A 922,746-nucleotide genomic window follows, 5' to 3' on the forward strand; every position below is an offset into this window, starting at 1 on the left:
CTGGTGATGGTCCGCGGCACCCGGGAACTGGTGGCACGCGACGCCAGCACCATCACGGTGAAGGCTGCCGGTACCGTCCAGGCTGCGGGCTGCGCCAGCCACGGCGGCGTTCCCGCCACCCCCAGCAGTGTGCCCGCCACCATGGCGCCGCCGCACAGCAGACCGCCGGTCACCATCCCCGCGATGGCCCCGGCGTCGGTCAGGCCGCGCCACCAGATGCCGAGCAGCAGGACCGGACAAATGGTGGACGCCGTAAAGGCGAACACCAGGCCCACGCTCCCGGCGAGGGCCAGCGAGTCCGTCATGAGCGCCAGGCCCAGCGGAACGGTGATCGAGACCAGGGCCGCCACCCGGAAGCCGCGCACGCTGCCGCCCAGCACGTCCTGGCTGATCACACCGGCCAGCGAGACGACGAGCCCCGATGTTGTGGACAGGAACGCGGCGAAGGCCCCCGCCACGACGAGCGCGGACAGCAGCTCTCCGGCCGGGCCCCCGACGAGGCGGCCCGGAAGCAGCAGCACCAGGGCATCCGCCTGCCCCGCCCGTGCCAGGTCCGGGGCGAACAGGCGCCCGGCCAGTCCGTACGCCGTCGGAAACAGATAGAACACAGACAGCAGGCCCAGCACGATCAGCGTGGTCCGGCGCGCCGATTGCCCGTCGGGGTTGGTGTAGAAGCGGACCAGGACGTGCGGCAGTCCCAGCGTTCCGAACAGCAGGGCCACGAGCAGCGAGATGCTCTGGTAGGGGCTGGCCGGATTCGCCCCGCCCGGGTTCGTGGCCACTGCCGGCAGGGCGGGACCGCCATCCTCCGCCAGCACCAGCAAAATGAAGATGAGGGGCACGGCCAGTGCCGTGAGCTTCAGCCAAAACTGAAAGGCCTGGACGAAGGTGATGGAGCGCATGCCGCCAGCCACCACGGTGAGGCACACCACCACCACGACGGCGGTCGAACCGGCCCAGGACGGCAGTCCGGTGGTGGTCCGGATGGTCAGGGCAGCGCCGTGCAGCTGCGGGACGATGTAGAGCCAGCCCACAATGACCACGGCAAGGCTGGTGACACGGCGCACGGCCCGCGAGTCGAGCCGGGCTTCAGTGAAATCGGGGATGGTGTAGGCGCCGGAACGCCGGAGCGGCGCGGCCACGAACAGCAGAAGCATCAGGTACCCGGCGGTGTAGCCAACGGGGTACCACAGGGCATCCGTGCCGGACAGCAGGATCAGGCCGGCCACGCCCAGGAAACTCGCGGCGGAAAGATACTCTCCGCCGATGGCCGACGCGTTCCACCAGGGCGGCACGGTCCGGGAGGCAACATAGAAGTCCCCGGTGGTGCGGGAGATCCGCAGTCCGTAGAAGCCGATCACCGCCGTCGCCACGGAAACGGCGGCCACCGCCGCGATGCCCACTGCCGGGTTCACCGCAGGATCACCTGTTCCCTGCGAGGTCGCGGTAACGGGCTTCGTTCCGCGCCGCGCTGCGGATATACAACCAGGCGCTGATCCCGGTGACCGGGTAGATCCCGGCGCCCAGCAGGAGCCAGTCGAACGGGATCCCGGCAACCCGGGTCTGCGCCAGGCCCGGTATGGCGGCAAGCAGCAGCGGAAACGCGCCGAGGATCAGCAGGAAGCCGCCGGCCACCACCAGGGCAAGCCGGAGCTGGGAGCGGATCAGCGAGCGGACGAACACCTGGCCGACGGCCGACTCCTCGGCGGACTCGCGCGGCTCGGCCGAGGAGTCGGCCGGCATGCGGGAGGCCGAACGGGGCGCCGTGACCCTGACCCGCGTCATGCCTGCGGCCGGATCCGGGTTGCCTCAAGCTTCTCGCGGACGGCCGGCAGGTGCCGCCGGCTGATCGGCAGTTCCGCGTCCTCGACGGAGACGCTCGGGCGGACCGCGGCGAGCTTGAGGTGTGAGACATGGGCGAGGGCCACCAGATAGGACCGGTGGGTGCGGATGAAGCCTGCGTCCGCCCACTGCTGTTCCAGGTCGGCGAGGGGAACCCTGATCAGGTAGCTGGCATCGGCGGTGTGGAGCCGGGCGTAGTCGCCCTGCGCCTGGACGTAGGTGACGTCGTCGCGCCGGATCATCCTGGTGGTGCCGCCCTGGTCCACGGTGATCATTTCCGGCGTGGCACCGCCGTCGCGGATCAGTTCACTGATCCGGCCAACGGAGCGGGCCAGCCGCTCGGCCCGAACGGGCTTCAGGAGATAATCGACGGCCGCAAGCTCGAAGGCCTCCAGCGCGCAGTCCTCGTCAGCTGTCACGAACACGACGGCGGGCGGCCGGCGGCTGCGGGAAATGGCCCGGGCGATGTCCAGGCCGGATACCGCCGGCATGTGGATGTCCAGGAAGACGGCGTCCACCGCCTCAGCGTCCAGGACCCGCAGCGCCTCGGCGCCCGAGGAGGCGCGCAGGATGGCGCCGATCCTCTCATCACGGCCCAGGAGGAAGGCAAGCTCCTCAACTGCGGGCAGTTCGTCGTCGGCGACGAGAACGTTAATCATGCTCCTAGGTTATCTTTCGGACCCGCCGCTTCCGGGTTAGAACCTCCGGCGCCAGCAGTTTCAGGCATCATGGTCCGGCTGCGACTTCGGGACCCGCATGGTGATGAGCGTGCCCTCGCCGGGAGCCGTCTCGATTACCAGGCCGTGGTCGTCGCCGTACACCTGCCGGAGCCGGGCGTCGACGTTCCGCAGGCCCACGTGATCACCGTCCACATGGCCGGCCAGCATGGACTGCAGCTGCACCGGGTCCATGCCCACGCCGTCGTCCTCGATGGTGACCTCCGCGAACGCACCCGAGTCGTTGGCTGAGATGGTGATGTGGCCCGGCCCCTCCTTCGCCTCCAGGCCGTGCCGGACCGCATTCTCGACGAGCGGCTGCAGGCTCAAGAACGGGATCACCGTGCTCAGCACCTCCGGGGCGACCCGCAGGCTGACCTGCACCCGCTCGCCGAACCGAGCCCGCTCCAGCAGCAGGTACCTGTCGATGCACCGCAGCTCCTCGGCCAGCGTGGTGAAGTCCCCGTGCCGCCGGAACGAGTACCGGGTGAAGTCTGCGAACTCCACCACGAGTTCGCGCGCCCGGGCCGGATCGGTGTTGATGAAGGAGGCGATGGCGTTGAGCGAGTTGTAGATGAAGTGCGGGCTGATCTGGGCGCGGAGGGCCCGTACCTCCGCCTCCATCAGGAGCGTCCGGGAGGCGTCCAGCTCGGCCAGCTCCACCTGTGCGGCCACCCAGTCGGCCACTTCCGTGGTGGCGCGCACCAGCCCTGCGCCCGCCTGGGGCGCGAAGGCCGCCACGGCTCCCACCACGCGCGCGCCGGACCGGACGGGGGCCACGACGGCGGCGCCGACGGACCCGGACTTGGGGGAGTGGAGCTGCAGGTCGGCGGCGTTGAACACCTGGGTCCTGCCGCTCGAGAGCACGTCCGCGGCCAGCGCCATCAGACCCGGACGCAGCTCCTCGGCGGTCCCGTCCCAGGCCAGCACGCCGGATACGTCCAGAATGGCCAGCGCGTCACAGCCAAGCAGGGCCCTCAGCTGGCGGCTTGCCTTGGCGGCACCCGCGGGGTTCAAACCCGTCCGCAGATGCCGTCCGGCTTTCGACGCGGCGTGGAGGGTGTTGTAGGTGGCCCGCTCGGCGTCGGTCCCCAGCTCCCGGAAGGAGCGCAGCACCTTGAGTCCGACGGCGACGACGACGGCCACCGCGAGCGCGATGACGGCCATGGCGGCCGCGGAATAGAGAGGGGAGTCCGGCATGCTGCCAGCGTAGCGCGTGCCGTTTGGCGCAGTAGCGCCGCCGTTGACCGACGGGAGCGCGAAACCACTGGCGTATCGGCCCCTCCTCGGCGCACAGTGATGGCAGTCACATTGGCTGGTGCAGTGCGGCCGTGTGCGATTCAGTCTCAACGAGGAGGAATGATGGGTAACGATGCCCGAACCCCGGCCGCGGCGGCGGCCGCGGACTTCGAGGAAGTCCAGGCCACGCAGCAGTTCAAGGAACTGCGCAAGCGCCACCGCAGCTTTGTGTTCCCCATGGCCATCGCGTTTCTGCTCTGGTACTTCGCGTACGTCATCCTTGCCGCCTACGCCGTGGACTTCATGTCCACCAAGGTGTGGGGCAACATCAATGTCGGCATCATCATGGGGCTGCTGCAGTTCGTGACCACCTTCGCCATCACCGGCTGGTACGTCAGCTACTCAAACCGGCGCCTGGACCCGATCGCCGCGGACATCCGGCACGGCATCGAAGGCCACGAGTATGACAAGTCCGCCAGCAGCACGCCGGGCCGTTCAGTAAGCGGTGAAGCAAAATGATCACCATACCCGCAGCGGTTGACGTCGCCGCACTCAAGGACACCACGTTGCTGAACATGGGAATCTTCGCCCTGTTCGTCGCCGTCACCATGGTCATCGTTCTCCGGGCCAGCCGGAACAACAAGACGGCCGCCGATTACTATGCCGCCGGGCGTTCCTTCACGGGTTCGCAGAACGGCACCGCCATCGCGGGCGATTACCTGTCGGCGGCCTCCTTCCTGGGCATCACCGGCGCCATCGCCATCAACGGCTACGACGGGTTCATGTACTCCATTGGCTTCCTGGTCGCATGGCTCGTGGCTCTCCTGCTGGTGGCGGAGCTGCTCCGGAACACGGGCAAGTACACCATGGCCGACGTCCTGTCGTTCCGCCTTCGGCAGCGCCCGGTCCGCATCGCAGCTGCCATCTCCACGCTTGCAGTCTGTTTCTTCTACCTCCTGGCCCAGATGGCCGGCGCCGGAAGCCTGATCTCGCTGCTGCTGGGCATCAGCGACTGGGGCGGACAGGCCCTGGTGATCATCGTCGTCGGGGCCCTGATGATCATGTATGTACTGATCGGCGGAATGAAGGGAACTACCTGGGTGCAGATCATCAAGGCCTGCCTGCTCATCGCCGGTGCCGCCGTCATGACGCTCTGGGTCCTGGCCATCTACGGGTTCAACCTTTCCAGCCTGCTGGGCGGTGCGGTTGACGCGGCAAGCAACCCTGCCGTGCTCAACCCCGGCCTGCAGTACGGCAAGACCGAAACGTCCAAGCTGGACTTCATGTCCCTGGCCCTGGCCCTGGTGCTGGGGACGGCAGCCCTGCCGCACGTGTTGATGCGCTTCTACACGGTGCCCACTGCCAAGGAGGCCCGCAAGTCCGTGGTGTGGTCCATTTGGCTGATCGGGCTGTTCTACATCTTCACCCTGGTCCTCGGCTATGGCGCCGCTGCCCTGGTAGGGGCCGACACCATCAAGGGCGCCCCCGGCGGCGTCAACTCGGCAGCGCCGCTGCTGGCCTTCCACCTGGGCGGCCCGTTGCTGCTGGGCTTCATCTCGGCCGTGGCGTTCGCCACGATCCTCGCCGTGGTTGCCGGGCTCACGATTACCGCCGCCGCCTCGTTCGCCCACGACATCTATGCCAACGTCATCGCCAAGGGAAAGGCCGACGCCGACACCGAAGTTAAGGTGGCCCGCCGCACTGTCATTGTGATTGGCATCCTCGCCATCCTGGGCGGGATCTTTGCCAACGGCCAGAACGTGGCCTTCCTGGTGGCGCTGGCGTTCGCCGTGGCCGCCTCCGCCAACCTGCCCACCATCATCTACTCCCTGTTCTGGCGCCGGTTCACCACACAGGGTGCGGTCTGGAGCATGTACGGCGGGCTCGCATCCGCCATCATCCTGATTGCGCTCTCGCCCGTGGTGTCCGGCGGCGCGACCTCCATGATCAAGGGCGCTAACTTCGCCATCTTCCCGCTGAGCAACCCGGGCATCGTGTCCATCCCGCTGGCCTTCCTGCTGGGCTGGCTCGGCACGGTCCTGGACAAGAGGCAGGAGGACCGCAGCAAGCAGGCCGAGATGGAAGTCCGGTCGCTGACCGGGGTTGGCGCCGAGAAGGCCGTGGAACACTAGCAGCCTTCCGTTCGCTCAGACTCCCGACCCAGCAAGCAGGAGCCCTCGCGCGCCACGCGGGGGCTCCTGCCGTGCCTGCCGCCCTCGGGCTGGGCCCGTCGTGCGCAAAAAGGCTGTGGTTCAGGGCGAGTGGTGGCCCCCGGTGTGTTCACCGTGCGGCACCGCGAACTCGCCCGCCGTCGATGCGGCGAGTCCCGGCGTCGTGATGGCGGCAACCAGCAGTGCACCGGCGAAGGCTGCGGCGATCAGTGGCCCCGCACCCAGGCGGCCCGATGCGTCCTGACCGGAACCGCCGGGAAGACTGGGGGACCTGCGGCCGAGCCATGACGTGGCCGCGAGGATCATGAGGGTCAGCAGCAGGGCGGCGAGGTGGCTGATACCCAGGCCGGCCATGCCGCTCCCCGCGCCGAGGACAATGGCCGCCACGTGCGCGGCGGCTGCCGCGGGCAGCAGGAGGGCGGAGGCTAGCGGCACCGGGAAACGGTTCCTGCTCAGCCCGGCAACCGTCCACCCCAGCAGGGCTCCACCCCAGAGCAGGGCGGCCGTGGCGACGGCCACCCTGCCGGGGAAGTTGGTGCCGGAGGCAGCGAACAGGCTGGAGGCGACGGCGAGGTTGACCGCTGCGGCGCCGAGCCCGGCAAAGCCGGCGACGAGCCTGACGGCATCGGGGCGGTACGTTCCCTGCGTTGCCGGAACTGCCGCCATGGCCTGGCTGGTCATCATCTTTCAGGCGCGGGCTCTTCTAGGCGCGTGCCGTGGCGGGGACCTTGTCCAGGGACAGGCCGACGCCGAGCAGCAGGACCGCGCTCGCCAGGTGGAGAACATTGTCCGCGCCGTTGAGGGCAATGATGTTCAGGGGCGAGCTGAGCAGGAACAGACCGAGGATGCCCACGAGCAGGTACACCGCACCCACCGCCGTGTTGATGGTGCGCGCCAGCCGGACATCCTTGACTCCGGCGTAAAGGAGGGCGGCGCCGATCGCGAGGTGAATCACGTTGTGCAGCGGGTTGACCTCGAAGATGATCAGGTTGGAGCCTTCAGTGGAGAAGAAGCCGGCTCCAGACGTCACGGCGAAGCCGACGAGTCCCACCAGCAGGTAGACGGCTCCGAAGACAGTGGCGATAAGACGGTTCGGTGAGTTGCGCATGGCCCAAATTCCTTCCGGTTTGCCGGCCAGGGGCAGGAGCCCTGGCCAGATTTGCGGAGCCCCGGCTGGGACTCCCGGAAGCGATTCGGTTCCGGTGCGCGCTTGGATGGGTGTGCGCTTGGATGTGTGCGCGGTCAGGCGATGGTCACGCCTTTGGCCGGAGCTTGATGGTGACCAGCTTCAGTTCGTCCTTGCCGGCGAAGCGGTACACCATCTCGATGTCCTTGCCCTGGCATTTGATGAGCCCGGCGACATCCGCAATGTTGTTCTCGTTCTGGGTGCTGACTTTGAGGTCGTCGTAGGCCGTGGTGCAGGACGGGTCCAGCTGGAGGCTCTTGACGCCTGCCGCGAATTCCTCGCGACTCAGCTGCTCCTTGAGGCTCGGGTCCATGTAGTCGTTGTAGGCCTTGTCCGTGTCGCCGGCGATGACCAGCTTCGTGAAGTCGTCCGCGAGGTCGCCGGCCTGCCGGGTGGACCCGCCCACCAGGTTCACCAGGAGCAGGACGCCGACGATTACCAGCAGGAGCACGCCTGCCACAATGCCCACCACGATCCAGAGGCCCTTGCGGCTTTTGGCCGGTGGCAGGCCCGGCAAGCCGAACGGGGAAGGCGGAAGGGCCCGCCGTCCGGGCTGCTGTGGTCTGGGCTGGTAGGGGCCGGGCTGCTGCGCGCCGGGCTGGTAGGGGCCGGGCTGCTGTGGGGGGAGCGGGGGATTGCTCAACGGTGGGCCTTTCCGGCACCGCACTGGCGGCGCTCCGACTAACGGGGGCACAGCCGGCGCCCGGTCACTTTGTGGATTAGCCTATAGCGCCCGCGCGCTTTTGCATCGAAGCGCCAAGCCGTGATGGTTTTCCCGCCGTTACAGATGGACAGGTGCGCTCAGTCTTCCGCCGAGTTGCGGTCAAGTAGCGGCTGGATCCGGAACGGTATCAGTTCACCCATCGCCAGGGCGGTGTCGGTCCTTTCGACGCCGTCGCAGGCCAGGATCTTCCCGTTGATCCGGAAGAGGTCTTCGGCGTCCAGTGCCACCACGCGCAGCAGCAGGTCGGCTGAGCCGGTCAGGCCGTAGCCCTCGAGGATCTCAGGCACGGCCGCCAGCTCCTCGGCGAGCGAGCCAAGCTTTTGCTGCTGGACATGCACCGAGATGAAAGCCATCAGCGGATACCCCAGGGACACCGGATTGATGCGCCGCTCGAACGACAGGAAAGCATGCTTCTTCTCGAGCTGGGCCATCCGCGCCTGCACCGTGTTGCGGGAGAGGCCGAGCTTCTGGGCCAGGGCCACCACGGTGCGGCGCGGGTCCTGTGCCAGGGCGGAGAGCAGCCGGGTGTCTGTGCCATCCAAAGCTTGCATAATGCGCAAGGCTAGCACGGTCTGAAGCAGTCAAACAGTGCATTGTGCTCAGTTTTGGCCGCGGTGGTTGTACCACTTGAACATCGTGAGTATGGTCACAATTAACCGGGGCAAAGGCGCCCGGGAGGCCGGAATGCGGCGGTATCACGAGTCCTGCCGCGGGATGGTTACACGACGTCAGAAGGTTGCGGCAACAGTGGTGACAGACGATGCGGGCCAGGGCGGAACAGCCGCCGGCCAGGACAACAATGCAGGGCACCAGGGTGGCGCGGGCCACAACATGGTCCAGCTGATCACCCCCGCGGGGGAGCGCGTCAGCCATCCGGAGTATGACCCCTGGGTCAGGGACGTATCAGACGAGCAATTGTGCTCGCTCTACGAAGACCTGGTGGTGATCCGGCGGATCGACAAAGAGGCAACAGCGCTGCAGCGCCAGGGCGAACTGGGCCTCTGGCCGCCGCTGCTGGGCCAGGAGGCCTCGCAGGTGGGATCCGTTCGGTCCCTGCGGGATGACGACTTTATATTCCCCAGCTACCGCGAAAACGGCGTGGCCTACTGCCGCGGGGTGGACCTGCCGGACATCCTGCGTGTCTGGCGCGGCGCTGCCTCCGGCGGCTGGGATCCGTACGCGGTCAACATGGCCATCCCGCAGATCGTCATCGGCGCGCAGACGCTGCATGCCACCGGATACGCCATGGGAATCCAAAACGACGGTGCCGACTCCGCGGCGATTGTGTACTTCGGCGACGGTGCCACAAGCGAGGGCGACGTCAACGAGGCCATGGTCTTCGCCGCCAGCTTCCAGGTGCCCCTGGTGTTCTTCTGCCAAAACAACCACTGGGCCATCTCCGAACCGGTGCGCCTCCAGTCCCACACCCAGCTTGTGGACCGCGGGGCTGGATTCGGCATCCCCAGCATGCGGGTTGACGGCAACGATGTCCTGGCGGTCATGGCAGCCACGCGGGTTGCCCTCGACCGGGCCCGCCGGGGCGGCGGCCCCACCTTCATCGAGGCAGTCACTTACAGGATGGGCCCGCATACGACGGCGGATGATCCCACCCGGTACCGCGACCCCAATGAGCTCGAGGATTGGGCGGCCAAGGATCCGATTGGACGGGTCCATGCGCTGCTTGACCGGAAGGGCCTATTCACCGAGGAGTTCGAAGCCGGCGTGCGGACCAAGGCAGACGCCGTCGCCCGTGAGCTGCGTGCCGGCTGCGTCGGCATGCCCGATCCAGAACCCCTTGACGTCTTCAAGCACGTGTACAGCACCCCCAACTCCTGGCTGGACCGCCAGCAGGACCACTACTCCCGTTACCTTGCCTCCTTCGGCGATCCTGAAGGGGCAACACAAGAAGAAGGTGCACGCTGATGACGCAGATGACCTTTGCGCGGGCAATAAACTCAGGCCTCCGCAGATCCCTCGACAACGATCCCAAGGTGCTCCTCATGGGCGAGGACATCGGCACCCTGGGCGGCGTCTTCCGCGTGACCGACGGACTGCAGAAGGACTTCGGCAACCACAGGGTGGTGGACACGCCCCTGGCCGAGTCCGGCATTGTGGGCACCGCGGTTGGCCTGGCCTACCGCGGGTACCGGCCGGTGGTGGAAATCCAATTCGACGGCTTCGTCTATCCCGCGTTCGACCAGATCGTGTCCCAGGTGGCCAAGATGCATTACCGCAGCCGGGGCGCCGTAAAAATGCCCATCACCATCCGCATCCCGTTCGGCGGCGGCATCGGATCGCCGGAGCACCACTCCGAATCACCGGAGGCCTACTTTGCCCACACGGCGGGCCTGCGGGTGGTCACCCCGGCCAGCCCGCAGGACGCCCACACCATGATCCAGCAGGCTATTTCCTGCGATGACCCCGTGGTGTTCTTCGAGCCCAAGCGCCGCTACCACGACAAAGGCGAAGTGGACGAGTCGCTTGATCCCACTTCGGCCCCACCGATGGGCCAGGCCCGGGTGGTCACGGACGGCAGCGACGTTACACTCGTGGCCTACGGGCCACTCGTGAAGACGGCCCGTGACGCTGCCACGGCAGCCGCGGACGAGGGCGTCTCGGTTGAGGTCATCGACCTGCGGTCGCTGGCTCCGGTGGATTTCGCCACCGTGGAGGCCTCGGTCCGCAAGACGGGCAGGCTGGTGATTACCCACGAGGCCGGGCAGTCGGGCGGGCTCGGTGCCGAGGTTGCGGCCAGCATCACCGAGCGCTGCTTCTACCACCTTGAGGCGGCACCGGTCCGCGTCACCGGGTTCGACGTGCCGTACCCGTATTCGAGGGTGGAGATGCACCACCTTCCGGATCTGGACCGGATCCTCGACGGCGTGGACCGCGCGCTGGGCCGGCCGAATTCGCTGAGCGGGCTGGAAGGATGACCGCCACCATGATCAAGGAATTCCGGCTGCCCGATCTCGGCGAAGGACTGACCGAATCCGAAATTGTCAGCTGGAAGGTGGGGGTCGGGGACACCGTCAGCCTGAACCAGATCATCGCCGAGGTGGAGACCGCCAAGGCAGTGGTGGAACTGCCCTCACCGTTCGCGGGGGTGATCACCGCCCTGCACGAACAGCCGGGAACCGTCGTGGAGGTGGGCAAGCCGATTGTCTCGTTCGAGGTTAAGGACGACGCCGGTAACCAGAGCGCCGCGGCCGTTCCGGCTGAGCCGGCGCTTCCCAAGAGGGAACCCAACCTCGTCGGGTACGGCGCCGTCGTCGAAAGCACCGGCCATCCCGTCCGACGGCAGCGAACGCTGGCTGAGCCCGCCCCGGTGGTTGAGCCTGTCGAAACCAGGCCTGCGGACACCGGGACCCCGGACACCAACACAGCCGAGCGGCCACGTTCCACGCCGCCCGTCCGGAAGCTGGCCAAGGACCTCGGAGTCGATCTTGAGAGCGTCCCGGGGACCGGCCCCAGCGGTCTGATTACCCGTGACGATGTGCGCAATTTCGTGGGCGGCGGGGATCTTCCCGCGGCCGCCCAGGAGTTGGCAGCGCAGGAACTGCAGCCGGCGCGGGCACAGGGCGAGCGTGAGGTGCGGACACCGATCAAGGGTGTCCGCAAGTTCACGGCCGCTGCCATGGTCAGCAGCGCCTTTACGGCACCCCATGTGACGGAGTTCCTCACGGTCGACGTCACCCCGGCCATGGAGTTGCTGGCCAGGCTCAAGGAAAGCACGGCCTTCGCTGGCCACAAGCTCACGCCGCTGACCCTCGTGGCCAAGGCTGTCCTGATCGCATTGCGGCGGAATCCCGGCCTGAATGCGAGGTGGGATGAGGCCAACCAGGAGATCGTCCAGTTCAACTACGTGAACCTCGGCATCGCGGCCGCAACTCCGCGGGGTCTCACCGTTCCCAACATCAAGGATGCGGACCGGCTGGCGCTCGTCGACTTGTCCACCGCGCTCGCAGAACTGACGGATACCGCCAGGGCAGGTAAGACCAGCCCGGCGGACCTCTCGGGCGGCACCATCTCCATCACCAACATCGGTGTCTTCGGGATCGACGCCGGAACGCCCATCCTCAACCCGGGGGAAGCCGCGATCCTCGCCATGGGCGCCGTCCGGAAAACTCCGTGGGAGTACCAGGATCAAGTCGCACTGAGGCAGGTCATGACGCTGAGCCTCTCCTTCGACCACCGGCTGGTGGATGGCGAGCAGGGGTCCAGGTTCCTGGCCGACGTAGGTGCGCTGCTCGCGGATCCCGGCATGGCCTTCGCGCTGGCCTAGCCGCAAGTCATAGAGGTTTGCCTGCCGCCCGGGCTGGAGCGGCAGGCAACCGGCCAGCAGGGTCAGTCGGAAAGCGGGCTGGCCGTCACCAGCAGGGCCGCCAGCGCCATGCTCTCCAGAAGCGGCCGCGCCGACTTGATGGCCATCCGGCTGCCGTGGTTGCGGACGGAGTGCGGCGTGGAGTTGATCAGGCCGAACGTCGCGTGGGCGCGCATGCGGAGGTCGGCCGTGTCTGTTGTGCCATGGATGCGGGCGAGGACGTCCACCCACACTTCCACGTAGCTGCGCTGCAGGGCGCGTACCTGTGCCTGGTCCTCGCTGGTTAGATTGCTGAAATCCCTGTCCTGCACCCGAATCACGTCGGGGTTGCTGAGGGCGAAGTCCACGTGGAACTCCACCAGCCGGTGGAGGGCCGCGGAGGGATCGGCGGCGTCGGAAACCACGTGGCGGCCGCCGTCGAGCAGGTCCTGGCTGACGGTGAGCAGCAGCGCGCCCAGCACCGCCTGCTTTCCGGGGAAGTGGCGGTACACGGCGGGTCCGCTCACGCCTGCGGCTGCGCCGAGGTCCTCGAGGGAGACCCGGTTGAACCCGTTGCCGGCGAAGAGTGTGGCCGCGGCGGACAGGAGCGCCTGCCGGCGGGATTCCTTCGCCCGGCTGCGCTGCGTCGGACCGGTTGTCTCGCGGCCGGCTGCGGCCTGGCCGGGAGCGGTGAGCTCTCGATCTGTGGTGGGCACATTTCCTCCTCGGAACCCAAAGAACTTTACCAACATCCTGTGTTGGACATCACAGTTACTTGAGACTAACCTAATCTCAGTTACGAGGCACTAACCGAAATGCGGCAGGACTGCCGCTGGCAGTGCCCGGGAATGGAAGCGGTCAATGGAGACACTCGCCAGCCGGCTGGATACCGCCGGCAGCGCATTCGAGGCCAACAACCTTGCCCAGCGCGCGCTCGCCGATGAGCTGCGGAAACGTCTTGCGACGGCGGCGCTGGGCGGGCCGGAGAAGTCCCGTGAGCGGCACATGGCGCGGGGCAAGCTGCTTCCCCGCGAGCGGATCGACCGGCTTCTCGACGACGGCAGCCCCTTCCTCGAGATCGCCCCGCTGGCTGCCAACGGCATGTACAACGACGATTCGCCCGGCGCCGGCATCATCGCAGGCATCGGCCTGGTGCACGGCCGCCACGTGCTGGTGATTTCCAATGACGCCACCGTCAAGGGCGGCACCTACTATCCCATGACGGTGAAGAAGCACCTCCGGGCCCAGGAGATCGCGCTCGAGAACCGGCTCCCGTGCATCTACCTCGTTGATTCGGGCGGAGCCTTCCTCCCCAAGCAGGACGAAGTCTTTCCGGACCGTGAACACTTCGGCCGGATCTTCTACAACCAGGCCCGAATGTCTGCTGCCGGGATTCCCCAGATCGCCTCGGTCATGGGCTCCTGCACCGCAGGCGGTGCCTACGTTCCCGCGATGAGCGATGAAACGGTCATCGTCCGCAACCAGGGCACCATCTTCCTGGGCGGGCCGCCGCTTGTGAAGGCTGCTATCGGCGAAATCGTCAGCGCGGAGGAGCTTGGCGGCGGTGACGTACACTCCCGGATCTCCGGCGTCACGGACCACCTCGCCGAAAACGACGAGCACGCCCTGCAGATCGTCCGCGACATCGTTGCCACGCTGCCCCGGCCCGCCGCGCCGGCCTGGGACGTGGAAGCCGCTGTCGAACCTGCCGCTGGGGCCGGCGAGCTCTATGGCGCCGTCCCCACGGACGTCAACGCCCAGTACGATGTCCGCGAAGTGATCGCCCGGCTGGTGGACGGCAGCCGCTTCCATGAGTTCAAGAAGAACTACGGCCCCACCCTGGTGACGGGATTCGCCAGGCTCCACGGACACCCTGTGGGCATCGTGGCAAACAACGGCGTGCTGTTCAGCGAGTCAGCGCTGAAGGGCGCGCACTTCATTGAGCTGTGCGACCAGCGCGGCATTCCGCTGCTCTTCCTGCAGAACATTTCCGGCTTCATGGTGGGCAAGGACTACGAGCAGGGCGGAATTGCCAAGAACGGCGCCAAGATGGTGACCGCCGTGGCCACCACGCGCGTGCCCAAGCTGACAGTGGTGATCGGCGGATCCTTCGGCGCCGGCAACTACTCGATGTGCGGCCGGGCCTATTCGCCACGATTCCTGTGGATGTGGCCCGCCAGCCGCATCTCCGTCATGGGCGGCAACCAGGCTTCCAGCGTCCTGGCCACCGTCAAGCGCGACCAGTACGAGGCAGCAGGGCAGGAGTGGTCTGCAGCGGATGAAGAGGCGTTCAAGGCCCCCATCCGGCAGCAGTACGAGGACCAGGGCAGCCCCTACTACTCCACGGCGCGGCTGTGGGACGACGGCATCATTGACCCCGCCGACACCCGCACCGTGCTGGGCCTGGCCCTCGACGTCGTTTCCCGCGTCCCGCTGCCGGAGACCTCCTTCGGCCTCTTCCGAATGTGAGCCGGCGATGACCATTAACAGCGTGTTTCGCACCGTCCTGGTGGCCAACCGCGGCGAGATTGCCTGCCGGGTGATCAGGACCCTGCGCGCCATGGGCCTCCGTTCCGTTGCCGTGTACAGCGATGCCGACGCCGGCGCCCGCCACGTGCGCGAGGCCGACGCCGCCGTCCGGATCGGCCCCGCCGCGGCCGCCCAAAGCTACCTCAGCATCGACGCGATCATCAGGGCCTGCCAGGACACCGGTGCCCAGGCGGTGCACCCGGGCTATGGATTCCTGAGCGAGAACGCGGACTTTGCCAGGGCGCTGGAGGCCGCCGGCATCGCCTTCATCGGTCCCGGGGTCGAGGCCCTGGATGTCATGGGGGACAAGATCCGCTCGAAGAACCACGTGGCCCGGTACGGCGTTCCGGTGGTTCCGGGCATCGCCGAGCCCGGCATGACGGATGAGGAACTCATCGCCGCCGCCCCGGCCGTGGGGTTCCCCTTGCTGATCAAGCCCTCGGCGGGCGGCGGCGGCAAGGGAATGCATGCGGTGGACCGCCCCGAGGACCTGCCGTCCGCCCTGGCAACGGCACGCCGGGTAGCTGCGAGCGCGTTTGGGGACGACACCCTGTTCCTGGAACGACTGGTGACGTCCCCGCGGCACATCGAGGTTCAGGTCCTGGCCGATACGCACGGCAACGTCATCCACCTGGGGGAGCGCGAGTGCTCCCTGCAACGGCGGCACCAGAAGGTCATCGAGGAGGCGCCGTCACCCCTGCTGGAATCGCTGGCCGACGGCGAGGCCGTCCGCGCCAGGATCGGCGAGGCCGCGTGCCAGGGGGCCCGCAGCGTCCACTACACCGGCGCCGGCACGGTGGAGTTCCTCGTTTCGGACGATTCCCCGGACGAGTTCTTCTTCATGGAAATGAATACCCGGCTCCAGGTGGAGCATCCCGTGACGGAAATGGTCACCGGCATCGACCTCGTCGAGTGGCAGGTGCGCATCGCCGGCGGTGAGGTGCTCACGGTCGGGCAGGACGACGTCGTTCTTAACGGCCACGCTGCGGAGGCCCGGGTCTACGCCGAGACCCCGCACCGGAACTTCCTGCCGTCCTCGGGCGAAGTGGTGCTCCTCGACGAGCGCGGCAGCCTCTTGACGCCGCGCGGCCGGCCGGCCTTCCAGGGCCCTGCGGCTCCCGGCACCGGTCATCTCCAGACCCGGGACGTGCGCATCGACTCATCGCTGCTGCCGGGACTGGAAATTTCCAGCGACTACGACCCCATGCTGTCCAAGGTCATCGCCTGGGGGACCGACCGCAAGGCTGCCCTCGACAAACTGGACGCGGCGCTGGAGCGGTACACCGTCCTTGGCATCGACACCAACGTGGAGTACCTGCGGCTCCTGATCAATGACGAGGACGTCCGCGCCGGCCGCCTGGACACCACGCTGATTGACCGCAAGATGCCGGAACTGGGGTTCCGGGACATCGGCAGCACGGAACTCGCGGCCGCTGCCCTGTGGCTCTGGCTTGGCGAGGCCGGTGGACTTGAGCCCGGTGGAGTTGAGCCCGGCGGGAGGCGGTCAGGCATCCGGTCGCCTTGGGACAGCGCGCGGGGCTGGCGCCTCGTCGCGCCGGCGCCTTGGCGGCTAAGCTTCGGCCTTCCTGGCGGTGCCATGGCCACTGTGGCGATCACCTGGCCGGGCGGCGGCGCCGCCGACGCCGGCCATGCCCTGGTCAGCGTCGACGGCGGGCCGGAACGGACAGTCCGGATCCCCGGTCCGGCGGCTGACGCCGCCGGACGCGAAGCCGCCGGAGCTGACGCCGCGAGACCCCGCGCCGAGCCCAACGGACCCGGACTCAGTGTCATCACACTCAAGGTGGAGGACCAGCAGCACACGTTCGCCATCAGTGGTTCCCGGGAAATGGAGCCCGACGGGGACCATCGGCGGAAAGCGCGGCCGCGGCACGTTTACGTGGGCAGCGGCGGCTGGTCCTGCGGGCTCGAAGTCCTCACCCGGGAGTCCCGCCTGGAGCGGGTGCTGGCCGCCGTCGAGCGGGAAGAGGGTGCCGCGGACCCGGAAGTCCGGTCACCCATGCCCGGGACCGTCGTCGCAGTGCCGGTTCGTGACGGCGAGCTAGTGACGGCAGGACAGGTGCTGCTGTCGGTTGAGGCCATGAAGATGGAGCACCAGCTCGTGGCCGAAGTCTCCGGCACGGTCCACATCAGCGTCAGTACGGGCGACCTGGTGAAGGCCGACCAGGTCGTCGCCACCATTCACGCGGCCAGCATTCACGCGGCCGGCACCGCCCCCCAGGATTCAACAGATGAACGTAAGGAGGCCTAGCCATGGCCGATTTTGACCTCAGTGAGGAATACCAGGACCTCAGCAAGACGGTCCGCGAATTCGCCGACGAAGTGGTGGCCCCCGTCTCCGCCAGGCACGACGAGGAACACCGCTTCCCCTATGAAGTGGTCTCGCAGATGGCGGACATGGGGCTGTTCGGCCTGCCGTTCCCGGAGGAATACGGCGGCATGGGCGGTGACTACTTCGCTCTGGCCCTCGCGCTGGAGCAGTTGGGGCGCGTGGACCAGTCCGTGGCCATCACACTTGAGGCCGGTGTTTCGCTCGGTGCCATGCCCGTCTACCGCTTCGGCACCGAGGCCCAGAAGCAGGAGTGGCTGCCGCTGCTCGCTTCCGGAAAGGCGCTCGCCGGCTTCGGCCTGACCGAGCCGGAGGCCGGCTCGGACGCCGGCGGCACGAAGACCACGGCCCGCCTGGAAGGCGGCGGCGACGCCACTAACTGGGTCATCAACGGCAACAAGGAATTCATCACCAACTCGGGAACTGACATCAGCAAGCTGGTGACCGTCACCGCCGTCACGGGGGAGCAGGAGCGCAAGGACGGCAGCATCAGGAAGGAGATCTCCACCATCCTCGTGCCCACCGACACGCCCGGCTTCAAGGCCGAGAAGGCGTACAACAAGGTGGGCTGGAACGCCTCGGACACACACCCCCTGACGCTGCGGGACGTCACTGTTCCCGAGGCGAACCTGCTGGGGGAGCGGGGGCGGGGCTACGCCAACTTCCTGTCCATCCTGGATGAGGGCAGGATCGCCATCGCCGCCCTGGCCACCGGCGCTGCCCAGGGATGCGTGGATCTTTCGGTCCGCTACGCCAAGGACCGCAGCGCCTTCGGGACCAATATCGGCAAGCACCAGGCCATTGCGTTCAAGATCGCCCGCATGGAGGCGCGTGCCCATACGGCCCGTCTTGCGTACTACGATGCGGCCGCCCGGATGCTCGCCGGCAAGCCGTTCAAGACCCAGGCGGCCATAGCTAAGATGGTCGCAGGCGAGGCGGCCATGGACAATGCGCGGGATGCCACCCAGGTATTCGGCGGCTATGGCTTCATCAACGAGTTCACCGTGGCGCGCCACTACCGGGACTCCAAAATCCTGGAGGTCGGGGAGGGCACCACGGAGGTCCAACTGATGCTGATCGCCCGGGAACTGGGGCTGTAACAGGCCCGGTGGCCGTGTCTGTCGAAAGTCTGTGGAGACGCCGAAAGGATCAACGATGATTGACAAGGTTGTTGCCAGCGCTGACAAAGCGGTCGCCGACATAGCCGACGGCGCATCGCTCGCCGTCGGGGGTTTTGGCCTGTGCGGGATCCCGGTGGCGCTGATCGACGCCCTCCACCGACGCGGCACCACGGACCTGGAGACTGTCAGCAACAACTGCGGCGTGGACGACTGGGGCCTGGGGATCCTCCTCCGGGACGGCAGGATCCGCCGGACCGTCAGCTCGTACGTGGGGGAGAACAAGGAGTTCGCCCGGCAGTACCTCGCCGGCGAACTGGAGGTGGTCCTGACCCCGCAGGGCACGCTCGCCGAGAAGCTGCGCGCCGGCGGTGCCGGCATCCCCGCTTTTTACACCAAGGCCGGCGTGGGGACCCAGGTGTCCGACGGCGGCCTGCCGCAGAAATACGACGCCGACGGCGGCATCGCCGTCGCGTCCCCGGCGAAGGAAGTGCGGAGCTTCGGCGGCGTCGACTACGTCCTGGAGGAGTCGCTTACCCCCGACTACGGCCTGGTCCACGCCTGGAAGGGCGACCGCCACGGGAACCTCGTCTTCCACGCCACGGCCATGAACTTCAACCCCCTTTGCGCCATGGCGGGACGGATCACCATCGCGGAGGTGGAGGAACTCGTGGAGCCGGGCGAGCTGGATCCCGAACACGTCCACCTGCCGGGCATCTTCGTCCAGCGGGTGGTGGTGGTGCCGGAATCCGAGAAGCGCATCGAGAAACGGACCGTCGCACTGTCCGCGGCAGCAAGCACCGGAACCACCGAACAGGCAGGAGCGTAGCCATGGACCCGAACAGCGCGGACCCGAACAGCCCCCTGGCTCCCCGTCCCGAAGCCGTCCGTCACGAGTACCGCCGGGCCGCCTCCTCACACCCCGAGGGGAAGGGCTGGACCCGCAATGAACTGGCCGCCCGCGTGGCCCAGGAGCTGAGCAACGGCCAGTACGTGAACCTCGGCATCGGCATGCCCACCCTGATCCCCAACTACATCCCGGCCGGCGTTGAGGTGGTCCTGCACTCCGAGAACGGCATCCTCGGCGTCGGCCCCTACCCCGGCGAGGACGAGGTGGATCCCGACCTCATCAATGCCGGCAAGGAAACCGTCACCGTCAACAAGGGCGCCGCGTTCTTCGACTCTGCGCAGTCCTTCGGCATGATCCGCGGCGGGCATGTGGACGTGGCCGTGCTCGGCGCCATGGAGGTGGCCGCCAACGGGGACCTCGCCAACTGGATGATCCCGGGAAAGATGGTCAAAGGGATGGGCGGCGCCATGGATCTGGTCTTCGGAGCCAAGAAAGTGATCGTGATGATGGAGCACGTGGACCGCAGCGGGAAACCGAAGATCGTGGACCGCTGCTCCCTGCCCTTGACCGGCAAGGCGTGCGTGGACCGCATCATCACCGATCTCGCCGTCCTCGACGTGACTCCCGACGGCCTGGTCCTGCGCGAGCTCGCCCCAAACGTGTCCGCGGAAGATGTTGCCGCGGCCACGGGCGCGGAGCTGTTCGAGGAAGACCAGGAACTCACCGTATGAGTGCGGTTTCGGCAGGTCCAACCGCCGGCGGTGCCCGGGTGATCGAGCAGCGCGGACTTTACTTCGAGGAACTCGAGGAGGACGTCGTTTACGCCCACCGCCCCGGCCGGACCGTCACGGAGGCGGACAACGTGCTGTTCACCACCATGACCATGAACACGCAGGGGCTGCACCTGGACGCGGCCTGGAGTGCGGGCCAGCCCTTCGGCCAGCGGCTGGTGAACTCCATGTTCACGCTGGCGACGGTGGTGGGGCAGTCCGTCGGCCAGCTGACCCAGGGCACCATCATTGCGCAGCTCGGGCTGACGGACGTCTCCTTCCCGCACCCGCTCTACCACGGTGACACGCTGTACACCGAGACCGTCATCACCGGTAAACGCCTGTCCGGGTCACGGCCGGGGCAGGGCGTCGTCACCATGCAGCACACCGGCCGCAACCAGGACGGAACTGTGGTGGCATCTGCCACGCGCAGCTGCCTGATGTGGACGCGCGAGGCGCATATAGAGGCGCAGCGGGGCAAATAATCGGACAATGACTGTATGACTTTTGTGATGGGTCCTGCCCTGCTCTTCTGCCCTGCCGACCGCCCCGAACGCTTCCAAAAGGCCGCCGAGCGCTCCGATGCCGTCATCCTGGACCTTGAGGATGCCGTGGCGGCGCCGGACAAGCAACGGGCTCGGGGCGCCATCCTTGCCCAGCTCGGCGGCTCCGGCGACGGGCCGGAGCTCGACCCCAGCCGGACCATCATCAGGATCAACCCGGCCGGCACCGAGGACTTCGAGAAGGACCTGCACTGCCTGGCGCACACGCCTTACCGCACCGTCATGCTCGCCAAGGCAGAGAGCGCAAGCCAGCTCCGGGCCCTGCCGGACTTCCACGTGATTGCTTTGTGCGAGACGGCCGCGGGCGTGGTCCACGCGCCCGCTATCGCGGCCGAACCCAACGTGGTGGCCATGATGTGGGGCGCGGAAGACCTGCTCGCCTCCCTTGGCGGCACCTCCAGCAGGAACGACGACGGCGGCTACCGCGCCGTTGCCCTGCACGCCCGTTCCGCGGTGCTCCTGGCAGCGGGCGCAGCCGGCAAGCAAGCCGTTGACGCGGTCTACGTGAATATCCCCGACCTTGACGGGCTGGCCGCGGAGGCCCGGGACGCCGCTGCCTCCGGGTTCGGATCCAAGGCCTGCATCCACCCCAGCCAGGTGGCCGCCGTCCGGTCCGCCTACGCACCCTCGGGCGAGGACGTGGCCGCTGCAACGCACCTGCTGGAGGCAGCAAAGGAAGCCGGTACCGGCGTGTTCCAGTACCAGGGCCGGATGATCGACGGCCCCATCCTCCGGCACGCGGAGTCGGTGCTCCGCAGAGCCCGGTAGGTTCCACTGAGCCCGGCAGCCCGCCGTCGTCCTCGCTGTATCCCCGACGCCATCATTTCCCTGGCCGCAGGGAGATGGGCGGGATCGCCTCGTACAGCGGTGTCCGGATCCAGCGCTGCCCGGTCTCCCGGAACTCCGCCCGGGTGGCGAAACGGTACAGGTAGGTGCGGGCGCGCACCCAGCGGGGGCGTTCGCCGTCGAACGGGTCGACGCGAAGCAGCCCCAGCATGGCCGCGTCAGCCTCGAGCAGCTTGCCCAGGAATGCGTAAAACCATTCCTCGTGGACCGTGCGCAGGGGCAGGAACCACATGAGCCAGTCCAGCCGCAGGTGGTAGGGCGCCCACTGGCGGGGCAGCCGGTGCACGTCGCCGGGTTTTCCCTTGAAGCCGTACTCGCGCCAGTCGGCCGCATCGTCAGGCTCCTCGTCGAGGGTGCCCTCCACCGCCACCTCGATGCGCTGCTTGGTGACCGTGCCGAATGCGCCGTACGTGTTCACCAGTTGCCAGCGGTTGAAGCTGGCGTTCATCAGCTGGTACTCGGAGAACAGATTGCGGATGGGCCAGTAGCTGAGGACCACCAGGAGCAGGGACGCGGCCAGCGTAATGAGAAGCCACCAGAGCGGCGTCTCCCCGGTGGTCTGCGATTCCAGCGGAAGGACCGGCAGCACCGCATGCGCCACGGGATCGCTGACGCCGGCGAAGGCCAGCACAATCGCAATCCAGTTCAGCCAGGCAAAATTGCCGCTGGCCACCAGCCACAGCTGGGTGAAGATGATGATGCCCGCCGCAATGCTGCCCAGCGGCTGCGGCGCGAAGAGGAAAAACGGCACCACCAGTTGGGCGAAGTGGTTTCCCACCACCTCCAGCCGGTGGAAGGGCTTCGGCAGCAGATGCGCCTGCCTGCTGAGAGGGCCGGGCATCGGCTGGGTCTCATGGTGGTAGTACAGGGCGGTGAGGTCGCGCCACTCCCGGCCGCCGCGGATCTTGATCATGCCGGCACCGAATTCCAGCCGGAACACCAGCCAGGCCACAAGGATGAGGATGGTCCTGGGCGGATCGGTCTGGTCCGATCCCAGGAACGCCACGGTGAAGCCGGCCTCCAGGAGCAGCATCTCCCAGCCGAACCCGTAGAACGTCTGGCCCACGTTGACCACCGACATGTACAGCAGCCACAAGGACAGGAAGGCGATCAGCGGCAGCCAGGGCGGGCCCAGCTGGGGGAGGCCGAGGACCAGGACGCCGGAGATGGCCAGCCCCGCTGTACATACTGCCCGCAACAGCCGGTCCGAGTAGCGCCAGCGGAACAGCGTGGGCCTGCGCATCCGGCTGAAAGCCTTCAGATACTCCGGAACGGGAAGGAGGCCGCGCTCGCCGAGGAGCGCGGGAAACTGGTTGAGGGAGGAGAGGAACGCAACGAAATAGAGTGCGGCGACCCCGCGCTGCAGCACCTGCCGGGCGAATTCATAGTCCGGCGCGTCGAACCATGCGGCCCAGTCCACGGGCACCACGTTACCCCGGCGCCGATGGGCGTCAAGGTGCTGCAACCTACCCGCGCAGCCTGCCTGCGCCGGTCGGCCCGTCCGTCGGCCACTGGCGGTGCGGGATACTTAAGCCATGCAGATTTCCGGCTCCAGCCGTCCAGACAGCCAGCCGCGCACCATCGTCATCCTCGGATCCACCGGTTCCATCGGCACCCAGGCGATTGACGTCGTCGACGGCGCCCCCCACCTTTTTGAGGTTGTGGCGCTGAGCGCCGGGGGCGGCAACCTCGAACTCCTCGCCCGGCAGGCCGTGCACACCCGGGCCGGGGCCGTCGGCATCGCCGAAGGTGATCCCGGGCGCCTCCGGGACCTGATCAGCGACGCCGCACGGGCAGCCGGGCTGGGGGACTACCGGCCCGAGATCATCGCCGGCCCCGACGCTTCAACCAGGATCGCCGCCGTGAAGGCGGACGTGGTGCTCAACGGCATCACTGGCTCGATCGGACTGGCGCCCACCCTCGCCGCGCTGGAATCCGGCGCCACCCTGGCGCTTGCCAACAAGGAATCCCTGATCGTCGGCGGCTCGCTGGTCAAGGCCGCCGCCGCGGAGGGACAGATCGTGCCGGTTGACTCCGAGCACTCCGCCATCGCCCAGTGCCTTCGCTCGGGGACGGCCGCGGAGGTGGACAGGCTCATCCTGACCGCCTCCGGCGGACCCTTCCGCGGCCGCACCCGCGAACAGCTCTTCGCCGTGACACCGGAGGAAGCGCTGGCCCACCCCACCTGGGACATGGGCCTGATGGTCACCACCAACTCAGCCAGCCTGGTGAACAAGGGCCTTGAAGTCATCGAGGCGCACCTGCTGTTCGACATCCCCCTGGACAGGATTGACGTGGTGGTCCATCCGCAGTCCGTGATCCACTCCATGGTGCAGTTCGTGGACGGTTCCACCATCGCCCAGGCCTCGCCGCCGGACATGCGCCTGCCGATTGCCCTTGGCCTGGGCTGGCCGGACCGGGTGCCCAGTGCTGCCGCACCCTGCGACTGGACCCAGGCCACCAGCTGGACGTTCGAGCCGCTGGACTCCTCCGCGTTCCCCGCCGTCCGGCTGGCCAAAGACGCGGCAAAGCACGGAAGCACCTACCCCGCTGTGTTCAACGCCGCCAATGAGGAAGCCGTCATGGCTTTCCATGCGGGCAGGATCCGGTTCACGGACATCGTGGACACCATCGAGGCCGTCCTCGGCGAACATTCGGGTTCCTCCGGGCTAACGGTCGGATCCGTGCTCGATGCTGAGAAATGGGCACGTGCGCGCACCCACGAACGTTTAGCAGTGAGCAGTCTCTAGGAAGCAGCAGATCTGAAGCATGAGTCCCGTTATCCTCTTTATCCTTGGTGTCGTCTTTGTGGCGGTCGGCATTGCGGTATCCATTGCGCTGCATGAGGTGGGCCACCTGGTACCCGCCAAGCTGTTCAAGGTGCGCGTCACCAAGTACATGATCGGCTTCGGCCCCACACTTTGGTCGACCAAAAAGGGCGAAACCGAGTACGGCTTCAAGGCGCTGCCGCTGGGCGGCTATGTGTCGATGATCGGCATGTACCCGCCCAACAAGGAGGACGGCTCGGTCCGCCCGTCCAGCACCGGCATGTTCCAGACGCTGGCCAGCGAGGCCCGCTCCATGGCCCATGAAGATGTGGGGCCGGGGGACGAGAACCGCGTGTTCTACCGGCTTCCGGTCTGGAAGAAGATCATCATCATGCTGGGCGGCCCGGCAATGAACCTGCTGATCGGCCTGGTGCTCACGGCCGTGCTGCTCATGGGCTTCGGCATCTCTGAGCCCACCACCACCATCGCGGATGTTTCCAAGTGCCAGGTCAAGGCGGGGGAGACAGTCGACCCGAACTCGGCCGACTGCAAGCCGACTCCGGCCGCTGCCGCCCAGCTCAAGCCCAATGACGTCATCACCGCCTTCGACGGAAAAGCCGTGACCAGCTGGGACCAGCTCACGGGATGGATCCGCTCGTCCGCGGGCAAGGAAGTGTCCATCACGGTGGAGCGCGACGGGTCGCCGGTGACCAGCACTGTCACCCCTGTTCTGTCGGCACGCCCGGTGGTGGGTCCGGACGGGCGCCAGGCGAAGGACGACGCCGGGACCCTGCTGTACCAGGAGGTCGGCTTCCTGGGCATCGGTGCGCAGACCGCCCTGGTTCCCCAGCCGGCGTCGTCCGTCCTGCCCATGGCGGGGGAGAACATCAAACAGGTTGCCGGGGTGGTCCTCAATCTACCGGCCCGGGTAGCCGGCGTCGCCAAGGCGGCGTTCAGCGAAGAACCCCGCGACCCCAACGGCCCCATCAGCGTGGTGGGCGTTGGCCGCGTAGCTGGCGAGTTGGCCGCCATGGAGGAGGTGCCTGCCCAGGCCCGGCTTGCCGCCTTGGTGGGACTGCTCGCCGGGCTGAACTTTGCCCTGGCCGTCTTCAACCTGATTCCGCTGCTCCCGCTCGACGGCGGCCACGTGGCCGGCGCACTCTACGAGGCAGTGCGGCGGCGGGCGGCAAAGCTGCTCGGCAAACCCGACCCCGGCGCCTTCGACATCGCCAAACTGCTGCCGGTGACCTACGTGGTGGCGGCGCTGCTGATGGGGATGGGTGCGCTGCTGATCTATGCGGACATCGTGAAGCCGGTGAATCTCTTCGGCTAGTTCCATCATGTTCAGCCTTGATTGGCTGATTACTGAAAATCAGCTCCAAATGATTGATTTCGGAATCTAAGCCGGATACGGTTCATTCATGTACGTCCTGACCATCGACCAGCGTGGCAGCACCGGCGACGTGGACCGTGTGCCCGAGCTCCTCGGAGACCTCGGCAGCCGTTCCGGTGTCCGTTTTGAACGCTCCGTTGGCGACGAAGTGCAGGGCGTCCTGCAGGACCCCGCCTTGGTGGTGGACGTGGCCCTGCACGCCCTGCGAAGCGGGCACTGGTACGTCGGGATCGGCGTCGGCCCGGGGGACCTGCCGCCGGACGCGAGCCCGCGCGAAGGGTCCGGCGCCGCCTTTGTTGCTGCCCGCCGGGCGGTGGAGCGTGCCAAGTCGGCCGCGAGCCATGTCCCCGCCGCCGTGGTCGCGGGGAGCCGGGAGCACGAGGCCGCCGTGGCGTGCGCCAACGCGGAAGCGGTACTGCGGTTGGTCGGCGGCCTGGTGCAGGCGCGGACCGAGGCCCAGTGGCGCGTGGTGGATGCCCTCCGTGCGAAGAGCGGTGCAGCAACCGAACAGGGCTCCGGACGCCACGGACTCCAGAAACAGGTGGCGCGGGAACTGGGAATCACGGAACAGTCGGTGAGCCGGGCCGTCCTCCGGTCGGGCTGGCAGGAAGAATGGGCCGCAAGGCCGGCGGTGGAAATGCTGCTGGCAACCGCCCACCGCCTCATCCTGGGGAACCCCGCCGCCGGGACTCAGGACGGCCATGACAACCGAGGAGAAGCGTGAACGCAGTCTGGATCGCAGCCGCCCTGCTGACGGCCGGATTCGCGGGCTGGCCGGTCACCGCCCTGGTTTTCCGGCTGGCCCGCACCATCGACGACAAAGCCGACGCCGCCGCCAGCGCCGGCAGGGACGCCGCAGACGACCCCTCGGCCGACGTGACGGTGGACAGCCCGGCCTCGGTGGACAGTCCGGCCGCAGGGGACAGGGTGAATACAGTGAACGGCGACATCACCGTGGACGCTGGTGGTGCGGCGGCGCCGGAGCCCGGAGGCGAGGCATCGGCTAAACGGATCCTGCGGGGCGGGGCCATCATCGGGGTGCTCGAGCGGCTGGCAGTCTGCCTCGCCATTCTGGCCGGGCAGCCCGTGGCAATCGCCTACGTGGTGGCCATCAAAGGCCTGGGCCGCTTCGCGGAACTCAAGGAAACGCCGGTGGCCGCGGAGCGGTTCATCATCGGGACCCTGGCCTCCATGCTGTGGGCCGCGGGAGTTGCCGCCCTCACGAAGGTCGTGCTCCTCGGCTAGCCCGGCCGCGGGATAGGGTATCTCTATGACTGTTTTTGCTGTTGAGTACGTATACGACGCCGAGTCCTCCGAAACGCGAGCGGCCGCCCGCCCCGCCCACCGCGAATGGACTGCAGGACTCGCGCAGGACGGCAGGCTTCTGGCCAGCGGACCCTACGGCGACGGCGCAGGGGCCCTGCTCATTTTCAAGGCGGCCGACGAAGCCGCACTCAACGAGATCCTCCGGCAGGATCCCTTCGCGGCAGCGGGTGTCATTTCCGGCACGCGAACCACCGAATGGGCACCTGTGACCGGTCTCCTGGCTGAGCACGCAGCCTAGCCGCCCCGCACCACCGATTTTCGAATTCAAGGAGTCCACGTGACCTCGGTCAGCCTGGGAATGCCATCCGCACCACCGCCCGTCCTTGCCCCGCGACGCAAGACGCGCCAGATCAAGGTGGGCTCCGTCGGCGTCGGTTCCGATTTCCCCATCAGCGTGCAGTCGATGACCACCACGCCCACCACGGACATCAACGCCACGCTGCAGCAGATTGCCGAGCTGACGGCCTCCGGCTGCGACATCGTCCGCGTGGCCTGCCCGTCCGCCGATGACGCGGAAGCGCTTCCGATCATCGCCCGGAAATCGCAGATCCCGGTCATCGCCGACATCCACTTCCAGCCGAAGTACGTCTTCGCGGCCATCGAGGCCGGCTGCGCTGCGGTGCGCGTCAACCCGGGCAACATCCGCAAGTTCGACGACCAGGTCAAGGAGATCGCCAAGGCGGCCAAGGACCACGGCACGTCCATCCGCATCGGCGTGAATGCAGGATCACTGGAACCGGGCATCCTGAAGAAGTACGGCAAGGCCACTCCGGAGGCCTTGGTCGAATCGGCGGTCTGGGAAGCCTCGCTCTTCGAGGAGCACGGCTTCCACGACTTCAAGATCTCCGTAAAGCACAATGACCCGGTGGTCATGGTGGCGGCCTACGAGATGCTCGCTGAAAAGGGCGACTGGCCGCTGCACCTTGGCGTCACTGAGGCCGGCCCCGCCTTCCAGGGAACCATCAAGTCGGCCACAGCGTTTGGCGCCCTCCTCTCACGCGGCATCGGCGACACCATCCGCGTCTCCCTGTCTGCCCCTCCCGTCGAGGAGATCAAGGTGGGCAACCAGATCCTGCAGTCGCTGAACCTGCGTCCCCGCAAGCTGGAAATTGTCTCGTGCCCGTCCTGCGGGCGCGCCCAGGTTGACGTCTACACCCTCGCCGAGCAGGTCACCGCCGGCCTCGAGGGGATGGAGATCCCGCTGCGCGTTGCCGTCATGGGCTGCGTCGTCAACGGCCCGGGCGAAGCACGGGAAGCTGACCTCGGCGTCGCCTCCGGCAACGGCAAGGGCCAGATATTTGTGAAGGGCGAGGTCATCAAGACTGTCCCCGAGAGCCAGATTGTTGAGACACTGATCGAAGAGGCCATGCGTATCGCGGAAGAGATGGGGGAGGCCGATGGCGAAGATGCTGTCAAGGGTAGCCCCGTGGTTAGCGTCTCATAAGGACGGCGCCGTGCCGGACGGTGCCACCGTCCGGGTACTGGGTGTTGCGGACACCCGTCAGCTGCGCGAACTGGCAGAGACCGATCCCGTCGCCAACGTGTTCATCCTGGCGCATCTGGAGTCAACAGACTCTGCCGCGCCCACCCCGGGCGGAGCCAACGTCCTGGGCGTTTTCGACGACGACGCGCTGGTTGGCGCCTGCTGGGCAGGCGCCAACCTGGTCCCCGTCCAGCTCGACCCCGAGCTGGCCGGACCGGTGGCTGATGCAGCCCACCGCTCCGGGCGACGGTACGCGTCGATCTTCGGACCGGCCGGAACGGTCCTTGCGCTGCACAGCCGGCTGGAGGAGCTGGGCCACGTGGCCCACGAGGTACGGCCGGACCAGCCCCTCATGACCATTTCCGGCCCTCCGGCCGTTGAACCGAACTGGGAGCTGGGGTACGGGCAGTACGCAGATTTCGAGGCCATCCTCCCTGCCTGTGCAGCGATGTTCGAGGAAGAGGTTGGCTACTCGCCCTACCTCGGCGGCCGCGACTTTTACAGCCGCCGGGTGGCAGGCCTGATCCGCCAGGGACACTCCCTGGTCCACCTGAAGGACGGCGAAGTCGTGTTCAAGGCCGAGTTGGGTGCTGTCACCGCCGAGGTCACCCAAGTGCAGGGCGTCTGGATGAACCCCAGCCACCGCGGACTCGGCCTGAGCGCCGGGTACATGGCGGCCGTGGTGCTGCTGGCCCAGAAAATGGCGCCCGTCACTAGCCTGTATGTCAACGACTACAACTCCCGGGCGAGGGCCACCTACGAACGCGTAGGTTTCCGGCAGGTGGGGACCTTCGCCACAGTTCTCTTCTAGCCGCGGCCAACGCCCCACCGGTGGCACCGGATTTGAAATCGGTGACGGCTATCACATAGGTTCGTCCTACCGGGTTTTCGGACTCGGGTGGTCTCTCGAGAATTAGCGGCATGACCGGCCGCGGAGCCACGCCGCCACAGGGATGACCAGCCTTAAACGGCCAGGGGCTTCACCTGCGGGGCGTGGCTTTCCTGTTCAGCTCCCACAGGGCCCGCAACCTGTGCTGCTGCCCAGCCGGTACATTAGTACCCAGACAATCAGCACTTCCCCCAGAAACGGACACCTACCCGTGGTTCTTCGACTCTCCAAGCTTTTCCTGCGCACCCTGCGTGAAGACCCCGCTGACGCCGAGGTGGCCAGCCACCGGCTGCTCGTGCGTGCGGGATACATCCGCCGCGCGGCTCCGGGCATCTACACCTGGCTGCCGCTGGGACTGAGCGTGCTGCGCAAGGTGGAGCAGATCATCCGGGAAGAGATGGCCGCCATCGGCGCCCAGGAAGTTCACTTTCCCGCACTGCTCCCCAAGGAGCCCTACGAGGCGACCAACCGCTGGACCGAATACGGCGAAGGGCTGTTCCGGCTGAAGGACCGCAAGGGCGGGGACTACCTGCTGGCCCCCACGCACGAGGAGATGTTCACCCTGCTGGTTAAGGACCTGTACTCCTCGTACAAGGACCTGCCGCTGAGCATCTACCAGATCCAGAACAAGTACCGCGACGAGGCACGTCCGCGCGCCGGCCTTCTCCGCGGCCGTGAGTTCATCATGAAGGACTCCTACTCGTTCGACGTCGACGACGCCGGGCTGGACGCCAGCTACGCAGCCCACCGCGCGGCGTACCTGAAGATCTTCGAGCGCCTGGGCCTGGAAGTCATTCCCGTCACGGCCACCGCAGGTGCCATGGGCGGTTCCAGGAGCGAAGAATTCCTGCACCCCACCGACATCGGCGAGGACACCTTCGTGCGTTCGGCCGGCGGCTACACGGCCAACGTCGAAGCCGTGACCACGGTGGTTCCCGCGGACATCGACTTCACCAACGCCCCGGCCGCTGAGATCCGCGACACCCCGAACACGCCCACGATCGACACGCTCGTGGCTGCCTCCAACGAGCTCGTGCCCCGCAGCGAGGCCGACGGCGGCCCCTGGACTGCCGCTGACACGCTCAAGAACGTTGTTCTGGCCGTCACCCTGCCCACCGGGGAGCGCCAGATCGTGGTCCTCGGCGTCCCCGGCGACCGGGGTGTCGACCTCAAGCGCGTCGAGGCCAACATCGGCGCCTACCTCCCGGTCGCCGGCGAAATCGCCGTCGAGGCCGCCGGTGAGGAGGACCTGGCCCGGAACCCGCTCATCGTGCGCGGTTACCTCGGCCCGGGCATGTCGCTGGGCGCACCGCTCCTCGGCCTCGAAGGCGCCGCCAAGCTCCTGTACCTGGTGGATCCGCGCGTCGTCAGCGGCACCGCCTGGGTGACCGGTGCCAACATGGCGGGCAAGCACGTCTTCGGGCTCGTGGCGGGACGCGACTTCACGTGGGATGGCGTCATCGAGTGCACCGAGGTGCGCGCCGGCGACGAGGCCCCGGACGGTTCCGGACCGCTCGAAACCGCCCGTGGCATCGAGATGGGACACATCTTCGCGCTGGGCCGCAAGTACGCCGAAGCGCTGGAGCTGAAGGTCCTGGACCAGAACGGCAAGCAGGTGGTGGTCACCATGGGTTCCTACGGTGTGGGCGTCACCCGTGCCGTCGCCGCCCTGGCCGAATCCAACCACGACGCCAAGGGTCTCGTCTGGCCCCGCTCCGTGGCTCCTGCCGACGTGCACGTCGTGGCCGTCGGCCGCGGCGAGGAGATCTTCGCCGCCGCCGAGCAGCTCGCCCTTGAGCTTGAGGGCGCCGGCCTGGAGGTCATCTACGATGACCGGCCCAAGGTTTCCCCGGGCGTGAAGTTCGGCGACGCCGAGCTTGTGGGCGTGCCCACCATCCTCGCCGTCGGCCGCGGACTGGTGGACGGCGTCGTCGAAATCAAGGACCGCCGCAGCGGCGAGGCTGAAAATGTGGCCGTGGACAAGGCCGTTGACTACGTGGTCAACGCCGTCCGCAGCAACTGACCGCCCGCCCTCCCGGTGGTTTCGGGGTTTGAGTCGATCCAGCTCGCCACTATCGTCCTGATAGTGGTGGCTGGCTTCTCCGCGGGATGGGTGGACGCCGTCGTAGGCGGCGGCGGCCTGCTGCAGCTGCCGGCGCTGTTGCTTGTGCCGGGGATTACCCCGGTGCAGGCACTGGCCACTAACAAGATGGGCTCCATCTTCGGCACAACCACCAGCGCCGTTACCTACTACGGCCGGGTCCGGCCCGATCTGCGGACGGCCGTTCCGATGGCCGCGATCGCGCTGGCGGGCAGCTTCGGCGGTGCGCTGCTGGCCACCCGGCTGCCGGCGGAGGTATTCAAGCCGATCATCGTGGTGGCCCTGGTCGCCGTCGCGCTGTTTACCGCCCTTAGGCCCGACGCCGGACACCTCACCGAACTCCGGCACGGCGGCCGCACACACTACGTGGTGGCCTGCGCCATCGGCGCCGTGATCGGGTTCTACGACGGCCTGATCGGCCCCGGCACCGGATCGTTCCTGGTGATCGCGCTGGTTTCGGCCATGGGGTACGCCTTCCTCGAGGCCAGCGCCAAGGCGAAAATCGTCAACATGGCAACGAACGCCGGGGCACTCATATTTTTCCTGCCGCACGGCTCCCTGCTTTGGGGAGTCGGCCTGCTGCTGGGCGCGGCGAACATGGCCGGGGGCTACCTCGGCGCACGCACCGCCGTGAAGCAGGGGAGCAAGTTTGTCCGTGTGGTGTTCCTCGTGGTTGTTTTCGCCCTGATCGTTAAGCTCGCCTTCGACGTGTGGCAGGAGAACTTCGCCTAAGTTGGGTTGCCGGCGCGGCTGGCTTTCCGGCTTAACTGGTTTTCCGGCTGAGCCGGTCTCCGGCGAAGCTGCGTTCTCGCGGGCGGTACAGGGACGGCGTAGCATGCCTCTATGTCAGCCGGTGCGGAACCGTACAGGGATGCCCTGGCTGCCGCCGTCCGGCATGCGACGCGCTGGCTGGAAAGCCAGCCCAGCCGCCGGGTTGGTCCGCAGCAGGCAGCACGGGAACTCGCGGCAGCGTTCGACGGAGCGTTGCCGCAGTCCGGCATGCCCCCGGCGGCCGTCGTGGATTACCTGGCCAGCCACGCGGAACCTGGGCTCATGGCCATGCCATCCGGACGCTTTTTCGGCTGGGTCATCGGCGGTACGCTCCCGGCTGCCATGGCGGCCGACTGGCTCGTCAGCGCCTGGGACCAGAACTCGGTGCTCCGTTACGCCACGCCAGCCATTGCCGCCATTGAGGATGCCGCGGGCCAGTGGCTGCTGCAGCTGCTGGGCCTGCCGGAGGAATCCGACGTCGGTTTCGTCACCGGCGCCACCATGGCCAACTTCACCGGGCTGGCGGCCGCGCGCTGGCGGCTTCTGAAGGGCGCCGGCTGGGACCTGGAACGCGACGGGCTCTTCGGCGCTCCGCGGATCCACTGCCTTGTGGGGGAGGAACGGCACGAGACGGTGGACCTCGCGCTGCGCTACCTGGGAATGGGCAGCCCCACAGTGGTTCCGGCCGACAGCCAGGGACGCATCGACGCCGCGGAGCTGGACTGTGCCCTGGACCGGATTGCGCTGAAGCATGCAGCCGCGAACAGTCCAGGCGCCGCACAGTCGGGCGGATCCCAGGGTTCGGAGCCGGCCCCCGTGCTGGTGTGCCTGCAGGCCGGAAACCTCCACTCGGGAGCCTTCGACCCCTTTACCGCAGCCGTCGCGGTGTCCAAGGCACACGGCGCCTGGGTGCACGTGGACGGGGCCTTCGGCCTCTGGGCGGCGGCCGTCCCGGAGCTCGCCGGGCTGACCGCTGGCGTGGAACGGGCCGACTCCTGGGCCACAGACGCCCACAAGAGTTTGAACGTCCCGTACGACTGCGGCGTGGTCGCGGTCCGGGATGCGCAGGCGCTGCGCAGCGCCATGGGGCTGCACGCCAGCTACCTCCTCCAGGATGCCGACGGCTTGGGCGATCCCAGCCAGCGGGTTCCGGAGCTTTCCCGCAGGGCCAGGGGAGTGCCCGTGTGGGCAGCGCTGAAGTCCCTGGGCAGGGACGGTGTGGCCGGACAGATCCGCCGCCTTGCCACATCCGCTGCCCAGCTCGCCGAACAGCTCACGGCCATTGACGGGGTGGAAGTCCTCAACGACGTCGGCTACACCCAAATCTCCGTGGCCTTCGGCGACGACGCCACAAGCCGGCGTGTGGCGGAGAGGCTCATCGCCGACGGAAAGGTATGGATGTCCGGTTCCCGGTGGCACGGCAGGGACGTGGTGCGGATATCTGTCAGCAACTGGACCACCGACGCCGATGACGTCACCACCGCGGTGGAGGCGGTGCGGGCCGCCTTCCAAGCCGTCCGGTCGGGCGGGCACTGACAGCCCTGTGCTCTCTGGGGCCCTAGGACGGCCATGTGTTCATGGCATCCTCGCCGGGTTCGGGCAAGTCGTGGGCAGCCGGAAGCCCGTCCAGCGTCCGGCCGGCAAGTGTGCTGGCTACCCACAGGGACCGGGCCATGTCACCGCCGTGGCCCGGCCTCGAGGCGTAGTGCAGTGCGTTGTCCACCTCTCTGGCTAGGCTCCACTGCCGGGCCACTTCCGGGTCCAGCCCGGCCGCGACGCTGAAGTCATGGCACCTTGCCAGCAGGCCGGCGGCGGGATCTGTTGCCGGCAGGTCCGGGATCCGGTTCCAGAGCACGGGAGCCACGGCGAATTCCGCCTCGCCCACCATCGGCTGGGGGTCGATGGCGGCAAAGCCGTCGGCGGCAATGTTCCGGACCGATTGGTTCCTTGCCGTACTGTTCGCTCGGGAGTCAGGCCTGGCCAAAATATTGAGGTAGTGGAAGTCCGTGTTGACGAGGACGTCCTCCGAGGAGCGGCGGCCAACGGCGCCTCTGGTCTGGCAAACCTCGAGTGCTGCCTCCAGCAGCCACCGGGGAAACGGACGGCCCAGCTGTTCCCAGTCGGCGGGCAGGTCGTCGCTCCACTGTTCGGCCCGGGCGGCCACGTGCACAAATTCCTGCCACTGCGGCCGGGCGTCGGGCACGAGGCTCAGCTCCCGCATCAGCCCGCCCCACACCTCAAGGGCGGTGTCCATCGGCTCTGCCCGGAGTGACCTGCCGGCATCCAGGCGCTCGAGGAGCATTGAACACGTTCCGGCGTCGGAGGCCAACAACTTCACCGCGCCATGGCCGTTCCACAGTGCCAGCGCATGGCGTTCCACGAGTGCTTCATCGTGCGGAAAGGCCACCTTCAATGCTGCTGCAGATCCCGCGGCGCGGACCGGAACCACAACCGCGCCGTGTCCGCTCCAGGGAAACACTCCCGGTTCCAGGTCAAGCTCAAGCTGCCACTGGTCGAGCCGGCCGCGGATCATGTCCGGAAGGGAGGCCAGCCAGGCCCTGCCGGCGCTGCTGCGGGAGTAGCGGCGCGTCAGGTCCAGGGGGATGGGAACGTCTGCTGGCCGACTCACAGCTCCAGCGTAGTGGAGCGGTCCTTGCGGATTGGGGAGGCCGGACGGCTCCTGCCCGGGCGATACCGGCGGCACTACCCGCACGGAGCTTCCGCCGTCGTCCTTCCCCACGTCTGGCTTGGAGTTTTTGTCCAGATAACGGCCGCTGAAGGCCCTTGAAGTCGCGACAAATGGACAAAACTCCCAGCCGATGGCTTGGATGGCACCTACACGATGCCGCTGGCGCCCAGCAGGTTGCCGATGGTGAACGTCGCGGCCAGGGCAAGGCCGCCACCCACCACCACGCGTGCGCCAGCCCGGGTCTTTGAACCGCCGCCGATCCACGCGCCGACGGCGCCCGTTACGGCCAAGGCCAACAGGACTGCTCCGAAAGTCACCGCAACCCGAATGTTTTCGGGAGGGAGCAGGATGGCCAGCATCGGCAGAATTGCCCCCAGAGTGAAGGCGATGGCGGACGCAAAGGCGGCATGCCAGGGGCTCACGATGTCCTCTTCGTCGATGTTGAGCTCCGCGGACAGGTGTGCGGCCAGGGCGTCGTGCTCTGTCAGTTCCCGCGCCACATTCCGGGCTGTTTCCTCGCTAAGGCCCTTGCTGCGGTAGATCGCGGTGAGCTCCAGCAGCTCCACATCCGGTTCCTCGGCAAGTTCGCGCCGTTCCTTCTCGATCAGCGCCTTTTGGCTGTCGCTCTGGCTGCTGACGGAGACGTACTCGCCCAGGGCCATGGACACGGCACCGCCCACAAGCCCGGCAGCACCGGCAGCGAGGATGGGGCCGTTGTCACTGGTAGCACCGGCCACGCCCACCACAATCGCAGCGACCGACACAATCCCGTCGTTTGCTCCGAGGACACCGGCACGCAGCCAGTTCAGGCGGTGCACGAGGTCGTTGCTGTGGGGCTCATTGGCGTGCTGCCCCTCAGAGGGCAACGCAGATCTGTCCGCTGAATCCATGGCTCCAGCAAACCACTTTGAAGCAGCCGGCTGCCAGTGGGCTGTCGCCGGCCAGCCCGCGCCTAGGGTGCGCCAGGTGTTGCCGCTGCGCTGCCGTCGGTCTGGCGCGGTGAGGGCGTAGCCAATTCCGGAAGCTCCGGCAGGAGCGCGGTGTCCAGCACAATGCCGGGTACGGGGCCCGGATCGGACCCCCAGCGCGTGGTCCGCTGGGCAGCCGCGACCAGTGAGGTGACGGCCCACCGCCGGGTCTCACCCTCACTTAGGGCCACAAGGTCGCCGTAGACCGGGAGCGTTCCTGCTTCAAGGCTGGCCAGTCCCGCAGCCGGCTTCTGCAGGAACGAGGTGCCCAGGGTGTAGCCCGGTTCACGGGGAGGAACTGACACGCAATGAGTGCGGGTGTAGGCCTCGGCCTGGCCAACCAGGGTTTCATGCGTAGCCAGCAGGGACCTCGCCTGGTCTGCGGCCGGCGCGGCCAGGCGCGTCAGCGCTACCTGGTAGCCGTACACGGTCTCAACTTCTGTGCGGACTACCCGGTTCAGGGCGGCGGCGAGCGTGGCGCTGTCAGACGGGTCCGCTGTTTTGGTGGACTGGTTACTGTCCTTTGGCTGGGCGGCACCGCCTGTCTCGGCGGTGTTGCCTGAGGGGGCACCCTCGCCAGAGGGGCTGGTGATGGGGCACGCCGTGGCCGCGTTTCGCTGCGTTGTCGCAGGCGCCGGGAGGGCAGGCGGCGGCGTGCCGGCAGCCTGTGCCAGCGTTGTCGCCTGAAGCAGCTGGGCGGTTCCTACCGCGGCGAGCAGGCGGGCCATCCCGCCGTCGGCCTTCTCTGCATGGGTGAGGCGTTCCTTGCCGCTCGTGGACAATGCGGCGACCAGCGCCGGCAGCGTGGCCGGGCGCGGCGGTGCCGTCCCCGGTGATGCAGCGGAGGACGGACCGGCGGTTCCCGGCGCCCCTGCCGTTGACTTTGCCCCGGCCTTTGCGCCTGCATCGGGCGCTGAAGTGGCGGTGGCGCCGCCCGGAAGGAGGAGCGCCCGTGCCTGCGTAGTCAGCAATGTCACAGTGTGCGAAAACAGCTGCCGCCGCGCGCCCGACGACCCATCCGCGAGCTGCTGGCTGGCCGCCCTCAGATCCAGCGTTTGAGCGAGCGCGGCGGCACGTGCCTGTTCGGAGAACGGGGGAGCTGCCGGTGCCGGGGATTCCCGCGGAATCAACGCAAAACCGAGGCTCAGCACCAGGAAAGCGGCGAGTGCCAGCAGGCCGTACCGGAGATAGCTGGCCGGCGTTCTTTTTCGCCCGCTGTCGTCGTTCACAACAGACCATGTTGTCACGGCCCCCGGGAAGTCCGTGCACCAAGCCGCCCGGAAAATCGCTACGCTAGTACACACAACATCATCTAACGGGAGGCGGCCGGCATCGTGAGCAATGCAGAAGCCACGACTTCATCAGACCGGACCGACGCGGGAAAGGCTGAACCCGCGGCTGTCCACAATCCCGAGGCTGAGCGCCTCCGGGCGCTGCTGGAGCCCGCAGTCCAGTCGCACCGGCTTTACCTCGAGGATGTTGCCATCCACATCGCAGGTTCCAACCGCGTGGTCCACGTCGTGGTGGATCTGCCGCAGGAAGAGACAGGCGGGGTGAGCCTTGACGTCATCGCAGACATCTCCAAGGAACTCTCCGACATCCTGGACAGCGACCCCAGCACGGACAGCCGTCCCTATGACCTTGAGGTTTCATCGCCCGGCGTGGGGCGTCCACTGACCGAGCCCCGGCACTGGCACCGCGCCCGCGGCCGGATGGTTGCGGTCAACGTGATCCAGGGCGAAAACGTCACAGGCAGGATCAGCTCCGTTGACGACGCCGGCGTGACCCTGGTTCCCGAAATCGCCGTGAAAAAGGGCATGAAGCCCAGGCAGGGCGACCCCGTAAAACTTCCTTTCGACAAGATCCGCAGCGGAAAAGTCGAAATTGAGTTCAGCCGCCTCGACGAGGCCGGTCTGGAAACTGAGCACAATGGACCTTCTGAGGAGGCCTGATGGATATTGACATGAGCGCGCTGAGACTCCTGGAGCGTGAGCGCGAGATCCCGCTGGACCTCCTCATCCCCACGATCGAGCAGGCCCTGCTCGTCGCCTACCACAAGTCGCCGGGCGCCTTCGAGAAGGCCCGCGCGGAGCTGGACCGCAAGAGTGGCCACGTGACCATCTGGGCCACCGAGATCGATGACGACGGCGCACCCGTCGGCGAGTTCGAGCACACGCCCGCCGGGTTCGGCCGCATCGCCGCCAGCACCGCCCGGCAGATCATCCTGCAGCGGCTGCGCGACGTTGAGGACGACAACGTCCTGGGCGAATTCAAGGGCCGCGAGGGTGAACTCGTTGCCGGGCTGATCCAGCAGGGCAACAACCCCCACATGATCCAGGTCAACCTCGGCGCTGTGGAAGCCCTGCTTCCGCCGCCCGAGCAGGTGCCGGGGGAGAAGTACATCCACGGCAACCGGCTGCGCGCGTACGTCATCGACGTGCACCGCGGGACCAAGGGCCCGTCCATCACCCTGTCGCGTTCGCACCCGGGCCTGGTTCGGAAGCTTTTCGAACTGGAGGTCCCCGAGATCGCCGACCGCTCCGTGGAGATCGTGGCCCTGGCCCGCGAAGCCGGGCACCGCACCAAGATCGCGGTCAAGGCAAACACCCAGGGCATCAACGCCAAGGGTGCCTGCATCGGCGAAATGGGCTCGCGTGTGCGGGCGGTCATGACCGAACTGAACGACGAAAAAATTGACATCGTTGACTTCAGCGAGGATCCGGCCACCTTCATCGCCAGCGCACTGTCGCCGTCGCGTGTGAATTCAGTCACCATCACCGACGAGGCCACCCGCTCGGCCCGCGTCGTGGTGCCGGACTACCAGCTCTCCCTTGCCATCGGCAAGGAGGGCCAAAACGCCCGCCTCGCCGCCAAGCTGACGGGGTGGCGCATCGATATCGTCTCCGACGCCGCCGCTCCCCGCGGTTAGCGCTGCGCCGGGCAGGGGTCAGACCGTCCGGCACAAGCCCTCACCTCGACCGATCTGCCCGCCCCTGCGGCGGGCAGTTTCGGTTTCCCGTTTCGGGTATGGGGCCCGTGAGGGGCTAGAATAGAACGTGGCCGCGCCTAGCGGCCGGCATCAGCGTGTTCGTGCGCCCGGGTTCCTGCCGCAAAGCAGGTCCTGCCGAAAGGCAGTGGCGGGTGGCCGGGCAGGCAGATAGGTACAGGCAGGAAGATACTCGGCAGTGGCACACGTGCAACAACTCGGGAATCAGCCGCAGCGTACCTGCATTGGATGCCGGAAAAAGGGGCCGCGGTCAGAGTTGCTCCGGCTCGTCTCCGACACCGGCGGTTCGTCCGCCGTCGTGGTGGATGAACGACGCCGGATGGCTGGCCGGGGTGCATGGCTGCACCCCAGCGAAGCGTGCCTGGCCCTGGCGGTCAAGCGGCGAGCTTTCGGTAGGGCCCTCAACGGGTCAACCGGAACCGCCGCCGTCGAACGCCGGATAACGGCAGGAGCGCACGCTGCGGATGTCCCGGCGTCTGCAGTACCAACCGTCCAACCTGAAAGCGGGTCAGAAATCTGATGGAAACCCGATGAGTTCCCAGCGATGAGCGCGTAACGATGACAACTTTGTTGCGCTCTGCAATGGGCCTTTCAGCTGTAACCGCAGCGGGGGCCCGCAGTAAGAAGTAGACGGTTCGTGCCTGGCTCGGTGCGGACCGAGACAGGAGAAATGTGGCCAAGGTCCGCGTACATGAGCTTGCAAAAGAGCTCGGTATTACTTCCAAAGATGCAGTGACCAAACTGCAGGAACTGGGCGAATTTGTTCGCTCCGCCTCTTCCACCATTGAGGCCCCCGTGGTGCGGAAACTCCGCAACGCGTTCCCGGCTGCCGCCGCTTCGAAGTCCGAAGCCCCCGCAGCCGCCCCCAAGTCCCCGGCCAAGCCGGCGGAATCCCGTCCCGCGCCGGCTCCCGGCCCCGCTGCCCCCAAGGCTGCGGCGCCTGCTCCCGCACCGGCTCCGGCTCCCGCACCGGCCCCCAAGGCCGAGGCGCCTGCAGCTCCGGCTGCTCCCGCCGCCCCGGCAGCTCCGGCTGCCTCGACGCCTGCTGCGCCCTCCACTGGTGCCAAGCCGGGAGCACGTCCCGCGCCCAAGGCTGAGACCCCGTCCCGTCCTGGCGGCGCTCCGCGTCCCGGTGGCCCCCGCCCCGGCAACAACCCCTTCGCCACGTCCCAGGGCATGCCCCGCGGCCGCGGTGGAGACGGCGAACGTCCGCCGCGCCCGGGCAACAACCCGTTTGCAACTTCCCAGGGCATGCCCCGTCCCGGCGGCGGCCGCACTGACGGCGAGCGTCCCGGCGGTCCGCGTCCGGCAGCCGGTGCAGGCGGACCCCGCCCCGGTGCTCCGCGTCCCGGTGCTACGCCCGGCCCGCGTCCCGCGGCCGGCGCAGGTGGCCCCCGTCCCGGCGGTCCCCGTCCGGGTGCCGGTGGAAACCGGCCCACGCCTGGCATGATGCCTAACCGCACCGAGCGTCCCGCACCTGCAGGTGCCGGCCGTCCCGGTGGCGGCGGACGCGGTCCCGGCCGTCCCGGCGCTCCCGGAACCGGCGGTCCCGGTGGCGGCGGCGGTGCTCCGGCCGGCGGTGGCTTCGGCAAGGGCGGTCGCGGTCGCGGTGGCACCCAGGGTGCGTTCGGTAAGGGCGGCGCTGGGCGCGGCAAGCAGCGCAAGTCGAAGCGCGCAAAGCGCCAGGAACTTGAGCAGATGAGCGCACCGTCGCTGGGTGGCGTGAGCGTACCCCGCGGCGACGGCAACACCGTTATCCGGCTTCGCCGTGGCTCGTCCATCACGGACTTCGCTGACAAGATCGAGGCGAACCCCGCCGCACTGGTTACTGTGCTGTTCCACCTCGGTGAAATGGCCACGGCAACCCAGTCGCTGGACGAAGACACCTTCGCCCTGCTCGGTGAAGAACTCGGCTACAAGCTGCAGGTCGTTTCGCCGGAGGATGAGGAGCGCGAGCTGCTCAGCGCCTTCGATATCGACGTCGAGGCCGAACTCGAGGCAGAAGGCGACGAAGTGCTTGAGGCGCGTGCGCCGGTGGTCACCGTGATGGGTCACGTTGACCACGGTAAGACCCGCCTGCTGGATGCGATCCGGAACTCCGACGTCGTTGCCGGCGAGCATGGCGGCATCACCCAGCACATCGGTGCTTACCAGATCAGCCACGAGCACGAAGGCGTCGAACGCGACATCACCTTCATCGATACCCCGGGCCACGAGGCGTTCACCGCCATGCGTGCCCGTGGTGCGAAGGTCACGGACATCGCCATCCTGGTTGTGGCAGCGGACGACGGCGTGATGCCGCAGACCGTTGAAGCCCTCAACCACGCCCAGGCGGCCAACGTACCGATCGTCGTGGCCGTGAACAAGATTGATAAGGAAGGCGCGAACCCGGACAAGGTCAAGGGCCAGCTCACCGAGTACGGCCTGGTTCCCGAAGAATACGGTGGCGACACCATGTTCGTTGAGGTCTCTGCCCGCCAGAACCTCAACATCGACGAACTGATCGACGCCGTGCTGCTGACCGCCGACGCCGCGCTGGACCTCCGGGCCAACCCGGACAAGGCCGCCCGAGGCATCGCCATCGAAGCGAACCTGGACAAGGGCCGCGGTTCCGTGGCCACCGTCCTGGTGCAGTCCGGTACCCTGGCCGTCGGTGACACGATCGTGGCCGGCACGGCCCACGGCCGCGTCCGTGCCATGTTCGACGAAGATGGCGAAGCCCTCGACGTCGCACTGCCGTCCCGTCCGGTCCAGGTCCTCGGCCTGTCCAACGTGCCGCGAGCCGGTGACACCTTCCTGGTGACCGCCGACGAGCGCACGGCCCGCCAGATCGCCGAAAAGCGTGAAGCGGCCGACCGCAATGCCGCCCTGGCCAAGCGCCGCAAGCGCATCAGCCTGGAAGACTTCGACCAGGCCGTCGCCGAAGGCAAGATCGACACCCTCAACCTCATCCTCAAGGGTGACGTGTCCGGTGCCGTGGAAGCCCTCGAAGACGCGCTGCTCAAGATCGACGTCGGCGAAGGCGTACAGCTCCGCGTCATCCACCGCGGTGTCGGTGCGATCACGCAGAACGACGTCAACCTGGCAACGGTCGACAGCGCCGTCATCATCGGCTTCAACGTCAAGCCCGCCGAGCGTGTTGCCGAACTGGCAGACCGCGAAGGCGTGGACATGCGCTTCTACTCCGTCATCTACGCAGCAATCGATGACATTGAGGCAGCCCTCAAGGGCATGCTCAAGCCGGAGTACGAAGAGGTCCAGCTGGGCACCGCCGAGGTCCGCGAAGTGTTCCGTTCCTCCAAGTTCGGCAACATTGCAGGCTCCATCGTTCGCTCGGGCACCATCCGACGCAACTCGAAGGCCCGCATCACCCGCGGCGGCAAGCTCATCGGCGACAACCTCACGGTTGAGACGCTCAAGCGCTTCAAGGACGACGCCACCGAGGTCCGCACGGACTTCGAGTGTGGTATCGGACTGGGCTCGTACAACGACATCACCGAAGGCGACATCATCGAGACCTTCGAGATGCGCGAGAAGCCGCGCGTCTAAGGCGGTTTCACGGGTGGGGTCGCTGGAATCTTTCCGGCGGCCCTGCCTTGTTCGCCCAGCGCCGACATCGCCCGGGAGCCTCCGAGTTTTGGGGGCGCCCCGCCCCTACGCTGGGCGGCTTGGGATCTTCGATCCCGAGCCGCCCAGCTCCGGCAGGCCCGATGCCACTCCCAGGCGCCCCCAAAACTCTCCGGCATCGTCTTAGGCTCACCTCAGGTGCGTGGCAGCAAAGGCAACTCAAAATGCCAAGCTGCCGTCGCGCCGTCGTACTTAATATTTAGGAGTAAAAATGGCTGATCCGGCACGCGCTGCCAAGATGGCGCAGCGGATTAAGGTTGTTGTTGCTGAGGCTTTGGGCCGGAAGGTGAAGGATCCTCGGCTTGAGGGCATCACTGTCACCGATGCCCGTGTGACCAATGACCTGCAGCATGCCACCGTCTACTACACCGTGTTTGGCGACCAGGCCGTGCAGGCTGACGCGGCCAAGGGGCTGGAGAAGGCCAAGGGCGTGCTCCGGCAGGAAGTTGGCCGGAACATCACCGCCCGGCTGACTCCCACGCTTGAGTTCGTCGCCGACCAGATCCCCGTGAACGCGTCCAACCTCGAAGAACTGCTCCGGACCGCTAAGCAACGCGATGCCGAGGTTGCCGAGCTGGCCCGGAACGCCAAGCACGCGGGCGAAGCCGACCCGTACAAGAGCGACGCGCAGCCGGACGTGGAAATCGACGAAGACGACTTCGACGAAGAGGACCTCGATCTGGCGGACGACGAGGCAATCGACGAGGACCGGAACCACTAAAGGTGCCGGTTCTGCGCCGCAGAGCCCATGCCATCATGCACTGAAGGGGTGCGGTCGGATCTTTCGATCCGGCCGCACCCCTTGCTTTTCCTGTCCCTACTTTTCGCTAGTCATCGAGTGGGGCCTTTACGACTCTGCCGTCCGGCGCCGTGTTCGGTGCCGGCAGCGAGTTGACCGTCGCGTAGATGGTGCCGCCCCTGATGTCGACGTCGGCCGTGAGCGTTCCCGGAAGCACTACCGTCTGCTTGCTTGAATGGGCGGACAGCCTCAGCACACCCTTGCCGAAGAGGGACGCGACGTACACGTTCCCGTCGTCGTCCATATCCAGGCCGGTCGGTGACATCACGTCGTCGGCGAACAGCTTGACGCGGCCGTTGTGGGGGTTGACCTTGTACACCGCTCCACGGGCACCCAGTGCCGGGTCCTCCGGTCCGCCGGGCAGCACGGAGACGTACAACCAGCCGTCTGGTCCGCGCTCCACGTCGGTAGGCACGGGCTCGAACCGGTAGGTATGGCCTGCGACGCAGCCCGGAAGTTTCAGAGCCGCGGTTTCTTTGGTGGTGAATTTGTGCGGTCGGGGCGGCAGCACGGCTACAGTTCCAGCCCTGCCTGATTTCACGTCGACCGACACGATGCTATTGGCTCCGGCGTCGGCAACGTAGATGGTGTTCCCGTAAACCTCGATCCCATACGGATGGGAATCGATGTGCCCCTTGTAGGAGACCTCCACATCCTTCGGCAGCTGCTTAGCGCACGCGGCCGGAAGGTCGTTGAAGCCGTAGCTCGTGCCGCCGTCCGCGTTGTGTTTCACCTCAAGGGCAGCGAGGTCGCCGAAGGTGCGGTGCTTGCCGTCGGCGCCTATGCTTCTGAGGTGTCCGGCCAGCGGCCTGGGATCCATGGGGCCGGCGCCCTGGCTCTCGGCCAGGTAGATGGTGCGGCCGCCCCGGTCACTGCCGGCCACGTCCCAGGCTGCGTTCCGGTAAACCATCGACTTGCTGCCGTCGCGGGCAACTTTCGTCAGCTTGCCCGCGAATTCCTCGCTAACCAGAACGGAACCGTCCGGTCCGTCGCTGAGGTGAAGCGGGCTAAGCAGGCCTTTTGTGAGCACGGTCGGCGCGGACTGGCTTTCTGCTGCTTTACCTGCCGGGGCTGCGTGGCCCGCCGGCGATGCAGACAAGAGGAGTGAGGCAGCCGCGACAGCCGCCAAGAGCGCTCGTTGCTTTTCCATACCGTCTCCAATGTCAATCCTGCGTATCCAGAACATTGAGACCGATATAAGGTCCGAAAATCGGGTCCCCCGACGCGCGTATTTTAAGCCCGGCCTTCGCGGCTTGTCGATGGGCCGGAGCTTGCTTGGACCGGTGAAAGAGTTTCTGGGGAGCCTGCGGACGGGCTAATAATGTCGTACCCCCTTATCAGACTGTTTCTATGGAAGCCGTTGGGGGATTCACCGATCACCGGGCCTTGGGGCCGGGTGCCGGCGGGTTGGCTTCCGTCCGGAAGAACGACGGCGGACGTTTGCCTGCGCTCACTGACATCGCCGGCGGGGCTAATAATGTCAGACCCCCTCGTCAGACTGTTTCTATGGAAGCCGTTGGGGGATTCACCGAACACCGGGCCTTAGGGCCGGGTGCCGGCGGGTTGGCTTCTGAACCGGTTTCCGTTGGTGCCAACGCCCTACAAAGCGTTCCTGTTGACGGTGGCGCCCGCGTCCTCGAGGGGGACGTGGTTGATCAGGCCTTGGCTTTGCTGGAACCGGACGCGATCACTGCCGAGGACGCTGCGTTGTGGGGTTTCGGGCAGGCCGCGGATCTCGCGGACCGGCTCGAGCAGCTCTCCCGGCGGGTGGAGCGCCTGCAGGTGGTCGCCGCGGGGGCGGTGGACCGTTCCCGCACCGCTGCGCTCACCGCCGCGGCATCACCCCTCGTCGCCGTCCCGGAGCCTGATACTTTGCCTGGGGATGACGGGTCCCGGAACAGCGTCGAGTTCCTTCGGGACAGGCTGCGGATCAGCTCCGCGGAAGCCCGCCGCCGGATCGGACTGGCCGACGCCGTCCTGCCCAGGACCGGTTTCGGCGGGCAGCAGCTCCCCCCGAGGTATGAGGAGCTCGCGGCCGCGGTCGGCGGCGCCCAGATCAGCTCCCGCGCGGCGACCACCATCACTCTGGCCCTGGACCGGGCACGGCATTTCACCACCCCGGACCATACCGCCGCGATGGAACACGACCTGACCCTGGCCGCCGTCGAGAACGACGCCGACTTCATCACCCGCGTCGCCAAACACTGGGCCGAGGCCATCGACCAGGACGGGACCGAACCCTCCGAAGCGGCCCTCCGGCAAATCCAGGGCGCCTTCATCCGCCGTCCCAAACACGGCCTGCAGCACCTGGAAATCTTCGCCACCGCCGAACAGTTCGAAACCATCACCACCGTCATGAACACCGCCACCAACCCCCGCACCCCGGCACCCGGCCACGGCACTGGGACCGACGGGACCAGCGACGACGGAAGCAGTAGTGACGGGAACGCTGAACCGGACAGCCTCGCAGGGTGGGACACCGCGGGTCCGCCGGAGGTCTCCCTGGATCACCGGTCACAGGGGCAGAAGCGGCTCGACGGGCTCGTCGGCGCGTTGCAAACTGTGCTCACCACCGACACCCTGCCGGCGAACGGCGGCCACCGGCCCCAGATCCTGGCCACCATCAACTACCGCGACCTCCTCGCCGACCTCCAACACCGGCAAGACGCACAATGGGACCAAAACGCACAACGGGCCCAGAGCGCTCAATGGGGCCAGAGCGCTCAGGCTCCCCAGCCCGCTACCGCCGGCCGGACCAACAGCGGCCGGACCAACACCGGCCGATCCAACCAAGGCACGGCATTGTTCGCGTTCGGCGGGCCGGTGAACCCGGCCACGATCCGCAAAATCGCCTGCGACGCCGACATCATCCCCGTCTCCTCGGCTCCCAAGGCAGGATCCTGGACATCGGGCGCGCCTCACGCGTCTTCCCGCCCCACATCCGCAAGGCCATCATGGCCCGGGACCAGGGCTGCGCGTTCCCCGGCTGCACCATCCCCGCCGCGTGGTGCGAAGCCCACCACATCACCTACTGGTCCCGCGGCGGAACCACCAGCACCGGCAACGGCGTCCTGCTCTGCAGCCATCACCACCATCTAATCCACAAAGAACTGTGAGGATTGGAGTGGCTAGTCCGGGACTGGCTGGCAGAGTAGGTACTGGCCGCTCCACCCCGTGGCCGTGACTCAACAAAGAACTGGCCCCAGTGCGGGCGCCCTTCCATTGACTCGTCCGTCCGCGGGGTAGAGCGACCGGTACCTGGCCCGGCCCACCTCGGTAACTTGATCAGAAGGTTGTCCGCCCCAAATGGCTGGGCGTGACTCGTCACAGTGCTGTTCCGAAGTGACCTCTACCCGGACTGGTACCGGCCGAACGCGGCCCTGACCATATTCGCGAAGATGAGGAAGATGCCCGAACCGCTATGTCTATCGTTGCGCATTCCCACCCATTTGTCGTAGGCGTCGACACACACGCCAAGAACCATGTTTACGCGATCATCGCCGCCCCGACCGGCGAACTGCTCGAGACCCGGGATTTTCCAACCACCTGTGCCGGCATCAACCGGGCCATCGCTTGGGTGGCGCGCCGCACCGGCGCCGACCTGGCGACCCTATGGGTGGTTGAGGGCGCTGCTTCCTATGGCGCCCTGCTTACCGGTGCCGTCGGTGCGGCCGGCTACCGCGTGGCCGAAGCTGCGCGCATGGATGCCCGGGACCGACGCGGAGTGGGCAAGTCCGATCCGCTGGACGCGCACCGGATCGCCGGTGCCGTCCTCCCGCTGGACCAGCAGCAGCTACGCCAGCCGCGGCTGAATGAAGGGGTCCGCGCAGCCTTGCGAGTCCTGGTCTGCGCGCGAGAATCCATGACCACCGACCGCACCCGCGCCGTGAACGGCCTAACTGCGCTTCTCCGAACGAACGACCTTGGTCTTGACGCCCGTAAAACCCTGACGGGCGCCCAAATCACAGAGGTGTCACGCTGGCGTGCCCGTGAAGAACCCCTAGCACTGTCTGTTGCCCGCCTCGAAGCAGTCCGGTTGGCCAAACACATCAGCGAGCTCGACGCCGACATCAAGACCAACATCTATCAGATCACCGAACTGGTCGAAATAAGCGAAGCTGCGCCATTACTGCAGGAAACCGGCTTCGGTCCCGTCACAGCCGCCGTATGCCTTACCGCGTGGTCCCACCAAGGGCGGGTACATTCCGAGGCCGCCTTCGCCGCCTTGGCCGGGGTCAGCCCAATCCCGGCCTCTTCTGGCAACACCGTCCGACACCGACTCAACCGTGGCGGCGATAGAACCCTGAACAAAGCCCTGCACATGGCCGCTGTCAGCAGGATGACTTTCGACGCCGAAACCGTCGAATACGTCGAGAAACGACGAGCTGAAGGGCGGACCAAAAAGGAAGTCCGCCGGTGCGTGAAACGCTATCTTGCCCGCCGGGTCTACCGAACACTCAACGCACCAAAACCGAACCCGTGCCGCACTTGACCAACCATAGAAGGGTCACTGGAGCATCGAAGTCACCAACGAGGTGCCCTGGTTCAAACCCCCACCAGAACTCGACCCCCACCGAAAACCCCGCCGCAACAACTACTTCCACTCACGACCCCAACGGGAATGAACGTGAGCTGGCAGTCCCGCAGCACCATCAGGCTGGCTATGATCAGACCATGCGCGCCCACCCCTCAGCTGCAGACGTGACCGAATACCTGACTGAAGCCGTAGCCTTGGCCCAACGGAACGTCGCCGCGGGCGGCGGGCCCTTCGGTGCGATCGTGGTAACAGCCGACGGCACCGTTCACGAAGGGGTCAACCGGGTCACCCGGGACAACGATCCCACCGCCCATGCCGAGGTGGTGGCAATTCGGACCGCCGCCAAGGAGACCCGGAACTTTGACCTCAGTGGCGCTGTCCTGTACGCCAGCTGCGAGCCCTGCCCGCTGTGCCTTGCGGCGGCGCTCTGGGGACGGATCGACCGCGTGTACTTCGCCGCGGACCGGCACGGAGCAGCCGCCGCGGGATTCGACGACGCCGTCTTCTACGAATACTTCGGCGGCACACGGCCCGAATTGCTGCCGGTCAGCCAGACCCAGGTTCCGACGTCGGGCGCCCCGTTCGATGCCTGGCGCAACAACGCTCAACGCACGGACTACTGATGGTGGCTACCCGGAGTGCCTGCGGGGCAGTCGGCCCACGCCCTCGACCAACTCGCTTTGGTCCCCGCACAACGCAATCCGGATCCATCCCTCGCCGATGGAGCCAAAGGCAGTTCCCGGAGCAAAGGAGACACCGGCCTCGGCAAGGAACTGCTTGACCCAGGTCCTGACGTTTCCGCCGCTCACGTGCGAGACGTCCGCCCACAGGTAGAACGCCCCCTGCGCGCTGAGGTAGGGAATGCCCTTCTCTGCCAGGACGGCCGACGCCGCGTCGCGGTTGGCGCGGTAATGCGCGTGGGCCTGCGATACATAGTCCTGCGGACCGGTCAACGCGGCGAGCGCCGCGTACTGGGTCGGCGACGCCACACAGGAAACGATGGCCTCCATGACGTTGTTCATCCGCTGCTCCAGCCCGGGCGGGCAGATCAATGCCCCTATACGCAGACCTGTGAGCCCATACGTCTTGGACAACGTCAGCGACGTGAACACCCGCGCCTCGCCGGGGTCGGTGCTGTCGAACCGGGCAGGACTAACGTGCGGGACGTCGTACGTGAAGGCCTCGTAGCACTCGTCCGAGATGATCCAAAGGTCATGGCGGCGGGCCAGTTCAACCAGCTCCCGGGTCAGATCTTCCCGGAGAACGGCACCCAGGGGGTTCGACGGCGAGTTGAGCATCAGCACACGCGTCCGGTCCGTGATGAGCGCCTCGATGTCCGCGATCCGGGGCTGGAAATCATGGGCGGGGTACAGGGGATACTCCACGGGGACGGCATGCAGCAGCCGGCTGGTCATGGCAAACGTGGGATAGCCGGGATTGGGAATCAGGATTTCGTCGCCGGGGGCGAGCAGCAGGCTCATAGCGAAGTGCAGGCCCTGCTGGGCGCCGTCGACCACGTATACGCGGTCTGCCCCGATGTCTACGCCGGACTGTTCGCGGAACCTGGCGGCGAAAGCCTCCCGGAGAGACGGGATGCCGGCGTTGGGGGTGTAGTTGGTTTCGTCGCGGTCCAGGCAAGCTATTCCGGCATCCAGGACATGGCGGGGGAGCGGGAACCCGGGCTCCCCGATGCTCAGGATCAGCGCTCCAGGTGTGCGCCACGCCGCCTCGGTGATCTCGCGGATTTGGTTGACGGGGACGTCGCGTATGTGCGCGGAAAGCTCGGGCATGACTGCCATCCTAGCGCCGGCTCCGGCAGCGCCACCGATACGTCCCAATACCCCTGCCACGTGCCCGATATACTGATAGGCGTGCTTTCTGGACTGGTAATAGTGGACAAGCCGCAGGGATGGACCAGCCACGATGTGGTTGGACGGATGCGGAGGATAGCCGGTACCCGGAAAGTGGGCCACGCGGGAACGCTGGATCCCATGGCCACAGGCGTGCTGGTGCTCGGTATCAACAAGGCCACACGGCTCCTCACGTACATCGTGGGCACGTCAAAGACCTATACGGCCACCATCCGGCTAGGGGAATCCACCATTACCGACGACGCCGAAGGCGAAGTTGTCAGCCGGGCGAGCGCCGCCTCCGTGACCGAGGATGCCATCCGCTCCGGTGTGGAGTCCCTGACAGGGGAGATCCAGCAGGTGCCCAGCAGCGTCAGCGCCATTAAGGTCAACGGTGAACGCTCCTACGCCCGCGTCCGTTCCGGGGAAGACGTCCAGCTGGCTGCCCGGCCGGTCACCATCCACCGTTTCGACATTCACGGAATCCGCCGGGAGCAGGCTGCCGGACATGACACGGAAGTCGTGGACGTCGACGTGACGGTGGAATGCTCCTCGGGTACGTACATCCGTGCCCTGGCCCGGGACCTCGGCAGCTCCCTCGGCGTCGGCGGGCACCTGACCTCATTGCGCCGGACCAATGTGGGCCCCTACTCGCTGGACCAGGCACGCACCCTCGAGCAGCTCGCGGAAGACCTCGAAATCCTCGAAATGTCGCAGGCTGCCAGGGCGCTCATGCCCAACAGGGAGCTGAGCGCCGACGAAACCACCGAGATTTCCTTCGGCCGGCGCATCGCGGCCGGAGCCGCCGCAGGCACACCGGCCGCCGCGACAGCGGAAAAGCCCGCAGCCGCGTTCGCGCCAGACGGATCGCTGGTGGCGCTGCTCGCGGACAGCGGAAGCTTCGCCAAACCAGTGCTGGTCTTCGCCCCGGGCACCGGACCCGGCGGGTCCAACACTTCCGGCGGCGCCAACAGTTCCGGGGGCTCCGGCAGTTCAGGCGCCGACGCCGGCGTTCCGAACGGTTCCCGTGCCGACGGCGGCGGGTTGGCCTGACGTTGGACGCGTATTTCTACATCATCCTGGGCGTCGGCCTCCTGTCCACGCTCATCTGCGTGGCGGCGGGCATCATGAAGAAGGCCCCGAACGACATCACCATCCTTTCGGTGGCCGCCGTCGAACTGGCCCTGCTGGTCTACCTCGTGGGCTCGGTAGTGCGGGTCATCGCGGGGGAGCAGATCGCGGGAGAAGCCTGGGAATTCTGGGGCTACCTCGCCACCGCGCTGCTGCTGCCGGTAGCCGCGGTGTACTGGTCCATCCTGGAACGGACCCGCTGGAGCAACTTTGTCCTGGCCGCCGTCGGCGTTACCGCCCTCGTCATGGCCGCCCGCATGAATCAAATCTGGTACTGAAGTGGAAGAAGCACGCAACGTGGCTCATACGTCCGAACACACCGGCAAGCGCCCCACGGACACGAGGAACACCGGTCCCGGCCGGCTACTCATCGCCGTCTACGCCATCTTTGCCATTTCGGCCACCGCCCGGGCCGGCTACCAGATCCTCACCAAGTTCTCCGAAGCCCCGCTTGCCTACCTGCTCTCCGCCTTCGCCGCCGTCGTCTACGTGGTAGCCACGGTGTCGCTGGCCAAGGCCGGCCGCACCTGGTTCAAGGTTTCCCTGGTCGCCGTCCTGGTGGAACTGGTCGGCGTGATTGTCGTGGGGGCGCTGAGCCTGTTCGACCCCGTGCAGTTCCCGCACGAAACCGTGTGGTCCGCGTTCGGCCGCGGCTACGCCTTCGTTCCCTTCATCCTGCCCATACTGGGCCTGATCTGGCTTTACCGACGGCGGCCTGCCGCCCCTGCCGCCCGGATCTAGCGGTTCTCGTCCGGCAGGTCCACCTCGATCAGCTCGCCGGGCGTCACCGACCGGTGCGAGGGTGCCGCCGAATCGTTCGCCGGCCCTGAATCGTTCAGCTGCCCTGAACCGTTCGTCTGCGCACGGCCGGATTGCGCGGGTGGTTCCTGGTCCTGCTCCGTCAGCGGAGCCTGCTGCGGCTGCGAGCCGCCGCCAAGAATGCCGCCCAGGATATCGCCAAGGCCGCCCGAACCCTGTCCACCGGTGCCTTGCCCGCCGGAACCAAGACCGCCGAGGCTGCCGCCCAGGATTCCCCCGAGGATGCTGCCCAGGTCGATTCCGCCACCACCGGCAGGGGAGGGCTGTGCGCCGGAACCCTGCCCGCCGCCCAGGACCTTCTTGGCCAGGTAGGACATGACGATCGGGGCGAGGATCGGCAGCAGCTTGCGGACGAGGTCGCCGCCGACTCCGCCGAGGTTCGCTGTGCCCGCCAACTGACTGGCCACCTGGTCCTGCTGGCCGCCGAAGACATGGCCAACGATCTTTTCGCCGTCCTGGGTGTCCACCTGCGATGGGTCCACGCCTCCGTCGGCCAGCCCGTTCCGGTGCCTGGCCAGCTCGGACTCCAGCGCAGCGGCGCCATCCGGCGCCTGGACGTTGTTCTGCATTCCGGCAAGCAGCGTCGGCACGGCGGCTTCCACGGCAGCCTGGGCGGACGCCGTATCTGTCCCCAGCAGGGTGGCGATCTGCTGGACAGGGATCTGTCCTAGCAACTCCTGGATGTCGCTCATGGCGTGGCTCCTTCCCGCCCGCTTGTCTCGCAGGCGCTCAGTGCGGTTAAAACGCGAATGAAACTCGAAGGCTCAGGGCAGTGCTGCCTGAGCCGCTGCCTTTGCATCCTAGCGGGGCGTACCTGCAAGACGGTAGGCCACCGGGCTGCCCCCAGCGCGGTTCACCAGGCGACCTGCCGCGCCGCACCCCGGGGCGTCCGTGACCGCCGGGGATTGCGGGTAACCTTAGAGAGTTCCGGCCCTGGCGCGCCGGAAGCAAGTTCTGGCAGGCAGTAAAAGGCGAGGTTGATGGTCCACATCTGGAACGATCCGACCGAGGTCCCCGACGACTTTGGTCCTTCCGTTGTCACTATCGGCAATTTCGACGGCGTCCACCGCGGCCACCAGCAGGTGCTGTCACAGCTCATCAGGACCGCGCGGCTGAACAACGCCAAGTCGGTTGCGGTGACGTTCGACCCCCACCCTGCCCTGGTCCATCGGCCCGAAAGCGCGCCCGAGCTGATCATGGGCCTGCAGGACAAACTCCAGGCCCTCGGCGAGCTTGGACTGGACGCCGTTCTGGTCATGAAGTATTCCCTGGAGCTCGCCAGCCTTACCCCGGAAGAGTTCGTCGGCTCTGTCCTGGTGGACAGCCTCCATGCCAGCCACGTCGTCATCGGCCATGACACCCGCTTCGGCAAGGGCAACTCCGGGGACCTGAACACCATGCAGGATCTGGGGGAGAAGTTCGGCTTCGAGGTGCTGGTGATCAGCGAGTTCGGTTCGGAAGGCTTCCCGTTGCATGACGACGGCGGGACGGACCGCCGCTGTTCCTCCACCTGGGTGCGCGAAGCCCTCCGGGAGGGCGACGTCGGCACCGCCGCCGCGGTACTGGGCCGGGCGCACCGGATGCGGGGCGAGGTAGTCCACGGAGCCGCGCGCGGCCGGGACCTCGGTTTCCCCACTGCCAACCTCTCCAGCGACGCAAGCGGCCTGATTCCGGCGGACGGCATCTACGCGGGCTGGCTCGTGGACGAGGCGGGGACGCGCTGGCCTGCCGCCATCTCCGTTGGCTCCAACCCCACTTTCGACGGCGTGAGCCGCCAGGTGGAGGCGCACGTCATCGACAGGCCCGAAGAACGCATCGAGGACTTCGATCTCTACGGCCAGACAGTAGTTGTGGAGTTCGTGGCCAGGCTGCGCGGCATGGTGGCATACCGTGGGCCTGAAGCCCTCGTGGAGCAGATGCGCCAGGACGTCCTGCAGACGCACGACATCCTGCTCAAGCGCTGAGCCGCTTGCACCCCGGGGCCTGCAACACACAGTCCCGCATCACACAGTATTGGCAAGGAAGGCGACGCTGTGACCGTAGAGAAGAACACCAGGAAACTGGACAAGGGCATTGTCCGCGATTTCAGTTCCCGCATGAGTTACGCGTCCTACCTTCAGCTGCCCACGCTGCTCAGCGCCCAGCAGCCCGTCAGCGTCCCGGAACACCATGACGAATTGCTCTTCATCATCCAGCACCAGACCACGGAGCTGTGGCTGAAGCTGGTGCTCCACGAGCTTCGCAGTGCCGCCCAGTGGCTGCGTTCCGATGATCTCGGTTCGGCACTGAAGGGCATCGCGCGGGTCAAGCACATCCAGAAGACCCTCACTGAACAGTGGTCCGTCCTGGCCACGCTGACACCCACCGAGTATGCGGAATTCCGCGGGTTCCTGGGCAATTCTTCGGGCTTCCAGTCCAGCCAGTACCGTGCCGTGGAGTTCGTGCTGGGCAACAAGAACAGGAAGATGCTTCCCGTCTTCGAATCCGATCCCGAAGCCCACGCCCTGTTGACCCAAGTCCTGCACGCGCCAAGCATCTACGACGAATTCCTCGCCTACCTGGACCGCCAGGGCTTCGATGTTCCCGCGGAGGTGCTCAACAGGGATGTGACCCGGGCGCACGAGTTTGAGCCGGGGCTGGTGCCTCTCTTCAAGCACATCTACGAGAACGCCGCGCAGAACTGGGGAGCGTACGAGGCCTGTGAGGAACTCGTTGACCTGGAGGACAACTTCCAGCTGTGGCGGTTCCGCCACCTGCGCACCGTACAGCGCACAATCGGCATGAAGACAGGCACCGGCGGCTCCACGGGAGCGGCGTTCCTGCAAAAGGCCCTTGAGCTGACGTTCTTCCCGGAGCTGTTCGCCGTGCGTACGGAGATCGGACAGTGACCGCCCTGGATGGAGCCGGAGACCCGACCGCCCAAGCGGGCGAGGCCCTGCCAGCACACGAGGCCCTGTTTCAAAGGGCCGCGCGCCTCGACGCCGAAGACCGCCTGGCCCGGTACCGGGACCTGTTCGTCGGCGCGGACACTGAGCTGTCCTACCTCGACGGCAACTCACTGGGACGCCCGCTCAAGCGGACCGCGGGCGACATTGCCAGTTTCATCGAGAAGGGCTGGGGCGGGCGCCTGATCAGGGGCTGGGACGAGGAATGGCTGGACATGCCCCAGACCATCGGCGACCAGCTGGGGCGGGCGGTGCTGGGCGCCGCCGCGGGCCAGACCATCATCGCCGACTCCACCACCGTGGTGTTGTACAAGCTGATCCGGGCAGCCCTGGCCGCCGTCGGGGATCCGGCGCGGACAGAGATTGTGGTGGACACGGACAACTTTCCCACCGACCGGTACCTCGTCGAAGGCATCGCCAAGGAGGAGGGGCTGACGCTGCGATGGATCGAGGCGGATCCCGCCTCCGGTGTCCACCTGGACCAGGTGCGGGAGGCTGTGGGGCCGGCCACCGCCGTCGTCCTCCTCAGCCATGTGGCCTACCGTTCCGGTTACCTGGCGGACCTGCCGGCCATCACGGAGGCAGTGCACGACGCCGGCGGGCTGGTGGTCTGGGACCTGTGCCATTCCGCCGGGTCGGTGGAGCTGCAGCTGGACGCCTGGAACGTTGACTTTGCCGCGGGCTGCACCTACAAGTACCTGAACGGCGGGCCGGGCTCGCCCGCCTTCGCCTACGTCAACGACCGGCACCTGCCCGGACTCGCCCAGCCGATCTGGGGATGGATGGGCCGGAAGGATGCGTTCGAGATGGGGCCCGGCTACGAACCGGCCGCCGGTATCCGCGGTTTCCTGAGCGGCACGCCGGCCATCTTCGGAATGATCGCCATGCGCGGCACCCTCGATCTGATCGAAGAGGCCGGCATGGCCGCCATCCGCGAGAAGTCGCGGCAGCTGACCGCCTACGCCCTGGAACTGCACGATGCCTGGCTCGTGCCGGCCGGCGTGAGGCTTGCCACGCCGCGGGATGCCGACCGCCGCGGAGGCCACATCACCGTTGACCATCCCGCCTTCCGCGAGGTGACGGCGGCGCTGTGGGAGAAGGATGTCATCCCCGACTTCCGGGCCCCGCAGGGCATCAGGATCGGACTTTCGCCGCTGAGTACCGGCTTTGCCGAACTCCACCGCGGCATGGCAGCCATCCGGGACCTGCTTCCCGAGGCCTGAACCGCCACCCCGGACAGCACTGTTGCCGTTTCGACAAGATTGCAACACGGCCGGTAAACTAAGCGGTGGATCCGGCTGCAGTCCGTGGTTGCTGGATCCTGCTGTGTGCGGAGACTTCTTCGGAAGTCGGCGCCGGCACCCCCGGCAGTGAATTACTGACTCGGGCCTCACGGCACATCTCTAGGAGTTATTGTGGCACTTGACGCCGCCGTAAAGCAGTCCATCATCAAGGATTTCGCAACGTCCGAGGGCGACACCGGTTCGCCGGAGGTCCAGATTGCGGTCCTGACTCAGCGGATCAAGGATCTGACTGAGCACATGAAGGAGCACAAGCACGACTTCCACACCCAGCGCGGTCTGCTGGCCATGGTTGGTCGCCGCAAGCGCATGCTGACTTACCTGAAGAACACCGACATCGCCCGCTACCGTTCGCTCATCGAGCGTCTCGGCCTGCGCCGCTAGTCTGGTTTGGAGGCGGCCCTTTCCTGCCGGAACGGGCCGCCTCGTCAGTACATAAAAACTAAACAGGAGGATCAACCGCATCACGCATTCGCGGTCCTCGGTAGTGATCCCCGGGAAGCTTCGCTGACTGAAGCCGGCCCGTGGGTCTCGATCGATGACCGGGTGCAGGGCCAGTAGACAGATGCTGGCTGGGTTGATGCGGCTGGACTTCCGTTAAACAAGAAACGGAGGTGACTCTCTTGGAGGGTCCCGAAATCCAGTTCTCAGAAGCAGTCATTGACAATGGCCGCTTTGGCAAGCGTGTAATCCGCTTCGAAACCGGCCGCCTTGCCAAGCAGGCAGCCGGCGCAGCCATGGTGTACATCGACGAGGACACCGCGCTTCTTTCCGCCACCACCGCCGGCAAGCACCCGCGTGAAGGCTTCGACTTCTTCCCCCTGACGGTGGACGTCGAAGAGCGCATGTACGCCGCCGGCCGCATCCCGGGCTCGTTCTTCCGCCGCGAAGGCCGTCCGTCCACGGAAGCCATCCTGGCCTGCCGCCTGATGGACCGCCCGCTGCGCCCCGCGTTCGTCAAGGGCCTGCGCAACGAGGTCCAGATCGTCGTCACCGTCCTGGCGATCAACCCGGACGAGCTCTACGACGTCGTGGCCATCAACGCCTCCTCGATGTCCACCCAGCTCTCCGGCCTGCCGTTCTCCGGCCCGATCGGCGGCGTCCGCGTTGCCCTCGTCGCCGACGAGCAGGGTTCGCAGTGGGTTGCCTTCCCGAAGCACTCCCAGCTCGAGAACTCCGTGTTCAACATGGTCGTCGCCGGCCGCGTTGCCGGTGACGACGTCGCCATCATGATGGTCGAGGCCGAAGCCACGGACAACTCCTGGAGCCTCATCAAGGAACAGGGCGCCACCGCCCCCACCGAAGAGGTTGTTTCCGAGGGCCTGGAGGCTGCCAAGCCGTTCATCAAGGCACTCTGCGAAGCCCAGCAGGACCTGGCCGCCCGCGCCGCCAAGCCCACCGTCGAGTTCCCCGTCTTCCTGGACTACCAGGACGACGTGTACTCCGCCGTCGAGGCTGCTGCCGCGGAGAAGCTCACCGCTGTCTTCCAGATCGCCGACAAGCAGGACCGCGACAACGCCGCGGACGAGCTGAAGGACGAGGTTGTTGGCTCCCTGGCCGGGCAGTTCGAAGGCCGGGAGAAGGAGCTGTCCGCAGCGTTCCGCTCTGTGACCAAGCACGTGGTCCGCCAGCGCATCCTCAAGGACCAGATCCGCATCGACGGCCGCGGCCTGACGGACATCCGCCAGCTCACCGCTGAGGTCGAGGTCCTGCCCCGCGTTCACGGCTCCGCCATCTTCGAACGTGGCGAAACCCAGATCATGGGTGTCACCACGCTGAACATGCTCAAGATGGAACAGCAGATCGACTCGCTGTCGCCGGTAACGCGCAAGCGCTACATGCACAACTACAACTTCCCGCCGTACTCCACCGGTGAGACCGGCCGCGTCGGTTCCCCGAAGCGCCGCGAAATCGGCCACGGTGCCCTGGCCGAGCGCGCGCTCGTGCCGGTGCTGCCGTCCCGCGAGGAGTTCCCGTACGCCATCCGCCAGGTGTCCGAGGCCCTCGGCTCCAACGGCTCCACCTCCATGGGCTCGGTCTGCGCCTCGACGCTGTCCATGCTTAACGCCGGTGTCCCGCTGAAGGCTGCCGTTGCCGGCATCGCCATGGGCCTGGTTTCCGACCAGGTGGACGGCCAGACCCGCTACGCCGCGCTGACGGACATCCTCGGCGCCGAAGATGCCTTCGGCGACATGGACTTCAAGGTTGCCGGTACGTCTGAATTCGTCACCGCCATCCAGCTCGACACCAAGCTCGACGGCATCCCGGCGTCCGTGCTGGCAGCAGCACTGAAGCAGGCCCGCGAGGCCCGCCTCCACATCCTCGAGGTCATCAACGCCGCGATCGACACCCCGGACGAGCTCTCCGAGTTCGCTCCGCGCGTCATCGCCGTGAAGATCCCCGTGGACAAGATCGGCGAGGTCATCGGCCCCAAGGGCAAGATGATCAACCAGATCCAGGAGGACACCGGCGCCGACATCTCCATCGAGGACGACGGCACCGTCTACATCGGCGCCACCAACGGCCCGTCGGCAGATGCCGCCCGCTCCGCGATCAACGCCATCGCCAACCCGCAGGTCCCGGAAATCGGTGAGCGCTACCTGGGTACGGTCGTCAAGACCACCACCTTCGGCGCCTTCGTATCCCTGACCCCGGGCAAGGACGGTCTGCTGCACATCTCCGAGCTGCGCAAGATCGCCGGCGGCAAGCGCGTGGACAACGTCGAGGACGTCGTCTCCGTGGGCCAGAAGATCCAGGTCGAGATCACCAAGATCGATGACCGCGGAAAGCTGTCCCTGTCTCCGGTAGTGGCTGAAGAGGAAGGCGCCGGCGACGCCGACCGCGTTCACGCTTCCGCTCCGGCAGAAGGCTCGGACGCTTCCGAGTAGTTCCAGGCTCCGGCAGCTGCGTGCAGCCGGAACCGATTAGGCGGGGCCGTTGGTTGTACCACCGGCCCCGCCGCATTTAACCACCCCTCTCAACACCGCTCTGCGGCGGCAAATAAGCCCACGTCAGGGCCACGCCGACGGCGTGGCCCGCTGGTACGATTGCAGGCAGATTTGGCTCCGCTTCCCGAAAGGCCTTGATGACTGTCGTACCCCTGCCGCTGGAGCAGAACCACCCCGGCGACACCCTGATCCATGGAGCCGACGGCGGTTCGGAAGTCCGCCGTTCGGTCCTTCCCGGCGGGGTGCGTGTCCTGACTGAGGCGATGCCGGGGCAGCGTTCAGCCACCATCGGGTTCTGGGTGGGGGTGGGGTCCCGGGACGAGGCTCCCGGGCAGCACGGCTCGACTCACTTCCTGGAGCATCTGCTGTTCAAGGGCACCAAGAGGCGTACTGCCCTGGAGATCGCGTCCGCCTTTGACGAGGTGGGCGGTGAATCCAACGCTGCCACTGCGAAGGAAAGCACCTGCTACTTCGCCCGCGTGCTGGATACGGACCTGCCGATGGCCATCGACGTCATCGCCGACATGATCACCGGCGCCGTGCTGGACCCTGCGGAGATGGAGCAGGAGCGGGACGTCATCCTCGAAGAGATCGCCATGGACAGCGACGACCCCACGGACGTCGCCCATGAACACTTCGTCGCCGCCGTCCTCGGCACCCACCCGCTCGGGCGCCCGATCGGTGGGACCCCGGACGCCATCCGTGCCGTGGCCCGCGACTCCGTCTGGGACCACTACCGCCGTTACTACCGCCCGGATGAACTGGTGATCACCGCCGCGGGCGGCTTGGAGCACGACGTCGTCTGCCGGCTTGTGGTGGATGCCCTCCACTCAGCAGGGTGGCCACTTGAGTCCGGGGCGGCTCCCGTGGAGCGCCGCTCCACCGAGCGCGCAGAGATCACCGGCACCGCCGGGCTGCACGTGGTCACCCGGCCGGTGGAACAGGCCAACATCATCATGGGCTGCCCCACCATCGTGGCCACCGATGAGCGCCGCTACGTCATGAGCGTGCTGAACGCGGTGCTTGGCGGCGGTATGTCATCAAGGCTGTTCCAGGAGATCCGCGAAAAGCGCGGGCTGGTGTACTCCACGTACTCCTTCGCCTCGTCCTACGCCGACGCCGGCTACTTCGGCATGTACGCCGGCTGCACGCCCACCAAGGTCCGCCAGGTCCTTGAACTGCTCGGCGCCGAACTCGACAGTCTTGCGGCTGGCGGCATCTCCGACGAGGAGCTCCGCAAGGCGGTCGGGCAGCTCTGCGGCGGGATCGTCCTGGCCCTGGAGGACACCGGCTCCCGCATGTCGCGGCTGGGCCGCGCCGAGCTGGTCTCCGGTGAATACCAGGACATCGACGAGACCCTGCGGCTCATCAAAGCCGTGACCGCGGAACAGGTCCAGGAGCTGGCCAGTGAGCTGGCTGCGGCCCCCCGGACCGTGACGGTGGTCGGCCCCTTCGACGAATCGGAAACCTTCGGGCTTTGATCCACGGAAGTTCCGGCGTAGGAGGAATGATGGACCAGCCGCCACCGGGCACAGCGCCCCAGCCAAGTACAGCGCACGAGGCACTGGAGATCTTCGTCGGGCGCTGGCTGGGAACCACCGAGCTGGCTGCCTCGCCGTGGGGTCCGGCTCGCACCGCCGAAGCGGAGGTGACGTTCACCCGCGGCGCCGGAGGGTTCGCCGTCGTCCAGTCCTACCGCCATACCGAAGCCGACGGCACGCACTTTGAGGGCCACGGGGTCTTCACGGTGGATCCCGACCACGACGAAACGCTCTGGTATTACGTCGACAGCATGGGCCGGCCCCCGTCAGCCCCGGCCCGGGGCGTCTGGCACGACTCGACCCTCACGGTGGAGCGGCACAGCGACCGCGGCACCGCCCGCCACACTTTCCGGGTGGACCAGGGCGTGCTGACCCACACGGCTGAACTGCGGCTGGGGGAGACCCAGGACTTCCAGCCGTTCATGACCTCGATCTGTCACCGCGCCTGAATCAGCGCCGCGGTATATGTCCGCGGCGGTCAGCCCACCAGCTCGATGACCCGGGTCTGCGGGGAACCGGACAGGGCGGGAGCGACATCGGGGGAGTTCCACACAGTTTCCCGCAGCTTGGTCAGGAACGCCTCGGCCTGCTCGCGGCGCTCGAAGTCCAGTTCCACCACGATGTATCTGTCGTCCCCAACGGGACGGCCGATCCGGTGGGCCACGACGCCGGAACCAGCCCGGTCTGCGGGGTCACGGTCAAAGACAGCCTTCCACGTTGCGAAGTCCTTGACGGCGTGTTCAATCTGCAGGGCGAACATTCCAGATCTCCTTTGGCTGGCCCCGGCTTCATTCCGGCCGGTCCATCCCGGCGCGGTGAATGGCGAGGTACAGCCATGGTAGGCCGCGGCATCCCGTCCCACCACCCACCGCGAAGCCCGGTGCCAGGCCGCACGCTCTATCAGTTCCTGCCGGCTTTTCCCCGACGCGTCCTCACGTCATGTCGGTTTCTTCTGGACGCTTCCTCACATCTTGTCGACACGTGAGGAAGCGCTGTTCAAGAGGCGGCGAAACGTGAAAAAGCGTTGGTCTAGAGGCGGCGAAACGTGAAGGAGCGTTGTGGGCGATCCAGGTGGGTTAGCCGCCGGCGAAGGGCGGGAGGACGTCCACCACGTCGCCAGCTGCCAGGACGGTGGTCCGGTCCCGGACGGCGACCTCGTTCAGCAGGAAGCTGCTGCGGGCCAGGATCCTGTCCAGCGGCGGTGTCCCGGCCGGAGGTTCCGGACGGTCGACGTCGAGCACTGCGGCCAGGAGGGACTCCACCGTGGATCCGGCGGGAAGTTCGAAGCGCTCTTCATCCATGCCTGCCGCGGCGCGTGCGGCAGCGAAGTATCGTACGTTCAAGGATTAGCCTCCGATGGCGCTCATGCTGCGGTCCGGCTGGACGAAGTCCGGAGCGTCGAGTCCCACGTGGTCCATGCCGTGGGCTTTGGGCTTCAGCCACATGGCATCCTGCCAGCGTTCGGCGAGCTGCTCGTCGCTGGCCCCCTGCCTCAGCAGGCCGAGCAGGTCGAATTCCTCGCGGGAGAAGAGGCAGCTCATGATCTTGCCTTCGGCCGTGATCCGGGTCCGCCGGCAGTCAGAACAGAAAGGCTCGGTGACCGAGGCGATGATTCCCACGGTTCCCAGCACGGGGGCGTGTGAGTCAGCGGAACTGCCTGGTGCACCGGAACCGGCAGTCCGGCGTCGTACTTCAAAGCGTTCCGCGGGTGCACCGTCGCGGGCGCGCGGATCCGGGCTCAGCACGAACTCCTCGGAGAGGAGTTCGCGGATCTCGGCCGCGGTGATCATGTTCCGGCGGGTCCAGCCGTGGTCGGCGTCCAGCGGCATCTGCTCGATGAAGCGCAGTTCGTAGCCGCGCTCCAGCGCCCAGCCGAGGAGGGACGGCGATTCGGTGTCGTTGATGCCCCGCATCAGCACGGCGTTGAGCTTCACGGGACCGAGGCCGGCGGCCCAGGCGGCGTCCACCCCGGCGAGGACCCGGTCCAGGAACGGACGCCGTGTCAGTTTGGTGAAAGTTTCCTCGTGCAGGGAGTCAAGGGAGACGTTGATGCGCGTCAGCCCGGCAGCCTTAAGGGCTGCAGCCTTCCGGTCCAGGCCCACGCCGTTCGTCGTCATGGAAATGGGGAGCTCGGGGTGTGCCTGGCGCAGGGCTCCAATGATGCCGACGAGGTCGGCCCGGACCAGGGGTTCGCCGCCGGTCAGGCGCAGCTCGCGCACGCCAAGCAGGTTCACGCCGATGCCAACGATCCGCACGATTTCCTCGCCGGTCATGACCGCCTGCTTCGAGAGCCACTCCAGCCCCTCGGCCGGCATGCAGTAGGTACAGCGCAGGTTGCACTTGTCCGTCAGCGAAAGCCGCATATCGGTCGCCCTGCGGCCGTAGCGGTCCGCGAGGCCGGCGGGAGCGTCAGCCGGGCGGCGGTCGGGGACCCCGGCCGGGCGCGCAGCGGGAAGGGGCTGCGAACCCGAATCGGGTGCGCCACCTTCGCGGAGCTGCGGTATGCCAAGCTGAACACTCATGACTTCAGGCTACGCCACGATGGGGCGCCGATCACATTCGGCCCGTCCCGTGACCGGCGGCTGCGGTTGCGGCCCCGGAGGCAATGCGGCCGCCGGGCTGGCGGCGGTGCCGGAATGCGCTGCTGAACCTATGCTGGAAGGGTGAACGGGTCCCAGGAGCCAGGCCGGCACCGGCGCCGGTGGGCTGCGGCCGCAGGCGTGGTGGCAGCCGGCACCGGACTCGTCGCGAGCGAACTCATCGCCGGCTTCGTCAGTCCTTCACTTTCCACGATGACCGCCCTGGGCGGCGCCGTCATCGACGCTGTTCCGCCGGGCGTCAAGGACTGGGCCGTTTCCCTCTTCGGTACAGCGGACAAGCTGGCGTTGCTGGCCGGAATGGCGCTGGGTATCGCAGTCTTCGCTGCCGCGGCAGGTGTCCTCGAGCTACGCCGGCGCTTCGCGGGTGCGGCCGTCTTTGCAGTCTTCGGCGTCGTGGGCCTGGCCGCAGTCCTGACCCGTGCCCAGGTGACCGCCGCCGCCGTCGTGCTGCCGCTGCTTGCGGCCGGGATCGGGATTGCGGTGCTGCTGAAGCTGGTCAGGCGCCTGGCTGCCGCGGGTAGCGGGGAGGCCGGCCCGGGACCGGCCCGTCGGGGTTTCTTCCAGTTGCTGGGAGGCACCGCCGCCGGTGTGCTGGTGGGCGGCGCCGTCGTCACCGTCTGGCGCGGCGGGGCGGCCGGCGTCAACGAGGTCCGGCGGACCCTGCGGCTGCCCGTGCCGCAGTCCCCGGCGCCGCCCATCCCGGCCGGCGCTGACATCGGGCTCGCGGGAGTCGGCCCACTGGTTACGCCCAATCCCGACTTCTACCGGATTGACACTGCGCTGTCCGTTCCCGTTCTTGATTCCCGCGAGTGGAGGCTCAAGGTCACCGGGCTGGTGGAACGGGAGGTTGAGCTCACCTTCGAGGACCTGATGTCGAAGCCCCTGATCGAACGGCACGTGACCATAGCCTGCGTGTCCAACGAGGTGGGCGGCAACCTGATCGGCAACGCACGCTGGTTGGGCTGGCCGGTGCGGGAACTGCTGGCGATGGCCGGTCCCAAGCCGGACGCGGACATGGTCCTGTCGCGCAGCGCGGACGGCTTTACGGCCAGCACTCCGCTTGAGGTGCTCACCGACCGCCGTGCTGCACTGCTGGCCGTGGGCATGAACGGCGAACCGCTCCCGCTTGAACACGGCTTCCCCGTGCGGATGATCGTCCCCGGGTTGTACGGATACGTGTCCGCGACCAAGTGGCTCACCCACCTGAAGGTCACCAGGTTTGCCGACGACGTGGCCTACTGGACGCCGCGCGGCTGGTCGGAGCGCGGCCCCATCAAGATCTCGTCAAGGGTGGATGTGCCCCGGAACGGAGCCTCGGTACCGGCCGGAAACGTGGCGTTTGGCGGCGTGGCCTGGGCGCAGCACACCGGAATCGGCAAGGTCGAGCTGCGCGTGGACCGGGGGAGCTGGCAGCCGGCCCGGCTCGCCCCGGGCATCTCGGTGGACACCTGGTACCAGTGGCAGCTCGGCCTTGACCTGCAGCCCGGGCAGCACGAGGTTCAGGTCCGGGCCACGGACCTGTTGGGCACGGAACAGGCTGAGGAACGCCGTTCCGTGGCACCCGACGGTGCCACAGGCTTCCACACCATTAGAGTGGACGTGAAAACGTAGCCCACCAAAGGCCGGACCATGCACAGCCTGCACGAACACAGCACTCACGAGCTCGGCCAATACACCCACGGCGCGCACAAGAGCGTGGCGGACCATCGGCGCGCGGTCAGGGAGCTCCTCGGTCCGCTGCTGTCCCAGGAGCGGACCGAAAGGCTTCCGCTGGTCCAGGCCTTGGGCCGCGGGCTGGCGGAGGACGTCACTGCTCCGCTGAGCCTGCCCCCGTTTCCGAACTCCCAGATGGACGGCTTTGCCATCCGCTCCGCGGACGTGCCCGACGGCGGGGCGAACCTGCGCGTGGCCGCTCCGGTTCCGGCAGGCGCGAAACCCGCGCCGCTGCAGCCGGGCAGCGCTGTTCCAATCATGACCGGTGCCATGGTGCCCGCCGGGGCAGACGCCGTCGTACCCATTGAACAGGCGGTCCCGTCCATCTTTCCGCCCGAGGGCGAAGAGGCTGGGGTGAGACTGCCGGCCACGGTTGCCGGGACGTACATCCGGGCCGCCGGAAGCGACATCGAGGCTGGCCAGCAGGCCCTGGCCGCCGGAACCTGCCTCGGCCCGGCTCAGCTGGGTCTGCTCGCGGCCCTGGGGTTGCCGGAGGTCCTGGTCCACAAGCAGCTTTCGGTCCTGCTGGTAACCACCGGCGACGAAGTGGTGGAACCCGGGGAACTGCTCGGTGACGGCAAGATCTACGACGCCAACGGCACCCTCCTGGAATCCGCGCTGCGGCAGGCGGGACTTGCCGTGACCCGGGCGGGCATTTCCGCCGACAGCCCGGATGGCCTGCGTACGCTGCTGCGCACCCACACGTCCGCGGTGGACCTGATTGTCACCACCGGGGGAGTCAGCAAGGGGGCCTACGAAGTGGTGCGGCAGGCCATGGACGGCCAGGACGTCGCGTTCCAGCACGTGGCCATGCAGCCCGGCGGCCCGCAGGGATTGGGAACGTTCGACGGCGTCCCCCTCCTTGCTTTTCCGGGGAACCCCGTCAGCTGCCTCGTCTCCTTTGAGATGTTTCTCCGGCCGGTGCTGGGCGAACTGTTTGGCGCGCCCGCGCCCAGGCCTGCCGTCCGGGCGCGGCTGGCCCAGCCGCTGACGTCCCCGGCCGGCAAGCACCAGGTCCGGCGCGGGTCCCTGCAGGCTGACGGCACCGTCCGGCTGCAGGGCGGCGAAAGCTCGCATCTGGTGCAGGCGCTGGCCCACTCCAACGCCTTGGTCCACGTGCCCGCAGGCACTGCCGCTCTCGACGAGGGCGCCGAAGTGGAAGTATGGATGTTGTGACTGCAGAAAATGACCACGGCGCCCTGACCCACTTGCGCCGTGACGGCACGGCCCAGATGGTGGACGTCTCAGAAAAACCGGAAACCACCCGCGAGGCCACGGCCACGGCCACGGTCCGCAGCACCGCCGAGGTCCTCGCGCTGCTGGGCACCGGCGGCCTGCCCAAAGGCGACGCCCTGGCCGTGGCCCGGGTCGCCGGAATCATGGCGGCCAAGAAAACTCCTGAACTGATCCCGCTGTGCCACCCGCTCCCGATTTCAAAGGTGACTGTCGACTTTGAACTCGGACCGGAGACCGTGGACATCCTGGCCACGGTCAAGACCCGGGGCGTGACCGGCGTCGAAATGGAGGCTCTGACTGCGGCCTCCGTGGCGGCGCTGAGCGTCTACGACATGATCAAGGCCGTGGACAAGCACGCTGTCCTCACGGACATCAAGGTCCTGGCCAAGAGCGGCGGCAAGAGCGGGGACTGGGCCCTGTGAGCACTCCCGACTCTAAAACCGCGGCACCTCACGTCCACGGCGAGGTCCAGGGCCGCAAGGCCGGCGTGGTGATTGCGTCAACGCGTGCTGCCTCCGGCGTCTACCAGGACGAGACCGGCCCGGTCATCACTGACTGGCTCACCGAACACGGTTTCGTGCCGTATCCGGTGATGGTGGTGCCCGACGGTGAACCGGTGGGCGCCGCGATCCGCGCGCTCCTGACCCAGGAGCCCGCCGTCGTCATCACCAGCGGCGGCACCGGCCTGAGCCCGGACGACCGCACGCCGGAAATGACGCTGCCGCTGCTGGACCGCGAAATCCCTGGCATCATGGAGGGCATCCGCCAGGCCGGAACGGCCAAGACGCCGCACGCCATGCTCAGCCGCGGACATGCCGGCGCGGCCGGCAGGACTTTCATCATCAACCTGCCCGGATCACCCAAGGGGGTCATGGACGGTCTCTCCGTCCTGGACCCGGTGATCGGGCACCTGTGCGACCAGTTGGAGGGCGGACATGGCCACTGAGGCATCGTTCGAAGTAGTAACCGCGGTGCTCAGCGCCGAACCCATCTCCGTGGACCAGGCCATCGCGGCCGTGGAGTCCGAGACCGCCGGAGCTGTAGTCAGCTTCAGCGGCGTGGTCCGGAACCACGACGGCGGGAAGCCGGTTGACCGGCTCAGCTACAGCGCCCATCCGACGGCCCGGAAGGTGCTGGACGACCTCGTGGCGCAGCTGGTGGCCGAACAGGCCGAAGCGGCTGGACCTGGCACAGCTCCGCCGGTCCGGATCTGGGTCGCGCACCGGGTGGGCCCGCTGGAAATTGGCGACCCTGCCCTCGTCTGCGCCGTTGCGGCCGCCCACCGCGGGCAGGCCTTCGCCGTGTGCTCGGAGCTGGTGGACCGGGTCAAGGCGCAGGTGCCGATCTGGAAGGAACAGTTCTTCAGCGACGGCACCGTCGAATGGGTCGGGGCAGGGGAATAAAGGCCGGCAACGGCGGGGAATAGAGACCGGCAGCGTCGGGGAAAACGCCGTCCGCGCGTGAGGTAACGCATGCGCCCCGGTTCAGTCCGGCCGCTGCCCGAACGGTAGTGTTGAAGCCATGACCCAACAACTTCCTGTCGCCGTTCTGGGCGCAAACGGGCGCATGGGCGCCGAGGCCGTGAAAGCTGTGGAGACCGCCCCGGACATGGTGCTCGTGGCCGCGCTGGGACGCGGCGACTCCCTCGATTCCCTGCTCGACGCCGGTGCCCGGTACGTCGTCGATCTCACCGTTCCGGAAAGCACCGAGGAGAACGTCCGCTTCGCCGTCGAGAACGGCATGCACGCCGTGGTGGGCACCACGGGCTGGGACCTGGCCAGGCTGGAGTCGCTGGAGACCCTGCTGGCCGGCCACCCGGAAGTCGGCGTGCTCATAGCACCCAACTTCGCCCTCGGCTCGGTGCTCACGTCGGCGTTTGCCGCCAAGGCATCGAAGTACTTCGAATCCGTGGAGATCATCGAACTCCACCACCCGGACAAGGTGGATGCGCCCTCCGGTACTGCCGTTCGCACTGCCCAGCTGGTGGCAGCGGAACGCGAGGCGGCCGGTGTCGGCCCCAGCCCGGACGCCACTACAACTGAACTGGCCGGAGCCCGGGGCTGCGAGGTGGACGGCGTGCGCGTCCACAGCGTCCGGCTCCGCGGGCTCGTGGCCCATCAGGAAGTCCTCCTCGGCGGGCCGGGGGAGCAGCTGACGCTCCGTCATGATTCATTCGACCGGGCCTCGTTCATGCCCGGGGTCCTCCTGGGTGTCCGCAACGTTGCCGCCCACCCGGGACTCACCGTCGGACTGGACGGCTACCTGGATCTGGGGCTGTAACGCAGTGAAACCGTTTCTTGGCAGGCTGAAGACCAACCGCACCAAGATCTGGGTGGGCGCGGTGACGCTCCTGCTGGTCTTCTACCTGGTGGTGTCCCTGCAGCGCTCGGTCCTGCTGCTGACCGATCCCGAGCCCGTGGCCAAGGCCATCGGCGCGGCGTACCTCGTGCTGCCGGTGATCGGCGCCTGGGCCCTGATCCGGGAACTCCTCTTCGGCGCCAGGACCGAGCAGATGGCGCGGGTGCTTGAGGCCGAAGGCGGCCTGCCGGAGGACAACCTGCCCCGCACGCCGGCCGGCCGGATCATCCGGGCTGCGGCGGACCAGGAGTTCGAGAAATACCGCGCGGAAGCCGAGGCGGCCCCGGGCGACTGGCGGTCCTGGTTCAGGCTCAGCTGTGCCTATGACGCATCGGGTGACCGGAAGCGCGCACGTTCCTCCATGCGGGATGCCGTGCGGCTGTTCCGTGCCTCCGGCGACGCCGTGGCGCGCTAGCCGGGCAGCCGCCCCAGCGAGAGTCAGGTTTAGCGGATCCTTGCCGGCTGGTGGCGGCCCACCTGGTTGGCGGCGTGTCCGAGCCATTCCAGCGGACCGCGCCATTTCAGGATCGCGAAAGCCATCCCGATCAGCACGGCCAGCGCCGCGTGGGCAAAGTACATCCCGTCCTCGGTCCAGCCCACAGGCAATGGCTTGAGGTGGAACGACGCCACCACGCACACATGGGCCGTGTACAGCGTCAGCGTCATGGCACCCGGTCCGCGCAGCGGAAGCAGCAGGTCCAGTGCCAGCCACTGGCCGAGTCTGCCCACCAGAAGGCAAAGGCCGACGACGGCGGCCGCCACGCCGCTGGTATGCAGCAGGTCCAGCGTGGTTCCGGAGTGGGGCGCACTGCTGGCCAGCCACCACCAGGATCCCTCCTGGCGGACGCCGGCCAGATTGACCTGCAGGAGGCTGTCCAGCGGATAGTTGGGGTCAGTGAGGATATCCTGCAGGGCGGCGCGGCCGCCCCACGGCCCCATTGCCGCCGTCCCCAGGACCTTGGAGAATGCCGCTACGGCAGTGCCGCCGAGCAGCATCAACACGGGAACTATCGCCGTGGTCAGCGCGAGCCTGCCAATGATGAGACCCACCAGCAGATATGAGATCCACTGGAACACTGGGTAGTACCCCGTCAGGAACAGGTCGCCAAGCAGCTGGCCCGGAGTGGTGAGGTGCTCCCACCCCGGGTTGTGGCTGAGCTGCAGCGGCGGATCCGCTGCCATGAGCCACGGCCGCAGCAGGAAGGCAATCACCGGGGACAGCAGGATCCAGCCCGCTGCCCAGGCGCACAGGGCCTTCAGTCGCAGCCCGATGAACGGCAGGACGCACAGGAACAGCGCGGCGTAATGCACCAGGATTACCGCCACGTTGACGTCAAGTCCGCCGAGCGCGAGCCCGACGACGGCAATCACCAGGGCGCGCATCGCGATGCCGCGCCGTGCGGCGGTCAGTGCCGGGCCGTCAAGAGGCTGTTGCTTGCCGGTGGACAGGGCGAGGCCGATTCCCGCGAGCACGGCAAACAGTGCGGCGGCACGGCCGGAAAATGTCAGGCCCACCCAAGTCGGGGTCAGGGCGGCGTTCGGCTCGAAGGTCGGGAGCAGGTGGGTGGCCATCATGCCCAGGAGGGCCAGGCCGCGGGCAGCGTCGATACCGGCCAGCCTGACGCCTGTTGCGGGCCCCTTCGCTGTTTTGGAAGATGCAGCCGTGCTCCGCGAGGTCATGATGTGATCGTCTCACATCCGCATAGCTGCACTGTTTTTCATGAACCGGGGCCGGTCGAGTAATGAAGCAAAACCACGCCGTTGCCGAACGGCCTCGTCCCTTCGAGCCTGAGGCTCAACCGGAGGCCGGGATCTTCGAACAGAGGCCGGCCTGCCCCAGAACCACAGGACGGACGAGAATCCGGAACTCGTCGATCAGGCCCAGCCGCATAAAGGCGGAAGCCAAGTTGGCGCCGCTAAGGGCGAGGTCGCCGCCGGCGGGCCGGCGTCGTTCTTTCCAGTGAAGCAGTACTTCGCCAAAAGTGGGAGGTTTCCTGTGCTGAGCAGGACCGCTGGCAGTAGGGTTTCTTTATCCGCAAGCTGGTCGGTCTTTGGGGGACGAAGATGATGGCATCCATTGCAGCCGGGACGGCAGAACCGTTAGTGCCGCCCTTTGGAATCCTGGGGTTCCTCCTGACTGTGAACGTTGTGCTGTTCATGGCTGCACTGGTCAGCATCGCTCGGAACAGGAATCACACCTCCGGCGGCAAGGTGGTTTGGGCGTTGCTCGTTCTTGCGGTTCCAGTGCTTGGACCGTTGGCGTGGTTTCTGATTGGCCGCAGGGCGCCGTCTGCAGGAAAAATCCCTTTGCGGCTAGAGCAATAGGGCCGGCGGCCTGGCCGCGTCGTCCTCGGTTGCTTCGAACCATGCCCGGTCGTGGCGATACCGGAATGCGAACCCGTTGTATCCGGCAGGCCGGAGGTCAATCGCGTCGAGCACGCCCGCTGCCGGGCGCTCGGCTTTGTCCCAGCCGGGAACGACGACGCCGGGCGCAGCTTCCCGTGCAAGTCCAATCTCGGGGAAGCTCGCGTCGACGTATCCGGCGCGTGCCGTGAGGGGTACCCCCGTGTAGGTGCGGCCGGCAAATCCGTACAGCAGCAGCCGGTTCTCGTCCGGCCCCGACCTTTCCGGCAGATCGGACTGCTCATCCCAGAGCCAGGATTCCGCTGCCATCGCCGCAAACTGCGCCGCAGACAGGTCATTAATCCTGTCTATTCCGTGGAGCGGGCAGTAGGCCGAAGCGTGCACGCCCTCCTCCTCCACGAGGCGGTCGTCGGCATCCGGAAAGGACCGGCGGAATTCGAACAGGCAGATGCATCCACTGGACTTGGCATCCTTTGCGGGTACGAGCCCGGACGCGTCATCGACGAAAGGCCATGACGGCGCCAGGCCCGCCCCGGCCGGAACCTCCCAAACGAGGCGCTTTCCGACCCGGCTCATCGCGAACAGCCGCCAACCCTGACTCACCACCGTGGCGATGGCCATGATGCTGAGTGCGGCCGCCGCTGCAGCAAAAGCGCTTGCGGAGGATTCCCTGGCCATTTCCTCATAGGTTCGACCGAGCTCAGTGGGAAGCGCCGCGAAAGCAACTGCCCAACCTGCGCTGGCCGTGATAACAAAAACGAGGGCCTGGATGAGGCCGCGGCGAAGCGCACGCTTGCTGGCTTTCAAGGCATTGGCGCCCACTGCGACCGTGCGTCCCGTGATTGACGACTGCGCCAGCGTTCGGACGGCGCGCAGTTCACGCCAAGAGCGGGAGGCCACAGCCAGGGCCAGCGCGGCCCCCGCCGCAGAGCCGAGCCACCACACCGGGCCCGACGCATACCCGTCCAAGGTGTGGGGCACGGCTGCGAAGCCGAGGACCAACGGTGCTGCCACGACGGCATACCGTCCCAGCATCCAGCCAAGGACACAGAAACCTGAGGCGAGAAGAATGCTCGCGATGCCCATCATGTCGATGAAGCGGAAGGCTCCGTACCAGGAGGGGTCACCGAAGGATTCCCAACCACGATCGGCGATGAAGGCTGCGGCTGTCCCGAATAGGCCAGTGAGCCAACCGAGGAACCTCAGCCGCCGGGAAGGAATCCGCTCCGGGAGTGAGGCCCAGGCCCGCGTTTCCGGGCGAACGATGGCACAGCTGAGTGTCACAATCACTCCTTCCCGCAGCCTGACTATCGTTGATCATTCCACGGCCAATCACAGCGGGTAGCATGATCGCGGGTTTCCGCGAGCCTTGTATTCGAATATATATTCGAATAGGATTTCGGCATGAAGAAGTCATCAGGGCGCCCGGCGGGCCGCCAGCTGGAAGGGCGCGAGCTTGGGGGACGCCGGCTCAACAGTGATCCCATCAAGGCTCCAGCGCCTAGGGTCGACCCGCTCAAACCTGATCCGCGCAAGCGTGATCCACGCAACGGTGATCCGCTGAAGGCAATGAGTCCCGGCGTGGTCGACTTCCTTTTCCGGCAGCTCGTGGCGGGGGAGCCTGCCGAGGACGTCCAGTGGGGCCGGGAAGGTGTTGCTCTCTTGGACCAGGCGCCAGGGGCGGAGCTGGCACGCCGGCTGTCCGAAACGGACGTCGATGCGCTGACGCCCACCGAGCTGTTCCACTACGTCCGCGCCGCGCAGCGGCTCACCCTTTGGGCTGAGTCGTTGCGGGAGACGGCCGTGGAGCGATACTGCTCAGGGGCGGACCCTGCCTAGGATGGGCTCGTGACCGCACTGCTGAGCGCACCGCTGACCGTATCCGCCATTCAGTACGAGGCCCTGGGCGGTGGCATTGATGCCAATGTGCCGGAGCATGTGCGCCTCATCGAGGACGCCGACTCGCACGGCGCCCGGCTGGTGGTGTTCCCCGAGCTCTCGCTTACGGGGTACGACCTGCCGCTGCTTCGCAGCGGAGATCGGTTTGACGGCGCAGTTCAGTTTCATGACGGGGAACAGTGGGTGGCGCCCGCTGACCACCGTTTGGACCCCATCCGGGAGATCTGCCGCAGAACCGGGATCACTGCCGTCGTTGGTGCACCCTTCCGGGAGCCGGACGGCACGCCGCGGCTCGCCTCCCTGGCCGTCCATCCGAACGGCGCAGAAGAGGCCAGCTTCAAGACGCACCTTCACGGCGACGAACTGCCCCTTTTTGAAGCAGGGCAGGAACCGCTCCTGCTGGACGTGGACGGCTGGAAGGTTGCACTGGCCATCTGCTTTGATGCTGCCCATCCCGCGCACTCCGGCGCTGCTGCCGCCGCGGGAGCTGACGTGTATGCCGTCTCGGCGCTTTACACACAGGAGGAAGGCCACCGGCTGGGGTTGCATCTCGGGGCGCGGGCCATGGACAACCGCATGTATGGCATCCTTGCCAACCTGGGTGGCCCAACGCCGCTGGGTCCGTCCTGCGGTCTGAGCGGTTTCTGGGGACCGGACGGGCTGCCGATGCAGCAGGCGGGCGGGACCGGAACGGAAGTGGTCACAGCTGTGCTGCGGCGGGGTTCCCTGGAGAGGTACCGGTAGCCGGCGTGGTACCGCGGCCACCTGCGCGCCGGAATTTGACGATCATCACGCGGTGGCCATTGTCCTAACCTGCACGTGACAGGGTAACGTTTTTCCCATGGCTGACACTTCCGCGAACCTTCCTGCCCTGGGCACCCTCCTGACCGCCATGGTCACCCCGTTCACGACGGACGGCAAGGTCGATTACCAGCAGGCAGCGGAACTGGCCAGCAAGCTCGTTGACGACGGCTGCGACGGCCTGGTTGTCACCGGAACCACCGGCGAGACGTCCACCCTCACCGACGAGGAAAACCTCGGTATGTTCCGCGCCGTGATGGAAGCCGTTGGCGGGCGTGCCGCCGTTATCGCCGGCACCGGAACCAACGACACCGCCCACTCGGTGCACCTGTCCCAGGAAGCCGCCAAGCTCGGCGTCGACGGCCTGCTGATCGTCACGCCCTACTACAACAAGCCCAGCCAGGCCGGCGTCCGGGCGCACTTTGAGACGGTCGCATCCGCCACCGACCTGCCCGTCATGCTGTATGACATCCCCGGACGGTCCTCCATCGAAATCGCGCCGGACACCATGATCCGCCTCGCGCAGCACCCGAACATCGTTGCCGTCAAGGACGCCAAGGCCGACTTCGCCGCGGCAACCCGCGTCCTGGCCGAGACCGATCTTGCCTTCTACTCCGGCGACGACGGCCTGACCCTGCAGTGGATGGCCCTGGGAGCCGTGGGCCTCGTGGGTGTCACCACCCACGTTGCCACCCGCCGCTTCCGCGAGCTCATTGACGCGGTCAACGCGAGCGACCTCGGCACGGCCCGCAAGATCAACTTCGAGCTTGAGCCGGTGGTGCGCGCCACGATGACCCGCGTCCAGGGCGCCGTTGCAGCCAAGCAAATTCTTAAATGGCAGGGAGTCCTGCCCAACTCGATTGTCCGCTTGCCCCTCGTGGAGCCGGACGAAGCCGAGATCGAAACCATCCGCGAGGACTTGGCGAAAGGAGGGCTGGTCTTTTCCTGACGGACTGAGACCGGCACTCTTCCGTCTGGAAAGAAGTGCATTATGACCCAAGTAGCCCTCCCCGGCCTCGTTACGCCTCCCCGCCTTCCCCAGGGCACCCTGCGGATTGTTCCGCTGGGCGGGCTCGGTGAAATCGGCCGGAACATGGCTGTGTTCGAAATCGACGGCAAGTTGCTGGTCGTCGACTGCGGCGTCCTCTTCCCCGAGGAAACCCAGCCCGGCGTTGACCTGATCCTGCCCGATTTCTCCTACATCGAGGACCGGATCGACGACATCGTGGCTGTTGTCCTTACGCACGGCCACGAGGACCACATCGGAGCCGTTCCGTACCTGCTGCGGCTCCGCAACGACATTCCGCTGGTTGGATCGCAGCTGACCCTGGCGCTGATTGAAGCCAAGCTCCAGGAGCACCGGATCAGGCCTTACACGCTGTCCGTCACCGAGGGACAGGTGGAGCAGTTTGGCCCCTTCCAGTGCGAGTTTGTTGCGGTCAACCACTCCATCCCGGACGCCCTGGCGGTCTTCATCCGCACAGCCGGCGGCACGGTGCTGCACACGGGCGACTTCAAGATGGACCAGCTGCCCCTCGACGGCCGCATCACCGATCTCCGGCACTTCGCCAAGCTGGGTGAAGAAGGCGTGGACCTGTTCATGTCCGACTCCACCAACGCCGACGTCCCGGGTTTCACCACCGCGGAGAAGGAGATCGGCCCTACCCTGGACCGGCTCTTCGGTCAGGCCACCAAGCGCATCATCGTGGCGTCGTTCTCATCACACGTGCACAGGGTGCAGCAGGTCCTGGACGCTGCGGCCAAGCACGGCCGCAACGTCGCTTTCGTGGGACGTTCCATGGTGCGGAACATGGCCATCGCCGCCAAACTTGGCTACCTGCACGTGCCGGACGGCATCCTGGTGGACCTGAAGAACATCGACTCACTGCCCGACAACCGGGTGGTGCTGATGTCCACCGGGTCCCAGGGCGAGCCCATGGCCGCACTGTCACGCATGGCCAACGGTGACCACCGCGTGGTGGTGGGCCAGGGCGACACCGTCATCCTGGCCTCCAGCCTCATTCCCGGCAACGAGAACGCCGTCTTCCGCATCATCAACGGCCTGCTGAAGCTCGGCGCCGACGTGATCCACAAGGGCAACGCCAAGGTCCACGTGTCCGGCCACGCTGCGGCAGGGGAGCTCCTCTACTGCTACAACATCCTCGAGCCACTTAACGCCATGCCGGTGCACGGTGAGACGCGGCACCTGATCGCCAACGGCAAGATCGCGGAGGAGTCCGGCGTTCCGACGGCCAGCATCCTGCTGGCAGACAACGGCACGGTGATTGACCTGCGGGACCACCAGGCCGACATCGTGGGCCAGGTCGAGGTCGGCTTCGTGTACGTGGACGGCTCCAGCGTCGGCGAAATCACGGATGCAGACCTCAAGGACCGCCGCGTCCTGGGCGATGAAGGCTTCATCTCCATCATCACGGTCATCAACAGGGCCACCGGCAAGGTCGTCTCCGGGCCGGAGATCCACGCCCGCGGCGTCGCCGAGGACGACTCGGTCTTCGACGACATCATTCCCAAGATCAACGCCGCACTGGAGGAGGCCGTGCTCAGCAACGCTGACCACACCAACCACCAGATGCAACAGATCGTCCGCCGGGTGGTCGGCACGTGGGTCAACCGCAAGCTGCGTCGGCGCCCCATGATCATCCCGGTGGTCCTGGAGGCCTAACCGCCGGCGCCCGGGGGCTGAACACAGCCCCCGGAAGCCCCGGAAATCCGCGGTTCCATGGCCGGGGTGGAGTACCGTGGCAGATATGGCCACACGTACTTCCCCCGCGCCAAAACGTACCCCCAGCAGTAAAACGGGCGCATCCGCGGGCCGCAGCGGCTCTTCCGCGGCCAAATCCGGCCGGGCCGGATCGTCCGCCGGCAGCGCCCGCACGCGCCAGCTTCCCGCCGTCGAACACCGGCAGCCCTGGCTGCTGCGGGTGGCCGGCGGGGCCTGGCTGGGCATCGGCCACCTGGTGGGCGGGGGAGTGCGCCGGATCGGCCAGGATGTCAGCGACCTGGCCCCCGAAGACCGCCGCGACGGCGCCGCCCTGTTCAACCTGGCCCTCGCGGTCTTCATCGCCACCTTCGCGTGGTGGGGTTTCCGTGGCTGGTTCCCGGACGCCGTCTACGCCGTGGTCAACGGCACCTTCGGCTGGATGTCGCTGGTCCTGCCGCTCATGCTCTTCGTGTGCGCCTGCAGGCTCTTCCGGCAGCCTGTGGACGGCCGCGGAAACAACCGCGTGGGCATCGGCTTCCTCATCATGACGTTCGCAGGGTGCGGGATCGCGCACATCGTGGGCGGCCAGCCGACCGTGAGCGAGGGCTTCGACGGGCTGCGGCAGGCTGGCGGCATGCTGGGCTTCCTGGCGGCCTCGCCGCTGGCCGCCATTCACCCCGCGGTCCCGGTGGTCCTGTACGGGCTGCTGGCCTTCGTGTCTGTCCTCATCGTCACGGCCACGCCGTTCGGGGCCATACCGCGGCGGCTGCGCGGCGCCTATGAGCACCTGATGGGGATCGACCTGCAGGAGAACGACGGCGACGCCCACGACCGCAGCTACCTGTACGAGAACAGCCCGCCCGCCCCCAAGAAGAAGCGCAAACGGCTCTTCGGCAAGGACGAGGAAGCCGACCCCCGGCTGGAAGGCTACGTCGGAGACGAAGCGTTTGAACATGCCGTGGTCGACGACGACGACGAGCCGTCACCGGAGGCCGGCAAGGGGCGCCCCGCCGTGGCCCCGGGAGTCCGGCGGCCCACCCAGGCGGAGATCGCCGTCGAGAAGATCAAGGCAGCCCAAGGACTCGGCGCCAAGGGCGCCGACGCCGAGAACGCCACCGAGGCCATTCCGCTCGTGGTCCCCGGCATGGCCGGTTCGGCGACCTCACCCGGCTCGACTGCCGCTGCTGCCGCGCAGGTGCCGTCCAAGCCAGTCGCGCCCGCGCCGCCGCCCACACCGATTCCGCAGCGCACGGAGCAACTGTCCCTCGCAGGCGATGTCACCTACACGCTGCCGTCGTCCGACGTGCTCACGCCAGGCTCCATTCCCAAGGAACGCACGGAAGCCAACGACGCCGTCGTCGCCGCCCTGACTGACACACTCCAGCAGTTCAACGTGGATGCGACTGTGACCGGTTTTAGCCGCGGTCCGACCGTGACCCGGTACGAGATCGAACTGGCGCCGGGCACCAAAGTGGAGCGAGTCACCGCGCTGTCCAAAAACATCTCCTACGCCGTCGCCTCGAGCGACGTCCGCATCCTGAGCCCCATTCCCGGCAAGTCCGCCATCGGCATCGAGATCCCCAACACGGACCGCGAGACCGTGTCGCTGGGTGACGTCCTGCGCAGCCAGAATGCCCGCCGCACGGACCACCCCATGGTCATGGGCGTCGGCAAGGACGTCGAGGGCGGCTACGTCGTGGCCAACCTGGCCAAGATGCCCCACCTGCTGGTGGCCGGTGCCACCGGCGCCGGTAAGTCCTCGTTCGTGAACTCCATGATCACGTCCCTGCTGATGCGGGCCACGCCCGACGAGGTCCGCATGGTCATGGTGGACCCCAAGCGCGTGGAGCTCACCGCCTACGAAGGCGTGCCGCACCTCATCACGCCCATCATCACCAACCCCAAAAAGGCCGCCGAGGCGCTGCAGTGGGTGGTCCGCGAAATGGACGCCCGCTACGACGACCTCGCCAACTACGGCTTCAAGCACGTGGACGACTTTAACAAGGCAGTGCGCGCCGGCAAGGTCCAGCCGCCGGTGGACTCCAAGCGGGTCATCCGGCCCTACCCGTACCTCCTGGTGATCGTGGATGAGCTCGCCGACCTCATGATGGTCGCACCGCGGGACGTGGAAGATTCGATCGTCCGCATCACGCAGCTGGCCCGCGCCGCCGGTATCCACCTGGTGCTCGCCACGCAGCGCCCGTCCGTTGACGTGGTCACCGGCCTCATCAAGGCCAACGTGCCGTCCCGCATGGCCTTTGCCACGTCCTCCGTGACCGACTCACGCGTGGTCCTCGACCAGCCCGGGGCCGAGAAGCTGATCGGGCAGGGTGACGCTCTGTTCCTTCCCATGGGCGCTTCCAAGGCGATGCGTGTCCAGGGCGCCTGGGTCACAGAATCCGAGATCCACAAGGTGGTCGAGCACGTCAAGGGCCAGCTCCAGGCCGTCTACCGTGACGACGTCGCGCCCGAGGCGCAGAAGAAGCAGATCGACGACGACATCGGGGACGACCTCGAGGTGCTGCTGCAGGCCACGGAGCTGGTGGTCACCACCCAGTTCGGCTCGACGTCCATGCTGCAGCGCAAGCTCCGCGTCGGGTTCGCCAAGGCAGGCCGCCTCATGGACCTGCTCGAATCGCGCGGCGTTGTTGGTCCGTCGGAAGGCTCCAAGGCGCGCGACGTGCTGGTCAAGCCGGACGACCTCGCCGCGGTTCTGGCCGCGATGAAGGGCCAGGAGGCACCGGCCACGGCCGATTCCCAGACCGCCGCGCTCAGTGACAACGCCAATGCCAACATCGCGCAGGGCGGCTACGCGGAGGACCTCGTTGCCGCCGACCTGGACAACCGCACCCAGAGTGTCGACTATTACGACGGCGCCGACAGCTCCGGTGACGACGAGGACGGTTCCGAGGACGCCTGGTCCCTCACCGGCAGGTAGTCTTCACGGGCATCAGCAAGAAAGCGGTAGCGCCGAAGACGGTAGCCTAGAAGGGTGACTAGCACCGAAGCGACCGCGGCCGGCTCCAACAGCTCCGGGATCTGGAATCTTCCCAACATCCTCACGATGCTCCGCATCGCGCTGGTGCCGTTCTTCGTGTGGTTCCTGATCGCCGACGCCCCGGGCCTGCGGAGCGAGTCCGGCGGGTGGCGCTGGGCGGCCGTGGCGGCGTTCGCCGTCGCGATTTACACGGACAAGCTCGACGGCGACATCGCCCGCAGCCGGGGACTGGTCACCGACTTCGGCAAGATCGCCGATCCGATCGCGGACAAGCTGCTGACCGGATCGGCCCTGGTCATGCTGTGCGTCCTGAATGAGCTGCCCTGGTGGATGACGATCGTGATCCTGGTCCGTGAGTGGGGCATCACAGCGCTGCGGTTCTTCGTCATCCGGTACGGCGTCATCCCGGCGTCACGCGGCGGCAAGCTCAAGACGGTTGTCCAGACCGTGGCGATCTTCCTCTACCTCCTTCCGCTGGCTTCCATCGCACCGTGGCTGACATGGGTGGCCTTCGCGGTGATGCTGGCAGCCGTGCTGATCACCGTCTGGACCGGCGCCGAATATGTCATTCAGGCGCTGAAAGTCCGGTCGGAGGGGCTGCGCCGGCGGGCTGCGGACCTCGGCCAGCAGGAGAACGAGGAGGGCCAGCCGTGACGAATCTGCACCGGATCGCCGGGGAAGCCGTGGCTGCGGCCGTCGGGCGCGGCGTCACCGTCGCCACCGCGGAATCGCTCACGGCAGGAATGGTCGCCGCCGTACTGGCCGACACCCCCGGGGCCTCCGCCATGCTGCAGGGCGGCGTGGTCTCCTACAGCAACACCGTGAAGCGGGACGTCCTTGGCGTTTCCCAGGACCTGCTGGACGCCGTCGGATCGGTAGATGAAGCAGTGGCTGCCGCCATGGCCGACGGCGCCCGGCGGGTCTGCGGCGCGGACCTCGCCGTCTCCACCACGGGCGTCGCCGGCCCTGACGCGCACGACGGCAAGGCCGTCGGAACGGTGTTCGTAGGCGTCGCCACTGCGCAGGGTGTGCAGGCCTTTCCCTACAGCTTCCAGGGCACCCGGGCAGAAATCCGCGGGCTGGCCTGTGGCGCTGCTTTGGAGCGGCTGCAGGAGGCACTGGCTGCGTTAAGCTGAGTTTCCGGCTACGCTGACCTGGCCCGCTGACTGCGCTAAGCTACCCGGAGTAAGGTTGCCGGGAACAAAAAGCGAATCCGAATAGTTGTCACATTGTGTCGCCTCTCCTTGAGGGAGGCGCCTAGGATGAAGAGAACATATGCGGTTTACGTCACAGTGAACCGGAACCATGAGGGAGCAAGGCGATACAGATGGTAAAGCAGCCCGTGTCCGTAAACGGCGTTGTCCGCTGGAAGGACGTGGGCCTCGCCGATCAGGCCAAGAGCGAACAGAAGGAGCGCAAGATGGTTGTACTTCGTCACGAAATCGGTGATGTACTGCGCGATGTCCGCCAGCGGCAAGGGCGTACCCTCCGCGAAGTTTCGCACAGTGCCCGGGTCTCCCTGGGTTACCTGAGTGAAGTGGAACGCGGCCAGAAGGAAGCTTCCTCGGAACTCCTGTCCTCGATCTGTTCGGCGCTGGATGTTCCGCTTTCCAGCATGCTCCGTGAGGTCAGCGACCGCGTGGCTGTCGCCGAAGGCGTTGCCGTGCCGGACACCGTCCCGCAGGAATTCTCCCAGCGTTACGGCCGTGACCTGAGCAGCGAGCTCAACAACGAGCTCGCCACGGAAATGCTGTCGGGCGCCCGGTAACGGAACCCGGAACTCCGGAGTAATAGCAACAGCTCCGGACTAATAGCAACAGCGAAGGCCTCCGGCAATCCGCCGGAGGCCTTCGTCGTGCCTTGAAATCAAGCCCTAATCTAGACGTCGTCCCGGGGGAATCCGTCACGTTCGTACGTGGCGTTGAGCTTGGCCATGTAGGTGGCCAGCGCGTCGAGGTCCTCCACCGGCCATTCGCCCAGGCGCTCACGGAACACCTGCCGCCGGGCATCCTGCACCTGGTGCATCTTCTCTTCGCCTTCGGCTGTGAGCCGGATCGTTTGCGCCCTGCCGTCCAGCGGGTCGGCTTCCTTGAGCACCAGGCCGATGCTTTCAAGGAATGCGATTTGCCTGCTGACGGACGGCTTGCCGACGCCGATGCTGGATGCAAGTTCGGTGAGGCGGATGGGGCCGCTCTTGCGGATCACGCTAAGCAGTCCATAGGCGGCCGGCTCCATGTCCGGGTGGACCTCGCGCGACAGTTGCTGGGAAATGGACCGGGCCCGTCGCCAGAAAAGACTGATCTGGTGCTCCACATTGGTCAGTGCCGTATCAAGCGTGTCCTCGAAGGGGGCAGTGGTTCCGGGGGCTTCAGCGGGATTGCTCATGGCAACCATTCTAGAGTCAGGGTCCGTGAGAGACTGTATTGGGTGAGGATTAGTGATTTCTGGCGGCTGATGGACGACGAATTCGGGGCCGGCTACTCGCGCGTGCTGGGCGGCTCCCTCGTCCTTGCCGGGGTCGGCGGCCGGACAGCCGACCAGGCCCTCGCCGCGGGCGTCAGTCCCCGCGACATCTGGCTGGCGGTGTGCGACGTGCAGGACGTCCCGGAGGAGCGCCGCCTCGGCCGCGATATCAAGCCGCGACAGCACGGGCCAGACCTGGTCTGAGAAGAGCCCGACCCGGCCTGGGAACCTGCTGACACGCCGACAGATTGTTCGAATATCTGTTCGGGTGCGACTATGCTTTTTGCCAGCGGGTTATCCACATACGTGCGCCTGCCCGGCAAGAATGTCAGCGGGTGGCGCTAGCGTCGGTGATGACAGACAAAGGGCCGCAGAGGCCCCTCCAAAGCGAGAAAGCATTAGAGGTGTGAACCATGGCGGCAGCCCCGGATCGTGAAAAAGCGCTTGAAGCAGCGCTCGCGCAGATTGACAAGCAGTTCGGCAAGGGATCGATCATGCGGCTGGGCGACGAAACACGCGCCCCCATCGAGATCATCCCCACCGGCTCCATCGCGCTGGACGTCGCACTGGGAATCGGAGGTCTCCCGCGGGGGCGCGTCGTTGAGATCTATGGTCCGGAATCGTCAGGTAAGACCACCGTAGCCCTCCACGCCGTGGCCAACGCCCAGCGTGCCGGCGGCATCGCCGCCTTCATCGACGCCGAACACGCCCTCGACCCCGAGTACGCCGCCAAGCTCGGCGTGGACACGGACGCCCTGCTGGTCTCCCAGCCGGACACCGGTGAGCAGGCCCTCGAAATCATGGACATGCTGGTGGGCTCCGGCTCACTGGACATCGTGGTCATCGACTCCGTGGCAGCGCTGGTGCCGCGCGCGGAAATTGAAGGCGACATGGGCGACAGCCACGTCGGCCTCCAGGCACGCCTCATGAGTCAGGCCCTGCGAAAGATCACCGGCCGGCTGAGCCAGACCAAGACCACCGCCATTTTCATCAACCAACTGCGTGAAAAGATTGGTGTGTTCTTCGGTTCCCCGGAAACCACCACCGGTGGTAAGGCGCTGAAGTTCTACGCCTCCGTGCGTATCGACGTCCGCCGCATCCAGACCCTGAAGGAAGGTGCCGATTCCGTCGGCAACCGCACCAAGGCCAAGATCGTCAAGAACAAGATGGCCCCGCCCTTCAAGATCGCCGAATTCGACATCATCTACGGCCAGGGCATCTCCCGCGAGGGCGGCATCATCGACATGGGCGTGGAGCACGGCATCATCAAGAAGTCCGGGTCGTGGTTCACCTACGACGGCGACCAGCTCGGCCAGGGCATGGAGAATTCGCGCCGCTTCCTGCGCGACAACCCGGAACTCGCCGCGGAACTGGAACGGCTCATCAAGGAAAAGCTCGGCGTGGGAACCAAGCCGGCGGCCGACGCCGAAGCTTCACCGAAGCTGAAGGCCGTTGACGGCTTCTAGCAGACGCCGGTCCTCTTCGGCCTTTGCCAAGGCCGGAGGGGACCGGGAAGCAGGGCCCAGCCCGGACCCCGATGAGGACCGGGACTCAGATCCGGTATCGGTGGCGCGCGCCATCGTACTGCGCCAGTTGACCGCATCGCCCAAGAGCCGGCTGCAGCTTGAACGCAAGCTGGCCGAGCGCAACGTGCCGGAGGACGTCGCCGCGGCCGTGCTGGACCGTTTCGAAGAGGTCCGGCTCGTCGACGACGCCGAATTCGCGGACATGTGGGTGCGGAGCAGGTCGCAGTCGCGCAGGCTCGCCAGGGGAGCCCTGCGCCGGGAGCTCGCGGACAAGGGCATTGACCCTGACACGGCGGCCTCTGCCCTGGAGCAGGTCAGCGACGAGGACGAGGAAGCCGCCGCCCGCCACCTCGTGCAGCGCAAGCTACGGCCGGGCACGGACCTGACTGACCGGGCGGAACGCGACAAGACCACGCGGCGGCTCGCGTCCATGCTCGCGCGCAAGGGGTACCAGCCCTCGCAGGCTTTCCGGATCGTGGGGGAGGTCCTGGACGCCGCAGCCGGCGGCGCCGCGTCCGGGGAGGACACCTACGGGGCCGCCCCGTCCTGGGAGTGATCGAACGCCGGGAGTGAACGCGGCCGGCACTCGTGGCAGCCGGTACCCTTAATGGGTGAGTCTGACCTATCCTTCCCCCGCATCCGGCACCGAAAACGCAACCGGCGGCGCCGTCGCGCCCCGCACCTACCAGGTGCGCACCTTCGGCTGCCAGATGAACGTTCACGACTCCGAGCGCATGGCGGGCATGCTGGAGGCCGCCGGTTATGTACCGGCGGACGGTGCCCAGGCCGACGTCGTCGTCTTCAATACCTGCGCAGTGCGGGAAAACGCCGACAACAAGCTCTACGGCAACCTCGGCCAGCTGGCCCCCATCAAAGCCGCCAACCCGGGGATGCAGATCGCCGTCGGCGGCTGCCTGGCCCAGAAAGACCGCGAAACCATCCTGAAGAAGGCGCCCTGGGTGGATGCCGTCTTCGGCACGCACAATGTCGGCGCCTTGCCTGCCCTCCTGGACCGGGCGCGCCACAACAACGAGGCGCAGCTGGAAATCCTTGAGTCGCTGGACGTCTTCCCGTCCACGCTGCCCACCAAACGCGATTCCGTCTATTCGGGCTGGGTGTCCATTTCGGTCGGCTGCAACAACACCTGCACCTTCTGCATCGTCCCTGCCCTGCGGGGCAAGGAAAAGGACCGCCGGCCGGGGGAGATCCTCGCCGAGGTCCAGGCCTTGGTGGACGACGGCGCCATCGAAGTGACGCTCCTCGGCCAGAACGTGAACTCCTACGGGGTGGAGTTCGGCGACCGCCAGGCCTTCTCCAAGCTGCTCCGCGCCTGCGGCGAGATCCCGGGCCTGGAACGGGTGCGTTTCACGAGCCCTCACCCGGCTGCGTTCACCGATGACGTCATCGACGCCATGGCCGAGACGCCCAACGTCATGCCGCAGCTGCACATGCCGCTCCAGTCGGGATCGGACAAGGTCCTGCGGGACATGAAGCGTTCCTACCGGTCGGCGAAGTTCCTGGGGATCCTGGACAAGGTCCGCGCCAAGATGCCGCATGCGGCGATCTCCACGGACATCATCGTTGGTTTCCCGGGGGAGACGGAGGAGGATTTCCAGGCGACCCTGGACGTCGTCGAAAAGTCTCGCTTCGCCACGGCCTTCACCTTCCAGTACTCCAAGCGGCCCGGCACGCCGGCCGCGGACTTGCCGGACCAGCTGCCCAAGGCGGTGGTGCAGGAACGCTTCGAGCGCCTCACCGCGCTCCAGGACCGCATTGCCGCGGAGGAGAACGCCAAGCAGCTGGGACGCCGCGTCGAGGTCATGGTCACCGCCCAGTCCGGCCGCAAGTCCGAGGAAACGCACCGCCTCTCGGGCCGTTCGCAGGACCAGCGCCTCGTCCACTTCACGGTTCCCGAGGGCGCTCGTGCCCCGCGTCCCGGAGACCTGGTGACCGTCACCATTACGGAAGCGGCCGCCTTCCACCTGGTCGCCGATCCTGCCTCCGCAGCCGACTACTCCCTGCGCCGGTCGCGCGCCGGCGATGCCTGGGACAGGGCGCAGGCCGATACCTGCGGTGTGCCCGCCCCTGGCGCGGCGGGTGCAGCGGGCAGGACGGGCGTGTCGCTCGGCATGCCCTCGCTCCCGGTGCGGAGCCGCTGACCCGGTGGCGGGCCAACTCCCCGTCATAGCGGTTGTCGGCCCCACCGGTTCAGGCAAGTCCGACCTCGCCGTCGATCTTGCCCTGGCCCTGGGCGGCGAAGTGATCAACGCCGACGCCATGCAGTTCTACCGCGGCATGGACATCGGCACCGCCAAGGTCACCGAGGCTGAACAGCGCGGCGTCCGGCACCACCTGCTGGACATCCTGGACGTGACGCAGGAAGCGTCGGTGTCCGACTTCCAGCAGCAGGCAAGGGACGCCGTCGCGGACATCCACCGCCGCGGCAAGCGGGCCATCCTGGCCGGCGGGTCGGGCCTGTATGTCCGCGCCGCACTCGATGTGCTGGACTTCCCGGGAACCGATCCGGAAATCCGTGCCCGGCTGGAACAGGAGAACGCTGCGGAAGGATCTGCGGGGCTGCTGGACCGCCTGCGGGTGGTAGACCCCGTCTCCGCCGGCCGCCTCGGCGACGCCCGCCGCATCATCCGCGCGCTGGAAGTGTTCGAGCTGACCGGGCGCCCGTTCAGCTCCTTCATGCCGACCCGCGAGTACCACCAGCCCGCCCTCCAGATCGGGCTGGAGGTGGACCGGGAGCAGCTGCGCCACCGGCTCGCCGTCCGCGTGCACCGCATGGTGGAGCGGGGGCTGCTGGCCGAAGTCGAACGGCTGGACGCCCAGGGCCTTCGCCGTGGCAAGACCGCACCCCGCGCACTGGGCTACGCCCAGTTCCTCAAGGTGCTCGACGGCGAAGCGGATGTAGCGCAGGCAGCCGAAGAGACCATCGTGGCCACCAGGCAGTTCGCCCGCCGGCAGCTGACGTGGTTCCGGGCCGACCCCCGCATCAGCTGGCTGGACTGGCAGGACCCTCATCTCGCCGCCAAGGCAGCCGGGCTCTGCCGCTGAGCCAAGCCCGCAACAACGCACTGGAAGAAAGGCCCGTATGACCCTCGCAGTTGCCACCACGCCAAAGCACTCCTCGCGGCGTGCCCTCATCGTCGCCGTCGCTTCGCTGCTGGGAGCGACTCTGTTCTGGGCCGGCAACTACGTTGTCGGGGCCGGCGCGGTCGCGAGCATCGATCCCCTCAGCCTGGTGCTGCTGCGCTGGTCCCTCGCCCTGGTTCCGCTGCTGGCCATCGCCCAACTGGTGGAGCGTCCGCAATGGCGGCAGGTGCTGGCCGCCTGGCCGTGGCTGATCGCCCTGAGCGTGTTCGGACTGCTGGGCTACAACCTGCTTTTGTACACGGCTCTCGAGCACACGGATGCGTTCAGTGCTTCCCTCATCAATGCGTTCAACCCGGCACTCATAACGCTGGCCGCTGCTGCGTTCCTGCGCGAACGCCTGACTCGGCGCGCAGTTGGCGGTGTCCTGATCGCGCTCGTCGGGGTGCTGCTTGTCCTCAGCAACGGCGACCTGGGCAAGCTGCTGCAGGCCGGGTTCGGGACCGGTGAGCTCTTCATGCTCGGAGCCATTGCAGCATGGTCCGCGTATACGATCACCGGGCGCCTGGCTCCGCCGCTGCCCCCGATAACCACCACGGCCGTCCAGGCCGCGATCACCGTTGCCGTCCTCACGCCACTCAGCCTCGCTGCCGGCGGTCCCGCGCTGCCGTCCACGCAGGGTGCCATCGTTTCCCTGGCCTTCATCGCGCTCTTCCCGTCAGTGCTGTCCTACCTGCTCTGGAACCGCGCACTGACAGTCATCCCCGCCGGCAACGCCGGAGTGTTCCTTAACCTCATCACCGTCTTCACAGCCCTGTTCACAATCCTCTCCGGCCGTCCCTACACCTTCGCGCAAATAGCCGGCGGTGTGATTGTGGTCGCCGGCATCCTCCTCACCAGCACCCGCAGCCGGCGAGGCAGATCCACAGCGTTTTTCTGGCGCCACCGGCGGACGGGTAACCTTGAACCATGAATGAAACCCTTGCAGAAACAGCCCGGCCCGCCGCCACCACACTGAGCGGACTGCGGTTCTCCAAGGGCCACGGAACAGGCAACGACTTTGTCCTGGTCGCTGATCCCGAGGGCGTGCACGCGATCTCCGCGGAGCAGGTCGCCCAGCTGTGCGACCGCCACCGCGGCATCGGCGGCGATGGACTCATCCGCGCCGTCCCGTCCCGTCTCCTTGACGAGGGCCGCCAGATTCTTGCCGAGAACCCCGACGCCGAGTGGTTCATGGATTACCACAACGGTGACGGTTCCCTGTCAGAGATGTGCGGCAACGGCGTGCGCGTGTTTGTCCACTTCCTCCTGGCCGAAGGCCTGGCTCAGCTGCCGGCCGGCGGCTCACTGACCATCGGCACCCGCGGCGGCGTCAAGACCATCGTCCGCGCAGGTGACGGCTACGCCGTCGACATGGGCCCCTGGGAGTTCATCTTCCCGGACGAGGCAGCGGCCCGTGCCATGGATTCGCTGGTCACCGCCGAGGGACTCGAGGTGCCGCGGCCGGCGCTGTCCGTCAGCATGGGTAACCCCCACACGGTCGTTGCCCTGGCCGAGCTGTCCGAACTCCGGGAGACCCGGCTCTTTGCCGCCCCGCACGTCGACCCGGCGCCCGCCAATGGCACGAACGTTGAGTTCGTTGTCCCGGCCGAGCCGCTGGTGCACGAGGGTGTGGGCACCGTGACCATGCGGGTCCACGAGCGTGGCGTCGGCGAAACGCAGTCCTGCGGCACCGGTGCGTGCGCCGCGGCGGTGGCCATCCGGCACTGGGCCGGGCAGGGCGCCCCGGACGCCTGGCAGGTGAAGGTGCCGGGCGGCGTCGTGGGCGTGAAGTTCTTCACCGTCGCCGGCGGCCGCGAGCACGTTGAGCTCAGCGGCCCGGCCACGATCGTTGCTACTGGGACGCTTTCCTGACCCGCAGGATCCTGAAGGATTTGGACGTGCTTTCCCGCGTCACCGTGAAGGAGCTATCCAAAACCTCCGCCAGCCAGCGCTGAAGCGTATCCGAGCCCAGGTTCTTCTGCACCACCAGCCACGCCGAACCGCCCGGTGCCAGCCTCGGCAGCCAGAGCAGCAGGAGTGAGTGCAGCTCATCCTTGCCGATCCGGATCGGCGGATTGGACCAGATGGTGTCGAAGCGGATTTCGGGATCCACGTTCTCGGGCGTGCTGGCCGTGACATTGTTCAGCCCCAGCAGTCCGGCGTTCCCGTTGGTGAGCGCGATGCATCGTTCATTGACGTCCACGGCGTAGACCTGAGCGTGCGGTGCCCGGAGCGCCATGGTGAGGGCGATGGGTCCCCACCCGCAGCCGATGTCGAGCAGGTTTCCCTGCGGCGAAGGCGCCGGAACCTCGGCCAGCAGGATGGCTGTGCCCTTGTCGATCCCGTCCGGACTGAAGATGCCGGACGAGGTCTGCAGCTTCCGCGTTTCACCGGCCAGTTCCACTGTGAGGGGCTTGCGGGTAAACGGCCCCGCCGGTGATGCGCTGAAATAGTGGGCAGACTCCATAACTGGCCAGATTAGTGGGCTGCCCGCCCGATGGGAAACCGGCTGACGGGAAGGCCGCCTGCCCGTTCTGGTAACATTGAAGGCATGTTCCTGATTTTTGAGTAGCCGGTACTTCTTTTTGCCCGCGGCCTTTAGCCGCCGGCACCGGCCAATGGCTCCCCTCCAATGCGACGCAGGTATTGCCCTTTGCAGGCACAGACCTTCCGCAGGATCGCAGCCCGAACAGCACTCAATCAGACCGCTTCCCGCCGGCCATGCCCGACGTCTGCCGGCATTTCAGGAGACCCTCCATGACCCCTCGTAGTCAGCCCAGCGCGAATACCGCTGCCAAGGGCGGCAATCAGCACTATTCTGAAGATGCAGAACCTTCAAAGGAGACCATGACCAATCAGCAAAATCCCGGATCCGAGCCGGCAGCCCAGGACATGAGTCCTGAGGAGATCCAGGCTGTTATCGACCGGATCCTCGCCAAGGACGTCCCAGCCAAGAACGCCGCACCTGCCAACGGCAGCCGCGCTGACAGCCAGGGTGTTTTGGGCAAGGCGCAGGCCATCTCGCAGCTTGCGGAAGAGCACAGCACATACGACGGCGACCAGCAGGACCTCGAGGAACGCCGGGCACTGCGACGCACGGCCGGGCTGTCCACCGAACTCGAAGACGTCACCGAAGTCGAATACCGGCAGTTGCGTCTGGAACGCGTCGTACTCACCGGCCTCTGGACCGAAGGCACGCTAGCCGACGCCGAGAATTCCCTGCGTGAACTCGCCGCCCTGGCGGAAACTGCGGGCTCGGAAGTCCTCGACGGACTGGTCCAGCGGCGGGCCAAGCCGGACCCCGGCACTTTCCTCGGTTCCGGCAAGGCCCTGGAACTCAAGGACGTGGTGATGTCCACCGGCGCCGATACCGTCGTTGTGGACGCCGAACTCGCGCCCTCCCAGAGGCGCGGCCTTGAAGACATCGTCAAGGTGAAGGTCATCGACCGCACGGCCCTCATCCTTGACATCTTCGCCCAGCACGCCAAGAGCCGCGAAGGTAAGGCCCAGGTGGAGCTGGCGCAGCTCGAGTACCTCCTTCCGCGCCTCCGCGGCTGGGGTGAATCCATGTCCCGCCAGGCCGGTGGCCAGGTGGGCGGCGCCGGCGCCGGCATGGGCTCCCGTGGGCCCGGTGAAACCAAGATCGAACTGGACCGGCGAAGGATCCGCACCCGGATGGCCAAGCTGCGTCGGGAGATCGCCGCGATGAAGCCTGCACGGGAGACCAAACGGGCCAACCGCCGTCGTAATGCAGTCCCGTCCGTGGCCATCGCCGGATACACCAACGCCGGCAAGTCCTCGCTGCTGAACCGCCTCACCGATGCCGGAGTCCTGGTCGAGAACGCCCTGTTCGCCACCCTGGATCCCACCGTCCGCAAGGCAGAGACCGCCGACGGAATGGGGTACACGCTGGCCGACACCGTGGGGTTCGTCCGGTCCCTTCCCACCCAGTTGGTGGAGGCCTTCCGTTCCACCCTCGAGGAAGTGGCGGATGCAGACCTGATCCTGCACGTCGTGGACGTGTCGCACCCGGACCCAGAGGGCCAGATCGCCGCCGTCCGGTCGGTGTTCGCCGAGGTGGACGCCCGCAAGGTGCCCGAGATCATCGTTCTGAACAAGGCCGACGCCGCCGACCCGTTTGTGGTGGAGCGGCTGAAGCAGCGCGAACCGCGGCACGTGGTGGTTTCGGCACGTACGGGGGAGGGCATTGCCGAGCTGCTCGAGGCGATCAGCGAGGCCATCCCGCGGCCCAGCGTCAAGATGCAGCTCCTCGTGCCTTACCACCGCGGGGATCTCATCAGCAAGCTGCACGACTCCGATGCGGAGATCCTGAGCCTGGAGCACGAAGAGGCCGGCACCCGCGCCGTTGTCATGGTCCGGGAAGGCCTCGCGGCTGAACTGGAATCCTTCAGCACCGATGACTGACGGGGCGGCAGCCGCCGGCGCCGCGGCCACGGCCCGAGAGCAGCTCGTACTTGACCTGCTCGACCGCGCCGTGGCCGGCATGGGCGGCCAAAGCCGCAGCGGCCAGCACGAGATGGCCCGGCAGGTGGCGCGGGCAATCGAAACCGGCGACCACCTGCTGGTGCAGGCCGGCACGGGAACCGGCAAGTCGCTGGCCTACCTGGTCCCGCTCATCGCGCACTCGCTGGAGAGCAATAAGCCGACCCTCGTCTCCACCGCCACCCTCGCGCTGCAGACCCAGATCGTGGGCCGTGACCTCCCGCGGCTGCTGGAGAGCCTCAAACCGGCACTCGACCGGCCCGTGAAGGTGGCACTGGTCAAGGGCCGCGCGAACTACGTCTGCAGGCACAAGCTGGAGGGCGGCTTTCCCTCCGAGGAACCCTCGGAGGGCCAGCTCTTCTCGCTGGGCGAGGACACCAGCGTTCCGCACTTCGCCGCGGCGATGGGCGGTCCCTCGTCGCAGCTCGGCAAGGAGGTGGTCAGACTCCGGGAATGGGCGGAGCAGACCACCACGGGCGACCGTGACGAGCTCCTTCCCGGCGTCACGGACCGGGCCTGGCGGCAGGTGTCCGTCACGTCCATGGAATGCCTCGGCGCGCAGAAATGCCCCCTCGCCGAAGAATGCTTCAGCGAGCTTGCCCGGCACAACGCCACGGAAGCCGACGTCGTGGTGACCAACCACGCCATGCTGGCCGTCAGCGCCTTCGAGGGCCTGGCGGTGCTGCCTGAGTACGACGTCGTGGTGGTGGATGAGGCCCACGAGCTCCAGGACCGGGTGACCGGCGCGGTTTCGGGGCAGCTGTCGGTGGCCATGGTCCATGCCGCGGCCTCCGGCGCCCGCAAGCACACCGGGATCACTGTTGACGCGCTCAACACAGCGGCAGCAAACCTGGAGGTCGCCCTCGCCGGCGTTCCCAGCGGCTTGCTGCCGAACGGCCTGAACGACGAGCAGCTGGATTGTGTGGACCAGCTTCGTGAGGCCTGCCGGGCGGCGCTGTCGGACTCCAAGGGGGACAGCAACACAACGGCCGACGGCGGGCGGCAGCTTGCGCGCTCCCGTCTGCTGGTGATTTTGGAGCTTTGCGAACGTTTGATTGCGGCGCGCGAAAACCGTGAGGTGGTCTGGTTCTCCCGGAACAGCACGTTTGATCCCCAACAGGGATACTCGGCGCCGGACGAGACTGCCCCGGCTCTGGTCAACATCGCCCCACTGAGCGTCGCAGGCAGGCTGCGTGAAGGCCTGTTCGCCGGCCATACAGTGGTGCTGACGTCGGCCACGCTGGCCATCGGCTCTGCCTTCGAACCCGCCGCAGGCGGACTGGGGCTGGTCGGCGACGGTGCGCCGAGCTGGACCGGCGTCGACGTGGGTTCGCCCTTCGACTACCCCCGGCAGGGCATCCTCTATGTGGCACGGCACCTGCCGAAACCGGGCCGCGGCACTTCGCCGGAGGCGCTGGACGAACTCGAGTCCCTCATCCGCGCCTCCGGCGGGGGAGCGCTCTGCCTGTTCTCCTCACGACGGGCGGCCGAGGAAGCGGCGGACGCCCTGCGCACGCGGCTGGATGTCAGCATTCTCTGCCAGGGCGAATCCACTATGACGGCACTGGTGAAGCAGTTCGCCGACGAGCCTGATACGTGCCTGTTCGGCACGATGTCCCTGTGGCAGGGCGTCGACGTGCCGGGCGGATCGTGCCGCCTGGTGGTCATTGACAGGATCCCCTTCCCGCGCCCGGACGACCCCCTGATGACCGCGCGGTCCCGGGCCGTTGCCCAGGCCGGCGGCAACGGGTTCATGTCCGTGTCCGCCACGCACGCGGCCATCAGGCTGGCCCAGGGGGCAGGACGGCTCATTCGGTCCGCGAACGACAAGGGAGTGGTGGCAGTGCTGGATTCCCGGCTGTCCACGGAACGCTATGGCGGGTTCCTGCGGGCTGCCCTGCCGCCGTTCTGGCCGACGACCGACAAGAAGACCGCCGTCGCAGCGCTCGAACGGCTCGCCGGCGCACAGGCGTGAAAAGCCCCGGGCTATAACAGCCCGGGGCTAACGTTGCAGCGGCTACAGCGAGCGGAGTACGGACACCACCTTGCCCATGACGACGGCGTGGTCGCCCAGGATGGGTTCGTACTGCGTGTTCTGCGGAAGCAGCCACGTGTGCCCGTCCCGCTGCCGGAAGGTCTTGACCGTCGCCTCGTCGTCGAGCAGCGCAGCGACGATGTCGCCGTTGACCGCGTCGCTTTGCCGCCGGACCACCACCCAGTCGCCGTCGCAGATGGCGGCGTCCACCATGGAGTCCCCTGCGACCTTGAGCATGAACAGTTCGCCGTGGCCCACCAACTGGCGTGGCAGCGGCATCAGGTCCTCCACCATCTGGTCCGCAAGGACGGGGCCGCCGGCGGCGATGCGGCCGACCAGCGGCACCATTGCGGTGTCCATCGCGCTGGGCAGTTCGGATACGGACGCGCCTGCGGCGCTCAGGGCCGGGGCCTTGTCAGCGCCGCCGGTTTTTGCCGTCCCTGCATCCAGGGTGAGCGGCATCAGGACCTCCATGGCGCGCGGCCGCTTCGGGTCGCGCCGGAGGTAGCCAAGCTTTTCCAGCTGCGAGAGCTGGTGGGTCACGCTGGATAGGCTGGCCAGGCCGACGGTGTCGCCGATTTCCCTCATCGACGGCGGGTAGCCGTTGTCGTTGACCGAGCGCTGGATGGTTTCCAGGATCTTTTTCTGCCGGACGGTGAGTCCCTTGGGGGTCCGCTGAGACCGCGGGCTGCGCTGGGGAGCCTTGCCGTCAGAGGCCTGTGCTGCCATGTTCGCCAACGCCTTTCCGTTCCTCCCGGCCGCGGTAGCTGCAGTGGCCGGGAACTTCCGGCCTGAAAATGTCAGACCCTGCTGATCAACTGCAGATGTGGTTGTTCTGTGATTTCCAACGTAGGCCAGCCATAGTGCTTTTTCAAACATTTGTTCTAGCGAGTCTCGACTTAATTCGTCGATAGGTGCTAAAACTAGGAAAAGCAAAGTTCGAACATGTGTTCTAGTGAGGGCCGCTTGGCAGCCCGGTGTTCGAACTGTTTGTTCGAACACGAGGCAGCACAACTTGGTCCAGGAGGGCTCACGCCATGTCAGCTTCAACAGCAGCATCAACTTCAACGGCAATGTCCCGTTCGGCCGCAATGCCTTCAAAGGCAATGTCCAGTTCAATGGCGGCGTCCCGGACGGGGAAGCCACCGCGGCTTCGTCTGACCCGCCGTGGCCGCATTGTCCTGATCGGTCTGCCGCTTGTTCTGCTGGCTGCCGCTATCCTGTCCCTGACCGGGCTCCTGAACTCCCCGGCCAAGGCTGCAGACAATGCCGGTGGCCTGACGGTTACGCCCACGGTTTCGGTCACGGTGCAGCCCGGTGAATCACTCTGGGCCATCGCCGGGCAGGTCGACCCGGACCGCGATCCCCGGGACGTGATCGCGGACATCGTCCAGCTCAATAACCTCCAGGCCGGCAAAGTCATGCCCGGTCAGCAGCTGTTTGTGCCCAACAAGTAGGGGTGATTGGGCGCGGTTTCGGCTGGCCGGAACCGTCACAGTTTCCGGCCAGCCCTCCGGGTTACTTAAACTGTCCTAGTGACTGACCAGCTTGAGCGACTGAACCGACTGCCCCTGCGGACCAACCTGAGGGGGTTGTCCCCCTATGGCGCCCCCCAGCTTGATGTTCCGATCCTGCTCAACGTCAACGAGAACACGCATGGCGTGCCCGCCGACGTGCGGGCGGCCATCACGTCGGCCGTATCCGAGGCCGCCGCCGGGCTCAACCGGTACCCCGATCGCGAATTTACTGAACTCCGGGAAGCCCTGGCTGAATACCTCGGCCACGGGCTGGGCGCGGACAACCTCTGGGCGGCCAACGGCTCCAACGAGGTCCTGCAGCAGATCCTCCAGGCGTTTGGCGGCCCGGGCCGGTCACTCCTGAGCTTCCCGCCGACGTACTCCATGTACCCGCTGCTCGCCAGCGGCACGGACACCGCCTACATCGCCGGCAGGCGTGCCGACGACTACGGCCTCAGCGCAGAGTCCGCGGCGAACCAGGTGCGGGAACTCCAGCCAAACATCGTCTTCCTGTGCTCACCCAACAACCCCACCGGCACCGGCCTGGGCCTGGACGTGGTGGAAGCCGTCTATGAGGCTGGCGAGGCCAGTCAGGCGGTCGTCGTCGTGGACGAGGCCTACCACGAGTTTGCACACGACGGCACGCCCAGCGCCCTCACCCTGCTGCCCGGCCGGGAGCGGCTCATCGTCTCCCGGACCATGAGCAAGGCGTTCGCTCTTGCCGGCGCCCGCCTCGGCTACATGGCTGCCGCCCCGGAGGTGACCGACGCCCTCCGGTTGGTGCGCCTTCCCTACCACCTGTCGGCCGTCACGCAGGCAACCGCCCTCGCGGCGCTGCAGCACCGCGAGGCGCTCATGGCCGATGTCCAAGACATCAAACGGCAGCGTGACCGGATTGTCGCGGAACTGACGCGGATGGGGCTGCGGCCCGCGGCGTCCGATTCCAACTACGTCTTCTTCGGTGGGCTGGAGAACCCCCATGAGGTCTGGCAGGGACTGCTGGATGCAGGGGTGCTCGTCCGCGACGTCGGCATCGCCGGCCACCTGAGGGTCACGGCCGGTACTGAGACGGAAACCACAGCCTTCCTGGAAGCGCTGGAAAGCATCCTGGCCCGGCAGGCCGTACTTCCGGCCTAAACTTGAATATGGACCAGGTCAGGTCTGCCCCCATCCTTCGTCAAAGGACATCTATCACCATGAGCGACACCGGTATCAAGGCTGCCGAGGCCCGGACTGCACGCATGGAGCGTGCCACCAGCGAATCTTCCGTGCTGGTGGAGATCAACCTCGACGGCACCGGAGTGTCGGATATCAGCACGTCGGTCCCGTTCTACGACCACATGCTGACGGCCCTGTGCAAGCACTCACTCATCGACATGACCGTCAAGGCCACCGGCGACACCCACATTGACGTCCACCACACCGTCGAGGATGTTGCCATTACGTTCGGCGAGGTCCTGCGCACCGCGCTGGGCAACAAGGCGGGCATCCGCCGCTTCGGTGAGGCCACCGTGCCCCTGGACGAGGCCCTCGCGCACGCCGTCGTCGACGTGTCCGGCCGGCCCTACCTGGTGCACGGCGGCGAGCCTGCCGGGCAGGAGTACCACCTGATCGGCGGCCACTTCACGGGCTCGCTGACCCGGCACGTGTTCGAGGCCATCACGCTGCACGCCGGCATCTGCCTGCACATGAACGTCATCGCGGGCCGCGACCCGCACCACATCGTGGAAGCCCAGTTCAAGGCCTTCGCCAGGGCCCTCCGCGCAGCCGTCGAGCCGGATCCCCGCGTCGAGGGCATTCCGTCCACCAAAGGAGCACTGTGACCGGCAAAGTACTGCACGAGGGCGCGATCCTCGACCCGTCCGCCACAATGAAGCCGGCATCCCCGGAGGGCAAACCCACCGTCACCGTCCTGGACTACGGCTCCGGCAACGTCCGTTCGGCCGTTCGCGCCCTTGAGCGTGCCGGTGCGGAGGTTATCCTGAGCTCCAAGCCCGAGGACGTGCTGAACGCCGACGGGCTGGTCGTTCCCGGCGTCGGCGCCTTCGAAACGGTCATGCGCGAGCTCAAAGCTGTTGACGGCATCCGGATGATCGGCCGCCGCGTTGCCGGCGGACGCCCGGTCCTCGGGATCTGCGTCGGCCTGCAGGTGCTCTTCGAAGCCGGCGTCGAACACGGAACCGAAGCCGAAGGCATGGGGGAGTGGCCCGGCAAGGTGGAGCTCCTCCCGGCGGAAGTGGTGCCGCACATGGGGTGGAACACCGTCAAGGTCCCGGAAGGCTCCAGGCTTTTCGCCGGCGTCGAGGGCGAGCGGTTCTACTTTGTGCACTCCTACGGCGTCCAGAACTGGGACTTCGACGTGATCCAGCCGCGGATGGCGCCGCCCCTGGTCACGTGGTCCGAGCACGGTGGCCCCTTCGTCGCCGCCGTGGAAAACGGCCCCCTCTGCGCCACCCAGTTCCACCCGGAAAAGTCCGGTGACGCCGGCGCGCGTCTCCTGAAAAACTGGGTCGACGGGCTCCGCGCGCCGCACTCCCGGCAGGCGGCGGACGCCTAGATGTGGTCAATCCTCCTGATGGGACTCGCCGGTCTCCTGGTGGGCGGCGGCCTGTCCTTCAGGCAGCAGCGCAAACCGCTCTGGATCCAGATCGGTTTCTACGTGTTGGCCGCCATGTCGCTGCTGGCCGCCTACCTGCTGACCCTTCCCGGCACATAACCCACTAACCCGCCGTGCGCGCCGCAGAAGTGGCCGCCCACGGGAACCCGCGTCTACAAGAACTGAGGACCCCTGATGACCAGCCAAAACGAGCTGCCGGTACTTGAACTGCTTCCCGCCGTCGACGTCGTGAACGGCCAGGCCGTCCGCCTGGTCCAGGGCGAGGCGGGCAGCGAAACAAGCTACGGCACGCCCCTGGAGGCGGCGCTCAACTGGCAGCAGCAGGGCGCGGAATGGGTTCACCTGGTGGACCTCGACGCTGCCTTCGGACGCGGCTCGAACGCGGACCTGCTGCGCGAAGTGGTGGGCCGGCTGGACATCAAGGTCGAGCTCTCCGGCGGCCTTCGGGACGACGAATCGCTGGAGAAGGCACTGGACCTGGGCGTCGCCCGGGTGAACCTCGGCACCGCCGCTCTGGAGAATCCGGAATGGACCGCGCGGGCCATCGACCGCTTCGGTGACCGGATCGCCGTCGGCCTGGACGTCCGGGGAACCACCCTCGCCGGACGCGGCTGGACCAAGGAAGGCGGGGACCTGTGGGACGTTTTGGGCCGCCTCGAGGAGGCTGGCTGCGCCCGCTACGTCGTCACCGACGTAACCAAGGACGGGACGCTGCAGGGACCGAACGTTGAACTTCTGCGGCAGATGGTGGAAAAGACCGGCAAGCCCGTGGTGGCCTCCGGCGGCATTTCCAGCCTCGACGATTTGAAGGTCCTGCGCTCCCTGGTGCCGCTCGGCGTCGAAGGTGCCATCGTGGGCAAGGCCCTGTACGCCGGCGCCTTCACCCTCCCCGAGGCCCTCGACGTCGCCGGCCGCCGCTAGGACATCGCCGTGACCGAGCACCAGCGCAACTCCGCGGACGGCGGCGGACCGGCGGCGGACCTGCCCCCGGTTCGCAGGCTGCCCGGTCACATCGAGGCTGCCCTGGCCGGGGCGGGTGGCGCCGCCGATTCGGCCGGTCAGCCCTGGGCCGGGCGCAGCCTCGCCGGTGATGACGCCAAGATCCACAACTTCGAGGACGACGACGGCGCGGCCGACGCCGGCTACCTCACCGCAGTCTCCGCTCTTGTTGCCGGGGACGGCGGCGAGGCCGCGGTGGTTGCCTCACTGGCCAGTGCCCGGGTTTTCGTCCCCGTGGTGGCACAACTGGCGGAAGAAGCCGAGGGCGCGCACGGCGTGCACGCAGACAAGCAGGCGGACATGGCGCTGGTGACGCTCAAGGCGCCCGACGGCCGCCTCGCCATGCCGGTGTTCAGCACGGCAGCAGCCCTGGCGGCGTGGCACCCGGAGGCCCGTCCGGTGGCCGTGTACGCCGCGCGGGCCGCCTTGTCCGCCGTCGCCGAGGGGGCCGAGCTGCTGGTGGTGGACCCCGGGGCGGAAGTGACCTTCGTGGTCCGGCGCCCCGGCGTCTGGGCCCTCGCGCAGCAGCGGCAGTGGGTGCCGGCCTACCTGGACGCCGAGCTGGCCGCCGTGCTGCGTGCCGGAGCGGAAGGTAAGCCCGCAGTCCGCGGACTCGATGTCCTTCCCGGCGGGGGAGTAGCCACAACCACGGCTTCGGGGAGCAGCGTCGATGGCGGCGGCGCCGGACCGGAACTGCGGGTGGTGCTCTACCTGGAGGACGGACTCGATGCGGCCGCAGTCCAGGCCCTCGTTGCCGGCCTCCAGAGCGAGTGGAGCCGGAATGTATTGTTTGGTGAGCGCGTTGATTCGATCGAAGTAAAGCTAAGGCGCGCCGCGCAGTAGCCGCTGGCCCGGTGGGGTCCGTTCCGGCGCTGTCCGGCGGCGGAATGAGGACCCACCTGTGAATTTCAGCCTGTACCGGGAGCTGCTGGCCGTCCGGCCCATCCGGCGGCTCCTGGCGGTCGGCATGATCGCCCGCATTCCCCACTCGGCGGCGGGCGTCCTGCTGACCCTGCACATCGTCCTTACCCTCGGTGAGGGCTACGCGGCCGCGGGAACGGCAGCGGCCGTGATGACCATCGGCATCGCGCTCGGCGCCCCTTGGCGCGGCCGCCGGGTGGATACGGCGGGCCTGCGGAGAGCGCTGATACCCTCCGTGATTTCGGAAACAGTCATCTGGTCCATCGTGCCGCACGTCTCCTATCAGTGGCTGCTGCCGCTCGTGTTCGTGGGCGGCCTTCTGACGCTGCCCATTTTCAGTGTGGTGCGGCAGTCCCTGGGGGTCCTTGCGGACGGCGACCAGCGCAGGACCGCCTTCGCGCTGGACGCTGTCAGCACGGAGATGGTGTTCATGATCGGCCCGGCCGCAGGTGCCGTGGTGGCCACAAGCGGCCATTCCGTGCTGGGGCTGACCGCCGTCGGCGTCTCGACATCGCTGGCCGGGCTCTTCCTCATGTGGTTCAACCCGCCCACCCGCAGTGCTGTCCGCAGCGAATCGTGTGAGGCGGACGAACAGGTTGCCGCAGAGGTGGCCGTGGTGGCCGCGGCCCCCGCACACCTGCAGGAGGCTGCCGCTGAACTCGGCCCGGCGGCCGCGGGCATTAGTCGGCGGGCAGTCCTGAAGCGCAGGGTGGCCCACAGCTTCGGCTGGTTCACCGCCGCGGTAGCCGCGGTGTTCGCTGTTGCCGGTGGCGCCGGCATGGTGCTCAGCGGCACCGATGTGGGAATCGTGGCTGCCCTGGAGACCGGCGGCCGCCAGGGCGAGATCGGTGTGGTGTTCCTCTTCTGGTGCGCCGCCTCGGTGGTCGGCGGCCTCGTCTACGGGGCCATGCACCGGCCTGTCTCACCGATACTCCTGCTTCTGGGCATGGCTGCACTGACCATTCCCATGGGCTTCGCCACCGACACACTGACCCTCAGCCTGTTGTCGCTGCTGCCGGGGCTCCTCTGTGCTCCGGTGCTTTCGGCAGCCTCCGAGAAGGTGGCCGAACTGGTTGACGAGGCCAGGCGGGGCGAGGCCATGGGCTGGTACGGGTCCGCGCTGACCGCCGGCGTGGCACTGGGGGCTCCGCTGGCCGGACTTTTCATCGACAGCATTGGCGCGGCCGGGGGCTTTGTGTCCGTCGGGGTGGCTGGGGTGCTGCTTTGCGCTGTGGGACTTGTCCTCCAGCAGCGGCGCCGCCGCGCCGCCGCATCCTGACACTCTCCGGTTTCGCGGAAGCAGGGTGGCTGGAGAGCGCTACCGGAGCTAGTGCCCCCCGAAGACAAAAACGGCGGCGGGCCGGCCCCGAAGAGCCGGCCCGCCGCCGTCGTAATTCAATCTCTAGTTCACTGCACCGGTGAACTTCTCACCGGGACCCTTGCCCGGAGGATCCGGAATGATCGACTCTTCGCGGAAGGCGAGCTGCAGTGACCGCAGGCCATCACGCAACGGCCCGGCATGCTGCGAACCGATTTCCGGGGCGGCCGCCGTCACCAGGCCGGCGAGGGCGGTGATGAGCTTGCGGGCCTCATCCAGGTCCTTCAGCTCAGCGGCGTTCTCCTCAGCGGCCAGGCCGAGCTTCACGGCCGAGGCGCTCATGAGGTGCACGGCGGCCGTGGTGATGACCTCGATCGCAGGAACCTCGGAGATGTCGCGGATTTGCTGCGTGACGTCGTCCCCGGCGCCAGGCGCCTGGTAGACGTGTGAATTGCTGTCTGGAGTGCTCATACTGGTAAGCTTGTCACAGACCGACTGGATGTCGTTATTTTGCCGTGGATGAGACCCACTGCCGCCAATGTGCGGTAAGCGGGCTTCTTTATGTAGAATTGATATTCAGTTTGCAAGCGGAGTTCTCTCCCACCCGCGTCAGCCGTTTCCCCTGGGGTTTTAGGGAAGCAAGGTTGCCGGGTAACGGTCGGGCGGTTCACCGGGCAGGAGCCTGGGGAAGTGCGTGCAGTCCCTCGCGGGATGTGCACATCCGATCCTTTGAGGCCTTCGATTGCTCCGGCAATTGGGGGCCTTCTCTATTTTGCCGGTGGTACACCCATCACGAACACAGGAGCTTTAACATTAGCGAGCCAAGAATCAATGAGCGTATCCGCGTCCCTGAGGTGCGGCTGGTCGGCCCTGCCGGCGAACAGGTAGGAATCGTCCGTATTGAGGATGCCCTGCGTCTGGCTGCCGAGTCCGACCTGGATCTCGTTGAAGTTGCACCGCAGGCCAAGCCTCCGGTGTGCAAGCTGATGGACTTCGGCAAGTACAAGTACGAAGCCGCGGTCAAGGCCCGTGAGGCCCGGAAGAACCAGACCAACACGGTTCTGAAGGAAATCCGGTTCCGCCTGAAGATCGACACCCATGACTACGAGACCAAGCGCGGCCACGCCCTCCGCTTCCTCGGAGCCGGGGACAAGGTCAAGGCCATGATCCAGTTCCGCGGCCGTGAGCAGCAGCGTCCCGAAATGGGCCTGCGCCTGCTCCAGCGGTTCGCGGAAGATGTCGGTGAGGTCGGCGTGGTTGAGTCCAGCCCCCGCATTGACGGCCGCAACATGGTCATGGTCATCGGCCCGCTGAAGAACAAGGCGGAGGCTAAGGCCGAAGCGCGCCGCGCAACGCAGCGTGCAGAAGCCAAGGCCCAGAATGAAGCCAAGGCCGCAGGCCGCGTGGACACGTCCGGTGACGATCAGGCACCCCTGACGCAGTCGCTTGCGGACCTTCTGCCGGAAGGCTTCCAGGTTTCCACGGAGGCCCCTGCGCAAGACGCCCCGGCAGAAGCTGAGGCAGCCGCTCCGGAAGCCGCCGTCGAAGCGCCCTCGGTTCCGGCCGAAGCAGCTCCGGCCGCGGAAGCCCCCAAGGTTGCCGAAGCACCCAAGGTTGCGGCAGCACCCAAGGAGGCCGAGTCGAAGCGCGAAGCACCCAAGGCCGCAGCACCCAAGGCAGCCCCCGCTGCTCCCCGAGCGGCAGCCCCCGCAGCACCGAAGGCGGCAGCGCCTGCTGAGCCGAAGGCTCCCGTAGCTGAGTCGCCTGCTCCGGCAGCGCCGAAGCCTGCGGCTGCCCCGGCCACGCCCAAGCCGGTGGCCCGGCCGGCAGCGCCGAAGCCTGTTGCACGACCCGCAGCGCCCCGGCCCACGCCGAAGCCGGCGGGCAAGAAGACCACCTAGTTCGAAACTGCGGAAGGCATCGCCTTCAGGCAGTCAGCAACCAGCATGCCGCCCGCAGGGGCGGCTGCACGATAGAACTGCGGACATTGTCCGCGGATACGTAAGGAGATCGGTTCCCATGCCGAAGATGAAGACCCACAGCGGTGCTAAGAAGCGCTTCAAGCTGACCGGTAGCGGCAAGCTGCGCCGCCAGCAGGCCAACCGCCGCCACTACCTCGAGCACAAGTCCTCCAGGCTGACCCGCCGCCTTGCCGGCGACAAGATCGTCTTCAAGGGCGACGCCAAGGTCATCCGGAAGATGCTCGGCATCTAATTTCCAAGCATTCTGACTGACTGCCACCTGGCAGCAGTCAACTATTAATAAGCCTTCTCAGGCCAGCCGGTCACCGGCAGTAGTCGCTTGGGATCAGATTTTTGAAGGAGTACGCACGTGGCACGTGTGAAGCGGGCGGTAAACGCCCACAAGAAGCGCCGGGTTATCCTCGAACGCGCCAAAGGTTACCGTGGACAGCGCTCACGCCTGTACCGCAAGGCCAAAGAGCAGCTGCTGCACTCGTTTGTGTACAGCTACGGCGACCGCAAGAAGAAGAAGGGCGACTTCCGCCGCCTGTGGATCCAGCGCATCAACGCTGCCTCCCGCGCCAACGGCCTGACCTACAACCGTCTGATCCAGGGCCTGAAGGCCGCTGAGGTTGAGGTTGACCGCCGCATGCTGGCCGAGCTCGCCGTTTCCGACGCCAACGCTTTCGCTGCGCTGGTCCAGGTTGCCAAGGACTCCCTGCCTGCAGACACCTCCGCTCCGGCCGCCAAGGCTGAGGCTGCACCGAAGGCCAAGGCTACCCGCGCACGCGCTGCGAAGAAGCCGGTTGCTGCAGCTGCTGAGTAAGCAGGCAACTCCCAGTTCAAGGACCGGTGGCAACAGCCACTAAGGTTTCTTATATGAACGAAACCGGGCGCCCGCAAGACTTTCCACTCTCCAATCCCCGAGCAGATCGGGTCAGGGACGTGGCAAAGCTTGCAGGGCGCCCGGCACGTTTAAAGCGCCGGCAGTTTCTGGCCGAGGGCCCGCAGGCAGTACGTGAGGCCCTGGTGCTTCACGGCAAGCGGATCGCTGCGGGCCAGCCGGGCATCGTCCGCGAGGTGTACGCCAGCGAGGCCTGCCTGGACCGGTACCCCGAGTTTGAAGAGCTGGCCGTGGAAACCAGTGCCCGCCTCGCCACGGACGACGTCCTGGCCGCCATGGCGGACACCGTCACCCCGCAGGGGATCGTTGCGGTGTGCGATTTCGTGGATGTCGAGCTGGCGGACGTGCTCGACGCCGGACCGCGGCTGATTGCCGTGCTCTGCCAGGTCCGCGATCCCGGGAATGCCGGGACGGTGCTTCGGGCCGCAGACGCCGCCGGCGCCGATGCCGTGATCCTCACCGGTTCCAGCGTGGATGTCTACAATCCCAAGGCGGTCCGCTCCACCGCCGGCTCCCTCTTCCACCTTCCAGTGGTTCTCGGCGCTGACGTCAACGAGCTGGCTGCGATGTGCAGGGAGCGGGGGATCGGTGTGCTGGCAGCGGATGGCTACGGGCAGCTGAACCTCGACCGCCTGCAGGACGAGAACGCCGCACGCCGGCTTGGCGCTTCGGCCGCCGGCTCTGACTACGCCCTGGAAAACCCCACGGCCTGGCTCTTCGGCAACGAAGCCCAAGGGCTCTCGGAGGACGAGCTTGCGCTTGCCGACCATCGGGTGGCGGTGCCGGTCTATGGCGCCGCTGAGAGCCTCAATCTCGGGACGGCCGCCACCGTTTGCCTCTACGCCAGTGCGAGGTCCCAGCAGCCCGCCTAGCGTGGTGGAGTTGTTGTACAGATATCGGCCGCAAAGGGCACTTTTAGTCGCGACACGTGGACAAGAACTCCGCTCGTGGACAGCGTCGGCAGCAATACACGAAGAAGCGGGGGCCCACCGTCCGGTGGGCCCCCGCTCCTGTCTGATTTGTCTGTTATGGGCCTGGGCCTGGGCCTGGGCCTGTTGCAGCCCAGTGCCTGTGATTCGGGCCTGTTATGGTGCCCGGGTGCTGTGGCTACGGCCGGTGATTGCGCCGTAGATACCTGCGACTACGAGGCCGCCGATGATGGCGAGGATCCAGGTGCCAAGGTCGAAGAACGCCAGGTCACCCTTGCCGAAGAGAAGGCTGCCGATCCAGCCGCCAACGATGGCGCCAACGACGCCCAGAACCAAGCTGGTGACCCAGCCGCCGCCGACCCTGCCGGGCATGACGGCTTTAACGATTGCGCCTACGATCAGGCCGAGAATAATCCAAGCAAGAAATCCCATTGTCTGCTCCTTCATATTCGTCGGGATCGATTCTTATCAGTCCCGATATGGCTTCAAGCTAACACAGCGCGTGATTATTTGTCAGCAGGCTTACTTTTGGCTCTTTTCGTGGCGTCTGAGGCCCTCTCCGGTGCCCGTCCGGGGCCCGTCCAGTGCCGGAGCGGTACGGTATTTCCTAGACGGCGGTTCCATGCCGCCCTGTCCCATCCGTTTGAAATTTCCACGTGAAGAGGTGAGGCTCCCTTGTCTGCAAATGGCGGTACCAAGGCGATTGTGGCGGCGCTGGCCGCCAACCTGACCATCGCTGTCCTGAAGTTCGTCGCGTTCCTGTTGACGCGTTCCTCGTCGATGCTGGCTGAGGCCATCCACTCAGTCGCGGACTCCGGCAACCAGATCCTGCTGCTGGTCGGCGGAAAACGCGCACAGCGGGCGGCCAGCCCGGAACACCCCTTTGGCTACGGACGCGAGCGGTACATTTATGCGTTCATCGTTTCCATCGTGCTCTTCAGCGTCGGCGGCCTGTTCGCCCTGTATGAGGGATGGGAAAAAATCCAGCACCCGCACGCCATAGAAGGCGACTTCTGGTGGGTGCCCCTGGCCGTGCTGGTGGGAGCCATCATCGCAGAGTCGTTCTCGTTCCGGACGGCCATCAGCGAAGCCAACCACATCCGCGGCAGCCAGGGCTGGATCAGCTTCGTGCGGACCGCCAAGCAGCCCGAGCTTCCGGTGATCCTGCTCGAAGACTTCGGTGCGCTGCTGGGCCTCGTCTTCGCCCTGTTCGGCGTGGGACTGACCCTGCTGACCGGCGACGGCATCTGGGACGGAATCGGAACCGGGATGATCGGTCTGCTGCTCGTGGCGATTGCCGTCATCCTGGCGATGGAAACCAAATCCCTGCTGCTGGGGGAGTCGGCAACCAAGGACGACGTCGGCCGGATCCGGCGCGCCATCGAGGCGGACGGCACAACCATTATCCACCTCAAGACCCTGCACCTGGGCCCGGAGGAGCTGCTCGTGGCGGCCAAGATCAGCGTGGATGCAGGTGATTCCGGGCTGGACATTGCCAAGGCAATTGACGACGCCGAAGCCCGGATCCGCTCGGCCGTTCCCATCGCGCGGGTCATCTACCTGGAGCCAGACATCCGCCGCGCCCAGGTGGCCAGCGGGCCCGCCCTTGCGGGCGAGCCAGGCGCCTAGCTGGCTGTAGGTCCGGCCGCCCCCTGCAATTCTGAGCCGCTGGCTCCGTGCAATTCTGGGCCGCTGGCTCCGTGACTGCTGTTACGGGGCCAGCGGCTTTTTGCGTTCCAGCAGGCCGCTGAACAGGGCCACGATCAGGCCCAGAATGGCGAGAACGGCACCAACCAGGGCGGGGGCAACGTAGCCCCAGCCCCAGGCGATCACCAGGCCGCCCAGGAAGGCGCCCAGGGCGTTGGCGACGTTCAGGGCGGCATGGTTGAGCGAGGACGCCAGCGACGGCGCATCGGGAGACGCATCCAGCAGACGGGTCTGCAGGGCGGGTACAAGCATGGACCCGGCGGCACCCACGACGAACACCATGACGAAGGCCGACCACGGCCAGTGCACAGCCATGGCGTACACCACCAGTGCGACGGCGATTCCCGGCAGGACGCGGTAGATGGTCCCCATCACGGACTTGTCCGCAATCCGGCCACCGACGATGTTGCCGGCCACCATTCCCAGGCCGTACAGGGCCACCACGAACGGCAGCAGGGCGGCGGGGATCCCGGCCACGGAGGTCATGGTGTGGGAGATGTAGGTGTACGTGGCGAAGAACCCGCCAAATCCGACGATGCCGATGAGGATGGCCAGCCAGACCTGCGCTCTTTTGAGCGCGCCCAGCTCCCTGCGGATGCTGGCGTCCGCGTGCGCCTTCTGGAACGGAACGAATTTCCAGATGAGTGCCAGGGTCACCAGTCCCAGCAGTCCCACCAGGACAAAGAGCAGGCGCCAGCCAAAGGCCTGGCCGAGCCAGGTGGCGAAGGGGACGCCGACCACATTGGCAACCGTGAGCCCCGCCATCACCATGGAGATGGCCCAGCCCCGCTTAGTCGGCGCCACCAAGGAAGCGGCGATGACCGCGGCCACGCCAAAAAACGCGCCGTGCGGCAGGCCGGCGGCGAACCGGGAGACCAGCATGCTCGCGTAATCGGGTGCGATGAACGAGGAGAGGTTGGCAACGCTGAAGAACAGCATGAGCCCCAGCGCAAGGAGCTTGCGCGGCAATTTCGCTCCGACGGCGGCAAGTACGGGAGCTCCGACGACGACGCCCAGGGCGTAGGCCGAGATCAGGTGCCCGGCCTCGGGGGTGCTGATCCGGAGTCCGACTTCGACCTCCTTGAGCAGTCCCATCATGGCGAACTCGGTGACACCGATGCCGAAGCCGCCCATGGCCAGCGCAAGAATGGCGGGTCCGATGTTCGTGGCGGCTTTGGGCGTGGGGGGAGCCTGGACAGTGGAAGTCATGTGCCTGCTTTTCGAAGGGGAGTTGCGGAGTAGGCCTCGTTGCCACTGTTATGTCTGATTTTAACAAGCTTCCGGCGGGATGGATATTCCGGGCCCGGGAGGGCCCGCCTCATGAAAAACCTGCGCCCTCCTAGACTGGACCGGTGACTGAACTGATTAACGTCGTCGGCGGGGCCGTGGTGGACTCGTTGTCCGCTCCCGTCCGGCTTCTCGTGGCGCGCCGGACGGCGCCTCCGCAGTTTGCCGGCATGTGGGAATTCCCGGGCGGCAAAGTGGAACCTGGCGAGGTCCCCGAGAGTGCACTGCACCGGGAGCTGCGCGAGGAACTCGGCATCGCCGTCGTTCTTGGGGCGGAGCTGTTGGCGCCCGGGCCAGCCGGCTGGCCCCTGAACGACAAGGCCGCGATGCGGGTGTGGTTCGCGGAAGTGGCAGACGGAGAACCGCGGCCGCTCGAAGATCACGATGAACTCCGCTGGGTCAGCATCAGCGAAGGTGACGAAGCTCTCAGCCTGCCCTGGATTCCGGCCGACCTCCCGATTGTCCGGGCGCTGCTCGCCAGCGTCGCCGCGGCGAACCGCGCAAACTCTCTCCGCGGAAATTAACACCACCCTTCACGGCTCTCCTCGAGCTGATTGTTCGGATTTGTTGCCGCGCGGAGCTGCTGGGCAGAATTACATGCTGGACACCCCCGCGGTGTCTCACTCCTTGAACAGTTCCGGGAGATTTCCGCGCCCAGCCCTGAAGGAACCGCATGATATCCGTGAGCCGTGTCGTCAAGAGCTACGGCTCCGGGGCCGCGCAGGTCCGCGCCCTCGACGACGTCACAATGTCCGTGAAAAAGGGCGAAATATTCGGCGTCGTGGGGCAGAGCGGCGCAGGCAAAAGCACCCTGATCCGCACCATCAACTCCCTGGAACAGCCGGATTCCGGAACCGTCCACGTCGGCGGCCGGGACATGACAAAGCTGGCCGGCAGGGAGCTGCGGCAGGCCCGCCACGACATCGGCATGATTTTCCAGCACTTCAACCTCCTTAGCGGGCGCACCGTGCGGGCGAATGTTGAGCTCTCGCTGGAGATTACCGGTGCGGGCCGGGCTCAGCGGCGGACCCGCGCGCTGGAAATCCTTGAACTCGTGGATCTGCACGGCAAGGCGGATGCGTATCCCGCCCAGCTGTCGGGCGGGCAGAAGCAGCGCGTCGGCATCGCCCGCGCGCTGGCGTCCAACCCGTCCGTGCTGCTCAGCGATGAAGCCACCTCGGCGCTGGACCCGGACACCACACGCCAGATCCTCGACCTGATCCGGCAGCTGAGCAAGGATCTGGGCCTGACCGTACTCCTCATCACGCACGAGATGGACGTGGTTAAGCGCATCTGCGATTCGGCCGCCGTCATGAGCCAGGGGCGGATCCTGGAGCAGGGTTCCGTCGAGAAACTGCTCACCACGGAGAAGTCCCTGCTTGGCCAGGCACTTTTCCCCCTGGGCGACATCCCGCCTACCTCCAACGCGGTCGTGGAGATCACCTTCACGGGAGTGGCCACGGACCGGCCGGTCATAGCCCAGCTGGCACGCCAGCACGGCATCGACGTGGGAATTCTGGGCGCTGCCGTGGAAACCATCCACGGCCGCCAGACAGGGCGGACCCGGCTGGAACTGCCCGGTGATGCAACGACCGTATCCGGCGCCGTCGCCGACCTGCGGTCCCAAGGACTTCATGTGGAGGTAATCAAGTGATCGACCGCAACGATCCCTACTTTTGGGCGGACCTGCTGGACACCATCCTCAAGGGCGCCGGGGAGACCTTCTACACGGTAGGCGTGAGCCTGCTCCTCACGGTTCTCTTCGGGCTGGCGGCCGGCGTGCTGCTGGTTACCACCGAGGCTCACGGGCTGCTGGCCAGGCCGTTCGGCAGCCGTGCCCTGGGGGTCGCCGTGAACCGGGTGCTGGACGTCGTGGTGAACATCGGCCGGTCCATCCCGTTCATCATCCTGATGATCCTTTTGATTCCCTTCACCCGCCTGCTGGTCGGCTCCTTTATCGGTCCGACGGCGGCGATCGTACCGCTGGCGATCGCCGGCATTCCGTTCTTCGCCCGGCTCGTGGAAATCGGCATCCGCGAAGTGCCCAAGGGCCTCGTTGAAGCAGCCCAGTCGCTCGGCGCCACCCGTTGGACGATTCTCACCAAGGTCCTGGTTGCCGAGGCGGTCCCCGCACTGGCGCTGGGGCTGTCCACCACCGTTGTGGGCCTCATCGGATACTCAGCCATGGTGGGTGCGGTTGGCGGCGGCGGGCTCGGCGATGTGGCTTTCCGTTACGGCTACCAGCGCTACAGCCCCGAGTACATGTTCGCCGTCGTCATCCTGCTGATCCTCCTGGTCCAGCTGTTCCAGTCGCTGGGCAACTTTGCCGCCCGCAGGCTGTCCCACCGCTGACACCAGATCTCAGCCACGCGTTTTCACCCCCATCCGCTCCATCCTGAAAGAGTCCAGCATGATCCGATCCACCATCCTCAAGGCCGCTGCTGCCGGAGCCCTCGCCGTCCTGGCCCTCTCTGCCTGTGGCAGCCCAAGCTCCTCCAGCGCCTCGGAGACCATCAAGGTAGGTGCCCTCGCGGTGCCCGCCGGCGACATGCTCAAGCACGTCCAGCGGGAGCTCGCATCCAAGGAAGGCCTCACGGTCGAATACAAGGAGTTCAGCGACTACAACACCCCGAACCCTGCCGTGAGCGACGGCGACATTGACGCCAACCTCTTCCAGAACACGACGTTCATGGAGACGTACAACAAGGCTTCGGGGAAGAACCTGGTCAGCGTCGGAAAGGTATACCTGCCGCCGATGGCCCTGTACTCCAACGAGGTGAAGAGCGTGGACGCCCTACCTGAGGGCGCGTCGGTGGCCATCCCCAATGACCCCACCAATGAGGCCCGCGCCCTGAAGTTGCTCGCGTCCAAGGGGCTCATCGAGGTGACGGAAAACCCCATCACGCTCAAGGACGTGACGGCCAACCCGAAGAACCTGAAGTTCACGGAGATCGAGAACGCCAGCCTCCCGCAGGCGCTGAACGACAAGGACGCCGCCATTGTCACCCTGGCGTTCGCCCTGCCGGCCGGCCTGAGCACTGACAAGCAGATCCTGGTCGAGGGCAAGGACAGCGCCTACTACAACGTCCTCGCCGTGAATGCGGACAAGAAGGACGACGCCCGGGTGCAGAAGCTTTACAAGATCCTGACGTCGCAGGAGATGAAGGACTTCATCCAGACGGAGTTCAAGGGCCTGGTGATTCCGGCCAGCTAAGGCTGACCGATCAGCTCAGGCTGACCGGCTAGGGCTAACGGGCGTACTGCGGAGCGTGTCGCAGAAACCCGAGGAGGGCAGGACGGTGACCGTCCTGCCCTCCTCTTATTTGGTTGGAGCGCTCTTGGTGGAGGCGCTTTTGGCTGGGCGCGGCAGGGCTCAGAACAGTGTGGGCTGGGACGTCCGGGCGCTGCCGTGGCCATGCTGCGCCGACCTAGCCTGCCCTGAGCGATCCTGCGGAATGCTTCCCTCCGGGTAGGCAGCTTCCTCGCCCCGGGGATCGTCGACGGGGGAATCCTCGACGTCCCGGTGGCTGAACCCGTGCGAGCCGGTGAAGCCGTGCCGGGCTTTGAAGAAGCGGACCCTGCCGGCAAGCCAGGTGCGGTATTCCTTGGACGCGTACGAGCCTGTGCCATACAGCCTGCGGTAGCGGCCCGCCAGTTCCGGATGCCGGGCGGCGATCCACTGCATGAACCATTCCCGGGTGCCGGGCTTCAGATACAGCGCCCCGGCCGTGACACCGGTGGCACCCGCGGCCGCCAGTGAGGCGAACAAGGAGTCCAGGGCCTCGTCGCTGTCCGAAAGCCACGGCAGGATGGGCATGGCCATGACCCCGCAGGGCAGCCCGGCTTCCCGGAGCCTGGACACGAGCTTAAGCCGGGCCCTGGGGCCGGGCGTGCCTGGTTCGATGGCCTCGGAGAGCTGCTCGTCCGTCATGGCGAGGGAGATCCCGATGCCCACAGGCACCTGCGCCGCGGCATGCTTCAGGAGCGGAATGTCACGCGCCAGCAAAGTCCCCTTGGTCAGGATGGACAACGGTGTCCCGGAATCGGCCAGCGCGCCGATGATACCGGGCATCAGCCGGTACCGGCCTTCCGCCCGCTGGTAGGGGTCCGTGTTGGTGCCCAGCGCCACGTGCTGCCGGTTCCAGGAGGGCTTGGCCAGCTCCTTTTGCAGCACCTCGGCCGCGTTGATCTTGACCACCACCTGGCTGTCGAAATCAAGCCCGGCGTCGAAGTCCAGGTAGGTGTGGCTCTTGCGGGCGAAGCAGTAGACGCACGCGTGGCTGCAGCCCCGGTAGGGGTTCACGGTCCACTCGAACGGCATCCGCGAGCCGGCGGGCACCTTGTTGAGCACCGATTTGGCGGTGACCTCATGAAAGGTGACGCCGGCGAACTCGGGTGTGGACACAGACCGCACGAGGCCGGCCAAGGGCAGCAGGGGTGCAGTCCCGGGCACCTCTTCCTGTGCGGGTTTGAGTGCCTGTGCGTCCCATCTCATGCCCCCATTCGAATATATGTTCGAAGTTAAGTCAAGGCCCGCCGTCGGCGTTTCCTGCGGAGGGGCGGCTACGCTGGGTCCATGATTCTGCTCACCGGCTTTGAACCTTTCGGCGGCCAGCCGATGAATCCGTCGTGGGCGGCCGCCCTGTCCGCGCGGGATCTGCTCCGGGCCGAAGGCTTCGCCGTGGAGGCCGCGGAACTGCCCTGCGTGTTCGGCGCCGCCGGGAGTGTGCTGCGCAATGCCCTCGGTGGCCTGGAGCCGGAACTGGTGGTGTGCATCGGGCAAGCCGGAGGCCGCGGGCGCGTGTCACTGGAACGGGTTGCAATCAACTGCGATGACGCGCCCATCCCGGACAATGCAGGGAACCGGCCCGTGGACCGGGAGGTGGTGCCCGCGGGCCCGGCAGCCTACTTCACTTCTTTGCCGATCAAGGCGGCCCTTCTTGCCGTGGAAAGTGCAGGTGTTCCCGCCGAGGTCTCACAGACGGCGGGAACGTACGTCTGCAACCACACTTTCTATACACTCATGCACGAGCTCGCGACCCGGCCGGGTGTCCGCGGCGGGTTCGTCCACGTGCCGTTCGCGCCTGACCAGGTAGAGCAGGGGAGCGCTGTCCCGTCACTGCCTGTCGCTGCAATGGCGGCGGCGATTGCCGCCGTCGTCCGGACGTCGGTTAGCCAGCCGTCCCAGCCATCCGGCGTAATTCAGCCAGCCGACGTCGCGCTCGCCGCCGGCAGCCTGCACTAGGGCACCGGCGGCATCCCTGACCGGGGGTGCAGCTCCCACGCAACCGTGACGCTGGTGCTGACGCCGGATTCACCGGCTTCCACCGTCAAGGCGTCGGCAGCGAAGGCCCGCTGCATCCCGCCCACCGGGATGGGGGCAGACGGTACCGGTTGCTGCCGCACGGAGGCCACCTCACCCAGCTCAGCGCCCGCAAGCGCGGCCAGCTGTGAGGCTGCTGCCCGCGCGTCGGCCCAGGCGGCCTCGCGGGCCAGCGCCGTCACGGCTGCAGCATCGGCAAAGCCGAGCTGCACGCCATCCAGGCGGACGTCGTTGCCGCCGGCCTCCACGGCAGCAGCGATTATTCCGGAGCCGGAGGCAAGATCCCGCAACCGGACGCTGAGCATGCTGGATGCCACGTACCCGGTGACCTGCTGGCCCCGGCCCTCCTGCCAGAGGACGTCGGCCCGGACGTTGAGCCCCGACGTCCTGATGTCCCGGTTCTCCACGCCCCTGCTGCGCAGCGCAGCCGTCACGGCAGCGGAGGCCTCGCCGGCGGCGGCATAGGCATCGACCGCGCTGTCGCGCCGGCATTCCACGCCAATGGAAAGGGTCAGCAGGTCCGGCGCCGCATCCGCGGTTCCGGTTCCTGTGACTTCGACAGTCCGGGCTTCCGCCCGGCCCGCAGGTTCACTCATGCCTGTTCCTCCGGTCGTGCCTGTTCCTCCGGTCGTGCCTGTGCCTCCGGTCATGCCTGCGCCTCCGGTCATGCCTGCCCCTCCGGTCCACGTAGCCGCCGGCCTCCAGGCCGGCGTGCCGCTCGAAGGGATTTCCCGACGCCGGATCGCCGTACCGCGCGGCCGACCAGGCCGCGGCCGCGAAATAGAACAGCAGGAAGGGCAGCCCGAGGCACCAGGCGTACTGGGTGCTGTGCCGCTCCTCATGGCCCAGCAGTAGGCGGCTCGTCAAGGCGGCGTCCGGATCGGTGCGGAAGATGACCACGTTGCCCACCGTGAAGGCGCCAGCCACCGGCAGCCGCCAGCGGTAACCGGTGGCGACAATCAGGCCGCGGGGACCCCGGAACGTCCGGGTGCGGGCCAGCCCGGCAAGCACCAGCCCCAGCGGCGTGGAGGCGTTCAGCAGGTTTGCGAGCTGCCTCAGGCGCTGTCCTCGTGTCAGCTGTCCTCGTGTCAGCGGGCCCGGGGTCAGCGGGCCCCGGGTTAGGGGGCCTTGAGTCATGAGGCCATGCTAGCCGCGGGCCGCGGTGCAATACAGGCGTCCACAGGCACCCGCTGTCAATTAGACCGGCGCTGTCAATTAGACTGGAAACAGCGCCCGCCGGCCATCCGCCGGTGAGCCTGCCCTTGTCTATGGATGGCGTCTTTGGATGACGTCCTTGGACGACTTTCTGCAAAGACGTGCCAGCGACGGACGCGCTGCCGGGGAAACCGGCGCGGCTGCACCGGCCGCTGGCATCACCCGACTCGTAGCTAAGAACAGTAGATGACTGAAACTTTGCCGGGCGCCGCCGTCCCGAACCCTCTGGATGAAACCGCCATCAACGCCGCCGTGGACCAGGCCGTCGCCGCCATTGCCGGCGCGTCCACGCTCGATGAACTCAAGACAGTCCGCCTGGCCCACACCGGCGAGAAGTCGCCGCTCAGCCTCGCCAACCGTGAGATCGGAAGCCTGCCCAAGGATCAGAAAGCCGCCGCCGGCAAGCTGATGGGAACATCCCGCGGACGTGTTAACAAGGCGCTCGCGGACCGCACCGTCCAGCTCGAGGCGGAGAACGACGCCCGCATCCTCGTCGAGGAGACCGTGGATGTCACGGCAGCCCCGCGCCGCCGCCGGGCCGGAGCCCGCCATCCGCTGTCCACGCTACAGGACCGCGTCGCGGACATCTTCGTGGGCATGGGCTGGGAAATCGCCGAAGGCCCCGAGGTGGAATCCGAGTGGTTCAACTTCGACGCATTGAACTTCAAGCCGGACCACCCGGCCCGCGAAATGCAGGACACGTTCTTCGTGGAGCCGCCGGAAGCGCATCTGCTGATGCGCACGCACACCTCGCCGGTGCAGGTCCGGTCCATGCTGGAGCGGGAGCTGCCGATCTACGTGCTGTGCCCGGGCAAGGTGTTCCGCACCGATGAGCTCGACGCCACGCACACCCCGGTGTTCCACCAGTTCGAGGGCCTGGCCATCGACAAGAAGCTCAGCATGGCTGACCTCCGCGGAACCTTGGAGCACTTCGCGCGCCAGATGTTCGGCGACGAAGCCCAGATCCGGCTGCGCCCCAACTACTTCCCGTTCACCGAGCCGTCCGCCGAGCTGGACATCTTCCACCCCGGCGCCAAGGGCGGGCCCCGCTGGATCGAATGGGGCGGCTGCGGCATGGTCAACCCCAATGTCCTGCGGGCTGCCGGCATCGATCCGGACGTCTATTCAGGCTTTGCCTTCGGCATGGGCATCGAGCGGACGCTCATGTTCCGCAACGAGGTCGGCGACATGCGCGACATGATCGAGGGCGATGTACGTTTCAGCGAGCACTTCGGGATGGAGATCTAACAGTGCGTATCCCACTTTCCTGGCTGCGTGAATTTGCGCAGGTACCGGCCGGAGCCACGGCCGAAGACGTCATGGCAGAGCTGGTCAAGGTCGGCTTTGAAGAGGAAGCGGTCCACCGCCCCACGGACGCCCTGCGCGGACCCGTCGTGGTGGGCCAGGTCCTGAGCCTGGTCAAGGAACCGCAGTCCAACGGCAAGACCATCAACTGGTGCCAGGTCCGCGTCGTCCCCGAGGGACAGGAGCAGACCCTGACCGGCAAGGGCATCGATCCGTCCGGCGTGCAGGGCATCGTCTGCGGCGCCCACAACTTCGTCGAAGGTGACAAGGTGGTGGTCACCCTGCCGGGCGCCGTCCTTCCCGGCGACTTCCACATCTCGGCGCGGAAGACCTACGGCCACATGTCCGCGGGCATGATCGCCTCCGTCCGTGAACTGGGCATCGGCGAGGACCACGACGGCATCCTGGTGCTCTCCCGGATCGGCCTGGACCCCGAGATCGGGACGGACGCCATGGAGCTGCTGGGCCTCTACGACCAGGCCGCCGAAATCAACGTGACGCCGGACCGCGGCTACGCGTTCTCGATCCGCGGCGCGGCGCGCGAATACGCCCACGCCACCGCCACGGTATTCACGGACCCCGCGTCGAAGGTCAACGCGCCAGCTGTCCTCTCCGGCGGCTACGGCGTCAAGATCAACGACGACGCGCCCATCTACGGCAAGCCCGGCTGCGACCGCTTCGTAGCGCGTACCGTCCGCGGTGTGGATGCCACCCGGCCCACGCCCCCGTGGATGTCTTCACGACTGCGCCTGGCCGGCATCCGGTCCATCTCGCTGCCGGTGGACATCTCGAACTACGTGATGCTCGAGCTCGGCCAGCCGCTGCACTTCTACGACCAGGACAAGCTGTCCGGCGACATCGTGGTGCGGCGTGCGGTGGCGGGGGAGAAGCTGACCACGCTCGACGGCAAGGAACGTGCGCTTGACGCCGAGGACCTGCTGATCACTGACGCCTCCGGCCCCATCGGCGTCGCCGGCGTCATGGGCGGCGCGTCCACCGAGGTTACCGACGCCACCACGGCTGTCCTGATCGAGGCCGCCCACTTCGAGGAAGTTTCCATTGCCCGCTCGCGCCGGCGACACAAGCTCCCGTCAGAAGCCTCCAAGCGCTTCGAACGCGGCGTGGACTGGCAGGTCGCCAACATCGCGGCCCAGCGCGCCGTCGACCTTCTCGTGGAACTGGCCGGCGGGACCGCCGAAGAGGCGGGCACCGACGTCGGAACCGCCCCGGATCCGGTGACCATCGCGCTGCCGGGAGAATATCCCGCGGCCCGGATTGGCATCGACTTCACCGAAGAGCAGATCGTCACGTCCCTCGAGGATCTGGGCGCCGTTCTCGAAAAGTCCGACGCCGGCTGGACCGTTACCGCGCCGAGCTGGCGGACCGACCTGGAAACCAAGGAGGACCTCTCCGAGGAGGTGGCCCGCCTGGTGGGCTACGACCAGATCCCCGCGACCCTGCCGGTGGCGCCTCCAGGCCGTGGCCTGACCCGCGTGCAGCAGCAGCGCCGCCGCCTGCTCCAGGCCCTGGCGGACGCCGGCCTGACCGAGGTCCTGGCCTACCCCTTCGTGTCGAAGGCCGCCAATGAGACGTTTGGCGTGGCCGAGGAGGGCGCACCCCGGACCGCGGTCAAGCTTGCCAACCCGATCAGCGAGGAGCAGGGCTACCTGCGCACATCGGTGCTGCCGGGCCTGCTGGAGGTGGCTAAGCGCAACCACTCCCGCGGCTTCCGCGACCTCGCCGTCTTCGAAGCCGGCATGGTATTCCTGCCCGGTGACACGCTGGGCACGCCGTCCATCCCACCGCTGGGCGTCAAGCCAACCGATGAGGTGCTGGACGCGCTGTACGACGGCGTTCCGGACCAGCCGCTGCACGTCGCCGCCGTCCTGACCGGCCATGATTCGCCCGCCGCCGCAGGTCACGCGCCGAGGCTGTGGGACTGGGCGGATGCCCTGGACATCGCACGCCTGGCAGGCGACGTCCTTGGTGTGGAGCTTGTCGTCACCCAGAGCCGGCACCAGGCGTTCCACCCTGGCCGCGCCGCGCAGCTTTCGCTGCGCTCTGGCGAGCTGGTGGGATACGCCGGCGAGCTGCACCCCAAGCTCCTGGCCGCGCATGACCTGCCGGCACGGACCGTCGCGCTGGAACTGAACGCGGATGCCCTGTTCGAGGCAGCGGCCGACGTCGTGGTGGCCCGGCACATCTCCACCTTCCCGGTGGCCACGCAGGACGTGGCACTCGTGGTGCCGCAGGACGTCCCCGCCGACGACGTGCTGGCAGCGCTGCGTGAAGGCGCCGGCGAGCTGCTTGAGGACGTGGCCCTGTTCGACGTCTATGCGGGCAAGGGGATCGAGGACGGCAAGAAGTCCCTCGCCTTCGGCTTGCGGTTCCGCGCCACCGACCGGACCCTCACGGCCGACGAGGCATCGGAGGCGCGGGAGCACGCCGTCGCCACCGCAGCCGAGCGGTTTGGTGCCGTCCAGCGCTAGCTGAAAATAAAGGCAGACCACGCCTTTTGAACTGCTCCTCGGAAGTTGGACTGAAAAACCAGTTCTGACTTACGGGGAGCAGTTTCGTGTTTGCGGGGCAGTTCGTGGTCTGCGGAGCAGCGCGAGGCCGCGGTGGTGCTGTTTGCGGCGGCAGATCCGGTCAGGCCTGGAGCCAGCGCCACCAGCGTGGCTGCTCCGGTTCCGGTGTCGGTTCCGGCTCCGGCTCCGGCTGCTCGCCCAAGGCCAGCGCGGCCTCGGTGATGTCGTCCGCGGTGAGCGTCATGACGGCCTCACGGTCCAGCGCGTCGAGGCTTTGTTCCTTGTCGAGCGAGAGCCGCAGCGCCTGGCGGTTGAGCGCCTGCTCGAACAGCGTGCGGGCGAACCGTGCGTTGCCGGAGTCCTCGCCCGCGTGGAGCCCGGCGAGGATGCGGCGCAGCATCTGGTCCGCACCCGGCTCCAGCGTGTACTCGTGCTGGGCCAGCATCTGGTGGAAGATCGTCTGGAGTGCGTCGACGGAGTAGTCGGGAAACGTGATCTCGCGGGCGAACCGGGAGCGCAGCCCGGGGTTCGAGAGCAAGAAGGACTCCATCAGCCGCGGGTACCCGGCCACGATCACGACCAGGCGGTGGCGGTGGTCCTCCATCCGCTTGAGCAGGACCTCGATCGCCTCGGGGCCGAAGTCCGTCCGGCCGTCCTCCGGGGCCAGCGCGTAGGCCTCGTCGATGAACAGGACACCGTCCAGCGCGCGCCGGATCACCCGGTCCGTCTTGATGGCGGTCGCGCCGACGTACTGCCCGACCAGGCCCGAACGGTCGACCTCGACCAGGTGGCCTTTCTGCAGCAGACCGACCGCGCGGTACATCTCGGCCAGGAGCCGCGCCACGGTGGTCTTGCCCGTGCCCGGGTTTCCGAGGAACACCAGATGCTGTGAAGTGGCCACCTCCGGCAGGCCGTGCGCCTTACGGCGGGCCTGGACCTGGAGCAGTGCGACGAGGGCCCGCACCTGTTCCTTCACGGTCTCCAGACCGACCAGCGCGTCGAGCTCGGCCTGCACCTCGGACAGCGGCCGGGCCGGCCCGGGCCTCGCACCGATGAGATCGCCGACCAGGTCGTCGACGCGCTCCGAACCGTGCAGCTTGAGCTGATCGGTCAGATGGCCGATGGTTTCGCGCAGGTCGTCGAGCGGATTGCGGCTGGAAGCCATGCATCCACTGTAGTACCCGATTCCCGACCGGGGTTTGGCGTGGTCTTTCTTTATGTCGGAAAACCTGGTGCCGGACGCAACCTACGGCAGTGGCGGCAGGGCTTCTTCGTACAGCCAGGGATGCAGCAGCGATTCCGAGTCCAGCCCCGTGACACGGTCGGCCGTGAGGATGAACTCGGGGGTCGACACGGAACTGTGGGCATGTACTCGGGTCCATTCCTGCAGCAGCGCGAAGAAGGCGAGGTCGCCGCAGCGGCGGCGCAGGGCGTGCAGAGCCAGTGCTCCGCGCTTGTAGACCCTGTCGTCGAACATGAGCTCGGGTCCGGGATCGCCCACCGCAAGGTCCTGGGCGCCGGCGTTGAGCCGCCGCCAGGCGGCCAGCGCCCGCTCGTGGGCGGACATCACGCCGGCTTCCTCGGACCAGATCCACTCGGCGTAGCAGGCGAAACCCTCGTGCAGCCAGATGTCGCTCCACGTGCCGAGCGTCAGCGAGTTGCCGAACCACTGGTGGGCCAGTTCATGGGCGATCAAGCGCTGTGAATCCCACCCGGCATCCAGATGGTTGGCGCCGAGGATGGACAGCGACTGGGCCTCGAGCGGGATTTCCAGCTCATCGGCGGTGACCACCACCGTGTACTCGGGGAATGGATAGGGGCCGAAGCGGCTCACAAACGTGCTCATCATGGCCTCCTGCCGGGCCAGCGCTGTCTCCGCCCGGCCCACCAGCTGCGCCGGTGCCGCAACGAACTGGGGCACGCCGGCCGAGTCCGGCAGTCTCACCAGCCCATACCGGCCGATCTGGATGGTCGCCAGATACGTCGCCATCGGTTCACGCTGCTCGTACACCCACGTCTGGCGGCTTGACCTCACGGTCTGCCCCACGAGGAGTCCATTGCAGACGGCCCGGTAGCCGGCGTCAGTGGTGACGGCGATGCGGTAGCTGGCCTTGTTCCGCGGGTGGTCGTTGCACGGGAACCATGACGGCGCCCCGTTGGGCTGGCCGGCGACGAGGACGCCGTCGGTGAGCTCCTCCCAGCCCACCTCGCCCCAGAGCCCCCTCCGGGGCCGCGGGTTGCCGTCATACCGGATGTCGAGGCTGAATTCGGAGCCCGCCTCGAGGGGCTGTTCGCAGTGCACCACGAGCTGTTCCGCCCGCTGCGTGAACTTCCGGACGCGGACCCCGTTCAGCTGGATCTTCAGGGCGCGGAGGCCGGTCATGTCGAGCACGACGGCGGAGGTGCGGCGGGCTGCCACAGCTGCCAGGACTGCGCGGCCGGTCAGCCGGTTGCTGGCGAGCTTGTAGTCCAGCTCCAGTTCATAGTGCAGGACCCGGTAGGCATCTGTTCCGTGGCCCGGGACGTAGGGGTCGCCGGTGGCCGCGGCGCCGGCAGAGAGGACGGCGGCCGGGCCGGGCGATTCTCCGGAGCTCATTCTGCGTGTGACTTCCTTAGCTGTTATTTGAGGCGCGGAGCGGGAACGGCGGGCCCGGCCCAGGGGCTGACCGGGTTGCCCATCCAGTAGGTCCCGGCCGGAACAGTCTCGCCCCGCATCACCAGGGACGCCGGACCAACGGTCCCGCCCTTGCCAATCCTCGCCTGCGGCAGAATCACGCCGTGCGGGCCCATCGTCGCCCCGTCTTCGAGACTAACAGTGTCGATGCTCATGATGCGGTCGTGGAAGAGGTGGGTCTGGACGACGCAACCACGGTTGACCGTGGAGCTGGCACCGAGCGTCACCAGGTCCGCTTCAGGAAGCCAATAACTTTCACACCACGTGCCGCGGCCGATCTTGGCGCCGAGGGCGCGCAGCCACCAGACGAGGGCCGGGGTGCCGCTGGCCGACCGGGCAAACCACGGGGCGCTCACCATCTCGATGAAGGTGTCCACCACCTCGTTGCGCCAGATGAAGGAGCTCCACAACGGGTGCTCGCCGGTCTTGATCCTGCCCACGAGCAGCCACTTGGCCGCCACGGAGCAGCCTGCCGCCACCCCGCCCGCGAACAGCAGGACCACGCCTCCCAGTGCCGCTGCCGCACCGTAGCCCAGGGCGGTGGCGAGCCAGTCGAAAACGAGCATCACGGCGAGGGCCAGACCCACTGTCAGGGCCACCGGCACGAACCGGCACAGTTCCCAGAGCGTCCTGGCCACCTTGAGCCGGGCCGGCGGCTGGAAGGTGCGGGTGCTGTCGGACGCCACCGCGGTGCGGCGCAGCCTGACGGGCGGGCTGCCCAGCCAGGAGGTGCCTGACTTGGCCTTGCCCGGAGTCGCCGAGAGAACTGCGACGAGGGAGTTCTTGGGCACGCTGCGCCCGGCCGCGGTCATGCCGGAGTTGCCAAGGAAGGAGCGCTTTCCGATTTTCGCGGGCGCAATCCGCATCCATCCTCCGCCGAGCTCATAGGAGGCCACCATCGTGTCGTCGGCGAGGAAGGCACCCTCGCCCACCGTGGTCATGCGCGGCAGCAGCAGGACAGTGGAGGCCTCAACATTCTTTCCGACCTTCGCCCCCAGCAGCCTCAGCCAGACCGGCGTAAACAGGCTGGCGTAAATCGGGAACAGCAGGTCCCGAGCCATGTCCAGCACCCGCTCCGTGGCCCACACCTGCCAGCCGACACGGCTGCGCACGCGGTAGTAGCCCTCCTTCAGGCCCACGCCCAGGCCCCTGGTGGTGACCAGGATGAGCAGCATGTTGGTGAGGAACCAGGTCAAAGCGGCGAGCGGTAGCGACGCGAGCACCTGCGGCCAGGCAGCAAGCAGGGACTCGCTGCCCCGAATGAACAGGTAGACCACCAGGGCCGCGGCTCCGGCTGAAGCGTAGGGGATCAGTGCGAGGACGGCGGACGCGGCGGCGAAGGCCGTGAACCAGAGGCGCCCCAGGAGGGAACTGACCGGCTGCGCCGCGGGCCAGTCCTGCTTCGCCTTGCCGCGCCGTCCTGCCGGGGAGCCTGCCACCACCTGGCCGGCCTTGACCTTGCCCAGCACCGCGGAACCCGGTTCCACCTGGCCGCCGGCGCCGATGCTGGCCCCGGGCATCAGGGTGCTGCGGGCTCCCACGGTGGCGTCCGCGCCCACGTGGATATGGCCGATGCGGACGATGTCGCCGTCGATCCACCATCCGGACAGGTCCACCTCAGGCTCTATGTTGCAGCCGCGGCCCAAGGTGAGCAAACCGGTCACCGGGGGCAGGGAATGCAGATGGACGTCTCTCCCGATCTTGGCGCCGAGGGCCCGGGCGTAGTACGGCACCCAGGGCGCACTGGCAAGGCTCACGGCGCCGGCCAGGTCCTGGATCTGTTCGGCCAGCCAGAGGCGCAGGTGGACTTTGCCGGCCCGCGGGTAGGTCCCGGGCTGCACGTTGCGAAGCAGGAGGCGGGCGGCGGCAACAGAGAGGGCCATCCGTCCCGCCGGGCTGACGAAGAGCAGCCAGGAGGCGGCCACCCACCACCATGACACGGTGGGCGCGGCCGTGAACCCGGCAACCGCGAACAGGATGTTGTTGGCAGCCATCAGATAGGTCAGCCAGCGCATGCCCGCCAGAATGTGCAGCGGGATGCCCATCAGGGTTTGGAAGACCTGTGACTTCAGGGCCGTGGGGCGGACCGGCCGGTCGGGGGCAGGGCCGGCGGAGACGCCGTCGGGCATGGACTGGCGGGCCGTCTCGATCAGCGCGCCGATGCGCGGGGTGGCGTAGATGTCCGCCACGGTGATGGTGGGGTAGCGGACCCGGAGCGCGGAGACGAGCTGCGCCGCGGCCAGCGAACCTCCGCCGTGGGCGAAGAAGTCAGCGTCGAGGCCGGCCACGCTGGTGCCCAGGACGGCCTGCCACTGGTCAACGACCCACTGGGCATCCTCCGGCAGGTTCAGGGGTGCGGCATCCGCATCCGCGGCGCCGGCACCCGGAAGGGGCCACGGCAGCGCATGCCGGTCCACCTTCCCGCTGGTCTTGGTGGGCAGTGTGTCGACGACGGTCAGCATGGGGATGAGCGGGGCAGGCAGCGTGGCGGAGAGCAGTTCACGGAGCGCGGCCAGGTCCGGGGCGGAGCCCGTGCCGCCAGCGGGGGCAAGGTAACCCACGAGGACCTGGTTGCCGGCCGCCGTCGTGCGTACCGCCGCGGCGGCGCCCGCAACCCCCGGCAGGGACTGCAGGGCAGCGTCGATCTCACCGAGTTCAATCCGGCGGCCGCCAAGCTTGACCTGCTCGTCGGCGCGTCCCATGAAGATCAGGCCGGCGCGCTCGAAGCGGACCAGGTCGCCGGAGCGGTAGGCGCGTCGCCATCCCAGCGTGGGCATGGGGGCGTATTTCTCCGCATCCTTCTGCGGATCCAGGTAGCTGGCCAGCCCCACGCCGCCGATGATGAGCTCGCCGACCTCACCTTCGGCCACCGGGACGCCGTCGGAGTCCACCACCGCCAGGTCCCAGCCGTCCAGGGGGAGCCCGATCCTGACCGGACCGGTACCGCCCAGCGGAGCGGCGCAGGCCACCACCGTCGCCTCGGTGGGTCCGTAGGTGTTCCACACCTCACGGCCGTCCACCGCCAGGCGCTCGGCCAGCTCCGGCGGGCAGGCCTCGCCGCCGAAAATCAGCAGCCGGACGTTCTCTAGGGCCTCTGCAGGCCACAGCGCCGCGAGAGTGGGAACGGTGGAGACCACCGTGATGCCGTGGTTGATCAGCCACGGTCCGAGGTCCATGCCGGTCCGGACCAGAGCCCGCGGGGCAGGGACCAGGCAGGCGCCATGCCGCCAGGCCAGCCACATCTCCTCACAGGAGGCGTCGAAGGCCACCGACAGTCCCGCGAGCACACGGTCCTGCGGCCCTACCGGATCGTCCTGCAGAAAAATGCGGGCCTCCGCGTCGACGAACGCGGCCGACGAGCGGTGCTGTACAGCGACGCCCTTGGGCGTCCCCGTGGAACCGGACGTGAAGATGACCCAGGCGTCGTCGTCGGGCGCGGCCGGGCGCGGAGCCGGGAAGGGGCGCGGCCGCTTGTGGTCCGTGACGATCTCGCCGTTGGCCCGCAAAATGCCGGCCACCCGGGCCTCACCGAACACCAGCTTCGCCCGTTCATCCGGATCGTCCGCGTCCACGGGGACGTAGGCGGCGCCGACCAGCAGCACGGCGAGGATTGCGATGTAGAGCTCGTTGGTACCGGAAGGGATCCGCACTCCGATTTTGTCTCCCGCTCCCAGACCGGCCTGGTGCAGCCGCCGGCCCTCGGCCTTGACCCCGGCCAGGAGCTGGGCGTAGCTCAGGGAGCGGCGGCCGTCGTCCAGCGCGGAAGCGTCGGGATACCGGGCGGCCGTCTCGGCCAGGATGTCCACCAGGGTCCGCTCCGGCGGGGCGGCGGCAGCGCGGGGCAGCTGCGCTGCATGGACCTGCGCCGCGTGCACCTCTGCCGCCGGCGCGCCGGCGGCAGAGGGAGCGGTGGTGTCCAGGGTTTTGGGGAGGGGCTCAATCACGGCTGGATTCTCCCCCGGCAAGATGAACGGAAGGTGACATCGTTTCCCCTCCATTCATCCGGGCTGCTCTGTTACCGGCCGCCGCGTTACGGGCCGGCAGTATTAGCCTGCAGTATTACAGGCCAAGTTACGGGACCAGCAGAACCTTGCCGGTGGTGCGCCGGCCCTCCAGGTCTTCGTGCGCCCGGCCGGCCTCGGCCAGCGGGTAGGTGGCGCCGATGCGGACATTGAGGCTGCCGTCGGCGGCTGCGCCGAAGATTTCGGTGGAGCGCCACAGCCGTTCCTGCGGGTTGCCGAGGAAGTGCGCCAGTGACGGGCGCGTCAGGGTCAGCGAGCCGCCGGCATTAAGCCGCTGCGGATCCACCGGCGGGACTGGCCCGGATGCCGCACCGAAGAGCACCAGTGAACCGCGGGTGCGCAGGCTGGCCATGGAGCCGTCGAACGTGTCCCGTCCGACGCCGTCGTACACCACGTTCACGCCTGCACCGTGGGTCAGGTCCCGGACGGTGTCGGCGAAGCCGTCGTAGCGCAGCACCTCGTCTGCGCCGGCACCGCGGGCCAGGGATTCCTTCTCATCAGTGGAGACGGTGGTGATGACGCGGGCACCGCGGGCCTTCAGCAGCTGGATGAGCAGCAGGCCCACCCCGCCGGCGCCGGCATGGACCAGCACGTTGTGTCCGGGCTCAACGCGGAACGAGGAGTTGATCAGGTAATGCGCCGTCATGCCTTGAAGGGGGAGCGCCGCGGCGGTGTGGTCGTCCACACCGTCCGGCACCGGCAGCGCCTTCACAGCGTCCAGCACGGTGTACCCGGCGTAGCACGCGGTGCCCTCGGCTGTGGCCACCCGGCTTCCCACGGTGTAGTCCTCAACGCCCTCGCCCACTTCCTCGACGACGCCGGCCGCTTCGGATCCCGGGGTAAAGGGGTAATTCACCTTGTACGTGCCGCTGCGCTGGTAGGTCTCGATGAAGTTGACGCCCGTTGCCGCTACCTTCACCAGCAGCTGGCCGGGACCGGGGACGGGGCGTTCGACCTCCGTGAAGTCCAGGACCTCAGGTCCACCCGGCTGCCGGGCGACGATGGCGTGCGTCATGGAGTTTCTCCTTTTCCGGGCCGGGACCTCCGGCACCCTTCCTCACCTCATCCTAGGGACCGGGACGGTGCAGGCGAAGTCGGGGCAGCCGGTCAGTAGCGCCGGGAGACCGCAGCCATGGGGCATTCGAAGCGGCGTCCCGCCGCGAGCCCCACCTCATTGAGGTACCGGACTACGATCCCGAATGACGCGGCCAGCGTGGTTTCAGTAAGGGGAATTCCCTGCGTTTCGCAGTGCTGGCGCACAATCGCTGTTGCCTTATGCAGCTGGGGCCGGGCCATGTCGGGGAAGAGATGATGCTCCACCTGGCGGTTCAGGCCGCCGAGCAGGATATCCATGTACCGGCCGCCGGAAATGTTGCGCGATGTCAGCACCTGGCGGCTGAGGAAGTCAACACGGCTGTCCGCCGGAAGGACCGGCATGCCCTTGTGGTTGGGTGCAAAAGATGCACCCATGTAGAAGCCGAAAACAGCGAGCTGCACGCCGATGAAGGCGGCTGCCATGCCCAGCGGCAGAAATGTAAACGCCAGCACAGGAAGGATGCTGAGACGCGCCAGCAGTATCGGCAGTTCCACCCAGCGGTGGGTGACCTTGGCGCGCCGGAAGATGAAGCGCACCGAATCTATCTGCAGGCCGAGGCCCACAAGGAACAGCAGGGGGAAGAACAGCCAGCCTTGCTTGCGCGTCAGGAAGGCCAGCCAGCCCTGCCGTTCGGCCGCGGCTTCAGCGTGGAAAACGATGGCGCCGGGCGCGATGTCAGGGTCCTTGGCTATGACGTTCGGGTGGTTGTGGTGGGCCCCGTGTTTCTGTTCCCACCACGAGTAGCTGATGCCGGCAACGGATGTGGCCAGGAGCCGCGCGGACCATTCATTGGCACGCCGGGAGGCGAATATCTGGCGGTGACCCGCCTCGTGGGCCAGGAAGCTCAACTGCGTGCAGATGATGCCGAGCGCTGCGGCGATAAGGAGCTGGAACCAGCTCTGGCCGATCAGCGCGAAACCGAACCAAGCCGCTGCCATGAGGACTGCCAGCACGGAGAAGACGGTGATGTAGAAGCCCTGTTGCCGCTGCAGGAGTCCGGCCGCCCGCACGGACTTGAGCAGGTCGGAGTAACTCTGCGTTACAGGGTTAGCCTTGTGTAGCGTGGGCGCCTGGAGAATACGGGGCTGGGGGCGCCCGGGAGTGATAGTGGGGGCCATGTAGTGCGTGCCTCGTAACGATAGCGGGCAACGCTGCGGCCGACATTCGGCGCGCACGGTCTGGATCACCCTCTGGCAAGCATACTCTGGCTGGGGGGCTGGCCTTCCCGGCAAGGCGTGGACTATCCATGCATAAATATCGGGACCTATGCATACTCTTGCTGTATAGTCGTTTGTATGACTATTTCTGTTGCCGTTTCCGGGGCCAGCGGCTACGCCGGCGGCGAAGTCCTCCGCCTCCTGGCCGGCCATCCGGACGTCACCATCGGCGCCATCACGGCCCACAGCAACGCCGGTTCCAGACTAGGCGAACTGCAGCCGCATCTCCATGGCCTGGCCAGCAGGATTCTCGAGGACACCAGCGTGGAGAACCTGTCCGGGCACGACGTCGTGTTCCTGGCCCTCCCGCACGGGGCGTCCGCCGAGATCGCGGCCAAGCTCCCCGAAGGAACGGTGGTGATCGACGCCGGCGCGGACCACCGCCTGGAGTCCGCCAACGCGTGGGAAAAGTTTTACGGCTCGGACCACGCCGGAACGTGGCCCTACGGTCTGCCTGAACTGCCGGGCCAGCGCGAGAAACTCAAGGGCGCCAACCGGATCGCCGTTCCGGGCTGCTATCCGACGTCGGCGCTGCTCGCCCTCACCCCCGGCTTCGCCGGCGGCCTGCTCGAGGGGAGCGACGTCGTCATCGTCGCCGCCTCCGGCACCTCCGGCGCCGGCAAGGCTGCAAAGGTGAACCTGATCGGCGCCGAGGTCATGGGCTCCATGAGTCCCTACGGCGTGGGCGGCGGCCACCGGCACACGCCGGAAATCGAGCAGGGCCTGTCCAACGCCTCCGGCGAGCCGGTGACGGTTTCCTTCACGCCCACCCTGGCCCCCATGAGCCGGGGCATCCTCACCACCGCCACAGCACGGGTCAAGCCCGGCGTCGGCGCCGAGGAACTGCGACGTGCCTGGGCGGAGGCGTACGACGACGAACCGTTCGTCCACCTGCTGCCCGAGGGCCAGTGGCCCACCACCAAGTCCGTGCAGGGCTCCAACCACGCTGCCATGCAGCTGGCTTTCGACCCGCACGTCGGGCGCGTCATTGTCACGTGCGCCATCGACAACCTGACCAAAGGCACCGCCGGTGGAGCGGTGCAGTCCATGAACATTGCCCTTGGCCTGCCGGAGACCGCCGGCCTCAACCTGCAGGGAGTTGCCCCGTGACCGTTACCGCCCCCAAGGGATTCCGTGCCGCCGGCGTCACTGCCGGACTCAAGGCCTCGGGAAACCCTGACCTCGCCCTCGTGGTCAACGACGGACCGTCCAAGGCCGCAGCCGCCGTGTTCACCTCCAATCGGGTGGCCGCGGCCCCCGTCCACTGGTCCCGCCAGGTGGTCTCGGACGGCCGTGTCGACGCCGTGATCCTGAACTCCGGCGGCGCCAACGCCTGCACCGGCCCGCAGGGGTTCCAGAACACGCACACGACGGCGGAGAAAACCGCCGAAGCCCTGGGCCTGTCGGCCACCGACGTCCTTGTCTGTTCCACCGGCCTGATCGGCGAGCAGCTGCCCATGGACAAGATCGTCCCGGGCATCGACGCCGCGGCGGCCGCCCTCAGCACCGACGGCGGCGCGGACGCCGCCACGGCCATCATGACCACCGATTCGGTGTCCAAGCAGGCGGTGTTTACCGGGGCGGATGCCGACGGAAATGAGTTCACCATCGGCGGGATCGCCAAGGGTGCCGGCATGTTGGCACCCGGGCTCGCCACCATGCTGGTGGTGCTCACCACCGATGCCGACGTCCAGCCGGAAATGCTCGACCTCGTCCTCCGGGATGCCACGCGCGTCACCTTCGACCGGGCAGACTCCGATGGCTGCATGTCCACCAACGACACGGTGGTGCTGCTGGCCTCCGGCGCGTCCAAGGCCGTCCCGTCGGCCGAGGCATTCGGCCAGGGCCTTACCCAGGTGTGCGCCGAGCTGGCCCGCAAGCTGATCGGTGACGCTGAGGGCGCCAGCCATGACATCGCGATCAGGACGTTCAACGCCGCCACCGAACGCGACGCCGAAACCGTCAGCCGCGCCGTTGCCCGCTCCAACCTCTTCAAGGCGGCCATCTTCGGCAAGGACCCCAACTGGGGCCGCGTGCTCTCCGCCGTGGGAACCACCGACGCCGCGTTCGAAGCGGACCAGCTCAACGTGTCCATGAACGGCATCCAGATCTGCCAGAACGGCGGCATCGGCCAGGACCGCAAGCTCGTGGACCTGGAGCCGCGTGAGGTGCTCGTGGAGATTGACCTGCAGGCCGGTGGCGCGGAAGCCACCATCTGGACCAACGACCTCACGCACGACTACGTCCACGAGAACAGTGCCTACTCAAGCTAGATGGGGCCTACTCGAGCTAGATCCGCCTACTCAAGCTAGATCCGCCGGCAACCCTGGAGAACCAGCCGCATGAACACCCAGACCCGCGAGTCAACGTCCATGAGTGACGCCCAAGACAAGGCCGGCACGCTCATCGAAGCCCTGCCGTGGATCCAGCGCTTCGCCGGAACCACCATGGTGATCAAATACGGCGGTAACGCCATGGTCAACGACGAGCTGCGCCGTGCCTTCGCCGAGGACGTCGTGTTCCTCCACCACGTGGGCATCCACCCCGTGGTGGTGCACGGCGGCGGCCCGCAGATCAACTCAATGCTGGGCAGGCTCGGCATCGAGTCGGAGTTCAAGGGCGGCCTGCGCGTGACCACGCCCGAGGCCATGGACGTGGTGCGCATGGTCCTGACCGGCCAGGTGGGGCGCGAACTGGTGGGCCTGATCAACTCGCACGGGCCCTACGCCGTCGGCATGTCCGGTGAAGACGGCGGCCTGCTGCGCGCCGTCCGCACCGGAACCGTCGTTGACGGCGAGCAGGTGGACCTCGGGCTCGTGGGCGAGGTGGTGGGAGTGGACCCCGCCGGCATCGTGGACATTCTCGACGCCGGCCGGATCCCGGTGATCTCCACGGTCGCCCCGGAGATCACCGACGCCGGCGAGGGCGTGGCGGGTACGGCCCGGTTCCAGCCCACCGGCCAGGTCCTGAACGTCAACGCGGACACCGCGGCGGCGGCCGTTGCCTCCGCGCTGGGCGCCTCCAAGCTGGTCATCCTGACCGACGTCGAAGGCCTCTACGCCAGCTGGCCGGACAAGTCCTCGCTGATTTCATCCCTGACGGCCTCCGAGTTACGGGACATGCTGCCCAGCCTCGAATCAGGCATGATCCCCAAGATGGCCGCCTGCCTCAAGGCGATTGACGAGGGAGTTGAGCGGGCGCATATCGTGGACGGCCGGCTGCCCCATTCAATGCTTCTTGAAACATTTACGACCGCCGGAATAGGCACTCAAGTTGTCCCAGATGAGGAAGTGAATCCATGAGTCGCACCGAACTGAGCCATTCCGCTGAAGGCCGCAGCAGCGATGGGGGCCCGGGTGTGGTCGGGCACCGCGAAGCGGGCGGGGCCCCCATCGCTGCGGAGGCCGCCGCAACCACGCTCGTCGCCAACAGCAGTGGCTCTGAGTGGCTGGCGCGTTACTCCTCGTCGCTCATGGGTGTCTTCGGCACGCCCCAGCGGGTGCTGGTCCGCGGCGCCGGCTGCCTCGTCTGGGACGCCGACGGCAAGGAGTACCTGGACCTCCTGGGCGGCATCGCCGTCAACGCGCTGGGCCACGCCCACCCGTTCGTGACCTCGGTGATCTCCAGCCAGCTGGCCACCCTGGGGCACGTCTCCAACTTCTTCACCAGCCCCACCCAGATCGCGCTGGCCGAAAAGCTGCTGGAACTCAGCGCGGCGCCGGCCGGGTCCAAGGTGTTCTTCACCAACTCCGGCACCGAGGCCAACGAGGCCGCCTTTAAACTTGCCCGCCGGAACTCGGGTACCTCCGCCGGGGAAGCCGGCGGCAAGCCCCGCACCCGGATCATCGCGCTCGAAGGCGCATTCCACGGCCGGACCATGGGAGCACTGGCGCTCACCGCCAAGGAGGCCTACCGTGCGCCCTTCGAGCCGATGCCCGGCGGTGTTGAGCACATCCCGTTCGGGGACATCGAAGCGCTGCGCAACGCCGTCGATGACACCGTGGCTGCGGTTTTCCTGGAGCCGATCCAGGGCGAGGCAGGTGTCCGCCCCCTTCCCGCCGGCTACCTGAAGGCCGCCCGCGAATTCACCGCGGAGGCCGGTGCCCTGCTGATTCTGGACGAGGTGCAGACCGGCATCGCCCGCACGGGCAAGTGGCTGGCCAGCGAGGACGCCGGGATCGTGCCGGACGCCATCACCCTGGCCAAAGGGCTCGGCGGTGGTTTCCCGATCGGTGCCCTCGTCACGTTCGGCGAGCAGACGTCGTCGCTGCTGTCCGCTGGGCAGCACGGCACCACGTTCGGCGGCAACCCGGTGGCCACGGCCGCGGCCCTGGCCACCCTGCATGCCATCGAAAGCCAGCACGTGCTGGACAATGTCCGCGCTGTCGGTGAGCATGTCCGGCAGGCGCTGGCCGCCGTCGACGGTGTCACCGAGGTGCGCGGCGAGGGCCTGCTGATCGGCTTCGACCTGGACGCCGACGTCGCCCCTGCCGCGGTGACCGCGGCCCTGGACGCCGGCTTCATCATCAACAGCCCCGGCCCCCGCACCATCCGCCTGGCCCCGCCGCTCATCCTGACCACCGAGCAGGCAGACCGTTTCCTGGCCGCCCTTCCGGCCATCCTGCAAACCGCAAAGGACGCACAGTGACTTCCACCGGCACCATCCGCCACTTCCTCAAGGACACTGACCTGAGCCCTGCCGAGCAGGCGGAAGTCCTTGAACTCGCGGGACGAATGAAAGCAGCGCCGTACAGCGTCCAGCCGTTCGCCGCCGAAGGCAGCGGCCGCAAGACCGTTGCTGTGATCTTCGACAAGACCTCCACCCGGACCCGGGTCTCCTTTGCCACCGGCGTAGCGGACATGGGCGGCAATGCCCTGATCATCAACCCGGGCGAGGCGCAGATCGGCCACAAGGAATCCGTGGAGGACACCGCCAAGGTCCTCGAGCGCATGGTCTCCACCATCGTGTGGCGGACCGGCGCGCACTCCGGCCTGGTTGCCATGGCGGAAAACTCCAAGGTTCCGGTCATCAACGCGCTGTGCGACGACTACCACCCGTGCCAACTGCTGGCCGACCTCCTGACCGTCAAGGAACACAAGGGCGAACTCAAGGGGCTCACCATGGCCTACCTCGGCGACGCCGCGAACAACATGGCCAACTCCTACCTGCTGGCCGGCGTCACTGCCGGCATGCACGTCCGCATCGCCGGTCCCGAGGGCTACCTGCCTGCGGCAGGCATCGTGGCCGCCGCCCAGGAACGTGCCGCCGAAACCGGTGGATCCGTCCTCATCACCACGGACGCGGCAGAGGCACTTAAGGGAGCCGACGTCGTCGCCACTGACACCTGGGTCTCCATGGGCCAGGAAGCGGAAAAGGAAGCACGGATGAAGCTGTTCCGTGAATACTCCGTGGACGAGGCTGCGCTGGCGCAGGCCGCCGCTGACGCCGTCGTGCTGCACTGCCTTCCCGCCTACCGCGGCTACGAGATCTCGGCCGGCGTGATTGACGGGCCGCAGTCGATCGTGTGGGACGAGGCCGAGAACCGGCTGCACGCGCAGAAGGGGCTCATGGCCTGGCTGATGCACCGGTCCGGGCTGGCGTTCGTCGACGGTCTTTCTCCCGTTGAGGGCACCGGGGAGAGCACGTTCTAGTGTCCACCAACCCGGCGGTCCCGGGCGCCAGCCCGGCCACCAAAACCGCCCGCCAGGCGCGGATCACGGCGATCCTGACGGGCGAATCGGTGCGTTCGCAGGCCGAGCTTGCGGCGCTGCTCGCGGACGACGGCGTGCAGGTCACCCAGGCCACGCTGTCGCGTGACCTCGTGGAGCTGGGTGCCGTCCGCGTCCGCGGCAAGGAGGGCGTACTGGTGTATGCCGTTCCCGGTGAAGGCGGGGAGCGGGCGGCCAGGAGCGGGGTCAGCCAGGAAATCCTTGACGCCAGGCTGGCGCGGCTGTGCGGTGAACTGCTGGTCACCGCGGAGGCCTCGGCCAACATCGCCGTGCTCCGGACGCCGCCGGGAGCGGCGAACTTCCTCGCCCTCGCCATTGACCATTCCGTGATGCCCTCGATCCTGGGCACCATCGCCGGAGACGACACCGTGCTGCTCGTCGCCCGGGACCCGCTGGGGGGACCGGAGCTGGCTGCGCGGTTCCTGCAGCTCGCCGAGGAAGCCGGCCCGGGACAGTAGCATCCAGGCGGTAGCGTCCAGTCCAGTAGCGTCCGGCTGCGTTCTTCCCCGACAAATAAACACAGACGAACAAAAAACAGAAACAACAACTAAGGAGCATATTCCGTGACTGAGCGTATTGTTCTGGCCTACTCAGGTGGCCTGGATACTTCCGTAGCCATCGGCTGGATCGGTGAAGCCACCGGCGCCGAGGTCATCGCCGTGGCGGTCGACGTCGGACAGGGCGGCGAATCGCTGGAAACCATCCGCCAGCGCGCCCTCGGCTGCGGCGCCGTGGAGGCCTACGTGGCTGACGCGTCTGACGAGTTCGCCAACGAATACTGCGTGCCCACGCTGAAGGCCAACGCCCTCTACCAGGGCCACTACCCGCTGGTCTCCGCCATCTCCCGCCCGGTGATCGTCAAGCACCTGGTCAAGGCCGCCCGCGAGTTCGGCGCCACCACCGTGGCCCACGGCTGCACCGGCAAGGGCAACGACCAGGTCCGCTTCGAGGTGGGCATCCAGACCCTCGGCCCGGACCTGAAGTGCATCGCGCCCGTCCGCGACCTCGCCCTCACCCGCGACAAGGCCATCGCCTTCGCCGAGGAGAAGGGCCTGCCGATCGAGACCACCAAGAAGAACCCGTACTCGATCGACCAGAACGTCTGGGGACGCGCCGTCGAAACCGGCTACCTCGAGGACATCTGGAACGCCCCCACCAAGGACATCTACGACTACACCGCCACCCCGGAATTCCCGCCGGCACCGGACGAGGTCACCATCTCCTTCGAAGCCGGCGTTCCCGTAGCGATCGACGGCGTCAAGATCACACCGCTGCAGGCCATCAAGGAACTGAACCGCCGCGCCGGCGCCCAGGGCGTGGGCCGCATTGACGTCGTCGAGGACCGCCTCGTCGGCATCAAGTCCCGCGAAATCTACGAAGCCCCGGGTGCCATGGCGCTGATCACCGCGCACAAGCACCTCGAGGACATCACCATCGAGCGCGAGCAGGCCCGCTTCAAGGCCACGGTCGGCCAGCGCTGGGCCGAACTGGTCTATGACGGCCAGTGGTTCTCCCCGCTGAAGCGCTCCCTGGATGCCTTCATTGACGACACCCAGAAGTACGTCTCCGGCGATATCCGCATGGTGCTGCACGGCGGCCAGGCGATCGTGAACGGACGCCGCTCCGAGACGTCGCTGTACGACTTCGACCTCGCCACCTACGACACCGGCGACACGTTCGACCAGTCCATGGCGCGCGGCTTCATCGAGCTGTGGGGCATGTCCGCCAAGGTTGCGTCCGGCCGCGACATCCGCGTCGCAGGAAAGTAGCCCCGGTGGCTGAGGAGAACTCGACCCTCGGACAGAATCCGGTGGTCGAGCCTGTCGAGACCCAGGGTTCGACAGGCTCAACCAACACGGGTGCGCTCTGGGGCGGCCGGTTCGCCGGCGGCCCCGCCGATGCCCTCGCGGCGCTGAGCAAGTCGACGCACTTCGACTGGCGCCTGGCCCGCTATGACATCGCAGGCTCCAAGGCGCATGCCCGCGTGCTCCACAAGGCCGGGCTGCTGGATGATGCGGAGCTCGAAGGCATGCTGGCCGCCCTGGACCAGCTGGATGCGGACGTTGCCTCGGGTGCCTATGTGCCGGCGGAATCGGATGAGGACGTGCACGGTTCGCTGGAGCGCGGCCTGATCGAGCGCGCCGGAACCCAGCTGGGCGGCAAGCTGCGGGCGGGGCGTTCGCGCAACGACCAGGTGGCCACGCTGGGCCGCATGTTCCTGCGTGACCACGCCCGGATCATCGCCCGCGGCGTGCTCGCCACCATCGATGCGCTGGTGGAGCAGGCCAAAGCCCACCACGGCGTGGCGATGCCCGGCCGCACCCACCTGCAGCACGCCCAGCCGGTCCTGCTCAGCCACCACCTGCTGGCCCATGCCTGGGCGCTACTGCGCGATGTGCAGCGGCTCCAGGACTGGGACAAGCGCGCCGGCGTTTCGCCGTACGGCTCCGGCGCCCTCGCCGGCTCCTCGCTGGGCCTCGACCCCGAGGCCGTGGCCGCGGACCTGGGCTTCTTCTCCGCCGTCCACAACTCGATCGACGGCACCGCGTCCCGCGATGTCTTTGCCGAGTTCGGCTGGGTGGCCGCGATGATCGGCGTCGACCTGTCCCGGATCTCAGAGGAAGTCATCTTCTGGGCCACCAAAGAGTTCTCCTTCGTCACACTGCACGATTCCTACTCCACGGGATCGTCGATCATGCCGCAGAAGAAGAACCCGGACGTGGCAGAGCTGGCCCGCGGCAAGGCCGGCCGGCTGATCGGCAACCTTACCGGCCTGCTGGCCACGCTGAAGGGCCTGCCGCTCGCGTACAACCGCGACCTGCAGGAGGACAAGGAACCGGTATTCGACGCCGCCGACACGCTGGAGCTGCTGCTGCCGGCCGTTTCAGGCATGATCGCCACGCTGAAGTTCAATGCCGACCGGATGGAGTCGCTGGCTCCGCAGGGCTTCGCGCTGGCCACGGACATCGCCGAGTGGCTGGTCCGCCAGGGCGTGCCGTTCCGCGAGGCGCACGAACTGTCCGGCGCGGCCGTGAAGCAGGCCGAAAGCCGCAACGTGGAGCTGTGGGACCTGACGGACGAGGAGTATGCCGCCATTTCGGAGCACCTCACCCCGGAGGTCCGCAGCGTCCTGAGCACGGAAGGCTCGCTCAGCAGCCGGAACTCGCAGGGCGGCACGGCACCGGCCGCCGTCGAACGCCAACTGGCCGCGCTGGAAGGCGAGCTTAACGGCGTCCGCGAGTACGCGGGGTAGTTGATCGAGTACCGGACTTGGGTCTCGACAAGCTCGACCACCGGTGGTCGGGCTTGTCGAGACCCTCTGCGTTTAAGGTGGGTTCCATGACAGCGATCACACCTGACACTTTGCTCACCGAACTCCACAAAGCGGCTGACGCCGTCTCCTCCCTGGCCGGGAAACTCACCGAAGCTGACGTGCCCGCTGCCTCGGCCCTTCCTGGCTGGACCCGAGGGCACGTCCTCGCGCACATAGCGGGCATCTCCAACGCGATGGCGCGGCAGCTCGAATACGCCGCGCGCGGCGAAACGGTGGAACTGTACGACGGCGGCTATGAGGGCCGCACGAAGGCCATCGAAATGAGCGCCGGGCACTCCCTGGCCCAGCACCGAGCGGACCTGGACGCCGCGCTGGACCGGGCGCTGCGCGCCTTCGACTCGCTCGATACGGATACGGATACGGATGCCGGGAACGCTGTTGCGGCCGGTGCCGGCGGCTGGCGCGCACCCATTTCCTACCGCGGGGGAGTGGTGCTGGACGGCGGCCTGGCGCTGTGGCGCGAGCTCGTAATCCACGCCTCCGACCTCAACACCGGCCGCGGCCCGGAAACGTGGAGCCGGCCGTTCTGCGAGCACCTGTTCACCTTCCTGGCCGCACGCGTGCCGGAGGAGCAGAAGCTGGTGCTGCAGCCGCTTGGCATGCAGCCGGTGACGCTCGGGACCGGCGGCCGCTCTACGGTCATCAGCGGCATGGTCACCGACATCGCCGCCTGGCTCGCCGGGCGGGAGCCGTCGCTGGGCAGCCTGCGCGCTTCAGCCGCAGCCGACGGCGTGGACCTGCCGGAACTGCTGCCGTGGCCTTCCGGGGTTCCGGCGAAATAGCGACCGAGTCCGAGGCACAGCAGCGAGCCGGCCGGCTGGTTCAGTCCGCGGCGAGTCCCTGCTTTTCGCGGGCCAGCAGGCTTTCCTTGATCTTTAGCCCCCAGCGGAACCCGCCCATCGTGCCGTCGGTGCGGACCACGCGGTGGCACGGAACGAACAGCGCCGCCGCGTTGAAGGCACAGGCGCTGGCGGCGGCCCGGACTGCCTTGGCATTGCCTGACAGCACCGCGTATTCGGTGTAGGTAACCGGCGCCCCCGGGCTGACGGTGCGGAGCACGTCCCAGGCATGCGCACGGAACGGGCCCGATTTCTGCAGGACGGGCACGTTCATGGCAGGAGCCGGATCGCCCGCGTAGAAGGCCTCCACGGCGGCCGAAATCGGCCCGAGCTGCTCCACTGCCTCGTAGGCGTCGGGCAGCAGCTGCGGATGGATCTGGCCCGTCAGGTCCTGGGGGTCGGCCGTCCAGCCTGATGCGAGCACCACGCCGTCGCGGGCGATGATGGTGAACGGCCCGTCCGGCGTTGTCATGGTGAGCAGCTGGGCTTTCATCGCACTGTCACTTTCATTGCACTGTCGCTTTCATCGCACTGTCGCTTTCGTTGATTGCGCCCCTGCGGGCGGCGGGAGTTCGGGATACAGCAGTTCTGGAGGCAGCCGCAGCCGCGCGCCAGAGGTGCATGGTGGCGTACGAACGCCAGGGGCTCACTTCGCGGAAGTCCGACGACGGCCAGGCACCACTTCCGGGCGTGCCGCTTATCGGGCTGGCACCGGGTATAGGGCTGGCGCCGGCTATAGGGCTGGCGCCGGCGGACAGCGCCCGGATGCCGTTGCGTACGGCGGCGTCGTTGGCGAGGAAGATGTCCGGCGCGCCGATAACCCTCATGGCCACGTATCCCACGGTCCACGGCCCGACGCCCGGCTGCGGCAGCAGCTTGGCCGAGAGACTCGGCAGGTCGTCCCCGTAGCCGAGGTCCAGCGTGTTTTCGGCCAGGGCCGTGGCAACGGCCAGCAACGACTCTATCCTGCGCCGCGGGCCGCGCAGCAGTTCCGCGCCGGCCTCGGCGATCTGCGCCGGCGACGGGAACAGCCGGGCCAGCCCGTCGCCCGGCGCCGCGCTGGGACTGCCGGCCGCGGCCAGCTGCGTGAGGGCCGTGCGGGCGGCCGCCACCGTGATCTGCTGCCCCACCATCGCCCGGATGAGCAGTTCCTGCGGATCGAGGGCGCCCGGCAGGCGGATCCCCGGCGCTGCCGCCACGGACGCCGAAAGCCGGGGATCGGTACCGAGCGCGCCGTCAATGGCGACGGGATCGGCGTCGAGGTCAAAAAGCCGGCGCACCCTGCTCAGCAGGGCCGGCAGATCCCGGAGGTCCACCGCGCCGATGGTGAGCACCAGCTGCCGCCCATGCGGCCCGCCGTCGTACTTTGCAGTTCTGCCCTCTCTGGACCCGTTCCCTGTACCGGAGTATTCGACGCCCGTGTATTCGACGCTGAACCGCGCGTCACCGTGCGGAAGCCGCAGTGTCCGGGCATAGGACGTGGCGGTTCCGGCCTCGATCCCCGGAATCGCACGGAGGGCGAGGAAGCTAAATACGCCCGGGTCGAACGGTTCGCGGTAGGGGAGCGCAAGCGTGAGTGAGGTGCTCGCCGGGGCTGACGTATGGTGCCGAGCGGTGCTGCGCAGCGCGGTCGGCGTCATGTCGAACACCTCGGCCACGGTCTCGTTGAACTGGCGGACGCTGCTGAAACCCGCTGCGAAGGCGACATCGGCGAGCTTCATCGTGGTGGACACCAGCAGCGTGCGCGCGGTCTGGGCCCTGCTGGCCCGGGCCAGGGACAGGGGACCGGCGCCGAGTTCATGGCTGAGGATCCGGTTCAGCTGCCGGGACGAATAGCCCAGCCGTGAGGCGAGCCCCTCCACGCCGTCGCGGTTGATCACGCCGTCATTGATCAGCCGCATGGCCCGGCCGGCAATGTCCGAGCGGACGTTCCAGGCCGGTGTGCCCGGCACTGCCTCAGGCAGGCAGCGCTTGCAGGCACGGTAGCCGGCGTCGTGGGCAGCGGCGGACGTCTCATAGAAGGTGACGTTCTCCGCCTTGGGCGTCCTCGCCGGGCACGACGGCCGGCAGTAGATGCCCGTGGTCCGCACCGCCGTAAAGAACTGCCCGTCGAAACGGGTGTCCCGCGCATCGATGGCGCGGTAGCGCTGCCAGAAGTCCATGACTCCATCCTGCCAGTCCCCAGAGGGGCCTGCTAGCGGAAATCGGACATGGCCGTGGGAGGCTTCGCAAAGCATCAGGCCGGACAACAGTCGCTTCGGTAAAGTCGGGGCATGACCACCAGCGGCCCTGTGCGGCAGTTCCTGTCCGGCGATGCCCGCGAAATAGCCCCGCTGCTCCTGGGAGCCGTCCTGACGCACCACAGCGACGAAGGTTCCGTCGCCGTACGGATCACGGAACTCGAGGCCTACATGGGTCCCGTGGATTCCCTGCACCCTGATCCCGGCTCCCACACCTACCGCGGCCCCACTCGCAGGAACGCCCCCATGTTCGGCCCGGCCGGGCACCTCTACGTCTACTTCACGTACGGCATGCACTACTGCGCCAACATCGTTTGCGGCCCGGCCGGCCACGCCTCCGCCGTCCTCCTGCGCGCGGGTGAGATCGTGGAGGGCCGGGAACTGGCCCTCGCCCGGCGCCCGACGTCGAAAGCCGCCAAGGACCTGGCCAGCGGACCCGCCCGGCTGGCCACAGCACTCGGGCTGACCACCGAGGACAGCGGCAGGGACGCCCTGGGTCCACCGTTTGGCCTGGTGCTGCCGCCGGCACCCGCCGCCCACGTCAGCACTGGCCCGCGGGTCGGCGTCGCCGGTCATGGCGGCACGCACGATTATCCATGGCGGTTCTGGCTCACCGGCGACCCCACCGTGTCCCGTTACAAGGCGGCAAAGGCGCGTCCGCCGCGGGCGTAGGCTGGACGGGTGAACCACAGCGAACAAGCCCCCGCCCCCAGGCCCGTCCCCGTGGACGAACTCATTACCAGCCTCTGCGCGACCGTTCCGGACTACCCCAAACCCGGAATCACCTTCAAGGACCTGACCCCCGTCTTCGCCGACGGTCCCGCGTTCCGGGCCGTAGTCGACGCGCTCGTGGAACCGTTCAAGGGGCAGTTCGATGCTGTGGCCGGCGTCGAGGCACGGGGCTTCCTGCTCGCCGCCGCCGCGGCCTACGCCACCGGCACCGGCGTGGTGACAGTGCGCAAGGCCGGGAAGCTGCCGCGCGAGGTTTACTCCGAGGACTACGCCCTGGAATACGGCAACGCCACGCTGGAACTCCACACCACTGACCTGGCCCGCGGCAGCCGGGTGCTGATCCTCGACGACGTCCTCGCCACGGGCGGCACCCTCGGGGCAGCCGCCCGCCTGTTTGAGCGCTGCGGGGTGCACGTCTCGGGCGTGGGCGTTGTGATGGAACTCGGCGAGCTGCGTGGCCGCGCCGCCCTGTCCGGGCACCGCGTGCGGTCGCTGCTGCGCCTCTGACCAGCCGTCTTGCCGGCGAGCGGCGGAGCCGCGCCGTCAGATAACCTGCTGTTTGCAGCTCAACAGCCGCCACGCACGCCGAAAAGGTTATAGAATGGACGGTCTGTCTTTTGCGATAGGGGAACGATGCACGACGCCGATTTGGCCCACGAACGGGACTATGTAGCCGGCCTGTACACACGGCTTGATGAACTGCGTGCGGAAAAGCGCGCCCAGCTGGCCCAAGTGCGCCGCGCGGGAGCAATCGGCACCATGCAGAACGTCTCCGAACGCGATGCCTTCGCGGCCCTGTACGAGGACCGCCTCGCCCAGCTCGACGCCGTCGACGACCGTCTGGTGTTCGGCCGGCTGGACCTGGACTCCGGCGAGGCACAGTACATCGGCCGCATCGGGCTCACCACCGAGGACCTCGTCCGGCTCATGGTCGACTGGCGCGCGCCGGAGGCCGGCCACTTCTACCAGGCCACAGCATTTGACCGGCAGGGAGTGCGCCGGCGCCGGCATCTGATCCTGCAGGGCCGCGAGGTCAAGGCCATCGAGGACGACGTCCTGGACGCCGACATGCTCTCGGACGCCGACTCGCTGCAGGGCGAGGGCGCCCTGCTGGCAGCCCTGAACTCCAAGCGCACCGGCCGGATGTCGGACATCGTGGGCACCATCCAGTCCGAGCAGGACCGCATCATCCGGTCCTCCATCTCCGGCGCGCTCGTGGTGCAGGGCGGCCCCGGCACCGGAAAAACCGCCGTGGCCCTGCACCGCGCCGCCTATCTGCTCTACACCCACCGCGACAGGCTCAAGTCCGCCGGCGTGCTGCTGGTGGGCCCGTCGTCGTCGTTCATGAAATACATCGAACGCGTGCTGCCGTCGCTGGGTGAAACCGGCGTGGTCATGGCCAGCCTCGGCAGGCTCATGCCCGGCATCAACGCCGTGCCGGAGCAGGAGGCCGATGTTGCCGCCATCAAGGGCCGGCTGGAGATGGCCGAGGTCATCGCCAATGCCGTGGCCAACCGGCAGCGCATTCCGGCGGAAAACCGGATCCTGGAAGTGGACGGCCGCAAGCTGACCCTCACGCCCCGGCAGGTCCGCCGTGCCCGCGAACGCGCACGCTCCACCGGCAAGCCGCACAACGAGGCCCGCGTTACGTTCGTCAAGATCCTGCTCCGCGAGCTGACCGAGCAGATGACCGAGCTCGTCGAAGCGGGCAACATCGGCAACAACGCCGACCGTTCCTACCTTGCCGAGGACGTCAGGACATCGCGCGATGTGCGCGTCGCACTGAACCTGTGCTGGATGCCGATGACGCCCGAAAAGCTCGTGGGCGAACTTCTCAGCAAGCCCGCGGTCCTTGAAGCCTGCACCCCCGGGCTGACCGCCAGGGAACGCGAGCTCCTGCTGCGGGCTCCGGATGCGCCCTGGACCGAGGCGGACGTCCCCCTGCTCGACGAAGCAGCTGAACTGCTCGGTGAACTGGATCCTGCTGCAGGCCGCGGCCTCGCCCAGCAGGAGCAGGACCGTGCCCGCGCCCTGGCCAACGCCCGGCAGACCCTGGTCAACATGGAGTCCGCCGGCGTCGATGTCCTGATGTCGGCCGAGGAACTCGTTGAGCAAAACGAGGAGCGCGAGGCCCGCCTGACGGCCGCCGAGCGCGCCACCAGCGACCGCACCTGGGCCTTCGGCCACATCGTCGTCGACGAGGCGCAGGAACTGTCGCCGATGCAGTGGCGGCTCCTGGTCCGCCGCTGCCCGCTCAAGTCCTTCACGATCGTGGGGGATATTGCGCAGACCAGTTCCGTGGCCGGCGCGAAGTCCTGGCAGGGGGCCCTCGCACCGATGTTCGGCGACCGCTGGCAGCTGGAGGAGCTCACGGTCAACTACCGGACGCCGTCGCAGATCGCCGAAGCTGCGGCACGCATGGCCAACGCCGCCGGCCTGGTGGTCTCCGCCCCGAAGGCCGTTCGGGAAGGCCGCTGGTCGCCAATTATAGACCGCGTGGACAAGCCGGGCCTCGTGAACCGGCTGGTGGAGGTCCTTCCCGAGGAGCTCCAAGCGCTCGACGGCGGACTGCTCGCCGTGATTGCCGACGGCGACCTGCTGCGGGAGGCCACCGCCGCGCTGCGCGCGAAGTATGGCTCCCGGCTCGGCACGGGCGCCGGCAGTTACGAACAGGACGTGGTGGTCATCAGCCCGCGCGAAGCCAAGGGACTTGAGTTTGACGGCGTCGTGGTCCTTGAACCCAGTGCCATGCTGAACCACGAGCACGGCAGGGTCGGCGATTTGTACGTCGCGATGACCCGCCCCACGCAGCGGCTTCGGCTCATCGCAGCCGCGGACGTTCCGGCGGGCATCGAGCGTTAATGTTCCCGGGCAGGCCGGCCGTTCGCGGCCAGGCCTGTCTCCAGCCCTTCACGAGGGTCCGGGGGCCGCTGATCCTGCTAACTTAGAAGGCGTGTCACAACTAAACGACCTCGAATCCCAGCAGAACGACCCCAGCTTTGCCAATATCTGGCAGGAGCTCAAATGGCGCGGCCTCGTCCACGTATCCACCGACGAGGTGGAACTGGAGAAGCTCCTCGCCGGGGAACCGGTCACTTATTACTGCGGATTCGATCCCACGGCGCCGAGCCTGCACCTGGGCAACCTGGTCCAGCTCCTCCTCATGCGGCGGCTTCAGCTGGCCGGCCACAAGCCGCTGGGCCTCGTGGGCGGCTCCACCGGGCTGATCGGCGATCCGCGTCCTACGGCGGAGCGAACCTTGAACACCAAGGACACCGTTTCCGAGTGGGTCGGCTACCTCCAAGCCCAGGTCCGCCGTTTCCTCAGCTTCGATGGCGCCAACGCTGCCCGGATGGTCAACAACCTCGACTGGACCGCGCCGCTGAGCGCGATCGACTTCCTCCGCGAGGTCGGCAAGCACTTCCGCGTGGGCACCATGTTGCGCAAGGACGCCGTGGCTTCACGCCTCAGCTCCGAGGAAGGCATCAGCTACACGGAGTTCAGCTACCAAATCCTTCAGGGTATGGATTACCTCGAGCTCTACCGCGACTACGGCTGCGTGCTGCAGACCGGCGGATCGGACCAGTGGGGCAACCTCACCAGCGGCACCGAACTGATCCGCAAAGTTGAGGGCAAGACGGTTCATGCTCTGGGCACTCCGCTCATCACCAACTCGGACGGCACCAAGTTCGGCAAGAGCGAGGGCAACGCCATCTGGCTGGACTCTGCCATGGTTAGCCCCTACACCTTCTACCAGTTCTGGCTGAACACCGCTGATGCGGACGTGGTGGACCGGCTGAAGGTGTTTACTTTCCTGACCCGGGCCGAGATCGAGGAAGTGGCGGTGTCTGTCGCCGAGCGTCCCTTCGCCCGCGAAGGCCAGCGGAAGCTCGCTTACGAAGTGACGGCCCTCGTTCACGGAGCCGAAGCCACGGAAAAGGTCATTGCCGCTTCTGCCGCTGTGTTCGGAAACGGCGATCTGTCGGTGCTCGATGAGCAGACGCTGGCCGCGGCGACGGCCGAACTGCCGTCAGCTTCCGTGGACGGATCGGGCCTGGGCATCATCGACCTGCTGGTGGCTTCGGGGCTGTCGGACAGCAAGTCCGCGGCGCGCCGGGTCGTCGGCGAGGGCGGCGCATATGTGAACAACGCCAAGGTCACGGACCCGGACGCGGTGATCTCCCCGTCCCAGCTGCTGCACGGCAAGTACCTGCTGCTCCGCCGCGGCAAGAAAAACCTGGCCACGGTTCAGGTGGCCGGCGCCTAGCACCGGAACCGACCAAATGCACGCTCCTCCGCAGCCGATTTGCACGGCCGCGGGGGAGCGTGTAATGTCTTCTGAGTCGCCGCCGCTGAGCGGTGACAAACCCCCTTCACTGAGAAGCAATTCTTCAACTCCAAAGCATGAATGAAGAAAAGCTTCCTTTAGTGCTGGGCGGATTCATTCCACTGGGTGAATACCGGGCGAATAACCCGGATTTGCAAAGTGAAATTGAATGAAATAAGCTGTAAACATCGCAGCGAGGAAATGCGAAACACAAATTCCCGAGAATTTTCCGGATTGTTTCGTAAGTATTCGAATGTGTCTGTTGTTTGAGAACTCAATAGTGTGCCAAGTTTGTTGATACCGATTTTTTATGAATTGGTTGATTGTGCCGGACTGTGCCACCCCCGTGGTGTGGTCTGGTGTTTTTAGCTGGTTTCAAATTTTGTGCAGCCTGGTTTCCGCGTTATTTCCGTGGTTCCTGGTTGTGTCTGTTTTACTTCAACGGAGAGTTTGATCCTGGCTCAGGATGAACGCTGGCGGCGTGCTTAACACATGCAAGTCGAACGATGATCCGGTGCTTGCACCGGGGATTAGTGGCGAACGGGTGAGTAACACGTGAGTAACCTGCCCTTGACTCTGGGATAAGCCTGGGAAACTGGGTCTAATACCGGATATGACTCCTCATCGCATGGTGGGGGGTGGAAAGCTTTTGCGGTTTTGGATGGACTCGCGGCCTATCAGCTTGTTGGTGAGGTAATGGCTCACCAAGGCGACGACGGGTAGCCGGCCTGAGAGGGTGACCGGCCACACTGGGACTGAGACACGGCCCAGACTCCTACGGGAGGCAGCAGTGGGGAATATTGCACAATGGGCGAAAGCCTGATGCAGCGACGCCGCGTGAGGGATGACGGCCTTCGGGTTGTAAACCTCTTTCAGTAGGGAAGAAGCGAAAGTGACGGTACCTGCAGAAGAAGCGCCGGCTAACTACGTGCCAGCAGCCGCGGTAATACGTAGGGCGCAAGCGTTATCCGGAATTATTGGGCGTAAAGAGCTCGTAGGCGGTTTGTCGCGTCTGCCGTGAAAGTCCGGGGCTCAACTCCGGATCTGCGGTGGGTACGGGCAGACTAGAGTGATGTAGGGGAGACTGGAATTCCTGGTGTAGCGGTGAAATGCGCAGATATCAGGAGGAACACCGATGGCGAAGGCAGGTCTCTGGGCATTAACTGACGCTGAGGAGCGAAAGCATGGGGAGCGAACAGGATTAGATACCCTGGTAGTCCATGCCGTAAACGTTGGGCACTAGGTGTGGGGGACATTCCACGTTTTCCGCGCCGTAGCTAACGCATTAAGTGCCCCGCCTGGGGAGTACGGCCGCAAGGCTAAAACTCAAAGGAATTGACGGGGGCCCGCACAAGCGGCGGAGCATGCGGATTAATTCGATGCAACGCGAAGAACCTTACCAAGGCTTGACATGGACCGGATCGCCGCAGAAATGTGGTTTCTCCTTTGGGGCCGGTTCACAGGTGGTGCATGGTTGTCGTCAGCTCGTGTCGTGAGATGTTGGGTTAAGTCCCGCAACGAGCGCAACCCTCGTTCCATGTTGCCAGCACGTAGTGGTGGGGACTCATGGGAGACTGCCGGGGTCAACTCGGAGGAAGGTGGGGACGACGTCAAATCATCATGCCCCTTATGTCTTGGGCTTCACGCATGCTACAATGGCCGGTACAAAGGGTTGCGATACTGTGAGGTGGAGCTAATCCCAAAAAGCCGGTCTCAGTTCGGATTGGGGTCTGCAACTCGACCCCATGAAGTCGGAGTCGCTAGTAATCGCAGATCAGCAACGCTGCGGTGAATACGTTCCCGGGCCTTGTACACACCGCCCGTCAAGTCACGAAAGTTGGTAACACCCGAAGCCGGTGGCCTAACCCCTTGTGGGAGGGAGCCGTCGAAGGTGGGACTGGCGATTGGGACTAAGTCGTAACAAGGTAGCCGTACCGGAAGGTGCGGCTGGATCACCTCCTTTCTAAGGAGCACCTACAGGCCCACGGCCGCGTGTATGCGGGGTGTGTGTGGTTTGTCAGGAGTAAAGGCCCGCTGCGCAGGCGATCGTTCTGCGGCGGGTGCTCATGGGTGGAATATCAACAAATAGCGGCCGCGTGGTTTTGTCCTGTGTCTAGTACGGACGGGTTCCCTTTCGGGGGTGGCTGTCCTGGAACGGTGCGGGGCGGGGTTCATGCGGTTTAGTGTTTGGCACACTGTTGGGTCCTGAGGCAACAGGACCGGGGAGGGTGCGGCTTTTGGCCGTGGCTTTGTCCGGGTTGTTTGTTTCTGGTTTCCTGGCTGCACCGATCACACGGTTGCTGCGTCTGTTGGCGCGGGTGTGTGTGGGGTGTGTGGTACGGGGTTGTTGTTTGAGAACTACATAGTGGACGCGAGCATCTTTTATAAGAAGCAATTTCCAAGAATATGAACCTGGATCTGGCTGCGCGTGATGATGGCACCCTTACGGGGTGTGGTTGTTGGGTGTGGTTGGTTTTCATGGTTCTCTCGTAAATTACTCCTTGATCTTTTGTGGTCAAGTTTTTAAGAGCACACGGTGGATGCCTTGGCATTAGGAGCCGAAGAAGGACGTAGGAATCTGCGATAAGCCTGGGGGAGTCGATAACCGGACTGTGATCCCAGGGTGTCCGAATGGGGAAACCCCGCCAGACGCGCGAGTGATCTGGTGACCCGCATCTGAACACATAGGGTGCGTGGAGGGAACGCGGGGAAGTGAAACATCTCAGTACCCGCAGGAAGAGAAAACAACAGTGATTCCGTTAGTAGTGGCGAGCGAACGCGGATCAGGCTAAACCGACCCATGTGTGATAGCCGGCGGGCGTTGCATGGGCGGGGTTGTGGGACTTGTTGTCCTGGTTCTGCCGGACCGGGGAGGTGTGAGTGCTGGTATAGGTGAACGGTCTTGAAAGGCCGGCCGTAGAGGGTGTGAGCCCCGTAACCGTAATGCTGAGCGCCGCCTTTGATGAGTATCCCAAGTAGCACGGGGCCCGAGAAATCCCGTGTGAATCTGTCAGGACCACCTGATAAGCCTAAATACTCCCTAATGACCGATAGCGGACCAGTACCGTGAGGGAAAGGTGAAAAGTACCCCGGGAGGGGAGTGAAACAGTACCTGAAACCGTGTGCTTACAATCCGTCGGAGCAGCCTTGTAGCTGTGACGGCGTGCCTTTTGAAGAATGAGCCTGCGAGTTAGTGTTACGTCGCGAGGTTAACCCGTGTGGGGAAGCCGTAGCGAAAGCGAGTCTGAACAGGGCGTTGCAGTGGCGTGATCTAGACCCGAAGCGAAGTGATCTACCCATGGCCAGGTTGAAGCGACGGTAAGACGTCGTGGAGGACCGAACCCACTTCAGTTGAAAATGGAGGGGATGAGCTGTGGGTAGGGGTGAAAGGCCAATCAAACTTCGTGATAGCTGGTTCTCCCCGAAATGCATTTAGGTGCAGCGTTGCGTGTTTCTTACCGGAGGTAGAGCTACTGGATGGCTAATGGGCCCTACAAGGTTACTGACGTCAGCCAAACTCCGAATGCCGGTAAGTGAGAGCGCAGCAGTGAGACTGTGGGGGATAAGCTTCATAGTCGAGAGGGAAACAGCCCAGACCACCAACTAAGGCCCCTAAGCGTGTGCTAAGTGGGAAAGGATGTGGAGTTGCGAAGACAACCAGGAGGTTGGCTTAGAAGCAGCCATCCTTAAAAGAGTGCGTAATAGCTCACTGGTCAAGTGATTCCGCGCCGACAATGTAGCGGGGCTCAAGTACACCGCCGAAGTTGTGGCATTCACATATTTTCCAAGCCTTCGTGGTTCAGGAGTGTGGATGGGTAGGGGAGCGTCGTGTGGGCGGTGAAGTCGCGGTGTAAACCAGCGGTGGAGCCTACACGAGTGAGAATGCAGGCATGAGTAGCGAAAGACGGGTGAGAAACCCGTCCGCCGGATGATCAAGGGTTCCAGGGTCAAGCTAATCTGCCCTGGGTAAGTCGGGACCTAAGGCGAGGCCGACAGGCGTAGTCGATGGACAACGGGTTGATATTCCCGTACCGGCGAAAAACCGCCCATGTTGAACAGGGGATACTAACCGCCCGAGACCTGCCCGACACCCCTTGTGGGTGAAGGGTTTTGGTGGAGCGCGGGACCTGATCCTGGGAGGCAAGCGTATTAACAGGTGTGACGCAGGAAGGTAGCCGAGCCGGGCGATGGTTGTCCCGGTCCAAGGATGTAGGGCGAACGGTAGGCAAATCCGCTGTTCATGTGCCTGAGATCTGACGGGACTCCCGTAAAGGGGGGATTCGGTGATCCTATGCTGCCTAGAAAAGCATCGGCGCGAGGTTTTAGCCGCCCGTACCCCAAACCGACACAGGTGATCAGGTAGAGAATACTAAGGCGATCGAGAGAATTATGGTTAAGGAACTCGGCAAAATGCCCCCGTAACTTCGGGAGAAGGGGGGCCCCAACCTTGAACGGTACTAGCGACCGGGAGGGGATCGGGGCCGCAGAGACCAGGGGGAAGCGACTGTTTACTAAAAACACAGGTCCGTGCGAAGTCGCAAGACGATGTATACGGACTGACTCCTGCCCGGTGCTGGAAGGTTAAGAGGACCGGTTAGCCGCAAGGCGAAGCTGAGAATTTAAGCCCCAGTAAACGGCGGTGGTAACTATAACCATCCTAAGGTAGCGAAATTCCTTGTCGGGTAAGTTCCGACCTGCACGAATGGAGTAACGACTTCCCCGCTGTCTCAACCATAAACTCGGCGAAATTGCAGTACGAGTAAAGATGCTCGTTACGCGCAGCAGGACGGAAAGACCCCGAGACCTTTACTATAGTTTGGTATTGGTGTTCGGAGTGGCTTGTGTAGGATAGGTGGGAGACGTTGAAGCCCGGACGCCAGTTCGGGTGGAGTCATCGTTGAAATACCACTCTGGTCACTTTGGACATCTAACTTCGGCCCGTAATCCGGGTCAGGGACAGTGCCTGATGGGTAGTTTAACTGGGGCGGTTGCCTCCTAAAAAGTAACGGAGGCGCCCAAAGGTTCCCTCAGCCTGGTTGGCAATCAGGTGTCGAGTGTAAGTGCACAAGGGAGCTTGACTGTGAGAGAGACATCTCGAGCAGGGACGAAAGTCGGGACTAGTGATCCGGCGGTACATTGTGGAATGGCCGTCGCTCAACGGATAAAAGGTACCTCGGGGATAACAGGCTGATCTTGCCCAAGAGTCCATATCGACGGCATGGTTTGGCACCTCGATGTCGGCTCGTCGCATCCTGGGGCTGGAGTAGGTCCCAAGGGTTGGGCTGTTCGCCCATTAAAGCGGTACGCGAGCTGGGTTTAGAACGTCGTGAGACAGTTCGGTCCCTATCCGCTGCGCGCGCAGGAAATTTGAGAAGGGCTGTCCTTAGTACGAGAGGACCGGGACGGACGAACCTCTGGTGTGTCAGTTGTACTGCCAAGTGCACCGCTGATTAGCTACGTTCGGATGGGATAACCGCTGAAAGCATCTAAGCGGGAAGCTCGCTTCGAGATGAGATTTCCATACACCTTGTGTGTGAGAGGCCCCCAGCCAGACCACTGGGTTGATAGGCCGGATGTGGAAGCGAGGACTAACGACTCGTGAAGCTGACCGGTACTAATAGGCCGATAACTTACACCACACACCACCCCCGCAAACGGATTCAAAAGCGTTTGCACCCATGGGGGCGGTACAAAGAAACAAGACTGCTTGCGTCCACTATGTGGTTCCCAACCAACAAACCCGCCACCGGGCTTTGGTTCAGGAACCAACCAATAACTGAATACAACACCACAGTTGTAACACCACAAGATTTCCCACCCCCAAGAACACCGGGGGGACGGGACACAGGGTTACGGCGGTCATAGCGTGGGGGAAACGCCCGGTCCCATTCCGAACCCGGAAGCTAAGACCCACAGCGCCGATGGTACTGCACCCGGGAGGGTGTGGGAGAGTAGGTCACCGCCGGACAACCATTAAAACGGTCGAGAGCCCCAACCAGACACCCTGGTCGGGGCTCTCCCGCATTTAAGCGTTAGCTGGTCCTTACACTCGCGGTCGCTGCCCCGCCGAGGCTCGATTCGGCCTTGACGGCTGTGACCTGCTTGCTTGATCCGGGCTTGGCCGTGAACGTCCAGGCTCCAAGCGAGTTGGCCTTCACCGTAGCCAAACGTGTGGAGGCGCGGCCCGGCGTCACGTCGTACAGCACCACGGTAGCCGAAGTTGCCGCCGTCGATCCGGCGTACTTGGAAGTTCCGCTGAAGGTCATGTCCTTGCTCAGGCGGTGCCGGGAGGAGGTGATGGTCACCACGTCCTTCTGTCCCGCAGGTACCGCAGCCGGGACAGGGGCGGGGGCGGGGACAGGGGCGGGGGCGGGCGCCGGCTGCGATGCCACCGGCGGTGCAGGCGGGGCGGTGGTTACTGGCGCAGCCACCTCCGTCGGCTGGGTGCTGGTTTCCGGTGTCTCTGCCGTGTCCTGTGCCTCTGCCGTGCCTTGTGCGGGTGCAGTCTGGCCGATCGGATGCGGCCGGACCGCTTCGACAGGATGATTGGGGTCTACGTCGTTCGTGTCGAGGCCAACGCTGAACTGGGCCATCATGTCATGGTCCTCGTGAGGCAGGTTGTGGCAGTGGATCATGTAGCGCCCACGGTGATGTTCGAATTTCATGAGCAGCCGGACCGTCTCACCCTCGCCCACGTAGACCACGTCCTTGGGTCCGCGTTCGTGGGCCATCGGAGCCTGTCCGTTGCGGCTCAGGATCTGGAAGTCCACCAGGTGGATGTGGACAGGATGGAACCAGCCACCCGAGCTGTTCTCTATCTCCCAGATTTCCACATCGTTCAATTCCGGATCAGCGAGGACCTTCTTGTAGCCGCTCTGGACCACTTCGTCCCAGGTCATGCCCCCGATTGTCCAGACGTCGTTGTCCCGTTTCACCCGCATGCGCCGGGTTTTGACGGACTCTGCGGCTTTGAGGCTCATGGTGGAGCTCGGGGCGAGGAGCGTCGGCAGCACCCTGGCGCCGGGTCCGGATGTGTCGACAGGTTCGTCCGTCACATCGAAAGCCATGATCCTGTTGGTGAAGTCGTAATCAACATTGTTCTTGTTGGACAGGTTGCGCAGTTCCACCCGCTTGCCGACGGGATACTTCGAAAAGTCGATGAGAACCTCGTAGCGCTCAGCGCCGCCGTGCCGCCAGGACGTCACGCTCTGTGCGGCAGGCATCAGGCCTCCATCTGTTGCAACGATGGTCATGGGGTCCCCCGTACTCAGGGAGAAGCGGTAGGAGCGCGCAATGGACGCATTGAGGATACGGAAGCGATAGATCCTCCGCTGGACCTTCATCACCGGCCAGGGCGCACCGTTGACAAGAATGACGTCGCCCCACAGCCCGGAGTGCGTGTTGTCGTTGTAACCCAGGGAGCCGTTGGCGGCGAACATCGCGTCAGAAACGGTCAGCGGTACATCGAACTTGCCCTGCGGAAGAATGTTGCCTTCCACCTCGTCGTGCAGGTGATACTGGGCGGCCAGCCCGGAGTAGACGCTCTGGCCCGTATTGTGTACCGCGTGGTCGTGGTACCACAGGGTCCGTGCCGGCTGGAAGTTCGGGTACTCGTAATCCTTGCAGTAGTCTCGGCCCGTGAGGTCGTTAGCGTAGCCGTCGAACTGCGGCAGCGACGCCGACCCGTGCAGGTGGGTAGAGGTATCCAGCCGGTACCCCCACTGCGGATGAAACAGCGGCAGCACGTTGTCCATTTCCAGGGTGATGCGTTCGCCCTGGTTCACCTTGATGGTCGGGCCCGGAAATGTTCCGTTGTAGCCGAGGATAGGTGTGCTGAGGCCAGGCACGATGTTGGCCAAAGCTGCCTTCTGTTGGATCTGGTACAGGTGCCTCTTCTGGCCGTCCGGGTCCACCACGGTGCTCTTGGGCTTAAGCACGTAAGGAATGGGAAGTGCCCTCTGGTATGGCTTCGGCATGTTGCGGGATGCCAGCTGGCTTGCTGACTTGGCGTTAACCGACGTCAGCGGGACGGCCAGGCCAAACGCGCCGATGATTCCCACTCCACCTATTTGCAGTGCCTGACGGCGTGTAACTGACACGACTACCTCCGAGGTCGTTAGAAAGTCCAATTGATTTAGTTGAAGGATGTAATACCTACCCTGCGGAAACCTTGAGGCTGTGAGGGGTGGCAGTGGCCTTCTTTGGGTGGAAGCCACCCAGGGGAACACCGTTGGGGACAGGGGCCGATCAGGATTCTGAGGACATCACAAGGTCGTGGGCGCGCTCAGAAGCGGAACGGTTCCGAGCTCCCGCGTCGCGGTGTCGGCGAGCCTGGAACAGCACAGCCGCGGCCGCTACAAGTAGCGTGCCGGCAGCGATGATCCACATGGCCATGCCCGCAGGCTCCACGAGCGCCAGAACAGGCTGGTCCCATGGCTGGCCCGCGGTGACCACCCATTCCTGCCGGCGGGAATCGGGAAGCTGGTCTGCCTGTTGGGCAAGGGCCCAGCCGTGCACCGTGTAGAGCGCGGCCACGGCACCTATCGTCAGCAGCCTGGAAGCCAGTGACGGCGCTGGACCGTCAGCGGCGCGGGGGGCCAGGGAAGCCGTGAAGAGGGAGCCGGAAAACAATGCCAGCAGGGCCATGCCCTGATACCCGAACTGGGTGCGTGACGAGTAGTCCAGTAAAGGCGTGTAGTACAGGACCGCCATTACGGCCGCCAGGCCGGCGGCTGCGAAGTAGGGCGCAGACGCGGCGCTCAGAACCGGACGCAGCGTCGTGGTAAGAGCCTCGGCACCGCCTATTGTTCCGTCCTGCCTGGGCGCAACGGCGAGCCGGGCCAACGTCAGCGGGGCGCCGGGAACCAGCAGGAGTGGAACGACCGCGATAAGAAACATCTGGGTCACGACGTGCGCGCTGATCAGATACTCCTGGTAAACGCGGAGTCCTCCGTTGGTGACCAGGAACAGCAACGCGACTCCGGTGAACCAAAGGCCGGCTCGGTAGGCAGGCCAGTGCCCGCCACGGTTCCGTATGCGCCGTACTCCGGCCGCATACAGGAACACCGCGACGGCGCAGAGGAAGATCCAAAGGGCGTCGGGCTTCCAGCTGCTGAACACATCCACAACACCCGGAACGCGCAGGGATACCTGGGCCGGTGCGGCCTGCGAGACCGTTGGCGGCGGAGTGCGTGCCAGGGCCGCAGCGAGTCCCGATCCGGCTGCCATGACGGCGAGCTCGGCCACAGCCAGGGTTGCGAAAGCGGTCCGTGCCTTGCCCGGGGTCGATTCCAGCTTCGTGAGGATCCACCTTCTGTGCAGCGCCCCGAACAGGCCCAGAAGTCCCAGAACGGCGGTCTTGGCCAAGAGAATCAGGCCGTACTGTGAAGCCAGCCCCTGAACTGTTCCGATGCCTGTTAGCCCAGCCGCTACACCCGAGAGTGCCAGGGCAAGGAAGGACAGCAGCGCCAACGTGGAGTAACGCCGGACCGCAACCAGCAACTCCGTTCCCAGCGTCCGGCGCAGCAGGACGAGGGCTGCCAGACCGCCGATCCAGATGGCTGCAGCGGCCATGTGCATGACCACCGAAACCGTGCTGTCGGCATGGTTCGCGCCGCCCGCAGCATGGGAGTTCAGAGCCAGTGGTATCAGCCCCGAGGAAGCCAGCACAGCCGTGACGGCAACAGCCAGCTGTCCCTGGATGCCAAAACACAGGAGCGCCACGGTTGCCGTGATCAGGACTGTTAGCGCGCCTCTGCGGCCAGCATCAACGTCCGTCAGGAAACTGACAAATATCGCCCCGGAACCTTCCGAAAACAATGGCAGGTTAGCCAACGAGTGAAAGGTGAGAACGCTGATGGCGGCTGCGGCTGCTGTCCAGAGCACAGCAGAAACACCGGCAAGGGCCAGTGCCTTCGAGAACGCTCTTCCCTTTGGGGGCAGGGCAAACAGCGCCAAAGCGAGTGGCCCGACAGTACCGGCGGCGGCGACATTGAAAATAAGTTTGGCAACGGGGAGCCCCCAGATGACCGCTGCGCCGGTCCGGTCCAGGAGCGCTGCTTCTTTGCCTGCCTGGGTCGAGTAGGCAATAAACAGAGCCAATAGCCCGCATGCCAGGATCATGGCAGCAGCGGCCACCGGCTTCGTCCGTGATTTCTTCATGGTTCCCCCTTGGCGGATGCTGTGAGGGCCAGTCTTGCCACGCCTCCTTGGATTTTCCCTGTGGGCTGGCGCGTTCAGCCGGACGTGCGAAAACGCGAATGGCCGCAGCGGCCCGGCAGTCCTCGGCGGGCAGGCCTTTCGTCGGCACATACTCTGTGAGGATGCACACGCCTGCCCGTGGAAGGCCCTCGCCGTTAGTGGCTGGCACCGGCTCTCACCTAGAATTGCTAGAGATATGCGGACACCGGATGCTTCACCACGGGTCGCGCAGGACAACCAAACACGGACAAGAGCGGCTGCACATCGCGCCAGTGGTCAGCTCACTACAGGAGGAATCCACCATGGCTGAGCACAAGGGCGGCGGTTACCGCGGCGGAAATGACCGGGGGGACTCGGGAAGCAACCGGGGACGGCAGGGGGGCCCGTTTAGGGGGACCAACAATTCCGGCGGGGATCCCCGGGGCTTCCGCGCCCGTGAAGGCCGCGGTTCCAGCGGTGACCCTGAGCGTAAGCCGTTTGGTGATCGCCCACGCCGCGAGGGCGAGGGTGACCGCCGCAGCTTTGGTGGCGGGGAGCGTAAGCCGTTCTCTGATCGTCCGCGCCGTGAGGGCGAGGGTGACCGCCGCGGTTTCGGTGGCGGGGAGCGCAAGCCGTTTGGTGATCGTGACCGTAAACCGTTTGGTGATCGTCCGCGCCGTGAAGGCGAGGGGGACCGCCGCAGCTTTGGCGGTGGCGAGCGTCGTGAAGGCGGGGGCGAGGGTGACCGCCGCGGTTTCGGTGATCGCGACCGTAAGCCGTTTGGTGATCGTCCGCGTCGTGAGGGCGACGGCGATCGCCGCAGCTTTGGTGACCGTCCGCGCCGTGAGGGCGAGGGTGACCGCCGCAGCTTTGGTGGCGGGGAGCGTAAGCCATTCTCTGACCGTCCGCGCCGTGAGGGCGACGGCGACCGCCGTAGCTTTGGTGGCGGGGAGCGTAAGCCGTTTGGTGACCGTGACCGCAAGCCGTTTGGTGACCGTCCGCGCCGTGAGGGCGACGGCGACCGCCGCAGCTTTGGCGGCGGAGAAAACCGCCGCCCGTTCGGCGACCGCCAGGACCGTGCACCCCGCGAGGACCGCGCCCCCCGTAGCTTCGACCGCGGCGACTCCGGCCCCCGCCAGTTCGGCCGCGACAGGGCTGAGGACCGCCCCGTGCGCGTACCCAACGCCCGCGACCTTCGCAGCGCGAACCGCCCGGACCGTGAGCGTTCGCCCGAAATCGATGAGGACGTCACGGGCAAGGAACTTGACCGCGCCACGCAGCACCAGATCAAGACTCTGGAGGCCAACAGCGCGGAGTGGGTGGCCCGCCACCTGGTGATGGCCGGACGGCTCATCGACGACGAGCCCGAACTGGCCTTCCAGCATGCCCTCGCAGCCAGCCGCCGCGGCGGACGCCTTGCCGCCGTCCGCGAGGCGGTGGGCCTGACGGCTTATGCCGCCGGACACTACGGCGAGGCCCTGCGCGAGTTCCGCACCTATCGGCGGATCAGCGGTTCCAACGTCCACCTGCCCGTCATGGCGGACTGCGAACGTGGCCTGGGCCGGCCCGACCGCGCCCTGGACGTCGTCCGTTCCGAAGAGGCCCAGGACCTCGACGCGCCCGGCAAAGTGGAACTGGCAATTGTCGCCTCCGGTGCCCGCGGCGACCTTGGCCAGCTGGACGCCGCCGTGGCGGAGCTGGAGATTCCGCAGCTGGACATCAACCGCGCTTTTTCCTACAGCCCGCGCCTCTTCCGCGCCTACGCCGATGCCCTGACAGCCGTTGGCCGCGAAACCGAGGCCGGAAAGTGGCAGCGGCAGGCCGTCGTTGCCGAGGAAGCCCTCGGCCAGGGCATGGCGGAGGAACCCGACATCATCGACCTTGGCTGGGACGAGGAAGAGGAAGCCCGGGAAGAAGCCGAACGCCGGAAGCGGATTGCACATGCCGCAGGCGCGGCGGCGCAGGAGGGAACCGAGTCTTCCGACAGCCAGGCGGCCCCCGCGATCAGCGCGGAGGAGGACGCTGCCGCCCAGCGTCCCTCAGCGGACGCGGCAGAAGGAAACCTGGACGACGCCGAAGCGGATTACTTCGAATCCGACGATGCCGAATCCGACGAGGATTCCGCCGAGCCTGACGAGGAAGCCGGCGAAGCTGAAGCCGGCGATGCTGAAAACGCTGGCGCAGAAGCTGAGCACACCGAACAGCAGGATGACGACCGACGCCACGACGGCTCAGAGGACTAGCCCGGCATGAGTGATGCCCAACTGATCTCGCGGTTCGACGCGCTGCTGTCCGACCTGGACGGTGTGGTCTACGCCGGCGCCCACGCCATCCCCAGAGCGGTGGAGTCCCTGCAGCGGCTGGCCGGGATCGGCGTCGGCCTGGGTTACGTCACCAACAACGCCTCCCGCACCCCGGCGCAGGTGGCCGCCCACCTGCGCGAGCTTGGCGCCCCCGCCGAGGACCAGCAGGTGGTGAGCTCGTCCCAGGCGGGGGCCGACCTGTTGGCGTCGCTGTTGCCCCCGGGCGCTGCCGTGCTCATTACCGGAAGCCCGGCGCTGGCCCACGAGGTTGAGCTCGTTGGCCTGAAGCCGGTCCACGGCGCGCAGGACAATCCCGTGGCCGTGGTGCAGGGCTTCAACCCTGCGATCGGCTGGAAGGACCTCGCTGAGGCAGCATTCGTCCTGGCCGATGCGGACGTACTCTGGGTGGCCACGAACACCGACATGTCCATCCCGCAGGCCCGCGGGATGGCTCCCGGCAACGGAACCCTGGTGGCTGCCGTGGCCGCGGCAACCGGCCGGCGGCCGCTCGTCGCCGGCAAGCCGGAGGCTCCGCTGTTTCACGCCGCGGCCAAGCGGCTGTCGTCGGACCGGCCGCTGGTGGTCGGCGACCGGCTGGACACCGACATCCTGGGCGGCAACCGGGCGGGCTTCGCCACGGTGGCAGTGCTGACCGGCGTCGACACACTGGAAACCATCCTGGCCGCCCGGACCGACGAGCGGCCCCGCTACATCATCCGGGACCTCGCCGGCCTCTACGAGGCGTATCCGGAAATCGATAACGACGGCGGGACGTTCCGTTGCGGGAACGCCACGGCAACCGTGGACAGAGACGCCATCCGCATCACCGGGCACAAGGACAACCTCGATTCGTGGCGCGCGGCCTGTGCCGTGTGGTGGGCGGCCCGGCCCGACGCCGACAGCCCCACGGTTCCCGAACTCCACTGGCTGGATCAATAGACTGGTGCCATGCCCGAGTTGAACAACAACGCGTCGGACGGCGCAGTTCATGGCACCGCCTGGCCGGAGCCGGCCCTGCCCGGCAGCCCCGCTGGTGCCCGCGTGGCCGACCCCGCGGTGCTGGCCATCCTGGACCGGGTCCGCGAGGTCCCCGGCCTCCCGGTTTCGGAGCACCCGGCTGCCTATGCGGACATGCACGACGCCCTGCTGGAAGCCCTAAACGAAGAGCCGCAGCATGACGTGCCGCGTGAAAATCCGCAGCCTGGTGCGGGTGCCGCCTGATCATGCCCAGACTCGACCAACTGCTCGTCAGCAGGGGACTGGCGCGGTCCCGCACGCACGCCGCCCGGCTCATCGCCGAAGGCAAGGTGTCCTCCGATGGCGACGTCCTCGCCAAAGCGTCGCTGCAGGTGGGCGACGACCGTGAACTGAGCGTTGCGGAAGACGCAGCGGACGCATACGTCAGCAGGGCCGGCCACAAACTGGCCGGCGCGCTCGACGCTTTCCCCGAGGTCGCCGTCGGCGGCAAACGGTGCCTTGACGCCGGAGCCTCCACAGGCGGCTTCACCGACGTCCTGCTGCGGCGGGGAGCCGCGCACGTGGTGGCTGTCGACGTCGGGCACGGCCAGCTGGTGCCGCAGCTCCGCAGCGATCCGCGCGTGAGCGTGCACGAAGGTTTGAACGTCCGCTACATGGACGCGGGTCAGATCGGCGGCCCGGCCGAGATCACGGTTGCCGACCTGTCCTTCATCTCCCTGACCCTGGTGCTGGCCCCGCTGGCAACCTGCACCGCCCCGGGCGGCGACCTGGTCCTCATGGTCAAGCCGCAGTTCGAGATCGGCAAGGAACGGCTCGCCCGCACGGGAGTGGTCACCTCGGAGCGCGAACGGCGGCTGGCTGTCGGTAAAGTGGCGGGGGCGGCGCTCGACGCCGGCTTGGAACTGCGGGGGCTGGCCATCAGCCCGTTGCCCGGCCAGGACGGAAATGTCGAATACTTCCTGTGGATAACGCAAAGAATGTCCGAAGACTTGCCTAAGATCGAAGAGCGGGACGCAGCTGTCGCTGCGTTGCTGGGAAAGATCTGGCCGAACCACTAGAGAGCGGAACCCGATGAGCAGGCGTGTACTGGTACTTGCCCATACCGGCCGCGAGGAATCCCTAAAGGCGGCCTGGGAAGCGTGCGCCCAGCTCCACGCCTTCGGCATCATCCCCGTCATGCAGAAGTCCGAACTGGGCGACATGGAGGGCTTCTTCGGCGCCATGGACCAGCCGGTCGAGATCCTCGACGACCATATCCAGCTTCCGGACGTCGAACTGGTCATGGTGCTGGGCGGGGACGGAACCATCCTGCGGGCGGCTGAGCTGGTCCGCGAATTCGATGTACCGCTGCTGGGCGTTAACCTCGGCCATGTCGGTTTCCTCGCCGAGAGCGAGCGCGCGGACCTCGCCCAGACAGTCGAGTGGATCGCCAGCCGTGAGTACACGGTGGAGGAGCGCATGACCATCGACGTCCAGGTCTGGGTCCGCGGCCAGAAGATCTGGCACACCTGGGCGCTGAACGAGGCTGCGATCGAAAAGGGCGACCGGGAGCGGATGCTCGAACTGGTCACGGAGGTGGACGAGCGCCCGCTGACCTCCTTCGGCTGCGACGGCGTGGTGCTGGCCACCCCAACAGGGTCCACCGCGTACGCCTTCTCCGCCGGCGGCCCTGTTGTATGGCCCGAAGTGGAAGCCCTCCTGATTGTGCCCATCAGCGCGCACGCCCTCTTCGCCAAGCCGCTGGTGGTCTCGCCCCGGTCCCGGCTGGCCGTGGAAGTCCTCAACCGGACCGATGCCCTGGGCGTGCTCTGGTGTGACGGCAGGCGATCTGTGGACCTGCCACCCGGCGCCCGCGTCGAGGTCACCAGGTCAGCCACCCCTGTCCGCCTGGCCCGCACGCACCAGACCCCGTTCTCTGCCCGGCTGGTCCGCAAGTTCCAGCTTCCCATCCATGGCTGGCGCGGCCCTGTACCGCAGTCCGAGGAGATCCATACCGGTCCGGTGCCGCTTGTCCGCACGCCCCGGACCATGGCGCCGCCCTCGGGCCTTCGGCCGTCCGAACCCGGTCCAGAATCCGATCCTCCGACTGAAGAGTGAACCATGCTTGAAGAACTGAGAATCCGCGATCTCGGCGTCATCACCGACGCCACGCTGCCGCTGGGCCCCGGGCTCAGCGTCGTCACCGGCGAGACCGGTGCCGGCAAGACCATGGTGGTCACCGCCGTCGGGCTGCTGCTGGGCGCACGCTCGGACGCCGGCGCCGTGCGCAGCGGTGCCAAGAGCGCCTCTGCCGAGGCCGTGGTGCAGTTGGCTTCCGGGCACCTCGCCCTGGAACGCGCCAGGGACGCCGGTGCTGAGATTGAGGAGTTCGACGGCGGCGCGGAACTGCTGCTGTCACGCCGCCTGGGTGCCGACGGACGCAGCAGGGCCTTCCTCGGCGGGCGGGCCGCCCCAGTGGGCGTGCTGGCCGAAATCGGCGAATCCCTCGTGGTGGTGCACGGGCAGACTGACCAGATCCGGCTCAAGGGGGCCGCCGCACAGCGCGAAGCCCTCGACAAGTTCGCGGGGGACGGGCTGGCGGCGGCGCTCGGCGGATTCCAGGACCTCTACGCCTCCTGGAAATCCAGCCAGGCAGAGCTGGACTCACTCCGGAGTGCGGAGCGCGAGCGGCTCCGGGAGGCCGAGTCCCTGGAAGCCGCGCTGGCGGAGATCGACGCCGTGGACCCGCAGCCGGGGGAGGACGAGGCCCTGAAGGCCGAGGCCGTGAAGCTGGCCAACGTCGAGGAACTCCGGATCGCCGCCACCACCGCGCACCAGGCCCTCATTGCCGAGGACTTTGGCGAGTCCGGCGACGCCACGTCGCTCGTCGATGCGGCCAAGCGGACCCTGGAACACGTGGCCGAACACGATGAGGAACTCGGATCTGCCGCCGCCCGCCTCGCCGAGGTGGGATTCCTGCTCAACGACATCGCCACCGAGCTGGCCAGCTACCAGGCCGGACTCGACTCGGAGGGCCCGGAGCGCCTGGCCGAAATCGAAGAGCGCCGGGCGTCCCTGGCCAAGCTGGTCCGGAAGTACGCGCCAAGCATCGACGAGGTCCTCGAATGGGCGGAGACCGCCCGGGCCCGCTTTGACGAACTGCAGGGCGACTCCACCCGGATCGAAAACCTGGAAGCCGAGGTGGCCAGGGCCGCGGCCGAGCTGAAGAAACAGGCCGCAGCCATCAGCAAGGTCCGCGCCAAAGCAGCCAAGGACCTTTCCGCCCGGGTTAGCGCCGAGCTGAAGGCCCTCGCCATGGCAGACGCCACGCTGGTGATCACCATTGAGCCCGCCGCCCAGCTGGGACCTTACGGTGCGGACGAGATCTCCTTCCTGCTGCAGCCGCATTCCGGCGCACCGGCCCGGCCGCTGGGCAAGGGCGCGTCCGGCGGTGAGCTTTCCAGGGTCATGCTGGCCATCGAAGTGGTGCTGGCGGCCGTGGACCCCGTGCCGACGTTCGTGTTCGACGAGGTCGACGCCGGGGTGGGCGGGCGTGCCGCCGTCGAGATCGGCCGGCGGTTGGCCATGTTGGCGCGCCACGTCCAGGTCCTGGTGGTAACGCACCTGCCCCAGGTCGCCGCGTTCGCCGACCAGCACATCCGTGTGACCAAAACCTCTGTCCGCGGCTCCGACGGCTCCACGGCCAAGGGCTTCACCTCCAGCGACGTGCAGCTCCTGGACGAGGCCGAACGCGTTCGGGAACTGGCCCGGATGCTGGCAGGCCAGGAAGACTCCGAAACCGCCCAGGCCCACGCCCAGGAGCTTCTGGACGACGCCAAGCTCCTGCCCCAGCAGGCCTGAGCCCGGTGAAGGCCTGCAGCCGCGTGACAACCCCTTGCCGGGAGCGCGCGGACAGGGAAAACTGAAGCCTTTGGGGACGCATACCCGATCCGTGGAAGGCTCAATTGATGATAGGCTCGAATTCCGTGGTGCAGCGATCAAATTCCCGTGTAAATTCCCGGTTCCCGGGCTCGTCCAAGACGACCAAACACATCTTCGTCACCGGCGGTGTGGCGTCCTCGCTAGGCAAAGGACTGACGGCATCAAGCCTCGGCCACCTGCTGCGGGCACGCGGCTTGTCTGTAACTATGCAGAAGCTCGATCCCTATCTGAATGTGGATCCGGGCACGATGAACCCCTTCCAGCACGGCGAGGTTTTCGTCACAGACGACGGTGCTGAAACTGACCTCGACATCGGACACTACGAGCGCTTCCTCGACGAAAACCTCGAGGGCTCGGCCAACGTGACCACCGGTCAGGTCTACTCCACCGTCATCGCCAAGGAACGCCGTGGTGAGTACCTCGGGGACACGGTCCAGGTCATCCCGCACATCACCGATGAAATCAAGCGTCGGATGCGGCTTCCCGCCGAGGGCAAGAATGCGCCGGACGTCATCATCACGGAGATCGGCGGCACGGTCGGCGACATCGAGTCGCAGCCCTTCCTCGAGTCCGCCCGCCAGGTCCGCCAGGACATCGGCCGGACCAACGTCTTCTTCCTCCACGTGTCCCTGGTCCCGTACATCGGTCCTTCGCAGGAACTGAAGACCAAGCCCACGCAGCACTCCGTGGCCGCCCTCCGGTCCATCGGCATCCAGCCGGAAGCCATCGTGATCCGCTCGGACCGCGAAGTTCCCGATGCCATGCGCGAGAAGATCGGCCGCATGTGCGACGTCGACATCGACGCGGTGGTCAACGCCGCCGACGCCCCCAGCATCTACGACATCCCCAAGACCCTCCACACCCAGGGCCTGGACTCGTACATCGTCCGGGCGCTGGACCTGCCGTTCAAGGACGTCGACTGGACCAGCTGGGACAAGCTCCTCGAAGCTGTCCACAACCCCAAGCACGAGGTCGAGGTTGCCCTGGTGGGCAAGTACATCGACCTCCCGGACGCTTACCTCTCCGTCACGGAGGCCCTGCGTGCCGGCGGCTTCGCCAACGACGCCAAGGTCAAGATCCGCTGGGTGCCGTCCGACGAATGCGAAACCCACGAGGGCGCAGTGCGTTCCCTCGAAGGCGTTGACGCCATCTGCGTTCCCGGCGGCTTCGGTATCCGCGGCCTGGAAGGCAAGCTGGGCGCGCTGAAGTTTGCACGCGAATCCCGGCTGCCCGTACTGGGTCTCTGCCTTGGCCTGCAGTGCATGGTCATCGAGTACGCCCGCAACGTCGTAGGCCTGGAGGGCGCCTCCTCCAGCGAGTTCGAGCCGGACTCCAAGTACCCGGTCATCGCCACGATGGAAGAGCAGCTGGAATTCGTCGAGGGCCGCGGCGACCTCGGCGGCACCATGCGCCTTGGCCTCTACGAGGCCAAGCTGGACGAGGGTTCGGTCATCGCCGAGACCTACGGCAAGACCACCGTCAGCGAACGCCACCGCCACCGGTACGAGGTGAACAACAAGTACCGCGAGCAGATTGCTGCCGAGGGCCTGGTGTTCTCCGGCACGTCACCCGACGGCAAGCTGGTGGAGTACGTGGAACTGCCCCGCGAGGTTCACCCCTACTATGTGGCCACCCAGGCGCACCCGGAACTGAGCTCGCGGCCCACCAGGCCGCACCCGCTCTTTGCCGGCCTGGTGAAGGCGGCCCTGGACCACCAGAGCGGCAACGCCGGGAGCGGTTTCGAGCCCGCCGCGGCGGGCTCCGGCGAAGCCGCCGCAGAGTAGATCCCGGCAGAGTAATTTCACAGCACCCATAGAGTAAGGACGGCGCGATGCCCGGTAATTCTGAAGACACCCCTGCTGACCGGCAGGTTTCGGATGCGCCGAGCCCGCGCCGTCTGCTCTCCCGGGAGCGGGTCTACAACGGCCGGATCTGGGACGTTGTCAGCGACAGCTTCAAGCTCACCGCCGAGGGTGACCCCTTGGTCCGCGACTACATCGAGCACCCCGGTGCCGTCGCTGTGCTCCCCATGAACGCCGACGGCGAGGTGCTGCTGATCAAGCAGTACCGCCACCCGGTGGGCATGGACCTGTGGGAAATTCCCGCTGGCCTGCTCGACGTCGAGGGGGAGGACTTCGTAGTGGGCGCGGCACGGGAGCTCGCCGAGGAAGCCGACCTGATCGCCAGTGACTGGAACGTCCTGGTTGACTTTTACAATTCGCCCGGATCCTCCAGCGAGGCGATCCGCATCTACCTGGCCCGCGGCCTCACCGAGGTCCCGCATCACGAACTCCACGTCCGCACGGACGAGGAAGCGGAAATCGAGCTGCACTGGATCCCGCTGGAGGATGCCGTGGCCGCAGTGCTGGAGGGACGCCTCCACAACCCGTCCGCCGTCGTCGGAATCCTCGCGGCCGCGGCCGCGAAAGCGGACGGCTTCAGCGGGCTACGGCCGGGCGACGCCCCCTGGCCGGCCCACCCCAGCCAGCGCTGATGTCCGCGGACACGGCTGCACCGGAGAATTCATCCGCCACGGCGGACTCTGCGCTGGTAGACCCTGGTCTGGCAGACGGCGCGGAAGCGGCACCGCCACAACGGCCGCGCACCGCCATTGACCGCGGCATGACCGACTACCTGCAGCACATGGGCGTCGAACGGGGCCTGGCGGCAAACACTCTGTCCGCCTACCGCCGCGACCTCGCCCGGTACTCGACCTACCTCGCCGGGCAGGGCCTCAGCAGCCCGGCTGACATTACCCGCCACCACGTGACGGGCTTCGCCCAGGCCCTCTCTGACGGAGCTGACGGCGGTACCCCGCTGGGAGTGCGGTCCGCGGCGCGGACCGTGGTGGCCGTTCGGGGACTGCACCGCTTTTGGGCGCTGGAAGGAACGACGACGGCGGACCCCGCCAGCGATGTGCACCCGCCGATGCCTGGCAAGCGGCTCCCCAAGGCCATCACCGTGGACGAGGTCACGCGGATCCTGGAAGCCGCCGGGACAGACACCGCCACCGGCCTCCGCGACCGGGCGCTGCTCGAATTCCTCTACTCCACCGGAGCCCGGATCAGCGAAGCCGTGGGCCTGGACGTCGACGACCTCTCGGTGCAGCCCGCCGAATCCGGCCCGGCCATCGTGCGGCTGTTCGGAAAGGGCTCCAAGGAACGCCTGGTCCCGCTGGGTTCATTCGCGGCCCGCGCCCTCGACGCCTACCTGGTCCGGGGCCGCCCACTGCTCGCGGGGAAGGGCAAGGGCACCCCGGCGCTATTCCTCAACGCGAGGGGCGGGCGCATCAGCCGGCAAAGCGCCTGGACCATTTTGAAAGCCGCGGCGGACAAGGCCCAGATCACTAAGGATGTCTCCCCGCACACGCTGCGGCACTCCTTCGCCACCCACCTGCTCGAAGGCGGAGCGGATGTCCGCGTGGTCCAGGAGCTGCTTGGCCATGCCTCGGTGACCACCACACAGGTATATACCCTGGTCACCGCCGACACGCTGCGGGAAGTCTATGCCGCAGCGCACCCCCGGGCCCTGGGGTAATCCCGGCTCCTGCGTCAACGCGCGTATAGCGCCGGCACCGCTAGGCTGGTCTGCATGACTTCCGTGCCCGTAACCCTCTGCTTCCTGCTACGGGAACGCGCGGAGGCCGGGCTTGAGGTGCTCCTTGGCCTGAAGCGGACCGGCTTCGGAAGCGGCAAAATTGTTGGACTCGGCGGCCACGTGGAGGCCGGCGAGACCGATGCCCAGGCGGCGTGCCGCGAGGTGCTGGAGGAATCCGGCGTCGTTGTCCTCGAGGAGGACCTGTTGGACGCGGGCACAGTGGAGTTCATTTTTCCCTCCCGCCCTGACTGGAACATGTCCACCAGCCTGTTCACCACCCGCCGGTGGGCCGGTGAGCCCGTCGAGAGCTCAGAGATCATTCCGGAGTGGTTCCTGGTGTCCTCCCTTCCGCTGGAGCGCATGTGGCAGGATGCTGAGCACTGGCTGCCCCTGGCTCTGGCCGGGAGCGTCGTCGATGCTGTCATCACCCTGAACGGGGACAATGAGACCGTGGCGTCCGCCGAATATTCTTTCCGGGCCGTGTAACCGCCCGTGCCCTGGCGGAAACTATACGGTTAGCCTGCCAAGTCAGGACACTACTTTTTACGTTTGGGGGATACGTGGATTCGGAGCGCGAACGGGCGTTCATCGCCGTTCACAGGGACAGCTATCCGCGGATATACAGATATGTGCGGCGGCGGGTGGAATCGCCTGAGCTCGCTGAAGAGCTTGCCGCCGACGTGTTCCGCGTCGTATGGCAAAAATGGCAGGACCAGCCACGCGCGGACATCGCGTGGCTGCTGACCGTGGCGCGGAACCTGGTCGGAAACGCATACCGGAGCCGTGACAGGCAGGTGGCCCTGCAGGCAAAACTCCGGGCATCCGCCGAGCTCCGCTCCGGGACCGACTCCGAGGATCTGGTGGTCCACGACGCCATGGCCGCGCTGCGCGACAGTGAGCGCGACATCCTGCAGTTGGCCTATTGGGACGAGCTGACCATGGCGGAGATCGCCGGCGTTCTGGAGTGCAGCGAAACTGCTGCCAAAGTGCGCCTGCACCGAGCCAGGGCGGCGTTCCGCAAGCGCATGCCGGTGCCCGCGGAGTCGGGAAGGCAGAGCTCGGGAGTACAGAGCTCGGGAAGACAGAGCCCGGGCAGTCAGAACCCGGGCGGACAGAAATCCGTCACACAGAAGATGGGGGCATGAGATGGATCCGATCAAGAACATGATTTCCGGGTCAGACCCGCTCCGCAACGATCCTGCCGGTACTCCCGACGCCGATGAGGTCCTGCGCCGGGTGACCACCGATGCCCCGATATTCACGGACAGCCTGCCGGCGAACGTACTGCAGTTCGGCGACCGGAAACGACGGCGGGCCCGAGTCGCCGGTGTGCTCACCTTGGCCGCGGCAGCGGTGACCGCCGGTGTTCTGGTGGCGACGAACCTCGGATCGCTGACATCGGCCCCCGCCCCGGCGGGCACAGTTCTGCCCTCCGCCTCCGCCTCCACATCGGCGGAGCCGGTAACGCCAACGGTGACGGCTTCGCCCTCCGCGACACGGACGGCGACAGCAACGCCGGCGCCGCCCCCTCCTGCGGCCGCAGTTTCGTGGACCACCTTCACGGACGCCACCGGCCAGGCCACCTTCGAGCACCCGCTGGGGTGGACCGTGGCTCAAACGCCGGCGACCATCGCTGGTGGCTCGTACAACATCGTTGAAGTGAAGAACGCCGCCGGCAAGACCGTGGCCACACTTCGCCTCGTCTATGAAGCCACGGGTGGTCCGGTGTGCCCGGTCCCGAAGCCGTTCCAGACGCTCGACTCGGTGGTTGTCGACATTCAGCAGAAAGCGGCCAAGCTCAGGGAACACCCCCGAGGCCCGTCCGCCTTTGTCTTCCGCATAATCCAGGGAGACAAGGTCTACGGGTCCCTCGCCCTGACTGACGGAGACTTGGCTCAGCAGACCACAACCTGCGGTCTGTACAACGGCATCCTCGGCCCGGACAACGTCCCGTTCGCGCAGTTTGGCGACACTCTTTGGCTCACGGCGGACGGAAAGGACGCCCCGCTCGCGTTCGACTCGGTGGCCGAGGCCAAGGCATACATGGGAACGCAGGAGTACCGGGACCTCAAGCGCATGCTGATCTCCCTGGCGCTGCAGCCGGCCAAAACGGCGACAACAAGCAAGCGCTTCGTCAGTGAGGACGGGCAGGCCAGCTTCGTTCTCCCCGAGGGCTGGACGGCGAAGGACCTCCCGGTCGGAACGCCTGAGTACCCGGGGTCGGGAATCGCGGTTTCCGACGAAGCCGGCAAGACAGTGGCAAACTTCCAGCACTCTGCTGCCGGCGGCCTCGGCGGCGCCTGCAACGCCGGGACTTACAAGATCACCGAGCTTGATACTGACTCGTCATCCCTTACCGCAGGCTGGGCCGTCCAGCGGGGAGTCCGGTTCTCGTACCGCGTCATGGACAAGACCTCGACTGGCAAGGGTCTCAGCTACCAGATGGGGCTGGTGGACAACTCAAGCGGAGGAACGCGGGACAGCTGCCTGATGTACACAGTGGTCACGGGTGCTCCGCGGGGCATGTTGTCCTTCGCGGACCGGGCCGTCCAGGAGGCCGCCGAGCCAACATTTGCCAGCATGGCTGAGGCCAGAGCCTACATGGAGACACCGGAGTACAGGAAGCTGAAGGCTATGATCCAAAGCCTGCAGATCTCGTCCTGAACACGGCAGCAAACGACGCCGGGCCGGCCACCTCAAAAGGTGACCGGCCCGGCGTCGTACGCGTTTACGGGCGAGGGGTTACGGCACGTGCCGTTCATCCGGACCGTTGTAAGCGCTCAGCGGGCGGATGAGAGAGTTCGCGTTCAACTGCTCCATGAAGTGGGCGGTCCAGCCCGTGATCCGGCTGGCCACGAACAGCGGCGTGAACATGTTCGTGTCGAAGCCCATGAGGTGGTACGTGGGGCCGGCCGGGTAGTCGAGGTTCGGTTTGATGCCCTTGGCCTCGTCCATGGCCGATTCGAGCCCGTTGTACAGGCCCAGCAGTTCGGGCCGGCCGTAGTGGGCGATCATCTTGTCGAGTGCGGCCTTCATGGTGGGCACGCGGGAGTCACCGTGCTTGTAGACCCGGTGGCCGAAGCCCATGACCTTCTTTTTCTGGGCCAGGGCGTTTTCCATCCATGCCTTGGCGCGCTCGGCGGCTTCCTCGAGGGATTCCTCGGGCCGGATGCCGATCTCGTCGAAGGTGTGCATCACGGCCTCGTTCGCCCCGCCGTGCAGCGGCCCCTTGAGAGCACCGATGGCCCCGGTCACCGCCGAGTGGAGGTCGGACAGCGTGGACATGATGACGCGCCCGGCGAAGGTGGAGGCGTTGAAGGAGTGCTCCGCGTAAAGAATCATGGAGACATTGAAGGCCTCCACCACCTCGGCGACGGCCTCCTCGCCGAAGGTCATCCACAGGAAGTTGGCCGAGTATCCGAGGTCGTCCCTTGGCTCCACCGGTTCAACGGGGCCTCCGGACGCGTGACGGCGCCGCTGGTCGTATGCCACCACGGCAGGCATCGCGGCAAACAGGTCCAGGGCCTTGGACATGTTGGCCTCCCGGGAGGAATCCTCTGCGAGACTGTGGCGGGCGCCCATCACCGATGCAGCGGTCCGGCAGACATCCATGGGGTGCGACGTCGTCGGCAGGGCATCAATCACCTGCTTGACTACGGGGTCCAGCCTCCGTCCGGCGCGTTCCCTGGCCGTGAAGTCAGCCAGCTCGCCGGAGGACGGCAGCTCGCCGTTCCACAGGAGGTAAGCGACCTCTTCGAAGCTGCACCTGGCGGCGAGCTCTTGGACGGGATAGCCGCGGTACAGCAATGAGTTGGTGTCGGGATTGACCTTCGAGACTGCGGTGTAGTCCACCACGACGCCGTCGAGGCCCTTCTTGATCTCTGCTTCAGCCATGCTGAACTCCTTCGTTCCTTGCGTCCGATTACCGGCCGGAGGGGCCGGTGGTCCTGCGGGGATTTTGGGTGTCAGTCGGTCCCGGGGATCCGGAAGTTGAAGACACCGGTGTCAAAGCGGTTGTAGGCCTCGTAATCCACCAGGTCGTACAGCCGCGCGCGCGTCAGCATGCTCCCTACCTGCGCTTCCTGCGTTCCGTCAGCCTTAATTGAGTCCAGCGTACGCTCAGCCGCCCCCATGGCACTACGGAGCAGGGTCACCGGATAAATCACCATGTTCACGCCCGCATCCTGCAGTTGGTCCACGGTGAAGAGGTCGCTCTTGCCGAACTCGGTCATGTTGGCCAGGATCGGCACGTCGACGGCGTCGCGGATGGCCTGGAACTCCTCCAGCGTGGCCATGGCTTCGGGGAAGATCGCGTCGGCGCCGGCCTCCACCAAGGCCCTGGCCCGGTCCTTCGCCGCGTCCAGACCCTCCACCGCACGGATGTCGGTGCGGGCCATGATCAGGAAATTCGGGTCCCGCCGCGCATCTGCCGCGGCGCGGATCCGCTTGGTGGCGGTGTCCAGGTCCACGACGTTCTTGCCGTCCAGGTGGCCGCAGCGCTTGGGGTTGAACTGGTCCTCGATGTGGCAGCCGGCGAGCCCGGCGTTTTCCAGTTCCTGCACGCTGCGGGCCACGTTCATGGGTTCGCCGAAGCCGGTGTCAGCATCCACGATGGCCGGCAGATCGGTCATCCTGGCAATCTGGCCGGCTCTTGTTGCGACCTCGGTGAGGGTGGTCAGGCCGATGTCGGGCAGGCCGAGGTCGTTGGCCAGGACGGCGCCGGAGATGTACACCCCGGCGAAGCCCTTCTCCTCGATCAGGCGGGCCGATAGCGGGTTGAACGCTCCGGGGAACTGCTGGATGGTTCCGGAAGCCAGCAGTTCACGGAAGCGCACCCGCTTCTGTTCGGGGGTGGCAGCGGAGTAAAGCATTTAGAACAGCCCCTTGGGCGCGGCGCTGAAATCGATGACGCCGGGCGCCGCAGTGATGTTGAGCTGGTCCAGCTCGCCTGCCCCCAGTTCCGGGAGGCGTTCGACGGCGGCAAGGAACCTTTCGATTTCATCCTCCGTCACCAGCCCGGCAGCCAGCGTCCGGAACTTATTGACGTACTGCTCGCGGGTGAAGGGCCGGGCGCCCAGCGGGTGGGCGTCGGCGACGGCGATCTCGTCGCGGATGACGGTGCCGTCGGACAGGGTGATTTCCACCGAACCGCCAAAGGCCTTTTCGCTGATGTCCAGGGAGTGGTACCGGCGGGTCCACTCCGGGTCCTCCACCGTGGACACCTTCTGCCACAGCTCCACCGTGTCCGGGCGGCCGGCGCGGTCGGGGGAGTAGGAATCCACGTGGTGCCAGGCCCCGTCCTGCAGCGCGACGGTGAAGATGTACGGGATCGAGTGGTCCAGGGTTTCCCGGCTGGCGGTGGGGCTGTACTTCTGGGGGTCGTTGGCGCCGGAGCCGATCACGTAGTGCGTGTGGTGGCTCGTCTTGATCAGGACGGACTTCACGTTGGCGGGATCGGTCGCCTCGGGGTGTTCCCTGTTCAGCTTGCGGGCAAGGTCGATCCACGCCTGCGCCTGGTACTCGGCCGAGTGTTCCTTGGTGTAGGTGTCCAGGATGGCGCGCTTGGCCTCGCCGGGCGTGGGCAGGGGTACCTCGTAGGAGGCGTCCGGGCCGTCCAGCATCCAGGCGATCACGCCGTCCTCGCCTTCGTAGATCGGTACCGGGGAGGTCTGTCCGCGCATGGACCTGTCGACGGCTTCGACGGCCATTTTCCCTGCGAAGGCCGGGGCGTGCGCCTTCCAGGTGGAGATCTCGCCCTTGCGGGACTGCCGCGTGGCGGTGGTGGTGTGCAGGGCCTGCCCCACGGACTGGAAGATGGTTTCCACGTCCAGGCCCAGGAGGGTGCCGATGCCGGCCGCCGCGGCGGGGCCGAGGTGGGCCACATGGTCAATCTTGTGCTTGTGCAGGCAGATCGCCTTCACCAGGTTCACCTGGATCTCATACCCGGTGGCAATGCCGCGGATCAGGTCCTGGCCGCTGGAGCCCACGTGCTGGGCGACAGCGAGGATCGGCGGGATGTTGTCGCCCGGGTGCGAGTAGTCCGCGGCGAGGAACGTGTCGTGGTAGTCCAGTTCCCGGACCGCCACGCCGTTGGCCCATGCTGCCCACTCCGGGGAGACACGTTCGCCGATGCCGAAGACCTTGGCCCCTTTACCGCCGCTGGACGGGGCGTGCGTGAGCGCCTGGGCTCGGGCCGCAACGATCGGAGCGCGGTTCAGAGAGGCGATGGCGACGGAGGCGTTGTCGATGATCCGGTTGATGACCATGTCCGTGACGTCGGCGGTAACCGCTACCGGGTCGGCGGCGACTACGGCGATCTTGTGGGCGAGCTGATCCTCGCGGGGGAGGTTTTCCTCGCTCTTGTACACGTGGACGTGGTGTTCCTTAACCATGGGACTCCTTCTGGGCGGATGTGTGGGCGGCTTTGACATGGGAAAGACTGCGGTGCAGATGGACGGTGGTGGCTGCTTCGGCAAGCTTTGAGTTGCCTTCGGCGATGGCTTCGGCGATGGCGGCATGTTCAGCTGCTGCGGCTGTGAGCCGGGCGTGGTCGTCGGCGGCTAGCCTGCGGACCCGGACAAGGTGGACGCGCAGGCTCCGCATGGCCTGTGCCAGGTAGGAGTTTGCGATGGCAGCATCGATGGCTGCATCCAGGCGGCCGACAAGCTCGTAATAGTCGTGGCGGGCGGGATCCGGGGAGCTGAGCAGGGCGGGCGCGTCCAGCAGCTCGCTCTGGAGCTGGAGGAAGATGTCGGCATCCCCGCGCTGGGCTGCCAGTGCGGCAGCTTTTCCCTCGAGGGTTTCACGGAGTTCGAACAGCTCGTCGATGTCCTCCAGTGAGATATCGGTGACGACGACGCCGCGGCCGCCCGCCGTCGTCAGCCCTTCCGCCGTCAGGCGGCTCAGCGCCTCCCGGAGCGGGGTGCGTGAGACGCCGAGGCGTTCGGATTGTTCGACTTCGGCGAGTACGGTGCCGGGGAGGAGGCGCCATTCGATGATGTCTTCGCGCAGCGCGGCATAGGCCCTGTCACTGGCGCGCATCTTGCCTCCTCTCTTCGCTTGAATCTATCCCGAGTGTATACAGAGGGCGCGCTTTTGCCTAGCTCACCCCGGCTTTTCTTCACCGGACTGCGCCGCAGTGTATACAAACCTGCGGCGGGAGGCACCCTGAACTGCTATCGAGTTTTCGTTCTTGAGCGGCCGAAGAAAACTTCCCGATCCGGCCCGCTTGTGGGGCCAGATCCGCCCCTTTAATGTCGCTGCACCCTGTCATGCTGTGGGTATGGATGCGAAAACAGCGGTGCAGACGGTGGAGGGCATAGAGTCCTCTGTTGCCGCGTTGGCTGTTTTTGTCCGTGAGGCCGCCGGCGCCGAGGCCGGTTCCGGGGCAGCCCGGCCGGGTGGTGATCCGCTGCGGGATGAGGCGGATGCGTGGCTGGACGTCCTGGCTGAGGCGGCCAGGTTGGAGGCCGGTGTGGCTGCGTTGAAGGCACAGGCAGCGGCCGGTTTCGCTACTGCCGCTGCGGCGTTGACAGCTCCCGACGCGTCCGCCTCGGAGCGGGACGCGCTGGAGATGTCGGTAACGGCGGAGGTGGCGGGTGCGCTAACGCTGAGTGAGGGGTCGGCGGCGCGGTTTCTGGAGGAATCGGCCAGGCTGAGCAGGGACCTGCCGTTGACGCTAGCCGCGCTCGGGTCAGGAACAGTCTCCTGGCAGCACGCGCGCATCATGTGCGATGAGACCGACGGGCTGTCAGCGGAAGCCGCTGCGGCGTTTGAGGCGCATTTCCTGGACCCGGACGCGCCCGGGTACGCGCGGGGTTGCCCGGCCGGGGAGCTGACGCCGGCGAGGTTCCGGACCAAAGCCCGGTATTGGCGGGAACGGCACCACCCGGTCAGCATCGAAACCCGACACGCCAAGAGTGCGAAGGACCGGCGGCTGGAGTACGTTCCGGACCGGGACGGCATGGCCTGGTTCTCGGCGTACTTGCCCACGGACCAAGCCGTCGGGATCTGGAACCGCACCACCGCCGCCGCCAGATCGATGCAGGGCCCGACCGAAACCCGCACTCTGACCCAGCTCCGCGTCGACGCCTTCGCCACGTGGCTCCTCGGCCCGGCGCCGGGAGTCGGCGGCGCGTCTGACGACCCGGACGCAGCATTCCTTCCTGCAGATCTCGTGTCGGCGGGGTCCGCGCCCGCAGATGTCTTGCCCGCAGACTCTGGCCGGGCCGGTGATGCGCTGGCCGGTGGTGTGCCGTCCCCGTCGGCGCAGGTGCTGGTCACGGTTCCGGTGTTCTCGCTGCTCGGCCTGTCCGATGAACCGGCCAACCTGGACGGGTATGGCCCTATCCCGCCGTCGATGGCCCGCCGGCTCGTCGCCAACGGCGCGACCTCGTTTTTGCGGGTGCTGACTGATCCGCGGGACGGCGCACCGCTGGAGATCGGACGCACCAGCTACCGGCTCACCAAACCGATGCGCCAATGGCTCCGCCTCCGCGACGCCAAATGCACATTCCCCAACTGCAACAACCACTCCCTCGATAACGACGCCGACCACATCCTCGCCTGGGCAGACGGCGGCGGCACCGGCGTGACCAACCTCGGCCAGCCCTGCCCCAAACACCACCGCCTCAAACACACCACGGCATGGAGACCGGTCGGCGCCACCCGGGAAGGCCCGCCCGGCTGGATCTCACCATCCGGCCGTCACTACCCTGCCGAACACCAGGACTGGGAACCGCCGGAATGGCCACAACCGCCGCCAATCCAAGACTTGCAGGAACTGCCAGCCGGCCAGGATTGGCGGGAGCTGCCACCCGGCCAGGATTGGCTTGAGCCGGACGAGGAGCTGGGGCCTCCGGACATGCCCGACGACCTGGATCCACCGCTGCCTTTGGATCCCTGGCCCTACTGGTCCTCACCCACGGCCGCCTGAGGGCGGATCTGCGTATCACGGTGCCCGGCAGAAGTCAGGCCCGGGACCAGCGGTACTCGTTCTCCGGGCGGCCCGGAGCGCCGTACCGTGCCGTGCGGGAGACCGTTCCGGCGTCGGCAAGGTACTCGAGGTAGCGCCTCGCCGTAACCCTCGACATCCCCAACGCCGTCATGACTTCCGTGGCCGAGACGGCCCCGGGCTGCTCCTTCATGAAATCGCGGACGGCGTCGAGCGTTGAAGGGGCCAGGCCCTTCGGCAGCGGCAGCTCGGACGGCGCCCGCAGGCTGGCGAAAGCCTGGTCCACATCGCTCTGCGAGGCGGCTGCCTTCGCCGACCCCGCCGCCGGTCCTGCCAACTGCTCACGGAACTGCCGGTAGCTCTCCAGCTTGTCCGCGAACGTCGCGTAGGTGAACGGCTTGATGAGGTACTGCACGACGCCGATGGAAACGGCGCTGCGGACAATCGCCAGTTCCCGAACAGCCGTAATCGCGATGATGTCGGCGAAGTGCCCCGCGGAACGCATCCGCCGGGCGATGTCGAGGCCATGCAGGTCCGGCAGGTTCATGTCCAGCAGAACCAGCTCCACCGGGCTGCCAGCGGCGGAGAATTCGGTGAGCATGCGGAGCGCCGACTGGCCGTCCGGGGCCGTTCCCGCCAGCGTGAAGCCGTCCACCCTGCCCACGTAGGCGGCGTGTGCCGCTGCCGCTATGAGCTCGTCCTCGACGACGAGGACTCGGATGTCTGTCACGCGTGCTCCTCCGGGGGGCTCGATGCGGCCGTGCTGGACGGGAATGTGCTGGATGGAATTGTGCTGGACGGCGGTGTGCTAGGTGGAAAGGTGTCTGGGAGCAATGTGTCCGAAGCGATCGTGGCCGGAAGCGCGATGTGGAAGCGCGCCCCGCCGGTGCTCGAGTTGCTGATGCTCATGGTACCGGCCAGGCGCTGCACGGCCTGTTTCACCAGCGCCAGGCCGAGGCCCCGCCCGAACGGCCCGGCCGTCTTGGTGCTGAAACCGTAGCGGAACACGTCGTCCACAGCTGTTGGGTCAATGCCTTTGCCCGAATCCTGCACGGTGATGTCAAGGCTCCCGCCCGCCGTGTCCACCAGCAGCTCCACCCGCCGTGGTGCGGGGGCCTCGGCGGCAGCGTCGATGGCATTGTCCAGCAGATTGCCAAGGACGGTGACCAGGTCCTGTACGGCCAAGTCTCCGCTGAGGGCCGGCCCGGACGCCTCGACCACCAGCTCGACGCCGCGCTCGTGGGCCTCGGCTGCCTTGCCCATGACCAGTGCGCTCAGCACCGGCTCCTGGACTGAACCGACCACGTCGTCCGTCAGTTGCTGGCTCAGCTCCAGGTCCTTCGTGGCAAAGTCGAGGGCCTCATCAGTCCGGCCCAGCTCCAGCAGGGAGACCATGGTGTGAAGGCGGTTTGCGTGCTCGTGGGTCTGCGCACGGAGGGCATCGGAAAGCGTCCGCATGCTCTCAAGCTCGGTGCCCAGGGATTCGATCTCCGTGCGGTCGCGGATAGTGGCAACGGTGCCGAACAGCGGGCCCCGCTGCCGTCCGGCGGAGGATCCCGGCCCCACTGCCGGCCGCTGGTTAACCACCAGCACGCCGTCACGCGTGAGGTGGATTTCGTCGTGGGCCGTGCGTCCCGACTCGAAGAGTTCCTTGAGACTGGGGGCCAAAGGCAGGTCGGCGAGCAATGGCGTGGCCGCGTGATCGTCCTCAGCTTCCCGCGGCTCCAGCCCCAGCAGTTCGGCCGCCTGGTCGTTGTAGATGACCACCCTTCCGGCCGGGTCGATCAGTACGACACCTTCCCTGACCGAGTGCAGCACCGATTCGTAGTAGGCGAAGAGCTGGGCCAGCTGCTCGGGACCCCACCCCCTTGTCACGCGCCGCAGGTAGCGGCCAAGAAACCACGACGCCAGCGATCCGGCCGCGAGTAGGAAGCCTGAGACGGCCAGCAGCGCCGGCAGCCTGCCAGAGATGGCCACGTCCACGGTATTGACGGTCACCCCGGCTGCCACGAGGGCGCGGACCGTGCCGCGGGCGTCCTTGGCCGGGGCGATCGTCCGCACCGACGGACCCAGCGTTCCGGCGGTGATCTCGGTGAACACCCGTCCTTGGAGGGCCTCCTCGATCGAACCGATGTAGGGCCGGCCAAGCTCCTCGTCAAGCGGGTGCGTCCACCGCGTCCGGTCCGGCGCCATGATGGTGATGAAATCCGCTCCGGAATCGGCCATGACTTTCAGGGCGTACGGCTGCAGCTGCGCCGAGGGGTTCCCGGAGCCGGCAGCCTGCAGAACCAGCGGGTTATCGGCAATGGACGTAGCGAGGGCGCCCATTCGCCGGCCGGCCTCCTCGTAGGCATGGTCCCTGGCGTCTACAAAGACCGCCGTGCCGACGATGGCCGTAAGGGCCAGCATAAAGAGCAGGTTGGCGACGAACAGCCGCCTCGCGATGCTCCAGCGGTGGATCATCAACACCTCCCATGACCAATATGAACGCAACGGTGAGCCAAGTCACCCTGTGGCGAATGATGGAAATCACAAAGGACCGACGCGCGGAGCCCAGAGATTGTGCCGAAGCGTCTTCCAGATTATCCATAAGGAGAGACAAGATGGCTTCTCAACGAGGAGAGTCGGCAGCGCCGGCTAAAGCCGAGCGTAAGGGACTCGACAAGTCCCATTACCTGTATATCGCGGTCATCGCAGCCGTCATCCTCGGCGCTCTGGTGGGACTGCTGTTCCCCGAGGTCGGAAAATCACTCAAACCCCTTGGTGACGGCTTCATCAAGCTGATCAAGATGATGATCGCCCCGGTCATTTTCTGCACCATCGTGCTGGGCATCGGCTCCATCGCCAAGGCGGCCACCGTCGGTAAGGTCGGCGGCCTGGCACTGGGCTACTTCGTCGTGATGTCCACCTTCGCGCTGGCGATCGGCCTCGTCGTCGGCAACATCATCCACCCGGGTGAAGGCCTGAAGCTCACGCCGTACGACCCCAACAAGAAGGCCGCCACGGACAGCACCGTCGACTTCCTGCTGGGCATCATCCCCGGCGACATTCCGGTGCTTCCCACCCTGCTCGCCGCCATCCTGGTCGGCTTCGCGCTGCAGAAGATGGGCCCGCAGGGCGCCCCGATCCTGAAGGCCATCGGCCACGGCCAGGCCCTGGTCTTCCGCATCCTGATCATGATCATGTGGCTTGCCCCGGTGGGTGCCTTCGGTGCCATCGCGGCCGTGGTCGGCGCCACCGGCTTCCAGGCCATCGTGAGCATGTTCACCCTGATGATCGCGTTCTACATCACCTGTGCGTTGTTCATCGTCGTCATCCTGGGCGGCCTGCTGCAGGTTGTCACCGGCGTGAACATCTTCAAGCTGATGAAGTACCTGGCCCGCGAATACCTGCTGATCTTCTCGACGTCGTCCTCCGAGGCCGCCCTGCCGCGCCTCATCGCCAAGATGGAGCACCTGGGCGTTTCCAAGCCGGTTGTCGGCGTGACGGTTCCCACCGGTTACTCCTTCAACCTGGACGGCACGGCCATCTACCTGACCATGGCGTCGCTGTTCGTGGCCAACGCGATGGGCACCCCGCTGGACCTCGGCGCGCAGATCTCCCTGCTGATCTTCATGATCATTGCATCCAAGGGCGCGGCCGGCGTTACCGGCGCCGGACTGGCCACCCTGGCCGCCGGCCTGCAGGCCCACCGGCCCGAGCTCCTGGGCGGCGTCGGCATGATCGTCGGCATCGACCGCTTCATGTCAGAGGCCCGTGCACTGACCAACTTCACCGGCAACGCCGTAGCCACCCTGCTGGTCGGCACCTGGGTCAAGGAGGTCGACGGCGAACAGGTCAACCGGGTGCTGTCCGGCGAGGAACCGTTCGACGAACAGACCATGGTGGCGCACCACCACGGCGCGGTGGAAGCAGCCGCTCCCGCCATGCCGGCCAAGGCCTAGGGCCCGGCGCCAGTACAGACAAAGTGAAACCGCCCGCACAGGCCCCGCCTGTGCGGGCGGTTTCATGCCGTCAGAAAAGCCAACCTTCGACCTCAGGTACAAGGTAAAGGCTCAAACGCCGTCAAAAGTCAAGGTCCATGGAATGCCGTGTCGGGCGCTGTAGCCTTGGGGTGGAAGAAGCAGGGGCGCTGGCAGACAGCGGCAGAAAAATCACCGTCATCGAAAGTGTGGATAGATACGTGAGCAGCGAACAGGGTTCAGCAACTCTGGAAGGCACGGAACTCGACCTGGAAGACGCCGTCATGGGTCCTACCGGCCGCCCCCACCGCGAATTTCCGGAGCCCGCGCCGCTGTCCTCCCATGGACCGGCCCGCGTCATAGCCATGGTTAACCAGAAGGGCGGGGTGGGTAAGACCACCTCCACCATCAACCTTGCGGCAGCGCTGGCAGAGTACGGCCGCCGGGTGCTCCTGGTGGACTTCGACCCGCAGGGCGCGCTGTCCGCCGGGCTCGGCGTCAACCCCCACGAACTCGATCTGACGGTCTACAACGTCCTGATGGACCGCAAGATCGACATCCGGGACGCCATCCACCAGACCGGCGTGGAGAACGTGGACCTGCTGCCGGCCAACATCGACCTCTCGGCGGCGGAAGTGCAGCTGGTCAACGAGGTGGCCCGTGAGCAGGTCCTGGACCGGGCGCTCAAGAAGGTCGAGGACGACTACGACGTCGTGCTCATCGACTGCCAGCCTTCCCTCGGTCTGCTCACCGTCAACGCCCTGACCGCGGCCCACGGCGTGATCATTCCGCTTATCTGCGAATTCTTTGCCCTGCGCGCGGTGGCCCTGCTGGTCGAAACCATCGACAAGGTCCAGGACCGGCTCAACCCGCGGCTGCAGGTGGACGGCGTGCTGGCCACGATGTACGACGCCCGCACGCTGCACAGCCGTGAGGTCATCAGCCGCCTGGTGGAGGCCTTCGGCGACAAGGTCTTCGAAACCGTCATCAAGCGTTCCATCAAGTTCGCTGACGCCACCGTGGCTGCCGAGCCCATCACAAGCTATGCCGGAAACCACGTGGGTGCCGACGCCTACCGCCGCCTCGCCAAGGAACTGATTTCGCGCGGCGGCGCGCCCTAGCCCGGATGACCGCAGAGCCGGCAACGCCCGCCGCCGAGGCCAGGCGGTCCGGCTTCGAAGTACGCCTGGCCAACTTCAGCGGCCCCTTCGACCTCCTGTTGGGGCTGATCTCCAAACACCAGTTGGACATCACCGAGGTGGCGCTTGCCACGGTCACCGACGAGTTCATCCGGTACATCCGGAACCTCCAGGAGTTGGGGGAGGAGTGGGCCCTTGGCGAGGCCAGTGAGTTCCTGGTCATCGCGGCCACGCTGCTGGACCTGAAGGCAGCGCGCCTGCTGCCGGCCGGGGAAGTGGAGGACGATGACGACATCGCCCTTCTCGAGGCACGTGACCTGCTCTTTGCCCGGCTGCTGCAGTACAAGGCCTTCAAGAAGGTTGCCGCGCTGATGGACGCCACCCTGGAACTGGAGTCCCGGCGCTATCCGCGGCAGGTGGCTCTCGAGGAACACTTCGCAGCGATGCTGCCGGAGCTGGTCTGGAAGCACAGCCCCGCACAGTTCGCGGCACTGGCCGAGGCAGCGCTCAGGCCAAAGGACCCCGCACCGACAGAGGTGGGCGTGGCCCACCTGCACGGCAGCACGGTCAGCGTCAAGGAACAGGCTGAACTCATCGGCCTGCGGCTGCAGGACGGCCGGCCCCTGACGTTCCGTGCACTGATAGCCGACGCCGAATCCACGCTGGTTGTGGTGGCGCGCTTCCTGGCGCTGCTGGAGCTGTTCAGGGACCAGGTGGTGGCCTTCGACCAGGTGGCGCCGCTGGGAGACCTGACTGTCCGCTGGACCGCGGATGGCACCGGATGGACGGGGGAGCACCTGAGCGAAGAATACGAGGAGCAGCAATGACGGATCCAGTTGCGGGCCGGGAACGCGCCGCACTTGAGGCGGTGCTGATGGTGCTGGACGAGCCCGCCTCTGCCACCGACCTGGCCGCCGGACTGAACCTGACGGTGGCCGCCGTCGAGGAACTGCTGCTGGATCTGCAGCGCGACTATGACGGCTATACTGTTAAAGCCCCGGATTTGGAAACTGGCAGCAACGGACCTAAACATGACGTCGCTTATAGCCCCCGGGGTTTTGAATTGCGGAATGTCGCCGGCGGCTGGCGCATCTACTCACGGGCTGAATTCGCCGACGTCGTCGGTGCTTTTGTCCTTGAGGGGCAGACGGCCAGGCTGACCCTGGCGGCGCTCGAGACACTGGCCGTCATCGCTTACCGGCAGCCGGTATCCAGGGCAAGGGTTTCTGCAATTCGGGGAGTCAACGTTGACTCTGTTGTGCGGACGCTGACCCAGCGCGGCTTAATCGAGGATGGCGGAACAGATCCGGAATCGGGCGCTGTCCTGTACCGCACGACGTCGTATTTCCTTGAACGCATGGGAATCGGCTCGGTGGCTGAGTTGCCTCAGCTTTCACCGCACCTTCCGGGGCTTGAAGGAATTGAAGAGTTCTACGACGCCGGAAGAATGTAGGCGGCACGCCTGCAAAGCAGTTTTTACCAGGGCAGATTTAATCTGCACGGCTGGCTAGTGTTGTCTTCGGACAACCTTTGCCGGTCAAAAATCACAGAGGACGGGTCATGACACAGGCGGGACGCCAGGGTTCACCACGTAACAGCTCCGGACGTAAAGTTCCGGATCGCAACGCTCCGCGCGGCGCGGCTCAGGGCCGCGGAGCGGGCGCCGGGAAGCGCGACTTCCCCAAGGGCGGCGACCGCCCCTTCGGAGACCGCACCTTCAAGGCCAAGCCCCGCGAGGAGCGCTTCGTCGATCCCGACGATGCACCCGCCGGCCGGCGGCCCGCCGGTGACTGGAAGGGGGGCGCCAAGGCCCCCGCAGCCAGGACAGGTGCACCCAAGGCCGGCGCACGCAAGGCCGATGCCAGGAAGCCCGGCGCGAACAGGGCCCCCGGCACCCCGGGCGCACTGAAGCCCAAGTCGGGCGCCCCCAAGGCCGCGGGTTCGCGCGCCTTCGGCAGCGAACGCTTCGGTCAGAACCTGGGGCCGGTCCGCCGCCCCTCCCGCACCCGCGGCCCGCGCGCCGAGGTGCCGCAGTCCGAAGTCCACGACGCCGACGGCGTCCGCCTGCAGAAGGTCATGGCCTCCGCCGGCGTCGCCTCCCGCCGCGTCTGCGAAGACATGATTGCCGAGGGCCGCGTTGAGGTGGACGGCAAGGTCGTCACCGAGCTCGGTGTACGCGTCGATCCCAAGACCGCCGTCATCCACGTGGACGGCCTGCGCATCCAGCTCGACGACACGCTGGTGTACATGGTGTTCAACAAGCCCAAGGGCGTGGTGTCCACCATGGAGGACCCCGAAGGCCGGCCGTGCATCAGCGACTACATCCGCAACAACCAGGGCGAACGGCTCTTCCACGTCGGGCGCCTTGACGTCGCCACCGAGGGCCTGCTGCTGCTGACCAACGACGGCGAGCTGGCCAACCGGCTGACGCACCCGTCCTACGAGGTCCCCAAGACCTACCTGGTCCAGGTCCGCGGGCCGTTCCCGCAGGGCATCGGCGCGCAGCTCAAGGAGGGCATAGAACTCGAGGACGGCTTTGCCTCGGTCGACTCCTTCCGCCTGGTCGACTCGACCCCGGGCCATGTCCTGATCGAAGTGGTGCTCCACTCTGGCAAGAACCGCATCGTCCGGCGCCTGTTCGACGCCGTCGGGTTCCCGGTACTGCGCCTGGTGCGCGTCAAGGTCGGCCCCATCGGCCTGGGCGATCAGCGCCAGGGAAGCATCCGCAACCTCGGCAAGCAGGAAGTCGGCCACCTGCTGGCATCCGTGGGGCTGTAAGGGATGTCGGCTTTCCGTACGCACGGCCGCGGCCATCTGAATGGCCCGGTCGTCGTTATCGGCACGGGCCTGCTCGGCACCAGCATCGGCCTCGGCCTGCGCGGCCGTGGCGTTGCCGTGTACCTGTCCGATCCGTCGCCGACCAACCAGGCCGTCGCCGTCGACATCGGCGCGGGTGTCCCGTTGGCTGCCATGGGTGACGAACGTCCTGAACTCGTCGTGGTCGCGTCTCCGCCGGACGTGACCGCGGACGTTGTGGAACGTGCGCTGGCAGACTATCCGGACGCGACCGTCGTCGACATCGCCAGCGTCAAGGCAGCGATCCTGCATGACCTGCGGAGCCGCGGCGCGGACCTCAGCCGCTACGTGGGTACCCACCCCATGGCTGGACGCGAAAAGTCCGGGCCCGTCGCCGCCCGGGGCGAGCTTTTCACCTCCATGCCGTGGGTCATGTGCCCGACCGAGGAATCCTCGGCGGGGGCAGTCCAGGCCGCACGGGCGCTGGCCACCGACCTGGGTGGCCTCGTTTCGCAGTTCACGGCCGAGGAACATGACGGGGCCGTGGCCCTGGTCTCGCACCTGCCGCAGGTGATGTCCTCGCTGCTGGCCAGCCGGCTACAGGACACTCCGATGCATGCCCTTTCCCTTGCCGGGAACGGGCTCCGCGACACCACCCGCATCGCAGCCAGCGACCCCACGCTGTGGGTCCAGATCCTGGGGGCGAATGCCCGAAAGGTGGTGGAGATCCTTTACGGTGTGCGCGAAGACCTCAACCGGCTGATCGGGACGCTGGAAGACCCCGCGGCTGCCGGGGCCCGTCTTGACCTGGCCCAGCTGATGAGCGAAGGCAATGCAGGGCAGGCCAGAATCCCGGGTAAACACGGCGGACCTCCGCAGGCCTATTCCTGGCTCACAGTGCTTGTCGATGACCGGCCCGGCCAGATCGCCAGGCTGCTGACCGAGATCGGTGAGATTGGCGTCAACCTCGAAGACCTCCGGCTGGACCACTCCTCCGGACAGAACGTGGGCATGGTGGAGATCTCGGTGCTGCCGAGCGCGCATGACCTACTTGTAGAAGCACTAAGCGACCGTGGATGGCGGGTACTTCAGTAATGACACAGGAACTGATCGACACTTTGCCTGCCCTCCGGCTGGGCCGGCCGCTGGTCGTGGCCATCGACGGGCCATCAGGCTCGGGCAAATCCAGCGTCAGCAAGGAAGTGGCACGCCGCCTGAACCTCGCCTACCTGGACACCGGTGCCATGTACCGGGCCCTCACCTGGTACTGCCTCGACCGCGGAACGGACCTTGCCGACGCCACCGCCGTCGAACTGGCAGCCGAAGAACTGCCGCTGGACATCAGCACCAGCCCGCACACCGAGTTTGTGCGGGTCGGCGGCGCCGACGTCACCGACGCCATCAGGGAACCGGGCATCTCCTCGTCCGTCAGCGCCATCGCCACCACGCTTGGTGCCCGGACCGAACTCATCCGCCGCCAGCGCGCCCTGATCGAAAAGCACAACCGCCGCATGGTGGTGGAGGGCCGGGACATCACCACCGTCGTCGTGCCCGGTGCACAGGTGCGCATGCTCCTGACCGCCAGCGAGGAAGCCCGGCTCCGCCGCCGCGGTATCCAGCTCGGCGGGACGCAAAGCGCCGAGCAACTGGCCGCCCAGGTTACCCAGCGGGACGCGAAGGACTCCACCGTGGTGAACTTCACCCAGGCGGCGGACGGTGTGGTGACGCTGGATTCGTCCGACCTGGACTTCGAGGAAACCGTGGTTGCCGCGCTCCGCATCGTCACCAAGGTCATCAACCATGAGTGATTCCGCCAGGGTTCCCCGGGCCGGGTTGCCGGGGACTGTTGTTCCCGGCCTGTGGACCATGGCGTGGAGCCGGCCGGTCGGCCGGTTCCTGAACAACGCCGTCTACCGCACCTCCGTCACCGGGCGCTCCAACGTTCCGGCCGCGGGTCCGGTGATTTTCGCAGGAAACCACATCAGCTTCCTCGACGGGCCCGTCATGTTCGGCGCGTCACCCCGGCCGATGCACATCCTCGTTAAGAAGGAGATGTTCAAGGGCTTCCTTGGCCGCGTGCTGAGGGCCTCGGGCCAGCTTCCGGTTGACCGTGCGGGGGACCGGTCCGTCCTGCAGCTCAGCAAGGATGTGCTCGACGCCGGGCGCTGCATCGGCATCCTGCCCGGGGGGACCCGGGGGAGCGGCAAGGCAACCGGCATCAGCAACGGGGTGGCATGGCTCGCCCTGAATTCGGACGCCGTTGTGGTGCCCGTGGCCATCCTGGGCACCCGGCAGGGCGGCGAACACCTGGACAGCATCCCGAAACCCGGCCGCCGGCTGCACGTCAGCTTCGGCCAACCCCTCGCGCTCGGCCGGAATCCGGGTGAAACCGGGCGTGCTTCAATGGACAGGGCGGCTACGCAAATCCGGGACACTCTGGCCGCGCACGTCAGGACTACCGTGCGGCACAGCGGGATCCCTTTGCCCTCCGCGGATCATCCGCACCAACGTCCCACCGCAGTAGCCGGACCGCCGGCAGACCACCATTAAGGAAAGCGCAATGAGCGATACGACTCAAACTTCCGGCCACTCCGGCGCCGGCGAAGACGAATACACGCCCACCGGCACAGACCAGGTGGCTGAACATCTGGCGGCCATGGACGACGACGAGGCGGAGCTTCGCGCCGCGTCCCTCCGCGCCGGACTGGACGACTACGAACTCGACGAAGATGACGCCGCGCTCCTCAGCGGCGTGCACGACGAGGACGAGCTCGAGGGTCCGCTCAAGCTCGACCCCGTGCTCGCCATCATCGGCCGCCCGAACGTTGGCAAGTCCACCCTCGTCAACCGCATCCTGGGCCGCCGCGAGGCGGTCGTGGAGGACACCCCCGGTGTGACGCGCGACCGCGTGATGTACTCGGCGAACTGGAACGGGCGCAACTTCACGCTGGTGGATACCGGCGGCTGGGAGCACGATGCCCGCGGCATCCATGCCCGGGTGGCGGAGCAGGCCGAAATGGCAGTGGAGCTGGCTGACGCAGTGCTGTTCGTCGTCGACTCGGCAGTGGGCGCGACCGCCACCGACGAGGCCGTGGTGAAGATGCTCCGGCGGAGCAAGAAGCCTGTCATCCTCGTGGCCAACAAGGTGGACGACTTCGTACAGGAAGCCGACTCCGCAGTCCTGTGGGGCCTGGGCTTCGGCGAGCCGTACCCCGTCTCCGCGCTGCACGGCCGCGGCGTCGCCGACCTGCTCGACCACGTTATGGACACCCTGCCGGAGTTCTCCACCGTTGAGGGCATCGAACGCTCCGGCGGCCCGCGCCGGATTGCCCTGATCGGACGCCCCAACGTCGGCAAGTCCTCCCTGCTGAACAAGCTTGCCGGCTCCGAGCGCGTGGTGGTGGACAACACTGCCGGCACCACCCGCGACCCGGTCGACGAATTCATCGAGCTCGGCGGCCAAACCTGGCGTTTCGTGGATACCGCCGGCATCCGCCGGCGCCAGCACATGGCGCAGGGCGCCGATTTCTATGCCTCGCTCCGGACCCAGAGCGCGCTGGAAAAGGCGGAGGTCGCCGTCGTTCTTCTTGCTGTTGATGAGGTGCTCAGCGAGCAGGACGTCCGCATCCTGCAGCTGGCCATTGAGTCGGGGCGTGCCCTGGTGCTCGCTTTCAACAAGTGGGACCTTCTGGACGACGAACGGCGCCGGTACCTGGAACGCGAAATCGAGCAGGACCTGGCGCACGTGGAGTGGGCGCCGCGCGTCAACATCTCCGCCAAGACGGGCTGGCACAAGGACCGCCTGGTGCCGGCGCTGGAGCTGGCGCTGGAAAACTGGGACAGGCGCATTCCGACCGGACGGCTCAACGCCTTCCTGGGCGAGCTGGTGGCGGCACACCCGCACCCGGTCCGCGGCGGCAAGCAGCCCCGCATCCTGTTCGGCACGCAGGCTTCCAGCCGGCCGCCGAAGTTCGTCCTGTTCACCACGGGATTCCTGGACCCGGGCTACCGCCGGTTCATCACCCGCCGCCTGCGGGAAACCTTCGGCTTCGAGGGTACGCCCATCGAGGTCAGCATGCGGGTTCGTGAAAAGCGCGGCAAGAAGCGTTAATTACGACACACCGGGCGGCGAATACCGGAAAGTGTCACTGGCACCCGCCGGAATCGTGTAAGCTCTTCTAGGTGGTTCGGCCGGACTGCTTAGATGAAATTCTTCGGAAGATTCATCTGGCGGAGAACGGCGGAACTGACGGGCTGTAGCGCAGCTTGGTAGCGCACTTGACTGGGGGTCAAGGGGTCGCAGGTTCAAATCCTGTCAGCCCGACCGCATGAAAACCCCGCCAACCCAACAGGGTTGGCGGGGTTTTCTGTTGCCCCGAGTCTGAGGTTGGAGAACGACGCCGGCTGGTTGCCCGCCGTCGTCCACGCGGCAGCGTGCTACTTGAGGAAGCGCGACGTCCTGCGGTCGGCCAGGATCTTGCCGTTGGTCTGGCAGGTTGGGCAATACTGCAGTGCAGTATCCGCAAAGGACACTTCCCGGACCGTGTCCCCGCATACCGGGCAGGGCTGGCCCGCGCGGCCATGCACGTTCATGCCGCTCCGTTTCGCATCCTTGAGGTCCGCGGGCGCCTTTCCCTGGGCTTGGGCCACTGCGGCTCCCAGGACCGTGTGGATGGAGTCGAACAGGACCCCGACCTTCGCCGGCTCCAGGGAATTGGCCATGGCGAACGGGGAAATTTTCGCTGCGTGCAGGATCTCGTCGCTGTACGCGTTTCCGATGCCGGCAATGACACTCTGGCTCCGCAGCACGCCCTTGATCTGGTGCGCGTGCCCGGCAAGGATCTCGGCGAACATCTCCCGGGTGAAGGCCGGCACGAGCGGATCCGGCCCTAGGTCTGCGATGCCGGGAACGTCCCCGGGCTTTGACACCACGTAGATTGCCAGGCCCTTCTTGGTGCCGGCCTCGGTCAGGTCGATGCCCACCTTCCGGCCGTCGCCGTCCGCAAGGTGCAGCCGGGCCGCAATGGGACCTTTGCCGGGCCGGAGCGGATCGGGCGAGGGATTTTCGGTGTAGCGGACCCAGCCGGCCCTGGCGAGGTGAAAGACGAGATACAGGCCGTCAGCGTTGATGCTGACAAACTTCCCGAACCGCTCGACTCCGGTGATAACCCGGCCCGCCAGCGCCGTGTAGGGCGGGTCGGCCGTCTTGAGGACCGCCACGGACAGGATCTGCATCTTCTCCAGCACCGCGCCGCGCAGCCGTGTGTCGAGGAACGTGCTCAGTGCGGCCACCTCGGGTAGTTCCGGCATGGCACCACTTTGCCACACGGTAGGCCGGATTGGGCGGTTCCCGCAGGCATACCGGCTCATCCGGCGGCTAGGGAGTTGTGCATATACTTTCAACCGGTGGCTGTTCCCTACGCCTCCGTTGACATTGGTGATTGACCCGATGAAAGGCCCCTGATGAGCAACATTCCCTCTGATCTGTCCTACACCGCCGAGCACGAATGGGTGACCGCACCGAACGCCGATGGTGTTGTCCGCGTGGGGATCACCGACTTCGCACAGGACGCCCTCGGGGATGTCGTCTACGCCCAGATGCCCGAAGTTGGCACCACTGTTAAGGCAAACGACGTCGTCGGTGAGGTGGAGTCCACGAAGAGCGTCAGCGACATCTATGCTCCTGTCTCCGGCGAGATTGTGGCCCGCAACGAGGCGCTCGACGGCGATTCTGCGCTCATCAACTCCGATCCGTACGGGGACGGCTGGCTCATTGAAGTCAAGCTGGCCGAACCTGATGCAGTGGATTCCCTGCTCAGTGCATCGGAGTACGAACAACAGGTAGGCTAAAGCTAACCGGTCCCGCTGCCCGGCCACCGGAGTCCAGCCATGGAGTCCTGTGGCCGGACGGCGGGCGGCATATCGGTTCTGCCAGGCAGTTCCGGACGGTACGCGTTGATTGCAGGGGGACATCTGCAACGAAAGAGGAGGAATCCATGGTTGGCGGCGAACAGAACCACACCAGCGGCGATTACGGCACAGGTGCGGGCAGGGCCTCGGAAACCACCTCGATCAACCTCACTCCGGTTCATGACGAGCCGACGATCGTACCCAAGCTCTCCCCGGAGGAACGCTCTGCCGTCGAGGCACTGCCCTCCGGTTCCGCCCTGCTTGTGGCCCACAGCGGGCCGAACTCGGGTGCCCGTTTCCTCCTTGACTCCGATGTCACCACGGCCGGGCGGCACCCGGATGCTGACATTTTCCTCGACGACGTGACGGTCTCCCGCCGCCACGTCGAGTTCCGGCGCACACCGCGGAGCTTCGAGGTGGTGGACACCGGAAGCCTGAACGGCACCTACGTCAACCATGACCGCGTGGACAGCGTGGAACTGAGGTCCGGAAACGAAGTCCAGATTGGCAAGTTCCGCCTCACCTTCTACCTGAGCCCTGCCCGCGCAGCAGGACGCGTCTGATTCGGAGCGGCTGCCTGTGGCAATGGCACAACCGGAGCGCCGGGGACCACTGGTCCTGAACATCGGGGAAGTGCTCGCTCAGTTGAGCGACGACTTTCCGAGCATGACGGCGTCGAAAATCAGGTTCCTTGAGGAAAAAGGGCTCATCAATCCCCGGCGTACGCCCGCGGGCTACCGGCAGTACTCGGACAGCGACGTCGAACGGCTGCGCTTCGTCCTGTCGCTTCAGCGCGACCAGTATCTGCCGCTCAAGGTCATCAAGGACTACCTTGACGCGATCGACCGGGGTGAGCGGCCCGAGAACCTCCCGCCCGGGGTCACGGTGTCCCCGCGGATCGTCTCGGACGAGCTCGCCGCGGAACTGCAGAACAAGGCGCGCAGGCTCAGCGAGGAGCAGCTGCGCGCGGAGTCGGGTGCCAGCGTGCCGCTTTTGCAGTCCCTGCTCAGCTTCGGCCTCATCGGGCACACCGACGGCAAATTCGACGAGCACGCCCTCCAGGTGGCCCGCGCCTGTGTCCAGCTGGAGAGCCACGGCCTGGAGCCCCGGCACCTCCGCCCCTTCCAGGCTGCCGCGGAGCGCGAGTTCGGACTCGTGGAACGCGCCGTGGCCACCCTGACCTCGCGCAGGGACGCTGCGTCGCAGGCCCGCGCGGCGGAAGCAGCCAGGGAAATCAGCGACCTCTGCCTCACCCTGCACCGCGCCCTTGTCCAGGACCGTATCTCGCGGATGGAAATCTGATGATCGAAGTCGAGATTGTGGGCGTCCGCATCGAATTGCCCTCAAACCAGCCCCTGGTCCTGCTCCGCGAGATGCATGGAGAGCGGCACGTTCCCATCTGGATCGGGACGCCCGAGGCAAGCGCCATCGCGCTGGCGCAGCAGGGCGTGGTGCCGCCGCGGCCCATGACCCACGACCTGCTCGTGGACGTGGTGGAGACGCTTGGCCATTCCGTGGTCAGCGTGAACATCGTGGCCGTGGAGGACAACATCTTTTACGGCCAGCTCCAGTTCGACAACGGGGCCACTGTGAGCTCCAGGGCATCCGACGCCCTGGCCATCGCGCTGCGGGCCAAATGCCGGATCTGGTGCGCTGACTCCGTCATGGACGAGGCCGGCGTGCGCATCACCGAACACGACGAGGGCGAGGACACGGAACCCGGTCCTCCCACCGTGGAGGAGGAGCGCGAGCTCCGCAGGTTCCGGGAGTTCCTTGACGACGTCGAGCCCGAGGATTTCGACGGCTAAGGTCACGTTAAGGTTAAAGTTAAGGCTGAAAGTTTCGACACGCCCCACCAATCATGCGAACGTCTTTGACCTTGGGCCATGGCAGGCCTAACGTCGAAGGTACCAAGTTCCCATTGCATACGACAGCGGCGCAAGTCACACTGGAAAGTGCTACTCCGGCCGAATTACAAGCGTGAATTTCAACCGGACTTCATGCAGGTAGCAGCTGTTGCGGCAACTTCCCCAGGGGAGCTCATGACAAGGAGGATCCACGTGAGTCCGAAAGGCGAAGCAGGCGAGCTGAAGCAACCCTCGACGGCCGGCGTAGCCGTGCCCGCAAGCGGTGCTCAGGGCCTTCTCTTCACTGAGGATCTCCCGGTTCTGGATGAGGACGCCGGCTACCGCGGCCCCACTGCCTGCAAGGCCGCCGGCATTACGTACCGGCAGCTCGATTACTGGGCCCGCACCGGCCTGGTGGAGCCTGCAGTCCGCGGCGCAGCAGGCTCCGGTTCCCAGCGGCTCTATGGTTTCCGCGACATCCTGGTCCTGAAAGTCGTCAAGCGGCTGCTGGACACCGGCGTATCGCTGCAGCAGATCCGCAGCGCGGTGGAGCACCTCCGTGAACGTGGTGTTGAGGACCTGGCCCAGATCACCCTCATGAGCGACGGCGCCAGCGTCTACGAATGCACCTCCGCGGACGAGGTCATCGATCTCGTGCAGGGCGGCCAGGGCGTGTTCGGCATCGCTGTGGGCCGGGTGTGGCGCGAAGTCGAGGGGAGCCTCGCCTCGCTGCCCAGCGAGCACGCCGGCGACCAGACGTTCCCGGACGACGAACTTAGCAAGCGCCGCGCGGCCCGCAAGATCGGCTAGCGGCGCCAGCCACGAGAATAAGCAGAAGGCCGCCTCCCGTCGGGAGGCGGCCTTCTCTGTCTCAACATTTCGGCGTGATCCGGCATCAGGCTGGCCCCGGAACCGGGGCTGCTTACCGGGCGCTGCGGCTGCGGCTGGTCTTGTTGGCGGCCAGAAGATTTCCCAGCAGCGTGTCGTAGAGCCCGGCCGCGGTCTTGGCTGAGTCCCCGGGCCAGTGATGGACGGAGTGCGCCGCGCCCTGGATTTGCTGCCAGTTCGCCTGCTCCGGTATGTGCGGAGCCAGCAGGAGGTCGCCGAACATGGCCTGCATCTCAGAAAGCCGGAAGGCGTGCTCGGAGGACCCGGAGCGTACCCGGTTGGCGACGATCCCGGCGGGGGAGAGATTCGGGGCAAATTCCTGCCGGAACAGCTGGATGGCCCGCATGGTGCGTTCAGTGCCGGCCACGGAGAAGAGCCCGGGCTCAGCGACCAGCGCCACCTTGTTGCTGGCGGACCAGGCCATACGGGTCAGGCCATTCAGGGACGGCGGGCAATCCACCAGGACGAGTTCATACGCGTCTGCGCCGGAGAGCACCGCGGACAGCCTGCGCAAATCACGTTTGCCGAGGTCAGGCCGGTCGTAGATACCGGTGTACGCGGACCCGACGGCGACATCGAGCACCGCTGGGCCGGAACCGTTGACGGCTGCCCGGCTGATCCAGCCGCTGGGCACGACGTTCTCGGCGATCTTGGCCTTGCGCGGATTCTTCAGCATCCTGCCGATGTCCAGCTTGTCGCTGGGCTGCACGCCGAGGGCTGTGCTGGCGTCGGCATGGGGATCGAGGTCCACTACGAGGGTGGGGATGCCTGCGGCCAGTGCCGCAGACGCCAGTCCGGTTGTAACGGATGTCTTGCCGACACCGCCCTTGAGGCTGCTGATGCTGACTACTTGCACTTGAGAGACCAATACCTAACGCCGGTTGCCGTGTTGGGGTACGTTCCGTTCCGGTGCTGCCGGAACCGGCTGCAGGAACAGGGGCAGGCTTCCGCCGCCCCATTCATCATATGTTGACCTCGGCCGGATTCCCTTCTTCTGCGGATCCGGGCATGCCTCGCCGGCCGGACGTCCCTCCGTCGTCGTCCGGCGGCAGAAAACAGCACTAAATACGGGCTTGGCAGTGAATATGGCCCGGACATGACGGATAATTCTGTGACGGTAGACACAATGATTTGTGTTTCGTCCGGCCCGTCTTACACACTGTGACCACTCACCGATACACCCGCAATGATGCAGGAGAAGTATGTTTTCCAAGATTCTGGTGGCCAACCGCGGAGAAATCGCAATCCGGGCTTTCCGCGCCGGCTACGAACTGGGCGCCAAGACAGTCGCCGTGTTCCCCAACGAGGACCGCAACTCGATCCACCGCCAGAAGGCCGATGAGGCGTATCTGATTGGCGAAGAGGGCCACCCCGTCCGCGCCTACCTGGACGTCGACGAAGTGGTGCGCGTGGCGAAGGAGGCCGGGGCGGACGCCATCTACCCCGGCTACGGCTTCCTCTCCGAGAACCCGGACCTGGCGCGTGCCGCGAAGGCCGCAGGCATCACCTTCGTGGGTCCGCCCGCGGAGGTCCTGGAACTCGCCGGCAACAAGGTGGCGGCACTGGAGGCCGCCCGCAAGGCCGGCGTCCCCGTGCTGAAGTCGAGCGCGCCCTCGAAGGACCTTGACGAACTGATCGCTGCTGCGGATGAGATCGGCTTCCCCATTTTCGCCAAGGCTGTGGCGGGCGGCGGCGGGCGCGGTATGCGCCGCGTCGACACCCGTGAAGCCCTGCCGGAGGCGCTGCAGTCCGCCATGCGCGAGGCCGACGCCGCCTTCGGTGACCCCACCATGTTCCTTGAGCAGGCAGTGCTGCGCCCGCGCCACATCGAGGTCCAGATCCTGGCTGACGCCGAGGGTAACGTCATGCACCTCTTCGAGCGTGACTGTTCCATCCAGCGCCGCCACCAGAAGGTTATCGAGATCGCCCCGGCCCCCAACCTGGACGAAGGCATCCGCCAGGCCCTGTACCGGGACGCCGTGAAGTTTGCCAAGGCCCTGAACTACGTCAACGCCGGTACGGTCGAGTTCCTGGTGGACACCGTGGGCGAACGCGCCGGCCAGCACGTCTTCATTGAAATGAACCCCCGTATCCAGGTGGAGCACACGGTTACGGAAGAGGTCACCGATGTCGACCTCGTCCAGTCGCAGATGCGCATCGCCGCGGGCGAGACCCTGGCTGACCTGGGGCTCTCCCAGGAGACCGTCCACCTCAAGGGCGCCGCGCTGCAGAGCCGCATCACCACCGAGGACCCGGCCAACGGCTTCCGGCCCGACGTCGGAAAGATCACCGGATACCGCTCCGCCGGCGGTGCCGGCGTAAGGCTCGACGGCGGCACCGTCTACTCGGGTGCCGAAATCAGCCCGCACTTCGACTCCATGCTGGTGAAGCTCACCTGCCGCGGCCGGGACTACCCCTCCGCGGTAGCCAGGGCACGCCGTGCGCTGGCGGAGTTCCGCATCCGCGGTGTCTCCACGAACATCTCCTTCCTGCAGGCCGTCCTTGACGACGCCGACTTCATCGCCGGCAACGTGGCCACGTCCTTCATTGACGAACGGCCCGAACTGCTGAAGGCCCGCGTGTCCGCCGACCGCGGCACCAAGCTGCTGACCTGGCTGGCCGAGGTGACGGTGAACAAGCCGAACGGCGAACTTCCGGTCCGCACCGACCCCGCGGACAAGCTCCCGTCCGTCGCCGGCGCCGAGGCACGCCCCGGCTCCCGCCAGCGGCTGCTGGAACTCGGACCGGAGGGCTTCGCCCAGGCGCTGCGCGAGCAGAAGGCCGTCGCCGTCACCGACACCACGTTCCGCGACGCCCACCAGTCCCTGCTGGCCACCCGCGTCCGCACCAGGGACCTGCTGGCCGCCGCGCCTGCGGTCTCCACCCTGCTGCCGGAACTGCTCTCCGTCGAGGCCTGGGGCGGTGCCACCTACGACGTCGCGCTGCGGTTCCTCGGCGAGGATCCCTGGGACCGGCTTGCCGCGCTGCGCAAGGCCCTGCCGAACGTCTGCCTGCAGATGCTGCTTCGCGGCCGGAACACCGTGGGCTACACCCCGTACCCCGAGGAAGTGACCGAGGCCTTCGTCAACGAGGCAGCGGCCACCGGCATCGACATCTTCCGCATCTTCGATGCACTGAACGACGTCAGCCAGATGGCGCCGGCCATCCGCGCCGTCCGGGCCACCGGCACCGCCGTCGCCGAGGTGGCACTGTGCTACACCGGCGACATGCTGGACCCGAACGAGACGCTCTACACGCTGGACTACTACCTGGGCCTGGCGGACAAGATCGTCGAAGCGGGCGCCCACATCCTCGCCATCAAGGACATGGCAGGCCTGCTGCGTCCGGCAGCTGCGGCGAAGCTCGTCTCCGCGCTGCGGGAACGCTTTGACCTTCCGGTGCACCTGCACACCCACGACACCGCAGGCGGCCAGCTCGCCACCCTGCTCTCGGCAGTCGATGCGGGCGTCGACGCCGTGGATGTCGCCTCAGCATCCCTCGCCGGCACCACCAGCCAGCCGTCGGCGTCGGCCCTTGTTGCGGCCCTGGCCCACACCGAACGCGACACCGGGCTCAGCCTGGCGGCAGTCAGCTCCCTCGAGCCGTACTGGGAAGCTGTGCGCAGGGTCTACGCCCCCTTCGAATCGGGCCTGCCGGGTCCGACAGGACGCGTGTACCAGCACGAAATCCCGGGCGGGCAGCTGTCCAACCTCCGCCAGCAGGCCATCGCGCTTGGCCTGGGCGAGCGCTTCGAGGCGATCGAGGACATGTACACCGCTGCGGACCGGATCCTGGGCCACCTGGTCAAGGTGACCCCGTCGTCGAAGGTGGTGGGCGACCTCGCCCTGCACCTCGTGGGCCTGAACGCAGACCCGGCCGACTTCAACGAGAACCCGCAGAACTACGACATCCCCGACTCCGTCATCGGATTCCTGTCCGGCGAGCTGGGCGATCCTCCGGGAGGCTGGCCGGAACCGTTCCGCACCAAGGCCCTCCAGGGCCGCAGCGTAAAGGTGCGCGACGCCGAGCTGAGCGCCGAGGACAGCGAAGCTCTCCGCGGTGACTCGAAGACCCGCCAGCAGACGCTGAACCGGCTGCTCTTCGCCGGTCCGACCAAGGACTACCTCAAGAGCAGGGAGACGTACGGCAACGTTTCGGTCCTGGACACCCGCGACTACTTGTACGGCCTGCAGCGCGGCGAAGAACACGTGATCCAGCTCGAAAAGGGTGTGCGCCTCATCGCGTCCCTGGAAGCTGTGTCGGAGCCGGACGAGAAGGGCATGCGCACGGTCATGTGCACGCTCAACGGCCAGTCCCGCCCGGTCTCCGTGCGCGACAAGTCCGTGGTCAGCAATGTGAAGGCGGCGGAGAAGGCTGACGCGTCCGTGCCGGGCCACGTCGCCGCTCCCTTCGCTGGCGCCGTGACGGTCACCGTCAAGGCGGGCGACACCGTCAACGCCGGCGACACCATTGCCACTATTGAGGCGATGAAGATGGAGGCCTCCATCACGACGCCGGTGGGCGGCAAGGTGACGCGGCTGGCCATTTCCGCCGTGGAACAGGTTCAGGGCGGTGACCTGCTGATTGTTGTTGAATAAACGGCGGTCGAATAGGTTACTGGCGGCTGGATGACCGCTGAATAGCCTGCAGGGCGGCCGGCGGCCGCCCTGCAGGTAGGGTGGTAGACAGAAAAAGGTTGTGGGGGACGGCGCTAAGCCGCCCCCACAGCTATTTCCGAACCACACTGGCTGCCGCAAACCCATCCGGCAGCCAGTACGAAGCAGAGCGGAAACCATGACGCAGACCAATACGCCCAAGCCCGGGCCGCGCCCTGACCGGAGGCCTTCGATCTCCCAAGGCAGCGTCGTCGACCTTGCGGCGGAGCCCGTCACCGGTCCCGGCGGGGTGTCTCCGGCGGACGCAGCGGACCTGGCAGACGTCGCGCTGACCAGTGACGTGGCTTCGGCAGGGGACATCAGTGTGGTGACCGTTTCCGACGCCCAGGACCGTACGTCTGCCGGATCGCTCCCGGCAGTCGGCGGCGTGGTGCAGCGGGGGACGGTCACATCGGCCATGCCCGTTGTGACCGCCGGTCCCGGTGGAGCCATCGCGGAGCACAAAGACCTAGCTGACGCACCGGCCCCCGTTGAACCGCTTCCCGCGCCAGTTGATGAAGGTGAAGAGTCCAAGGACCTTCCCGGGCGCCGTGAACGGCCCGAGGGGCCGGAGTCTGCTGCCGCCCTGACCGCTGATCGCCTCCTGACCAGGGCCGCAGCCGCCCCGGTGTCGGGCTGGCGCCGCTGGCTGTACCAGGCAACGCTGGGCTACGTGAACCTTGGCGACTCGGACCAGGTCCGGATCCAGCGGGCCATGGAGCACCGCATCGCCATGCGCCTGGGGGAGCGGACCCGGTATGTGCCGGTGCTCTCGCGCAAGGGCGGCGTGGGCAAGACCACGGTCACAACCCTGCTCGGCATGGTGCTGGCTGAGCTGCGTGAGGACCGGGTCATCGCGATGGACGCGAATCCGGACCGGGGCACCCTTTCGGACCGGTCGCCGGGCAGGGCTGATTTCACGGCCCGCCAGCTGGTGAAGGACAGGTTCACGGTTGACTCGTTCGCGCAGCTGTCCAACTACACGGCGCGGGACGGTTCGCGCCTCGATGTGCTCGCCTCGGACACCGATCCTATGGTGGCGCACGCCTTCGACGACGCCGACTACCGCGCAGTTACCGACATCCTGGGCCGGTATTACTCGATCGTGCTCACCGACTCAGGCACCGGCATGGTGCACTCGGTCATGAAGGGCACCCTGGAGAAGGCCGATGCCGTGGTGCTCGTCTCGGGCGGCAGCGTAGATGAGGCCCGGCTGGCGTCCGAAACGCTGTCCTGGCTAGAAGCGCACGGCCGCCAGGATCTGGTCGCCAAGGCCACAGTGGTCATCAATATGGCTGCCGGTAACCGCACCCTGGTCAACATCAACGAAATCGAGCAGCACTTCCTGTCACGGGTCAAGAACGTGGTGCGGATTCCGCATGACCGGCACCTGGCGGAGGGCTCGCGGATCCGGCTGGGCCAGCTGAAGCCGGCAACCCGCGCCGCAGCCGTGGAGCTGGCCGCGCTGGTGGTGGACGAGCTGCAGCAGGCCTAACCCGGCGCCGTCGGGAGTTTTTGTCCACTTATTGGCCTCTGGAGGCGCCGGAAGTCCCGACAAGTGGACAAAAACTCCGGCCGGCCGCGAAGTCCGATCAGGCGCGGGTTGGCTTCGGCGACTTGTACATGTCCTCGATCACGCTTTCGAAGTCCTTCATGACCTGCGCGCGCTTGACCTTCATGGACGGGGTCAGGTGGCCGGAGGCTTCGGTGAAGTCACTCGGCACGATCCGGAATGACTTGATGGCCTCCGCCTGCGACACCGACTGGTTGGCCTGGTTGATGAGCTCCTGCACGGCGGCCTTGACCTCGGCATGCCCGGCGGCGTCGCCCAGGTTCGTGTCCGCCGGCAAGCCGTGGCGCTGCAGCCAGCCCGGCAGGGCCTCCTCATCGAGCGTCACGAGCGCGCCGATGAACGGGCGGTTGTCACCCACCACGAGGACCTGTGACACCAGCGCATCAGCCCGGATCTGGTCCTCGAGCAGCGCGGGAACCACGTTCTTCCCGCCCGCGGTGACAATGATTTCCTTCTTGCGGCCGGTAATCAGCAGGTAGCCGTCCTCGTCGAGCTGGCCGATGTCACCGGTGCGGAACCAGCCATCGGCGAACGACTCGTCTGTGAGGTCGGACCGCTGGTAGTACCCCCGCATGACGCAGGAGCCCTTGACGAGGATCTCGCCGTCGTCGGCAATCCGAACGCTGTTGCCGGGAATCGGGACCCCGACCGTCCCGATCTTGATCCGCTCCGGCGTGTTGACGCTGACGGGGGCCGTGGTCTCGGTGAGGCCGTAGCCCTCCAGGATCTGCAGGCCGATGCCTTGGAAGAAGTGGCCCAGCCGCTCGCCCAGCGGGCCGCCGCCGGACACCGCATGGGCCACCTCCCCGCCCATGGCTGCGCGGAGTTTGCCGTAGACGAGTTTGTCGAAGATTGCATGCCTGATCTTCAGGGCCAGGCCGATGCTGCCGGACTGCCGTGCACGGGAGTAGGCGATCGCCGTGTCGGCGGCCTTGTGGAAGATTGCGCCCTTGCCGCCGTCTTCGGCCTTGGTGAGGGCCGAGTTGTACACCTTTTCGAACACGCGCGGCACGGCAAGGATGAACGTCGGCTTGTAGCTTTGCAGGTCGGGCAGCAGGTGCTTGATGTCGGGGGTGTGCGCCACGGTGACGCCGGCGGCCACCGCCAGGACCGAGATAAAGCGTGCGAAGACATGTGCCAGCGGCAGGAACATGATGGTGCGGGACTGCTCATTGACTATGCCCCTCAGTGAGGTGGCCAAGGCGTTCTCGGACAGCTCCACAAAGTTTCCGTGGGTCAGTTCGCAGCCTTTGGGCCTGCCGGTGGTGCCCGAGGTGTAGATGATGGTGGCGAGGTCGCGGAGCCCGGCGGAGCGCCGCCTGGCCTCGAGCTCGTCGTCGCTGACGGCGGCGCCGGCTGCACGCAGGGGGTCGAGGCCGGCGCCCTCCAGCTGCCACACGTGGGTCAGTGCCGTGAGGCCTTCGGTGGCAGCGGCCTGCCGGATGATGTTCTCGTGGTGGTCCGATTCGCCGAAGGCAGCGACGGCCCCGGAGTCGCCCAGGTTCCAGGCGACCTGGGAAGGCGATGACGTTTCGTAGATGGGAACGGAAACGCCACCTGCGAACCAGATGGCGAAGTCGATGAGTGCCCACTCGTAGCGGGTACGCGACATGATGCCCACGCGGTCGCCCGCACCGACGCCGCTGGCGATGAGCCCCTTGGCGAGGGCGGACACGTCGGCCATAAATTCCTTGGCCCGGATGTCCTGCCACTGGCCGGCAGAGTCGAGGCGCGAAAACAGGGCAGGGTTGGATGCCTTGGCTGCCTGGCGCAGAACAAGGTCCGTGATATTGCTGTCCAGGGGGACGTTCGCCAAGGGCGGAACGCTGAATTCGCGCACGTTAGCTCCTTTGATATCCGTTGGCCGCAGCGGGTAGTCCTAACCTTAGTACGTCACCTGGCCGAGGCCGGCAGATCGTGGTTACCCATTAGTAACTTTACGGCGAAGTGGTGCGCGCCACCAGTGCGCAGGTCGTGTCGTCCGGGTGTCCTACCTGCGACGACGCTCTGCGGCGACACCTAGAATGGGGGACTATGCAGCCCTCCCCGCCCAACGAGCAGCCAGCCCCGCCCCTTGACTCCATCCGGAGCGGCGAGCCACGGGGCTGGGCGTCCCGGCGCGCGGAGACGCGGCAGTTAGTGTCGCGGCGCCTGGCTTCGGGGTACGGGGGTCAGTTGGCTGGCCACCGTCTCTTCCGGCAGCAACTGCGGCTGGGCCGCCGGGGACTTGCCATCGGCATCGACATCGGCGGCACCAAGGTTGCCGCGGGCGTAGTGGACGCCGAGGGCCGCATCCTGCGCGAGGCGCGCCGGTCCACGCCGGGAAGCGACCCGCGTGCGGTGGAGCGCGTCATCGTGGAACTGGTCGAGGAGCTGAGCGCAGGTGCCCGGATCCGGTCGGTGGGCATTGGCGCCGCCGGCTGGATGGATCTCGACGGCGGCACGGTGCTGTTCAGCCCGCACCTCGCCTGGCGGAACGAACCGCTGCGGGCGAACCTGCAGCACCTGTTGCGGCGCCCCGTGATGCTGGTTAACGACGCCGACGCTGCGGCTTGGGCCGAGTGGCGCTTCGGTGCCGGGCAGGGGCAGGACCGGCTGGTCTGCATCACCCTTGGCACTGGCATTGGCGGGGCCATGGTGATGGACGGGCGCGTCGAGCGCGGCAGGTTTGGTGTGGCGGGAGAGTTCGGCCACCAGATCATCATGCCCGGCGGCCACCGGTGCGAGTGCGGCAACCGCGGCTGCTGGGAGCAGTACGCCTCAGGGAATGCCCTCGGCCGGGAGGCCCGGGAACTGGCGATGGCGAACTCGCCGGTGGCGCAGGAACTTCTGAAGGCCGTCGACGGAAGCGCCGAGCGCATCACCGGAACCACGGTGACCGAACTGGCCATCGCCGGCGACGCCGCCTCCCGGGAGCTCCTGGAGGACGTCGGGAACTGGCTCGGTCTGGGGCTGGCGAACCTTGCTGCCGCCCTCGATCCCGGGAAGTTCGTGATTGGCGGCGGTCTGTGCGCGGCCGGCGAGCTGCTGGTAGCTCCGGCGCGCAAGGCCTTCGCCCGGAACCTCACCGGCCGCGGATTCCGTCCTGCCGCAGAAATTGACCTGGCCGCCCTTGGGCCGAATGCCGGCCTGATCGGGGCTGCCGACCTGTCCCGGGCCAGCAGCCGCACGCACCGCTGAGCCCCATCGACCGAAGACGGAAGCGTCAGACCCGGGCGCCGTCGTCGTTCTCGTCCTTCTCCTGCGGCAGCTTCATGATCAGATACACCACAGCCCCGATGAAGGCGGCCACCATGCCGAGGATTGCCAGCAGCGGCGCGGAGCGCCAGAACATCGACGACAGGACCAGGGCAACCGGAGCGCCGACGGCGCCCAGCCACGCGAGCATCGTCAGCGGGTCCGTCGCTGAAAGTTTGGGCGGCTCCTCCGGCACAAACTCACCGTCGTCGTCCTCGACGCTGTAGTCGCGCGGGTCCCCGGTGCCGGGGGGAACGCCAGGCTGTCCGGACCGGTCCGCTTTCTCCTGCCCGGTTGCTTTCTCACGGTCGGCGGCCTGCTGCCGCTCGGCGGCTGACAGTTCCCGGGGCGCCCGTGGCGCCAGACCTAGGGGATCGAAGTCGGTGAAGCGTCTTGCCGCGCCTTCCGGACCGGAACCGGCGTCCGGATATTCTGCCGGTGCAGGCCCGGCGTCGTCGGCTGCGTCGTCGTTGGTGGCCGTGCTGTGACGGGGACCGCCGTGATGGCGCGGGGACTTGGCAGCGGGGGATTGCCCGTCGCTCGGCACGTCGCCTGGTACAGCGTCCGCATCGGGAGCCGGGCTGTCGCCCTGAAGCCTGGCCACCAGGTCGAGCCAGACGGCGTCATCCTGGTTGGCACTCGGATCGGATGAATTCGAATCGGGCCTATTCATCGGTCGCGCCCTTCTGGCTGGCTGTCGCGGAGTCGGCGGATCCCCGGTGGCCGTCCGCCACCACGGAGCGGATGAAGTCCACCGAGCCGCTGAAGATCTGGTCGGCATCGTGGTCCAGCGTGGCCACATGGTAACTGTTGTCGAGCCGCGTGAGCTGCAGCGGGGCGTGGATGAGCCCGCGCCGCAGGGCCGTGATGCTGGTATCGGAAACAACGTGGTCCACCGTGGAGCGGAACACACGGACCGGCGCTGTAATGCGCGGCAGCAGCCGGACCGTGTCCTTGAACATCTTATTCAGTTCGTGGGCGGCTGCCACCGGGGTACGGGAATATGCGCCCTCGTCGACGCCCTGCTTGCGGATGTCGTTGGCTATTGCCGGCGTGCTCTTGAGGACCAGCTTGAGGACCCCGGCCAGCGGGGCACGGCGGTCATCAATGACAAGGCCGGGGTTGACCACGATGGCTCCGGCGACGGGCCTGGTCGCCGCGAGGCGCAGTGCCAGGGCGCCGCCCATGGACAGGCCTGCTGCGAAGACAAGGTCGCACTCGGACTCGAGCTCGAGGTACGCGGCGTCCATCGCGTTATGCCACTGCTGCCAGCGGTTACGGGACAGCTCCTGCCAGGTGGTGCCGTGGCCCGGCAGCAGCGGCATCCTGACGGCAAAGCCGGCGTCTGCGAACGACTGGGCCCACGAACGCAGGCTGTGTGGGCTGCCGGTGAACCCGTGGGACAGGGCGATGCCGATGGACGGCCCCTCGCCGGAGAAGGCGCTGGTGAACGGGCTGTGATCGGGAACTGTGGTCATGTCTTCTCCGACGGTATGTGGCTTCGGGAATGCAGCTGGAAAAACTGCGCCGAGGACTCGAAAATCTCCTGGGTGTCCGTGTCCAGCGTAGCCACGTGGCCGCTGTTCCTGAGCAGCACCACATCGAGGGCCGCCGAGCCGAGTCGCCTCCGGATCAGGCTGAGGGACGTCGGTGGCACCACAACGTCGTTGACCGACTTGAAGACCAGCACCGGGGCAGTGATCCGCGGCAGGCCGCGGACAGCGGCAGCGAACAGCCTCTTCAGCTGGTGTACCGCCGCCAGCGGCGTAACGGAGTAGTCGCCGTCGTCGGTGTGGGGCGCCGTCGGGTTTTCCTCCGCGATGGGCACGGTGGTTCTTTGGATGTACTTCAGCAGGCCAATGATCCGGACCCGCCGGTCGTAAAAGCTCAGGCCCGGATTGACGACGGCGACGCCCGCCACATTGTGGCGGGAGGCGGTGAGCAGGGCGATGGCGCCGCCCATGGAGAGGCCTGCCACGTAGCATTCGTCGGTCCTGGCCGCCAGCTCGAGATACGACTGTTCGAAGGCACCGTGCCACTCCCGCCATCCTGTCCTGGCCAGTTCCTGCCAGCTCGTGCCATGCCCGGGGAGCAACGGAACTGTGACGGCATAGCCCTGCGCGGCCAGGAACTCGGCCCACGGCAGGATGCTGAGGGGACTGCCGGTGAAGCCGTGGGAAATGGCGATTCCGATCCGCGCATTGGCTCCGTGTCCCGCATAGCTGAAAGCGGCGGGCCTTGTGCGGTCGCTGCTTTCTGTCATGGATCCATCGTGTCACTGTTCCGGACAATTCTCACTAGAGTAGGGTTGCATTGCAGTGCCGCCGGGCCCTTTGGAACGCCCGGGCGGTGGCCTTCCGGAGAGGTAAGACACGTGTTCTATTGGGTCATGAAGCGGATCTTCCTGGGACCGGTGGTCCGCACTCTATTCCGGCCGTGGGTCAAAGGGCTGGACAACATCCCGTCCGAGGGGGCGGCCATAATCGCCTCCAACCACCTTTCATTCTCGGACTCTATCTTTATGCCGCTGATGGTGCCGCGGCCCGTCATTTTCCTGGCCAAATCCGAGTACTTCACGGGCAAGGGGCTCAAAGGCCGGTTGACCGCGCTGTTCTTCCGGCTGACCAACCAGCTCCCCATGGACCGATCCGGGGGTGCGGCTTCGGCGGCCTCGCTCGATGCGGGCATGGATGTGCTTACCCACGGCGGACTGCTGGGCATCTACCCGGAGGGGACACGCAGCCCCGACTCGCGGCTGTACCGCGGGAAGGTGGGGGTGGCCCGGCTGGCCCTCCAGGCCGGTGTCCCCGTCATCCCGGTGGCGATGATCGGAACGGACAAGGTGCAGCCCATCGGCAAGCGGCTGCCGAACATCCGGCGGATCGGCATGATCTTCGGCAAGCCCCTGGATTTCAGCAGGTACGAGGGCATGGCCGATGACCGGCTGATCCAGCGGTCTGTTACGGATGAGGTCATGTACGAGCTCATGCGGCTCTCCGGGCAGGAATACGTGGACGAGTACGCCTCGGTGGTCAAGCTCAGGCTGGCGGGGAAGGCCGGGCCGGAGCCGGGGGAGGCCGGTTCCTCCCGGTCCGCGTAGCTGTCTGTGACGGTGCAGCCGGGCGCATGACAGTCCGGGTGTCCCGAGCCGGCCCAGCCAACTACTCTTAGTAGTGTGACTGAGCTATCTGCAAAACCTGCCTCTTCCCTGACCAGCACTTCACAGAGCGGTGCGGCCAACTATCCCGGACTCGACAACTGGCGGGACCTTCCCATCTCTCAGCAGCCGAGCTGGCAGGACTCCGAGGTCTTCAACGCCTCCGTCAAGGAACTGTCGGCGCTCCCGCCGCTCGTTTTCGCTGGCGAGGTGGACATCCTGCGTGAGCGTCTCGCCGCGGCAGCCCAGGGCAAGGCCTTCCTGCTCCAAGGCGGTGACTGCGCGGAAACCTTTGAGGGTGCCACGGCGGACAAGATCAGCGCACGGGTGAAGACGATCCTGCAGATGGCAGTGGTCCTGACCTATGGCGCGGCGATGCCCGTCATCAAGATGGGGCGCATGGCCGGCCAGTTCGCCAAGCCACGCTCCTCCAACGACGAGACCCGTGACGGCGTGACGCTGCCGGCGTACCGGGGCGACATCGTGAACGGCTACGATTTCACCCCCGAGTCGCGTGGCCACGACGCCAGCCGCATGCTCCGCGCCTACCACACCTCCGCATCCACGCTGAACCTCATCCGGGCATTCACCCAGGGCGGATTCGCGGACCTCCGTCTGGTGCACACCTGGAACAAGGGCTTTACCGAGAACCCTGCCCACGCCCGCTACGAGTCCCTCGCGCGCGACATTGACCGCGCCATCCAGTTCATGGCATCCTGCGGCGCCGACTTTGAAGCCCTGAAGCGGGTTGAGTTCTTTGCCAGCCACGAGGCCCTCCTGCTCGACTACGAGCGTGCGCTGACCCGCATCGACTCCCGCACCGGCCTGCCCTACGGCACCTCCGGCCACTTCCTGTGGATCGGCGAGCGTACCCGCGAGCTGGACCACGCCCACGTGGACTACCTGTCCCGGGTCCGCAACCCGATCGGCGTCAAGCTGGGTCCGTCCACGTCCGGCGACGACGCCCTGCGCCTTATCGACAAGCTGGATCCCGAGCGCGAACCCGGCAGGCTCACCTTCATCACCCGCATGGGTGCCGGCAATATCCGCGAGAAGCTCCCGTCCCTCGTGGAAAAGGTCACCGCCTCCGGCGCCCAGGTCCTGTGGGTCACGGATCCGATGCACGGCAACACCGTCACCTCACCCAACGGCTACAAGACCCGGAATTTCGACGACGTGATCGACGAGGTGCGCGGGTTCTTCGAAGTGCACCATGCCCTGGGGACGGTTCCCGGCGGCCTGCACGTCGAGATGACCGGGGATGACGTGGCCGAATGCCTCGGCGGCGCCGACCCCATCGACCAGGAAGCGTTCCTCGACCGCTACGAGTCGGTTTGCGATCCCCGGCTGAACCACATGCAGTCGCTGGAGATGGCGTTCCTCGTGGCAGGCGCGCTCACCCGCCGCTAAGCGGACCAACACCGCTAAGCCCACCAACACCGCTAAGCCCACCAACACCGCTAAGCCCAAAAGCAAAAACAGACCGGCACCGGGGACTTCCCGGCGCCGGTCTTTTGCTGTTGGGCTTCGCAGAAGGTCCCGGCTACACCACGGTCAGGGTGATGACGGAGCCCTCGGGCACCTCGGTGTCCACGGGATCCTGGTCCCGCACCGTGCCAAAGAAGCCGCCGAGGACTTCGTTGACGCGGACTTCGAAGCCGCGTTTCCGCAGCGCCTCGGTGGCGTCTTCCACCTGCTTGCCGATGTAGTTGGGCACCTTTACGAGCTTGGGCCCCTCGGAAATCGTCAGGGTGACCGTTTGGCCCCTTGTCAGCGTTCCCGAAGCGGGTTCCTGGCTGACCACGGCGCCCTTCGGAATGTTCCTGTCGTGGACGGTTTCGTCGGCCACCTCAGCTTGGAGTCCGGCAGCCTCAATTGAACGGACGGCCTCATCCTGGTCCTGTCCGCGTACGTCCGGCACCGGAATGGGCTGCGGGCCCTTCGAAACTGTGAGGCTCACCGGCGTGCCGTGCCGCACGGGCGTTCCGGCCGCCGGGGCCTGGCCTAGGACCGTTCCTGCCGGGATCTCCTCGTCGAACTTCCCGGTGACTTTGCCCAGGGCCATCTCGGCGCCGTTAAGCGCTTCCTTGGAGGCATCGAGCGTCTTGCCCGCCAGCTGCGGCAGGGGAAAAAGCTGCGGACCCTTGGACACGAACAGCGAGACCTGCTGGAATTTGCGGATCTCCGTTCCGGCGCCAGGTTCGGATCCCACCACGAGGCCGGCCTTGACATCGTCATCGAAGACGTCCTGCGTGCTGGACTGGAAGCCTGCGTCCCGGAGGAGTTGCTGGGCCTGCGCCACTGTCCTGTTCGCCACGGCCGGCACGATCCCGGGGGACCCCGGCCCCATGCCGAAGAACCATCCCGCGCCGGTGGCGAGGAGGGCGAGGAGCACCAGGACAACAATCCAAAGCGCGCCCCTGCGCCGGGAATTCCCCTCCCGGAGCGTCCGGACGGGAGTGGCCGCCGCGCGTGACCGTTCTTTTTGTTCGTGGCGGTCCAGTTTCCGCTGTTCCCGTTTGCTCAGCGGGAGCGGCGCCGCCTCCGCCTCGTCGTCGTCGTCGAATCCGTAGGCCGGAAGGACTGGGCCGGATTTTGGAGAGACGGGCCCTGGAGAGACAGGCCTCGGAGAGACAGGGGTCGGAGAGACAGGGGTGGAAAACACGGTGGTCGGATTGCTGGTGCGTGAGATGACTTCTGTGGGGCGGCTCCGGGGGACGTCATCGCTGTTTAGGGGCGCCAGCAGCTCGGTGTGATTTCCCTGGTCTGTCTCGTTTGCCTGGCTTCCCGGTGTTGCCGCGCCTCCCTGGCCGGGCAGGTTTCCTGGCATCCGGGACGGCATCCGGGCGGGTGGCGGCGGAGCGCCCGTGCTGCGCGGGCCAGCGTCGGGGACTGTGCCCGCCGCCGCGGCAGCCTGAATGGCTGCAGGGGGTTGCAGATCCAGTTCGGAGTCGGTGAGGTTGGTCCGGATGTGGCGGAGTTCCTCTAGCAGGGCATTGCCGTCCACCGGCCGCTGCTCGGGGTCGCTGGCGGTACACCACTGCACGAGTTCGTCCACCTCTTGCGCGAGCCCGGGAACCAGGCCAGAGGGAGCGCCCACAGTGGAGTTCACGTGCTGGTACGCCACCTGGACGGGGACGTCGCCCTCGAACGGCTGGCGTCCGGTGAGCATCTCGAACAGCATGATGCCCGTGGCGTAGATGTCGCTTCGCGCGTCGGCCGCTTTGCCCAGGACCAGTTCCGGCGAGAGGTACGCGACAGTGCCAATCAGGGCGCCTGTGCTAGTGGTGGTTGTCACGGCGCGCGCGAGGCCGAAGTCACCGATCTTGATCCGGCCGTCGTCGGCGATTAGGACGTTCTCCGGCTTGACGTCGCGGTGGATCATGCCTGCGGCATGGGCAGCCCCCAGGCCTTCCACCACCGGATCGATGAGTGCCAGGGCCAGCCGGGGGGACAGGGCGCCCTTGCTGTTGATGACGTCACGGAGGGTATGCCCCTTGATGTACTCCATGACGAGGTAGGCGGTGTCTCCGTCGTGCCCCTGGTCGAGGACGCCCACCACGTGCGGGTGTGAGAGCTTGGCGGCTGCCCGTGCTTCGCGGGCCAGGCGGTCGAGGAAATTGCCGTCGTTGACCAGGTGGGGATGCAGGACTTTCAGTGCAACATCACGGTCCAGCCTCTGGTCCGTGGCCACATAGACGGTGGACATCCCGCCCCGCGCCAACCGGGACTTCACCTGGTAGCGGTTGTCCACCAGCGATCCAACGAAACTGCCTAAAGCGTTTTCCTGCACTCTTCGATACTAAGTGCTGCACTGAAACGGGTCCGAATCAACATGCGATCCGGACCCGTATCGTTATGCTCCCGGCGGCCAGGGTACCCCGGCCCTGAGGGCAATTCAGGGCATCAGCTGAAGGTCCTGCGGTGCGCCTTGATTGCTGCCACGTAGTGCTTCGTGTCGGTGTACATTCCGTGCTTGTTGACGGAGTACTGGCCCTGGTAGTAGCCGGCGATGGCGTAATCCAGGCTCCTGCTGGTCCGGATCAGCTGGCGGATGATCGCCACTCCGGCGGTGGCGTTGTCGTACGGGTCAAGCAGGTTCAGCTTCCGGCCCACGAGGTCGGAGGCCCATTCGCCGGAGGACGGGATGACCTGCATGGTGCCAATGGCGTTAGCCGGTGACACGGCCCGCTGGTTGAACCCGGATTCCTGGTACGCGAAGGCCTGGGCCAGTGCCGGATCCACGCCCATCCGCCGTGCCGTGTCGGCCACGATGGACTGCATCTGGGCAAGGGACGGAACCGGCGAGGCGTTGAGCAGGGCCTTGTTCTTGTTGGCCGAGCTAACAACGGCTGCCGGGTAGGTGTAGCCGAGGAAGGAGCTGGGCACGAGCGGCGTGACGCTGGATGCCGGCTGGACGGCGTTGGCCTTCCCGGGAATGGCGAGCTTCTGGCCAGGGTAGATGATGCTGGTGACCTTAAGCCGGTTCGCCGACAGGATGGCCGCGAGCTTGACGCCGTGCCTGGATGCGATGCCGGACAATGTGTCCCCGGACTTGATGACATAGGACGCTGAAGGGGCGGCAGCCGGTGCGGCCGCCTTGGCCGGGGCCGCAGCGACAGCGGCGCCGGCACCGAGCCGGATCTTCTGGCCGGGGTAGATGATCGATGATGCCTTGAGCCCGTTCCAGCTGAGCACCTGGGAGAGCCTGACGCCGTGCCGCCCGGCGATGCCGCCCAAAGTGTCGCCGGACTTGACGGTGTAGGTCCTGGCAGCCGTTCTGGCGGGCGCCTGGGCCGCTGGAGCCGTGGCGGCCTTCAGCTTGATCCGCTGCCCCGGGTAGATCACGGAGTTTGACTTCAGGTTGTTGAGCTTCAGCACGGAAGTGGTGCTCAGCCCGTACCGGCCGGCGATGCCGCTGACCGTGTCCCCGCGGACCACCGTGTGGGCCGCCGGCGTGACGCGGGTGGGCTGAAGGCCTGAAGGAATCGCAGCCGGCACGGAGGCTGCGGGGATGATGCCCGCTTTGACTGCGGCGGCCTGGGCCTCGATGGCCGCGGCGAGCGTCGCGGGCACTGTAGCGGGCCGGACGTCGGCCGCTGCGGGCTGGGCGACCGCGAGGGAGGAAAGCATGACGGCAGGGAGCGTGGCCGTCGTGGCCGCGATCAGGGGCAGGCCCGGCCGGGGTGACTGCTTGGTAGAGCGGGTCGTCGTCATGGGAAAGATCCTCTTCTCAGCGGCGAATGCTGTCGGTCGTGCCAGTTGCTCGTGATACCTATGTTACTGATGTTAATCGTGTTGCGAATGTTATCTATGTGAATCTCTCACGATTTTTCGGTTAGCACAAGAATCAGATTTCAGCCGGAAAGTCCGCCGGGCTGGGAGTGTCGCGCGCGAAAATGGAACGCGCGCACACGGGCGCCGTTTCGACTAGGCTTGCGGGCGCCCGCCATGGCAACCTTGACCCGTGAGTACTGTAGAAACCCTTGTAGGCGACTGGTTGCCCCTGCCCGACGTTGCCCAGTTGTTGGATGTGTCCATTACCAAAGTCCACGGGCTTCTTGATGAGCGGGCGCTGGCCGCCCTGCGGATCGGGGAACGCCGGATCCGTTCGGTGCCGGCGGCATTCCTCCAGGACGGCCACGTCGTGGACAGCCTCAAGGGCACCATCGTTGTGCTGGCAGACGCGGGCTTCTCGGACGAAGAGCTTATCGGCTGGCTCTTTACCCCTGACGAGTCACTGCGCGGGCGGCCCATCGATGCCCTCCGTGAGGGTCGCAAGACAGAAATCCGCCGCCGGGCGCAGTCCCTGGCTTGGTAGTAGACCCAGTCTCGTAATAAACCCAGTCTGGTAATAAACCCAGCTTGGTAATAAACCCAGCCTGGTTATAGACCCAGTGTGATGAAACGGGCCGGGCCGGCCGCTTAGGCGGCCCGGCTCACCGTCGCCTCCGCCAGCCGCCGGAGTGCGGTCTTGGGGAGGTCCTCCAGCGGCAGAAGCTCGAGGGCTGCGTACGCCGCCGCGCCGAACTCCTCGATCAGCACCTCTGTGGCCTGCAGCGCTCCGCAGTCCGCAATGATTCGGCGGATCTCGGCCACGTCGTCCTCGCTCAGCTCCGGGCTACCGAGCTTTGAGTCGATGAACGCGGACTCCTCGGGCGTGGCCAGGTCCAGGGCGAAGGCCACGAGCACTGTCCGCTTGCCCTCCCGGAGGTCGTCTCCCGCGGGTTTTCCGGTGGTCACCGGGTCTCCGAAGACGCCCAGGACGTCGTCGCGGAGCTGGAAGGCCTCGCCCAGGGGGAGTGCGAACGCGGAGTAGCCCCGGAGCAGTTCGTCAGAGGCCCCGCCGAGCGCCCCGCCCAGCGCGAGCGGATGTTCCGTCGAGTACTTGGCCGACTTGAACCGGATGATTGACTGGGCGCGGCTGACAGCCCCTGCACGGTCCCGGACCGGCCCGGCCACCTCTTCGAGGATGTCCAGATACTGGCCCGCCATGACCTCCGAACGCATCAGGTTGAAGATCAGCCTTGCCCTGCTTCCTGAGGCCGCCGTTGCGCCGATGTCGGTGAAGGCTTCCTCGCTGAAGGACAGGCACAGGTCGCCGGCCAGGATGGCTGCGGCGTGGCCGAAGCGTTCGCTGTCGAGGGCCCAGCCCTGGGACTCGTGTAGTTGAATGAAGCGGCGGTGCACGCTGGGTCCGCCCCGGCGGGTGTCCGACCGGTCAATGATGTCATCGTGGATCAGGGCGGCGGCTTGGAACAGCTCAAGGGCCGCGCCTGCTGTGACGATGTCCTCGGCGGAGGCAGGACCGCCCGCTCCGCGCCATCCCCAGTAGCACATAAGGGCGCGCAACCGCTTTCCGCCGGTGACCAGGTTGGAGATGGATCCCATGATGGGATCGATATCCGGCGAGATGGCGGTCATGATCGACTGCCGGGTGGTCAGGAAGTCTGTCAGCTTTCCCGCTACGGCGGCCACGAAGTCCGCCTGCTCCACGCGAAGCTGCTCGGCCACCATCACTTGATGGACTCGGGCGTCACGTTGGCGCCGATGGTGAACGTTGAAACTCCGCCGGATTGGGGGACTGCGATGTTAACCGTCTCGTTTCCTGCCCGTACAAAGTCCTTTGATGCCACGCTGCCCACCGAGTTGCCGGGGACGGGCTTGAAGCCCTGCGCTTCCAGCGCCTTGGTGTAATAGGCGACGACGGCGGCTGGCTTGGCCGACGTTGAGCCCACCAGTGCGGCGGTGGCCGGGGAAGTTGACTTGTCGAAGCTGCTGGCCACCACCTTGGCCCCGGGCATCACGGGCACAAGCTTTGACGGGAAGCCGGCGACGAGCGCTCCCACGGTGGCCGACGTGCCGGGGGAGGCAGACGGACTGGCGGTTGCCGTGGGAGACGCCGTGGCGGCTGCCGTGTTCGTTGGCGCGGCAGCGCGTGAGGCCGATGCCGTCGCCGCGGGCGTTGCGGAACCGGGCGCCTGTGCCGAGCACGCTGAGGCCGCCGCCACTACGGCCGCTCCAACGGCGAGCAGCCCAAGGCGGGCAGGCATGAGCGTTCCAATGACCTTCACAGGTGCGGTCCTCCTGGGTGTTGATGCCGGATTCAGCCTCCAGTTTAGTCAGGCGCAGGGCATAGGATTGCAGATGTGGGGCCGGACGACGACAGAGAGCAGGCGGAAGCGCGGCTGCGGGACCTTCGGCGGGCGAGCATCATGCACGTCGATATGGACGCTTTTTTTGTCTCGGTGGAGCTGCGCGCCCGCCCTGATCTGCGGGGCCGGCCGGTCATAGTGGGTTTTCCGGCGGAGCGTTCCGTCGTGCTGTCTGCTTCGTATGAGGCCCGCAGGTTCGGCGTGAAGTCGGCGATGCCCATGGCGGTGGCCCACCGGCTGTGTCCGCAGGCCGTTATCATCGAGCCCAGGCACAAGCTGTACTACGAGGTCTCCGGCCAGCTGATGGGCATCTTCGAGTCCATTACCGAGCTCGTTGAGCCGCTCAGCGTGGACGAGGCGTTCCTTGACGTCGGAGGGGCCATCCGCAGGCTAGGTCCGCCGAGTGAAATAGGGCAGCTGATCCGAAGGAGGGTCGCCAGCGAGCTGGGCATTACGGCGTCAGTGGGGATTGCCGCCAGCAAGTTTGTGGCCAAGATCGCTTCCACCCGGTGCAAGCCGGATGGGCTGCTGCTCATCCGGCCGGAGCAGACCGTCCCGTATCTTCACAGCCTTCCGGTCAACGCCCTGTGGGGTGTTGGAGGCAAGACTGCTGAAGTGCTGGCCCGCATGGGGATCCGTACCGTGGCCGATGTCGCCGCGACGCCGGTATCCTCGCTCAAGAAGGTGCTGGGCGCCACCGGCGAACACGTCCACCGTCTCTCCTGGGGTATCGACAGCCGGACGGTCACCCCGGTGCGGGTAGAGAAGAGCATCGGGGCGGAGGAAACGTTCGCCTTGGACACAGCGGACGATGCCCTGCTGCACCGCGAGCTGCTGCGACTGTCCCACCGCACTGCCGAGCGGCTGCGCGCTTCCGGGCTGGTGGCACGGACTGTGGCGCTCAAGCTGCGGTACGCCGATTTCTCCACGGTGACCCGAAGCCGCACGGTGCACACGCCACTGGACAGCGCGCAGCTGATCTACGCCGTGGCCATCCAGCTGCTGGAGTCGCTGGGCAGCCGGCCCCTCATGGTCCGGCTAGTGGGTGTCCGTGCGGAGCAGCTCGAAGCGGCCGCCCAGACCTCCCTTCAGCTGAGCCTGGACAGGCGCGACGACAACTGGCGGGCCGCTGAACAGGCACTGGACAAGGTGGCGGAGAAGTTCGGCAGCAAGTCCGTGCTTCCGGCCCGGCTGCTTGAGCCGGGAAGCCGCAACCCCTGACGTGATTCCGGCGACACCCGCCGGTGCGGGAAACCGCGTTCATGGGCGCGAATCGGTGTCAGGTCAAGGGCCAGCCTCTTTTGCCGCCCGTGAACAGCGTCTTTCAGAACAGCGCCCAACAAACTATCCTTATAGATACAAAGATTTCGAACGTCTGGACATGTGTGGATCACCTGACCCGCCGCGTCAGTATGCTTGAATTCCTGGATCTGCCAAGGCTGGCAGGAACGGGAACCTGGATAGCATGCCGGTCGTTGACGAGGCAGGAACAACCGGTTCCGGCCTGTCTGGACGTTGGCCTACTTAAGGAGGTCGTGATGCCGCTCTCGGAGCACGAACAGAAGCTGCTCGAGCAACTCGAGAGGCAACTGCATGAGGACGATCCCAAGTTTGCCAATTCCATGGGCTCGGATCCCGGCCGCAGCTGGTCCACCCGGCACATCGTAATTGGCGTACTGGCCACACTGGCCGGGGTGCTGCTCCTCCTGGTAGGGGTCTCCCTCCAGAACATATTCGTAGGGGTCCTCGGGTTCGTCGTCATGGGCGCCGGAGTTTACTTTGCCACGATGCGCAGCGTTGCGGCCGGCAAAGCGAAGGCCGGCGGGCATGGCCGGAAGTCCAAGAGCAAGAGCTCCTTTATGAACAGCCTCGAGGAACGCTGGGATGAAAGGCGCCGCGGGGAGTCCTGAGCCCAGCGCTCCACTTCCCACCACCTCCACTTCGTACCATCCTCCACACCGCACCATCCTCCACATCGCACCACCATCCACATTGCGCCACCGGGTCCAGCTCCGGTTGGGCGCCAATAAGCCAGGAATGACCCGCCACGGCGGGTCATTCCGCTTTAACCCGGGGAACTGCGCGTGTAACCCGGGGAACCGCACGGGAGCGGGCGTGCCAAAGCTGAGATCGCTGCGGCGGCAGTAAGGCGAAGCGGCCGAATTTCCCTCCACTTTCCACCCCCAGGCAAAATCCCCGCCATTCCGCGGAAAATTGTTTGTCTCCGCGGCAGAGAAGTCACCGCGTCGCGTTGACTGTGGGGAGAAGTGGAGTAAAGTGGAGCGCGTAAGAGGGTAGTGGCAGCGCGGGGGTTGTTCGGCTTCTGACGGCAGACGGGCGGTGGGACGTGTTCCTTGGGACACACTCGCCGCGTCTTGACGAAAAGGGCAGGATCATTCTTCCCGCCAAGTTCCGTGAGGAACTTGCCGGCGGACTTGTTCTCACGCGAGGCCAGGAGCGCTGCATCTACGTCTTCAGCGAGCAGGAATTCGCGAGGGTACACGAGCAGATCCGGGAGGCTCCGATCTCCAACAAGTCGGCTCGTGACTACATCCGGGTTTTTCTCTCTGGAGCCTCGGACGAGGTACCTGACAAGCAGGGGCGCGTGACCATTCCTCCCGCGCTCCGGGAGTATGCAGGGCTCGGCAGGGAGTTGGCCGTAATTGGGGCCGGCACCCGCGCGGAGATCTGGGATGCCCAGGCCTGGAATGAGTACCTGGCGGAGAAGGAAACCTCCTTCTCTGAAACTGACAACCCCATCGCCGGCATCCTTTAGGCCGGCCCACCCCGTAACCGTTTCTTGGACGAGATCTCCAGCCGCCCATCCCTGCCGACGACCTGGCTCACTTCCCCGGAGCCAGGCAGCCAACGGGATAGGCGCGGATGGGGATCTGGCCCAAGAAACCACCCCCAAGGAACCGTTCCAGGCGCTCAAGGAAGGACGAAGGCATGACAGAACCCGACCAGCCGAAGCCCACGTCCGAACGCCATGTACCGGTCCTGAAGGACCGGTGCATCAATCTTTTGGCGCCCGGATTCGAGGCGGCACGCCTGCGCGGTGAAACGCCGGTGGCCATTGACGCCACGCTCGGGATGGGTGGGCACTCTGAAGCCATGCTCCAGCGCTTTCCGGACCTGCACCTCGTGGGCATCGACCGTGACGAAGAAGCGCTGGCACTGGCGGGGGAGCGGCTCAAGCCCTTCGCGGCCCGCACGGACCTGGTCCACGCTGTTTACGACGAAATCGCCGAGGTGCTGGAGGACCTCGGCATTCCGGAGGTCCACGGCATCCTGATGGACCTCGGGGTCTCGTCCCTGCAGCTCGACGAGCGCGAACGCGGTTTCGCCTATTCCTTTGACGCACCCCTGGACATGCGGATGGACACCAGCCGCGGCCAGACTGCGGCGGACGTCGTAAACAACTACAGCGAAGAGGAACTGGTCAGGATCATCCGCAAGTGGGGTGAGGAAAAGTTCGCGGGGCGCATCGCCAACAGGATCGTTGCCGCCCGGGCAGCAAAGCCGTTCACCACCACGGGGGAACTCGTCGAGCAGATCAGGGCGGTGGTTCCGGCTGCCGCAGCCAAGTCCGGCGGACATCCGGCTAAGCGCACCTTCCAGGCCCTGCGCATCGAGGTCAACGAGGAACTCGAGGTCCTCGAGCGTGCTGTTCCGGCGGCGGTGGACGCCACCGCGCTCGGCGGCCGCATCGTCGTGATGTCCTACCACTCGCTGGAAGACAAGATCGTCAAGGGCGTTTTCCAAGCCCGCTCCAAATCATCTGCTCCGCTCGGTTTCCCCGTGGAGCTTGAAGAACACAAGGCCGAACTCAAAACCCTGACCAAAGGCACCGAGGTGCCTACCGCCGTCGAGATCGCAGAGAATTCGCGCGCAGCATCAGCCCGGCTGCGCGCAGTGGAACGCATCAGAGCCAGGAGAGCAACATGAGCACCGCAGCTGCCAGGAACCTCGCCCTTCCGTCCGGCCCGAGCGTCCACGACATAGAGGCCGGGCTTCCGGGCTCGGCCCGCAAGGCCCGCACCCCCCTGTCCCTGGTCCGGTCCGCACCGCGGAAGCGCCGCGCGCCCTTCGTCGTCCTGTGCTTCGGCATGCTGGCGGCCGCGCTGATTGCGGTGCTGGTGCTCAACATCTCTGTTTCCACAGCGCAGTACCAGTTGGTGAAGCTTCGCGCCGAGCAGACGGCGCTCACCAAGCAGAACCAGGATCTGACACAGCAGGTGCAAAACTTTGAGGCTCCCCAGAATCTTGCTGCCAAGGCCGCACAATTGGGAATGGTTGCTTCCACCGGCAAAGGCCAGGTTGATCTTTCCACGCTGACCGTGAGCGGAGATGCCAGGCCGGCGGTCAAGGGAGACTCGGCAGGAGCGGTGATCGCTGCCCCTGCCGTCCCGGGTCAGCTGAACGTGGTCCCGCCCGCCAGTTCGGGCGAGCCGCTGGAAAGCAGGGCACCGGCTGCCGGTGAAACGGCAGTTGCCGAGCCGGAGGCGGCCCCGGCCGCTGCGACGCCGGCCAGGCCGGCGGCTGCGGCCAAGCCCGCGGCACTCAACGGCGGCACCATTCCGGCGCCGGAGCAAAGGGCGCCGGGGCAGTAGGGCAAGAACAGGCGGCTGGTAGCCCGCATGGCAAGCAGTAGGGGATGAGCGTGGCGCAAGGCAAGAGCAAGGCAAGCAAGAAGAAGGTTGCTAACGCCACGAAGCGGCTCCGCCTCGGACTGAGCATCATGCTTGCCCTGCTGGTGGTTGTCGGCGGAAAGCTCTTCCTGGTGCAGGGACTGGACGTCGGCGGCATGGCTGAAGCTGCCCTGGACAACAGGCTGCGCCCCACCGTGCTGCCGGCCGAGCGCGGCAGCATCCTGGACGCCAGCGGAGCAGTGCTGGCGAACAGCGTGATCCGCTACAACATCACTGTTGACCAGTCTGTAAACACCAAGACCGAATCCTTCAAGCGCCTGGAAAAGGTAAACGGCAAGGACGAACTCGTCACCGTTTCCCGGGACCAGGGGATCACCGAGCTTGCCGCCGTCCTCGGCATGGACACCGAGGACGTGCGGAAATCCGTCACCGGGACCAGGACCTACTACATCGTGGCCAAGGACCTCCGGCCGGACGTCGAAAACCGGGTCTCGGAACTGCAGATCCCGGGCATCTTCTCCGAGGGAACCAGCAAGCGTGTCTACCCGAACGGCTCGGTGGCCGGCGGCATTGTGGGCTTCCTTGAGAACGGAACCACCGGCCAGGCCGGCCTTGAGCAGACCCAGGACGAAGTACTGCGCGGCACTGCGGGCAAGCGCGTGTTCGAAATCGGCGCCGACGGCCTCCGCATTCCCGTGGGCATCGATGAACTGACGCCCGCGCAGGACGGCAAGGACGTCAAGCTCACGCTGAACTCCGACCTCCAGTACTTCGCCCAGCAGGCTATCCAGACCCAGTCGGACAAGCTCAGCGCCGAGTGGGGGGTCATCATCGTCTCGGACGTGAAGACGGGCAATATCATCGCCATGGCCGACACCAATACGCCCGATCCCAACGACCCCGGCAAGGTGGCCGCGGAGGACCGTGGCGTCCGCTCCGTAACGGCCGCTTACGAGCCCGGTTCTGTGGAAAAGATGATCACCGCCGCCGCGGTCATCGAAGAAGGCAAGGCCAAACCGCTGGACACGTTCGTCATCCCGCCGTCCCTGGTGGTGGACGGCCAGCAATTCGACGATTCCTTTTCCCATGGGACCGAGAAGCGGACCCTGGCGGGCATCCTGGGCTGGTCCATGAACACGGGCACCGTGATGGCCGGCCAGCGCCTCAGCAAGGACCAGCGGCACGACTGGCTGCAGAAGTTCGGCATCGGTGAGGCACCGGAGATCGGCCTGCCGGCCGAGGCGAAGGGCATCCTGACCCCGGCCGACCAGTGGGACGGCCGCCAGCAGTACACGGTGCTCTTCGGGCAGGGTGTCTCGCAGTCGACACTCCAGACGGTCCGCGCCTACCAGTCCATCGCCAATGACGGCGTGATGCTGCAGCCGCGGCTCATCGACAGCTACATCAGCCCGGACGGAACCGAGGAAAAGGTGGCGGCCAAGCCGTCCCGCAGGGTGGTCTCGGAGCAGACGGCGCAGCAGGTGAGGGATATCCTCGAAAGTGCCGTCACCGAGGGCCAGATCAAGGAGGCCGCGATCGACGGCTACCGGGTCGGGGCCAAGACTGGTACCTCACAATCGCCCTGCGACGACGGGACCGCAGGCTTCTGCGGGTACACCGCCTCGATGGTGGGGATGGCGCCGATGGACGATCCGCGGTTTATTGTGGAGGTGGTCCTGCAGCGTCCCAAGGGGTCCATTTACGGGATCACCAACGGGCCCGTGTTCCGCTCGGTCATGAGCCAGGCACTGCGGACGTACAACGTTCCGCCGTCCAAGGGCACGCCCGTCAGGCTGCCGCAGTTCGCCAAATGACGCAGTTCGCTAAGTAACGCCCGCCAAGAAAGACCCGCGGTACACCTGAACAACAGTTCTGCCGTGTCCGCTGGTCCGCTAGCACCAACGGAGATCCAGTTGTCACAGCACCATGACCCCGGCACTGCCGACGCCCCGGAGGGGCAGGCATCCAAGAGCGGCTTCCGGCCCACCGCCGTCGCCGCCGTCGAACTGGGTGTCATCGGCCAGTCAGTGGGTGTTCCCGTGCCCCCGGCCTCCGAGTCTGTTCAGGTCACCGGCATCTCGCTCGACTCCCGCTCCGTGGAACGCGGAGACCTTTATGTTGCCCTGCCGGGAGCGGCGCGGCACGGTGCCGACTTCGCCGCAACGGCGATCGAGGCCGGCGCGGCTGCAGTTCTAACGGACGACGCCGGCGCGCGGCTTCTGGCCGTCGGCTCGGACCTCGCTGTGCCCGTGCTGGTGGTGGCGGAGCCCCGCAGCGTGGTGGGCCGCCTGTCCAGGCTGATCTACCGGAGCCAGGACGCAGACCTCCCGGGCCCCTCGGTGTTTGGCGTGACCGGCACCAATGGAAAAACCACCACCACGTACTTCATCAATGCCCTGCTGCAGGCGATGGGCAAGAAGACCGGGCTCATCGGCACCATCGAGATCCTGGCCGGCGGGGACCCGATTCCGAGCCTCCTGACCACCCCGGAATCCACCGATGTCCACGCCCTGCTTGCCCTCATGCGGGAACGCGGCCTTGACGCCGCATCCATGGAGGTCTCCTCGCACGCGGTGTCCTTCCGCCGCGTGGACGGTGTGGTCTTCGACGTCGTCGGTTTCACCAACCTCACCCAGGATCATCTGGACCTGCACGGCACCATGGAGGAGTACTTCCGGACCAAAGCGGAGCTGTTCACCGCCGAACGCGCCCGTGCCGCCGTCGTGACGGTCGACGACGAGTGGGGACGGCGGCTCGCCGCCCAGACTGAGCTTCCGGTCACCACGCTCGCAACCCTCCAGCCCGGCAGCGGGCCGGCGGCCGGATCAGCAGCCGCTGACTGGACCGTCACCGCCCCCAAGCCTCGCGGCCTCGGTACGGAATTCACCCTCCGCGGCCGGAACGGCTTGGAACTCCGCGTGCACACGGGCCTGCCCGGCGCGTTCAACGTCTCCAACGCGGCGCTGGCCCTGACGATGGTGCTCGCCGGCGGTGCAGACCCTGCCGAAGTGCAGGCGGCACTCGATGCCCGGGATCCGTTCACCGTCGCGGTGCCCGGCCGCATGCAGCTGGTCTCCGCCCGGCCGGCCGCCGTCGTCGACTTCGCGCACAACACGGATGCACTGGCACGCGCCCTGGAGGCCGTCCGGTCCGCGGAGCCCGCGTCTAGGGTGATCGTGGTTTTCGGCGCCACCGGCCAGCGCGACCAGGGCAAGCGCCCGTCCATGGGCGCGACCGCAGCCCGGCTCGCCGACGTCGTGATCGTCAGCGACGACGACCCCCACGATGAGGACGCCGCGGCCATCCGCGCCGAAGTGCTGGTCGGTGCGACAGACGCCAAGGAAGCCGAGCGGCTTGACTGCAAAATCATGGAAGTTTTCCCCCGCGATGCTGCCATCCGTGAAGCAGTCAACCTGGCCGCTCCGGAGGACACCATCCTGGTCGCCGGGCGCGGGCACGAAGTGTGGCAGGAGGTCAAGGGAGTGAACCTTGCCCTCGACGACAGGGTGGAACTACGGAACGCCTTGACGGCACGAGGATTCACCGTTCTCCAAGACGACGGGATAGAGTCCTAGACCGACATGATTGAACTAACTGCGGCGGAAATCGCCGAAATCACCAATGGCCGGCTGCTTGCCGACCCCGGCGTCACCCCCTCATCCGTGGTGACCGACTCGCGGGAGACCGTTGCCGGCTCCCTCTATGTCGCCAAACCGGGCGAAAGCGCAGACGGGCACAGCTTCGTGGGTGCGGCCTTTGACCGCGGCGCGGTTCTTGCCCTTACCGAGCGCGAAATCAAGGACGACGCCGGCCGGACCTATCCGTCCGTTGTCGTCGAGGATGCGGTTCTGGCCATGGGGGCCCTCGCGGCTGAGGCGGTCCGGCGGATCAGGCAACACCGTGAGTCGGCGGGTGAACAGCTGACCGTCATCGGCATCACCGGTTCGGCAGGGAAAACCACCACCAAGGACCTGCTCGCGGGAATCCTATCGGCCGAGGCGCCTACCGTTGGACCGCAGGGTTCCTACAACGGCGAGGTCGGCGTGCCCCTCACCGTGTTCCAGGCGGGCTTTGACACCCGGTTCCTGGTCATCGAGATGGGGGCCACCGGCGTCGGACACATCCGCTACCTGGCCGACATGGTCCGGCCGGAGATCGGCGTGGTGCTCTGCGTGGGAACAGCCCACGCCGGGGAGTTCGGCGGCGTGGAAAACATCGCGGCCGCCAAGGGCGAGCTCGCCGAGGCCGTACCCGCCGCGGGCACCGCCGTGCTGAACCTTGACGATCCCCGCGTTGCCGCCATGGCCGCCCGGACCCGCGGGAATGTGCTGGGCTTCTCCTCCCGGGATGCTGATCCGGACGCTCCTGCTGTCCGGGCCGCCAACCTGGACACCAACGCCTCGGGCAACCCGGAGTTCGACCTCGAAGTGCCGGGGGAGCCCACGGTCCGGGTCAGCAGCAAACTCATCGGCGAACACCACGTGGCAAACCTCCTCGCCGCCGCGGCGGCCGCGCACGCGGCCGGTGTACCGGCGGACAGAATCAGCGCCTCCCTCAGTTCGCAGTCCGCGGCCAGCCGCTGGCGCATGGAGCGGACCGAGCGGCCCGACGGCGTCACCGTCATCAACGACGCCTACAACGCCAACCCGGAATCCATGCGGGCGGCCCTGCGCACGCTGGCCGACCTCGGCCGCGGACGCCGCACCTGGGCTGTGCTCGGGGCCATGCTGGAACTGGGAGACGATTCCATCCGCGAGCACACCGCCGTCGGCACGCAGGTGGTGCGGCTGAACATCTCCCGCCTCCTCGTGGTCGGCCGGGAAGCGCGTTCGCTCTACGTGTCCGCCGTGCAGGAAGGGTCCTGGGGCGATGAATGCATCTTCGCCGAGACGGTTGACGAGGCCTACGAACTGCTCCAGGAGCAGCTCGAACCCGGCGACCTGGTGCTCTTCAAGTCCTCGAACAGCGTCGGACTGCGCCATTTGGGTGATCGGATAGCATTACCCCCACACGCCACCCCCACAAATGCCAATGAAGGGAGCGAGCTGCTGTGATTGCACTACTGATCGGCGCTGGCCTGGCCCTGCTGCTGGCTCTGGTGGGTACGCCGCTGTTCATCCGCCTGCTGGTCCGTAAGAGCTACGGCCAGTTCATCCGCGATGACGGACCCACCTCGCACCACACCAAACGCGGTACGCCCACCATGGGCGGCACAGTGGTGGTGGGCGCAGTCCTGCTGAGCTACGGCCTGACGCACCTCATCATGTGGCTCATGAACCCCCGGTCGGCCGGGCCGTCGGCCTCTGCACTGCTCCTGCTGTTCCTGATGGTGGGGATGGGCCTGGTGGGCTTCCTGGACGACTTCATCAAGATTTCCCGGCAGCGCAGCCTGGGCCTGAACGCCAAGGCGAAGCTGATCCTCCAGGCGGCGGTAGGCATCATCTTCGCCGTCATGGCTCTGTACTTCCCGGATACGGACGGCCTTACCCCGGCGTCCACCAAGATCTCGCTGGTCCGTGACATCCCGTGGCTGGACCTGGCGTTCGGCGGCACCGTGCTTGGCGCGATCCTCTTTGTGCTGTGGTCAAACCTGATCGTTACCGCCGCCACCAACGGGGTCAATCTCACCGACGGACTGGACGGACTGGCCGCGGGCGCCGCGGTCATGGTCTTTGGCGCCTACACGCTGATGGGCATCTGGCAGAGCAACCAGGCCTGCGGCTCGCCGCGTCAGGCGGGCGGGGGCTGTTATTCCGTCCGGGATCCGCTGGACCTGGCGCTTCTTGCGGCGATCATGAGCGCCGCGCTGGTGGGCTTCCTGTGGTGGAACACCTCACCGGCCAAAATCTTCATGGGCGACACCGGCTCCCTCGCGATCGGCGGCGCCATCGCAGGGTTCGCCATCCTCTCCCGCACCGAACTGCTCCTCGCCTTCATCGGTGGCCTGTTCGTCCTCATCACGCTCTCCGTCATCATCCAGGTGGGCTACTTCAAGGTGACCAAGGGCAAGCGCTTCTTCAAGATGGCGCCGCTGCAGCACCACTTCGAACTCAAGGGCTGGGCGGAGGTCACCGTGGTAGTCCGGTTCTGGATCCTCGCCGGCCTGTTCGTCGCCGCGGGCCTTGGCATCTTCTACGCAGAATGGGTGGTCCTCCTGTGAACGGCTCCGAATCCCGCGCTGAAGTATCCGGTGCGCCCCTAACGGGGCCGGCCAGGCTCAGCGGCCTGGTCAGCTGGGACTCCGACTGGGCCGGACTGCGCGTCGTGGTCACCGGGATCGGTGTGTCGGGCTTCGCGGCCGCGGACACGCTGATCGAACTCGGCGCCCGCGTGGTGGTGGTCGACGGCGCCACCACGGAAACCGCGCAGGCCAAGGCGGACACGCTGCGGATCGTGGGCGCGGCCGACGTCCTCCTGGGGGAGGATGCCGTCCGCACCCTGCCGAAGATCGACGGCCTGAAGCCGGACCTCGTGGTCACCTCGCCCGGCTGGCGTCCGGACCAGGCCCTGCTCGCGGCCGCCGCCCGTGCCCACATCCCGGTCTGGGGCGACGTCGAACTCGCCTGGCGCCTGCGCGTCCGCGAGGGCCGGAAGACCGCCGACTGGCTCACCATCACCGGCACCAACGGCAAGACGACGACGGTCGGCCTGACCGAGTCCATGCTGCGGGCCGCGGGCCTGAAAGCGATCGCAGTGGGCAACGTCGGCACTCCCATCCTCGATGCCCTGCGTGACCCGGTGGAGTACGACGTCTTCGCGGTGGAGCTCTCCAGCTTCCAGTTGCACTGGTCCCACTCCGTCTCGGCGGTGGCCAGCGTGTGCCTCAACGTCGCCGAGGACCACGTGGACTGGCACGGCTCCTACGAGTCCTACCTGGCCGACAAGGCCAAGATCTACGAAAACACGCAGAAGGCCTGCATCTACAACGACGAGCAGATCGAAACCGAACGCATGGTGGAAGACGCTGACGTGGTGGAGGGCTGCCGCGCCGTGGCGTTCACCACCCTCACGCCGGCCGTCAGCATGCTCGGCGTCGTGGAGGGCCTGCTCGTGGACCGGGCCTTCATCGCCGAGCGGAAGGACAGCGCCGTCGAACTGGCGTCCATGTCCGACCTCGGCCCGGTGGCCCCGCGCCACATGGTGGCCAACGCCTTGGCCGCCGCCGGCCTGGTGCGCGCCTACGGCGTCAGCCCCGAGCACGTGCGCGAAGGGCTGCAGGCCTACATCCCCGGAAGCCACCGCATCCAGCCGGTCGCCAAGCAGCACGGCGTTCTGTGGATCAACGACTCCAAAGCCACCAACCCGCACGCCGCCTCCGCGTCCCTGGCCGCCTTCGACACCGTGGTGTGGATTGCCGGCGGCCTGTCCAAGGGCGTCAGCTACGACGACCTGGTCCGCGACCATGCACGCCGCCTGAAAGCCGTGGTGCTCATTGGCAAGGACACGGCGACACTGGAAGAGTCCCTGCAGCGACACGCACCGGATGTCCCCGTCATCCGGCAGGCCGCAGGCCACACTGAAATTGTGCAGTCTGCCGGAACCGGACAAGACGCCGCACCGGATTCAGCAGAAACCGGGGAGGCAGTGATGGCACGGGCCGTCGCATCGGCGGCACAGCTCGCCGCCTCGGGTGACACTGTGCTGATGGCCCCGGCTGCTGCATCCATGGATCAGTTCTCTTCCTACGCTCACCGTGGCGACGCCTTCATTGCCGCGGTCCGCGAGCTCGTGGAAGGGGAGGCCCGGACCGGCAAGGAGTAAGAATGGTCAGCACACCCACACGTCCGGCAGCCGCCCGGCAGCGGGCGGGGGAGAAACCCGGACCGGGTGCTGCATCGACGCCGCCGGCCTCCAGGATTCCCACCAGCGGCCGGTTGCAACGGTGGTACAGGCGCTTCTGGTCCGCCCTTGAGGGAAACGGGAAGTCGCGCAACGGCTCCACCTACTACCTCATCCTGGGCACCACGCTGGCCCTGACCGCCATCGGCATCATGATGGTGCTCTCGGCCTCCAGTGTGGAGGCCATTGCCGCGGGTGAGTCGCCGTACACGGCGGCGCTCAAACAGGGCCTGTTCGCCGGCATCGGCATTTTCTGCATGTTCATGCTGTCCCGCATCAACGTCGTGTGGCTGAAGCGGCTCGCGTGGCTGGGCATCATCATCGCCTATGCCCTGCTGGCCCTCGTACTGGTCATTGGAACCAGCGTCAACGGCAACAAGAACTGGATCGACGTCGGCGGGTTCTTCACCCTGCAGCCCTCCGAGGCAGCCAAGCTTGCCCTGGCCCTGTGGATGGCCACCGTCCTGGCCAAGAAGGCGTCGCTGCTGCACCACTGGGGACACGCAGTGGTCCCTGTGGTGCCCATAGCCGGCGGGATCATTGGACTCGTCCTGGTCGGAAACGACCTCGGCACCGGCATGATCATCATGCTCATCACGGCCGCCGCCCTCTTCTTCGCCGGGGTACGCCTCTACCTCTTCGGGTTCGCGGCAGTGGGCCTGGGCGCGGTCATAGCGTTCATGGCCATGACCAGCTCCAACCGGGTCTGCCGCATCACCTCGTGGTGGACCGGCCAGAGCTGCGGCGACGGCATCGACGCCAACTACCAGTCCACCAACGGCCTCTACGGGCTCGCCTCGGGCGGCTGGTTCGGCGTCGGGCTCGGACAGAGCCGGCAGAAATACAGTTGGATCCCCGAAGCCCACAACGACTTCATCTTCGCCATCATCGGTGAGGAACTCGGCCTGGTGGGGACCGTCGTCGTACTGGTCCTGTTCGCCATCCTGGGCGCCGCCATCTACCGCGTGGTGGTGGCACAGGAGGACCTGTTCCACCGGGTCCTTGCCGGAACCATCATGGTGTGGCTGCTGGGCCAGGGGACGGTCAACATGGCCGTGGTCACTGGCCTGATGCCGGTGATCGGCGTTCCATTGCCCTTCATCTCCTACGGCGGTTCGGCGCTGCTGATGTCGCTCTGCGCGATCGGCGTAGTGTTGTCACTGGCCCGGGAACAAATGGCGCCCAACATCCGGCCCCGTAAGATACTCGGCCCGTTGCGGCTGCCCGGGCGCAAGAAATCCCGTACGAAAGCGTAACCAGCACCTGATGAAAACTGAGTCATTGTCCGTGGTCCTCGCCGGCGGCGGAACAGCAGGCCATATCAACCCGCTGCTGGCCATTGCCGCCGCTATCCGCGATGCCCGCCCCGACGCCCGGCTGCTCGCCGTTGGAACGGCCGCCGGCATGGAGACCAGGCTGGTCCCGGCTGCCGGGCTGGAACTGGCCACCATCGACCGTGTCCCGTTCCCGCGGAAGCCTTCCGCGGACCTGCTCCGCCTCCCGGGACGCCTCGCCGGGGCCGTCCGGCAGGCCGGGCGGATCCTCGACGACGCCGCAGCCGACGTCCTCGTCGGTGTGGGCGGGTACGTGTGCACGCCGATGTACCTTGCTGCCTGGCGGCGGAAGATCCCCATCATCATCCACGAAGCCAATACCCGGCCGGGCCTGGCCAACCGGGTCGGCGCGCGGCTGAGCCGGCACGTGGCAGTGGCGTTCGCCGGCACCCCGCTCCGCAACGCCCGCCACGTGGGCATGCCCATGCGCCGCGAAGTCTCGGCCATGGTCAGGGCAACGGCGCGGAACGGCGCCCTGCGCAGCCTGGACCTGCAGCCTGAAAAACCAGTGCTCATCGTCACCGGAGGCTCGTCCGGGGCGCAAAGCATCAACCGCACCGTGGCGGCCTCGCTCGAAGCGCTGTCCCGGGCCGGCGTCCAGACCATCCACATCACCGGCCGCGGCAAGTCCGTGGCGGACTCAGAAGGCAACGCGCTCAGTGCCGACGGCTACCGCCAGCTTGAGTACGTCGACGGCATGGAAACCGTCTACGCTGCGGCTGACCTGCTGCTCGCCCGTTCCGGCGCTGCCACGGTAAGCGAGGTCGCCGCCGTCGGCGTTCCCGCGGTCTTCGTGCCGCTGCCGATCGGCAACGGTGAGCAGGCGCTGAACGCCCGCGGACTGGTGGAAGCGGGCGGCGCCCTGCTGGTGGCGGACCGGGACTTCACCCCCGAATGGGTCCGCACCAGCCTCATCCCGCTGCTGACCGACCGTTCCCGCCTCGACGCGATGGCGGCGAACGCGGAGAACCTTGGCATCCGAAATGCCGACCAGCTCATGGCCGACCTCGTACTGGAAGCGGTATCCAAATGACCACCAACGCAGCACCCAGCCAGGAAGCACTGGGCCGCGTGCACTTCATCGGGATCGGGGGCGTAGGCATGTCCGCGGTCGCCAGAATCATGGTGGCGCGCGGAATTCCCGTCAGCGGCTCGGACGCGAAGGACCTGCCGGTCATGAACGAGCTCGCCGCGGCCGGCGCCCGGATCTGCGTGGGCTACGGCGCCGGCAACCTCGGCGACGCCCAGACCGTCGTGGCAGGATCGGCGATCCGCGCCGACAACCCCGAACTGGAGGCCGCCCGGGCCGCCGGCCTGCCGGTGCTGCACCGCTCCGAAGCCCTGGCCGCCACCATGGGCGATGACCTCGTGGTGACCGTGGCCGGAACCCACGGGAAGTCCACCACAACGTCCATGATCACCGTGCTGCTGCAGGGCGCAGGCCTTGACCCGTCGTTCGCGATCGGCGCCAATGTTCCGGCGCTCGGCGTCAACGCGGCGAACGGCAGCTCCCAGGTTTTCGTTGCCGAGGCGGACGAATCCGACGGTTCGTTCCTGAACTACCGTCCGCAGATCGCCGTCGTCACCAACGTGGAACCGGACCACCTCGACCACTACGGCACCGCCGAGGCCGTGTACGAATCCTTCGACCGCTTCACGGCACTGCTGCCGGCGGACGGCGTGCTGGTGGCCTGTGCGGACGACGCCGGCGCGCATGCGCTGGCGCTGCGCACCCGCGAGCGGGGCAATGCCCGCGTCGTCCTCTATGGCACCTCTGAGGCCGCAGACCTCCGGCTCGACGACGGCGGCCCGGGCAAGGTGGCCATTACGACGGCGGGCGGCCGGTTCCCGCTGGCACTGCAGGTCCCCGGACGGCACAATGCGCTGAACGCTGCTGCCGCCATGGCGGTGGCCCTCGAACTCGGTGTGGACGCGCAGGCCGCTGCCTCCGCCCTGGCCGCCTTCTCCGGCGCGTCGCGGCGCTTCGAATACAAGGGGGAGGGCAGGGGCGTGCGGGTCTACGACGACTACGCCCACCATCCCACGGAGGTGCGGGCAGCCTTGGCGGCGGCCAGGTCCGTGGCCGGCGACCACAAGGTCCATGTCCTCTTCCAGCCGCACCTGTTCTCCCGGACCCGGGAGTTTGCCGCAGAGTTCGCCGACGCACTCAAGGCCGCCGACACTGCCCTGGTGCTCGACATCTACCCGGCCCGCGAGGATCCCATCCCAGGCGTCACCAGCGCGCTCATCACTGAGCATCTCGGCGCAGACAGCGGCCTGGTGGGCGGCGACGAGGCCGTTGCCGCCCTGGCCTCCGCCGCGGGGCCAGGGGACATCATCCTGACCGCCGGCGCCGGGGACGTCACCGCCTACGGGCCGCTCATCGTGGAGTCCCTCGGTGGCTAGCACCAGGCGTCCCACGTACCGTCCTGCCAAGCCCGCCGCCCGGGACACGGGCAGCGGGGACACCGCGGGCCGGGGGACTGCGGGCCGGGAGGCTGCCGCTCGTCCCGACGGCGGCACGCCGGCCGTGATCACCGCCACCAAGGGCGTCCCTGAGGGAACGGCACAGGAGAAGGTGCAGGCCGCCGCGCCGAAGGGCAGCACGGCGTCGAAGGTGCAGGCCGCCGCGCCGCAGGGCAACACCGCACCGAAGGGCAACACTGCACCGAAGGGCAAGACGCAGGCCAAACCAGCCAAGGCCCCCTGGCCGCGGCTCAAAAGCCCGGAACCGGCCAAACCGGGACCTGCCAAACAGGGACCTGCCAAACCGGGACCTGCCAAGCCGGGACCTGCCAAGCCGGGACCGGATGCCAATAGACCGGACACCGCCGGACAGGACAATGTGCTGGCCTTTCCCGAACCCCGGGGCCGGCGCATCAGGCGCAACATCCTGGTTGCCGTGTGTATCACGGCTGCCCTCGTGGCGGGGCTCATCGTTGCCGCCGTCTACTCCCCGGTGCTGGCGGTCCAAAGCGTGAGCATCACCGGCACCAAGCTCCTCAAACCCGCCCAGGTGCAGGCGGCCCTCAAGCCAATTCTGGGCAAGCCGCTGCCGCAGGTCAGCGATTCAGAGGTCGACGCGCTGCTGAAGCCGCTCGTCCAGATCAAGTCGGTCACCACCCAGGCCCACCCGCCGTCCGTCCTGGCGGTGCAGATCCAGGAACGCGTGCCCGTTGCCCTCGTGAAGCGCGGCAAGGACTACATGCTCGTGGACGTCGACGGCGTGCGCCTCGGCACCACCGCAGACCCCGCCTCCGTGAAGCTGCCTCTGATTGACGGCGGCGCGGGCACCATCGGCAAGGACCTGTTCCAGGCCACGGCCGAGGTCCTCGGCGCGCTCCCGGCCAACGTGCTTGCCAAGCTCTCCAACGCCTCCGCCAAGTCCGTCGACGCAGTGGAACTGAAGCTGCTGGACGGCCAGACCGTCATCTGGGGCAACGCGGGGGAGAAGGAACTCAAGGCCCGGGTGCTGGAGGCGCTGCTCAAGGTGCCGGCAGATCCCCTCAACCCGGTCAGCACCTATGACGTAAGCGTGCCGCGGCATCCGGTGACGCGGTGATCTTGCGTGATCTTGACGCCCGGCACCCGTGTATTTCACGGGGATTAGGACGACACGCGGTGGCGGTTATTGAATGTAGCCAGCAGAGGAAATAGCGTCACAGACGTGAGTTACTTGACATAACTATAACCTTCAACTGGAAGGTTAAGGTTCAGGGCTTCAAGCTCGACTCCATCAGTTTTCGCAATAGGACACTAACAAGGGACACGTAACGTGGCAGCTCCGCAGAATTACTTGGCCGTCATCAAGGTCGTCGGCATCGGCGGCGGTGGCGTGAACGCAGTCAACCGCATGATTGAGGTGGGTCTCCGCGGCGTCGAATTCATAGCAATCAACACCGACGCCCAGGCCCTCCTGATGAGCGATGCCGACGTCAAGCTCGACGTCGGACGGGAACTGACGCGCGGGCTGGGTGCCGGGGCAAACCCCGAGGTCGGCAAGCAGGCTGCCGAGGACCACGCTGACGAGATCGAGGAAGTCCTCCGCGGTGCCGACATGGTCTTCGTGACCGCAGGTGAAGGCGGCGGCACCGGAACCGGCGGCGCGCCGGTCGTTGCCCGCATTGCGCGCTCCCTTGGCGCCCTGACCATCGGTGTGGTCACCCGTCCGTTCACCTTCGAAGGCCGGCGCCGTGCAGGCTCCGCCGAGGCGGGCATCGACGCCCTGCGCGACGAGGTGGACACCCTGATCGTGATCCCCAACGACCGCCTGCTGTCCATCAGCGACCGCAACGTCTCCGTCCTGGACGCCTTCCGCTCCGCCGACCAGGTCCTGCTGTCCGGCGTGCAGGGCATCACGGACCTCATCACCACGCCCGGCCTGATCAACCTTGACTTCGCGGACGTGAAATCAGTCATGCAGGGTGCAGGGTCTGCCCTGATGGGTATCGGCTCCGCGCGCGGCGAGGACCGCGCGGTCAAGGCAGCAGAGCTCGCCATCGCCTCCCCGCTGCTCGAAGCGTCCATCGACGGCGCCCACGGTGTCCTGCTGTCGATCCAGGGCGGCTCCGACCTCGGACTGTTCGAGATCAACGAGGCTGCGCGCCTGGTGCAGGAAGTTGCCCACCCCGAGGCCAACATCATCTTCGGTGCGGTCATCGACGACGCCCTGGGCGACGAAGCCCGCGTCACCGTCATCGCAGCCGGCTTCGATGACGTCAAGGCCACCTCGCCGTCCATGGACCAGTCGCAGCCGCAGGCTGCACCGCAGCGGCCCGCCGTTCCGGCAGTCGCCCCGCAGAGCCAGCCCTCCGCGGGCAGCCAGCAGGTCCACGTTCAGCCCGTGCACGCCGGTGTCGGCGCGGCAGGCCTCAGCAGCTGGGGCCAGCAGCGCCCGTCCGCCGTCCCTGCTGACTCGGGTTTCGACGTCGATCTTCCGTCGGTGGTGGAGCCTGACCTGACCGGCAGCCGGTCTGATGACCTGGACGTCCCCGATTTCCTGAAGTAGGAGGATGCCGGGCGGACATCCGCCCGGCAGCTGACCCTGCTTCCTAACCCTGAGTGCCGGAGTTCCGAATTGTTTTTGTGGCGTGCTGAAGTGCAGCCTGGCGTGTCCGTGGCGTTCACCGACACGAACGCTGGCAACCTCGCCCTGCATGTGGGCGATGACGCGGCCGCGGTGCTTCACCGCCGGGCAAGGCTGGAGGACGTCGCCGGTATCTCGCCGCGCAGGTTCCAGTACATGAACCAGGTCCACGGCAACGAAGTGTCCCTCGTAGTTGAATCTGGAGCAGCGGTTGAAGCTGGAACAGCCGGTGAAGCTGGCACAGCCGCCGAAGCTGGCCTGCCGGCACCGACTGCGGACGCGCTGGTGTCCCTCGGCGGCCCGCTTGCGGTGATGGTGGCGGATTGCATTCCGCTGGTCCTCGTGGGTGCAGGGTCTTCCGGGCCTGTACTGTCCGCCGTTCACGCCGGCCGGCCGGGCCTGTTCTCCGGCGTCATTCCGGCGGCGGTGCAACAAATGCGCGCCTCCGGGGCCACGGACATCCGCGCCTGGCTCGGCCCGTCTGTCTGCGGGAACTGCTATGAGGTGCCCGCCGAACTCCGGGACGAGGTTGCCGCCCACCTGCCGTCCGCATGGTCAACCACATCCTGGGGGACGCCGGCGCTCGACCTGCCCGGCGGCGCCGCCAGCCAGCTCGACGCCCTCGGCGTTCCCATCGAGTACCGGGGGCCCTGCACGCTTGAAAACGAGTCCTTGTTTTCCTACCGCCGCGACTCCCGGTCCGGCAGATTCGCCGGACTGGTGTGGACCCATGACTGACAGCCCGGAACCCCGGAATGCCCAGACAACACAGGATGCCCGGACACTACAGGATGCCCGGACAGTGCAGCTGGGCGAGCGCCTTGACGCTGTCCGGCAGCGCATCAGCCGAGCCGCCGCGGCGACAGGCCGCGGGAACAACCCGCCGAGCCTCATAGTGATCAGCAAATTCCACCCGGTCGAGGACGTCCGCCGGCTGGCAGCGCTTGGTGTCAGGGATTTTGGCGAGAACCGGGACCAGGAGGCGTCGGCAAAAGCCGAAGAACTCCAGGCCCTGGACCTCACCTGGCACTTCGTGGGCCAGCTCCAAAGCAAGAAGTCCAAGACGGTGGTCCGCTACGCCTCGGCCGTGCACTCGGTGGACCGTTCCCAGCTCGTGACGGCCCTGGAGCGGGCCATGGCCGGCCAGCAGGAACTGACCGGACGCGGCGACCTGGACTGTTTCATTCAGGTGGGCCTGGACGACGACGCCGGTGCGCACCGCGGCGGGGCCACCCCCGCCGAAGTGCCGCAGCTGGCTGAACAGCTCGAAGCCGCGGGCGGTCTCCGCCTCGCAGGTGTTATGGCGGTGGCGCCGCTCGGGGCGGATCCGGAGCGGGCCTTTGAAAAACTGCTGGGCATTTCAACCGGCCTGCAGCAGGATTTCCCCGGCGCCACGGGGATTTCCGCCGGCATGAGCCAGGACCTGGAAGCAGCCGTCCGATTCGGTGCGACACACCTCCGAATTGGCTCAGATATTCTCGGTTCCCGCCCGGCCGTGCGGTAGCGTCTGTCGTATTGGAACTGAATGGCGGGGATTCCAATGCTGTCTTGACCTTTGGGCGGCCCGCTTCCGGACACGATTAGGAGTCGACCATGGCTGGCGCTCTGCGCAAGACAATGATCTATCTTGGGCTCGCCGACGGCGATGAACACTACGAGTCTGAGCTTTCCACCCAGCAAAAGGACGAGGACAACTCAATGGAGCATGACCGTGAAGAGCGCCGCGCGCCGGCGCCGCTCCGAGAGGTCACCCGTGAAGTGCCACCAGCTGCCGAAGAGGAATACCGCGCACCCGTGACACCCATTAAGCGTGCGGCATCGAGCCGTGAAGAGACCACCGGACTGCGGCAGATCACCACGATCCACCCGCGTTCTTACAACGACGCCAAGCTCATCGGCGAAAGCTTCCGTGACGGTATCCCCGTCATCATGAACGTAACGGACATGGGGGAGTCGGACGCGAAGCGGCTTGTCGACTTTTCCGCCGGCCTCGTCTTCGGTCTGCGCGGAAGCATCGAGCGCGTGACAAACAAGGTCTTCCTGCTGTCGCCGTCGTACGTTGAAGTCATCGGAGATGACAAGAAAGCCAGCGAGGCCACGGCCAGCTTCTTCAACCAAAGCTAAAAACGGCGCTCCGGATGCCAGGCAGGGACGCACCTGCCTGGCATCCGTGCTGAAATAGGGGATCAGCATAATCTGGCAGGAATCCCCTGGCCGGTATCCCAGGGCACCGTGGTGCCCGCGATGAACATGGAGACAATGGGTTAGCTCATGGGAATACTATTCGGGCTCGTCTATATCGTCCTGCTGTTCATTTTCGTCGCTTTGATTGTCCGCCTCGTCTTTGACTGGGTTCAGATGTTCGCGCGGGAATGGCGTCCGCGCGGGGTAGCATTGGTGGCGGCTCATGCGGTCTACTCGGTGACCGATCCGCCACTGAAGGTTCTTCGGCGCCTTATCCCGCCGCTGCGGCTGGGCGGCGTCTCACTGGACCTCGGGTTTCTGGTGCTGTTCATCGGCCTGAGCATTGCCATGGCGATCACCAAGTCATTTGCATAACTTCATATCAGCTTGCCGCGCCGGAACCGATCCGCATGGATGCTGCTCCAGCGCAGAAAGCCTTTTCTTTGACGCCACGGTGTTGAATTAGAGGAACCAGACCATATTTAGGTACCGTAGTTTTGACGGCCGGAAGGCCTCCTGACGAACTAGACCAACGAGGTGACCAGATGGCTTTGACGCCAGAAGACGTTGTCAACAAGCGCTTTCAGCCGACCAAGTTCCGCGAAGGCTATGACCAGGACGAAGTTGACGACTTCCTGGACGAGATCGTCGTCGAACTGCGGCGCCTGAACCAGGAGAACGAAGAACTTCGCAAGAAGCTCGCCGAAGGCGGCTCCGGATCGCCGGCTGCCACCTCCGCCGTCCCCCCTGTTGTTGAGAAGGTCCCCGCGCCGTCCAAGTCCGAAAAGGACGAAGCCCGCGCGAAGGCCGAAGCTGAAGCCAAGGCCGCCGAAGCTGCCAAGAAGAAGGCAGCCGAGCAGGCAGCCCCCGTTGCAGCCCCGGCACCCGCCGTCACCAGCAGCAACGTCTCCGAGTCCGCTGCCGGCCTGCTGGCCATGGCGCAGCAGATGCACGACCGTCACGTGTCCGAGGGCCAGCAGCAGCGCGACAAGATCATCGCTGAAGCACAGATCGAAGCCAGCAGCCTGGTCAACGACGCGCAGGAGAAGTCCCGCAAGATCCTTGGCGCCCTCGAACAGCAGCGTTCCGTTCTCGAGCGCAAGGTGGAGCAGCTCCGCGGCTTCGAACGCGACTACCGTTCACGCCTGAAGGCCTACATCGAGGGCCAGCTGCGCGACCTGGACGCCCGTGGTTCCGTTGCCGCCCCTGAGGTCGGCGAAAGCAGCAGCGCCGCCGTTTAGCACGTATTCTGAAGGCCGGTGGCTGAGGATTCCTCGGCCACCGGCTTTTGCCATTAACGACGGTTCCCGAATGAAAGCACCATGACTGACGACCTTGCCGCTGACGCAGCGCATCCAGCCTCATCATCACCGCGGCCCCGGCGCGGCGTCCTGCTGTCCCTGTTCGCGGGGCTGGCAGTGTTCGCCTACGTCTTCGACCAGCTCACCAAACTGTGGGTGACCAGCACCATGGTGGAGGGTGAACGCATTCCGGTGCTGCCCCCGCTGCTGCACTGGTACTACATCCGGAACTCCGGCGCGGCCTTCTCCATCGGCGAGAATGTGACCTGGGTGTTCACGATCATCATGGTGGTGGTCGCCGCCGCCATCCTGTTCCAGCTGCGCAAGCTCGGATCCGCGTGGTGGGCACTGGCGCTGGGCCTGCTGTTCGGCGGCGCCCTGGGAAACCTGACGGACCGGCTGTTCCGTGATCCGTCATTCGGAATGGGGCACGTGGTGGACTTCATCCAGCTGCCCAACTTTGCGATCTTTAACATCGCCGACTCGGCCGTGGTGTCCTCGGTGGTCATCATCTGCCTGCTGACCCTGCGGGGGATCGCCCTTGACGGTTCGCACCACAGCGTCGAAAAGCGGGACGGGACCGACAATGTCTGAGCGCGTGGTGGTCCCCGAGGAGCTGGACGGGGCCCGCGTGGACGCTGGCCTGGCCAAGCTGATGGGCATGTCCCGCTCGTCCGCCGCGGCGCTGATAGCCGAAGGCAACGTGGTCAGCGGCGGCAAACCGGTGGGGAAGTCCGCCAAGCTCGCGTCCGGCACCGTGCTGGACGTGACGGTCCCCGAGCGCCGGGATCCCCTTGAAGTCGTGGAGGAAGTTGTGGAAGGCCTGAAGATCCTGCTGGATGACGACGACTTTGTGGTGGTCGACAAGCCGGTAGGGGTCGCGGCACACCCGTCCCCGGGCTGGGTAGGACCCACCGTCGTCGGCGGACTGGCCGGGGCCGGCTACCGCATTTCCACGTCGGGCTCCGCCGAGCGTGCCGGCATCGTCCACCGCCTCGACGTCGGGACCTCGGGGGTCATGGTGGTGGCCAAGACAGAACCCGCCTACACCGCCCTCAAGCGGGCCTTCAAGGAACGCACCGTGGACAAGGTCTACCACGCCGTGGTCCAGGGCCTGCCGGATCCCCTGCAGGGCACCATCGACGCCCCGATCGGTCGCCATCCCGGCCACGACTGGCGCTTCGCCGTCATCGAGGACGGCCGGCCGTCGGTGACGCACTACGAGGTCCTCGAGGCGTTCGGCAAGGCCACCCTGGTGGAGGTGCACCTGGAAACCGGCAGGACCCACCAGATCAGGGTCCATTTCGCCGCGCTCCGCCATCCGTGTGCCGGTGACCTCACCTACGGGGCCGACCCGCGGCTCGCCGCTACCCTCGGGCTCACCCGGCAGTGGCTGCACGCCCGTGAACTGGGCTTTGACCACCCGCGTACCGGGGAACGGGTCACCGTGACCAGCGAGTACCCCGAGGACCTCGCCTACGCCCTGGAAGTCCTGGGCACCGGCAAGGCCTGAGCCTGCGGCACGCCGGCACTGATTGTCAGAGGGTCGGCACTAGAATGGTCCGGTGACTTCCAGCAATGACTCGTTCGTACATCTCCACACCCACACCGAGTACTCGATGCTGGACGGCGCCGCCAGGCTCGGTGAGCTGTTCGAGGAAACCGAGCGGCTCGGCATGCCTGCCCTGGCGACCACCGACCACGGCTACCTCTTCGGCGCCTTCGACTTCTGGCGGAAGGCCACCGACAAGGGCATCAAACCCATCATCGGCGTCGAAGCGTATGTGACTCCCGGGACTGCGCGCGGCGACAAGGGCCGGGTCCGCTGGGGCGACGAGAGCCAGCGCAAGGACGACGTCTCCGGTGGTGGCTCGTACACCCACATGACCCTGCTGAGCTACAACAACGTGGGCATGCGCAACCTGTTCCGTGCCTCCTCGATCGCCTCCCTGGATTCGGTGTTCGGCAAGTGGCCCCGGCTGGACCGCGAGCTGCTGAACACCTACTCCGAAGGGCTCATCGCCACCACCGGCTGCCCGTCCGGCGAGGTCCAGACCCGGCTGCGGCTCGGCCAGTACCGCGAGGCCCTGGAAGCCGCTGCGGAATTCCGTGACATCTTTGGTGCGGAGAACTACTTCTGCGAACTCATGGACCACGGCCTGGACATTGAACGCCGCGTCACCGGCGATCTCCTGCGGCTGGCCAAGGACCTGAACCTCCCGCTCGTTGCCACCAACGACCTTCACTACACGCATGAACACGACGCCAAGGCGCACGAGGCCCTGCTGGCGATCCAGTCCGGCTCGACGCTGCTCGAGCCCACCTACGACAACGGCGGTTCCCGTTTCGCGTTCTCCGGAAGCGGCTACTACCTGAAGTCGCCGCAGGAAATGCGCGAGCTGTTCCGCGACCACCCCGAGGCGTGCGACAACACGCTGCTGATCGCCGAGCGGTGCGAGGTGTCCTTCAACACAGGCGCCAATTACATGCCCCGGTTCCCTTGCCCCGAGGGCGAGGACGAAACCTCCTGGCTCGTCAAGGAGGTCGACAAGGGACTCCACTACCGCTACCCCCAGGGCATTCCGGACAAGGTCCGCAAGCAGGCTGACTACGAGCTGGAAGTCATCACCTCGATGGGCTTCCCCGGCTACTTCCTCGTCGTGGCCGACTTCATCAACTGGGCCAAGAACAACGGCATCCGCGTCGGTCCCGGACGTGGCTCGGGCGCCGGCTCCATGGTGGCCTACGCCATGCGCATCACCGACCTTGATCCGCTTCACCACGGCCTGATCTTCGAGCGCTTCCTCAACCCGGACCGCGTTTCCATGCCTGACTTCGACGTCGACTTCGATGACCGGCGACGCTCCGAGGTCATCGACTACGTGACGCGCAAGTACGGTGACGAGCGCGTGGCCATGATCGTCACCTACGGCACCATCAAGACCAAGCAGGCGCTGAAGGACTCCTCCCGCGTGCTCGGGTATCCGTTCAGCATGGGCGAGCAGCTGACCAAGGCACTGCCGCCTGCGGTGATGGCGAAGGACATCCCGCTGGCCGACATCCAGAACAAGGATGCCAAGCGCTACAGCGAGGCGGGGGACTTCCGGCAGCTGATCAGCACGGATCCCGAGGCCGCCAAGGTTTTCGAGACCGCACTTGGCATTGAGGGCCTTAAGCGGCAGTGGGGCGTGCACGCGGCCGGCGTGATCATGTCCTCGGACCCCATCATCGACGTCATTCCGATCATGCGCCGTTTCCAGGACGGCCAGGTCATTACGCAGTTCGACTATCCGACGTCCGAAGGCCTCGGCCTGATCAAGATGGACTTCCTGGGCCTGCGAAACCTGACGATCATCTCGGACGCCCTGGAAAACATCAAGATGAACCGCGGCGTCGACCTGGACCTTGAAACGCTGGAGCTGGATGACGCGGCGTCCTATGAGCTGCTGGCCCGCGGCGACACGCTGGGCGTGTTCCAGCTCGACGGCGGTCCCATGCGATCCCTGCTCAAACTCATGAAGCCTGACAACTTCGAAGACATCTCCGCCGTCCTGGCGCTGTACCGGCCGGGACCGATGGGCGCCAACGCGCACACCGACTACGCCCTGCGCAAGAACAAGATCCAGGAGGTCATCCCGATCCACCCGGAGCTCGAGGAACCGCTGAAGGAGATCCTGGGCGGGACGTTCGGCCTGATCGTGTACCAGGAACAGGTCATGGCCGTGGCGCAGAAGCTGGCCGGCTATTCGCTGGGCCAGGCAGACATCCTGCGCCGCGCCATGGGCAAGAAGAAGAAGTCTGAGCTGGACAAGCAGTTCGCCGGCTTCTCGCAGGGCATGCAGGACAACGGCTACTCCATGGAGGCCGTCAAGACCCTGTGGGACATCCTGCTGCCCTTCTCCGACTACGCCTTCAACAAGGCCCACTCGGCGGCGTACGGCGTGATTTCCTACTGGACGGCGTACTTGAAGGCGCACTATGCGCCGGAGTACATGGCCGCCCTCCTGACCTCGGTTGGCGACGACAAGGACAAGTCGGCGATCTACCTCAACGAATGCCGGCGCATGGGCATCACCGTACTGCCGCCGGACGTCAACGAGTCGGCGCTGAACTTCACCCCGGTCGGCAATGACATCCGCTTCGGCATGGGCGCCATCCGCAACGTCGGCGTCAACGCAGTCGAGGCCATGGTGGCGGCCCGCGCGAGCGAGGGCGCGTACACCTCGTTCAAGGATTACCTCATGAAGGTGCCCGCCGTGGTGTGCAACAAGCGCACCATCGAATCCCTGATCAAGGCCGGAGCCTTCGACTCGCTGGGCCACCACCGCCGCGCCCTAGCCATGATCCACGAAGAAGCCATCGACTCCGTCATCACCCTTAAGCGAAACGAGGCGATCGGCCAGTTCGATCTCTTCGCCGGTTTCGATGAGGCCGAGTCCGAAGCGTCGCTCAGCATCGAGATTCCCGACCTGCCGGAATGGGAGAAGAAGGACAAGCTCGCGTTCGAGCGGGACATGCTGGGCCTGTACGTCTCAGACCACCCACTGCAGGGCCTGGAAGGGGTCCTGAGCCAGCACGCCGACCAGTCCATCACCTCCATCATCGCGGAGGACGGGCCGCACGACGGCGCCATCATCACCATCGCGGGCATGATCACCTCGCTGAGCCGCCGGATCGCGAAGGCCAGCGGCAACGCCTATGCCCGGGCGGAGATCGAGGACCTCGGCGGTTCCATGGAAGTCATGTTCTTCGGCCAGGTCTACGGGCCGATTGCCTCGGTTCTCGCCGAGGACCTGATCGTGGTGGTCAAGGGCCGGCTGCAGCGGCGCGACGACGGTGCCGTGACCCTGAACTGCATGGAGCTCTCCGTTCCGGACCTCAGCCAGGGCACCAACGGGCCGCTGGTGATCACCATGCAGACGCACAAGGCCACCGAAGCCGTGGTCACGGAACTGGGGGACGTGCTGCGCAACCACCGGGGCAACTCCGAGGTCCGGGTGAACCTGCAGGGCGACAGCCGCATCGAGGTCATGGCGCTTCCCGTGCACCTGCGGGTGAACCCCAACCCGTCGCTGTTCGGGGACCTGAAGGTGCTGCTGGGACCGGCCTGCCTGGACGCGTAGCTGTCCCGGACCTCGCTGTTGCCTGCACCGGACTCCGGTGTAGGTCAGATTTCGGTGCAGGTCAGATTTCGTAGTCCAGCGGAACCGGCTGCCCGTAGGTTCCGGAGTGGTACAGCAGCGGGGTGCCGTCTTCGCCAACCTGCCCCTCCACCACTTCGACCACCACGACGGCGTTGTTCTCAAATGACAGGCGCATCTGGATCTTGCCGATGAGCCAGCCGGCAACGTCCTTGAGCACCGGCACGTCATGGGGTCCGTGGGCCCAGTGGTCCCCGGCGAAGCGTTCCTTGGTGCGCGCGAACCGGTCGGCCAGTTCCTGGTTCTCCAGCCCGAGCATGTGCACGCCGATGTACGTGGTGTTGGCCACGGCCGGCCACGAGCTGGAACTGCGCGCCATGTTGAAGGTGAAGCGCGGCGGTTTGGCTGAAAGCGAGGCAACGGAGGTTGCCGTGAATCCGTAGGGGACGCCGTCGTAGTTCACGGTGATGATGGCCACGCCCGCAGCGTGCCGGCGGAACATCTCTTTGAACGTGCCCTCGAAGGCGACATCATCTGAGGTCACTGGAATCGATCTCCCTACTGCATCCGTGCCGATTGAGTCTCTAGTACAAGACTATGGGGCTTCCGGGCGGATGGGAGATTCCCTTGACGGGCAGACACGCGGCGCGGAATGCCGGCCAACATTTGCCAAATAACATTTGTTAGCGTTTCTTCATGACCCACCCTGCACCCGTCCCTCCGGTCCGCTCCTCCCACGAGGCCCACGGCGCGCGACGGCGACCCGGCAGGGGCTACGCGTGGGCGGCCGGAATCGTCGGTGCCGGCATCCCCGCCGGGCTCCTCTGGTGGCTCCTGGCCCCGGGCGGGCAAAACCTCATATCGGGAAACTCCGCGCTGTCGTCCGGAACCAACAGCCAGGGCTGGCTGCCCCGGGACCTGGTCCTGGCAGGACTGTTTGTGTTCGCGGGCTGCCTGGTGGCTGTGCTGTTGTCCGGCCGCCGCGACGGCGGGACGCGGCGGTTCCTTCTGCTTTCGGTTGCGGCAAGCGCAGCGGCAGCCGTCCTGGCGTGGCAGACCGGCGTGCTGGCGGGCCTCTGGCTGGGAAGCCCGCAGGACACATCGGCCAACGCCAGTGTGGCCTTCTCACTCCGGTCCCTGACTGTCCTTGTCCTCTGGCCCGCGGCCGTCGCCGCCGGCTTCTTCGTCCTGCGCATCATCAGCTTCCTCCGCGCCTCCGTGGACCAGGACCCCGACGGCGACACCGCCGACGGCCGAACGTGGCAGTAACACTCGTCGGGGCGCGGGGCCGCGGCGCGTAAAATGAACGGGTGACCACTTCTCCGGACAGCTCCACGAACGTAAACAGCCAGGCACGCCCGAATGCCCCCGTCGTCGATTTCCGCACCGTTGACCTGCGCGGCCGCAGTCTCAGCCTGGCCGAACTCCGCGAGGCGGTGCCGCGGGCACGGCAGCAGACAGTCGCAGACGCGGAGCAGAAGGTCACCGACATCATCACGGACGTCCGCCAGCGCGGCTTTGCCGCCCTTGCTGACTTCGCCCGGACGTTCGACGGCGTCGAGCAGACGCATCCGCGGGTTCCGGGCGATGCGCTGCAGTCAGCGCTGGACGGCCTGGACCCTGCCGTGCGTTCGGCGCTTGAGGAGTCCATCAGCCGTGCACGCCGGTTTGCGGACGGCCAGCGCCCGGCCGACGTCGATATCTCCCTGGGCGACGGCGCAGTGGTGAGCCAGAAGTGGGTGCCCGTGGCACGCGTCGGCCTCTACGTTCCGGGCGGCCTGGCGGTCTACCCGTCGTCGGTGATCATGAATGTGGTTCCGGCGCTGGCTGCCGGGGTGGAATCGATCGCACTCGCCTCGCCGCCGCAGAAGGACTTTCGCGGCCTCCCGCACCCCACCATCCTGGCCGCTGCGGCGCTGCTCGGCATTGACGAGGTCTATGCGATCGGCGGTGCCCAGGCGATCGCCGCCTTCGCCTACGGCGTGCCCGGCGCATCAGGGACTCCCGCACTCGAACCTGTCGACGTCGTGACCGGGCCCGGGAACATCTTCGTGGCCACGGCCAAGCGACTCGTCAAGGGCGTGGTGGGAATCGATTCCGAGGCGGGCACCACGGAAATTGCCATCCTCGCGGACTCCTCGGCCCGCCCGGCCTTCGTCGCCGCCGACCTGATCAGCCAGGCCGAGCACGACCCGAAGGCCGCCTCCGTCCTGATTACGGATTCTGTCGAGCTGGCCGCGCAAGTCCGTGAGGAGCTGGAACTGCAGGCTGCATCCACCAAGCACAGCCAGCGTGTCCGCGAGGCACTTTCCGGCCCGCAGTCCGGCGTCGTGCTGGTTGACGGACTCGACCAGGGGATCGCAGCGTGCGACGCCTACGCGGCCGAGCACCTGGAAATCATGACCGTGGACGCCCCCGCCGTGGCGGCGCGGATCCGGAATGCGGGTGCCATTTTCGTCGGCGACTACAGCCCGGTCAGCCTTGGCGACTACTGCGCCGGCTCCAACCACGTGCTACCCACGAGCGGTACCGCGGCGTTTTCGTCCGGGCTGAACGTGACCACGTTCCTGCGCGCCATCCAGGTGATCAACTACTCGGAGGCTGCGCTGGGGCAGGTCAGTGGTCACATTGTCAGCCTGTCCGGCGCTGAGGACCTCCCCGCTCACGGCGACGCGGTCACGGTCCGGTTCCAGGCGCGCAGCTGACCACTACATGTAGGGACAACCCACTACATGTAGTAATTACAGGCTTGTTATTCGGCTATATATGCCCATAGACTGGTGCCGGAAGAAGCTTCGGTAATGGGCGTCCTGATAAGGGCTCCCCGTGAAGGGGAGGAAGGGGAGGGGAACGTGTACTGTCCGTTTTGCCGCAACCCTGACTCACGCGTGGTGGACAGCCGGATGGCCGACGACGGTTCAGCCATCCGCCGCCGCCGGCAGTGCCCCGAATGCGGGCGCCGCTTCACCACCGTGGAAACCACCAGCCTGTCCGTGATCAAACGCTCCGGCGTGGGTGAGCCCTTCAGCCGCAGCAAGGTCATCAACGGTGTGCGCAAGGCCTGCCAGGGCCGGCCAGTCAGCGAAGACGACCTCGCGATGCTGGCGCAGGAAGTCGAGGAGAACATCCGGGCCTCCGGGGCGGCCGAAATCGACGCCCACGAGGTTGGGCTGATCATCCTCGGGCCGCTGCAGAAGCTGGACAAGGTGGCCTACCTCCGTTTCGCCAGTGTTTATCAGGCCTTTGAATCACTTGAGGATTTCGAATCCGCCATTGCGCTGCTCCGGCACGAGTCCGACGTCGAGGCCAAGGCAGCAACAGGCAACGTGGAGGGCGCGGGCTCCGAAGGCAAGATTCCCGAAGGCAAGAGTCCCGAGGTCAAGAACGCCGAGGTTAAGAACACCGAGGTCAAGAACGCCGAGGCCAAGAACACCGCGAAGAGCACGCTTTAAAGTCTCCGGTGGCGGCAGCGGAGGGGAAGCCGCAGCCGCCACCGGCTCCAGTGAAAACATCAGCGTTATGTAGAACACCGAAGGCGGCAGACACAGGGTCTGCCGCCTTCGGTGTTGATACAGGCAACGCGCTTCTGCGGGCCGCGCTTACCGCTGCCCGCCCTGGTCTACTTCGCCAGGTCGTGCTTGACGGCGATCTCCAGGGCAGCGCCAACGATGCCGGCCTCGTTCTTTAGCTCAGCGGGAACGATCGGAGTGCGCAGCTTCATGCGCGGCAGGTATTCGTCTGCGCGCTTGGAGATGCCGCCGCCGACGATGAAGAGCTCGGGGGAGAACAGGAACTCGACGTGGGAGAAGTAGCGCTGCAGCAGCACGCTGTACTCCTCCCAGCTGAGGCCGTCCCGTTCGCGGGCCACCGCGGACGCCTTGCTTTCGGCGTCGAAGCCGTCGATCTCCAGGTGGCCGAGTTCGGCGTTCGGCACCAGGTGGCCGTTGAAGATGAACGCGGACCCGATGCCGGTGCCGAGCGTGATGACCAGGACGGTGCCGCCGATTCCGGCGCCTGCACCGTATCGGGCTTCCGCCAGGCCGGCCGCGTCGGCGTCGTTGATGACCTCCACGGGGCGGCCGAGGCGGGCCGTGAGCAGCGCGTCGATGTCCGTGTTGAGCCAGCTCTTGTCCACGTTGGCCGCAGAGTGGACCACGCCGTGCTGGATGATGCCGGGGAAGGTCACGCCGACGGGGCTGTCGGCCTCGGGCGCGTCGGGGCGTGCCGAGAGTTCCTCGACAACCTTGGCCACCACCTCCACCACCGCTTCCGGTGTGGCCGGCTGCGGCGTCGCCAGGCGGAAGCGGTCGCCGATCAGTTTGCCCTTCTTCAGGTCGACGATGCCGCCCTTGATTCCGGTTCCGCCGATGTCAATGCCGATCAGCGGGGCGTTCTTGCGGGTCTTTTCGTCCTTCTTGGCCAATGGGATTCCGTTCGTGGCAGGGTAGGGGCTCGGGCTGGGCAAGGGTGACTTGCCGGAATGACGCGCGGTTGCCTGGCGTCAGGGAAGGGTGAGGATTTCGGCACCGGATTCGGTGACGAGGAGTGTGTGTTCGAACTGCGCGGTGCGCTTGTGGTCCTTGGTGACCACGGTCCAGTCGTCGGCCCACATGTCCCACTCGATGGTTCCGAGGGTGAGCATGGGCTCGATGGTGAACACCATGCCGGGCTCGATCACGGTGTTGTAGGCCGGTGCGGCGTCGTAGTGCGGGATGATCAGCCCGGTGTGGAAGGCTTCGCCCACGCCGTGTCCGGTGAAGTCGCGGACCACGCCATAGCCGAAGCGCCTGGCGTAGGACTCGATGGCCCGGCCAATCACGTTGATCTCGCGTCCCGGGGCAACTGCCTTAATGGCCCGGTTGAGGGACTCCTTCGTGCGCTCAACCAGCAGCCGCGACTCCTCGTCCACCTCTCCCACGAGGAACGTGTGGTTGGTGTCGCCGTGGACCCCGCCGATGAAGGCGGTGATGTCGATGTTGATGATGTCGCCGTCCTGCACCACCGTGCTGTCCGGGATGCCGTGGCAAATGACCTCATTGAGCGACGAGCACAGCGACTTGGGGAAACCGCGGTACCCCAGTGTGGACGGGTAGGCGTTGTGCGCCAGCAGGAACTCGTGGCCGATGCGGTCCAGCTCGTCGGTGGTGATGCCTGGCCGGATGTGCTTGCCCACCTCCACGATGGCCTGGGCGGCGATCCTGCTGGCCACCCGGATCTTCTCGATGGTTTCCGATGACTTGACCTCTGACCCCGTGAATTTGGCCGGACCTGGCTTGCCGACATACTCGGGCCTCGCGATCGACGCGGGAACGGCCCGCTGCGGGCTGACGGTTCCCGGGGTAAGCGTGCCGGTGGGTGCGGTCGAGGCTAAGGAAGGCATAGATTGATCATATAAGGCAGCACAGAACGCCATGTAAATTAATGCGCCCGGCGGCTTCCGTTGCGGGCTACGTTACGTGGATCACGGCGGCAGTGTGCTGCCAACCCGGAAAGCGAGGAACACCGATGCCCGAGTATTGGTACAACGTCAAGACCCACATGGTGGAGGAAGACGCGATGTCGGACTGGACCCAGCTGATCGGTCCCTACAAGACCCGGGAAGAGGCGGAACACGCCCTCGAGAAGGTCAAGGCGCGCAACGAAACCTGGGAAAAGGGCGACGACGACTGATTTCGCCGGCGCCCAAGCCCCCTGGAACGGCCCAAGCCCCCTAAAACGAGTGTTCCGGTCCGGGGAACTGTCCCGACCGGACATCCTCGCCATAGGCCTTGGCCGCGTCGCCCAGGACGGTCCGGAGGTCCGCGTACTGCTTGACGAACTTTGCCATCCTGCCGCCGCGGAGTCCGGCCATGTCCTGCCAGACCAGAACCTGCCCCGTGGTGGCATTGCCTGCGCCGATGCCGATGGTGGGCACCGCAATGGCAGCGTCCACGGCCTTTGCCGTCTCCGCGGGAACCATTTCCATGAGCACGCTGAAAGCACCGGCGTCGGTCAGCGCCGCAGCGTCCTCAACCAGCCGCGCGGCGTCATCGCCCCGGCCCTGCACGCGGTAGCCGCCCAGGGAGTGCTCACTCTGGGGCGTGAAGCCAATGTGGGCCATGACGGGAATGCCGGCCTGGACCATAGCTTTGACGGTTTCGGCGTAGAACTTGCCGCCCTCGATCTTCACTGCGTGCGCCAGGCCCTCCTTAAGGAAGCGCACGCCCGTGGCCACTGCCTGCTGCGGCGAAACCTCGTAGCTGCCAAAGGGGAGATCCGCCACCACCAGGGCGCGCTTGGCTGAGCGCGCGACTGCGCGGCACAGCGGCAGCAGCTCATCGACGGTGACGGGAAGGCTGGTTTCGTTGCCGAAGACATTGTTGGACGCGGAGTCGCCCACCAGCAGGACCTCAATGCCGGCCTGGTCGAAGATCTCAGCCGTGTACTGGTCATACGCCGTGAGCATGGCGAAGTGTTCCCCGCTGGTCTTGGCCTGCTGCAGGTGGTGCGTGCGGATCCGGGAGACCGGCTTCCGTGCGGATTCCGACGGCGGCGCTGCGGCTGCCGCGGGGCCGCTCCCGTAAGGCGCAGGTACTTCAGCGGACATGCTTGGATCGGGACTGCTGCTTGAGGCCATGGCTAGAGCGTAGTCCGGGACCCGCCGTGCTAGCCACCGGCGGGCAGCGGACCACCGGTGATTCGCGTCATAACGGGTTGACCGCGCGGTGCTGCCCGGTCTCCGGTTGAGTGTTAACGCTGTGTTACGCGCTGCAGCCCCGCCAGCATCACGCCTAAATGCTTAGTAAAGTGATTCGTGAGCTGCCGCTGCTCCGTCGTGGACGGACCGGGGCATGAACGTAGACCGGAGAAGAGGCCTTCATGGACCGCCAGCAAGAGTTTGTCCTGCGCACGATCGAAGAGCGCGACGTACGCTTCGTGCGCCTGTGGTTCACCGACGTCGTGGGCTCGCTCAAGTCGGTGGCCCTGGCTCCTGCCGAGGTCGAAGGCGCGTTCGACGAGGGCCTGGGCTTCGACGGCTCGGCCATCGAGGGCCTCGCGCGCGTCTTCGAATCGGACATGCTGGCCCAGCCCGACCCGTCCACCTTCCAGATCCTTCCGTGGCGCGGTGAGACCGAGCAGACGTCCCGCATGTTCTGCGACATCCTTACTCCCGACGGCGAGCCCTCGGCTGCGGATCCGCGCAACGTCCTCAAGCGCACCCTGGCCAAGGCAGCCGACATGGGGTTCACGTGCTACACGCACCCCGAGATCGAGTTCTACCTGCTCAAGTCGCAGGAACCGGGGCCCGACGGTTCACCCATTCCGGTGGACGAGGGCGGCTACTTTGACCACGTCCCCGGCGGCGTGGCCCAGGACTTCCGCCGCACCGCCGTGACCATGCTGGAATCTGTGGGCATCTCCGTGGAGTTCAGCCACCACGAGGCCGGCCCGGGCCAGAACGAAATCGACCTGCGCTACGCCGACGCCCTGCAGACGGCGGACAACATCATGACCTTCCGGACCGTCATCAAAGAGGTCGCGCTGCAGCAGGGCACCTACGCCACCTTCATGCCCAAGCCCTTCACGGCCCACCCGGGTTCTGGTATGCACACGCACTTCTCGCTCTTCGAGGGTGACACCAACGCCTTCTTCGAGGCAGGTGCGGAGTTCCAGCTCTCCAAGACGGCGCGCCAGTTCATTGCCGGCATCCTCAAGCACGCCCCCGAACTCACCGCGGTCACCAACCAGTTCGTGAATTCCTACAAGCGCCTCTGGGGCGGGGGAGAGGCGCCCAGCTACCTGAGCTGGGGGCACAACAACCGCTCCGCCCTGGTCCGCGTCCCGCTGTACAAGCCGGGCAAGGGGCAGTCAGCCCGGATCGAATACCGCGGCATCGACTCGGCCGCCAACCCCTACCTTGCCTACGCCGTGCTCCTGGGCGCGGGGCTGAAGGGCATCGAGGGAGGCTACGAACTGCCCGCCGCGGCCGAGGACGACATCTGGTCGCTGAGCTCCGCCGAGCGCCGGGCGATGGGCCACGACCCCCTTCCCGCCAGCCTGCATGACGCCATCCGTGCCATGGAGGACTCGGAACTGATGCCGCAGATCCTGGGCGAGCAGGTCTTCGAGCACTTCCTGCGCAACAAGCGGGCGGAGTGGCAGGACTACCGCCTGCAGGTGACCCCCTATGAGCTGCAGCGCAACCTCGCCATCCTCTAGGCGGCTGCGATGAGCTTGGCCCGCCGGCTCATTACCGCCGGCTTCAGCGACCTCGAGAAGGGCGAACGGTTCCTTGCCGCCCCCGAGCTGGAGGGCATTGACCAGGACATCCTGTTTGCCGGCCTGCAGCTGGCGGCGAACCCGGACGCCGCGCTGCAGTCCCTGGTCCGGCTGATCGAGAAGCACCCGGACCTGCGGAAGCTGGCAGCGGCGGACACGGAGGTGAGCGAACCGCTCTACCGGGTCCTGGGCGCCAGCGAGGCGCTTGGCGAATTTCTTATCCGGCACCCGGAGCACCTCGATGCGTTCAGCGTGACCGCAAGCCCGGAACCGCTCCAGGCCGATCCGGCGGAGCTGCGTGCCCAGCTGCTCAGGTCGGTACGCGCCGACCCCACCGCGGCCCGGCCGGTGGCGGGCATCTCGGGCCCGGAGGCTTACGTGGCACTGCGCACCGCCTACCGCAGGGGCGTGGTGGACCTCGCCGTCAAGGACCTGTGCGCCGCAGACCCGCTGGACTTCATGCCCGCCGTCGGAGCCGAACTCGCGGATCTGGCAGGAGCGGCCATCGAGGCCGCCCTTGCGGTCTCCCGCGCCGAAGCAGCGGGAAAGTTCGACGCCGGGGAGGTCGCCGACGTCGCGCTGTCAGTAATCGGGATGGGCAAGTGCGGAGCCCGAGAACTGAACTACATCTCCGACGTCGATGTCATCTACGTGGTGGAGTCCGGCGGGCTGGACGACGCCCGGGCCAGCACCATCGGCACGGCGCTGGCGTCCGGCATCTCGCGTGCCATATCCTCCCCGGCCCGCGAACCCGGGCTGTGGGAAGTTGACGCCAACCTCCGCCCGGAAGGAAAGTCCGGGCCGCTGGTCCGGACACTGGCTTCGCACCAGAGCTACTACGCCCGCTGGGCGGAGAGCTGGGAATTCCAGGCGCTCCTGAAGGCGCGGACCATCGCTGGCGACGCCGAGCTCGGCGCCCGCTACGAGGAGGCCGTATCGCCGCTCGTGTGGACCTCGGCGAACCGCGACGGATTCGTTGAATCCGTGCAGGCCATGCGCCGCCGGGTCACCGAACACATCCCGCCAGCCGAGGAACAGCGGCAGATCAAGCTGGGCCGCGGCGGGCTGCGCGACGTCGAATTCACCGTCCAGCTCCTCCAGCTCGTCCACGGCAAGTCGGATGAGTCCCTCCGGCGCCGCGACACGACGTCGGCCATCGCCGCATTGTCGACCGGGGGCTACATCGGCCGGGCGGACGCAGCGGCCTTCGACCACGCCTACCGGTACCTGCGCCTGCTCGAACACCGCATCCAGCTGTTCCAGCTGCGCCGCACGCACCTCATGCCGGTCAAGGAGGAGCCCCTCCGCACGCTGGCCAAGGCGGTGCTCGGGCCCTTCTCCACGGACCGGCCGCACCCTGACGCCCTGCTGGCAGCGTGGCAACGGACAAAACGCTCGGTCCGGGAACTCCACGACCGGATCTTCTACCGTCCGCTCCTGAACACGGCTGCCAAGCTGAGCAGCGAGGAAGCGCGCCTGACGCCGGAGGCGGCACAGGGCAGGCTCGCGGCGCTCGGTTACCGGGACCCCCAGGGCGCACTCCGCCACATTGAGGCACTGACGGCCGGGGTCAGCCGGCGCGCGGCCCTGCAGCGGCAGCTGCTGCCCATCCTCCTGGGCTGGCTGGCAGAAGGCGTGGACCCTGACGCCGGGCTGCTTGCCTTCCGCAGGATCAGCGAGTCGCTCGGCACCACGCACTGGTACCTCGGTATGCTCCGCGATTCTGCCGCGGCGGCCGAGCGGCTGTGCCACATGCTGTCCAACTCCCGCCTCATCGCCGACCTCCTGGAAGTGTCGCCGGAATCGGTGTCCTGGCTGGGGACGGACAAGGAACTGGCGCCACTCAGCTTTGAGGCGCAGTGGCAGGAAATCACCTCCAAAATGTCCCGGCACTCGGACCCGGAAAGCGCCATGCGCCTCATCCGGCTCATCCGCCGGCGTGAAATCCTGCGGATCGCTATCGCGGACAGCGCCGGCCTGCTCGGCCAGGACCAGGTGGGGGAGGCGCTGGCAGAGACGGACCGGGCCGCCATCCTCGGTGCCCTGCGGGTCGCGGAAAACATTGTCTCCGCCACTGGTCCGCTGAAGACAGCTGTGCTGGTGGTGGCCATGGGCCGGCAGGGCGGGCTGGAAATCGGCTACGGGTCCGACGCCGACGTCCTGTACGTCCACCGGGCGCTGCCCGGAGCCTCGGACGATGAAGCACAGCAGCAGGCCGCGAAGATCGTGGGCCATCTTTCCAGCCTTCTGACGCAGCCGCTCAAACCGGCGATCATGGCCGAGCGGGTCCTCGCCGTCGACGCCGATCTTCGTCCCGAGGGCAAGAACGGGGCCATGGTGCGGTCCCTGGAGTCCTACGGCGAGTACTACCGCCGCTGGTCGCTCATCTGGGAGGCGCAGGCACTGCTCCGTGCCCGGCCGATCGCCGGTGACGACGGGCTCGCGGCGGACTTCGTGAAGCTGATTGATCCCCTCCGCTACCCGGCCGCGGTCTCCGACGCGGACGTCCGGGAGATACGCCGCATCAAAGCGCGGGTGGAATCCGAACGGTTGCCCCGCGGCGCTGACCCTGCCAGGCACCTCAAGCTGGGACGCGGCGGGCTGAGCGACGTGGAATGGCTTGTCCAGCTGCTGCAGCTCCGGCACGCCGGAAGCCACCCCGAACTGCGCACCACGTCCACCCTGAAGGCCCTGCAGGCGGCGGCCTCGCTGGGGCTGCTGGACAAGGAAGACGCCGGCCTGCTGGCCGACGCCTGGCAGCTCGCCAGCCGGATCCGTTCCGCGAACGTGATCTGGACGGGCCGCGCGTCGGATCTGCTGCCCTCCTCCCGGCGCGACCTGGAGGCCGTGGCCAGATGGTGCGGCTACGAGGAAGGGATGGCCACAGCGTTCGAGGAGGACTACCTGCGGGTGAGCAGACGGGCCCGTGCGGTGTTTGAGAAAGTCTTCTACGGCCACTGAACCGGTGCTAGGTTTGGGCGCATGGCTACCCAAATCTTCATGAACCTGCCTGTCCGGGACCTCGAGCGGTCCGTGCAGTTCTTCACTGCGCTGGGTTTCAAGTTCAACCAGGACTACACGGATGAGAACGCCACCTGCATGGTGATCAACGACGACGCCTTCGTCATGCTCCTCGTGGAGAAGTTCTTCAAGACGTTCACCGCCAAAGAGATCGTGGACGCAACCTCGGCCACCGAGGCCATCATGGCCTTCTCGGTGGATAGCCGGGAAGAAGTGGACCAGATGGTGGGCAAGGCCCTGGCCGCCGGCGGATCCGAGTCCCAGCCGGTGCAGGATTACGGCTTCATGTACAGTCACAGCTTCCAGGATCCGGACGGGCACCTGTGGGAGGCCATCTGGATGGATCCGGCGGGTCCGCCCGCCGACGGGGCGGCACCTGCTTCCTGACGGACCATGAGGCCGGACGTATGGCTCATTCCGTTGCGGGATCTGGATGCCGATGCCCGGGCCATCCAACTGGGTGCGGTGGCGGAACTGGAACTCGCCCCGGGCCAGCAGGAGTTTGTCGGCGACCCCCTGCGCATGATGTTGGCCGGGCTCGAGGACGGGTCCCGCAGGCCCTATGTCATCGAAGCTGGCGGCCGGGCTGCCGGGGTGCTGACGCTGCAGTCGGGGGCGGCCGGGCTGGCGGGCTGGCCCGACGACGACTCCGCCTGGCTGCTTCGAGGGTTCCTGATCGACAGGCGGCGGCAGGGCCAGGGCCTGGGCCAGGCGGCAGCCGCAGCGGCTGTGGCGACCGCCGCCAAACTTACGGCCAGGCTGGGAGGCGGCCAGGCCGGCGTCGTGCTTTCAGTCAACGAACACAACCCAGCCGGGCAGGGAGCTTACCTGAAGGCGGGTTTTGCGGACAAAGGCGTCTATCTGGGCCGCGAGGCCGCCCCGCAGCGGACCATGTACGCAGCCTTCTGAGCGCTGGTCCCGCACCGAAACACCGCCGGACCGTTGCGCCGGCACGGGTGCGTGCCTACGCTGTGTCTTGGCAGTGCACTTCAAACCTTGTTGGGGGGAAGGCTTGAAAGGGTCTTCGTCTCGGAGGCACTCGCCGGAACAGGCTGGCTCCCGGTCTCAGCACGTCGGGGGCCAGCTTCCGGCGCCCCGGCAGCGGCAGGATCTGGCACGGCAGGACGCCGACCATGCCCGGGCGCGAGCCAAGGGCGGCCGTGCCAGGAGGCTCAGGAGGGCCGAGCTGCTGCTCATCGGGGCGGGGGTGGCCGCGACGCTCGTTGCGGCGGCGTACCAGTATGCCGGGATCAGGAGCACTTTGGAAAGCAGCACGGCGTCCTCCCTCTATGCCCAGCAGCAGGAGATCGACAGGATCTTCGTGGACAATGTTGACCTGCAGCCGTACTTCTGGCGCCGTCAGGAACTGCCGGACGCCGCAGCGGTCGCGGATCCCGCGGCGAAGCGGGCGGCACAGCAGCTGGCGGGCCGGGCCGAAGCGACGGCCCACCGGATCCTGGACCACTTCGCTCACCTGAAGTACCAGATGGGAACGCAGGCCTTCACCTCCGAACGGGCGGACTGGGAAGCGTACATCCGGCGGAGCTTCGCGGACTCCCTCATTCTGTGCCGCGCGCTGCGGGATGACCGGGAAGCCTTCGGGGGCACGGGTGCAGACTCGTTGTGGGGACGGTACGCGGAGGAACCCTGCGCCGGTACCTGACCGGGAACGGTGCGTGACCGGAAACGGGTACGTGGCCGGAAACGGCCAAGGGCGGCCACCGGTCAGTAACCGGTGGCCGCCCTTGGCGGTGTCAGGGGGTGTCGCCCTGGGGTCAAACTCGTCAGACTAGACGCCGTAGTAGAGCTCGAACTCGTAGGGGTTCGGGCGCAGGGACAGCGGGCGGATCTCGTTCTCGTACTTGTACTCGATCCAGGTGTCGATCAGGTCCTGGGTGAACACGCCGCCGGCCTGCAGGAACTCGTTGTCCTCGGCCAGTGCCTGCAGAGCTTCCTCCAGGGTGCCCGGAGCCTTGGGGATGTCCTTGGCTTCCTCGGCGGGGAGCTCGTAGAGGTCCTTGTCGATCGGAGCCGGGGGCTCGATGCGGTTGCGGATGCCGTCGATGCCGGCCATCAGCTGGGCAGCGAAGGCCAGGTACGGGTTGGAGGAGGGGTCCGGGGCGCGGAACTCGATGCGCTTGGCCTTCGGGTTGGAGCCCGTGATCGGGATACGGATACCGGCGGAGCGGTTGCCCTGCGAGTAGACCATGTTGACCGGGGCTTCGAAGCCCTTGACCAGGCGGCGGTAGGAGTTGACCGTCGGGTTGGTGAACGCGAGGACGGCGTCGGCGTGCTTCAGCAGGCCGCCGATGTACCAGCGTGCGGTGTCGGACAGGCCGGCGTAGCCCTTCTCGTCGTAGAACAGGGGATCGCCATTGCTCCACAGCGACTGGTGGCAGTGCATGCCCGAGCCGTTGTCACCGAAGACCGGCTTCGGCATGAAGGTGACGGACTTGCCCCAGGCGTCGGCGGTGTTCTTGATGACGTACTTGAACTTCTGCAGATCATCAGCCGCGTGGGTCAGCGTGGTGAACTTGTAGTTGATCTCGGCCTGGCCGGCGGAGCCAACTTCGTGGTGGCTGCGCTCGACCTCGAGGCCGGCTTCGTCCAGGGCAACACACATGGCGTCGCGCAGGTCGGCCTGCTTGTCGGTCGGGGAAACCGGGAAGTAACCGCCCTTGATGGGGGTCTTGTAGCCCAGGTTGCCGCCTTCTTCCTCGCGGCCGGTGTTCCAGTGTGCTTCTTCGGAGTCGATCTTGTAGAAGCTGCCCTCGGGGGAGGACTGGTACTGGACGTTGTCGAACACGAAGAACTCGGCTTCGGGAGCGAAGAACGCGGTGTCGGCGATGCCGGTGGAGGCGAGGTAGGCTTCAGCCTTCTCTGCCACCCCGCGCGGGTCGCGGTGGTAGGGGTCGCCCGTGCGGGGGTTCACGATGGAGAAGTTCAGCGCAAGGGTCTTCTCCATGCGGAACGTGTCCAGGAACGCGGTGGTGACGTCCGGGATGAGCTGCATGTCAGACTCGGCGATGCCCTGGAAGCCGCGGATGGAGGAACCATCGAAGAGCTGGCCGTTGACGAAGAAGTCGGCGTCCACGCTCTTGGCGGGCACGTTGAAGTGCTGCTGAACGCCCGGGAGGTCGGTGAAGCGGATATCGATAAACCGAATGTCTTCATCTTTGATGAACTTGAGGACTTCGTCCGCAGTCTTGAACATCTATGCTCCTTACGCATATGTAATAACTGGCTATAGAGCCAAGTGGTCCAGCGCAATCCAATGGGCGGAAACACAAAAGTGCCCCGCTCCAGGTTCGCTAGCAACTGGTACCACCCTAGGGATTCGGGATTTCCCGTCCGTGTCCGCTTTGTTTCCGGCAGGTTACAGAACCTGCTGATATGTAAACGCTATACCGTGTCCACACTGTGGTCCACGCCTATCCAGAGTGTGAACGTCCGAGGGGCTGCCCGCGGCTCGGTAAACTTGGACGGTGGTAGATCGCAAAGACATCGGTTCGTGGCTCAGCGGGCCGGACACTTCCGGCATTTCCAAGTACCCGGGAGAACGCCTGGGCTTCCCCGAGACGGGCCCCGGATCCATGGCCCGCGCCGGCAGGCGCATCCTGGCGATCACCATCGACTGGACCATCGCGCTGCTGATCAGCAACGTGTTCCTCGCCGGCAATTCCATGGCCACGCTTGCCGTCTTTGCCGCTGAGCAGATCCTGCTGATCGGGACCCTGGGCTACAGCATCGGGCACCGGGCGATGGGCATCCAGGTGGTGAAGCCGGACGGCTCAGCGGCCGGCCCGCTGGCCGCGCTGGTCCGCACCGTCCTGCTCTGCCTGGTGATCCCGGCGGTCATCTTCGATCCCGACCAGCGCGGACTCCATGACAAGGCCCTGAACACCGTCCTCGTCCGCAGGTAGCCGCCCGGCCGAGAGATATCCCTGGCGGAGCGCCCACCGCTCAAACAGGACCGTGGCGAAGGGGAACACCGCCGAGAGGCCTGCCAGCAGCGCCACCCCGAAGGGCCAGCGCTGCAGGCGCCACAGGACAAGGGCCGCCAACCCGTACCCGATGAACAAGGCGCCGTGCACCGGACCGGCAATCTCGACGCCGAGTTCGGTGGTCCCGGCAATCCACTTGAAGTACATGCCGGCAAGGAGCGCAGCCCAGCTAAAGGCTTCGGCCACCGCCAGCAGGCGGAAGGCGCGGATGACGGCGGACGCGGACGGGAATTTCACAGGAGGCTCCGGCTTCTGTAGGTGCTGGGGTCTGGTTTGCTTTGATGTGCCGTTCACTTTGGTGTGAGGTTCAACCGGGACGGCCCGTTCAAACGAAAAACGCCCCGGGGCCGGCGCAGATGCGGCGGCCACCGGGGCGTTCAGGCGGATCAGCGTCCGCGCTGGGGGCGGGCCTTGTAGGGGTCCACACCCTTGGGGATCGGAAGGCGGCCGCCCAGCGATGAGATGCGCTTGGACACGGCGCTGACCTCGGTCTTGGTGAGCTCGTTGTTGAGCTTGTTCATCTTTTTCGCCACCTGGCTGATGGGGACCTGTCCCTCGCCGCGCCCGGTTTCGATGACGTGGATAGTGACGTTGGGAAGGATGCGGGCCAGCTTCTTCCGCTCGCCTTCGATCAGCGGGCGCACGCGGTGCGTGGGCCCTTCGGCGACGAGGACGACGCCGGGACGCCCGACGGCGCGGAAAACGGCGTCCTGGGTCCGCGGGTTCACAGCCACGGGCTGCTCCTCGGTGATCCAGCCGCGCTTCAGCGTGCTGAGGGCAGCGCCGGATGCTCCCGGCTGGTTTTCGATCTGGGCGAAGGCAGCCCCCTCGGCGCGGCGGGAAAGAATGAACGTAGCCGCGAGGAAACCCAACGGGATGCCGATGATCAGGCCGGTAATCCAGTTATTCAGCAACAGGCCAACAACGAGGCTGACGGCCACGACGCCCAGGAACGCCAGCAGCATGAGCCACGGAACCATGGGGTCGTGGCGGCGGGTCATGTTGAAGACCTCGCGGATTTGCTTGAGCCGGCTGGGCTTCTTTTCCTTCACGGCCTTGGGCTTGCGCCCAAAGAGTCCGCGCTTGGAGCCATCAGCGGCCGCAGGAGTGTTGTTGCTGGAGTCAGGGGATTTCGCCATAGTGCCTTAATTCTACGTGATCCACGACAAAGGGCCGGACGCCGAAAAGTTCCGGCATCCGGCCCCTGACCGTGGGATTTGCCTGCTGCTACTGGTGTGCCGCGAGCAGGGAGCTGGCTTCCTGGCGGGTGGTTCCGGAGTCCTGGATGCCGTCGGCGATGTGGGCGAGTTCGGCGGGGATGTCCCGGCCCTTTTTGCGCATGGCGGTGGCCCAGAGCCGGCCGGCACGGTAGGAGGAGCGGACCAGGGGCCCGGACATGACGCCAAGGAAGCCGATCTCCTCGGCTTCGTGCTGGAGGTCCACGAATTCCTGGGGCTTGACCCAGCGGTCCACGGGGAGGTGGCGTTCGGAGGGGCGCAGGTACTGGGTGATGGTGATCAGGTCGCAGCCTGCCTGGTGCAGGTCGCGGAGCGCCTCGGAGATTTCTTCGCGGGTTTCGCCCATGCCCAGGATCAGGTTGGACTTGGTGACCATGCCCAGGTTCCGGCCCTGGGTGATGACGTCCAAGGAGCGTTCGTAGCGGAACGCGGGCCGGATCCGCTTGAAGATCCGCGGCACGGTCTCGACGTTGTGCGCGAACACCTCGGGCTTGGAGTCGCAGATCGCCGCGATGTGCTCGGGTTTGCCGGAGAAGTCCGGGATGAGCAGTTCGACGCCGGTGCTGGGGTTCAGTTCGTGGATCTTGCGGACGGTTTCGGCGTAGAGCCAGACGCCTTCGTCCTCGAGGTCGTCACGGGCCACGCCGGTGACGGTCGCGTAACGCAGCTGCATCGACTGGACGGAGCGGGCCACCTTGGTGGGTTCGAACCGATCCACGGGGGAGGGTTTGCCGGTGTCGATCTGGCAGAAGTCGCAGCGGCGGGTGCATTCGGAGCCGCCGATCAGGAAGGTGGCTTCCTTGTCTTCCCAGCATTCGAAGATGTTGGGGCAGCCGGCCTCTTCGCAGACGGTGTGCAGGCCTTCCTTCTTGACCAGGTTCTTGAGCTGGACGAATTCCGGGCCCATCTGGACCTTGGCCTTGATCCAGTCCGGTTTGCGTTCCACCGGGGTGGCCGCATTGCGCTGCTCGATCCGCAGCATTTTCCGGCCTTCTGGTGCCAGTGTCACAGGAGTGCTCCTTCGGGGGTTGCAACTAGGGCGTCTTCATTGTTGCGCAGTTCCTCGGTGATCCGCGAAACGAGATCGGCGGGAGATATGTCGCGGCCCGTTTCCTGGGCGATGGTGGTCACGCCGGCATCGGTGATTCCGCAGGCGATGATCTGGCCGTAGGGAGCGAGGTCGTTGTTGCAGTTGATGGCGAAGCCGTGCATGGTCACGCCCTGGCTGACCCGGATGCCGATCGCGGCGATCTTGCGGGCAGGACCCTTGGCATCCTCCTCGATCCAGACACCGGCGCGCCCCTTGATCCGGACTGCCGTGATGCCGTAGTCCGCGAGCACGGTGATGATCACGGCTTCCAGACGTTCCACGTAGTCGCGGATGCCGGCCTTGTTCTTCAGCTTGATAATCGGGTATCCGATGAGCTGGCCCGGCCCATGCCAGGTGAGCTTGCCGCCGCGGTCCACCGGAACGACGGGGGTGCCGTCGAAGGGCCGCTCGTGATCCTCGGTCAGCTTTCCGGCCGTGTAGACGGCGGCGTGTTCCAGGAGGAGTACCGTGCTGGGGGCCTTGCCGGCCAGGACATTTTCATGGATTTCGCGCTGGAGGTCCCAGGCGTGGCTGTAATCGACGAAATCCGGGGCAAGACCGAGCTTTGTGAACTCAAGAGTCATGCGTTCCAGCTTAGACCTCAGGCGGTGTCCTGCCCGAGAGTGTGCCCAAGCTCTCATGCCTCCCCGGTCACATTCCGCGCCGTTCCTGCAGACGGCCAAGCGCCCTGGCCTGCCTGTGGATAACTTCTGCAGAAATTGCAGCTTTCCGGTATTCCTTAAGCCATGGACCAGCACAGCTTGGAAAACCACAGCTTGGAAAACCACAGCCTGGAAAACCACAGCCTGGAAAGTCACAGCCTGCAGGACCCGAACCTGGAAAACCACAACGGGAACATGCGCGGCCCCGGGGGAGCGGCACCTGCCGTCGAGGGCTACTCCGTATGCCGCTGGCTGGGCCGTGGCGGCAGTGCTGAAGTGTGGCTGGTTTCGCAGGACGCCACTGGCGTGAAGCTTGCGCTGAAGTGCTTCGGCCGGCCGTCAGGCAGTGTTGAATCCGGTGCTGTCGCAGCAGGCACTCTTGAATCCGGCGCTGTTGAATCCGCCGCTGCTGGATCCGGCGCTGCTGACTCACGGCCTGCTCTGACGCGGGAGGAGGATGTCCGCCGGGAACTCGTGGTCATGTCCGTGCTTGACCACGAGCACCTGGTCAAGGCCTATGGCGTGGTCACGGTTGATGAACCCGGCAGAACTGATCAACCCGGCCGGACGGATGAACCCGGAGAGAGCGGTTTCGGCCTGCTGATGGACTACGCGGCCGGTGGCTCGCTCCAGCAGCTGGTCACGGCGAGGGGCACCCTGAGTGTGGGCGAGACGGTGACCGTCCTGACGCCGATCGCGCAGGTCTTGGGTTATCTGCACGGAAAGGGCTTCACGCATTCGGACGTCGCACCCGGCAATGTACTCTTCACCGCTCATGGAAAGCCTCTCCTGGCAGACCTCGGGGTGGCCCGGATGGTGGGGGACTCATCTGGCGTCCCGGATCGGCGCACCGACGGCTTTGCTGATCCGGCACCGGTGGACGCGGTCCGGGCCGGGCTGCAGCCGGAGCGCGACGTCTATGCAGCCGCTGCTCTGGGCTGGTACTGCCTGACCGGACAGCCGCCTCCGCCATCCGCGGCCAGACCACCCCTCTCCCTGCTTCTTCCCGACGTGCCGGCCGAGCTGGCAGCGGCACTTGAAGCGGGGCTCAGCGATGACCGGCGGCAACGCCCGGCGGCCGCCGACCTTGCCACGGCTGTGTACCGCAGCGCAGCGGCGGCACCTGTGGACCTGTCCCGCTCAGTGCATGGCACCGTCCTGCCCGAGTTGCTGACACGCAGGCCTGTCCCCCCATCCGGTGGACGGTTGAGGAAGCGCCTGCTCGCTTGGCGAAGGCGGTTGAAGACCGCAGGATGGGGGAGAGCCATGGGCCGGCTGTCACCGCGTGGGGCGCCCGCGGGAACGGTCCAGGCCCTCTCGCTCCCGCACGCGGCTGCCAGGCATGCCGGAGCCGGGAATGCTGTCAGGCACGCGGCTGCCAGGCATGCCGGAGCCGGGAATGCTGTCAGGCACGCGGCTGCCAGGCATGCCGGAGCCGGGAATGCTGTCAGGCACGCGCCTGTCAGGCATGCCGGAGTCAGGAATGGTGTCAGGCGCGGGGCCCTCCGGCAAGCTGCTGCCAGCCACGCGGCCGGCAGGCACAGGACAGCCACGCACGGCAGCCGCCGCCTGGCAGTAGCTGGCAGCGTGCTCGCTGCGGCATTGCTTGCCGGCGCCGGCCTTCTGGGGCGGCCCGGAGCGGCGCAGGAGTCGGGCCCGGTGGCGCAGGAGTCGGTGCGGGAAGCGGGCCTCCCGGCGTCCGGTTCCGGATCCCCGCAGGGTGCCGGCCTGCTGGGTGATGTCCTGCCCGGTGATGTCCTTCCTGAAGATGGCCTGCCGGATGATGTCCGGCGGCGGCTCGCGGCGAAGGATCCGGCCGAAGCGGTGCTCGGCCTGGCGCAGCTGCGTTCCCTGGCTCTGCGGGAGGGCAGGCTGCACTTGCTCGATGACGTGAACGCCCCGAACACCCCGGCGCAGGCTGCCGACAGACGGATCCGCGCCGGGCTGCAGGAAAACGGAACAGTGCTGGCCGGGTTCACCACGAGCGTGTCCGGGGCGCGCCGCCTGCCCGAAAGCACGCCTGCCCGGGCGGTGGTGGCGGTGACGTCGTCCACCTCGGCCTACGAGGAGCGATCCGCTGGAGGCACTGTCGTGGCCACCGGAGCACGGCAGCGGGACATGAGGCTGCGGCTGGTCCTTGTCCCGGTGGAGGGGTGCTGGCGCATCGCGGACATCCTGCCGGCGGACTGAATCACCAACTGAACCGGACAGCTAGTCTTCGCTGGCCACCCACCCGGCGGCCAGCGCCACCGACGGATGGTCCCACGTGAACCCGCTGTCCCGGAGCAGTGTCGGCTCGATCCGCTGGCTCGCGAGCAGGAGTTCGCGGGCCAGTTTGCCCATGACGAGGCGCAGCACAGGAGCCGGCGCGCGCAGCAGCGCAGGTCGGTGAAGCGCCTTTGCGAGCCCGGCCACGAGGGTGTTCACGTCGGCGGCTTCCGGTGCCGCAACGTTCACGGGGCCCGAATTCCCGGATGTAAGGAGGAACCCGAACGCTGAGGTGAGGTCGGGGAGGGTGATCCAGGGCCAGTACTGCCGGCCGTTGCCCAGCGGACCGCCAATGCCTGCCCGCAGCAGGGGCAGCAGGCGTCCCATGGCACCTCCTGACCTGCTCAGCACCACTGCGGTCCGCGGGGTCACAACCCGGACCCCGGACGGGGCCTCGTGGGCTGCCGTTTCCCACTCAACGCAGATGCGCGCCATGATGCCCTGCCCGGCGGGGGAGTTCTCCGTCAGCAGGGAGTGCCCGGCGTCGCCGTAGTAGCCCGCGCCGGACTGGCTGATGAAGGTTCGGGGTGGCGAGTCGAGGCGGCGCATCGCTGAGGTAAGAGTCCGGGTGGGGTCGAGGCGCGACCGGAACAGCTCATCGATCCGATGCGGTGTCCACGGCCGGGCGCCGATGTTCGCGCCGGAAAGATTGATGACGGCGTCGGCTCCCTCAAGGGAGGCCGGGTCGAGGGTTCCCGTGGCGGGATCCCAGCGGATTTCCGACGGGGACGACGGCGGCCGCCTCACCAGCCGGACGACGTCGTGCCCGCCGGAGGTGAGGCGGGAGGAGAGTGCGGTTCCGATGAGCCCTGAGGCGCCGGCCATGACGATGCGCATGATCCATCTCACCATGCCCGGCACGGCAAGGCACCTCCCCGCTGGCTCATGTCACGTTGACTATGATCGAACGATGACCTCTTCGAGTTACCTCCGGTTCCCTCATGTTCACGGCGATCTGGTCACGTTTGTGGCCGAGGACGACGTCTGGATTGCCCCCCTCACAGGCGGCCGCGCCTGGCGTGTGTCCTCGCTCCAGCTGCCGGCCCGCAATCCGCGCTTTACGCCGGACGGAACGAAGCTGGTCTGGACGGTCGTGCAGGGGACGGCCCCCGAGGTTGTCATCGCCGATGTCGGCGGCGGGGGGTACCGCCAGCTGACTTTCTTCGGGCACAGCACCACTCGGGTTAAAGGCTTCACCCCCGCGGGGGACATCGTAGTCACCAGCGCGTTCCGCCAGGCCGAGAGCCGCCACACGCACGCTTACCGGCTGTCCACGGACGGCGGCTGGGCCGAGGAGCTCCCGCTGGGACCGGTCGAGTCCGTGGCGTTCGGCCCGGAACTCGGGGACGAAAAGCCTGTGGTGGTGGGCAGCGTGCTGTCCCGCGAGCCGGCCTGGTGGAAGCGCTACCGCGGCGGCACCGCCGGCAAGCTCTGGATCGACGGCGACGGAAACGGCGAGTTTGAGCGGCTGCTGCCGGAGCTGGACGGCAATTTGGCCGATCCCATGTGGGTCGACGGACGCATTGCCTTCCTCTCAGACCACGAAGGCTATGGCAACCTGTACTCGGTCCTGCCCGGTGGCGGGGACCTGCGGCGCCACACCGATCACGAGGACTTCTACGTCCGCCACGCCTCCACGGATGGCAAGCGCGTGATCTTCGAATCGGCCGGTGAGCTCTGGCTCCTGCATGACCTTGGGTCCGAGGCCGTCCGGCTGGAAATAACTCTTGGATCGGCGTCCCAGGGCCGCCGTCCCTCGCTCCTCAAGGTCTCCAAGCACCTCGGCGACGTCCGGCCGGACACCGCAGGGGAAGCCAGTGCTGTGGAGGCCCACGGAACCATCCACTGGCTCCGGCACAAGGACGGACCGTCCCGCGTGGTCGAAGCAACCGCCGGCGTGCGCGCCCGCCTGCCCCGTCCGCTGCCCGACGGCCGCATCGCCTACGTGGCGGACCACGACGGCGACGAGGCCCTGTTCATCAGGGAAATCGCCCCGCAGGTCCCGGCGCACGACGCCGCAGTCCATGCGGCCGCAAAGGCCTCAGCGGCGGCCAAGACCGGCGCTGCCCCGGAGAGCGCACCCGCCGGCGATCAGCCGGAAGCTGCGGCACCGGCAGTTCCCCTGCCCAGCCCTGTTTCCGCCGCCGGCGTCGCGGGGCCCCGTGTTGCAGCTGCCGGCGCCACCCACCCGGTGGCCGATGAGGCGGCGGCCGACCTCGCCCCGGCGGAGGCAGCGACCGGGACCGCGGCCGGAACAACAGCCGGCCAGGCAACTGGCACCGTTGCGGCAGCATCAAACCCGCTCACGGTCCGGTTCCCCAGGCCTTCACGCGCCAGCGCCATCGAAGCCAGCCCCGACGGCCGCTGGATTGCGATCGGAACCGCTTTCGGCGACCTGTACATCGCCGATACCAAGGACGGCACGCTCACCGCGGTAACCAGCATCGGCGAGGGCAGCATTGAGGACCTCGCCTGGTCGCCGGACTCCGCCTGGCTCGCCTGGTCTGAACCGGTGACGTCCTTCGGGTCACGCAGCCGCCTGCGCCTGGTCCGCGCCGAGGCCCCGGAGGCCAAGGCCGGGGAAGCAGCCATTGTGGAGGTGACGGACGGGCGCTTCCGGGACGAATCGCCGTCGTTCTCCCCGGACGGCAAGTTCCTGGCCTTCCTTTCCAACCGCAGTTTCGATCCGGTCTATGACGGTCATTCCTTTGACCTTTCCTTCCCCAGCCCGATCAAGCCCTACCTCGTGGCACTCGCAGCGGACACTGCTTCGCCTTTCGGCCCGAGCGTCGCCTTGGCGGATGGCATCAACGGGCAGGGCGAAGCAGCACAGTCAGGTGCAGCAAAGTCAGATGCAGCCAAGTCCGGCGCAGCCGCCGAAGGCGAGACGGCCCCGGCCGCCGTGAAGGTGAACGCCGAAGGCCTCGCCCACCGTGTTATCAGCGTCCCGGTTCCGCAGGGCAACTACTCGGCCCTGACCGCCGCCGACGGCGCGCTGCTGTGGCTCGACAGCGCCCTGGCCGGCGTCACGGGGGAGGGCAGGGCGAGCCTGGAGGACAAGAACGCCGCCCCGAGCCTGATCCGTTTTGACCTGACCAAGCGCAAGAGCACCACCCTCGTGGACTCCCTGGACAGATACCGCCTGTCCGGCGACGGCAAGAAGGTGGTCCTGGTCCACGACAAGCAGGTCCGGGTGGTGCCGTCCGACGCCAAAGCCGACGAGGACTCCGGCCAGCTGGTCAAGGTGGACCTCACCCGCATCCGCGTCCTGATGGATCCGCTGAGCGTCTGGGGCCAGGCGTTCGACGAGGCATGGCGGCTGCAGCGTGACTTCTTCTGGACCGAGGACATGGCGGGCCAGGACTGGGAATCCATTCACGCCCGCTACCGTCCGCTGGTGGAGCGGCTCGGATCGCATGACGACCTGGTGGACCTGCTGTGGGAGCTGCACGGGGAGCTCGGCACGTCCCATGCCTACGTGCGCCCGGCGGCAGCCACCGAAAACGGCAGCAACGGCCAGGGCCGGCTCGGCGCCGACCTCGCGTTCAACGGCGAGGGCTGGGAAATCGAGCGCATCCTGGCCGGCGAATCGTCGGACCCGCTGGCCACCTCGCCGCTGACCCGGCCGGGCGCCGACGCCAAGGCCGGGGACGTCCTGCTGGCAATCGACGGCGTGCGCCTCACAGAGTCGCTGACCCCGGCCATGCAGCTGGTGGGCGCGGCGGGACGTGCGGTGGAACTGACCATCCGCAACGGCGCTGGCCACGGCCCGGCAGCCGGAGCCCAGCGCCGGATCGCGGTGGTCCCCATCAAGGATGAGGAACGGCTGCGGTACCAGGACTGGGTAAATGCCAACCGCCGCACAGTACGCGAAGCGTCGGACGGCAAGTTCGGCTACCTGCATATCCCGGACATGCTGGCCAACGGCTGGGCGCAGCTCCACCGCGACCTGGACACCGAGACTGCGCTGGATGGCCTGATCGTGGATGTGCGCCGCAACCGCGGCGGGCACACCTCCCAGCTCGTGGCCGAACTGATCGGGCGGAAGGTGACGGGCTGGAGCATGCCCCGCGGCGAAAAGCCCCGGACCTATCCGCACCACGCGCCGCGCGGTCCGGTCATCATCCTGGCCGACGAATTTGCCGGTTCGGACGGCGACATCATCACCCAGGTCTCAAAGCTGCGAGGCATCGGCCCGGTGATCGGCACCCGCACCTGGGGCGGCGTCGTCGGCATCGACAACCGCTTCACGCTGGCCGACGGGACCGGCGTGACCCAGCCCCGCTACGCCACGTGGTTCGGCGGCGGCGTGGGCTGGAGCGTCGAAAACCACGGCGTGGCTCCGGACATCGAGGTGACGTTCCCGCCGCACGCGTATGCTGCCCGCCGGGACCCGCAGCTGGAGTCCGGCATCACGGCGCTGAAGGAGATGGTGCAGGAGCTGCCCACGGACCGGCCGCCGGCCCGTGAGGGCTACCGCCGGCTGCGCCCGGAGCCGCTGCCGGCCCGCCGGCACAGCCAGGCATAGCCGAAAAGCATAAGGGCCCTGTTCCCGACTGGATTTACCAGTGGGAACAGGGCCCTTTCTGATCCTAAATGACCAGGGCTTTAAGATCAGGAGGCCAGCGTGGCGTCCAGGGTGATCTCGATGCCGGTCAGGGCCTGCGATACCGGGCAGCCCTTCTTGGCGGATTCTGCGATGCGCTGGAAGTCCTCCTCGGAGATGCCGGGGATGCGGGCGTTCAGCGTCAGGTGGCTGCCGGTGATGCCGGTGCCGGGCTGGAAGCCGACCTCTGCCTTGGTGTTTACTTCGTCCGGGGTGAAGCCGGCCTGGCTCAGCTCGTGGCTGAACGCCATGGAGAAACATGCGGAGTGTGCCGCGGCGATGAGTTCCTCGGGGCTGGTCTTGCCGCCTGCCGCTTCGGTGCGGGCCTTCCAGGTGACGTCGAACGTGCCGAGGCCCGAGCTGTCCAGCGTGGTGTTGCCTGAACCCTCCGTCAGGCTGCCGGTCCATACAGTGTGCGCGTTGCGTGTTGTAGCCATGTCACTCCTCAACGTTGATTCGATCCGGGGGTCCGGCGCCTGCCAGAGCCCCGCCGCTACCAATCCTATGGATTAGGTGCCCCCCGTGCACGGGTTGTCCGCTGTCAGAGGATTATGACCGTAAGCGCCCAAACGACGACGGCGACGCCCCCACGGGAGGGGGCGTCGCCGTCGTCGTTGGCATGGCAGGGAGGGGTTACCGCCAGAGCGTCGCGATAGCGACGTTCAGCAGAGCCAGCCCGCCGACGCTGTGGGCCAGACCGGTGGAGATCGGCTCGCCCTTCTTGTACTTGCGGCGGCCGATGAAGGCCAGCACGCCGACGACCAGGGCGACGGCGAACTTGATGCCCAGCTTGGCGTAGTTGGCATCCATGTCGAGCGCGGGGATGAGGCCCATCATGACGATGCCGGTGAGGAGCTGGAGTGCCGCGCCGTCGAACTGCCGGGGATGGACGGTCGGCTTCTTCATGTTGCCGATCCAGATGCCGACGATCATGGCGGCGCCGACGATGTGCAGGAAGACCATGACGTTATAGACGATGTTCATGGCACCAGTCTAGCCAGATCCTTCTACACGCCGTAGTAGGACACAGCCGCATCCAAAAGCAGCGGCGGCCGCCCGGCACTCCGGTGGTTTCCCACCGGGAGCCGGACGGCCGCCGCCGTCGACAGGCTGGAGCCTAGAGTCCCAGGTCCGCTTCGAACGCGCCCTCTTCGAGGCGGGCCTTCAGCGTCTGCAGGAAGCGACCGGCATCCGCACCGTCCACCAGGCGGTGGTCGTAGGTGAGGGACAGGTACATCATGGAGCGGATGGCGATCGAGTCGTCACCGTTCTCGTCCTGGACCACTACGGGGCGCTTGACGATCGCACCGGTGCCCAGGATGCCGACCTGCGGCTGGTTGATGATCGGGGTGTCGAACAGCGCACCGACGGAGCCGATGTTGGTGATGCTGAACGTACCGCCGGACAGTTCGTCCGGGCCGATCTTGCCGTTGCGGGTGCGGTCCGCCACATCGGCGATCTTGCCGGCCAGGCCGGCGAGGTTCAGGCTCCCGGCATCCGAGATGACCGGAACCAGCAGGCCCTTGTCCGTGTCGACGGCGATCGCCAGGTGCTCGGCGTTGTGGTAGGTGATTTCCTGCTTGTCCTCGTCGTACGCAGCGTTGAGCGTGGCGTGCTGCTTGAGGGCCTCGGCCACGGCCTTGGCGATGAAGGGCAGGAAGGTGAGCTTGACGCCGTTCTGGGCCTGGAACGAGTTCTTGGCCTTGAGGCGGAGCTTAGCCACCTTGGTCATGTCCACTTCGTGCACCTGGGTCAGCTGGGTGGAAACATCCAGCGACTCACGCATGCGGCGGGCGATGACCTGGCGGATCCGCGGCGCCTTCTTCACGGTGCCGCGCAGCGAGGACGCTGCGGCCGACGGAGCTGCGGAGGCGGCAGGGGTTGCCTGTGCTGCGGCTGCCGGAGCAGCCTTGGATTCAGCAGCGGCCAGGACGTCCTGCTTGCGGATGCGGCCGCCAACGCCCGTGCCGGAGACGGAAGCGATGTCCACGCCGTGCTGGTTGGCGAGCTTGCGGACCAGGGGTGTGACGTAGCCGGACTCGCCGCCTGCGGCCGGAGCGGCCTGCGGTGCCGGTGCTGCCTGGGGAGCCGGTGCTGCCTGCGGTGCCGGTGCAGCCTGCGGTGCCGGTGCGGGCGCTGCAGCCTGGGCGGGAGCAGGGGCTTCGGCGGGCTTCTCAGCTGCCGGGGCAGGCTGTTCCGCTGCGGGGGCGGCGGGAGCCTCGGCGGGCTTTTCGGGAGCCGCAGCAGGAGCAGCGGCGCCGGATCCGATGACGGCGAGGACGGAGCCAACCTCGGCGGTCTCGTCCTCGTTGACGCGGATTTCCTGCAGCGTGCCGGCTACGGGGGACGGGATCTCGGTGTCCACCTTGTCGGTGGAGACCTCGAGCAGCGGCTCATCAACTGCAACGGTGTCGCCAATGGCCTTCAGCCAGCGGGTGACGGTGCCTTCGGTGACGCTCTCGCCGAGTGCCGGCAGGGTGACCTCGTGGCCTTCGCCGGAGGAGGCGGGTGCTGCTTCCGCGGCAGGTGCTTCCTGGGCGGGTGCTGCAGCGGGTGCTTCTTCGGCGGGTGCTGCGGGGGCTGCTGCAGGTGCCTCTTCGGCGGGGGCTGCTGCGGGCGCCTCTTCGGCAGCGCCGCCGCCCGAGCCGTCACCGATGCGCACCAGCGGGGCGCCAACTTCAGCGGTCTCATCTTCGGCGACGAGGATTTCCTCGATGACGCCGGCGATCGGAGAGGGGATTTCAGTGTCTACTTTGTCGGTGGAAACCTCGAGCAGCGGTTCGTCCACCTCTACCCGGTCACCTACCTGCTTGAGCCAGCGGGTGACAGTTCCTTCGGTGACGCTCTCACCGAGGGCGGGCAAGTTAACGGATTCAGACATGTCGTCCCCGTTCTCCTTTATTGATCTAAAGTGCGGATGAATTGCTGCATTGTTCGGGCCTGGTGCACCCTGCTGTTCGAGCCGGTGCACCAGGCCCTTAGTGTCTTGCGGAACGAATTAGCCGTGGAGGGGCTTGCCGGCCAGCGCCAGGTGCGCCTCGCCCAGGGCTTCGTTCTGGGTCGGGTGGGCGTGGACCAGCTGGGCCACGTCCTCGGGGTACGCTTCCCAGTTCACGATCAGCTGGGCCTCGCCGATCTGCTCGCCCATGCGGGCACCGATCATGTGGACGCCGACGACGGGGCCATCCTTCTGGCGGACCAGCTTGACGATGCCGCTGGTGCCCAGGATGGAGCTCTTGCCGTTTCCGGCCAGGTTGTACTCCTGGGTTTCCACCTGGTCGTCACCGAACTTGGCCTTGGCGGCCTTCTCGGTGTAGCCGACCGTCGCAATTTCCGGCTCGGAGTAGGTGACCTTGGGGATGTTGACGTCTTCGACGATGACGGGCTTGAGGCCGGCAATCTCTTCGGCGACGAAGATGCCCTGCTGGTAGCCGCGGTGGGCGAGCTGGACGCCGGGGACAATGTCGCCGACGGCGTAGATGTTGCCGACGCCGGTGTGCAGGCGCTCGTTGGTGATGACGAAGCCGCGGTCGATGTTCAGGCCGGCCTCTTCGTAGCCGAGGTTGGCCGTGACAGGTCCACGGCCGACGGCCACGAGCAGGAGGTCGGCTTCGAAGGTCTTGCCGTCCACAAGGGTGACCTTGACGCCGTCGTTGTTCTGTTCGACGCCCTGGAAGAAGACGCCGGTGGAGAACTTGATGCCGCGCTTCTTGAAGGCACGCTCAAAGTTCTTGACAATGGTGGCGTCCTCGTTCGGGACGAGGGAGGGCAGGCCTTCAACGATGGTGACGTCGACGCCGAAGGACTTCCAGACCGAGGCGAACTCGACGCCGATCACGCCGCCGCCCAGGATGATTGCGCTCTTGGGGATGTAGTCCATGGTGAGGGCTTCGTCGGAGGTGATGACCTTGCCGCCGATTTCCAGGCCCGGCAGGGAGCGCGAGTAGGAGCCCGTGGCGAGAACGATGTTCTTGCCCTTGTAGGCCGTGCCGTTCACGACGACGGTGTCGGTGCCCTGCAGCTTGCCTTCACCTTCGATGACGGTGATGCCCTTGGACTTGATCAGGCCCTGCAGGCCCTTGAACTTGCCGGCGATGATGCCGTCTTTGTAGGCGTTGACAGCGGTGATGTCGATGCTGTCCAGGGTCACGTTCACGCCGTACTTGGCGGAGTCGCGGGCGTGGTCTGCCAGTTCGGCCGAGTGCAGCAGCGCCTTGGTGGGGATGCAGCCGTTGTGGAGGCAGGTACCGCCGAGCTTGCCCTTCTCCACGAGGCCAACGGTGAAGCCAAGCTGAACGGCCCGGAGAGCCGTGGCGTACCCGCCGCTGCCACCACCGAGTACCAGGATGTCGAATTCTTGCGCAGTTGCCTGATCGGCCACTTAGACGCTCCCTCGCGTGAACGATGACACGAGAGTACGCATCATCTGGTCTTGGAAATTGCTCTGCCGTGATTATGCCAGCAGGCCATTTCCCTTTCATTTGTGACTACCGTGGTTCACCTTAGCGAACCACTTATCCATGCTCCACCTTGCCGGTGCTTTTGTGGAGCGCTTGTGTCCAGTGTCACGCGGCTGTGTGGCGAGCGGATCACGCTCCCACACAGCCGCGGCGCACCGGCCTGTGTGGGTAACAGACCTAGGCCAGGAGATCCTCAACGTAGGCCACGAGCGTGCGCACGGTGCAGCCGGTGCCCTGCTTCGGCGTGTAGCCGTAGGGCGCCCCGTTGTTGAACGACGGTCCGGCGATGTCGATGTGCGCCCAGGGGATGCTCTGGCCGCCCTTGTCCTTGCCTACGAACTCGCGCAGGAACACGGCTGCCGTCATCATGCCGCCGTGGCGCTCACCGATGTTGGCGATGTCCGCCACCTGGGAGTCGAGGCTCGGCCGCAGCTCCTCCGGCAGGGGCATGGGCCACACGAGTTCGCCGGCCCTGTCCGCGGCCGCTTTCAGCGGGCCGGTCACGCTCTCCGCGCCCATGATGCCGGCGGTGCGGTTCCCGAGCGCGATCAGCTGGGCGCCGGTCAGGGTGGCAACATCGATGATGGCGTCTGGGTATTCCTGGCTTGCCGCGACGATGCCGTCGGCCATCACCAGCCGGCCTTCGGCGTCGGTGTTCAACACTTCCACCGTCTTGCCGCCGAACATGGTCAGCACGTCGGCGGGACGGGAGGCAGCGCCGGAGGGCATGTTCTCGGCAATGCACAGCCAGGCGGTTGCCTTGACGGGCAGCCCCAGGCCCGCGATGGCCAGCACCGTATTAAGCACGACGGCGGCTCCCGCCATGTCGCTCTTCATGTCACCCATGCCGCGGGCCGGCTTGATGGAAATGCCACCAGTGTCGAAGGTGATGCCCTTGCCGACCAGGGCGATTTTCCGGGTGGCCTTGGCGGGGGAGTATTCCACCTTGACGAGCCGGGGCTGCCGGGCGGAGCCCTTGCCGACGCCCATGATGCCGCCGAAGCCTTCCTTCTCCAGGCGCTTTTCGTCCCACACCGTGACCTTGACGGGCAGTCCCTTTGACAGTTCCTTGGCGGCGTCGGCGAACGACTCTGGGTAGAGGTGGCTCGGCGGCTGGTTCACGAGCGAGCGAGTGGCGTTGACGGCCTTGCCCAGCAGGCGCGCACGGTCAAGTGCCCCGTTCAGGTCCTTGTCGCCGGCCAGTTCAGTGAAGATGGCGACGTTCGCCACGGGATCCTTGAGCCCGTCCTTGGATGAACGAAACTCGGTGAAGGAGTACGCGCCTAGCGCGGCACCCTCGGCGATGGCGGCAACATCGGCGATATCCGCCGTCGGGAAGGCCAGCGTGACCGAGGACAGGCCGGCAAGCTGGCGGACCGCGGAGCCGGCGGCGCGGCGCAGCGCCTCGCCTGTAACCTTTCCTCCGGCGCCGACCTTGCCGACGCCTGCCAGGACCAGGATTCCGGAGCCCGTTTCCGGAAGGCCGGGAAGGCGGACCGCCTGGTCCGGAGCGCCGGTGATGCCGAGGACCTTCAGGGACTCGGCCAGTGCCTCGACGGACTTCGCAGTCAACGGGTTGTCCAGCAGGAACGGGCCGTCGGTGCCCTGTCCGACGCCGATGACCACTGCGTCGCTTGCCGCCTTCTTCAGGTCCCTTGCAATGGCACTAAGGTTGACTTCAGTATTCTTGACCACGAGGATCGGTCCTCAATTCTCTGTGATTGTTCGGGCAGGGAGCGCAGGCAAATGAGCCAATTCCGATCGTAGTCTCTCGGTCCGCAACTGCGGGGAAGCGCCCGGGAGCCGGGCCGGTTGAGAGCCGCGCCACAGCGCGCCGAGGAATGACGCCGCTCTGCCGGGTGTTATGCAGATTAACTCCCTGACCACGAAAGGAACTCACCGTGTTTGAAAGGATTTCCGGCTCGCTGCTGGACCCCGATGCGCTCTACGCCAAGAACATTGGGCTGTTCCATAACCCTGAGCTCCGCGGGCTGAACCTGGTGATGGGCTTCACCGGTTTCGCCGACGCCGGCCACGTGGTCCGGCAGATCACGGACGAACTGCTGGACACGCTCGACTCCGAACGTGTTGCCGTGTTCGACGCCGACCAGTTGATGGATTACCGGTCCCGGCGCCCGCATGTGACCTTTGTTGAGGACCATCTGCAGGACTACCAGCCGCCCACCCTGGCCTTGTACAGGCTGGTTGACGGGCTGGGCAAGCCCTTCCTGTTCCTCGCCGGTTTTGAACCGGATCTGCAGTGGGAACGCTTTGCCCGTGCCGTGGTGCAGATCGTCGAGGCACTGGACGTCAACCTGGTGACCTGGATCCACTCGATTCCCATGCCCGTGCCCCACACCCGTCCCGTCGGAGTGACTGTGCACGGCAACCGGCCCGAACTCATTGAAGGCATCTCCTCCTGGAAGCCGACCGTGGAAGTGCCGGCCGCCGTCGGGCATGTCCTGGAACTCCGCCTGACCGACGCCGGCCGCAACGTTGCCGGGTACGTGATCCACGTGCCGCACTACCTGGCCGAGGCGGAGTACCCCACCGCCGCTGTGGCCGGACTGGAGTACCTGGGGGCCGCCACCTCGCTGATGCTGCCGACCGACAGGCTGCGCGAGTCCGGCCGTGAAGTGGGCCGGCAGATTGCAGAGCAGATCGAGGCCTCGGAGGAAGTCCAACAGGTGGTGGCCCGGCTCGAGGCCCGCTATGACGAAAAGGCCGAGGGCACGGTGCGCCGGTCCCTGCTCGCCAACGAGAACGACGAACTGCCCGACGGCGATGCCCTGGGCGCCGCTGTGGAGGCCTACCTCGCGCGGGAGAATCCCGCGACGTAAGCCCGGTCACGGGGAGGCATAAGACTCATCACTGCAGGGCTGAAACCGTGCGAATTAAATAGTATTTTTGATCCCGCTGAGGATAATAAAAGGGTGACTGCACCCCGCGCCTGGCTCATCTGGTCCATTGGCATCTTCTCGTACCTCGTGGCTGTGACGCAGCGTACGTCGTTCGGTGTGGTTGGGCTGGAGGCCACGGAGAGGTTCCATGCCAGTGCCTCGGCCATCTCCTTTTTCACGGTGCTGCAGCTGCTGGTGTACGCCGGACTTCAGATTCCGGTGGGCGTGCTGGTGGACAGGTTCGGCTCCCGCGCCATGATCGCCGGGGGCGCCCTGCTGATGGGTTTCGGCCAGCTGCAGCTGGCGTTTGCGGACAGCGTCCCGGCAGGTGTGCTGGGCCGGGTGCTCGTGGGTGCGGGCGACGCCATGACCTTCATCTCCGTCATCCGGCTGATTCCGCTGTGGTTCGCGCCAGCCCGGGTTCCGCTGCTGACCCAGCTGACCGGCATGTCCGGACAGCTCGGCCAGCTGCTGAGCGTGGTGCCGTTCGCCTTCATCCTGCACGCCGCCGGCTGGACCCCGGCGTTCCTTGCGCTGGCCGGATTCTCCGGTGTCGCCGTCGTGCTGGTGGTCCTGATGCTGCAGGATGTCCCGCCCGGCACGCCCAGGCAGGACGCAGCCAAGGGGCTGCGCGCCACTGGCGTTTCCCTGTCCCGTGCGTGGAAGCAGCCGGGGACGCGGCTGGGAATGTGGAGCCACTTCACGATCCAGTTCAGCGGTACCGTGTTCGCGATGACCTGGGGCTACCCGTTCCTGATTTCGGCGCAGGGGCTCGACGCCGGCACCGTCGCCTCGCTCATGTCCCTCTACGTGGCCGGCGCCATCGGGGCCGGGCCGCTGATCGGACGCTTTGTTGCGCGGCACCCCCTCCGGCGCTCCACCATGGTGCTCCTCCTCGTCGCTGCCACCGCGGCGGCCTGGGCAGCCGTGCTGCTGTATCCCGGCCGCTCACCGCTGTGGCTGCTGGCGGTCCTCGTCGTGGTGCTGGCCATCGGCGGCCCGGGTTCCATGATCGGCTTCGACTTCGCCCGCACCTTTAACCCGGCCCACCGGATCGGGACCGCCACGGGCATCGTCAACGTCGGCGGCTTCTTTGCAGCGCTCATGGCCATCTACCTGATCGGCGCCGTGCTGGACATCCTCAACTCGACGGGCTTTTCCCGCGGGGAGCTCTACGGCCTGGAGCCGTTCCGCATCGCGCTCTGCGTCCACTTCCTGATCCTCGGCGTTGGCTCCGTCGCCATGCTGGTGGTCCGGCGCAAGGTCCGCCGGCAGATGGCGGCGCAGGGCGTGGTGGTGCCTCCGCTGTTGCAGGCAATGGCCCAGCAGCGCAGGGCGCGGATTGCCCGCCGTAAGACTCCTTCCCGCGACTAGGGGTTTCATCCCTGCTGATTCCGTTGTCCACATAGGAAATCTTTCTGTCGCACCGACGGTAACCGCCGTCGGAAGCTGTTTTCATGACAGCACCCGAGCATCTCATTATCAGCGGACCCGAAGACATCCTCGGCTACATCCCGCACAGTCTTGGCTACTGGCCGTCGCAGAGCCTCGTAGCCATGACCATGCAGGGCAAGCGCCTCGGAGCGACACTTCGGGTAGACCTCCCGGAGGGCGGCGGACGCCGCGGCCGGGAGGCATTCGCCAGGACCGTGGCGGAGTACCTTCTGGCAGACAAGGAAGCCGACGGCACGCTGCTGGTCTTCTTTGCCGATGGCGGTTATAGCGACAGCCTCAACGACGACGGCCTTTATGACGACGGCCTTAACGATGACGGCAGAGAGGGTGCCGCGGCGTTGTCCTTTCGGCCCTTACTCGCCGATCTGGAATGCGCGCTCGGCCTGGCCGGCATGCCGGTGCGGGATGCCTGGCGCGTCGGCGGCGAGTACTGGCGCAACGTTTACTGCACTGACAGCAGCTGCTGCCCGCCGCCAGGGCGGCCCATCGCCGAGATCCGGGACAGCAGGCTCAATGCCGAAATGGTGTATCTGGGCAGCAGCGTCGGCGTTCCTCCCGGTACTCCTTCGCCCGGCGCCGCGGACACTCCGGCAGCGGATAATGCGGTTGTCATGGCAGCTGAACGCGAGTGGACTCTGGCCTTGGCCGGTAAGGGGACTCTTCGGGCGCAGTTCGACGCGGTCCTCGATGCCTGGGCAGCTGCACTGGAAGCCGTTTCGCCTGAGGCTGTACCGGGGGGAGGCGTCCCCGGGGGATCGGCGCTGCTTGCGGCCCGTTCGCTCTCGGGCCTTCCTGACGGCCTTGAACCTGAACTCGCCGGCTTCCTGCGCGCGTCCCTCCGTGTTCCAGCCTGGCGCGACGCGGTCCTCGTGATGGCCGCCGCAGGGCGCGCCGCAGCGGCCGCAGGTGCGGAAGCCTTTGGGATTTTCTCCGCGGGGGAGCGATTGCCCGTGTCCTACCCGCCGCTGCCTGAACGGCATGTGTCCCCGAGCTGTTCTGAACAAGGGCAGGCACCAATCAACCCCAACCTCCTGCCGGTCTCCGGCTGCGACGCCGATGCGCTGCCCGGCTATGGCGAAGTCCTGTTGGGCCTGAGTCCACCGGTGCCGGACTGGGACACGCTGAACCGCCTGGAAGGCCTGATGGAGGAGCTCTCGTGCGGCGGGGGTGAGGCGCAGGCCGCGGCGCTAACGGCGGCTGGCTGGATCGAATGGTGCCGCGGGAGGGGCTCCTTCGCGCACGCATCATTGACCCGGGCCCTCGAAGCCAGCCCGGGGTACCGGTTGGCCGAGCTGCTGTCCGAGGTGGTCCGGCGTGGAACGATCTGCGGGTGGGCGGGGCGCCGTGAAGCCGCATGGCAGAAATTCGGATCGGACGCTGCGTAGACCCGGGCCTCCCGTAGCCTGCCGGTGGGGTCTATTACGGCCCGGTCGGCCCCTGGCGCGGAAATCCGTGAGACAATGGAGGCCGAGACCCGGTTGGGTCCGTGAATCAATGCTTGCAGTGGATCCCATTCGGGAACATTGCGGCCGCTCCGGCAGTTCTACTTAGTGGCCCTGTCGGTCGGATGCATCTGATGTGAATCACGGACTTGACAGGGTCATAGTGGTGTTGCCCGAAGGTGACTCCACAGACCGCCGCTAGAAAGGTTTTCTGTGACCCCGTCTTCCGCGAAGAAGGAACCCGCCGCCCTGGCCGTTGAAACTGCCGAGGAGAAGCCGGCGGCATCCAGCGCCAAGCGTGGCGCCACCCGTGCCGCTGGGAAGCCCGAGCCCAAGAAGCGCGGACCCAAGCCCGGAGCCAAGGCTGCGGCCGAAGCTGCCGGAAGCCGCTCAACCGATGACGACGCTGAAGTCGAGGAGGACCTCGACGACGCGCAGCCCGACACCGCTGATCTGGTCGATGAACCCGACGAGGCCGGCAAGGAAGCCGCAGCGCCTACGGGTTCGGGATTCGTTTACTCTGACGCCGATGACGACGACGCACCTGTCCAGCAGGTCATGTCGGCAGGCGCCACCGCCGACCCCGTCAAGGACTACCTGAAGCAGATCGGCAAGGTAGCCCTCCTGAACGCCGAACAGGAAGTTGACCTCGCGCTCCGCATTGAGGCCGGCCTGTTCGCCGAAGAGAAGATCGCCGCCGACGACGGCTCCATGGACCCGAAGTACAAGCGCGAGCTTGAGTTCATCATCCATGACGGCAAGCGCGCCAAGAACCACCTTCTCGAGGCCAACCTCCGCCTCGTGGTGTCACTGGCCAAGCGCTACACCGGTCGCGGCATGCTGTTCCTGGACCTCATCCAGGAAGGCAACCTCGGCCTTATCCGTGCCGTCGAGAAGTTCGACTACACCAAGGGCTTCAAGTTCTCCACCTACGCCACTTGGTGGATCCGCCAGGCCATCACCCGCGCCATGGCGGACCAGGCCCGCACCATCCGTATTCCGGTGCACATGGTGGAAGTCATCAACAAGCTGGCTCGTGTCCAGCGCCAGATGCTGCAGGACCTGGGCCGCGAACCCACGCCCGAAGAGCTGGCGCTCGAGCTCGACATGACCCCCGAGAAGGTCGTCGAGGTCCAGAAGTACGGCCGCGAGCCTATTTCGCTGCACACCCCGCTTGGCGAGGACGGCGACTCCGAGTTCGGCGACCTGATCGAGGACTCCGAAGCCGTGGTACCGGCCGACGCCGTGAGCTTCACCCTGCTGCAGGAACAGCTGCACTCCGTGCTGGACACCCTGTCCGAGCGCGAAGCCGGTGTTGTGGCCATGCGGTTCGGCCTCACGGATGGCCAGCCGAAGACTTTAGACGAAATCGGCAAGGTCTACGGCGTTACCCGTGAGCGCATCCGTCAGATCGAATCCAAGACCATGTCCAAGCTCCGCCACCCGTCCCGGTCGCAGGTCCTTCGGGACTACCTGGACTAGGAAACGCTGGGCTAGTACACGCGAACAAAGGCCAGGCCTTCCGTCGGAAATCGGCGGCAGGCCTGGCCTTTGTCGTACCCGGGTGTCCCATTGTTGGAACGCGGGACCAGAGACGCGATGAACATGGACGTACGTCGGCGGTCGTGTTGCGGCACACAAGCCCCCGGCGCGGGTGGGCGCTGGCCCCCGGACCTCGTCTACCATGAGACCGTGCTAGCGGCTTAGCTATGACCCCGTGTCGCGTATCGGCAGCTCTCGATAAAGTACCCAGTCACCGTAAAGTACCCAGTCACCGTAAAAATTTCCGGTCGCCCGCCAGTTGGCCACCGGTCACCGTCCACCGGTCTCCTGGCCAGCCGGCCGGGGCGGCGCACCCCGACCGTTCCGGTTAACTGCTTCAAGGATCGCTGGACCCATGGTGACTGATTCCATCCGGACAGCTTCCCGATAGTCCGCTTCCAGGTAACCGGGTACCCGGCAGCGGAGGCGCGGTGGAGCGGTAGGTGTGACCCGTGGGTGTGGTGATTTCGATGGTCTGCCTCGGTCCTGGCCTGGGTTGGGCTTTCCAGCCGGGGAGTTCTTTGGTGTGGTTGCAGGCTTCGCACAGGCCCGCGCCGTTGGCCAGGGTGGTGGGGCCGTCGCTGTGCCAGGGGATGATGTGGTCGTGGTGGCGGATTGGGGCGTCGCAGAAGGGGGTGCGGCAGGTGTCGTCGCGGAGTTGGATGAAGCGGCGCAGTGGTGCCGGGAAGAGACGCCGCCGCGAGTCCATGGCCACCAGGTCGCCGGTCCCGGGTGCGGTGTAGAGCCGCCGGACCCAGGTCTTGAGCTCCTCAACTCCCTTGGGCTGTTCGGTGGTCACCAGGTTCCGGGCCCAGTCTCCGGGGACGGTGCCGTAGCCGGGGATCCGGGCGGGTTCGCTGTCGCCCTGCAAGAGGGTGCGGTCGGTCATGACGAGGTTGAGTTCGATGCCGGTGATGCCTCCGGGCGTGCCGGTGGTCCATTCGACCAGGGTGTCGGCTTTGATCTGGTCGTGGGAGCGCGGGTCTCCGCCGGCCCGGAGCGAGTCGGCGTGCCGGGTCAGTGCCGCGAGGACGGCGACGCCTTCGTGGACGGGCAGCAGCGCAGTCAGGTAGGTCATGCAGTCGGGTGCCGGGCGCAGGCTGACCCTGCGCTCCGAGGCGGCATGGCTTGCGCGTTGGGCCACGGAGCGGTGGTCTCTGCGGATGGCGGCCGCGCGGACAGCGGCGATGACGGTCCGGGTGCCGGCACCAACGAAAGTGCCGGTGTCGGCGGCTAGTTCTTCGTCGACGGCAGTCCGGTCCGCCGGACTCAGACAGGCGGTCTCTTTCGCGATGTGGATGACCCGCTCTTCGTTCAGCTGCCCGGTGTCCAGCGCGGCCAGGGTGTGGGGCATCTGTGTCAGGGCTTTTGCGGTGCCGAGGAGCCGGTGCCCGCGGTTTGGGGATTCGCCCCGGGCCAGCGCGATCTGCTCGGCCGCGCCCAGGCCCTGGTCTTTGCCGCGGTCCTTGCCCAGGTCCTCGGCGGCCAGTGGCGGCCGGTCGGTGGATTTCTGGCGGAGCCGGGCCTCGAAGGTCACAGAAAGCCGTGCCTGTTGCCCGGCGGCCCAGCACTTGATGTTCTCGTAGGCTCGGACTTGGTCGATCAGCCCGGCATTGTCGGCGGTGAGGTCAGCTGCCGGGAGAAACCAGCCCGAGGCAGCAGCGCTCGAGGAAACGCTGTCGTGGAAAGAGACGTCGTGAAAAGCACTGCCGTCAAAGAGGTCCTCGTCGAAGGGGCGGTCGGCAAACAGAACCTCTGGAAACGGATCCTCCGGAAAGGATGCCGGATACGCGGCGCCGAGGTCATCGTCATACGGAAGCCCGTTGTACGGGTCGGCGTGGAGAACCGCGGCGCCAGGGAACGCGGCAGCCAGCAGAGTGCCGGCGCCGGTAACGGCCGCCAGAGCCTGCTCCGATTCCCCAAATCCATTCATAGATACAGTCTGATGAGGGGGACTGACATTCAAGTGCTCCGGGGCCGCGGAAGAATAATCGGGCAGCGCCAGGCAAAGAAAAAGCCAGGACCCCCGCGCGGGGGGCCCTGGCTTTGAGCTTTGTTGTCTAGTCGACCGGAACCGGTGCCTTTTCGTGCAGCCGGTCCGTCTCATCGTGCCAGTCGGAGCTCAGCGGCCTAAGGGTCGCTTCGACGGCGCGTGAATGGTGGGCGCAGAAGAGCAGCTCACCTCCGGAGGACTCGAGTACAACCCGGACGTATGCCTGCGCTCCGCAACGGTCACACCGGTCAGCTGCGGTTAGCGTGCGGTCGGCAACTGCTGTTGTCATGTCGGCCTCCTTAGTAGATCTGTACATCTATATAACCAGCATTCGCAGCCATTCCATGGCAAGGATGGGTCACTTTCGCTGTCCGCGTATCACGTGTGCGTAACGAACCCCCGCAGTTCGGCCCCGTGTCGGGAGTGGCAGTCAGGCGTTTGGCGGCAGCGGGACTAGGCTAGAGGGAGCCTTTTAACGCCGATCCGGCCTGTTCCTCAAAGGAGTTCACTACCTGTGGCACCGAGTTCTGATTACACCGCCCGCCACCTTTCGGTGCTGGAGGGGCTGGAGGCCGTGCGCAAACGCCCCGGCATGTACATCGGATCCACGGACTCCCGCGGCCTCATGCACTGCCTTTGGGAAATCATTGACAACTCCGTCGACGAGGCGCTGGCCGGCTTCGGCCACGACATCAGAATCATCCTGCACGCGGACAACTCCGTAGAGATCCACGACGACGGCCGCGGCATTCCCGTCGACGTCGAACCAAAGACCGGCCTCACCGGCGTCGAGGTGGTCTTCACCAAACTGCACGCGGGCGGCAAGTTCGGCGGCGGCTCCTACACCGCCTCCGGCGGCCTGCACGGCGTCGGGGCCTCCGTCGTCAACGCGCTCTCCGCACGTCTCGACGCGGAGGTGGACCGCGGCGGCAAGACCTACAGGATGTCATTCCGTCGGGGGGAGCCCGGCCGCTTCAACGACAACGGCCGGCCCAACCCCATTGCCACCTTCGCTCCGTTCGTCGAAGACTCTGTCCTCGACGTCGTCGGCAAGGCGAAGCGCGGAGTCACCGGAACGCGTATCCGCTACTGGGCGGACACACAGATCTTCACCGCGGACGCCCGGTTCTCCTACGAGGAACTCACCGCCCGGGCCCGTCAAACCTCCTTCCTGGTGCCCGGCCTGAAGATCACCGTCCGGGATGAGCGCAAGCTCCCCGGCACGCCCGGTGAACTGGGAGCGCACGAGGAAGTGTTCCACCACGACGGCGGCATCTCCGAGTTCGTGGAATTCCTCGCCGCAGACTCCGGGGTCACGGACGTCTGGCGCCTGCACGGCGCAGGCAAGTTCAAGGAAACAGTCCCCGTGCTGGATGAGAAGGGCCACAGCAAGATTGCGGAAGTTGAACGCGACTGCGAAGTGGACGTCGCACTGCGCTGGGGGATCGGCTACGACACCACTGTCCGCAGCTTCGTAAACATCATCTCCACGCCGAAGGGCGGCACCCACCAGGCCGGCTTCGAGCAGGCCCTCGTGAAGACCTTTCGGAAGACCGTGGAAGCCAACGCGCGGAAACTGAAGGCCGGCAACGACAAGATCGAGAAAGACGACATCTTCGCCGGGCTCACGGCCGTCCTGACCGTGCGCCTCGCCGAGCCGCAGTTCGAGGGCCAGACGAAGGAAATCCTCGGCACCTCTGCGGTCAAGGCCATCGTGGCCCGGGTGGTGGAGAAGGAGATCGCGGCCAAGCTTAACTCCTCCAACCGCAACGACAAGGCCCAGTCGGCGCTGCTGTTGGAAAAGATCGTCAGCGAGATGAAGTCGCGCATCTCCGCCCGCGTGCACAAAGAAACGCAGCGCCGGAAGACCGCGCTCGAGACGTCGTCGATGCCCACTAAGCTGGCTGACTGCCGCACCGACGACGTTGCCCGCTCCGAACTGTTCATCGTGGAGGGCGACTCGGCTCTCGGCACCGCCAAACTGGCGCGCTCCTCCGACTTCCAGGCACTGCTGCCGATCCGCGGCAAGATCCTCAACGTCCAGAAGGCCTCCGTGGGCGACATGCTCTCCAACGCAGAGTGCGCGGCCCTCATCCAGGTGGTCGGGGCCGGCTCTGGACGCAGCTTCGCGATCGAGGCAGCGCGCTACGGGAAGGTCATCCTGATGACCGATGCCGACGTCGACGGCGCACACATCCGCACGCTGCTGCTCACCCTGTTCTTCCGCTACATGCGGCCCATGGTGGAGGAGGGCCGGGTCTTCGCGGCCGTCCCGCCGCTGCACCGGGTGGAAGTCATCAACGCCGGCCAAAAGGCCAACGAGATGGTTTACACCTATTCCGAGGCTGAACTGCACACCCTGCTGGCGAAGCTCGCCGCCGAGGGCAGGAAGTACAAGGAACCCATCCAGCGCTACAAGGGCCTTGGCGAGATGGACGCCGAGCAGTTGGCGGAGACCACCATGGACCCCCGGCACCGCATGCTCCGCAAGGTGAACATCGAGAACGCCCAGCAGGCGGAAGCCACCTTCGACCTCCTGATGGGGTCGGATGTCGCGCCGCGCAAGGACTTCATCATCGCCGGTGCGTCCAGCCTGGACCGCGAACGCATCGACGCCTGAGACTCGGCGCCCAGCGCCGGTTCGGCCAGAGGCCGGCTCAGCCCGAGGCAGCGCCGGCTCAGCCCAGCAGGCCGGGAACGATCAGCAGGGCGGTGGGCATCGCCAGCAGCAGCGCGCACACGGCAAGAACGGCTGCGCGGAGGCCGCCGGCCAGCGGCGGCCGGGGTGAGAGAAGGCGGCTGACGCGTGTCGCCGTCGTACTTGCCGGGCCGGCGCCGCCGGCACCATCCGGCAGCTGCAGGCTTGCCGCCGCAAAGCCAGCTGGTTCGACGACGGCGGCCCCCTGGGGTGCTGCCGAACCGCTGGCGACGATGGCTATCGCTTTGATCAAAGTCGCCTTGCTCTCCGTCTTGAGGGCGACGTCGTCCGCCAGCATCTCAATCAGGGAGTTCACGGCTTCCTGGGCGAGGCGTGTGGTGGGCAGCCACGGCAGTGCCTGGCGCCAGGCAGCGAACGCCCACAGCAGCAGGTGGTGGCGCTGGGTCAGGTGCGCGTTTTCATGGATCAGGACGGCACGCAGCTCCGCCGGTTCAAGGGCCGCCATAAGCCCGTCAGAGAGCACCGTCACGGAGCGGGCGCCACCTGGCAGGCAGTAGGCCACCGGGGAATCGTGGTTGATGACCACCGTGCCGGGCCCGTCGTCGGACGGCGATGCCAGGAGGGCCAGCAGCTCGCGGTGGCGCCTGCGCTGGCGCTCAATCTTGTAATAGGTCAGCAGCAGCGTGAAGACGAGGTGCGCTGTCAGTAGCGCCGCCGCGGAAAGCGCGAATAGATGCCAGAATCCCAGCGCGGTGGTGGGCGCTGCAAACAGCACCATGCCTGCCAGCGCGCGCAGCCCTGCCAGGAGGTTGTCGCCAACGGGTTCGAGACCGTACACCAGCATGGCGCCGATCATGGACAGCCCGCCGGCAAGGCCGATGGCCTGCCACAGCACCATAGCCGTGAAAGGGTCGCGCGCCGGCCAGTGGGCGCGCGAAAGAAGGATAGGTACCGGCCAGGCCAGTACTATCGCCAGGACCGCCAGGAAATATGAGGTCCAGAACATCAGGTGTTAGCTGTGGCCAAGCAGTTTGCGCAGGGTCTCGGCTTCACTCTCCGTCACGGATCCGATGAACCGGGCCAGCACGGCCTCGCGGTCCGGGGCGGATCCCAGCACTTCGTGCATGAGTTCGGCGGTGTGGTCTTCGCGGCTGGACACAGCCTGGTAGCGGTGCGGCCGGGTGCCGCGTTCGCGTTCCACGAGGCCCTTCTTTTCGAGACGCGAAAGGACCGTGAGTACGGTGGTTACCGCCAGGTCCTTGCCCTCGTGCCCAGCTGCTCCGCCATGCGCTGCCGTGCTCTGCGCAAGCAGGTCCCGCAGCGTGTTGGCCGTGGCTGCTTCATGGCCCGCCCAGAGCAGGTCCATGACTGCGCGTTCGAGTTCCCCAAGACTTGCCATCTGTACATCCTTTTGACAACGCACTGGCAGGGGCCGGCAGCCCGGCCCGTGCCGTGATTCCAATACTGCAACTTCAAATCTATCGCGTTTGGCCGTTTCTTTCTACATGAGGTAGAAAGATCGGCGCGTCGAGGGCGATTGCGTTCCTCCGATGCGCACGCAACCGTGTTTACAGTGTTCGCGCCTTGTTCTACACTCTGTAGAAGTTGAAGTTCTACGTTGCGTAGAAAACAACGCTGGAGAGCTAGACCCAACCGTAAGTAGGGACCGCCTTGGACGCCTTGGAAATCGCACGCTGGCAATTCGGAATCACCACCGTCTACCACTTCATGATGGTGCCGCTGACAATCGGCCTGGGCCTAGTGGTCGCAGTGATGCAGACGACCTGGCACCGCACCGGGAATCCGGCCTATCTGCGCATGACCAAGTTCTGGGGGAAGCTCTTCCTCATCAATTTCATCATGGGCGTGGCCACGGGCATCGTCCAGGAGTTCCAGTTCGGCATGGCCTGGAGCGAGTACAGCCGGTTCGTGGGCGACGTCTTCGGTGCACCACTGGCCCTTGAGGCACTCCTCGCCTTCTTCGTCGAGTCGACCTTCTTGGGCCTGTGGATCTTCGGCTGGAAACAGCTCAAGCAGGGCGTCCACCTCGCGTGCCTCTGGATCGCCGTGGTGGGCTCGTTTTTCTCCGCGTACTTCATCATCGTGGCCAACAGCTGGATGCAGCACCCCGTCGGCGTCACGATGATTGACGGCCGCCCGGTCATGACCGACGCCTGGGCCGTCTTCACCAACAACACCGCGCTGGTGGCCGTGCCGCACACGCTCTTCGGTGCCCTTGCCGTGGCCGGCGGATTCCTGCTGGGCATCGCCTGGTACCACCTCTGGCGCCGGCGCCGCGACGGCATCGACACCGTCGGGGCCGACGGCAAGGTCATTGCCGGTGAGGCCGCGATCCCGGGCCGCGACCGCACCGACTACACGGTGTGGATCAAGTCTCTGCGGATCGGCGCCGTGGTCGCCATGATCTCCTTTGCCGGAACTGCCCTCACCGGAGACCTGCAGGGCAAGCTGATGTTCGAGCAGCAGCCCATGAAGATGGCCGCCGCCGAGGCCGCCTGCCACGACGGTACGGGATTCTCCGTCCTGAGCGTCGGCAACGTCGGCTCCCGCAACTGCGATGACATCGTGGCGCTGATCGAGGTGCCGGGCATCCTCTCCTACCTCGCCAAGGGCGACTTCACCACCGAGGTCAAGGGCGTCAACAGCCTGCTGGACCAGTACAAGTCCGACTACGGCACGCACCTTCCTGACAACCCCATCTACGGCGACCGCGCCGGCCAGGAGATCGAGTACGTGCCGGTCATGGAGGTCACCTACTGGGGCTTCCGGGCCATGATCGGGTTCGGCGGCCTGGCTGCCCTCGCCGCCCTGGTGGCACTCTGGCTGACCCGCAAGGGGACCGTTCCCGAGTCGCGCTGGCTGATGCGGCTGGCCGTGTTCGGCATCCTGGCTCCCTTCGGTGCCAACGCCGCGGGCTGGATCTTCACGGAAATGGGCCGCCAGCCCTTCGTGGTGGCCCCCAACCCCGACCTCAACGGCATCGACCAAGTGTTCATGTTCACGGCCGCGGCTGTTTCGCCAGGGGTTTCCGCCGGCGAAATCCTGACGTCCCTCATTGTCCTCACCCTGATCTACGCGGTGCTCCTCGTGGTGGAGGTGAAGCTCCTCGTGAAGTACGTCCGGGGCGGCGTGGCCTCGGCTATGCCCGAACTGGTCCACGCGCCGGTGGACGAGAACGAGGACGCCACACCCCGCGGCGGACCGGACAAGCCCGGAACCTCCGACGACGTCCTGGCCTTCGCCTACTAAGACCCGAGCCTATTTAGACCGAGGATACAAAGCATGGAACTGCTGCCAACCATCTGGTTCATTGCCATCGCCGTCCTGTGGACCGGCTACCTCTTCCTGGAGGGGTTCGACCTTGGGGTCGGGATGCTGATGAAGATCTTTGCCCGCAACAACACCGAACGCCGGGTGCTCCTCAACACCATCGGCCCGGTCTGGGACGGAAACGAAGTCTGGCTTCTTACCGCCGCCGGCGCCACCTTCGCGGCCTTCCCGTTCTGGTACGCCTCCCTGTTTTCCGCCCTGTACCTGCCGCTGCTGCTGGTCCTGGTCGCGCTGATCTTCCGCGCGGTGGCGTTCGAGTACCGCGGGAAGGTGGACACCGACCGCTGGCGGAACACCTGGGACTGGGCGATCGCCGTCGGGTCCTTCCTGGCCGCCTTCGGCGTTGGCGCCGCGCTGGGCCTGACCACCACCGGACTGCCGCTGGACGCCAACGGCGACCGCGACGGTGGCCCGTTCGCCTGGTTCAGCTGGTACGCCGTGCTGGGAGGCCTGGCGGTGGTCTGCTTTGCCCTGCTGCACGCCCTGGCGTTCCTGGCACTGAAGACCGACGGCGACGTGCGGCACCGCGCCCGGCAGTGGTTTGTGCGGCTGCTTCCTGTCCTGCTCCTTCCGATGGCGGGCTGGGCCATCGGCGTGCAGGTCCTCCGCGGTGAAGCCTGGACGCTGGTTGTCCTCGCGGTGGCCGTGATTGCCGCGGCTGTGGCCTGGGCCCAGGCCCGGAAGGGAAACGAAGGCCGGGCCTTCCTGGCGACGGGTGTGTTCCTGCTGGGCGGCTCCGCTTCCATCTTCGGGGCTGTGTTCCCGGTGGTCCTCCCGTCCACCATCGACCCCGCGTTCAACCTCACCATCGCCAACGCCTCGTCCTCGGACTACACCCTCGGTCTGATGAGCATCGTGGCGTGCGTCGGGCTCCCGCTGGTGATCGCCTACCAGGCGTGGACGTACTGGGTGTTCCGCCGCCGCGTCAGCGCCGCCCACATCCCGGAGGCGCACAGCTTCCTGCCCGCGGTCGCCGCCAAAGCATTCATCAGGAAAGACTGACCCGCAGTGAAACCCCAGTTCCCGTCCGGACCCTCCACCCGCCGTGCCCTTTACGGACTGGGCCTGCTGGCTGCTCTGAAGGCCCTGTCCCTGGTACTCCTGGGCCAGGCCGTCGCCTCGGTGCTGGCCGGCCTCATGACGCAGGACGCCGCGTGGGCTGACCAGCTGGGCTGGGGCGCGGCAGGCGTGGTGCTGCGGTCTGTGACGGTCTGGGCCCAGGGCGTCGCCGCACGGCGCGCCGCCCTGGGCGTCAAGGAGGAGCTGCGCGCGGAACTCCTGGAGACGGCACTGCGCAACGGCGTCCGGTCCGCCGGCCCTGCCGACGGCGGCCTGGCGGTACTTGCGACGCGCGGCCTGGACGCCCTGGACAGCTACTACACGCAGTACCTCCCGGCACTGGTGAACTGCGCGGCCATACCGCTGCTGCTCGGCGCCCGGATCCTTTTCGCCGACTGGGTCAGCGCAGTGGTGATCGTGCTGACGGTGCCTCTGGTCCCCGTGTTCATGGTGCTGATCGGCCGCTACACGGAGGACAAGGTGCTGGATGCGCAGGCCGCCCTGTCCCGGCTCTCCGGGCACATGCTCGAACTCGCCAAGGGCCTGCCGGTGCTGGTGGGACTGGGCCGCGCCGCCGCCCAGCGCCGCGCCCTGGAGGACATTTCCGAGGACTACCGGCAGCGGACCATGGGGACCCTGAGGACGGCGTTCCTCTCCGCCCTCGCACTGGAACTGATTGCCACCATCTCCGTTGCCGTGGTGGCGGTGTTCATCGGCGTCCGGCTCGTCCACGGCGACATGGCGCTGGAGGCCGGGCTGCTTGCCCTCATCCTCGCCCCTGACTGCTACCTTCCCCTGCGGGAGCTGGGAACCGCACACCACGCGAGCGACGACGGCCGGGCCGCCCTTGCCGAAACCACGGCGGTGCTGGAAGCGCCGGAGCCCCGGCGGCTCGTGCCCGTTCCGGCCCCGGCAGAACCGGTCGGCGTGGAGGCCGCAGGTGCGGCGGGCCCGGGCAGCCTGACAGTCCGGGACCTCACGGTCAGCTATCTAGGAAGGCAGGGTCCCGCCGTCGGCCCTCTCAGCTTTACGGCGCCGGCCGGACTGGTCACCGCGTTGGACGGCCGCAGCGGGGCGGGCAAGAGCACGGTGCTGGCCGTTCTCGCGGGCACGGTCGGAACCGGAAGCGGTACCGCGGTCTCCGGCACTGTTGAAGGATTCGCGGCAGGGCATGTGGCCTGGGTGCCGCAGCACCCGGTGATGGTGGCTGACACTGTCCGCGGTGAAGTCCTGCTGTACCTGACGGCCGGGACTGTTACGGCCGGCACAGCAGCGACCGGTGCAGCGGCCGCCGCCGACGAAGCACACGCCAGGGGAGTGCTCCGCTGCCTGGCGGCCGTCGGTGCGGACCACCTGGCGGACAAGCATCCGGCCGAACTGAGCCCGGGCGAGCTGCGACGCGTGGCCCTGGCCCGCGGCCTGGCCCGCATCGAGGCGGGAGCCACGGTATTGCTTCTGGATGAGCCCACGGCCCACCTCGACCGGGATTCGGCCAACCGTGTCCACGACGCAATCCGTTCGCTGCGCGGCCGGGCCACCGTCATCCTGGTGGCCCACGACCGCCAGACGAGGGAACTCGCGGACCACATCGTGCCGCTGTCCGGCCGAGGAGCGGCGGCACCTGCTGCGCCCGCTGTTGAAATCCTGGCCAGCGCCCATGGTTCGGCCGGCGCCGGCGTTCCCAGCGCCGCCGATCCCAGTGTTTCGGCCAACGGCGGGGGCGCCGCCCGGGTGGAGGCCGGAACTGCGGCGCCCGGCGTACCTGCGGCCGGGGCGCAACCCGGCTCCGGCCACGTGGCCGGGATGCTCGCCCGGCTGCTCGCGCCCGTCCGCGGACGGTTCGCTGCCTCCGGGTTCGTCGGCGCCCTGGCCGCCCTTTTCGCCGTCGCGCTTTCCGGACTGTCAGGATGGCTCATCCTGCGCGCCAGTGAGCAGCCGCCCATCATGTACCTCCTGACCGCCATCGTGGGTGTCCGCTTCTTCGGGATCGGCCGCGCCGTTCTGCGCTACTGCGAGCGGCTCCTCCTGCATGAAGCCGTGTTTGCCTCACTGACGAAGCTCCGCGGCGGACTCTGGGCATCCCTCAGCCAGCGCGCACTGTCCCTGCGCCGGCTGCTGCAGGGCGGCAACGTGCTGGGCGCCGTCATCGATGACGTCGACACCGTCCGGGACCTGCTCCCGCGGGTGGTGCTTCCGCCGGTTACCGCAGTGGCGGTGGCCGCAGCTGCTGCCGGCACGGTGGGCTGGCTGCTTCCCGCGGCGCTGCCGGCAGTACTCGCCGCCGCCCTGGTGAGCCTGGTGGCCGCCCCGGCCGCGGCGCTGCTAGCCGACCGGATGTCGGCCCAGGCCGAACAGCGGCTGCGCTCCGGGGTCCTGCGGCGGGTGGCCGCGGCACTCGATGCCAGGGCAGAACTGCACGCAAACGGCGCGAAGCGGCCGGTTCTGGACGGCATCCGTGCGCTGGACCGGGACGCTACCGGCGCAGCCAGGCGTTCCGCGTGGGCTGAAGGCCTCGGCCAGGCACTGACCGTGGCCGCGTGCGGCGCGGCCGCCCTCTACAGCGCCGTGCTGGCGGCTCCCCAGGTGCTGTCGGGTTCCCTTCCGGCGACCACTGTTGGCGTCGTCGTCCTTCTGCAGTTGGCGCTCGCCGAACCCTTTGGGGCCATGACGACGGCGGTACGGCAGTTTCCGGCATTGCGTGCGGTCCTGCGCCGCATCGGAGAGTCGGGCGTGCTGCAACCGGGAGACCCCGGCGCTGGCAAGGATGCCGCTTATGACAACAACACCGCTGTTGGCAACAACACCGGGCAGCCTTCCCGGCCCGGCTCCCGGAAATTCGGGCAGCCGGGCGTTGAACTGGATGGATTGTCGGCCGCGTGGCCCGGAGGCGGGACTGTCTTCACCGATCTGTCCGCCGTGGCTGAGCCCGGCCGCTGGCTGGCGGTGACTGGCCCGTCCGGTGCCGGCAAGTCCACGCTACTGGCAGTGATGCTGGGCTTTCTCCCTGCCCGGGCAGGCCGCATCGCGGTGACGGGTACCGCGGCGTGGTGCCCGCAGGAGGCGCACCTCTTCGACTCCACGGTCCGCGGGAACCTGCTGCTCGGCAAGCGGCAGGAGCCCGGCGCCGGGTCCGCTGCGGAGACCGAACAGGCGATGCGCGAAGCGCTCGCGGCGGTTGGGCTTGCGCCCCTGCTGGCGCGGCTGGAAGACGGACTGGATACCCGCATCGGCCCAGGCGGGGCATTCCTCAGCGGCGGGGAACGGCAGCGTTTGGCGGTCGCGCGCACGCTCATGACACAGGCCGACGTGATCCTCCTGGACGAGCCAACGGCACACCTCGACGCCGCATCCGGCCGGGCGCTCATTGCGGACCTGCGTGCCGGACTTGCGTCGCGCACCGTGGTGCTGGTGACCCATAACCCGGCCGACATCAGCCCCGACGACGCGCTCCTGGACCTTTGCCCCGAACACCGGCTCGCCGCCGCGGCGATGGCGTCAGGCGGGTCCGTTTGACCTTGCGATTGCAACGGCTTCTTCGATTCCCCCGGCCCAGGGCTCGCCGTGTCCCGGCAGCACCAGGGATGCCCCGGTCTGGGCGAGTTGGCTGAGGGTTTCAAGGTTCTGGGCGCTGTTGGCGGTGGCAGCTCCTGCCACGATGCGCGGCCCCTTCCGGCCCGTGTAGGGATCCAGGGTTACCAGGGCGTCACCGCTGAAGAGAAGGTTGCGGTCCCGCAGAAAGAGGCCGCAGTGCCCGCTGGTGTGGCCGGGGGAGAACACCACTTCGGGGGCACCCGGAACGGGAAGAGCGCCGGTGACGGGCATGGGCGTCAGGTTGCTGACACCGTGCACACGCAAAGCGCCAGCCCTGACCATGCTGAAAAGTACCGGCAGGCCCGTAGGGTGCGTGAGGGAAAAGATAAAACGCGATTTCTCGTGCCGGTACCGGTAGGGATGACGGGCGATGTATGAGTCCCCGGTGTGCACCCACACCGGAACCTGATACTCGGCATTGAGGCGGCTGGCCAGTCCGAGGTGGTCGAAATGGGCGTGGGTCAGCACCAGCGCCCTGATATCGCCAAGGTCATGCCCCATTGCCTGGACCGAGCTCCGAAGCGTGTCCCACATGGCAGGCAGACCCGAGTCCACCACTGTGAGCCCGTCCTCGCCCTCAACGACGTAAAAGTTGACGAATGCTTCCGAGATGCGATGCACGCCGGCCGCCACGGTTGTCAGTACCATTCCGGATTCCTCCCTAGCCCACCAGTGCCTGTTTCTGCCGGCTGTTGACCACGGACGTGGCGCCACAGTTCGAGCAGGTGACCCGGTACGAGCGGGACGTCGTGAAAACCGGGATGAAGAACAGCGTGAATTTCGTGGCGCGCTCCTCCAGATGCTGGTGGGCGAACACGCCGCAGTACCGGCAGGACGCTGTACGGCCGGGGAGCAGCTTCTGGACCGTCTTGAACCCGAAGAGTAGAAGCATGCTGTGCCTTTCAGGGAACGCTGGCCGGTGATTCGGTGATTCGGTGATTCGGTGATTCGGTGATTGCCCCAGCCTAAGCCTTCCCGTGGCGCAGCGTCAGGAATGCCAGGCAGCGTCAGGCAATGATGGCGCGGCCTCTTCCCGGCGGCTAGCCTGTTCCCATGACGCACACGGACGCCTCTGGCCTGACAGCGGACGGTTCAGCCGGTCTGCCCGCCGTCGACTTTCCGGAACTGCAATGGCGAAGCGCGAGCCCTGCGGATCTGGACGCGTGGGCTGCGCTGATCGCCCGCACCGCCGCTGTCGAGGAGCCGGTGTGGTTTGAACGGCGGGCGGACCTGGAACAGATCATGGAGTCCAAGAACAACCCGGTGGGGACGAACACGGTACTGGGCCTGGACTCCGACGGCGTCCCCCGGGCCTACGCCCGTCTCACCAAGAACAAGGACGGGGCCAAGGCGCACGGATTCTGTGCCGTGGACCCGCAGCGGCAGCGCCGCGGTGTGGGCACAGCCCTGCTGTCCTGGCTGGAGGTCCGGACAAGGCAGCGGTTCGCGGAAGATGCAGGCGCGCTTCCAGACGATGCCGGGCCGGCGCCACGGCTGCGGCTTTTCACCGAGCAGAAGCAGCAGCACCAGTGCGTGCTCCTGCAGGAGTCCGGGTATGAGGTGGTCCGCTACTACAACGAGATGCACCGGCCGCTGTCGGCTCCGCTGCCCGAAGCACCCCTGGACCATGGGCTGGAACTGGTGCCCATGGAACCCGGGCTGAGCGAAGCCCTGCGATTGGCGCACAACCAGGTCTTCGCCGACCACTGGGGCAGCGAACCACGGGACGAGGAGTCATGGGGCTTCGTGGTCAACGACCCCCTGGCCCGGCCCGACCTCAGCGCCGTCGTGCTGGAGAGCCGCACTGGTGAGATCGCCGGCTACCAGCTGGCCAGCTACGACCCGGACAACACGGCGGCGCGCGGGTTCAGCGAGGGCTACACGGACCTGCTCGGTGTTCGCCGGGAGTTCCGCGGGCGCGGCATAGCCCAGGCGCTTCTGGCCGACGCCATGCGGCGCTTCGCCGCCGCCGGCCTCGACAAGGCGTCGCTGGACGTGGACTCCGAGAACCCCACCGGTGCCATGGCGCTGTACCGCAAGATGGGCTACGCTCCGGTCAACACCAGCCTCGCGTGGGACAAGGTCCTTTAGCAGGACTGACTCGGGTCAGCCGTCCACGTCCGCAAGGTGATGGACGACGTCGTGCAGGAAATACTGTGCGAGCGTCAGGACGGTGAACTCCGAGCCGTTGCTGCGCAGCCCTGTCCGGCCCCACTGCGACTCCTGCACCCTGGCGAAGGAGGACGCAACCTGCTGGCCCTCCGTGGTGAGCTCGGCGCTCACCACGGCCGGGTCTGCATTCGCGTAGTCGCCCTCCACAGCGGTCCGGTCCTGGTCCCAGTTCTCAAACTGGGCGTCGTCTACCGTGAGCATCAGGTTGAGACGGCGGTCGAAGAGGCTGAACACATCCCTGACGTGGCAGGCGTACTCCAGCACGGACCAGGTACTGCTGTCCGGGCGCTCGCTGGCGTCCGGCCGCCGGAGCACGGCCCGCCAGCGCGGCAGCATGTTTTCGACGCTGCCGGGAACCGTTGACGGCGTGACGGTGGATGCGTCGAAGCCGCACTGGCTGCAGGGGCGGGACAGGACCCAGGTCCAGTCCTTTTCATCCGGGACGATAGGCATGGCAGTAGTCTAGGCGGATTCCGGCCAGGCCATACTCGGACCGATCACATCCACCGCCTGCGAGAGCGGGATGCCCGAACCGTCGCGCCGGCCGTGCTCCTGGGGCAGCGAGCGGGCTACGCCTGCCGACGAAGATGCCTTCGCCGGGCCGTGGCCGGCCCACGCCAGCAGCAGTGTGTCCTCACCCTTCAGGAACCGGTGTGCCCGGACGCCGGCGGTAGCGCGGCCCTTGGCCGGGTATTCGTCAAAGGCCGTCACCTTGGCGGCCCCGGGGGCGGTGCCCGGCAGGGCGCCTTCCGTGCCGGAAATGGTGACGACGACGGCGGCCTCATCGCCGGGGGCGACCGCACCGAAGAACACCACCTGGTCGCCGGGGGCAAGCTTGATGCCCGCCATGCCCCCGGCCGTCCTGCCCTGCGGGCGGACGACGGCGGCGCTGAACCGCAGCAGCTGTGCCTGCCGCGTCAGGAACACCAGGTCGTCGTCGTCGGACCCGGCCGGCGCCACGCCCACCACGGTGTCCTTGTCCTTCAGCGTGATAACTTCCCAGTCCTCGCGGTTCAGGGGGTAGTCCGGCTGCACCCGCTTCACGACGCCCTGCCCCGTGCCGATCGCCAGCACCACATCAAGCGGGGCGAACGCCACGAGGGTCTCACCCTTCAGCAGGGTAATGAAGTCCTTGGCCGGAACACCTCCGGCGAGGTTCGGCAGGCCCGAGACCGGCGGCAGGACGGGCATGTCCATCACCTGGATCCGCAGCATGCGCCCCTGGGACGTGATGGCGGCGATCTCGCCCCGGGCGGAGGTCTTGACCACCGAGCGGAACACGTCGTGCTTGGAGCGCGGTCCGGTCTCGGCCAGGCTGTCCTGGTTGGCGGTCCGGGCGATCTGCCCGGAGGCCGTGAGGATCGCCCAGCACGGGTCGTCCGCGATTTCGAGGGCCAGGGGAGCGGGTTTGCCCTTCGCCCCTGCCTTTCCCTCGACGGCGGCGGCGCTGGCCACAGTCGGGGACACGGCCTCGGATTCGAGGAGCACCGTCCGCCGCGGGGTGCCGTACTTCTCCGCGATCTCCGCGAGTTCGCCGGACACCAGTTCCCGCAGCAGCTGATCGGATTCGAGGATGGCCTCCAGTTCGGCGATCTCCTTGCGAAGCTGGTCCTGTTCCTTTTCGAGCTCGATCCGGCTGTACTTGGTCAGCTGGCGGAGGCGGAGCTCAAGGATGTAGTTCGCCTGGATTTCGGAGAGGTCGTAGATGGACATCAGCCGTTCGCGCGCCGCGGAGGCCTCGTCCGAGGACCGGATGATCTGGATGACCTCGTCGATGTCCACGATGGCGATGAGGAGGCCCTCCACCAGGTGGAGGCGGTCCTTCTTTTTGCCGAGCCGGAACACCGTGCGGCGGCGCACCACCGAGATGCGGTGGTCCACGTAGACGGTGAGCAACTGGAGCAGTCCCAGCGTCTGCGGCTGCCCGTCCACCAGGGTGACGTTGTTGATGCCGAAGGAATCCTCCATCGGCGAGTAGCGGTAGAGCTGCTGGAGCACGGCGTTGGGGTTGAAACCGTTCTTCAGCTCGATGACCAGCCGCAGGCCGTGCTTGCGGTCGGTCAGGTCCACGACGTCGCTGATGCCCGCGAGCTTCTTGCTGTTGACCGCGTCCTTGATCTTCTCGATCACCTTTTCCGGGCCTACCATGTACGGCAGTTCGGTGACCACGAGGCCGGTCCGGCGCGCCGAGAGCTGCTCCACCTCCACCTTGGCGCGGGTCTTGAAGGAGCCGCGGCCCGTGGCGTAGGCGTCCCGGATTCCGTCCAGGCCCACGATGCGGCCGCCGGTGGGCAGGTCGGGGCCGGGGACGAAGCGCATGATGTCTTCCAGCGTGGCGTCCGGTTCGGCGATGAGGTGCCGGGCGGCGGCGATGACTTCCACGAGGTTGTGCGGTGCCATGTTCGTGGCCATGCCCACCGCGATGCCGGTGGTGCCGTTCACCAGCAGGTTGGGGAACGCTGCCGGGAGGACCTCCGGCTGGGTGAGCTGGTTGTCGTAGTTGGGGACGAAGTCCACCACGTCCTCGTCGAGGTGGTCCGTCATGGTGAGCGCTGCCGCCGCCAGGCGGGCCTCCGTGTACCGCGGGGCCGCCGGGCCGTCGTCGAGCGAGCCGAAGTTCCCATGGCCGTCGATCAGGGGCAGCCGGAGCGAGAAGTCCTGGGCCATGCGCACCATGGCGTCATAGATGGCGGTGTCGCCGTGCGGGTGGAGCTTGCCCATGACCTCACCCACCACGCGGGCGCTCTTGACGTGGCCGCGGTCAGGACGGAGGCCCATGTCGCTCATCATGTAAAGGATGCGGCGCTGGACGGGCTTGAGGCCGTCCCGGGCGTCGGGCAGGGCCCGGGAGTAGATGACCGAGTACGCGTACTCCAGGAAGGAGCCTTCCATCTCGGAAGTCACGTCGATATCAACGATGTTTTCGGTGTAGTCCTGGACTGTTTCCCCTGCGGGGGTGCGTGTTTGGCGGCGTGCCATGGGGCTGGTGGATCCTTTTTGGGGTGCACTTCGGGAGGTTTAGCTAGGCTAAGCCTATGGTGGATCAGCCCGGGGACGGCGAATATCCGGAATATTGGGAGGCCGATGTCGTTCTGAGGGACGGCGGCACAGCGCATTTGCGCCCCATCCATCCCACCGACGCGGACGCCGTGCAGTCCTTCCACACGCGGCAGTCACAGAACTCCATCTACATGCGCTTCTTCGCCTTCAAGGAGCGGCTCTCCAGCCGCGAGCTCAAGCGCTTCACCGAGGTGGATTACCGGGACCGGGTGGCCTTCGTGATCACCATCGGCGGGGACATCATCGGCATCGGCCGGTACGACCGGCTGGACGACCCCGCGGAGGCCGAAGTGGCCTTCAACATCGCAGATGCGCACCAGGGCCGGGGCATCGGCTCGATCCTGCTGGAGCACCTCGCGGCGGCGGCCCGCGAAAACGGGATCCGCCGGTTCAGCGCCGAGGTCCTGCCCGAGAACCGCAAGATGCTCATGGTCTTCTCCGACGCCGGGTACGACGTCAAACGCCACTTCGACGACGGGGTGGTGAGCCTGGAGTTCAACATCGACCCCACGGACAAATCACGGGCCGTGATGGAAGCCCGGGAACACCGTGCGGAGGCGAGGAGCGTCCAGGACCTGCTGGCGCCGTCGTCGGTGGCGGTGATCGGTGCGAGCCGGCGGTGGGGGACCGTGGGGTACCAGCTCCTGGAACACATCATCGAAGGCGGCTTTACCGGCCCCGTCTACGCCATCAACCCCGAAGCCTTCGAGCTCGCCGGCATGCTGTCCTTCGGCAAGCTCTCCGAGGTGCCCGGTCCGGTGCAGCTGGCGATCGTCGCGGTGCCCTACGAGGAAGTCCCCAAGGTGGTGGATGAATGCGCGGCCGCCGGTGTCAAGGGGGTCCTGGTGGCCTCCGCGGGTTTCACCGAGGACGGGGAGCGGGGCCTTGCCCGGCAGCGTGAGCTGGTGCGGCAGGCGCGGGCCAACGGGATGCGGGTTATTGGGCCGGCCTCGCTCGGTATCGTGAACACCAACTCCGCGGTGTCGCTGAACGCCTCCATGGCGCCGAGCCTGGCCCTCGGCGGCGGCCTGGGGCTGTTCAGCCAGTCCGCAGCGATCGGGGTGGCGCTGTACGCGGCGTCCAGCCGGCGCCGCGCCGGCATCTCAACGTTCCTGTCGGCCGGAAACCGGGCCGATGTGTCCGGCAACGACATGATGCAGTTCTGGGAGGACGACGCCGACACCACCGCCGTGGGACTGTACCTGGAGTCGATCGGCAACCCTCGCAAGTTCTCCCGCATCGCCCGGCGGCTGGCACGGTCCAAGCCCGTGATTGTGGCCAAGTCAACCTCCATGGGGCTGCAGCTGCCGCCCGGCCATGCCGTGCGAACCACCCAGGCGCCCGCCGATGCGCTGGACTCGATGATGCGCCAGTCCGGCGTGATCCGGGTGGAGACCATCGAACAGCTCATGGACGTGGCGCAGATCGTGTCCGCCCAGCCGCTCCCCAAGGGGGCCGGGGTGGCGGTTTTCAGCAACTCCGGGGCGCTGGGGAAAGTAGTGGCGGACAGCGCCGGGTCCCACGGCCTGGGCGTCGAGGAGCTCGTGACGGAGCTGGATCTGGACGCCGGCATGTCCCGTGCCCTGCCCGCCCTGCGGGACCGGCTCCGGGAAGTCCTGGCCAAAGACGCGGTCCACGCCGCAGTGGTTGCCTTCCTTCCGGCGCGCGGCCTGACCGTGGAGAAGATTGCCGGGGCGCTCGCAGAATCCTCCGCCGAAGCCGGAAAGCCGGTGGTGGCGGCGTTCACCGGCATCCTCGATCCGTCGGTGTACGTGGAAGGCATGGTGGGGGATGGCGCCGGCGCCGCACCGGTGCCGTGCTACTCGAATCCGGGGGCGGCGGTGGCCGCCCTGTCCGCCGTGGTGCGGTACGCCGAATGGGCGGAGCGGGACCAGGGCCTTTTTGTGGATCCTGACGGGTGCGATCCTGACGCCGCGCACGCCGACCTCGAAAACCTGCTGGCCGATGTCCGCGGCGAGCAACTCAAGAAACTCAGTCCGGACGACGCGGCCCGCCTACTGGCGCATTACGGGATCAGGGTCATGCCCTCGGAAGGCTTCGAAACGGACGATGAAGCCGTGGAGGCGGCCGGCAGGCTGGGCTGGCCGGTGGCACTGAAGACCACCGATCCGACGCTGCGCCACCGGCTGGACCTGGGTGGGGTGCGGCTGGATATCCAGGATGCGGACTCCCTCCGGCTGAACATCCTCCAGATGCGCCGGGCGCTGGAGCCCTACGGCTCGGCGTCGCTGGAGGTCCAGACCATGGTGCCGGTGGGCCAGGCCTGTACCCTGCGCGCCATCGAGGACCCGCTGCTGGGGCCCGTGGTGTCCTTCGGGCTGGCCGGCGACGCCGTGAACCTGCTGGATGACTGGGCGCACCGGGCCCCGCCGCTGTCTGCCGGGGACCTGCGCGACCTCATCCGCAGCCCGCGCGCGTCCCGGAAGCTGTTCGGTTACCAGGGCCTGCCCGCCGTGGACGTTTCCGCGCTGGAGGATGTGGCGGCCAGGCTGGCACGGCTCAAGGACGCGCATCCGGAGATAGCACTTGTGGAGTTCAACCCGGTCCTGGCCACGCCGCAGGGGGCGTTCATCCTTGCCGCAGACGTGCGGATCGGCAACGCTGCGCAGCGTACCGACAGCGCGCGGCGGGCGATGCGCAGCTAGCCGCCTGGTTAGCATGTGCCACACCGATCTGTGAAAATGGGGAAATGAGCTCCCAGCCTCCCACCTCGAAGCCTCAAGCGCCCGACCACAGCCCGCAGGCTTTCCACCACAGCTCACACAACCACAGCGTGCAGGGCCAGAGCCTCGACGGCGCCCTGCAGCAGGCCGGCTTTTACCCGCTGCTCGTAGCCGACGTGGTGGATGACGCCCTCGACGGCCGGGACTGCCTTGCACACCTGGTCCACCTCGAGACGCATTTTGACCGCGCCGAGGTCCGCCGGCACATCACCGTCCTGGTCCTGACCGAGGACATGTTGGTGATCACGCACGTGGATGACCAGCAGCTCGACGAGGCGGGCGAGCAGATCGTGGCACAGATTTCCACGGAGTCCGTCCCGGTGGCGCAGATCCGTTCGGTGGTCCTGAGCTACATGTACGCCCAGCCGCAGAACTACAAGCCTTCGGACCCCGTCCGCGAGGTCACCCTGTCCATCGCCTGGTCCGGGGGCCAGCGCCTGGACATGGGTCCGGCGAGCTGCGGCGACCCGCAGTGCGAGGCCGACCACGGCTACAGCGGCACCATCGCCCAGGAGGACATCGTCCTGCGCATCAGCGCCGAGGCGGACGGACTGCAGGCGGTTCAGGATGCCAAGCTATTTGCCCGGGCCCTTCGCGCGGTGAACACCGGATCTCCCACCCCGGTGCGGCATACGCCGTCCGCCACCCACCCGCGTCCCCGCATGGGTGTTTTTGCGAACCGGCTCAGCCGCGGGCACAAGCGCTGAGATGCGGGTACAGGACAACCCTTCCTCAGACGCTGCAACACAACCCACGGAATCCGGGCCTGCCGTAAGCGGCCTGCCGGCCGCCCCGGCCTACGGCCGCCGCTCCGTGGCCGAGGTGCTGGGCAGCGCGGCCGCCAGCCTCGGGGTGCCGGGTTTCGAGAACGCGCTGGGCCTCCCGCAGGCCAAGCGCGTGTGCGTGGTCCTTGCCGACGGGCTGGGACGCAGCCTGCTCAAGCAGAAGAGCGCGCACACCCCCTTCCTCCGGGGCGTCCTGCAGCGGGGGCAGGGTGCCGTTCCCGTCTGGCTGGATGCCGCCTTCCCCTCCACCACCGCAGCCTCCCTTGCCAGCCTGGGCACGGGACTCGCCCCCGGCCAGCACGGACTGGTGGGCTACGACGTCCTGGACCCGGACCAGGACAAGGTGGTCAACATGCTGGGCAACTGGGATGCCGGCGTGGACCCGCAGCAGTGGCAGCCGTTCCCCACCGTCTTCGAACGCGCCTCCGAACACGTTGCCGTCACCACGGTCAGCCTGCCGCAGTTCGGCGGCTCGCCCATGACCCAGGCGGCGCTGCGCGGCGGCACCTTCGTCTCCGGCACCACCTCCCACGCCCGCACCGCGGCGGCGGCCGAGGCCATGGCTGGTGCGGACTCCGCCCTCATGTACTTCTACGTGAACGACCTCGACAAGGCCGGGCACCGGTACGGCGCGCAGTCGCCGCAGTGGGAACACCAGCTTGAAGAGCTTGACGCAACGGTCAAGCGGCTGGATGCGACCCTCCCGGCCGGAACCACGGTGCTGGTCACGGCAGACCACGGCATGTTGGACGTCGCGGAGTCACAGCGCCTCGACTACGCCGCCGATCCCGCCCTCGTGGACGGCGTCCGGCACACTGCCGGGGAACCGCGGATGGTGCACCTGTACCTGGAGGACGACGCCGGCGATGCCGCACGCGAGCGTCTCCTGGCGGCCTGGCGGGCCCGCTTCGGCGACAGGATCTGGGCCTTCACCAGGGCGGAAGCCGTGGCTGCAGGGCTCTTCGGAACGGTCCGGCCCGAGGTCACGGGTCGGCTGGGCGATGTGATGGTGGCAGCCAGGGACGCTCTGGCGTTCTACGACACGCGCCGGGTGCGGCCAACGGCCATGGAAGTGGTGGGCCAGCATGGTTCCCTGACCAAGGCCGAACGCGAAGTCCCGCTGCTCAGTTTCCGCGCTTCGGGCAAGACAGCCCCGGCCAGAACAGGTTCCGGCAAGGCAGGCGGCCGCCGGGGATCCCGTGGCTGAGCTCGTCTTTTTCTCCGGAACCATGGACTCCGGCAAGTCCACCCTTGCGCTGCAGATGGACTACAACCACCGCGCCCGCGGCCGAGGCGGGGTGCGGTTCAGCCGCAACGACCGCGCCGGCGACTCCAAAATCTCCAGCCGCCTGGGGCTGCAGACCGAGGCCGTGGAAGTCGTCGATTCCACGGACTTCTGGGACGAGGTGGTGCTCCGGCGCACCCAGGGGATCCGCGTAGACTACCTCATCTGCGACGAGGCACAGTTCTATTCAGCTGCCCAGGTGGAGCAGCTGGCACGCGTGGTGGACGAGATCGAGGTGGACGTCTTTGCCTTCGGCATCACCGCGGACTTCCGGACCCGCCTCTTCCCGGGTTCGCAGCGACTGATTGAACTCGCGGACCGGGTGCAGGTCCTCCAGGTTGAAGCGTTGTGCTGGTGCGGCCGGCGCGCCACCCATAACGCCAGGACGGTCGACGGCGTGATGGTCACCGAAGGTGCCCAGGTGGTGGTCGGCGACGTGGACATGGCGGTCGATGCTGCAGCCGTTGAGGCTGCGGCCGGCGATCCCGGCAGTGATGCTGGCCATGCGCCAGTGGTGGGCTACGAAACGCTGTGCCGGAGGCACTTCATGCGCCGCGTCACCGCTCATGGCGCCAGCATCATTGCGCAGCAGGACCAGCTGCTCCCGTTCGAGGTGGACGCCTGCCTGTGGCACGGTGCTGGTAGCTAGTGGCTACTGGCTAGTCGCCGCGGGTGCCGAAGACGATTTCGTCCCAGCTGGGAACACTGGAGCGCTTCGGCCGGGACGGCTGGCGTTCGGGTTCATCCCGGTCCTGATCGGCGCGGGGAGCTCCCTGGCCAGGCTGTGGCCGTGCCCCGTCCATCCGGCTCCCCTCCATGCGGCGCCTGGCGTTGCCGCGGCCCAGGAGTTCATCCAGTCCCGGGTTGGCAGGCGCCGGACGGCCGGTAACCGGGCCGGTGGCCTGCGCCGCCGGTGATCCAGGCTCGTCAGGCTTGGCCGGACTGTCTTGTCCGGCTGCCGGGTGACCCGGGACGATGGTGATTTCGCGCGTGTGGGTGCTGACGCCGTCGTGCAGCTTCAGCGACTCGTCCTCGGCGTCCTCCTCATGCCGGGGCACCAGGTTGAGGCGGGAGACCATCGATGGCCTGCCGTCACGGCGCCGTGCCAGCGTGAATTCCGCCGCCGGAGCCTCGGCGGCGCCGCCGTCGTCGTTCCCCTCCGGTTCCTGTTCCGCGCCGTCCTGCTGCCCAGCGTCATCGGGATCCACCGAATCTTCTGACTGCCAGGAACCATCGAGTGATGCGGCCTCTGTGCCTGCAGGTTCTTCCTCGGCCCGCGGGTGGGCGGCCGGGACGCCGTTTGCCAGCAGCAGCGCCAGGGCGTCATCGCTGTCCTCATCCACCCCGAGCCGCTGGCCGCGCCGCGAACGCAGCATGTCCAGCAGGCCGTCCGGGTCTTTCTGCTGCTCGGTGCCAGTTCCAGCGCTGGCCCCCATGCCGGTCCGCGCCGCGGCTTCCGCGTCGGTCTCGAAGTCGAAGGGCCTGTCGGACACGGCTGACAGCCGGCGGGCCGGCACAGGTCCGTCCAGGGGCTCCAGTTCGCTGAGTTGCTGGGCCCAGCGGTTCGCGTTCTGCAAAGATTTGCGGGTGGGATTGAAAGTCCACATGGCGGGGGGTTCTTCGCCGATGCTCGCGTGGCCGCCGGGGGCAGCTTCAAACTTGGCCACCACGGTCCAGGTACCGTCCGGCCGGCGCCATGAATCCCACTCCAGAGTGGAGGACTGGATGCCGTGGGCGGTGAGCCGGTGGGCCACCATGTCGCTGAGCGTGGCGGGGGTGTCGCCGAAAGCCGAACGGTAGACGTCGTGCCCCGGGGCAGGGGAGGCAACTTCCACCTTCTGGGCCTGCTGGGCAATGTACGCGCGTTCGGCCAGGACTGGCCCTTCGTACCGCTCGACCTTTTCCTGCGGCATGCCGCAGGCGGCTGCAACCTCGGCAGCAGTGGAACCGCTGCGGATTTTCGCCTGGATGTCGCGGGGGGACATGGCGACCGGGGCCACGGCGGACGAGCGCGCAGCGGGCCGGCTGGCGGCCAGTCTGAGCGCCTCGTTGATGGGCAGCCGGAACATTGCGCCGCCGGTGCCGCTTAACAGGAGATGCTCCCCGTCGTCGTGGACGCCTACAAGCCGTAGATCCTGCATACAATCCTCCACCCTGGCATTACTATCATTCGAAACTCTGCCACCCCGCACTGTCTTTTCCCGTTAGGGCAGAGGGCGCGCCGCGAAATTCCGGGAGTTTTGGGCGCGTATCGGAAGCCCTGGCAGGTGTTGGTTCCGGGTATGGCTTTTCCGCAAGGCAGAGAGGACAATGTGCGCGTGCCGACTGATTATGATGCGCCGCGGAAGTCCGAAGAGGACCTCAGCGAGGACTCGATTGAGGAGCTGAAGACCCGCCGTGTGGAGAAACCGACGGCGGTGGTGGAGGAGGACGAGACCGACCTCGCGGAAGGCTTCGAGCTTCCCGGAGCGGACCTGTCCGGCGAGGAGCTGACGGTCCGCGTGATGCCTGCCCAGGCCGACGAATTTACGTGTGCCACGTGCTTCCTGGTCCGGCACCGCTCCCAGATCGCACGCGAAAGGAACGGACTGCTTTACTGCCGTGATTGTGAAGGCTAGGCGCGACTGAGATGGCCAGGGGCCTGTGCGAGCTAGGGGCCTGTGAGAGCCGGGCGCCTGTGAGAGCTAGGGGCCGGTGAGGGCCGGGCGTCTGCCTACTTCCCGTTGATGGCGGCCGCGAGTTCCTCGGGGCGGCGGGTCGACGTCAGCCAGTACGGCGTGGGGTCCGACGGGTCGGTGATCTCGATCCTGACCACCGGGTCGATCCACCCCCGGATGCACATGTAGGCGACGCCGTTCAGGCGTGTGCCGCGCTCCGCCGTCGCCTCTTTGCCGCGGTGCGCCGCAGCCCCGCCGATCAGGCTGCGTTCGATGCTGGCCCGGCCCACCTGAACGGTGCGCGTGGTCACGGACACTGACGGCGTGGACAGCACGAGCAGTACGGCTTCGATGGCGAACAGAACAGCAGCCGCCGTGAAGCCGGCCACCATGCTGATGGGGGCGAAGACCAGTATGCCGGCCGATGCAATGCCCAAGGCAACAACCCAAATCCAGGCGCCGGGCCACAGCTTCTCGGAGAAAAGCACGGTTTCGTCCGGTGAAGACGGGTTGCGGGAAGGGACGGCGGCGCTTGATTCGGGCATGCCCCCAGCTTAGTGGCCAGTCGTGCGTGCCTTCTGCAGTAGGAGGAGTCAGAGGAGTAGTAGGACTCACGGCGCGATAGAGTGTGGGACTGTGACTGACGAATCAACGGCCATGACATCCCTCGCGCAGCAGGCTCCAGCACAGCAGGCTCCAGTGCAGCAGGCCCCCGCGGCTGCAGCGCAGCCCCCCAGGGCGGAATTCGGAGCACCCACGGTGCAGGTGCAGCTGAAAATGCTCGACGACGGCCTGGAAGCGCCGTCGTACGCCCACCCCGGTGACGCCGGGGCGGATCTGCGTGCCCGCGAGGACGTGGTGCTCGAACCGGGCGAACGGCGCCTCGTCCCCACCGGAGTATCGATCGCACTGCCGGATGGCTTTGTAGCCCTCATCCACCCCCGCTCGGGTCTCGCCACCAAGCACGGCCTGACAGTCGTTAATGCACCGGGGACTGTCGACGCCGGGTACCGCGGAGAGATCGCGGTGACGCTGCTCAACACCGACCGGGACCAGGCCATAGAACTGCGGCGCGGCGATAGAATTGCACAGATGGTGATCCAGCGCGTGGAGCACGCGCAGTTCGTCGCCGTGGGGGAGCTGAACGACTCTGTCCGCGGTGCCGGCGGGTTCGGCTCCACGGGCGGGTTTGCCGTTCCGGGCACGTAGCGGCACAACACCGGCTTAGCTGCACACCCGCGATTCGGGGCGCGCGACACGATCACAACTAAGGAGACAACGCATGGTTTTTGGGCGGGGCAAGAAAGCCAAGAAGCAGGAATCGGCAGAACCGGAGGACGTCCAGGATGACGCCACCCCGGATGCGGCCGGCAATGCCGCGGACGACCGCAGGGCCAATGGCCCATTCGACGTCTCCGAGATCAGCAGCCGCGACGGCTATGTGGACCTCGGCGCCCTGCTCATTGCCCCGCGCGACGGACTCCAGCTCCGGCTCGAAGTTGAGGAAGCAACCCAGCGCGTCGTTGCCGTGACCATGGACCTTGAGGGGTCGAGCCTGCAGCTGCAGGCATTTGCCGCGCCCCGGTCCGAAGGGCTCTGGGACGAGATCCGGGAGCAGCTCGGGCAGTCTGTCGGCGGCCAGGGCGGCCAGGTTGAGGAGATCCCGGGAGAGTACGGCGTCGAACTCGTGGCCAAGCTGCCGGCGGGCGCCCCGGACGGCAGCCAAGGTTACCGCGCAGCCCGCTTCATCGGCGTCGACGGCCCCCGCTGGTTCCTTCGCGGCGTTTTCGGCGGCGAGGCCGCGCTGGACCGGGAAGCAGCTGCAGGCCTCGAGGACCTGTTCCGGAAAATCGTCGTCATCAGGGGCGAGAACCCCATGCCGCCCCGCGAACTGTTGCAGCTGCGCCTGCCCAAGGACGCCGCCGGACCCGTGCCCCCTGCAGAGCCGGACTTCGAGCAGCCCGAGCGCGGGCCGGAGATCACCCAGATTGGTTGATGCAGGCGGCCCGCAGGACCAGGCGGTACCCATCCGCGGGCTGCCGGAGCGCGGGCGCGTCCTGTGCCACGGATTTATCGAGTCGGTCACCTACGCGCCCCCCTCGCAGGTGGCAGCCTTCATGGCCATTGTCTCGGACCACGACACCCCAGTCACAGAACGGCGTAGGCGGCTGCGGGTCATCTGGCTTGGCCGCCGCCGCATTCCGGGGATTGACGCCGGGACGGAACTCAAACTCGAAGGCATGCTGACCGTAAAAGAAGGCTTGCCCACCATGTTCAACCCCCGCTACGAGATACTGTCCCGCCAGGAGAACCAATGACTTTGCCTGAGAACCCCGATTCGGGGCCGGGTCGCGAAGAGCCCAAGCCCGCGCCCGAGAACCCGGGTTTTGCAGGGCTGGCCGAGGACTACGCGTCCAAGGCAGGGCTGCACCGCACCCACGACGGCCGCATCGACGTGCTCAAGAGCGCCGGTGGGTACCAGGGCATCGCCGAGAGCATCCTGCCCGGCCTGGTCTTCCTGGTCGCCTTCACCGCCAGCAGTGCCCTGACGCCGTCGCTCATTGCTGCGTTGGGCACCGCCGCCGTCTTCACGGTGGTCCGGCTCGTGCAGCGCCGTCCGCTGACCCAGGCACTGGCCGGCGTCGTCGGTGTGGGCATCTCCGCGTGGTTCGCCAACACCACCGGCAAGGCCGAAAACTTTTATCTTCCCGGATTCCTGACCAACGCGGCCTACATCGTGGCGATGGTCATCTCCATCGCCGTCCGCTGGCCGATCGCGGGCCTGCTGTTCGGGTTCATCCGGAACGAAGGCCTGGACTGGCGCAAGGACCCGGCCCGGGTCCGCGCCTACCGGCTGGGCACCTGGATCATCGTCGGCGTGCTGCTGCTTCGCCTGGTGGTGCAGGTTCCCCTGTACCTGATGGGTCCGGACGGGCTGGCGGCATTGGCCACCACCAGGCTCATCATGGGAGCGCCGCTGTACATCCTCGGTGTGTGGCTCGCCTGGCTCATCACCCGGCCCGCGGCAACGCCTGACGGTCAGCCGTCGAAGCCGTCATCATCCAGCTGATCTGACCGGCCCAGCTGATCCGCGGTTGCCGGGGCCGCTGCTGCGCCGCCCTGCCCCTCACCGGAACCGTTCCCCTCGCCTGAACCGTTCCCCTCACTGGGCGCGTTCCCTTCGCCGGAGCCGGGTGAGAGGAGCTCGCGCAACTGGTTTTCGGCCGCGATGGTGGTGACGAAAAACAGCTCGTCGCCGCCGTCAATGACATCGTCCCGGCTGGGCGTGATCGGTGCCTGGTCCCGCAGGATAGCCACCAGCGTGGAGTCCTCGGGCCAGTCGATGTCGCCCACCGTCAGCCCGATGGCGTGGGAGTCATGCGGCACGGTGAACTCGACGAGTGATGACACACCTGTTTGCAGGGTCAGCAACCGGACGAGGTCGCCGATCTCAACGGCTTCCTCGACCAGGGCCGTCATGAGCTGCGGCGTGTTCACGGCAACGTCCACGCCCCAGGAGTCATTGAACATCCAGTCGTTCTTCGGGTTGTTTACGCGTCCCACGGTGCGTCCGATGCCGAACTCGGTCTTGGCCAGCAGCGAGACGACGAGGTTCACCTTGTCATCGCCGGTGGCGGAAACCACCACGTCCGCGTCCTCGAGCTTGGCGTCCTGCAGGGTGCTGAGCTCACAGGCGTCGCCCACCAGCCAGTGCGCGCCGCGCAGGCCGCTGCGCCCGATCACTTCGGGCTTCAGGTCGATCAGCAGGATCTCGTGTTTGTGGGCCAGCAGCTCACGGGCAATCGAGGAGCCGACGCTTCCGGCCCCGACGATGACGACTTTCACTTAGGACTCCTTGGCGGGGGCTTTGGCGAGGATGTGGGCGACTTCGGACGTGCGGTCCGCCCGCAGCATGGCGTGCACGCTATCGCCGTCCTGGTAGGAAGTGCCCGCGGCGGGCAGCATCCCCTCGCCGAACCTGGTCAGGTAGGCGACCCGGACGTCGGCCACCTTTTCGATGGAGGAAACGGGATGGCCCACCCATTCCGGGTGGAGGTCGAGTTCGGCCAGCACGAGGCGGCCGGAGGGGTCGCGGAAGTCTCCGGCGAGGTGTTGTTCGGGAAGGATGCGGCGCAGGACCTGGTCGGCGCTCCAGCGCACCGCGGCCACCGTGGGGATGCCCAGGCGCTGGTAAATTTCGGCGCGGCCGGGATCGTAGATGCGGGCCACGACGTGCGGCACGTGGAATGTCTCGCGCGCCACCCTGGTGGCCAGGATATTGGAGTTGTCGCCGCTGGAGACCGCCGCAAAGGCATAGGCGTCGGCAACGCCTGCCTGCTTCAGGGTGTCGCGGTCAAAGCCGACGCCGGTGACTTTCCTGCCGGTGAAGCCCGAGCGGAGGCGGCGGAAGGCGCGATCGTCCTGGTCGATGATGGCCACCGAATGGCCGGCATCCTCGAGCGTGTGCGCCAAGGTGGCCCCGACGCGTCCACAACCCATGATCACGAAGTGCGCCACGCGTTCTCTCCTCAACTCTCGCCGACTGCTCCGTAAGACTCTACCGCCGGAAACCTGCCATGACATCGCGTGCGAATCAGACTAACTTTGTGTGGTGCTGACAATTCTGAATGCCGCGAAGCGCGTGCTGGTGGGGAGGCCCTTCCGGAACGACAGAATGGCCCACACGCTCCTGCCGAAGAGGATCGCGCTGCCCATCTTCGCCTCGGATGCACTGTCCTCCGTTGCCTACGCTCCCGATGAGATTCTCCTCACGCTGGCTTTGGCCGGCGTGAGCGCCGTGGCCTTCTCCCCGATCGTGGGCCTGGCTGTCATGGTGGTCCTGCTGACCGTGGTGGCGTCCTACCGCCAGAACGTCCACGCCTACCCCTCAGGCGGAGGCGACTACGAGATCGCCAACGAGAACCTGGGCAAGTACGCCGGACTGACCGTGGCGTCAGCGCTGCTCGTGGACTACGTGCTCACGGTTGCCGTGTCCATGTCATCCGCGGCCGCCTACCTCACCACCGCCATCCCGTCACTCCATGGCCAGCAGGCAATAATCGCCACTATCGGCGTGGTGATCCTGGCGCTGGTCAACCTGCGCGGCATCAAGGAAGCCGGCAGCGTCTTCGCGGTGCCGACGTACATCTTCATGGCATCCATCCTGGGCATGACCGCCGTCGGCATCTTCCAGGCCGCTACCGGCCAGCTGGGCCGGGCGCCGTCGGCTGCCTTCGAGATTGTGCCCGCCGCCGGTTTCGACGAGGGCCTCGTCGGACTCGCGGGCGCATTCCTGCTGCTCCGGGCTTTCTCGTCCGGTGCCGCCGCCCTGACAGGTGTGGAAGCCATCAGCAATGGGGTGCCGAACTTCCAGAAGCCCAAGAGCAAGAACGCGGCCACCACGCTTCTGCTGCTCGGGATCATCGCCTCGGCCATGCTGGCAGGAATCATCTATCTGGCCAACGCCACCAAAGTGCACATCGTGCTGGACCCGGCCACCGAATTCCTGCTCAACGGGCAGCCGTTGCCCGAGGGCTACATCCAGAACCCGGCCATCAGCCAGATCGCGCAGACCATCTTCGGTGCCGGCTCCATTCCGTTCTACATCGTGGTCGCGGCTACGGGCGTCATCCTCGTCTTTGCCTCCAACACGGCCTTCAACGGCTTCCCGGTGCTGGGCTCCATCCTCGCCCAGGACGGATACCTGCCGCGGCAGCTGCGTACCCGCGGCGACAGGCTCGCCTTCAGCAACGGCGTGCTTGCCCTGGCGGCCGGCGCCCTGGTCCTGATCCTGTCCTTTAATGCCGACGTCACCAAGCTCATCCAGCTTTACATCGTCGGCGTTTTCATCTCGTTTACGGCCAGCCAGCTGGGCATGGTCCGGCACTGGGGCCGCGAGCTGAAGCTGGCCAAGGACAAGGCCGTCCGGCGCAGGATGATCAAGTCGCGAACCATCAACATGATCGGCTTCGGTATGACCGCGCTGGTGCTGGTGATCGTGCTGATCACCAAGTTCGAACAGGGTGCCTGGATTGCCCTGCTCGCCATGTTCGTCCTGTTCCTCATCATGTGGAGCATCCGCGCCCACTACGACAACGTGGCCAAGGAGCTGGCGGTCGATGAGGATTCGTCGCCGCGCGCGCTGCCCACCCGCGTGCACGCAGTGCTGCTGGTGTCCCACGTGCGCAAGCCCGTGCTCCGCGCCCTTGCTTATGCCCGGGCTTCCCGGCCGTCGCGGCTGGACGCCATCACGGTGGACATCAATGCCGAGGAAACAGCGCACACCCTTGCCGACTGGGAGAAACTGGAGATCCCGGTTCCGCTGACCATCCTGGCCAGCCCCTACCGCGAGACGGTCACGCCGATCATGGACTACATCAAGAACATGCGCCGGGACTCGCCGCGCGACCTGATCGTGGTCTACATCCCCGAGTACGTGGTGGGCAAATGGTGGGAGCAGCTGGTGCACAACCAGACAGCCCTCCGCATCAAGACCCGGCTCCACTTCGAGCCCGGCGTCATGGTTGCCAGCGTCCCCTGGCAGCTCAAATCATCCGAAGAAGCCAAGAGACTGCAGGACATTCAATGAGCCCGGACACCCAGACCACCTCCACCGGACTCGAACTGGTGGTCGACGTCGGCCCCGTCGCCCACGGCGGACACTGCGTTGCCCGCCATGAGGGCCGCGTGGTCTTCGTCCGCCACGGCATCCCGGGGGAGCGGGTGCGGGTCCGGCTCACCGACGCCGAAGAGAAGGCCAAGTTCTGGCGGGCGGACGTTGTGGAAGTCCTCGATGCCTCGCCGGACCGGGTGCCGCACTTCTGGCGGACCGCCGATTCCGCAAGCTCCTGGGCGCGTGGGCGCCCGCCGGTCGGCGGCGCCGAACTTGGCCACGTATCGCTGCAGCGCCAGCGGAGCCTCAAGTCAGAGGTGCTGGCCGAACAGCTTAGCCGGCTGGCCGGCGTCGAACTCTCCCCGGACGTGGAAGCGGTCGGACAAGCCGCAAAGACAGCCGGTGCCGGAAACACGGACGACGGCGGGGCCGGCCTTGCGTGGCGCACGCGCGCCAGCTTTGGCGTCACCCAGAACGGCCGGCTTGGCATGCACGCCCACCGCTCCGACCAGGTGATCCCCGTACAGGAAATGCCGCTGGCCGTCGACGGCATCAACGCCCTGCGGCTGTGGGATGTGGACCTTCAGGGCATCGAGCGGGTGGAGGTGGCCGCCCCTGCCAACGGCTCGCGACCGCTCGTGCTGCTCGCCCCCGCCCCCGGGACCCGCGCCAAACGGCTGAACTCCATCCTGGCCCAGCTTCCGGCGGACGTGTCCGTGGCCAGTTACGATCCGCTCAAAAATGAGACCCTGCAGCTCCGCGGCCGGACCTGGGTCCAGGAATCTGCGGCCGGCCACGACTACCGGGTCACGGGTGCAGGGTTCTGGCAGATCCACCGCGACGCGCCGGAAACCCTGGTGGGGGCCGTCACTGGATTCCTGCACGAGGGCGGGTTCCTCGAACCCGGTGCCGCGGTGGCGGACCTCTACGCCGGAGCGGGGCTGTTCACGGCGCCGCTGGCAGACGCGGTGGGGGAGACCGGATCCGTCCTGTCGGTGGAGGGCGCCCCGGGCACCAGCCGGGACGCGCGGAAGAACCTGCACGGTGCACCGCAGGTGGAGATCGTGCAGGGCAAGGTGGAACGGGTGCTCCGCCAGCGGCCCCGCCAGTTCGACGCCCTCATTCTCGACCCGCCGCGCGCCGGTGCGGGCAAGGCCGTGGTCAGCCAGCTGATTGCCTCAAGCCCCCGCGCCATTGCCTATGTGTCCTGCGACCCGTCGTCGTTCGCACGAGACATTGGTTACTTCCAGGCGGGCGGTTGGCAACTGTCCGGGCTGCGGGCCTTCGACCTGTACCCGCACACGCACCACCTGGAGACAGTCGCACTGCTGACTCCCCGCGGCTGATGTGGCTAGGATGGGCCTAGTAGTCCCACGTCGCGCGCCGTATTCCCGGCTGACCCCATGCTCTTGTGTATGACCTTGTACTAGTTAGGACCACCTAACTAGCAAGCGGTCTACCGCGCGACAAAGATGAAACTGTTGCGAGAGGAGTCCTGCGATGAGCACTGTGGACAGCTTCGGTTCAAAAGGCAAACTTAATGTAGCCGGAACCGAATACGAAATTTTCCGGTTGAACTCCGTTGAAGGTGCAGAAAACCTTCCGTTCAGCCTCAAGGTATTGCTTGAAAACCTGTTGAGGACCGAGGACGGCGCGAACATCACCGCCGATCACGTCCGCGCCCTGGCAGGATGGGATCCTAATGCCCAGCCCGACACCGAAATCCAGTTCACGCCTGCCCGCGTGATCATGCAGGACTTCACTGGCGTTCCCTGCGTGGTGGACCTTGCCACCATGCGCGAGGCAGTGAAGGAGCTTGGCGGCGATCCAAAGAGGGTGAACCCGCTTGCTCCGGCCGAGATGGTCATTGACCACTCCGTCCAGATCGATGTCTTCGGTAACTCCGGCGCACTGGAGCGCAACATGGAGATCGAATACCAGCGTAACGGTGAGCGCTACCAGTTCCTGCGCTGGGGCCAGACCGCGTTCGACGACTTCAAGGTTGTCCCGCCGGGAACCGGCATCGTGCACCAGGTCAACATTGAGTACCTGGCCCGCACCATCATGACCCGCGAAGTGGATGGCGCGCTGCGCGCGTACCCCGACACCTGCGTCGGCACCGACTCGCACACCACCATGGTCAACGGCCTGGGTGTGCTGGGCTGGGGCGTCGGCGGCATCGAGGCCGAGGCTGCCATGCTGGGCCAGCCGGTCTCCATGCTGATCCCGCGCGTCGTCGGCTTCAAGCTCAGCGGCAGCATCCCTGCCGGTGCCACCGCCACCGACGTGGTGCTCACCATCACCGAGATGCTGCGCAAGCACGGTGTTGTTGGCAAGTTCGTGGAATTCTACGGCGAAGGCGTTGCAGCGGTGCCGCTGGCCAACCGCGCCACCATCGGCAACATGAGCCCGGAGTTCGGCTCCACGGCTGCCATGTTCCCGATCGACGACGTCACCCTCGACTACCTGCGCCTCACCGGCCGGCCCGAGGAGAACGTTGCACTGGTGGAGGCCTACGCCAAGGAGCAGGGCCTCTGGCACGATCCTTCCCGCGAGCTGCGCTTCTCCGAGTACCTCGAGCTGGACCTCTCCACCGTGGTTCCCTCGATCGCCGGCCCGAAGCGTCCGCAGGACCGCATCGAGCTGACCGAGGCCAAGGACGAATTCCGCCACGACCTCAAGAACTACGTCACCCACGACGCCGATGCCGGCACGCTGGACGAGTCGCTGGAAGAGAGCTTCCCGGCTTCGGACCCGCCCTCGTTCACCACCGGCGGCACCCACGTGACCGACACCGACCGCGTTCCGCCGAAGTACTCCGCCGCGCACGGCGCCGAGGGCCGCCTTTCCAGCCCCGTCGCCGTGAAGATGGAGGACGGCCGCGAGTTCGACCTGGACCACGGAGCGGTGACCATCGCGTCGATCACCTCGTGCACCAACACGTCCAACCCCTCGGTCATGCTTGCCGCCGCAGTGCTGGCACGCAACGCCGTGAACAAGGGCCTCACCGCCAAGCCGTGGGTCAAGACCTCGGTCGCCCCGGGCTCCAAGGTGGTCACGGACTACTACGAGAAGTCGGGCCTCACCCCGTACCTGGAGAAGCTGGGCTTCTACATCGTGGGCTACGGCTGCGCCACCTGCATCGGCAACTCCGGCCCGCTGGAAGCCGAGATCTCCGAGGCCATCCAGGCCAACGACCTCGCCGTCAGCGCCGTGCTCTCGGGCAACCGCAACTTCGAAGGCCGCATCAACCCGGACGTCAAGATGAACTACCTGGCCTCCCCGCCGCTGGTCATCGCCTACGCCCTGGCCGGTTCCATGGACTTCGACTTCGAGGCCGACGCCCTGGGCAAGGACGAAGCAGGCAACGACGTCTTCCTCAAGGACATCTGGCCCAACCCGGTCGAGGTCCAGGAAGTCATCGACTCCTCCATCGACAAGGAGATGTTCGCCAAGGGTTACGAGGGCGTCTTCGAGGGCGACGACCGCTGGAAGGCGCTCGACACCCCCGCCGGCGACACCTTCGCCTGGGATCAGAAGTCCACGTACGTCCGGAAGCCCCCGTACTTCGAAGGCATGAAGGCCCAGCCGGAGCCCGTCCAGGACATCACCGGTGCCCGCGTGCTGCTCAAGCTCGGCGACTCCGTTACCACGGACCACATCTCCCCGGCCGGTTCGTTCAAGTCCGACACCCCGGCCGGCCAGTACCTGCTGGCCAACGGTGTGGAGCGCAAGGACTTCAACTCCTACGGCTCGCGCCGTGGCAACCACGAGGTCATGATTCGCGGCACGTTCGCGAACATCCGCATCAAGAACCAGCTCCTGGACGGCGTGGAGGGCGGCTTCACCCGCGACTTCACCCAGGCTGACGGCCCGCAGGCCTATGTCTACGACGCCGCGCAGAACTACCAGGCAGCCGGCACCCCGCTGGTGGTCCTGGCCGGCAAGGAGTACGGCTCCGGTTCGTCCCGTGACTGGGCTGCCAAGGGCACGGCACTGCTGGGCGTCAAAGCCGTCGTCGCCGAGAGCTACGAGCGCATCCACCGCTCCAACCTCATCGGCATGGGCGTCCTGCCGCTGCAGTTCCCGGCCGGCGAGTCCGCTGCCACGCTGGGCCTGACGGGCACGGAAACCTTCGCTGTGGAGGGCGTCACCGCCCTGAACGAAGGCACCACGCCCAAGACCCTCAAGGTCACCGCCACCGCCGAGGACGGCTCCGCCAAGTCGTTCGACGCAGTGCTCCGCATCGACACCCCGGGTGAAGCGGACTACTACCGCAACGGCGGCATCCTGCAGTACGTTCTGCGCCAGATCTCCGCTAACTAGCGGGATGTAGCCGGGCCAGCCCCGGCAAGCAGCGCGATGAGGCTCCGGCCGGTCAGCAGACCGGCCGGGGCCTCTTGCCTTGGTGAAGGCGCTGCCACACGCGCTGGCCCTGCCCGAGTGTCAGCGCGGAGGCGCTACAGTTAATAGGCATGTCTACCAGCCGAAGGAGGGGCCGTTGGGAATCTTGGAGACCATCCGGAATCCGCAGGACCTGAGCAAGTTGTCCGCGGCGCAGCTGGATCAGCTGGCCGCCGAGGTCAGGGAATTCCTGATCGGCAACGTCTCCCAGACGGGAGGGCACCTTGGTCCCAACCTCGGCGTCGTTGAACTGACCATGGCTGTGCATCGGATCTTCGATTCGCCCCGCGACAGCATCGTCTTCGACACCGGCCACCAGTCATACGTGCACAAGCTCCTCACTGGACGGCACGACTTCAGCACCCTCCGCCAGCAGGGCGGCCTGTCCGGCTACCCGGACCGCGCCGAGTCGGAGCACGACATCGTCGAAAGCTCCCACGCCTCATCCTCACTGTCCTGGGCGGACGGCATTTCCCGGGCCCGGCAGCTGACCGGTGACGGCGACCGGTACGTCGTCGCCGTCGTCGGAGACGGCGCGCTTACCGGTGGCATGGCCTGGGAAGCCATCAACAACATCGCGGCGGACAAAAAGCGCCGCGTCGTGATTGTCGTCAACGACAACGGCCGTTCCTACGCCCCCACCGTCGGCGGCTTTGCGGACTACCTGGCGTCCCTGCGCCCCACCATCGACTCCCTCCGCGCGGCCCCCGCCTACGAGGTTGCCCTGGACTGGTGGAAGAAAAAGCTCCAGAACGGCGGCCCCGTCGGCCAGTTCACCTACAAGAGCCTGCACGCCATGAAAAAGGGCATCAAGGACTGGTGGGCCCCGCAGGGCATGTTCGAGGACCTCGGCATGAAGTACATCGGCCCGGTGGACGGCCACAACCTGCAGGCCATGGAACACGCACTGTCCACCGCCAAGAACTACGCCGGCCCGGTCATCGTGCACGCCATGACCGAAAAGGGCCACGGTTATGCGCCGGCCCGCGCGCATGAAGCGGACCAGTTCCACGCCGTCGGGATCATCGACCCCGAGACGGGCGAACCCGCCGAAGCCGGTGGCGCCAAGTCCTGGACGTCGGTGTTCGCCGACGAAATCGCGGACATCGCCGACGAACGCAAGGACATTGTCGGCATCACCGGCGCCATGCTCATCCCGGTGGGGCTGCACAAATTTGCGGCACGGCACCCGGAACGCGTGTTCGACGTCGGCATCGCGGAGCAGCACGCGCTCACCTCTGCCGCGGGCATGGCTTTCGGCGGGCTGCACCCGGTGGTGGCCGTCTACGCCACCTTCCTCAACCGCGCCTTCGACCAGCTGCTGATGGACGTCGCCCTGCACAAGGCCGGCGTGACAGTTGTCCTGGACCGCGCCGGCGTCACCGGTCCGGACGGCGCAAGCCACCACGGCATGTGGGACATGGCCATGGTCCAGATTGTTCCGGGGCTCCACCTGGCTGCGCCGCGTGACGCCTCGCGGCTGCGCGAAGAGCTCCGCGAGGCCGTCGCCATCGAGGACGCCCCCACTGTCATCCGCTATTCCAAGGGAACGGTCGGGGCCGAGGTCGAGGCCATCGACCGGCTGGCCGACGGCGTGGACGTGCTGTCCCGCCGCCCGGCCGGCTCCACGGAGAACGATGTCCTGATCGTCAGCGTGGGCGCCATGTCCGAGCTGGCCCTGAACGTCGCCAACCGGCTGGGCGCGCAGGGGATCAGCTCCACCGTCGTCGACCCTCGCTGGGTCCTGCCGGTGCGGAAGTCGATCATCGCCCTGGCCGCCAGGCACCGTTTGGTCATCTGCATCGAGGACGGCGTCCGGGCCGGGGGAGTCGGGTCCCGGATTCGCCAGGAGATGCGCGCCGCCGGTGTGGACACTGCGCTGAACGAGGTTGGCCTGCCGGTCGAATTCCTGGACCACGGGACCAGGAGCCAGGTGCTGGAGCGCGTGGGCCTCACCGCCCAGCAGATCACCCACGACGTCGTTGCCCAGGTCCTCGGGACCAAGGTTCCGTTCGCCCGTCCGCTGCCCGGCCAGGAACACCCCACCACCGGAAGCCTGCCCAAACTGTGAGGGAGCCCGATTCCCTGCAGCCAGGGGAACTGGTGGTGTCCCGCAACCGCAAATGGGACGGCTCGGCACACTGGGTGGTGCCCGGCAAGTACCTCGGTGAGGACCAGCACGGCTGGTGGATCTTCCAGCCGGCCAGCGAGTTCTGCTCCCGGCCCGGCGCGGCCTTCTACACCGCGTCTGATGCCGTGCTCCTGGTGCCGCGGACCGGCGAGTTCGTGGTCACCTTCTACGACGACACCTATCCGGGCGACTTCCGCGTCTACGTCGACCTGGCCACCGGCCACGAGTGGCGCAGGATCCAGCCGGGCGTTACCGAATTCCACGTCATCGACATGGACCTCGACGTGATCCGCTCGGTGAAGCGCGGCGTGTTCGTCGACGACGAGGACGAGTTCGCCGAGCACCGGCTCGGCATGGAGTACCCTGAGACGCTGGTGCACGCCATGCAGGCCGAGTGCGACGCCCTGTTCCTTGCCGTCAAGGGCCAGGAGGTTCCGTTTGACGGCACCGACACCAGCTGGTTTATGAGAGGACGGGCATGAGCGGAATTATCCGGGTCTACAAGCGCGACGACGAAGGAGCGCTGCTCTTCCGGGAAGCCTGGTACGACGAGGACTACAGCCAGTTCGTCATGAACCACGGTGCCGTGGGGCACCAGAGCAAGACCCAGGAAACCGACGTGCCGGACGCCGAGGCCGCCGAACGCCTGATGGACGCCTTCGGGGCGGCGTGCGCCGAGGACGGCTACGCCGAGATTCCGGACGAGGAGCAGTACTGGGTTGTGGCGCAGTACGCGCTCAAGACCCGCGAGGGCACCAGCCGCGATCGCTACCTGGAGGAAAAGGCGAAGGACGCGCTTGCCGGGCATCTTGCCTGGCGTGGCCTGGGAATTGTGGACCGCTCGGAATTCAGCGACGCCAAGCTCAACATCTTCTGCCTCTGCCCGGACGTGAACAAGGCCGTAAACGCGATCAAGGTCTGCATCCGTGGCGAGGACCTGGACTTTACCAAGCTGAGCATTGGAGCGGCCCCGTTCAGCGACCCCTCGGCCCTCAAGCTCAAGCATTCACCCAAGCAGGTGGCCGGCTTCACCCTCTAAAAGCAGTTCAAGCACGTACCGCATTCAGCACCAGGAAGGCAGAACGTCATGACAAAGAAGTCAGCCCAGCCGGGACGCACGCCGCTTCCGCGGGGCCTCTCCTCGCCCGACCGCAGAATCCTCGCCCACGCCGGCGTGGAGTCCCTTGAGCAGCTGGCGCAGCTTGGCCGTAGCCGGCTGGCGGCGCTGCCGGGCATCTGTCCGCGGACCCTGGCCCAGCTCCACGATGCACTGGAGGAGCACGGCCTGGAGTTCGCCGCCGCCTGAGGGGTTCCTCGGGAAGTCGGCAGGAAACGCGGCCCGCGGGAGCTGCCGCCGGGGCCGTTATAGGGTGAGTCCATGACTGAATACCGCCGTCTTGGAAAATCCGGACTGACCGTCTCCGTCGTGGGCCTCGGCTGCAACAACCTCGGCCGGGCAAACACGGTGACCGAATCGCAGGAGGGGACGGACGCCGTCGTACGTGCCGCCCTCGACGCCGGGGTGACGCTCTTCGACGTCGCCGACACCTACGGCCGTGAACCGGGACTCAGTGAAACAATGCTCGGCAAAGCCCTGGGGGCCAGGCGGGACGACGTCGTGGTGGCCACGAAGTTCGGCATGGACATGCGCGGGGCCAACGGGGAGGACTTCGGCGCCCGCGGTTCGCGGCGCTATGTCATCCGCGCCGCGGAGGCCTCCCTGCGCCGGCTGGGCACGGACTACATCGACCTGTACCAGTTCCACACGCCGGATCCCCTGACGCCGATCGAGGAGACCCTCGACGCACTGAACGACCTCGTCACCAGCGGCAAGGTGCGGTACATCGGTCATTCGAACCGCGCCGGCTGGCAGATCGCCGAGGCTGAATACGTGGCCCGCGCCCGCGGCGGGGTACGGTTTGTCTCCGCGCAGAACCACTACAACCTCCTGGACCGCCGCGCCGAGCAGGAAGTCACTCCTGCTGCCGAAGCCTACGGGCTGGGCGTGCTGCCTTACTTCCCGCTGGCCAACGGCCTCCTGACCGGCAAGTATGCGCAGGACCAGGCGCCGGAAGGCTCACGCCTCAGCCACACACGGACCAACCTGGTGCACGACGCCGACTGGCAGCAGCTGAAGGCGTTCAGCGCCTTCGCAGCCGCCCGCGACCTGACCGAAGTGCAGGTGGCGTTCTCCTGGCTTGCGGCGCAGCCGTCGGTCAGCAGCGTGATAGCCGGCGCCACGCGTCCGGAGCAGGTCCGGCAGAACGCCGGGGCGGTGGCCTGGGTGCCGGACCGGGCCGAACTCGACGAACTGGATGCCATCTTCCCGCAGACCCCCAAAGTGGCCCTGTTCTGATGCCGTCCATCCTCATGGATGTAGACACCGGGATCGATGACGCCCTTGCGCTGGTCTACCTGCTGTCCCGGCCGGAGGTCCGGCTCGAGGCCATCACCTGTACCGCGGGAAACGTTGGTGCCCGCCAGGTGGCCCTGAACAACCTCGCCCTGCTGGAACTCTGCGGCCGGGCCGGCATCGAAGTTGCCGTGGGCGCCGAGGTGCCGCTGGAGATTCCGCTGGTCACCACCGAGGAGACGCACGGCCCGCAGGGCATCGGCTATGCCGAGCTACCGCCGCCGAAACAGGCAATCTCACCGCGGCACGCTGTCGACGTCTGGGTGCAGACAGTCAGGGCACGCCCTGGTGAGATCACCGGGCTCATTACCGGGCCGCTGACGAACTTCGCGCTGGCGCTGAGGGCGGAACCGGACCTGCCCAAACTGCTCAAGGGGCTGGTCATCATGGGCGGCTGCTTCAACTACCAGGGCAACACCACGCCGACGGCGGAGTGGAACGTATCCGTGGACCCGCACGCGGCCGCGGCGGTCTTCGCCGCCTACAGCGGCCTTCCGGAGGGCAGCCTTCCGGTGGTGTGCGCCCTCGAGACCACGGAACGCATCGAGCTGCGGCCCGAGCACCTGCGGCGGCTCGCCGAGGCTGCCGGAGCCGAACCGGAACTCGTGCTGCCCGAACAGCCGGAAGGCCAGCGCAGCGGCTCGGGCAACCCGCTCGTAGCATGCCTCTCAGATGCCATCCGCTTCTACATGGAGTTCCACCGGCTGTACGACCAGGGCTACATAGCGCACATGCACGACGCCTTCGCAGCAGCTGCGGCCATCGGGCGCACGCCGTACGGCACGCGGACGGCCACCGTGCACGTCGAAACGGAGGCGCCCCGCCTCGTGGGGACCACCGTTGCCGACTTCCGGGGCATCTGGAAGGAGCCGTTCAATGCCAGGATCGTCACGTCAAACGATCCCGCACAGTGCTTCGACGAGCTGATCTCCTCCGTGGGCGGGCTGGCCGCCTCTGTGGTGCAGCGGCCCCGGCTAACCGGAGCGTAGCTAGCCGGGCCCGCGGGTCGGTAGGATGGTAGCCGCGCCAAGGTGACATAGGCGCCTGTTTCCGCGCACGCGGAACATCACCCGCGGGTGCCGGACCCGCCGTTTTCAGCCTAAGGATCCTCCATGTCACAGCAGTCGCTTACGCTTCCTCCCACGGACCGGAAAGCCGTCCGCCGCCGGAGGCTCCTCGAACTGCTCGGCGCCGCTGCCATCGCCACCACCTTCATCTTTCTGGTCCTCACCCAGCCGGCCGACATTGCGGGCGGGCTCGGCAGCGTTTCCTCGCTCGTCGCGCTGGGAGGCTTCCTTCTTGGCGCCCTGCTGCTGATCATTGGCGTGCTCCCCACCCTGCCCACATCCACCGTGGTGCTCATTCCGGTGGCCCTTGTCCTGAACATCGTGCTGGGGCAGCTCATGGGCACCAGCGGCCTGCCGTTCTACCTCGATTCCACCGGCACGGTGCTCATCGCCGTCCTGGCCGGACCTGCGGCCGGCGCCGCCACCGGTGCCCTGAGCAGCATCGTGTGGTCGTTCTTCAACCCGACGGTCCTGCCCTTCGCGGCCGGCGCCGCGCTGATCGGCTTCCTGGCCGGCGCGGCCGCCCGGTACGGGCTGTTCCGCCGGTTCTACCTGGCCCCGGTTTCCGGCTTCGTCACCGGCATCGTCGCCGGAGTGGTATCCGCGCCGATCGCCGCCTTCGTCTTCGGCGGCACCTCAGGGGCCGGCACCGGTGCGATCGTCAGCGCCTTCCGTGCCATGGGCGACACGCTGCTGGCCGCCATCACCAAGCAGGCGCTGATCTCGGATCCCATGGACAAGGCCATCGTCTTCGCCATCGCCGCCATGCTGGTCTACGCCCTGCCGCGGCGCACCACGTTCCAGTTCCCGTTTGTCCGCCGCTTCCGCGTCCTGGCCGGCAAGGAGCCGGCCGCGCGGAATTCCTGAGCGCTCCCGGATTCCTGACCACTGCGTATTCCTGACCAGGTGGCCGCACGCCTCAACCCGCTGACCACGATGACGGCCGCCGTCGCCGTCCTTGTTATTACGACGGCGGCCTCCAGTTGGGCGGTATCCCTCACCGTGGCAGTCGGGGCGGTGCTGCTTTCCGCCGCCGCGGGCATCGTGCGGCGGGTTCTGCTGGCCGCGGCCGCCATCGTTGTGCCGTTCTGGCTTTCGCTGCTGGTGATCCACGGCCTTTTCTTCCCGGAGGGGCGCACCGTGCTGGCCAGCTGGGGCCCGGCCCGGATCACGGCCGAGGGGCTGTCCTTTGCCCTGGAAATGGGGCTCCGCACGGCAGCCTTCGTCCTGGTGCTGATGGTGTTTTCCTTCAGCGTCAGGATCCCCGAGCTGGTTGCCGCCCTGGCTGCCCGCCGTGTTCCGCCGCAGGTCGGGTATGTGCTGGCCTCCACGCTACTTCTTGCCCCGCTGGTGGCGGCACGGCTGGGCAAGGTCCGGCAGGCGCAGGAGTCACGCGGACTAGTGGTGGGACGGGGGATCGGCAGCCGGGTTGCGGCCATCCGGCTGCAGATGGTTCCGCTGGTGCTGGGCCTGGTCCACGACGCCGGCATCCGGGCCCAGGCACTCGACGCGAGGGGGTTCCGGAGTACGGGTCCCCGGACCAGCTATACGGAGGTCCGCGATTCAGCCGCCCAGGGGACCTTCCGCGTTTTCGCGCTCCTGCTCGCGGTGGTGGCGGTGGGTTGGCGGATCGCTGAATCGCTACCGGCCGGGTCACTGTCAGCCTTCTCTCAGTTCGTCGGTGGCGCGTGATGAGCGCGGACAGGGCTGCCGCAACCACGCTGCTGGCCTCCGTCGCCTCATTTTCGTACCACGGCGATCCCGGCCCCGCGCTTCGCGCGGTGGAGCTGGCCGCCGCGCCCGGCACTCTGACAGCCGTGCTGGGCGGATCCGGCAGCGGCAAATCCACGTTGGGACGGCTCCTGGGTGCCTGGCTGCTCGGCGGCCGGGACGGAACGCTGGCCGGAAGCCTGCAGCTGGAGGTGGCCGGGCATGCGGCAGGCAGCGGTCCGCTGCGCTTTAGCGGAACGCCCGACGACCCCCGGATCGATGCGGGGGTGTGGGCGCGGCACGTCGGCTACGTCCCGCAGGACGCTGCCTCCATGCTGTCGGCCGTCCGCGGAACCGTGGAGGAGGAGCTCGCCTTCAGCCTGGAGAACCGCGGAGTTCCCTGCGCCGAGATGGTGCGCACCGTGGCCGACATAGCCCGCCGGACGGGACTCGAGGGGCTCCTCCAGCGGGATCCCGCAACGCTGTCCGGCGGCGAGCTCCGCCGTTTGGCCGTGGGCTGCGCCGTGGTGGACGGTCCCGGCGTCCTGATCCTCGACGAGCCGCTCGAGTCCCTGGACCAGGCCGGGATCCGGACCGTTGTGGAGCTGGTCCATGCCGAGTTGGCCCGGGGGACCGCCATTGTGGTGCTGAGCCAGCACGCCGACGCGCTGACCCGCGCGGCGGAGCGCTGGCTGGTGCTGCAGGACGGGCAGGAGACGGCAGCGGGACCACCGGCCCGGATCCTGCAGGGAGGTGAGCTGGCTAAATCCGGGGTCGTGGTTACTTCCATGGAGCAGCATCCGGATCCGACGCCGGTGCCTCCTGTCGTGGAGACGTGTCCCGTAGCGGAGGCTGCTGCCGGCGCCACTGCGGTTAGAACTAAAGCGGCTTTGGAGTTGGCAGGTGTGGCCTTCGGGTTCGGGGGACGGTTCCGCAGCCCGTCTATGGAGGACGGCCTGCTTTTGGAGGACAGCCTGCTTTTGCAGGACGTGGACCTGCAGGTGATGCCCGGGGAAATCGTAGCCATTACCGGGCCCAACGGTGCCGGCAAGTCCACGTTGCTCCGGCTCCTCAACGGCCTGCACCGGCCGCTTCGCGGTGACGTCCGCGTGGCGGACGAGTCCATTGCCGGTGTTTCCACAGGGCTGGTGGCCCGCCGCTTGGGGCTCCTCTTCCAGCACCCGCACGACCAGCTGTTCGAGCGCACCGTGCTGCGGGAAGTGCTGTTCGGCCTGGACCGTCTCTTCGGTTCCGAGGCGCCGGCACGGGCCCGGGCAGCCCTGGCCGCCGTCGGCCTTGGGGATAGCGGAAACTCCCACCCCCATGAGCTGCATGCGTCAGGCCAGCGGCTGCTAGCCCTTGCCACAGTCCTGGCGCGTGAACCGTCGGTGCTCGCGCTTGATGAACCCACGGTGGCCCTGGACGCCCATGGCCTGGAGCGGCTCACGGCCGCCGTGTCAGCGGCAGCCGGCCGCGGCGCCGCCGTCGTGATGGTCACGCACGACCTCAGGTTCGCCGCGACGCACGCCCACCGGCTGCTCAGGCTGGAGGGCGGCCGGCTCCGGCAGCTCTGACCGCGCCTCCAGCCGCCGACGCCATTCAGGGTGGTGGACGGACGCCCCAACGATTGAAGCAGCCCCTGTCAGGCGATGCCAGTCAGGAACGTGATGCCACTCCCGGCGGCAGGAAGCGCCTGCCGTTGACGCGCTCCGAGGCTCCCACCCTGTCGAGGTAGGGGGTGATTCCGCCCAGGAACATCGGCCAGCCAGCGCCCAGGATCATGCACAGGTCGATGTCCTGGGGCCCCGCCACCACGCCCTCCTCGAGCATCAGCCCGATCTCCTCGGCCAGGGCGTCCTGGGTCCGGCGCAGAACTTCCTCTGCGGTTGACGGAATGCTGCCGAAGGACATCAGGGCAGAGGTGGCGGGCGGAATCTCCTGCTTGCCGTCCGGTGCCGTGGACCACAGGGATCTGACCTTGTTGTCGACCAGTTTCTGCAGGTTCTGCGAGACCGGGAAGCGGTCGCCGAAGGCCGCATGCAGGGATTCCTGTACGTGCTGGGCAACCGGCAACCCCACCATGGCGAGGAGGGTGAACGGCGTCATGGGGAGGCCCATGGGGCGCAGCGCGGCATCCGCAACGTCGGCTGGGGTACCTTCGTCGAAGGCGGCTGTGACTTCGCCCATGAGCCGCAGCAGGATGCGGTTGACCACGAATGCGGGGGCGTCCTTGACCAGGACGGCGGTCTTTTTCAGGCCCCTGGCGAGTTCGAAGGCGGTGGCGAGCACGGCGTCATCGGTCTTCGGTGCCCGGACAATTTCGAGCAGCGGCATGACGGCCACGGGATTGAAGAAGTGGAAGCCCACGAGACGTTCGGGATACCGCAGGTCTGCGGCCATGGCTGTCACGGACAGTGATGACGTGTTCGTGGCGAGGATGCACTCCGGTGAGACGATGGCCTCGAGCTCGGCAAACACCTGCTTCTTGACGTTCAGTTCCTCGAACACCGCCTCAATGACGAAGTCGGCGTCCGCGAACGGTGCCTTGGAAACGGACCCTGTCACGAGCGCCTTGGCGTGCGTGGCGGCGTCGGCGCTCAGCCGGCCCTTTGCCACCAGCTTGTCCACTTCTTGGTGGACGTAGCCAACGCCCTTGTCCACCCGCTCCTGGTCGATGTCGGTCAGGACCACGGGCACGCCGAGTTGGCGCGCGAACAGCAGGGCAAGCTGGCTGGCCATGAGGCCGGCTCCCACCACGCCGATCTTCGTGACGGGCCGGGCGAGCTCGCGGCCGGGAGCGCCTGCGGGCCGCTTGGCCCGCTTCTGCACGAGGTCCAGGAAAGCGTAGACGGTGGCACGGAACTCGTCGGTCTGCATGAGGCCGGCAAGCGTTTCGCATTCGAGCGCGGCGGACTCCGCCTGGCTCATGGTGCGGTTCGCCGCCATGATGTTCAGCACCTCGGCGGGTGCCGGGGACGCATTGGATGTCTTGGCTTCGACGTAGGCGCGGCCGGCGGCCACGGCGTCCGCCCAACGGGCGGCAACAGCAGGGTCGGTGGGATCGACAGCGGCGCGCCGTTCCGGTGCTACGCCGGAACCTCCGGTGCCCGAACCTGCGGCGTCGGCGACAACGCGCGCTGCCCAGGCGACGGACTGCTCAAGGAAATCTTCCGCCTCGAACAGCGCATCGGCGATGCCGAGGTTGAAGGCTTCGGGACCGGACAACGTGCGGTTGTTGTTCAGCGGGTTCTCGATCATCACCTTCACCGCGTTCTCGGGCCCGATCAGCCGCGGCAGAAGGTACACGCCGCCCCACCCGGGCACCAGCCCCAGGAAGGCCTCCGGAAGTGCCAGCGCCCCGGCGCCCGTGGACACCGTGCGGTAGGTGGACTGCAGGGCGATCTCAAGTCCGCCGCCGAGGGCGACGCCGTTGATGAAGGCGAAGCTGGGAACGCCGAGGTTGGCCAGTGTGGAGTAGACCTTATGGCCTAGTTGCGCCATCCATAGACCGTGCTCGCGCTCCTGTAGCTTCGTGACCGCTGACAGATCTGCCCCGGCAACGAAGAAGTTCGGCTTGCCTGTCACGGCTACCGCCGCAATCTCGCCCGCGGCCGCCCGCTCGCGCAGCCCTTCGAGGACGGTGCCCAGTTCAACGAGGGTATTGGGGCCAAGTGTCGTGGGCTTCGAAGAGCCCAGCCCGTTGTCCAGGGTGATCAGCGCCAGGACGCCCGGGCTGGTGTGGCCCTCTGTGGCCGGGAGCTCGATGTCCTGCACGGAGGAATGAGTGACCGCCTCATCAGGGAAGAGATCGGCAAGCTTGCGGAAATCTGCGGCGCTCATTCTGTGGCTCCTCATTGAGACGGGCGTGCGGTCGGTGACCCCGGATTGCTGGACAGCAGCACCAGCGGGGACCGGGCACCGGTGAACCCAACGTTACTCGTGAGTAATATCGGCTGCAACCGGCGCCGAGCCGTCTAAAGCGCCGCGGGGCTTGCCTGATGGCCGCCACGCTGCTGAGGCGGGTGGCTTCTTAGGCTGCTGTGGATGATGACCAGTAAGGCCAGGGATCCGCTGGCAGCGGCGGTTCAGGGCCGTCGAGAGTCAGCAGGCTCTCAATATCGTCAAGGTCTTCGGGGAGTTCCGACGCATCAAGCCAGTCCGGTGGTATAGGCCAGTCTTCGCCGAGCGGCCGTTCGGGCCAATCCTGTCTGGGTGGCAGTTCCTGCAAGTCTTGGATTGATGGTGGTTCTGGCCACGTGGGTGGTTCCCAGTCCTGGTATTCGGCGGCATAGGACCTTCCCATGGGTGAAATCCAGCCCGGCGGGGCGTCTCGGGTGGCGCCGACCGGTCTCCACGCCGTGGCGTGTTTCAGGCGGTGGTGTTTCGGGCATGGCTGACCAAGATTCGCGACGCCGGTGCCCCCGCCGTCGGCCCAGGCGAGGATGTGGTCGGCGTCGTTGTCGAGGGAGTGGTTATCGCAGTTGGGGAATGTGCACTTGGCGTCGCGGAGCCGCAGCCATTGGCGCATGGGTTTGGTGAGCCGGTAGCTGGTGCGGCCGATCTCCAACGGTGCCCCGTCCCGCGGATCAACAAGCACCCGCAGGAACGACGTTGCGCCGTCGGCAACCAGCCGCCGGGCCATCGACGGCGGGATAGGGCCATGCCCGTCCAGGTTGGCCGGCTCATCGGACAGGCCGAGCAGCGAAAACACCGGAACCGTGACTAGGACCTGCGCCTTCGGGGACGGCACGCCACCGATGGGGGCGGACCCGGACGGCACCCCGCCGACCGGCATCCCGCCGACCGGCACCTCACCGGCCAGGCCGCCACCGGCTAGCACCTCACCGGCCAGCGCAGGGTCAGCGAACAGGGCTCCTGCGGGCAGGGACCCCGCTGGAATGAGTCCTGCAGCCTGGTCCTCGGATCCGCCGGCAACCCGCGGACCTGGGTCGAGCAACCAGCCGGCGAAGGCGTCGACGCGGAGCTGGGTCAGGGTCCGGGTTTCGGTCGGGCCCTGCATTGTGCGGGCGGCGGCTGTGGCCCCGTTCCAGATCCCCGCGGCCTGGTCCGCGGGCAGATAGGCCGAGAACCAGGCCATGCCGTCCCGGTCCGGGACGTACTCCAGCCGCCGGTCCTTCACACACTTGCGGTGGCGTTTTTCGATGCTGACCGGATGATGCCGCTCCCGCCAATACCGCGCCTTTGCCCGGAACCTCGCCGGCGTCAGCTCCCCCGCCGGGCAACCCCGCGCATACCCCGGCGCTTCAGGGTCCAGGAAATGCGCCTCAAACGCCGCCGCAGCCACCGGATCCAACCCCTCGGTCTCATCGCACATGATCCGCGCATGCTGCCACGACATTGTTCCGCCCTGCAATGCTGCCAGCGTCAACGGCCGGTCCCTGACCAGCATGTCCGACTCAACCAGCAACCGCTTCGCCGCGCTCTCACTCACCGTCAGCGCACCAGCAACCTCAGCCCGCAACGACATCCGCCGGACAGTGCGGTCCTGCACGGACGCACCAGGCGGAGTCATGGCCTCCTCCGCCGAGGAAAAGCCGGCGACCAAGTCCGCCTTCACGGCCGCCAGACGCGCCTCCATCCTGGCCACCCCTGACAGCCCGTCCAGGCACAGGTCCGCCTGATCCCGTACGGGATCAGCCTCATCGGGCAGCGGAGCCGGACCCGTTTCAGCCGCCTGACGGAGCTCAGCAGCCAGCGCAAGAGCGGAGGCACCGATGGCCTCCAACATCCCTGCAACTGCCGGGTTATCCATACCCACAGCATGACAGGGGGCCGTGACATTTAAGGGTGGAAAGTGCACCGCACGCGGACCGAACCGAAAAGTTTTGTTAACCCCGCCCAGAACCAAAACCCGGTAGCAGCACAGGGCGTTCCCAGCTCTCAGAATGCCCTGAGCGGCTACCCAATTGGAAAATTAGGTGAGCGAAAAGCCTAAACCGCGGCCAGCACCGCCGTCGTACGCTGCGCAATCGTCCCTGCCTTGATAATTGGGATACCGGGTCCCGGGATCATGGCGGCGGGGCAAACCGTGTCCCGGCCGTTCAGACCACTGGATGGCGCGCAGGATCTTAGGCAGAATGAATCCAGCGGGCGGAACGACCCCGTTGTCGCACCTAAGGGTGCTGACCTGAACACGCCGCTTGACGGCCATTGGTGGCGTTCCGCCCGCCCACTAATGCCCGCCCGCCCATCACAGCGTTGTTCGGGCAGTCTCCTACGCGGACGCTTCCTTTGGCTCCCTTGCTTCCTTCGGCGGAAGCGGCTGCGGGTTGAGGAATGCCCTGGTGATCAGCGGCGCCACCAGGCCGACCTGCCACTGCCGGGCACCCAGCCCGCGCAGTTCTTCGGCGATGGCGGCCTCGGTGATGTCCTCCGGCGGCCGCCACGCGACGCGACGAAGGTAGTCCGGAGTCAGCAGGTTTTCGAGCGGGAGCTTGAGTTCATCCGCCTTCTCCTGCAGCAGTGGCCTGGCGGTCTGCAGTCTCTCCGCCGCGGGAAGGTCGCGGTCGGCCCAGACCCGCGGCGGCGGCGGGGCGTTGGTGGGCAGGTGGAGCGGGGGGAGGTCTTCGAGCGCCCGGGCCGCAGCGATGCACCGCAGCCAGCGGGGCGCTTCCCGCTGGGCAGCCCTGCCGTGGAATCCCTTGGTGCCGAGCAGCTGCGGTACCGTCGTCGGCATCGCCTTGGCTGCGGCGACGAGGGCAGAGTCGGGGATGAGGCGTCCCGGGGCGACATCGCGCTTTTGGGCCAGGGCGTCGCGTTCCAGCCACAGTTCCCGAACCGCGGCCAGCTGGCGGCGGTCCCTGATCTGGTGGAGTCCCGACGTCTTGCGCCAGGGGTCAACCCTGGGTGCTGCGAGCCCGGCAGACAGGATCGCGGCGAACTCCTGTTCGGCGTATTCGAGTTTTCCGTCCGCTTCGAGCAGTTCGATAAGTTCCTCGCGCAGTTCCGTCAGGACTTCGACGTCGAGCGCGGCGTACCGGAGCCACGGCTCTGGCAGGGGCCGGGTGGACCAGTCGGCTGCCGAGTGTTCCTTGGCGAGTCCGAAACCGAGCAGCTGCTCGATCACGGCAGCGAGGCCAACGCGGGGAAGGCCTGCCAGGCGCGCTGCAAGTTCAGTGTCGAAAAGCTTGTCCGGCCACATGCCCAGCTCGGACAGGCAGGGCAGGTCCTGGCTGGCGGCGTGCAGGATCCATTCGACGCCCCGCAGGGCATCGTTGATGATGCGCAGGTCCCCGAATGGCTCGGGGTCGATCAGCCATGTTCCGGAACCTTCCCGGCGGATCTGGACGAGGAACGCCCGCTGCCCATAGCGGAAGCCCGAGGCCCGTTCTGCATCGACACCGGCCGGGCCCGTGCCCGCGGCTATCGCGGCGGCGCAGCGTTCCAGCCCCGCCTGGGTTTCGATGACCAGGGGGACGCCGTCGCGGGGCGAATCGAGATCGATGACAACGGGGACCAGGCTGTCGAAGCCTTCCACCGTTATATGGGGTGTGTTTTCAGCAGCCGGAGCGCCAGCTGTGGTGTTATCCGAATTTTGAGCGGTCATGATGTCCCTAGTTTACCGGCAGCCGGCCCAAGGGACGTTCGGTCGGCCCGCGCCGTCGTCGAAAACGACGGCGGCGCGGGGCAAATGCCTTAACGCTCATGCCGAGCGCAGGCAAAGGGAGCCCAAGTGAAGGGCGCCCAGACGCAGAGGCCCAGAGGGAGAGCCTCAGACGCAGAGGCTCAGGTGAAGAGGCCTTCCCCGATGAAGCCGCCCTGCTTGACGCCAGGCGGCACGGCGAAGAGACCGGAACCAGTGTGTTTGAGGTATTCCAGGGCCAGGACGTCCTCCTTGGCCATGGTCATCTGCATGGGCACGTAGTGCGTCCGCGGGTCCTTGACGAAGGCAATGAAGAACAGCCCGCCGTCGAGGTGGCCCAGTCCGTCCGAGCCGTCCGTGTAGTTGTACCCCCGGCGGAGCATCCGCACGCCGTCGTTCTGGTCTGCGTGGGCCAGCCGGACGTGGGACTCCATGCCAATGAGCGGTTCGCCGTCGTTACCTTTGATGGCAAAGTCGGGGGCGGTGAACTCCTTGCCGCCCGACAGCGGTGCACCTTCTCCTTTGGTCCGGCCAATCAAGCCTTCCTGTTCGCGGAGCGAGGTGCGGTCCCAGATCTCGATGTGCATCCGGATGCGCCGCGCCACCAGGTAGCTGCCGCCCTCCATCCAGGCTTCGCCTGTACGGGACCCGGCGCCGGCCCACACATGCTCGTCGAGCAAGGCGGTGTCCTCGGCCTTGAGGTTGTTGGTCCCGTCCTTGAAACCGAAGAGGTTGCGGGGCGTCTGCTGCGCCCGCGACGTCGACGAGGTGCGGCCGAATCCCAGCTGGGACCAGCGGACACGGACCTTGCCGAAGCCGATGCGCGCCAGATTCCGGATGGCATGCACGGCCACCTGGGGGTCGTCGGCGCATGCCTGCACCACGATGTCGCCGCCCGTACGGCCCGGCTCCAGGGCGTCGCCGGGGAAGTGTGGCAGATCGATGAGGGCGTCGGGCCGCTTTCCGTCCAGGCCGAAGCGGGCCTTGCCGTCCTTCTCGAACAGGGAAGGGCCAAAGCCAAACGTGAGGGTGAGCCGGCCGGCGTCGAGGTCCAGGGCTTCCCCGGTGTCCTCGGGCGGCGCGTCATACGGGCCATCGACGGCGCCAGTGGCTCCGGTGGTCTGGCCGGAGGCCATGGCATCCGCGGCAGCCGTCCAGTCCTTGAGGAGTTCGACGAGCGCCGCACGGTCATCGGTGGTGACGTCGAAGGCCGCCATGTGCAGGCGGTCCTGCGCAGCCGTGGTGATCCCCGCCTGCCGGTCGCCGAAGAAGGGGACGACGGAATCGTTGGCGGCCGGGGGCGCTGCAACGGCCGCCAGGGTGTCGTGGCCGAGCAGGCCGGCGGCGATGCCCGCCACCGCTCCCGCGCCGCCCACGCCCGCCAGTCCCAAAAGTCCGCGGCGGGACATGCGGCGGTTTTCGCCGTGGGAGGTCTCCGACGGCGATGCTTCGGAACCGTTGGGTTGGGGCGTGGCAGGCGGCTGCTGGTCGCCGCCGAAGGGGCAGCCGCTCACAGCACCACTGCCGCAGTGAGCTTGGACAGCGGCTCGCCGAGAGCGTCCACCAGGGAGCTGAGCTTCTGGACCTCGTCCTTGCCCAGCTCGTTGTAGTAGGCGAAGCCGTCGCCCTTGGCGTGCTTCTTCAACTCAGCCTGCAGGGCACTGAACTTGGCGTCGAGGTCCTTGGCCAAGGCAGCGTCCTTCTGCTGCAGGACCGGCTTGAGGTTTTCAAACGCGATCCGCGCGCCGTCCACGTTGGCCTGGAAGTCCCAGAGATCGGTGTGCGACCAGATCTCTTCCTCCCCGGTGACCTTGCCGCGGGCCACCTCATCCAGCAGTTCCTTGGCGCCGTTGCCGAGCTTGTCCGCGCTGAGCTCCACGGTTCGGGTGCGCGTGCTGAGTTCGGCCGTGTCGGCCACCAGCTGCTTGGCGAGTGCGCCACGTTCAGCTGCGGTCAGCGCCTTATATCCGGCCGGCGGGAACAGGTCCTTCTCGGCACGGTGCCAGCCGGTCCACTTCTGCCCCGGTTCGAGGTCCGCCTCACGGGCGTCGAGCTTGGGATCGAGGTCTCCGAAGGATTCGGCCACGGGCTCGATCCGTTCCCAGTGCATGCGGGTGGCAGCGTACAGGCTCTTGGCTTTGGCGGCGTCGCCCGCCGCGTACGCGGTGGCGAATTCCTTGGTTCCGGCTACCAGCTGCTCGGTCTGGTCCTTGACGTAGGCCGCGTACTGGCTGACTCCGGTGTCCACGAGCTTCTGGAGGTCGGCATCCACGGTGGCCTGCTTGCCGGAGTCCTTGACGGTGAAGTCCGCACGGATGCCGTCACCCTTCATCCCCGGCTTGCAGGCGGTGATGTATTTGCCCGCGGGCGCGGTGAGCACCAGGTTACGGGTGATTCCCGGGCCGATATTCTCCACTTCGGCGACGATCCGCAGGCCGTCTTCGGCGAGCACGTAGAACTCGGTGACCTCGGCGCCGTCGTTCTTCACGGCGAAGGTGAGGTTTCCGCTCGGGGCTTCCGCAGCGGAGACCTTGCACTCGGCATCGGTACTGGTCACCTGGATGGGCCCGTCGGTGGTGCCGGACGCGTTGGCACCGGCGTTGTCGGTGCAGGATGAGAGGGCCAGCGGGAGGATTGCGGTGGCTGCCACGACGGCGAGGCGGGCACCGACAGTCCGGCGGGTTTGAGGCGAAGAGAAGCCGGGCATGTGAATTCCTTGGGGTGTTGGGGATGCAGCGGGGTGTTGAGTATGCAGCGCGATGTTGGGTGCAGCGTTTGGTTGGCGGCAGGCGCTGCCGGTCAGGAGGCGACGGCGGCAGTTGCGGCAGGGGCTTCCGCTCGCCGTAGCGGCGGGCGGAAGTTGGCGCGGAGGTAGAAGAACATGACTGGGATGGTGTACAGGACGCAGGCGGCCGCTTCCAGCCAGGTGGTGGCGGGAGAGAAGTTCAGGGTCCCCTTCAGCAGGGTGCCGTACCAGGACGACGGCGGGACGGCGGCTGAGACGTCGAAGGCGAGGCTGTGCAGCCCGGGCAGGATGCCGGCCTCCTGCAGGTCGTGGACGCCGTAGGCGAGGACGCCGCCGGCGATGACCACCAGGGCGACGCCGGTCCAGGTGAAGAAGCGGGACAGGTTGACCTTCAGGACGCCGCGGTGCAGGAGGTAACCGAGCCCGGCAGCGACGGCGAGGCCCACGAGGGCGCCGAACAGAGGGGTTCCGGATTCCCCGCTGGCCTGGGCTGCGGCCCACAAAAACAGCGCCGTCTCCAGGCCCTCCCGCCCGACCGCCAAAGCCGCCACAAGCACCAGGCCCCAGGCGGCGCCGTCGGCCACGCCGTCGACGCGGGAGCGCAGTTCGCTGCCGAGCGTGCGGGCGGTGCGGGCCATCCAAAAGACCATCCAGGTGACCAGTCCGACGGCAATGATGGACAGGCCGCCGCCGATCGCTTCCTGGGCTTCGAAGGTCAGGCCGCGCGGGCCGAAGGTCAGCAGGGCACCGAATCCAACGGACACAGCGACGGCGATTCCCACGCCCGCCCACAGCCGGGGAAGCAGCGCACGCCGGCCACTCTTGGTGAGGTAGGCCATCAGCAGGACGACAATGAGTGTCGCCTCGAGGCCCTCCCGGAGCCCGATGAGGAAGTTGGCTGTCATGAAAGCACCTTCTGCCGGAGGAGCCCGTCTTAGGCTCGCCTAAGCACGGGACTTTACACGGCCAGGGCCATTAGGCAAAAGAATCGTGCCGTAATTGCCGTGAAAATTACTCCACCGGTTTGGGCAGCCTTTTTTGCTGGCGGAAGCCTAGTTGCGGCGCCTGCGGGGGAGCGCGGAAACGCCCTCGGGCAGCGGCGGGAGGCCGGCGAAGGTGCATACCATGTCCGACCACGCCTCGAGGTGCGCCTGGACGTCGGCGCCGGCCGGAGTCCATGAGGCGCGAAGTTCAATGTCGATCGAGGCGGGCCGGTCCGCCAGCGTTCCGAAGCTTTCGGACAGCACGCGCGTGGCGGTGCCGCCGGCCGCGCGGTAGGGGGCGTGGTGGGTTTCGAGGGCTTCCACGAGCCATGTCCAGGCCACGGAGCCCAGCATTTCATCGTTGCCCATCTCGGCGTCGAGCTGGGCCCGGATGTAGGTGACGATCCGGAATTCGCCGTCCCACACCGCGGAGCCGTCGGGGTCGTGCAGCAGGATGAAGCGCCCGGTGGCGAGCTCCTCGCCGTCGTCGTCGGCACCAGCACCCGCGGAGGCTCCGGCGGCGGCCGACCGGGCCAGTGCCACGGCCGCCGGGCCGTGGACCGGTGAACGGTCCTGGTCGCCGCCCGACCTGCCGCCGCTGGGAACGATGACCTCGGCGCCGAGGGCCACGGCGAATGGCGCCAGCCGGGCGGGCGCCGGGATCTCGTCGAGGCGCAGTTCGCTGCGGCAGCGTGCTTTGCGGAGCGTTCCCAGCGCATACAGAAAATTCGCGGGAACCTGGGCAAGTGCATTCACAATCGCAGGGTACGCAATGGAAACCGCCAATTCCGGCAGGCTCGCCGCCTGCTCACGCAATCCCGAGCATGTTACCGCGCTGCCGCCGGTGAGGACCCGTGCCGGGAGAGTTCGTCCCTGATGGCTGCCACGAAGGCATCGACGTCCTCCTCGCTGGTGTCGAAGGAACACATCCACCGGACCTCGCGGGTGGCTTCATTCCAGTCGTAGAAGCGGAAGGACTCCCGTAGCCTGTCCGCCACGCCTGCGGGCAATACCGCAAAGACGCCGTTGGACTCCGTTTTCTGCGTGGGTTCCACGCCGTCAATGTCATCCACCGCGGCGCGCAGCCTCGCGGCCATGGCGTTTGCGTGGCGCGCCGAACGCAGCCACAGGTCACCTTCGAGCAGGGCAATGAACTGCGCGGACATGAACCGCATCTTGGAGGCCAGCTGCATGTTCATCTTGCGCAGGAAGAGCAGCCCCTGGGCGGCATCCGGGTTCAATGCCACCACCACCTCGCCGAACAGCAGCCCGTTCTTGGTTCCGCCGAACGACAGGATGTCCACGCCGGCGTCGCGCGTGAAGGCCCGCAGCGGAACGCCCAGGTGCGCCGCCGCGTTGGCCAGCCGCGCGCCGTCCATGTGCAGCTTCATGCCCTTGGCGTGGACGTGCTCCGCGATGGCCCGGACTTCATCCACCGTGTAGCAGGTGCCCAGTTCAGTGGTCTGGGTGATGGAGACGGCCAGCGGCTGGGCGCGGTGCTCGTCGCCCCAGCCCCACGCTTCGCGGTCGATGAGCTCCGGCGTCAGCTTGCCGTCCGGGGTGTGCACCTGGAGCAGCTTCATGCCGCCCACACGCTCCGGGGCGCCGTTCTCATCCATGTTGATGTGTGCCGTGGACGCGCAGACCACCGCACCCCACCGCGGGAGGAGGGACTGCAGGGACAGCACGTTGGCGCCCGTGCCGTTGAAGACCGGGAAGCATTCGATACCTGGCCCGAAATGCTCCTCCATCAGCTCCTGCAGGCGGGCCGTGTAGGCGTCTTCGCCGTAGGAGACCTGGTGCCCCTCGTTGGCGGCGGCCAACGCGGCCAGCACTTCGGGGTGCACTCCTGAGTAGTTATCCGAGGCAAAGCCGCGCACGGACGCGTCGTGCAGCCTGGACATGGTGCCACTGCCGGCAGTTTCAACCGTTGTTGTCATCTCTTTGGTCACGCTTTCAGTCTAGGTAGTTGCGGCGTTCTGCGTAGTCGCAGCACCGGCGGGCACCGGGGCCAGCAGCAGCCGCTGCCCGTTCAGCTCCGCGGCGGGCAGGCTAAAAAGTTCGACGGCGGCGGCGGCCAGCTGCTCGACGTCGGTATAGCCGGAAAACTTCCGTCCGGGCTCACTGCTTCGCATGCCGGCGTCCACCAGTGCCTTCACCACGAAAACGACGGCGGCACTGTGCTGGGTGCCGTCAGCTGGGCCGTCCTGGCCCTGGGCGCCGTGAGCAGCGTCTTCGTGCCCTTGGGCGTCCTGGCGGAAGCCTTCGGCCACTGCCATGGTCCACGCTTCAGCGGCGGCCTTGGCCGCCACGTAGCTGGCGACGACGGCGGCGGGGCTGCCGACCGCCGTCGAGGACACCATGGCAAAACGCCCGCAGGGCGAGTCCGCGAGGTCGTCGTAGAAGACCCGGGTGACGTTCCGGAGCGTCGTGACGGCGCTGCGTTCCAGGAAATCCCAGTCCTCATCGGTTTGGCTGGTGATGCCCTGCGCGCCGCGCCATCCGCCCACCAGGTGAATGACGCCGTCGACCTTTCCGGCAGTGCGCGCGAGCTCTTGCTTCAGTTCCCGCACTGCGGCGAGGTCGGCAAGGTCGCACACCAGCGGCGTGGCGCCCCCGGCGGCTTTTGCGGCCTCCTCGATGCGGGCCTTGTCCGATCCGACGGTGAACACGGTGAAGCCAGCCTCCAGCAGCGCACGGGCGGCCGCTATCCCCGAAGGTCCGCTGCCGCCTGTGACAAGCACGCGCAGTGGCCTGCCTGTGCTCACCCTGTCGGTAGTCATGCCGCAGCCGCGGCGGGGCCATCAGCCGGAAGGGCAGAATCCGAGGAGCCCGTAATGCCCGCGGTGGATTCGATGACGGGGCGCATCTTCTTTTCCAGGGCTTCATAGAACATGGACAGCGGAAACTCGTCGTCCAGGACCTGGTCGGTGAGGCCCCGCGGCGGCCCGTCGAGGGGGAGGGCGCCTGGCCCCTTGGCCCAGACGGAGGCCGGGTTCGGCGTGACTGTCCCGGAGATCAGCTCATAGGCCGCCAGCCAGTGGGCGGTCTTGGGCCGGTCGATGGAGCGCCAGTAGAGCTCCTCGATCCGGGCACCCAGCTCCACCACGACGCCGGCAACGTGTTCCCAGTCGATGGTCAGCCGGCTGTCGGTCCAGTGGAGGACGCGGTGCTGGTGCAGCCACGCGAAGAGCAGCTGGCCGCCGAGCCCGTCATAGTTGCGGATACGGCTGCCGGTGATGGCGAACCGGAAGATCCGGTCGAAAATGACGGCGTACTGCACGAGTTTGGCGTGCCGGCGTGCTTCCGGATCCGCTGCTTCGTCCTTTTCGATCTTCACGGATTCGCGGAAGGCCGTCAGGTCGCAGCGCAGCTCCTCGAGGGAGTACAGGAAGAACGGCATCCGCTGTTTGATCATGAAGGGATCGAACGGCAGGTCCCCGCGCATGTGCGTGCGGTCATGGATCAGGTCCCACATGACGAAGGTCTTTTCGGTGAGTTCCTGGTCCTCGAGGAGTTCCGCGGCTCCCGCCGGCAGCTCCAGCGAAGTGATGTCGGCCGCGGCCCGGAGGACGCGGCGGAAGCGTGCTGCTTCCCGGTCCGCGAAAATGGCACCCCAGGTGAACCGGGGCGTCGCGCGCACTCCCACCGTTTCGGGGAACAGCACAGCGGAGTTGGTGTCGTACCCGGGGGTGAAGTCGATGAACCGGATGGGCACGAACAGGCCGTTCGAGTAGTCGCCCTGTTCCAGGCCTGCAATGAAGTCGGGCCACACGACGTCGATGAGGACGGCCTCCACGAGCCGGCTGCCGCTGCCGTTCTGCGTGTACATGGGGAAGACCACCAGGTGCTGCAGGCCGTTCTCGCGGTCCGCCTGCGGCTGGAACGCGAGCAGGGAGTCCAGGAAGTCCGGGACGCCGAACCCTTCCCCGGCCCAGCGGTCAAAGTCCCGGCACAGCAGGTCCAGGTAGAGGGCGTCGTGGGGGAACGCCGGTGCCAGCGCCTCGATGGCGCTGACAAGGGCGTCGACGTGGCCCTGCGCTGCAGCATGGCTGGCCTGGTCCGGGATGGAGCCGTCCTGTACCTGCAGCTCCCGCAGGGCAATGGCCGCGGCCTTGAGGCGCTGCCATTCCGGGTGTACCGCGGTGATTCGGGCTGGTGCTGTGTGTACGGTTACGGTCATCGCTGGCCTCGCCTTTCGGGTTATCTGAGCTTCTAGGGCGAGCGTAGCAAGCGGACAGGGTTCCTAATCGATCAAAGGCGTGAGCATAAGAAACTGTAGGGCTCAGGGCTGTCGGAATAACCGCAAGGCGCAGCGCCCGGCAGTCTCAGGCCTGGGCGTCGCCGTCGGCCGGAACCAGCTTCAGTGAGATGGAGTTGATGCAGTAACGCTGGTCGGTTGGGGTCCCGTAACCCTCGCCCTCGAAGACGTGCCCGAGGTGCGAGTCGCAGTTGGCGCACCGCACCTCGATGCGCTCCATGCCCAGGGTCCGGTCGTGGATGTACCGCACCCGCTCTTCGGCCAGGGGCGCCCAGAAGGACGGCCAGCCGCAGTGCGAATCGAACTTCTCCTTGCTTGTGAAGAGCTCGGTCCCGCACGCGCGGCAGTTGTAGGCGCCGGCGGTGTGGGTGTCCCAGTACTCACCGGTGTAAGGGCGTTCCGTGCCGGCCTGGCGCAGCACGTGGTATTCCTCCGGCGTCAGTTCGCGGCGCCAGTCGTCGTCGGACCGGCCGGCAGCAGGAGTAGCGGCGGTGTTGGTGAGGTCGGATTTCTCAGGAGTGCTCATAACCGGACCAACGCTCAGGAGTCCCCGATAAATCCCGAGCCTGCATACAGATGCAGCACCGGGAGGCCCAGCTTGTCCTGTGCCCGGTTGGCCCAGTCGGTGTGGAAGGTGTCCGAGACGGCATGCGGCCTGGTGACGACCACGGCCTGGGCGGCACCAAGCTCCTTAACCTTGGCCACGAGGCCGTTGACGGCCCCGCCGGCCACTACCTCGCCTGCAACGCCGCCGCCGATGCCTTCCAGGGCCCTGACCGAGGTGGCCAGCGTGGCGTCTGCCGCGGCCCGTTCTTCCGCGGGGTCCGGGGCATGGGCCGTCAGCTCGCGGAAAGCCTTGGCAATGTCCAGCATCGAAAGGTTCTCGAGGAAGTCCACCAGCAGATGCCGTTCCGTATTGGCCGGGACCAGTACCACCAGGGGCGCGTCACCCCCGTCCACCAGGCGTTCGATGTTCACGCGGTCGTCCGCACCCAGCGGCTCTTCAGTGAGAATGACGATTGGATCGCTCATGGCATCAGCCTAGTCCCGCCCGCCAGTGCCCGCATGTATTTGGCCCGCATGCATTTCGCCAGCATGCGCGGGCCACGAATGTGCCGGACGGGGCCGGATCGGTCAAGATGGGAGGCATGGATTCCGCGCAGGCTGCTTTGACTATCCCAGCTACTACCCAGGGCAACGCGATGACCCTGAGAGCGAAGTGGACCCTCGGGGGAGTCATTGCGGGCGGCACCGCCGCTGCCCTGCTTGGCGCAGGATCATCTGCCCTGGCGCTCTACTTCGCCCGCCGCGTCCTGACCCCCACCCGCGTCCGGGCGGCGGACCAGGAAGTCCTGGCGGTCATCCGGGAGGGCAGGGAACTGCAGGTCATCCTCGCGGCCACGCCGGAGACAACCCATGACGGAACGTACAGCCTCTTCTTCGACGCCGGTGCCGGGCATGCCCGCATCGGCAGGATCCTGTCCTATTCCCCCACCGAGCGCACCGTGCTGCGCGAGGTGGAGGCGGTCTATAGCGGCAACCTGGAAACTGCAGGGCGCGCCTGGTGGGGAGGTGCCACATACCAGCATCCCTCCGACGTCGGCCTGGCGTCCGAAGACGTCGACATTGAGGTTGAGGGCGGAAGCGCCCCGGGCTGGCTGATCCCGGGTGATGCCGGCGCCGAAACCTGGGCCGTCATGGTCCATGGGCGCGGGGCAACCCGGCAGGAGTGCCTCCGTGGAGCGCGGGTGGTCCACGAACTCGGCCTGCCCAATCTCCTGGTTTCCTACCGGAACGACGGCCTGGCGCCGGCGGCCTTCGATGGCCGGTACGGGCTGGGTTCCACGGAGTGGCGGGACATCGACGCCGCCATCGCCTTCGCCCTTGCCCGCGGTGCCCGGGACGTGGTGCTTTTCGGCTGGTCCATGGGCGGGGCCATCTGCCTGCAGACGGCGGACCTCTCGGAGCACCGGCATGTCATCCGGGCCATGGTGCTGGATGCGCCGGTCATCGACTGGGTCAACGTGCTGGCCCACCACGCGGAGCTGAACCGGATCCCGTCGGCCGTTGGCCGGTACGGCCAGCTGATGATGGGGCACAAGGTGGGCCGGAGGCTCACCGGGCTCGCTGCGCCCGTGGACCTGAAATCAATGGACTGGGTGTCGCGTGCCGTTGAACTCAGGACGCCGACGCTCATCATCCACAGCGTGGACGACGAGTACGTTCCCTACCAGCCCTCGGCCCTGCTCGCGGAAAAGAACCCGGAAATGGTCACATTCGAGCCGTTCGAGGGGGCGCGGCATGCCAAGGAGTGGAATGCCGATCCGGTCCGCTGGGAAGGATTGGTCCGGGCGTGGCTGCGGCAGCAACTGGCGCCCCGCCGCAATCCCGGCCAGCCGGAACCGGTTCAGCCTGATGCCGTTTAACGTGCCTGGGAGCCCGTTCCGATCGCGGCGGTGACGGCCTTGGTGAGGCGGACAAGCTCGCGGGGATCCAGTTCGATGTCCAGTCCGCGCCGGCCGCCGGACACCAGGATCGTGTCGAGGGTGAGGGCGGTTTCGTCGATGACCGTGGGGGAGGGCTGCCGCTGTCCGAGGGGCGAAATTCCGCCCAGCACGTAGCCGGTGCGCCGTTCAGCCGCGGCCGGGTCCGCCATGGCGGCCTTCTTGCTGCCCAGCGCCGCAGCTATCGCTTTGAGGTCCAGGTTTCCGCTGACAGGAACGACGCCGACCGCCAGTTTGCCGTCGACCTCCACCATGAGCGTCTTGAAGACCCTTGCCGGATCTATCCCCAGGACCTCGGCTGCCTCCATGCCGTAACTGGCCGCGGCCGGATCGTGGCTGTACGGGTGCAGGTTAAAGGAAACGCCTGCCGCAGCCAATACGGCTGTGGCAGGCGTTCCCTGTGACGTGTTCTTGCGCGCCATCCGGGTCCGGTTCCTAGGCGTGGAGCCGGGCCGCGGCGGCCACCTTGCGCTTGATGCGCCCGAGCATCGCGGTCATGCCGCGCATGCGCAGCGGCGTGATGGCGCGGGTCAGGCCAAGCAGTTCGGGCATATCATCCGGAACAGCCAGGATCTCCTCGGCGGTCAGGCCGTCCAGTCCCTCATGCAGCACTCCGGCGAAACCACGGGTGGTGGGGGCCTCCGGCGGAGCCTTGAAGAACAGCCGGAAGGCGGGGGACCCGCCGTCGTTCTTTTCCGTCTCAATGGTGAGGAAAAGCGGCGACTGGCATTCCACCACCTGCTCCAGGAGTTCGGGGTGGCTGTTCAGGCGTTCCGGAAGCTCCGGCAGGCCGCGGGAAAACTCCAGCAGGAGCTGCAGCCGCTCGGGCTCGCTCAGCGCCTGGAAGTCATCGACAATCTCCGCCAGGGCGGTGGGAAGTGCTTGAGTACTCATCACTTCCAGCTTACGCAGGTTGTCCCCGTCCGCCGCTTTTTTACGGACGATTTACCGCGCGGCAACTGCCGGCACCGAGCCGCGTTCCGCGCCCTTGGCGATCGGCACGCGCACGGCGTTGCCCCATTCGGTCCAGGAGCCGTCGTAGTTGCGGACGGTTTCGAAGCCGAGGAGGAACTTCAGGGCAAACCAGGTGTGGCTGGAGCGTTCGCCAATGCGGCAGTAGGCCACGACGTCGTCGCCCTCGGCGAGTCCGGCCTCGCCAAGGTACAGCGCCTCAAGCTCGGCGCGGCTGCGGTAGGTGCCGTCCTCTGCTGCTGCCCGTGCCCACGGAATCGACGCCGCGGTGGGAATGTGGCCGCCGCGCAGCGCGCCTTCCTCGGGATAGGCGGGCATGTGGGTGCGCTGGCCCGTGTATTCCTCAGGGGAGCGGACATCGATCAGCGGCTTGCCCAGGTGGGCCAGGACGTCTTCCTTGAAGGCGCGGATAGGAGCGTCGTTGCGCTCCACTACGGGGTAGTCGGCTACGGCCGGCGAGGGGATGTCGGTGGTCAGCGCGCGGCCCTCGGCGATCCACTTGTCGCGGCCGCCGTCGAGCAGCCGGACGTCCTCGTGGCCGAACAGGCTGAAGACCCAGAGGGCGTAGGCTGCCCACCAGTTGGACTTGTCGCCGTAGATGACAACGGTGGCGTCACGGGAGATGCCCTTTGCGGCGGCGAGGGCGGCAAACGCCTTGCCTTCCACATAGTCACGGGTCACTTCGTCGTTCAGGTCGGTGTGCCAGTCGATCTTGACCGCGCCGGGAATGTGGCCGGTTTCGTAGAGCAGGACGTCTTCGTCGGACTCCACCACGACGAGCTTGCCGTCGTTAAGGGCGCCGGCGTCGATGGCCGCGGCCAGCCACTCGGTGGAAACGAGCCGCTCCGGGTGCGCGTAGGCGGCGAACTTCTCGTTCTGTTCAACGGGGTAGGACATGCGTATGGCCTTTCACTGAAACGGTCAGGTCAGACCGCCGGGGGACGGCGGGTCACTGCTCCAACACTAGCCATGGGCAGGTACGAATGCCGCTGTGTGTTAACAGGACGAAATGTGTGTGCTTGCTCACGGCATCGCCGGTAGCAAGGCGTTGCCCGCGGGGTGGACGGCCAATGCCGGTATTCTTGCTGGGGACAAATCACCAGCAGAATGGACCACCTTGGTACAGATCGAAAAGCTCGCCACCCGGACGCCGGCGGTGTCGGTGGATGAGCTCCTCAAAGGTTTCTACCCATCGCCCAGGTTCGGGCAGGTGTCCTTTGCAAGTTACCGGCCCGATCCGAAGCAGCCGAGCCAGGCGGCAGCAGTGAACGCGCTGCAGGCATTTGCCGGAGGCGTCGGCGCCGGGGACGGCGGGGGACTGTTCAAGAAGCTCTTTGGCAAGAAGGACACGACCCGTGCCGGCATCTACCTCGACGGCGGCTTCGGCGTCGGGAAAACCCACCTGCTGGCATCACTCTGGCACGCTGCCCCCGGGCCCAAGGCCTTCGGTACCTTCGTGGAGTACACCAATCTGGTGGGTGCCCTGTCCTTCCGGAAGACCGTCGACGCACTGAGCTCTTACAAGCTCGTCTGCATTGACGAGTTTGAACTGGACGATCCGGGCGACACCGTCCTGATGTCCCGCCTCATGCGGGAACTGGCCGACGCCGGCGTGAAGCTCGCGGCCACCTCCAACACCCTGCCGGGCTCGCTGGGCGACGGCCGCTTTGCTGCCGTTGATTTCCAGCGTGAGATCCAGGTCCTGGCGGACCAGTTCGACGTCATCAGGATCGACGGCGAGGACTTCCGCCACCGCGGCCTGCCGGCCGCGCCGGCACCGCTGCGGAACAGCGAACTTCACTCCCACATGAAGGCGGAGTTCGACGGCAAGACTGTAGCCGAGGATGACTTCGGCACCCTGATCTCACACCTCGCGGGTGTCCATCCGAGCCGCTACCGCAAGCTGCTTGACGGGGTGGACGGCGTCGTCTGGCGGGACGTGGAAACCATCACCGAACAGGCAGTGGCGCTGAGGTTTGTGGTGCTCGCCGACCGCCTTTACGACAAGGACGTTCCGATCCTTGCCAGCGGCGTGCCGTTCGACAAGCTGTTCACCGAAGAAATGATGAACGGTGGCTATATGAAGAAGTACTTCCGGGCGGTCTCGCGGCTTACGGCGCTGGCCCGGGAGGGCCAGAACCACGAGCCTTCGTAGAAACGGGCTCTGCTAGACGGGCAGGGTTGGACAGGCAGGTCTTCTTTCGGGAACGCGAAAGGTGCCGGCGCCGCCTCTCGGCGGGACCGGCACCTTTTTGACGTTTAGGGGCGAAGCCCGGTAAGTCCTGGCTACGGAGCCTTCTCAGCCGGCGGCACGTTGTCCGCCGGTCCCTGGGTAGGCCTCTCATTGGCTTTGTCAACGAGAGTGGAAGCGCCAGTCTGGACCTTATCTACCTGGCTGGTGTATTTGCCGCCCGTCTTGGAGTCGACAAAATCACCTGCTTTGGTGATGCCGTCCTTGATGGACTGCTCGTTGCCGCGGATCAGACCCTGAGCTTTGCCCTTTAGATCGTCAAGTAAACCCACGAGCACCTCCCTTCAATCGCGGAGCCAGTTCGCTCCTCCGCATTCGATCCTAGCGTCGAAGGCCGTGCCTGCCAAGGAGTTCTTGACAAAAGTTGTCAAGCAGTATGAGGGCAAGAAAAAAGCAGCTCCGGAGAGCTGCTCTGTTTCGTGGGCGATACTGGGATCGAACCAGTGACCTCTTCCGTGTCAGGGAAGCGCGCTACCGCTGCGCCAATCGCCCGGAGCCGGTACAACCGGCGGTATTCCTGGGTTCGGATCCTGAGGATCAAGAGAGCGGACGACGAGATTCGAACTCGCGACATCCACCTTGGCAAGGTGGTGCTCTACCAGCTGAGCTACGTCCGCATTTTTGAAGTTCAGCCAAATGGCCGAGCGTTCAACTACAAGCAAGTTTCCTTGCTCTGGTGGGCGATACTGGGATCGAACCAGTGACCTCTTCCGTGTCAGGGAAGCGCGCTACCGCTGCGCCAATCGCCCATTGCATCCGGAATACCGGAAACCATGGTTTTCACCGAGGTGGGTACGGGATTCGAACCCGTGTATACGGCTTTGCAGGCCGCTGCCTCGCCTCTCGGCCAACCCACCGTGTAAGCGTCGATTCCTGGAAGCAACTTCCGGGAACTAGTGCCGTGACAGTGTCCTGCGAGCGGACGACGAGATTCGAACTCGCGACATCCACCTTGGCAAGGTGGTGCTCTACCAGCTGAGCTACGTCCGCATTTCGGAGCCGTGATTCCTTGCCGTATTCGGCAGTTCGTCGCGTTCCAACGAGTAAGAACTCTATAGGAGGTTCCGGGAAACTCCAAATCGGGGACCGGCGGCATGGCCGGGCAAGCCCTACTTCCTTGAATTCTAGGGAAATTCTTGAATTACAGGGGTGTAGTTTCTGCTGCCTGGACTGGCTGGTTCCGTCATGAGCGCCGGCCTTGGGCGCTCCTTGTTCGCCGTGCTCTACTGACCCTTTTCAGGGGTAAACAGGCCGATTTCCTTTAACCCGCGATCGTCCGCTAGCATTCAAATGCATCGGGGCGATTGGCGCAGTGGTAGCGCGCTTCGTTCACACCGAAGAGGTCACTGGTTCGAACCCAGTATCGCCCACCGATGGAAAGTCCGTTCAGCCCAGGAGATAGAACTGGGAGGGGCGGGCTTTTCTGTTTCCGCATCAATGTCTGACCCCCGTGAAAGAGTCTCACCATGACCGCTCCACTCCTCGCCCACGCCACGGAATATGGCCGCATGTACGCCCGCTCCACCACGGAGCAGTTCACGGTGCCCTCCATAACCACCGTCATCGGACAGCAGCCCCACGGACTGGACGGCTGGTTCGGCTACATGGGTGCCAGCAGCCTGGCCAAGGATCCCTCGCTGCCGGAGATCCTGGGGAGCCCCGCAAGGGTGCGGCAGGCGGTGAACCGTGCGGCGAAGGCCGCCGAAACGTACCGGGACGAGGCCGCGCAGCGCGGCGACCGGGTGCACAACTACTGCGAGCAGGTGGCGCTGCGCGCCCTCGGCAGGCCGCACCTGATGAAGGAAGCCCGAGACGCGCTGGCCTCCAATGGTGAGGAAGCCTATGCCGCTCGCTTCGATGAATGGTGGGAGTTGTTCCGGGTGGAGCCGATCGCCCCGGAGATCACTGTGTGGAACAAGACGGTGGGATATGCAGGAACACTGGACCTCGTCGCCAGGATCAACGGACGGACCTGCCTCATCGACTACAAGACCAAAGGCACAACGCGTGACGGGCAGGTCAAGCCCTTGGACGACAAGGTGGTCATGCAGCTTGTTGCCGGCATGAAGGCGGAGGAAAGCCTGGTGGATCCCGTGGCAGGGGAGTGGGAACCGTGGCAGCACGGCGATAACCCCGTCCTGCTCGCCGTCGCCATCGGTGAAACCGAGGTGCGGCCCGTCCGCGCAAATCCGGAGGTCCTGAAGCACCACTGGTGGAAGTTCTGTGCCCTGCGGCGGGTGTGGGAAATGTCCGCGGACACCGTCAGCGCCGGACCCGCCCTGCTGCCGCTGGCACCGCCGGTGTTTTCCTGACAGCCACTAAACTGGACTGGATCCGTTTACCCGTTCACCGTGAGGAAATGACTGCACATGGCAATTCTGAATATCCGTATCATCGGCGATCCCGTGCTTCGCACGGTTGCCGACCCTGTCACGGATTTCGGGCCGGAGCTGGCCAGGCTCGTTGCCGACATGACCGAAACGATGGAGGACGTGGAGGGTGCAGGCCTTGCCGCGCCACAGATCGGCGTCAGCCTCAGGGTCTTCACCTACCGGATCGGCGGCGTTGAAGGCCACGTCATCAACCCGGTGCTGGAAAACAGCGAGGATTTCCAGGCGGACGAGGTGGAGGGGTGCCTCTCCATCCCCGGCCTGGGCTTCCCGGTCCGCCGCTACCGCAGCACCCGCGTAACCGGCGTCGACATCAACGGCAACCCCATCTCAGTGGAGGCGGAGGGAATGCTGGCCCGCTGCTTCCAGCACGAAACCGACCACCTGGACGGCATCCTCTTCACTGACCGGCTCGAAGGCGAGGACCGCAAGGCCGCCCTGCGCTCCATCCGCAACGCCAACTACGACTCCATCACCGAAAAGACCACAGCCAAACGCGCCAAGACCGTCGGTTCCAGTTTCGGCGGCGGCAGCTTCGGGGCGGCAGCGTCCGGATCCGGAAGCTTCGGCGCTGCCGGATGAGGGTCCTCTTCGCCGGAACACCGTCCGTAGCTGTCCCCTCGCTGGATGCACTGGTGGCCGCCGGCTTCGAAATCGTCGCGGTGCTGACCCGGCCGGACGCGCCAGTGGGACGCAAGCGTGTGCTCACGCCGTCGCCCGTTGCTGCCCGGGCGGCCGAGCTCGGCATCGACGTCATCCATGCGTCGCGGGTGGACGCTGCCGTCACCGAACGGATCGCTGAAGCCCGTCCCGACGTTGCGGCGATCGTCGCCTACGGCGGGCTTGTGCCCCGGGCGGCCCTGGACATTCCGCAGCATGGCTGGATCAACCTGCACTTCTCACTGCTGCCGGCCTGGCGCGGAGCGGCTCCCGTGCAGCGGGCCGTCATCGCAGGCGACGACATCACCGGTGCCGTGACGTTCCAGCTCGAGGAGGGGCTCGACACCGGCCCTGTCATCGGCACGCTGACCGAGGCGGTCGGTCCGGAGGACACCTCCGGGGCGTTGCTTGAACGGCTGTCCCACAGCGGCGCCGTCCTGCTCGCCCAGACGCTGTCCGCCGTCGGGTCCGGTGCGGCGTCTCCCCGTCCCCAGCAGGGCGAAGTGACCCTCGCGCCCAAGCTTGCCCTCGACGACGGCCGCATCGAATGGTCGGAGCCGGCCCTGTCCGTGGGCCGCCGCGCCCGCGGCGTGACGCCCGAACCGGGAGCCTGGACCACCCTTGATGGCCAGCGGCTGAAGCTTGAGCCAGTGCGGCTCCGGCCCGACGTCACGGATGTTCGGCCGGGACAACTGGCTTTGGCCGGCAAGAGCGTGCTGGTGGGCACGGGTTCGCATGCTGTCGAACTCACCAAGGTGCAGCCTGCCGGCAAGAAAATGATGGCCGCAGCCGACTGGGCACGCGGCCAGGCCTCCCTCGAAAGCGTGGTATTCCAATGAGTGACTCCGGCAGAAGCGGGTCCGGGCAGGGCCGATCCGGCCGCGGCGGCCAGCGCGGTTCAGGCACCGGCGGTTCAGGTACTGGCGGTTCTGACCAGCGCCGGGGCGGCGGAGGATCCAGCCGGCGCAACGCGCAGGGCAGGGAGCGGAACCGCGGCCCGCAGCGCAGCTTCACCGAGAACGCCCCGTCGCAGCGCACCCGCAGGGCGGATCCTGCCAGGCTGGTGGCCTTTGAAGTGCTGCGCGCGGTTGCGGCCGACGACGCCTATGCCAACCTCGTGCTGCCGGCACGCATCCGGCAACATGGCCTCGACCGGCGCGACGCCGGCTTCGCCACGGAACTGAGCTACGGTGCGCTGCGGAACCAGGGCACGTACGACGCCATTCTGGCCCGCTGCGTGGACAGGTCCCTGGACAAGCTGGATCCGGCTGTCCTGGATGCCCTGCGCATCGGGGTCCACCAGCTGGTGGCAATGCGCGTACCCGCCCATGCGGCCTTGGACCAGACCGTCGGTTTGGCGCGGGCGGTCATCGGTGCCGGGCCGTCCGCCCTGATCAATGCCGTCCTCCGGAAGGTAGCGGCACACAGCCTGGACGAGTGGCTGGACGAACTGGTTGCCGGCGAGAAGGACGAGACCAAGGTTGCCTCAGTCCGGTACGCCCATCCCGAGTGGATTGTCCGTGCCCTGCGGCAGTCGCTGGTGGCCCACGGCCGCCCGGTCGGCGAGATCAATGACCTCCTGGAAGCCGACAACGCGGCCCCCGTGGTCAACCTGGTGGCGCTTCCCGGGCTGGGAAGCCTGGACGAGGCCCTGGAGAACGGGGCCGTCCCCGGTGAACTGGTGGAGGGATCCGCCCTTTCCAGCGGTGGTGACCTCGGCCGGCTGGAGTCCGTCAGGTCCGGCACCACCCGCGTGCAGGACGTCGGCTCCCAGCTGGTGGCCCGGGCGTTGGCAGCCGCCAGCCTTGAGACAGGGCCCGGCTTTGAGGCTGGGCCCGGCTTTGAGACAGGGCCCAGCCTTGAGACACGGCCTGGCGAAAACGTGGCAGCTGCAGAAGGTTCCGTGACAGGGGGAAGCGGCACCGGGGAAGCCTGGCTGGATCTCTGCGCCGGGCCGGGCGGGAAGGCAGCCTTGCTGGGCGCGCTGGCGAACGAACGCGGAGCCACGCTCCTGGCCAACGAGCCCGCCTCGCACCGGGCCAAACTTGTTAGCCAGGCATTGTCCGCTGTTCCGTCGGAGGTCTGGACCGTCAGGACCGGCGATGGCCGGGAGGTTGGCTCCGAGCAGCCTGCCGCCTTTGACCGTGTGCTCGTGGACGTGCCTTGCAGCGGACTCGGAGCCCTGCGCCGCCGGCCCGAATCCCGCTGGCGCCGCACCCCGAAGGACCTCGCCGATCTGGGGCCTCTGCAGCGCGAACTGCTGAACTCAGCCCTGGCGGCCGTGCGGCCCGGCGGCGTGGTTGCCTACGTGACCTGCTCACCGCACCCGGCCGAAACCACCGCTGTGGTCAGCGACGCCCTGCGGAAACGGGATGACCTGGAACTTCTGGACGCCGGCAGCGTGCTGGACGCCGTCAGCCTGGGCGGCGGCCTGGGTGCGGGGCACGAGAAGACAGCCCAGCTGTGGCCACATGTCCACAGCACGGATGCAATGTTCCTCGCCCTCATCCGCCGCAAGCGCTGACTTCCCGGAAGCGCTGACTTCCCGGAAGCGCTGACTTCCCGGAAGCGCTGGCTTCCCGGAAGCGCTGGCTTCCCGGAAGCGCTGAGTTCCCAATGACCGTTTCCACACCCCGGACTTCCGTCCCGCGAAAGGACCCCGCATGACGCAGTGCTGCATCAACCCCAGCATCCTCTCCGCCGACTTCGTGAACCTCGAAGCCGAGCTGCAGAAAATCAGCAACGCTGATTCCGTGCATGTAGATGTGATGGACAACCACTTTGTCCCCAACCTCACCCTGGGACTTCCCGTGGTCCAGCGGATCCAGGCCGTTAGCCCGGTGCCGCTGGACGCCCACCTCATGATCTCCGACGCCGACCGCTGGGCGCCTGGTTATGCGGACGCCGGCCTTGCTTCCGTGACGTTCCACGCCGAGGCATCAATCGCGCCGGTGAAACTGGCCCGGGAGCTGCGGGCCCGGGGCTCGAAGGCCGGGATGGCGCTGCGGCCGGCCACTGCGCTGGAGCCGTACCTGGACATGCTTTCGGAGCTGGACATGCTGCTGATCATGACAGTGGAGCCCGGCTTTGGCGGCCAGGCATTCCTTGACCTCACGCTGCCCAAGATCCGCCGTGCCCGCGCGGCGATCGAGGGATCCGGCGTGAACGTGGCCATCCAGGTTGACGGCGGCATTACCGAGGAAACCATCGTCCGTGCCGCCGAAGCCGGGGCCAACGTCTTCGTCGCCGGGTCCGCCGTGTACGGCGCCGCGGATCCGTCCGGCGCCATCGACCGGCTGCGCAAGGCCGGCAGCCTTTAGCCGCAGTCTGTAAGGGTCAGGTTTCCCGGGAGCCGGGTCAAGGGCCCGATTCCCCGGGAGCCTTGTCATGGAACCGCGTCTCGGAGGTCGCAACCTGCCTCCATGACGGCCGCATGACGCTTTGTAGCGGGAATAGCCTGGGCACCCGCCGAGTTGTGTCAGAATAGCAACACACAATACGTGCTCCGGGGTCGGTGTAAGTCCGAACCGGCGGTGACAGTCCGCGACCCGCGAGCTGGTGTTTCCTTCACGGAAGCCCGGCGGACGGTTGAACTGGTGAAATTCCGGTACCGACAGTTAAAGTCTGGATGAGAGAAGCACGTACAGCTGTACTTGTGGCGTTCCAGGACGCCGCTGCGTTTCGCTGTCGTATACCCCCGGAGCAGTCTCGGCTCTTGAGGGAAGGAACGGCACGCACGCATGGACATCCTGCGTTGGCTCTTCGAGGCACAGATCCCCGTGGGCGGATCAGTGCTCATTCTCCGCGAAGTGCTGGGAAACATCTTTGGCCTGGCCAGTGCCCTCGGCGGCATGCGGCGCAAGGTGTGGGCGTGGCCGGTGGGCATCGCCGGCAACCTTCTCCTGCTGACAGTCTTTCTGGGCAACGTCTTCGGCTCCGCCACGCCGGCCACCCTCTGGGGCCAGGCCGGGCGGCAGGTCATGTTCATCATCGTGGCTGTCTACGGCTGGCAACGCTGGCAGCAGAGCCGGCGTGCGTCCGGGTCCTCGACGGCGATCGCGCCCGCCTGGGCCAGCGCCAGGACCCGCGTGGTGCTGGTACTCGCGCTGGTGGCCGGCACCGCTGCCCTCACCCCGCTTTTCGACTCCCTGGGCTCCTACCCGCCGGTGTGGGCTGACACCTGGACGTTCATGGGCTCGCTCCTTGCCACGTACGGCATGGCCCGCGGCTGGACCGAGTTCTGGCTGATCTGGGTTGCCGTGGACGTGGTGGGCGTTCCGCTGCTCTTCAGCGCCGGATACTTCGCCAGCGCCTTCATGTATCTTTTCTACGGCTTCTTCACCCTGGCCGGCTTCATCGTCTGGTGGCGGGCCTCGCGGGTCCCGACTCAGGCGGCCCCCTCGACGGTCAAGGTTGAGACCGCCTTCCCGGATCCGGCGGTGTCCAAGTGACCGGCCTCCAAACGAACGGACAGCCGGTATCGGCCTTCACCGCCGCTGAAACAGCCGCTATGGACATGGCCCTGGAAGCCGCCCTACAGGGCCCCCGGGGCGCCAATCCGCTGGTGGGCGCCGTCGTCGTCGGACCTGACGGAATCCAGCTGGCCACGGGATACCACCGCGGTGCCGGCACCGCGCACGCTGAGGCCGACGCGATAGCGGCGGCGGTCAGCACCGGCGTCGACCTTCACGGGTCCACCATGGTGGTCACCCTGGAGCCGTGTAACCATGTGGGCCGTACAGGACCGTGTGCCCAGGCAATCATCGACGCCGGGATAGCGAACGTCGTCTACGCCGTCGACGACCCCCATGACCCCGCCGCCGGCGGGGCCGCTACCTTGCGGGCGGCGGGAGTCAGCGTTCGCAGCGGACTGGCCGCCGAGCGCGCGCTGGAGCTGAACCGGCGCTGGTTCCAGGCCGTCGGCGCCAAGCGCCCGTTCGTCACCCTGCACATCGCCCAGACCATGGACAGCCGGATCGCGGCCGAGGACGGCACCAGCCAGTGGATTTCCAGCCCGGAGTCGCTGGCGGACAACCACGGCATCCGGAGCCGCATCGATGCCATCCTGGTTGGAACGCAGACCGTGCTGGTGGACAACCCCCGCCTCACAGCCCGCGACGCCAACGGCGATGCCAGGGGGAAGCAGCCGCTGCGCGCCGTCATGGGACTTCGCGACGTGCCTGACGACGCCGCCGTGCGCGGTGACGACGGCAAGGTCCTGCACCTGCCCACACGGGACCCGCACGAGGCCCTGGAGATGCTGTTCGCCGCGGGCGCCCGGCACGTCATGGTGGAGGGTGGGTCGAAGATCCTCAGCGCCTTCCTAAGCGAAGGACTCGTGGATGAACTCATCGTGTACCTGGCCCCCACTCTGCTGGGCTCCGGAACGCCTGCACTCAACGGCCTCGGCATCGGAACGCTGGCGGAGGCGCAGCGCTGGGAGTGGGACGCCGCGTCCGGCGGCGCGGTCCAGTTCCTCGGCCGGGACCTCCGCCTGCACCTTCTCCCGGAAGCAGCCGCACCCAAAGCCCTGCCCGCAGCGGCACAGTCAGCATCAACACAATCAGCATCAACACCACCAACGTCAACCGAATCACTACCTGTCCGCACAGCAGCGGGCACAGCCATGGGAGGCTACTGATGTTCACCGGAATTATCGCCGAACAGGGAAAGGTCCTGTCCGTGGACCGGAACGGGGACTCGAGCGCAACGCTGCGCCTGCACGCACCCGGAACCGCTGACGGCCTGCCGCTGGGCGGCTCCATCGCCGTCAACGGTGTCTGCCTCACCGCCACGGCCATCGACGGCAAGGACTTCAGCGTCGACGTCATGGGTGAGACCCTCAGCCGCAGCACCATCGGCGAGCTTGCGGCGGGCGACCCCGTCAACCTGGAGCGCTGCGTCCCCGCCGGCGGGCGCCTCGACGGCCACGTGGTCCAGGGCCACGTGGACGGCGTCGGCGAACTGCTCGAACGCGAGCCGCAGGGCAACTGGGAACGGCTCCGGTTCGGCGTGCCCCAGCGGCTTGCCCGCTACATCGCGGAAAAGGGGTCCATCGCCATCGACGGCGTCTCCCTCACCGTCACCGAGGTCAGCCCGGCAGCGGAGACGGCGCCATGGTTCGAGGTGGGGCTGATCCCCACTACCCTGGCCGACACCGGCCTTGGAGCAAAGCCTGCCGGCAGCAGGGTAAACCTTGAGGTGGACGTGCTGGCCAAGTACACCGAGCGGCTGCTTGCTTTCCGCACTGCAGGTTCGGAATTCGCGTACGGTGCCGAGTTCGGCACGGAAGGTTCGGAGGTCCAGCGGTGAACGGCACGGTAAAACTCGACGGCACCGCCAAGCTCGAGGCGGCGGTTTCCGACGCTCTCACCTCGGTTCCCCTGCAGCTCGACCCGATCGAGGACGCTGTCCGCGCCATGGCGGCCGGCAAGCCTGTCCTCGTGGTGGACAACGAGGACCGGGAAAACGAAGGCGACATCATCTTCGCCGCCCAGCACGCCACGCCCGCGCTCATGGGCTGGACCATCCGGTACAGTTCCGGCGTCATCTGCGTGCCGCTTGACGGTGCCCGGGCGGACGCGCTGGAACTGCCGCCCATGGTGGAAGTCAACCAGGATGCGAAGGGCACGGCCTACACCGTGTCCTGCGACGCCGCCACCGGCGTAAGCACCGGCATCTCCGCCACCGACCGGGCGCTCACCGCCCGCGTCATTGCCGATCCGCAGAGCGGCCCGGACACGCTGACCCGCCCCGGGCATATTTTCCCGTTGCGGGCCGTTAATGGGGGAGTGCGTGAACGCCCCGGCCACACCGAAGCGGCCGTCGACCTCTGCCGGCTTGCCGGTCTGGAGCCGGTGGGCGTGATCGCCGAAGTGGTGTACGACGACGGTGAGATGATGCGGTTGGACGGACTCCGGGTTTTCGCTGCCGAGCATGGCTGCCCCTTGATCTCGATTGAGGACCTGGTTGCCTATCTGGGAGCTGACCACCGTGTATCTTCACAGGAGAGCAGTTTGGAAGTCAGTCCGGCCGGAGAAGGGGAAACACGATGACGGCATCTCAAGCAACGGAACCGAGCAGCAACGGCCGGTCGCCGCATCCGGTGAGCAAAGGACCCGTGGTGCAGCTGCCGACGGCGTTCGGCAGTTTCGTGTCGCAGGCCTGGACCGATCTGGTGACCGGCGCCGAACACCTCGCCGTCAGTTCCCCGAATCCGCCCAAAGACGGGAAGGCGCCCCTGGTGCGCCTGCATTCGGAATGCCTCACGGGCGATGTTTTTGGCTCCTACCGCTGCGACTGCGGCGAGCAGCTCGCCTACGCCCTCGAGCTGATCGCCGAGAACGGCGGTACGCTGCTGTACCTGCGCGGCCAGGAAGGCCGCGGCATCGGGCTGGCCAACAAGATCAAGGCCTACGCCCTGCAGGAGGCCGGGTTCGACACCGTCGAGGCTAACGAACAGCTGGGACTGCCCGTGGATGCCCGCTGCTACAAGGCTGCGGCGCAGATCCTGGCCGAGATGGGCCTGCACGAGATCCGGCTGCTGAGCAACAACCCGGACAAGCAGAACCGCCTGGCCACGGCCGGCGTCAAGGTGGTCGAGATGGTGCCCACCGAGGTGCCGTCCCGCGAACAGAACCTCCGGTACCTGCAGACCAAAAAGGACCGCATGGACCACCTGCTGACCCTCGACACCGAGACCGCGGGCCTGCCCCGCACCGGCACTGACACTTTTGACCTCGAACAAGACTGAACGGATTGCGAAGACTTTATGAGCGGACACGGCGCACCCCAGATTGACCTGACCACCCTCGACCCCGCTGAAACCTCGCAGTTGAAGCTGGCGATCGTGGCGGCAAGCTGGCACACGCAGATCATGGACGGCCTCCTGGACGGCGCCCTGAGGGCGGCCAAGGACGCCGGCATCAACGAGCCGACGGTGCTGCGCGTGCCGGGCAGCTTTGAGCTTCCGGTCGCTGCCGCGCGGCTGGCACCGCACTTTGACGCCGTCGTCGCCCTCGGCGTCGTCATCCGCGGCGGTACGCCGCACTTTGACTACGTCTGCCAGGCCGCGACGTCGGGACTCACCGACGTGAGCGTCAACACCGGCGTGCCGGTAGGTTTCGGGGTGCTCACCTGCGATACCGAAGAGCAGGGGCTGGACCGGGCAGGACTGCCCGGATCCTCCGAGGACAAGGGGCATGAGGCTGTCACAGCCGCACTGTCCACGGCACTGCTGCTCAAAAACTACTGAGTGCTCAGGTAGTACCGAGACGACTGGCGGGGATGTGCGCGTGTGTAATCGCTCACATCCCCGCCGTCATGGAACTGCCCGACAGGCGGGCCCCCGCCCCGAGCAAGTAGGCTGGAGGGCGTGAAGAATTTCGAGACGCTGTTCGCAGAACTGAGCGAGAAGGCAGCGACCCGCCCCGAGGGCTCCCGCACCGTCGCTGAACTGGAGTCGGGAATCCACGGCATCGGCAAGAAAGTCGTGGAAGAAGCGGCCGAAGTCTGGATGGCAGCCGAGTACGAATCCGACGAAGCCGCCGCCGAGGAGATCTCGCAGCTCCTCTACCACCTGCAGGTCCTGATGCTCGCCAAGGGACTCAGCCTGGAAGACGTCTACAAGCATCTCTAGCCGCCTCTGAGTGGCCCCGCTTGCCTGACACAACCTTCCAAACCAGAAAGACCTCCTAATGCTGCGTGTAGCCGTACCCAACAAGGGATCCCTGTCCGAAGCCGCCTCCGCAATGCTGTCAGAGGCGGGCTACCGCCAGCGCCGGGACAGCCGCGAGCTGGTCATGGTGGACCCCGACAACGACATCGAGTTCTTCTTCCTCCGCCCCCGGGACATCGCCGTTTACGTCGGGCAGGGAACGCTCGACGTCGGAATCACCGGCCGCGACCTTCTGCTGGACGCGCAGGTGGAGGCTGAGGAACTGCTTCCGCTCGGCTTCGCCGCCTCAACGTTCCGCTTCGCCGGGCCGATCGGCGACTTCCGGACGGTAGATGAACTCGAAGGCAAGCGGCTTGCCACGAGCTACGACGGACTCCTGCGCGATTACCTGGCGGAGCGCGGCATCAAGGCGAAGGTGGTCCGGCTGGACGGCGCCGTGGAATCCTCCGTGCGCCTCGGCGTCGCGGATGCCATCGCCGACGTCGTGGAAACGGGCAACACCCTCAAGGCCGCCGGCATGGAGATCTTCGGGGATCCGATCCTGAAATCCGAGGCCGTCCTTATCCGCCGCGCTGGCGAAGGCGGGGCCGCCAACGGTACTGCCAAGGAGATCGAGGTCCTGATCCGCCGCCTGCAGGGTGTGCTGGTGGCGCGGCAGTACGTGCTCATGGACTACGACATTCGCAAGGAACTCGTGGAGCAGGCCGCCGGCCTCACGCCCGGCCTGGAATCTCCCACCGTCTCGCCGCTGCGCGATTCCGAGTGGGTGGCCGTCCGCTCCATGGTGCCGAAGAAGGAAACCAACCGGATCATGGACGAGCTGTACGACCTCGGCGCCCGCGCCATCCTGGTCAGCAGCATCCACGCCTGCCGGATCTGACCCCGGTTTCCTCAGACAGCACACCCCAGCAGTACAACAGGAGAAGTCATGGCTGTAGCCGTCCGCGTTATCCCCTGCCTGGACGTTGATGCCGGCCGCGTGGTCAAGGGCATCAATTTCGAAGGCCTTCGCGACGCCGGGGACCCCGTGGAACTGGCGCACCGTTACGACAACGCTGGCGCCGACGAACTCACGTTCCTTGATGTGACAGCGTCCTCCGGCAACCGGGAGACCACGTTCGACGTCGTCCGCCGCACCGCAGAGGAAGTGTTCATTCCGCTCACCGTCGGCGGCGGCGTCCGCGGCGTGGCGGAGGTGGACAAGCTGCTGCGGTTTGGAGCCGACAAGGCCTCCATCAACACCGCGGCCGTGGCCCGCCCCGACGTCATCGACGAAATCACCCGGCACTTCGGCTCCCAGGTGCTGGTGCTGTCCGTGGACGCACGGCGGGTCCGCCCCAGATCCCAGCCCACGCCGTCGGGCTTTGAAGTGACCACCCACGGTGGCCGGCAGGGCACCGGAATTGACGCCGTTGCCTGGGCCAAGGAAGCGGCGGACCGCGGGGTCGGCGAGATCCTGCTGAACTCGATCGACGCGGACGGCACCAAGGACGGCTTCGACCTCGAACTCATCCGGCTGGTCCGGTCTGCAGTCAAGGTTCCAATCATCGCCTCCGGGGGCGCCGGGGAACCTGCGCACTTCGCGCCCGCCGTAGAGGCCGGCGCGGACGCTGTGCTCGCTGCGTCGATCTTCCACTGGGGCCCGGACGACATGATGTCCCAGGTCAAGACCGCAATCCGCGACGCCGGCTTCGAGGTCCGCTAAAAGAGCAACGCGGGGTCACTTAGCGCCCATAAACACGAGGTTTTTGGGCGTTAAGTGACCCCGCGTTGCTTTGTTAAAGCCCTACCTCGGCTGACTGCAGGAGGGCGACGGCGTCCGGCTGGCCTTCGAAGGTCACTAGCGCATGGCGGGTGCGGCCGTGGGCGTGCATCAGCAGCTCGCCGGGTTCCCCCACGATGGCCACGGATACGGGTGCGCGCTTGGCGACGTGCCTGGGTCCCGAGGGGCTGACCAGGACGATGCCGAGGTCCACGCCGCGGTAGAGGATGGCTGCCCGCTTGACGAGCTCATCCCACAGGGCGTCCGAGTACGCCTCGTCGAGGGCACGGGGGGCCCAGCGGTCAACGGCGCGCCGGATGTCCTCCGTGTGGACGAAGTATTCGATCAGGTTCGAGCTCTCATCCAGCGCCTTGATCTTCATGGGGGAGAGCGCGGGTGGTCCGGCGCGGAAGGAGTTCACGAGCTTGGCATACTCGTCGGCGGTCCGGAGCTTTCCGGCCAGTCGGGCGGTTGCCTTGTCCGAGGCCTTGGACAGGCTCTTGATGATCAGCCCCAGCCCGACGGCAGCTTTCCGCTCCCGCAGGTACAGGTGAGCTGCGAGATCCCTGGTTTTCCAGCCCTTGCAGAGCGTGGGGGAGTCAGGACCGGCCGCAAGCAGGGTCTCGGCCAGGACTTCTCGGGACGGATCGACGAAATGCATCACTTGGAAAACTAGCACGTCCCCGGGAGAGTTGCGCAGTCTGTTGATCCAGGTGAATTTGTGCCCTTGTTCACAGGGGCGGGCGGGTGACAGGCGGCCATCGTGCCGGCGTCCCCGTGGGGGCACTAGACTTGACGTGATGTCTGAGCAGCCCGCCCCCAGCCCCGCCCCCGCCGCCACGGCCGGTGCCCCTTCGTCCGACGCCGGCGAAAGCATCCTGCCCGGAAGCCCCCTTCCGGCCGGGATTGCCTCGGCGCTGAAGCGCGACGGTGCCGGACTTGTGGCTGCCATCGTGCAGCAGTTCGACACCAATGAGGTCCTCATGCTGGGCTGGATGGACGACGAAGCCCTGAACCGGACCATGACCACCGGCCGCGTGACGTTCTACTCGCGCTCCCGCCAGGAGTATTGGCGCAAGGGTGACACGTCCGGCCACGTGCAGTGGGTCAAGTCAGTGGCCCTGGACTGCGACGGCGATGCCCTCCTTGTGCGGGTGGACCAGGTGGGCGCAGCATGCCACACCGGTACGCGGACCTGCTTCGACGGCCGGGCCTTCGACGTTGTGGCAGGTTCGGCCAGCTAGCGGCCCGCTACCCACCAGGCCGCTTCCACCCAACGGCCATAACTCACCAGGCACTACCAAGAACAGACGGAGAACCAATAGCGATGCAGGACCTCGGAATCATCAGCCCTGGCCTCGAAGAATTCCGGGAACTCGCCGCCCACAGCCGCGTCATCCCTGTCCGGCTGAAGGTGCTGGCGGATGCCGAAACGCCGATCGGGCTGTACCGGAAACTGGCCCAGGGCCAGCCGGGCACGTTCCTCATGGAGTCGGCGGCTGTCGGCGGTGCCTGGTCCCGCTACTCCTTCATTGGTTCCAGGTCCCGGGCCACGTTGACCACCAAGGACGGGCAGGCGCACTGGCTGGGTGAACCGCCGGCCGGGGTGCCCGTGGACGGAAACCCCGTTGACGCCATCCGCGACACCATCGAGGCGCTGCGCACGGACCGGTTCGACGGGCTCCCGCCGTTCACGTCCGGGCTGGTGGGCTTCCTGGGCTGGGAGACGGTCCGGCACTGGGAAAAGCTGACCAGCCCGCCCGAGGATGACCTGCAGCTCCCGGAGCTGGCCCTGAACCTCGTCACCGACATGGCTGTCCACGACAACATGGACGGCACTGTGCTGCTGATCGCCAACGCGATCAACTTCGACAACAGCTCCGAGCGCGTCGACGAGGCCTGGCACGACGCCGTCGCCCGCGTGAAGGAACTGCTGGCTCGCATCAGCACGCCGGTGCTCCAGCCGGTGTCCGTGCTGGAGCCGGCGGCCCTCGATTTCGCCGCCAGCGTCCAGGAACGCTGGCACGAGCCCGACTACCTCGCTGCCCTCGACCGCGGCAAGGAAGCGATCGTGGACGGCGAAGTCTTCCAGGTGGTCATCTCCCGCCGCTTCGAGATGGAGTGCGCGGCGTCGCCGCTGGACGTCTACCGGGTGCTGCGCAACACCAACCCCAGCCCGTACATGTACATCTTCAGCCTCGAGGATGCCGCCGGCCGCCAGTATTCGATCGTCGGATCGTCACCGGAGGCCCTCGTGACCGTCACCGGCGAGGACGTCATCACCCACCCCATCGCCGGCTCCCGGCCGCGCGGCAAGACAGTGGACGCGGACAAGGCGATGGCCGAGGAACTCCTCGCGGACCAGAAGGAACGGGCCGAGCACCTCATGCTGGTGGACCTGTCCCGGAACGACCTGTCCAAGGTCTGCGTGGCAGGTTCCGTGGACGTCACCCAGTTCATGGAGGTGGAGCGCTTCAGCCACATCATGCACCTGGTCTCCACCGTCGTCGGACGCCTGGCTCCCACGGCCAAGGCCTATGACGTCCTGAAGGCCACCTTCCCGGCCGGAACCCTGTCCGGCGCCCCGAAGCCCCGCGCCCTGCGCCTCCTGGACGAACTCGAGCCCCACAGGCGGGGCATTTACGGGGGAGTCGTGGGCTACCTGGACTTCGCCGGCGACATGGACATGGCCATCGCCATTCGCTCTGCTCTTCTGCGCGAGGGACGCGCCTACGTCCAGGCCGGCGGCGGCATCGTGGCGGATTCCAGCAACCCCGCCGAGGCACAGGAAACCGTCAACAAGGCCGCGGCACCGCTGCGGGCTGTGCACACGGCCGGCTCACTGCACAACATCAGTTCGGATTCCGTCAGCGCTCCCGATTCCGTCAGCAGTCCTGGTTCCGTCACGGAGGCAAACTCCTGATGGCGGTACCCGCAGGACCCGCCACCCCGGCCAAATCGCGCAGCACGGTTCCGGGCTGGGCACGCAAGTCGACCGTGGTGCTGCTGATCGCGGCCCTGGCGCTGGCGGTCTTCGGCACCACGACGCAGACCTGGCTGACGGTCCATCTCGACCCCCAGCAAATGGGCCAGGCCGCCGGAAGCGAAGGCGGCCTCCAGGTCCAGGGCAGCAAAGCCGCCACCACGGTCACGGCCCTGGCCCTCGTCGCACTGGCGGGCGGGCTCGCGGCCTCCATCGCCGGAAAGATCGCCCGCTGGGTCACCGCGGCCATCATTGTGCTGGCGGCGGTTGGCGTCATTGCCGCAGCCGCCACTGTCCTCGCTGATCCGCTGGGCGCAGCCCAGGGATCCATCGCCGCGGCCACCGGTGTTTCGGGTGGCAGCGCGGACGTGAGCGTCAGTGCCTTCCCGGTGCTGGCCGTCGTCGCTGGTTCCCTGTTGGCCGCCGGCGGCCTGCTGGTGGTTCCGGCCGGCCGGTACTGGAAGTCCCGCACCAAGTACGACGCCGCCGCGGCGGGTCCCGCAGCCGGCCAGAGCGGCCCGGTGGACGAGATCGACAGCTGGGACAGGCTCTCCCGGGGCGACGACCCCACCTGAGCCGGCGGGTCACGCAGCCGCGCCCCCCGGCCGCGATGCCGAAGGCCGCGGCAAAAAATGGCAGAATGTAAGCAGTATTGATCCTGAGGAGATTCACATGAGCAAAGCCACTGTTTCCGGTACCAAGCCCGCCGCCCCCAAGGAGCACCACGGCATCGACCACAGCATCGACCTGGGCCACGGCAACAGCCCGGCCGCCTGGACCTGCGTGATCGTCATGCTCATTGGCGCCCTCATTTCCTCCATCGCGTTTGTCATTGCCAACACCCCGATCTTCTGGGCCGGCATCGGCGTTATGGTCCTGGGCCTGCTGGCGGGCTTCATCATGCGCAAGGCCGGCTACGGCGTAGGCGGCAGCAAGATCAAGAACAGCCACTAACCGTGACGGTTCTCGACGACATCAACGCCGGTGTCAGGGAGGACATGGAGGACCGGAAGCGCCTCGTGTCCCTCGCGGAGCTGAAGGATCGCACCCTGGCGGCGGCTCCTGCCCGGGACGCCTGGGCTGCCCTGGGCGGCACGTCCGCGGACCGCGGCGAACTCAAGGTCATCGCCGAGATCAAGCGACGCAGCCCCTCCAAAGGCGACCTTGCCAGCATCGCGGACCCCGCGTCGCTGGCCGTGCAGTACGCCGACGGCGGAGCCGCGGTGATCAGCGTCCTCACCGAGCAGCGCCGTTTCAGCGGTTCGCTGGCTGACCTGGATGCCGTGCGCGCCCGGGTGGACGTCCCGCTGCTGCGCAAGGACTTCACCCTGGACGAGTACCAGATCTGGGAAGCCCGCGCCCACGGCGCGGACCTCATCCTCCTGATCGTGGCAGCCCTGTCCGACCAGCAGCTACGTGAATTCAGTGCCCTGAGCCGTGAGCTCGGCATGAACGTGCTGGTGGAAACGCACACGCCGGAGGAAGTCGAGCGGGCCGTGGCCGCCGACGCCCGGATCATCGGCGTCAACGTCCGCAACCTCAAGACGCTCGACGTCGACCGCTCCCTTTTCGCCTCGCTCGCCGGCAGCATTCCGGCCGGCGCCGTGGTGGTGGCGGAGTCGGGCGTTCGGAACGCCGACGACGTCGCGCACTACGCGGCGCACGGGGCCAACGCCATCCTCGTGGGGGAGGCGCTCGTCAGCGACGCCACCCCGCGTGAACGCATCGCGGAGTTCACCGCGGCCGGGGCCGCGGCCATCGCCGCCCGGGCCTGAGCTCCCACCCAACCGTGGCGCCATCCGTCCGCACGACATGCCGGCAGATGGCGCCTGACATCAATAGGAAAAAGTGAACAGGATGGTGAGACTGATGGCCGACGCGCCAACAGCCGGCTCTGACGAGGGCACGGTGGACGCATTCCTGCAGGGAGGCACCTCGCTGCGCCACGCCCCGGGACCCTACTTCGGCGCCTACGGCGGCCGCTGGATGCCCGAGTCACTGATCGCCGCCCTGGACGAGCTCGAGGACACGTTCGAGAAGGCCAAGGCCGATCCCGAGTTCATTGCGCAGATCGCGGACCTGAACAAGAACTACTCCGGCCGGCCCTCACTGCTGACCGAGGCCAAGCGCTTTGCGGAGCACGCCGGCGGTGTCCGGATCTTCCTCAAGCGCGAGGACCTGAACCACACCGGCTCGCACAAGATCAACAACGTGCTGGGCCAGGCGCTCCTTGCCAAGCGGATGGGTAAGACCCGCGTCATCGCCGAGACCGGTGCCGGCCAGCACGGCGTGGCCAGCGCCACTGCTGCCGCCCTGCTGGGCCTGGAATGCGTCGTTTACATGGGCGCCGAAGACTGCCGCCGGCAGGCGTTGAACGTGGCCCGGATGGAACTCCTGGGCGCCACGGTCATCCCCGTCACCAACGGCTCGCAGACCCTCAAGGACGCCATCAACGAAGCCCTCCGGGACTGGGTAGCCAACGTCGGCAACACCCACTACCTGCTGGGCACGGCAGCGGGTGCACACCCGTTCCCGGCTTTGGTCCGCTACTTCCACGAAGTCATCGGCGAAGAGGCACGCGAACAGATCCTGGAGCAGGCCGGCCGGCTTCCGGACGCCGTCTGCGCGTGCATCGGCGGTGGCTCCAACGCGATCGGCATCTTCCACGGTTTCCTCGATGACCCCTCCGTGAAGATCTACGGCTTCGAAGCCGGCGGCGACGGCGTCGAGACCGGCCGCCACGCGGCCACCATCACGCTCGGCCGGCCCGGCGTGCTGCACGGCGCCCGTTCCTACCTGATGCAGGACGACGACGGTCAGACCATCGAGTCGCACTCCATTTCCGCCGGCCTGGACTACCCGGGTGTCGGACCGGAGCACTCCTACCTCGCCGACATCGGACGCGTCAGCTACGAGCCCATTACGGACAGCGAAGCCATGGAGGCCTTCAAGCTTCTGTGCCGCACCGAGGGCATCATCCCCGCGATCGAGTCCTCGCACGCCCTCGCCGGGGCCATCAAGGTGGGCCAGCGGCTGGCAGCGGAGGCCGGTACCGCCGGGGCGTCGGATAAAATCGTGGTGGTGAACCTGTCCGGCAGGGGGGACAAGGACGTGGCCACCGCCGCGGAGTGGTTCGACCTGCTGGACAAGGACTCGGCCGAGGCGGCCATCGGCAAGGAAGGGGAGCAGCTGTGACCACGGCGGACAACACCAGCAAGCAGGCCACCAGCAAGTCGGCCATCGCCATCGACAAAGCCCGCGCAGAAGGCCGCGCAGCCCTGATCGGCTACCTGCCCGCCGGGTACCCCAATGTCGAGGAGACCATAGCCGCCGGCATCGCCCTGGCCCGCAACGGCGCCGACCTGATCGAAATCGGCATCCCGTACTCCGACCCGGTCATGGACGGCCCGGTCATTCAGGCAGCCACCACCGAGGCCCTGGCGAACGGGTTCTCCGTACGCCAGGTCTTTGACGTCGTTGCCGGCATCACCAGCCAGACGGACGCCGCGGTCCTGGTCATGACGTACTGGAACCCGGTGGTCCGCATGGGTGTTGACGAGTTCTCGCGCCGCCTGGCCGAGGCCGGGGGAGCGGGGCTCATCACCCCGGACCTGATCCCGGACGAGGCAGCCGAGTGGATGGACGCGTCGGAGAAGTACGGCCTGGACCGTGTCTTCCTGGTGGCGCCCTCCTCCACCCCCGAGCGCATGCGCCGGACCGTGGACGCTAGCCGCGGCTTCGTCTATGCCGTCTCCATCATGGGCGTCACCGGCGCCCGCTCGTCGGTGAGCTCGGCGGCCGAGGACGTTGTGGCCGCGGCGAAGGCCGCCGGCGCTGAACGCGTGTGTGTGGGTCTCGGCGTTTCCACCGCTGAGCAGGTCGCGGAAATCGCGGCCTACGCGGACGGCGTGATCGTCGGCTCGGCGCTCGTTGCGGCCGTGCGCGACGGCGGCGTGGACGCCGTTGCGCAGCTCACCAAAGACCTCAGTACCGGACTGACCAGGAAGTAACGCAACCATGCAGACGCTCCTCACCGCAGCCGTGCTGGTACAGACTGGCCCGCTTTCAGCGGGTATGGTGCCCGCAAGCATTCCGAGCCCGGACTGGTCCGGGTTCGATATTCCGCTGCCGTGGGGATCGCTCCGCATCCATGCCTACGCCCTGTGCATCCTGGCGGGCATTGTCGTCGGCCTCTGGCTGACGTCCGTCCGCTGGGCCAGGCGCGGCGCGCCTGAAGGCAGTGTCTGGGACATCGCCATCTGGGCCATCCCCTTCGGCATCATCGGCGGCCGGCTCTACCACGTGTTCTCGTCCCCGGACGCGTACTTTGGTCCGGGCTTCGACGGCACCGGGGACCTGTCCCTGATCCCGCAGATCCAGCGCGGCGGCCTGGGAATCTGGGGCGCCGTGGTGCTGGGTGCCTTCGGCGCCTGGATCGGCTGCCGCCGTGCAGGGGTCAAGCTCACGGCGTTCCTCGATGCCGCGGCGCCCGGACTTCTGCTGGCGCAGGCCCTCGGCCGGTGGGGAAACTACTTCAACCAGGAGCTGTTCGGCGGCCCCACCACGCTGCCGTGGGGGCTCCAGGTGGACGCGGACAACGCCAATTTCCCGGCCGGCTACCCGGCGGACACCCTGTTCCACCCCACGTTCCTTTACGAATCGCTCTGGAACATCGCGGGCGTGCTGATCCTGCTGGCCCTGGACCGCCGGTTCCACTTCCGCCGCGGCCGGCTCTTCTGGCTGTACGCCATGTATTACACGCTGGGCCGGGTCTGGATCGAGGCCATGCGGATCGACGATGCCGAGCAGATCAGCCTGTTCGGCATTACCACCCGGCTTAACGTCTGGACCAGCATCTTCGTGTTCCTCGCCGCGCTGGCCGTGTTCATCTGGCTGGGCCGGCGCAAGGACGGCGACGCGGACAGTGTCTACCTGCCGGGGCGGGAGCCAGCCCCTGCTGCGGCTGCCAAGGCCGACGGCGGCACGCCGGCCGGTGCTGGAGCCGCCGGTTCCCCGGTGGCCGGGGTCGGGTCAAAGGACTCGGGCTCCACGCCGAATGTGACCGGCCATCCGGTCCGTAATACGGACCCTGCTGTCTCAGATAGTGAATCGCGTGGTAATCTCCCTGATAACCAAAACGGTTCCGGGCTAACTTCTGCCCAAACGGAAGCAGTCCCGGCATCCACCGGCGGAACCCCAACCGCCGCGGAGTCGCGGAACACCGGAAAGTCCGGTGGCACAGACACCGGGACCGCACCGGAGGCCGACAGCTCACGCTAGAAGGCGCCGGTACCAGGGCAGCAGAGAGTTACCGCTCGGAGCGCCCAGCACCCACAACGTCGTGGCAGAGGCGAACTCCGGTCAGCAAGAGCTGCTGACCGGTCAAGCCCGGGGCGGAAGCCTGCGTAACTGTTAGTTCAGCACGCATGCCTGCCCTACAATTTCCAGTAAGCAATAACACTTTGTTGTGCCCATCACAGTGGCGCTCTGAGTGGGGCCAACGTTGTCCCTTCCATACGCACGATCAGGAGGAAGGACGTCTCCCATGACCCAAACTCTTTCAGGCCCCAGCTGGTCCGAACCGAACCAGCCGGACGCCGCCATGTCGCCGTTCAAGCGGTTCGCGGCGCTCCCCGAAGCAGCCGGGCTCTACAACCCTGAGCAGGAGAAGGACGCCTGCGGTCTTGCGATTATCGCCACCCTGCGCGGCGAGCCCGGTTACGACATTGTCGACGCCGCCCTCACCGCCCTGCGCAACCTCGAGCACCGCGGTGCCGTCGGCGCAGATGAGGGTACCGGTGATGGCGCCGGCCTCCTGATGCAGGTGCCGGACGAGTTCTTCCGGGCCGTCACCGAATTCGAACTGCCCGCGCCCGGCCAGTACGTGGTGGGCACCGCCTTCCTGCCTGCCGAGCAGCGCGAGGCCGAAGCCGCCAAGGCCGGCATCGAGGGCCTGGCCGCCGACGAGGGACTGACTGTCCTGGGCTGGCGCGAGGTTCCCGTCGTCGCCGATCTTGTCGGTGCCATGGCGCGCGCCTGCATGCCGTACTTCTCCCAGCCGTTCTTCGCCTCGGCAACCGGCGAGCAGCTGGACCGCAACGACCTCGACGGCCGCGCCTGGCGTATCCGCAAGCGCGCCCAGAACAAGTTCGGCGTCTACTTCCCGTCGCTGTCCTCGCGGACCATCGTCTACAAGGGCATGCTGACCACGGCCCAGCTGGAGCCGTTCTACCCGGACCTGTCGGACAAGCGCTTCAAGACCAAGCTGGCGATCGTCCACTCCCGGTTCTCCACCAACACCTTCCCGTCGTGGCCGCTGGCCCAGCCGTTCCGCACGATCGCCCACAACGGTGAAATCAACACCGTCAAGGGCAACCGGAACTGGATGCGCGCGCGCCAGTCCCAGCTCGCCAACCCGCTGCTGGGCGACTCGCCGGAAGAGCTGTTCCCGATCTGCACCCCGGGCGCGTCCGACTCCGCGTCCTTCGATGAAGTTGCCGAGCTGCTGTGGCTGTCCGGCCGCCCCATCACCCACGCGATCATGATGATGATCCCGGAGGCCTGGGAAAACCACGCCACCATGGATCCGGCCCGCAAGGCGTTCTACGAGTACCACTCGCTCCTGATGGAGCCGTGGGACGGCCCCGCCGCCGTGTCGTTCACCGACGGCGCCCTCGTGGGCGCCACCCTGGACCGCAACGGCCTGCGCCCCGGCCGCTACTGGATCACCGAGGACGGCCTGGTCGTCTTCGCCTCCGAGGTGGGCGTCATCGACGTCGAACCCTCCAAGGTGGTCAAGAAGGGCCGCGTCTCTCCCGGCAAGATGTTCCTGGTGGACACCGAGGCCGGCCGGATCATCGGCGATGACGAGGTCAAGGCCGAGGTCGCCGCTGCGAACCCCTGGGCCGAGTGGGTCAAGGACAACCTGATCGACCTCAACGAGCTGCCGGAACGCGAGCACGTGGTGCACACCGCCGCGTCCGTGAACATCCGCCAGCGCACCTTCGGCTACACCACCGAAGAGCTCAAGATCCTGCTGGGCCCGATGGCCCGCACCGGCGCCGAGCCGCTGGGGGCCATGGGCTCCGACACCCCGGTGGCTGTGCTGTCCAAGCGCCCCCGCCTGCTCTTCGACTACTTCGTGCAGTCCTTCGCGCAGGTGACCAACCCGCCGCTGGACGCCATCCGTGAAGAGCTGGTCACGTCCCTGACCTGCGCCATCGGCCCCAACGGCAACCTCCTGGACACCAAGCAGGTGCGCCAGCCGCAGGTCTCGCTGCCGTTCCCGGTGATCAACAACGACCAGCTGGCCAAGATCGCCAACATCGAGGACGCTGAGGGCAATCGCGTCGCAATGAAGGTCCGCGGCCTTTACCGCCCCGAGGGCGGAGAGAACGCGCTGCGTGCCCGGCTCACCGAAATCTGCGAGCAGGTGTCCGGTGCCATCAACCGCGGCGTGCAGTATGTGGTTCTCTCGGACCGCGATTCCAACGCCCAATGGGCGCCGATCCCGTCACTATTGCTGGTCAGCGCCGTGCACCACCACCTGCTGCGCAGCGCCAACCGCACCAAGACCGCCCTGGTGGTTGAGGCCGGCGACGTCCGCGAGACGCACCACGTGGCAGTCCTCGTGGGCTACGGTGCCTCCGCCGTGAACCCCTACTTGGCCATGGAATCCGTTGAGCAGCTCATCGCTGCCGGCGACGTGGTGGGCGTGACCCCGCAGGACGGCGTCTACAACCTGATCAAGGGCCTTGGTAAGGGTGTCCTGAAGATCATGTCCAAGATGGGGATCTCCACCGTGGCGTCCTACACCGGTGCGCAGACGTTCGAGGCGCTTGGCTTGGGCCAGGAACTGGTGGACGAATTCTTCGCCGGCACGCACTCCCAGCTGGGCGGTGTGGGGCTGGACGTCATTGCGGCCGAGGTTTCCGCGCGGCACCAGATGGCCTACCCCGAGGGCGGCATTGAGCAGCCGCACCGTCCCCTGCTGGGCGGCGGCGAGTACCAGTGGCGCCGCGACGGTGAGCCGCACCTCTTCAACCCGGAGACTGTCTTCCGGCTGCAGCACGCGACGCGTGAGCGCCGCTACGACATCTTCAAGGCCTACACCAAGGGCGTGGACGACCAGTCCGAGAACCTGATGACCCTGCGCGGTCTGCTCAAGTTCAAGGACGGCGTGCGCCCGGCCGTGCCGCTCGAGGAAGTCGAGCCGGTCTCCAGCATCGTCAAACGCTTCTCCACGGGTGCCATGAGCTACGGCTCCATCTCCAAGGAAGCCCACGAGACCCTCGCGATCGCCATGAACCGGCTGGGCGGCAAGTCCAACACCGGTGAAGGCGGCGAGGACGTGGACCGCCTGCTCGATCCCGAGCGCCGTTCCGCCGTCAAGCAGATTGCTTCGGGCCGCTTCGGCGTCACGAGCCTCTACCTGAGCAACGCGGACGACATCCAGATCAAGATGGCCCAGGGCGCCAAACCCGGCGAAGGCGGCCAGCTGATGGCCCAGAAGGTCTACCCCTGGGTTGCCCGGACGCGCCACTCGACACCCGGCGTCGGACTCATCTCTCCGCCCCCGCACCACGACATCTACTCGATCGAGGACCTCGCGCAGCTCATCTACGATGCGAAGCGCGCGAACCCCTCGGCCCGGGTGCACGTCAAGCTCGTCTCCGAGGTGGGGATCGGCACAGTTGCCGCCGGCGTCACCAAGGCGAAGGCCGACGTCGTGCTTGTTTCCGGGCACGACGGCGGAACCGGCGCGTCGCCGCTGAACTCGCTCAAGCACGCCGGCGTGCCGTGGGAACTGGGTCTCGCAGAGACCCAGCAGACCCTCATGCTCAACGGCCTGCGCGACCGCGTGGTGGTACAGGTGGACGGCCAGCTCAAGACCGGCCGCGACGTCGTCATTGCCGCGCTGCTCGGCGGCGAGGAATTCGGCTTCGCCACGGCACCGCTGGTGGTTGAGGGCTGCATCATGATGCGCGTCTGCCACCTGGACACCTGCCCTGTGGGAGTTGCCACCCAGAACCCCGAACTGCGCGCCCGCTTCAGCGGCAAGCCGGAGTTCGTGGTCAACTTCTTCGAGTTCCTGGCCGAGGAAGTCCGCGAGATCCTCGCGGAGCTCGGTTTCCGGAGCATCGAGGAAGCGATCGGCCACGCCGAAATGCTGGACACCCAGGACGCCATCAGCCACTGGAAGGCCGAGGGCCTGGACCTGGATCCGATCCTGCACGGCCTCGAGTTCGACGATGACGCCCCGCTGCGGAACCTGACCGGCCAGAACCACGAGCTGGACAAGCACTTCGACCAGCGGCTCATCACCATGGCCGCCGAGGCGCTGACCGACCGTGCCCCGGTGAAGATCACGGTGGACGTCATCAACACCGACCGCTCGGTGGGCACCATGCTGGGCCACGTCGTGACCAAGACGTTCGGCACGGACGTGCTGGCCACGGACACCGTCGACATCACGCTGAACGGCACCGCCGGGCAGTCGCTGGGCGCCTTCCTGCCTGCCGGCATCACGCTGCGCCTGTACGGCGACTCCAACGACTACGTCGGCAAGGGTCTCTCCGGCGGCCGGATCATCGTCCGCCCGGACCGCACCAACGTGTTCCAGGCCGAACGCAACGTCGTTGCCGGCAACGTCATCGGCTACGGCGCCACGAGCGGTGAGCTGTTCCTGCGCGGCCAGGTGGGCGAACGCTTCCTGGTCCGCAACTCGGGCGCCACCGCTGTTGTCGAAGGCATCGGCGACCACGGCTGCGAATACATGACCGGCGGCCAGACGCTGATCATCGGCCGCACCGGCCGGAACTTCGGCGCCGGCATGTCCGGCGGTACGGCCTACGTGCTGGACCTGCGGACCGAACGCGTCAACAAGCAGGCCCTCGAGTCCGGCGAACTCCAGCTCCTCGAGCTGGACGCCGAGGACCGCGACATCGTCCACGGCCTGCTGGTCAAGCACGTGGAGGAAACCGAATCCCAGCTGGCCGCGCGTCTGCTCGATAACTTCGACGACACCGCTGCCCGCATAACCAAGGTGCTGCCGCGCGACTACGCCGCAGTACTGCAAACCCGTCTTGACGCCATCGAAGAGGGCCTTGACCCCGACGGCGAAGAAGTTTGGTCTCGAATCCTGGAGGTGACCGGTGGCTGATCCACGCGGATTTCTGAAAGTACGTCAGCGTGAAACCCAGCCGCGCCGTCCCGTTCCCGTCCGCATCATGGACTGGAAGGAAGTGTACGAGGCCCAGGAGAAGGGCACGCTGAAGGCCCAGGCGGGCCGCTGCATGGACTGCGGCGTGCCGTTCTGCCACCAGGGCTGCCCGCTGGGGAACCTGATTCCCGAGTGGAACGACCTCATGTGGCGGGACAAGGGCGAGGAAGCGATTGAGCGGCTGCACGCGACCAACAACTTCCCCGAATGGACCGGCCGGCTGTGCCCCGCCCCGTGCGAGGCGTCCTGCGTGCTGGGCATCAACCAGCCCGCGGTGACCATCAAGCAGGTCGAGGTGTCCATCATCGATGAGGCCTTCGATAACGGCTGGGTCAACCCGCTGCCGCCGCACCGCCTCACCGGCAAGACGGTCGCCGTCGTCGGTTCCGGCCCTGCCGGCCTGGCGGCTGCACAGCAGCTGACCCGCGTGGGCCACACCGTGGCCGTCTACGAACGGGACGACAAGATCGGCGGCCTGCTGCGCTACGGCATCCCCGACTTCAAGATGGAAAAAGAGCAGGTGGACCGCCGGCTCGAGCAGATGAAGGCCGAAGGCACCCGCTTCCGCACCGGCGTCGCGGTCGGTACTGACGTCACCTGGGAGCAGCTGCGCCGCCGCTACGACGCCGTGGTGATCGCCACCGGCGCCACCGTGCCGCGCGACCTGCCCATCCCGGGCCGCGACCTCGACGGCGTGCACTTCGCCATGGATTACCTGGTTCCCTCCAACCGCGTGGTGGCGGGGGAGTCCCCGGAGAACCACATCGACGCCCGCGGCAAGCACGTGGTCATCCTCGGCGGCGGCGACACCGGCGCGGACTGCATCGGCACCGCGCACCGCCACCAGGCGGCCTCGGTGACCACGCTGGCCATCGGCAAGCAGCCGTCGCTGGAACGCGCCAGCCACCAGCCGTGGCCGACGTTCCCCACCCTCTTCGAGGTGGCCAGCGCGCACGAGGAAGGCGGTGAGCGCACGTACCTCGCCTCCACCGTTGAGTTCGTGGGCGAGGACGGCAAGCTGACCGGCGTCAAGGTTGCAGAGACCGAATTCGTTGACGGCAAGCGCCTCCCCAAGGCCGGCACCGAACGGATCATCCCCGCTGACCTGGTGTTCCTGTCCCTGGGCTTCACCGGACCTGAAAAGGCCGGCATCACCGAGCAGGTCGGCGCCGAGTTCGACGGCCGCGGCAACGTGGCCCGCGACGGCTACTACATGACCAACACCGAGGGTGTCTTCGTGGCAGGCGACGCCGGCCGCGGACAGTCCCTGATCGTGTGGGCCATCGCCGAGGGCCGTGCCGCCGCGGCCGCGGTGGACAAGTACCTGATGGGAAGCACCATCCTTCCTGCGCCTGTGGCTCCGACGGACCGCGCCATAGCTGTCCTGTAGCGCGCCTTCCTTCTGGCGGCCGATCCGGGGAATTCATCTCCGCGACAACTTAACCAATGCAAGTGACAAATAGGGTAGGTATATGAGACGCGCAAAAATTGTGGCCACCTTTGGACCGGCCATTGCCAGCTATGAAAACACCCTCGCGGTGCTGGAAGCCGGCGTTGATGTAGCCCGTATGAACATGAGCCACGGCGACTACTCCGTGCATGACAACACCTATGAAAACGTCCGCAAGGCCGCGTCCGATCTGGGCAAGGCCGTGGCCATCATGGCCGACCTGCAGGGCCCGAAGATCCGCTTGGGCCGCTTCGTCGACGGTCCCCACGAGCTGGCCGTGGGGGACATCTTCACGATCACCACTGAGGACGTTCCCGGCACCAAGGACATCTGCTCCACCACACTCAAGAGCCTTACCGAGGACGTCAACCCGGGCGATGCCCTGCTGATCGATGACGGCAAGGTTGCCCTGCGCGCCATCGAGGTCGACGACGTCAAGGTGGTCGCCAAGGTGACCGTGGGCGGCTTCGTGTCCAACAACAAGGGCATCAACCTCCCTGGCGTTGCCGTCAACGTCCCCGCACTGAGCGAAAAGGACGAGGACGATCTTCGCTGGGCCATGCGCCGCGGCGTGGACCTCGTTGCCCTGTCCTTCGTCCGTGACGCCTCGGACATCAAGCGCGTGCACGAGATCATGGACGAAGAAGGCCGCCGCGTGCCGGTGATCGCCAAGATCGAAAAGCCCCAGGCCGTGGACCAGCTCCACGAGATCATTGACGCGTTCGACGCGATCATGGTGGCCCGTGGCGACCTCGGCGTGGAGCTTCCGCTGGAGGAAGTGCCGATCGTGCAGAAGCGCGCCATCGAACTGGCACGCCGCTGGGCCAAGCCGGTCATCGTGGCCACCCAGGTGCTGGAGTCCATGATCGACAATCCGCGCCCGACCCGTGCGGAGGCCTCCGACTGCGCCAACGCCGTGCTCGACGGCGCCGACGCGGTCATGCTGTCCGGCGAGACCAGCGTGGGCAAGTACCCGATCGAGACGGTCAAGACCATGGCCCGGATCATCGAGTCCACCGAGGAGCACGGACTGGAGCGCGTCCCCCCGCTGGGCACCAAGCCCAAGACCCGTGGTGGCGCCATCACCCGTGCCGCCGTCGAAATCGCGGACCAGCTGGACGCTAAGTACATCTGTACGTTCACGCAGTCCGGTGACTCGGCACGCCGCCTGTCCCGCCTCCGCCCGATCAAGCCGGTATTCGCGTTCACTCCGGTGGAGCACGTCTGGAACCAGCTGGCGCTGACCTGGGGCATCCAGCCGCAGCTGGTTGCCATGGTGGGCCACACGGATGAGATGACCGCACAGGTGGACCGCAGCCTGCTGGACATGGGGCTGGTGGAAGACGGCGACCTCGTGGTCATCGCTGCCGGTTCCCCTCCCGGAAAGGCCGGTTCCACCAACTCCCTGAAGGTACACAAGGTGGGCGACCTCGCCGACACCCCGCGCCTTGGCGAAGCAGCCGAGAAGAAGGAAAAGCTCGGTCCGTGGCCGGAAAAGAAGAAGAAGAACAAGGACAAGGCTGCAGCAGCTCCGGCTGAGTAGCTAGTCCTGAGGGAGGATCCCCGCCTGGACCAGTTTGCTGGTCGGTAGCGGGGGTCCTTCCTTTTTGTTTTTCTCGGGCTCCGTCCCTGGTTTCCGGGAAACCAGAAGGACCCCGGCGCGTTGTGCCGGGGTCCTTCCTGTCTTGATGCTTTTCTTGCTGCTTGTGGCGCTAGTTGACCTGGTTGATGATGGTCTCAGCCACTTCGCGCATGCTGAGGCGGCGGTCCATCGAGGTCTTCTGGATCCAGCGGAAAGCTTCCGGCTCCGTGAGACCCATCTTGGTGGTCAGCAGGCTCTTGGCGCGTTCGACGAGCTTGCGGGTGGCGAACTGTTCCTGCAGGTCGGTGACCTCGGATTCGAGGGCCTTGATCTCCTCGTGGCGGGACAGCGCGATCTCCAGGGCGGGGATCAGGTCGGCAGGGGTGAACGGCTTCACCACGTAGGCCATGGCACCGGCGTCGCGGGCGCGCTCCACGAGTTCCTTCTGGCTGAAGGCGGTCAGCAGCACCACGGGGGCGATGCGTGCCTTGACGATCTTCTCGGCCGCGGAGATGCCGTCCATGACGGGCATCTTGACGTCCATGAGGACAAGGTCGGGCTTGAGCTCTTCGGCCAGCTGCACGGCCTTCTCGCCGTTGTCGGCCTCGCCGATGACGTCGTAGCCTTCGCCGCGCAGGATTTCGATGATGTCCAGGCGGATGAGGGTTTCGTCTTCGGCCACGACGACGCGGCGCGCCGGCTGGGACGTTTTGTTTGACTCCGTCGGTTCTGACACGGGATCTCCTTGAAAAGGTACGGCGGGACTATGACTATCTTAGTTGGGCCCCGCGCTTGTACTTGGATCGGCATGGCTTGTTGCGACGGCGGTGGCGCGATTCTGCCTTTCAGCCTATCTGCATGTAGAGTAATTCCGCGCACTGGTAGTGGCCGCGTTGATCACACTTCGCTGTGAGCCTACGATTGTTACTCCGTGTACTCCGCGCCCGAGTGGCGGAATTGGCAGACGCGCCGCACTCAAAATGCGGTATCGAAAGGTGTGTGGGTTCGAGTCCCACCTCGGGCACAGTGTTTTCCCATTCAGGGGCTTTTAGCCTCCTGAGTGTGCACATATTGTTCACTTGTGGGCCCCTTCGGGGGCCTTTTCATTGGTGGCCGGGTGCCTCCTTGCATGCCTTGCCGATCGGCGGTGCGTCCTTCGTTACCAGTTCATGGATGTCCGTGGCCTGGGCAACATGACCTGAGAAAAATCTGGCCCGGTTTCCTTTCCCGCGTTTTTGGGCCTTCACTGGATTCCTCCTATGCGTTTCGCGGTGTCTTCCTGCTCCTTCATCGGTGGCTCCGGCGTCTACTGCATGACGCTGTGACTTTTTGGCGAGATTTCCTGAAGCGAGGTGGCGGCTGCCCTGTGTGTTCTTCATACCTGTTCATTGCCTCCATCTTGGACAACTACATGACCCTGGGGGATTGGGGCGAGATGTCCCGAACGATGCTGCCCGCTGCCTGGCTGGTTGTTCATATCCGTTCATGGCCCACGCTTTGCTCGACAGCATGACCGTAGTCGACGAGAGCTCATGTGTCTGCGCAGGGATCCGCTGACGGCCACTTGCGCGGGAGTATCTTCAAGGGCATGGCTAAGCTGTTCGTGTGCGGGTAATCCGGCGTGCCACGGCTGCGTTCCGCCCGGACGTCGAGCTTCCTGCATTTATGGACATGCCCGACGCACGACCTGGCGGGCGCTTGTGCCCGCCAGTGTAACCCCCTAGGGCACCCTTGCGGGTATTAAAGTAGGGCAGGGCATAAGGCTGTCACGAGGGCAGCATTCGCGTGGATTTCTACCAGCAGGGGAGCCGCCATGAGGTGTCGCGTTGGTGGACCGCCTTACGCGACTTAACAACTGCTCCTGCCGACACCGAGCAACTGTCAGTGATGGGTGCATGGGGGCAGGTGACGACTGCCCCATGCGAGTTTTTTACGCCTAGGCGAGGGCGGGGGTGTCCCAGAGGTTCAGGACGGTGCCGATGTTCTTTTCCTCGGCCGTGCGATACAGCTCGGTGGCCCAGGCAACGTCTTCTATGGGCATGCCACCGACGGAGTAGAGGATGATCTCTTCATCGTCGCGGCGGGCTGGGAGCTTGCCGGTGGCGATGTCGGCGATCTCCTCGATCTTCGAGGCCGGGATCTTCCCTTCCTCTAGCAGTCCGAACCAGTGGGATCCGGGAATGCCGAGAATCTGGTAAGCCGTGGGGCCGTATTCCTCGAGCCAGGCCTGATAGAGGCCCTCGGCGTCGATTACCAGGCGGGCATCGCCCTGGAGGAAGTCGTCATCGAAGCGGGCAGCTGCGGGCAGGAGCAGGAGGGCTCCGGGTTTGATGGCGTGCTTGGGGAAGTAGGGGAATGCTTCGCTTCCTGCGGCGTCGGTGGACGTGGTGGCCATGACGACGTCGGCATCGGCGATTGCGTCCTCGATGCTTTCGGCTGCGGCGACCTTGGTGAGCTGGGGGAATTTTGCCGTTGCCCATTCGACGAATGCTTGCGTGGTGCCGGTGCTGCGGCCCTTCACGAATAACGTGTCGATTGAGGGGCGCAGGGCCAGCGTTGTTTGGAGGACAGAGCGGGCGATCACGCCGGGGCCGACCACGGCGGCAACCTCGGCGTCGGCTTTGGCGAGGTTGCCGCCGGCGCCCGGGACGGCGCCGGTGCGGTAGGCGCTGAGGAGGTTGGCGCTCATGATGGCCAGCGGCGCACCGGTGTCGCTGTCGTTCAGGACGAACACGTGGATCGAGCGGGGGAGCCCTTTCTGGCGGTTCTCGGTGTTGGATCCGCACCACTTCACGCCCGAGGTGCCGAAGCGGCCACCCAGATAGGCGGGCATGGCCATGAAGCGCCGGTCCGGGCCATCCTTTGGCATTCCCTCGAATTCAGGGGCTGCCGGGAACGTGATCATTGCGCCGTGGGAGTTGCCGTTCTCGCAGGCCATCCGGTAGTCGCCTTGGGGTTGCGCCTGCGGACGAAGTCGTGGTGCAGCAACGGGGCCTCCTCCCGGGCGAGGACGACGGCGCGGCGCGCGTCCGCGGTGAAGGGTTCAAACCTGGCATTCCTTCCGGTTCGGCAGAGAGCTGCTGGAACCCATGTGTGTGGAGGAAGACGACCGCCTCGCCAGTGACCTTCCGGACGCGGTTGTCACAGTTCCGCTGAGTTCGTGGCGGCCACCAGAAACCCGGCGCTGCGGCACTACACTGATGCGGTGGATCAAGATTCTCCGGGTGGACGTACCCTCAGTTCGCCGATGATCGCCGTCATCGCGATCGGTGTTGTCCTGGTGACGGTCATCGTCATTCTTGTCGGTGTCCGGCTTGGCCAGTCGCTGACAAGCGCACCATCGAGTGCGGTGTCCAGTCCTGGGGCTGCTTCATCAACTGCAGAGGTGCCGGCCAGCACCGCGAAGGTGGAGAGTAAGCCGACGGAAAGCACGGAGCCCGAACCAACTGAGAGCAGCACGGCGCCCACCGTGTCGGTGCCGCGCCACTTCGAGCGGGTGACACCAGCACCCGTCCCGGAGCAGTCCTTCGCTGAAGTCCAGCCGCTGCCACCGCCACCGCCGACGGTTGGGCAGGCCGATGTCGTAGCCGCCGCGCCTCCCAGCCCGACACCTGAGCCCACCTGCCCCGCCGACGAGGGTGTGGCCTTGACGCTCGTCAGGGCCGAACCTGTACCGGGCAGCGACGTCTTCGATGCCTTGAAGCTAACCTTCGTGCTGGACAGTAGGTTCTCCGTTCCGGTCAGCATCGAGGTCGGTGACCTGCTCACTGTCAGCGCCGTCCGGGTGAACGGTGCTGAGATGGGCACCGGCTACGTCGACCTGCCTGAGACGTACGAAGTCCCGCCGGGCCGGACGACCTTCGCGACGGACGAAAGCCACCACCTGCTGGCGTTCAGGAACTTCGGCTCGCCAATTGCATCCTTGAAGCTCAGCGGATCAGCACGGTTGATAACGCGGACCTGGGACAGCGAGAACTCGATGTTTTGCCAGTACAGGGGCATGACATTGGGTAAGCCGCTGCAGGGAAACTGGGGCAGCTAGCACGAATCTTTACGCAGCCCTGTGGGTACCTGTGCGCAGGTCCAACTCAGCCCATTTCAGCAGGACGCAGTATGCGCTGAGGACTTCCAGCGCCGCCTCTTACTCCTCGACAACTTCCCAGGCAGTCATTTCCTCTTCACTGTAGTGGCTCAGGGAGATGAGGCGGTCAGCGGTTGTCCTGTAGCCGGCCCTGAGCTCAGCTGAGTGGAGGCCGAGCTTGCCGTAGGCCGGATCGCAGCCGCCCAGCCTGGCGATGCGTTCCCGGCGGAGCTGAGGCTCAATGATTGCCCATTCGGGATCGTCGCAGAGGTGGCTAGGTGTCGTCGACCTAACCCGGTCCCGCTCCAGTGCGTCAATCCATGCTTCCTGCTCGGGCGTGGCCGGGACAAAGTGGGATGAGGTCTTTTGGTAATGACAGAAGGTGCACATCAGTTGCAGGTTTTCCAGATCGCTGGAGTCACCGTCGATGTGATCGATTTCGTTGCCGACGCAGCCGCACAGGACACAGACCTTGTCCCGTTCCAGCACCAGGGTCCGCACCCCGGCCGGGATGCGCCGAGCCATCGCGTGATAGCCACCCGCGAGCAAGTGGGCGATCCTGACATTCAGCGCCGATTGCACCTCCGGGTCTGCGAGCCGCTTTTCATCCTGAATGACGCCACGCCAATACCTGACGTCAATGGCAATGGAGCGGCACAGCTCCGTGCAGAACAGGAACGGCCGATGCGATTCGTCGGCCAGGAGCAGGTCGAAGCAGTTCGCGCAGCAGTCCTCGTCGTAACGGGGCCTTGAAGGCGCTGCGGCGGTGTCGGTCATGGACTGATTGTGGCAGACAATGCGGCCGGATCAGCGTGACCGCAATAAAACAAGCGGTCCTGTGAGCCGGGATAAACTCCGGCCATGGGATTCATGGATGGGGCAGTCAACGGCATGATGACGAGACTTGTACCGGCCGGCTTTATGCCGGATGAGGCGTTCTGCCTGGGGCAGGCCGCATACATCAAGGAAGGCAAGCGTGACCCGGGTGTCCCACCAGCAGTGGTGGACCGCCAATCTGCGACGGCACTCATCAACCAGACGCTGACCACGTTGGGCACCTACCCGATGGGCGTGGAGGCGCACATACAACGAATCAGGCTCTGGGAGCGCATTTTCGGCTTCCGCTCGTGGCACGAACCGATCGACCCCGAAGAGGTTTACGGCCCGATAGAGCTGCTGACGCTCGGCTATTCAGTGCCGGCCTCCCAGGCTTCAGGCGGCAGGGCAATCGCCCCACAGGCTTCGCCGCTGCAAACGGAGGCTCCAGGCGAGCGGACCTTCCGGATCGTCGTTGGCAGCAGCCAGGACGGAGGGTTCATCGACCAGATGACCGAGGCACTTCAGAAGGCGGAGAACCTGCTGCGACGAGAAGTGGAGTCCACAGGCTACGTCTGGAACGGTGATGACGGGGACTACTCAATCTTCACGGTGGGCGACGACGACCTGCCCGAAGGGATACCGGACGGCGCCTTGGACCGTTATTTCCCCGGGACCGTCTGCGCGCTGGGCGTGATCACCGCAGGGAAGAAGTAGGACAGAGAGTTCCCTCTACCGAGCCCTCCGCGGATGAGACTCGGGCCGAGGACGTGCCCTTGCTGTTGATGGCCGGACCCGACGCAGGACAAGTTTGTCGGGTCAGATCATTCACAGTTTACTTACTAATTGATAACCGAGTAACTTCAGTGGGTGCGAGAGCGCCGGAAGGTCCCGCAGTGTCCCCATGCCCCGGGGCTTTTTGCTGCCCTGACTGAGGAACCGGGCGGAAAATCACGCCTATCCGATGTCCACTATCAGCGGCATGTGATCGCTGTGGGTCAGCCACGCCTCCGGCTCACCGACGGAGACTTTTGCTTCCACAGCCGATGACAGGAACGCGTAGTCGATGTGGTGCCCGAACCGCAGGTTCTTTGTATGGAAGTACGTTTTGACCAGCTCGCTGCCGTGTGCAGTTTGCTCCTGGCGGTGGAAGACGCTGTCGAGGCCGAGTCCGCCCAATTTGTCAACCAGCATGGAATGGTTCCGGCCGGGATGTTCGCGGTCCCAGATCGTGTTGCTGTTGAAGTCGCCGACGATCAGGCCGCGTCCGCCGGCAAGGTAATCGGCGTGCCGGTCAACGATCTCGTGTGTGACCCGGACATAGCGGAGCTCGCGGCTTGCCTGGTGCGCCCACAAGGCAACGATATTCAGCCCGTCGACGCTGAACGGGATGTGCCATGGCAGGGCATGGTGCGCAGTCTCGGTGACATTGTAGCTGGCGGGGCGGAACCCGATCACCCCGAGGCCCTTGTTCGGATTCGACCCCGTCCAGGCCGCGAAGGGGAACTCCGTGTTCACGATGTCTTTCTTCGCTACCTCCTGGATGATGGCGACGTCGGGAAGCAGGGCTTCGATCAGGTGGCGCTTCTTGTAGAAGGCCATCGAGCAATTCCAGGAGACAATCCGCATTCAGCACAGCACCTTTGTTCAATTGAGATTCGCAACCGGTCGGAACTTGCTAACTGAGCCTAGCGGCAGCTGAATTCGGTCAGGTCGACGCTGGTGGCATTACCGCCATAATCGTTCGCCTCGACGGCGGCCTGCTCGTTCGCGTAGAGCGGCCCGGTGACCTCGAAGACGGTCCCGGTGACTGTCTCGCCGTTCAGCCACCGTCCCCGAATCACGATGCCGCCCGGGCAGCCGCTCTCCAGCGTGGTCATCACGTTGAACTTGGCGCAGGCCGTGTAATCGCAGGTGTGATCCGGGGAGTCCGCGTAGAAGATGCCGGGGGCTTTCTCGCTCCAGCCGGCGTCAGCAATGGCCTTGGTGGCCGCTGCCCGGTCCGCGGACGCCTTCGCAGCGGCGCTGGCCTCCGCCTTGGCTTTGGCGGCCTTCTCGTCCGCATAAACCTTGGCCCAATACGCGTCGGACTTAGCCTTCTTCGCCGCCGCAGCATCCTCCGCGGCCTTTTGCTCCGCAGCCGCCGTGGCCTCCGCCTGGCGGGTGGTTTCCCCTGCGCTCCAGGCGAACCAGCCAGCCGTCCCACCACCGATCAGCAGGACGGCCACCAGGAAGGCGACGAGAAGCTTGCGCTTCCTTTTGGGCGCAACGGGTACAGCGGTGTCGGTCATGAGATCCCCCAGAAACTTTCAGTGAACGTACAGATGATACGGCGCTAAAGCGTCCGACGGTGCCGTGCGGGCTTATTACGGCAGCCGTAGCGAGGGGCTGAAAGACTCGCCTAGTCTGCGCATGAAGACGATGCGGACGCGAGCCGACCGGCGAGGACTGAACTAAGGAGAGGAATGTTCAACGCTGAAACTGCACCTGTGAGGGCATCAGCCGTGACGGAGCTTGCACGCACCGGGCACCGCGCGCTCACGGGCCTCGGGCGGAGGATAGGGTTGTCTTCGTGATGAACGAAGGCCTTGTCCACACCAATGCTGCCGATTGGCTGTACAACGCCATCAAGGACGTCGATGGTGACGTGTTCCTGGCCAGTCCCTATGTGTCCTCTGATGTGTGCAGGCTGTTGGCGGCTACCGGCACAGCATCAGACTTCCGGTGGCGGCTCTTCACTTGCTTGGACCCGACCGCGGTGGCGAACGGCTACTTGTCCGTCGAAGGCTTGATTGAACTCAAGCAGAATGGTGTCAACGTCAGCCATGTTGACCGACTGCATGCCAAGACGTTCATCGTTGGTAGCCGTGGCTTTCTTGGGTCAGCGAACCTCACCGGTGCAGGGCTGGGCAGTTCGAAGGCTGCAAACTTTGAGCTGGGTGTTGAGCTGGGAGCTGCCCAGATAGACGGAGTTAAGAGAGCCATAAGTACTTGGCCGAGTCGAGACGTTCGGGCCAAAGACTTGGAGAAGCTTCTCCTGCAAGCCCGTAGGCTAACGGCGGCAGAGACACCTGCTTCCGGTGACTTGGACCAAGACTCTGCTCTGGCTCTTGTCGAGCAGTTGCTGGTTGATGCTCGTGATGAAACCCGGACCCTGTGGCTCAAGTCCGAGTACGGCGAGCCGGCGCTGGACCAGTGGCGCAGCGAGTGGTATTTCGGCAGCCCTGCTAAGGGCCGGCCAAGCATCAAGCCAAGAGACTTGGTGTTCATTTGCGCACAGAACCGAGACTGTTACGCCGTCGTGGAAGTGACGTCAGATCCAGAGTTCCTGCCTGATGATTACCGTACCGAAAGGGGCGAAGAAGCCGATCGTTGGCCATGGGTGAGCCGGACAACGCCCCGCTTCGTGCCGGATGAAATGTTGGAGCTCAAGGCACACGAGCTCGTACGCAGCACTGGCGGGCTTCAGAACGGTCACATCAAGCTGAAGTTCGACCAGTTCACCTATGGTGTTCGTTCCCTCGCCAGGCTCGTGACGAACTAGGATTGGCAATCCGCATCTAATATGCCTGTCCGTGGCTACGGGGGGCCTTTTGTGGTGGCTGTGCCCAGCAGGAGCACTAGCTGAGGGATTACTTCGTCGTATGGCTGAAGCTATGCGGGCCAAGATCTTGCGGTCGGGATCAGCCGGATTCCGACTCGTAGGCGGGGCTCAGGACATGCCATCTTCCAGTAGTTCGCCTATGAGATGTACGAAGGAGGTGAGAACGCCAATGACGTTCGTTGAACGCCAGCCATCGGCTTGGTTCGCATATCAATGCTCGGGCAAGGTCGTGCATCGAATACCGGCTAAGCCGGCCGCCGAGGTGCTTTTCATTTCTAATTACGGGAACGGTTGGAGACGCTGGAGCGCGCAGGGAGTGGCCCTGATTCTGAAAACCCGTGCCAATCTGATCCCGCCGCAGCCACCAGCGGCGTAGGTTGAGCGACCGGCGAGTCCGAAGGAGCGGGTACGGAATAGACGCCGTCCACCGGCGAGAATGGTCTCTATGAAGACTGGGGACGACGTGCACGCGCAGGCGCCGCGTAGGGCTAGGGCCGGCGGCGGGGTTGCTGACAAGCTGGGCAACTCGTACGAGTTGTCGTGGGCCGTCCACTACGCTTTACGGTGCATCCAAGATGAGCGGCGCGCTATCACCCTCGAGGATCTCGATCCGGAGCTTGCTGAGGGTTCTGAGTTCACGTTCACTGATGAACGGGGCAGCGTCGCCGTCACGCAGGTGAAGCGTCAGCACAGCATTAACGATCATTGGACCGTCGCAGCCCTGCGGAGTCGCGGCATTTTCGCGGCTGCAGCGGGGCACGTCGCTGACGGCCGGGAGTATCACTTTCACTCGATGACGCCGTGCGGGCGGCTACGCGTGCTTAGCGAGTGGGCGCGACAGTCCACGGATCTCGGGCAATTCATAAGGCACCAACTCACCGAGCAGTTGAGTCCGGTATTCGATGAGCTGTCAGCTCCCGACATCTTTGGCAGCGCGGACGGCGCTTGGCAAGCGATTCGCGGCATGTGGTTCGAAGTCGGTGACGAACAGCAGCTTGTCAAGACGAACGCCATGATCGCCGCTACGGTGCTGGAAGGGGCGGCAGAGCCGCTGCTACCCGTCGCCGTCGGCGCAGTGTTGCTAAACAATCTCCGTAAGCGGCTCACGAGACGTGAACTGCTTGAAGGACTGGCCCTACACGGCATATACGCCCGCCACGCAACAGCGAAACGAACAGCTCATGATGAGGTACACGCCACAACATCGAGTTGGTGCCGTACCGTGGAGCGAGAGTTACTCCAACCAGCTATCCCGCGCACAGAATCCACGGAGCTCATCGAGCTTATGAGCAGAACGCGCCTGGCACTGGTGGTCGGCACTGGCGGCGGAGGCAAGAGTTCGGTCGTCTATCAGGCGGCGAAGGGCCTTGAATCAAAGGGCTCCGAAGTGCTGGCGTTCCGACTCGACCGTCGCGGAGCGTTCAATTCGACGGCCGAGTTGGGGGCGCAGCTGGGCTTGACTAGCTCGCCGGTTGCATCCCTGCGGATGGCCGCCGACGGTCGCGACGCTTTCCTGATCGTCGACCAGCTCGACGCCGTGTCACTCGCGTCCGGACGACTGTCCGAACGCTACAACGTCATCGAGGATCTGATCCACGAGGCTACGGCAGTCGAGGGTGTACGGGTCATCCTGGCCTGCCGCCTCTTCGATGTGGAGAACGATCATCGCATCCGCAGGCTTGAGGCCCGGAGCGACGTTGAGCGCCTCACAGTCGAGCCGCTGCCAGATGAGGCCGTCACGGATGCCGTAGAAGCTATGGGTCTCGACGCCACGGCGCTCACGTCGTCGCAACATGAACTGCTGAAGTCGCCACTGAATCTCGTGCTCCTCGAAACTGTCGCGAGCCAACCTGGCGTGCTCAACTTCACCACACGAGGATCGCTATTTGAGGCATTCTGGCAGCGCAAGCGCCAGACCATCAACGATTATCGCCCAGATGTTCGCTTTAACGACGTGCTGGCGCGCATCGCTAACACCGCGAGCGATCAGCAGGCCCTGTCGGTTGCCATCGAGATCCTCGACCCCGGAGACTACATCAGTGATGCCCAAGTGCTGGCGTCTGAGCAAGTCTTGGCCATCGATGGTGAGCGCGTCTCCTTCTTCCATGAAACGTTCTTCGACTACACCTTCGCACGGCAATGGTTGTCGCGGCAGCAGTCAATGGTGGAGTTCCTGTGTGCACAAGAGCAAGAGCTTTTCAGACGGGCTCAGGTGCGCCAGATTCTTGAACTGCTGCGTGAGCGTGATTCAGAGCGTTTCCGCACGGAAGTCGAGGCGTTGCTCACCGGATCGGCAATTCGTTTCCACATCAAAGAAACGGTCATGATCGTTTTTGCCAACGTAACCACACCGACGGATGAAGACCTGGACCTCATTCTGCGAATCGGTGACGGCGACTCGACTTTGACCGGACGTCTATGGCAGCAAATAGCGCGCCCGAGCTGGTTCGATGTGCTCCACAACCGCGGACTCATCGAGACATGGCTCGATAGTAACGATCAGGCGCAGCGCGAAAGAGGTATCACCTGGCTGGCAAACGCCGGAGCTGTTCACGGCGCTCTAGTTGCGGAACTTCTCTCAGCGAGACGGGATTCACCCGAGTACCTCCTGTGGCTCCGATGGCTCACGCAGCGCGCCGATCTCCACAAGAACAGACCCCTATTCGACCTCCTGCTGAGCGCCGTGCGGTCGGGAGACCTCGACCCGACTGACAAGAACCTCTGGCTCTCTGCCCATGACCTTGCTGCCTATGAACCACTTTGGGCAATCGACTTGCTCAGCGCCTGCTTCATCGAAAGCCCATCGGCGCTCGTGACAGGTCCAGACGGCAAAATTGGTATTCTCGGTTTGCACGACTACAGCGCCACTGAGCTCATCAAAGAGGCGAGCAAAGTGGAACCTCGAGCCTTTGCCAAAACTGTTGTGCCATATCTTCTCGCCGTCATGCAGGCGACATCCATGGAGGGGCGCCGCGACGGCCCACACTACGACCACCATTTCAGCCTCCGCCTGCGATCAGAAGCGGGGTTCGACAACGCTGACGATTCGCTCTACAACGGCGCGGCCGATGCGCTCGCCAGGTGGGCGCCAACCGAACCAGAGTCGGTCGAGCCGTTGCTTAGGACCCTCGCGGCAAACCAGCACGCCTCCGCTCAAGCGTTACTATTCCGCACGCTCATCGCCGGTGCCGCGTACTTCACCGAATGGGCGGCGGAGCTGATCCTCGAAGGCGGCAGCCGTCTTGAAAGCGGTTATCTCTGAGACGTTCACTGGCTCTCTAGAGAGCTTGTCGAAGCTATCGCCCCCCTCGTCTCCGACGAGGTCCACGCCCGTCTCGAAGACAAAATGCGAGACCTCCGCAATCCATACGAACGCTTCCGCTCGTTTGGCTACACCGCCTTCAAATTTTTGTCGGCGCTAGATAGAAATCGGCTTAGCTCCCTGGGTACACGACGACTTGCCGAGTACCAACGGAAGTTCGGAGAGGAGGTTCCACCGTCCCCGACCGGCATCATCAGCTACACCGTCGGCTCTCCGATCGGCGATGCCGCGGCCGCGAGGATGTCAGACAAGCAATGGCTTCGCGCCATGGCCAAGCACGACAACGACCGCGATCGAGGCAGCTCGATCGGTGGTGCCCACGAACTGTCGCAGACACTCAAGAACCACACCCAACAGGACCCTCAACGGTTTGCCGGCCTAGCCATGCAGATAACCCCAACGACAAACCCTGCCTATCCCAGCGCTATCCTTTGGGGATTCGGTGAGGCAACAATCCCACCTATTGCGCAGTCGGCGATATTTGATGCCATTCGGCACATCATGAGCCTCGGGATCACGGAATGTGATCGCTGGCTCGGGTGGTCTGTGCGACGCCTCCTCGTCGAGACACCTCTCGACATCGTCGAGCTAGTCAGGGACCGGTCCCAGCATGCGCCAGACCCAAAGGACAACTCACCAGTCTTCACCCCACAACAGGAGGAACGCCGCGGTCGAGACCTGCGACAGCACGGTATAAACACAGCAAGAGGCAGCCTCGTCGAAGAACTCGGCGACCTCCTAGTTCACGACGTACACGGAGAGCGCACCGCGACGGTCAGCCCTCACCTGGTCACGCTCGCCAGCGACCCGGTCCTCAGCGTCCGCTCCTGCGTTGCGCACACCATCGCGGCCTGCCTTCGACATGCACGGCCAACAGCCTATGAAGCATTTGAGCGCCTCATCGCGGCTAACGACATCCTCCTGGCCTCTGACCACGTCGTCAACCTAATGATGTACATCGGCAACGTAGACCCAAACCGAATCGATCCACTGATCGACCGGATGCTCGGATCAGGGAATGGAGAAGTACGCCAAGCGGGCGGTAGCATGGCTGCGTTCGCGGCCCTCCAGTGGGATCGCCCGCAGCTAATGGAACGAGCACTCGCTGGGACGTAGAGGTTCGGACTGGAGCGGCGGTCGTTTGTAGCGCAAGGGTGGACAGCGCCGCTAACTCACAACTCGTTCTCGCCACTTTGAGCGAACTTATGCACGACGATGACGATGAGGTTCGCAAGGCAGTGGGTGCGTTCGCCATGCACCTCAGAGGACGGAATCTGCGTCCTTTCGCCAGTTGCCTTGCAGACCTGATCGACTCTCCGAGTTACGTTCACGCTGCACCGCAATTGCTTATCACCTTGCAGGAAGCACCCGACAAGGTTGATGACCTTGTTGACCTCGCAGCACACCGCTTCCTCGACGTTTACGGCAGCGAAGCCGCAGATATCCGAACCGGAGCAGCTGGCGACTCACACTACATCGCAGACCTAGTCGTTCGAGGACTGGCGCAGGCTCTTGACAAGAAGCGCATCTCAGCACTGCTCGACATTCTCGATCGGATGCTCGAACTCGGCGTCTACGGAGTCGACCGAGCGATAGAGCAAGCGGAACGCCGCTGAGCGTTAGTACCGATCAAACATGAGAATCGGTCACCATTCGACGGTATGCCCCCGTAGGCTGACTAGCACGATAAAATTAGACATGACTGCAGCGGCGTATCCTCTCACCCAACTCGGCGCTGTCGTTCGTGAAAAACGAAAGGCTTCGACAGTCACAGAAAACGCAGCTTCCCAATCATGCACTTGTCAGCAGCGTTTTTCATCATGGAACTTGAGCAGGGACAACCACATGGTGAGTTGGACAACGTGCTTGGGTTAGGTAATGCAATACGAGTTAGCGCTGTCGTCGATGGGCACCAAGCGAGTTCCATCGCAATTGAGATTCTTGAACGAGTAGAAGGAGCCTGAGATGTCATGCGAAAAGACCAGCTCACCTTCCATGGACCCCGTGTCGAAGCGTCGAGAAGCTATGACTGAGATTTTGGCTAGCTGGGACCTCGAAGGTGCAATGCCCGATGTGACCGGCCTACAAGTCGTGCGTGAGTATGTTGTTGGACAGCTGGAGCTGCCGGTGGCGCTCCTCAAAGTTGCTGAACGCGCAGAGCAGCTCCGGGCGAAAGAGATCCATAGCGCATAATGGTCGAATTCGATGACCCGTATTGTTATCCCGGGACCGAGGTGCTGAAAAACAAGCAGGATCTCCGAGACCTTCAGCACGCGCTCGAAATCGAGCGCGAATACTCACTGTTGCGCCGTCGTGAACTTGAACTGGATCCCGTGCTGGGAACTTTTGGACTGGCGCACCTGCAGGAGATCCATCGCCGGCTCTACCAGGATGTCTGGGATTGGGCCGGGCAGCTCAGAACCGTTGAAATCACCAAGGGTGACTCGCATTTTCTGCCGACTCACTTCTTCCTGAACGCTGGAGAGGAGCTAAGCACATTCGTACACAGCACTGAGCTGCTGACAAACCCCGGTATCACTGATGACGACTTCATTGCACAGGCGGCTGACCTATTGGAGAAGGTGAACTTTATTCACCCCTTTCGCGAAGGCAACGGCCGCACGCAGCGTGCCTACTTGGATCAGATCGCGGAGCTCTCAGGGCGCACTTTTGCCTGGCGTAATATCAGCAAACTCGACAACGAACGCACTTCCATACGAGCTTTCAGAAAAGGTTCTGGTGAGCCTTTTAGAGTTCTGCTCGAGCAAGCGCTCGAACCTCCCATGGATGGTCTGTCGATCCTCGACGATAAGTTATATCGGGTAAGCTCACCGATCGGCGGTAACCCGGCAGCAGTCTCGACTGCGACACAGGTGAATCCCAAGAGGGACGAATAGAACCGACAGTATTGGGCACGCCATCTAAGACTCGAACATGGCCCTGGACCCGGGTTAGGGAAGTCGTATGCAGTCCATCAAAAGTGATCGCCCCTGAGTTCAGACGGTGGTCTCAGAGACAAGGTGCCACAGTAGTTGGCTTTAGAAAGAGAGAGTGTGGACAATGTCCACACTTTTCGGTTCGTATTGGGCTGTACAGGCCTCGGATAGGTCCGGATTCCGTATGTTTCGGGGGTTCCCAAGTGTTTGCAGGGGCTGGAATGTAGTTCGAGTCCCAGCTTGGGCACGTGTTTTCCCTGTTCAGGGGCTTTTAGCGTCTGAGTGTGGACAAATTGTGTTGTGAAGGGCCCCTTCGGGGGCCTTTCTTATTGGTGGCCGGCGGTGTGGCCTGTTGCCTCCTTAGCTTCCTGGATCGACGTGTCGTTGTTCCATGCCTGTTCATGGGTGTTCATGGCGCGGCTGGCATGATTGAGAAAAATTCGATGTGAGCTGCTTCGTTGCTTCGTTCGTTGTTCACCGGATTCCTTCTCCTCGGACTTTGTGGTGGTCGTTCTGCTTCTTCATTGCGGCTCCGGGTAGGGCGACGTGACTTGTGACTCTGGCTGCCGCAACGTTCTTGCGACCGGCATTTCTTCACGCCGATGCCTCCTTTGGGGCGGTGGTTTAGCCTGTGCGCCGGTGCATTACTTGGTGATGCGTCATTCAGGCTGTTGCGGTGTGATCCTATTCAGGAGGCTCTGTCTCCTCTGTCCGATGCGTGCCGGTCATCACTATGGTTGTCGGTATCATGAGTGTGCCCTTTTCGGGCGGCGGCAAAATGGTCTGTCGTGAACGTTCGGTCGCGCGATTTGAGCTCGGTGAGCGAAAGGGTTGGCAGGTGGATTCAACCCTCCTCACGCGCTGCGATGTTCTGGTCCGTGGCGGGTGGCCTTGGGGGTGTGCGGGCTGTGGGGCGCGATGACGGAATAGAGGAGATAGTCTGGGACGGCCCGGCCTTCGCAGGCTGCAGCATCACGTCGGAAACTCAAGGGCGGAGTCAAAAAGAATCTTGACGCTGGAAGAGTTTCTGTACTGCCTGCCTGAACTTGCGGAAGCGATCGAGACGCGAGACGCCTCTCTTAGGAGCTCCTAGGAGTGAGCTGAAGCATGGTTCGTCAGGTCGGTTAGCAACGCCGTCAATCGTTCCTCTTCAAAAATGCCATCTTCTGAGGGTAACCAAGGAGATACGAGTGGTCCGTAGCGCCGTCCAATTAGTGCTTGCACCTCCGTCGCGATTTGGTCACCGGCAACGTCCCGATCGGTACTTAGAAGGATTTGAGCTCCCGCGGCCGCGACGGCGGACAACACCGACCACGCCGCAGATGATGGGCGCCCGTACAGGCACACGAGGGGCGGGCAGGAGGCTCCGAGCCGATTGGCCGCCGCCTCGATCACCGACGGGTTCTCGCACACCCGCACGACCAGCTGGTCGGGCTCCGTACCTTTGGACTGGCAGCGCCGGAGACCAGTATTGCTGGTCCAGTTCATCGCCGTATGGCATGGCTCAACGGTCATGCGTGCGGTCAGCCAGATAGGCTCCCCAGCCACGGCCGTTACCTCTGCGAGCGCAGGATTGGCGCCATTCAGCGGCAAATTGAGCACGAGGACCGTAGATGACACCTGGTCGCACGAGATCCCGACGCGCTTCCACGTTCCACGCCACGACCTAGCACGAAGCACCGACCCCGCAGCGTCGACGGCGGCGGCTGCCAGTGCATCCTCAAGTACTTTTTTCATAACTGCTTCGACACCCCCGCCGGGTGCCTCGCTTTGGTCGAGCCAGGCGAACGTCGCGGCGAGGAGGCGGGCGACCGCGCGACCTGCGGGCTGGTCCCGGTCGAGCGCATGTGGGTCGAGGAGTTTCTGTCCGGCAAACTCGGCCAGCCCAACCGTGTCGAGCTGGCTGTGCGAGCCTCCGGGCTTGGTCGGCAGTGCGGACCAAGCGGCAGCAACGACGCCTGCGACCGCCTGCGGGTCCGCGCCGAGCCAACGACGCAGGACGGCCAGCTCCGCAATGGGTTGAAGGACCCCTGCGTCGGCCAGCAAATCGACGACATCGGAGCGCATCTGCTCTTTCGCGTGGGCCACCAGCCGTCGCTCGGTCGGCTTGTCCCGCAGCGGCCCACCGACCTCAGTCAGCAGCCCGGTCAGGTCCGCCCCCGCCTTGGTGAGTGCATCTCGTAGGAGCCGCAACGTGACGGGCTTGCGCGAGAGCTCCCACGCAACGCCGAGCATCCGTCCCACGTCGTCACGTTGGTCCTCGACGACCGCAACCTGCACCCGGTCACCGGTCTTGCCTGCTTCGACCTTCTCCCGCACCTCGGCCAGCAGCGTCGCGGAACCGGGACGGCGAGCCCATCGCAGCACCGCCTCCGGCACCGCGCGGTTCTGGTTGGGGCTGACGGTCACTCCCACAGCCCCTGATGCTGGTGATGCGCGTCAGCGGAGCCGACGCCGTCGCTGTTCTCATCGTCCGAGGCCAGCACGGCCGTGGTGCTGTCGACGGGAGCCCAGGTGTGTGCGGCCATCGGCAAGCGCTCCTGGGTGCCGCCAGCGAACAGCCATAGGCCGAGGTCTACCCCGGGCAGCGGCGCTGGCGCCCGGTTGACCATCCAGACGGCCGCGCAGGGCACGTGCCGGGACGCGACTAGGGTCTTCGGGCCGGCGAGGAGGAAGTCGAAGTCGAACTCGACCAGCATGCCAAGCAGGCTGGAGATGTTGCCCGGGTCGAGACCGTCGAATGCCTCATCGAGCCAGAGCGGCCGCGGAGAGGTCTGCGACGTCTGGTACAGGGTCGCGAGCGTGGCCAGCAGCGGCTGCACCATCGTCATCACTTTCCCGCCACCGGAGTCCTGTCCGTGCCGGGCGGTAGTGAGCTCGGTCCACTTCTGCGACGCGCCCTCCTTCGCACTCGCCAGGACCCGCCACTCCGTGACGACTGCGAACCAGTTGCGGTAGTCGAGGTTGTCTATCACTAGCTCCTTCCAGTCCTGCCCGGTCGCGTGCCCTTCGTCTTGTGCCGCGCGGATCTGTCCTGCGAGGAAGGTCTGAACCTGCTCCTGGACCGCGGGGGAGTCGATGCCATCGGTCAGGAGGCGCTGGAGGACATGGTAGCCGCCGACATGCTCGGGGACCGCCTTGCGCTGCAGCCGGACGACGGTGCGGGTCGTGCCGGTCGGGTGTTTGGAGAGTACGACGTTGACGTCATTGATCAGTTTCTCGGTCTCCTTCACCTTCGCACGCAGGTGATCGACGAACGTCGAGGAGAGCAGTTCCTGCATCACCTCGTGCATCTGCTCGTCATGGAGCTCGCCGAGCTCGGCGGCCTTTGCTTCCAGCGCCCGGACCGCTGCAGCTGGCTCGAGCGTCGTGCCGGAGGAGTCGACCATGACTCGAACTTGCGGCAGGCCGGTGTCCTCGTCGTGCTCGATGAAAGCGGTCCGGCCGCCCGTCCGGTGCAGCGTGTTGTTCAGGGCCACGAGGTCCTGCCCGGAGAGCCGGTCGCGGAGCCGGTTGAGGATCTGGTCTCGTTCCTTGTCGCCACCGGTGCCGGCGGTCGTGTCGGGCCAGCCGCGCGGCGGACGCCGATCGGCGCGCAGAGCGCGGACCTGGTTCACGGCCGCACTCAGCGTCCGGGTCGCATCTCCCGTGTCGATGCCTCGGGCGGCGGCGAAGCCTGCGTCTACCGGGACCCACCAGGCGGCGAGCTTTTCGGTCCGGGATTCCTCGGCCTCGCGCCGCTTGTCCTCGATGGTCTCGAGGACACTGGTGGCCTTGACGACTTCCCTGCCAAGGTCCCGAATCCGGATGTTGAGCTTCTTACGCTCGTCCTCGAGCTCCTCGATTCGGGCGTCGAGCCGTTCAGCGTTTGCGAGCAGTTCTTGGTCCGTGGACTCAAGCGCGTCCTCGGCTGCTTGTAGTGCGACGTCGAGGTTTTCCCGTCGTGACTTGGAGACAAGGGCGAGGTGTTCGGCTTCGTCGGCGGCGGCACGGAACTGGTTGGCAAGCAACTGTTTCCCGTCGACGTTACGCTGCTCGCGTGCCAGCTCGGAGACGCGGAACCCGAGCCGGTCGGCCTCGAGGCGCGCTTGATGGAGTGCGGTTTCAGTCTCTGGGAGTCGGGCCACGATTAGGTTGTGCTCGGCGGCGTATTCGACGAGGTCGGCCTGCGCTTGGTCCTTCGCGCCCTCGGCCGCCTCGGCGGTCTGGTTTCTGTCGTGTCGGTCGCGCTGTGCAGCCTCGAGCTCGGTGGCTGCGGAGGCCAGCGCCCGCGCGGCGTCGATAAGCGCGATGTCGTCGGGTGCAGCCTGCGCGAGCGAATGCAGCCGCTCCGCAAGTTCCCGGTTCCGTTCGGCGTTCCGGGTGTGCTCCTCTGCGTCCTCGCGCTCCTTGTGCGCCTGTTCTCGTAGCTCGGAGACCCGGCGAGCGCGGGCTGTTTCCCGGGCGGACGCACCCAGCAGGCTGGCTCCGTTGGCGGAAGGGACTGCACGCCCGGTCGTGGTCGGCGTCATCCAGGAGCCACCGCTGGCAACGTGAACACATGCTCCCCGAGCTCCGTCCTGATTAGTACCACTAGCCCGGGTGTCAGCCGTCTCGATGGTGTCTTTGTGCCAGATTACCGAGTCGAGCACCCACCCTGCGGTCCTGGCTAGCGCGGCAAGCGGCTGGCCGTCTTGGACCTTCTCGGCTAACGTCAGGACCGCCCGAAGCCGGTCGTCGTCGGTGTGATCGGATGGGGTGGCGAGGGTGAGGACTTGTTCGTGCCCGTCGCGGTCAGCGGCCCAGAGTCCGTCGGGGGTCACCCAGGCGTCGAGGAGGCCGGCGCCGGCGAGTGCTGCCTCGAGGCCGGCGATCTGTGTGTCGGTGAGGTGGGGGAGCGGGTCGAGCAGTTCCCACAGTGGTGCACCGGCTGGCCCCGACGTGGGACGGGTGCGTCGCTGCCACAGGTGTGGATTGGTGGGAACGGGGGTCGGCTCGGCTTCGACCTCCGACGCCTCGGCGTTCAGTTTCTCCGCCCGGTCGATGGCCGCGGCGGCGGCGTTGTGGGACGTGATTGCAGCGGCGGTGACTGGCTCGAGCTCTGGGGTCAGCCACTCGTCACGGACCAGGCGCGCGAGTGTCTGCGCTGGCCGCGGCTGCTCGCACGCGGAGATGACCATGGCCAGCCACCGTTCACGGGACGGTGCGTTCGGGGGTGCCACCCGCTCGAGCTGGCTGACGGCTGCGGCCCAGGCTTCGAGCTCGTCGGAGAGCGCCTGGGCGGCGCTCTCGTAGCCGCCCTCGGCGGCCTCGTGCGCCATCTGGCGCTGGTGCTCCCGTCTCTCCGCGTCGGCGAGCAGGGCAAGCGTGCGCTCGTGCCGGTTGGTCGCCTCCTTGACCTTGTCGGCGCGGCGGCGGGCGTGCGCGACGTGCTCGGACCGGTGTCGGATGGCGGTCAACAGTCTCTGGCTGTCGTGAGCCGCCGCCCAAGCTGCCGCGTCCGGGAGGCCGGCGCCGGTGCCTGCGGTTGCGGCTAGCTCGACCTGGGCGGTGAGCTCCTGCTGGGTCTGCTCGAGGTCGCCCAGAGCGCGTCCGAAGTCGCCGTCGGCCTGGTGGGCCTTTGCCCGGGCGTCGTTAGCGGTCTTGGCGCGTTCTCCCTCGTCCTCGCGGGCACGCTTCGCCTGCTCGGTCAGATCAACGACCTGACGGCCGGCCGCGGCGGCGGCGTGGTAGGCCCTGGATGCGATGAGGGTGTTGCGGCGACTGGTCGTGATCCTGCGGTCGGCTTCGTTCTCCTGTTCGGCGGCCTCGGCGGCCTCGCATTCCTCGCGGGCCTTCTTCTCCTGCTGTTCTGCGCGGCTGCGTTCGCGGGTGACGCCGTCGAGGATGGTGACTGCGGAGACCAAGTCGTCGGCGGCGCGGCGGAGGAGCGCGTCGGCCCAAGGGTTCCACGTCGACCGCAGATAGGCAGTGACCGCCTCCTGTGCCTCGCGAGCGTCGTCGCGGTCTTGGGCGAGCTGGCCAAGCTGGTCCCATCCGTCTGCGAGCTCGTTGATTTCGGAGGTGTCCAGCGGTGGGAGTGCCTCCCGGATCCGGTCGACGACCCATGAAGGGTTCAGCCGGTTCCCGAGCTTCGGAGTGCGCAGGGTCTTCAGCAGCTCCACAACCGTGCGCAGGCGCTGCGGATCGGTGAATCCGAACAGGACGGAGGCGACCGTCTTGACGTACTCTTGGCCGTTCGGGTGCCGGGTCAACCCGGGCAGGGTAGGTAGGTCGGCGGCAGGGACAGTGGCCTGCTCCCGCAACAGCGTCAGGCCGGCCCGGATCCGTTCGGGTCCGCGGTGGGTGATCCAGTGCTTCGCGACGGTTGGGGAGGTACGTCGTGCCTGCACGAACAGCAGCGTGGTGAAGAACTCGGGGCCATTCTCGCCGCGGCGGCCGTACTCGACCCAGGTCCAGCCGCGGTTCAGCTGGTCCTTGGTCGGGCGTCGGTCCTTCGGGTCGTCGGTCGGCTCGAGGTAGTAGCGAAAGGTGCGGTGCGACTCCCCGAAGGTGTCGACATACCTTGGAGACAGGTCGCCGGTGAGCATGGTCAGGGTCGTCATCGTCATCATCGTCGACTTGCCCTGCTCGTTTCCGCCGACGAACTGGGCGCGTCCGTCCGCAGTCCAGTACTCCGCGGCATCGAACTCCCACATGTTCACCACTCCGGCGCGCAGCTGCTGCCACCGGTCCCGGCCTGGCTCGGGCAGGCCCCCGCTGATGGCCGCCTGCCGCCACGCGCGCAGGGTCTCGTCGTCTGTCAGATCGAGCGTGATGGATGCGCCATCGAGCGCGGTTACGGTCAGCGGCTCGTCGCGGCCAACCGTTCCCCCGTTGGAGGGATTATCCACGGTGCTGTTGGCGGTTTCACTGGTCACGTGTGTCCTCCGGAAGGTCAAATGCGGTTTGGGTAGCCCGATCGGCACGGTCGGCCTGGCCGGATGTGAAGAAAATTGAGTCGCTGGTGGGGTCGGGGAACAAGTCTGCCTGCTCGGGTCCAGGCATGGGCTCGACGAGTTCGGGGTCGCGGTAGCGGCCGGTGACCGGTGACAGGTGCCAGGATCCGTCAGCGTCTGTACGAAGCAGGTCAAGCCATCGCAGGGTGTCCTCGACTGCGATGCGAAGCTCTGTTGGGTCGTTGCGGAGGTCGACTCGGAACAAGTGCCCCTTCCACTCAGTGAGGTCTTCGAGAACGTCTTCGACCTCGGAGCTGGCGAGGTGAACGAACCCGTCGTCGTCGTGGTGCCCATCGCGGCCAGCCTTATCGGCCACCATCAACGCTGCCCAGGATTCGGTTCTTGCGGTTGGCCACACGACAGTCGCAGGACACTCGTCCTCGCGGCTGATCCACACGAGCCCCTCGGCGCGCGCTTCGATGGATCCTCCGATCAGTCCGATCGACTCGGCGGCTCGCAGGCCACGCTGCCCTCGTGCCAGCTCGGCCTCGTCCGGGGGAAGGTCGGCATATAGCAAGGCAGGGGTCTCGACCAGAGTGCGCAGGTGGCGGACAACACGGCTCGCCTGCCGCTGCGACTCCCAAATGGCATCCGGGGAGTCCTCTTCGGCGGAGGGGCCGATCATTGGGGAACGTGTCGCGGGCTCGTCCCCGTCGACCTGGTCAGGGCGGTGGAGCTGCGCGAACTGGACATGCTGATGTGCGGCGAGCGCGATGGTGTCCGGGTTGACGAACAGCAGGAGGGCTTCGCGGTCAACATCATAGCCGGCACCGATCCCGTGGCGCGTCTCGGTCCACTCCTGGACATCACTTACCAGGGTCGTCCGTTTGCGCAATACGCCCCAGAACTCCAGGATTGCAGCCGCCTTCACCAGCGCACGACGTTCAGCAAGCAGGTCTGGGTCATACGGAGTCAGCTGCCGGTCGGCGCTGGAGGAGAGCTCGGCGACGAGCTCGGACAGTTTCACGAGCGTGACTCCGCCCTCTACCTCCTCACACGCGGCCGCGAGCATGGCGGTGAGTGTGAGCACTCGCTTCGGGGGCAGATCTAGCGGCCGGGGCGGGGCGATCACTGTTCCGAGGATGGGATTGCGGACGAGCCGGATGGCTCCGCCCAGATGCGCGCGCCGGTAGTCCAGTCGCTTGCAGTACCCATCGATCTGTTTGGCGTAGCGCAGGACATCACGGTAAAGCTGTGTGTCGACATGCGCGGTCACCAGCGGTTGGCAGAGCAACCGCAAGAACGTCTGCCGCGCCTGTACCTCCTCGCTCGTTGATGTCGCCTGGGCTGGCGCGTATTCCGGGACCGGAGGCGCCGGATGGGTGGCCTTCGTCATCGCCTTCTCTCATCTTCGACGACCACAAGCTGATGGGCAGCTGTGCTGCCGAAGCTGTCGCCTCTGCTGCTGGTTGTGGGAGCGACGCTGCCGGTGAGGGAGGGTGCGTCGACTGCCCGGGAGACGCTGACCGTCAGGTCGCGGTAGACCAATCGGCCCTCGGGCAGCCTGACGACCGCATCGGGCGTACCGGCCGGCGGGACGGTCGCAGTGAGGTCCCACAGCCCGTCACCGGTGCAAGCGCGGACCACTGTCCCGGGCCTGGGGTCATGACCGCAGCTGCGCCGTATTTCCGCGATCGTGGAATCGAGGACCATCACGAACTCGGTCAGGTGCTCCGCGACCTTGCCGCTAATGTCGTTCCACTGCGACAGCGGGTTCCCAGACAGGGCGAGCAGCCGCTCCCAAGTCCTCGTTTCTTCACGCGCGGCTTCCGTGGCCGCCTGCCGGGCGGCCTGCTTGCCGGCGGTGCGGTCGTACATCCGCGAGGGGCCGCTGCGTCCGGACCGGGGTCCCTGCCGACGTAGCCGGGCCTCGACCGGCGCCGGGTCAGCCGTCCAGAACGATAGAGCGTCCGACCCGTGACCCGGATGAGGTGCAGGCTGGCCCAGATGGCGTGCTGAGAATAAGCCCGTGTAGGTGGCCCACACATGCCACGCTGCGTCATCGTCGGTGGTGCAGTCGAGACGTTCGGCAAGGTTGAGCAACTGGTTGCGCCTCGACACATGTCCGCCGACCGCGGCGAGCGCACGTTTGCCGCGCACCATCGGCACGATGGTGTCGCGCATCTGCCGGCGTAACAACCCAGCCTGGCTGGTCTCGCCGTCGAACCAGGACAGAACGCGTCCCAATACGGCCACGATCTCAAAGACGACCCGTCCGAGAATGTCCTCGGAAACGTCAGGTCCGGCGATGTGGAGCGCGATGTGCCGGAGCGCGGTTTCGGGGACCGCAAGAACTGCCCGGGCATCGCGACTGATGTCGGCAGAGTAGGTATCGATGCCAGCGCCCCACATCGACACGTAACTGGACAGCGTGTCGTTGAGTGCGGCAATCTTGTCCGCGTCCGGGCTTCCAGACAAGGCAGCCGCAAGGCGCGCCTGCCAGCCGTTAGCGGCGTCTGACATGTTCCGCATCGTCGGGGTGATTACGCCCCACGCGGCAGCGGCGGCCGCAGGGTCGCTTTCAACGGTCGCGCGCAGCTGGGTAAGCTGGGCCGCGATAACTGGCGGCGCCAGCGTCGCGGCGACGGCGGAACTGCTCTCGGCACCGAGAGAGCGAACCGCTCGGTGCAAATGAGCGGCTTCTTCGGAGAGCTGGTAGCGACCGCGGTGTCGGGTGAAGTCCTCGTCGGACCGAACCTTGTCCTCCCACATGACGATGACGCCCCAACCGGCGAGCTGCGCCAGGCGGTTGTCGAGGTTGAGAGTGTCCGGGTCGAGGGCGGCGGCGAGGGTCTGGTCATCGCCGGTTAGATGCCTTGCGAGGCGCTCTCGGATCAGCATTTCGAGCTGGTCGTGCGGGATCCCACTAAGGTACTGCGGCTGGTGCTCGAGCATTACGTCGACGATTAGTCGGTAGATCGGCGCCAAGCTTTCGGTGAGGTAGCTCGCGACGCGCATGACGCCAGGAAGGCCGATGGCCTTCCATAATTCCTCATGCGGACCACCTGACGCTGTCTTGGGGTCGTGAATCGGCATTGGCTACCTCCTTTCGGCATAGCCTAGGCTGACCCACTGACAGTGAACTAGCGAACCCCCGATTCCTCCAGCCAGGAGCGGCTCCGCTTGTCCGCATCAGTGGCCGATCGATCGCCATCAGCTCGAACCTGCACCGACAAAACTGCCGCGCCTCCTTGAAGGCGCGGCGGTCGCTTTGATGGTGCGGAAGGGGGCCAAAAATGGAGTGTACAAAATACACACATTTCGCCTCGGACTGGCTCGTACATCGGCCGGACTGGGCCGGACTGCTTATGTTTTCTGGAGTTCCGTGTGTTTCCAAGGGGTTTCTGTGGTCCGGGCGGTGTTCCTATCCGACGAGGCAGTCTCGAATGCAGGGTTGTCGCCCCGCCACGTGTGGGCCGCGGCAGGAGTGGTGCTGTCGAACCGGGCCTCAACCGTCCTGTGCCTCGGTGTCCCAGCCAGGTGGCCAAGGAGATCAAGAAAGCCTTCGAGAAAGGCGTGGCGTCGTCCAGAGTATGGCGGGGGGAGCAGTAAGCACGGGCTGGTGTTCGGGACGCTGCCATATGCTGTTTCTCGTCGGGCCGTTGAAGGCTGGCACGGGCCGGCGTCGCTGGGCCCCGCGCCTGAATGGATGGGGAGCACTATGGGAGCGCAGTGAGCTTGCAGAACACTTCAAGAAGCATTCGAACCGCTAGCCGGATTCGGACTGGGGAGACTCGGAAGGGACGTTGGCGAAGCTGATGGAGGACAGACTCCTTAGGTGATAGACGATCAGCGGGTTATCTGGGCGAACGGCGGACCGATGCCGACTGCGGGCCATGGCGCGTCGTTATCGGTTGTGGTTTTCACTGAGGCGTATTTCATTGTCGACCACGCTGAGGCCATACTAGGTAGGGGACTACTCCGGAAGGTGCCGTGGGCGTCATCCCCTGGACGGAACTCAAGGGCCTGACACTGAGGGAATCCTGGCTGCCGGGGAAGGACCGGATGTAGGCGGCGCCTCGTTTGTTGTCCACCTTGGCGATGCTTTGGATGTGGATGTGAATCCGGGGCGGTGGGAGGGGTACCCCGCTGCATCAGAGCTGCATACCATGGTGCTGCGAAAGCTGGCAGCGAAGAAGTGACCCTTGAGGGGACAGGACACCTTGGGCTTCGAGCGCCGATCTAAAACGGTGCGCGCACTTGGTCCGGGACCTAGCGCGATTGGCGTCCCTTCTGGCTCGCGCTCAGAGGTCAAGCTGATGAGCTCGGGCGAGTAAGTCCGCTATGTCGTGCATCCCCTGAGAACGAAGGTACGGAATAAAGTGCGTCATAGGGGGTTGATTTGAGCGATAGGGGCTAGGGTCGGCCCCCTTGTACAGCCCGCCACCCGGAAATGATGACAAGCCACCGCCGGGCAAACTGGAGAGGCCGCCTCCTGGCAGAGAGGACAATCCACCCCCAGGAAGCGAGGACATACCTCCGCCCGGGAGGCTGGAGAGGCCGCCGCCTGGCAGGGAGGACAATCCGCCGCCCGGAAGGCTGGAGAGGCCGCCTCCGGGCAGAGTCGAAGCGCCATCGCCGGGAAGTGTAGACATACCTCCACCTGGGAGAGTTGACAGGCCGCCGCCAGGAAGCGTCGATCGATTGCGGGGCCACGCGTTTCGTACCGTCATGGCACGAGGATGCACCATCGTCGATGACTGGGCAAACCGACGATTTCTCTGCCGGCGTTGACTAGACCGCCGATTAGCGGGATTCCGTAAGGCAGGCTCGGATCGCTACTTATGTAACGGCAGGGTCAGGTCCGACTTCAGGTGATGACAGCGAGCAGCAGCCGAAGACCGATCTGGCGGCTGCAACGTCCCTTGTCCGTTTGTGGGCCTGGGACTATGCCATCCCCGGGGGCCGTCGAGCACCCGATATGCCGCCGCCGCGTCACTGTACATGCCCGAACTCACAGCAAACGGGAGGGGCGTACAGCAAAGCGCTCAAGAGCCGGCCCATTGTCCAGACAGCATTTTGATAATTGGCGGCAGTTCAGAGACTGGTGGTGCACTGCACAGTACGGCCGCCGCTCCGGACCGGTTCTACTGTGCCCACCGTCCGAGCGATGTTGCGGGCGCGCCTGCCCTATTGCGAACCCCGGCGTCGACCCGGGATATTGACCGGCTCCGCCGATTTGATCGGCGTTGCGGAAGCTGAGACGGACAACTGCTGATGTACATTGTGATCTTGATTGCCCTCGTCGTGAGGTCAATTCGTGGACATAAATGCTTCGAATTTGGGGACGTTACTTGAGGATAAAGCGCGTTGAAATTGAAAACTTTCGTTGCCTGGACAAGGTCAACGTAAACTTTGACAAAGTAACAACCCTTATCGGACCCAATGGGGCCGGCAAGTCATCTGTTTTGCGGGCATTGGATTGGTTCTTCAACGGCGATAAGAGTGCCGTACTAACTCCGGAAGACGTCTTCTCTGGTGCCGAAGAACAGAAGATTGTCGTTCGAGTTGATTTCAATGATTTGACGGATAGCGACCGCGAGGTACTTGGTGAGAAGTATGCGCCAGCTGCGGTCGACGAGTTTTCTGTGTGGCGTATATGGGAAGACGGTAAGGACAAGATAACCGGGAAAGCGCTGGCTTTTGCCCCGTTTGAGGAGGTCAGGGCAGCATCCGGTGCGGGACCCAAAAAAGCGGCCTATGAAAAGGTTGTCGCGGAGCACAGCCAATTGACTTTTCCTAAGTGGACGAGCCTAGGTGCGGCCGATGCGACCCTGGATACGTGGGAAAGGGAGCATCCTGAACTACTTAGCCCAGCTCAGGTTTCCGATACCAACTTCTTCGGCTTTGCCGGCCAGGGACGTCTATCAGGACTCTTTGACTTCGTGCTCATAACAGCGGACCTCCGGGCCTCGGAGGAGGCTCAGGATACAAAGACGAGTGTCATCGGACGCATCATCGAGAAAACGGTTGATCGCTCCGTGGCTGACGATGAGCTCAGCACCCTTAACGACGAGCTAACGTCCCGCCACGAGGAGATCTCAGAGCGGCATTTCGCAAGCCAGCTTCGGGCTTTGTCGGCTGATCTCACCGCAGAAGTAGAATCATTTGCCCCCGGGCGATCTATTGATGTGGGGTCTGTCCAAGCGACGTTTAAGCCTCAAGTCACGCGATTCAACGTAAAGGTGGACGACCATGGCACCAAAACGAACATCGAGCGCCAAGGACATGGGTTTCAACGGTCATTGCTGATTGCTGCTTTGAAGCTCTTGGCACATCGCGGGGCCGCGAATAGGGATGCAAGCGTCATCTACATGGCGATCGAAGAACCTGAGCTATTCCAGCATCCGACCCAGGCAAAGGCGTTCGCGACTGTTTTACGAAGCCTTGCCGAAGATAAGGACTCGGGAATTCAGGTTGGTTATGCGACGCACAGTCCCTACTTCATCGAACCTACCTACTTTGATCAAGTTCGACGGGTACAGCGTTCTGCAGATGCTTCGGTCAGTCCTCAAGTCACTGTTTATGAGGCATCGATGGACGCAGTCGTGAAGGAGTTGGATACCTTTCTCGAAGAGAGCGCCGTAAGAAGCAGACTCGATAATGCCTGCCTGCATGAGCTACGAGATGCGATGTTCGCTTCCGCCGTTCTCGTAGTAGAGGGTACGACCGATCGCGCCATAATTGAGGGCGTCGCTGAAGCCAATGTGGCCTTATCGAGCCTTGGCGTGGAAGTAGCTGTTGCTAATTCCAAGGGACAGATACTGCTGCCAGCAGCTATCCTCCGCCTGCTTGGTGTCCCCCACTTCATTTTGTTCGATGCGGACAAGGATTCTGGACGGAGAGTCCGCGCCAAAGGGAAGCCTGAAGCAGCGGCCATAGCTCAAGAGCAAAAGGACTCCAAAGACAATCGAACAATGCTCCGCTTCCTCGGTGAACCGGAGACGGACTGGCCGAGCGGGTTTTGCGGTACTGCTGCCTGGGCAATGGAAGATATGCTTGAGACCTTTGTTGCTGCCAAATGGCCTCAGTTCGAGATTGTCAGACAGGCCCTAGTTGACGCGGGACGAGGAGCCGACGGCAAGAATGCTGCTACATACCGCATCGCCGCGAGGAGCGCAGGTTCTTCTCCAGCTGATCTCGCAACCATCATTTCTCAAGTATCAAGTATGGCCGTCTAGGGACGTTTGGTGATGCTTGCGCTCAGATTGATGTTTTGCAGTTCGGCGAGCTGTATTGACCAGCGAGGCTAGTGACGCTCGGCGTGGTTCGGTGACATGAAGACTTCCGGGTGGAGTGGGGCTTGTCTAGAGTCCAATTCCACGCACGGAGGTGTTCATCTCCCGCCCTCACGCTCTTCTGATGCTTCGTGACCGGCTGCAGCTCGCGCAGTTTGCCGTTGACTAGTGCTGGAGTCTGCGCGCATGTCGGTGACGGTGGAAAACTGAGCCGTATCCAGGAGTGCACGCCCCGCCGCGTCGATCCCAGGGCCGCGGAACCGGGAGCTAACTCTTTCTTGGCGTTCTGGTCTGTTTCACTAAGTCGGCTGCCCATGGTCGGATTACTTGATGGAATCGTGTGACAATTGTCGGCAGGTGCCAGTCTGAACACTCTGCGGCCTCGAACAGAGCGGCGGAGATCCGCAGTGCCTGTTCGATGAGGCCGTATCGGAGTGATCCGGCTGCGATGATCGCGTTGTGGTGCGGCCAGCCTTGCTTACGAATCCCAAGACCCTGCAACTCACCGCCGCGGAACAGCGTCGGCGGCGAGCTCCGTGCCCAGTGGGTATCACTTTTGGGTTGATGCCCTGGCCGGATACGCGGCAGCCCGGCGTAGAAACTCATTCTCCTGACATCTGGGAACTTTCTCTGCGATTCGTCGAGGCGCGCGAGTTGTTCGACGGCGCAGGCGAGCTCTTTGATCCCGAAGGTGGTCAGCGCGGATGTGTTCCATTCGGAAGGCCATGTCCTGCCATTCGGTGACGGTGTTGTCGAGGCCGGCGCGGGTCAGCCGGGTGGAGGCGATGATGCTGTCCATGCTCATGGGCGCCCATGTCTGCGGGCAGGTCCGTTGGCTCAGCGACGTCCTACAGGTCGCAGATGGACAGGTCTACGACCTGGTAATCGGAGAGCCGGCGGCGTTCCAGTTCGGCGATGGCGAGGGCGTGCAACCCATCAGGGGCATGTGTTCGTGGCCGGCTTCAAGGATGGGACATTCCTAGCTCCGTTTACCCCATACAGTGGACATCCGCCATGCTTGCTTGTGGCGCCTCAATTGCAGTGGAAACTGCGAAAACGCCCTTGTCGTCCGCCCGCATCCCGGGGGTAATCTCGTTGGCCTTCCCGATTATTGTTCCAGCATCGTTTTTGAGCTGCAGCTCAATGTAAATGCCGCTGACACAAGCGAGATTGGTCTGGATGGCGACCTTATAGCAAGACTCGGCGTACGACGGGCACGTCGTCCCACTTTTCTCGGACGCTTTTGCCCAACGGACTGCGACTCCATCGCCGACGTATACAAAGCCGTCGGCCTTCTGATCTGGAGTCAACCCGTCTCCAAGCTTCTCCATCGCGGCATCGACCTCCTGCGTTGCCCTACTCTTGTCGGCAGCCGACTCAGCGGCGCAGCCGGACAATGCAAGGATTGCAATACAAAGCACAAGTGGCTTGAATTGAGGATTCTCATGCATGGTCTTGACCCGGTAATTCATCTTTCCCCCAAAGTTGCTCGTGCATTGAGGTTACTGCCCGGCGACTGCTCAACAGGCAATCCTGAGTAAATCCTGAGTCAGTCCTGAGAAAGGTTGTCACACAGCAGCGACTCTGCTCTCCGTGACCGCGTGGCGGTGGAACCGAGGTGGTTTTCGCCCCTGCGGCGCGAGTGTGATGCTCTCCCTGGTGTGCCTTCCAGTTCCAACCGGTACACGTCCGGCCGGACCCCATCAGGAGATAGTCGCCGAGTGAGTCGCCCCTCAGTTCACCCAGGAGGGCAGGGCGGTTTTCGACGACTATTCGCACAGCTGCGACGGTGATTTCCCGGCCTTCAGTAGCCGCACCGGAACTCAGCACCTACTGCACCCGGGTCTGGTAGTGGAAGACGAAGGTGTATTCTCCGGCAGCGGCCGAGGCTGCCGACCGGCGGTTGCTTCGGTCTCACGCGCTGGGCGGAGGGATGCATGCTCGGGTCTTTCAGCCTTGCAGACGTGGACGGAGGATGGCGCCGACGAATGATAGGCAGGTAGCCGTGTCGGCAGCCATCATGCGCGCATGTGTGTGGAAGCGTCCAAGTCCGCCTCCGCTTCCGTCAGCTGAGTGACTGGCGCAGTCGCTCGACACCGTCGGACACTCTCCGGGAAGAGGTCCAGATGCTCAAATGCTTACCGCCCGCGACGCGACGGAACGCATCGGCGACACAGTGGCGGACTCGCTCCGCCTCTGGCACGACGATCCTCGGGTTCGTACGGCTCTTCTCGGCAAGCTGAAGACCTGCTGACAAGGCGGGCGCTGTGAAGCTTTGCTTGGGTGGACCAGGGCTGACGGGGCAAGCGTAGGCGGGCTCCCAGTCATGCCCGATTCCCGTCCTTCGACCATGAGATGTCTGAAGGAGGTGGAACACCGTGCTGAGCCGCGACTGCAATCTGGGCGTCATGACCCGACTGCCGCCCTGCAACGCGCAAAGAGCACGGCATCACTTTCGCTACTGAAGCAGAAGCGACCACCCTGAAGCGTCTCCTCGACGCCAATAACCAGTCGTTCGAAATCGCTCAGCACGCGATGGTTCAGAACCAGACCAAGGCGCCGACGGTCGCCGCAGTCATCCAGGAGCACATCGATCTGTTGGTGCGCCCCTCCGTCGGAACGGTCCAGACGTACCAATCGACGTTGAAGCTGCATATCGCCGACGTCATAGGGCACATTCCGGTCGACAAGCTCGATTACCGGCATATGACGTACTGGATCAAGTCGATGCAGGCCAAGGGCAGGTCGCCCAAGACCATCAAGAACAACCATGGTTTGATCTTCGCCGCCATGGAAACCGCCGTCATGCTGCGCTACCGGAAGGACAATCCGTGCCGGGGCGTCCAGCTTCCGTCTGGCGAGAAAGCAGAGGATGAAGCCCGGTTCCTGACGCATGCCGAATTTGGGCTCATCCTCGAGGGCATGGGGGAGCGGTACAAGGCTTTCACTGAGTTCCTGGTCATGACTGGGACCCGCTTCGGCGAAGCAACTGCGGTTACCGTAGCCGACGTCGATCTCATGTCCAAGCCGGCAACCATGCGGATCAACAAGGCGTGGAAGCGCGGGAAAGGTTCGGAGTACTACATCGGCGCCACAAAGACGGGCGCAGGGAAGTTCGCAGTACTTGGAGCGCTCCTGTCCGGTGCCGGTTGCGGAAACATGCATTAGATGCACGAAATCTACAGTGGCAAGGGATACGCGGGCAATACAGCTTTAAGGTCAAGATGGTCGTGCTCGCCGGGATCCCTATCTGACATGTGGAAACGGCCAGTTCCTTGGCGCACTGAAGGAAGTTCTCGCAGCTACTCCACTCCCGTTGTTTTTACGCCGATAACCGGCCTTTCGTCAACCTGGGGGAGAGGTGCCGGTCCGGGGCCCTGGCTAGTCTTCCTGGACTTCCTCCAGGACCGCGCGCGCGGCTGCCGCGTCGTGGAGGTCCGGCAGGTACTTCTCCTGCTCCTCAATCTTGCGGCGGTAGAAGTCATGAGCGGCTTGTTTAGTGATCCCCAGCGCTTCGCCGATCTGCGCCCACCTCGCGCCTGCCTCACGCGCCGATTTGATGACGTACCAGCGCCTGGCCGTGAGCAGTTCGACGGCCTTCGCGTTCGCGCGTAGCGCCTCAAGCGCTGCGACTTCCCTTACCCCGGCAAGGAACTGTGCTGCGGCCTCCCGCGCCTGGTCGCTGCCGGTGGCAGACACTTCGCGCCAGGTCTCACCGCTGTTGAAGTCTTCCCACACTTTGAGCAACTCGTGGATATCACCGCTGCTGAGTGCCTGCTCGACCGACGCCGCATCTCCATCCATGAAGTCAAGCTAGCTTGACGACTCCCGCAGGTCAACTGAAGCTTCGATTTGCCAGAGCTGTCCCGGTCCACCAGCAGCCACATGCAGAGTTGCCGGGCAGCTCGAACTCACAGACCTACAAGTAGATGAGGGATTCTCTCCTCTAATGACGGTCAAGACCGAACGCCGATATTTTGCGATTCCGTCAATCTGGCGCGGTGGTTGTTCTGGTTGATCACGCGGCCGGAACTGGTGCGATTCTGGTCCGTCCATGGGTGGGGATCAATTCAGGTTATCCACGGCTGGAAGGGGAGCCGTTGGGGACGCTCCATGGCAGCAGTAGCGGTGGATAACCTATGAGAATTGTCCCCGGCTGTGGGCGGGCGGACCTGACTTCTCGTTCAAAAGTCGATCTGTTCCGAGGACCAGGCAAAGGAGCCGTGTGTCAGCTTTGGGTGTACTCAAACTTGGCGACGCGGCCGCCAATTCGCTGAGAAGAGAAGCCTGCCGATCTCGCGTCAGAATCAGGCTGCCGTCCACCCTCTTCGCCATGTGTCCGCCCATTCAACGGCGAATGTCAGTTAGGTGAGGGGCAGGAAGAGTACGGTGTATATTCCCAGTGCTGCGAGGACGATGACACTGCCGGCCACTGCTGCTGTTGATGCAATGTCCGGGGTCATCCTTTCCTGTTGGATGCCGCGGATGGCGCGATGGAAGCGGCGCTTGTGGGTGAGGTTGATGGCCAGGGCGGTGACGGCGGCAGCGGTTACCAGGGTGCCGGTGAACCAGCCGTGGTGGGGCATCCAGCGGAGGAAGATGGCCGCGGCGACTACCAGAGATAAGGTGGTGCGGCCCCAGGCCAGATCAGTGCGTTCGGGCTGGAGGCCGGCGTCGCCGTGCTTCGGCTTGCTGCTGGGCATGGTCAGGCGGGACGGGCGAGGACGAAGACGACCATGGCGGCTGCGATGAGGGCGCCGCCGGCGGCGAGGATGGGAGCGATCCAGGGCAGCGGCAGCGGGTTCTTGCGTCGCATGGCGCGTTCGATGTTTAGCCAGCGGAAGAATGACCCTGCGCCGATGGCGAGGGCGAGGAGGAGCAGGAGCACGGCGAGGGTTTTGCGCAGTTCCGGGCCGAAGAGATCGGCCATGTAGGCTTCGACGGCGACGCCGCCGGCGAGCAGGGCCAGCGAGGTGCGGATCCAGGCGAGGAAGGTGCGCTCGTTGGCGAGGGTGAAGCGCGGGTCCGGCTCAGTTCCGCCGCCGAGGATCCGGGCGGAGAAGCCCTCCGGTCCGCCGTTGCGGATTCGTGCATCAGCCATGCCTGCTGCTTTCTGTGTAGACCCTGGGTTTAGGTGAAGACTATGGTGCGGAAGCCGAGGTTGCCGGAGGAGGATTCGGGCGTGTTGGAGGTGCGTGCTGCGACGCGGTACCGGTTGCAGTAGGAGTCGTGGCAGAGGTAGGAGCCGCCGCGCATGACCCGTCCGGCGCCGATGGTGGGTCCTTGGGGATTGTCGGCAGGGGAGTTGCGGTAGTACTTGGGCAGGAACCAGTCGGCGCACCATTCCCAGACGTTGCCCGCCATTTCATAGAGGCCGTACCCGTTGGGCGGGAAACTCCTAACGGGGGCGGTGCCGAGGTGGCCGTCGTCGCGGGTGTTGGTGGTGGGGAAGGTCCCTTGCCAGATGTTGCAGCGGTGTTCCCCGTCGGGGGTGAGCTCGTTGCCCCAGGCGTAGCGCATCCCGGCCAGGCCGCCGCGGGCGGCGTATTCCCATTGGGCTTCGCTTGGCAGTCGCCGCCCTGCCCAGTCACAGTAGGCGAGGGCGTCGTTGTGGGAGATATGCACCACGGGGTGGTCCGGGGTGTCGTGCCAAGTGGAGTTCGGCCCGGTCGGATGGGCCCAGTCCGCGCCCCTGATGTCCAGCCACCATGGCGCCCCGGCCGCAGCGCCCAGGATGGCTGCGCTGCTCGCGGTAGACAGTAGGTGGAACACCGCTGAAGAACAGTACTGCTCAGCCTCGGTCCGGTAGCCCGTAGCTTGAACAAACGCTCCGAACATGCTGTTTGTCACCGCTGTCGCATCGATCCGGAACCCATCCAGCCGCACTTTGTGCACCGGAGTCTCCCCGTCGGCCGGGTACCCTTCCCCGAACGCGTCCCCCATGCTGAATGTTCCCCCGGGGATTTCAATGTCGTGATGTAGTTTCTGCCCGGCCCGGCGGCTGCTGTGGGCGGTTCCGTCGTGGGCGGGCTCCGGCAGGTGCGTCTGACGGGAGGGCGCGCAACATCCCTTCACCTGGCCGGTGGTGAGGACTCCGCCACCAGATGAATCTTTTGTTGTGGAACCAGTGATTGGCAGGTTCATATTTCCTCTTTGGGCTGGCTGTTCTCGAAGTGTGGAGGGGCTTTTCGGGTGTTTCGCTGGGTCCGCGCCCTCTGCGGATGACCCTGCTGATCAGGCGAGGGACCCGCAGAGGGCTGGGGGTCAGACGCTTGCTGAGATGGGTTCTTCGGTCGCTGCCGTTCTCGGGGGTTCCCCGGCTATGAGTTCGGCGGCGCGCTCCCCGATCATGTACACGGTGAGGTTGGGGTTCACGGTGACGAGTTCGGGCATCACCGAGGCGTCCGCAACACGCAGGGCCGTGACTCCCTTGACCCGCAGCTCGGGATCAAGAGGGGAATTCCCGTCGTCAGAGGCGCCCATACGGACTGTACCAGCGGGATGGTAGACGGTGTTGTGGGTGCGCCGGATGTAGTCCTGGATCTGCTCGTCGGTTTGTACATCCGCTCCGGGGAAGAGTTCCTCGCCGGCCCATTCATCCAGGGCCTGCTGGGAGACGATTTCCCGTGCCTTCCGCAGACCGGCGGTCATGATGCGCTGGTCGTATCCTTCCGGGTCAGTGAAGTAGCGGGGATCGACCCGGGGCTTGTCGCGGTAGTCCCGGGAGCGGAGCCGCACTGTCCCCCTGGAGCGGGCGTGCGTGACATTGGGCGTCAGGCAAAACACGTTGTCTGCCGTGGGGTAGCCCTGCCTGTACGTGTGCATGTCAAAGTTGACCGTGCCGTAGTGCATCATGAGGTCGGGCCGGTCAAGACCCTCGTCCACCTGGGCAAAAACTCCGATCTCCCACCACTGGGTGGAGGCGGTGACCATGGGCTTTTTGGCCTGCCACTGGATCACGGCCTCCGGGTGGTCCTGCAGGTTGGCACCAACGCCGGGAGCGTCAACGAGTACATCCACCCCCACCTGGGCCAGATGCTCTGCGGGACCGATACCTGAGAGCATCAGCAGCTTCGGTGAGTCAATGGCCCCGGCGGAGACGATCACTTCCCGGGAGGCGCCGATCATCTTGGGGGCGCCGAAGGCGCTGTCGACCACTTCGACGCCGGTGCAACGTTTGCTGTCGTCGAAGACCAGCCGGGTGGCATGGGTGCAGTCCAGGATCACGAGGTTGTCTCGGTCCGCGGCGGGGTGGAGGTAGGACACCGATGAGGATGCCCGCTTTCCGTCCTCTGTGGCATTGATCTGGAGGAAGTTTGCACCTTGTGTCACCGTCTTGCCTGCATTGAACCTGGCCCGTGGTATTCCGGCGGCGTCGGCGGCGTCGAGCAGTGCCACGCCACAGGGGTCGGCCGGGGGCACGTTGCGCAGCCGTACCGGGCCGTCGTGACCGTGATGTTCGCCGTCGTCGGCGTTGTTTTCGATCTTGCGGTAGAGCCGGAAGGCCAGTTCGGCGTTCCAGCCTGTGGCACCGAACTTCGACTCCCATTCGTCGATGTCCTCGGCCGGGGCCCAGAACGCGATGCACGAATTGTGCGAGGAGCATCCGCCCAGGACTTTAGCGCGGGCCATCCGCATGAAGGAGTTGCCGTTCTCCTGTTCTTCAACGGGATAGTCCCAGTCGTAGCCGGATTCCAGTAGTTCCATCCACCGGTTAAGGGTCAGGACTTCGTCAATGCCTTCGTCTCTGGGCCCAGCCTCGATGAGGGCCACCCTGACCGAGGGATCCTCGCTCAGGCGGGCCGCGACCACGGCGCCGGCCGATCCCGCACCCACCACTACATAGTCAAAATTCTGCTCTTGCGGCCCGTGCAACATACTTTCCTTTCCGGGTTGCGTCATTGGAACCTGCGCGTCGTGCCCTGCCATTACTGGGGGAACCAGCCGGTGGCAGCGGGACGCAGGTTTTGGTACACATGCTTGATCTCCTGGTACTCGGCCATTCCGGTCGGCCCGAGTTCCCGTCCGGTGCCGGACTGCTTCATTCCGCCCCATTCGGCCTGGGGCAGGTAGGGGTGGAAGTCATTGATCCAGATGGTGCCGTGACGCAACCGGGCGGCCACCCGCTGGGAGCGTCCGGCGTCCTGGCTCCAGACCGCCCCTGCCAGGCCGTAAATCGTGTCGTTGGCGAGGGCGACGGCCTCGTCCTCGCCGGTGAAGGTTTCCACGGTGACGACCGGGCCGAAAGCCTCTTCCGTCAGTACCGTCATGCCGCTGTGGACGTTGTCCAGGACGGTGGGGAGGTAGTAGTAGCCGCCCACCAGTTCGTCCGTTCCCCATCGGCCTCCGCAGCGCAGGCGCGCGCCCTCGGCCAGGCCGGCTTCCACGTAGGCTGTGACCTTGTCCCGGTGGGCTGCCGAGATCAATGGCCCGGCGTCCGCATCGGCGTCGAAGGGTCCGCCAAGGCGGATGTTCTCGGCCCGACGCACCAGCTCGTCCACGAAAGCCTCTGCTATGGACTCCTCCACGATCAGGCGGGCGCCGGCCGAGCAGACCTGTCCCGAATGGACAAAGGCGGCGTTGAGGGCATTGTCCACGGCGGCATCGAAGTCGGCGTCCGCGAAGACGACGTTGGGATTCTTCCCTCCCAGCTCCAGCGCTACTTTCTTGACAGTGTCTGCCGCCTGAACAGCGATCATCTTGCCCGTGGTCAGGCCGCCGGTGAACGAGACCATGTCCACGTCCGGATGGCTTGCCAACGGTGCTCCGACGACGGCGCCCGGGCCGAGTACCAGGTTGGCCACTCCAAGTGGGAGGCCTACTTCGTCCAGGACCTGCATCAGCAGTATCGCCGTGTGCGGTGTGAGCTCCGCGGGTTTCAGGATGAACGTGTTCCCGGCGGCCAGCGCCGGCGCGACCTTCCATGCTGCCTGCAGCAGGGGGTAGTTCCACGGCGTGATCAGGCCGCATACTCCGACCGGCTCATGGACGATTCTGCTCACGACGTCAGGATTACCGGCATCGACAACCCGGCCCGCCTGCTGGCCAGCGAGCTTCCCGAAGTAGGTGAAGCACGCGGCAACATCGTCCATGTCAATCTCTGATTCCACCAGGCGCTTTCCTGTATCCAGGGACTCCGCCCGGGCGAATTCGTCCTTGCGCTCCCGCAGGCGTCGTGCCACAGCCAGGAGGAGGTCTCCGCGTTCAGGCTCCGGCACCGAGGACCAGAGACCCGCGTCATGGGCGGCTTTGGCCGCCTGGATCGCGACGACGGTGTCCGCTTCCCCGGCCTCGGCAACGGGCCCGACTACAGACCCGTCTGCGGGACAGGTGATAGTGCGTGTTCCTCCTGCCTGTGGGGCGACCCATCGGCCTGCGATGAACAAGGTCTCCGCTGCCGCAGGGGATCCCGCGGCCGCTACAAGCTCAGCCTCGGCATGTGCTGACTCTTCGCCGACATACGTTCCAGACATAGAGTCCTTCCTATACATAAAGTTTGGTGCTCACGGGGAGGGCGCGTTGCATGCACGTCAGGAGAGCTACTCGGCGGAGCCCTGCGTGCATTAGGGGAGGATGCTCACCTGCCCGCCTTCGGGTTACTGGTGGGCCAGTGCCATGCGCTGTCGGTCTGCAGCCGTGAGGTGCTGGTTGTGATCGTCATCATGCAGGTCAATGCGCACGGTATGCATCGTGCCGGTGAACGCGTTATCCACCGGGAGGTAGTCATCGGTGACCGGGGTTCCGCGGTCGACGCCGATGTTGAGCGTCTCGTCGAAGGAGAAGTAGTAGGCGGTGGTCTGGTCCACCCTGCCCTTGCCGACGACCCTGCCATCAGCAGCGAGCCGGATTTCCGCGCCCTGGCCGATGCCGCCGCCGTCGTAGTGGAATTCCATGCTAAGTTCCTGGGGGCCAGGGACGAGTGCCTCGTCGGAACGGACGATGTAGAGGTCCCGCCCGTAGCAGTTGTGGGCGTAGCTGAGGCGCCCGTCTGCCACGTACAGGGACCAGCCGCCGAAACGGCCGCCCTGGGCTATCAGGACACCTTCGGCTCCACCTTCCGGGACGTCAACCCGGGCGGTCACGCTGTGCGACCTGTTCTTCACGTTCAGGGTGGTCTCTTCGGTGAAGCGGCCCATGCCGGCACGGTAGGTCACTGTTGTCCGGTCGCCGAGCAGGTCGATCCGTCCGGCGACTTCGGGGTTTTCCCGCTCGGTGACCCGGTCATCGAGGGGGAAGACGTTGTATTTGCTGGCTTCGATGAGGAAGAGCTGCTGGAGTTCCCGCAGCTTCTCCGGGTACTTGTCGGCGAGGTTGTGGGCCTGGCTCCAGTCGTTCCGGATGTTGTAGAGCTCCCAGATGTCCTCGTCGAAGGAGGGCAGCCCTTCGGGGACCATTTCCCATGGTGTGCCGTGGCGGGTCACCGCCGTCCAGCCTTCGTGGTAGATGCTGCGGTTGCCACACATTTCGAAGTACTGGGTGCGCCTGCGGTCTTCGGCGTCGGGTGTGTTGAAGGTGTACAGCATGCTGGTGCCTTCGATGGGCTGCTGCGTCACGCCGTTGACCGTGACCGGGTGGGGGATTCCGGCCGCTTCGAAAATGGTCGGGGCGATGTCGATGACGTGATGGTACTGGTGCCGCACACCGCCGCCGTGCCGGATCCCATTGCCCCAGCGCATGATCATGCCGTCGCGGGTGCCGCCGAGGTGGGAGGCGACCTGCTTGGTCCACTGGTAGGGAGTATTCATGGCCAGGGCCCACCCGACCGGGTAGATGGCGTAGGTGGTGGCGTCGCCGAGGGCGTCGAGTTCCTGTGCCATGGCTTCGGTGCTGTCTTTGAAGCCGTGTCCTACCAGGTGCTCGCGCATGGTGCCTTCGATGCCGCCCTCACCGGAAGCGCCATTGTCCCCGAGGATGTAGATGAAGAGGGTGTTATCGAGCTCCCCGATTTCGTCCAGGGCGTCAACGAAGCGTCCGACCTGGACGTCGGTGTGTTCGGCGAACCCGGCGTAGGTTTCCATGAAGGAGGCTGCCACCTGGTGCTCGGTGTCGTTGAGTTCGTCCCAGTGCGGGACGACGTCGGCCCAGGGGCTTAGTTCGGCGGAGTCGGGGACGACGCCCAGTTCCTTCTGCCGGGCCAGCGTCGATTCGCGTTGGGCGTCCCAGCCATGGTCGAAGCGGCCACGGTACTTGTCCTTCCACTCGGGAGCGACGTGGAACGGTCCGTGGGTGGCGCCGAAGGCGATGTAGCTGAAGAACGGCTTCTCCGGGGTGAGTGTCTTCTGGGTCTGGACCCAGTTGATTGCCTGGTCCACGAGGTCCTCGGAGAGGTGGTAGCCGTCTTCGGGCCGCTGCGAAGGCTCCACCGGTGTCGTGCCGTCAAAGAGCTGCGGGTACCAGTGGTTCATCTCGGCACCCATGAACCCGTAGAACTTATCGAACCCCTCCCCGATGGGCCAGCGGTCAAAGGGCCCTGACGGGCTGACCTCGCGGGGCGGGGTCTGGTGCCACTTGCCGAACGCCGCGGTGCTGTAACCGTTCGCGCTGAGGGTCTGGGCGATGGTGGCGGCACTGTCGGGACGGAATCCCGTGTAACCGGGGGTGGAGGTGCTCATCTCGGTGGTCACGCCCATGCCCACGGAGTGGTGGTTCCGCCCCGTCATCAGGGCCTGCCGCGTGGGGGAGCACAGTGCTGTGACGTGGAAGCGGCTGTAGCGCAGCCCTTCGTCGGACAGCTTCTCCGCTGTCGGCATCTCGCATGGGCCGCCGAAGGCACTCGAAGCGCCGAAGCCCATGTCATCGATGAGGACGACCACCACGTTAGGGGCGCCCTCCGGTGCCTGAAGAGGGGCGACGGGCGTGAAGGGTGCCTCTTGCTGATGTATTCCCATGGCCGCCGTGACCGGCTGGCTCCTCCGCGCGGGGATGGGAAGTATTTCGCGGATTTCACTCATGGTGGCTTGCTCCTGTTGTAGGTCTGCAGAGTTTTTGATCAGTCTTGCCGGCAGCTCAGAAACCCGAGCTGACCTTTGAGGTCGTGGTCGGTGTGGAGGGCACCACCTCGATGGCGCCGGTCTCTTCCAGGGAGCGGCTGCGGGTCTCTTCTGCCCAGGCGATGCAGGCAAGGAAGCCGACGAAGGTGATACCGGCCCCGATGAACATGGTTGCCGAGGTGCCCAGGGTGACCAGTGAGACCGGGACGAGGAACGTGCCGACTGCTGCCCCGAACCGTGTCAGGGCGACGGCGACGCCGACAGCCGCGGCACGGATCCTGGTCGGGAACAGTTCGTTGGGGTAGGCCCATTCGAGGATGCTGGGGCCACCGGAGAAGAGAGCGTAGAGGCTGAAGAAGGCAACAATGAGGGGGCCGGGTGCGTTGGTCCACACGCCGAGCGCGATCAGTGGGAGCACCATGAGTCCAAAGGACCAGATGATCGTCCTGCGCCGCCCGATGGTTTCCAGGAGCTTCATCGCGGGCAGGCACCCGAGCGCGAAGACCAGGTTGATGATCGCCGTCCCGAGATTGGCGAGGTTTCCTGCCCCCAGTCCCAGTGAACCGAGCAGTTGCGGACCGAAGGTGAGCAGTGCGAACAGGGGGATGATGGCGCAGGTGAAGAAGACGATGATGAACAGCATGCGGCGCAGGTAGATTCCGCGGAAGAGGTCGATGATGTTACCGCGCGATTCCACGGTCCGAGGCAGGCTGCCGGTCAGCTCTTCGGCGGTAACTCGGACGTGGAGGGAGTTCTCGATTACCTGGCGGGCTTCGTCCACCCGTCCGGCCCCTACCAACCACCGTGGCGATTCAGGGGTGCCAATGCGGAGCAGGAAAACGATGAGTGCCAGGACGGCGCCGCTGCCCAACATCCAGCGCCAGCCGTCGCTGCCCATGAATTCGTTGATCAGGTATCCCACGAGGTAGGCCAGGGATGCGCCGATGTACCAAATAATGATGACCGCGCTGAACATTCCGGCGCGCCGCTTCCGGGGAAGCCATTCAGAAAGCAGTGAGGTCGCGATGGGGTAGTCCGCGGCGATGGCGGCGCCAATGATGAATCGGAGTGCGATCAGCTGCCAGGCTTCGGTAGCTACTACCGAGAGGGCCGATGCGACGACGAGCACGAGCAGGTCGAGGGTGTACATGGGCTTGCGACCGATGCGGTCAGTGAGCGGGCCGCAAATCAGGCCACCGAAAAACATCCCGATAAGGGAGGCAACGCCGATCGTTGCTTCGACTCCCGTGTCCAGGTGCATGTTGCCGGTGATCCCGGGCAACGCGATCCCAACAATGGCGAGCAGGTAGCCATCAAGTAAGGGGCCGCCGGAACATGCGGCCGTGAGTTTGCGGTGGAAACCTCTGACAGGGGCATCATCAACAGCAGTGAAACTCATGGAAATGATCCTCAAAATTAGTTGTTAGCTGCGCCTCTTGCATAGTTCGAGCTCAGCCGGCAAGGGCAGGCAGGCCATGGACTTACTTCTCGAGCAGGCCTTTCATCAGTGCCCAATCAACAGGTTGACCTGCCATAGGGATGAGGGACAAGGGAAGGGTTGACTTAGCGGTCATCCGCTCCATCGCGGATGCAGTGCTACAAAGGGTCTTCGATTTCTGTTCGGTACGCGTATCGGGGTTGCGCCTTCCGCAACCCGCGCTTTCAGTGTTACCCGAATCACTGCGGTCGTCAAGATTTTTTACGGCGAATCAATGACTGTTTCTTTGAGGAGGGGGTCCGTCCTTGAACTTGCTTTGCGGGGTAACAGTCGCAAGCCGGTGCCATTGGCGGAGATTACCGACCAGCTGGAGCCGGGGCAGCCAGCGCTCCAAATGTAGTAGTAGCATCCGGCTTGGTGTCCATTTGACACAAAGCGCAGGACTGAAGATGCCTGCCGGAAGCAGCAGGGGCTGGCTGTCCCCATTTTCTGGGTCGGTGACAAGACGCGCGCTGGGGGAGCCCGGCATTCGGCCGCAGCGGGTGCTGCTCGACACATATGCGAGATAGCAGTCCATCACGAAATGCATACCCTGAGGGACATGCTCCAAAGCGCTCTTTCTCTGTCCTGCGAACTGGGGGCTTGGGTGAGAGTATGAAGTCATGGCCATTTCAGTACGTGACGTTGGCACGAATTCCAACGGGTACCTTCAGGGGGGAAGTCTTCAGTCAGTTGATCGTGCCATTACAGTCCTGAAGATTCTGGCCCGGGCTGGCAGTGCCGGCGTCACTGAAGTCGCAGAGGAGATGGGAGTCCACAAGTCGACAATTTCCCGGCTTCTCCGCGCATTGGAAGCACAAGGAATGGCACAGAGCAGCGGGAGAGGCAGGTATCAACTCGGACTTGGCATCCTGCATCTGGCAAACTCGATACCGGTGCGGCTCGATCTGGCCAAGGAAGCGCGCCCCGTCCTGGAAGCCCTCGCCGCTAAATTCGGGGAAACCGTCAACCTGGCCGTTTTGAACTCGAACCACGTGGTTAACATCGACGAAGCGTTCGGGCCCTCCAGGCTGGGTACCAAGAACTGGATGGGACTTCTTACGCCCATTCACGCTACTTCAAGCGGAAAAGTCTTTCTGGCCTCACTGTCTGCCGCGGAGCGCGACCGCATGCTCAATGAATCCGGTATGCCCGCATTAACAAACCAGACCATCACCTCGCGGCAGGAACTGGAGGCGGAAGTGGCGGCAGCGGCGAAATTAGGCTATGCGACGGTGCAAGGTGAACTCGAGGACGGACTTAACGGCATTGCCGTCCCTATCCATGGCCACCAGGGAACTGTCATTGGGGCGGTAAGCATCTCTGGCCCGTCTTTCAGGTTCGAACCTGAAAAACAGGCTGGGCTGATCGAAGCGCTTAAGCAGGCAGGCCTGAACATAGGTGAAAAGATGGGTTACCGCCTTAGCTCCTGAGCGAACAGGGAAACGGGTTTAAAATCACGCGCCACATCACCTGTCACCACTTCCAGAATGGTGCGCCCGTCCACATCTGCTGGCACCACCAATCCAGTCGCAAGGAACGCCGATAATGGACCTTCCGTCAAGCTGGTTTGGCTGTTGATTGGGTCAGCGGCTGGCACGACAGGGAGGGTGTCAGGACAGTTTGGCCTGGCGCAGGTATTGGTAGACGGTTTCCCGGCTGATGCCGTAGTCGCTGGCGAGGACGGATTTGGGGATGCCATTCGCTGCCCGCTGGACCACCTCCGCCGGCCGTTCCGGTGTGACGGTCCCGACGAAAATCAGGAGATCAGTTTCGTCCAGAAGACCGTAGGTGGGGCGGGGGCGCCCACCAGGCATGAGGGATACGCACTACTGACGGTCCCAGGGGAGTCGGCATTTGCCTGCGTTTCGACCGGCATTTGTGTCCCCGGGAGGGCTTGACCTGGTCACTTGGTCTGTTTTCCAGCTGTGAGGCGTTGGCAGGAAGCGCCGCGACACGTGCGCATCCCCCTGCCATGCCGTTCATGGCAATTAGGGACGCTTTGCCCTGAGTTGTTGGGTGATTTCTGCTGATCGGTCCACCGTTGCACGGGCCCCTTCGGTGATGATGCCGGGCGTGCCCCGCTCATCGAAAACGGCAAGGGCGCGAAGGGTGATGCTGTCGGGGCCGGCCATGGTCTTGCGCAGGGCGGAGGCATCGGCGCCGGGTTCAGCGAGCATCAGGCCCGCGCCTGCCACCGTTTCACGGGCCAGAAGAACGGACAGTTCCGGGTCGAGGCCCAGTTCTGCACCTGCGGCAGCCATGGCTTCGGCCAAATAGTAAGCGTAGGCCGGGCCTGAGCCGCTAATGGCCGAAACAGCGTTTACCTGCTCCTCCGGCACCTCCACAACAGTGCCTGTGCCTTCGAGAATGCCTTTGACTTGGCCCAACTGCTCAGGGCCGCAGTGGCTGCCGGGAGTAAGTGCTACAACCCCGCGTCCCAGCTTGATGGGTGTGTTGGGCAGGGCCCGGATCACTGGCTGGCCTTGGGGCAAGGCAGCTTCCAGCTGCGTCAGGGTCACGGCTGCGGCCACGCTAACGACCACGGTTTCGGGTGCTAACGAGCTGCTGATCTCTCGGGCGAGATCGGCAATCCCTGCCGGTTTGACTCCGAGGATGACGACGTCGGCCCAAGTGGTCGCGCGCTTGTTGCTCTCGGGGTTTTCCTGCACGGCCATGGCGCTCAGGCCCGGATACCGGGAGTCCAGTTCAACCGCTCGTTCAGGGCGGCGGACCGTCACGATGACTTCTTCCGGCGCTGTTCCGGCTTTCAGCAGGCCAGCCAGGATGGCTTCGTTCATCGATCCGCAGCCAAGGAATGCCGTTGTCATGCTCATAGGTCCTTCCGGGTTTGCTTGGGGCATAAGGGTAGCCGTTTGGGCAGGGAACGCCGAACGGCGGATTTGGTCAAGACAAAGGGAGGCGGAAGCCGTCCTCAATCTAAGGTCAGGCTCTTCTGCCGGATCAGCGGAAACCAGTCCAGCGGCCCCGCCACTGAGGGACCATCCATAGGCGACAAGTCGAAATTCGAAAAGTTCATTATATTGACCTATATCTGGCAAGCCTTTCAGCATAGGAAGCAAAGCTTTCGCCCCTGGAAGTACCGGCCACTCTGATGCCCGCGAGAGGGGCCGTCGCAATGACGCTCCTGGGCCCATTTGCTGGCGTGGTTTCCCCCTCAGCCCGCGTGAGCTTGGGGTCAACAGGCATCATGTTTCTTGACCAACTTGGCCCCATGGCGATCCTTCGAATGCAGCTTCTGCTGGCGCAGCAGGTAGTTCGTGACGAGCGCATCCAGTTCCCAGATTCGTTGAGTTTCACCAGCTCTTCGGCGGTGCCGTAACGGTAGGAGCCGACGAGCTTTACCGACGGCTGGCGGCGGGCTGGAAGAACGCATGCTCGAAGATACCGATAGTGAAATGCTCTACCAGAGAGCGATGGACGGCTTCGAAGGCGACGCTGGACTGAACATGCAGCTCGGCCTCGCCCCCATGGAGTTCAGGGACTGGTTGGAGCCCTTCAACGACTCGGACGTTCCGGCCTGCGTACACTGACCACGCAGGCCAGGAGCCCCTGCGCCTAAGTGCTTTTGGAACGCCGATAATGAGGATTCCGTCAAGCTGGCTTGGCTGTTGTTTGCGTCAGCGGCTTGCTCGACAGGGGAGGGTGTCAGGGCAGTTTGGCTTGGCGCAGGTACTGGTACACCGTTTCCCGGCTGATGCCATAGTCGCTGGCGAGGACGGATTTGGGGATTCCGCTGTCGGCCCGCTGGATCAGCTCGCCGCCCGTTCCGGTGTGAGGGTCTTTTTCCGTCCGCGGTAGGCGCCGCGCTGCTTGGCCAGCGCGATGCCTTCCCGCTGCCGCTCCCGGATCAGGGACCGCTCGAACTCGGCGAAGTTCTCTGCACTTCGCAGACACAACTAGTAAGGCTACTGTCTATATAGGGGCGGGCGGCCCGCCGGCTCCTCTCTTCGTCTATCGATCAGGAGAAGTCCGTGAGCCACATCACTTCAATGCTGGAAACCTATCCGAAAGAGCTCGGCGGTGTTGACCGTCAGAAGCTGGCCGATTCTATCGAGGCATGTTTCGAATGTGTGCAGACCTGTACCGCCTGCGCCGACGCCTGCCTGAGTGAGGACATGGTGGCGGACCTGACTAAATGCATCCGCACGAACTTGGACTGCGCTGACATTTGCGCCACTACCGGAAATGTCCTGTCCCGCCACACCGGGTATGACGCGAACCTCACACGAGCAGTCCTCGAGGCATGCCGGACCGCCTGCAAAGCTTGTGGTGATGAGTGTGAGCAGCACGCAGGAATGCATGAGCATTGCCGGGTCTGCGCTGAAGCATGCCACCGCTGTGAGAAGGCCTGCGAGGAACTCCTGTCTTCGTTGGGCTGATAGCCGTTAACTGAAGGAGTAACAGTGAACGCAGCGGAAAATAGGGACAATCCCCACGAAGGCACGTCAGGGCAAGACCATTCCGGCCATGGCAGTTCCAGTGGGATGTACGTGAAGTTCGGCATCATGTTGCTGGTCAGTCTTGGGCTTATGTGGATGTTGTCGATGTCCATGATTCGGTCTATCGATCACTTCTACTTCAATCTGAGTAACTTCTGGATGGCTCTGGTCATGGTTTCAGCGATGGCCATCGTTATGGTCGTTGGCATGTGGTCGATGTTCAAGAACAAAAAAGCGAACATTGCCATGTTGGTCGGCTTCGCCGTCCTTTTTGGTGGCGCGTTCGCGCTTGGACGGACGGAAACCTTCGTGGGCAACGAGGAATTCCTGAAATCAATGATCCCTCACCACTCCCGGGCCGTTCTGGTCTGTCAGGAATCGGGCATCACTGATCCGGAGATTGTTGAGCTCTGCAAGGGAATCGTGGAGTCTCAGCAGCAGGAAATATCCCAGATGCAGTCCATCCTCGATCGTTATGAATCGGACTGACAGGCCTGAGCAAAGGACATGCCGTAGGAGCTGGCCCCCAGCTGCGGCCAGGATGAACGGGGAAATAGGTTTGAGGAATCCGTTCAAGGACGGACGATCGGAATGCCCAGCATGGTCGGACCCAGCCGGGCGAGTCGTTGTGCGTCTGCGCGCTTGTCCTGAAGGAATCGAAGGGTGAGGTCGACGCCTTCGAGCTCACCGAGCCATCCGTTTGCTTCCGCCAGCGCACGTCGGGTGATGAGGTCGATTGGATCTCATCGAGGCGGTCGATCATGACAGGGTCGACTTGGAGCATGGGGCAACGGACACCGGCATGTTCGTGCTCGCAGGGGGTGGCGTAGGGGCGGACGCAGCTGCCGAGCTCGACCTTTCGCTTGTCGAAATGCTCTTCGAATTTGGCCCATTCATTCCGTGTCCTTGGCCGCCCGGTACTCCCTGGCAGGACGGGCGGCTCTGCGTCTGGCAAGTGCCTGGTAGGGCCGGATGACGTCCCTGGGATACGCTGACGTAGCCATGGGTGGTTTGCACGTCCAGGTGGCCAAGGAGTGCGGCTCCGATGTGGATGGTCAGGCCGTGATTGACGAGGTCTGTAGCAAACAGACGGCGGAAGTCGTGCGGAGTGAACCGGCAGGCGGCCAGCTCGGGATGCTCGACAGACAGGGCATCGCTCAGCTTTGCCAGTTCAGCGCGCAGTGACTCCGGGGTGATGACCTCGGTGCGTTGCCCGATCGTCCTTTGAAACAAAAAGGGCTGCAACTCAAATCTGGCCTGGTAATAGGTATCGGGCTATATTGCTGGGGGATGCCACTTCCGTGGAGTTCCAGGCCAGCGCGTTCAGGAGATGGTTATGACCCCTACACCGAGGCAGCCTCTAACCGATGACAGCATCAAGGTCCGCCAAGTCAGTCACTACCAGTTCAGCTGGGTAGCGGGCGAGCCGGGCAAGCCGGGCACTTGGACTCTTCAGTTGGTCCTTGACCAGGGAGCGTGGGAAGAGGTGCTCACCCTGAACTCCCAGGATGCCGACAATCTTCAAGATCTGCTATCGACTTCAGAGACTGTGTTTTACGACGTTCCCCGCAGAACCCTGATGTTCGGTACCACCGGCTCAGGCCATCATTAATTCAGGGAACACCATTCCAAGGCCGCTGAGCCCCGATTCCACAGCGAGCAGGTTGAACTGACGGGCCGGAACCGGGACTATACCCGGCGGACATTGCGGCAGGTTTTAAAGATGCGGCCCGTGCCCCGTCCGGCCGTGGCCACCAGTGCATGGTCCGCGGTGGACGAAGGGACATTGACGGGACCTGCCTCAAATGGAACCGGGGTGCTCACTAACCAGCGCAACCCTGCAGGGCGAGATCAACGCCAATGAACATACCACCAGCAACAAGGAGCTCTCCCGATCTCTGGAGGAAACCTTGCCTCCACTCTGGACGTCCGGTTGAGCATCAAGGTGACGATCTGGGATAAGAACGGGCAGTGAATGACGGAGCCCTTCTGGAAGTGAAAACAACGCCTACCCCCTACGGAGATCCTGTGCGCCAAGGAGTGGGGAAGGTAAGAAAGGGGCATGACTGCGCCGGCCCCGAATGAGATCTATGACCGTGCCAAGCGTGAGGGCGGGCGTCGGCTGGACATGCCTGCGCTCGAGCAGGTGTCCACCGGATTCATCGCCGGGGTGACGATCGTATTCGGGATCGTCGCTATGGCCATGGCCAGGGAACTGATCGCGCCGGCTCTGGGAACTGGCCCGGGGAAACTGGCCGGGGCACTTGCTTTCGGCCTCGGCCTGGTGTTCCTGGTGATCGGCAGGTCGGAATTGTTCACCGAGAACTTCTTCGACCCGGTCGCGACCGCGATCGAACGACGTCGGGGCTCTGCTCCAAGTGGTTGTCAGGAAGCTGGCCGGTTGCAAACCGGCCAGCTTCTCTGTTTTCACCCAGCCCCGTTGCCGCACGCATAGCGGCATGACCACAACGGAAGCCCGCCAGCCAAAAAGAATGTCCAACAATTCCCTAAACAGCAGCAGTGGCGGTTCAGTAACCGCTTCGAGCCCTTTAACGGCTCACCCGTTTCGGCCTTCGTGCACGGCCCGGAGCCCCTACTCCTGAGTGATTTCGGAACGCCGATAATGGAGATTCCGTCGTGTTGGAAGGGCGGGCCCTTATGGATGTTCCGTGCTCCATGGAGCGAAGTCTTGGTCATGCTCTCTTCCGCTGTCTGCGCCCATGAAATGGTCGAGGGGAGGTCGCAACGCTATGACGTTGTACGAATTCCAGTTCTCGGCTGGGTCCGCACATCACTGCTCGGCGCATTTCGTCAGTCGGGTTCCGGCTGAGCCCGGGAACGTCGTCGTCTCGTCGCAGTTGGCCTGCGCGGCAGTTGGTGGTGGAGAGGGATTCCCAGCGCCCCAAAGGACCGCCACACTCGGATGGGTTGGGGCTCAAAGTGCTCACAAAAGAGGGTTTGCACACTGTGCACACCCTGGGCTTCGGATTCGGTTGTACCGGTATCGGACGGGGCCGGATTCGGGATGTTTTCGGGGGAGTGGCGGATTTTCAGGGGAGGAGGCTGGTTCGAATCCCACCTTGGGCACGCAAACCCCCTCGTCAGAGGGGGTTTTTGCTTTAAGCGTGTGTATAAAGCTTTGGCCCGTTGACTCTGACGGTGGTTCGCGGCCGTGGCCTGGCTGGCCGCCGCGGTGGCCTATTCCGGTGTGTGGGTGGCAGGCTCAGTGCTCTGGCTGGTGGGCTCACCGCCTGCTGTTTATGGGTGCGGGTGGTTCCTCGTTCCGGTTCTGTCGGTTGGTCTGGGATGGCCAACACCCGTTCATGGCTTTGCGGTGCGGGAACGACATGACGAAGCCTCTCGGGTGCGGAACGGTCTCGGAAGGCCGCTTTTGGTTGCGCGGGGGAGCCGTGGTCGTGTATTTGTCCGGCCAACGGAGGTGTGGACAGTGTCCACACCTACGTCTGCTTCTTCGAGTGCGCCGTAGGGGTCGCGTCCACTGTCAGGCTCTGGGATATGAACTCGTACCGGCGTTCTCAGAAAAGAAACAAACCGAGCCCAGCCGGACACCCTTCACACCACCGCCTGAGTCAGGTTGGGGTGTAGTTGTCTCAGACACCCAGGATCACAAGCCTGGGCTAAACCCCCCTCATGCCACTAGGCTGATCAGTCTCGAGCGAGCTTGCCCCCGATCGCTTTGGAGTCGATAACGGGGATCCTCATGCTGTTCCTTGGTTCTGCGTTCACTGTCCGCCGCCCAGACGGGGGTCGAGTCCGTACTGTTGGTGGGCTTCAAGGTTCTCGCGCAGGGTGGCTCCTTCGTAGTCCAGGTGGTAGAGGCCGCGTTCCTGGAGCAGGGGGACGACGTCGTCGACGAAAGTGTCGATCGCGTCTTCGTAGACGTCGAAGAGGAGCCAGAAGCCGTCGACGGCGTCGGCTTCGAACCACTCCTGCATGTGGTCAGCCGTCACTGATGCGGGACCTACCGGTGTCGGGTGGTAGTCGATGACGCCATGGGCCAGTACGTCGCGGATGGTCCACCCCTCCCGGGCGATCTCCAATGCCCGCGGGGAGCGAGGATCGAACGGGCTGGCGTGAGCTGCCGCCAGTTGGGCGGGGGTCAGCGGCTGGTCCAGCTGATCCACCTTCAGGTCAAGGCCCAGCATGGAACCCAGGTAAGGGACGCGGGCGGGGAAGGTGTGCCCGCCCAGGGTTACCCGCCGGTCCAGCGCTGCTCGTTTAGTGGCGCCGATTGCAGGCATGAGCCCGGCGAAGAACTTCACCTCGTCGGGGTCGCGGCCGGCCCGACGGGCGGCGTCGCGGATTGCTTCGCGCTGGGCGCGGGCGTCTTCGATGGTGAATACCGCGCCGATGACCCCGCTGGCGTACCGGCCGGCGAGTTCCAGCACGTTTTGCCCGCCGCCGGCGGAGAAAATAACGGGCTGTCCCTGTTCGGAAGGCGGGATGGGCAAAGGGCCGCGTGAGGCGACATAGTTTCTTTGGAGATTGATCGGTTGGATTTTGTCCGGGTCGGCGAAGCGACCGTTCGCGGTGTCTTTGAGCCAGGCGTCTTCCTCCCAGCTGCCCCATAGTGTCTGCACGATCTGGATTGTCTCGTGAGCGCGCTGGTAGCGCTCCGGGCGAGGATCGATCTGGCGGCCGAAGTTGGCCGCCGACCCTGGATCGGCGGTGGTTACCGCGTTCCACCCGATTCGGCCGTGGCTCATGACGTCCAGTGCTTTGAACTGGCGGGCGACGTTGTACGGCTCGTTGAAGGTCGTGGAGCCAGTGGCCACCAAGCCGATGTGGCTGGTGCCACGGGCGACGGCTGCCGCTGTCATCAGGGGATCGAGGGTCAGTTGCGGAGCCTCGTGATCCAGGTCCCCGGTCTGGACCACGAAGTCAGGCAGAAACAGGAACGCGAACTTGCCCCGTTCGGCGGCTTGGGCGTAGCGCACCTGCGCGTCGAAGTTGGTGTAGTTGGAGGCGTCGACACCAGGTGCCCGCCATGCCCCGCCCTGCATGCCGTACCCGTTGCCGAGTTCCGTCACCGCGGACCACATGCAGGAATGGTTCGAAGCTGGTGCCTGCGACGGGTTCTGGGTCTCCATCGACATCAACGAGGACGGAATTGACACCTTCGTCGACGAAGTCGTTCCACTGTTGCAGCAACGCGGGCTTTTCTACGACGACTACGAAGGCATCACGCTCCGGGACCACCTTGGCGCGCCCGCGCAGTACGGGCTCGACCCCCGGATCTCTGGGTCGGGAGAGTGACGTGACAACCGCCATCAGAACCGGCCTGCAGCCGCAGGGAGCACTCTCGGCATGACAACGACCGCCACACTCAGCAACGACCCCGGCCTGTTCCGCAGCACCGTAGGTCGCTACGCCTCCGGGATCACTGTCATCACCGGCCAAGACGACCCAGGACCAATCGGGTTCACCTGTCAGTCGTTCTACAGCGTCTCGGTCGACCCGCCGCTCGTGTCGTTCAGCGTCATGAAAACCTCGACCACCTACCCGCGAAACCGCGACAGGGGAAAGTTTGCGGTCAACATTTTGTCCCGGGAGCAGGAAGGCTTGTCCAGCCAGTTCGCACGGAAAGGCACCGACAAATGGGCGAATGTCCAGTGGACTCCGTCCAAGGAGGGAAACCCCGTCCTTGACGGCATCCTTGCCTGGCTTGACTGCAGCATCTGGGCCGAGCACGATGCCGGCGACCACCTCATCATCCTCGGACGAGTCCTCGAACTCGGAGCGAGCGAGAACCCCGTTCCCGATCCGCTTCTCTATTTCCAAGGCCAGTACCGGGCGCTGCTGCGGCCTTCGGCACACAACTAGCACGCATGCGGGGAGACCACCACCGTAGCCCACCCTGCCGCAGGAATCGCGTCTTCCGCTTGCTGCAGCATTTCCACACCCACAACTACTGTTCTGGGCAGGTTTGCCCAGAATCAGAGAAGGAGTCATTGTGACCACCCGACAGATGATGCTGGCCATGCAAAAGGAGGTCCGACGGGGGTGGGGTGGTAGTCGATGACTCCATGGGCGAGGATGTCGCGAACCGTCCACCCTTCCCTGGCGACTTCCAGGGCACGCGCGGAGCGGGGATCGAAGGGGCTGGCCTGGGCTGCGGCCAGCTGCGAGGGGGTCAGTGGCTTGTCGAGCTGAGTGACGTCCAGAGTCAGTCCCAGCATGGAACCCAGGTACGGGACACGGGCCGGAAATATCTTTTCACCGAGTGCGACACGACGGTCCAGGGCGGCACGTTTGGTGGAAGCGATAGCCGGCATTAGTCCAGCGAAGAACTTCACCTCGTCGGGATTGCGGCCTGCTCGACGGGCTGCTTCGCGGTATGCCTCGCGCTGGTTGCGTGCGTCCTCAATAGTGAACACCGCGCCGATGACTCCGTTGGCGTAGCGCCCGGCCAGTTCCATCCCGTTCCCGCCTCCGCCGGCGGAGAAGATGACCGGCTGTCCCTGCTCGGAGGGTGGGATGGGCAGCGGTCCACGGGAGGCGACGTACTCTCCCTGCATGTTGATTGGCTGGATCTTCGCCGGGTCGGCGAAACGTCCGGTCGTCGTGTCCTTGATCCACGCGTCCTGCCGCCAGCTGCCCCACAGCGCCTGGGCGATCTGAATTGACTCCTGGGCGCGCTGGTAACGCTCCGGCCGAGGCGCGATGGCTTGTCCGAAATTGGCCGCAGATGCAGGGTCGCTGGTGGTCACCGCGTTCCAGCCGGCACGGCCATTGCTCATGACATCCAGAGCCTTGAACTGTCGGGCAAGGTTGTAGGGCTCGTTGAAGGTCGTGGAGCCAGTGGCCACGAGGCCGATGCGCTCGGTTTCACGGGCGATAGCCGCCAGGGTCATCATGGGTTCGAGGGTGATCATGGGCGACTCGCGGTCCACGTCGCCTTGTAGAGCCAGGAAGTCGGGCAGGAACAAAAAGGCGAACTTCCCGCGCTCCGCGGCCTTGGCGTAGCGCACCTGAGCTTCGAAGCTGGTGTAGTTGGCAGGGTCGACGCCGGGCGCACGCCAGGCGGAGCCCTGCGAGCCGTACCCGTTGCCGAGGTGCATGCCAAGGATCATCTGTCCTTCCACTGTCATATACGTCCTATCTGTCGAATGGGGTCTAAGCCCGCGCGTTTCTGTAATTGGCTGGGATTAGTGGGTGGCATAACCGCCGTCGATGATGAGTTCTTCGCCGGTAACGAACTTGGCTTCGTCGGAGGCGAGGTAAAGGATTCCGTAGGCGACGTCGGAGGCCTCGCCGATGTGGGGCGGGAGTGTCACGTTCACGGGATCGGCCGCCTGTTCCTTCGTGATGCCATAGTTCTGGATCAGACTGGTGTAGATCGGACCGGGGTGGACAGAGTTGACTCTGATGTGGTCTTTGGCGAACCACTGCGCGGCGTGTTTAGTGAGGGAACGGACGGCGCCCTTGGATGCGGAGTAGGCGGCGCCACAGCCGTCGGCAGGCCCTGAGGTGATAGCGGCCAGTGACGAGACATTCACGATGGATCCCCGTCCGGCTGCCTGCATAATAGGCAAGACGTTCTTCATTCCCAGCCATGTGCCGGTCGCATTGATTGCCAGGACTTTGTTCCAGTCCTCCAGCTCGGCCTCGAGGATGCCCTTCGGGATAGCAATACCGGCATTGTTGACGAGAATGTCGATGGTTCCCCGTTCGGCGACGACGCCGTTCACAACCCGCTGCCAAGACTCCGGGGAACTGACGTCCAGAGTGCGGGCGAGGACCTTTCCACCGGTGGCCGTGACAGCCTCGACCGCGCGGTTGCGTGCGTCCTCTGAGATGTCAGTGGCGATGACCGTCGCTCCTTCCGCCGCGAAGATCTCGACGGTGGACAGGCCGATCCCGCTGGCCGCTCCGGTGATGATGGCGACTTTGCCGTTCAGTCGTGACATGGTTCGTGCTCCGTTTCTTGTTCTTGCAGGGGGTTCTCGTCAGATGTGGGCCGCTCGGGCAAGAGCCCGAGCATTCGCTCGACGAGGGGTCGCGCTCAGGATCGCCTGGTCACTCCGAATCCAGGTGGAGAGCGCGACGATGACGCCCCGGCCGAAAACGTGGCGGCGAGGCCGGGGTTTTCGTGGGGAAGACTTATGCGACTGCTGTGACCGCCCGACGATCAGGCGACGCTCGCTAGGCGCTTTCGACGTCGCGGTACCGCTTAGCCTCGGCCAGCCGTGCGGCCAGCTCGTCACGGAAGACCGGACGACCGAGGTTCGGGTCGGTTCTGCTGAAATACGGGCGGGTGTATGCGGGAGTGTCACGTTGGAACCGCCACCCCTCCGAGAGAACGCCCGCGTCTAGGGTGTCGTACCCGATCGCGTCGAGGAACTCGGTCACCGCTGCTTTCGCGGCTGCATCGTCTCCGGCAATGGCGAGGACGGAGCGCTCCGGGTCCCCCGATGGCCGGGCCAGGTTCGTGAGGTGGGGGAAGTAGATGTTGTTGAAGGCCTTGACAACACGTGATTCCGGCAGATGGGCCTGCAGCAGCTCGGCCGTCGTCGTCGACTCGTCGTCGAGCTCCGGGTAGTGGCCATCCCGATCGGGATAGTAGTTGTTCGTGTCGATCACCGTTTTGCCGCGGAGTTCAGCGACCGGCACCTGCGGATAGGCGCTCAGGGGAATGGAGACGATCACGATGTCGCCGGCTGCGGCAGCCTCGGAAGGCGTCGCCGCTCGCGCTCGGGGTCCAAGGTCGGCGACAAGGCCTGCAAGTGTCTCGGGGCTCCGGCTGTTACTCAGCACCACCTCGTAGCCGGCCGCTATGGCTAAGCGTGCCACACCGCTTCCGATGTTCCCGCTCCCGATCAAACCAATGGTCGTCATGATCTCTTTTTCCTCTTTCTTAGGGCACCTGTAAGTGCCATGACCTGCGATCTGTATCGGCAGGTGTTAGTTGTGTGCTGCACGGTTGATCGCGACGGTTTCGTCCAGCGACGGCATTTTCTCGAGCGAGCCGAAGTACTCCATGAGACGGTCACGCGTGATCGGCGCCTTGTCCTTCTCGGCCTCGGCAAGAGCCTTGCCGAGGTCCTCAAGGCCCAGCTCCGTGCAGTACGCCGGGGTGCCCGGATGCTGACGCCACGAGTCGGCGATCACGCCTGCATCGAAGGGATCGAAGCCGGTATCGTCAACGAGCTGCATGACCGTGGCGCGAGCCTCGGCGGAGTCGGCCGCAACCGGAATCGCGATGCGGTCAGGGGAACCCTTCGGCAGGCCCCGCGTCTGCTGAGTTTCCGCCAGAGCAGCATTCCAGGCCTTGACTACCGGCCGACGGAGCTTTTCCTGGCTCCATTCGCTCTCGACCTGACCGTTGTCAACAGCCTCGACCGGGCCCCGCATGAAGGGATAATAATTCGATGTGTCGACGACGATCGTTTCCTCAGACACAGCGGCCAGGAGATCGGCCAGATCCGGCTGCACCGAGAAGGGGACCGCCAGCACGATCACGCTGCGATCGGCAACGGCGGCATCCACCTCAACGGCACGCGCACCTGCGGCGAGGACTTCGTCAGCGACGACTTCAGGTCCACGGGCGTCAGCGACGACCACATCGTGTCCAGCTTCGCTGAGACGACGTGCGAGGTTGCCGCCGATAGCTCCGGCACCGATAACAGCGATCTTCATAGATGATTCCTTCGTTCGTAGTTCCCACACAGGCGGGGCAGCGTGGGGGATATGTGGCGGGAATGGCCTTAGGTGGTAGTCATCGTGCACCCATGACATGATGTACACGGCAGCACGTACATTTACAGTAGCCTATGTACGCTCAAAAGTGTACATAGAGTTTCGACCCGGGCATACGGAAGAAGATCATGGCAAGTCGCTTAGCGCACCCACTCTCAATCCCCGCCGAGGATGAATTCGACCTGTTTGAAGCGATGTTCGCACTGACTGATCCCGTCCGCCGTGCGATCGTTCACTACATCGCCCAGGAGCCCGGAACAGCGTGCAGCGGCTCTGACTTCGGAGTGTCGAAATCGGCGCTGACGAGGCACTGGCGGGTGCTCCGCGAGTCGGGGATCATCAAACAGGAAGTGGACGGCACCCGCCACCGTAACTGGCTTCGCCGCGAGGAGCTCGACCGTCGCTTCCCAGGCCTGATGGAACTGGTTCTGCGCGAGCACGAGGCGGGTCTTAGGCGAGCCGGCCAGACAGGCCCTGGGATCCACTGATCTTCGCCCGACAATCATTAGCAGTAGCGGTTGTAGACGATAACCGATGAGGTTTGTCCCCGTTTGATCCGGCGACAGCCTCGGTCTGCCATGCGCGACCACTTGGGGGCCTGGTCGGTTTGGGCGAACAGGATCTGTTGCATGGGTTCGTCGACTCCGGGGATGTCTGCGATGAGCCGGTCTCGGATTGCCGGGAATTGCAGGTTCGCGACGAGGGCATGGCAGTCCTCATCTGTCGGGAAGGTCTTGGAGTGGAGCATGTCTGCCCAGAGTCTCCGGCCTTGCTGGAGTGCGGTGTCGGTGGGTTGGGAGGCGATGGTGTTCACGTGGTGTTCGACGGCGGCAGCTTTGGCCTCTGCCTGGTTGCTGCTCGGGAGAGTGATCCGGTCGGTGGGTTCGATGAAGCTGCCGCGGTAGATGAATTCGGCGTTGATTGCGCTGGTTTGGGTGGAGCTGACGGGCAGGGCGAGGCTGGTGCCGGGTTCGCCGTCGTAGGGGGAGAAGGTGTGTTCTCTGACGAAGAGTCCGTCCCGGATGGTGATGCCTTGTTCGGCGAGCACGCCGGTGAGCGCGGCGATGGTGCCTGCCTGGGGTCTGGGCTGCCCGTGCTGGCTGGTTTCGCTGGTGTAGACGGCGAAGTGGACGGATGACGCATTAGTGTCGCTGGTCAGGTAGTGGGCGCCGGTTCGTGCGCAGGGGAGTTCCTGGCCGGGTTGGCGGGGAAGATCGATGCGCAGGGTCGCGCCGATGCTGTTCTGGTTCATGGTGATGCAGACCAAGCTTTCCTGCGGCCAGAAGCCCAGGGTGTGGCTGATGAAGCTGAGCACATCTGATGGTGTTGTGATCGTGAGCTTTTCCATGATCCCGGTTTTCCCTTCACCCGTTCTGTTGCATGACTTTTCTGTGGTTGTTTGGCTGTGGGTGTCGTTCTGGTAGGGGACCACCCGCTGGGCTGAGGGGCCGGAGTGCAACTTGGGGGACCGGCGCCGGGGGCGAAAACTTCATCCGCGGGGACTGCATCCACGGCTTTTTGGAGAAGTTTTCGTTGCCGGGGTCGGCGCGGTAGCGCCCTGGTTGCGCGGAGGACCCGCCCAGAGATCATGGGACATATCAGAATGACAAGCAGCGATAGAAGTTCCACTTGTCTATCAAAGCGAAAGAACGAAGCGGCATGACTTCGGCATCAGCAATGATCCGTTCGCAGGGCGCCTCTTTCGTTGTTCCCGCCCATGCTAGATCGCTCCCGGCCGGCCGCAGAGTTCGGACGTGTTTCAGCCCGAGAGCGGTTTGATCCCTATTGGCTGGGGGGCGGTGTCCGCGGTGACCGGGGCCGTTTCCTTGAGAAAGGGGACGGAAGGGTGGATGCCCTCGTGGATGTCACGCCTGCCCGTTAGTACGGCAGATATTTCTGCTGTTATGGAGAAGTGATCCCTAGCCCCGGCTATCAATGTGTTGGCGCCATAGGCGCGCAACCCCGAAGCGGCACTCCCAAGGGGTAGGGTGTGCCCTAGTGGACGAAGGGGTCACGATGAGCTATAAATATCGAACTGTTCGGGTTCGCGGTACCGATCTGATTGGAACAATTGCGAGGAAGCACGGGAGTGCGACTGAAATCTACGAAACGTCCAAAGATCTGAGCACATCAGTAGTTCCTGTGTTCTTCGAGGCAACGGGCGAGATCCGTTTTTTCGACAGGTCAGTGCTGGAGGACGTTGTGGCACCAGCCAGTTAACCCCGGTAGGCATACCCGGGCATTCAAGGCGTGGAAGCCGGTTCGAGTCCCACCTTGGGCACGAAAACCCCCTCGTCAAAGGGGGTTTTCGCTTTAAGCGTGTGTACAAAGCTTTGGCCCGTTGGACTTTGACGGTGGTTCGCGGCCGTGGCCTGGCTGGCCGCCGCGGTGGCCTATTCCGGTGTGTGGGTGGCGGGTTCAGTGCTCTGGCTGGTGGGCTCACCGCCTGCTGTTTATGGGTGCGGGTGGTTCCTCGTTCCGGTTCTGTCGGTTGGTCTGGGGTGGCCAATACCTGTTCATGGCTTTGTGGTGCGGGAACGACATGACGAAGCCTCTCGTGTGCGGAACGGTCTCGGAAGGCCGCTTTTGGTTGCGCGGGGGCCGGCGTGGTTGTGTATTTGTCCGGCCAAGGGAGGTGTGGACAGTGTCCGCAGCTACGTCTGCTTCTTGGAGTAGCCGTAGGGGTCGTGTCCACTGTCAGCTTCAGCGATATGAACTCATACCGGCGGTCTCAGAAAAGAAACAAACCGAGCCCAGCCGGACACCCTTCACACCACCGCCTGACGTCAGGTTGGGGTCTGCCGCAACAAGCCAGTAATTCCGCGACCTTGGACAAACGAGCGCCGAGCAGCGCCGAAAAGTGATCTTCGGGATTTTCGCGGCCCTGGCTGAATTCGAACGCGAGCTAAGCACTGAACGCACCCGAGGGACTCGCTTCGGCCCGTGCCCGTGGCGGGAAAGGCGGGCGGCCCTTCAAGATGACACTGATGAAACTCAGGTTCGGCATGGCCTCCCTGGGCGAGCGTGGTACCAAAGCCTGCGGCCTCTGGTTTTAACTGGGGTCAGCCGCCGGACCCTGTACCGGCCCGTCCCACCCGCCGGGGAGTTGCGTCCGAACGGCGAATAGCTGCTTTCTCGATAGATGCCCAGGTCCGCAAGAGAGGGTTTATCGCTGTAGGGGGCCAACGAGACCGTTCCTTGCCCGCCGTCGAATTCGTACGGCCGGTAGGTATTGTTCGGCGCTAAATGGCCTGGATGTGTCAGCGCTATTTGGCTGTAGTTTACGGGTTGCAGCCCCCGTAGCAGGCTTCCTTACAGGTTCTTCAGGAGGCGTTCGACTCGTGGTTTGACCTCGGTGGCCAGAAGGGTGATTGATTCGAGGAGGTGTTCGTGGGGCAGGCCGCCGATGTCCATTTGCAGGAAGTGTCGCATGTGTCCGAGGTGTCCGTGCAGGTCGACGATGCGTTGTGCGATTTCGTCGGGGGCGCCGACGTAGTAGGGCCGGGGCGCTTCTACCAGCGCTTCGAAGTGGCTTTTCTCGGGGGCGGGCCAGCCGCGGAGCTTGCCCATCTCGATGTTGAGGTTGTGCCATCCGGGGTAGAAGCGTTCCATTGCTTCCTTCTTGGTCGGAGCGATCAGGCCGAAGGCTCCCACGGAGATCTTGATATTTTCTCCGCTGTGCCCGGCCTGGGCGGCGGATGATCGGTACAGCTTGGCCAGGGGTGCGAACCTGGACGGGGTGCCGCCGATGATGCCGTAGGAGACGGGCAGGCCCAGCTTTCCCGCGCGGGCCGAGGAGGGTGCGCTGCCGCCGGTTCCCAGCCAGAGGGGCAGCCGGCCGTGGACGGGACGGGGAACCACCGCGAGGTCAGTCAGGGCTGGCCGGACCGTCCCTGCCCAGCTGACGCGGGCGCCGTCGTCGGCGTTGTTGATAGTCATCAGCAGGTCGAGCTTTTCTGCGTAGAGCTGGTCGTAGTCATGGCGTTCATACCCGAACAGGGGGTAGGACTCGGCGGAGGAGCCGCGGCCGGCGGTGATTTCGACCCGGCCTCCGCCGGAGACGGCGTCGGCTGTGGCGAACTGCTGGAATACCCGGACCGGGTCGTCGGTGCTGAGTACGCTTACGGAGCTGCCGAGGATGATCTGCTGGGTGGCTCCTGCGGCGGCGGCGACCATGGCCCCGGGGGAGGAGGCCGGCATGTCCGCGGTGTGGTGTTCGCCGACGCCGAAGTAGTCCAGGCCGACTTGGTCGGCGAGGATGATGGCCTCGTGCAGGTTGCTGATTGCCTCCGCGGTGGGGCGGAGGCTCCCGTCGGGGTTGCGCTGGGTGTCGCCGAAGCTGTAGACGCCGAGTTCCATGGAGCGTCCTTAGGCCTGTGATCCGGCGGCGGCCGGCAGAATGAGGCCGGTGGCGTTGGCGCGGGCAGCGTCGAAGCGTTTGGCGACGTCGGCCCAGTTGACGATGTTCCAGAAGGCCTTGACGTAGTCGGCCTTGACGTTGACGTAGTCCAGGTAGAAGGCGTGTTCCCACATGTCCAGCATCAGCAGCGGGGTGGTGCCGAGTGCGGTGTTGCCCTGCTGGTCGTAGAGCTGTTCGATGACGAGGTTTCCGCCGATGGGTTCGTAGGCGAGGAAGCCCCATCCGGAGCCCTGCAGGCCGAGGGCGGCGGCGGAGAACTGGGCAAGGAATGCGTCGAAGGAGCCGAAGGCGTCGTCTATGGCGGCCGCGAGCTCGCCCTCAGGCTTGTCGCCGCCATCTGGGGACAGGTTCTTCCAAAACACGGAGTGGTTGATGTGTCCGCCGGTGTGGAACGCGAGGTCCTTGGAGAGGCGGTTGATGTTGGTGAAGTCGCCCTTGTCGCGTGCCTCGGCCAGCTGGGCGAGGGCGTTGTTGGCGCCGGCGACGTAGGTGGCGTGGTGCTTGCTGTGGTGCAGCTCCATGATCCGCGCCGAGATGTGGGGCTCCAGCGCGGCGTAGTCGTAGTCAAGTTCGGGCAGTACGTAGGTGTTCATGTTTTCTTCCTTGCTGTTGAGAACGTGGGGGAATGATGGGTGCGTGAACGCCGGGCCTATTTGCCGGCCAGGAGGCGCTCGACGCGCGGTTTGACCTCGGTGGCGAGCAGCGTGATTGATTCCAGGAAGTGCTCCTGGGGCAGGCCGCCGATGTCCATTTGCAGGAAGTGGCGCATGTGTCCCATGTACCCGTGCAGGTCCGCGATGCGCTGGGCGATTTCGTCGGGGTCGCCGACGTAGTACGCGCCGGGGTAGTCCGCCTGTGCCAGGAACTGGCGCTGGTCCGGTGCGGGCCAGCCTCGGAGTTTGCCCATTTCGATGTTGAGGTTGTACCAGCCGGGGTAGAAGCGTTCCAGCGCTTCTTCCTTGGTGGGGGCGATGAGTCCCAGGGTTGCCACCGAGACTTTGATGTTCCCGCCGGTGTGTCCTGCCTGTGCGGCGGTCTGCCGGTAGAGGTCGGCGAGCGGGGCGAACCTGGCAGGGGCGCCGCCGAGGATGCCGTACGAGATGGGCAGGCCGAGCTTTCCGGCGCGGACCGAGGACGGGGCGCTGCCCCCGGTTGCGAGCCAGAGGGGCAGGCTGCCGTTGACCGGGCGGGGCACGACGGCCAGGTCGTGGAGGTCAGGGCGGACGGTTCCGGACCAGGTGATGTTTTCGGTTTTGCTGTTGTTGATGGTCATCAGCAGGTCGAGTTTTTCGGCGTAGAGCCGGTCGTAGTCGTTCAGGTCGTAGCCGAAGAGCGGGAACGTCTCCACGGATGATCCGCGGCCGGCGGTGATTTCCACCCGGCCGCCGCCGGAGACAGCATCGGCGGTGGCGAACTGCTGGAACACCCGGACCGGGTCGTCGGTGCTGATGATGCTCGCGCCGCTGCCGAGCTTGATCTGCTTGGTTGACGCGGCAGCGGCCGCGATCACAGCACCTGGGGAAGACGCCGGCATATCGAGGGTGTGGTGCTCTCCGACGCCGAAGTAATCCAGCCCGGCGTGGTCGGCCAGGACCATCGCCTCGAAGAGGTTGCTGATGGCCTCCGCAGTGGGCCGAAGGCTTCCGTCGGGGTTGCGTTGGGTGTCGCCGAAGCTGTAAGCGCCGAGTTCCATGATGTTCTCCTGAGTGCAGGGCTGTGTGGTTATTGAATGCAGGGCTTCAGGCCCTGGCGGGTTCGCGGTCCGCGGCGAGGATTGCCCGCAGCTGTGGTTCCGAGTGGCTGCCGTTAAAGATCTCGGTGCCGGGCTGGAAGGCCCGCCCGGATTCGAGCGGACCGGTGTCCACCGTGTCGTAGCCAAGGCGATCAATGAAGCCCGCCACGAGGGCCTTCGCATCGTCACTGCCACCGGCCAGGGCCAGAGCACGCCGGTCTTCGGAACCCGGCACCCTGCCGTCCTCTTCGAGGTCGTGGTACCCGATGTGATTGAGAGTCTTCACGATGTCCGAGCCGGAAAGGTAGGCCTGAACGATTGCGCTGCTCGTCCTGTCATCGTTCTCGAAGTCGTCGATCTCCCCGTCGATGGGCGCCCAATAGTTCATCGCGTCGATGACCGTCCTGCCGGCCAGAAGATCCGGGTCGAGCGTGCGGTACTTGTGCAGCGGTACAGCCACGACGACGATGTCCGCCGCCGCCGCTTCGGCGGCCGTGACGGCCGCCGCACCGGGGGTGATGATCTCCACCAGCAGGGCGATTTCGTCGGCTGGCTTTGCGGTTGCAATCTTCACGTCGTAGCCGGCTTTGAGAGCCTGGCGGGCGACGGCGGTTCCGACCCGGCCGGCCCCGAGAATTCCAATCGTCCGGGCCTCTGCCGGCTGGTGCTGCGGAACGCTCATACTGCTGGTCCTCCCTGAGTCAAAATGCGTTGTTACACAGACTATATTCCTCACAGAACATCTGTGCAACTTCACGCTGGGCGGTATGATGTGTTCATGACCGAAAGCACAACCACCCAACGCGGCACTACCACAGCATCTGTTCCAGGGGATCTGGGCTGGCACCTCGGCATGGTGCTGCGCGGCTACCAGACCCGCTTCGAGGCCGCTGTTGCCGAGATGCCCGCAGGCATCCGCGGCTTCCAGATACTCTCCGCCGTCATACACAAAGATCCGCCGAACCAGCAGGCACTCGGGTCACACTTGGCCATCGACAGGACCGTCCTGACCTACCTGCTGGACACGCTGGTGGTTGCCGGCCTCGTCGAGCGCATCCCCGACCCGACCGACCGCCGGGCCAGGAAAATCATCGCCACCGAAAGCGGACGCGACATGCTCGCCGCCTACGAGGAACGGGTCGCGGCAGCCGAGGCAGACCTCTTGACCGGACTGGAAGAAGATGACGCACAAGCCCTCGGCGTCCTCATCGGCCAGCTGGCAAAAAACGTCCACCGCACCCAACCCGGAGCCAGCCCCTGTGAAGCAATGGACAATCTCTAAGACTTACGATTGCTGGGGGTAATTAACCTCAAACCACGAACTCTTGGTCGGGTGGCCGAACCATGTCCTCTGCGCTTTTCCCAAGCCTGGGTCCCAGTGGTTCAAGAGCTGACATCCCCGCCCAACCCATGCGCGGGCTGATCGGGTTTTAACTCCTCGAGTGTGGGAGAAATCGACCAAAGATGGCGTGCGGGCAGCCCCTTTTGCCGGCCCCGCCCACTTTCAAGCGCCGATAGTGGACCTTTCCTCGTCTCCGTCGACCAGGGTCAGCATAGGTTCTTAGCCACGTGGGCTTGGTACTGGTTTGGTACCATGACGTCATGGCTATGAATTTGCGTGTCCCCGAGGAGCTGGATCGTCGTTTGGACCAGCTCGCGGCCGAGGAACACACCTCGAAATCGGCGCTGCTGCTGCAGGGCGCAGAGCTTGTACTGCAGCGTCACCGCCGAAGTCGTGAGATCGGCGAGGGACTGGATTTCGTGATGAGCCATGATGCTGAGCTGTTGACGCGCCTTGAGGATGCGTGACCGCGTACTTTGAGATTGAAGACGCGTTGCAGGTCGTTGGCCGATACGGGTTCCATATTCGCGATATCGGACTCCTGGTCTCGGCCTTGGCCCGTGCGGCAACGACGGTCATGGGTGTGGATGCCTACCCGCCGTTAGCGATGAAGGCGGCGGCTCTCTTGGAGTCTGTGGCGAGGTTCCACCCGCTGATCGACGGGAACAAGCGGACTGCGTGGACGCTGATGGTGTTGATGCTCTGGATCAACGGTTGCAGGCATGACTTCAGCACTGATGAGGCGTTCGATCTCGTCGTGGGAGTGGCCGCCGGCGACATCTCCTTGGAGGACAGCGCAGGGATGATTGCCTCGCACCTCGTGAAGCGGTAACCGTAAGAATCTTGTCGACGGGCGCTTGGTGATCCTGTGATCACAGACCGGCATTCCGCGCCCTTCGCTAAAGCCGACACCGGTCCTGGTGCAAGCCGGATGCCCTCATAGCCGCTTTTGCCTCGCCATGTGTCTGTCTGCCCAAGAGCTGCAGGAGGCGTCAGCCAAAGCAGGGGCCGGGCCCACCACGCGGACTTCCAACGCAGAGAAGAACCGCCTTCCTCAGCTGGGTGCCGCTGCCGTTTTAGAGTGCTCCGACGGGTGAATTTGGGGCGTGGACATTGTCCACAGTTTTCGGCTCGGACTCGCTCGTTCAGTCTTCGGACTGTTTCGGATTCCGCATGCTTCCGCGGCTTCCCAGTGTTTCCAAGGGCTGGAGTCCAGTTCGAGTCCCACCTCGGGCACAGTGTTTCCGCACGTCAGAAGGTTTTTTGGCGTTTGGTGTGTACAAATATTGACAAAGTGCAAGTGTGAGAATATAAGCGGACTTTCCCGTCATTCCCATGTCCTTGCAACTGAGGACTTCCGGGCGAGATAAAGATGTTTGCGCCCTCAACCCTGTTGCCGTGCCGGTTGGAACGGAACCGCCGACTACTTCGGCTTGTTGGGCTCGGTAATCCGGAAAAGTCCTATCTGGGGTGCGCTCTGGCCAAGCAGGCCTGCCAGCACCGGATCCGGGCTCACTACATCCGTATGCCCGACCTCGAGGAAGCCTGGGCGCTGGCGAAGGACAAGCCGCAGGGACAAACCAAATTCCTGAACAAGTACGCAGCCTTCACCCTGCTCGTGATCGACGAATGGCTTCTCGACCACCCCGACGAGAGCATGCGCAGCATGCTGCTGGAGCTGCTGGGGCTGCTGGAGCGCCGGTATGACACAGCATCGACCGTGTTCTGCACTCAGTACGCCAAGAAAGACTGGCACCAACGGCTCGGCTCCGTGGCCCACGCCGATGCGATCATGGACCGCATCGTGCACAACACCATCTGGGTCGATACCGACAACCACAACATGCGCCAACACGCCACCATGAAGCAGTAAGAAAACGTCGGTGGGGGCCAATGGTGGACCACACGGCAGGAGCTCCGGCTGGCGATCACGACCTGGATCGAGCGGACCTACCACCGCCGGCGACGGCAAAGACGGCTGGGAAAACTCACGCCCATCGAATATGAAACAATCAACCGGACCGCGCTCACAGCGGCCTAAGACCCCGAGTCAACAGAAGCCGGGCAGTCCCGTTCATTCCGAAGGTCAGTTTGCGCATGGCGGGGCAGTCTCCCGTGAGTCGGTATTCGTTGTACAGACCAGCACGGCCCGGAAAAGTCATCGGTCAGGCCAGACTGAGGGCCAGTTGGCCGCCACGCCAAGCAGATGCTCCGTGCGGAAACGATCCGCTTGAGGAACCGCTACCGGGAAGGTTGTCGTGGTCTGGTCCCGTGAGATGCAGCTTGCACGCGTTGATGTGCCCCGCCACTCAGGCTCATGGATTGGTACTTTATCCATCGGAAGCCGCAAAATGGCTCGAATTGCATCTACTGTGCGGCCTTTGTCTAGCCGTGCGCGGGTGAATTCTTCCTTTGGGCAGTGTCAAAAACGGTAGTGGATGCTGGCTTCTGGCATTGCCGACGGCGGCGGGTACGGGCACCATCAGTGCATGGGTACACACCAAGTCAGTCCCGGCCGGTTTTTGGAGGTGCCTGATGGGCGCGGCCAGTGACGGCCGGACAGGGCTGCTGACCGGTGACGTCCGGTATGTCCCGTTGCCTGTGCATCAGTCATGGGCTGACGTGGTATTCCTTCATTGGAGGATTCCCATGGCAACAGCACAGCGTTATATGCCCCTGGGTGTCGAGCCTGACGTGTATGCCGGTATGACGTGGGTCGGCCTGATCGGTTTCCGGGTTACCGGCACCTGCCTCGGGCCGCACCTGCGCCTTCCCTACGCTGGAACGTTCACGGAGGTCAATGTCCGGCTGTATTCCCGTGACGTTGCGGGGCGGCGCGGAGTGGTGTTCCTCTCACTGGACGCCGACAGGCTCGCGTTCGTGCTGGCCGCCCGCACCGCCGGACTGCCATACGTGTGGTCCCGCTGCCGACCCACGGCGATGCCCGGAACCTCCCGCGGATACGGGTACGAAGTGGAACGGTTCCGCGGGCAGGGGAATTCCTCGTTCAGCGCCTATCCCGACATGGACCACCGGGCACTGGACGGATTATCACTCTGGCTCACAGCGCGCTTCGGGCTCCATACCCGTGTGGGGCAGCGGGTCTTTTACCTGCCCATTGCTCACCGGCCCTGGCCGCTGTATCACGCCGCTGCAACCGCATTCGATGACGCGCTGGTCTGCGCCGTTGGGCTCACGGTGCACGGCCCGCCTGACTCCGTGCTGTATTCCCCCGGTGTTCGGACACGGTTCGGACAGCCCTTGCAGGTCCGGGGCTGATTTAGGACACCATTACCGTGATCGGTCCGGAAACAGAGGAAGGCGCAGTCGAAAGCGGCAGTCAGCTCCCAAGTATTCAACGGATCCGGTACCCGGATGAGGGTCGCAATCGTCGAGATGCCTTTCCTGCGGAATGGACCTTGCAGGCCAAGACGAAAACGCCGGGAACCGTGCGGGCCAGACGGGAACTCCTGAACCCCGCCCGGCCAGTAATCTGAAGGGCCAGAAGCGGAAAGAACCGGAAGGTGCGGGGCCCTTAAATACGGAAAACCCCGCACCGTGCGAAGGTGGTGCGGAGCTTCCCGTTGCCGGCAGCACCTGCATCCGGGGGGGCTGCCGGCCCTCATGTCACTCTTACGAGGATTTATCTCTCAACTTGATGGCCACCGTACTCCGCCCGGTGCGCCTGTCCGCACTGGGCGGAGAACCTCGGGTAAGCGTATGGCCCGGTGATGGGGAATACTGCAGTTTCCAGCTCAGACACCTGTTCGGCGGAGCCATCGCCGAACCCGGAGCCGTAATCGAGGCTGTCTCGTCGTTGCTCCGTGCTTGCCTGGTCCGGGGATCACCTCCACAGCTGGAAGGCCGCTGCTGGACCATCATTCGGGTAGCTCAATTTGGAAGCCGCAGGCGCATCTGAGCACCCGGGTTGAGAGGTAGACGTCCAGGCCGTCCTCGACCATGCCTTCGGTGGATAGGGGCGCCGACAGCCGGCGGAGTTCCGAACCTGCCCTTCCCATGGGCTGTCCGCAGTGCATGTAGTGGCCGCCGAACATCAGCACGTCGCCTGTCTGCTCGGTGCTGGCCGGGACCATGGACACGTCCGCAACCCGGGCAGGATGTTCACTGAAGCGCCGGCACCGGCCACAGGTGTAGGACGCCAGGACGACACCGGCCGGGTAGTCCGGAAGATCTGTCATGGACCTGATGGTGAGGTGGCGGTGGGTGCCGCAGTTCTCGCACATTACCGGCTGCACGCGGGGCTGCCGGCCGGCGCCGTCGGGGCGGAAGCCGGGAAATCCGAGTGACATGATCAGGCGGTGTGTGGGTAGCTGGCGAGGATGTAGTCTGCTGCGGCGCGTCCCTTCATCCTCAGTCTGCCTCTGTGGACATTGATGCGGCACAGGCGCATGCCTGCCCGGAAGGACGCTACGGGTTTGGGTGCCATCCCTTGGAGCAGGCACCAGCTTGTGTACAGCCCATAGAGGCAGTCCGGCCCCAGCGGGAGGTCGGTGTCAGGGGCGGGGGAAGTGGCGTCGTGGAGGAACTGCTGGAAGTGGGAGGTGGCCATGGCGGGCTCTTTCCTCGGGTGCATGTTAGGCCGCCATGAGGCTACAGCGGCGTTACCTCCGGGCGGTGCACAAAGCCGGGAGGGTCCCCCTGCGGAAAAGACGCTGGCACGCAGGGGTCCTGTATCAAAAATACCCTGCGCCGCCGGAGGCTGTACAGAGCCCGGTCACGATCTTCATACCGGTGGGGCCACGTTCAACACCGCGTCCTGGGTCCTGAATCCTGGGTTCTGATCCTTCGGTCTCCCGGGGCGTAGACTCGCGATTATGACCGCAGCCGAGGTCCGCACGGCCTTCCGCTTCCGGGCCCGCGCCCGGTAGCCACGGTGGATCGTATCCTCGGCATCGCCCACGATCTGTTCGCCCGGCGAGGCATCCGCGATGTGGGAGTCAATGAACTGATCGAGTCCTCCGGGGTTGCCAAGTCGACCTTCTACCGGCACTTTGCATCCAAGGACGATCTGGTCCTGGCAGTTCTGGCTCTCCGGGACCAGATCTGGTTCGCTGAGGTCGTGGCCGAGGCCCAGCGCCGCAGCGCGACCCCAGAGGAAGAGCTGCTGGTCATCTTTGACGTGTTCGCTGACCGGCTCGGGGACGGAGGATACAGATCCAACCTGTTTATCAAGGTCCTGATGGAAATGGGCCCGGACCACCCCCTGGGCAGGGCCTGCCTGGGATACCTGGCAAGGATCCGGGGACACGTGGGCCTTGGCCGAGGACGCCGGGCTGGAGCGCTGCGGTGAATTCGCCCGGTCATGGCACCTCTTGCTGAAGGGCTCAGTCATCTCCGCCATGGAGGGCGATCCGCAGGCCGTAGAACTCGCCCAGCTGATGGCCCGGTCGCTCATCGAGCGCCACCGCCACACCTACGCTAACCGAAGCTCTTAGGCAGGCCCTGCCCTGGGTTGCATTTGGTGTTGTGCTCGCCGTCAGGTGATTCGAGCGTCAGATGCACCAACCATCGCGGGTTCTGCCGCCATCAGGTAGTTAGGGGAATGCCTGTTTTACGCCCGATGAGTCCTGTGGTGTTGAGGCCGATCTCGGTATGGTCAGGGTGACGGATGCGACGCCCGCAGGGCATACATCGACGTAGGACCGGAGACGAAACCATGACGCAAAAGGACAGGATTGCCGAACCCTGGGGGACGCGTACGCCATTCGGGAGCGGTGAGCCGTGGCCGGTACGGGTGGATTCACACCTGGCGGAGGGGGTAGCTGTGGATGAGGTCGACAGGTGGGTACAGAGCGCCTCGATACTTCATTCAAACGGTGACGCGATGGATATAGCAGTCAAGGACAACAGGATCGTCGGCGTGCGGGGCCGTTCGGGGGACCGGGTCGACCATGGACGTCTCGGCCCGAAGGATCTTTATGGTTGGCAGGCGAATTCGTCACGGGACCGGCTGATCAGGCCTCTTATCCGTAAGGGCGGGAAGCTGGTGGAAACGGACTGGGACAGCGCGATGGAGGCGGTGGTCAGCGGCAGCAAGTCATTGCTCGCCGAGCAGGAGCCGAGTGCGATCGGTTTCTACCCTACGGGGCAGTTGTTCGCCGAGGAGTACTACACGCTCGGCGTTGTGGCCCACGGGGGCTTGGGGACAAATCACGTGGACGGCAATACCCGGCTTTGCACCGGGACTGCTGCGGAGGCGCTTAAGGAGTCCTTCGGCTGTGACGGTCAGCCCGGGTCCTAGACGGGTGTGGACCATGCGGACGTGATCGCATTATGCGGGCACAATGTGGCAGAAACCCAGACCGTCCTGTGGACGCGGATGCTGGACCGGCTGGCCGGGCCGAACCCGCCCAGGATCATCTGTGTGGACCCGCGCCTGACCCCCGTGGCCAGGGCCGCGGCAGTGCATCTGGCACCCCGGGCCGGTACCAACGTGGCCCTGATGAACGGGATACTGCATGAAATCACTGCCAACGGCTGGGTGGACCACGGCTACATCCAGGCCCACACCGTCGGCTATGGGGAACTGCAGGCAGAGGTCAAGAAGTATCCGCCGGAACTGGTGGCAGACATATGCGGGGTGCCGGCGGAACAGATCCGGGAAGCGGCGAGCATCATCGGGCACGCCGAACGGCTCCTTTCCACGGTGCTTCAGGGCTTCTACCAGTCGAACCAGGCAACTGCCGCCGCAGTCCAGGTGAACAACATCAACATCATCCGCGGGATGCTCGGAAAGCCCGGGTGCGGGATCCTGCAAATGAACGGGCAGCCCACGGCGCAGACCACGCGCGAGTGCGGGGCGGACGGGGACCTGCCGGCATTCAGGATGGCTCCAGAACTTCCCGTCCACGTAGATCCGCTCGGTTCCGTCCGGGTTCTCTTCATTGCAGGGCCATTGGATGCCGGAGCTGCCGCGGAGCTTGTCATAGGTGATACCTGTGTAGTCGCACGGCCGTCCGCGGGTGCACTCCTTCCAGGCCTGGAAGGCCGACTCCGGATCATCCCACTTGACCAGCGGGGCGCCGTCCTTGTCCTTCAAGCCCATCCGGGACGCATAGTCCAGGAAGATGTCCAGGTCTGGCCGGGAACCGTCCTCCACGTAGCGCATCATCTGCATGGCATGGGTCGGCGGAGAATAGTGCGGAATGGTCCTCGGTTCGACGTTCCAGACCCTCGCCAGGTCCTCGACGTGTGCGTCATTTGACCAGTTGCGGAACTTCCCAGCCAGGAGTACCCCTTCCAGCTCATCACCGGCCGGACGCTCTTCCACTTCCACACACGCACGAAGACTGCCCGGGTCCCCGAGCTTCAGGCCGCTGCCCCTGAAGTTTGGATTGAAGTGTCGGCACAGGACGCGGGCGCCTTGGGAATTGCCGAAGAGGATCTTGCGGAGGTTTCCACCCCGCGCGGATCAGTCCGGGCCCCGGTTCGCATCAGTGGCATCCGCGTCGGTGTCCTGTTCCTGCCCTTCCATTACGGCTACTGGGACACCGATGGCGGGCATCAACCGGATGGCGCCGGCAGGGCAGCGAATGAACTGACCATCACCGACTGGGACCCAGCGTCCAAGCAGCCCATCTTCAAGACGGCCGCGGCGAACCTCAAACGGATCGGGGCAGGTGACGCCCCGTCGTCGGCCCCCACCAACACGGCGTCGGCCCCGATCGCCGGCGCCGCGGCGGTGCCGACCGCCGGAATAGCCTCCGCCCTGGCGGATGAGGAAATCCGTACCGCCGCGACAATGGCAGCACCATGAAAATCGGTCTTGTCCTGGAAGAGCTGCACCGGTCAGAAAACGATCTGGCGCACGAATTGTTTCTGCTTTCGGAGCGGCACAAAGTGGACCATGAGATTTTCCACCTTGCCCGTGATCTCGCGGGTTGGTCTCAGGAGCACGCCCGTAGGATTCTGTTTGCCTATCTCAGCAAGGACGGGCAGGACCTTGACCCGGAGCCGCGCGGGGAGACGGGGCTGGTGGAAAAGGTAAGGGAAACGGGTAGCGAACTGGTGGCCCGGCGACCGGAAGCCGGCCTGCTGCTGCTCAGAGACTTCCGCGGCGTGTACCTGAAAGCTTCGGGCGTCTCGACCGACTGTGAAATGCTCGCCCAAGCCGCCCAAGGAATCAAGCATGGTGAACTGCTCGGCGTCGCGCAGGCCTGCCACCCGCAGACCCTGCGGCAGATGAAGTGGGCCAACGGCAAACTCAAGGAATCATCTACGCAAGTCCTCGTCAGCTGATAAACGTGCAGCTTCGCCGGATCATCGCCGTCCTGCCCCCGGCGAACTGCTGGCCGGGGCTCGCCGGCCAGGATCTGATACTGCCACGTGGCAGGCTTAGTGCCGGAAAAATCCATACGCACTGTGCGCGAGCCTACGGACATACCGGATGCGGTGAGAAGGATCAGGCGTTTGGGGTGTGGCGGTGGTTTTCGGTGCTGCGGGAGCTTCGCAGATCCTGGTAGTAGGGTGCCCGCGGCGGCGGGGGCAGTTCGTCGATCAGTTCGTTGGCGGCGTGGGCCAGTAAGTCGCGTTGCAGTTCCGGGAGCGGAAACGCGCCCTGCAGGTGTGCGTCTACTTCGTATTCTCCGACGTTGCCGCCGATGCTGAAGTAGTGCAGCCACAGGTCAGCCGTGTCGATCCGGGCGTGCTGCAGTGCTTCGCGCAGGCATCGACGCTGCTCTTCTTCAAGACTGTCGAAACCCATCTGCCGCCCTTATTTCTGCCCGGGAGCGGTTTCTGGTGCCGCGGAATCAAGGAGGGATGAGCTTGCCTGAAGCAAGGGAAGCTTCCTGGTGCGGGCAAGCCGGAGGAGCTCGTTCATCGCCTGCTCCGGGCCGAGCCCGTGCCGTTCCATGAGCAGGCCGCAGGCGCGGTTGATGGTGTCCCGGCTGCCCAAGGCGGTTTCGAGGCTCTCGCTGATCCGATGCGGGAGGTCGCTGCCTTGAATGTGAGCAAGCAGCGTCGCGGCCGGGCCGGCGAACTTTTCGAGCAGCCGGGCCGCGTCGGCGTCGTAGGCGCTCGGAACTGCAGCGTAGATTTTCAGGGCGCCGATGCACCGGCTGTCAGCGATCAGGGGAGTGCTTACCACGGAGCGGACGGGCAGCGAGGCGACCGCCTGGCACCAGTGCGGCCAACGTTCTTCGTCGGCCACATTCTCGATGAGCACTGTCGTCTGCGCCGCCCAGGCGGTCAGGCATGGGCCCTGGCCGAGGTCGTACTGGGCTGTGTCAGCCTGTTCGACGACGGCGTCGGTGGCCCCGTGGCTGGTTCTGCGGCCCTGGTCATCAAGCAAGGATACTCCCGCGCCGGTTGTTCGGGGGATCGCGTCCCTGATCGCCTCGGCGAGCAGCTGCACGGCGCGGTCGACCTTTTCCTCGGTCAGGAGCAGGCCCTTGATACGGGCTATCACGAGGGAGAGTTCATCGAGCGGAATCCGGTGTGCCATGAGTGCCTCTTTAACGATGGTGGCCGTCACACTGCGGCCATTTTTGAGGGCCCGCTGCCAGAACAGACCGGGCGCTTTGTACCTGTCCGCTACTCTCAGCATAGCCCTCCGGCCTCGCGTTCGACGCCCGGGCCGCATTGCCCGACAGTGGGCTCCGGATTCAATGACACGAACTGCCTGTCGGGTCAGAGACCGAACGTCAGCGCAGATGTTCCAGATACGGTGCCGGGACGTGGAGCCGCAGCGCCAGCTTGAGGGCCTTGGAGATTCTCGCCGAATGTTCCTGCCCGGCCGTGAACGTGGCGTCATGAGAAGCGCCCTGTCCAGGCACGTAACACTTCAAAGCGGCACGGGACGAGGCGCGCCAGCCTCGATCGGAACAGCCAGGCCTGGTCGGGTACCTTCCCGGGCGATCTCACGGGGACACCGCTCCACCGCTCGTCAACGGTCAGGTTCTAGATCAGTACCTGATGCTGCTGACGCATCGCGGTCAGCCACGGGCCGTCACCGAAGGCGTACTGCTTTTCATTCAGCGACTGCGCCGAGTCACTGCTGCTGTCCACCGTGGCCGGAGCAGAATCCGCTCAACGGTGATGACGCCAGACCATCGGCTCTGGCCCGCGCAGAAGCGACGCCGAAACAGTGGTCAGACCGAGTAGAAAATCCGTGAAGCCCAGGCCTTCAACCAAAAGATCCTGCAACTGCTCCAACGTCTCAAACGCGTCATCACTGGCCATCAGGCTTCGATCCTGGTCACGAACTTCTATGGCGCAAACGGTCTGTCGCCAAATCTCCCCACTGCTTTTGGAACGCCGATAACCGGCCTTTCCTCAAGCTAGCTACGGCATGCAGCCTGATCCGGGACGGTCTGGACGTGGCTGGTCTGTACCGCCGGTCCATCCAGCTGCGCCGGGACAATTTGTCTGGAATCTCGACTGCCTGCAGTCGAATCGGCGGCATAGGGTGGTGCGACTTTGGGGGTAGACAAGGCGAACAGGCCAGCGCTCGGTCACTGCGTCGGCTGCTGATCCTGGTTCTTTGCAGTAGCAGCGGTGCTCGCGGGAACTGCGGGTTCGGGAGCCAACTGGGATGGTTCGCCTACACTCTCCTGGCTGAGGAGGCCTTCATATCGGACCAGCTCGTCCTGATGGCGCCGGCGCTCGGCTGGGTAGTGCGTGCCTGCTGACACTGGCGTTCTGGTTGGGTTACCGCCCTGGGCCCCCGACGCAAAGGCAGCTGGTCCGGGACGAACCGCTGAACTCTTGCTTGAAGACTATGAGCCTTCCAGCAGTCCACGGTTCTTTTAGGCATTCTGGGCACCGTCAGATTCGTGAAACGGCGCTATTGAGGTCCGCATCCTCGACCATGCCCTGCACTCCGGGACCTACGGCGGACCGGTGCTGGACGCGCTCACCGTGCTGGCCCGGCTGATGGCCACCTTCCACCATGCTGACGGCTCCGTCGCAGTAAAAGGACTGCCTTGCGCGGACGCCACCAGCCGTGAGATGCCGGAGTCGGATTTCCGGAGTGAGGCCGGGCTGCGTGCAGGTGTCCGGCTCGCCGGCGGCGGCTCCCTGGCATCCCGCCTCTGGACGAAGCCGGCGTTCTCATTCGTCGGTCTTGACGCCCCGGCGATCACTGCGGCATCCAATACTCCATGGGAGTGGGCGGCTCCATCCCCTTCGTCGCTGCCCTCGCGGAGCGCTATCCGAGCTGCCCGGTCCTGCTCACCGGCGCCGAGGACCCTGATTCCCGGGCCCACGGCACGAACGAATCCGTGCACCTGGGCGCACTGGAAAAAGCCATCCTGGCAGAAGCCCTCTTCCTTGCCGCACTCAGCAACGTCAGCGGTCGTCACAGAAGGCGACCGGCATGAAAGCCAACACGGCCTTCGGGCGACACCGTCCCAAGGTCCAAGAGGGCCTGCGCGCCCGCGCCGGGGCCGCGGCTGCTTCTTATTTCGCACTGTTGTATGCCGTTGGAGGCCTCGGCCGGTGGTGGACGAGACTCGTTCGGGTTCTTGGATGCACGGCACGGACTGACGGAAGAAGGCGTACATGGAGCACTGTGAGTTCTGTTCGATAGTGCGTGGTGGCGAAAAAGCGCACATCGTGTACCGCGAAAAGGATGTCGTGGCGTTCTTTCCACGCAAACCTGTCCGCCGCGGCCACACACTGATCATTCCCGCAGCCCATGTCCAGCACTTTCTGGACGCCCCGGACGCCCTGGCAGCCAGTCTGGCAGCTGCCTGCCGTGCGGTTGGCGCAGCGCTCCAACGCGCCCTGCAGCCGGAGGGGATGAACCTGATCACCTCAGCCGGAGAGGCAGCCACCCAGTCAGTGTTCCACCTCCACTACCATCTCCTCCGGCGGTGGAAAGGAGACCGCATGGGTGACTTCTGGCCCGGCGGCGAACACGTACCCGACGACGCCCAGAAACCAGGAAAGATGTCAGCCCAGTTCGTAATCGACAAAGGACGATCTTGTTCCCCTTTCCTGGACGGCGTGGTCCAGGGCGGGCTGGACCTGTGGGCGGGCCCACCACGATCGGCGGGGGCGCCGCTGGTGATCATGCCCTCGATGGCGACGAAATACCCGGTCTCTCTGGCACCCTGGAACCGAAGGCGACAAAGGCAGCACCATGAAAATCGGTCTTGTCCTGGAAGAGCTGCACCGGTCAGAAAACGATCCGGCGCACGAGCTGTTTTTGCTTTCGGAGCGGCACAAAGTGGAGACCCGTCCTGGTCCATCGGCTCCCATTCTGCCTCGAAGCCCTGAGCGCTATCGTGGCAACTCCGGCGACGCCCCGGTGAATTGGCAGGGTGAGAGCATCCGCGTCAACGTGGCCATCGCGTCCGCGGGATCGTCGTCGTCCTCGTCGACCCAGAGCGGCAACATCGGCGTCGGCTTCTCCATCCTGATGGAGCAGACGAAGCGGGTGGGGGAGGAGATCAGCTCCATGGATAAGGCAAGCCATGGCCCGCTGGGGCTGTCTTCAGGACAAAACGTCAGGGTCGTCGTCGGACTTCACGGCCGGCGCCGAGGTGGCCTCGGTGACCTCAGGCTCTGCCGCTGACAAGGCCCGGCTGCAGGCCGCCGGCTCGACGGTAAAGATCACCTTCCAGCACGACGGCCAGGAACAGACCGCGGACCTCACCCTGGACGCGGCCTCCTAAGCGGGAGCATGTTCACGGGGCATCACGCTCTAGGAGCCCGGGGCTTCGGGGCCGGTTGACCAACGGAGCAAGGCCGCAATTTCTGCATTGTTGGGCAGGGCTGCCGCGGGGATAAGTTGTACCCGTGCGTCGGTGAGGGCGGCTGCGCGCAGCAGGGCCGCCGGCGCCGGGACCCTGCCCAGGACCTCCGCGCCAAGGGATTCTTCCTCCGAGTTGGCGATCCATGGTTCGGCACCCAACGCCAGCAGGGTGTGCTCCGAGAGGGCCTGATCGTCGAACATCAGCACGTCCACCTGCGCCTGCTGGAGGGCGTGCACCACGGCGCCGATTCCGGTGGCCGACTCCGGGTTTGCCTGCCCTTGCTGCTCAGCGAGGCGGTCCATCAGCTGCTTCTGGTCCTCCGCCCACTGCTGGGCCACCAATGAGCTGACCTCTGCCTCGAACTTTTCGCGGTCCGAGCCTGCTGTGAGGGTGTGGGAGTCAACAACGCTCAGCGCGGCTTTGCTCGCCTCCGACAGCTGGTCCGCCACCAATTGCCGCGCCCGGATGTCGCCGGCCAGCACCAGAAGCCGGGCATTGCTGTCAGTCATGACCCTGTCGATTTCCTGGACCACCTGGTCAGCATTGCGCCTCCAGATGTCCTCGGTGCGGTGTTGAAAGCGGCCCTGCGCCCAGCCGCCGCCGGGGACCTTCTTCAGGTTCTCCTCCGTTCCCTGAACATGCTGGCTTGCGTCCACATCCTGCCGGCCCGCCCGCTGCAGCCGGATTTCCCCTTCGTCGCGGCTGACTTCTGCCACAACATAGGGAAACTCATCCGGCTGGTGCTTCAGCAGGGGCAGCAGATCCGGGACGGCATCCACGGAGATGCGTTCCGGCACCGCAAGGGGCCCGGGGAGCAGTTCGTTGATCACTGCCGCTCCATCCCGAACCAGAACGAAGCGGCTCACAGGTGAGGGTTCGCCTGTGGCGGGCTGAATTGCCTGTTCAACGGCGTCCAGATCCTCGTTGGCGGCGCCCTGCCGGGCCAGGGCGTTCCGGACATTGTCGGGCTGGACGTCGGCGGCTTCGAGGCTGTCCACCGTGCCGGTGCTGGCATCGATGTAGGCCACGCACCACGGCCCCGGCTGACGGTACAGGTCCGCGTATCGTGATAACCGGTCACTCACGGGACGTTCCTTCGTTCTCTGCCTCTCCTGTTTCAGCGCCTCCTGCTTCCGGGCCGGGGGTCACGGCGTCCTGGACCTCTGCGGTGTCGGTGTCGTCTGGGAACGGCTCGGTTTCCCGCCATTCTTCGACGTGGGCTGGTTGGTTTCCCTTGACCATGCCCTGCGTTTCCTGCTGCATCTTGTCATCCAGATGCTGCCCGTGCTTGGTGTTTCCACGCTCAGCCATGGCGAGCTCCCTTCCAAATCGTGGTGCACTGCATTCAATGTCAGCGGCGGACGAGCCTAAAGAATGTGCTCGCTTCCCCGCTGGCTTTTTCGGACTGATACAGGAATGCGAGTCTGTTCTCTTCGAATTTGTCGAACCACTCCTCCCAGCTGATGTGCTCCAGGCTGTCCTCGCCGGCACCGCCCGGGAAGTCGATGCGCAGGATGCCCGGATCGTCGCCACCGCCGGTGTCTTTGACGCTGGCAGGCTTGCCCTTGTTGCTTTCGACCCACTTGCGGATTTCGTCGTGGTCGGTGGTGGTTTGCGATTCCGAGGCCATGCTGGTCTCCTTCCCTATCCCTAAGGCCGGAAGCGGCTGCACGGTTTGCTACCGACGAAAGTATCGGACGCTTCGACCCTAGCCCCGGCCCGGCCTAAATAGAAAGGGTGCTGAGTGTTTTTGTAGGGTTTCCCTTCTGACGCTCGACAGGGGTCAGAAGGAGATGAATTCGACGAGCTCCCCGACCCGGTCTTCGGGGTAGTTCCGGGCGATGTCGGCCTGGCTGATAATGCCGACAAGGTCATGGCCATCAATGACGGGCAGCCTGCGAACCTGGTGTTCCTGCATTGTCTTGATGGCTTCTTCGATGGAGTCATCAGCGCCGATGGTGACTGGCTTGCCCTGCCCAAATTGGCCGGCGGTCATAGTACGGGGATCTTGGCCGTCGGCGAGGCACTTGATGACGATGTCGCGGTCGGTCAGCATTCCCTTGAGCCTGTTGTCTTCGCCACAGATTGGGAGGGCACCGACGTCCAGGTCTTTCATCTTCCGCGCGGCCTGTTCCAGCGTTTCGTTTTCCCCGACGCACTCCACGCCGCCGCTCATGATGTCACGGGCCAAATCAGACATAACTGTCTCCTTAGGATGGTTATCCGGGGAGTCAGGTCCCCGTTCCTTGGAAGCAGGTAGTCGGCTCCCGGCCCGGCGTTACCCGGTCAGGAGCGTTCTGCCTGCTCGTTATCATTCGCCGTTTTGGGGAGTATGTGAACCCCCTAAAATGCGGATGGTTTTAGCCGCTATGACTGCTGCGCTGAGCCGTCCTGGGTGCTGAGCTCGTCGAAGTACGGGGCGCTGCCGTGTGGGGTTTGGGTGTGGGGTTCGTTGGCGGCCATGGCGAGCAGGTCCCTTTGCAGCACGGGCAGTGAGAGCAGTCCACGGACGTAGGCCTCTATCTCGTATTCGCCGGCCTCCCCGCCGAGGCTGAAGTATTTGAGCCAGAGGTCGCCGATTTCGATGCCTGTTGAGCTCAGTGCAGCGGTCAGCATGCGACGGTGCCGCGGCTCGTGCGGATCGAAGCCCACGGGGCTGTCCTCAGTCTGATGATGCCGGTATTCCGGCGATGAGCTCGGCGCTGATCTGTTCCAAGGTGATCCCCTGGTGCCGGGCACGGCGCATCAGCTCGGCACGGGCCATCTCTTTTGTGAGCGCATCACTGTGCATCAGGATGCCGCAGGCGTGGTTAATCTGGTCGCGGGCATGAAGCGATGATGCGAGTGCTTGGCTGATGCGGTGTGGTGCTTCGCTCGTCTGGATGTTATCAAGGAGTGTCGCCGGGGCTGCAAACAGTTCCAGGAGCTGGCCCATTTCCTGGCCAAAGGCATTGGCGCGGTTGGACTAGACCTTCAGTGCGCCAATGCACCCGTGGCCGGCGAGCAGGGGAGCGCTGGCCACGGAACGAACGGGCAGGGTTTTCACGGCTTTTGACCAGTGCGGCCATCGCGGGTCTGTAGTGATGTCCTGGACGATGACGTTTTCTTTGGACGCCCAGGCCGTGAGGCACGGGCACTGCCCGAGTTCATACTGGCGGGTGTCTGCCCGGGTGACGATCTCGTCGGTGGAAGCGCTGCTGGTTCGCTTGCCGCGGGCATCCAAAAGAGAGACTCCGGCGCCGGTGGTTCCGGGCACGGAGACCATGATGGCCCGGGCGAGCAGGCGCACGGCCGGATTCGTGGCCAGGATTATTCATCAAAGTGTGCTGGCAGTTCGCTTTCACCGGAAACCGAGGCGATCACGCCGGCGGCGACGTCCCGGAGTTTGACGTTGCGGTGGTTTGAGGCCTGGGTGAGCACACCGAAGGCTGCGTCGCGGCCACAGCGGTTCTGGGCCATGATGATGCCCACCGCCGTGTCGATGGTGGCTCGGGATTTCATGGCCGCGGCGAGGTCGTCGCGTGTATGACGCAGATGGGCGAGCCTCAGGGCCAGACGCAACGCCTTCGCTGCGTGCTCAGCGAACGCTTTTGTTGCCGTAATGTCCGGCCCGGAAAATCCGTGTGGACTGGCCGAGTAAAGATTCAGTACGGCGTCGGCTTCGCCGGCCAGGTCCAGTGCTACAGCCAGAATGGATCCAATGCCGTGCCGGGCCACCGCTTTCATGTACGCGGGCCAGCGGGGCTCCGCACTGGTGTCCGGGACGTGGACGATTGCCTTGTCGCGGAGTGCCGTTAGGCAGGGTCCGTCGCCGAAGCTGTTCTGGAGTTCATCCAGTGCCCGGCCTTTTTCGTCACTGCTGGCGGCGACGACACCTTTCTTCCTGCGGACTACCGTCACCCCGCACGTCACGGCATTCGATGCGGTTGAGAGCTCCGAAGCGGCGAGGGCGGCGAAGTCCGTGAGGAATTCTTCTACGTCCGGGCTTTCCAAGACGAGGTCCTGCAGCGTGTAGCCCAGGCTGTCATCCCGTTCAGGCTGAGTTGCGTCTTGGGCAGCGTGCGTTTCCGTCGATTGTGGCTCGGCCATGGATCCACCCTCTTCTCTGCTTCCCGTTGAACTCATGGTTTCTGTCCTTCCCCATCATCCCAAGGATGTTCGCTGTCCATTTCGCGCATGGTCACGGCCAGGAGGCTCGCTTGCAGGGGTGGAAGGTCTGCGAGTTCATGGAGATAGGCATCCAGGGTGACCTCGTCCGCGTCACCACCCACACTGTAGAACCACGTCCATATCCTGGCCAAGCCAGTGTTGGCGTCATGGAACCAGTCGGCAGCAGCCCGGCGCTGTTCCGAAGCCCCGCTCGGCATTGCGTCCGCGGCGTTGCCAGGCCCAATGGTCATGACTGGTCCTCCTTCACTGATGCTGAGGAACCGGGGTCGCGGCGGTCAGTTCCGTGGAGTAGGTCGGTGGCGATCTCATGAAGACGTCGGTTGCTGTCCCAGGCTGCCAGCTGCAGGAGCTCCATGGCGCGGTCGCGTCCGCGGTGGTTTTGCAGCATGATCAAGGACACGGCAGCATCCGCCACTGCCCGCGACTGCAGCGCCGAGCGCAGATGCTCCGGATACGGTTCCGGGAAGAGGAGCCGCAGCGCCAGCCTGAGCGTCTTGGAGATTCTCACCGAATGTTCCTGCACGGTCCTGACCGTGGCCACATCCAAAGCGCTCGGTCCAGGTGCATAACAGTTCAAAGCGGTGCGGGACGAGCCGCCAGCCTCGATCGGAACAGCCAGGACTGACCGGATACCTTCGCCGGCGATCGGATGGGCATACCGCTCCCACCGCTCGTCAACGGTCAGGCACGGGCCATCATCGAAGGCGAACTGCTTTTCATCCAGTCGCAGCGCCGCATCAGTGCTGCTGGCCACGGTGGCCGGAGCAGAATCCCGCTCAACGGTGATCGCACACAGCATCGGCTCTGTCCCGCCCAGAAGCAACGCCGTAATAGGCGCCACGCCAAGCAGAAAACCGGTGAAGCCCGGACTTTCGAGCAGAAGATCCTGCCACTGCTCCAACGCCGGAAACGCGTCGTCCCTGGCCATCAGGCCTCGATCCTGGTGAACACCAAGGACCATGGCAGCAATCCCGGGCTGGCGGCCGTGCCCTCTTGGACGTGCATGGCCCCATTACTCAATCCCGGAACAAAACATCTACCCGAAATCTCCTACTACCGACACTACGCCTGCCCATGCTCTTTGGACACGAACTTCTGCGGTCCAAACGGTCTGTCGCCGCTGCTTTCCACTGCTTTTGGAACGCCGATAACTGACTTTTCGTCAAGCTGAAGGGGTGCGGGGCGAAGTCCGGGTAAGCCCGAGCATGTGGGCGGAGGGTGTTGCAGGCTTTCTAGATCAGGTCGGGCGCACTTGAAAGAATGTAGTCGGCTGCAGCCGGCCCAGTCATTGAGAGGGTGTTCTTTCTAGGGATGATGCCCCTGGCGCGCAGCCCCGCCCACAGGGCATCGGCCGATTCAGGAGGACACCCTTTGAGCGCGCACCAGCTGGTGTAGAGGCCGAAAAGCTGTTCTTCGCCCAGTCCCTTCTCACTGCCTGGGTCAGCCGTCGTTGCTTCTCGCAGGAAGTCCGCAAAATGGGTTGTCGTCACGCCAAAGCTTTCCCTAATCATGTTCGCCACCGAGGCCCAGGTTCCCGGCAGCAGTGCCTGGTACTGCTGACCTGAAGTTATCTGCACAGCGTTCTTCTTGTCCAGTGACTCGCATCCGGCGAGAGCCAAGCAAAAGGCCGAACCGCCGACCGTCGAGAGCGCAGCTGAACTGGCTGTCGGCCACCTTGATGCAGGAATCTCTCTCATGCAGTGGGAGGCAGGATCGAACGATTGTGATTTTGTCATGCGTGGGCGGCTGAGGGTTATCGAGGCTTGTAGACGTCTGAGCGGTGTTCGACGCGGTGGACGTAGAGAATGTGGGCTTCAAGGTCGAGGGTAAAAAGGACCCTGTAGTCGCCGCGCCTGGCGGTCCGCAGTCCAAGGAGTTCGTTCGTGAGGGGCTTGCTCAACTTGTACGGGTTCTCTGACAGGACGCCGGTGATGAACTCTACGATTTGGTGTTCACCTTTCAGTCCTGCCGCAGATCCTGACATGGTTCCCCGCTGTGGACCCATCAGTATTCAGCAGGGAAGACATGCCGGTCTTCCTCAGGAGGGCGGGAGGTGAGCCGGGAAGTCTGGTCGGCATGTTCTTTGTCGACCCAGTGTTTAGGACACCTTCATGAGTAAAGACTCGTCTGCTCCTCCACGTTCCTCCGTTTTGGGACGGGGAAGCTACCGCGAAGTGCTGCGCATCGGTGAAATCCTGCGCAAGGAAACCGTGGGCGGTATCCTGCTCGTCGCGGCAGCGGTCATTGCGCTGATCTGGGCGAATTCCCCAATTGCGGAGAACTACTTTGCGTTGCGCGACTTTCGTATCGGGTACGGGCCGTGGCATCTGGAACTCAGTCTGGGCGCGTGGGCTGCCGACGGATTGCTGGCGATCTTTTTCTTCCTGGTGGGGCTGGAACTTAAGCGTGAGTTTGTCGCCGGAGACCTTCGCCAGTTCAGCAAGTCCGTGGTGCCCATCGCAGCGGCGATCGGCGGCGTGGCAGTCCCCGCAGTTATCTATGCATTGATCAACCTCACCAGCCCTGAGACCCTGCGGGGCTGGGCCATCCCCACGGCGACGGATATCGCCTTCGCGGTGGCTGTGTTGGCGATCATCGGGTCGCACCTGCCCAGTGCGCTGCGGATCTTCCTGCTTACTTTGGCGGTGGTCGATGACCTTCTGGCCATCGCAATTATCGCTGTCTTCTATTCCAGCGACATCCAGGCCGGGCCGCTGCTGCTGGCCCTCATTCCGCTGGCGCTGTATACCTTCCTGGCCCAGAAGTACCGCCGGTTCTTTGGCTCCAGGCCCGTTGCGGCGTGGGTGATCCTTCTTCCCCTGGGAGTGATCACCTGGGCTTTGGTGCATGCCTCCGGTATCCATGCCACCATCGCCGGTGTGCTGCTGGGGTTCGCCATCCCCGTGATCCGGTCACAGGCCAGCGGCGGCCCCGCTGCAGGTCCTGGCCTCGCCGAGATCTTCGAACACCGGTTCCGGCCGATTTCCGCCGGCATCGCAGTGCCGGTCTTTGCCTTCTTTTCCGCCGGTGTCGCCGTGGGAGGGTGGGACGGTCTGATCGCCGCCGTGACTGACCCTGTAGCGGTCGGTATCATCGTGGCGTTGGTGCTGGGAAAACCGGCCGGGATCCTGGGCACCACGTGGCTCCTCACCAAGGCCACCAAAGCGTCCCTGGACCGGTCCCTGAAATGGATTGATGTGTTCGGGATGTCCCTCCTGGCCGGCATCGGCTTCACCGTTTCCCTCCTCGTGGCGGAACTGAGCTTCGGGCACGGCAGCGCCCATGACGATCACGCCAAGGTGGGAATCCTCGCCGCGTCCCTGCTGGCCGCAATCCTGGCATCGGCAGTGCTGGTCACCCGTAACCGCCAGTACCGTGCCGTGGAGGCCGAAGAAAGCATCGGCACTGACCGGGACGGGATCCCGGACGTATACCAACAGGACCGCCAGTGAGCTGACCCGGCCAAAAACGGAGGACCGGTTTCCGGTTTGAGCAAACAGAGGCCAAATCGCGGTGTTCCCCCATAAGGGCGAGGGTGCCCGGGGCCACCACGGGCCGCGCGACTCAGGAAATGAACGGATAAGGCCGTGCATCAGCGGGCTAAATGGGCGCAACCCGGCCCGACTGACTAGTCACTCCGAGGACTGGCAGCACGGCCGCGAAGGGGCCGAAGACCACGGGTCTTCCCTGGCGGGTTGCCCCGGACGTAGGCTGTGGATTGGAGAGCCGGGAAGCCTGGTCGGCCCGCGGGGCGTCGTGCCCGCGGAACGCCGTGGCAGCCGCCTCGGTCGTTGTTGCTGGACCGAGAGAACGGGCTCCACCATGACATCAGCAGCAGATCCGGTCATTGACGCCACACAGCTCGTGAAGACTTTCGGCAGGACCCGGGCGCTGGACGGCCTTGATCTGCGCGTGGGTCCGGGCGAGGTCCACGGTTTTCTTGGTCCCAATGGGGCCGGCAAATCAACAACCCTCAGGGTGCTTCTCGGACTGATCCGCCCGACCTCGGGAACGGTTCGCGTGTTCGGGCTCGATCCGTGGCGGGACCCGGTCCGGACCCATTGGGACATCGCCTATGTTCCGGGGGATGTGAGCCTCTGGCCGAACCTGTCCGGCGGGGAAGTCATCGACCTGCTCACCGGGCTGCGCGGCGGGGCCGTGGAGCGGATGCGCCGGGACCTGATCGATGAGTTTGAGTTCGATCCGCGGCTTAAGGCCCGGAGTTATTCGAAGGGCAACCGGCAGAAGGTGGCACTCATCGCGGCGTTCGCCCGCCCGGCCCGGCTCTATCTGCTCGATGAGCCCAGTGCGGGCCTGGACCCGGTGATGGATTTGGCGTTCCGCCGGCAGGTCCGACGCGTCAGCGCTGAGGGTGCCACGGTTCTGCTCTCCAGCCATATCCTCAGCGAGGTCGAGCAGCTCTGCGGCCGGGTGACGATCATCCGGTCCGGCAGGGCCGTGGAGTCGGGGACCTTGGCTGGGCTGAGGCATCTGAAGCTCACCCATTTCCGGGTCGAGGGCGCAGACGCTGAGCTGCTGGCTGCCGTGCCCGGCGTGCAGGATGTCCTGAGCGACGGGCATGCTGTTGAGTTTGAGGTGGACTCCGCTCACCTTGCCCTGGTGCTGGACGCGGTCGTGGCGGCCGGGGCCACGGGGCTGAGCGTTTCCCCGCCGTCGCTGGAGTCCCTGTTCCTGCGTCATTACAGCGCCGTCAACGGGCAGGTGCGCTGATGTCCGCCATCATCGACCTGATGCTGGTCCAGGCACGCAGGGACCGGATAGTGCTGCCCGTCTGGATTCTGGGCATCGCCTTTCTGGGATTCGCAGTTGCGGGTGCGGTTGCCACGGAATTCGCGGACGAGGCTGAGCGGTCGGCGATCCTCATGGTGGCCGCGGCCAGCCCTACGTTCCGGTTCGTCCGCGGCCTGCCCGACGGATCCGGCATCGGAGCGGTGGTGTTCTTCCAGGGCTATGCCTTCACCGCAGTCCTGGCGGGACTGATGAGCACATTTCTGGTCATCAGGCATACCCGCGCCGATGAGGAGCTAGGACGCGGAGAGCTTATCGGGGCCGTGCCGATCCCGCGGGCGGCCCCACTGACAGCAACCCTCCTGCTGGGGGCAGCTGCGAACCTGGTGCTGGCTATTTGCGTGGCTGCCGGCTTGGCCGCCGCCGGGCTGCCAGGACCCGGAGCCATCACGGCCGGGGCCGCTGTCGGCGCGGCCGGGGTTTTCTTCGTCGCGGTCGCCGCCACCATCGCACAAGTCATGCCCTCAGGGCGGGCCGCCAATGGCGCGGCAGCGGCCCTGGTCGGTGCAGCGTATTTCGTTCGAGGCATCGGTGACGCGTTGGGCACGCCGACCGCCGATCTGACCAGGGTCACCAGCGGATGGGTTTCGCTGTTCTCGCCCATCGGGTGGGGCCAACGCTCCAGGCCCTTCTCTGCCGCTGACCCCGCGCCGCTGCTGGTCCTGGCCGCAGCGGCCACCGCCCTGGCCGTTGCCGTCATGGTGCTCCGAAATCGCAGGGATCTGGGCGCCAGCCTGCTGCCCGAACGTGCAGGCCCGGAGCGAGCCGGCGCGGGTGGTGCCTCCTTCCTGGGCCTGGCGTGGCGCCAACAGCAGCCCACCCTGATCGGCTGGTGCCTCTTCGCAGCCCTGCTCGATGGCATCGCCGGGAGCCTCGGGCCCGTGGTCAGTGACGTGATCGGCGGCAATGACTCACTCCGGGAGCTGATCCTTCGCCTCGTCCCGGGGACCCGGGCAGAGATCATCGATGTGTTCACCGCTGCCCTGCTGGGCATCGCCGGTGTCCTGGCCGCTGCCGCCGGCATCCAGGCCATGCTGCGGCTCCGCACAGAGGAAGCCGAGGGCAGGGCCGAACTCCTCCTGGCCACGCCCCGCTCCCGGGCCCGGTGGCTTGGCGCGAACCTGATCCTCGCCGCGGCCTCTGCCACGGTCGTGGCCGCCGTCGCCGGGACCGCGGCCACCGCCGGCCTCACCCTCTCCGGCGTGGGCAACGGCCCGCCCGGCCTGCTGATCGGCTCCGCGTTGGCGCACGTCCCGGCCGCCGCCGTCTTCGTCGCGGCAACGGCGGTGGCCTTCGCCGCGGTGCCCAGGGTGAGTATTCCCTTGGGGTGGGCCATGTTGGCCGGCGGCCTGGTCCTGGGTCAGTTCGGTGAGCTGCTGCGCCTGCCTGCCTGGCTGCAGGATGTGAGCCCGTTCCGGCACTCCGCGGCGATGCCTGTCGAGCCGTTCGACCCCGAAGCTGCCCTGACCATGACCACCATTGCCCTCGCCGGAGCAGGGATCGCTGCCTACCTGTTCCGGCGCCGCGACCTCACTCCGTGATACCGAACGCTTGGACAGGTGCTGCTCGCTGTGCGGCTGGTTCCGCAACGGGCCGACGTCGGCCCGGATGCAGGTCATCAGGGTGGAGCACTGATGGCTTGTGGTCATCCGTCCGTGTGGGTGTGGTCCGGCCCGGTGATTAACTGTTCGGGGTCCCACGGCGGTTCGACGGCCATGTCCACGCCGGTTCCGGACACGGACCTGGGTTCGACGCTCACACTCTCAGCAGGAGTGTGCGCCTGCCGGCTGATGCCGTCGCGGACGCTCTCGACGATGTCGTCGCCGAGCAGCGGTCCCATGTAGCTGATGCTGAGCTGCCCGTCTTTAGCTATGGTGTCGTAGTTCCCGAGGGCGTCGGACAGAATGCCCTCCCGGTCGACGGCGGCGGACACTGCGGCGGGGTCCGCCGTGGCAACGCTGAAACGCAGGTCATGGACCAGGACGGGCAAGACATAGAAGTTGTTCACGCCCAGCTGTTTCATGCCCTGTTCGGTGGCCGCGTGGACGATGGCCCGTCCGTCGTCGGGGGTTGCGGTGGCTGGCAGCGCCACAATCACTTCCGGCACCACTCGCTGGAGCACTTCGGGTTCGAGGACGTCCGGGGAGATGGACGTCAGGACTGTGCCCCGTGCCGCGGCGGCGGCGTCCAGCCGCTTGCGGATACCTGCGACGTCGCCGTCCAGTCCGGCGTGCACGGCGATGACCACACGCCGCCGGACCATGAGCCCGTCGTAGCTCACCACCGGCCGCCCGTTACCCAGGTCCTGGCCTTCCTCAGCCTGGGCGAGCACCGTATCTGCTTGGCCGGCGGCAGAAGAGGCTACAGCCGGGACCGGTGGCGCCACGGGGCCAGCCTGAACGACGCCGGTGCATCCGGCCAGGCCCAGCGCGAGCACAACGCCGGAAATCATGAGAAGCGGGTTTTTCATGTCAGGTCCCCGCCGGGTAGGCCAGCTTGTACTTCGAGGCGTAGTACCCCTCTGGCCGGGTTTCCAGTACGGGCTTGTCGGCGGTGATCGGGTCGTTGTTGCGCGGGTCTCCGACCGCGAACTGGATCATCATGTCATGGTCCTCGTGCACGAGATTGTGGCAGTGCACCATGTACCGGCCGCCCTCGTGCTCGCCGGTGTCGAACTGCATCAGGACCGTGACGGATTCGTTTTCGCCGGTATAGAACACGTCCTTGGCGCCGGTCTCCCAGGCGAAGGGCTTGCCGCCGTTGGTGTTCCGGGCGATGATCTTCCCGTCAATCAGGTGGATGTGCAGGGGGTGGAACCAGCCGCCGGACTCGTTGACGATGGTCCACTGTTCCACCTGGTCCCGCTGGGGGTTCCCGAAGGTCCGCATGAATCCGGATTTTTCGACGTCGTCCCAGGTCTCACCGTTGATGGTCCATTCCCCACCCTGGCGCTGGACACGCATGACCCGCTTGGCCACTGCCATGTCCGGAGTCAGGGACATCGGATCCAGCCCGCCCTTGGCCTTCCGGGGTGAACCGCCGTTATCCAGGGTCGACGGGATGGAGCTGAGCGTCCGGGACCCCGGCCGGGCGGGCGAATCGGCCACGACCTGGAACTTCATGACCTTGCCGGTGTTGGCGAAGTTCACGTTGTTCTTGTTGCTCAGATTCCGCAGCTCCACGCTCTGCCCCGGCTTGTACTTGCGGAAATCGATCAGCACCTCGTATCGTTCGGCCGTCCCCTGCCGCCAGGACGAGACGGCCTGGACCTTCGGCACCATGCCGCAGTCCGTGCCCACGACATAAAACGGGTCGCCGTTGGAGAGGGCGAAACGGTAGGAGCGGGTGATCGAGCCGACCAGAAACCGGAACCGGTAAATCCGCGGCTTGACCTTCATGGTGGGCCACGGCACCCCGTTGACCATGATGATGTCACCCCACAAGCCCGCGTGGCCGTTGTCGTTGTACCCCAGGGACCCGTCCGCATTAAACATGGCATCCGAGACCATGACCGGAACATCGAATTCGCCCTGCGGCAGCTGCGCCTGCTCGTACCGGTCCGTGAGCGCGTAGAACGCGGCGAGCCCGGAATACACGCCCTGGGCCGTGTACAGGTGGTTATGGTCGTGGTACCAAAGCGTCCGCCCGGTCTGCCAGTTCGGATAGTGGTAGTTCTTCACCTTGCCCGGGGCGGTGCGGTCATTGGCGTACCCGTCGTACTGCGGCAGAGAGGCCGAACCGTGCAGGTGCGTGACCGTATTGAAGGGCGCCGCGTCCAGCAGGCTCTTCGCGGGCAGCCGGTTGCTGATCCGTACCTCGGATCGGGTGCCCTGGGGAACCCTGATGGTCGGACCCGGAAAAATCCCGTTGTACCCGGCCAGGGTCGTCGACAACCCCGGGACGAAGTTCGCTCTCCCCAGCTTCTGCGTCAGCGAATACTTCGCGAAAGCCTGCCCGTCCGCGTCACGCCCGGTCGAATACGGAACCAGTTCCGGCGGCCGGACAAACGCCCGCGCGTACGGGACCGGCATGTTCTTCGCCGCCAACCGGCTCGGCGTACTGATCGACCCCGATGTCGAATCCTCGCCCCGGCCCTTCTTGGCCGGCATGCCGGCCAGTGCCGACCCGGCGTTCATCCCGCCAAGGGTGACAGCACCACCCACCAATCCCAGCCTCAACAAATCTCTTCGAGTTGCCATAGCTTCCTCCCCAATCTCCGTGTCCAAAATGAAGCGAGCCGGCCGCGTCCCCTTCGTGAGGCACGCATGATTCACTGCCTGTCTGCCCGGCCCGCGAAGCGGCCTGGAATCGCACCGCGCAATAATTGCTTTGGCGCAACGAAAACAGGATCGTTCGGGGTCCTTAAAAAAACCTTGGGCTCCCGCAGATCATTAACTTCCCGCCCACCAGAACAGGTGGGGTTAGGGACTCGTCACCGGGGACATAGGCGATATCCCGGTGGTCGCGTGCCGCATCCGGCCGGGGGACCATCCCCTGGCCGGGCTGCCTGCCACGCCCTTGGCTGTGGTTCAGCGTTGCCTGTGGTTGATACTGGGGCACATTCTCTTTGGTGCCGCAACGACTACGACGATGGCGTGCCGTGCGGTTAGGAGTGAACCATGAACGACCCCAGATGCAGCCAATAAGCACCTGCGGGGGAGGGGCGCCCGGAACTACCCACACATCCCCTTATTTCAGTCCCTGACCAGGGCCGCCTCCTACCCTTGCCCTTTCCTTTTGCGACACCGCCATGAGTTCGAATTCATGGAAGTTGGTGAAGCCGGCTAATGTGACGAGGAAGATCGCGAGGTCGAACAACGGGGTGGATGTCACGACGTCGGATCGTGCTTCTCCGATGGCTTCGTTACCTTCGGCAGTCTCCGGCGGCAGGTGTAAGAAGACTTAGGCCACAGCTAATCTACCGGCGATAGATCCTCTGTATCGTTCGGGCACCAGCGGAAGCGCCCCTGATTCCAGGGGCGGCCAGATGGAGTACCGCCAGGACCCCCGTCAGGACGAGAGCCCACAGCACACTGTGCTGAGTCCTCGTTGCCATCATGGGCCAGCTCTTCCGTCCCTTTTCGTTCTGCCACTTTCAGGCCCCCTCGCCGCCGCTGAACCTTCTCAACCTTGTTCTTTGCGCTTATATCCTCATTCAGCCGATACTGGACGGCATGGATGGGCCAGCAGAAGAGAAGCCATACGAGAAATCGGACCTGGACGCGGTACTGCGGGCCTCGAGGGTTTTCGTCGCCGTCGTGGCCCAGTCGATTGCCGACGTCGAGGACCTTGTCACCCCACCCCAGTGGCGTGTCCTGATTCTGATCGCGACGCGCGGTCCGCAGACCCTTGGGGCGGTGGCAGCAGATTTGGGAGTGCACCCTTCCAATGCCACGCGTACAGGAGACAGGCTTGAAGCCGCTGGGCTAGTCTGCAGGGAGGGAGACCCGGTGGACCGGCGTTCCCTCCGCCTCCGGCTCACGGGTGAGGGACGATCATTGGTTGAGCGCGTGATGTCTCACCGCAGGCACGCGCTCAATGACGTAGTGGAGCGCATGAAACCCGATGACCGCCGCATGCTGGAAACGGCGCTATCCGCGTTCGCCGAAGCAGCCGGTGAGATGCCGGATGAAGCGATGAGCGCGGCCCTCGGATTCGGTGACGGCCACTATAAGAGAGGGCCCTCCGCTGTCCATGCTCCAGCTCAATGAGCACATCATGGGAAGCTGCACTTCCGGTTACGGTTCTGTGCCTCGGTACCTGAGGTAATGCGCTCGAAGGTCTTCATCACTTGTTCGGCGTCCTTACCGATCATGTCGCGGTTGAGTACATCTGTCGGCTACCAGATGTGGAATCTCTCATCCAGTGGGAGTCGAGATCGAACGCCGATAACCGCCGTTTCGTCATGCTGGAATGCGTTGGACCTTCTGGCTGTTCGGTGCTCGATGGGCGAACTTCTGGTCATGCTCTCTTCTACTGTCTCGTCCATGAAATGGTCGAAGGAGGTGACAACGCCATGACGTTCACTGAATCGCAGGCCTAGGATTGCTCCGCGCACCGATGCCCGGTCAAGATTGTGCGTCAGATTCCAGCTGAGTCCGGGAACGTCGTCCCGGCGCGTGGAGCGACGGTCGTTGCTGGAGAGCGATTCTCCCGTCAGAAAGGACCGTGGCACGCGGCTGGGTCTGGCTCAAAATGGGCAAAAAGAAGGTGTGCACAATGTGCACACCTGGGGCTTCGGATTCGGTTGTACCGGCATCGGACTGGGCCGGACGGGGGATGTTTTCGGGGGAGTGGCGGAATTTCAGGGGGAGCGGCTGGTTCGAGTCCCACCTCGGGCACGTGTTTTCCCTGTTCAGGGGCTTTTTAGCCTCTGAGTGTGCACATTTTGTTCACTTATAGGCCCCTGCGGGGGCCTTTTTCATTGGTGGCTGCTGTGCCCGGGTGCCTCCTTGCCTTCCTGGATCGACGGGTTGTTGTTCGTTACCAGTTCATGGGCGTTTATGGCTCGGCCGACATGATCTGGGAAAAATTTGGTGCGGGTTTCTCTATCGCGTCGCTGCGTGTTCATCAGGTTCCTCCTTAGCGGCTATAGGTGGCTGATCTGCTTATCCATGGTGGGTGCGGGGGAGGACGACGTGACTTGCGCTTAAACGGTAGGGAATCGGTGGCGACGGACGCCCACAGGCTGTCCGATACTGCCCGACAAGACAGCGTTGCCTGCGTTGTAGCCCATGATGCTCACCGTCCTTCTTCCATGGATCGAGGGTTTCCGTCGTTACGTGTTCATGGTCGCCGTCGGAGTTGGCTGCATGACGGTGTGGATTCTTTGCCGCGGTGTCCCCGAAGCGAGGTGCTGCTGCCTGGCTGGTCTTTCATGGTTGTTCGTTGCCGGCCTGTTGGGTGACTGCATGACCGAATGATGAGCCGCCGAAGCACCTGAGCCGGCAGGAAGCCACAATCTGACAGCCCCTGTCGCCCGCCGACAGGGAACGAGCCAGACGTGTCAGGTAGCGATTCAAAAGGGACCTGATGTCCTGCAGCCAATGAGTAAACGCCCGGCTGGATGCTCCAGCCGGGCGTTTACATGGTTTTCATTTTTGGTTACCTGCCACCAGTTTTGTGGGCCCTCACGCCGACGGTGTCGAGACCAGGTTCTGTTCTTCGAGTTTGGTCTTGTTGCCCGTTCGTGTGCGTTCATCGGTTGGGCGGAAGGCCAGGGTGAGAAGTGCGGCAAGGCCGTAGCAGCCGGCGAAGAGCCAGACCATTCCTTCCTGTCCGAGTGAGCCGTAGAACAGTGCGACGAGCAGGGGCCCGACGGCGACTGAGGCGCCCATGCCGATGTTGTAGGCGGACATGACTGCGCCGGGGTGGCCTGGTTCAAGACCTGCTGTTAGTGCGGAGAGGGGCACGAACCCTGCAAGTGCGATGCCGAAGGCGATGCCGGCGAGGACCGCAAGAGGGTAGGAGCCGGTCCACGCGGGAAGGTAATACAGTGCGAGCAGGCTAACGCCGCTGAATACTGCACCGAACCATCGGACCGTGTTGCGCCAGCCGATCCGGTCTCCGAGCATTCCGAAAATCACATTGAAGGGGATGTTGGCGGCGTAGATGATCGTTGTGAGGAGCAACCAGCCGCTGAGGCCGAAGTTGAACCGGTCGGCAAACAGCACAGGGAAGAACACGAACGAGCCGTACTGCGGGGCAGTGTTCAGCATCCTGATGATTGATGCGCAGAGCACCTTCGGACGTGTGGCCATGAGCTTCAGCCCGAGACTGAGCGTGCCGAAGGCCTTATCGCCGGGGCGGACCAATGGGCGGCTTCCGGTCTTCTCGCGGAGACCGAGCAGGGCGATAAGCGAACCCGCGACCACGAGGCCCAGGGAGAGCCAGAGGGTGTTGAGAGGGCCGAGCACGGGGATTGATCCGTTTGCGATCAGTGCGCCAAGAGTGGGAAGGCCGGCTGTGAAGGAGACGTAGAACCAGCCGATTGCGGTGGCCAGGCGGGCGCGGTCGGCAACCGCTGCGATCCATACCAGGAAACCGAAGGCAAACAAGGGGTATCCGATTCCCCGGGCGGCGTAGGCGAGGAAGATGATGCTTTCGTTGTCCGCTGCCACGCCGAAGGCCAGGAAGATGACTTCGAAGACTATCCAGCCGGTGGCGCCGATCAGCATGACGCGTTTGGGGCCCCAGAGGTCCGAGAACGCGGCGGCGAGCCAGGATGAGACGGCGACGACGATTCCGTAGACGGTCACGAGGAGGCCCACCCGCTGGACGTCCATGCCGTTGTGGTCCTGGAGGAACGGGGTGAGGTAGTTCGACTCGACGCCGTCTCCGATCATGAACAGGAGGACGCCGACGTAGCCAAGGATCAGGGGTTTAGGGATGCCCAGGCGCTCCCAGAGAGGGTGCGCCGCTTTGGCGGCAGTGGAAACAGGCACGTTCTTTTTCCTTTGGGGTGGGGGCAGGCCGGACATGCGTGGCGAAGGGTCTCATGTGAGCACCCCAAGCTTGTTGTGGCCTTGGATGATTGCGTTTTGCGGTCAGTGGGGGACCGCGTCCAGTGCCTTATACACCGGGGCGAGGGTTTCGTAGAGGTGTTGGTAGACCTTCCACAGCTGCGCGTATTTTGCTTCGGCGGCTGGATCCGGACGTACGGTGCCACCTCGTCGGGACATGGCGGCTGCGGCTGCCGGCAGGTCGGCGTGGATTCCCACGGCCACTGCAGCGAACATGGCTGCGCCCAGCGCTGTCGTCTCCGGAGCCTTGCACAGGATGAGGTCTCTGCCCAGGACGTCGGCGACAATCTGGGCCCAGATAGGGCTTCTGGAACCGCCTCCGGTGACGAGGAGTTCGGTCGGTTTGTCAGCTACCGCGCGGGAGAGTCCTTCCACCTGCAGCTTCACCTCGAAGGCGACACCTTCGAGGATGGCCCTGTAGAAGTGGGCCTTGGTGTGGGTTCCCGTCCAGCCGATGACCGCCCCGCGGGCTGCGCTGTCCCAGTACGGGGTTTGGGCGCCATGCCAGTACGGAAGGGCGAGGAGCCCCTCGGCTCCCGGACCGATCTCGGTGAGGGCGGCTTCCAGATCAGCGATCTGTTCAGATGCCGGCGTGCCCGTCCCAAAGCCGTCCAGGAACCAATTGACCAGGTATGTTCCGGATGAAAGGAACGCTTCAAGGAGATACCCGTTGCCGCTTGCGGCTACGACAGTCCTGTAGTCGCGGTCCCACACGTAGTCCTCGGAGATGGTGCCGCACACCTCCGCGGTACCCATGTTCAGGTAGACGCTTCCCGGGGCGATGACACCGGCTCCGACGGCGGCGCATTGGCCGTCTCCTGCGGCCGCGATGACTGGGAGCCCTGCGGGCAGTCCAAGTTCAGCGGCGAGCTCATCGGTAACCAGGCCAATTGCAGCGCCTGGGTCGACGATCCGGGGCAGCTTTTCGATCGGCACGCCCACTGAGGCGCACAGCTCCCGGGACCAGGTCCCGAGCACCATGTCAAGCATGCCGGTGCAGTCGGCGCTGGCCCGGCTGGAGGCCCACTGCCCTGTCAGGCGCAGGTTCAGGTACGCGGAGACATCGCCGATCCTGTCTGCAGAGTCCAGGGTGACGGGTTCATGGCGGCGCAGCCAGGCCAGCTTGTAGAAGCTCGGGGTGGTGTCGGCCGGGCGACCGGAAATCGCGTGTACCCGGTCGTTGCCCAGATCGCGGACCTCGTTCTTTGCCCGGGAGTCCATCCAGACCATGGCCGGCCGGATCGGCTCTTCACCGCTGAGGCAGACGAAGGTCTCACGCTGGCAGGTAATGGCCAGCGCGCGGATCCTCGTGGAGCCCAGGAGAGCAGTCACAGCCTTGATGGCCTGTTCGGTGGCTTTCCACCATTCTTCGGCGGATTGCTCGTATTCGCCCGGTGCGGGGTTGCTGAGTGTGAGGTTGCCACGTCCTGTGGCGACCGTGTTGCCGTGCGCGTCAACTGCGACAGCCTTGCTGGCTGTCGTGGAGCAGTCAATCGCGATGACCACCTCGTGCTGTTCAGCGGTGGTTGGGGGGAGCATGGTGAAGCCTCGCCTTCGAATGCATGTCGCTCTCGCGAAAGTAGTGAGCTACATCATGACTCCAACAAACTTAACAAGTCAAGTGTTGTGTTTGTTATGTTTTTGGGGTTAGCTTGTTTCAACGAAATTCAACGAGGAGTTGAGATGGGACCTGATATTCCGAGCCGTCGCCGCGAGCAGATCGCCCTGTACGTGAGAGAGGCCGGCGCAGTACGCAACGAAGAACTGGCCGAACGGTTTGGCGTAAGCCTGATGACCATTCACCGCGACCTGGACGCCCTGTCCAATGAGGGGTGGCTGGAAAAGACCCGTGGCGGGGCCCGTGCCGGTGGCCTGCGTCTTCACGAGCGCAATGTGGCCCTGCGTTACCGCCAAAACACTGCGCAAAAACGTGCCATCGCCAGGGGCGTGATGTCCTACCTGCGTCCGGGCATGACGATCGCCATGGAGGACTCCACAACGACAGCTGCTTTGCTGCCGTATTTTGGCAGTCTTCACCCGATGACTCTCATCACGAACTTCTTGCCTGCCATCAACGCAGCAGCCGCTGATCCCGACATCGATCTCGTGTCCTTGGGCGGACAGTATGACCGGAACCTGGACTCGTTCGATGGCCCGGCGGTCATAGACCAGCTCGCCCTTCTGAACGCGGACGTGTCCATCCTCTCCGCTGCCTCGGTGCACAAGGGATGGCTGCTGCATCCCTCGCCCGATACGGCCCGGCGCAAGAAGATGCTTTCCGAAATCGGCGAGACCCGCATCCTCATGATCGATTCATCGAAGTTCGACCAGCGGGCGTCATACCGCGTCGGTTCCATCGACAACTTTGACGTCGTCGTCACCGACAGCGGCATCTCGGAAGCGCACCTCGAAGAACTTCGGCAGCTTTCCCCGGAAATTAACGTCGTCGACGTTCTCCCGGAGGACATCACGGCCCCGCCTTTGCTGGGGCTTCCCAACACCTATCCCGTCAGTCAGGAGAACTAACACCATGAACACCATGCGCGCGGCAATCTTCCGCGGCCCAGGGGAACTCGCGATCGAGGAAATCGAGCGCCCAACACCCGGTCCCGGCGAAATCTCGGTCAACGTCAAGGCCGCAGCCACCTGTGGAACAGACCTCAAGTCCTACCGCCGGGGCCACCCCAAGCTCTTCCCGGTCCTCCCGGCCCGCTTCGGCCATGAGTTCGCCGGTGTTGTGGAAGCCGTGGGCTCTGGCGTCGAAGGCTTTGAAGTCGGCCAGCGAGTCGTAGCCGCCAACACAGCACCGTGTGGGCGCTGCTGGGCATGCACGAAGCAGCGCCCCAGCCTGTGTGAGAACCTTGAGTTCCTCAACGGTGCCTTCGCTGAGCAGGTGGTCATTCCCGCAGCAATCGTGGCACGGAACACGTTCCACCTTCCCGACTCGGTAAGCTACGCCTCCGCTGCCCCCCTGGAGCCCCTCGCCACCGTCGTCCACGGCATGGCTGAAACCGGGATGCAGCTCGGAGACACGATCGTCGTCAACGGCTGCGGGCCCATCGGGCTCATGTTCATCCGGCTTTCCCGCTTGCGGGGAGCAAACGTGATCGCCACCGACCGTTCCGCTGTGCGCCTTCAGCAGGCCAAGGAAGCCGGGGCCGGCCAGGTCCTGGACCTCACAGATCTCGCCACCACGGCTGACCGTTCGGCTGCCGTCCGCGAGCTCACCGACGGCAAACGGGGAGTCGACGTCGCCATCGAGGCTGTCGGGCTTCCCGAAGTCTGGGAGCAGACAGTGGAATGCCTGCGCCCGGGCGGCACAGCCGTCCTGTTCGGCGGCCCGAAAGCCGGCTCCCGATTCTCCGTGGACGCCGTGGCGATGCACTACAGCGAGTACACACTCAAGGGCGTCTTCCACCACACACCTGAATACACCAAGGTCGCCCTTGACCTCCTCAGCTCCGGGGACCTGGACGGTGAAACGCTCATCTCCGAGACGCGCCCGCTCGAAGCCCTCGTCGATAGCCTCGAAGACATGGCCCAGGGTAAAGGCGCCAAGTACCTTCTCGACCCGGCGCTGACGGCATGAGCAACATCATGCTGGCCGAGGAGCGCCAATCCGTAGTAGACCTTGCCCAGCGCATGGTGCGCGACCGGCTCGTGGTCGGAACGTCGGGGAACATCTCCCGCCGGGTCGGGGACCACGTCCTGCTCACGCCCAGCGGAACCGACTACGACACCATGACCGCTGAAGACATTGTCGTGGTGAATTTGGAGGGCGACAGGGTTGACGGGCGCCTCAACCCCACTGTTGAAATGCCCCTGCACCTGATGTGCTACGCACGTCATGACGCGCAAGCGGTCGTCCACACCCACTCCACTGCGGCGACGGCCCTTTCACTGCTGCAAGACGAGGTCCCGCCGGTGCATTACCAGCTGGCGATGTTCGGAGGATCCGTTGCGGTGGCCCCCTACGCGACCTACGGCACCGAGGCCCTCGTGAACAACGTGTCCAACGCACTGAGCGAAAGCAAGGGTGCCGTCATGAAGCACCACGGGACCATCTGCATCGGGGAGAACCTCCAGAAGGCCTACGACCGTGCCCGCCAGCTCGAATGGTTGTGCGACGTCTGGCTCAGAGCCCGGAGCGTCGGGGAACCGGCACTCCTCCCAGCAGATGAGATGGAGCGGGTCACAGCCGGCTTCCTCAACTACGGCAAGCAACCCACCGCCACCCAGGCCTAGCACAACGAACTCCCGCTGGGGCAGGCCGCAACGGCATGCCCCAGCGGAGAGCACGCTCCACGAGCACCCTCTCCCTTCAACGAGTGGGCCCATCCGGGCCCCTCCATCCGGACCACGCCGGAAATCACTGTGAACTGATCAGCTCCGGACGATGGCGCCTGGAGCGGAAAGAACCAAGATGACCAGCCCAACGACGAGTCACAGGTCAGATGAGGCCCCCGAGGCAGGCCTGAGCAGCCCCATAAGCCTCGAATGCCTCAACATCAAGAAGTCCTTCGGCGGAGTACCCGTGCTGAAGGACGTGTCCCTGCAGCTCCTTCCCGGAACCATCACCGCCCTTGCCGGCGAAAACGGCGCCGGCAAATCAACACTGATGAAAATCGCATCGGGACAGTACCGCCCTGACGCCGGAAGAGTCCTCGTCCAGGGACACGACCTTCCCGCCGGCAACGCCCAGGCCTCCCACAGGCTGGGCGTGAGCATCGTTCCCCAGGAGCTGGCATCCGTCATGGATCTCAGCGTCTACGAAAACATCTTCATCGGTCGTGAGATCAGGGGTCCCTTGGGTCTCCAGCGCAAGAAGATGATCGACGAGGCCCGAAAGAACCTGGAAGTGTTCGGCCTGGACATCGATCCGGCCACCAGGATGGGCAGCCTGCCGGTAGGCATCCGCCAGATCATCGAGATCATCAAGGCCACCAACACCGGCGCCAGGGCCATCCTGCTGGACGAACCCTCCAGCGCCATCGCTGAACGGGAAGTCGAACGACTGATCTCAGTAATGCGCCACCTGCGCGACCGCGGAGTGGCACTGCTCTTCACCACCCACAAAATGGAGGAAATCCGCGCGGTGGCCGACCGCGTAATCGTCCTCCGCGACGGCGGCCTCGTCCTTGACAAGCCCCTGGCCGAGCTCAGCGACGACGACATCGTCACGGCCATGATCGGCCGCGAACTCGAAGACCTGTTCCCCGAACGCAACACCCCGGCTGAGGAAACCGTGCTTGAAGTTGACGGCCTGTACGTCGATGGAGCAGGCGGTCCTGTGTCGGTTTCAGTCCGGCGCGGCGAAATCGTCGGCCTGGCAGGGCTCGTTGGAGCAGGACGGACCGAACTGCTCGAAACCATCTTCGGCATGCGCCGCACAATGGGCGGGGAAGTCCGGGTCCTGGGCAAGTCCGTCAAAAAGCACTCTCCCTCGGCTGCGATTGATGCAAGAATCGCCATCGTTCCCGAAGACCGGAAAGGATCCGGGGCCATCCTGTCCATGGACGTCCTGGACAACGGAAGCCTGCCCCGGCTATCCCACTACTCCACAGCGGGGTTCCTGAAGCAGGGCGCCCGACGCGCCGCAGTACAAAAGGCAACCGAATCCGTGCGACTGCGCAGCCGGGGCCTGGGCCAGCCAATGGAAACCCTCTCCGGCGGCAACCAACAAAAAGTCGTCCTGGCACGCTGGCTAACCGGCCCAGTGGACGTCCTGCTCCTGGACGAACCCACCAGAGGAGTCGACGTCGGAGCCCGCAGCGAGATCTACCGCATCATCGTCGAACTCGCCTCCCAGGGCATGGCCGTCCTGATGGCCTCCAGCGACATGCCCGAAGTGCTCAGCCTGTCCCACCGCGCCCTCGTCATGCGGGGCGGGGAAGTAGCCGGCGAACTCAGCAGTGAAGACCTTGACCGATCCGACGTGCAGGAAAAGATTTTCCGGCTCGCCAGCGGCCTGACCCAGTAATCCCAAGGAAAACAACGATGTCGACCACCACTACAACTCCAGCCCCAGCAAATCCAACCACCCGGCGCTTCTCGCGTGAATGGTTCCAAAACCTAGCCATCCGCTACGCGATGGTCGTCGTCATGCTGCTCGTGATCGCCTTTTTCCTCTACCGCAGTGCGCGGTTCGGCACGGTCGATAACGTCACAACGATCCTCATCGCGGCAGCCCCGTTCGCCCTCATCGCCCTCGGACAGACGCTCGTCATCCTCACCGGCGGCATCGATCTGTCCGTCGGCAGCGTCATCGCCGTCAGCGCCATGTCCGGCGCCCTGTTCGCCAAGTCCTTCCCGGACCAGGTCTGGCTCTCAGTCCTCGTCGCTGTACTCGTCGGGCTGATAGCCGGCAGTATCAACGGTGCAGTCATCTCACTGATCAACGTACCGCCCTTCATCGCCACACTGGGCATGCTGACCCTGGCCTCCGGCCTGGCCTTCGTCGTCGGTAACGGCGCCCCCATCAACGGGCTTCCCACAGCCTTCGGACAGATCGCCAACACCCAGATCCTGGGCCTGACCATTCCCGTTCTGCTCATGATCCTGGGCATCGTTGGCTTCGGGCTGATGATGCGCCGCACCACCTACGGGCTGAGAATCTACGCCGTGGGCGGCAACAGGCTCGCCTCCGAGATCGCCGGCGTAAAAACCGGGCGCGTTCTCTTCAGCGTCTACGCCATCAGCGGCGCCCTGGCCGGGCTGTCAGGCATCATGCTCTCATCCCGCGTCATCAGCGGCTCACCGACCCTGGGCCAGGGCTACGAACTGGACGCCATCGCCGCCGTCGTCATCGGCGGGGCAAGCCTGATGGGCGGACGCGGCACGATCTGGGGCACAGTCCTGGGCCTCCTGCTCATCCAGACCCTGAACAACGGCCTGGACATCCTCACCGTCCCCGCTTACTGGCAGGACGTCATCAAGGGCGTGCTCATCGTCACCGCCGTCGCGATCGACGTATGGGCCAGCAAACGCCGAACCTGACCACACCGCGACACCCCACCACCCACAGGCAATCCATAAGGAGAAACCAATCAATGAAGATTAGCCAGCTCATTCGCCGCGGAACTGCCGTGGCCGCCACCGGAGCCCTCGCCCTGACCCTGGGAGCATGCGGCGCCGGTGACCCCAGCGCACAGAACGCCAGCGCGGGAGGCAAAAAACCAGTCAAGGTCGGTGTCAGCGTCTACAACATGTCCTCCTTCATTACCGCAGGAAAGGAAGGCATCGACCGGTACGCGAAAGAAAACAACATCGAAGTCCTCTGGAACTCAGCAAACAACGACGTCAGCACCCAGGCAAGCCAGATCGACCAGTACGTCAGTGCCAAGGTCGACGCCATCCTGATCGTCCCCGTCCAGCAGGACTCGCTCCAGCCACAGGTTGCTGCGGCAAAAGCCGCGAATATTCCGATCCTGGACGTCAACGCCAGCCTCAACAACAAGGACCTCTCAGGCAGCGTACAGCCCGACGATGTCGCAGCCGGCGCCCAGGAAGCCGAGATGATGATGAAGAAACTCGGCAACAAAGGCAAAGTCGTCATCCTCGAAGGACCCCTCGGGCAGTCCGCGCAGATTGACCGCTACTCGGGCATCCAATCCGTGCTTAAAAAGAACCCGGACGTCCAGGTGCTCGCCAAGGACACCGCCAACTGGAGCCGCGAAGAAGCCGTCAACAAGATGAAGAACTGGATCTCGGCCTTCGGAAAAGAAATCGACGGGGTAATCGCCGAGAACGACGACATGGGCCTCGGTGCTCTCCAGGCCCTCCGCGAGGCCGGCATCACCAACGTCCCCATCGTCGGCATAGACGGCATCCAGGACGGGCTCAACGCTGTCAAGAACGGCGACTTCATCGGTACTTCCCTCCAAAACGGCACAGTCGAACTGGCCGCAGGAGTCGCTGTCGCAGCCAAAATTGCCCGCGGCGAGGAAGTCAATAAAAACGGCACCTACAAGATGGCTGCCATCACCAAAGACAATGTCGACGCCGCCCTTGACCATGTGGTCAACAAGCGCGAAGACTTCCTGAACGAACTGCCCAACCTCATCGAAAAGAATCTGGAGACTGGCAACCTCGCATACGAGGGCTTGCCCGGCCAGAAGCAGTAAACAACGCTCCACGGGGCTCCATCTCCTCTTTTTCCTCACTCTCTGCAGTTAGCTCCCACAGGTTTCGTTCGTAACCTATGGGAGCTAACGCGGTTGCGCAGCCTGGCAACCGCAGCAAACAAGCATCCCCCACCTATTTTGAAGCGCCGATAACCGTAATTCCCTAATGCTCGGCAGCTGCTGCCGGGTCACCCCGTACTTCTCACGCAAACGCTCGGTGGCCTCGCCCAAGGAGATGGTCCACTCCTTGGGCATCGGCCCGCTCCCGACAGCACCGGCGAGCCTTCAGCCGACACAGTCCGTCAGGTATTAGCCCTGCCAGGGTGCCAAGGGATCTATTATCTTCGCGGGAAAGACGACAAGTCACTCTCACTCACCCTTTGGGACGACGAGGACGCACTGACCGCCAGCCGTCCGGCGGCGGACCGTATCCGTGAGGAAACGACTGCGGAACAACACATGGAAATCCTCGGGGTGGATGAATTTGAAGTGCTGACCCACCAGCTCAGGGAGTAGCATTCAGCGCACTGTCCCTGGCGCCGTTCAATGTCGATGAGTGCGTTCCACCCCAGTGCCGCCGCGAGCGACGGGAGAGCGGATTTGTGAATGCCCTCCCGGGGAAATGATGATGAACGACGGCTAGAGTCAAGTGGGTTCCCCGCGGGCTTGCAAGAGCTACGCAGCATTTCAGTCCACTCGATAAGCACTGGCCAAGCCGAAGTGACGATGCCCGCTCGGCCAAAAGCCGCCGCAGCCGCGAAACAGGAGGGAATCATGCCACACTCTCACGCCGACGAAGGACGAGGGTCCGGTGATCAACAGCCCGTACTTGCCGCAAGTGTCGTCCTGCTTCGGGACTCGCGGGTTGGACCGGAGGTCTTTGTCCAGCACCGTGTGTCGACCATGGATTTCGCCGCCGGCATGGTCGTGTTTCCCGGCGGCCGCGTTGACGACGCTGACTCCTCAGGTTGGACGTTCGGCGATGAACTCCTGGAGGCACACGCGGTGGCATGGAGCGGGACCAGCGTCTCGAACGATGCGGGGAGGGCCAGACATAATGCGGCGAGGGTGCTCGCTGCCGCCGTGCGCGAACTTGCTGAGGAGTGCGGCATCTCCATAAGGCCGGACGCACTCATGCCATGGGCCAACTGGGTTACGCCCGAAGGACAGCCCAAACGTTTCGACACCTACTTTTTTGTCACGGCAGTGGGGCCCGGCGTCGAACCACGCCATCAAACAACCGAGGCATGGCAGTCTCACTGGCTGCCCGTGCGCCGCATCCTCCAAGATGAGGCCGCCGGTACGATCAGGCTCCTACCCCCAACACTGACAATCCTGGACGAGCTCATTGAACTAGGCACAACAGCCGCCATCCGCCAAACAATGAGGGTGATCGAAAGCGTGCGTCCTCGTCCGGGTGACACGGAAGAATATTTCCGCTTGCGCCGCCAGGGCCAGAAGTGGGACATACGCACACCGCGGCCAGCGCAGAGCTGAAACTGGCATCAGAATCCCGGTCCACTCGAAAACTGTGGGTAGGCAAGGGGCCGGGAGGAATCGTCCACGTGAACAGCGACAGCGGTTGCTCGCTCACGATCGCTGCTCCGGGTGGTGGCCGGAGGCGAGGTCGTAGGAGTCCTGCACCAGGTTCTCGATGAACCGCTTCGTCACGCCGCGGCCGGGTCCGACAGAGATCCAGTGCTGTTTGTCGAGGTAGTGCCCGGGGGTGATCGAATCGTGGTCGCGGCGGAGCGCGTCGCCGTGGTCCGGGTCGACCTTGACGGTGATGATCTGCTGTCCCGGGTCATCCTCGGTGACGATGAGGAACACCTTGTCGCGCACCTTCCACACGTCCAGGTGCGGTGTGAACGGCCGGCCATTGCTGACGTCCTCGAGCGCGGCCGCGGTGTCGCGGGCGGTCTGTTGCAACCGCTCACCGGAGAGGGTCATCGGTCGGTCCTGCCAAACACAGCGGGGTCCACGGGACGCTTAGCCCGGGCAGGTTCTCGACGACGAGCAGGTACGACTCGGTGACCAGGTCATCCACGAGGGTCTTCTGCAGGGTTCCGCCGGGGTGCAGCGTGATCCAGTGCTGCTTGTTCATGTGGTAGCCGGGGGTGATGTCCTCGTGCTCCTCGCGGAGTGCTTTCCCGTCTTCCGGGTCTGCTTTGACGATCACGATGGGTTGGCCGGTGACCTCGGTCATCAGCATGAAGACCTTGTCCCGCACCTTGAACACATCCCAGTCGGGTCCGAACGGGTGCTCGAGCCCGGCGCCCGGCAGTTCCTCGACGCGGTCCCTGGCGTGCTGTTGCAGCGTGTCACCCTGCACGTGTCCTCCCTCGTCGCGTTGCCCTAAGTCGAAGTCCATACAACTGTACGCACTTGGCCTGGCAGAGGAGGGACCGGTGCGGAAAGGCAAGCGAATGATCCGGAGCGCCGTGCGCGGATCCTGCGCGCAACGCTCGAAATCATCGGCGTAGAAGGGGTGCACGCCGCCTCGTACCGGCGCATCGCCGCGAAAGCTGGAGTGCCGCTCGGGTCGGCGACGTACTACTTCTCGGACCTGCCGGCCCTGATCGTCAGCGCGTTCGAGACGCTGCGGGATGGTCTGGAACCCCGATACGCGGCCCCACTACGTGCCGCCCGGGACGGCACCGAAGCAGTTGAGGCGCTCGTTGCGGCTACGTGCGGCACGACGAGCCCGACCCTGGATGACATCCGTCTGTACGAGGCGATGCGCCACTACGGCGCACGAAGCTCTCAGGTGGCGGCCCTCCTCCGCGACTTCCAGGAAGAATCCCTCGTGATCCTCCGCCGCTCCTTCTCCGACGGCTCCGCCCGAGCCGTCGACGAGCTCATGTGGGGCTGGTGGAGCTACCGCCTCTTCCACGAACACCTGTCGCTCGACCAGATCATGGTCCGCCGCGCGTACCAAGCCCTCGTCGACCTCGCCGCCACCGAACCCGAAGCAGCCCAGGAGATCCGCTGTGTCTGACACCATGCACAGGATAGACTCACGCACTCTTCTAGCGAACGCCGATAATGGAGACTTCGTTAACCACCGGGTCAGTCGGCGATAGGGGACCCGACTTTGGTGCATCCAGCCAAGGGCCCTTCCTTCGTCCGGTAGTAGTGTGATTTGAACTCTTCGTGGGTGTTGTGCCATTCCGGAACTGCTTCTTCTTGAAGTGGGTGCAGGCGGGGTGGACTATTGGCTATGGCTAGCCGCCGGTTTTCTGATTTTCGCACAAGGAGAGGTTGGCCCTCAGGGTTGGTTACAGCTGCCGCGCAGAACTTCTGTGGGTCGGACCCTTCGGCGTGGAGGACTATGTGTGCGCGGCGAGGCAGTCCGCGTCACTACTTTGCTTGGGCCTCGTGTCCCCCCAGCCGGGGGATCATCGGCCGTTTCTGAGGCGAAGCGACCTGTATTGCGAAGATGAATGGCGGTGGTGCAGGCATGTCACGTGTTTTCCTGAGTCATTCCAGCCGGGATACCAGCCAGGCCGTCGCATTGAAGCGATGGCTAGTGGAGCAAGACCCGGGTCTGGCCGAGGAGATTTTCCTGGATCTTGATCCGGTGACAGGTATCGCCCCCGGTGAGCGGTGGAAGGAGGCCCTGCTCCGGGCAAACGAGCGTTGCGAGGCCGTCATCTGTTTGCTCTCTGCTAACTGGGCGGCTTCCCGCGAGTGTCTTGCCGAGTACCGGACCGCGGAGAACCTGGGCAAGCTGATCTTGTGCGTCCGGCTCGAGCCCTTGGAAGAGAATGCAATCACCGGCGAGTGGCAGCGCTGCGATCTATTCGGTGATGGGCCTGCAACAGAGATCGCCATCGACGGCACAGGCGGTCCGGTCCGCTTTCTCACGGAGGGCCTGCAGCGGCTGCGTCTGGGTTTGCACCGGGCTGGAATCGGGGCGGAGCTTTTTCCGTGGCCACCGCAACAGGATCCGGAGCGTGCACCTTACAGGGGGTGGGAGCCGCTGGAGGAAGCTGACGCCGCGGTGTTTTTCGGAAGAGACGGGCAGATCGTCCGGGGTCTGGATGCGCTGCGCACGATGCGCGGTTCAGGAGTCGAGTCGCTGTTCGTGATCCTGGGTCCCTCCGGCGCGGGCAAGTCTTCCTTCCTCCGTGCCGGTCTGCTGCCGCGGCTCCGGCGGGACGATCGGCAGTTCGTAGTGCTGAACGCCGTGCGCCCGGAGCGCAACCCGCTTATCGGGGATAGGGGGCTCGCCTGTTCGGTCCATGCCTTGCGCAGTGGTCTGGGTTTGCGTGCCCCCGCCTTGGGAGAAATAAAGGACGCCTGCACCGAGGCGGACATGGAACGGTTGCGGGTGTGGATGACGGAAGCGCGGCACGCAGCCGCTGGACGGCTGCTGGGAGTACCCCCCGGGTCGCCCCTGCCGACACTGGTTTTGCCGCTTGATCAGGCCGAGGAACTCTTCAACGCCGATGCCGGTCCTGAGGCGGCCAAGTTCCTGAACGTATTCGCCGGGCTGCTAGAACACGACGACGGGACCGTGCCGGCGGTGATTGCCGTAGGCACAATCCGTGCAGATTTCTACGAAGCGATGCAGATTGCCCCGGAGCTGGCGGGGTTGAAGAGTGTTGTCTTCGATGAGCTCAAACCAATGCCGATCGCCCGGTTCAGGGAAGTCATCCTGGGTCCCGCGGCTCGTGCCACGGCGTCAGGAAGGCCGCTGGAGATCGAGCCGGCTCTGGTCGACCGGTTGCTGGCAGAAAGTGGCCACGGAGCAGACAGTCTGCCGTTGCTCGCTCTGACCTTGGCACGCCTTTACCGAGATTATGGCGACGACGGGGATCTGATGCTCGCCGAATATGAGCGAATGGGCGGCATGCGCCGTGTCGTGCAGAACGAGGTCGACAGTTTGCTGGCTGCCGCCCGTGACCAGCGGCAGGTTCAGCTGGCACTGCTGCGCTCGGCGTTTATCCCGTGGTTGGCGACCATCAACCCGGACAATGACCAGCCAGTGCGCCGGATCGCACGCCTCTCGGATCTGCCCGAAGGAACCCGTCATTTGATCGACGCTATGGTGGGGAAGCGTCTGCTGGTCCGGGATAACCGCGGGGGAGAGACCTTGATCGAGGTGGCGCTTGAGAGCCTCCTGCGTCAGTGGGAGGACTTGGCTGGCTGGCTGGCAGAGGAGCGTGAGGACCTCAAGGCGGCCGACGCTCTGGAACGGGCCGCCGCGGCTTGGGAACACAGCGGCCGCAATGACGCCTGGCTGCTGGAAGGCGCACGGCTGGCGGGAGCCGAGGAGCTGGCCGCCAAACCCGGCTTCAGGGATCGGCTCGACTCCGTCCGCGAATTCCTTCACACCTCCAGGCAGCGGGACGAGAGCCGAGCCGAGGCAGAAAAACAGCAGCGGGAAGCCGCACTTCGAGCCGCCCGGGAAAGGCAGGATGCAGCAGAAACTCATGCAATGGTGCTGCGGCGACGCTCGCGTGTGCTCAAAGCGGTCGTGGCGGCGGCACTCGCTATCGCAGTCGTTGCCGTTGCTGGTTTCCTGCAGGCCTCCATTGCCCAGCGCCAGGCCAACGAACGTACCCGCGAAGCTACCGCCCTCCGACTTGTGTCGGAGGCGCAGTCTATGGTCACCGGCGGTCGTCCCGGCGGCGATGTGCGGGCCATAAAGCAAATACTTGCTGCTCATGCCATAGCACCTACGGCAGAAGGGGCAAACAGTCTGGTGGGTGCCGTGGTCGCGGAGAAGAATCTGGAAAGGATCATGGAAACAATTGACATTGTCGATAAATTGGCGGTGAGTCCCGACGGGCGGCGCATCGTCTATGGAAGTGTCGATGGCGCGGTACACCTGGTGGACACTGCCACCGGCATGCCCGTCGGTGGCCCGAGGGTCGGACACAAGGACGAGGTACGGAGTCTCGCCTTCAGCCCAGACGGACGGTTGATCGCCTCCGGCGGCCCCGATGGCAAAATACGCCGGTGGGACGGAGTCACCGGAGAACCGGCCGGCGTCCCGCTGACGGCGCACACCGATGGCGTGACGGCCTTGGCGTTCAGCCCCGACGGCAGGATGATCGCCTCGGGAGGCGTCTACGGCACTCTCCGTAGGTGGAATGCCAAGACCGGCGAACCGATCGGCGCCCCGATCATAACCAAAGGCTGGACCATTTCGGTGATAGCGTTCACCCCCGATAGCCGCACGATCCTGTCCAGTGGCGACACCGTGCGCCAGTGGGACGCCGACACCGGCCAGCCAATCGACGGTTGGACTCCAAGGCAGCTGGGTACCACGCCAAACGTGGCGTTCAGCCCGGACCGCAGGATGATCGTCGCCGGTGGCATGAATGGCACGGTACGCCGCTGGGATGTCAGCACCGGCAAAGCAATTGGCGGACCGACAGGACACGTCGGGTTGGTGAGGACCCTTGCTTTCAGCCCTGATGGCCGGATGATCGCCTCAAGCGGTGACGACGGCACCGTGCGCCGCTGGGACGCCGTAACCGGCCGCCCAATCGGCGAACCCATGACCGGGCACAACGGGCCCACGTCCAGCTTGACGTTCAGCCCCGACGGGCGATGGATCATCGCCGGAGGGAATGACGGCATGCGCTGGTGGGATGCTGTCACCGACCCGGCCTCCGCTGCATCCACCATCAAACTCGAGCCTGGAAGTAGGGTAGCGTTCAGCTCTGACGGCCGTATGCTGGCCTCCGCCAGTGCCGACGGTGCAGTGCGCCGATGGGACGCCCGCACTGGCGCACCGATCGGCAAACCGATTTCCTCAAACGAGGAGTTTTTCAACGATGTGGTGTTCAGTCCCGACGGCCGGATGATCGCCACCAGCAGTGGAGTGGTCGCCGCCGACGGTGTGAACGGTATTGTGCGGCGGTGGGACGCCCGCACCGGAAATCAGGTCAGCGGCCCGATGGTGGTGCCTAAGGGGGACGTGACCGGTTTGGTGTTCAGCCCCGACAGCCGGATGCTCGCCAGCGGCAGCGCTGACGGTGCTGTCCGGCGGTGGGACGCCGACACCGGCGACCCACTCGGAGAGCCGATGACCGGACACCAAAAATCTGTATGGAGTCTGGCCTTCAGCCCGGATGGCCAGACCATCGTCTCCGGCAGCGACGATGGGACGGTGCGCCGATGGGACGCGCACACCGGCAACCTGATCGGCGCGCCGCTGACCGGACACCAGGAATGGGGGGTAAGCAGTCTCGCATTCAGCCCCGACGGACGGATAATAGCCGCCGGTGGCGGCGACGGTACCGTGCGCCGGTGGGACGCCGCTACCGGCACGTCGATAGGCGACCCGATCACCGCACATCACGACGGAGTAAGTGTGGTGGTGTTCAACCCCGACGGTCGGCAATTGGTGACCGCAGGCGGGGACGACACTGTGCGGTGGTGGGACGCAGGTACGGGCGGGGCCATCGGATTCCCGATTTCAGTCACCGGGCTACAGAGCGTCTTTACTAGAGTATTTTTCAGCCCAGATGGTCAATTTATGACCCTCGTCAATTATGACTCAGTGATACAGCGATGGCCTGCCCCCGAGGCTTGGCCTGGAAACTTATGTGCCAAACTCACCCGAAACATCAGCCACGAAAAATGGCGCGACTGGGTCTCACCCGACATTGAGTACATGGAGATCTGTCCAGGCCTACCTATCCCCGCCACGAACAGCCCCGCTCCAACCACTGCGGGGACCACCCCACTTGAGACGGGTCCCTAGATCGCTCGACCAGGCACCTCGCCACGCGTAAAAGGGTTTAGCCCCTCCCCGCCAATCACGTCGCTGCAAAACATTCGAGGGCTATTCCCTGAAGTTTTTGATCCGCTCGTGGGAAAGGACGACCATCACCGCTCTTCGACGACTACACAGAGTGTCCGATGGTTAGCTGCTCGGATTGCAACGGACGCAGCCCTCAAACTGTCAACAGAACCTGCCGTAGGCTTTCATCGTGGTTCAGGCCCTCGGCGACGAAGTCCGTGCTGGCGTACGCGATCCGATACACCGTCTCCCGGCTGATGCCGTAGTCGCTGGCGAGGACGGATTTCGGGGCGCCGCTAGCCGCCCGCTCGACCAGCTCCGTCGCCCGTTCCGGAGTGAGGGTTTTCTTCCGCCTTGTCACAGTGTCAGCACAGGGAACGACGAGGGCCGTCAGGCAGAGTGGCCGGAGGAAATACCTAATCGTCTGCGTTGAGTGAGGCCGGCCGTTACGTCTGGTTCCGGGTTGCTGCGCCGATCCTGTCGGGACGACAGCCGCGGTCAGGGCGAGTGTGGCCGCCGGTATCCGGCAGCCACACCCGAGGACCTGGGTTGGCGGGAGGATTATTTGAGCATCCACTCGTCGGTGGTGTAGTCCTGTCGTCCATCCGCCGGAGTGAAATCTGTATGGACCCAGACGCGCAGGTAAGTGCGGCCGTAGTACTGGTAGGGCTTGACCCACACGCTCTTGGTCGCCCAGCTGTGCTTGTAGGTGGCGCTCTCCCATCCGCCTTTCTCGGCGTAGGTCCGCCGGCTCCCCCAATCGCAGTCGGTCGGATGGCACTTTCCGAACACGCGTATCGTGCCCGCGGGATAGACACAATGGCCACTGGTATCGCACAGAGCTTGATCCGCGCAGCCCCAGTCGAGGACTACTTTGGTGACTGATCGTGTGTTCGGGTCGGTATTCTTCCAGGTTCCGGTCGCGGGGCTGGAGCCGCTACACAGCGCATGCGCGGGTGCTGCCGTGAGTGTGCTGCCGACAAAAACGAAGGCGACCGCAGCAAGCATTACGGCAATCAGGGTGGCAGTGGCGGACCGGCCGGCCCGTTGCCGCAAGGTGTTCATCAACATTGGAGGTCTCCTGGTATGGGCGTGTGGTGTGACAGGCCGTGCACCCGTTTTCGCGGATCGGATGCCCTTAACCGGCAGTTCCATGCTCCCTGCGGCGGAGGATGAGGCGCTTCCGTGCCAGCACGGTTTCTTGAACTCTAAAGAGGCCCACAGGAAAGGACTTCGCCATCAAGTTGCGGTCGGCCTGATTCCAGCCGCAGGGGTAAGGCGTTGCGTAGCGTCCGCAGGTACACAACATCGTGTGAACACGGCTCAAGGGCATCGAGTATGGAAGCCAGATCCGTAACGGACAAGGAGAATAGGGGTATGCCGGAACGATTTGGATGGGTGCCCAACCTCGCGCGGGGCGATTGGCTTCGCCCGATGGAAAGTGCGCCGTTTGGCAGCATCCTGTCGATTGTTCCCCGCGGTTTTGGGGCGTACGCGCGCGTGTTCCATCCTGTCGAGCGCGACCGCCCGCGTGGCACGAAGACGTGGCAGGGCGTCGAGGAGACGACTTACTTCGACCGTGTCGGAGACATCGGGGCATCGCTCGAGACGGAGCGCACCACCTGGGCGAAGGCTGCGGCATCGTTCGGCATGACCATGCACGCAGAGGCGCAGTACGCACGGCTCGTGCGGCGCGACTACGGCGATGCCGGCGGAGCGATCGCGGCAGACGGCTGGCGCTACGGCGACACGTCCGAGGGCTGTTTTGACGCCGCGTCGCTCACGGCGGCATCCATCGTTCTTGCCCGTCACACCGCGACTCCGGATGCCGGCACCGCCGCGATCTGGGAGGGGTGGGGCGGTCTGGTGAATTCGGCAGGGGTTGCGCACTTCGTGTTCGAACCGGGCGGAGGACCGACCGCCCGCTCCACCGACGGGTCTGCCGTGCACATCGCTGATCCGTCACTTCGCGAGCGGTTTGCTGGTGCCGCGCGGCACGGGATCGGCGGAGCACGTTCGATGATCAAGACTCTTCCGGGGCTTTCCCGCAACAAGCCGGAACCGGGCTCCGGGCTGCTCGCCCGTGAGGTCGCAGCCGGGCCGCGGTTTGAACTGCATCGGGGCACCGGGCGGCGTTATGTTCTGTTCGAGGCGGGGACGAATGACTTCGCGGATGCTGCCTGGCCTGGCCGGGCGCCCTGGATCAATGAGGTCATGTGGGCACAGTCGCCCAGCATCCTGTGGCCAGACGATCACTCGTGGGTGCTCGCCACCGAGATCGACTTCGACTCGACGCTCGTTGCGGGCACGACGGCGCTCATCCGCGAACTCATGCAGACGCCAGGCCTGGAGGTGCTGCCAATCCGCACCGACGCCGACCTGACCTGGAACGGCGACGCACTCAATCGCCCCGAGTGACCTCGTAGCCCGAGGCGCTGCGCAAGACATCGCCTGTGCCCGAGCACCCGCCCAACCCCGGCCGAACATAGGGCTTATAGCCACTTCTGATCCCGGGGGACTGTCCGATTTTCGGTGGATCCATGGTTGGCATTTAGTTGATTCTTCCGTCGAAGCTGATGGCGAATGCATTCAGGGCCGGCTTCCATCGTGTGGCCCATCGTGCCCTGCCTTTGCCTGTCGGGTCCAGTGCCCGGGTGGCGAGATAGAGGCATTTCAGGGCCGCCTGCTCGGTGGGGAAATGGCCCCGGGCCCTGACCGCGCGCCGGTAGCGTGCGTTGATGGATTCGATGGCGTTGGTGCTGCAGATGACCCGCCGGATTTCGACGTCGTAGTCCAGGAACGGCACGAACTCGCTCCAGGCGTTCTCCCACAGCCGGGTGATCGCCGGGTACTGCCGGCCCCATTTGGTCGAGAACTCCACGAAGCGTTCCTTCGCCGCGGCCTCGGACGGTGCCGTGTAGACCGGGCGCAGGTCCCGGGACATCTCGTCCCAGTACTGCCGGGCCGCATAGTGGAAGGTGTTCCGGATCAGATGCACGATGCAGGTCTGGACCACAGCCCGCTCCCAGACCGTGGTGATGGCCTCGGGTAGGCCCTTGAGCCCGTCGCAGACCGTGATGCAGACGTCCTCGACGCCGCGGTTCTTGATTTCGGTCAGCACCGAGAGCCAGAACTTTGCCCCTTCGCCGCCGTCCTCGGCCCACAGCCCGAGGATGTCCCGTTCCCTGTTGACGCTGACGCCGATCGCGACGTAGACCGGCCGGTTGGTGACCTGCCCGTCACGGACCTTGACGTGGATCGCGTCGATGAACACCACAGGGTAGACCCGGTCCAGGGGCCGGTTCTGCCACTCGGTCATCTCACCGACGACCTTCTCCGTGATCCGCGAGATGGTGTCCTTGGAGACCCTGGCACCGAACACCTCGGCGAAGTAGGCCGCAACCTCCCCGGTGGTGAGGCCCTTCGCGCTGAGTGACAACACGATCTCATCCACGCCGGTCAGCCGCCGCTGCCGCTTCTTCACGATCTGCGGAGCGAAGGTCGAGCCGGTATCCCGCGGCACGTCGATCTCCACCGGCCCGATCTCGGTCAGCACGGTCTTCGTCCGGGTGCCGTTGCGGGAGTTCCCGCTCCCGCGCCCGGACACGTCGTGCTTTTCGTATCCGAGGTGTTCGTCCATTTCCGCTTCCAACGAGGTCTCTAGGACGTTTTTCGTGAGCCGGATCAACAGCCCGTCAGGGCCGACGAGGTCGATGCCCTGCTCCCTGGCCTGGGCCAGGAGCTGCTGCGCTAACTCTTGCTGATCCACATCAGTCGCCATGGGATCCATGGTGTCGCTCATGATCGGTCCTCCCCGCCAGGCAACGCCCGGCGTGTCAGGCCAACCGTGGATCCACCGTTTTTCCCAGTGTCACTATTTTGGTGTGCCGGTTGGTTCGCTCCATCGTTTCTCGCCTCCGTGGCTTTGTCTGTAGTGCGACCGGCTGGCACGAAGGGACCGGCCGGTCTGGCTTGAGAGGAGCGTGGCTTCGCCCCTGACTGGGATATGCCGACCGACCGGTCCTGTACCCCTACCCGTAGAAGGAAAGGAGACAAGACCATGGTGATTATCGGAGTCGATGCGCACAAGCGCTCCCACACGGCCGTGATCGCGGACACGGTCGGCAGGCAGATCGCGGTCAAGACGATCGGCTCGACCAGCAACGACCATCTCGCGCTGCTGGCATGGGCGAGAAAGCATGATGATCAGGAACGGCTCTGGGCGATCGAGGACTGCCGGCACCTGAGCAGACGATTGGAAAGCGACCTCCTCGCGGCGGGCGAACAGGTCGTGCGAGTGCCTCCGAAGCTGATGTCGAATGTCCGGGACAGCGCCCGTACGTTCGGCAAGTCCGGCCCAATAGACGCTCTCGCGATCGCACGTGCCGCCCTGCGAGAACCCGATCTGCCGGTCGCCCGTCTCGATGGCGCAGAACGCGAGATCCGCCTCCTGGTCGACCACCGCGAGGACGTCGTCGCTGAACGGACCCGGGTGATCAGCCGGCTCCGCTGGCACCTGCACGAGCTCGATCCTGCATGGGCGGCCCCGGCCAACTTTGACCGGGCCAGCGCGTTCGCACGCATCAAATTCCACCTGGACGACTTCTCCGGGATCGTTGCCGACCTCGCTCAACGGCTCCTCACCCATCTGCACCGCCTAACCGAGGAGATCGATGAACTCACAGCCGCACTCAGCCGCCGGATCCCAGTCATCGCCCCGGCACTGCTGGCGATCATCGGCTGCGGGTCCTTGACGGCGGCGAAGATCCTGGGAGAGACCGCCGGCGTTGCGCGCTTCCGATCGAAGGACGCCTACGCACGCCATAACGGCACTGCCCCGCTGCCGGTGTGGTCTTCGAACAAGGCCCGGCACCGACTCTCCCGAACCGGAAACAGACAGCTGAACGCGGCGCTGCACCGGATCGCGCCCACCCAGGCCCGCTGCCATCCCGGAGCGCGAGAACTTCTCGCCCGCCGCAAAGCAGGAGGGGACGGGGGCATGGAAGCACTGCGTATCCTCAAACGCCGACTATCCGACGTCGTCTACCGAGCACTGGTCGACGATCATAAAAACTCCGCAGCCAGCACCCTCATCCACACGGCTTGACAGAGCAGCTAGAGACAGTCACGATCCCGGACGCGAAACGCCGATAATTGATATTCCGTTATGTTGAAGGCGCGGGTCTTGTGGCCGCCCAGTGCCCGGTAGGGCGAGGTTCGGGTCATGCTTCTTCTGTCGTCTCCGTCCATGAGATGTTCGAAGGAGGTCCCGCCGCTATGACTCTGGCTGAACCCAAGCCGTCGGCTTGTTCCGCGCGTCAGCGCTCAACTCATTTTTTCCTGCGTTGGCGGATTCTGCCTGAACCCGAGAACGTCGTCACAGTGGACATCATGCCGGGTTGGTGATGACAAGGGAATCACGACGCCAAAAAGACCGTCTCACTCGAATGCGGGGCCCCATGCTCACAAAAGAGGGTGTGCACAATGCGCACACCTGGGCTTCGGATTCGGTTGTACCGGCATCGGATTGGTTCGGATTCGGGAAGTTTTCGGAAGAGGAGCGGATTTTCAGGGGGAGCAGCTGGTTCGAGTCCCACCTCGGGCACAGTGTTTTCCCTGCTCAGGGGCTTTTTAGCCTCTGAGTGTGGACATTTTGTTCACTTGTGGGCCCCTTCGGGGGCCTTTTTCATTGGTGGCCGGTGGTGTGGCCGGCGACCTCCTTCGTTCCCTGGTTGGAGGTCTTGGTGCGTGTTACCTGTTCGTGGGGGTGGCTGGCTGGGGCAACATGACCTGAAAAAGTTTCTGGTCGGGTTTCTTTTCTTGGTCGTTGGGTTTTCACCAGGCTTCTCTTTCTCGGTTCGTGGTGGCTTTGCTGCTTCTTCATGGTCGGTCCGGGGGAGGGCGACATGACTTGTGTCGGCTTGTTCCGGAATCGGTTCCGGCGGACTCCCGCGGATGATCTGGGGCGCATTACCGTGGCCTACTGAGAGATTGCATTGCCGTGCATTTGGCTCATGAAGCTCACGCAGCCTTTCATCCCTGCGTTTCTGGTTTTCGCGTCGTTGCCTGTTCATGGCTACCTTCGGCGTCTACTGCACGATGCGGTGGAGGTTTTCTTGGCGCGGCGTCCGGAAATGAGGTTTCCGCCTGGCTGGTCTTTCACATTCCTTCATGGCCAACCTGCTGGATGACTACACGACGGAACGGTGATGCACCGACACAGCCTCAGTGGCCCGAACCCACACCTGATCCCCGCCGTCGCCCCGTGCCGGGAACAGGTCGGAAGAGGGGCATTTCGATCACCGCGTCGCGGCTGGGGGCGTAAAGCCGCGCTGACTGAACTGGGTGATTGCCCCGCCATCATCATTAGCCGCGGTTTGCCGCGATACTCCAGCTGTCCCGCACTCAGGACCTGGCCTTGTGGGAGGAGGAGTTGCTGGATCCACGGTCACGTAAGCCGGGACGGGCCTGTACGCGGACGACGCTGCAGGTTGGCCGACTCAGAGACCCAGATGGTCCCTCTGCTCAAGAAGCCTGGACACCCCGTAGCCAATCACCAGGCCCCAGAAGGCTGCATGGATGTTGAAGAGGTTCATGCCGGAAATCGTCACCACGAACGTCACCAGCGAGCCCAGGGTGAAGCTGGTTGCGAAGGCCGTGACGAAGGCCTGCTGGAGGGCCCGCAGCATCGCGATGCCACCCAGCGCCAGGACGAACTCCTTGGGCGCGGCCAGCATCAGCCGGGTCAGGGTGGGGGCAAACGCTGCGAACACCAGGGCCAGCAGGCCGTACGCCACGGCGGCCGCGTATTGGCGCTGGAGCTTCCCTGACGACGTCAGCAGGGCGTTGGTGGGACCAGTGACGCAGGCCGAGACGGCCCCGAACCCTGCGTTCAGTACCGAGAAGGCGCCGGACACAATGGCGAAGGCATTCACCGGCGGATGGTGGCCGGCGGCCCGGAGGACGGCGATGCCCTGGCCGTTTTGAACGAACAGCACGGTGAGGGCGAGGGGAATCACCAGCTCGAGCTGGGCAGCCCACGTGAATTCAGGCGCGGTGAAAACAGGGGTGGCCAGAAGCGTTCCGCCGTGTGAAAGGCTGAACTGGCCGCTGGCCGCCACGGCGATGCAGCCTGCCACCAGCGTGCCCAGGACCGGCGGCAGATACCTGCCGAGCATGGGAACGGCAGTAAGCACCAGGAACGCGGCCACCATCGGGGCAGCCACGGCCGGGTTGTCCTGGGTGGAGGCGACGACGTCTGTGCCGAACTTCAGGAACACCGCGGCCACCATGGCCATCACGATCGGCGTGGGCGCCAGCGCCATGGCTTTGCGAACCACCCCGGTGGCGCCCAGGGCGAGGATCAGCACGCCGGAGGTGAAGAAGGCCCCGACGACTTCCGGGAAGGTCAGGTGCTGCAGGGAAGGTCCCAGGAGAACCGTGCCGGGGATGGACCAGGCGAAGCCTAGGGGCTGCCGGTAAATGATTGACATCAGCAGCGTGGCCGCCCCGCCGGAAAAGAGAATGCCAAAAACCCAGGACGACAGCTGGCCCTGGGTCAGGCCGCCCGCCGTTCCGACGGCCAGGGTGACGGCGATGGGTCCGGACGCCGCGAAAATGAGCCCGATGGCCCCGTTGGAGACATAGGACAGGCCCAGGTCGCGAAGAATCTGGCGCGGGCCTGCGGGCCGGACCCCCGGGCGTTCCACTAAGGGCTCCGGCACCAGCACGGCTGATCCGACGGACGTGGCGGGCAGGTCGGGACGGGGATGGCTCATCGGAACTCCTGGCTGGCGCGGAAAAACCGGAGGCGCTCCGAAGCTTCAGCTCCGGAGCGCCTCCGTGCGGGGGTATCTCCCAGTTGCGTGCTACTTCTTCTGGCCCTGCTTTGCCAGGACGTAGTCATAAACTACTTCCTCGCCCTTTCCGTCGGTACGGGGGCGGGGGTCCAGCATCAGTTCAGGCTTCACTGCCGAGGCGATGTCGTCAGCGTTGTGGGGGTCGCCGGGGAAGTAAAGCTGCTGGGTGACCGGCTCGTAGCCCGGTGCGGACACCTTGATGTGGATGTGCGCCGGACGCCAGGCGTGCCAGCCCGCCGCACTGATCAGCTGCCCGCAGGCCCCGTCCGTGGGGATCTGGTAGGGCGCCGGACGCATCGTGTTGATCTCGAACCGGCCATCGTCTGAAGCCTTGACGGTGGCGCGGAAGAGCCACTCGGGCAGGCCTGGGGCGTACTGGGAGTAGAAACCGGCGGCGTCCGCGTGCCAGATCTCCACATGGGCGCCCTGGATGGGGTTGCCTTCGGTGTCGGTGAACTGGCCGCTGAAGCGCAGCGGGGTGCCCTCTTCGCCGTCGCGCATTTCAACCGTGGCGGGCGTCTGGAGTTCCGGGGAGTTGGGAACGTAGTAGGGGCCCTCAATGGTGCCCACGGTGCCGGGGCGGTCCTGGGAGTTGACGTCCTCAACGGTGTGCTCAAGCCAGACGTCGAGGAACAGCGGCCATTCACCGTCCGTCCCGACCTTGATCAGCCACGCTTTGAGCGCGTTGTATTCCTCGTAGGTGACCTGGTGTTCCTCGACGATGTCGTTGGCGGCCTTGATCAGCGCGCCGGCCAGCAGGCTCACCCGTTCCTTGGATACATCCACCTTGGAGAGCTTGCCCGACGCTGCGAACCGCTCGGTTGCCTTGGTGCCTGCTTCGACGGCGGTGCCTTCGTTTTCCGTGCGGCTGTCCGTTGGGGTTTGGGTCATGACAATGTCCACCTTCCTCATTGAATGGGGACAGGAAGGGCTCCTGCACCCGACGCGGGCTGCGGGGCCAGTCGTCATGCCCTGCGCCGCACCGCGTGATGTCGGTCTCAATCGTAGGCGCGCAGATAAGGACGCTACAAATATCAACTAGGCGTCTTTTGAGTCATTATCGGTACATAAAGACACCCTTGGTGGAACCTAGGTATTTGCCTGATGTGAGGCCAATCACGAGCGGCAAGAATTGCTGGACAACGTCCGCCGCCGAAGCCCTTTCCCGAGTGGACCTCCGACCATCCGTCCAGCAATCTCCAATGAGGGAGCACGCCATGACCGAGAACCTGATCCATGCCCGCGAGGTCCTTGCCGACGCCGTGATCGACGACCGCGAGAACGGCGTCATCCGGGCCAAGCGCGAGATCTTCACCGACCAGGAGATCTTCGAACTCGAGATGAAGCACATCTTCGAAGGCAACTGGGTGTACCTCGCCCACGAGTCGCAGATCCCCAACGTGGGCGACTACTTCACCACCTATATCGGCCGCACCCCCGTGATGATCACCCGGGACAAGGATGAAAACCTGAACTGCCTGGTCAACGCCTGTTCGCACCGAGGCGCCATGCTGTGCCGCCGCAAGACGGACAACCGCACCACGTTCACCTGCCCCTTCCACGGCTGGACCTTCAAGAACTCCGGCGAGCTGCTGAAGGTCAAGGACTCCCGGAACGCTGGCTACCCCGAGACCTTCAACAAGGAAGGCTCACACGACCTCACCAAGGTGGCCCGCTTCGAGTCCTACCGCGGCTTCCTGTTCGGCTCGCTGAAGGCCGACGTGCTCCCGCTCGAGGAGCACCTGGGCGATGCCACCAAGGTCATCGACTCGATAGTGGACCAGTCACCCGAGGGCCTGGAAGTGCTGCGCGGATCCTCCACCTATACCTACGACGGCAACTGGAAGGTCCAGGCCGAGAACGGTGCCGACGGCTACCACGTCACCGCCGTGCACTGGAACTACGCAGCCACCACGGCCCGCCGCAGCGCCGGGGATTCCGCCAACAAGACCAAGGCCATGGACGCCGGCAAGTGGGGCAAGGTCAAGGGCGGGTTCTATTCCTACGACCACGGCCACCTGCTGCTCTGGCAGGAGTGGACCAACCCCCAGGACCGTCCGCTCTGGGACCGCCGCGACGAGCTCGTGGCCAAGTACGGCGAGGAGATGGCCAACTTCATGATCAACATCTCCCGCAACCTGTGCCTCTACCCGAACGTCTACATCATGGACCAGTTCTCCTCGCAGATCCGGCACTTCCGGCCCATCTCCGCGGACCAGACCGAGGTGACCATCTACTGCATCGCCCCCAAGGGCGAGTCCCAGGAGAACCGTTCCAAGCGCATCCGCCAGTACGAGGACTTCTTCAACGCCACGGGCATGGCCACGCCGGACGACCTGGAGGAATTCCGCTCCTGCAACAAGACCTACTGGGCCACCAGCGCCCCGTGGAACGACATGACCCGCGGCGCCACCCACGAGATCACCGGCCCGGATGAGCAGGCACAGGCCCTGGGCATGACCCGGGTGATCGCCTCCGGCGTGCGCACCGAAGACGAAGGGCTCTACCCCATCCAGCACGGGTACTGGAAGGAAGTCATGGACCGGGCCCTGGCGGAGGAAGAGGAGCGTTCCGCCCTGGAATCCATTCCCGTCACCGCCTGAGAGCCCGCCCGAACCACAGAGAGCGCAGAACCCATGACCAACCTGACCCACACCGCCCCGGTCCTGAAGACCGCGGAGGAGATCGCAACCCTCGAAACCGTCCGGGCGTTCCTCTACCGGGAAGCCCGCCTGCTGGATGACCGACAGTTCGATGAATGGCTGGAGTGCTACCACCCGGATTCCGAATTCTGGATGCCGGCCTGGGACGTGGACGACCAGCTGACGCAGGACCCCCAGAACGAGATCTCCCTGATCTACTACGACAACCGCGGCGGCATCGAGGACCGGGTGTTCCGGATCAAGACCGACAGGTCATCAGCCACCTCCCTCCCGGAGCCGCGCACGGGCCACAACATCACGGACGTCGAGGTGTTGGCGAACGACGGCGGCACGGTGGACGTGCGCTTCAACTGGTTCACCCTCTACTTCCGCTACAACACGACGGACACCTACTTTGGCACCAGCTACTACACCCTGGACCTTTCCGGTCCGCAGTCGGTGATCCTGAAGAAGAAGGTGGTCCTGAAGAACGACTACATCCACCACGTGGTGGACGTCTACATGATCTGACCCGCCCGCAGCCGGCGCCCGAGACCTGGGGGCGCCGCACGGCATTTTCCACCCTGTGCCCACCGGGCACACCATAACTTTTTCCGGACCGCGATGGCGCGCCCGGACAGTCAGGAGGACCCCATGGGCCACAAAGTAGCCCTCAGCTTCGAGGACGGCGTCACCAAAGTCATCAAGGTCGGCGACTATGAGACCGTCATGGATGCCGCCTACAAGGCACGCATCAACATTCCATCGGACTGCCGGGACGGCGCCTGCGGCACCTGCAAGGCCTTCTGCGATTCCGGTTCCTTCGACCCGGGCGACTTCATCGACGACGCCATGACGGAGGAGGAACTCGAAAAGGGCTACCTGCTCACCTGCCAGGCCGTGCCGGAGTCGGACCTCGCCATCCAGATCCCGGCCACGTCCGAATCGGCGAAGACGGCCGCCGCGTCCTTCACCTCCACCATCAAGGAACTCAACCGGCACACGGACACCACCGTGTCCTTCGCCCTCGAGGTGGACAACCGCGACGCGCTGACCTTCCTCCCCGGACAGTACGTCAACCTCAAAGTCCCCGGCTCCGATGCCGAGCGCTCCTACTCCTTCAGCAGCGGCCCCGAGGTCCAGGAGGCGTCCTTCATGGTCCGGGTGACTCCGCAGGGCGCCATGTCCGAGTACCTCCGCGACCGCGCCGCCGTGGGCGACACCATCGAGTTCACGGGCCCGTACGGATCGTTCTTCCTGCGCGAGCCCAAACGGCCCCTGCTGCTCCTGGCCGGCGGCACCGGGCTGGCCCCGCTCCTATCCATCCTGGAAAAGCTCGCCGAAAACCCGCCCTCCAGCCCGGTCCACCTGATCTACGGGCTCACCCGCGAGGCCGACATCGTGGGCCTGAACTGGCTGCGCGCCTACGAGGCGAAACTGCCCGGTTTCACCTGGGACTACATCGCCTCCGAGCCCGGCACCTCCGCTCCGCACACCGGCTACGTCACCCAGATCATCGAACCGAAGCACCTCAACGACGGCGACGTGGACATCTACCTCTGCGGCCCACCGCCCATGGTCAATGCCGTCTCCAAATGGCTGGACACCGAAGGCATCAAGCCCGCCAACTTCTACTTCGAACGATTCGCACCGAAGGAAACCACCGGCGGCGACGCCGAAACGGGCGCCCCGGCTCCGGTTGAGAAGATCCAGGCCGACGGCGACACCATGACCCGCGGCGAAGCCGTGTCTTCGCTGGAGACCGGCCGGCTGGATTTCCACAAGGAGGACAGCTTCGCCCAGCTGGACGCCCGCATGGGCCTGGAGCTTGCCGTCAGCGAACTGCTGCTGGGACGGCTCACCCAGGAACAACTGCGCCAGTTCCGCCGCCTGGCCGAAGCTACCACCGGTTCGGTGCAGGACGGAAACATCACCGATCCCGACGGGTTCGCGCGCACCAACGAGGAATTCCACGAGTACCTCTTCACGATCTGCGACAACCCGATGCTGCTGGAGTCCTACCGCCGCCTGGACGTCCACGCCCAGATGGCCGCGGCCTTCGAAGCCGGCACGCCGATCTTCGAGCGCGTCACGCAGGACCACATCGACGTCGTCGACGCCTTTGAACGCGGGGACAAAGCCAGGCTGCGCGAAGTCATCATGGCCCACGCCCAGGATGCCAAGGGGACCATGGTGGGGGCCATCGACGCCAAGGCCGCACACTGATGGCTGCGCCGTACGCCGGGCAATACGTGACCCCGGGCAGGTTCGGCGGCAAGGTCGCCGTCGTCACCGGTGCCGCCCAGGGGATAGGACAGAAGGTGGCCGAACGCATCGGTGCCGAGAGCGGCGCCGTGGTCCTGGTGGACCGCGCGGACCTGGTCCACGACGTTGCCCGCGGCATCGACGAGGCCGCCAAAGCGTCGGGTTCGGGCGGCTCGGCCACATCCGTCACCGCGGACCTGGAGACCTTCGCCGGCGCCACCCAGGCCATCAAGGCCGCCCTCGCCGCCCACGGGCGGGTGGACGTCCTGGTCAACAACGTGGGCGGCACCATCTGGGCGCGCCCCTACCAGGAGTACGACGAGGATAAGATCGAGAAGGAAATCCGCCGTTCCCTCTTTCCCACGCTCTGGACCTGCCGGGCGGTCCTGCCGGCCATGATGGAGCAGGGCTCCGGCACGATCGTGAACGTCTCCTCGGTAGCCACCAGGGGAATGCACCGGGTGCCCTACGCCGCGGCGAAAGGCGGCGTGAACGCGCTGACCCAGTCACTGGCCATGGAGGTGGCCGGGCACGGCATCCGCGTGGTGGCCACCGCCCCGGGCGGCACGGAAGCCCCGCCGCGCAAGGTCAAGCGCGGGCCGGAAGCCGAGTCCGCCACCGAGAAGGACTGGTACCAAACCATCGTTGACCAGACGGTGGGGTCCTCGTTCATGAAGCGCTACGGCACCCTGGACGAGCAGGCGGCGCCCATCGTGTTCCTCGCCTCGGACGAGGCGTCCTACCTGACCGGCAGCATCCTCCCGGTGGCCGGCGGCGACCTGGGCTAGTGCATCGGATGGATGCAGGCCATGGGGGCGCCCAGGCCGCTCCGGTAGGATGGCGGCCATGACGGCGGGCTCCACCCAGGGCGAGATGGCGGAGGACTTCCCGCTGGCGGGCCGGGCCGCGGCGTTCGAGCAGTTGCTGGAAATCCTCCGCACCGTCCGCAAGGGCAAGGTGGGCACCGTGGTCCTCTCCGGACCGTCCGGGTCCGGCAAAACCGCGCTCCTGGAACTCTTCCTTGACCACTGCCGGACGGCCGCCCGCGGCGTCCGCGTCCTGTCCGCCATGGGGGACGACTGGGAGGCGCAGTTCGCCCTGGCCGGCTACTCCCAGCTCATGCGGACCCTGCCGCTCCGGACGGCAAAGGATTACGACGGCGGCCCGGCCCTGGCGCCGGCGCCCGTCGCCTCCCTGACCCCCGACCAGGTGGTCAATTACGCCTCCACGCTCAGCACCCATCTCGAAGGCCTGCAGACGCACGGCAGCGTGGTGGTCGCCGTCGACGACGTCCACAAGCTCGATGAGGAGAGCCTGCGTGTCCTCACCTTCGTCATGCGCAGGCTGCACGACAAGCGGGTCCTGTTCCTGCTGACCCTGAACCCTGGTGACGCGTCCCGCGTCCCCGCCGGTGTCCTAGACTTCCTCACCGGCCACCAAGTGGTCCGTATTCCGCTGGAACCGCTCTCGCCGCAGCAGGTCCAGGACGTGGCGCGGAGCCTGTTCGGCTTGGACCTCAGCGCGACGGCGGCCCACGGCCTGGTGACGCACACCGGCGGGATTGCCCAGTCCATCGTGGAGCTGCTCCGTGAGCTGCCCCCGGAGACCTGGCAGTCGTGGTTCCCGTCCCTGCCGCCCACTTCCCGGGTGCGCGCCAGGGTCCGCAGTGTCTTGGCGGCCGCGTCCCCTGCCCTGGTGGCCGCCGCGGAAGCCGCAGCGGTGCTCGGCCCCGGCGCGGGCCTGGCTGAGGTGGCCAGGGTGGGCGGCCTGGAATCCGTCATGCCGGCGCTCGATGAGGGGCACCGCGCCGGGCTGCTGGGACTGTCCGTGGACCAGTCCCGCTCCGCCGTCGCCTTCCTGGAACCCGGCACCGCGGAAGCCGTCTACGAACAGATCGTCCCCAGCCGGCGCATTGCCCTGCACCGGAAGTCTTCCGAGGTTGTCCAGTCCGAGGGTGAACGGCTGGGCCACCGCGTTGCGGCCACCCCGGCCGCGGACGAAACCCTGGCCGCCGAACTGGAGGAGTTCGCCCGGCGGCAGGCCACGGTGGGCGCATGGCAGGATGCCTCCACCGCGTTGTTCTCCGCCTCGCGGCTCTCCCCTGACATCCGCGCCCGGAACCTCCGGCTCCTGAAAGCTGTCGACGCCCTGGTCGGCTCCGGCAATGTGGCCCAGGCGCAGGCCTGGGCAGGGGCGGTGGATGCCCTGCCGCCGTCGCCCCTTCGCTCCTCGGTGCTGGGGTATCTGTCCACGGTGTCCGGACAGAATGACAGCGCCGAAAGCCAACTGGAGATGGCCTGGCGGACCAGCAATCCGCAGCACGAACCCGCCGCGGCAGCGCAGGTGGCCCAGCGTTTCGTGCTCCACGGGGTGGCCTCCTGGGATGGTCCGATGATCACCGGCTGGGCCGAACGCGCCATGGCCCTAACGGAGCCTGGAACTCCGGCGCACATCGAGTCGGAGGCCATTTACGGCCTGGGCCTGTACGCCCAGGGCCGGATAGCGGACGCCGAGGCCTCCTACCATCGGGCCTCTGCCCAGGCGGCCGAGAATGCCCAGAAGCAGCGGGTGCAAATGGGCGCCGGCTGGCTGGCCCTGCGCCTGGACAACGCCGAATCCGCGCTGGTCAATTTCGAGTCGGCCGCCCCCACCGAGTACCGAGGGGGATCGCTGCGGATCTCCCTGTGGGCCGAGGCCTGGCTCGCCCGCACTCACCTTGTGCTGGGCAACTGGGATGCGGCCGCCGCCACCATCTCCCGGGCCAGCGTCCGGCTGGAAACCTCGCGGATGCCGCTGATCCGCCCGCTGCTGTACTGGACGGCCGCCGAGCTGTGGTCCATGCGGGGCGACTGGGACCGGGCACGCTACTACGTCTCACAGGCCGCAGTGCAGCCGGGAACGTACCGGGCCATGCAGGTCCCGGCCAGCCTGGCACGTGCCCGTTTCCACGAGGCGCGGGCGGATTACGAAAGTGCCCTGGCTGCCCTGCAGCCGCTGGCGGAGCTGGACCCCTGGACCGATCAACGGGTGTCCTTCTGGCCTTGGCAGGACACCTACGTCAACGCGCTGGTCATGACCGACAAGCTCGATGCTGCAGAGGCGTTCCTTACCGCCTTCGAAGGAGTGCACCGCGAGCGGGAAGTCCCTTCGGACCTGGCCCGCATGGCATGGGCGCGGGGTCGGCTGCTGGCCGCGCAGGGGGACCCGGACACGGCCAGGGAACACTTCGAGGCGGCGCTGGGACACCTCCGCGGGCTCAACCGCCCTTATCTGCGCGCAAGGATCAGTTTTGCGTTCGGGCAAAGCATGCGCCGGGCCGGGAAGCGCCGCCTGGCGTCATCCGTGCTGCGCGCGGCCCGCGACCTTTACGACTCGCTCGGCGCGGCCACCTACGTTGAACGGTGCGACCGCGAGCTGAAGGCAACAGGCCTGGATGTGGGGAACCTGCCTGACCCGGCGGATCCGGTGCTCTCCTCCGTGGGCAGCCACCATCAACAGCTCACCGCGCAGGAACAGGCGGTAGCCGAGCTGGTGGCTGCGGGCGCCACCAACAAGGAGGCGGCACGGGCCCTGTTCCTGGCCGAAAAGACGGTGCAGTACCACCTGACGCGGCTGTACCGGAAGATGGGTATCCGGTCACGCAGCGAACTCGCGGCGGCATTCCGGGCCAAGGACTGACCCGGCTACTTCACGTCCGAGGGGTGCTTGGCCAGCGGGACCACGGTGAGGTCCATGTACGGGAACAGGGGAAGGCCCTGCAGGATGCCGTGCAGTTCGTCGTTCGATTCGACGTCGAAGATGGAGTAGTTGGCGTATTCGCCCACCACACGCCAGATCTCGGGCCATTTGCCGGAGCGCTGCAGTTCCTGGGAGTAGGCCTTCTCCTTTGCCTTGATTCCGGCGGCTTCTTCGGCGGGCATGCCGGCGGGCAGGTTGACGTCCATATGGACCAGGTACTTCATGGTGACCTCTCGGTGGAATTGGAAGGGATGGGTGTCAGTCGGTGCGGTAGTGGGCGAGCTTGTCGTCGTCCACGTCGGTGCCGGCGCCGGGACACGCGGGAACGTGGATCCGCCCGCCGGTGATGGCTAGCGGCTGGGCCAGCAGGTCATCGGTCATATCGAGGTAGTTGGAAAGTTCCGCCGCACGCTTGGCGGTGTGGGCGAAGGCTGCGCCGAACACCACGGAGGCCACGGTGCCTACCTGGGTGTCGATCTGGTTGCCGATGTAAACGTCGATGCCCATGCCCTCGGCCATGCCAACGATCTTGGCGGCTTCGGTGAAGCCGGACCGGGCGGTCTTGACGGACAGCAGGTTGGCCCCGCCAGTGAGGATTTCGCGGGCCGCCTCGCCGAGGTTGGCGGCCGATTCGTCCGCGGCAATGGGGATGGGGGAGTTGGTGACCAGGCGCCGGCGGCCCAAGACCTCGCGGGCGTCGTCCGGTTCCTCAAGGAACTGCAGGCCGAGGTCGGCGGTGCGGCGCAGCACCTCGGCGGCCTCGTTGGCGGTCCACCCGCGGTTGGCGTCCATGTACAGCTCGGCGTCCTCGTCCAGGCCTTCCCGCAGCACCCTTGCGGCCTCGATGTCCAGGTTCAGCGGACGGCGTCCGGTCTTCAGCTTGAAGGTGTTGATGCCGTAGGTTTCCCGGAACTCCAGGGCCAGGGCCAGGAGTTCCCTGGCGGGTTTAAAGCCGAGCATGTGGGAGACGCGCAGCGAGTCGGTGTAGCCGCCCAGCAGCTTGGTCACGGGCTGCCCCAGGGTCTTGCCGATGACGTCCCACACGGCGATGTCCACTGCGCCCTTGGCGGTCTGGTTGTGGATGGTCCGCGCCATCACGGCCTGGATCTTTTCCCGGTCAAAGACATCAAGGCCCACCAGCTGCGGGGCGAAAACGTCCTGCACCACCGCGACGATGGACTTCTGCGTCTCACCGTAGGTGTAAGGGCGGGGCGGGGTGTCTGCGGTTCCCACCACGCCGTCGTCGGTGTGGACGCGGACCAGGACGTGGTCGGCCTCGTGCACGGAGCCGGAGGCGAAATGGAGCGGGTGGCGGTACGGGATCGAGTAGGGGATCGCCTCGATGGCTGCGATCTTCATGAGGGGAGGTGCCTTTCATCAGCGGGAGCGGGGGTGGCGGCATCAGCGGTTGCCGTGGCCACGATGTCCAGGAAGTTTTGCAGGAGCGCGGAACGGTGGCCGCGCAGCCAGGCGACGGCGAGTTCCACCGGGGGAACATTGTCGATCTCCCGGTAGGCGACGCCTTCGAGCTGGAAGGCGCGCACGCTGGACGGCATGACGGCGATGCCGCCGCCCGCGGCCACGAACGCCAGCATGGTGGAGGTCTCGCCCACCACCTGCGTGATCCGCGGCTGGAAGCCTGCCTGGCGGCAGAGGTCCGAGGTGATGCGGTTCAGCACCGACTCCGGCGCGTAGGCGATGAAGTCCTGGTCCTGCAGTTCGTGCATGGCCACGGGCCGGTCCACCGCCAGGGCACTGAAGGAGGGAAGCGCGACGACGAGTGGCTCCTGGGTGACCACGCGGTAGTCGATTTCCTCGGAGGCAACGGGGGGACGCAGCAGTGCCGCGTCCAGGGTCCCGTTCCGCAGCCCCGCTTCCATGGACGGCGTCAGCATCTCTCCGTTCAGCGCCAGCGACAGGCCGGGAAGGACCTGCTTGGTGAGCCGCGCGATCCGGGGCATGACACCGTAGGTTGCCGAGCCGGAGAACCCCACCCGGAGGACGCCGGTGGCGCCCTTGCCCACCTGGTAGACATCCGCGCGGAGCGTCTCGACGTCGTTGACGATCTGGCGGCCGCGGTCCAGCAGGAGCTGGCCCGCCGCCGTCAGGTCCACCCGGCGGGTGGTGCGGTTGAGGAGCTGGACGCCCAGCTGGTCTTCGAGTTGGCGGATCTGCTGGGACAGCGGCGGCTGCGCCATGTGCAGGCGCTTCGCCGCCCTGCCGAAATGCCGCTCCTCCGCGACCGCGATGAAGTAGTTCAGCTGGCGGATTTCCATCCGATGCCACCTTTCCAACGGGCCGGGGGAGGCGCGGCGCGGCCTCATTTATTCATAGAGTAACCATAAAAGGCCTTACTTAGATACTTTTTCGACGTAATCTAGCGGTGCTTCAATGACGGGCAGTGCTTCCTCCAGCCTGTGCTGCCGCGGTACCAGGATGGTGACGGCGCCGCCGAGCAGGGCCACCGCGCCGTAAATGTAGAAGGCTGTTGCCCCGCCGATCCCCGCGGCTGCCAGCCAGCCACCGATGATCGGACCCAGGACCCCGCCCAGCCGGCCCACGCTGGCGCACCAGGCGACGCCGGCGGCACGGGCATTGGTGGTGAAGTAGTTGGACTGGAAACCGTAGACCAGCACCTGCGTGCCCAGGGTTCCCACCCCTGCGGTGGCGATGAACGTGAAGAGCAGCGGCAGCGGGAAGCTGAAGGTCATCAGCCCCAGGGAGATGGTGGCGAGGGCAAACGTGGCAGCGATGACCCGCTGCGGTCCGTTCCGGTCTGCCATCCGGGAGGCCACCAGGCCGCCCACCACGGCGCCCAGGTTCAGGGCCAGCGGGAAGAACAGGGCGTAGGTCCGGCCGTAGCCGTAGCCCTCCATGATCTTGGGCAGCCAGGTGTTGAGCCCGTAGGTCAGGAGGAGGCCGCAGAAGGACATCAGGCCCAGCAGGATGGATGCCACGGCGAACTGGCGGGAGAAGACGGCGGCGAACCCGGACTTCCGCGGGGCGGCGCCGGCCTTCCGGATCACCTGCTCTTCGGCGAGCGGCACCCCGGTGCGCCATGCTGCGGCGAGGGCTTCCTCTTCCCGGCCCCGGGCAAGCAGCCAGCGCGGGGATTCCGGAAGCTTCCGCCAGGCAATGGGCAGGATGACCAGGAGGGGCAGGGATCCAATGATGAAGAGGCCGCGCCAGCCGATGCTGTCCAGGAAGGCGATGCCCAGGACGGATGCCAGCACGCCGCCCGCGGGGACCCCGGAGTACACGATTGCGTTGTAGAACTGCCGCCGTCCCGCGGGTGCGAACTCGGCCATGGTGGCGCCGGCGCTGGCGATGACGACGCCCAGGCCCAGCCCAGTGGCAAACCGGAGGGCACCGAAGGCGGTGACATCCGTGGCCAGGGCGGTGGCGAACATGCCCAGGGAGAACCAGGCGATGCCTGCGAGCATCAGCCTGCGGCGGCCGAAGAAGTCACCGATCGCTCCGCATGCCAGCGACCCCACCAGCACGCCAATGAGGGCCCAGGACCCCAGGAGCCCGGCGGTGGCCGCATCGAAGTGCCCGATTTGGCCCGCGTCTGCGAGCAGCCCCGGAAGGACCGTGCCGTAGACCACCAGGTCGTAGCCATCAAACAGGAGGGCGGCGCAGATGACGAAAGCCACCCAGTTGGCTGTCCGGGTCTCCCTTCCCGGGTTTCCGGTGATCGTGGATTGGGGGTGCGGCAGCGTCATGGCGCAGGTCCTTTCAGGGGGCGGGTGGAGAGGCGCCGCGGCATTCGGATGGATCCGCGCCGGGGCCTCGGCAACCCAGCCTGACAGGTAATGTGACGCACGGCATATGAGGGAAATGCCCGGTTTCGCGCCGGGGGTGCATTGTGCCGTTTCCGCGTATCAAAGGGGCGGTTTTTGCGATGGATCCAGCGGGAACAGGCCAAATGCGCCCGGCAGCAGGGTCATCCCGGCGTCGGTGGGAGGGTGGGTCTTAGTCCATAGGCTGCCGGTATGAACCCGACGTGCCGTAACCGTGGCCGGGAGCAGGGCGCCGCGGTTAGGCTGGCGGAATGATCAATCCAGCACGGCTGCACTCAGACCTGTCCCGCCTGGGCCGGGAGACTGATATGTTCCTGGCCACGGTGTCCTCTTTGTCCGATGAAGAGTTGGCTGCTCCTTCGCTGTGTGAAGGGTGGACCCGCGCCCACGTCGTCGCGCACGTCGCATGCAGCGGACGTGCCCTGATAGGGCTGATTGACTGGGCCACGTCCGGGAAGGAACGCCGGCTGTACGCATCCGCTGAAGCGCGCACGGAGGCCATCGCCGCCCTTGCTGCCCTGCCGCGGGACGAGCTCCTGGCTGAGGTGCGGGACTCAGCCGCCGCTTTCGCCGGTGAAGCCGAGCGGTTGACCGGGGAACTTGCGGCGCAGAAAGTAAGGGCAGGTGGCCGGGACCTGCCGGCCACGTCCATTGTGGCGCTGAGAATTGCCGAGGTGGTGGTGCACCACCATGACCTTGAGACCGCCTGGACCATCGAGGAGGCCGACCCCGATTCGCTGTTGAACGCCATCGAGGCCGTGGTACGTGCACTGCGTGCCAAGGGGGCGCCGGGGATGACGCTGGTGACCGAGGAACGCGACCAGTGGATTATCGGCAACGGCGCGCTGCACATCGAGTCCGATCGTGAGGGCCTGCTTCAGTGGCTGGCGCGTGGCGATGCAGCGCATATCGAGGCGGACGGCCCCGTGCCAGCACTGCCTAGCTGGTGAGCCGGCCGGCTCGAAGATTGCAGCGTCCCATCCTGAGCGGGCCGGACTGACTTTTCGCCGTTGGTGCGGGGATGTTTTCCGGTCCCACTTTGTCTCCAGCAGTGAGCCTAGGAAAGACAGGTGCACCAGGCCGGGACCGTCGCTCTCATAGAAATGTGGGGTGACCCTGTCAACCTGGGTGGGTTTGGCAGGTTTGGCTGGAAGAAGACCCAACCGCACCCAAGCGAAGAGCGGCCGCTGTCGTCAGGCGTAGTTGCCGGGCCTTGCCCGGGCAGAGGGGACAGCAGTCTTAGCTGTTTCCAGCCCAACATCGCGCCGGTGCCCGTGCGGGTTATCCTCTGTGTAGTCCTCGCCATGGTGGGGGTGGTGCTCGCCATCCAGGCGTTCGCAAGGTGGTCAGGTCAGGAACAGGCCATGCGCCACAATCGCGAGCTTCCCCATTCGTGGTTGCTGATCACGATGACGATTGTCGTGGCTTCAGCAGCCGCCGTTTTCTCCGTCCTCATCCTTCTGGCGGGCTGATCTGTGGCGCATACGCTCCGGGATCCAGGCTTGCAACCGGATCGTACTCTGCTCGCGTGGCGACGAACCATCCTCGCCCTCATCATTACGGATTTCCTCGTCTGGAGGACTTGGCTGCTTTCATCTGCAGGGGACGGCGCAGAGAGAACTCACAGGGCTTCGGTGTGGCGGTAGGTATGGCCGCAGTGGCCACGGTCGTCCTGACTGCCTGCATCCTTCGCCGCCCTCTGCAATTTAGAAACACGCCGCATCAAGCCCCGTCGGCCGCACTACTGAAGACCGCCGCCGGCGCCGTGCTCGCCCTGACCTCTGCCGTCATTGCATCCATAGCACTGCCCGGCCTTCCCGGCGGAGGATGACTTCGGCTGCTACCGGCAACAACGGATCCATCACCATCCACGGGAGGAAAGCCGGGACGGGCACTAGTCACTCCCCTCTTGGGCAGCAGCCAACGCGGTTAACTTGAGCTTGGTGGCCCAGTGCGCGCCGATCCAAGCGCCCAAGAGGCTTCCTGCCAGCAGGTTAAGCACGATGTACCAGTGTGGACACCGATGATCGCGCCGGCCAGGAAGACCAGCAGGAGGGACTGCTGTCGTGCCTGCCCTGGCGTCAACAGCATGGCAGTCCGATTCATACGGAAAAATTGTCAGCAGCAGCATACGGATTCCGTTGGGCCCTCGTGGCTGCTGACGCAGTGAGTAACCTTCCCGCCGGGACGCTGTCGTTCCTCCGGAGGTACGAAGCAGCTTTGCTGTTGTTGCTTCCATGTGCGGGTCAGCCGGTAGGAGTCGATGCCGTTCCGATGAAATCCCCGTCAATAGCGCCGGCCAGTTACAAAATGCGGCCAGAAATAAACGTCTTACATGGGTCATCCAAACCTGTCACAGTCAGATGGGCCTGAGCAAAGCTCATTCCATCTATTTCTCAGGGCGTCCAACGTTCTCTCCTTGGCAGGGTGGGCACGCGTATGAATCAGGCCGCGGGCGGCACTTGGCGGTTGCTCTGCTGTGAGGCGTGGGCCGGGGACTAGGATGACGTCGAGTGCTTCGACGTCGATGAGTTTGCGGGTTCCGTTTCTTCCCTCGATGATCCAGAACATGCTCATGATGGAATTGCTGAACTGACCCGACCGTGGCGGATGAGCCGTCCATGCTGCCGAGCTTCAATCTGGGTACCTGGTGAAAGCTCCGTGCATGACCGGATGATCCGGTCCCTGGCTGCCGTCATGATCAGGTCCTCCTGCTCCGGTTTCCCGCTTCGAGCCTAGGCGCGAGAGGTTGCGTCGGCGTTTCCGTGTAGTGATGCTGCGGTTTAATGCTTGTTTTAGCGTTAGTGCCCTCTCTCTTGGTAGGTAAAAGAAGACAAAAGAAAGCCCCAGGCAGAGCCAACGTCAGCTCGACAGGACGACGACGGTTACTGCGGTCGTCGTCGTTTTCGCGGCGCGGACTTAACACCGCGGCAATCATTGGGATATTCAGGGGAAACTGTCCGGGCGGAGCATGAGGAGTGCCCCTTCGAAGTCCTCAGGGAATATCGGTGAGGGCACTGCCCGGTCGTCGCCGGCAGTCCTGCGGCTGCCTTTCCTGCCTCAAGGGGTGCACTTATGCTAACGCCGTTGAACCAAAGCGTGGCGGATTCCGCGCTGCTTACCCGGTCCCTTCCACTGGGGTTGCTCCGTTCCTTCGTCTATTCGGACGCGGCCGGCGATGGGCTGACGCCCTCCCTGCTGGCTGAACTTAAAGTCCTCGCAAGGGTCCCTGGGTTGCTGGTGGCCTGCAATTATGGCGGAACGTTGTGCGATGCGGAGGGCATCTCCACCGAGACCCTGCCGCTGGGCAGCGCGGCAATTGCCCTCCGTGCCCTGGCCGCGCTGCCGAACACCCATGCCGCCGTCATCTCGGGGCGCTCCCTCCGCGATCTGGCCGCCGTGTCCCGATTGCCGGCGGAAGTGCACCTGATTGGCTCGCACGGTGCTAAGGCGGACATGGAGTTCGCGCACGTACAGCCACTGGCAACGGAAGCGGTACTGCAGAAGGTCAGCGCGGCACTCAACGAAGCGGTGGGATTTCAGAAAGGCGTCTGGCTTGAGCGGAAACCCGTGGCGGTGTCCGTCCACACCCGGCCGGCCGCGGCAGAGGTGGTGGCGGCAGTAACTGCCACCGCACGGGACATCGCACGTGAGCACGGGCTGTTCTTCATAGTGGATGGGTCTGTCCTGGATCTGTCCGTGGTGGAACCGTGCAAAGCTGATGCCCTGGAAAACCTCCGGTCCAGGCTGGGCGCCAGCGCCGCCATGTATGCCGGGGACGCACACAGCGACGAACTTGCGATCGCCACCTTGCGGGGCCCGGACATGGGGCTGCGCGTCGGCCCCGGGGAAACACGTGCCGCGCACAGGCTGCCCGATCCTGGATCCTTCGCCAGGGTCCTTGCCATCCTGTTTGAGCTGCGGCGGGCATGGCTCTTCGGCGAGGATGCTGTAGGGCTGGAGCGGCACTCGATGATCGGCAACGGCTCCTCAACGGCTCTGGTTACCCCGGACGCCAAAATCTGCTGGATGAGCCACCCCCTGCCGGACTCCGGCTCCCTGTTTGCCCACATTCTGGGCGGCGACGCGGCGGGTCACTTTTCGATAGAGCCCGTTAAGGCCTCCCAGGTGCTGGGCCAACGGTACGTGGACAGCACCATGATCGTGGAGACGCGATGGACAGACGTCACGGTCACGGACTACCTCGAACCCGCTCCGGACGGAATCACGAGCCTTGTCCGGGTGCTGTCCGGAACCGGCGCGGCAAGGATCGTGTTTGCGCCCCGCCCGGACTACGCCAACGCGCCATTCAGCATGGAGGTCCGCGGCGAGGAGCTGCACGTGGTGGGAACATCCGATCCCATCACCCTTCTCGCGCCCGGCGTGAGGTTCGCAGTCACTTCCGATGGGCGGCATGCCACCGCCACGGCTGCAGTCAACCTGCAGGACGGGCCCGTAGTGCTCAACCTGCGCTGCGGCGACACCGAGCCGCGGCCAGCGGACCCCGGTGGCGAAATGGAGCGGCGGGCCGGCGTCGCCCTCTCCTCCCGCAGCTGGGTGCAGAGCCTGGAAGTGCCTACGGTCAAGCCCTCCCTAGTCCGCCGGTCCGCACTGGTGCTCCGCGCCTTGGTCCACGAACCCACCGGCGCAGTGCTGGCCGCACCTACTACCTCGTTGCCCGAAGGCATCGGTGGGACCCGCAACTGGGACTACCGCTACTGCTGGTTGCGTGACGGCTCCATGACCGTCAACGCGCTGGCGGACCTGGGTTCCACGCAGGAAGCGGCCGGATTCCTGGGTTGGCTGGGTCGGATCCTGAAGCACGCCCCGGGCCCGGAGTGGCTGCGTCCGCTCTACTCCGTCACGGGGGCCCCGCTCTCCACGGAAGCCGTGATCGACAGCCTCCCCGGTTATGCCGGCTCCCGGCCCGTCCGGATCGGTAACGCCGCGGACCACCAGGTCCAACTGGACGTCTTCGGCCCGATCGCGGAACTCATCCACGCCCTCAGCGTCAGGGAAGAGGCGCTCAAGGACGACCATTGGGAGCTGATGGTTCAGATGGCCTCGGCGGTGCTTGCCCGCTGGCAGGAGCCGGACCACGGCATTTGGGAGGCCCGGCGTGCACCCCGGCACCACGTCTACACCAAGGTAATGTGCTGGGTAACTCTTGACCGGGCGCTGCGGGCTGCTGCCCGCCACGGACGCACCCCTGACCCTGTCTGGGAACCCACGGCCACCGTCATCCGGGACGAGGTGCTGCGTGAAGGCTGGGATGACTCGGCCTCCTCGTACACCGTGGCTTACGACAGCCCGGATCTGGACGCCGCGGTGCTGCACATCGGACTGTCCGGCCTGCTGGACGTCACCGACCAGCGCTACCTGGATACCGTCCGGGCGGTGGAGCGGGAACTTCGGGTGGGACCCACGGTTTTCCGGTACAAGTACGACGACGGCCTGCCGGGCCTGGAGGGCGGTTTCCACATCTGCACCACCTGGCTGATTGAGGCATACCTTGCGGTGGGCAGGATCGAGGAGGCCTGGGACCTGTTCGACCAGTTGGTGAACCTCTTTGGGCCAACAGGACTATTGCCCGAAGAGTACGATCCGGGCACCGAAACCCATTTGGGGAACCATCCGCAGGCGTACTCGCACCTCGGCTTCATCCGTTGCGCCCGGCTGCTTGCTAACCACCAGGACGGCCCGGAAACGCGAAAGCATTAGGGACTGTCACTCAAGCTGGTTTGAATCCGACGAGCGATCCAGCCAGCTTGTAAGGCAACCAGTGCCGGTATGGCCAGTGTTGGTCACCTCCCCGTAAACGAGGGGAAATATTGTCCGGTTAGCGTTGGGATCAATGATTCCGTGCGGGGAAGGAACTGAGATGCGCGTAGGACTTATTCGGGTGCTGACGACCTCGGACCGGCGCCTGCTTCATGCCCATGGGAGGCTGCTGCAGGAGACGTTCGGTTTCACTGTCACCTCCCGCTGCATTCCGGGCCAGCCCTCCGGGGTGTACGACGAAGCGTCACTCATGGCCGCCGCGCCGAAGGTGGTCGAGCTGGCAAGAGAAATGGCCGAAGAGGCCGATGCGCTGATCGTCAGCTGCGCCTCGGAGCCCGGTCTGGCAGAAGCTCGCGCCCTGGTGGGCATCCCCGTCATCGGTGCAGGCTCCGCGGCTGCTGCCGCGGCCCTGACCTTTGGCGGCAGGGTCGGCGTCCTGGGGCTCAGGCACCAGGTGCCAGGACCGGTTTCTGAATACCTCGGTGAACGGATGGTCCTCATCGACGGTCCCGAAAGTGTCGAGACGCCCGACGCGTTTCTGATGCCCACGGGCATCTTCGACTCTCTCACCGCTGCCCAGATGCTCATCGATGCCGGTGCTGACGTCATCGTTCAGGCGAGCACCGGACTGAGCAGCATCGGCATGGCCGAGGTTCTCCGCCGCAAACTTCGGGTCCCCGTCATTGACGCCGTCACCGCGGCCGGATCCATGCTCGCCTCGGCCCTCGCAGCCCGGGAGCTGCAAAAAATTTGAACCCCGGGAAGCGTCAGCGGCCGGTCCACTCGTGGGCGAGGCGGTTGCGGCGCTCCTCCTCGCGTTTGGAGTACGCGGCCGCGCGGATTGCTTCCTCCGACTCCAGGCCGGTGCCAAGGGCACCGCCGACGGTCGCCGCCGACGCGACGAACCAGGACAGGACGAACAGGTCGCCATAGCCGAGCGTCTGCTGGAGGTAGCCGCCCATTACGGCCGGGTCGAGGACGAACAGCGCCCAGGCCAGGTTCACGAGGTAGAGCGCCAGGTAGCAGATGATTATCCCAATGGTCAGGGTTACCAGGGTTGAGGTGTTGTAGAGGCGGGACCTTTCCCTGGCGCCCGCAGAGCCGTCGTCGGGTCGGTCCCACAGTTCGCCGTCAATCACGAGCCAGGCAACAACGAGGGCAATGGAGGCGATCGTCGCCACTGTGAGGCGCCACGGTGACAGGGAGCCGGCGAGTAGCCAAACCGTTGAGTTGATCGTGGCTATCGCCCCTGTCGTCAGCGCTGCCACGAGCGCGGACTTGAGCCCAGGCACCAGGAGCCACGGACGGTTCGCAAGCACCATTCCCACGAGGAGGCGCCAACGGCTGGTGAAGTAGGGCATCGGCTCGCTGTGCCCGGCCTGTGCATTGCCTGCCATGCCGCTGACGAGCGCGCGCACTGCATGCCGGGCACGCGCCCGCATACCGAGCCCGCCGAGTGCCGGCAGCGACAGCACAGCTGTGCGTTGCCGCGGGTCGGTCTCGGCGAGCAGATACCGGCCGTCATTCTCGTCACGGAACGGAAGTTCGGTCAGCCCGATAACGATGTCCCATTCGTGCTGACGGGCGTGGTCCCGAAGCCGTGCCAAGGCAGTTTCGGCGTCCTCGCAATCCATGGCGAATGGTTCGCTCACGATCTCGATGTCCCAGCCCTCGCGGTCCTCGCTGCTCGGCGGCTGAAGGTCACTGAGCAGGCGCGCGATCTCCGTAGGCGCGGCAGGGTCCGCCACCATCCCGACCCGGATCCGTTCCGTCACGGCAGGATACCGCAAAGGGCGGGGGTGAACTTTTTTGGCACCATTTTTCTCCTCATGATTCAGCGCAACCTGCGTGTGCAGGCCTCCGTGTCGCTATTCTCAACCCGGTCCTGATCACGGTCTACATCAACCTGGTGACGAATCTGGGCCAGGGATGATGTGAGGGTGTCACCAGCGCAGGCGTTGCTGGTGACACCCTTGGTCCGCCAGCCCGGCAGTATGGCTGTCAGGCTGTGCGGTGCTTTCGCAGCGCGCGGACCGCGGCAACAGCACCCAGTCCGGCGAGCACCCATGGGCCTCCCACGAGGAGCGGGTCGATCCATTGGTGGTTGACGTCGGCGCGTTTTTGTCCGAAGCGGGAGCGGACACCGTGGGCCGAGAACTCGCTGAGCACCCCGGTTTCGGTGACGGGGTTGTCGGGGCGCAGAGTCGCAAAGGACTTCAGGTGGTGTTCCCAGGCGTCCACGCGGTCAGCGGCGATCAACAGGAGCCAGTGCGCGGCCCGGCCCTCGCTGTACTTGTAGGCGTACTTCCGGATAGCGCCGGAGACCCCGGCAGGAGGTGTGGAGGTCCCGAAAACGGGGGTGAGGAAGGCGTGCTCGACGGACCGTTCCCGGGGCCATTTCTCCGGTTGGCGTTCGGGGAAGTCCCAGCGCGCACCGGTCTCGATGCCGGGTTGCTCGCGGGGGTAGGAGGGGCGGTCGGCCGGGTCGAGGTCTGCGCCCCATCCCGGGATCTGTGCCCGCAGGTCTTCGGCGGACTTGGGTGGGATGCGTTTGTTGGCGATGTACGGCGTTGCTGCTGTTTCAGACATGGTGCGGGTCTCCTTTCAGGACTGGCTGGCGACTACGAGCGGTTTGATGATGTTGTCCAGTTTGGCGGAGAAGATGTGGTAGCCCTCGGCGATGTGTTCCAGCGGGATCCGGTGGGTGACGATGTCGCTGGGTTTGAGGTAGCCATTGCGGATGTGCTCGAAGAGCCGGGGCCATTGGCGTTTGACCGGGCACTGGTTCATCCGCAGGGTCAGGCCCTTGTTCATGGCGTCGCCGAACTTCACGGCGCTGAAGATCGGCCCGTACGCGCCCACCACGGACACCGTTCCGCCTTTGCGGACGGAATCGATGGCCCAGTTCAGGGCGACGGGGGAGCCGCCCTGCAGTTTGAACTTGCTGCTTGTGACGTGCTGGAGGAAGTTGCCGTCCGCTTCGGCCCCCACGGCGTCAATGACGACGTCGGCGCCCAGGTAGTCGGTCTCCTTCTTCAGGTGCACCACGATGTCGTCGTACTCGGCGAAGTTGTATGTTTCGGCGTGGGCGAAGGTCCGTGCTTTTTCCAGCCGGTACTCCAGATGGTCTATCACGATCACGCGGCCTGCCCCCATCAGCCAGGCGGACTTGGCGGCGAAAAGCCCCACCGGGCCTGCACCGAACACCACCACGGTGTCGCCCTCCACGATGTCGCCCAGCTGGGCGCCGAAGTAGCCGGTGGGGCAAGCGTCGGTGAGCAGCACCGCGTCCTCCTCGTCCATCCAGTCCGGAATCTTCGAAGGCCCCACGTCCGCGAAGGGGACACGGACGAATTCTGCCTGGCCGCCGTCGTAACCCCCGCAGGTGTGGGAGTAGCCGTAGATGCCGCCCACCGCCGTCGCGTTCGGGTTCACGTTGTGGCAGTTGGAGTACAGGCCACGGGCACAGAAGTAGCAGGAACCGCAGTACACGTTGAACGGCACCATCACCCGGTCGCCCACGGACACGTTCTGCACCGAGGATCCCACTTCATGCACGGTGCCCACGAACTCGTGCCCGAACGTCATTCCCACCCGGGTGTCCGGCATCATGCCGTGGTACAGGTGCAGGTCGGACCCGCAAATAGCGCCCCTGCTGACCCGGACGATCGCGTCGTTCGGGTGCTCGATCTTCGGAATGTCTTTTTCTTCGACCCGTACTTTGTACGGTCCGCGGTAAACCATTGCCCGCATCAGTACCGCCTCCTGTGGATTGCTCGTATTGACATTGAAGGTTCTCCTGTCCGGGCTTTCTCAGGTGCCGGCCGGGTGGAGGACGACTTTGGTCCAGCCGTCTTCGCGGTTGTCAAAGTTCCTGTACCCCTCCGGGGCCTGATCCAGCGGCAGTTCGTGGCTGACGATGAACGACGGGCTGGCCTTTCCGCCGGCAATCAGATCGCGCAGGGCCCGGTTGTACTTCTTGACCGGGCACTGTCCCGAGCCCATCGTCTGTCCTTTGAACCAATAGTTTCCGTAATCGAAGGCCACCTGGCCCTGTTGGGCGAGTTTGTCGGGGGCCCCGGGGTCCTGGGGCAGGAACACGCCGACCACGCCCAGGCCGCCGACGAACCGGACTGAGTCCACGAGCCGGTTCAGGGTCAGGTTGGGATGTTCGTTTCCGCCCGGATCGTGAGCCTGGTAGCCGACGCATTCGCAGCCCCGGTCGGCGCCGAATCCCATGGTCTGGTCCTTGACGAACTCGACCGGGTCCACTTCCGAATCATTCACAGCGATGGCGCCGATTTGCTCCGCCAGCTTCAGGCGGTCGCTTTGGCGGTCAACCACCATGACTTTGCCGGCCCCTTTGATAACGGCCGAGTACGCCGCCATGAGCCCGACCGGTCCTGCACCGTAAATGACGACGGAGTCCCCCGGGTACACCCCGGCCAGCTCCGTGGCATGCCAGCCCGTCGGGAAAATATCGGCGAGCATGACATAGTCGAGTTCTTTCTCCACCGAGTCCTCGCCCAGGCGCAGGCAATTGAAGTCCCCGTACGGCACGCGCAGATACTCGGCCTGCCCGCCCTGGTACGGGCCCATGTCCGCGAACCCGTACGCCGCACCCGCGAGCTGTGGTTCAGGCTGCATCGTCAGGCAGTAATTGGTGAAGCCCCGGTCGCAGTTCTTACAGAATCCACAGGCGATGTTGAACGGCAGCACCACACGTTCGCCTACCTGTACTTTGCTCACCGCCGGGCCGGTCTCGACCACTTCACCCAGGTTCTCGTGCCCAAAGGTGCGTCCGGGTTCGAAGCTGGTACGGCCCTCGTACATGTGCAGATCCGAGCCGCAGATGTTCGCAGCGGTTATTCGCACCAGCACGTCGGCGGGGTGCTCGATTTTGGCGTCCGGTACGTCCTCAACGCTGACGTCGTTCGGTCCTTTGTAAACTACTGCCTTCACTTTCCGCTCTTTTCTTTTATCCCATCCGATCGTTGGTCCACTAGTGGTACCTTCCGGGCGCAGCAAAGCAAGGGTCTGCAGGCCCGGCGACCCGGAAAAAAGGGGAGTGGCACCCGATACGCGTATTGGAGCTGGCGACGGAAGGGGGGAACAAGGATTGTGGCCCGTGCAGCCAGCCCAAGGGGTTGGGAGGCTAAAGGCTTCCAGATCGCAGGCTGTCCAAAAAATCCCGCCCGCGGTCTGTACGCGAAGAGCAACTGATCGGAACTCAATGCTAAGCACACTTATTAACGGTGTCGAGGGATAGCGGGCCGCAACAATTTCGGCGAGTTCTGGTTCACGCTCACCGTTACCGACATTTGCGCCGGGTGGACCGTGAATCGGCCTGCGCAGAACAAGGCAGCCAATTGGGCATTCGAGGCCTTCGAGCACGGCACGACCGCTCTCGAACACCAATGAAAAGGCCAGGGCCGAACAGAACATTCACCAACGCGTTGTAGTTGCAAGACGGTCCGACTCCCGTACTTGGAACGCCGATACCGGGCCTTTCGCCATCATGGCTGAGCCAGGTTGCCTGGGGAAACTCCCGCAGCGGGCTTTCGCCTGCTATCGGCCCATCGACGATCATCACCTGGCCGCTAGTCCCCCGAAATGTAGCGTACAACGCGGCGGGTAGGCGTCAGCTCGGCGGTCACAAGGTCCCTCGCTGGCATCAGACCCCGGGGAGGGCGCAGATGTGCCCGTCGGCGTCGATGGGGTAGCCGCAGAGCGAGCAGATCGGACGCCCGGCGCCCACGACCTCACGGGTGCGCTTGGCGAATGCGCGGGCGGTGCCGACCGGCAGCCGCACCAGCAGCATTTCGGTCTCTTTAGGGCCGTTCTGATCAAGGGATTGTCCGTTGTCATCAGCATCGACATCGGTGACGGGGTAGGCCTCTATAACGACCTGCGCCGTCGTTGTGTCCCAACCTAAGCTCATGGCACCGGCCTGACGCCGTTGCAAAGGCAATGGCGGACGACCTGATTCTGATGTAACCCGGAACCGCGTGTCCTGTTCAAGCACTTCGTCGTCGCACTGGCCCGGCAACTGCAACTGGTCGGACGGCTCCTCGCGGAAGACCTGAGCTCAACCCCTGGCTGCCCAGCAGGGCTTTCGACCCTCCGACCGCGACAAGCTCGTCGACGCGCTCAAAGAACACAATCTGCCGCTGCCGGAGAGGGCTGCCACTACAGCGTGAATCGCCCCACTTTATTTTGAGTCGCTATCAATAAGACGTTAAACTTGGACGTAGGCCAGAGTAGCCCTCGAGTACCGCGCCGGTGAACATCCCCTGGCCGGCAGGGCAAGCGACACAACCCGCAACGCGCTTCTGCTTGAGCGGCACTGGAACCTGAACTGGCCCCGATCCTGAACCCCGAGGAGTACCCATGACTTTGCTGGCCGAACGCCCCGCAACGACCGAACCCGCCCCTGACACCGCTGCCGGCACCACAGTCGTCGGCCCCGCCCTGCGCGGCGGCAGCTACGTAACTCTGCCCCGCGGCAGCGCCTCGGCCGGTGTTGAAGGCACCTATGTCACCGCCCCCGGCAGCCGACGCATGCCTCCCGTCACCGATGGCAGCTATGTCACCGTAGCCGGCGCTCCCGCTGTTGCCGCCGGCCTCGTCGAGGGCAGCTACGTAACGCTTCCGAGGGCAGCCTAAAGCCCCAGCGTCTTTGGTGGATGGCACCATGCAGGCGTAGAAAGGAGGCCGGCGGCGACACTGCGTGTCGTCGTCGGCCTCATTTTTTAGTGCAGATTTCGGAGTCGTGCGGGTGTTCCATTTGCACGGGACCCGCAGCCACCCGAGGGCTTGCCAGCGTCATTGAGCATGGGAGCGTCGGCCCGGTCTCGCGGATCGAGACCCTTCGGACTGCAGTTCCACAATCCCGTGTACAGCTTCGCGAGGTTTCCTGCGTGCCCCCACGATCACCGCCTTGCCGGCGCCTCGATGAACTTGCCGTCCTGGCGCTGCGGTTCTCACAATGCGACATCAGGTCCGAGGCCGGCGCGGCGATCCGCTGACGCGAGGGCTTGGCCGCTGGAATACCGGGCCCAAGCCGTCGTAGCTTAGGTTTAGTTAGCCAGTCCGACTTCCGGGAACCTGATCAGCGTGGACGTAGCCCTCTTCCTGACCCGCCAGACGAATGTCTCCCGCCCCCTACTGTGAGACGGCCGATGCTAGTGAACGAGGTTCGGGCGCCGCATTGACGATGGATGCCTCGTCGATGCCGTGGATCCGGTATGCCTCCTGTAGATCAGAGGACTGCCCGAAGTCCTTTGCGCCCAGGGAGACTGTGCGGTCGCCTCGGGCTCCAGCCAGGAAGGCAAAGTGTGTGGGGGGCGTCCGTCCTGGACCGTGACGAGGGGCGCGGGTGCGTGTCGTGGAAACATCTATGATGTCGAATGCAAGCGCCTTAATTCCTTGGTTTAGCAAGTTGCGGCGCTGGAGGGATTCAAGGACCAGGTCAGGGCTGGTGAGGCAGACGACGCCGGCGATGATGCTAAGTCCCTTCAGCCGTGTGGCCGAGGCGATGACTTCGGGCATGATCGCTCCGACGCCGACCAGAGTGACCCTGTCCTCGACGGGGTCGTGGTCGCTCAGCCGGTAACGGCCGGCCACCGCGTGCCTGCGACGCCGCTCCAGCAGCAGCGCGTCCGTCGGCATGGCGGCCTGAGCCTGATCCAGTGGCCGGGTGGTGAATCGGAAGTAGGCTGAGCGTCCTCCGGGAATGCCGATCCGGCTCATAGCTTCGAGCATGCACCATTCCAGATCGCGGGCGAAGGCTGGCTCCCAGGCTGTGCACTCGGGTTGTTCCAATCCGATGGACGGAGTGGTGGGGGACTGGTGCGCGCCGCCCTCCGGTGCCAGGGACACCCCCTGACGGCGTCCCAATCAGGATGGACTGGCCCCCGGCGTACATGCCAAAGGACCACGGTTCGAGGGCGCGGGCCACGAACGGGTCGTAGATGGTGGCGAGTGGAATCAGCGGCTGGCCCCGCGGCTCCAGGTCGTTCCGAGTTCGGAGACGGGGCCCTCCAGGTTCGTTTCGGCGATGCCGAGTTCTATGTGTTGGCCGTGGGAGTTTTCGATCCAGCGGAGAATCCGTTCCCGGTCGTCCGCGAACCAGTCCTGGCGCTCACCGACGGACCAGACTGCGGTTTTGTTGATCCAGCCGCGAGGTTGGTGGACGACGCAACGTCGGGGCTGCAGGTGACGCCACGGTGGGCCACCTCAGGGGCTGCTCTTTTCAGGTCGGACAGGAACCGTCCCAGTGCGGCTTGGGTGGAAATTCTGTCGTCGCCCCATGGCAGGGAAGCCGGGATCTGGAGGGACGGGGCCAGTGCGGGTTGCCGGCGCTTGAGGCGGAGGGATGCCTGGGTGCAGGCCCGTTCTTCGACGGTGCCCGGCTGGAATTTGCGCCATGGATCGTCAAGGTCCATCCCGGAGATCCCCGCCAGTGTTTCCATCTGATCTTTGGACAGGGGCGTGGAGTGGTTGTTCGGTGTCCTTCGGTGGCAAGGCCGCCCTTAATCGTGTAGGCAAAGATGACGGTGGGCCTGGCGGGGTCGACCTGGTTGTAAGTGTGTCGATGTGGACCATTCGCCGCAGCTCTCCGCCAGATTCGCTATTCAGGCGGTGCCAACGTTGATGGTCATCGTCGACGGCAAGATCGTCGCGAGGCGGGCCGGTGCAGCTCCCGCCCCCGCGGTGAGGTCCTGGCTGGAGGGGGCACTCACCGCGTAACACAAGAACAGCGGACGACGACGGTCCCGCCCCTTCAGGGGCGGGACCGCATGCCAATCCTCGAGGTGCCACAGCTGCTACAAGGGATTTTTCCTTGCCGTCAGGTTATGAGGCGGTGTGGACCTTGATTGCCTGCTCTGCGTGCAGTTCGGCTGCCAGCCGCCCGGCCTCTTGCTTCGCTCCCTGGCATAGCCAGCGAACGTCGGAGTGGAGCCCGATGAAAGTGACCCCCCAGTTGATGAACAGCTTGGCATCGTCTGCGTCGTTCGCAAAAACGCCGGTGGCCTTTCCAGCCTCGCGTGCCTGGGCCACAACCGACCGCATGGCTTCGACGACCTCTGGATGCCAGGTGTCGCCCAGATGGCCCAGGGAAGCAGCCAGGTCGGACGGGCCCAGGAAAACGCAGTCGACACCCTCGGTTGCACAGATGCCCGCAGCGTTGTCAACGCCGGATCGGGATTCGATCTGCACGATGGTGCACACTTGTTCGTTGGCGTTCTTCACGTACACCGGGTCAAGTCCGTACCGGCCGGCCCGGACCAATCCTGCCACGCCCCGCACGCCAGCGTTACCGTTCTGCGGGTAACGCATCGCGCGGACAGCCTCCTGTGCTTCATCCGCGGTGTTGACATTGGGGAAGATAAGAGTGCGCGCACCAATGTCCATGGCCCGCTTGGCCAGGACGGGATCGTTTTCGGCTAGGCGTACGATTGCCTCGGCACGGCCGCCGTTAGCCCGGGCGGCGTCGACGGCCCTCAACTGTTCCACAGCGCTGGCGGGATTGTTGGGGGCGTGCTCAAGGTCGACTACGAGCCAGTCGAACCCGCAATGGGCCAGGGCCTCGGCCACCGCAGGTGAACCCAGCGTTAACCAAGTTCCGGTCGTGGTGGCGCCGGAGCGCAGAGCCACCTTGACGGGGTTATCGTGCATCAGGTCATCCTTCTACGAGATCTGTTCATTGTGTCCGCGGGCCGGCCCCGGTCCATATGGCCCGGAGGTTCAAGCCGCCTGGGATTATCCTAGGTGCCGCGGAATCCCTAGCGGGTTGCTGTCCTGCAACTCCGCGGGGAGGACATGGTCGGGGAACCCCTGCAGTGCCACCGGGCGCAGGAACCGTTGAATCGCTGCCGTCCCGACAGATGTGGTTTGGACGGCAGTGCTCGCCGGGTATGGTCCGCCGTGCTGCTGGGCATGTGTTACGGAGACGCCTGTGGGCCAGCCGTTCCACAGGACGCGTCCCGCCTTGCCGGCCAGAACACTGAGCAGGTGGCGGACGTCGCACTGGTCTGTGGCCTGTACCGTCGCGGTGAGTTGGCCGTCCATCCTCCGGGCAACCTCCAGCAGCTGGTTCATGTCCTCGTACTCAACCACCAGGGAGAAGGGCCCGAACCGCTCGGCCAGGAACAGGTCCGGATCCTCGAGGACTGCTGCGATGTCGGTGCCCAGGATCAGTGGCGCCGGGCCGGTGGCCTCGCCGGGAATGTTCCCGTTCAGGATCCGGACCTGCCGGTGGCCTGCGAGCTCGGCAACTTCCCGGGTGTAACCCGCTTCTATCCGTTCGGTCAGGAGCTTTGTGGCGCCCGGCAGTTCCGCGGTGTGCAGGTGTTCGATGATCTGGCTTCCGGCCGGAACAAAGAGGGTTCCCGGCTTGGTGCATAGTTGGCCGGCGCTGCCGGTCACTGCGGCCAGGTATCCCTCAGCGATGGCAGCCGGACGTTCTGCTGCCGCCTCGGGGGTAACAAAAACCGGGTTGTTGCTGCCCATCTCGGCGTAAAACGGAATCGGAACATCCCGTTGTTGGGCGATGTCGAACAGTGCCCGCCCGCCGGGGATTCCTCCGGTGAAGGCGCCTGCCTGGATCCTGGGATCTCTCAGGGCCCGGACGCCGGTTTCTGTTCCGTGGATCAGGGCCAGCACGCCTTCAGGTGCCCCGGACACTTCCAAGGCCCTGAGGAGAATCGCGGCGGTGCGCGCAGAGAGCTTCGGATGTCCGTGGTGCGCCTTGACGATGACGGTGCAGCCTGCCGCCAGGGCTGAAGCGGTGTCGCCGCCACCGACGGAAAAGGCAAAGGGGAAGTTGCTGGCGGCGAAGACCAGCACCGGCCCCAGCGGGAGCAGCATCCGTCGAAGATCGGGGCGTGGTGCACCCATGGGCCATTCGGGATCGGAGTGGTCTATGCGTGCGTAGACGAAGCGGCCGATCCTTAGTTCCTCGGCGAAGAGGCGCAGCTGAAAAACGGTCCGCGTCAATTCTCCCCGCAGCCGCGCATCGGGCAGATGCGTCTCTGCCATGGCAAGTTCGATGAGCTCGTCGGCGTGCGTCTCCATGGCTGCAGCCATCGCCTCAAGGTGGTGGGCACGGCCAGTGGAGGGCATCCCGGACCAGCTCTCGAAGGCCGTTTCGGCCGCGCTCAGGACTTCGTCCAGGCTCAGGGTTTCAATGGTTTCGGTAGTCATCTTGTCTTGCTCTCTTGTTTGTATCCAGGATGGCCGGCGGACACTTGGGCCCTAGTCGATCTCCTGGTTGCTCTTTTCTTTGGCGAACAACACAGCCACCAGTGAGATGGCGCCGCAGAGGATGATGAAAAGGCCCACCGGAAGATAGCTGCCGCCGAAGGCTGCGAGGAGTGCTGTGGCGATCAGCGGAGCGGGCCCGCCCGCGATAGCTGCTCCCAGCTGGTAACCCAGGGAAGCACCTGTGTAGCGGATGTCCGGGGAGAAGCTCTCTGCGATCACGGTGCCGATCAGTGACCCATAGGTGGGCCAGATGACGGCAAACCCGACGAAAAGCGCAACGGCAAGGAACGGCAGGGACTTCTGGTTGAGCATCCAAAGGTACGGGAGGATAAACACCATCAGGGCCACGGTGCCCCAGAGGAAAACCTTTTTCCGGCCGATCCGGTCCGAGAGCGCACCAAACTTGACCATTGAGAACACGCCGATCACGGCGCAGACCAGCAGCACCGAGAGTACGGCTTCGCGCTTGTACCCCAAGGTCATGGCGTAGGAGACGGTGAACGTCGCGAACATGAAGAACGTCGAGGTCTCAACGATCTTGGCGCCCGTTGCGATAAGGACTTCACGCCAGTGGTGCTTCAGGGTGTCGACGAGGGGAACCTGTTTCGTCGCTCCCGCGGCTTTCACCATCCGGAATGATGGTGTCTCGTCGACCTTGTGGCGGATCCAAAGGCCGACAGCCAACAGGACAACCGACAGAAGGAACGGGATCCGCCACCCGTAGGCCAGGAACGCTTCGTCCGAGAAGACCGCGCCCGCGGCCAAGGTGATCATGTTGCCCAGAGCGAGCCCGAGCATAGCACCGGTCTGCGGGACTGCACCGAAGAATCCGCGCCGGTTCTTGGGAGAGTACTCGACGGCCAGAAGCAGGCCCCCTCCCCATTCGCCGCCCAAGGCAAGGCCCTGGAGCAGGCGGAGCACAGTCAGAATGATGGGAGCCGCGACGCCGATAGCTGAATAGGTGGGCATCAAACCCATCGCGACAGTAGAGACGCCCATCAGGGTCAGCGTGACGACCAGTGTTTTCTTCCGGCCGATCCGGTCTCCGACATGGCTGAACAGAATGCCGCCGATCGGACGGATCAAGAAGGCCAGGGCGAAGGACGCCAAGGCCAAGAGCTGGCTGACGGTCGGATCGTTGGACGGGAAGAACAACGGGCCGAATACCAGCCCGGACATGGTGCCATAAAGGAAGTAGTCGTACCACTCGATTGTGCTACCGACTGCGCTGCCCCACAGGGCGCGCTTCCGATCCTCGTCGGAGACCACGATCTGTGGCGCTGCGACAGTTGATGACATGTTTCTCTCCTAAGGGAAGACCTTCGACGTTGAAGGTATGGATTAGTTGCTGCTGCCCATCAGGACCACCGAACGACCGATGTTTCCGTTGGCCAGCGAGTCGAATGCTTCGTTGATCTGGGCCAGGCTGAACTTCTCGCCGACAAGGGCATCAAGCTGCAAACGGCCGGCCAAATACATGTCCAGGATCTGAGGGATCTGCACTGACAGATTGGAGGAACCGTACAGGCTCCCCCTCACCGATTTCTCCTGCTGAACAACCTGGTTCAGGGGCACGTTGATCTCGGCCTCGGCGTTGGACAGTCCCACCACGAAAGCCGTGCCGCGGGGGCGAAGTGCCAGGACTGCCTCGCGAATGGTCTGGGGCCGGCCGATTGCTTCGACAGCCCAGTGGGCTCCTTCGCCAGTGATCTCGTGCACAGTGGTGGCCAGGTCGTGTTCGCGCGTGTTGATCGTGTGGGTTGCCCCAAGCTCCCGCGCCTTCGCGAGCTTTTCGTCGTCAATGTCGGCAACGATCACCGGGTGGGCCCCGACTGCTGCGGCGCCGATGACTGCCGAAAGCCCCACTCCGCCGGCTCCGACGATAAGAATCGACTCCCCGGCGGGAGCCCCCATTCCGTTCAGTACGACGCCCATCCCTGTGATCACTGCACATCCCATGATGGCTGCTACAGCGACGGGAACCTCTTGGGGGATCTTGATCACCGATTCGCCGGATACGACGCATTCCTCCGCGTAGCAGGACACCCCCATCAGGTGATGTACGGGCTTTCCGTCGTGCGACAGCCGCGTTCCGCCGCGCAGCAGTTCGTTATGGGTAGCGTGCACAGCGCCGAGGCGGCAGAGCGCAGGCGAGCCGCTGCTGCAGTACTCGCACCGGCCGCAACTTGGCCGCCAGGTCAGAATGACCTTGTCGCCCGGCCTGACATGGGTGACCCCGGCTCCGACTTCCTGCACGATGCCCGCGCCCTCGTGGCCCAGCACGATAGGCGTCCGGCACGCCAGGTCCTGGACCATGTAGTGGTAGTCACTGTGGCAGATGCCCGCCGCGTCAACGCGCACCCGGACTTCGCCCGGACCAGGCGCCTGCAGATCAAGATCGACGACGGCAAGCGGTGCGCCTGCTTGGTTCATGATTGCGGCCTTCACCGATCACTCCTTGTTGCTTGGTTCTCATATCCCGTGTTTCAAATCACGGGAACTGAGCACAAGCATCAGGTCCGGACCGCCGTCGTCAAAATCCGCCTCTCATTCAGTGAGACGCCTATAGTTTGGCCCAATGCGGAACTGCCCGCATCTGGCGGTTTAGTCCCAGTGTCGCTGCATGGACAGCGGGACCAACCAGTCTCATCTCCACCACCCCCACCGGGGCAGTGATGGAAATGGCCGCCACAGCAGTAGTATCACCCCGCAGAATGGGACTCGCCGCGCACGCCAGGCCAGCATGGGATTCTTCCCGCTCATAGGCAATACCCTCACGTCGGGCCAGGTCCAGTTCGGCGCGGAGCTCCTGGGGATCGGTAATAGTGTTGGGTCCGATCTTCTCCAACTCGCCGTTCAGAAGATCCTCGACCAACTGGTCAGGAGCGTGTGCAAGCAGGGCCTTCCCACCAGCAGTCGCATAGCACGGTACACGTCCACCTACCCGTGATGGGATTGTCAAGTCCCGATACTGGCCGCGCAAAATCTCGATATAGACGACGTCATTACCTTCGAGAACGCCCAGCTGAACAGTCAAGCCCGTAGCCCGCCGGAGGTCGAACATCGTTGCCAGAGCCAGGCGCCGAAGATCCTTTGGCTGCTGCGCCATTTGCCCCAATTCAAAACACCGGATACCTATCTGGTATCCGGACTGAACCCGGTCGACGAAATCGTGCTTGGCGAGTTCTGAGAGTATCCGCGCCGCCGTCGCCCGGGAAAGTCCGGCCCTGCGCGCGATCTCCCCTCCCGTCAGGACTGGCTCTTCAGGACTGAACACGTCAAGGATCAGTGAAACCCGCTCAATCATGCTGGCAGCGGGCTTCGACTCAGTGGAATTCACGTTAAGCATTATGGTCTCACTCAGCGAGACACGCAAAGTCTCAGGCAACCTTATTGGGTGACAGCTTCGCCAGTCGCGACAACGCAGCGGACGGTCAGGATGAGGGCCCCGGAGGAGCTCCACTCAGCCGTGGGTCGCGCTCCAGTGAGACGGCGGCAAGAGGACTTCGTCTCCAATTTTGTTTCGGCGACACTTACATCGTCCGGGACGGGACGCCATTTTCGGCGAAAGCACGAATGTCGCACCCCACCCTCGCATGCTTGCGGGTGAGGCGCCGGAACAGAGCACCCAGCCGTGCAGGTTGCGAGCCAGACGGTCCATGCTCTGCACCACGAGGGTGTCCCCGTCCCGAGCGGAGCGCATCGGTGCGCCAGCCGGTGCATGGCGGGCAACCCGTTCGGACGCCATATCGGCGGCATTTCTTGGTTGCACTGCGGTCGTCGGTAGCGCTAATCGCCCTGGAGCGAGGAGGGTAGCGAGGCAGGCCCACAGGAATCCACGAGGTTCGGAACGCCTCCGAAGGAGGCCAGGGTCCGGGCGGTCTCCACAAACTCGCGTGCCAGCCCGTCGTTGACGTCGGTACGCCAAGCAATCGACAGCGGAGAGGTCATAGAAACGCTGGGTGGAGGCTTGAGTGAACGCAATTCCCCGCTCACCCATGATTGCTTCGAAACTACCTCACCACACCTGAAGACGGAGCCCGCACGGCCAGCTGAAAACGTGCGTGTCTGGCCAGACCTGCAATAATCGGTGGCGATGAAAGCGCACGAGACAGTAATGAACTGGGTGACCGGAGAGCTCTCGAGCGGTCGTTTACGGATTGGTGACCACCTCCCTAGTGAACGGGCTCTCTCTGAAACGTTGCAAGTCTCGCGAAGCTCGCTCCGCGAGGCGTTGAAGGTTCTTGAGGCGCTCGGAACGATTCAGGCAGCCACCGGTTCCGGGCCGCGCTCGGGTACCGTCGTGACCGCAGCCCCGGAGCAGGCGTTGGCACTGGCGCTCAACCTCCAGCTGGCGACGAGTCACGTCGAGCATTCACATGTGTACGAGGTGCGTCTGCTGCTTGAGACCTGGGCGGCCGAGCACTCGGATCCCGGCCGAGGGGATTGGAACTCTGCGGAGAGGCTGCTGGGGCTCATGGACGACCCCAGTGCCCCTGTCGGTGATTTCCTTCATCTGGACGCCGAATTCCACGTGACGCTTTCCCGCGCCGCTGGAAATCCCCTTATCAGTACGCTCATGGATGCCCTCCGGACTTCCATTGCCGATCACACCCTGGCCCGCGCCCAGGCACTTCCCGACTGGGAGGCGACCGCGGGGCGCCTGCGTTCCGAACATTATGCAATTGTTGATGCCCTTCGCAGCGGTGAACGTGCCGCAGCGGCCGAGCTCCTGCGCCGGCATATTCGGGGGTACTACATGGAGACAGCGGATTAGTCCCGTCACCAAGAAGAAGCGGGCGGCTATGTCCTGCGACCCTGTGGCTTCCTGAATGAACCGACCTCCTCGCGTTCGATCGTAAGCGGCTCAGCCGAGGCTTCTTCTTCGGGGCGACTGGTGCCCAGGCAGGCCCCTAATTTTGACGTGTCGGCCGTCACAGCTTAGAGTCTCATGTGGTCGGACCACGTGGTAGGGCCACACATCCTTCGAATCCCAAAGGAAAGATCCTTGACGGACACTACATCCCCTGAAAAGACAAAGAGCGAAGAAAAGCTGAACTATCGCGTGCTGCTCGGCAGCCTCAGCGGCAGCGTCATTGAATGGTTCGACTTCCTCGTATACGGCACCGTTGCCGCCCTGGTCTTCAATAAGCTCTTCTTTCCCAGCGACAACGCGTTCGTGTCGACTTTGCTCGCCTACATCTCGTTCTCGCTCACCTTCTTCTTCCGTCCCCTGGGCGGTATCATCTTCTCCCACATAGGCGACCGGATCGGCCGAAAGAAGACTCTCTTCATCACCCTCATGCTTATGGGAGGCGGAACGGTCGCCATTGGGCTGCTGCCCGACTACAACACAATCGGCGTAGCCGCCCCCATCCTGCTCATCCTGTGCCGCATCCTTCAAGGTCTCGGCATCGGCGGCGAATGGGGCGGGGCCCTCCTGCTCGCTTACGAGTACGCGCCCAAGAACCGCCGTGGCCTCTATGGTGCGGTGCCGCAAATGGGTATCAGCCTGGGCATGCTGCTCGCTGCCGGCGTTGTCGGCCTTCTGACCCTCCTTCCCGACGGCCAGTTCTTCGTCTGGGGCTGGCGCCTTCCGTTCATAGCCAGCGTTGTGCTCGTCCTCGTCGGCCTCTGGATTCGGAACGGCCTGGACGAGACCCCGGAGTTCAAGCGTGTCCGGGAGACGGGCGCCCAGCTGCGCCTGCCCATCAAGGAAGTTGTCACCAAGCACTGGGGTGCCGTGCTCGTGTCGATCGGCGCGAAGGCCTCGGAGACCGGCCCCTTCTACATCTTCGGCACCTACGTCATCGCCTACGCCACCAACGTCCTAGGAGCACGCGGGAACGTCGTTCTTCTCGCAGTTGCCGCAGCCGCGCTCGTGGCAACAATATGGATGCCCGTCTTCGGCAGGATCTCCGACAACGTTCCGCGCGCAGCGCTGTACCGCTGGTCGGCCGCCGCGACGCTCATCATGGTCGTGCCTTACTACCTCGTGCTCAATACCGGTGCCACCTGGGCGCTGTTCGTCGCCACCATCGTCGGCTTCGGCCTTCTGTGGGGCAGCGTCAACGCGATCCTAGGCACCCTGATAGCAGAGAATTTCGCCCCCGAGGTCCGCTACACCGGCGCTTCACTCGGTTACCAGCTGGGTGCGGCGATATTTGGTGGCACCGCACCGATCATCGCCGCCTGGCTTTTCGAAATCAGCGGCGGACAATGGTGGCCCATCGCTGCCTACGTCGCCGGGTGCGCAGCAATCTCAATCGTGGCCTCCTTCTTCATCAAGCAGGTAGCACACCGTGAAGGCCCGAACACAGCCGGGCACGCCGCACCTTTGGACCACCCGGTTCTCAGCAAAGGCCAGTAGCATGAACCGCCGATGAGCTTCGAAGAGCCAGCCCCCGCAGCGTGACGGGAGCTGGCTCTTCTGTTGCAGGCGATACCGGCCTCAGGCGGCCTCGAAGTAGAGGTAGTCCCCGGCCGCCTCCCGAAACCCGAAGTCCATCCAGTACCGGCGAAGCTTTTTCTTGGTCGCCGTATGCTGTGGGTGACCCTTCCACCGGGGCGTCGTCATCCAGCAGGGGAGCGGCTTCGGAGATGCCAGGGCGGTGTTGCGGCCTGCGGCTCCCAGGGGCGAGGGAATCTCAACGCCCAACAGGACCGTCACACTCGAATGGTGGGGGCTGAAGATGCCCAAAAAAGAGGGTGTGGACAATGTCCACACCCTCGGGCTTCGCATTCGGTTGTACCGGCATCGGACTGGGCCGGATTGGGGATGTTCGGGGGAGTGGCGGATTTTCAGGGGGAGCGGCTGGTTCGAGTCCCACCTCGGGCACGTGTTTTCCCTGTTCAGAGGCTCTTTAGCTCCTGAGTGTGGACAATTTGTGTTGTACGGGGCCCCTTCGGCGGCCTTTTTTCATTGGTGGGGGGTGGTTGTCAACGGCCATTAGGAATTGCCCGTAGGCGGCCAGCATTTCTGCCCGCTGGTGGCCAGTAGAACTGCCCAGTGGTGGCCAGCTGGTTTGCCCGCTTGGGGATGGGGTTTGCTGGCCACCAGTTTGGGGTTTAGTTCAGTGGCATGACGCCCTTTCCGGCCAGGGCCTGGGTGAGGCGGATGGAGTCGCCGGTGGTTTGGCAGACGTGGGCGTGGTGCAGGAGCCGGTCCACAGTCGCGGTGGCCAGGGTTTTGGGCATGAGCTCGTCGAAGCCTGCGGGGTGAAGGTTCGAGGAGACCGCGACGGCCCGTTTTTCATAGGCTGCGTCGACGACCCGGTAGAGGCCTTCGGCGGCGTCGGTGGCCACGGCGAGGAGGCCGATGTCATCCACGACCACGAGATCTGCGCGCAGGATCCTAGCCACGGCCCGGGTGACGGTGTCGTCGGCCCGGTGCGAACGGATCAGGGCGCCGAGGTCCTCAAGGGTGAACCAGGCGACGCGCATCCCTTCTTCGACGGCCTGCTGGCCGAGGGCTTCGAGGAAGAATGTCTTTCCGGTCCCGGAGGGGCCGCAGACGACGAGGTTTTCTTTCCGGTGGATCCATTCCAGGGTGCGCAGGGCCTGTTGGGTCGGTGCCGGGATCGAGGACGCGGCTTCGTCCCAGAGGGCGAACGTCTTGCCGGTCGGGAACCCTGCAGCCTTGCGGCGGGTGGCGAGCATCGACCGGGCCCGGCCCTTGGTCTCCTCCGCGAGCAGTGCTTTGATGACCTCGGCCGGTTCCCAGCGCTGAGCGCGGGCGGTGGCCAACACGTCCGGGGCGATGGCGCGGGCGTGGGGCATTTTCAGTTGCCGCATGAGTGCCTCGAGGTCGGCGGGCAGAGCCGGTGCGGTGCTGTTCGCGGTCGTGATGCTCATCGGGCGCCCTCCCCGGCGCCGGTGGTGCCGAGGCCGGCCCACCCGGCGGTGCCCTGGGTGAGGGACTTGTCCTCCGCGGCGGTGCGCAGCCCGGTGTGGTTTCCGCCCGCGTTCAACAGCGACGCGAGGTCGCCGTGCGCGAAGCGGTGGTGGATCGCGGCAACGCCCAGGGCCTTATCGACCTCGGCAGTCCCCGCGATCTTGGCCAGCGCGACAGCCTCGGCCATCTTCACGTTGATCCGCTGCGCTCCGGCCGCGGCGGCCTCCAGCAGCCAGGTCCTCGCGCCGGCGCCAATGCCCAGGAATTCTGCTTCCGCCGTGGACCGCGGCACGGGTTTGTAGTCGCCGGGCACCTTCTGCTGATGGTCCGGGAAATGTGCGTCCAGGATCGCCGGGGACCCGGGCCGGGCAAGTCGGTGCCGGGCGACCTCGACCGGCCCGCCGGCACCAACATGCACGATCACGACCTGAGCATCCGGGCCGGTCCCGTGGAAGCGGGCGAACACCTCGGCGCCGAGCAGATGGGCAGGCACGGAGTATTGGGCGTTTTCGACCGAGACCATCGGCGTGTTTTCCGGCACCCGGCGCCCGACCCCGTAGGCGAGGGTATGCGCTGTGTCCGGGACGCGGTGCAGGGACGCGGCCTCCTCGGCGAGCATGTCGACCGGGCGGCGGCGGGTGGTCCGGTGCTCGCGCGTGTTGATCTGGTCCATGAACGCGGTGCAGGCCGTCTCGAGCGCGGCGAACGAGGCGTATTCGTCTCGCAGGTTGGTGTCCTTGGGCACCAGGTCTGCCTTGGCGATCTTCACAGACGATTCGACCCCGCCCTTGGATGCCGGGTCCGCCGGCTGGCAGGTGAGCACCTCGACGGAGTAGTGCCTGGCGAACGCCAGCGTCTGCTGGTTACGGACCGGCACGCCGGCCACATGCATGGTGGTGACGGTCTTCTCGTTATCGGTCAGCACATACGTTGGCGCGCCGCCGAGCAGCCGGAATGACCGGTCCAGGGCGGAGAACACGCTCGGCGCCGTCCGGTCACGCAGCGGGATCACGATGCGGAACCGGGACCAGGCCAGCCAGGCGACGAACAGTACGGTCTTGACCCCGTCGATGACGGGCCCGTCGCCGAAATCGTACTGAAGCCAGGCGCCTGGCTCGGTGATCCAGGGACGGTGGACCCTTTTGTTCCCGCGCCGGTAGGCCTCTTTGACCTGGGAAACGGCGCGGCGGGTGGAGCGGTCCGAACCTCGGTAGCCCATCGCGGCGAGCTTGTCATGGATGACATCGGCGCGGATCCGGCCCTTGGACTTTTCGACCCATTCCTCGATCTTTGGAAGCCACTCGTCGGTGACCCGGGGCCGGTCCGTCACACCGCCCGGTGCACGCCCGGCATCACGGGCCTGGACCAGCCGGTCAACAGTGTGGTGGGAACAACCCGACAGCTCCGCTGCACCGCGCAGCGACTTGGTCAGATCATAGGCAGCAAGAATTTTCACGGTTTCTAGGGCATCCTTCATTCAGGGCCTCTTCCTGTCAGCGGATTCGATTCGACACCGACATCCAAACGGGAAGAGGCCCCCGCCGTCTTACGACACGGCGGGACAAGCGAACAATGCGGGCAAACCAAGCGGCCATGGCTGGGCAGAACTCATGGCCACAGGCGGGCAGTCCCGGTGGCCATCAGCGGGCAATTCCGTGGCCATCTACGGGCAGTTTTTCATGGCCGCTAACAGGTGGTTTGGTTGGCTGGTTCTTCGTTCCGTGGTCGGTGGTCTTGGTGCTTGTTACCTGACCTGAGAAAATTTCTCGTCGGGTTCCTTTTCTTGTGTTCACCAGGCTGCTCCTTCTCGGTTCGTGGTTACTGTTCTGCTTGTTCATGGTGGGTCTGGGGGAGTGCGACATGACTTGTGCCGAAGTTGTTCCGGAATCGGTTCCGCCAATCGCTCGCAGATGCTCTAGCGCAAAACCTTGCTCCGTTGAGAAACAGCATTGCCGTGCACTTGGCTCATAATGCTCACACCGCCTATCACCCCGGCATCTCTGGTTTTCGCGTCGTTGCCTGTTCATGGTTACCTTCTGCGTCTACTGCATGATGCAGTGGAGGCTGTTGGCCCGACGTCCGGAAGTTAGGTATCCGCCTGGCTGGTCTTTCGTATTCCTTCATGGCCGAGCTGCTGGATGTCGACATGACGGAACGGTGACGCATAGACACAGCCACTGTGACCCAAACTCACACGAGACTCCCGCCGTCGCCCGGCTCCCGGGAACAACAGACGCGTCAGGTTGATATGTAGGACCTCCGCAAGTGTGCGTAAGCACTACCAAATAGGGACCCTAATGGGACCGCTTTGAGTGTGTTCCTGACGTCAGGTTGAGGTGTAGTCCAATCTGTGTTAACGCCAACCGAAAATAGGGCCAGTTTTGCCAACTGAAAACAGGGCCACGGGTTACTGTTCTATTGTGCCTTGAGCTGGGTTCTTGTCTTGTTCCGGAGCCGGTAGCTGCTGCCGGTGAGGTTCAGGACTTCTGCGTGGTGAACGATCCGGTCGATCATCGCCGAGGCCACTGTCGCGTCGCTGAAGACCTCGCCCCACCTACTGAAGGCGAGGTTGCTGGTAAGTACCAGGGAGGCGTGTTCATAGCGGGATGAGACCAGCTGGAAAAACAGATTGGCCGAGTCCTGGTCGAAAGGGATGTAACCGACTTCGTCAACGATGAGCAGCGTGTAACGGCGCAACTTGGCCAGTTCCTGGGGTAGCCGTCCGCGGTCGTGGGCTTCGGCCAGTCTCGATACCCACCCGGTCGCTGTGTCGAACAGGACGCGATGCCCGGCGCGTGCGGCCCGGATTCCGATCCCGACGGCCAGATGGGTTTTCCCGGTGCCCGGCGGGCCGAGTAGGACTACGTTCTTTGCTTCTTCCAGAAAGACCCCAGTGCCCAGATGAGCGACGAGGTTCCGGTCCGCGGCAGGCTGGTGGTCGAAGTTGAACTCTTCCAGCAGCTTGTGTCCGGGGAACCTCGCGGCCCTGATCCGCAGGGCGGCCCCGGAGGCTTCGCGTTCGGCGACCTCGCGGGAGAGGACGGCGGCGAGGTATTCCTCGTGTGACCAGCCTGCTGCCCGTGCCCGGTCGCCGAGGGATCGGTAGCCGTCGGCGATTCGTGGGGCGCGCAGTGCGCGGGCGTAGTAGTCGATGTCCTTCACCGCCCCGTTCACCGTCCTGCCCCGGAGAGCTCGCGGGCATCGTCGGGGATGGCGACGCCGAACAGTTCGTCATAGATCGACAGGTCCCGTTCCTCCACCACTGTGGACCGTCCGGCCTTGACGCTGCGGTGGATCCGTCGGAGGGAGGCGGCCTGTCCACGTGCCCGGGGTCAGTGAAGATCTGGTGTCTGGCCCACCGCCGCTCGTGGCTGGCAAGCAGCCGGCCGTCGGCGCTCACGGTCACCTTTTCCAGGTCTGCTTCGACGTCCACGATCCGTCCGATCGCGCCCGGGTCCACGGAGTAGTCGTTGGAGAAGACCCGCACGTAGTTGTCCCTTGGCAGCCGGACGCTGCTGCGGAAGGCGAACTCGGGCGCCACCGGCGTCAACGGGCGCATCGCTTCCCTGTCGCGGACCATGAGCTCGGCCGGGCGGCCGTGCCGGGTCCGGGAGTAGCGGGCGTTCGCCCGCGGCAGCCAGTCCGCGAGCTGGTCGTTGAAATCCAGCGGGGACGCGAACGTCCGGCCGGGCATGAAGCCCTGGCGGAAGTAACGGTTCATCCGCTCCACGACGCCCTTGGATTCCGGATCCCGTGGCGGCAACTGCCGGATCTCGCAGCCCAGCACGCCGGCGAACGCCGCCGCCGGCTCGGTCAGCCGCCCCTGGCCGATCCCTGATTCGTTGTCCCAGACCAGCTGCTTGGGCACTGCACCGGCCTCCTGCAGCAACGACCACATCCCGCCCAGCAGATCAAAGGTCGTGCGGGTCGGCAGCATCCTGGCCTGGATGTATCCGGAGAACGCGCTCGTCATCACCAACACCGGAGGCTTGCCCTCCTGCCCGTGACCCAGCGGCAGCGGCTCATGGGGAAACCACAAATCGCACTGCATCGCCTGGCCCGGTTCATGGACCAGCCGGTCCACCGGGTCCGCCGGCATATACTCGGGCCGGAGTCCACGGACCTTGTCCCGAAACAAGGATGCAGAGCCCGTCCAGCCGACGCGTTCGGCCAGTACCGAGGCCGGCATCGTCGGCGTCTGCACCAACAAGGCCCGCACCTGCGGCGCGTATGCATCGAAGCTCGAACCAGCCGGCTTCCGCTCATACTTCGGAGGCCGCTCCGCCTCCAACGCCCGGTCCACCGTCCCCCGGGAAACCCCGAGCTGTTTAGCCAGCTCCCTCTTGGAGATTTTCTCCGTCGCGTATCGGTGGCGTATCTGCGCCCAAACATCCAATGTGATCACCTTCCATAATGGTCAGTGGCCTCATTTTCAGTTGGCGTATTTGGCCCTATTTTCGGCTGGCGTCAACAATCTGACTAGGCGCGCGTGGGAGGGGGCGATATACATCTACTCGTCCTGTTCGAACGCCGGTGACCGCCTCTCGTCAATCCGGGCTTTGTCGCAGCCGGGACCTCAATTGTCCAACGGCCCAGACAAGGCTTGGACACCAAGGGTCACAAGGTCAGGCAGGGGAGCGCTGCTTCCGGTCCGCTGATTAGTCCACTCAAGAGGTTTCCGCAGCCGCATCCTACGGCGGCCCGTCCGTTCCGTCGGCGGGCCGGGCGGGCGGGGCAGGCGGTCCCTCAGCGGCTGGACGCCCCTGCTCACTCAGGCGGGGCGGCGGACGGCGTGCACGGCGGTGTCGTAAAGCTCGAACAGCTCGACACGTCCGCCCTGCTTCACCCACTCTTCCAAGGCTGCCTGGAGGCAAGTGATCGCGGCCGCTGCGATGGCGCGTGCCTCCAAGGTGCGGTGGCCGGACGCTGGCAGTCGTGGCTCGATCAGCGGTGTGAGCAGGTCCTGCCAGCGGGCTTGCTTTTCGGCGTGTCCCGCGCGCAGGGATTCGTTCCCGAACAGTAGCGTGACGAACTCGAGCCGGCGTTCGGCGGTGGTGTCGATCTCCTCGAGCACTTGGAACGCTGCGCGCAAGGATGTCCAGGGGTCCTCTTTGCGCGGGCGCTCGGCAAATCGTCCGGCGATCAGTTCACCCTGCTCCGACAGGCCGCTTAGCGCGAGGTCTTCTTTGCTGCGGAAGTAGTTGAACAGGGTCCGGCGGGAGACTCCCGCGGCGGCGGCGACCTCCTCGACGGTGGTGTCGTCGTAGCCCTTGGCTGCGAACTGCTCGAGGGCGGTGCGTGCGAGCAGGGAGCGGACGACGGCTCGGGTCTGCTCGCGGATCGGTGTCAACTTCTGGGCCATGCACCCATAGTACGATGGTTCACTCCCGACCTGCTATTGCACGCAGTGCAAGATCGTGCATAAAATGTATCGCATGAGTAAAATTGACTATTCCAGCCAGACCATCATCGTTACAGGCGCGAGCTCCGGCCTCGGCGCGGAGTTCGCCCGGCAGTTGGCAGAACGTGGTTCCAACCTCGTACTCGTTGCCCGCCGTGCAGACCGGCTCGAAACCCTGGCCGGCGAACTTGGCCGCGACCACGGCGTCACCGTGACCACCGTTGCCCGGGACCTCGGTAAGCCGGACGCTGGCCGCTCGCTTCGCGCGGAGCTCGAATTCCGCGGCATCCACGCCACCGGGCTGGTCAACAACGCCGGCTTCGGCACGCACAACGCCTTCCCGGACGAGGACCCTGAACGCCTCCAGGGCATGATCGGGCTGAATGTCGGCGCCCTGGTGGACCTCAGCCGCGCATACATCGACCCGCTGACCTCTGCCGACACGGGGGTCCTGATCAACGTTGCGAGCCTGCTGGGCTTCCAGCCGGCCCCTTACCTGGGTGTCTACGGGGCCACCAAAGCCTTCGTCCTCAGCTTCACCGAATCGCTGTGGGAGGAGGCCCGCGGCACTGGCCTGCGCGTCCTCGCCGTCTGCCCCGGCGCTATGGAAACCGAATTTTTCGACGCCGCAGGCAGCCAGTCGGCCGACTACGGCACCGCGCGTGCAACGCCGAAGGATGTCGTCAGGATCGCGCTCGAGACCCTCGACCGCCGCTCCGCGCCCCCGTCGGTCATCACCAACGGCCGCGCACTGGCGCTGGCCAGCAAGCTCCTGACGCGCCGCCAGATCGTCCGTTTCATGGGCGGAATCCAACGCCGTGCCATGAGCCGGTCCTGAGAGCACAGCGAGCGGGCCTCGTCTGGTGCCGTCTGCCTGACCCCCCGGGAGCCCGCCCCTCCCACCCAAGCCAGCACAAAAAGTGGAGCGACAGCTCATATTGATCACACACTGCTGCTCAAGCCCTTCACCGGGCGATAAAGCCATAAACCGTCGCAACGACCGCTGGACTCCGCCGCTCAGGCCCCCTATCCAGCAACGTCGCTGCAGCGGCGAAGCATATGCACGTCGCACTGCCCGCCGTCCTTCCGGGCTCTTTGTGCATCTTCCAGACCCACGAGCCGTTCGGCCGAGACCGCCAGGCATTTTTTCGCCGCTCACCGCAGCGGTTCACCCTAACAAGCTCATTCTAGAAAGAAGCCATATGAAAGCGTTCGTCGTCGACAGCTACAAGCAGCCCGTCGAAATGACAGAGGTGCCCGAACCGATCGTCGGCGACCGGGACGTCCTCGTCAAAGTCCAAGCGGCGGGCCTGAACCAGTTGGACGAGAAAATTCGAGAGGGCGAGTTCAAACTGATCCTGCCGTACAGGGCCCCTTTCATCCTCGGCCACGACGTCGCCGGTACCGTTGTCCGAGTCGGCCCGAAAGTACGCAACTTTAAGCCGGGCGACCAGGTCTTCGCGAGGCCCCGCGACGGTCGCATCGGCACGTTCGCCGAACGCATCGCGATCGACGAGAACGACGTCGCCTTGAAGCCGGCATCGATCACAATCGAGGAAGCCGGGTCATTGCCACTGGTGGCGCTGACGGCGTGGCAAGCGCTCGTCGAACGCGGTCAGGTGAAGCCCGGACAGAAAGTCCTCATCCATGCCGGCACCGGAGGCGTGGGATCGATCGCGATCCAGCTGGCCAAACACCTCGGGGCCACCGTCGCGACCACTGTCAGCGGCCCCAACGCAGCCCTCGCCCGCGAACTCGGCGCCGACGAGGTCATCGACTACCGCACGCAGGATTTCTCGGTGCTCCTCAACGGCTACGACCTGGTGCTCGACAGCCAGGGTGGAGAGAATCTCGCCAAGTCGCTGCGCGTTCTGAAAACCGGAGGAAAGGCGATCGGGATCTCGGGTCCGCCCGACCCGACCTTCGCCCAGGCAGCCGGCCTGAACTGGATAGTGCGTCTCGTGATTACAGCCCTCAGCGCGAAGGTGCGCCGTCAGGCGAAGAAGCTCGGGGTCCAGTACGAGTTCTTGTTCATGCACGCCAGCGGTGAGCAGCTCCGCACCCTGGCGGGCCTTGTTGACCGCGGCGTCATCCGCCCCGTCGTCGGGAAAACTGCGCCCTTCGCTGCACTGCCGGAGACGCTGTCTTCCCTCGGCAAGGGCGGGCTGCAGGGCAAGGCCGTCCTAACTATCAGCGACTAAGCATCGGCCATTTCACACCCCTACCAGAAAGCGGTCACTCTCATGAGTCACCACGGCCAGAACGCCGACGGCACCGTCATCACCTCTTACACCAAAGCCCCCGCGCGTTTCATCACGGTGGGCGGCGCGACATTCGCGTACCGAGAGCTGGGTCCGAGAGGCGGCATCCCGGTGGTGTTCTTCGTCCACCTCGCCGGGACCATGGACAACTGGGATCCCCGCATCATCGACCCCATCGCCCAAAACCGCCACGTCATCACCTTCGACCAGCTCGGCGTCGGCGGGACCTCGGGGAAAGTTCGAGGCACGCTCGAAGAAGCAGCCGATGACGCCTACTCGTTCATCACCGCCCTCGGCCACGACAAGATCGACATCTTCTCCTTCTCGATGGGCGGCATGATCGCCCAGGACCTCACCCTGAAACACCAGAACCTGGTCAGGAGACTCGTCCTCGCGGGGACGGGACCGCGTGGTGGCAAAGGCATGGACAAGGTCCTCGGCACCACTTACTTCGACATCGCCCGCGCAGCTCTCACCCGGTCGGACCCGAAAGAGTTCCTGTTCTTCAACCGCGACAGCACTGGCAAACGCGCCGCGAAAGCGTTCATCGAACGCCTGAAAGAGCGCACCATCGACCGAGACGCGGACATCAGCCTGCCCGGGTTCCAGAAGCAGCTGAGGGCCATCCAGAGATTCGGACGCTCGGCCCCGTCCGACCTCTCCGTCCTCACCCAGCCGACGCTGATCGCCAACGGCGGCCATGACCGCATGGTTCCCACGATCCTTTCCCACGACCTTCACCGGCGTATCAAAAACTCGGAGCTGATCATTTATCCCGGCTCCGGCCACGGCGCAATCTTCCAGTTCCACGACCAGTTCGCCTCGGTCGCCGTGAAGTTCCTCGGAAACTGATCCCCCCAGCATGCTCGTCCGCACATGAACTCCTGGCCCAGGCCAGGGAGCAGGGCATCGACCTCGTCGGGCCCTGACGGGCTGTTGAACCGACTCACGAAAAACGTCCTGGAAACCGCGCTGGAAGCGGAAATGGACGAACACCTCGGACACGAAAAGCACGACGTGTCCGTGCGGGAGCGGGAACTCCCGCAACGGCACCCGCACGAAGACCGTGCTGACCGAAATCGGGCCGGTGGAGATCGACGTGCCGCGGGATACCGGCTCGACCTTCGCCCCGCAGATAGTGAAGAAGCGGCAGCGCCGGCTGACCGGCGTGGATGAGATCGTGTTGTCACTCAGCGCGAAAGGCCTCACCACGGGGGAAATCGCGGCCCACTTCGCCGAGGTGTTCGGCGGCAGGGTCTCCAAGGACACCCTCTGGCGGATCACGGAGAAGGTCATCGGTGAGATGGTCGAGTGGCAGAACCGGCCCCCTGGACCTTGGGCGGTGTCTAACAGTCGTTGCGAATCCTGATCGGAAGGGATTCCAATGCCCAGGTACGCCGCGAACAGGATGCCGCCTCAAGTCAAACGCCTATATTTCGAGCTGATCAGGCAAGGGATCAGCGGCTCTGCTGCCTCGTTGCAGGTCGGCGTGTCGCTGAGCTGCGGCTCGCTGTGGTTCATCGATGCTGGCAGCGTGGAGTTCATAGACAAGCCGATCAGCCGCCGGTACCTGACGCAGGATGACCGGATCGAAATCGCCGATGGCCTCCCCGCCGGCGACTCGGTGAATAAAGCATTGGTCACCCGCCCAGGTCAGCCGCTGGCTCAGACGCCGTTGGCCCAGACGCAGCTCTTGGCATGTCTGCGCCGAGACCATCTACGAAGCCGTCTACCGCGGCCTGATCGCCGCGCAGGACGGCCTCACGCTCCGCACTGGCCGAACGTACCGCCATAAACGCGGGCGCGGCAGGAACCGTGAGGGGGCGTTGAAGCAGTCCACCAACATGAACCCGATCACCTATCGCCCCGCGGTCGTCGAGACTCGGACCCGCGCTGGGCACGAAGGAGATCTCATAATAGGCACCGGTCAGCGCTCAGCAATTGCCACGCTCGTCGAATGCAAGTCCAGGCTCACAGTCCTCGTCCCGATACGGGGCGGCCGTACAGCCCAGATCGTCGGTGATGCCCTCATCCAGGCGTTCACAATCCTTCCCACAGCTCTACGGGGCACGCTGACCTGGGACCAGGGCAACGAGATGTTCCACCATGAACGGATTGAGCGGGAGACGGGGCTGCACATCTACTTCGCCGATCCGCATTCCCCGTGGCAGCGAGGGACGAATGAGAACACGAACGGTCTGCTGCGCCAGTATTTCCTCAAGGGCACCGACCTGGGCCTGATCACCGATGAACGGCTACGGGAAGTCGGCATCGAACTCAACGACCGGCCACGGGAATGCCTAAAGGACCGCACACCAAATCAACTCATGGCACGGTGGAAACACCGGCTCCAAACCACTTAATTCGCGACGAGGACTGGAAACCGCCGGGCCTACCCTGTGGTGTTCATCGACGCGATCCACGTCAAGGTCCGCGACGGGCAGGTCACCAACCGGCCGGTCTACGTCGCGATCGGCGTCAGCGTCAACAGGGAACGGGACATCCTCGGGCTGTGGGCCGAGGACGGCGGCGAAGGGGCAAAGTTCTGGCTCTCGGTGCTGACCGAAATCAAGAACCGCGGCGTCGAGGACGTCTGCATCACGGTCTGCGACGGGCTCAAGGGCCTACCCGAGGCCATCACCACGGTCTGGGAGCGGGCTGTGGTCCAGACCTGCATCGTGCATCTGATCCGGAACACCTTCCACTATGCGGCCCGGCAGTACTGGGACGAGATGTCCCGGGACCTGCGCCCGGTCTACACGGCACCGTCCGAGGCCGCGGCGAAGGAACGCTTCGTGGAGTTCTCGACCAAATGGGGCCGGCAGTACCCGGCGATCACCCGGCTGTGGGAGAACGCCTGGAGCGAGTTCGTGCCGTTCCTGGACTACGACGTCGAAATCCGGCGGGTCATCTGCAGCACCAACGCCATCGAATCCATCAACGCACGCTACCGGCGCGCGGTCAGGGCCCGGGGCCATTTCCCCACCGAGCAGGCGGCCCTGAAATGCCTCTACCTCGCCACCCGGGCACTGGACCCGACAGGCAAAGGCAGGGCACGATGGGCCACACGATGGAAGCCGGCCCTGAATGCATTCGCCATCAGCTTCGACGGAAGAATCAACTAAATGCCAACCATGGATCCACCGAAAATCGGACAGTCCCCCCTGCGGATCAAATGTGGGCGTATTCCGCCCTGTTCAACGCCTCTTTCGTTGATCTTGTTGCGGGTCAGGTCCAGGCACGAACGCTTGGAGAGGGTGCGAAGGAAGCAGCCAGACCCGTCTTTCGGTAGAAGCATCGACCTCGAGCGGCGGGTACTTGCTGACCCGAATCGATTCCAATGCCCTGCAGTTTTCCATGGCTTGAAGCGATCCGTCTTCGGGCAGGACTCCGAAGAGTTCAAGGTGAGTCAGAGCTGGCAGCTCGGCTAGGGGTTCCAGGGAGCGAACCGTCGTCTGCTTGCCGGAGGAGTCCCAGCTCGGCAGGGTGCTGAGCCTAATCGTGCCTAGTCTCTGCAAGTGGCTAAGTGGAGCCAAATCTGAGACGTTCGGCAAGTGCATGATGCTCAAATATTCAAGGTTGCTAAGGCTGGCTATCGGTTCCAGATCTGTATCTGGATAGGTCGCAATTACTAAGGTCTTCAGGTTTTCGTAATCTGATAGGCCGCTAAGGGACTTGTATTTGCAGTGCCAAATCCTGATCGCTGATACCTGTGACGGGGATGGATGCGCAGGGAGGGAGCGGGCGCCATCTCTCATGTATTCAGCGATCATCCTGCCACGGTACTTGAAACGAGGCAGCAGCCTTCCGCCTTGGCGTGGTCGGGCTGAACCCTACTAGTCATGGCCGGGTTCGTCGCTCGACGTAGCGTGACCACGCGTCGCCTGCTGCGTCGGCGTGGAGGAATGCGATTTGGTGGCTGTAGCCGAGTGCGGTGCAGGGGAAAGGGTGAGGTGTTCGTCGAGTGCGGTGTTTCGTGCGCCGCGCAGGTCGATGCCGAGGCTACGGAGCCCGGTCCATGATGCCATTCGGGTGAAGTGGTTGTCCGGCGCGGGTTCCCGGGAATAGCCAAGGACTTTGGGCGTCTGATCCTGTTCTGAGGTTCGGGCGGTTTCGCAGGTGTTCTTGGAGTAGTTCTGCGAAGGGTTGGGGCACGGGAAGAGTGCTGCGTCTGCCTGTCGTATGCTGGCTGGATGGCTCGCACGGCAAGAGAACGCATTGATGGTGATCCACTTTCGTCCGGCGTTTACAGCGCGCCTATGGACAAGATTTCTGAGCTGGACGGGTGTGAGCTGCAGGAGAACGCGTCGTCGTTCCACGTTGCTCACGGACGAGCGTTCCTCGGTATCCATCCCCGCCGTGGCGGTATCCTGATCAACATTGTTCTAACCAGGGAACTCGAATCGGCACGGGTTCACCGCGCAGAGCGTGTGTCGGCCAACCGTTGGCACAACGAAGTGATCCTGAAGAACCCCGCAGAGATCGACGCCGAACTGTTCATCTGGATCCGTGAAGGATATGCCCACACCGCGTGAGGTTCTTGGCGGGTCCGGCTGGCCATGGTGCCTCTCGTCCCGATGTTCCTGACGTCGAAGTCAGGTAGTAGGAACCTGGGAAAGTGGCCCCGCAGGGAACCTGGTCGACGGATGCGGATTGCGCGTCTCTACTGAGGGGGTGTCAAGTTTTCTGTGTAAGGGACCGGTCGGTTATCCGTTCTGCCGGTTGGTCAGATCGGAAGTCGGTTGGGGAACTGGACGGCGAAAGCGTTTAGTGCCTGGTGCCATCCTTGGGTGCCGGTTCCGAGCTCGCCGCCGCGGGTGGTTTCGATGTTCCGGATCCCGAGGTAGACCAGCTTGATCGCGGCCTCATCGGAGGGAAATGAGCCTCTGGTCTTTGTGATTTTCCGGAGCTGGTAGTTGATCGATTCGATCTGGTTCGTGGTGTAGATGACCTTCCGAATTTCCGGGGTGAAGGCCAGGAACGGGGTGAAGTCCTCCCATGCGTTCCGCCACGCCAGCACCGCCCCGGGCGCCGTGCTCTGCCAGGCCTGCGCGAATGCCTCCATGGCCAGTTCGGCGGCCTGCACGGTCGGTGCGGTGTAGATCGGGCGCATGTCCCGGGCCATGGCTTTGCGTGCTCCGTAGGAGGCGTATTTCATGGCCGAGCGCAGCAGGTGCACGACGCAGGTCTGCACGACGGTCTGCGGGTAGATGCTGTTCACCGCTGCCGGCAGCCCGGTGAGCCCGTCGCAGCACAGGATGAGGATGTCGGCGGCTCCGCGGTTGCGAATCTCGGTGAGGACGTTGGCCCAGAACTTCGCCCCTTCCGAGGTGCCCAGCCACAGGCCCAGGACCTGCTTGCGGCCCTCCACGTCCACGCCGACGGCCACGTGGCAGGCCTTGTTCACCACGACCCCACCGTCCCTGATTTTCAGCCAGATCGCGTCAATGTAGACGATCGGATACACGGACTCCAGGGGCCGGTTTTGCCATTGGGCGACCTCGTCGGCGATCACGTCCGTGACCCTGGAAATCGTCGCGGCGGAGACCTTGGTCCCGTAGATCTCATCGAGGTGGGAGCCGATGTCCCTGGTGCTCATTCCCCGGGCGTAGAGGGACAGGATCATGTCTTCGACCTTGCCCAGCCGGCGGGCCCGCTTTGGCACAATCACGGGCTCGAAAGAACTGTTCCTGTCCCGCGGCACGGTGACCTGCACCGGGCCTTGGAGAGTCTGAACACTCTTGGTGGTCTTGCCATTGCGGGAGTTGCCCGTGCCCTGCCCGGCGGGGTCCCCGGACTCATAGCCAAGGTGGTCACTCATCTCGGTTTCCAAGGCCCGTTCCAGTACCGCGCGGGTCATCCGGGAGAGCAGTTCCTCCACGCCGTTGCGGCCCTCTCCGAGGTCCTCGGCGGCCGTGACGAGCGCGTCAATCTGGTCGGCGCTCAAAACGCCTTCAAGGGGGTTGGTGGTCATACTGATTTCGGCCAAGAGGGCCCGTCCTTTCAGGGGTGAAACCGCAGGTCACACCCTAGTTAGAGACCGGACCCTTACACACTCAATGAAACACCCTCTCTACTGAAGGTCCAGGGCGTGCCCGTACTGCGACCAGCCGCCAACGAACAGGGGCCTTTGCCAAGACCCAGGTGTTCCAGGACCAGCAGGTTATGGCAGGCGGTCACTCCCAACCGCATACGGCAAGGCAACCCGGGACTGGGAAGTAAGGAGCCGCCCTGCCTACCATTCGCAGTCCTCTCCACCCTGGTCTCTGGATTCCCGGAAGAATGCCAGGGGCGCCGGGGAGCGCGCATGGCAGCCAGACTGCGGACGCCGGTTTAGGACGACTTCGCCGCGGGTACTCCCATAACTTCAGTTGGACCGCTCAAGCCACGCGGCGGACCCGTGCTTTCACACAAGTTAGGTTTGCCGCGTGATGGATCCGTCCCACCCCCACAACACCAGCAAGCAGGCACCGCGCACCTTCAAGTACATCCTCGTGCTGGGCGCCCTGGCCGCGCTTCCGGCCCTCACCACGGACATGCATCTGCCCTCCTTGCCCGCCGTGGAGGCTGACCTCCAAACCACCCAGACCGCCGCCCAGCTCACGTTGTCCGGAACCCTTGCCGGCATCGGGCAGTTGGTGATCGGCCCGTTTTCGGACCGATTCGGACGACGGCTGCCGCTTGTCATCGGCATTTCGCTGCACGTGGTCGTCTCGTTGTTATGCTCCATGACGCCGAACATCGAAGCGCTGACAGGGCTGCGCGTGCTGCAGGGCTTCTTCAACGCGGCCGCTGCCGTGGTGGCCCTCGCTGTCATCCGTGACCGCTTCGTCGGCTCCGCTGCCGCCCAGCTGCTGTCCCGGCTAATGCTGGTGATCGGCGTCGCGCCGCTCCTGGCCCCCACCGTGGGCCAAGCCATCGCCGGACTCTGGGACTGGCGGGCGGTCTTTTATGCACTGGCGCTCATAGGGGTCGCCCTGGTGGCAATCGTCTGGAAGTTCATGCCGGAGACGCTGCCCGAGGACCGGCGCAGCCCGGGCCACCCCAGCCATGTAGCCAAAGCCTACGGGTCCCTGCTGCGGGACAAGCACTTCATGGCGCTGGCCGTCATCCCCGGGCTTGGGCTGGCCCTCATCATGAGCTACGTGGTGGGCTCCCCCTTCGTCTTCCAGAACGAATACGGCCTCACCGCCCAGCAATTCGCCCTCGTCTTCGCCCTCAACGGCACCGCGCTTGTCCTATCGGCGCAACTCAACGCCGCCCTTGTTCGAAAATTCCCGCCCGTCCGTCTCCTGCGCACCGCCCTCCTGGTGCAGCTGGGCCTCGCCCTGCTGCTGCTCGTGCTGGTGGCGACAGGTACCGGCGGCCTATTTGGCCTGATGGCCGGCCTGTGGCTGGTCCTGTCAGCCCAAGGCATGATCCCGGCAAACGCCTCCGTACTGGCACTGCACAACTATGGCCACATGGCGGGAACGGCCACAGCGGTTATCGGAGCCCTGCAGTCTGGCGTCGCCGGGCTCGTCAGTCTTTTGACGGGGGTCCTGGGCGGAAATGCGCTGTCGATGGTCAGTGTCATGGTCGGCAGTTGTGCCTTGGCAGTGACCGTGCTTGCCGCAGGAACTCCTGCGTACCGGAAGGGCGGCTGGCCGGAGCACGCGGAACGCGATGATGACCAGCGGGTCAGTCCTTAGTACCGCCGTAAGCGTCGGTATTACCGACCATGCAGCCCAGCCCGGATTCAGCGCTGTGAAGAACCCAAAATCCGCGCCAGCCGCGCCACTGTCCAGATCTGCAGGGCTTTTCGGTCCCCGACGAATTTCACATGCAGACAGCGCCGAGTGTCAGGTTGAAAGCTAGGACCGTAACGGTGAAACGTCAGCTGAAACGAAACGGACTCTACTGTAATTTGCGGCGATAAATGGCGGTGCTTTTGCACCGCTCCATGTCGCCCCCGGATCACCCTCCCAGCTTCCGGGAAGGGCTGGGTGCCGGGCTGTCGGGTCCAACCGCGTATCGGTGGTTGAGCGACCATCAGAAGGTGTTGCCATCGCCGGTTCGGGATTTCGGTGTGCCCCATGCAGGGCCTTTGTCATCACTGCCCTGCTTCATCACTGCCCTGCGCGCCGGCATAACGCGATAACCTGTGTGACAGCCCTGCGTTCCTCATCATTTTCAAATGATTCTTCGCATACCGCTGCTGGACACTTGGCCCGGTCAGTCGCACACTGATGCTTGTCCCGGTACAGGTGAGAGGATGCCAACCGTGCGGGTCCTGCTTGTGGAAGACGAAGTCCTGCTCGCTGAGACGATTCGGCAGGGGCTGACGACCGCCGGTTTCGTCGTCGATGTTGCCCACGACGGTGTTGATGGGCTGTGGGCCGCCTCGGAGAACCTCTATGACGTTGTCGTACTGGATGTGATGCTTCCGGGTATGCATGGGTACGAGGTTCTGAAGCAGATGCGGGAGCGGCGGAATTGGATGCCAGTGATCATGCTTACGGCAAAGGATGGTGAATACGACCAAACCGATGCGTTCGATCTGGGAGCAGACGACTACCTCACCAAACCGTTCAGCTTCCTGGTCCTGGTGGCACGGCTGCGGGCACTCATTCGCCGCGGTTCGCCCGAACGGCCGGTGGTTTTGGAGGTCGGTTCCCTGAGGCTGGACCCGACAACGCGACATGTGGCACGGCACGGCCAGGGCATCTCCCTGACTGCCCGGGAGTTTGGTTTGCTGGAATACCTGATGCGCAGCCCGGAGCAGGTCTTGTCGAAGGCTCAGATCCTCGACAACGTCTGGGACCCGGAGTTCCGGGGCGGGGACAACGTCGTCGAGGTTTATATCGGGTATTTGCGCAGGAAAATCGATGAGCCGTTCGGCCTCAACACGCTGAGGACGATACGGGGCATGGGATACAGGCTCAGCCCTGATTAGGTTTTTGCGACTGGCACTTCAAAAGGGCAGCGGGGCAAGTGGGGCCATCGGCGGGAAACTGACCTCAAAACGACACCATCCCTGTGACGTCTCGGCTGCGATAACTCGGCCAGCGTGGGCCTCCACTATGGCACGGGCGATCGCCAGTCCCAGCCCGCTGCCGCCCTGGTGGCGTGACCGGCTTTCATCCAGGCGGACGAATCGTCCGAAAATCCTTTCCCTGTCGGCCACTGGCACAGGGGCTCCGTCGTCGTCGATGGTCACGACCACTGCCTTAGCGGTGACCGACAGTTTCACGGCGATGGTCCCTGCGGCATGGCGGTCGGCGTTGTCGAGCACGTTCCGAAATGCCTGGCTCAGCCGGACCGGGTCTCCCGTAATCCTGGCCGGGACCAGATCAGCGACGATCCGGTGTTGGCTTGTGGCGTTCACTCGGCGCAATTCAGCGGCCAGAACATCGTCGAGGTCGACATCCTCACTGCGGAGGGCCAGTCCTTCGTCATTGGCCTTGGACAATGTCAGGAGGTCTTCCACGAGGCCCTGCAACCGACGCGTCTCTTCGGCGAGGATTGGCTGCATGCCCCGCCATGTTTCTCCGGAGGAGTCAGCGATAGAGATGTCCAGGCCTGTGCGGATGGTCGTGAGCGGACCCCGTAATTCATGGCTGGCGTCGGAGACGAACTGCCGTTGCCTTTGGTCGGCTGTTTCGATCCGGTCCAGCATGGAATTCATTGTGACCGCCAAGGCCTGCAGCTCGTCCCCTGTCGCGGGGACGTCGACCCGCTGGCTCAACCTTCCCGCGTCGATATAGCTGACCTGTGTACGGATGGTGTCCACCTGCCGCAGTGAACGCCCGATCAGGTAATGCACGGACAGGCCCACCACACCCAGCAGCAAGGGCATGGCAACCAGCCAGAGCCAGGTGACAATCCGGACCGTGTCTGACTGGGGCTGAATGGCTTGGCCGGCCAGGACCCAATACTTCCTGCCCTCATCATCAACGCCCAACACCACAACGTAGCGCTCGTCGGCGTCTCCTAGGAGACCGGGCACCGATACGCTGTCGGTCGCGCTCTCATCAGGAGCCGGCCTGAGAAAAGTGAGGGGAGTTTTTATCAGCCTGGGCTCCGACGCGCCGATTACCCTCCCCGTCTCGTCGATGATTTGCACCAAGGGGTCTTTCTTTACGGTAGCGGCGACTGCCAGGCTCGCTTCTTCGGCATCTTGGTTATGTATCAGGGCCGCTACATCCTGCACCTTGGTCCGCAGCAGACTGTCAGTCCCCGACACGAGTGCCGACCCCAGTATCAGGAGCATCAGCAGCCCGCCGGTCAGCAGGGCGAGGGCGACGACGGCCAAGGCCGCCACGGTGGACTGCCATCGGAGTCCACGCAGCAGACCCGCTCCACGCCCCCGGCGTATTTGCTCGGATACGCGCACCGGGAGCGCAGCTGAGGACGACGGACCCCGTTGAACCATGAAACCAAGGATTCAGGCTGAACCGTCCCGATGCAATGAGAGCCCTGCCTGTCTCAGTTTCCTCTCAGGAACCCGGCCCCATCATGGATGCGGTACTGGATACCGAATGACAACCAAGACGAAAGCATCAGGCGATGAACCGGATAGGAAATTGGCCAGACCCAATGTGACAGACATAGGGCGACGAGGCAGCCATCCTGACCATCATCGACGTCTTCGACGACTGGTTCCGCGAGGGCGCTGCCCAGGTCAGCTCATTCCTGCACGTGAAGTCCAGCTCAGCGCGCCTCGGCCGTAGGAGGCGCCCTGGCCATCCTGGACAGTGCACTCGCCCGGGCACCGCGGTAGGCGCTGCAGCGCCGGCCGGCGCGCTGCCTTCCCAAAGGCGTTCCCGAATGGCCCAGCGTTCGGACTCGGCGACACTCCTGCCGGGCAGAACCGAAGCCGGCATCAACCACCTCGGCGCCGGCTCCTGAAACACCACGCCAGGGTGATGCATGCCAGGGGCAACGAACCCGAAGCGGACAGCTTCGCATGTGGCGTGGATGCGTAGCGGAGACACAGCCCAATCCGAAGCGTGAAGCACCGCCCGCACATGCGTGGGGCGGTGCTTCCTGAACGGTTTTCCGTTGGGTATGGAGTGGTTAGCTTGTGCCGGTGGTAAAGCTCCAGGCGGTGCTGGCCAGGGGAGTGCCGGCCACATCCCGTACCGCGGCGGTTCCGCCGGTGAGGGTGGCGGTGTACCTGATGCTGGCGGCAAGAGTGGCTGCCGGGTTGAGGATCCACTGGTTGGTGGTCCCGTTGCGGGTGACCGTGGCCGCCACTGCCGCGCCGGTCGCGGCGTTCTTCAGGGTGAAGGTGGCGGTGCTGACGCCGTTCACGGGCTTACTGAACGTCGCCGTGATGTTGGCCGCCCTCAGCGTTCCGGTGCCGTTCACTGCCGGGGCCCGGGAGGTCACTGTCGGCGCGGAGCCTGTGGTGAACCGCCAGCTGGTCGTTGCGAGCGGCCGGTTGGCGAGGTCGCGGATGGCGGCCGTGCCGCCGGTCAGGATGACAGTGTAGGACGTGCCCGGGGTGAGCAGGGCGGTGGGATTCAGCGTTGCACGGCGGGTGGCCTGGTCGTACGTCACCGTCGCCGGAATAGTTGTCCCGGCGGCGTTCTTCACGGTGAACGTGCCGCCGGAGACTCCCTGGACGAACTCACTGAAAGTGGCGGTGATGTTCGTGCCGGTACCCACGCCGGTCGCGGCCGATGCGGGTGTCCGTCCCGTGACGGTCGGCGCGACGGTGTCGGCAGGGCCGATCCGGACAGCCCGGCTGGCTACGGCGCTGACGTTGCCGGCGGCGTCCGTTGCCCTCACGTTGAACACGTAGGTCCCGTTGGCCTGGGCGTCCCAGGTTTTGGGTGACGCGCAGGTGGGGTCCCAGGCGGTGTTGCTGGGAAGCAGCTGGCACTCGAATCTCGCGCCGGCTTCGCTGCTGAAGTTCAGCGTCGGGGTGGTGTCCAGGGTCGGTGTTGACGGGAACGGTGCGATGACCGAGGCCACCGGCGCAGCACTGTCCACGGTGAACGTGAGCGTCGGGGAGGTCAGGAACTGGGGAACTCCGGCCGGGACAACACCGGTCAGCGGGTCCGGTACGAAGGCTGGGTTCGCGGTCCGGGACTGGATCCTGTGCACACCCTGGCCCAGTGGTGCCAGCCGGGCGGAGTAGTTTCCGCCGGCCAGGGTGGTGGCCACGGGGGTGGCCGCCCCGTCCACGATCAGCTGCACGGGCGCGGTGCTGCCCGCTGCCACGGCACCGGTGACGGTGGGTGCCGTGACGTTGGTGATGTTGTCCGTGGCGGACCGGCCGCTGTCACTGGCTGCCGCCAGATCCGGGGCGGAGGGGACGCCGTCGGACCCTTCCGCTATCAGTCCCTGGACTGTGAAGGTGTTGACGGTGAGGGTGTTGATCCCGGGACCTCCGGCGTTGGGGCCGGTGATCACGACGGCGTTCGTGCCGGAGGGCGCGCCGGTGACCGTCCGTGCTGTGTTGATGTCACCCAATGTCCCGGGGGCGGCTCCCACCTGGCGGAGGAAGGTCGCGGTGCTGCCGGCCTTGTAGTCACCCAGGAAAGCGGCACCGACACTTGCCCAGTCGCAGGGCACGGTCGGGCTGGGTGCGCACACGCCGGAGTCAATGGTGGTTTTGATCCTGCCCAAGGCAGCGTTCTTGGGATCCGGCGCGGCCGTCAGAACGTTCACGCCGTAGGGGTGGGCGATGGTGTAGGTGGCGTTGGGAACGAGGTTGTCCACGAGGAACCGCAGCCTGGCGAAACCCATCTGCTGCCCGGGCTCCACCACGCCGTTGGTGTGGGCGCCTTCAAGTCCGGCCTCATAGAGCCCGAGGTTGCCGCCGGTCGCGGACGCCTGGAACCAGAACGCCTCCTCGGGGAAATTGTCCGGATACGACGCCGGCGCGGCAGGGTCCGGCGGCTCGGAAAGGCACCCGGCACCGGCCATGTAGCAGAGCTGCAGCTTCACCGTGCCGTCGGAAAACCAGGTCGGAAAGCCGTTGGACGGATCCACAGGCCCCACACCGGCTGCCGCCGCGCTGGCAGGAACCGCGGCCAACGGCGACAAGGCGGCACTCAGCAGCGCGGCAGCAGCAACAGATGCCAGTCCGCCCGCGGCCCGTGCCTGGCTCCGCCGCGGGCGAGACCCGGTTCGGGCTGCACCGTCAGGCGCTGTGTGGCTAAGTAAATTCGCAAACATTTTGACTCCTTCGGACTTGAAATGGCCCCCAGTACCTTCCAGGCCAGATCAGTAAGTGGCACCCACCACACCGCTACCGTGAAACACGGACCTTGGATAAATGCACGCCCTCCCTGCCCTTGGCAAACCCCCCACCCACTCAAAAAGGGGACCAGCATCCCCCTCTTAGCGTCCTGCTGTCCGCCTCGCCGCGCGGCTCCCGCCGGAAACGCCGCCCCCTCCGGGAACGTCGAAGTAGACCTTTCGCCAGTCCGGAATTGGGCGGCGTGAGCCGAAAAGCATTAGAAGGGTCACGGCCCTTGCCCTCAGCCAGCCCGACGGATAAGGCCAACTTTCCTGCCCGGGATGCGTCCGGATGACCGGCGCATGCACTGGCGTTGTATGCAGCCCTTGTCGAAACGCGAGTATCAACTGGCTCGTGGGCATCGCGCTGTGGCCCGTCTTAGCTGGGTCGCGGAGCAAGGCGTGGGCAACCCCGGGAAGCGGTGCGAAATCCTCTCGCCCGCGTACCGTCACGCCCCAAGGAGATGCAACGTTTTTCCAAGTTCATGGCTGGATGCTTGATGCAGGGCCGGTGGCGGTGGTCCGGGTCCCCCCTCCAGGATCTGCTGCACAGTCCACTCCGCCGCCGGCCCCGATCTCGCCGTACGCATATCCTCACCGCCCGAGTACGCTTCCCGGGCCTGGCGCGGACAGGACGGGAACGGCCGCCACTAGGCCAGCCGCTCGGGTCAGCGTTGCCGGCCGTTGGTGTGCGTTGGCTACCCCAAAGATCAAACATTGGAAGGATCGCCGCCCACGGTGGCAGCCGATTACGACGAAGTGCGTTCCGACGTCAAAGAATCCCAGGGCAGTTCCCTTGAAGCGCTACGCTCCGCCCAGGCGCCGAAACCAACAGTGTGGTCCGGGACCTCGAGGAAACCGACGCACTGGACGATACCGTCATCCCGGGCGGAGAGTTCGTCGCGGAGGAACTCGTTGTCCAGGTCGTGCCCGAGGCGGATGACGCGTTTACCTGCCACTCATGCTTCCTGGTCCGTCACCGGTCCCAAATCGCCACCGAACGCGATGGCCACCTCTACTGGTCGAATGTGAAGGCTAGGTCCGAGACATCGGGTGCCCCTGGCCGGAACGGATCACGACCGCTCACGCGACTGAAACGGCCAAAATCCGCAACGGAAAGATTCTCCGGCCGTGGTCGCAACCCTCGGAGTGCAACTTTTGGCCTCCCCTGCGTGCCCGGAAGCGGCCCTGCTCCGGCACCTCTATGACGTCCAGGACCCGGAAGACCTACCGCCGTTCACCCAGCCTGAGGTTTAGGTGAACATGCGTGCCGTCCCGATGTTCCTATGAGTCAAATTGAGCACGCAGTCTGGTTTGACCGCACTCACTTTCCACAAAAGAAGCGTCCGTCGCGGCTTAATTCGAGCCGCTTTGGCATTTAGCTTTAGCGAAAGTTTGCCGGGTTGGCGTACTTCAGGGCCGGTGGCTGTCGATGAGCAGGGTAGCCATGTCCTTGGCGCGGGCAGCGGCGCGGGGGTCACCTTCCGCCGCGGCGACGATGGCTCCCTTGATCAGGATGTGGATTGACCAGGAGAAGTCGTAGGGGTTGTCGAGGCCGGCGGATCTTGCGAGATCGGCGATCTGCTCCCGCGTCTTTTCCAGGTACTGGATGCTCGCCTTCCCGAGAGGGTGGTCCGGACCCATTTCCATCATCACGTGAAGGAAGGAACTGACCTGCACCGCGCCCTGGCGGAACCAGTCGTCAAAGACGTCGAAGACGGTCAGCATGGCCGCCTCGCCGCGGGTCCCGTTCCGGGCGATAGCGTCCTCGATCGCGGCAGTGCGTTCCTGGTACCACTGCTCAAGGAAGGCCAGGACGACGTCGTCCTTGGACTGAAAGTGCCGGTAGAACGTCGCCTTGGCCACCCCTGAAGCACGGATCAGTTCGTCGACTCCTACATCGCGGATCCCCCGCCTGGCGAACAGTTCGTAGGCGACGGCAAGGATCTTCTCCGGGGGACTGCCCGTTGCAGGTCGCCTTGTCTGTCCGGTCCCCTCTGAGGTGTCCACAAACCGGATAATACACGAGCACGAGAATGACCGTTCTGTCTGGGTCTGCCATGAATTCAGTCCTAACGTGACTTCCCAGGACGTTGCAGGAACTGTCCACGCTTGCCTGCCCACGGCTCCTTTGTCGTGGACACTCTTGGAAAAATCGCTAAATCAGTGGACTCACACCGGTGACGCTGCACCGTAGGCTCCTTTTGCCGGGGGAAGCAGAGCCGGCCCCTGGGTTTAGCCGGATAATGGGTGACGAGCCAGGCTTTGCTGTTGAGCTGGACATTGATGCCGGGAACGGTCAACAGCGTTTTTGGTTCTGGTTGCCGGAGGAAACCGGCAAGCGCCTTGGTTCCTTTCTGGCCGACACATCGACACCACCAGCTCCGTAGCAGGTCCTTGGCGGCATCGGTCACAAGGAGACCTGCTGGCGGTGCGGTACAGGTTTCCCTCAAAAAATGAAGTGCCAAGCTTAAGATTCCCAATGGGGCGCAGAGTCCCAGAGACTTCCGTCGTGCAAGAATCGCCGCATGGATGAGGATGAGTGGCAGACAAGGCAACAATTGATGATCCACGATGCCTTGGCACAGGCCATGGATCGGCGTGACGAGGTCTTCCAGATCATTGAAAATTCAGAGGACATAGACGAAGCAATCCGTCGGGTGGGTCAGCTGCTGGGGGTGGGAGAGTTGGGCAGCCGGGCAGTCCTCGACCTGCAGGCCAGAAGATTCACCCGAGACCAGCGTCAGGCCATCGCTTCGTATGCAGAAGAACTTAGATCAAGGTTGCCTGATGGCCGCTGAAAACTTCTTGTTCTTGGTCGATCCCTGGTTCCTCGATCGAATGCGTCCGGATTAGTTGCCGGTAAACGTGGCGCGGCTCAGCCATCCGACTTGGCCGGCTTTCCCCTTGGTGGAGTAGCCCAAGGAGCCGAGTGGCGAGGGTGTATTTCACCCGGTGGCCCTTCTCCGCGGCCGCGGCCGCGGTGCCGAGACCGATGAACAGGTGGGATTTACCGGTCCGGAGTCTCCGATGAGGCCCAGGGACGGGCCCTTGCGCGGGCCCAGGCCCTGCCTGCTGCCACAACCTGGCAGACGGGCTACATCGCGCGAAGCCCAGCGGCCTGCAGCGGCCTCGGGGAGGATGGCGTCAGTTAGCTTTGCTGCGCCCTGCGTTCGCACACATACGCTCGAGAACGCTGACAGCCATGGCGTATTCATCGGCTCCAACACCTGCCGTGCGGTCGCCCCGCGCCGCCTCCACCAAACCCGTCGCCTTGGTGTGCAGTGCGCTGCCCGAGTTGGTGAGCACCAGGAGGCCGTCCTGCAGGAACACCAGCTTTCGTTGAACAAGCGATGCCATGTCCTGTTCGTGGGCGCCCATGCCGTCAGCCTGCGTGAAGGGGCGCAGGGCATTGCCACGGCCGCAGGTGTGGCCGGACCAGAGCTGAGCGTGTTGAGGACCTGCCACTGGCGCCTGGTCAGGCGCAGCCCGGCGAGAGTGGCATCGAGCAACGACTCCAGTGCCGCATCCAGCTGCTTCACCCAATATCCGACAGACCTAATCGCCAAGCCATCGTGGCAGGCCTCAGTGACCCAAACCCACCCCTGCCCCCCGCCGTCGGTCGGCTGCCCGGAACAAGCCAGAAGTGTCAGGTTGAAATCTCGGACCTTCGCAAGGGTGTGTCACGCGCCGACCAGAGCGAACACGCGGGCTGGACTGCCGGTTCCACCAACAATCGGCAGCGGGGCGACGATCAGTCCTGCGCCCGCTGCTGGCAGCTGCGTCAGGTTCCGCAGCGAAGTGACGCCATACTTGTCGTTTCCCAGCAGGTAGTGGTGGGCCGGGAAAGGGGGCTGCTGTCCGGCGGCATTGCCGGCATCAATACCGACGGTTTCCACGCCAACGCCGGACAACACGGACTCCTGGGCGATCCACCGGGCACACTCGACCGTGAATCCGGGGGAGTGGGGGTTGCCGTATTCGTCTTTGTTCAGGAAGGCCTCCCGGGTTTGGGACCGTTGGTCCCATCCTGTGCGGACGAGAAGCCAGCCGCCGTCGGGCAGGGGACCATACTCGGACTCCCATTCTTGAATGTGTTGGATATCGACCAGAAAATCGGGGTCAGCAGCGGCTTCTGCGGCGACGTCGAGGACGACCGCCGGACCTACGAGCCGCGCGGGCTCGATCTGGGCCACGTCCTTGCCTTCGCGTCCTGTGGCCCAGTGGGTAGGGGCGTCCAGGTGGGTTCCAATGTGTTCGCCGGTATGAATGTTGTGGTGCTTCCAGAACGGTCCGGGTTCGTTGTAGGCGGAGACTTCCTCAAGCGAGAAATCGATGAGGTTCACAAACGGCTCCGGCAACTCCAGGGTGGGGGTGGAGGCGGAGAGGGGCGTAGTTAAGTCCACTACTTGCGTTTTAGCCGTCCGAAGGTCTTCAAGAAGGGAAGCCAAGCCCGTGCCCGTGTCCGATACAGCACTACGTTCCATAACAGCTCCTTGGATGTTGATCTTGGCGAGGCGGGGTGAGTTGCCGCGCTGGGATTCGCCTCATGGCGAGTTTCTGCGACGTTAGCAGCAGCACGGGCGGTCGGGAACATCTTGTGGCCGTATTTCGTACCCCTTACCCAAACCCGCATAGGCCCTGGCAGGTTAGGCATTCGACGGTGGCGGCTGTCGGCGTCAGACTGAAGGTGAGTCATCGTGACGGCTGTCACACAAACCGGATCCAAGCTTGAATGCCGCATGCCCCTTTGCGGGGAAGTGGGCGGAGTGGTCCCAGAGTCAGCCCTAAAAAGGCCAAACCAAGTTGGCACCAAGGAGCAACAAAATGTCCCATCATCATCAGCACCAGCCATCGGCTCAGCGCCCTGGAGTCCGGCGGTACGTTGTTGCCTCTCTTGTGGGCAATGCGCTCGAGTGGTACGACTTCTTCCTCTACGCCACAGCATCGGCGGTCGTTTTTGGCCACTTGTTCTTTCCTGCAGACACCGACCCGCTGGTGGGAACTATGGCGGCGTTCGCCGGTTTCGCCGTCGGGTTCGCCGCCCGTCCCGTAGGTGGAATCATCTTCGGCCACATTGGTGACAAACTGGGGCGCAAGCATTCCTTGGTCCTGACACTGTCCATCATGGGCGTCAGTACAGCACTTATGGGCCTGCTGCCGACCTACGCGCAAGTGGGGCTGTGGGCACCGACGCTGCTTATCGTTCTTCGCATCCTGCAGGGTATCGCCGCGGGCGGTGAATGGGGTGGCGGCGTTCTGCTGATCAGCGAAAATGCGAATCATTCACGCCGGGGCATGCTCTCAGCCTTCAGCCAGGGCGGAATCTCCCTCGGATTTGTGTTGTCGTCTCTAGCCTTCTTCTTGGCCCAGCTGCTGCCAGAGCCGGAGTTCCTTGCCTGGGGATGGCGTCTGCCGTTCCTCGTGAGTGTGGTTCTGCTTGGTATTGGCGCCTACATCCGCTTCAAGCTTCCGGAATCCAAGGAATTTAACGAAGTACGTGAGAGCCGTCCCCAGCACCGGGTCCCCGCTCTGGATGCCTTGCGGGCCCATCCCCGCGAAATCCTCGTGGCCATGGGGTTGCGAGTGGCTGAAAACGGCGGCTCGTACATCTTCCTTTCCTTCTCCATCGTCTACGGGGTCCATGTGGGAGTGGAGAAGGGCGTTCTTCTGCTGGCCGTGGCAGTGTCAATGCTGGTTTCTTTTGGCACCTACGTCTTCTTCGGGTACCTCTCTGACCGGATCGGCCGGCGCCCCGTATACGCGTTTGGTGCGATCGGGATGGGCGTGATGGCCTACCCGTTCTTTGCGATGATCGACGCCAACACCCCCGCGGTGGTCATCCTCGCCTTCCTGATCGCTAACGGTGTTTGCCACGGGGCGATGATCGGAACGCAGCCGGCGTTCTTCCATGAACTGTTCTCCGCCGAAGTCCGGTACTCGGGCATGGCAATCGCGCACGAAGTAGCAGCCGTCTTCGCCGGCGGTTTCGCGCCCCTGATCGCCACGGCCTTGTTGCTGAACTCCAATTCCTCCGCGCCGGTGTCGCTGTACCTCATCGGAATGGTAGTCGTAACCCTGATTGCCGTCGCTGCCGCGGGCGGGAAAAAGCGCGCCGATCAGCACCAGGAAACGGGACAGGCAACTGTTGAAAGCGTGTCCTAACGGTCCGCCAGTTCCATCGCAACATTCACAGCCATCAGGAAGGACCGACGTGACGGCCTCCATCATCGGGACAGGACAATCCCCGTACACCCGACACCCCCATGCAGGGACGGACACATCCCACGTTATTGCCCAGGCCGTCCGGAGCGCATTGCTTGAGGCTGGCCTTAAGCCGGGCGACGTTGACGGGTTTGCTGTCTCAAGTTTCACGCTCAACCCCGACCACGCCATCGATCTCGCCTGGCGGATGGGCCTGCGCCTGACCTGGCTGATGCAGGATACAAACGGCGGAGCCAGCGCGGGCGGAATGCTCCAACACGCCGTTCGGGCCATCGAAGCCGGGGACGCCAAAGTCATCGTTCTCGCGGCAGGCGACCTGATGGACGGGGCCGCGTTCTCACGGTTGGTGGCGAGCTACAACCGCGCGACCGAGGACCATCTGGCGCCGTTGCCGATGAGGGGACCGAATGCCTTGTTCGCAATGCTCACGACCCGTCAGATGGAAGCGCTGGGGTTGAGCCGTGAAGATTACGGGCACATCGCCATTGCCCAGCGCCAGTGGGCTGCCGACAACCCCGCGGCCGTCTACCGGAAACCCCTCACCATGGACGATTACCTCAGCGCCCCGGTTGTTGCCACACCATTGGGCCGCTACGACTGCGTGCCCCCGGTAACCGGTGCCGACGCCGTGGTCCTAGTCGCCGAACCGCGCAACGGCACACCACGGGCCAAGGTCCTCACGGTGCGTGCCTCCTATAACGGCGACCAGCAGGCAGGCGACGGACTGGAAACCGGGCTACGAGCATGCGGATCGGCTGGCTGGGAAGAAGCCGGAATCGGCCCGGAGGAGGTGGACCTGGCCTGCGTCTACGACGATTACCCTTCCATGGTCGTGGCCCAGCTCGCAGACCTGGGCGTAATGCCTGCAGGGGAAGACGCCTCCAATTTCATCAAGCGCCACATCTCCACCCGCGACCTGCCAGTGAATACGTCCGGAGGCCAGCTCTCTGCCGGACAGGCAGGAGCCGCCGGCGGAATGCACGGACTTGTGGAGGCGGCCCGCCAGCTCATGGGCACAGCAGGAGCACGTCAAATTCCGGCCCGCCACGCTGTGGTCAGCGGGTATGGCATGGTCCTGTACCGCTATGGCGCCTGCGCCACCATGTCGGTGCTGGAGGCCGGAGCATGAGCGCCCTGGTGCAGGAATGCCGCAGTTGCCGGCACCTTCTTTTCCCCGCCCGGCTGTTCTGCCCACACTGCGGAGGAGACAGCTTCTCAACAGTGGCTGCAGCCCACGGAACCGTGGAGCAGAGCACGACCCTGGCCGATGGCACCGTCCTGGCAACCTTGAGCATCCACCGCGGTCCAATGGTCGTCGCACGCCTTACCGGCTCCGGTGCCCAACCGGGCCAAAGCCTGCCCCTGACCAATGACCCAAACGCCGGTTCCGGCGTCCACGCGTATCTACCTGTCCGCTCCACCGTGAATGAGGATCAGCCATGAATTCGACACTCGCTGAACGCCGCCAACGTCCACTGACCATCCCGCAGATGCTGCTTGAACGCGCTCAGAAAGCTCCATCGGCGCCCCTGTTCCGCTGCGGTGATGTCCGCCGCGACAGCCAGGCCATGGTGGACGCCGTCGCAAGGACCGGAGGAACCCTGCGCGGGGCCGGGATCGAGCGCCATCAAACTGTAGCGCTGATGTCCTCGAACCGGACGGAACTGCTGGACCTGATCCTCGGCTGTGCCTGGATCGGCGCCGTGGCTGTGCCAGTGAATACAGCAAGCCGGGGTGAACAGTTGCGGCACGTGCTGGAGAACTCCGAGGCCTCCCTGGTGGTGGCCGAAGCCGAACTGCTGGCGCACATCGCAGCAGTGGCACCGGCGAGCCTCAAAGAAGTGTGGGTCCTTGACGGACCTGCTCTCGACGTGGAGGCACCCTTCGAGGTGCTCTCGCTTCCGGAACCTGGCCCGGCCGTTGACCCGGTGGGCACGGCCCCGGGCGAGGCGGCCGCCATCCTCTACACATCTGGAACGACAGGGGTATCGAAAGGTGTGTTGTGTCCGCAGGGCCAGTTCTACTGGTGGGCCGTTAACATGTCCGACCAGCTGGGGCTTAGGGCCGATGACGTCCTGTACACCTGCCTGCCGCTGTTTCACACGAACGCCCTCAACGCTTTCATGCAGGCGGTCGAGTGCGGGGGCGAGTACGTCCTGGGCCCCAGGTTCTCCGCATCCCGTTTCTGGACGGACGCGTCGTCGGCCGGAGCCACGGTGACGTATCTCCTGGGAGCCATGGTTGGGATTCTGGCAGGAAAGGATCCCGGGCCCGGCGACCGGGACCACCGCATCCGTGTGGCCCTGTCTCCTGCAACCCCCGCCCGGCTGGTCGAGCCTTTCCGCGACCGGTTCGGAGTGCTGTTGCTTGACGGTTACGGATCGACGGAAACCAACTCGGTGATCGGATCAACCCCGGATCTATGGCGCCCCGGCTACATGGGCAAGGTTCGCCCGGGCTTCTCCATCCGCGTGGTGGACGTCGACGGTGTCCCGCTCCCCAGCGGCGTGGCCGGTGAGCTGCTGATCCGCAGCGACCAGCCCCACGCCATGGCAACCGGCTACCACGCCATGGCCGACGCAACAACGAAGGCGTGGCAGGACCTCTGGTTCCACAGCGGAGACCGGGTAGTCGTCGACGAGGACGGCTGGGTTCGGTTCGTAGACCGGATCAAGGACGTCATCCGTCGCCGCGGGGAAAACATCTCCTCGGTCGAAGTGGAGCAGGCGCTCCGGCAGCACCCTGCCATCCAGGACGCCGCTGTTTACGCCGTCGACTCCGAGTTGGGTGAGGACGAGGTGATGGCCGCACTTGTTCTTCGGGAGCCTGTTGATTTCGGCGAGCTGTGTGAATTCTGCGCTCCACGGCTGGCGTCGTTTGCCATCCCGCGCTTCGTGCGCGTCGTAGACCAACTGCCCCAGACCGAGAACGGCAAGGTTCGCAAGCAGGTGCTCAAAGCAGCGGGCCGCGGGGCTGCCCAGTGGGACCGGGAAGTCGCCCTTTTCCGCCGAACGACCGCAACCGCTGCGCGCTGACCCCGTCAGGGATAAACCTCGTCTCCTTTGGGCCACGGAGCCAGCAAACGGCACCGCGACACGGGCAGCGCGCCAGTAGGATGAAGAAATGGATCTGCGGGCGCTGCTGACCACCCACCTGAAGCTGCGTCATCTTGTGATCGTGCTTGCCATTGCAGAACACGGAAGTCTGGTCCGGGCTGCGGAAGAACTGTATCTGACGCAGCCGGCGATGAGCCGGGCTTTGCGGGAAGCCGAGCACGCTGTGGGAACTTCGCTGTTCGAACGCACCGGTCGCCGCATGGTACCCACGCTGGCCGGGCAGGCGTGCCTCGAGCACGCCAAGGCCATTGTGGGTCATCTGGGTACCCTGCGGCGCCGGGTCGACGAGCTCACAGACCCGGAAGCGGGCGTGGTCCGGGTAGGCGCGCACGTTACCGGCGCGAACCTGCTGCTGCCGCGAGCCGTGGCACGGTTCACCGCCGAGCGGCCCCGGGTGGAGGTCCTGCTGCGGGAGGCGCCGCCCGAAGCCCTGATCCAGGAACTGGGCAGCGGCGATCTGGACCTGCTGGTGGGCAGGGTTACGGATCATCCCAGTACGGCGCGGCTACGGCTGGTCCCGTTATACAGGGAGGACTTCCGCGTCGTTGCTGCACCATGGCACCCCGTGCACGGCCTTCCGGAACCCTCCCTGGAGGATCTGGTCGGGCATCCTTGGGTAGTGCCGCTGGCAAACACTCCGCTCCGCGACGAACTCGAGGAGAACTTCCGCAATGCCGGACTTACGCCTCCCGCACAACGCGTCGAATCCGCAGCTCCTGCCACCGTGCGTACGCTCGTGGCCGAGGAGGGATTCCTTGCCCTCATGCCCGAGTCGATGGCAGTCGCGGAGCCGCTCCTGCAGATGCTGGGACTGCACCTGGCCGGACTAGCCCAACAAGTGGGTCTATTGCTGCACCCAGACAGGCCATTGACGCCCAATGCCGCGATGCTTGCCGGAAAACTCCGCGAAGTGGGCGAGGAGATCGGGCGTGGACTCCTCGGTACCACCCCGCCGGTCCCTTCACAGTGACGGACCGCTCGTGGCCGGCACAGGGTGCATGTTTCAAATTATTGACGATCGTAAAAATCTAGCGATAGCATGGGCTTTAGACGAATCACCCGGCTGCGACACTGACGTCGACCGCTTCCGCTTCCGCGTGTTGCCCCCATGCTGTTCCCAAAGGAGAAGAGACAATGACCGTTTTGACCAGCAGGACCGAAGGCAGCGACGTAGCTAGACCGGACGTTTCGTCGGGCCTTGTGGCCGGCAATGTCAGCGAACTCGTTGGCTATACGCTCGCCCGGCTGGGCGTCGGCCACGTCTTCGGCGTCGTGGGCAGCGGGAATTTTGTGGTGACCAACGCGTTGCGCCGGGCGGGCGTGCCCTACACGGCGGCCCGTCATGAGGGCGGCGCTGCCACCATGGCCGATGCCTACGGGCGGATGTCCGGAAAGGTCGGCGTCGTTTCCACCCATCAAGGCTGCGGGCTGACCAACGCGGTGACCGGAATCGGCGAAGCTGCCAAGAGCCGTACGCCGATGATAGTTGTTACTGCCGATACGGCCGCTTCCGCCATTGGTTCCAACTTCAGGATCGACCAGGACGCCCTGGCCCGCAGCGTTGGAGCAGTGGCCGAGCGAATCCACTCACCCCAGACGGCTGTTGCCGACACGGTCCGGGCATACCGGACGGCAGTAAACGAGCGCCGGACGGTCGTACTGTCCCTGCCCACCGACATCCAGGCGGCGCCGGTGCCCGACGGGAGCGCTGAGCCGGGGCAACTGGCTCCGCCACAGCGGATAGCACCATCGGATTCTGCTGTGGAGCAGTTGGCCGGGCTCATCCGGAATGCCCGGCGGCCGGTTTTTGTGGCCGGGCGTGGCGGCCGAGGGGCGGGACCTGAAATTGCCGCCCTGGCCGAGGCGGCGGGGGCACTCGTGGCAACGTCCGCCGTCGCGCACGGCCTCTTCCAGGGCAACCCCTTCAATCTCGGTATTTCCGGCGGCTTTTCCTCCCCTTTTACGGCCGCTACGATTTCCGAGGCTGATCTGATCGTCGGTTGGGGATGCGCCTTGAACATGTGGACGATGCGCCACGGTTCCCTGATCGGTGCGTCCGCGAAGGTGGCGCAGGTGGATCTTGAGGACCGCGCCCTCGGCGCTAACCGTCCCATCGACCTCGGAGTGCTTGGCGACAGCGCAGAGACTGCAGCTGCTGTGCTTGCCAGGCTTCAGTCAGTCGAGCACCGAGCAGTGGGCCTGCGGACGCCCGATATGGCAGGACAGATTGAACGGCATGCTCGCTGGACCACGGAACAGACAGAAGATCTGTCTACTCCCGAGGCCATTGACCCCCGTGTGCTGAGCCGGGAGATGGACCGCATCCTGCCCGTCGAGAGGATCGTTTCCATCGACTCCGGCAACTTCATGGGCTATCCCAGCGCGTACCTGTCCGTTCCGGATGAATTCGGATTCTGCTTCACGCAGGCTTTCCAGTCGATTGGCCTCGGTTTGTACACGTCCATCGGCGCGGCCAAGGCCCGGCCCGACCGGCTGCCCGTCCTGGGGGCGGGCGACGGCGGCTTCCTCATGGCCATTTCCGAACTGGAAACGCTGGTCCGTGAACGCATCCCCCTCGTGGCGATTGTCTACAACGATTCCGCGTACGGTGCCGAGGTCCACCACTTCGAAGCTGATGATGCAGATATGGAAGTTGTGCGGTTTCCGACGGCGGACATCGCCGCGATCGCACGCGGCTACGGGGCGGCCGGAGTCACCGTCCGCAGTGTTGCCGATCTGGCAGCCGTCGAAGAATGGCTGGCAGGGCCTCGCGATGTGCCGCTCGTCATCGATGCCCGCATTGCTTCCGACGGCGGGGCCTGGTGGCTGGCCGAAGCGTTCAAGGGCCACTGAGCCGGATCACAGCGTCCTTAAAATATGCTTGGGATGACTGCGACCCCGACAGAATCGAAAGCCAATCGAATGAGTGACGTCCCCGCTCCTTTGCTGCCCCAACAGCAGCTCATCCTGACCATTTACGGTCTCTACGGGCGTAGCGGTGGCGGACAGCTTCCCATTTCTGTGCTGATCCAGATGCTCGGCGACCTGGGCCATGATGCCCCCGGCGTCCGCTCGGCCGTCTCGCGCCTGAAGGCCAAGGGAGTGCTGGCGAGCGTCAAGAACGGGGGAGTGGCCCGCTACGAACTCTCCGAGCGTTCACTGAGGCTGATCAATGAGGGCGATGAGCGCATCTTCGCCCCCTACCGTGCAACCACCGGCGCCCCGTGGGTGCTTGCCATCTTTTCCGTGCCTGAGTCGATGCGGGACCGCCGGCACCAGTTGCGCGCTGAGCTGACCAGGTTGGGTTTTGGCTCCATGGGGGCCGGGGTTTGGATCGCTCCCGCGGGAGTGCGTGAAGGCGCGAGGCAGCGGCTCCAAGCCAGGGGGCTGGACCAGTACGTTGAGTTTTTCACCGGCGACTACTCGTCGGATTCAGATATGCGGTCCAAGATTGCCCAATGGTGGGATCTGGAGGCCCTGGAGTCGCAGATTTCGGAGTTTATGGACATCTACGGCGGATCGCTGGAGAACTGGACCGCGCTGGTGGGGGATGATCCTGAAAGGGCGTTGACCGCGTCTTCCGCTGACCTGCGCCGGGATGCCTTCCGCTACTACGTACCGATGCTGACCCTGTGGCGGCGCCTGCCCTACCGCGATCCCGGCCTGCCCCTTGAGTACCTGCCGCAGGGCTGGCAGGGGCCGGAGGCCCGCCGGATCTTCTTCAGCGTCCACCGCCTGATCGCGCCAATGGCGGAGCGGTACGCCATGGCCCTGGTGGAGGAAGCGGAAGCCGCCTAGGACAAAGAGGGATCCGGCTGGCCAACAGGCCAGCCGGATCCCCTTTTATTTCCCCGGGTCAGCGTTCGCTGATCACAGCGATGCCCTGAATTTCAATCAGCGCCTCTTTCTGCCACAGGCGGGTGACGCCGATGCCCGCCATCGCCGGGTACTGCGACCCCGCCATCTCACGCCAGATACGGCCAATTTCGCGGCCGTTGGCCATGTAGTCCTCCACGTCGGTGAGATAAATGGTCACGTTGACCAGGTCCTCGGGCTGGCCCCCGGCCTCCCGCAGCGTGGTGAGGACGTTGGAAAACGCCTGCGTGAACTGCTCGACAATACCGCCGGGCACGATGTTCATGTTCTTGTCCAGGGCTGTCTGGCCGCCCAGGAAAACCATATTTCCGGCGAGCATCCCGTGCGCGAACCCGGACGGTTTGGGAAGCGACTCCGGGTTGATTGTCTTGTGGCCCATGCTGTTCCTCCTGGTTGGGGTGGCTCCTGAAAAAGTTCCGGAAAGGCTCTGTGCAGATCAATTCCGCCGTGCTACGTTGAGCATATGTGACGATCGTAAAAAAGTCGACACATCATTCTCGAAGGGACTTAGACCATGAAACTCGCCACCTTGCGCACGGCAGGACAGGGAACGACGGCGGCACTCGCCACGGGTGCCGACGCTTACGTTGCCCTGCCTGCCTCTGACGTCGGGGAGCTGCTGGCCCGCCCGGATTGGCGGGACGTGGTTCGGGTAGCCGCCACTGCTCCCGGGCGGGTCATGATTGAGGCCCGGGCCGTTGACTTCGCTCCTCTTCTTCCCCACGCCGGCAAGGTCATTTGCTGCGGACTCAACTACGCGGACCACATCCAGGAGATGGGCCGGGAACTTCCCGAATATCCCACTCTCTTCGCCAAGTACGCAGACACTTTGGTGGGCGCGACTGACACCATCGAGGTCCGCGGAAGCGACCGTGTCGACTGGGAAGCCGAGCTGGCCGTCGTCGTCGGCTCTGAACTTTCCCGCGCAGACGAGAAGCAGGCAGCAGCGGCGATAGCCGGTTACACCGTGGCAAATGACGTGTCGATGCGTGACTGGCAGAACCGGACACTGCAGTGGTTCCAGGGCAAGGCGTTCGACGGCACCACCCCTGTTGGTCCGGTCATGGTGACCCCTGACGAGGTCGGCGGGCCGTTTGACGTCGTCGGTTACGTCAATGGTGACGTCGTCCAGAAGGGCAACACGGGCACCCTGGTGTTCGGCCCGGCAAAACTTCTTTCCTACATTTCCCAGTTCACCACGCTGCGCCCCGGCGACCTCGTTCTGACCGGAACCCCCGGGGGCGTGGGCATGGGCATGACACCGCCCCGTTTCCTGAATGACGGCGATGTACTCACCACCGAAATCACCGGGATCGGACGCCTTGAAAACATCGTCCGCATCCGTCCAGCATCAATCAAGGAGTGACTCCCATGAACCAGACAGCTACCGATTACCGCCTCGAGGGCGACAACTCCATCTACGCACAGGCAGACGGCAAAGTAGTCCCCGTGGTGACGCGCGCGGGACAGGAAGACACCAACACCGCCCAGTCCGGGGACTGCATCCGCGTCTCGGGCGTCAGCATCCAGCACACTCCGGCCACGAAGATCTGGTTCGGGCAGGTATCCAATACTCCGGGCTACCGCTCGTTGCCGCACCACCACGGCGAGGCCGAGACCGGCGGCTATGTGCTGCGCGGCCACGGGCGCATCTACTTCGGTGAGAACTACCAGGAATTCCTTGACATGAAGGCCGGCGACTGGGTGTTCGTCCCCCCGTTCATGCCCCACGTGGAGGCGAACATGTCCGTGACGGAAGAGCTGGTGTGGCTCACCGCCCGCACCCCGGAGAACCTCGTGGTCAACCTTGAGGACGTCCCCGACGAGACGCTCGCCGACTACCGCAGGGCATAGCCGCAATGATCACTGGAACCCTGACCTCGGAGACTTTCCTGAAGGCCGTGGAGCTCACGCGCGTGCCGGAGGAAGTCTACGACGAGGCCTATGAGGCAACCACCCAGTACGTGCCGTGGCCCAAGGCTTACGGCGGCGACATGGTGGCGCAGGCCGCCGCGGCGATGATGCGCTCGGTCGATGACGACAGGGCGCTGCACTCCATGCACAGCTACTTCATGCGGCCGGTCGACGTCGGATCAAGCGTCCGCTACGAAGTGGAGCGGTTGCGCGACGGACGCGGATACTCCACCCGGACGGTGCGGGGCTTCCAGAACGGCAAGCCTGTCTATGCCGCGATGGGCTCTTTCCAGGTTCCCGAAGACGGGCCGGACTTCCAACCTGAGGCTCCCGCCGCCGTCGACCCTGAAACACTGCGCAGCGCGGCTGAGGCACTGGACGAAGCGGCTGGCCCGGCCGCAGAATACTGGTCCACGGGCCGCAGTTTCGACATGCGCCACGTTCCGGGCCCCGTCTACATCAACCTGGAGGGCGGGCCGGTCCCGCAACAGGCCATCTGGGTGAAAGCCTTCGACGCCCTGCCGGACGGCGCAGACCTTCACCGCGCCGCCCTGGCCTACGTGTGCGACTACACCATCCTGGAGCCACTCCTGCGGGTTAACGGCCTGCACTGGTCCAGTCCTGGGCTTGCCACCGCCAGCCTCGACCACGCCATGTGGTTCCACCGTGAAGGCCGCGCCGACGAATGGGTCCTTTACGCACAGGAAGCCGTCTCCGGGCAAAGCAACAGGGGCCTCGCTACGGGCCGCTTCTTCGACCGGCAGGGAAGGCTCCTTGCCACTGTCGCGCAGGAAGGCATGATCCGACCCGGGGCTTGATTTTTCCCACTCGAATCCATCAGCTTCACCGACGCACAACTGAAAGGAACGGCCATGCGCATGACGCCATCGGCCCACGTGGACACGTTCACCCGCGACCACCTGCCGCCCGCCAACCTCTGGCCGGCGCTCGAATTCCCGCTCCCCGAGCTCCAGTACCCGGAACGGCTCAACGCCGCCGTTGCCCTCATCGACAGCGCCGTCGTTGAGCACGGTGCGGACCGGCCCGCGCTGCGGACCCCGGACGGCACCGTCTGGACCTACGCCGAACTCCAGCAGCGCGCCAACCAGGTGGCCCAGGTCCTGACCGAGGAGCACGGCGTAGTGCCTGGAAACCGCGTGCTGCTGCGCGGGCCCAACAACCCCTGGATTGTCGCTGCCTGGCTGGGCGTGCTGAAGGCAGGCGCAGTGGTGGTCACCACCATGCCCATGCTGCGTTCCACCGAGGTCGCCTCGCTGATCCGGCTCACCAAGCCCGTAGTGGCCATCTCGGACCACCGCTTCATCGCCGAGCTCGCCGCGGCAGCAGGGGAGGACGTCACCGTCCTTGCCTACGGAAGCGACGACGACGGCGACCTCACCGCGCGCTGCGCAGCCAAGAGCGGACAGTTCAACGCCGTAGATACCGCCGCCGACGACGTCGCACTCCTGGGCCCAACGTCGGGCACCACCGGCGTGCCGAAGGTGACCATGCACTTCCACCGCGACATCCTGGCCAATGCCGACACCTTTGCCCGGCACATCCTGCAACCAACCGCGGACGACGTGTTCGCCGGTTCACCGCCGCTTGCCTTCACGTTCGGATTGGGCGGGCTGGTGGTCTTCCCGCTCCGGTTCGGTGCGTCGGCGTTGCTGACCGAAAAGGCCGGCCCGGTAGAGCTGGCTGAACATGCGGCGGCTGCCGGGGCAACGGTGCTGTTCACAGCGCCCACCGCGTACCGGGCGATCCTCAAGGAGAACCGGGGTGACCTGCTCGGCGGCCTGCGGATGGCCGTGTCCGCGGGCGAGCACCTGTCCAAGGAGACATGGGAAGCCGTCCACGACGCAACCGGCCTGCGCCTGGTGAACGGCATCGGCTCCACTGAAATGCTGCACGTCTTCATCTCCGCCGCCGGCGATGACATCCGGCCGGGCACCACCGGCCGGGCTGTGCCGGGCTTTAGGGCAACCATCCTGGACTACGACGGCAACGAGCTCGGGCCCGGTCAGGCCGGACGCCTGGCGGTTATCGGTCCCACCGGCTGCCGCTACCTGGACGATGAACGTCAGGCCAATTACGTCGTCCGGGGCTGGAATGTCACCGGGGACACCTTCACCAGGGACGAGGACGGGTACTTTACGTACCAGGCCCGGTCGGACAACATGATCGTCTCCTCCGGCTACAACATCGGCGCACCCGAAGTGGAGGCGGCCATCGACCAGCATCCGGATGTTGTGGAGAACGCCGTGATCGGCCGTCCCGACCCCGAGCGCGGCAGCATTGTCTGCGCGTTTGTCGTCCTGCGCGACGGCGTCACCGGCGACGCCGAAAAGCGCAAGGACATCCAGGACTTCGTCAAGGCCACCATCGCCCCCTACAAATACCCCAGGGACATCCGGTTCGTCACTGAGCTGCCGCGCAATCCCAGCGGCAAGCTGCAGCACTTCAAACTCCGCGACTCCATCGCGAACCAGACCCAAGAACTCACCCCCGCCGGCCAGAGCCAGGCGTGAGAAGGAGCAGGACCATGAAAATCGCAATCGTTGGAGGCGGCCCGGGCGGCCTCTACTTCGCAGCATTGATGAAGCAACTGGACCCGTCCCACGAAATCACCCTCTGGGAACGAAACGCTGCCAGCGACACCTTTGGTTTCGGCGTCGTCTTTTCCGACGAAACCCTGGGCGGAATCGGCAACGCGGACCCCGTGGTCGCCGACTACATGAGCCGCCGCTTCGCCCGCTGGGCCGACATCGATATCCACTTCGGCGGACAGATGATCAGCGTGGGTGGCCAGGGTTTCGCCGCCATGAGCCGCAAGGAACTCCTGGAGCTGCTCCAGCGACGCTGCGCCGAGCTCAACGTTGACCTGCGCTTCCAGACCATGGCGCCCGCCATTGAGGAACTCGAAGCCAACTATGATCTGGTGCTGGCCGCCGACGGCGTCAACTCGCAGATCAGGGCAAAGTACGCAGAGTCTTTCGGGCCAGACCTCGATCCACGCACCAACAAGTACATGTGGCTCGGCACGGACCAGGTGTTCGAGGCCTTCAAGTTCTTCGTGAAGGAAACCGAGTGGGGCGTCATGCAGATCCACGGTTACCCCTACTCGGACGAGGGCTCAACCTTCATCGTGGAAATGCACGAGGACGTCTGGCGCGCCGCCGGTTTCGACGAGACTGCCAACGACGTTTTCCCGCCGGGTGTTTCCGACGAGAAGGCAATCGCCAAGATTCAGTCGATCTTTGCTGAGGAACTGGACGGCTACGAAGTCCTGTCCAACAACTCCAAGTGGCTGAACTTCAACACCGTCCGCAACCAAAGCTGGCGCAAGGACAACGTCGTCCTGGTGGGGGACGCTGCCCACACCGCCCACTTCTCCATCGGCTCAGGCACGAAGCTGGCCATGGAAGACTCACTGGCCCTGGCCGCCTGCCTGCACGAACATCCCGACGTGGAATCCGCGCTGGCCGCCTACGAAGCCGAGCGCCGGCCCGTAGTGGCCTCCACCCAGCGTGCTGCACAGGCGTCCCTTGAATGGTTCGAACGCATCGGCCAGTACAAGGATCAGAACCCGACGCAGTTCGCGTTCAACCTGCTGACGCGCAGCCGCCGCATCACGCAGGAAAACCTGCGCCTTCGCGACCCGGAGTTCGCCGACGCCGTGGACCGGAACTTCGCCGAATCGCAGGGACTGACGCAGGTTGCACCGGCCATGTTCCAGCCCTTCCGCATCGGCGGACTGGAACTGAAGAACCGTATCGTGGTGTCCCCGATGGACATGTACTCGGCGGTGGATGGAATTCCGGGAGACTTCCACAAGGTCCACCTCGGTTCCAAGGCCCTGGGTGGCGCAGGCCTGGTCATGACCGAAATGGTCTGTGTCTCGGCGGCCGGACGCATCACGCCAGGCTGCACCGGCCTGTACACGGACAGCCAGCGGGACAGCTGGAAGGAGATCGTGGACTTCGTCCACAGCCAGTCCAGCGCCAAGATCGGCGCCCAGATCGGCCACTCCGGCCGCAAGGGCTCCACCAAGCTCATGTGGGAGGGCATCGACGAACCATTGGAAACCGGCAACTGGCAGGCGGTGGGCCCCTCGGCCATCGCCTACGGTCCCCACAACCAGATGCCGGCCGAGCTGGACCGCGCCGGCATGGACGCCATCAAGGAAGAGTTCGTCGCCGCGACGCTCCGGGCCGAGCAGGCGGGTTTCGACCTCCTCGAGGTCCACGCCGCCCACGGCTACCTGCTGTCCTCCTTCCTCTCACCCATTTCCAACAAGCGGACCGACGAATACGGCGGCAGCCTGGAGAACCGGCTGCGGTTCCCGCTGGAAGTGTTCGACGCCGTCCGCGCGGCCTGGCCCGCCGGCAAGCCGGTGACGGTGCGCATCTCGGCAACGGACTGGATCGAGGGCGGCAACACCTCCGACGATTCCGTCGAAATCGCCCGCGCCTTCGTAGCCCACGGCGCAGCCGGCCTCGACGTCTCCACCGGGCAGGTCGCCAAGGAGGAAAAGCCCGCCTTCGGCCGCAGCTACCAGACGCCATTCGCTGACCGCATCCGCCAGGAAGTGGCCGCCCCCGCAGGGGTGGCGGTGATCGCCGTCGGCGCCATCTCGAGCTACGACGACGTCAACTCGATCCTCCTCGCCGGCCGGGCAGACCTCATCGCACTTGGCCGGACGCACCTGTACGACCCCCAGTGGACCCTCCACGCCGCAGCCGAGCAAGAATACAACGGGCCGGGCGCTGAGTGGATCCCGCAGTTCCTGGCCGGCCGCCGCAAGCCGCCGAGCTCCCGCACCGACGCAGTACGTCCCCGCCTGTCCCTACTGAAGGAACCAGATGCTGAAGTCACCAACCCGCACCTTCGCTGGACGCCCGCTTCCTCTTCGGCATCGGTCCTGGTGAAGTAGCCATGGCAAACGCACCCGTCACCGATTGGAAAGTCCCCAGCCGGACCACCGGTTTGGTTCTCTTCTGCTGCTGGCTGGCCATCCTGGCCGAAGGTTACGACGTCGGCGTCCTCGGCGCCGTCCTGCCGGCCCTGGCCGAGTACAAGGAATGGAACCTCAGCCCGCTCGCGCTTGGTGGACTGGGATCCTACGCCCTGATCGGCATGCTGATCGGTGCCCTGTTCATCGGCACCCTGAGCGACCTTGTGGGCCGCAAGAAGATGCTGCTGGCATCCATGGCGATCTTCACCCTGACCCAAATTGGCGCCGCATGGGCGCCCACCCCCGAACTGTTCGGACTCTTCCGCCTGATCGGCGGGCTGGGCATGGGCGGCGTCATCCCTGTCGCTGCCGCCCTGACCATTGAGTACTCGGCCCCGAACAAGCGCTCCTTCAACTATGGCCTCATGTACTCCGGCTACTCCCTGGGCATCGTCGCTGCCGCCCTGGCCGCGCTTTTCGTACTGCCGCTCGGCGGATGGCGGGCAGTGATCGCGATCGGCGCAGCACCGATCGTGCTGCTCCCCATCATCTGGAAGCTTCTACCCGAATCGCTGGAGTACCTCGAGACCAAGGGCCGGAGGTCCGAAGCAAAAGCTCTTGCCTTCAAACTCAAAATTGCCAACTACACCCCGATGGCAGCACCGGCACCGGCTGCCTCCAGCACAGAGGCCGAGCCGTGGTGGAAGACGATCACCACCATGTTCTCCGCGAAATACCTCAGGTCCACCGTCTTCTTCTGGATCTCGCTGTTCTGTGGCCTGGTCCTCGTGTACGGACTCAACACCTGGCTGCCGAGCATCATGAAGAAAGCCGGATACGACCTCGGCTCGTCCCTCACGTTCCTCTTGGTCTTCAGCCTTGCTTCAGCCATCGGCGGCCTCATCCTGGGCCGCGCCGCAGACAAGTACGGCAAGAAGCTCATCCTTGTGGTGTTCTACATCCTCGGCGGCCTGGGCATCATGCTGCTGGTCTTCCCGAACACCATGGTGGTCAACCTGCTGTTCGTCGCCTTCGCAGGTGTGGGTTCCATATCCACGTCACTGGTCCTCACGGGCTACATCGCCGACTACTATCCGGCCAAAATCCGCGGCACAGCCACAGGATGGGCATTGAGCTTCGCCCGCCTCGGCGCCATCTCCGGGCCATTGATCGGCGGATGGATTGCAGGCTCTAAACTGCCCTTTGAGGCCAACTTTGCGATTTTCGCCGGCATTGCAGTGCTGGCAGCCGCGGCGGTGGCCATGATCCCCAAACCGCTGGCGGAAGCGGCTGGTACTCCGTCGAGCGAGCCGGAGGAAGAGAACGCCGGCATCGGAACACACTAGGAGCAGCATGGATCACACTGAGGCAGAGGGAAACGCGGGTTTTCCGCAGGCGAGCGTTGAGCGGACCGTGGAGTGGGTCGACACGGATGCATCGGGCCACCAGCACAACTCTGCGATCCTCCGGTGGGTTGAGGCGGCAGAGGCGGAGCTATTCCGCAAGCTGGATCTGCCGGACTATTTCCCCAGCGCCCCCCGTGTCCAGCAAGTGATCAACTACAAGGCGAAGTTGTGGTTCGGCCAACGTGTGACGGCAACAGTGAAAATCAACAAGCTTGGCCGGACCTCGCTTACCATGGGCTTCGAAGTCCGGTCCGAACCATCTGGCGCTCCCACCGGCGGAACTCCGGAGACCGGTACCGTTGCCGCGTTCGGTACATTCACCACGGCGCATGTCCCGGCGGGGGCCTCGACCGCGCAGCCCTGGCCTGAGCACTTCGTCAGGGCTGTGCGGAGATGACCTCGGCAAGGGACCTCATGCCAAGCTGGTTACGGCCAGCGTCGGCGCTGATTGCAATGCGCGCCGCTGGCCGCACGCATGCGCACCGACTCACCCGTGCCGCCTTAACCCCGGCGCAGATAACCCTGGCGCTGACGCCGCCGTGGTGACGGCAGATGTGCAGGCCTGGCCAACCGAGAGAAACGTGCCCGTTCCTACGCAGGGCGCCTTTGCAGTCGATGTACGGGTCGTGGGCGATCACGTCATGCCCAGTGCTTGGGCCGTCGTCTTGCCGATCGGGCCAAATCCGATAACGCCCAGGGCGTCGCCGGTGAGCTCGCGGCCGCTCGTCTGGGTCCCAGCCGCCGGCCCTGATGCTGGCCAGGTTCTGAGGAATCAGCCGCGCGCAGTTGAGCATCAGCGCCAAGGCGTGTTCGGCGATGCTGATGCGGTTCGCACCGGGTGTGAAGGTCACGGCGCCGCCATTTTTTGTGGCTGCAGTGACGTCGATGCTGTTGTATCCAACCCCGCAGCGACCGAAGACCATCAGGTGCGGGGCGGCGACGATGACCTCGGCGGTGAAGGCGTCCGTGCCGGCGACAATGGCGTCGACATCCTTGACGTAGTCGATCAGTTCTTCGCCGGTGCGGAGCCGGTCCTGGTACTTGGAGAAAACGACGTCGAAGCCGGCGTCCTGCGGCATCCGGTCAACTTCTCCGCCGGGTTGAAGATAGGCGGTGGTCGCGAGCACCCGTGGGGCTGCCATGGGGCGTTCCTCCAGTCGCGGCACTGCGCCGCATCATTCGGCTCGCTTTCCGTTCCGTTCGGCGCGAGCCGGTTATCGGGGATAGTCGGACACACTGGTCGTGGATCCGCGGATCACCGGTCGCCCTTGGTGTCCGGGCGTGCAAGCCGTCGTGGAGGCGTTGCCGGTCCTGCTGTCTGCCTTTTGACGGGGTGGCGTGCGCTCTCCAGGTTGCGCTTCTGTGCTGCCGGCGATGGTGCCGGCAGCACAGAAGCGCAGTCCGCTGGTTCCTAGTGACTGGAGGCTGGTACCCAGACACGCATGGTGGAGGGGCCGCGGTTTGCCCAGAGGAAGTAGGGGGTGAAGGTGAGTGCAACTTCCTGCGCCTTCACCGCACAGCCGGGTGATCGCCGGGTACTGCCGGCCCCATTTGGTCGAGAACCCGACGAAGCGTTCCTTCGCTGCGGCCTCGGAGGGTGCCGTGTAGACCGGGCGAAGGTCACGGGACATCTCGTCCCAGTACTGCCGGGGCCGAAGCAGTACGCATCACCACCGTCCGGGCTGAGTCAAGGAGTCAACGAATACGGGGCAGTCCCTGTCCCCCAAAATCGGTGGGCCCGCGCTGGAATGCTGGGGTGGTGTCGAGAACATCCGTCCTGCCCCGGCCTGGTTGTGAAGGGATGCGCTATCCTGCACGAGGGTTATCGGATACCAGGGCCGCGGGAGGTGCCCCGGTGCCCGCCGGCATATCCGGGCACGTCCGCTGGTAGGGCCGTCCGGGTACCAGGGCAGTCCACTCGCTCATCGTCATGTTTCGATTGACCAGTGCGCAGCCAGCTTGGGCCCAAGACGAGAAGCCCAGGTCCCACAGACGGGCGTTTCTGTCCCAGCTCGAGGACGCGACGAACTTGCTGTCGGGGCTGAACGCAACCCCGGTGACCTCCATGTTGTGCCCACTGAGAGTGACAGAGGGAGACTGCGTGGAAGCGACGTCCCAGACGCGGACCGTCCGGTCGTCGCTCCCGGAGGCGATCAGCCGACCGTCGGGGCTGAAAGCGACGCTTCGCACGACGTCAGTGTGCCCGCTGAGCGGCGCACCCATCCTTTTTCCGGTGGCCGCATCCCAAAGCAAGACGTTGTTATCGGAACCGCCGGAGGCCAGCACACGCCCGTCGGGGCTGAAGGCCACCCCGTAGACGGGTCCTTGGTGGCCGGTCAGAGGTCCGACCGATCGTCCCGAAGCCGGGTTCCAGATACGGACCGTGCCGTCATCCGATGCGGATGCCATTGCACCGTCCGGGCTAAACGCGATGCCGTTCACGCCCTCGAAATGGCTGAGCTGCGGAACCGAGCGGCGCTCTCGCGACGTTACCCTCCAGGTCTGCACGGTCCCATCGTCGACAGCTACGGCGACCTGCTCACCGTCCGGGCTGAACGCCACGTCGGATAGCGCACCGCTAGCCGCGATGGGGGGGCCAAGGAGGTCGCCGGTCCCAGCATTCCAGAGCTTCAGCACGCCGTCGCCGCTGACTGAGGCGAGAGTGTGTTCGTCCGGGCTGAACGCTACGGCGTTCACCTCCGAGTTATGACGTAGGGCCGGACCGCGGCGTTTCCCGGAGGCAACGTCCCACAGCTGCGCAGTACGGTCCACACTTGCGGTGGCCATCACGTCTCCAACAGGACTCATCGCGACGTCTTGAACGTAATCTAGGTGACCCAGATAGGCGCGACTGACCGAATAAATCTCCGCGACATCCCAGAGCCGCACCGCGCCATCCCAACTCGCCGTGGCAAGCGAAGCCCCGTCGGGACTGAAAGCCACGCCCTCGACGTCTTGGGTGGAACCGAGGAGTGGCAGGCCTGCGGAATGGCGGCTTGCCACCGTCCACAAGGTCACAGTGTGGTCCGCATTCGACGAGGCGAGGAGGTGACCGTCCGCGCTGAAGGCCAGACCGCGCACCTCCCCGCCGCCGCTCGCCAGCGGGCCGCCGATGGCCTGGCCGGCATCGGGCTCCCACAGCCGCGTGTTTCCGTCGCTCCCGCCCGAAGCCAAGATCCGGCCATCCGGGCTGAACGCGACCGTCAGGACCTTCTGGCCGTTCACCAACTCTTTTAACAGTTTGCCGGACTCGGAGTCGTATGTCCGCACGATTCCGTCTTTCCCCGCGGCCGCTACCACTCCGTTTCGGCTGAACGCCGTGCCGTAGACCGCGCCGATAGTGCCGGTCAGGGGCCGGCCGCGGAGCCGGCGAGACGTGGTGTCCCAAACCTTCACTTGGCCGTCATCGCCTGCTGACGCCAGCATGCGACCGTCTGGGCTGAACGCCACATCCCACACCCACGATCCGTGCTCCAGAGCGGCATCTTCCTTGCGGCCGGTGCCCAGGTCCCAGATCCGAATCGTCCCATTGCGGTCTCCGGCGGCTACTCGGTGGCCATCGGGACTGAATGCCACGCTCCACACCTCCGCCTTTCCTGCTAGAATGCCGAACTCGTGGCCCGTGGCCGCGTCCCATAACCGAACCGTCGTGTCGCCCCCGCCGGACGCCAGTACCTTGCCGTCAGGGCTGAACGCCACGTCATGCACCTGGCCGGTGTGTGCGAGCAGCATCCGGGAAGGATGGGTAACCCGCGCCAACGCGGTCACCAAACCCGGCGCCGGTGGTGCGGACTCGCCACCCAGACTGAGGGCCTGCAGCCCGGCAAGGATCGCGGTGTGCGGTTGTGAGCCGACCAGCCCATTCGCTGCCGCCGCCAACTGCCGGCTTAGTGCAAGGTCGGCCTGCCTCTGTGCCTCTATGTTCCGCTGCCACGCCACAGCACCCGCGGCGAACGCGAGAGCGAGGAAGACGGCGAGACATCCCACCAGGATTCGCCGACGGCGGTTCGATCGGCGCGCCGCCTGCAGCTCTCGCGCGGCAAGTTCGCGGCTTCTCTCCAGGAAACGGCGTCCGAGGGGGCTCAGGTCTGGCAGACGCTCTTCGGACCAGCGGTCGAAAGCAGCCAGTCGCCCACCGCGCAATAGGAAGGACTCGTCTGCGCCGCCCTGCTCCCAATCTGCGGCGAGACGATCGAGCTCCGAACGCCGCTCCAGCCATTCCCGAGCCTCGCCGATCGCCCTGCACAGCGGCGGCCACTGCCGCAACAGCGCCTCGTGTGCCACGTCGATGACGCCCTGCCCGCCGCCGTTCGTGCGCTTCCTGTCGTCAGCAGCCGTTGTCGTGTCTGCAGCACTGGTGAGCAGGCGTGCCTCGACGAACGTGTCGACGACGATGCACTCGTCCGGCACGAGGCTTCGGCGCTGAACCCGCCGCCGGGTGGGCTCACCGCGCCGCTCCACCGACACAAGCTTGAGCAAGGTGGGCAGGACCCGGGAGCCAAGACCGCGCCGTGTCAGTTCGTCGAGGATCTGGTCGGCGCGTCTCGTCAGGGCACCGACCACGCCGCCAATGGCCTCGTATTCGCTGCCGTCGATCCTTCCATCAACTCCAAATCGCTCATAAAGTACTCTGAGCGTGTAGGCCATAAGCGGCAGCGCGTCGCCCCCCTCCGCGTCCCGTGCAATCCGTTCGACAAGGCCGGGCTCGTAATCCACGCCGGCACGTTGCGCAGGCCCGGCAATGACTTCGGACAGCCGTGAGCGGCTGAGCGGCTCCACCACCAGTGAGTCGTTCATCGCCTCGCAGAGTCCGGCCCGCTCAGGAGCGGTCGACAGGAACTCCGAACGAACCGTCGCGACGACCCATACCGGGGAACCTTCGCGGGCCACAGCTCCCGAGAGCAGATTCAGGAACGCTTCCTGCTCACGCGGCCCACTGAGCGTCAGCAGCTCCTCCGCCTGGTCGATGACCACAAGCACTCTCGGTCGTTCCGAGCCGGGGCTGACGTTTAGCTCGGCGAGCTCTGTGGCCAGATCGAGGAGGGCCTGTGGGCCCTGCTCAAGGCGGGTCGCCACATCGACGCGGGAGTACATGCGTCCGTGGACGGCGAAGCGGTCCGCCAGACAGGCGGCTAGTTGCTGCCTGGGATGTGACCCGGGCCGCAGTGGTGGCAGGATCACCCAATGCTGGCTAAGCTTCACCATGCGGGGCAACAGCCCTGCCCGCAGTAACGAGGACTTGCCGCTGCCCGAGGGGCCCACGATGGCGACGAACCGGCCGGTTGCGCGCTGCAGGGTCGGTTGCAGCAGCTCGAGGAGTCTGCCAACCTCCGGACCGCGGCCAAAGAAGACCGCAGCATCGTTCGCCTCGAAGGGCCTTAGCCCTGGGTACGGGGATCGATTGGGATCCCAGGCGAAGGACTCAGCCGGGTCGAGGCCGGCAGCCAACAGCCCGTGCCGCAGGCGGCTCAGTGCATGATCTCCGTCGGCAAAATCAATCCATTGCACGTCGTCGAGCAGGTTAAGCCGCGCGCCTGACTCCACGCGGACGGGGATCACGGCTTTGCCCAGTGCCCGGGCCAGACTTACCTCCGCGAAGCACCAACGCGACGTGGTCGACGCCGCGCTGGCCAGGAAGAGGACACCGTCACATTTGCGCAACTGGGCGTAGAGTTCGCGCTCCCAGTCCCGGCCGGCGCGAATGCCGTCGTCGGCGTCGAAGTCCATGAACAGCGCAGCATACCCCTGGGCCCTCAGCCAGTCGCGCACCTTCTCCGCGGGTTCGTGGTCCCGCGAGCTGTGACTCACGAAGAGCGACGTCATGTCGACCTCGGAGCCTCTACGCGGGCACGCTGCTCCATCCGCGTCACTTGCGGGGCGGCAAGACGAATTCGATGCACTTAGGGCTGCTGGAATCGCAGTTCTCCGGGTAGATCAGGTACACCATCTGATTCAACCGGAACTTATGGTTGGAATCGCGGCACTTGTAGTCACTTGGTGTGACGGTGCTGGGATCCTTGGTGGGCCTCTCGCAGGAGAACTCGTGGGGATTCACGACGTCGCCACCGAGATAGTCGCCGCCGCGAGGTAAATAATCTGTGTCGTCCGATTGGTTCTTGGTAGTGAGGAGTTGTCTGAAGTGTTTAGCCTGACAGTTGTAGGTTTCGTACTTGTCCGACCACACACACCTCATCTTGACAGGCGGCACAGTTCGACCCCCCTCCAGGTTGAACACATTCGCCACCACGGAGACCTTTGAGCCTTTCTTATTATGGTTGGCGGAGGCCGAGTCGGAGCTCGTAAGCGCCACGAAACCCGCCAACATCATCGCCGTCAAGGCCGCAAAGAACAGGGCGGACCACCGTCCCCTCGCCGTGTGACCTGGCTTCGTCATCTCACCCCCGAAGTGAAATGTTTCAACTGGTGGGTTGGAATAAGCGTCATTTTTGGATGCGGTGGACTTAGAAAGAGCCGTTTCCGGCGATGAATCACGCATCACTTGCTCCAATCTGAGGGGCATAAAGTCCCTTCAGAGTGAAGCTATCAAAACCGCCGTTATTCCAGCGTTACTCTTGACGCTTTCCCAACAGGGGGAACTATGCACGGTCCTGTCGTCGGCGCGATCCCGCGAGCGTCTGCTCTCTGGGGTCACAGAAAGCCGGGTTCGGCGTGGGCTCCAAGAACGGCTTGCTCGTCGTGGCTATGGCGCTACCCCGCGGGAGGACAGCCCCGCTGCGCCCGACCGGCCCTGCCGGTCGCGGCGTACTACTCCGCACAGGGCGAACCCATCCCGTATGGGCGGCGGTCGGGCGATGACGATACTCCGGAGATCTCCTACAGTGTGGACAGCCATCCCGAGCGGTTTGCCGGGCTCCACGTCGTCGCCCGGGCACTGATCGGGTACCTGTCTGCCGTGTACGACGTCGGATTCGACAGTGATCCGGCCCACGCGGCGGATCTGCTCAGGGATGATCAGGACACGGTGGAGGCGGTGCGGGTCACGTCGCGGAGGCCCGGCACGGCGCCGGTGACGTTTGTCTTCACCGGGTATCCGGGAGTTATGGTGTGCACGCGGGGGTGTTGCATGACTTCTCGTTTCCGGTGTGCGGCTGTGATGCATGTGACCAGACCGCAAGGTCCGAGGCGGACCGGTTGGAATTGCTGGTGTTGGCGGTGGCCGCTGGCAGTTACAGCGAAGGCTATCCGCTGGGCAGCCGACGATGGATGGACTATGGACTGACTGCGGTGGACGGTTCCGCTACTGAAGGCGGCCGCAGCGAATCCGGCTCGGTGTCAGTTGCACGGCTTCGGGACGCAGGGACCCGGCTCCGGGACATCGTTGACGGATGGCGCCCCTGGCCCCTGCGCGGGACCTGAACCCGAGACAAGCCCGGACTCGGGCCCTTCTGCCCTGACGTCGAGCAGCGCTGGTCCGCCGGTCCCGCGGTGCAATCCGGGGGATGGGGTCAGTTCTTGCAGGTCACGTTGAGGTGGAAGGGTGCGTCGCTGAGTCCTCCGCTGAGGTTTTTGGTTGCGATGTAGACGCCTTTGCTGCTTACGTGGCCGCCTGCGGTGAAGACCAGGTGTGGGCGGAAGACCAGTTGGTCGCCTGGGTGGCCGATGATGGCGGTGTAGCGCATTTGCTGACGTTGGTTTTGAAGGTGACCTCGTAGCGTACTAGCCCGAGTCTGGTCGCGGACTGTGCCGTGCCGCGGATCAGTGTCCGGTTACAGTCCATGCGCGGCCGCCCCTAAGATCGACCACGATGATGTTCGACGTGCGTGCGCGCTTCAGTCCCTTGATGATGTGTTGCGCCGGAGTCTCCGATAACTGGGTTGGGTGTGACGTTCGGAGGCGCGAGAACCAGATTCTGCGCTCCGGCAGCGGCCGTGAGCGCCACCTTTACCTGCCCGACTTCGACGGAGCCGGCCGGCTGCGCCGATGCCCTCCAGCAGAAGCAGCACGATGGGGAGAACGGTGAGGCCGACGATGCCGAGCAGCACCCACCAGGTTTCGACCTTGTCGAAATGCAACAGCTCGCGGAGCATGCCCCAAGCCGCTAACAGTGCGACCAAGACGAGTAAAGGCGATGAGCATGGTAAGGGGTGGTTCAAAGGGCCAAAAACGTCTGGATGCGGTGCGGCGTCGCGTCTTGCTTGTGGTGACCACAGATCAGCTACCCTGCTCGGGCGGCAAATACGCCAGCAAAACAATCGACAGGTAGCTATGCCGGGCCGGTAGGGACCCAGATTTGATCTCAGGAACGTCATGTCGATCTTGCGGATGGCGGCGCCAAACGCCGCCGGACTACCGATGTGGATGTACAGAGCGTTGTACGATTCATCGAGTCCGGGGAACGCCTGCGGTTCGTCGTTGGTGCGACCCGACATTCTTTGCTGTGATTCCGACTTGGATATATCAACCGCTGCTGCAACTCGCTCTGAGCTTTCCTTACGGTGGCCAGCCCTGCAGTGCTACGAGGTGGTTCGCGGGATTCTTCTCTGTGTCGTGGCTGACGACAACCGTAGGAATGAGTCTTCTTCGATCCCCGCTTGCACGTCAGCTCGGGGGAGCCGACGTCGACAAACATACTTCTGATCCGAGACGACATGAACGAGACGACAAAGCATCGGGGATGTGGGCTTGACGGTTCAGCTCCCGCGACGCGGGAAGCGCTCCCGACGCCTTGCCGCACGGGAGCTGCGATCCCTCGGGGACCCGTAGATGGCCCAAGCGTGACAGAAAGGGGACGGGGCGACCTACGTCGCTATACCCGGATACGCTGCGCAAGCCTGGAAAGATGCCTTGAGGGCTGCACGCCGAGTTCGGCGGCCAGGAGTGCCTTGAAGGATTCAAAGGCATGCAGTGCTCCGGGGCGATTACCAAGCTCCAGTTCGGCGTGCATCAGGAACCCGATGCTGGTTTCGTGGAGGGGCTCGAGTTCGAGTGCGTTTTGAGCGGCCTCGGCAGCCTTTGCAGCTTCCCCCTGCTCGAGCCATCGGCCAGCGTGCAGCACCAAGGCGCGCAGCCGGATGTTCCGTAACCGGTTTTGCTCGAGTACGACCCAGTCTTCATACCAGCCGGGGAGCAGCTCAGCGCGCTGCAGTTGCGATAAACATCCATCTGGGGCAGAGCATGATTCTGATAGCTCACAGGCCCTGAGATGGTCGAGAAATTGGTGGAGGTCCACGCTCAGGCTGTTCGTCAAGGAGAGAATCGGGCCGTCGGCCACAATCAGTCCGGGACTTTGGCGCGACATCAGATGCACGCTTACGCGCAGACTTTCTAAGGCGCGGACTTCAGGGCTGTCCGGCCACAGGAGTCCGCTGAGATAGCGGCGGGGGCGGGGGCCGATTAGCGCCAACGCGCTGACCAGCCGCTGCTGTCTGGACGGGACATGAATTTCGGCTGGCCCGCAAAATAGTTGCCAGCGTTGCAACAGCTTCAGCTGAAAGTGGGCGCCGTCCTGTTCCATTAAGTCCCCCAACGCGGCTGCCGGCGACCCATGAGACACTTTGGTTGGTCCGCTGCAGAGGCGCAGTATGACGGCACCCACCTGGGGCCGTCGCTGGTTGCTATCCGTTCCTGCTCATCACCCTGCACCCCAGCCTACCGGCGCCTCAGGAAGGCTCCATTACCTCCTTCTGGCTACGAGTTCTGCCAATCGACAAATTATCTCATCAGAATAAAGAAGAAAACTAAAATTGCGTCATCGCGCGATTCCGTCAACGAACCGAGGGTGTTCGGTGCCCGTTGCGTGTCAGCTCCGACACGAGTTGAAGGCCGTCGCAGCTGCATATCTTGTGCCCTTCTTGATTGTCGGCGTCTCGAATCTTGAGGCAAATGTGGCAGCGTCCTAATGAGAGCTTTCTACCCTTCTTGTTGCGGATGGAAGGGCAGAACGAAGGTGAGCGATCTCAGGGGAAAGGCAAGGTGCGTGCTGTGGCTTTGGTGACGGACGACGGGGTAGTCGGAGGAGGGGAGGCGACCATGGTGATCAACGTGTGGTTCGAAGCCGGTCATGCCTTGCCTTTTCGGGCGCGTCTTACTTCGACTACTGGAGGTGCGCCTGAAACGGTGACCAGTTATGCCGCAACCCGTGAGGCTGTTCTGTCCAGTGTCGAGAAATGGCTCCGCAATCTGCAGAAAACCTAGCCAGAGAAAACATGCCGGTGCGAGCACTCGTTAAATCTCTAAGCGGGACCTGGGCGGGGCCGCGGGCCGCGGGCCCGCGGGCGGTTCTAAGGCTGTTCCGCGCTTCATCCCTTCCTCATCGATGGCCCTCTGCATGGGGCCGGTGAAAACGGCTGCGCGGCCGGTCAAAGCCCTGCGGGCTGAAAAGTTCTTGTATCTTGGCCTTGGAGGTAAATGCGAAGTCGCGGATGATCTCGACATTGCTCCACTGGCCATCTCGGCCGCCGAATCGTCGGACGTCGAGCTTGCCCTTGCCGTCGACATTCGCCAGCCCCCCCGCGGGCGGGCCTAGGTCAGCTTTTTCGCAGTGCGTGGGTGTGTGCGCTGGGCAGATCCGCTGCGGGCGACCGGAGGCCGGAAGGTGTCCTGTCACGCCCAAGACGGTCAGGGCGGCGGCGGTTAGCGTGAGCGCCGTGATCCGAAGCGTGAAGTCAGTCAGGCCGGAGACGAGGAGGGCGAGTGCGGCGGACTGGGACCAGCGATTGCAGTCGATCGGTCGGGGCACCGATCGGAGGGCAACGACGGCCACGGCGAGTGTGAGCCCGATGCCAACAAGCCCCTACTCTATTCCCCACTGCCGGATCTCGTTGTGGGCATGCGTGGTGACCCGCGCGCCAGGGAAGCCAGGGGAAAAGGGTGCTGGCGCCGGTCCCTCGCCCAGCAGCGGATGGTCGGCGATGCGCTGCAGCGATTCCCGCCAAAGGTCAGGCCGGTCCTGGTGATCCTCCATGGCGGTGCGCCAGATCACCGCCGTCACGCCGACGGAGAAACCTGTCGCTGCAAGCAGGCACCGTAGCCATCCCGCGTGGACCGTGGCGAAGCCGAAGAGAAGTGCCATGGCAATCAATCACGGCGTCTTCATTAGACCTCGGGAGGAGTGCAGATATGTCCGTCGACGTCTACGGGGTAACCGCAGAGCGGGCATATGGGACGTCCGGCGTCTACTACCTTACGTGTGCGCTTGGCGAAGGCGCGAGCGGTGCCTACCGGCATCCGTACCAACAGCATTTCAGGTACTTCAGCGCCGTCGTGATCATGGGATTCGCTGTTGTCACCAGTGTCGACATCGGCGATGTGGTAAGCCTCTATGACCACATGCGCCGTCGTCGGATCCCAGCCTAGGCTCATCGCGCCGGTGCGAAACTGCTCCTGAACGGGTTCGAGTGGATCGTTGTCGACCAATTCGATGGGAGTCCTGCTGGGAACACTGAAGCGGTTGCCTTCGACGGTGATGAGCTGATAGAGAATCTCGTCAATTTTCTCGGCGAGCAGAGCGGACTGCTGCTTCTCCAGAGCAATAGAAACAATTTGCGTCCCTGAGCGTACCTGCAGATAGAACGTGCGCGCGCCAGGAACGCCGACGGTGCCGATGACGACGCGATCAGGCCAGACAAACTCGTGAACACGTGTAGGCATGGCAGTATTTTAGGCGCCATGAGGTGCATTAGACGGTCCATTGGCCCTGCCATTCCAGGTCCCTGCTCGAAGACTGTGTAATCCCGCGTACTCGGCACCGAGGAAGCATCCCGTATTTAGGCGGCACGGTCACACTGGTTGGGAGTCCTTCGCCGGGCGAGAAAAAAGCAAGAAGTAACCCGAAGAGGTCAATCGGCTGGATATGGGCGGATTGCGCTCCACGTCCACCTATTGGTTACGAGATGATCGGCACGCCCGCGTTGGATGCCGGTGGAGGCAAGCCATCGCACCATGCGGTCTCCGAAGCGTCCCAGGGCTTCTGCGAACTACGGTGTTGCGGCCGCGGCCGCGAGCCCGCCGCTATATTCAGCGGCACCAGGACGGTCCTGTTCGGGTCGACAGTCGCTTCAACGCAAGAGCGTCCAAGGGCCCGTCAACCGTCATTAGCGGCCTGCCATCGCCACCACCTACGATAAGCGCGCCTTCATCTACCTGCCGGCCTCATCCAGCACTGAGCACCTCGCATGCGCATAATCCACGCTGACAATGATCCGATGCACCGCCCCCGAACTTCCCCTCCGATAGTGGCCGGTTAGAACCTAGGACTTTTCGATAGGGCAGGTCAGGGAACGGCGATTTAGTTTCTAATCTGACGGCTTTTGAGCGGCTGCCTGACGTCAGGCGGGGGTGTACTATCCACTTGTATTCTTGCCGTGACAACAATCCCTGATGCCGTCAGGCCTACAGCAGCTGGAAGCGGTTAGGCATCGATCACCATATCGGTCCGCGCGGTGGAGCAGCAGGGCAGGAACTTGCCGGCATCGATTTCCCGTGCTCGGATCCCGCCCTGGTGGTTCATCTCGACTTCCCCGGAAAGCTTGACGATCTTGCAGGAGCCGCACATCCCTTCCTTGCAGTTCGCGCCGATCCTGACGCCTGAACGTTGGGCTACCCCGAGGATGTGTTCGTCGGGGTCGATGCGTACATTGATGCCGGTGCGCACGAAGGACAGGGTGAGGCTTCCCGTTCCGACCGTGTCGAAGCTCGAGGCATCAGGGGACACGGTCTCCGGCCCCACGTTCGAACTTCCGTCGGGGGCTTCGGAATAGGGCGCCGTGTCCATGAGTTCCAGCGGCAGCCCCGTGGCCTTCAGGGGTCCCTCGGCGTTGTAGCCGGGTTCGTAGAGCCCGAACGCTGTGGGCTGGCTTTCATAATAGTCCTCGGCGGAATCTGCGATTTCCTCGGCGATTTCCTCGGCAATGTCCTCTGCAAGCGCGATCTCCGCCTGGTATTCAAGGAGCGTCTGGCGATCTCCCGAGAAGAATTCCATGTTGATGGAGGTGTCGTCGACGCCGACCTTCCCCAGTAGCTCGGTGGCGGTGTTCAGGTAACCCTCGGGGCCGCAGGCATAGACCTGGCGGCCATTGGCATCGGGGGCAACCTCGTCGAGCATGGCCGCCGTCAGCCTTCCGCTGAGCCATTCCCACCCTTCGGGTTTGCTGCGGTCACCCAGCGCGTAGAAGACCTTGACTCGCGAGTCCACGGAGGCGATGTAGGCAAGCTCCTGGTGGAAGGCATATCCTCCGGCCTCCGCTCCGTGGTAGAGCACCACGACATCGGCCTGTCCGGGCAGGGAGTGGATGGTCCGCACCATCGACATGATGGGGGTGATTCCTGCGCCGGCGGCCAGCAAGAGGTACCGTGCCCGGCGGTCGGCGTCAGGCAGGTGGAACGCCCCGACCGGTCCGAGCATCTCGAGGACGGTGCCGGGTTTGACGTTCTCGTGCACCCAGGGTGAGACGAGTCCAGTGGGGTCGCGTTTGACTGTGATGTTGAAGGTCCACGGCTGGGTGGGCGAACTGGACAGCGAGTAGCTGCGGTCCACCGGATCCTGGTCCTCGCCGTTTACGGGAAAGGCGACGTTCACGTACTGGCCCGCACGGAACGCCAGGGGCGCACCGTCGCAGCGGCGGAACACGAAGGTCATCATGCCGCCCGCCTCGGGAACGACCTCGACGCATTCCGCCGTGAACTCCTGCGGATGCCAGGGGCCCAATGCGTGGGCAGCGCGGGCGGGTCCCTCGGTGCTGCCCATCACCCTGTTCCACGGCATCTCAAGGCCGCGGATGCGCTGTGGTTCCTGGATTGCCGTGTCGGGGCGGAGTTCAATCATGCCAAGTGCTCCTGCACACGCTGTACGTACCAGTTGATGAACGCCTCGACCTGGTATTCGCTCTTCATGTAGGGGCCGGGCTCGTAGGCGGGGCTGCTGGCGCCCTTCTGGCACAGCTCCACGAACGCCTTGTCCTGCAGATTTGTCTGCTTCCAGGTGTAGGTGAGTTTCTCCAGATCGTAATCCACGCCTTCCACGGCGTCGTCAGCCACCAGCCAAGTGGTGCGTACCAGTGTCTGGTGTTCGTTGACGGGGAAGACGGCGAACGTGATGACGTGGTCCCCGAGGAAATGGAACCAGCTGTTGGGCTGCAGGTGCATCGAGCAGCGGCCAAGGCGGAAGTCCCGCAAGTCACCGAGCAGCTTCTTGGAGAGCCTGCGCCCATCGGCCGAGAACGATTCGCCCTCACCGTCAAGCGATTCCCGTGAGATGCGGATTCCAGCTATGCGCGTGTCGAGCTCCTCGACGACCTCATAGGGAAGGCCATAGCGCCTGCAACGCTCCTCGAGCGATGACTGCGCTTCCTTGTTACGGTCCCACACTTCCTCGAGATGGGCCGGGACCAGGCCCTCCGTCAGGCCCCAGGTGGGAAAGAGGGAGCACGCGAGCTCCGGGTGGCCGTCGCAGTGGTAGCACTCACGGTTGTTCTCCATGACGAGCTTCCAGTTGCCCTCCTCGATGATGTTCTGCTGGTAGGCGATTTTCGTCTTCGACAGATCGTGGGGCGCGAGGTAAGGCTCGAATATCTTTCCGGTTTCGTCGAAATCCGCCGGCGGTTCGTCCCCAATGCAGACGAAGATGAGTCCGGCGAACACGCGGCTGTGGGCGCGCTTGAGGCCGAAGCAGCCCTTGTCGAACTTCGTTTCCCCCGGTGCCGAGGCATGGATCAAATCTCCGTTGGGGGAGTAGGTCCAGGAGTGATAGCCGCATACAAGATTTCCCGTTGACCCCGCGGGTTCCGTCAGGACGCGGGCGCCGCGGTGGCGGCACACATTGTGCAGGACGTTAACGCCGCCGTCGTCGTTGCGCAGAACGATCAAGGAGTAGGGTCCGTAGTCGACGGTGACGTAGTCGCCCGGCTCCGGGAGCTCGGCGATGCTGGCAGCAAAGATCCAGTGCTTGCCAAAAATTGCCTGCATGTCGATGTTGAAAATCGTCGCATCAGCGTAGAAGGGGGCATCGAGGGAATATCCCGCGCGCCGGAGATCGAACAACTCGGTGATTTCCGCCAGCTGCTCGGCAGGCAACGATGAAGCGAGTTTTCCGCGCGAATTGAGGGGCAAGTTCACTGGAACAGACATGGGTTTCCTCCCGGGGGGCCTGGGTAGCGTGCGATTCGTGGGGACCACGGGTGGGCAGCTGGCGTTGTCGAAGCGTTTCTAGTTACGAGGTTAAGGAGGATGGACCTGCAACAAAAGCGCAAGATTTAGGAGATAATGGTGCACAATGGGTGCATGATTGATCCACGGCTAATAACACTTCGGGTGTTTGCCCGGTGCGGCACCGTTGGCGCAACCGCGGAGCTCACGGGTTATTCTCCCTCTGCCGTCTCCGCACAATTGCGGGAGCTCCAGCGCGTGCTTGGAATGCAACTGCTGACGAAGGACGGCCGGGGCGTGCGACTTACTGCCACGGGCCGCTTTCTCGTGGCGGGCTCGGACACCCTGATTGCGGAATGGGAGAGCCTGCGCGCCGCGGCTATGGAGGCCGGCGACCAGGTCCAGTCCCGTTTTGGGCTCGGTGGATTCTCCACGGCGGCCGCCCAATTGCTTGCGCCGCTGGCCGCCACGCTGCGCTCGACACGCCCCCTACTGGAGGTTCACGTACTCGAGGCCAACCCGGCCCGCTGCTTCGACTTGTTGGTCGCCGAGCGAATCGACCTCGCGGTTGTCGTCGCGATGCAGTCCGACACCTATGGTGAGGACGATCCGCGCTTCGAGCAGACCGTTCTGCTCGACGATCCCTTGGACGTGATCATTCCCTCCAACCATCCACTGGCATCGCGGGAGACGGTGACGCTCGAAGAGCTGGCGTCGGAACCCTGGATCACCGAGGCGACCGGTTCCACCTACCATGCCCTATTCACCGCGGCGTTCACGGCAGTCGGGGTGACGCCGCGGATTGCCCATGAGGCCGTTGAATGGGAAACCCAGATCGCCTTCGTTGGTGCGGGGCTGGGCGTGGGCCTGCTGCCGCGGCTGGCGCCCCTGCGTAGTGCCGAAAACGTGGTTCGACTGCGCATTACTGGCAATGGGAAGCCCGCGCGCCGTATAGTCGCCGCGGTGCGCAGGGGCAGCATCGCATCGCCCCTGATCCAGGAGTCGCTCGGCATCCTGCAGGTCAGGGCCAGTCATATCCTCGCCGCCAGACCCGAAGACGATCTCTGAAATCGCATGGCGCGATTCGTTGCCGACGGGCCAGCAGGTCCAGAAGGTGGCGACACGTCCGCGCGGCCGCCCTTCTTCGCCGCGCTAAACGGGCCGCCCACCTAGTAGACAACCGCAGGACCCGGAATAGGTGTATTGCAGAGCCTGGCACCCGATGGTACAACGGAGTCAGCGCCGACTAGGTTGGCGGCGCTATGTCTTTGCAACCCGGGCTCAGGAAAAGTACCCGCGAAAAACACGGAGTTGGCCTGCTCCCTCCGTTATCTCAACTAGCCATATGCCTTCTCTTAGCGGTCCTCTTTGAGGGAATCTCAGCAGGGAGATTGGCGGAGGCCATGGATCTGGTCTTCACCGTAATGCATCCACCCTTAGGCCAGGTTCGAGGGGAGGTGTAATGACTCCACGCCAGCTCATTTGTGTGTTGGGGGTAACCGCAGGCGTCCTTGTCCTTGTCCTGGCTTCTGTTGACTGGTCGCCCACGGCACTTCAAGATCCCGCACGAACCATAGGCCTGAATGCCCAAGGCGTGGTTCGATGGGGCGAGCACCCGAACCGGGCACCGTTCTCAGCTCTTGAGTTGACGTTGTTTATAGGCGTGGGGCTTGCTTTCGTGGTGGCCGGAATCACCGCCTGGCATAGCCGGCCGGCGCGGAACCCGGGCGTCCTGTTGTGCGCTGCGGGCTGGCTGTGGCTGGCGGCGGGTATACGTCGCTCCAGTGACCCTCTGGCTTTCACGCTCGGGGTGACACTCACGCTCATGTATCAGCCGCCTTTGCTGCATCTGGCGCTCAGCTTTCCCTTGGGAGTGCTGCGCACCAGGGCCGAGAAGGCTGCGGTCGGTTTCTTCTTCGGTTCCTGGCTGGTGGCCTCCGTTCTGGGCTGGGCGTTCTTTGACCCGCGATTGCACGTTGCGGAGGGGGAGTCCACCTCCCGGAACCTGCTGCTTCTATGGGACAGCGCGGAGATCATGACCACTCTTGGTAATGCGATCCGCACGTTCCAGATCGCGGTGGGAGTCGCGATCGTGGTGATTCTCGTCGGCCGGTGGCGCACAGGGACGAAAGCATACAGGTCGTCATTCTTGCCGCTTTGGCTTGCGGTCATCGTAAAGACGGCGGCCACCGTCTGGGTGTCGCTGGCTGTAATCCAGCTGTCAGGGTCTTTGTCCATCGAGGCGCTACTCTGGCAGTATCCGGCAACGGCAATTGTGCCGCTCTCAGTTCTGTTGGGGCTTTGGCGCTACAGGTTTGCGCGGGGCACCCTGGGCGATCTGATGGTGGAAGTCGGCTCCGCCCCGATGAGTGACAGGCTGGTGGCGGCGCTACGCCGGTCCGTTCACGATCCAACCCTCACACTGCTCCGTTGGTTACCGGACAAGGCGTCCTTTGTCGACACCGCGGGAATCCCCCAGCCGTTGCCGGACGGTTCAACTGGGCGCGCCTCCATGGTGTTGGAGCGTCACGGGACACCGGTAGGGGCATTGGTTTTTGACGGCGCCCTCCAAGACCAGCCGCAATTGCTTGCCGCTGTGCGTAGCGCAACTTCCTTGGCACTTGAAAACCAGCAGATGGAACAACAGCTCAGGGAGCAGCTCGTTGAGGTCCGCCGGTCCCGGGAGCGGATCGTCACGGCAGGAGACTCCCGGCGTCGTCAGCTCGAACGGGATCTTCATGACGGCGCCCAGCAACGGCTGGTCGCGGTGTCCATGGAGCTCGCCCGGGCCAAACGCGCGACTGATCCTCAGGAATTACGAAGCCTGGTCGAGCAGGCAAGGGCCGATCTTTCGGACGCTCTTAATGAACTGCGCGAATTGGCCAGGGGTGTATATCCTCCTTCGTTGCGGGAAAGGGGTTTGGCGGGCTCCATCACCGCGCTGGCCGAGCGGTCAACATTGCCGGTGGAGCTGGATCTTCGGTCATGCAGCGGGCTGCCGGCTCACGTGGAGTTGGCCGCCTACTTCATCTGCGCCGAAGCCGTCACCAATGCCATTAAGTATGCGGAGGCGTCCTCGGTGCGAATCTGCATCGACGCATGTGAAAGAGAGTTGCGAATGGAGATAGTGGACGACGGCATTGGTGGTGCGCAGCCCGGCCCCGACGGCGGACTGCTGGGGGTTGCCGACCGGGCGGCGGCACTCGGCGGAACCTTGTCAATCGACAGTCCTGATGGTCGTGGTACGACAATACGCGCCATCCTTCCTTTCTCCACGGACCCGGAAAGCGACCTGCCATGACACTGCGTGTTGCCATTGCTGATGACTCGGCTTTGCTGCGCCGAGGACTGTCCGCCTTGCTGCAGTCGGAGGGACTGGAAGTCGTGGGCGAGGCTTCCGATGGAGCGAAATTGCTGGACGTGATTGATACACACGGTGCCGATGTCGCAGTGGTGGACATCCGCATGCCTCCCACGTACACGGTTGAGGGCATCCAGACCGCTGAGACCATAAAAAGCAGGTACCCCAAGACAGGCGTTCTCCTGCTGTCCCAGTACGTAGAGACGGAAAACGCGATGTCACTCCTGAAGAACGGGGCCAAAGGGCTGGGTTACCTGCTCAAGGAACGTGTGTCTGATGTTGACGAATTCGTTGACGCACTCCAGCGCGTTTCTGCTGGAGGCACGGCCATCGACCCTGATCTGGTGACACGGCTCGTGACCCGCCCACATGCAGGTCACACCCCAGGGGATGACCTCACGAGCCGGGAGCGGAGTGTCCTTGAACTCATGGCCGAAGGGCGCACCAATCAGGCAATAGGAAAGTCACTTTTTCTGGGCGAGCGGACCGTAGAGGCTCATATCCGAAGTATCTTCCTCAAACTCGACCTGAGGCCTGAACCCGAGGACCACAGGCGCGTGCTTGCCGTCCTCACGTACCTTCGGGGCGGCGGACTCCGCCGGGCATGACGAATAGTCCGCCAGACGCGTGGTTCCGGCTTGGGAAATCGCCGCCATCAGGCAGCGAACTCCACTTCCGCTGAAACGTTGTCGGTGGCTTCCCTGGCCATCTCGGCCGCCTTCAGCGGTGCCAAGAGGAGGGACCGCTGGGTGGCGGACAGCGCATGGGGCAGCGCCATTGCCAGATGTGCCAGGTGCAGCGCGGCCACGATGTAATGGGTGCCCGCAGCGCCTCCGAGCGATCGCACCACGCTGGTCCTGATCCGTTCAAGGCTCGGGGTATTCCCGTGATTGGCCAGAGCGATCCTGGCGAGCATGTGCTGCGGGTGTCTTTGGACGCGCTTGTCCATCTCGGCCACAGCCTGCAGCTGCCGCGCGGTCCAGTCACCGTCCAAAGGTATAGCGGGATCCTCCGGAGCCGTGCACAGCGCCAAACGGATCGCGTTGACCGGTGCAGGTGTTGTGGACAACATTGGCGCATTCCTTCGGACTGCTGGGGCCTGGCAATGGAACCTGTCGGTTAATCCTTGCCGTTTGATATGTCGATATTGCCTGCGGGCGGGCCCGGTCAGCATCCGTGCCAGTACGCATTTTGGCCGGAAAGAGATTGAACGTCCCGTTCCATGTGACGCCGGTTAGAACGGAATTGCTGCCGTTCCCTCCTGGTAGCCGGACCTGCACCAGGATCCACGCCTCGCACCGAAGAAGGCGGCGTCAACACCAGCGCTGCTTAGCAATCTACGTCCAGCTAGCATGGTGTTACTCAGCTCGACACGAGAAGAGGTGTTAGATGCCCTACCAAATACTGACTCGGGACCAGCATTTCCTCAGTGATGGTACGCCGAAGCGCATTCTTTCACTCGACGGCGGCGGGCTGAGGGGCATTTTGAGCCTCGGTATCTTGGAGAAGATCGAGGGCCTGCTACGCGAACGCCATGGCGCCGGCAACGACTTCCGTCTTGGCCACTACTTTGACTTGATTGCAGGCACATCCACCGGGGCGATCATAGCGGCAGCCCTTGCCCAGGGCTGGAGCGTCGGCGAACTCACGGACAAGTACTTCAGTCTCGGGCGGCGAGTCTTTGAACGAGGCCTTCTCCGCCAAATTCTTCTGCGGGCTAAGTACGACGAGCAGTCCCTGGTTGCCGAGTTGAAGGAGGTCTTCGGCGCGGACACGACTTTGGGCGGTCCCGAGCTGCTGACCGGCCTGCTGATAGTCATCAAGCGCTTGGACAGCGGTAGCCCTTGGCCGGTGTCCAACAACCCCCACGGCAGGTACTTTGTCGCAGCAAACAACGGCAGGATGGGAAACGGAGACTATCCCCTCTGGCAGGTTGTCCGGGCTTCCACCGCCGCGCCGTCCTATTTCAGGCCGGAAACCATCTCCATCACGGGCGGACGAAATGTGAGCCCGGTGACTGGCAGTTTCATCGATGGTGGGGCCAGTCCTTTCAACAACCCTGCACTTCAGGCCCTTATGTACGCCATTCTGGAAGGTTACCGAGTGGGCTGGGAGACCGGTTCAGACAAGCTGCTGCTCGTATCAGTCGGTACAGGTGCGGCCGATCCCGCTGTCAGTAAGGCCAAACTGACGGCAAGCCACGCCCTGCGGGCGCTGAAATCTGTGCTGCAGGACTGCGCGGTTCAGCAGGAAACAATGCTCCAGTGGATGTCCGCCAGCCCAACGGCAAGGATCATCGATCGGGAACTGGGCGGGCTGGAGGGCGATCTGCTAAATGGTGCGCCAGTGATGAGTTATTTGCGTTATAACGTGGACCTGCGGCCGGAGAGTGTGCGGACGCTGGACGGAACCCTTGCCGCGATGGACACCACAGCGCTTAGCGCCATGGATGCGCCGGGCAACATGGAGGTCCTGCACCGGCTGGGCGGGCTGGCCGCGGCACGGGATGTGCGGGACACTGATTTTGGTACGGTTTTTGACCTGCCACCGGCGTAAACGGAAGGGACGACTCATGAGCGAGCTCCGCCGCTACAGACGCCTACCGGACCAGTACGTCGTCGCAATTCCTTTGCGCCTAGACACCGATGGGTTCAGCTACCGCAAGTGGGGCGGCGAGCAGCAATGCAAGCCTGGTGACTGGCTGGTGGACGACGACGGCGACATCCACACCGTCGACGCGGACGTCTTCGCTGCCACCTACAGCCAGATCCGCCGAGGTGCCTACGTCAAATCCACCCCCGTTTGGGCCGAATTTGCCCATGAGGCGGGCAGCGTGGCCACCAAGGAAGGCCGCACCAGCTACAACAAAGGCGACGTCATCGTGTTCAACAACGAAGACGGCACCGACGGTTACGCCATGACCGCCGAAAGATTCAATTCACGCTACGAACCCGACGAATGAGGTTGCAGGACTGGTTAGCCGGTCAGCGGAACTACTAAGAAAAGCGTCGGGCGTGTCAGCTGCAACTTATTTCCATGCATTCCGGGTTGCTGATCGTTGCAGTGCCCAGGCCGCCAATGCGATGAATGCCAAGGCCTGGAGGCTCAGAAAGGCAATGTCGATGAGCCACTGCTGGGCCGTTGGGTCGTACAGCTGGTCTGCTTCGGCTGCGGGCGGTTTCTGGAGGCCTGTGGTCGCGGCTGTGGCGGCGTACCCAAAGCGCGCAGGCAGCAGCCACGACACTTGTTCCAAGCCGACGCGTCCGGATAGTGCAAACAGCCCACCACACAGAACAAGCTGCGCCGTGACCATGGCGAGGAGTGCTGGCATGGTCTGCGCCGTCGATGTGGCCGAGGCTGAGACGACAAGGCCGGCTACCGTCATGGTGATGCCGACAGCCGCCACCGCCACCGCAACTTCGATGTGTCCGCTACCCAACACGAGGGCGTCGTCGGGACCTGGGTGTCCAAGAAGCACCAGCATGGTGAAGACCGCGCATTGGCAGGCGACCAGCACTCCGAGAACCAAGACCTTGCTGAGCAGATATGCGCCAGGAGACAGGCCGGCCGCCAGCTCCCGCCGGTAGATGGGCCGTTCTGCCACCAACTCCCGTACTCCTAGCGCCGCACCCATGAGAGCGGCCCCGACGACGAGTACGATCAGGCGCTGTTGAATCTGTTTAAGATCGTTAATGGCCCCGTTGACGGAGAGTCCTGCCTGGCCCGGAATAGCAAGTGCCATCAGCCCCAGCACCACTGGCATGCCGATGAGGAAAATGACGGTAAGCCGGTCAGCCGCAACGACCGCCGCGTTGCGGCGGATCAGTGTCCATAGCTGGCGTCCACGAGCGGCACGTGGCGGCGGGGGCAAGTCGCCCGCAGGAAGCGCAACCGCTGCGGACGTGGTACGCGCCAAGTAAGTGTCCCGGGCAGGTGCTAGCGTATTACGGCCTGCCCACGTCTGGTCCTCCAACGCCGCCAAGGCTTCGGCGTAGTTGTCCACGCCGAAGAACGGGAGCACTTCAGCGGGTGGCCCGAAAAATGCTACCCGTCCGCTCGGGGCAAGGACCAGGACACGGTCGCACACGTCCAAGACTGGGACGCTTTGGGTCACCACCAGCACGACTCGGCTGGCGTCAGCGAGTGCACGGAGGCTGCCGATGACTTGCTTGTCCAGTCCGGGATCTAGTCCGGTGGTGGGTTGGTCTAGGAACAGGAGCTGGGGGGCGGTGAGCATCTCCAAAGCGATTGCCGTCCGCTTGCGCTGACCCCAGGATAGGGAGTCGATCCGCTGATTCATGTGCTGTGTTAGGTCCACCTCCGCAAGGACGTGGCTAACCCGCTCCTCCAACTCTGAGGCGCTCGTGTCGGGCGGTAGGCGCAGTTGAGCTGCGAAATGCAGGGCGCGCCGAACCGTGAGCTGACGGTGAAGGATGTCCTCCTGCGGCACCAGTCCCACGAGAAAGCGCATGTGTGCGTACTCCGCATAGAGATCTCGACCGTTCCATGTTACGTGTCCCCGGGATGCCTGTTGCAGTCCTGTCACGGCGCCCAGAAGTGCTGATTTTGCTTGGACGGAGGGGCCGATAACGGCGACCAGTGTGCCCGCGGCCACACTCATTGACACGTCGTCGAGTAGAGGGTCGCCTGCTCTGGTGGTGACTTCCAGATGGCGGACACTGAACATTGGACGATGAGGCGAAGGGCTCGCAATCTGCACGCCATTCCAGACCAGTGTGGTGGAACCCACACCGATTTGGTCACCAACCCGAAGTGTCGCTTCGCCGTCGACACGGTCCCCGTTTAGGAAAGTCCCGTTGAAGCTGCCTTCATCGCGTAGAACTGCTTGTTCGCTCATCGCTATCGTGGCATGTCGTCGAGACACCAGCGGGTCGCGTACGACGATGTCACAAGATCGCGAGCGCCCGACGCTTAGGACACGCTGCCTTCCTGGCTCGTGCAGCGGTTCTGCGGTGAGAAGCAGTTCAGGTCCGTCCAGCGCGCCAAGGCGCAAGCGTAGGCCCTCGGGATGAAGCGGTACGGGCCGGTCGAGGGCCTCCTCTGCGCCGACAATCCAGGTGCCGTTTCGGCTGGTCTGGTCGGCCACCCACCAACCGTCTGTGCTGTGCCATATGCGAACATGCCCGTGGCTGACGCGCTCGTCATTGAGGCGCACATCGGCGTGCTGGCCCCTACCTATTTCAATTTCGTGTGAAGGCGGAAAGCGCCAGTCGTGCCCGTCCATGTGGATGTGGAGCAAGGGTTCGCTCCTGGATGGAGTCGGGCGCTCTGTCATGGCTTCGCCTCATTTTGTCCGACGCAGGGAACCAGCGACCTTATCGAAAACCCCCGTGTTCTTCTCGAAGAGCGAAGACGGCGCGAAGAACACGAGGAGTTGGCTGCTATCCGTCTCCAAGACACAGACACGCACCTGCAGGATCACTGACGACGACAGGGGAAGTGTCCCTTCCATGACCTGACCCTTGACCTCCCCGATGGTTGCGGTCCCACGATCAACCAACCGGGCGTCCGTGCCGGGCAGAAGTGCTTCGGCGGTACTGACCCGGGCGGACGGAGACTGCGCGCTTAGCACTGAGGCCTGGTGGTAGATGGTAAGCCCCACGACACTGGCCGGGTCCTGGGTTGCGGTTCGGGCAGCGGTTGCAGGGCCGTCTGGCTCGTCAGCGAATAGCGCCGTGACGTCTGCAGGAGACAGCACGCTGACCGTACTGTCACCCTCCGCTCCGCTGCGCGATGTCCAGCTTTTGGGGACTTGGAGCGTGTAGGGGACTCCCTTGGTGCTGAAGGTCACTCGCTCGTCCGCGGAGGGCCCCTGCGGGAGAACCAGCACGGCTGCCAAGATCAGGACGAGCGCGGCCACCAGCGAGCCAAGTATCCAAGGGCTCACCCGCCTTGCGGACCGGACGAGTAGCCGCCTCTGGACCTGCCCTCGATGGCGTGCGGATGGTGCTTTAGTGGGCCGTGCCGTGGCGGCGTGCTGTACTTCCGGTGAGCTGGCGGGGACGCTGTTCGCGGCGACGGGCTCCCATGTTGGCAGACTTCGAAGGGTATCCATAGCGTCGATGAGGGCGCCGCACGAGGCGGGCCGTTCTTCCCGGTCTTTTGCCATGCCGGCCTGAATAGCGAGTCCGATCACTGTAGGGACCTCCGGCCGCTCCGCGCAGAGTAGCGGTGGCTCCTCCGTCATGTGGGCCCACAGCTGGGCGGAGTCGTCGTCGTAATCAAACGGAGGGTGGCCAGCCAGCAACGCGTATCCAACGCAGGCCAGCGCGTAAACGTCCGCTCTACCGTCAACGTCGTCACCCCGGATCTGTTCGGGAGCGACGTAGTCCAACGTACCAAGGAAGTGGCCTGCAGTGGTTACACCCGTGGCGGACGACGCGCGCTTCGTTAGGCCAAAATCGGTTAGGTAGACATGCCGGTGGCCATACACCTGATCGTCGGAAAGCAGTATGTTTCCTGGTTTGATGTCCCGGTGTACGAGCCCCGCATCGTGTGCGGCGTCCAAAGCGGAGGCGGTGTCTGCAAGGACGCGCATCACTTCGGCCAGTGGAAGTGCGCCACGGGTGTCCAGTTCCTCCTTTAGATCCGTACCGTGGACGTAGCGCATGGCAATGTACAACAAGCCGGATGATTCCCCCGCCCCGTATATAGGAAGAATGTTCGGGTGGTCGACGGACGCTGCCAGCCGGGATTCGCGGACGAAGCGTTGCCTGAACTTGTCGTTCGCCGCAAGTTCTGGTGCCAGCAGCTTTAGGGCAACGGGGCGGTTGAGTTGGACATCGAACGCTCTGTACACAACACCCATGCCACCACGGGCGATCATCGACTCAATCCGGTAGCCGGCCAGTTCCATTCCTGGATCGAGGTAGTTGGGCTTCAAACCCATGATTCATCCGATCCGTTGGCCACAACCGACGCAGAATTGCCATTCCGGCTGAAGCTGCCGGCCGCACCTGAAGCAGAACGCCGATACCTCGCTCACGGCACGGGGTGCAAGCGGCCCTGCATAGCGCGTTCCGCCCGCGCCCGGACGTGCGCCGTCGTTGGCGTTATGACCCGAGTTCGAGGCTGGTGGTGTTGCGAATTGCATGGCCGCCGGCGACTGCGGTGGCCTGAAATGCTCTCCCGCGTCAGTTCGACCCGAGTGGTATTTACCCGGCCCGGCCCGCTCATCGGTGTCCCCGACTTTGGTAAGCTCGGTCCGCTCGACGCTCGCTCGGGAATGGCTCGGAGCCATGGGCCCAGCCCTCAATGGCTTCGGGGCTGGAGCGCCCGAGGCCACGGGAGGGCTACTATCGGCGCCGGGGGCAGTGGCGACAGCAGCCCTCCGCCGCATTAGGACCACGCTTACCCCGATGACTGCCAGAATCACGGCGCCCGCGAGGACGGCTAGAAGCGGCCCGGGCAACGACGCCGCCGAGGCGGCGTCCTCTGAAGTCTGTGCCTGGCCCGCCGGAGCGCGCGTGGCACCTTGCGCACGGGCCTCGGCGAGGCGGTTCCTTGCCAAGGCGGAGTCGAAATACGTCAAGGACTCCTGAAGCGCACTTTCTGCTGACCCGCCCTGGTTGCCTGCCGCGAGATGGTCGATGCCCCTACGGAAAACGGCGTCAAACCGCGAAGGAGACACCTGGATTCCCGCCTTCGCTAACGCGGCCTTGATGGCCGCGGCCGGCACGAGCGTGGCCTTTCCATCAGGTTGGCGCGAACCCGCCAGACCGAGAACCTGTCCTGTCGACCGATCGACTACCGGACCGCCGGCCACGCCGTCCCTCAGTGGCCCGGCGAGATCCGTCGCGAACCCTATGCGGTTGCCGGCCATGTCAACCGTAGCTGGAAACTCAGCCGGAGAAACCGCCGCTAAGGGACGCTTTGTGAAGCCCAGCAGGACGCCGCCGATTTTGGCCGCGGCGGTTGTAGCCAGCGCGGCGGTTGGTGCCGCACCACCTCCGCTTATTCGAATAAGCGCGACGTCGTTTGGCTTGGACGGCTTGTTAAGCAACTCGGCAATGACGTCTCCTGGCTTGGACGTGTAGGTGTGCACGTGGTACTGGGGCACCCGGAAGAGGATGCAGTGACTCACCTTCTTGTAGCAGTGTTGAAGGTGCGGCCCCCAGTGGGGGTCGGGCGTGGAGCCCCGAATCGCTGGGTTCCCATTGTTGCCGACAATGGGTACGTGAATCACGTTGGCAAACAACTCGTTCGCGGAGTAGACAGCGACAGCATCCTCGTCGACCGTGAGGCTCTCCCAAGTGGTGGCCACGACCCCGTCAGCAGAAAGCAGTATCCCGGTGGCGGACTTCAGCGGCACGACGGACCGACCCTGGGAAATCATCGCTACCCCAGTGGAAGCGTCGATGTGCGCGATCTCCGCCACTGCCACTAGTTCTATTCGTACGAGGGCTGCCTTTGATCCCTCCATGCCGCTTTGGAGGGTGGCGGTTGGCGAAGGGGCGGGACTACTGGCCCCCGTCACGCCGGCCGCGACGACGAACGCAAGCAGGACCTTGAGCAGCGAGACCAAGGAATGCAGAATGCCGAGTCTCACCACGGTTTCTCTGTTGAAGATCACAGTTCCCATTGCCGCTAGCCCCCTTCCATTGCCGGTCAGGGGTTACCCAGACCGTATGGTGAGACCATATGCATGAAACTATATGGGTGAGGCTAACACGCACCGCGATACATCGGAAGACACCGATTGGCTCGTAAGCTGGTGCCGCCCATCATTGCAGTGGAATGCTCCCCGGGTGCACCATTGACGCCATGCGAAGGTCTGCGCTCTACTGCCTGTGGAGGATCGAGCCTGTGCCTCCCCCGGTCGGAGGAGGTGCGCGGCGCACTAGCCCCCACCTGCTTACCTGGATGCCGTGCTCTGAACTATTACTGTCCGTGGGTGAAACGCAGCGGCCGTCGGATTTACAGGCGAGGTTGAAGCCTAGCTTCCCCTTGTTCACTAAAGTTGCTGCTCCGCGGAGACAACTGCTGTAGTGGGGCGATCGCATGTCACGCATCTTCCTGAGCCATTCGAGCCGGGACACTGCTCAGGCCATCGCGCTGAAGCGGTGGCTGGTCGAGCAGGACGCTGGCCTAACGGACGAGATATTTCTCGATCTGGATCCGGTAACCGGTATCCAGCCCGGCGAGCGTTGGAAGGAAGCCCTTCGACGCTCCAATGCGCGGTGCGAGGCCGTGATTTGCCTGCTGTCCCGGCACTGGGAGGCATCAGCCGAATGTAGGACCGAGTTCAGGACGGCCGAGTCCCTGAACAAACTGATCCTGTGCGCCAGGCTCGAGCCTTCGACGCAACCGGGTGTTACTGGAGAATGGCAGCGCTGTGATCTTTTCGGAGACGGCCCCAGCACACAAATTCCGGTGGACGGCGCCGACCGATTTGTCACATTCGAGACGGAGGGTTTGCAGCGGCTGCGCCGAGGGCTTCAGAAGGCGGGCATCGGAGCGGAACACTTTGTGTGGCCACCAACAAATGATCTCAACCGTGCGCCTTACCGGGGTTGGCAGCCGCTGGAGGAAACGGACGCTGCAGTGTTCTTTGGCCGCGACGGGCAGATTATCAGGGCTTTAGATGAGCTGCGGGGGATGCGCAGTTCCGGTATAGAGTCGCTGTTCATGATTCTGGGTCCTTCGGGCGCCGGTAAGTCGTCGTTCCTGCGGGCCGGTTTGCTGCCCCGCCTGAAACGGGACGACCGGCACTTTGTGGTGTCGGAGATCATGCGCCCCGAGCGCAACGCGCTGACGGGGGAGCAGGGTTTCGCCCACTCGATTCATGCGTTGCGACGCAGTGTGGGATTGAATCAGCCTTCACTGGCCGAAATCAAGGATGCCTGCCTTGCAAAAGACGCAGAACGGCTCCGGGACTGGCTGGCGGAGGCGAGAAAGACAGCAGCCTTCCACCTGCCTACGGAGACAGGCGAAACACCCCAGCCCACCCTGGTGTTGCCCTTGGATCAGGCCGAGGAGCTTTTCAACGTGGACGCCGGACCCCAGGCCCCCCGGTTTCTGGAACTCCTGGGACTGTTACTTGGCGGTGACGGAGGCCCCGGGCCCGCATTGTTTGTTGCTGCCACCATCCGGGCGGATCGGTACGAGATGATGCAAACTGCGCCGGCACTGGCGAATGTCGGCGCCCGAGTTTTCAATGAACTCAGGCCGATGCCTGTGGCCCAGTTCAAGGAGGTCATCCTGGGACCAGCCGCACGGGCTACGGCGGCCGGCCGGCCCCTGAGGGTACAGCCCGATTTAGTCGACCGGCTTCTTGCTGAGTCAGCGGAGGGTGCGGACACCCTGCCATTACTCTCGCTAACCCTCGCCCGACTGTATGCCGACTTCGAAGGGGCAGGGGAACTGACCTTGAACGGATATGAGGCCATTGGCGGCATGAACAGTGTCGTGCAGACAGAAATAGACGCAGTGCTTGCGCGGGAACCCATGGAGCGTCAGGCCCAGCTCGAGCAACTGCACAGGGCATTTATTCCTTGGCTGGCGACCATCAACCCGGACAATGATCAGCCCATGCGCCGCGTCGCGCGGCTGACGGACCTTCCGGCGCAGGCCCGGCCGCTGATTGATCTGTTGGTGGCCAGACGCCTGCTGGTCAAAGACATCCGTGGTGGCGATGCCGTCGTTGAGGTGGCTCTCGAAAGCTTGCTGCGCCAGTGGAAGGAACTGGCCGGCTGGCTGGCCAACGAACGGCAGGACCTCAAGGAGGCGGACAATATTGAACGCGCCGCTGCGGCATGGGAAACCAGCCGCCGCGGAAACGCCTGGTTGCTGGAGGGGGTCAGGCTGACTGGTGCAGAGGTGCTGGCCTCGAAGCCTGGGTTCCGCCACCGCCTGAAGACTGCCCGGGATTTCCTTATCGCCTCCAGAAGGCGGGAGAACGAACGAATAGTCGCGGCGAAACGGGCCGAGCTTCAGGCCGCTCGAGAGAAGCAGGAAGCCGCAGAGATGCAGGCATCGGTACTGCGGAAAAGCGCCCGCATGCTGAAAGCGGTCCTCATTGCTGTGATTCTGATAGCGGCAGTTTCCGTCACCGGCTTCGTGCGTGCCACTATCGCAGCAGGAGAGGCCTCGGCGCGCACCTGCGGGGCAAGCCCGATACTGCTGCCAGCTGAGACACCCGGGATGCCACAGATCCTGGCCCCGCGAGCTTTGACGGAACGCGTGGTGAACCAGTTACCGGCGTATCAGGGTTCACTGAACAGCGCCGCCTTCCACCTGGACGGCTGGCGGCTCGTCTCCAATCGCGCCGAGCGAACGGTCTGGTTTCGGGACGTGGGAGCCGGGGTCCCTCGGGAAATCAGCCACTAGGACGGAAGACCCGAAGGCCCTGCGCTCGCATGTGATTCCCCGGCCCCTTTCGCATCGGCCCCCATAGTGGCCCCGTTCAGAGCGTCGGCAGCCCTGATCAGGGTTAGGTGCGAGAATGCCTGCGGATAATTTCCTGCCATTCGGCTGCCGGTCGTATCGTATTCCTCGCTTAGCAGTCCCAAGTCACTGCTGCAACCGATGAGCCTGTCCATAAGCCTCTTTGCCTCCGGTACCCGGCCCGACCGGGCGTACTGCTCAACGAGCCAGAAGGAGCAGGCAAGGAACGGGTATTCCCCTGGTGCAAGCCCATCGGGGCAGGCTTCCGTTCGATAGCGAACCAGCAGGCCGCTCCCGTCAAGCAGGTCGTGTTCCAAACGGGACACCGTGCCGAGCATTCTTTCGTCGTCGTAGGCCAGAAAGCCTACCTGCGGCAGAACCAAGAGGGATGCGTCCACTTCGGTGTCCCCATAGGTCTGCGTGAAGGAGTTTATGTCAGTGTTGAAACCCTGTTCCATGATTTCTGCGCGGAGCTGCTCCCGGAGTTCCGACCACCGCGTGGCCGGGCCTTCAAGCCCGTGCTCCTCTACTGCCTTGACCCCACAATCCATTGCGGCCCACATCATGACACGGGAATGAGTGAAGAACCGCTGCTCGCCGCGCATTTCCCAGATGCCGTGGTCCATACGGCTGATATTGTTTTCGACGAACCAAAGCATGTTTCTCTGGAGCGGCCAGGAGAAATGATCCTCGTGAACGCCACGCTCGCGGAGTTTCGCCAGGGCCGCCATGACTTCACCAACAACGTCGCCTTGGTATTGGTAGACCGCCCGATTGCCGATCCGCACTGGGCCGGATCCCTCGTAACCCGGCAGGTGACCTAGGACCCGCTCCGGCAGCTCCCGCTCGCCGCCTATGCCATACATGATTTGCAGATCGCGCGGGTCCCCGGCCACTGCTCGCAGTAGCCAGTTTCTCCAGCACAGTGCCTCCTGTTGGAAGCCATGGGTCATCATGGCTTCCAAGGTCAACGCGGCATCACGTAGCCAGCAATAGCGGTAGTCCCAGTTGCGTTGGCCGCCGAACTGTTCAGGCAGCGATGTGGTGGGCGCAGCCACAATGCCCCCGGTCCTTTCGTGCGTCAGCGCGCGCAGGACGAGCAGCGAGCGTTGTACTTGCTCGTCATAGTTACCTTGCGAGACGTAGTTGCTGGACCATCTTTTCCAGTAGGTGCCGGTCGTCTGCAGCGCCAGGTCTACGTCGACTGCCGCCGGCGGAACCTCGTGGGAGGAGAAAGCACGCAGCTGCAGATCGATGGTCTGGCCAGCTTCCACAGTGAAAGTCCCTACATGCGAATAATCGGAGGCGGCGTGGGGGAGAACTTCCGCCCGCAGCACGACAGCCTGGGGCCCGGCGACAGCCAGCAGCGCCTCTCCGTCGTCGTCGTATATTCGATGGACCCAGGGCAGAATCTTTCCGTACCCAAAGCGCAGTTGCAGTTCCTGGCGCATCAGAACGCAACCTTCAAGCCCTTGAATTCTGCGAACCAAGGTAGTGCCGCTTACCCCGATCGGCATGAACTCTGTCACCAACACTTCACCGCTGCCGGTTCTCCACCGAGTTTCTAAAATAAACGTGGAGCGCCTGTACCGCCGCGCTACTTCCGCGGACCCTTCGGTCCGCTCCTCGCCGCCAGATGGTGCGAGGAGCCACCGGCCATGGTTTTCGGTTCCGACCAAGGCACCGAAAACGGATTCAGAATCGAACCTCGGCAAACAGAGCCAGTCAACGCTGCCCGTTCGGGAAATTAGCGCCCCGGTGCGAAGATCGGATATGAAGCCGTATTCCTCGATCGGTCGGGTCATGTCGCTAACTCAACCACAATCGACTGTGCCACGCAGCCAAATTCCGGACCGAATCTAGGAGCGCTAGCGGAAATCGTGGCCGCCCGCGGTCGGCCAGCCGCCTGGCGCCCGTCGCTCGATTTCTTCGTCGGCGAATGGCCGCCGTGGCGGAGGCGTTGTGGCAACACCTTCGCTTCCGCGTGCGGTGTCCCGCCGGATCATTACGTTTGTAGTGCGGGTTGGCAGAAACGCTGTTCCGGTAGATCTTGGTGCAGCCGTTCGGATACGTCCAATGGTGGTGGTCGGGCTGTGGGCGGTGTGGTCTTTGACCTGCATGTTTGTGGATCTGCCCATAGGGCAGGGGCAGCGCCGCGGATCCGGTGGACCCAGTCACCAAAAGACACCGAATAAGGAGCAGCCTCCGCCGGCCCGTCCTGAACCGATTGCGGCCAGCCATCAGCGCGTCGCGGAGCCGGTCCCCGGTGCCAGGCCTGGGCAGTCTCCTCGGTGAGGGTCGTGCGGACACTGGAACTCCCAAGGCCAATAATCGATAGCCCCCTGGCCTCAACAGGGGGTTGCCTAAGAGATACAAGTCCCCAAACCGTGCCAGCACGGAAGCGCGCACCACAACGAGACCGCACTATTGATTTACCGGATCAAAGGACAGATTCGGCGAATAAGGCCCTCAGGAAAGATCGCGACGACCTCGGCCACCAACGGCCATTCCGGTGGCCGCAGTGTTCCGTTCGTGCCGCTCTGCGCGGCTGTTCTGAAAAGTGAACCTGGTCCGGACGCAGATGTCCGTCACCCTTCAAACACAACCACCCATTACACACAAGCTGGCAGGAACATCCCCAACCCTGGCCAGGCTCATGGCAGGGGAACGAGGAAGAACATGCCGATTATCAAGGATCCGCACCTGTTTAACGAGCAGAGCCTGTTCGTTGATCTGGAAGGGGTGCTAGCCCGCCGCCTCTATCTGAAGATCGAAGGGTTCAATTACGCCGGCTCCATTAAGCTCAAGCCCGCGCGGGAGATGGTCGAGCGCGCCGAGCGGGAGGGGCTGATCGGCCCCGGCTCCATCCTGGTGGAGTCCTCCTCGGGCAACCTCGGCGTCGCGCTCAGCATGATCGCGGCCAGCAAGGGATACCGCTTCGTGTGTGTGATCGATCCGCGCTGCAACCCGGCAACCCGGCAGCTGATGGAGTCGCTCGGGGCGCAGGTGGACCTGGTCACCGAACCGGATCCCGTTGACGGCTTCCTCGGAGCCCGGCTCAACCACGTGCGGGACCTGTGCGCGTCTGATGAGCGGTACATCTGGCTCAATCAGTACACCAATCCCGGCAACTGGGGGGCGCATTACCGCTGGACTGCCCCCGAGATCTCCAATGAGTTCCCGGACCTGGACGTGTTGTTCGTGGGTGCCGGGACAACGGGGACCTTGATGGGTTGCGCGCGGTATTTCCGTGAGCACCGGCCCGATGTCCGGATTGTCGCGGTCGACGCGGCAGGTTCGGTGTCGTTCGGCGGCGAGCCGGCTACCCGCCTGATCCCGGGACTGGGCATGAGCGTGCGGCCGCCGCAGCTCGACGAGTCCTTGATCGATGATGTGGTGATGGTCGAGGAACTGGACACGGTGCGCGCCTGCCACCGCCTGGCGGCTTCCGGTTTCATGCTCGGTGGCTCGACCGGGACCGTGGTCCACGGCGCTGTGTCGTGGCTCGCGGACCACGAGGCCCGGGACCTGACGGCGGTGGCCATCTCTCCGGACATGGGCCGTCCCTATCTGGACACTATCTACAACCCTGCCTGGGTGCGCGATCAGTTCGGGGCCGAAGCGCTGCACCCAGCACCCGTACCGGTGGCCGCTTACGTGGCCGCCGCCGCACAAGGGAGTTTCCTGCAGTGAGCCTGCCCGTCGAGAACCTTCAGGGGACTTTGCGTCCCACGCCTTCCATTAATCCCCCTATTTCTGTGACAACCGTGGCTCCGGCCGGGGACGGCTCTCCAGCCACGCCGGCCACGGGTGCGGACGTTGTTTTGGAGCGCCGGCTTGCGGCTCTGCTCGCATCTGTGGTGAAGAAGGACGATGTCCGCGTGGACGCCAACTTCTTCTACGAGTTGGGTGCGGACTCGTTGGTCATGGCGCAGTTCTGCGCCCGGGTGCGTAAGCAGCCGGACCTGCCGGTGGTGTCGATCAAGGACATCTACCGGTACCCGACGATCTCGGCGCTGGCAGCGGCCCTGGCGCCGGCGGAAGAGGCGACGGCGCAGGTGCAGGTGCAGGACCGGCTGGCGGAGGTGCTGTCCGGCGTGCTCGGCGTGGAGCAGGTGCCGGTGGACGCCAATTTCTTCCAGGACCTGGGCGCCGACTCGCTGGTGATGGCGAAGTTCTGTGCCCGGGTGCGCAAGCAGCCGGACCTGCCTGTGGTGTCGATCAAGGACATTTACCGGTACCCGACGGTCTCGGCGCTGGCCGCGGCCCTGGCACCGGCGGAAGAGGCGACGGCACGGGTGCAGGTAGAGGACCGGTTGGCGGAGCCCTCGCCGGTCGCGGCTTCGGTGCCGGAGACTCCGGCGCCGATGGACGCCCGGACGTGGGAGTACGTCACCTGCGGGGCCCTGCAGGTGCTTGTCTACCTTGGATACTGTGTCCTTGCTGGCGTGCTCGCGGTGGTGGGGTACCAGTGGGTATTCCCGAAAGCGGGGCCGGGTAACCATGATTGGTTGGGCCATGGGATGAGCCTGTTGGAGATTTATCTGCGGTCGGTCGCGTACGCCGGGGCGACGTTCGTGCTGCTGAGTGTCCTGCCGGTGGCTGCGAAGTGGATTTTGATCGGGCGCTTCCGGCCCGGGGAGATCCGTATCTGGAGCCTGGCGTACTTCCGGTTCTGGCTGGTGAAGACCCTGATGCGGACCTCACCCCTGTCACTGATGGCCGGTTCCCCGCTGACGACCTTTTACTTGCGGGCCATGGGTGCCAAGGTGGGCCGGAACGTGACGATCATGACCAAGCGCCTGCCGGTCTGCACCGACCTGCTCACGATCGGGGAGGGGACGGTGATCCGCAAGGACGTGATCGCCAGCGGCTACCGGGCCCACGGCGGCGTCATCGAGTTTGGTGCGGTGACCCTGGGCCGCGACGTGATCGTCGGCGAGGGCGGCATCCTGGACATTAACACGGCTATGGGAGACGGCTCGCAGTTGGGCCACCGGTCAAGTTTGTACGCGGGCCAGGCGGTACCGGTGGAGGAGCGCTGGCACGGTACGCCGGGCAGGGCCACGGAGGCGGACTTCCGTACGGTTGAGGCCACGCCCTACCGGCCCTGGCGCCGGGGGTGGTTCGCGTTCACCCAGTTCTTGAGTGCGGTGGGGCTGGGCCGGGTCATGCTGACCATCGCCATCGCCCTCGTCGTCCTGGCGGTTCCGCGGGTGGCGGCTTTGTTGGAGCCGCACCCGTTGGCGTTCACTGACTGGTCCTTCTACGCCCACGCTGTTGGCCTCGCCGGACTAACCGTCCTCGGTGGAACGGCCGCGGCGCTGGTCCTGGTAACGACCGTGCCGCGGCTGCTGAACCTCGCTTTGAAGCCCGACACGGTGTATCCGCTGTTCGGGCTGCGGGACGGCGCGGCGCGGGCGGTGACGAGGCTGAGCAACAATGCCATGCTTGGAGGGTTGTTCGGGGACAGCTCGTACGTGGTGAACTACCTGCGGGCCATCGGGTACGACCTGGGGCAGGTCCAGCAGACCGGCTCGAACATGGGCACGGTGTTCAAGCACGACAACCCTTTCCTTTCCTCGATCGGCACCGGCACGATGATCGCGGACGCGGTGTCGTTTATGAACGCCGACTACTCGCCGACCTCGTTCAAGGTCAGCCGGGCGGCGATCGGCGCGAACAACTTCCTGGGCAACGGCGTTTTCTACCCGGCCGGGGCAAGGACCGGGGACAACTGCCTGCTCGCGACCATGGTGGCGGTCCCCATCGACGGGCCGGTGCGCCATGACGTGGGCCTGCTCGGGTCGCCGGCGTTCGAGATCCCCCGCTCGGTCCTCCGGGACACCCTCCCCGAGGAACATACGCACCGTGCGCAGTTCCGCCGGGACCTGGCGGCCAAGAACAGGCACAACCTCCGCACGATGGCCCTGGTGATGCTGGTGCGCTGGCTCAACCTCGCGCTGGCCATGATCATCATGTTCGCCGCCCTGGAGATGTCCGACCAGTTCGGGTTCCTTGCCTTTAGCGCGTCGTTTGTTGTGATGCTCCTGATTGGTTTGCTGGTCCCCAGCGGCATCGAGCACATCGTGACGCGGTCCGGGCGGCTTCAGCCCCAGCTCTGCTCCATCTACTACCCGTACTTTTGGTGGCACGAGCGGTACTGGAAGCTGCAGATGCAGAGCCGGTACATGGCCCTCCTGGACGGGACGCCGTTCAAGCCGCTGGTCTGGCGTCTGCTCGGGGTGCGGATCGGGTCCCGGGTCTTCGACGACGGCTGCGCGTTCCCCGATCGGGGCCTGGTGACGATCGGTTCCCGCTGCACGCTGAACGCCGGCTCCGCGGTGCAGTGCCATTCCCAGGAGGACGGAATGTTCAAGACCGATCGCACCGTCCTTGGGGACGGCGTCACGCTCGGCGTCGGCTGCCTTGTCCACTACGGCGTGACCGTCGAAGACGGTTCCGTCGTCACCACCGACTCCTTCGTGATGAAGGGGACGACCCTCGCCAGCGGATCTCTGTGGGGTGGCAACCCGGCCGAAGAGGCCCCGGCCGCCGCCACGAACCCCCTCGCGCTGGAAAGGCTCGGATCATGACCGCCACCACCACTGCGGCGACCTGCCGCACCGCCGGCCCCTCCTCGGGCCGGGGAGAAGACCGGACCGCGCCCCCGGGTGCCGCACCGACGGTGATTCCGAGGTGGACGCGGGATCCCCGGCCGGGTCAGGGGCGGATCGACGTGGCAGTGCCTGAGGACCTGCGCCAGGCGGTGCGGACCGTGTCCCGCATGTTGGACGCGGCTCCTGCATCGATCTGGCTGGCAGCTCATGCCAGGGTGCTCCAGGCCCTGTCCGGCGAAACAGAGGTCACGACCGGCTGCAAGGACGCGTCCGGGACGTGGCAGTGCAGCCTGGATCTGACCCACCGGTCCTGGCGGGCCCTCGTCTCCGATGCGAACGGCCGCCACATGCGGGCCCGGGCGGAGCAGTCCGGCCCCGGGCAGGCCAGTCACGCCTCGGCCGCCCCGGGCTACGAGGTGGTATTCAGCACCGGCCATGACGAGGATTCCGAGCTGCCGGAGGGCATCGTGCTCGGTTTGTCGGTCGGGAACACGGCCACCGGCGAGGCGCTTCGCCTGAAGTACCGGGGGGATGTTCTCGACGAGGACGCCGCCTTCCGGATCGCCGGTTATCACCTCGCCGCGCTCCGTGGCCTGGTAACGGACCCGGGGTCGGACCCCTTCGAGGTTGATCTCGTCGGGCCGGAGGAGCGGTGCTTTCAGCTTGAGCGGCTTGCCGGGCCGGTGCGGCCGCGGCCGCGGCGACGTTTCCATGAGTTGTTCGAGGAGCGGGTCCGGGAGCATCCGGGGCGTGTTGCGGCGGTTCAGGACGGGCGGGAGTGGACGTACTCGGAGCTGAACGCCCGCGCCAACCGGGTCGCCCGTGCCCTGCTCGGGCGTGGGCTGGGCGCGGAGGACATCGTGGCGGTCGTCGCCGAACGGGATCTGGAGTGGATGGCCGCTGTGATCGGGATCTTCAAGGCCGGGGGCGCGTATCTGCCGATCGAGCCGCACTTCCCGGCCGACCGGACCGCCAGAACGCTCACGCGGGCCGGGGCCCGGGTGGTGCTCACCGAAGCCGGCAGCACCACCACCCTGGATGAGGCACTGGAGGCAATGCCTGCGGTGGCGAGGCTTCTGTTCGAGGACATCGAGGCCGAGGGGCACCCCGCTAACGATCCCGGCCTGGTGGTGCGCCCGGACCAGCTCGCTTATGTCTATTTCACCTCGGGGTCCACGGGCGAGCCGAAGGGTGCGATGTGTGAGCACGAGGGCATGGTGAACCACCTGTATGCGAAGATCGAGGATTTGGGGATTGGTCCTGGGGACGTCGTGGCCCAGACCGCCCCGCAATGTTTCGATATCTCGCTGTGGCAGCTGGTCTCGGCGCTGGTCGTCGGGGGCCGGACCCTGATTGTCGGGCAGGACCGCATCCTTGACGTGGAGCGGTTCATCGACACGGTGGACCGGGGCGCGGTGGCGGTCTTCCAGGTCGTCCCGTCGTATCTGGACGCCGTGGTGGCGTACCTGGGCGGCAAGCCCCGCGCCTTACCGGCGCTGCGTTGCGTCTCGGCGACAGGGGAGGCGTTGAAGCGTGAGCTGGTCCGCCGCTGGTTCGAGGTGATGCCGGACGTGAAGCTGGTCAACGCCTACGGGCTGACCGAAACCTCGGATGACACGAACCACGAAGTGATGAGTGCGGCGCCGGCGGGCGGTTCGGTGCCGCTGGGCCCGCCGGTCCCGAACGTCCGGATCCACATCCTCGATGAGTCCCAGCGGCTGGTGCCCCTCGGAGCGCCGGGTGAGATCGCGTTCTCCGGGGTGTGCGTGGGCCGCGGCTACATTAACGACCCGGAGCGCACCGCGCAGGCTTACTCCACCGATCCCTATGTGGACGGTGCGCGGCTTTACCGGGCCGGTGACTTCGGCCGCTGGTCCCCGGAGGGCAAGCTGGAGTACCTGGGCCGGCGGGACAACCAGGTCAAAATCTCCGGGTTCCGGATCGAGATCGGCGACATCGAGAACGCGCTGCTGCGGGTTCCCGGAGTCCGCGACGGCGCCGTCGTCGTGGGCGAGGGCACTGTCGTCGGTGAGGGCACTGTCGTCGGTGAAGGCGCAGGGCAGTCCAGGTTCCTCGTGGCGTTCTACACCGGCAGTCGGCCGCTCGAGGTTGAGGACATCCGTGGCGAGATGGCCGCGCGGGTACCGGGCTACATGGTTCCCTCGGCGTACAGGTGGCAGGAGAGCCTGCCCCTGACCGGCAACGGAAAGATTGACCGGAAGGCCCTGACCCGCACCGCGGGCGAGGTCCTTCCCGAGGCCGGAACCGCCCGGGAAGCGCTCTCCGCGGCCGAGGAACGGCTCGCCCAGGCGTGGGCGGGCGTGCTCGGCCTGCCGGTGGCCCGGATCGGCGGACAGGACTCGTTCTTTGCCCTGGGCGGGACGTCACTGTCAGCGGTGAAGCTCGCCGTCCTGCTCAAACGCGCGGTCTCGATCAAGGACATCATGCAGACCCCGGTCCTGGCGGACCTGGCAGCCCTGCTCGAAGCCGCCTCCCCGGCCGGCGCCGCCTCCCCGGCCGGCGCTGCCGGGCCCGACTCCCTGGCCCCGGCGGCCATTCCCACCCGTCACCCATGAAACGAAAGGACCTCTGATGTCCACTCCTTCACCCAGGATCCAGTTCGACGTCGAACGCCAGGCCGGCCGGGCGCCGCTGCTCACCGTCGGGAACGGCCACGACCCGGTGCGGTGGGCCGAAGAGAACCGTGAGGCGCTGCGTGCGGCGGTCGATGAGCACGGCGCCGTCCTGGTCCGCGGCCTGGGCCTGCGCGACCCGGCCGAAGTGGCCGATACCTTCGGGCAGCTGGTTCCCGGCGGGCTCATGCCGGACCGGGAGGCGTTCGCCGCCAGGCAGCCCTACCTGGACGGCGTGTACTCATCCCTGACCTGGCCCGCGAACCAGCCCATGTGCATGCACCACGAGCTCAGCTACGCACTCGAGTTCCCCTCCCTGATGCTCTTCGCCTGCCTGCAGGCACCCGGCACCGGGGGAGTGACCGGTGTCGCGGACGCCCGCGCCGTGCTCGATGCCATACCGCCGGAGATCGTCGCCCGGTTCGAAAGCCAGGGGTGGCTGCTGGCCCGCAGCTACAACGAGGACATCGGTGCCTCCTACGAGGAGGCGTTCGGGGTCTCCGACCGTGCCGGGGTCGAGGAGTACTGCCGGGCGCACCAGATCGAGTTCCAGTGGCAGCCCGACGGGGAGCTGCGCACCCGGCAACGGCGCCCCGCCGTCCTCCGGCACCCGGTGACCGGCCAGCGCTGCTGGTTCAACCAGGTCGCGTTCCTGAGCGAATGGACAATCGCGCCCGAGGTACGGGAGTACCTGGTGGACGTCTACGGTCCCGACGGGCTGCCCTTCAACACCCGCTTCGGCAACGGCGAACCGATCGGCGAGGACATCATCGCCCTCCTGAACGAGGTCTACGAAGCCCACACCCTCCGCAGCCCCTGGGAAACCGGGGACCTCATGCTGGTCGACAACATCCGCATGGCCCACAGCCGCGAGGCCTACGAAGGACCCCGGGAGATCCTCGTCGGCATGGCCGAACCACGCAACATCTTCGATCTCGAAAACCACACCCAGGACGGTGCACGATGACAGAATTCGCCACTTCCCCAGCCGCAGCGGCCGCAGAACCGAAGACAGTTCCACCCTTCGCGGTCGTTTCAGGGGCCCAGGTGCAGCAGGTCCTCCAGGGCCGGGAAAAACAGGTCGTCGAACTGGTCGAGCAAACCTACCGGGTCCACGCAGCCGGAGACTCGGTGAACCCGCCCTCCTATTTCCTGCGCTTCCCGGACCGGCCCACCTCACGCATCATCGCCCTGCCCGCCTCGATCGGCGGACAGATCGAGGTCGACGGCATCAAATGGGTCTCCAGCTTCCCGGAGAACGTCTCCTCGGGAATCCCGCGCGCCTCAGCGGTGCTGATCCTCAACGACCAGGAAACCGGCTACCCCTTCGCCTGCATGGAAGGCTCCATCATCAGCGCCTCCAGAACCGCCGCATCGGCCGCCGCGGCAGCCGACTGGCTCAGCCGGGACCGCGGGCGCCCACGAAGGATCGGGTTCTTCGGCGTCGGCCTCATAGCCCGCTACATCCACACCTACCTCAAAGCCACCAACTGGTCCTTCGACGAAATAGGCGTCTTCGACCTCTCAGGCGAGAGTGCCGAGGGCTTCAAAGGCTACCTCGAGCGCAGCGGCACCGGAGCCCGCGTGAGCGTACACGAGGACCCCGAACAGCTGATCAGAAACAGCGACCTCATCGTGTTCGCCACCGTCGCGGGCGAACCGCACGTGCACGACACGACCTGGTTCGCGCACAACCCGCTGGTCCTGCACGTGTCCCTGCGCGACCTGGCCCCCGAGATCCTGCTCGCCTCAACCAACATCCTCGACGACATCGAGCACTGCCTCAAAGCCGGAACATCAGCCCACCTCGCGGAACAGATGGTCGGCAACAGGAACTTCGTCGACGGCACCCTGGCCGACGTCATGGAAGGCAAAATCCCCCTCCCGCAGGACCGCCCCACCGTATTCTCACCCTTCGGCCTCGGCGTCCTCGACCTCGCCGTAGGCAAATACGTCTACGACGAACTCGCCCACACAGGCCAACTCCACGTCCTCAACGACTTCTTCTCCGAGCTGCGTAGGCACGGCTAGCGTGGAACGCTCGGACGCGCGGGAGGAGACGTATCCGGCGCATGGGCAGAGTGACAGATTCAGCCCGTACGTCCGGTGCGAGTGGCTGCAGTACGACTATGGCCTTTGCTTGGTTCCGGACATGGGGCTTGAACCATTCACGATGTGGCGGTACCGCCATCTCCTGCCCGTGGCCGACGGGCCGGTGCATTATTCACTGCCCATCGGCGGCACGCCGCAGGTTCCGGCCCGGGAGCTGAGAGCCTTGGGAACATCGCCCCTGTGGGTTGCCTGGGTGTTCCGCGTTCCTGACGGTAACGCGGCCGCCGTCGACCTGTCGCGGAAGAGACGACCCAATGAGGGGCAGTCTCATTCCGGCAACGGCCGGACCTCCGATGATGATGCTGCCAGCGCGCGCGTGCTGCCAATCCAGTCCCAACAATTCGTGCCCATCTGGGCGACGACCGAGCAAACCGAGGAGTGACAGAATGCTCTCCCTACCGCAGATGCTGGGGAATGTGTCCAAGGCATACGTCCAGTCTCCTGAGGACTGGTCACGGTCGGTGACCGACGTCCTGCGGGAGGCCGCGATCTACCACCAGGCCGGTAACGGCTTCTACCGCGCCCAGTGTGAGGCGTTGGGAGTCGATCCCGGCACGATCAACGACATCAAGGACCTGAAATCCCTGCCGTTGTTGCCGGTCGGCATGTTCAAGCGTCCCGACGCCAGGGTGCTGCTGACCTGCTCCCTGGCCGACGTCGAGACCGAAACCCGCTCCAGCGGAACCCGCGGTGTGCCGTCCGTCGCCCCCCGCAACAGCGAGACATCGACCCGGGCGCTGGTCGCCCTGATCGGGACCTACCGGGAGTTCTTCAGTCTCTCCGGGGGCGCGGGACTTTTCCTGAACCCCTCGGACCCCGAAGCCTCGGAGATGGGACTGCTCAAGGACTTGAACGTCCTGAACAGCGTTTTCGACCATCACGCCTATCTCGTTGCCGACCGGGCGTTCGACGCCGGGGAGGCCCTGGAGCACCTGCGCCGGTGGGCCGGACACATGACACGCCACATCATCAGTCCGCCGTTCCTCATCGGCCGGCTCCTGCGGTTCCTTGAGCAGGAGAACATCAAGGTGCGCCTGGACCCGTACAGCATGATCATCACCCTCGGCGGCTGGAAACGGCACACGGCCGAGGCTATCCCTGACGAAGACTTGCGGGAGCGGTGCCACGACCTGCTTGGCGTGCGGGCGGTGAACGTGCGGGACATGTACGGGATGATCGAGTCGAACATGCTCGCTGTCGAGTGCCACCTGCACCGCAAGCACGTTCCGCCGTGGTGCTACATCTCCATCCGGGACCCTGGCCAGAGCGGCAAGGAGCTCGCCCCGGGACAGACCGGCACCATCGCCATACTGGACGCCCTCAGCACCAGCTACCCCGGTTTCCTCCTCACCGACGACATCGGCGACGTCCAGACCGGCACCTGCGGGTGCGGCAGAACCGGCCAGGTCATCACCTACCGCCGCCAGGGACAGGGCGGCGGGCCTGGCCACTGCCCGGTCAGCATCGAGCGCTACCTCGGCCCGGGCACAACCGCCGGGGCTGAGGTGCCGGCACGGCAGGGCCGTGTGGCGGTGATGGAAAGGACAGGCCCATGAAAGCGCCGTCCTCCATCGCCGGAACCCGCCCGTTCCGCAGTACGGCCACCGCCCAGCAGGAACCGGCACCGCCCACGGTCAGCCAGATGCATGAAATAACGACCGGCAGCAGCACGCCGCCCGCAGTGCAGACAGACCCGGCCGCGAACGTACGCGCCGGCGTCACAGTCTATTTCCTCGGCGGCGAGCAGAACCTGCTCTACGTTGAGGTCAACGGACAGTGGGTGGAATACGTCAAGTCCGCCCCGCCGCCTGCGGATCCGAGGCCGGCAGCTCAAACGCCCCTGACCCGGCCAAACCCGCACACGGACACAAACCAAAACGCCCGCCCGGGCCCCGACGGATGGCCGCGCCCTCCTGCATGGCCTGACCCCGTCCACTGGGCCGGCTACACCTGCCACAGCCCCTATGAAATCACCCGGGAACGCAAACGCCGGGTCTACCACGATCCCGCCACCAGGCCGGACCTGATACTCACCGCAAACGGTGGGGCGCCCGCGCTGCCCCTGCCGGTCCTGGAGCCAGCCGGGCACCTGGCAGACCCGGAACCATGGCTCGATCCCGACACGGGAAACCGGTTCTCCTCCGTCCAGGCCAGCACCGTCCTGAAGCTGCTGAGATACGCCCCGCGCTAACCGTTTACGGCTCCCGCTGTTTGGTTTGGTAAGACACCGCCCCGCTCACACCGAGGTTCCAGTTCGGCAAAATAGCCTGATGAGAGACGTGAGGCAGTTAGCCGCGGGACGGACCCTTCCGCCCACCTGGGACGCTGCCCACTGCTGAGTGGAAGCACCCTGCGAGCCTTAAACAACTTCAACCGATTGTTCAGCTAGACGGCGCACCTCGGGTGTAGTCGGCGGTAACCACCTGCGTAAAACCGTCTAGCCGAATACTCCCGCCATAGGGCAGGATCCACTGAGGACGAGTGTGCCCGAACGGGACGCCGAGACAGACGACGGCATCATCGTTGTAGCGCGCAACCTCGCTGATTACTGCCTCATAATGACTCGTCCGGAGCTGTGCGCGGTCGTGGGGAGGCGGCACAACCCCATGGTTGCTCGCTGGAGGTCGCGCGACCAGGATTCCGTTAACGGCGGCCAGGACGCCTCTCTCACCGAGAGCACGTACCCACCTCCTGATCTGCACTGCGGGTGGAATCTCCTCGCTTGCTTCGAGAAGGAGGATTTTGCCCTGGAGGCACTCGAGCGGCGGCAGTCGGTTCGCAAGCGCAAGCTGGTCTATGACCTCGAAGCACCCGCCCCAAGTGCCGCCTTCTGCGATACGCCTTGGTCCCGCCCACAGCCACGGCTCAGTGCGCTCACGCGAGCCGAAGTCCGTCAGAGCACTGGGCGAACGCCAGTCCGGTCCAAAATCTTCTGACGCACCTGGATCGAAGATGTTCACATGGGCATCTTCGAAGAGGGCGGCGCGCAGTGAGGTTAGATGAACCTCATCGATGTGGGGGCCCGGTCCGATGTGCACTTGGGTTGACCCGCCGTAATAGCCTGGGATACCCAAAGACCACAGCCAGTTGAGGATATTGGTGTTGTCGCTATAGCCGAAGAACGGCTTCGGGTCCGAAAGGGCAAGTTCAGCATTGAGGTGCGCGACGACGGTGATCTGGTCGTCGCCGCCGACGGTTGTGAAGATGGCCCGGATGCTGGGGTCAGCGAAGGCGGCGTTTACGTCGGCGGCGCGTTCTTGAGCCGACGCTCCCAGCGTGCGGGTCGTCGCATACTCCACGGGCACGAGCCCCGTCACGGAGAAGAGCCGCTGCATAGCCCGCTCGTGAATAGCCGGCGCGAACCCCGGCGCGGCAAATGACGGGGACAGAACAGCAACTCGATCACCCGGCGCAACCTTAGGAAGGGGCACGAATGTTAGCGGCCATGAAAAACTGCCCGTAGATGGCCACGGAATTGCCCGCTGATGGCCACCGGGACTGCCCGCCTGTGGCCATGAGTTCTGCCCAGCCATGGCCGCTTGGTTTGCCCGCATTGTTCGCTTGTCCCGCCGTGTCGTAAGACGGCGGGGGCCTCTTCCCGTTTGGATGTCGGTGTCGAATCGAATCCGCTGACAGGAAGAGGCCCTGAATGAAGGATGCCCTAGAAACCGTGAAAATTCTTGCTGCCTATGATCTGACCAAGTCGCTGCGCGGTGCAGCGGAGCTGTCGGGTTGTTCCCACCACACTGTTGACCGGCTGGTCCAGGCCCGTGATGCCGGGCGTGCACCGGGCGGTGTGACGGACCGGCCCCGGGTCACCGACGAGTGGCTTCCAAAGATCGAGGAATGGGTCGAAAAGTCCAAGGGCCGGATCCGCGCCGATGTCATCCATGACAAGCTCGCCGCGATGGGCTACCGAGGTTCGGACCGCTCCACCCGCCGCGCCGTTTCCCAGGTCAAAGAGGCCTACCGGCGCGGGAACAAAAGGGTCCACCGTCCCTGGATCACCGAGCCAGGCGCCTGGCTTCAGTACGATTTCGGCGACGGGCCCGTCATCGACGGGGTCAAGACCGTACTGTTCGTCGCCTGGCTGGCCTGGTCCCGGTTCCGCATCGTGATCCCGCTGCGTGACCGGACGGCGCCGAGCGTGTTCTCCGCCCTGGACCGGTCATTCCGGCTGCTCGGCGGCGCGCCAACGTATGTGCTGACCGATAACGAGAAGACCGTCACCACCATGCATGTGGCCGGCGTGCCGGTCCGTAACCAGCAGACGCTGGCGTTCGCCAGGCACTACTCCGTCGAGGTGCTCACCTGCCAGCCGGCGGACCCGGCATCCAAGGGCGGGGTCGAATCGTCTGTGAAGATCGCCAAGGCAGACCTGGTGCCCAAGGACACCAACCTGCGAGACGAATACGCCTCGTTCGCCGCGCTCGAGACGGCCTGCACCGCGTTCATGGACCAGATCAACACGCGCGAGCACCGGACCACCCGCCGCCGCCCGGTCGACATGCTCGCCGAGGAGGCCGCGTCCCTGCACCGCGTCCCGGACACAGCGCATACCCTCGCCTACGGGGTCGGGCGCCGGGTGCCGGAAAACACGCCGATGGTCTCGGTCGAAAACGCCCAATACTCCGTGCCTGCCCATCTGCTCGGCGCCGAGGTGTTCGCCCGCTTCCACGGGACCGGCCCGGATGCTCAGGTCGTGATCGTGCATGTTGGTGCCGGCGGGCCGGTCGAGGTCGCCCGGCACCGACTTGCCCGGCCCGGGTCCCCGGCGATCCTGGACGCACATTTCCCGGACCATCAGCAGAAGGTGCCCGGCGACTACAAACCCGTGCCGCGGTCCACGGCGGAAGCAGAATTCCTGGGCATTGGCGCCGGCGCGAGGACCTGGCTGCTGGAGGCCGCCGCGGCCGGAGCGCAGCGGATCAACGTGAAGATGGCCGAGGCTGTCGCGCTGGCCAAGATCGCGGGGACTGCCGAGGTCGATAAGGCCCTGGGCGTTGCCGCGATCCACCACCGCTTCGCGCACGGCGACCTCGCGTCGCTGTTGAACGCGGGCGGAAACCACACCGGGCTGCGCACCGCCGCGGAGGACAAGTCCCTCACCCAGGGCACCGCCGGGTGGGCCGGCCTCGGCACCACCGGCGCCGGGGAGGGCGCCCGATGAGCATCACGACCGCGAACAGCACCGCACCGGCTCTGCCCGCCGACCTCGAGGCACTCATGCGGCAACTGAAAATGCCCCACGCCCGCGCCATCGCCCCGGACGTGTTGGCCACCGCCCGCGCTCAGCGCTGGGAACCGGCCGAGGTCATCAAAGCACTGCTCGCGGAGGAGACCAAGGGCCGGGCCCGGTCGATGCTCGCCACCCGCCGCAAGGCTGCAGGGTTCCCGACCGGCAAGACGTTCGCCCTCTGGGACGAAGCCGCGTCCTCGATCCCGGCACCGACCCAACAGGCCCTGCGCACCCTGGAATGGATCCACCGGAAAGAAAACCTCGTCGTCTGCGGCCCCTCCGGGACCGGAAAGACATTCTTCCTCGAAGCCCTCGGCCAGCAGGCCGTCGAAGAAGGGATGCGCGTCGCCTGGTTCACCCTTGAGGACCTCGGCGCCCTGATCCGTTCGCACCGGGCCGACGACACCGTCACCCGGGCCGTGGCTAGGATCCTGCGCGCAGATCTCGTGGTCGTGGATGACATCGGCCTCCTCGCCGTGGCCACCGACGCCGCCGAAGGCCTCTACCGGGTCGTCGACGCAGCCTATGAAAAACGGGCCGTCGCGGTCTCCTCGAACCTTCACCCCGCAGGCTTCGACGAGCTCATGCCCAAAACCCTGGCCACCGCGACTGTGGACCGGCTCCTGCACCACGCCCACGTCTGCCAAACCACCGGCGACTCCATCCGCCTCACCCAGGCCCTGGCCGGAAAGGGCGTCATGCCACTGAACTAAACCCCAAACTGGTGGCCAGCAAACCCCATCCCCAAGCGGGCAAACCAGCTGGCCACCACTGGGCAGTTCTACTGGCCACCAGCGGGCAGAAATGCTGGCCGCCTACGGGCAATTCCTAATGGCCGTTGACACACGAAGGCCGCGGACTGTGGCACCCATCGATTCAACCACCTCTAGGCCCGCTGAGGCAGCCACTGCTATCCGGAATATGCTGGCGGAGTTTGCCACACCGGAGCGAAGTGTCCCGCTCTCCTTGCCCAGGCAGGCTGGCAGCAGACGGTTCGTCATGCCGTCGTCAGGGGATTACTGGCCCGGCTGGATACAGCAGATCCGGGTCTGCCGCATTACACCCGTTCACGGTGTCGTGAGGTTTGCCCGGCTGTGGGACCGATCCGTTGAAGCACCTATGGGCCGTCACCAAGGTTTCGAACGCGGGGCTGGCATCACCTCGTGCACGGGCGTACCGTCGTTTTGACAATCAAGGCAGCGATCGCCTGGTTCGACCGGACACAAGGGCGCCGTCTGCTGAGCCCGTTGCAGTCAATCCTTGGAGGAGCCGATGGCTGGATGGAATGCTGACACTGCTGCCGGGCCCCTCGGTTCAGCAACGGTCACCTTGATAGAGGGGGCCTCCTTTTGCATCTCATCGGATAGCGGAGATCTTCAGCCTGAGTACCCGCACGGGGTTTTTGTCGAGGATACGCGAATCCTATCCCGCTGGAATTTGACCGTTAACGGCCAGCCGCTGGAGCCCTTGGCCGCCAAGACCAAGCAGCCCTATCGTGGTTTCTTCGTCGGTCGGGTACATCGCTCGGATGGATACGCAGACAGCCCGCTGATCGTCGAACGACTCCGTGAGGTAGGTGCCGGAATCCTGGAACAGATCACGGTCAGAAACTACTCACCAACCCCTGCCGAGTGCATTGTTTCCTTTAAAGCCGAAGCGGACTTCGCGGACCTCTTCGAGGTGAAAGAAGCACGCATACAGCGGTGCTGGGATGAAATCCGCCAGATTGATGGCGACGCACTCACTATCCGGGCCGGCTGGGAGGACATTCGGAAGGGCGTGGCCATCCAAGCCCCCGGAGCAGACATTACGCCGGAGGCGCTCACGTACCGCGTGACCGTCCCGCCGCACGGCCATTGGACCGCGGTCCTGACCGTGATACCCAGCATCGAGGGGGCCGACTACGCGACCGCGTTTGTCCACCGAGACGGGGACGGCTTGTCGCCCAGGGACCGGCGCCGGCAGGCGTGGGTGTCCAATATCCCGGTCGTGCAGATGGGTAACCGCTCCATTGAGCGGACTCTGCGGCGCAGCTACGAAGATTTGGGTGCGCTTCGCATTGAGGATCCTGACCACCCGGATCGGGTGGTGGTTGCTGCCGGCGCGCCATGGTTCATGGCGCTGTTCGGCAGGGACTCGTTATGGGCTTCGATCATGGCGCTGCCTGTCGACCCATCCCTGGCTGTCGGTACTATCCAGACCTTGGCTGACCGCCAGGGCAGCGTCGTGGACGAGATGAGCGAGGAGGAGCCGGGCAAGATCCTGCACGAAGTTCGGTTCGACGTGTCCAGCAGGTTGTCCTTGGGCGGCAAGTCCTCGTACTACGGCAGCGTCGACGCCACACCGCTGTTCGTGGCCTTGCTCGGGGAAGTCAGTCGCTGGGGTTTCGCCGCGGATACGGTTGCGTCACTAATGCCCAACGTGGACCGCGCGATGGACTGGATCCGGGACTACGGGGACAGGGACGGGGACGGTTTCGTGGAGTATGAGCGTCTCAACGACCGCGGGCTGATCAACCAGGGATGGAAGGACTCCTGGGACGGCATCAACTTTGCTGATGGCAGGCTGGCCGAGCCTCCGATCGCGCTGTGCGAGGTGCAGGCCTATGTATATAGCGCGTATTTGGCGCGCTCCTGGATAGCCTATGATTCCGGTGACGCGGACTTGGCCGTGAAGTACCGGGACCTCGCTGCACGGCTGAAGAGGCAGTTCAATGAACAGTTTTGGCTGCCTGAGCACGGCTACTATGCCGTTGCCCTTGACGCCAGAAAGAGACCGGTTGATGCCTGTGCTTCCAACATGGGTCACGGCCTGCTGTTCGGACTCATCGATGAGGACAAGGCCCCGCTCGTAGTGGAACGCCTGATGTCCCCTGAGATGTTCAGCGGATGGGGTGTCCGTACTCTGGCCAGCGACATGGGCGCCTACAACCCCGTCAGCTACCACAACGGGTCGGTGTGGCCGCATGACAACGCGATCATCGCGGCCGGTCTGCTTCGCTACGGCTTCGTAGCCGAGGCACAGCGGGTCGCAACTGCCCTGCTGGAGGCGGCCGAATATTCGGATGGGCGACTGCCCGAACTGTTCTGCGGCTTTAGCCGGGAGCACTATGACGAGCCCGTGCCGTACCCCACAGCCTGCTCGCCCCAGGCCTGGGCTGCCACCACCCCCATTATGCTTGTCAAGAGCCTGATGGGTTACTACCCAGATGTCGCCCTCGGCGGCCTATGGATGGATCCCGTCCTCCCGGAATCCTACGGCGGTGTGCACATCACCAACGCTCCCATGGCAGGCGGCCGTATCACCATCGACATCGCCGGATGTTCTGCGTCTGTCCGGGGGCTACCCGAGGGTATGGTGCTCCGGCACGGTTCGCGCCCTTGGGCGGCGGACCTCGTGGAACGTGCGGCAAGGCGCGGAAAGGCTTAGCAGGATCGGCGCCGGGCGGCGATTTCTCGTGAGTCCGAAATTCAGTGCGCCTTTTGGGTGGTGTTTCGGCACGGCCACCCGGTCGCGCGTTGAAGTCCGGAGACATCAAGAAGTACCCCCGGCAGCGTCCTGGAGATGGACGAGATCAACGAGGACCTTAACGGGATGTCGGTCGTCCTTGTCATTGGAGCTAACGACACTGGCAACCCGGCGGCGTCGAGGCATTCAAAGGCTCCATGGCCGCAGGCGTGCAGAACCCTCTGTTCTTCCGAGGCAACTCGCAGATGCTTGCGGCGACGCCAAACAACGCCTCGAGGACATCCTCCGTGCTTTTTAAACCCGTGACCAGGTCCTGAGCCCTTGCTGGAGAACGCCCTGCAGTCGAGTCACTAGGTCACGGGGAATTCAGGGTTATGGTGCGACGTCGATGAGCACCTTACCGATGGTGCCCTGCTCCACAGCGTCGTGTGCTGCACCGGTCGCCCGGAGTGGGAAGCGGGTTAGCGGCAGGCCGTGTTCTTCACCGACGCGCAACGCGCCGGCCTTCAGCGCCTCGGAGACGGCGGCGACGGCGTGCTGTTTCTGCTCGTCGGTGACCGTGTAGGTGAGGATGAACTGGTACCGGACGTTCTTCGTCATGCTTTCACGGATGGGAACCGTCACTGATTCCCCTGGATTTGCCGCGTAGATGGCTATGGTTCCGCTTGGCTTGAGCACCTGCACGCCGGTGTCGATGTTCGCTGGAGCGTTAACGTCGACGATGCTATCGACGCCGCCGGGGGCGGCCTGGCGGACAGCAGTGACAACGTCGTCGGTGCGGTAGTTGATGACTGTATGGGCTCCGGCTAGGCGTGCGAGTTCAGCTTTCCGGTCTCCGCTGACGGTGGTGATGACGGTTGCTCCGGCCCAGTTGGCGAGCTGAATGGAAGCGTGCCCCACTGCGCCTGCGCCGCCAGTGACCAGTACCGTGAGTCCCGCCAAGGCTCCGGGGGAGAGCCTGGCAGGGCCGTCCTCGTTCGCGGTCAGCGCCCGGTGCGCTGTCAGGGCGGGGATACCGACGGACGCACCAGTGTCGAAGGACTCAGCGTCCGGCAGCGGGACTGCTTTGGCCGCCGGTACGACGGCATACTCCTGTGCGGTGCCCTCGTTACTGCCCCAGGCGACGTCCCAGAGCCAGACCCGGTCTCCGACACTGAGCCCTGTCACTCCGGATCCGATCGCGTCGATCACTCCGGCGCCGTCCTGGTTAGGGACCTTCGGCGCTTCCAGGGCGGTGCTTACTCCTCCGCCTGCCCGGGACTTCCAGTCGGTGGGGTTCACACCGGAGACGACCACGCGGACCCGGACCTCATCCGTGCCGGGATGAGTCAGCGGTTTGTCCTGAAGCTTCAGCACTGAGGACGAACCTGTTTCTTCGTACACAATCGCTTTCACGTCTTCTCCAATGAGTCGGGTTACCCGTGGTCGGCCTTACGGAACCAACCTATCGAAGGACGGTGGCCCACTGCCGGTATCTTTGCACCCCAATCATGGCGCCGTATCGAGTGGACTATTGCAGGCGCGAAGGGTCGTTGAAATCGAGCGGCGGATTTCTCCGCGAATCAACGCTTAGCCAATGTCGTGCGCCGGACTCCGGCTGGCCTGAGAGAACGCTGATACGAAGCGAAGCGATGGCGTACGGTGCAGCGGATCTTTCACGGAGCGAATGGCGGCCCACCTCGGGCACGTGTTCTCCCTACCTTTCAGCCCGGTGGGGTACGGAGCAGGGCGCGCAAGGTCTGGATGGTGTCGGCCTCCGCGGCCGTCTTGTCGTCGCGGTAGCGCTTGACGCGCGCGAACCGAAGGGCGATTCCACCCGGATATCGGGGAGATTTCTGGACGCCGTCGATGGCGATCTCGACCACGGTGACCGGCTCGGTCCACACCGTACCCGCCGTACGCCGCACCTCCAACTCCTGAAACCTTTCGGTCTGCCATTGCAGCAGCGCGTCGGTGAGGCCCTTGAAAGTCTTGCCCACCATCACGTAACCGCCAGGTTCGCCGAACTCGCCAACAGGGTCCAGGGCTCCGAGGTGCAGATTCGACAGCAGCCCGGTGCGCCGTCCTGACCCCCATTCGCAGGCGAGCACCACCAGGTCGTAGGTGAGCACGGGCTTCACCTTGATCCAGTTCGAACCCCGCCGCCCGGCGGCGTAGGCAGAGCCCACCGCCTTCACGACCACGCCCTCATGGCCGGCGGCCAGCGCATCGCGTGACACTGACTCGGCAACAGCCGCATCCGCAGTGATTTTCCCCGGGATGCGGTGACCGGGGGCGATGCGCTCGAGCACGCCGATGCGTGTGGACAACGGCTCGTCGAGCAGGTCGCGCCCGTCAATGTGCAGCACGTCGAAGAACCACGGATGCAGCAGCGTGGCGCGCGCCGCGTTCGCCCCGAACCGGGACATGGTCTCCTGGAACGGCCGGGGGCCGCCGTCCTCGTCAAGGGCCAGGGTCTCGCCGTCGAGAATCACATCGCGCACGGGCAGTCCGCGCACCACCTCTACCACCTCAGGCAGCCGGTGGGTCACCTCCGCCAGGGTGCGGGTGTAGATGCGCACGTCGTCGCCGGCACGGTGCACCTGGATGCGTGCGCCGTCGAGCTTGTATTCCACCGACGCTTCCCCCGTCGCCTCCAGCGCCTCACTAGCACTCGCCGCGGTTGCGGCGAGCATGGGCTGCACGGGACGCCCGACGACGAGGCCGACCGCGTCAAGCTGGGCGGCGGTGCCTGTAATCGCCAGCAGGGCGGTCCCGCCGAGATCACCGGAGAGCATCGCTGCGCGGCGTACGGCCTCGAGGGGCCGGCCGGCGGCGCGGGCGACCGCATCCGTCAGTACGCCCTCGAGTGCGCCGGTACGAAGTTCTCCGAGCAGCACGCCGGCGATGAAGGCCTGCTCTCGTTCGGTGGCTTCCGCCATCAGAGTCCGAAGGGTGGCGGCGCGTTCCACCGTCGAGCCAGCGCCTGCGGCTGCCAGCAGCCGATCCAATGCAAGGTCGAGGTGCGCGATGGTGAGAGTCGGCTCAGGCGCGGGCTCGCTCCTTGCTGTCCTTATGCCGCTCCAGCCGATCCCGACTCGGCCCTGGCGAGGCTTAGCGGTGAGCAAGCCGACCGCCGTCGGGATGTCCGCGGGGTCGAGCCGGAGCAGCAGGCCTGCCAGTTCGTTGACCTTGGCGAGCCGGGAGCGAGTGGCCGCGACGGCTTCCGAGGTCCTCACGAGCTCATCGAGCAGCATGGCACCAGTCTGCCACGGCCGCTGGCTATGGACAGCGGCTGGACCCTGATCCAGAATGGGCCCGTGGGAATCATCGTCGCCAACCTGTTTGTCACCCTCGACGGCGTCTACCAGGCCCCGGGCGGCAGCGAAGAAGATACCGCGGGCGGATTCGCCTTCGGTGGCTGGCAGGCGCCGGTGTCCGACGACGAGGCCGGCGCTGCCATCGGCCAGGAGATCGGCCGCATCGACGCCCTGCTCGTCGGCCGGAAGACCTACGAGATTTTTGCGGCGTACTGGCCGCACCAGTCCGGCGAGATCGGCGGCACGCTCAACCGAGTGCCCAAGTTTGTCGTCTCCCATTCACTGGCTGCTCCGGCGTGGGCGGGCACCAAGGTGCTGCCAGATGCTGCGTCAGCGGGCCGGCTCCGTGAAGAGTTCGACGAGGTGCACATGTTCGGCAGCGGCGTCCTCATCCGGTCGCTGCTGGCGGCGGACCTGCTGGACCGCCTCCACCTGTGGCTTTATCCGCTCACCCTCGGGCAGGGCAAGCGCATCTTCGACGCCGGGACCGTCCCCGCCTCCTTCCGCCTCGCCGAGCCGGCGCGCACCTTCCCGAAGGGGGCAGTGTCGTTGGTCTACGAGCGCGCGGGCAGCGTGGCGACGCAGGACATGCCGGACGCCTGACGGTGATCGGCCCGTTTCAGACGACAGCTGCAGCTGGTCATTGGCCTTTCGCTGCATGTAGCCGCACATCGCGGCGAACTGACCCGAGGGCATGGCAGCAGTACGAACCCCGTCCTTGGGGACAGGGCTCGTACTCGTTTTTGCGTTGGACGTGCCGTTGGCGAGCTGAAACAGATCCCACTCCGGGGCCAATCACGCTGGTTCGTGCGAGCTTCTCAGGCGCGCCCTGCGCACCTGTCATGCTGAAGCTCGGCCGGCACTGCACTCCAGGTCCGCCGGGTATCGCGTTTCCGGTCGGGCCCGTACACCACTAGTCGATCGGCGTGGGCGGCTGCTCGCCGCGGAGTACGGCGAGCGTGTTGTCGGCGGCGAGTACTGCCATGGCGGTGCGCGTCTCGACGGTGGCCGAGCCGAGGTGAGGCACGAGTGTCACGTTTTCCAGGTCGAGCAACTCGGGGTGGACCTGCGGCTCCTTCTCGAAGACGTCAAGCCCGGCGCCCGCGATGACGCCTTCGCGCAGCGCGGCGGCGAGGGCCGCTTCGTCGACGATCGGTCCGCGTGCGGTGTTGACGAGGTAGGTGGAGCTCTTCATCGCTGAAAGCTGCTCGGCGCCGATCAGATGGTGCGTTGCCGGTCCGTAAGGGCAGTGCAGCGAAATGACATCGGAAACAGTCAGCAGCTCGTCGAGGTCGACCCGGCGGGCGCCCAGTTCCGCGGCGATCGCGGGATCGATCTCGCTGCGCGACTGGTAGACGATGTCCATGCCGAAGGCCTTGGCGCGGCGTGCTGTCGCCTGGCCGATGCCGCCCATGCCGACGACGCCGAGGGTCTTGCCCTGCAGGCTGGACCCGAGCAGGAAGAACATGCCCCACTTCCACGGCTGGCCGGCGCGGATGAGCCGTTCGCCCTCGCCGAGGCGGCGGGTTGCCATCAGGATGAGCCCGAACGCGATGTCGGCGGTGGCCTCGGTGAGCACGCCGGGGGTGTTGGTGGCGATGATGCCACGTCCGGTGCAGGCGGGCACGTCGATGTTGTCGTAGCCGACGGCGACGTTGGAGACGACCTTGAGCTGCGGGCCCGCGGCGTCGAGCAGCTCGCCGTCGATACGTTCGGTGAGGAGGCTCACGATGGCATCGGCCCCGGCCACGCGGCGCAGCAGCTCCTCGCGGCTGATCGATTCCGTTCCGGTCCATGCATCGACCTCGTGCTCGGCACGAAGCTTTTCCAGCGCTGCGTCGGGCACCCTGCCCGTAACGACTACCCGGCTCATGCGGTCACGATCCATTCGCGCAGCCGTCCGAGGCCCTCGCGGATAGATGACGCCTCGATGCCCGAGTAGGCGAGCCGGATGTACTGCCGGTCCTCACCGGGCAGGCGCCGGCCGAAATGCTCCCGGGTGCAGAAGGAGACGCCTGTCTTGTACAGGGCGTCCGAGGCGAAGTCGCCGACTGCCGTGTAGCCCATGCGCTCCATGACCTCGGTGACGTCGGGGAACAGGTAGAACGTCGACTGCGGCACGGCGACGTGCATGCCGGGGATGGAGTTCACTAGCTCGCAGGCGGTGTCGCGGCGCGTCTGCAGGGTGTCAAGCATCTGCTGCACGGAATCCTGGGGGCCTTGGAGCGCTTCGACGCCGGCCCACTGCACGTAGTGAGTGGTGCAGGACTCGTCGTTGGTGTTCAGCGTGCTGAGCACCTGGGCGATCTCGCGCGGGGCGACGGCGCAGCCCAGGCGTGAGCCGGTCATGGCGAACTTCTTGCTGAACGTGTAGAGGATGACGGTGCGCTCGGCCATGCCGGGAATCGATGTGATCGAGCTCGAGACGCCCTCGTAGCGGGTCTCGAAGTAGGCCTCGTCGGAGAGTACCCAGAGGTCGTGTTCGATCGCGAGCTGTGCGATGGCCTCGCGCTCGGCTGCGGTCGACTCGGCAGAGATGGGGTTCTGCAGGTCGTTGTAGATGATGGCGGCAGTGTTCGGGGTGATCGAGGCGCGGATCTGCTCAAGGTCGATCGCGAAGCCCGTGCTCGTGGGCACGTAGCGGTACGGCACGGCGGTGCCGCCGAGGTACTCGATCTGCGATTCGTAGATAGGGAAGCCGGGGTTGGGGTAGAGCACTTCCTGGCCGGGGTTCATGACCGCCTGCAGGAACTTCGTGATGACGGGCTTGCCGCCGGTCATCACCACCACGTTCTCGGGGGAGAACTGGACACCGCGGCGCGAGCCTATGTCGTCGGCAAGGGCCTCACGCAGTTGCGGGATGCCGGGCCCGGGGCAGTAGCCCGTGTAGCCGTCCGCGATGGCCCGGTTCATCGCTTCCACGATGTTCGGAGCAGTGGGGATGTTTATATCGCCGAGGTGGAAGGGGTACACCAGGTTCCCCTTTGCCTTCCAGGCGGCGGCTGCCTGTGCGACGCTGAAGGCGGTTTCGGTGCCCAGGCGTTCGAGCCGGTGCGCGAGCTTCTGCATGCTTGTTCTACTCCTCATCGAGTTGACGATCGATTCTCAGGCGAACCCATAAGTAATATATGCCGGAGAACAGAACTAATATATCAGAGTCGGTGTGATTCGGCATACAGTAGGCGGCTGTATGGTGAGCGCATTTAACCTGCGGGTTTAGCAGCGCCAGTGCCGAGGACAGTCGGAGTGGAACAACGCGGGTGACCGGCCACGAACACTTCGGTTTAGCCGGGTCAACGCACAATGGTGCGGTGACCGGCATCCAGGCGCCGAGTCCAGCCGCGTGAGTCGAGATATTCCAGCAGCGGAACCGCGACCCGTCGTGTTGTGCCGAGCACTTGGCGTGCCTGGCTCGTGGTGAATGGCTGCTCCAAGCGGGCCAGCTCGCGCATGGCAAGGGCCGGCGCCGTAGGCAGTAGCACCACCCCGTCGCGCAACCGCAGCAAGCGTCCAGCGCGCTCGGCGGCAGCCAGCTCGCGCACGCCCAAGCCCAGCGTGGCCAACTCATCGGCTTCCGGGGCATGGAACGCGTCTGCGGCAAGCCTGCGCTCCAACTCGGCGACAGCGGACCCGGCGGCGCCAAGGTTGGCATGGCTGCCGGGCAGCCGGACGTGGCCGCCCTCCTGTTCCAGGCCTGCATCGCGCACGACGGGGGCAAGAAGCCTCTCATCGGGCAGCTCGAGCAGATGCCGCGCCGCACCCTGCGAAAGTCCCGGTGCCAAGGGATCGCGCTCAAGCAGCACCCCGAGGGCCGTGCGCAGCCGGTGCTGCCATGCCTCGAAGAGGGGAGCATGTACCCACCAGTCGCCGAAAACAAAGACGCCGGACGGCGCCTCTGCGTCGTGCGCAGGCAGCAGCCCGAGCCGACGCAGGTGTTGTTCCTGGACCGCCCCGCGGCCCGCCACTTCACCCAGCACGTCGCCGGCGGCGTCCAGGCCTGCGAGCCGCTCCGCCCAGTGGACACCGTCGCCGCGCCGCCGCAAGGCCGGGGGATCGGCGTCGAGGATCTGCGCTCCGCCCAGCACGGAGCGGCTCCCGGGGTCGCGCAGCACCAGCCGGTCACCAAGGACGAGCGGCAGGCGCCTGTCCAGCACGAGCCGGGCGTGGTCGGCACCAAAGGGACGCAGCCGGGCTGGCACGGCCGCAGTACCGGCATGCACCATGATCTGCTCCGGCACATCCGTATAAGGCACACCGGTAGTTCGGTGGATGCCCATGACGCCCGTGATGGGCCATGCCTCGGGGGTAAGCAGAGCGTCTCCGCGGCGGATCTCGGCGGCGGAGACGTCACGCAGGTTCAGCGCAACCCTGTTGACAGGTCCCAGCGAGGGGTATGAGGTATCGCGGCTTTGAAGGCCACGGACCACTACGGGCCGCGAACCATCGTGGCCCAGCAGCTGCAGCCGGTCACCCTGTACGAGCGTTCCGGCTGCCAGTGTTCCGGTCACCACCGTTCCGGAACCGGTGATGGTAAAGGAGCGGTCCACCCACAATCGGAGCCGCCCTGTGGTGGTGGGGGAAGGCACGCCGGCCAGCACACCGTCGAGCGTGGCACGCAATTCCGCCAGGCCGGTACCCTCGGTGGCAGACACTGCAACTGCGGGCGCGTTCTGCAGACCTGTTCCGGCCAGCTCTCTGCGGGTCCGGGCCAGCACGTCAGCAACCCGCCCTGGCGCCAGGTCCACCCTGCTGAGGACAACGACGCCGTACTCAATCCCCAACGCAGCGATGGCGTCCCGGTGATCGCTGGACTGCGCCTGCCAGCCCTCATCGGCGGCGACGACGAAGCAGACGACGGGCGCCGGCCCGATTCCGGCCAGCATGTTGCCGAGGAAGCGTTCGTGGCCCGGTACGTCCACGAAGGCAACATCCTGCCCGGATGGCAACGTGGTCCAGGCATAACCCAAGTCGATGGTCAGGCCGCGCCGCCTCTCTTCCTCCCAACGGTCTGGCTCCATGCCGGTAAGCGCGCGCACCAGCGTGCTCTTACCGCAATCGACATGTCCGGCGGTGGCAACGACATGCACTGCTTAGCCCGCCCTGCCTGCATCCGCAGGGTCGAGGGTTGCCAGGGCGCGGCGTACCGCGTCGAGAATCCGGTCATCGTCCCCTTCGGGCACGCAGCGCAGATCGACCAGGCACGAGCCGTCGTGGACGCGCGGAAGCACAGCCGGGTGGCCGGCACGCAAGGGCCCCGCGAGCTCTGCTGGAAGCCGGACCGCCCATCCCGGCAGGTGAACACCGGGCGCTCCGCCGCCGCCGACCCGGCCATCGTGCGCCACGACAGGCACCCGCAGGGCCTCGGCGAGCCGGTCGGTACGGCTCCGCAGGTGTCCCAAGTCCGCGTGCAACGCCTGGACAACCGGCGGTGGTCCGCCCGCGAGCGTCGCCTCCAGCGCGGCGAGGGCAAGTTTGTCCGCACGGACGGCACGGGCAAGCGGGTGGCGCGCCAACCGGGTGATGACCTCTGCGCTACCGAGCAGCAAACCGGCCTGGGGGCCGCCCAGCAGTTTGTCACCGCTGGCGATGACGACGTCGGCCCCGCTTGCCAACGCGGTGGCGGCATCCGGTTCTTCGGGCAGGTGCGGATCGGGCGCCAGCAGTCCACTGCCCAGGTCGGCCACGAGTGCAACCCCGTGCGCCGCGGTCAGCGAGCTCAGTTCGCCCAGTGGAACGGCGGAGGTGAATCCATCCACCCGGAAGTTGCTCGGGTGGACCTTGAGTACGCAGCCGGTGGCCGGTCCGAGGGCGCTGGCGTAGTCCCGCAGGTGCGTCCGGTTGGTCGTGCCCACCTCGTGCAGGGTCGCGCCCGTCGATTCGATGAGGTCCGGCAACCGGAAACCGGCACCGATCTCAACCAGTTCCCCGCGGCTCACCACGACCTCCCGGCCGGCGGCGAGGGCCGTGGTGGCCAGCACCAGCGCGGCAGCCCCGTTGTTGACCACCAGCGCGTCCTCCGCAGCGGGACACGCGGCGAGCAATGCAGCCCGGGCACCGGCGCCGCGGCGGGAGCGGTTGCCCGTTGCCAGATCGAGTTCCACGTCCACGTAGCCGCTGGCTGCGACAAGTGCTTCAACGGCACCGGCGGAAAGCGGGGCGCGACCAAGGTTGGTATGGACGATGACGCCAGTTGCGTTGAGCACCGGCCGCAGGGTTGTCGCGGTACGAGTAGCGACGGCGGCCAGCAGGGCCGGTTCCACCTGGGCGGGAGCGAGCTCACCGCGCCGCGCCTGCTCCTGGGCTTCCTGGACGAGTTCGCGGATGACGCGTCCACTCAGGCGCTTCCCGGCTCTGCGGACGGCCGGCAGGGCCAGCAGATCATCGGTGCGCGGAATTAGGCGGCGGGGATCGACCTGGTCCACAGTCCCTCCTCGTACCGCCTCGTGCCCGTCGGTGGTTGGCGGAGGCGGACGGGAATCGAACCCGCCAGGCCGAGATACTCGGCCTCACCGGTTTTGAAGACCGGGGGGCCCACCAGGACCCGGACGCCACCGCGTTCAATTTAGCAGATTGCCCACGGGGGTACGCTAGGGACGTGAACGAGACCCAGACGTCTATTCCACAGCACGGCGCGCTCGGCGCTGTCCGGCTCACCGGCTATGCCCACGGTGGTGGGTGCGCGTGCAAGATTCCGCCCGGCGAACTCGAAGAAGCGGTTCGCGGACTCACCGGCCAACCCGGCGCGGACGTGCTGGTCGGTCTGGACAGCGGCGACGACGCGGCTGCCGTCCTGGTGCGTGACGATCTGGCGGTGCTCTCTACCGCTGACTTCTTCACCCCCGTCGTCGACGACGCCTTCGACTGGGGTCGGATCGCGGCCGCCAACGCGCTCTCGGACATTTACGCGATGGGCGGCCGCCCGATCATGGCGATCAACCTCGTAGGCTGGCCCCGGGGCGTGCTGCCACTGGAGTTGATGACTGAAGTCCTCCGCGGCGGTCTTAGCGTCGCGGCTGAGGCGGCGTGCCCGGTGATCGGCGGTCACTCCATTGACGATCCGGAGCCGAAATACGGGATGGCCGTAACCGGCGTTGCCCATCCCGACCGGTTGTTGCGCAACGACGCCGCCGGGCCCGGGCTGCCCCTCACGCTGACCAAGCCGATCGGCGTCGGACTGCTCAATAACCGGCACAAGCAGACCGGTGAGGTGTTCGCCGAAGCGGTGGCGACAATGACGCGCCTCAATCGAGACGCGGCCGGGGATGCGGTGGCGGCCGGCGTGCGTGCAGCCACGGACGTGACGGGCTTCGGCCTGCTTGGACATCTGTACAAGATGTGCCGCGCCTCCGGAGTGGGGGCAGTAATCGATCGGAAGGCGGTACCACTTGTCGACGGCGCCCGGCAGGCCCTGCGCGATGGCTTTGTTTCCGGTGGGACCCGGCGCAATCTTGATTGGGTTCGACCGCAGCTAAGGGTCGCTGCCGGTGTCACCGAAGACGATCTGCTCCTCCTTGCCGATGCGCAGACCTCGGGTGGCCTGCTCGTCGTCGGCGAGTTGCCCGGGCATCCCGTGATCGGGCATACGGTCGTGGGCCAGGGCATCGAGATCCGCTGAGCCCGCTGAACCAGAGCTGGCCGGCCAGTCACTTGGCAGTAGTGATCGAATCGCCAGTGATCCCAGCCGCGCGGCGGGCGGCAAGCCGGTTCTTCTGCGGTTCGATCGTGTAGCGCGGATCCCTGGCTGACGAGAGGCCAGCCTCGAAGACGCCGAACCGTGTCAGCGCCGAGGCGGTCAGCAGTGCCAGTCCCGAAATTGCGGCAACCGCCCGGTTACGTCCGCCCAGCAGTGTCCCCAGACCGCCGGCGGCTGCTAAACGCTCGCTCCATTTGAGCATGGCCCCCGCTTTGCCCTCGTGCAGGGGCTCGGCTGCCACAGGGTCCATCCGATGTTCCATTACTCGCATGGCAGCCACGTCACCGACCACGCCGAGCACGGCAAGGTTCCGGGCGGGGCCTGCCTCGTGCACCGGAGTCGTGATCATGGCGAGCCCGGCAGAGGCGAGGGCCGCCGAACTCACGAAGACGAAGGGCAGTTCCTCGTGCGCGGCGTTCCACGTCGGTGTGGCTGTATCGCCGAGCAGGACCGCCGTGTACGCCGCCAGTGGTCCGGCAAATAACGCGGCCCCAAAGCCGGCCGGCCCCTCGGCCGTTTGCAGCACGGTCCGCAACGGGCCCAGCGGCAACCGCGCCCCGCTCATCCGGTCGATTTCCGCTACGGCAGGGACGGCCGCCCCGAGGCTGAACGCGCTGAGAATCCACGAACCCACACTCATCGGCGAAGTCACCTTGATGGTCCGCAGCATATTCAGAAACCGCTCCGGCCGGCCCAGGTCCTTCACCAGCGCAACAGCACCGAGGCTTACCGCTGTCAGGGCACTCAACCGGGCATTCCGGCGCAGTGTCGGCCGTCGGGTCAGCTGCCCGCCGAGGCCGAGCAGTGCGGAACCCGCTGCGACACCGCCGAGGAACAGGTAGGCGGCGACCTCGTCGCCCCAGGGCGCCGGCTTGACCACCGGACGGCCGTAGTACGAGGTGAACTCCGGTTCCGGCACCATGGGCATTTCCCGGGAGCCGTCACCGCTGTCGCGGCGGCCGGTGCCGCGCTTGCCGCCGGGCCGACGGGGGCGGGTAGGTTCGGGCGGCCGGAAGCTATCGAACTCGGAGTGGGTCACGCGCGTCCTCCCAGGAAAGCCACTGCCGCTGCGGCGACCATGCCCGCTACGGCCATACCGGCCCGTCGGTACATCTGCGGCAGATCGGCGGTGGGCACCCTCGGGTCCGGCGGGAGGCCGTAAACCTCCGGTTCGTCGAGAAGGAGGAAGACCGCTCCGGTTCCGCCGACGCCGTCGAGCTCGTTTGCACCATAAAGCCTCGCTTCGGTCAGGCCTTGGGCATGCAGGTCGGCAACCCGTTCCCGGGCCGTTTCCACCATGTCGTCGTGGTCGCCGAACTTGATGGACGTCGTCGGGCAGGCTTTGGCGCAGGCGGGTGTCTCATCGGCGACCAAGCGGTCGTAGCACAGCGTGCACTTCTGGGCGACGCCCGCGTTGGGGACGGCGGGATGTTCGGCGTGCTGCTCGTCCCGCTTGGCGGCCACCGCCACCATGCCGTCGCTGCGACGCTCAATCACGCCGAACGGACACCCGGCCACGCAGGTTCCGCAGCCGTTGCATACGTCGTCCTGAACCACCACCGTGCCGAACTCCGTGCGGAAAAGCGCTCCGGTCGGGCAGACATCCAGGCACCCGGCATGGGTGCAGTGCTTGCAGACATCGGAGGACATCAGCCACCGGAAGTCCGCCGTGTCCGGCGGTGTCGTATCCACCTGCGCCAGGTCCTGTCCAGTGGGCGCTCCCGGGACGGGAGGACCAATGCCGGGCATGCCCAGGTTGACGAGGGCGCGCCCGGACTCCCGTGCCTCCGTGATGCGTTCCTGGCCCTGTTCGATGAAGGCCACATGCCGCCAGGTGCTGGCGCCGAGCGCTCCGGTGTTGTCGTAGGAGGATCCGAGCAGTTCCAGGTTTCCGTCCTGCGGATTGTGGTTCCACTCTTTGCAGGCAACTTCACAGGCCTTGCAGCCGATGCAGATCGAGGTGTCAGTGAAGAACCCCTTGCGCGGATGGCTGTGCTCCCAGTGGGCATCGGCGGTGGGGTCGGTCGGTCCGGACAGCTGGCCCATCTAGTCCTCCAACTTTGAGTCGGTACCGGGAACGTTAGCAGAACGGCGCGGCGGCGCGGGCGGGCCATGGTGGGGTCCGGTGGGGCCGGCAGCGAAGAAATCCATCATCGCGGCCCACCAGCGGCGCCGCCGTCCTCACCTGGGCCGGGTTCGATGCCTTCGGCCGCCGGATTGGTGACGGCGCGATTACCGGTCTCGGGGGTCACTCCGGCCCGCGCCTGATATTCAGCAACCAAGGCAAGCAGTTCCTCGCCGCGGGGCCGGCGGCCCGGACGGATGTCGCAGGAGGCCACCTTGGACTCCTGGATCTGGACGTTGGGATCCAGCGTGACGCCCAGCAGATCGTTGGCCGCGTCACCGCTGACGACGGCATTACTGCCGACGCCCCAGTGGTAGGGCAGCCCGATCTGATGCACCGTGTGGCCGCCAACGGCCAAGGGCGTCATCCGTTCGGTGATCAGCACCTTCGCCTCGATGGCGGAGCGGGCCGAAATAATCGTGGCCCACCCGTAGGGTTCAAGGCCGCGCTCAGCCGCCAGCTCGGGCGAAACTTCGCAGAACATCTCCGGCTGCAGCTCCGACAGGTACGGAAGCCAGCGGCTCATCCCGCCGGCCGTGTGGTGCTCAGTAAGCCGGTATGTGGTGAAGACGTACGGGTAGACGTCTGCGCCTCTGGTACCGGCACTAGGCGCGCTGAGGTTATCCGCACGGGGGAACACCAGCCGCGCCGGACTTTGTTGTTGCGGGTACAGTGCGTTGGCCACTGGCGACTCCTGGGCCTCGTAGTGGGTGGGAAGAGGTCCGTCCATGAGGCCTTTCGGCGCGAACAGCCAGCCCTTACCGTCGGCCTGCATGATGAAGGGATCATCTCCGCCGAGTGCAGCAGCGCCGCCGAGATCGGGGTCGGGTTGGCTGCCCGGTGCCCGGTCAACCGGGAAGTCGGGAACATCGTCGCCGACCCACCGCCCCTGCTCCTGGTCCCACCAGATGTATTTCTTCCGCTCGCTCCACGGTTTGCCGGCCGGGTCAGCCGACGCCCGGTTGTAGAGGATCCGGCGGTTGGCCGGCCATGCCCAGCCCCAGTCGGAAGCCGCAGGTCCCTGCTCCTGGCCGGGCTTCCGGTTGGCGGCGTGGTTGAAGCCGTCGGCATACACCCCGGTGTAGATCCAGCAGCCCGCTGACGTGGAACCGTCGGCGCGGAGCTCTGTATATGCGGAGAGGGGTTTGCCCGCATCCGGGCCGTTGAGGTGACGGCCGTTGATTTCGGCAAGCACGGCCTCGGCGTCCGGATCGCCGTGTTCGTCCGTGGGGTAGTCCCAGGTCAGGTCGAGCAGCGGACGGTCGCGTTCGTCGTCGGAACCAGCCAGCTTCTCCCGGATCCGCTGGCCGAGCTTGAAGAAGAACTCCAACTCACTTTGGCACTCCCCGGGCGGGGCGACCGCCTTGTGCCGCCATTGCAGCAGCCGCTGGGTCTGCGTGAACGAGCCAGCCTTCTCCACGTGGGTAGCTGCAGGCAGGAAGAACACTTCGGTCTCGATGTCTTCGGTGCGCAGTTCCCCCGATTCGATCTCCGGGCCATCTTTCCACCAAGTGGCCGACTCGATGAGGTTCAGGTCACGAACCACCAGCCACTTCAGATGCGACATGCCCAAGCGTTGCATCCGGCCGTTGGACGAGCCCACTGCAGGGTTCTGTCCGAGCAGGAAGTAGCCCTCCACCTTGTCCTCAAGCATGCCCATGACCGTTTCGTAGGTACCGTGCGCTCCGGTTAGTCTCGGGAGGTAGTCGTAGGCCCAGTCGTTCTCCGCCCTCGCGGCATCGCCCCACCAGGCCTTCAGCAGGCTGACAGTGTAGGAGTCGGCATCCGTCCAGTAGCCTTTCTGCTTCTTGGACGCGATGGATTCCAGATATTCGCTGAGGGTGTCGTGGCGGCCGGCGCTGGGCATTGGCAGGTACCCGGGCAGGAGGTTGAACAGGGTCGGAATGTCGGTGGAGCCCTGGATGCTGGCATGGCCGCGCAGGGCCATGATTCCGCTGCCGGGCCGGCCCACGTTCCCGAGCAGAAGTTGCAGGATGGCGGCGGACCGGATGAACTGCGTTCCCAGCGAGTGCTGGGTCCAGCCGACGGCGTAGGCAAAGCAGGTTGTCCGTTCGCGCCCCGAGTTTTCCGTAATGGCGCGGGCCAGATACTCGAAGTCCGTGACGCTGATGCCGCACATGTCCTGGACCATCTCCGGGGTGTAGCGGGCGTAGTGCCGCTTCAGGATCTGGAAGACGGTCCGGGGGTCCTGCAGGGTATCGTCACGCTTCACCTCTGCGTGCTCCAGGGGCGGACCTCCGCTGCCGAACTGGTGGCCGGCGGCACGGGCCGAAGCGTCGGAGCCGTGTTCAGGGCCGGCCGGCTCCTCGATGCTGTCGCCGCCTTCTTCCGCGTACGCCCAGGACGCAGTGTCATACGCTCCGGTTTCAGGATCGAAGCCGGAAAACAGCCCGCCGAGGTCTTCGGCGTCCCGGTAATCGGCGTGAACCAGCGTGGCCGCGTTGGTGTAGGCGCCCACGTACTCCTTGAACCACAGGTCGTGGGTGATGACGTGATTGATCAGCGCGCCCAAAAGAACGACGTCAGAGCCGGCCCGGATCGGGATGTGCTTGTCAGCGACCGCGGACGTGCGCGTGAACCGCGGGTCGACGTGGATGACCTTCGCTCCGCGGGCCTTCGCCTCCGTGACCCACTGATATCCCACAGGATGGCATTCGGCCATGTTGGAACCCTGAATGACGATGCAGTCGGCGTTGGCCATGTCTTGCAGTGATTGCGTTGCACCACCGCGTCCAAACGAGGCTCCCAAACTGGGAACCGTGGCGGAGTGTCAAATGCGCGCTTGGTTCTCGATCTGCACCGCTCCGGCAGCGGTGAAGAGTTTCTTGATCAGGTAGTTCTCTTCGTTGTCCAGGGTGGCCCCGCCCAACGAAGCTATGCCCATGGTGCGGCGCAGCAACCGTCCTTTTTCGTCTTTCTGCTGCCACGTCCTGCGGCGCGTCTCGATGAACCGGTCCGCCACCATCTCGATGGCTGTTGCGAGATCCAGATGCTGCCACTGGCTCGAGCGCGGCGCACGGTAGAGCACCGCGGTCTGCCGGCCCGGCGAGTTTACCAACTGCTCGCTGGCAGAGCCCTTGGGGCACAGCCGGCCGCGGGAAATGGGTGAATCAGGATCACCCTCGATCTGTACGACTTTCTCGTCCTTGACGTAGACCCGCTGTCCACAGCCCACGGCACAGTAGGGGCACACGCTCTGCACGACTCGGTCTGCGGTGGCCGTCCGCGGCGTGATAGCCCTCGTCTGCGGGGAGGTTACTGCTGGCCCGCGGCCCAGCAGATCGCCCGTACTCAGCTGCCGGACGACCGGCCATTGAAGAAAGCTGCGCCGTGCCATGGCAGGAGCATATCCCAACCAAGGCCGCAGTGGCAGGGACGCGATGAAACTTACCGCGGAGGCAGCAATGGCGGCCGTTGCCGCGCTTCTTCCCTAGTGCGGTCAAGCGCCGGCCTGCCGACCTGAGACCATGGGTGGCGAGCAGCGCTGGTTGGCCCAAATGGCCCGCGCCAACGAGGCGGTGGGATGGCGTGCTCCCGTCCAACCCTGTCTGCCCGGCCGGCTGCAGGGCGCATTTCTTGTGGCCAACGGCCTGTGGCCGCTGGTTCATCTGCCCAGTGCAGCCGTTTGCTCGAGCTAGTAAGTGTGCTTAGTATATTGTGTCATTGACGCGGTATGCAGATTCCGTTCCGCTAGCTCCCGCAACAGGGCTCTTCGACCCGCTGGTCCACGACCGGCGCCGAGCCGAGGAAGGGCATGTCCTCCTGCAGTGGGGGATTCGGCTCCTTCGCGGGTACACATGCAGGCAGCGAAGTTAGGGGATTGCATGACATCGCCAATGATCTATGACGTTGTGGTGGTCGGTGGAGGAGCGGCGGGCCTCAGCGCAGCCGTGACTCTTTGCAGATCGCTGCGTTCCGTCCTGGTCATCGACGCCGGGCAACCAAGGAACGGGCGTTCTGCTGGTCTGCACGGATTCCTGTCCCGTGAGGGTCTGCCACCTGAGGAGCTTCTCGCTGCCGGCCGCGCGGAAGTGCGGGCGCACGGTGGCCGGATTCTGCAGGGCCGAGTCGCCTCGGCCCGCGGAGAAGGGGGCGTTTTCACCATCGACGTGCAGGACCGGCAGAGTCTGCGTTCGCGGCGGCTGCTCATCGCTTCCGGTTTTGAGGATGAGCTGCCCGAGGTGCCCGGCCTCAGGGAGCGATGGGGCCGGGACGTGCTGCACTGCCCGTACTGTCACGGCTGGGAGATTCGGGACAGGGCCATAGGAGTACTCGCGACAGAACCGGCCGCGGTACAGGAGGCCTTGCTCTTCCGGCAGTGGAGCGGGCACATCATCCTCTTTCAGCACCTTTTGGAGGACCTGGATCCGGGTGAATGTGAACAGCTTGACGCCAGGTCGGTCCACGTCGTCCAAGGCACGGTTGCGTCGCTGGAGCTGGCAGGAGACGCCCTCGCGGGAGTGCGTCTGGCGTCGGGTCAGGTTGTGGCTTGTGAATATCTCGTTGTGAACCCCAAGGCTAAGACGGAGTCGTCACTGCTGCAGTCCCTCGGGCTGCAGCAGGCAGGCCAGGCCGGGCAAGGCAGCCACGTGAACACAGACGGCGTGGGCCTGACGGCCGTGCAAGGCGTGTGGGCCGCCGGCAACATCTGCGACCCCACGGCGCAGGTAATAACGGCAGCCTCGGCAGGCGTGAAGGCTGCCACCGCCATCAACGCTGATCTTGTCGAGGAGGACACCCGGCGGGCGGTAGAGGCCGCCAGGCGAACCGCTTCCCCCAAAGCGGCCCTGACTTAGGTTGTGCCCAGTTCCGGAGCGTTCTGCGGACTAAAGGTTATAGGGAGCTCGTAGCAGCTGCGCGAGTTCTGCCGGGTGGGTGGCTGGCCACCAGTGCCCGCCGTCGACAGGGATGACGGTGAGGTCAGGCACCCAAGGCCTTAGTCCCGATGTCAGGTGCGGTGACAGGAAAGGATCCTTGAGCGGGACCACCACACCCACGGGCACGCTGATCGGCGTGGGGGCCGTTACCTTGCCCGAAGGGAAGCGGTTGCTGCGGTAGAGGGCCAGCCCGCGGCGGGGGTTGTCATTGACGCGGCGTCCTGCCGCCTTTTCGTAGAGACGGGTGAGGAACAGGCGCCACGCAGCTTCCGGCAGCACCGGGATCTGGAACGCGGCAATGTAGCTGGAACGAAGCAGCTGCGCTGCCAGCTGGGGCCAGCCCCTCAGGGTGCGGGCACGAGAACGCATCCAGTGGAGGAAGTGCCCGAGGTCGGGCCCGGAGATGCTGGTGAATCGGGAAATGAGACCCGATGCACGGGGTTCCTGGATAGCCGCCCAGCCCTGGACCGATCCCCAGTCGTGGCCCACGAGGTGAACGTTGACCGCATCCGTGAAGGCCAGAACAGCGAACAGGTCATCCACCAGGGTGTCCACAGTGAAGTCACCAGGCGCTTGCTTCACGGAGGATAACCCGGCGTTGCGTGTGTCGTACGCGATCACATGGTGGGTGACGGCCAGCTCGGCGATTACCGGAAGATACAGCCGGTGGTCATCTGGGTATCCGTGCACGAGGAGCAGTGTGGGCGCGCCGCTGGCAGGAGGCGGACCGTATTCGAACACGGCCAGCTCCGCTCCGGCGGACAGGACAGTACTGCGGCGTTCCTCCGGTGCCTGCATCTGCCCACCCTACAGCTCCCTTGGATGCCTACCAGCGGGATTCCAGGCCCCGTACTACTGCCAAGGCATCATTTCCGTCCCGGTGGGTACGGTATCCCAATGGCGGCATCCGAGAAGCGAAAAGAGCCGAGCTCCACACTGCTGACTGTTATCATCGCGTTTACGGCGAACGCCCTTATTGCTGCGGCCAAGTCGGTGGCAGCGGTGCTCAGCGGATCCGCCTCCATGACCGCAGAAGCCGCGCACTCCTGGGCGGACACCGGCAACCAGGTGTTCCTCTTCATGGCGGAACGGCGCTCCCGACGCCCCCGGGACAAGAGCCATCCGATGGGCTACGGCCGGGAAGCCTATGTCTGGTCGATGTTCGCTGCTTTCGGGCTCTTCACCGCAGGGGCTGTGGTGTCCATCATGCACGGCATCCAGCAGCTCATCGAACCGGAGCCCGCGTCCGACTTCCTGGTGGCGTACGTGGTCCTGGCCGTGGCCTTTGTCCTCGAAGGAGTGTCGTTTGTCCAGGCTTTCCGGCAGACCCGGGAGGCAGCCCGTGAGCTGGAACGGAGTACGCTGAAGCAGGTCCTGATCAGCTCCGACCCCACCCTCCGCGCGGTGTTCGCGGAGGATGCTGCAGCGCTCGTTGGCCTTGTGGTCGCGTTTGCGGGCGTGTTCTTGCACCAGGTCACCGGATCGCCCCTGCCGGACGCGGTGGGCTCGATAGTCGTCGGCGTTCTGCTGGCGGTTGTTGCCGTTGTGCTGATCGACCGCAACCGGCGGTTCCTGGTGGGCCAGGGCGTAACCCCGGACATCGAACGTTCCATGGCCCGGCGGGTGCTCGAACACCGGGACGTTGCCCGGCTCACCTACCTCGACCTGGAGTTCGTCGGCCCCCGCAAGCTGTACGTCGTGGCGGCGGTGGACCTGCAGGGCGACCACCCGGAACACGAAGTAGCCGTGGCCTTGCGCAGAATCGAGCGCGAGCTGGAGGACCACGAAACGGTGGAGGAAGCCGTGCTGACGCTGGCGACTCCGGACGAAACTGCCTTGCGCTTCTAATCCTTGACCTTGCGGATGCTATCAGGCCTTGGCCCGCGGCAGCACCAGCATGTAGCCGGTCGGCAGATTGCTGCTCCAGCGCCGCGGCTCGCGGACGACGAACTGCGTCGCCAGTTGCTTGGGCGTGAGCAGGGTGTTGGGCGCGGGAGACGGTCCCCACTTATCGTCGCCGTACGGGTAGAGCGGATCTTGGACCCGAATGCCAGTGACTGAGAACTCCGGGAACTGGCCAGGATCGCCGAGCGACTTGAAGCCGCTCATCACCCATACGTGACGACCCCGCCACATGACCAGCCCGACCGGCCGGCCCGTGTCGGCGATGGCACTCGCAGCGGTCCGCAGCGCTTCCCCGTAGTCGGCGACGCTGACGACGGCGTACGGCCCCATTCCGGCCTCGTTCAGCACCTTCGCCCAACCCAAGGGGTTGGCACCGTTGAACGAGTTGGACGACCGTGCCCGGGCCATCTCCCACAGCTCGCCCTGATGAACGCGGTCAGCCCACGTGCGGGCCCCCGACTCGTCGATCAGGTTGTGCATGATCTGGATGCTTGCCGCCACACACCATTCAAAGGTGTACTGCGGAACGAAGTCCCCCTCCTGATAGAGGTTGAGAGCGAACGCCTGCGGCGTCGGGGTCGGCCTGGGAACCGATGTCGGGGTGGGGGACTGGGGCCGGCGCGTAGCGGGGATGCCATCGCGTGCGGCTGGCGGGGCCGAGGAGGTCTGGACCGGTCGATCAGTGGCAGCCACATCGGGTCTGATAGCGGGCGAGCAGGCCGAGACGAGGGTCGCTAGGCTGACGAACCAGGCCAGAAAACGGAGCTTGGCACCGATCATGATCAACCCATTTTATAGCGGCGTGACGAGGCTGTGTCGAGCAGGGGATGGACAAGAGTGCTGCAAGGGCTCTTTAGTTTTCGCCGGGCGGCTCCCCCTTCCCGACGGGGACGCCTCGTAAAGTAAACAGGGTGAGCAACAGAGTCAGCCCGTACGATGCCTGGCAGCGCCTCCTTGACGGTAATGAGCGTTTCGTCTCGGGAGATTCAATGCACCCGAACCAGAACGCCTCACGGCGCAGCGAGCTGGTGAACACCCAAAGCCCGTTCGCGGTGATCTTTGGCTGCGCGGACTCCCGGCTGGCCGCTGAAATCATCTTCGACGTCGGACTTGGCGACGTCTTCGTCGTCCGAACAGCGGGCCACGTGATCGACGACGCCGTTCTCGGCTCACTCGAATACGCCGTCTCGGTGCTCCACGTCCCGCTGATAGTCGTCCTCGGGCACGACAACTGCGGCGCCGTCACGGCCGCCAAAGAGGCTGTGGATACTGGCGAGCTGCCCTCAGGCCACATCCGCGACCTGGTTGAGAGGATCACACCGTCGGTGCTGAGCTCCTTGCGTGAGGACAAGACGGAGGTTAATGAGATGGTCGTCGAACATGCCAAGCAGACCGTGCGCCGGCTGCTGGACAGTTCACGGATGATTTACGACGCCGTGGACAATTACTCCACCGCGGTGATCGGCGTCGCATACCGGCTCGAAGAGGGACGGGCGCAGCTCGTATCCACATCCGGGGTCCTCTAAGGCCGGCTCGGCAGCGCCGGGCAGGTGATCGTGCAGGCGCCTAGTCGGGCCTTCCGACAACGACGTGTGACGGGCTGTGGGTGACGTACCCCGTAAGCCAGGAGGAGAGTGCGCGGATCTTCTGCTGGGTACCGGGAAGCAAGGCGAGGTGAACACCGAGCCAGGAGAGAAACGCCAATGGTCCCTGGAGCTGGATGCGTTTGCGGCCCAGTTCGGCCACTGCTGCGCCGCGGCCGACCATGGCCATGTAACCCTTGTCCCAGTAGGCGAAAGGCTGACGGGTGCCGCCGGTCAAGTCAGCATGGATGTTGCGGGCGGCCCATTTTCCGGACTGTTCAGCAACAGAGCCGAGCTGGGGCAGTTTGGCGCCGGTGGCGTCGGTGATGTTGGCGGAGTCACCCAGGACGTAAACGCCCTCGGTGCCGGGCGCGGTCAGGTCCGGCAGCACGTCGATGCGTCCGCCCTTCCCCTGCGGAAGGCCGGACTCGGCGATGATTTTTCCCGCCTTCAGGCCCCCGGCCCACACGACGATCCGGGCGGGAATGATGGTCCCGTCCGCCAGCGTCACGCCGTCCGTCCGGACCTCGGTAACGCCCTGTCCCATGTGCAGCTGAACCCCGAGTTTTATCAGCCGGTCCCGCGTGTACTCCTGCGACTTGGCAGAGAAGGGCATGAGCACGTTCGGAACCATATCCACAAGATGGACCCGGCACCGGGCTGCCAGCCCGGGCGAAAAATACTTTGGTACCAGGTACTTGATGTTCTCTGCGAGGGCGCCGGCTGTCTCCACGCCGGTGGGGCCGCCGCCGACCACGACCACCTCTGCGCTGCCGGCCTTCGCGCGGTCCGCCTGATCCAGGGCTGTGGTGAGGGCAGTGCTTAGACGCGTGGCGTCGGCCACGGAATACAGCGGATAGGCATGTTCTTCGGCGCCGGGAGTGTCGAAGAAGTTCGGCACTGCACCTGCAGCAACCACCAGGATCTTCGCCTGGTACCGGGATCCGTCCACGGTGGTGACGGTACGGGTGGCGGAATCAATCGCCGTCACCTCCGCGGTGAGGACCCGGACACTTTCGGTGCTGCGGAATACGGACCGCAGTGGCCGGGCCACCGCGGACACGCCAATCTGCGAAGCAGCCACCTGGTACAGGAGGGGCTGGAACTGGTGGTAATTGTTGGCGTCGATAAGGAGGACCCGGATCCCCTTGCGCCCAAGCTGCTCAGCTGCTGTCATGCCAGCAAACCCGCCGCCGACCACGACCACCTGATATGTATCGTCCATTCGTGCAACATACCCTGCCAAGCATCTCTGCAACAGGGCACCGCTAGTGCAGAATGGCGCTGATCTCCGCCCGGACCAGCCGCTCCGCCAGTTCGCCGAGGTCCAGGTTCAGGACGGCTTTGAGGGCGCGTGCCATGTTGGGGGCAGCGGCAAGGAATTCGGCCAGGCCCGGATCAGATTCCAGCTCCCGCCCAAGCTTTTCCCTGACCTCATCGGCTGTCCAGTGGCTGTCGGTGTGCTGACTGGTGAGCACTGTCTTGGCATTCATGGCCCTGCCCTTCGTTCGCCCCTTGCATTGGCTCTGCCATGTACGACAATGCCGGCCAGGGCTCAAGAATCGGTCAGGCAGAGGGCCGGATTTGGACAGGATTCAGCCAAGTTTTCCTAAAGGCCCTTCCCGGGACTAATTCGGCGTCTGGCACAGTTATGCGTCTGGGGCTGTCACCGGGCTCCGCGCACGAACCTCGCTTTGATGACAACGGGAAAGAGATTAAATGACGACGACGACTGCCGAGGGAGTGGGCTTCCGTTCCCGGCGGGGACCGATCCTCATCGCCCTGATGCTATCGACGGGCCTGGTGGCGATCGATTCGACGATCGTTGCAACGGCGGTGCCGTCGATCGTGGCTGACGTCGGCGGATTCACCTCCTTCCCGTGGCTTTTTTCGGCCTATCTGTTGGCCCAGGCAGTCTCGGTGCCGGTCTATGCGAAACTCTCGGACGTCGTCGGCCGCAAGCCGATCATCCTCAGCGGCATCGGACTTTTCCTGCTCGGTTCTATCCTCTGCGGAGTGGCCTGGAGCATGCCGGCCCTCATCGCGTTCCGTGTGCTGCAGGGCCTGGGTGCTGGAGCAGTGCAGCCGGTGGCGATCACCATCGCCGGCGACATCTACACCCTGACCGAGCGGGCAAAGGTTCAGGGCTACCTCGCCAGCGTGTGGGCGGTGTCCTCCGTTGTTGGCCCTACGCTCGGGGGTGTCTTCGCTTCACTCGGCATCTGGCGCGGCATCTTCCTAGTCAACATCCCCCTTTGCCTCCTGGCAGGATGGATGCTGGTCCGGACGTTCCACGAGAATGTCGAGCGTGCGAAGCACCGGGTGGACTACCTGGGGGCGACGCTGCTGACAGTTTCGCTCAGCCTGCTCATCCTTGGTGCCCTCGAAGGCGGCCAGGCGTGGGCCTGGAACTCTTCGACCAGCATCGCCGTCTTCGCTGTCGGAGCCCTCTTGCTCGCCGCGTTCCTGCTTGTCGAGAGGAGGGCAGCGGAGCCGGTTCTACCGCCGTGGGTCGTGTCCCGGCGCTTACTGGCGACGACGGCGCTGATCTCGTTCGGCGTCGGTGCAGTCATGCTTGGCCTCACCTCCTACGTTCCCACGTTCCTAGAAGGGGCTCTCTCCACCTCCCCGATCTTCGCCGGACTCGCCCTGGCGGCACTGACCATCGGCTGGCCGATCAGCGCGTCCCAGGCGGGCCGGTTCTATCTGCGGATCGGGTTCCGGAGGACGGCCCTGATCGGCGTCACGGTCACGGTCATCGGCACAGCCGTCCTGGCTCTGACTGCCTCGGCACCCAACATTCTGGTGGCAGCGGCAGGTTGCTTCGTCGTCGGACTTGGGCTGGGGCTGGTAGCGACTCCGAGCCTCATTGCCGCCCAGTCCAGCGTCGAGTGGAACGAGCGCGGCGTAGTCACCGGCACCAATCTTTTTGCGCGATCGATCGGCAGTTCCATCGGCGTCGCCATTTTCGGCGCAGTTGCCAACGCCATCTACGCCGGCGCCCCGGGCGGCGTCAGCGATCCGCAGACCATCGTGTCGGCGTCGAGCGCTGTGTTCCTGGCTGTACTGGTCTGTGCGGTACTCACCGTTGTTGCCGTCGTCGCGATGCCTGCCGCGGACGCTAAGAGCACGACCCCCGACGCGGCGGCCAAGGCCAACGCGGCATCCTCACCTGATTAGGACCGTACCCTACTCCGGTGTACCGCTTGCCGCGGCTTCTTCGGACGAACGGCCTGAACGGGCTGAGGGCGGGTGACAGCCAGGACCATGCCGATGCCGGCCAAGGAAGAAACCATCGCTGAGCCGCCGTAGGAGATGAACGGCAAGGGCACGCCGATGACCGGGAGCAGGCCGGTGACCATGGCGATGTTCACCACGGCCTGGCCAATGATCCAGGTGATGACGCTGGAGGAGACAATGCGGGCGAACGTGTCCTGGGTGCGGGCTATGACCTTGAATACAGCGATGCCCAGGACTGTAAACAGCACGAGCACCAGGAGAGTTCCAGCCAGGCCGAGTTCCTCGCCGAGGATGGTGAAAATGAAGTCGTTGTGGGCTTCGGGGATCCAGTTCCATTTCTGCCGGCTTTGCCCCAGGCCCACCCCGAACCAGCCGCCCGAGGCCAGGGCGTACTGGCCGTGCAGCGCCTGGTAGCCGACCCCCTGGGAATCGTCCGTGGACCCCGCGCCGAGCCAGGACGAAATGCGCCCGACGCGGTTGCCGCTGGTGGCAGCCAGGACGAGGGCCAACATCGCGCCGAGAATTCCGGCGACGCCGAAGACCTTCATCCGTACCCCGCCATAAAACATCGTGGCGGCGAGGATCATCATGATGATCATGGCCGTGCCCAGGTCGTGGCCGAGAACGACAAACCCGATGATGATGACGCCGGCCGGCACGAGCAACGGGACGACGGCGTGCCTCCACTCGTGCAGGAGAGCCTGCTTGCGGGTCAGGACCGCCGCCGCCCAAATAATGAGCGCGAGCTTGGCGAATTCCGAAGGCTGGACGGTGAACCCGCCGAAGCCCAGCCAGTTCCGGTTGCCGTTCACCGTCATGCCCAGGGGTGTGAACACCAGGCCGAGGGATACGACGGCGGCCCCCAGCAGCGGCCAGGCAAGCCACCGTATGTGCCGGGGCCGGAGCCGGGCCAGGCCCAGCATGAGCGCCACCCCGGCTGCCGTCCACATGGCCTGCTTGAGCGGAAGGTCGTACGGGTTCTTTCCGGCTGCCACCGACTCCACCGACGACGCCGAAGCGACCTCGATGAGGCCGAGTGCGGCCAGAACCAGTACAACCGCCAGGATGACCGGCCGCGTGCGGTCCCCGGACTCGTCGCCGAGCCAGCGTCCTATGCGGAGCAGGACATCGCTGCGGCCCGTCATTTTGCTCGGCGGATGCGTGGCGGTCATTTGCTGATCACTTTTTCCTTCCCTCGGGCCGGCCCTGCTCCGGGCCGTTCCGGGAAGGAGAAACCCACCGGGGAGAAATCATACGTCCTTGTCTGCGGGATCAGGTGTTTTGCCGGACACGGGGTCGCCGGACACGGGTCATCCCAGGTAGAGGTGCCAGCGCCGTGGCTGCCGTAGCGGGGGAGCGGAACAGAACTGCTGGAGGTCTGCGACCAGCTGGAAGTACCTTTCGGATTCGAGGGCTGCGAGCGCCGTGTCATACGTGTCTTCTCATGCGCAGGGCCATAGGACGTTGTGCCGTGGCTGTCTATGCTGAGGCTTGGAAGCAAGCTCACCGGGAGGAGAAGGCGGTCACCATGAGGAGGGTAGAGCCATGACTGAAGGTTTAAGCCGGGTGGTCTGCGACATCACGGTCACAGCCGACGGATACTCGGCCGGGCTCAACCAGACCGAGCAGCGCCCGTTCGGGGACGACGGCGGCGACGGTTTCGGCGGCGGGCTGCACGCCTGGATGTTCGAAACTCCTGACGAGAACCGGGCGGAGATTGACCGGATCGTTGCCGCCAAGGCCTTCATCATGGGGCGCAACATGTTCGGGCCGGTGCGCGGAGAGTGGGACCGGCAGTGGAACGGCTGGTGGGGGGACGATCCGCCCTATCACGCCCCGGTGTTCGTGCTCACGCACCACGCCCGCGAACCCCAGCCGATGGACGGCGGCACCACGTTCCACTTCGTCACCGACGGCATCGAGTCGGCGCTGGCCCGGGCACGTGCGGCGGCCGGTGACGGCGATGTGGCGATCGGGGGCGGCGCCACAACCATCAACCAGTACCTTGCCGCTGGCCTGATCGACGAGTTGCGCGTACACATTGCGCCGCTCACGTTCGGCGCCGGCACGCGGCTGTTCGAGGGCGTCCCGCCGCTGAAGCTCGAGCAGGTGGAATCGCGGGCAGCGAGCCTGGTCACGCATGTGACCTACCGTGTGCAGGTTTAGCTCAGATACGCGTCTGCCACAGACAATGCCTCGTCCAGGATCGCCACGCCCGCGGCCGCATCGGCGTCCGTCACGTTGAGGGGTGGGGCGACATTGACGCGGTTGCCCTGGACCAGCGGCAAAAGCCCCCGGTCCAGGCACGCCCTGGCGACGGCGATGATGGGCGCGATCTCAACGGCTGTGCCGCCCGCGGGTACGAGCGGCTCTTTCGTGTGCCTGTTCCGGACCAGCTCCAGGCTCCAGAGGCCGCCGATACCCCGGACGTCCCCGACAGACGGATGCTTCCCGGCAAGCTCCCTGAGCCCCGGCCCGAGGATGTCGGCGCCTAAGCGGGCAGCTGCCGCCGCGGTCCCTTCCTCGTGCATCGCATTGATCGCGCCGACGGCTGCTGCGCAGGCCAGGGGGTGGCCGCTGTAAGTCATGCCCGCCGGGTAGGGACGTTTGGTGAACGCATCGTAGATTTTGTCGCTGACCAGCACGCCGCCCAGTGGTACGTACCCGGAGTTCACCCCCTTCGCGAAAGCCATCAAATCGGGTGCCACACCAGCGTGGTCCACACCGAACCACGCTCCGGTGCGGCAGAAGCCCACCATCACTTCGTCGGCGATGTAGACGATGCCGTGGCGGTCGCACAACTCGCGGACCCCGCGAAGGTAGCCGGACGGCGGCGCGATGACCCCCGAACTGCCAACGACTGATTCCAGGACCAGGCCCGCGATCGTCGACGGTCCTTCCAGCAGGATCACCTGTTCGAGATGGGCCAGCGCCCGCTCGCACTCTTCCTCCGGCGTGCTTGATCCGAAGGCCGATCGGTACAGGAAAGGACCAAAGAAGTGGACAGCACCCGCCGTGCCCGTGTCCGAGGCCCAGCGCCGCGGGTCGCCCGTGAGATGGATCGACGTCGTGGTCGAGCCGTGGTAGGACCGGTAGGCGGCGAGCACCTTGGGGCGTCCCGTGAAAAGGCGCGCCATCCGCACCGCATGCTCGATGGCCTCGGTCCCACCCGTGGTGAACAGCACGTGCCCGAGATGCTCCGGCGCGACTTCTATGATCAGCCCGGCCGCCTCGCCCCGCACATCTGAGGCGTGGCCGGGAGCGAGGGTGCACAGCCGGTCAGCCTGCTCCTTGATCGCTGCAACGATGCGCGGGTGCTGGTGACCGAGGTTGGTGAACACCAGCTGCGAGCTGAAGTCCAGGTAGCGCCGTCCGTCAACGTCGACGACGTGGCTCCCGGAGCCGCCGATCAACGTCGGCACCTCGCGCGGCCCCTGCACAACCCAGGGATGGAAGACCAGGTCGTCGAGATTCATGACATCACATTGGCACCTTCCGGAGGCACTTACCAGAGCTGCTTGAACGGCTGATCGCTGCGTCGATAGCATTGCCGGCACGGGCGTCGACGGCGCAGCATCCCAGCCGCTCCTGGCGTCGCTCAGGCGGAGGAGACGGCCATGGGCGAATCAAGTGCAGAAACGTCATCAGCGAGCCTGATGGTCGACCTCATCATCTCCCTGGACGGGTATGCCTCGGCCGAGGGATGGCCCGGCTGGTGGGGACTGGAGGGGCCGGAATACCTCGCGTGGCTCGAGCAGGAGGGGGAGAAGGGCTACACCTTCCTCCTGGGAGCGAACACCTACCGGGTGATGTCCAGCATGTCAGGGGAGGCCGCCGCCGCGGCCTCGGAATTCTCCAAAGACGAAGGAGCCGCCCTGACCGGCCTTGCCGCCGTGCCGAAGGTGGTCTTCTCCTCCACCCTGCAGGCGCCCCTGACGTGGCCCAACTCCGAGCTGGTCTCCACCGACGCCGTCGAGTCCGTGAAGGAGATGAAACGGACCAGGACAGGGCCCTTGTGTACCCTCGGGAGCCTTAGCCTGTGCCGGTCACTGCTGACCGCTGGCCTCGTTGACCGGTTCAGGCTGGTCGTTTTCCCGGTGATCACGGGCCGCACCGGCCGGGAGCGGATCTATGACGGCTATCCGGACGTCTCGCTCGAGATGGTGGACAGCAGGACCTTCGACGGCAGGCTCCAGCTGCTCGAGTACCTCCCCACGGTGCTCAACGGCCCGCCGGGCAGCGGGCCGAAATGAGCCGGGCCGGAATGAGTAGGTCCGACGTGAGCCGGCCCACGCCCGGCCCCGAACGAGTCAGTTCACGGCAGTGGGCCCGGGAGAGTGCATCCAGCACGCCCGGGCCAGCCGCCACCTAGAAGTTGAACTTGTCCACGTTGTCTGCGGTGAAGACGGTGGGGTCCCCGAGCAGGACCACGCCGTTGGCTCCGACCTCGAATTCGCCCAGGTCGCCGGCCTTGAACTTTTCGCCTTCCGCGCCGGTGATCTGGCCGGAAGCGAGGGCCGCGCCGGCGTAGGCCGTGAGGTAACCGAGCTTCTCGACGTCCCACAGCGCGAACGACTTCATGGTGCCGTTCTTGACGAATTCCTTGAGCTGGCTGGGGAAGCCGAGCCCGGTGAGCTGCACCTTGCCCTTGTACTCAGAGCCGGACAGATACTGCGCAGCGGCCGCCACACCGACTGTGGTGGGGGAGATGATGCCCTTGAGCGTGGGGTGCTGCTGCAGCAGCGCCTGGACTTCCTGCTGTGACTTCTGGGCGTTGTCATCGCCGTAGACCGTGGCCACCAGCTTCAGCTTGGAGTACTCGGGCTTTTCCAGTTCCTTCTTCATCAGCGCGATCCACGCGTTCTGGTTGGTCGCGTTGGCTGTGGCCGACAGGATGCCGATATCCCCGCCGTCGGCTCCGACGGCTTCGGAGATGAGCTTGACCTGCGTGGCGGCAATGCCCTCCGCCGTCGCCTGGTTGATGTAGATGTCACGGCACTCGGGATCGGTGTCGGAGTCGAAGGTGACCACCTTCGCCCCTCCGGCCCGCGCCTCGTCCAGGGCCGAGCAGATGGCCTTGGGGTCGTTGGCCGAGGTCGCGATGACATCCGTTGCCTGCTGCGTGAGGGTGTTGATGTAGCTGACCTGGCTGGAGGCACTGGCCTCGGACGGGCCGACCTCGGAGAAGACTCCCTTGAACTCGCCGACGGCTGTCTTCCCGCCGCGGTCCGTGACCGTGAAGTAGGAGTTGTTCAGCTGCTTCGGCAGGAACGCGATCTTCAGGCCCTCCTTCAGCGGTGCATCCGGATTCGCTGAAGCGGACGCGCTGGCTCCGCCCGCGCCGCCGGTGGATCCTGAGTTGACCGTCGTGCCGCCACAGGCCGTGAGCGCCAGGGACAGTCCCGTAACGAGGGCGACGACGATCGGCTTGGCCCGGCGGGCCCCCGGCTTGGAGCTGAGTTTCATGGTTTTGCCTTTCAACTGAACATCGTTGTTGTTGGAGTGGGAACGGCGGGCTAGGAACTGGTTTTCCTGCGGGAGAGGGTCCGGCCCCACGCAATGGCGTTGGGGGCCACCACCGCGAGGATCAGCAAGCCGCCGGTGAGCATGGACAGCGTGTCCTCCGGGACGCGGGCCAGCTGGAGGGCGTTGCGGAGGATGCCGAGCAGGACCACACCCGCGATGACGCCCGGCAGGCTGCCCTTGCCGCCGAAGATCGACACGCCGCCCAGCAGGACGGCCGCGATCACGGACAGCTCGAGGCCGGTGGCGTTGTCGCCGCGGGCACTGCCGTAGCGCAGCGTCCACCAGATGCCCACGAGTGCGGCCACCGCGCCGGAGACGATGAAGAGCCAGAACTTCGTTTGCGCCACCCGGATGCCGGCGAAGCGGGCCGCCTCTTCGCTGTAGCCAATGGCGAAGAGCGAGCGTCCCAACCCGGTGAAGTGGAGCACCACGCCGAAGATGATGGCGAGGATGATCACCGGGATGATCCACACCGGGATGCCGGTAGCGCCGATCTTGGCCTGCAGGCCGCTGGTGATGGCCCGAGGGAAGCTGGTGACCGCCTGGTCACCGAGCACCACGAACGCCAGGCCTCGGTAGAGGGCGAGGGTGCCGATGGTGACGGCAAGCGAAGGCAGCCCCAGCACGGAGACCAGGACGCCGTTGACGGCACCCGACACCGCGCCCAGGACGATGCACAGGGGAATGATCAGCTCCAGCGACAGGCCGGCGTTCCAGAGGGATCCGAAGACGCAGCTGACGAATCCGGCAACGCTGGCAACGGACAGGTCGATTTCCCCGGTGAGGATGATCAGGGTCATGGGCAGGGCGAGGAGCAGGATGGGGATCAGGTCGATGAGGAGGAACCCGGTGTTGCGGGGCGAGGCGAACCCCGTCACCGTTGCCGAGGCGACCGCGATGCTGAGGAGGACGGCGATGATGATCGCGGTGTCCCAGCTGCGGAGGAAGCCAAGGCGCGGGGCTGTGTCCCGGACGGCCGCGGGCCGTGCTGTGTCAGCCAGCATGCCTGTCGTGTCCTCTCAGGCGGCGCTCGGTGCGCAGGGCAAGGTAACGGTCCAGGGCGATGGATGCCAGGATGAGCGCGCCGATCATGGCCCGCTGCCAGAAGGGCGAGACCCCCAGGACGGGCAGTGCCGAGGTGATGGTGGTCAGGAGGACGGCGCCGATGGCCGCCCCGTAGACGGTGCCGACGCCGCCTGCGATGGCCACACCCCCGACGACGGCGGCCGCCACAACGTTGAGCTCCAGGCCCTGCCCCGCCGTCGCGTCGAGGTTGCCGTACTTGGCTGCGTAGATGATGCCGGCCAGGCCGGCGAGGGCCCCGGAGATGGCGAAGGCTGTGAAGACCTTCCGGCCGACGCCGATTCCGTACAGCCGTGCGGCCAGGACGTCGGAGCCGATGGCGTAGAACTCGCGTCCTGAGCGGTAGTTCCGCAGGTAGAGCCCGAAGGCGATGACGACGGCCAGGGCAATGAGGGCCAGGTAGGGGAGTCCCAGCACGGCGCCGCTGCCGAGCGCCAGGAAGGCCTCCGGCAGGTTGGAGGGGCTGATCTGCTGGCCCTGCGCCCAGGCGAAGTCGACGCCGCGGAAGATGTACAGCGTTCCGAGCGTAACCACGAGCGAGGGGACCTTGGCCACTGCGATGAGTGCGCCGTTGACGGCTCCGAGGAGAGCGCCGAGGCCGACGCCGATGGCCAGCATGGCGACCACCGGCAGGTCGGGCAGCGCGATGAAGATCTTGCCGGTGGCGAAGGCGGTCAGCCCCAGGACGGATCCGACGGAGAGGTCCACGTTCTTGGTGACGATGACGATGGCCTGGCCGACGGCGAGGATCACCAGGATCGAGGAATTCAGGAGCAGGTCCTTGGTGCTTTGCGCACTGAGGAACCGCGGATTGGCGGCCACCGTGGCGGCGACAAGGATCGCCAGCGCCAGGAAGACGCTGAACTCGCGCGAGCGGGTCAGCGTTCCCAGCCACGCGGTCGACGGCTGGCGGTTGAGGGCTAATGTTGTCACGCCGGGGTCTCCTTGGTGGATGGATCAGCTCCGGTGGCTGCCGTCATCACGGTTTCCTCTGTCGCTTCGCTGCGGCTGAGCTCCGCCGTGATCCTGCCTTCATGCATCACCAGCACGCGGTCGGACATGCCCAGGATTTCCGGCAGTTCCGAGGAGATCATGAGGACGGCGAGGCCCGTCCCGGCGAGTTCGGAGATGAGCCGGTGCACCTCGGATTTCGTGCCGACGTCGATGCCGCGGGTCGGCTCGTCGATGATCAGCACTTTGGGGCCGGTGGCCAGCCATTTGCCGAGGACCACCTTCTGCTGGTTGCCGCCGGACAGGGTGGAGATCGGCGACGTCGGTGCTCCGGCCTTGATCTGGAGCTTTTTCGCCCATTCCTTGGTGGACTGGGCCTCCGCCTGGTTGGTCAGGAGCCCGAAGCGGCTCAGTTTTTTGCGCAGCGTCAGGGTCAGGTTGCGGCTGACATTCAGCTCCATGACCAGGCCCTGTTTGCGCCGGTCTTCGGGGACGAACCCCACGCCGGCGGCCATGGAGTCGCGGGGGGAGAGCGGCCTGAGAGTCTGGCTGCGGACCTGGATTGAGCCCGAATCGTACTTGTCGATGCCGAAGATCGCCCGGGCAACCTCGGACCGGCCGGCACCGACGAGGCCGCTCAGCCCCACGATCTCACCGGACCTCACAGTGAAGGAGATGTCCGAGAACACGCCTTTCCGGCTGAGTCCCCTGACGTCAAGCGCGATCTCGCCGATGACTGTTTCCTGCTTGGGGAAGAGCGATGCCACGTCACGGCCGACCATCTGCCGGATCACTTCGTCAACGGTGAGGGCGGCGGCGGGCGAGGTGGCCACGTGCGCGCCGTCGCGCATCACGGTGATCCAGTCCGCCAGGGCGAAGACTTCCTCGAAGCGGTGCGAAATGAACAGCACGGCCGCGCCGCGTTCCTGCAGGGTGCGGGTCACGGCGAAGAGCCGGTCGACTTCCACGCCGCTGAGTGCCGCCGTCGGCTCATCCATGATGAGGACGCGGGCGTTGAGGCTGATGGCCTTGGCGATTTCCACCACCTGCTGGTCGGCGATGGACAGGCCCTGCGCGGCCCGGTCGGGATCGATTTTGACGCCGAGCTGGCGGAAGAGTTCGAGCGCCTGCTGGCGCATGGCCTTCCGGTCGATGCGCCGCAGGGACCGGACCGGCTGGCGGCCCATGAAGATGTTTTCCGCGACCGTCAGGTCGGGGAACATCGTGGGTTCCTGGTAGATCACCGCGATCCCGGCCTCCCGGGAGTGGAGCGGGTCGCGGAAGGACACCTCTTCACCGTCCAGGAAGACCTGTCCGCGGTCCTGCTGATGCAGCCCGGCGAGTGTCTTGACCATGGTGGACTTGCCGGCGCCGTTCTCGCCCACCAGCGCCGTCACCTGCCCCTTGTGCAGGCTGAGGTTTGCACCGCGCAGGGCTTTCACGGCGCCAAATGACTTGTGGATATCGCGCAGTTCCAGGACGGGGGCCGCTGTGGCTGGGGCGTTTGGGCTACTTCGGAGATCGACGCCGTAGCTGTCGTCCATGGCCGCTACTCCTTTTGTGAATCGATTCATTGTGAATCACTTCACACGGTAGGGCACCCCCGTCGCGGCTGTCAATGCCCGGGGTGCGCCAAGGTTTGATTCGATTCAACACAACCGACGCGTACGGGAGAGCGGCTCCCGCGGAGCAACGCGGTGCGGAGCGAGCTAGTGCGGAACGAGGCGCTTCTCAAGACGCTGCCGGGCGCTGGCCAAAGACTGCTTGGTGAGCCTGGTGGCTTCCTTCACGTCGCGTGCCCGGGCTGCTTCCAGGATGGCCGGCTGCGGGGTCCACAGGCTGCCGTCCTCGTGATCCACGGCTTCGGTTGCGCCGATGACCTTGTACGGCCGGCACTGCAGCCAGAGCGTTTCGATGACGCTCACCAGAACCGGGTTTCCGCCCGCAGAGTAGAGCGTCCGGAGCAGATCTTCGTCATCGTCCAGCGCATCCGAGACGCGGCGTTCCGCCACTGCCTTCTGCAGGCGGGCCAGGGCGGCCTCCATGCGGGCCACGTCGGCGTCGGTGACGTGGGCGGCGCCGCGCCGCGCGGCCTCCACCTCCAGCGTTGCCCTGACTTCGTAGATATGGATCAGTTCACCGACCGTGAATTCCCGGACAACTGCGCCCCGGTGGGCGGCCACCCGCGTGGCAAGTCCGGTCTCCTCGAGCCGGCGGATGGCTTCCCTGACCGGCATGACGCTGGTGCCGACCATCTCGGCCACATCGCGGACGCGCAGCGGGGAGCCCCCGGCCAGTTCGCCCGTGAGGATGGCGGTCCGCAAAGCCTCATAGACCTGGTCCGCCACGAGCGTGGGGGTGACGGCAAAAGCCGGCGAGGATCCCACGGCGGCCGCCAACCCAACCTTCTTGTTCTCCGGCTGTTGGGGGACGTCGGCTTTTTTTCCTGGCATGGGACGATCCTATGGCGCGTAGGCCTGTTTCGCGCTTATTTCCAGGGCGGGCGGCGGCGACGGCGCCCCCATGGGATCGCCGTCGTCGCCGTCATCCCTAAGCCGCCGATGGTACGAACGTGGCCGGGTCAAACAGGTGCGGCGACCTGGCTGAGGTCGGCAGCCGCCTGGCGGGTGCTGCTGATGAAGCCGGCATGCGCCTCATCGGTGGCTGCCCGCTCGAGCGGCACCATGGTGGTGACGACGCCGGCAAGCCGGCCGCCGTCGTCGAACACCGGGGCGCTGGCGCCCCAGACGCCCGGGGCCAGGGCGCCCGAACTGGTGGCAAAGCCGCGTTCCCGGATGGTCTCCAGGTCGGAGCGGAGGGCGAGTCCCTCGTCCGGGCGGAGGAAGTGGCGGGCCAGGAGGCCGTCCCTTTCCTCATCCGGAAGGAAGGCGAGGATGGCCCGTGCGCTGGCCCCGTTCAGGAGGGGGCGGGAACGTCCGGCGGCGTAACTGCAGCTGAGGATGTGGGCGCTTTCCACGGACTCCACGCACAGCACTTCGTCACTGCTCTGCACCAGGTAGGCGGCCAGCTCGCCGGTGTCCTGTGACAATTGCTCGAGCCTGTGCCGCACCTCGCCCTGGGCCAGGGCTTCCTCGCGGTAGTTGTTGGCAAGCCGCACCACTTCAGGTCCGGCCGAATAGCGGCCGATGAGCTGGTTTTCCACCACGAAGCCTGCCTGCAGCAGGGTCTGGAGGTGACGGTAGACGTGGAGGCCGGGATCCGAAGGAGGCCGGAAATCTGCTCGCTGCTCAGGGTCCTGTGGCGGGCGAACAGGAGCAGGATGGACATCGCCGTGCCGCGTTCGTCACGGCGCTTCAGGGGTGGCAGTGCACTTGGGCTGGTTTTGGGTCGGGAGCTGATGCGTTTCTTCATGGGTGAACTTCCGTGGCTGGGTGGAAGGCCGGAGAGGGCAGCAGCCGCTGCCTGGACAGGTCAGGCAGCGGCTGCTGGGAAGCCGTTCGGTCCGTTGCGAGGGAGTCCGACGGCGGTTGGAGGCTGGGTGCGCGGGTGCGCACCCAGCCGGTCAGGAGAGGCCCGGGTCGCGGGTCGCTTGCTTAGTCAGCGAGGTAGGGCTGGCGCCATTCGCTGGAGGGCGAGAAGTTCTCGTGGATGAAGCGGCCGCTGAGCCAGCGCTGCAGTGCCAGGCGCGAACCGGTCTTGTCGTTGGTGCCGGACGTGCGGCCGCCGCCGAAGGAGACCTGGCCCATGAGTGCACCGGTGGGCTTGTCGTTGATGTATGTCATGCCCGAGGCGTTGCGCAGCTTGTCCAGGGCGAGCGAGATGGCGCGGCGGTCGTTGGCAAAGATGGACAGGGTCAGGGCGTAGTTGCTGGTCTGGTCTACCAGGTCCAGTACCGACTCCCACTCGGCATCCTCGTAGACGTAGACCGTCAGGAGGGGACCGAAGAATTCCTCGCTCATGGTGAAGGCGTGGGGATCGGTGGTCTCGAAGATGGTGGGTTCGACGAACCAGCCCTCTTCGGGGTGGACGTTGCCGCCGGCCAGGAGGGTGTGGCTCGGGAGGGCCTTGGCCTTCTCGATGGCGGTCTCCAGCTTGCGCAGGGACGTCTCGTCAATGACGGCGCCGAGGAACGTCTGGTGCTCGGCCGGATCGCCCAGCCGGAGCGACTTGGTGGTTTCGACGAGTTCGTCCTTGATCCGGGTCCAGATGCTGCGCGGGATGTAGGTGCGCGATGACGCGGAGCACTTTTGGCCCGAGTACTCGAAGCTACTGCGGATCAGGGCAGCGCGGAGTGCATCGGCGTCGGCGGTGGGGTGCACCACGACGGCGTTCTTGCCGCCCGTTTCGCCTACGAGGCGGGGGAAGGAGCGGTAGTTGTCGATGTTGTCGCCGGCCTTCTTCCAGAGGCTGCGGAATACGTCCGTGGAACCCGTGAAGTTCAGTCCCGCAAACTCCGGGTGGCTCATCGCCTGGTCGGAGATCGCACGGCCCGAGCCGTGGACCAGGTTGATGACACCCGGCGGCAGGCCGGCTTCCTCGAACATCCGCATGAGAACGTCGTTGCTGAGTGCCGCCTTCTCAGAGCACTTCCAGACCACCGTGTTACCCATGAGGGCGGGGGTGGTGGGCAGGTTGCTCCCAATGGCGGTGAAGTTGAACGGCGTGATGGCCAGGACAAAGCCTTCGAGGCCGCGCTGGTCCAGCGTGTTGCCTTCACCCTGCAGGGAGGCAGGTTGGTCGGCGAAGATCTGCTGGGCAAGGTGGGCGTTGTAGCGGAAAAAGTCCGCTACCTCACTGGCGGCATCAATTTCCGCCTGGTGGAACGTCTTGGACTGGCCAAGAATGGTGGTGGCCACCAGCTCGTCACGGTATTTTCCGGCGGCAAGCTCTCCGGCACGCAGGAAGATGGCGGCCCGCTCCCACCAGGGAGTCCTGGACCAGTCGTGCTGGGCGGCCAGGGCTGCCTCGATCGCAGACTGGACGACTGCCTCATCGGCGGTGGGGATGCGGCCCAGCACCTGGGCGTGGCGGTGGGGAGCCGTGACGTCGCGCAGTTCGCCGGTCATGGACCTTACTCCGTTGATGACGTGCGGCAGCTCGCGAACGCTGGAAGTCACCTCGGCGATCACCTTCTTGACGGAGGCTGCTTCGGGGGAGCCGGGGCGGAATTCGCGTGACGGCTCGTTGTACGGGGTCGGCACCTTGAAGTTTCCAGTAACGCTGACTGATTGGGTGGACATTATCTGGGTATCTCCTCTTGGACGTTCCGGGCCGGTCGGCACGGATTGGTTAGTGGGTTTCGAGGCGGCGCTCCAGCCGGCGGAGGGCGCTGGCAAGTGAGTCCGCGGTGATGGTGGTTGCTGCGGCGGCGTCGCCGGCAACCAGTGCCTGGACCAAAGCTGGCTGCGTGGTCCAGAGGGTGTTGTCGTTCTGGGCGAGGGCTTCAGTTGCGCCGATGACCTTGTAGGGCCGGCACTGGAGCCAAAGCTGTTCGATGGTGCTGACGAGGACGGGATTTCCGGACGCCCGGTACAGGGTCCTGAGGACGTCCTCGTCAAGGTCCAGGGCGTCGATGATGCGGCCTTCCGCAACCGCCTTTTGCATCTTGGCGCAGGACGCTTTCATGTCCCCCAGGTCCGGGCGGTTGACCCGGCTGGCGCCCTGGGTTGCGGCCTGTACCTCGAGGATGGTCCGCACGTCGTAGATGTGAATCAGCTCGGTGACAGTGAACGTCCTGACGGCGGCACCCTTGTGGGGGATGCGTGTGGCCAGCCCTGCCTCTTCCAGGCGCCGGATCGCTTCCCGCACGGGCATGACGCTGGTGCCCACCATGGCGGCCAGGTCGCGGACCCTCAGCGGTGATCCGGATTCGAGGGACCCGGTGAGGATGGCGTTCTCCAGTACCTCATACACCTGGTCAGCCACCAATGTGGGGGTGACTGGACTGGACGTTTGAAGGCTCATGGCGTTCCCCGCTCCGCACCGCACGCTCAAAGATTGATATGTGATCACATTAAAGCCTACGGCAAAGCCGGTTCAGCCTCCAATGAGGGAGCGAAGGAAGAGCAGGAGGTTGGCCGGCTTCTCGGCCATGCGGCGCATCAGGTACGGATACCACTGCGTGCCGTAGGGCAGGTAAACGCGGACCCGGTATCCATCCCGGACCAGTTCATCCTGCAGCTTCCGCCGGACCCCGTAGAGCATCTGGAACTCGAAGGAGCGCTTGTCCAGCCCCAGCTCGCGGGCGGTGTCCTTGATGACGTCAATGCAGGAGTCGTCGTGGGTGCCGAAGGCTGGATCGGGCAAGTGCTGCAGCGCCCATCGGGACAGGTACTTGTACTGCTCGGTGACTTCGTCCGCATCGCAGAGGGCGTCTGACGAGGTCTCGTCGAACGCGCCCTTCACCAGCCGGATCCGCGGCTTGATCTCGACGAAGGACAGCAGGTCCTCAGGAGTCTGCCGCATGCTCGCCTGGATTGCCACCCGCGTGTTCGGGTGGTCAGGAAGGATGCTCTTGAAAATGGCCAGCGTGTCGCGGCCGACAGAGCTGTGTTCCATGTCCACCTCCACGGTGGCCCCATGCGTTGCTGCAGCGTCCAGGAGCGTCTTCAGGTTGTTGGCACACTCCTGACGGTCGATCATGATCCCCAGCTGCGACAGCTTCACGGAGACGGTAGAGCCGGGCGCCTGGCTCTGAATGTTCTCGATGGCCCCCTGGTATTCCTGGGTGGCCGCCTTTGACTGCCCCAGATCCTGAACCGATTCGCCCAGCAAGTCCAGGCTGACATCGATACCCGCCTGGTTGAGGGCCTTGGTGGCTTTCCAGGCCTCAACCAGTCCGCGGCCGGCGACGTACCGGTCCACGAGGGGGCGGGTCAGCCTGTTCCGTGTGGCAATGGCTTCGAGTTTCTTGTTCTCTGCGACATGCAGAAGAAGTCTGTTCGGCATTGTGTACTTCCTAAGAGTCGCCGCGGGCGGACCGCGGTTCCCGGCCGTTCCCTGGATTTGGGTCCGGCGATTTTTTCTCCAACCCCCTTGCGGGTGTTGTGTAGACCACAGTATGTTGTGATCACAAATCACACAAGAGGGACCAGGAAATTATTTTCAGGCTTCGAAAGGAATTGATCCATGACTGCAATCCCAGCACCCGTCGCACTGCCTGACGACGATGTCAGCTGCGCTGACGGCTGCTTTTACTGCGCCGGCCCCGAGGCGGACTAGGCGAGGATCTCGCGGATGACCCGCATGGGCGCGAGCGGACCACCGCGCGCTGTTGGAATCTATTTACAACCGCATTACAACGAACCATTGACCGATATGTGATCACAGATTACAGTTTTTAGTGTGACTCCAACCACATCCGGCACCCGGCCCCCAAATGGCCGGCCACCCTGGCGCTCAGGTTCAGGGCCAAACCGTCAGCCGGCGGCGTCGGCCGCCGGCGCTCACATGATGCGCTGAGGCATCATCTGACAACTTTTGCAGGCGCTGAGCTACCGGCCGACCCTTGCAGATCATCTACCATGCGCGGACCGATGTCGTAGTACAGGCGTCCGCTACCCGAAGGAAACGAATTATGGGTTTAAGTTTTGGCACGAAATTGCCGCCTACCGCGCTTTCGGGGGAGGTTGTGGTTTCGGGGCTCGGCAAGAGTTATGGAGCAGCCCGTGTGTTGTCCGATGTGAATCTGGCGATGAACGAGGGTGAGGTGGTCTCGATTATCGGGCCGTCCGGGGCAGGCAAGAGCACGTTCCTGCGGTGCCTGAACTACCTGGAAACACCGACCGAGGGCACGATCGAAATCGGCGGCGCCCGCGTCGTGGCCGGCGGGAAACTGCCGGACAAGGCGTCCCTGGACCACCTCCGCCGGGTGACCGGCATGGTGTTCCAAAGCTTCAACCTGTTCCCGCACCTGACAGTGATGGAGAACATCACCCTGCCCCAGCGAAAGGTCCTGGGCGCGAGCAGGGAACAGGCGCAGGACACCGCAGAAAAACTGCTCCAGCGCGTCGGCCTGCCGGACAAAGCCAAGGCGTACCCCGCCCGGCTCTCCGGTGGGCAGCAGCAGCGCATCGCCATCGCCCGGGCCCTGGCCCTCTCCCCGAAGGTCATGCTCTTCGACGAACCGACCTCGGCCCTTGATCCGGAGATCGGCCTGGAGGTCCTCGCCGTCATGCGCGACCTCGCCGACGAAGGCATGACCATGCTCGTGGTCACGCACGAGATGCACTTCGCCCGCGACGTCTCGGACCGGATCATGGTGATGGGCAACGGCGGCGTGCTGGAGATCGGCCCGTCCGAACAGGTCATGTCGCAACCAGAGAACGAACGCACCCGGCAGTTCCTCAAAGCCGTCCTGGACCGGTGACGGCCATGATTGCAGAACTCCTGCCCGCGATTGCCCGCGGCGTCGGACTCACCCTCTACGTCACCGGCGCCTCGCTCCTGATCGGCGGGATCATCGGGCTGGTCCTCGTCGGGGCCGCCCGCTCACCGTTCGGACTCGTCCGGGCCGCCGCGACCCTGTACATCAACATCGTCCGGGTCATCCCGCCGATCACCTGGCTGTTCCTGATCTACTTCGGCCTGCCCCAGTACTCGCTGCGCCTGACCACCATCCAGGCCGCGATCATCGGCTTCTCCATCATCGCCTCAGCCTTCATGGCCGAAATCTACCGCTCCGGCCTGCTGAGCATCCCGGACGGCCAACGCGAAGCCGCCCACGCCCTCGGCCTGTCCACCATCACCACGGTCGGGCACATCATCACCCCGCAGGCATTCCGGGTCGCGCTGCCCGCGATCGCCACCTACGGCATCGGGCTCCTGAAAGACTCCGCCCTGGCCTCCACCATCGGCGTCCGCGAAATCACCTACTACGCCCAGCAGGCCGCCAAACAAACCCACGAGGGCCTCCTCTCGTTCGTCGTCGCCGGAGCGCTCTACATCGTGATCAGCCTTGTCGTCGCCCTCATCTCACGCCGGGTCGACCTCACCCTGCGCCGGAAGATCGGAGTCGCGTGATGGACATGCTCACCCAATGGCTGAACTGGCTGCCCAACCTCACCCCCGGCCTGTCCGTCAGCCTCCAGCTGACCGGACTCTCCCTGCTCTTCGGCTTCCCGCTCGGCCTGCTGTTCGCCGTGATGGCAGCCTCCAAACTCGCACCCCTGCAATGGATCTCATTCCTGTTCGTGGAGATCGGCCGCGGCCTGCCCGCCCTGGTGCTGCTCTACCTGCTCTACTTCAGCCTCCCCGACGCCGGCATCACCCTGACCTCCCTCACCACCGCGGTCATCGCGCTGACCTGGAACACCGGCGCCTACGCCTCCGAATACTTCCGCGCCGGGATCGCCTCCGTACCCCTGGGGCAGAAAGAAGCAGCACTCACCTCAGGGCTGCGCGGCTGGACCGGGTTCCGGCTCATCATCCTGCCCCAAGCCCTCAGGATCTCCACCCCGCCCCTGGCCGGACTCGCCGTCCTCGTCTTCCAAGGCAGCGCACTCGCCTTCGTGATCGCCGTGCCCGAACTGATGTCCAAAGCCTTCGAAATCGGATCCATCACCTTCGAATACCTCAGCGTCTACCTCCTCACCGCAGTGATCTACGGAACCCTCACCCTCGTCTTCCTCGGCCTCGTCCGGGTCCTCGAACAACGCCTCGGCCGCCACCTGCACCGCAACTAAACCCGCTCCACCCACCCAACTCAACCCATCGGGGGCAATCCGCCCCACGATCACAGCAAAGGAACAAACATGTCCAGGAATTCCCGCACCCTGATGCGCGCACTTTCCGCCGGCAGCGCCGCCGGCCTGCTCGCCATCTCCCTCAGCGCCTGCGGCGGCAGCAGCACCGCTGGCAGCTCGGCCGACTGCACCCCGGCGCACAAGGACCTCAAAACCATCACCGAAGGCGAGCTCACAGTCGCCAGCTACGACTACGCACCCGCCACGATCCTGAACGGCGACAGCGTCACTGGAATGGAGGGCGACCTGATCGCCGAGATCGCCAAACTCGAATGCCTCAAGGTCACGGTCAGCACGTCGGGGGGCGCGGGAGCAGTCATCCCCTCCGTGCAGTCCAAGCGCGTCGACATCGGCTCCGGAGGCTGGCTGCGCACCAAGGAACGCTTGAAGATCGTCCACCTCAGCACGCCGCTGTGGACCGATCCCCAGGCCATCATCTCTACAACGGGCCTCACCAGCGACGACCTCGAAGGCAAGGTGGTTGGCTCGGTGGCCGGCAACCTCTACAACAACAGCTTGCAGAAGTGGCTGGGAGATAAGTTCAAGATCTACCAGGACGACGAGTCCATCTACTCAGACCTCAAAGCAGGCCGCATCAACGCTATCGTGGCATCCGCCGCGTCCGCCAACTACCGGTTCAAGAACGCCCCCATCGAGGGCGCCAAGGTAATCGACGTCAAGCCGAACACGCATGTCCCCGAGTTCGCCGCGGTGGGCCAGGTCATGCTGCCGTCCAGCCTGGACAACGAAGCGCTCGGCAAGGCACTGGACGAGGACATCAAGACACTCCGCGAAAACGGCACCATCAAGAAGATCCTCGAAAAGTACGGACTGGACCCCGCCGTCGGCAAGCCGGGCGCACCCAGCGAGCTCTGATTTCAGGACGAGCCGGAAGAAAGGGCGGTTGGATCAATGGCTCCAACCGCCCTTTTGTGCTCCCAGTCTCCGTTGGCATACGCCGCTGGACGGGCGCCAGGTTCCATTCATGGCCCGGGCAGTGCGTCGGAACTAATCCGCGTAGGTCCGATTCTGGAGCAGCTCTTAACGAGGGCACCCGCGCCGAACATTTCGGCGCGGGTGCTGGGTTCTGAAGTGAGGAGGATTAGGTCATGAGCCCCTGCAGGGCGTCGGCCAGGGTTTGGGCGCCGGTTTCGGCGTCGTCATCCACGACGTGTTCCTCCGGCGAGTGGGACACGCCGCTCGGGTTCCGGACAAAGACCATGGCGGTCGGCACAAAGGGTGCCAGTACGCCGGCGTCGTGTCCGGCCCCGGTGTCCAGGACGGGGGCCTGCGGCAGGGCGAGCTGCAGTTCCTTCTGCAGAGCAGGATCGAAGTGGACAGTCGGGCTCAGCGATTCCTCGCGCAGCTCGACGCTGCAGCCTTCCTCGGCCGCGATGACCCGGGCCTGTGCGTGGATGCTTTCCACCACGGCCGCCGTCACGGCGTCGTCGGGGTGCCGGACGTCGAGCCAGAAATCAACGCGCGAGGCGATGACGTTGGTCCCGCCGGGCACCGGCTGGAGGCGTCCCACTGTCGCCCGGGCGGGGGCCTGGTTCCGGGCGATGTCTCGGATGGCCACCACCATCCTGGAGGCCGAGACCATGGGGTCATGCCGGTCCGCCATCAGCGTGGTTCCGGCGTGGTTGCCCTGGCCATGGACGCTCAGCCGCCAGCGTCCGTGTCCCAGGATCGACGACGCGATCGCGATGGGCTGGTCCAGGTCGATCAGGCCGCGGCCCTGTTCGACATGCAGTTCGACGAAAGCACCGATCTGGCCCAGCAGTTTCTCGTCACGGCCCACGAATCGCGGATCCAGGCCGTTGGCCCGGGTGACGTCGGCGAAAGTTGAGCCGTCCGGGTCCCGCAGGTTACGGGCCTTGTCCGGATCAATGGCACCTGTCATCAACCTCGAACCCAGGCAGGCGACGCCGAACCTGGATCCTTCCTCCTCCGGGAAGACCACGACGGCGAGTGGCCGGGTGGGGGTCGCCGTGCGTGCCTTGAGGATGTCGACGGCCACCAGAGCGGAGGCCACGCCGAGCGGGCCGTCGAAGGCTCCGCCGCCGGGCACCGAATCGAGGTGGCTTCCGGTGACCAGGCTGTTGCTGCGGTCCCCGCCGGGCACATCCCACCAGGCCCAGATGGCGCCGTTGCGGTCCGTTTCCACGGTGAGGCCGCGTTTGGTGGCCTGTTCGATGAACCAGCTGCGCAGGTCCAGTTCGGCGGTGGAATACACCGGCCGCGTGTAACCGCCGCGGAGCGCATCCGCGCCGGTGGCTGCAATCTCCGACAGCAGCCCGGTCACCGTTGCGGTTGACGCCGGGGGCAGGGGAGCGGTGCCCGGGGTCATGCGTGGGCTCCCGAAGCTGCTGCCTGCGCCTGGGCTGCGAGCCGGAACTGGTCCGGGACGGCGCCCGCGCCCGTTGCCAGGTCCGCCGCGAGCCGCCCGATCAGCGGGGCAAACTTCGCGCCGTGGCCCGAGCAGGGGGAGAGGACGGTAATGCCGTCGGCCCGGTCGAGGATGAAATCCTCCGTGGGGGTGTTGGTGAAGAGGCAGGTGCTCTCGGCGTAGGGTTCCGGTACGAGGCCTGGCAGGTACTGTTCCACGTACTCGATGACCCGACGGCGGTTGTCCGGGTTTATCTGTCCGTCCTGTTCGGCGGCGGACGGAAGGATCTTTCCGCCGTTGTACTCGGCAACCTTCTGCCCGCGGAATCCGGCATCGCGCCCGCCCGGCAGGCCATACGCCTGCCAGCCCGCGCGCTTGTGAATGAACGTCGGCCACGGTGAAGCGACATGCTCCGTGCCGTCGGCGTAAGGGAAGTGGTAGGCCTGTTCCTGCCGCACCTCGATCGAAGGCATGCCGGCCAGGAAGGACGACGGCAGCGACAGCGATCCCAGCAGCTGGGGGAGCCAGCCACCGGCGGCAACAATCACGTTCGCGGCCTGCAACGTGCGCCCGTCTTCGGACGTCAGGGTGTAGTTCCCGCTGGCCCCGGAGATCGAGGCAACGGCCCAGTTGTTGTGGAGTTCCGCGCCGTGCGCCACGGCCTGGTCCACCATGGAGGCGACCGATTCGTGTGCGTCAATCACACCGGCGTCCGGGTGCCACAGGACCTGGGTGTCAAAGGCGATTTGGGGCCACCGGCGGTTGGCTTCTTCCGGGCTCAGAAGTTCGTGGTCAATGCCGCGTGCTTCCAGTACGGCGGCCAGGCGCTCCGGCTGGCGGATCGCGCCATAGTCCACCGCTCCGGTGGGGGTAATGAGTTCCTTGCCGCTGAGGCGCGCCAGTTCGTCCCAGCCGGCCTTGGCCTCCTGGACAAGGCCGGTGTAGAACTCCTCGGGGTAGGCGTAGCGGAAGATGCGGGCGGAGCCGTGCGAGCTACCCGCATCATTCGCGGGGGTTGAACGCTCCAGCAGGGCAACGTCGAGCCCGCGGGCGGCGAGATGCCAGGCGGTGGCAGCTCCGGACAGCCCAGCGCCGACGACGGCGTATTCGGTCGATTCCATGGATGGCTCCTCTGACGGGGAAATGGGCGTCGGGGCGGCGCCTCTGTTCCTTCCCAGTAACTCACCCGTCAGTGCAGCTGGTCCAATATCATTTAGCTTGTAATTATTAGCGTCAACCGAAAGAATCGCCATGGAACTCCGCCAGCTCAGGTACTTCCTCGTCGTCGCAGACGAGCTGCACTTCGGCCGCGCGGCCGAACGCCTGCACATCACCCAGCCGCCGCTAACCGTGGCCGTCAAGGGACTCGAGCGTGAGCTTGGTGTTCAGCTCTTCGACCGCACCACCCGCCGTGTGACGCTGACGGCGGCCGGCCAGGCGTTCAGGGACCGGACCCAGGCCGCCGTGGCGGACCTTGATGATGCAGCCGGAGACGTTGCCGACGTCGCCGCCGGCAAGAGCGGCAAGATCAGGGTGGGGTTCGTCAGCTCCGCGAGCTATACCACCGTGCCCGAGGCCATCAGGGCTTTCCGCCAGCAGCGCCCGCGCATTGACCTTGTGCTGCAGCCCCTCACCAGCGGCGAGCAGATTGAGCAGTTGCTGGACGGAAACCTGGACCTGGGACTGATCCGGGACCCTGGCGACGTGCCCGGCCTGAACCTCGAACTGCTGAGCGCCGAAGACCTGGTGGTGGTCCTTCCGGAAACACACCGCCTGGCGGCGGCCGAAGAGGTCCGCCCCGAGGACCTCGAAGGGGAGCTAATGATCCTGTTCCCCTACCGGCTGATGCCCGGCTTCGTGGCGAGGGTCCTCCGGCTCTTCGAGCCCCTCCCCACCCCGCCCGTCGTGGTCCAGCAGGCCATCCACCAGGAAACCGTCCTCGGCCTGGTCGCCGCGGGCCTGGGGGTGTCCGTACTGCCGGAATCGGTGCAGCGCTTCCAGATGCCCGGAGTCACCACCCGCCGCTTTGCGGGAAGGCCGCAGACGGAACTCTACGTTGCCCGGTCCCTTGGCCGTTCCCCTGCCGCGGAGGTCTTCATCAGGTGCCTCAAGGGACAAATTCCGGAATGACTCTTGTGTGATCACATATCTCGCCTTAGTCTGGGCGGACACCCCAACTGACTCGCAGTAGTTGTCGTTTTGACGCTCCAAAACGACAACTACTGCGGGTCAGTTGGGTCGCCAAACAAGAAAGTGGTCAAGCATGAAGACAATCCGCGACGTCGTGGTGGTCGGGGCCGGGCCCGCAGGCCTTGCCCTCGCGTACGAGCTCCGCGACCTGGACATCGACGTCCAGGTGCTGGAGGCGGACGGAGATATCGGCGGACGGACGCGGAGCGTCCAACTCGCCGGCGCTGCCGTCAACACCGGCGCCATGTTCATCTACCGCGGCACCCGCGCAGAAGAGCTCGCCGAGGAACTGGGCCAGGAGACTGCCCCGTTCCACCCCGCTACGTACGGCGTCCATATCGACGGCGTTACGTCCGTCGCAGGGTCCACTCCGGAAATCGTCGAAGGGCTTCCGCTCCCGGCGGAGTCCAAGATCGCGCTGGCCGATTTCATGGAAGGACTGGCGCGCGAGTACAGGGACAACATGTCGGACGGAACCATCACGGACAAGGCCGCGGGGCTGGCGAACGAAACAGTGGCGGCAAGGCTTGCAGGGCTTCCGGGTCCGGCCCGGAGTGTCATTGAGGCGGCAGTCCGGGGCGGCGCAGTGGGCGATGCTGCCCAGCTCTCGGCGAAGTATGCCCTGCGCTATCTCGCCAGTTACATCGCGCACGAAAGGGACAACCGCCTGTACCCCGTGAACGGAATGCAGGCCCTGCCGCGTGCCCTCGCAGCCAACGCCGGCGCCGGCACGGCCATCCGGACCGGCGTTCGGGTCCACAGCGTCAAGGACCTGGACGGCCTGCTTGAAGTGCGTGCTGCCAGCGAAAGCGGGCAGGAGGTGCTACTGGCCCGGCAAGTGGTGATGGCGGTGCCGGCACCGCTGGTGGCCGGCCTTTGCGAGTCCCTGCCCGGCTGGAAGCACAAGGCGCTCCAGGCCGCTGAGACGCCGGGCAGCACGACGTTCACCATCGCCGCCAACATCGAGGGTGTGCCGGAATTCGCGGACTGGTCCTTCGTTTCGACGGTGGGCAAGAAGTTTGACGCCATCATCAATCCCCAGCCCGGTGTTCTGCCGGCCGACGGAATCGTCAGGTTCACCTGCTACGGCAACTCGGCAGGATTTATTCCGGGGATCGAATGCGACGAAGAGCTGATCCGGGTATGGACCGAGGACTTCCTGGGGGTTGCGCCGCAGCTGCGCGGTCGGACCGTGGGTGCGGCGGCGGCCACTTGGGAGCATTGCTTCTCCGTGCTGTCCCCGAAACGCAACGTGGCCCTGCCGGATCTCCAGCGCAGCGTCGGAAACATCCACTTCGCCGGGGACTACACCTCGGAAACGGCAGGTTCGCACGGCGCCTACCAGGAGGCCCGTCGGGTGGCGCAGACGCTGCGCGAAGCACTCGCGCCGGGGACTGCCACGCACGCCGCCGGGCGATCATTGGCACCTCGCTGACGACCATCGTGCTGAAGCGGTGGATCACTAATGCCCGTAGTCAGGCGACGGCCCGACTACCGGGAAGCGCGGCCCTCGAGGGGTGGCGCTTCCCGCGGTTAACGGCTCTTTCGGAGTGTCCCGGGCGGGCTACCCGACCGCCTAAAAAGAAGTTCACAAAATGGCTAGCTGTGATCACATATCTCACCTATACTGTGATTCAGCCGACTTTCCACGAGGCGTCAAGAACCTCTGTGGCGGTGACCCAATTCTTGCTTCCCACGAGGGCGCGCAGCGCGGCCCCCGGAAGCCAACTGACATTTCGACCTGAGACGTGGACGTCTCTGACCGCAAGGGAGATAACGTGGCCTCCGCCCGAATTGACGCAGACACCCGGATCCTCATCATCGGCGCCGGCGTGGTCGGTGCCGCCCTGGCCGACGACCTGACCGGCCACGGCATGAAGTCCGTAACCGTGGTGGACCAAGGGCCGCTGTACCGCACCGGCGGGTCCTCCTCCCACGCCCCTGGTTTTGCTTTCCAGACCACCGGTTCTTCGGTGATGACTGAACTGGCCAAGCGGACTCTCGACAAGCTGGACGGAGCGGCGCTGGACGGCCAGTGGATCCTCAAGCGTGTCGGCGGTTTGGAACTGGCCTGCGAGCCGGTGCGGCTGGAATACCTGCACCGGCGGCACAACCTCGCCCGGTCCTGGGACGTGCCGGCCCGGATGGTTTCCGCCGACGAGTGCGGGAAGCTGTTCCCGGGCCTTGACACCTCCACCGTGCTCGGCGGCCTGCACACCCCAACGGATGGAGTGGTCAAGGCCGTGCGGGCTGTGGAGTGGCAGGCCCGGCGTGCCATCGAGAACGGAGCGCGGTTCTATGGCCACACCGCGGTCACCGGGTTCCGGACGGAACGCGGCCGGGTGACCGGCGTCGACGTACGCCCGACGCCGCCGGTACCGGGCAATCCCTCCAAAGGCGACCAGCTACCGGAGGGGACGTCGTTCATCGAGGCGGATCTCGTCGTCGTCTGCGCGGGCCTTTGGGGTCCCGGGCTGGGAAGGCTGCTGGGGCTGGAACTGCCCATGGTTCCCATGGAGCACTGCTCATCCCACACCAGCCCGCTGCCGTCGCTCGCCGGCTTGAGTGATGAGGTGGAGATCGACCTGCCGATGGTCCGGCACCAGGCCACAGGTTCCTACCTCCGCCAGATGGGCGACCGGCTGACGTGGGGCACCTATGAGCACCGGGTCATCCCGGTGGAACAGTCCGAGATAGCGTCCCCCGAGGACTACGCGGAAACGCGGGTTGAGCCTGCAATCCACCCCCTGACGTGGAACGACCTGAAGGACGGGTGGGCAGAAGTCCAGCGGCTCTTCCCCGAGACCCGGAGCTGCGAAGCGGTTGATGGCTATAACGGGATCTTCTCCTTCACCCCGGACGGAAACCCGCTCCTCGGCGAGGTGCCCGGAATCAGCGGCCTGTGGCTCGGCGAGTCCGTCTGGCTCACCCAGTCGGCAGGGGTTGCGGGCGTTCTGGCCGACTGGATCGTGACCGGGGATCCGGGCATCGATACGACCAGCCTGGACTTCCGACGGTTCGACCAGACGCACCTGACGCGGACCGTCAGCATCGAGCGCGCCAGTGAGAATTACGACGAGGTCTACGACATCAGCCACCCCCGCAAGCAGACCAGACAGCTGAGGAAGTTCGCCACGACCCCCTTCTACGTCCGGCAGGAAGCCCTGGGTGCGGTGTTCGGCACCGCGCAGGGTGGTTGGGAGCGCCCCCTCTGGTACGGCTCCACCGAAGGCCCTGAAACAGCCAGCCGACGGCGGGATGCCTGGGCAACGTACGGATGGTCACCCGCCATTTCCGCCGAGGCGCGGAAGGCTGTGAACAGCGTTGGGCTCGTGGACAGGGGAGCCGCCAGCGTCTTCGAGGTCCGGGGCGGCGGGGCTGAAAAGCATCTCCAGGAAATCCTGACGGCCAGCCTATCCCTGGAGGTGGGCACGTCCACGGGCGCCTTTGTGAAGGGCCCTTCCGGCGGCATTGCCGCCGATCTCACCGTGGTGCGGACCGCGGAGGACGCCTATCTGGTCATCGGCAGCAGCCCCGAGGACGTGTGGCACCTTCGCCGGGAAACGCCGCACCTGGAGACGGCGACCATTGCCGACCTATCATCCGCAACCACTGCCCTGGCGCTCATCGGTCCTGATGCCGCCGCCCTTCTGGCATCTGTCACCCGGGGCGGCATACCCGAGGCCGCAATGGAAGCGCCGGTGCTCGACGTCGGAGGTGTTCCGGTCCGCGCCGTTGCCGAAACGGCTACCGGCGTTGGGGGCTGGACGCTCTATACGGCCACGGAACATGGGCTGTACCTTTGGGACCTGCTGGCTGCGGCAGGTGGAAAGCGGGGGATGGCCCTCGTTGGGGACGAAGCGTTTACGGCGCTGCGGATCGCCAACGGCGTCCCGGCCTCCGGCATCGACTTCGGCCCGCAGGACACTGCGTACGAAGCCGGTCTCGCCGAGCGTTCCGCCGGTGCATGCGCCCGCCCGGGCCACCGGCTGCTGGTCCGGCTCCGGCTGTCCAGTGACCGCCACGCAGTTGTCCCGGGTGAGCCCGTGTCCACGAACGGGGACGTCATCGGGTACATCACGAGCGCTGCGGAGGATCCCGCCTCCGGCCGCTTCCTGGCCTTCGCCTGGGTGGACCCGGACTTCGCCGCTGCGGGGACAGCGCTGGAGATTTCACACCTTGACACCATGTGGCCCGCCAAGGTGGAAACCCCCTGACCACGGCCCGGCACCCCCGGCATCGCACCGCAGCACCAACCCGAACTGTTGGCTGATATGTGATCACAAGATACTGATTGTGTGAGGCGAACCACAAGGCTCACGAGGCGAACCCGCTTCGTGAGCCAGACATCTTCCAGAGCGCCCCGATGAGAGGACTGAACTCCCCGTGAGCACCATCCCCAAAGAAGAACTTGCAACATTGTGCGAGCGTGCCCTGCTGGCCGTCGGCGCCCCTGCAGAGGATGCCAAAGTCCTCTCGGACGCGACGGTGGAAGCCGAACTCGTCGGCAACCGCGCCGTCGGCGTCGGGCATCTCTTCGACTACCTTGACGGTTACAGGCAGGGCCGCATCTCCGGCGTCGCCCAACCGAAAGTCCGCCGCGCGGCGGCGGCAGTCATCGACGTCGACGCCGGCAAGGGCCTGGCCCAGACAGCTTTCCAGGCTGCCTTCAGGGACCTGCTTGAGGCTACGAATGAGGCCGGGATCGCCGCGCTCTGGGTCCGGGACTCGTATACCTGCGGCGAGCTGGGCTATTACGCACGCAAGGTGGCCCAGCAGGGTTACATCGCCGTGGCAACGGCCAACAGCCCGGCCCTGATGTCCATCGGTGGCGCACCCAAGCGCATCCTCGGCACCAACCCGCTGGCTTACGGCATCCCCCGGCCGGGCGGCATGCCCATGGTCATCGACCAGGCATCCTCCTCGACCGCCTTCGTGAACATTCGACGCGCGGCCGACGCCGGGGACCCGATCCCCGCGGGCTGGGCACTAAATGCCGACGGGGAGCCAACGGTGGACGCCAATGAAGCCTTGGCGGGAACCCTGCTGCCTTTCGGCGGGCACCGCGGCGGCAACATCGCCCTGCTGGTGGAGATCCTTGCGACGCTCTCCGGGGCCTCATTCTCCCTGGACGCGGCACCCTTCGACAGCGGCAGCACCTCGCCAGGCATCGGCGTCTTTGTCCTGTGCATCGATCCCGCCAACTTCACCGGCTCGGCCGACCGGCTGGCCACCCAGTTGGAGAATCTCCGCGACCAGCACCAGGTCCGGCTGCCGGCCATGGCGCTTACCGAACTGCCCGAGCATGTTGAGATCGACGCCCGTACCCTCCAGCGTCTGCAGCAGGCCGCGAACAGCCAAACAAGCACGGGCGAGGGGCTGCCCATCCAGCGTGCCTGACCAAACACCTCGGCCGCACCGGCGTCGTTCCCCGGATCAGCGGCCGGGCATGGATCACCGGGTTCAGCACCTACGTGCTCGATCCTGAGGACCCTTTCCCCAACGGCTTCACGCTCGGAGACATCTGGGCCCCTTCGGCGAACGCCGAGGGCGCTCCGGAGACCGGTCCGTCTATTGCCGCTGACACTGGCCGGACGGCCCGGCAGGTGGAAGCACCCCGTATAAGTTCTAGTTGATTTCGCTGAAGTTCCAAGTGCAGGCACCCCCGTCTTCGGGCCGGGGTGCCTGCTGGCGCGTTTAGGCGAAGTAATGCCAACAACCTGAAGGGGTTCTGACAACCAATGGGCGCGCTTGGATACCTCGCCGCTTCTGTCCCACCCAGAATGGCGAGTGCCGGTTCCGCCGTTGCCCTCCCCATTCTTGCCGTGCAGCAAATACATGATGTCGCCATGGGAGGAGCGCTTGTCGCGGCGTCACTGCGGCCCTGGGCTCTGTAGCCGTACGCGCCGTCGGGCTTCGTCCCCATGCGCGCACCGCGGGTTCACCCTGGCAGGCGGTCAAGGCCGGTCTGCACAGAATCTCCAGCCACCGTCCGTTAGCGGTGATGACCGCTGCGTCCACACTCAGCCAGTTTGGCCAAGGCGGATTGGCAATCGCAGCGGTTGCACTCTCGATCGAACGGATCGGTTCACCCAGGGACGGGGCAGCCGTCGTGACAGCCTTCGCCATCGGCAGCCTTCTCGGCGCCGTCGTCGAGACGGCGCGGCCCACGCGCAGGCGCCCCCATGTAGTCATGATGGCGGGTTTCTTCGCCACCGGGTTGCTGACCATCGCTGCCGCGCTGGATTTCGGGACACCCTGGACTCTCCTCACCATAGGACTGTCGGGAGCCTTCACCGCATCCTCGACTGCGGCGATGCTGTTTCTGCGCAACAGGCTCAGCCCGCAGTACCTCAGATCCCAGATTTTCACGGTCAGTGCAGGCCTGCGCGTGAGCGCCACGGCCGCCGGTGCAGCGCTGGCAGGCGCGGCCACAGGATCGGGCGGCGCCATTATTCTGGGCGCAGTGAGTGCCATGTGGATTGTGTCGGCAGCACTCATGATCGCCTACCCGCCGAACACTCAGGATGACAGGCAGCTGCCCTCCGCCCGGTGGGGGAGGGCAGCGGAGGCCTGTACTTTTAGACGCCGGGTTTAGTGCGAGAACCCGGCCGCCGTCTCGGTGAGGGACTTCCCTTTGGTTTCGGGAGCGAGCCGACCAGGATCCCGAGCAGCGAGGAGGCAACGGTCAGTCCCTCCCACAAGGGTGTAAAGCTCAGCTCCGTGGAGATGGTGCCGATAACCGTGCCAATGATCCCGAGGATGTAGCCGTCCAGGAACATTCCTCCGACCAGGACAGCTGTCAGCCTGGTCAGGAAGCGGCGCTTAGGGGCCGCCGCCGCGGCATCGTCTGTGCTTAGTCTGAGGTTCTTGATGGAAGACACCTGTGGCTCCTTGGATTCAGGGGTGGCGACGTGGATTTCCCCTTCATCGTTGGAGAAGGGCGTGCTCGTGTGGTCTGATCTGGCCGGGCAAGTCTGGAAGATCAGGGCGCTTAAGCACGGGTAAATTCTGCAGCGGCGGGCGGTTTACCGGTAGCGGTGTCGATCGGCAGATTACTTGAAGCTTTAACCAACCGGCGCTATGGTTAGTTTAAGCTTCAAGCAATCTCCTGGAATATCGAGGACCTCTGATGACCGCTTGTGTTGAAACCGCTGTGCAGGATGCGTCCCTGCCCTTTGCCACCGTCCGCAGCCAGGTGACTGTGCCGCTGCGCTTTCCCGACGGTTACAGCACGACTGCCGACGTGCTGACGTTTCGCGGCCTCGCGGACGGCAAGGAGCACCTGCTGCTCGCCCTGGGCCAGTGGGAGCAGACGCTCCTCACCCATGACGTGCCCTTGGTCAGGCTGCACAGCGAATGCATGACCGGCGACGTGTTCGGCAGCCAGCGCTGTGACTGCGGACCGCAGTTGCGCGAGGCTGTCGAAGAGATCGCCGCAGCAGGCGGATTCCTGCTCTACCTCCGCCAGGAGGGCCGCGGCATCGGCCTCTACTCCAAGCTCGACGCCTACGCCCTGCAGGACACGGGCCTTGATACCTACGACGCCAACCTGGCTCTGGGCCACGGCGAGGACGAGCGCGACTACACTGCGGCCGCACAGATGCTCGGCGCCCTCGGAGCCACGAGCATCCGCCTCCTGAGCAACAACCCGGACAAGGCTGACCAGTTGACGGCCCTCGGTATCGACGTCGCCGAACAGGTTCCCACCGGTGTGTACCTCTCGCCGGCCAACCACAGTTATCTGGCCGCCAAGCGGGACCGCACCGCACATACGCTGGAACTTTCCAGGGCCGACGTCGGGCACGTACCGCCGGTGCCGGGTGGCACCATCCCTAGCCACGACGAGATGCTCAGCCGCATCGACGGGCTGGTTCCCCGGCTGCGGGAGCGGGCAGAGGAAACAGAGCGGCTGCGCCGCCTCCCCGAATCCACCATGACGGACCTGAAGGAGTCCGGGGTGTTCCGGATCCTGGCTCCGCTGGAGCTGGGCGGCTACGGCATGGGCGCGGAAACCTACGCTGAGGTCATCCGGCGGCTTGCCCGGGGATGCGCGTCGACGGCCTGGACCGCCGGACACCTGATCGAGCATGTCTGGATGCTGGCCCGCTGGCCCCGGCAGGTCCAGGACGAAGTGTTCGCGGGCGGGCCTGCCCCGCTGGCCGCGGCCACGGGTGCTCCCGTAGGCTCGGCCAGGAAGGTCCCGGGAGGATTCTCCGTCTCCGGCCACTGGAGCTTTGCGTCCGGGGTCATGCATGCGGAGTGGGCCCTGCTGGCGGTGCAGTCCGACGGCGTCCGCCTGCAGTGCCTAGTCCCGGTCGCCGAGCTGGAGCTGCTGGATGCGTGGCACACGGCCGGGCTGCGGGGGACCGGCAGCAACGATCTCCGGGCGGTGGACCTTTTTGTTCCGCAGCACCGGGCCATGGATTGGGCACTGCTGAGCGCAGCGGACAATCCCGGCAGCCGAATCCACCCGGACCCGATGATCCACACACCCATGGCCACGCTGCTGAACCTGGTGGCACCCGCTGCCGCGCTGGGAGCCGCCGAGTACGCCGTCGAGGTCTTTCGGGAGAAGATGCTGGTGCGCAAGGTGAAGAACACCGTTGACAACCGGCAGGCGGATTCACCGCTGGCGCAGGCCCGCTTCTCGCAAGCCTACGGAACGGCGGCCACGGCGCGCCTGCACTGGCGGGAGGCTCTCAGCATCGTTTCGTCGTCACTTGAGCGCCAGCCGTCAGGTCTGACTGACGACGAGCGGGCCAAGTACCGGCTTTCCCTTGCCCTCAGCGGCGAGGCAGCGGAGGAAGCAGTGCGGCTCGCCGTCTCGGGCTCGGGCGGCAACGCCCATCGGCTTTCGCATCCGCTGCAGCGCATCCAGCGCGACGTGAATGTCCTCCTCAACCACCCGACCCTGAGCCGTGATCCGATCCTTGAGCAGGCGGGCCGGGGTCTGCTGAGCCTGGGGTTTACCGTGCCGTCCTTCTAGCCCGGGTTCCTTCTGGCCCCGACCCGTTTTGGCCGGTAGGCCGGTCAGCCAGGCCGGTTCATCACGCTGACCGTTCGGGGTGCCTGGAAGGACAGGTGCCGGATCCATGCCGGCTCGTGGTCCCGCAGTTGGATCCCAGGCAGCGCCGCCGCGGCTTCCTGGATGATGACGATGGCCTCCAGTTCGGCGAGCTTGGCCCCGAGGCAGCGGTGGATCCCCGAACCGAAGATGAGGCCGGTCGAAGATCCGGGTCCGGTTTGGAACTGCCGCCCAGGGGTCTCGAATCCGGCGGCTGCCGTGATCCGGTTGCCGGACAGTTCAAGGAGGATCTCGGTCCCGGCGGGGATCCGGTTATCGCCGATGCTGGTGTCGTGTGCGGCCACGCGGCGCCACGTGGGGACGGATGATTCGGTGGCGAGCACATGCCTCACCGCGGACCTGGCGCCGCCCTCCGAAGCGGCGTCCTTCCAGCCCGCGGCCGCAGTACACTCCAGCAGCCGGAACAGCGTGGTACTGATCAGCTGGGTGGTGGTTTCCTGGCCGGCGATCAGCAGGAAGTAGCCGAGCGAGCACATCTCGGTCCTGGACAGGCCATGCTCGGCCAGTGACTTGAACAGGTTGCGTCCGGGAGCCGCCATGGATTCGGCCACGAGCCGGCGCAGCCAGGCGTAGAATTCGGCGGCGCTGCGAGCCAGCTCAAGCTGCCGGTCCCCGTCGGGCCAGCCCCAGAACAGTTCCATGGAGTCCAGCCCCCAGCGCTTGAGGTCGGGAAGATCCCGCACGGGCAGCCCGAGGAGTTCGAGCATCACGACCGCCGGGGGAAACGCCGCCACCCTTTCCACGAGGTCCGTGTGGCCGGTCCGGGCAAGCTGGTCCGCGGCGTTGCCCGCCGCCTGCCTTGCCAGTTCGCGGATGCGCGGTTCCATGGCGACTACGGTGGCCGGCGTGAAAAAGCCAGCCACCACCTTGCGGATTCCGCCGTGCGACCCGGTGTCGTTGCTGGCCAGGACCGGTGGCAACGCAAAGCCCACACGCTGCAGCACGCGGAGGGCCGGTCCCTCCAGTGGCGTCACGGCCACCAGGGCATTCGCCGGGCTGAAATCGGCAGGCCGGTGCAGGACGTCGCGGACCGATTCAGGGTCCCGGACCACGAGGTAGGGGCACCGGGCTGAGCCGTCGGGAGTTTCCGTCGGAGCCGGCGGCAGAGCCTTACTGGACGCCGGCATCATGCGGGCAACCCGTTCAGCCATGCTGCCGCGCCGGCCCGAAAATCGGCCGGGGAGAGTTCCGCGGCCTGCTCGGGAAGAGCCCCAAGGAGGGGAACAGGAAGTGTGCCGAGCACCTGCCGGTTGGTGTGCTGGACTGCGCCGGGGCTAAAGGGCCAGCTGCCGAGTACGACGCCGAGGACATCCAGTCCGCGGCTGGACAGTGCCTCGAGGGTCAGGGCGGTGTGGTTCAGCGTCCCGAGCCCGGGCCTGGCGACGAGCACAAATGCCGCTGCCAGCAGCGACCCGAGGTCCGCCAGGGTGCCACCGTGGGAATCCAGTTCCACGAGGAGGCCACCGGCGCCCTCCACCAGGACGTGGTCGTGGGAAGCAGCGAGCCCGCATATCCGCCGTGCGTGCGAAGCCAGCGCAGGCAGCGGGGCCCCGTCCACGGCGGCAGCAGCGACGGGTGCCATGGCCTGCTGCAGCACGACGCCGGTTTCAACGGTCAGAGGGCCAGCGAGCCGGACGATTTCGGCGGCGTCAGAATCGCCGTCCGCGGCACCCGACTGGCACGGCTTGTAAACCGCGACGCTGCGCCCCTTTCCTTTCAAGGCGGCGGCGAGGGCCGCCGTCGTGATCGTTTTGCCGACGCCGGTATCCGTTCCGGTGACCAGAACGACGGGGGACAGGTTCATGGAAGTTCCTCCAAAATGCCGCGCAGCACTACGCAGCTGTCTTCGATTTCTTCGGGCGTGAGGGTGGCGCGGGCCGTGAGCCGCAGCCTCGAGATCCCGTCCGGAACAGACGGCGGCCGGAAGCAGCCGACCCGTACACCGGCCAGGCGTGCGGCCTCGGCGGCAGCCAACGCCGATTCCGCTGACGGCATCCGGATGGACTGGACTGCCCCGGCTGTCCGGTCGGGGGCGGCGCCCAACCGGGCGACGGCAGGGGCGAGCCCGGCGGCAAGGGCGGCTGCATTGCCGTGGACGGATCCCGCCCGCCACGGTTCAGCCCTGATGATCCGCGCCGCGGCGAGGGCCGCTGCGGCGGACGCCGGAGCCAGCCCGGTGTCGAAGATGAAGCCGCGGGCCCTGTTGACGATGTGTTCCCGCAGCAGCGCGGATCCCAGGACGGCTCCGCCCTGGCTGCCCAGGGCTTTCGACAAAGTGGCCGTCACAACCACGTTGGCATGCCCGGCCAGGGCGGTCCCGGCCACCGAGCCGCGGCCCTGGAAGCTGCCGGAGCCGGTGACGCCGAGGCTGTGGGCCTCATCGATAAGCAGCACGGCGTCGTGCTGCTCGGCCAGGGTCAGCAGGTCAGCGAGCGGCGCCTCGTCACCGAGGACGCTGTAGACGGATTCGACGGCGATCATCGCCCGTGGTTCTTTACGGCTGGCGAGCAGGCGGCCGGCTTCCTCCACAGTGTTGTGGACGAACGACTCGGTGCGGGAGCGGCTGAGCCGGAAACCGTCGATCATCGAGGCGTGGCAGTGCTCGTCCGCGAGGATCAGCGTCCCGGGACCGCCCAGCGCCGTGATCACCCCGATGTTGGCCAGATAACCGGAGGAAAAGACCAGTGCCGCTTCCATCCCGGCCAGCACGGCCAGTTCCTGCTCGAGCTCCAGGTGCAGCTGCGTGGTACCGGCCACCAGGCGGGACGACGTGGCGCCGGCGCCCCACAGCGACGCGGCCGCCGCGGCTGCCCCGGCAACCCGCGGGTCTGTTGAAAGGCCGAGGTAGTCGTTGCTGGCCAGGTCGATGAACTCTTCGTGCGCGGCGCGGGGGAGCGGGCGGCGGACCTGCCCCCGGCGTTCCCTGACCGCGGCCTGCCGCTCAAGCCACTCTGTCATTGCGCCGCTCATGACGTACTCCCGGAGTGGGCGGAAACGCGTTCATGTACCTGGGCGTCATCTACCTCGGCTTCGTGAACTTCGGCGACGGCTGCGGTCATTCCAGCCGTGATCTGTGCGATGTCCGCCGCGGTGCTGATGTACGGCGGCATGCTGTAGACAAGGTTCCGGAACGGGCGGACCCAGACGCCGTGGCGGAGAGCTGCCGCCGTGACGGCGGTGACGTCGACGGCGTCGTGCAGCTCGATGACCCCCACGGCGCCGAGAGCCCGCACGTCCCGGACGGCCGAAAGTTCCCGGGCAGGTGCCAGCCCGGAGGCCAGGCCGGTGCCGATCCGGGCGACGTCGGCCTGCCAGCGGCCGCTTTCAATGATGCCGAGGCTGGCGTTGGCGACGGCACACGCCAGCGGATTGCCCATGAACGTGGGGCCGTGCAGCAGGGCACCGGCCTGGCTGCCGGAAACAGCCGCGGCCACCTCAGCGGTGCAGAGCATGGCGGCGAGGGTCAGGTACCCGCCTGTCAGGGCCTTGCCCACGCACATGATGTCCGGCACGACGCCGGCATGATCGGCCGCGAACAGCTGGCCGGTGCGGCCGAAGCCGGTGGCGATCTCATCAAAGATGAGCAGCAGCCCGTGCCGGTCCGCGACCTCCCGGAGCGATGCCAGGCATTCGGCCGGGTACGCGTGCATGCCGCCGGCGCCCTGCAGCACCGGTTCGACGACGATCGCGGCCAGTTCCGCGTCGTGCGCCGCCGCCAGCTCCGCCACCTCAGTTGCCCACGCCTGCACTGCTTCGGGTGTTGCCGACGCCGCCGCCGGAGGACGGGGCGCAAACACGTTGCCGGCGAGCAGCCCGGGGAAGGCCGAGTGCATGCCGTCCACGGGATCGCAGACCCCCATGGCAGCAAAGGTGTCGCCGTGGTAGCCGCCGCGGAGGCTGAGGAACCGCTGCCGCCGCGGGTGGCCGCCGGCGGTCTGGAACTGCACCGCCAGCTTGAGCGCCACCTCGACGGCCACCGAGCCCGAGTCCGCGAGGAACACCCGCTCCAGCCCGGACCGGCCGGGGGCACCCGGGGCCATGGCCACCAGGCGCTCGGCCAGTTCCACGGCCGGGGCATGGGTCAGCCCGCCGAACATGACATGGCTGAACTTGTCCAGCTGCTCTTTGGCGGCGGCATCGAGCACCGGGTTGCGGTAGCCGTGGATCACGGACCACCACGAGGACATCGCATCGATCACCTCGTGGCGGGTGCCGTCTTCACCGCGGAGCCGCAGCCGCACGCCGTCGGCCGCCTCAGCCTCCCACAGCGGAAGGCTGGGAGAGGCCGGCGCGTAAGGGTGCCACAGCCGTGCGCGGTCCCGCTGGATAAGGTCAGTCTGCTCCGAATCCTGCGTCACGATTGAACCCTGCGTCACGGGACCAGCACCCCGTGGCGGGAACACTCCGCTGACCAGCCCAGCGGCGTGACCTGGACCTTCATCCGGCGCCGGCAGGCGGCGCAGTAGCGCGGCGGTTCCATTGCCAGGCGTGCGCGGCAGTTCCGGTGGGCGTACGACGGCGGCCCGTCGCCGCCGTCGTACGGCTCACCACAGTGCCCGCAATAGGCGGCTTCGGTGGTTGAGCCCGTCGAAACCCGGGCAGTCGAAACCCCGGTCATAGCGTCTTCTGGAGTTCCTTGATCGGCATGTTCAGCTCGACCAGCAGGTTGAGGTCCGCCGTAGCCGGCCGGCCGAGCGTTGTGAGGTAATTGCCGACGATCACGGCGTTGATGCCGCCGAGCAGCCCGTTCCGTGTGCCGAGGTCGCCGAGGGTGAGCTCGCGGCCGCCGGCGTAGCGCAGCACTGTCCGGGGCATGGCGAACCGGAAGGCGGCGATGGCGCGGAGGGCATCCTTGCCGTCCATGATGCCTTGGTTTTCGAGCGGGGTTCCGGGGCGGGGGTTGAGGAAGTTCAGCGGCACCTCGTGGGGTTCGAGGGCGGCGAGCTGGGCGGCGAGTTCGGCGCGCTGTTCCAGAGTTTCGCCCATGCCGATCAGGGCGCCGCAGCACAGTTCCATACCGGCTGCCTTGACCATGTTGCAGGTCTCGAGGCGTTCCTCGTAGCTGTGCGTGGTGACCACTTCCGGAAAGTAGCTGCGTGCCGTTTCCAGGTTGTGGTTGTAGCGGTGCACTCCCCATTCGGCGAGCTGGTCCACCTGGCGCTGGGTGAGCATCCCGAGCGAGCACGCGATGTTGATGTCGACTGCCTCGTTGATGCGGTCGATCGCGAACTTGATCTGGTTCATGAGCTTGATGTCGGGGCCGCGGACGGCGGCGACGATGCAGAACTCGGTGGCACCGGTCGCCGCGGTTTCCTTCGCGGCCTTGACCAACTCGGGGATGTCGAGCCACACACCGCGGACGGGGGAGTCGAACAGGCCGGACTGGCTGCAGAAATGGCAGTCCTCCGGGCAGCCGCCGGTCTTGATGGAGATGATGCCTTCCACCTCGACGTCCTCGCCGCAATGCTTGAGGCGTACTTCGTGGGCCAGTTGCAGGGCGGCGGGAAGGGCCTCGTCCGGAAGGCGGAGTACCTCCTCAAGCTGCTCCTGAGTGAGCCCGATGCCGTCCTCGAGGACCTGCTGCCTGGCGGTTTCGAGGATGGGGAAAGTGGCCGGGATGGTCGCGTGGCTTGTGGCTTTGCTCGCGTCTGCCTGGATCGTCATTGATGGGTCCTTTGCGTGTGATGGCTGCGGATATTCCTCCGAACCGACGCTAATTCCCCATCGAGGGCAAGATTTTGTGGGGTCCCGACAAGCAGGTCAGCGCGACATTGGTCGGGTCCCACTCTGGTTATCTGCTTGGTGGCGTGCCGAAAGGGCCGCCGTCGCGGTTGGCGACGGCGGCCCTTATGTTTCGTTGGCCTGGGCTAGGCGTTGATGGCTACCCATTGATGACTTGGGGGACGCCGAGGTGTTTGAGGCCCTCGACGCCGAATTCGAGGCCGTAGCCGGATTGTTTGGCGCCGCCGAAGGGGACGCGGGGGTCTACGGCGCCGTGTTTGTTGATCCAGACGGTGCCGGCTTCGATGCGGGCGGCGACTTCGCGGGCCGCGGTGAGGTTGGGGGACCAGACGGAGGCGCCGAGGCCGACGTCGAGGGCGTTGGCGTACTCGATGGCCTGGTCGATGGTGCTGTAGCGGATGATGGGCAGGGCGGGGCCGAACTGTTCTTCGGCGACGAGGGGGTTGTTGTTGTCGATGTCGGCGACGAGGGTGGTGGGGTAGAAGTAGCCGGGCTGGCCGGGGTCGGGGTTGCCGCCGAGCAGGATCCGGGCGCCGGATGCTTTCGCTGCGTCGACGAGGTTGGTGACGATGTCGTACTGGGCTTTGTTCTGCAGGGGGCCGAGGACGTTGTTTTCGTCCAGGCCGTTCCCCATGGGCATGGCTTGGCAACAGCGGTGAGTTCTTCGCAGACGGCGTCGTAGATGTCGTCGTGGACGTAGAGGCGCTTCAGCGCCGCGCAGGTTTGTCCGGTGTTGATGAAGGCGCCCCAGAAGAGGCCTTCGGCGATGGTTTTGGGGTCGGCGTCGGGCAGGACAATGCCGGCGTCGTTGCCGCCGAGTTCGAGGGTGAGGCGTTTGACGGTGTCGGCGGAGGACTTGATGATCGCCTTCCCTGTAGTGGTGGAACCGGTGAACATCAGCTTCCCGACCGCGGGGTGTTCGGCCAGGCGGGCTCCGACTTCGCGGTCGCCGGAGATGGCGGTCAGGACGCCGTCGGGGAGTTCTTCGTTGAGGACCTTGATCAGGGCCAGGACGGAGAGCGGGGTCATTTTGGAGGGTTTGACCACAGCGGTGTTGCCCATGCGGAGGGCTGGGGCGATCTGCCAGATGGTGATCATCATGGGCCAGTTCCACGGGCCGATGGCGCCCACGACGCCGATGGGTTTGTAGTGGAGCTCGGCGTAGGTTTCACCGTCGTCCACCACAACTTCCGGGTCCAACGGGGTGCCGGCGGCAGCCCGCAGCCACGCGGCGCAGGCGCCGACTTCGAAGCGGGCGTTCGGGCCGTTGAGGGGTTTGCCCTGCTCGCGGGAGAGCAGCTGGGCGAGTTCCTCGGCGGAGCGTTCGACGGCGTGGGCGGCCTTGAGCAGGGCGGCGGAGCGGGCGTCGTGGCCCAGTGCAGCCCACGCGGGCTGGGCGGCGACGGCTGCGGTGACGGCGGTTTCGAGGTCCGCAACGGTGTGGACCGGCGCCTCGCCGACGACGCCGCCGGTGGCGGGGTCGAGAATGGTCCGGCCCTCCTGGCCCGGCGCTGCCGAGATGCTGGCAAGCAGTGAATCGTAAGTTTTCATTGGTGTTCCTCGTGGGGTGGCCGGTTAGTGCTTGTGGTTGTCCTGCGGGTATTCGGTGGTGTTCAGGATGCTGAGGCGGGAGTCGAAAGGCAGGATCACCGGTTCGGCCGCGGGCTCGTCCCAGCCGAACATCCGCCCGATGGAGCGTTGCTCGCGCAGGTCGATGAGCAAAACCGCCTCAACGGTCATGACTTTTTCGGCCCAGAAGAACAGGTAGAGGTCCTCGCCGACGTTGAAGGTCAGGCAGCGGTCGGTGTCGGCCAGTCCTGCCTCGCCGCCACGGAGGCAGTGCCACGTGAAGGTGCCGGCGTTGAGGTAGATGTGTTCGTAGGTTTCGACGTCGCTGTAGCGGTAGTAGATGCGCTTGCCGACCAGTCCGCCCGAGCGGGAATGCACGGCCGCGGCTCCGTCCACGTTTCCGTGGTTGAACGTGGTGGTGCTTCGGACCTTGCCTCCTTCGGCGATGAAGGAGCTGATGGCTGTTGTGACGGCGCCGGTGTTCCGGTCCAGGATGATGGTGACATTTTCAGCGTGGCGGCCTTCTCCCTTGACGAAGTCGATGATGAAAATGCCCGGGCGCGCTTCGATTGCCTTGTATCTGGCTGCACCCTGGTCCCCGTTGCCGTCGGTCGAAGTCCATGTGAGGGAATGCGCGTCGTGGAAGGTGTAGGCGGTTGTGCCGGCGCCGCCGTCCTGGGGGATGTGCAGTGCGGTGCCGGTCAGGGCCGTGGAGGCGGGCAGGGTCTGGTCGCCGAATCCGTCGAGCATGGTGGCCACGGAGGGCCATTCGTTCTCGGGAACGTAGTCTTGGATGTCAGTCGCGGTCATGGTTTTCCTTTGGTTGAGCTTGGTTCTTGAACGGTGCGGTTCGTTGAGCGGGTGGTTCGTTGAGCGGGTGATGGCCTCAGACGATTTCGGAGGCGTAGTCGATTGACGGTTTCTGGGCTCCCCGGACTATTCCTGCGACGAGGACGAAGGGGATGCCGAGGAGGAGCCAGCGTGCAACACCGCCGGCGCCGCCGAGCAGGGCATCGTAGTTGTCCAGGGTCAGGTAGCCGATGATGATGAACGAAATGAAGGACAGGACTGGCGCGATGACGGTCACCCAGGGGTTGCCGCGAATCTTCGCCCTGGCGAAGAAGACGATGATCGCCGCGGACGTCAGGAGGAGGATGCTGATGAAGCCGGCGGTTCCGAGGGCGACGAACCATGCGAACACAGTGGTGATGGGGTCAGCCCCGGAGACCAGGAAGGCGCTGATGATGGCGAGGACCACGAGGCCGTTGACCAGCCCGGCGAACCTCGGGGCGCCGCTCTTTGAGACTGATGCCAGTTTTGCGGGCAGCGTCCCGGCGCGTCCCAGGGCGAAGAGATACCGGGCGAACATGTTGGCCAGGCCCAGCATCATGGCAATGAAACTGGTGACGACGAGTATCTGCATGGACAGGCTGAGCCACGAGCCGGCGCTGGACTGGGCGAGGTCGAAGATCATGCCGGCAGGGTTGGCTGCGGCTTCGGACTGGACCCGGTCAATGCCGATTGCTCCGCTGATGGCCCAGGTCGAAATCATATAGAAGAAGCCAACGAAGGCAATGACGAGATACGCCGCGCGGGGAATCGTCTTGCGCGGGTTCACCGCCTCTTCGGCGAAGACGACGGTCGCCTCGAAGCTCGTGAAGCAGGCAAAGGCGAACAGCAGCGAGATGCCGAGTCCGGGTCCCACAATGTTGGCGCCGGTGAACCCGTCGAAGGTGAAGATCCCGAACCCCTTTTGGGCGATCAGCGAAACGACAAGAGCGGCAACGACGAGGGTTTCGCCCAGGATCAGCACGCCCAACACCTTGAGGCTTGCATCCACGCCCTTCATGGTCAGGGCGGTGGCCAGCGACAGCACGGCGACGATCCAGAAGTATGGCGGTAGCCCAAGTCCCGTCAGGGTCACGGCGAGTTGCTGGGCGAAGACGCCGAACTGGGACCAGAGCCCCACTTGGAGGCTGACATAGGTCAGGATCGCGATTCCTGCCCCGCCTGTGGCCCACTTCGTGCCCAGTCCCTTGGCGATGTAGGCGACAAATCCGCCCGCGTTGGTGATGCTGTGGCTCATCCGCAGATATCCCACGGAAAACAGGGCCACGAGAAGGGCAGCGATGACGTAGATAACAGGGGTTCCGGGTCCGCTGGCCGCGAACAGAACCGGGCTCGCGCCGACAACGGCCGCCATGGGCGCGGCGGCAGCGATCGCAAAGAAGGCCACTGCGATGACGCCCAGCTTATTCGGGCGCAGGCGGACAGGGCTGGTGACCGTGTCCTGAGCGGGCATCTGTCCGGTTTGTTGGTTCATGATGTGGCTCTTTCGCCAGGGCAAGGACTCACGAGTCATGCCGATGAGTAAGTGTGGGTACCGGTTGAAGGCGCACTCCCTCGTGCGCGTCTTCGGAAAAAGCGATTGTGACCAGCGGAACGTGAGCCGCATCACGAGCAAAACTCTACAAGTGTTTAGTTCTGGGTGTCAAGGGTCCCAGTCAGGCGTGCCGGCGGGGCTAGAATCGGCTCATGAGCCTGGATTCCCAACGTTTGCCCTACGGGGATGGCCGCGATGCACTGCTGGCAGCGGTCATTGATGTTGTTGCCGAGAAGGGCCTGCGGGGAGTCACTTACCGTTCTGTTGCCTCCCGGGCAGGTGTGAATCACACGCTCATTACGCATCACTTCGGTTCGATCGAAGGTTTGCTCGCGGCCACCCTTGAGTGGGCTGTGCAGCGGTCCATTGATGAAACCGGGCTTGCCCGGGTAGCGGATTTCGACGAACAGTTCGCCGATGCGCTGCTGGCCTCCGTAGCCTCTGAGCCGGAATTGCAACTGTTCCAGTTTGAAATGCTTCTTGAAGCCCGGCGAAAGCCGGAGCTAAAGGCCCTTCTGGACCGCCTTTATGACAACTACATCTCAACCGTCGAGACGGCCCTCCGTCAGCGTTCCCTCGATACGGACGATGAACTTTCCCGGGCGGTGTTCGCCGCGCTCGACGGACTGATGCTCCAGTTCCTCACCTTTGGAAATCCGGGGAAGATCAGATCCGCCGTCGTCCAGGTCGGCAGACTGCTCGAACGTTCGGGCGCAGCCGGCGACGCGAACGCCGCCGGCCTCTCCCCGGCTAAGAAGTAGCGCGCGCCTGGAAAATCAGGCGGCGGCTCCGTTCAGGATGCTCCGGGCTGCTTCCAGCCCGCTTTCGATGGCCCCGTCGATGAAGCCGCCCCAGCCGTTGGCATAGTCCGACCCTGCGAACAGGAGGCTGCCGTGCGGCTGCTGGAAACCGGGGAGGGATTCTGTCAGGAAGCCCGGCCGGTGCATGGGCCACGTTTCACCTGACAGCGGGTCGCTGGTCCAGTCGTGGCTGGCTACATCGAGTACGTCAAGGTCCGGCGCGAGCAGGTCAAGGGCGGCCTGGACCTGCCGGGCATCGGTGGCATCCAGGCGCGCCGTGTCCGGTCCGAAGGCAACCAGAATGGTGTTTCCATCATGGTCGTATTCCGCCTGGACGAAGTTCAGCGGCCACTCGGCGGATCCGAGGGCAACGAACGGCTTCACCTCGCCCTTGACGGTGATCCAGACCTTGATGCCCTTGGAGACCTGGCCTTCAGAGATGCTCTTCCGGCTTGCCGCGGGAAGCGGCGGGTCGAACGCGACCGCGCCCATGGCTCCGAGCGGAAGCGTGCAGACCACGTGTGCCGCGTGGAATTCCTTTCCGTCGGTGGTCATGACGGTGGGGTGGCCGTCCGCGTAGGTAACGGCCGAAACGGTCGTTCCGGGGCGGACGTCTGTTCCGGCGGCGATGCCGCTGATCAGCTTGCCGGTCCCTCCCTCGATCTTGAAGGTGGCGCAGGCTTCGAAGTTGACCATCCAGTCTCCGTTGGTGAGCGCCACCCACCGCAGGGCCTGGGTGAACGCAGCATCGTCGATCGGCCCGTTGAAGTTCAGCGCCCAGAATGATTCCAGGATGTCGCGGGAGTAATCGGTGATTCCTAATTCCGCAATTTTCCGCGGCAGGGAAGCATGATCAATGCCCTTGACATCAGGGTTGGTGAACGGGGCGAAAGGCTGCGGGAAGTACTCGCGCGATTGTTCCACCAGCTTCCGGTTGGACGCATCGATTTCACTCAGCAGCTGATCCGGACTGCCCTCGTGCCGTGTACCGCCGGCCCACCAGTAGGCACGTTCCGGAACAGGGCTCTGAACGGCGCCGATGCCGTAGCGCTTCATCTCCGCCCATACATAGGGCTGCGTCCAGTGTACCCACGTGCCGCCTATTTCCAGGGGGCGGCCGAGGCGGTCATCCAGCCAGGTGCGGCCGCCGATGCGCTCCCTTGCTTCGAGAACGATAACGGACAAACCCGCCTGGCGCAGTTCACGGGCAGCAGTAAGGCCGGCGAAGCCTGCGCCGATGATGACGACGTCGGCCTGCCGGGTGTTGTTGATGGTGTCAGTCATGGTGAGCCTTCTGTTTCAGATCCGCTTGCTGTCGGTCAGGAGTAGACGAAGAACTCGGTGGTGTCCTCGACCACAGTCCACCGGGTTTGGGCTCCCTTGTTGAATGAAGCCGCTGAACCTGCCTTCAGGTCGAAGCTCTCGCCGCCCTGCACCTCGATGCGCAGGTGGCCTTCGATGATGTGGATGGTTTCGTCCGCCTCGATCAGCAGGTCGAAGGGTTCGGGGGCCTCCTCGGTAGTGACGTGCCAGAAACCTGCGGACAGTGCTGGACGGTCGCCGTCTCCGGGGCGTCGAACCCACTGGACCTGGCCCAGAATGAAGGGCTCGTACTTCTGCGGATCAAAGGCACCGTGGACGGTGAACTCGATGGCGTTCGTGGATGTGGACATTCGATCCTCCTGGGATAAACAACTCTGCAATTGCTTAGTTGTGCGTTGCATCACAGCTAAGCATCCGCTGAGGTTTGGAGTCAATACGCTGCGCCCAGCGGCTAGAATCGGTCACATGAGCGGGCAGAAACAGAACAGCTACGGCACAGGCCGCGAAGCTTTGCTCGCGGCAACCGTGCATGTGGTGGCGCAAAAGGGCCTACGGGGCCTGACCTTCCGTGCTGTTGCCGAGCACGCCGGCGTCAACAACACCTTGGTGGTCCATCACTTCGGCAAGCGGGACGCCCTCATCGAAGCCGCACTGGAATGGTCCGTGCAGCAGTCGATCGGGCTGTCACAGCTGGAGGCACTGCCCGCGACCGAGGAGGAGTTCTGCCAGTGCATCCTGTCGCTGATTGAAAACAACCCCGATATCCAGATTTTCCAGTACGAAATGATCCTTGAATCGCGGCGGCGCCCCGAACTGGCGGGGCCTGTGCAGCATCTGTACGAAAGCTACATTGCGGCGCTTTCTGACGGCCTGCAGCGCATCAACTTCGGCGGCCCGGAGGGCGCTGCCCAGGCCGCGTTCGCGGCGCTGGACGGCCTGGTCCTGCAGCTTCTGGCCGGAGTGAATCCCAAAGGCGTCGAGGCAGCCATCCGCTACCTCTGGGCTGCTTTGGGCGGACGGGTGAACACTCCGGCGGTCAACGCCAGCTGAATCGGAGGCAGTCCATGACTGACACCAGCACGCGCGGAATCGACCTGCCCCTGATCGATCACCACAGCCATGGCGTCGTCGACACCCAACTGAGCGACGACGGGTTCAAGAGCCTGGCCACCGAGTCCGACTGGCCGGGACCGGCAGGCACGGACAGCCTTGATTCGCCCTTCGGGCTGGCGGTGCGGCGTTTCTGTGCGCCGATCCTCGGACTCGAGCCACGTGCGCCACTGGATGACTACCTTGCACGGCGCAGGAGCGTCGGCGCCGCGGAAGCCAGCCGACTGCTGCTTCGCAGCACAGGGACGTCCGACTACCTTCTCGACACCGGCATCCGGGATGCACGGCTTCTTGGCCCCGGTGAGATGGCGGCGCGTGCTGGAGCCCGTACCGCCGAGATCGTCCGCATCGAGAGGGTCGCGGAGGACCTCGCGGCGGAGTCCACGGCAGCCGGCTTCGTTGCGAAACTTCCGGCGACCCTGGCCGCCAGAAGCCGCGAAGCGGTGGGGCTGAAATCCATCATCGCCTACCGTCATGGTTTCGACATTCCCGCCGAACGGCCGTCCGGGCCCGAAGTGCTCAAAGCCGCTGACGAATGGTTCCGCACTGCGGAGAGAACCGGCACCTTCCGAGTCACGGACCCGGTCCTGCTGAGGTTCGGGCTCTGGTCCGGAATCGATGCAGGCCTTCCCCTTCAGCTCCACACCGGATACGGCGACGGCGACATTGAGCTGTTCCGGGCTGATCCATCCCGGCTCACCCCGCTCTTCCGCGCCACCAGAACACTGGGCGTCGATTTCATGCTGCTGCATTGCTACCCCTTTATCAGGGAAGCCGGGATCCTGGCCCAGGTCTTCCCGCACGTCTACCTGGACACGGGTCTGGTATCGCACTACCTTGGCCCGAGCGCCTGCACAGCGATCCGCCAGGCGATGGAGATCGCACCGTTCAGCAAGGTTCTGTACTCATCGGACTCGTATGGCCTTGCCGAGCACTACGCTGTCAGTGCGGCCAGCTGGAGAACGGAGTTCGCGGCCCTCATGGACGAATGGATTGCCTCGGGCTGGGCAACAGCTAAGGACACCGAGAGAATTGCCACGATGGTGGCCTCGAAAAACGCGGAGCGTGTCTATACCCTGAGCGCCTCAGCCAACCTGAGCGCCTAAGGCCAGCGCCGGTTGCCCGGACGACGGAAGGAAAGCTGTGACTTCAAATCCCAAGGCAGACTTGGATCTCCAGCAAGTCAGGGCTCTTGTCATTTCCCACCTGGACAACGCGGGTGTGTCACGGGTCAAGGTTTTGCCGGGACCCAGGGTCGAGGGCGCCTTCCACCACGGCTGCGGCGTCTCAGTCAGCGTCGGTGTCCTGCTGGCCGCTGACGATCACGTCACCCGATCATCCGGGATCGATCCCATAGTCGGTGACCTGCGCGGAATGCCGGACCGCTCGGCAGTTGCCGTCATCGACAAGGCAAGCGGCCTCGCCTGGGCGGCGGCCGACCTGGTGGACATGCAGGGTGTTCCGTTTCCTACCTGCCAGCGCACTGCCCTCAAACGAGTGGCAGCCGAATGGTCAACGGCCGGGCTGGAGATGTCGGTAGGGTTCGAGCTGGAGTTCACCGTGTTCAGCGGTACTCAGGATGCGCCTGTTCTGGCGCACGGTGGTCCGGGCTACAGTGCGGCCGCATTCCTGCAGCTGGAAGCGTGGCATCTGGACGTGCTTGCAGCGCTGGTGGAGGCCGGCGTTCCGGTGGAGCAGATCCACCCCGAGTATGGCCAGGGCCAGGTGGAAATCGCCCTGGCTCCGAGAAGCCCGGTCCGGGCCGTGGACGATTACCTTCTCGCCCGGTTCATCGTCGCCCGGGTTTCCCACCGGCATGGATTGCGCGTTTCCTACTCGCCAATGGCGGATTCCAAAACAGCGACCAACGGCTGCCACATCCATTTCTCCGCGAGAACCAGGGCCGGCAACGTCTTTTACGACGCTGCAGCCGCGACGCAGATGAGCCCGGAAGGCGAGAGCATGATCGCGGGGGTGCTCGGCAGGCTGGCGGAAAGCTCGGCATTGCTGGGCGGAAGCGCCTTGAGCCTGGCCCGGCTACAACCAGAACAATGGGCGGGCAGTTTTGTTTGCTGGGGCACGGGCAACCGCGAGGCCGCCGTCCGCTTCGTACCAGGCCTGAGGGGCGACGGGGACGGGCAATCGAACGCCGAAGTGAAATGCTGCGACGGATCCGCCAACCAGTACCTTGCCGTAGCGGCCATTCTCGCCGCCGCGATGGAGGGCTACAGGAATCGGCTGAAACTGCCTGCGGAGGTCACCGTCGATCCCGGGACATTGAGCGAGGCGGAGAGGGAGCGACTGGATATCCGGGCGTTTGCACCTGACCTGTTCACGGCCCTGGACGATCTTGAGAGCAGCAGTTTCCTCCGCTCCGCTTTGGGCCATGAACTGCTGGACGCCTACGTTGCGGTGCGGCGCGGCGAAGCAGAGCGGTTTGCCAAGCTTGACCGCGAGGCTGTCATCGCTGCCCTCCGCTGGCGCTACTGACTCCCGCGCTACTGACTCAAGCTACTGAATCCAATCGATCAGGAATCGAGAAGCCGGGCTGCAGCGCCGGACATTAGGGTGAGGAGTGCGATGAATCATGATCAGGAGGGCGCATGCCATACACCGTAGACTTCCAGAACGTATCCACCGTCGGTGTGGAATCGTCGCCAGTGGCGGAGCCGCTGGCAGGCCTGCGTGCCAACGAGGCACGTTATTACAAGAACAAGTACGGCCACGCGTTTACCGTCAGGCCCGCCAGTGAGGCGCCCGAAACGCTCGACTGGGTCAACCGCATCCTCTCGGAAGAGCGCAACATCGTCATCTCGTCCCGTCCGCTCGAGGTTACTTCCTTCGAGGTGGACGGTTTCCGGATGGCGTACGTGTTCTACGAATCCGGCCTGTCAATCAACGTGATGTACGGGATCGAGGACGGAGCGAAGCGGGCAGTGGGCTTCAAGCTGTCGCAAGGCATGGAAGTTCCCGAGGAGCTTGCCTCAAACTTCAAGTTCGCGCGGCAAAAGTCGAAGCTGGCCGGCGAGATCCGCGGCTCCTACTTCGTGATCAAGGGCGAGTACTGAGCCTGTAGCGCCAAGGCGACCGGCCGCCGTCGTACTTAACCCCTGTTCAGACTTGACCCCTGTTCAGGCCGGCTGTTCGGCCTGACGGCTATTCGGCGGCCGGCGCCTTCGCTGCCTTGGCGGCGGCCTTGGCTGCCTGCTTGCTGGCGCGCACCTTCGTCAGCGACTCGGGGTCCACGATGTCCGCGACCGAGAGGTACGACCCCTCCTCGCCATAGTGGCCGGCGGCCTCGCGCCAGCCCGGCGCCTCGAGTCCGCGCTGCTTGCCGAGCAGCGCCAGGAAGATCTTGGCCTTCTGCTCGCCGAATCCGGGCAGGGCCTTCAACCTGCGCAGAACTTCTTTGCCGTCGGGTTCGTCCCGGGTCCAGATGGCGGTTGCGTCGCCGTTCCACTCGCTCTGCACGGCCTCGGCGAGCGCCTGGACGCGCCCGGCCATGGAGCCGGGGAAGCGGTGGACGGCCGGGCGCTCCTTGAACACCTCGACGAAGCCTGCCGGGTCATGTTCCGCGACGGCGGCAGGACTGATGGAGCCGATGCGCGTGCGGATCTTTTCGGGTCCGGCGAACGCCGACTCCATGGTCACCTGCTGGTCAAGCAGCATGCCGGTGAGCAGCGCGAAAGCGTCATCGCTGAGCAGTTTGTCGGCGGCCGGGTCGCCGGTGATGTGCAGTTCCATGCGCCCATCCTCCCACTTCCGGCCCGTGTCACAGGCACCGGGCGGTGAATCCGTGTCAGGATCAGTCATGGTCAACCGCCTCATGCTGCTGGATACCGCCTCCCTGTACTTCCGCGCCTTTTATGGCCTGCCTGACACCATCCGCCGGGCCGACGGAACGCCGGTGAACGCCGTCCGCGGCCTGCTGGACATGATTGCGCGGCTCACCACGGACTACGGCGCCACACATCTGGTGGCCTGCTGGGATGACGACTGGCGTCCGCAGTGGCGGGTTGACCTTATCCCGACCTACAAGTCCCACCGGGTAGCCGAGGTGAGGCAGGCTGTCCCGGACGTGGAAGTGGTGCCGGACGCGCTGGAGGCCCAGATCCCGCTGATCCGCCACGTGCTGGGCCTCGCCGGCATCGCCGTCGTGGGCGCTCCGGAGCATGAGGCCGACGACGTTGTGGGCACCTATGCCAGCCACGCCAGCCTTCCGGTGGACGTGGTGACGGGGGACCGGGACCTCTTCCAGCTGGTCGACGATACCAGGCAGGTGCGCGTGATCTACACCGCCCGGGGCATGAAAAACCTCGAAGTCCTGACCGACGCCGCCGTGGTCGGGAAATACCGCGTGCTCCCCGAGCAGTACGCCGACTACGCCACCCTCCGCGGTGACGCGTCGGACGGGCTGCCGGGCGTGGCGGGCATCGGCGAGAAGACCGCCGCGGCGCTCCTCCTGGAACACGGCACGCTCGATGGGCTGCTCGCGGCGGCGGCGGATCCCGGAAGCAAGGTGTCCGCCTCGGTGCGGTCCAAGCTCGCCGCGGCCGCGGACTATCTCAAGGTGGCCCCCGCCGTCGTCAACGTGGTGCGCAACCTGGAGTTGCCCTCCCTTGAGGAAGCCGGCGCGGAACTGCATGCCGTCCGGGGCGGGGCGCGGGAAGAGCTCGAGTGCCTCGCCACCGAGTGGAACCTCGGTGGCTCCGTTCAGCGGCTGCTGCAGGCGCTGGACCGCCGGGCCTAGCCCTACTTGCCTTGACCGGCTCCTACTTACCCAGCCCGGCTCTTACTTACCTAGACCGGCTTCAGCCAGCAGCTCCGTCAGCCACGGCCGGTGTTCGCGGTGGAAGGTCAGTCCTTCCGGCAGCCCCTGCACGGAGGGCTCGGAACCCGTGATGTTGATGGTGATCCTGCCGCCGCCCATGGGAGCGTTGGTGATGTGCAGGTCGCCGTAGGATTCGGGCAGCACGGGATCCAGCCACATGCCGCCCCGGGACACGTGCGCGTCGTACCGCATGAGGCTGGTCACCAGCATGATCGGCGTGGTGGCCGCCCATGCCTGCGGGGAGCACGCCGTCGGATACGGCACTGGTTCGGTGACCTGGTCCCGGCTGAACCCGCAGAACAGTTCCGGCAGGCGCCCGTCGGTGTATTCGGCGGCCTCCAGCAGGGCCGTGGCGATCCGCTGTGCCTCCACCACGAAGCCGTAGCGCAACAGGCCAACCGCGATGATGGCATTGTCGTGGGGCCAGACCGACCCATTGTGGTAACTGGCCGGGTTGTAGGCGCCCATGTCCGTGGCCAGCGTCCGGACACCCCAGCCGCTGAACATTTCGGGGGTCATCAGCCGCTCGGCTACCAGCGGCAGCTTGTCCTCATCCACGATGCCGTGCCACAGGCACTGCCCCATGTTCGAAGTGCACGCATCCACCGGCCGCTTGTTGCGGTCCAGCGCGACGGCGTAATAGCCGCGGTCCGGCAGCCAGAACTGTTCGTTGAACTTCTTCTTCAGCTGCGCCGCCTCTTCGGTGAGCCGCGCCGCCAACGGTGCGTCGCCGGCGTCGTACGCCATCCATGCCCTGGACAGAAACGCGCTGTAGACCAGGGCCTGGACTTCGCAGAGCGCGATGGGGGGCTCGGCCAGCGTCCCGTCCGCGAAGTTGATGCCGTCCCACGAGTCCTTCCAGCCCTGGTTGATGAGGCCCTGGTCGTTGAGGCGCTCGTACTCGACGAAACCGTCGCCGTCCTTGTCGCCGTAATTCCGCACCCAGTCCAGGGCGCGGTCGGCATGGGGCAGCAGCGCTGCAATCGTGTCCTTGGCGAAGCCCCAGCGGCTCACCGAACCGAGCGCCATCACGAACTGCGGCGTGGCATCGACGCTGCCGTAGTAGGCGGATTTGCCGCCCAGCGCCAGCCCGCTGGAGATGCCAAGCCTGACCTCGTGCAGGATCTTCCCGGGCTCCTCCTCGCTCATCACGTCCACCACCTTGCCCTGCCGGTCGGCCAGCGTCTGCAGGGTGCCCAGCGCCAGGGACGGATCCACCGGCAGCGCCATTTCCGAGGCCCACAACGAGTCCCGGCCGAACAGCGTCATGAACCACGGGGCACCGGCGGCCACCACGATGCGCTCCGGATGTGCGGGATCCTCGATGCGGAGCGCGCCCAGATCGTCATAGCTGCGCCGCAGGGTCCGCTCGATGGAACGGTTTCCCATGTGCAGCTTGGGAATCTTGGCCACCCATTCCTGCCGACGGCGGTCGCTCGGTGATACGTCACCGGGCGCGGGACGGATTAACGACGACGGCGGGACCCCGCCGCCGCCGTTGGCGGCCGGCGCGACGCTCACCCGAGAGCTCCAGGCACCGCGCGCCGGGACTAACGTCCGGAAGGTCAGGGAATCGGCGGTGACCTCGGCGCCATGTGCATTGACGACGACGCTCTTAACGAGGTCCTGCCAGCCCGCCTTGATCACCAGGGAGTCGCTCTCAGGCTGGCGGGATTCTTCCCAGCGCCGCTGGACACGCGCCTCCTTCACTTCGAAGAGATCGGCAAAATCCGACTCAACGTTGAGGGAAACGATGCACTCAGTTTCCTTCGAGGAGTAGTTCCTGATGGTGATCTCCTCGCGGATGCCGGCACCGACCTCCCGCAGGCGTTCCACGATCAGGGGACTGTCCGCATAGCCGTCAGAGCGGGGAACGCGGCCAATAAACAGCGCCCGGTAAGGCTCCTTGGTTTCCGCCGTCAGCGCCTCCAGGGGCAGGCCGTTCACTGACAGGTTCCAGCGGGACAGGATGCGGGTGTCCTCATGGAAGACCCCGTGCGGATGCTCCGGGTGAATATCCCCGTTCGCCGAGGAGATACAGAAGGACGACCCCTCCACCAGGGTGACCGTGCCCGACCCCACCGGACCGGCAGCCGTATCAGCGTTCCAGCCAGCAGCCATTCCCGCCTCCTTCGACGGCTCAGGAGGGAGGCGGCGCTGTGCGGACCGGAGCCGCACCGCCTTTCGCCGCCCACTCCGTTGGGCACGACGCTACGCTCGAACGCCGCCTGATAAAAGGGTCTCTGGCGGCCCCCGGCGAAGACGACGAGAATGGGTTCCGTGCCCCAACTCCGCGCCGGGACGGACAGCGAGGCGATGAACCCGGCGGCCCGCAAGCTGCAGCGCATCTACCTGACGCTGACACTGGGCAATACCCTTGCGGCGTCATTCATCTGGGGCATCAACACGCTGTTTCTGCTCGACGCGGGGCTCAGCAACCTTGAGGCTTTTGCCGCGAATGCCTTCTTCACCGCCGGGATGGTGCTGTTCGAGGTGCCCACGGGCGTGGTGGCCGACGGCTGGGGGCGCCGCGTTTCCTTCCTGCTCGGCACCGCGACCCTGTCCGTTTCGACGCTCCTCTACTACCTGCTGTGGCAGCTTTCCGCCCCGTTCTGGTCGTGGGCTGTGGTGTCCGTGCTGCTTGGTTTGGGTTTCACCTTCTTCTCCGGCGCCGTGGAGGCGTGGCTCGTGGACGCGCTGCACTTCTCCGGCTACGACGGTGCGCTGGAGACGGTATTCGGGCGCGGCCAGGTGGTGTCCGGCACCGCCATGCTCATCGGGTCGGTGGCAGGCGGCGTCATTGCCCAGGCCACCGACCTCGGCGTGCCGTTCCTGTTGCGGGTGGGCGTGCTGCTGGCCATGTTCGTGGTGGCCCTCTGGCTCATGCACGACGTCGGCTTCACCCCCGAACGCTCCGCGCGTCCCCTTCAGGCGACGCGCGCCGTCCTTTCAGCGTCCATCGAGAACGGCCTGAAAAATCCGCCTGTGCGTTACGTGATGCTGTCCGCGCCGTTCACGGCCGGTGTCGGGATCTATGTCTTCTACGCCCTGCAGCCGTACCTGCTTGAGCTGTTCGGCGACCGCAGCGCGTACGCCATCGCAGGATTGGCCGCAGCCATCGTGGCAGGGGCAGAGGTTCTCGGCGGCTGGCTGGCGCCGCACTTCCGGCGCCTGGTCCGCAAACGCACCACGGTGCTGATCCTCAGCGGATCCGGGAGCGCGCTGATTCTGGTGGCGCTCGGCTTCACGCGTGAATTCTGGGTGGCCCTGATGCTGCTGGCCGTCTGGGCGCTGGTGGCGGAGGTCGGGACTCCGGTGGGGCAGGCCTACCTCAACGACATGATCGACTCCGGGCAGCGGGCGACAGTACTCAGCTTTGCCTCCCTCATGGGCTCAAGCGGCGGCGTGGTGGTGCAGCCGGTGCTCGGCCGGACCGCTGATGTGTACGGCTATCCGGCATCGGTAGCGTTCAGCGGCGTCATCCAATTGCTCGCCGTGCCGTTCCTGTATGCCAGCCGCCGGCAGCGCGCCGCGGCTGATGAAGCACACGGCCGGTGAAAGTTTAGGCCGTTGAGTGTCCTTCCTCTGCGGAGTAGCGTGACAGTACCGTCACCCGCACTACCCTGACCCGGGAGCGACCATGCCACACCTGAAAAGCCAAGTAGCAGCCGTGACCACGGCCCTGGCCATGAGCGTGACGGCGGGCGCCGTCGCCCCTCCCGCGTTTGCTGATGAGCGGGTGACCGAAAAGACCGCGACGGCCACCGGATATGGCGGCGCGGTGAGCACCGTGGACCCGGAGGCTTCCGCCGCGGCCATCGACATCCTCCGCCGGGGAGGCAACGCTGCGGACGCCGCGGTGGCCGCTGCGGCCACCCTCGGCGTAACCGAGCCGTACAGTGCCGGGGTCGGCGGCGGCGGGTACTTCCTCTTCTACAGCGCCCACACCGGGCGTGTCAGCACCATCGACGGCCGCGAGACGGCACCCGCGGCCATGCCGCACGACGCCTTCATCGACCCGAAGACGCAGAAACCTTACAACTTCACTCCGGAGCTCGTCACCAGCGGCGTGTCGGTGGGCGTTCCCGGCACGCCGGCCACGTGGGAGCGGGCGCTGGACCGGTGGGGAACCAAGGACCTCGACGACGTCCTCGAGCCGGCCATCGAAGTTGCGGACCGCGGGTTTGTGGTGGACGATACCTTCCGTCAGCAGACCCTCGACAACAAGCTCCGCTTCAAGGCGTTTACCTCAACCAGCAAGCTCTTCCTTCCCGGCGGTGACGCACCCGCCGTCGGCAGTATTTTCAAGAACCCGGACCTTGCGGCAACCTACCGGCTGCTCGCGGACAAGGGAACACGCGGCTTCTACCACGGGGCGCTGGCGAAGGAGATAGCTGCAACGGTCCAGGCTCCGCCCAAGACCAAGACCACCAAGCTGCCTGTCCCCGTTGGCCACCTGACGACGGCGGACCTCGCCAAGTACCGCGCGCTGAACCAGCGGCCCACCCACGTGGAGTACCGCGGCCTCGACGTATACGGCATGGCCCCCTCAAGCAGCGGCGGCACCACCGTGGGCGAGGCGCTGAACATCCTTGAGCCGTTCAACCTCTCCGGCATGTCCAGGCCCAGCGCGCTGCACCACTACTTCGAGGCCAGCGCGCTCGCCTTCGCTGACCGCGGCAAGTACGTGGGCGACCCCGCGTTCGTCGATGTTCCCACGCGTCGCCTGACGGACCCGCTGTTCGGCAAGGAACGCTCCTGCGAGATAGATCCGAAGAAGGCGGCATCAAAGCCGGTGGCCCCTGGTGACGTGGCAAATTACGACGGCGCGTGCCCGGCCGCCGCGGCGGCCCCCGCTAGCGAGAAGGACACCGAGAACATCTCCACCACCAACATGACCGTCGCGGACAAGTGGGGCAACGTCGTCGAGTACACCCTCACCATTGAGCAGACCGGCGGGTCGGGCATCGTGGTGCCCGGCCGCGGGTTCCTGCTGAACAACGAGCTGACCGACTTCTCCACCGTGTACGACCCGAAGGACCCGAACCGGATTGAGCCCGGCAAACGGCCCCGGTCCTCGATGTCGCCGACCATCATCCTCGAGGACGGCGAGCCGTTCCTGGCCCTCGGCTCGCCCGGCGGCTCAACGATCATCACCACCGTCCTGCAGACCATCCTGAACAGGGTGGACCTGGGGATGAACATCTCCGCTGCCATCGCGGCTCCGCGGGCGGCGCAGCGGAACGCGGCCAAGGTTACGGCCGAGCCGGCGTTCATCAAGACGTATGAAAGCCAGCTGAAGCCGTTCGGCCACGAGTTCACCCCGTCCGGTGACGCGTTCACTTCGGCAGCGGAGATCGGCGCGGCTACGGCCATCGAGTTCGAGTCCGGCGGGCGCATGGTCGCCGCGGCTGAGCCGGTCAGGCGCGGGGGAGGCTCCGCCATGGTGGTCAGGCCCTCGCGGTAAGTGCGGGGCGCCCCTGGCCTCAGGGCAGGAACTAGTCAGGACTGCTGGTTCCGGTTAGGGCGAGGCCACACGCACACTAACCGTGCTCTCGCCCTGCAGGAACTTGATACGCAATGCGGCTTCACGCGTCTCCGCCGGGACGGTGAAGCTGACATCGCCGGATTTGCTCGAGTCACCTGAGACCAGTTCGTTCAAACCCGAGTCGGGGGCGACGCTGACGCCGGCGACATTGAGCCGGAAGGTGGAATCCCAGAAGTTGAGGTCATACCTGCCGTGGTTGGTGGCGCGCACCGAGAACGTCAGGGTGATCTTCCCATCCACGTCGGGCCGGGCCTCCGCGCTGAGGACCTCGTATTCCACCTCCGACGAGCGGTATTTGCGCTGCTCCGGCAGTGTGACAGTCCATCCCGGGCCTTCACCCGGTGCCGTGTTGCCGGGGCTGGATGCCGTATTGCCGGGCCGGTCTGAGGCGCCGGAATGGGTGGACGTTCCTGTTTGCGGGGACGCCGCGCCGGTGGCCTGGCCGGACACAATTGGCGCTTTGGCGGCGTTGAACACCCCGAGCTGACCCAGGCCAAGGAGGAGCCCGGTCACCGCGGTGAGCAACGCGGCGGCCGCCGTGACAATGCCCGGCAAAGTTACCCACCAGCTGGGGGGTTTTTCTTCGGTCATTTTCGGTCCCCCTCGGGTCCCCTGCCACCTCACGATGGTGGCATTTCCAATAATCCAGCCAACGGGCTTTCTGCGCCAGATGGCTGACGTTTTCCGGCTGGCTGCAAATGGCTCCGCCGCTGGATGCCGGCACGGGGGAAGGCTGTAACGCTGCAGTAACGGTTGACCGCATACGTTACTGTCCTGCTCCTACGCGGGCTTTTTGCGTTTTCGGAGCGGCTGGAAGCAACGTAGGAGGGTCTGCAGTGAAACTGGAATCACTTCCGGACGAGGTAGTTGCCTCACTCGAGGTCCGGAATGCGTGGCGGAACCAGGTGGCCGGCAGCGGCGCCGCCCTGGAATTCCTCGTCTCGGATCTGGCGCGCTGGATGCCCGGCTCCGCGGTTCGGGTGGCTTTCCTAGATGGGGATACCGCCCTCCACGCCGACATAGCCGGCGCTACGAAGCAGATTACCGATGCCTGCAACCTCGAACTGGACTTCGGGTTGGACGCCACCGGGGAGTACCGGCGGTGGCATGAGGACGATATCGCCTATGCGGCGGAAATCCGGGTCGCGTTCAACATGGGGGGCTACTTTTCGCTGGTGGGCACCGACAGCAGCGACGCCACGATTGGCTCCCCGGGCGGTTCCGTAGGCGGCCGACCAAACCAGCGAAGCCTGAATCTGGGCGGGTACATCACCGACCGGCCCGAAAAATGGGAAGGCACCGTGCGGCACGAATTCCTGCACGCCCTGGCCTTCCACCATTCCCACCAGAACATGCGCGGCACCTGCGAGCAGGAGTTCAGGTGGGACGATGATCCTGATTACGTGCCGTCCAGGAATGCAAAAGGGGTCTTCGTGCCCGATCCCGCCGGGCGCCGCCCGGGCATCTATACCTTCCTTGCGGGTCCGCCGAACAACTGGCCCCGCGCCAAGGTGGACCACAACCTGCGCACTGAAGACGATCCTGCCGCCGTCGCCGGCCCCTTTGATACCCAATCGGTGATGCTGTACAGCTTTCCCGCCTTTTTCTACAAGTCCAACCCGAGCAGCTGTGCTCCGTCCGGCAACGGACAGGACCTCTCCGCCGGGGACCGGCGCGGCCTTCAGCTGCTCTACCCGCATACCGCGGAGGAGGTGGCAGACCTCCAGGAGCGGGCCGGTGCCGCCCTCGCGGCCCTGGACGGCGCCGGAAGCGCGCCGGAATCCTTCGAGATCGCCGGCGGGGACTACCGGGACCGGACGCTCGAACTGCTCCACACCCTCTCGGGAGGCGGCTCCTGACGGCCGCGGTCGTTCCGCCAGTTGGGGCCCGGCGGGACCGGTGCGCGCAGCTGCGCCGACGTGAAAGGACCTCTCACTTGAAAGGACAGGGCAATGACCACCAGCAAGGCGTCCTCGGGAAAGAAGAGCCCGGCTGAGGAGAAGATCGCTAAGGCACTGCGGCAGTTCATCCGGACGCGGGGAGCCGAGTACTTGAAGGACCCCAACATCACCTCCATCGGGGTGGGCTACAAAGTCAGCGAGGGTACAGCAACCGGGGAACTGGCCCTGCAGTTCACCGTCGACCAGAAGGCTGCTCCGGAAGACCTGGGAGCGCTGGACACCGCGCCCATTCCCGAAAGCATTATGGTCGACGGCGTCGCCGTTCCGACTGACGTGATCCAGCGGAGCTACCGGCCCGGGTTCCGCGTTGTGGCCGAAGCTGAGCCGCCCGCAGCAAAGGTGCGTGCTGACCCGGTGCTCCCGGGAATCAGTGTCGCCCACACCCGGGGCACTGCCGGGACCATTGGCTGCATCGTCTATGACAAGACAGACGGAGCACCACTGGTGTTGAGTAACTGGCATGTGCTGAACGGTCCGGGCGGCGCGCTGGGGGACACCGTGGTTCAGCCGGGACCCCACGACGACAACCGGGTCGACCGGAACCGCCTCGGAGTTCTCAAGCGCTCCCACCTTGGCGTCGCCGGTGACTGTGCGGTGGCGACCATTGAGGGCCGCGGCATCGAGCCCGAAATCCTCGGCATCGGTACGGCGCCGCAGGAACTGGGCGAGCCGGAAATTGGCGATAAGGTCATGAAGAGTGGACGAACCACGGGCGTCACCCATGGCGTGGTCCGCCGGGTGGACGTGATCGCCAAGCTGACCTACGGCACGGAAGGCGAACATGCCATCGGAGGCTTCGAGATAGGCCTGGATCAGCAAAACCTGCCAGACGACGGCGAGATCAGCCGGGGCGGGGACTCCGGTTCAGCCTGGATCTTCAAGAACGCCAATGGATCGCCCGGGACCGTTCTGGCTGGACTGCACTTTGCCGGCGAGACCGGTGCCACCACCGACGAGTATGCCTTGGCCTGCCTGCCCCAATCCGTGTTCGAGAAGCTGGAGATCACTCTGGTGCCGCCCGCGCCCGAAGCATTTCCGGGTGAAGCAGTTCCCGGTGAAGCAGGGGGCGGCTATGACGCCGCCTTCCTTGGCGTGCGGGTGGGTCTGCCTGCCCTGGCCGCCTCGCTTGCGGACGACGCGGTTCTGCTGGACGGCCATGAAGTTATTCCGTACACCCACTTCTCGCTGGCAATGAGCGCGTCCCGCCGGTTTGCCAGGTGGGTCGCCTGGAACATTGACGGCACCGCGCTGAAAAAGATCCCCCGGAAGGCTCTCAACTTCACCAAGGACCCCCGAATCCCCGCCAAGTTCCAATGCGGAAACGAACTCTACAGCGACAACCGCCTGGACCGCGGTCATCTGGCCCGGCGCGCAGATCTGCTGTGGGGCGACCTTGCCGAGGCGGATCGGGCCAACCGGGACTCCTTCTTCTACACCAACATCACGCCGCAGATGGATGATTTCAACCAAAGCAGCCGAAGCGGGATCTGGGGTCGCATAGAGGACGCGGTGTTCGCCGACGTTGAAGTTGAGGACCTGAGGGTCAGCGTCTTTGGCGGTCCGGTCTTCCAGGACGACGACCGGGTCTATCGGACGGTCCCCTTGCCAAGGGAGTACTGGAAAATCGTCGCCTTCGTCGAGGACGGGCAGCTGAAGGGGCGGGGGTTCCTGCTGACCCAGAACCTCAATCAGCTCGAAGCGCTTGAACTCGACGAATTCCGCGTCTTCCAGGTGGGCGTCAGCGAAGTCGAAGAACGCACGGGCCTGCGGTTCCCTGAGGGGCTCCGTAACGCGGATACGTTCCCGGTGCCGGAATCCCTCTTGGCCCGGGAACCGCTGGACAGCCCTGCCGGCATCCAGTGGTGACAGCGGCTATTGACGGTTCACAGGACGCGGTACGGTAACCACAGCGTCGGAGCAGTGCCGGACCATCCGCGTGATCTCCGGCAGCCACCAGACCACCAGTCCCCAGACCACCACGGCGGCGTACAGGCAGAGGAGGGTGCGCTCCGACTGGCGCAGGGTTCCTAGAACTCCCCAGACCGCCCAGGCAGCGAGGGGTCCCGCCGTTGCGGCCAGAACACCGGTCAGCAGGGCACCGGGCAGCGTCAGCCAGTCACACGTGAGAGCCAGCGCCACGACCAGCAGGGCACCGGCCAGAACCACCAGGCTCTGCCAGTCGCGTGCGGCCGACCAGTGCATGAGCTCGGTGACGAGGGGCACGAAGACGGCCAGCAGCAGACCTGCCGTAGCCAGCGCCTGATCCAGCCGCGGATGCTTGCCGTGGATGAGCGCAGGCACGGACATGGCCCACTGCCGCGTGGCGATTACCAGCCCCGCCATGAACGCCAAGCAACTGATCACCATCAGTTGCCGTGCCTGGCTCGCTGCCAGCGCCAGCGGTACCAGCAGCAGCGTCACGGCCAGAGGACCCGCAAATGCTCTTCTCGAAGCAGCCGCTTGCCAGTCCCGGGACCGCAAAGCCAGGGAAGGGTTTTCGGCGAGCGCTGCAAGGACGGGGCCCCACCGGTGCCAGCCGTCGTTGAGGGCCACCGCCGCAAGGATGAGAAAGAGGACACCGGGAAGTGCCAGCCACGGATAGAGGTACAACGGCTGAGCGCCAAAGGCAACATCTTCCGGCCGGGTCAGAACCCACAGGCCAGCGTAGCCAAACCCCAGAATGAAGGCCAGCCGCGCGGGGTGGACGACGGCGGGCAGTACAGTGAACAGCGGCACGAGCAGGACGTGCAGCAGCCAGCCCCCCAGTGTGGTGGCCAGCTTCCCGTCCGGCCGTGCCCGCCACAGCACCCGCAGTCCACGGGACATCAGCAGCAACCGGTAGGAAGCGCTCAGGTCGGATGGCCGGTCGGCGCCGGCACGGATCGACTGCCGTGCGGTCCTTCTGCTCTCAGGGGACGGGTGTGTGAGCCTGAATTGCTGTTCAGTGACCCTGTCCTGAAGCCAGGACACCCGGTTCCTGGAGCCGTGGGGCGGTTCGTCCGCATCTTCGTCGAGATTTTCCTCGTCCCCGTCTAGCTCGGGGATGCGGGGCCCGACGTCCACGGACAGCGTCTCGAGGAAACGGGATATGCCAGACGCCGCGTCCAGCCGTCCCCACCACCAGTCGTTTTCGCGCCACTCCCGGGACAGGAAGCCACTGAAATTGGCCAGGGTATTGCCGGCAAGTTTGAAGAGTGAGGGAACGTCTGCCGGGTCGGAGTCAAGGAGTGCTGCCGCGACCCGCTGATTGAGCTGAGGGTTTCTGAGGACGAACGCCACCATGCTCCGGTGCTCGCCATCCTTCAGCAGGGCGTAGTCTTCCGCATGGCCGGGCTTCTCGTCGCTCCCTATCCTCCAGTACCGGATCCTCGCCACCACCGGGGGGATGCCCGCCGCGGCCAGGGCGGGTGCCAGGTCGCGGGCAGAGAACCTGCTGCCATCTGAGGGGGAGAGCACCATCCTGGCTAAGTGCGGCCAGGGGGTCTCCAGCCACCCACGGAGTCCGTACTCCGCCCGGCTGGCGTCCTCCGCCCTGGCTGTCAGGTTCGCGCTGTACCCGATGAGCACATCCAGATGGGATTGCAGGGCATTCCAGCAGGCGCTGAGATCCGGGCGGTCCGATTCCGCAGCCGACAGCCACGCTGAAATGACTTCCTCGTGAAGAACACCGGGTTCGCAGTCCGATGATCTGTCAAGAACAGCCCAGAAGGCCTTGTCCCGGGCAGCAACCGCATTGTTGATGACACCGTAGACGCCGGCGCGAAGCTCGTCGAAGGACGTGAGGCTGTTCCGAAGTTGCTCCGGAAAGGATTCCGTCTCGATGCGGCGCAGCCAGGAGAACGCGCACTGCGCCGCATCGAGCAAGGCCTGGGCGTCCGCGGTGATCAGCTGGAACTGGGCCGTCCCCTCGTCCTGCCTCGAAATGGACTGGTATACCTGCCCCGTTTGGGAGTCGAATCCGCCTAGCTCGTCGCTGCCACGGGCCCGGAAGTTGCGGCGGTCTGTGGCGGTAGATGCAACCTGCCACTCATCAGGCCGCGTCAGCAGCTGGGTCAACATGTCCACGTCTGAGGTGGCACGGTAGCGGACGTAAGCGCGACGCCTTTCCAAGCCGACTTCCTTGCACCAGCGCTCGGACAGCACCGCGGCCAAGGCCTCAGAACGGCCAAGGTTCAGGGACAGGGTGTTGACGTAGTCGACATACTGGTTGACCTCCGAGTCAAGTGATTCGCGGCGCTTCAGCCGCAGCAGGGAGGCTCCCACTGCATTGACGAACTGTGAGATGTTCTCGTTTCGGCTTACCGGCACGGGGTCCCTTACGGCATCAGGGTCCAGGTAGAGCAGTGCCCTGTGAGCCGGCCGCGGTGAGACCCGGCCGCGCGCCGCCGTCAGTGCCCGTCCGATGGGGATGTTGTCGAACACGCCGCCGTCCACCACGTGGAAGGCGGCCTGTTCCCGCTCGGTGGTGGATGAGCGATGCGAGCCGAAGGCATGCCGCATATCGGGCTGATCCGGCGGCGGGTGGAGGTATTCGCTGCCCTCCATCGAGTAGATGGTGGCGGGTTCAAAAGCACCTGGGAACGACGACGTGGACCTTGCAGCATAGGCGAGCCGCGCCAGGTCGGCGGCCACCTCCCGCGCCGTGGCAGCGGTGTGGGCGGGGGTGTCAGGGCCGTTCCGGGCCGGGATCCGGTTGCCGGGAACAGGTCCGGCGGCGGCCGCCCCGGCGGTCCCTGTCGCTGTATTGCGACCCTCAAAGTGGAAACTTCCGCGCCCCTCCTGTACATCGGGGTTCCGGGAAAGCTCGTTGTCCAGAACGGTCGCGGACAGATCGATGGTCAGGTGCTCGGGGACCAGGGATTCATGCCGGTGGTCGGTACTGTAGATCCGCTCGAGTGCCTGCCGGATCCGGGGGAAGAAGTATTCGTCCCCGCGGAGGATGGACTTGACGCGTCTGAGTCCGGGGGGACGCATGAGCTCCTGGAGGCCGCCGTCGCGCTGCCACGTCTTCAGGATGGTCTCGTCGGGTGCGGCGCCCACCATCTGCGCCACCGCGTAGAGGATGCAGTTGAGTCCGCCGGCACTGGCGCCGGCCAGAATGTCGATTTCCACCCTGTCATATTGGGCCTCCACCAGCAGCGACGCGTATGCCTGTGCCCGCCGGAGCACGGGAGCGGCCAGGGGGTCGCTCGCAATTTCATCGGTCCCGCTGAGGTAGAAAGCGGTGAGTTCGTCACTGGCAGGGTCAGCGCTCTCCTCGGGCCTGCAGATCCGGAGGCGCCGCAAAATATCGAGTTCCGCCACGCAGCCACCGATCCAGACGGCAAGGCTGACGCCGCCGCGCATGGCGAGCGCGATCCTCAGGGTCCGGCCGAAAGCGGGCGTGAGCCCGTTGCCATCCGGAGTTTGGGCCGGGCCAAGCACCTGCAGGCGAACCGGCTGCGGGCGCTGCCTTTCCCGCACAAAGCGCTCCACTGACTTCCTGAATGCCGGCTCCGCGGACGCCTCGGCGTCAACGGCAGCTGCAAGATTTTGCAGGATCGTCGGATCGCCGGGAGCCTGCTGCAGTTGGACGTAAATCTCCGCCAGTCCCCGCGGAAGGTTGATGCCCCGCAGATAGGGCGGAAGTGTGGCCGCGCGTTCGTCCGGCGTGATCCTGATGGCGCTGCGCAAGTGTGAAGCGGCCGCTTGTCCCAATGTTGAATAAGCCAAAGTAGCCCCTGGAACTGGACGATTTTCGTCCCAGTATGCGCCGCCTCCACCCTGGGGCATATAGCCCATGCGGGAGCCGGCTAAGTGATAGTCGGCAGTCGGCCGTCCGGGAATGGTGCGGCGGGGGGGGGCTCGGGCGGTGGGCCTGGGAGCAGAGGTGTTCCTGAGGCCAGTGATACGCATGAGAGCGGTTTTGTAACCGGAATGACGTTCAAATGGCGGGGATGATTGACATCATTCACGCAACTGCGGATCCTCGTTCCGTAGATCTATCCCAGATCTCTCATTAATTGAATTTGGGGGCAACCATGGGCAACGGTGGCTATGGTGACTTTCATTTGGGGCTGTGTCAGTCGTGGCAACTCCTGTCCGGTGCCGATGCCGTCCACGTCCCGACCCGACAACAGCGGCTGATTACGGCGCTGGCCGTGAAGGGTCCGCGCCCGCGGAACTATCTGGCCGGCCTCCTGTGGCCGGAGCACTCCGATGGCAGGGCCATGGAAAGCCTCCGCGTGAGTGTGCATCTTGTCAACAGGCAGATGCCGGGGTTGCTGTCGGCCAACGGTGCGGTGCTGTCCCTCAGCGAGGTGGTGGAGGTCGATCTTCACCGGATCCGCTGGCGGATCCTGCAGCTGGGCGAGGCCGGGCTCAACGGTAATGCGGCTGCCTGCCTCCATGACCTGCGCCAGGCGGATCTGCTCCCGGGGTGGTACGAAGACTGGATTGTCGTCGAGCAGGCACGCCTTCGCCAGGACCGCTTGCACGCCATGGTCTTCATTGCCCGCGAGTCGCTGGCGCGTTCCGAATATGACGTTGCCCTGGAAGCCTCCGAGGCGGCCCTGGAACTGGAGCCGCTATACGAGCGGGCAGTTGGCCTCCAAATCCAGGCCGAGCAACTGCAGGGCAACACCGTGTCGGCGCTGCGGGCCTTCGAGAGATACCAGGCTCTGCTGAAGTCGGACACGGGACTCGCTCCGTCGGAAGCGGTTCGCCGGCTTCTTGACGGGGTGTGACCGCCAGGGGCGAGGGCTATGCAGGCTCAGGGCGCGGCAGCAGGTGCCTGTTCCTGATCTGCGACGGGCCAAACTCGACCGGTAGTGGCCGGATCTCCCAGGCACCGCCGCGCGGAGAACCGCCCTGTGCCCTTGGCTTGCCCACGGCGACGTGCGGGCGCCACCGCGGATACCTGTAGCCCAGGGCTCGGGAACTGAGGATGAAGTCATCGGGGTTGTCCACCAGCAGGTCATCCAGCAGCTCATGGAGGGCCTGGACGAGGGAGACCTGAAAGTCCCGCACGCCCTGGGGCACGTCCACCTCGAGTCCGGACACCCTGCCGCCGCCCAGTAGAACCAGCCGCTCGGCCGTTCCGGAGAAGCCTTCCAGCACGGGCAGGCTGCGCAGCCAGTCTGCGGTCTTGACGGCGGCCGCGGCCGGATCCGTGGCGCCCTTGGTCCAGTCTGTAACGTCGGCCGCGAAGTCCTCCAGGATGCCGATGTGGAGCAGGGTCATGTGCAGGCCCTGCGGCCTGCGCAGCCCGTCCGCGTAGGCGGCGAGCTGTTCGTAGTCCGCGGGTCTGGTGCCCACAGCGAGCACCGGAACCTCAACTGTGATGCGCGGAAGCCTCAGCATCCGGACCTCCCTGTCCCTGGCCGCCGTCGTGGTCTTTCGCCTGTGGATGATGCCATTATGCGCTTCTTGCGGTTCCGCAAGTTTTACCAACTTTGGGCTCCCGTTCCGGTTTAGCACTTTATCGATTGACCCGCTTGTGGTGCTCTTTCCGTCCCTTAATGTCGTAGCCCCCTGTCATGCTGTGGGTATGGATAGCGAGGCAGTTGCGAAGACGTTGGAGGCCATCAGTGCCTCCGCTCTTTCGCTGGCTGCTGAGCTCCGCCGGGTGGCTGATCCGGGTCCGGCCGGCGCGGATTTGCTGCCGGATAAGCCGGAATCGCCGCAGGCGGAGGCGGATCCGTTGGGGGAGCAGGCGGATGTGTGCCTGGACGGTCTGGCTGGGGTGGCGAGGATGGAGGCGCGGCTGGCGGCCGTGAAGGTGCAGCTTGCCGTCGGCTTTTCCGCGGCGGAGGAGGCCATGACTCCGCCTGGCGCGTCCGTGCAGGACCGCACCGTCCGGCGGATGTCGGTGACCGCTGAGGTTGCTGGCGCGCTGACCGTTAGTGAGGGGTCTGCGGAGCGGTTGCTGGTCGAATCCGCCAAACTGAGCAAGGATCTGCCGTTGGTGCTGGGCGCGCTGGGGTCAGGAGCACTGTCGTGGCAGCACGCGCGGATCATGTGCGACGAAACCGAAGGGCTGGATCCGGAAGCGGCCGCTGCTTTTGAGGCGCATTTCCTGGACCCGGACGCGCCCGGGTACGCGCGGGGTTGCGCGGCGGGGGAGCTGACGCCGGCGAGGTTTCGGGCCAAGGCCCGGTACTGGCGGGAACGGCATCATCCGGTCAGCCTCGAAACCCGGCACGCCAAGAGTGCGAAGGACCGGCGGCTGGAGTACGTCCCGGACCGGGACGGCATGGCCTGGTTCTCGGCGTACCTGCCCGCGGACCAGGCCGCCGGGATCTGGAACCGCACCACCGCCGCCGCCCGCGCCCTGCAGGGTCCGACCGAAACCCGGACCCTGACCCAGCTCCGCGTCGACGCCTTCGCCACGTGGCTGCTCACGGCGGGCTCGAGAGTTGATGGTGGGACTGAAGGTGCGGCCGCAGGATCCCTGCCCGAAGTTCCCCTGACGGCAAACTCCGTCCCGGCTGGTGAGGTGCCGGCCGGTGATGCCATGATCGGTGGGGTGCTGGCCGGTGACGCGCTGGCCGGAGGTGTCCCGTCCCCGCGGGCTCAGGTGCTGATCACCGTTCCGGTGTTCTCACTGCTCGGCCTGTCCGATGAGCCGGCCACACTCGACGGGTACGGGCCGATCCCAGCCAGCATGGCGCGCCGGCTCGTCGCCGACGGCGCAACGTCATTCCTCCGCGTGCTCACCGACCCGCGGGACGGTGCACCGCTGGAGATCGGACGCACCAGCTACCGCCTCACCAAACCAATGCGGCAATGGCTGCGGCTCCGCGACGCCAAATGCACGTTCCCCAACTGCAACAACCACTCCCTGGACAACGACGCCGACCACCTCCTGGCCTGGGCCGACGGCGGCGGGACCGGCGTCGCCAACCTTGGCCAGCCCTGCCCGAAACACCACCGCCTCAAACACGCCACAGCATGGCAACCAGTCGGCGCCACCCGGGACGCCACACCGGGCTGGATCTCACCCATGGGACGGTCCTACCCGGCCGAGTGCCAGGACTGGGAACCACCCCGCTGGCCAGAACCACCGCCCGGCCAATACTTGTCGGAACCGGACTGGCAGGATCCCGACGGATTCATCGACCCGGACGATTTCGTCGACCCCGGCGATTTCGACAGCATAGGCTCAGCACTGCCGCTGGATCCGTGGCCCGACTGGGCATCGTACACAGCTGCTTAGGAAGCCGCGTGCTGCAAGCCGCGCGGGGTACGCTCCGTTGCCCAGGCCTGCGCGGCTGCTATGCGCCGCCCGCGGATGATTGCGGGTGTGAGCTCGATCAGCGTAGAGGGCGGCAGGTGGCACGCGTGCTGGAGCACGACGCCGGGGCCGTACCTGCGAGCGCCAGCACCGCGGCTGGTGTTCGCCGGGTTGGGGTAAGACGCGCACGCGTGCCTGGTGCCACCCTCAGCGAGCGGCACAATGGAGTGGTGACTTCCGCACCCCTCCCGCAAGATGCCCCACATGGCGCCCTGCCACCTTTGGCCCCATTCAACCTGCTGACCATCGGCACCGGCCTGGTGTTTGCGGAGTCGCTGGCGGAGCTGGCCAGCGTGCTCCAAGAGCAGGGGGACGGAGGAGCTGCGGTAGTTCAGGCTCCACCCGGCACCGGCAAAACGACATTGGTGCCTCCGCTGGTTGCCAACCTGGCACAGGCAGCCGCCAGGGATGGGAAGCCGCGCATCGTGGTGACCCAGCCTCGCCGGGTCGCCGCCCGGTCGGCGGCCCGGCGCCTCGCTTCACTCGATGGGACGAAGCTGGGGGACCGGGTGGGGTACACCGTCCGAGGTGAGCGGCAGGCTGGTCCGGGTACCCTGATCGAGTTCGTGACCCCCGGCATCCTGCTGCGCCGCCTGCTGGCCGATCCCGGCCTGGAAGGCACGGCCGCCGTCATCCTCGATGAGGTGCACGAACGCGGCCTGGAAACCGATCTGCTGCTGGGCCTGCTCGCCGAGGTGCGCCAGCTGCGCGGCGACCTCATGCTCGTCGCCATGTCAGCCACGCTCGACGCTCCGCGGTTCGCGGCGCTGCTCGGCGCGGATCCCGGGGGCGAGCACAGCGAGGAGGCCGACGGCGGCGGGCCGGCTCCCGTCGTCGACTGCCCCTCCGCGCTGCACCCGCTGGAAACGGCATGGGCGCCCGCCCCGGTGGCGCGGCTGGACAGTCGCGGCGTGACGCGCGCCTTCCTGGACCATGTGGCGGACACCGCCGCCGCGAGTTACGCGTCAGCCCTTGCCGCAGATCCCGGCACCGACGCCCTGGTGTTCCTGCCGGGCGCGTGGGAGGTGTCCCATGTGGCTGGCCGGCTGCGCAGCCGAGCGGGTTCCGGCGTCGAAATCCTGGAACTGCACGGCCAGGTCAGCCCCGCCGCCCAGGACCGTGCCGTGTCCGGGCGCCAACCGGGCGATCCCGCCCGGATCATCGTCTCCACTGGCCTCGCCGAGTCGTCGCTGACGGTGCCCGGCGTCCGGCTGGTGGTTGACGCCGGGCTGTCGCGGGAACCGCGCCGTGACGCCGGCCGCGGCATGACCGGCCTGGTCACCGTCTCCTGCTCCCGGGCCTCCGCCGAGCAGCGGGCCGGACGTGCGGCGCGGCAGGGGCCGGGGAAGGTGGTCCGCTGCTATGACCAGAAGACCCTCGGTGCAGCGCCCGCGCACCAGACACCCGAGATCGGCGTGTCCGACCTGACCGGCGCCGCCCTGATCCTGGCCTGCTGGGGCTCACCGGGCGGCCGCGGACTGGCCCTTCCGGACGCCCCGGCTCAGGCGGCGATGGACGACGCGGTCGAGGTGCTGCGCGAGCTTGGCGCGGTGGCGGAGGACGGCCACGCGACGGACTTGGGCAAAGCCCTGGCGCGCATCCCTGCCGATCCGCGCCTGGGACGCGCCCTCCTGGTCGGGTCAGCGCTGCTGGGCGGAGGTTCGGCCGGCCGCGCCGGTTCCGGGACTAAGAGTTACGGAACTGCCGCGGAGGTGGTGGCCGCCGTCGCGGGGGACCAGCGCGCAAACGGAGCGGACCTGCCCCGGCTGGTTTCGGCGCTCCGCTCCGGCAAGGATCCCGCCTCCAAGCGGTGGGGCGAGGAGGCGCGGCGGCTGGACACCCTGGCGCGCCAGGCGGGGACCGGCGTCGGGCTTCCCACCGTCGATGTGCCGGTGCTCGATGTGCCGGTGCTCGCCGTGCCGGCCGGAACCGCCGAACAGATCGGTCTGGTGGTCGCCCTGGCGTTCCCGGACCGGGTGGCCCGCCGGGTATCCGGGGACGGGCCGGAGCGTTACCTGCTGACCTCCGGCACCCGGGCCGGCCTTCCCGCCGGCAGCCCGCTCGCCGGATATGAGTGGCTGGCCGTGGCCGAGGTTGCGCGCGCCGATGGGCGGGACGCCGCCGGGACCGGCGCAGTGATCCGTTCCGCCGCTCCGCTGACAGCGGACGCAGCCGAGGCCGCTGCGGCGCACCTGCTGCTCGACTCGGTGGAGGCAACATTCAGTCAGGGCCGGGTGACGGCCCGCCGGGAACGGCGGCTGGGCGCCATCTCGCTTTCCTCCACACCGGTGCGGGCGTCCGCGGGCGAGGGCCGCGCCGCCGTGGCCCGGGCGGTGGAGGAACAGGGGCTGGGAGCCATCGGATGGTCGACGGCGGCCGACGGAATGCGCCGCCGGCTCGCCCTGCTGCACCGGGAACTGGGCGAACCCTGGCCGGACATGTCCGAGCAGGCCTTGCTGTCCCGGCTCGATGACTGGCTCGGTCCGGAACTGGCGGCGCTGGCCGGTGGCGCCGCTACCTCCGGCGTTGACCTGACGGATCCTCTGCGGCGGCTGCTGCCGTGGCCGGACGCCGCCCGTCTCGGCGAGCTCGTTCCGGAGTTCCTGGAGGTGCCCAGCGGCTCCCGCGTCAGGATTGACTACCCCGCGGCCGGGGACGACGGCGGCAGGCCGGTAGTCGCCGTCAAGCTCCAGGAATGTTTCGGCTGGGACCGGACGCCGCTACTCGCTGGCGGACGGGTGGCGGTGCAGTTCCACCTGCTGTCGCCGGCCCGGCGGCCGCTGGCCGTCACGGACGACCTCGCCTCCTTCTGGTCGGGGCCGTACGCGCAGGTTCGCGCTGAGATGCGGGGCCGCTATCCGAAGCACCCCTGGCCCGAGGACCCATGGACCGCGACGGCCACGGCGCGGACCAAAACGCGGAAATGACTATCGGCGGCTTCGGCTGTTGCCGCCAGGGCCCGTCCCGGCGGTCCGCAGCTCTTCATTCGGGTCTTCGGGCAGCCCGGTCAGCCGGGCGTAGAGAGCCAGATGGGCGTCGACCATGCGCTCGGTGCTGAAGCGGTCTTCGGCCTGGGTCCGCACTGCCCTGCGGTCCAGGTCCGCCGCGCGCACCAGGAGGCCGGCAAGGTCCTCCGGCGAGGACGCCAGGTAGCCGCTGACCCCGTTGTCAACAATCTCGGGCGCTGAGCCCATGGGTGTGGCAACGACGGGGGTGCCGGTGGCCATCGCCTCGATCATCACCAGCCCGAATGGTTCCATCCACTGGATGGGATTGAGCAGTGCGATGGCTTCCCCGAGCAGTTTGTATTTCTCCGCGCCGCCCACCTCGCCCAGGAACTCCACGTCCGGGCCCTCCAGCGGCTCCACCACGTCGTGGTAGTACTGCACTTCGGCCGGTTCCCGCATCTTCGCGGCGATCCGGACCGGAATCCCGGCCAGTTGGGCCACCCTGATGGCCTCGACGACGCCTTTGTCGGGGCACATCCGGCCAAGGAAACACGCGTAGCCGCCCTGCCCGTGCCCCACCGGAACGCCGGCCACCTCCATGCCGTGGGGGATGATGGCCGTCACCCGGTCTGCCAGCGCGCTGCTGACCTGGCTCCTCGAGATGGCGATCAGGGTGGTGTCCCGGGCTGCTGCGCCATAGACAGCGGCGAACGAGGGGGTGAGTTCGCTGTGGATGGTGGTCACCACCGGCAGCCCTTCGGGACGGCCGCGGTAGAGCGGCCCGGCGAGGGTGTGGTCATGCACCAGGTCCACCATGCCGTCCATCCCGGCATACGCGTTGACGACGTGGCTGAGTTCGGAGGACGTGAATCCAACAAGGTCGGGTTCGGAGGAACGCATCCCGGGGAGCCGATCCACCGGGCAGGTACTGTCCGCGGCAGCGGCAAGCAGCACCTCATGGCCCGCCCTCGTAAAGCCTCTGGCCAGGGCGTCGACCACCAGTTCGGTGCCTCCGTACCCAGCCGGGGGAATCGGATACCAAGGCCCCGCAATCAAACCGATACGCATCCGCAGCTCCCTTGTCCGGATGTACTTTGACCGATTAACTACTGAGACCATTCAGTTTTTGAGTGGACCGGGCTACGGCACCATGTTCCTTAAGGCGCTGTGTTCCTCAAGGTGCCATCAGCCGCTCCAGCGGCGGCCGCGGTTCGTGCAGAACTGTCAGGCCCTCGCGCAGGCCGTCAATGGATCCCTCGCTGCCGGCGGCGCTCAACGTGATCCGGGAATGGTCCATTTGCACGTTGTCGGCACGGAAGCTGCCGAACCCCGGCGGCAGCACGGGGGCCAGGCAGACCTCCGCACGGGGAAGCAGCGGATCGAAGCGCAGGAGGGTCCGCATCAGGTGCACTGGAGCGGCCGATGCCCAGGCCTGCGGCGAGCAGGACGTGGGGAACGGGACGGGGTCGGGGAAATCGTCCCGGGAGAATCCGCAGAAGAGTTCCGGCAGCCTCCCGTCGAACTGTTCCGCCGCATCGAACAGGCCCGTGGCGATTTGCGTGGCCTCCTCGACGAACCCGTACCGCATCAACCCGGCAGCCACCAGCGCTGTGTCGTGCGGCCACACCGAACCGTTGTGGTAGCTGACAGGGTTGTATGCGCCCATGTCCGAGGCGAGCGTCCGGATTCCCCAGCCCGTGAACATCTCCGGCGACATCAGCCGCTTGGCCACCAGGGGCGCCTTGTCGGCGTCGACGATTCCCACCCAGAGGCAATGGCCCATGTTGGAGGTGCAGGCATCCACCGGACGCTTGTCCTTGTCCAGGGCCACGGCAAAGTATCCCCGCTCGGGGAGCCAGAACTTCTCGTTGAACTCGGCTTTGATCTCTGCAGCCCGGCGGTTCCATTTGGCCGCGGTCTCCTCGTCGCCCAGCTGCTGCGCGAGCAGCGCGCGTCCAAGGTAGGCGCTGTAGACGTAGCCCTGCACTTCACACAGGGCGATGGGGGCCTCCGCCAACCTGCCGTCGGCGAAGTTGATCCCGTCCCAGGAGTCCTTCCAGCCCTGGTTCAGCAGGCCATGCTCGTTGGCGCGCTGGTACTCCACGAAACCGTCGCCATCACGGTCCCCGTAGTGCTCCACCCATTCCAGGGCCCGGTCGGCATGCGGCAGGAGCGAGTCCAGCAGGTCGCCCGCCAGGCCCCAGCGCCCCAACTCCGCCAGCAGTGTCACGAACAGGGGCGTCGCGTCCGCGGTGCCGTAGTACGCCTGGCTGCCGCCGAGCGCGAGTCCGGCGGTGACCCCCAACCGCACCTCGTGCAGTATCCTGCCGGGTTCCTCCTCGGTGTCCGGATCAACTTTCTGGCCTTGCAGGGAGGCGAGGGTCTGCAGGGTTCCGGCCGCCAGCTTCGGATCCACCGGCAGCGCCATGTAGGAGGACAGGATGGAGTCCCTGCCGAACAGGGCCATGAACCACGGCGCCCCTGCGGCGACGGCGGCCCGCTCCGGGTGGTCGGGATCGAATATCCGGAGGGCGCCCAGGTCCTCCTGGCTGCGGGTCAGGACCTTCTCCACGTTCTTGTCCGTCACGGTCAGACGGGGAACGTGCTCCTCCCACGCGGCGTAGCGCTGGGCGCCCACGTGCGGAGCCGACTCATGCGTGAACGGCTTCGCCGGCCCGGCGCCGTCAACCAGCGGGGTAGTGAACACGCTGGCCGTCCACACACCGCGGGGGGCCAGTTCGGCGTCGAATGTCAGGGCGTCCTCCGTGACCGTGGCGCCGCGGGCGCTGATGACCACGCCGCGGTGGATGCCGTTGCGCATGGCGTCAATCTGCAGGGCGTCCGCCCGGACGTTCCTGCTGTGTTCGGCGGACGGCACCACCTTTCCGCCTTTGACGTCGAACAGGTCACTCAGGTCGGCGTCCACCTTGATCTGGATCTGGCAGGTCCGCGGCTGTTCCGAGTAGTTGTGGACTTTGATGTCGTCACGCAGGCCCGGCCCCACCTGCCGGCTGTGCTCCACCACCAGCGGGCTCTCCACCGCACCGTTGGCCGCGCGGGGCCTGCCGACGAACACAGCCCGGTAGGGTTCCCGCGTCTGGCCGGACAGCGGTTCCAGCGGAACGCCGTCCACCGTGAGCTGCCAGCGGGACAGAATCCGCGTGTCCTGGTAGAAAGCGCCCTGAGGCTGGCCGGGAAACACGTCCCCGCTCTCGGCGGAGATGCAAAAGGAGGAACCTTCCACCACGGTCACCGCTGTCAGCCCGGATGATCCTGCACCGATATTTTCGTTCCACGCACTCATCGACCGCTCCCTGGCGACTAGTCGGATGGCATGGGCCGGCCGTGCGGCCACGGTATCCATCGTCCCCCTACGGGCAGGACGCCGCAACGGTCATTACGTAGCGCCGGTCCCGGCCCCGGGGAGCCGCGCCGCCCCGCGGTCGGACTGGCGTTGCGGGGCCGGGACCCCTTGCTGATCAGCAGCTTTAGGTGTCGAATCGTCTTACCAAGGCCGCTTGGCGGCTCACGACTAGCACGCCGGGAGATGGTCATGTCGGTAAAGGGCACTAATGGCCGGGGCAAGGGTCCGGGCCGCGGCAGTTCCGATCTCCGGCGGGCGGACGCGTCGGCCGGAGCGCCGGTGGACCAGCCTGAGGGCATCCGCAACGTCGCGCTTGTGGGACACTCCGGGGCCGGCAAAACCATGCTGCTCGAGGCCCTGCTCGCCGCGGCCGGGACCATCCCGCGGATGGGTTCGATCGTCGACGGCAACACGGTCAGCGATGCGGAACCGTCTGAGATCCACCAGCAGCGCTCCGTGGTGCTTTCGGTGGCGCCGCTGATGTACGACGGCGTCAAAGTGAACCTGCTGGACACGCCGGGCTACGGGGACTTCACGGGCGAGCTGCGGGCGGGGCTGCGCGCTGCGGACGCGGCGCTGTTCGTGGTGTCGGCCGTGGACGGCGTCGACGCCGCCACCACCGCGCTGTGGGCGGAGTGCGCCCAGCTGGACACGCCCCGGGCGGTGGTGATCAGCCGGCTGGACCACCCGCGCGCGAATTTCGAGGCCGCCCTGGCCGCCTGCCAGAGCGCCTTTGGCCAGTCGGTGGTGCCCGCGTACCTGCCCGTGCGCGGGGACGGCGGCGCCGCCGGACTGTTGGGGCTGCTGTCCGGGCAGGTCTCGGAGTACGACGGCGAGTCCCCGGCGCCCGCGGTCCGCGAGGCCACTGCGGATGAGCTCGCAGCCGTGGAATCAGAGCGCGGCACGCTGATCGAGGGCATCATCTCCGAAAGCGAGGACGAGTCGCTCATGGACCGTTACCTCGGCGGGGAGGATATCGACGTCGACGTCCTGGTGGGCGACCTCGAAACCGCAGTCTCGCGTGGATCGTTCTTCCCGGTCCTGCCAACCTCGGCCGAAACCGGACTGGGGATCACGGAGCTGCTGGACATGCTGATCCGGGCGTTCCCGACACCCCTGGAGCATGCCGTGCCGGATGTGACGGACCTGGCCGGGGAACCGGCCGGGCCGCTGTCCTGCGATCCCGCCGGGCCGCTGGCCGGTGAGGTGGTGCGCACCACCATGGACCCGTTCCTGGGGCGGGTCTGCCTGGTGCGCGTCTTTTCCGGCACGCTGCGCGAGGATTCGGCAGTGCACGTCAGCGGCCGCGGCCTGGCCGAACGGGGCCATGAGGACCACGACAGCGACGAGCGCCTCACCCACCTCTACTCCCCAATGGGGGCGAGCCTGAAGCCGGTGCCGTACGCGGTGGCGGGCGACATCTGCGCGATCACCAAACTGGGCAGCGCCGAAACCGGCGATACCGTGTCAGCGAAGGACGCGCCGCTGCTGATCACCGCCTGGGACATGCCCGAACCGCTCATGCCGGTCGCCGTCGAGGCCGCCACCCGCAGCGATGAGGACGCCCTCGCCAAGAGCCTGGGCAAGGTGGCCGCCGGCGATCCGACGCTCCGGGTTGAGCGCAACTCGGAAACCCACCAGCTGATCCTGTGGTGCATGGGCGAGGCCCACGGCGAGGTGGTCCTGGACCGGCTGCGGGACCAAGGCGTGAAATTGCAGACTGTGCCCGTGGTGACGCCGCTGCGGGAGACCTTCGCCGCCCCGGCCGCCGGGCACGGGCGCTACGTCAAGCAGTCCGGCGGCCACGGCCAGTACGCGATCTGCGACATCGAGGTGGAGGCGCTCGAACGCGGGGCGGGCTTCGAGTTCGTGGACAAGACCGTGGGCGGAGTGGTGCCGAACCAGTTCATCAGCTCGGTGGAGAAGGGCGTGCGGTCGCAGATGCAGAAGGGAGTTTCGGCTGGCTTCCCGGTGGTGGACATCCGGGTGACCCTGGTGGGCGGCAAAGCCCACAGCGTTGACTCCTCGGACGCCGCGTTCCAGTCCGCCGGTGCGCTTGCCCTCCGCGAGGCCGCAGCCGCCGGCCGCATCCAGCTGCTGGAGCCCGTCTCCGCCGTCACCATCAGCATCCCGGATGAGTATGTGGGCGCCGTCATGAGCGACCTCTCGTCCCGCCGTGGCCGGCTCACGGGCACGACGTCGTCCGGCGGGGACGCCACGGAGGTCACCGCCGAGGTCCCGGACGGGGAACTCCTCCGGTATGCGGTGCAGCTGCGGGCACTGACCGCCGGCACGGGCCGGTTCCGCCGCAGCTACCTGCGGCACGAACCCGTCCCGGGCAACGTGGCGCCAGCGGCCGCGCATGCCTAGGCTCTAGCCGCCCGCAGGGCTGTTGGCGGGACTGTTGGCGCGGAGGAACGCGGCGACCGGAGCCGCCAGCGAGGCGCCGATGTCTTCGGCGCTGCGTTTGTTTCCGGCAACCGCGAACGAGTGGTCGCCGCCCTCGCACCACTGCAGCGTGGCGGTCGGTCCGATCCGTGACACCACACCTTCCAACAGGTCCTTGGTGGCGAAGGTGTCACGGGTTCCCTGCAGGAAAAGCATGGGGGTTTGCACCCCGTAGAGGTGCTCGTCGCGGAGCTTCTCCGGCTTGCCGGGCGGGTGCAGCGGGTAGCCGAGGTAGACGAGACCGGCAGCCTGCATGCCTTCGGCCACCGCCATGGAGGCCATCCTGCCGCCGAACGACTTCCCGGCCGCCCAAATCGGTTCCGCCGACCCAGCGGACTCCGACTCGGCGGACTCCGACCCGGCGGACTCCGACCGGGCCGCCGCTTCGGCCATCGCCGCCCGCCAGGTGGCGATCGCTGCCGGCGGGCGGTCGGGGAACTTCCGGCCCGCCTCGCGGTAGGGGAAGTTGAAGCGCAAGGTGGCCACGCCGTCGTCGTTCAATGCGCCCGTGAACCCGCGCATGAACGGGTGCTCCATGCCCGCACCGGCGCCGTGGGCCAGCACCAGTGTTGCGATCGGATTGGCTGGCCGCGCGTAGGCGCCGGAGACGTGGCCGTCGCCGACGGCGATGGTGATGGGCGAGTCAGCGGTGGGCATGACTCCATCATGCCTGATCCGAGCGGACGGATTCGGACGCAAAGCCCGGACGCCGGCAAGAGTTCTCAGGAGGCCGGGACCACCCGGAGCCAGGCATAGTCCTGCGGCCGCAGCACCAGCCCCTCGTCGATCCGGACCGGCTCCTCGGAAAACAGGTCCAAAGCCTCTGCCGCGAACCCGGACAGCGTGTCCGCGGACACCACCTGCGGCGCGTCACTGAAGTTTGCCAGGGCCAGGACCACCGTTCCCTCGCCGGGACGCTGGTAGCCGAGCACCGCAGCGTTGTTCGTGGAGAACGGCAGCAGGCGGGTGCCGGCCAGCTCGGGAGTCGCCGCGCGGACCTCCGCCAGCCGCCGCAGCCCCGCATATACGGCCCCCTCAGGGGTGGCCGGGTCCAGCCGCTTCGCGTACTTTTCGGCAGGGAACTGCGGCCGGTGCACCCACCGGCTGTCGGCGTCGTGACCATCCTCCCGCGCATAGCCGTAGTCATTGAGCTGCCCCACCTCGTCGCCCAGGTAGAGCAGCGGGATACCGCCGGTGCTGAAGGCTACCGAATGCGTCAGCAGGACGCGGCGGATGGCCTCAGCCGACCCGGCTTCCAGTCCGCACAGCGACGCCGTGGTGCCGGAGATGCGGCAGTCACCGGTCCGCGGGTTGTCCTGGAACGGCACGCCGTGGGCGAAGCTGCCCGGGAACCGGTTGACATAGAACGAATTCAGGAACCGGCGGTGGTCGAAGCCGTTGATGCCGAACTCGGCGGCGTCCTCGTCGGCAAACGTCCAGCCGATGTCGTCATGGCTCCGCACGTAGTTCACCCAGGATGTTCCCGGCGCAATGGTGTGCCGCCGCTCCAGGGCCTGGGCCAGCAGCGAGACGTTGCGGGTGGCCAGCGCCTCCCAGGTCAGCGCCATCTGCAGCGGGTTGTAGGAGAGCTGGCACTCGGCCGGATCGATGTACAGGGCAACCTCATCCGGGTGCACGATCGCCTCGGACTTGAACAGCAGGGACGGCGCCGCCAGCCGGCAGACCGCATTGAAGGCCTGGAGCAGGGTGTGCGCCTCGGGCAGGCTCTCGCACGGCGTCCCCAGCTGCTTCCAGATGAACGCCACCGCATCCATACGCAGGATGTCCACGCCCAAATTGGCCAGGAACAGCATCTCCCCTGCCATGGCCCGGAACACTTCGGGATTGGAGTAGTTCAGGTCCCACTGGAACGTGTGGAAGGTGGCCCAGACCCACCGGCCGTCCGGCAGCTGAACGAAGGAGCCGGGGTGGTCCTCCGGGAATATTTCGCGGACGTTCTGCTCGAACGCGTCCGGCATGGCCCGGTCCGGGAAGATCCAGTAGTAGTCGCTGTAGCGCGGATCGCCCGCTGCGGCCCGCTGCGCCCACTCGTGCTCGTTGGAGGTGTGGTTGAAGATGAAGTCGACCACCAGGCTGATGCCGTTGGCCCGCAGCTCGGCAGCGAGCGCGCGCAGCTGGTCCATGGTGCCGAGCTTCGGGTTGACCTCGCGGTAACTGGACACGGCGTAGCCGCCGTCGGACAGGGGCTCCGGGGCCAGGAACAGCGGCATGAGGTGTAGGTAGGTGAGGCCGAGTTCCTTGAAATAGGGGATGCGGGCCCGGACGCCCTCCAGATCGGCCGCATACCGGTCCACGTAGCAGACGCCGCCGAGCATGCGGTTGGACTGGAACCAGTCGCTGTTGCCTTCACGGCCGGCGTCGAGCTTTTTCAGGTCTGCCGGCCGCTCCTTCCAGGAGCTGGCGATTTCTCGCGCGAGGGCCGCCAGCTGCTCCTCGATGTCAGGCCGGGTTCCGTACAGCGAACGGAACAGCCTCGCCAGGTCGGGGAAATGCCGGTCGAACCGCTGCTCCAGTGCGGTCCAGTCCCGGCCGCCCGGTTTAAGGCCCGCCTGCCCGGCCGCCAGGCTGAACAGCTCGCGGTTGCCCGCCTCCGCTGCCACGGAAGGCCGTGACTCACCGGACTCCTCGGCAGCCGATGGTCCTTGGCTGGCGTCCAGACTCGGGGATTCAACCATGGAACGGGTCTCCTTCGCGGATGCTCTGCGCCTGGCGGCGCCCGGTGTGTTTCATCCTTACAGATGGCCCCGCCGCTGCCCAGTGAGCGGGCAGATGTTTCTCAGTGCCCGACGGCGGGACTCACTTTGGCGGGGCGGGTCCGCCAATGACAGGGCGGGAATCGCGGCGGGCATACTGCTGACGGCGCGGGCCGCGCGGGGTAGGTTGTCCCCATGGCCAGTGAACAGACCACCATCAGTGTCGACGGGCCCGACGGCCCCCGGGAAATGCGCGTTTCCAGTCCAAGCCGGGTGCTGTGGCCCGAACTGGGACTGACCAAGCTGGACCTGGCGCGCTACTTCGTAGACGTGGGGGAGGCCTTCATCCGCGCCAACGGCGACCGACCGGTGGCGCTGCAGCGGTTTTCGGACACCGTGGACGGCGAGCAGTTCTTCTCCAAGAACCCGCTGAAGGGAACGCCGGACTTCATCCGCACGGTGAAGGTCACCTTTCCGAGCGCGCGCTCGCATCCCATGCTGGTCCTGGACGAGCCGGCCGCCGCCGTCTGGGCCGCACAGATGAACACCGTGGTCTTTCACCCTTGGCCGTCCCGTGCGGACAACTCGGACAATCCCGACCAGCTGCGCATCGACCTCGATCCCCAGCCGGGCACCGACTACGACGACGCCATCCCCGCCGCGCTGGAACTGCGGAAGGTACTTGCCGAGGCAGGGCTGGACGCGTTCCTGAAGACCTCCGGCAACCGAGGCCTGCACGTTTATGCCCCTGTTGAGCCGACCCGGGAGTTCCTGGATGTCCGCCACGCCGTGATCGCTGCCGCCAGGGAGCTCGAGCGGCGCATGCCGCACCAGGTCACCACGAATTGGTGGAAGGAGGAACGTGGCGAGCGCATCTTCGTCGACTTCAACCAGGCCAACCGGGACCGCACCATCGCCGGCGCGTACAGCCCCCGTGCCCTTCCGCACGCTTCCGTGTCCTGCCCCATCACCTGGGACGAGCTGGCGGACGTCAGGCCCAGGGACTTCACCATCCTCACCGTGCCGGACAGGCTGAAAACGGTGGGGGACCCCTGGGCGGACATGCACGCAAAGCCCGGCACCATCGACACGCTGCTGGAATGGTGGGAGCGCGACGTCAAGAACGGGCTGGGTGAACTGCCGTTCCCGCCGGACTACCCCAAGATGCCGGGCGAGCCGCCGCGCGTCCAGCCCAGCAGGGCGAAGAAGCCGGAGTAGCGGGCGCGGCCCCTCCCCGGGGCCCCTACTTGAGCCCGCCCCTACTCGAACCGGGACGGGTCGCCGGTGCCGCGACGCACCACTTCGGCGGTGCCGCCGGAGAAGTCGACCACGGTGGTCGGCTCGGCGCCGGTGTCGCCGGACTCGATGACGGCGTCCACCACGTGGTCCAGCCGCTCCTTGATTTCCCAGCCCTGGGTCAGCGGGTCCTCCTCATCCGGCAGCAGCAGCGTGCTGGAGAGCAGCGGTTCGCCGAGTTCGGCCAGCAGCGCCTGCACGAAGTTGTGCCGCGGGATCCGCACACCCACCGTCTTCTTCTTCGGGTGCAGCAGCCGGCGCGGGACCTCCTTGGTGGCCGGCAGGATGAACGTGTAGCTGCCCGGCGTGACGGACTTGATGCTGCGGAACACGTCATTGCCGATGTTCACGAACTGCCCCAGCTGCGCGAAGTCCCGGCAGACCAGCGTGAAATGGTGCTTGTCGTCCAGCTGGCGGATGGAACGGATCCGGTCCAGCGCCTCCTTGTTCCCCAGCTGGGCGCCGAGGGCGTAGCAGGAGTCGGTGGGGTAGGCGATCAGCCCGCCCGATCGCAGGAGCTGCACGATCTGCGAGATCGCGCGGGGCTGGGGGTCCTCGGGGTGGACATCAAAGAATTTCGCCATGCGCTGAGCCTACGGCCCGGCGTCCGTCCGCGCACGCAACACGCAATGCTCCATGCGCATTGCACCGCGCCTGCACCCCGCATGTTCAGGGGCCAGGGGAAGTGTTCACCCCACATGCACCCATGGACGCCTGGTGACATCCGGTTCGGCTTCACGCAGCACCTCCCGGGTGACCGGGGCGATCTCACCCTCGCCGAGGAACAGGAAGCGCAGCAGGTTCACCACCGGATTGCCCTCGGTCCAGCGGAAGTAGATGTGCGGCATGAGCCCGGTGACGTCCCGGATGTGCAGGAGCACGGAGGCGATGGTGTTCGGCACCACGGGCCCGTGCACCTCCAGCACCCGGTAGCCGTGCCGCACGACGCCCCTCACCTGCAGTTCGGTCTCGAAGTCGGACGAGTCGTCGACGATCACCTCCAGGAACAGCGCCTCATAGTGGACCGGGAGGTGGCTTACCTCGATGGCGGAAGTCAGTTTCTGCCGGTACGCCTCCGCCGTCAGCCTGCGCGGTTCGTGCGCGATGATGCCGATGGGGCCGCTCTCGTCCGCGGCGACGAATTCCAGCGCCGTCCGGTCGAGGCGGACGTGGGTGGCGTGCAGCTCGAAGGACCGCCCGATCCTGGACAGCAGCGAGATGACGATGATGCCGGCGATGAAGAACGCGGCAATGCGGATGCCCTCGGGCCGCTCAACAACGTTTGCGACAGTCGTGTAGATGAACACCAGCGCGATCAGCCCGAAGCCCACGGTACGGTTCCGCTGCCGGCGGCGCCGCGCGGACAGCGCCACAGCCACGGCCGCGGAGGTCATGAGCACCAGCACGCCGGTGGCGTAGGCACCGCCCTGGGCGTCGACGTCGGCCTCGAAAAGAACGGTGACCAGGAAGGCAATGAGGCCGAAAACCAGGACCAGGGGCCGGACGGCCTTGGCCCACTCCGGCGCCATCCCGTAGCGCGGCAGGTACCGCGGCACGAGGTTCAGCAGCCCGGCCATCGCCGACGCCCCGGCGAACCACAGGATGGCGATGGTACTGAGGTCGTAGACGGTGCCGAACCCGTTCCCCAGGTATTCATGGGCCAGGAAGGCGAGGGCACGCCCATTGGCCTGGCCGCCCGGCTCGAATTCGGCTGCCGGAATGAGGATCACCGTGGTGAAGCTGCTGGCGATGAGGAACGCGCTCATGATCAGCGCGGCGGTGGTCAGCATGCGCCGGGTCCCCTCGACGCGGCCCGCCGGGTTCTCCTCCGTGTCCGTGTCCCGGCCGCGGACCTGCGGCATGACCGCCACGCCGGTTTCGAAGCCGGACAGGCCAAGCGCCAGTTTCGGGAACACCAGCAGGGCTATGGCGACGGCGAGCGCCGGGTTGCCGTGCGAGGTCCCCAGGGCCTGCCACCAGTCCCCGACGGCGGTCGGGTGGCCCAGCGTTTCGACGGCGGCCCTCGCCACCACCACGACGTTCAGTCCCAGATAGACCGCCACCAGGACGACGGCGATGCCGATCGCCTCCTTGAACCCGCGCAGGAACACGGCAGCGAGCAGGGCCAGGAGAACGAGGGTCACCGTCACCTCCTGCCCCTGCAGCCATACCGGGGCGTACGGATTCTGGATGAGGTGCGCCGTGGCGTCGGCGGCGGAGAGAGTCATGGTGATCATGAAGTCCGTCGCCGCGAAGCCGAGCAACACCAGGACGAATAGCTTGCCGCCCCAGCGGGGGAGCAGCCGCTCCAGCATGGCGATGGACCCCTCGCCGTGGGAGCTTTCGCCCGCCACGCGGCGGTACACCGGCAGTGCCCCGAACAGGGTGACGGCAACCAGGACCAGCGTGGCCAGCGGGGAAATGACGCCGGCCGCTAGCGCGGCGATGGCGGGCTGGTAACCGAGGGTGGAGAAGTAGTCCACGCCGGTCAGGCACATGACCTGCCACCACGGATGCTTCCGCTCGTGGGCGGCGGTCAGCCCGCCGGGTCCCTGGTGGGAACCCTTGCTGTCCTGGAGGCCCAGCAGCAGCCAGCTGTGCAGCCGCTGCCTTCGGGTGCGGCGCAGCTCCGAGGGGTCCGCCGGCGGGCGGCTCATGGTTGTCATGGGTGCCTTCCATCTGTGCTGGTGCCCGCGGCAGCGCGACATGTCACTGCGACAGCGGCATGTCACTGCGACAGCGGTATGTCACCGTGGCGGTGGCATTTCGCTGCGGGCACAGCCGAACGTAGCACCGCGCAGGAGCGCCGGAACCGCCCGCAGGGGAATCTTGACGGATCCTTAACGCCGGTGTGAGGCACCCCACCGGGCGTGCCGCCGGGGACGGCGGACGGGTGAAAGAATGGCGTCATGGCAGGGGAACGGATCGTCATTGGCTTGTCGGGAGGCCTAGAGGGGGAGATCCTGATCCGCCGTGCCGCCAAGGTCCTGGACGGTGCCGGCGGTGGTGACCTGCTGGCCGTGCACATCCGTTCCGCGGAGGGTGCGTCGGGCGAATCCACCAGCGCCCTCGAATCCCAGCGCCGCCTGGTGGTGGAGCTGGGCGGCAGCTACCACACCGTCGCCGCCGATGATCCCGTCGAAGCACTCCTGGGGTTCGCGTCCCACGTGGGCGCAACCCGGCTGCTCATCGGCCAGTCGCGCGCGCATCCACTGGCCAGGCTCCTTTCGGGCGGCACCGAGACGCGGATCATCCGCCGTGCGGGCGACCTCGACGTGCAGGTGGTGCCGCATCCGCTGGCCGGGCACGGCACGGGCCGCCGGCGGCAGCGGGACCTTGGCCGTGTGCGCGTCGCAATCGGATTCGTGCTGGCCGCGGCCGTCCCCATCCTGATGCAGCTCGCGCTCGCCGTCATCGAGCACAGCGTGGCAACCGCCGTCCTGGTCCAGCTCGCCGGGGCCGTGGCCGTGGCGCTCGTGGGCGGACTCTGGCCGGCCGTCGCCGGAGCGCTCTGGAGCAGCCTGCTGGTCAACTACTTCTCCACGCCGCCACTCGGTGAGCTGGCCATCAGCGACCCGCAGGACCTGCTTTCCCTCGGCGTGTTCGTGGGCGTCTCGGTGGCCGTGGCCGGCGTGGTGGACACGTCCGCACGCCGCTCCAAGGAGGCCGCCCGGGCGCGCGCCGAGGCGGCCACGCTCGGCGAGCTCTCGCGCGGAGCCACCCGCGCCGAGGATACCGTGGGCAATCTTCTGGAACAGGCGCTGGACGTCTTTGGGGTCCGCGGCGCGGCTCTCTTCAGCGGGTCCGCGTTCGAACCCGCATCCGGCGCCGGTCCCGGCCCGCGGCTGCTCGCGAGTGCCGGCGAGCTGACGGAGGATGAACGGGAGGGCACGGGTTTCGCCGAGCACACCGTGGAACCGGTCGACGACGGCACCTGGCTGGTGCTGTTCGGCAGGACCGTGCCGGCTGCCGACAGCAGCCTGCTGGGCGCGTTCGCCGCGCACGTGCTGGCCCAGCTGGAGCGCCAGCAGCTGGCCGCCAGCCGCCTCGAGGTGCTGAGGCTGGCCGAGGGAAACACCATGCGCACCGCCATCCTGCGTGCCGTCTCGCACGACCTCCGCACGCCGCTCGCCGGAATCAAACTCGCCGTCGGCGGTCTCCTGCAGACCGCGGTCACGTATCCCCCCGAGGAGAAACAGGAACTGTTGGAAACCATCGACGAATGCTCGGACCGGCTGGACGTCCTGGTGGGCAACCTCCTCGACATGTCCAGGATCACCGCCGACTCAGTCCGTCCCCTGCTGAAGCCCGTTCGTTGGCTCGATGTTGTGCCTCCCGCTCTGCGTGGCATTCCGGCGGGGAGCGTGCGGGTGGAACTGCCGCCGAACCCTCCCGCCGTCGACGCCGATTCAGTGCTGCTGGAGCGCGTCATCGCCAATATCGCGGAGAACGCGGTCAAGTACGCCCCGGCCTCGGACATAAAGGTGACGGCAGCGGCGGGCGGGCTTAGTGGCGCGGTCCTCAACGGCCACCCGGCAGGTGAACTGAGGATCATCGACCACGGACGCGGTGTCCCGGGCCGGAACGTGCCCGCGATGTTCCGGCCGTTCCAGCGCCTGGACGATGTGTCCCAGTCCACCGGCGTGGGCCTGGGATTGGCCGTCGCGAGGGGGTTCGTCTCGGCCATGGGCGGCAGCCTGGCGGCAGAGGAGACGCCCGGCGGGGGACTCACCATGGTCATCCGGCTTCCCCTGTCAACGGGGCATGACTCAACCGGGGCTGACGGCGGGACCTCCGCCGTCGTTCCCGGCGTTTCAGTGCCCGGTGTTTCACCTGCCGTACCTTCCCAGGAGACTGCCCAGTGACCGGCGTCCTCGTCGTCGACGACGACCAGCACCTGCTGAAGGCGCTGCGGATCACACTGCAGGCGCACGGCTACACCGTGGAGACGGCCGCGGACGGCGAGGCCGCGCTGATTGCTGCCTCCCGCAATCCGCCCGGGCTTGTTGTTCTGGATCTTGGACTGCCGGACATGGACGGCGCGGCGGTCCTCAGGGAGCTACGCCGGTGGAGCTCCGCCCCGGTCCTGGTGCTCTCGGCCCGGCACGGTTCGTCGGACAAGGTGGACGCCCTCGACGCCGGCGCGGACGATTACATCACCAAGCCCTTCGGGCTGGAGGAACTCCTGGCCCGGCTCCGCGCGCTCCTGCGGCGCGCGCCGGAAACCGCCGAGCCCTCCACCGTGGACACCGCGGAGTTCAGCGTGGACCTGGGGCGGCGGATGGTCACCCGGAACGGTGAGCCTGTCCGGCTCACTCCCACGGAGTGGAGCATCCTTGAACTCCTGGTGCGGAACCCCGGCAAGCTCATCACCCAGCAGCAGATCCTGGCCACCGTCTGGGGGCCAGCCTACGAGAAGGAAGCCAACTACCTCCGGGTGTACATGGCCCAGCTCCGGCGCAAGCTGGAGGCGGACACAGGCAACCCGCGCCATCTGCTGACGGAGGCCGGCGTGGGCTACCGCTTCCGGCCCTGACCTGCCCTTATGGACATCCGTGAACTTCCGTGAACCCCTATGAAGGGGAGCCGGATTCGGGCAACATGTGTAGAGCCGGGCGCCGCACACCGGGCGCCACACGTACAGCCGAAGGAGAACAGATCGTGTCCACCCTGCTCAACCCGTACCTCAGCTTCCGTGACACCGCCCGCGACGCCATGACCTTCTACCAGTCGGTGTTCGGCGGCGACCTGGCACTCAGCACCTTCGGGGAGTTCCACGCCAGTGAAGATCCTGCCGAGTCGGACAAGATCATGCACGGGATGCTGACCTCGGAGAAGGGGCTCGTGCTCATGGGAGCCGACACCCCCAACTCCATGGACTATTCACCGGGGAACAACATCTCGGTATCGCTCAGCGGGGACGACGAGGCGGAACTTCGCGGTTACTACGACAAACTCTCCGGCGACGGAGGCTCCGTCACCGTCCCGATGGAGAAGGCGCCATGGGGCGACATCTTCGGCATGTGCACCGACAAGTTCGGCATCGCGTGGCTGGTAAACGTCAGCGGAGCCTCGGCAGCGCCCGGTTCCTAGAAGTAGCAACGCGGGGTCACTTTTCGCCCAATAACAGGCCTCCATTGGACGATATCTGACCTCGCGTTGCAGTTTGGTTTAGGAACCGGGCGGCGACCATACCCAGTCGCGGATGCCGGGCAAATCCTCGAAGTGCTCCCGGATGTATTCGGCATGGGCGTCCAGCTGCTGGTTGCAGTAATCGGCCAGGGCCTCCGCGCCGTCGAACTGCCGCGGCATCCGGCGCAGCGCCTCCAACGCCAGGTGGTAGCGGCTCATCCGGTTGACCACCACCATGTCGAACGGCGTGGTGGTGGTGCCCTGCTGGCTGTAGCCGCGGACGTGGAACCGGTCCGGGTTCGGCCGCCCGTGCAGGAGCTGGTGGAACGAGCGGGCGTAGCCGTGCCATGCCACCACCACCTCGCAGCTGTCTGTGAACAGCGAAGTGAACGTCCCGTCGTCGAGCCCGTGCGGGTGCACGTTGCGCGGCGGAAGAACCATGGCGTCCATGACGTTCACCACGCGCACGGTGGCATCGGGAACGTGGCGCTGCAGCAGCCAGGCCGCCGCGAGTGCCTCCTCAGTGGGGATGTCGCCGGCGCAGGCGAGGACGACGTCCGGTTCAGTGCCGCTGCCGTCCTCGTTGCCGGCCCACTCCCAAATGGAGGCTCCGGCCTCGGCGTGCGCGCGGGCTTCCGCCAGGGTCAGGTACTGGGGGTGTGACTGCTTGTCGACGACGACCAGGTTCACATAGTCCTGGCTGAGCAGGGTGTGTTCTGCCGCCGCCAGAAGAGTGTTGGTGTCCGGCGGCAGGTAGATTCTCGTCACTTCACCGGACAGGGACAGCACGGTGTCGATCAGGCCCGGGCCCTGGTGGCTGAAGCCGTTGTGGTCGTTGCGCCAGCAGGTGGAGGTCAGCAGGATGTTCAGGCTCGGCACCGGCGAGCGCCATTCCAGCTCCCGGGCGTGCTGCAGCCACTTGGCGTGCTGGACGGTCATCGAGGCGCTGACCATGGCGAAGGCCTCGTAGCTGGCGAAGAACCCGTGCCGCCCGGTCAGCAGGTAGCCCTCCAGCCAACCCTGGCAGAGGTGCTCGGAGAGCACCTCCATGACGCGGCCGTCCGGAGAGACGTGGCTGTCCCCGCCGCCGTTATCCCCGCCGTTCCCCGGCAGCATCAGGCAGCGGTCGGTGGCCTCAAACACGGCGCCCAGCCTGTTGCTGTTGGTTTCGTCCGGGCAGAACAGCCGGAACCGAGGGTTGTCCTTCGTTCCGGTGTAGAGGTCGCGGAACAGCTCACCCAGCGGCTTGGTGGTTTCGATGCTGGTCGAACCGGGCTGGCCGGGGTCGACGGCGTACTGGGCCAGGTCAGGTATCTCCAGCGGGACGGACGGCTGGCCGTTGGCCAACGGCGCCGCTCCCATCCGGAGCCTGCCTTCGGGCGCCAGAGCGGCCAGTTCGGGGAGGAGCCGGCCGTCGTCGTCGAACAGGGATTCGGGCTGGTAGGAGCGCATCCATTGCTCCAGCAGCGCCAGGTGCTCCGGGTTGTCCCTGACACCGGACAGGGGAACCTGGTGCGCACGGAACGTGCCTTCCACCGGGGTGCCGTCCACGGACTCCGGTCCGGTCCAGCCCTTGGGGGTCCGCAGGATGATCGCCGGCCAGCGAGGCGCCGTCGCCAGATTACTGCCGGAGCCGGAAGCACCGGAACCGGCGCCCCGGGCGGCCTGCTGGATGTTCCGGATGATTGCATATGCACTGTCCAGGGCGGCGGCCAGGGCGCGGTGGACCTTCTCGGGCTGGTCGCCGGACACTGTTACGGGTTCCCAGCCGTTGGCACTTAGCAATGCCTCGACGTCCGCGTCGGGGCGGCGTCCCAGGACTGTCGGCCCGGAAATCTTGGCCCCGTTGAGGTGCAGGATGGGCAGGACCGCGCCGTCCCGCGCCGCGTTGAGGAAGAACGGCGCCGTCCACGAGGCGGCCAGCGGGCCCGTCTCGGCCTCGCCGTCGCCCACCACGCAGGCGGCGATGAGGCCCGGGTTATCCATCACCGCGCCGGTGGCGTGCATCAGCGAGTAGCCCAGCTCGCCGCCCTCGTGGATGGACCCGGGCGTTGCCGGACCCACGTGGCTGCCCACACCGCCCGGCGTCGAAAACTGCCTGGCCAGCCGGCGCAGCCCGGCGGCGTCGCGGCTGACCTCAGGGTAGATCTCGGAGTACGTGCCCTCGAGGTAGACGTTCGCCACCACCGACGGTCCGCCGTGGCCCGGGCCGGCAATGAACAGGACCTCGGCCGACGTTTTCTTGATCAGCCGGTTCAGGTGGGCGTAGATCAGCGACAGCCCGGGACCGGTGCCCCAGTGCCCCAGCAGCCTCGGCTTAATGTGTTCCGGCTGCAGCGGCTCCCGAAGCAGGGCATTGTCCTGGAGGTAGATCTAGGCCACCGTCAGGTAGTTGGCCGCGTTCCAGTAGCGGTGGAGGAGGTACAGTTCGTCATCCGAAATTGCCCCGTTTGCCCCGGCCATGCCCATTTATTGCCTTCCGTCGGATCCCGCTCCAGCGCTGAGGGGCACAGTCTACCCCGCGGTTATGGCGGCCCTCAGATCCACTCCGGGTCCGCCCAACCGGCAGTTGGGGCCTCTTGTTCCCAGAGGCCTTGCCCGTACTGGCGGCGGTTCCGTAGCGTTGCAGGCGTGGAAGGAATGCCGTGGGAATCACAGCGTCGAATGGGGACGCCGCGCTAACGGGGGACACGCTCAAGGGAGACACCGCGCTCAAGGGAGACCCCGGGAACAGGGTGACCCTCTACCTCGATGTCGATGGCGTGGTGTGCCCATTTGGCCCCACGGGCACCACGCCGTGGGACTCGGCATGGCGTTACACCTTCGCCGGGATGCTGGAAGTCTCCTATGCGGCGGAGCTGGTGACGGCCCTGAACCGGCTGTCTCTGCAGCCCGGACTCCGGTGCGTCTGGCTCACCAGCTGGGAGGAACTGGCGCCCGCCGTACTCTGCCCGGTCACCGGACTGGAGGGAAGCACGTGGCCGGTGCTGACCGCTGACGGGGCGGGCAGCGGCGCGGAATGGTGGAAGCTGGAAGCCATTCAGGCGGATGTGGGCAGGAACACACCGGAGCGGATCATCTGGGTGGACGACCAGCTCGCATTTGAAGGCCGCGCCCAGGCGTGGGCACGGATCCTTGGCCGCCGTGCCTTGCTGGTTTCACCGGACCCCCGGACAGGATTGTCGCCGCGTCAGCTGGAGGCCATCCGCGCCTTCTCCCGGCCCCCGGACCGGCAGGCGTGACTGAGTTGAGCGGTGCAGGTTTGACCTTGCCTGCAGGACGCGTACCATCGATAAGGTTTCAAGCCCGCTCTGCAGCTCCGCGACCTCCACCCCCAGACGTATCCTTAAACAGCGGGTGAACTATGCTGTGCAGTGCAGGCCGGGGAAGTGGAACTGCTGTACGTAGACTCTGCAGATTGGGCAACAGGTGGACATCACCTTCATGGTGGCGCTGGTCATTGCGCTGGCATTATTTTTCGACTTCACGAACGGTTTCCACGACACCGCAAACGCGATGGCCACGCCCATTGCCACCGGTGCCATCAAGCCGAAGACTGCGGTTGCCCTTGCGGCGGCCCTGAACCTCGTCGGCGCGTTCCTGTCCACGGAAGTCGCCAAAACGGTCTCGGGGGGCATCATTCGCGAGGGGTCCGGCGGGGTCCAGATCACCCCGGACATCATTTTCGCCGGCCTCATGGGCGCCATCCTCTGGAACATGATCACTTGGCTCAAGGGACTGCCCTCCAGCTCGTCCCATGCGCTGTTCGGCGGCCTCATCGGGGCCGCGGTTGTGGGCATCGGCTTCCACTCCGTCAACCTCGAGACGCTGCTGCAAAAAGTCATTCTGCCCGCCATCTTCGCCCCGGTCATCGCAGGGCTTGTGGCCTACGTCTGCACCCGGATCGCCTACGGCCTCACGTCACGGCATGATCCGGAGACAGGCAGCAAGCTCACGCAGAAGCGCGGCGGCTTCCGGACAGGCCAGATCTTCACCTCCAGCCTGGTGGCGCTGGCCCACGGCACCAACGACGCCCAGAAAACCATGGGCATCATCACCCTCGTACTGATCGCGGCCGGGACGCAGAAGCCCGGCTCGGGCCCGGAGCTGTGGGTGATCACGGCCTGCGCCCTCGCCATCGCCATCGGAACCTACGCCGGCGGCTGGCGCATCATCAGGACCATGGGTGCCGGACTCACCGAGGTGAAGCCCGCCCAGGGCTTCGCGGCCGAGTCGAGCACGGCTTCCGCCATCCTGGCCTCCTCGCACCTGGGCTTTGCCCTGTCCACCACCCAGGTGGCCTCCGGTTCAGTGATCGGTTCCGGCATGGGCCGCAGGGGCACCACGGTGCGCTGGGGCATGGTGGGGCGCATCGCACTCGGGTGGCTCTTCACGCTGCCCGCCGCGGGCATTGTCGGTGCTTTGACCGCACTGCTGGTCAAGACCGGGGTGGTCGGCGTGGTGATTGCGGCAGTGGCCGGCACCGGCGCCGTCTTGTACATGTTCCTGGTATCCCGCAAATCCCAGGTGGGCCACCACAACGCCGTCGAGGTCGAAGAGGCCGGGCAGGCAATCCGCTTCGCGAAGAAGAAGGCCCTCGCCAGGGCACGCGCCGCCGAGCGCGCCAAGAACAACAACCCGAAGGGCCCGCAGCGATGAAGTGGTTGGAACTCCTCACCGTAGCCGGCGCCACTCTGGTCGCCGCCGTGACCGTCGTGGTCCTTTACTCCCTTGGCGTCCGGCTGACCGCCATCGCCGGTGACCGCCAGGTGGCCGCGCCGGCCTGGGTCAAATACCTCTCCTACGCCTGCTTTGGACTCTGCGGCATCGCCGTGATGTTCGGCCTGTACCTGATCATTCCGTACTTCAGCGGCTAACCGGGCAGGTCCGGCGACGGTCCTCTGGGAACGCTGAACCCGAGTGGCTAGGCTGGGTCCATGCCCAGTGTCCAGTATTACGTTGCGTCCTCCCTCGACGGCTTCATCGCCACGGCAGACGACGACCTTGCCTGGCTGCTGCAGTTCGACGGCTTCGAAGGCGGCAAGGAAAGCTACGACGCCTTCATATCCGGCGTCGGCTGCATCGTCATGGGCGGGACCACCTACGGGTGGCTGATGGAGCACGAACCCGGCAACTGGCCTTACCCCGGCACGCCCTCCTGGATCTTCACCCACCACGAGTTCAGCGCCCCGCCGGGAGCCGACATCACGTTCGTCCGGGGCGAGGTGACCGAATTCATCGACGACCTCTGGCGTGACGCTGCCGGCAAGAACATCTGGGTGGTGGGCGGCGGCGAGCTCGCCGCCCAGTTCGCCGGCGCCGGCCTCCTGGACGAACTGATCGTCTCGGTCATCCCTGTGGTGCTTGGCGGCGGAAAACGGCTGCTTCCCCTCGTCCAGGGCCCGACGGCGCCACTCGAGTTGCAGGAGGCGCGTCCCCAGGGGCGGGGGATCGTGGAGCTCCGGTACCGCTGGCCTGGCCGCTAGCCTCTTCCGCCGCTACCGGATGAGGTTGGTGATGCGCGCCGTGGACAGCCGGCGCCCCTGTTCGTCGGTCATCACGATCTCGTGAGTGGTCAGCGTGCGGCCCAGATGGATGGCCGTGCACGTTCCGGTTACCGTGCCCGCGGAGACCGCGCGGTGGTGCGTGGCGCCCACCTCGATGCCCAGCGCCTGGCGGCCCGGACCGGCGTGCATCCCCGCGGCAAACGACCCCAGGGTCTCGGCCAGCACCACATGCGCGCCGCCGTGCAGGATCCCGGCCACCTGCGTATTTCCCTCCACGGGCATCGTGGCAACGCACCGTTCAGGGCTCATCTCCAGGAACCGGATCCCCATCTTCACCACGAGGGCGCCGATGCCGTAGTCCGCGAGCCATTCGTGCAGGTGCTCGGGGACGCCGGCCTCAAACAGCTCTTTCATGAACTGAGCTTCAACCGAGGCTGCAACCTCGGCGGGCGCCGCGATGGCCGCGTCTGCGGCTGCGCCGGCCTCTGTGGGGCTGGCCTCACCGCCAGGGCCGGGCGTGAAATTGTCCATCATGGCAACTAGGCTGGCACCTGTGAGTGAAACAACCAAACCGGCCCCAATTCCGTCCACAACCCAGACCCTTCAGGACATTGCAGTGTCCCCGGCTGACGCCCCGTCGGTATCGGCCACCCAGGCTCCCGTCGTTCCCCTGACGGAGCAGCCCCGGCTTCTGGTGCTGGACGGGCACTCCATGGCCTTCCGGGCCTTCTTCGCCCTCCCGGCCGACAAGTTCTCCACGGCCCGGGGCCAGCACACCAACGCGATCCACGGCTTCACCTCCATGCTCATCAACCTGATCAAGGAACAGAAGCCCACCCACATTGCCGTGGCCTTCGACGTCTCGGATGACACCACTCACCGCAAGGCCGAATACAGCGAGTACAAGGGTGGCCGCAACGAGACGCCCCGCGAAATGAGCGGCCAGATCGACCTCATCGACCAGGTCATGGCCGCGTGGGGCATCAAGACCATCAAGATGCCCGGCTACGAGGCGGACGACATCCTGGCCACGCTCGCAGCCATGGGTGAAAAGGCCGGCTACGAAGTCCTGCTCGTGTCCGGCGACCGCGACGCCTTCCAGCTCATCACGGACAACGTCTTCGTGCTGTACCCGAGGAAGGGCGTCAGCGACATCCCGCGCATGGACGCCGCCGCCATCGAGGCGAAGTACTTCGTCAGCCCCTCCCGGTATTCAGACCTCGCGGCCCTGGTGGGGGAGACCGCTGACAACCTGCCGGGCGTCCCGGGAGTCGGACCCAAAACGGCAGCCAAGTGGATCAATCTCTACGGCGGCCTCGAAGGCGTGCTGGAACACCTCGATGCCATCGGCGGGAAGGTGGGGGACGCGTTGCGGGACAACGTGGATGCGGTCAAGCGCAACCGGAAGCTGAACCGGCTGCACACCGACCTTGACCTCCCGGTGACGCTGGACGAGCTGGCTGACCCGCGGCCGGACCAGAAGGCTGTGGAGGAGCTCTTCGACGAGCTCGAATTCAAGACGATCCGCACCCGTCTCTTTGATCTGTACGCGAGCGAGGCGCCTGCGCCGGAGCGCGAGCCCCTGGAGAGCAGGGACTTTGCCGCGCTGGCCGACGCGGACTCGCTCCGGGCCTTCCTCGAGGCAGGGGCTGGGCAGCGGTCCGCCCTCGCCGTGGACGTGCTGCCCGGCCGGATCGGCGAGGACGCGGACGCCGTCGCCATCGTGCGGGACGACGCCGCCGCCTACGTGGACCTCACCGCGCTGGACGCCGACGCCGAAAATGTGCTGGCCCAGTGGCTCCGGGACGCGGGATCGCCGAAGGTGATGCACGGCTACAAGGCGGCGCTGAAGGCATTGGCCAACCGTGGGTTTGGTTTGGAGGGTGTGGTGGATGACACCTCCATTTCCGGCTACCTCATCCAGCCCGACCGCCGCACCTACGAACTGGCCGAACTGGCCCAGTTCCACCTGAACATCCACATCACGCCCGAGGCCGCCAAGGCCGGCCAGCTGGAGCTGGCGTTCGACGACGACGCCGCGGCGTCCGGTGCGCTGGTCCAGGTGGCCGCCGTCGTCCATAAACTGAGCCGGTTCTTCGAATCGGAACTGAGGGAGCGCAAGGCCGAGGATCTGCTGGCCACGCTGGAGCTGCCGGTGGCCCGTGTCCTCGCGGATATGGAGAAGACCGGCATCGCCGTCTCCATGGAGCTGATGGACGAACAGCTGGCGGACCTGGCCAGGGTGATCGACGATGCGCAGGAACGGGCGTTCGCCGCGATCGGCCACGAGGTGAACCTCGGTTCGCCGAAGCAGCTGCAGACGGTCCTCTTCGAGGAGCTGCAACTGCCCAAGACCAAGAAGATCAAGTCCGGGTACACCACGGACGCCGCTTCGCTGAAAAACCTGCTGGAGAAAACCGGGCATGAATTCCTGGTCCAGCTCATGGCCCACCGCGAATCGGCGAAGCTGCGGCAGATGGTGGAAACGCTGAAGAAGTCCGTGGCCGAGGACGGGCGCATCCACACCACCTACGCCCAGAACGTGGCCGCCACCGGGCGCATCTCGTCCAACAACCCCAACCTGCAGAACATCCCGATCCGCAGCGAGGAGGGCCGCCGCGTGCGGGGCATCTTCGTGGTCAGCGACGGCTACGAGTGCCTGCTGTCCGCGGACTACTCGCAGATCGAGATGCGCATCATGGCGCACCTGTCCGGCGACGCCGGCCTGATCGAGGCCTACCGCGAGGGGGAAGACCTGCACCGCTTCGTCGGCTCGTCCATCTTCCACGTGCCGCCGGCCGAGGTGACCAGCGCGATGCGCTCCAAGGTCAAGGCCATGTCCTACGGCCTGGCCTACGGGCTGACGTCCTTCGGGCTGTCAAAGCAGCTCGAGATCTCGGTGGATGAGGCCAGAAACCTCATGAAGGACTACTTTGACCGGTTCGGTGCCGTGCGGGACTACCTCCGCGGCGTGGTGGACCAGGCCAGGGTGGACGGCTACACGGCCACGATCGAGGGCCGGCGCCGCTACCTGCCGGACCTCACCAGCACAGACCGGCAGCTGCGCGAGAACGCCGAGCGCATCGCCCTCAACTCACCCATCCAGGGCTCCGCGGCGGACATCATCAAGCGTGCCATGCTCGGCGTGCACTCGGAACTGGCCGCACAGGGGCTCAAGTCACGCATGCTTTTGCAGGTCCATGACGAACTCGTGCTGGAAGTGGCCACCGGCGAACGGGAGGCAGTCGAAAAGCTCGTCACGGAGCAGATGGCCGCCGCCGCGGAACTCAGCGTTCCGCTGGAAGTCCAGATCGGCGTCGGCACCAGCTGGTACGACGCCGGCCACTAGCCTCAACGGACCCCGCCGCGCCGGAGGCGGGGCGGGGGACCATTGGTTAGGCTCGGGGTTGTGTCTAATCTGAGCGCTGACTATGAAATCCGTCGGTTCCAAGCGGCTGCCACAGACGATCCTGCATACGCGGAGTCGGTTGCCTGGATGCGGGCGGTAGCCTTCGGCATCCACGATGCCCGGCGCAGCGATGAACGGGTGGACAAAAGCATCGAGCTGCAGCGCACGGACGGGCGCGTCCTGACCGGGGTGTACCAGGTTGGAACGGTGGCCGGTCACTCACTCGGAGCGGACGTGCCCGTTGCCACCTTCGGGACCATGACCAAGACGCTGAACATCGGCTTTGGCCGGTTGCTGGACACCCGGCTGGTGACCGCCGTGACGGTCCGCACTTCACACCGGCGCCGCGGCCTGCTGCGCCGCATGATGGGGGAGGCCCTGGCCCGGGAGGAAGGCCTGGCGATGGCAGCGCTCACGGCGTCCGAGGCCTCGATCTATGGCCGGTTCGGGTTTGGCGTGGCCACGTCCGAGCAGGGCCGTGAAGATGGACACCACGGCGGGTTTCCGGCTCAACCACACCCCGGTGGGCAGCGTCGAGGTGGCCGACCCCAAAGTGCTGCTGGACCTGGCTCCGGAGGTCTTCGACCGCCTGCACCGCAGCACGCCCGGATCCATCGGCCGGCACGAGTTCTACCGGCAGTTCGCCTCGGGATCCGTCAGCCGCGACGGGGGCGAAGACCCGAAGGTCAAGGTGGCGTTGCACTACGGGCCGGCGGCGACGTGGACGGCTACGTCTCGTACAGGTTTGCCGGCTGGTCCAGCACCCCGTACACCATGGAGGTGGTGGACCTGGTCGCGGCGACAGGAGCGGCGTACCTCGAGCTGTGGCAGTACCTGGCCGCCATCGACCTGGTGGACCGGATCACCTGGGAGGAAGCGCCGGTGGACGATACGCTGCGGTGGGCCCTCGAGGACGCGCGCTGCGTGGAGGCCTCGGAAGCGCGGGACATGCTCTGGCTGCGGATCCTCGACGTGAAGCGGGCCCTGGAAGCCCGCCACTACCCGGCCGACGGGCGGCTGGTGCTGAATGTCGCCGACTCCCTCGGCCTGACCGGCGGCACCTTCACCGTGGACGCTGAGGGCGGCGGCGCTGTGGTCACCTCCGGAGGCGGCGGCGCGCCGGACCTCGAGCTGGATGTCGCGGCGCTGTCCGCCATCTACCTCGGTGGAGTCAGCCCCGTGACCTTGGCGGCGTCGGGACGCATTCTGGAGCACACGCCGGGCGCGGCGTTCCGCGCCGCCCGCATGTTCGCCGTCGAACGTCCGCCGCACTGCCTGACGCATTTCTAGCGCTTTGACCCCGGTTGGCGCTTGCCACTAGAATAAACGGGCGTGTACTACGTGCACGTTTTTTCTTCAATCCACAAAATCAGGATGACCAGGCACTTCCCTGCGAAGTGCCCACACCTGCGCCTGCGTTCCATAACGCAGGCGCGGCGGTTTGCCTGACCGACTAACTATCCACAACGGAGCCCCTACTACATGACCATCACCTCCACCGAGAAGCCCGGTACCCCCGTAGTCGCAATCAACGACATCGGTACCGCTGAGGACTTCCTCGCAGCTGTCGACGCGACCATCAAGTACTTCAACGACGGAGACCTCGTCGAAGGTACCGTCGTCAAGGTCGACCGCGACGAAGTTCTGCTCGACATCGGTTACAAGACCGAAGGTGTCATTCCCTCCCGCGAGCTTTCCATCAAGCACGACGTTGACCCCGGAGATGTCGTCTCCGTTGGCGATCAGGTCGAAGCCCTGGTGCTCACCAAGGAAGACAAAGAAGGCCGCCTGATCCTCTCCAAGAAGCGTGCTCAGTACGAGCGTGCCTGGGGCGACATCGAGAAGGTCAAGGAAGAAGACGGTGTTGTCACCGGTACCGTCATCGAGGTTGTCAAGGGTGGTCTTATCCTCGACATCGGTCTGCGCGGCTTCCTGCCCGCATCCCTCGTCGAGATGCGCCGTGTGCGCGACCTGGCTCCGTACATCGGTCAGCAGATCGAAGCCAAGATCATCGAGCTGGACAAGAACCGCAACAACGTTGTGCTGTCCCGCCGTGCATGGCTCGAGCAGACCCAGTCCGAGGTCCGCTCCACGTTCCTCAACAAGCTGGAAAAGGGCCAGGTCCGTCCCGGCGTCGTTTCCTCCATCGTCAACTTCGGTGCCTTCGTGGACCTGGGCGGCGTAGACGGCCTGGTTCACGTTTCCGAGCTGTCCTGGAAGCACATCGACCACCCGTCCGAGGTTGTCGAAGTTGGCCAGGAAGTCACCGTCGAGGTTCTCGAGGTCGACCTGGACCGCGAGCGCGTTTCCCTGTCGCTCAAGGCTACGCAGGAAGATCCGTGGCAGACCTTCGCCCGCACCCACGCCCTCGGCCAGGTTGTTCCGGGTAAGGTCACCAAGCTCGTTCCGTTCGGTGCGTTCGTTCGCGTCGAGGACGGCATCGAAGGCCTCGTTCACATCTCCGAACTGGCTGTCCGCCACGTTGAGCTGGCTGAGCAGGTTGTCTCCGTTGGCGACGAACTGTTCGTCAAGGTCATCGACATCGACCTCGAGCGCCGCCGCATCTCCCTCTCCCTCAAGCAGGCGAACGAGGGCGTTGACGCCGACAGCACCGAGTTCGATCCGGCTCTGTACGGCATGGCCGCTGAGTACGACGAAGAGGGCAACTACAAGTACCCGGAGGGCTTCGATCCGGAGTCCAACGAGTGGCTTGAAGGCTACGAGAACCAGCGCGCCGCCTGGGAGCAGCAGTACGCTGACGCCCAGACCCGCTGGGAAGCCCACAAGAAGCAGGTTTCCCAGCACGCTGCCGACGACGCTGCTGCAGCAACGTCCGGTGAGAGCGACTCCGGCACCACCAGCTACTCCTCCGAGCCGGCTGCCACCGATTCCGGTGCAGGCACGCTTGCTTCGGACGAGGCGCTTGCCGCTCTGCGCGAGAAGCTGACCGGCAACTAATTGCCCGGCATTAGCTAATTGCCACTGAAAAGGTGGCCGTCCCCGCGAGGGGGCGGCCACCTTTTTGTTTGCCGTTTCTTACTGTGGAATGTCAGGCGGTCTGCCCGGCGTGCTCGCCTTCGGCGATCTCCTCGAGCACCTTGTTATTGAATGCGGGCAGGTCGTCCGGCTTCCTGCTGGTCACGAAGCCCTGGTCCACCACGACTTCCTGGTCGCTCCAGTTGGCCCCCGCGTTTCGCAGGTCGGTGGCCAGTGTGTGGTAGGAGGTGAGGTTCCTGCCCTTGACGACGCCCGCATCGATGAGCAGCCAAGGGCCATGGCAGATAGCCGCCACCGGCTTGTGCTGTTCAAAGAAGCTGCGGGCAAACGCCTGCGCGTCCTTGTCCACCCTGAGGTGGTCGGCGTTCACCACGCCGCCCGGGATCACCAGGGCGTGGAAGTCCGCGGCGTTGGCATCCTGCAGGGTCAGGTCGACGTCGAAGGTGTCGCCCTTTTCGACGCCCTCAAAACCCTGGAGCTTTCCGCTCTTCGGAGCCACCAGGACAGGTTCGCCGCCGGCGTTCTTGACGGCGTCCCACGGGCTGGTCAGTTCGACCTGCTCCACGCCGTCCGTCAGCAGGAAGGCGACCCTCTTGCCGGTGATGTCGTACTCTGACATGCGTCCTCCTTTTTTCCGTGTGGTGCCTTACACGTCCACCCTAGAAAAGCGCAAAGTCATAAGCAAGCTGATGATTCTTTCCTGCCACGTCATCGCGGAACGTCAATCCACTCAGTGTCCTCGCGCTGGAGGGCTGCACTTCCGGCGGTCAGGGCAGCCAGCCGGTCGGCCGCCGCGGCCAGGTCTCCCGGCTCGTCCGGCAGCGCGAGGCGCAGGACTGTGGACTGGGTTTCGTAGCCGGTCTCCGCCATCGCATAGCCCGCGCTGCGCAGGTCGTTCTCGAGGCGCCCTGCCGCGGCGTGTGGTACCCGGACGGCACAGATGCGCAGCCGCCGGCGCTGCACCAGCGGTGCCAGTTCCAGCGCCGTCGAGACTGATTCGGAGTAGGCGCGCACCAGCCCGCCGGCTCCCAGCAGAATTCCGCCGAAGTAGCGCACTACGACGGCACTTAGGTCGCTGAGGTCCGTCACCCCGGGTGCGGTTTCGCGCCGGAGCAGGGCCTCCAGCATGGGGATTCCGGCGGTGCCGGAGGGTTCGCCGTCGTCGCTGGACCGCTGGATGTCCCGGTCCGGCCCTAGAACGAACGCCGAGCAATGGTGCCGGGCGTCATGGAACTCGCGGCGAAGGTCAGACACCAGCGCGCGGGCATCCTCTTCGGTCCCCGCCCGCCGCAGGACGGTGATGAACCGGGAGCGCTTGATCTCGATCTCATGGCGGAAGCCGTCCCCGGCTGCCAGTGTGGTGTACGCGGATGCCCTGCTCTCTTGTTCTTGCACCGCCCAAGTGTAGGACATGGGCCCACACCGCCAGGGGCCACGACGCCGAGGGGCCCCAATCGAGCTTGCGAGATTGGGGAGGCGGTGGATGGGCCCACGCCGCCAGGGTGTCCTGGCCGAGCGGAGCGAGGTTAGGGAGGCGGTGGGGATTAGTCTTGGGGAGTGCTGAAGATTGGGTTGACCGGCGGCATCGCCTCGGGGAAGTCGCTGGTGGCGACGCGCCTGGAAGAACTGGGAGCAGTGCTCGTCGATGCCGACGCGATCGCCCGTGAAGTGGTGGAACCGGGAACTCCGGGGCTGGCCGCCGTCGTGGAAGCGTTCGGCCCGGACATCCTCGACGGCGAGGGCCGGCTGGACCGGCCGCGCCTCGGGGCCATCGTGTTCCAGGAGCCGGAACGGCGTGCCGAGCTCAACGGCATCGTGCATCCGCTGGTGCGCGAACGCGCCGCTGCCGTGATTGCGGCCGCGCCTGGGGACGCGGTGGTGGTGCAGGACATCCCGCTCCTGGTGGAAACCGGACAACAGAAGAACTTTCACCTCGTGCTGGTGGTGGACGCGCCCGAGGATGTCCGGGTGCAGCGCATGACCGGGCACCGCGGAATGACGGAAGCGGACGCCCGTTCGCGGATAGCGGCCCAGGCGTCCCGCCAGGACCGGATTGCCGCTGCGGACGTGGTCCTTCCCAACTCCGGCACGCGTGCGGAACTGCTGGCCACGGTGGACCGTCTGTGGGAGGGGCGGCTCGTGCCCTTTGCGCGGAACATCAGCCAGGCCGCGGTGGCCGGCCGCAGCGGGGCACCCCTCCTGGTGGCCCCGGATCCCGACTGGCCGCGCCAGGCCGCCTGCCTGGCTGAGCGGCTCAAGGCCGCCGCTCCGGAGGGTTTACTGGCCGTGGACCACATCGGGTCCACGTCGGTTCCTGGCCTCGACGCGAAGGACGTCATCGACCTGCAGCTCGCGGTCGCTGATCTCGCGACGGCAGACCGGATTGCGCCCCTGCTGGGCGCCGCGGGGTTCCCGCTCTGGCCGGGCGTCCTGATGGACAGCCCCCACGGGCCCTTTGACCCCTCTGCCTGGTCCAAGCGCCTGCACGGCAACGCCGATCCGGCCCGTCCGGTGAATGTCCATGTCCGGGTGGCCGGTTCGCCGGGCTGGCGGTTTGCCCTCTGCTTCCGCGACTGGCTGCGCACCGATCCGGCGGCCCGGGAGGAGTATGCCGCGGAGAAGCACAGGGTGGCCGCCCTGCACGCCGCCGACGCCAACACGTCCGGCTACGCGGACGACAAAGAGGCCTGGTTCCGCGACGTCGGGGCACCCGGAATGGAACGGTGGGCCGAAAGCAGCGGCTGGCACCCGCCGTCGTACGTTTCAAGCGCCGCCAGCGCGGGTCAATGCTGAACCCAGTACAGCCCAAAGCGGAATGAGGAGTTCCTGTCAGTGGCCGGTTGTAGATTAGATGCATGAGTCTTGCGCAGGAGGTCAACCGGGTCGTCGCGCCCTTCGAGGTCATCAGCGAGTTCAAGCCGGCCGGTGACCAGCCGGCGGCCATCGCCGAACTCACCGAACGCATCAGGAACGGTGAAAAGGACGTGGTCCTGCTTGGTGCCACCGGCACCGGTAAGAGCGCCACTACGGCCTGGCTGGTAGAACAGATCCAGCGGCCCACGCTGGTGATGGTCCAAAACAAGACCCTGGCTGCCCAACTGGCCAACGAGTTCCGCGAGCTGCTGCCCAACAACGCCGTGGAGTACTTCGTCTCCTACTACGACTACTACCAGCCTGAGGCGTATGTGGCGCAGACGGACACCTTTATCGAGAAGGACTCCTCCATCAATGAGGAAGTGGAACGGCTCCGGCACTCCGCCACCAACGCCCTGCTGACCCGCCGCGACGTGATCGTGGTGGCCACGGTGTCCTGCATCTACGGCCTCGGTACGCCGGAAGAGTACATCGCCGGCATGGTGACGCTGCGCAAGGGCGACGAAATGAACCGGGACCATTTGCTCCGGAAGTTCGTTTCCATGCAGTACGTGCGCAATGACATGGACTTCCACCGCGGCACCTTCCGTGTCCGCGGCGATACCGTGGAAATCATCCCCATGTACGAGGAACTGGCCATCCGGATCGAGTTTTTCGGTGACGAGATTGAGAACATCCACACGCTGCATCCGCTGACCGGTGAAGTAATCCGGGACGAGGAGGAAATGTATGTCTTTCCGGCCTCGCACTATGTTGCCGGACCCGAGCGCATGGCCCGGGCAATCAAGCGGATCGAGGATGAACTCGCCGACCGGCTGAAGGTCCTGGAAAGCCAGAACAAACTCGTCGAAGCCCAGCGGCTGCGGATGCGCACCACGTACGACCTCGAGATGATGCAGCAGATGGGCTTCTGCAACGGCATCGAAAACTACTCGTCGCACATTGACGGCCGTGCCCCCGGTACGGCTCCGCACTGCCTCCTGGACTACTTCCCGGACGACTTCCTGCTGGTGATCGATGAATCTCACGTCACCGTCCCCCAGATCGGCGCCATGTACGAAGGCGACATGTCCCGCAAGCGGAACCTGGTGGACTTCGGGTTCCGGCTGCCCTCCGCCATGGACAACCGCCCGCTCAAGTGGGACGAATTCCTCCAACGCGTAGGCCAGACGGTCTACTTGTCTGCCACGCCCGGCAAATACGAACTCGGCAAGGCGGACGGCTTCGTCCAGCAGATCATCCGGCCCACGGGCCTGATCGACCCCGAGGTGGTGGTCAAGCCCACCAAGGGGCAGATCGACGACCTGCTGGGGGAGATCAAGACCCGCACGGAGAAGAACGAACGCGTCCTGGTCACCACGCTCACCAAGCGGATGGCGGAGGACCTCACCGACTACCTCCTCGGCCATGGCATCAAGGTGGAGTACCTGCACTCCGACGTCGACACGCTGCGGCGTGTTGAGCTCCTCCGTGAGCTCCGGATGGGTGTGTTCGACGTTCTGGTTGGCATCAACCTGCTTCGGGAGGGCCTTGACCTGCCGGAGGTCTCCCTGGTGAGCATCCTGGACGCGGACAAGGAAGGCTTCCTGCGGTCGTCAACGTCCCTGATCCAGACCATCGGCCGTGCCGCGCGCAACGTCTCGGGCCAGGTCCACATGTACGCGGATCGGATTACCGACTCCATGGCCCATGCCATCGATGAAACAAACCGGCGCCGCGCCATCCAGGTGGCCTACAACACGGAAAACGGAATCGATCCGCAACCGCTGCGGAAGAAAATCGCCGACATCACGGACCAGTTGGCCAAGGAAGACGCGGACACGGATGCGCTCTTGGGCAGCTTCGACTACGGCAAGGGCAAGCGCGGTATCACTGCGGCGGCCAAGGGCGGCAAGGCGGCCAAGAAGGGCGCTGCCACCGTCCGGGCCGACGGGCTGGCGGCGGCGCCTGCCGAGGACCTGGTGGGCCTGATCGAGCAGCTGACCGAGCAGATGCACGGAGCGGCCGCCGAGCTGCAGTTCGAAGTGGCCGCCCGGATCCGCGACGAAGTTTCCGAGCTGAAGAAGGAATTGCGGCAGATGCAGTCGGCGGGGCACGCGTAGTGTCACGTGGCGCATCGGGCACCGCCTCTAGGGTAAAGTTGAGGTCACGTAGGGGAGTATCCCAAGCGCTACGAACGTCAACACGCAGGGCACAGATGCCTTGCCGGGCGTAGCGGGCAGCCACATCAGCACAAAGTGCACAGGTTCGCCGGAGAGACTTACACCGGTTTTCTGTACCCTGCGAAAGGCATTTTTGTGGAACTTCCCGTCTGGTTCGAGGTCGGCTCGTTCGTCGTCCTCGGCATCATCCTCCTTATGGACCTGCTTCTGGTAGTGCGCCGTCCGCATGAGCCCTCCATGAAGGAAGCCGGCCTTTGGGTGGCCTTCTACGTGGCATTGGCCCTCGTGTTCGCCGGTGCCATGTTCGCGTTCACGGGACCCGAGTACGGCAGCCAGTTCGTGGCCGGCTGGGTGACTGAGTACAGTCTCAGCATCGACAACCTGTTTGTCTTCATCATCATCATGGCCCGCTTCTCCGTGCCACGTAAGTACCAGCAGGAAGTGCTGATGGTGGGCATCATCATCGCGCTGATCCTGCGCGGCATCTTCATCATGCTCGGCGCCATCGTGATCGAGCAGTTCAGCTGGGTCTTCTACATCTTCGGCGCCTTCCTCCTCTGGACCGCCTGGAAGCAGGCGCAGGACGAGGGCGAAGACGAAGAGGACAAGGAGAACGCCCTCATCGGCAAGCTCCGCAAGGTCATCCCCATGTCCGAGAAGTTCGACGGCGGCAAGCTGCGCACCACGGTGGACGGCAAGAAGGTCTTCACTCCCATGGTGATCGTGTTCGTCACCATCGGCATGACCGACCTGCTCTTCGCGGTCGACTCCATCCCCGCGATCTTCGGCCTGACGCAGAGCGCCTTCATCGTCTTCACGGCTAACATCTTCGCCCTGATGGGCCTGCGGCAGCTGTACTTCCTGCTCGGCGGCCTGATGAACCGCCTCATCTACCTGAAGCACGCACTGTCCATCATCCTGGCGTTCATCGGCGTGAAGCTGGTTCTGCACGCCATGCACGTCAACGAACTGCCGTTCATCAACGGCGGGCACCACATCGAATGGGCCCCGGAGATCCCGACGTACGTGTCCCTCGCGGTCATCATCGGCACCATCATCATCGCCGTGATCGCCAGCCTGGTGAGCTCCGGCGCGCAGAAGGCCAAGCTGGACGCCCGCCTCGAGGAGGACTCCCGGAAGAGCCTGAGCGACGTCGACTAGGCTTCCGCTCCCCGTCTCAGAAAGCAACCCCGGCCACCTGATGGCCGGGGTTGCTTTTTTGCACGTCGAGGGGGGAGGATTCGAAGCGCGAACTGGCAGGTACTGCCCTCAAATCCCCGCTTTGAGGGCATTACCTGCCAGTTCGGGCTGGATTTGTGTTCTGAGTAGCTCAGCGGGCGGAGCGCACCATGCCGAGCAGGCGGCCGAAGATGGCCTCACCGTCGTCGGCGATGCCGTCGTGGTGGAACTCGCCTGTTTCCCAGGTGTTCAGCTTACGGACGGCGCCCGCGGTCTCCATGGAGAGCCCGTGGTCCACATAGATGTCATCGCGGTAGACGGCGGCCGCCGCGGGCACGATGTTGGCAGCCAGCTGCGCGGTGTCGTACAGGGGCTTCCAGTCAGCCTTGGCCGCCAGCAGTTCCGCCACTTCCTGCAGCGGGCGAAGGGCAGGGTCCTGTTCGAAGTACCACGGGTAGACCATCTCACCGGTCAGGAGTGGCTCGGCAGCGCCCGGACTGAACTCCGGGAACTCCTCGAGAACCCGCCAGGCCGCCCAGCCCGTGGCCGCGTTCTGGCCGTAGATGGACTCATGCATCAGCGCGTACAGCGGATTGGCTGCACGCGAGACCAGTGGGCGGACCTGCTCCAGGAACGGATCGGAGAGCCGCGGACCCCCGGGAGTCTCCACAAAGGCGTCCTCCAGCAGGTTGTGCAGGGTGTCCACCCTGGTGTTCCCGCCGAGGAAGGATCCAACCATTTGGAACCTCTCGACCGTGAGGGGAGAGCCGTCCGGGAGGTACTCCGCCGTGCCGCGGAGGTGACTGGCGATGCGGTTTACAGCTTCCCGGTCCTCGGGGTACCAGCCGAAGTACTCCGCGTTGCGTGCCGCCACCCGCTTGAAGGTCTCGCGGTAGACCCGCTTCGGGGAGCCGGTCAGCGGGGCGAGCCCTCCGGTGATCAGCACCTCGCGCAGGCCCCTGGGTGCGAACGACAGGTACGTGAGCGCACAGAAGCCGCCGTAGCTCTGACCGTAGACAGTCCACGGCTCTGAACCGAGGGCCTGGCGGATGAGTTCGGCGTCGGCGACGATCGAGTCGGCACGGAAGTGCTCAAGGTACCTGGCCTGTGCAGCGGCGTCCCCCCGCAGCGGCAGGGTGGTGCGGTCAATGGGGGAGGAAAGTCCGGTACCGCGCTGGTCCAGCATCAGGATGCGGAAGTCCTTTGCTGCCGCCTTGCTCCAGCCGCCCAGCGACGCGAAACGGTTGCCGCGTCCGCCCGGGCCCCCCTGAAGGTACAGGAGCCACGGCAGCTCGGCGGCCTCCGCCTCACTGTGTTCGTCGGACACGTACTCGCGGGCGAATACGGTTATCGTCTCGGCCGCAGCATCACCGTCCGGGCCGGCAAAATGGTTCAGTGGCAGTGTGAAGTAGTGCTCCGCCGTGCGCATGCCGCGGAACCTGTGCCGGGCCCGGACTGCGTGGACAGGGCCCACCTGGACAGGGCCCACCTGGGCACTGGCGCCCAGCGCTGCCTCAGCCATGGGCACCGACCTCACTGCGGCTGCCGAACTGGGCAAGCGCCGCTCCGGTCAGCCGGAACGTGGACCATTCCTCCATGGCGAACGCGCCGAGCTTCCGGTAGAAGTTGATGGACCGTTCGTTCCAGTCAAGCACGCTCCACTCGACCCGCGCGTAGCCGCGTTCGACGGCGGTCGCCGCCAGATGCTGCAAGAGGGCCTTCCCGTGGCCCTCGCCCCGGGCTTCCGGTGTGACGTAGAGGTCCTCCAGGTAGATCCCGTGCACGCCTTCCCACGTTGAGTAGTTGAGGAACCAGAGTGCGAAGCCCCGCACTTGCCCATCTTCGTTCTCGGCCATGTGGGCGTAAACGCGCGGGTTGTTGCCGAAGAGGACCTCGGTGAGCATCTCGGGCGTGTTCCGGACCGCGTCCGGCTCCTTTTCGTAGACTGCCAGCTCGTGGATCATCTGCAGGATTACGGGAACATCGGCGGGTGTGGCGGGACGGATTACACTCATGGATCCGAGCTTACTGCGTTCCGGGGAGGCGGCATGCCCGAAGGATGCCTCTGGCGTATAGGCTATTGAATCCAATGACCCGTCAAGAATCAAGTGACCCTTCCGGGGCCGGTGTAAAGAGGCCAGCCCTGCCAGACGTGCAGCGGATCCGTCTGGCAGCCGTAAGGCTGTCCGGCGTCGACCTTCGCCAGGCCGATTTCCTGGACGACGCCGAGCGGCGGCTGGCATGGACGTTCGCTTCCCGGGAGCAGCGGGAGAGGTTCCTGGCCGGGCGCATCGCGTTACGGGGCCACGCCGCCGAGGCCGCAGGAGTTGACGTACGGGATCTGCAGGCCGACTTCGTCTGCCGGGAGTGCTCCAGGGACGACCACGTGCACGGGATGCCGCGGTATCAGGCGAGCCCACGGAAGGTGACCGTTCTGGCGAGCCTGAGCAGGGCGGGAGACTGGTGCCTGTTGGCGGCGTCCACGGACGGGCAGGTGCTGGGGGTCGGCGTCGACCTGGAGAGCGGAGTAGCCGCAGATTTTGAGGGATTTGGACAGGTTGCACTTTCGGCACGGGAACGGGACGAACTGCAGAAGGTGGAGCCGGCCCTGCAGCCGGGTTTCCAGACACGTCTGTGGACGCGCAAGGAGGCAGTACTGAAGGCCCTCGGCAGGGGGCTGGCCGTCGTTGACCCGGCTCTCGTGGATGTTGCCGGTTCTGTTCCGCTGCTGCTGGGCCAGGAAGAAAGCCACAAGCACTGGGTGCTCGACGCCGTGGACCCAAGTTCGCTAGGGCTGCCCGGTTCGTTTACGGCAACGATGGCGGTTCTCTTAGGTCCCGAGCTTGGTTCCAATTAGGGCGGGGCCATCATTGCGAAGGCGAGCGTGACGTAGCCCAAGGCGCCGGCCATGTCCTTGAGCAGCGCTGGGTCGATGTTCTCTATGTCGTCGCAGCTGCTGTGGTAGCAGGGGTCGTGATCTTCGCCCTCGATCCCACCGAATTCGGTCACCTGCCTGGAGTTTTTTCGGTCGTCATCGCCGGAAAAGAGCCCTCCGGCGGGGATGCCAGCTCCAATGAAGGGCTCGTAATCCGACTCGCCATCGAACTCAGTTGCCTCCGCGGCCAGCGAATTCCTTGCGAAATAGTCGAGGAACTGGCGCTCGATCTCGCCCGAACCGCGGGGACCGGCATTGCCAAAGCTGGAGCCGTCACCATCATGAACGAATCGTCCGCCGTTGGATGAGGCGACCATGTCCAGGTTGAGGTCTAACATCGTTTGCGAGATTTCGCGGTCGGTGAGGGTGTCCACGTAATGCCGGGAACCCAGCAGGTCAACCTCCTCGGCACCCCAGAAGGCAAAACGGACCCTGTTCTTAGGGCGGACTCCTGTTTCGGCCATCCAGCGGGCAGTTTCGATGATGGCGGCAACGCCGCTGGCGTTGTCGTTTATCCCGGGTCCCCTGCGGACGGAGTCGAGGTGTCCGCCCACAACGATGGTGTGTTCCGGATTTCCCGCAGTTTCAGCGAGGATGTTGAAAGTCTCCACGTCCGCCTCACGATTGTGGTCCCTATAGGTGAAGACCTGCCGGACCGGCTTGTACCCGGCATCGCGGAGCTGGTCCTCAACGTACCGGGCGGAAGCTTCATAGCCTGCTGTCCCCGCAGCCCGGTTTCCTCCCGAGTCATCAGCAACTTTCTGCAGCTCCTCGAGGTGTTGTATCAGATTGCTGTTGGCGAAGGCTGCGCGCACCTGGTTGGCAGCGTCCTTCGGCGCGGGGGTGACCGTATCCGGCACTGGCGTGGTCGTCGGCCGTGGTTCCAGCGGCGATTCCTGCGCCGGCAACGTCACGGCCGGCGGCGCCTCGAGGGGAGCCCTCGCGGCAGGCGCTGAACACGCCGACAGCGCCATTGCAGCCGCGGCGACAACGACTCCTGCGGTGCTCCCACACACTCTACGGCTCGGGCGGAACGCATCCATGGTTGAAAGCTACCTCTTGCTTCAGGGCAGAGAAAGACTCTTGGTAAGAGACAGGTACAGCTCCGCACCAGCCCTGGAAGTGCCCAAGTACGTAGGTATTGGTCGGGCCAACTATGCAGGTACTCGGGACGGTTGCAATGCGGTGTTGTACCTGCCTACTGTCGATTAGCAGGTTTAAGTGGCGTAGGTTGCATCCGTGGAAGACTCGCGGCGGTAAGCCAGATATTAGCTGCTGGGGAAAATATTGGTGACCGCAGCGTTTCCGTTTCGCCGCATTTTGTGCGGTGGTCTTTGAAAAGTGAGTGGACAGGACGCAGGCGTCTGAGGCCCTCACACACAAGCTGGCAGGAAACTACCCAAATGCAGGATATTTTTGAATCCCTGGAATCCGAAGTCCGTAGCTATTGCCGAGGCTGGAATACCGTTTTCGAGCGTGCGGCTGGCAGCAGGATCTACGACGAGGATGGCCGTGAATACCTTGATTTCTTTTCCGGGGCAGGAGCCCTGAACTACGGGCATAACCACCCGGCACTTCTACAACCGCTGGTGGATTATTTGCTGTCCGGAGCAGTCATTCATTCCCTGGATATGAAAACTTCAGCGAAGCGGCGGTTCCTTCAAACGTTCCAGGAACTGATCCTCAAGCCAAGAAATTTGGACTATAAGGTAATGTTTCCGGGCCCAACGGGGACGAATTGCGTGGAGGCTGCTCTGAAGCTGGCCAGAAAAGTTACAGGGCGGTCCCACATTCTTGGTTTCACTAACGCATTCCATGGGATGACGCTTGGCTCGCTGGCGGTAACTGGCAACGCCATGAAGCGTCACGGTGCCGGCATTCCCCTGGCCAACGCATCGAGCATCCCCTATGACGGATTCCTCGAGGACGAGGGAACTGGATTCCAATGGCTTCGGCTGGCGCTCAAGGACTCGGGATCAGGACTTGAAAGGCCTGCCGCGATCATCGTCGAAACTGTTCAGGGCGAGGGCGGACTCAGGGCGGCACGGGCGTCCTGGCTCCGCGAACTTTCAGACATCTGCCATCAGCATGGGATTCTGCTCATTGTCGATGACGTACAGGCAGGCTGCGGACGAACCGGCACATTCTTCAGTTTCGAATCTGCAGGCATTGTTCCGGATATCGTCTGCCTTTCGAAATCCATCTCGGGCTTCGGATTGCCTTTGGCCCTAACGCTGTTCAAGCCCGAGCTGGATCTTTGGAAGCCGGGAGAGCACAACGGTACTTTTCGCGGGCACAACCCAGCTTTTGTCACGGGTGCGGCGGCGCTGGAGCACTTCTGGCGGGATAAAACTTTTGAATCGAGGACAGCGGCACGTTCAGCGCAGCTGCACGAGGGGCTGTCCCGTATTGCAGCCACGGCTGGAGGCGCCACAGTGCGGGGCCGGGGCATGTTGACCGGAATTCATTACTCCGATACCAAGACGGCAGGGCAAATCGCAGCTGAGTCCTTTGCCCGCGGCCTTCTCGTGGAGACTTCCGGGCCCGAGGGTGAAGTACTCAAGACCATGCCTGCGCTCACAATCACCGCCGAGGACCTGCAACGCGGGCTCGCAATCTTGGCGGGAGCGGCCGAATCCGTCACGGGACACAGAACGGCTTTGAAAACGGTCGCCTGACTCCGCCTGGATCACTCGATTGTGCCTGAACGGGAATAACCGCCGTACGACGACGTAAGAAATGCGGGGAATCCAATGAACGTGCCACTAGTACCTCCGTCCGATCACGAGTCCATAGAACCTGCAAAGCTAAATGAAACCACGGCAAGCCGCGTGGCCACGGCCCCGCTCTGGACCGAATGGAGCCGGCCCCTGCACGAGGGCGCCGGACCCGCGGTGCCCAGAGGGTCCCTGATCGTACAGAAGTTTGGGGGATCCTCAGTAGCTGACGCCGCCGGCATTTGCCGGGCCGCCCGCAGGATAGCCAAGACCCGCGAGGCCGGTTACCAGGTAGTTGCCGTGGTATCCGCCATGGGAGATACAACCGACCAGCTGTGCGACCTTGCTGCCGGTGTTTCCCAGAACCCGAACCCAGGAGCGCTGGACGCCCTGCTCAGCATGGGGGAGGCCGTTTCCTCGTCCCTATTGGCCATGGCCCTAGTGGACTGCGGCCAGGCGGCACGAACGTTCACCGGCAGTCAGGCCGGGCTAATAACCGACAGCGTTCACGGTAAGGCACGCATTACCGACGTCCGGCCCGGACGCATCCGGACGTGCCTCGACCACGACACAGTACCGATCGTGGCGGGCTTTCAAGGCAGGACGCAGAAAGGCCGGCGGGTGACGACGCTCGGACGGGGAGGGTCAGACCTGACAGCGGTGGCACTCGCCGCCGCCCTCGGAGCGGGCATCTGCGAGATCTACACAGACGTGGACGGCGTTTACACAGCTGATCCCCGCATTGTTCCGACGGCGCGAAAGATCGCCGCCCTGTCGAGCGAGGAAATGCTCGAATTCTCTGCCTGCGGCAGCAAGGTCATGCACCTGCGCAGCGTCGAGTACGCCCGCCGCTTCGGCCTTCCCCTCCATGTCAGATCCTCATTCACCGACGAGATGGGAACCCTGATTTTGCCAGGACTTGACCGGAGCCCCTTCCAAAGGCCTGCACCAGAGCAGGCAGTGATAACCGAGGTGTCCGGATGCGAGGCACTGGCGGAAATTACCGTTGCCGGACTGCCCGATGACCCCGAAAGCATGTCCGCACTCTTCCGCACCCTTTCGCAGTCGGTGACCATCCAATCGGTCGTTGAGAAGAGACCTGGGCCAGCCCGGCGTGCTGACGTGGTATTTTCGCTGCCGGCGTTGCAGGCCGCTACTGCTTTATCAGTGCTGCGCGCCCAGCAGAGCGATCTCGACTTTCAGGATCTGCAGCACAATGGACGAGCTGGCAAGGTCATGCTGTCCGGACTCGGCATGAGGTCATCTCCTGCGGTTTTCTCCACCTTCTTCAGTGCACTGTCAAAGGCCAGAGTTGACCTCGATCTGATTGAAATTTCAGAGACAGGCCTAAGTGCACTTACGGGGGCGGATCAGTTGGAGACAGCTGTCCGCGCAGTGCGGTCAGCGTTTGGCCTGGCCATGGACGGAGTCGGAAAAGTTTCAGGGGGCGTGCGGCTCGCTGCCACCCGCGGCCCACGGCCGGGTGGCGTCAGCCGGCCGGAGACATCCAAGGATGGCCGCCGGTCGTCGTCCCCCGTTCCAGCCCCGCTGGGCGTTCACACCCTTTAAGGGGCGCGCCGGCCGAGCTGACACGACTGAACGAAGACCGAGGATATGCGGATGCCAATGCCAATGAAGGAATCAGCAAAATGACCAAAAACGTGAAGGTGCACAACCGTGGCGATGTCCGCCCGGCCGAGCTGCGCGGGATCCTGACAACTGGGCAGAACGGGGCCGGGCCAGTGCTGGCGTCGGCCTTTCCGGATCACGTAGCACGGTGGAGCAGAGGCGAACGGCTGAACCAGCTGTTTGAGGACCGGTGTGACGCCTACACGGACCAGGGTCGCGCCGATCAGCTCGCGGTGGACGCGGAGGATGTTGTCTTTACCTACGAGGACCTGGATCGGCGGGCCAACCAGTTAGCACGCTATCTCCTTGCTGCGGGTGCGCGGCCGGGGGACCGCATAGCCCTGCTGTTCGATCAGCCATCTTACGCCTATGTCGCGATGCTGGGAGTACTCAAGATCCGCGCCGCCTATGTTCCGCTGGATCCGGGCTTCCCTCCGGACCGACTCAAGTACATCGTCGAAGACGCCGACGTGACCGCAGTCCTCAGCCTCTCACATCTTCAGGATCTGTTGCCTGAAGTTGCCGCGCTGACAGTTTCCCTGGACGACGTCCGCGGGCACGTGGACGCGCAGGACCCGTCCCGGATGGAAGAACCTTTGGAGGGCGGAACGGCAGATGAACTCGCCTACATCATTTACACGTCCGGATCTACCGGCAGGCCAAAGGGCGTTGCAATAGACCACGCAAGCATCTGCAACTTCGTGCGGGTCGCGTCGGCCCTCTACGGGATCGAGCCCACCGACCGCGTATACCAGGGAATGACCATTGCCTTCGATTTCTCCGTTGAAGAAATTTGGGTTTCATGGCTAGCCGGAGCCACGTTGGTTCCCAAGCCCGCAGGTTCCACCCTTCTTGGCGCTGACCTAGCCTCCTATTTGATTGCCAAACGCATCAGCGCCCTGTGCTGTGTGCCGACCTTGCTCGCCACTATCGATGAAGACCTGCCGGAATTGCGTTTCCTGCTAGTCTCCGGTGAGGCGTGTCCTAGGGACCTGGTGACGCGCTGGCACATTCCCGGCCGTCGTTTCCTCAATGTCTACGGTCCGACCGAGGCGACCGTTACGGCCACGTGGGCCCTCGTTGACCCGGGCGGCCCTGTTTCATTGGGTGTCCCGTTGCCAACCTACTCGGCCGTCATCCTCGATCCCGCCGACAGCAGGACACTTCCACTCGGGGAGTCCGGGGAAATAGGGCTTGCGGGAGTCGGCCTCGCGCGAGGATACGTCAATCGCCCGGACCTTACGGAGAAGGCTTTTATTCCTGACTTCCTCCAGATCAGCAATAATCCCTCGGGGAGAATCTACCGCACAGGGGACTTGGGCCGAATCAACAAGGATGGTGAAATCGAGTACCTCGGCCGCATTGACACCCAGGTCAAGATCCGCGGATACCGGATCGAGCTGGCCGAGATCGAATCGTTCCTTTTGCAATTCCCAGGGATCGCGCAGGCAGTCGTTGACACCGTCGAAGCAGAGCCTGGAGTGCTGGAACTGGCCGCCTATTACACGCTTCGCCATGATGCCGCGAGTGTTGAAACGCGCGACATGTATCAGATGCTTCGCACCAGGCTTCCCGGATACATGGTGCCGGCCTACTATGAAGAACTTAAATCCATACCGATGATGGCCAGCGGCAAGGCGGACCGGAAGCAATTACCGCGCCCCTCCAACAGAGTCAGCCCGGCAAGCACAGGGGCCTACACACCCCCCGCTTCACCCGCTGAGACGTCATTGGTGGAGCAGCTCGAGGCGATACTTGCGCTCGACCGGATCTCGACAGACGCTCACTTTTTCAATGACCTTGGCGCTAATTCATTGCTGATGGCGCATTTTTGCGCCCGCATCCGCCGGGAAACCTCCCTGACGCCGGCAGCGATGCAGGATATCTACCAGCACCCTACCATCCGTCAGCTCGCCGCGGTGCTCACGGAAGCACAGCCCGAAGCAACTGCGGCGCCAGCGGATTACGACACGGGCCCATGGACAAATACAGTCGTCAAGCCGCCGACCACCTTCCAGTATGTAACGTGCGGCGTCATCCAGATGGCGTTCTTCTTGGGCTACACCATGTACGCTGCCTGGCTGCTGATTGCCGGCTACGAATGGGTGTCCGGCGGAAACGGTTGGGTGGAGATGTGGCTACGTTCCGTCGGCTTCGGCGCGGCCATGTTCCTGGCCCTGTCCGTGACCCCAATCATCATTAAGTGGGTTCTCGTCGGTCGCTGGAAGCCGAGGGGTATCCAAATTTGGAGCATGGGCTATGTCCGATTCTGGCTGGTAAAAACACTGACGCGGGCTAATCCTCTCGTGCTGTTCGCCGGTTCACCGCTCTACATTTTCTATCTGCGGCTTCTCGGCGCCAAAATCGGTAAGGGAGTGGTCATCTTCTCCCGACATGTGCCGGCGTGCCCGGACCTGCTCATGGTTGGCGACAACACCGTGATCCATAAAGATTCCTACTTCCTCTGCTACCGGGCCCGCCCTGGCCTAATTGAGACTGGCTCGGTGACGCTCGGTAATAATGTGCTGATCTCTGAGAAGACCACGCTGGACATCGGCACCTCCATGGGCGATGACTCGCAGCTGGGGCATGCCTCTTCACTACAGACCCCGCAGGCTATTCCACCGGGTCAGGCGTGGCATGGCTCTCCGGCAGCGCGAACGACCGCCAACTACCGTCGGGTGCCCGCTGCCAACTGCACAACCCGCAGACGCGTCATCTTCAGCGTGTTGCAGCTGTTCAACCGGCTTGTCCTGGTGGTTCCTGGCGGCGTCCTCCTGCTCGCCGCCCTGCTACCCTCCTATCTGGACTCCGAACACCTGCACCTCGGCCAGTCCAGCTTCTATGTCGACGTCTTGGCCGCCACACTAGTCCTCTTCATTTCCGGGCTCATCGGCGGGCTGCTCTTCGTCCTCACCGTTCCGCGACTGCTCAATCTGTTTCTCAAGCCTGACAAGGTATACCCGCTCTATGGCGTGCACTTTTCCATCCAGCGGATGATAGCAAGGATTTCGAATGTCAAGCTCTACAAGGACGTCTTCGGCGACAGCTCGTACATCGTTTATTATCTGCGCGCCCTCGGCTACGATCTGCGCAAGGTGGAGCAGACGGGATCAAACTTCGGCCCCACGCTGGCCCACGAATCCCCCTTCTTGAGCACTGTCGGAACTGGAACAATGGTTTCAGACGGACTAAATATGATGAATGCAGACTTCTCCAATACGTCTTTCCGTCTGTCAGCTGTGCGTGTCGCAGGCCGCAATTTCCTGGGAAACGACGTTACCTTTCCGATCGGCGCCCGCGTCGGGGAGAACTGCCTCCTCGCCACCAAAGTGATGGTCCCGATCGATGGCCCGGTCCGTCGCGATGTGGGACTGCTCGGTTCTCCCGCCTTCGAGATCCCCAGATCTGTCCAGCGCGATGCTCAGTTTGATGAACTCAAGATCGAAGAGGCCAAGAACCGACTTCTGCCGGCCAAGAACCGTCACAACATCGTGAGCATGATGCTCTTCTTGGCGGTTAATTGGTTTCAGTTGTTTGCCGCCGCGCTCTTCGGTGGCGTTGCGGTCACCGCCCATGGCTTCCTCGGCGTGCTGGCGGTATCCCTCTCAATGCTCGGCTTCCTGATATTCCGCATACTTTTTAGGGTACTGGTGGAGCGTTCGGTGATGGGTTTCCGCCAACTGAAGCCGCAGTACTGCTCCATCTATGACCCCTATTTTTGGCGACATGAAAGGCTGTGGAAGCTACTCGCTACGCCGCCGTTCAACGGAACTCCCTTCAAGGCCTGGGTCTGGAGGTTGTTGGGCGTGAAAGTGGGCAAACGGCTGTACGATGCCGGCCTAACCATCCCAGAGAAAACGCTGGCCTCCATCGGCGATGACTGCGCCTTCAACGAAGAAACAATCATTCAAGGCCATTCCATGGAAGACGGCACCTTCAAGTCCGGCCCGACTGTTCTGGGAAACCGCTGCTCCGTGGGCGTCTTGGCCTTCGTCCACTATGGCGTGACAATGCAAGACGGTTCGACGGTTATGGCTGACGCCTTTCTGATGAAGGGCACAGATGTCCCGGAGAACACGGTGTTCGCCGGGAATCCGGCTCGCGCCGCCTCGCATCGGTCGCCCGAAGCTCCGGGGCTTCCAGCCGCAACGCGGGGGCCCCGGCACAAGGCCGTGCACTACGCGCGGGTCCACTCTACAAGGTCCCTTCCGGCAGGAGTCCACCGGAGTTCTTCTGCACGAGGTCATGTTCTAAGGCGGGTTAGATGACTACAGCAGCTACTCAGTCCGTTGGACTGGTCGGTTGGCGCGGCATGGTCGGCTCCGTCCTGATGCAGCGCATGCAGGAAGAGGGCGACTTCGCCAACATCAACCCGGTATTTTTCTCCACCTCAAACGCGGGAGGCGCCGCCCCGTCGGTTGCCGGTGCTGCCGCGGGCGCGGCCGGCAAGCTCGAGTACGCGTTCGACGTCGACACGCTGGCGAAGCTGCCCATTATTGTCACCACCCAAGGCGGGGACTACACCAAACAGGTCCACGGTGAGCTGCGCAGCCGCGGCTGGGACGGCCTCTGGATCGACGCCGCCTCCACCCTGCGCATGAACGATGACTCCATCATCGTCCTGGACCCGATCAACCGCGACGTCATCGACAAGGGACTCGCCAACGGCGTCAAGGACTTCATCGGCGGCAACTGCACCGTATCCTGCATGCTGATGGGCCTCGGCGGCCTTTTCAAGAACGGCCTCGTCGAGTGGGGCACGTCCATGACTTACCAGGCAGCCTCCGGCGGCGGCGCGCGGCACATGCGCGAGCTGCTCACCCAGTTCGGCACGCTCAACGCCGAGGTCAGCACGGAACTGGACGACCCGGCGTCGGCCATCCTGGACATCGACCGCAAGGTGCTGGCCCACCAGCGGAGCGAGATCGACGCCACCCAGTTCGGTGTCCCGCTGGCCGGTTCGCTGATCCCCTGGATCGACGCGGACCTCGGCAACGGACAGTCCAAGGAGGAGTGGAAGGCCGGCGTCGAGACGAACAAGATCCTTGGCACCTCGGATGACAACCACGTGATCATGGACGGCCTCTGCGTGCGGATCGGGGCCATGCGCTCCCACTCGCAGGCGCTCACTTTGAAGCTGCGCGAGGACCTCTCCGTTGCCGAAATCGAGAAGCTGCTCGCAGAGGACAACGAATGGGCCAAGGTGGTGCCCAACTCCAAGGAAGCCTCGATGGCCGACCTGACTCCCGTGGCTGCCTCGGGCACGCTGACCATTCCGGTGGGACGCATCCGCAAGCTCGAGATGGGCCCGCAGTACATCAGCGCCTTCACCGTCGGCGACCAGCTCCTCTGGGGCGCCGCCGAGCCGCTGCGCCGCATGCTCAACATCGCGGTCGAAACGATCTAGGCACCGGTCGCAATGAGGCCTAGTCAATTGGACGACGTGAAAAGGCGTAGTCAGATGATCGAGGTAACGCCTGGCCGTACGGGGCCGGGTCAAGAGCAAATTGCCCCGATGGCACCTGCAGACACTGGTGTGACGGTCTACTTTCCGGGAGGTGGTCAGGACCTGATCTACGTTCAGATCAACGGGCAATGGGTGGCCTACGAAAAGTCTGTTCCGCCGCAAGCGCCCAACTCCACCGAGACCCTACCCGAACCGCAGGTGGTTCACTGGGCCGGCTACACTTGCCACAGCCCATATGAAATTACCCGGGAACCTCAGCGCCGTGTGTACTACGACCCCGCTGCCCGGCCGGACCTGTTCCCGATCAAAGACGGTGGTCCGCCTACCGCGCCGCTGCCCGTCCTGAACTTTGTCGACGATTCCGAGGACCCGAAACCGTGGCTTGATCCTGAAACAGCCAGCCGGTTCTCATCCGACGAGGCCAGGACGGTTATGAACCTCCTGAACTACGATCCGCGAACGACTTCCCCGGAGCTTGCCCGGAAGTCAGTCCCGGCGGAAAGGCCGCGGCAGCGCCGCCGCCGGGCCCCCACATTATTGGCTGGGGCTCTGCTTTCTCCCAAGGATCCCACAGGCTCGCGACCTAGGATGGTTGAATCAGACAGTCACATCCTAGGGAGACCGCAATGTCCAGTGAAGCCAGCACCATGGAGTTCGTCGGCCAGGTGGCCATGAAGTGGCTCGAAGACTTTGCGGACAATCCCAAGCACGGAAGCTACATGGAAGCCGTGGCCGATCTGACCACCCTGATCCTTGGCGGTGCCATTGAAGCGGCCGGGCTCGTAGGTGAGGAAGGCGCCGGAGTCATTGGCTTCCCGGATGAGCTGGAGGAAGAGGCCCAGGCAGGCTGACAGCGCCCGTCCGGATCCAGACAGCGCCGGTCAGAGGCGGTTCGCTCCGGTCACCCGGACCACCGCAGTGCCGGTTTCGTCCGACGCGGCCAGATCCACCTCCGCGGAGATCCCCCAGTCATGGTTGCCCGCCGGGTCATCGAAGATCTGCCGGACCTTCCAGGCACCGGGCTCCTCGGTGATGATGAGCAGCCCGGGACCGCGCGCGTCAGGACCGGTGCCGATGTCATCATGCTCGTCGAAGTAGTCGTCCAGGACGCCTTCCCAGCGGGCCGCGTCCCAGCCGGCATCGCCGTCGAGCTCGCCCAGGGCAGCGGCGTCCTCGTCCGCAAAAAGCTCGACGCGCCGGAACATCTCGTTCCGTACCATGACCCGGAAGGCCCGGATGTTGGACGTCAGCGACGGCGGCGGGGGCGGCGGTGCGTCGTGCGGCGTTGGGGCGGCCCCGGAGGCCAGTTCCTCCCACTCGTCCAGCAGGCTGGAGTCCACCTGCCGCACCAGCTCACCGAGCCAGGCGATCAGGTCCTCGAGGTCCTCCCGCAGCGCATCCTGCGGAACGGTCTGCCGGAGTGCCTTGAAGCCGTCCGCCAGGTAGCGCAGCACGATGCCCTCGGAGCGGGCAAGGCCGTAGAACTGCACGAACTCGCCAAAGTTCATCGCACGCTCGTACATGTCACGGATGATCGACTTGGGGGCCAGTTCAAAGTCGCCCACCCACGGCGCAGCCTTGCGGTACACCTCGAAGGCCTCGCCCAGGATTTCCGCGAGCGGCTGGGGGTAGGTGACCTCGTCGAGCATGGCCATCCGCTGCTCATATTCGATGCCGTCCGCCTTCATGGCAGCCACGGCCTCACCGCGTGCCTTTTTCTGCTGAGCGGACAGGATCTGCCTGGGCTTCTCCAGCGTGGCTTCAATCACGGACACGACGTCGACGGCGTAGGACGGCGACTCGGGGTCCAGCAGGTCCAGCGCCGCCAGCGCAAACGGGGAGAGCGGCTGGTTCAGGGCAAAGTTCGGCTGCAGGTGGACGGTCAGGCGCACGGTGCGGCCGTCCGTTCCCTGCTCCGCAGCCGGGATGCGCTCCACAACCTCGGCCGCGAGCAGCTCCCGGTAGATCCCCAGGGCCTTCTTCATGAGCCGAAGCTGCGAAGGTCGGCCTTCGTGGTTCTCCGTGAGGAGCCGGCGCGCCGCGGCGAACGGGTCGCCCGGACGCTCCATGAGGTTCATGAGCATCGCATGCGTCACCGTGAAACTGGAGCTCAGCGGGTCCGGAACCGAGTCCACCAGGCGGTTGTAGGTGGGCTGGCCCCAGGACACGAACCCCTCCGGCGGCTTCTTCTTCACCACCTGGCGCAGCTTCCGCTGGTCGTCGCCGAACTTCGCGGTCGCTTTGGCCATCGCCTTGACGTTCTCCACCACGTGCTCGGGGGCCTGCACCACCACCGTGCCGGCCGTGTCGTAGCCGGCCCGGCCGGCCCTGCCGGCAATCTGGTGGAACTCACGGGAGTTGAGCAGGCGGGTGCGTACGCCGTCGTACTTGCTCAGTGCAGTAAGCACGACGGTACGGATGGGAACGTTGATTCCCACGCCCAGCGTGTCAGTACCGCAGATGACCTTAAGCAGGCCGGCCTGGGCCAGCTGCTCGACGAGCCGGCGGTACTTGGGCAGCATGCCGGCGTGGTGCACGCCGATGCCATGCCGGACCAGGCGGTTCAGCGTCTTGCCGAATCCTGCCGCGAAGCGGAAGTTCGCGATGAGCTCGGCAATCTTGTCCTTTTCCTCGCGCGTGCAGACGTTGATGCTCATCAGCGTCTGGGCGCGCTCAATCGCCTCCGCCTGGCTGAAATGCACCACGTAGACCGGCACTTCCCTGGTGCCAAGCAGTTCTTCGAGGGTCTCGTGGACGGGCGTCTCGCGGTAGTAGTAGTGCAGCGGAATGGGGCGCTCGGACGAGCTGACCGTGGTGGTGGGCCGTCCCGTGAGTTCGGTCATGCCGGCTTCGAAGCGGCTGACGTCGCCCAGCGTGGCGGACATGAGGAGGAACTGCGCCTGCGGGAGTTCCAGCAGCGGAACCTGCCACGCCCAGCCGCGCTGCGGATCGGAGTAGAAATGGAACTCGTCCATGATGACGGCGCCCAGATCGGCCGTTGCGCCTTCGCGGAGGGCGGTGTTGGCCAGGATCTCGGCGGTGCAGCAGATAATCGGAGCGTCCTGGTTCACGCCGGAGTCGCCGGTGATCATGCCGACGTTCTCCGCCCCGAAGATCTCGCAGAGCGCGAAGAACTTTTCGGACACCAGGGCCTTGATGGGGGCCGTGTAGTAACTGCGATCGCCACGGGCCATTGCCTGGAAATGGGCCGCAATGGCAACGAGGGACTTGCCTGATCCGGTTGGCGTCGCGAGGATCACGTTGGCGCCGGAGGCCAGCTCCATGATGGCCTCGTCCTGGGCCGGGTAGAGCTGCACGCCGCGGCTTTCGGTCCACTCCACGAAGCGCTCGTACAGCGTGTCCGGGTCCGCGCCGGTTCCGGTGGTGATCCGTGCGGACGGGGCGGGGAGCTGCTCAAGGAGTTTCATTGCCTTCCAGCTTAGTGCCAGCGCGTCCCTGAACGATTTCGTGCCTGCCCGGCGCTAGGCTCGCCCTGCCAGGACAAAACCTAGAGACCAAGCTTCAACGAACTACGGTCCACGAACAACTGGAGGCCATGTGTGGGATCCCGCCAAATACGTTCAGTTCGGGGACTACCGGCAGCGCCCGTTCTTTGACCTGACCGCCCGGGTCCTCGCCGACGCCCCGCGGCAGGTGGTGGACCTGGGCTGCGGCCCCGGAAACCTGACCGCCACGCTCGCGGCCCGCTGGCCAGACGCGCAAGTTGTGGGCTTGGATTCCTCAGCCGAGATGCTGGCAATGGCCGAACAGCACCGGCAGTCCGCCCCGGGGCTGGAGTTCAGCCGCGGCGACATCGCCTCCTGGCTGCCCTCCGAGGACACAGACGTGGTGGTGAGCAACGCGGCGCTGCAGTGGGTCCCCGGGCACCCCGAACTGCTGGCCGGCTGGCTGGCGGCGCTGAAGCCGGGAGCGTGGTTCGCCCTGCAGGTGCCGGGCAACTTCACTTCCGCTTCCCATACCCTGATGCGCGACGTCGCCGAGTCGCCGAAGTGGGCCGGCAAGCTTGCCGGCGTGCTGCGCCACGATGAGGCGGTGGCGCCGCCCGCACGCTACTTGGAGATCATGCTCGACGCCGGGTGCGCCGCTGACGCATGGGAAACCACCTACCAGCAGGTGCTCACCGGCGATAACCCGGTGCTGGACTGGGTGCGGGGCGCAGGCCTGCGGCCCGTGCTGGCCGCGCTTTCGCCGGAGGACGTCGCCGGGTTCGAGGCCGAATACGGCGCGCGGCTGACCGACGCCTATCCGCCAACTCCGCACGGCACGGTGTACCCGTTCCGCAGGATCTTTGCAGTGGCCCGCAAGCTCTAGGGCAGCATGCTCCCGGCTCGCGGCGCAACCCGCCCCGCAACCTCCCGCGCGGTCCTATGTGATCTGGCTTACAATGGCCAAGCGGTTATTGGGGGCCGAGCCTGGCTCCCATACGCCCAGGCGATGAAGGAGGCGCGGTGCTTTTCGGCCTGATGCTCCGCCTCCTGGGCGAACACCGGACGGCTGTCTGGGCGATCATCGCGCTGCAGGTGGTGCAGACCGCGGGAAACCTGCTGTTGCCGACGCTGAACGCGAGCATCATCGACGACGGGATCCTCGCCAACCAGCCCGGAGTAATCCTGGGGCTCGGCGGCTGGATGATGGTGCTCACCGCTTTGCAGGCTGCAGCCGCCCTGGGCGCCGGGTACCTGGGGGCCGACGTCGCCATGAAGATCGGCCACCGCCTGCGGCGCGAGCTGTTCTCCCAGGTCCAGGCCATGTCGTCCCAGGAGATCGGGACGTTCGGCACGGCCAGCCTTGTCACCAGGTCCACCAACGACGTCCAGCAAATCCAGACGTTCGCGGTCCTGGTTTTCACCATGCTCGCAGCGGCGCCCGTCATGGGCATCGGCGGAATCATCCTGGCGGTCCAGCAAAATGCGGCCCTGTCCGCCGTCGTCATTGTCATAGTCCCGCTGCTAGTGCTCATCATGTACCTGATCGTGCGCCGCCTCATCCCGCTCTACCGGACGGGGCAGGCACTCATCGACGGCGTCACCCGGATCCTCCGCGAACAGATTATCGGCGTCAACGTCATCCGCGGCTTCGTCCGGCAGAAGCACGAGGCGGCGCGCTTCGCGGAAGCGAACCGGAGGCTGACCCGAAACAACCTCCAGTCCGCCCTCCTGGTGGCCGGCATGCTGCCGATGATCATGATCGTGGTGAACCTCTCCTCGGTGGCCGTGGTCTGGTTCGGCGGCCACCTGATCATCAGCGGCAGCATGGAGGTGGGCGCCCTCACGGCCTTCATCGCCTACATCCTGCAGATCCTGCTGGCCATCATGATGGCCATGTACGTACTCAGCACCGCACCGCGCGCGGCCGTCTGCGCCGAACGGATCCAGGATGTGCTGGATGTGACCCCGGCTCTGGGCGTGCCCGCCCCGGAACGCACCGGGACGCGTCCCGCGGCCGCGGTGCAGGCCCCGCCGGAGCCCGGCGCCCCGGGCGGCGGCGCCCGGTCCGCCGGCGGGGGAGTGGAATTCAGCCACGTCTGGTTCGCCTACCCCGGGGCGGAGTCCCCCGTCCTGGCGGACATCTCCTTTACCGCGGTCCCGGGCACCACCACCGCCATCATCGGTGCCACCGGCAGCGGCAAGACCACGCTGCTGAATCTCTTGCCGCGGTTCCTGAATGCCACCTCCGGCGAAGTCCGGCTGGGGGGAGTCGACGTCAGGACCCTGCCCGCCGGCCGGCTGCGGGAGCGGATCTCAGTGGTGCCGCAGCACTCCTATCTCTTCTCGGGCACCGTGGCGAGCAATCTGCGGATGGGCGCGCCGGAGGCCACCGAGGACGAGCTGTGGCAGGCTCTGCAGCTGGCGCAGGCCGAGGACTTCGTGCGCGGGCTCCAGGACGGCCTCCATGCAGCCGTCGCCCAGGGCGGGGCCGGGCTTTCGGGCGGGCAGCGGCAGCGTCTCTGCATCGCCCGCGCCATGCTCCGCGCCGCGGACCTCTACATCTTTGATGACAGTTTTTCCGCCCTGGACTATGCCACTGAGGCCGCGGTCCGGGAGGCAATGGCGCCCGCGCTGGAAGCAGCCACGGTAATCATGGTGGCCGAACGCATTCCCACCATCATGGGCGCGGACCGCATTCTGGTGCTGGAGGATGGCCGGCTGGTTGCCCAGGGGACCCACGCCGAACTGCTGGAATCGTCGTCCACCTACCGGGAGATCGCCGAATCCCAGCTGGCCCTTGATGAGCAGCCGTGAGCAGCGGGCGGCCATGAAGGGCACCCACGCGGCCAGGCGCACCACCGGCACTTTCCTGCCGGCCGCCAAACGCCTGCTGGGCCTGCTGCGCCCGTCCGGAGGCAGGATGGTCCTGGCCGTCGCGGCCACCTGCGGCTTCGCCGCCCTCAATGTGGCGGCTCCCAAGCTCCTGGGCGACGCCACCGACGTCGTTGTCGACGGCTTCATGCATGCGACGTTCGACGCCGGCAAACTTGCCATGCTGCTCGGCGTGGTCTCGCTGATGTACGTCGGGACGTCCGTCTTCAACTGGGTCCAGGGCGCGCTGACCGCCCAGGCGGTGCAGCGGCTGGTCTTCGGCCTCCGCGCCGCCGTCGAGGACAAACTGCACCGGCTGCCGTCGGCGCACTTCCACGAACAGGCCAGGGGCGATGTCCTCAGCCGGGCCACCAACGACGTCGACAACATCTCCCAGGCACTCAATCAGCTGCTCACGCAGCTGATCATGTCCGTGCTGATGCTGTGCGGCTCGCTGGCCATGATGCTGTGGATCTCGCCGCTGCTGGCCGCCATCGCCCTGGTGTCCGTTCCCGTGTCCACGCTGATTACGGTGTTCATGGCACGGCAGTCCCAGACCTATTTCTCGGCCCAGTGGGCGTCCACCGGGGAGCTGAATGCCCACGTCGAGGAGTTCATCACCGGACACGAAGTGATCAAGGCGTTCGGGCAGCAGGACACGGCGGCGGCCATCTTCGGCCGCGGCAACGACCGGCTGGCCCGCGCCAGCGCGCGCGCCCAGTTCGTCTCGGGAGCCGTGCAGCCGCTCATGGTCTTCGTAGCCAACCTCAACTACGTGGCCGTGGCCGTCGTGGGCGCCCTGCAGGTGGCGGCCGGGGTAATGACCATCGGCGGCATTCAGGCGTTCATCCAGTTCAGCCGCCTGTTCACCCAGCCAATGGGGCAGATTGGCGGCATGCTCACGCTCATGCAGTCCTGCGCGGCCTCGGCTGAGCGGGTCTTCGCCCTGCTCGACGAGCCTGAGGTTCCACGCGAGGACGGCGTTCCGGCCCGCCAGGACAGCCTGCGCGGCCGGATTGACTTCGAGGACGTCACCTTCGCGTACACCCCGGGAGTGCCGGCCGCCAGCGGGCTGTCCTTCTCCGTCCTGCCGGGCCAGACAGTGGCCATCGTGGGCCACACGGGCGCGGGCAAGACCACCGTGGTGAACCTCCTCATGCGCTTCTATGAACTGGACTCGGGCCGGATCACGATTGATGGCACGGACATCTCCACGGTCCCCGTGGACTCGCTGCGGTCCAACTTCGCCGTGGTCATGCAGGACGTCTGGCTGTTCAGCGGGACCGTGCGCGAAAACATCGAATACGGCTCCCCGGGGGCGGATGATGACCGTATCCTGGCCGCGGCCGAGGCCAGCCACGTGGACCATTTCGTCAGGTCGCTGCCCGCCGGCTACGGCACGGTCCTGGGAGACGACGGCGATTCGCTGAGCCAGGGCCAGCGGCAACTGATCACGATCGCCCGGGCCCGGCTCGCCGACCGGAGCGTCCTGATCCTGGACGAGGCAACGAGTTCCGTGGACACCCGGACCGAGATGCAGATTAAGCTCGCAATGAACCGGCTGCGGCACGGCAAGACGAGCTTCATCATTGCGCACAGGTTGTCCACCGTGCGCGACGCTGATCTAATTCTGGTCATGGATCACGGACGCATTGTTGAACAGGGAACGCACAGCAGCCTGCTGTCCGTGGACGGCCATTACAGGCACCTGTATGAGGCGCAGTTCCGCGGGGTGGACCGCGAGCTCGGCGCCATCCGCCGGCACCGCGGCAGGCACGCCGCCGGCCGGCAGCGCTACCGGGAGTCAGGCCTGTGACCGCCGGCCATACCTTCCCGGGGCAGTGGAAACCGAACACCGGCAGCTCCGTGGCCCTCTTCGAGCAGCTGAGGCTGCACGTGATCGAGCAGGCGGACCAGGGGAAGCTTGCTCCCGGCACGCGGCTGCCGGCGGTGCGGAGCCTCGCCGAAACCCTCGGCGTCGCACCCCACACGGTGGCGCGGGCCTATAAGGAACTGGAAGCTGCGGGCGTCGTCGCCACCAAGGGGCGCAACGGAACGGTGGTCTGCGCCCGCGACGAGCGGTGGGGGACGTTGTCGGAGGCAGCCGCAGACTATGCCGCGGCCGCCAAATCACAGGGCGCAACGTTCGCCCAGGCGGTCCACCTGCTGGCTGCCGCTTACGACGCCGAGTAGCGGCGTGGCATAGCACACCCGCGTTTATATTCGAAGAAGTTTTCGACTAGCATTAGTGGGTGCCTAAAGCCGTAGCTGAAGAAACCGCTGTCGCCCCCTCCGCCGTCGTCCCCCTGAACCCCGCCAAACCGGCGCGTCCGGATCTTTCCCGGCTGGTGGTCAAGGGCGCCCGTGAGCACAACCTCCGCAACGTCGACCTCGACCTGCCGCGTGACGCCATGATCGTCTTCACCGGCCTGTCCGGTTCGGGAAAGTCCTCGCTCGCCTTCGACACCATTTTCGCCGAGGGCCAGCGCCGCTACGTCGAATCGCTCTCGGCCTACGCCCGGCAATTCCTGGGCCAGGTGGACAAGCCCGACGTCGACTTCATCGAGGGCCTGTCGCCTGCGGTCTCGATCGACCAGAAGTCCACGAGCAAAAACCCCCGCTCCACGGTGGGCACCATCACCGAAATTTACGACTACATGCGCCTCCTGTGGGCAAGGGTGGGCCGTCCGCACTGCCCCGTCTGCGGTGAACCCGTCATGAAGCAGACCCCGCAGCAGATCGTGGACCAGCTGCTCGAACTCGAGGACGGGACCCGCTTCCAGATCCTCGCTCCGGTGGTACGCGGCCGCAAGGGTGAGTTCGTGGACCTCTTCAAGGAGCTGACGGCGAAGGGCTATTCCCGCGCCCGGGTCGACGGCGACCTCGTCCAGCTGAGCGATCCGCCCAAGCTCGGCAAGCAGTTCAAGCACACCATCGAGGTGGTGGTGGACCGGCTCGTGGTCAAGGAGGGCATCCGGCAGCGGCTGACGGACTCCATCGAAACGGCACTCGGCCTGGCCGAGGGGCGCGTGCTGGCCGACTTCGTCGACCTTGATGCTGACGACGCGCACCGCACGCGGGCCTTCTCGGAAAACCTGGCCTGCCCCAACGAGCATCCCCTGGCCATCGATGAAATTGAGCCCAGGTCCTTCTCGTTCAACAACCCGTTCGGTGCCTGCTCGGCCTGCAGCGGCATCGGCACCCGGCTGGAAGTGGACGAGGAACTGATCATTCCGAATCCGGAGCTTGCGCTGGAGGACGGGGCGATCGCGCCGTGGTCCCTGGGCACCGCGACCACCGAGTACTGGAACCGGCTGCTCGGGGGGCTCGCCAAGGAGCTCGGATTCTCCATGACCACGCCGTGGCAGGACCTTCCCACGGACATTCGGCAGACCGTGCTGCACGGCAAGGACCACAAGGTGGTGGTCCAGTACCGCAACCGGTTCGGCCGGGAGCGCAAGTACAGCACCGGCTTCGAAGGCGTGGTGCAGTACGTGCACCGCAAGCACACCGAAACCGAGTCCGACTCCGCCCGGGACCGCTACGAGGAGTACATGCGGCAGATCCCCTGCCCCGCCTGCAACGGCGCCCGGCTGAACCCGGCGTCGCTCTCGGTTCTCATCAACGGTAAGTCCATCGCCGACGTCGCGCGGCTGCCCATGCGCGAATGCGCGGCATTCCTGGACAACCTCGTGCTGACCGGCCGTGAGGCGCAGATCGCCCATCAGGTCCTCAAGGAGATCCAGGCCCGCCTCACCTTCCTGCTGGACGTGGGCCTGGAGTACCTGAACCTGGAACGCCCCTCCGGTACCCTCTCCGGCGGCGAGGCTCAGCGCATCCGGCTGGCCACCCAGATCGGCTCGGGCCTTGTGGGCGTGCTGTATGTCCTGGACGAGCCGTCCATCGGTTTGCACCAGCGGGACAACCGGCGCCTGATCGAAACCCTGACCCGGCTCCGGGACCTGGGCAACACCCTCATCGTGGTCGAACACGACGAGGACACCATCCACGAGGCCGACTGGATCGTGGATATCGGCCCGGGAGCGGGCGAGCACGGCGGACAGGTGGTCCACTCCGGGTCCTACAAAGCACTCTTGGAGAACACGAAGTCCCTTACCGGGGACTATCTCTCCGGCAGGAAGCGCATCGACATCCCCAAGAAGCGGCGCAAGTACGACAAGAAGCGCGAGCTGAAGGTCGTCGGCGCCCGCGAGAACAACCTGGTCAACGTTGATGCGGCCTTCCCGCTGGGCCTGTTTACCGCGGTGACCGGCGTCAGCGGCTCGGGCAAGTCCACCCTGGTCAACGAGATCCTGTACAAGGTGCTGGCCAACAAGCTCAACGGCGCCAAGCAGGTGGCCGGCCGGCACAAGACTGTCCAGGGCCTCGAGCACCTGGACAAGGTGGTGCACGTCGACCAGAGCCCGATCGGCCGTACGCCGCGCTCCAACCCGGCCACGTACACGGGCGTGTTCGACCACATCCGGAAGCTCTTCGCCGAGACCACGGAGGCGAAGGTCCGCGGCTACCTCCCGGGACGGTTCTCCTTCAACGTCAAGGGCGGCCGGTGCGAAGCCTGCTCCGGTGACGGCACGCTGAAGATCGAGATGAACTTCCTGCCTGATGTTTATGTTCCCTGTGAGGTCTGCCACGGTGCGCGGTACAACCGGGAGACCCTCGAGGTGCACTACAAGGGCAAGACCATCGCCGACGTGCTGAACATGCCCATTGAGGAGGGAGCCGAATTTTTCGCTGCTTTCTCCCCGATTGCCCGCCACCTCAAGACACTCGTGGACGTCGGCCTCGGATACGTCCGGCTGGGCCAGCCCGCCACCACGCTGTCCGGCGGCGAAGCGCAGCGCGTCAAGCTCGCGGCCGAACTCCAGAAGCGGTCCAACGGGCGGAGCGTCTACGTCCTGGACGAGCCCACTACCGGGCTGCACTTCGAGGACATCCGGAAGCTGCTGATGGTGCTGCAGGGCCTGGTCGAGAAGGGCAACACGGTCATCACCATCGAGCACAACCTCGACGTCATCAAGAGCGCCGACTGGATCGTTGACCTTGGCCCTGACGGAGGCTCCGGCGGTGGCCGGATCATTGCTTCGGGTACCCCGGAGCAGGTGTCCAAGTCCTCGGAAAGCCACACGGCGAAGTTCCTGGCCGAAATCCTCTGACGCAACGGCGGGCCACCAGAACAACTGGCGGGCCGCCGTCGTAAGCGTTTCATTGGAGTTTTTGTCCGGATAATGGCAGCTGAACGCCTCGGAAGTCACGATACGTGGACAAAAACTCCAATTACGGGCGGGAGTATTCCACGGAGGGCATACGAGTTTGAGCCGGCGTGCCATCGTGAGAAACTAAGCCGGTGACTTCAACAACAGTGCCCGTGATCTTCGACCTGGACGGCACTCTTGTCGATCCGGCCGGCGGGATAACAGACGGAATTGCCGCGGCCCTCACGGAACACGGCCTTCCTGTCCCCAGCCAGGACCTTCTAGACGCGATGGTGGGTCCCAAGCTGAGCGACTCGCTGCTGAACGTCGCGGCCGTTCCGCCAGCCATGCTCAAGGCTGTCATCCGGACGTACCGTATGCATTACCTCGACGCCGGCATTTCCCAGAGCCGCCTGTACCCAGGCATCGTTGACCTGCTGGATAGCTACGTGGATGCAGGGCGGCCTGTCGCGGTGGCGACGCAAAAGCCGGAAGGCTTGGCCCACATCGTGCTTGAGCACCACAAGATCGCCGGCCGGTTCCGCGCCATCAGGGGGTCAGCCGCAGACGAGTCCGCGGCCGCAGCGGGTCCCGTCGGCAAGACCGGCATCATCGCCGCTGCCATGACGGACCTCGGCACGCAGCACGCCGTGATGGTGGGTGACCGCGCGCAGGATGTGGCAGGAGCGCTGGCCAACGGACTCGACTGCATCGGCGTTAGCTGGGGTTTTGCGCCCGACGGCGAACTGGAGGCAGCGGGTGCTGTGGCTGTGGTGCACGATGCGGCCGGCCTGCGTGCCAAGGTCGAGGAGCTGGAGAACGTCCGGGCCGCAGCCCTGAGCGAGGTGCGCAACGATGGAGCTGTTTGACGGCGTCCGCTGGACGACGCGGACCCTCATCTCCGGCAGCTGCCGGCCAACTGTTATCGGGCTGGAGAACGTGCCCAAGAGCGGGCCGTTTATTGTGGCGCCGAACCACCTCTCCTTTCTGGACAGCGTGATTGTCCAGGCGCTCATGCCCCGGCCCGTCGCGTTCTTTGCCAAGGCGGAGTACTTCACCACCAAGGGCATCAAGGGCCGCGTGATGAAGTCCTTCTTCGAGGCAGTCGGCTCCATTCCGGTCGAACGCGGGGAACAGGCCGCGAGCGTGCAGGCCCTCAGGACACTGCTGGACATCCTTGAGGACGGCAGGGGCATCGGCATTTACCCCGAGGGCACCCGGTCGCGCGATGGAATCCTGTACCGCGGCCGGACCGGCGTCGGCTGGCTGGCCCTCACCACCGGCGCCCCGGTGATCCCGGTGGGACTGATCGGCACCGAGAAGCTGCAGCCCGCTGGCCGCAACGCGGTGAAACCCCAGCACTTCATCATGAAGGTGGGGGAGCCGATCTACTTCGACAAGACCGGCCCGGACCATTCCCTCCCCGCCCGGCGCCAGGTGACCGACCGGATCATGGACGCCATTGCTGAGCTCAGCGGCCAAGAGCGCTCCACCAGCTACAACCAGAGCAAGGTCATCGAGTAGTCGGGCTGCCCAAGAAGCCGGCGGCAATTCGCAGCCCCTCAGCTCAGTAGACTGGAACCGTGGCAGATCCATCAAGTTATAGACCCCAGACGGGTGAGATTCCGACCAATCCGGGTGTTTACAGGTTCAGGGATCCCCATGGGCGGGTTATCTACGTCGGCAAGGCCAAGAACCTCCGGTCACGCCTGAACTCGTACTTCGCGAACCCGGCAGGGCTGCTGCCCAAAACCCACGCCATGGTGCACGCGGCCAGCAGCGTCGAGTGGACGGTTGTGGGCAGCGAGCTGGAATCCCTCCAGCTGGAATACACCTGGATCAAGGAATTCAAGCCGCGGTTCAACGTGGTTTTCCGGGACGACAAGACGTATCCCTACCTCGCCGTCACCATGGGCGAGAAGCTGCCGCGCGTACAGGTCATGCGCGGCGAGCGGCGGAAGGGCACGCGGTACTTCGGGCCCTACACGGCCGGCGCCATCCGCGAAACCATGGACACCCTGCTGCGGGTCTTTCCCGTGCGCAGCTGCAGTGCTGGCGTGCTGAAGCGTGCCCAGGCAAGCGGCCGGCCCTGCCTGCTGGGCTACATCGACAAATGCTCGGCCCCCTGCGTCGGCCGCGTCACCCCCGAGGAACACCGCGCCCTGGCGGAGGACTTCTGCGCCTTCATGGGAGGCGAGGCCAAGCGGTTCATCGCCCGGCTCGAAAAGGAGATGGGGGCCGCCGTCGCCACCCTTGACTACGAACGCGCCGCCCGGCTGCGTGACGACATCACCGCCCTCCGGAAGGTCTTCGAGCGGAACGCCGTGGTCCTGGCCGAGGACACCGACGCCGACGTTTTCGCCCTGCACGAGGACGAGCTCGAGGCGGCCGTCCAGGTGTTCCACGTCCGGGGCGGACGGGTCCGCGGACAGCGCGGCTGGGTGGTCGAGAAGGTGGAGGACTTCACCACCCCCGACCTCGTCGAGCACCTCCTCCAGCAGGTTTACGGCGAAGATGCCGAGATCCAGGGCCGGCTTCCCCGCGAGGTGCTGGTGCCTGTCGAGCCGAGCAATGCGCAGGACCTGGCGGTGTGGCTCGGCGGCCTCCGGGGCGCCAAGGTGGATATCCGGGTTCCGCAGCGCGGGGACAAGGCGGCCCTCATGTCCACGGTCCGCGAGAACGCCGAACACGCACTGCGGCTCCACAAGACCCGCCGCGCCGGCGACCTGACCGTCCGGTCACAGGCGCTGCAGGAACTGCAGGAGGCGCTGGAGCTCCCCGTTCCGCTGCTGCGCATCGAATGCTACGACGTCTCCCACGTCCAGGGCACCAACGTGGTGGCCTCCATGGTGGTTGTGGAGGACGGGCTGCCCAAGAAGTCGGACTACCGCAAGTTCTCCATCACCGGTGCCGCGGCCACGGACGACACGGCAGCGATGCACGATGTCCTGACGCGGCGTTTCCGGCACTATCTCGTGGACAAGACCGCCCAGATTGAAGCCGCCGAGCTGGTCGCGACGCCGGCTGGTCCGGCCATCCCGGCATCCGTTGGCACCGGACCGGCACCGGCCTCCACAGGGACCGGGGACGCCGCGCTGTCCGACACCACCACGCCCGCGCCGAAGGCCAAGTTCGCCTACCCGCCCAACCTCGTGGTGGTGGACGGCGGCAAGCCCCAGGTGAACGCGGCAGCCCGGGCACTGGAGGCGCTGGGCGTCGACGACGTCTACGTCGTCGGGCTCGCGAAGCGCCTCGAGGAGGTCTGGCTTCCGGACAGCGACTTTCCGGTCATCCTGCCCCGCTCCTCGCAGGGCCTCTACATGCTGCAGCGCATCCGCGACGAAGCGCACCGCTTCGCCATCTCGTTCCACCGGCAAAAGCGCGGCAAGGCGATGACCGTCTCAGCCCTCGACGGCGTGCCCGGGCTGGGCGACTCCAAGCGGAAGGCCCTGCTTGCCCACTTTGGATCGGTCAAGAAGATCAAGGCGGCATCGGCGGCGGAACTGACCGCTGCGAAGGGTGTCGGGCCGGCCCTGGCCGCGGCCATCGTCACCCACTTCAGTCCCGGCGGCGCGGGCGGCGACTCGGACGAGTCCGTTCCGGCGATCAACATGACCACCGGGGAAGTGCTGGAAACTTAGCCCGCGCCCCGAAACTTGGTTAGGGTAAGTACGGGAAATCGGCGTGTGCCGCAAACAGCAACCCGCTCAGAAACTGCGCGCGGGAAGCAACAGCAGGAATGAGGCTGGAATCAATGGCAGAGTCGACGGCGGAGTCCAGCACGGAAGAGGACGGCCTGACACCGGTCAAGCCCGCCGAAGCGGAACTGCTCATCGTGACCGGAATGTCCGGCGCAGGCCGCAGCACCGCCTCCGATGCGCTGGAGGACCACGGCTGGTACGTCGTCGAAAACCTGCCGCCGCAGATGCTGGGGACCCTGGCTGAACTCGTGTCCCACGCCCCGCAGTCCATTCCCAAACTTGCCGTGGTGATGGACGTGCGCAGCAAGGCGCTGTTCGCCGACATCCGCGCCGCGCTCCGTGCCCTCGAAGCCAGCGGCGTCACCTTCCGGGTGCTGTTCCTCGATGCCAGCGACGACGTCCTGGTCCGCCGCTTCGAACAGGGCCGGCGCCCGCACCCGCTGCAGGGCGGCGGCAGGATCCTGGACGGCATCGCCGCGGAACGCGAACTCCTCAAGGAGCTGCGCGACTCCTCGGACCTCGTCCTGGACACCTCGTCCCTGAACGTGCACGGGCTCGCCACCGCGATCACCGAATTGTTCACCGAGACCGGCCCCATCGCGATCCGCCTGAACATCATGAGCTTCGGCTTCAAATACGGCCTTCCCGTGGACGCCAACTATGTGGCCGACGTCCGGTTCATTCCCAATCCGCACTGGGTGCCGGCGCTCCGGCCGCACACCGGCCTCGACCAGGACGTCAGCGAGTACGTCCTCGGAGCCGAGGGCGTGCCGAACTTCGTGGAGCGCTACGTGCTCGCGCTGGAACCTGTCCTGGAGGGCTACCGCCGGGAGAACAAGCACTACGCCACCATCGCCGTCGGATGCACCGGCGGGAAGCACCGCTCGGTGGCGGTCGCCATGGAGCTCTCCAAGCGGCTCGCGCAATATCCGCGCGTGACCGTGACTACGACGCACCGGGACCTGGGCCGCGAGTAATGGGGGTTCTTACCGGCCCGCTGCCTTTGATTCCGCCGGCCGGCCTGACCGGTTCCCAACAGGACAAGGGACCCAACGTCGTCGCGCTCGGCGGCGGCCACGGCCTTTCGGCCTCACTCTCGGCACTGCGTCTGCTTACTTCCGAATTGACCGCGGTGGTCACCGTGGCGGACGACGGCGGGTCCTCCGGCCGTCTCCGCGAGGAGTACGGCGTCCTTCCGCCCGGTGATCTCCGGATGGCCCTGTCCGCCCTATGCGATGACACGGACTGGGGCCGCACCTGGCGCGACGTCATGCAGCACCGGTTCCGGTCCGCCCGAGGCGGCGCCTCCCTGGACGAACACGCCATGGGAAACCTGCTGATCGTCACGCTCTGGGAACTGTTGGGGGACGCGGTGGCCGGCCTGAAATGGGCCGGTGCGCTGCTCGGCGCCCGCGGACAGGTTCTTCCCATGTCCACCGTTCCGCTCACTATCGAGGGCGATGTCCGCGTGACCGCCCCGGACGGCAGCAGCACCGTCACCACCATCACCGGGCAGGCCCGCTGCGCCGTGGCCGGTTCGCTGGAGAGCGTCCGGCTGCTTCCCGAGCAGGCTCCGGCCTGCGTTGAAGCCCTGACCGCGATCGAGCTTGCCGACTGGGTGGTGCTGGGCCCCGGCTCCTGGTACACCTCCGTGCTCCCGCATCTGCTGCTGCCGGAAATGCGCCAGGCACTCTGCGATACGCCGGCGAAGCGCTGCCTCACCATGAACCTCGCCATGGACACCAAGGAAACGTCCGGCATGTCCGCCGCCGACCACCTGCACGTGCTCCGCGACTACGCGCCGGAGTTCAGCGCGGATGTGGTGCTCGCGGACCCGGCCTCCGTTTCGGACCTGGCCGAGTTTAAGCGGGCAGCGGGGATGATCGGCGCCGAGGTTGTCTTGGGTAGAGTAGGGGCTTCGGGCCGGCGACCGGTCCATGACCCCTTGCGGCTGGCTACGGCCTACCAGGATATTTTCGGGAATAGTTAGGAAAGGTGCCATGGCACTGACAGCATCAGTCAAGGAAGAACTCTCCCGCCTGGATATCAAGAAATCATCAGTCCGCAAGGCTGAGGTCTCGGCCATGCTCCGCTTTGCCGGGGGATTGCACATCATCTCGGGCCGGATCGTCATCGAGGCCGAGGTCGATCTGGCCTCCACCGCCCGGCGCCTGCGCGCCGCGATCGCCGAGGTCTACGGGCACCAGAGCGAGATCATCGTCGTCTCCGGCAGCGGCCTGCGCCGCGGCAGCCGGTACGTGGTCCGCGTCGTCCGCGACGGCGAGGCGCTGGCCCGGCAGACCGGCCTCCTTGACGGCCGGGGACGGCCCGTGCGCGGGTTGCCATCCGTCGTCGTGAACGGCTCAGCCGCTGACGCCGAAGCGGTGTGGCGGGGCGCCTTCCTGGCGCACGGCTCACTCACAGAACCCGGCCGGTCCTCGTCCATGGAGGTCACCTGCCCCGGTCCGGAATCCGCCCTCGCGCTGGTAGGCGCAGCCCGGCGGCTGGGGATCCAGGCCAAGGCGCGGGAAGTCAGGGGAGTGGACCGCGTGGTGATCCGCGACGGCGACACCATCGCTGCGCTGCTTACCCGGATGGGGGCCCACGATGCACTCATGGTCTGGGAAGAGCGGCGCATGCGCAAGGAAGTGCGGGCCACCGCGAACCGGCTGGCCAACTTCGATGACGCCAACCTCCGCCGCTCCGCTCAGGCCGCCGTGGCCGCAGGCGCTCGGGTGGACCGGGCCTTGGAGATCCTCGGCGACGACGTCCCGGACCACCTCAAATACGCCGGCGAACTCCGGGTGGCCCACAAGCAGGCCAGCCTCGACGAACTTGGCCGGCTCGCGGATCCGCCCATGACGAAGGACGCCATTGCCGGGCGCATCCGCCGGCTGCTGGCCATGGCGGACAAACGCGCCTCAGATCTTGGCATCCCGGGCACGGATGCCAATGTGACGCCGGAAATGCTGGACGAGTAAACGGCGCCCATAGAATCAAGACCAGGTGGCGGCTGTTGCCGCCATCGGAGTTTTCCGGATGACCCGTCATCCGGGATGCACAATCCGAGAGTTAGCAAAACCGGACAAACTGTCCACGACATTGGAGGATTTTGTGACCGAGTACGTTCTGCCCGAACTCAGCTACGACTACGCAGCGCTCGAGCCCCACATCTCTGCACGGATCATGGAGCTGCACCACAGCAAGCACCACGCCGCGTACGTGACGGGCGCAAACAACGCGCTGGCCCAGCTGGCCGAGGCACGCGAAAAGGGCGACTTCGCCAACATCAACCGCCTTTCCAAGGACCTGGCCTTCCACACCGGCGGCCACGTCAACCACTCCGTGTTCTGGAACAATCTCTCCCCGGACGGAGGCGACAAGCCGGAAGGTGAGCTCGCCGCCGCCATCGACGACGCCTTCGGTTCGTTCGATGCCTTCCGCGCCCAGTTCTCCGCAGCTGCCCTCGGCCTGCAGGGTTCCGGTTGGGGCTTCCTGGCCTACGAGCCCATCGGTGGCAACCTCGTCATCGAGCAGCTCTACGACCAGCAGGGCAACGTCGCGCTGGGCACCACCCCGCTGCTGATGCTGGACATGTGGGAGCACGCCTTCTACCTGGACTACGTCAACGTCAAGGCCGACTACGTCAAGGCGTTCTGGAACATCGTCAACTGGGCCGACGTGTCCGCCCGCTTCGCCGCGGCACGCGCCAACGCAACGGGTCTCATCACCCTCTAAGTGTGACCCCGCGTACACAAAGCAGTAACAAACTTCACATTCGGCCACTTTAGGGCCAAATTCTGGACGGTCCGCCCCCGCACTTGCGGGGGCGGACCTACTTAAACGTAAGATGGATCACGGAAGGCGGTTAGCCTTCAGCAATGAGGCTGGTCGCCCTCCGATCTGAAAAATATCTCTGCCCAATGGCGTGCGGGATCTGTTAGTTGGCTTGAACGCCCGCTTAACTAGTTGTGCTTCCAAGGCACAAAGGAGACAAAAAGTGACCACCCGTATTGGTATCAACGGCTTCGGCCGCATCGGCCGCAACTACTTCCGCGCTGCACTTGCTCAGGGCGCGGACCTTGAGATCGTTGCCGTCAACGACCTCACTAGCCCTGAGGCTCTGGCCCACCTGCTCAAGTACGATTCCGTCGGCGGACGCCTGGCCGAGACCATCGAGGTCAAGGAAGGCAACCTCGTCGTCAACGGCAACGCCATCAAGGTTCTGGCCGAGCGTGACCCCGCCAACCTCCCCTGGAAGGACCTCGGCGTCGACATCGTCATCGAGTCCACCGGTTTCTTCACCAAGGCAGCTGCCGCCAAGAAGCACATCGAGGCCGGCGCCAAGAAGGTCCTGATCTCCGCTCCCGCCTCGGACGAGGACATCACCATCGTGATGGGCGTCAATGATGGCCTGTACGACCCCGAGAACCACCACATCATCTCCAACGCTTCCTGCACCACCAACTGCCTCGGCCCGCTGGCCAAGGTTGTCAACGACACCTTCGGCATCGAGCGTGGACTGATGACCACCGTGCACGCCTACACTGCCGACCAGAACCTGCAGGACGGCCCGCACAACGACCTCCGCCGTGCACGCGCCGCCGCCATCAACATGGTTCCCACCTCCACCGGCGCCGCCAAGGCCATCGGCCTGGTCCTGCCGGAGCTCAAGGGCAAGCTGGACGGCTACGCCATCCGCGTTCCGGTCCCCACCGGCTCCGCCACCGACCTCACCGTCACGGTCTCCCGCGAGACCACCGTCGAGGAAGTCAACGCCGCGCTCAAGAAGGCTGCAGAGTCCGATGAGTGGCAGGGCATCCTGACCTACACCGACGCCCCGATCGTCTCCTCGGACATCGTCGGTGACCCCGCCTCGTCCATCTTTGACTCCGGTTTGACCAAGGTTATTGGCAACCAGGTCAAGGTTGTTTCCTGGTATGACAACGAATGGGGCTACTCGAACCGCCTCGTTGACCTCACGGAGCTTGTCGCGGCAAAGCTGGGCTAGGGTTAGCTACATGACATCTCACACCCTCAACGAACTGATCGCTGAAGGTGTCCGCGGGCGGTACATTTTGGTTCGAAGTGACCTGAATGTGCCGCTCGACGGCTCTACAGTCACTGACGACGGCCGCATCCGGGCCTCACTGCCAGTGCTGGGAAAGCTCACGGACGCCGGTGCCCGCGTGCTGGTAACAGCCCACCTTGGCCGCCCCAAGGGCGCCCCTGAAGACAAGTACTCGCTCAAGCCGGCGGTTTCCCGCCTGGCCGAGCTGGCCTCCTTCCCTGTCTCCCTCGCGGAGGACACGGTAGGGTCCTCCGCCAAGGAGCAGGCAGCTGCGCTGCAGGACGGCCAGGTCCTGGTGCTCGAGAACGTGCGGTTCGACGCACGCGAGACCAGCAAGGACGAGGCCGAGCGTGGCGCTTTCGCCGACGAACTGGTGGGACTCACCGGTGACAACGGTGCTTTTGTGAACGACGCCTTTGGCGCCGTCCACCGCAAGCACGCCAGCGTTTACGACGTCGCCACCCGGCTCCCGTCGTATCTCGGCGACCTTGTGGGTACCGAGGTGGAGGTCCTCCGCAAGCTGACCGCAGACACCCAGCGTCCCTACGTTGTGGTCCTCGGAGGTTCGAAGGTTTCGGACAAGCTCGCGGTCATCGACAACCTGCTCGGCAAGGCCGACACCATCCTGGTGGGCGGCGGCATGCTGTTCACGTTCCTGGCAGCCGAGGGCCACAAGGTCGCCGGCAGCCTGCTGGAAGAGGACCAGATCCCGGTCGTCCAGGACTACCTCAAGCGCGCAGCCGACGCCGGCACGGAATTCGTGATCCCCACGGACGTCGTGGTGGCAGCCAAGTTCGCCGCCGACGCCGACCACGAAACGGTCAGCGCCGACGCCATCGAAGGCAGCAGCTTCGGTGCGCAGGGCATCGGCCTGGACATCGGACCCGAGTCCGCCAAGGCGTTCGCCGGGCAGATCATGGGCGCCAAGACGGTGTTCTGGAACGGCCCCATGGGCGTCTTCGAGTTCGAGGCGTTCTCTGCAGGCACCCGGGCCATCGCCCAGGCGCTGACGGAGACGGATGCGTTCACGGTTGTCGGCGGCGGCGACTCCGCGGCTGCGGTCCGCACCCTCGGCTTCGCCGATGACCAGTTCGGACACATTTCCACCGGCGGCGGCGCCAGCCTGGAATACCTTGAAGGCAAGGAACTTCCCGGCCTGAGCGTACTGGACCGCTAAAGACACACCAGCCGGCAGGGCACCTTTCGCACCGCGAAGGCGCCCTGCCGGCTGTTCACATGATCAGCATATTTGACCGGCACTTTTGGAGAACACGTGACTACGTCAACCAACGGCACCTTTGACCGCACGCCTTTAATCGCAGGCAACTGGAAGATGAACATGGACCACGTCCAGGGCATCACCCTCCTGCAGAAGCTGGCCTGGACACTGTCCGACGCCAAGCACGACTACAGCCGTGTGGAAGCCGCTGTCTTCCCGCCTTTCACCGACCTCCGCGGCGTGCAGACCCTCGTCCAGGGCGACGAACTCGACATCGCCTATGGCGGCCAGGACCTGTCCCAGTTCGACTCCGGTGCCTACACCGGGGACATCTCCGGCCAGTTCCTGAACAAGCTCGGCTGCAAGTACGTCCTGGTTGGCCACAGCGAACGCCGGACCGTCCATGCTGAGTCGGACGAAGTCCTGAATGCCAAGGTCAAAGCGGCCTACCGCCACAACCTCATCCCCGTCCTCTGCGTCGGGGAAGGCCTGGAGATACGCCAGGCCGGCACCCACGTCCAGCACACCCTGGACCAGCTCCGCGCCGACGTTGAAGGCCTCACCGCGGAGCAGGCGGCCCAGCTCGTCGTCGCCTATGAGCCCGTCTGGGCCATCGGCACAGGTGAGGTTGCAGGCCCGGAGGACGCCCAGGAAATGTGTGCGGCGATCCGTGCCAAGCTCACCGAACTGTTTGACGCCGATGTGGCCGGCAAGGTCCGCCTGCTGTACGGCGGTTCGGTCAAAGCCAGCAACGCTGCCGCCATCCTTAAGGAACGCGACGTTGACGGCGTGCTGGTGGGCGGCGCCAGCCTTGACCCCGCTGAGTTTGCTAATATTGTGAAGTTCGAGAGCCACCTCGTAGCGGACTAGTCCGTTCATCTGGCAGGCTCCCGCATCCACCAACTTTGGAAAGGCCGTCGTGGACGTTCTTCATGTGATTCTGCAGATCCTGCTGGGCATTACCAGCCTTCTGCTGACCCTGCTCATCCTGCTCCACAAGGGACGCGGCGGCGGCCTGTCGGACATGTTCGGCGGCGGAATGAGCTCGGGGCTGTCCTCGTCCGGCGTTGCTGAGCGCAACCTCAACAGGTTCACCATCATCCTCGGAGTCACCTGGGGCGTGGTCATCATCGCCCTCGGCCTCCTGATGCGCTTCACGGGTGTGGCTGACTCCTAACGCCCGAGGCAGCCGCCCAGCACTAAAAAGCCCGGCCCAATCAGGACCCGTTCCTGATTGGGCCGGGCTTTTTCCTGCCGTCAGGGGGAAGTCCGGACTAAACTGTGGCTATCGGATCTAACGGCAGCGCCGCCATTAGTAGCGAGGGAGTTCCCATGGTGCATTCCTCTTCAGGATTCCGCGGCACCCGCGTGGGTGTCATTCAAGGGGCCGGATTGAAGAACCAGGGGGATGATCCTCTCGGGGAGCCCCTGCCGCGTATTTGTGTCTCCTATTGGTGCGCCATGGGACACGAGACGCGGCCTGTTTTTCTTAAATTGCCGGACGACCAGATTCCGGATGTGTGGGACTGCCGACAGTGCGGCCGGCCGTCGACGCGCAACCCCGGCGCCGGCATGCCCGGCGAAGCCCAGGAAGAAGGCTTCAAGAGTCATCTGGATTACGTTAAAGAAAGACGCTCCAGCCAGGACGCCGAAGACGTCCTGGCTGGAGCGTTGCGGCGGCTAAGAGCCAGCCGGCGCCTTCCTGACTAGCTGCTCGGGCACGCGCGCGGCCGCGTTTTCGTCGATCAGCCACAGCGTCCGGGACCGGCCTGCCGGTCCGGCCGCTGGCACCTGCACGGGATTCGCTCCGGCCAGGGCCAGGCCCACCGCACCGGCCTTGTCCTCGCCTGCCACCACCATCCACACCTCGGCAGAGGTGTTGATGGCCGGCAGAGTCAGGGAGATCCGCTGGGGCGGCGGCTTGGGGGAGTTGCGGACCCCCACCACCGTCAGTTGCTTCTCGCGGATGCCGCCCTGTTCCGGGAACAGGGACGCCACGTGCGCGTCCGGGCCCACTCCCAGCAGGACGACGTCGAACCGGGGAAGCCGGCCCGGCTCCTCGGGGCGGCCGTCCGAAGCATCAGCGGCATGCTCGGCAGCTGCCGCATCACTGAGGCGTTGTGCGTAGTCCTCTGCAGCCTGTTCCGGCGTTTCGAAGTCATCCGTCGAGCCGGGCACGTGGACGCGCTCGGGATCAGCGTTGATGTGCTTCAGGAGTGCTTCCTGGGCCTGGAGCGCGTTGCGGTCCGGGTCCTGGGATCCGACGAAGCGTTCGTCGCCCCACCAGAAGTTCACTTTGGCCCAGTCCACCGCGGGGGCGGCGGGGGAGTCCGCTACTGCCTTCAGAGTTCCGATGCCCACCGTGCCTCCGGTAAGCACCACCGTTGCTTCACCGAACCGGTCCTGCACGTCCACGAGCTTGGTGATCAGTCGGGCCGCAATGGCGGCCATGAGTACGGAAGAGTCAGGATGGATGCTTACTCTGGGCTCAGCGCTCACTGGGACGGACACTCCTTAGATTGGTACGTGGCAGTCCAATAGTAATCACTTCGCCGAACACCTCGTCGGGGTCGAGGCGGCGGAGTTCTTCTGCGAGGCAGTCGCGGAGGCTGCGCCGCGGGAGGGAGATGCGTTGTGCGGGTTGGCCGGGTTGGGTGAGTTCGGCGATGGAGAGGCCGGGGCGGAAGAGTTGGACGTCGCCGCTGGTGCGGGTGAGCCGGACGCGGCGGATGCCGGTGCCGGCGGGGTCCGCGACGATGGTGACGGGGGCGTCCAGGGACAGGGTCAGCCAGGCTGCGAGCAGGATGGTGCTGGGTGAGTCCGAGGCGCCTTCGACCGCGACGGCGGTGACGGGTGAGGTGTCGGCCTGGTCCAGGACGGCGGCGAGTTGGATGCGCCAGTTCGTCAGCCGGGTCCAGGCGAGGTCGGTGTCGCCGGCTTTGTAGGTGTTCCGGATGTTTTCCAGTGCGACCTGGGGTTCGGCCTCGTTCGCGGAGTCGGTGATCCGGCGGTGCGCGATCCTCCCGATCGAGGTCTCAGACGCGTTTTTGGGGGCCCCGTGCGGCCACCAGGCCACGATCGGGGCGTCGGGCAGCAGCAGCGCGGCGACGAGGGATTCAGATTCCTCGGCGAGTTCCCCGAAGCCGCGCAGCACGATGACTTCCGAGGCGCCGGCGTCCCCGCCGACCCGGATCTGCGCGTCGAGCCGGTTCGGCGCGGACGAGCCCGCGTCGGCGAGCACGATGATCCGGCAGGGGTGTTCGCGGCTGGCCTCGTTCGCGGCCTCGATCGCTTCCTCTTCGAGCCCGGACTTGGTGACCACCACGAGGGTCAGGACCCGACCGAGCGCGATCACCCCGCCCTGCTCGCGCAGGGACTGGATCTTCTTGGACACCTTCGAGGTGGTGGTGTTGGGCAGGTCTACGATCATGGCCTTCTCCAGGTGCGTCCGTCGCGGGCTAGCAGCTCATCGGCCGAGGCCGGGCCCCAGCTGCCGGGCGCGTAGGGCTCGGGCTGTTCACCCAAACCGGCCCAGTATTCTTCGAAGGGGTCCAGGATCTTCCAGGACAGCTCCACTTCCTCGTGCCGCGGGAACAGCGGCGGCTCGCCCAGGAGCACGTCCAGGATCAGCCGCTCATACGCTTCCGGGGAGGACTCGGTGAACGAGTGCCCGTAGCCGAAGTCCATGGTCACATCCCGCACCTCCATCTGCGTGCCCGGGACCTTGGACCCGAACCGGATCGTGGCGCCCTCATCGGGCTGGACCCGGATCACCACCGCGTTCTGCCCGAAATCATCATCGCCGTGGCCGGCGCCCCCGTGAGTGCCGAAGAGCAGGTTCGGTGCGCGCTTGAACACCACCGCGATCTCCGTGACCCGGCGTCCGAGCCGTTTGCCGGCGCGCAGGTAGAACGGCACCCCGGCCCAGCGCCGGGTGTTGATGTCCACCCGGATCGCGGCGTAGGTTTCGGTTTTGGAGTCGGCCGGGATGCCCTCCTCCTCCAGATACCCCTGGACCTGCTCCCCGCCCTGCCAGCCACCGGCGAACTGGCCGCGGGCCGAATGGGTGGACAGGTCCTCGGGCAACCGCACCGCGGCGAGGACCTTTTCCTTCTCCGCCCGCAGGTCATCGGCGTTAAAGGAAATCGGTTCCTCCATCGCGGTCAGGGCGAGCAGCTGCAGCAGGTGGTTCTGGATCACGTCACGGGCCGCACCCACACCGTCGTAATACCCGGCCCGGCCGCCGGTACCGATGTCCTCGGCCATCGTGATCTGCACATGGTCCACGTAGTTCGCGTTCCACAACGGCTCGAACAGCTGGTTCGCGAAACGCAGCGCCAGGATGTTCTGCACAGTCTCCTTGCCCAGGTAATGATCGATCCGGAACACCGCGTCGGCCGGGAACACCGACTCCACAATGTCGTTCAGCTGCCGGGCCGAGTCCAGGTCATGCCCGAACGGCTTCTCAATCACCACCCGGCGCCACTTCCCGCCCCCGGCCTGCGCCAAACCATGCCTGGACAGCTGCCGGCAGACCTGCTCAAAGGCCTTCGGCGGGATCGAGAGGTAAAACGCGTGGTTGCCGCGGGTGCCCCGGACCTCGTCGAGTTCCTTGATCGTCTCCCCGAGCCGCTCAAACGCCGCATCGTCATCGAACGCGCCCTGCACGAACCGGATGCCCTCCGAGAGCTGGTTCCAGACCGCCTCATCAAAAGGCGTCCGGGCATACGCCTTCACCGCGTCCTTCACCTCCGCGGCGAAATCCTCGTTGTCCCAGTCCCGCCGGCCGAAACCGACCAAAGCGAAACTCGGCGGCAACAGGCCACGGTTGGCAAGGTCATACACGGCAGGCATGAGCTTCTTACGGGCAAGGTCCCCCGTCACTCCGAAAAGCACAAGCGAGGACGGCCCGGCAATCCGGTTCAACCGCCGGTCCCGAGGATCCCGCAAAGGATTCCCGGACCGGCCCGCTGACCTTCTGCCGTTCAAAGTATCTGGCATGGTTAATTCAGGGCCTTAGCTCTCAGTGGCGGACGTTGCCTTGCCGGCAAGCGACGAAACGATCTCCTGCAGCTGGGCAACGCCCGCTGCCCGGTCGGTGAGGTGCAGGCGCAGCACCGGCCGGCCGTGTTCGCTCAGTACCTGAGCGTCGCCGGCAGCCTGGGCCGTGATCAGCTCACCGAACGTGAACGGACGGTCCGGAATGGCGAGGTCCGTGGCAGACGCCGCTGTGACCTGCAGGAAGACACCGATCGCCGGGCCGCCCTTGTGGAACTGGCCGGTGGAGTGCAGGAACCGGGGCCCCCAGCCGAAGGTAACAGGCCGGCCGCTCACGGCGGCAAGTTCGTCCCGGACGCCCTCGAGCTGGGCGTAGGCCAGGCGGTCGAAGTAGGCCTGGACGCTCAGGTAGCCGTCGCTGCCCAGCTGTGCCAGCAACGCGGAGACCGCGTCGGTTGCTGAGCCGGCGTCGCCGAGCCATTCTCCGCCGCGGACCTCGATGGCACCGTCGGTAAAGTTGGCCGGCGTCGGTTCCGGCTGGGCGTCCAGCAGGCCACGGGCAGCCACCTTGGCGGCTTCCACGTCGGGCTGGTCAAACGGGTTGATGCCCAGGAGACGCCCGGCCACAGCGGTGGCGAACTCCCACACCATCATCTGCGAGGCGAGGCCGCCGGCAATGGCAACTTCGTTCTCGCCGAGTTCGACGTCGGCGTCCGTGCTGACGAGGCGGACCACCAGGACGTCTTCAGCGCCGGAAGTGACTTCCGGGGCGTCCGGGCCGGCGACAACCGGCAGGACGCCGGTGCCGAGCTTGCCCGTGGACTCAGCGATGAGCTGTTCGGCCCAGTCAGCGAATCCCACGATGCCGGAGCCGTCCTCCGCGATGACGATCTTGTCGCGCAGCGGGTTGGTGCCGCCCAGCGCGGCCCCCAGGACCAGCCCGATGTTCTCGGGAGCGTCCTCGTTCAGGATCTCCGCGGCTTCTTCAGCCTCGTCCAGCAGGGCTGCGATGTCCACGCCGGCCAGACCGGACGGGACGAGCCCGAAGGCCGTCAGCGCCGAGTAACGTCCGCCCACGTTCGGGTCCGCGTTGAAGACCGCACGGTAGCCGGCCTCGCGTGAGGCCTTGTCCAGCGGGGACCCGGGATCGGTGACCACGATGATCCGGCTCTTCGCATCGAGGCCGGCCTCCGTGAAGGCGTGCTCGAAGATCCGCCGCTGCGAATCGGTTTCCAGTGTTGAACCGGACTTCGAGGAAACCACGATGGCGGTTTCAGCGAGGCGGTCCGCGAGGGCAGCACCGACCTGTTCGGGGTCGGTGCTGTCCAGCACAGTCAGCTCGACGCCAGCGGTGCCGGCGATGACCTCAGGAGCAAGCGAGGAGCCGCCCATGCCGCAGAGGGCAATGCGGGTAACACCCTCCGCTTTCAGGGCATCGCGGAGCTCCAGGATGCCGTCCACCAGGGGCCGGGAGACGGTGGCCGCCTCGACCCAGCCGAGGCGGATGGCCGACTCGGCTTCCGCATCGGGACCCCACAGGGTGTGGTCCTTGGCGAAGATCCGGGTGGCGACGCGGTCTTCCACGAGGGCGGGCAGGTGCTGCTCAAGAGCCTTCCGGGCGGAACCGGTGGCGTCGTAGCTGAGTGTGCTCATGTTGGGTTAGGAAGCCTTCCGTGCGGTGGCGAGGGCGCCTTCGACGTCTGCCAGGAGTTCCTTCCAGCTGGCAACAAACTTGTCCAGGCCTTCGGATTCCAGCAGGGCAACGACCTCGTTGTAGGACACACCGAGGGCATCAAGGGCGTTGAGGGTGGCGTTCGCTTCATCGTAGCCGTTGGTGACGGTGTCGCCCGTGACCACGCCGTGGTCGAACGTGGCGTCCAGGGTCTTCTCCGGCATGGTGTTCACGACGTGAGGGGCAACGAGCTCGGTGACGTAGAGGGTGTCGGGGTAAGCCGGGTCCTTCACGCCGGTAGAAGCCCACAGCGGGCGCTGCGGCAGTGCGCCGGCTTCGGCCAGCACGGCCCAGCGCTCGGTGGAGAAGAGCTCCTCGTAGACCTGGTAGGCGAGGCGGGCATTGGCAACGCCGGCCTTGCCCTTGAGGGCCTTGGCTTCCTCGGTGCCGATCGCGTCCAGGCGCTTGTCGATTTCCGTGTCCACGCGGGAGACGAAGAAGGAGGCGACGGAGTGGATCTTGGACAGGTCGTGGCCGTTGTCCCTGGCCTGCTCCAGACCGCTCTGGAAGGCGTTGATGACGGCGCGGTAGCGCTCCAGCGAGAAGATCAGGGTCACGTTGACGCTGATGCCCTCGGCCAGGGTTGCCGTGATGGCTTCCAGGCCCTCCAGCGTGGCCGGGATCTTGATGTGCACGTTGTCGCGGTTGACCTTCTTGTAGAGGTGCTTCGCTTCGGCGATGGTGCCGGCGGTGTCCCACGCGAGTCGGGGGTCCACCTCGATGGAGACACGGCCGTCAACACCCTTGGTTGCCGCGGCAATCGGGGCGAAGAGGTCGCAGGCGTCGGCGACGTCCGTCGTCGTGATTTCGAAGATGGTCTCTTCGATGGAGGCGCCGGCAGCGGCCTGGGCCGCGATGGTGGCGTCGTAGTCCGTGCCGGAGGTGATGGCGGCGTGGAAGATGCTGGGGTTCGTGGTGACACCAACAACGTTCTTCTCTTCGATCAGCTTCTGCAGCGTTCCGGTCTTCAGACGGCCCCGGGAGAGGTCATCGAGCCAGATGGAAACGCCGGCGTCGGAAAGCTGCTGGGTGGGAGTGCTAGTCATTTCTAATCTCCTTGAACTGTGGGGGTGCTGTCAGGACTGGAGTCCGGCGAGGGAATCCTTGGCGGCGGCGGCAACAGCTTCTGCCGTGATGCCGAATTCCTGGAACAGGCGCTTGTAGTCGGCGGATGCGCCGTAGTGCTCGAGGCTGATGGAGCGGCCGGCGTCGCCGACGAACTCGCGCCAACCCTGGGACAGACCGGCTTCAACCGAAACGCGGGCCTTGACCGCTGCGGGCAGGACTGCCTCGCGGTAGGCGGCGTCCTGCTTGTTGAACCACTCGACGCACGGCATGGACACCACGCGGGCGGCGATGCCTTCGGCCTGCAGTGCTTCGCGGGCCTGCACGGCCAGCTGGACTTCCGAGCCGGTGCCGATCAGGATGACCTGCGCGTCCACGGTCTTGCCGTCCTTGGACGCCTCGGCCAGGACGTAACCGCCCTTGGCGACGCCTGCGGTCGAGCCGAACGTGTCACCCTCGGCCGCGCCCTCGCCACGCTCGTACGTGGGGATGTTCTGGCGGGTCAGGACGATGCCGGCCGGGTTCTCGTGGTTCTCCAGCATGGTCTTCCACGCTGCCGCGACCTCGTTGGCATCGCCCGGACGGACGACGTCGAGACCCGGGATGGCTCGCAGCGAAGCGAGCTGCTCCACCGGCTGGTGCGTCGGGCCGTCCTCGCCGAGGCCGATGGAGTCGTGCGTCCAAACGTACAGGGACGGCACGCCCATGAGGGCGCCGAGGCGGATGGCCGGACGCTGGTAGTCGCTGAAGATCAGGAACGTGCCGGAGAACGCGCGGGTCTTGCCGTGCAGGCTGATGCCGTTCACGATCGAAGCGGCGGCGTGCTCACGGATACCGAAGTGCAGGACGCGTCCGTACGGGTTGCCGGACCATGCGTTGGTCTGCTTGCCCGCGGGAACGAACGACGGCGAGCCCTCGATCGTGGTGTTGTTCGACTCGGCGAGGTCGGCCGAGCCGCCCCAGAGTTCCGGCATGACCGGGCCGATGGCGTTCAGGACCTTGCCGGACGCGGCGCGGGTGGAGACGTCCTTGCCAGCCGGGAAGACCGGGAGAACGCCGTCGAGCTCGGTGGGCAGCTGGCGGGCTTCCACGCGCTCCAGCAGGGCAGCACCTTCCGGGTTGGCGGACTGCCAGGCGGAGAAGGCTTCTTCCCATTCCTTGCGTGCGTGGGCACCGCGGTCGACGACGGCGCGGGCGTGGGCCAGCACGTCCTCGTCCACCTCGAAGGACTTCTCGGGGTCGAAGCCGAGGACGTTCTTCAGTGCTGCCACTTCTTCCGAACCCAGGGCGGAGCCGTGGATCTTGCCGGTGTTCTGCTTCTTCGGGGCCGGGTAGCCGATGATGGTGCGCAGCGAAATGATGGACGGCTTGGAGGTTTCAGCCTTGGCGGCCAGAAGTGCCGAGTACAGCTCCTGGACGTCTTCCTTGTAGTCGCCGGTCTTGGTCCAGTCAACGCGCTGGGCGTGCCAGCCGTAAGCCTCGTAACGCTTCAGGACATCCTCGGTGAAGGCGATATCGGTGTCGTCCTCGATGGAGATGTGGTTCTCGTCGTAGATGACCACGAGGTTGCCGAGCTCCTGGTGGCCGGCGAGGGAGGAGGCCTCGGAGGTCACACCTTCCTGGAGGTCGCCGTCGGAAGCGATCACCCAGATGGTGTGGTCGAACGGGCTGGTGCCGGGGGCGGCGTCGGCGTCGAACAGGCCGCGCTGGCGGCGCTGGGAGTACGCAAAGCCCACGGAGGAGGCCAGGCCCTGACCCAGCGGCCCGGTGGTGATCTCCACGCCGGCGGTGTGCTTGTACTCGGGGTGGCCCGGGGTGAGGGAGCCCCAGGTGCGCAGTGCTTCCAGGTCCTTCAGTTCCAGGCCGTAGCCGGAGAGGAACAGCTGGATGTACAGCGTCAGGGACGTGTGGCCGGGGGAGAGGACGAAACGGTCGCGGCCGATCCAGTCCGGGTTCTTCGGGTCGTGCCGCATCAGCTTCTGGAACAGGAGGTATGCGGCCGGCGCCAGGCTCATCGCGGTACCGGGGTGGCCGTTGCCCACCTTCTCCACGGCGTCCGCGGCCAGGACACGCACGGTGTCAACGGCGCGCTGGTCGAGGTCGGTCCAGGTCAGTTCTTGCTCTTTCACATGTGCCACGGAATCCGGGCCCCTCTCTGTGTTAAACGGCAAGCGGTAATGACACACAGCGGCAGGGCATAATTGGTGCCCGCTGCATTTGTGCCTACCAGCCGTTCACCATTGAAACGTTGATCTTCATTCAGTCGCCGGACGGTCTGGAATGCGGTTTCTTGCCCGTCTTCCAGTGTGCGCTGATCTGCAGACAGCTTAGCTCCATTCCACACTTCGGGCGGCCAAAATCTCACCAGTTGGACGCAATTTCTCTTTTGTGAATCATCCGTGCGGTGAGGCTGCGTTAATGTGATTGAAGCAAGCACGAACGAATCATTTTCAGTGATTTGCCGTCACAAGCCGATGCCAGCGATCCATGCGGGACCGCGGTATGATATCGGGAGGCCACCGGCGGGCCGGGCGGGTTCTAGTGCGCAGATGACAGCCCCGTCAGCCGCCGGTGAGGAATCGGTCCGGACCGCGTGTCCGGGCGCACCGATCAGATAAACAGCCAGACAGAAACAGAGTGACTGCCACGTGAGCACAACAGATACGCCGCTGACCTCTTCCCGGGTCCACGGAAGAGCCGGACTAGCCCGCAAGGCGAAGGCGTACCTTGCACTCACCAAGCCCAGGGTCATTGAACTCCTGCTGGTCAGCACCCTGCCCACCATGATTTACGCCCAGCGTGGCTTCCCGTCACTCGGCCTCATCTTGGCCACCCTCGTGGGCGGCGCCTTCGCCGCTGGCAGCGCGGGTGCCTTCAACTGCTACATCGACCGCGACATCGACAAGCTGATGCACCGCACCGAGAAGCGGCCCCTGGTCACCGGTGAGGTCACGCCCCGCGAGGCCTTGATCTTTGCGTGGCTGCTGGGCGCCGCGGCCATCGCCATCCTCTGGTTCGGCGCGAACCCGCTTTCCGCCTGGCTCGGACTGGGTGCCATCGTCTTCTACGTGGTCATCTACACGATGATTCTCAAGCGCCGCACGGCCCAGAACATCGTCTGGGGCGGCGCCGCGGGCTGTTTCCCCGTGCTGATCGCCTGGTCCGCCGTGACCAACACGGTCGAGTGGCCGGCCATCGTCCTGTTCATGGTGATCTTCCTTTGGACCCCGCCGCACTACTGGCCGCTGTCCATGCGCTACGGCGAGGACTACCGCAACGCCAACGTGCCGATGCTCGGTGCCATCGCCGGCGCCAAGGTCGTGTCCGTCCAGGTGGTCCTGTACGCCTGGGCCATGGTTGCCTGCTCGCTGCTCATGATCCCGGCCGGCAGCGCCGGCTGGGTGTACACCGCCGTTGCGGTACTGGCCGGTGCCTGGTTCCTGTACGAGTCCCACGCCCTCTACAACCGGGCGCAGGGTGGGGACCTCTCCGACAAGGGCGCCATGAAGGTCTTCCACGGCTCCATCAGCTACCTGACCCTCCTCTTCATCGCGCTGGCCGTCGACCCGTTCGTCGGCTCGCCGATCATGGGCTAACCCACAAGGCAAAACGCGTCCTCAGGTCCTGCGGGTTTCCCTGCGACGCGTCCTCACCTCCGGCGGAATGACGAAACGCCCCTTCACCGCACATGTGGAGGGGCGTTTCTCGTTGGCCGCCGGTGGCCCGATGTGGGGAAGCGTCGAGGATGAAGCGACGGGGTGTGAGGAAGCGTCGAGGATGAAGCGACGGGATGTGAGGAAGCGTCGCCCGCCACGCGGCAGGACGTGATAGAGCGTCGGGGGAAAAGTTACCTGACGGGACTGGAGCGGGCGATGTCAGCGGCGTTCGTTGCCGCGCTCATCAGCAGGGCCGCGCCCAGCATGTGTGCTCCCACGAGAAGCGCGGGAATGCCGTTGTAGTACTGGGTGAAGCCAATGACGGCCTGGAGCACGGTGACGCCGAGGAGCATCAGCACGGCCGTCCGGAACGTCCCCGCAATGCCGCGGCGGAACACGAAGTACACGGCGAGCAGCGTGCCGGCGGTGACCAGGTAGGCGGGCACGGCATGGATGTGCGAGAAGAGGTCCCAGTCCAGGTCGTTCCGGGGCGCATTGGCGTCACCCGCGTGCGGTCCGGCGCCGGTCACCACGACGCCCAGCATGACGGCGATCGCGGAGAACAGTGCGACGGCGGTCATCACCGGCCGCAGGACCCCCGGCAGGGCAGTGAGGGGACGTGTGCGGAACCCGCCCGTCCTGCCGTACGCACGGTTGACCAGCAGCGTGGCAAAAACCACCAGGGCCATGGACACCAGGAAATGCAGCCCGACAACCCAAGGATTCAGCTGGGTCAGCACCGTGATGCCGCCGATGATGGCCTGCGCCGGGATGCTCGCCAGCAGGCCCAGGGCCAGCAGGAACAGGTCCTTGCGCTCCTTGCGCAGGTTCCACAAGTAAACGAGCATGAGTGCCGCGACGGCGGCCAGGGCAAACGTCAGGAGCCGGTTCCCGAACTCAATGAAGCCGTGGATGCCCATCTCGGGGGTATTCACCAGAGAATTGTTCGTGCACCTGGGCCAGGTGGGGCAGCCAAGGCCCGAGGCGGTCAGTCGGACGGCGCCGCCGGTGACCACCAGGACCGTCTGCCCGATCAGGGACAGCACGGCAAGGCGGCGGACGGTCGAATCGACGGTGACCGGAAGCTTGGATGCCAGGCGGCCGACGAACTGGGGGAGGCGCGAAGCCGTACTCACGTTATTCTCAATTCCATTTGAACCAGCGGATGGCTGCTGCGCCGGCGAGAACCGTCCACATCAGCAGGACAAGGACAGCGTTGCCGTTGATGGCGCCGTGCAGGAAGGCGTCCCGCAGCCCTTCGCCGAGGGACCCGGACGGCAGCAGGTGGACGGTGTTCTGGGCGAGCTCCGGCAGCCGCTGCATGGGGATGACGATGCCGCCCAGGGCGCCGAGCAGGATCCACAGCAGGTTGGTTATGGCCAGCGTGGCTTCGGGCCGGACGGTGCCCGCCACCAGCAGCCCCAGCGCGGTGAACGCGGCCGCGCCCAGCACCAGCATGCAAAGGCCGGGCAGCAGGCCCAGCGGATCGGGGCGCCATCCGAGCGGGAAGGCGACCGCGGCCACGATGACCACCTGGATCACCAGGACAGCCAGGACGGCGAGGATCTTTCCGGCGATGAGGCCGGCCCGTCCCAGTGGCGTGGTGGACAGGAACCGCAGCACTCCATACCGCCGGTCGAAGCCCGTGGCGATGCCCTGCCCGGTGAACGCAGTGGACATGGCACACAGCGCTAGGATGCCCGGGACCGCGACATTGACCGGGCTGTCCCCCATGCCGTCGAGCAGCGGGGTGACCGTGAGCCCGATCAGGGCAAGAAGGGGCAGGACCACCGCGAGGATCAGCTGCTCGCCGTTCCGGAGCATGGTCGCGGCCTCGTATTTACCCTGCAGCAGGATCCGGCGGAGCAGGGGAGCGGGAGCGCTGCCCGTGGCTGTCGTCATCGGATTTCCCTTCCGGAAATGTCAAGGAATACGTCTTCGAGGCTCCGGGCCTCCATGCTCAGCGAGCCCGGCATGATGCCGTGGTGTGCCCACCAGGCGGTCAGCGCTGCGAGGTCCTCAGGGGTCAGCGCGCCGGTGGCCGTGTAACTGCCGGAACGCGTCTCGCGGACCTCGATTTCGGCCGCCAGAACGCCGGTGAAGTCCAGTCCCGGCAGTGCTTCGAAGTGCAGCGTCCGGACATGGTCCCTGTGCGGCGTCTCGGGCATGTTGTGCTGCAGCAGCTGGGCAACGGTGCCCTCCGCAACGTTCCTGCCGGCGTCGATGATGTACACGTAGTCGGCCAGCCGCTGTGCATCATCCATGAGGTGGGTGGTGAGGATGATCCCCATCCCGCTGTCCCGGAGTTCCGCGATCAGGTCGAAGACCAACTGGCGGGACTGCGGGTCCAGCCCGGCGCTGGGTTCGTCCAGGAACAGGACCTCGGGATTGCCGATCAGGGCGGCGGCGAGAGCGAGCCGCTGCTTCTGTCCGCCGGAGAGCCGGCGGACATTGGTCCTGCTGAAGCTATCGATGCCCAGCCGCTGCACCAGCTCATCCAGCGGCCTGGGATTGCGGTACATGCCGGCAATGTGCCGGAGCAGGGGGATGGGACGGGCCGACGGCGGGAGGCCGCCGTCCTGGAGCATGACGCCGACGCGGGCGCGCAGTTCCGCACCGGCGGTGCCGGGATCCGAGCCGAGCAGCGTAATACTTCCGCCCGTGCGCTTCTGGAGCCCCTGCGCGCATTCTATGGTGGTAGTCTTACCGGCGCCGTTGGCACCGAGCAGCGCCGTGACCTCGCCGCGGCCGGCGATGAGTGAGACGTCACTCACTACCCTGAGCATCTTGCCATCGAGGGTGGGCAGCGGACCGACGTCCTTGATGAGCCCGTCGATGGTCAACACGGGGGATTTGGGGAATCGCACCCCAGCATTCTACGTGAAGTAGTACTGTCACTGGTGAGCCGGCGTACTGCCGCCGGACCGGCGCAGCCTCCGGGCTCAGGTCAGCCTAGCCTTACTGGAACGTCGCAATAAATTACGACATGATTGTGTTGTGTATTCCATGACCAACACCACTTCCGTGCCATTGGCCGGGCAGAGTGCGCCGACAGGTGCACTGCGCGGTGGAAAGCGTGCTGCCCTGGCGTCCGTGCCGGCAGCGGCCGACGCCGACGAGCGCACGCGCGACCGCGTCCTCAGCGCCGTCCTGGAGCACGGGCCGGTCAGCGCGGCCGAACTGGGTGACCTGCTCGGTTTCACACCGGCCGCCGTACGCCGCCACCTGGACCACCTGTCACGCGCCGGCGTGATCGAGGTCAAGCGCGTGGCCCGCGCAGGCGCCGGTGCCGGCCGCCCCGCCCGCCGCTACGTCCTCAGCTCCCAGGGCCAGTCCTCGCTGGGCGACGATTACCTGAACATTGCCACCCTGGCGCTCAAGCAGCTCGGCGTGATGGCTGGGGACGAAGCCGTCCGCAAGTTCGCCGTCGAGCGTTTCGCGGAGATGGAACGCCGCTACGCCCCCGAGGTGGAAGCCGCCGGAACGGACACCACGGCGCGTGCGCAGGCCCTGTCTGCCGCCCTGTCCCGGGACGGCTTCGTCGCTTCCACTGCGTCCATTGAAGCCAAGGCCCCGCTGCCGGCGGCGCTGTCCAGCGTCCAGCTGTGCCAGGGCCATTGCCCCATCCAGCAGCTGGCCACCCAGTTTCCCGTGTTCTGCGACGCGGAAACGGAAATGTTTTCGCGCCTCGTTGGTGTCGATGTCCGCAGGCTTTCCACGCTTGCCCGCGGGGGACACGTCTGCACCACCCATATACCCACAGGCCGTCCGGCCGTGACGGTGGCCGCGGCCACCGGTGACGCGCCGGACAACCTGGACGAAGTATCCAACCATCTGCAAGAAAGGCCGTGATGACGGACCAACTATCAGAGAAGAAGGTTGCCGAGCCTGGTGTTATCGCCGAGATTCTGGAGAAGAATCCCGAGCTGCACGGCATCGGAACCTATGAGTACGGCTGGGCCGACAAGAACGACGTCGGCGCTAACGCCCGCCGCGGCCTCAACGAGGACGTGGTCCGCGACATCTCGGCCAAAAAGAGCGAGCCGGAATGGATGCTGGACCTCCGCCTGAAGGGTCTGAAGTACTTTGACCGCAAGCCCATGCCCACCTGGGGCGCGGACCTGTCCGGCATCGACTTCGACAACATCAAGTACTTCGTGCGTTCCACCGAGAAGCAGGCCGCTTCCTGGGAGGACCTGCCCGAGGACATTCGCAACACGTACGAGAAGCTCGGCATTCCGGAAGCTGAGCGCAGCCGCCTGGTCTCCGGTGTGGCAGCCCAGTACGAGTCCGAGGTCGTGTACCACCAGATCCGCGAGGACCTTGAGGCCCAGGGCGTCATCTTCCTGGACACGGACACCGCGCTGCGCGAGCACCCGGAGATCTTCCAGGAGTACTTCGGCACCATCATCCCGGTGGGCGACAACAAGTTCGCCTCGCTGAACACGGCCGTATGGTCCGGCGGTTCCTTCGTGTACGTGCCCAAGGGCGTGCACGTCGACATCCCGCTGCAGGCTTACTTCCGCATCAACACGGAAAACATGGGCCAGTTCGAGCGCACGCTGATCATCGCCGACGAGGACTCCTACGTCCACTACATCGAAGGCTGCACGGCGCCGATCTACACCTCGGACTCGCTGCACTCGGCCGTCGTCGAGATCGTGGTCAAGAAGGGCGCCCGCGTCCGGTACACCACCATCCAGAACTGGTCCAACAACGTGTACAACCTCGTGACCAAGCGCGCCATCTGCGAAGAGGGCGGCACCATGGAGTGGATCGATGGCAACATCGGCTCCAAGGTCACCATGAAGTACCCGGCCGTCTACCTCACGGGCGAGCACGCCAAGGGCGAGACCCTGTCCATCGCGTTCGCCGGCGAGGGCCAGCACCAGGACACCGGCTCCAAGATGGTGCACATCGCGCCGAACACGAAGAGCTCCATCATCTCCAAATCCGTTGCCCGCGGCGGCGGACGCGCGGCCTACCGTGGCCTGGTCCAGATCCGCGAGGGTGCCAAGCACTCCGCGAACACGGTGCGCTGCGACGCGCTACTGGTGGACACCATCAGCCGCTCGGACACCTACCCATACATCGACATCCGTGAGGATGACGTGCAGCTGGGGCACGAGGCAACCGTCTCGCGCGTCTCCGAGGAGCAGCTCTTCTACCTCATGTCCCGCGGCATGCGCGAAGACGAAGCCATGGCCATGATCGTGCGCGGCTTCATCGAGCCGATCGCCCGCGAGCTGCCGATGGAATACGCCCTCGAGCTGAACCGCCTCATTGAACTCCAGATGGAAGGATCCGTCGGTTAATGACTGCCGAAATTACTACTGAAAAGGCCCGCATCGGGGCGCCTTCCATCGCAGGTTTCACCGAGGAAGGCGAGGGCCTGGTCTCCGCCAAGGTGGACCACAGCCACAACCACGGCGTCACCGTCATGTCTTCGCGCGCCGAACGGCTCACGAGCTTCGACGTCGCCGACTTCGCGCTGCCCACCGGCCGTGAAGAGGAATGGCGCTTCACCCCGGTCCGCGGACTGGCCAACCTGTTCTCGGACGCAGCCACGGATGGCGACGCGGCCGCGTTCACCGTGGAAGCCCCCGAAGGCTACGTCCGCGGCAGCCTGGCACAGGGAGCCGCCCCACGCGGCACCGTCCTGGCCCCCGCCGACCGGGCCGCCGTCGTCGCCTCCGCCAACACGGATGAGGCCCTGCACGTGGTCATCCCGGCCGACGCCGAACCGGCTGAGCCGGTGCGCATCCTGGTCGACGGTGCGGGCGCAGGCCGCCGCTCCAACGCACACTTCGTGCTGGAAGCCGGCGCCAACTCCCGCAGCGTCGTCATCGTGGAACACACGGGCGCGGCGGACCACAACGGCAACCTGGAAGTGATCGTCGGCGACGGCGCGCACCTCACCGTGATTTCCGTGCAACTCTGGGAAGACAACGCTCGGCACCTGGGCCAGCACGACGCCCAGGTGGGCAAGGACGCCGTCTACAAGCACATCGCCGTTTCCCTTGGCGGTTCCGTGGTACGCCTGAACTCCAACGTCCGCTTCTCCGGTGAGGGCGCCGAGGCCGAGCTGCTGGGCCTCTACTTCGCCGACGCCGGCCAGCACCTGGAGCACCGGTCCTTCGTTGACCACAACGTGGCCAACTGCAAGTCCAACGTGCTCTACAAGGGTGCCCTGCAGGGCAAGAACGCGCACACTGTCTGGGTGGGCGACGTGCTGATCCAGAAGCAGGCCCTGGGCACCGACTCGTACGAGAAGAACCAGAACCTGGTGCTCACCGACGGCTGCCGCGCGGACTCCGTGCCCAACCTCGAAATCGAGACGGGCCTCATCGAGGGTGCCGGCCACGCCAGCTCCACCGGACGTTTCGACGACGAGCACCTGTTCTACCTCATGGCCCGCGGCATTCCCGAAGATGTGGCACGGCGTCTGGTCGTTCGCGGCTTCCTCAACGAGATCATCCAGCAGATCAAGGTTCCGGCACTCGAAGAGCGCCTGACCGAGGAAGTCGAGCGCGAGCTCGCCGCCCACGAGAACTGACCGTACGGACCAGGCCCGGCCCAACCAGCCGGAAACGACAGCACAGGACAACGGATGACTGAACAGCCAAAGGGCGAACTCGTCTGCAACGCAAACGAGATCCAGCCCAAGCAGGCCCTGCGGATCCTGATCGACGACTACCCGGTCGCGATCGTCAAGGACTCGATGGGAGAGATCCACGCAATCGGTGATACGTGCTCGCACGCCGACATCTCGCTTTCCGAGGGCGAGGTGGAGGGCTGCGCCATCGAGTGCTGGGGGCACGGCTCCCAGTTCGACCTGCGCTCCGGCGAACCCCTGCAGCTGCCGGCCTACGACCCCGTTCCGGTGTTCGCGGTGGAGATTCACGGAGACGGCGTTTACGTGGACACCACCAACGTCCTGAACGGCGCCGAAACGCCGAACTTCAGCTAATCCGGCAGCCCAGCCTGAAGCCCAGCCGGGCCTGCGCCAGAACCTAACAACTTCCAGACTAATGACCGCACCGCCGACAGAACGGCAGGTGCAGAGGAGAACAAGACACATGTCTACTCTTGAGATCAAGGACCTGCACGTCAGCATCGACACCGAGCAGGGCACCAAGGAGATCCTGAAGGGCGTCAGCCTGACCATCCGCACCGGTGAGACGCACGCCATCATGGGCCCCAACGGCTCCGGCAAGTCCACGCTGGCCTCCACCATTGCTGGCCACCCCCGCTACAACGTCACCGGCGGCACCATCACGCTGGACGGCGAAGATGTGCTGGCCATGAGCGTCGACGAGCGCGCCCGCGCCGGCGTCTTCCTGGCCATGCAGTACCCGGTTGAGGTTCCGGGTGTCACCATGACCAACTTCCTGCGGACCGCCAAGACCGCCATCGACGGCGAAGCCCCGGCACTGCGCACCTGGACCAAGGACGTCAAGGCCGCAATGCAGCAGCTGCGCATCGACGCCGACTTCGCCCAGCGCAACGTCAACGAAGGCTTCTCCGGCGGTGAGAAGAAGCGCGTGGAGATCCTGCAACTGGAACTCTTCAAGCCGAAGTTCGCCGTGCTCGACGAGACCGACTCCGGCCTCGACGTCGACGCCCTCAAGGTCGTCTCCGAAGGCGTCAACCGCGCGCACGCCACCGGCAACATGGGCACACTGCTCATCACGCACTACACCCGCATCCTGCGCTATATCAAGCCTGACTTCGTACACGTGTTCGTGAACGGCCAGGTTGTGGAAGAGGGCGGCCCGGAACTGGCCGACCGCCTGGAAGAAGAAGGCTACGACCGCTACGTCGGTGCTGCCGGAACCGCCACGGCTGCCGCAGCGGTCCAGGCCTAGTTAGGACTGACTGACCATGACCGAAATCGACGCAGCCCGCACCGGGCTGGAGGATGTCGAAGAGGCACTCAAGGACGTCATCGACCCCGAGCTCGGGGTTAACATCGTGGACCTGGGCCTGCTGTACGGCCTGAAGTACTCGGAGGACGACGGCGCCCTGCTGATCGACATGACCCTCACCACGGCGGCCTGCCCCCTGACCGACGTGCTCGAGGAGCAGGTTGGAAAGGCGCTTGACGGCGTAGTGGACGACTGGCGCCTGAACTGGGTATGGATGCCGCCATGGGGTCCGGAGCGGATCACCGACGACGGCAAGGACCAGATGCGGGCCCTCGGCTTCAACATCTGATCCCAAAGTACGGCGACTCCCAAAGTACGGCGACGGCCGGTCACCTTCTTCACGAAGGTGGCCGGCCGTCGTCGTCCCCACCGGCCCCCTAACCTCGCAAGCTCGGCCAGGGAACCCGGCCGACGTGGGCCCAGGGGTTCAGAGTGTTGCCGCGCTGAACGTGTCGCACTGGTTGATGTCGCCGGTCTTGTAGCCCTGGTAGAACCACTTCTGCCGCTGCGCGCTGGAGCCATGCGTCCAGCCCTCCGGCGTGACGCGGCCCGTGGCGGCCTTCTGGATCCGGTCGTCACCGACTGCGGAGGCTGCCGAGAGCGCGTCGTTCAGGTCCTGCTGCTTGAGCGGCTCAAGGAAGGGTTTGCCGGTCTTCGGGTCCTTCTGCGTGGTGGCGTACCGGGTCCAAAGCCCTGCATAGCAGTCGGCCTGCAACTCCACCCGGACCGCGCCGGATTCCGCGCCCTGCGGATCCTGCTGCGCCTTGTCCAGGTCGCCGAGGATGTTCTGGATGTGGTGGCCAAACTCATGGGCCACCACATATTCCTGGGCCAGGGGCCCGCCCGAGGAGCCGAAGCGGGTGACGAGGTCCTGGAAGAACCCTGGATCAAAGTAGGCGGTGGTGTCCGCCGGGCAGTAGAACGGGCCAACTTCGGACGTGGCTGCACCGCAGCCGGTGCGCGTGCCGCCCTCGAACAGCACAGTCTTGGGCCGGGGGTACTTCACGTTGTACTCGGCGAGGTAGGCGGGCCAGAAGGCATTCAGGCTGTTGACCGTTCCGGTGATGCGGCAGTCGAGGCGCTGATCTGCATCGGAGCCAAGTTTGCACTCGGCCGGAGCCGTTCCCTGGCTTTGGCCGGGCTGTTCCTGGCCGCTGCCCAGGAGTGGGCCCAGCATTTGCGGGTTGATCCCGAACAGGGCGGCAAGGAGCAGGACGACGCCGCCGCCGATGCCTCCGCCGATTTTCGCGCCGCGGCCCGCTCCGCCGCCGCGCCTGTCTTCCACCTGGGATGGGTCCAGCTCGACCCCGTCATTGAAGCTCATGTTGTCACAATAGTCTTTGGAGCAAGGCTGTGGTGGGTGCCGCCGGGTAAAGTTGGTCCGATGCCTTTTCTCAACAATCTTCAGCGTTGGGCCGATGAACGCCCCGACGACACCGCCGTCGTCGTGGCCGGACAACGTCTCAGCTGGGCCGGACTGCGCGACGGTGCGCAGGCCGCCGCAGCCTCCAGTACAGCCCGTGTCACGGTTCTCGCCCAACCGAACTCCACCCAGTTCGCCGTTGAGTTCGCCGCTGCCGTCGCCGGTGACCGCGAGTGCGCGGTTTTGGACCCCACCTGGCCCCACGCGCTGCGGGACGAGATTGTCCAGCGGCTGGGCAGTGGTCCCAACGGCCGTGGTGTCAACGGCAGCGGCGTTGACCCGTTTCCGGGGAGCGCCGACACCGGTCTGGCGGACGGGGATCCGGCGTCCTCGTTCCTCATCGGCCTGACCTCCGGCACCACCTCCGTGCCCAAGGCCTTCACCCGCTCGCGCCGCTCCTGGCAGCAGTCGTTCGAGGCCTCCATGGAATTTTTCGGGCTGAGCCAGCAGGACAAAACGCTCGCACCGGGCCCGCTGGCCGCCAGCCTCAACCTGTACGCCTTGGCCGAATGCCTGTACGCCGGTTCTGAGTTCCACACCCTGGAATCTTTCGACGTCGGGGACGTCCACGCCGCCATCACCCATGACGGCATCACCCGGCTGGTGCTGGTGCCCACCATGCTGCGGCTGCTCAGCGAACGCGGACTGCTGGGCTGCGTGGACGCCTCTGGCGTCCGGACCATCATCTGTGCGGGCTCGAAGCTGGATGCGCGCACACTGGAGGCGGCCCGCCGGTGGGCCCCGCACGCCACCATCTTCGAGTACTACGGTGCGTCGGAGCTCAGTTTTGTCTCCGGCGCCGGCCTGGCCGCAGGGGAGCCGTTCTCTGCCGGGAGCACCGCGATCGGCCGGCCGTTCCCGGGCGTCGAGGTGCGGATCCTTGACGACTCGGGAAACGGGCTCCCCGACGGGGCCGCAGGCAACATCAGCGTCCAAAGCGGCATGGTCAGCAACGGCTACCTGTGGGGCGACGACGGCCAGGCGCTGCGCTGCTTCGACGGCTGGTTCACTGTGGGGGACCAGGGCTACCTGTCGGACGGGGTGCTGCACATCCTCGGCCGGCGCGCGGACATGATCATCACCGCAGGCAAGAACGTCTACCCCCACGAGGTCGAGCTGGCGCTGTCCTCCGTCCCCGGGGTGGCCTCGGCCATCGCTGCAGGCATGGACGACGACCTCCGCGGGCAGCGCGTGGTGGCCGGCATCGTTCCCTCACACGGCGGAGTCACCGCCACCCAGCTCAAAACCGGACTGGAGGACGTCCTGGCCAAGGACAAGCGGCCGCTGCAGTACTACGCCCTGGATGAGCTTCCAGTAACGGACCGCGGAAAGGTGAGCCGGCGGCTGCTGCTCGACTGGATAGCGGCCCGCGACAGCCGGGTCCGGCACCTTGTCTAGGAGCGCGGCGCCTAGGGTCACGGCGTCAGGCGTGCAGCTCGAGCTGCCTGATGACCGGCAACCGGTGATCATCGCGGCGCTGCGCACGCCCATCTGCCGGGCGAACGGTGCGCTGAAGCACCTGCGCTCCCACGAGCTCCTGGCCCCGGTCCTCAGCGCGCTGCTGACTGACACGGGTGTGGACGCGGGCGAGGTGGCTGACGTCGTCGTCGGCAACGCCGTGGGCGCGGGCGGCAACGTCGCGCGGCTTACGGCCCTTGAAGCCGGCCTGCCCGTCACCGTTCCCGGCCTCACCGTCGACCGGCAGTGCGGCTCCGGCCTCGACGCAATCGTCCTCGCATCGCGGCTCGTCGCGGCTGGCGGCGGCACGTACCTTGCGGGCGGCGTCGAAAGCATCAGCACCGCGCCGCTGCGCGCACACCGGAACGACGACGGCGAAGCCGCCTTCTTTAGCCGCGCACAGTTTGCGCCGCACGGCCACGGGGACCCCGACATGGGAGTCGCGGCCGAGAACGTGGCCCGGGAGTACGGCATCAGCCGCGCCCGGCAGGACGAGTTTGCGCTGCGCAGCCACCGCAGGGCTGTGGCTGCGCAGGCCAAGGGCACGTTTGCCCGGGAGACAGTGGCGCTGCCGGCCGACTCTGGATCAGCGGCAATAACGGCCGACGACGGTCCCCGCCCCAAACTGAATGAGGCCCTGATGGCGCGGTTCCCCGCGGCATTCGTGGAATCCGGCTCTGTCACCGCCGGAAATTCGTGCTTCGACGCGGACGGGGCAGCCGCCGTCGTCATCACCTCGCTGGCCAGGGCCCGGGAACTGGGCGCTGCCGACGCCCTGGCGGTACTCGGCACGGAGACCGCCGGGGTGGAACCGAAGCTGCTGGGCATCGGCGCCGCGGCCGCCGCCTCGCGCCTGCTGGCTGCTAAGTCCGTGGATGCCGCGGACGTGGACCTCGTGGAATTCAACGAGGCTTTCGCCTCGCAGACCATCGCCTGCCTGGACCGCCTCGGGATCGACTCCCTTCGGGCCAACGCCGACGGCGGGGCGCTGGCTTTGGGCCACGCCTACGGGGCGTCCGGCGCCGTGCTGGTCACGAGGCTGCTCGCGCAGGCCCGGCAGGTACCGAATCAAACACCCTCCGCCCAAGGAAAGCTCGCCCTGGCGATGATCAGCATCGCCGGCGGCATGGGCACGGCGGCGCTGTTCCGCCACATTCGGCTCTAGGTCCGGCAGGCGAACCCACGGAGTGCATCCGCTCGTCCGGCGCAGGCATGCTAACCCTCCGGGGTGGTCCTGACGGCGATTATTGCCACGTGCGGCCGACATTCCGGTTCAGTGCGGACATGGACTTCCTGAACTTTAAACCCTGTGGCGAGTAGGTGCTGGCTCATTGCGCCCACGGACCAGTAGTACGCGGTCGTGACGGCGTGCGGGAACGGTTCGCCGGCGGGACCCTCGAAGAATCCGAGAAGGATGCTGCCTTCCGGCTTTACGCAACGGGCAAACTCACGAAGAACGAGAGGCAATGCAGCTGGCGAAAGATGGATCAACGAATACCACGCAAGGATGCCTGCCAGCCGTCCGTCCGGAACTCCTAACGCCCGGAGTGTTGCCATCCGAAACCGTGTCGCCGGGAACCGGCTTCGCGCCTTGTCGATGAAGAGGGGAACCAGATCGATGCCCTCAACGTCTGCACCATGGTTCGCGAGAAGTGCCGTCCAGTGGCCTGGACCGCAGCCTGCATCGATGGCTGGGCCACGGAGGGATTTACCCCAGCCGGCGATAAGCCGCTGATCCTCCTCATGGGCTGCGTCAGTTGTCCCGAGCAGCGCCGTGTACTCCGCTGCTCGAGTGGCGTACGCGTGCTGAACCATAATGTCCGTCATCGTGCGAGCCTACCTACGCCTGTCACGGGCTGTCGGCCCGTCGCTATCGCGGTTTCCGCATGGCTCCCTGGCCTGTCGCCAAAAAAGTCGCGACACCCAGGATGAAGGAGGTGGCGATGGCTGCTGGCAACGGGATATTGCCGTTCACCCAAAGGGCGCCGAATAGCGATATCGCCGCCACTAAAAGCCCTGCGAATGCAGCAAATACCTTGGTCTTATTCCTCGTCCACATGCGGAACAGCTTACCGATGGATCCGGAAGGAGCTGAGGCGTCCGGGCCGCGCGGCCCGGCTGGCGGTGAGCTTGCACTTACTGGGATGCGGTGATGACCATCGCAAGAACTGAAAGAATCCCGACGGCGATCACCGGCTTGTTCCACGTTGACGTGACACTATCTCGCGCACAGGCGACTCCGCCGGTGCGGGCATGATGCCAGGCGGCCACGACGGCGTCCTGTCCGGTTTTCGCTTCGGGCTCGCTGACCCGCTCGTTGCTCGGCAAAATGCTGTAGGGGCGGCTCTTCAAATCGCTCAGATGCTGGAAGCCTGCTCCAAGCGCTGCAGTCGGCGTGGGGGCGCCCCAACTGACATACTTCCTGCCCGCCGCCCAGATGACCGTGGTGAAGCGAACCTCGATGTCCTCTATTGTCCCGAACGGGATCCGGTGATCACGCAAGCCATTGATGACTTCGAACCCGCAGCCGTCAACGCGCAGGCATGGCCGCCACTGGGCAACGTGGACGAACCAGGACAGAAGGATCAGCCAGGGGGCTGCGTCTCCGGCGGCTTTGGCGGCCCCTCCCATCAGTAACCACGAGAGCATGCCGCCAGCCAACAGCCACAGGACCGCGGCGATTGCGCGGGCCGACGGAACACGGTGCGTTACGGACCGGCCTTCCTCCGCCTTAGCAACGCCATGGCCGTCAAGCCTCATCGGTTCCCCCATCGACAATCTGACGCTTGCACTGACCCTACCCTTGCCAGGGTCCTTCTCGTAGCCTTTGTTGAATGACTGGGGAGAATGAAGGACGGGTAAAAGTTAGCGGGGCAGAAATTTACTGGGAGACGTCAGGGAACCCTGCCGGGATTCCCGTGCTGTACCTCCACGGCGGTCCCGGTGCTGCTCCCGGTCAGGGCTACCGGACCCGCCATGATGCTTCAAGATTCTGGACCGTCGGGTTACATCAGCGCGGCTGCGGCAGAAGTTCGCCGACAGTTCAGGACAACCTGAGCTCCTTGTCCGCGAACACCACTCAAACCCTAATCGAGGACATCGAAGCCGTGCGGACGCATCTCCGTATTGGGAAGTGGATTGTCACGGGGGCATCCTGGGGTAGCACACTTGCCCTGGCATATGCCCTTCAGCACCGGGACCGTGTGCATGGAGTCGCGCTGATGGCCGTGACTGCGGGGAGCCGCGACGAAGTCGAATGGATCACCGAGGGCGTGGGCCGGATCTTCCCGGAGGCGTGGGCGGAGTTCTCAAGCCAAGCCGGATGCCGGCCCGGGGAACGAATCGTGGATGCATACACCCGCCGCCTCGCGGGACCGGACCGGGACGACGCCGCCGCGGCAGCCTTGGCGTGGGACCGTTGGGAGTCGACGCATATCTCACTGGATCCGCTGTGGCAGCCCGGCGCGATGTTCGACGACGACCGCAAGCGCATGACCTGCGCCATTCTCGTCACACACTACTGGTCCCATGACTGCTTCCTCACTGGCGGGCAGGCCATCATGGAAAGGGTCCATCAACTCAACGGAATTCCCGGCTACCTCATTCACGGCCGGAGAGACGTTAGCGGGCCCGTCATCACGCCCTGGAAGCTTCATCAGCGGTGGGAGGACAGCCGTCTCATCGTCGTCGAGAACGAGGGGCATGGAGGCCCGAAATCCCTGGCCGCGCTTGTCGAGGCCGTCGAAGAAATTGCAGCCGGTGTGTCCCGAACGGACTGAAGGTACACAACAGGACCGGACATTGTGATTTAGGCTTACTCCACATCTCGCGTCCGCCCGTCGCGAGCTAAAGAGAGGCAGAGCCAATGCAGCCCGACCTTGGCCAGCGTGCCGCGAACGAGCACGCCGACGTCGCACGGTCCCTTCTCTCCGCCGCAGAGCAAGCACTCTCAGGCGCAGATGTCGATGCCGAACTGCAGACCAGACTGGCCCAGGCCCACGCCACCCTTGCCCTGGCGCTCGAAACGCGCGCCGCAGCATATGACACCCGGACTGCCGCGTACGTCGCATATCTGGCGACGCTGAAATCAGATGTCCGCGCGGACAACAAACAGCACGCCGCCGTCGTCGCGAAGCTCGTCCGCGACCGCCTAGGCTTCGAATCCGAGTAGCCGACCGCCTGCCTACAGCGGGCCTTCAGCTCCACCGCTCCCAGTAGTCATCGGCGGCCTGCAGGAACCGGCGCCGTCGGATTTGTTCGCCAAGCAGCGGGTAGCTGTCGGCCCTGGCCAGCGGGCCTGATGCGTCAGACACGGGTGTGTAGCTGATTGCAGCCAGCACGGCCAGCGCAGGAACAGAGCCGAGGTTGAGGGCGGCGAGCGCCAGGCCATACTTCAGTCCCGGTGCCTGCCGGTGCCGGGTCCGCAGGCGGAAGCCTCCCAGGTACGTCCCGACCGTCGTGCCGCGGGAACAGAGAGCCCAGTTCACTGCCCAAAACATCAGCACGAGCACAACGGCAGTCGCCACTTGGTGTCCGGGCGCAAGAAAGTAGCTGGCGGCCGCCGGTCCCCAGATGAGAACCGAATCGGTAAGAAGTGCGAAGAGCAGCGAAGGCCAATTCACTAGCAGGCCTCCGGCTCGTCCATCCGGTGATTCTTGCATATGGGGACCGGCAACGAAGCACGGCGCGGCCGTGCCGGATCCTATTCGTCGATGCCCGTGCTGAGGCTCAGCTCGCGCCACTGGTCCAGTTCGGCGCGCTGCGCATCGGCGACGGCGGCAAACGCACCGTATGCGTCCTGGCCGAGGACCAGCAGGGACGGCGGGGTCGGGCTTTCGACGACGGTGATGATCGCCTCCGCTGCCTTGCCGGGGTCTCCGGGCTGGGTCCCGTGGACGGTGTCGTTCTCCTTGCGGCGCTTGCCAGCCGTTTCCGCATAGTCCGGAATCGCCGTCGCCGACTGCGTGAGTGAGCGGCCGGCGAAGTCGGTGCGGAACGCGCCGGGTTCAATGGCCGTAACACTGATGCCGAGCGGCTGGAGTTCCTTGTGCAGCGAACCCGACAGTCCCTCCAGTGCCGCTTTGGTGGCGGAGTAGTAGCCGGAGCCGGCCGGCGAGATGCGCGCGCCGATGGAGGAGATGTTCAGGATCGCCCCCGCGCGCTTTGCGCGCATGTCCGGCAGGACTGCTTTGATCATGTCGACGGCGCCGAAAAGGTTCGTATCGAACAGCTGGCGGATGTCGGCGTCGTCCGCTTCTTCCACGGCAGCGCGGTAGCCGTAGCCGGCGTTATTGACGAGGACGTCGATGCCGCCGAACCGCGACTGCGCCTGCTGCACGGCCGGGCTGATCTGTTCCTTGTCGGTGACGTCGAGGGGGAGGACTAGTGCGGTGCCGGGGAAATCGGCCGCGATGTCCTTCACAGCGTTGACGTTCCGTGCGGTGACGACGGCGTTGTGGCCGCGGGCGAGCACGGTCTGGGCGAGGGCCCTGCCGAGCCCGGTGGAGCAGCCTGTGATGAGCCATGTGGTCACTGGATTTGCCTTCCGTTGGTTATGCGGGTGGGTCACGTGTCCAGAAAACCGTACTCCCGGCAGGTACGGGAGTGGCTGCTAATACGGGTAACGGCAGTGCCTCCCGCAGCAGGGCAGCGTCCCCTAGTGTTCGGCCTTCATTAATCTGCCGGCCGTCGCGGGACCGTCAGGACACACCCAGCGCGGTGAGGGCGATCAGTACGCAGTTCAGGCCGACGATGAGGGTGGCGCTGGTCCAGCCCGCGATTTTCAGTGGGGTCGAATCGGTGTGGATGCCCATGACCTCGCGCTTGCCGGTGAGCCGGATCAGCGGAATCAGGGCGAACGGGATGCCAAAGCTGAGGAGCACCTGGCTCAGGACCAGGGCGAGCGTCGGTTCGATGCCGGCACCCAGAATCGCCAACGCCGGAATCAGCGTGATCACGCGGCGGGTCAGCAGAGGTATACGGACCTTCAGCAGGCCCCCCATGATGGTGGCACCGGCGTAGCAGCCCACGGAGGTGGAGGCCAGGCCCGAGGCGAGCAGGCCGATGGCGAACACGACGCCGATTGCCGGACCCAGTGCCGACGTCACCGCGGCGTGCGCGCCGGCGATGGTGTCCGTCCCTTCCACGCCGCGAAGGCTAGAGGCTGCCAGCAGCAGCATGGCGATATTGACCACGCCGGCCAGCAACAGGGCGCCGGCCACGTCGAATCGGGTGGCACGGATCAGGCGGGTCCTCACGGCAGGGTTCTCGGAGAAGCCGTGGCGGTCCCGGGCAAGGGCGGAATGCAGGTAAATGGCGTGCGGCATCACGGTGGCGCCGAGCATGCTCGCGGCGAGCAGGATGGTGTCCGTTCCTTCGAAGCGCGGCACGAGGCCGGTCAGTGCGCTGCCGGCGTCCGGCGGGTTGACGAACAGCCCGGACACGAACCCGACGGCGATCACGCCGAGCAGGATCAGAATGGCCACTTCAAACGACTTCTGGCTCCGGTTCGACTGCAGCGACAGCAGCAGCATCGACGCGAGTCCGATGATGATCCCGCCAGCCAGCAGCGGAAGCCCGAACAGCAGGTTCAGTGCGACGGCCCCGCCGATCACCTCAGCCATGTCAGTGGCTCCGGCCACGATCTCCGCCTGCGCCCAGTACGCACGCCGACGGCGGTTCCCCAGGCGCTTCCCAAGAATTTCGGGAAGGCTCATGCCAGTGGCGAGGCCCAGCTTGGCGGACTGGTACTGCACCAGCACAGCCATGGCGTTGGCCGCCACCAGCACCCACACCAGCAGGTAGCCGTAGCTCGCCCCGGCGGTCAGGTTCGCGGCCACGTTGCCCGGGTCGACATAGGCGATGGCCGCCACGAACGCCGGACCCAGCAGCAGTAAGCGCGACCAGACCCGTGCTGGTGCGGTGCGCTCTGAAAGGGTCGAAACAGCCATCATCCATCCTCGTCATTGGGGGTACCGATAAGACGAGGATACCGAAATTTAGGTATACCGAAAAGTAGCCATTAGGCCTACCGAGCTGGCCCTGTTGTGAGGGGCTGGTTCGGGGCAATAATGGCGGTGTGGCTTCCTACCCGCGGTGTCGGCAGTTCGCGGCCGTTGCTTGGGCCGGCGCAACGGTGGTGATTGCCGCTGCGGGCTGCGCTCCTTCCTCGGCCAGGGAACCGCCCTGCTTTCCGCCGCCATATTCGGTGAAGCCTTCAGAAGCCAAGCCGGGGGAGGCGGTAACCGTCGCGGCACCGGACGCCGACTGCGACCCCCGCTATGGTGCGAATGCCCGCATTCAGGTCACCGTTGCCGATTCCTCCGGAGCGAAAGTCGTTAACACTACTTCCGCAATGAACGACGGCGGTAGCTTTACTTACACTTTCGTCGTCCCGGTACAGACTGCTCCGGGCCAGGCGACAGTCACGGCAGTGCCGTACGACGTTGACTGGTGCGACGACACCGGACGAAACAACCGGGTGGCCAGGGCCGCCGTCGTTCAGATGCAGCGGGCATCTTGTGTACTGCCCGTAAAGCCCCTGACCATCCGCCGGTAGTATTCCGTCGCCGGTGGATTCACGGGCGTTTGCCGGCCGATACCTCGGAGGCTTTACTTTTCGCCCTGATGAAGGACTGCTCCGCCTCTGAAAGCTGGAGTTCGCCATGCTGGTCCTGGGCGACGTGGCCGCCTGAGACCTGGTGAACCACGTTTGCCACGGTCCGCGGAAGAACCACGCAACCGGGATTTTCGACGAGCCACTTCTTTGTGGGCTCATCAAGCTCATTCCACCACTGAACAATCGGCCTTTGGTCCATGAGGTGCTCCTCGGATTTGAGACTTTACATTTGTTGACAGCGGCCGCCGGATTCAGGCTTCACGGCGCCGCGAAATGTGCAGAAATCACCAGACGCGCACAGCCTAAGTACTCATGCCCACCGGCCCCAATCACGGCGCTGGCCCGTCGACACTGCGCTGTCCGGTTCCGGCCACGGCGCTGGGTGAGGTGTCGACAGGAATTCACGAATTTCTCAATTGGTAATCAGTACCGAGTGTGGTCCGGATGCCGGGAGGGGTCAAGAGGCGCCCGTAACGTCACGAAACCCGGCGAGGAGGGCCTTGTTCGGCGCCCACGGCTCATACGGGGAAGTGACTGCGGAGTAGTTTTTACACGCCCGGGCGGCCACGCGCGTCGGCCCGCCACATACACAGTGAGGCCGTCGCTGTCATACTTTCGCTATGAAGGTGACGGGCTGGCTTTCGCCGGACGAATTCTGGGATGAGTACGGGCGCGTGGAGGAACTCATTCGGGAGTCCTTCGGCGGGTTGCCCTGCTACGGACTCGGCGAGTGGTCCGGGCCAATTGCAATAGGCGAGTGGGATCTTGGCGGCCGCCGGCCCGCGGCTGTAGGCGTTGTGTTTGGTTCCGCCCAAGCAGGCCCCATGGTCCAGGTCACCACACCACCAGTCAGGATCCGCGGCTGACCATTGCCCACCGCCGCCTGATGGTCGACGGTCCTCCAGTCAGCGGTGAGGACTTGTCACGCCGGTTACGGGTGCTCACTGCGGAGCGGGGCGAGGAAATGTCCATAACAGTCGACGGTGCGGAGGAGCTGTTCGCCGTATGGCGGGGCGTTGACCATTGGTGGGCCGCGGGCCGGCATGACGGCAACGGGCTCATCCTGGAAGGGTCAGCCGGGCTGGATGTGCGGGCAGTGTCACTGCGTCGTGTGGCCGACATTGAGCCTTATTTGCAAGGCCGCCGCGCGCAGCTCCGCGCGGTCAGCGGTGAGGTTTAGCTGCGCTGTTCCTTGAGCGTTGCGGCCTGCAGCCAGTGCTTGCCAGGGATGTTTAGTGCACACTGGTGGCGTGAGCGGAATCCGGTGGGTGCTGCACGTTGATCTCGACCAGTTCATCGCGGCGGTCGAAGTGCTCCGGCGGCCGGAGCTTGCGGGCAAGCCGATCATTGTCGGCGGCCGGGGCGATCCCACGGAGCGAGCTGTGGTGTCGACCGCATCCTATGAAGCCAGGGCGTTCGGCGTCGGGTCCGGAATGCCGTTGCGCATCGCGGCCCGGAAAGTGCCGGACGCTGTGATTCTCCCCGTCGATCAGGAGGCTTACCTCGCGGCATCTGAAACGGTGATGGCTACCCTGCGCTCGCAGCCCGGCGCCACCGTTCAGGTGCTGGGTTGGGATGAAGCCTTTGTAGGCACTGAGACGGAGAATCCGGAAGCCTACGCCCGGGAGGTGCAGGCGGCCGTTCTGAAGCGAACGCAGCTGCATTGCAGCGTCGGCATCGGTGACACCCTGGTCCGGGCCAAGGTCGCCACCGGTTTCGGCAAGCCGGCCGGCGTCTTTCGTCTCACTTCCGGAAACTGGCTCGACGTCATGGGGAGCCGGCCCACCAAGGACCTGTGGGGCGTCGGAAGCAAAGTGTCGGGCCGGCTGGCCAAACTCGGCATCAACACAGTCGCCGAGCTCGCCGCGTCCGACCCGCAGGACCTGGTCCCCGAGTTCGGCCCCAAAATGGGTCCTTGGTACGCGGAGCTCGGACGCGGGGACGGCGCCAGCATTGTGGACGACACTCCGTGGGTTGCCCGCGGGCATAGCCGGGAGACCACTTTCCAGCGCGACCTGACCGACCCTGCCCAGGTGGACGACGCCTTGCGGGAGCTGACCGCGCGCGTCTTGGAGGATGTCGTGGGCGAAGGACGGCCCGTGGTTGGGCTGACGCTCAAGGTTCGGTACGCGCCCTTCTTGACCAAGACCCACGCGAAAAAGATTCCCGAGACCTTCGACCGGAACGAAATCCTCGCCCGGGTCCTGGACCTCGCAGCCGGAATCGAAGCGGACCGTCCAATCCGGCTCCTGGGCCTGCGGGCCGAAATGCCCATGCCCGGCGATGCCCGTAAGGGCCATACGCCAACGCGCGGCGGTTGGTGACGCCGTCGTTGGGAGAATGGAACTATGGATTTCAATCGGCTGCTGCAGATCCGGCGCATCTATGCCCAAAGTGCTGCACTGGAGATTCCCAGGGGTCAGGAGATCGTCGAGCGCTGGCCGGATGCCGACGTCGTGCTTGTCGACAACCACTGGAACATCCCGGAGGTGCACGGTGATGAAACGAACGTGCCGCGCTGGTCCCGGATCAAGACGGAGGCGCTGGTCCTAGGCGTAAAGAAAGCTCTCACCGTCAAGCCGAACGGCCGGTCCGCGGACTTCATTGCCCCCTCAACGGCGAACGGCTGCGCCATGGCATGCGCCTACTGCTACGTGCCCCGGCACAAGGCGTACAGCAACCCGGTTACTGTTTTCGCGAACATCGACCAGATTGCCGGGGCGCTTGAACGTCACGCCACACGCCAGGGCCTGAAGCTGGAGCCCAACCAGTGCGACGCCGAACTCTGGGTCTACGACATCGGTGAAAACAGCGACTGTTCCGTCGACGCGCTGATCAGCAACAACGTGGAGGACCTCGTCACGCTCTTCCGGGACCTGCCGACTGCCAAGCTCTCCTTCGCCACCAAGTACGTGAACCCGGCAATGCTCAAGTGGGACCACGGCGGTCACACCAGAATCCGCTTTTCCCTCATGCCGGCGGATTTGGCGAAATCGATTGACGTTCGTACATCGCCGGTTGCGGAACGCATGGCTGCAATCAACGACTTCGTGGATGCCGGGTACGAGGTGCATGTGAACTTCTCGCCTGTCGTCATTACGGACACCTGGCTCAGCGATTGGGAGCAGCTGTTGCGCCAACTCAATGACACCCTGTCCGACGCCGCGAAGGCCCAACTCGCGGCAGAAGTCATCTTCCTAACCCACAACGAGGGGCTCCACGAGGTAAACCTAGGATGGCATCCGCAGGCGGAGAACGTGCTGTGGCGTCCGGACCTCCAAGAATCGAAGGTCTCGTCCAATGGCTTCACTAACGTCCGCTACCGTTCAAGAGCCAAAGCGGGCTACGTGCGGCAACTGACCGCGCTTATTGAGAAGATCACGCCTTACTGCCGCATCCGCTACGCGTTTTGAGGGCCAGTTGTGGTTCCTGGGTTGTCCGGCCTGGGATCCGTGAGCGGGTACCGGCAGGCGGGAACGCGGAGGCCTTGGCACGGCGCGATGGCATCGGCGAGGATGGATGCGATCCCCCTGCTGTGAGAAGGAGTCGATCCGTTGACCAAGTATCTGATCTCGTTTCCGAGTGCCGCCATGGTGGTCCGTGACGAAGACTTTCAAGCCGTTTCGGATGCGTCGCACGCGGTCGTTCAGGAGGCGAAGGACGCCGGCGTCTGGGTGTTCGGCGGCGGCATCGATGAGAGTATCCCGCCAGTCATGGTTGACGGCGATGGGACCGTGAGCGAGGGGACCTACCCCCAGACGACACAGCTCGAAGGCGGCTACTCGGTGCTGGAGCTGCCCTCGTACGACGCCGCGTTGGAGTGGGCCGCGAGGATCGCTGTCGCCTGCCGCTGCGCGCAGGAGGTGCGCGCTTTCCATTACGACCCCGCCAGCTAGTTCCGGCCGGGTGATCCTCGTCCTGGGTCGTTGCCGGCTGCCAAAGTTCACAAGCCGGACGCCGGCCGGTCATTTGGGGGAGCGGCTTGCACCGCTCGCGTGTCGGCCACTGCCCATGTGCCCGCCTAGGAAGCCCCCGACCAACAGCAGGACCGCTCCGGCCCGCGCCAGGGCGATTCCAAGTTCGTGGTGGCCGCGTTCCCGGGCTGCCCATGAGGCGAGGTAGACGGTGGTGGCAGCGGCGTTGCTGGCCGCGTGCACAATACCAAGGCGCTTAATCGGGCGGTCCTTGGTGGTCCATTGCGCCCAGCCAGAGAGGGCAGGGCTCCGCCCTTTTGACGACAGCGTCTAAAGGTTTTGCCGTTTCGAGTGTTCCAAGGAGCCGTGTGTAACGGTCGGCGTTGCCCATCACCGTATGCATGCACCACAACATACTCTGCAGCGTGCGGGACCGTACCGCTTTCAAAATTGTGCATCTGGAGTTGCAACCGTGTCCGGGTGTGCAAGGCTAAAGTGAGGAATGGCAGCTCCCCGAAAAGGACAAGTCTTCCTGACCGGTGCCGTGACGGCAAAGCAGTTTATTTCTCCGGTGTTTAGCATCAGCAGCAGATGTTCGCCGTCACCGCGGCCCGCTAGCCGCCAGCGCGTGAGGTCCAAAGCTACTCGACGGTCCGCTTCGACGCTTGTTGCCGTGGCTGCCCTTTTTGGTCCTATGTCATGCAGCGCCGGAGAGCCCCAGCCCGGAGGAAGCCAGGCCGCCTTCGCTAATCCACCGGCAGCACCACCGGCAAGGACAAGCCCGTCCATCCATGCCATTACTCCACATTGGAGCCGGCTTCCTACAGACAGCTCGCCGGCTACTGGCGAGACAGTTCCATGGAGTCTGATGAGAATCGATACTGAGACAAACCGCATCTACCTGTCCGCCGCACAGGTTAGCTGCACGGTGCCGTCTGTGGTGCATCTTCAGGAAACGCCGACGGAGATCGTCATCGCGGTCACCGGCGCGCCCTCCTTGGCACCGTTCGATGGCCCGTGCACTGCGCAGAAAGTGAGCCTCTCTGGTTTCGTTCAGCTCAGCGGCCCCATCGACGACCGCCGAATTGTGGGAAACACCGCATAGGACGCTGTGGCCCCCGCGATACGGGCACCTACCGTCAAGGGAAGTTTCGGGCTGTTGTCTAAGGTCCGCCCATTAGATCGCACCCGAAAGTGCCCTGATCCGTTCGCACGATGATAAAGACTCTGGCTGCAGAAGAAGGTGACTGCGCAAATATCTCAGCCCCTCCCGCGGTCCTACCCTGGGAGGTCAGGCCAGTCATATCGTGCTCGGCGGGCTTCGCGTCGGGACCGCAGTTATATTCGCGGTCGGCAAATTGCACTTTGGAAGGCACTTCTTTAGGCGAAGGGACCCAGTCCGACGTCTGTTGATGGACATTCCATAACCTCACGCCGGCGAGAACCCCTACGAGCACCAACGAGGAAAGTATCAATGACAAGGCAATCACCTTCCCCCGGCTCATGGAGCAAACGATCCACGAGTGCAACCTGAAAATCAATGTAGGGATCGACGAGCATTGACGTCTCCGCCAAGGGATCGATGGGGGCCGCGTTTCTGGAATTTGCGAATACCAAGCATCGCTTGCGCCCTCTGCGGTCCGTGCAAGGAGAGCTCCTGTGAGAGCGGCAGCGATGCGTCGCCGCCGCTGAGCGGAAGGCACCAACAAATCCGCCGCGGCTGCGCAGTGCTAACTGAGTGGACTCACTAGCCTGCTTTATCCGCTGCGCGTAGCTTCATGGCATGAGGAATTATGTGTCGCTGGCGCACGCAGGCCTCTTGGTGGTTGTACTTGGGACTGGGTGCGGCATCATTCCAGGCAGTGGCGCGGAAACGTGTGTTGACTGGGTCCGGTTTGAGTCAGCCCAAGAACAATACGACCAGGCAGGCCTGGTGCTGATCGGAAAGTCGGTGGGTGAGGACGGGGAAACCAGTATTTACGGTTACAAGGCCACGACTCACCTCATAGATGTCGAACGTGTGCTCAAGGGCGACCCGGGAGACGGCACACTCCGCGTCTCAGCCACACCCCAGACGTGTACTGGGGGCGACTCCTACCCGGACGGCGACCCACTCGCTACTAATCAGCGAGCCATCATTTTCGCTACCCAGCAGGGCGACGAATGGTTCACCCTGACGCCCGCCCAAGGAGTGCTGCCCTTTCGGCAAGGGGAAAAGCTTCCCTTTCGATAGTGCATTCACGCTCGAATAAGCGCTGACGGCCTTCAGCTACCCCGCTGCGATGGACAAAGCCCACATATCCAAACGTGGGGGGATAAAGGGCATGACGCCCACTTCCGCCGAGTTGCCAAGGCCTAGGTGCCGCAATTTGCGGAGGTGGTGTGCGCCGATACGGAGGCGACATCAACAAATCAGTACGGTAGCGACATCGAGCAGTCAATACCGCTGAGCCTGGACAGAATTCCGCACTCTTTTCCCGAGGCTGTGAAGCCGGCGTTCCCGCTCTCGCTATATATTTGGGGCCGAGACCACGATGAATACATTCCGATCTCAGCAGGGCAGCAGGACAACGACGTGGTGCTCATTCTTCGTCACCAGAAGGACAAGGCACTTTTTGGCTCCTAAACGTTCGACGGCGGTAGTGGGCGGGCAAAGCGCCTTGTCACGCCCATGCACGATTTGCAACAAGAAGTGAAAGTCCCCGACACCTCGAGTCGTTCCGGCGTGAATTCCTTTTAGGAGGACCTCCCATTGGCGTTGCCACGCCCTGAGCCGGTCCCGGACGTTACAGCGCCTGGGCTCCAGCTCGGTCAGTCCTCCGGCTCGCCCAACCCCCGGGCGGCCAGCGCCTCGCCCGTGTGGCGGGCATACGCAACGGTGGTGATGAACACCGGCAGGACCAGCGCGCGCGGGTTGCGTTCCAGTCCGCGGGCTCGCGCCGAGTCCCGGACGTCCGAAAAGGCGCCGGCGATGAACGGGATGCTCCGCAGCATGATGGCGATGGTCAGGGCAAACCGCTCGGGGTCCGCGCCGAAGCGCCGGAACGGGCGAGCCAGGGAGACAACGCCGTCGAGCAGCCGGTGCAGTGGCGTGGTGGCGGTCAGCAGCGACGCCGCCACGACACACAGCAGGATGTTCAGCACAATCCGGGCGGCAACGGGGCCCCCCAGCTGCCACCACTGAAACGCGCCGATGACCAGCAGGATGGGAAGCAGCGGCCGCACGGCACGGAAGAGGCGCACGGGCCCGGCGCCGCTGATCAGGAACAGTCCGCACAGCACGGCGAGGGCCGCGGCGGCCAGCCGCCAGTCAACGATCAGGAACGAGGCCATGCCGCACAGCAGGACCAGGAGGAACTTCAGCCACAGCGGCATGCGGTGAATCAGGGACGTGCCGGGCACGTAGTTGGCGAGCAGGAAGCCGTGCCCCCTCACCGGAAGTCCCCGTCCGGGAGGCTCTGGGCAGAGAGTGAGCGGTAATGCTCGACGGCGGCGGCAGCACCGCCGTCGTACGCTATCCGTCCGGACTCGACCACCAGAACCCGGTCCATATCCAGCGCCAGCTCCAGGTCATGGGTGGACATGATGATCTGCTGGCTGAGGCCTGCCAGGGTGCGGCGGAGCAGCTCGCGGTTCCGGAGGTCCAGGAGCGTGGAGGGCTCGTCCAGCACGAGGACTCCAGGCTCGACCGCCAGCACGGATGCCAGGGCCAGGAGCTGCCGTTCTCCGCCGGAGAGTTCGTAGATGCTCTGGTCAGCCAGGCTCAAGAGCCCGAAACGGTTTAAGGCGGCGGTGGCCTGCTCCCGGCGCTCCTTCCCGCTCCGCACGGAACGGCGGAGTGACAGCTCCACGTCCTCACGTCCGGTGGGCATGACCAGCTGGGAGAGGGGATCGGTGAAGACGAAGCCCACCTGCTGACGCACGGCCCGCACGTTCCGGACCGTGTCGGCGCCGTTGACGGTCACGGTCCCTTCGCTGGGAACCACGAGGCCGTTGAGCAGGCGGAGCAGTGTCGATTTGCCGGAGCCGTTGGCCCCGATCACACCGATACGCTCCTCGGTGAGCTCCAGCGAAATGTCCTGCAGCAGAACCTTGGGGTCAGGGCGGCCGTCGACGGCCACGCTGACCCCTGTATTCCTGAGGGAGATGGTGCTCACTGCTGCGCGGAGGCTTCCGGCGTGGTGGCTTCCGGCGTCGCGGCGTACGGTGCTGCGGCCTTCTGCGGGAGTTGCCGGACGCGGCGTACCAGCAAATCGGGGAAGGCCTTGTGCAGGGCGATGGCCACCGTGACGGCGAGGACGTTCTTGATGATGTCGCCGGGGTAGAAGGGGAGGTCGGCGAGGAACGCCTTGGCGAAGTCCAGCTTGGCATTGACCATCATGCCGGCGATGCCGAGGCCGTGGACCAGCACAATGCTGGTGGCCATCGCAGACACAAACAGCAGCGCGGCGCGGAATTTTACAGTGCGGCGGATAACGACGGCGGCCAGCCAGCCTACCGCCGCTGCGGCCAGCGGGAACGCGATGATGTAACCCGCTGACGGTCCGGCGAGGATGCCCAGGCCGCTGCGGCCGCCGCTGAAGATCGGCAGCCCGGCGAGGCCGAGCAGGGTGTACAGTCCGACGGCGGCGAACGCGCGGCCCGGGCCGAGAGCAAGGCCGGTGAGCATGACGGCGAGCGTCTGGAGCGTGATGGGGACGCCGAGGCCGCCCACCGGAATGGCCGCCACCAGGGCTGACGCCGCCACGAGCGCGGCGAAGACGGCGATGAGTCCGAGGTCGGTGGCGTTCCAGCGGCGGTGCTTTGCCGGCGGCAGGGTGCCGGCGGAATGGGTCTGGGTCATGGGAGGTCCTGTCGAGGGGGTACAAACAATTATCAGCTCGTCTCGACGTTACTGGCCCGGGAATGGCCGCATTTTGTTGCTCTCCTACAAGACGAACTGCCCGGGGTCTGGTGCTGGGCACAAATACTCCGCTCCTTCGGGACGGCAAGGCGCTCCTGCCATGTGAGGAAGGCATGTTCCGGCAGGGTTGCGCCGGCCGGTAGACTTGAACGGGCCGTTCTCACGGCTGGCATCCCCGGCGTTCCAGACTTTTCGCCGTGCGGCATGCAACCTGCCGTGCTGCGGCTTCCCTGTTGTGAAAGGCCTTACCTGCTTTGATTACCGTTCAGGATCTTGAACTGCGCGCTGGCGCCCGCCTGCTCATGGACCAGGTGAGCTTCCGGATCGACAAGGGCGACAAGATCGGCCTCGTGGGCCGCAACGGTGCCGGCAAGACTACACTGACCCGCGTCTTGGCAGGCGAGGGCCTGCCTGCCGCCGGCAAGGTGACCCGCAGCGGCGAGATCGGGTACCTGCCCCAGGACCCCCGGACGCCGGATATGGAGCAGCTGGCGCGGGACAGGATCCTGTCCGCCCGCGGCCTGGACATCGTCGTCGGCAAGCTGAAGAAGGCCCACGACGAAATGGCCAGCGAGGACCCCGCGGTCCAGCGTAAGGCGATGAACCGCTACGACCGGCTCGAATCCGAGTTCCTGGCCGCCGGCGGCTATGCTGCCGAAGCCGAGGCCGCAGCCATCTGCTCGAACCTCGCCCTGCCGGACCGCCTGCTGAACCAGCCCCTCAAGACCCTGTCCGGCGGTCAGCGGCGCCGCGTCGAGCTCGCGCGGATCCTGTACTCGGACGCCGAGACCATGCTCCTCGATGAGCCCACTAACCACTTGGACGCCGACTCCATCGCATGGCTGCGTGACTTCCTCAAGAACCACCAGGGCGGACTGATCGTGATCAGCCACGACACCGAGCTGCTCGAAGCCACCGTCAACAAGGTGTTCCTCCTGGACGCCAACCGTGCCCAGATCGACTTCTACAACATGGACTGGAAGCGCTATCTGACGCAGCGCGAAACAGACGAACGCGCCCGCAAGCGGGAACGCGCCAACGCCGAAAAGAAGGCCCAGGTCCTGTTCGACCAGGCCAACAAGATGCGGGCCAAGGCCACCAAGGCCGTTGCAGCGCAGAACATGGCCAAGCGCGCTGAACGTCTGCTCAGCGGGCTGGAAGCAGTGCGCGAAAACGACCGCGTGGCAGCCCTCCGCTTCCCGGATCCTTCGCCCTGTGGCAAGACCCCGCTTACGGCAGAGGGGCTCAGCAAGTCCTATGGCTCGCTGGAAATCTTCACCGACGTGGACCTTGCCATCGACCGCGGCTCCAAGGTGGTCATCCTTGGCCTGAACGGTGCGGGCAAGACCACCCTCCTGCGGATGCTCGCCGGCGTGGACCGCCCCGACACCGGCGACATTGTCCCCGGGCACGGCCTCAAGGTGGGCTACTACGCCCAGGAACATGAGACGCTGGACGTCGACCGCACCGTCCTCGAGAACATGCGTTCCTCTGCCCCCGACATGAAGGACGCCGAGGTCCGCGGCATCCTGGGCTCGTTCCTGTTCTCCGGCGACGACGTCGACAAGCCCGCCGGCGTGCTCTCCGGCGGTGAGAAGACCCGTCTGGCGCTGGCCACCATCGTGGCCTCCAGCGCGAACGTTCTCCTTCTGGACGAGCCAACCAACAACCTTGACCCCGCCAGCCGCGCCGAAATCTTGGGCGCACTGCGCAACTACACCGGCGCCGTCGTCCTGGTCAGCCACGATGAAGGGGCCGTCGAGGCGCTCAACCCGGAGCGCGTGGTATTGCTGCCCGACGGCGTCGAGGACCTCTGGAACGAGGACTACCTGGACCTCATCACGCTGGCTTAGTTCGCGGCGGTTCTGCCGCCAGCACGCAGATATGCCTGCCCGGCCACGCTAGAGGTCCGTTAATGTCAGACCCCCTGATCAGACTGTTTCTATGGAAGCCGTTGGGGGATTCACCGATCACCGGACCTTAGGGTCGGGTGCGGGTGGGTTGGCTTCCGTCCGGAAGAACGACGGCGGACGGTTGCCTGCGCTCACTGACATCGCCGGCGGGGCTAATAATGTCGTACCCCCTGATCAGACTGTTTCTATGGAAGCCGTTGGGGGATTCACCGAACACCGGGCCTTAGGGCCGGGTGCCGGCGGGTTGGCTTCTGAGCCGGTTTCAGTTGGTGCCAACGCCCTTCAAAGCGTTCCTGTTGACGGTGGCGCCCGCGTCCTCGAGGGGGACGTGGTTGATCAGGCCTTGGCTTTGCTGGAACCGGACGCGATTACTGCCGAGGACGCTGCGTTGTGGGGTTTCGGGCAGGCCGCGGATTTCGCGGACCGGCTCGAGCAGCTCTCCCGGCGGGTGGAGCGTCTGCAGGTGGTCGCCGCGGGGGCGGTGGACCGTTCCCGCATCGCTGCGCTCACCGCCGCGGCATCATCCCTCGTCGCCGTCCCGGCGTCTGATACTTTGCCGGGGGATGACGGGTTCCGGAACAGCGTGGAGTTCCTTCGGGACAGGCTGCGGATCAGCTCCGCGGAAGCCCGCCGCCGGATCGGACTGGCCGACGCCGTCCTGCCCAGGACCGGTTTCGGCGGGCAGCAGCTCCCCCCGAGGTATGGGGAGCTCGCGGCCGCGGTCGGCGGCGCCCAGATCAGCTCCCGCGCGGCGACCACCATCACTCTGGCCCTGGACCGGGCACGGCATTTCACCACCCCGGACCATACAGCCGCGATGGAACACGACCTGACCCTGGCCGCCGTCGAGAACGACGCCGACTTCCTCACCCGCGTCGCCAAACACTGGGCCGAGGCCATCGACCAGGACGGGACCGAACCCTCCGAAGCGGCCCTCCGGCAAATCCAGGGCGCCTTCATCCGCCGTCCCAAACACGGCCTGCAGCACCTGGAAATCTTCGCCACCGCCGAACAGTTCGAAACCATCACCACCGTCATGAACACCGCCACCAACCCCCGCACCCCGGCACCCGGCGACGGACCGAGCAGTGATGGCCCAGGCAGTGACGGGCCAAGCAGCGGGGCGGGCAGTGATGGGCCAGGGAACGTGGAACCGGCTGGCCTTGACGGCTGGGCCACCGACGGCGTTCCGGAAATCTCCCTGGATCACCGGTCACAGGGGCAGAAGCGGCTCGACGGGCTCGTCGGCGCGTTGCAAACTGTGCTCACCACCGACACCCTGCCGGCCAACGGCGGACACCGGCCCCAGATCCTGGCCACCATCAACTACCGCGACCTCCTCGCCGACCTCCAACACCGGCAAGACGCACAATGGGCCCAAAACGCACAATGGACCCAGGAAGCCCAGTGGGCCAGTGATCTACAGACTGCCCAAGGCGGTCAGGAGCCGCGGCCGGCTTACCTTGGCGGGGCCAGCCGCGGCCGGACCGACCAAGGCACGGCATTGTTCGCGTTCGGCGGGCCGGTGAACCCGGCCACGATCCGCAAAATAGCCTGCGACGCCGACATCATCCCCGTCGTCCTCGGCGGCCAGGGCAGGATCCTGGACATCGGGCGCGCCTCACGCGTCTTCCCGCCCCACATCCGCAAAGCCATCATGGCCCGGGACCAGGGCTGCGCGTTCCCCGGCTGCACCATCCCCGCCGCGTGGTGCGAAGCCCACCACATCACCTACTGGTCCCGCGGCGGAACCACCAGCACCGGCAACGGCGTCCTGCTCTGCAGCCATCACCACCACCTCATCCACAAAGAACTGTGGCACATCGAAGTCACCAACGAGGTGCCCTGGTTCAAACCCCCACCAGAACTCGACCCCCACCGAAAACCCCGCCGCAACAACTACTTCCACTCACGACCCCACCGGGAATGAACGGGCTGAGCGTGTGGTACCGCTGTCCGACGGCGTTGAGGGCCTCTTGAACGAGGACTACCTGAGCCTCGTCACGCTGTCCACGTTTGAGCGTGGTTCTGATTGACGTGCCAGTGCCCGGGAGCCTCAAGTCCGCCGGGCAGCCGTGTCTCAGGGTTGCCCCGCGCGCTGTTGAGCTGCGGCTGCGCCAGGTAGAGGGCGCGGGACAACTCGGCGCCTTCCAGCCGTGCATCCCTCAGGTCGGCGCCCAGCAGGTCCACTCCGGCCAGATCAGCGCCGCGCAGGTCTGCCGCAATGAGGCAGGCGCCCCGAAGGTTGGCGCCGCAGAGCCGGAGCGTCCGGAGGTCCACGCCCGCCAGGTCCGCCTGAGGCTGCAGCCGTTCTTCAAGCTCGTCGCCCGAGGCGAAGAAGGCGGCCCGGACTTCCTCGCTGACCTCCGCCAGCACCTGCCGCACCCGGCTGTGAAGTGTCTCGACGTCCAGGGCGAGCAGCCCGGCCACTGGTCCTTTCGTGAGTTTGCTGATGGTGAGCCGCAGCTCCTGCACAGCGGTGCCGGTGTCTGCGTCAAAGGCTCGTTCCTGCGCCTCCGCCAGGTACCAGAGCATCTCGTGAAGCTGCCGCATGATCTTGAAGGCTGCGAACATTCCGGACCTGCTCTCCGGCTTTTCGCGCCAGCTGACGCCGTCGAACAGCCCCTGCGACACAGCCTGGCCCGCGCCGAAGCAGTCGAAAACGGTGCAGCCGCGGAAGCCGCGCGGGCGCAGCCGGTCGTGGATGCCACAGGAGAAGTCGGCGGCGAGATTGGGGCACGGCGTACCCGCCGGCTTGTCGATGGCGAAGTCGGCTGAACGTGAAAAGCCGAAGGCGGTGCAGCACAGCGCGAAGCAGTTACTGCAGCCGGGCTGCAATGCGTCCCGGCCAGGAGTGGCGGCAGAACGTGGAATGGATGTGGTGCTCAATTGATCTCCCAAGAATGATGCGGATGTGTACGTCGCACTGGGAACCCGTAGTCGAGTTCCCTCGGCGGACACACCGAATCACCGCTCCGGAACGGAACGCGGTAGCACTGCCGCGAGAGGGCAGCGGCTGTGAGCTAGAGAGAAGTATGAAGAATCACTGGCTCCAGAATACCTGCGCCGCGACGCCGCGTGCGGGCAATCGTCACTGAACAGCCTGGTGGTAATCCTTCGCTTCGGTAGCTAGGCTCTTCCCGCCGTGGCAGCTGCATTTGCAAACCCGATCAGCCGCACCCGAGGAGAGCATCATGACCGCTATCTACACTTTCGACGTCTTTGCCAGCCTCGATGGTTTCGGCTCCCACAGGGGCAACTGGGGCGGTTACTGGGGCAAGCAAGGCCCCGAGCTGCTCGAGCACCGCCTCGCCCTGTACGGCGAGGAGCAGCGGATGGTCTTCGGGGCCAACCCGTATCGGGCGTTCGCCGGGATGCTGGCCTCGAGCAGCGAGGAGTCCGAGGTCCGTGACCCATGGGTCACGCGGATGACGAACCTGCCAGCAACGGTCGTCTCGAGAACGCTGCAAGAACCGCTCGACTGGCCGGACGCGGCTGTCGTTAGCGGCGACGCAGTCGACGTTGTCGCCAGGCTTAAGGGAGAGTCAGCACTGCCACTGCGCTCACACGGCGGCCTGTCCATGAACCGGGCGCTGATGGCCGCCGGCCTGGTCGACCGCGTCCAAGTGACTCTCTTCCCTGTGATCACCGGTCAGACCGGAGAGGAACCGGTCTTCCAAGGCGCCGCCGACTTCGAACTCGAGCTGATCGAGAGCCGCACGCTCGACGGACACACTCTGGAGCTCATCTATCGGCCAACCCTCCACGCCTGACTCACGGGCGACGCGCCCCCCAAACGACTGACACTCAGCGCACCCGAAGCGCGTGGGCGTCCGTAATGCGCTGCAGCTCGCCGTAGCTGATGGAGAACATCGAGTGGTGGTCGCCGGCCCCGGCCCAGAGCGTCGCATACTCTTCGAGTGAGGTGTCCAGCAGCGTGCGGATTTTGGCCGGGTGGCCTACCGGCGCAACCCCGCCCACTTCCTGGCCCGTGTGCTGCAGGACGAAGTCCGGCGCGGCACGGCGGATCCGTCCCGTCCCCAGCTGGGAGGCGACGAGGCGCACGTCCACTTTCGCGGCGCCGCTGGCGAGGATCAGCAGGGGAGTGCCGTCCACTTCGAACACCAGGCTGTTGGTGATGGCCGCAACGTCGCAACCAAGGGCATCAGCCGCGGCGGCCGCCGTCGGGACCGCGCCCGGAAGAACCGTCACTGTGTCGCGGGCGCCCGCTGCTGTCAGAGCGCGGCGAACGTTGGCGACCGGGTCGGCAAGCATCTCAGTGCTCCTGTTCTCAGTAGCCCTGTGCATCCAGGATCGCGTCTTCCTCTTCCTCCGCCGTCGGGCGCTTGCGCTTCCGGGGCGCCGGTGGACGACGGCGGGCTCCCGCGGCGGTGGTGGCAGCCTCGCCCTCCGACAACTCGGCATCCTCGGCGTCCATGGCGGCGTTTCGCGCCTGCTGCCGGGCCGCATAACCAAAGCCCACAAACATGAGGACGCCAAAGGCGAACCACTGGAGTGAGTAGGACAGGTGCGTCCCCTCGTCCACCGAGGGCATCGGGAACGGCTGCGGCATGTCCGCCACCGTGGGCGTCTCCGACGCGAGCTGCCCGTAGGCGCCGGTGAGGAGCGGGGAGCCCAGTTCGGCGGAGTAGGCCGGCAGGTCAATGGAGGCGAGCTGGCCTTCCGGGGCACCGCGCTGCAGTGTGGGTTCGCTGTGCTTGAGCCGCACCACCGCCGTGATCTGCCCGGACGGCGGCGCAGGAATCGTGTCCGGCCGGCCGGGTGTCTTGTTGCCGATCGGCAGCCAGCCCCGGTCAATCACCACGGTCTCGCCCGACACGAGCTTGAACGGCACCACCACCTCGTACCCGGGCTGGCCGTTGAGCGGGCGGTTGCGCACGATCCGCTGCCCGTCGACGTCGTACGTGCCCTGGAGCTTAACCTGGGTCCATTCCCGCGACGGGTCCAGCTGATTGAACTCGTCGCGCGCCTGGTCAAACGTGATGGGAGTGGCCGAGTAGTTGGACGTGACCCGCTGGATCTCGGCCAGGGTCTCGGCCCGGCGGTCCATCTGCCAGCGGCCGAGGAAGACGCAGCCGGTGGCGAAGATTGCGGCCAGCAAGAGGTAGCCCAGCCACTTGCTGGAAAACAGGAACTTGTACATTCAGCTGTTCCCGCCGGTCTCTGCGGGCTCGAGCGGCACGGTTTCCTTCCAGAGGCCGCGCGTCTGCAGGTAGTCCTCCAGCCACGCCTTGTGCTCACCGCAAGCCAGCCACACCTTGCGGCGGTCAGGCGTGTGGATCTTGGGGTTGTTCCAGAGCAGCTGCCAGGACGCGTCGGCCCGGCAGGCTTTGCGGGAGCACGTGGCCGTGGACGCCGGCCCGGCAAGATCGCTGCTGCCGCCACCCAGGTTGAAAATGTTCATGAAGCTTTCTGTCCCCGGCCGTCGTCGTCTTCTTCTTCGTCATTGGTGATGAGTTCGCCCTGGAGCACCGTCGGTTCATCGTCCGTGTCGGAGCTTTCCGGAGTACCGGATTCCTCGGCTGCCCCCAGCTCAGCGTACGGCGTGTAGTCGAGCAGCGCATCGCTGTGGATCTCCGCCTTGTCCGAACCGTTGGCGATAACCACCGCGATCCAGGGCAGGAATACCGCACCCGCCACCGCAACCAGCTTGAACCAGCCGTCCACCACGAAGATCAGGATCAGGCACACCATGCGGATGGCCATGGCAAGGGCGTACTTGATCATGCGCTCCCGCATGTCTTCGGAATGCGCTGCGGCGGCGTCCGTGATGCTGATTACTTCCGGATGACCGGAGGTGGCGTCACGCTTCCCGGGCAACTGCTGACCGGGCTGGGGTTCAGATGTCACGACTGTTTGATCACGCTCCAATGGCTACCCCAATTCTCTCACCATCCACAGGAGGCTCCCAATCGGGCGATAAGATCGGAGGCAGTCAAAAATCCAGCCACCACGGCGGAGCCATGCTCCGCAGAAAACCGGAGCACACATGTCTGAAGCAGCAACCACGGCCCGCAGCGTCCTCATCACCGGCGGCAACCGCGGCATCGGCCTGGCCATCGCGGAGGCATTCGTGGCCAACGGGGACAAGGTGGCCGTAACCTACCGCAGCGAATCCAAGCTGCCAGAGGGTGTGCTGGGCGTCAAGGCCGACGTGACCGACGAAGCCTCCGTTGACGCGGCGTTCGCCGAGGTGGAGGCCGCCCACGGCCCCGTTGAGGTGCTGGTGGCGAACGCCGGCATCACCAAGGACACACTGCTGCTGCGCATGAGCGAGGACGACTTCACGTCTGTCATCGACACCAACCTGACCGGAGCCTTCCGCGTCATCAAGCGCGCTTCGAAGGGCATGATCCGCCTGCGCAGGGGCCGCGTGGTGCTCATTTCCTCCGTTTCGGGCCTGTACGGCGCGCCAGGGCAGATCAACTACTCCGCCTCCAAGGCCGGCCTCGTGGGCATTGCACGTTCCCTGACCCGCGAGCTCGGTTCGCGCGGGATCACTGCGAACGTCGTCGCTCCCGGGTTCATCAACACGGACATGACGGCAGAACTGCCGGAAGCAACCCAGAAGGATTACCTGTCCAGCATCCCTGCCGGGCGCTTCGCCGATGCCTCCGAGGTGGCCAACGTGGTTCGCTGGATCTCCAGTGACGAAGCCGCCTACATTTCCGGCGCCGTGATTCCGGTCGACGGCGGCCTCGGCATGGGTCACTAGACACCAGGCACCAGGCCGGGCCGGGACACCGGGCCGGGACATCAGGGCAACTTTCACCCACGGCTGGCCGCCGGCTTCTTTGTGGCGTTCCGACAAGGGAAACCGGCGCGGCCGCTGGCATGATGGACTTCAGGTCATCAGTAATTAGACGTTTTGAACAAAGTTATAGCTTTAGACAAGGGAGCCCATATGGGACAGCTGGACAACAAGACAGCCATCGTCACCGGTTCTTCGCGCGGCATCGGCGCCGAAGTTGCCAAGATCCTCGCCGGCGAGGGTGCCGCCGTCGTTGTTAACTACCGCCAGAAGGCGCCGCGCGCCAACAAGGTGGTGGCCGGGATTGAGGCCGACGGCGGCCGTGCCGTCGCCGTGGGCGCCGACCTGACCAGCATCGAAGGTGTGCAGGCGCTGGCCAGTGCCGCCATGGAAAACTTCGGCTCGCTCGACGTCCTGGTCCTCAACGCCTCCGGCGGCATGGAATCCGGCATGGAAGAGGACTACGCCCTCAAGCTCAACCGCGACGCCCAGGTGAACATGCTCAACGCCGCCGCGCCCCTCATGAAGGAGGGCTCCCGCGTGGTGTTCGTGACCAGCCACCAGGCTCACTTCATCAACTCGGTCCCCACCATGCCGGAGTACGAGCCCGTGGCCCGCAGCAAGCGTGCCGGCGAGGACGCCCTGCGTGAGCTCCTGCCGAACCTGGCCGACAAGGGCATCTCCCTGGTGGTCGTGTCCGGCGACATGATCGAGGGCACCGTGACTGCCACGCTGCTGGACCGCTCCAACCCGGGTGCCCTCGAGGCCCGCCGCGCCGAGGCCGGGAAGCTGTACTCCGTGGAGGAGTTCGCCGCAGTGGTTGCCAGCATGGCCACCGCCGACGTCGAGTCCGGCCACACGGAATACGCCGGCGGCGCGGACTACTTCGGCAAGAACACCCAGTAGTCTCTGCCAGCGCGGGTTTCCCGTCGCGGTTCCAGCACGAAGGCCCGGCGCATCAGCGCCGGGCCTTCGCTGTCTCCTCGCTGGCGCCTAAATCAGGCCGCACAGGCGTTGTCCGGGCGGCCCGTGACGCCTAGGGTCATAGCCATGGCACAGGACGCAGCAGTACCGAAGCGGAGCTATCCGGCCGGCGTGCCGTGCTGGGTGGACTGCCAGCAGCCCGACGTGGAAGCAGCCATGAAGTTCTACGGGGGACTGTTGGGTTGGGAGTTCGAAGCCGGTGCGGCACCACCCGGGGACACCGGAAGTTACGTAGTGGCCCGGCTCGGGGGCCAGGAGACGGGCGCCATCACCAGCTTGGGGCCCGGTCCCCACGGTGTCCCGGCCTGGAACACATACATTGCAGTCGACGATGCGGATGCTGCGGTGCGGCACCTGCTGTCAGCCGGGGCTACCCTGAAATCGGCACCTGCAGACACAGGCGTTGGAGGCGTACGGGCCGCGCTGGCCGACCCCGAGGGGGCGGAGTTCCGCATCTGGCAGGCAGGGGAGCGGCCGGGCGCCCAGGCGGTCAACCTCCCGGGCGGCTGGAACTTCAGCGACCTCCACACGGCGGACACGGACGCCGCCGCGGATTTCTATGCCAGGGCCTTCGGCTGGGAGTTCGACCGCCTCGACTTCGGCATCATGATCCGCCGCCCCGGGTACGGCGACCATCTGGAGGCCACCATCGACCCCGATATCCGGGCCCGGCAATCGGGCGACGCCGTGCCGGCCGGCTTCGAGGACGCCGTGGGTTGGGTGGCACCGGCCGCCCCGGGCGAGCGACCGCACTGGCATGTGACCTTCACGGTGGCGGACCGGGACAGGGCCGTGCAGGAGGCGGAGCGTCTTGGCGCTCAGGTGCTGGGGCAGGACGACACCGAGTGGACACGGACCGCACTGGTCAGGGACCCCGGCGGGGCTGTCTTCACGGCAAGCCAGTTCACTCCGCCGCCGGGCTTCTAGTTCCGCCGTTCAGACCCCGGCGATGTGCCGCACCGCGTCGAGGTAGGGCATGTTGATGGCTGCGTCGGCCACGGCGCGGACGGCGGGCTTGGCATTGAAGGCCACCCCAATGCCCGCGGCGCCGAGCATGTCCAGGTCATTGGCGCCGTCACCCACCGCGATGGTGTGCTCCAGCGCGATGCCCTCGGCGGCCGCCCATTCGCGGAGGTATTTTTCCTTGGCGGCGCGGTCGATCACGGCGCCGAGGACCTTGCCGGTCAGGAAGCCGTCCACAATCTCCAGTTCGTTGGCGATCCAGTAGTCCATGCCGAGGTCCTCGGCGATGGGCCGCAGAATCTGGTTGAAGCCGCCGGACACCACCGCCACGGCATGGCCCGCGGCCTTGAACGCGGCCACCAGCTCTGCGGCTCCCTCACTCAGCTCCACTTCCGCGCGAACGGAGTCGACGACGGCGGCCGGCAGCCCTGCGAGGACGGCCACCCGGGCGTGAAGGCTTTCCGCGAAGTCGAGTTCTCCGCGCATGGCGGCTTCGGTGACGGCGGTGACTTCGTCGCGCTTACCGGCATAGGCGGCGAGGAGCTCGATGACCTCCTGCTGGATGAGGGTGGAGTCGACGTCCATGATGAGGAGCTTGCGCTCCGCCTTCCGCAGTTCAGCGGGCACGATGGCGGTGCCCACTCCGGTCCGCTCGGCGCGCGCCTTGCCGGCGGCAATCGCATGCCGCAGGCCGGCGATGTCCGCGGCGGATCCGGAGGGTACGGAAAAGTCCAGGGTGCAGACCTCAAAGCGTCCGTCGCCTGAGCTGGAGGCAGCCGCAAAAGTGGCACCGCAGTCCGCCAGCAGGGACCGCAGGTTTTCCGGTTCCGAGGGGGACAGTTTCAGGCCATAGCTGACCGCAGTCACGTTCGAAGTCATGGCTGTAATCTTATCCAGCGTGGCGCCGCCGCCCGAATCCATTGCGCGGCAGCGGTCCTCAGCCGGCTCCCAGCAAACGTCCGGCCAACCCGGAGGCCGGTCCGGCAAAATAGTCGGATGATCTCTGCCCTGATTGCCCGTCTGCGCCCGGCCCCAACGCCGAGCGCGTCGCAGCACGCGCTTTTCGGGTGGGCCGGGGCTCTCCTGGTGGCTGGTGACGCAGTTTTCTGGCTCATGTTCGCTGCCATCCAGTCGGACTCCGGGCTGGCCGCCATGGACGGACCTGTACACAGCGTGATGGTGGATTCCCGGAGTCCCGCCGCCACCGCACTATTGGCCGGCCTGACTATCGTGACAGCGCCGGAAGTCCTGACCGTGATTGGCGCCGTGTTTGCCCTCGTATGGGCCGTCTGGAAGCGCGAATTGTGGCGCCCGGCGGTGCTTATGGGTGCCATGGTGCTGGCCGTTGTGGTGACCACCCTCATCAAGCAACTTGTCAGCCGGTCCCGCCCGCCGTCGTCGGACTTCCTGCTCGGCCCGGACGACGCGCTCTCGTTCCCCTCGGGCCACACCGTGGGAATCGGGGTGTTCACGGTAGTGCTCGCCTACCTCGTCCTGTCACGGTGCGGAACGCGTACGACGGCGATTCTTGGGTTCTCTGCGGCCCTGGCACTCACCGCGCTGGTTGGCTTGAGCCGGCTGTACCTGGGCTATCACTGGCTCACCGACGTCGTGGCTTCCCTCGGTGTCGCGCTGGCTGTTGCAGCGGTGGCCATGTTTACCGACGCAGCCCGGCACGGTCCTGCGAAAAGTCGCCCCGGAGCGCTCAGCGGCCGGGCGCCGAACAATTTGCCCGCTGATGATTCGTCAGCTCCGGACGCGCAGCCGTAGCAGTGCCACGGCCGCGGCCGCGACGACTGCCGCCGCCAAGGCGCTGACGCCGGAGTAGCCGGTCAGGCCCATAATGGGTCCCGCCGCCGCGCTTCCCACCGCGCCGGCCAGGGACATGGTGGCGTCCGAGAACCCCTGGACGGGAATGCGCTCCGCAGGCGTCAGGGAGGCGACAAGCAGGGTGGAGCCGGCGACGGTGGTCGCCGACCAGCCCAACCCCAGGAGGATCAGGCCGACGGTCACCGAGCCCACGCTCTGGGCCGCCAGTCCGGTCAGTGCCACAGCCGCGAGCAAAGTCAGCAGGCCTGCCAGCGCGGTGGTGCGCGGTCCGAGCAGGTCGGTGATGGCGCCCATCAGCGGTGACAGAGCGTACATGCCCGCGATGTGCAGCGAGATGGTGAGGCCAATCAGCGCGATGGTGTCGGGGGCGCTGGCGGAGTGCCCGGCGTGGTGCTGCATGTGCAGCGGAGTCATGGACATGACGGCGACCATCACCGCGTGGGCCGCAATGACCGCCGTGACCGCTCCGCGGGCGGCGGGGTGTTCCCTGACAATCCGCCAGCCTTCCCGCCAGGCACCCGAACGTTGTGCGACGGGAAGGAGGTCTTCCCCGTCGAGGCCGCGCCGGGTCAGGAGCGGGTCCGGGTGCAGGGCCAGCGCCACGATGGCAGCGCCCACCACCATCCCCAGCGCGGAAATCAGGAAGGGTCCGGCAGCGGGCGGGATGTCCAGCCAGCCTGCCAAGACGGCCCCGGGAGCCACCATGTTGGGCCCGGCGACAGCCCCGATGGTGATCGCCCACACCACCAGGGAGAGGTCTCGTCCCCGATGGGCGGGCTCGGCCAGGTCAGTGGCGGCGAAGCGGGCCTGCAGGTTCACCGCGGAAGCCAGTCCCACCAGGAGGGCCCCGCCAAGCAGGAGCACAAACAGTTCCGTGGTGACGGCGGCGACCATCAGGAAGGTGCCCGCGATCGCCGCGGCCAGGCCGGTGGTGAGGGCCACCCGGCGTCCCCGCTGAAGGGCCAGGCGGGAGAGCGGAATCGCCGAGACCGCGGTGCCGAGGGTAAGGGCGGTGTTGACGGACCCGGCCCACGCCTCGGATCCCGACAGGTCGACAGCCAGGATGGAGCCCAGGGCCAGGGTTGAGCCGTTGCCCAGGCCTGAGAAGATTTGGGCGACCGACAAGGTCCGCACGATGCGGCGCTGGGTGGAACGGGTTGCTTCGGCGGTGCTGGTCAACTCGGATGGTCCCCTCGGACAGATGCTCGTTGCGGAAAACTCCACAGGACAACTGTGGTGTCATGGGTCTATGCAGTTCAACCATGACAACATGCATGCACGGCGTGCGGCTGGCGGAGTCCCTCGTCAACATGCTCGCCGACGGCCTGTGGGACAGCGGCGCGCTGCAGGAGCTCCTGACAAGCTACCTGTTCCGCTCGCCCAGGGTCACACTCGCGAATCAGGACGAACTACGGGAGTGGGCAATCCGGCTGTAGACGGTTTTCGCCGCCGAGGACCAGGAGGCCCGCTGCTCTGCGGTCAATGCCCTGCTGGCCGGGGGCGTGCGGCGCGTGTTTCTGACCACCCACGACGGCATGCTCCCGCATCTTCATTTTGCCGACGCCGGCGAAACCCTGGTGGAAAGAGTGCGTGCGGTGACCGCCGGCGGGCTGGCCATCTTCATGACCGAGGCGGCCGGTGAACGGCTTGGCGTCTGCGCACTGCGGGACTGTGGCCGCGTATTCGCCGACACCAGCCGTGGCGGCAACCGTGCGTACTGCTCAGCCCGTTGCGGCAACGCCGATGCCGTGCAGCGCTATCGCGGCCGATTGCGGGCCGGTTATCAGTCGCAAGGTGTTTTGTCCTAGTGTCTACTTCTATGAGTGATGTTCTTGAAATGGCCGCCGTCAGCGTTGTGCGCGGAGCCAAAACGCTCCTGAGCAAGGTGGACTGGCAGGTCAGTGAAGGCGAGCGGTGGGTCATCCTCGGCCCCAACGGCGCCGGCAAGACCACTCTGCTGCAGATCGCGGCCGCGAGGCTGCACCCCACCAGCGGCATCGCCGGCATCCTGGACGAAAGCCTCGGAAAGGTGGACGTCTTCGAGCTGCGGCCGCGGATCGGCCTCTCCTCGGCCGCCCTGGCGAACCAAATCCCCGAATACGAGACGGTACTCAACGTCGTCGTCACTGCCGCCTACGGCGTGACCGGCCGCTGGCGCGAGGGCTACGAGAAGGACGACGAACGCCGTGCCTTCGCCCTCCTGAACGACTGGGGCATGGGCCCGCTCCTGAACCGCAAGTTCTCCACGCTGTCCGAGGGTGAACGCAAGCGCGTCCAGATTGCCCGGGCCCTCATGACGGACCCCGAACTGTTGCTGCTCGACGAACCTGCCGCCGGCCTGGACCTCGGCGGCCGCGAGGACCTCGTGCACCGCCTTAGCCAGTTGGCCATGGACGAGGACGCCCCGGCGATAGTGCTGGTCACCCACCACCTCGAAGAAGTCCCCCCGGGCTTCACCCACGCCATGCTCATGCGCGACGGCGAAGTGGTGGCTGCCGGCCCGGTCGAAGAGGTCCTCACCTCGGGCAACCTGAGCGAGACCTTCGGCCTGCCCCTCGACGTCACGGTGAACGCCGGCCGTTACACAGCAACCGCCCGCCGCTAGCGGCGCGGGCGGCAGAGCGTGGAGTTTTTCAGCGGCATCCTTGTGTTCTTCGCCGGCCTCTGGGCCGGCACCATCAACAGCGTTGTCGGGTCCGGAACCCTTGTCACCTTCCCGGTGCTGATCGCCCTGGGCCTCGCACCGGTGACGGCCTCCATGAGCAACGCCATGGGCCTCGTCGCCGGTGGCGCCGCGGGCGCGTGGGGTTACCGCCGCGAGCTCAAGGGCCGCGGCCGGCAACTCCTGCGGCTGCTCCCGGCTTCCCTGCTGGGCGGCATCACCGGTGCCTGGCTCCTGCTCCATCTGCCGGAGAAGGTCTTCCACTACGCGGCGCCGGTGCTCATTGTCCTGGCCCTGCTGATGGTGGTGTTCCAGCCCAGGCTTCAACGGTGGGTGCGGAACCGTGAGGAAAACCCCGAGCATGCCCTCCGCGACAAGCACCACGGCATTTTGCTGGTGGTGCTTGTTTTCCTCGCCGGAGTGTACGGCGGCTACTTCGTCGCGGCCCAGGGAATCCTGCTGGTGGGCATCCTCGGCGTGTTCATGACGGGCACCATCCAGAACGCCAACGCCATGAAGAACGTCCTGGTGCTGGGCGTGAACCTGATCGCGGCCGCCTCCTATCTGCTGTTTGCCTTCGACCGGATTAACTGGGCAGTGGTGGCCATCATCGCCGTCAGCTCCCTCATCGGCGGCCTCGTCGGCGCCAGGGTGGGCCGCCGGCTGTCCCCGCCTGTCCTGCGCGGCGTCATCTTTGCGCTCGGCCTGGTGGCGCTCGGCTTCCTAATTGCGAACCTGCTCAAATGATTAATGAAATGCGCGTGATTCCCGAAATGACCGCCCGGTGACTTTCCACTATCTCGAGTCTGCCGCGGATCCCCGCGTCGCCGACTACACGCAGCTGACGGATGTCCACCTGCGGAAGCTCCGCGAACCCGCCGAGGGCATGTACATCGCCGAATCCTCCCGAGTCCTCCGGCGCGCCCTCGCTGCCGGGCACCGGCCGCGGTCCTTTTTCCTCGCCGAAAAGTGGATGCCGGACCTCGCCGACATCTTCGAGCAGTACCCCGATGTTCCGGCGTATATCGGCAGCGCCGGGCTCCTGGAGGAAATCACCGGATTCCACCTGCACCGCGGAGCCATGGCGGCCATGCACCGCCCGGCGCCGGTCCCGCTGCCGGAACTGCTGGCAGGCGCCCGGCGCGTGGCAGTGCTCGAGGACATCGTGGACCACACCAACGTGGGGGCCATCTTCCGGTCGGCTGCGGCGCTGGACGTCGACGCCGTCCTGGTCTCGCCCCGCTGCGGCGATCCGCTGTACCGCCGGAGCGTCCGCGTCAGCATGGGCACTGTCTTCCAGGTGGCCTGGGCCCGGCTGGACAGCTGGCCGCAGGACCTGACCCTCCTCAAGGAACAGGGATTCACGGTGGCAGCCATGGAGCTCACCGACGACGCCCTGGACCTGGACGAACTGGCAGCGGTAAACCCGGAGCGGCTCGCCCTGGTGCTGGGCACAGAAGGCGCCGGGATGAGCGCCGAGACGCTGGCCGCCGTCGACCTCGCCGTGAAGATCCCGATGCGCGCGGGCGTGGACTCGCTCAACGTGGCGGCGGCGTCCGCCGTCGCATTCTGGGAACTGCGGCCGCGGGCCTGAACCCGCCGGAACCATGGTTCGTTAGTTCCTCCGCCATCAGCTATGATTGATAGCTGGTTCCCCTGTGTTTTTTTGCTGGCCTTGCAGCTGGCCGAATCACGAATGGAAGCCATCCCATTCATACCTGGCAACTGGCAAAATCCAGTTGCGTGAACAAAAGGTCCCATTATGAAGTCTGATATCCACCCGAAGTACGAAGCTGTTGTTTTCAACGACCTGGCCTCCGGCACGAAGTTCCTGACCCGCTCCACCGTGTCTTCCTCGAAGACCATCGAGTGGGAAGACGGCAACACCTACCCGGTCATCGACGTCGAAATCTCCTCCGAGTCCCACCCGTTCTACACGGGCAAGCAGCGCATCATGGACTCCGCTGGCCGCGTCGAGCGCTTCAACGCTCGCTTCAAGGGCTTCGGCGGCAAGAAGTAATTCACTTCCCCGCAAGGTTCTTTGGAAAGCCCGCACCGGCAACGGTGCGGGCTTTTCGCGTTTGTGGGGCAGGATGGAAGGCATGACTGCCACGCCAACATCTGCAGGGAGAGAGGCGGCCCGAGGGCTGCACGGTGAGTACAAGGTCCCGGGCGGCAAGCTCGTGGTGGTGGATCTCGACGTCGAGGACGGCGCTTTCACGGACGTTTCCCTCAGCGGCGACTTCTTCCTCGAACCGGACGAGGCCCTCCTGGCCATTAACGGCGCCCTCGCGGGACTGCCGGAAAATTCGACGGCGGGCGACATCGCCGCCGCCGTGGAGGCCGCCCTCCCGGAGGACGCCGTGCTGTTCGGGTTCTCGGCCGACGCCGTGGCCATCGCCGTCCGGAGGGCGCTGGCCAAGGCCACCGCATGGACGGACCACCACTGGAACATCATCGCCCCCGGCGTCCTGCCCACGCACCTGAACGTGGCCCTGGACGAGGTGCTCACTGAGGAGGTCGGCGCCGGCCGCCGCAACCCCACCATCCGCTTCTGGGACTGGGAGGAACCGTCGGTGGTGATCGGCAGCTTCCAGTCCTACCGCAATGAGGTGCATCCCGACGGCGTGGCTCGGCACGGCATCACTGTGGTTCGCCGTATCAGCGGCGGGGGAGCGATGTTCATGGAGGCCGGCAACTGCATCACCTATTCGCTCTACCTGCCGCAGACGCTCGTGGACGGGATCAGCTTCGCCGACTCCTACGCGTTCCTCGACGCCTGGGTCATGGCCGCCCTGAAGAAGCTCGGCATCGACGCCTTCTACGTCCCGCTCAACGACATCGCCACCGGCCAGGGCAAGATCGGCGGGGCAGCGCAGAAGCGGCTCGCCAACGGCGGCATGCTGCACCACGTGACCATGAGTTACGACATTGACGCCGACAAGATGGTGGACGTGCTCCGGATCGGCAAGGAAAAGCTCTCGGACAAGGGAACCACCAGCGCCAAGAAACGCGTGGACCCGTTGCGCCGCCAGACCGGCCTGGCCCGGGCGGAGATCGTGGCGGCCATGATGGAGGTGTTCGCCGAGCGCTACGGGGCCACGCCGTCGGAGATCACGGCCCAGGAGCTGGAAACCGCCCGCGAACGCGTCGCATCAAAGTTCGGCACGGACGCCTGGCTGCACCGGGTGCCCTAACGCCCTTGGACGAACCCGCCGACTGCTCCGTAGGTGCCCTTTTGAGGGGTGATAAGGGCACCTACGGAGCAGTCGATGAGGTTTTCACCGACAGTGCCTGAACGGCCAGCGAGCGGTGCAGGTGGCTCCGCTCTTCGATGATGATCCGGCGCAGGGCACGCGGGGCGTCCGCGTGTTCTGCCAGCCAGCGGTCGGTGCGTGCCACCACCGCATGGTCCTCCGGGGTCCCGGCCTGGCCCAGGTCCCGGACGGCCGGGTAGAGACCGCGGACGATTCGGCTTGCGATTTCGATGCTCCGCTCCGCCCACACCGTTTGCAGGCACTCGAAGTAGGGCTCCACAAACGGGTCCAGGAGTTCTTCGGAGGCGGTGTTGAACCCGGCAATGGTAGCGCTCAGCAGCTGGTTGGAGAGCTCCGTCCCGTGGACCGCTGCTTCCCAGGCCGCGGCCTTCACGGCCGCCTCGGGCCGGGCCGCCAGCGCCGTGGCATGGCCTGCCCGCCCGGAGGCCGTGGTGTCCCTGGCCAGCTCGGCGCCGAGCTCCTGCTCCGTGGCCAGGCCACGGGCCGCCAGGGCGTGCAACAGGCTCCAGCGGAGCTCGGCGTCCACGGACAGTCCGGGCACCCGCTCACTGCCGTCCAGCAGCCCGCGCAGTAGTCCGGACTGGCTGCCGTCCGTGCGGCTGACCGTGGCAAGTGTCCTGGCCCAGGCAAGCTGCTGGTCGGATCCTGGCTCCGCCGCGCGTAGCTCCCGTGCCGCGCCCTCGGCAAAGGACTTCCGCAGTGCTTCACGGCCAGTGGCCGGAACGTACTGTTCAAGAGCCATGGTGGCGTTGCCCAGGATGTTCAGCAGGACGCCGATTCCGGACTCGGCGGCAGCGAAGCGGAGGACAGCGTCCACATACTGCGATGCGGGTGTAATGCCGTCCCGGGCAGAATTCCACAGCGCGGACCAGCACAGCGCACGTGCCATGGGGTCGCTGACCCGGTCCAGGGAGGAACGGACGGTGGCCTCGGAGGCCGGATCCAGCCGCACCTTGGCATAACTCAGGTCCTCATCGTTGACCAGGAGCAGGGCCGGCCGGGCCCTTCCGGACAGAGCCGTGACTTCCTCGGCCGCGCCGGCCAAGTCAATCTCTACCGAATCCGTCCGGACCAGCATGCCGGCGGCGTCGAAGTTGTAGAGCCCGAGGCGCAGCCGGTGCGGGCGCGGCTCCTGCCGGCCGGTCACTGGATCGGGCCCGTCCTGCCGGAGCGTGACCCGCCCGAGGGTCTCAGTTCCGTCCGGCGCTTCAGCTGTCTCGAGCTCGGCGCTCAACGTGGAGATCCCTGAGGTCTGGAGCCACTGCCGGGCCCAGGTGGTGAGGTCCCGGCCGGAGGAGCTCTCCAGTGCGCCGAGCAGGTCAGCCAGCGTGGTGTTGCCGTACTCGTGCTCCCTGAAGTACTGCCGGGAGCCCGCAATGAAGGCGTCGAAGCCAACGTAGGCCACGAGCTGCTTCAGGACGGAGGCGCCCTTCGCGTAGGTGATGCCGTCGAAGTTCTGCTTGGCCGCCTCGAGGTCGGGGATGTCGGCCACGATGGGGTGGGTGGTGGGCAGCTGGTCCTGAACGTACGCCCAGCCCTTGCGGTTGTTCGCGAAGTTGACCCAGGCCGTGTCCCAGTCCGTAGCGCGGTCCACGCCAAGGGTGCCCATGTAGTCCGCGAAGGATTCCTTCAGCCACAGGTCGTCCCACCATTGCATGGTCACGAGGTCACCGAACCACATGTGCGCCATCTCGTGCAGCAGGGTGTTGGCACGGCCCTGGTACTGCGAGTCGGCGGCCCGGGAAGTGAACACATAGTTTTCCGTGAAGGTGACCAGCCCGGGATTTTCCATGGCCCCGAGGTTGTACTCCGGGACGAAAGCCTGGTCGTATTTGCCCCACGGATAGGGGTAGTCAAAGAGCTGGTTGAAGAAGTCCAGGCCCTGCTTGGTGAGCCTGAACAGCTCGGCGGCGTCGAACGAGGGCACCATGGAGGCCCGGCAGTAAAGTGCCAGCGGCACGTCAAGGCGGGTCCCGCCGGCGTCCGTCCCGCTCCAGTGGTCCTCGGCCTTGAAGTATGGGCCGGCCAAAACTGAGGTGATGTAGGTGGACATGGGCAGGGTGGGGGCGAAGTCCCAGCGGGCCGCGGCGTCGTCCTCCGTCAGGGGCAAGCGCGCTGCCTCGGCACCGTTGGAGGCCACCTGCCAGCCGGCCGGGGCGGTGACGGAGAAGGTGAACCGGGCCTTGAGGTCGGGCTGTTCGAAGTTCGCGAAGACCCGGCGGGCATCGGCCGGCTCGTACTGGGTGTAGAGGTAGCACTGGCCGTCGGCGGGGTCGAAGAACCGGTGCATGCCCTCGCCCGAACTGCTGTAGAGGGCAGTTCCGGTGACCGTCACCCTGTTCTCGGCCTGCAGGTTGTCCAGCCGGATCCGTGCCCCGTCCACCACGTCCGGCACCGGCAGTTCCACGCCGTTCAGGACCACGCTGTGCACGTCCCCGGCGATGAAGTCCAGGAAGGTGGATGCGCCCGGCTTCGCCGCCGAGAAGGCGATGGTGCTGCGGCTGGTGTAGCCGGCCGTGTCCGGATCCGCTGCGCTGCGGACGTCGAGCGAGACGTCGTAGCTGTGGGTGGTGACCAGGGCGGACCGCTCTGCCGCTTCGTTGCGCTGGAGGTTCTGATTCGACACCACGCTATTGAATCACGCGGGCTACTGCACCACGGGCAGCTACTGCACCATGAGCAGCGCAGCGGCCAGCCCCAGGACGGCAATCAGCAGCCACGCCGCAAAGGCGGCCAGCACGGCGCGGGCACCGGTGTGCAGCAGGGTGCGGATCCGCACCGCTGATCCCAGGCCAAACAGGGCAGCACCCAGCAGCACGTCCTGCAGGCAGGCCGCTGCTTCCAGCCAGCCGCCGGAGAGCCAGCCGCTGGAGCGGAGCGCCACCATCACGATGAAGCCAACGACGAACAGTGGGACAAGCGGAGGCTTGCCCGCCGCGGGGCCGCCGGCCCGGGCGCCTGCCTCACGTCGGTGCCGGATCCGCTGCTCTGCCCCGGCCAAGGCCACCATCGGCGCCAGGAGGATCACACGGGTGAGTTTGACGACGACGGCGAGGGCCAGTGCCGCCGGACCCGCGGTTTGCGCCGTGGCCACCACCTGCCCGACGTCGTGGACTGAGGCGCCGGTCCACGCACCAAAGGCCCCGGCGCTCAGCTGCAGCGGATGGACCAGCAGCGGGAGCACGCCGATGGCCAGCGTCCCGCACAGCGTTACGAGCGCGACCGGGAGGACTGTGTCACGGTGGCTAATCCGCCGCACCGCCGCCATCGCGCCGATCGCCGAGGCGCCGCAGATGGAAAATCCGGTGGCGATCAGCAGGGCTGTGTCGGCCGGAAGCCGGAACAGCCGGGAAATCCCATAGGTGCCGGCAAAGCTGACCACCACGACCGCCGCGATGAGCAGGAGGGCCAGCCAGCCGAGGCCCAGCACGTCCGAGAGGCTCACCTTCAGCCCCAGGAGCACGATGCCGCCGCGCATCAGGTGCTTGCCGGCGAAGTCCAGCCCGGGCCGCGCCCGGCCGGCCGTCCACACCCCCGTGCAGGGCAGGTTGGCCGCCAGCAGGCCCAGGACCACGGCCAGGGTCATGGCCGGCAGCGCGGGCACGGCGGCGTGTATTGCGAAGGCGAAGGCCAGGGCGACGACGGCGGTCAGCAGGCCGGGCAGAATCCGGGTAAAGTTCTGATGCGTCATCCCGCGCAACTGCAGCAGCAGCGGTGGCGGAAGTCGGAAGTCTGGCACCTCCCAACCTTGCCGGACGCCGCCGCCAAAGACCAACCGGAAGCCCGCCAACACGCCAGGGCGGGACGGGAAATGAATTCGCAACAAAAAGGTGGTTGGCTAATGACCATGTCTGACCTATTCCAGGATTACTCCGAGGCTGCCGGCCGCACCGGCGCCTACGACGAGATGTTTGCCCCCGGGCAAAAGGCACGCCAGTCGTATGGCCAGGTTGCGGGCGCCTTGCGGGAGCTGTCCCTGGCAGACGTCAGCGCGCGGGCGGACTCGATGGCGAGGACGTTCCTGGACCGCGGTGTGACCTTCGACTTCGCGGGGGAGGAGCGCCCGTTTCCGCTGGACATCGTGCCGCGCGTCATCCCCGCCGACGAATGGGATGTGCTGGAAGGCGGTGTGGCCCAGCGGGTCCGGGCCCTCGAGGCGTTCCTGAACGACGTCTACGACAAAATGACCGTGGTGTCCGACGGCGTGATCCCGCGTCAGCTGATCACCACCAGCGCGCACTTCCACCGCGCCGTGCACGGCTTCGAACCGGCCGGCGGCGTGCGGGTGCACATCTCCGGCATCGACGTGGTCCGCGACGCCGCCGGAACGTTCCGGGTCCTGGAGGACAACGTCCGCGTGCCCTCCGGCGTGAGCTACGTGCTGGAGAACCGGAGGGCCATGGCAAAGGGCCTGCCGGAAGCCTTCGGCCAGCAGCTCATCCGCCCGGTGGAGGAATACCCGCGCCGGCTGCTTTCGGCGCTGCGCAAGACGGCGCCGTCGGGCGTGGACGACCCCACAGTGGTGGTGCTGACCCCCGGCGTCTTCAACAGCGCGTACTTCGAACACACCCTCCTGGCCGGCCTGATGGGCGTGGAACTCGTGGAGGGCCGCGACCTCATCTGCCGCGGCAACCGGGTGTACATGCGCACCACCGCCGGCGAACAGCGCGTGGACGTCATCTACAAGCGTATCGACGACGACTTCCTCGACCCCCTGCAGTTCCGCTCTGACTCCATGCTCGGCTGCCCCGGCCTGGTCAACGCCGCCCGTGCCGGCGGCGTCACGATCGCCAACGCGGTGGGCAACGGCGTGGCTGACGACAAACTCGTCTACAGCTACGTCCCGGACCTGATCCGCTACTACCTCGGCGAGGAACCGGTGATCGCCAACGTCGACACTTTCCGGCTCGAGGAGAAGGAAGCCCGCGAGCACGTCCTGGACCGCCTGGACGAACTCGTGGTCAAGCCGGTTGACGGCTCCGGCGGCAAAGGCCTGGTCATCGGCCCGGACGCGTCCAAAGAAGAGCTTGAGGCGCTGCGCAAGCGCGTCATCGCCGACCCGCGCGGCTGGATCGCGCAGCCGGTGCTGCAGCTGTCCACCGTGCCCACCCTCAGCGGCGACAAGTTCGGCCCACGGCACGTGGACCTCCGGCCGTTCGCGGTCAACGACGGCGACGACGTCTGGGTGCTGCCCGGCGGTCTGACCCGCGTGGCCCTCAAGGAAGGGTCGCTGATCGTGAATTCGAGCCAGGGCGGCGGGTCGAAGGACACCTGGGTCCTGGCTGGTTCCCCGCAGGTGCCGGTGGAACGGCTGCCGCAGCAGTCGATCACCGTCCGTGAGCGGGTCTCCGTCTGGCCGGTCGAGAGCAACTGGCGGGACCGGCAGTCGGAACAGCAGCAACAGCAGATTTCTGACGCGCAGGAGGTAACCGCAAATGCTTAGCCGAATTGCCGAGTCCCTGTTCTGGATCGGCCGCTACGTTGAACGGGCCGATGGCACGGCACGCATCCTCGACGTGCACCTGGAGCGCCTGAACCACCTGCCCACCGAAGAGCGGCGCAGCGTTGCCCGCGAGCTCCTCGGCGTCATGGGGGCGCGCCCCCAGAGCGAGGATTTTGGGCTGGAGGAACTGCTTCACGCCCTCGCCTACGACAAGCACAGCGCAACCTCGATTGCGGGGTCCCTCGGCGCCGCCCGTGAGAACGCCAGGCGCGCCCGCGAGACGGTCTCCTCCGGCCTCTGGGAAAGCCTGAACACCACCTACTACGGGCTGAACCAGCACCGCAAGGACGTGGTGGGCACGTACCGCTTCTGCCACTGGGTGCTCGAGCGCACCGCCATGGTCAGCGGCTTGGCCGACACCACCGTCAGCCACGACGACAGCTGGCTCTTCCTGGCGCTGGGCCGCTCCCTGGAGCGGGCCGACATGACCGCCCGGATGCTCTCCACCCGCGACGTCCTCTCCGCAGGCATGTCCTGGGTGAACATGCTCCGCTGTGCCGGCGCCTACGAATCCTTCCTGCGGACCCGCCGCGCGGCTTTCGGCGACCAGCACGCGGCCGAGTTCCTCCTGCTGGACCGACTGTTTCCGCGGTCCATCGTCTACGCCCTGAGTGACGCCGACGAGTGCCTGGCCAAGCTGGACCCCTCGGCCCAGCGCGTCGGCTTCATCAACGACGCCCGGCGGATTGTGGGCCAGGCCCGCACGTTCCTGGAGTTCCACCGCACGGATGACCTCATGTCCGAGCTTCCGGAGCACATGGAGCGCGTCCAGAAGGCAGTCGCGCAGGCGTCGGACGCCATTTCCCGTAAGTACTTCAATCAGGCGGATGAACTGGCCTGGGTGGGAGAAGTTTCATGACCCGGCTGAGCATCGTCCACAGGACAGGCTACAAGTACAAGCGACGCGTCACCTTGTCCTACAACGAGGCCCGCATGACCCCGCTGACGGACCCGCAGCAGGTGGTGCTGGAGTCCTCCATGAAGGTCACGCCGTCGCAGGCTGCTGTCAGCAGCTACCGCGACTACTGGGGTACCAGGGTCACCGCGTTCGACATGCAGATGCCGCACGAGCATCTGGAAGTCCTGGCCACCACCACCGTTGAGGTCCACCGCGCGGTGCGTGTGCCGTCGGAGGCCGACATCGTGGGCTGGGACGACCTCGCCTCCCCGGAGACGCTCAACCAGTTCAGCGACTGGGCCCCGCAGTCCCAGCTGACTGGACCGGGGGAGGAAGTCCTGGCCATCATCCCGGGCGTAGTCGAGGGCAAGAACCCGCATGAGGCAGCCCTTGCCATCTTCGCCTGGATGCGCGGCGAGATGACCTATATGAAAGGCACTACCGGCGTCACCACTAACGCCGAGGAAGCCTGGACCCAGCGCCAGGGGGTGTGCCAGGACCTGGCGCACCTCGCCATCGGCGCCCTGCGCAGCTGCGGTATCCCGGCCCGGTACGTCTCGGGTTACCTGCACCCGCGGTCGACGGCGGACATCGGCGAGACGGTGGCCGGCCAGTCCCACGCCTGGCTGGAATGGTGGGACGGCGAATGGCGCAGCTGGGACCCCACCAACCACAAGCCGGCGGGAAACTTCCACGTGACGGTGGCCCGCGGCCGTGACTACCGGGACGTGCCTCCGCTGAAGGGCATCCTGTCCGGCGGCGGCGGCTCGAAGCTGAGCGTGAGCGTGGAGATCACCCGCCTGGCCTAGGCGCACTGTCTGAGGTGCGCTCTACTCGAGAGTCACTCCGGTGAGGACTTCACCGCGCCGCTGAGCTGGGTCCACCAGGTGAGCGGCGCGGTGACCTTGAACCGCCTCCCGGTGATCGAGTCCGGCGTGATGCGGATGAAGTGGTCCTTCTGTCCCGCCTGCCACGGGAAGAGGAAGAGCGAGGCGGAATCGAGCACTTCCTCGATGCCGGTGACCGGTGCGGCCTTGCCCTTGACCACCACGCTCCAGGCCAGCCCCGAAACGGCGTCCACGCCGTCGGCCTCCAGCGCCACCGGGGCTTCGCCCAGCGCGCCGCCAAGCTTGGTTCCCGTGCCTGTCCGGAACACCAGCGTTCCGTGGTCCACCGTGTAGTTGAGCGGGAAAATGTCCGGGTGGTCGTCCACCCAGACGGCGAGGCGGCCCACCGAAACCTGCCTCAGCAGGTCCCAGCACTGCCGGGATTCGAGATGTTCCACGGACTCCGGAGGGGGGCCGGGCGACGCGTCAGCTGCCATGCACCAGAGCCTACGCCCGAGCCCCCTGTCCTGCCAGAGTCGGGGCAGCCTGCCGCCGCGGGCCGCCTTCCGGGGCGGCTGACTACTCGAACGACTCCCTGCGCTGGTCCTCGAGCCGGGTTGACCAGATGTGCGGAGCAGTAACCTTGAAGCGCCGCCCGGTCAGTACCTGCAGTGACAGGCGGACGTAATGGGATTTGACGCCGGGCTCCCATGGCTCCAGGCCCAGTGCGTCCGCCGCGGCCTGCTCGGTACTGCTGTCCACCAGGGCGGTGGTGCCGCGTGCCACGACACTCCAGGCCTCCTGGCTGTCCGCATCGTAGCCGTCGATCTCAAACGCAGCGGGCATCTCCTTGCTGGATTGCCAGAGCTTGGTGCCGCCCGCGGTGCGGAAGACGATGCTGCGGTGCTCGATGACGAAATTGACAGGAAATATTTCCGGGTGGCCGTCCACGATGAGGGCGAGCCTCCCCACCACCGAAGCAGCAAGCAGGTCCCAGCACTGGTCGAAGGTGAGCTTTCCGTCCTGTGATGCCCTGTCCTGCAGTGCGCTGTCGTCTGATGGCCTGTTCATGGACCCATGCTACGAAACGACGGCAGCAGTCGCGAGCATTTACCAGGGGCTGGACTTGTAGTCCTTCAGGAACACTCCGTACTGGTCTTCGCCCTTCTCGCCCATGACGATCGGATCGTAGACGCGGGCTGCGCCGTCCACCAGGTCCAGCGGCGCGTGGAAGCCTTCCTCCATTAGCCGGACCTTGGTGAAGTGGGGGCGTTCGTCGGTGATCCAGCCGGTATCGACGGCGGTCATGAGGATCCCGTCCGAGTCCAGCATCTCTTGGGCGCTGGTCCGGGTCATCATGTTCAGGGCCGCCTTCGCCATGTTGGTGTGCGGGTGGCCCGGTCCCTTGTAGGCCCGGGAGAACTGGCCCTCCATGGCGGACACGTTGACGATGTACTTGCGGTGCGCAGTGGACCGCTTCATGGCCTCCCGCAGCCGGCTGACCAGCAGGAAGGGCGCGGTGACGTTGCACAGCTGCACCTCGAGCATCTCCAGCGGGTCCACCTCGTCCACCACCTGCGTCCAGCTGTTGATGGTGGCGAGGTCCGGGACCAGGCCGCCGGCGTCGATGGCTGTTCCGGCGGCGATCCGCTCCAGTGACGCCGAACCGGTGGACAGGGCAAGGGACGTGACGGCGTCGCCTGCCAGGACCGGGTGTTCGGTGACGCTGGTGGCAATCGCGAGCGGGTGCTTGTCGTGTGCGTGGCCGAAGGTGACCAGTTCCGGGCCCCCGTTGGCTGCCTCCAGGGCTGCTGGGAGCGGCTCGTCCTCGGCGTCGACCAAAGGCTTGTAGGCATTGCCGGAGCGGCGCACCGTCTGGGCGGCGTTGTTGATAATTATGTCCAGCGGCCCGGCGGCATTGAGGTTGTCGGTGAGGGCCATGACCTGCGAGGGGTCGCGGAGGTCGATGCCCACGATCTTCAGCCGGTGCAGCCATTCACCGCTGTCCTCCATGGCCGCGAAGCGCCGCGCGGCATCCTTGGGGAACCGCGTGGTGATGGTGGTCTGCGCGCCGTCGCGCAGCAGCCGCAAGGCAATGTACATGCCGATCTTGGCGCGGCCGCCGGTCAGGAGGGCGCGCCGGCCGGTGAGATCGGTGCGGGCATCGCGCTTGGAATGGCTGAACGCCGCGCACTCGGGGCACAGCTGGTGGTAGAAGGCGTCCACCTGGGTGTAATGCTGCTTGCAGATGTAGCAGGGCCGGGACCTGATGAGGTGGCCTGCGACGTTCCCCGTGGCGGACGTGGCGAGTTTGTTGCCGCGCGTCTCGTCGTCGATCCGGTCCGGCGCAGCGGTGGCGGTCTGGGCCAACACGGCGCGGTCCGCTTCGGCGATCAGGTCTCGCTTGGTGACGCGGCGGTGCCGCTTGACGGCCTTGAACATTTTGCCGGTGGCGCGGCGCACCGAGACGTAGTCAGGGTGCTCCTCGTCATAGACGTGGATGGTGTTCAAAACCTTGAGGCAGGCCTGAATCTCTTCAGGCGTCAGATCGGCGGAGCTCATTGATCTGATTTTACAGCCTGTGGAGGGTCAGACCTGCCTCAAGGGCGTTGCTTGAACAGGGGATCAGGAACGGACGGCCTGCTGCGGGGAGTTAACACCAGCGGCGGCGGCCTGAACCTTGCCCACGTGTTCGACCGAGCTGCGGATCTCGGGCCAGTTCTCCGTTGCAGCCTTCACGGCGTCCGGAACCAGGTGCAGGTTCGCCGCGGACAGCGCACGCTCGGCGTCGTCGGGTTCCGGCACGATCTGGTGCTTGGAGAGGACCGTGATGCCAGAATCCGTCACCTTGAAGCCGCGGGCGCGGTCGAGGTCCGGGTCCAGGCCGATGGCCGCTCCCGCGGGGACCTTGACGTTCTTGTCGATGATGGCCCGGCGCACCACGGCGCCCTTGCCGATCTGAACCTTGTCCATGAGCACTGAGTCGATGACACGGCTGGCAGAGCCGATGTAGACGTCGTTGGACAGCACAGACCCTTCCACGATTCCGCCGGAGATGACCACGCCGCTGGCCACGATTGAATCAAGGGCCGTTCCCACGGTGTTGTTGTCACCGCGGACGAACTTGGCGGGCGGGGAAATGCTCTGGCGGGTGTAGATGGGCCACTCGGAGTTGTACAGATTGAACACCGGCAGCGGCGAGATCAGGTCCATGTGGGCGTCGTAGAAGGAGTCGATGGTCCCTACGTCACGCCAATAGGTCCGGTCCCGTTCTGTGGAGCCCGGAATGTCGTTGAGGGTGAAGTCGTAGACGCCGGCCTGACCCTGGTTGACGAAGTAGGGGATGATGTCCCCGCCCATGTCGTGCTTGGTGTCCAGCCGTTCGGCGTCGACGTGGAGGGCGTCCACCAGGGCGTCGGCGTCGAAGACGTAGTTGCCCATGGAGGCCAGGAACTGGGTGGGATCAGCGGCCAGCCCGGGCGTGGATGCGGGCTTCTCCACGAATGCGGCGATCTTCTGGGGATCTTCCGGATCGACTTCGATAACGCCGAACTGGTCGGCCATGTTGAGGGGCTGGCGGACGGCCGCCACGGTGGCCTTGGCGCCGCTCTTGACATGCTGTTCGACCATCTGGAAGAAGTCCATGCGGTAAACGTGGTCCGCGCCCACCACGACGACGATGTCGGGGTTGGCGTCGTGGATCAGGTTCAGGGACTGGTAGATCGCATTGGCGCTGCCGAGGAACCAGCTCTTGCCCACGCGCTGCTGGGCCGGAACGGACGCGACATAGTTGCCGAGCTGCGTGGACATTCGCCACGTCTCGGAGATGTGGCGGTCAAGGCTGTGCGACTTGTACTGCGTCAGGACCACGATCTGGAGGTACCGGGAGTTGACGAGGTTGGACAGCGCGAAATCGATGAGCCGGTAACTGCCGGCAAACGGCACAGCAGGTTTGGCCCTATCTGCCGTCAGCGGCATGAGTCGGTTTCCCTCGCCCCCGGCGAGGACTATGGCCAGGACTTTCTTAGTTGACGGCATGGTCGCTCCTGTACGCCTTCGTATCTCCCCAAAAAATCCGGTTTGTCCGGACTTTCTTCACACTAGAACAGTTCAACCGTAACGACTACCTTGGGTAACGTGCGAATAGACATTGTGACTAAAGAGTTTCCGCCGGAAATCTATGGGGGCGCGGGCGTCCACGTGGCCGAGCTGAGCCGGGTCCTGGCCCAGCATGTCGACCTTCAGGTGCGCGCTTTTGGCGCGCCCCGGGATGCCGACTACCATGGCGCCGCCGTGACGTCCTACTCGGTGCCCGAGGATCTGGGTGCGGCGAACGCCGCCGTGCAGACACTCGGCGTGGACCTGCGAATTGTTCCGGACGTTGCCGGCGCGGACCTGGTGCACTCGCACACGTGGTACGCCAACATGGCCGGCCACCTGGCGTCGCTGCTGCACGGCATCCCGCATGTGCTCAGCGCTCACAGCCTGGAACCGCTGCGGCCCTGGAAGGCTGAGCAGTTGGGCGGCGGTTACGCGCTGTCCTCGTGGGTGGAGAAGACCGCCTATGAGGCGGCTGCCGCAATCATCGCCGTGTCCGAGGGCATGCGCCAGGACATCCTGCGCAGCTACCCGGAGGTTGACCCGGAGAAGGTCAAGGTGGTGCACAACGGCATCGACGTCAGCCTGTGGAACCGTGACGAAAACGATGACGTCATCCGAACCCTGGGCATCGACCCCGCCCGCCCCAGCGTGGTGTTCGTTGGGCGCAACACCCGGCAGAAGGGTGTCCCGTACCTGTTGCGGGCCGCCGCGAAGCTCCCCGCGGACGTCCAGCTGGTCCTCTGCCTCGGCGCGGCGGATACGCCGGAACTCGCAGCGGAGACCGCCCGCCTGATCGAGGAGCTGCAGAGCCAGCGCAGCGGCGTGGTGCTGATCGAGCGCATGCTTCCCCGCAATGAGCTGATCCAGGTGCTGAGCCACGCCACCGCTTTCGCCTGCCCCTCCATCTACGAACCGCTCGGCATCGTGAACCTGGAAGCGATGGCCTGCGGTGCTGCCGTGGTGGCCAGTGCAACCGGCGGCATCCCCGAGGTGGTCAACCACGGCGAGACCGGCCTGCTGGTGGAGCTCGAGCAGGTGACCGACGGTACGGGCACGCCGCTGGATCCGGAGAAGTTCGTCACTGAATTCGCCGCGGCCCTGACCGAGGTTGTGTCCGACCCGTCGCGTGCACGCGAAATGGGCCGGGCCGGCCGCAAGCGCGCCGAGGAGCACTTCTCCTGGGAGTCCATCACCCAGACCACGCTGGACGTCTACCGGTCAGTCCTCAGCTAGCCTCACGCAAAGGCAAACAACGACGGCGACGGTCTCCGGAAAGGGGAGCGTCGCCGTCGGGCATTGGACTTATTGGCGGTTTGGGCCCACGACCGCAGGGTCCCCTGGCCGAGCTTGCGAGGTTAGGGAGCGGTTGGGGAGCGCAGCGACTTCTCCGGCACGGGGGCTGTTCCGCTGGCACGCTGGACGCGGTAGTAATCCCGTGCCTCGTCCTGGCGGACCTTTTCGGCGCCGGTGGCGATGGCGGCGCGGAGGTGCGCCGGGCCGTAGCCGAAGGCATCCACAAGGTCCAGCGCATGCGGGCGCAGCTTGACCAGGAGCCGGTTTATGTAACCGCCTACCGTCCGTGCGCGCTGCATCGAGAGCCTGCCGTTCATCAGGTACCAGGAGAGGTTGTCCTCGATGAGGGATAGCCCAAAAAGATCCCGTAGCCAGGTCAGCACAGTCCTGGTTCCGGGATCCGTGACTTTGTCCAGCGCCTCGGTGAAGGCTTCCCACTGCAGGAGTTCGGCGTGTGCCCGGGCGGCGTCGATGAGCTCGTCCTGGTGCTGGTTGAACACCGCTGACGCCTCGCGCTGCGGAAGCCGGTTGGCCCCCCTGAGGGCAGCGGCCGCTTCGGCAACCATCGTCTGGACGCGGTCGGTGAGCAGGGCACGTTGGCTTTCCTCGTCGCGGAGGGCAATGGCGGCCTTCTGGACGGAGCCGGTGTCAGCCACAAACTGTGCCACCTGGCGCAGGCCCGTGCGGTGGACGGCGGTACCGGCTGCTTGGTTCACCACATAGCGTGCCAGCACGCCGAAGGTGGCGCTGCGGAATTCCTTGGCATAGTCGGCCAGCAGCCGCTTGGCCACGAGCTGCAGCAGGACGGTGTTGTCGCCTTCGAACGTGACGTAAACGTCCAGGTCAGCGCGGAGCGAGGCGAAGCGGTTCTCGATCAGGAACCCGGCTCCGCCGCAGGCTTCCCGGCATTCCTGCAGCGTATCCAGTGCGTGCCAGGTGCTTAGCGGCTTCAGCGCCGCAGCGAGGGTTTCCAAGTCCTGGCGGTCCTCGTCGGAATCATGGGCGCCGGAAAAGACGTCGTCCAGCTTTTCGAGCAGCTGATCATGAGCGAAGCCCGCGGCGTACGTGGTGGCCAGCCGGGTGAAGAGCCGGCGCTGGTGCCGCTGGTAGTCCAGCAGCACCTCTTCCTCGACGGGGGATGAGGCGTTGAACTGCCGCCGTTCGGTTGCGTAGGTGATGGCGGTCTTCAGGGCGAGCTTGGACGCGGCGACGGCGGCACCGTCCAGGCTCACGCGGCCCTGCACCAGCGTGCCGAGCATGGTGAAGAACCGGCGTCCGGGGCTCGCGATGGGCGAGCTGTAGTTGCCTTCGGCATCCACATCGCCGTAGCGGTTGAGCAGGTTGGTGCGGGGCACACGGACATGGTTGAAGTGCAGCCGGCCGTTGTCGATGCCGTTGAGCCCGCCCTTGACGCCGTCGTCCTCGCCGCCGATCCCCGGCAGGAACGCCTTGCTGACGGGGTCGCGCAGGTCCACGTAGAACGCGTGCACGCCGTGGTTGACCCCGCGTGTCACGAGCTGGGCGAACACCACGGCACCGAGCCCGTCGACGGCCGCGTTGCCGATGTAGTCCTTCCAGGCGGCACGGAACGGGGTGTGGATCACGAACTCCTGCGCGTCCGGATCGTAGGTTGCCGTGGTGGCGATGCTGGCGACGTCCGAACCGTGTCCGGTCTCGGTCATGGCGAAGCAGCCCGGGATGTCCAGGTTCATGATGCCGGGCAGCCACTTCCGGTGGTGCTCCGCCGTGCCCAAATGCATCACGGCCGAGCCGAACAGGCCCCACTGCACACCGGCTTTGATCTGCAGGGACGGGTCAGCGGTGACCAGTTCCTCGAATCCGGCGATGTTGCCGCCGTGGTCGTCGGATCCGCCGAAGCTAGCAGGGAAGGCGCGGTGCACGGCGCCGCAGTCCACCAGGTGCTTCAGCTGGCCGAAGGTGCGCTGACGGTGCTCCGTGTGCGTAAGCCCTTCCGCCTTGTGCAGCTCCTCGCGGGCCGCCAGCTCACGCGCCTGCCGGCGGACGTCGGCCCACCGGCCCAGCAACAGCTCACCCAGGGCAGCGACGTCGACGGCGGGCGATGGGCCTGCCATCCCGGCTGCTGCTGCATGGGTGGTGCCCGCCGGGCGGTCCGCTACTTCAGTCATGTCGATCCCTTCGTTGGTACTGGTCCCTCGTTGCTTCTGGCAGGTTTCGGTGCTACTGAATGTCCCTGAGTTCCGGCGCGATGCCGACACACAGCCAGTCGGTGATCTGCCGCGCCATGGTTTCCTGGTCCGGCTTGGCGGGGGAGTCCGGGCTGGCCAGCCACTGCTCGCCGGCGTTGCGGACCAAGCCGATAGCGGCGTTGGGCCAGTAGCCGATCACGGACTCCCTGCCTTCGCCGAGATGAGTGCGCATGGGCGTGGCAATCATGTCTGCAATGGCCTCAAAGAAGTGGCCCAGGGCACCGGCCGTCGTAATGGTGGTGGGACCGCCGTCGGACTCCGCAGCGGAGTATCGCGTCACAAAGATGTAGACGTTGGGGCTGGTTTCAGCCATCTGGAGGTAGGCCGAGACCATGGCGAACAAGCCCTCGCGGGGTGTCTGCGCGCTTTGCGCCGCCTCCCTGATGCGCTGCTGCATCTGTCCCAGCACCACTTCGCCCACCGCCTGCTGCAGCCCGGCCTTGTCTCCGAAGTACCGGTAGAACACGGACTTCGACGTGCCGGCCGCCGCGGCAATGTCCTCCATGGAGGCGTCGCTGCCGAGCATGTGCACCGCCCGCCGGGCAGCCTTGATGAGTTCCCGCCGGCGTTCTTCGCGGTGCCCCTGCCAGCGCGAGGCGCGGCCGTCCACAGGTTCTGAGGAGGAGTCCGGAGCCGCGGGCGGAGAAGTCATGTTCACGATACCCAGCGTATCAGGTACGCTGGGTATCGATAATCAGCCGGATCAAAGGAGATAGCACATGCCCGTGGATGGACAGCCTCAAACCGTGCGGAAGGCCGTGGTGGTCGGCGGCAACAGGATCCCGTTCGCCCGGACGGGCGGTGCGTACACCAAGTCATCCAACCAGGACATGCTCACCGCAGCCCTGGACGGCCTGATCGCCCGCTTCGGCCTGCAGGAGGAGCGCATCGGCGAGGTGGCCGCGGGCGCCGTCCTCAAGCATTCCCGGGACTTCAACCTGACGCGTGAAGCAGTCCTCGGCTCGGCGCTGTCACCGGAAACTCCCGCCTACGATCTCCAGCAGGCCTGCGCCACCGGCCTGGAAACAGTATTGGGCCTGGCCAACAAGATCAGGCTCGGCCAGCTGGACTCGGCCATCGCGGGCGGCGTGGACTCCGCCTCCGATGCCCCCATTGCCGTCAGCGAAGGCCTGCGCGAGGTGCTGCTGGACCTCAGCCGCGCCAAGACACTCCCGCAGCGGCTTCAGATCCTGGCCCGGCTCCGCCCCAAGGACCTCGCCCCGGACGCGCCGAATACCGGCGAGCCCAGGACCGGACTGTCGATGGGTGAGCACCAGGCCCTGACCACGGCCCAGTGGAACATCTCCCGTGAGGCGCAGGACGAGCTCGCCCTCAATAGCCACCGGAACCTCGCGGCCGCCTACGATGCCGGGTTCTTCGATGATCTCCTCACGCCCTACCGCGGTCTCACCCGGGACTCCAACCTCAGGCCGGACACGAGCCCCGAGAAGCTGGCGTCGCTGAAGCCCGTATTCGGCCGGAACCTGGGCTCCGAAGCCACCATGACGGCCGGCAACTCCACGCCGCTGACGGACGGCGCCTCCACGGTGCTGCTCGCTTCGGAGGACTGGGCGGACGCGCACGACCTGCCCAAGCTCGCCACCGTCCTGGACGGCGAGGCAGCCGCCGTCGATTTCGTCCACGGCAAGGACGGGCTGCTCATGGCGCCGGTGTTCGCAGTCCCGCGCCTGCTGGCACGCAACGGCCTCACCCTGGATGACATCGACTTCTTCGAGATCCACGAAGCCTTTGCCGGGACGGTGCTGAGCACCCTCGCCGCCTGGGAGGACGACAAGTTCGGCCGCGAGCGCCTCGGGCTCGATGGTGCCTTCGGCAAGGTTGACCGCTCCAGGCTGAACGTCAACGGCTCGTCGCTGGCCGCCGGGCACCCGTTTGCTGCCACCGGCGGCCGCATCGTGGCCACGCTGGCTAAAATTCTGCATGAAAAGGGCACTTCCGGCGGGCGCCCCGCACTGGGGCTCGTGTCCGTCTGTGCCGCCGGCGGCCAGGGCGTCGTCGCGCTGCTTGAGGCGTACACGGAAGGCAACACCCTGGGGGACATCCATGACTGACACCTACGCAAAGCTGGTCAGCCACGGCCTCGGAAGGGACCTGGCCCGGAAGCTCGGCTTGCCGCAGCCGACTGAGCTTCGGCGCTACCAGCCGGGCCAGCCGCTGATCGACGGACCAGTCCTGGTGGGCGGCTCCGGACCAGGCGCAGACGGGATCGCGGCGGCGCTGCTTTCTTGGGGCCTCGACGTCCGCCGCCACACTGTTCCCAAGGAAAAGCTTGGCGGAATCGTGCTGGTCCTTGATGACGTCGAAGCGCCTGCCGACCTGGAGCAGCCGGTCCTGGCGGCAGCGCCGTCACTTCGTGATCTTGCCCCCGGCGGACGCGTGGTGACTGTCTCGCGCGTCCCCGGCGGAACGCCGGCCATCGCCGCCGCCAGGCAAGGCGTGGACGGGCTGCTGCGTTCCCTGGCCAAGGAACTGCGCGCGGGCGCCACCGGCAACGGCATCCTCCTGGAAGAAGACATCAGTCCCACCGCCCCGTCAGCCCTGGGCGCCCTGCGCTTCTTCCTGTCCGGCCGGTCAGCGTTCGTGGACGGCCAGTTCGTCCGCGTCAGTTCCGCGGAGGGCAGGGTGCCCGACGACGCCGACGCACCGCTTGCGGGAAAGGTCGCCGTGGTGACCGGCGCGGCCCGGGGGATCGGGGCCGCCATCGCCCGGACACTGCACCGCGACGGCGCCACCGTGGTGGCGGTGGACGTTCCCGCGGCCGGGGACCACCTGGCGGAGGTCGCTAACAGCATCCGCGGGACCGCGCTGCAGCTGGACATCACCCGCGACGATGCCGGGCAACGAATCATTGACCATGCCGTGCAGCGCCACGGCCGGCTCGACGTCGTGGTCCACAATGCCGGCATCACCCGGGACAAGCTGCTGGTCAACATGGACCAGCCCCGCTGGGGTTCGGTCATCAATGTGAACATCGCCGCCCAGCTGCGCATCAACGACGCGCTCCTGGCCTCCGAGCACTTCCGTTCCGCGCCGCGCATCGTTTCGGTTGCCTCCACGAGCGGCATTGCCGGCAACCGCGGACAGACCAACTATGCGGCATCCAAGGGCGGGGTGATGGGCATGGTCAGGGCCACCGCGCCGCTGCTTGCGGAATACGGAGGTTCGATCAATGCCGTGGCGCCTGGCTTCATCGAAACAGAGATGACCGCCCGGATTCCCTTCGCCACCCGGGAGATTGCCCGGCGGCTGAATTCCCTGCAGCAGGGCGGGCGGCCGGAGGACGTCGCCGAGGCTATTTCCTTCCTCGCCGGCGATTCCGCAGGAGGCGTTTCCGGACAGGTACTGAGGGTGTGCGGACAAAACCTGGTGGGGGCATGACCGGCGCCCAGCCCCGCATCCTGGGAGAAATGCCGTCCCTCTCCAAGCTGTATGTGAACGCGGCGGCCACGGCGGCGCGCCGCCGGATCCTGGGCTCACATGCCGCCGTCGTGCTGCCCGCCGTGAGCCACGAAGTCCGGGACGTCCGTCCCGACGTCGAAAACCTCACGGCGTACCAGCACCTGCTGGGTGAGACTGCCAGTGACGTGCTGCCGGCAGGGTTCATCCATGCCCTGGCGTTCCCCGTGGCCATGAGCGTCATGAACCGCGAGGACTTCCCGCTGCCACTGCTGGGGATGATCCATCTGCGGAACGTGATTGAGTACCGCAGGCCGGTCAGGTTCACGGAACCGCTGGACATTGTGGCCAGGGCGGAAAGGCTTCGCGCACACCGCGCCGGAACACAGCTGGACATCGTGGCGGAGGTACGCGCTTCCGGTGGCGGCGACATCTGCTGGAGCGGAGTGTCCACCTACCTGGCCAAGGGCGTGTTCCTGCCCGGCATCGACAAGGCCTCGGCGGCAGTCGCGCCAAAGGATTTTTCGGCTCCGGACCCTACGGCCCTCTGGCAGCTCGGCGTGGACACCGGCCGTGCCTACGCTGCCGTGTCCGGGGACTTCAACCCGATCCACCTGAGTGTGCTTTCCGCCAAGGCACTGGGCCTGCGCCGGTCCATCGCCCACGGCATGTACCTGGCGTCGCGGGCGCTGGCGGACGTGGGCGCGGCCAAAGGCGACGCGTTCCGCTGGGAGGTGGCGTTCGAGGCCCCGGTTTTCCTTCCCGCACGGGTGGCGCTGGACATTTCGACGGCGGAGGCCGGGGACGGCGGCTGGCTGCGGTCCGGCTACGTGGCCTGGAGTCCGCGGTCCGGCCGCAAGCACTTCAGCGGGTCGGTGGCGGCGCTCTAGCACGGGAATGCCTCAGCCCGCGCGGGTGCAGCCGGGGCTACGTGCCGTTGGGGTTGGCGACCCGAAGGATGCGGTGCAGGCTAAGCAGGATTGATCCTGCCGCGCTCGGGGTGCCGGCCCCGTTGCCTTCGGCGGCGGTGCGGTCTTCGAGCGAGGCGACCGCCGCATGGGCTGCCTGGAACAGCTCCACCTGTCGTTCGGCGTCGTCCTCCTCTGCCGAACGGAGCACCTCACCCACGGCAGTAAGGGCCTCCGCAAGCGGTTCGCTGTAGGGCAGGGGGATAGTGAAGGGCATGTCCTCGCTCCAGATGACGTCGGCAAGCACCTCGGTCATGTCCTGGATGTGGAAGGTGATCTGCTCAAGGTCGCGGACGCTCTGGTAGTCCTTGTCCACGTCGCGCGGATGGAAGCGGCGCCGCGGATTGGCCTCCCGGCTGGCGTCCGCCTTCTGCACCGCTGCCCGTACGGAGCGGGCTGACTGCGCCAGGTCCTCGGACCGGCGCGACCAGTCCTCATGTTCCGGAGGCCATTGTTCGTGCATGGCCGTCCCCATATCGTGCAGCTGGCGTGCGAGCGACAACCGGAGCTCCGCGAGGCTCAGGGCGGCGGCGTTGAAATGCAGCGGTGGAAAGACCAGCAGGTTGACGGCGACGCCGACCACCACGCCCACGCCCATCTGCAGCAGGTAGCCGTAGGAGAAGTCGTCCGGGTTCTGCCTGCCCACCAGCAGCACCAGCAGGGCCGCCGTCGGAATCCAGTCCCGGCCCGCGCCCAGGCGCGGAAGCCCCGCGAGCAGCACGCCGAATGCCATGACCACTGCCACGCTGAGTGGCGTGGCGCCGAAACTGAGCAGGAGAAATGCCAGGGCGATGCCCGCACCCAGTCCCACCAGGGTCTGGAGACCCTGACGCATCGAACCGGACACGTTCTCGTACATCACCACCAGGGCGCCGAGCGGGGCGTAATACGCGTAGTGGGCGGCGGCCCCGGGCATGAAGGGTGCCACCCAGAACGCGATACCCGCCGCAAGACCCGCCTTGGCGGCAAGTTGAAGGCGCGGCGCGGCGAGGGCGCGGGCAACCCTGGTGGACACTGACCGCCAGACCCTGCGCGGCAGGGGATCACGGGCAGCTGCCTGGTGCTGTTTCGAGGTGCTCATCGGGCCCCGCGCGCGGCGCTATCCGGCTCCGTGGCCGGCGGCCACTTCCTCGCCCGCCTTCACCGGGCCGGGAGGTGTGCCGTCGCCGAAGGGGCTCCCGCCCAGGGACTCCCTGCCATGGGGGGTCAGCCAGCCGGACAGCTCCGGGCCCGCGGGAACGATCTGCGTGGGGTTAATGTCCTCGTGCACTATGTAGTAGTGCTGCTTGATCTGCACGAAGTCGATGGTGTCCCCGAAGCCGGGCGTTTGGAACAGGTCCCGGGCGTAACCCCACAGCGCCGGCATTTCGCTGAGCTTGTTCCGGTTGCACTTGAAGTGGCCGTGGTACACGGCATCGAAGCGCGCGAGGGTGGTGAAGAGCCGGACGTCCGCCTCGGTAATGGACTCGCCCACCAGGTATCTCTGGCCGCTGAGCCGTTCCTCGAGCCAGTCCATCGCGTTCCACAGACGGGTGTAGGCGGCATCATAAGCCTCCTGGGACCCAGCGAAGCCACACCTGTAAACACCGTTGTTGACCTCGGTGAAAACCCGCTTGTTAACACTGTCGATTTCCCCGCGCAGGTGTTCCGGGTACAGCTGCGGCGCGCCCGTCCGGTGGAACGCGGTCCATTCCGTGGAGAAGTCCAGCGTGATCTGGGGGTAGTTGTTGGTCACCACCGCGCCGCTGGCGATGTCCACCACAGCAGGAACTGTGATGCCGCGGGGGTAGTCCGGGAAGCGCCGGAAGTATGCCTGCTGCAGCCGCTCGATGCCCAGCACGGGGTCCTTGCCACCGGCGTCCAGGTCAAAGGTCCAGGACCGGGAATCGTGGGTGGGGCCGGGCTGGCCGAGGCTGATGACGTCCTCGAGCCCCAGGAGCCTGCGGACGATGACGGTGCGGTTGGCCCACGGGCATGCCCGCGCGGCAATCAGCCGGTAGCGCCCCGGTTCCACGGGCCAGCCTGGTTCACCGTTTTGGCCGGGTGTGCCGTCCCGGGTGATGCGGTCCTCGATGTAGTTGGTGTCCCGGTTGAACTCGCCGCCGGTGACGTACGCGCCCTTGGTGCTGTGTGGTTCTTTGCTGTGTGGTTCTTTGCTGCGGGGCTCGGCGCTGTGAAATTCGGTGCGTTGGGGTTCCCCCGCGTGGCGTCCCCCGCCGTGTGCTTCGACTGTGCTGGTCTTCTCACTCATGGTTCCAGACTATGTTGCCGCTCCAAAGACCCGCGACATCGGCTGCCAGGCAACCAGCCAGCAGGCCGCCACCACCAGGGAGAAGAGGACGATCCAGACGCCGGAGGGCACTGCGGTGGCGCGGTAGAGGATGTAGGCGTCGGAGGACCGCAGCTGGTCGCGGCGGCGGAGGTGGACATTCGTCAGCTTGAGCAGGTCCCGGACGGCAGCAACGAGAAGTGCGACGCCAAGAATGATAGCCACGTGGCCGGTGAACGCGGCGGGCACATTGATGATCATGGCCGCCACCGCCACCACCGCCCCAAGGAGGATGAGCACGCCGGCGGCGTTGCGGATGAAGAGCAGTGACGCCAGCAGGATCAGCAGTCCGGCAGACATGGCGGCCGGGCCCCAACCGCTGAAGCCCGCCCACACCAGGGCGGCGCCGGTCACTCCGGGAACTGGATAGCCCCAGAATCCTGACCACACGGCGGCGGCGCGCCCGCGGGTATAGGACGTGGTGGTCCCGCCGTGATTCAGCTGCAGCCGGATGCCGCCCAGCCGCTGGCCGCTGGTCAGTGCGGCAAAGGCGTGCCCCAGTTCATGGGTCACCGTGGCGAGCAGGCCGAAATATCGCCATGTGGCATTGGGAACGGACAGCGCCGCCGCGATGAGCACGACCGCCAGGAGCTCGGTGACGGAGACCGCTGGAATAGCGGTCTGGGTGAATCCGGCAGCCACCCGGTCCCACCATTGTTCGGGCAGGGATGGGCCGGGGAGTTGCACATAAACCATAGGAATCAAGGCTACAGGGGAATGCCTTTCGGGTCCGGGTCACAGCCCGGGCAGGGTTGGCGGATCCTCCATCAGCGATGAGGCGTCGTCAGGGACCACCAAATGCAGCATGCTTTCCACGGGGGCTTCGCCCATCGCGATCAGGAGCTCATTGATCGACATCTGCCCGGCAAGCTCCCCGGGATGTTCCTCTTCCATACATAGAACATATGTGCGAAGACCGTGGCAGCGGGGAAGGACACGCGGCAACACCTGATCCTGGGCGGTACCGGTCCCTTGCAGCGCGGGTTTCTGCGCGATGCGGGGTCCTGGGCATTGCTGTGTCCTAGTCGCTGCAGGCCAGCGGGTCCACGATTGAGGTACACACCCTGTCGAGAGAAGGAAGTCATGGCCACGCTGAAAGAACGCCTGCACGGGGACGTCGTAGCACACCTGAAGGAGCACAATAAGGTGGCCCTGGGCACCGTGCGTAGTGTCCTGGGCGAGATCGAGACCCGGGAGAAGTCGGGCAAGACGCCGGTGGCGCTCGACGACACGCAGGTGACGGCATTGCTGCAGAAGGAGGCGGCGAAACGGCGCGACACCGCCCGCATATACACCGAAGCGGGGGAAACGGAGCGGGCCGCCGCGGAAGTCGCCGAGGCAGAGGTTATTGAGGCCTACCTGCCGAAGGCCCTCACCGCACCCGAGGTGGAGGGCATCGTGGACGAGGTCATCGAAGGTTTGCGGGCGGACGGCACGGAGCTGTCCGTGCGGCACATGGGCGCCGTGATGAAGCCGGTGACGGCCCGGGTGGCAGGCCGTTTCGACGGCAAGGCGGTGAGCGATATCGTCCGGCAGAGGCTGACCTGAGCAGGGTGGGACGGGGCGACCTCAAGCCATCCACACTGCCTGCCAACCGGCACTGGCCGGTGATCGACACTGAACGGCAATCGACACTGCCCGGCAATGGGAGGACGATAAAAGTACACCAACTGTTAGGAGGTCGGTGATGTGCTATTCATCGTGTGAAGGATGGCGGAACTACAGGAAGGAAGCGGCCAAGGAGGCCGAGGGACGCCCGGAAGCAAGGCCGGCCGAGACCCCCGAACCCCAGGTGCAGGCAGAGGAAAGCAGGATGTGGGCCTACCTCGCCCGGCTGGAGGAAACCGCTGACCGTGGGCGTGACCGCATCCGCGAGAATGCATAGGCACAGCAAAGAAAGGCCCCGCAGCGGCGGGGCCTTTCTTTCTGCTTGCGGCCATCCGTCAGGAGGCCGGATGGCCAGTGCTTCGCTGCCGAAGTCCCGCTGCTATGTCCTGTCCGATCCGGTGCAGCAGTGCGGCGGACAGTTCGGGGTCTTTGGAGGAGTCCTGGTCCGTGTAGTCGGCCAGGGTGTAGACCCGGTCCAAGGACATCTCGGACCAGCGCTCCTGCGGGAGCAGCGACCGTCCGGCCACCGCGATGATCGGGCGGCCGCCCGACCGGCGGGCGACGGCGGCGGGAAGCTTGCCGGCCAGGGTCTGTTCGTCGATGCTGCCTTCGCCGGTGATGACGACGTCGCAGCTGTCCTTGCGGGCGTTGAAGTTCAGCAGGTCAAGGAAGTAATCGGCACCTGACACCTGCCTTGCCCCGAGCAGCAGGCAGGCGTAGCCGAGTCCTCCGGCGCTTCCGGCCCCTTCGTGCCCTGCCAGGGCCCCGGCCTGGGGAACGCCTGCCTCTGACAGTTTGGCCACGAGGTGCGCCAGGCCGGCGTCGAGGGCCGCGATCTCCGTGGACCCGGCGCCTTTCTGCGGTCCGAAGACGGCGGGGGCACCGGTGGGACCGAGCAGCGGATTGTGCACATCGCTGGCCACGATGAGGTCTGTATCCGCGAGTTCCGGCAGAACCGCGGGGTGGATGGAGCGGATCCGGCCCAGGGTCCTGCCGTTGCCGTCCAGCCGCCGCCCGTTGGCATCGAGGAAGCGGTAGCCCAGGGCGGTGAGCATTCCCATGCCGCCGTCGGTGCTGGCGCTTCCGCCCAGAGCCAGGACGATCCTCGCAGGACGAAGGCTGAGGGCAAACAGGACGGCTTCGCCGAAACCTCGGCTGGAGGCGTTCAGCGCCGCCAGCTTGCCTTCCGGCAGGAGTGCCAGTCCACAGGTGTTGGCGACCTCGACCACTGCGGTGGAGCCGTCGAACGCGATGCTGGCCTGGACGGGCTGGCCGGTGGGGCCGGCCACCGTGTAGCTGCGGCGGGTGAAGCCTGCGGCGACGGCGGCGTCGACGCTGCCGTCGCCGCCGTCGGCCAGGGGAAGCAGTTCGCACCGGACCGCTCCGGCCGTACCGGGCACATCAGCTGCCGAGCGGAGCCCGGCGGCCAGCGCCTGCGCGACTTCGGCCGCGGTGAGGCTGCCTTTGAACTTGTCGGGGGCGATGAGGGTCCGCACGGTCTGCGGGGCGGGGGTGCTGGTCATGTCAGACGTTTTCCGAGTAGGCGGGGCGGCGATCAGCGAACGGTGAGCGTTCGGCGTCGGCTACGTGCCGGGGTGTCGAATTTTCGCCGTCAGGGTGCTGCCTGGGTGAGTGGTGGCCGTATTCGGTCAGGTCGTCGTCGATGTCGGTGACGTCGTCGACGTGCACGGGATCCTCAGCGGGCATCGGCTCGACGGTTTCTCCGGCGAAGACGCGGCGGGCGCGGTCGGCGTCGAGGGTCCGGTCCCACCAGGCAATGAAGAGGGTGGCGACGGCGTTGCCGGTGAAGTTCACGATGGCCCGGCATTCAGACATGAACTTGTCGATGCCGAAGATGAGCATGATGCCGGCGGCCGGGATGGTGCCGATGGTGGTCAGGGTTGCGGTGAGGGCGATGAAGCCGCCGCCGGCGACGCCTGCTGCGCCCTTGGAGGTGAGCAGCATGACGGCGAGCAGGCCCAGCTGCTGCCCGATGGTCAGGTCGGTGTTGGTTGCCTGGGCGATGTAGAGGGCTGCCAGGGAGAGGTAGATGGCGGCGCCGTCGAGGTTGAAGCTGTAGCCGGTGGGAACGACGAGGCCGACGGTTTCCTTCTTCACGCCGGCGTGCTCGAGCTTGCGCATCAGGCCGGGCAGGGCCGGTTCGGCGGTGGAGGTGCCCAGGATGAGCATGTATTCCTCTTTGAGGTGCCGGATCATCGTGAAGATGTTCAGCTTCAGGAACGCCATGACCGAGCCGAGAACCACCACGATGAACAGGATGGAGGTGACGTAGAACAGGGCGATGAGTCCGCCCATGCTGGTCAGCGAGGACACGCCGTACTTGCCGACAGCGAACGCCATCGCGCCGAATGCGCCGAGCGGGGCGGCCTTCATGATGAAGCTCAGGATCTTGAACATGACACCGGTGAGGCGCTGCACGCCGTCCAGGACGGGGGCGCCGACCTTGCCCATGGCGTTCAGGGCGATGCCGAAGACGACGGCGATGAAGATGATCTGCAGGATGTCGCCCTCAACGAACGGGCCAACGATGCTGTTGGGAATGATGTGGGTGAGGAACTGCCACCATTCCTGGTGCGCGCCGGCGTCGATGAGCTTCGCGGCGGACTCGGAGGTCTTGATGGTGGACGCGTCGGCGTTGACCCCGTCACCGAGGCGGAAGACGTTGATGGCGACCAGGCCAAAGACCATGGCGCAGATCGTGCCGATCTGGAAGTAGGTCAGGGCCTTCAGGCCTGTCATGCCGACCTTCTTCAGGTCGGCGACGCTGGCGATGCCGCCCACGATCGTGAGGAACACGATGGGGCCGATGAGCATCTTCATCGAGTTCACGAACGTGGTGCCGATGGGTTCCATGGCGATGCCCGTGGACGGCGCGAGCCAGCCGACCAGGATGCCGATGAGAATGGCGGTCAGTACCCAGAAGTACAGCTGCCTGTACCAGCGGGTTTTGCGGGCAGGGGCTGCCTGGCCGGCGGTGGTGATGTGGTCCATGATTCCTACCTCATTGTGGAATGTCGCTGGAGATGTCTTGAAGAATGAATGTGCGGGACGGGCGGGAGTTAGTTACCTCGCCGCCCGTCCCGGTGCTGGTTTGTGCGCTCGGCGGGCCGGGCGCGGGAGGTGTTGTGGCTAGACGGTTGCCAGCGTGCTGGTCAGGGCCTTGATGATCGCCTCGGTGACGTCCTCGGTGTTGGCGTCGCCGCCGATGTCGCGGGTCAGGTATCCGGCGCCGGTGGTCTGCTCGATGGCGGCCTCCACCTTGCGGGCTTCCTCGTGCAGGCCGAAATGGTCCAGCATCAGCGCGGCGCTGGCGATCGCGCCGATCGGGTTGCTGATGCCCTTGCCGGCGATGTCCGGGGCGGAGCCGTGGACCGGTTCGAACATGGACGGGAAGCGGCGCTCGGGGTTCAGGTTGGCGCTGGCGGCCAGGCCCAGGCTGCCGGCCAGTGCCGAGCCCAGGTCGGACAGGATGTCCGCGTTCAGGTTCGAGGCCACGACGACGGAGAGGTCCTCGGGCTTGAGGATGAACTTCGCGCTCATGGCGTCCACCAGGACGCTTTCGGTCTGTACGTCGGGGTAGTCCAGGGCCACGCGGTTGAAGACTTCATCCCAAAGGACCATGCCGTACTGCTGGGCGTTGGACTTGGTGACCGAGGAAACCTTCTTTACCGTCCGGGTCCGGGCCAGGTCGAAGGCGAAGCGCATGATGCGCTCGCAGCCCTTCTCGGTGAACAGTGCGGTCTGCAGGGCCACTTCGTTGCCGGGGCCGCGGCCGCTGAGGTTCCGGCCGCCGAGGCCCGCGTACTCGCCTTCGCTGTTCTCGCGGACCACGATCCAGTCGAGTTCGGTGTTGTCCGCCTTGCGGAGCGGGGACTCGACACCCGGGAGGAACTTGACCGGGCGGATGTTGGCCCACTGGTCGAAGTTCTGGGTGATGTTCAGGCGCAGGCCCCACAGGCTGATGTGGTCCGGGACGTTTTCCCAGCCGACGGCGCCGAAGTAGATGGCGTCGAAGTCCTTCAGGGCGTCCAGGCCGTTGGGGTCCATCATCTGGCCGGTCTTTTCGTAGTAGCCGCAGCCCCAGGGGAACTCGGTCCAGTCGAAGGCGAACTTGCCCCCGGAGTTCTCTGCCAGGGCGTCCAGGACGCGGCGGCCGGCGGAGACAACTTCCTTGCCGACGCCGTCTGCGGGGATTGAAGCGATGCTGAATTTCTGGGTGGCGCTCATGTGCCGACCTCCTCGTTGAGTTTGTTGGCAGCGTGGCCCTGTTAGCGGGGTCACACTGTTTTCTTCCTCTTCAAGTAGACGGTCCGGCGGCTGTTCGCGTCCAAGACTTAGTTTCGATACGGCAGATAGGTTCTGCCTATCGTTCCAGCGTCCGGTCGGCGTCCGGTTCCTTGACCACGTGCAGCTCAGCAACTTTCAGGAAGGCATGGGCAGCGGGCGTCAGGCCGTCCTTCCGGCTCAGGATGGCCACGTCCAGATGGGAAACGGGTTCGATCTGAACGGTCCGCAGTCCGGCCTTGTGTGCCGTCGGCGCCCAGGACGATGGCATGACGGCATGTCCGACGCCCGCCAGCACCAGGGGAAGGATCGAGGTCCGGTGCGCCACTTCGACGACGATTTCTGCTTTGACGCCATGGGCAAGGGCGTCGTCCACGAGCCACCGCATCAGTGATCCGCGCTGGCTGGCGATCAGCCGGTGCCCGTCGAGGTCCTCCCGCTGGATGGTGCTCCCGGCGGTGAACGTGTCGGCGTGGGGGTTGACGATGAGGATGAGCGGCTGGCGTTCCAGGTCCAGGACGTTGACTCCGGGGACGCGGATGGGACTCGAGGATCCGGCCAGGCCGATTTCGGTGCTGCCGCTGCGGACCGACTCGACCACCTCCTCCGGAGTGAAGGCGGCGCTGACGTTGAGGCGGACCTCCGGGTGCAGCCTGGTGAACTCGGCGGTCATGGATGTCAGCGGCTCGATGCCGGGGGAGGGCATGGTGATGATGTCCAGGCGGCCGCTCCGCAGGCCGCGAAGCGACTGAACGGCGGACTGGGCCGCGTCCAGATCCCGCATCACCAGCCGGGCGGGGCCTACCAATTCCTTTCCGGCCTCGCTGAGGACAGCCCTTCGCCCGATGCGGTGGAACAGCGGCACGCCCAGGTCCTTTTCCAGGCTGGCGATGGTCTGGGACAGGGACGGCTGGGCGATGAGCAGGTGTTCTGCCGCGCGGTTGAATCCGTCGTGGTCAACCACCGCCAGGAAATACTTCAGCTTCCGGGTGTCCACGCCAGCTCCTTCTCCGGTCCGTTCGTTTGGCCCGGTCCGTTCGTTTGGCCCGGACCTGGCCCTTCCCTTCGTGGCGGAGGCCCGGCGGGGCTCTGATAGCTTACGCCTATCAGCGGCCGCGGGACGTGATCCGAAAGCCCGCCACGGCGCCGGAGGGGTGACCGGACTCGAGCCGCAGCAAACGCGCCTGGATTGGGCCGCGCTCCAGTTTGGCCGCGTGCTCTGAGACCTCGCCGCAGTCGAACGCAGTTTCCACGATCTCAGAGCCCCCCTGATTCGCCTGGCTGACGGTCAGCTGCGCGTCCGGGGCGCCAACGCACGCGAAGGTGACTGTGTACTGGCCGGCCGCCGGTACCTGTCCGGTCTTGGAAGAGCCCATGGACTGCCCGCCGACAAGTACGGAGTCGGCCAGGACGAGGCCGGTGGCCGGTGCGCCGCCAAGGAGCTGGTCCAGTTTGGTCCGGTTGCTGGCGATGCGGGCAGCGAGCGCGGGATCGTCTGCCGGCTGTGGCGGGCGGCGGGTAGCTGGTGACACGGCGTCCGTCGGTGTGTCTCGTTCGGTTGCGTACTCGCAGCCGGCCATGCTGCCGGATACGAGCAGGCCTGCCAAAAGTATCCGTGCCTGCCGTGTTCCCCCAAGTCCTGACATGCCCCGAGCCTACGTGAGGCGGTGCCGAGGGCAAGCGTTCAAAGGCTGTCAACACATTGGTGAAACGGCTGGCATACTCTGAGCATGGCCGTCACCTTCGAATGCACCTCGTGGACAACCATCGGGATGACCGAGCTGTTCGACCTCTCCCGGAGCATCGACGCCCACAAGGACTCGATGGCCCGTTCCCGGGAGGAAGCCGTTGGAGGCGTCACGTCGGGGCTTATCGCCTTGGGGCAGGAGGTCACCTGGCGCGCCTGGCACTTCGGGCTGCCTATACGGATGACGAGCCGGATCACGGAGATGCAGGCACCGCACTACTTCGTCGATGAACAGGTCCGGGGGCCGTTCCTCCGCTTTCGCCACCTCCACGAATTCAGTGAGGTCCCGGCCGGAACTGTCATGGTGGACCGGATCGACTTCGCGGCGCCGTTCGGGCTTCTGGGACGCGTCGCGGAGAAACTCTTCCTGGCGCGCTACCTCCGCAAGCTCATTGAGACGCGCAACCAGCACCTGACCGCCGGAGCACGGGCTGAGTGATGCTCGGGCGGCCAAGCGTAAAGACCCTGCCTACTGGACTGCGAGCTCCTTCAGGGCGTGGCTGCCTGGCGTTCCGTGCTTTCGCCCAACAGCGCGGCTCCATTGCTACTGGTCGCATTGGTCATCTCACCGGCCCGCAATGAGCTCTGCGACCCGAACCAGCTCTTCCTCGAGATTATAGAAATGGGTCGCCAGCCGGATCCTGCCGGCCCGGAGTGACACAACCACGTTTGCACCGCGCAGCCGGGCCATGACCTCGTCCGGGGCGCTCACCGGAACGGAGATGATGGTGGAGCGGTGTTTTGCGGGGAAGGACCGGAAGCTGACGCCAGCCGCTTCCAGCGCGTTCTGCAGGTGGAGCGCCAGCCGGGCGTTACGCTCCAGGACCGCACCCATACCGAACCGGCGAAGGACAGAGAGCCCCGCCTGGTCGGCCAGCGCCGGAAACCACGCCAACGAAGCGTCCAGCTTCGACGCCGTCGGCGACAGGTCCATGTCCGGGCCAAGGAAGCTCTCGAACGGCAGGCGGGCGGCCTTCCAGCCCGGCACGATGGGTTGAAGGCGGTCGAGCAGCCCGGGGCGGACGTAGAGGTAACCCATGCCCCGCGACCCGAGAAGGAATTTGTGGCTGGCGGCTGCCAGGAAATCCACTCCGTCGCGCGCCACGTCAAGGGGAACGGCACCGGCCGCCTGGCAGGCGTCAACGAAAAACCAGGCTCCTGAGCCGGCGGCGATGCGGCTGACCGACGCCAGGTCCGCCCGGAATCCGGTAACTGGATGAACGGCGCTGACAGCGATCAGGCGGGTTCCGCCGTCGGCAGCCCGGCCGAGGGCTTCGGCCGGCACCACCTCCCCGTCCGCAGCGACGGCCCGCACGTCGTAGCCACGTTCCCGGAGCAAGAGCCAGGGGTAGTAGTTCGAGGTGAATTCGTTCTCGCCCACCACGATGTTCTCCCCGCGCCTGGCGGGCGGCAGATTGGCGGCAACAATCCCCGCCGCAGTGCTGACGGCGGGGACGATGGCGATGTCCGCCGCTGTGGCTCCAATGATCTCCGCGAACATGCCGCGGGCGTGCTCACCCGCCTGCTCGGCCTCCATCCAGTCGAACCGCCCGGCCGCCCAAGCGCTCCGCAGCCAGTTCGTATGCTTCCCTGGCAGGTGCGCAGCCGACGCACATGGTGGCAGTGTTCAGGTAGATGGTGTCTTCGAGCCCGGGGAAAAGCCCCCGGATGTCGCTGACGTTCATGGCATGGACCGTCCTTCATCTAGGCCACGGGTGCATCTAAGCCACGGGTGACGGTCCTCCCGGTTCGACGAAACGCTGGGTCCGTTCGATCTCGGCAACCTTGGGGTCCGTTTCATCAGCGCCGTAGTCAGACCGGCGTGTCTTGTCCTCTCCCTGGGGCACCTTCAGTGCCCTCAGCACCAGGGTCAGCACGACGGCGACAAGCAGGTTGAGCACGAACGCCGACACGGCGATATACACGGTGAAGTCGGTCCCCGGGAGCGGAGCAATGGAACCGCCGAAGTGTGCGTGCGTGACAGGATTGATGACGTTGTAGGCCGAGGCGGTGCCGAAGGCTATTCCTACCGCCCATCCCACCAGCAGTGCCCAGCGGTCGAACCACCGCGTATAGAGGCCTGCCACAACAGCGGGGAACGTCTGCAGAATCCAGATGCCGCCCAGCAGCTGCATGTTGATGGCCGCGGACTGGTCCATGGCGATGACGAAAATCAGCGCACCGACCTTCACCACGAGCGAGACAATCTTGGACACCTTCGCCTCGGTCTTCGGATCCACGTCGGGCCGGAGGAAGTCCCGGTAGATGTTGCGCGTAAACATGTTGGCCGCGGCAATGGACATGATGGCTGCCGGAACCAGCGCCCCGATGGCGATGGCAGCCAGGGCCACCCCCGCAAACCAGGCAGGGAAATGGTCCAGGAACAGCTGCGGCACCACGAGCTGGGGATTGACCGCCCCGTTCAGGTCGATCGGCTTGGTGCCGGCCTTGATGGCCACGAAGCCCAGCAGCGCGAGGAATCCGAGCATAAGGGAGTACAGCGGCAGAATCGCGGCGTTGCGCCGGATGGTGTTGCGTCCCTTGGACGCGAGCACGCCGGTGATGGAGTGCGGGTACATAAACAGCGCCATGGCCGATCCGAGTGCCAGCGTCCAGTAGGCCGAGTAGTTGGCGCCCGATGGGATGAACACCCCGGTGGGCTTGCCGGTCGCCTCGTTGACGGTGTCCAGCTTCGTTTTCGCCGCCCCGAAGATCGCGTCCCACCCGCCGAACTTGATCGGCAGGTAGATGACCGCGACGATCACTGCGAGGTAGATGAGCAGGTCCTTCACGACGGCGATCATCGCCGGTGCCCGCAACCCAGAGGTGTAGGTGTACGCGGCCAGCACGACGAACGCCAGAATCAGCGGCAGGTCCGTCAGCAGCACATTCTCGGAGCTGCCCAGGCCGAGCACGGTGAGGACAGCCTTGATGCCCACGAGCTGGAGGGCGATGTACGGCATGGTTGCCACAATGCCGGTGACGGCGACGGCGAGGGACAGCCAGCGGCTCCCGTAGCGGCCTCCCACGAAGTCCGCCGAGGTGACGTAGCCGTGCCGGTGGGACACCGACCAGAGCCGGCTCATAATGATGAAGATGATCGGGTAGAGGACGATCGTGTACGGCACCGCGAAGAAGCCGCTGACGGCCCCCGTGGCCCACATCGCGGCAGGAACGGCAACGAACGTATACGCGGTGTAGAGGTCGCCGCCCAGCAGGAACCACGTGATCCATGTCCCGAAGCCTCGTCCGCCCAGCCCCCACTCGTCGAGGCTGTGCAGCCCCTCGCTCTCCGCCGTTCTGCGCCACCGGGCGGCCAGGAAGCCCATGACGGCGACGACGATGAAGAGCAGCACCACGATGATGAGGGCGACCCAGTTGATTTGGCGCCCGTTCACGGCCGTTCATCTCCGTCCGCTGCTTCACCGTCGGGCCCGGATGATCCAGCTCGGGCCGCTGCCCGACGTCGTCGGTCTTCGGTGTTCACGAGCCAGTACGCCACGCCGCTTAAGGCAGCGGAAAGTGGAACCCAGAGCAGCTGGTACCAATAGAAGAACGGCATGCCGCCCAAGGTCGGCGCGTTGAAGGAGTAAGTCTGCGGCATGAGCGGTAGCAGGATCGCGACGGAAAGCAGTACGCCGGCCATGACATACCGCCCGCGCCGCGCCGGGCCTCGGGTTGCGGTGTTACGGGTTGGCTGTCCGCTGCCGGGGGGAACCCCTGGGATGGGGCGCTGCCTCGGGCCAGGACGATCTTGATGGGACACCCCACGACCTCCTTGTCAGCCCGTCTCCCGGACTCCGGATCCCCGGAGGGCGGTGAGGCGGAGGTTACAAACGTTGCCCTCCAGTTCCTTTGTACGCCGCTCCAGCCCGCTCGGGAAGAGAGCGGTTCCGGCCGAGGCAGGGGGTGCGGGGACCGGCACCGGTAGCGCTCCCGACGCCGGCGTTGGCTCGGAAACTGCCGGTATGTCCGCGTATATTAGCTTCGGGCTAATCACGAGACTGGGGGACGGATGCCGCTTCGTTTATTGACGCGTGCAAAACAACGCGCACTGGCGTCGGCAACGACGTTTTCGGCCATTGGACTGCTTGTGGCGGTGGCAGTCATCCACCCGGGGTTCCGGACCACGCAGATCGACCTGAACGACGGCGGCGTGTGGGTAACCAACTCCGACATGAACCTCGTGGGCCACCTGAACTTTCAGTCCAAAACGTTGGACGGCGGCCTCATGGCAGCGAGCTCCGACTTTGACGTCCTCCAACACAGCAGCACTGTGCTCGTGTCCGACCGCGGCAACGCCTCCCTGGGCAGGGTCAAGGTTTCCGAGGTCACCCTTGAACCGCCCCAGCAGCTTCCGGGATCGGCGGTCCCGGCTTTCGGGGAAAAAGCGGTGGCGCTGGCTGACCCGAACTCGGGCCGGCTCTGGGTGACGCAGAGCAGCATGCTCGGCTCTGTCGACTTCGATTCACAGGAGCCCGTCCTGAGCGATGCCAAAGGCATCGTCGCGACGGTAGGAGCCGACGACGTCGTTTATGCCGCGGACCCTGCGCGCGGGGAAGTGACTTCCCTTCGTGTGAATGCGACCGGCGGAGTGGATTCCCGCAACACCGTGGAGTACCAGTCCATCCGGAATAAGGAAAATGTCCAGGTCGCCGCCGTCGGGGATCAGCCCGTCATATTCGACGCCGACGCCGGGACCCTTCACCTGCCTTCCGGCCGGCTGGCGCAGTTGCCGGACGCGGCGGACGCCAAGCTGCAGCAAAGCGGCCCCGCCGCGGACTTTGTCGCCGTCTCCACAAAGAAGGGCCTGATCAAGCAACCCCTGGACGGTTCTGCGGCGACGGCTGTGGACCTCGGAACGTCGGGAACACCTGCCACTCCGGTCCATGTGAACGGCTGCGTCTACGCGGCGTGGTCCGGGGCAGGCAAATATCTGCGGGATTGTGCAAACGCGGCTGACAGCCGGAGGGCTGACATTCCCGGGGCAGGCGCCCGCTCCAACCTGGTCTTTCGCGTCAACCGGGACATCGTGGTCCTTAACGACGTCACGTCCGGCAACGTCTGGTTAGTCACCGAGAACATGAGGCTCGTAGCCAACTGGGACGAGATCATTCCTCCGCCGAGCAAGACCGAGGCACAGGACGAACCCGCCGCGGAAGACAACCTGGTGGACACTCTCCCGGACCGCACCAAAGAGAACCGGCCACCCTCCGCCAGGGACGACCAGTTCGGAGTGCGGCCCGGCCGAACAACGCTACTGCCAGTTCTGGACAACGACTCGGACCCGGACGGAGACGTCCTCACCGTCCAGCTCCAGGGCGACAACCCCGGCGCCGGCAGCGTGCAGGCCGTCTACAACGGAACCGGCCTGCAGGTGAAGGTGCCGGCCAATGCAACCGGAACGTCACAGTTCCGGTACGTGGCCAGTGACGGCCGTGGAGGCACCGCCGGAGCCACGGTCACCCTGACCGTAAAGGACCCAGCCAGCAACGGGGCGCCTGCACAGAAACGTGTGCCCACCATCATCCTGGAGCAGGGCAAAAGCATCTCCCAGAACGTCCTCACGGACTGGGCCGATCCCGACGGCGACGACCTGCTGCTTCTGGGAGCACGCACTTCCAGCGAAGGCGACCAGGTGCGTACCCGGGCGGACGGTCTTTTGACCTTCAAGGATGTGGGATCAACGCTGGGCAAAAAGGACGTCGTGATCACTGTCTCCGACGGCCGGGACCAGGTTGAGGGCACGGTGGTGGTGGATGTCCGCGCCAAAGGCGACCTTCCGCCGAAGGCCAACGCGGACCACGTTTCGGGTACCGCCGGGCAGGACATTCTGGTCTCTCCGCTGAAGAATGACAGCGACCCCACCGGCGAAGGACTGCGGCTGACACGCGTGGCAGGCGCGAAGGAGCAGGCAATTTCCCCCGACTACCAGGCGGGGACCTTCACCTTCCGTGCAGCCAACGCCGGAACGTATTACGTGACGTATCTGGTGACCAATGGACCTGACAGCTCCGAGGGACTCGTGCGGATCGATGTCCGCGCCGCCGGGGCCGGCCGGGGTGAGCCGGTCGCCGTCGCCGATACAGCACTGCTGCCGGTGGGAGGCGAAGTGCTGCTGGACGCGCTCGCCAACGACTCGGACCCGGCCGGTGGCGTTCTTGTCATCCAGTCCGTGGGGCTTCCCCGGAACTCGGCTGTAGCCGTCGCCGTGGTCAATCACCAGATCCTGCGCATTACCGACGTCCGTGGCCTGACTGCGCCCACGAGCCTGACGTACACGGTGTCCAACGGCGTGGCCAGCGCAACCGGGCAGGTAACCATCCTGCCCGTTCCGGCTCCTGCCAAACTGCTCCCGCCTGTCGCGGCCCCGGATGAAATCACAGTGCGGGCGAACGACGTCGCCACCATCGCCGTGCTTGCCAATGACGCCCACCCGAACGGCGCCAAGCTGAAGCTGAAGCCGGTCCTCGTGCAGGGAATCAGCCCAGCCCAAGGCCTCCTCGCGGTGTCGGGGGACGTGCTTCGGTTCAAGGCAGGCAGGGCAGGAGGAACGGTGCACGCGATCTACGCCGTTACCGGCCCGGACGGGCAGGAAGACTCGGCGCAGGTGACCATTCACATTCGCGGCGAGGGCACGAACTCCAGGCCGCTGCCCCACAATGTCACCGGTCGGGTCGTAGCCGGCAACACCACAAGGATCGCAATTCCGCTGGACGGTATTGATCCCGACGGCGACTCTGTCACCTTGGTGGGGCTGGAGCAGCCACCGCGCAAGGGAACGGCTGTGGTGGGTGCCCACTATGTCGAATACACTGCGCCCACCAACGCCGCCGGACAGGACACCTTCACCTACGTGGTGGAGGACCGGTTCGGGGCACGGTCCACCGCCCGCGTGGCCGTGGGCATCGCACCCGCGCCAGGATCCAACCAGCGTCCCGTGGCCGTTGAGGACAGCATCACTGTCCTCCCGGGGCGGCACGTGGCAGTGGACGTGCTGGCCAACGATTCCGACCCCGACGGCGACAATGTCACCCTCACATCCAACCGGTTGGAAGCTGCCCCGGAGTTGGAGGCCGAGGTCATCGACGGACGGGTGCAACTCACCGCACCGTCGCCTTCCGAAGCCTCCACCACAGCGATCGTCCGGTACGAGATCAGCGATGGCCGCGGTGGCACCGCCGTCGGAACCCTCAAAGTCCAGGCGCGCAAGGACGCCGCCACGTTGGCGCCCGTCGCCCGGGACGACCGGGTGGCGTTCGCGGAAACCCTGGGCAAGGCCGTCGTCGAAGTCCCCGTCCTGAAGAACGACGAAGACCCGGACGGAGTCGCCGCGGAACTGAAGATAACCTTCCCGGAAGCGGCACCCACTGCCAGCATCTCGGCTCCCGGTAAGGTTTCGGTGCGGCTGGAGAGCCAGCCGCAGATCATCGCGTACACCGTCACCGACGTGGACAAGCTCAGCTCAACGGCGTTCATCGTGGTACCTGGCCTGCAAGGCCAGGCACCCGCTCTACGGAGCACCGCACCGTTGGACGTGGTCAGCGGCCAACAGCTGACCATGAACCTGCGGGACCTGGTGGTGGTCCGCGCCGGCAAGAGCCCCCGCATCACCCAGGACACCAAGGTCCAGGCGGTCGCTTCCAATGGAGCGCCGCTGGTGAAGGACGCGGCCACCATCGTGTTCACTTCCGCCGACGACTACGCAGGCCCGGCAGCGGTTTCCCTCGAGGTCACCGACGGCGTGAGCGTTGATGACCCTGACGGACGTACTGCGGTCCTGACCATTGGCATCAGGGTCCTGCCCGACCCGGGGCGCAACCATCCGCCGGCTTTCCCGTCCAGCACCGTAGACGCTGCGGTGGGCGAGGAAGCCACCCTGGACCTGCGCCAGGTGGCTACCGACGTCGACAAGGCAGATAGGGACAAGCTCACCTTTGCCCTCCAAGGGACACCGCCGGCCGGCATCAGGGCCTCATTGGACGGCAGCCTCTTCAAGGCCACCGTGGGCAGTGCAGCCAAGGGGAGCACGCTGACCGTGCGAGTCACCGTCTCGGACGGCCGCAGCGCACCGGTTGCAGGTGCCGTGGACGTCCGGGTGGTCGCGTCCAAGCGTCCCCTTGCCGCAGCGAACGACGACGTCATCGCCAGCGCCCGGGCCGGGCAATCACAGCAGGTACCGGTGCTGGACAACGACATTAACCCGTTCCCGGAATCACCGCTGAAAATACTCAGCGCCGCCGTCGAAACCGGAACGGGCACGGCAGCCGTGGAGGGCGGCATCGTCGTCGTGACGCCCGCCGAGGAGTTCGTTGGCACAATGGTGGTCCGCTACCGCGTCCAGGACAAAACGCAGGACGCGGAACGCGAAGTTGACGGCCGCGTTCGGCTCACCGTCAAGGACAAGCCGGACGCTCCGTCCACGCCAACTGTCGGGGAGGTGCGCGACCGTACCGTGGTCCTCAACTGGTCGCCTCCCGCCAACAACGGAGCCGCAATCACCGGCTACAAGGTCAGCGGCAGCGGAGGGTTCTCGCAACAGTGCCCTGCGACCACGTGCACGCTGACGGGGCTGACCAACAACGTGGAGTACACCTTCACTGTGGTAGCCACGAACGAGCTGGGGGACTCGGCACCGTCTCCGGCTTCGGCACCTGCCCGTCCTGACGCGAAGCCGGATACCCCGGCAGCGCCGGCGCTGGTTTTTGGCGACAAATCCCTCACGGTGAACTGGGTACCTCCCAAGAGCAACGGCTCACCGGTGGAGAGCTACAACCTGGAGATCTCACCCGCACCTCCGGCAGGAAACATTAGGGCAAGCAAGGTTACGGGGACGTCCTACCGGTGGACGGGCCTCCAGAACGGGACGCCGTACCAGGTCAGGATCCAGGCTTCCAACAAGGCGCCGGATCCATCGGAGTGGAGCGCCTATTCAGCCAGCGTCATCCCGGCCGGCGCACCGGGTGCCCCCGGCAAGCCCAGCACCACCCGGACCACCTCCGGCGGGACGGAATCGATCATGGTGGTGTCGTGGACGCCGGCAGCGGACAACGGCGCCTCCATCGACACCTACACCGTCAACGCAATGCAGGGGGGGTCCACGGTAGCGAGCAGCACCGTGTCCGGCAGTCAGCTGAGCGTGCCTGTGACCGTCGGCAACTCCGCCACCGATTACACCTTCACGGTTGTGGCCAAAAATAAGGCAGGTACGTCAGCGGCGAGTGCGCCGTCGGACCCCCGCCGTGCTTTCGGCGCGCCCGGTGCCGTCCCGGGCGTCCGGGCCGATCCATTGGACAACGCGGTGCAGCTTTCCTTCGGTGCGGCCGCGGGCAACGGTGCCACACCGAGCTACCAGTACCAGGTCAACGGAGGCAGCTTCTTGGCAGTGCCGTCCGACAAGGTCATCCGGTCCGGTGTGCCCAACAACGGCAACTACACCATCGGGGTGCGCGCCGTGAACAGCGCGGACGGCGCCACCTACGAAGGGCCGGTCACCAACGCCAACCCGGTGGCGCCGTACGGCAAACCACATGCGGCGAGCGTCAACCCCGTTACTGTGACCACGACGGTGAGGTTTGACGTCGGTGCCGTGGTCAATAACGGACGCCGGGTCGTGGCGCTGGAGTACCAGTCATCGGACGGGAAGTCAGGCACGTTGGGTGCCGGGGGAGGATCCGTCACCACCGGTAACGGGTACGACCAATCCATCTCCATCACCGTGACAGTCGTGGATGACCTCGGCCAGCGCACAGCGGTCTCGGCGTCCGGAAGGACGGCCCCGGCGAAGTACCTCATGGTGGACAACGGCACCGCGAGTCCCGGCACCTGCGAGTGGCCCACCAACGGCACCTCTTCTCCGGACACAGCGGCCAACTGTGCCGCCGGCGGCGGAACCTTCGTGGCGCAGGGCACGCGGGTGCAGGTCCAGTGCGTGACCACCGGCGCCGCGTACACCATTTACGACGGAACCACCGGCCGCCCCACCGGGTCCACGAGCAACGTTTGGTACAAGGTGATCAACAACCTCTGGATCCGTCCGACCGACGGGCCGGTGGATTCGGGGGTTCCGGCCTGCTGACGCGGCCTTGGGGCCCCGGACTATCCAGCTGAACGCCCCGGCCGCTTGCGCGGCCGGGGCGTTCGCCGTTCAGGGCAGCGCGAAAATCACGGAGCGGTGCAGGTCAACGTGCCGTGGTCATACCTGACCTTTTCGATTGCGGAGAGGAAGTCTGTCTCGAAGACGCACGTGGAAAATTCGCTCTGGCCCTGCATGATCACGACGCCTGACGCTGTGCGGACTTCGATGCGCCGCTCGCTGCCCTCCAGGCAGGACACCAGGCCCACTTCCTCATCCGTTAGGCAGACGTCGTAGGTGAATGTTTGCCGGCCTTCGGTGCTGGCCGCGTTGGCCGGCGACGCGCCTGCCGCCGCAAGGAGCGCCACTGCTCCCAATCCTGCCGTTGCCACGCGCGCTGATTTACCAAACATGGAAATTCCCCCCGGTTCATGTTGCTGTGCCCCTCATTGGGCACCGCCTACGAGGTGGTGACTTGGGCCGTGAACGGTCCGCTCTGGGGTCCTGCGTAACTGGATCCGGGCCCGCCTAGGGGCACGGCTGGCGCCTGGCAGCGAAACCCAGAATCCAGTAATTGCCACTTCACCGGAAGTACGTAACGGACGCGGAATTTCGTCGATCCTTCGGGCCGGCGCATAGCTGGCGAATAATCAGGAAGAATGGGCATCGTGAACTCCCCGGACACCGCTGTAGCCCGCAAACCCCAGACCTTCTGGTCACAACTTGGAGGCATCGCGTTCGTCGCGCTGTTGCTCCTGACTGGTCCGGTGATGATCGGGATCGGTTCCTCCATGACCCACGCCGATGACGAGCTCGCGCGCACGGGTGTTCACACCGCCGGAACGATCGTCGACTTCTCCGACGCCAGAAGGGCCTCACAGCGGAACATCTCAGTGAAGTACATGTCGGCGGACGGCTCACCATATTCGACGTATGCCTCTGTGGATCACGACCAGCACCCCACCGTCGGGGACAACGTCACGGTGATCTACCGCGAATCGAACCCCAACGAGTCAGTCGTGGTGGGCTACGAAAGCGGCGGCATGTCCGTCGGCGGGATCGGCGCCCTCTTCACACTGATCTTCACCATCCCGCTGGGCCTGGTCCTCATCATCAAGAACTTCCGGAGGCGACGGAAACAGCGCACCGCCTGACAGCACAGAGAAACCCCGGCACGAGGAAATGAACTGGTCCCCGGAGGGACGGTTTAGTTAGAGCCTAGGCAACGGGCCTGAGCACGGTATTGCACCGGGCTCAGGCCCTTTAGCTTTGTGGAGATTCTCTCGGTGTTGTACCAGCGGATGTATTCGTGCAGTGCCGTAGCCAGTGCATCCGTGTTGAGGAATCGGACGTGGTGGAAGAGCTCTTCCTTGAGGTGTCCAAAGAAGTTCTCGATCACGGCGTTGTCGTAGCAGTTGCCTTTGCGGGACCCTGATTGGACGGCGCCGGCGCTCCCCAGGAGCGTCCGCCACGAGGTGTGCCGGTACTGGAATCCCTGGTCCGAATGCACGAGCGGTTTCTGCCCGCTGTTCGCCTTGGTAGGAGTTGTAGCGCTTCCGCTGCCGGACCTTGCAGACAGCCCGAGTGCGCGCATTATCTTCAGCACGGTTTTCTTCGCGACCGTCCAGCCTTGGTTGAGCAGTTCCCCATGCACGCGGCGGTGCCCGTAACGGCCATAGTTCTTCTTGAAGATGTCCATGATGGAGGACTTGAGTTCCTCCTGCGGGTCAGGGGCCAGGAGCCGGCCCTGGTGATAGAAGAACGTGTATCGGGCAAGACCTGAGACCTGCAGCAGAACCGGAAGAGAGAAGTCCGCCTTGAGGGCGATGAGAGCCTGAACCTTCACCGTTGTTTCTGAGCCCTCAAGGCCCGCAATTTTCCCAGGTCCGGGGTCGGCCTTTGGGCTTGGGGCGCAAGGCATCCACGCCTTCGCGACAATAGGCACGAGCCCACGTCTTCACCAAGCCCGGTGAAGACAACTCAGCCTCGGCTGCCAGATCCGGGGCAGCCGCCACTGGCGCTGGGACCCCGGGTGCAGCTGGACGAGGGCGAGCGGCGGCCAGCTCCTCGGGGTTGTCCTTTCGCAGGGCTTGCGGGGCCGGGCCGGGGTGTCCGCCAGGCGCTCCACAGGCGGCGGTCGATGGCGGCCACCATGGCGTCGAGGCCCAGACGGGCAGCGGTTTCGGCGCAGGTGGTTAATGGCTGGCCTAGGGGTGGTCTCGTCCGAACCGGGCGGTGTCCGCGGTGATTTCAACCACAAGTGGCTCCACCAGTGTGAGGGTCACGGGTGCTTTCTCGCGGTTGAATCTGACCCGAGTGGTGCCCTTTACAGTGGTGGGCCAGGGGTGAATGCCGTGGGGTGGTTTCAACCACCGGACGAGCCCCCTCGCGGTTGTGGCCTAAAGCGGGTGGTTGTGCCGACGATCCGTAGCTCCTCGTCTAGGACCAGCCCCGCGACGAGCTCCGACGGTTGCGTGATTGGACCGGTAAGTGCGCCGCAAACGACTTCCAAGCTTTTGTAATGCTTTAGCTTAGGCCAGCGGACCACGCTCACGGCGGCCGGCGTGGCCCAGGTCGGCCGCCGTGAGCGATCACTGCTGCCGGGGCCAGCGCCCGGCGCTCTGGCAAGATAGGTTTGACCACCCGACGAACGAGGAATATTGAAGACCACCGCCGCCGAAGCCACCGCCGACAACTACGCTCTCGCCTACGCCCAGCAACGCTCCTGGGTGATGTGGTCCTGGGCGTACGGGGCACTGATCGCAGCTGCCGGCACCGCCTACGTCCTCGCCTCCTGGCTCACCGGCAACAACCCGGAAACCGGCGCCTTCATGATCGTCCTCGGTGCGGCGCTGGCGGCTCTGGGCTGGCTCGCGTCAGCACCGAAGCGATTTTCCCGGAAGCTGCCGAAACCGGCCATGGATGTGCGGCGGGCTGAGCAGGCAATACGCATCAACCCAGGCGTCGTCGTGTTCTCCAACGCCCTCATGGCAGCCATCCTCCTGGCGATGACGTTCCTGACCCCCAGGGGTACAGCCCCCGACGTCATCCCGATCTCCGCCATGCTGTCGGTCTGGGCGCCGCTGGTAGGGGTCGGCATACGGCGGACCACGACGCTCTTGAAAGACCGAGGAGCACTCTATGACCGTTGGATGGAGCGCTGCCGGCCGACCCCCGAGGACGGCTAACGCAGCCTCCGCACACATGAAATAAGTGCTCCGAGGCTTGCCGATCTGGCTTCCTGCCCCAAGTCAGCAGCACGAACGCTCCCCTGACATCGCAAGGAATCCCTGAAGCCCGATCAATCCGCTATGCCTCCATTTCCCTTGGAGAGCTCATGTCGCTCACAGCGGCCCTGCTACCTGCTGCGGTCAGTTCAGCGAAGCGCACGCGCATTTCCCTTCTGACAGTCCTTGCCCGATGTGGCGCCGTCTACGTCAGTCGGCGGCGGTGGGCCAACGGTCCACCCTCCGGGACCTGGCTTCCTAACCCAGTCCGCCGCCGACGTCCACACTCACCTGGGGAGCGGCCTCAAGGACGACCAGGGCGGCGTTGCGGCCCACGGTGCCCAGCATCGCATGGCCGGTGCGGTTGCCCCGGAACCTGGGCTCGACAGTCATGGACGACAGAACGAGCAGGTCACCGCCGTGCTTCACGCCGGAACGCACAAGATTGGGTCGCTCGTGGGCGAGCATCTCTGCCACGCCATCATCTCCGAGTCGACGGCATCCATGGTGTAGAGCAGGTCATGGCGCCGGCGTCGGGGACGATCCTGTCGAATGCCCCGCCGACATGAACCCCCTCGCCGTTGCCATCCTCGTCATCGGACCAGTCGGTCCCGGTGACCGACGCAGACCAGTCGATGGGAAAGCCGCCAGGGTCGTGGTCCGGTCCGGGACTCCGCGGGACTCGCAGTTGTAATGGAAGCTCGGATACTAGGGGTCAAGGGCGGGCATAGCTGTCTCTGCGGTCGGGGTCGGGAATCCTCGAGGAGTCTATGTGATCGGCAAGTCAGACTGCCGGTCCGATCATCACTTGAGGCTTGAGAATGGAGGCATATACTGACGCCGTACGTGGTACACGTGCAACATCAGCAACACCACGAGGGGGGAATTGCGATGAAAAAACTTGCCGCCACACTTCTGATGACCGGCATTCTCGCCGTAGCAGGGTTCGCTGCTCCGGCCAACGCCGCACCAAAGGACAAGGACACCACCACGGCTAACCACGCAACCGTCGGCTGGTGGCCGCACTAAGTCCAACCGTATTAGCGTCACCCAAAGGGCCGCCCTCACCATTCTTGGTCGGGGCGGCCTTTTGACACCAAAATCGCTGTCCCGGGCGGCAACGGTGCGAGCGACCCGTTCGATGAAGCGGGGAGGATAGTCACATAGCCAACGGTGAGTGGCCGGACTGTTCGAGGTCGATCTCCCGCGCGGCTTACCTAGTCCGCACTCGGTTTGTCTCGGGATTCGGTGTCCTGGTCCGGGTTGCTCGGCTGCGCAGCGCCGCCTGCCTGGTTATGCCGGCTCAGCAGGAAGTCCTTCACTTCGTCCCGGTAAATGATCCACGTCGTGTCGATGAGGACGCCGGGAACCTCGCCCTTATTCAGCCACCGGTAGACAGTGGTCCTGTCTTTGCCAAGGATCCGCGTCAGGGGCGGTGACACTCAGAACATGGGCAGGTTCTCAAACAGTTCGTCAATTCTGACCGGCATTCGGTGGGTTCCTTCAAGGGCAGTATCTGGCTCGGCCGAGGACTGTGGTCCGGCCATCGAGGCTACCCAGCAGGGGCCATGCCGGGATTTACGTCCGATAGTCCGCGGACGCCGCTGCGGGTAACGGAAGCACATTAACTTTTCTTGCTTCGGCTGTGCCACAAACGGCCGGCTTTGCGGCGATAGCGCTGCAGGTGTCGCATTGTGACACTCGCGCGGACTAAGAGGGATCCGGGGTTTTGGCAAACGAAAAACCCCGGGAATCCATTGGATTCCCGGGGTTTTCCCTTTGTGCGCGGAGGGGGACTTGAACCCCCACCCCCTTTCGAGGACTAGCACCTCAAGCTAGCGCGTCTGCCATTCCGCCACCCGCGCAGGTGGTATTTCGAAGGACTTTCTCCGCCTTCCAGCGGTTCGCATCTCTCCGAAGCAGCGAGAAAAACTCTAACACGAACTTTCCGGAAAGATGGAATCGAGTCGACTGGGTAGGCTGAACCTGGGTGTTCCGGCGGCCATAATCCGCCACAACCCGCACGAATCCGCGTTTTTCCCGCTATTAGGAGTGATCAATGACACAGATCCGGCCAGAGGATGAAGTCGTCAGCATCTGCCAGGAGCTCATCCGCATCGATTCATCCAACTACGGGGATGGTTCGGGTCCCGGCGAACGTGCCGCGGCCGAATACACCGCCGGCCTGATCAGCGAGGTGGGGCTGGACGCGGAAGTCTTCGAGTCGGAACCAGGCCGGGCCAGCGTGGTTACCCGCATGGCGGGGGAGGACCCCTCCGCAAGCGCCCTCGTGGTCCACGGCCACCTGGACGTGGTGCCCGCCCTCCGTGAGCAGTGGTCTGTGGACCCGTTTGGTGCCGAGCTCAAGGACGGGCTGATCTGGGGCCGCGGCGCGGTGGACATGAAGGACATGGACGCCATGATCCTGTCCGTCCTGAGGGACTTTGCCCGCACTGGCCGCAAGCCGAAGCGGGACATCATCTTCGCGTTCTTCGCGGACGAGGAAGCCGGCGGCGTTCACGGTTCCCAGTTTGCGGTGAAGCACCGGCCCGAGCTGTTCGAGGGGGCCACGGAGGCCATCTCCGAAGTGGGCGGATTCTCCGCCACCATCGGCGGCCAGCGCACGTACCTCCTCCAGACGGCGGAGAAGGGCATCTCGTGGCTGCGCCTCGTGGCCCACGGCCGCGCCGGCCACGGGTCCCAGATCAGCACGGACAACGCCATTACGCGGCTCGCGGCCGCCGTGACCCGCATCGGCGAGTACGAGTGGCCCATCGAGCTGACGGCCACTACACGCCAGTTCCTCGACGGAGTCACGGAACTAACCGGCGTCGAGTTTGATCCCGACAACCCCGACAGGCTGCTGAAGGAACTGGGCACTGTGGCGCGCTTCGTGGGCGCCACGCTGCAGAACACCTCCAACCCGACGCTCCTGAGGGGCGGCTACAAGCACAACGTCATTCCCGAATCGGCCGAGGCGCTGGTGGACTGCCGGACCCTGCCGGGCCAGCAGGAGCACGTCCTGGAGGTCGTCCGTGAACTGGCGGGCAGCGGCGTCGACGTCAGCTACGTCCATCAGGATGTCTCCCTGGAAGTTCCGTTCTCCGGCAACCTCGTCGACTCGATGATCGACGCGCTGCACTCCGAGGACCCCGGCGCGAAGGTCCTGCCCTACACGCTGTCCGGCGGAACCGACAACAAGGCGCTCAGCAAGCTCGGCATCACAGGCTATGGCTTCGCGCCTCTGCAGCTGCCGGACGACCTCGACTTTACCGGCATGTTCCACGGCGTTGACGAGCGCGTCCCGGCCGATTCGTTGAAGTTCGGCGCACGCGTCCTGAACACGCTGCTCACGAACTACTGAGGGACGCGAGTGGACCCCCAAACACCCCTGGACGCCGAACGGCTGCTGCCTGATGACCTGCTCGAACGGATCCGGGGGAGAGCGGCGGGATACGACGAGCGGAACAGCTTCTTCACGGAGGACCTCGAGGAACTGGCCGCCGCCGGGTACCTGTTGCTTTTCGTGCCGGAGGCCGACGGCGGGGCCGGCCTTGGACTGGAGGCTGCGGTCCGCTGCCAACGGCGGTTGGCGACGGCGGCCCCGGCCACCGCGCTGGCCGTCAACATGCACCTGGTCTGGACCGGGGTGGCGCGCGTCCTGGCCGAACGCGGCGACTCTTCCCTGGACTTCGTGCTGCAGGAAGCGGCGGCGGGGGAGATCTTCGCCTTCGGCAACTCCGAGGCCGGCAACGACTCCGTTCTTTTCGATTCGCTGACGGAGGCCAAGCCCCTGGGGGACGGCAGCTACTCGTTCACGGGCACCAAGATCTTCACGAGCCTTTCGCCGGCCTGGACGCGCTTGGGCATCTTCGGGAAGGACCCGGCCGCGCGGGAGGGTGAAGGTGAACTGGTGCACGGCTTCATCCGGCGGGACACAGCCGGCTACCGGATCCGGGAGGACTGGAACACGCTGGGCATGCGCGCCAGCCAGTCCAACACCACCATTCTGGACGGCGCAGTTGTCCCGCCCGGCCGCATCTTCCGAAAGCTTCCGGTGGGGCCCAACGCGGATCCCCTTATTTTCGCCATCTTCGCGTGCTTTGAAACGCTGCTTGCCGGCGTCTACGCGGGCATCGGGGAACGGGCCCTGGTGCTGGCCGTGGACGCCGCCAAGCGCAGGACATCATTCAAGAATGGGGGCCGGAGCCTGGCCCAGGACCCCGATATCCGCTGGAAGGTGGCCGAGGCAGCCCTCGCCATGGACGCCCTGTACCCCCAGCTTTCCGTGGTGGCCGGCGATGTGGACCGGCTGGCGGACCACGGCAGCCAGTGGTTTCCGAAGCTCGTGGGCGTCAAGATCCGAGCGACGGAAACGGCGCGGACGGTGGTGGACCTTGCCGTCCGGGTCTCCGGGGGATCCAGCTACTTCAGGGGGTCGGAACTGGAACGCCTGTACCGTGACGTCCTGGCCGGGATGTTCCACCCCTCGGACGACGAGTCGGCGCACAACACCGTTGCCAACGCCTGGCTGGGCCCGCTCGAAGAATGACCGCAGCGTTCACCGGCTCGGACACCTGAAGCAGGCAGCACGAAAGTGGGCGCACGCCATCGAAGGCGCGCGCCCACCCGCCCAAGCGGCCTAGGCCGTGCGCTGCACCTGGGTGACCCGGCGGCGAAGCCAGAAGCGCCTGCCCCCGCCCACATAGAGCCTGCTGCGCTCGAGTTCCCACTTGCCGTACTCCGAATGTTCCACGAGCCGGCGCCGGGCTTCGGGCAGGGAATCCTCAGGACCGACGGTCAATACGAGGTACTCGTATTGCCGGGCATAGTCCCGTTCCCGCAGGACCGAGCTGGTCAGAAAATGTTCCTTCATTGCTCTCCATTTTCGTCCTTTTCCCGCTAACGTGAAGGCATGAGCATCGATCCGCGTGTCGCGCTTCAGTCCCTGACTGCCGCCTTGGAAGAACATCTTGCAGCCGCCTCAGCCCGCCGCGGGGATGGTGACCCTTCGGTGGAGGCGGCATTCTTTGCAGTTGCCGATGCCTTCGAAGTCTACGAGGACGCCCTCTATGAGGCCTACAACGAAGTGACGCCGCTCCAGGTGTTCGATGACGAGGAAGACGAAGAAGAAGACAGCGAAGTGGATGACGAGGATCTGGAAATCGTCGAGGAGAGACCCGGCTCGGTTTAGATCCCGGCGGGATCCGGGCCCGGCTAAGCCAGGCTGCTGGAGACATCCTCCAGGGCACGTGCTATTTCCGCCGGCAGCGGCGTGAGCTGGGCATCCAGGATTTCCTTGAGCTGGACCGGCGTGCGCGCGCCCACGATGGCCGTCGCCACCCCGTGCCGGGACAGCAGCCAGCTCAGCGCAACGTCCAGGGAGGACCGACCCAGGCCGCGGGCGGCCATGGCAACAGCTTCGACCACCTGCGACGCGGGCTGCTCGAGGTAGGGCTCCACGTAGGTGGCCAGCCGTGTACCCGCTGCCCTGGAATCGGAAGGCACATGCCCGCGATACTTGCCGGTGAGCACGCCACGGCCCAGCGGCGCCCACGCCATCAGTCCCAGGCCCGCATCCTCGACGGCGGGAACCAGTTCCGCCTCGGGCTTGCGGCGCAGCAGTGAATACTCGGACTGGTTGGCGACGAGCGGGAACCCGGCGACCGCGGCCGCCTTGGCGGTCTGCCAGCCGTTGTAGTTGGCGATTCCCGCATAGCGTGCCCGTCCGCTGCGGACGGCGAAGTCAAGCGCGGACAACGTCTCCTCAAGCGGGACGTTGGGGTCCCACGCCTGGGCGAGCCAGAGGTCGACGTAGTCGGTGCCGAGGCGCGCCAGGCTGGCTTCCAGCCCGGACAGCATCGCGTTGCGTGATGCGTCCACCCGCTGCCGCCCGTCCGACGGCGACACCCCGGCTTTGGTGGAGATGACCACTTCCGTGCGGGACACGACGTCGCCGAGCATCGACCCAAGCATGGCTTCGGCCTGGCCGTCGGCGTAGGAGGCCGCGGTATCCACGAGGGTTCCGCCGGCGTCCACGAACGTGCGCAGCAGCTCCGAGGCATCCTGCTCGTCCGTTTCACGGGACCAGGACATTGTGCCCAGGGAGAGGGATGACGCGCGGAGCCCACTGTTGCCTATGTAACGCTGCTGCATAGCAGTTAGCTTACGGGGAAACCACCCGCATCATGACGTAGGGTCTTAGCGTGAACTGGATTGAAGCGGCCCTGCTGGGTCTTGTGCAGGGACTGACCGAATTCCTACCTATTTCATCGAGCGCCCACCTCCGGATCGTGGGCTCTTTCCTGCCGAACGCGGCTGACCCCGGCGCGGCCTTCACCGCCATCACGCAGCTCGGCACCGAGACCGCCGTGATCGTCTACTTCTGGCGGGACATCGTCCGGATCGTAAAGGCCTGGTTCGGCTCCCTGTCCGGACGGGTCTCCCGCCAGGACCCCGACGCACGGATGGGCTGGCTGGTGATCCTGGGCAGCCTGCCCATCATCGTCCTGGGCCTCCTGTTCCAGGACCAGATCGAATCCGTCCTGCGAAGCCTCTGGATCGTAGCCACCATGCTCATCGTCTTCGGCCTCATCCTGGCCGTGGCCGACGCCATCGGCAAGCAGGACCGCGACCTCTCCGGGCTCACCTACAAGCATGGCATCCTCTACGGCTTCGCCCAGGCCATGGCCTTGATTCCCGGGGTTTCGCGCTCCGGCGGCACCATCACCGCGGGTCTTCTCATGGGGTACACCCGTGAAGCGGCGGCCCGGTACTCCTTCCTCCTCGCCATCCCGGCGGTCTTCGGCAGCGGCCTCTACCAGCTGTTCAAGGTGGTCGCCAAGGACGGAGCGAGCGGCCCGTTCGGACTGGGGGAGACGGCCCTGGCAACAGTGATCGCCTTCGTCGTCGGCTACGTCATCATCGGGTGGTTCCTGAAGTTCATCTCAACGCGCAGCTACCGGCTGTTTGTCTGGTACCGCATCTTCCTTGGCCTCGCCCTGTACCTCCTGCTCGGTTTCAATGTCATCAGCGCCTAGCACTAGGCTTGGTCTGTGAAGTCCTGGATCTCCCGCCCCGTGCCTGTCCTGCCGGGGGAAATGCCCGCGCTCCGACTGTTCGACACAACCGCACAGCGCGCCGTAACCCTGAATGCCGATGGCGAAAAATCGATGTATGTCTGCGGGATCACCCCGTATGACGCCACCCATATGGGACACGCCGCCAGCTACGTCGCGTTCGACCTGCTGAACCGTGCCTGGCGCGACGCCGGCCAGCAGGTTGCGTACGTCCAGAACGTCACCGACGTCGACGACCCGCTGCTGGAACGTGCCGAGGCCACCGGCGTTGACTGGCGCGAGCTGGCGGAGAGCCAAATCGAGCTTTTCCGCACTGATATGCAAGCCCTCAACGTCATCGCCCCCGATCACTACGTGGGCGCCGTCGAAGCCATGCCGCTGATCGTCCCCGCGATTGAACGGCTCCTGCGCCAGGGGCTGGCCTACCGGGTTAACGGCACCCCGGGTGAGCCCGACGGCGATGTCTACTACGACGTCGAGGCAGCCAGCAAGCACGCCGTCGGCGTGGACGCCTGGACCCTCGGAGCCGTCTCCGGACTTCCGGAAGCCGAAATGCTTGAACTGTTCGCCGAGCGCGGCGGCGACCCCGGCCGGGCCGGCAAGCGCCAGGCCCTCGACCCGCTGCTGTGGCGCGTGGCCCGCGACGGCGAACCCAGCTGGCCCGGCGGCGAGCTGGGGGAGGGCCGGCCCGGCTGGCACATCGAATGCACCGTCATCGCCCAGAAGTACCTGCCCGCGCCCTTCACCGTGCAGGGCGGCGGCTCGGACCTGGTTTTCCCGCACCACGAGATGGGGGCCGGGCACGCGTACTCGCTCTCCGGTGTCCCGCTGGCCGAGCACTTCGCCCACGCGGGCATGGTGGGACTGGACGGCGAAAAGATGTCCAAGTCCAAGGGCAACCTGGTCCTGGTCTCCAAGCTGCGCGCTGCGGGTGAAGAACCCGCGGCCATCCGGCTTGCCATCCTGGCGCACCACTACCGGTCCGACTGGTCCTGGACGGCGGAAGGCTTCGACGAGGCCAAGGCACGCCTGGAACGGTGGCGTTCAGCCTTGGCGGCGGCGCCGGCCGTGACCGCCGCGGAACTGATCGGGCAGATGCGCGAGGCCCTGGCCAACGACCTCGACGCGCCCGCGGCCCTGGCCGCCGTCGACCGGTGGGCAGAGCGCACCCTTAACAACGCCAGCGACAACGAAGCGTCTGAAGCAGACCAGGCCCTGGTGCGCGACGCCGTCAACGCCCTTCTCGGCGTCGAACTCTAAACGTCGGTTTAGACGGTTCCCTGCCCACACGACGTTCCGCAACGTCTTGCGGGCGGGGAACCGTCGAAGCGGCGCGGGCGCCGGTTCTGCTAACGCCTAGGGCTTGTCCTTGCCCCGCCGCTTCAGGTAGCGCTCAAACTCGCGCGCAATCGATTCGCCGCTGGCCTCGGGCAGGTCGGCGGTGTCCTTCGCTTCCTCCAGCTGCCGCACATAGGCTGCTATTTCGGGGTCCTCGGTGGCCAGCTCGTTGACGCCCCGCTCCCACGCCTCGGCCTCCTCAGCCAGCTCGTGTGTGTCCAGCGGCACCTGGAGCAGTTCCTCGATGCGGTGCAGGAGCGCCAGCTGCGCCTTGGGTGACGGGGCCTGTGCAACGTAATGCGGCACCGCTGCCCAGAGGGAGACGGTGGGAATGCCGGCCAGCAGGGATACCTCGGACAGCACGCCGACGATCCCCACGGGTCCCTCATACTGCGAGGCTTCGAGATTCAGCCGTTCCCGCAGCACGCTGTCGTCCGTGGAGGTACTGACCGGAATGGGGCGGCTATGCGGCACATCGGCCAGCAGCGCGCCGACGAGGACGACGTAATCCACATGAAGCGCCTCGGCGTGCACAAGCAGTTCCGCTGTATATGCACGCCACTTGTAGGACGGTTCGGTGCCCTGGATGAAAATCACGTCAACGTTGGTGCCGGGGGCGCTGGCCTTGTAGATCCGGGTGGACGGCCACTTGATCTTGCGTTCTCCGGAGGCCGTGCGGCGGACCGTGGGCCGGGTGAACTGGAAGTCGTAGTACTCGTCGGCATCTATGGAGGCGACCTTCTTCCCGCCCCACAGTTTGTTGAGGTAACGGAGCGCGTCACTGGCGGCTTCCCCCGCGTCATTCCAGCCCTCGAACGCAGCCAGCATCACAGTAATACGCTGGCCCTCGGGAACAGGCTGCAGCAGCTGCTCCGTCTCAGGCGCTGTGCCCGGTTCGTTGGTGTCTCCGTCAAAGCTGTTCATCCCTTCACCCTACGTCCACAGGTGTTGCTGTTGCATAGAACGAACCGCCGCAGATCCGGACAAACTCCACGTCCGCGCAGGTCATCCCGCCGGTTACCCCTGCTGATCATCCCTGCGCGTCATCCCTGGCGGGTCATGCGCGGATATTCGCCGACGGCGTAGGGCCGTGGCCCGCGGCAGGGCGCCGCCGGGCGGCCCGGTACAGTGGAAAGCATGGAATCTGCCGCCACTCAGCCCTTGCTCAAAGCCGTTTTATGGGACATGGACGGCACCATCGTTGACACAGAACCGTACTGGATCGAAGCCGAACACAACCTTGTCGAGTCGTACGGGGGGACATGGTCGCACGAACAGGCCATGCAGCTCGTAGGGCAATCACTGGTCCACTCGGCCGGCATCCTCCAGCGGGCCGGCGTGCGCCTGGAGATCCGCGAGATCATCGACACCCTTACGGGCCAGGTCATCAGCCGCGTCCGGGAGAACGTGCCGTGGCGCCCGGGGGCCCGGGAACTGCTGGATGAACTTTTCACCGCCGGCGTGCGTTGTGCCCTTGTGACCATGTCAGAGGCGCCGCTGGCCCGCGAGATCGTGGCGAGCCTTCCCCGGCCCTACTTCGAGTTCCTCGTTACCGGCGACACCGTAACCCAGGGCAAACCGCACCCGGAGGCCTATCTCAAGGCTGTGGACCTGCTGAAGCAGCAGGACCCTGAGCTCACCGTCGATCACTGCGTGGCGCTGGAGGACTCGGAACCGGGTGCTGCCGCGGCCGTGGCATCGGGCGCCGTGACCGTGGCCATTCCGCACCTCGTGCCGCTGCCGGACGATGGCCGCAGAACCACATGGGATAGCCTCGCAGACCGCACCGTGGCCGAACTCGAGGAGCTGGTCAGGCTCCGTCTCGGCTCGCGCGAGCCGGCGACAGCCTTCGAGAACGTCAACTAAGGAGCCCGGAACGTGTCTGATCCCGCGGGATCCGGTCAGCAGCCCCCGAACGTGCAGACCAAGAACAGCCGCCGCGAGGGTATACCGCTCGGCAGGATCGCCGGCATTCCCATCGTCCTGGCCTACTCCTGGTTCATCATTGCTGCCTTCACGGTGATTGCGTACGGACCGGTGCTGCAGCATGGCACCCCTTCTTTGGGCATCGGCGCGTACTACGTGGCCTTCGCCTACGCGCTGCTGCTCCTGCTGTCAGTGCTCGTCCATGAGCTCGCGCACGCGCTGACCGCAAAGATCTACGGCTGGCCCAGCGAGAAGATCGTGCTCAACCTCTGGGGCGGCCACACCCAGTTTGAAAGCTTCACCGCCACCCCCGGGCGGTCCGTGCTGGTGGCCATGGCCGGCCCCGCCGCCAACTTCGTGCTGGCAGGGGCGGCTTGGCTGGTGATCTCCTCGGGCGGCCTGTCCGGCGTAGCGGACACCCTCCTGAACATCTTCTTCTGGGCGAACCTCGTGATCGGCATCTTCAACGTGCTGCCCGGGCTGCCGCTGGATGGCGGCCGCCTGGTGGAATCCGCCGTCTGGAAGGCCACCGGCAGCCACGCCAAAGGCACCGTCGCGGCCGGCTGGGGCGGGCGTATCATCGTCATCGCCCTGGGGCTATGGTTCATTGTCCTGCCGCTGCTCAGCGGAGGCGCCCCGGACACCAGCATGCTGCTCGTTACTATCCTGGTGGGCGGATTCCTGTGGATGGGCGCTTCCGCCTCGATCCAGCAGGGCCGCCTGCGCAGCCGGCTCCACCTGGTGAGCGCCGCCGCATTGGCCGAACCCGCCGTCGGGCTTCCCGATGCCGGGAGCGTCAGCGACGTCCTCCGGGTATCAGCAGGCGGGCGGACTGCCGTCGTGCTCTGCGGTCCCGACGGCAGGCCCAGCGGCGTGGTAGACCCGGCGGCCCTGGCCGCGGTACCCGCCGCCGTGGCCGGCACCACCCCCGCCGGAGCGGTGGCTTACCCGCTCGGCGCCGGCGCGTATGTGCCGGAATGGTCCAAAGGCCAGGAGCTGCTCCAGTACCTGGCACAGCTCGAGGGACACGACTACGCGGTTGTTGACCACAACGGCCGGGTCACCGGCCTGCTTCGGCAGTCCACCGTGGTGACCGCCATAACAGGCAAGGCCCCCCGCTAAAACACGCGCCGGCAGGGCCAGAACCGGTAGAGTTACGTGCCGGTCGTGAAATCGGCAGCGGGTGCACGGCGCCCTGCCGGACCGCCACGGTGCACGCCAACACAGCTTTCACAGGAGCGAGGACACAGTCATGAGCAGCGAATCTGCCGCCAACGGAACCAGCACGGGCCTTTCCTCCGGCACTGCAGCCGGCACGGCGGACCAGCCGGCCGGCGCTGCCCGGCGGCGCGGCCCCTTCCGGGAAGGCGAACGGGTCCAGCTGACGGATGAGCGCGGCCGCATGAATACCATCAGCCTCGAGGCCGGCGGAGCCTTCCACACCCACCGCGGCTTCCTCAACCACGATGACATCATCGGCAAGGTTGACGGCTCGGTGGTGGTCAACAACGTCGGGCAGCAGTACCAGACGCTGCGCCCGCTGCTGTCCGACTTCGTCCTCTCCATGCCCCGCGGCGCCGCCGTCGTCTACCCCAAGGACGCCGCACAGATCGTCACCATGGCTGACATCTTCCCCGGGGCCCGGGTGGTGGAGGCAGGCGTTGGCTCAGGCGCACTCTCCATCTCGCTGCTGCGCGCTGTGGGGGACCAGGGCTACCTGCACTCCTTCGAACGGCGCGAGGAATTCGCCGCCATTGCCCGTGGCAACGTGGAAACCATCTTCGGCGGCCCGCACCCGGCCTGGCAGATCTCCCTGGGCGACTTCCAGGATGAAGTGGTCCGCACCGAAGAGCCGGGCTCCATCGACCGCGTGGTCCTGGACATGCTGGCCCCCTGGGAATGCCTGGACGCAGTGGCGACCGTCCTGGCCCCCGGCGGCGTGTGGATCAACTACGTTGCCACCGTCACCCAGCTCTCCCGCACGGCCGAGGCCATCCGCGCTGACGGCCGGTTCACCGAACCGGACGCCTGGGAATCCATGGTCCGCGGCTGGCACCTCGAAGGACTCGCCGTGCGCCCTGACCACCGCATGGTCGCCCACACGGGCTTCTTGCTGGTGACCCGGCGGCTCGCCGACGGCGTCACCGGCATCTCCGTTAAGCGGCGTCCGTCCAAGACCGATTTCAACGAAGAGGACGTCAACGCCTGGACACCGGGCGCCGTGGGGGAACGCCTGGTCTCGGACAAAAAGCTGCGCCGTGCGGCCCGGGACGCGATCGCGGGGACAAACGTGAAGGACGAACCGGAGATCACAAACTAGTCCGTATTTCGGATGTCGTCGGCTCTACCAGCCAACTTGGGGCTATCGTCTTAAGAAGAGCGCAGGAAGGGGCTGATGCATCATGGAGACGCCAAACAAGGACTCCGTGCCTACGCCGGCTGAACAGGCTGGTGCCAACGAACTGTCTGTCGCGGACCGGCAGGTCAATATCCTCAGGGACAAACTGAGGCATATCGACCGCCAGCTGGCAGCTGCCACGCAGAACAACACCAAGCTCGTGGCAATGCTGGAAACTGCCAAGGCCGAAATACTCCGGCTGAAGAACGCCCTGGACCAGGAGGGGCAGCCGCCGTACAGCTTTGGCACCGTCCTCCAGCTGAACCCGCGCCGGCTGGCTGCCGGCAGCGGCCAGGCGGTCACCGAGGAATCGGTGGACATCTTCAACGCCGGGCGCAAAATGCGGGTTGGCATCAGCCCCCTGGTCAACATCAACCAGCTGGCCGTGGGCCAGGAGGTCCTCCTCAACGAGGCGCTCCTGGTGGTGGCCGGCCTCGGCTACGAGCGCGCGGGCGAACTCGTCACGCTCAAGGAACTGCTCGGCCCGGACCGCGCCCTGGTGCTGGGCCGTGCGGACGAAGAGCGCGTCATCAGGCTCGCCGGCCCGCTCCTGGGCGAAAAGCTGCGGGTAGGAGATGCCCTCTCCATCGATTCGCGCACCGGATACGCCCTCGAGAAGGTCCCGCGGTCCGAAGTTGAGAACCTCGTCCTGGAGGAAGTCCCGGACATCACCTACGAGGACATCGGCGGACTCGGCCCGCAGATCGAACAGATCCGGGACGCCATCGAGCTGCCGTTCCTGCATCCGGACCTGTACCGCGAGCACGGCCTCAAGGCCCCCAAGGGCATCCTGCTCTACGGCCCGCCGGGCTGCGGCAAGACCCTAATCGCCAAGGCGGTGGCCAACTCCCTGGCCGCGCGCGCCGCGGAACGCTCGGGCAATATCGACCTGAAGAGCTACTTCCTAAATATCAAGGGACCCGAACTCCTCGACAAGTACGTCGGCGAGACCGAACGCCACATCCGGCTGATCTTCTCCCGGGCCCGCGAAAAGGCCTCGGACGGCAGCCCCGTTGTGGTCTTCTTCGACGAGATGGATTCGCTCTTCCGCACCCGCGGCACGGGCATCTCCTCCGACGTCGAAACCACGATTGTGCCGCAGCTGCTGAGCGAGATCGACGGCGTGGAGCGGCTGGACAACGTGATTGTCATCGGCGCCTCCAACCGTGAGGACATGATCGACCCAGCCATCCTGCGCCCCGGCCGCCTGGATGTTAAGGTCAAGATCCAGCGTCCCGACGCCGAGGCCGCGGCGGATATCTTCAGGAAATACATCACCCCGGACCTGCCGTTCCACGAGGATGACCTGGTGGAGCACGACGGCGATGTCCAGGAGACCGTCGACGCCATGGTCCAGCGCACCGTGGAATCGATGTACTCGACGGAGAAGTCCAACGAGTTCCTGGAAGTCACCTACGCCAACGGCGACACCGAGATGCTGTACTTCAAGGACTTCAACTCCGGGGCCGTGGTCCAGAACGTCGTGGACCGCGCCAAGAAGTACGCCATCAAGGACCTCCTGACGACGCAGCAGAAGGGCCTGCGCATCGACCACCTGCTGCGCGCCGTCGTCGATGAGTTCCGCGAGCACGAGGACATGCCCAACACCACCAACCCGGATGACTGGGCACGCATTTCCGGCAAGAAGGGTGAGCGCATCACGTACATCCGCACCATCGTCCAGGGCAAAGCCGGCCAGGAGCCCGGCAAATCCATCGAAACCATGCCCAGCACGGGCCAGTACCTGTGACGGCCGGCTCCGAGTCGGTGCTGGGAGGTGGCCTGCCGGTTGGCGGCGCCATGCGGGTCATGGGTTCGGAAACCGAATACGGGATTCACGCGCCGGCTGCTCCGGGCGCCAATGCCACCATGATGTCCGCCCGGGTGGTCCAGGCTTACGCCCAGGTCACCCGGCTCCGGGCTGCGGGCGGCGCCGAGACCCGCTGGGACTACACGGACGAGGAGCCGCTGCACGACGCCCGCGGCTGGACGCTTGAGCGCGGACAGGCCCACCCGAGCCAGCTGACGGACCAGCCGCCTGTGCTGGACGCCGAGGCGGTGGCGCTTGCCTACGGGCGTGAGGAACTTGAGCTGGACGGCGAGGACGAATCGGGCTCGCTGCTGATGAATATGGTGCTCGGCAACGGGGCGAGGCTTTACGTGGACCACGCACACCCCGAGTACTCCAGCCCGGAGGTCACCAACCCCGCGGCCGCAGTGGCCTGGGACGCGGCCGGCGACCTCGTGGGACTGGCCGCGGTCCGCAGGCTGGCCAGCGACACCGAGCTGCCCGCCGTCAACCTCTATAAGAACAACACCGACAATAAGTCCGTGTCATACGGGTCCCACGAAAACTACCTGATGCCGCGGTCCGTCCCGTTCGGCGACATTGTCCGCGGGCTGACCCCCTTTTTCGTGTCGCGGCAGATCATCTGCGGCTCGGGGCGCGTGGGCATGGCCCAGGACGGCTCCCGGTCTGGTTACCAGATCAGCCAGCGGGCGGACTTCTTCGAGGCGGAGGTGGGGCTCGAAACCACTATCCGGCGTCCCATCATCAATACCCGCGACGAGCCGCATGCAACGGCGGACAAGTACCGGCGGCTGCACGTCATCATCGGCGACGCCAACCTGAGCCAGGTGTCCAACTACCTGAAGTTCGGCACCACCGCCATGGTGCTGAGCCTGATCGAGGCGGGCCTCGCCCCACGGATCGAGGTGCACGAGCCGGTGGCCGCGCTGCAGGCCATAAGCCACGACACCACCCTGACCACCACGGTCAGGCTGCAGGACGGCCGCCGGGTGACGGCCCTTGACCTGCAATGGATGTACCACGAGGCCGCCGCCAAGCTGGCGCAGGACACGGGAGTCTCGGACGCCGTCGACGGCGACGGCCATACACACGCCGTGCTGGAGCGGTGGGCCACCACCCTGACGCAGCTGGACAGCGACCGCTCTGCCGCCGCCACGTCGGTGGAGTGGCTGGCCAAGCTGTCCATCCTGGAGGGCTACCGCCAGCGCGACGGGCTCCAGTGGGATGACGCCCGGCTGGGCCTGGTCGATCTTCAATGGTCTGACCTCCGGCCCGAAAAAGGGCTCTACTACCGTCTGCTCTCCCGGAACAGGATGCAACGGATCGTGGACGACGCCGACATTGCCGCCGCGGTGACGGAACCGCCGTCGGACACCCGGGCATACTTCCGCGGACGCTGCGTCAGCAGCTTCAGCAAGGACGTGGTGGGGGCCAGCTGGGACTCGGTGATCTTCGACGTGCCGGGCTACGGAAGGCTGCAGCGCGTGCCCACCCGGGAGCCGCTGCGGGGCACGAAGGCGCTCACAGGAGGGCTGTTTGCCAGGCACCGCGAGGCGGGTTCGTTCCTTGCGGAACTGCTCGGAACGGCACCGGCTCCGCCACCGGCATAATGCACCCCGCAAGGGCCCTTTGCGTGGCAATATGGGCATACAGGATGTCCCTCCGGAGTGGGGGACTGGATGAAGGAGAAGGACATGGCAGGCCAGGAGCAGCAGCAGCCACAGCCACGGGACACCGAGGTCGAGGAAGAGGTCCCCGTACCGCCGGCGCCAGCAGAAGGACAGGCATCCGCCTCGACCCAGGGTGTTGACGATCTCCTCGACGAGATCGACGGCGTCCTGGAGTCCAACGCGGAGGAATTCGTCCGGGCGTTCGTGCAAAAGGGCGGCCAGTAGACCGGCAGCCACGCCACCCGCACCGGGCACGGAAGCCACAGCTACCGGACAGCCGCTGAATTATGACGTTGAAGGAGTGCACCAGTGCAGGAGACAACAGCCAACAAGGTAGCCGCCCACGCGACGTCGTCGTTCACTGAGCATCTCCAACGAGACCGTCCGGAACTGCTTCCCCAATACGCACCATTTGCTGCCGGCACAGCCGCCGGCACGCCGCCCGCCGTGCCCCACGCCACCACCATCGTGGCCATGACCTATGCCGGCGGCATCGTGATGGCTGGCGACCGCCGCGCCACCATGGGCAACATCATCGCCAGCCGGCACATCGAAAAGGTCTTTCCCGCCGACCAGTACTCTGTAGTCGGCATCGCCGGCACGGCAGGCATCGCGATCGACCTGACCCGCCTGTTCCAGGTGGAGCTGGAGCACTACGAAAAGATCGAAGGCACCCCGCTGAGCCTGGAGGGCAAGGCGAACCGGCTGGGAGCCATGATCCGCGGCAACCTGCCGATGGCCCTGCAGGGCCTGGCCGTGGTCCCGCTGTTCGCTGGCTTTGACGCTGCCGCGGGAGCGGGGCGGCTCTTCTCCTACGACGTGACCGGCGGCCGTTACGAGGAACAGGAACACCACGCTGTGGGCTCCGGATCAATGTTCGCCCGCGGCGCACTCAAGAAGCTTTGGCGGCCCAACCTGCCCGAGGACGAAGCCATCGCCGTCGCGGTGGAGTCCCTCTACGACGCCGCCGACGACGACTCCGCCACCGGCGGCCCCGACCCCGTGCGGCAGCTGTGGCCCGTCGTGTATGCCGTCAACCGGGCCGGCGCCCGCCGGGTCTCGGAGCGGGAACTCGCCACCATGGCCGGAAACATCATCGAGTCACGGGCAGCAGCCCGGAGGGAGGCCTGATATGACACAGCAGTTCTATGTCTCTCCCGAGCAGCTGATGAAGGACCGTGCGGATTTCGCACGGAAGGGCATCGCCCGCGGACGGTCCGTGATCGTGGTCAGCTGCGAGGACGGCATTGCCCTCGTGGCCGAGAACCCGTCACCGTCGCTGCACAAGATCGGCGAGATCTACGACAAGATCGCCTTCGCCGCGGTGGGGAAGTACAACGAGTTTGAGAGCCTCCGCCAGGCCGGGGTGCGCTATGCAGACGTCCGCGGCTATTCCTACGACCGCGAGGACGTCACGGCCAGGGGACTGGCCAGCGTCTATGCCCAGAGCCTGGGTGCCGTCTTCACCGCGGAGCAAAAGCCGTTCGAGGTGGAACTGGCCGTAGCAGAGGTAGGAGCCAGCCAGGACCTCGACCATCTCTACCGCCTCACGTTCGACGGCTCCATCGCGGACGAGCACAACTTCATCGTGATGGGCGGCCAGGCGGACAAGGTGTCCGGAGCGATCGAGGGCGGCTGGCAGCGGGACCTGTCCTTCGCGGCCGCGATCCGGCTCGCCGTCCGGGGACTCGTGACGGACAACGAGGCACCCGACCTGCCGGCCAAGGCCTTGGAAGTGGCGGTGCTGGACCGCAGTTCGGAAAGCAGCAGGGGGACGCGGAGGGCTTTCCGCAGGTTGTCCGACCAGGACGTTGTGGAACTGCTGGCTGAGGAGAGCTGACATGGACAAGAGGATTTTCGGCATCGAAACCGAATTCGGGATTTCCTACTCGAGCCCGGACTCCCGGCCCCTGGCACCCGAGGAAGTGGCCCGCTACCTGTTCCGCAAGGTGGTCAGCTGGGGCCGGTCCTCCAACGTGTTCCTCACCAACGGGTCCCGCCTGTACCTCGACGTGGGCTCCCACCCGGAATACGCCACCGCGGAATGCGACGACCTCGCCCAGCTGATCGCCCATGACCGCGCCGGGGAGCTCATCCTGGACGACCTCGTGGACGAGGCCCAGTCCAGGCTTGCCGCCGAGGGCTTCAACGGGACGGTGTACCTGTTCAAGAACAACACCGATTCCGCAGGCAACTCGTACGGCAGCCACGAGAACTACCTCATTCCGCGCCGCGGCGAGTTCACCCGGCTGGCCGAGATCCTCATCCCGTTCCTCGTCACCCGCCAGCTCATCGCCGGTGCCGGCAAGATCCTGAAGACGCCGCACGGGGCTACCTACGCGTTTTCGCAGCGGGCGGACCACATCTGGGAGGGCGTGTCCTCGGCCACCACCCGTTCCCGGCCGATCATCAACACCCGCGACGAGCCCCATGCCGACGCGGAGTTCTACCGCCGGCTCCATGTGATCGTGGGCGACTCCAACATGTCCGAGACCACGGCGCTGCTCAAGGTGGGCACCGTGGACCTCATCCTGCGCATGATTGAGGCCGGCGTGATCATGCGGGACATGCGGATGGAAAACCCCATCCGCAGCATCCGGGAGATCTCCCATGACCTGAGCGGCCGCGCGCTGGTCCGCCTCGCCAACGGCCGCCAGCTCACCGCTCTGGAGATCCAGCAGGAGTACCTCAGCAAGGTCACGGCGTTCGTCGAGGAAAACGGCGCCCACAACCCGCATGTGTCGCTGATCCTGGACCTGTGGGGGCGGACGTTGCGCGCCATCGAAAGCGGCGACACCAGCACCATCGACACCGAAATCGACTGGGCCATCAAGAAGAAGCTCATGGACAGTTACCGCAGGCGCCACGGCCTGGGCCTGGACGCCCCCAGGATCGCGCAGCTGGACCTCACTTACCACGACATCTCCCGTTCCCGCGGCCTGTATTACCTGCTCCAGTCCCGCGGCGCCGTTCGCCGGGTGACCGAAGAGACGGCCATCAAGGACGCCGTGGACGCCCCGCCGCAGACCACCCGGGCCAAGCTGCGCGGCGATTTCGTCCGCAAGGCGCAGGAACTGGGCCGGGACTACACCGTGGACTGGGTCCACCTGAAGCTCAACGACCGCGCGCACCAGACCATTTTGTGCAAGGACCCGTTCCGCAACGTTGACGAGCGGGTTGATGCCCTTCTGGACTCTATGGGCTGATACCCAGCTTTCCGCGTTACTCTGGAAGAGGCCGTTCTGCGGTCCTGACTGCCTTGCCGTGTGCGGCACCTCCACCGGCAGGGCATCCACCTTGCCCCGACGAAAGTTCTTACGTGCGCCGACTACTAGCAATCCTTCTTCCCGCGCTGCTTCTGCTGACCGCCTGCGGTGGCCAGGAGCCAGCAGCCCCGGAACCGACCAGCCAGTCCGCGGGTGACACCGCCAAGTTCGACTCGCTCAAGCTGACGGACAACGGTGACAAGAAAGCCCCCAAGGTCGAATTCACCAAGCCGCTGGACGTTGCCGAACCCACCGTCAAGGTTGTCACGGAAGGCGGCGGGGACCGCGTCAAGGCCAACCAGATTGCCGAGATTTCCGTCCTTGCCCTCAACGCCAAGGACGGTTCCACGCTGGACGACAGCTTCCCCCGCGATCCCGAGCCCATTGAACTGAACGACAAACTCAAGACCGGCAGCGCGATCGTCTACAACGCGTTCGTTGGCGCCAAGGTGGGCTCACAGCTCGCCCTCGCCGTACCGGGCAAGGCAGCGGCTGAAGGCCAGGCTGCCCAGCCGACGCAGCTCCTGATCATCAAGGTGATCTCGGCCAAGGAGGCCCCGAAGGTCCTGGAGAAGCCTGAAGGCGATCCGGTCACCCCGCCGGCGGGCCTTCCCACCGTCACCGAGAAGGACGGCATCCCGGAGATCTCGGTCAAGGGAGTGGCGGCCCCCAAGAAGCTCATCGCCCAGGACCTGATCAAGGGCAAGGGCGCCGCCGTCAAGGCCACGGACACCCTGACGGTCAACTACGTCGGCGTGGCCCTGGCCAGCGGCAAGAAGTTCGACTCCAGCTTTGACCGCAAAGAGCCGGCCTCGTTCGCGCTGAACCAGGTCATCAAGGGCTGGACCCAGGGCCTGGCCGGCAAGACTGTCGGCTCCCGCGTTCTGCTCGTCATCCCCAAGGATCTCGCCTACGGCGACTCCGGCCAGGGTGACGCCAAGGGCGACCTCGTGTTCGTCGTCGACATCCTCGGTGTTAAATAAGCAAAGCGTCGAGTAAGCAACTCAAACACCACCAGCAGAAGGAGCAACCATGTCATTTGGCCAGCGCAAAATCGACCGTGAAAAGCCGGAAATCGAGTTCCCCGAAGGCCCCGTGCCTACGGAACTCGTCATCACGGACATCGTTGAGGGCGACGGCCCCGAGGCCAAGGCCGGCGACACCGTGTCCACCCACTACGTCGGTGTGGCCTGGTCCACCGGCGAAGAGTTCGACGCATCCTGGGGCCGGGGAGCCCCGCTCGACTTCCGCGTCGGCGTCGGCCAGGTCATCCAGGGCTGGGACCAGGGGCTGCTCGGCATGAAGGTCGGCGGACGCCGCCGCCTTGAGATCCCCTCGGAGCTGGCTTACGGCTCACGCGGTGCCGGCGGAGCCATCGGCCCGAATGAGGCCCTGATCTTCGTCGTGGACCTGGTGGGCGTCCGCTAGTCCCCACCGGCTCGCTGCCCCTCGCAGGCTCCAGGGCTGGGGCCCACGCCGGCGGGGGCCAGCACCGAACTGCGGAAGCGCGGTAACAATCGGAAGGATTTTCCGGATTGTTGCCGCGCTTTCGCGTTTTTGCCGGAACGGCTTTAGTAACGTAACGAGGGTGTCCGCCCAACGTACTGAACGCCTGCTGAACCTCCTGATCGCCCTGCTGAACTCGCGGTACGGCCTCCGGCGCAGTGAGCTGCGGGAGAAAATCTATGCCGGCGGCGCGGCCAGCGACGCCGCCTTTGGCCGCATGTTCGAACGCGACAAGAACGACCTTCGAGACTTCGGCTTCGACGTCGAGACGGTCACGGACCTGGGCTGGAGTTCGGACGATCCCGGCACCACGCGGTACCGGATCGGCAAGGAATCCAACCGCCTCCCGGATGTGGAGCTGACCCCGGACGAATGGGCGGTCCTGCTGCTGGCTTCGCAGCTGTGGGAGCAGGCGGCGCTGGGCACGGCGGCGAGCAACGCGCTACGCAAACTTCAGGCGGCGGGCGGCCTGGTCGACGTCGAACTTCCGGCGGGCGTGCAGCCGCGCATCAAGCCCGCCGGGCAGGCGTTCGAGGACCTCGTCACCGCCATGCACGCCCAGCACGCCGTCCAGTTCCTCTACCTGGCCGGCAGCACGGGGCGGGAAGAGGAGCGCGTCGTTGAACCGTGGGGCCTCGGCAGCCGCTTCGGACAGTGGTACCTCGTGGGCTTTGACCGCGGCCGCGGCGCCAAGCGCTTCTTCCGGCTGTCACGCTTCACGTCCGCCGTGACAATTCTGGAGCGGGAGGCCTTCACCCCGCCCGCCGGTTTCAACGTGCGTGCCGACCTGGACAGCCTTCCCGAGCTCCCGGTCAGGGCCGCCGTCGTGGACGTCCGCAGCAGCAAGCTGCTGGGCCTGCGCAAGCGCGCCGCCGAGGCTACTGTGTCCCGGGACGCGGACCGGGAAGCGTCCCGGGGTAAGGAGGCCGACGCCGGGTGGGACCGGCTGACCGTCCCCTACCGTGACGCTGAGGTGCTCGGGGAGGAGCTGGCCTCCTACGGGCCGAACGTCAGGGTGGTCGGCCCAACGGAACTGTCCGCCGCCGTGCAGCGCCGCCTGGAGAACGCCGCCGCCTTCATCGACGCCCCGGTGCCGCCTTATTCGTTCGCGCATGCCGGGTCGGGAAAACGGACCCGCAAGCGCACGTCGGAGGACCAGCTCAAGCGGATGCTGCAGCTTGTCCCGTTCCTGGTCCGCAACCAAGGCCTGCCCATCGAGGAGGTCGCCGACAGGTTCGGGGTGACCCGGCAGGAACTGGAGGGCGATCTGCTGATCCTGATCTGTTCCGGTCTGCCGCAGGGATACCCCGACGAGCTGCTGGACATCCAGTGGGAGGAAGGGCACGTGTTCATCAGCCAGTCCATGGAGCTGAACCGGCCGGTCCGCTTCACCGTGGACGAGGCCTGCGCGCTGCTCACGGGCCTCGAGACCCTGAACGGCCTGCCCGAGCTGGCCGAGGGCAGCGCCCTGGAATCGGTGACGCTCAAGCTGATGGCCGCCGCGGGGGAGGAGGGGCTCCGTGCCGCTGCCCTCTCCGGGCCGGAGGTGGGCCCCGGCAACTCGGCCGACCTCGAGGTTATCCGGGACGCGATTGAATCAGGGTCCCAGCTGCACCTCGTCTACCTTTCCGCGCAGAAGGACACCCTGTCGGAGCGGGACGTGGATCCGCTGCGCCTCTACTCCATGGACAACACCTGGTACTTCGAGGCCTACTGCCATTCGGCGGCCGGGCTGCGGAATTTCCGGCTGGACCGGATCGAGGGCCTCACCCCCACCGGAAAGCCGGTCTCGTCCGGCATGAAGCCCGACGGCGGGTTCCCGGCAAAGCTGTTCACCCCCAATGACGACGACACCCTGGTCACCGTCCAGCTCACCGCGCGCGGTGCCGGGCTCGCGGACGATTACTATGCCGAGCGGACAGCGCCGTTGCCGGACGGGGGCCTGGTGGCCGAGATCCGGTTCGGCAACACGGCATGGCTCCCCATGTTTGTGGCCCAGCACGGCGGGACGGCACGGATCCTGGAACCTGAGTCGCTTGCCCGCGCCTCGCGGGACTGGATCGCGGCGGCCCTGGCCCAGTACAAGGGCTAGCCGGCACAACGGCTGGCCCGTACAACAGTTAACCTGTCCGGCAGTTAGACTACTCAGCATGCCTTGGTGGTCCTGGATTCTTATTTGGGTGGCGCTTGTGTCACTGTCGCTGCTGTTCTTCGTGCTCATGGGCGTTCGCCTGTTCCGCCAGTTCATGGCAACGGTCAAGGAGCTCGGCGAAGCGGGCGACAAACTCACCAGCCTTCCGGTTGCGGCGGCAGCGTCCGCGGGCGCGGACCCGTTGCCTGGCCCGTACGCCGTCGGGGTGGCGCCGGGCATGGCGCCTTTTGCCTCGCCGCACCAGATGCAGCATGATTACCACGCTTCCAAAGAGGCCCGCAGGGAGGCCCGGCGCCAGCGCCGGGTCCGCCGGAAGACCGATCGGGGCCAGCCCCAGCGGCTGCGCGACATCGAATTCAGATAAACGTAGGATGTAGCTAAACGAAAGGAACACCCACCATGAGGCTTGAAGGCTGGCATCTCATCATCATCATCGTCCTGGCTTTGGTGCTCTTCGCTGCACCGAAACTTCCCGGCATGGCCCGGAGCCTCGGCCAGTCGATGCGCATTTTCAAGTCGGAAGTCCGCGAAATGAAAAAGGACGGAGCCCCTGAAGCCAAGGACGGCTCGGATCCCGTCGAAGGCACCGTGGTCAATCACCCGCGTTCCGCCGCCACGGACAACCGTCCCGCAGACGGGAACGACGTTCCGCCGCCCAACCGCGCCTAGGATTTCGTGGCACTGACCATGAGTCGTCAATCCAACCCTGAGGGACGGATGGCTCTGCTGGACCATCTGCGCGAACTCAGGAACCGGCTGTTCAAATCCGCCATTGCCGTTGTGCTCGCCACAGTTGCGGGTTTCCTGGTCTACCAGCCCATGCTCGCGGCCCTGATCAAACCGATCAAGGACCTCAACGAGAGCGAGGGCCGGCAGGCGTCACTCAACTTCGACGGCGTGGCGAGCTCCTTCGATCTGATGATCCAGGTGTCGGTGTTCCTGGGATTGATCCTGGCCAGCCCGGTCTGGCTGTACCAGCTCTGGGCGTTCATCGTCCCCGGACTGCACAAGAAGGAACGCCGGCTGGCGTTGTCCTTCGTGGCGGCCGCAGTGCCGCTCTTCATCGGCGGCGTGACGATGGCATGGCTTGTCCTGCCCAATGCAGTCCGGGTCCTCACCGACTTCACGCCCTCCGGCGGGTCCAACTTCATCAGCGCGCAGGTCTACCTGTCCTTTGTGCTGCGGTTGCTGCTGGCGTTCGGCATCGCCTTCCTGCTCCCTGTTGTCCTGGTCGGGCTGAACCTCGCCGGAATCCTCCGCGGGGAGCAGCTCATCAAGAGTTGGCGCATCACAGTGTTCCTTGTCTGCCTGTTCGCAGCCATGGCCGCCCCCGGCGGCGACGCGATGAGCATGTTCTACCTTGCCGGCCCCATGCTCCTGCTCTTCTTCCTGGCCATCGGCCTGTGCGTCCTGAACGACCGCCGGCGGGCACGCCGGGCAGTGAAGCGCGCCGCTGAGACAGAGGCCACAGCCGATATCGGAACTCCGAGCAGCGAGCTGAAGAATCTCTAGGCACGCCACCGCTAGGCTTGAGGAATGTCCACCACCACTCCGTCGCCCTCCGAACGGTACCGCGCCAGCGCCGAACGGGCCGCGGAAGCAAAGACCCACTTGGGCGCGTTTTCCCGCACACTGAGCTTTGAACTGGATGACTTCCAGCGGCAGGCCTGCAAATCCCTGCAGGAAGGCCGCGGGGTGCTGGTCGCCGCGCCCACTGGTGCCGGCAAGACCATCGTGGGCGAGTTCGCCGTCTACCTGGCACTCCAGCGCGGACTGAAGTCCTTCTACACCACACCCATCAAGGCACTCAGCAACCAGAAATTCACCGAGCTGACGGAGAAATACGGCGAGGCGAACGTCGGCCTCCTGACAGGCGACACCAGCATCAACGGCGACGCACCCGTGGTGGTCATGACCACCGAGGTCCTCCGCAACATGCTCTACGCCGACTCCGACACTCTGTTCGACCTCGGCTTTGTGGTCATGGACGAGGTCCACTACCTGGCCGACCGTTTCCGGGGAGCAGTCTGGGAGGAAGTCATCATCCACCTGCCCAGCGAGGTGCAGGTGGCCTCCCTCAGCGCCACGGTGTCCAACGCCGAGGAGTTCGGCGCCTGGCTGGACACCGTCCGCGGCGACACCGACGTGATCGTCTCCGAGCACCGGCCCGTGCCGCTGTGGCAGCACGTCATGGTGGGCCGGGACATTCTGGACCTTTTCGCGGGCGAGACCACCTTCGACGAAATCGCCCCCGCCGGCAGCCCTGCGGCGGCGGATGCCCTGCCACTGGCGCCGTCACCCGAGGACGCCGGTCAGCGCGGTTTCGAGGTCAATCCTGAGCTGCTGACCCTCTCGCGGGCCGAAAGCCAGCTCAACTTCCAGGGGCGCTTCGGCCACGGCGGCCGGAGTCAGCGGCGCCAGCAGCGCCAGCGCTACGGCGACCGGCCCCAGCAGGAGACCCGTACCGCGGCACGGAGGGCCAGCCGCCCGCAGGTCATCGCAAGCCTTGACCGGCAGGACCTGCTGCCCGCCATAACCTTCATTTTTTCCCGGGCCGGGTGTGACGCCGCCGTCGCCCAGTGCGTGGCGTCCGGGCTCTGGCTCACCACGGAGCGGGAGCAGCGCATCATCGCCCAGCGCGTGGACGAAGCGGGCCAGGATATCCCCACTGACGACCTTGAAGTGCTGGGCTTCTGGAACTGGCGCGACGGGCTTCTCCGCGGCTTCGCGGCCCACCATGCCGGCATGCTTCCCACCTTCAAGGAAGTCGTCGAAAAACTCTTTGCCGACGGCCTCGTGAAGGCGGTTTTCGCCACCGAGACGCTGGCCCTCGGCATCAACATGCCCGCCCGCTCGGTGGTGCTGGAGAAGCTGGACAAGTTCAACGGCGAATCCCACGTGGACATCACGGCAGGGGAGTACACCCAGCTCACCGGCCGGGCGGGCCGGCGCGGCATTGACGTCGAAGGCCATGCCGTGGTCCTGTGGCAGCCGGGCACGGACCCGGCCGCCGTGGCCGGCCTTGCCTCCCGCCGGACGTATCCGCTGAATTCCAGCTTCCAGCCCACGTACAACATGAGCATCAACCTGCTGGCCCAGTTCGGGCGGCAGCGGGCCAGGGAAATCCTGGAGTCCTCCTTCGCCCAGTTCCAGGCTGACCGTTCGGTGGTCGGGCTGGCCCGTCAGGTGCGCAGCCGTGAGGAATCCCTGGCGGGCTACGCCAAGTCGATGACATGCCATCTGGGCGACTTCACCGAATATGCGCGGCTGCGGCGGGAACTTTCCGACGCTGAAAATTTCACGTCGCGGAGCAAGTCGCGGGCCCGCAAGTCGCTCAACGAGGATTCCCTGAGCCGGCTCCTGCCGGGCGATGTTGTGGATGTCCCGGCCGGGAGGGCCCCGGGTTTTGCCGTCGTGCTGAGCTCCGACCACAGCTCCCGGGAACCCAGGCCCGCGATCCTGACGCTGGAAAACCAGCTGCGCCGGATCGGCGTCGATGACCTCGAGGGGCCCATTGCCCCACTGACCCGGATCAGGATCCCCAAGTCCTTCAACGCCAAGGTTCCCAAGTCGCGGCGCGACCTGGCCTCGTCGGTCCGGAACGCGCTGCGGGAGAACCGGCCGCCGGCCCGGGGAAGCAGCCGCAACACCGACTTCGGGCTGGGCTCTGCCATGCAGAACCAGGAGAAGAAGATCGCCGACCTGCGGCGTGCCCTGCGCGCCCACCCGTGCCACGGCTGCAGCGAACGCGAGGACCACGCAAGGTGGTCAGAACGCTGGTGGAAGCTTCGCAAGGAAACCGACGGCCTGGTCCGCCAGATCCAGGGGCGCACCAACACCATCGCCAAGACGTTTGACCGGGTCTGCGATGTCCTGTCGGCCTACGGCTACCTCGAATCCACCGAGGACGGGCAGCACCGCATCAGTACTGACGGCCAGCGGCTGCGCCGGATCTACGGCGAGAAGGACCTGCTGATCTCCCAGGCGCTGCGGCAGGGCGCCTTTGATGACCTCGACGCCGTGGAGGTGGCTGCCTTCGCCAGCGTGCTGGTGTACCAGGCCAAGCGGGAGGACCGCGGCCTGCGGCCCCGCATGCCCAGCGTTTCACTTGAGACGGCCGTGGATATCGCGGTTCACGAGTGGTCCGCCCTGGAGGACGTGGAGGAACAGAACAAGCTGCCGCTTACCGGCGAGCCAGAACTTGGACTGGTCTGGCCCATGTACAAGTGGGCCCGCGGCCGGCATCTGCAGGAGGTGCTCAGCGGCACCGACCTGGCCGCCGGCGACTTCGTCCGGTGGGTCAAGCAGGTGATCGACCTGCTGGACCAGCTTGCCAAGATTCCCGGCCTCGACCCCCGGCTGGCCCGGCTCTGCGCCGAGGCCATCAAACAGATCAGGCGGGGCGTCGTCGCCTACTCCACGGTGGGCTGACGGCCCGCACGGCCCGTCCCCGCACCAGTCAATTCCGTACCAGTACGCCGTTTGAACACCCCAAGGAGCGCCTCCATGGCCGATGCCCCCGCCCGCCCGCCGGAGGGAACCGGACCGTCAAAGGTCACGCTGTACCGCAACGGTTCCGTCTACACCGCGGCCGATCCCTTCGCCACGGCCATGCTCGTGGACGGTGACACCGTCGCGTGGGTCGGTTCGGAGCAGGCTGCTGCTTCCATCGCAGACAGCTCCATGGACATCATCGATCTGCGCGGCGCCCTCGTCGCCCCGGGATTTGTCGATTCCCATGCCCACCTGACGGAGACAGGCATCGCCCTGGACTCACTGCAACTGGGCGGTGTCCGGTCCGCCCGCGAACTGCTGGACGCAGTCGCGGCCTCGGGAGGGGACGGAGCAGTGCTGGGACACGGCTGGGATGAGTCCCGCTGGGACAACCCCACGCTCCCGGACGCCGGAGAGCTGGAGCGGGCTGCCGCTGGCCGTCCGGTATACCTTTCCCGTGTTGACGTGCACTCGGCCCTCGTCTCGCCGTCACTCATGGCCAGTGCCGGGCTGGCGGAGCTGGACGGCTACGCGCCCGGCGGTCACGTCAAGCGCCAGGCCCACAGTGCTGCCAGGCAGGCCACCCGCCGCCTGTCATCGGCTGCGCTGCAGGAATACCAGCGTCGTGCGCTGGACGAGGCTGCGGCCAACGGGTATGTAGCGCTGGCCGAGATGGGTGCACCAAAAATCAGCAGCATGGAGGACCTGCGGCTGGCGGCCGGATGGAATGACGCGGCAGGCTCCCGTCCGGCGCCGGAGGTGCTCCCGTACTGGGGGCAACTGACGCCGATGGCGGCCGACGCCGAGGCGCTGCTTGCCGAGCTCGGCATCCGGGTCCGCGGATTTGCCGGGGACCTGAACATCGACGGATCCATCGGCTCCCGCACGGCGTCCCTGCGGGAACCCTACGCCGACGCACCGGAGGAGATCGGCACAACCTACCTTTCCGTCGCTGAGGCTGCCGCGCACCTTGCGGCCTGTTCCGTGCTGGGTATCCAGGGCGGATTCCACGTCATCGGCGACGCCGGCCTCGATGCAGCCCTGCAGGCCCTCGATGAGGCAGCCGCCGAGGTGGGGGAGCAGCGCGTCCGGGCCGCCGGGCACCGCTTCGAGCACGTCGAAATGGCCGACGCCGACGCCATTGCCCGCCTCGCGAAGTACTCCGTGACGGTCAGCGCGCAGCCCGCCTTCGACGCCGCGTGGGGCGGTCAGGGACGCCTCTATGAGCAGCGTCTGGGCACCCGCAGCCGGGGCATGAACCCGTTCGCCTCGTTCTACTCCGCCGGCGTCCCGATCTGCTTCGGCAGCGACAGCCCGGTGACGCCGCTCCGTCCATGGTCCAGCGTGCGGGCCTGCCTCGAACACCACAACGCCGAACAGCGGATCTCCGCCCGTGCAGCCTTCCTCGGCCACACGCGGGCGGGCTGGCGCGCCGCACGGTATGAAAACCCGATGGCCGGCCAGCTGGTACCTGGCGCACCCGCAAGTTTCGCCGTCTGGGAAGTGGATGAGCTCATGGTCCAGGTGGCTGACGGCAGGGTCCAGTCCTGGAGCACGGATCCCCGTGCCCGCACGCCGCTGCTGCCGGCACTTGACACAGGCTCGGACCCCCGGTGCCTGCAGACGGTGCGCAATGGGCTGGAGCTGTTCTCCGCAGAGGCCCTGCGCGGCTGAACAGCCCGCGGGTCCGGCGGCGACTTATTGCGCCATCCAGCCGCCATCTGACGACACATCACCCGCCAAGAAGTGCCGCTGACCTGCGGCGATACATGAACTGGCAGGTCAGAGGGCTGTTGACAGCCCCCAGCCAGTCCGTAGCATTGAGCTTCCGGGGCGGGTCCAAAGCGCAGCAGAAAACAGTTCCTCCATCCGCTCATCGCGGCATCGGCAACTGGCCCGTGGCGCGTGGACCCGCCCGTGGCGTAGCCCGACCCCGGCCACCAGTGCTGCTGCAAGACAAGCGCGAACGGGCACTTGCCGCCCCGATGCCGACCAAACGGACGGAAGGGCCGTCCGGGGCACGTATAATGGGGAGTTGCGCTTTGCGAGCCGGCGTTCCCGCCAGGCTCCGCACGTGCTGACCGCTCCCATCCAGGAAAGGCCTCCCCTGTGCGTGTCCTCACCATCATCCCGACCTACAACGAGCTGGAGTCGCTTCCCAAGACTCTGGGACGCCTGCGCGCCGCCGTGCCGGCTTCCGACGTCCTCGTTGTGGACGACAACAGCCCGGACGGCACCGGACAGCTGGCGGACAGCATCGCTGCCGGGGACAACCAGGTCCACGTCCTGCACCGGAAGGGCAAGGAAGGCCTGGGGGCCGCTTACATCGCGGGCTTCAAGTGGGGACTGGACGCCGGCTACGACGTCCTTGTGGAGATGGACGCCGACGGTTCGCACCAGCCCGAACAGCTGCCCTCCCTGCTGGAGGCCGTGGACCAGGGCGCAGACCTCGCCATGGGTTCCCGCTGGGTGAAGGGCGGAAGCGTCGTGAACTGGCCGCTGTACCGCCAGGCGATTTCCCGGACCGGGAGCACATATGCGCGCATCATGCTCGGCCTCAAGATCAAGGACGTGACCGGCGGGTACCGGGCGTTCCGGCGCACGACGCTCGAGAAGCTGAACCTGAACCAGGTCGATTCCGTGGGTTACGGCTTCCAGGTGGACCTCGCGTGGCGCGTAGCGAAGATGGGGCTGAACATCGTGGAGCGGCCCATCACGTTCGTGGAGCGTGAACTGGGCGCTTCCAAGATGAGCGGCAATATCGTGGTTGAGGCCATGGTCAACGTGACCAAGTGGGGCCTCACCGCCCGCTGGCGGAAGCTGACCGGCAAGACCCCGCGCGACTAGCGGCACAAAGACCGGGCGGATACGCAAAAGGCCGGATCTGCTGCAACCATATGGTGCAGCGGATCCGGCCTTTTTGGCTGTAGCGCCTGCCTGCCGGCTAGGAGCGGTTAGGCTGAACGCCGTTCGCCGCGACGCTCGCGCAGGATGGTGAGGCGGTCTTCGAGGATTTGCTCAAGCTCGGGAAGCGAGCGGCGCTCCAACAGCATGTCCCAGTGGGTACGGACTGCTTTTTCGTTGCTGGTGTCCGGGCGTTCGCCATCAACGAGCAGCGCTTCCTTGCCGGTCTTGGAAACCCAGACAGGGGGAATTTCGGCTTCGGAGGAAAAGGTTACGAAAACCTGTTCGCCGTCCTCGCACCGGTACTCAACCCGCTGACGCGGAGCCGGCTCCACGCCGGATTCGGTCTCCATGCTTTGGGCGCCAAGACGCATGCCCCGCAGGCTGCGATCGCTCATGATTTCTCCCTCTAATCGGTTCGCGGAGCGGACTCCGCGCTAGCCGGAAGCCCTGATAAGGGTGCCTCCGGACTACGGTGTGGTTCACGTAGCATCACTAGGTGAAACGCTTCGCCAAGCATTGTTGTTCCGCACGGACTGATCCGGCCGGACAAATATCCCATTATACGGATTCCGGCAGGCCGCAGCAATCCGGCCATCCAGCAATCCGCCCATGCAGCAATCCGGCCGGACGCAGCAACGCGTCCAGCTGCGCAAGCAAAGGGAGGCAGGCCAATCGGCCTGCCTCCCTTTGCTTGCCCCGGAACTCTACGCCTGGGTCCGGGCTGCCGCCTCGCCGGGGTGGCCGTCGGACTGGCCGGACGAGCCTCCGTCCGTGCCCCCGAACAGGTCGCCGGACCGGGGATCAGGGTTGGTTCCGCCCAAAGCGCTGCCGATGCCTTTCAGTGCCTCGCCGACTTCGCTGGGGATGATCCACAGCTTGTTGGAGGAGCCTTCCGCAAGCTTCGGCAGGGTCTGCAGGTACTGGTAGGCCAGCAGCTTCTGGTCCGGGTTGCCCTTGTGGATGGCGTCGAACACCTTCTGGATGGCCTGCGACTCGCCGTCGGCGCGCAGGATGGCAGCCTTGGCGTCACCCTCGGCCTTGAGGATGGCGGCCTGCCGCTGCCCTTCAGCGGTCAGGATCTGGGACTGCTTGGTTCCCTCTGCCGTCAGGATCGCGGCGCGGCGGTCACGTTCCGCCCTCATCTGCTTCTCCATCGAATCCTGGATGGAGTGCGGCGGGTCGATCGCCTTCAGTTCCACCCTGGAAACGCGGATGCCCCAGCGGCCGGTGGCTTCGTCCAGGACTCCGCGCAACTGGCCATTGATCTGGTCCCTGGACGTGAGCGCCTCTTCCAGGTTCAGGCCGCCCACCACGTTACGCAGGGTGGTGGTGGTCAACTGCTCCACGGCCTGGATGTAGTTGGCGATCTCGTAGGTGGCAGCGCGCGGATCGGTGACCTGAAAGTAGACCACGGTGTCGATGGACACCACGAGGTTGTCCTCCGTGATCACGGGCTGCGGCGGAAAGGACACCACCTGCTCGCGCAGATCCAGCAGCGGCAGGAGCCGGTCAACAAAGGGGATGAGGAGGGTCAGGCCGGGGTTGAGCGTCCGCTGGTATTTTCCCAGCCGTTCCACGACGCCTGCGCGGGCCTGCGGCACGATCCGCACGGAGCGGACCAGCACGATGATGACGAAAATGATCAGAACCACCAGCACGAACGTGAGTGCGATTCCTCCTGGGCTATCCATACTTCTCCTTTGTCCCCAACTTTCAGTGAAGCTCTAACCTGGCAAAAACTCGCCGCAATCTGCAGCTCCGCCGCGGCGGGAGCAGAAACTCATGGGGATCCGCCTACTGGACGGCGGTCTCAGCCTGGGGTGACACGACCGCCGTCGCACCTTCAATGGCAGAAACGATCACGCGCTGGCCTTCGGGCAGGACACCGGACTGCGAGCGGGCGCTCCAAATGTCGCCGCCGATCTTCACGCGTCCGCCGGTGGCCGTAACGGCCTCCAAAACGAGCGCTGTTTCGCCGATCAGGCGGTCGATGTTGGTGCGCTGCTCGGGCGGGCCTTTGTGGAGGTGCTTGAGTGTCACCGGACGGACGAAGGCGATCATCAGCAGCGAGACGACGCAGAACACCACGATCTGCAGCCAGAGGTCAGCGCCGGCGAAGTCGGCCACCAGACCGGCCAGGGCGCCTCCGCCCAGCATGATGAAAAACAGGTCAAGGGTCAGCATTTCCACGGCGGCGAACACCAGGAAGAGGGTGAGCCACAGCGCCCACCAGTTTTGCCCAAGCCATTCAAACATCGCGTTCCCCCTTGATTCCAAGGGCTGCGGGGCAGACCCTCAGTAACTTTCTTCCATCGTAGACCGAAGCAGGACCGCCCGGCAGGAGAATGGGAGGCAGCGCAGGAACGTGGCCAAGCCGTTATGGAGCGGGGCTTTCCGAAGGCACGGATTCAGCCGGCACGAAGATACTGATCCGGAACCGGGCGGACACCCTTGTGGTCTGCGGAAAGCCGGCCAGCCGTTCGGTCAGTGTGGCGCGGTCCGTGTGGTGGCCGGCAGGGCCCATGAGCGCCAGGTTGGCCACGTCCTCGGGGGAAAGGGACAGGTCCACGTCGAGGTCCTGCGTCGACAGCGGCGAGAAGCGGCCTGCGAGCGCGTCGGCGAGGCGCTCGTCCTTTGCGGGGTCGATGCCCAGCATCCCGGCCTGGCTGGCGATTTCCCCGAGGTGGCCTGCGCGCGGGGTCACTACGATGAGCCTGCCCGTGGGTTTGAGTACGCGGGCGAACTCGGCCGCGTTGCGGGGCGCGAACACCACGGTGACGACGTCGACGGCGGCGTCCGGGAGCGGCAGTGGCTGCCAGACGTCACCCACCAGGTTGATAGCTTCCGGGTTGAGTTTGGCGGCGCGGCGCAGGGCGAACTTGGAGATGTCCAGCCCGACGGCGGCCACGCCGTCGCCGCCCTCACCATGTGCACTGGTCTTCAAGTGATCGCCCAGATAGTCAAGGACCGCCCGCAGGTAGTGGCCCGTTCCCGTCCCGGAGTCGAGGACCGTTGGGGCGGGGCCGTTCAACGCCGGCTCGGCTGCCTGGGCCAGCGCCTCGGCCAGCGGCCGGTAATGACCGGCGTCGAGGAAGGCTGACCGTGCAGCAACCATCTCGGCGGTATCCGATTCGAAGGCGGTTCCCTTGCCCACCAGCATGTTGAAGTACCCCTGCCGGGCGGCGTCGAAGCTGTGCCGCTCCCGGCACGCCAGCGCCCGGACCCGGCCGGTGCCGCCGTCGCCGACGGGCCGGAGGTTCTGGCGGCAGACGGGACAAAGCAGAACGGGCAGGCGCGAGAGCATGAGGACAATCCTAGGGCAGGTGTTTTCCTCGGTTGCCGTTCCGTGCCCTTGCCTGACCCGCTAGGCTCACGTGGATGAAGCCTGAACATCTTCCGCTGCTCAACTCTGTCTCCGCCCCTGCCGTGCACCCCGACGGCACCAGGGCCGTTGTGTCCGTCGTCCGGCCGGACTTCGACTCCGACTCCTATGTAGGCCAGCTGTGGAGTGTGCCCCGGGACCCGGAAAAGCTTCCCCGCCGCGTGACCCGGGGCTTCCGGGACACCGCGCCGGCTTTTTCGCCGGATGGCCGCGTGCTGGCGTTCCTCCGCGCCGCCCCCGGCCGCCCGCCCCAGCTTCACGTGGTGGAGGCCGCTGGCGGGGAGCCGCAGGCCCTGACCGACAGGAAGATGGGTGTCAGCTCCTTCGCTTGGTCGCCGGATTCGAACCGCATCGTGTTCGGTTCAAGGGAACCGGAGGCGGGCCGTTATGGAACGCTCGACGGCGTGGGGTCCGGCGCCGAGGACGCCCGGCTCATCCAGGACTACAAGCACCGGATGAACGGTGAGGGCTACACCCGGGACAAGCCGCTGCAGCTTTTCCTGCTCGACGTTCCGGAGCTGGGCGGCGAACCCTGGGTCAAGCCAGTGGGGCGCGCCGCCAAGCGGAGCGACAATGAGAAATCCAAGACCAATGGCGAGCCTGAAAGTCCGGCGCAGCCCGGCGAGGCATCCGGCGGTTTCCCGGCGGCACGCCGGCTCACGACGTCGGCGACCGACCACACCGGTGCAACCTTCAGCAGCGACGGCAGCGCCATTTACTTCGTCGCAGCCCTCCACGAGGATGCCGACCAGGACCTGGTATCCGGGATCTACCGTGTGGCGGCCGACGGCGGCACACCGGCTTTGGTGCCGGTCCCCAACCTGGGTGCCCAGACCGTTACCGACGTCCGGGAGTCGGCGGACGGGCGCTGGCTGTTTTTCACTGGCCAGGACCTGGGCAGCACCCGCCAGGACTTCGTCGCCAAGAACACGGTCCTCTACGTCATGCCCACAGCGGGCGGCGACGCCACGGCCCTGAGCGACGCGGAGACCATGGACGTCGAAGCGCCCGGTGCCACCATCGGCCTCCACGGCAAGGACAGTGCGCTGGTGCTCAACAGTGCCCAGGGAACGGTGGAGCTGCTCGAATTCAGCGCCACGGGGGACCACTCCCTCCTCGTTCATGGCGACCGGGTGGTCGCCGGGGCCGGCGACGGTGCGGGCACGGTGTTCCTCAGCTACAGTGACCCCGCCACCGCGGGGGATGTGGGGGTCCTCGAAGACGGACAGCTCCGCCTGCTCAGCGACTTCTCGGCCGCCCTGCGGAGCGAGGCAGGCATCATCGAACCGCAGGAACTGACGTTCCCCGCCCCGGACGGCTATCCCGTCCACGGCTGGCTGGTACTGCCGCCCGGCAAGGGTCCCCACCCCGTGCTGCTGAACATCCACGGCGGGCCGTTCGCGCAGTACACCACCGCGTTCTTCGATGAAGCACAGGTCTATGCCGAGGCGGGATACGCGGTGCTGATGTGCAACCCGCGGGGCTCGGCCGGTTACGGCCAGGCCCACGGCCGGAGCATCAAGGAGCGGATGGGCACCGTGGACATGCAGGATGTGCTCGCCTTCCTGGACGGAAGCCTCGGGAAGTTCTCTTCCCTCGACGCCGGTGCCCTGGGAATCATGGGCGGTTCCTACGGCGGCTACCTCACAGCGTGGACCATCAGCCAGGACCACCGGTTCCAGGCAGCCATCGTGGAGCGGGGTTTCCTTGATCCCGTGAGCTTCACGGGCTCGTCAGACATCGGCTGGTTCTTTGGCGGTGAGTATGTTGGCTCGGCTGCCGAGCAGATTGCCGCGCAAAGCCCCATGGAAACGGTGGCCGCGGTCCGGACACCCACGCTGGTGATCCACAGCGAGGACGACCTGCGCTGCCCGGTGGAACAGGGCCAGCGTTACTTCACCGCCCTCAAGCAGCAGGGCGTCGACTCCGCGTTTCTCGTGTTCCCGGGCGAGGACCACGAGTTGTCGCGCTCGGGAACGCCGCATCACCGGCGGCAGCGGTTCGAACACATCCTGGCCTGGTGGGCAAAGTACCTGCCGACGGACAGCAACCGCATTGGCACCGCCTGAGTCGGACCCGGCCCAAGCAGGCGCCGCCTAAACCTGTCCCTGCCTAATCCGTGAAAGCTTCCCGGCCGGCCTGCGCGCCGGCCGGGAAGCCGAGCTCCCGGCTGGCGGAGCCAATGCCCGGTTCTGCCCAGCGGGCGGCGTACTCGCTGTTGGTGCTGAGCGACCGGAGCTCGGCCCGGTCAATGTAGAGCCTGCCGTGGAGGTGGTCGGTTTCGTGCTGCACGATCCGCGCCTGCCAGCCGCTGAAGTCGTTGGTGACCTGACCGCCGTCGGGTGTTACGTACTCCAGCCGCACGCTTTCGGGACGTTCCACCACAGCCTGCAGTCCGGAGAGCGATAGGCAGCCTTCGAAGAAGGCGGCGGACCCGTTGCCCAGGCGGGAGTACGACGGATTCAGCATGGCAAAGAACTCCAGCGGCGCCCTGCCCCGAGCCGCGGCCGTGGCCTCGTCGATCTCGAACTGGTCCTCGAGGACGGCCAGCTGCAGTGGAACACCCAGCTGCGGCGCCGCCAGGCCGACGCCGGGCGCGGCGTGCATGACCTTCCTCATCAGGACGATCAGCTGGGTAAGTTCGTCGGGCTCCAGCTGGCCTTCGAAGGGAGCGGCGTGCTGCCTCAGGACCGGGTGTCCGGCCTGCACGATGGGTGGCAAGCCCTCTGCGGCCAGCAGTTCCTGCACTGTTTCCCTGATGCGGGCGGGGCTGTAGGTCGTGGGCGGCGAAACGTGGTTCATGGGGACAGCCTAATGCTGTCTGGTGCAGGGCTGTGAAGTCTTGAGATGCGCGGTCATGTGCCGTGCAGTGGCGCGCTACTGCATGGTGAAGCGCCGGGCTACGAGGGCGTTGAAGGCCGGTACGGCGGCGGCACGGGCAATGACCGCATTCCGGGGCCCCAGCAGGCCGGCCGGAAGCGGCCGGCCAAGCGCCATGTTCACCTCGGCCTGGCGTTTGGCCGCAACTGCCGCCCGGCGTCGTGAGGCATCGAAGCGCCGGAGGGCTTCAGCGGAAGGATCCCCGCGCAGGACGGCGAGGATCGCCGGCAGCAGCGCCTCTGCATCCAGCCAGCCAAGGTTCATTCCCTGCCCGCCGATGGGGCTGATCTCGTGCGCCGCATCACCGACCAGCGCCGTCCGGCCCGAGACCATGCGCGCGGCCAGCCGTGAACGGACACCGAAGCTGCTGAGCATGGTGTTCGCGCCGGGGTCCAGTGCCACTCGCGTTCTGCGGGCAACGAGCGCCGCCAGCTGCTCCGCGTTTGGGCTGGCCGGCGGGCTGCCCAGCCGGACCACCCAGCGGCGGACGCCGCCGGGGAGCGGGAAGGACTCCACGATGCCGTCGCTTTCCAGGAACAGCGCGGCATCGCAGCCATAGGGGCTGGATTCGGGATAGTCACCCATCAGGTAGTCGTCCGGATACTGTTTCTCCGGCGCCGCGACCCGCAGAAGGGACCGCGTGGTCGAGTAGGCGCCGTCGGCGCCCACCGCGAAAGCGGCGGTGTAACTGGAGGCAGCCCCGGCAGTGGTGACGCTTAACGTGACCCGGGCGCCGTCGTCGTGCATTCCCGTAACGCGGGCGTCGCGGACCAGCGCGCCGCCGTCCAGCTCCCGGAGCCGCCGCTCCAGGACCTCCTCGGTCACGGGCTGCGGCACGGCGAGGACGAACGGGAAACGGTCGGAGACCGGAGCGAACGGCATGTGCGCAATCCTCCGGCCCCTGCTCACGGCGAAGCCCTGACGGATCGGAACACCCCGGCCGATCAGCTCCTGGGCAACGCCGATGCGTTCCAGGGCGGCGAGCGCCGGCGGATGGATTCCGATGGCCCTGGTGTGGGCATTCCGCCCGGTCCGCCTTTCGAGGACCCGCACCGCGACGCCGTGCTGCAGCAGCAGTGAACCCAGGAAGAGCCCAACGGGACCGCCGCCCACGATCAGGACATCGGTCATGCCTGGCGCGGCCGGTAGCTATCGTGCGGCCGGTAGCTATCGTGCGGCCGGTAGGTGAGCAGACAGTGGAAGGGGGAGTGCGGCTCCACCGTCCAGCCGGTGGGAACCACGGCGGCAAGCTCCGGGACGGTGTAGCTGCGCCTGATCGACGTCAGTCCGTCGCCGCGGATGTAGGAGCCGGCGAGCGGCAGGGCGCCGGCACTGAACAGGGCATAGGCGGCTGCACTCCGGCTGAGATCGTTGTGCAGGGCCAGGCGGCGGGCCAGCCCGGCGGAATCGTCCAGGAATGACTGCAGTTGCGGCGCGGTCAGGTGGTGCAGCACGTGGTTGGAGATGACGACGTCGTAGGACTTGCCCTCGGCGAGCAGGTCGCCGCTGCTTGCCTGGCGGAACTCGACCCCGGGGACGGGTTTGCGGTTGGCGGCGAAATGAAAGGCCCTTTCATCCGGATCGATCCCGGTCACGTGGAGCTGGATCCCGTCCCTGGCCGCCCAGCGGGCAAGCATCACGGCCAGGTCCCCGCCGCCGCAGCCGACGTCCAGCAGCGTTGGCGTGCCACCGCCTGCCAGCTTCGGACGCACCGTGCTGCGGTACAGCCGGCGCCAGCCCGACACCACGCGGTTCACCAGTGCGAACTGTTTGTAGGTGCGCTGCAGCCGGTCCGGGTCGCAATCCGGCCGGTCCATGTCCTCGACGGCGTCCGTGTCCCGCAGGCCGAGGACGCCCGGGCCGCTTCCTGGGATCCGCACGGCCGTCAGGCCAGCGACGGCTGGGCCCCGCCGGCCATGGGGTAAAGCTCACCGGCCGGCTGCTTCACCTTGGTGAACAGCCCGGTCTCCACGGTCAGGCCCGGGCCGAAGGCCATGGAACAGACGCGTTCGTCCCCCTCCCGCGACGGAAGGTCCAGGATGTGCTTGAGGACGAACAGCACCGTGGCGCTGCTCATGTTGCCGTAGTTCCGAAGTGTCTCGCGGGCCGGACGCAGCTGCTCGTCGGTGAGGTCCAGCCGGGACTGGACCTTGTCCAGGATGCTGCGGCCGCCAGGGTGGATGGCCCAGTGGGTGACGTCGCGGTAGGCGAGTTCCCGCAGGGAGGGGTCGCGTGCCAGCAGCGGCTCGAGCGCGCCCACGATGTGCTCGTCGATGATGTGCGGCACATAGTTGCCGAGCACCATCTCAAAGCCTTCATCGCCGATGTTCCAGGCCATCGAGTCCTCACCCACGGGAGTCAGGACCGTCTCGAAGTGATCCAGTTGGAGCAGCGGCGTGGACTCCAGGTCCGCGCGGGCTGTCACGACGGCGGCCGCTGCGCCGTCCGCAAACAGCGCGGATCCCATGATGGTGTCGGGATCGTTGGAGGTCCGGACATGCAGGGAGCAAAGCTCGGCGCATACGACGAGCACAACCGCCGTCGGGTCCGCCTCGCAGAATGACTTGGCCGCACGGAGCGCCGGAAACGCTGCGTAGCATCCCATGAAGCCCAGGTGGTAGCGCTGCACGGCGGGGTTGAGGCCCAGCGCGCGGACGATCTTGTAGTCCGGGCCGGGGTTGAAAAAACCGGTGCAGGAGACCGTGACGAGGTGGGTAATGTCCAGCGGATCAATGCCGTCGCATTTGGATACGGCCGCGTCCGCCGCATCGATGAAAAGCTTCGTTGCTTCCTCGGCGAAGAGGTTGTTGCGTGCCTTGGTGCTGGGGCTGCGCAGCAAACCGGTCGCGGGATCGAAAAACTGGGGATTTTCGGCGGCGGAGTCCAGGGTCAGTTCGCTGACTGCGGTGTACCGGGTGTCGATGGCGGCGGAATCAAAGCACGTTGACACGAGCCGTGAGCCAAGGCGTGTCAGGCCGGGCTGGGCTGCGAACACGTCACGGGCCTCGTGCTGGATGAGCAGAGTCGGCGGAACTGCGGTTTCGAGGGCTCTCACATAGACCGTCATTTGTTCATTCTTAACGAGACCGCAGGTTAAGACAATGGATTGGACTGGGGTTCGGCTGGACAACTCCTGACTGGACAACTTCCGCCCGACGTAGCACCATCTCGATTGTGACCAGCAAACCCGCCGCAGCGCAGCGCCTGGACGATCTGGCGCTGCTGCGCCGCGTCCGTGACCGCATCGACAGGGAATACGCCCAGCCGCTGGACGTCGAGGCGCTGGCCCGTGGCGTGAACATGTCAGCCGGGCACCTCAGCCGGCAGTTCCGGGAGGCCTACGGCGAGCCCCCGTACAGCTACCTGATGACGCGGCGCATCGAGCGGGCGATGGCGCTGCTGCGCCGGGGTGACCTCAGCGTCACGGAGGTGTGCTTCGCCGTCGGCTGTTCCTCGCTGGGGACGTTCAGCAGCCGCTTCACCGAACTCGTCGGCATGCCGCCCAGTGCGTACCGGGCGCAGGCCGCGGGGGAGGCGGCAGGCATGCCGTCATGCGTGGTGAAACAGGTGAGCAGACCGGTCAGGAATCGAGAAGCCGTCCCGTCCGGCCGCACCTAGACTGGCGGCATGAACCTCACCATTCACTGGACATTCCTTCCGCATAACGACGCCGACGCCTCCCTGGCGTTCTATCGCGACACCCTTGGGTTCGAGCTCCGCAACGATGTGGGATATGGCGGAATGCGCTGGCTCACCATCGGCCCTCCGGACCAGCCCGGCACGTCCATTGTCCTGGAACCGCCGGCCGCCGACCCGGGGATCACCGAGGACGAGCGGCGCACCATCACCGAAATGATGGCCAAGGGCACCTACGCCCGCCTCGTGCTCGGCACTTCCGACCTGGACGGCACGTTCGAGAAGGTGCAGGCCAGCGGCGCAGAGGTGGTTCAGGAACCCACCCAACAGCCGTACGGTGTCCGCGACTGCGCCTTCCGCGATCCGGCCGGGAACCTGATCCGCATCAACGAGGTTAGCTAAACACGGCTACTATCCGTTTAACAGATGGAGACACGATGACGATAACGACGAAGACGGACACGCAGTCATCCGGACCGCACACCGCCGACGGCCATGACCTGATCCGTGTGCAGGGCGCGCGTGTGAACAACCTCAAGGATATCAGCGTCGAGATCCCGAAGCGCCGCCTCACCGTGTTCACCGGCGTGTCCGGCTCGGGCAAGAGCTCGCTGGTGTTCGGCACGATCGCTGCAGAGTCGCAGCGGATGATCAATGAGACCTACAGCGCGTTCGTGCAGGGCTTCATGCCGACGCTGTCACGGCCCGAGGTCGATGTGCTGGAGGGTCTGACGACGGCCATCATCGTGGACCAGGAACGGATGGGGGCCAACCCGCGCTCCACCGTTGGCACCGCGACGGACGCCAACGCGATGCTGCGGATCCTTTTCAGCAGGCTGGGCCAGCCGCACATCGGCTCTCCCAACGCCTACTCCTTCAACATCCCGACGGTAAAGGCCAGCGGCGCTATCACCGTGGAACGCGGCAACAAGACCAAGGCCGAGAAGGCAACGTTCAACCGGCTCGGCGGCATGTGCCCGCGGTGCGAGGGCATGGGCAACGTCAGCGACTTCGACCTCACGGCGCTGTACGACGACAGCAAGTCACTCAGCGGGGGCGCCCTGACCATTCCCGGCTACAGCATGGACGGATGGTACGGCCGCATCTTCAGCGGAGCCGGCTTCAACATGGACAAGCCGATCAACAAGTTCACCAAGAAGGAACTCCACGACCTGCTCTACAAGGAGCCGACCAAGATCAAGGTCGAGGGCATCAACCTGACCTACGAGGGCCTCATCCCCAAGATCCAGAAGTCGATGCTGTCCAAGGACGTGGACGCACTGCAGCCGCACGTCCGCGCGTTCGTGGAGCGGGCCATCACCTTCACGACGTGTCCGGACTGCGGCGGCACCCGGCTCAGCCAGGAAGCACTGTCGTCGAAGATCAAGGGCAAGAACATCGCCGACGTCTGCATGATGCAGATCACCGACCTCGCCGACTGGGTCCGGAGCCTAAACGAGCCGTCCGTGGCCCCGCTGCTCGCCGGGCTGCAGCACCTTCTGGATTCGTTTGCGGAAATCGGACTGGGCTACCTTTCGCTCGACCGGCCGTCGGGGACGCTGTCCGGTGGAGAGTCGCAGCGCACCAAGATGATCCGCCACCTGGGCTCATCCCTCACGGACGTCACCTACGTCTTCGACGAGCCCACGATCGGCCTGCACCCGCACGACATCGAACGCATGAACTCCCTGCTGCTCCAGCTGCGCGACAAGGGCAACACGGTGCTCGTCGTGGAACACAAGCCGGAGAGCATCGCCATCGCCGACCACATCGTCGATCTCGGACCCGGCGCCGGCACCGGCGGCGGTACCGTCTGCTTCGAAGGCACGGTCGACGGGCTGCGGGGGAGTGACACCATCACCGGCCGCCACCTCGATGACCGGGCGCAGCTCAAGGATTCCGTGCGCTCCGCTTCCGGCGCGCTGGAAATCCGCGGCGCGTCAACCAACAACCTGAAGAATGTCGACGTCGACATCCCGCTCGGCGTGCTGTGCGTGCTGACCGGCGTTGCCGGGTCCGGAAAGAGCTCGCTGATCCACGGCTCGGTGGCCAAGCGCGAGGGCGTGGTGGTGATCGACCAGGCCGGCATCCGGGGCTCACGGCGCAGCAACCCTGCCACGTACACGGGGCTGCTCGAGCCGATCCGCAAGGCGTTTGCCAAGGCCAACGGCGTGAAGCCCGCGCTGTTCAGCTCCAACTCCGAGGGCGCCTGCCCCACATGCAACGGCGCCGGCGTCATCTACACGGACCTGGGTGTCATGGCCACGGTCGAGACCACCTGCGAGGAGTGCGACGGCAAACGGTTCCAGGCAGCGGTGCTGGAGTTCACCTTGGGCGGCAAGAACATCGCCGAGGTGCTGGCGATGTCGGTGGCCGAGGCCGAGGAGTTCTTTGAGGAGGGCGATGCGCGCACGCCCGCCGCTCACAAGATCCTCGACCGGCTGGCCGACGTCGGGCTCGGTTATCTCACCCTCGGCCAGCCGCTCACAACGCTGTCCGGCGGTGAGCGGCAGCGGCTCAAGCTGGCCGCGCAGATGGCCGACAAGGGCGACGTCTACATCCTCGACGAACCGACCACGGGACTGCATTTGGCCGACGTCGAAAATTTGCTGGGCCTGCTTGACCGGCTGGTCGACTCGGGCAAGTCGGTGATCGTCATCGAGCACCACCAGGCAGTCATGGCCCACGCCGACTGGATCATCGACCTCGGACCCGGGGCAGGGCACGACGGCGGCAAGATCGTTTTCGAAGGATCGCCGGCTGACCTTGTTGCCGGCCGTTCAACGCTGACTGGCGAACATCTCTCCGCCTACATCGGCGCCAGCTGACTTAGTAAGCCAACTTATTGAAGCCTCAACCAAGCCAGTGGTATACCTAGAAACATCGGGGTAGGGATTCAGCCTTGCCACCGAGACATTGGGGGACCCACATGAATATGCAACAGAGGGACGAGCCTCGTTATCAGCACCTGAAGAAGATCGCCGACCTACTGGACTGGGCAGGCGATCTTGCAGGTGCGGAGTACACGGACGAGTCCCGCGAGGCCTACGCATTGGCGCGGAAATTCCACGACCGCGCTGACGTGCTTGGCGCAGCAGCCTCTGACATCCACACGCCGAACTAGGCCGGGAGCCGGGGTGGTCGCTTGAGCGACATTATGTCAAGTAAACGGCGGAGCTGACGCCGGTATGGCGAACTGCTGCGACAGGCGGTGGCTGCTGGCTGCGGCCGCAGCGAGTTCCCGCGGAGCTCGTCCAAAGTGAGCTGGCAGGACGATGTGATCGTCCAATGAGCATCCATCGGGACATTGGCGACGCAGACACATGGTTCGAATCCTGGAGGCGTGAAGTCGACGCCGGCCGAGTGCTTCATTCGAGCTGCCGGCGTAGCCATCCATGGAAGCGCGCTCGCGCCCACTTCCGGCCCCCACCGGTATAACGCCGATAATCAGCATTATGTAAAGTAAACCCAAATTACTGCATCCGATGCCCGATCGCTCCTCCTCCGCTCTGCCCTCCCGCGCTGTCCTCCCGGCAGCCCGGTCAAATCGACCGAGCCGTCATGTACACGGCGCAGTAGTGCAAAGTCTTGGCAGGACGGCTCGTGAGCACCAGCGCCGCGCACGCAAGCGCCGTTGACCGTGAAATGCTCAAGAACCAAGAAGTCTGGACGGTTCGAGATGCGACCGGATATCCGGCTCTTGTCGGGTCACATGCGGGCCGCGCACGCTGCAACGGCCAGCAGAACGAAGGGCGACTGGTCCTTAAGGTGTTGCGCTCCGGCAGTGTTGTTGCCACGTCTCCCCCACTTCGCAGTTACCGGCACGGAGGCGCCAAACTTCTCATGAGCCAACCAGCCCGGCGGCGGGTTCCTCAACATGAGGGCTAGCCTTAGCATTGACTTGCTGGGGCGACGGCGCCTAATACAGGCCTGGCCGGGCGTGGTGCCGCACACGGCCACACCAGTGCCATCTCTCCCCTCATCGGAGGGCTCGCATGCGCTCGAAGAATCGCACCTGGAGGCGAGCGGTCCTCGCCCTTGTCCTCGCGGTCTCTGGCTGCACCTACACCACGGACGACACCGCACAATCACCAACTTCGCCGGGTGCCTTCGCATCTTTGGAGCGGCAGGTCCAGCTATTCATGGATCAAGGTGCGGTGGCCACCGTCGTCCATGTCCGGTGG

Annotated in this window: 792 protein-coding genes, 10 tRNA genes, 3 rRNA genes, 19 pseudogenes and 1 riboswitch (2 of these 825 only partly in view); of the genes and pseudogenes, 487 read left to right on the forward strand and 337 right to left on the reverse strand. The window is 65.7% G+C overall.

Annotated elements, in window-relative coordinates:
* The 4 genes in view from LFT45_RS07870 to LFT45_RS07885 are tightly spaced (at most 60 nt apart) and all read right to left on the reverse strand, a layout consistent with a single transcriptional unit that may run on beyond the window.
* Positions 1–1,415: the 5' portion of a sodium/solute symporter gene (locus tag LFT45_RS07870; protein ID WP_236807824.1), read on the reverse strand. It extends 52 nt beyond the left edge of the window; 1,415 of the gene's 1,467 nt are visible here — the first part of the coding sequence; its start codon is at positions 1,413–1,415; its stop codon lies off the left edge, out of view.
* A gap of 7 nt (positions 1,416–1,422) precedes the next feature.
* Complete coding sequence (locus LFT45_RS07875) at positions 1,423–1,785, reverse strand: hypothetical protein (RefSeq protein ID WP_236807825.1); 363 nt, start codon at positions 1,783–1,785, stop codon at positions 1,423–1,425.
* Entirely contained in the window at positions 1,782–2,501 is a 720-nt protein-coding gene (locus LFT45_RS07880; protein ID WP_236807826.1) for a LytR/AlgR family response regulator transcription factor, read from the reverse strand. Before LFT45_RS07880 ends, LFT45_RS07875 begins: the two co-directional genes overlap by 4 nt.
* Positions 2,502–2,561: 60 nt before the next feature.
* Entirely contained in the window at positions 2,562–3,758 is a 1,197-nt protein-coding gene (locus LFT45_RS07885) for a sensor histidine kinase (protein ID WP_236807827.1), read from the reverse strand.
* Between the two features lie 162 nt (positions 3,759–3,920).
* Here LFT45_RS07885 and LFT45_RS07890 point away from each other — a divergent pair, with 162 nt between their 5' ends.
* Both LFT45_RS07890 and LFT45_RS07895 read left to right on the forward strand, forming a co-directional pair.
* Positions 3,921–4,316: a DUF485 domain-containing protein gene (locus tag LFT45_RS07890; RefSeq protein ID WP_236807828.1), complete on the forward strand. Its 396-nt coding sequence runs from the start codon at positions 3,921–3,923 to the stop codon at positions 4,314–4,316.
* Complete coding sequence (locus LFT45_RS07895) at positions 4,313–5,929, forward strand: solute symporter family protein (protein ID WP_236807829.1); 1,617 nt, start codon at positions 4,313–4,315, stop codon at positions 5,927–5,929. Before LFT45_RS07890 ends, LFT45_RS07895 begins: the two co-directional genes overlap by 4 nt.
* Before the next feature lie 120 nt (positions 5,930–6,049).
* On the opposite strand, the gene LFT45_RS07900 is transcribed toward LFT45_RS07895, so the two are convergent.
* From LFT45_RS07900 to LFT45_RS07915, 4 genes are all read right to left on the reverse strand, one after another.
* A complete protein-coding gene (locus tag LFT45_RS07900; RefSeq protein ID WP_236807830.1) occupies positions 6,050–6,652 on the reverse strand; it encodes a hypothetical protein in 603 nt (200 codons plus the stop codon).
* A 19-nt stretch (positions 6,653–6,671) separates the two neighbouring features.
* Positions 6,672–7,076, reverse strand: a complete 405-nt coding sequence (locus tag LFT45_RS07905) for a DUF4383 domain-containing protein (protein ID WP_236807831.1) — start codon at positions 7,074–7,076, stop codon at positions 6,672–6,674.
* Between the two features lie 145 nt (positions 7,077–7,221).
* Positions 7,222–7,797: a hypothetical protein gene (locus tag LFT45_RS07910; RefSeq protein ID WP_236807832.1), complete on the reverse strand. Its 576-nt coding sequence runs from the start codon at positions 7,795–7,797 to the stop codon at positions 7,222–7,224.
* A gap of 158 nt (positions 7,798–7,955) precedes the next feature.
* The gene (locus LFT45_RS07915) at positions 7,956–8,429 is read right to left on the reverse strand and encodes an Lrp/AsnC family transcriptional regulator (RefSeq protein ID WP_214850604.1); all 474 of its coding nucleotides are present in this window, start codon (positions 8,427–8,429) and stop codon (positions 7,956–7,958) included.
* 196 nt (positions 8,430–8,625) lie between these two features.
* Between LFT45_RS07915 and pdhA the strand changes: the two genes are divergently transcribed.
* Genes pdhA through LFT45_RS07930 form a run of 3 tightly spaced genes read left to right on the forward strand, consistent with a single transcriptional unit; the run spans position 8,626 to position 12,160 of the window.
* The gene (gene pdhA, locus LFT45_RS07920; RefSeq protein ID WP_442863606.1) at positions 8,626–9,801 is read left to right on the forward strand and encodes a pyruvate dehydrogenase (acetyl-transferring) E1 component subunit alpha; all 1,176 of its coding nucleotides are present in this window, start codon (positions 8,626–8,628) and stop codon (positions 9,799–9,801) included.
* Positions 9,801–10,811 carry an alpha-ketoacid dehydrogenase subunit beta gene (locus tag LFT45_RS07925; RefSeq protein ID WP_236807833.1) on the forward strand — a complete coding sequence of 337 codons (1,011 nt, stop codon included), beginning with the start codon at positions 9,801–9,803 and terminating at the stop codon, positions 10,809–10,811. Before pdhA ends, LFT45_RS07925 begins: the two co-directional genes overlap by 1 nt.
* Positions 10,808–12,160, forward strand: coding sequence for a dihydrolipoamide acetyltransferase family protein (locus tag LFT45_RS07930; RefSeq protein ID WP_236807834.1), 1,353 nt, complete (start codon positions 10,808–10,810; stop codon positions 12,158–12,160). Before LFT45_RS07925 ends, LFT45_RS07930 begins: the two co-directional genes overlap by 4 nt.
* Before the next feature lie 62 nt (positions 12,161–12,222).
* Here LFT45_RS07930 and LFT45_RS07935 read toward each other — a convergent pair whose 3' ends face one another.
* Positions 12,223–12,894 carry an SACE_7040 family transcriptional regulator gene (locus LFT45_RS07935; protein ID WP_272912792.1) on the reverse strand — a complete coding sequence of 224 codons (672 nt, stop codon included), beginning with the start codon at positions 12,892–12,894 and terminating at the stop codon, positions 12,223–12,225.
* Positions 12,895–13,039: 145 nt separating this feature from the next.
* On the opposite strand from LFT45_RS07935, the gene LFT45_RS07940 reads away from it, so the two are divergent.
* From LFT45_RS07940 to LFT45_RS07970, 7 genes are read left to right on the forward strand one after another with little or no spacing between them, the layout of a single operon-like run.
* Positions 13,040–14,647 (forward strand): carboxyl transferase domain-containing protein, encoded by a 1,608-nt coding sequence (locus LFT45_RS07940; RefSeq protein ID WP_236807835.1) that lies wholly within the window; start codon positions 13,040–13,042, stop codon positions 14,645–14,647.
* A 7-nt stretch (positions 14,648–14,654) separates the two neighbouring features.
* Positions 14,655–16,976, forward strand: a complete 2,322-nt coding sequence (locus LFT45_RS07945; RefSeq protein ID WP_236807836.1) for an acetyl/propionyl/methylcrotonyl-CoA carboxylase subunit alpha — start codon at positions 14,655–14,657, stop codon at positions 16,974–16,976.
* 2 nt (positions 16,977–16,978) lie between these two features.
* A complete protein-coding gene (locus LFT45_RS07950) occupies positions 16,979–18,154 on the forward strand; it encodes an acyl-CoA dehydrogenase family protein (protein ID WP_236807837.1) in 1,176 nt (391 codons plus the stop codon).
* A gap of 55 nt (positions 18,155–18,209) precedes the next feature.
* Positions 18,210–19,001 carry a CoA transferase subunit A gene (locus LFT45_RS07955; RefSeq protein ID WP_236807838.1) on the forward strand — a complete coding sequence of 264 codons (792 nt, stop codon included), beginning with the start codon at positions 18,210–18,212 and terminating at the stop codon, positions 18,999–19,001.
* A gap of 2 nt (positions 19,002–19,003) precedes the next feature.
* Positions 19,004–19,753: a CoA transferase subunit B gene (locus LFT45_RS07960; RefSeq protein ID WP_236807839.1), complete on the forward strand. Its 750-nt coding sequence runs from the start codon at positions 19,004–19,006 to the stop codon at positions 19,751–19,753.
* The gene (locus LFT45_RS07965; protein ID WP_236807840.1) at positions 19,750–20,277 is read left to right on the forward strand and encodes a MaoC family dehydratase; all 528 of its coding nucleotides are present in this window, start codon (positions 19,750–19,752) and stop codon (positions 20,275–20,277) included. Before LFT45_RS07960 ends, LFT45_RS07965 begins: the two co-directional genes overlap by 4 nt.
* A gap of 15 nt (positions 20,278–20,292) precedes the next feature.
* Positions 20,293–21,123 carry an HpcH/HpaI aldolase/citrate lyase family protein gene (locus LFT45_RS07970; protein ID WP_102970833.1) on the forward strand — a complete coding sequence of 277 codons (831 nt, stop codon included), beginning with the start codon at positions 20,293–20,295 and terminating at the stop codon, positions 21,121–21,123.
* 52 nt (positions 21,124–21,175) lie between these two features.
* Here the strand turns inward: LFT45_RS07970 and LFT45_RS07975 are convergent, their stop codons facing one another.
* Complete coding sequence (locus tag LFT45_RS07975; protein WP_236807841.1) at positions 21,176–22,621, reverse strand: lipase maturation factor family protein; 1,446 nt, start codon at positions 22,619–22,621, stop codon at positions 21,176–21,178.
* Positions 22,622–22,736: 115 nt separating this feature from the next.
* Here LFT45_RS07975 and dxr point away from each other — a divergent pair, with 115 nt between their 5' ends.
* The 10 genes from dxr to LFT45_RS08025 all read left to right on the forward strand — a co-directional run bounded on the left by dxr (position 22,737) and on the right by LFT45_RS08025 (position 33,468).
* On the forward strand, positions 22,737–23,951 hold the full coding sequence (dxr, locus tag LFT45_RS07980) for a 1-deoxy-D-xylulose-5-phosphate reductoisomerase (RefSeq protein ID WP_236807842.1): 1,215 nt from the start codon (positions 22,737–22,739) through the stop codon (positions 23,949–23,951).
* 19 nt (positions 23,952–23,970) lie between these two features.
* Positions 23,971–25,302 (forward strand): M50 family metallopeptidase, encoded by a 1,332-nt coding sequence (locus LFT45_RS07985; RefSeq protein ID WP_236807843.1) that lies wholly within the window; start codon positions 23,971–23,973, stop codon positions 25,300–25,302.
* Between the two features lie 88 nt (positions 25,303–25,390).
* On the forward strand, positions 25,391–26,086 hold the full coding sequence (locus LFT45_RS07990) for a MarR family transcriptional regulator (RefSeq protein ID WP_236807844.1): 696 nt from the start codon (positions 25,391–25,393) through the stop codon (positions 26,084–26,086).
* Complete coding sequence (locus LFT45_RS07995) at positions 26,083–26,607, forward strand: hypothetical protein (RefSeq protein WP_236807845.1); 525 nt, start codon at positions 26,083–26,085, stop codon at positions 26,605–26,607. Before LFT45_RS07990 ends, LFT45_RS07995 begins: the two co-directional genes overlap by 4 nt.
* A gap of 25 nt (positions 26,608–26,632) precedes the next feature.
* Entirely contained in the window at positions 26,633–26,926 is a 294-nt protein-coding gene (locus LFT45_RS08000) for a YciI family protein (protein WP_111902073.1), read from the forward strand.
* Positions 26,927–26,965: 39 nt separating this feature from the next.
* The gene (gene ispG / locus LFT45_RS08005) at positions 26,966–28,132 is read left to right on the forward strand and encodes a flavodoxin-dependent (E)-4-hydroxy-3-methylbut-2-enyl-diphosphate synthase (protein WP_003805892.1); all 1,167 of its coding nucleotides are present in this window, start codon (positions 26,966–26,968) and stop codon (positions 28,130–28,132) included.
* Complete coding sequence (locus LFT45_RS08010) at positions 28,095–28,982, forward strand: GNAT family N-acetyltransferase (RefSeq protein WP_236809140.1); 888 nt, start codon at positions 28,095–28,097, stop codon at positions 28,980–28,982. The genes ispG and LFT45_RS08010 overlap by 38 nt, the downstream gene beginning before the upstream one ends.
* 289 nt (positions 28,983–29,271) lie before the next feature.
* Positions 29,272–31,083: a proline--tRNA ligase gene (locus LFT45_RS08015; protein ID WP_190606960.1), complete on the forward strand. Its 1,812-nt coding sequence runs from the start codon at positions 29,272–29,274 to the stop codon at positions 31,081–31,083.
* Positions 31,084–31,098: 15 nt separating this feature from the next.
* The gene (locus tag LFT45_RS08020; RefSeq protein WP_111902076.1) at positions 31,099–31,893 is read left to right on the forward strand and encodes a sulfite exporter TauE/SafE family protein; all 795 of its coding nucleotides are present in this window, start codon (positions 31,099–31,101) and stop codon (positions 31,891–31,893) included.
* Between the two features lie 111 nt (positions 31,894–32,004).
* Positions 32,005–33,468 carry a pyridoxal phosphate-dependent decarboxylase family protein gene (locus tag LFT45_RS08025; protein WP_236807846.1) on the forward strand — a complete coding sequence of 488 codons (1,464 nt, stop codon included), beginning with the start codon at positions 32,005–32,007 and terminating at the stop codon, positions 33,466–33,468.
* Between the two features lie 22 nt (positions 33,469–33,490).
* Here the strand turns inward: LFT45_RS08025 and LFT45_RS08030 are convergent, their stop codons facing one another.
* From LFT45_RS08030 to LFT45_RS08040, 3 genes are all read right to left on the reverse strand, one after another.
* Positions 33,491–34,561 carry an aminoglycoside phosphotransferase family protein gene (locus tag LFT45_RS08030; protein WP_236807847.1) on the reverse strand — a complete coding sequence of 357 codons (1,071 nt, stop codon included), beginning with the start codon at positions 34,559–34,561 and terminating at the stop codon, positions 33,491–33,493.
* Between the two features lie 206 nt (positions 34,562–34,767).
* A complete protein-coding gene (locus LFT45_RS08035; RefSeq protein ID WP_236807848.1) occupies positions 34,768–35,511 on the reverse strand; it encodes a VIT1/CCC1 transporter family protein in 744 nt (247 codons plus the stop codon).
* A 62-nt stretch (positions 35,512–35,573) separates the two neighbouring features.
* Entirely contained in the window at positions 35,574–36,818 is a 1,245-nt protein-coding gene (locus LFT45_RS08040; protein WP_236807849.1) for a DUF4439 domain-containing protein, read from the reverse strand.
* Between the two features lie 105 nt (positions 36,819–36,923).
* Here LFT45_RS08040 and rimP point away from each other — a divergent pair, with 105 nt between their 5' ends.
* The 5 genes from rimP to rbfA all read left to right on the forward strand — a co-directional run bounded on the left by rimP (position 36,924) and on the right by rbfA (position 42,944).
* A complete protein-coding gene (gene rimP, locus LFT45_RS08045; protein ID WP_190606973.1) occupies positions 36,924–37,541 on the forward strand; it encodes a ribosome maturation factor RimP in 618 nt (205 codons plus the stop codon).
* The gene (gene nusA / locus LFT45_RS08050; protein ID WP_236807850.1) at positions 37,541–38,518 is read left to right on the forward strand and encodes a transcription termination factor NusA; all 978 of its coding nucleotides are present in this window, start codon (positions 37,541–37,543) and stop codon (positions 38,516–38,518) included. The genes rimP and nusA overlap by 1 nt, the downstream gene beginning before the upstream one ends.
* Positions 38,519–38,783: 265 nt before the next feature.
* Entirely contained in the window at positions 38,784–39,116 is a 333-nt protein-coding gene (locus LFT45_RS08055) for a YlxR family protein (protein ID WP_307031735.1), read from the forward strand.
* 152 nt (positions 39,117–39,268) lie between these two features.
* Positions 39,269–42,145 (forward strand): translation initiation factor IF-2, encoded by a 2,877-nt coding sequence (gene infB / locus LFT45_RS08060; RefSeq protein WP_236807851.1) that lies wholly within the window; start codon positions 39,269–39,271, stop codon positions 42,143–42,145.
* A gap of 289 nt (positions 42,146–42,434) precedes the next feature.
* A complete protein-coding gene (gene rbfA, locus LFT45_RS08065) occupies positions 42,435–42,944 on the forward strand; it encodes a 30S ribosome-binding factor RbfA (RefSeq protein ID WP_236807852.1) in 510 nt (169 codons plus the stop codon).
* Between the two features lie 106 nt (positions 42,945–43,050).
* Here the strand turns inward: rbfA and LFT45_RS08070 are convergent, their stop codons facing one another.
* Positions 43,051–44,172 (reverse strand): ScyD/ScyE family protein, encoded by a 1,122-nt coding sequence (locus LFT45_RS08070; protein ID WP_236807853.1) that lies wholly within the window; start codon positions 44,170–44,172, stop codon positions 43,051–43,053.
* 542 nt (positions 44,173–44,714) lie between these two features.
* Here LFT45_RS08070 and LFT45_RS23475 point away from each other — a divergent pair.
* From LFT45_RS23475 to LFT45_RS08090, 3 genes and pseudogenes are all read left to right on the forward strand, one after another.
* Positions 44,715–46,132: pseudogene (locus LFT45_RS23475) on the forward strand (DUF222 domain-containing protein); the annotation flags it as partial.
* Positions 46,133–46,443: 311 nt separating this feature from the next.
* Positions 46,444–47,514 (forward strand): IS110 family transposase, encoded by a 1,071-nt coding sequence (locus LFT45_RS08085; RefSeq protein ID WP_236807855.1) that lies wholly within the window; start codon positions 46,444–46,446, stop codon positions 47,512–47,514.
* Between the two features lie 182 nt (positions 47,515–47,696).
* Complete coding sequence (locus LFT45_RS08090) at positions 47,697–48,182, forward strand: nucleoside deaminase (RefSeq protein ID WP_236807856.1); 486 nt, start codon at positions 47,697–47,699, stop codon at positions 48,180–48,182.
* 6 nt (positions 48,183–48,188) lie between these two features.
* Here the strand turns inward: LFT45_RS08090 and LFT45_RS08095 are convergent, their stop codons facing one another.
* Complete coding sequence (locus tag LFT45_RS08095) at positions 48,189–49,349, reverse strand: pyridoxal phosphate-dependent aminotransferase (protein WP_236807857.1); 1,161 nt, start codon at positions 49,347–49,349, stop codon at positions 48,189–48,191.
* Positions 49,350–49,430: 81 nt separating this feature from the next.
* Here LFT45_RS08095 and truB point away from each other — a divergent pair, with 81 nt between their 5' ends.
* The 3 genes from truB to LFT45_RS08110 are packed head-to-tail and all read left to right on the forward strand — an operon-like array spanning position 49,431 to position 51,281.
* Complete coding sequence (truB, locus tag LFT45_RS08100; RefSeq protein WP_236807858.1) at positions 49,431–50,462, forward strand: tRNA pseudouridine(55) synthase TruB; 1,032 nt, start codon at positions 49,431–49,433, stop codon at positions 50,460–50,462.
* 2 nt (positions 50,463–50,464) lie between these two features.
* Entirely contained in the window at positions 50,465–50,818 is a 354-nt protein-coding gene (locus LFT45_RS08105) for a hypothetical protein (RefSeq protein ID WP_236807859.1), read from the forward strand.
* Between the two features lies 1 nt (position 50,819).
* Positions 50,820–51,281, forward strand: coding sequence for a hypothetical protein (locus tag LFT45_RS08110; protein WP_442863607.1), 462 nt, complete (start codon positions 50,820–50,822; stop codon positions 51,279–51,281).
* On the opposite strand, the gene LFT45_RS08115 is transcribed toward LFT45_RS08110, so the two are convergent.
* Positions 51,278–52,051, reverse strand: coding sequence for a DUF937 domain-containing protein (locus LFT45_RS08115; RefSeq protein WP_236807861.1), 774 nt, complete (start codon positions 52,049–52,051; stop codon positions 51,278–51,280). The genes LFT45_RS08110 and LFT45_RS08115 overlap by 4 nt on opposite strands.
* Positions 52,052–52,339: 288 nt before the next feature.
* Here LFT45_RS08115 and LFT45_RS08120 point away from each other — a divergent pair, with 288 nt between their 5' ends.
* The 7 genes from LFT45_RS08120 to LFT45_RS08150 all read left to right on the forward strand — a co-directional run bounded on the left by LFT45_RS08120 (position 52,340) and on the right by LFT45_RS08150 (position 60,543).
* On the forward strand, positions 52,340–53,323 hold the full coding sequence (locus tag LFT45_RS08120; RefSeq protein ID WP_236807862.1) for a bifunctional riboflavin kinase/FAD synthetase: 984 nt from the start codon (positions 52,340–52,342) through the stop codon (positions 53,321–53,323).
* Positions 53,324–53,392: 69 nt separating this feature from the next.
* A complete protein-coding gene (gene kynA, locus LFT45_RS08125) occupies positions 53,393–54,247 on the forward strand; it encodes a tryptophan 2,3-dioxygenase (protein WP_236807863.1) in 855 nt (284 codons plus the stop codon).
* A 5-nt stretch (positions 54,248–54,252) separates the two neighbouring features.
* Positions 54,253–55,527, forward strand: coding sequence for a kynureninase (gene kynU / locus LFT45_RS08130; RefSeq protein ID WP_236809143.1), 1,275 nt, complete (start codon positions 54,253–54,255; stop codon positions 55,525–55,527).
* A gap of 192 nt (positions 55,528–55,719) precedes the next feature.
* Entirely contained in the window at positions 55,720–55,989 is a 270-nt protein-coding gene (rpsO, locus tag LFT45_RS08135) for a 30S ribosomal protein S15 (RefSeq protein ID WP_102970860.1), read from the forward strand.
* A 239-nt stretch (positions 55,990–56,228) separates the two neighbouring features.
* Positions 56,229–58,493 (forward strand): polyribonucleotide nucleotidyltransferase, encoded by a 2,265-nt coding sequence (locus LFT45_RS08140; protein WP_236809153.1) that lies wholly within the window; start codon positions 56,229–56,231, stop codon positions 58,491–58,493.
* 197 nt (positions 58,494–58,690) lie between these two features.
* Entirely contained in the window at positions 58,691–60,034 is a 1,344-nt protein-coding gene (locus LFT45_RS08145) for a M16 family metallopeptidase (RefSeq protein WP_236807864.1), read from the forward strand.
* A gap of 29 nt (positions 60,035–60,063) precedes the next feature.
* Positions 60,064–60,543 (forward strand): DUF1579 family protein, encoded by a 480-nt coding sequence (locus tag LFT45_RS08150; RefSeq protein ID WP_236807865.1) that lies wholly within the window; start codon positions 60,064–60,066, stop codon positions 60,541–60,543.
* Positions 60,544–60,572: 29 nt separating this feature from the next.
* Here LFT45_RS08150 and LFT45_RS08155 read toward each other — a convergent pair whose 3' ends face one another.
* The 3 genes from LFT45_RS08155 to moaA all read right to left on the reverse strand — a co-directional run bounded on the left by LFT45_RS08155 (position 60,573) and on the right by moaA (position 62,616).
* A complete protein-coding gene (locus tag LFT45_RS08155; RefSeq protein ID WP_236807866.1) occupies positions 60,573–60,854 on the reverse strand; it encodes a hypothetical protein in 282 nt (93 codons plus the stop codon).
* A gap of 316 nt (positions 60,855–61,170) precedes the next feature.
* Positions 61,171–61,437 (reverse strand): MoaD/ThiS family protein, encoded by a 267-nt coding sequence (locus tag LFT45_RS08160; RefSeq protein WP_236807867.1) that lies wholly within the window; start codon positions 61,435–61,437, stop codon positions 61,171–61,173.
* A 3-nt stretch (positions 61,438–61,440) separates the two neighbouring features.
* Positions 61,441–62,616 carry a GTP 3',8-cyclase MoaA gene (moaA, locus tag LFT45_RS08165; protein WP_236807868.1) on the reverse strand — a complete coding sequence of 392 codons (1,176 nt, stop codon included), beginning with the start codon at positions 62,614–62,616 and terminating at the stop codon, positions 61,441–61,443.
* A gap of 270 nt (positions 62,617–62,886) precedes the next feature.
* Here moaA and LFT45_RS08170 point away from each other — a divergent pair, with 270 nt between their 5' ends.
* The 7 genes from LFT45_RS08170 to LFT45_RS08200 all read left to right on the forward strand — a co-directional run bounded on the left by LFT45_RS08170 (position 62,887) and on the right by LFT45_RS08200 (position 68,416).
* Positions 62,887–64,305: a molybdopterin-dependent oxidoreductase gene (locus tag LFT45_RS08170; RefSeq protein WP_236809156.1), complete on the forward strand. Its 1,419-nt coding sequence runs from the start codon at positions 62,887–62,889 to the stop codon at positions 64,303–64,305.
* Positions 64,306–64,323: 18 nt separating this feature from the next.
* A complete protein-coding gene (locus LFT45_RS08175) occupies positions 64,324–65,583 on the forward strand; it encodes a molybdopterin molybdotransferase MoeA (RefSeq protein WP_236807869.1) in 1,260 nt (419 codons plus the stop codon).
* Positions 65,571–66,065 (forward strand): cyclic pyranopterin monophosphate synthase MoaC, encoded by a 495-nt coding sequence (gene moaC, locus LFT45_RS08180; protein WP_190607009.1) that lies wholly within the window; start codon positions 65,571–65,573, stop codon positions 66,063–66,065. The genes LFT45_RS08175 and moaC overlap by 13 nt, the downstream gene beginning before the upstream one ends.
* The gene (locus LFT45_RS08185) at positions 66,062–66,589 is read left to right on the forward strand and encodes a MogA/MoaB family molybdenum cofactor biosynthesis protein (protein WP_236807870.1); all 528 of its coding nucleotides are present in this window, start codon (positions 66,062–66,064) and stop codon (positions 66,587–66,589) included. The genes moaC and LFT45_RS08185 overlap by 4 nt, the downstream gene beginning before the upstream one ends.
* Positions 66,579–67,046: a molybdenum cofactor biosynthesis protein MoaE gene (locus LFT45_RS08190; protein ID WP_236807871.1), complete on the forward strand. Its 468-nt coding sequence runs from the start codon at positions 66,579–66,581 to the stop codon at positions 67,044–67,046. Before LFT45_RS08185 ends, LFT45_RS08190 begins: the two co-directional genes overlap by 11 nt.
* A 118-nt stretch (positions 67,047–67,164) precedes the next feature.
* The gene (dapB, locus tag LFT45_RS08195; protein WP_236807872.1) at positions 67,165–67,923 is read left to right on the forward strand and encodes a 4-hydroxy-tetrahydrodipicolinate reductase; all 759 of its coding nucleotides are present in this window, start codon (positions 67,165–67,167) and stop codon (positions 67,921–67,923) included.
* A 4-nt stretch (positions 67,924–67,927) separates the two neighbouring features.
* Positions 67,928–68,416, forward strand: a complete 489-nt coding sequence (locus LFT45_RS08200) for a hypothetical protein (RefSeq protein WP_236807873.1) — start codon at positions 67,928–67,930, stop codon at positions 68,414–68,416.
* A 29-nt stretch (positions 68,417–68,445) separates the two neighbouring features.
* Here the strand turns inward: LFT45_RS08200 and LFT45_RS08205 are convergent, their stop codons facing one another.
* Complete coding sequence (locus tag LFT45_RS08205; RefSeq protein WP_236807874.1) at positions 68,446–69,681, reverse strand: heparan-alpha-glucosaminide N-acetyltransferase domain-containing protein; 1,236 nt, start codon at positions 69,679–69,681, stop codon at positions 68,446–68,448.
* Positions 69,682–69,796: 115 nt separating this feature from the next.
* The gene (locus LFT45_RS08210; RefSeq protein WP_236809158.1) at positions 69,797–69,892 is read right to left on the reverse strand and encodes a hypothetical protein; all 96 of its coding nucleotides are present in this window, start codon (positions 69,890–69,892) and stop codon (positions 69,797–69,799) included.
* Positions 69,893–70,158: 266 nt separating this feature from the next.
* Between LFT45_RS08210 and LFT45_RS08215 the strand changes: the two genes are divergently transcribed.
* Positions 70,159–70,326: a PLD nuclease N-terminal domain-containing protein gene (locus LFT45_RS08215; protein WP_236809161.1), complete on the forward strand. Its 168-nt coding sequence runs from the start codon at positions 70,159–70,161 to the stop codon at positions 70,324–70,326.
* Here the strand turns inward: LFT45_RS08215 and LFT45_RS08220 are convergent.
* Positions 70,315–71,649: a hypothetical protein gene (locus tag LFT45_RS08220; RefSeq protein WP_236807875.1), complete on the reverse strand. Its 1,335-nt coding sequence runs from the start codon at positions 71,647–71,649 to the stop codon at positions 70,315–70,317. The two genes, LFT45_RS08215 and LFT45_RS08220, sit on opposite strands and share 12 nt — an antisense overlap.
* Positions 71,650–71,769: 120 nt before the next feature.
* On the opposite strand from LFT45_RS08220, the gene LFT45_RS08225 reads away from it, so the two are divergent.
* The 8 genes from LFT45_RS08225 (at position 71,770) to LFT45_RS08260 (ending at position 80,553) form a co-directional block, all read left to right on the forward strand.
* Positions 71,770–72,204 (forward strand): hypothetical protein, encoded by a 435-nt coding sequence (locus LFT45_RS08225; RefSeq protein WP_236807876.1) that lies wholly within the window; start codon positions 71,770–71,772, stop codon positions 72,202–72,204.
* Between the two features lie 9 nt (positions 72,205–72,213).
* Positions 72,214–73,008 carry a carbon-nitrogen hydrolase family protein gene (locus tag LFT45_RS08230; protein WP_236807877.1) on the forward strand — a complete coding sequence of 265 codons (795 nt, stop codon included), beginning with the start codon at positions 72,214–72,216 and terminating at the stop codon, positions 73,006–73,008.
* 97 nt (positions 73,009–73,105) lie between these two features.
* Entirely contained in the window at positions 73,106–74,014 is a 909-nt protein-coding gene (gene dapA / locus LFT45_RS08235; RefSeq protein WP_236807878.1) for a 4-hydroxy-tetrahydrodipicolinate synthase, read from the forward strand.
* A gap of 42 nt (positions 74,015–74,056) precedes the next feature.
* The gene (locus LFT45_RS08240) at positions 74,057–75,748 is read left to right on the forward strand and encodes a ribonuclease J (protein WP_236807879.1); all 1,692 of its coding nucleotides are present in this window, start codon (positions 74,057–74,059) and stop codon (positions 75,746–75,748) included.
* 85 nt (positions 75,749–75,833) lie between these two features.
* Positions 75,834–78,725: an FtsK/SpoIIIE family DNA translocase gene (locus LFT45_RS08245; protein ID WP_236807880.1), complete on the forward strand. Its 2,892-nt coding sequence runs from the start codon at positions 75,834–75,836 to the stop codon at positions 78,723–78,725.
* A 54-nt stretch (positions 78,726–78,779) separates the two neighbouring features.
* Positions 78,780–79,439: a CDP-diacylglycerol--glycerol-3-phosphate 3-phosphatidyltransferase gene (pgsA, locus tag LFT45_RS08250; RefSeq protein WP_236807881.1), complete on the forward strand. Its 660-nt coding sequence runs from the start codon at positions 78,780–78,782 to the stop codon at positions 79,437–79,439.
* Positions 79,436–79,921 carry a CinA family protein gene (locus LFT45_RS08255; protein ID WP_236807882.1) on the forward strand — a complete coding sequence of 162 codons (486 nt, stop codon included), beginning with the start codon at positions 79,436–79,438 and terminating at the stop codon, positions 79,919–79,921. Before pgsA ends, LFT45_RS08255 begins: the two co-directional genes overlap by 4 nt.
* 191 nt (positions 79,922–80,112) lie before the next feature.
* Positions 80,113–80,553, forward strand: coding sequence for a helix-turn-helix domain-containing protein (locus LFT45_RS08260; RefSeq protein WP_236807883.1), 441 nt, complete (start codon positions 80,113–80,115; stop codon positions 80,551–80,553).
* 110 nt (positions 80,554–80,663) lie between these two features.
* Here LFT45_RS08260 and LFT45_RS08265 read toward each other — a convergent pair whose 3' ends face one another.
* On the reverse strand, positions 80,664–81,170 hold the full coding sequence (locus LFT45_RS08265) for a MarR family winged helix-turn-helix transcriptional regulator (protein WP_236807884.1): 507 nt from the start codon (positions 81,168–81,170) through the stop codon (positions 80,664–80,666).
* Between the two features lie 42 nt (positions 81,171–81,212).
* On the opposite strand from LFT45_RS08265, the gene LFT45_RS08270 reads away from it, so the two are divergent.
* The 7 genes from LFT45_RS08270 (at position 81,213) to dapF (ending at position 87,787) form a co-directional block, all read left to right on the forward strand.
* Positions 81,213–81,452, forward strand: coding sequence for a DUF3046 domain-containing protein (locus LFT45_RS08270; RefSeq protein WP_111904706.1), 240 nt, complete (start codon positions 81,213–81,215; stop codon positions 81,450–81,452).
* A gap of 209 nt (positions 81,453–81,661) precedes the next feature.
* On the forward strand, positions 81,662–82,714 hold the full coding sequence (gene recA / locus LFT45_RS08275) for a recombinase RecA (protein WP_236807885.1): 1,053 nt from the start codon (positions 81,662–81,664) through the stop codon (positions 82,712–82,714).
* A 100-nt stretch (positions 82,715–82,814) separates the two neighbouring features.
* A complete protein-coding gene (locus tag LFT45_RS08280; RefSeq protein ID WP_236809162.1) occupies positions 82,815–83,330 on the forward strand; it encodes a regulatory protein RecX in 516 nt (171 codons plus the stop codon).
* Between the two features lie 55 nt (positions 83,331–83,385).
* Positions 83,386–84,933, forward strand: coding sequence for a tRNA (N6-isopentenyl adenosine(37)-C2)-methylthiotransferase MiaB (gene miaB, locus LFT45_RS08285; protein ID WP_236807886.1), 1,548 nt, complete (start codon positions 83,386–83,388; stop codon positions 84,931–84,933).
* 4 nt (positions 84,934–84,937) lie between these two features.
* The gene (miaA, locus tag LFT45_RS08290; protein WP_236807887.1) at positions 84,938–85,837 is read left to right on the forward strand and encodes a tRNA (adenosine(37)-N6)-dimethylallyltransferase MiaA; all 900 of its coding nucleotides are present in this window, start codon (positions 84,938–84,940) and stop codon (positions 85,835–85,837) included.
* 37 nt (positions 85,838–85,874) lie between these two features.
* The gene (locus LFT45_RS08295; protein ID WP_236807888.1) at positions 85,875–86,846 is read left to right on the forward strand and encodes a DMT family transporter; all 972 of its coding nucleotides are present in this window, start codon (positions 85,875–85,877) and stop codon (positions 86,844–86,846) included.
* The gene (gene dapF / locus LFT45_RS08300) at positions 86,843–87,787 is read left to right on the forward strand and encodes a diaminopimelate epimerase (RefSeq protein ID WP_236807889.1); all 945 of its coding nucleotides are present in this window, start codon (positions 86,843–86,845) and stop codon (positions 87,785–87,787) included. The genes LFT45_RS08295 and dapF overlap by 4 nt, the downstream gene beginning before the upstream one ends.
* On the opposite strand, the gene LFT45_RS08305 is transcribed toward dapF, so the two are convergent.
* Entirely contained in the window at positions 87,768–88,382 is a 615-nt protein-coding gene (locus tag LFT45_RS08305) for a class I SAM-dependent methyltransferase (RefSeq protein WP_236807890.1), read from the reverse strand. The genes dapF and LFT45_RS08305 overlap by 20 nt on opposite strands.
* Before the next feature lie 380 nt (positions 88,383–88,762).
* Between LFT45_RS08305 and hflX the strand changes: the two genes are divergently transcribed.
* Complete coding sequence (gene hflX / locus LFT45_RS08310; RefSeq protein ID WP_236807891.1) at positions 88,763–90,340, forward strand: GTPase HflX; 1,578 nt, start codon at positions 88,763–88,765, stop codon at positions 90,338–90,340.
* The gene (locus LFT45_RS08315) at positions 90,333–92,393 is read left to right on the forward strand and encodes an ATP-dependent DNA helicase (protein WP_236807892.1); all 2,061 of its coding nucleotides are present in this window, start codon (positions 90,333–90,335) and stop codon (positions 92,391–92,393) included. Before hflX ends, LFT45_RS08315 begins: the two co-directional genes overlap by 8 nt.
* A gap of 42 nt (positions 92,394–92,435) precedes the next feature.
* Here the strand turns inward: LFT45_RS08315 and lexA are convergent, their stop codons facing one another.
* Positions 92,436–93,182, reverse strand: a complete 747-nt coding sequence (lexA, locus tag LFT45_RS08320) for a transcriptional repressor LexA (protein ID WP_236807893.1) — start codon at positions 93,180–93,182, stop codon at positions 92,436–92,438.
* Between the two features lie 377 nt (positions 93,183–93,559).
* Between lexA and LFT45_RS08325 the strand changes: the two genes are divergently transcribed.
* From LFT45_RS08325 to LFT45_RS08360, 8 genes are all read left to right on the forward strand, one after another.
* A complete protein-coding gene (locus LFT45_RS08325; protein ID WP_236807894.1) occupies positions 93,560–93,910 on the forward strand; it encodes a LysM peptidoglycan-binding domain-containing protein in 351 nt (116 codons plus the stop codon).
* 78 nt (positions 93,911–93,988) lie between these two features.
* Positions 93,989–95,107: a histidinol-phosphate transaminase gene (locus tag LFT45_RS08330; RefSeq protein ID WP_236807895.1), complete on the forward strand. Its 1,119-nt coding sequence runs from the start codon at positions 93,989–93,991 to the stop codon at positions 95,105–95,107.
* A 59-nt stretch (positions 95,108–95,166) separates the two neighbouring features.
* Complete coding sequence (gene hisB / locus LFT45_RS08335) at positions 95,167–95,793, forward strand: imidazoleglycerol-phosphate dehydratase HisB (protein ID WP_003798736.1); 627 nt, start codon at positions 95,167–95,169, stop codon at positions 95,791–95,793.
* A complete protein-coding gene (hisH, locus tag LFT45_RS08340) occupies positions 95,790–96,527 on the forward strand; it encodes an imidazole glycerol phosphate synthase subunit HisH (RefSeq protein WP_236807896.1) in 738 nt (245 codons plus the stop codon). The genes hisB and hisH overlap by 4 nt, the downstream gene beginning before the upstream one ends.
* Positions 96,528–96,686, forward strand: coding sequence for a hypothetical protein (locus LFT45_RS08345; protein WP_180987215.1), 159 nt, complete (start codon positions 96,528–96,530; stop codon positions 96,684–96,686).
* Positions 96,687–96,761: 75 nt separating this feature from the next.
* On the forward strand, positions 96,762–97,508 hold the full coding sequence (gene priA, locus LFT45_RS08350; RefSeq protein WP_087873510.1) for a bifunctional 1-(5-phosphoribosyl)-5-((5-phosphoribosylamino)methylideneamino)imidazole-4-carboxamide isomerase/phosphoribosylanthranilate isomerase PriA: 747 nt from the start codon (positions 96,762–96,764) through the stop codon (positions 97,506–97,508).
* 9 nt (positions 97,509–97,517) lie between these two features.
* A complete protein-coding gene (locus LFT45_RS08355; RefSeq protein WP_440158619.1) occupies positions 97,518–98,429 on the forward strand; it encodes an SseB family protein in 912 nt (303 codons plus the stop codon).
* Positions 98,430–98,487: 58 nt separating this feature from the next.
* Positions 98,488–99,786, forward strand: coding sequence for an MFS transporter (locus LFT45_RS08360; RefSeq protein ID WP_236807897.1), 1,299 nt, complete (start codon positions 98,488–98,490; stop codon positions 99,784–99,786).
* 123 nt (positions 99,787–99,909) lie between these two features.
* Here the strand turns inward: LFT45_RS08360 and LFT45_RS08365 are convergent, their stop codons facing one another.
* A complete protein-coding gene (locus tag LFT45_RS08365) occupies positions 99,910–100,296 on the reverse strand; it encodes a DUF1844 domain-containing protein (RefSeq protein ID WP_003798723.1) in 387 nt (128 codons plus the stop codon).
* Between the two features lie 383 nt (positions 100,297–100,679).
* On the opposite strand from LFT45_RS08365, the gene infC reads away from it, so the two are divergent.
* The 4 genes from infC to LFT45_RS08385 all read left to right on the forward strand — a co-directional run bounded on the left by infC (position 100,680) and on the right by LFT45_RS08385 (position 103,562).
* Positions 100,680–101,726, forward strand: a complete 1,047-nt coding sequence (gene infC / locus LFT45_RS08370) for a translation initiation factor IF-3 (RefSeq protein ID WP_236807898.1) — start codon at positions 100,680–100,682, stop codon at positions 101,724–101,726.
* Positions 101,727–101,844: 118 nt separating this feature from the next.
* Complete coding sequence (rpmI, locus tag LFT45_RS08375; RefSeq protein ID WP_009358635.1) at positions 101,845–102,039, forward strand: 50S ribosomal protein L35; 195 nt, start codon at positions 101,845–101,847, stop codon at positions 102,037–102,039.
* Between the two features lie 117 nt (positions 102,040–102,156).
* Positions 102,157–102,612, forward strand: coding sequence for a 50S ribosomal protein L20 (rplT, locus tag LFT45_RS08380; protein WP_111904720.1), 456 nt, complete (start codon positions 102,157–102,159; stop codon positions 102,610–102,612).
* A 53-nt stretch (positions 102,613–102,665) separates the two neighbouring features.
* On the forward strand, positions 102,666–103,562 hold the full coding sequence (locus tag LFT45_RS08385; RefSeq protein ID WP_236807899.1) for a TrmH family RNA methyltransferase: 897 nt from the start codon (positions 102,666–102,668) through the stop codon (positions 103,560–103,562).
* Positions 103,563–103,775: 213 nt separating this feature from the next.
* Here LFT45_RS08385 and LFT45_RS08390 read toward each other — a convergent pair whose 3' ends face one another.
* Positions 103,776–104,051, reverse strand: a complete 276-nt coding sequence (locus LFT45_RS08390; RefSeq protein ID WP_003798714.1) for a GlsB/YeaQ/YmgE family stress response membrane protein — start codon at positions 104,049–104,051, stop codon at positions 103,776–103,778.
* Between the two features lie 243 nt (positions 104,052–104,294).
* Between LFT45_RS08390 and LFT45_RS08395 the strand changes: the two genes are divergently transcribed.
* On the forward strand, positions 104,295–105,248 hold the full coding sequence (locus LFT45_RS08395; RefSeq protein WP_236807900.1) for a cation diffusion facilitator family transporter: 954 nt from the start codon (positions 104,295–104,297) through the stop codon (positions 105,246–105,248).
* A gap of 81 nt (positions 105,249–105,329) precedes the next feature.
* Here LFT45_RS08395 and LFT45_RS08400 read toward each other — a convergent pair whose 3' ends face one another.
* Positions 105,330–106,535 (reverse strand): MFS transporter, encoded by a 1,206-nt coding sequence (locus LFT45_RS08400; RefSeq protein ID WP_236807901.1) that lies wholly within the window; start codon positions 106,533–106,535, stop codon positions 105,330–105,332.
* 143 nt (positions 106,536–106,678) lie between these two features.
* Here LFT45_RS08400 and LFT45_RS08405 point away from each other — a divergent pair, with 143 nt between their 5' ends.
* From LFT45_RS08405 to LFT45_RS08420, 4 genes are all read left to right on the forward strand, one after another.
* Positions 106,679–107,137, forward strand: coding sequence for a (deoxy)nucleoside triphosphate pyrophosphohydrolase (locus LFT45_RS08405; RefSeq protein WP_236807902.1), 459 nt, complete (start codon positions 106,679–106,681; stop codon positions 107,135–107,137).
* A gap of 149 nt (positions 107,138–107,286) precedes the next feature.
* Positions 107,287–108,267 carry a methionine ABC transporter ATP-binding protein gene (locus tag LFT45_RS08410; protein ID WP_236807903.1) on the forward strand — a complete coding sequence of 327 codons (981 nt, stop codon included), beginning with the start codon at positions 107,287–107,289 and terminating at the stop codon, positions 108,265–108,267.
* On the forward strand, positions 108,264–108,965 hold the full coding sequence (locus LFT45_RS08415; protein ID WP_236807904.1) for a methionine ABC transporter permease: 702 nt from the start codon (positions 108,264–108,266) through the stop codon (positions 108,963–108,965). The genes LFT45_RS08410 and LFT45_RS08415 overlap by 4 nt, the downstream gene beginning before the upstream one ends.
* A 58-nt stretch (positions 108,966–109,023) precedes the next feature.
* Positions 109,024–109,827, forward strand: coding sequence for a MetQ/NlpA family ABC transporter substrate-binding protein (locus tag LFT45_RS08420; RefSeq protein WP_236807905.1), 804 nt, complete (start codon positions 109,024–109,026; stop codon positions 109,825–109,827).
* A 159-nt stretch (positions 109,828–109,986) separates the two neighbouring features.
* Here LFT45_RS08420 and LFT45_RS08425 read toward each other — a convergent pair whose 3' ends face one another.
* Positions 109,987–111,108, reverse strand: coding sequence for an Rv2578c family radical SAM protein (locus LFT45_RS08425; protein WP_236807906.1), 1,122 nt, complete (start codon positions 111,106–111,108; stop codon positions 109,987–109,989).
* 81 nt (positions 111,109–111,189) lie between these two features.
* Between LFT45_RS08425 and pcp the strand changes: the two genes are divergently transcribed.
* Entirely contained in the window at positions 111,190–111,858 is a 669-nt protein-coding gene (gene pcp, locus LFT45_RS08430; protein WP_236807907.1) for a pyroglutamyl-peptidase I, read from the forward strand.
* Here pcp and LFT45_RS08435 read toward each other — a convergent pair.
* Both LFT45_RS08435 and LFT45_RS08440 read right to left on the reverse strand, forming a co-directional pair.
* Positions 111,855–112,532 carry an SIMPL domain-containing protein gene (locus LFT45_RS08435; RefSeq protein ID WP_236807908.1) on the reverse strand — a complete coding sequence of 226 codons (678 nt, stop codon included), beginning with the start codon at positions 112,530–112,532 and terminating at the stop codon, positions 111,855–111,857. The genes pcp and LFT45_RS08435 overlap by 4 nt on opposite strands.
* On the reverse strand, positions 112,525–113,073 hold the full coding sequence (locus LFT45_RS08440) for a hypothetical protein (protein WP_236807909.1): 549 nt from the start codon (positions 113,071–113,073) through the stop codon (positions 112,525–112,527). The genes LFT45_RS08435 and LFT45_RS08440 overlap by 8 nt, the downstream gene beginning before the upstream one ends.
* A 264-nt stretch (positions 113,074–113,337) precedes the next feature.
* Here LFT45_RS08440 and pheS point away from each other — a divergent pair, with 264 nt between their 5' ends.
* Both pheS and pheT read left to right on the forward strand, forming a co-directional pair.
* The gene (gene pheS / locus LFT45_RS08445) at positions 113,338–114,399 is read left to right on the forward strand and encodes a phenylalanine--tRNA ligase subunit alpha (protein WP_236807910.1); all 1,062 of its coding nucleotides are present in this window, start codon (positions 113,338–113,340) and stop codon (positions 114,397–114,399) included.
* A gap of 2 nt (positions 114,400–114,401) precedes the next feature.
* Positions 114,402–116,945 (forward strand): phenylalanine--tRNA ligase subunit beta, encoded by a 2,544-nt coding sequence (gene pheT, locus LFT45_RS08450; RefSeq protein WP_236807911.1) that lies wholly within the window; start codon positions 114,402–114,404, stop codon positions 116,943–116,945.
* A gap of 160 nt (positions 116,946–117,105) precedes the next feature.
* Here pheT and LFT45_RS08455 read toward each other — a convergent pair whose 3' ends face one another.
* From LFT45_RS08455 to LFT45_RS08475, 5 genes are all read right to left on the reverse strand, one after another.
* Complete coding sequence (locus LFT45_RS08455) at positions 117,106–118,149, reverse strand: AAA family ATPase (protein ID WP_236807912.1); 1,044 nt, start codon at positions 118,147–118,149, stop codon at positions 117,106–117,108.
* An 81-nt stretch (positions 118,150–118,230) separates the two neighbouring features.
* Positions 118,231–119,580 (reverse strand): M1 family metallopeptidase, encoded by a 1,350-nt coding sequence (locus tag LFT45_RS08460; RefSeq protein WP_236807913.1) that lies wholly within the window; start codon positions 119,578–119,580, stop codon positions 118,231–118,233.
* Between the two features lie 23 nt (positions 119,581–119,603).
* Positions 119,604–123,533: a Pls/PosA family non-ribosomal peptide synthetase gene (locus LFT45_RS08465; protein ID WP_236809195.1), complete on the reverse strand. Its 3,930-nt coding sequence runs from the start codon at positions 123,531–123,533 to the stop codon at positions 119,604–119,606.
* Positions 123,534–123,729: 196 nt separating this feature from the next.
* Positions 123,730–124,695 carry a quinone oxidoreductase family protein gene (locus tag LFT45_RS08470; RefSeq protein WP_236807914.1) on the reverse strand — a complete coding sequence of 322 codons (966 nt, stop codon included), beginning with the start codon at positions 124,693–124,695 and terminating at the stop codon, positions 123,730–123,732.
* A gap of 92 nt (positions 124,696–124,787) precedes the next feature.
* On the reverse strand, positions 124,788–125,894 hold the full coding sequence (locus LFT45_RS08475; protein ID WP_236807915.1) for a fatty acid desaturase family protein: 1,107 nt from the start codon (positions 125,892–125,894) through the stop codon (positions 124,788–124,790).
* A gap of 177 nt (positions 125,895–126,071) precedes the next feature.
* On the opposite strand from LFT45_RS08475, the gene argC reads away from it, so the two are divergent.
* From argC to LFT45_RS08520, 9 genes are all read left to right on the forward strand, one after another.
* Positions 126,072–127,103, forward strand: a complete 1,032-nt coding sequence (gene argC / locus LFT45_RS08480; protein WP_236807916.1) for an N-acetyl-gamma-glutamyl-phosphate reductase — start codon at positions 126,072–126,074, stop codon at positions 127,101–127,103.
* The gene (gene argJ, locus LFT45_RS08485; protein WP_236807917.1) at positions 127,100–128,266 is read left to right on the forward strand and encodes a bifunctional glutamate N-acetyltransferase/amino-acid acetyltransferase ArgJ; all 1,167 of its coding nucleotides are present in this window, start codon (positions 127,100–127,102) and stop codon (positions 128,264–128,266) included. Before argC ends, argJ begins: the two co-directional genes overlap by 4 nt.
* Before the next feature lie 69 nt (positions 128,267–128,335).
* The gene (argB, locus tag LFT45_RS08490) at positions 128,336–129,295 is read left to right on the forward strand and encodes an acetylglutamate kinase (RefSeq protein ID WP_236807918.1); all 960 of its coding nucleotides are present in this window, start codon (positions 128,336–128,338) and stop codon (positions 129,293–129,295) included.
* Positions 129,292–130,641: an acetylornithine transaminase gene (locus LFT45_RS08495; protein ID WP_236807919.1), complete on the forward strand. Its 1,350-nt coding sequence runs from the start codon at positions 129,292–129,294 to the stop codon at positions 130,639–130,641. Before argB ends, LFT45_RS08495 begins: the two co-directional genes overlap by 4 nt.
* Complete coding sequence (gene argF, locus LFT45_RS08500; RefSeq protein ID WP_236807920.1) at positions 130,638–131,645, forward strand: ornithine carbamoyltransferase; 1,008 nt, start codon at positions 130,638–130,640, stop codon at positions 131,643–131,645. Before LFT45_RS08495 ends, argF begins: the two co-directional genes overlap by 4 nt.
* The gene (locus LFT45_RS08505) at positions 131,645–132,181 is read left to right on the forward strand and encodes an arginine repressor (protein ID WP_236807921.1); all 537 of its coding nucleotides are present in this window, start codon (positions 131,645–131,647) and stop codon (positions 132,179–132,181) included. The genes argF and LFT45_RS08505 overlap by 1 nt, the downstream gene beginning before the upstream one ends.
* A gap of 105 nt (positions 132,182–132,286) precedes the next feature.
* Positions 132,287–133,492, forward strand: a complete 1,206-nt coding sequence (locus LFT45_RS08510) for an argininosuccinate synthase (protein WP_236807922.1) — start codon at positions 132,287–132,289, stop codon at positions 133,490–133,492.
* A gap of 41 nt (positions 133,493–133,533) precedes the next feature.
* A complete protein-coding gene (argH, locus tag LFT45_RS08515) occupies positions 133,534–134,976 on the forward strand; it encodes an argininosuccinate lyase (RefSeq protein ID WP_236809197.1) in 1,443 nt (480 codons plus the stop codon).
* 86 nt (positions 134,977–135,062) lie between these two features.
* Positions 135,063–135,839, forward strand: coding sequence for a maleylpyruvate isomerase family mycothiol-dependent enzyme (locus LFT45_RS08520; protein ID WP_236807923.1), 777 nt, complete (start codon positions 135,063–135,065; stop codon positions 135,837–135,839).
* Positions 135,840–135,879: 40 nt separating this feature from the next.
* On the opposite strand, the gene LFT45_RS08525 is transcribed toward LFT45_RS08520, so the two are convergent.
* Complete coding sequence (locus tag LFT45_RS08525) at positions 135,880–136,389, reverse strand: methylated-DNA--[protein]-cysteine S-methyltransferase (RefSeq protein ID WP_236807924.1); 510 nt, start codon at positions 136,387–136,389, stop codon at positions 135,880–135,882.
* 13 nt (positions 136,390–136,402) lie between these two features.
* A complete protein-coding gene (locus LFT45_RS08530; RefSeq protein ID WP_236807925.1) occupies positions 136,403–138,058 on the reverse strand; it encodes a DNA-3-methyladenine glycosylase 2 family protein in 1,656 nt (551 codons plus the stop codon).
* A gap of 111 nt (positions 138,059–138,169) precedes the next feature.
* Here LFT45_RS08530 and LFT45_RS08535 point away from each other — a divergent pair, with 111 nt between their 5' ends.
* The 7 genes from LFT45_RS08535 (at position 138,170) to rrf (ending at position 149,163) form a co-directional block, all read left to right on the forward strand.
* The gene (locus LFT45_RS08535) at positions 138,170–138,808 is read left to right on the forward strand and encodes a DNA-3-methyladenine glycosylase (protein ID WP_236807926.1); all 639 of its coding nucleotides are present in this window, start codon (positions 138,170–138,172) and stop codon (positions 138,806–138,808) included.
* A 9-nt stretch (positions 138,809–138,817) separates the two neighbouring features.
* Positions 138,818–139,375 carry an adenine phosphoribosyltransferase gene (locus LFT45_RS08540; RefSeq protein ID WP_236807927.1) on the forward strand — a complete coding sequence of 186 codons (558 nt, stop codon included), beginning with the start codon at positions 138,818–138,820 and terminating at the stop codon, positions 139,373–139,375.
* 126 nt (positions 139,376–139,501) lie between these two features.
* On the forward strand, positions 139,502–141,730 hold the full coding sequence (locus LFT45_RS08545) for a HelD family protein (protein ID WP_236807928.1): 2,229 nt from the start codon (positions 139,502–139,504) through the stop codon (positions 141,728–141,730).
* A gap of 91 nt (positions 141,731–141,821) precedes the next feature.
* Positions 141,822–143,135 (forward strand): tyrosine--tRNA ligase, encoded by a 1,314-nt coding sequence (gene tyrS / locus LFT45_RS08550; protein WP_236807929.1) that lies wholly within the window; start codon positions 141,822–141,824, stop codon positions 143,133–143,135.
* 498 nt (positions 143,136–143,633) lie between these two features.
* Positions 143,634–145,158 (forward strand): 16S ribosomal RNA (locus tag LFT45_RS08555).
* A gap of 550 nt (positions 145,159–145,708) precedes the next feature.
* A 23S ribosomal RNA gene (locus LFT45_RS08560) occupies positions 145,709–148,834 on the forward strand.
* 212 nt (positions 148,835–149,046) lie between these two features.
* Positions 149,047–149,163, forward strand: a 5S ribosomal RNA gene (rrf, locus tag LFT45_RS08565).
* The 16S, 23S and 5S rRNA genes sit together here, the layout of an rRNA operon.
* Positions 149,164–149,227: 64 nt before the next feature.
* Here the strand turns inward: rrf and LFT45_RS08570 are convergent.
* The 3 genes from LFT45_RS08570 to LFT45_RS08580 form a co-directional block, all read right to left on the reverse strand.
* On the reverse strand, positions 149,228–151,294 hold the full coding sequence (locus LFT45_RS08570; protein ID WP_236807930.1) for a multicopper oxidase family protein: 2,067 nt from the start codon (positions 151,292–151,294) through the stop codon (positions 149,228–149,230).
* 148 nt (positions 151,295–151,442) lie between these two features.
* On the reverse strand, positions 151,443–153,356 hold the full coding sequence (locus LFT45_RS08575) for a cytochrome c oxidase assembly protein (protein ID WP_236807931.1): 1,914 nt from the start codon (positions 153,354–153,356) through the stop codon (positions 151,443–151,445).
* A 323-nt stretch (positions 153,357–153,679) separates the two neighbouring features.
* On the reverse strand, positions 153,680–154,657 hold the full coding sequence (locus LFT45_RS08580) for a hypothetical protein (protein ID WP_236807932.1): 978 nt from the start codon (positions 154,655–154,657) through the stop codon (positions 153,680–153,682).
* Here LFT45_RS08580 and LFT45_RS08585 point away from each other — a divergent pair.
* The 12 genes from LFT45_RS08585 (at position 154,544) to LFT45_RS08640 (ending at position 166,837) form a co-directional block, all read left to right on the forward strand.
* Positions 154,544–155,617: a hypothetical protein gene (locus LFT45_RS08585; RefSeq protein WP_236807933.1), complete on the forward strand. Its 1,074-nt coding sequence runs from the start codon at positions 154,544–154,546 to the stop codon at positions 155,615–155,617. The genes LFT45_RS08580 and LFT45_RS08585 overlap by 114 nt on opposite strands.
* Positions 155,618–155,623: 6 nt before the next feature.
* On the forward strand, positions 155,624–156,616 hold the full coding sequence (locus tag LFT45_RS08590) for an HAD-IIA family hydrolase (RefSeq protein ID WP_236807934.1): 993 nt from the start codon (positions 155,624–155,626) through the stop codon (positions 156,614–156,616).
* A gap of 9 nt (positions 156,617–156,625) precedes the next feature.
* Complete coding sequence (locus LFT45_RS08595; RefSeq protein ID WP_236807935.1) at positions 156,626–156,898, forward strand: hypothetical protein; 273 nt, start codon at positions 156,626–156,628, stop codon at positions 156,896–156,898.
* 2 nt (positions 156,899–156,900) lie between these two features.
* Positions 156,901–157,713, forward strand: coding sequence for a TlyA family RNA methyltransferase (locus LFT45_RS08600; RefSeq protein WP_236807936.1), 813 nt, complete (start codon positions 156,901–156,903; stop codon positions 157,711–157,713).
* A gap of 13 nt (positions 157,714–157,726) precedes the next feature.
* Positions 157,727–158,752, forward strand: a complete 1,026-nt coding sequence (locus tag LFT45_RS08605) for an NAD kinase (protein ID WP_236807937.1) — start codon at positions 157,727–157,729, stop codon at positions 158,750–158,752.
* 3 nt (positions 158,753–158,755) lie between these two features.
* The gene (gene recN / locus LFT45_RS08610; RefSeq protein WP_236807938.1) at positions 158,756–160,495 is read left to right on the forward strand and encodes a DNA repair protein RecN; all 1,740 of its coding nucleotides are present in this window, start codon (positions 158,756–158,758) and stop codon (positions 160,493–160,495) included.
* Positions 160,496–160,602: 107 nt separating this feature from the next.
* Positions 160,603–162,360, forward strand: coding sequence for a CTP synthase (locus LFT45_RS08615; protein WP_236807939.1), 1,758 nt, complete (start codon positions 160,603–160,605; stop codon positions 162,358–162,360).
* Between the two features lie 47 nt (positions 162,361–162,407).
* Positions 162,408–163,070 (forward strand): NUDIX domain-containing protein, encoded by a 663-nt coding sequence (locus tag LFT45_RS08620; RefSeq protein ID WP_236807940.1) that lies wholly within the window; start codon positions 162,408–162,410, stop codon positions 163,068–163,070.
* On the forward strand, positions 163,070–164,113 hold the full coding sequence (gene xerD, locus LFT45_RS08625; RefSeq protein ID WP_442863608.1) for a site-specific tyrosine recombinase XerD: 1,044 nt from the start codon (positions 163,070–163,072) through the stop codon (positions 164,111–164,113). The genes LFT45_RS08620 and xerD overlap by 1 nt, the downstream gene beginning before the upstream one ends.
* A gap of 54 nt (positions 164,114–164,167) precedes the next feature.
* Positions 164,168–164,659 carry an 8-oxo-dGTP diphosphatase gene (locus tag LFT45_RS08630; protein ID WP_236807941.1) on the forward strand — a complete coding sequence of 164 codons (492 nt, stop codon included), beginning with the start codon at positions 164,168–164,170 and terminating at the stop codon, positions 164,657–164,659.
* 74 nt (positions 164,660–164,733) lie between these two features.
* Positions 164,734–165,318: an RNA polymerase sigma factor gene (locus tag LFT45_RS08635; RefSeq protein ID WP_236807942.1), complete on the forward strand. Its 585-nt coding sequence runs from the start codon at positions 164,734–164,736 to the stop codon at positions 165,316–165,318.
* A gap of 1 nt (position 165,319) precedes the next feature.
* Positions 165,320–166,837 (forward strand): hypothetical protein, encoded by a 1,518-nt coding sequence (locus LFT45_RS08640; protein WP_236807943.1) that lies wholly within the window; start codon positions 165,320–165,322, stop codon positions 166,835–166,837.
* A gap of 78 nt (positions 166,838–166,915) precedes the next feature.
* On the opposite strand, the gene LFT45_RS08645 is transcribed toward LFT45_RS08640, so the two are convergent.
* The 4 genes from LFT45_RS08645 to LFT45_RS08660 all read right to left on the reverse strand — a co-directional run bounded on the left by LFT45_RS08645 (position 166,916) and on the right by LFT45_RS08660 (position 171,214).
* Positions 166,916–168,067, reverse strand: a complete 1,152-nt coding sequence (locus LFT45_RS08645; RefSeq protein ID WP_236807944.1) for a bifunctional 2-methylcitrate synthase/citrate synthase — start codon at positions 168,065–168,067, stop codon at positions 166,916–166,918.
* Positions 168,068–168,138: 71 nt separating this feature from the next.
* Positions 168,139–169,044, reverse strand: a complete 906-nt coding sequence (prpB, locus tag LFT45_RS08650) for a methylisocitrate lyase (protein WP_236807945.1) — start codon at positions 169,042–169,044, stop codon at positions 168,139–168,141.
* Positions 169,045–170,565, reverse strand: a complete 1,521-nt coding sequence (locus LFT45_RS08655; protein WP_236807946.1) for an MmgE/PrpD family protein — start codon at positions 170,563–170,565, stop codon at positions 169,045–169,047.
* Entirely contained in the window at positions 170,558–171,214 is a 657-nt protein-coding gene (locus tag LFT45_RS08660; RefSeq protein ID WP_236807947.1) for a GntR family transcriptional regulator, read from the reverse strand. Before LFT45_RS08660 ends, LFT45_RS08655 begins: the two co-directional genes overlap by 8 nt.
* Positions 171,215–171,455: 241 nt before the next feature.
* Here LFT45_RS08660 and LFT45_RS08665 point away from each other — a divergent pair, with 241 nt between their 5' ends.
* Positions 171,456–173,108, forward strand: coding sequence for an HNH endonuclease signature motif containing protein (locus LFT45_RS08665; RefSeq protein ID WP_236807948.1), 1,653 nt, complete (start codon positions 171,456–171,458; stop codon positions 173,106–173,108).
* A gap of 34 nt (positions 173,109–173,142) precedes the next feature.
* On the opposite strand, the gene LFT45_RS08670 is transcribed toward LFT45_RS08665, so the two are convergent.
* The gene (locus LFT45_RS08670; protein ID WP_236807949.1) at positions 173,143–173,856 is read right to left on the reverse strand and encodes a response regulator; all 714 of its coding nucleotides are present in this window, start codon (positions 173,854–173,856) and stop codon (positions 173,143–173,145) included.
* Positions 173,853–175,589, reverse strand: a complete 1,737-nt coding sequence (locus LFT45_RS08675) for a sensor histidine kinase (RefSeq protein WP_236807950.1) — start codon at positions 175,587–175,589, stop codon at positions 173,853–173,855. The genes LFT45_RS08670 and LFT45_RS08675 overlap by 4 nt, the downstream gene beginning before the upstream one ends.
* 140 nt (positions 175,590–175,729) lie before the next feature.
* Between LFT45_RS08675 and LFT45_RS08680 the strand changes: the two genes are divergently transcribed.
* The 10 genes from LFT45_RS08680 (at position 175,730) to LFT45_RS08725 (ending at position 185,347) form a co-directional block, all read left to right on the forward strand.
* Entirely contained in the window at positions 175,730–177,070 is a 1,341-nt protein-coding gene (locus LFT45_RS08680) for a cation:dicarboxylate symporter family transporter (RefSeq protein ID WP_236807951.1), read from the forward strand.
* Positions 177,071–177,309: 239 nt separating this feature from the next.
* Positions 177,310–178,209: a ParA family protein gene (locus LFT45_RS08685; protein ID WP_236807952.1), complete on the forward strand. Its 900-nt coding sequence runs from the start codon at positions 177,310–177,312 to the stop codon at positions 178,207–178,209.
* A gap of 5 nt (positions 178,210–178,214) precedes the next feature.
* On the forward strand, positions 178,215–179,054 hold the full coding sequence (locus LFT45_RS08690; protein ID WP_236807953.1) for a segregation and condensation protein A: 840 nt from the start codon (positions 178,215–178,217) through the stop codon (positions 179,052–179,054).
* Positions 179,051–179,680: an SMC-Scp complex subunit ScpB gene (gene scpB / locus LFT45_RS08695; protein WP_236807954.1), complete on the forward strand. Its 630-nt coding sequence runs from the start codon at positions 179,051–179,053 to the stop codon at positions 179,678–179,680. Before LFT45_RS08690 ends, scpB begins: the two co-directional genes overlap by 4 nt.
* A gap of 107 nt (positions 179,681–179,787) precedes the next feature.
* The gene (locus LFT45_RS08700; RefSeq protein WP_236807955.1) at positions 179,788–181,005 is read left to right on the forward strand and encodes a pseudouridine synthase; all 1,218 of its coding nucleotides are present in this window, start codon (positions 179,788–179,790) and stop codon (positions 181,003–181,005) included.
* Positions 181,006–181,008: 3 nt separating this feature from the next.
* On the forward strand, positions 181,009–182,118 hold the full coding sequence (locus LFT45_RS08705; RefSeq protein ID WP_102973940.1) for a prephenate dehydrogenase: 1,110 nt from the start codon (positions 181,009–181,011) through the stop codon (positions 182,116–182,118).
* Positions 182,118–182,831 carry a (d)CMP kinase gene (gene cmk, locus LFT45_RS08710; RefSeq protein ID WP_236807956.1) on the forward strand — a complete coding sequence of 238 codons (714 nt, stop codon included), beginning with the start codon at positions 182,118–182,120 and terminating at the stop codon, positions 182,829–182,831. The genes LFT45_RS08705 and cmk overlap by 1 nt, the downstream gene beginning before the upstream one ends.
* 58 nt (positions 182,832–182,889) lie before the next feature.
* Positions 182,890–183,573, forward strand: a complete 684-nt coding sequence (locus tag LFT45_RS08715; RefSeq protein WP_236809201.1) for a lysophospholipid acyltransferase family protein — start codon at positions 182,890–182,892, stop codon at positions 183,571–183,573.
* Positions 183,574–183,583: 10 nt separating this feature from the next.
* Positions 183,584–185,134 carry a ribosome biogenesis GTPase Der gene (gene der / locus LFT45_RS08720; RefSeq protein WP_236807957.1) on the forward strand — a complete coding sequence of 517 codons (1,551 nt, stop codon included), beginning with the start codon at positions 183,584–183,586 and terminating at the stop codon, positions 185,132–185,134.
* A gap of 139 nt (positions 185,135–185,273) precedes the next feature.
* A tRNA-Pro gene (locus LFT45_RS08725) sits at positions 185,274–185,347 on the forward strand.
* 113 nt (positions 185,348–185,460) lie between these two features.
* Here the strand turns inward: LFT45_RS08725 and LFT45_RS08730 are convergent.
* On the reverse strand, positions 185,461–186,333 hold the full coding sequence (locus LFT45_RS08730; protein WP_236807958.1) for an Fpg/Nei family DNA glycosylase: 873 nt from the start codon (positions 186,331–186,333) through the stop codon (positions 185,461–185,463).
* Positions 186,334–186,486: 153 nt separating this feature from the next.
* Between LFT45_RS08730 and gcvH the strand changes: the two genes are divergently transcribed.
* The 5 genes from gcvH (at position 186,487) to LFT45_RS08755 (ending at position 189,590) form a co-directional block, all read left to right on the forward strand.
* Positions 186,487–186,873, forward strand: a complete 387-nt coding sequence (gene gcvH / locus LFT45_RS08735) for a glycine cleavage system protein GcvH (protein ID WP_111903684.1) — start codon at positions 186,487–186,489, stop codon at positions 186,871–186,873.
* A gap of 146 nt (positions 186,874–187,019) precedes the next feature.
* Positions 187,020–187,496: an FHA domain-containing protein gene (locus LFT45_RS08740; RefSeq protein ID WP_111903683.1), complete on the forward strand. Its 477-nt coding sequence runs from the start codon at positions 187,020–187,022 to the stop codon at positions 187,494–187,496.
* Positions 187,497–187,518: 22 nt separating this feature from the next.
* Positions 187,519–188,235 (forward strand): transcriptional regulator FtsR, encoded by a 717-nt coding sequence (gene ftsR / locus LFT45_RS08745; protein WP_043418625.1) that lies wholly within the window; start codon positions 187,519–187,521, stop codon positions 188,233–188,235.
* Positions 188,235–188,741, forward strand: coding sequence for a bifunctional nuclease family protein (locus tag LFT45_RS08750; protein ID WP_102973947.1), 507 nt, complete (start codon positions 188,235–188,237; stop codon positions 188,739–188,741). The genes ftsR and LFT45_RS08750 overlap by 1 nt, the downstream gene beginning before the upstream one ends.
* Before the next feature lie 252 nt (positions 188,742–188,993).
* On the forward strand, positions 188,994–189,590 hold the full coding sequence (locus tag LFT45_RS08755) for a MerR family transcriptional regulator (protein ID WP_236807959.1): 597 nt from the start codon (positions 188,994–188,996) through the stop codon (positions 189,588–189,590).
* Positions 189,591–189,702: 112 nt separating this feature from the next.
* On the opposite strand, the gene LFT45_RS08760 is transcribed toward LFT45_RS08755, so the two are convergent.
* Positions 189,703–190,524, reverse strand: coding sequence for a ParA family protein (locus tag LFT45_RS08760; RefSeq protein WP_236807960.1), 822 nt, complete (start codon positions 190,522–190,524; stop codon positions 189,703–189,705).
* Between the two features lie 346 nt (positions 190,525–190,870).
* Here LFT45_RS08760 and LFT45_RS08765 point away from each other — a divergent pair, with 346 nt between their 5' ends.
* Entirely contained in the window at positions 190,871–194,266 is a 3,396-nt protein-coding gene (locus LFT45_RS08765) for a pyruvate carboxylase (protein ID WP_236807961.1), read from the forward strand.
* Positions 194,267–194,462: 196 nt separating this feature from the next.
* Positions 194,463–195,818, forward strand: a complete 1,356-nt coding sequence (locus LFT45_RS08770) for a MinD/ParA family ATP-binding protein (RefSeq protein ID WP_236807962.1) — start codon at positions 194,463–194,465, stop codon at positions 195,816–195,818.
* Between the two features lie 97 nt (positions 195,819–195,915).
* Here LFT45_RS08770 and LFT45_RS08775 read toward each other — a convergent pair whose 3' ends face one another.
* The gene (locus LFT45_RS08775; RefSeq protein ID WP_236807963.1) at positions 195,916–197,736 is read right to left on the reverse strand and encodes an AMP-dependent synthetase/ligase; all 1,821 of its coding nucleotides are present in this window, start codon (positions 197,734–197,736) and stop codon (positions 195,916–195,918) included.
* A gap of 194 nt (positions 197,737–197,930) precedes the next feature.
* Between LFT45_RS08775 and LFT45_RS08780 the strand changes: the two genes are divergently transcribed.
* Positions 197,931–199,076 (forward strand): ROK family glucokinase, encoded by a 1,146-nt coding sequence (locus tag LFT45_RS08780; protein WP_236807964.1) that lies wholly within the window; start codon positions 197,931–197,933, stop codon positions 199,074–199,076.
* Positions 199,077–199,101: 25 nt separating this feature from the next.
* Here LFT45_RS08780 and LFT45_RS08785 read toward each other — a convergent pair whose 3' ends face one another.
* The 3 genes from LFT45_RS08785 to LFT45_RS08795 are packed head-to-tail and all read right to left on the reverse strand — an operon-like array spanning position 199,102 to position 201,396.
* Positions 199,102–199,806, reverse strand: coding sequence for a GlsB/YeaQ/YmgE family stress response membrane protein (locus LFT45_RS08785; RefSeq protein ID WP_236807965.1), 705 nt, complete (start codon positions 199,804–199,806; stop codon positions 199,102–199,104).
* Complete coding sequence (locus LFT45_RS08790) at positions 199,799–200,611, reverse strand: alpha/beta hydrolase (RefSeq protein ID WP_236807966.1); 813 nt, start codon at positions 200,609–200,611, stop codon at positions 199,799–199,801. The genes LFT45_RS08785 and LFT45_RS08790 overlap by 8 nt, the downstream gene beginning before the upstream one ends.
* Positions 200,608–201,396: an alpha/beta hydrolase gene (locus LFT45_RS08795; protein WP_236807967.1), complete on the reverse strand. Its 789-nt coding sequence runs from the start codon at positions 201,394–201,396 to the stop codon at positions 200,608–200,610. The genes LFT45_RS08790 and LFT45_RS08795 overlap by 4 nt, the downstream gene beginning before the upstream one ends.
* A gap of 111 nt (positions 201,397–201,507) precedes the next feature.
* On the opposite strand from LFT45_RS08795, the gene LFT45_RS08800 reads away from it, so the two are divergent.
* Entirely contained in the window at positions 201,508–202,233 is a 726-nt protein-coding gene (locus LFT45_RS08800; protein ID WP_236807968.1) for a lysophospholipid acyltransferase family protein, read from the forward strand.
* Positions 202,234–202,308: 75 nt separating this feature from the next.
* Positions 202,309–203,700: a class II 3-deoxy-7-phosphoheptulonate synthase gene (locus LFT45_RS08805; RefSeq protein WP_236807969.1), complete on the forward strand. Its 1,392-nt coding sequence runs from the start codon at positions 202,309–202,311 to the stop codon at positions 203,698–203,700.
* A 133-nt stretch (positions 203,701–203,833) separates the two neighbouring features.
* On the opposite strand, the gene LFT45_RS08810 is transcribed toward LFT45_RS08805, so the two are convergent.
* Together LFT45_RS08810 and LFT45_RS08815 are read right to left on the reverse strand one after the other, a co-directional pair.
* Positions 203,834–206,083 carry a protein kinase domain-containing protein gene (locus LFT45_RS08810; RefSeq protein ID WP_442863609.1) on the reverse strand — a complete coding sequence of 750 codons (2,250 nt, stop codon included), beginning with the start codon at positions 206,081–206,083 and terminating at the stop codon, positions 203,834–203,836.
* Between the two features lie 113 nt (positions 206,084–206,196).
* Positions 206,197–207,507 carry a lytic transglycosylase domain-containing protein gene (locus tag LFT45_RS08815; protein WP_236807970.1) on the reverse strand — a complete coding sequence of 437 codons (1,311 nt, stop codon included), beginning with the start codon at positions 207,505–207,507 and terminating at the stop codon, positions 206,197–206,199.
* A 250-nt stretch (positions 207,508–207,757) separates the two neighbouring features.
* Here LFT45_RS08815 and LFT45_RS08820 point away from each other — a divergent pair, with 250 nt between their 5' ends.
* Positions 207,758–208,111, forward strand: a complete 354-nt coding sequence (locus LFT45_RS08820; protein ID WP_236807971.1) for an Rv2175c family DNA-binding protein — start codon at positions 207,758–207,760, stop codon at positions 208,109–208,111.
* Between the two features lie 104 nt (positions 208,112–208,215).
* On the opposite strand, the gene LFT45_RS08825 is transcribed toward LFT45_RS08820, so the two are convergent.
* Together LFT45_RS08825 and LFT45_RS08830 are read right to left on the reverse strand one after the other, a co-directional pair.
* On the reverse strand, positions 208,216–209,310 hold the full coding sequence (locus tag LFT45_RS08825; RefSeq protein ID WP_440158559.1) for a polyprenyl synthetase family protein: 1,095 nt from the start codon (positions 209,308–209,310) through the stop codon (positions 208,216–208,218).
* Entirely contained in the window at positions 209,307–209,864 is a 558-nt protein-coding gene (locus tag LFT45_RS08830) for a hypothetical protein (protein WP_236807973.1), read from the reverse strand. Before LFT45_RS08830 ends, LFT45_RS08825 begins: the two co-directional genes overlap by 4 nt.
* A gap of 141 nt (positions 209,865–210,005) precedes the next feature.
* Between LFT45_RS08830 and dinB the strand changes: the two genes are divergently transcribed.
* From dinB to dnaE, 23 genes are all read left to right on the forward strand, one after another.
* Positions 210,006–211,166, forward strand: coding sequence for a DNA polymerase IV (dinB, locus tag LFT45_RS08835; protein ID WP_440158587.1), 1,161 nt, complete (start codon positions 210,006–210,008; stop codon positions 211,164–211,166).
* Between the two features lie 317 nt (positions 211,167–211,483).
* Positions 211,484–211,855 (forward strand): DUF3040 domain-containing protein, encoded by a 372-nt coding sequence (locus tag LFT45_RS08840; protein ID WP_102973963.1) that lies wholly within the window; start codon positions 211,484–211,486, stop codon positions 211,853–211,855.
* Positions 211,856–212,292: 437 nt separating this feature from the next.
* Positions 212,293–212,721 (forward strand): division/cell wall cluster transcriptional repressor MraZ, encoded by a 429-nt coding sequence (gene mraZ, locus LFT45_RS08845; protein ID WP_102973964.1) that lies wholly within the window; start codon positions 212,293–212,295, stop codon positions 212,719–212,721.
* 173 nt (positions 212,722–212,894) lie between these two features.
* Complete coding sequence (gene rsmH / locus LFT45_RS08850) at positions 212,895–213,893, forward strand: 16S rRNA (cytosine(1402)-N(4))-methyltransferase RsmH (protein ID WP_236807975.1); 999 nt, start codon at positions 212,895–212,897, stop codon at positions 213,891–213,893.
* Positions 213,890–214,558, forward strand: coding sequence for a hypothetical protein (locus LFT45_RS08855; RefSeq protein ID WP_236807976.1), 669 nt, complete (start codon positions 213,890–213,892; stop codon positions 214,556–214,558). The genes rsmH and LFT45_RS08855 overlap by 4 nt, the downstream gene beginning before the upstream one ends.
* Before the next feature lie 44 nt (positions 214,559–214,602).
* Entirely contained in the window at positions 214,603–216,411 is a 1,809-nt protein-coding gene (locus LFT45_RS08860) for a peptidoglycan D,D-transpeptidase FtsI family protein (protein ID WP_236807977.1), read from the forward strand.
* 99 nt (positions 216,412–216,510) lie between these two features.
* Complete coding sequence (locus LFT45_RS08865) at positions 216,511–218,172, forward strand: UDP-N-acetylmuramoyl-L-alanyl-D-glutamate--2,6-diaminopimelate ligase (protein WP_236807978.1); 1,662 nt, start codon at positions 216,511–216,513, stop codon at positions 218,170–218,172.
* A gap of 6 nt (positions 218,173–218,178) precedes the next feature.
* Positions 218,179–219,651 carry a UDP-N-acetylmuramoyl-tripeptide--D-alanyl-D-alanine ligase gene (locus LFT45_RS08870; protein ID WP_236807979.1) on the forward strand — a complete coding sequence of 491 codons (1,473 nt, stop codon included), beginning with the start codon at positions 218,179–218,181 and terminating at the stop codon, positions 219,649–219,651.
* Positions 219,648–220,757 carry a phospho-N-acetylmuramoyl-pentapeptide-transferase gene (gene mraY / locus LFT45_RS08875; RefSeq protein WP_236807980.1) on the forward strand — a complete coding sequence of 370 codons (1,110 nt, stop codon included), beginning with the start codon at positions 219,648–219,650 and terminating at the stop codon, positions 220,755–220,757. The genes LFT45_RS08870 and mraY overlap by 4 nt, the downstream gene beginning before the upstream one ends.
* Positions 220,739–222,358, forward strand: a complete 1,620-nt coding sequence (gene murD, locus LFT45_RS08880) for a UDP-N-acetylmuramoyl-L-alanine--D-glutamate ligase (protein ID WP_442863610.1) — start codon at positions 220,739–220,741, stop codon at positions 222,356–222,358. Before mraY ends, murD begins: the two co-directional genes overlap by 19 nt.
* Positions 222,359–222,360: 2 nt before the next feature.
* Positions 222,361–223,692 carry a putative lipid II flippase FtsW gene (gene ftsW, locus LFT45_RS08885; protein ID WP_236807982.1) on the forward strand — a complete coding sequence of 444 codons (1,332 nt, stop codon included), beginning with the start codon at positions 222,361–222,363 and terminating at the stop codon, positions 223,690–223,692.
* Positions 223,693–223,702: 10 nt separating this feature from the next.
* Positions 223,703–224,803, forward strand: a complete 1,101-nt coding sequence (gene murG / locus LFT45_RS08890) for an undecaprenyldiphospho-muramoylpentapeptide beta-N-acetylglucosaminyltransferase (RefSeq protein WP_236807983.1) — start codon at positions 223,703–223,705, stop codon at positions 224,801–224,803.
* Positions 224,800–226,176, forward strand: coding sequence for a UDP-N-acetylmuramate--L-alanine ligase (murC, locus tag LFT45_RS08895; protein WP_236807984.1), 1,377 nt, complete (start codon positions 224,800–224,802; stop codon positions 226,174–226,176). Before murG ends, murC begins: the two co-directional genes overlap by 4 nt.
* Entirely contained in the window at positions 226,169–227,332 is a 1,164-nt protein-coding gene (locus tag LFT45_RS08900) for a cell division protein FtsQ/DivIB (protein WP_236807985.1), read from the forward strand. The genes murC and LFT45_RS08900 overlap by 8 nt, the downstream gene beginning before the upstream one ends.
* 213 nt (positions 227,333–227,545) lie before the next feature.
* Positions 227,546–228,778: a cell division protein FtsZ gene (ftsZ, locus tag LFT45_RS08905; RefSeq protein WP_236807986.1), complete on the forward strand. Its 1,233-nt coding sequence runs from the start codon at positions 227,546–227,548 to the stop codon at positions 228,776–228,778.
* A gap of 69 nt (positions 228,779–228,847) precedes the next feature.
* Positions 228,848–229,594: a polyphenol oxidase family protein gene (locus LFT45_RS08910; protein ID WP_236807987.1), complete on the forward strand. Its 747-nt coding sequence runs from the start codon at positions 228,848–228,850 to the stop codon at positions 229,592–229,594.
* Positions 229,587–230,360: a YggS family pyridoxal phosphate-dependent enzyme gene (locus LFT45_RS08915; RefSeq protein ID WP_236807988.1), complete on the forward strand. Its 774-nt coding sequence runs from the start codon at positions 229,587–229,589 to the stop codon at positions 230,358–230,360. Before LFT45_RS08910 ends, LFT45_RS08915 begins: the two co-directional genes overlap by 8 nt.
* A gap of 89 nt (positions 230,361–230,449) precedes the next feature.
* On the forward strand, positions 230,450–230,980 hold the full coding sequence (locus tag LFT45_RS08920) for a cell division protein SepF (RefSeq protein WP_236807989.1): 531 nt from the start codon (positions 230,450–230,452) through the stop codon (positions 230,978–230,980).
* A gap of 147 nt (positions 230,981–231,127) precedes the next feature.
* The gene (locus LFT45_RS08925; protein WP_102973980.1) at positions 231,128–231,415 is read left to right on the forward strand and encodes a YggT family protein; all 288 of its coding nucleotides are present in this window, start codon (positions 231,128–231,130) and stop codon (positions 231,413–231,415) included.
* 170 nt (positions 231,416–231,585) lie between these two features.
* Positions 231,586–232,281, forward strand: coding sequence for a DivIVA domain-containing protein (locus LFT45_RS08930; protein ID WP_102973981.1), 696 nt, complete (start codon positions 231,586–231,588; stop codon positions 232,279–232,281).
* Between the two features lie 81 nt (positions 232,282–232,362).
* On the forward strand, positions 232,363–232,935 hold the full coding sequence (lspA, locus tag LFT45_RS08935; RefSeq protein ID WP_236807990.1) for a signal peptidase II: 573 nt from the start codon (positions 232,363–232,365) through the stop codon (positions 232,933–232,935).
* On the forward strand, positions 232,928–233,854 hold the full coding sequence (locus LFT45_RS08940; RefSeq protein ID WP_236807991.1) for an RluA family pseudouridine synthase: 927 nt from the start codon (positions 232,928–232,930) through the stop codon (positions 233,852–233,854). The genes lspA and LFT45_RS08940 overlap by 8 nt, the downstream gene beginning before the upstream one ends.
* A gap of 52 nt (positions 233,855–233,906) precedes the next feature.
* On the forward strand, positions 233,907–237,464 hold the full coding sequence (gene dnaE, locus LFT45_RS08945) for a DNA polymerase III subunit alpha (protein ID WP_236807992.1): 3,558 nt from the start codon (positions 233,907–233,909) through the stop codon (positions 237,462–237,464).
* 61 nt (positions 237,465–237,525) lie between these two features.
* Here the strand turns inward: dnaE and LFT45_RS08950 are convergent, their stop codons facing one another.
* Entirely contained in the window at positions 237,526–237,984 is a 459-nt protein-coding gene (locus tag LFT45_RS08950) for a flavin reductase family protein (protein WP_214854164.1), read from the reverse strand.
* Positions 237,985–238,178: 194 nt separating this feature from the next.
* On the opposite strand from LFT45_RS08950, the gene LFT45_RS08955 reads away from it, so the two are divergent.
* The 3 genes from LFT45_RS08955 (at position 238,179) to nrdR (ending at position 240,934) form a co-directional block, all read left to right on the forward strand.
* Complete coding sequence (locus LFT45_RS08955; protein ID WP_236807993.1) at positions 238,179–238,751, forward strand: hypothetical protein; 573 nt, start codon at positions 238,179–238,181, stop codon at positions 238,749–238,751.
* Positions 238,752–238,792: 41 nt separating this feature from the next.
* A complete protein-coding gene (gene hisD / locus LFT45_RS08960) occupies positions 238,793–240,187 on the forward strand; it encodes a histidinol dehydrogenase (protein WP_442863611.1) in 1,395 nt (464 codons plus the stop codon).
* 147 nt (positions 240,188–240,334) lie between these two features.
* A complete protein-coding gene (nrdR, locus tag LFT45_RS08965; protein ID WP_236807994.1) occupies positions 240,335–240,934 on the forward strand; it encodes a transcriptional regulator NrdR in 600 nt (199 codons plus the stop codon).
* Positions 240,935–241,101: 167 nt separating this feature from the next.
* On the opposite strand, the gene ppgK is transcribed toward nrdR, so the two are convergent.
* Positions 241,102–241,905, reverse strand: coding sequence for a polyphosphate--glucose phosphotransferase (gene ppgK, locus LFT45_RS08970; protein WP_236807995.1), 804 nt, complete (start codon positions 241,903–241,905; stop codon positions 241,102–241,104).
* Between the two features lie 78 nt (positions 241,906–241,983).
* On the reverse strand, positions 241,984–242,862 hold the full coding sequence (gene map / locus LFT45_RS08975) for a type I methionyl aminopeptidase (protein ID WP_236807996.1): 879 nt from the start codon (positions 242,860–242,862) through the stop codon (positions 241,984–241,986).
* A 125-nt stretch (positions 242,863–242,987) separates the two neighbouring features.
* Here map and LFT45_RS08980 point away from each other — a divergent pair, with 125 nt between their 5' ends.
* Positions 242,988–243,152, forward strand: coding sequence for an SPOR domain-containing protein (locus tag LFT45_RS08980; RefSeq protein ID WP_003801719.1), 165 nt, complete (start codon positions 242,988–242,990; stop codon positions 243,150–243,152).
* Between the two features lie 40 nt (positions 243,153–243,192).
* On the opposite strand, the gene panB is transcribed toward LFT45_RS08980, so the two are convergent.
* A complete protein-coding gene (gene panB, locus LFT45_RS08985; protein ID WP_236807997.1) occupies positions 243,193–244,098 on the reverse strand; it encodes a 3-methyl-2-oxobutanoate hydroxymethyltransferase in 906 nt (301 codons plus the stop codon).
* A 242-nt stretch (positions 244,099–244,340) separates the two neighbouring features.
* On the opposite strand from panB, the gene glnA (LFT45_RS08990) reads away from it, so the two are divergent.
* From glnA (LFT45_RS08990) to LFT45_RS09010, 5 genes are all read left to right on the forward strand, one after another.
* On the forward strand, positions 244,341–245,681 hold the full coding sequence (gene glnA, locus LFT45_RS08990) for a type I glutamate--ammonia ligase (protein ID WP_236807998.1): 1,341 nt from the start codon (positions 244,341–244,343) through the stop codon (positions 245,679–245,681).
* A gap of 9 nt (positions 245,682–245,690) precedes the next feature.
* On the forward strand, positions 245,691–248,702 hold the full coding sequence (locus LFT45_RS08995) for a bifunctional [glutamine synthetase] adenylyltransferase/[glutamine synthetase]-adenylyl-L-tyrosine phosphorylase (protein ID WP_236807999.1): 3,012 nt from the start codon (positions 245,691–245,693) through the stop codon (positions 248,700–248,702).
* A gap of 21 nt (positions 248,703–248,723) precedes the next feature.
* Positions 248,724–249,149 carry a VOC family protein gene (locus LFT45_RS09000; RefSeq protein WP_236808000.1) on the forward strand — a complete coding sequence of 142 codons (426 nt, stop codon included), beginning with the start codon at positions 248,724–248,726 and terminating at the stop codon, positions 249,147–249,149.
* 6 nt (positions 249,150–249,155) lie between these two features.
* Complete coding sequence (locus tag LFT45_RS09005; RefSeq protein ID WP_236808001.1) at positions 249,156–249,671, forward strand: GNAT family N-acetyltransferase; 516 nt, start codon at positions 249,156–249,158, stop codon at positions 249,669–249,671.
* Positions 249,672–249,774: 103 nt separating this feature from the next.
* Complete coding sequence (locus LFT45_RS09010; RefSeq protein ID WP_236808002.1) at positions 249,775–250,425, forward strand: hypothetical protein; 651 nt, start codon at positions 249,775–249,777, stop codon at positions 250,423–250,425.
* A 126-nt stretch (positions 250,426–250,551) separates the two neighbouring features.
* Here the strand turns inward: LFT45_RS09010 and glnA (LFT45_RS09015) are convergent, their stop codons facing one another.
* Entirely contained in the window at positions 250,552–251,976 is a 1,425-nt protein-coding gene (gene glnA, locus LFT45_RS09015) for a type I glutamate--ammonia ligase (protein ID WP_111903635.1), read from the reverse strand.
* A gap of 271 nt (positions 251,977–252,247) precedes the next feature.
* On the opposite strand from glnA (LFT45_RS09015), the gene LFT45_RS09020 reads away from it, so the two are divergent.
* Positions 252,248–252,685, forward strand: coding sequence for an RDD family protein (locus LFT45_RS09020; protein ID WP_236808003.1), 438 nt, complete (start codon positions 252,248–252,250; stop codon positions 252,683–252,685).
* Positions 252,686–252,691: 6 nt separating this feature from the next.
* Here LFT45_RS09020 and LFT45_RS09025 read toward each other — a convergent pair.
* From LFT45_RS09025 to lipB, 4 genes and pseudogenes are all read right to left on the reverse strand, one after another.
* A pseudogene (locus LFT45_RS09025) lies at positions 252,692–253,003 on the reverse strand (DUF3817 domain-containing protein); the annotation flags it as partial.
* 149 nt (positions 253,004–253,152) lie between these two features.
* Positions 253,153–253,905: a DUF4191 domain-containing protein gene (locus tag LFT45_RS09030; RefSeq protein ID WP_111903633.1), complete on the reverse strand. Its 753-nt coding sequence runs from the start codon at positions 253,903–253,905 to the stop codon at positions 253,153–253,155.
* A gap of 88 nt (positions 253,906–253,993) precedes the next feature.
* Positions 253,994–255,013 (reverse strand): lipoyl synthase, encoded by a 1,020-nt coding sequence (gene lipA, locus LFT45_RS09035; RefSeq protein WP_236808004.1) that lies wholly within the window; start codon positions 255,011–255,013, stop codon positions 253,994–253,996.
* Positions 255,010–255,678, reverse strand: coding sequence for a lipoyl(octanoyl) transferase LipB (gene lipB, locus LFT45_RS09040; protein ID WP_236808005.1), 669 nt, complete (start codon positions 255,676–255,678; stop codon positions 255,010–255,012). The genes lipA and lipB overlap by 4 nt, the downstream gene beginning before the upstream one ends.
* Positions 255,679–255,840: 162 nt before the next feature.
* On the opposite strand from lipB, the gene LFT45_RS09045 reads away from it, so the two are divergent.
* Positions 255,841–257,946: a serine/threonine protein kinase gene (locus LFT45_RS09045; RefSeq protein ID WP_236808006.1), complete on the forward strand. Its 2,106-nt coding sequence runs from the start codon at positions 255,841–255,843 to the stop codon at positions 257,944–257,946.
* A gap of 21 nt (positions 257,947–257,967) precedes the next feature.
* Here the strand turns inward: LFT45_RS09045 and LFT45_RS09050 are convergent, their stop codons facing one another.
* Entirely contained in the window at positions 257,968–258,861 is an 894-nt protein-coding gene (locus tag LFT45_RS09050; protein WP_236808007.1) for a TIGR01777 family oxidoreductase, read from the reverse strand.
* A 73-nt stretch (positions 258,862–258,934) separates the two neighbouring features.
* Here LFT45_RS09050 and LFT45_RS09055 point away from each other — a divergent pair, with 73 nt between their 5' ends.
* On the forward strand, positions 258,935–262,552 hold the full coding sequence (locus LFT45_RS09055) for a S41 family peptidase (RefSeq protein WP_236808009.1): 3,618 nt from the start codon (positions 258,935–258,937) through the stop codon (positions 262,550–262,552).
* Positions 262,553–262,638: 86 nt separating this feature from the next.
* Here LFT45_RS09055 and LFT45_RS09060 read toward each other — a convergent pair whose 3' ends face one another.
* From LFT45_RS09060 to LFT45_RS09080, 5 genes are all read right to left on the reverse strand, one after another.
* Positions 262,639–263,067 carry an OsmC family protein gene (locus LFT45_RS09060; protein ID WP_111903455.1) on the reverse strand — a complete coding sequence of 143 codons (429 nt, stop codon included), beginning with the start codon at positions 263,065–263,067 and terminating at the stop codon, positions 262,639–262,641.
* A gap of 196 nt (positions 263,068–263,263) precedes the next feature.
* Positions 263,264–263,614 (reverse strand): hypothetical protein, encoded by a 351-nt coding sequence (locus tag LFT45_RS09065; RefSeq protein WP_102973010.1) that lies wholly within the window; start codon positions 263,612–263,614, stop codon positions 263,264–263,266.
* 133 nt (positions 263,615–263,747) lie between these two features.
* The gene (gene sucB / locus LFT45_RS09070; protein WP_236808010.1) at positions 263,748–265,511 is read right to left on the reverse strand and encodes a 2-oxoglutarate dehydrogenase, E2 component, dihydrolipoamide succinyltransferase; all 1,764 of its coding nucleotides are present in this window, start codon (positions 265,509–265,511) and stop codon (positions 263,748–263,750) included.
* Positions 265,512–265,628: 117 nt separating this feature from the next.
* Positions 265,629–267,011 (reverse strand): dihydrolipoyl dehydrogenase, encoded by a 1,383-nt coding sequence (gene lpdA, locus LFT45_RS09075; protein WP_236808012.1) that lies wholly within the window; start codon positions 267,009–267,011, stop codon positions 265,629–265,631.
* Between the two features lie 256 nt (positions 267,012–267,267).
* Entirely contained in the window at positions 267,268–268,785 is a 1,518-nt protein-coding gene (locus tag LFT45_RS09080) for a leucyl aminopeptidase (RefSeq protein ID WP_236808013.1), read from the reverse strand.
* 206 nt (positions 268,786–268,991) lie between these two features.
* On the opposite strand from LFT45_RS09080, the gene LFT45_RS09085 reads away from it, so the two are divergent.
* The 4 genes from LFT45_RS09085 (at position 268,992) to LFT45_RS09100 (ending at position 274,369) form a co-directional block, all read left to right on the forward strand.
* Positions 268,992–269,930 (forward strand): proteasome assembly chaperone family protein, encoded by a 939-nt coding sequence (locus tag LFT45_RS09085; RefSeq protein ID WP_236808014.1) that lies wholly within the window; start codon positions 268,992–268,994, stop codon positions 269,928–269,930.
* 93 nt (positions 269,931–270,023) lie between these two features.
* Positions 270,024–271,364: an MFS transporter gene (locus tag LFT45_RS09090; protein WP_236808015.1), complete on the forward strand. Its 1,341-nt coding sequence runs from the start codon at positions 270,024–270,026 to the stop codon at positions 271,362–271,364.
* Positions 271,365–271,447: 83 nt separating this feature from the next.
* Positions 271,448–272,830 carry a DUF4192 family protein gene (locus LFT45_RS09095; RefSeq protein ID WP_236808016.1) on the forward strand — a complete coding sequence of 461 codons (1,383 nt, stop codon included), beginning with the start codon at positions 271,448–271,450 and terminating at the stop codon, positions 272,828–272,830.
* A gap of 270 nt (positions 272,831–273,100) precedes the next feature.
* A complete protein-coding gene (locus LFT45_RS09100) occupies positions 273,101–274,369 on the forward strand; it encodes an RNA polymerase sigma factor (RefSeq protein ID WP_236808018.1) in 1,269 nt (422 codons plus the stop codon).
* A gap of 397 nt (positions 274,370–274,766) precedes the next feature.
* Here the strand turns inward: LFT45_RS09100 and LFT45_RS23480 are convergent, their stop codons facing one another.
* Both LFT45_RS23480 and LFT45_RS09115 read right to left on the reverse strand, forming a co-directional pair.
* Complete coding sequence (locus LFT45_RS23480) at positions 274,767–276,362, reverse strand: HNH endonuclease (protein WP_442863612.1); 1,596 nt, start codon at positions 276,360–276,362, stop codon at positions 274,767–274,769.
* 127 nt (positions 276,363–276,489) lie between these two features.
* Positions 276,490–276,711, reverse strand: coding sequence for a DUF7455 domain-containing protein (locus tag LFT45_RS09115; RefSeq protein ID WP_111903465.1), 222 nt, complete (start codon positions 276,709–276,711; stop codon positions 276,490–276,492).
* Positions 276,712–276,936: 225 nt separating this feature from the next.
* On the opposite strand from LFT45_RS09115, the gene LFT45_RS09120 reads away from it, so the two are divergent.
* Positions 276,937–279,042, forward strand: coding sequence for a DNA gyrase/topoisomerase IV subunit B (locus LFT45_RS09120; protein WP_236808019.1), 2,106 nt, complete (start codon positions 276,937–276,939; stop codon positions 279,040–279,042).
* Positions 279,043–279,100: 58 nt separating this feature from the next.
* Here the strand turns inward: LFT45_RS09120 and LFT45_RS09125 are convergent, their stop codons facing one another.
* Positions 279,101–280,087, reverse strand: coding sequence for a M56 family metallopeptidase (locus LFT45_RS09125; RefSeq protein WP_236808021.1), 987 nt, complete (start codon positions 280,085–280,087; stop codon positions 279,101–279,103).
* 6 nt (positions 280,088–280,093) lie between these two features.
* Entirely contained in the window at positions 280,094–280,480 is a 387-nt protein-coding gene (locus LFT45_RS09130) for a BlaI/MecI/CopY family transcriptional regulator (RefSeq protein ID WP_190603345.1), read from the reverse strand.
* A 272-nt stretch (positions 280,481–280,752) separates the two neighbouring features.
* Between LFT45_RS09130 and LFT45_RS09135 the strand changes: the two genes are divergently transcribed.
* Genes LFT45_RS09135 through cydD form a run of 3 tightly spaced genes read left to right on the forward strand, consistent with a single transcriptional unit; the run spans position 280,753 to position 287,004 of the window.
* The gene (locus LFT45_RS09135; RefSeq protein WP_236808022.1) at positions 280,753–282,351 is read left to right on the forward strand and encodes a cytochrome ubiquinol oxidase subunit I; all 1,599 of its coding nucleotides are present in this window, start codon (positions 280,753–280,755) and stop codon (positions 282,349–282,351) included.
* A 33-nt stretch (positions 282,352–282,384) separates the two neighbouring features.
* Positions 282,385–283,434 (forward strand): cytochrome d ubiquinol oxidase subunit II, encoded by a 1,050-nt coding sequence (gene cydB / locus LFT45_RS09140; protein WP_236808023.1) that lies wholly within the window; start codon positions 282,385–282,387, stop codon positions 283,432–283,434.
* A gap of 6 nt (positions 283,435–283,440) precedes the next feature.
* The gene (gene cydD, locus LFT45_RS09145; RefSeq protein ID WP_236808024.1) at positions 283,441–287,004 is read left to right on the forward strand and encodes a thiol reductant ABC exporter subunit CydD; all 3,564 of its coding nucleotides are present in this window, start codon (positions 283,441–283,443) and stop codon (positions 287,002–287,004) included.
* Here cydD and LFT45_RS09150 read toward each other — a convergent pair.
* Entirely contained in the window at positions 286,987–287,730 is a 744-nt protein-coding gene (locus LFT45_RS09150; protein WP_236808025.1) for an MBL fold metallo-hydrolase, read from the reverse strand. The genes cydD and LFT45_RS09150 overlap by 18 nt on opposite strands.
* Before the next feature lie 13 nt (positions 287,731–287,743).
* The gene (locus tag LFT45_RS09155; RefSeq protein WP_236808026.1) at positions 287,744–287,974 is read right to left on the reverse strand and encodes a zinc-ribbon domain-containing protein; all 231 of its coding nucleotides are present in this window, start codon (positions 287,972–287,974) and stop codon (positions 287,744–287,746) included.
* Between the two features lie 161 nt (positions 287,975–288,135).
* On the opposite strand from LFT45_RS09155, the gene LFT45_RS09160 reads away from it, so the two are divergent.
* A complete protein-coding gene (locus LFT45_RS09160; RefSeq protein ID WP_236808027.1) occupies positions 288,136–289,173 on the forward strand; it encodes a GNAT family N-acetyltransferase in 1,038 nt (345 codons plus the stop codon).
* A gap of 15 nt (positions 289,174–289,188) precedes the next feature.
* On the opposite strand, the gene LFT45_RS09165 is transcribed toward LFT45_RS09160, so the two are convergent.
* Together LFT45_RS09165 and LFT45_RS09170 are read right to left on the reverse strand one after the other, a co-directional pair.
* The gene (locus LFT45_RS09165) at positions 289,189–289,707 is read right to left on the reverse strand and encodes a DinB family protein (RefSeq protein WP_236808028.1); all 519 of its coding nucleotides are present in this window, start codon (positions 289,705–289,707) and stop codon (positions 289,189–289,191) included.
* Positions 289,708–289,716: 9 nt separating this feature from the next.
* On the reverse strand, positions 289,717–292,233 hold the full coding sequence (locus tag LFT45_RS09170) for a DNA gyrase/topoisomerase IV subunit A (RefSeq protein WP_236808029.1): 2,517 nt from the start codon (positions 292,231–292,233) through the stop codon (positions 289,717–289,719).
* Between the two features lie 56 nt (positions 292,234–292,289).
* Here LFT45_RS09170 and LFT45_RS09175 point away from each other — a divergent pair, with 56 nt between their 5' ends.
* From LFT45_RS09175 to LFT45_RS09190, 4 genes are read left to right on the forward strand one after another with little or no spacing between them, the layout of a single operon-like run.
* Positions 292,290–294,980: a bifunctional acetate--CoA ligase family protein/GNAT family N-acetyltransferase gene (locus LFT45_RS09175; RefSeq protein WP_236808030.1), complete on the forward strand. Its 2,691-nt coding sequence runs from the start codon at positions 292,290–292,292 to the stop codon at positions 294,978–294,980.
* Between the two features lie 44 nt (positions 294,981–295,024).
* Positions 295,025–295,765, forward strand: coding sequence for a DUF5998 family protein (locus tag LFT45_RS09180; RefSeq protein ID WP_236808031.1), 741 nt, complete (start codon positions 295,025–295,027; stop codon positions 295,763–295,765).
* A 1-nt stretch (position 295,766) separates the two neighbouring features.
* A complete protein-coding gene (locus LFT45_RS09185) occupies positions 295,767–297,050 on the forward strand; it encodes an alkaline phosphatase family protein (RefSeq protein WP_236808032.1) in 1,284 nt (427 codons plus the stop codon).
* A complete protein-coding gene (locus tag LFT45_RS09190) occupies positions 297,043–297,777 on the forward strand; it encodes a thymidine kinase (protein ID WP_236808033.1) in 735 nt (244 codons plus the stop codon). The genes LFT45_RS09185 and LFT45_RS09190 overlap by 8 nt, the downstream gene beginning before the upstream one ends.
* Positions 297,778–297,787: 10 nt before the next feature.
* Here the strand turns inward: LFT45_RS09190 and sepH are convergent, their stop codons facing one another.
* On the reverse strand, positions 297,788–299,269 hold the full coding sequence (gene sepH / locus LFT45_RS09195) for a septation protein SepH (protein ID WP_236808034.1): 1,482 nt from the start codon (positions 299,267–299,269) through the stop codon (positions 297,788–297,790).
* A gap of 177 nt (positions 299,270–299,446) precedes the next feature.
* On the opposite strand from sepH, the gene LFT45_RS09200 reads away from it, so the two are divergent.
* Positions 299,447–299,746: a DUF4193 domain-containing protein gene (locus LFT45_RS09200; protein ID WP_236808035.1), complete on the forward strand. Its 300-nt coding sequence runs from the start codon at positions 299,447–299,449 to the stop codon at positions 299,744–299,746.
* A 95-nt stretch (positions 299,747–299,841) separates the two neighbouring features.
* Here the strand turns inward: LFT45_RS09200 and LFT45_RS09205 are convergent, their stop codons facing one another.
* A complete protein-coding gene (locus tag LFT45_RS09205; RefSeq protein ID WP_236808036.1) occupies positions 299,842–300,330 on the reverse strand; it encodes a DUF3093 domain-containing protein in 489 nt (162 codons plus the stop codon).
* A 91-nt stretch (positions 300,331–300,421) separates the two neighbouring features.
* Here LFT45_RS09205 and dut point away from each other — a divergent pair, with 91 nt between their 5' ends.
* From dut to LFT45_RS09225, 4 genes are all read left to right on the forward strand, one after another.
* A complete protein-coding gene (gene dut / locus LFT45_RS09210; RefSeq protein ID WP_236808037.1) occupies positions 300,422–300,994 on the forward strand; it encodes a dUTP diphosphatase in 573 nt (190 codons plus the stop codon).
* A gap of 73 nt (positions 300,995–301,067) precedes the next feature.
* Entirely contained in the window at positions 301,068–301,781 is a 714-nt protein-coding gene (locus tag LFT45_RS09215; protein WP_236808038.1) for a DUF3710 domain-containing protein, read from the forward strand.
* The gene (locus LFT45_RS09220) at positions 301,774–302,103 is read left to right on the forward strand and encodes a hypothetical protein (protein ID WP_236808039.1); all 330 of its coding nucleotides are present in this window, start codon (positions 301,774–301,776) and stop codon (positions 302,101–302,103) included. The genes LFT45_RS09215 and LFT45_RS09220 overlap by 8 nt, the downstream gene beginning before the upstream one ends.
* Positions 302,100–302,855, forward strand: coding sequence for a DUF3159 domain-containing protein (locus LFT45_RS09225; RefSeq protein WP_236808040.1), 756 nt, complete (start codon positions 302,100–302,102; stop codon positions 302,853–302,855). The genes LFT45_RS09220 and LFT45_RS09225 overlap by 4 nt, the downstream gene beginning before the upstream one ends.
* Here LFT45_RS09225 and LFT45_RS09230 read toward each other — a convergent pair.
* Positions 302,825–303,631 carry a potassium channel family protein gene (locus LFT45_RS09230; RefSeq protein ID WP_236808041.1) on the reverse strand — a complete coding sequence of 269 codons (807 nt, stop codon included), beginning with the start codon at positions 303,629–303,631 and terminating at the stop codon, positions 302,825–302,827. The genes LFT45_RS09225 and LFT45_RS09230 overlap by 31 nt on opposite strands.
* Positions 303,632–304,303, reverse strand: coding sequence for a potassium channel family protein (locus LFT45_RS09235; protein WP_111903489.1), 672 nt, complete (start codon positions 304,301–304,303; stop codon positions 303,632–303,634).
* Between the two features lie 94 nt (positions 304,304–304,397).
* Here LFT45_RS09235 and LFT45_RS09240 point away from each other — a divergent pair, with 94 nt between their 5' ends.
* The 12 genes from LFT45_RS09240 to LFT45_RS09295 all read left to right on the forward strand — a co-directional run bounded on the left by LFT45_RS09240 (position 304,398) and on the right by LFT45_RS09295 (position 319,697).
* Complete coding sequence (locus LFT45_RS09240) at positions 304,398–306,374, forward strand: APC family permease (protein WP_236808042.1); 1,977 nt, start codon at positions 304,398–304,400, stop codon at positions 306,372–306,374.
* Positions 306,371–307,744, forward strand: coding sequence for a class I SAM-dependent RNA methyltransferase (locus LFT45_RS09245; protein ID WP_236808043.1), 1,374 nt, complete (start codon positions 306,371–306,373; stop codon positions 307,742–307,744). Before LFT45_RS09240 ends, LFT45_RS09245 begins: the two co-directional genes overlap by 4 nt.
* Before the next feature lie 154 nt (positions 307,745–307,898).
* A complete protein-coding gene (locus LFT45_RS09250) occupies positions 307,899–310,724 on the forward strand; it encodes an aconitate hydratase (RefSeq protein WP_236808044.1) in 2,826 nt (941 codons plus the stop codon).
* Positions 310,725–310,899: 175 nt separating this feature from the next.
* A complete protein-coding gene (gene dxs / locus LFT45_RS09255) occupies positions 310,900–312,873 on the forward strand; it encodes a 1-deoxy-D-xylulose-5-phosphate synthase (RefSeq protein ID WP_236808045.1) in 1,974 nt (657 codons plus the stop codon).
* On the forward strand, positions 312,870–313,415 hold the full coding sequence (locus tag LFT45_RS09260) for a DUF402 domain-containing protein (protein ID WP_236808046.1): 546 nt from the start codon (positions 312,870–312,872) through the stop codon (positions 313,413–313,415). Before dxs ends, LFT45_RS09260 begins: the two co-directional genes overlap by 4 nt.
* Positions 313,412–313,972 carry a hypothetical protein gene (locus LFT45_RS09265; RefSeq protein ID WP_236808047.1) on the forward strand — a complete coding sequence of 187 codons (561 nt, stop codon included), beginning with the start codon at positions 313,412–313,414 and terminating at the stop codon, positions 313,970–313,972. Before LFT45_RS09260 ends, LFT45_RS09265 begins: the two co-directional genes overlap by 4 nt.
* A gap of 48 nt (positions 313,973–314,020) precedes the next feature.
* Positions 314,021–314,239 (forward strand): hypothetical protein, encoded by a 219-nt coding sequence (locus tag LFT45_RS09270; protein WP_236808048.1) that lies wholly within the window; start codon positions 314,021–314,023, stop codon positions 314,237–314,239.
* Between the two features lie 72 nt (positions 314,240–314,311).
* Complete coding sequence (locus tag LFT45_RS09275; RefSeq protein ID WP_236808049.1) at positions 314,312–315,289, forward strand: aldo/keto reductase; 978 nt, start codon at positions 314,312–314,314, stop codon at positions 315,287–315,289.
* Positions 315,289–316,335 carry a nucleoside hydrolase gene (locus LFT45_RS09280; RefSeq protein ID WP_236808050.1) on the forward strand — a complete coding sequence of 349 codons (1,047 nt, stop codon included), beginning with the start codon at positions 315,289–315,291 and terminating at the stop codon, positions 316,333–316,335. Before LFT45_RS09275 ends, LFT45_RS09280 begins: the two co-directional genes overlap by 1 nt.
* Positions 316,336–316,458: 123 nt before the next feature.
* Positions 316,459–317,280, forward strand: a complete 822-nt coding sequence (locus LFT45_RS09285) for an ECF transporter S component (protein WP_236808051.1) — start codon at positions 316,459–316,461, stop codon at positions 317,278–317,280.
* Between the two features lie 39 nt (positions 317,281–317,319).
* Complete coding sequence (locus LFT45_RS09290; protein WP_236808052.1) at positions 317,320–318,105, forward strand: energy-coupling factor transporter transmembrane component T family protein; 786 nt, start codon at positions 317,320–317,322, stop codon at positions 318,103–318,105.
* Positions 318,105–319,697 carry an ATP-binding cassette domain-containing protein gene (locus tag LFT45_RS09295; RefSeq protein WP_236808053.1) on the forward strand — a complete coding sequence of 531 codons (1,593 nt, stop codon included), beginning with the start codon at positions 318,105–318,107 and terminating at the stop codon, positions 319,695–319,697. Before LFT45_RS09290 ends, LFT45_RS09295 begins: the two co-directional genes overlap by 1 nt.
* Positions 319,698–319,779: 82 nt before the next feature.
* On the opposite strand, the gene LFT45_RS09300 is transcribed toward LFT45_RS09295, so the two are convergent.
* From LFT45_RS09300 to LFT45_RS09355, 12 genes are all read right to left on the reverse strand, one after another.
* The gene (locus LFT45_RS09300) at positions 319,780–321,963 is read right to left on the reverse strand and encodes a 3-hydroxyacyl-CoA dehydrogenase NAD-binding domain-containing protein (protein ID WP_236808054.1); all 2,184 of its coding nucleotides are present in this window, start codon (positions 321,961–321,963) and stop codon (positions 319,780–319,782) included.
* A gap of 190 nt (positions 321,964–322,153) precedes the next feature.
* Positions 322,154–323,896 carry an HNH endonuclease signature motif containing protein gene (locus tag LFT45_RS09305; RefSeq protein WP_236808055.1) on the reverse strand — a complete coding sequence of 581 codons (1,743 nt, stop codon included), beginning with the start codon at positions 323,894–323,896 and terminating at the stop codon, positions 322,154–322,156.
* Positions 323,897–324,358: 462 nt separating this feature from the next.
* Positions 324,359–325,690 carry an HRDC domain-containing protein gene (locus tag LFT45_RS09310; RefSeq protein WP_236808056.1) on the reverse strand — a complete coding sequence of 444 codons (1,332 nt, stop codon included), beginning with the start codon at positions 325,688–325,690 and terminating at the stop codon, positions 324,359–324,361.
* Between the two features lie 179 nt (positions 325,691–325,869).
* The gene (efeB, locus tag LFT45_RS09315) at positions 325,870–327,240 is read right to left on the reverse strand and encodes an iron uptake transporter deferrochelatase/peroxidase subunit (protein ID WP_442863613.1); all 1,371 of its coding nucleotides are present in this window, start codon (positions 327,238–327,240) and stop codon (positions 325,870–325,872) included.
* Positions 327,237–328,433, reverse strand: a complete 1,197-nt coding sequence (gene efeO, locus LFT45_RS09320; protein ID WP_236808057.1) for an iron uptake system protein EfeO — start codon at positions 328,431–328,433, stop codon at positions 327,237–327,239. Before efeO ends, efeB begins: the two co-directional genes overlap by 4 nt.
* Positions 328,434–328,525: 92 nt before the next feature.
* On the reverse strand, positions 328,526–329,377 hold the full coding sequence (gene efeU, locus LFT45_RS09325; protein ID WP_236808058.1) for an iron uptake transporter permease EfeU: 852 nt from the start codon (positions 329,375–329,377) through the stop codon (positions 328,526–328,528).
* Positions 329,378–329,524: 147 nt separating this feature from the next.
* A complete protein-coding gene (locus tag LFT45_RS09330) occupies positions 329,525–330,214 on the reverse strand; it encodes a DUF3000 domain-containing protein (RefSeq protein WP_236809236.1) in 690 nt (229 codons plus the stop codon).
* Between the two features lie 68 nt (positions 330,215–330,282).
* A complete protein-coding gene (locus tag LFT45_RS09335; RefSeq protein ID WP_236809238.1) occupies positions 330,283–331,395 on the reverse strand; it encodes a threonine aldolase family protein in 1,113 nt (370 codons plus the stop codon).
* A 21-nt stretch (positions 331,396–331,416) separates the two neighbouring features.
* Positions 331,417–332,238 carry an SDR family oxidoreductase gene (locus tag LFT45_RS09340; RefSeq protein ID WP_236808059.1) on the reverse strand — a complete coding sequence of 274 codons (822 nt, stop codon included), beginning with the start codon at positions 332,236–332,238 and terminating at the stop codon, positions 331,417–331,419.
* Positions 332,235–333,638: a DUF6421 family protein gene (locus LFT45_RS09345; RefSeq protein ID WP_236808060.1), complete on the reverse strand. Its 1,404-nt coding sequence runs from the start codon at positions 333,636–333,638 to the stop codon at positions 332,235–332,237. Before LFT45_RS09345 ends, LFT45_RS09340 begins: the two co-directional genes overlap by 4 nt.
* 145 nt (positions 333,639–333,783) lie before the next feature.
* Positions 333,784–334,242, reverse strand: coding sequence for a peptide-methionine (R)-S-oxide reductase MsrB (msrB, locus tag LFT45_RS09350; protein WP_236808061.1), 459 nt, complete (start codon positions 334,240–334,242; stop codon positions 333,784–333,786).
* Positions 334,243–334,256: 14 nt separating this feature from the next.
* Positions 334,257–334,748, reverse strand: a complete 492-nt coding sequence (locus LFT45_RS09355) for a hypothetical protein (protein WP_236808062.1) — start codon at positions 334,746–334,748, stop codon at positions 334,257–334,259.
* 170 nt (positions 334,749–334,918) lie between these two features.
* On the opposite strand from LFT45_RS09355, the gene LFT45_RS09360 reads away from it, so the two are divergent.
* Complete coding sequence (locus LFT45_RS09360) at positions 334,919–336,142, forward strand: alpha/beta hydrolase family protein (protein WP_236808063.1); 1,224 nt, start codon at positions 334,919–334,921, stop codon at positions 336,140–336,142.
* On the opposite strand, the gene ybaK is transcribed toward LFT45_RS09360, so the two are convergent.
* The 3 genes from ybaK to LFT45_RS09375 are packed head-to-tail and all read right to left on the reverse strand — an operon-like array spanning position 336,139 to position 338,089.
* Complete coding sequence (ybaK, locus tag LFT45_RS09365; RefSeq protein ID WP_236808064.1) at positions 336,139–336,642, reverse strand: Cys-tRNA(Pro) deacylase; 504 nt, start codon at positions 336,640–336,642, stop codon at positions 336,139–336,141. The two genes, LFT45_RS09360 and ybaK, sit on opposite strands and share 4 nt — an antisense overlap.
* A gap of 13 nt (positions 336,643–336,655) precedes the next feature.
* Positions 336,656–337,114, reverse strand: a complete 459-nt coding sequence (locus LFT45_RS09370) for a SufE family protein (RefSeq protein WP_236808065.1) — start codon at positions 337,112–337,114, stop codon at positions 336,656–336,658.
* 51 nt (positions 337,115–337,165) lie between these two features.
* A complete protein-coding gene (locus LFT45_RS09375) occupies positions 337,166–338,089 on the reverse strand; it encodes a sulfurtransferase (RefSeq protein ID WP_236808066.1) in 924 nt (307 codons plus the stop codon).
* 220 nt (positions 338,090–338,309) lie between these two features.
* Between LFT45_RS09375 and zapE the strand changes: the two genes are divergently transcribed.
* Positions 338,310–339,347, forward strand: a complete 1,038-nt coding sequence (gene zapE, locus LFT45_RS09380) for a cell division protein ZapE (protein ID WP_236808067.1) — start codon at positions 338,310–338,312, stop codon at positions 339,345–339,347.
* Positions 339,348–339,478: 131 nt separating this feature from the next.
* Here zapE and LFT45_RS09385 read toward each other — a convergent pair whose 3' ends face one another.
* From LFT45_RS09385 to LFT45_RS09410, 6 genes are all read right to left on the reverse strand, one after another.
* Positions 339,479–339,715 carry an antitoxin gene (locus LFT45_RS09385; RefSeq protein WP_111903627.1) on the reverse strand — a complete coding sequence of 79 codons (237 nt, stop codon included), beginning with the start codon at positions 339,713–339,715 and terminating at the stop codon, positions 339,479–339,481.
* 148 nt (positions 339,716–339,863) lie between these two features.
* Positions 339,864–339,935, reverse strand: a tRNA-Val gene (locus LFT45_RS09390).
* A gap of 52 nt (positions 339,936–339,987) precedes the next feature.
* Positions 339,988–340,060: transfer RNA gene (locus LFT45_RS09395), tRNA-Gly, on the reverse strand.
* 57 nt (positions 340,061–340,117) lie between these two features.
* Positions 340,118–340,192: transfer RNA gene (locus LFT45_RS09400), tRNA-Val, on the reverse strand.
* Positions 340,193–340,229: 37 nt separating this feature from the next.
* Positions 340,230–340,300, reverse strand: a tRNA-Cys gene (locus LFT45_RS09405).
* Positions 340,301–340,360: 60 nt separating this feature from the next.
* Positions 340,361–340,433 (reverse strand) — tRNA-Gly (locus LFT45_RS09410).
* Positions 340,434–340,741: 308 nt separating this feature from the next.
* On the opposite strand from LFT45_RS09410, the gene LFT45_RS09415 reads away from it, so the two are divergent.
* The 15 genes from LFT45_RS09415 (at position 340,742) to hisF (ending at position 352,875) form a co-directional block, all read left to right on the forward strand.
* Positions 340,742–340,813, forward strand: a tRNA-Val gene (locus tag LFT45_RS09415).
* Positions 340,814–340,909: 96 nt separating this feature from the next.
* The gene (locus LFT45_RS09420; protein ID WP_236808068.1) at positions 340,910–341,755 is read left to right on the forward strand and encodes a PD-(D/E)XK nuclease family protein; all 846 of its coding nucleotides are present in this window, start codon (positions 340,910–340,912) and stop codon (positions 341,753–341,755) included.
* A gap of 57 nt (positions 341,756–341,812) precedes the next feature.
* Positions 341,813–342,415 carry a peptide deformylase gene (gene def, locus LFT45_RS09425; RefSeq protein WP_236808069.1) on the forward strand — a complete coding sequence of 201 codons (603 nt, stop codon included), beginning with the start codon at positions 341,813–341,815 and terminating at the stop codon, positions 342,413–342,415.
* Positions 342,412–343,332, forward strand: coding sequence for a methionyl-tRNA formyltransferase (fmt, locus tag LFT45_RS09430; RefSeq protein WP_236808070.1), 921 nt, complete (start codon positions 342,412–342,414; stop codon positions 343,330–343,332). Before def ends, fmt begins: the two co-directional genes overlap by 4 nt.
* Positions 343,329–345,017: an RsmB/NOP family class I SAM-dependent RNA methyltransferase gene (locus LFT45_RS09435; RefSeq protein ID WP_236808071.1), complete on the forward strand. Its 1,689-nt coding sequence runs from the start codon at positions 343,329–343,331 to the stop codon at positions 345,015–345,017. Before fmt ends, LFT45_RS09435 begins: the two co-directional genes overlap by 4 nt.
* A 139-nt stretch (positions 345,018–345,156) precedes the next feature.
* Positions 345,157–345,813 carry a ribulose-phosphate 3-epimerase gene (gene rpe / locus LFT45_RS09440; RefSeq protein WP_102973081.1) on the forward strand — a complete coding sequence of 219 codons (657 nt, stop codon included), beginning with the start codon at positions 345,157–345,159 and terminating at the stop codon, positions 345,811–345,813.
* Between the two features lie 176 nt (positions 345,814–345,989).
* A riboswitch (FMN riboswitch) is annotated at positions 345,990–346,138 on the forward strand.
* 95 nt (positions 346,139–346,233) lie between these two features.
* Complete coding sequence (gene pnuC, locus LFT45_RS09445) at positions 346,234–346,944, forward strand: nicotinamide riboside transporter PnuC (protein ID WP_236808072.1); 711 nt, start codon at positions 346,234–346,236, stop codon at positions 346,942–346,944.
* A 59-nt stretch (positions 346,945–347,003) separates the two neighbouring features.
* Positions 347,004–348,134 carry a bifunctional diaminohydroxyphosphoribosylaminopyrimidine deaminase/5-amino-6-(5-phosphoribosylamino)uracil reductase RibD gene (gene ribD / locus LFT45_RS09450; protein WP_236808073.1) on the forward strand — a complete coding sequence of 377 codons (1,131 nt, stop codon included), beginning with the start codon at positions 347,004–347,006 and terminating at the stop codon, positions 348,132–348,134.
* A complete protein-coding gene (locus LFT45_RS09455) occupies positions 348,134–348,805 on the forward strand; it encodes a riboflavin synthase (RefSeq protein ID WP_236808074.1) in 672 nt (223 codons plus the stop codon). The genes ribD and LFT45_RS09455 overlap by 1 nt, the downstream gene beginning before the upstream one ends.
* A 107-nt stretch (positions 348,806–348,912) precedes the next feature.
* Positions 348,913–349,548 carry a 3,4-dihydroxy-2-butanone-4-phosphate synthase gene (gene ribB, locus LFT45_RS09460; RefSeq protein WP_236809240.1) on the forward strand — a complete coding sequence of 212 codons (636 nt, stop codon included), beginning with the start codon at positions 348,913–348,915 and terminating at the stop codon, positions 349,546–349,548.
* Positions 349,545–350,246, forward strand: a complete 702-nt coding sequence (gene ribA, locus LFT45_RS09465; RefSeq protein ID WP_236808075.1) for a GTP cyclohydrolase II — start codon at positions 349,545–349,547, stop codon at positions 350,244–350,246. Before ribB ends, ribA (LFT45_RS09465) begins: the two co-directional genes overlap by 4 nt.
* Before the next feature lie 18 nt (positions 350,247–350,264).
* On the forward strand, positions 350,265–350,747 hold the full coding sequence (gene ribH, locus LFT45_RS09470) for a 6,7-dimethyl-8-ribityllumazine synthase (protein ID WP_102973087.1): 483 nt from the start codon (positions 350,265–350,267) through the stop codon (positions 350,745–350,747).
* Positions 350,748–350,867: 120 nt separating this feature from the next.
* Positions 350,868–351,131 (forward strand): phosphoribosyl-ATP diphosphatase, encoded by a 264-nt coding sequence (locus tag LFT45_RS09475; RefSeq protein WP_003801526.1) that lies wholly within the window; start codon positions 350,868–350,870, stop codon positions 351,129–351,131.
* A gap of 58 nt (positions 351,132–351,189) precedes the next feature.
* The gene (hisG, locus tag LFT45_RS09480; RefSeq protein WP_102973088.1) at positions 351,190–352,050 is read left to right on the forward strand and encodes an ATP phosphoribosyltransferase; all 861 of its coding nucleotides are present in this window, start codon (positions 351,190–351,192) and stop codon (positions 352,048–352,050) included.
* Positions 352,051–352,098: 48 nt separating this feature from the next.
* Positions 352,099–352,875, forward strand: a complete 777-nt coding sequence (gene hisF, locus LFT45_RS09485) for an imidazole glycerol phosphate synthase subunit HisF (RefSeq protein ID WP_236808076.1) — start codon at positions 352,099–352,101, stop codon at positions 352,873–352,875.
* A 73-nt stretch (positions 352,876–352,948) separates the two neighbouring features.
* Here the strand turns inward: hisF and LFT45_RS09490 are convergent, their stop codons facing one another.
* Positions 352,949–353,593, reverse strand: a complete 645-nt coding sequence (locus tag LFT45_RS09490; protein ID WP_236809242.1) for a TIGR03085 family metal-binding protein — start codon at positions 353,591–353,593, stop codon at positions 352,949–352,951.
* Between the two features lie 139 nt (positions 353,594–353,732).
* Between LFT45_RS09490 and hisI the strand changes: the two genes are divergently transcribed.
* The 11 genes from hisI to pyk all read left to right on the forward strand — a co-directional run bounded on the left by hisI (position 353,733) and on the right by pyk (position 369,130).
* A complete protein-coding gene (gene hisI, locus LFT45_RS09495) occupies positions 353,733–354,176 on the forward strand; it encodes a phosphoribosyl-AMP cyclohydrolase (RefSeq protein WP_236808077.1) in 444 nt (147 codons plus the stop codon).
* Positions 354,177–354,259: 83 nt separating this feature from the next.
* The gene (locus tag LFT45_RS09500) at positions 354,260–355,855 is read left to right on the forward strand and encodes an anthranilate synthase component I (protein WP_236808078.1); all 1,596 of its coding nucleotides are present in this window, start codon (positions 354,260–354,262) and stop codon (positions 355,853–355,855) included.
* Complete coding sequence (locus LFT45_RS09505; protein WP_236808079.1) at positions 355,855–356,490, forward strand: Trp biosynthesis-associated membrane protein; 636 nt, start codon at positions 355,855–355,857, stop codon at positions 356,488–356,490. Before LFT45_RS09500 ends, LFT45_RS09505 begins: the two co-directional genes overlap by 1 nt.
* A 97-nt stretch (positions 356,491–356,587) precedes the next feature.
* Complete coding sequence (locus tag LFT45_RS09510) at positions 356,588–356,869, forward strand: HGxxPAAW family protein (RefSeq protein ID WP_236808080.1); 282 nt, start codon at positions 356,588–356,590, stop codon at positions 356,867–356,869.
* 2 nt (positions 356,870–356,871) lie between these two features.
* Positions 356,872–357,690 carry an indole-3-glycerol phosphate synthase TrpC gene (trpC, locus tag LFT45_RS09515; RefSeq protein WP_236808081.1) on the forward strand — a complete coding sequence of 273 codons (819 nt, stop codon included), beginning with the start codon at positions 356,872–356,874 and terminating at the stop codon, positions 357,688–357,690.
* 94 nt (positions 357,691–357,784) lie between these two features.
* Positions 357,785–359,110 (forward strand): tryptophan synthase subunit beta, encoded by a 1,326-nt coding sequence (gene trpB, locus LFT45_RS09520; RefSeq protein ID WP_236808082.1) that lies wholly within the window; start codon positions 357,785–357,787, stop codon positions 359,108–359,110.
* Positions 359,107–359,925, forward strand: a complete 819-nt coding sequence (trpA, locus tag LFT45_RS09525; RefSeq protein ID WP_236808083.1) for a tryptophan synthase subunit alpha — start codon at positions 359,107–359,109, stop codon at positions 359,923–359,925. Before trpB ends, trpA begins: the two co-directional genes overlap by 4 nt.
* Before the next feature lie 7 nt (positions 359,926–359,932).
* On the forward strand, positions 359,933–361,195 hold the full coding sequence (lgt, locus tag LFT45_RS09530; RefSeq protein ID WP_236808084.1) for a prolipoprotein diacylglyceryl transferase: 1,263 nt from the start codon (positions 359,933–359,935) through the stop codon (positions 361,193–361,195).
* A gap of 265 nt (positions 361,196–361,460) precedes the next feature.
* The gene (gene gltB, locus LFT45_RS09535) at positions 361,461–366,077 is read left to right on the forward strand and encodes a glutamate synthase large subunit (protein WP_236808085.1); all 4,617 of its coding nucleotides are present in this window, start codon (positions 361,461–361,463) and stop codon (positions 366,075–366,077) included.
* Positions 366,070–367,527 (forward strand): glutamate synthase subunit beta, encoded by a 1,458-nt coding sequence (locus LFT45_RS09540; RefSeq protein ID WP_236808086.1) that lies wholly within the window; start codon positions 366,070–366,072, stop codon positions 367,525–367,527. The genes gltB and LFT45_RS09540 overlap by 8 nt, the downstream gene beginning before the upstream one ends.
* Before the next feature lie 82 nt (positions 367,528–367,609).
* Entirely contained in the window at positions 367,610–369,130 is a 1,521-nt protein-coding gene (gene pyk, locus LFT45_RS09545) for a pyruvate kinase (RefSeq protein WP_236808087.1), read from the forward strand.
* 169 nt (positions 369,131–369,299) lie between these two features.
* Here pyk and LFT45_RS09550 read toward each other — a convergent pair whose 3' ends face one another.
* Positions 369,300–369,905 (reverse strand): ANTAR domain-containing response regulator, encoded by a 606-nt coding sequence (locus tag LFT45_RS09550; RefSeq protein ID WP_003800911.1) that lies wholly within the window; start codon positions 369,903–369,905, stop codon positions 369,300–369,302.
* A 206-nt stretch (positions 369,906–370,111) separates the two neighbouring features.
* On the opposite strand from LFT45_RS09550, the gene LFT45_RS09555 reads away from it, so the two are divergent.
* A tRNA-Leu gene (locus LFT45_RS09555) sits at positions 370,112–370,193 on the forward strand.
* Positions 370,194–370,272: 79 nt separating this feature from the next.
* Here LFT45_RS09555 and LFT45_RS09560 read toward each other — a convergent pair.
* Both LFT45_RS09560 and LFT45_RS09565 read right to left on the reverse strand, forming a co-directional pair.
* Positions 370,273–370,548: a hypothetical protein gene (locus LFT45_RS09560; protein ID WP_236808088.1), complete on the reverse strand. Its 276-nt coding sequence runs from the start codon at positions 370,546–370,548 to the stop codon at positions 370,273–370,275.
* 557 nt (positions 370,549–371,105) lie between these two features.
* Positions 371,106–372,107 carry a tyramine oxidase subunit B gene (locus LFT45_RS09565; protein WP_236808089.1) on the reverse strand — a complete coding sequence of 334 codons (1,002 nt, stop codon included), beginning with the start codon at positions 372,105–372,107 and terminating at the stop codon, positions 371,106–371,108.
* A 267-nt stretch (positions 372,108–372,374) separates the two neighbouring features.
* Between LFT45_RS09565 and LFT45_RS09570 the strand changes: the two genes are divergently transcribed.
* Positions 372,375–373,211: a hypothetical protein gene (locus LFT45_RS09570; RefSeq protein ID WP_236808090.1), complete on the forward strand. Its 837-nt coding sequence runs from the start codon at positions 372,375–372,377 to the stop codon at positions 373,209–373,211.
* A 99-nt stretch (positions 373,212–373,310) separates the two neighbouring features.
* Here LFT45_RS09570 and LFT45_RS09575 read toward each other — a convergent pair whose 3' ends face one another.
* A complete protein-coding gene (locus LFT45_RS09575; protein WP_236808091.1) occupies positions 373,311–374,027 on the reverse strand; it encodes an HNH endonuclease in 717 nt (238 codons plus the stop codon).
* Between the two features lie 84 nt (positions 374,028–374,111).
* On the opposite strand from LFT45_RS09575, the gene LFT45_RS09580 reads away from it, so the two are divergent.
* Positions 374,112–374,783 (forward strand): hypothetical protein, encoded by a 672-nt coding sequence (locus LFT45_RS09580; protein WP_236808092.1) that lies wholly within the window; start codon positions 374,112–374,114, stop codon positions 374,781–374,783.
* A gap of 240 nt (positions 374,784–375,023) precedes the next feature.
* Here the strand turns inward: LFT45_RS09580 and LFT45_RS09585 are convergent, their stop codons facing one another.
* Both LFT45_RS09585 and LFT45_RS09590 read right to left on the reverse strand, forming a co-directional pair.
* Entirely contained in the window at positions 375,024–375,695 is a 672-nt protein-coding gene (locus LFT45_RS09585) for an endonuclease/exonuclease/phosphatase family protein (protein ID WP_236808093.1), read from the reverse strand.
* A 59-nt stretch (positions 375,696–375,754) separates the two neighbouring features.
* Positions 375,755–376,357, reverse strand: coding sequence for a hypothetical protein (locus LFT45_RS09590; protein ID WP_236808094.1), 603 nt, complete (start codon positions 376,355–376,357; stop codon positions 375,755–375,757).
* Between the two features lie 281 nt (positions 376,358–376,638).
* On the opposite strand from LFT45_RS09590, the gene LFT45_RS09595 reads away from it, so the two are divergent.
* The 7 genes from LFT45_RS09595 (at position 376,639) to LFT45_RS09625 (ending at position 383,889) form a co-directional block, all read left to right on the forward strand.
* A complete protein-coding gene (locus LFT45_RS09595) occupies positions 376,639–377,610 on the forward strand; it encodes a hypothetical protein (protein WP_236808095.1) in 972 nt (323 codons plus the stop codon).
* Between the two features lie 229 nt (positions 377,611–377,839).
* Entirely contained in the window at positions 377,840–378,046 is a 207-nt protein-coding gene (locus LFT45_RS09600) for a hypothetical protein (RefSeq protein WP_236808096.1), read from the forward strand.
* A 69-nt stretch (positions 378,047–378,115) separates the two neighbouring features.
* The gene (locus LFT45_RS09605) at positions 378,116–380,932 is read left to right on the forward strand and encodes an nSTAND1 domain-containing NTPase (protein WP_236808097.1); all 2,817 of its coding nucleotides are present in this window, start codon (positions 378,116–378,118) and stop codon (positions 380,930–380,932) included.
* Between the two features lie 327 nt (positions 380,933–381,259).
* Positions 381,260–382,108: a hypothetical protein gene (locus tag LFT45_RS09610; protein WP_236808098.1), complete on the forward strand. Its 849-nt coding sequence runs from the start codon at positions 381,260–381,262 to the stop codon at positions 382,106–382,108.
* A gap of 89 nt (positions 382,109–382,197) precedes the next feature.
* Positions 382,198–382,608, forward strand: coding sequence for a hypothetical protein (locus LFT45_RS09615; RefSeq protein WP_236808099.1), 411 nt, complete (start codon positions 382,198–382,200; stop codon positions 382,606–382,608).
* A 409-nt stretch (positions 382,609–383,017) separates the two neighbouring features.
* The gene (locus LFT45_RS09620) at positions 383,018–383,185 is read left to right on the forward strand and encodes a hypothetical protein (protein ID WP_236808100.1); all 168 of its coding nucleotides are present in this window, start codon (positions 383,018–383,020) and stop codon (positions 383,183–383,185) included.
* Positions 383,185–383,889, forward strand: coding sequence for a Fic/DOC family protein (locus tag LFT45_RS09625; RefSeq protein WP_236808101.1), 705 nt, complete (start codon positions 383,185–383,187; stop codon positions 383,887–383,889). Before LFT45_RS09620 ends, LFT45_RS09625 begins: the two co-directional genes overlap by 1 nt.
* Before the next feature lie 1,128 nt (positions 383,890–385,017).
* Here LFT45_RS09625 and LFT45_RS09630 read toward each other — a convergent pair.
* Genes LFT45_RS09630 through LFT45_RS09645 form a run of 4 tightly spaced genes read right to left on the reverse strand, consistent with a single transcriptional unit; the run spans position 385,018 to position 393,941 of the window.
* Complete coding sequence (locus LFT45_RS09630; RefSeq protein ID WP_236808102.1) at positions 385,018–386,337, reverse strand: TIGR02679 domain-containing protein; 1,320 nt, start codon at positions 386,335–386,337, stop codon at positions 385,018–385,020.
* On the reverse strand, positions 386,334–390,827 hold the full coding sequence (locus tag LFT45_RS09635; RefSeq protein ID WP_236808103.1) for an SbcC/MukB-like Walker B domain-containing protein: 4,494 nt from the start codon (positions 390,825–390,827) through the stop codon (positions 386,334–386,336). The genes LFT45_RS09630 and LFT45_RS09635 overlap by 4 nt, the downstream gene beginning before the upstream one ends.
* Positions 390,817–392,241, reverse strand: a complete 1,425-nt coding sequence (locus tag LFT45_RS09640) for a DUF2398 family protein (protein WP_236808104.1) — start codon at positions 392,239–392,241, stop codon at positions 390,817–390,819. The genes LFT45_RS09635 and LFT45_RS09640 overlap by 11 nt, the downstream gene beginning before the upstream one ends.
* Positions 392,238–393,941 carry a DUF2397 domain-containing protein gene (locus LFT45_RS09645; RefSeq protein ID WP_236808105.1) on the reverse strand — a complete coding sequence of 568 codons (1,704 nt, stop codon included), beginning with the start codon at positions 393,939–393,941 and terminating at the stop codon, positions 392,238–392,240. The genes LFT45_RS09640 and LFT45_RS09645 overlap by 4 nt, the downstream gene beginning before the upstream one ends.
* A 2,258-nt stretch (positions 393,942–396,199) precedes the next feature.
* Between LFT45_RS09645 and LFT45_RS09650 the strand changes: the two genes are divergently transcribed.
* Both LFT45_RS09650 and LFT45_RS09655 read left to right on the forward strand, forming a co-directional pair.
* On the forward strand, positions 396,200–398,086 hold the full coding sequence (locus LFT45_RS09650; RefSeq protein WP_236808106.1) for an ATP-dependent nuclease: 1,887 nt from the start codon (positions 396,200–396,202) through the stop codon (positions 398,084–398,086).
* Positions 398,087–398,847: 761 nt separating this feature from the next.
* The gene (locus LFT45_RS09655) at positions 398,848–399,126 is read left to right on the forward strand and encodes a hypothetical protein (RefSeq protein ID WP_236808107.1); all 279 of its coding nucleotides are present in this window, start codon (positions 398,848–398,850) and stop codon (positions 399,124–399,126) included.
* 6 nt (positions 399,127–399,132) lie between these two features.
* Here LFT45_RS09655 and LFT45_RS09660 read toward each other — a convergent pair whose 3' ends face one another.
* Entirely contained in the window at positions 399,133–399,615 is a 483-nt protein-coding gene (locus LFT45_RS09660) for a hypothetical protein (RefSeq protein WP_236808108.1), read from the reverse strand.
* A gap of 1,063 nt (positions 399,616–400,678) precedes the next feature.
* Between LFT45_RS09660 and LFT45_RS09665 the strand changes: the two genes are divergently transcribed.
* Complete coding sequence (locus tag LFT45_RS09665) at positions 400,679–401,311, forward strand: tyrosine-type recombinase/integrase (RefSeq protein WP_236808109.1); 633 nt, start codon at positions 400,679–400,681, stop codon at positions 401,309–401,311.
* A gap of 213 nt (positions 401,312–401,524) precedes the next feature.
* On the opposite strand, the gene LFT45_RS09670 is transcribed toward LFT45_RS09665, so the two are convergent.
* The 8 genes from LFT45_RS09670 to LFT45_RS09705 form a co-directional block, all read right to left on the reverse strand.
* Positions 401,525–401,947 carry a hypothetical protein gene (locus LFT45_RS09670; RefSeq protein WP_236808110.1) on the reverse strand — a complete coding sequence of 141 codons (423 nt, stop codon included), beginning with the start codon at positions 401,945–401,947 and terminating at the stop codon, positions 401,525–401,527.
* Positions 401,948–402,507: 560 nt separating this feature from the next.
* Complete coding sequence (locus LFT45_RS09675; RefSeq protein WP_236808111.1) at positions 402,508–402,846, reverse strand: DUF202 domain-containing protein; 339 nt, start codon at positions 402,844–402,846, stop codon at positions 402,508–402,510.
* Positions 402,847–402,848: 2 nt separating this feature from the next.
* The gene (locus tag LFT45_RS09680; RefSeq protein ID WP_236808112.1) at positions 402,849–403,244 is read right to left on the reverse strand and encodes a YidH family protein; all 396 of its coding nucleotides are present in this window, start codon (positions 403,242–403,244) and stop codon (positions 402,849–402,851) included.
* 29 nt (positions 403,245–403,273) lie between these two features.
* A complete protein-coding gene (locus LFT45_RS09685) occupies positions 403,274–404,287 on the reverse strand; it encodes a formylglycine-generating enzyme family protein (RefSeq protein ID WP_236808113.1) in 1,014 nt (337 codons plus the stop codon).
* Between the two features lie 120 nt (positions 404,288–404,407).
* Complete coding sequence (locus tag LFT45_RS09690) at positions 404,408–406,018, reverse strand: GMC family oxidoreductase (RefSeq protein ID WP_236808114.1); 1,611 nt, start codon at positions 406,016–406,018, stop codon at positions 404,408–404,410.
* Between the two features lie 53 nt (positions 406,019–406,071).
* Positions 406,072–407,616 (reverse strand): aldehyde dehydrogenase family protein, encoded by a 1,545-nt coding sequence (locus LFT45_RS09695; protein ID WP_236808115.1) that lies wholly within the window; start codon positions 407,614–407,616, stop codon positions 406,072–406,074.
* A 123-nt stretch (positions 407,617–407,739) separates the two neighbouring features.
* Positions 407,740–410,094: an arylsulfatase gene (locus tag LFT45_RS09700; protein WP_236808116.1), complete on the reverse strand. Its 2,355-nt coding sequence runs from the start codon at positions 410,092–410,094 to the stop codon at positions 407,740–407,742.
* 55 nt (positions 410,095–410,149) lie between these two features.
* Complete coding sequence (locus LFT45_RS09705) at positions 410,150–411,532, reverse strand: MFS transporter (protein WP_236808117.1); 1,383 nt, start codon at positions 411,530–411,532, stop codon at positions 410,150–410,152.
* 701 nt (positions 411,533–412,233) lie between these two features.
* On the opposite strand from LFT45_RS09705, the gene LFT45_RS09710 reads away from it, so the two are divergent.
* Positions 412,234–413,043 carry an IclR family transcriptional regulator gene (locus tag LFT45_RS09710; protein ID WP_236808118.1) on the forward strand — a complete coding sequence of 270 codons (810 nt, stop codon included), beginning with the start codon at positions 412,234–412,236 and terminating at the stop codon, positions 413,041–413,043.
* Between the two features lie 180 nt (positions 413,044–413,223).
* Here the strand turns inward: LFT45_RS09710 and LFT45_RS09715 are convergent, their stop codons facing one another.
* The gene (locus tag LFT45_RS09715; protein WP_440157677.1) at positions 413,224–413,331 is read right to left on the reverse strand and encodes a helix-turn-helix domain-containing protein; all 108 of its coding nucleotides are present in this window, start codon (positions 413,329–413,331) and stop codon (positions 413,224–413,226) included.
* A gap of 270 nt (positions 413,332–413,601) precedes the next feature.
* The gene (proC, locus tag LFT45_RS09720) at positions 413,602–414,447 is read right to left on the reverse strand and encodes a pyrroline-5-carboxylate reductase (protein ID WP_236808119.1); all 846 of its coding nucleotides are present in this window, start codon (positions 414,445–414,447) and stop codon (positions 413,602–413,604) included.
* A gap of 558 nt (positions 414,448–415,005) precedes the next feature.
* Between proC and LFT45_RS09725 the strand changes: the two genes are divergently transcribed.
* Positions 415,006–415,164 carry a hypothetical protein gene (locus LFT45_RS09725; RefSeq protein ID WP_236808120.1) on the forward strand — a complete coding sequence of 53 codons (159 nt, stop codon included), beginning with the start codon at positions 415,006–415,008 and terminating at the stop codon, positions 415,162–415,164.
* Positions 415,165–415,279: 115 nt separating this feature from the next.
* Here LFT45_RS09725 and LFT45_RS09730 read toward each other — a convergent pair.
* A pseudogene (locus tag LFT45_RS09730) lies at positions 415,280–415,506 on the reverse strand (recombinase family protein); the annotation flags it as partial.
* A gap of 117 nt (positions 415,507–415,623) precedes the next feature.
* On the opposite strand from LFT45_RS09730, the gene LFT45_RS09735 reads away from it, so the two are divergent.
* Together LFT45_RS09735 and LFT45_RS09740 are read left to right on the forward strand one after the other, a co-directional pair.
* Positions 415,624–416,013, forward strand: a complete 390-nt coding sequence (locus tag LFT45_RS09735; protein ID WP_236809251.1) for a four-helix bundle copper-binding protein — start codon at positions 415,624–415,626, stop codon at positions 416,011–416,013.
* Between the two features lie 24 nt (positions 416,014–416,037).
* The gene (locus tag LFT45_RS09740; protein WP_236808121.1) at positions 416,038–416,562 is read left to right on the forward strand and encodes a DUF305 domain-containing protein; all 525 of its coding nucleotides are present in this window, start codon (positions 416,038–416,040) and stop codon (positions 416,560–416,562) included.
* A gap of 270 nt (positions 416,563–416,832) precedes the next feature.
* Here LFT45_RS09740 and LFT45_RS23485 read toward each other — a convergent pair whose 3' ends face one another.
* Entirely contained in the window at positions 416,833–417,318 is a 486-nt protein-coding gene (locus LFT45_RS23485) for a tyrosine-type recombinase/integrase (RefSeq protein WP_440157663.1), read from the reverse strand.
* An 817-nt stretch (positions 417,319–418,135) separates the two neighbouring features.
* Between LFT45_RS23485 and LFT45_RS09750 the strand changes: the two genes are divergently transcribed.
* Positions 418,136–418,528 carry a formate/nitrite transporter family protein gene (locus LFT45_RS09750; RefSeq protein ID WP_236808123.1) on the forward strand — a complete coding sequence of 131 codons (393 nt, stop codon included), beginning with the start codon at positions 418,136–418,138 and terminating at the stop codon, positions 418,526–418,528.
* Between the two features lie 1,288 nt (positions 418,529–419,816).
* Here LFT45_RS09750 and LFT45_RS09755 read toward each other — a convergent pair.
* Positions 419,817–421,136, reverse strand: a complete 1,320-nt coding sequence (locus LFT45_RS09755) for an NtaA/DmoA family FMN-dependent monooxygenase (RefSeq protein WP_236808124.1) — start codon at positions 421,134–421,136, stop codon at positions 419,817–419,819.
* On the opposite strand from LFT45_RS09755, the gene LFT45_RS09760 reads away from it, so the two are divergent.
* Positions 421,135–421,350 (forward strand): hypothetical protein, encoded by a 216-nt coding sequence (locus LFT45_RS09760; protein ID WP_236808125.1) that lies wholly within the window; start codon positions 421,135–421,137, stop codon positions 421,348–421,350. The genes LFT45_RS09755 and LFT45_RS09760 overlap by 2 nt on opposite strands.
* Before the next feature lie 51 nt (positions 421,351–421,401).
* Entirely contained in the window at positions 421,402–421,917 is a 516-nt protein-coding gene (locus LFT45_RS09765) for a flavin reductase family protein (RefSeq protein ID WP_236808126.1), read from the forward strand.
* Between the two features lie 125 nt (positions 421,918–422,042).
* Here the strand turns inward: LFT45_RS09765 and LFT45_RS09770 are convergent, their stop codons facing one another.
* From LFT45_RS09770 to LFT45_RS09785, 4 genes are all read right to left on the reverse strand, one after another.
* Positions 422,043–423,185: an NtaA/DmoA family FMN-dependent monooxygenase gene (locus LFT45_RS09770; protein WP_236808127.1), complete on the reverse strand. Its 1,143-nt coding sequence runs from the start codon at positions 423,183–423,185 to the stop codon at positions 422,043–422,045.
* Positions 423,186–423,242: 57 nt separating this feature from the next.
* Positions 423,243–424,004: an SDR family NAD(P)-dependent oxidoreductase gene (locus LFT45_RS09775; RefSeq protein ID WP_236808128.1), complete on the reverse strand. Its 762-nt coding sequence runs from the start codon at positions 424,002–424,004 to the stop codon at positions 423,243–423,245.
* Between the two features lie 235 nt (positions 424,005–424,239).
* Positions 424,240–424,932, reverse strand: coding sequence for an NADPH-dependent F420 reductase (locus LFT45_RS09780; RefSeq protein ID WP_236808129.1), 693 nt, complete (start codon positions 424,930–424,932; stop codon positions 424,240–424,242).
* A 66-nt stretch (positions 424,933–424,998) separates the two neighbouring features.
* On the reverse strand, positions 424,999–425,733 hold the full coding sequence (locus LFT45_RS09785) for an NADPH-dependent F420 reductase (RefSeq protein ID WP_236808130.1): 735 nt from the start codon (positions 425,731–425,733) through the stop codon (positions 424,999–425,001).
* A gap of 188 nt (positions 425,734–425,921) precedes the next feature.
* Here LFT45_RS09785 and LFT45_RS09790 point away from each other — a divergent pair, with 188 nt between their 5' ends.
* Positions 425,922–426,281, forward strand: coding sequence for an ArsR/SmtB family transcription factor (locus tag LFT45_RS09790; protein WP_236808131.1), 360 nt, complete (start codon positions 425,922–425,924; stop codon positions 426,279–426,281).
* Between the two features lie 17 nt (positions 426,282–426,298).
* Here LFT45_RS09790 and LFT45_RS09795 read toward each other — a convergent pair whose 3' ends face one another.
* The 5 genes from LFT45_RS09795 to LFT45_RS09820 all read right to left on the reverse strand — a co-directional run bounded on the left by LFT45_RS09795 (position 426,299) and on the right by LFT45_RS09820 (position 432,627).
* Positions 426,299–427,141 (reverse strand): DUF4192 family protein, encoded by an 843-nt coding sequence (locus LFT45_RS09795; protein ID WP_236808132.1) that lies wholly within the window; start codon positions 427,139–427,141, stop codon positions 426,299–426,301.
* Between the two features lie 1,964 nt (positions 427,142–429,105).
* Positions 429,106–430,152, reverse strand: coding sequence for an LLM class flavin-dependent oxidoreductase (locus LFT45_RS09805; RefSeq protein WP_236808133.1), 1,047 nt, complete (start codon positions 430,150–430,152; stop codon positions 429,106–429,108).
* A 9-nt stretch (positions 430,153–430,161) separates the two neighbouring features.
* Complete coding sequence (locus LFT45_RS09810; RefSeq protein ID WP_236808134.1) at positions 430,162–430,806, reverse strand: superoxide dismutase; 645 nt, start codon at positions 430,804–430,806, stop codon at positions 430,162–430,164.
* Positions 430,807–430,862: 56 nt separating this feature from the next.
* The gene (locus LFT45_RS09815; RefSeq protein WP_236808135.1) at positions 430,863–431,906 is read right to left on the reverse strand and encodes an LLM class flavin-dependent oxidoreductase; all 1,044 of its coding nucleotides are present in this window, start codon (positions 431,904–431,906) and stop codon (positions 430,863–430,865) included.
* Positions 431,907–431,952: 46 nt separating this feature from the next.
* A complete protein-coding gene (locus tag LFT45_RS09820) occupies positions 431,953–432,627 on the reverse strand; it encodes an NADPH-dependent F420 reductase (protein WP_236808136.1) in 675 nt (224 codons plus the stop codon).
* 96 nt (positions 432,628–432,723) lie between these two features.
* Here LFT45_RS09820 and LFT45_RS09825 point away from each other — a divergent pair, with 96 nt between their 5' ends.
* The 6 genes and pseudogenes from LFT45_RS09825 to LFT45_RS09850 all read left to right on the forward strand — a co-directional run bounded on the left by LFT45_RS09825 (position 432,724) and on the right by LFT45_RS09850 (position 436,566).
* Positions 432,724–433,227: a MarR family winged helix-turn-helix transcriptional regulator gene (locus LFT45_RS09825; RefSeq protein ID WP_236808137.1), complete on the forward strand. Its 504-nt coding sequence runs from the start codon at positions 432,724–432,726 to the stop codon at positions 433,225–433,227.
* A gap of 320 nt (positions 433,228–433,547) precedes the next feature.
* Positions 433,548–433,754, forward strand: a complete 207-nt coding sequence (locus LFT45_RS09830) for a ribbon-helix-helix protein, CopG family (RefSeq protein ID WP_236808138.1) — start codon at positions 433,548–433,550, stop codon at positions 433,752–433,754.
* The gene (locus tag LFT45_RS09835; protein ID WP_236808139.1) at positions 433,751–434,119 is read left to right on the forward strand and encodes a type II toxin-antitoxin system death-on-curing family toxin; all 369 of its coding nucleotides are present in this window, start codon (positions 433,751–433,753) and stop codon (positions 434,117–434,119) included. The genes LFT45_RS09830 and LFT45_RS09835 overlap by 4 nt, the downstream gene beginning before the upstream one ends.
* 621 nt (positions 434,120–434,740) lie before the next feature.
* Positions 434,741–435,160 (forward strand): annotated as a pseudogene (locus LFT45_RS09840) (ATP-binding protein); the annotation flags it as partial.
* 18 nt (positions 435,161–435,178) lie between these two features.
* Positions 435,179–435,328 (forward strand): annotated as a pseudogene (locus LFT45_RS09845) (IS3 family transposase); the annotation flags it as partial.
* Positions 435,329–435,936: 608 nt separating this feature from the next.
* Positions 435,937–436,566 carry a DUF2071 domain-containing protein gene (locus LFT45_RS09850; RefSeq protein ID WP_236808140.1) on the forward strand — a complete coding sequence of 210 codons (630 nt, stop codon included), beginning with the start codon at positions 435,937–435,939 and terminating at the stop codon, positions 436,564–436,566.
* Positions 436,567–437,165: 599 nt separating this feature from the next.
* On the opposite strand, the gene LFT45_RS09855 is transcribed toward LFT45_RS09850, so the two are convergent.
* Positions 437,166–437,597, reverse strand: coding sequence for a hypothetical protein (locus tag LFT45_RS09855; protein WP_236808141.1), 432 nt, complete (start codon positions 437,595–437,597; stop codon positions 437,166–437,168).
* A gap of 2 nt (positions 437,598–437,599) precedes the next feature.
* Positions 437,600–437,857: a hypothetical protein gene (locus tag LFT45_RS09860; RefSeq protein WP_236808142.1), complete on the reverse strand. Its 258-nt coding sequence runs from the start codon at positions 437,855–437,857 to the stop codon at positions 437,600–437,602.
* A 324-nt stretch (positions 437,858–438,181) separates the two neighbouring features.
* Here LFT45_RS09860 and LFT45_RS09865 point away from each other — a divergent pair, with 324 nt between their 5' ends.
* From LFT45_RS09865 to LFT45_RS09885, 5 genes and pseudogenes are all read left to right on the forward strand, one after another.
* Entirely contained in the window at positions 438,182–438,598 is a 417-nt protein-coding gene (locus LFT45_RS09865) for a TetR/AcrR family transcriptional regulator (RefSeq protein WP_336885604.1), read from the forward strand.
* A gap of 22 nt (positions 438,599–438,620) precedes the next feature.
* Positions 438,621–438,743: a hypothetical protein gene (locus tag LFT45_RS23350; protein ID WP_336885605.1), complete on the forward strand. Its 123-nt coding sequence runs from the start codon at positions 438,621–438,623 to the stop codon at positions 438,741–438,743.
* 221 nt (positions 438,744–438,964) lie between these two features.
* A pseudogene (locus LFT45_RS09870) lies at positions 438,965–440,134 on the forward strand (molybdopterin-dependent oxidoreductase); the annotation flags it as partial.
* A 420-nt stretch (positions 440,135–440,554) separates the two neighbouring features.
* Entirely contained in the window at positions 440,555–441,064 is a 510-nt protein-coding gene (locus LFT45_RS09880) for a molybdopterin dinucleotide binding domain-containing protein (protein WP_236809253.1), read from the forward strand.
* Entirely contained in the window at positions 441,061–441,546 is a 486-nt protein-coding gene (locus LFT45_RS09885; protein WP_236808143.1) for a hypothetical protein, read from the forward strand. The genes LFT45_RS09880 and LFT45_RS09885 overlap by 4 nt, the downstream gene beginning before the upstream one ends.
* 163 nt (positions 441,547–441,709) lie before the next feature.
* Here the strand turns inward: LFT45_RS09885 and LFT45_RS09890 are convergent, their stop codons facing one another.
* From LFT45_RS09890 to LFT45_RS09900, 3 genes are all read right to left on the reverse strand, one after another.
* Complete coding sequence (locus tag LFT45_RS09890) at positions 441,710–442,012, reverse strand: hypothetical protein (protein WP_236808144.1); 303 nt, start codon at positions 442,010–442,012, stop codon at positions 441,710–441,712.
* Positions 442,013–442,021: 9 nt separating this feature from the next.
* Positions 442,022–442,753 carry a GAF and ANTAR domain-containing protein gene (locus tag LFT45_RS09895; protein WP_236808145.1) on the reverse strand — a complete coding sequence of 244 codons (732 nt, stop codon included), beginning with the start codon at positions 442,751–442,753 and terminating at the stop codon, positions 442,022–442,024.
* Positions 442,754–443,337: 584 nt separating this feature from the next.
* Complete coding sequence (locus LFT45_RS09900; protein ID WP_236808146.1) at positions 443,338–443,490, reverse strand: hypothetical protein; 153 nt, start codon at positions 443,488–443,490, stop codon at positions 443,338–443,340.
* Positions 443,491–444,410: 920 nt separating this feature from the next.
* On the opposite strand from LFT45_RS09900, the gene LFT45_RS09910 reads away from it, so the two are divergent.
* From LFT45_RS09910 to LFT45_RS23360, 4 genes are all read left to right on the forward strand, one after another.
* Positions 444,411–444,629 carry a hypothetical protein gene (locus LFT45_RS09910; protein ID WP_236809498.1) on the forward strand — a complete coding sequence of 73 codons (219 nt, stop codon included), beginning with the start codon at positions 444,411–444,413 and terminating at the stop codon, positions 444,627–444,629.
* Positions 444,630–444,810: 181 nt separating this feature from the next.
* Positions 444,811–445,530, forward strand: a complete 720-nt coding sequence (locus tag LFT45_RS23490) for an HIT family protein (RefSeq protein ID WP_440157670.1) — start codon at positions 444,811–444,813, stop codon at positions 445,528–445,530.
* A complete protein-coding gene (locus tag LFT45_RS23355) occupies positions 445,454–445,828 on the forward strand; it encodes a hypothetical protein (RefSeq protein WP_440157678.1) in 375 nt (124 codons plus the stop codon). The genes LFT45_RS23490 and LFT45_RS23355 overlap by 77 nt, the downstream gene beginning before the upstream one ends.
* Positions 445,806–445,928 (forward strand): hypothetical protein, encoded by a 123-nt coding sequence (locus LFT45_RS23360; RefSeq protein WP_336885607.1) that lies wholly within the window; start codon positions 445,806–445,808, stop codon positions 445,926–445,928. Before LFT45_RS23355 ends, LFT45_RS23360 begins: the two co-directional genes overlap by 23 nt.
* Positions 445,929–445,957: 29 nt before the next feature.
* Here the strand turns inward: LFT45_RS23360 and LFT45_RS09920 are convergent, their stop codons facing one another.
* The 12 genes from LFT45_RS09920 to LFT45_RS09975 form a co-directional block, all read right to left on the reverse strand.
* The gene (locus tag LFT45_RS09920) at positions 445,958–447,094 is read right to left on the reverse strand and encodes a baeRF2 domain-containing protein (RefSeq protein ID WP_236808147.1); all 1,137 of its coding nucleotides are present in this window, start codon (positions 447,092–447,094) and stop codon (positions 445,958–445,960) included.
* Entirely contained in the window at positions 447,087–447,320 is a 234-nt protein-coding gene (locus LFT45_RS09925; protein ID WP_236808148.1) for a hypothetical protein, read from the reverse strand. Before LFT45_RS09925 ends, LFT45_RS09920 begins: the two co-directional genes overlap by 8 nt.
* Before the next feature lie 40 nt (positions 447,321–447,360).
* Positions 447,361–447,639, reverse strand: a complete 279-nt coding sequence (locus tag LFT45_RS09930; RefSeq protein ID WP_236808149.1) for a hypothetical protein — start codon at positions 447,637–447,639, stop codon at positions 447,361–447,363.
* 153 nt (positions 447,640–447,792) lie between these two features.
* Entirely contained in the window at positions 447,793–448,209 is a 417-nt protein-coding gene (locus tag LFT45_RS09935; RefSeq protein WP_236808150.1) for a CBS domain-containing protein, read from the reverse strand.
* 167 nt (positions 448,210–448,376) lie between these two features.
* Positions 448,377–448,661, reverse strand: a complete 285-nt coding sequence (locus tag LFT45_RS09940) for a hypothetical protein (RefSeq protein ID WP_236808151.1) — start codon at positions 448,659–448,661, stop codon at positions 448,377–448,379.
* 10 nt (positions 448,662–448,671) lie between these two features.
* Positions 448,672–448,944, reverse strand: coding sequence for an ANTAR domain-containing protein (locus LFT45_RS09945; RefSeq protein ID WP_236808152.1), 273 nt, complete (start codon positions 448,942–448,944; stop codon positions 448,672–448,674).
* A 30-nt stretch (positions 448,945–448,974) separates the two neighbouring features.
* Positions 448,975–449,298 (reverse strand): GAF domain-containing protein, encoded by a 324-nt coding sequence (locus LFT45_RS09950; protein WP_236808153.1) that lies wholly within the window; start codon positions 449,296–449,298, stop codon positions 448,975–448,977.
* A gap of 20 nt (positions 449,299–449,318) precedes the next feature.
* Positions 449,319–450,098: a GAF and ANTAR domain-containing protein gene (locus LFT45_RS09955; RefSeq protein WP_236808154.1), complete on the reverse strand. Its 780-nt coding sequence runs from the start codon at positions 450,096–450,098 to the stop codon at positions 449,319–449,321.
* Between the two features lie 32 nt (positions 450,099–450,130).
* Entirely contained in the window at positions 450,131–450,409 is a 279-nt protein-coding gene (locus tag LFT45_RS09960; protein ID WP_236808155.1) for a hypothetical protein, read from the reverse strand.
* Positions 450,406–451,107 carry an ANTAR domain-containing protein gene (locus LFT45_RS09965; RefSeq protein WP_236808156.1) on the reverse strand — a complete coding sequence of 234 codons (702 nt, stop codon included), beginning with the start codon at positions 451,105–451,107 and terminating at the stop codon, positions 450,406–450,408. Before LFT45_RS09965 ends, LFT45_RS09960 begins: the two co-directional genes overlap by 4 nt.
* A gap of 304 nt (positions 451,108–451,411) precedes the next feature.
* On the reverse strand, positions 451,412–451,756 hold the full coding sequence (locus LFT45_RS09970; protein ID WP_236808157.1) for a hypothetical protein: 345 nt from the start codon (positions 451,754–451,756) through the stop codon (positions 451,412–451,414).
* Between the two features lie 176 nt (positions 451,757–451,932).
* The gene (locus LFT45_RS09975) at positions 451,933–452,163 is read right to left on the reverse strand and encodes a type II toxin-antitoxin system RelE family toxin (protein WP_236808158.1); all 231 of its coding nucleotides are present in this window, start codon (positions 452,161–452,163) and stop codon (positions 451,933–451,935) included.
* Between the two features lie 127 nt (positions 452,164–452,290).
* On the opposite strand from LFT45_RS09975, the gene nhaA reads away from it, so the two are divergent.
* From nhaA to LFT45_RS09990, 3 genes are all read left to right on the forward strand, one after another.
* A complete protein-coding gene (gene nhaA, locus LFT45_RS09980; RefSeq protein WP_236808159.1) occupies positions 452,291–453,631 on the forward strand; it encodes a Na+/H+ antiporter NhaA in 1,341 nt (446 codons plus the stop codon).
* 370 nt (positions 453,632–454,001) lie between these two features.
* A complete protein-coding gene (locus LFT45_RS09985) occupies positions 454,002–454,910 on the forward strand; it encodes an ABC transporter ATP-binding protein (protein ID WP_236808160.1) in 909 nt (302 codons plus the stop codon).
* Positions 454,910–456,529 carry an ABC transporter permease gene (locus LFT45_RS09990; protein WP_236808161.1) on the forward strand — a complete coding sequence of 540 codons (1,620 nt, stop codon included), beginning with the start codon at positions 454,910–454,912 and terminating at the stop codon, positions 456,527–456,529. The genes LFT45_RS09985 and LFT45_RS09990 overlap by 1 nt, the downstream gene beginning before the upstream one ends.
* Positions 456,530–456,633: 104 nt before the next feature.
* On the opposite strand, the gene LFT45_RS09995 is transcribed toward LFT45_RS09990, so the two are convergent.
* The gene (locus tag LFT45_RS09995) at positions 456,634–457,458 is read right to left on the reverse strand and encodes a hypothetical protein (protein WP_236808162.1); all 825 of its coding nucleotides are present in this window, start codon (positions 457,456–457,458) and stop codon (positions 456,634–456,636) included.
* Between the two features lies 1 nt (position 457,459).
* Complete coding sequence (locus LFT45_RS10000) at positions 457,460–459,124, reverse strand: multicopper oxidase family protein (RefSeq protein WP_236808163.1); 1,665 nt, start codon at positions 459,122–459,124, stop codon at positions 457,460–457,462.
* 1,038 nt (positions 459,125–460,162) lie between these two features.
* Between LFT45_RS10000 and LFT45_RS10005 the strand changes: the two genes are divergently transcribed.
* Positions 460,163–460,699: a MarR family winged helix-turn-helix transcriptional regulator gene (locus LFT45_RS10005; protein ID WP_236808164.1), complete on the forward strand. Its 537-nt coding sequence runs from the start codon at positions 460,163–460,165 to the stop codon at positions 460,697–460,699.
* A gap of 710 nt (positions 460,700–461,409) precedes the next feature.
* On the opposite strand, the gene LFT45_RS10010 is transcribed toward LFT45_RS10005, so the two are convergent.
* From LFT45_RS10010 to LFT45_RS10020, 3 genes are all read right to left on the reverse strand, one after another.
* A complete protein-coding gene (locus LFT45_RS10010; RefSeq protein ID WP_236808165.1) occupies positions 461,410–461,559 on the reverse strand; it encodes a hypothetical protein in 150 nt (49 codons plus the stop codon).
* Positions 461,560–462,118: 559 nt separating this feature from the next.
* Positions 462,119–463,432, reverse strand: a complete 1,314-nt coding sequence (locus tag LFT45_RS10015) for an MFS transporter (RefSeq protein ID WP_236808166.1) — start codon at positions 463,430–463,432, stop codon at positions 462,119–462,121.
* 102 nt (positions 463,433–463,534) lie between these two features.
* Entirely contained in the window at positions 463,535–465,049 is a 1,515-nt protein-coding gene (locus tag LFT45_RS10020) for a xylulokinase (RefSeq protein WP_236808167.1), read from the reverse strand.
* Positions 465,050–465,193: 144 nt separating this feature from the next.
* Between LFT45_RS10020 and LFT45_RS10025 the strand changes: the two genes are divergently transcribed.
* The 7 genes from LFT45_RS10025 (at position 465,194) to LFT45_RS10055 (ending at position 473,130) form a co-directional block, all read left to right on the forward strand.
* On the forward strand, positions 465,194–466,036 hold the full coding sequence (locus LFT45_RS10025; RefSeq protein ID WP_236808168.1) for a DeoR/GlpR family DNA-binding transcription regulator: 843 nt from the start codon (positions 465,194–465,196) through the stop codon (positions 466,034–466,036).
* 4 nt (positions 466,037–466,040) lie between these two features.
* Positions 466,041–467,099 carry a zinc-dependent alcohol dehydrogenase gene (locus LFT45_RS10030; protein ID WP_236808169.1) on the forward strand — a complete coding sequence of 353 codons (1,059 nt, stop codon included), beginning with the start codon at positions 466,041–466,043 and terminating at the stop codon, positions 467,097–467,099.
* Positions 467,096–467,755, forward strand: a complete 660-nt coding sequence (locus LFT45_RS10035) for a class II aldolase/adducin family protein (RefSeq protein WP_236808170.1) — start codon at positions 467,096–467,098, stop codon at positions 467,753–467,755. Before LFT45_RS10030 ends, LFT45_RS10035 begins: the two co-directional genes overlap by 4 nt.
* Positions 467,756–467,933: 178 nt before the next feature.
* Complete coding sequence (locus tag LFT45_RS10040) at positions 467,934–469,490, forward strand: sugar ABC transporter ATP-binding protein (protein WP_236808171.1); 1,557 nt, start codon at positions 467,934–467,936, stop codon at positions 469,488–469,490.
* A 17-nt stretch (positions 469,491–469,507) separates the two neighbouring features.
* Positions 469,508–470,506: an ABC transporter permease gene (locus LFT45_RS10045; RefSeq protein WP_236808173.1), complete on the forward strand. Its 999-nt coding sequence runs from the start codon at positions 469,508–469,510 to the stop codon at positions 470,504–470,506.
* A 53-nt stretch (positions 470,507–470,559) separates the two neighbouring features.
* On the forward strand, positions 470,560–471,633 hold the full coding sequence (locus LFT45_RS10050) for a substrate-binding domain-containing protein (protein ID WP_272912818.1): 1,074 nt from the start codon (positions 470,560–470,562) through the stop codon (positions 471,631–471,633).
* Between the two features lie 774 nt (positions 471,634–472,407).
* Entirely contained in the window at positions 472,408–473,130 is a 723-nt protein-coding gene (locus LFT45_RS10055; RefSeq protein WP_236808176.1) for an NUDIX hydrolase, read from the forward strand.
* 93 nt (positions 473,131–473,223) lie between these two features.
* Here the strand turns inward: LFT45_RS10055 and LFT45_RS10060 are convergent, their stop codons facing one another.
* Both LFT45_RS10060 and LFT45_RS10065 read right to left on the reverse strand, forming a co-directional pair.
* The gene (locus LFT45_RS10060; protein WP_236808196.1) at positions 473,224–473,583 is read right to left on the reverse strand and encodes an MmcQ/YjbR family DNA-binding protein; all 360 of its coding nucleotides are present in this window, start codon (positions 473,581–473,583) and stop codon (positions 473,224–473,226) included.
* A complete protein-coding gene (locus tag LFT45_RS10065; RefSeq protein WP_336885608.1) occupies positions 473,567–473,965 on the reverse strand; it encodes an MmcQ/YjbR family DNA-binding protein in 399 nt (132 codons plus the stop codon). The genes LFT45_RS10060 and LFT45_RS10065 overlap by 17 nt, the downstream gene beginning before the upstream one ends.
* 156 nt (positions 473,966–474,121) lie before the next feature.
* Between LFT45_RS10065 and LFT45_RS10070 the strand changes: the two genes are divergently transcribed.
* Both LFT45_RS10070 and LFT45_RS10075 read left to right on the forward strand, forming a co-directional pair.
* Positions 474,122–474,631 carry a TetR/AcrR family transcriptional regulator gene (locus tag LFT45_RS10070; protein ID WP_236808198.1) on the forward strand — a complete coding sequence of 170 codons (510 nt, stop codon included), beginning with the start codon at positions 474,122–474,124 and terminating at the stop codon, positions 474,629–474,631.
* 462 nt (positions 474,632–475,093) lie between these two features.
* Positions 475,094–479,356, forward strand: coding sequence for an nSTAND1 domain-containing NTPase (locus tag LFT45_RS10075; RefSeq protein WP_236808206.1), 4,263 nt, complete (start codon positions 475,094–475,096; stop codon positions 479,354–479,356).
* 193 nt (positions 479,357–479,549) lie between these two features.
* Here the strand turns inward: LFT45_RS10075 and LFT45_RS10080 are convergent.
* Together LFT45_RS10080 and LFT45_RS10085 are read right to left on the reverse strand one after the other, a co-directional pair.
* A pseudogene (locus LFT45_RS10080) lies at positions 479,550–479,747 on the reverse strand (helix-turn-helix domain-containing protein); the annotation flags it as partial.
* A 209-nt stretch (positions 479,748–479,956) separates the two neighbouring features.
* Positions 479,957–480,466: a hypothetical protein gene (locus tag LFT45_RS10085; protein WP_236808208.1), complete on the reverse strand. Its 510-nt coding sequence runs from the start codon at positions 480,464–480,466 to the stop codon at positions 479,957–479,959.
* A gap of 429 nt (positions 480,467–480,895) precedes the next feature.
* On the opposite strand from LFT45_RS10085, the gene LFT45_RS10090 reads away from it, so the two are divergent.
* A complete protein-coding gene (locus LFT45_RS10090) occupies positions 480,896–481,813 on the forward strand; it encodes a hypothetical protein (RefSeq protein WP_236808210.1) in 918 nt (305 codons plus the stop codon).
* Between the two features lie 133 nt (positions 481,814–481,946).
* On the opposite strand, the gene LFT45_RS10095 is transcribed toward LFT45_RS10090, so the two are convergent.
* On the reverse strand, positions 481,947–483,185 hold the full coding sequence (locus LFT45_RS10095; RefSeq protein ID WP_442863620.1) for an IS256 family transposase: 1,239 nt from the start codon (positions 483,183–483,185) through the stop codon (positions 481,947–481,949).
* Positions 483,186–483,455: 270 nt separating this feature from the next.
* On the opposite strand from LFT45_RS10095, the gene LFT45_RS10100 reads away from it, so the two are divergent.
* Complete coding sequence (locus LFT45_RS10100; RefSeq protein ID WP_236808218.1) at positions 483,456–484,502, forward strand: IS110 family transposase; 1,047 nt, start codon at positions 483,456–483,458, stop codon at positions 484,500–484,502.
* A gap of 1,393 nt (positions 484,503–485,895) precedes the next feature.
* Here LFT45_RS10100 and LFT45_RS10105 read toward each other — a convergent pair.
* Together LFT45_RS10105 and catA are read right to left on the reverse strand one after the other, a co-directional pair.
* On the reverse strand, positions 485,896–487,173 hold the full coding sequence (locus tag LFT45_RS10105; RefSeq protein ID WP_236808220.1) for a benzoate/H(+) symporter BenE family transporter: 1,278 nt from the start codon (positions 487,171–487,173) through the stop codon (positions 485,896–485,898).
* Positions 487,174–487,263: 90 nt separating this feature from the next.
* Complete coding sequence (catA, locus tag LFT45_RS10110; RefSeq protein ID WP_236808228.1) at positions 487,264–488,145, reverse strand: catechol 1,2-dioxygenase; 882 nt, start codon at positions 488,143–488,145, stop codon at positions 487,264–487,266.
* A gap of 326 nt (positions 488,146–488,471) precedes the next feature.
* Here catA and benA point away from each other — a divergent pair, with 326 nt between their 5' ends.
* The 5 genes from benA (at position 488,472) to LFT45_RS10135 (ending at position 495,839) form a co-directional block, all read left to right on the forward strand.
* Entirely contained in the window at positions 488,472–489,857 is a 1,386-nt protein-coding gene (benA, locus tag LFT45_RS10115; RefSeq protein WP_236808230.1) for a benzoate 1,2-dioxygenase large subunit, read from the forward strand.
* Between the two features lie 33 nt (positions 489,858–489,890).
* On the forward strand, positions 489,891–490,427 hold the full coding sequence (benB, locus tag LFT45_RS10120; protein WP_236808232.1) for a benzoate 1,2-dioxygenase small subunit: 537 nt from the start codon (positions 489,891–489,893) through the stop codon (positions 490,425–490,427).
* 123 nt (positions 490,428–490,550) lie between these two features.
* Positions 490,551–492,122, forward strand: coding sequence for a benzoate 1,2-dioxygenase electron transfer component BenC (gene benC, locus LFT45_RS10125; protein ID WP_236808234.1), 1,572 nt, complete (start codon positions 490,551–490,553; stop codon positions 492,120–492,122).
* Positions 492,122–492,949 carry a 1,6-dihydroxycyclohexa-2,4-diene-1-carboxylate dehydrogenase gene (locus LFT45_RS10130; protein ID WP_236808236.1) on the forward strand — a complete coding sequence of 276 codons (828 nt, stop codon included), beginning with the start codon at positions 492,122–492,124 and terminating at the stop codon, positions 492,947–492,949. The genes benC and LFT45_RS10130 overlap by 1 nt, the downstream gene beginning before the upstream one ends.
* A 58-nt stretch (positions 492,950–493,007) precedes the next feature.
* Positions 493,008–495,839, forward strand: coding sequence for an AAA family ATPase (locus LFT45_RS10135; protein ID WP_236808238.1), 2,832 nt, complete (start codon positions 493,008–493,010; stop codon positions 495,837–495,839).
* Positions 495,840–495,844: 5 nt separating this feature from the next.
* On the opposite strand, the gene catC is transcribed toward LFT45_RS10135, so the two are convergent.
* The 4 genes from catC to LFT45_RS10155 all read right to left on the reverse strand — a co-directional run bounded on the left by catC (position 495,845) and on the right by LFT45_RS10155 (position 499,624).
* The gene (catC, locus tag LFT45_RS10140; RefSeq protein WP_236808240.1) at positions 495,845–496,123 is read right to left on the reverse strand and encodes a muconolactone Delta-isomerase; all 279 of its coding nucleotides are present in this window, start codon (positions 496,121–496,123) and stop codon (positions 495,845–495,847) included.
* A gap of 34 nt (positions 496,124–496,157) precedes the next feature.
* Positions 496,158–497,258 (reverse strand): mandelate racemase/muconate lactonizing enzyme family protein, encoded by a 1,101-nt coding sequence (locus tag LFT45_RS10145; RefSeq protein WP_236808242.1) that lies wholly within the window; start codon positions 497,256–497,258, stop codon positions 496,158–496,160.
* Positions 497,255–498,175 carry a LysR substrate-binding domain-containing protein gene (locus LFT45_RS10150; protein ID WP_236808244.1) on the reverse strand — a complete coding sequence of 307 codons (921 nt, stop codon included), beginning with the start codon at positions 498,173–498,175 and terminating at the stop codon, positions 497,255–497,257. Before LFT45_RS10150 ends, LFT45_RS10145 begins: the two co-directional genes overlap by 4 nt.
* 75 nt (positions 498,176–498,250) lie before the next feature.
* Positions 498,251–499,624, reverse strand: a complete 1,374-nt coding sequence (locus LFT45_RS10155) for an MFS transporter (protein WP_236808246.1) — start codon at positions 499,622–499,624, stop codon at positions 498,251–498,253.
* A 329-nt stretch (positions 499,625–499,953) separates the two neighbouring features.
* Here LFT45_RS10155 and LFT45_RS10160 point away from each other — a divergent pair, with 329 nt between their 5' ends.
* The 5 genes from LFT45_RS10160 to LFT45_RS10180 all read left to right on the forward strand — a co-directional run bounded on the left by LFT45_RS10160 (position 499,954) and on the right by LFT45_RS10180 (position 506,237).
* On the forward strand, positions 499,954–500,652 hold the full coding sequence (locus LFT45_RS10160) for a maleylpyruvate isomerase family mycothiol-dependent enzyme (RefSeq protein WP_236808251.1): 699 nt from the start codon (positions 499,954–499,956) through the stop codon (positions 500,650–500,652).
* 120 nt (positions 500,653–500,772) lie between these two features.
* On the forward strand, positions 500,773–501,174 hold the full coding sequence (locus tag LFT45_RS10165; RefSeq protein ID WP_236808253.1) for a YidH family protein: 402 nt from the start codon (positions 500,773–500,775) through the stop codon (positions 501,172–501,174).
* Positions 501,175–501,177: 3 nt separating this feature from the next.
* A complete protein-coding gene (locus LFT45_RS10170) occupies positions 501,178–501,348 on the forward strand; it encodes a DUF202 domain-containing protein (RefSeq protein ID WP_236808255.1) in 171 nt (56 codons plus the stop codon).
* Positions 501,349–502,777: 1,429 nt separating this feature from the next.
* On the forward strand, positions 502,778–505,423 hold the full coding sequence (locus tag LFT45_RS10175; RefSeq protein ID WP_236808257.1) for a trehalase-like domain-containing protein: 2,646 nt from the start codon (positions 502,778–502,780) through the stop codon (positions 505,421–505,423).
* Between the two features lie 160 nt (positions 505,424–505,583).
* Positions 505,584–506,237 (forward strand): aspartate/glutamate racemase family protein, encoded by a 654-nt coding sequence (locus tag LFT45_RS10180; RefSeq protein ID WP_236808271.1) that lies wholly within the window; start codon positions 505,584–505,586, stop codon positions 506,235–506,237.
* A gap of 13 nt (positions 506,238–506,250) precedes the next feature.
* Here LFT45_RS10180 and LFT45_RS10185 read toward each other — a convergent pair whose 3' ends face one another.
* The 5 genes and pseudogenes from LFT45_RS10185 to LFT45_RS10205 all read right to left on the reverse strand — a co-directional run.
* Positions 506,251–507,258, reverse strand: a complete 1,008-nt coding sequence (locus LFT45_RS10185) for a hypothetical protein (protein WP_236808278.1) — start codon at positions 507,256–507,258, stop codon at positions 506,251–506,253.
* A gap of 226 nt (positions 507,259–507,484) precedes the next feature.
* Positions 507,485–508,072 (reverse strand): hypothetical protein, encoded by a 588-nt coding sequence (locus tag LFT45_RS10190; protein WP_236808280.1) that lies wholly within the window; start codon positions 508,070–508,072, stop codon positions 507,485–507,487.
* Between the two features lie 15 nt (positions 508,073–508,087).
* Entirely contained in the window at positions 508,088–509,236 is a 1,149-nt protein-coding gene (locus tag LFT45_RS10195) for a zinc-dependent alcohol dehydrogenase (protein WP_236808282.1), read from the reverse strand.
* Between the two features lie 60 nt (positions 509,237–509,296).
* The gene (locus LFT45_RS10200) at positions 509,297–510,445 is read right to left on the reverse strand and encodes a glutathione-independent formaldehyde dehydrogenase (RefSeq protein WP_236808284.1); all 1,149 of its coding nucleotides are present in this window, start codon (positions 510,443–510,445) and stop codon (positions 509,297–509,299) included.
* A gap of 712 nt (positions 510,446–511,157) precedes the next feature.
* A pseudogene (locus tag LFT45_RS10205) lies at positions 511,158–511,436 on the reverse strand (DUF3090 family protein); the annotation flags it as partial.
* Between the two features lie 437 nt (positions 511,437–511,873).
* On the opposite strand from LFT45_RS10205, the gene LFT45_RS10210 reads away from it, so the two are divergent.
* Complete coding sequence (locus LFT45_RS10210) at positions 511,874–512,149, forward strand: hypothetical protein (protein WP_236808286.1); 276 nt, start codon at positions 511,874–511,876, stop codon at positions 512,147–512,149.
* 498 nt (positions 512,150–512,647) lie between these two features.
* On the opposite strand, the gene LFT45_RS10215 is transcribed toward LFT45_RS10210, so the two are convergent.
* A complete protein-coding gene (locus tag LFT45_RS10215) occupies positions 512,648–513,247 on the reverse strand; it encodes a hypothetical protein (protein WP_236808288.1) in 600 nt (199 codons plus the stop codon).
* A gap of 305 nt (positions 513,248–513,552) precedes the next feature.
* Positions 513,553–513,957 carry a hypothetical protein gene (locus tag LFT45_RS10220; RefSeq protein ID WP_236808290.1) on the reverse strand — a complete coding sequence of 135 codons (405 nt, stop codon included), beginning with the start codon at positions 513,955–513,957 and terminating at the stop codon, positions 513,553–513,555.
* 118 nt (positions 513,958–514,075) lie between these two features.
* Between LFT45_RS10220 and LFT45_RS10225 the strand changes: the two are divergent.
* Positions 514,076–514,234, forward strand: a pseudogene (locus tag LFT45_RS10225) (thioredoxin domain-containing protein); the annotation flags it as partial.
* Between the two features lie 105 nt (positions 514,235–514,339).
* Here the strand turns inward: LFT45_RS10225 and LFT45_RS10230 are convergent.
* From LFT45_RS10230 to LFT45_RS10255, 6 genes are all read right to left on the reverse strand, one after another.
* Complete coding sequence (locus tag LFT45_RS10230; protein WP_236808298.1) at positions 514,340–515,164, reverse strand: HpcH/HpaI aldolase family protein; 825 nt, start codon at positions 515,162–515,164, stop codon at positions 514,340–514,342.
* A gap of 84 nt (positions 515,165–515,248) precedes the next feature.
* Positions 515,249–516,691, reverse strand: a complete 1,443-nt coding sequence (locus LFT45_RS10235; protein WP_236808305.1) for an aldehyde dehydrogenase (NADP(+)) — start codon at positions 516,689–516,691, stop codon at positions 515,249–515,251.
* A 51-nt stretch (positions 516,692–516,742) separates the two neighbouring features.
* Positions 516,743–518,050, reverse strand: coding sequence for an MFS transporter (locus LFT45_RS10240; protein ID WP_236808312.1), 1,308 nt, complete (start codon positions 518,048–518,050; stop codon positions 516,743–516,745).
* Positions 518,051–518,092: 42 nt separating this feature from the next.
* Positions 518,093–519,184 (reverse strand): zinc-binding dehydrogenase, encoded by a 1,092-nt coding sequence (locus tag LFT45_RS10245; RefSeq protein ID WP_236808314.1) that lies wholly within the window; start codon positions 519,182–519,184, stop codon positions 518,093–518,095.
* A 130-nt stretch (positions 519,185–519,314) separates the two neighbouring features.
* A complete protein-coding gene (locus tag LFT45_RS10250) occupies positions 519,315–520,091 on the reverse strand; it encodes an IclR family transcriptional regulator (protein ID WP_236808316.1) in 777 nt (258 codons plus the stop codon).
* Between the two features lie 449 nt (positions 520,092–520,540).
* The gene (locus LFT45_RS10255) at positions 520,541–520,702 is read right to left on the reverse strand and encodes a hypothetical protein (RefSeq protein WP_236808318.1); all 162 of its coding nucleotides are present in this window, start codon (positions 520,700–520,702) and stop codon (positions 520,541–520,543) included.
* Positions 520,703–520,868: 166 nt separating this feature from the next.
* Between LFT45_RS10255 and LFT45_RS10260 the strand changes: the two genes are divergently transcribed.
* Positions 520,869–521,528 carry a FadR/GntR family transcriptional regulator gene (locus tag LFT45_RS10260; RefSeq protein ID WP_236809264.1) on the forward strand — a complete coding sequence of 220 codons (660 nt, stop codon included), beginning with the start codon at positions 520,869–520,871 and terminating at the stop codon, positions 521,526–521,528.
* Between the two features lie 231 nt (positions 521,529–521,759).
* Entirely contained in the window at positions 521,760–523,121 is a 1,362-nt protein-coding gene (locus tag LFT45_RS10265) for an MFS transporter (RefSeq protein ID WP_236808326.1), read from the forward strand.
* Positions 523,122–523,202: 81 nt separating this feature from the next.
* Here the strand turns inward: LFT45_RS10265 and LFT45_RS10270 are convergent, their stop codons facing one another.
* The 6 genes and pseudogenes from LFT45_RS10270 to LFT45_RS10295 all read right to left on the reverse strand — a co-directional run bounded on the left by LFT45_RS10270 (position 523,203) and on the right by LFT45_RS10295 (position 530,007).
* Complete coding sequence (locus tag LFT45_RS10270; protein WP_236808328.1) at positions 523,203–523,421, reverse strand: hypothetical protein; 219 nt, start codon at positions 523,419–523,421, stop codon at positions 523,203–523,205.
* A 398-nt stretch (positions 523,422–523,819) separates the two neighbouring features.
* The gene (gene istB, locus LFT45_RS10275; protein WP_236804791.1) at positions 523,820–524,605 is read right to left on the reverse strand and encodes an IS21-like element helper ATPase IstB; all 786 of its coding nucleotides are present in this window, start codon (positions 524,603–524,605) and stop codon (positions 523,820–523,822) included.
* On the reverse strand, positions 524,602–526,122 hold the full coding sequence (gene istA, locus LFT45_RS10280; protein WP_336885583.1) for an IS21 family transposase: 1,521 nt from the start codon (positions 526,120–526,122) through the stop codon (positions 524,602–524,604). Before istA (LFT45_RS10280) ends, istB (LFT45_RS10275) begins: the two co-directional genes overlap by 4 nt.
* A 938-nt stretch (positions 526,123–527,060) precedes the next feature.
* Positions 527,061–527,819, reverse strand: a complete 759-nt coding sequence (gene istB / locus LFT45_RS10285) for an IS21-like element helper ATPase IstB (protein WP_236808336.1) — start codon at positions 527,817–527,819, stop codon at positions 527,061–527,063.
* Positions 527,816–529,050 (reverse strand): annotated as a pseudogene (gene istA / locus LFT45_RS23495) (IS21 family transposase). Before istA (LFT45_RS23495) ends, istB (LFT45_RS10285) begins: the two are co-directional and overlap by 4 nt.
* A gap of 366 nt (positions 529,051–529,416) precedes the next feature.
* Entirely contained in the window at positions 529,417–530,007 is a 591-nt protein-coding gene (locus tag LFT45_RS10295; RefSeq protein ID WP_236808338.1) for a TetR/AcrR family transcriptional regulator, read from the reverse strand.
* Between the two features lie 73 nt (positions 530,008–530,080).
* On the opposite strand from LFT45_RS10295, the gene LFT45_RS10300 reads away from it, so the two are divergent.
* The 7 genes and pseudogenes from LFT45_RS10300 (at position 530,081) to LFT45_RS10330 (ending at position 536,842) form a co-directional block, all read left to right on the forward strand.
* Positions 530,081–530,884, forward strand: coding sequence for an SDR family NAD(P)-dependent oxidoreductase (locus LFT45_RS10300; RefSeq protein WP_236808340.1), 804 nt, complete (start codon positions 530,081–530,083; stop codon positions 530,882–530,884).
* A gap of 364 nt (positions 530,885–531,248) precedes the next feature.
* Complete coding sequence (locus tag LFT45_RS10305; protein ID WP_236808342.1) at positions 531,249–532,247, forward strand: NADP-dependent oxidoreductase; 999 nt, start codon at positions 531,249–531,251, stop codon at positions 532,245–532,247.
* Positions 532,248–532,289: 42 nt separating this feature from the next.
* Complete coding sequence (locus tag LFT45_RS10310) at positions 532,290–533,159, forward strand: alpha/beta fold hydrolase (protein ID WP_236808343.1); 870 nt, start codon at positions 532,290–532,292, stop codon at positions 533,157–533,159.
* Positions 533,156–533,634: pseudogene (locus tag LFT45_RS10315) on the forward strand (transposase); the annotation flags it as partial. The gene LFT45_RS10310 and the pseudogene LFT45_RS10315, both read left to right, overlap by 4 nt.
* 301 nt (positions 533,635–533,935) lie before the next feature.
* Positions 533,936–534,670: an IS30 family transposase gene (locus tag LFT45_RS10320; RefSeq protein WP_236809266.1), complete on the forward strand. Its 735-nt coding sequence runs from the start codon at positions 533,936–533,938 to the stop codon at positions 534,668–534,670.
* 30 nt (positions 534,671–534,700) lie between these two features.
* A pseudogene (locus LFT45_RS10325) lies at positions 534,701–535,432 on the forward strand (IS256 family transposase); the annotation flags it as partial.
* 1,134 nt (positions 535,433–536,566) lie between these two features.
* Positions 536,567–536,842: a DUF5655 domain-containing protein gene (locus LFT45_RS10330; RefSeq protein WP_236808344.1), complete on the forward strand. Its 276-nt coding sequence runs from the start codon at positions 536,567–536,569 to the stop codon at positions 536,840–536,842.
* A 191-nt stretch (positions 536,843–537,033) separates the two neighbouring features.
* Here LFT45_RS10330 and LFT45_RS10335 read toward each other — a convergent pair whose 3' ends face one another.
* Complete coding sequence (locus tag LFT45_RS10335) at positions 537,034–538,281, reverse strand: IS256 family transposase (RefSeq protein WP_236809048.1); 1,248 nt, start codon at positions 538,279–538,281, stop codon at positions 537,034–537,036.
* Positions 538,282–538,738: 457 nt separating this feature from the next.
* Here LFT45_RS10335 and LFT45_RS10340 point away from each other — a divergent pair, with 457 nt between their 5' ends.
* A complete protein-coding gene (locus LFT45_RS10340) occupies positions 538,739–539,998 on the forward strand; it encodes a multidrug effflux MFS transporter (protein ID WP_236809268.1) in 1,260 nt (419 codons plus the stop codon).
* 572 nt (positions 539,999–540,570) lie between these two features.
* Positions 540,571–541,242: a response regulator transcription factor gene (locus LFT45_RS10345; protein WP_236808350.1), complete on the forward strand. Its 672-nt coding sequence runs from the start codon at positions 540,571–540,573 to the stop codon at positions 541,240–541,242.
* An 18-nt stretch (positions 541,243–541,260) separates the two neighbouring features.
* On the opposite strand, the gene LFT45_RS10350 is transcribed toward LFT45_RS10345, so the two are convergent.
* Both LFT45_RS10350 and LFT45_RS10355 read right to left on the reverse strand, forming a co-directional pair.
* On the reverse strand, positions 541,261–542,610 hold the full coding sequence (locus tag LFT45_RS10350) for a sensor histidine kinase (protein ID WP_236808357.1): 1,350 nt from the start codon (positions 542,608–542,610) through the stop codon (positions 541,261–541,263).
* Between the two features lie 755 nt (positions 542,611–543,365).
* Positions 543,366–545,477 (reverse strand): Ig-like domain-containing protein, encoded by a 2,112-nt coding sequence (locus tag LFT45_RS10355; RefSeq protein ID WP_236808359.1) that lies wholly within the window; start codon positions 545,475–545,477, stop codon positions 543,366–543,368.
* Between the two features lie 801 nt (positions 545,478–546,278).
* Here LFT45_RS10355 and LFT45_RS10360 point away from each other — a divergent pair.
* Positions 546,279–546,579 (forward strand): annotated as a pseudogene (locus LFT45_RS10360) (DUF4193 family protein).
* 374 nt (positions 546,580–546,953) lie between these two features.
* On the opposite strand, the gene LFT45_RS10365 reads toward LFT45_RS10360, so the two are convergent.
* Positions 546,954–547,550 carry a TetR/AcrR family transcriptional regulator gene (locus LFT45_RS10365; RefSeq protein WP_236808364.1) on the reverse strand — a complete coding sequence of 199 codons (597 nt, stop codon included), beginning with the start codon at positions 547,548–547,550 and terminating at the stop codon, positions 546,954–546,956.
* Between the two features lie 518 nt (positions 547,551–548,068).
* Here LFT45_RS10365 and LFT45_RS10370 point away from each other — a divergent pair.
* A complete protein-coding gene (locus LFT45_RS10370) occupies positions 548,069–548,341 on the forward strand; it encodes a DNA gyrase subunit A (RefSeq protein WP_236808365.1) in 273 nt (90 codons plus the stop codon).
* Between the two features lie 112 nt (positions 548,342–548,453).
* Here the strand turns inward: LFT45_RS10370 and LFT45_RS10375 are convergent.
* The 3 genes and pseudogenes from LFT45_RS10375 to LFT45_RS10385 all read right to left on the reverse strand — a co-directional run.
* Positions 548,454–548,596, reverse strand: a pseudogene (locus LFT45_RS10375) (IS21-like element helper ATPase IstB); the annotation flags it as partial.
* A 91-nt stretch (positions 548,597–548,687) separates the two neighbouring features.
* A complete protein-coding gene (locus LFT45_RS10380; protein ID WP_236808372.1) occupies positions 548,688–548,921 on the reverse strand; it encodes a hypothetical protein in 234 nt (77 codons plus the stop codon).
* 302 nt (positions 548,922–549,223) lie between these two features.
* Positions 549,224–550,027 carry a cyclase family protein gene (locus tag LFT45_RS10385; protein WP_236808374.1) on the reverse strand — a complete coding sequence of 268 codons (804 nt, stop codon included), beginning with the start codon at positions 550,025–550,027 and terminating at the stop codon, positions 549,224–549,226.
* Positions 550,028–550,367: 340 nt separating this feature from the next.
* Between LFT45_RS10385 and LFT45_RS10390 the strand changes: the two genes are divergently transcribed.
* From LFT45_RS10390 to LFT45_RS10420, 8 genes and pseudogenes are all read left to right on the forward strand, one after another.
* Positions 550,368–551,705 carry an MFS transporter gene (locus LFT45_RS10390; RefSeq protein WP_236808376.1) on the forward strand — a complete coding sequence of 446 codons (1,338 nt, stop codon included), beginning with the start codon at positions 550,368–550,370 and terminating at the stop codon, positions 551,703–551,705.
* Between the two features lie 49 nt (positions 551,706–551,754).
* Entirely contained in the window at positions 551,755–552,894 is a 1,140-nt protein-coding gene (locus LFT45_RS10395; protein ID WP_236808378.1) for a thiolase family protein, read from the forward strand.
* Positions 552,891–552,944 (forward strand): annotated as a pseudogene (locus LFT45_RS23500) (hypothetical protein); the annotation flags it as partial. The gene LFT45_RS10395 and the pseudogene LFT45_RS23500, both read left to right, overlap by 4 nt.
* Positions 552,945–552,986: 42 nt before the next feature.
* The gene (locus LFT45_RS10400) at positions 552,987–553,208 is read left to right on the forward strand and encodes a hypothetical protein (protein WP_236808380.1); all 222 of its coding nucleotides are present in this window, start codon (positions 552,987–552,989) and stop codon (positions 553,206–553,208) included.
* Positions 553,205–554,800: an ATP-dependent acyl-CoA ligase gene (locus LFT45_RS10405; RefSeq protein ID WP_236808381.1), complete on the forward strand. Its 1,596-nt coding sequence runs from the start codon at positions 553,205–553,207 to the stop codon at positions 554,798–554,800. Before LFT45_RS10400 ends, LFT45_RS10405 begins: the two co-directional genes overlap by 4 nt.
* 88 nt (positions 554,801–554,888) lie before the next feature.
* A complete protein-coding gene (locus LFT45_RS10410) occupies positions 554,889–555,851 on the forward strand; it encodes a LysR substrate-binding domain-containing protein (RefSeq protein WP_236808383.1) in 963 nt (320 codons plus the stop codon).
* A 164-nt stretch (positions 555,852–556,015) separates the two neighbouring features.
* On the forward strand, positions 556,016–557,734 hold the full coding sequence (locus LFT45_RS10415) for a thiamine pyrophosphate-binding protein (RefSeq protein ID WP_236808385.1): 1,719 nt from the start codon (positions 556,016–556,018) through the stop codon (positions 557,732–557,734).
* A gap of 69 nt (positions 557,735–557,803) precedes the next feature.
* Positions 557,804–558,679 (forward strand): PaaX family transcriptional regulator, encoded by an 876-nt coding sequence (locus tag LFT45_RS10420; protein ID WP_236808387.1) that lies wholly within the window; start codon positions 557,804–557,806, stop codon positions 558,677–558,679.
* Between the two features lie 58 nt (positions 558,680–558,737).
* On the opposite strand, the gene LFT45_RS10425 is transcribed toward LFT45_RS10420, so the two are convergent.
* Positions 558,738–559,136 (reverse strand): RidA family protein, encoded by a 399-nt coding sequence (locus LFT45_RS10425; RefSeq protein WP_236808389.1) that lies wholly within the window; start codon positions 559,134–559,136, stop codon positions 558,738–558,740.
* A gap of 135 nt (positions 559,137–559,271) precedes the next feature.
* Between LFT45_RS10425 and LFT45_RS10430 the strand changes: the two genes are divergently transcribed.
* The 7 genes from LFT45_RS10430 to LFT45_RS10460 are packed head-to-tail and all read left to right on the forward strand — an operon-like array spanning position 559,272 to position 567,431.
* Positions 559,272–560,123, forward strand: a complete 852-nt coding sequence (locus tag LFT45_RS10430; RefSeq protein WP_236808396.1) for a fumarylacetoacetate hydrolase family protein — start codon at positions 559,272–559,274, stop codon at positions 560,121–560,123.
* 5 nt (positions 560,124–560,128) lie between these two features.
* Entirely contained in the window at positions 560,129–560,611 is a 483-nt protein-coding gene (locus LFT45_RS10435; RefSeq protein WP_236808398.1) for a cupin domain-containing protein, read from the forward strand.
* A gap of 5 nt (positions 560,612–560,616) precedes the next feature.
* Positions 560,617–561,489 (forward strand): acyl-CoA thioesterase, encoded by an 873-nt coding sequence (locus LFT45_RS10440; protein WP_236808400.1) that lies wholly within the window; start codon positions 560,617–560,619, stop codon positions 561,487–561,489.
* Positions 561,490–561,543: 54 nt separating this feature from the next.
* Complete coding sequence (locus tag LFT45_RS10445) at positions 561,544–563,202, forward strand: AMP-binding protein (RefSeq protein ID WP_236808406.1); 1,659 nt, start codon at positions 561,544–561,546, stop codon at positions 563,200–563,202.
* Positions 563,203–563,216: 14 nt separating this feature from the next.
* Positions 563,217–565,607, forward strand: a complete 2,391-nt coding sequence (locus tag LFT45_RS10450) for a bifunctional salicylyl-CoA 5-hydroxylase/oxidoreductase (RefSeq protein WP_236808408.1) — start codon at positions 563,217–563,219, stop codon at positions 565,605–565,607.
* A 2-nt stretch (positions 565,608–565,609) separates the two neighbouring features.
* A complete protein-coding gene (locus LFT45_RS10455; RefSeq protein ID WP_236808410.1) occupies positions 565,610–566,974 on the forward strand; it encodes an MFS transporter in 1,365 nt (454 codons plus the stop codon).
* A 7-nt stretch (positions 566,975–566,981) separates the two neighbouring features.
* Positions 566,982–567,431, forward strand: coding sequence for an acyl-CoA thioesterase (locus LFT45_RS10460; protein ID WP_236808412.1), 450 nt, complete (start codon positions 566,982–566,984; stop codon positions 567,429–567,431).
* Here the strand turns inward: LFT45_RS10460 and LFT45_RS10465 are convergent.
* From LFT45_RS10465 to LFT45_RS10475, 5 genes and pseudogenes are all read right to left on the reverse strand, one after another.
* Positions 567,412–568,176, reverse strand: a complete 765-nt coding sequence (locus LFT45_RS10465; protein ID WP_236808418.1) for a hypothetical protein — start codon at positions 568,174–568,176, stop codon at positions 567,412–567,414. The two genes, LFT45_RS10460 and LFT45_RS10465, sit on opposite strands and share 20 nt — an antisense overlap.
* Positions 568,177–568,445: 269 nt before the next feature.
* Positions 568,446–568,547, reverse strand: a complete 102-nt coding sequence (locus tag LFT45_RS23505) for a hypothetical protein (RefSeq protein ID WP_440156225.1) — start codon at positions 568,545–568,547, stop codon at positions 568,446–568,448.
* Between the two features lie 4 nt (positions 568,548–568,551).
* A pseudogene (locus LFT45_RS23510) lies at positions 568,552–568,677 on the reverse strand (IS256 family transposase); the annotation flags it as partial.
* 163 nt (positions 568,678–568,840) lie between these two features.
* Positions 568,841–572,857, reverse strand: coding sequence for an nSTAND1 domain-containing NTPase (locus tag LFT45_RS10470; RefSeq protein ID WP_236808426.1), 4,017 nt, complete (start codon positions 572,855–572,857; stop codon positions 568,841–568,843).
* A 43-nt stretch (positions 572,858–572,900) separates the two neighbouring features.
* Entirely contained in the window at positions 572,901–573,530 is a 630-nt protein-coding gene (locus LFT45_RS10475) for a hypothetical protein (protein ID WP_236808428.1), read from the reverse strand.
* A 102-nt stretch (positions 573,531–573,632) separates the two neighbouring features.
* On the opposite strand from LFT45_RS10475, the pseudogene LFT45_RS23515 reads away from it, so the two are divergent.
* Positions 573,633–574,037: pseudogene (locus LFT45_RS23515) on the forward strand (DUF6226 family protein); the annotation flags it as partial.
* A gap of 98 nt (positions 574,038–574,135) precedes the next feature.
* Positions 574,136–574,411, forward strand: coding sequence for a DUF6226 family protein (locus LFT45_RS23275; protein WP_272912836.1), 276 nt, complete (start codon positions 574,136–574,138; stop codon positions 574,409–574,411).
* A gap of 89 nt (positions 574,412–574,500) precedes the next feature.
* Here the strand turns inward: LFT45_RS23275 and LFT45_RS10485 are convergent, their stop codons facing one another.
* On the reverse strand, positions 574,501–574,674 hold the full coding sequence (locus LFT45_RS10485; protein ID WP_236808430.1) for a hypothetical protein: 174 nt from the start codon (positions 574,672–574,674) through the stop codon (positions 574,501–574,503).
* A 249-nt stretch (positions 574,675–574,923) separates the two neighbouring features.
* Between LFT45_RS10485 and LFT45_RS10490 the strand changes: the two genes are divergently transcribed.
* The gene (locus tag LFT45_RS10490; protein ID WP_236808438.1) at positions 574,924–575,097 is read left to right on the forward strand and encodes a hypothetical protein; all 174 of its coding nucleotides are present in this window, start codon (positions 574,924–574,926) and stop codon (positions 575,095–575,097) included.
* 704 nt (positions 575,098–575,801) lie between these two features.
* Here the strand turns inward: LFT45_RS10490 and LFT45_RS10495 are convergent.
* Positions 575,802–576,509, reverse strand: coding sequence for an AfsR/SARP family transcriptional regulator (locus LFT45_RS10495; protein ID WP_236808439.1), 708 nt, complete (start codon positions 576,507–576,509; stop codon positions 575,802–575,804).
* A 413-nt stretch (positions 576,510–576,922) separates the two neighbouring features.
* On the opposite strand from LFT45_RS10495, the gene LFT45_RS10500 reads away from it, so the two are divergent.
* Positions 576,923–577,189: a hypothetical protein gene (locus LFT45_RS10500; protein ID WP_236808441.1), complete on the forward strand. Its 267-nt coding sequence runs from the start codon at positions 576,923–576,925 to the stop codon at positions 577,187–577,189.
* Positions 577,190–577,304: 115 nt separating this feature from the next.
* Here the strand turns inward: LFT45_RS10500 and LFT45_RS10505 are convergent, their stop codons facing one another.
* From LFT45_RS10505 to LFT45_RS10525, 5 genes are all read right to left on the reverse strand, one after another.
* The gene (locus tag LFT45_RS10505) at positions 577,305–577,757 is read right to left on the reverse strand and encodes a hypothetical protein (RefSeq protein ID WP_236808442.1); all 453 of its coding nucleotides are present in this window, start codon (positions 577,755–577,757) and stop codon (positions 577,305–577,307) included.
* A gap of 30 nt (positions 577,758–577,787) precedes the next feature.
* Complete coding sequence (locus tag LFT45_RS10510) at positions 577,788–578,066, reverse strand: O-antigen ligase family protein (protein WP_236808444.1); 279 nt, start codon at positions 578,064–578,066, stop codon at positions 577,788–577,790.
* Positions 578,067–578,089: 23 nt separating this feature from the next.
* Positions 578,090–578,644, reverse strand: a complete 555-nt coding sequence (locus LFT45_RS10515) for a DUF3090 domain-containing protein (RefSeq protein ID WP_236808445.1) — start codon at positions 578,642–578,644, stop codon at positions 578,090–578,092.
* 760 nt (positions 578,645–579,404) lie between these two features.
* A complete protein-coding gene (locus tag LFT45_RS10520) occupies positions 579,405–580,817 on the reverse strand; it encodes a ferredoxin reductase (protein WP_236808447.1) in 1,413 nt (470 codons plus the stop codon).
* Entirely contained in the window at positions 580,814–582,118 is a 1,305-nt protein-coding gene (locus tag LFT45_RS10525) for an aromatic ring-hydroxylating oxygenase subunit alpha (RefSeq protein ID WP_236808449.1), read from the reverse strand. The genes LFT45_RS10520 and LFT45_RS10525 overlap by 4 nt, the downstream gene beginning before the upstream one ends.
* 153 nt (positions 582,119–582,271) lie before the next feature.
* On the opposite strand from LFT45_RS10525, the gene LFT45_RS10530 reads away from it, so the two are divergent.
* The 3 genes from LFT45_RS10530 to LFT45_RS10540 all read left to right on the forward strand — a co-directional run bounded on the left by LFT45_RS10530 (position 582,272) and on the right by LFT45_RS10540 (position 586,105).
* Positions 582,272–583,204: a LysR family transcriptional regulator gene (locus LFT45_RS10530; RefSeq protein ID WP_236808451.1), complete on the forward strand. Its 933-nt coding sequence runs from the start codon at positions 582,272–582,274 to the stop codon at positions 583,202–583,204.
* 394 nt (positions 583,205–583,598) lie between these two features.
* Entirely contained in the window at positions 583,599–585,437 is a 1,839-nt protein-coding gene (locus LFT45_RS10535; RefSeq protein WP_236808458.1) for a sensor histidine kinase, read from the forward strand.
* Positions 585,434–586,105, forward strand: a complete 672-nt coding sequence (locus tag LFT45_RS10540; RefSeq protein WP_236808460.1) for a response regulator transcription factor — start codon at positions 585,434–585,436, stop codon at positions 586,103–586,105. The genes LFT45_RS10535 and LFT45_RS10540 overlap by 4 nt, the downstream gene beginning before the upstream one ends.
* Positions 586,106–586,152: 47 nt before the next feature.
* On the opposite strand, the gene LFT45_RS10545 is transcribed toward LFT45_RS10540, so the two are convergent.
* On the reverse strand, positions 586,153–586,569 hold the full coding sequence (locus LFT45_RS10545; protein ID WP_236808462.1) for a hypothetical protein: 417 nt from the start codon (positions 586,567–586,569) through the stop codon (positions 586,153–586,155).
* 317 nt (positions 586,570–586,886) lie between these two features.
* Between LFT45_RS10545 and LFT45_RS10550 the strand changes: the two genes are divergently transcribed.
* Positions 586,887–588,053 (forward strand): patatin-like phospholipase family protein, encoded by a 1,167-nt coding sequence (locus LFT45_RS10550; protein ID WP_236808469.1) that lies wholly within the window; start codon positions 586,887–586,889, stop codon positions 588,051–588,053.
* 16 nt (positions 588,054–588,069) lie between these two features.
* A complete protein-coding gene (locus tag LFT45_RS10555) occupies positions 588,070–588,459 on the forward strand; it encodes a hypothetical protein (RefSeq protein WP_236808476.1) in 390 nt (129 codons plus the stop codon).
* 66 nt (positions 588,460–588,525) lie between these two features.
* Here LFT45_RS10555 and LFT45_RS10560 read toward each other — a convergent pair whose 3' ends face one another.
* The 3 genes from LFT45_RS10560 to LFT45_RS10570 are packed head-to-tail and all read right to left on the reverse strand — an operon-like array spanning position 588,526 to position 594,099.
* Positions 588,526–590,757: an FHA domain-containing protein gene (locus tag LFT45_RS10560; protein WP_236808483.1), complete on the reverse strand. Its 2,232-nt coding sequence runs from the start codon at positions 590,755–590,757 to the stop codon at positions 588,526–588,528.
* Between the two features lie 45 nt (positions 590,758–590,802).
* Complete coding sequence (locus tag LFT45_RS10565) at positions 590,803–592,407, reverse strand: serine/threonine-protein kinase (RefSeq protein ID WP_236808485.1); 1,605 nt, start codon at positions 592,405–592,407, stop codon at positions 590,803–590,805.
* Between the two features lie 3 nt (positions 592,408–592,410).
* Entirely contained in the window at positions 592,411–594,099 is a 1,689-nt protein-coding gene (locus LFT45_RS10570; RefSeq protein ID WP_236808487.1) for a zinc ribbon domain-containing protein, read from the reverse strand.
* Positions 594,100–594,518: 419 nt separating this feature from the next.
* Between LFT45_RS10570 and LFT45_RS10575 the strand changes: the two genes are divergently transcribed.
* Positions 594,519–596,846: a toll/interleukin-1 receptor domain-containing protein gene (locus tag LFT45_RS10575; protein WP_236808489.1), complete on the forward strand. Its 2,328-nt coding sequence runs from the start codon at positions 594,519–594,521 to the stop codon at positions 596,844–596,846.
* On the opposite strand, the gene LFT45_RS10580 is transcribed toward LFT45_RS10575, so the two are convergent.
* The gene (locus tag LFT45_RS10580; RefSeq protein WP_236808496.1) at positions 596,843–598,708 is read right to left on the reverse strand and encodes a glycoside hydrolase family 15 protein; all 1,866 of its coding nucleotides are present in this window, start codon (positions 598,706–598,708) and stop codon (positions 596,843–596,845) included. The two genes, LFT45_RS10575 and LFT45_RS10580, sit on opposite strands and share 4 nt — an antisense overlap.
* An 874-nt stretch (positions 598,709–599,582) precedes the next feature.
* Here LFT45_RS10580 and sbnA point away from each other — a divergent pair.
* From sbnA to LFT45_RS10625, 8 genes are all read left to right on the forward strand, one after another.
* Positions 599,583–600,596: a 2,3-diaminopropionate biosynthesis protein SbnA gene (gene sbnA / locus LFT45_RS10585; protein ID WP_236808498.1), complete on the forward strand. Its 1,014-nt coding sequence runs from the start codon at positions 599,583–599,585 to the stop codon at positions 600,594–600,596.
* Positions 600,597–600,661: 65 nt separating this feature from the next.
* The gene (locus LFT45_RS10595) at positions 600,662–603,499 is read left to right on the forward strand and encodes a Pls/PosA family non-ribosomal peptide synthetase (protein ID WP_272912826.1); all 2,838 of its coding nucleotides are present in this window, start codon (positions 600,662–600,664) and stop codon (positions 603,497–603,499) included.
* Complete coding sequence (locus LFT45_RS10600) at positions 603,496–606,099, forward strand: non-ribosomal peptide synthetase (protein WP_236808510.1); 2,604 nt, start codon at positions 603,496–603,498, stop codon at positions 606,097–606,099. The genes LFT45_RS10595 and LFT45_RS10600 overlap by 4 nt, the downstream gene beginning before the upstream one ends.
* 16 nt (positions 606,100–606,115) lie before the next feature.
* A complete protein-coding gene (locus LFT45_RS10605) occupies positions 606,116–607,123 on the forward strand; it encodes a TauD/TfdA family dioxygenase (RefSeq protein WP_236808512.1) in 1,008 nt (335 codons plus the stop codon).
* Entirely contained in the window at positions 607,120–608,187 is a 1,068-nt protein-coding gene (gene sbnB, locus LFT45_RS10610; protein ID WP_236808519.1) for a 2,3-diaminopropionate biosynthesis protein SbnB, read from the forward strand. The genes LFT45_RS10605 and sbnB overlap by 4 nt, the downstream gene beginning before the upstream one ends.
* A 1-nt stretch (position 608,188) precedes the next feature.
* Entirely contained in the window at positions 608,189–608,650 is a 462-nt protein-coding gene (locus tag LFT45_RS10615; RefSeq protein ID WP_236808521.1) for a hypothetical protein, read from the forward strand.
* Positions 608,651–608,654: 4 nt separating this feature from the next.
* Complete coding sequence (locus tag LFT45_RS10620; RefSeq protein WP_236808523.1) at positions 608,655–609,824, forward strand: LuxE/PaaK family acyltransferase; 1,170 nt, start codon at positions 608,655–608,657, stop codon at positions 609,822–609,824.
* On the forward strand, positions 609,821–610,459 hold the full coding sequence (locus LFT45_RS10625) for a hypothetical protein (RefSeq protein ID WP_236808525.1): 639 nt from the start codon (positions 609,821–609,823) through the stop codon (positions 610,457–610,459). The genes LFT45_RS10620 and LFT45_RS10625 overlap by 4 nt, the downstream gene beginning before the upstream one ends.
* 190 nt (positions 610,460–610,649) lie before the next feature.
* Here LFT45_RS10625 and LFT45_RS10630 read toward each other — a convergent pair whose 3' ends face one another.
* Positions 610,650–611,744, reverse strand: a complete 1,095-nt coding sequence (locus LFT45_RS10630) for a S66 family peptidase (RefSeq protein WP_442863621.1) — start codon at positions 611,742–611,744, stop codon at positions 610,650–610,652.
* Between the two features lie 173 nt (positions 611,745–611,917).
* Here LFT45_RS10630 and istA (LFT45_RS10635) point away from each other — a divergent pair, with 173 nt between their 5' ends.
* The 4 genes and pseudogenes from istA (LFT45_RS10635) to LFT45_RS10650 all read left to right on the forward strand — a co-directional run.
* The gene (istA, locus tag LFT45_RS10635; protein WP_336885583.1) at positions 611,918–613,438 is read left to right on the forward strand and encodes an IS21 family transposase; all 1,521 of its coding nucleotides are present in this window, start codon (positions 611,918–611,920) and stop codon (positions 613,436–613,438) included.
* Positions 613,435–614,220, forward strand: a complete 786-nt coding sequence (gene istB / locus LFT45_RS10640) for an IS21-like element helper ATPase IstB (protein ID WP_236804791.1) — start codon at positions 613,435–613,437, stop codon at positions 614,218–614,220. Before istA (LFT45_RS10635) ends, istB (LFT45_RS10640) begins: the two co-directional genes overlap by 4 nt.
* A 559-nt stretch (positions 614,221–614,779) precedes the next feature.
* A complete protein-coding gene (locus LFT45_RS10645) occupies positions 614,780–616,936 on the forward strand; it encodes an amylo-alpha-1,6-glucosidase (RefSeq protein ID WP_236808529.1) in 2,157 nt (718 codons plus the stop codon).
* Positions 616,937–617,062: 126 nt separating this feature from the next.
* Positions 617,063–617,273, forward strand: a pseudogene (locus LFT45_RS10650) (NAD(P)(+) transhydrogenase (Re/Si-specific) subunit beta); the annotation flags it as partial.
* 74 nt (positions 617,274–617,347) lie between these two features.
* On the opposite strand, the gene LFT45_RS10655 reads toward LFT45_RS10650, so the two are convergent.
* Positions 617,348–618,370 (reverse strand): NADPH:quinone reductase, encoded by a 1,023-nt coding sequence (locus LFT45_RS10655; protein ID WP_236808531.1) that lies wholly within the window; start codon positions 618,368–618,370, stop codon positions 617,348–617,350.
* A gap of 308 nt (positions 618,371–618,678) precedes the next feature.
* Positions 618,679–620,211 (reverse strand): ATP-dependent DNA ligase, encoded by a 1,533-nt coding sequence (locus LFT45_RS10660; RefSeq protein ID WP_236808547.1) that lies wholly within the window; start codon positions 620,209–620,211, stop codon positions 618,679–618,681.
* Between the two features lie 63 nt (positions 620,212–620,274).
* On the opposite strand from LFT45_RS10660, the gene LFT45_RS10665 reads away from it, so the two are divergent.
* Positions 620,275–620,877 carry a dihydrofolate reductase family protein gene (locus tag LFT45_RS10665; RefSeq protein ID WP_236808549.1) on the forward strand — a complete coding sequence of 201 codons (603 nt, stop codon included), beginning with the start codon at positions 620,275–620,277 and terminating at the stop codon, positions 620,875–620,877.
* 310 nt (positions 620,878–621,187) lie between these two features.
* Here the strand turns inward: LFT45_RS10665 and LFT45_RS10670 are convergent, their stop codons facing one another.
* The 5 genes from LFT45_RS10670 to LFT45_RS10690 all read right to left on the reverse strand — a co-directional run bounded on the left by LFT45_RS10670 (position 621,188) and on the right by LFT45_RS10690 (position 626,827).
* Positions 621,188–622,147 (reverse strand): 2-hydroxyacid dehydrogenase, encoded by a 960-nt coding sequence (locus tag LFT45_RS10670; RefSeq protein ID WP_236808551.1) that lies wholly within the window; start codon positions 622,145–622,147, stop codon positions 621,188–621,190.
* Positions 622,144–623,343: a pyridoxal phosphate-dependent aminotransferase gene (locus tag LFT45_RS10675; RefSeq protein WP_236808563.1), complete on the reverse strand. Its 1,200-nt coding sequence runs from the start codon at positions 623,341–623,343 to the stop codon at positions 622,144–622,146. Before LFT45_RS10675 ends, LFT45_RS10670 begins: the two co-directional genes overlap by 4 nt.
* 224 nt (positions 623,344–623,567) lie before the next feature.
* Positions 623,568–625,361 (reverse strand): selenocysteine-specific translation elongation factor, encoded by a 1,794-nt coding sequence (selB, locus tag LFT45_RS10680; protein WP_236808566.1) that lies wholly within the window; start codon positions 625,359–625,361, stop codon positions 623,568–623,570.
* 3 nt (positions 625,362–625,364) lie between these two features.
* Positions 625,365–626,696 (reverse strand): L-seryl-tRNA(Sec) selenium transferase, encoded by a 1,332-nt coding sequence (selA, locus tag LFT45_RS10685; RefSeq protein ID WP_236808568.1) that lies wholly within the window; start codon positions 626,694–626,696, stop codon positions 625,365–625,367.
* Between the two features lie 36 nt (positions 626,697–626,732).
* A tRNA-Sec gene (locus LFT45_RS10690) sits at positions 626,733–626,827 on the reverse strand.
* 63 nt (positions 626,828–626,890) lie between these two features.
* On the opposite strand from LFT45_RS10690, the gene selD reads away from it, so the two are divergent.
* Entirely contained in the window at positions 626,891–627,889 is a 999-nt protein-coding gene (gene selD, locus LFT45_RS10695) for a selenide, water dikinase SelD (RefSeq protein ID WP_442863622.1), read from the forward strand.
* A 28-nt stretch (positions 627,890–627,917) separates the two neighbouring features.
* Here selD and nrfD read toward each other — a convergent pair whose 3' ends face one another.
* The 3 genes from nrfD to fdh form a co-directional block, all read right to left on the reverse strand.
* Positions 627,918–629,006, reverse strand: a complete 1,089-nt coding sequence (nrfD, locus tag LFT45_RS10700; RefSeq protein WP_236808573.1) for an NrfD/PsrC family molybdoenzyme membrane anchor subunit — start codon at positions 629,004–629,006, stop codon at positions 627,918–627,920.
* Positions 629,003–630,013, reverse strand: coding sequence for a 4Fe-4S dicluster domain-containing protein (locus LFT45_RS10705; RefSeq protein ID WP_236808576.1), 1,011 nt, complete (start codon positions 630,011–630,013; stop codon positions 629,003–629,005). The genes nrfD and LFT45_RS10705 overlap by 4 nt, the downstream gene beginning before the upstream one ends.
* Positions 630,014–630,117: 104 nt before the next feature.
* Positions 630,118–633,450 (reverse strand): formate dehydrogenase, encoded by a 3,333-nt coding sequence (fdh, locus tag LFT45_RS10710; protein ID WP_236808579.1) that lies wholly within the window; start codon positions 633,448–633,450, stop codon positions 630,118–630,120.
* Between the two features lie 487 nt (positions 633,451–633,937).
* Between fdh and LFT45_RS10715 the strand changes: the two genes are divergently transcribed.
* Positions 633,938–634,909, forward strand: coding sequence for an NAD(P)/FAD-dependent oxidoreductase (locus tag LFT45_RS10715; protein WP_236808581.1), 972 nt, complete (start codon positions 633,938–633,940; stop codon positions 634,907–634,909).
* Between the two features lie 30 nt (positions 634,910–634,939).
* On the opposite strand, the gene LFT45_RS10720 is transcribed toward LFT45_RS10715, so the two are convergent.
* A complete protein-coding gene (locus LFT45_RS10720; protein WP_236808584.1) occupies positions 634,940–635,788 on the reverse strand; it encodes an alpha/beta fold hydrolase in 849 nt (282 codons plus the stop codon).
* A gap of 99 nt (positions 635,789–635,887) precedes the next feature.
* Between LFT45_RS10720 and LFT45_RS10725 the strand changes: the two genes are divergently transcribed.
* Entirely contained in the window at positions 635,888–636,838 is a 951-nt protein-coding gene (locus LFT45_RS10725; protein WP_236808585.1) for a cation diffusion facilitator family transporter, read from the forward strand.
* A 21-nt stretch (positions 636,839–636,859) separates the two neighbouring features.
* Here LFT45_RS10725 and LFT45_RS10730 read toward each other — a convergent pair whose 3' ends face one another.
* Positions 636,860–637,396, reverse strand: coding sequence for a hypothetical protein (locus LFT45_RS10730; RefSeq protein WP_236808595.1), 537 nt, complete (start codon positions 637,394–637,396; stop codon positions 636,860–636,862).
* Positions 637,397–637,806: 410 nt separating this feature from the next.
* Between LFT45_RS10730 and LFT45_RS10735 the strand changes: the two genes are divergently transcribed.
* The gene (locus tag LFT45_RS10735; RefSeq protein ID WP_236808598.1) at positions 637,807–638,421 is read left to right on the forward strand and encodes a carbonic anhydrase; all 615 of its coding nucleotides are present in this window, start codon (positions 637,807–637,809) and stop codon (positions 638,419–638,421) included.
* A gap of 40 nt (positions 638,422–638,461) precedes the next feature.
* Here LFT45_RS10735 and LFT45_RS10740 read toward each other — a convergent pair whose 3' ends face one another.
* Both LFT45_RS10740 and LFT45_RS10745 read right to left on the reverse strand, forming a co-directional pair.
* Entirely contained in the window at positions 638,462–639,703 is a 1,242-nt protein-coding gene (locus LFT45_RS10740; protein ID WP_236808601.1) for an NAD(P)/FAD-dependent oxidoreductase, read from the reverse strand.
* Positions 639,704–639,746: 43 nt separating this feature from the next.
* Positions 639,747–639,971, reverse strand: a complete 225-nt coding sequence (locus LFT45_RS10745) for a hypothetical protein (protein ID WP_236808603.1) — start codon at positions 639,969–639,971, stop codon at positions 639,747–639,749.
* A 226-nt stretch (positions 639,972–640,197) separates the two neighbouring features.
* On the opposite strand from LFT45_RS10745, the gene LFT45_RS10750 reads away from it, so the two are divergent.
* A complete protein-coding gene (locus LFT45_RS10750; RefSeq protein ID WP_236808606.1) occupies positions 640,198–641,658 on the forward strand; it encodes an MFS transporter in 1,461 nt (486 codons plus the stop codon).
* Here LFT45_RS10750 and ftsW (LFT45_RS10755) read toward each other — a convergent pair.
* Complete coding sequence (gene ftsW, locus LFT45_RS10755) at positions 641,655–642,890, reverse strand: putative lipid II flippase FtsW (RefSeq protein ID WP_236808617.1); 1,236 nt, start codon at positions 642,888–642,890, stop codon at positions 641,655–641,657. The genes LFT45_RS10750 and ftsW (LFT45_RS10755) overlap by 4 nt on opposite strands.
* Positions 642,891–643,263: 373 nt before the next feature.
* Between ftsW (LFT45_RS10755) and LFT45_RS10760 the strand changes: the two genes are divergently transcribed.
* The gene (locus LFT45_RS10760) at positions 643,264–643,884 is read left to right on the forward strand and encodes a dihydrofolate reductase family protein (protein WP_236808620.1); all 621 of its coding nucleotides are present in this window, start codon (positions 643,264–643,266) and stop codon (positions 643,882–643,884) included.
* Here the strand turns inward: LFT45_RS10760 and LFT45_RS10765 are convergent.
* Positions 643,881–645,194 carry an aspartate aminotransferase family protein gene (locus LFT45_RS10765; RefSeq protein WP_236808623.1) on the reverse strand — a complete coding sequence of 438 codons (1,314 nt, stop codon included), beginning with the start codon at positions 645,192–645,194 and terminating at the stop codon, positions 643,881–643,883. The genes LFT45_RS10760 and LFT45_RS10765 overlap by 4 nt on opposite strands.
* A gap of 141 nt (positions 645,195–645,335) precedes the next feature.
* On the opposite strand from LFT45_RS10765, the gene LFT45_RS10770 reads away from it, so the two are divergent.
* Positions 645,336–645,971 carry a dihydrofolate reductase family protein gene (locus LFT45_RS10770; RefSeq protein ID WP_236808625.1) on the forward strand — a complete coding sequence of 212 codons (636 nt, stop codon included), beginning with the start codon at positions 645,336–645,338 and terminating at the stop codon, positions 645,969–645,971.
* A 115-nt stretch (positions 645,972–646,086) separates the two neighbouring features.
* Here the strand turns inward: LFT45_RS10770 and rhaS are convergent, their stop codons facing one another.
* The 9 genes from rhaS to LFT45_RS10815 all read right to left on the reverse strand — a co-directional run bounded on the left by rhaS (position 646,087) and on the right by LFT45_RS10815 (position 656,187).
* The gene (gene rhaS, locus LFT45_RS10775; protein WP_236808628.1) at positions 646,087–647,184 is read right to left on the reverse strand and encodes a rhamnose ABC transporter substrate-binding protein; all 1,098 of its coding nucleotides are present in this window, start codon (positions 647,182–647,184) and stop codon (positions 646,087–646,089) included.
* A 50-nt stretch (positions 647,185–647,234) separates the two neighbouring features.
* Complete coding sequence (locus LFT45_RS10780) at positions 647,235–648,248, reverse strand: ABC transporter permease (protein ID WP_236808638.1); 1,014 nt, start codon at positions 648,246–648,248, stop codon at positions 647,235–647,237.
* Positions 648,238–649,260 (reverse strand): ABC transporter permease, encoded by a 1,023-nt coding sequence (locus LFT45_RS10785; RefSeq protein WP_236808641.1) that lies wholly within the window; start codon positions 649,258–649,260, stop codon positions 648,238–648,240. The genes LFT45_RS10780 and LFT45_RS10785 overlap by 11 nt, the downstream gene beginning before the upstream one ends.
* Positions 649,257–650,822, reverse strand: coding sequence for a sugar ABC transporter ATP-binding protein (locus LFT45_RS10790; RefSeq protein WP_236808643.1), 1,566 nt, complete (start codon positions 650,820–650,822; stop codon positions 649,257–649,259). Before LFT45_RS10790 ends, LFT45_RS10785 begins: the two co-directional genes overlap by 4 nt.
* 165 nt (positions 650,823–650,987) lie before the next feature.
* A complete protein-coding gene (locus tag LFT45_RS10795) occupies positions 650,988–651,731 on the reverse strand; it encodes a GntR family transcriptional regulator (protein ID WP_236808652.1) in 744 nt (247 codons plus the stop codon).
* Positions 651,732–651,859: 128 nt separating this feature from the next.
* A complete protein-coding gene (locus tag LFT45_RS10800) occupies positions 651,860–652,444 on the reverse strand; it encodes an IclR family transcriptional regulator (protein WP_236808655.1) in 585 nt (194 codons plus the stop codon).
* A 388-nt stretch (positions 652,445–652,832) separates the two neighbouring features.
* Positions 652,833–654,479 carry an L-glutamate gamma-semialdehyde dehydrogenase gene (gene pruA, locus LFT45_RS10805; protein WP_236808678.1) on the reverse strand — a complete coding sequence of 549 codons (1,647 nt, stop codon included), beginning with the start codon at positions 654,477–654,479 and terminating at the stop codon, positions 652,833–652,835.
* Positions 654,480–654,528: 49 nt separating this feature from the next.
* The gene (locus LFT45_RS10810; RefSeq protein ID WP_236808690.1) at positions 654,529–655,203 is read right to left on the reverse strand and encodes a GntR family transcriptional regulator; all 675 of its coding nucleotides are present in this window, start codon (positions 655,201–655,203) and stop codon (positions 654,529–654,531) included.
* A 72-nt stretch (positions 655,204–655,275) separates the two neighbouring features.
* On the reverse strand, positions 655,276–656,187 hold the full coding sequence (locus LFT45_RS10815) for a proline dehydrogenase family protein (protein WP_236808692.1): 912 nt from the start codon (positions 656,185–656,187) through the stop codon (positions 655,276–655,278).
* A 721-nt stretch (positions 656,188–656,908) separates the two neighbouring features.
* Here LFT45_RS10815 and LFT45_RS10820 point away from each other — a divergent pair.
* From LFT45_RS10820 to LFT45_RS10835, 4 genes are all read left to right on the forward strand, one after another.
* Positions 656,909–657,607 (forward strand): amino acid ABC transporter ATP-binding protein, encoded by a 699-nt coding sequence (locus LFT45_RS10820; RefSeq protein ID WP_336885609.1) that lies wholly within the window; start codon positions 656,909–656,911, stop codon positions 657,605–657,607.
* A 5-nt stretch (positions 657,608–657,612) separates the two neighbouring features.
* Positions 657,613–658,260, forward strand: coding sequence for an amino acid ABC transporter permease (locus LFT45_RS10825; RefSeq protein WP_236808707.1), 648 nt, complete (start codon positions 657,613–657,615; stop codon positions 658,258–658,260).
* Positions 658,260–658,922, forward strand: a complete 663-nt coding sequence (locus LFT45_RS10830; RefSeq protein WP_236808715.1) for an amino acid ABC transporter permease — start codon at positions 658,260–658,262, stop codon at positions 658,920–658,922. Before LFT45_RS10825 ends, LFT45_RS10830 begins: the two co-directional genes overlap by 1 nt.
* 69 nt (positions 658,923–658,991) lie before the next feature.
* Entirely contained in the window at positions 658,992–659,858 is an 867-nt protein-coding gene (locus LFT45_RS10835; protein ID WP_236808717.1) for a substrate-binding periplasmic protein, read from the forward strand.
* Positions 659,859–660,084: 226 nt separating this feature from the next.
* On the opposite strand, the gene LFT45_RS10840 is transcribed toward LFT45_RS10835, so the two are convergent.
* Positions 660,085–661,332, reverse strand: coding sequence for an allantoate amidohydrolase (locus LFT45_RS10840; protein WP_236808719.1), 1,248 nt, complete (start codon positions 661,330–661,332; stop codon positions 660,085–660,087).
* Positions 661,329–662,492 (reverse strand): FAD-dependent oxidoreductase, encoded by a 1,164-nt coding sequence (locus LFT45_RS10845; RefSeq protein ID WP_236808731.1) that lies wholly within the window; start codon positions 662,490–662,492, stop codon positions 661,329–661,331. The genes LFT45_RS10840 and LFT45_RS10845 overlap by 4 nt, the downstream gene beginning before the upstream one ends.
* Positions 662,493–662,622: 130 nt before the next feature.
* On the opposite strand from LFT45_RS10845, the gene LFT45_RS10850 reads away from it, so the two are divergent.
* From LFT45_RS10850 to LFT45_RS10875, 6 genes are all read left to right on the forward strand, one after another.
* On the forward strand, positions 662,623–663,501 hold the full coding sequence (locus tag LFT45_RS10850) for a LysR family transcriptional regulator (RefSeq protein WP_236808733.1): 879 nt from the start codon (positions 662,623–662,625) through the stop codon (positions 663,499–663,501).
* Positions 663,502–663,634: 133 nt separating this feature from the next.
* A complete protein-coding gene (locus tag LFT45_RS10855; protein ID WP_236808735.1) occupies positions 663,635–664,996 on the forward strand; it encodes a flavin monoamine oxidase family protein in 1,362 nt (453 codons plus the stop codon).
* A 343-nt stretch (positions 664,997–665,339) separates the two neighbouring features.
* Positions 665,340–667,778, forward strand: coding sequence for an FAD-dependent oxidoreductase (locus LFT45_RS10860; protein WP_236808737.1), 2,439 nt, complete (start codon positions 665,340–665,342; stop codon positions 667,776–667,778).
* Positions 667,779–667,947: 169 nt separating this feature from the next.
* A complete protein-coding gene (locus LFT45_RS10865) occupies positions 667,948–668,961 on the forward strand; it encodes an Ldh family oxidoreductase (protein ID WP_236808739.1) in 1,014 nt (337 codons plus the stop codon).
* Between the two features lie 35 nt (positions 668,962–668,996).
* A complete protein-coding gene (locus LFT45_RS23520) occupies positions 668,997–669,197 on the forward strand; it encodes a proline racemase family protein (protein WP_442863623.1) in 201 nt (66 codons plus the stop codon).
* 410 nt (positions 669,198–669,607) lie between these two features.
* Positions 669,608–670,159, forward strand: coding sequence for a hypothetical protein (locus LFT45_RS10875; RefSeq protein ID WP_236808740.1), 552 nt, complete (start codon positions 669,608–669,610; stop codon positions 670,157–670,159).
* Here LFT45_RS10875 and LFT45_RS10880 read toward each other — a convergent pair.
* A complete protein-coding gene (locus tag LFT45_RS10880) occupies positions 670,143–670,445 on the reverse strand; it encodes a hypothetical protein (RefSeq protein ID WP_236808742.1) in 303 nt (100 codons plus the stop codon). The genes LFT45_RS10875 and LFT45_RS10880 overlap by 17 nt on opposite strands.
* 248 nt (positions 670,446–670,693) lie before the next feature.
* Between LFT45_RS10880 and ribA (LFT45_RS10885) the strand changes: the two genes are divergently transcribed.
* Positions 670,694–672,550: a GTP cyclohydrolase II RibA gene (gene ribA, locus LFT45_RS10885; protein WP_236808744.1), complete on the forward strand. Its 1,857-nt coding sequence runs from the start codon at positions 670,694–670,696 to the stop codon at positions 672,548–672,550.
* Between the two features lie 44 nt (positions 672,551–672,594).
* On the opposite strand, the gene LFT45_RS10890 is transcribed toward ribA (LFT45_RS10885), so the two are convergent.
* The 9 genes and pseudogenes from LFT45_RS10890 to LFT45_RS10930 all read right to left on the reverse strand — a co-directional run bounded on the left by LFT45_RS10890 (position 672,595) and on the right by LFT45_RS10930 (position 682,283).
* Positions 672,595–673,776, reverse strand: a complete 1,182-nt coding sequence (locus LFT45_RS10890) for a cytochrome P450 (protein WP_442863624.1) — start codon at positions 673,774–673,776, stop codon at positions 672,595–672,597.
* A complete protein-coding gene (gene bioD, locus LFT45_RS10895; RefSeq protein WP_236808748.1) occupies positions 673,776–674,453 on the reverse strand; it encodes a dethiobiotin synthase in 678 nt (225 codons plus the stop codon). The genes LFT45_RS10890 and bioD overlap by 1 nt, the downstream gene beginning before the upstream one ends.
* Entirely contained in the window at positions 674,450–675,607 is a 1,158-nt protein-coding gene (locus LFT45_RS10900) for an 8-amino-7-oxononanoate synthase (protein WP_442863625.1), read from the reverse strand. The genes bioD and LFT45_RS10900 overlap by 4 nt, the downstream gene beginning before the upstream one ends.
* 8 nt (positions 675,608–675,615) lie before the next feature.
* Positions 675,616–677,007, reverse strand: a complete 1,392-nt coding sequence (locus LFT45_RS10905) for an adenosylmethionine--8-amino-7-oxononanoate transaminase (protein WP_236808757.1) — start codon at positions 677,005–677,007, stop codon at positions 675,616–675,618.
* A gap of 14 nt (positions 677,008–677,021) precedes the next feature.
* Positions 677,022–677,267: a biotin synthase auxiliary protein BsaP gene (gene bsaP, locus LFT45_RS10910; protein ID WP_236808759.1), complete on the reverse strand. Its 246-nt coding sequence runs from the start codon at positions 677,265–677,267 to the stop codon at positions 677,022–677,024.
* Positions 677,264–678,313, reverse strand: coding sequence for a biotin synthase BioB (gene bioB, locus LFT45_RS10915; RefSeq protein ID WP_236808761.1), 1,050 nt, complete (start codon positions 678,311–678,313; stop codon positions 677,264–677,266). The genes bsaP and bioB overlap by 4 nt, the downstream gene beginning before the upstream one ends.
* 307 nt (positions 678,314–678,620) lie before the next feature.
* Positions 678,621–679,942: pseudogene (locus LFT45_RS10920) on the reverse strand (aldehyde dehydrogenase family protein); the annotation flags it as partial.
* Between the two features lie 24 nt (positions 679,943–679,966).
* Positions 679,967–680,770, reverse strand: a complete 804-nt coding sequence (locus tag LFT45_RS10925; RefSeq protein ID WP_236808763.1) for a MoaF C-terminal domain-containing protein — start codon at positions 680,768–680,770, stop codon at positions 679,967–679,969.
* A 76-nt stretch (positions 680,771–680,846) separates the two neighbouring features.
* Positions 680,847–682,283 carry an APC family permease gene (locus tag LFT45_RS10930; RefSeq protein ID WP_236808765.1) on the reverse strand — a complete coding sequence of 479 codons (1,437 nt, stop codon included), beginning with the start codon at positions 682,281–682,283 and terminating at the stop codon, positions 680,847–680,849.
* 212 nt (positions 682,284–682,495) lie between these two features.
* On the opposite strand from LFT45_RS10930, the gene LFT45_RS10935 reads away from it, so the two are divergent.
* A complete protein-coding gene (locus tag LFT45_RS10935; protein ID WP_236808766.1) occupies positions 682,496–683,104 on the forward strand; it encodes a TetR/AcrR family transcriptional regulator in 609 nt (202 codons plus the stop codon).
* Positions 683,105–683,119: 15 nt separating this feature from the next.
* Here the strand turns inward: LFT45_RS10935 and LFT45_RS10940 are convergent, their stop codons facing one another.
* Both LFT45_RS10940 and LFT45_RS10945 read right to left on the reverse strand, forming a co-directional pair.
* Positions 683,120–684,427, reverse strand: a complete 1,308-nt coding sequence (locus tag LFT45_RS10940) for a flavin monoamine oxidase family protein (protein WP_236808768.1) — start codon at positions 684,425–684,427, stop codon at positions 683,120–683,122.
* A gap of 35 nt (positions 684,428–684,462) precedes the next feature.
* On the reverse strand, positions 684,463–684,816 hold the full coding sequence (locus LFT45_RS10945; protein ID WP_236803242.1) for a cupin domain-containing protein: 354 nt from the start codon (positions 684,814–684,816) through the stop codon (positions 684,463–684,465).
* Positions 684,817–684,931: 115 nt separating this feature from the next.
* On the opposite strand from LFT45_RS10945, the gene LFT45_RS10950 reads away from it, so the two are divergent.
* The 4 genes from LFT45_RS10950 (at position 684,932) to LFT45_RS10965 (ending at position 688,644) form a co-directional block, all read left to right on the forward strand.
* A complete protein-coding gene (locus LFT45_RS10950) occupies positions 684,932–685,516 on the forward strand; it encodes a TetR/AcrR family transcriptional regulator (protein WP_236803243.1) in 585 nt (194 codons plus the stop codon).
* Positions 685,517–685,530: 14 nt separating this feature from the next.
* A complete protein-coding gene (locus LFT45_RS10955; RefSeq protein WP_236803244.1) occupies positions 685,531–686,682 on the forward strand; it encodes an amidohydrolase family protein in 1,152 nt (383 codons plus the stop codon).
* Positions 686,683–686,719: 37 nt separating this feature from the next.
* On the forward strand, positions 686,720–688,066 hold the full coding sequence (locus tag LFT45_RS10960; RefSeq protein ID WP_236803245.1) for a hypothetical protein: 1,347 nt from the start codon (positions 686,720–686,722) through the stop codon (positions 688,064–688,066).
* A gap of 113 nt (positions 688,067–688,179) precedes the next feature.
* Complete coding sequence (locus LFT45_RS10965; protein ID WP_236803246.1) at positions 688,180–688,644, forward strand: phage tail protein; 465 nt, start codon at positions 688,180–688,182, stop codon at positions 688,642–688,644.
* 88 nt (positions 688,645–688,732) lie between these two features.
* Here LFT45_RS10965 and LFT45_RS10970 read toward each other — a convergent pair whose 3' ends face one another.
* On the reverse strand, positions 688,733–689,320 hold the full coding sequence (locus LFT45_RS10970; RefSeq protein WP_236809272.1) for an HhH-GPD-type base excision DNA repair protein: 588 nt from the start codon (positions 689,318–689,320) through the stop codon (positions 688,733–688,735).
* 67 nt (positions 689,321–689,387) lie between these two features.
* Here LFT45_RS10970 and LFT45_RS10975 point away from each other — a divergent pair, with 67 nt between their 5' ends.
* Positions 689,388–690,326 carry a 5'-3' exonuclease gene (locus tag LFT45_RS10975; RefSeq protein ID WP_236803247.1) on the forward strand — a complete coding sequence of 313 codons (939 nt, stop codon included), beginning with the start codon at positions 689,388–689,390 and terminating at the stop codon, positions 690,324–690,326.
* Positions 690,327–690,368: 42 nt separating this feature from the next.
* Here LFT45_RS10975 and LFT45_RS10980 read toward each other — a convergent pair whose 3' ends face one another.
* Positions 690,369–692,528 carry an amylo-alpha-1,6-glucosidase gene (locus tag LFT45_RS10980; RefSeq protein WP_236803248.1) on the reverse strand — a complete coding sequence of 720 codons (2,160 nt, stop codon included), beginning with the start codon at positions 692,526–692,528 and terminating at the stop codon, positions 690,369–690,371.
* Positions 692,529–692,723: 195 nt separating this feature from the next.
* On the opposite strand from LFT45_RS10980, the gene LFT45_RS10985 reads away from it, so the two are divergent.
* Together LFT45_RS10985 and ggt are read left to right on the forward strand one after the other, a co-directional pair.
* Positions 692,724–693,965 (forward strand): MFS transporter, encoded by a 1,242-nt coding sequence (locus LFT45_RS10985; RefSeq protein WP_236809274.1) that lies wholly within the window; start codon positions 692,724–692,726, stop codon positions 693,963–693,965.
* 82 nt (positions 693,966–694,047) lie between these two features.
* Positions 694,048–695,874, forward strand: coding sequence for a gamma-glutamyltransferase (gene ggt / locus LFT45_RS10990; RefSeq protein WP_236803249.1), 1,827 nt, complete (start codon positions 694,048–694,050; stop codon positions 695,872–695,874).
* Positions 695,875–695,928: 54 nt separating this feature from the next.
* On the opposite strand, the gene LFT45_RS10995 is transcribed toward ggt, so the two are convergent.
* Positions 695,929–696,546 carry a hypothetical protein gene (locus tag LFT45_RS10995; protein WP_236803250.1) on the reverse strand — a complete coding sequence of 206 codons (618 nt, stop codon included), beginning with the start codon at positions 696,544–696,546 and terminating at the stop codon, positions 695,929–695,931.
* Positions 696,547–696,791: 245 nt separating this feature from the next.
* Here LFT45_RS10995 and LFT45_RS11000 point away from each other — a divergent pair, with 245 nt between their 5' ends.
* On the forward strand, positions 696,792–697,814 hold the full coding sequence (locus LFT45_RS11000; RefSeq protein WP_236803251.1) for a hypothetical protein: 1,023 nt from the start codon (positions 696,792–696,794) through the stop codon (positions 697,812–697,814).
* Between the two features lie 93 nt (positions 697,815–697,907).
* Complete coding sequence (locus LFT45_RS11005) at positions 697,908–699,782, forward strand: DNA/RNA non-specific endonuclease (protein WP_236803252.1); 1,875 nt, start codon at positions 697,908–697,910, stop codon at positions 699,780–699,782.
* A 6-nt stretch (positions 699,783–699,788) separates the two neighbouring features.
* On the opposite strand, the gene LFT45_RS11010 is transcribed toward LFT45_RS11005, so the two are convergent.
* The gene (locus LFT45_RS11010) at positions 699,789–703,589 is read right to left on the reverse strand and encodes a DUF3376 domain-containing protein (protein WP_236803253.1); all 3,801 of its coding nucleotides are present in this window, start codon (positions 703,587–703,589) and stop codon (positions 699,789–699,791) included.
* 551 nt (positions 703,590–704,140) lie between these two features.
* Between LFT45_RS11010 and LFT45_RS11015 the strand changes: the two genes are divergently transcribed.
* Positions 704,141–704,641: a bacterial transcriptional activator domain-containing protein gene (locus LFT45_RS11015; RefSeq protein ID WP_236803254.1), complete on the forward strand. Its 501-nt coding sequence runs from the start codon at positions 704,141–704,143 to the stop codon at positions 704,639–704,641.
* Positions 704,642–704,657: 16 nt separating this feature from the next.
* On the opposite strand, the gene LFT45_RS11020 is transcribed toward LFT45_RS11015, so the two are convergent.
* Positions 704,658–705,257 carry a hypothetical protein gene (locus LFT45_RS11020; RefSeq protein WP_236803255.1) on the reverse strand — a complete coding sequence of 200 codons (600 nt, stop codon included), beginning with the start codon at positions 705,255–705,257 and terminating at the stop codon, positions 704,658–704,660.
* Between the two features lie 187 nt (positions 705,258–705,444).
* On the opposite strand from LFT45_RS11020, the gene LFT45_RS11025 reads away from it, so the two are divergent.
* The gene (locus tag LFT45_RS11025) at positions 705,445–707,112 is read left to right on the forward strand and encodes an HNH endonuclease signature motif containing protein (RefSeq protein ID WP_236803256.1); all 1,668 of its coding nucleotides are present in this window, start codon (positions 705,445–705,447) and stop codon (positions 707,110–707,112) included.
* Positions 707,113–707,360: 248 nt separating this feature from the next.
* Positions 707,361–710,117, forward strand: coding sequence for an ATP-dependent helicase HrpB (gene hrpB / locus LFT45_RS11030; protein ID WP_236803257.1), 2,757 nt, complete (start codon positions 707,361–707,363; stop codon positions 710,115–710,117).
* Here hrpB and LFT45_RS11035 read toward each other — a convergent pair whose 3' ends face one another.
* Positions 710,118–711,206 (reverse strand): glycosyltransferase family 4 protein, encoded by a 1,089-nt coding sequence (locus tag LFT45_RS11035; protein WP_236803258.1) that lies wholly within the window; start codon positions 711,204–711,206, stop codon positions 710,118–710,120. It lies immediately after the preceding gene.
* A 106-nt stretch (positions 711,207–711,312) separates the two neighbouring features.
* Entirely contained in the window at positions 711,313–713,442 is a 2,130-nt protein-coding gene (locus LFT45_RS11040) for an amylo-alpha-1,6-glucosidase (RefSeq protein WP_236803259.1), read from the reverse strand.
* A gap of 249 nt (positions 713,443–713,691) precedes the next feature.
* On the opposite strand from LFT45_RS11040, the gene LFT45_RS11045 reads away from it, so the two are divergent.
* A complete protein-coding gene (locus LFT45_RS11045) occupies positions 713,692–715,872 on the forward strand; it encodes an elongation factor G-like protein EF-G2 (protein ID WP_236803260.1) in 2,181 nt (726 codons plus the stop codon).
* Positions 715,873–715,875: 3 nt separating this feature from the next.
* Here the strand turns inward: LFT45_RS11045 and LFT45_RS11050 are convergent, their stop codons facing one another.
* Positions 715,876–716,607, reverse strand: a complete 732-nt coding sequence (locus LFT45_RS11050) for an alpha/beta hydrolase family protein (RefSeq protein ID WP_236803261.1) — start codon at positions 716,605–716,607, stop codon at positions 715,876–715,878.
* A 65-nt stretch (positions 716,608–716,672) separates the two neighbouring features.
* Entirely contained in the window at positions 716,673–718,646 is a 1,974-nt protein-coding gene (locus tag LFT45_RS11055) for an alpha-amylase family protein (protein ID WP_236803262.1), read from the reverse strand.
* A gap of 213 nt (positions 718,647–718,859) precedes the next feature.
* Between LFT45_RS11055 and ligD the strand changes: the two genes are divergently transcribed.
* Positions 718,860–719,882: a non-homologous end-joining DNA ligase gene (gene ligD, locus LFT45_RS11060; RefSeq protein ID WP_236803263.1), complete on the forward strand. Its 1,023-nt coding sequence runs from the start codon at positions 718,860–718,862 to the stop codon at positions 719,880–719,882.
* Positions 719,883–719,923: 41 nt separating this feature from the next.
* On the opposite strand, the gene LFT45_RS11065 is transcribed toward ligD, so the two are convergent.
* Together LFT45_RS11065 and LFT45_RS11070 are read right to left on the reverse strand one after the other, a co-directional pair.
* A complete protein-coding gene (locus tag LFT45_RS11065) occupies positions 719,924–720,544 on the reverse strand; it encodes an L-threonylcarbamoyladenylate synthase (RefSeq protein ID WP_236803264.1) in 621 nt (206 codons plus the stop codon).
* A gap of 105 nt (positions 720,545–720,649) precedes the next feature.
* Positions 720,650–722,626: an amino acid transporter gene (locus tag LFT45_RS11070; protein ID WP_236803265.1), complete on the reverse strand. Its 1,977-nt coding sequence runs from the start codon at positions 722,624–722,626 to the stop codon at positions 720,650–720,652.
* A gap of 243 nt (positions 722,627–722,869) precedes the next feature.
* Between LFT45_RS11070 and LFT45_RS11075 the strand changes: the two genes are divergently transcribed.
* From LFT45_RS11075 to LFT45_RS11085, 3 genes are all read left to right on the forward strand, one after another.
* Entirely contained in the window at positions 722,870–724,825 is a 1,956-nt protein-coding gene (locus tag LFT45_RS11075; RefSeq protein ID WP_236803266.1) for an ATP-binding protein, read from the forward strand.
* Positions 724,822–725,496 carry a response regulator gene (locus LFT45_RS11080; protein ID WP_111902594.1) on the forward strand — a complete coding sequence of 225 codons (675 nt, stop codon included), beginning with the start codon at positions 724,822–724,824 and terminating at the stop codon, positions 725,494–725,496. Before LFT45_RS11075 ends, LFT45_RS11080 begins: the two co-directional genes overlap by 4 nt.
* A gap of 125 nt (positions 725,497–725,621) precedes the next feature.
* Positions 725,622–726,053, forward strand: coding sequence for a VOC family protein (locus LFT45_RS11085; protein ID WP_236803267.1), 432 nt, complete (start codon positions 725,622–725,624; stop codon positions 726,051–726,053).
* Positions 726,054–726,131: 78 nt separating this feature from the next.
* Here the strand turns inward: LFT45_RS11085 and LFT45_RS11090 are convergent, their stop codons facing one another.
* Positions 726,132–728,465 carry a phosphoketolase family protein gene (locus LFT45_RS11090; RefSeq protein ID WP_336885614.1) on the reverse strand — a complete coding sequence of 778 codons (2,334 nt, stop codon included), beginning with the start codon at positions 728,463–728,465 and terminating at the stop codon, positions 726,132–726,134.
* A 272-nt stretch (positions 728,466–728,737) separates the two neighbouring features.
* Here LFT45_RS11090 and LFT45_RS11095 point away from each other — a divergent pair, with 272 nt between their 5' ends.
* The 4 genes from LFT45_RS11095 (at position 728,738) to LFT45_RS11110 (ending at position 731,578) form a co-directional block, all read left to right on the forward strand.
* Entirely contained in the window at positions 728,738–729,334 is a 597-nt protein-coding gene (locus LFT45_RS11095; RefSeq protein WP_236803268.1) for an HAD domain-containing protein, read from the forward strand.
* Between the two features lie 187 nt (positions 729,335–729,521).
* Positions 729,522–730,751, forward strand: coding sequence for an inorganic phosphate transporter (locus LFT45_RS11100; protein WP_236803269.1), 1,230 nt, complete (start codon positions 729,522–729,524; stop codon positions 730,749–730,751).
* A complete protein-coding gene (locus tag LFT45_RS11105) occupies positions 730,748–730,969 on the forward strand; it encodes a hypothetical protein (protein WP_236803270.1) in 222 nt (73 codons plus the stop codon). Before LFT45_RS11100 ends, LFT45_RS11105 begins: the two co-directional genes overlap by 4 nt.
* 60 nt (positions 730,970–731,029) lie before the next feature.
* Complete coding sequence (locus LFT45_RS11110; RefSeq protein WP_236803271.1) at positions 731,030–731,578, forward strand: dihydrofolate reductase family protein; 549 nt, start codon at positions 731,030–731,032, stop codon at positions 731,576–731,578.
* Positions 731,579–731,590: 12 nt separating this feature from the next.
* Here LFT45_RS11110 and LFT45_RS11115 read toward each other — a convergent pair whose 3' ends face one another.
* Entirely contained in the window at positions 731,591–732,133 is a 543-nt protein-coding gene (locus LFT45_RS11115; RefSeq protein WP_442863552.1) for a hotdog fold thioesterase, read from the reverse strand.
* A gap of 178 nt (positions 732,134–732,311) precedes the next feature.
* Here LFT45_RS11115 and polA point away from each other — a divergent pair, with 178 nt between their 5' ends.
* The 3 genes from polA to rpsA all read left to right on the forward strand — a co-directional run bounded on the left by polA (position 732,312) and on the right by rpsA (position 737,966).
* Positions 732,312–734,948, forward strand: a complete 2,637-nt coding sequence (gene polA / locus LFT45_RS11120; RefSeq protein ID WP_236809296.1) for a DNA polymerase I — start codon at positions 732,312–732,314, stop codon at positions 734,946–734,948.
* Positions 734,949–735,008: 60 nt separating this feature from the next.
* Complete coding sequence (locus LFT45_RS11125) at positions 735,009–736,298, forward strand: GNAT family N-acetyltransferase (RefSeq protein WP_336885572.1); 1,290 nt, start codon at positions 735,009–735,011, stop codon at positions 736,296–736,298.
* Between the two features lie 192 nt (positions 736,299–736,490).
* A complete protein-coding gene (gene rpsA / locus LFT45_RS11130) occupies positions 736,491–737,966 on the forward strand; it encodes a 30S ribosomal protein S1 (RefSeq protein ID WP_102974277.1) in 1,476 nt (491 codons plus the stop codon).
* 91 nt (positions 737,967–738,057) lie between these two features.
* Here the strand turns inward: rpsA and LFT45_RS11135 are convergent, their stop codons facing one another.
* Both LFT45_RS11135 and LFT45_RS11140 read right to left on the reverse strand, forming a co-directional pair.
* Positions 738,058–738,624: a type 1 glutamine amidotransferase domain-containing protein gene (locus LFT45_RS11135; RefSeq protein WP_236803272.1), complete on the reverse strand. Its 567-nt coding sequence runs from the start codon at positions 738,622–738,624 to the stop codon at positions 738,058–738,060.
* A gap of 89 nt (positions 738,625–738,713) precedes the next feature.
* Positions 738,714–739,418 (reverse strand): IMPACT family protein, encoded by a 705-nt coding sequence (locus tag LFT45_RS11140; protein ID WP_442863553.1) that lies wholly within the window; start codon positions 739,416–739,418, stop codon positions 738,714–738,716.
* Positions 739,419–739,562: 144 nt separating this feature from the next.
* On the opposite strand from LFT45_RS11140, the gene coaE reads away from it, so the two are divergent.
* The 3 genes from coaE to LFT45_RS11155 all read left to right on the forward strand — a co-directional run bounded on the left by coaE (position 739,563) and on the right by LFT45_RS11155 (position 744,202).
* Positions 739,563–740,798 (forward strand): dephospho-CoA kinase, encoded by a 1,236-nt coding sequence (gene coaE / locus LFT45_RS11145; RefSeq protein ID WP_236803274.1) that lies wholly within the window; start codon positions 739,563–739,565, stop codon positions 740,796–740,798.
* A gap of 62 nt (positions 740,799–740,860) precedes the next feature.
* On the forward strand, positions 740,861–742,981 hold the full coding sequence (uvrB, locus tag LFT45_RS11150; protein ID WP_236803275.1) for an excinuclease ABC subunit UvrB: 2,121 nt from the start codon (positions 740,861–740,863) through the stop codon (positions 742,979–742,981).
* A gap of 195 nt (positions 742,982–743,176) precedes the next feature.
* A complete protein-coding gene (locus LFT45_RS11155) occupies positions 743,177–744,202 on the forward strand; it encodes a TerC family protein (RefSeq protein ID WP_236803276.1) in 1,026 nt (341 codons plus the stop codon).
* 169 nt (positions 744,203–744,371) lie between these two features.
* Here LFT45_RS11155 and LFT45_RS11160 read toward each other — a convergent pair whose 3' ends face one another.
* Positions 744,372–745,742 carry an alpha/beta fold hydrolase gene (locus LFT45_RS11160; protein WP_236803277.1) on the reverse strand — a complete coding sequence of 457 codons (1,371 nt, stop codon included), beginning with the start codon at positions 745,740–745,742 and terminating at the stop codon, positions 744,372–744,374.
* Complete coding sequence (locus LFT45_RS11165; protein ID WP_236803278.1) at positions 745,735–746,235, reverse strand: GNAT family N-acetyltransferase; 501 nt, start codon at positions 746,233–746,235, stop codon at positions 745,735–745,737. Before LFT45_RS11165 ends, LFT45_RS11160 begins: the two co-directional genes overlap by 8 nt.
* A gap of 137 nt (positions 746,236–746,372) precedes the next feature.
* Between LFT45_RS11165 and LFT45_RS11170 the strand changes: the two genes are divergently transcribed.
* On the forward strand, positions 746,373–747,077 hold the full coding sequence (locus LFT45_RS11170; protein ID WP_236803279.1) for a 4'-phosphopantetheinyl transferase family protein: 705 nt from the start codon (positions 746,373–746,375) through the stop codon (positions 747,075–747,077).
* Here the strand turns inward: LFT45_RS11170 and LFT45_RS11175 are convergent.
* The gene (locus tag LFT45_RS11175) at positions 747,074–748,069 is read right to left on the reverse strand and encodes a M20/M25/M40 family metallo-hydrolase (RefSeq protein ID WP_236803280.1); all 996 of its coding nucleotides are present in this window, start codon (positions 748,067–748,069) and stop codon (positions 747,074–747,076) included. The genes LFT45_RS11170 and LFT45_RS11175 overlap by 4 nt on opposite strands.
* Positions 748,070–748,558: 489 nt before the next feature.
* Between LFT45_RS11175 and ectB the strand changes: the two genes are divergently transcribed.
* The 5 genes from ectB (at position 748,559) to LFT45_RS11200 (ending at position 757,822) form a co-directional block, all read left to right on the forward strand.
* Positions 748,559–749,833 (forward strand): diaminobutyrate--2-oxoglutarate transaminase, encoded by a 1,275-nt coding sequence (gene ectB / locus LFT45_RS11180; protein WP_236803281.1) that lies wholly within the window; start codon positions 748,559–748,561, stop codon positions 749,831–749,833.
* Positions 749,834–750,049: 216 nt separating this feature from the next.
* Entirely contained in the window at positions 750,050–751,441 is a 1,392-nt protein-coding gene (locus LFT45_RS11185; protein ID WP_236809298.1) for an aspartate kinase, read from the forward strand.
* 80 nt (positions 751,442–751,521) lie between these two features.
* Positions 751,522–755,772: a Pls/PosA family non-ribosomal peptide synthetase gene (locus LFT45_RS11190; RefSeq protein WP_236803282.1), complete on the forward strand. Its 4,251-nt coding sequence runs from the start codon at positions 751,522–751,524 to the stop codon at positions 755,770–755,772.
* Positions 755,769–756,911, forward strand: coding sequence for an aspartate-semialdehyde dehydrogenase (gene asd / locus LFT45_RS11195; protein ID WP_236803283.1), 1,143 nt, complete (start codon positions 755,769–755,771; stop codon positions 756,909–756,911). The genes LFT45_RS11190 and asd overlap by 4 nt, the downstream gene beginning before the upstream one ends.
* Before the next feature lie 686 nt (positions 756,912–757,597).
* Positions 757,598–757,822 (forward strand): hypothetical protein, encoded by a 225-nt coding sequence (locus LFT45_RS11200; RefSeq protein ID WP_236803284.1) that lies wholly within the window; start codon positions 757,598–757,600, stop codon positions 757,820–757,822.
* A 30-nt stretch (positions 757,823–757,852) separates the two neighbouring features.
* Here LFT45_RS11200 and LFT45_RS11205 read toward each other — a convergent pair whose 3' ends face one another.
* Positions 757,853–760,399 carry a DEAD/DEAH box helicase gene (locus tag LFT45_RS11205; protein ID WP_236803285.1) on the reverse strand — a complete coding sequence of 849 codons (2,547 nt, stop codon included), beginning with the start codon at positions 760,397–760,399 and terminating at the stop codon, positions 757,853–757,855.
* A gap of 130 nt (positions 760,400–760,529) precedes the next feature.
* Here LFT45_RS11205 and LFT45_RS11210 point away from each other — a divergent pair, with 130 nt between their 5' ends.
* From LFT45_RS11210 to LFT45_RS11290, 17 genes are all read left to right on the forward strand, one after another.
* On the forward strand, positions 760,530–761,303 hold the full coding sequence (locus LFT45_RS11210) for a trans-aconitate 2-methyltransferase (protein ID WP_236803286.1): 774 nt from the start codon (positions 760,530–760,532) through the stop codon (positions 761,301–761,303).
* A 137-nt stretch (positions 761,304–761,440) separates the two neighbouring features.
* Entirely contained in the window at positions 761,441–763,234 is a 1,794-nt protein-coding gene (locus tag LFT45_RS11215) for an ABC transporter ATP-binding protein (protein ID WP_236803287.1), read from the forward strand.
* Between the two features lie 13 nt (positions 763,235–763,247).
* Positions 763,248–765,107 (forward strand): ABC transporter ATP-binding protein, encoded by a 1,860-nt coding sequence (locus LFT45_RS11220; protein ID WP_236809300.1) that lies wholly within the window; start codon positions 763,248–763,250, stop codon positions 765,105–765,107.
* Positions 765,104–765,484: a GntR family transcriptional regulator gene (locus LFT45_RS11225; protein WP_190603133.1), complete on the forward strand. Its 381-nt coding sequence runs from the start codon at positions 765,104–765,106 to the stop codon at positions 765,482–765,484. The genes LFT45_RS11220 and LFT45_RS11225 overlap by 4 nt, the downstream gene beginning before the upstream one ends.
* A 59-nt stretch (positions 765,485–765,543) precedes the next feature.
* Positions 765,544–768,465 carry an excinuclease ABC subunit UvrA gene (gene uvrA / locus LFT45_RS11230; RefSeq protein ID WP_236803288.1) on the forward strand — a complete coding sequence of 974 codons (2,922 nt, stop codon included), beginning with the start codon at positions 765,544–765,546 and terminating at the stop codon, positions 768,463–768,465.
* 191 nt (positions 768,466–768,656) lie between these two features.
* Entirely contained in the window at positions 768,657–769,373 is a 717-nt protein-coding gene (locus LFT45_RS11235; protein ID WP_236803289.1) for an HAD hydrolase-like protein, read from the forward strand.
* Positions 769,360–770,028 (forward strand): lysophospholipid acyltransferase family protein, encoded by a 669-nt coding sequence (locus LFT45_RS11240; RefSeq protein WP_236803290.1) that lies wholly within the window; start codon positions 769,360–769,362, stop codon positions 770,026–770,028. Before LFT45_RS11235 ends, LFT45_RS11240 begins: the two co-directional genes overlap by 14 nt.
* A 59-nt stretch (positions 770,029–770,087) precedes the next feature.
* The gene (uvrC, locus tag LFT45_RS11245) at positions 770,088–772,145 is read left to right on the forward strand and encodes an excinuclease ABC subunit UvrC (protein ID WP_236803291.1); all 2,058 of its coding nucleotides are present in this window, start codon (positions 770,088–770,090) and stop codon (positions 772,143–772,145) included.
* Positions 772,146–772,258: 113 nt separating this feature from the next.
* Positions 772,259–773,182, forward strand: a complete 924-nt coding sequence (gene rapZ / locus LFT45_RS11250; RefSeq protein WP_236803292.1) for an RNase adapter RapZ — start codon at positions 772,259–772,261, stop codon at positions 773,180–773,182.
* Positions 773,182–774,195, forward strand: a complete 1,014-nt coding sequence (locus tag LFT45_RS11255) for a gluconeogenesis factor YvcK family protein (protein ID WP_236803293.1) — start codon at positions 773,182–773,184, stop codon at positions 774,193–774,195. Before rapZ ends, LFT45_RS11255 begins: the two co-directional genes overlap by 1 nt.
* 10 nt (positions 774,196–774,205) lie before the next feature.
* A complete protein-coding gene (gene whiA, locus LFT45_RS11260) occupies positions 774,206–775,186 on the forward strand; it encodes a DNA-binding protein WhiA (protein ID WP_003805560.1) in 981 nt (326 codons plus the stop codon).
* Between the two features lie 133 nt (positions 775,187–775,319).
* A complete protein-coding gene (locus LFT45_RS11265; protein WP_076803204.1) occupies positions 775,320–775,943 on the forward strand; it encodes a superoxide dismutase in 624 nt (207 codons plus the stop codon).
* A gap of 262 nt (positions 775,944–776,205) precedes the next feature.
* Positions 776,206–777,216, forward strand: a complete 1,011-nt coding sequence (gene gap, locus LFT45_RS11270) for a type I glyceraldehyde-3-phosphate dehydrogenase (protein WP_102974296.1) — start codon at positions 776,206–776,208, stop codon at positions 777,214–777,216.
* Between the two features lie 10 nt (positions 777,217–777,226).
* Positions 777,227–778,453, forward strand: a complete 1,227-nt coding sequence (locus LFT45_RS11275) for a phosphoglycerate kinase (RefSeq protein WP_236803294.1) — start codon at positions 777,227–777,229, stop codon at positions 778,451–778,453.
* Positions 778,454–778,549: 96 nt separating this feature from the next.
* Positions 778,550–779,365, forward strand: coding sequence for a triose-phosphate isomerase (gene tpiA, locus LFT45_RS11280; protein WP_236803295.1), 816 nt, complete (start codon positions 778,550–778,552; stop codon positions 779,363–779,365).
* 49 nt (positions 779,366–779,414) lie between these two features.
* A complete protein-coding gene (secG, locus tag LFT45_RS11285) occupies positions 779,415–779,672 on the forward strand; it encodes a preprotein translocase subunit SecG (protein WP_003805565.1) in 258 nt (85 codons plus the stop codon).
* Positions 779,673–779,827: 155 nt separating this feature from the next.
* Entirely contained in the window at positions 779,828–780,205 is a 378-nt protein-coding gene (locus LFT45_RS11290) for an RNA polymerase-binding protein RbpA (RefSeq protein ID WP_236803296.1), read from the forward strand.
* On the opposite strand, the gene pgl is transcribed toward LFT45_RS11290, so the two are convergent.
* The 6 genes from pgl to tkt are packed head-to-tail and all read right to left on the reverse strand — an operon-like array spanning position 780,176 to position 788,419.
* A complete protein-coding gene (pgl, locus tag LFT45_RS11295) occupies positions 780,176–780,994 on the reverse strand; it encodes a 6-phosphogluconolactonase (protein WP_236803297.1) in 819 nt (272 codons plus the stop codon). The genes LFT45_RS11290 and pgl overlap by 30 nt on opposite strands.
* Complete coding sequence (locus LFT45_RS11300; protein ID WP_236803298.1) at positions 780,984–781,925, reverse strand: glucose-6-phosphate dehydrogenase assembly protein OpcA; 942 nt, start codon at positions 781,923–781,925, stop codon at positions 780,984–780,986. Before LFT45_RS11300 ends, pgl begins: the two co-directional genes overlap by 11 nt.
* Positions 781,922–783,496, reverse strand: a complete 1,575-nt coding sequence (gene zwf / locus LFT45_RS11305; RefSeq protein ID WP_236803299.1) for a glucose-6-phosphate dehydrogenase — start codon at positions 783,494–783,496, stop codon at positions 781,922–781,924. The genes LFT45_RS11300 and zwf overlap by 4 nt, the downstream gene beginning before the upstream one ends.
* A 15-nt stretch (positions 783,497–783,511) precedes the next feature.
* A complete protein-coding gene (locus tag LFT45_RS11310) occupies positions 783,512–785,146 on the reverse strand; it encodes a glucose-6-phosphate isomerase (RefSeq protein WP_236803300.1) in 1,635 nt (544 codons plus the stop codon).
* Between the two features lie 6 nt (positions 785,147–785,152).
* A complete protein-coding gene (tal, locus tag LFT45_RS11315; protein ID WP_236803301.1) occupies positions 785,153–786,271 on the reverse strand; it encodes a transaldolase in 1,119 nt (372 codons plus the stop codon).
* A 30-nt stretch (positions 786,272–786,301) separates the two neighbouring features.
* Entirely contained in the window at positions 786,302–788,419 is a 2,118-nt protein-coding gene (gene tkt, locus LFT45_RS11320; RefSeq protein ID WP_236809302.1) for a transketolase, read from the reverse strand.
* A gap of 519 nt (positions 788,420–788,938) precedes the next feature.
* Here tkt and LFT45_RS11325 point away from each other — a divergent pair.
* Positions 788,939–789,886 (forward strand): heme o synthase, encoded by a 948-nt coding sequence (locus LFT45_RS11325; RefSeq protein WP_236803302.1) that lies wholly within the window; start codon positions 788,939–788,941, stop codon positions 789,884–789,886.
* A 251-nt stretch (positions 789,887–790,137) separates the two neighbouring features.
* Here LFT45_RS11325 and LFT45_RS11330 read toward each other — a convergent pair whose 3' ends face one another.
* From LFT45_RS11330 to LFT45_RS11340, 3 genes are read right to left on the reverse strand one after another with little or no spacing between them, the layout of a single operon-like run.
* Entirely contained in the window at positions 790,138–791,082 is a 945-nt protein-coding gene (locus LFT45_RS11330; RefSeq protein WP_236803303.1) for a COX15/CtaA family protein, read from the reverse strand.
* Between the two features lie 7 nt (positions 791,083–791,089).
* Positions 791,090–791,848 carry an ABC transporter permease gene (locus tag LFT45_RS11335; protein ID WP_236803304.1) on the reverse strand — a complete coding sequence of 253 codons (759 nt, stop codon included), beginning with the start codon at positions 791,846–791,848 and terminating at the stop codon, positions 791,090–791,092.
* Positions 791,845–792,813, reverse strand: coding sequence for an ABC transporter ATP-binding protein (locus LFT45_RS11340; protein ID WP_236803305.1), 969 nt, complete (start codon positions 792,811–792,813; stop codon positions 791,845–791,847). Before LFT45_RS11340 ends, LFT45_RS11335 begins: the two co-directional genes overlap by 4 nt.
* A 130-nt stretch (positions 792,814–792,943) precedes the next feature.
* Here LFT45_RS11340 and LFT45_RS11345 point away from each other — a divergent pair, with 130 nt between their 5' ends.
* The 6 genes from LFT45_RS11345 (at position 792,944) to LFT45_RS11370 (ending at position 798,163) form a co-directional block, all read left to right on the forward strand.
* Positions 792,944–793,798, forward strand: coding sequence for a helix-turn-helix transcriptional regulator (locus LFT45_RS11345; protein WP_236803306.1), 855 nt, complete (start codon positions 792,944–792,946; stop codon positions 793,796–793,798).
* Positions 793,798–795,261 carry a Fe-S cluster assembly protein SufB gene (gene sufB / locus LFT45_RS11350; protein WP_236803307.1) on the forward strand — a complete coding sequence of 488 codons (1,464 nt, stop codon included), beginning with the start codon at positions 793,798–793,800 and terminating at the stop codon, positions 795,259–795,261. Before LFT45_RS11345 ends, sufB begins: the two co-directional genes overlap by 1 nt.
* A complete protein-coding gene (gene sufD, locus LFT45_RS11355) occupies positions 795,261–796,502 on the forward strand; it encodes a Fe-S cluster assembly protein SufD (RefSeq protein ID WP_236803308.1) in 1,242 nt (413 codons plus the stop codon). Before sufB ends, sufD begins: the two co-directional genes overlap by 1 nt.
* 54 nt (positions 796,503–796,556) lie before the next feature.
* Positions 796,557–796,916 (forward strand): non-heme iron oxygenase ferredoxin subunit, encoded by a 360-nt coding sequence (locus LFT45_RS11360; protein WP_190609058.1) that lies wholly within the window; start codon positions 796,557–796,559, stop codon positions 796,914–796,916.
* A 109-nt stretch (positions 796,917–797,025) separates the two neighbouring features.
* Positions 797,026–797,814: a Fe-S cluster assembly ATPase SufC gene (gene sufC, locus LFT45_RS11365; protein ID WP_236803309.1), complete on the forward strand. Its 789-nt coding sequence runs from the start codon at positions 797,026–797,028 to the stop codon at positions 797,812–797,814.
* A gap of 16 nt (positions 797,815–797,830) precedes the next feature.
* A complete protein-coding gene (locus tag LFT45_RS11370) occupies positions 797,831–798,163 on the forward strand; it encodes a metal-sulfur cluster assembly factor (RefSeq protein WP_102973549.1) in 333 nt (110 codons plus the stop codon).
* Between the two features lie 138 nt (positions 798,164–798,301).
* Here LFT45_RS11370 and ypfJ read toward each other — a convergent pair whose 3' ends face one another.
* On the reverse strand, positions 798,302–799,198 hold the full coding sequence (ypfJ, locus tag LFT45_RS11375) for a KPN_02809 family neutral zinc metallopeptidase (RefSeq protein WP_236803310.1): 897 nt from the start codon (positions 799,196–799,198) through the stop codon (positions 798,302–798,304).
* 60 nt (positions 799,199–799,258) lie between these two features.
* Here ypfJ and LFT45_RS11380 point away from each other — a divergent pair, with 60 nt between their 5' ends.
* Positions 799,259–800,695 (forward strand): class I adenylate-forming enzyme family protein, encoded by a 1,437-nt coding sequence (locus tag LFT45_RS11380; RefSeq protein WP_236803311.1) that lies wholly within the window; start codon positions 799,259–799,261, stop codon positions 800,693–800,695.
* A gap of 31 nt (positions 800,696–800,726) precedes the next feature.
* A complete protein-coding gene (locus LFT45_RS11385; protein ID WP_236803312.1) occupies positions 800,727–801,920 on the forward strand; it encodes a thiolase family protein in 1,194 nt (397 codons plus the stop codon).
* 50 nt (positions 801,921–801,970) lie between these two features.
* Here the strand turns inward: LFT45_RS11385 and LFT45_RS11390 are convergent, their stop codons facing one another.
* The gene (locus tag LFT45_RS11390) at positions 801,971–802,582 is read right to left on the reverse strand and encodes a class I SAM-dependent methyltransferase (protein ID WP_236803313.1); all 612 of its coding nucleotides are present in this window, start codon (positions 802,580–802,582) and stop codon (positions 801,971–801,973) included.
* Positions 802,583–802,891: 309 nt separating this feature from the next.
* Entirely contained in the window at positions 802,892–803,515 is a 624-nt protein-coding gene (locus LFT45_RS11395) for a hypothetical protein (RefSeq protein ID WP_236803314.1), read from the reverse strand.
* 74 nt (positions 803,516–803,589) lie between these two features.
* Here LFT45_RS11395 and LFT45_RS11400 point away from each other — a divergent pair, with 74 nt between their 5' ends.
* Both LFT45_RS11400 and LFT45_RS11405 read left to right on the forward strand, forming a co-directional pair.
* The gene (locus LFT45_RS11400; RefSeq protein ID WP_236803315.1) at positions 803,590–804,534 is read left to right on the forward strand and encodes an alpha/beta fold hydrolase; all 945 of its coding nucleotides are present in this window, start codon (positions 803,590–803,592) and stop codon (positions 804,532–804,534) included.
* An 86-nt stretch (positions 804,535–804,620) separates the two neighbouring features.
* Positions 804,621–804,926 carry a hypothetical protein gene (locus tag LFT45_RS11405; RefSeq protein WP_236803316.1) on the forward strand — a complete coding sequence of 102 codons (306 nt, stop codon included), beginning with the start codon at positions 804,621–804,623 and terminating at the stop codon, positions 804,924–804,926.
* Between the two features lie 25 nt (positions 804,927–804,951).
* On the opposite strand, the gene LFT45_RS11410 is transcribed toward LFT45_RS11405, so the two are convergent.
* The 3 genes from LFT45_RS11410 to LFT45_RS11420 all read right to left on the reverse strand — a co-directional run bounded on the left by LFT45_RS11410 (position 804,952) and on the right by LFT45_RS11420 (position 807,705).
* A complete protein-coding gene (locus tag LFT45_RS11410) occupies positions 804,952–805,281 on the reverse strand; it encodes a hypothetical protein (protein ID WP_236803317.1) in 330 nt (109 codons plus the stop codon).
* Between the two features lie 176 nt (positions 805,282–805,457).
* Entirely contained in the window at positions 805,458–806,288 is an 831-nt protein-coding gene (locus LFT45_RS11415; protein WP_236803318.1) for an oxidoreductase, read from the reverse strand.
* A 166-nt stretch (positions 806,289–806,454) separates the two neighbouring features.
* Positions 806,455–807,705 carry an Nramp family divalent metal transporter gene (locus LFT45_RS11420; protein WP_236803319.1) on the reverse strand — a complete coding sequence of 417 codons (1,251 nt, stop codon included), beginning with the start codon at positions 807,703–807,705 and terminating at the stop codon, positions 806,455–806,457.
* A gap of 257 nt (positions 807,706–807,962) precedes the next feature.
* Here LFT45_RS11420 and LFT45_RS11425 point away from each other — a divergent pair, with 257 nt between their 5' ends.
* Positions 807,963–808,313 (forward strand): hypothetical protein, encoded by a 351-nt coding sequence (locus tag LFT45_RS11425; RefSeq protein WP_236803320.1) that lies wholly within the window; start codon positions 807,963–807,965, stop codon positions 808,311–808,313.
* Between the two features lie 19 nt (positions 808,314–808,332).
* Here the strand turns inward: LFT45_RS11425 and LFT45_RS11430 are convergent, their stop codons facing one another.
* Positions 808,333–808,572 carry a hypothetical protein gene (locus LFT45_RS11430; RefSeq protein WP_236803321.1) on the reverse strand — a complete coding sequence of 80 codons (240 nt, stop codon included), beginning with the start codon at positions 808,570–808,572 and terminating at the stop codon, positions 808,333–808,335.
* A 421-nt stretch (positions 808,573–808,993) separates the two neighbouring features.
* Between LFT45_RS11430 and LFT45_RS11435 the strand changes: the two genes are divergently transcribed.
* From LFT45_RS11435 to LFT45_RS11465, 7 genes are all read left to right on the forward strand, one after another.
* Positions 808,994–809,239 (forward strand): hypothetical protein, encoded by a 246-nt coding sequence (locus LFT45_RS11435; RefSeq protein WP_236803322.1) that lies wholly within the window; start codon positions 808,994–808,996, stop codon positions 809,237–809,239.
* Positions 809,240–809,337: 98 nt separating this feature from the next.
* Entirely contained in the window at positions 809,338–809,553 is a 216-nt protein-coding gene (locus LFT45_RS11440; protein WP_236803323.1) for a hypothetical protein, read from the forward strand.
* A 70-nt stretch (positions 809,554–809,623) separates the two neighbouring features.
* The gene (locus LFT45_RS11445) at positions 809,624–810,697 is read left to right on the forward strand and encodes a DNA polymerase IV (protein ID WP_442863554.1); all 1,074 of its coding nucleotides are present in this window, start codon (positions 809,624–809,626) and stop codon (positions 810,695–810,697) included.
* 24 nt (positions 810,698–810,721) lie between these two features.
* The gene (locus LFT45_RS11450) at positions 810,722–811,786 is read left to right on the forward strand and encodes a spore photoproduct lyase family protein (RefSeq protein ID WP_236803324.1); all 1,065 of its coding nucleotides are present in this window, start codon (positions 810,722–810,724) and stop codon (positions 811,784–811,786) included.
* A 141-nt stretch (positions 811,787–811,927) separates the two neighbouring features.
* Positions 811,928–812,269, forward strand: a complete 342-nt coding sequence (locus tag LFT45_RS11455) for a YciI family protein (protein ID WP_236803325.1) — start codon at positions 811,928–811,930, stop codon at positions 812,267–812,269.
* Positions 812,270–813,155: 886 nt separating this feature from the next.
* Positions 813,156–813,392, forward strand: a complete 237-nt coding sequence (locus tag LFT45_RS11460; RefSeq protein WP_236803326.1) for a hypothetical protein — start codon at positions 813,156–813,158, stop codon at positions 813,390–813,392.
* Between the two features lie 1,254 nt (positions 813,393–814,646).
* Positions 814,647–814,913, forward strand: a complete 267-nt coding sequence (locus LFT45_RS11465; RefSeq protein WP_236803327.1) for a hypothetical protein — start codon at positions 814,647–814,649, stop codon at positions 814,911–814,913.
* A 185-nt stretch (positions 814,914–815,098) separates the two neighbouring features.
* On the opposite strand, the gene LFT45_RS11470 is transcribed toward LFT45_RS11465, so the two are convergent.
* The 3 genes from LFT45_RS11470 to LFT45_RS11480 are packed head-to-tail and all read right to left on the reverse strand — an operon-like array spanning position 815,099 to position 817,130.
* Positions 815,099–815,722, reverse strand: coding sequence for an energy-coupling factor transporter transmembrane component T family protein (locus LFT45_RS11470; protein WP_236803328.1), 624 nt, complete (start codon positions 815,720–815,722; stop codon positions 815,099–815,101).
* On the reverse strand, positions 815,719–816,444 hold the full coding sequence (locus tag LFT45_RS11475; protein WP_236803329.1) for an energy-coupling factor ABC transporter ATP-binding protein: 726 nt from the start codon (positions 816,442–816,444) through the stop codon (positions 815,719–815,721). Before LFT45_RS11475 ends, LFT45_RS11470 begins: the two co-directional genes overlap by 4 nt.
* Positions 816,441–817,130, reverse strand: coding sequence for a biotin transporter BioY (locus LFT45_RS11480; protein WP_236803330.1), 690 nt, complete (start codon positions 817,128–817,130; stop codon positions 816,441–816,443). Before LFT45_RS11480 ends, LFT45_RS11475 begins: the two co-directional genes overlap by 4 nt.
* Positions 817,131–817,444: 314 nt before the next feature.
* Between LFT45_RS11480 and abc-f the strand changes: the two genes are divergently transcribed.
* Positions 817,445–819,043 carry a ribosomal protection-like ABC-F family protein gene (gene abc-f, locus LFT45_RS11485; RefSeq protein ID WP_236803331.1) on the forward strand — a complete coding sequence of 533 codons (1,599 nt, stop codon included), beginning with the start codon at positions 817,445–817,447 and terminating at the stop codon, positions 819,041–819,043.
* A 247-nt stretch (positions 819,044–819,290) separates the two neighbouring features.
* Positions 819,291–821,033 (forward strand): HNH endonuclease signature motif containing protein, encoded by a 1,743-nt coding sequence (locus LFT45_RS11490; RefSeq protein ID WP_236803332.1) that lies wholly within the window; start codon positions 819,291–819,293, stop codon positions 821,031–821,033.
* Between the two features lie 71 nt (positions 821,034–821,104).
* Here LFT45_RS11490 and LFT45_RS11495 read toward each other — a convergent pair whose 3' ends face one another.
* A complete protein-coding gene (locus LFT45_RS11495; protein ID WP_236803333.1) occupies positions 821,105–821,992 on the reverse strand; it encodes a pentapeptide repeat-containing protein in 888 nt (295 codons plus the stop codon).
* A 305-nt stretch (positions 821,993–822,297) separates the two neighbouring features.
* Between LFT45_RS11495 and LFT45_RS11500 the strand changes: the two genes are divergently transcribed.
* The gene (locus LFT45_RS11500; RefSeq protein ID WP_236803334.1) at positions 822,298–822,876 is read left to right on the forward strand and encodes a dihydrofolate reductase family protein; all 579 of its coding nucleotides are present in this window, start codon (positions 822,298–822,300) and stop codon (positions 822,874–822,876) included.
* Between the two features lie 34 nt (positions 822,877–822,910).
* On the opposite strand, the gene LFT45_RS11505 is transcribed toward LFT45_RS11500, so the two are convergent.
* The 4 genes from LFT45_RS11505 to LFT45_RS11520 are packed head-to-tail and all read right to left on the reverse strand — an operon-like array spanning position 822,911 to position 824,974.
* On the reverse strand, positions 822,911–823,378 hold the full coding sequence (locus LFT45_RS11505; RefSeq protein WP_442863555.1) for a YbaK/EbsC family protein: 468 nt from the start codon (positions 823,376–823,378) through the stop codon (positions 822,911–822,913).
* Between the two features lie 16 nt (positions 823,379–823,394).
* Complete coding sequence (locus LFT45_RS11510; RefSeq protein WP_236803336.1) at positions 823,395–824,267, reverse strand: SURF1 family cytochrome oxidase biogenesis protein; 873 nt, start codon at positions 824,265–824,267, stop codon at positions 823,395–823,397.
* Entirely contained in the window at positions 824,268–824,528 is a 261-nt protein-coding gene (locus tag LFT45_RS11515; RefSeq protein ID WP_236803337.1) for a hypothetical protein, read from the reverse strand.
* Positions 824,525–824,974 carry a DUF3099 domain-containing protein gene (locus tag LFT45_RS11520; RefSeq protein ID WP_442863556.1) on the reverse strand — a complete coding sequence of 150 codons (450 nt, stop codon included), beginning with the start codon at positions 824,972–824,974 and terminating at the stop codon, positions 824,525–824,527. The genes LFT45_RS11515 and LFT45_RS11520 overlap by 4 nt, the downstream gene beginning before the upstream one ends.
* 139 nt (positions 824,975–825,113) lie before the next feature.
* On the opposite strand from LFT45_RS11520, the gene LFT45_RS11525 reads away from it, so the two are divergent.
* The 3 genes from LFT45_RS11525 (at position 825,114) to LFT45_RS11535 (ending at position 827,786) form a co-directional block, all read left to right on the forward strand.
* Positions 825,114–825,839, forward strand: coding sequence for a beta-ketoacyl-ACP reductase (locus LFT45_RS11525; RefSeq protein ID WP_111904768.1), 726 nt, complete (start codon positions 825,114–825,116; stop codon positions 825,837–825,839).
* A 189-nt stretch (positions 825,840–826,028) separates the two neighbouring features.
* Positions 826,029–826,781, forward strand: coding sequence for an SDR family oxidoreductase (locus LFT45_RS11530; RefSeq protein WP_236803339.1), 753 nt, complete (start codon positions 826,029–826,031; stop codon positions 826,779–826,781).
* A gap of 144 nt (positions 826,782–826,925) precedes the next feature.
* Positions 826,926–827,786: a VOC family protein gene (locus tag LFT45_RS11535; RefSeq protein ID WP_236803340.1), complete on the forward strand. Its 861-nt coding sequence runs from the start codon at positions 826,926–826,928 to the stop codon at positions 827,784–827,786.
* Between the two features lie 9 nt (positions 827,787–827,795).
* Here LFT45_RS11535 and serB read toward each other — a convergent pair whose 3' ends face one another.
* Positions 827,796–828,701: a phosphoserine phosphatase SerB gene (serB, locus tag LFT45_RS11540; protein WP_236803341.1), complete on the reverse strand. Its 906-nt coding sequence runs from the start codon at positions 828,699–828,701 to the stop codon at positions 827,796–827,798.
* 117 nt (positions 828,702–828,818) lie between these two features.
* Between serB and LFT45_RS11545 the strand changes: the two genes are divergently transcribed.
* Positions 828,819–829,592 (forward strand): phosphatase PAP2 family protein, encoded by a 774-nt coding sequence (locus LFT45_RS11545; RefSeq protein ID WP_236803342.1) that lies wholly within the window; start codon positions 828,819–828,821, stop codon positions 829,590–829,592.
* Here the strand turns inward: LFT45_RS11545 and LFT45_RS11550 are convergent.
* Entirely contained in the window at positions 829,569–830,831 is a 1,263-nt protein-coding gene (locus tag LFT45_RS11550; RefSeq protein WP_236803343.1) for an MFS transporter, read from the reverse strand. The genes LFT45_RS11545 and LFT45_RS11550 overlap by 24 nt on opposite strands.
* Positions 830,832–830,914: 83 nt before the next feature.
* Here LFT45_RS11550 and LFT45_RS11555 point away from each other — a divergent pair, with 83 nt between their 5' ends.
* The 7 genes from LFT45_RS11555 to LFT45_RS11585 all read left to right on the forward strand — a co-directional run bounded on the left by LFT45_RS11555 (position 830,915) and on the right by LFT45_RS11585 (position 835,511).
* Positions 830,915–831,088 carry a hypothetical protein gene (locus LFT45_RS11555; protein ID WP_236803344.1) on the forward strand — a complete coding sequence of 58 codons (174 nt, stop codon included), beginning with the start codon at positions 830,915–830,917 and terminating at the stop codon, positions 831,086–831,088.
* A 75-nt stretch (positions 831,089–831,163) separates the two neighbouring features.
* Positions 831,164–831,460, forward strand: coding sequence for a CGNR zinc finger domain-containing protein (locus LFT45_RS11560; protein WP_236803345.1), 297 nt, complete (start codon positions 831,164–831,166; stop codon positions 831,458–831,460).
* Positions 831,461–831,471: 11 nt separating this feature from the next.
* Positions 831,472–832,257, forward strand: a complete 786-nt coding sequence (locus tag LFT45_RS11565; RefSeq protein WP_236803346.1) for an ABC transporter ATP-binding protein — start codon at positions 831,472–831,474, stop codon at positions 832,255–832,257.
* Between the two features lie 18 nt (positions 832,258–832,275).
* A complete protein-coding gene (locus tag LFT45_RS11570) occupies positions 832,276–833,061 on the forward strand; it encodes a sulfite exporter TauE/SafE family protein (protein WP_236803347.1) in 786 nt (261 codons plus the stop codon).
* A 37-nt stretch (positions 833,062–833,098) separates the two neighbouring features.
* On the forward strand, positions 833,099–833,908 hold the full coding sequence (locus tag LFT45_RS11575) for a TrmH family RNA methyltransferase (protein WP_236803348.1): 810 nt from the start codon (positions 833,099–833,101) through the stop codon (positions 833,906–833,908).
* Between the two features lie 168 nt (positions 833,909–834,076).
* A complete protein-coding gene (locus LFT45_RS11580; RefSeq protein WP_003802336.1) occupies positions 834,077–834,334 on the forward strand; it encodes a type B 50S ribosomal protein L31 in 258 nt (85 codons plus the stop codon).
* Positions 834,335–834,416: 82 nt separating this feature from the next.
* Positions 834,417–835,511 (forward strand): lipoate--protein ligase family protein, encoded by a 1,095-nt coding sequence (locus LFT45_RS11585; RefSeq protein ID WP_236803349.1) that lies wholly within the window; start codon positions 834,417–834,419, stop codon positions 835,509–835,511.
* 61 nt (positions 835,512–835,572) lie between these two features.
* On the opposite strand, the gene pepN is transcribed toward LFT45_RS11585, so the two are convergent.
* Both pepN and LFT45_RS11595 read right to left on the reverse strand, forming a co-directional pair.
* Entirely contained in the window at positions 835,573–838,218 is a 2,646-nt protein-coding gene (gene pepN, locus LFT45_RS11590) for an aminopeptidase N (protein WP_236803350.1), read from the reverse strand.
* Between the two features lie 39 nt (positions 838,219–838,257).
* Entirely contained in the window at positions 838,258–839,283 is a 1,026-nt protein-coding gene (locus LFT45_RS11595; RefSeq protein WP_236809312.1) for a YeiH family protein, read from the reverse strand.
* Between the two features lie 156 nt (positions 839,284–839,439).
* On the opposite strand from LFT45_RS11595, the gene LFT45_RS11600 reads away from it, so the two are divergent.
* The 3 genes from LFT45_RS11600 to LFT45_RS11610 are packed head-to-tail and all read left to right on the forward strand — an operon-like array spanning position 839,440 to position 842,802.
* Complete coding sequence (locus LFT45_RS11600) at positions 839,440–841,035, forward strand: circularly permuted type 2 ATP-grasp protein (protein WP_236809314.1); 1,596 nt, start codon at positions 839,440–839,442, stop codon at positions 841,033–841,035.
* A complete protein-coding gene (locus LFT45_RS11605) occupies positions 841,028–841,954 on the forward strand; it encodes an alpha-E domain-containing protein (RefSeq protein ID WP_111904779.1) in 927 nt (308 codons plus the stop codon). Before LFT45_RS11600 ends, LFT45_RS11605 begins: the two co-directional genes overlap by 8 nt.
* A complete protein-coding gene (locus tag LFT45_RS11610) occupies positions 841,951–842,802 on the forward strand; it encodes a transglutaminase family protein (protein ID WP_236803351.1) in 852 nt (283 codons plus the stop codon). The genes LFT45_RS11605 and LFT45_RS11610 overlap by 4 nt, the downstream gene beginning before the upstream one ends.
* Before the next feature lie 32 nt (positions 842,803–842,834).
* On the opposite strand, the gene LFT45_RS11615 is transcribed toward LFT45_RS11610, so the two are convergent.
* The 4 genes from LFT45_RS11615 to glgC form a co-directional block, all read right to left on the reverse strand.
* Positions 842,835–843,317 carry a pyridoxamine 5'-phosphate oxidase family protein gene (locus tag LFT45_RS11615; protein WP_236803352.1) on the reverse strand — a complete coding sequence of 161 codons (483 nt, stop codon included), beginning with the start codon at positions 843,315–843,317 and terminating at the stop codon, positions 842,835–842,837.
* A gap of 82 nt (positions 843,318–843,399) precedes the next feature.
* Complete coding sequence (locus tag LFT45_RS11620; protein WP_236803353.1) at positions 843,400–843,891, reverse strand: pyridoxamine 5'-phosphate oxidase family protein; 492 nt, start codon at positions 843,889–843,891, stop codon at positions 843,400–843,402.
* A gap of 39 nt (positions 843,892–843,930) precedes the next feature.
* Positions 843,931–845,382 (reverse strand): SDR family NAD(P)-dependent oxidoreductase, encoded by a 1,452-nt coding sequence (locus LFT45_RS11625; protein WP_236803354.1) that lies wholly within the window; start codon positions 845,380–845,382, stop codon positions 843,931–843,933.
* A 63-nt stretch (positions 845,383–845,445) separates the two neighbouring features.
* Positions 845,446–846,858, reverse strand: a complete 1,413-nt coding sequence (gene glgC / locus LFT45_RS11630) for a glucose-1-phosphate adenylyltransferase (RefSeq protein WP_236803355.1) — start codon at positions 846,856–846,858, stop codon at positions 845,446–845,448.
* 99 nt (positions 846,859–846,957) lie between these two features.
* On the opposite strand from glgC, the gene glgA reads away from it, so the two are divergent.
* On the forward strand, positions 846,958–848,154 hold the full coding sequence (glgA, locus tag LFT45_RS11635; protein ID WP_236803356.1) for a glycogen synthase: 1,197 nt from the start codon (positions 846,958–846,960) through the stop codon (positions 848,152–848,154).
* Positions 848,155–848,276: 122 nt separating this feature from the next.
* Here glgA and LFT45_RS11640 read toward each other — a convergent pair whose 3' ends face one another.
* Positions 848,277–850,361: an acyl-CoA dehydrogenase family protein gene (locus tag LFT45_RS11640; RefSeq protein ID WP_236803357.1), complete on the reverse strand. Its 2,085-nt coding sequence runs from the start codon at positions 850,359–850,361 to the stop codon at positions 848,277–848,279.
* A gap of 52 nt (positions 850,362–850,413) precedes the next feature.
* Positions 850,414–851,094, reverse strand: coding sequence for a TetR/AcrR family transcriptional regulator (locus tag LFT45_RS11645; protein WP_236803358.1), 681 nt, complete (start codon positions 851,092–851,094; stop codon positions 850,414–850,416).
* A 67-nt stretch (positions 851,095–851,161) separates the two neighbouring features.
* Between LFT45_RS11645 and LFT45_RS11650 the strand changes: the two genes are divergently transcribed.
* The 3 genes from LFT45_RS11650 to LFT45_RS11660 are packed head-to-tail and all read left to right on the forward strand — an operon-like array spanning position 851,162 to position 854,749.
* Positions 851,162–852,514, forward strand: a complete 1,353-nt coding sequence (locus LFT45_RS11650; RefSeq protein WP_236803359.1) for an acetyl-CoA C-acetyltransferase — start codon at positions 851,162–851,164, stop codon at positions 852,512–852,514.
* The gene (locus LFT45_RS11655; protein WP_236803360.1) at positions 852,507–853,841 is read left to right on the forward strand and encodes a 3-oxoacyl-ACP reductase; all 1,335 of its coding nucleotides are present in this window, start codon (positions 852,507–852,509) and stop codon (positions 853,839–853,841) included. Before LFT45_RS11650 ends, LFT45_RS11655 begins: the two co-directional genes overlap by 8 nt.
* Positions 853,838–854,749: a MaoC/PaaZ C-terminal domain-containing protein gene (locus tag LFT45_RS11660; RefSeq protein WP_236803361.1), complete on the forward strand. Its 912-nt coding sequence runs from the start codon at positions 853,838–853,840 to the stop codon at positions 854,747–854,749. Before LFT45_RS11655 ends, LFT45_RS11660 begins: the two co-directional genes overlap by 4 nt.
* Before the next feature lie 37 nt (positions 854,750–854,786).
* On the opposite strand, the gene LFT45_RS11665 is transcribed toward LFT45_RS11660, so the two are convergent.
* From LFT45_RS11665 to LFT45_RS11680, 4 genes are read right to left on the reverse strand one after another with little or no spacing between them, the layout of a single operon-like run.
* A complete protein-coding gene (locus LFT45_RS11665) occupies positions 854,787–855,908 on the reverse strand; it encodes an FUSC family protein (protein WP_440158498.1) in 1,122 nt (373 codons plus the stop codon).
* Between the two features lie 18 nt (positions 855,909–855,926).
* Positions 855,927–857,078, reverse strand: coding sequence for a glutathione S-transferase family protein (locus tag LFT45_RS11670; RefSeq protein ID WP_236803362.1), 1,152 nt, complete (start codon positions 857,076–857,078; stop codon positions 855,927–855,929).
* Positions 857,079–857,087: 9 nt separating this feature from the next.
* Positions 857,088–857,852 carry a M50 family metallopeptidase gene (locus LFT45_RS11675; RefSeq protein ID WP_236803363.1) on the reverse strand — a complete coding sequence of 255 codons (765 nt, stop codon included), beginning with the start codon at positions 857,850–857,852 and terminating at the stop codon, positions 857,088–857,090.
* 39 nt (positions 857,853–857,891) lie between these two features.
* Positions 857,892–858,050 (reverse strand): hypothetical protein, encoded by a 159-nt coding sequence (locus LFT45_RS11680; protein WP_190243154.1) that lies wholly within the window; start codon positions 858,048–858,050, stop codon positions 857,892–857,894.
* 189 nt (positions 858,051–858,239) lie between these two features.
* Between LFT45_RS11680 and LFT45_RS11685 the strand changes: the two genes are divergently transcribed.
* Positions 858,240–858,704 carry a GatB/YqeY domain-containing protein gene (locus LFT45_RS11685; protein ID WP_236803364.1) on the forward strand — a complete coding sequence of 155 codons (465 nt, stop codon included), beginning with the start codon at positions 858,240–858,242 and terminating at the stop codon, positions 858,702–858,704.
* Positions 858,705–858,843: 139 nt separating this feature from the next.
* Positions 858,844–859,041: a hypothetical protein gene (locus LFT45_RS11690; RefSeq protein ID WP_236803365.1), complete on the forward strand. Its 198-nt coding sequence runs from the start codon at positions 858,844–858,846 to the stop codon at positions 859,039–859,041.
* 58 nt (positions 859,042–859,099) lie between these two features.
* Here LFT45_RS11690 and LFT45_RS11695 read toward each other — a convergent pair whose 3' ends face one another.
* The 5 genes from LFT45_RS11695 to LFT45_RS11715 form a co-directional block, all read right to left on the reverse strand.
* Complete coding sequence (locus LFT45_RS11695; protein ID WP_236803366.1) at positions 859,100–860,287, reverse strand: glycerate kinase; 1,188 nt, start codon at positions 860,285–860,287, stop codon at positions 859,100–859,102.
* Position 860,288: 1 nt separating this feature from the next.
* A complete protein-coding gene (gene dctA, locus LFT45_RS11700; protein ID WP_236803367.1) occupies positions 860,289–861,776 on the reverse strand; it encodes a C4-dicarboxylate transporter DctA in 1,488 nt (495 codons plus the stop codon).
* Positions 861,777–861,914: 138 nt separating this feature from the next.
* The gene (locus LFT45_RS11705; RefSeq protein ID WP_236803368.1) at positions 861,915–863,012 is read right to left on the reverse strand and encodes a tartrate dehydrogenase; all 1,098 of its coding nucleotides are present in this window, start codon (positions 863,010–863,012) and stop codon (positions 861,915–861,917) included.
* Positions 863,013–863,148: 136 nt separating this feature from the next.
* A complete protein-coding gene (locus LFT45_RS11710; RefSeq protein WP_236803369.1) occupies positions 863,149–864,066 on the reverse strand; it encodes a LysR family transcriptional regulator in 918 nt (305 codons plus the stop codon).
* Positions 864,067–864,175: 109 nt separating this feature from the next.
* A complete protein-coding gene (locus tag LFT45_RS11715; protein ID WP_236803370.1) occupies positions 864,176–864,715 on the reverse strand; it encodes a hypothetical protein in 540 nt (179 codons plus the stop codon).
* Between the two features lie 84 nt (positions 864,716–864,799).
* Between LFT45_RS11715 and LFT45_RS11720 the strand changes: the two genes are divergently transcribed.
* Positions 864,800–865,255 (forward strand): SRPBCC family protein, encoded by a 456-nt coding sequence (locus LFT45_RS11720; protein ID WP_236803371.1) that lies wholly within the window; start codon positions 864,800–864,802, stop codon positions 865,253–865,255.
* 126 nt (positions 865,256–865,381) lie between these two features.
* On the opposite strand, the gene LFT45_RS11725 is transcribed toward LFT45_RS11720, so the two are convergent.
* The 3 genes from LFT45_RS11725 to LFT45_RS11735 form a co-directional block, all read right to left on the reverse strand.
* Positions 865,382–866,353 (reverse strand): aminotransferase class V-fold PLP-dependent enzyme, encoded by a 972-nt coding sequence (locus LFT45_RS11725; RefSeq protein ID WP_236803372.1) that lies wholly within the window; start codon positions 866,351–866,353, stop codon positions 865,382–865,384.
* A gap of 184 nt (positions 866,354–866,537) precedes the next feature.
* Positions 866,538–868,214 carry a monocarboxylate uptake permease MctP gene (gene mctP, locus LFT45_RS11730; RefSeq protein WP_236803373.1) on the reverse strand — a complete coding sequence of 559 codons (1,677 nt, stop codon included), beginning with the start codon at positions 868,212–868,214 and terminating at the stop codon, positions 866,538–866,540.
* Entirely contained in the window at positions 868,211–868,462 is a 252-nt protein-coding gene (locus LFT45_RS11735) for a DUF3311 domain-containing protein (protein WP_336885573.1), read from the reverse strand. The genes mctP and LFT45_RS11735 overlap by 4 nt, the downstream gene beginning before the upstream one ends.
* 384 nt (positions 868,463–868,846) lie before the next feature.
* Here LFT45_RS11735 and LFT45_RS11740 point away from each other — a divergent pair, with 384 nt between their 5' ends.
* Entirely contained in the window at positions 868,847–874,894 is a 6,048-nt protein-coding gene (locus tag LFT45_RS11740; protein ID WP_236803374.1) for an Ig-like domain-containing protein, read from the forward strand.
* A gap of 86 nt (positions 874,895–874,980) precedes the next feature.
* Here the strand turns inward: LFT45_RS11740 and LFT45_RS11745 are convergent, their stop codons facing one another.
* Positions 874,981–875,283, reverse strand: a complete 303-nt coding sequence (locus tag LFT45_RS11745; RefSeq protein WP_236803375.1) for a hypothetical protein — start codon at positions 875,281–875,283, stop codon at positions 874,981–874,983.
* Between the two features lie 276 nt (positions 875,284–875,559).
* Between LFT45_RS11745 and LFT45_RS11750 the strand changes: the two genes are divergently transcribed.
* Positions 875,560–876,045, forward strand: a complete 486-nt coding sequence (locus LFT45_RS11750) for a DUF3592 domain-containing protein (RefSeq protein ID WP_236803376.1) — start codon at positions 875,560–875,562, stop codon at positions 876,043–876,045.
* A 53-nt stretch (positions 876,046–876,098) separates the two neighbouring features.
* On the opposite strand, the gene LFT45_RS11755 is transcribed toward LFT45_RS11750, so the two are convergent.
* Complete coding sequence (locus LFT45_RS11755) at positions 876,099–876,737, reverse strand: IS3 family transposase (RefSeq protein WP_236803377.1); 639 nt, start codon at positions 876,735–876,737, stop codon at positions 876,099–876,101.
* Between the two features lie 814 nt (positions 876,738–877,551).
* On the opposite strand from LFT45_RS11755, the gene LFT45_RS11760 reads away from it, so the two are divergent.
* Positions 877,552–878,079, forward strand: a complete 528-nt coding sequence (locus LFT45_RS11760; RefSeq protein ID WP_236803378.1) for a hypothetical protein — start codon at positions 877,552–877,554, stop codon at positions 878,077–878,079.
* 297 nt (positions 878,080–878,376) lie between these two features.
* Here the strand turns inward: LFT45_RS11760 and LFT45_RS11765 are convergent, their stop codons facing one another.
* Positions 878,377–878,595, reverse strand: a complete 219-nt coding sequence (locus LFT45_RS11765) for a hypothetical protein (protein WP_236803379.1) — start codon at positions 878,593–878,595, stop codon at positions 878,377–878,379.
* Between the two features lie 414 nt (positions 878,596–879,009).
* Between LFT45_RS11765 and LFT45_RS11770 the strand changes: the two genes are divergently transcribed.
* A complete protein-coding gene (locus LFT45_RS11770; RefSeq protein WP_236803380.1) occupies positions 879,010–879,147 on the forward strand; it encodes a hypothetical protein in 138 nt (45 codons plus the stop codon).
* 188 nt (positions 879,148–879,335) lie between these two features.
* Here LFT45_RS11770 and LFT45_RS11775 read toward each other — a convergent pair whose 3' ends face one another.
* On the reverse strand, positions 879,336–879,560 hold the full coding sequence (locus LFT45_RS11775; protein WP_236803381.1) for a helix-turn-helix domain-containing protein: 225 nt from the start codon (positions 879,558–879,560) through the stop codon (positions 879,336–879,338).
* Positions 879,561–879,900: 340 nt separating this feature from the next.
* Positions 879,901–879,983, reverse strand: a tRNA-Leu gene (locus LFT45_RS11780).
* 194 nt (positions 879,984–880,177) lie between these two features.
* Here LFT45_RS11780 and LFT45_RS11785 point away from each other — a divergent pair.
* Together LFT45_RS11785 and LFT45_RS11790 are read left to right on the forward strand one after the other, a co-directional pair.
* A complete protein-coding gene (locus tag LFT45_RS11785) occupies positions 880,178–881,482 on the forward strand; it encodes a M20/M25/M40 family metallo-hydrolase (RefSeq protein ID WP_236803382.1) in 1,305 nt (434 codons plus the stop codon).
* A gap of 27 nt (positions 881,483–881,509) precedes the next feature.
* Complete coding sequence (locus LFT45_RS11790; RefSeq protein WP_236809318.1) at positions 881,510–882,670, forward strand: acyl-CoA dehydrogenase family protein; 1,161 nt, start codon at positions 881,510–881,512, stop codon at positions 882,668–882,670.
* A gap of 90 nt (positions 882,671–882,760) precedes the next feature.
* Here LFT45_RS11790 and LFT45_RS11795 read toward each other — a convergent pair whose 3' ends face one another.
* Entirely contained in the window at positions 882,761–882,994 is a 234-nt protein-coding gene (locus LFT45_RS11795) for a DUF5703 family protein (protein ID WP_111904805.1), read from the reverse strand.
* 39 nt (positions 882,995–883,033) lie between these two features.
* Between LFT45_RS11795 and LFT45_RS11800 the strand changes: the two genes are divergently transcribed.
* Complete coding sequence (locus LFT45_RS11800; RefSeq protein ID WP_111904806.1) at positions 883,034–883,312, forward strand: hypothetical protein; 279 nt, start codon at positions 883,034–883,036, stop codon at positions 883,310–883,312.
* A 23-nt stretch (positions 883,313–883,335) separates the two neighbouring features.
* Here LFT45_RS11800 and LFT45_RS11805 read toward each other — a convergent pair whose 3' ends face one another.
* Positions 883,336–884,274 (reverse strand): aldo/keto reductase, encoded by a 939-nt coding sequence (locus tag LFT45_RS11805; RefSeq protein WP_236803383.1) that lies wholly within the window; start codon positions 884,272–884,274, stop codon positions 883,336–883,338.
* Positions 884,275–884,324: 50 nt separating this feature from the next.
* Here LFT45_RS11805 and LFT45_RS11810 point away from each other — a divergent pair, with 50 nt between their 5' ends.
* On the forward strand, positions 884,325–885,158 hold the full coding sequence (locus LFT45_RS11810) for an undecaprenyl-diphosphate phosphatase (RefSeq protein ID WP_111904808.1): 834 nt from the start codon (positions 884,325–884,327) through the stop codon (positions 885,156–885,158).
* Between the two features lie 15 nt (positions 885,159–885,173).
* Positions 885,174–886,457 (forward strand): cysteine--1-D-myo-inosityl 2-amino-2-deoxy-alpha-D-glucopyranoside ligase, encoded by a 1,284-nt coding sequence (gene mshC / locus LFT45_RS11815; RefSeq protein WP_236803384.1) that lies wholly within the window; start codon positions 885,174–885,176, stop codon positions 886,455–886,457.
* Positions 886,458–886,553: 96 nt separating this feature from the next.
* Here mshC and LFT45_RS11820 read toward each other — a convergent pair whose 3' ends face one another.
* Positions 886,554–887,459: a PAC2 family protein gene (locus LFT45_RS11820; RefSeq protein ID WP_190605384.1), complete on the reverse strand. Its 906-nt coding sequence runs from the start codon at positions 887,457–887,459 to the stop codon at positions 886,554–886,556.
* A gap of 213 nt (positions 887,460–887,672) precedes the next feature.
* Between LFT45_RS11820 and LFT45_RS11825 the strand changes: the two genes are divergently transcribed.
* From LFT45_RS11825 to LFT45_RS11910, 18 genes are all read left to right on the forward strand, one after another.
* Positions 887,673–888,401 carry an HAD family hydrolase gene (locus LFT45_RS11825; protein WP_236803385.1) on the forward strand — a complete coding sequence of 243 codons (729 nt, stop codon included), beginning with the start codon at positions 887,673–887,675 and terminating at the stop codon, positions 888,399–888,401.
* A 12-nt stretch (positions 888,402–888,413) separates the two neighbouring features.
* Entirely contained in the window at positions 888,414–889,583 is a 1,170-nt protein-coding gene (locus LFT45_RS11830; RefSeq protein WP_236803386.1) for a site-2 protease family protein, read from the forward strand.
* Positions 889,584–889,713: 130 nt separating this feature from the next.
* Positions 889,714–890,781: a tRNA (adenine-N1)-methyltransferase gene (locus LFT45_RS11835; protein ID WP_236803387.1), complete on the forward strand. Its 1,068-nt coding sequence runs from the start codon at positions 889,714–889,716 to the stop codon at positions 890,779–890,781.
* An 82-nt stretch (positions 890,782–890,863) separates the two neighbouring features.
* Positions 890,864–892,609: a proteasome ATPase gene (gene arc / locus LFT45_RS11840; RefSeq protein ID WP_236803388.1), complete on the forward strand. Its 1,746-nt coding sequence runs from the start codon at positions 890,864–890,866 to the stop codon at positions 892,607–892,609.
* 50 nt (positions 892,610–892,659) lie between these two features.
* Positions 892,660–894,279: a depupylase/deamidase Dop gene (dop, locus tag LFT45_RS11845; protein WP_236809319.1), complete on the forward strand. Its 1,620-nt coding sequence runs from the start codon at positions 892,660–892,662 to the stop codon at positions 894,277–894,279.
* An 84-nt stretch (positions 894,280–894,363) separates the two neighbouring features.
* On the forward strand, positions 894,364–894,564 hold the full coding sequence (locus LFT45_RS11850; RefSeq protein WP_076802936.1) for a ubiquitin-like protein Pup: 201 nt from the start codon (positions 894,364–894,366) through the stop codon (positions 894,562–894,564).
* 84 nt (positions 894,565–894,648) lie between these two features.
* A complete protein-coding gene (prcB, locus tag LFT45_RS11855) occupies positions 894,649–895,470 on the forward strand; it encodes a proteasome subunit beta (protein ID WP_236803389.1) in 822 nt (273 codons plus the stop codon).
* 1 nt (position 895,471) lies between these two features.
* The gene (gene prcA / locus LFT45_RS11860) at positions 895,472–896,179 is read left to right on the forward strand and encodes a proteasome subunit alpha (protein WP_236803390.1); all 708 of its coding nucleotides are present in this window, start codon (positions 895,472–895,474) and stop codon (positions 896,177–896,179) included.
* 1 nt (position 896,180) lies between these two features.
* Positions 896,181–897,545 (forward strand): Pup--protein ligase, encoded by a 1,365-nt coding sequence (gene pafA / locus LFT45_RS11865; RefSeq protein ID WP_236803391.1) that lies wholly within the window; start codon positions 896,181–896,183, stop codon positions 897,543–897,545.
* Between the two features lie 113 nt (positions 897,546–897,658).
* Positions 897,659–898,588: an FKBP-type peptidyl-prolyl cis-trans isomerase gene (locus LFT45_RS11870; RefSeq protein WP_236803392.1), complete on the forward strand. Its 930-nt coding sequence runs from the start codon at positions 897,659–897,661 to the stop codon at positions 898,586–898,588.
* Positions 898,589–898,637: 49 nt separating this feature from the next.
* Positions 898,638–899,033: an FKBP-type peptidyl-prolyl cis-trans isomerase gene (locus LFT45_RS11875; protein WP_236803393.1), complete on the forward strand. Its 396-nt coding sequence runs from the start codon at positions 898,638–898,640 to the stop codon at positions 899,031–899,033.
* 160 nt (positions 899,034–899,193) lie between these two features.
* Entirely contained in the window at positions 899,194–901,203 is a 2,010-nt protein-coding gene (locus LFT45_RS11880; protein ID WP_236803394.1) for a helix-turn-helix transcriptional regulator, read from the forward strand.
* Between the two features lie 58 nt (positions 901,204–901,261).
* Complete coding sequence (locus tag LFT45_RS11885; RefSeq protein ID WP_236803395.1) at positions 901,262–901,627, forward strand: alkaline shock response membrane anchor protein AmaP; 366 nt, start codon at positions 901,262–901,264, stop codon at positions 901,625–901,627.
* 35 nt (positions 901,628–901,662) lie between these two features.
* On the forward strand, positions 901,663–901,932 hold the full coding sequence (gene tatA, locus LFT45_RS11890) for a Sec-independent protein translocase subunit TatA (protein WP_111904819.1): 270 nt from the start codon (positions 901,663–901,665) through the stop codon (positions 901,930–901,932).
* Between the two features lie 48 nt (positions 901,933–901,980).
* The gene (tatC, locus tag LFT45_RS11895; protein ID WP_236809321.1) at positions 901,981–902,775 is read left to right on the forward strand and encodes a twin-arginine translocase subunit TatC; all 795 of its coding nucleotides are present in this window, start codon (positions 901,981–901,983) and stop codon (positions 902,773–902,775) included.
* A gap of 24 nt (positions 902,776–902,799) precedes the next feature.
* On the forward strand, positions 902,800–905,694 hold the full coding sequence (locus LFT45_RS11900; RefSeq protein WP_236803396.1) for a DEAD/DEAH box helicase: 2,895 nt from the start codon (positions 902,800–902,802) through the stop codon (positions 905,692–905,694).
* 75 nt (positions 905,695–905,769) lie between these two features.
* The gene (locus LFT45_RS11905) at positions 905,770–907,431 is read left to right on the forward strand and encodes an amidohydrolase (RefSeq protein WP_236803397.1); all 1,662 of its coding nucleotides are present in this window, start codon (positions 905,770–905,772) and stop codon (positions 907,429–907,431) included.
* A gap of 435 nt (positions 907,432–907,866) precedes the next feature.
* Positions 907,867–908,604, forward strand: a complete 738-nt coding sequence (locus LFT45_RS11910; RefSeq protein WP_236803398.1) for a polyprenol monophosphomannose synthase — start codon at positions 907,867–907,869, stop codon at positions 908,602–908,604.
* Between the two features lie 107 nt (positions 908,605–908,711).
* Here LFT45_RS11910 and LFT45_RS11915 read toward each other — a convergent pair whose 3' ends face one another.
* The 4 genes from LFT45_RS11915 to LFT45_RS11930 all read right to left on the reverse strand — a co-directional run bounded on the left by LFT45_RS11915 (position 908,712) and on the right by LFT45_RS11930 (position 911,968).
* Positions 908,712–909,059, reverse strand: a complete 348-nt coding sequence (locus LFT45_RS11915) for an RNA polymerase-binding protein RbpA (protein ID WP_003802221.1) — start codon at positions 909,057–909,059, stop codon at positions 908,712–908,714.
* A gap of 309 nt (positions 909,060–909,368) precedes the next feature.
* A complete protein-coding gene (locus tag LFT45_RS11920) occupies positions 909,369–910,355 on the reverse strand; it encodes an SPFH domain-containing protein (protein WP_236803399.1) in 987 nt (328 codons plus the stop codon).
* 103 nt (positions 910,356–910,458) lie between these two features.
* The gene (locus LFT45_RS11925) at positions 910,459–910,920 is read right to left on the reverse strand and encodes an NfeD family protein (RefSeq protein ID WP_236803400.1); all 462 of its coding nucleotides are present in this window, start codon (positions 910,918–910,920) and stop codon (positions 910,459–910,461) included.
* A gap of 121 nt (positions 910,921–911,041) precedes the next feature.
* Positions 911,042–911,968 (reverse strand): putative RNA methyltransferase, encoded by a 927-nt coding sequence (locus LFT45_RS11930; protein ID WP_236803401.1) that lies wholly within the window; start codon positions 911,966–911,968, stop codon positions 911,042–911,044.
* Positions 911,969–912,042: 74 nt separating this feature from the next.
* Here LFT45_RS11930 and LFT45_RS11935 point away from each other — a divergent pair, with 74 nt between their 5' ends.
* Complete coding sequence (locus LFT45_RS11935; protein WP_236803402.1) at positions 912,043–914,115, forward strand: S9 family peptidase; 2,073 nt, start codon at positions 912,043–912,045, stop codon at positions 914,113–914,115.
* 43 nt (positions 914,116–914,158) lie between these two features.
* Here the strand turns inward: LFT45_RS11935 and LFT45_RS11940 are convergent, their stop codons facing one another.
* The 4 genes from LFT45_RS11940 to LFT45_RS11955 form a co-directional block, all read right to left on the reverse strand.
* Positions 914,159–914,848: a peptide deformylase gene (locus tag LFT45_RS11940; protein ID WP_236803403.1), complete on the reverse strand. Its 690-nt coding sequence runs from the start codon at positions 914,846–914,848 to the stop codon at positions 914,159–914,161.
* A gap of 75 nt (positions 914,849–914,923) precedes the next feature.
* Entirely contained in the window at positions 914,924–916,057 is a 1,134-nt protein-coding gene (locus tag LFT45_RS11945; RefSeq protein WP_236803404.1) for an FAD-dependent oxidoreductase, read from the reverse strand.
* The gene (locus LFT45_RS11950; RefSeq protein WP_236809322.1) at positions 916,054–916,743 is read right to left on the reverse strand and encodes a class I SAM-dependent methyltransferase; all 690 of its coding nucleotides are present in this window, start codon (positions 916,741–916,743) and stop codon (positions 916,054–916,056) included. The genes LFT45_RS11945 and LFT45_RS11950 overlap by 4 nt, the downstream gene beginning before the upstream one ends.
* Positions 916,744–916,811: 68 nt before the next feature.
* Entirely contained in the window at positions 916,812–917,993 is a 1,182-nt protein-coding gene (locus LFT45_RS11955) for a type III polyketide synthase (RefSeq protein ID WP_236803405.1), read from the reverse strand.
* A gap of 107 nt (positions 917,994–918,100) precedes the next feature.
* Here LFT45_RS11955 and LFT45_RS11960 point away from each other — a divergent pair, with 107 nt between their 5' ends.
* From LFT45_RS11960 to LFT45_RS11980, 5 genes are all read left to right on the forward strand, one after another.
* On the forward strand, positions 918,101–918,544 hold the full coding sequence (locus LFT45_RS11960) for a helix-turn-helix transcriptional regulator (RefSeq protein ID WP_236803406.1): 444 nt from the start codon (positions 918,101–918,103) through the stop codon (positions 918,542–918,544).
* Positions 918,545–918,553: 9 nt separating this feature from the next.
* Positions 918,554–918,964 carry a VOC family protein gene (locus LFT45_RS11965; protein WP_236803407.1) on the forward strand — a complete coding sequence of 137 codons (411 nt, stop codon included), beginning with the start codon at positions 918,554–918,556 and terminating at the stop codon, positions 918,962–918,964.
* A gap of 35 nt (positions 918,965–918,999) precedes the next feature.
* Positions 919,000–921,390: an ATP-binding cassette domain-containing protein gene (locus tag LFT45_RS11970; protein ID WP_236803408.1), complete on the forward strand. Its 2,391-nt coding sequence runs from the start codon at positions 919,000–919,002 to the stop codon at positions 921,388–921,390.
* Between the two features lie 101 nt (positions 921,391–921,491).
* Positions 921,492–921,686 carry a hypothetical protein gene (locus LFT45_RS11975; RefSeq protein ID WP_236803409.1) on the forward strand — a complete coding sequence of 65 codons (195 nt, stop codon included), beginning with the start codon at positions 921,492–921,494 and terminating at the stop codon, positions 921,684–921,686.
* An 871-nt stretch (positions 921,687–922,557) separates the two neighbouring features.
* Positions 922,558–922,746, forward strand: the start of a protein-coding gene (locus LFT45_RS11980) for a serine hydrolase domain-containing protein (protein WP_236803410.1). Its footprint extends 975 nt past the window's final position; 189 of the gene's 1,164 nt are visible here — the first part of the coding sequence; it begins with the start codon at positions 922,558–922,560; the stop codon falls past the right edge of the window.

It is taken from the genome of Arthrobacter sp. FW305-BF8, from assembly GCF_021789315.1.
Lineage (GTDB): Bacteria > Actinomycetota > Actinomycetes > Actinomycetales > Micrococcaceae > Arthrobacter.

Excerpts from the sequence above, each read along its gene's own strand:
- LFT45_RS11525 (WP_111904768.1), top strand. The coding sequence starts at position 825,114 with ATGTCTGAAGCAGCAACCACGGCCCGCAGCGTCCTCATCACCGGCGGC.
- LFT45_RS08035 (WP_236807848.1), bottom strand. The coding sequence starts at position 35,511 with ATGGATTCAGCGGACAGATCTGCGTTGCCCTCTGAGGGGCAGCACGCC.
- LFT45_RS09175 (WP_236808030.1), top strand. The coding sequence starts at position 292,290 with ATGGTGGATCAGCCCGGGGACGGCGAATATCCGGAATATTGGGAGGCC.
- LFT45_RS09790 (WP_236808131.1), top strand. The coding sequence starts at position 425,922 with ATGGCAAGTCGCTTAGCGCACCCACTCTCAATCCCCGCCGAGGATGAA.
- LFT45_RS10745 (WP_236808603.1), bottom strand. The coding sequence starts at position 639,971 with ATGAATGCCAAGACAGTGCTCACCAGTCAGCACACCGACAGCCACTGG.
- LFT45_RS09620 (WP_236808100.1), top strand. The coding sequence starts at position 383,018 with ATGACTGAGATTTTGGCTAGCTGGGACCTCGAAGGTGCAATGCCCGAT.
- LFT45_RS10230 (WP_236808298.1), bottom strand. The coding sequence starts at position 515,164 with ATGCACGATAACCCCGTCAAGGTGGCTCTGCGCTCCGGCGCCACCACG.
- LFT45_RS10045 (WP_236808173.1), top strand. The coding sequence starts at position 469,508 with ATGTCGACCACCACTACAACTCCAGCCCCAGCAAATCCAACCACCCGG.
- LFT45_RS10605 (WP_236808512.1), top strand. The coding sequence starts at position 606,116 with ATGTCCACTCCTTCACCCAGGATCCAGTTCGACGTCGAACGCCAGGCC.
- LFT45_RS10335 (WP_236809048.1), bottom strand. The coding sequence starts at position 538,281 with ATGACCACCAACCCCCTTGAAGGCGTTTTGAGCGCCGACCAGATTGAC.
- sufB (WP_236803307.1), top strand. The coding sequence starts at position 793,798 with ATGACGGACCAACTATCAGAGAAGAAGGTTGCCGAGCCTGGTGTTATC.
- tatA (WP_111904819.1), top strand. The coding sequence starts at position 901,663 with ATGAGGCTTGAAGGCTGGCATCTCATCATCATCATCGTCCTGGCTTTG.
- bsaP (WP_236808759.1), bottom strand. The coding sequence starts at position 677,267 with ATGACCGGGGTTTCGACTGCCCGGGTTTCGACGGGCTCAACCACCGAA.
- ggt (WP_236803249.1), top strand. The coding sequence starts at position 694,048 with ATGCCACACCTGAAAAGCCAAGTAGCAGCCGTGACCACGGCCCTGGCC.
- LFT45_RS11975 (WP_236803409.1), top strand. The coding sequence starts at position 921,492 with ATGAATATGCAACAGAGGGACGAGCCTCGTTATCAGCACCTGAAGAAG.
- LFT45_RS08010 (WP_236809140.1), top strand. The coding sequence starts at position 28,095 with ATGCTGTCAAGGGTAGCCCCGTGGTTAGCGTCTCATAAGGACGGCGCC.
- LFT45_RS08120 (WP_236807862.1), top strand. The coding sequence starts at position 52,340 with ATGGTCCACATCTGGAACGATCCGACCGAGGTCCCCGACGACTTTGGT.
- LFT45_RS09355 (WP_236808062.1), bottom strand. The coding sequence starts at position 334,748 with ATGAGCGATCCAATCGTCATTCTCACTGAAGAGCCGCTGGGTGCGGAC.
- LFT45_RS08115 (WP_236807861.1), bottom strand. The coding sequence starts at position 52,051 with ATGAGCGACATCCAGGAGTTGCTAGGACAGATCCCTGTCCAGCAGATC.
- LFT45_RS07990 (WP_236807844.1), top strand. The coding sequence starts at position 25,391 with ATGTACGTCCTGACCATCGACCAGCGTGGCAGCACCGGCGACGTGGAC.
- LFT45_RS11850 (WP_076802936.1), top strand. The coding sequence starts at position 894,364 with ATGGCAGGCCAGGAGCAGCAGCAGCCACAGCCACGGGACACCGAGGTC.
- LFT45_RS10825 (WP_236808707.1), top strand. The coding sequence starts at position 657,613 with ATGATTGCAGAACTCCTGCCCGCGATTGCCCGCGGCGTCGGACTCACC.
- LFT45_RS08690 (WP_236807953.1), top strand. The coding sequence starts at position 178,215 with ATGACCGCAGAGCCGGCAACGCCCGCCGCCGAGGCCAGGCGGTCCGGC.
- LFT45_RS09600 (WP_236808096.1), top strand. The coding sequence starts at position 377,840 with ATGACGTTCGTTGAACGCCAGCCATCGGCTTGGTTCGCATATCAATGC.
- LFT45_RS11800 (WP_111904806.1), top strand. The coding sequence starts at position 883,034 with ATGAGCATCGATCCGCGTGTCGCGCTTCAGTCCCTGACTGCCGCCTTG.
- LFT45_RS08870 (WP_236807979.1), top strand. The coding sequence starts at position 218,179 with ATGATTGAACTAACTGCGGCGGAAATCGCCGAAATCACCAATGGCCGG.
- LFT45_RS10620 (WP_236808523.1), top strand. The coding sequence starts at position 608,655 with ATGCTCTCCCTACCGCAGATGCTGGGGAATGTGTCCAAGGCATACGTC.
- hflX (WP_236807891.1), top strand. The coding sequence starts at position 88,763 with ATGACCAATCAGCAAAATCCCGGATCCGAGCCGGCAGCCCAGGACATG.
- ybaK (WP_236808064.1), bottom strand. The coding sequence starts at position 336,642 with ATGGCGCGCAAGAACACGTCACAGGGAACGCCTGCCACAGCCGTATTG.
- LFT45_RS08815 (WP_236807970.1), bottom strand. The coding sequence starts at position 207,507 with ATGACGACGACCCGCTCTACCAAGCAGTCACCCCGGCCGGGCCTGCCC.
- LFT45_RS08790 (WP_236807966.1), bottom strand. The coding sequence starts at position 200,611 with ATGACCACAGTTCCCGATCACAGCCCGTTCACCAGCGCCTTCTCCGGC.
- LFT45_RS11615 (WP_236803352.1), bottom strand. The coding sequence starts at position 843,317 with ATGGCAGCTGACGCGTCGCCCGGCCCCCCTCCGGAGTCCGTGGAACAT.
- pheS (WP_236807910.1), top strand. The coding sequence starts at position 113,338 with ATGACTGAAACTTTGCCGGGCGCCGCCGTCCCGAACCCTCTGGATGAA.
- LFT45_RS10520 (WP_236808447.1), bottom strand. The coding sequence starts at position 580,817 with ATGATTGAACTCCGCCCCGACACGGCAATCCAGGAACCACAGCGCATC.
- LFT45_RS10245 (WP_236808314.1), bottom strand. The coding sequence starts at position 519,184 with ATGAACCAAGCAGGCGCACCGCTTGCCGTCGTCGATCTTGATCTGCAG.
- LFT45_RS07965 (WP_236807840.1), top strand. The coding sequence starts at position 19,750 with ATGAGTGCGGTTTCGGCAGGTCCAACCGCCGGCGGTGCCCGGGTGATC.
- LFT45_RS11545 (WP_236803342.1), top strand. The coding sequence starts at position 828,819 with ATGATCTCTGCCCTGATTGCCCGTCTGCGCCCGGCCCCAACGCCGAGC.
- LFT45_RS09185 (WP_236808032.1), top strand. The coding sequence starts at position 295,767 with ATGCGGGTACAGGACAACCCTTCCTCAGACGCTGCAACACAACCCACG.
- LFT45_RS08605 (WP_236807937.1), top strand. The coding sequence starts at position 157,727 with ATGAGCAGGCGTGTACTGGTACTTGCCCATACCGGCCGCGAGGAATCC.
- LFT45_RS10450 (WP_236808408.1), top strand. The coding sequence starts at position 563,217 with ATGAAAATCGCAATCGTTGGAGGCGGCCCGGGCGGCCTCTACTTCGCA.
- LFT45_RS08700 (WP_236807955.1), top strand. The coding sequence starts at position 179,788 with ATGACACAGGCGGGACGCCAGGGTTCACCACGTAACAGCTCCGGACGT.
- argB (WP_236807918.1), top strand. The coding sequence starts at position 128,336 with ATGAACACCCAGACCCGCGAGTCAACGTCCATGAGTGACGCCCAAGAC.
- LFT45_RS11915 (WP_003802221.1), bottom strand. The coding sequence starts at position 909,059 with ATGAGCGATCGCAGCCTGCGGGGCATGCGTCTTGGCGCCCAAAGCATG.
- LFT45_RS09685 (WP_236808113.1), bottom strand. The coding sequence starts at position 404,287 with ATGAACCTGCCAATCACTGGTTCCACAACAAAAGATTCATCTGGTGGC.
- LFT45_RS10930 (WP_236808765.1), bottom strand. The coding sequence starts at position 682,283 with ATGAACCAACAAACCGGACAGATGCCCGCTCAGGACACGGTCACCAGC.
- LFT45_RS09565 (WP_236808089.1), bottom strand. The coding sequence starts at position 372,107 with ATGGCCTGCGAGAACGGCAACTCCCACGGCGCAATGATCACGTTCCCG.
- ypfJ (WP_236803310.1), bottom strand. The coding sequence starts at position 799,198 with ATGAGCTTCAATGACGGGGTCGAGCTGGACCCATCCCAGGTGGAAGAC.
- LFT45_RS09890 (WP_236808144.1), bottom strand. The coding sequence starts at position 442,012 with ATGGGTTTCGACAGTCTTGAAGAAGAGCAGCGTCGATGCCTGCGCGAA.
- panB (WP_236807997.1), bottom strand. The coding sequence starts at position 244,098 with ATGGCCTCAAGCAGCAGTCCCGATCCAAGCATGTCCGCTGAAGTACCT.
- LFT45_RS09675 (WP_236808111.1), bottom strand. The coding sequence starts at position 402,846 with ATGCCCAGCAGCAAGCCGAAGCACGGCGACGCCGGCCTCCAGCCCGAA.
- dxr (WP_236807842.1), top strand. The coding sequence starts at position 22,737 with ATGCAGATTTCCGGCTCCAGCCGTCCAGACAGCCAGCCGCGCACCATC.
- LFT45_RS10525 (WP_236808449.1), bottom strand. The coding sequence starts at position 582,118 with ATGTCTGTTCCAGTGAACTTGCCCCTCAATTCGCGCGGAAAACTCGCT.
- LFT45_RS10625 (WP_236808525.1), top strand. The coding sequence starts at position 609,821 with ATGAAAGCGCCGTCCTCCATCGCCGGAACCCGCCCGTTCCGCAGTACG.
- LFT45_RS11565 (WP_236803346.1), top strand. The coding sequence starts at position 831,472 with ATGAGTGATGTTCTTGAAATGGCCGCCGTCAGCGTTGTGCGCGGAGCC.
- LFT45_RS09795 (WP_236808132.1), bottom strand. The coding sequence starts at position 427,141 with ATGGAAAAGCTCACGATCACAACACCATCAGATGTGCTCAGCTTCATC.
- pafA (WP_236803391.1), top strand. The coding sequence starts at position 896,181 with ATGGACAAGAGGATTTTCGGCATCGAAACCGAATTCGGGATTTCCTAC.
- LFT45_RS09245 (WP_236808043.1), top strand. The coding sequence starts at position 306,371 with ATGAGCCCGGACACCCAGACCACCTCCACCGGACTCGAACTGGTGGTC.
- uvrB (WP_236803275.1), top strand. The coding sequence starts at position 740,861 with ATGAGTCTTGCGCAGGAGGTCAACCGGGTCGTCGCGCCCTTCGAGGTC.
- LFT45_RS08170 (WP_236809156.1), top strand. The coding sequence starts at position 62,887 with ATGACCGCCCTGGGCGGCGCCGTCATCGACGCTGTTCCGCCGGGCGTC.
- LFT45_RS11600 (WP_236809314.1), top strand. The coding sequence starts at position 839,440 with ATGTCTGACCTATTCCAGGATTACTCCGAGGCTGCCGGCCGCACCGGC.
- hisG (WP_102973088.1), top strand. The coding sequence starts at position 351,190 with ATGCTGCGTGTAGCCGTACCCAACAAGGGATCCCTGTCCGAAGCCGCC.
- ribA (WP_236808075.1), top strand. The coding sequence starts at position 349,545 with ATGACGGCATCTCAAGCAACGGAACCGAGCAGCAACGGCCGGTCGCCG.
- LFT45_RS08410 (WP_236807903.1), top strand. The coding sequence starts at position 107,287 with ATGATATCCGTGAGCCGTGTCGTCAAGAGCTACGGCTCCGGGGCCGCG.
- LFT45_RS10510 (WP_236808444.1), bottom strand. The coding sequence starts at position 578,066 with ATGGCACTTCTCTTCGGCTTCGCCACGGTCCACGCGGGATGGCTACGG.
- LFT45_RS10370 (WP_236808365.1), top strand. The coding sequence starts at position 548,069 with ATGGATGAGGATGAGTGGCAGACAAGGCAACAATTGATGATCCACGAT.
- LFT45_RS11190 (WP_236803282.1), top strand. The coding sequence starts at position 751,522 with ATGACCAAAAACGTGAAGGTGCACAACCGTGGCGATGTCCGCCCGGCC.
- LFT45_RS10850 (WP_236808733.1), top strand. The coding sequence starts at position 662,623 with ATGGAACTCCGCCAGCTCAGGTACTTCCTCGTCGTCGCAGACGAGCTG.
- LFT45_RS10210 (WP_236808286.1), top strand. The coding sequence starts at position 511,874 with ATGACTTTGCTGGCCGAACGCCCCGCAACGACCGAACCCGCCCCTGAC.
- LFT45_RS10495 (WP_236808439.1), bottom strand. The coding sequence starts at position 576,509 with ATGGAACAGGACGGCGCCCACTTTCAGCTGAAGCTGTTGCAACGCTGG.
- LFT45_RS10460 (WP_236808412.1), top strand. The coding sequence starts at position 566,982 with ATGGATCACACTGAGGCAGAGGGAAACGCGGGTTTTCCGCAGGCGAGC.
- LFT45_RS09935 (WP_236808150.1), bottom strand. The coding sequence starts at position 448,209 with ATGTCTGATTTGGCCCGTGACATCATGAGCGGCGGCGTGGAGTGCGTC.
- LFT45_RS09885 (WP_236808143.1), top strand. The coding sequence starts at position 441,061 with ATGAAAATCGGTCTTGTCCTGGAAGAGCTGCACCGGTCAGAAAACGAT.
- LFT45_RS08475 (WP_236807915.1), bottom strand. The coding sequence starts at position 125,894 with ATGGCCCCCACTATCACTCCCGGGCGCCCCCAGCCCCGTATTCTCCAG.
- LFT45_RS10760 (WP_236808620.1), top strand. The coding sequence starts at position 643,264 with ATGACTGAAGGTTTAAGCCGGGTGGTCTGCGACATCACGGTCACAGCC.
- LFT45_RS10430 (WP_236808396.1), top strand. The coding sequence starts at position 559,272 with ATGAAACTCGCCACCTTGCGCACGGCAGGACAGGGAACGACGGCGGCA.
- LFT45_RS08145 (WP_236807864.1), top strand. The coding sequence starts at position 58,691 with ATGACTGTCGTACCCCTGCCGCTGGAGCAGAACCACCCCGGCGACACC.
- LFT45_RS10310 (WP_236808343.1), top strand. The coding sequence starts at position 532,290 with ATGAGTCACCACGGCCAGAACGCCGACGGCACCGTCATCACCTCTTAC.
- LFT45_RS10975 (WP_236803247.1), top strand. The coding sequence starts at position 689,388 with ATGGTCAACCGCCTCATGCTGCTGGATACCGCCTCCCTGTACTTCCGC.
- LFT45_RS10425 (WP_236808389.1), bottom strand. The coding sequence starts at position 559,136 with ATGGGCCACAAGACAATCAACCCGGAGTCGCTTCCCAAACCGTCCGGG.
- LFT45_RS09750 (WP_236808123.1), top strand. The coding sequence starts at position 418,136 with ATGACTGCGCCGGCCCCGAATGAGATCTATGACCGTGCCAAGCGTGAG.
- LFT45_RS08575 (WP_236807931.1), bottom strand. The coding sequence starts at position 153,356 with ATGAAGAAATCACGGACGAAGCCGGTGGCCGCTGCTGCCATGATCCTG.
- LFT45_RS09030 (WP_111903633.1), bottom strand. The coding sequence starts at position 253,905 with ATGGCGAAATCCCCTGACTCCAGCAACAACACTCCTGCGGCCGCTGAT.
- LFT45_RS09860 (WP_236808142.1), bottom strand. The coding sequence starts at position 437,857 with ATGGCCACCTCCCACTTCCAGCAGTTCCTCCACGACGCCACTTCCCCC.
- LFT45_RS11680 (WP_190243154.1), bottom strand. The coding sequence starts at position 858,050 with ATGGAAGAGGAACATCCCGGGGAGCTTGCCGGGCAGATGTCGATCAAT.
- LFT45_RS08590 (WP_236807934.1), top strand. The coding sequence starts at position 155,624 with ATGAGTGATGCCCAACTGATCTCGCGGTTCGACGCGCTGCTGTCCGAC.
- LFT45_RS10005 (WP_236808164.1), top strand. The coding sequence starts at position 460,163 with ATGGATGGGCCAGCAGAAGAGAAGCCATACGAGAAATCGGACCTGGAC.
- asd (WP_236803283.1), top strand. The coding sequence starts at position 755,769 with ATGACTACAGCAGCTACTCAGTCCGTTGGACTGGTCGGTTGGCGCGGC.
- LFT45_RS08305 (WP_236807890.1), bottom strand. The coding sequence starts at position 88,382 with ATGGAGTCTGCCCACTATTTCAGCGCATCACCGGCGGGGCCGTTTACC.
- LFT45_RS08705 (WP_102973940.1), top strand. The coding sequence starts at position 181,009 with ATGTCGGCTTTCCGTACGCACGGCCGCGGCCATCTGAATGGCCCGGTC.
- LFT45_RS08495 (WP_236807919.1), top strand. The coding sequence starts at position 129,292 with ATGAGTCGCACCGAACTGAGCCATTCCGCTGAAGGCCGCAGCAGCGAT.
- LFT45_RS10010 (WP_236808165.1), bottom strand. The coding sequence starts at position 461,559 with ATGAACACGCAGCGACGCGATAGAGAAACCCGCACCAAATTTTTCCCA.
- LFT45_RS11675 (WP_236803363.1), bottom strand. The coding sequence starts at position 857,852 with ATGGTTTATGTGCAACTCCCCGGCCCATCCCTGCCCGAACAATGGTGG.
- LFT45_RS10535 (WP_236808458.1), top strand. The coding sequence starts at position 583,599 with ATGACTCCACGCCAGCTCATTTGTGTGTTGGGGGTAACCGCAGGCGTC.
- LFT45_RS09990 (WP_236808161.1), top strand. The coding sequence starts at position 454,910 with ATGTCCGCCATCATCGACCTGATGCTGGTCCAGGCACGCAGGGACCGG.
- LFT45_RS07890 (WP_236807828.1), top strand. The coding sequence starts at position 3,921 with ATGGGTAACGATGCCCGAACCCCGGCCGCGGCGGCGGCCGCGGACTTC.
- sepH (WP_236808034.1), bottom strand. The coding sequence starts at position 299,269 with ATGCAGGATCTACGGCTTGTAGGCGTCCACGACGACGGGGAGCATCTC.
- LFT45_RS09360 (WP_236808063.1), top strand. The coding sequence starts at position 334,919 with ATGACCCTGAGAGCGAAGTGGACCCTCGGGGGAGTCATTGCGGGCGGC.
- priA (WP_087873510.1), top strand. The coding sequence starts at position 96,762 with ATGACCAGCCAAAACGAGCTGCCGGTACTTGAACTGCTTCCCGCCGTC.
- LFT45_RS09340 (WP_236808059.1), bottom strand. The coding sequence starts at position 332,238 with ATGACTACCGACAGGGTGAGCACAGGCAGGCCACTGCGCGTGCTTGTC.
- LFT45_RS10580 (WP_236808496.1), bottom strand. The coding sequence starts at position 598,708 with ATGACCCGACCGATCGAGGAATACGGCTTCATATCCGATCTTCGCACC.
- LFT45_RS08765 (WP_236807961.1), top strand. The coding sequence starts at position 190,871 with ATGTTTTCCAAGATTCTGGTGGCCAACCGCGGAGAAATCGCAATCCGG.
- LFT45_RS08680 (WP_236807951.1), top strand. The coding sequence starts at position 175,730 with ATGGCTTCTCAACGAGGAGAGTCGGCAGCGCCGGCTAAAGCCGAGCGT.
- LFT45_RS11970 (WP_236803408.1), top strand. The coding sequence starts at position 919,000 with ATGACGATAACGACGAAGACGGACACGCAGTCATCCGGACCGCACACC.
- LFT45_RS10940 (WP_236808768.1), bottom strand. The coding sequence starts at position 684,427 with ATGACTGACACCATCAACAACACCCGGCAGGCCGACGTCGTCATCATC.
- LFT45_RS11460 (WP_236803326.1), top strand. The coding sequence starts at position 813,156 with ATGAGAATCGATACTGAGACAAACCGCATCTACCTGTCCGCCGCACAG.
- LFT45_RS09560 (WP_236808088.1), bottom strand. The coding sequence starts at position 370,548 with ATGAAGAACACACAGGGCAGCCGCCACCTCGCTTCAGGAAATCTCGCC.
- dctA (WP_236803367.1), bottom strand. The coding sequence starts at position 861,776 with ATGGACCACATCACCACCGCCGGCCAGGCAGCCCCTGCCCGCAAAACC.
- LFT45_RS08640 (WP_236807943.1), top strand. The coding sequence starts at position 165,320 with ATGGATCCGATCAAGAACATGATTTCCGGGTCAGACCCGCTCCGCAAC.
- LFT45_RS09455 (WP_236808074.1), top strand. The coding sequence starts at position 348,134 with ATGTTCACCGGAATTATCGCCGAACAGGGAAAGGTCCTGTCCGTGGAC.
- LFT45_RS23480 (WP_442863612.1), bottom strand. The coding sequence starts at position 276,362 with ATGAATGGATTTGGGGAATCGGAGCAGGCTCTGGCGGCCGTTACCGGC.
- LFT45_RS08630 (WP_236807941.1), top strand. The coding sequence starts at position 164,168 with ATGACTTCCGTGCCCGTAACCCTCTGCTTCCTGCTACGGGAACGCGCG.
- LFT45_RS08525 (WP_236807924.1), bottom strand. The coding sequence starts at position 136,389 with ATGAAAGCCCAGCTGCTCACCATGACAACGCCGGACGGGCCGTTCACC.
- istA (WP_336885583.1), bottom strand. The coding sequence starts at position 526,122 with ATGAAGGATGCCCTAGAAACCGTGAAAATTCTTGCTGCCTATGATCTG.
- LFT45_RS10955 (WP_236803244.1), top strand. The coding sequence starts at position 685,531 with ATGACTGACACCAGCACGCGCGGAATCGACCTGCCCCTGATCGATCAC.
- LFT45_RS07925 (WP_236807833.1), top strand. The coding sequence starts at position 9,801 with ATGACGCAGATGACCTTTGCGCGGGCAATAAACTCAGGCCTCCGCAGA.
- LFT45_RS11665 (WP_440158498.1), bottom strand. The coding sequence starts at position 855,908 with ATGAGCACCTCGAAACAGCACCAGGCAGCTGCCCGTGATCCCCTGCCG.
- LFT45_RS11500 (WP_236803334.1), top strand. The coding sequence starts at position 822,298 with ATGACCGCTATCTACACTTTCGACGTCTTTGCCAGCCTCGATGGTTTC.
- LFT45_RS09150 (WP_236808025.1), bottom strand. The coding sequence starts at position 287,730 with ATGGTACTGACAACCGTGGCGGCCGGCGTGCATCGCATCTCGGAAGCA.
- sufD (WP_236803308.1), top strand. The coding sequence starts at position 795,261 with ATGACTGCCGAAATTACTACTGAAAAGGCCCGCATCGGGGCGCCTTCC.
- LFT45_RS08240 (WP_236807879.1), top strand. The coding sequence starts at position 74,057 with ATGACCCAAGTAGCCCTCCCCGGCCTCGTTACGCCTCCCCGCCTTCCC.
- hisI (WP_236808077.1), top strand. The coding sequence starts at position 353,733 with ATGTCTGAGCAGCCCGCCCCCAGCCCCGCCCCCGCCGCCACGGCCGGT.
- LFT45_RS10600 (WP_236808510.1), top strand. The coding sequence starts at position 603,496 with ATGACCGCCACCACCACTGCGGCGACCTGCCGCACCGCCGGCCCCTCC.
- LFT45_RS09830 (WP_236808138.1), top strand. The coding sequence starts at position 433,548 with ATGGCTATGAATTTGCGTGTCCCCGAGGAGCTGGATCGTCGTTTGGAC.
- LFT45_RS07950 (WP_236807837.1), top strand. The coding sequence starts at position 16,979 with ATGGCCGATTTTGACCTCAGTGAGGAATACCAGGACCTCAGCAAGACG.
- LFT45_RS10830 (WP_236808715.1), top strand. The coding sequence starts at position 658,260 with ATGGACATGCTCACCCAATGGCTGAACTGGCTGCCCAACCTCACCCCC.
- LFT45_RS11035 (WP_236803258.1), bottom strand. The coding sequence starts at position 711,206 with ATGCGTATCGGTTTGATTGCGGGGCCTTGGTATCCGATTCCCCCGGCT.
- LFT45_RS11685 (WP_236803364.1), top strand. The coding sequence starts at position 858,240 with ATGGCCACGCTGAAAGAACGCCTGCACGGGGACGTCGTAGCACACCTG.
- LFT45_RS09615 (WP_236808099.1), top strand. The coding sequence starts at position 382,198 with ATGCACGACGATGACGATGAGGTTCGCAAGGCAGTGGGTGCGTTCGCC.
- LFT45_RS10965 (WP_236803246.1), top strand. The coding sequence starts at position 688,180 with ATGCCATACACCGTAGACTTCCAGAACGTATCCACCGTCGGTGTGGAA.
- LFT45_RS10550 (WP_236808469.1), top strand. The coding sequence starts at position 586,887 with ATGCCCTACCAAATACTGACTCGGGACCAGCATTTCCTCAGTGATGGT.
- LFT45_RS09640 (WP_236808104.1), bottom strand. The coding sequence starts at position 392,241 with ATGACGAAGGCCACCCATCCGGCGCCTCCGGTCCCGGAATACGCGCCA.
- LFT45_RS09995 (WP_236808162.1), bottom strand. The coding sequence starts at position 457,458 with ATGAAAAACCCGCTTCTCATGATTTCCGGCGTTGTGCTCGCGCTGGGC.
- LFT45_RS09910 (WP_236809498.1), top strand. The coding sequence starts at position 444,411 with ATGGGAGTGGGCGGCTCCATCCCCTTCGTCGCTGCCCTCGCGGAGCGC.
- LFT45_RS10900 (WP_442863625.1), bottom strand. The coding sequence starts at position 675,607 with ATGACAGAGTGGCTTGAGCGGCAGGCCGCGGTCAGGGAACGCCGGGGG.
- LFT45_RS08365 (WP_003798723.1), bottom strand. The coding sequence starts at position 100,296 with ATGAGCACTCCAGACAGCAATTCACACGTCTACCAGGCGCCTGGCGCC.
- LFT45_RS10305 (WP_236808342.1), top strand. The coding sequence starts at position 531,249 with ATGAAAGCGTTCGTCGTCGACAGCTACAAGCAGCCCGTCGAAATGACA.
- LFT45_RS11420 (WP_236803319.1), bottom strand. The coding sequence starts at position 807,705 with ATGGCTGTTTCGACCCTTTCAGAGCGCACCGCACCAGCACGGGTCTGG.
- pcp (WP_236807907.1), top strand. The coding sequence starts at position 111,190 with ATGATTCTGCTCACCGGCTTTGAACCTTTCGGCGGCCAGCCGATGAAT.
- tatC (WP_236809321.1), top strand. The coding sequence starts at position 901,981 with ATGGCTCTGCTGGACCATCTGCGCGAACTCAGGAACCGGCTGTTCAAA.
- LFT45_RS10470 (WP_236808426.1), bottom strand. The coding sequence starts at position 572,857 with ATGACGTCGCTCTTCGTGAGTCACAGCTCGCGGGACCACGAACCCGCG.
- ribD (WP_236808073.1), top strand. The coding sequence starts at position 347,004 with ATGGACATGGCCCTGGAAGCCGCCCTACAGGGCCCCCGGGGCGCCAAT.
- LFT45_RS10415 (WP_236808385.1), top strand. The coding sequence starts at position 556,016 with ATGACCGTTTTGACCAGCAGGACCGAAGGCAGCGACGTAGCTAGACCG.
- LFT45_RS11670 (WP_236803362.1), bottom strand. The coding sequence starts at position 857,078 with ATGAGTGAGAAGACCAGCACAGTCGAAGCACACGGCGGGGGACGCCAC.
- LFT45_RS11430 (WP_236803321.1), bottom strand. The coding sequence starts at position 808,572 with ATGGACCAAAGGCCGATTGTTCAGTGGTGGAATGAGCTTGATGAGCCC.
- LFT45_RS10795 (WP_236808652.1), bottom strand. The coding sequence starts at position 651,731 with ATGCCAGGAAAAAAAGCCGACGTCCCCCAACAGCCGGAGAACAAGAAG.
- LFT45_RS11735 (WP_336885573.1), bottom strand. The coding sequence starts at position 868,462 with ATGGCCGGCGTACTGCTTTCCGTCGCGATCCTGCTACCGCTCATGCCG.
- LFT45_RS10545 (WP_236808462.1), bottom strand. The coding sequence starts at position 586,569 with ATGTTGTCCACAACACCTGCACCGGTCAACGCGATCCGTTTGGCGCTG.
- LFT45_RS11640 (WP_236803357.1), bottom strand. The coding sequence starts at position 850,361 with ATGACTGAAGTAGCGGACCGCCCGGCGGGCACCACCCATGCAGCAGCA.
- LFT45_RS09180 (WP_236808031.1), top strand. The coding sequence starts at position 295,025 with ATGAGCTCCCAGCCTCCCACCTCGAAGCCTCAAGCGCCCGACCACAGC.
- murC (WP_236807984.1), top strand. The coding sequence starts at position 224,800 with ATGACCACCAACGCAGCACCCAGCCAGGAAGCACTGGGCCGCGTGCAC.
- glnA (WP_111903635.1), bottom strand. The coding sequence starts at position 251,976 with ATGTTCAAGACTGCGGACGAAGTCCTCAAGTTCATCAAAGATGAAGAC.
- LFT45_RS11695 (WP_236803366.1), bottom strand. The coding sequence starts at position 860,287 with ATGACCAGCACCCCCGCCCCGCAGACCGTGCGGACCCTCATCGCCCCC.
- LFT45_RS09310 (WP_236808056.1), bottom strand. The coding sequence starts at position 325,690 with ATGACCGCTCAAAATTCGGATAACACCACAGCTGGCGCTCCGGCTGCT.
- LFT45_RS11020 (WP_236803255.1), bottom strand. The coding sequence starts at position 705,257 with ATGCTGAGGCTTCCGCGCATCACAGTTGAGGTTCCGGTGCTCGCTGTG.
- LFT45_RS11825 (WP_236803385.1), top strand. The coding sequence starts at position 887,673 with ATGGAATCTGCCGCCACTCAGCCCTTGCTCAAAGCCGTTTTATGGGAC.
- LFT45_RS11110 (WP_236803271.1), top strand. The coding sequence starts at position 731,030 with ATGCCCAGTGTCCAGTATTACGTTGCGTCCTCCCTCGACGGCTTCATC.
- LFT45_RS08090 (WP_236807856.1), top strand. The coding sequence starts at position 47,697 with ATGCGCGCCCACCCCTCAGCTGCAGACGTGACCGAATACCTGACTGAA.
- LFT45_RS08265 (WP_236807884.1), bottom strand. The coding sequence starts at position 81,170 with ATGAGCAATCCCGCTGAAGCCCCCGGAACCACTGCCCCCTTCGAGGAC.
- LFT45_RS09345 (WP_236808060.1), bottom strand. The coding sequence starts at position 333,638 with ATGACCGTAACCGTACACACAGCACCAGCCCGAATCACCGCGGTACAC.
- LFT45_RS09770 (WP_236808127.1), bottom strand. The coding sequence starts at position 423,185 with ATGACAGTGGAAGGACAGATGATCCTTGGCATGCACCTCGGCAACGGG.
- LFT45_RS11835 (WP_236803387.1), top strand. The coding sequence starts at position 889,714 with ATGAGCAGCGAATCTGCCGCCAACGGAACCAGCACGGGCCTTTCCTCC.
- LFT45_RS10645 (WP_236808529.1), top strand. The coding sequence starts at position 614,780 with ATGGCTGGATGGAATGCTGACACTGCTGCCGGGCCCCTCGGTTCAGCA.
- LFT45_RS09435 (WP_236808071.1), top strand. The coding sequence starts at position 343,329 with ATGAGTGACTCCGGCAGAAGCGGGTCCGGGCAGGGCCGATCCGGCCGC.
- LFT45_RS07955 (WP_236807838.1), top strand. The coding sequence starts at position 18,210 with ATGATTGACAAGGTTGTTGCCAGCGCTGACAAAGCGGTCGCCGACATA.
- LFT45_RS09155 (WP_236808026.1), bottom strand. The coding sequence starts at position 287,974 with ATGCTTCTACTCTTCGGGTTCAAGACGGTCCAGAAGCTGCTCCCCGGC.
- LFT45_RS09170 (WP_236808029.1), bottom strand. The coding sequence starts at position 292,233 with ATGGCACGCCGCCAAACACGCACCCCCGCAGGGGAAACAGTCCAGGAC.
- LFT45_RS08535 (WP_236807926.1), top strand. The coding sequence starts at position 138,170 with ATGACCACCAGCGGCCCTGTGCGGCAGTTCCTGTCCGGCGATGCCCGC.
- LFT45_RS08390 (WP_003798714.1), bottom strand. The coding sequence starts at position 104,051 with ATGGGATTTCTTGCTTGGATTATTCTCGGCCTGATCGTAGGCGCAATC.
- LFT45_RS10570 (WP_236808487.1), bottom strand. The coding sequence starts at position 594,099 with ATGGGAACTGTGATCTTCAACAGAGAAACCGTGGTGAGACTCGGCATT.
- LFT45_RS09250 (WP_236808044.1), top strand. The coding sequence starts at position 307,899 with ATGAGCACTGTGGACAGCTTCGGTTCAAAAGGCAAACTTAATGTAGCC.
- LFT45_RS09130 (WP_190603345.1), bottom strand. The coding sequence starts at position 280,480 with ATGGCAAGTCTTGGGGAACTCGAACGCGCAGTCATGGACCTGCTCTGG.
- LFT45_RS09925 (WP_236808148.1), bottom strand. The coding sequence starts at position 447,320 with ATGGCTGAGCGTGGAAACACCAAGCACGGGCAGCATCTGGATGACAAG.
- sufC (WP_236803309.1), top strand. The coding sequence starts at position 797,026 with ATGTCTACTCTTGAGATCAAGGACCTGCACGTCAGCATCGACACCGAG.
- LFT45_RS09700 (WP_236808116.1), bottom strand. The coding sequence starts at position 410,094 with ATGAGTGAAATCCGCGAAATACTTCCCATCCCCGCGCGGAGGAGCCAG.
- LFT45_RS11290 (WP_236803296.1), top strand. The coding sequence starts at position 779,828 with ATGGTGCATTCCTCTTCAGGATTCCGCGGCACCCGCGTGGGTGTCATT.
- LFT45_RS09225 (WP_236808040.1), top strand. The coding sequence starts at position 302,100 with ATGACTTTGCCTGAGAACCCCGATTCGGGGCCGGGTCGCGAAGAGCCC.
- recN (WP_236807938.1), top strand. The coding sequence starts at position 158,756 with ATGCTTGAAGAACTGAGAATCCGCGATCTCGGCGTCATCACCGACGCC.
- LFT45_RS09095 (WP_236808016.1), top strand. The coding sequence starts at position 271,448 with ATGACAGCACCCGAGCATCTCATTATCAGCGGACCCGAAGACATCCTC.
- LFT45_RS09895 (WP_236808145.1), bottom strand. The coding sequence starts at position 442,753 with ATGGCACACCGGATTCCGCTCGATGAACTCTCCCTCGTGATAGCCCGT.
- LFT45_RS09285 (WP_236808051.1), top strand. The coding sequence starts at position 316,459 with ATGTCACAGCAGTCGCTTACGCTTCCTCCCACGGACCGGAAAGCCGTC.
- LFT45_RS11690 (WP_236803365.1), top strand. The coding sequence starts at position 858,844 with ATGTGCTATTCATCGTGTGAAGGATGGCGGAACTACAGGAAGGAAGCG.
- LFT45_RS08175 (WP_236807869.1), top strand. The coding sequence starts at position 64,324 with ATGCACAGCCTGCACGAACACAGCACTCACGAGCTCGGCCAATACACC.
- LFT45_RS08245 (WP_236807880.1), top strand. The coding sequence starts at position 75,834 with ATGGCCACACGTACTTCCCCCGCGCCAAAACGTACCCCCAGCAGTAAA.
- lipB (WP_236808005.1), bottom strand. The coding sequence starts at position 255,678 with ATGACTCTTGAGTTCACAAAGCTCGGTCTTGCCCCGGATTTCGTCGAT.
- ribH (WP_102973087.1), top strand. The coding sequence starts at position 350,265 with ATGAGCGGACACGGCGCACCCCAGATTGACCTGACCACCCTCGACCCC.
- LFT45_RS10085 (WP_236808208.1), bottom strand. The coding sequence starts at position 480,466 with ATGTTGATGAACACCTTGCGGCAACGGGCCGGCCGGTCCGCCACTGCC.
- LFT45_RS09945 (WP_236808152.1), bottom strand. The coding sequence starts at position 448,944 with ATGGGCCAGCTCCTGGAACTGTTTGCAGCCCCGGCGACACTCCTTGAT.
- LFT45_RS10235 (WP_236808305.1), bottom strand. The coding sequence starts at position 516,691 with ATGACTACCGAAACCATTGAAACCCTGAGCCTGGACGAAGTCCTGAGC.
- LFT45_RS09735 (WP_236809251.1), top strand. The coding sequence starts at position 415,624 with ATGCTGGAAACCTATCCGAAAGAGCTCGGCGGTGTTGACCGTCAGAAG.
- LFT45_RS11025 (WP_236803256.1), top strand. The coding sequence starts at position 705,445 with ATGGATAGCGAGGCAGTTGCGAAGACGTTGGAGGCCATCAGTGCCTCC.
- LFT45_RS11140 (WP_442863553.1), bottom strand. The coding sequence starts at position 739,418 with ATGTCCTACACTTGGGCGGTGCAAGAACAAGAGAGCAGGGCATCCGCG.
- LFT45_RS08435 (WP_236807908.1), bottom strand. The coding sequence starts at position 112,532 with ATGAGTGAACCTGCGGGCCGGGCGGAAGCCCGGACTGTCGAAGTCACA.
- LFT45_RS11510 (WP_236803336.1), bottom strand. The coding sequence starts at position 824,267 with ATGTACAAGTTCCTGTTTTCCAGCAAGTGGCTGGGCTACCTCTTGCTG.
- dapB (WP_236807872.1), top strand. The coding sequence starts at position 67,165 with ATGACCCAACAACTTCCTGTCGCCGTTCTGGGCGCAAACGGGCGCATG.
- scpB (WP_236807954.1), top strand. The coding sequence starts at position 179,051 with ATGACGGATCCAGTTGCGGGCCGGGAACGCGCCGCACTTGAGGCGGTG.
- LFT45_RS10675 (WP_236808563.1), bottom strand. The coding sequence starts at position 623,343 with ATGCAGAAGCTCGCGCACCGGCTCGAACGCCTGGGCACCGAAACCGCC.
- LFT45_RS09755 (WP_236808124.1), bottom strand. The coding sequence starts at position 421,136 with ATGTGGTCCGCGGTGACGGAACTCGGCAACGGGTACGGCATGCAGGGC.
- LFT45_RS09370 (WP_236808065.1), bottom strand. The coding sequence starts at position 337,114 with ATGAGTACTCAAGCACTTCCCACCGCCCTGGCGGAGATTGTCGATGAC.
- LFT45_RS10810 (WP_236808690.1), bottom strand. The coding sequence starts at position 655,203 with ATGAGCCTTCAAACGTCCAGTCCAGTCACCCCCACATTGGTGGCTGAC.
- LFT45_RS10190 (WP_236808280.1), bottom strand. The coding sequence starts at position 508,072 with ATGTCTGAAACAGCAGCAACGCCGTACATCGCCAACAAACGCATCCCA.
- LFT45_RS11335 (WP_236803304.1), bottom strand. The coding sequence starts at position 791,848 with ATGACGACAGCCACGGGCAGCGCTCCCGCTCCCCTGCTCCGCCGGATC.
- LFT45_RS10765 (WP_236808623.1), bottom strand. The coding sequence starts at position 645,194 with ATGAATCTCGACGACCTGGTCTTCCATCCCTGGGTTGTGCAGGGGCCG.
- LFT45_RS11160 (WP_236803277.1), bottom strand. The coding sequence starts at position 745,742 with ATGGCTGAGGCAGCGCTGGGCGCCAGTGCCCAGGTGGGCCCTGTCCAG.
- pyk (WP_236808087.1), top strand. The coding sequence starts at position 367,610 with ATGAGACGCGCAAAAATTGTGGCCACCTTTGGACCGGCCATTGCCAGC.
- LFT45_RS09815 (WP_236808135.1), bottom strand. The coding sequence starts at position 431,906 with ATGGAACTCGGCGCTTACAGCTTCGGCGACACCCAACGCAACCCCGAC.
- LFT45_RS10035 (WP_236808170.1), top strand. The coding sequence starts at position 467,096 with ATGAGCAACATCATGCTGGCCGAGGAGCGCCAATCCGTAGTAGACCTT.
- glgC (WP_236803355.1), bottom strand. The coding sequence starts at position 846,858 with ATGCCGTCAACTAAGAAAGTCCTGGCCATAGTCCTCGCCGGGGGCGAG.
- LFT45_RS10720 (WP_236808584.1), bottom strand. The coding sequence starts at position 635,788 with ATGCAGGCACCGGAGGAACGCCGCAGTACTGTCCTGTCCGCCGGAGCG.
- LFT45_RS09820 (WP_236808136.1), bottom strand. The coding sequence starts at position 432,627 with ATGAGCGTTCCGCAGCACCAGCCGGCAGAGGCCCGGACGATTGGAATT.
- LFT45_RS11905 (WP_236803397.1), top strand. The coding sequence starts at position 905,770 with ATGGCCGATGCCCCCGCCCGCCCGCCGGAGGGAACCGGACCGTCAAAG.
- LFT45_RS09955 (WP_236808154.1), bottom strand. The coding sequence starts at position 450,098 with ATGGCCGAGCCACAATCGACGGAAACGCACGCTGCCCAAGACGCAACT.
- LFT45_RS10725 (WP_236808585.1), top strand. The coding sequence starts at position 635,888 with ATGGCGGCATCCGAGAAGCGAAAAGAGCCGAGCTCCACACTGCTGACT.
- LFT45_RS10995 (WP_236803250.1), bottom strand. The coding sequence starts at position 696,546 with ATGACCGAAGAAAAACCCCCCAGCTGGTGGGTAACTTTGCCGGGCATT.
- bioB (WP_236808761.1), bottom strand. The coding sequence starts at position 678,313 with ATGACGATCCAGGCAGACGCGAGCAAAGCCACAAGCCACGCGACCATC.
- LFT45_RS08215 (WP_236809161.1), top strand. The coding sequence starts at position 70,159 with ATGGCTGCACTGGTCAGCATCGCTCGGAACAGGAATCACACCTCCGGC.
- LFT45_RS11660 (WP_236803361.1), top strand. The coding sequence starts at position 853,838 with ATGACCGGCGCCCAGCCCCGCATCCTGGGAGAAATGCCGTCCCTCTCC.
- LFT45_RS09590 (WP_236808094.1), bottom strand. The coding sequence starts at position 376,357 with ATGACCGACACCGCTGTACCCGTTGCGCCCAAAAGGAAGCGCAAGCTT.
- rhaS (WP_236808628.1), bottom strand. The coding sequence starts at position 647,184 with ATGAAACTCAGCTCCAAGCCGGGGGCCCGCCGGGCCAAGCCGATCGTC.
- arc (WP_236803388.1), top strand. The coding sequence starts at position 890,864 with ATGGAGACGCCAAACAAGGACTCCGTGCCTACGCCGGCTGAACAGGCT.
- LFT45_RS10385 (WP_236808374.1), bottom strand. The coding sequence starts at position 550,027 with ATGGAACGTAGTGCTGTATCGGACACGGGCACGGGCTTGGCTTCCCTT.
- LFT45_RS11900 (WP_236803396.1), top strand. The coding sequence starts at position 902,800 with ATGTCCACCACCACTCCGTCGCCCTCCGAACGGTACCGCGCCAGCGCC.
- LFT45_RS10050 (WP_272912818.1), top strand. The coding sequence starts at position 470,560 with ATGAAGATTAGCCAGCTCATTCGCCGCGGAACTGCCGTGGCCGCCACC.
- hisB (WP_003798736.1), top strand. The coding sequence starts at position 95,167 with ATGAGCGACACCGGTATCAAGGCTGCCGAGGCCCGGACTGCACGCATG.
- dop (WP_236809319.1), top strand. The coding sequence starts at position 892,660 with ATGCGGGTCATGGGTTCGGAAACCGAATACGGGATTCACGCGCCGGCT.
- LFT45_RS10155 (WP_236808246.1), bottom strand. The coding sequence starts at position 499,624 with ATGACGCTGCCGCACCCCCAATCCACGATCACCGGAAACCCGGGAAGG.
- LFT45_RS07880 (WP_236807826.1), bottom strand. The coding sequence starts at position 2,501 with ATGATTAACGTTCTCGTCGCCGACGACGAACTGCCCGCAGTTGAGGAG.
- LFT45_RS08385 (WP_236807899.1), top strand. The coding sequence starts at position 102,666 with ATGAACGAAACCGGGCGCCCGCAAGACTTTCCACTCTCCAATCCCCGA.
- LFT45_RS09965 (WP_236808156.1), bottom strand. The coding sequence starts at position 451,107 with ATGGCCAGGGACGACGCGTTTCCGGCGTTGGAGCAGTGGCAGGATCTT.
- rpsA (WP_102974277.1), top strand. The coding sequence starts at position 736,491 with ATGACCATCACCTCCACCGAGAAGCCCGGTACCCCCGTAGTCGCAATC.
- LFT45_RS11920 (WP_236803399.1), bottom strand. The coding sequence starts at position 910,355 with ATGGATAGCCCAGGAGGAATCGCACTCACGTTCGTGCTGGTGGTTCTG.
- LFT45_RS09280 (WP_236808050.1), top strand. The coding sequence starts at position 315,289 with ATGCCGTCCATCCTCATGGATGTAGACACCGGGATCGATGACGCCCTT.
- LFT45_RS08520 (WP_236807923.1), top strand. The coding sequence starts at position 135,063 with ATGACAGCGATCACACCTGACACTTTGCTCACCGAACTCCACAAAGCG.
- LFT45_RS11515 (WP_236803337.1), bottom strand. The coding sequence starts at position 824,528 with ATGAACATTTTCAACCTGGGTGGCGGCAGCAGCGATCTTGCCGGGCCG.
- LFT45_RS08210 (WP_236809158.1), bottom strand. The coding sequence starts at position 69,892 with ATGCGGCTGGGCCTGATCGACGAGTTCCGGATTCTCGTCCGTCCTGTG.
- der (WP_236807957.1), top strand. The coding sequence starts at position 183,584 with ATGAGCGATACGACTCAAACTTCCGGCCACTCCGGCGCCGGCGAAGAC.
- LFT45_RS11040 (WP_236803259.1), bottom strand. The coding sequence starts at position 713,442 with ATGAGTGCGTGGAACGAAAATATCGGTGCAGGATCATCCGGGCTGACA.
- LFT45_RS09045 (WP_236808006.1), top strand. The coding sequence starts at position 255,841 with ATGGACCAGCACAGCTTGGAAAACCACAGCTTGGAAAACCACAGCCTG.
- pruA (WP_236808678.1), bottom strand. The coding sequence starts at position 654,479 with ATGTCCACCCAATCAGTCAGCGTTACTGGAAACTTCAAGGTGCCGACC.
- istA (WP_336885583.1), top strand. The coding sequence starts at position 611,918 with ATGAAGGATGCCCTAGAAACCGTGAAAATTCTTGCTGCCTATGATCTG.
- LFT45_RS09785 (WP_236808130.1), bottom strand. The coding sequence starts at position 425,733 with ATGAAGATCGCTGTTATCGGTGCCGGAGCTATCGGCGGCAACCTCGCA.
- LFT45_RS23490 (WP_440157670.1), top strand. The coding sequence starts at position 444,811 with ATGGAGCACTGTGAGTTCTGTTCGATAGTGCGTGGTGGCGAAAAAGCG.
- catA (WP_236808228.1), bottom strand. The coding sequence starts at position 488,145 with ATGACCCAAACCCCAACGGACAGCCGCACGGAAAACGAAGGCACCGCC.
- LFT45_RS09760 (WP_236808125.1), top strand. The coding sequence starts at position 421,135 with ATGCAGGAATGGTTCGAAGCTGGTGCCTGCGACGGGTTCTGGGTCTCC.
- LFT45_RS10985 (WP_236809274.1), top strand. The coding sequence starts at position 692,724 with ATGAACCCGGCGGCCCGCAAGCTGCAGCGCATCTACCTGACGCTGACA.
- LFT45_RS11005 (WP_236803252.1), top strand. The coding sequence starts at position 697,908 with ATGACCACCAGCAAGGCGTCCTCGGGAAAGAAGAGCCCGGCTGAGGAG.
- LFT45_RS09575 (WP_236808091.1), bottom strand. The coding sequence starts at position 374,027 with ATGACCGACACCGCCGCAGCGCCTTCAAGGCCCCGTTACGACGAGGAC.
- cmk (WP_236807956.1), top strand. The coding sequence starts at position 182,118 with ATGACACAGGAACTGATCGACACTTTGCCTGCCCTCCGGCTGGGCCGG.
- LFT45_RS10835 (WP_236808717.1), top strand. The coding sequence starts at position 658,992 with ATGTCCAGGAATTCCCGCACCCTGATGCGCGCACTTTCCGCCGGCAGC.
- LFT45_RS10355 (WP_236808359.1), bottom strand. The coding sequence starts at position 545,477 with ATGTTTGCGAATTTACTTAGCCACACAGCGCCTGACGGTGCAGCCCGA.
- sucB (WP_236808010.1), bottom strand. The coding sequence starts at position 265,511 with ATGTCTGAATCCGTTAACTTGCCCGCCCTCGGTGAGAGCGTCACCGAA.
- LFT45_RS09930 (WP_236808149.1), bottom strand. The coding sequence starts at position 447,639 with ATGGCCTCGGAATCGCAAACCACCACCGACCACGACGAAATCCGCAAG.
- LFT45_RS11380 (WP_236803311.1), top strand. The coding sequence starts at position 799,259 with ATGCCTTTTCTCAACAATCTTCAGCGTTGGGCCGATGAACGCCCCGAC.
- LFT45_RS11555 (WP_236803344.1), top strand. The coding sequence starts at position 830,915 with ATGACAACATGCATGCACGGCGTGCGGCTGGCGGAGTCCCTCGTCAAC.
- LFT45_RS10195 (WP_236808282.1), bottom strand. The coding sequence starts at position 509,236 with ATGCGGGCAATGGTTTACCGCGGACCGTACAAAGTACGGGTCGAAGAA.
- LFT45_RS11965 (WP_236803407.1), top strand. The coding sequence starts at position 918,554 with ATGAACCTCACCATTCACTGGACATTCCTTCCGCATAACGACGCCGAC.
- benC (WP_236808234.1), top strand. The coding sequence starts at position 490,551 with ATGGGCCACAAAGTAGCCCTCAGCTTCGAGGACGGCGTCACCAAAGTC.
- LFT45_RS10390 (WP_236808376.1), top strand. The coding sequence starts at position 550,368 with ATGTCCCATCATCATCAGCACCAGCCATCGGCTCAGCGCCCTGGAGTC.
- LFT45_RS09710 (WP_236808118.1), top strand. The coding sequence starts at position 412,234 with ATGGCCATTTCAGTACGTGACGTTGGCACGAATTCCAACGGGTACCTT.
- LFT45_RS09505 (WP_236808079.1), top strand. The coding sequence starts at position 355,855 with ATGGCGGTACCCGCAGGACCCGCCACCCCGGCCAAATCGCGCAGCACG.
- LFT45_RS09705 (WP_236808117.1), bottom strand. The coding sequence starts at position 411,532 with ATGAGTTTCACTGCTGTTGATGATGCCCCTGTCAGAGGTTTCCACCGC.
- LFT45_RS09580 (WP_236808092.1), top strand. The coding sequence starts at position 374,112 with ATGGGATTCATGGATGGGGCAGTCAACGGCATGATGACGAGACTTGTA.
- LFT45_RS10750 (WP_236808606.1), top strand. The coding sequence starts at position 640,198 with ATGACGACGACGACTGCCGAGGGAGTGGGCTTCCGTTCCCGGCGGGGA.
- LFT45_RS10150 (WP_236808244.1), bottom strand. The coding sequence starts at position 498,175 with ATGGAAATCCGCCAGCTGAACTACTTCATCGCGGTCGCGGAGGAGCGG.
- benA (WP_236808230.1), top strand. The coding sequence starts at position 488,472 with ATGACCGAGAACCTGATCCATGCCCGCGAGGTCCTTGCCGACGCCGTG.
- LFT45_RS09215 (WP_236808038.1), top strand. The coding sequence starts at position 301,068 with ATGGTTTTTGGGCGGGGCAAGAAAGCCAAGAAGCAGGAATCGGCAGAA.
- LFT45_RS07940 (WP_236807835.1), top strand. The coding sequence starts at position 13,040 with ATGGAGACACTCGCCAGCCGGCTGGATACCGCCGGCAGCGCATTCGAG.
- LFT45_RS08260 (WP_236807883.1), top strand. The coding sequence starts at position 80,113 with ATGGTAAAGCAGCCCGTGTCCGTAAACGGCGTTGTCCGCTGGAAGGAC.
- LFT45_RS11405 (WP_236803316.1), top strand. The coding sequence starts at position 804,621 with ATGCAGCCCGACCTTGGCCAGCGTGCCGCGAACGAGCACGCCGACGTC.
- LFT45_RS11940 (WP_236803403.1), bottom strand. The coding sequence starts at position 914,848 with ATGAACCACGTTTCGCCGCCCACGACCTACAGCCCCGCCCGCATCAGG.
- LFT45_RS08915 (WP_236807988.1), top strand. The coding sequence starts at position 229,587 with ATGACTGACAGCCCGGAACCCCGGAATGCCCAGACAACACAGGATGCC.
- LFT45_RS10435 (WP_236808398.1), top strand. The coding sequence starts at position 560,129 with ATGAACCAGACAGCTACCGATTACCGCCTCGAGGGCGACAACTCCATC.
- LFT45_RS09625 (WP_236808101.1), top strand. The coding sequence starts at position 383,185 with ATGGTCGAATTCGATGACCCGTATTGTTATCCCGGGACCGAGGTGCTG.
- LFT45_RS10555 (WP_236808476.1), top strand. The coding sequence starts at position 588,070 with ATGAGCGAGCTCCGCCGCTACAGACGCCTACCGGACCAGTACGTCGTC.
- LFT45_RS09765 (WP_236808126.1), top strand. The coding sequence starts at position 421,402 with ATGACAACGACCGCCACACTCAGCAACGACCCCGGCCTGTTCCGCAGC.
- LFT45_RS11650 (WP_236803359.1), top strand. The coding sequence starts at position 851,162 with ATGCCCGTGGATGGACAGCCTCAAACCGTGCGGAAGGCCGTGGTGGTC.
- benB (WP_236808232.1), top strand. The coding sequence starts at position 489,891 with ATGACCAACCTGACCCACACCGCCCCGGTCCTGAAGACCGCGGAGGAG.
- LFT45_RS11370 (WP_102973549.1), top strand. The coding sequence starts at position 797,831 with ATGACCGAAATCGACGCAGCCCGCACCGGGCTGGAGGATGTCGAAGAG.
- LFT45_RS08325 (WP_236807894.1), top strand. The coding sequence starts at position 93,560 with ATGTCCAGTTCAATGGCGGCGTCCCGGACGGGGAAGCCACCGCGGCTT.
- LFT45_RS11595 (WP_236809312.1), bottom strand. The coding sequence starts at position 839,283 with ATGACGCATCAGAACTTTACCCGGATTCTGCCCGGCCTGCTGACCGCC.
- LFT45_RS09265 (WP_236808047.1), top strand. The coding sequence starts at position 313,412 with ATGAGCGGAATTATCCGGGTCTACAAGCGCGACGACGAAGGAGCGCTG.
- LFT45_RS09975 (WP_236808158.1), bottom strand. The coding sequence starts at position 452,163 with ATGTCAGGATCTGCGGCAGGACTGAAAGGTGAACACCAAATCGTAGAG.
- LFT45_RS08150 (WP_236807865.1), top strand. The coding sequence starts at position 60,064 with ATGGACCAGCCGCCACCGGGCACAGCGCCCCAGCCAAGTACAGCGCAC.
- LFT45_RS10950 (WP_236803243.1), top strand. The coding sequence starts at position 684,932 with ATGAGCGGGCAGAAACAGAACAGCTACGGCACAGGCCGCGAAGCTTTG.
- LFT45_RS10000 (WP_236808163.1), bottom strand. The coding sequence starts at position 459,124 with ATGAACGCCGGGTCGGCACTGGCCGGCATGCCGGCCAAGAAGGGCCGG.
- LFT45_RS10060 (WP_236808196.1), bottom strand. The coding sequence starts at position 473,583 with ATGACCCTCTCCGGTGAGCGGTTGCAACAGACCGCCCGCGACACCGCG.
- LFT45_RS08785 (WP_236807965.1), bottom strand. The coding sequence starts at position 199,806 with ATGAATAGGCCCGATTCGAATTCATCCGATCCGAGTGCCAACCAGGAT.
- LFT45_RS09960 (WP_236808155.1), bottom strand. The coding sequence starts at position 450,409 with ATGACCATTGGGCCTGGCAACGCCGCGGACGCAATGCCGAGCGGGGCT.
- LFT45_RS08730 (WP_236807958.1), bottom strand. The coding sequence starts at position 186,333 with ATGCCGGAACTACCCGAGGTGGCCGCACTGAGCACGTTCCTCGACACA.
- LFT45_RS10575 (WP_236808489.1), top strand. The coding sequence starts at position 594,519 with ATGTCACGCATCTTCCTGAGCCATTCGAGCCGGGACACTGCTCAGGCC.
- LFT45_RS08400 (WP_236807901.1), bottom strand. The coding sequence starts at position 106,535 with ATGACTTCCACTGTCCAGGCTCCCCCCACGCCCAAAGCCGCCACGAAC.
- LFT45_RS11450 (WP_236803324.1), top strand. The coding sequence starts at position 810,722 with ATGGATTTCAATCGGCTGCTGCAGATCCGGCGCATCTATGCCCAAAGT.
- LFT45_RS08025 (WP_236807846.1), top strand. The coding sequence starts at position 32,005 with ATGTCAGCCGGTGCGGAACCGTACAGGGATGCCCTGGCTGCCGCCGTC.
- LFT45_RS11770 (WP_236803380.1), top strand. The coding sequence starts at position 879,010 with ATGAAAAAACTTGCCGCCACACTTCTGATGACCGGCATTCTCGCCGTA.
- LFT45_RS09645 (WP_236808105.1), bottom strand. The coding sequence starts at position 393,941 with ATGCCGATTCACGACCCCAAGACAGCGTCAGGTGGTCCGCATGAGGAA.
- prcA (WP_236803390.1), top strand. The coding sequence starts at position 895,472 with ATGACACAGCAGTTCTATGTCTCTCCCGAGCAGCTGATGAAGGACCGT.
- LFT45_RS11205 (WP_236803285.1), bottom strand. The coding sequence starts at position 760,399 with ATGAAACTCCTTGAGCAGCTCCCCGCCCCGTCCGCACGGATCACCACC.
- polA (WP_236809296.1), top strand. The coding sequence starts at position 732,312 with ATGGCCTTCCGGGCCTTCTTCGCCCTCCCGGCCGACAAGTTCTCCACG.
- LFT45_RS10705 (WP_236808576.1), bottom strand. The coding sequence starts at position 630,013 with ATGGGCCAGCTGTCCGGACCGACCGACCCCACCGCCGATGCCCACTGG.
- LFT45_RS10180 (WP_236808271.1), top strand. The coding sequence starts at position 505,584 with ATGCGCGTAGGACTTATTCGGGTGCTGACGACCTCGGACCGGCGCCTG.
- LFT45_RS11200 (WP_236803284.1), top strand. The coding sequence starts at position 757,598 with ATGTCCAGTGAAGCCAGCACCATGGAGTTCGTCGGCCAGGTGGCCATG.
- LFT45_RS11655 (WP_236803360.1), top strand. The coding sequence starts at position 852,507 with ATGACTGACACCTACGCAAAGCTGGTCAGCCACGGCCTCGGAAGGGAC.
- LFT45_RS10410 (WP_236808383.1), top strand. The coding sequence starts at position 554,889 with ATGGATCTGCGGGCGCTGCTGACCACCCACCTGAAGCTGCGTCATCTT.
- LFT45_RS11135 (WP_236803272.1), bottom strand. The coding sequence starts at position 738,624 with ATGTCAGAGTACGACATCACCGGCAAGAGGGTCGCCTTCCTGCTGACG.
- LFT45_RS10095 (WP_442863620.1), bottom strand. The coding sequence starts at position 483,185 with ATGGATCCCATGGCGACTGATGTGGATCAGCAAGAGTTAGCGCAGCAG.
- prpB (WP_236807945.1), bottom strand. The coding sequence starts at position 169,044 with ATGCTTTACTCCGCTGCCACCCCCGAACAGAAGCGGGTGCGCTTCCGT.
- lexA (WP_236807893.1), bottom strand. The coding sequence starts at position 93,182 with ATGGCAGCACAGGCCTCTGACGGCAAGGCTCCCCAGCGCAGCCCGCGG.
- LFT45_RS07945 (WP_236807836.1), top strand. The coding sequence starts at position 14,655 with ATGACCATTAACAGCGTGTTTCGCACCGTCCTGGTGGCCAACCGCGGC.
- murG (WP_236807983.1), top strand. The coding sequence starts at position 223,703 with ATGAAAACTGAGTCATTGTCCGTGGTCCTCGCCGGCGGCGGAACAGCA.
- LFT45_RS07900 (WP_236807830.1), bottom strand. The coding sequence starts at position 6,652 with ATGATGACCAGCCAGGCCATGGCGGCAGTTCCGGCAACGCAGGGAACG.
- whiA (WP_003805560.1), top strand. The coding sequence starts at position 774,206 with ATGGCACTGACAGCATCAGTCAAGGAAGAACTCTCCCGCCTGGATATC.
- LFT45_RS08620 (WP_236807940.1), top strand. The coding sequence starts at position 162,408 with ATGCCCGGTAATTCTGAAGACACCCCTGCTGACCGGCAGGTTTCGGAT.
- LFT45_RS11360 (WP_190609058.1), top strand. The coding sequence starts at position 796,557 with ATGACTGAACAGCCAAAGGGCGAACTCGTCTGCAACGCAAACGAGATC.
- LFT45_RS11310 (WP_236803300.1), bottom strand. The coding sequence starts at position 785,146 with ATGAGCACACTCAGCTACGACGCCACCGGTTCCGCCCGGAAGGCTCTT.
- LFT45_RS08855 (WP_236807976.1), top strand. The coding sequence starts at position 213,890 with ATGAGCACCGCAGCTGCCAGGAACCTCGCCCTTCCGTCCGGCCCGAGC.
- def (WP_236808069.1), top strand. The coding sequence starts at position 341,813 with ATGGCAATTCTGAATATCCGTATCATCGGCGATCCCGTGCTTCGCACG.
- LFT45_RS11390 (WP_236803313.1), bottom strand. The coding sequence starts at position 802,582 with ATGACGGACATTATGGTTCAGCACGCGTACGCCACTCGAGCAGCGGAG.
- nhaA (WP_236808159.1), top strand. The coding sequence starts at position 452,291 with ATGAGTAAAGACTCGTCTGCTCCTCCACGTTCCTCCGTTTTGGGACGG.
- LFT45_RS10660 (WP_236808547.1), bottom strand. The coding sequence starts at position 620,211 with ATGCTGCTCGATGAGCTCGTGAGGACCTCGGAAGCCGTCGCGGCCACT.
- LFT45_RS11620 (WP_236803353.1), bottom strand. The coding sequence starts at position 843,891 with ATGAACAGGCCATCAGACGACAGCGCACTGCAGGACAGGGCATCACAG.
- LFT45_RS10970 (WP_236809272.1), bottom strand. The coding sequence starts at position 689,320 with ATGGAACTGCACATCACCGGCGACCCGGCCGCCGACAAACTGCTCAGC.
- LFT45_RS10530 (WP_236808451.1), top strand. The coding sequence starts at position 582,272 with ATGATTGATCCACGGCTAATAACACTTCGGGTGTTTGCCCGGTGCGGC.
- lspA (WP_236807990.1), top strand. The coding sequence starts at position 232,363 with ATGACTGACGACCTTGCCGCTGACGCAGCGCATCCAGCCTCATCATCA.
- sbnA (WP_236808498.1), top strand. The coding sequence starts at position 599,583 with ATGCCGATTATCAAGGATCCGCACCTGTTTAACGAGCAGAGCCTGTTC.
- recA (WP_236807885.1), top strand. The coding sequence starts at position 81,662 with ATGGCGGCAGCCCCGGATCGTGAAAAAGCGCTTGAAGCAGCGCTCGCG.
- efeU (WP_236808058.1), bottom strand. The coding sequence starts at position 329,377 with ATGACAGCCAACTTCCTCATCGGGCTCCGGGAGGGCCTCGAGGCGACA.
- LFT45_RS11075 (WP_236803266.1), top strand. The coding sequence starts at position 722,870 with ATGGCAGGGGAACGGATCGTCATTGGCTTGTCGGGAGGCCTAGAGGGG.
- LFT45_RS09005 (WP_236808001.1), top strand. The coding sequence starts at position 249,156 with ATGAGGCCGGACGTATGGCTCATTCCGTTGCGGGATCTGGATGCCGAT.
- LFT45_RS11805 (WP_236803383.1), bottom strand. The coding sequence starts at position 884,274 with ATGCAGCAGCGTTACATAGGCAACAGTGGGCTCCGCGCGTCATCCCTC.
- LFT45_RS10340 (WP_236809268.1), top strand. The coding sequence starts at position 538,739 with ATGGATCCGTCCCACCCCCACAACACCAGCAAGCAGGCACCGCGCACC.
- istB (WP_236804791.1), top strand. The coding sequence starts at position 613,435 with ATGAGCATCACGACCGCGAACAGCACCGCACCGGCTCTGCCCGCCGAC.
- LFT45_RS07905 (WP_236807831.1), bottom strand. The coding sequence starts at position 7,076 with ATGCGCAACTCACCGAACCGTCTTATCGCCACTGTCTTCGGAGCCGTC.
- LFT45_RS10215 (WP_236808288.1), bottom strand. The coding sequence starts at position 513,247 with ATGCTCGAAGCTATGAGCCGGATCGGCATTCCCGGAGGACGCTCAGCC.
- LFT45_RS10935 (WP_236808766.1), top strand. The coding sequence starts at position 682,496 with ATGAGCCTGGATTCCCAACGTTTGCCCTACGGGGATGGCCGCGATGCA.
- LFT45_RS08000 (WP_111902073.1), top strand. The coding sequence starts at position 26,633 with ATGACTGTTTTTGCTGTTGAGTACGTATACGACGCCGAGTCCTCCGAA.
- LFT45_RS08940 (WP_236807991.1), top strand. The coding sequence starts at position 232,928 with ATGTCTGAGCGCGTGGTGGTCCCCGAGGAGCTGGACGGGGCCCGCGTG.
- LFT45_RS11105 (WP_236803270.1), top strand. The coding sequence starts at position 730,748 with ATGAAGTGGTTGGAACTCCTCACCGTAGCCGGCGCCACTCTGGTCGCC.
- LFT45_RS09065 (WP_102973010.1), bottom strand. The coding sequence starts at position 263,614 with ATGAACATCGTCTATAACGTCATGGTCTTCCTGCACATCGTCGGCGCC.
- LFT45_RS09680 (WP_236808112.1), bottom strand. The coding sequence starts at position 403,244 with ATGGCTGATGCACGAATCCGCAACGGCGGACCGGAGGGCTTCTCCGCC.
- LFT45_RS11055 (WP_236803262.1), bottom strand. The coding sequence starts at position 718,646 with ATGGTTGAATCCCCGAGTCTGGACGCCAGCCAAGGACCATCGGCTGCC.
- glnA (WP_236807998.1), top strand. The coding sequence starts at position 244,341 with ATGGACCGCCAGCAAGAGTTTGTCCTGCGCACGATCGAAGAGCGCGAC.
- LFT45_RS11070 (WP_236803265.1), bottom strand. The coding sequence starts at position 722,626 with ATGACAACCATGAGCCGCCCGCCGGCGGACCCCTCGGAGCTGCGCCGC.
- rpmI (WP_009358635.1), top strand. The coding sequence starts at position 101,845 with ATGCCGAAGATGAAGACCCACAGCGGTGCTAAGAAGCGCTTCAAGCTG.
- LFT45_RS08770 (WP_236807962.1), top strand. The coding sequence starts at position 194,463 with ATGACGCAGACCAATACGCCCAAGCCCGGGCCGCGCCCTGACCGGAGG.
- LFT45_RS10980 (WP_236803248.1), bottom strand. The coding sequence starts at position 692,528 with ATGGCTGCTGGCTGGAACGCTGATACGGCTGCCGGTCCGGTGGGGTCG.
- LFT45_RS11725 (WP_236803372.1), bottom strand. The coding sequence starts at position 866,353 with ATGGAGGCCGAGCAGGCGGGTGAGCACGCCCGCGGCATGTTCGCGGAG.
- argC (WP_236807916.1), top strand. The coding sequence starts at position 126,072 with ATGACTATTTCTGTTGCCGTTTCCGGGGCCAGCGGCTACGCCGGCGGC.
- LFT45_RS10565 (WP_236808485.1), bottom strand. The coding sequence starts at position 592,407 with ATGGGTTTGAAGCCCAACTACCTCGATCCAGGAATGGAACTGGCCGGC.
- LFT45_RS09125 (WP_236808021.1), bottom strand. The coding sequence starts at position 280,087 with ATGTTCTGGACCTCATATTTCCTGGCGGTCCTGGCGATAGTACTGGCC.
- LFT45_RS11255 (WP_236803293.1), top strand. The coding sequence starts at position 773,182 with ATGGGGGTTCTTACCGGCCCGCTGCCTTTGATTCCGCCGGCCGGCCTG.
- LFT45_RS08655 (WP_236807946.1), bottom strand. The coding sequence starts at position 170,565 with ATGGTTAAGGAACACCACGTCCACGTGTACAAGAGCGAGGAAAACCTC.
- LFT45_RS08920 (WP_236807989.1), top strand. The coding sequence starts at position 230,450 with ATGGCTGGCGCTCTGCGCAAGACAATGATCTATCTTGGGCTCGCCGAC.
- LFT45_RS08925 (WP_102973980.1), top strand. The coding sequence starts at position 231,128 with ATGGGAATACTATTCGGGCTCGTCTATATCGTCCTGCTGTTCATTTTC.
- LFT45_RS08225 (WP_236807876.1), top strand. The coding sequence starts at position 71,770 with ATGAAGAAGTCATCAGGGCGCCCGGCGGGCCGCCAGCTGGAAGGGCGC.
- LFT45_RS09850 (WP_236808140.1), top strand. The coding sequence starts at position 435,937 with ATGGCAACAGCACAGCGTTATATGCCCCTGGGTGTCGAGCCTGACGTG.
- LFT45_RS08470 (WP_236807914.1), bottom strand. The coding sequence starts at position 124,695 with ATGACGCACGCCATCGTCGCCCGGCAGCCGGGTGGACCTGAGGTCCTG.
- LFT45_RS09420 (WP_236808068.1), top strand. The coding sequence starts at position 340,910 with ATGACCGCTCCACTCCTCGCCCACGCCACGGAATATGGCCGCATGTAC.
- msrB (WP_236808061.1), bottom strand. The coding sequence starts at position 334,242 with ATGAGCACTCCTGAGAAATCCGACCTCACCAACACCGCCGCTACTCCT.
- ligD (WP_236803263.1), top strand. The coding sequence starts at position 718,860 with ATGGCCAGTGAACAGACCACCATCAGTGTCGACGGGCCCGACGGCCCC.
- LFT45_RS10260 (WP_236809264.1), top strand. The coding sequence starts at position 520,869 with ATGAACTGGGTGACCGGAGAGCTCTCGAGCGGTCGTTTACGGATTGGT.
- LFT45_RS11220 (WP_236809300.1), top strand. The coding sequence starts at position 763,248 with ATGAAGGGCACCCACGCGGCCAGGCGCACCACCGGCACTTTCCTGCCG.
- LFT45_RS08665 (WP_236807948.1), top strand. The coding sequence starts at position 171,456 with ATGGATGCGAAAACAGCGGTGCAGACGGTGGAGGGCATAGAGTCCTCT.
- pnuC (WP_236808072.1), top strand. The coding sequence starts at position 346,234 with ATGGACATCCTGCGTTGGCTCTTCGAGGCACAGATCCCCGTGGGCGGA.
- LFT45_RS09510 (WP_236808080.1), top strand. The coding sequence starts at position 356,588 with ATGAGCAAAGCCACTGTTTCCGGTACCAAGCCCGCCGCCCCCAAGGAG.
- LFT45_RS07970 (WP_102970833.1), top strand. The coding sequence starts at position 20,293 with ATGACTTTTGTGATGGGTCCTGCCCTGCTCTTCTGCCCTGCCGACCGC.
- LFT45_RS08205 (WP_236807874.1), bottom strand. The coding sequence starts at position 69,681 with ATGACCTCGCGGAGCACGGCTGCATCTTCCAAAACAGCGAAGGGGCCC.
- LFT45_RS10890 (WP_442863624.1), bottom strand. The coding sequence starts at position 673,776 with ATGCCGGCGTCCAGTAAGGCTCTGCCGCCGGCTCCGACGGAAACTCCC.
- LFT45_RS10255 (WP_236808318.1), bottom strand. The coding sequence starts at position 520,702 with ATGACCTCTCCGCTGTCGATTGCTTGGCGTACCGACGTCAACGACGGG.
- LFT45_RS09665 (WP_236808109.1), top strand. The coding sequence starts at position 400,679 with ATGGTTCAGAACCAGACCAAGGCGCCGACGGTCGCCGCAGTCATCCAG.
- sbnB (WP_236808519.1), top strand. The coding sequence starts at position 607,120 with ATGACAGAATTCGCCACTTCCCCAGCCGCAGCGGCCGCAGAACCGAAG.
- LFT45_RS11530 (WP_236803339.1), top strand. The coding sequence starts at position 826,029 with ATGGGACAGCTGGACAACAAGACAGCCATCGTCACCGGTTCTTCGCGC.
- LFT45_RS10740 (WP_236808601.1), bottom strand. The coding sequence starts at position 639,703 with ATGGACGATACATATCAGGTGGTCGTGGTCGGCGGCGGGTTTGCTGGC.
- LFT45_RS09900 (WP_236808146.1), bottom strand. The coding sequence starts at position 443,490 with ATGGCCAGTGATGACGCGTTTGAGACGTTGGAGCAGTTGCAGGATCTT.
- LFT45_RS10715 (WP_236808581.1), top strand. The coding sequence starts at position 633,938 with ATGACATCGCCAATGATCTATGACGTTGTGGTGGTCGGTGGAGGAGCG.
- LFT45_RS11950 (WP_236809322.1), bottom strand. The coding sequence starts at position 916,743 with ATGGACCGGCCGGATTGCGACCCGGACCGGCTGCAGCGCACCTACAAA.
- LFT45_RS11930 (WP_236803401.1), bottom strand. The coding sequence starts at position 911,968 with ATGCTCTCGCGCCTGCCCGTTCTGCTTTGTCCCGTCTGCCGCCAGAAC.
- LFT45_RS09605 (WP_236808097.1), top strand. The coding sequence starts at position 378,116 with ATGAAGACTGGGGACGACGTGCACGCGCAGGCGCCGCGTAGGGCTAGG.
- LFT45_RS11115 (WP_442863552.1), bottom strand. The coding sequence starts at position 732,133 with ATGATGGACAATTTCACGCCCGGCCCTGGCGGTGAGGCCAGCCCCACA.
- nusA (WP_236807850.1), top strand. The coding sequence starts at position 37,541 with ATGGATATTGACATGAGCGCGCTGAGACTCCTGGAGCGTGAGCGCGAG.
- LFT45_RS11275 (WP_236803294.1), top strand. The coding sequence starts at position 777,227 with ATGACATCTCACACCCTCAACGAACTGATCGCTGAAGGTGTCCGCGGG.
- LFT45_RS10670 (WP_236808551.1), bottom strand. The coding sequence starts at position 622,147 with ATGAGCCGGGTAGTCGTTACGGGCAGGGTGCCCGACGCAGCGCTGGAA.
- LFT45_RS10500 (WP_236808441.1), top strand. The coding sequence starts at position 576,923 with ATGGAAGGGCAGAACGAAGGTGAGCGATCTCAGGGGAAAGGCAAGGTG.
- LFT45_RS08600 (WP_236807936.1), top strand. The coding sequence starts at position 156,901 with ATGCCCAGACTCGACCAACTGCTCGTCAGCAGGGGACTGGCGCGGTCC.
- LFT45_RS08315 (WP_236807892.1), top strand. The coding sequence starts at position 90,333 with ATGACTGACGGGGCGGCAGCCGCCGGCGCCGCGGCCACGGCCCGAGAG.
- LFT45_RS08750 (WP_102973947.1), top strand. The coding sequence starts at position 188,235 with ATGATCGAAGTCGAGATTGTGGGCGTCCGCATCGAATTGCCCTCAAAC.
- LFT45_RS10135 (WP_236808238.1), top strand. The coding sequence starts at position 493,008 with ATGACGGCGGGCTCCACCCAGGGCGAGATGGCGGAGGACTTCCCGCTG.
- LFT45_RS11885 (WP_236803395.1), top strand. The coding sequence starts at position 901,262 with ATGCCTTGGTGGTCCTGGATTCTTATTTGGGTGGCGCTTGTGTCACTG.
- LFT45_RS10330 (WP_236808344.1), top strand. The coding sequence starts at position 536,567 with ATGGACAAGATTTCTGAGCTGGACGGGTGTGAGCTGCAGGAGAACGCG.
- LFT45_RS10030 (WP_236808169.1), top strand. The coding sequence starts at position 466,041 with ATGAACACCATGCGCGCGGCAATCTTCCGCGGCCCAGGGGAACTCGCG.
- LFT45_RS08645 (WP_236807944.1), bottom strand. The coding sequence starts at position 168,067 with ATGGCTGAAGCAGAGATCAAGAAGGGCCTCGACGGCGTCGTGGTGGAC.
- LFT45_RS10020 (WP_236808167.1), bottom strand. The coding sequence starts at position 465,049 with ATGCTCCCCCCAACCACCGCTGAACAGCACGAGGTGGTCATCGCGATT.
- LFT45_RS09300 (WP_236808054.1), bottom strand. The coding sequence starts at position 321,963 with ATGAGCGCCGCAGATTTCCGCAAGCTTGCCGATCTCTTCCCTGATGAG.
- LFT45_RS09985 (WP_236808160.1), top strand. The coding sequence starts at position 454,002 with ATGACATCAGCAGCAGATCCGGTCATTGACGCCACACAGCTCGTGAAG.
- LFT45_RS10105 (WP_236808220.1), bottom strand. The coding sequence starts at position 487,173 with ATGAGCCATCCCCGTCCCGACCTGCCCGCCACGTCCGTCGGATCAGCC.
- trpB (WP_236808082.1), top strand. The coding sequence starts at position 357,785 with ATGGCCGACGCGCCAACAGCCGGCTCTGACGAGGGCACGGTGGACGCA.
- LFT45_RS11955 (WP_236803405.1), bottom strand. The coding sequence starts at position 917,993 with ATGACGGTCTATGTGAGAGCCCTCGAAACCGCAGTTCCGCCGACTCTG.
- LFT45_RS10145 (WP_236808242.1), bottom strand. The coding sequence starts at position 497,258 with ATGAAGATCGCAGCCATCGAGGCGATCCCCTACTCGATCCCGTACCGC.
- LFT45_RS08095 (WP_236807857.1), bottom strand. The coding sequence starts at position 49,349 with ATGCCCGAGCTTTCCGCGCACATACGCGACGTCCCCGTCAACCAAATC.
- catC (WP_236808240.1), bottom strand. The coding sequence starts at position 496,123 with ATGAAGTACCTGGTCCATATGGACGTCAACCTGCCCGCCGGCATGCCC.
- LFT45_RS08660 (WP_236807947.1), bottom strand. The coding sequence starts at position 171,214 with ATGCGCGCCAGTGACAGGGCCTATGCCGCGCTGCGCGAAGACATCATC.
- LFT45_RS11435 (WP_236803322.1), top strand. The coding sequence starts at position 808,994 with ATGAAGGTGACGGGCTGGCTTTCGCCGGACGAATTCTGGGATGAGTAC.
- LFT45_RS07875 (WP_236807825.1), bottom strand. The coding sequence starts at position 1,785 with ATGACGCGGGTCAGGGTCACGGCGCCCCGTTCGGCCTCCCGCATGCCG.
- LFT45_RS10465 (WP_236808418.1), bottom strand. The coding sequence starts at position 568,176 with ATGGCAGCCCCACGGGTGCTCGCGACCACCGCCTATCTTCAACCCGGC.
- ftsW (WP_236807982.1), top strand. The coding sequence starts at position 222,361 with ATGGTCAGCACACCCACACGTCCGGCAGCCGCCCGGCAGCGGGCGGGG.
- LFT45_RS11480 (WP_236803330.1), bottom strand. The coding sequence starts at position 817,130 with ATGACCCAGACCCATTCCGCCGGCACCCTGCCGCCGGCAAAGCACCGC.
- LFT45_RS10475 (WP_236808428.1), bottom strand. The coding sequence starts at position 573,530 with ATGCGTGATTCATCGCCGGAAACGGCTCTTTCTAAGTCCACCGCATCC.
- ribB (WP_236809240.1), top strand. The coding sequence starts at position 348,913 with ATGGCGGCCGGCAAGCCTGTCCTCGTGGTGGACAACGAGGACCGGGAA.
- LFT45_RS09695 (WP_236808115.1), bottom strand. The coding sequence starts at position 407,616 with ATGTCTGGAACGTATGTCGGCGAAGAGTCAGCACATGCCGAGGCTGAG.
- LFT45_RS09295 (WP_236808053.1), top strand. The coding sequence starts at position 318,105 with ATGAGCGCGGACAGGGCTGCCGCAACCACGCTGCTGGCCTCCGTCGCC.
- ftsR (WP_043418625.1), top strand. The coding sequence starts at position 187,519 with ATGGCACAACCGGAGCGCCGGGGACCACTGGTCCTGAACATCGGGGAA.
- LFT45_RS08455 (WP_236807912.1), bottom strand. The coding sequence starts at position 118,149 with ATGGCTTCCAGCCGCAATCCGCTCGACGACCTGCGCGAAACCATCGGC.
- LFT45_RS11705 (WP_236803368.1), bottom strand. The coding sequence starts at position 863,012 with ATGAGCGCCACCCAGAAATTCAGCATCGCTTCAATCCCCGCAGACGGC.
- LFT45_RS10055 (WP_236808176.1), top strand. The coding sequence starts at position 472,408 with ATGCCACACTCTCACGCCGACGAAGGACGAGGGTCCGGTGATCAACAG.
- dinB (WP_440158587.1), top strand. The coding sequence starts at position 210,006 with ATGCACGTCGATATGGACGCTTTTTTTGTCTCGGTGGAGCTGCGCGCC.
- LFT45_RS11720 (WP_236803371.1), top strand. The coding sequence starts at position 864,800 with ATGGCCGTCACCTTCGAATGCACCTCGTGGACAACCATCGGGATGACC.
- LFT45_RS07915 (WP_214850604.1), bottom strand. The coding sequence starts at position 8,429 with ATGCAAGCTTTGGATGGCACAGACACCCGGCTGCTCTCCGCCCTGGCA.
- lgt (WP_236808084.1), top strand. The coding sequence starts at position 359,933 with ATGCAGACGCTCCTCACCGCAGCCGTGCTGGTACAGACTGGCCCGCTT.
- xerD (WP_442863608.1), top strand. The coding sequence starts at position 163,070 with ATGTCCGCGGACACGGCTGCACCGGAGAATTCATCCGCCACGGCGGAC.
- LFT45_RS10220 (WP_236808290.1), bottom strand. The coding sequence starts at position 513,957 with ATGGAAACACTGGCGGGGATCTCCGGGATGGACCTTGACGATCCATGG.
- LFT45_RS09055 (WP_236808009.1), top strand. The coding sequence starts at position 258,935 with ATGACCTCTTCGAGTTACCTCCGGTTCCCTCATGTTCACGGCGATCTG.
- istB (WP_236804791.1), bottom strand. The coding sequence starts at position 524,605 with ATGAGCATCACGACCGCGAACAGCACCGCACCGGCTCTGCCCGCCGAC.
- LFT45_RS08980 (WP_003801719.1), top strand. The coding sequence starts at position 242,988 with ATGCCCGAGTATTGGTACAACGTCAAGACCCACATGGTGGAGGAAGAC.
- LFT45_RS09855 (WP_236808141.1), bottom strand. The coding sequence starts at position 437,597 with ATGTCACTCGGATTTCCCGGCTTCCGCCCCGACGGCGCCGGCCGGCAG.
- LFT45_RS11715 (WP_236803370.1), bottom strand. The coding sequence starts at position 864,715 with ATGTCAGGACTTGGGGGAACACGGCAGGCACGGATACTTTTGGCAGGC.
- LFT45_RS10420 (WP_236808387.1), top strand. The coding sequence starts at position 557,804 with ATGAGTGACGTCCCCGCTCCTTTGCTGCCCCAACAGCAGCTCATCCTG.
- LFT45_RS10855 (WP_236808735.1), top strand. The coding sequence starts at position 663,635 with ATGAAGACAATCCGCGACGTCGTGGTGGTCGGGGCCGGGCCCGCAGGC.
- LFT45_RS09165 (WP_236808028.1), bottom strand. The coding sequence starts at position 289,707 with ATGCCTATCGTCCCGGATGAAAAGGACTGGACCTGGGTCCTGTCCCGC.
- LFT45_RS08595 (WP_236807935.1), top strand. The coding sequence starts at position 156,626 with ATGCCCGAGTTGAACAACAACGCGTCGGACGGCGCAGTTCATGGCACC.
- ectB (WP_236803281.1), top strand. The coding sequence starts at position 748,559 with ATGCAGGATATTTTTGAATCCCTGGAATCCGAAGTCCGTAGCTATTGC.
- murD (WP_442863610.1), top strand. The coding sequence starts at position 220,739 with ATGGGTGGTCCTCCTGTGAACGGCTCCGAATCCCGCGCTGAAGTATCC.
- LFT45_RS08955 (WP_236807993.1), top strand. The coding sequence starts at position 238,179 with ATGACCCACCCTGCACCCGTCCCTCCGGTCCGCTCCTCCCACGAGGCC.
- rapZ (WP_236803292.1), top strand. The coding sequence starts at position 772,259 with ATGGCAGAGTCGACGGCGGAGTCCAGCACGGAAGAGGACGGCCTGACA.
- LFT45_RS11240 (WP_236803290.1), top strand. The coding sequence starts at position 769,360 with ATGGAGCTGTTTGACGGCGTCCGCTGGACGACGCGGACCCTCATCTCC.
- LFT45_RS08740 (WP_111903683.1), top strand. The coding sequence starts at position 187,020 with ATGGTTGGCGGCGAACAGAACCACACCAGCGGCGATTACGGCACAGGT.
- LFT45_RS10025 (WP_236808168.1), top strand. The coding sequence starts at position 465,194 with ATGGGACCTGATATTCCGAGCCGTCGCCGCGAGCAGATCGCCCTGTAC.
- LFT45_RS10515 (WP_236808445.1), bottom strand. The coding sequence starts at position 578,644 with ATGCCTACACGTGTTCACGAGTTTGTCTGGCCTGATCGCGTCGTCATC.
- LFT45_RS09610 (WP_236808098.1), top strand. The coding sequence starts at position 381,260 with ATGGCCAAGCACGACAACGACCGCGATCGAGGCAGCTCGATCGGTGGT.
- LFT45_RS09060 (WP_111903455.1), bottom strand. The coding sequence starts at position 263,067 with ATGGCTACAACACGCAACGCGCACACTGTATGGACCGGCAGCCTGACG.
- LFT45_RS08930 (WP_102973981.1), top strand. The coding sequence starts at position 231,586 with ATGGCTTTGACGCCAGAAGACGTTGTCAACAAGCGCTTTCAGCCGACC.
- LFT45_RS10455 (WP_236808410.1), top strand. The coding sequence starts at position 565,610 with ATGGCAAACGCACCCGTCACCGATTGGAAAGTCCCCAGCCGGACCACC.
- LFT45_RS09660 (WP_236808108.1), bottom strand. The coding sequence starts at position 399,615 with ATGAATTACCGGGTCAAGACCATGCATGAGAATCCTCAATTCAAGCCA.
- LFT45_RS11300 (WP_236803298.1), bottom strand. The coding sequence starts at position 781,925 with ATGATCGTAGACCTGCCCAACACCACCACCTCGAAGGTGTCCAAGAAG.
- LFT45_RS10040 (WP_236808171.1), top strand. The coding sequence starts at position 467,934 with ATGACCAGCCCAACGACGAGTCACAGGTCAGATGAGGCCCCCGAGGCA.
- LFT45_RS09825 (WP_236808137.1), top strand. The coding sequence starts at position 432,724 with ATGACCGAAAGCACAACCACCCAACGCGGCACTACCACAGCATCTGTT.
- LFT45_RS11795 (WP_111904805.1), bottom strand. The coding sequence starts at position 882,994 with ATGAAGGAACATTTTCTGACCAGCTCGGTCCTGCGGGAACGGGACTAT.
- proC (WP_236808119.1), bottom strand. The coding sequence starts at position 414,447 with ATGAGCATGACAACGGCATTCCTTGGCTGCGGATCGATGAACGAAGCC.
- LFT45_RS10380 (WP_236808372.1), bottom strand. The coding sequence starts at position 548,921 with ATGGGCGCCCACGAACAGGACATGGCATCGCTTGTTCAACGAAAGCTG.
- ribA (WP_236808744.1), top strand. The coding sequence starts at position 670,694 with ATGACCGCTTGTGTTGAAACCGCTGTGCAGGATGCGTCCCTGCCCTTT.
- LFT45_RS08085 (WP_236807855.1), top strand. The coding sequence starts at position 46,444 with ATGTCTATCGTTGCGCATTCCCACCCATTTGTCGTAGGCGTCGACACA.
- LFT45_RS11065 (WP_236803264.1), bottom strand. The coding sequence starts at position 720,544 with ATGGCGAAATTCTTTGATGTCCACCCCGAGGACCCCCAGCCCCGCGCG.
- LFT45_RS08675 (WP_236807950.1), bottom strand. The coding sequence starts at position 175,589 with ATGATCCACCGCTGGAGCATCGCGAGGCGGCTGTTCGTCGCCAACCTG.
- LFT45_RS08070 (WP_236807853.1), bottom strand. The coding sequence starts at position 44,172 with ATGGAAAAGCAACGAGCGCTCTTGGCGGCTGTCGCGGCTGCCTCACTC.
- LFT45_RS11050 (WP_236803261.1), bottom strand. The coding sequence starts at position 716,607 with ATGCCCACCGCTGACTCGCCCATCACCATCGCCGTCGGCGACGGCCAC.
- LFT45_RS08780 (WP_236807964.1), top strand. The coding sequence starts at position 197,931 with ATGCAGCCCTCCCCGCCCAACGAGCAGCCAGCCCCGCCCCTTGACTCC.
- LFT45_RS10075 (WP_236808206.1), top strand. The coding sequence starts at position 475,094 with ATGTCACGTGTTTTCCTGAGTCATTCCAGCCGGGATACCAGCCAGGCC.
- LFT45_RS09160 (WP_236808027.1), top strand. The coding sequence starts at position 288,136 with ATGACGCACACGGACGCCTCTGGCCTGACAGCGGACGGTTCAGCCGGT.
- dapA (WP_236807878.1), top strand. The coding sequence starts at position 73,106 with ATGGCTGACACTTCCGCGAACCTTCCTGCCCTGGGCACCCTCCTGACC.
- LFT45_RS11645 (WP_236803358.1), bottom strand. The coding sequence starts at position 851,094 with ATGACTTCTCCGCCCGCGGCTCCGGACTCCTCCTCAGAACCTGTGGAC.
- LFT45_RS09500 (WP_236808078.1), top strand. The coding sequence starts at position 354,260 with ATGCAGGACCTCGGAATCATCAGCCCTGGCCTCGAAGAATTCCGGGAA.
- LFT45_RS11580 (WP_003802336.1), top strand. The coding sequence starts at position 834,077 with ATGAAGTCTGATATCCACCCGAAGTACGAAGCTGTTGTTTTCAACGAC.
- LFT45_RS10130 (WP_236808236.1), top strand. The coding sequence starts at position 492,122 with ATGGCTGCGCCGTACGCCGGGCAATACGTGACCCCGGGCAGGTTCGGC.
- LFT45_RS09585 (WP_236808093.1), bottom strand. The coding sequence starts at position 375,695 with ATGCGGATTGTCTCCTGGAATTGCTCGATGGCCTTCTACAAGAAGCGC.
- LFT45_RS09375 (WP_236808066.1), bottom strand. The coding sequence starts at position 338,089 with ATGTCCTACCCCGTTGAACAGAACGAGAAGTTCGCCGCCTACGCGCAC.
- LFT45_RS07895 (WP_236807829.1), top strand. The coding sequence starts at position 4,313 with ATGATCACCATACCCGCAGCGGTTGACGTCGCCGCACTCAAGGACACC.
- LFT45_RS10405 (WP_236808381.1), top strand. The coding sequence starts at position 553,205 with ATGAATTCGACACTCGCTGAACGCCGCCAACGTCCACTGACCATCCCG.
- LFT45_RS11045 (WP_236803260.1), top strand. The coding sequence starts at position 713,692 with ATGTCGGTAAAGGGCACTAATGGCCGGGGCAAGGGTCCGGGCCGCGGC.
- rbfA (WP_236807852.1), top strand. The coding sequence starts at position 42,435 with ATGGCTGATCCGGCACGCGCTGCCAAGATGGCGCAGCGGATTAAGGTT.
- rsmH (WP_236807975.1), top strand. The coding sequence starts at position 212,895 with ATGACAGAACCCGACCAGCCGAAGCCCACGTCCGAACGCCATGTACCG.
- LFT45_RS10840 (WP_236808719.1), bottom strand. The coding sequence starts at position 661,332 with ATGACCCCGGGCACCGCTCCCCTGCCCCCGGCGTCAACCGCAACGGTG.
- LFT45_RS10295 (WP_236808338.1), bottom strand. The coding sequence starts at position 530,007 with ATGGCCCAGAAGTTGACACCGATCCGCGAGCAGACCCGAGCCGTCGTC.
- LFT45_RS11925 (WP_236803400.1), bottom strand. The coding sequence starts at position 910,920 with ATGTTTGAATGGCTTGGGCAAAACTGGTGGGCGCTGTGGCTCACCCTC.
- LFT45_RS11875 (WP_236803393.1), top strand. The coding sequence starts at position 898,638 with ATGTCATTTGGCCAGCGCAAAATCGACCGTGAAAAGCCGGAAATCGAG.
- LFT45_RS09305 (WP_236808055.1), bottom strand. The coding sequence starts at position 323,896 with ATGGATAACCCGGCAGTTGCAGGGATGTTGGAGGCCATCGGTGCCTCC.
- gltB (WP_236808085.1), top strand. The coding sequence starts at position 361,461 with ATGACCCAAACTCTTTCAGGCCCCAGCTGGTCCGAACCGAACCAGCCG.
- LFT45_RS09270 (WP_236808048.1), top strand. The coding sequence starts at position 314,021 with ATGACAAAGAAGTCAGCCCAGCCGGGACGCACGCCGCTTCCGCGGGGC.
- bioD (WP_236808748.1), bottom strand. The coding sequence starts at position 674,453 with ATGAACCTGTCCCCCGTCGTTCTGGTCACCGGAACGGATACCGGCGTC.
- map (WP_236807996.1), bottom strand. The coding sequence starts at position 242,862 with ATGCCTTCCTTAGCCTCGACCGCACCCACCGGCACGCTTACCCCGGGA.
- LFT45_RS08295 (WP_236807888.1), top strand. The coding sequence starts at position 85,875 with ATGACCCTCGCAGTTGCCACCACGCCAAAGCACTCCTCGCGGCGTGCC.
- LFT45_RS10925 (WP_236808763.1), bottom strand. The coding sequence starts at position 680,770 with ATGACCGCGACTGACATCCAAGACTACGTTCCCGAGAACGAATGGCCC.
- LFT45_RS08545 (WP_236807928.1), top strand. The coding sequence starts at position 139,502 with ATGCACGACGCCGATTTGGCCCACGAACGGGACTATGTAGCCGGCCTG.
- LFT45_RS07960 (WP_236807839.1), top strand. The coding sequence starts at position 19,004 with ATGGACCCGAACAGCGCGGACCCGAACAGCCCCCTGGCTCCCCGTCCC.
- LFT45_RS09655 (WP_236808107.1), top strand. The coding sequence starts at position 398,848 with ATGTGTTCCATTCGGAAGGCCATGTCCTGCCATTCGGTGACGGTGTTG.
- LFT45_RS09805 (WP_236808133.1), bottom strand. The coding sequence starts at position 430,152 with ATGGAACTCGGCGTCTACAGCTTCGGCGACACCCAGCGCAACCCCGAC.
- LFT45_RS07885 (WP_236807827.1), bottom strand. The coding sequence starts at position 3,758 with ATGCCGGACTCCCCTCTCTATTCCGCGGCCGCCATGGCCGTCATCGCG.
- fmt (WP_236808070.1), top strand. The coding sequence starts at position 342,412 with ATGAGGGTCCTCTTCGCCGGAACACCGTCCGTAGCTGTCCCCTCGCTG.
- LFT45_RS10160 (WP_236808251.1), top strand. The coding sequence starts at position 499,954 with ATGATCAATCCAGCACGGCTGCACTCAGACCTGTCCCGCCTGGGCCGG.
- LFT45_RS10440 (WP_236808400.1), top strand. The coding sequence starts at position 560,617 with ATGATCACTGGAACCCTGACCTCGGAGACTTTCCTGAAGGCCGTGGAG.
- ftsW (WP_236808617.1), bottom strand. The coding sequence starts at position 642,890 with ATGACCGCCACGCATCCGCCGAGCAAAATGACGGGCCGCAGCGATGTC.
- LFT45_RS11820 (WP_190605384.1), bottom strand. The coding sequence starts at position 887,459 with ATGAACAGCTTTGACGGAGACACCAACGAACCGGGCACAGCGCCTGAG.
- moaA (WP_236807868.1), bottom strand. The coding sequence starts at position 62,616 with ATGAGTGTTCAGCTTGGCATACCGCAGCTCCGCGAAGGTGGCGCACCC.
- zwf (WP_236803299.1), bottom strand. The coding sequence starts at position 783,496 with ATGCCAGATACTTTGAACGGCAGAAGGTCAGCGGGCCGGTCCGGGAAT.
- LFT45_RS09725 (WP_236808120.1), top strand. The coding sequence starts at position 415,006 with ATGCTCGAAGATACCGATAGTGAAATGCTCTACCAGAGAGCGATGGAC.
- LFT45_RS11505 (WP_442863555.1), bottom strand. The coding sequence starts at position 823,378 with ATGCTTGCCGACCCGGTCGCCAACGTTCGCCGCGCTCTGACAGCAGCG.
- LFT45_RS08460 (WP_236807913.1), bottom strand. The coding sequence starts at position 119,580 with ATGAGCTCCGGAGAATCGCCCGGCCCGGCCGCCGTCCTCTCTGCCGGC.
- LFT45_RS08615 (WP_236807939.1), top strand. The coding sequence starts at position 160,603 with ATGATAGGCTCGAATTCCGTGGTGCAGCGATCAAATTCCCGTGTAAAT.
- gcvH (WP_111903684.1), top strand. The coding sequence starts at position 186,487 with ATGAGCAACATTCCCTCTGATCTGTCCTACACCGCCGAGCACGAATGG.
- LFT45_RS09275 (WP_236808049.1), top strand. The coding sequence starts at position 314,312 with ATGACTGAATACCGCCGTCTTGGAAAATCCGGACTGACCGTCTCCGTC.
- cydB (WP_236808023.1), top strand. The coding sequence starts at position 282,385 with ATGGAACTGCTGCCAACCATCTGGTTCATTGCCATCGCCGTCCTGTGG.
- LFT45_RS07930 (WP_236807834.1), top strand. The coding sequence starts at position 10,808 with ATGACCGCCACCATGATCAAGGAATTCCGGCTGCCCGATCTCGGCGAA.
- LFT45_RS11610 (WP_236803351.1), top strand. The coding sequence starts at position 841,951 with ATGACCCGGCTGAGCATCGTCCACAGGACAGGCTACAAGTACAAGCGA.
- LFT45_RS11490 (WP_236803332.1), top strand. The coding sequence starts at position 819,291 with ATGGAAGCCGTTGGGGGATTCACCGAACACCGGGCCTTAGGGCCGGGT.
- LFT45_RS10485 (WP_236808430.1), bottom strand. The coding sequence starts at position 574,674 with ATGCGCTACACCGCCATCATCGGCCACCCAGGCGACCAACTGGTCTTC.
- LFT45_RS11625 (WP_236803354.1), bottom strand. The coding sequence starts at position 845,382 with ATGAGCTCCGCCGATCTGACGCCTGAAGAGATTCAGGCCTGCCTCAAG.
- hisF (WP_236808076.1), top strand. The coding sequence starts at position 352,099 with ATGGCTGTAGCCGTCCGCGTTATCCCCTGCCTGGACGTTGATGCCGGC.
- LFT45_RS09780 (WP_236808129.1), bottom strand. The coding sequence starts at position 424,932 with ATGACGACCATTGGTTTGATCGGGAGCGGGAACATCGGAAGCGGTGTG.
- LFT45_RS08715 (WP_236809201.1), top strand. The coding sequence starts at position 182,890 with ATGGCGTGGAGCCGGCCGGTCGGCCGGTTCCTGAACAACGCCGTCTAC.
- LFT45_RS10790 (WP_236808643.1), bottom strand. The coding sequence starts at position 650,822 with ATGGACGACAGCTACGGCGTCGATCTCCGAAGTAGCCCAAACGCCCCA.
- LFT45_RS10240 (WP_236808312.1), bottom strand. The coding sequence starts at position 518,050 with ATGTCATCAACTGTCGCAGCGCCACAGATCGTGGTCTCCGACGAGGAT.
- LFT45_RS10815 (WP_236808692.1), bottom strand. The coding sequence starts at position 656,187 with ATGCCGAACAGACTTCTTCTGCATGTCGCAGAGAACAAGAAACTCGAA.
- LFT45_RS07985 (WP_236807843.1), top strand. The coding sequence starts at position 23,971 with ATGAGTCCCGTTATCCTCTTTATCCTTGGTGTCGTCTTTGTGGCGGTC.
- LFT45_RS11945 (WP_236803404.1), bottom strand. The coding sequence starts at position 916,057 with ATGACCGATGTCCTGATCGTGGGCGGCGGTCCCGTTGGGCTCTTCCTG.
- LFT45_RS09050 (WP_236808007.1), bottom strand. The coding sequence starts at position 258,861 with ATGCGCATCGTCATGGCCGGCGCCTCAGGGCTCATCGGAACCGCACTC.
- moaC (WP_190607009.1), top strand. The coding sequence starts at position 65,571 with ATGGATGTTGTGACTGCAGAAAATGACCACGGCGCCCTGACCCACTTG.
- LFT45_RS11440 (WP_236803323.1), top strand. The coding sequence starts at position 809,338 with ATGTCCATAACAGTCGACGGTGCGGAGGAGCTGTTCGCCGTATGGCGG.
- LFT45_RS10445 (WP_236808406.1), top strand. The coding sequence starts at position 561,544 with ATGCGCATGACGCCATCGGCCCACGTGGACACGTTCACCCGCGACCAC.
- LFT45_RS09115 (WP_111903465.1), bottom strand. The coding sequence starts at position 276,711 with ATGACAACAGCAGTTGCCGACCGCACGCTAACCGCAGCTGACCGGTGT.
- LFT45_RS11785 (WP_236803382.1), top strand. The coding sequence starts at position 880,178 with ATGACACAGATCCGGCCAGAGGATGAAGTCGTCAGCATCTGCCAGGAG.
- rpe (WP_102973081.1), top strand. The coding sequence starts at position 345,157 with ATGACGCAGTGCTGCATCAACCCCAGCATCCTCTCCGCCGACTTCGTG.
- serB (WP_236803341.1), bottom strand. The coding sequence starts at position 828,701 with ATGACTTCGAACGTGACTGCGGTCAGCTATGGCCTGAAACTGTCCCCC.
- LFT45_RS10540 (WP_236808460.1), top strand. The coding sequence starts at position 585,434 with ATGACACTGCGTGTTGCCATTGCTGATGACTCGGCTTTGCTGCGCCGA.
- LFT45_RS09335 (WP_236809238.1), bottom strand. The coding sequence starts at position 331,395 with ATGACAACAACGGTTGAAACTGCCGGCAGTGGCACCATGTCCAGGCTG.
- LFT45_RS08795 (WP_236807967.1), bottom strand. The coding sequence starts at position 201,396 with ATGACAGAAAGCAGCGACCGCACAAGGCCCGCCGCTTTCAGCTATGCG.
- LFT45_RS09670 (WP_236808110.1), bottom strand. The coding sequence starts at position 401,947 with ATGGATGGAGATGCGGCGTCGGTCGAGCAGGCACTCAGCAGCGGTGAT.
- LFT45_RS10300 (WP_236808340.1), top strand. The coding sequence starts at position 530,081 with ATGAGTAAAATTGACTATTCCAGCCAGACCATCATCGTTACAGGCGCG.
- LFT45_RS09810 (WP_236808134.1), bottom strand. The coding sequence starts at position 430,806 with ATGAACACCTACGTACTGCCCGAACTTGACTACGACTACGCCGCGCTG.
- LFT45_RS08950 (WP_214854164.1), bottom strand. The coding sequence starts at position 237,984 with ATGTTCCGCCGGCACGCTGCGGGCGTGGCCATCATCACCGTGAACTAC.
- LFT45_RS10945 (WP_236803242.1), bottom strand. The coding sequence starts at position 684,816 with ATGTCCACATCCACGAACGCCATCGAGTTCACCGTCCACGGTGCCTTT.
- tal (WP_236803301.1), bottom strand. The coding sequence starts at position 786,271 with ATGACTAGCACTCCCACCCAGCAGCTTTCCGACGCCGGCGTTTCCATC.
- LFT45_RS11165 (WP_236803278.1), bottom strand. The coding sequence starts at position 746,235 with ATGAGTGTAATCCGTCCCGCCACACCCGCCGATGTTCCCGTAATCCTG.
- LFT45_RS09775 (WP_236808128.1), bottom strand. The coding sequence starts at position 424,004 with ATGTCACGACTGAACGGCAAAGTCGCCATCATCACCGGAGCGGCCAGC.
- LFT45_RS10770 (WP_236808625.1), top strand. The coding sequence starts at position 645,336 with ATGGGCGAATCAAGTGCAGAAACGTCATCAGCGAGCCTGATGGTCGAC.
- LFT45_RS08345 (WP_180987215.1), top strand. The coding sequence starts at position 96,528 with ATGTGGTCAATCCTCCTGATGGGACTCGCCGGTCTCCTGGTGGGCGGC.
- dapF (WP_236807889.1), top strand. The coding sequence starts at position 86,843 with ATGAATGAAACCCTTGCAGAAACAGCCCGGCCCGCCGCCACCACACTG.
- LFT45_RS08995 (WP_236807999.1), top strand. The coding sequence starts at position 245,691 with ATGAGCTTGGCCCGCCGGCTCATTACCGCCGGCTTCAGCGACCTCGAG.
- LFT45_RS08860 (WP_236807977.1), top strand. The coding sequence starts at position 214,603 with ATGAGCGTGGCGCAAGGCAAGAGCAAGGCAAGCAAGAAGAAGGTTGCT.
- LFT45_RS08530 (WP_236807925.1), bottom strand. The coding sequence starts at position 138,058 with ATGGACTTCTGGCAGCGCTACCGCGCCATCGATGCGCGGGACACCCGT.
- LFT45_RS11605 (WP_111904779.1), top strand. The coding sequence starts at position 841,028 with ATGCTTAGCCGAATTGCCGAGTCCCTGTTCTGGATCGGCCGCTACGTT.
- LFT45_RS11535 (WP_236803340.1), top strand. The coding sequence starts at position 826,926 with ATGGCACAGGACGCAGCAGTACCGAAGCGGAGCTATCCGGCCGGCGTG.
- LFT45_RS08190 (WP_236807871.1), top strand. The coding sequence starts at position 66,579 with ATGGCCACTGAGGCATCGTTCGAAGTAGTAACCGCGGTGCTCAGCGCC.
- LFT45_RS08155 (WP_236807866.1), bottom strand. The coding sequence starts at position 60,854 with ATGTTCGCCCTGCAGATTGAACACGCCGTCAAGGACTTCGCAACGTGG.
- LFT45_RS10175 (WP_236808257.1), top strand. The coding sequence starts at position 502,778 with ATGCTAACGCCGTTGAACCAAAGCGTGGCGGATTCCGCGCTGCTTACC.
- LFT45_RS10780 (WP_236808638.1), bottom strand. The coding sequence starts at position 648,248 with ATGCTGGCTGACACAGCACGGCCCGCGGCCGTCCGGGACACAGCCCCG.
- LFT45_RS08440 (WP_236807909.1), bottom strand. The coding sequence starts at position 113,073 with ATGACTCAAGGCCCCCTAACCCGGGGCCCGCTGACCCCGGGCCCGCTG.
- LFT45_RS11400 (WP_236803315.1), top strand. The coding sequence starts at position 803,590 with ATGACTGGGGAGAATGAAGGACGGGTAAAAGTTAGCGGGGCAGAAATT.
- LFT45_RS08425 (WP_236807906.1), bottom strand. The coding sequence starts at position 111,108 with ATGAGATGGGACGCACAGGCACTCAAACCCGCACAGGAAGAGGTGCCC.
- efeO (WP_236808057.1), bottom strand. The coding sequence starts at position 328,433 with ATGCCCGGCTTCTCTTCGCCTCAAACCCGCCGGACTGTCGGTGCCCGC.
- LFT45_RS09205 (WP_236808036.1), bottom strand. The coding sequence starts at position 300,330 with ATGCCCGAATCAAGCGCCGCCGTCCCTTCCCGCAACCCGTCTTCACCG.
- LFT45_RS08420 (WP_236807905.1), top strand. The coding sequence starts at position 109,024 with ATGATCCGATCCACCATCCTCAAGGCCGCTGCTGCCGGAGCCCTCGCC.
- LFT45_RS08840 (WP_102973963.1), top strand. The coding sequence starts at position 211,484 with ATGCCGCTCTCGGAGCACGAACAGAAGCTGCTCGAGCAACTCGAGAGG.
- LFT45_RS10100 (WP_236808218.1), top strand. The coding sequence starts at position 483,456 with ATGGTGATTATCGGAGTCGATGCGCACAAGCGCTCCCACACGGCCGTG.
- LFT45_RS09000 (WP_236808000.1), top strand. The coding sequence starts at position 248,724 with ATGGCTACCCAAATCTTCATGAACCTGCCTGTCCGGGACCTCGAGCGG.
- LFT45_RS11935 (WP_236803402.1), top strand. The coding sequence starts at position 912,043 with ATGAAGCCTGAACATCTTCCGCTGCTCAACTCTGTCTCCGCCCCTGCC.
- LFT45_RS10845 (WP_236808731.1), bottom strand. The coding sequence starts at position 662,492 with ATGGAATCGACCGAATACGCCGTCGTCGGCGCTGGGCTGTCCGGAGCT.
- LFT45_RS11395 (WP_236803314.1), bottom strand. The coding sequence starts at position 803,515 with ATGAGGCTTGACGGCCATGGCGTTGCTAAGGCGGAGGAAGGCCGGTCC.
- LFT45_RS11585 (WP_236803349.1), top strand. The coding sequence starts at position 834,417 with ATGACTGCCACGCCAACATCTGCAGGGAGAGAGGCGGCCCGAGGGCTG.
- LFT45_RS09490 (WP_236809242.1), bottom strand. The coding sequence starts at position 353,593 with ATGCATTTCGTCGATCCGTCCCGAGAAGTCCTGGCCGAGACCCTGCTT.